This window comes from Achromobacter sp. JD417, assembly GCF_041879325.1.
Taxonomy (GTDB): Bacteria; Pseudomonadota; Gammaproteobacteria; order Burkholderiales; family Burkholderiaceae_B; genus Achromobacter; species Achromobacter mucicolens.
On the sequence record NZ_CP087159.1, the window covers coordinates 2,609,498 to 3,513,730 of the forward strand.

Genomic DNA, 904,233 nt, shown 5'->3' on the forward strand with positions numbered 1-904,233 from the left:
CTTCCGTCGTCTGGGTGGCATCGGCCACCGGCTTGCCGGTAAAGCCCTTGAAGAAGTCCTTCACCAGCAGCATGACGTACAGGTTGTCGCCAACGACCATGCACGCGCCCTGGTCGTTGGTGAAATCGGGATTGAAGCTGTAGCCCAGTTTCTTGAAGAATGCCTGGGACTTCTGCATGTCGTTGATGGGAAGGTTGACGAAGATCTGCTTGTGCATGGCGTGTCTCGTTGGAATTGTCAGGGGTTGGCTCGTCGGATTCAGAGGCTGGGAGCGGGCATCTGGCGGAAGCGCTCGACTTCCTGGCTGGGTTCGAAGTCATCCAGTTCGAACACCTGGCGCACCTCGATCTCGCAGGACTGGCCGGGGAAGGGCGACGGAAAGCGCATCGCCCACTGCATCGCCTCTTCGCGCGAGCGCACCTGGATCATCGTGTAGCCGGCGATCAGTTCCTTGGTTTCGGCGAACGGCCCGTCGATCAGCTTGCGTTCGCCGCTGCCGTCATAGCGCACGCGCCAGCCCTTCGAGGTTGGCTGCAATCCGTTGGCATCCAGCAACACGCCCGCCTTGACCAAGGCTTCGTGATAGGTCGCCATCGAGGCGAGCAGGCTGTCGTCCGGCATCATGCCGGCTTCGCTATCGGGCGTAGCCCGGACGATGATCATGAATCGCATCTGAATCTCCTGGGTAGGCAAGGCCCGGAGGGGCGCTTGTACAGGTACGACGAACGCGGATGCCCCGGATCGACATCAACTTTGCAAATTCAGGGATAACCCCTAGTCGGCGGGTCGTCGCTGCCGTCCTAGCACCTGGTTACGAAGGTCCAGCCCTGGTTGCACGCGCCTCTCATACACTCGCTTCCGTCCCCAACCCTTTGAAGCACAACGATGAAAGTCCTGTTCAGTCTTGCCCTTGTCGCCACCCTGTTGACCGGCTGTGCCGTGTACACGCCACAAGGTTCGGTGGTCGTCGACCCGCACGATGGCGGCGGCCGAGGCGGCTTCTGTCCGCCCGGACAGGCCAAGAAGGGCAATTGCTGATGCCGATGCCGGCCCGCGCCAGACTGCCGGGCCGGTGCTGCGTCACATGAAGCACGGCCCCAGTTCCCTGACCTCGACCGTGGCCCACTGGGCGGCCGGACACTCGGCCGCCAGCGCCAGCGCTTCTTCGCGGGTCTCGCAGGTCAGCAGGAAGAATCCGCCGATCATTTCCTTGGCTTCGGCGTAGGGACCGTCCATCAGCTGGCGTTCGCCGTCGCGGATGCTCAGGCGCACGCCTTCGGCATCGGACTTCAGGGATTCGGCGCGTGTCAGCAGGCCGCGCGACTGCAGGGATTCGGCGTATCGCACCATTTGCGCGTAAGCCTCGCGGCCTTCGTCGGGCGTGCGCTGGGCGCGTTGGCCCACCGGTTCTACGATCAGCAGCAGGTAAGACATGGGGACTCCCGGAGCAAACTGCAGACGCCGCGAACGGCGGGCCTGCTAGGTTACCGCCGACCCCGCGCGCGCGCCAAGGCGGCGGGGCTCAGTCTTCCTGGAAGATCGATTCGATCGAGGCCTGAAAAACCCGGGCAATGGCGAAGGCGAGCGGCAGGCTCGGATCGTATCGCCCCGTCTCGATGGCGTTGACGGTCTGGCGCGACACGTCCAGGCGTTCGGCCAGCGCCGCCTGGCTCCAGCCGCGTTCGGCGCGCAATTCGCGGATGCGGTTTTTCATCGATGGCGCAGCGTGTCGACGATGGTAGTGAATGCCCAGACCCCGCCCATCAGCGGCCAGACCACAAACATGCTCAGTTTGGGAAAGCCCGCGATCTCCAGAAAGCCATACGTGAACGTGACCCCCGCCGTGACGGCAGCGGCGATTGCCAGGTGTTCCAGCGTGGTCTTGCGGATGAATTCGTCGGACCGGCGAACGGCGCGCACCACGGCGCGCAGCGCCAGCAGGAACGCCAACATGGGGGTCAGCAGCACGACGGTGCGCAGCATGCCGGACGGCATGTCCAGACTGAGCCGCAGTGCGCCCGCCAGCAGCACGACATAGAGCGCCAGCGCGATGCCCAGTTCCTTGATATAGCGGCGCTTGGCCTGGTGTTGATTCATGAAAAGCCCTTGTTGATGTAAAGCGTGCTTGACATTCTGGTGGGGCGCGGGTGGGGTGTCAAGTGTCCTTTACATAGCTCGTCCTTCACCTCGTTCGCGAACGGCGGCGGGCCAATAAAAAACCGGCTTGCGCCGGTTTCTGAAAAGGGATCGCAGACGCGATCAAGACTGGGCCGCCGCGGCGGACGCCGGGGCCTTCGCGGCATTCCCGGCGGGCTTTGCGTTCGTGGCCGACGTCTTGCCGCCCGCCGTCTTGGCGACCGGCGTTGCCGCCTTCTCCGCGGGCGCGGCGGCCTGGGACGTTTCGGCCGCCTTGCCTGCGGCGGGCGCCTGAGGGGCGGCGGCGGTCTTGGCCTGGGGCGGCGCGATGTCCATGATCAGCTCGACGCGGCGGTTCGCGGCGCGGCCGGCGGCCGTGTCGTTGGACTCGATCGGGCGCGTCTCCGCGTAGCCCACCGCGCGCAGCCGTTGCGGCGCCACGCCGTCGCGCACCAGTTCGCGCAACACGCTGGTCGCGCGGCTGCTGGACAGTTCCCAGTTCGAGGCGAACTGCTTGGTCAGGATGGGCACCGGGTCGCTGTGGCCTTCGACCGACACCTGGTAGTCGTTCTTGTTGAGGATGCCGGCCAGGCGCTTGATCACGTTCAGGCCCTCGTTGCTGAGGGTGGCCTGGCCCGAGGCGAATAGCAGCTCGTTGCTGATGCGAAAGCTGACCGACTGTTCATTGACGATCACATCCACCGAATTGCCCAGGTCCGCCAGGCCCAGCGATTCCTTGGACGGGGCGGTCAGCGGCTTGGCGGCCTCGGCGACCACGACCTCGTCATCGGCCGGGGCGGGCGCGGCTGCCGCGGTGGCCGTGGCGGCTGCGGGCGCTTCGGTCCAGCTGGCCGGGATCTGCACGGTCTCGAACTCGGCATACTCGCCGTCGTACTTGGGCAAGCCGCTCGCGGCCAGCGTGCCCACCAGCTCCACCGGCGCTTCGGACTTGGCGTAGCCGCCGCCGTTCAGTGCAACCGCCAGCATCACAACCAGCATCGCCAGCAGCAGCGTGATGAGGTCAAGGTAGCTCAGCAGCCAGTTTTCGGAATCCTGCTCGACGGCATCCTCGACGTGCCAGCGCGCATAGCGGTCCTGGCGGTCGCTGTCGCTGGGCCGCCAGCCGCTGGCGGCGGCCGCCTTTTGCGCGCGCAGCTGCGCCTGGCGGGCCTGCTCGATCCGCTGCGCAAGGGAAGGGGAAATCAGGCTCATTGACGCGCGGCAGCGGGACGGGCGATGGACACGGGGGCGGCGGCCGTGGCGCCGGGGGCGGTTGCAGCCGGCTTGACCTGGCCTTCGGTCTTGGTCTTGGCCTTGGGCTTGGCGTCGGCGCCGCCGTCATAGATTTCGTCCTCGACGTGCATGACGAAGGAATTCAGGGTCTCGCGCACCATGGCCGGGCCGCGCTTCTCGCACATCATCGAGATGCCTTGCAGCACCATGTTCATGGACTCGACGCGGCGCGCCGTGCGGCGTTCCAGCTTCAGCGCGATCGGCTTGCAGACCAGGTTGGCCAGCAGGATGCCGTAGAACGTGGTCATCAGGCCGATGGCCAGTTGCTGGCCGATGGTCTGCATGCTGCCGTCGCCCAGGACGCCCATCAGGTTGATCAGGCCGACCAGCGTGCCCAGCATCCCGAAGGCCGGCGCAAAGGTGGCCATCACGCGGAACATCTGGGCTTCGGCCTGTTCGCGGGCGCGCAGGCGGGCCACGCGCCACTTCAGGAGTTCGATGATCTGGTCTTCGGGCGTGTTGTCGATGATGAGCTGCACGCCCGTGCGCAGGAAGGGGTTCGACACCTTCTTGAGCTCGTGCTCGACCTTATGCACGTCGGCGTTCATCCAGAGCTGCGCCATGGACACCAGCTCCTCGATGTCGCGCTGCTGGTCGTGCTGGTCGTTGCGGAACACCGTGCGCACCAGCTTGAAGACGCGCACGACTTCCTGCAGCGGGTAGGCGATGAACAGCGCGGCGCAGGTGCCTCCCAGTACGATCGCCAGGCCGGGCAGGTTGAAATACATGCTGGCGTCGTTGGCGGACAGCGCCACGACGATGATGAGCGTGAGCAGGCCGACAACGGCGCCGATGACGGTAGACGGATTCATGGATCTTGCCCGAGAACATGGCATTCCACGCGCGGAAAGCCGGATTGTCGGGAATTCTAGCCAGCGAACGCCCCGATCAATTGGCCGGAAAGCGGGGCGAAATAGGCGGTAAGCGCCGGCTTAATCCGCCAGTCAGGCGGGCGATTTGCTTGCGGCGCTCTGGCGGCCGTCCGACTAGCCGAACGCAGCCGCCGGGCGCAAAACGGGGACGGTCTACGGCTTGGCCACGGCGTCCTGCTGTGCCAGCCATTCCTCGCGGGTGATCTCCCAGATCTCGGCCAGATGGCGGCCGCTGACGAAGCCGCGCTCTTCCGTGCCCACCAGCCGCATGCCGCTGCGCGCCGAGATCCGCCGCGAGGCCGTGTTGGCGATGGCCTTGGGCGCGCGCAGAACGGGTTTGCCCAGCACGCCGAACCAGTAGGCGGTGACGGCGGCGCTGGCTTCGGTCATGTAACCGCGCCCCTGGTGGGCAGGGTCCAGCCAGAAGCCGCGGTTGTTGTCAGGGTCATCCTCCATCAGGCTGACGACGCCGATCAGCTCGTCCGGCAGCGCGCGCGTGCGGATCGACCAATGCCACTGCGATCCGCGGCGCATGGCCGGCAGCGCGGCGTTCAACAGAAACTGGCGTGCCCCGTCGGCCGGGTAAGGCCAGGGCACCTTGTCGGCCAGAAAGCGCACGACCTCCCAATGGGCAAACGTGCGCTGGATGGCGTCCGCATCGTCCAGGGACAGGGGGCGCAGTACCAGGCGGTCGGTCAGGAGTTCGACGGGCGGCAGGGCGTCTGGCATGGTGGGCAGAGGATGGCGGACGAGAAGATCAAGCGGATATGTATATCATGGGCGGATTCTGGCGGTCGCCGAGGCCTGGCTTGGCCCTGGCGACCGTGGCATTGGAGAGAACATGAACAACCCCAACGAAAACGTCAGCATGGCGCTTTTCTGCGACTTCGAGAACGTGGCGCTGGGTGTGCGCGACACCAAATTCCAGAAGTTCGACATCCGGCCGGTGCTCGAGCGCCTGCTGCTCAAGGGCAGCATCGTCGTCAAGAAGGCCTATTGCGACTGGGAGCGCTACAAGGAATTCAAGGCGCCCATGCACGAGGCCAATTTCGAACTGATCGAAATCCCGCACGTGCGTCAGTCGGGCAAGAATTCGGCCGACATCCGCCTGGTCGTGGACGCGCTGGACTTCTGCTACACCAAGTCCCACGTCAACACCTTCGTCATCATCAGCGGCGACTCCGATTTCTCGCCGCTGGTGTCCAAGCTGCGCGAGAACAACAAGAAGGTCATCGGCGTGGGCGTCAAGCAGTCCACTTCGGACCTGCTCATCGCCAACTGCGACGAATTCATCTTCTACGACGATCTGGCCCGTGAAGGCCAGCGCACCGCCGAGGCACGGCGCGACACCCGGGGCGCCAGCGCCCAGCGCCGCTCGCCCGACGAGGAGCGCCGCCGCAAGGAAGAGCAGGACGCGCGCAAGACGCGCGCCGTCGAGATGGTGGTCGAGACCTTCGAGGCGCTGATGGCCGAACGCGGCGACAGCGGCAAGATCTGGGCGTCGGCCCTGAAAGACGCCTTGAAACGCCGCAAGCCGGATTTCAACGAGTCCTACTATGGCTTTCGCGCGTTCGGCAACCTGCTGGAAGAAGCGCAGTCGCGCGGCTTTCTGGAAGTCGGCCGCGAAGAGAAGTCCGGCACGTACGTGTACCGCGACAGCACGGGCGACGCGCCTACGATCCGGGGCGGGAAGGCGCACGGCGCAGGGCCGGCCGACGTTGTGACCGATAACGGGGAAGCGCCGGCCGCTGGCGGACGCAATGCCCGCAAGTCGCGCGGTGGCCGCAAGGCCGAGGGCGGCCGCGCGGCGGGTTCGCAGGGCGAGGGCGCCGATCGGGACGAGACCGGGGCAGCGCCCGAGGCGCTTGCCGAAGGCGCGGATGCCTGGAAGCAGCCCGACGCGCCGGAGCAGACCGAAGGCGGCACGGAGGTGGACGTGTCGCAGGCGCCGGGTCAGGGGGCGGGCGCAGCGCCTGGGGAAGAATCCCCGCAGGCGCGCCATGCCGGACAGAAGGACAGCGCGCGGCAAGGACGTTCGGGCCGCCGGGGGCGCGGCGCGAGAGGCAGCGACGACGCGCGGCAATCGGCTCAGCCCGGGCACGCCGAAGCGGGCTCGGGGCTGCAGGGTTCGGCTGAAGCGCGTGGGGCATCCGCGGTGACGGAATCGTCCGGCGGGCAGGCTGCGCCTGAAAACCAAGCGGCCTCGGAAGGGCCGGCTGCGGTGGAAGGTCAGGCTCCCAAAGGGAGGCCAGCCGCCGACACGGCGCCCCCCTTGATGCGGCCGATGCCCCCGCTGCCGCAATCGGCGCTTGTCGCTGGCCCGCCGCCCGTCGTGAACGTTTCCGAATGGATGTTCGTGGCGCCGCCCGCCAAAACGGAACGCGAACGCCGGGGCGAGGCCTCGGATCCCTTCGCCGGGGCGCGCCGAGGAACCGCCGGGTCCGATTCCGAATCAGCTTCCGATGCCGCTTCGGACGCCGCACCCGCCAAGCCCGCCACGAAATCCGCGGCCAAGTCCGCTGCCAAACCCGCCCGGGGCGCCCGCAAGACGGCGTCCAAGACGGAGGCGGCGGCCGAGACGCAGGGAACGCCCGAGCGCCCGAACGCCTCGGCCCCGGCGCAGTCCGCCCAGCCGGCGCCGACGTCGACGCCTGCCGCCGACATCGGCGCCGACACTGCTGCCCCGGCCAAGCCGGCGCGCAAAACGGCTCGCAAGACCGCGCCGCGCAAGGCCGCAAAGAAGGCCGATTCGGCCTGACCGCAAGGACATCCCGGACCGCCGCCCGCCACGCTTGGCTCCTATCCCAAATGCAACCCGTTCTGGTCAGCTCCTGCCTTCTGGGAAACCCCGTGCGCCACGACGGTCGCGGGGTGCCGCAAGGCGGTGCGGTCCTGACCCGCTGGCTGGCAGAAGGGCGTGTCGTTGCGGTCTGTCCCGAAGTCGCCGGCGGCATGCCGATCCCCCGGCCTCCGGCCGAAATTGAGCCGGGCCGGGATGCGGCCTCGGTGCTGGCGGGCCACGCGCGCGTTGTCGCCGTGACGGGCGACGACGTGACGGCGCCTTTCGTGCACGGGGCGCGCGAAGCGTTGGCAGCCGCGCAGGCCCACGGCATCCGCATCGCCGTGCTCAAAGAGGGCAGTCCGTCCTGTGGAAGCGGCTACGTCTACGACGGCCACTTTGCAGGCCGCCGGCAGCCCGGCGTGGGCGTGACGGCGCAATTGCTGCGCGGTGCAGGCTTGTACGTCTTCAGCGAACACCAGTGGGCTCAAGCGGCGGCGTTCCTGGCCGAACTGGAGGCAGGCGATGCTGGCTGAGGTAGGCGACTGGCTGGTGCTGGCCGGGGTAGCCGGATGCGGCTACCTGGCCTGGAAGGGCATCGTTCGCACCCATCGCGGCGTCGCGTTCGCCCGCGTGGCCGCGATGGCAAGCCTGATCTTGTCCGCCGTCTTCTTTTACGCCTGGTACGCGCAGTATTTGCGGTGGGAGTTCAACGAGTTGGGCCGCTACTACGATCCGATCGAACAGGTCGTCTATACGGACTCGGGATTCGTCTGGGTGCTGCCGGCGGGTGTGCTCCTGGCCGTCGGCTTGATATTTGCCTGGCGCGGTTGGCGCCGCTGAAGCGTGCCGTTCGACCGCGCCGGCCGATACCCCCGACACCGCGCCTGTCAATTTGCGCGATATCCGCGGCTGGTCATGCAAGAGTCCAGTGCGCGGTTGTAGGTGTCCACCATGATCTGGGTGGTCCATTGGGTGATGGTGGCGGGATCGTAACCGCTCTGGTTCATGGCCCAACGCTGGCATTCCGTGGTGGCGTTCGCCTGGGCGGCATTGACCGGGGGCGCGGGTTCGTATTGCACCGGCGCGTACTGCGGGACCGGCGTGGAATAGGCAACCGGCGGCGCTTCGTAAACCGGGGCGGTGTAGACCGGCGCGGCTTCATAGACCGTCGTGCCATATACGGGCGCGGCATACAGCGGCGGGCTCGTATAGCCAACCCCAGAGGAATAAACCCCGGTCTGCACGTAGGAAGGCCCTGAATTGGCCGCCAGCAGCAGCCCGATCGACGCCAGCGCAACCGCGCCGCCAATCCACCAGCCGCTGGAACTGCTGCCACCGCCGCCGTGGTGATGGTGGTAGCCGCCACCATGACCGCCGCCGTAGCCACCACCATAACCGCCCCAATTCCCGCCACGCCCGCCGGCCATCGCTGGGGCGCTGGCAACCGCCAGCGCCAATGCCACAACAACCGCCCGGCCCACAAACCGCTTCATGATCTTGCTCCAAGGCCGTCCAGCATGGGCAGATTGCCATCAGGCCAGACGATAGGCGTACTGTACTGCGCCGGCGCCTCGGCGGTATGTCCCGAATCGCTACGGGAATTTCAACTGATTTCAGTCGTCTGACGGCGGCACGGCTGCAAGCCGAAATGGCCAGCGCGCGGCCAGTCTGCGTCGCTTTCGGTAGCGGAAAGCAGGGATCGGTAGTACTTTTCCGCGATGATCACGGCACTACCCGATTCGGCACCGCAGGACAAGCGTCTCACCAAGGGTGAACGCACGCGGCGGCAACTGTTGACCGTCGCCGCGGCGGAATTCGCCGAGCGGGGATTCCAGCACACCCGCGTCAGCGATATCGTCGCCCGCGCCGGGGTGACCCAGCCCGTGTTCTATCAATACTTCACCAGCAAGCAGGCCGCCTATGACGAGCTGGTGGGCCTGTTTGCCCAACGGCTCCGCCAGGCCATCAGCCAGGCTCGCCTGCCCGGCGACCTCCAAGGCGCGGCACTCGCCGCGCGCATCCGGCAAGGCATCGGCACGCTGCTTGCCATCTTGCAGGAAGACCCCAACCTCACGCGAATCGGCTTTTTCCAGGCCGACGCCGCCGAAGCGCTCAAGGACGAACTGGTGGCCCTGATCGCCGACAACGTCCGCTCAGAGCAGCAGGCAGGCCTGTTCCGCCCGGAAATCTCGCCCGAGTGGTTCGGCCAGTCCCTGATGGGCATCATCGAACGCTTCACCCGCCAGCTTCCCGACGCCGCCACGCAGAAAGCGCTGGCCGAGTTCATGTCGGATCTGCTGCTGGACGGGATGCGCAGGCGGTGAGGCGCGCAGGGTTTTACTCCACCCGAGCCCCCGACGCCGCCACCACCTTCCCGGCCGCTTCAAAATCCGCCTTCAGCAATTCCTGAAACTGCGCCGCCGACTTCGCTTCGACTTCGACGCCCAGCGAGGCCAGGCGGGCCTGCACCTTGGGGTCGGACAGTACCTTGTTCACTGCGGCGTTGATCTGGTCGCGGTCGGCGGCGGAGATGCCGGCCGGGGCCAGCAGGCCGAGCCAGGAGTCGAAGGCGTAGCCGGGCAGGCCGCTTTCGGCCACGGTGGGCAGATCGGGGACAAAGCGTGAGCGGGTTTTGCCGGTGTAGGCCAGGAACGTGACGCGCGGGTCGTTGCGGTAGGCGGTGACGCCGATGGTGGCGGCGGTGACCGCCTGGACGCGGCCGGCCAGCAGTTCGGTCACGGCGTCGCCCGTGGACTTCATGGGGATGTGCTGCATCTGCGCGCCGGCGGCCGTCAGGAACGACGCCATGCCCAGGTGCGAGGCGCTGCCGTTGCCAGCGGACGCGTAGTCGTAGGCGCCGGGCTTGGCCTTGACGGCCTGGATGAATTCGGCCGTGTTCCTGGCGTTCAGCGACGCGGACGCCAGGATGATGTAGCCGGTGTTGCCGATGTAGGCGACGCCCGTGAAGTCCTTGCCGGGGTCGTAGCTGAGGTTCTTGTACAGATACCCGGCGATGTTGTGGCTGGCGGCGGCCAGGACCAGGGTGTTGCCGTCGGGCTTGGCGCGGGCGACCTGCGCGGTGCCCACGGTGCCGCCGGCGCCTGCGCGGTTTTCAATCACGATCGAGGCGTCCAGCGCTTTGCCCAGTTCGTCGCCGATCGCGCGGGCGATGGTGTCCTGGACCGCGCCGGTGCCGTAGGGCACGACGATGCGGATGACGCGTTGGTCGGCGTGCGCGGTGGCCATGCAGGCGGCGGCCAGGGCAAGGGCGAGCAGGGTGTTGCGGCGTGCGGCTTGGAATCGTGAGGTCATGAAGCGGACTCTTGGTTGAGCGCACCGCTCGGATTGCGGCGCGGGTAGGACGGCGTTGGACTCTAATCAATGGCTCCGCGCGCACCAACGAATTAATCGCCGCTTGTTTATTGCTTGCGGCGATAAGGCTGCCGTAAAAGGGGGGCAGACCATGGGCTTTATCATGTGCCAGTGACAAAAGCCGCGACTCCGGTCGCCGGCGCTTTTTTTTTGCCCTGGCATCCATGCCCCGATCGCAGAGGAGATTTATTAGTGGTTCGATCCGCAACGACAGCATCGCACTCCCTTCCGACCCGCCATCATGCCGCCGTCTCCTGGCGGCGCAGACGGGAAAGGCCATGGCTGGCGGCCTGGCTGCTGGCGGCGATGCTCAGTTGCTTGTCGTTCCTGTGGCAGGCCCCGGCGGTGGCCGCGTTCCCGCTGCTTCCGGCTGCGCCGGCGCAGGAGCCGGCAGCCACGCCCTCGACGTTGACCCCCGCCGCGCTGGCGGACCTGCTGGACAACCCCGAAGCCCGCCAGGCCCTGATCGACCAGCTTCGGTCGCAGGCGGCAGGAGACAAACAGGCGCCGGCCGGCAACGCGCCATCGCGCGCGGCGCCCGCCAAGCCAGTTCCCGCCACGCCGGCCGAACCCGGCCTGCAAGAGCGCATGGCCGACGGCGTCCAGCGTTTCCTGACCGGCATTGCGGCCGACATGGGGCAGGGTGCCGACGACTTGCGCGCGCTGGCGTCGGGCCAGAACCTGCGCATGGACAGCGGCCAGGCGCGTAGTGCCTTGCTGCCGCTGGCGATGGCCGTCATCGCCACCATCATCGCCTTCATCCTGCTGCGCATGATCGCCATGCGCATCTATACGCGGATCGACCATTGGGTTGCCGAGCACGGTTGCGAAACCGGCACGCCGCCCGTGCGCGGCAAGCCGGCGTCCGTGAAAGTGCTGGCGCGCCGCGCGGGCGCGATCATCGGCGCGCTGGCCATTGACGTGGCCGTCGTCCTGCTGGCCGCCATGGCGGGCGGCGCGGCGGCGCTTTGGACCACGCCGGGGCGCGGCACGCTGGACGGGCTGGCCTCGCTGTTCCTGCAGGCCTTCGTTGCGGTGGAGATCGTGAAGGTGCTGATCCGCACGGTGTTCGCCGTGCGCCATCCGCATCTGCGCCTGTTGCCGATGTCTGACGAACTGGCCAAGTACTGGAACGCGTGGCTCGTGCGCATCGTGGCGGCGGCCGGTTACGGCACGCTGGTGGTCGGACCCGTGATGGCGGCCGCGCTGTCGCCCGCGCTGGGTCGGCTGACGACGATGCTGATCATGCTGGCGGTGTACATCTACGCGGTGCGCGTCATCTGGCAGAACCGGCAAGCCGTTCGCGAACGCCTGGACCGCCGCGCGGCCGGCGCGGCCACGTTCATGGGATCGCGCCTGCGCCTGCTGTCGCGCATCTGGCACGTGCTGGGCATCGTCTACTTCACCATCCTGCTGGTGGTCAGCCAGGTCGACCCGACGGACGCGTTGCCCTTCATGGCCCGCGCCACGGCGCAGACGCTGCTGGTCATCGGCGTGGGCAGCCTGCTGATCCTGCTGCTCAATGCCGTGCTGTCCAAGCCGATCCGCCTGTCGGACGACCTGCGCCGGCGGCTGCCGCTGCTGGAAGCGCGCGTCAACGCCTACGTGCCGGCCGCGCTGAAGGTGGTGGGCTGGATCATCCGCATCATCATCGTGCTGCTGATCCTGGACGCGTGGCGGGCCTTTGACCTGTCGCGCTGGCTGGCGTCGGACGCCGGGGCCGCCGCGATCAAGGTGGTGCTGAACATCGTCATCGTCCTCCTGATCGCGATGCTGGCGTGGACGGTGATCGCCAGCATCATCGAGCACCGCCTGAGCCAGAGCGAAGAGCGGGGCATGCCCAGCGCGCGCGAGCGCACGCTGCTGGCGCTGTTCCGCAACGCCGCGCTGATCGTCATCGTGACGATGACGCTGATGGTGCTGCTCTCGCAGATCGGCATCGACGTCGGTCCGCTGATCGCGGGCGCTGGCGTGGTGGGCCTGGCCATCGGTTTTGGCGCGCAGAAGCTGGTGCAGGACATCATCACCGGGGTCTTCATCCAGCTTGAGAACGGGATGAACGAGAACGACGTGGTGCAGGTGGCGGGCGTTTTCGGCACGGTCGAGAAGATGACCATCCGCTCGGTCGGCATTCGCACGCTGGACGGCGGCTACCATCTGGTGCCGTTCTCGTCGGTGGATGTGGTGGCCAACCACATGCGTGACTTCTCGTATCACCTGGGCGAATACACCATTGCGCACCGCGAAAGCGTGGACGACGCGATCGAGCATCTGCGCGCGGCCTTCGCCGAACTGATGACCGATTCCGTGCTGGGACCGGAGATCCTGGAAGAAATGACCGTGGCGGGGGTCACGGCGGTCAACGACAAGGGCGTGACCATCCGCATCCTCATCAAGACCACCCCCGGCATGCAGTGGGCGGTGCAGCGCGGCTACAACCGGCTGCTCAAGAAGCACTTCGACGCCGCCGGCATCGAGCTGCCGTACCCGCACACGGTGGTGTACTTCGGGCAGGACAAGCGCGGCTTTGCGCCACCCGCCAACGTGCACCTGCAGGCCGAACGGCCCGACGAGGGCGGGGACGCGCGCGCCGCGGGCCATACGCGCCGCCGCTTGAAGCCGGAAGCGGCCAACGCCGATTCGGCAGAGGTGCTGGGCAACGAGCTGGAGGCCCGGGAAGAGGCCGAAGCCGATCCCGCGCGCACGGAGCCGGCGCGCAGTTAGCGGCGACAGGAATGGCGCCTGCGCCGCAGTCGTTCGGTCGGGCCTAGCGCCCGACCTGCACGCCTGCGGCCTGCAAGCGCTCGTTGACGGCCTGGTAGCCGGCGCTCGTCATGTCGGTCTTGCGGATCGCCTGGTCGCAGGCCTTGCGGTCGTCAGGGCAGCCGGACTTGTCCGGCATGTCGCCCGCGACGACGAAGTAGTCGACGACGAACTTTGCCACGTATTGCTTGACCGGCTTGCCTTGCAGGAATGCGGCGATGTCGGCGCGAAACGTGGCGACGGTCTTCTCGGCTATCGGCGCCCAGTCCTGGCATTGCGAGAACGTGGCAACGCCATCGGCCCACGCCAGCTTGGTGCAATTGAGCAGCAGGGCGTCGGCGGGCTTGGCGCCGGCCGGCAGCATGGCGCGGACGGTGGCCCCGCGCGTGCCGGCGAAGGTGACGACGCCGGCCTTCGCGGCGGCAGCGTCGATGGTTGTCTTGATCACGAAGGAATCGTCGATCACGGCCGGCACTTTGTCGTTCGGACCCTTGGCGTAGATGTCCGAGATATTCTGGGCGTCCACACGCGAGTAATCCATCACCCGGCCCAGCAGGCGCCAATCGGCGGCAAGCAGCGCATCATGCTCTTCGCGGATGCCATACTCCAGAACGGCGCGCTCAATCTCGGTGGGCGTGTAGGCGGCGCTGGCCAGCGTAGGCAGCAGGGCGGCCGCAGCGGCGGCGAATGCAAGGGGAATCGTCTTCATGAAGATAGCGCGTAAAGGAATGGTCCGCGAGGGTAACCGAGATAGTGGCCGCCTGTCCCGGTTTGACCACGCTGCGTGCGGTATAAACGAGACCCACCATGTCAGAGCAAGGGAGTCTCGTGTCCAGCAAACTCGGAGCAGGCCGCCTCGTCGCGGCGACCGCCAGCGTCATCCGGCAACACGGCCGCGCGATGTTGGCCGCGGCCCCCTGGTCGTTGGCGGTGTTCGTGCTGACGCTGCCGTTCGCGCTAGTCGTGTCTCCCTTGTATCGGGTTCAGGATTGGCTGATCCTTGCGCTGGCGCTCGTCTGCCTGATCGCCTTCGCGCGCACGACGTACGCGTGGCATCGGGTGATATTGCTGGGCGAGACCGCGCGCACGGCCGACGCGCGGGGCGGCAACCCGGAGGCCCGGCACTTCGTGTTGCTGGGTGCACTGGCTGTTGGCGGCATGGCGATCGCGCGCGCCACGGGCGATCTTCCGTATGTCCTCTACATGCTGATCGGCGGCGGCAACGATGAATTGTTCTACGGCATGCTGATGGCGTTGCTGGCATTGGTGTGGCTCCCCGTGCTGTACGGATTGGCCGTGTACGGCCTGAGCCTGCCGCGCGCTGCGGTCACGGGCACGTATGGGTTTGGCGCGGTGCGTGGCGCGATGCGCTATCCGCGGTGGCCCCTGATGCTGGCATTCCTCACGTTGCTGATCCTCGGCGCGCACGCCAGCAACGATTTGCGTCCGATGCTGTACGACTACGTGGGCGTTCAGGCCCTGCAGGGTGTGCTGGCCGCGGTGGGGTGCGTTGGCGTGATCTTTGTGCTGACGGCGATGACCGCCGTGGCGTATCGGGACTCGGAGATTGGCGCCGAGTTGAATTGAGCAGGTTTGCGCGCCGGGCCAATGCGCCATCGGCATTGGTGCGCATCGCACAACATCGTGCTTCCCGCGCCGTGTCTACCGCGGCTGCGGTGGTGGTCCTACGATGCCTTCACTGTCGATCGACTCGTACCACCCCGCCTGGCGCGCGCCGCTTGCCCGCTGCGCCGCTGCCTGACTGCCATCCTGGAGATAACGCCATGTTTTCCGCAGACACTTTGGACCCCGTCACCCAGACCGCCATCGATCTGGTTCCTTCCCGCTATGCCGTGCAGATCGGCGACATCGATGCGCTGGTGGTCAGCGACGGGGTGCTGCCGCTGCCCACCTCGACGATGGCCACGAATGCCGATCCGGCCGATCTGGCCGACTGGCTCGACCACATGTACATGCCGCCGGACGCATTCGACTGGCCGCTGAACGTGATGGTGGCGCGCAGCGGCGAGCAGACCATTCTGATCGACGCCGGACTGGGCGGCCAGTTCCCGGGCTTTCCGCGCGCGGGGCAGTTTCCGCAACGCCTGCAATCGGCGGGCATTGCGCTCGAATCCGTGACGGACGTGATCATCACGCACATGCACATGGATCACGTGGGCGGCCTGCTGGTCCCCGGCGTGAAGGAGCGCCTGCGCAAGGACGTGCGCATCCATGTCAACGCCACCGAAGTGGCGTTCTGGACGTCACCGGACTTTACGCAGACGGTCATGCCCAAGCCGGTGCCCGCCGTATTGCGCTCGACGGCGACCAGCTTCTATGAAACGTACCGCGAACAGATCCAGGTTTTCGAGGATCGCAAGGAAGTGGCCCCGGGCGTGATCGTGCGCCTGACCGGCGGCCACACGCCCGGCCACTGTGTCGTCGATCTGATCTCGGACGGCGACCGCCTGACGTTTGCGGGCGACGCCGTATTCCCAGTGGCGTTCGATCATCCCGAATGGCACAACGGCTTCGAGCACGATCCGGTGGAGTCGGCCCGGGTTCGCCTTGCCCTGTTCAACGAACTGGCCCAGAACAAGGGCCTGCTCGTGGCGGCGCATCTGCCGTTCCCCTCGGTGGGCCGGGTGGCGAAGGAAGGCGCTGCGTTCCGCTGGGTGCCGGTTATCTGGGATTTCTGATCTCGGGCGTGTCGCCCGCGCCCAGGTCCCAGTACAACCCCGTCATCAGGCTGAGCCCCTGCCGCAGCAGTTCGGGCGGCAGGTGCTCATTTGGCGCGTGCTGCGAGCAGCCCGGGTATGAGTGGGGCACCCAGATCGTCTTGAGGCCCAGCACGTCGGTGAAGATGTCGTTGGGCAGCGAGCCGCCCAGGTTGGGCAGCAGTGCGGTCTTCTGGCCGGAAGTGCGTTCCAGCGACGCAACCGCCCAGCGCACCCAGGCGTCATCCGGGTCGATGCGGGTCGCGCGGAACATGGTTTCGCGGGTCAGGGATATCTGAACCATCGGAAAGCCGTGGCTGTCCAGATGACGGCGCAGGGCCGGAATGAGGTCGTCCGGGTCCACACCCACCACGAAGCGCAGCTGACAGCGCGCCCACGCGCGCGGCGGGATGGCGTTGACGGGCGTGTCCGGGTTGCCGGTCTTGTAGGCCAGCACCTCGAACGAACACCAGCCGAAGACGCGTTCGGCGGGCGACAGGCCCGGCTCGCCCCAGTCGGGTTCGATCTCAGGCCCGTCCGCGCCGCCATCGACCTCGCAGTCGGCCAGCGCGCGGCGCACGGCCGGCGGCAGTTCCTTGGGCACCCATTCCGGAATGCGGATCTGACCGTTGGGCGTGGCGATGCTGGCGATCGCATGCGCCAGTTGCAGGCCGGGGTTGGAGATCAGTCCGCCCCAGTTGCCGGAATGATGGCCGCCGGCGCGCGCCTCGATGGTCAGGTCGAAGTTCAGGCTGCCGCGCGCACCGAGGAAGATGGTGGGGCGGTTGGCGCTCAGGCGGGGGCCGTCGGAGGCGATCAGCAGGTCGGCCGCCATGAGGTCGCGATGTTCGGTGCACAGTTCGCGCAAGCCCATCGAACCCGTTTCCTCGCCCATCTCGATCAGGTATTTGGCGTTGAAGCCCAGCTTGCCGCGCGTTTCCAGGACCAGCCGCAGCGCCTCCATGTTGATGCTGTGCTGACCCTTGTTGTCGGCGATGCCGCGGCCATACCAGCGGCCTTCGGCCTCGGTCAGCGCCCAGGGCGACAGGCCTTCCTTCCATTCCCGTTCCAATCCGCGGATCACGTCGCCGTGGCCGTAGCCCAGCACGGTGGGCAGGGCCGGGTCCTCGATGCGCTCGGCGTACAGGAAAGGGGCCAGCGCCTTCGGATGCGTGAGGGTGCGGCAGGTAAAGCCCAGCGCTTCGAACGCCGGCCGGATCTCGGCCTCCAGGTAGTCCGCCAGCACGGCGGCGCGCTCGGGGTTCTGGCTTTCCGTGGGCAGCGCCAGCCGGCGCGCCAGAAGCGTGCGGAAAGCGCCGGAATCAAAGCACTGCTCGGCCTGGGCGATGGCTTGTGCGCGGGTCATGGCTGGGAAGCTCCGGTGGAAGTCGAGGAATGGGTTGGGTAGAGGTGGCAGGCGACGAGCGCTCCATCGCGCAGCGTCAGCGCGGGCCGTTCGGTCTTGCATTGCGGCATGGCGTGCTGGCAGCGCGGATGGAAGGGGCAGCCGGACGGCGGATGCAGCGGGTCGGGAAACGACAGGCCCAGGCCCATGTCGGGGATGCCCAGCCCCGGCTCGGGGGTGAGCACCGACGCCAGCAGCGCCTGCGTGTAGGGATGGCGCGGGTCGTGAAAGAGCCGGGCGGTGGGCGCGGATTCGACCACGCGGCCCAGGTACATCACGGCCACGTGGGTGGCGATGTGTTCGACCACCGCCAGGTTGTGGCTGATGAAGACGTAGGTCAGGTTGAAGTCGCGCCGCAGGTCCATCAGCAGGTTCATGATCTGCGCCTGCACGGATACGTCCAGCGCGGAGGTCGGCTCGTCGCAGATCACGAGCTCGGGCTGCATCACCAGCGCGCGCGCGATGGCCACGCGCTGGCGCTGGCCGCCCGACAGCTGCCCGGGCGTGTTGTGGGCCAGCCGCGGCGGCAGGCCTACGCGTTCCAGCATGTCGATGGCCTTGTGCATCTTCGGGTTGGGGATGCCGTGCACCTCCAGCGGCAACGACACGATGGAGGCGATGGAGCGGCGCGGGTTCAAGGACGAATACGGGTCCTGGAAGATGGGTTGTACGCGGCGGGCGAGGGCGCGCCGGTCCATCTTGCGGATGTCCTGGCCGTCAAGGCGGATGCTGCCCTCGGTTGGCGGCGTCAGACCCAGCAGCATGCGTGCCAGCGTGGACTTGCCGCAGCCCGACTCGCCGACGATGCCCAGCACCGCGCCCCGGTCGACGGCCAGGTCCACGCCATTGACCGCGTGCAGTGTGGCCCGCGGGCGGAACATGCCGGCGCGCACCGTGAATTGGCGGCTGACGGCGTCGGCTTGCAGCAGCGCGCTCATGCGGGGACTCCTTCGGCGCTGAGAATGCAGCGCCATTGCTGGCCAGCGGCCTGGCCATGGATGGGAACGGCCTGCCGGCATTGCGGTTGCGCATAACGGCAGCGATCGGCGAAGGCGCAGCCGCGCAGCTCGCCCACCAGCGACGGCACGACGCCCGGGATGGTGCCGAGCGCCTCGCCCGGGGCCGTGCGGCCGGGCACGGGGATACAGCCAAGCAGCCCTTGCGTGTAGGGATGGTGCGGGGTGGCGAAAATGTCGGCCACGGGGCCTTCTTCCACGATCTGGCCGGCGTACATCACCGCCACTTGGCGGGCGATGCGCGCCACCACGCCCAGGTCGTGCGTGATCAGCACCATGGCAATGCCCAGTTCGGCCTGCAGGTCGGCCAGCAGCCGCAGGATCTGCGCCTGAATCGTGACGTCCAGCGCGGTGCTGGGTTCGTCGGCAATCAGCAGCTCGGGACCGCACATGAGCGCCATCGCGATCATCACCCGCTGGCGCAGCCCGCCGGACAACTGGTGCGGATACTGACCCAGACGCTGGCCGGCCGACGCGATGCCGACCTTCTCCAGCAGTTCCACGGCGCGGTCGCGCGCCTGCTGGCTGCTCGCCTTGCAATGGTGGATGTAGTGTTCGGTGAGCTGTTCGCCGATGGCGTAGGCGGGGTTGAGCGCCGTCATGGGCTCTTGAAAGATCATCGCCATCTTGCTGCCGCGCAGCGCATTGACGCGCCGGCCGCGCGCCTTGGACAGGTCCTCGCCCAGCACGGCCAGCCGGCGCGTGCTGCGCCGGGCGGCCTTGGGCAACAGGCCCATGATGGCCAGCGAGGTCATCGACTTGCCGCAGCCCGATTCCCCGACCAGGCACAGCGTTTCACCGCGCCGGACCTGGAAGGACACGTCGCGCACCGCGTGCAGCGGGCCGCGTGGCGTGGCGATGTCGACGGTCAGGCCCTGCACGTCCAGGACGATATCGGTGCCATTCATGCTCAGGCCCTCTCTTCAGGCGTCAGGAGTTGATGCAGTCCGTCGCCGGCCAGGTTGATCGCGAAGATCAGCAGCGCCAGCGCCGATCCGGGTATGGCGATCAGCCAGAACGAGAAGAACATGTAGGCCTTGGCCTCGGAGATCATCAATCCCCAGGACGGCAGCGGCGGTTGAACGCCCAGGCCCAGGAATGACAGCGAAGCTTCCAGCAGGATGGCGCTGGCCGCTTCCAGCGTGGCGATCACGATCAGTTGCGGCACGACGTTGGGCAGGACCTCGCCCCAGACGATGCGCCAGGTGCTGGCGCCGGCCGCCTGCGCCGCGGCCACGTATTCCAGCGAGCGAACCTGCTGCGTGGCGCTGCGCATCACCACCGCGTAGCGGTCCCACTTGAGCAAACCCAGCACCAGGATCACCACCCACAGCGAACCGCCGACGATGGCCACGGTGGCCAGCGCCACCAGGATGACCGGCATGGACAGCCGCGTGGTGATGAGAAACGACACGGCCATGTCGACCTTGCCGCCGAAGTAGCCGGCCGCCATGCCCATCGCCGTGCCGATGAGGCCGGAGATGAGCGCGACGCTGATGCCGATCAGGAGCGAAATGCGCGCGCCGTAGAACAGGCGCGTCATGTAGTCGCGTCCCAGCTGGTCGGTGCCCAGCGGGTGCAGCCAGGTGCCTTTCTCGTACCAGACGGGCGGCGCGGTGCGGTAGGCCAGATCCTGGAAATAGGGATCGTGCGGCGAGATCCACGGGGCCAGCAGCGCGATCAGCACAATGACGAGCAGAATGCCGCCGCCGGCCAAAAGCGCCTTGTTGCGCCGCAGGCGGCGCCAGCGCAGCGTGGCCGCGGACAGTTCCAGCGGCGGCGCCGCGGACGTGGCGGGGGTGATCGTAGGCGTATTCATGTCAGGACACCCGGATGCGCGGATCGAGCCACGCGTTAGCCACGTCGGCGGCAAGCGTCAGCAGCACATACAGCACCGACAGCAGCAGCACGATCAGCTGCATGACCGGATAGTCCTTGTACGTGATGCTCTGGTAGGCCAGGTAACCCAGCCCGTCCAGCGCGAAGATGGTCTCGATGACCACCGAGCCGCCCAGCAGGTAGCCCAGTTGCACGGCGGCCAGGGCCACCACCGGCACGATCGCGTTGCGCAGCGCGTGCTTGAAGATCACCTTGCCGGCCGGCAGCCCCTTGGCGCGCGCGGTGCGGATGTAATCGGCGCCCAGCACCTCGATCATGCCGGCGCGGATCAGCCGCATGAAGGCGGGCGCCACGTAATACCCCAGCGCGATCGCGGGCATGACGAAGTGCTGCCACGTGCCGCTGCCCGACACCGGCAGGATGCGCAGGGATATCGAGAACAGCATGATCAGGATCAGCGCGAAGAAGAAGTTCGGCAGCGCCTGTCCCAGCACGGCAATCGCCAGACAGACGCGGTCGATCAGGCTGCCCTTGTACAGGGCGGCCAGCACGCCCAGCGGAATCGAGATGAACAGCGCGAAGGCCAGCGCGGCCATGCCCAGCTTCAGCGTGGTCGCCAGCTTGGACAGGATGAGCGGTCCGGCTTCGGTCTTGAAGTACACCGAGGTGCCGAAGTCGCCCTGCAGGATGTGCCAGAGCCAGTCGGCGTACTGGACGATGATCGGGCGGTCCAGCCCGTAGGTCTTGCGGATCATGTCGATGTCGGCCTGGCGCGCGCCTTCGCCGGCCAGCGCCAGCGCCGGGTCGCCCGACAGGTGCAGCAGCAGGAACGCCAGAATGGACACGGTCAGCGCCACCAGCGCCGCCAGGCCCAGGCGCCTCAGCGTGAAATAAAGCATAGGACTTCCTCTCTGTTCAGCAGCGCCGGGCGGGCCGCGGGGCCGGCCCGGCGCGGGGCGCGCCTTACTTCCAGCTCATGTCCCAGAAGCGCACCAGCTCATCCGAGTAGGGCTTGAAGTTCACGTCCTTGGTGGCGACGTAGTAGGCGGGCAGTGTCCAGAGCGGCACCGCGTAGGCCTTTTCCGCGATGATGTCCAGCGCCTCCTTGTAGGCCGCCTTGCGCTGCTCGCTGTCGATGGTGGTATCGCCCTTTTTCAAGAGGTCGCGCACCTTCGGGTCGCGCGTGATGTCGTCGCTGCCGAAGGCGAAGTAAACCGGCGTGGAGGCCGACACGTCGTTCACCAGGTTCGAGCCCCAGGTCTGATGCGTGAGCGAGGCCTTGTTGGCGCGGATCATGTCGCGCATCGCGGCGTATTGCAGGAAATTCAGCTTGGCGCGGATGCCGACGGCCTGCAGGTAGTTGATGATGGCTTCGGTCTGGTTGCGTTCGCGGTACGCAACGATGTCGATGTCAAAGCCGTTGGGATAGCCCGCCTCGGCCAGCAGCTTCTTGGCCTGCGCGGGGTCGTACTTGTAGGTCGGGGCGCCTTCCTGCGTGCAGCCCACCTGCGACGGGGTGCAGATGGTGTTGATGAGCCCGCCGCCCTCGCCCACGATGTTCTTGAGCATCGACTCGCGGTCGATTGCGTGGATGATGGCGCGGCGCACGCGCTCGTCCTTCAGTTGCGGCGCGGGCGTGCCTTCCAGGATGTTCATCTGCATGAACACGATGCGCATGGTGTTGCCGGTCACCATCTGCAGGTTCGGCATGCCGCCCAGTTGCTCGGCCTGGTCCTTGGGCACGCTCATGATCAGGTCTTCGCCACCGGAGATCACCTCGGCCATCTGCGTCTGGCGGTCGGGGATGAAGCGGATGACCACCTTGCCGATCTTGGGCTGCGCCTTGGGCGAATCCTTGAAGTAGTCGGCGTTGCGTTCCAGCGTGATGGACTTGCCGGGCTGATAGTCCACGACCTTGTACGGACCGGAGCCCACGGGCTTGGCGTTCATGCCCTTGGGGCCGACTTCCTGGTAGTACTTGGCGGGGTGGATGGCGGCCGTGGTGGACAGGTATTCCTTGGCGCCGGGGAAGGGCTCCTTGGTGGTCAGGCGGACCTTGTACTTGTCGATCTTCTCGACCTTGTCGATCCAGGACACGTTCTGCTGCGTGACCGCCTTGTTCTTCGGGTCGGCCACGAAGTTCAGCGTGTAGACCACCGAGTCGGCGTCGAACTCTTCGCCGTTGTGGAATTTGACGCCCTCGCGCAGCTCGAATTCCATGGTCTTGTCATCGATCTGCTTCCAGCTCTTGGCGAGCTGACCCTTGTACTCGTTGGTGACCGGGTCGCGGTAGAGCAGGGTGTCCCACACGTTGGCCGCGATGATGACGCCGATGCGCACGTTGTTGAAGTACGGGTCGACACTTTCCGGGGCCTGGTCGTAGGCCATGCGCAAGGTGTCGTCCTTCTTGCCGGCAAGCGCGGGCTGGGATGCCAGTGCGGCGCAGGCCACCAGCGCGGCGGCCAGTGCCTTCAATGGCGTGACGCGGCGCAAGGACAGCGCGGACGCGGCGGGGGTGAGGCGAGAAAGCGGGATGCAGCCAGGTGTGAAGCGACTATCAGCCATGGTGAAGGCTCCTCTTGATGACACTACATGTGTTGCGTATCTATCGTCTCGCTCCGGCTCTTGAGCGCCGCCTCGCATTTGCGCTGCAGGTGCTGCCGCATGATGGCTGCCAGCCGGTCCGCGTCGCGCGCGGCAAGGGCCTCCGCCATTTCTATGTGTTCGCGCATCGCCAGATCCCATTTCTGCCGGTTCTCGTTCGAGACGAAACGCAGGTTCTGGATCCGCGCGTTCTGCGCGTCGTAAAGCTGCTTGAGCAGGCTGTTGTGCGCGGCCAGGCTGATGCGTTCGTGGATCTCGCGGTTGACGCGAAAGTACGTCGGCAGGTCATGCCGCGCATGGCTGGCCATCATTTCGTAAGTGAGCGCGCGGATTTCCGCGATCTCGACGTCGGTCGCGCGCTCGCAGGCAAACCGGCACGACATCGCTTCCAGCCCGCCGATCACTTCGAAGGCTTCGCGGATGTTCGCTTCGGACAGCGCCACCACCTGGGCGCCGCGGTTCGGTTCGATCTGCACCAGGCCTTCGGCGGCGAGCAGCCGGAACGCCTCGCGCAGCGGGGTGCGCGACACGCCCAGCAGGTCGCACAGCGCGCGTTCGTTCAAGCGGGTGCCGGGCGGGAATTCGCCCTGGATGATGCGTTCGCGCAGCGATCCGGCCGCCGATCCCGCCAGCGTGCGCCCGTCGCCGGCGGCGCGAACGGCCGCGGGCACTGGGACGGGCGCCAGATCGGGCGAGGCCACGGCCTCGGCGTGATCCGGCAAGAAGCTAGGATCGCTGCTCATTGGTATACAAAAATTCCCCTTGTTTTCGCAGACTATAAACCTGTCTTTGCTGCGGTTTTGATGGGTGTATACCCTAGGTTATCGACGTAAAAACAATGGGATAGAGTGGCGCAAGCCGCAAGTCCGCCAGGCTGGCGCGCGTCGCATCACGATGCGCGCAGGCCGTACTGGTATACAAACCGTCCATTTTGGGGCCCCGCATGCTCACGCTGAACTCCCACCCGTCCGGCCGGCATTTCCTGCAGATTCCCGGACCGACCAACGTCCCCGACCGCGTCCTGCGCGCCATCGACCAGGCCACCATCGATCATCGGGGACCGGAATTCGGCGAGCTTGGCAAAGCGGTGCTCACGGGCATCAAGCAGGTCTTCCAGACCGAGTCGCCTGTCGTGATCTTTCCGGCTTCGGGCACCGGGGCGTGGGAAGCGGCGCTGGTCAACACGCTATCGCCGGGCGACCGCGTGCTGATGGTCGAGACCGGCCACTTCGCCAGCTTGTGGCGCAAGCTTGCCGGGCGGCTGGGGCTGGATGTTGATTGCATCGAAGGCGACTGGCGTCGCCCCGTCGATGCCGGCGTCATCGGCGCGCGGCTGGCCGACGATGCTCAGCACCGCATCAAGGCGGTGTGCGTGGTGCACAACGAGACCTCAACCGGGGTCACCAGCGATATCGCCGCGGTGCGCGCCGCCATCGATCAGGCCGGGCACCCGGCGCTGCTGATGGTCGACACGATTTCCTCGCTGGGCTCCATCGACTACCGCCACGACGAATGGGGCGTGGACGTCACGGTGTCCGGATCGCAGAAGGGCCTGATGCTGCCGCCGGGCCTGTCTTTCAACGCGGTGGGGCCGCGCGCGCTGGCCGCGGCCGAGACCGCGCGGCTGCCGCGCTCCTATTGGGACTGGCGCGAAATGCTGGGGCCCAACGCGAAGGGCTATTTCCCTTACACCCCGTCGACCAACCTGCTGTATGGCCTTCATGAAGCGCTGGCCATGCTGGCCGCCGAAGGCCTGCCGCAGGTGTTCGCGCGCCACGAGCGCCATGCCCGCGCCACGCGGCTGGCGGTGGCGGGTTGGGGGTTGGAGCTGCTGAGCCTGGACCCGGCCGCGCACAGCCCGGCGTTGACCGCGGTGCTGATGCCGGACGGCCACAGCGCCGACGCGCTGCGCAAGGTCATTCTGGACCGCTTCGATATGTCGCTGGGGCAGGGGCTGGGCAAGCTTTCAGACCGCATCTTCCGCATCGGCCATCTGGGCCATTTCAATGATTTGGCGCTATGCGGCACGCTGGCTGGCGTGGAGATGGGGCTGGCCGCGGCCGGCGTCCCGCACCGCTCGGGCGGATTGCAAGCCGCCATGGAATATCTGACCCGCGCGCCCGAACGCGTGGCGGGATGAACACACAACAACGAGGGAACCGATGAATACGCTCATGCAGCAGGCGATCCAGTTCGCCAACGATCACGAATCGACCTGGGATCGCAGCGTCAAAGGCAATTTTGGCGTGCACCTGAACGACCCGCCGCCGTGGAACCGTCTGCTGGGTCCCATCCACGATCGCGGGCCGGTGTCCGGCGTGGTGGTGGTGGACGGCAAGACCGTAGCCTCGTGGGGCGAGCCGGACCGGGCCGACCTGACGTTCAGCGTCGCCAAGCTTTACCTGGCCATTTTGGCGGGCGTTGCGCATGACCGCGGCCTGCTGCCGGATGTGGACGAGCCCGTGGGCAAGCGCGTGCCGGGCATCGGCTTTGACGAAGGCCGCAACGCGTCCATCACGTGGCGCCACCTGCTGCAGCAGACCAGCGAATGGGAAGGCGAACGCTTTGGCGTGTCGGATCAGGCGGACCGCTATCGCGCCGTCACCTTTGGCGTGCCGCCGGATGGCAAGAAGGGCGATGCGCGTCCGTTGCAGGAACCCGGCACGTATTGGGAATACAACGACGTGCGCATCAATCAGCTGTCTTATGCGCTGCTGCATCTGTTCCGCAAACCGCTGCCGGAGGTGTTTCGCGAGGCCGTCACGCGGCCCATCGGCTGCAGCGAGAACTGGCAGTGGGTCGGCTACGACAACGCCTGGGTCGAGATCGACGGCCAGCGCATGCCGTCGGTGCCCGGCGGTTCGCACTGGGGCGGCGGCATGTCCATCAGCGCCAACGACCAGGCGCTGATTGGCCAGATGCTGTTGAACGACGGCCAGGCGAACGGCCGCCAGATCCTGTCGCGCGAATGGCTGCAGGCCATGCGCACCCCCTGCGACATCGCGCCGTACTACGGCTATTTGATCTGGCTGAACCACGAAGGCAAGGTCTTTCCCAGCGTGCCGTCGTCCAGCTTCTTCGGCGTGGGCGCGGGCAGTTCGTTCACGTGGGTGGAGCCAGAGCGCAAGATGGTCGTGATCGTGCGCTGGCTGAATTCGGCCCATGCCGACGCGCTGTTCGGCAAGATCCTGGCGGCGGTGGACGCGGGCGACTGACACCTGCGCCACGAGGCCGGTGTCTGACACCCGTGCAGGCCGGCGTATGTTCGGTCCGGTGCGGCCCGGGTGTCAGACACCTAGCAATGTACGTCGACGCAGGTGTCTGACACCCTTACGCGTTGGCCGTCATGCTGGCACGGCGCAGCTTGGGTGTCTGACACCGGCTTCTGCGAGCGGACCGTGTTGCTGGCAATGTGCCGCCCGGGTGCCTGACACCCTCATCCCATCCTGGGTTTTGCGGCATGTCAGGTTTTTTCGGGCAAGATATCGCGTTCGGCCGCGCGTTGCCGCGTGGCCACGCCGCATCTTTTCATCCGATCAAGGAACCACGCCATGAACTACCGCCGACTGGGAACCAGCAATCTCCGGGTATCGCCGCTCTGCCTGGGCACCATGATGTTCGGAGAGCAGACGCCCGATGACGAAGCCGCGCGCATCGTGGCGTCGGCGCGCGATCATGGCGTCAATTTCATCGACACCGCGGACGTCTACAACGAGGGCCGGTCGGAAGAAGTGGTGGGCAAGCTGCTCAAGGGGCAACGCCACGACTGGGTGCTGGCCAGCAAGATCGGCAATCCGGTCGGCAAGGGACCGAACCTGGCGCATTACTCGCGCCAGTGGCTGATCCGCGGGGTGGAGCAGAGCCTGTCGCGCATGGATACGGATTTCATGGACATCCTGTACCTGCACCGCGACTACCACGAAGAAAACCTGGAAGAGGCGTTGTGGGCGCTGGGCGACCTGATCCGCGCGGGCAAGCTGCGCAGCTTCGGCCTGTCGAATTTCCGCGGATGGCGCATTGCCGAGGTGATGCGCCTGTGCGAAAAGCTGGGTGTGCCGCAACCGGTGGTGTGCCAGCCGTACTACAACATGCTGAACCGCGGCCCAGAGGTCGAGATCCTGCCGGCGTGCAAGCATTACGGCCTGGGCGTCGTGCCGTACAGCCCGATCGCGCGCGGCGTGCTGACGGGCAAGTACCTGCCGGGCCAGGCGCCGGCGCCGGATACGCGCGCCGGACGTGGCGACCGCCGCATCCTGGCCACGGAATTCCGCGAAGAATCCCTGCAGATCGCGCAGAAGCTTGTGCAGCATAGCGCCGCGCGCGGGGTTCAGCCGGGCCACTTCGCGACCGCGTGGGTGCTGGCCAATCCCGTCATCACCGCCGTCATCGCCGGTCCGCGCACGCTGGCGCAAATGGACGATTACTACGCGGCGCTGGACGTGACGATCACGCCTGAAGACGAAACGGTCGTGAACGAGTGGGTGGTGCCCGGTCACGCCTCCGCGCATGGCTACAACGATCCGAACTATCCGTTCTACGGCCGTCCGGTGGCGGCGGCCTGAGCGGGCGCGCAAGGGGGATCGTGCCCATTGCACCCGTGCGCGCACGGGTGCAACGATCCGGACGCCCCGTTCAGCGGCCAGGGGCCGGCTCGGCCGAGATGCCGTGCAGCATCATCTGCTCGGCCACCTGCGCGATGCCCATGCGGGCAATCCGGCCGCGGCGCTCGGCATCCACCATGCTGGTGATGATCGCGATCAATAGTTCGCTCAGCGCGGCGGCGGTCATGTCCACGCGGAAGGCGCCTTCGCGTTGTCCGCGCAGAAAGAAGGCGTCCAGCGTTTCCTGGTAGCCCGACCAGCTGTTCATGATGTCGGGCTCAAGCTCGGTGTCGGGCTTCCAGTTGTAGATCAGGAACGCCGTCAGTTCCTTGTGCGCCAGGTGCTGTTCGATCAGGTTGCGCAGCGCCGCGCGGGGCGGGGCGGTGTCCAGGTGCGAGTCCGCCAGCGCCTGCTTCATGACCTGCGCGCAATGCGTCATCAGGCGCAGCACCAGCTGGTCTCGCGTCTTACAGAACCGGTACAAGGTCGCCTTGCTGACGCCCACCGCCTTGGCCAGTTCCTGCAGCGTGGCGCGCGGCTGGTCCACCATCGCAAGCGCCAATGCGACAAGCAGCCGCTCGTGGCCTGCCTCTTCAGACATTGCCTCCTCCCCATTTTGGATATCCCTGGGCCGGTATTGGATCACGGTCGATTCACTTTGTACAAACTTTGGCGAATTTTTCAAGTAAGGACTTGTTGGTCCGAAAAATCAAGCTTTAAAGAAACAAATGAATCAAGATTGATTCAAATCGGTCTTTAAGGTAGCATCGGCGTCTCTTTGAATTCAAGACGCGCGGCGCGGGGGTAGTGAATGAAGTGGAATAAAGCATGGCAGTTGCCCCTGGCGGTGTTGTCGACGGCAATCCTCGTGGCCGGTTGCGGCGGCTCTGACGGCGGGGAGCCCCAGGCGGCAGGGCCGCGTCCCGTGCAGGCGCTGGCCGTGCAGCCGCAGCGCTACACGTTGACGAGCGAACTGCCCGGGCGCGTCGAGCCCATGCGCGTGGCCGAAGTCCGCGCCCGCGTGGCCGGCATCGTGCTGAGCCGCGATTTCGTCGAAGGCGCCGACGTCAAGGCGGGCGACGTGCTGTTCCGCATCGACCCCGCGCCGTTCAAGGCCGCCTTGTCGCGCGCACAGGGCGAGCTGGCCAAGGCCCAGGCCGCCGTGGCCGATGCCCAGGCAGTCGTCAAGCGCTACACGCCGCTGGTCAAGATCGAAGCCGTCAGCCAGCAGGATTTCGACACGGCCAACACCACGCTCAAGAGCGCGCTGGCCGCCCGCCGGTCGGCCCAAGCCGACGTCGAGACCGCGCAGCTGAACCTGGACTACGCCACGGTCAAGGCGCCCATCTCGGGCCGCATCGGGCGTGCGCAGGTGACCGAAGGCGCGCTCGTGGGCCAGAACGAAGCCACCGTGATGGCGACGATCCAGCAGCTCGATCCGGTCTATGTGGACTTCAATCAGCCGGTCGCCGACATGCTGCGCATGCGCGCGGCCATGCAGGATGGCAGCCTGGGCGAAGGCGAGGGCGCCAGCATCTCCATCACGATCGATGGCACCGACAAGCAGCGCGAAGGGCGCCTCCTGTTCTCGGACATCGCCGTGGACCGCAGCACCGGCCAGGTGGCCCTGCGTGGTGAATTCTCCAATCCGGACGTGCTGCTGTTGCCCGGCATGTACGTGCGGGTGCGCACGCATCAGGGCGTGGATCCGGATGCGATCCTGGTCCCGCAGCGCGCCGTCACCCGCAGCACCGATGGCAAGCCGCAGGTGCTGGTGGTGGGGGCGGATGACGTTGTCGAAACCCGCGCCGTGCAGACCGGCACCATGCGCGGCGGCGATTGGCACATCACCGAGGGCCTTGCGCCCGGCGACCGGGTGATCGTGGGCGGCGTCAGCGCCGCCGTGCCCGGCCAGAAAGTCAGCGTGACGCCCGTGAACGAGCCCAAGGTGGCCGCCGCAGGCGATGTCGCCGCTGCCGCCAAGCAATAAGCGGCCCCATGCATCGCGTGCAAATCCGAGGTTAGACCATGTCCAAGTTTTTCATTGGCCGCCCCAATTTCGCCTGGGTGGTGGCCATCTTCATCTCGCTCGCGGGGCTGCTGGCGATTCCGTCGCTGCCGGTGTCGCAGTTTCCGGTGGTCGCGCCGCCGCAGGTGACCATTGCCGCCACCTATCCGGGCGCCTCCGCGACCGTGCTGGTCGATTCGGTGACCAGCGTCATCGAGGAAGAGCTGAACGGCGCGAAGAACATGCTGTACTACGAGTCGTCCAGCAGTTCCAGCGGCAGCGCGGAAATCACCGTCACGTTCCAGCCGGGCACCGATCCCGACCTGGCGCAGGTCGACGTGCAGAACCGGATCAAGAAGGCCGAAGCCCGCCTGCCCACCGCTGTGACGCAGCAAGGTCTGCAGGTTGAGCAGGCCAGTTCGAACTTCCTGATGATCTACGCCCTGACCTACAAGGGCGACGATGCGCACAAGGATGTGGTCGGGCTGTCCGACTACGCCGCGCGCCACATCAACAACGAGATCCGCCGCGTCAATGGCGTGGGCAAGGTGCAGTTCTTCGGCGCCGAAGCCGCGATGCGCGTCTGGATCGACCCGCAGAAGCTGCTGGGTCTTGGCCTGTCCGTGGCGGACGTCAACGCGGCCATCGCCGCGCAGAACGTGCAGGTGCCGGCCGGCAGCTTCGGCAGCCGTCCCGGCGCGCCCGAGCAGGAGCTGACCGCGACGCTGGCCGTCAAGGGCACGCTGGACAACCCCGAGGAATTCGGGCGCATCGTCCTGCGCGCCAATCCGGATGGTTCGTCCGTGCGCCTGGCCGACGTGGCGCGCCTGGAAGTCGGCCGCCAGAGCTATGACTTCGAAACGCGCCTGAACGGCAAGAAGGCGGTCGGCGCGGCGGTGCAGCTTGCGCCGGGCGCCAATGCCATCGACACCGTCAAGGCCGTGAATGCCCGCCTGAAGGAACTGTCGGCCTCGTTCCCCGAAGACATTGCGTACTCGGTGCCGTTCGACACCTCCAAGTTCGTCAGCGTGGCCATCACGAAGGTGGTGCACACGCTGCTGGAAGCGATGGTGCTGGTCTTCCTGGTGATGTACCTGTTCCTGCAGAACTTCCGCTACACGCTGATTCCGACCATCGTCGTGCCGGTGTGCCTGCTGGGCACGTTCGCGGTGATGTCGGTGCTGGGCTTCTCGGTGAACATGATGACCATGTTCGGCATGGTGCTGGCCATCGGCATCCTGGTCGACGACGCCATCGTGGTGGTTGAAAACGTCGAGCGCATCATGGCCGAGGAAGGCCTGTCGCCGCGCGAAGCCACGGTCAAGGCGATGGAGCAGGTGTCCGGCGCCATCGTCGGAATCACGCTGGTGCTGTCGGCAGTGTTCTTGCCGCTGGCGTTCATGAGCGGTTCGGTGGGCGTCATCTACCAGCAGTTCTCGCTGTCGCTGGCGGTGTCGATCCTGTTCTCGGGCTTTTTGGCGCTGACCTTCACGCCGGCCCTTTGCGCCACGTTCCTCAAGCCCATTCCGAAGGGCCACCACGACGAAAAGAAGGGCTTTTTCGGCGGGTTCAACCGCGCGTTCAACCGCCTGACGGGCCGCTTCGAAGCGCTGAACTCGCGGCTGGTGCGGCGCACGGGGCGCTACATGGTGATCTACGCGGCCATCGTGGCCGTGCTGGCCGTGCTGTACATGCGCGTGCCGGAATCCTTCGTGCCGCCGGAAGACCAGGGCTACGTCATCGTCGACGTGCAACTGCCGCCCGGTGCGACGCATGTGCGCACCGACAAGGTGGTGGCCGACGTCGAGCAGCACCTGCTGTCGCTGGACGCCATGGGCGATGCCTTCACCGTCATGGGTTTCAGCTTCTCGGGCACGGGTCAGAACGCGGGCATCGCGTTCCCGACGCTCAAGGACTGGTCCGAGCGGGGCAAGGGCCAATCGGCCGCCGACGTGGCCGACAGCGTGAACGCGCGTTTCGCGGTGATCGACGACGGCGCGGTCATGGCCGTCAACCCGCCGCCCATCGACGGATTGGGCAACTCGGGCGGTTTCGCGCTGCGGCTGCAGGACCGCGGCGGCGTGGGCCGCGCGGCGCTGACCGAAGCGCGCGACCAGCTGCTGGCGCAGGCCAACAGTTCGCCCGTGATCGCCTACGCCATGATGGAAGGCCTGGCCGACGCGCCGCAGCTGCGGCTGGACATCGACCGCGAAAAGGCCGAGGCGCTGGGCGTGGGTTTTGACGTAATCAGCACGGCGATTTCGTCGGCGTATGGGTCGGCCACCGTCAACGACTTTGCCAACGCCGGCCGCCTGCAGCGCGTGGTGGTGCAGGCCGACGTGCGCGACCGCATGACGCCCGAGAGCATCCTGAAGCTGAACGTGCCGAACAAGACCGGCGGCATGGTGCCGCTCAGCGCGTTCGTGAAGACGGACTGGGAGAACGGCCCCGTGCAGATCTCCCGCTACAACGGCTATCCGGCATTCAAGATTGCGGGCGACGCCATGCCCGGCAGCAGCACAGGCCAGGCCATGGCCGAGATCGAGCGCATCGTGGCCGGCTTGCCGGAGGGCATTGGTTACGAATGGACCGGCCTGTCGTATCAGGAGAAGTTTGCGGGGTCGCAGGCGCCGATGCTGTTCGCGCTGGCCTTCCTGGTGGTGTTCCTGCTGATGGTCGCCCTGTATGAAAGCTGGTCGATTCCGGCATCCGTGATGCTGATCGTGCCGATTGGCGCGCTGGGGTCGGTGCTGGCGGTGACGGTGCTGGGCATGCCGAACGACGTGTACTTCAAGGTCGGTCTCATCACCATCATCGGCCTGGCGGCCAAGAACGCCATCCTGATCGTGGAGTTTGCCAAGAGCCTGCGCGAACAGGGCCACAGCCTAGCCGACGCCGCCATCCAGGCCGCCAAGCTGCGCTTCCGTCCCATCGTGATGACATCGCTGGCGTTCATCCTGGGCGTGGTGCCGCTGGCGTTGGCCTCCGGTGCGGGGGCAGCCAGCCAGCGCGCGCTGGGCGTGGGTGTGATCGGCGGCATGCTGACCGCCACGCTGCTGGGCGTGATCTTCGTTCCCATCTTCTTTGTGTGGGTGCTGTCGCTGGTGCAGCGCAAGCGGGGCAAGTCCTCGCCCGCCGCCAACGCCGCGCCGCGCACCGTGCAGGAGTAACGCCATGATGCAGACCTTGTTTCCCTTGCGGCTGTCCGCCTTGCTGCTGACGGCGGCGCTGGCGGGTTGCTCGCTCGCGCCCGTCTATGAACGTCCGGCGTCTCCCGTGGGCGACCACTGGAGCCTGGCGGCGTCCGGCCCCGGCGAGTCGGCGGCGGCGACGCTGGACTGGCAGTCCTTCATCACCGACGACGCCTTGCGCAAGCTGGTGGAATTGGCGCTGGCCAACAACCGCGACCTGCGCCAGACGCTGCTCGACATCGAGGCGGCCCGGGCGCAGTACCAGATCACCCGCGCGGACCGGCTGCCCGGCATCGACGCGCAGGGCACGGGCACGCGCCAGCGTGTGCCGGCAGACCTGAGCAGCACGGGCGCCTCGTCAGTCCAAAGCAGCTATCAGGCTGGCCTGGGCCTGACCGCCTTCGAACTGGACCTGTTCGGCCGCGTGCGCAGCCTGTCGGATGCCGCCTTGCAGGAATATCTGGCGACCGAGGCGACCGCGCGCAGCGCGCAGATCAGCCTGGTGGCCGAGGTGATCCAGGCGTATGTGGCGCGCGATAGCGCGCAGCGGCGTCTGGATGTGACGCGCCAGACGTTGGCCAGCCGCGAGGCGTCGCTGGCGCTGACGGCCAAGCGCCGGCAGGCGGGCGCGGCCACCGCGCTCGACTATCAGGAAGCGCTGGGCCTGACCGAGCAGTCACGCGCCGAGCTCGAGCGCACGGATCGCGAGGTCCGCCAGGCCGGCAACGCGCTCGGCCTGCTGGTGGGCATCAGCGACCTGTCGCCGTATCTGCCGGCGCGCACGGCCGATGCGCCGATGCTGGTGCAGGAGATCGCGGCGGGCGCGCCCTCCGCGCTGTTGGAAAACCGGCCGGACATCCTGGCCGCCGAACATGCGCTGCAGGCGCGCAACGCCAGCATCGGCGCGGCGCGGGCCGCGTTCTTTCCCAGCATTTCGCTGACCGGCCTGTTCGGCAGTTCCAGCGCGGACCTGTCGGGCCTGTTCGAATCCGGCCAGCGCGCCTGGTCGTTCACCCCGCAGATCACGCTGCCGATCTTTGCCGGCGGGCGCAACGTGGCCAACCTGGATCTGGCCACCGTGCGCAAGGACATCGCCGTGGCCCAGTACGAACGCACGATCCAGACGGCGTTCCGCGAGGTGTCGGACGCGCTGGTGGCCACCGAGACGCTGCGGCGTGAAGAGGCGTCCCGGCTTGCGCTGGCGCAGTCCAGCCAGGTGGCCCTGCAGCTGTCCGAGGCGCGCTACCGCGGCGGTGTGGACAGCCATCTGCGCTATCTGGATGCGCAGCGCAGCGCTTACTCGGACCAGATCGCCTACATCGACGTCAGCGCGCAGCGCCAGGCGGCGCTGGCGACCTTGTTCAAGGCGCTGGGCGGCGGATGGCCGGCCCAGCAGCCGCCGCAGGCGGCACGGGACTGAGCGGCGAAAGGGGGGCAAGGGACGGCCCCCGATTGCGACCCGTGCGGATCCGCTGCGCACGGGCCGCCCGCCGCCTACGCCTTGCGCAGCCCAGCCCGCTGCATGGACGGCTGGCTTGCGTCGTCCACTTCCACCGGCTGCCTGCCGCGCCCGATCAGCCACGCGCAGAAGGCCGACACGACCCCCGCAAACATCACGTACAGGCAGATCAGCCACGGCTGCCCGCCGCCCGTCTTGAGCAATGCGGTGGCGATGATCGGCGTGATGCCGGACGCGAAGATGCCCGAGAACTGGTAGACGAACGAAATGCCGGTGTAGCGCACCTTGGCGTCGAAGAGTTCGCAGAACAGCGCGGCCTCCGGACCGTACACGGCGGCGTACAGGATCCCGAACGGAATGATGATGGCCAGCCAGATCAGCATAACGTTGCCGCCGCTGTTGATCATCATCCAGAAGCCGGGGAAGGACGCCGCGGCGGTGATGAGCGAACCCCAGAAGTACACGCGCGTGCGGCCGATGCGGTCGGACAGCCGGCCGAAGAAGGGGATGAAGAAGCACATCACCAGCGCCGCCGCCATCACCCCGATCAGCGCCTCGGTCCGGGTGATCTGCACCGATTGCGTCAGGAACGAGATCGAGAACACCCCAAAGACGTTGAAGAACACGCCGTCGATATAGCGCGCGCCCATCCCCTTGACGACGTTGCCCGGATAGCGGCGCATCATGTCCATGAACGGGATGCGGCTTTCGGCGTTCTGCGCCTTGACCGCCGTGAACTCCGGCGTCTCCTTGATGTTGAGCCGGATGTACATGCCCACGGCCACCATCGCGGCGGACGCCAGGAAGGCGACGCGCCAGCCCCACGCCATGAACTGCTCGTCGGTCAGCAGTACGGACAGCAGCGCCACCGTGCCCGAGGCCAGGCACAGCCCGATCGCCAGCCCGATCTGCGGCAGCGACGCGTAGAAGCCCTTCTTGTCGGGCGGGGCATATTCATAGGCCATGAGCACCGCGCCGCCCCATTCGCCGCCCAGCCCGATGCCCTGGAACACACGCAAGAGCAGCAGCAGGATGGGCGCCCAGATGCCGATCATCTCGTACGTGGGCACCAGGCCGATCAGGAAGGTGGCGATGCCCATGATCATCAGCGTCATCACCAGCATGCTCTTTCGGCCGATGCGATCGCCGAAGTGGCCGAAGATCAGTCCGCCCAGCGGCCGGGTCACGAAGCCGACGGCGAACGTCGTGTAGGCGAGCATGGTCGAGACCAGCGGATCGCCGGTAGGAAAGTACAGCTTGTTGAATACGATGCCGGCGACGACGCCATACAGGAAAAAGTCGTACCACTCGATGGTGGCGCCGATCAGCGAGGCGGTGACGACTTTGCGCACCGCCGCTTCGTTTTGCTTGGCCATGTCCAGTCTCCTTTGGTGGGTCGGCCGGACAATCTGCGCTGCCGCGGCCGGGTCTGTCTGCGATATGCGTTTCCTAACCGGGGTCCGTCATCTCCATCCGCGCGGGCGTGCGCACGGTCTGCGCGCGCGCCTGCCGCACGTCCTGCAGCATTAAATCCGCCGCGCGCTCGGCCAACATCACGACCGGCGCATTGGTGTTGCCCGAGACCAGCGTGGGCATGATCGAGCAATCCACCACGCGCAGCGCCGACACGCCGTGCACGCGCAGGCGCTCGTCGACCACGGCCATGGGGTCGCTGCGCGGGCCCATCTTCGCGGTGCCCGAAGGGTGGAAGATGGTGGCGCCGTACTCGCGGCAGAAGTGCAGGATCTCGTCGTCCGTCTGCACGTCCGGGCCGGGGCGGAATTCGCGTTTCATCAGGCCGGCCAGCGGCTCGGTCGCGGCGACCCGGCGCGCGTACCGGACGGCGGCCACGGCCATGCGGCGGTCCAGCTCCGTCGACAGGTAATTCGGCAGCATGGACGGCGCCTCGAACGGGTCCGTGCTGCGCAGCTGTACGCGGCCGCGCGAGCTGGGCCGCAGCTGGCACACCGAATAGGTGCAACCCGAGAAGGGATGCACCTTGCCGCCCGCCATGTCGGCCGACAGCGTGGCGAAATGGAATTGGGTGTCGGGCGTGCGGCTGGCCGGATCGACCCGGCAGAACAGGCCCCCCTGGTTGATGCCCACGGCCAGCGGACCGCTGCGCAGCAGCAGCCACTGCAATCCCATGCGCAGGCGGCCGTGCAGCGTGCGCAACTGGTCGTTGGTGGTGATCGGGCGCGTGGTCTCGTAGATCAGGCGGATCTGCAGATGGTCCTGCAGGTTTTCGCCCACGCCGGGCAGGTCGCGCACGATGCCGATGCCGAACTCGCGCAGCAGGCCGGCCGGGCCGATGCCAGACAGCTGAAGCAGTTGCGGCGATTGCAGCGCGCCTGCGCAAAGCACCACCTCGCGCCGGGCGCGTAGCGTTCGGACCTGGCCATCGCGGCGGTAGCGCACGCCGCAGGCGCGGCTGCCTTCCAACAGCACGGCCATCGCGTGCGCATCGGTTTCGATGCGCAGGTTGGGGCGGTCTTGCGCGGGCCGCAGGTAGGCCACCGCCGTGGAGCAGCGCCGCCCGTTGCGCGTGGTGAGCTGGTAGTAACCCACGCCTTCCTGGTCGCCCGAATTGAAGTCACGGACGCGCGGCACGCCCAGCGTGCCGGCGGCGTCGATCAGCGCTTCCACCAGCGGATGCGGCGTCTTGATGGACGTGGCGTTCAGCGGGCCCTCGGTGCCGCGGGTGGGGCCCGGGCCCAGATCGTTGTTTTCCAGCTTGCGGAACCAGGGCAGGCAGTCGTCCCAGCCCCAGCCCGGGTTGCCGGCTTCGGCCCAGGCATCGTAGTCGTCGCGCTGGCCGCGGATGTAGATCAGGCCATTGATGGAACTGGAGCCGCCCAGCGTGCGGCCGCGCGGCCAGTAGATGCGCCGGTCCAGCATGTTGGGATCCGGGTCGGTGTAGTAGCCCCAGTTCACCACCTTGTGAAACATCGTCTTGCCGTAGCCGATGGGAATATGGATCCAGGGATAGGTGTCCTTCGGACCGGCCTCCAGCAGGCAGACCGAGTGCGCGCCGTCCGCGCTCAACCGGTTGGCCATCACGCATCCGGCCGAGCCGGCGCCCACCACGATGTAATCGACGGTATCGGACATTTCCGCGCGGTCTCCCTTATATTTGTTCGGCATGACCGGCCGGTGCAGACTCCGCAATGCGGACCAGGCCGGCATCTGAGGCGATTCTAGGAAGCGCGCGCACAGAACAAAGCACAACACGCGCTGGGGCGGAGAAATGGAACAGAACATGCGGCTTCGGTTTCAAAATCGCAGTGCAGCATCGCAGGAGCCGGCAGATGGGCGGTCCGAGGACGCGGGCGGACAGCAGGAGGCCGCCCGTTCGTTGCGGGCGTTGCTGGTGCTGGATCATCTGGCGCGGGCGCAGCATCCGCCCACGCTGGCGCAGCTTGCGCAGCGGCTCGACATGCCCAAGACCACGTTGATGCGCCTCTTGGCGGCCATGCAGCGCGCCGGCTTCGTGGCCGCTACGCCCACCGAAAACGGATTCGTCCCGGGGCCGCAGGCCACCTCGCTGGCGCTCGCCACGCTGCGCGCCTGCGCCTTCACCCGCGCGTGCCGCGCCGTGCTGACCCAACTGGTGGGCACGCTGGGCGAAACCTGCAACCTGACCGCGCCCGACGGCGACCGCGTCGTCTACATGGAGCGCGTCGAGACCAATGAGCCGTTGCGGCTCTTTTTTGCGGTGGGCAGCCACGTGCCCATGCACTGCACGGCAAGCGGCAAGCTGTTCCTGGCCTCGATGAACCGCCTGGAGCGCAGCCGCGTGCTGGCCCGCCTGCCGCTCACGCGCAACACGCCGCGCACGCTGACCGACCCGGCGCGGCTTGAGGCCGAGCTGGAGCGGCTGGCCGTGCGCGGCATCGGCATCGACAACGAGGAATTCGTGCGCGGCATGAGCGCGGTGGCGGTCCCGGTGCGCGACGGCGAAGACCGCGTGGTTGCGGCGGTGGCCTGCCATGCGCCCACGGCGCGCGTGATGCTGGACGATCTGCTGCGCGCCGTGCCGGTGCTGCAGCGCGCGGCGCAGTCGCTGCATGAGGTGCTGGCGGCGCACCGGCCGGGCGGTTAGGGCGCCATCTTTTCGTCGTCCGCTTAAAGAAGGATGATCGATCGGGCCAACTTTGGCTCACCCGGGCCAAAGTTGGCCCGATTTTTTTTGTGAGTTTTCAAACCATTAAAGAATTTCAGGCCACCAATGGCCCGAACATCCGTCGAAAAAAGTCACTTTCGCTGCTTCTGCGACGATGAGGTTGCCAAAGTTTGTCGCTGAAGTACGCGTAAGCAGTTGATAAGAAAGAACAACGGCAAGGACGCTTCCGAGTTGGCACAGCGTTTGCATTGAGGCGATAGGACATCCCAATCATTGCCACACTGCGCCAAGCAAAGGAACTTATGAGCATCAGCAAGACCCTGGGCCGGGCGATCCGCCAAGCTCTCCCCAACCCGACGGGCACATGCAACGCGTGCGAACGCACTGGGCTGCCGATTCTTCCATTGCGTGCCGCCTACGCGCCCGCGCCCACCGCCACATCAAAGCGGCCGCTTGCCGGCGGCGGCGATCTGGCTGCCGTGCCGATGCGGCTCGGCCAGCCGCGTACCCTGCGTGAAGGATATCTGTATGTGCTGCTCGACAAACAAGAGTGGCAGGCCTATCAGGTGACGCCCGACGGGGCGTTTCGCCAGTTCAACCCATTTGCCATGCCGCGGGCAGCGCCTGACGCGTTGAGCGACAGATGCATTCATCGGGATCACGACGTTCCCGCTTCGTTCATCAACATCGATACCAAACTGTTCAAGACCGCGTGGATAGCGTTTTCCAGCGATCCGTGGTCCGACCGCGTATTGAATCGCTATCTCCACAGTTTCGCGGGCGAACAGTCGCCGGTGGCTGCCAGGTTTTACGAGCTTGACTTACAGACTGCCCGAAACGACCCCGCGAGCGTAGGCATCGCAATGATGGAGCATAGCCTTCAGGTCGATCAGCAGGTGCTGGAATACGCCACGCCCACGATCGGCGACTTTGTCAGCGTGCACGGCTTTTGCTCGCGCAATCATCGCTTGAACGCGCTAGAGGGTTTCGTGCGGACTCAGACACAGCGCGAGCAGTTGCCGAACGGCGTGCTGGCGTTGGTCCTACCCGACCCGGTCGGGATGGTCCAGGAAATCAATCATCAGCGCCTGGGTTGGCTAAGAGAGCGGCAGGCTTATGAAGCAGACCCGCTCAACAACTACAAATTCTTCACGTCCGAAAGCCTCAAACGTCTGCGTGAACTTTGCAAGGTGGCTGCGGACGATGCCATCGCCGCTAGCCCAAATGCGGCCTGGGAGATGATGCAAAGTGAGTCTGGCGGCCCGCCGGTATTCGGCGATCCCGCTCGCGAGCGAGCCGAACAGGTCGAGCACAAGGCTGGGAAGCTGCTTGCGCGCCTTGATGAGCGATACGACGAAGCGGCGCGCGCCAGTTGGGAGAGGGCGTTCGAAGCGCACAAGGCGCGGTTGCAGACGCAAGTGGATAAGCTTGCCGAACGCTACACAGATCAGATCCTTAATAACCCGCTGTTCCGTCTGGCCGAGCGCTACGACTACGATGCGCAAAATGCGTACTCAGTATTGGGTTATATCCGCACGATGGAACTGTGCCTGAGCGGGGGCATCACTGAAGCAACGCCTAAACCCGATCGCGAAGGCAATATTCGACCCGTCACCGGGCCGTCGGCGCGCGCTTGGGAAGCCTGGATCAAGGATGGTCAGAGCATTGTGTTCAAGACCTTGCTCGCGCTTGACCAAAACCTGATGCAAAGCCTGGTCCCCACGTTCAGCAATCAGGGCGAACTGGATTGGAACGACTTCGGCAAGCTCTACGCCCCGGTCACCAAGATCATCAACAGTAGCGACCTTGGCAACAAACTCATCTGGCCTAACGTCCAGGATGCAATCGCCAGTGTGCTGGCGGCTTACAACGGTGCGGTGAGCCGGCTGGAACTGAAGGTTGATGCCGGCGTGCGCAACGTCGCCACGCGCGTGAATAGCGCGTCGCTCTTGCTGTATTCGCGCACGTACATGACCCAGGTCGCCGTTCAGATGAAGCTGGGTGAGTTCTACACATTGATGTGCAAGCAGATCGGGGAAGACCGAAACAGGCTTGCAGCGGCCATTGAGAAAGCGACCGGTAAGGCGCACAAGCAAGTGCGTTCGGTGCTGACTGCGGGTGTCCTCAGCCTGGCCCTGAGCGATCCCAAGTTGGCGGAGCAAATGGTCGACGTGGTGCTGTGGGTCGAAGGCAATGCAAATGACCTGCGCAAGCGCTTTGGCGGCGTTGCCCAGGACGCCATCCAGCAAACGGGAGAGGTCATCGGAGATGCTACGCGCCGGGCTGGCGAAGCGCTGAGCGAACTCAAGGTGCTCGCCGGCACGCTGGAGCCGGAGGCGCGCAAGGCCTTGGCCGGTCTTCAGCTCAACGCGTTGCAGGCTGCCGACCTTGCGCGCTCTGGGTTGAGGGGCGCGCGCAGCGCCGCTGCGATTGCCCGCGGAACGGTTGGAAGCGCTGAACTGCTGGTCGCCGTTGGGGCAACATATCTGCTGTCCCAGGGGTTGCGTAAATCCGTTGAAGCCGCGGATACCACCTTGGTGGCAAAACACGAGGAAGCCGTGCTCGCTGTGTATTCGGCGTCAATCGGAGTATTGGGGGGAAGTGTTGAAGCGGTGGGACTCACGATGAGGGGCGGCGCTGAGCAAGCGCAGAAAGTCCTCCGCTCGACTTCAACAGGTTCGGTAGCCCGAATTGCAAATGCTGGTAAGGCACTGGCGCGATTTGGGGCCTTGCTGGGTGCTATGGCAGGCGCGATTGAAGCTTTAGCGTCATTTAAGGCCGCCAACCGCGCAAAGGGCGGAGGAGCCAAGGTGTCTCGCTACCTGTATTACGGGGCCGGCGTGGCCTATGCCTTTAGCACGGGTTTTGCGGTTTTCGCAGTTTTCTCTGGATCGACGGCGATATTAAGCACTTCTTTGCTGCTGGCTCCTCTGGGCTGGGCGATTCTTTTCGGCATCGTTGCAAGCGTGGCGTGGAAGCTGGCCGAAGGTAAAGAATCCTCTCCGCTCGAACGGTGGAGTTATTACAGCTATTTTGGGAAGGCAGAGACAAATAAATGGCCCAATGCGGATACAACGATTGCTGCGCTAAATGCCGCGTAAGCGCCCGGCAAACCCATATTGAACGCCGAAGTTGTCCCCGATAGTGTCCACCACTTTTAGGTGGACACCATGTCGAAGACAGAATTAGCACCGGTGCCTAAGCGCCGGTCTTATCCGAAGGCGCTGAAGGCGCAGATCGTGGCCCAGTGCAGTCAGCCAGGTACCTCCATTGCCGGCGTGGCGCTGTCGCACGGCGTGAACGCGAACCTGGTACATAAGTGGATTCGTCAGGCTGAACGGCAGCCACCTGTAGCGCCGGCGTTCGTGCCGGTCGCATTGCCAGCGCTGCCCTCGGCAGGCCGTCACATCGAGATCCGGTTGTCGCGCGGTCCCGCGCAAGCGACGGTGCAATGGCCAGTGAGTGAGGCCGGCGCGTGCGTGGCCTGGTTACGCGAGTGGCTGCGGTGATCCGTGTCGATGCGATCTGGCTGGCCACCGAGCCGCTGGACATGCGCGCCGGTACCGAGACGGCGTTGTCCCGGGTGGTAGCCGTGTTCGGTTCAGCCCGCCCGCACCACGCCTATTGCTTCGCAAACCGGCGCGCCAACCGCATGAAGGTGCTGGTGCATGACGGGATCGGCGTGTGGCTGGCCGCGCGCCGGCTGAACCGCGGCAAGTTCGTGTGGGCCGATGCGCTGCGTGGCCCCCACATCGCGGTCGACAGTGAGCAGTGGCAGGCCCTGGTGCTGGGCCTGCCCTGGCAGCATGTGGGCGCGGCAGGTGCGATCTCGGTGTTGTAGCGCCGGACAATCCGGCAAGACGCCAATACCGCCGCGGGGAGCCCTGCGGCATACTGGCGGCCATGAGTACCGCATCCCTGGACCACCTCGACGCGCAGCAACTGCGCGCGTTGGCCGAACGCCTGATGGGCGAGGTGGCCGCGCGTGACGCCCAGATAGCGACGCACGATGCGGTGGTTGCCGAGCGGGATCGCGTACTGCACTTCAAACAGACGCACATCGACCAGCTCATGCAGGAGCTGGCGCTGTACAAGCGCTGGCGCTACGGCAAGCGCAGCGAGCAATTGAACCCGGCGCAGGCAAGCCTTCTGGAAGAGACGATGGATGCCGACATGGCGGCCATCGAAGAGGAAGTGAACGCGCTGCGCGAAGCGATCGCCACTAAGCCTGCGCCGTCGCAAGCGCCGCGTCGCATGCGGCTGCCGGCCGAGTTGCCGCGCACCGACATCCACCACGAACCGGCGTCCACGACGTGCCGCTGCGGCTGCGGCTTGAAGCGCATCGGCGAGGACGTCAGTGAGAAGCTGGACTATCTGCCGGGCGTCTTTACGGTCGAACGTCACATCCGCGGCAAGTGGGTGTGCGAGCACTGCGAGACGCTCACGCAGGCGCCGGTCCCCGCGCAGGTCATCGACAAGGGCATCCCGACAGCGGGCCTTCTGGCGCAGGTGCTGGTGGCCAAGTTCGCCGACCACCTGCCGCTATACCGCCAGGAAGGCATCTTTGCACGCGCCGGCCTGGCGCTGCCGCGCTCGACGCTGGGCGAGTGGGTCGGCGTGTGCGGGCTGCGGTTGCAGCCGCTGGTCGATGCGCTCAAGGCCGAAGTGCTGGGCAAATCTGTGCTGCATGCCGACGAAACGCCGGTGCAGATGCTCAAGCCGGGCGCGGGCAAGACACATCGGGCCTACTTGTGGGCATACACACCGACCGCTTACGACAGCCTGCGTGCAGTGCTCTACGACTTCGCGCCCAGCCGGGCTGGCGAGCACTGCCGCACGTTCCTGGAAGACTGGCGCGGCAAGCTGGTGACCGACGATTATGCGGGCTACAAGGCCGGGTTCGCGGCTGGCATCACGGAACTGGGCTGCATGGCGCACGCCCGGCGCAAGTTCCATGACTTGCACGTCAACAACCAGAGCCAGATCGCCGCAGAGGCGTTGGAGTTGTTCGGCGCGCTATACGGCGTAGAGCGGGACGTAGCCGAGTTGCCTGCCGAAGAGCGCCTCCTGATACGGCTGGAGCGGGCCAAGCCGATCACAGAAACGTTGCGTCGGTGGCTGATCGCGCAACGCCAGCGCGTGCCGGAAGGCTCCGGCACCGCGCGCGCCATCGACTACAGCCTCAAGCGCTGGGAGGCGCTGACACGCTACCTTGACGACGGCGATGCGCCGATCGACAACAATTGGGTGGAGAACCAGATCCGCCCCTGGGCGATCGGGCGTTCGAACTGGCTGTTCGCGGGCTCGCTGCGCGGGGGCCAGCGCGCAGCCGCCATCATGAGCCTGATCCAGTCGGCACGGCTCAATGGGCACGACCCGTATGCCTATATGAAGGACGTGCTCACGCGCCTGCCCACGCAGAAAAACAGCCAGATCGCTGAGCTGCTGCCGCATCGGTGGCTACCTGCTGCATAAGCAGAACCGTCAAGGGTGTGTTCGGCAGGCGCTTACAATGCCGCAGTGTTAGGTGTTGATGCATATGCCAAGTTTGAGCTGGAGGGTGAAGGAAAGATTTTTGTTGCGGCAGGACTTATGGGCGGCGTAAAAATCGCTGTTGTGCCAACGCCGTTCTTGAAATATCAGATCCTCTTGCCGAGGTTCGACACGTCGCGCGCGAGCTACTCTTGGTACGTGATGGCAAAACGCTATCCGGGGCAGGAGTTGCTGGCTTCGGGTAGTCACGAATTCAGGCAGTCTCTGCCCAAGTCCGAATTCATAGCATTTAAACGAATGGATTACGATCCCAAGACTACCGCGCCTCTCGCTCAAGAACGCACCATTACGTCGGCGGATGGAGATGAGCAGCATTTCTTAGTAATAGAAGGAAAGATCCAGCTGGTGCTTGGCCATCAAATTGACGAAGTCAAGGTTGTCGTCGAGTATCTGCCAAATGTTCTGGATCCCGAGATGTCGACGTATGTTGAAGTCGTGGAAACTAAATGATGACTCAAGATAAGCCGGCTTTAGACCGTCCAACAAAAGGATGGAAGGCCGATCTGCCGCTACCCCAGACGACTCCTGAAGAGAAGCTACAAGCGATCGGATTGCCCCCTAATTATGTTGGCGACATTCACCTTGAGTTTCATGTCTCTAGAGTAGTAAATCGCACAGTCGTAATTCTTTGCGCATTAATCATGTTTCTGGGTGCGCTCTTCTTGAGCAAAATTCTGATCTTTGAGTTCACCGATATTTCAGGGTATCCCTTCGTGTTTTTGTTGTTGTTTGGGCTGATGGCCCTAGGGGTTTTAGCGGGTGTCACCATGTATCGTGCCGGCGTTGCGCCGCCGCGGGATGAGCCTATACGGTTCAATCGATTCCGCGGCAAAGTGTACGTGTATCGTTTTTGCACGGGTGGGCCGCTAAGCCGAAACGGTTGGGGCGTACGACCCGTCGTATTTAATTGGGACGACCTGCGCGCCGAAGGGTGGAGCCGAATGGGGCCATCCCCGAGTGGGGTGCCGGTTTTTGCATGGGGCGTCGATGTCGCCGTCGTGGCGCCTGGCACTAATCACGTTATCGATCGCTTTCAATTGGCGGGCAGCAACGCTAACGGAGAGCACTTGTGGGCCATGGCACGCGCCTTCATGAATCAGGGACCCGAGGCGTTGCCAAAATACCCGCACCCGCCGCGTGACTGGAACAATGACGTGCCCGCATCTGATCCGGGGCTGCGACTGGCGCCCAAAGTTCAGTGGCCTGTCGACATGGACCGAGAGTCTCGAACGGCACTCTAAATCGCGAAAGCTCGACATCTACCTGTGCTGAACCCATAAAGCCGCCGTAACCGCTCGCGTACCGTCGGAGCCGTCACCCAGAACGTCCGATGCGCAGGCAGTGCTTCCCGTGGCGCTTGCCGGCTTCATAGACCTCAGTGGGTCATGCGGCCCCCGCTCACCATCCAGCGCGTGCCATACCGGTCGACCAGCGCGCCGTAGGCTTCTGCCCAGAACGTCTTTTGCAGCGGCATCGTGACGCTGCCGCCTTCGGCCAGAAGGTCGAACACCCGGTGCGCGTCCGACACGGTGGGATACACCAGCGCTAGCGCCACCCCCCGGTTGCCGGGGTAGGGGTGTCCGGCGGTGGCGTCGCTGCCCAGCAAGGTTTGCTCATCCAGCGTCAGGCGGGCGTACATGACGCGCCCGGCGTCCTCGTCGGACAGGATGGGCATGACGGCATCGGCGGGTGCATCGGCATAACGGACCAGCGCGTCAAGGCGGCCTCCCAGCACGCGTTCGTAAAAGCGCATGGCTTCGGCGCAATTGCCGTCGAAACTGAGGTAGGCGGATAACTGGGGCATGATGGCTCCGGGCGGGGTGAAGTGCGGCGGGTCCGCATGGGCAAGGCGGGCGGCACAGGCCTATGATGGGAGTCTGATCCGATAACGGCCGGGAGACAATCCATGCAACAAGGAAGCTGCCACTGCGGACAGATCGCCTATGAAGTCGATGGCGATGTGTCCCAGGTGCTGGAATGCAATTGCTCGCACTGCAGCCGCAAGGGCTATCTGCTGTGGTTCGTGCCGCGCGCCGCGCTGCGCATCACGTCCTCGACGCAGACGCTGTCCACGTACACCTTCAACAAGCACGTGATTTCGCACCATTTCTGCGCCAATTGCGGCTGCGCGCCGTTCGGTTTCGGCGTGGGCGCCGAAGGCAAGGAGACCGCGGCGGTCAACGTGCGCTGCCTGGAAAATGTGGACTTGAATGCGCTGACCCGCATTCCCTACGGTGGCCGCAATACCTGATCGGCCGGCCTCGGCCCCCGGCGGATCAGAACCGGGCCGCCGCGAAAGGGCGGCGGCGTCACGATTTTTTCACGATGGAGCGGTGCAATGAGCACGGTAAGGCTGCTGAGCGATGACGAGATCCGTAGAAGTCCCGAGGCCTGGGCGGTGTTGGAAGACATCCGCGCCACGCGAAAATCGGACTTCGTCAACAATTTCTGGCGGGCGCTGGCCAACGATCCGCCGCGGATGCGCAGCGTCTGGGAGCAGCTCAAGACGGTAATGATGGCCGAGGGCGAGCTCTCGCCGCTGGTGCGCGAGCTGATCTACATCGCGGTGTCCACGGCCAATGGGTGTTCGTATTGCGTTCATTCCCACACGGCCTCGGCCCGCGCCAAGGGCATGACCGACGGCCAGCACGCGGAGCTGCTGGCGGTGATCGCGATGGCGTCGCAGACCAACGCGCTGGCGACGGCGCTGCAGGTGCCGGTGGACGAAGCGTTCCACGTGACATGAACAGGAGGCGGCCATGTCGCTGATTCCCTTGTTTCCATTGTCCAACGCGCTGTTTCCCGACGGCGTGGTGCAACTGCGCATCTTCGAGGTGCGCTACCTGGACATGATCCGCCGCAGCATCGCCGAGAACACCGAATTCGGCATCGTGGGCCTGCTGGCCGGTAGCGAGGTCCGTTCCCCGGAAGGCGAGGAGACGCTGTCGCCAGTCGGCACGATGGCCCGGGTCGAACGCTGGGAGGCGCCCATGCCGGCCCTGCTGGAAATCCGGTGCCGCGGCGCCGGACGCTTTCGGCTGCGGTCCAGCGAGGTGGCAAAATACGGCCTTTGGATGGGCGAGGCCGAGCCCATCCCCGACGATCCGCCCACGCCCGTGCCGGCAACCATGCAGGCCAGCGCCGATGCGCTGGGCCGGCTGGTGGCGCAGTGGCAGCGGGACGGCGTGCCCGCCGAACGAATGCCGCTTGCGCCGCCGTTCCGGCTGGATGACTGCGGCTGGGTAGCGAACCGCTGGTGCGAACTCTTGCCTTTGCCGCCGGACGACAAGGCGACCCTGCTGGCGCTGACCGATCCGGTCTCGCGGCTGGCGGCGATCCAGGACGTGCTGCGCGGACAGGGACTGGCGTAGCGCGCGGCCCGACTTTATTTGGACACCATGGAAATCAGAGTAGACGAAGGCCTGCGCGCCTATATAGACCCGCTGACCGAGGACGAACATGCCGCGCTGGAGCGCAGCCTGCTGGCCGAAGGGTGCCGCGACGCCCTCGTGCTGTGGGGCGATCTGCTGGTCGACGGCCACAACCGCTATGCCATCTGCGTCAAGCACGACATTCCCTTCAAGACCATCCAGCATCCGCACTTCAAGTCCATCGAGGACGTGCACCTGTGGATGATCGAGAACCACCTGGGCCGGCGCAGCGTGTCGGACTTCCAGCGGGGGGTGCTGGCGCTGCGCAAGAAGGAGATCCTGCTGGCGCGTACGGGGCCTGAGGCCGGGGCGGCGACTGGCGAGGCGGCGACAGAAGGCGCTGGCTCCGACGGATCGCCGCCCGACGACTCCCCGCCGTGGGATGAAGACGCGCCCGGGACTGCTGCCGCGCCGATGCGTGGCCACGCCAATCCCGACTGGAAGCCGGCCGTGCCCAGCCGGCAGGCGCTGGCGCGCGCCGCGCGCATCAGCAGCAACACCCTGGGCCAGATCGAAAAGATCCAGAAGTCCGCGGCGCCGGAATTGGTGCGCGCGGTCAAGGAAGGCGCCATCTCCATCAACGCCGCGGCGGCCGTGGCGTCGCTGCCGGCGGAACGGCAGGCTGCAGCGGTTGCCGGCGGCCGCAAGGAATTGCAGCAGGCCGCCCGGGAAGTGCGCCAGGCCAAGGCCCCGCCACCCCGCGAGGCGCCGCCCGAGGAGCCCATCGAGAACATCGCCGACATGCCGGCCGAGATCGCTCGCCTGCGCCAGTTGCTGGCCAAGCTGACGGACGAGCGTGACCAGCTCAAGAAAAAGGTCATGCACCTGACGGTGGCGTTGTCCGAGGCGCGCAGCGCGTCGGGCGCCGGCGACGACTGAGCGCGGATGCAGGAATAAGGGATAACCCTTAAACCGCTTAATTCACGAAAAATATTCGTGGATCGCTGGGAATTTATATCGTTTTGAGGAAAGGCTTGCGCGGCTTTGTAATGCAGGTTCGCTTCAACGCTCCTTGCATTCACACTGACTTTCCTTATGAATCCCATCGGATATCGCATTCTTTCCCGTACCGCGCCGGTCGTCGCCGCCGACGTGCTGGCCGGCTTTGCCACCATCGGCTCGGCCCAGATCAGCGACTGCATGAACCGTCTGTACGGCGTGTCGGGCCTGCGTCCGCTGCATAACGGCGCACGCCGCACGGTCGGCGTGGCGCTGACCGTCAAGACCCGTCCGGGCGACAACCTGATGATCCACAAGGCGATTTCGCTGGGCGGGGCGGGCGACGTGATCGTCGTGGACGGTGCGGGCGACACCAGCAACGCGCTGGTGGGCGAACTGATGATGATGGACGCGCAGTCGCGCGGGATCGAAGGATTCGTGATCGACGGCGCCGTGCGCGACGCGGACGTGTTCGCGCAGGGCGAATTCGGCTGCTTTGCGCGTGATGTTTCGCACAAGGGGCCTTATAAGGACGGTCCGGGCGAGATCAACGTGCCCGTGTCGGTGGGCGGCCAGGTGGTCAACCCCGGCGACGTGGTCGTGGGCGATGCCGATGGCGTGGTGGTGATTCCGGCGGAGCATGCCAGCGCCGTGCTGGCGCTGGCGCTCAAGAAGGAAGCCGACGAAGCCGTGGCCAAGGAAAAGCTGCGCGCCGGCACGTACACCAAGCCGTGGCTGGAAAAGACCCTGGCCGAAAAGATGGGAGCGGCCAAATGAGCATCGTCGCCGACCGCATCAAGCGCATCAAGCTTTCGCCCAGCGTCGCCGCGCGCGCCATCATCGCCGAACTGCGCGAACAGGGCCGCCGCATCATCGACCTGACCATCGGCGAACCCGATTTCTCGACGCCCGAGCACATCCGGCAGGCCGCGACGGCCGCCATGAACCGCGGCGAAACCAAATATCCGCCGGCCCAGGGCACGCTCGCCCTGCGCAAGGCCGCGGCCGCGCACCTGCTGGAAGCGACCGGCGTGACGTACCCGGCTTCGCGCGTCATCGTCAGCACCGGCGCCAAACAGGTGATCTTCAACGGCCTGGCTGCCACGCTGAACGATGGCGACGAAGTGCTGATTCCCGCGCCGTTCTGGGTGTCCTATCCGGACATGGTCCTGGTCAACGGCGGCGTGCCGGTGACGGTGGAAACGTCGCCCGCCAGCGACTACAAGGTCACGCCCGACGCCCTGGAACGCGCCATCACGCCGCGCACCAAGTGGCTGATGATGAACGCGCCCAGCAACCCGACCGGATCGGTCTATACCGCGGAAGAACTGCGCGGCCTGACCGAGGTCCTTGCGCGCCATCCGCACGTCTGGCTGATGACCGACGACATCTACGCGCGCCTGAACTTCACCGGCGAGCCCACGGTGCATCCGTTGCAGGTGGCGCCGGAACTGGCCGAACGCACCCTCGTGGTCAACGGCGTGTCCAAGGCCTACGCCATGACGGGCTGGCGCATCGGCTACGGCGCCGGTCCCGATGAGCTCATCAAGGCAATGGCGGTCCTGCAATCGCAAAGCACGTCGGGCGCCTCGTCGGTCAGCCAGGCGGCCGCGCTGCAAGCGTTGACGGGCCCGCAGGACTGCGTCGTGGAGTTTGCCAAGGTGTTTCGCCAGCGCCGCGACCTGGCAATCGCCGAATTGTCGGGCACGCCGGGCCTGGACATCGTGGTGCCGCAGGGCGCGTTCTATGTCTTTCCGGACTGCTCGGGCCTCTTGGGCAAGAAGACGCCGGCCGGCGACGTGATCGCCAGCGATACCGACCTGACGCACTACCTGCTGCGCGAAGCGGGCGTGGCGGTCATCGACGGTCACGCCTACGGCGCGCCGGGCACGTTCCGGCTGTCGTTCGCGGCCTCGCTGGACGATATCCGGCAGGGTTGCTCGGCTATCCGCGAGGCGTGCGCCAAGCTGGCCTGATACCCGATACGCGCCGGACCTCGGCGGTCCGGCGTGATCGATTCAACGCCATCGACTCCACGCCATCGATTCAACGTCCTATTCAGTCTGTTCACCAAACAACCAATCAAGGGGAATGAACCATGAAGCGTCACACTTTCTTTGCCGCCTGCCTGGGCCTGGCTTCGCTGGCCGCGGGCGGATTGGCCCACGCCGACCAGCTTGACGACATCAAGGCGCGCGGCGAGCTGGTTTGCGGCACGTTGGGCACGTCGCAACCGTTCAGTTTCCAGGACGCCGCGACGCGCCAGCTGGTGGGCTATGACGTGGACGTCTGCAAGCTGGTCGCCGACAAGCTGGGCGTGAAGGTCAACTACAAGCTGCTGTCGGTGGCGGCGCGCGTGCCCGAGCTGAACGAAGGGCGCGTGGACATCCTGGCCGCCAACCTGGGCTATTCGCCCGATCGCGCCCAGCAGATCGCCTTCAGCCACTCGTACTACGTCAGCCCGCAAAAGCTGATGGTGCGCAAGGATTCGGGCCTGGATTCGATCGAGGCCCTGAACGGCCGCCGCATCGGCGCGACCAAGGGGTCCAGCTCCGAGCGCGAGATCAAGCGCATTCTGGACAAGTCGCAGGTGATTGGCTACGGCGACAGCTCGGCGACGTACCTCGCCCTGCAGCAGAAGAAGGTGGACGCGCAGTTTGCCTCCGAGCTGGTGCTGGTGCGCCTGGTGCTGCAAAGCCCGCCGACCGCGCCGGTCAGCGTCATCCCGAAGGCGGTGTTCGATGAGCCCTGGGGCCTGGGCGTGCGCAAGTCCGAACCGCGTTTCCTGGAAACGGTGAACCGGGCGCTGGACGAGGCCGAAGCCTCCGGCGCGGCGGCCAAGCTGTTCAACAAGTGGTTTGGCCCCGAGACGCCGTACAAGCTGGAACGCAGCTTCAAGATCGGCCCGATCGCCGGCTGAGGCACGGACCCGGGCGTTTCCCTCGCCACTCCCGTCACGGCTTCGGCGCGTCCCGCAAGGCGGCGCGCGCGAAGCCGTGATGCTTGGCGCCGCGCGCCCGATCGCAGGAGATTGACAGGTTTATGAGCTTTCTAGACGCTTCCCAATACCAGCTGCTGCTCAGCGGCATGGCGGTCACCGTGCAGCTGTTCCTGGTTGCATGGGTCATGGCGTTCACCATCGCGGTGACGCTGGTGGTGGTGCGCGCCACCAATCTGGCGCCGTGCCGCTGGCTGGTCGACGCCTATGTGGAATACCACCGCAACGTGCCCCTGCTGGTGCAGGTGCTGTTCTGGTATTTCGGCATGCCCGAATTGCTGCCCGAAGGGTTCCGCATGTGGCTGTACGCGCACAACGCCGAAATGTCGCTGGCGGCGATTGCGTTGGCGCTGGGGTCGGCCGCCTATATCGCCGAAGACATCCGCAGCGGCCTGCGCGCCATTCCGGGCACGCAGTTCGAGGCCGCCCGCGCGCTGGGCGCCAGCTATCTGCAATGCATGCGCTTCGTGATCGTGCCGCAGGCGCTGCGCATCTCCATTCCGCCGCTGGTCGGACGCGCGCTGCTGCTGTTCAAGAACACCAGCGTGGCCATGGCGATCGGCGTGATGGAGCTGACCTACCAGGCGCGGGAAATCGAAAACGAGACCTACCGCACCTTCGCCACCTTCGGCGCGGCGACGATCATGTACCTGCTGGGATCGTTCCTGATCATGGCTTTCGGATCGCGCATCTACGCCCGTTATCGTCTGAACCGCGGAGGCCACGGTGCTTGATCTGCTGATGCAATACTGGCCCACGCTGCTCGTGGGCCAATACCCCAACGGTCCGCTGGGCGGACTGGCGCTCACCCTGATCCTGGCCGCGCTCGGCTTGGCGATGTCCCTGCCGCTGGCGCTGTTGATCGCGCTGGCGCGTGTCAGTCCCTATGGCTGGCTGCGCACGGCCAGCAAGGCCCTGGTCAATGTGGTGCGCGGCATGCCGCTGCTCATGCTGATCTTCTGGGCTTACTTCGTCGTGCCCAAGATCACCGGGCAGGTGGTCAGCGGCTTCTGGACGCTGATCTTTGCGCTGGTGGTCTATGAAAGCGCCTACCTGTCCGAGGTGATCCGGTCGGGCATCGAGGCGGTGCCGCGCGGGCAGATCGAAGCCTCGCGCTCGCTGGGCGTGGGCTACTGGACGACGATGCGCAAGGTGGTGCTGCCGCAGGCGCTGTTCAACGTGCTGCCCAGCATGACCAGCCAGTTCGTGTCCACCATCAAGGAAACGTCGCTGGGCTATGTCATCAGCGTCAATGAACTGACTTTTGCCGCCAACCAGGTCAACAACCTCGTGCTGACGCAGCCGCTGCAGGTGTTCGGCATTCTGGCCATCATCTACTTCTTGGTGTGCTTCAGCCTGAGCCGCGGCTTGAGCTGGCTGGACCTGCGCATCCGCCGCTCGCGGGCCATGGCTTAAAGGAACAAAACATGATCAATCTCGAAAAAGTGAACAAGTGGTACGGCGAGCATCATGTGCTCAAGGACGTGGACCTGTCGGTGGCGCGCGGCGAAGTGCTGGTGGTCTGCGGCCCGTCGGGGTCGGGCAAGTCGACCATGATCCGCACGATCAACCGGCTGGAGCCCATCGAGAAGGGCCGCATCCTGATCGACGGCCAGGACATCTACCAGAAGGGCGCCAACCTGAACGCCCTGCGCCAGAAGATCGGCTTCGTGTTTCAGCAGTTCAACCTGTTTCCGCACATGAGCGTGCTGGAGAACGTGATTTTCGCGCCGGTGAACATCCGCAAGCAGCCTCGCAAGCAGGCCGTGGAGCTGGCGCGCAGCCTGCTCGATCGCGTGGGGCTGGCGCACAAGATCGACGCCTATCCCGGATCGCTGTCGGGCGGCCAGCAGCAGCGGGTGGCGATTGCGCGCGCGCTGGCGCTTCAGCCGCCGGTCATGCTGTTCGATGAGCCGACCAGCGCGCTCGACCCGGAGATGGTGGGCGAGGTGCTGCAGGTGATGAAGGGGCTGGCCAAGGACGGCATGACGATGGTGTGCGTGACGCATGAAATGGGCTTTGCGCGCGACGTCTGCGACCGCGTGGTGTTCATGGACGCGGGCGAGATCCTGGAGATGGACACGCCCGAGCGCTTTTTCAGCGCGCCGGCGCATCCGCGCGCGCAGCGCTTCCTTGCGGACATCCTGCATCCGCGGGGATGATCCGGGCCGAGCGGCCTCGGTGGTAATGTTGGGGGTTTCCATGCGCTTTTCTTCAACCGCGGCGATGTACACCCTCAAACAGCTGGAGGCCTTTTATTGGAGTTCCGAACTGGGCAGCTTCAGCGCGTCGTCGCGCAAGCTGCACACCACCCAATCGGCGGTGGCCAAGCGGGTGGGCGAACTCGAGGCCTTTGCGGGCGCGCCCCTGTTCGAGCGGCGGGCCAAGAAACTCCTGATGACCCCGCAGGGCCGCAAGCTCTTTGAGCTGGCAAGCCAGATGCTGGAGCTGAACAGCCGGATCGTCCAGAACATGGCCGATCCGGCCAGCTTCGAAGGCGTGGTGCGGCTGGGCGTGACGGAACTGGTCGGCATGACCTGGCTGGCCGGGCTGATCAAGCAGATCAGCCAGCGCTACCCGCGCGTGCAGCTGATGCCCGAGATCGACGGCGGCATCACCCTGTATGAGCGGCTGGAGCAGGACGAACTGGACCTGGCGATCATGCCGGGTCCGTTCTGGGGCTACCAGTACGACTGCACGCATCTGGGCGCGGTCACCAATGTATGGATGGCCAGCCCGGCGCTGGACATCGATGTCGCCGCCGCGCTGACGCCGCAGGACCTGGCGCCGTACCCCGTCATTTCGCAGCCCACCAATTCCGCGCTATCGCACTTGTATGACGCGTGGTTCGCCGAGCAGGGAATGCCCGTCAAGCGGGTGCTGACGTGCAACAGTCTGGGCATGATGGCCCAGCTGACGATGCTGGGATTGGGGATCAGCTATCTGCCGGGCGCCTACTTTGCGCCGCTGGTGGCGCGCGGGGCGCTGTGCCAGCTGAATGTGCAGCCGGACCTGCCGACCATCAACTACTACGCGGTGCACAAAAAGAACATCGTCAACCCGGTCGTGTCCCGGGTGATCGACATTGCGCGCGAGGAATGCGCCTTCGAGGTGGCGGGGGCGTTCCTGCCGCATGTGCCGCCGGCGGCGCGGCCGCTCGGGGCGGGTGAAAAAGGCGAGTAAAAAGCGCGAGTGGAAAGGGCGGGTTGGCCGATCGGGATCTGGCCGGGGATTGATTGGCAAGGCCAGCGACCGGTGCGGCCGCTGGCCTTGCGCTTGTCTTGTCGCGGCGCCCGGTCCTGCCGCTGAGGCGGCCGGACGCGGGCCGGCTGGCGCCGTCAACCGCAGCGGATTGCCGTCATCACGTCCTTGTCGTCCACGATGAGGTTCAGGCGGGTGTTGTTGTATTCCATGGTGACCACCTGGCCCGGGCGCAGCATGCGCGCGGTGGTGCTGCCGCTGCGCGTGCGCATGTCTTCCATGACGGAGGGCGTGGCTTTCTGGCCGATCTGCGATTGCAGCGCACCGGCGTCGCAGGTCTTGCCGCTGGTGCTGCCGGGCATGGACGAGGATGAACCGTAGGAAGCGCCAGCGCCGGTGCTCGAGGAAGAGGACGCGCTCGAGGAGCTGGATGCCGGCGCGCTGGATGTGCGCGAACCGCCAGTATTGGCGCACGCAGCCAGGCTGGCAACCAGCAGGAAGGGGATCAGCTTGCGGATCATGTAGGACTCCTTACAACGAGCGGACAAAAACCCATGATAGACCAGCGGCGATGTGCTGTGGTCAAGGCGCGGCGGCCCCTGTGCAACCGGGCAACAGCGGCGGGCGGCTGGCCGCGCAGCTTTGCATGCGGTGTCTGACACCCGTATGGACGGTCTTCAGGCTTGAAGGGTGTTTCAAGGGTGTCAGACACCGTTGGAGGCGGCTGGCTGCGCAGCTTAGTGGAAATCGCGGCTTTGCGCCGCCAGTCCGCCAAGCAGGTCGGACATATCCACCAGCCGCTGCGCGATCAGGTGGCGCACGCCGTCCACGCTTTGCCAGGCGCCAAAGACCCCCAGCAGGGTGGCGCCCAGCAGTTCGCGGCGCTGGCGTTCGATGAGGTCGGGGCGGACCACCACGTTGACCGGGCCGGTCTCGTCTTCGAGGGTCACGAAGATGACGCCCTTGGAGGTCTGGGGGCGCTGGCGCACGGTGACGATGCCGCAGGCGCGGGCGACGCGTTTGTTGGGATAGCCGTTCAGCACCGAGGCGGGCTGGAAATTGCGGGCGGCCAGTTGCGGGCGCAGCAGCGACACGGGATGGCTGTGCAGCGTCAGGCCCACGCTGCGGTAGTCGGCGGCGACGGTCTGGCTTTCTGATGGGGCGGACAGTTGCGGGGCCTGGGCGTCCACGATCTCGGCGTCGCGCAGCAGGTCGCGGCTTTGCACGCTGGCGGCGGCCTCCCAGCTGGCCTGGCGCCGGTGGCCGGCCAGGGTGCGCAGCGCGTCGCCCGCGGCCAGCGCATTCAGGTCGTGGCGGTTGAGCCCGGCGCGGCGAGCCAGGTCGGCGGTGTTGGCAAAGGGGGCCTCGGCCCGCGCGGCTTCGATGCGGCGGGCAGTGTCCTCGCGCATGCCCTGCAGCAGGCTGAGGCCCAGCCGCACGGCGGGACGGGGCTCGGCGGCGGGCGGCGCGTGGTGATGCGCGCGCCGCCGGGCGCCGGGATGGCCGCCGGGCAGTATTTCCAGCACGGAATCCCAGCCGCTCACGGTGACGTCTGCGGGCAGCACGCAGACGCCGTGGCGGCGCGCGTCCTGCACCAGCTGCGCGGGCGCATAGAACCCCATGGGCTGGGAATTGAGCAGGGCCGCCAGGAAGGCCTCGGGTTCGTGGCGCTTGAGCCAGGAACTGGCATATGCCAGCAGCGCGAAACTGGCCGCATGGCTTTCCGGGAAACCGTATTCGCCAAACCCTTCCACCTGACGGAACAACGCTTCGGCAAAGTCCAGCGTGTAGCCGTGCGCCAGCAGCCCGCCCACCAGCTTGACGCGGAACTTGTCCACGCCGCCCTTGCGCCGCCAGGCCGCCATCGACCGGCGCAGCTGGTCGGCTTCGCCCGGCGAGAAGCCGGCGGCCACCACGGCGATCTGCATGACCTGTTCCTGGAAGATGGGCACGCCCATGGTGCGGCTGAGCACGCCGCGCACTTTTTCGCTGGGGTAGGTTTCGTCTTCCTTGCCCTGGCGGCGCCGCAGGTAGGGATGGACCATGCCGCCCTGGATCGGGCCCGGGCGCACGATGGCCACCTGCACCACCAGGTCGTAGTATTCGCGCGGCCGCAGGCGCGGCAGCATGGTCATCTGCGCCCGCGATTCGATCTGGAAGACGCCGATGGTGTCGGCATCGCAGATCATGTCGTAGGTGGGCACGTCGCCTTCCGGGATGTCCTGCAAGGCCAGCGGCTGGCCGCGGCGCTGGCTGGCCAGTTCGAGTGTGCGGCGCAATGCCGACAGCATGCCCAGCGCCAGCACGTCCACCTTCAGCAGCTTCAGGGCATCCAGGTCGTCCTTGTCCCATTGCACGACGCTGCGGTCTTGCATGGCGGCGTTTTCAATGGGCACCAGGCGCGAGAGCTTGCCGCGTGAAATGACGAAACCGCCCGGATGCTGCGACAGATGGCGCGGAAAGCCCATCATGGTCTGCGCCAGCGACGCCCACTGGCGGGCCACCTGGGATTCGGGGTCCAGGCCGCACGCGCCCAGCGTGCGCAGCATTTCCTTCTTGCCGTCCCACCACTGGTGGGCGCGGGCCACGGCGTCGATGACGCCCGGGTCCACGCCCAGCGCACGCCCCGTGTCGCGCAGCACGCTGCGCGGCCGGTACGAGATGACCACCGCGGTCAGGGCGGCCCGTTCACGGCCGTATTTGTCGTAGATGTACTGGATGACTTCTTCGCGGCGCTGGTGTTCGAAGTCGACGTCGATGTCGGGCGGTTCGTTGCGTTCCTTGCTGATGAAGCGTTCGAACAGGTTGTTGCCGCGCTGCGGGTCCACGGCGGTGATGCCCAGGCAATAGCACACGGCGGAGTTGGCGGCCGAGCCCCGGCCCTGGCACAGGATGCCGGCGTTGCGGGCGAACTGCACGATGTCGTAGACGGTCAGGAAATAGGCCTCGTAGTTCAGGTCCGAGATGAGTTCCAGTTCCTTGTCGATCTGCGCCATGATGCCGTCGGGAACGCCCCGCGGAAAACGCCGGGCGGCGCCGGCCAGCGCTTCCTGGCGCAGGTAGCTGGCCGGCGTGTGGCCGGGCGGCACGATCTCGTCGGGGTATTCGTAATGCAGTTCGTCCAGTGAAAACGTGCAGCGGCGCGCCACGGCCAGGGTCTGCGCCAGCGCGTCGGGCGGGTACAGACTGGCCAGGCGCATGCGGCTGCGCAGGTGTTGTTCGGCATTGCCGGACAGCGCGTAGCCGCATTGCGACACCTGCTGGCGGGTGCGGATGCCGGTCAGCGTGTCGTGCAGCGGCTTGCGCGAACGGACATGCATCTGCACCTGGCCGACCGCCACGATCGGCAGTTGCGAGGCCTGGGCCGCGTGCTCGACGGCGGCGCGGTGCAGGTCGTCGCGCGACTGGTGCAGCAAGGTCAGCCCCACCCACGCCCGCCCCGGAAAGACGCGCGCCAGCCAGCGCGCCTGGTCGGCCATGCGGTCGGCGTCGGTGCCGTAGGCGGGCGTCAGGATGGCCAGGCATTCCGGCAGGTTGCGCAGGTGCGCGTACCCGGCGGGCGGATCGGCAATGTCTTGCGGCGCCAGCCGGTATTCGCCCTTGGGTGCCCGGGTGCGGCCCAGCGTGATGAATTCGGACAGGTTGCCGTAGCCCTCGCGGGTCTGCGCCAGCAGGGTCAGGCCCAGCGGCGCGGCGTCGGGCGCGGCGCGCAGCTGGAACGTGGCGCCGATGATGAGCGGCAGCTTGAGGGTCTTGGCCTCGGTATGGGCGCGCACCACGCCGGCCAGCGAGCATTCGTCGGTCAGGGCGAGCGCGGCATAGCCCAGTTCGGCCGCGCGGGCGGTCAGTTCCTCGGGGTGCGAGGCGCCTTGCAGGAAGGAAAAATTGGACTGGCATTGCAGCTCGGCATAGTCGGGCAACTGGGCCAGGGTCTCAGCCGGGTCCAGCGGATCGGGGGCGTCGTCGTCCATGCGCATGTCAGGCGTACAGGCCGTGCAGGAACCAGCGCGCGTCCTCGGCGTCGCGCTCGCGGTAGATCCAGTAGCGCGCGCCGGCCGCGTCTTCGGCGACGAAGTAATCGCGCACGGTCAGGGCTGGGTCCCACCACCCGCTTTCGATGCGTTCGGGACCGCGCATCAGCCGCAGCGCCTGGCCGCCGTAGTGGGGGCGATGGCCGGACAGCTTCAGGGGCTGCGGGGTTTCCAGCAGCCAGAACGGCCGGTCGAGCAGCGGCGGCAGGGGGGCGGGACGTTCTGGCGCGGCCAGCGCGTCGGTCCATGCGTTGGCGGCTTCGGGACGGTGATCGGGGGTGGGCCGGGCATGGCGCACCCGGTCGCGGCCCAGCCGCGCCACCAGCAGGTCCAGGAGCCGCGCGTGGTCGGCGGCGGTGCCGCCCGGCTCGGGGAACAGGGTGGTGCTGGCGGCGGGTTGCTCGACGGTGTCGGGCGCGTGCAGCGCCACCGCGATGACGGGGGCCTCCAGCGTGAAGTGGTTCAGTTTTTCGCGCAGCAGATGCAGAAGCTGCGAGGCCTGCCAGATGGGCTGGGCCAGCGCGACCTCCAGTTCGGTCGGCGGGCGGGCGTGGCGGCCGCGTTCGTGATCCATGCTGAGCACCACGCGTCGCACGGCCAGTTGCCGGGCGGTCAGCCAGCCACCCAGCTGCTCGGCCAGGCGTCCCGCCACCGCCAGCACGGCGTCGGTGTGTTCCACATAGTCCATGAGCTCGATCCGCCGCGAAAACTGGTTGGGCGGTTCGAGCCAGCGGTAGAGTTCGGGCGTCTGGCCGTAGGCGGCGTCCAGCGCTTGCAGCAGATCGGGCGCGCTGCGCCGCTGCAGGCCCGCGCGGGGCAGGGCGCGCAGGTGCGCCAGCGTGTGGCAGCCGATGTCGTCCAGCCAGTTGCGGCGGCCTTGCGCCTGGGGCAGCAGCGACAGGGGCAGGGCATCGAGCCGCCGCGCCAGGGTGGGCAGCTTGAGCGTGCGGCGGGGCACGCCCCGGCCGGCGCGCCGCGCCAGCAGCCAGGCGCCCGTGGCCGTGGGCGCCATGCCCAGCGACACCCGCAGATCCAGCGCGCGCAGCGTGGCGGCCACCCGCCGGCTCAGCGCCCGCGGTCCGCGAAAGAACATCAGGCTGGCGCCCACATTCAGCAGCACGGTGTCGCCGTCGGCCAGCGCGATTTCGGGGGTGTACTGCAAGAGGGCCAGCGCCGCGCCCTGCAAGGCGTCGGCTTCGGCCTGCGGCTGGCGGGGCAGCAGTTCCACGCCGGGCGCGATGGCCGCCGCGCCCGCGCGGCGCATGCCGGGCGTCACGCCGGCCTGGCGGGCGGCGGGCGTCAGGGCGGCCACACGTTCCTGGTCCAGAACGGCGAACGCCTGCTGTTCATGCGGCCAGTGCGGGCGTATGGCGTCCAGCGGCAGGCAGCGCAGGTATGCGGCGATCCAGAGGCGCATGGCGGGGAGAAGAGGGGGTAAGGGCGCCGGGCTCCAGGCCCACGTACAGCGGGGTGTCGCAGACAGGCCCCCGGCGCTTCAGTATGTGTACGGATAGGCCGCCCGGCGCGGGCGCCAGCGCCAGCCGCAAGGCGGCGGGCGTGGCGCTTTGGGCGGCGCGGGACGGGCGCACGGCGATGAACAGCAGGTCGCTGGCCTGGGCCGCCAGGTGCAGGCGGCGCAGGGATTCCGGGCGCACGTGGGGCAGCCAGCAGATCAGCGCGCCGCAACTGGCGTTCTTCAGGATCTGTTCGCTGGCCCACAGCGCATCCACCGGTTTTTCCGGCGCCACCCACAGCAGTTGCCGGGGATCCAGCCGCCAGCTCATCCAGCTGGCGATGTGCGGAACATGGGGGGGCTGCACCAGGGCAATGGGCCGGCGGGTTTCCAGTTGGGCCAGCGCGGGACGCAGCAAGCGGATTTCTCCGATGCCGGGATGGGGAGTCAGCAGTTCGACGAGCGATCCCAGCGGCCAGCCGTTATCCGGCAGTTCGGCCGATAGCGCCGCATGCCCGGTTGGCAGGGTGCGTGCGGCGCCTTTGGCCAACTGCGTGGCGCGCCACAACGCGGGATGGATACGTTCGGGGGACTGCATGGCAAAAGCGCCCGGTGTTCAATACCTGGATAAATATACAGTATTGTACCGGGCTTTGCGCCGGCAGGACGTATCGAAAAGTGGCCCGGGACGGCCAGGCGCGGCGCATTTTACAATCCCGCAATCGGGGCGCATTCCACGGTCCCAGCCCAGCACGGAGCAGTTTCATGGCGTCTTCCAGTTCTATCGAATTCCTTCCCGATCCGGGCGTCGACGTGCGCCAGCTCTTCATCCTGCTGCATGGCGTGGGCGGATCGCCCGCCAACCTGGAGCCCCTGGCCCAGGCGGTGCGCGCGGCGTTTCCGAGCGCGGCGGTGCTGATCCCCGAAGGCTTCGAGCCCTTCGATGGCGGCGGCGCCGGCCGGCAGTGGTTCTCGGTGCGTGGCGTTACCGACGACAACCGCGTCGACCGCGTGGCCCAGGCCCTGCCGCGCCTGGAAGCCTACGTGCACGATGCGCAGGCCCGTTTCGGCCTGCTGCAGTCCGACACCGCGCTGGCCGGCTTTTCGCAGGGCGCCATCATGGCGCTGGAGCTGGTGCAGGCCCACGACGGCATGGCTGGCCGCGTGATCGCGTTTTCGGGCCGCTACGCGCAACTGCCCAAAAGCGCCCCGCAGTACACCACCATCCATCTGCTGCACGGCGCCGACGATCCGGTCATGAGCGTGTCGCAGGCCCAGGCAGCCCAGGCCCGCCTGGCCGAACTGCACGGCGATTCCACCATCGACATCGCCACCCACGTCGGCCACGAACTGCATCCCGCCCTGATCCAGCGCGCCATCGTGCGCCTGCAGACCTGCGTGCCGCTGCGCAGTTGGGAAGCGGCGCTGGGGCTGAACCAGACGCCGCCGGACGGGACGACGGTGCATTGATGGCGCCCCGCGCGAGCGACGCCGTCGGCGGCGCGCAAAGCATTTTCCGCGTGCTGCGCATCCTCAAGTACGTCGGGGCGGCCCCGGCGCGTGGCGTGGGCCTGACGGACGTGGTGCGCGATGTCGGCCTGACGCCGCCCACCGCGCACCGCATGCTCACGGCACTGCTGCAGGAAGGCTTCCTGTCGCTCAATCCGCGCCTGAAGACCTACAGCCTTGGCCGCGAGTCCTACATCCTGGGGCTGGCGGCCGAAAGCCGGCACGGCATCAAGGCCATCGCCGAATCGGCCGTGCTAAGGCTGGCGCAGTCCACGGGCGACACCAGCTTCCTGTCGGTGCGCTCCGGGCACGAAGCGGTCTGCGTGGACCGCAAGACGGGCGACTTTCCCATCAAGATCCTGACGCTGGAAGTCGGCCACCGCCGCCCGTTGGGCGTTGGCGCGGGCAGCCTGGCCTTGCTGGCGTTCCTGCCCAATGACGATATCGAACGCGTGCTGGCGCGCTACGACGCCAGCGCGGCGCCCGACCTGCCATCGACCGACACGCTGCGCGAGGACATCGCCGCCGCGCGCAGGAACGGCTACGCGCTGAACCCGGGCCGCATCATTCCGGACATGCTGGGCGTGGGGGTGCCGGTGCTTGACCGCGAGCAGCACGTGGTGGCGGCGCTGAGTGTGGCGGCCATCCGTTCTCGCCTGTCCGGCGCACGCCTGGCCGACGTGGTGGCCGCGCTGCAGCGCGCGGCGGCGGAATTGTCGGCGGACCTGGCCCCGCGCGTCTGATCGCGTCCCGGCCAGTCCGGTCCCGCCGGCTTTGCGCTAGCGTCCCGCGCAGGCCTTGCCGCCATCGACCGGCAGGCACACACCGGTGATGTACTTGGCCTCGTCGCTTGCCAGAAACAGCGCGGCATGGGCCACGTCCCAGGCGTCGCCCATCCGCCCCATGGGGCTGGCGGCATTGCGCCGCCGCCGCATTTCCTCGACGTCATCGAACTGGCCCGCGATCTGCTTGCAGATCAAGGGGGTGTCGATGACGCCGGGCAGCACCGCATTCACGCGGATATTGTCCGGCGCGTAACGCACGGCCAATGACCGCGTCAGGTGGTTCAACCCGGCCTTGGCGGCGTAGTAAGAGGTGTACGGATAGGAATTCACCTGAATCGAGGCCAGCGACGAGATGTTGACGATGCTGCCCGCGCCCTGCGCCAGCATGGCGGGCAGCACGTGCTTGCAGGTCAGGAACACGCCGGTCAGGTTGGTGTCCAGCACGCGATGCCAGCTCTCTTCGGTGGCCTCGATGGGGTCGCCCATTTCCGTGATGCCCACGTTGTTGTGCAGCACGTCGATGCGCCCGGCGGCCGCCAGCACGGCGGCGACCGCCGCCTGGATCTGCCCGGAATCGGTCACGTCGGCGGTCAATGCCTGGCAGCGCCCGCCTTCGGCTTCGATGATGCCGCAGGTTTCGCGGGCGGCCTCCGGCCGCAGGTCCACGGCAAATACCCACGCGCCTTCGCGTGCGTATAGGGCCGCCGCGGCCTTGCCATTGCCCCATCCCGGCCCGGAAGAGCCCGCGCCAAACACCAGCGCCACCTTGTCTTTCAGCCGCTGACCCATGTCATTCCGCCGAGATGTGCGCAAAGTCGGCGACCTTCTTCCACTTGGCCACGTCGCCCTGGATCATCGCGGCAAATGCCTCGGGCTTGTCGGCGACCACATACGCGCCCACGCCCGCGTACTTGGCCTGCACGTCCTTGTCCGCCAGCGCCTTGCGGGATGCGTCGTTCAGCTTGGCCAGCACGTCCTTGGGCAAACCCGCGGGCGCCAGCAGGCCATTCCACATTTCCGCGTCGTAGTCAGGCAGACCCACCTCCGCGAAGGTCGGCACGTCCGGCAATTGCGGCAGGCGGGACTTGGCGGCCACCACGATCGGGCGCAGGTTGCCCGACTGGATGTGCGCCATCGATGACGCGGCCGTATCCCACAGGATGGGCACCTGGCCGGCGATGACGTCATTGAGCGCGGGACCCGTGCCGCGATACGGCACGTGCATCATGTCCAGGCCCGACAGCGACTTGTAATACTCCATCGCCATGTGGGTGGCGCCGCCGTTGCCGGACGAGGCGTACGAATACTTGCCCGGCGCGCCCTTGATCAGGGCGGTGAACGACGCATAGTCCTTGGCCGGGAAGTTCTTGTTCACGACGATCACGCCAGGCACGCGGATGATCTGCGTGACCGGCGTGAAGTCCTTCACCGCGTCGTAGGGCAGGTTCTTGTACACGGCAGGGTTGGTGCCGTTGGTGCTGGACGTGCCCAGCAGCAGCGTGTAGCCATCCGGGGCGGCCGAGGCCACGGCGCGGCTGCCCACGGTGCCGCCGGCGCCGCCGCGGTTCTCCACCACGACCGGCTGGCCGATCTGCTTGGCCAGCGCTTCGGCAAAGATGCGTCCGACCACGTCCGAGGTGCCGCCCGGCGGGAAGGGCACGATCAGGCGGATGGGACGGTCGGGGTAGGTGGCCTGCGCCGCGGCGGCGCCCGCCACCGACAGGGTTGCAGCGGCGGCCGCCAGCTTGATCCAGGTTCTGCGCTTCATGAGGTTTGTCTCCTTGCTTGATATTGTTTTGTGTGTCGAACCGGGCGATGCGCGACGCCCTCAGGCGATGCGGTCGCCCGGCTTGATCTTGGCCGCCCGGCTGTCCACGCCCGGCAGCATGTGCGCGGGATCGCGCGTGACCACCACGTCAAGAATGGTGGGACGGTCCTTGCAGGCGTAGGCCTGAGCCAGCGCGGCGGGCAATTCCGCGGGATCCTCGACGCGGATGCCGTTGCAGCCCAGCGCACGCGCCACGTTGGCGTAGTTCGTGTCCACCAGATCCGACGACTGGTAGCTGCCCGCGCCGTACATCAGATGCTGCAACGCCTTGATGTAACCCGACGCGGCGTTATTGACCACCACGAGCGTGAAGGCGAGCTTCATGCGCACCGCGGTTTCCAGTTCGCCCAGCGACATATTGCAGCCGCCGTCGCCGGTCAGGCTGACCACCTGGCGGCCGGGGGCCGCTGCGGCCGCGCCGATCGCGCCGGGGATGCCGTAGCCGATGGACGCAAAGCCGCGGTCGGGCACAAAGCCGCGGCCGGCGCGCTTGGTGTCGAACAGCAACCCGCCCCAATGCGCGGCGAAGCCGCCGTCGGCCACCAGGATGCCGTCCTCGGGCAGCGAGGCATTGATCTCGTGCATCAGCCGCGCCATGCCGACGGGGCGGTCGCCGGAAGTCAGCTTTGCGTTGACCGATTCGCGCCACGCGTGCATGGCCTGGCCCACCTCGTCCACGTAGTCCTGGCGGGCATGCGCGCCGTGGGCGGCCAGGCGCGCGTCCAGGTCTTCCAGCGTGGCACGCACGTCGCCCCACAGGCGCAGGGCGGGCGTGGTGGTGCGGTCGAATTCCTCGGCCACGATATCCAGATGGATGATCGGCGCGCCCGCGGCCAGCAGGTCGTAGCGGCGGGTCGCCACTTCGCCCAGCTTGCAGCCGACGACAAAGAGGCAGTCGGACTTGGCGATCAGGTCATTGGCAATGCGGCTGTAGCGGCCGAAAAGCCCCGCGTTCAGCGGATCGCTGCAGGCGATGGCGCCCTTGCCGCTCATGGTGTGGGCGACGGGAATGCCGAATTTGCGCGCGAAGGCCTGGACGGTATCGGCGGCATCGCTGATGTGCACGCCGCCGCCGCACAGCATCAGCGGGCGGGAGGCCCCCGCGAGCATGCTTGCCGCTTGCGCCACGTCGTCGGCCGACGGACGGCAGCGCAGGGCGGGCGAGCGCCGGTAGTTGGGGCTGGAATAAAAGTCGTCGGCATCGAACGCATGGACCGCATGCGCGATGTCTTCGGGCACGTCCAGCACCACGGGCCCCGGGCGGCCGCTGGTGGCCACGGCAAACGCGCGCCGCACCAGCTCGGGAATGCGCTCGATCATCTCCACGCGCAGCACGTCTTTCACGACCGGGCGCAGCACCTCCAGCTGCCGGGCCTCCTGCGTCATGTTCTTCCACGAGTGCATCCGGTGCGAGTCGCCGACCAGCGCGACCAGCGCCGTGCCGGCGTTGTAGGCTTCGGCCAGGCCGGTCACCAGGTTGGTCGCGCCGGGGCCCAGGGTCGCATCGCACACGCCCGGGCGGCCGCTGACCTTGGTGTAGGCGTCGGCCGCGAACACCGCGCAGCGCTCGTCGTTGATCAGGTTGTGATTCAGGTTCAGGCGGCGCGCGGCGTCATAGAAGGGCAGGAGCTGAAAGCCGCCCATGCCGAACATCAGGCCGACCTCGTGCGCGGCAAACATGCGGGCGAGGGCTTCGCCTCCGGTGATTTCCAGTTTTTCCGACATGCGGGTAAGGCTCCTAGTGGGTGTCGCGCCCGGCAAGCAGGGCGTCGATAAAGGTTTTGAGCGGTGTGCCGACGCGGCAGCCCAGCTCGCGGGCGCGGGCGTTGGCCGAAGAGATGGTCCCTTCCTCGTAGCAGGAACGGGCGTCGCCGATGCGGGCGGTGTGCGCCGAGACGGTCAATGCGGCGATGCCGCGCTGCTGCAGCAGGGGCAGGCGTCCGATGCCGGCGCTGTCCTTGCCCATGCCCGCGTCGTTGAAGGTGACCAGACGCGGGGAGGCCCGGACGCCATCGGACTGCAGGCCGGCCAGCCGTTCTCCATGTGAGGCGGTGACGGCGATGAGGCCGTCGTCCTGCGCATCCACAAGCGACACGGAGTCAGCGCCCACGACGAGCGGGGCGCCGTCCGGGCCGGCCTTGATGACGATGCGGGATTCCTTGATGGCGGTGGGGCGGCCGGCGTTTGGCTGGGCGTGCGCGAGCCGCGCAGCGGCTTCGGAGACGGTCATGCCCGGCTCGCAGCCCAGGTCCTGGGCAAGCGCATTCACAAAGCTGATGACGCCGTGGCGCGCCATGTCTGCGCCATCGCCGATGCGGCAGCTGCGGTAGCTGGCGGTGGCGGCGGGCACGCCCCAACGTTGCAGGTCGTCCAGGCCCGCAATGCCGGCGCGCTGCCAGCCCACGCCAGCATCGTTCAGCACGACGGCCCGCACCTCGCCCCGTGCCGCGCAATAGGCGGCATAGCTGCCGCCATGCGACCCGGCGATCACGACGCGCCCGGCGTCCTCCCGCGTCAGCTTGGTGATGCTGTCCAGCACCCGCGCATCCCGGATACTTTCCGGATATTCCATATTATGAATTGTCCCCGTCCTACAGCGCTGGCTCCGTCGGGGCGGGCTGCGCTGTCGAATCGTTTGATGTTGTTATCGCGTTCGGGACGATTCTAGGGGCGCGGGTTTTATGGAATCAATGCGATCCCCATAATATGGAATTGATTTCGCGGCCGGCTTACTGCTCCCAGCCCCCGCCCAGCGCCAGAAACACCGCGATCTGGTCGCTGGAGAGCTCCGCCTGCGAGGCCGCCAGCGCGCTTTCATTGCTGGCCAGCGTGCGCTCGGCGTCCAGCACGGTCAGGTAGTCCGTCTTGCCGTACTGGAACAGGCGCCGCGCCTGCGAAGCCGCTTCCGCGCTCTGGTCGCGGGCCGCGCGCAGGGCGGTGTCGCGGTCCAGTTGGCGGGCGTAGACGACCAGCGCGCTTTCGGTTTCGCGCAAGGCATTGAGCACGGTCGCGTCAAAGCGGGCGGCGGCGGCCTTGGTGTTGGCTTGGGCCTCGGCGATGCGCGCTTGCGCGGCGCCCGTGTTGGGCACCGTCCAGGAGATCAGCGGACCCACGCTCCAGCTGAAGGTGCCGCGGTCGCCAAACATGGCGGCCGGACCGCCCGATGCGGCGGACAGGCCCAGCGTGATCTTGGGATAAAGGTCGGCCGTGGCGACCCCGATGCGGGCCGTGGAGGCGGCCAGGGTGCGTTCCGCCTGGCGGATGTCGGGACGGCGGCGCAGCAGCTGCGCGCCATCGCCCACCGGGATGGTTTCGGTCAGCTTGGGCGCGCTGGCGCATTGCAGCAGCGTGGGCGAGATCTCGCCGGGCGTCTGGCCGGTCAGCGCCGCCAGGCGATACAGGGCCGTGCGCTGCTGGGCCTGGAACGGCGGCAGGTTGGCCTGCAACTGTTCAAGCTGGCTGCGCGCCCGCGTGACGTCCAGCGTGGTGCCCCGGCCGGCACGCTGCAGGCGGCTGACGGCGTCGACCGATTCCCGCTGCACCTGCACGGAATGCTGCGCCGAGGCCAGCTGCATGCCCGCCGCGCACAGGTTGGCGTAGGCGCGCGCGGTCTCGGCCGCAACCGTGACGCGCGTGGCGTCGTACGCGGCTTGCGCGGCCTGCGCGTCGTCAGTAGAGGCTTCCACGGCGCGGCGGATCTGGCCGAACAGGTCCAGTTGATACGACACGCTGGCGCCGGTGGAGTAGGACCAGCGGTTGGGCGGATCGATGCCGGGTTGAAGCTCCTGCAAACCGGAGACGTGGCCGAACGTGGGCGAGGCATTCACGCCGATCGTTGGCTGCTGCTGGGCCTTCGTTTCCTGCACCGCGGCCTGGGCGCGTTCAAGGTTGGCGCTGGCCACGCGCAAGTCGGTGTTTGCGGCCAGGGCTTTTTCGACCAGGCCGTCCAGCACCGGGTCGTTGTACAGACGCCACCAGTGACCAGGGACCGCCTCTTGCCGGTACACGTCTTCCTGCGCTTGCACGAAGGAGGATTGCGCGCTCGGCCGCTGGGACACGGCCTCGCGCGGCACCTGGTAGTCGGGGCCCACGGCGGCGCATCCGGCCAGCGCGAGGGCCAGCGTCAGCGGAAGGAGAAATCTGGTTTTCATGGCAGGTACGGCTTGGCGTCGATAAGGGATTCAAGGTTTTTCGGAAAGCAGGGCGGTGCGGGCCGCTCGTCAGGAAGCTTGAGGCGCGGCGGCCGCGGCCTGGGGCGGGCGGTCGTCGACCGACACGGTGGCGGTCTGGCCGGCGACCAGCCGCACGCCCTCGGGCACGTCGTCGATCTTCACGCGCACCGGAATGCGCTGCGCGAGGCGGACCCAGTTGAAGGTCGGGTTCACGTTGGGAAGCAGGTTCGCGCCGGTGCTGCGGTCGCGGTCCGCGATCCCCATGGCGATGCTTTCCACATGGCCGCGAATGTGGCGCGATTCGCCCATCAGCGTCACGGTGACAGGATCGCCTTCGTGGATGCCGGGCAGCTTGGTTTCCTCGAAATAGCCTTCGACGTAGAACGACCCGGCGTCCACCAGCGCCATCACGCCGTGGCCTGCGGTGGCGTACGAACCGGCTCGCAGGTCCAGGTTGGTGATGCGGCCATCGCTGGCAGCCACGACGCGGCTACGCGCCAGGTTCAGGCGGGCAGTGTTCAGTTGCACCTGCGCCTGGGCGAGCGCGGCTTCGGTCTGCTGCACCTTGGTCTGGCTTTGTTCGACGGCTTCGGCCGCAACCAGCTGGCCCAGCGAGCGGTTGCGCTTGGCGTCGCGCAGCGCCTGGTCGTGCGCAACCTGCTGCGAACGCACCGAGGCCTGGGCCTGGTCGTACGCCAGCTGGAAGCGGGCGCGGTCGATCTCGAACAGCAGGTCGCCGGCCTTCACGTCCTGGTTGTCGTGCACGGGCACGCTTGTCACCAGGCCGGACACGTCGGGCGCCACCTGCACCACGTAGGCCTTGACGCGGCCATCGCGCGTCCAGGGCTCGACTTCATAGTGATCCCAAAGCTGCCAGCCGGCGTAAGCGGCGGCGGCGACGACAACAGCCGTCACTGCGAACTTGCCGATAGCAGCAGGGCGAAGGGCATTGGGGAGTTTCATACCTATCTCTGAAGAAAATAAGGGGAAATGAGGGAGACGCCGTACAGCAGCACCACGAAGAGCGCCAGGTCAAAGAGCGCGGGGTGCCACACCAGGCGATACAACCCGGCGCGCGCCAGCACGCGCCGCACCGCCCAGGCCACGCCCAGGGTGACGACGCCCAGCACGAGCAGCCAGGGGAAGTAAATGCCGTAGAGATTGAATTCGCCGATCATGATGCTTGGCCCTCCAGCGCGGGATGGGCGGGTTTAAAGTCGGGCGCGTCGGGAAAGAAGGCGCGGCGGATGCCGACCAGCGCCACCACGGCACGGTCGCGCGCGTGGGGGCCTTGCGGCGTGGCGGCCACGCTGCATAGCGCGCGGTCGATCTGCGCCAGGAACTCGGTCGTCTTGTCCTGCGTGCGTCCCGACGAACGCAGCCGGAAGAACTGCGCCAGGCTGTCGAGCACCGGCTGGATCGTGGATTCGGCCATCGGCAGATGGCGGCGTGCCCGTTGCAATTCGGTGATGTCGCGGCCCACGCGCAGGTCTTTCAGCGCATCGGCGGCCACCAGGTCGTCGGGCCGCTTGGCCAGCGCCAGGCGCGGCTGCAAAAGGCCGATGCGGTCCAGCATGCGGGCGGCATAGGTGTGGCGCGACGGCGCGCGGGGCGCGCTGGCCAGCGTCGCCAGCTCTTTCCAGTTGGCGGCCTGGATGCGGCGCGCGCTCCAGTCGGCGCTGACCGTGCGGAAGATGGCGGCGATGATCGCGGCGGTGGCCACGCCGATGCACTGCGCGACCTGCGTGTCGATGAAGGACACGACGTCGGCGGTGTGGGTGTCTTGCAGCGCCATCGTGCCCAGGAATCCGAACAGCATGGCCATGGCCTTGCCGGTGCTGGCCGGGCGGGCAATGAAGACGCCCAGCACGAACGCGGTCGGCAGCATGGACAGCGCCAGCATCTCGAAGGAATGAATGGCCGGCATGATGCCCAGCAGATACAGCGCCGACAGCGGAATCGAATACACCGTGTAGGTCAGGAACTGCATGATGCCGGGCACGGGATTGTCCTGCGAGGCGAAAAAGCAGCTGAAGATCGCGGCCATCAGCGCGGCGGTGGCGCCGTTGCTCCATGCCGTGCCGATCCAGAAAAGGCAGCACACCGAAATGGCCAGGCCGGCGGCCAGCGCCGACAGCAGCGCCATCCCGTGGTCGCGATGCAGCGCGGCATTGGGATCGCGGGCCGAACGCGGGGTGCGCACCGGCGCGCCTTGCAAGCCCGCACGGATGTCGCGGCGCAGGGCCAGGCATTCGTCATAGGTGTCAATCAACTCGCGCAGGCGGGTCATCAGGCTGGCCAGCAGCGCGTCGCGCCAGGTCGAGCGGCTGTCGATCCCGGGCGTCAGCCGGGTGACCGCGGCGCGCAGTTGGACGGCGGTCTCGTGCGAGGCCTGGGCGCCGGCATTGATCCATTCCGAAATATCGGCCAGCAGCGCCTGCACCGGTTGGGGCAGCGTCTGGCCGTCTGCCTGCAAGGCGCGCATGCGGTCTTCGACGGCGGACACGGCCGGCGTCAACGCCGCGATCTGGTCCTGCATGGCGCGCACGGCGCCCGCGGTCCAGCGCAGGTTGCTGGTGTCAAAGGGAACGTGGGTGGACAAGAGGCGCAATTGCGTGATGTCGTTGGCCAGCACGCGGCGGTCCTTGTCGCGCTGTTCGGCAGTCTTGCCGCTCAGCGTGTCGTGCATCCAGTTGCGTGCATCGCGCACGGCCTTATCCAGTTGCAGCGTCAGCGCGGGCGCCAGGCCGCGGGGCAGGACGATGCTGTGGATCAGCGTGGCGCACACGATGCCCAGACTGATTTCCTCGACGCGGGCGAGCGCCGTGTCAAAGACCAGGGACGGGTCGGTGACGCTGGGAAAGCCGATCATGGCGGCGGTGTAGCCGGCCAGCATGAACAGATAGGACCGCGGCGTGCGGTCCAGCACCGACATGTACAGGCAGGCGCCCACCCACAGCACCATTGCGCCGGTCATGACGACGGGCGAGTTCGACAGGCGAGGCACCATGTAGACGGTGGCCGCCGACCCGGCGAAGGTGCCGATCAGGCGGTACAGGGCCTTGGAACGCACCGCGCCGGACCACGGCTGGGCCACGACATAGGCGGTGGTCATCGCCCAGAACGGACGCGGCAAACCAATGCTGTAAGCCAGATAGAGCGCCATGATGGCGCTCAGGTAGCTCTTGAGCGAGAAGAGGGTTTCGCGGACGTTCGGCAGTTTCATGGCCGCGCGTCCTCTTGCGCGCCGGCGCCGCTGCGGCCCAGCGACACCTTCAAGGCGTCGAAGACGCGCAGGCAGGCCTCCAGATCCGATTCGCTGACACCCTGGAAGACGCGGCGGCGCAGTTCGACCAGCACCTCTTCGACCTGCGCGCGCAGCGCATGGCCGGCGTCGGTCAGATGCAGGGTGCGTGCGCGGCGGTCGTGGGGATCTTCGCGGCGTTCCATCAGGCCGGCGGCCACCAGTTGGTCCAGCACGCGCACGAGAGAGGGGCCTTCAACGCCCAAAGCTTCGGCCAGCGCGCCTTGACGAACCCCGTCGCCAAGTCGGCCGGCCAGGATGACGGGCCACGCGGTTGCCTGGGAGAGTCCGTAGTCGGCAAGCGCCTTGTCGGCAGCGCCGCGATAGGCGCGCGACAGCACCATCAGGTTGGCGGTGGTGGCCATGAGCTGGGAGTCGGAAGGAGTAAGCATGGAATCGATTGTATCCTATCTATTAGCTTACTAATGATTGAAAATGGCGACTATCTCGATAGATTTTCTCAATTGGGAAAATAACGGGGCGGTTTTCCGTGAGTGGAAAACTGGGGGCGCACGGCGCTGTCTTGTCGCGTCATTCGGTGACGGTCCGGCGTCTGACACTCGGGAAACGCCGGTCCGATGCGAGGATTTTCTCAGCGGGTGTCAGACACCGCATGAAGCTTCCGACACCCGTACTCCCCGTCAGGGATCAACCGTTGCAGTCGGCCCAGCAGTTCGGCGTTTCGTACAGACGCACGCGCGTCAGGCGCAGTTCAGCGCCGTAGTGGCCGTGGTAGTGGGGCGCCAGCGTTTCAAACACGATGGTGGCCAGGTTTTCGGCCGTGGGAATGCGGTCCAGCACGACGGTCTTGTGACCGGGCAGCGTGTCCAGGAAGCCGCGCACGGCGGTGTCGCCTTCGAAGACCAGGAACGCGTGGTCCCAGACGTCCACGATGTGGGTCTTGGCGATGCGCTTGATCTCGGAGAAGTCCATGACCATGCCGTTGTCGGACTCGCCGGGCGCCTGCACCACGTCGCCCGTCAGGGTGATTTCCAGCACATAGCGGTGGCCATGCAGGTTGCGGCACTGGCTGCGGTGGTCGGGAATGCGGTGGCCGGCGTCGAACTCGAGCCTGCGGGTCACGGAAATCATCGTGCGCTCCGCGAGGCGTGGGGGTAAATCATGGAATGCCTATGTATTTGTGGGTTTGCAGGCTGAGCCGCCATTGCGGATGCTGCATACAGTACTGGACGGCCTGCCCGGTGTTGGCTGCGCGCGCCGGACCGTCCATGGGTTGCAGGAAAAAGTGCTCGAAATCCAGGTGCGCGAAGGCGTCGGGCAGGGCGTTCAGTTGCGGGTAGACCAGCTTGAGCTCGTTGCCGCGTTCGACCACGACCGGGGCCGTGCCCTTGGGGCTGACGCAGATCCAGTCCACGCCGGTGGGCGGCTTGATCGTGCCGTTGGTTTCGATGGCGACGGTGAACCCGCGGGCGTGGATGGCGTCCAGCAGCGGCGTGTCCAGTTGAAGCAGCGGTTCGCCGCCCGTGAAGACCACGTAGCGATTGTCGGCGCCGGGGCCCCAGGCCGCGGCGATGGCGTCGGCCAGCAGATCCGCCGTGGCGAATTTGCCGCCGCCGTCGCCGTCGGTGCCGATGAAGTCGGTGTCGCAGAAGGTGCAGGCGGCGCTGGCGCGGTCGCTTTCGCGGCCGGACCACAGATTACAGCCCGCGAACCGGCAAAATACCGCCGCGCGGCCTGCATGGGCGCCTTCGCCTTGCAAGGTCTTGAAGATTTCTTTGGCGGAGTAAGTCATGGGGGATGCGGGCGGCTGGCCGCCCTGGATTCGAGCAAAAGCGCATCATTTTACTTGGCGCGGCCGATATCCGCCGAAAGACCCTGCGCCACGCGGGTTCGCCGCCGTTGGCGGGCGGGTGCGCCGCCGCCCGGAAAATCGCGGGATCCGCATGCGCGCCGTTCTCCGTGCCTGCTGCGCGAAGCCTGCCGGCCCTGTAGACTTGCCGCCTATGTTTCACGTCCAAGACTCGCTATTCATCGACGAGCGCGACCTGACCTTCACCATGATCCGCGCGCAGGGCGCCGGCGGGCAGAACGTCAACAAGGTCTCCAGCGCCGTCCACCTGCGCTTCGATGTGCGCGCTTCCCGCCTGCCACCCGAGGTGCAGGATGCCGTGTGCGCGCTGAACGACCACCGCATCTCCAAGGAAGGCGTGATCGTCATCAAATCGCAGTCGTTCCGCAGCCAGGAAAAGAACCGCGCCGAGGCCATCGAGCGCCTGGTGGGCATGGTGCGGTCGGCCATCCGGGTGGACAAGCCGCGCCGCGCCACCAAGCCGACGCGCGCCTCGCAGCGCCGCCGCGTGCAGCGCAAGGTGCTGCACGGCGAGGTCAAGCGGCTGCGCGGCCGGGTGCAGGGCGATTAGCGGCCGCCATGATCGACGCACGCCGCCGTTACCTGCTTTCCCTGGCTGGGGTGTTTGCCGTCATCTGGGCGGCGCTGGCCATCGATCCGCACGACCGCTCGGCCTGGGCGCTGGAAAATGCGCTGGTGCTGGGCCTGGGCATCGTGCTTTTTGCCACGCGGCACGCGTTCGTGTTCTCGCGCGTGTCGTACACGTTGATCTTCCTGTTTCTGTGCCTGCATACGATCGGGGCGCACTATACGTATTCCCTGGTCCCGTATGACGAGTGGTGGCGTGCCTTGACCGGGCGCACGCTCAACAGCCTCTTGGGCTGGGAACGCAACAACTTCGACCGCGTCGTGCATTTTTCGTATGGCCTGCTGCTCGCTTACCCGATCCGCGAGATCTTTCTGCGCGTGGCCGAAGTGCGCGGGTTCTGGGCGTACTTCCTGCCGATGGACGTCACGCTGTCGACCTCGGCCCTGTACGAACTGATCGAGTGGGGCGCTGCCGAGTTCTTTGGCGGCGACCTGGGCGCGGCTTATCTGGGGACGCAGGGCGATATCTGGGATGCGCAGAAGGACATGGCGCTGGCGGCGCTGGGCGCGGTCATCGCCATGGCCATCACCGCCCTGGTCAACCGGAAAGCGCGGCGCGACGTCGCGCGTGACTGGGCAGACAGCCTGAAGCCCGAACGCCGGCGGCCTGCCGAAAATCCTTGATGTCCATAGGGGCATGACGACATATCGATTAAACCCGATATATGATTCGATAAATTGCGATATACCAATATGACCGCAACTTCCTCACGCACCGAGCAGGACGCCACGCAACCCGCGATCGACGCAGACGCCATTCTCAAGGCGCTCGCCAATCCGGTCCGCCGCGACATCCTGACCTGGCTGAAGACGCCGCATGCCCATTTCGAGGAGCGCCCGGGCCACACCTTTGAACACGGGGTGTGCGCGGGCCATATCGATGATCGCTGCGGCCTGTCCCAGTCGACGGTGTCGTCGCATCTGGCGGTGCTGCAGCGCGCCGGCCTGATTTCGGCGACCAAGGTGGGGCAGTGGGTCTTTTTTCGTCGCAATGAACCCGTGATTGCCGCGTTTCTGCGGCAGTTGAACCAGGATATGTAGCCCGTCTGCCATACCCGCAAGCGCCCCATTGCCGGGACGAAAGGATGTTTCATGAACCCGTTGTTTGAACCGCTGAAAGTCGGCGACCTGACGCTGCGCAACCGCGTCGTGATGGCGCCGCTGACCCGACAGCGCGCCAGCGCCGGCCGCGTGCCCAATGACCTGATGGTCGAGTACTACACCCAGCGCGCCGGGGCCGGCATGATCCTCACGGAAGCCACCGCGGTCACGCCGCAGGGCGTCGGCTACGCGGATACGCCGGGGCTGTGGTCGCCCGAACAGGTCAAGGGCTGGCGCAAGGTGACGTCCGCGGTGCACGACAAGGGCAGCGTGATCGTCGCGCAGCTCTGGCACGTGGGGCGCATTTCCGACCCGATGTTCCTGGACGGCGAACTGCCGGTCGCACCCAGCGCCATCGCGGCCAAGGGCCATGTCAGCCATGTCCGTCCCAAGCGCGCCTACGTGACGCCGCGCGCCCTGGAAACCGCGGAGATCCCCGGCGTGGTCGAGGCTTACCGCCACGGCGCGCAGATGGCGATGGAAGCGGGCTTCGACGGCGTCGAAGTGCATGCCGCCAACGGCTACCTGCTGGACCAGTTCCTGCAGGACAGCACCAACCATCGCACGGACCAGTACGGCGGCTCCATTGAAAACCGCGCGCGCCTGCTGCTCGAAGTCGTGGACGCCTGCGTGGCGGTCTGGGGCGCGGGCCGCGTCGGCGTGCATCTGTCGCCGCGCGCGGACGCCCACGACATGGGCGATTCGGATCTGCCCGGCCTGTTCGGCTATGTGGCGCGTGAACTGGGCAAGCGCGGCATCGCCTTCCTGTGTGCCCGCGAACACGAAGGTCCGGACAGCCTGGCGCCGATGATGAAGGCCGAATTCGGCGGCGTGTTCATCGCCAACGAAGGCTACACGCGCGAAACCGCCGAGGCCGCCGTGGCCGCCGGCCGTGCCGACGCCGTGGCGTTTGGCGTGCCGTACATCGCCACGCCTGATCTGGCCGAGCGTCTGCAGCAAAATGCGCCGCTCAACACGCCGAACCCGGCCACGTTCTACGCATCGGGCCCGGAAGGCTATACCGACTACCCGGCAATGGCGGCTTGATGTTCAAAGCGCGGCGCGCATCGGATAGGTAAACCATCCGAAGTGCGCCGCGTTCAGCCCCAGATGCGCCAGCACGGCGGCGGCCAGCCCCCCGTAGCGGTAGGCCACGCCGTATCCCACCCCCGCCAACGCCGCCAGCAGCATCCACTGCCACCCGCCGGCGTCGTGCGCCAGCCCGAACAGCGCGGCCGCCACGGCCAGCGCCGCCCAGGCGCCCCACGGATGATGACGCCACCATTGCGTCAGACGTTCCTGCACATATCCTCGAAACAACGCCTCTTCGGCCAGCGTGACGAGCAGGGCGTTGTTCAGCAGCCAGATCCAGCCGGACGCGGGCCACTTGGGCGCCCATCCCACCACCCCCAACGCCAGCGCCAAGCCCAAGCAGGCGGACACCGCGCCCGCGCACGCCAGCAACGCCGCCTGCAAGGTCAGCCGCGCATGCGCCGCGGCCATCGGCGGGGCCAACACCAGCACCACCCAGAACCCCACGAGCGGCTTGTCCATATTCAGGTACATGCCGAACGGCACCGCGTCTGGCGTGAGCGGCGCGGGCGCAATGACCTGCAGGTTGTGAAAACCGGGCAACAGATGGGCAAAGAGCAGCACGGCCACGACCACGAAGAGCGCATGACCGGCCGCGCGCGATGCCGGCCCCGCGCCGGCGCGCACCAGCGCGGCCGCGGCGATCAGCAGTGCCGGCCACGCCAGCGCCACGGGATCCACGACGCCGTCGGCCAGTGCCCAGGCCCATGCCACCGCCAAGGGGGCTAGCGCCCAGCGGCGCGTGCCAGGCGGCCACAAGAGGGCGGCGGCCAGGAACAGGGCAAACCACGGCATGACGTGCGGCATCGGCGGGTGGGAGGCTATCGCGAAGGCCTGAGTGTACGCGCGGACCCGCGCCGGCTTTGCCTTGCCGGTGATTTCAGGCGACCATGCGGCAGCGGCGGCACATGCCCCGCATGTCAGGCGGACATGGCGCCGCCAGCAATGGAGTCAGGAATGAAGACAATCGCGTGGTTGATGCTGGCCGCGGCGCTGCTGCCGTTCGTGTGCACGATCATCGCCAAGGCAGGCGGCAAGACGTTCGACAACAACGATCCGCGCGCGTGGCTGGCGCGGCAGGATGGGTGGCGCGCGCGGGCAAATGCCGCGCAGGTCAACACATTCGAAGCGTTGCCGTTTTTCTACGCCGCGGTGTTGTTCGCGCTGTACAACCAGGCCTCGCCCGCGCACGTTGCCACGCTGATGGCGTGCTGGCTGGGCACGCGGCTGGGATACCTGGCGATGTACCTGGCGAACTGGGGCGCGCTGCGCTCGCTGGTCTGGACGGCGGGCGTGGGGTTCGTGATCGCGATCCTGTTCGCGGGCGTCTGAGCCTGCGGCGCATGACCCAATGAGACTGGCCGCGGCGTTACGCGCCGCGGCCGCCCGGCATCACTTCCACTCGAACATGGCGCGCGCGGTGCCCGTGCCTTGCACCGTGACCTCACGGTCCTGCGCCTGGCCGTCGTACGTGGCCGATATCTTGTAGCTGCCTGCAGGCAGCTTCACCAGCATGTAGGGGCCTTGCGACGTGGTCTGCAGCACGGCCTTGCCTTGGGCGTCCCGAATGGCGACGGTGACGTCGGCCACGTAATCGGCCTTGCCGCCGCGTTGGGCGGCAAAGGTCAGCGCCAGCGGATAGCTGCTGGACGCGGCCTTCATGGCTTCCGATTCGTCGATGCCGATGCCGCCGCTGACGTACTCCACCGTGCCCTGATGCTGCACGGGCGGCATGCCTGCCTGGGCGGTGGACAGGACGCCTGCAATGGCCATGGTGCCCAGGGCCATGGCGGCGGCCATCGTGCAGCGTTCAAAACGTTTGTTCATGGAATTCTCCTGCAGGAAAACCGGCGGGGCAGCGCGTTGTGGCTGCCCCCGGCGGTAGCTTGCAACGATTCGACTTCGCCGCGCAAGGCGAGTTCGCGTCCGTCCGCCTCGGAAATCAACCGTTTGTATCAGGCGCCGCGCGCGGTGCCGCCGCTGGCCTGCCGCCAGCTAAACGTCAGCTGGCTCACGCCGCTGACCGAACCATCCGGCGCGAAGCGCCGTTCCACCAGATGCCCCGCGCCGCCGCCATGCAGCGCCATTACGCTGGAGCTGCGCGTGCCGTACTCGGGGCTGACGATGAACGGGCTGCTCAGCAGCCGCTCGCGGTCCGGCGGCAGGCCGGTGGCGGGCAGGTCTGCATCGTCCGCCGGGCTGCGGTCGGCAAGCGCGGCGAACAGCGCGGGCAGATCCGGCTGCGGCTGGTGGTGCAGCACGGCGGTGAACGCGGCCTTGGTTCGCGCCAACTTGGGCCAAGGCGTGTCCAGCAGGTGATTGGACAGGGCATAGACGCCGGGGGCCAGCGCGCGCGGCCCGCCGTCGCGGTTGCTCAGGTACCACGCCTGGCGGGCGTCGCCCACGATCAGGTTGAAGCCGTTGTAGGCCTGGTCCACGTCATGCACCGTTTCCAGATACGCCTGCGGCGTCATGGCGCCGCGCAGAAAGTCCTCGACCAGCGCGCCGCGCGACGGCGCGTCGTCCAGATGCCGGCCGGGTTCGCGAAAGTTGGTGACCAGCGCGTAGCGCCCCTCGGTCGTCGCGCCCATCCACGTGCCGCCCGCCTGGCCGTCGCGCCCAGCGTAGATGGTCGGGGCGTCCGGCCATTGCGCGGCGGGCAGGGTGGGACGCGCGTGGAACTCGTCGCGGTTCGCGGCGATCAGGACGGGGATGCCGGGCAAGGAGTGCAGGGCCAGTACGGCAAGACACATGATTCAGACCTGATGAAGGGGGGAGGGATTGGCAGGGCGGCCGGGCGCGGCGGTGAAGTCGGGTCCGGCCAGCGTGGCGCGCAAGGCTTCGATCTGCGCGGCGACGTCGCGCAGCGCGGGCGAAGGCGTCGAGATCGCATCGCCAGGCACGGGCAGGCCCTGTTCGACGGAGGCGGCAATGCGATCCAGGGCGGCGGCCAGTTGGGCGACCTCGGCGGCGGGGGGCGCGGCCTGGCCGTCGGGCAGCGACCAGGCCGTGTCCGAGATGGCGTTGGCCACGCGTTCCAGCGCCACTTCGACCGGCCACCAGGCCAGCGCGCGGCGGCTGACCAGTCGGGGCTCGGACAGCCCGCGCTGCAGGGCGATGCGCAGGTCCGACAGGCGCGAGTAGGCGCGGGCGCGCAGGTCGTGCCGTTTGTCGGGATCGGCCTGAAAGACCGTGTTCAGGTACGCCGCCAGCGTGGACGTGGCCGAGGACACGGCATGGTCCAGATTGCTGCGTTCGATCCGGATCCAGGGCAGATAGCCCACCAGCAATACGATGGCCGCCGCGACGCCTACGTCCACCAGGCGGGCCAGCGCAATGGCCCAGCTTCCCGGCTGCAGCGCGCCGATCAGCAGCATGAGGATGGGCAGCATGATGGCCGAAAACAACCCATAGTTGCGCCGTATCGACCACGGCAGCAGCGCGGCCAGCGCGGCAACCGTCAGCAGGCTGGCAAGGCCGCCCCGATCCAGCGCGAGGACGGTGGCGCTGATGCCCACGCCCACCACGCTGCCCGCGCAGCTTTGCAGGGCGCGCGCGAACACCGAGCCGAAGTTGGGCTTGAACACCACCACGACGACGAGCGGCACCCAGTAGGACCGCGGCAGCGCGGCTGCCAGGGCGACAGCCTCGGCGGCAAGCAGGCACAGCCCCAGTCGCACGAGATACCGCACCGTCGTCGGTCCGGGCCGGTACGTGCGGACCAGCACGCGCCACGGGGTACGCGCGCGCGCGGGCTGAAGCGTCGCGAAGGCGTCGGGCTGCGCGGCGCGGGCGCCGTTCAGCAACAGTTGCACCTGCTCCAGCGCCTCGGCCAGCTGCGGCATGCCGGCCCGGCGCAGGGCGGCAATGTCGTCGCGCGCGTCCGGTTCGGCATCGTTTTCGACCCGGTCGGCCACGTGGTTCATGACGCGCGCGCACTCGGGCGGCAGTACCCGGCCGGCGCGCGCCAGCGTCAACGCGGCATTGGTGAGCGGCGTGCAGGCCTGCAACTGCGCGGCCAGGCGGGCCAGCCGCGGCGTCGGACCGGCCGACCGGCCACGCGCGGCCAGCACGGTGTCATAGGCGGCGGTCATGGCCGCTTCCATGTCGCGGCGTGCGGCCATGACCCGGGAAGTGCCGATCGCCGCGAACATCGCCGCCAGCTTGCGGTAGGCCTGCGCCACCGCGGCCCGCTCCGGCGCGATGGGGTTCACCACCCACCCGGACAGCGTCAGCGCCAGGCCGAACAGCCCGCCCGCGCCGACCAGCACCGGCGGCATCCACGCGGGCAGCGTGGACGTCAAGCTGGAGCCGACGATGACGTAGGTGGCAAATTGCAGCGTGGCGACGGCGGCGATGTTGTTGAAGGTGCCGACCAGGCTGGCCGCCAGGACCAGCACCATCATGGCCGCGGAGGTCCACAGCTCGTGCCCGGCGATCAGGTTGCCCAGCAGGTAGCCCAAGGCGCCGCCGAACACCGTGGACCCGATCGAAAGCGCCCGGTTGCGGTAGGGGCCGCCGTTGTCGCCCGTGATGGCGGGCAGCGCGCCCAGCGCCACCAGCGCGGCCGCCGCGCCCTGGTCAAGCGCCATGCCCACCGCCGTCGGCAGGCCGATGGCCAGCGCGGCGCGCAGCATCACCCACGGATTCACCGGCGACGGCTCCATGTGCGCCAGGCTCATCAGCCAGCGCATGTTCGAGGCGTGCGCGACGCGGCTTATGGATGGGCGGGACACGGTGGCCTCTTGGGCGGCTGTCAGGCCTTGATGAGCGGCGCCTCTTCAGGCGCGGCCAGGCGGAAGTAGTCGTCGGTGTTCAGCAGGATGGACGCGTCCAGGCGTCCCGCGTTGAACACGATTTCGGCGTGGCGTTCGCGCAGGCTGGGGTCCACCAGCAGCGTCAGGTCCGGATTGAAACTGAAGGGCGGAATCGCGCCGATCTCGCAGCCGGTCAATTCGCGCGCCAGGTCCTGCGACGCGAGCGAGGCCTTCTTGCCGCCGGCCGCCCGCGCAATGGCGTCCAGATCGGCCTGCTTGTCCGCGGGAAAGACGGCCAGCACGTTCTTGCGCAGGTTGGAAGAGATCTTTACGCGGCAGACCAGCGCCTTCGCGCCCTGGCTGACCTCGGTGCCGCGAATGGCGGCGACCTCGACGGAACGCCCGGCCGCGGCATGTTCAAGCAGGCGGTAACGGGCCTGGTTCTGGATGAGCAGGGCTTGCAGGCGTTCGAAGACTTCCATGGGACTCGGGGCAGAAGCGGCCGGGGGGCGGCCTTGTACGCGAAATCATACGCCCGCGGCGCGCTAGATTTCCCCGGTGAATGCGTAGCCCCAGCCCCACACGGTACGGATGGGCAATTCCACGTCCACATCCTGAGCCTTGCGCCGCAGGCGGCTGACGACGACGTCCGTGCGGCGGACGGATTCGCGGCCGGAATGCGGATCGATGCCCGGCGGGTCGCCGCGCGGCATGCGCTTGTCGGGCGAGCCGGTCAGCTTGAGCAGGAAGTCGCGTTCGGCCTGGGTCAGCGCCAGGCGCGTGCCGTGGGGGCTGACGAGCGTCCAGGCCGCGTCCAGGAATTGCCACTTGCCGGTTGGTTCGGCGGGCGCCGCGGCCACGGCCGGGCGCGGCTCGGCCTCGGGGGCGCGGCGGCCGGCGGCGGTGGGCACGCGGCGCACCAGCGCCTGCAGGGCGGCCGCGATCTCGCCCGTGGCGACGTCGGGCGAAAAACAGGCGTCGGCGCCGCAGTGCAGGCCGAGGATGCGGTTCTCGGGGGTGTCGAAGGCGGAAATGGCGACAATGCCGGCGGTGGTGTCCATGGCGCGCAGACCTGCGACGGCCATGCAGAGATCGGTAAATTCGGCTTGCATCACGAGGAGCGGGGTGCGGCGGGCCTGGAACAGGCGGAACAGTCCGTTGGAGTCTTCGCAAGGACGCGGCGAGAACCCCATTTCGGCCAGTTCGTCGCTGCGGCGCACGCGCTGGCCGGCGTCGGGAGCGAAGACGATCAGGTCTAATAGGTCATTCATGAATCGGTGTAAACATCATGCAGCTTGAGCACAGGCATGATGCAACGGTTACACCGCTTTCCAAAAAGCGCTCAACGACACTTTCCTACCCGAATTCTCGGCCATGGGCGCGGGAATCGCCTTTTGGCGGCTCACGGCACGGCGGCAACCGCCTCATTCCACCATCCGCCGCCCAGCGCTTGTAACAAGGCGGCCGTGTCGGTGTAGCGCGCCGCGTCGGCCTCGATGCGCGAAATCCGCGTCTGTAACACCTGCCGCTGGCTGTCCAGCAGGCTCAGGTGGCTGATGCCGCCGGCCTGGTAGCGGCCCGCGGCGATGCGTCCGGCGTCGTCCGCGCGGCGCCAGGCGTCGTCATAGGCCGCGAAGGCCTCGCCGTCCGTCTGCAGCGCGCGCAGCGCATCGGCCACCTGGCGCAAACCGTCCAGCACGGTCTGGCGGTAGGCCGCGGCGGCCGCATCATACGCGGCTTCGGCCGAGCGTTTGCGCGCGCGCAGCTCGCCGCCGTGAAAGAGCGGCTGGACAAGGCCCAGGCCAAGATTCCAGACATTCACGCCATTGGCCAGTTCGTTCGCGCCCGTGCGCTGGGAACCGAAGCTGGCGGTCAGCGTGAACTGCGGATACAGGTTGGCCGTGGCCACGCCCACGTCGGCCGATGCCTTGTGCCACAGGGCTTCGGCGGCCAGGATGTCGGGCCGCTGGCGCGTCAGCGCCGAGGGCACGCCCGTGGGCACATCCGGCGGCAGCGTCAGGTCCGCCAGGCGCAGCGGGGGCGACTGCAGGCTGGCGGGCGGCAGGCCCAGGTAGGTCGCAAGCTGGTGCGTCACCTGCGCCAGCTGGTATTCCAGCGGCGGCAGGGTGGCGCGCGTCTGCGCGACCAGCAGCTCCTGGTTGCGCAGGTCGGCCAGGGCGATGCCGCCCGCCTCCAGCCGTTTCTGCATGATGTCCTGCTGGTTCACCTGCGCGGCCAGCAGATCGCGCGTGGCCGCCAGCCGCTCGGCCAGGTCCGCCTGGCGGATGGCGGCGGTGACGACGTTGGCCGCCAGCGACATGCGTGCCGCCTGCAGTTCGTGGGCTTGGTAATCGATCTGCGCGGCCAGGCTTTCCAGCGCGCGGCGGTTGGCGCCGAACACGTCCAGGGTGTAGGACACGTCGATGGAGGCGTTGTAGAGCGTGAAGGGCGGGGGCGGCTCGGCGACCGGCACGCCATAGGCCGCCGGATCCACCTTCTTGCGGGCTGCCGACAGGTTGCCGTCCACTGCGGGCAGCATGCGCCCGCCGGTGTCGGCGGCCAGGTCTTCCTGCGCCTGCCGCAACCGCGCGCGCGCCTCATCCAGCGTGGGGCTGGCGTCGAGCGCCTGGCGCACCAGCCTGTCCAGCGGTTCCGACTGAAACAACCGCCACCACTGCCCGGGGATGTCGGCGCCCGCCTGCAGGCGCTGCAGGCCCGGCGGCAGCGCGTCCTGTCCGGGCGTGTAGGACGTCACTTCGGGCGCGGCTGGCTTGTCGAAGTCGGGGCCGACCGCGCAGGCGGTCAGCAGGGCGCAGAGCGCCGAGACGGCCAGGGGGCGGGAAGCGGGCAGGCGGCGGGCGCGGAGCATGGGATCAATCCAGGGTGCGGCGGTAGAACTTCACGGCGGCGGTCATCACGATGACGGTGAACAGCATCAGCGGCCAGATGTTGGGCCACAGGTCCCACCAGCCGTTGCCCTTGAGCAGGATGCCGCGGATCAGCCGGTTGAAATACGTCAGCGGCAGCAGGTTGCCCAGGTGCTGGGCCCACATCGGCATGCCCTGGAACGGAAACATGAAGCCGGACAGCAGCATGTTCGGCAGGAAATAGAACATGGTCAGCTGCATGGCCTGAAGCTGGTTCTGCGCCAGCGACGACAGCGTGATCCCGACCGTCAGGTTCGCCGCGACGAAGAGCAGCGCGGCCAGGTAGACGGACAGCAGGCTGCCCATGACGGGCACGTGGAACACGAAATGCGCCGCCGCGAGAATGATGGTGGCCTGGATGAGACCGATGGCGATGTAGGGCACGATCTTGCCGGTCATCACCTCGATCGGCCGCACCGGCATCGCCAGCAGGTTTTCCATGGTGCCGCGTTCTCGCTCGCGGGTCATCGCCAGCCCGGTCATCATCACCAGCGTCATGGTCAGGATCACGCCCATCAGCCCCGGCACCGTGTTGTATTGCGAGATCTGTTCTTCGTTGTAGAGCTGGTGAATGCGCACGTCGAAGGGCGGCTGGCCGCCCGCCAGGCTTGCCAGCGGCCCGGTCAGGTCCTTCTGCGCGACCGCCTGGGTGAGCTGGGTGGCCGCGCCCAGCGCCATGCCGGTGGCCATGGGGTCGGTGGCGTCCGCCTCGATCAGCAGGGCGGGGCGTTCGCCGCGCAACAGGCTGCGGGTGAAGTCGGGCGGAATGGTCACGACGAACAGCACGCGGCCCTGCGCCAGGGCGGCGCGGCCCGCTTCCTCGGTGTCCAGCTCCTCGACGATGTGGAAGTAGTCCGACGAACGCATCGCCGCGATGAAGCTGCGCGTGAACGGGCTGTGGTCCGAGGCGATGATGGCGGTGGGCATCTGGCGCGGGTCGGTATTGATGGCGTATCCGAAGAGCGCCAGCTGCATGATGGGCAGGCCGACGATCATGCCGAAGGTGATGCGGTCGCGGCGCAGCTGCAGGAATTCCTTGAGCACCATGCTCCACCAGCGCGACCACGAAAAGCCGTTCAGGCGCGCGGTCATGGCTGGCTCGCAAAGTTGTCGGTGGACCGGTTCATCAGGTAGATGAAGACGTCTTCCAGGCTCGTGTCCACGCGTTCCAGCCGCAGGTTCTGGCCCGCGATGGCCGCGCGCAGCGTGCTTTCCAGCTGCGCCGCGTCCTTGCCGCTGACATGCAGCGCCGACCCGAACGCGACCGTCTGGTCGACGCCGGGCGCGCCGCGCAACTGCTGGCCCAGCGGAACCAGGTTGGCGCCGTGGATTGCCCAGGTGGTCAGGTCCTGTTCGGCGATGACCTCGTCGGCGGTGCCCTGCGTGAGCAGCTTGCCGTACGAAATGTAGGCCAGCTTGTGGCAGCGTTCGGCCTCGTCCATGTAGTGGGTGCTGACCAGCACCGAGATGCCGCGCGCCGCCAGTTCATGCAGTTGCTCCCAGAAATCGCGCCGCGCCGTCGGGTCCACGCCGGCGGTGGGCTCGTCCAGCAGCAGCAGCCTTGGTTGGTGCAGCAGGCAGGCGGCCAACGCCAGCCGCTGCTTCCAGCCGCCGGACAAGGATCCCGTCAACTGCCCCGCGCGGCTTTGCAGCCCCAGATCCTGCAACGCGCGGTCCACGGCCTCCTTGCGCTGGTCCATGCCGTACATGCGCGCCACGAAATCCAGGTTCTCGCGGATGGTCAGGTCTTCCCAGTACGAGAACTTCTGCGTCATGTAGCCCACGTTGCGCTTGATCTGGGCGCTGTCGCGCAGGATGTCGTAGCCCAGGCACGTGCCGCTGCCCGAATCCGGCGTGAGCAGGCCGCACATGAGGCGGATGCAGGTCGTCTTGCCGCTGCCGTTGGGGCCCAGGAAGCCGAAGATCTCGCCTTCGCGCACCTGCAGCGTCACGTCGTTCACGACGTGCTTGTTGCCGAAGTGCTTGTTCAGGCCGTGAACGTCGATGACGTTGGTGGCGGAGCCGGGGGTGCTCATGGCAGGGTGGCCTCCACCGGCTGGCCCGGATGCAGCCGCGCCGCCACGTCGGCGGCGGGGCGCGCTTCCACCATGTACACGAGCTTGCTGCGGCTTTCGCGGCTGTAGATCACGGGCGGGGTGTATTCGGCCTGATCCGATACGTAATCGATGCGCACGGGTATCGGATCGCCGCAGCCATCGCAGCGCAGCGTGGCCTGCTGCCCGATCTTCAGCGACCCGACGACCGTCTCCGGCACAAAAAAGCGCACCTTGATGTTGCCGGGCGGCAGCAGGCTGACGACCGGGCTGCCAGCGGGCACCCATTCGCCCACCCGGTACATCGTGTCGAACACCCGGCCCGCGGACGGCGCGGCCAGCTGCTTCTGGGCCAGCGTCCATTCGGCTTGCGCCAGCGCGGCGTCGGCCGCCTCCACTTGCGAGGCCTGCGCGCGCCGCGCGTCGTCGCGCCCCGGCAGCCGGTTCACCTCGACTTGCGCCTGCAGTTCGCGCACGCGCGCCGCGTCCGACTGCGCCTGCTCGCGGCTATCGTCCAGCTGCGAACGCGGGATGCCGCCGATGCGGAACTGCGCATTGTCGCGGGCAAGCTGCGCGGCGGACCGCCGGCTGGCCGCCTGCGCCTGCGCCAATTGCGCCAGGCTGACGTCGACTTCGGGGGGCCGCTTTCCGGTGGCGATGTCCTCCAGCTGGGCGCGCGCCGCCGACAGCTCGGCCTGGGCCTGATCGCGCGCGGCCGCTTCGCGCGTGGCGTCCAGCGTGTACAGCGGCTGGTTGGCGTCGACCTGCTGGCCGCGCCGCACCGCCAGCGTGTCCAGGCGCCCCGGCTCGGACGAGGCCACATAGACGTAGTCGCCCTCCACGTAGCCCTGATAGAAGGCCTGGTCGTTGTTGCCGCAGCCGAAAAGCGTCAGCAAGGCCAGGGAAGCGGGCAGAAGGCGAAGGGTGCGCATGGTCAGCGTCCTGAAGACGAGGAGGTTGGCGGCGTGGTTGGCGCAAAGAGGCCGCCGGTCAGCATGGCGATCGCGTGGCGCGCGATCGCGTCGTTGTCGATGGTCTGTGCCACCGGGTCGTTCTGCCAGATGCGGCGCCATAAATTCGACGTGGCCAGCGGCAGCAGCGTCATGCCCAGAATGGACAGGAACACCAGGCGCGGTTCCACCCCCGGCGTGATGGCGCCGCGCCGTTGGCATTCGGCAATGAGGCCAGCGAACGCCTGAAGCCGGTCCGACGGCAGATGGCGCAGCACGCGATCGCGCAGCTGGCCGCCTTCGTTGACGACTTCGTGCATCCACAGCGACGGCAGCCAGGGCTTTTCGGTCGCGCTCTGGACCACGCGGCCAACGATTTCCGTGACGAAGCCACGCGCCGCCGATGCTGGGTCGGGCGGGGCGCTCACGGGGATGCCATCCGCGGTCAGGGCGCCGGCGGCTCCACCCGGCCCAAGCGGCACGGGCGCCCAGACATAGCCGATGACGGGCACGATCCGCTCCAGCACCACGGCGTCGATCAATTGGTCGCGGCTCTTGAAGTAGTAATGCAGCATCGCCGGCGTGACGCCCGCGCGCTGCGCGATGTTGGCGATCGTGGTGGCGGCCACGCCCTGCGCGGCGAACAGCTGCGTGGCCAGATCCAGCAGATTGGCGCGCGCGGTGGCGGTGTCCGGACGGGGCGGACGCCCTGGACGGCGAGGGGGGAAGGGGCGGGAAGCAGCAACCATGCGGCGGATTCTAATTAAAGAATTAATTAATTAAAAGGGGGTTCGATCATCAGGGTTTCAGCGGCTGCCGGCGGCGTGCGATGGTGTAATGGTCCGGTTCCCCACCACGCCGCCCGGGCGTGTAGCGAGGCCCGGCCGGCTCCATGAAGGAGGCCGCATACCATGCCCCAATCCGCTTCAACCAACCGCCGTATCGTGCTTGCCGCCCGGCCGCACGGCGAGCCCGCCGATACCGACTTCCGCCTGGAAACGCGCGAAGTCCCCCAACCGGGCCCGGGCCAGGTGCTGCTGCGCACGGTCTACCTGTCGCTCGACCCCTACATGCGCGGCCGCATGAGCGATGCCCCGTCCTACGCCGAGCCCGTGCAGATTGGCGAACCGATGGTCGGCGGCACCGTCACGCGCGTCCAGGCCTCGAATAATCCGCAGTTTCCGGTCGGCGAATGGGTGCTGGCGCAGACCGGGTGGCAGGACTACGCCGTGTCCGACGGCACAGGCCTGCTGCGCCTGGGCGCGAATCCCGAAAACCCGTCCTGGTCGCTGGGCGTGCTGGGCATGCCCGGCTTTACCGGCTACATGGGACTTCTGGACATCGGCCAGCCCAAGGCGGGCGAAACCGTCGTCGTGGCCGCGGCCAGCGGCGCGGTGGGCGCGGTGGTGGGCCAGATCGCCAAGATCCACGGCTGCAAGGTCGTGGGCATTGCGGGCGGACCGGACAAGTGCCGCTACGTGGTCCAGGAGCTGGGCTTTGACGAATGCCTGGACCATCGGCAGCCGGACCTGGCGGGCCGCCTTGCCGCGGCCGTGCCGCAAGGCATCGACGTGTATTTCGAAAACGTTGGCGGCGCCGTCTTCGATGCCGTGCTGCCGCTATTGAACCCGCGCGCCCGCGTGCCGGTCTGCGGGCTGATCTCGGCCTATAACGCGACCAGCCAGCCCGAGGGCCCGGACCGGCTTGCGCTGCTCATGCGCACCATCCTGACCAAGCGGCTGAAAATGCAGGGGTTCATCATTTTCAATGAGTACGCGCACCGCTACGGTGAATTCCGCGACGCCATGCTGGACCTCATCAAGCAAGGCCGCATCAAGTATCGTGAAGACGTGGTCGACGGCCTGGAGAACGCCCCGCGCGGGCTGATCGGGCTGCTCAAGGGCGAAAATGCCGGCAAACGCATTGTGCGGGTCGGCCCTGACGAATGGAGCGCTACATGAACATCCTGATCGTGCTGACTTCCCACGACACGCTGGGCAACACGGGACGCAAGACGGGCTTCTGGCTTGAAGAGTTTGCGGCGCCGTATTACGCGTTCCTGGACGCCGGCGCCAAGCTCACGCTGGCCTCGCCGCTGGGCGGCCAGCCGCCGCTCGATCCCAAGAGCGACGATCCCGACGCGCAGACAGACGACACGCGCCGCTTCAAGCAGGACAGCGACGCGCAGCGCGTGCTGGCATCCACGCGCCGGCTGTCCGAGGTGCAGGCCTCGGACTACGACGCGGTCTTCTATCCCGGCGGCCACGGCCCGCTGTGGGACCTGGCCGAAGACAACAATTCGGTGGCGCTGATCGAAACCATGCTGGCCGCCGGCAAACCGGTATCGGCCGTGTGCCATGCGCCCGGCGTGTTGCGTCACGCCAAGACCGCCGACGGCAAGCCGCTGGTGCAGGGCAGGCAGGTCACGGGCTTTTCCAACGCGGAAGAAGCGGCCGTGCAGTTGACCGACGTCGTGCCGTTTCTGGTCGAGGACGAACTGAAAAAGCTGGGCGGGCTGTACAGCAGCGGGCCGGACTGGCAGCCGCACGTGGTCAGCGACGGCTTGCTCATCACGGGGCAGAATCCCGGCTCGTCGGTGGGCGTGGCGCGCGCGCTGCTGGAGCGCCTGAAGGACTGACCGCCGCCGGACTCGCAGGGCAGGGCAGGACACGGGCCGGGCCGCACGCCAAGCGCGATGCGGCCCGGCATTGTGGCGGATTGTGTCAGAATCCCGCCTTTCTGAACTGAGCGCGCCGTCATGCCGTTGCGGCGCGCGTGCTTTCCAATGCCCCCCGACGTCCCCGATCTTCCAGCAGGAACTTATGAAGCGGCGCTTTTCGCCGCCATGCAGGCGCGCGACCCGGCCACCGGCCGGCATTGCAAAAGGGTGGTTGCGCTAAGCGTTGCGCTGGCCAGGGCCTGCGGGCTGCCGCAAGATGAACTGGACATCGTCTCCGTGGCGGCGCGGCTGCACGACGTGGGCAAGATCGGCACGCCAGACCGCGTGCTGCTTAGCCCGCATCGGCTGGAAAAGGAAGACTGGGAAATCATGAAGGCGCACGCCGCGGCGGGCGCCTTCATCATCCTGCAGACCGCGATGCCGCAGCGCGAAGCCATTGCGCTGGCGGTGCGGCACCACCACGAACACTTCGACGGCTCCGGTTATCCGGATGGCCTGTCGGGCCATGCCATTCCGCTGCATGCGCGCATTATTTCGGTGGCCGATTCCTACGACGCGCTGGGCGATGCGCGGCCTTACCATCCGGCGCGCACCCACACGCAGATCATGCGGATCCTGAACCAGGAGGCGGGATCGAAATGCGATCCCGACCTGCTGCGCGTCTTCGAATCGATGATCGGGGGCAGCCCGCTGCGCGTGCCGTAGCGTTTACTTCAAGCGGTAGTTCGCCGCGACAGTGGCCAGATCCTGCAGCGTGCGCTGCTGCCAGGCCGCGTCGTGGCCCAGTTCCTCGGCCAGGATGCGCGCGACTTCGGGCGCGGCCAGCATGGCGGCCTCGGCGTCCAGGAACAGCGCGCGGTTGCGGCGCGCCAGCACGTCTTCCGCGCTGCGCGCCAGTTCGTAGCGGGCGGCAAAGCGCACGTGCGCTTCGGACAGGCCGCTGGCCTTGACCAGCATGCGCCCGGCGCCGGGCAGGGCCTGCAGCGTCGCCAGATCGTTGCCGTAGTAGCTGTCAGGCGTGCCGGCGTGTTCCTGCGACGGCGCCAGGCCGCCGGCGCCGTGCAACGGCAGCGACTCGGTGCGGCACGAGGCCTGCGTCAGCAACTGGTGCTGGATCGCGGTGTCCACCACGTCCTGCGCCATGCGCCGGTATGTCGTCCACTTGCCGCCCGTCACCGTCACCAGGCCGGCCTTGGACACCAGGATCGTGTGCTCGCGCGACAGCTTCTTGGTGGAGGCTTCGCCGGTCGCCTTGACCAGCGGGCGCAGGCCGGCCCAGACGCTGGTCACATCGTCGCGCGTCGGCTTGCGGCTCAGATACCGCGCCGCGGTGTTCAGGATGAAATCCACGTCTTGCGCGCCCGCGTCGGGATCCAGCGGCAGGTCCTGGCGCGGCGTGTCGGTGGTGCCGACGATGGTGTGGCCGTTCCAGGGCACCACGAACAGCACGCGGCCGTCGTCGGTCTTCGGGATGAGGACGGCGCGCTTGCCGGGCAGGAAGTCGTGCGGCAGCGTCAGGTGCACGCCCTGGCTGGGCGCCACCATCGTCTGCGCGTTCTTGTCCTCCATGCGGCGCACTGCATCGACCCACACGCCGGTGGCGTTGACGACGCAGCGCGCGCGCAACGTGAAGGTAGATCCGCCGACCACATCCGTGGCCGTGACGCCGTCCACCTTGCCATTCGTCATGGTCAGTCCGGTGGCGCGCACGTAGTTCACCGCCGTGCCGCCCAGGTCAAAGAGCGTGCGCATCAGGCTGATCGCCAGGCGCGCGTCGTCGAACTGGCCGTCGTAGTACAGGACGCCGCCCTTCAGGCTGCGACCGTTGACGGTCTCGGCCAGGGTGGGGGCGTTGGCCAGCGTCTCGCGGCGCGACAGCCAGCGGCTGGGCGCCAGGTTCAGCTTACCCGCCAGCATGTCGTACATCTTCAGGCCGATGCCGTAGAAGGGCTGGTCCATCATCGTGTAGGCCGGCACCACGAAACCCAGGGGCCAGACCAGATGCGGGGCGTTGCGGTTGAGCAGGCCGCGCTCGTGCAGGGCTTCGCGCACCAGGCTGACATTGCCTTGCGCCAGATAGCGCACGCCGCCGTGGACGAGCTTGGTGGCCTTGCTGGAGGTGCCCTTGGCAAAGTCGGCGCCTTCGATCAGCAGCGTCCGGTAGCCGCGCGCGGCGGCATCCACCGCCGTGCCCAGGCCGGTCGCGCCACCGCCGATGACGATGACGTCCCAGGAATGCGTGTTGTCCAGCGTGTTGAGCAGGCGGCTGCGTTCGGGCGGGGTGACGGAGGCGTGGGGTTGGTTCATGTTCTTTGGGGGCGGCGTGGCCGCGAGGTAAATGCTTCGATATTCGTGCCGGCAGCGCGCAAGCGGAGGGTGGAGCCGCTGCGGTGCACGGGTCAGGGTGTCGGTTTGGGCAGGTTCGGCGCCGCGGCGACGTCACAGCGCACGCCCGAATCCAGCAACACTTGTGCCAGCGGCTCCTGGGGATGCGCGTCCGTGAAGAACCGGTCGATCTGCGAGATATGCGCCAGTTCCACCATGGCCTGGCGCTTGAACTTGCTGCTGTCGGCGGCCAGCCAGACTTCGCGCGACTGCTCGATGATCGTGCGGGCCACGCGCACTTCGCGAAAGTCGTAATCGCGAAGTGTGCCGTCGGCCTCGATGCCGGAAATGCCGATCAGTCCGATGTCGACCTTGAACTGGCGGATGAAATCCATGGTGGCTTCGCCCACGATGCCGCGGTCGCGCGAACGCACCACGCCGCCGGCCACGATGACTTCGCAATCCGGGTTGTCGGACAGGATGTCGGCCACGTGCAGGTTGTTCGTGATGACGCGCAGCCCGCGATGGCGCAGCAGCGCGCGCGCAATGGCTTCGGTGGTGGTGCCGATGTTCAGGATCAGCGAACAGCCATCCGGCACCGCGCGGGCCACGGCCTCGGCGATGCGCTGCTTGCCTGCGGCATGCAGGCCTTGGCGCTTGCGGTACGCGATGTTCTCGATGGTGGACGCTTCGATGCGCACGCCGCCATGAAAGCGCGACAAGAGGCCGGCTTCGGAAAGGATGTTGACGTCCCGCCGCACGGTCTGCAGCGTCACGTCGAAGCGTTTGGCGAGCTCTTCGATCGAGGCCGAGCCCTGGGCCCGCACCATTTCGATCAGCGCGCTCTGTCGAGGATTCAGTGTCATGTTCGAATGATAAAACAACAAAAGCGAAAAATAATGACGCACCGCAAGATTGTTTTTTGTTCGCTTCTTCAGTAAAACGCACAAAAAACGAAAGCCATCTGAAAGAGTATGCTCATCCTGTTGCGTCGGCGCGTGATCGCGCCGCCGCAAAGGGCGGGACGCTGTGCCGAATACCGAAGTCCGTAGAAAACAGGGACGTATAAGTAGGTTGAGGAGACTAGATGCAGCTGACCTTGGACGGGATAGCTTTGCGGGCTGGCTCGCAGACGCACCTGTATCCCATGAGCCTGGCCCCGGTTCCCGGCGCCATGACCGTCCTGCTGGGGGCCACCCTGGCCGGCAAGACCTCACTGATGCGCATCATGGCCGGGCTGGACCGGCCCACCGAAGGCCGCGTGCGGGTTGACGGCGCCGATGTCACCGGCGTGCCGGTCCGCCAGCGCAACGTGGCGATGGTCTACCAGCAGTTCATCAACTATCCGTCCATGTCGGTCTACGACAACATCGCCTCGCCGCTCAAGCTGCGCGGCGAGGCCAATACGCGCGACAAAGTCCACGCGATGGCGGCGCGCCTGCACATCGATCATCTGCTGGACCGCTACCCGTCCGAGCTGTCGGGGGGCCAGCAGCAGCGCGTGGCGCTGGCCCGGGCGCTGGCCAAGGACGCCCCGCTGATCCTGCTGGACGAGCCGCTGGTCAACCTGGACTACAAGCTGCGCGAAGAATTGCGCGACGAACTGTCGGAATTGTTTGCGCAGGGGCGGTCGACCGTGGTTTACGCCACGACCGAACCCGGCGAGGCGCTGTTGCTGGGCGGCCACACCGCCGTGCTCGACGCGGGCGAACTGCTGCAATACGGCCCCACGGCCGACGTATTTCACCGGCCCAATTCGATCCGCGTGGCCCGCGCGTTCAGCGATCCGCCAATGAACCTGTTCGCCGCCCGCCGCGACAACGGCGGCTTCGTCCTCCAGGGCGACGTGGCGGTGGCGCGCGCGCTGCCGCCCGGCGCCGAGGCCGGCATCACGGCCGGCCTGCGGGCCGGGGCGCTGGACGTGGAGGCCCGGCCCGGCCACGTGGCGCTGCCCGGCCGGGTGACGCTGGCTGAAATTTCAGGTTCCGACACCTTCGTGCACGCCGAGACGGCCGCAGGCGACGTCGTGGCCCAGCTGCCCGGCGTGCACCGCTACAAGCTGGACGAGCGGGTGCAGCTGTACTTCGATCCGGCCCAGACCTATGCCTTTGGCGCGGACGGCGCGCTGCTGGCCGCACCGCGCCAGCCGGTCGGCGCGGGGGAGGTTGCCTGATGGCGCAGATCGAGCTGGACCTGTCCCATTCCTACGTCGCCCATCCCCAGTCCGATGACGACTACGCGCTGCTGCCGCTGCAATTCACTTTCCGCGACGGCGGCGCCTACGCGTTGCTGGGGCCCTCCGGCTGCGGCAAGACCACGCTGCTCAATTGCGTGTCGGGCCTGCTGCGGCCGTCGCACGGGCGCATCCTGTTCGACGGCCAGGACGTCACCGACAAGACCCCGCAGGCGCGCAACATCGCCCAGGTTTTCCAGTTTCCGGTGGTGTACGACACCATGACGGTCGCCGAGAACCTGGCGTTTCCGCTGCGCAACCGCGGCGTGCCGCCCGAGCGCATCCGCGAGCGCGTGGGCCGCATCGCCGAAATGCTGGAAATGTCCAACGTCCTGGATCGCCGGGCCAGCGGCCTGACGGCGGACGCCAAGCAGAAGATTTCGCTGGGCCGCGGGCTGGTGCGCAGCGACGTGTCGGCCATCCTGTTCGACGAACCGCTCACCGTCATCGACCCGCAGCTCAAGTGGGAGCTGCGGCGCAAGCTCAAGGAAATTCACCACGAGTTCAAGCTGACGCTGATCTACGTGACCCACGACCAGACCGAGGCGCTGACCTTTGCCGACCAGGTGATGGTGATGGCGCGGGGCCGCGCGGTGCAGGTGGGCAGCGCGGACGACCTCTTTGAGCGGCCCGCGCACACCTTCGTCGGCCATTTCATCGGCTCGCCCGGCATGAACTTCCTGCCCGCGCAGTGGCGCGATGGCGCGCTGAGGGTGGGTGAGCGCCGCATGGACGGCGTGCCCGAGGCCGTGGCCGCCAAGCTGCGGGACGCGGGTCCGGTCAAGCTGGGCGTGCGGCCCGAATACCTGCGGCTGGCCGAGGCCGGGGCGCCCGGCGCCGTGTCCATGCGCGTGGAGCGCGTGCAGGACGTGGGCACCTACACGCTGCTGGTCGCCGACTTCGAGGGCACGGCCGTGCGCGCGCGGCTGGGCAGCAACATCGTCACCGAAGGCAAGGGCGGCACGGTGTGGCTGTCCGTGCTCAACCCGCATACCTGCTTCTACCGCGACGAGGTGCTGATCCCATGAAACCCACCGATCACCGGGCCTGGTTCCTGGTCATGCCGGTCGTGCTGTGCGTGGCGTTCTCGGCCATTCTGCCGCTGATGACCATCGTCAACTATTCGGTGCAGGACATCATTTCGCCGGAGCGCCGCGTGTTCGTCGGCACCGAGTGGTTCGCCGCGGTGCTGCAGGACGAGGAGCTGCACGGTGCGCTCTTTCGGCAGATCGGGTTCTCGTTCGCCGTGCTGCTGATCCAGATCCCGCTGGGCATCCTGCTGGCGCTGTCGATGCCCGCCAGCGGCTGGCGCGCGTCGGCCGTGCTGGTCATCATCGCGCTGTCGCTGCTGATTCCGTGGAATGTCGTCGGCACGATCTGGCAGGTGTTCGGCCGCACCGACATCGGCCTGCTGGGCGCCACGCTGTCGTGGCTGGGCGTGGACTACAACTACACGGGCAACGATGTCGACGCCTGGGTCACCGTGCTGGTCATGGACGTGTGGCACTGGACGCCGCTGGTGGCGCTGCTGTGCTACGCGGGGCTGCGCGCCATCCCCGATGCGTACTACCAGGCCGCGCGGATCGACGGCGCCTCGCGCTTTGCCGTCTTCCGCTATATCCAGCTGCCCAAGATGCGCGGCGTGCTGATGATCGCGGTGCTGCTGCGCTTCATGGACAGCTTCATGATCTACACCGAGCCCTTCGTGCTGACCGGCGGCGGCCCGGGCAACGCCACCACCTTCCTGTCGCAATACCTGACGCAGAAGGCCGTGGGCCAGTTCGACCTGGGCCCGGCGGCGGCGTTCTCGATCATCTATTTCCTGATCATCCTGCTGCTGTGCTTCATCCTCTACAACTGGATGCAACGCGCGGGCACCACGGGCGGCTTCGACGAGGAGCGGGCAAATGCGTGAGAAATCCTCCTGGTGGCGCGGCGCCTTCCTGACGCTGTACCTGGTGTTCGCCATCCTGCCGCTGTACTGGATGCTGAACATGTCGTTCAAGTCGAACACCGAGATCGTCAGCACGCTGACGCTCTGGCCGCGCGACTTCACCTTCGAGCACTACCGCACCATCTTCACGGACCCGGCCTGGTATTCGGGCTACATCAATTCGCTGATCTACGTCGTCATCAACACGGTCGTCTCGCTGGGCGTGGCGCTGCCGGCTGCCTACGCGTTCTCGCGCTACCGCTTCATCGGCGACAAGCACGTGTTCTTCTGGCTGCTCACCAACCGCATGACGCCGCCCGCCGTGTTCCTCTTGCCGTTCTTCCAGCTCTACAGCTCGTTCGGTTTGATGGACACGCACCTGGCCGTGGCGTTGGCGCACCTGGTCTTCAATGTGCCGCTGGCGGTGTGGATCCTGGAAGGCTTCATGTCGGGCGTGCCGCGCGAGATCGACGAGACCGCCTACGTGGACGGCTATTCGTTCCCGCGCTTTTTCCTGACGATCTTCCTGCCGCTCATCAAGTCGGGCGTCGGCGTGGCGGCGTTTTTCTGCTTCATGTTCAGCTGGGTGGAGCTGTTGCTGGCGCGCACGCTGACCTCAGTCAACGCCAAGCCCATTGTCGCGACCATGACGCGCACCGTGTCGGCCTCCGGCATGGATTGGGGCGTGCTGGCCGCGGCGGGTGTGCTGACCATCGTGCCCGGCGGCATCGTCATCTGGTTCGTGCGGCACTACATCGCGAAGGGTTTCGCGATGGGCCGCGTGTAGGCATCTGGACAACAGGAGGGCGCAGCCATGTTCAGCTGGATGGTGTGGACCACCCCGGTCGCCGTGTTCTTCAGCTGCATCGTCCTGATGCTGATCGGCATGACGATCTGGGAATTGAAGTCGCCCACGCAGGAGCGCAAGGGCTTTCTGCCCCTGCGCACCACGCGCGGCGACCGGCTGTTCATTGGCCTGATGGCCGCGGCGTGGCTGAACCTGGCGTTCCTGGGATTCGGCCAGAAAGCGGTCGAGTGGTTTTCGCTGGATCAGCCGCCGTCGGTGTGGATCAGCTTCGTGCTGTCCATGCTGCTGCTGGCCTTCATCATGAAAAAAGGGTGAGAGAAGGGCGCCAGACCCTTCGTTGGTTTCGGGCAGTCAGGTAAAGGACTATCGGCCAGCGTCTTCCCCGGCCAGCGGTCCGCAGCACGATAGGGGAAGACTTATCGAGGAGACAGGTCATGAAATTGCGCATGCACGCCATGGCGGCCGCTATCGCCCTGATCGGAACGTCAGGGGCTTGGGCCGGCGAGCCGGAGGCGAAGAAGTGGGTCGATTCGGAGTTCCAGCCGTCGTCGCTGTCCAAGGAACAGCAGATGGCCGAAATGAAATGGTTCATCGATGCCGCGGCCAAGCTCAAGGCCAAGGGCATCAATGAGGTCAGCGTGGTGTCCGAAACCATCACCACGCACGAGTACGAATCCAAGGTGCTGGCCAAGGCATTTGCCGAGATCACCGGCATCAAGGTCAACCACGACCTCATCCAGGAAGGCGACGTCGTCGAAAAGCTGCAGACGTCCATGCAATCGGGCAAGTCCATCTACGACGGCTGGATCTCCGATTCCGACCTGATCGGCACCCACTACCGCTATGGCGCCATCCTGCCGCTGTCCGACTACATGGCCGGGGCGGGCAAGGAATGGACCAATCCCGGATTGGACCTGAAGGATTTCATCGGCACCAAGTTCACGACGGCGCCCGACGGCAAGCTGTATCAGCTGCCGGACCAGCAATTCGCCAACGTGTACTGGTTCCGCGCCGACTGGTTTGCCCGCCCGGACCTGAAGGAAAAATTCAAGGCCAAGTACGGCTATGAACTGGGCGTGCCCACCAACTGGTCCGCGTACGAAGACATCGCCACGTTCTTCTCCAACGACGTCAAGGAGATCGACGGCAAGCGCGTTTACGGCCACATGGACTACGGCAAGAAAGACCCGTCGCTGGGCTGGCGCTTCACCGATGCGTGGCTGTCCATGGCGGGCGCGGCCGACAAGGGGCTGCCCAACGGCATGCCGGTGGACGAATGGGGCATCCGCGTCGCCGACGACAAATGCACGCCGGTCGGCGCGTCGGTCTCGCGTGGCGGGGCCACCAACAGTCCGGCCGCCGTGTACGCGCTGACCAAGTACATCGACTGGATGAAGAAGTTCGCGCCGCAGCAGGCCATGGGCATGACCTTCTCGGAGGCGGGGCCCGTGCCGGCGCAGGGCCAGATCGCGCAGCAGATCTTCTGGTATACGGCCTTTACCGCCGACATGACCAAGAAGGGCTTGCCGGTCGTGAACGACGACGGCACGCCGAAGTGGCGCATGGCCCCGTCGCCCTATGGTCCGTACTGGAAGGACGGCATGCAGAACGGCTACCAGGACGTGGGGTCGTGGACGTTCTTCAAGTCCACCAACCCCGACAAGATGGCGGCGGCGTGGCTGTATGCGCAGTTCGTCACGTCCAAGTCGGTGTCACTGAAAAAGTCGATCACGGGCCTGACCTTCATCCGCGACAGCGACATCAACAGCGAATTCTTCACCAAGAACGCGGCCAACTACGGCGGCCTGATCGAGTTCTACCGCAGCCCGGCGCGCGTGGCCTGGACGCCGACCGGCACCAACGTTCCGGATTATCCGAAGCTGGCGCAGCTGTGGTGGAAGAACGTCGCCACCGCGGTCACGGGCGAAAAGACCCCGCAGGCGGCCATGGACAATCTGGCGAACGAAATGGATCAGGTGATGGCGCGGCTTGAACGGGCCGGGATGGCCCAATGCGCGCCCAAGCTCAATCCCAAGAGCGATCCCAGCAATTGGCTGTCCGACCAGCACGCGCCGTGGAAGAAGCTGGCCAATGAAAAGCCCAAGGGCGAAACGATCCCATACGACCAGCTGCTGTCGGCGTGGAAGGCCGGCAAGGTGCGGTAAGCGCCTGACTCGCCGTCAACGCATTTGCCGTCAACGCATGAACGCCACAGGCTGCCTGTGGCGTTCTTTTTTTGCACGCCCAGGCCTCGCGCCGCCGAGGAATCGCGCATGTCACAATCTCGCCATCCGCGCGCCGCGCGTCTCTAAAAATCCTGTTTCGCATGCCCGTCTCCAAGCTCGCCGTCTCCCTGGTTTCTGCTGCGCTGGCCCTGTCCGCCGGCATGGCGCACGCCGCCGGTTTTCAACGCCTGAACCTGCCCATGGACCAGAACGGTCCCGGCCTGCAAGGCGCGGTCTGGACGCCCTGCGCCGAACCGGCCGGTGAAATCAAGGTGGGCCGCGTCACCATCCAGGGCGTGCAGGGCTGCAAGCTCCCCGAAGGCCGCTACCCGCTCATCGTCATGTCGCACGGCTCGGCGGGCTCGTATCTCAGCCACCATGACACTGCCGCCGCGCTGGCCGATGCGGGCTTCGTGGTGGCGGCGATCAATCACGTGGGCGACAACGCGCAGGACAAGTCGCGCCAGGGCTATCTGTCCATTTTTTCCACCCGGCCGCGCGAAGTGCGTCGTCTGATCGACTACATGACCGGCTCGTGGCCCGACAAGGCGAGGCTGGATCCCGAGAAGATCGGCTTCTTTGGTTTTTCACGGGGCGGTTATACGGGCCTGGTGCTGGCGGGTGCGGCGCCGGACCTGGCGGCGGGGCTGGCAATCTGCGCCAGCCAGGCATCGCTGCCCATGTGCCGCGAGATCGCGGCGGGCCGGGTGCCGCAGCAGCCGTATCCGCAGGACGCGCGCATCAAGGCGGCGGTCATTGCCGATCCGCTCGATGTCTTTCCGGAAGAGGCGCTCAAGCGCGTGTCGCTGCCGATCCAGCTTTGGGCCTCAGAACAGGGCGGCGATGGCGTCAGCCCCGCCAGCGTGCAAGTGGTGCGCGAGGGCCTGGGCGCCGCACCCGACTACCACGTGGCCGCCGGCGCCGGACATTTCGCGTTTCTGGCGCCGTGCGGCGCCGAACAGGCCGAGGTATCGCCCGGCACCTGCCGCGATGAGGCAGGCTTTGACCGCACCGCATTCCACCAGGACCTGAACGCGCGCGTGGCGGCGTTCTTCAAAGCGCAACTGCAATAGACGCGGGCCCGCGCGTCAACGCGGGTTTGCGCGCCGCGGTATCGAAGGCCGACGCGCGGCGGCCAATCAGTGGATGGTGCGCGCCGCGCGGCGCGCCTGCTTGATTTCATACATCCGCGAATCGGCCAGCCGGACGGCCGCTTCGGCGTCCAGTCCGGCCGGGTCCAGCGGCACCACGCCGGCGCTGGCGCCCTCATACGCCACCGTGGTTTCGCCAAGCGGATAGCGCCCCATCGTGGCGGCCAGGATGCGCTCTTCCATGGCGCGCGCCGCTTCTTCGGCTTCGGCTTGCTGCGCCACGCCGCCCGAGTCGGACCGCTTGCGAATGAGCGCAGGCCCGGGGCCGATCAGAATGAACTCGTCACCGCCCACGCGTCCCAGCATGTCCGATCCGCGCAGCGCCGCGGCCATGCGCCGCGATACTTCCTGCAGAAAGGTGTCGCCCGCCTGGTGGCCGTACGTGTCGTTGATGCTTTTGAACCCGTCCAGGTCGATGACGCCGACCAGCACGCTGCCGTGTTCGCGCACGGCCCGCGCCAGCAGACGGTCCAGCGCTTCGTAAAGCGCGCGCCGGTTGGGCAGGCCCGTCAGCATGTCGGTCAGCGCATACGACAGGAGCTGCACGTTGGCCGCATGCAGTTGCTCAACCAGCATTTCGCGCTCTATGAAACTGGCGATCACGCTGGAAAACAGCTTCAGCACCGCTTCGGCCTCGGGACTGATTTCGTGGCGGCGGGCGCTGGCGGCGCACAGCGTTCCGTACAAGGCGCCATCGTCGGCGCGCACCGGCGTGCTGACGTAGGTCTGTATGCCCAGTTGCCGGGCCGCGTCCGAGTCGGGCCAACACTGCGCGACGTTGCTGGTGCTCATGCGGCCTTCGTCCAGCGCGCGCTTGCACAGCGTGTCGTCCCAGGGCACCGACAGGCCTTCCGGGATCTGCAGGTGTCCCACGTTGCGCGCGTAGCGTACGCGTTGCAGCTCGGCCTTCAGGTCGATCGAGGTGAGGTACGTCGATTCAAGCCCGGTTACGGCGCCCAGCATGTCCAGCAGCGGGCGGGTCAACTGCTCGACCGACTTGGCGGCGGGCAGGGTAGTGGAAAGTTCGGCGAGGATGGGATCCAGCACGGCTGCTCCTGGATGCATGGTCGGATGAACATGCGGCCCGTGCTCCAGGCGGAGAGCGGGCCGGCAATCCCGCCATTATGCACGGGCCAGGGGCCTCGCCTGCATGACGTCATGACATCACCAGCGAGCGGTGCGCGCACACGCCCGCCATGACGCCGGAGGCGCTGGCCAGCGTGGCGTTGGACATCGGGGTCGACGCGTCGCCCGCGGCGAACACGCCGGGCACGGTCGTCTGCTTCATGTCGTCCACGCGAATGACGGGCCCCAGCGGCCCCTCGTCGAATTCGCAGCCCAGCTGTCCGGCCAGCGGGCTGGCCATGTGTACGCGGCTGGCGACAAACAGCGCGCGTAGCGGCACCTCGCGGCCGTCGTCCAGCACCACGCCGGTCAGGGCTGGCTCCTCGCCCAGCAGCGCCACGACGGGCGTGCGTTCCACGTGGACGCCGCGCGCGGCAAGATGGCGGGCGTCCTCGGGCGACGGTTCGAACTGGCCTTGCGTGAAGTAGGTGGTCGGCCCCCAATCGGGTAGCAACATCGCCTGATGAACCGACATCGGATGCGCGGCCAGCACGCCCAGCGGTTCGCCCGCCACCTCGAAGCCGTGGCAGTACGGGCAGTGCAGCACGGTCTGGCCCCAGCGCGCCTGCAATCCGGGCAGTGGCGGCAGTTCGTCGCGCATGCCGGTTGCCAGGATCAGGCGCGCGCCGCGTACCTGCTCGCCGCCCGCCATGACGACGGCAAAGCCGCCGTCCTGCGCCAGCGCCTGGATCGCTTCGCCGTCCAGGAACGACACCGTCGGATAGCGCGCAAGCTGCGCGCGGGCGTTGGCCACGATCTCCTGCGGCGGCACGCCGTCTTGGCCCAGAAATCCGTGTGCGTGCGCGGCGTAGCGGTTGCGGGGCCGGGCGGCATCGACCAGCAGCACCTGCCGGCGGGCTCGCGCCAATTGCATGGCGGCGGACAGGCCGGCAAAGCTGCCGCCGATGATGATGACGTCGTAGTGCATGAAGGATCCTCCGGAACGGACTGACCTCAAGGGGCTGAGACTCGAGGTTTCGATACTTTGAAAGTTGCATGATAGAAGTCAGCGGCTTATTACGCAACTTATGGGGTTGCATTAGTGCGTTTCCGGCTTGAGGAATGCCGCTTGCTGTCCCGTCGCTCCGAAGCGGCCGGGTTGCGTCGGCCCCTTGCGTGGGACTACCCTGGATTCCTCTACACCGGCGGCCGGCCCATGCCGACCGCCAAGGAGACTGGCATGCAGCACACGACTGACCTGAACGGCCGCGTGGCCGTGGTGACGGGCGCGTCGTCCGGTATTGGACGCGCCGTGGCAATCGGCCTCGCGCAAGCGGGTGCGCGGGTGGTGGTGAACCACCGGGCTGGCGGCGATTCGCAGGCCCGCGGCGCGGCGGTGGTGGAATCGATTCAGCGCAGCGGCGGCACGGCGGTGGCGGCGGCCGCGGACATCAGCCGCGAAGCCGACGTCGACCATCTGTTCGAGCAGGCAATGCAGCATTTCGGCCGGGTGGACATCCTGGTCAACAACGCGGGCGTCGAGCACCCGTCGCCGATCGCCGACATGACGCTCGCGGACTGGCAGCGGGTGATCGACGTCAATCTGACCGGGCATTTCCTCTGCGCCCGGGCGGCGGCCCGGGCCTTCAAGTCGCAGCCCCCGGATCCCGCCCGCCAGAAGCTGTCCGTGGGCAACATCCTGTTCATCAGCTCGGTCCACGAAGTGATCCCCTGGGCGTTTCAGGTGAACTACGCGGCCTCCAAGGGCGGCATTTCGCTGCTGATGAAATCGCTGGCCCAGGAGCTGGCGCCGGACCGGATCCGGGTCAACTCCATTGCGCCCGGCGCCATTCGCACCGCGATCAACCAGCCGGCGTGGGACACGCCGCAGGCGCTGGCTAAGCTGCTGGAACTCATCCCTTACGGCCGGATCGGCGAGCCCGAGGACATTGCGCAGGCCGCCGTCTGGCTGGCGGGCGATGCGTCGGATTACGTCACCGGCACCACGCTCTTCGTGGATGGCGGCATGACGCTGTATCCCGAATTCCGCGGCGCGGGTTGAGGACCGGCATGTCCAAACCGCTCGAGGATTACGGCCTCATCGGCAACATGCTGTCCGCGGCGCTGGTCGCGCGGGACGGCTCGATCGACTGGTTGTGCCTGCCGCACTTCGATTCGCCCGCGTGCTTTGCTGCGTTGCTGGGCGACCAGAGTCATGGGCGCTGGCTCATTGCGCCGCACGGCAAGGTCCGCGCGACGTCGCGCCGCTACGTGCCCGACACGGCGGTGCTGGAAACCCGTTTCGAGACCCGCACGGGGTCGGTGCTGGTGCAGGACTTCATGCCGCTCAGCGACGACGACGAGCGGGTGGATGTCGTTCGCATCGTGCGCGGCGAGTCCGGCCACGTGCAGATGGACATGGAGCTGATCCTGCGCTTTAACTACGGCCAGAGCGTGCCGTGGGTGCGGCGGCGCGACTACGGGCTCAACGCCATCGCCGGGCCGGACGCGGTCGAGCTGCACACGCCCATCGAGCTGGAAGGCCACGACATGAAGACGACGGCGCGCTTTGCGGTGCATCCCGGGCGCGTCGTGCCGTTCACTTTGTCGTATCACCGTTCGCACCGCACGCCCCGGTTCGTGCCCGACCGGGTCGAAAGCATGGACCGCACCGTCTCGTGGTGGCAGGAGTGGTCCAAGCGCTGTCATTGGGACGGACCGGGCGACGGCGCCCGCGACGCGGTGGTGCGCTCGCTGATCACGCTGAAGCTGCTGACATTCCAGCCCACCGGCGGGATCATCGCCGCGCCGACGACCTCGCTGCCCGAACAGCTGGGCGGCGGCCGCAATTGGGATTACCGGCACTGCTGGCTGCGCGACTCGGCGCTGACGCTGTACGCCTTGCTCAACGCCGGGTATCGCGAGGAAGCCGAGGCATGGCGGCAATGGCTGCTGCGCGCAGTGGCCGGCCACCCGGACCAGTTGCAGATCATGTACGGCATTGCCGGGGACCGCTGGCTGCCGGAGCTGGAAATCCCCTGGCTGCCCGGCTACGAGGGCAGCCGGCCCGTGCGCCGGGGCAATGGTGCGGCGGGGCAGAGCCAGCTCGACATCTACGGCGAGCTCATCGACACCTTGTATGCGGCCCGCGTTGCCGATCTGGCGCCGCTGGCCGAGGCCTGGCGCCTGCAGAACGTGCTGCTCAAGCCGCTGGAGCAGCGCTGGCGCGAACTGGACCACGGCATCTGGGAGGTGCGGGGCGAACGCCGCGCCTTCACGCATTCTCGGGTGATGTGCTGGGTGGCGTTCGACCGGGCGGTCAAGGCCTGCGAGCGCTGGGGATTGAAAGGGCCGGTGGAAGTCTGGCGCCGGATTCGTGAACGCATCCACAAGGACATCTGCGAAAACGGTTTTGACCGCACGCGAGGCTGCTTCGTGCAGAGCTACGGCTCGCGAGCGCTGGACGCCAGCCTGCTGCTGATCCCGCAGGTGGGCTTTCTGCCGCCCAACGACCCGCGCGTGACCGGCACCGTGCACGCGATCGAGCGCGAGCTCATGCACGGCGGGCTGGTGCGCCGATACGCCGTCCAGGATACCGACGATGGCCTGGAAGGCGAGGAGGGCGTGTTCCTGGCCTGCAGCTTCTGGCTGGCGGATGCCTACGTGATGCAAGGGCGGCTGGGCGATGCGCAGCGGCTGTTCGACCGCCTGCTGTCGCTGCGCAACGACCTGGGGCTGCTGTCCGAGGAATATGACGTGGTGCGGCGCCGGCTGGTGGGCAATTTTCCGCAGGGCTTCTCGCACATCGGGCTGGTGAACACGGCCTACAACCTGAGCCGCGCGATGGGACCGGCGCAGCAGCGCGCGGAACAGGATGCGCCCCGGGCCTAGCCTGCGCCGGTGTATTCTCGCAATCACGCGGCGCGTTCCGTCATATGCCGCGCGTGCACACCACAAGAATCGCGCGCCGCGGCTTGCCCGCCGGCTGCCGCAGGAGAGACAAGCATGCTTTTGACCGACGAACAGCAAAGCGTCCAGGAGATGGCGCGCCGGTTTGCCCAGGAGCGCCTGGCGCCCAACGCCGAGCGATGGGACCGCGAGCATCACTATCCCGCCGATGCCATCGCCGAGATGGCGCAACTGGGCTTTTTCGGCATGCTGGTGCCGGAAGCGTGGGATGGCAACGACAGCGGGTACCTCGCGTATGCGGTGGCGCTGGAGGAAATCGCCGCAGGCAGCGGCGCCTGCTCCACCATCATGAGCGTGCACAACTCGGTCGGTTGCATGCCCATCCTGAAATTCGGCAACGACGAACAGAAGGCGCAGTTCCTGCGTCCGCTGGCGCGCGGCGAACACATCGGCGCGTTCGCGCTGACCGAGCCGCAGGCCGGGTCCGACGCCAGCAGCCTGCGTACCCGCGCGCGCCGCGACGGCGGCGACTACATCCTGAATGGCGCCAAGCAATTCATCACGTCGGGCCGCAACGGGCAGACCGTCATCGTGTTCGCGGTCACCGACCCGGACGCGGGCAAGCGCGGCATCTCCGCGTTCATCGTGCCCACCAGCACGCCCGGCTACAAGGTGCTGCGGGTGGAAGACAAGCTCGGGCAGCACGCGTCCGACACCTGCCAGATTGCCTTTGAGGACATGCGCATCCCGGCCGCCTGGCGGCTGGGCGAGGAAGGCGAGGGCTACAAGATCGCCCTATCCAACCTGGAGGGCGGCCGCATCGGCATCGCGGCGCAATCGGTCGGCATGGCGCGCGCCGCCTTCGAATACGCGCGCGACTACGCCCGCGACCGCCAGGCCTTCGGCAAACCGATCATCGAGCACCAGGCCGTGTCGTTCCGGCTGGCGGACATGGCGACCCAGATACACGCCGCGCGCCAGATGGTGCTGCACGCCGCGGCCTTGCGCGAAGCGGGCCGGCCGGCGCTGACCGAGGCCTCCATGGCCAAGCTGTTTGCGTCCGAGATGGCCGAGAAGGTCTGCTCGGCGGCGATCCAGACGCTGGGCGGCTATGGCTACCTGAAGGATTTTCCCGTCGAGCGCATCTATCGCGACGTGCGCGTCTGCCAGATCTACGAAGGCACCAGCGACATCCAGCGCCTGGTGATCGCGCGTAGCCTGTAGCCCAACGGGAAGCGCCGCGGCGCCTCTTATCTGCAAGCCGCCGCGGCCTCGCGGCGCGCGCCCGCCCGGCGCCGCGCCCACACGGTGTAGATGACAAGGTTGCCCACGATGAGCAGCGCCGCCAGCAGCATCTGCGTGGTCCGGGTGATGCCTTCGGGGTAGATGATGCCCAGGATGTAGTGTTCGATGAAGCCGCCCGCGTAGCCCTCTTGGCCGGCCCGTTCGCGCAGCGACACCTCCAGCGGCGTCAGCGGGCAGATCCAGCCCATGCCGATCACCAGCGCGCCCCAGACCAGCGCCGGCAGATGCCAGAACGCGATGCGCGGTTTCCACAACGTCAGAAGGCCGCCAAAGACCACGAACGCGACGAACAGTCCGTGGATAAGCAGCACGAGGTCGGCAAGGAGGCGATAGGTCATCTTGAAAAATCGTAGGTATAGTGCGGGCCGAAAATCGTGTTTTCATCCCAAGATACTCCCGGAACCCACGCCATGCACGCTTCGATCACCGCCGCAATCCAGGCCGCCGAGGAACGGCTGCGCCAGGCCATGCTGTCCTCGGACATTGCCGCGCTCGAGGCGCTGCTGGATCCGGAGCTACTGTTCGTCAATCACATGGGCTGGAGGGTCACGCGCGAAGACGACCTGGACGCCCACCGCGGCGGATTGCTCAAGATTCACGCGTTGGACCTGTCCGAGCAGTGCATCCTGCCGCGGACCGATTGCGCAGTGGTGTCGGTGCTGGCTCGCATCTCGGGCAGCTACAACGGGATCCCGGCCAACGGCACGTTCCGCTTCATGCGGACCTGGGCGCCCGATTCGGCATCGGGCGCGTGGCGCGTCGTGGCGGCCACGTCGGTCATGGTGGTGTAGGCCGCGCCGGGCGGCATTCGGGTTTTCAGGCTTTCAGGTTTTCAGGTCGCGCAGCAGCTTGGACAGTTCCGGCGCCGTCATCAGCGAGACGCCCTGCGCCTTCGCGTATTGCAGCGCGTTGTCTGACACATCGCCCAGCGCGATGTAGATGGCTTCGCGGGCGCCGCGCTTTTCGCGCACGGCCTGCAGCTCGCGCAGCGGTTCCACGCCATTCCTGGCGGCCTTCCAGCGTTTGGCGCTGACGATCGCCACGTGGCCGTCCTTGGTCAGCGCGAAATCGGCGCCGGGCGCCTGCAGGCGCTCGACCTCGCAGCCGTCGCGCCGGAACCCGGCTTCAACGGTTCGCGAAAAGTCGGCCCACGACATCGCGGCAACCGCTTCGGTGACCGCCTGCACGCGCGCGCCGGACGGGGCGCGCAGTTGCTTATAGGCCGCCATCAGGGAGATCACGGCGAACGGCACCGCGGCAAAGACGCCCATCGCGGCATACTCCAGTGGCAGCGCGGCAAAGCCGCCAGCGCAAAGCAGCACCGCCACGCCGGCGCTCATCCACCACGGCGAGCGCAGCAGCACGGCAAAAATGGAGTTCTGGGACATCTTCAGTTTCATGAGGGCTCGCGGCGAATGGGGATCAACAGGAAATCAGGCGCTTTCGCCCGCGTCGTCATGCTGGCCGGCAAAGGCACGAACCACGATGCGCACGCCGCCGCAGGTCACGATCTGGCCATCGCGGATCTTGGCCGTCTTGCGTGTTTCGACCACGCCGCCGACGCTGACCTGGCCGTCCGCCACCAGCATCTTGCCGGCGCCGCCGCTGTCGCACAGGCCGGTCGCCTTCAGCAACTGGTTGATCTCGATATAGGGGCTGCCTTCGGCGAGCGTGAATTCGATGATGGACATGATGGGGCTTTGAAACGGCGGGGTCAGGCCGGGCCGTTGCCGGGGTTGCCGGGATTGGCCGGGGCGGCGGGGTTGGCGGGCGAAGTGGCAGCCGGGGCAGCGGCGGGGGCTTCCGCGGGCGCTTCAACGGGCGCCTGCGGGCCGGCGGGAGGCACGGGGCGGTTGTTGCCGGTTTCGGCGCGCGCCATCCAGGCGATCAGCGACGAGCGCATGGCTTCCTCGACCGACATCTGGATGGGCTGCACCCATTCCTGCGGCACGAAGACGGTGTAGCCGCCGATCATGTAGCCCATCGGCAGGTAGACCGCGACGCGTTCGCCCTGGGTGAACCCTTCGGGCAGGCCGTCCGTGCCGCGGCGGGTCACCAGGCCCACCAACTCCAGTTGCTGGCCCGGGATGCGCAGGACGACGACCTGCTGGGCGGTGTTCTTGGAACTGGGCGAAAAGTAGTCGGCAAAGCTCTTGAGCGACGAATAGATGCTCTTGACCACCGGCAGGTTGGTAAACGGCATCTCGACCAGCGTCAAAACGCGCTGCACGCGCTGCTTGGACACGAGATAGCCGATGGCCAGGATGCCCAGGATCCCCAGCGCCAGGCCCATGCCCGGCACGTAGAAGCCGCCGATGAAGGGGCGCAGGAAGGTCAGCGCCACGCCTTCCGTCCAGGCCAGAAAGAGATACAGCAGGTAGATCGTCAGCGCCAGCGGCAGGACGGTGATCAGGCCGCGAAAGAAGTATTTATAAAGACGGGTCATAGGCAAGAGCAAAAATAGGGTCGGACGAACGCATTGGTTCGCCGGGAGGGCCGCAGCATAGCAGCCGCCAACGGTTTTTTCGGTAACAACCCGGCGGCCGCACGTGGCCGGGGCAGGGCGCATCCCTTCTTTTAGTGTGAACAGGCCCTACCGGTCCACCGGCAGAAAGAGCGTCTCCTTGATTTCCTCCATCACGATGTAGCTGTGCGATTCGGCGGAGGCGGGCAGGCGCTTGAGGATTTCGCCCAAAAGACGGCGGTACTCGTTCATTTCGGTCAGGCGGGCCTTGACCAGATAGTCGAAGTCGCCCGACACCAGGTGGCACTCCATGACTTCCGGGACATACAGCAGCTCTTTCTTGACCTTGTCGAAGACGTCGCCGGACTTGGCCGACAGCTTGATTTCCAGGAAGACGAGCAGGTTCTTGCCCAGCGCCGCCGGATTGACGCGCGCATGGTAACCCGTGATGACGCCCTCGCGCTCCATGCGCTTGACGCGGTCGGAGCAGGGGGTGGCCGACAGGCTGACGCGCTCTGCCAATTCGGTGACCGAAATCCGGCCTTCGCGCTGCAGGATATCGAGGATTTTGAGGTCGATTCGGTCGAGGTCGCGCATTTCACTTTTGCGGGTCAAAAAACGGGGGTGGCCCGAGAAAAAGCACTGGTAAAGCAAAATCTTCAGTGTTTTTCACTGCCGAAGGGGTCATAGACTACCGAAATTCCCAGACAAAACCAACTATCGGAAAGAATCATGCATGTGATCGTCCTTGGCAGCGGCGTCATCGGCACCACCACTGCCTACTACCTGGCCCGGCAGGGCGCCAAAGTGACCGTGCTGGACCGCCAGCCCGCAGCTGCGCAGGAAACCAGCTACGCCAACGCCGGACAGGTCTCGCCTGGCTATTCCACCCCGTGGGCGGCGCCCGGCATTCCGCTCAAGGCGATCAAATGGCTGTTTCAAAAGCACGCGCCCTTGGCGATCCGCCTGGATGGCAGCCTGTACCAGCTGAAATGGATGGCCGCCATGCTGGCCAATTGCTCGGCCGACCGCTATGCCGTCAACAAGGAGCGCATGCTGCGCCTGGCCGAGTACAGCCGCGACTGCCTGCGCGAACTGCGCGCTTCCACCGGCATCCACTATGAAGAGCGCACCCGGGGCACGCTGCAGCTGTTTCGCACCGATGCCCAGATGGAGGCCGCGCGCCGCGACATCGCCGTGCTCGAAGAGGTGGGTGTCCCCTACGAACTCCTGGACCGCCACCGCCTCGTGACGGCCGAACCCGCGCTGGCCAATTCCGCCCACAAGCTTTCCGGCGGTCTGCGCCTGCCCAATGACGAAACCGGCGACTGCCAGCTCTTCACGCGCCGGCTGGCCGACATGGCGGCCGAACTGGGCGTGGATTTCCGCTTTGACCAAAGCGTCACGGGGCTGAACACGGCCGGCGGCCAGATCACCGGCGTGCGCGTGGGCAACGAGGTCCTGACGGCCGACCGCTACGTGGCTGCCTTCGGCAGCTACACCCGCGGTTTCCTGGAACCCCTGGGACTGGACCTGCCGGTGTATCCGGTCAAGGGCTATTCGCTGACCATCCCCATGAAGGACGAGGCCGCCGCGCCGGTGTCGACCGTTCTCGACGAAACCTACAAGGTCGCCGTCACGCGCTTTGACCAGCGGATCCGCGTCGGCGGCATGGCGGAACTGTCCGGCTTTGACCTGCGCCTGAAGGACGCCCGCCGCAAGACGCTGGAACTGGTCGTCAACGACCTGTTCCCGGGCAGCGGTCACGTGGCCCAGGCCGAGTTCTGGACGGGCCTGCGTCCCATGACGCCGGACAGCACGCCGGTTGTCGGCGCCACGCGCTACGGCAACCTCTATCTGAACACGGGCCACGGCACCCTGGGTTGGACCATGGCTTGCGGTTCCGGCAAGCTGGTCGCCGACCTCGTCATGGGCCAGCGTCCCGCGATCAGCACCGACGGGCTTGGCCTGTCGCGCTACGACCGGCGCGCCGCTTCCCGTCAGCAACTGGTGCTGAACGGCAAGGGCGCCTGATCCGCCCACCGCGCCGCTGGCGGCGCACCCCCCGACGGGCCGCTTCGATGCGGCCCGCGTCTTTTTGTGTGTGCTGAATTGAGCACGGCGAGGGCCCGGAAGGCCCGCCGCTTTATGCCAAAATCGCCGCATGACCCATTTCCTGCACACTGCCGACTGGCAGATCGGCCGTCAGTACGGCCAGTTTGAAACCGACGATGCCGCCATGCTGGCCGAGGCCCGCTTCGAGGTCGTGGCCCGCATCGCCGCCCTGGCCGACGAGCGCCGCGTGGACGCCGTGCTGGTCGCCGGAGACGTCTTCGACACGCAAGCCGTTTCGGATCGCACCATCCGCCGGCTTTTTGCCGCCATGTCCGCCTACACCGGGCCGTGGGTCATGATCGCCGGCAACCACGATGCCGCGCTGGCCGACAGCGTCTGGAGCCGCGCCATGCAGCTGGGCTGCATTCCCGCCAACGTGCATGTCCCGCTTGTCACCGGCGTGGTGGATCTGCCGCAGGCCAACCTTGCCGTGCTTGCGGCCCCGCTCACGCAGCGCCATACCTACGACGACGTCACGCAGGCCTTCGATGCGCTGGAAACGCCAGCAGGGCGCATCCGCGTGGGCCTGGCGCACGGCAGCGTTGCCGGCCGCCTGCCCGACACGATCGACGCCACCAACCCCATCGCGCCCGATCGCGCGGACCGGGCCAGTCTGGATTACCTGGCGCTGGGCGATTGGCACGGCTGCCTGTCCATCGACGCTCGCACCTGGTATGCCGGCACGCCCGAACAGGACCGCTTCCGGGGCAACGAGCCCGGCTACGTGCTTGACGTGCAGATCGGCGCGCCCGGCATGGCGCCCGTCGTTGAACGCATCGCCACGGGCCGGTATCGCTGGTCGGCCTGGACAGAGACGCTCAGCCTATCGTCAGACGCGCAGGCGCTGGCCGAGCGCATGGCAGCGCTGCGCGCCGATGACGTGTTGCGCCTGGATGTGCAGGGCCACGTCAACCTTGAAACCTGGGACGCGCTGCAAAAGGCGGTGGGAGAAGCCGCCGCGCAGGTGCGGGCCTTGCTGCCGGATCTGTCGGGCGTGCGGCTCGAACCCGACGAAGCCGACCTGGCGCAATTGCGTGCCAGTGGCTATGTGGGCGAGGTCGCCGCGCAACTGCAGGCGCTGCAGGCAACCCAGGCAACACATGCCGAAGACGACCCGTCCGCCGTGGCCAGCGAGGCCTTGCGCCTGCTGCTGCGCTTCCAGCGTGAAACCGCTGCGCCGGGAGCCGCCAAATGAAGATCTCGCGCATCGCCCTCGAAGAATTCCGCAAGTTCCGCCAGCCGTTGTCGCTGGACAAACTGCAAGACGGCCTGAACCTCTTTGTCGGTCCCAACGAGGCCGGCAAGAGCACGATTGCCGCCGCCATCCGTGCCGCATTCCTTGAACGCTACAGCACCAGCAAGGTCGCCGACCTGGCGCCGCACGGCGAGTCGGGCGCGCGCCCCAGCGTGGAGCTGGCCTTCACGCACGCGGATCACTCGTATGTCCTGAAAAAGCAGTTCCTGTCCAAGGCCCGCTGCGAACTCGTCGTCGACGACGGCGCGCAGCGGCTGGACGGCGAAGAGGCCGAAAACGCGCTGGCGGTCTTGCTGGGCTTTGAACTGCCCGGACGCGGCCAGAGCAAACCCGACCTGGCCGGCGTGCCGGGCCTGCTCTGGATACGCCAGGGCGATGGCCAGAACCTGCACGAAGCCGCGGGCTACGCGGGCTCGCATCTGCGCGATGCCTTGACGCAGCTCTCCGGCGAGCTGGCGTCCAGCGACGGCGATCGCCTGTTCGACCGCGTCTCGGCGGAGCGCGCCGCGTTGCTGGATGCGCGCAACGGCCGGCCCAAGGGCAGCTACAAGGACGCCGAAGACGCGCTTGCCCGCGCCACGTCCGAGCGCGACGCGTGCGCGCAGGCCATGGCGCAACTGAACGCCGACGTCGACAGGCTGGCCGAGTTGCGGCGGGATCACGAACGCGCGCAGGCCGAGCAGCCCTGGAAGGATTTCGAGACCAAGGCTGTGCAGGCCCGCGCACGGCTGGCCGCGCTGGCCAAGGAACGCGAAGCCTTCGACGGGTTGCAACGTGAGCAGGCGCAGGCAGCGCAGACACTTGCGCTGCTGCAGGATCAGGTCCGGCGCGATCAGCAGGACGAAGCCGACTACCAGTCGCTGCTGCGCGATGCGCGCGCCGCGCACGCGCATGTGCAGGCAATGCAGGAGCCGCTCGTGCGCGCCCAGCAGCAGCGGCAATCGCATGCGGCCGCCCTGGAGGCCGCGCGCCGTCGCGTGGCGCAGCTTCAGGCGCAAGCCGACCGCCGGGATCTGGACCGCCAGCTGGCGCAACTCACGCCCGAGATCGAACGCCTGGACACCGCCCTGATCGCGGTCACCCACCTCATCGAACAAGGATCGGCGCTCAAGACCGAGGCCGTGCGCCTGGAGATCTCCGACGCCGAAATCGAAGCCCTGCGCAAGGCCAGCCGCGAACTGGGCAATCTGCAATTGCAGCAACAGGCCGTGGCCACGCGCCTGCGCTACCAGCTCGATGCCGGCGCGCAAGCTTTGCTCGATGGCAAGGCGGTCAGCGGCTCGGGCGAGGTCCTGCTGACGGCCGCGGCCGAACTCGACCTGCCCGGCGTGGGCCGCCTGCAGATCGAACCCGGCGGGCAGGATCTGCCGGCCCTGCAGCGCGACCTGGCGCGCGCGGAGTCGGCATGTGCCGCGTTGCTCAAGCGGGCGGGCGTCGACACCCTGACTGACGCCGAGCAACGCCACGCCCGCTACACCGCGTTGCAGCGCGAGCTGGACGGCATGCGCAAAACCCTGGGCATTCATGCGCCGCGCGGCGTGGATGCGCTGCGCACGCAGCGCGACGAAGCGCTGGCGCGTCTTGCCCAGTTGCAGGAACGGCTGTCCAAACTGCCCCCCGCGCAGGACCTGAGCGACGGTGTGCCCGGTGATGTCGCGGACGCAGACGACGACGGCCTGCCGGACGCCATCCAGGCCCTGCGCGAAGCCGAAGCGGTGGCCGCCCAGGCGGAAAAGGCGGTTGCCGATGCGCAGCGCGCGCTGGACGCCGACACGGCCCGCGCCCAGTTGCTGGAAGGTCAGGCGGCTGCGCGGGGCGCCGAATTGCAGTCCGCTGAACGCGTGGCCCAACGGCAGGCGCGCGCCGGCCGGCTCGCTGAAGTGCGCAGCGCCCACGACCAGCTCGACGCCCGCGTGCGCGAGGCCCGCGCCGCGCTGGCCGAACACCGGCCCGAGCTGGCCGAGCAGGACGTGCTGCGGTTCGAGAAATCCGCCGCCATCGAACGCGATGCGCAGCACAAGCGCCACGGCGACATCCTGCAGTTGCAGGGCAAGCTGGATCAGGCCGGGGCGCAGGGGCTGGGCGAACGCCTGTCCGAAATGCAGGCGGCCTGCGAACGCCTGCAACGGCGCCGCGACGAGTTCGCGCGGCGCGCCGCCGCGCTGGACCTGCTGCAAAAGCTGCTGGCCGACAAACGCGCCGCGGCCACGCAGCGCCTGCAGGCGCCGCTCGCCCGGCGGCTCAACCACTATCTGGCGCTGCTCTTTCCCGACGCCGCGCTGCGACTGGACGATGCGCTGCTGCCCACGGCGCTGCGCCGCGGCGACGGCGAGGATCTGCTGGAGGCGCTCAGCTTCGGCACGCGCGAGCAACTTGGCATCCTGGCGCGCTTTGCCTACGCGGATCTGCTGCGCGAGGCCGGCCGGCCCACGCTGCTGCTGCTGGACGATGCGCTGGTGCACACCGACGACGCGCGTCGCGACTTCATGAAGCGGGCGCTCTTTGACGCCGCCACCCGGCACCAGATCCTCATGTTCACCTGCCACGGCGAGGCATGGCGGGACATGGGCGTGGAGCAGCGCCGGATCGGATAGCGCCCACGCCAACGCTTGACGCTTCGGCCCGCGGCCGGTAGGCTGCCCCGATGCCTGATCACACGCCTCTCGCCATGCTTGCCCGCGCCGTCCGCGCCGGTCTTGCCTGCGCGCGCGTGCCGGCTTTCTTCTCTGCCGGTTCTCCGCCGGCAGTCTCTCCTGTCAAGAACGCGGCGCCGCCGCCGCCCGCCTCGCCGCCCTGCGGTGTGGTGCCGGGCGTGTGCCCGCCAGGGGTGGCTTTGCGCCGTCCCGTGTCGGCCGTCGTCGGCTGACCTGCCGCTTTCTCTTCTCCCGCCTGACCCCTCGCGCCGCGCCGCAAGCCGCGTGACGTCTGCCGTCTGAGCAGCGCGCGCCCGAGAGCGCGCGTCATCGCGCGCCGGGCTGGAGTCTGTTGCCATTCAGACAGGTGATTTCTCATGTCCATCAACCGAAGCGCGTGGACTGCCCGCGCGTCCACCACCTTGTTCGTGCTGCTGTGGAGCGGCGGCGCGATCTTCGCAAAATGGGGGCTGTCGCACGCCTCCGCCTTTGGATTTCTGTTGTGCCGCTTCCTGCTCGCGTTGGCGGCGCTGCTCCTGATCTGCGCACCCCGCCGGCGATGGCTGCCCCAGCCCGGCACGCGCATTCAGGTGGCCGCGACGGGTGCGCTGCTGATCGGCAGTTACTCCATCTGCTATCTGCTCGCGCTGGATCATGGCGTGACGCCGGGCGTGCTGGCCACGTTGCTTGGCGCGCAACCCATCCTGACGCTGGCGCTGACCGAGCGCCGCTATGCCCCGGCGCGTCTGGCAGGGCTTTGCCTGGCGCTGGCCGGCCTGGTGCTGGTGGTGTATCAAAGCATCGCGCTGACCCGCTTGTCCGTGGCTGGCATCGCCTACGCCTGCGCCGCGCTGGCCAGCATGACGGGCGGCGCCTTGCTGCAAAAGCGCGTTCGGCAGGCGCCAATGGCGGTGATGCCATTGCAGTACGCGGTCAGCCTTGTGCTGTGCCTGCTGTTTGCGCCTTTCCAGCCGCTGCATGCCGACTGGAGCGTCGGCTTTATCGTGCCGCTGATCTGGATGGGCCTTGTGATCTCGGTGGGCGCCACGCTGCTTTTTTACCGCATGATCCAGGCGGGCAACCTCGTCAACGTGACCAGCTTGTTCTACCTGGTGCCGGTGGGCACGGCCGCGCTGGACTACGTGATCCTGGGCAATCGCCTGCCGGCGCTCAGCCTGGCGGGCATGGCCGCGATCCTGACGGGGCTGATGCTCGTCCTGCGCCATCCGGCGTCGGGAAACGATCAGGGGCAGCAGCAGCGATAGCGCCCTCGGCAGACGCTGGCACGGCTTTCAGGCGCGCGGGCCGCCGCCCGGGACCGTGCCGTTTGCCGCGCCGACGTCCATCCAGCCGCTCCATGGCGGTGTGGCGTCCGTCGGGGGCGCGTCAAGCGCGCCGTCCGGCCCCGCCCAATGACCGCTCACGAGCTGAGCAGGCCGCGTCTGCGCCACGACCCGCGCGCACAGGTCCCACGCGTCCAGCCGCACGCTCAGGCCGGCATAGACGCCGTGTCCCGGGCCGGCCGCGATGATGCCCGCCGCGTGCACGCCTTCGCCCGCCCGGATGGCACCTTCCGCGCGGATGTCCTCGCCGGCGATCAAGCCCCACCCGCAGGCAAGATGATCGCCGCACTGGATGGATCCGCCTGCCTGTATTCCGCAGGCGGCATGGATTTCCTGTTCCGCGCGGACGCCGCCGCCCGCCTTGATGCCTTGCCCGCATTTGATGGCGCCTTGCGCGCTGATGTCCTGCCCGGCATGCAGGTGGCCGGTCACGGCCAGATCCTGGCCCGCGCAGATGTCCCACTTGGCGCGCACGTTGCCGGCGCAGTCCAGGCGGGCGGTCGTCTCGATGCCCCAGTCGGCCGCCACGTCGCCGCCCGCCCGCAGGTTGCCGGCGCTGGCGATGTTGCCGCCGGCCGTGATGTTCTCGCCCGCGACGATCGATTCGCCCGCCCGGATGCCGCCGCCCGTGACAATGCTGCGTCCGGCGCGCACCACGGTGTCCACGTTGATGCCCATTCGCACTTCCAGCGTCCCCGCGAACACGATGGCGTTCGCGTCCAGCGTGTCCAGGCGCAGCACGGCGTCGGTCGGGCCGAACTGATCCAGCAGCCAGCAGGCGTCGCCGACGCGGCCGTCGGCGACGAGCGCGTCGAGCACGGCCTGGTAGTCCCCCTGGCCGTTGTGGTCGCGTAGGAACCATTTGTAGCCGCCCGCGCAGGGGTTCTTGGCTTTGACGAATTTCTTGGTGAGTTGCATGGCGCTGAATCGAAGACGGTGCGTGGCCGCCGCGCCAGCTCTCGTGAAGGCGTGCGCAGGCGAAATGGGGACGGGCGCCCGCCACGCGGCAGTGCGCCCGCCGGCCGGTTTCAGGCTGCGGCGCGCGTGGATGAGCGCAGGCAGCCGGCAACGGGCCGGAGCAAGGAAATCAGAAAGGGGAAAAGCGGGCGATTAGCCGGGCTTGGACCGCGCGTAAGCGGAACGCGCGGCGACCTCCTGCGAACTCAACAGCGTTGAGCGCAGGGCGCAGAGGGCGCAGGTGACGCAGGGAAGGGAGGATATGTCGGATTGCACGGGGCAGATGCTACCACCCGGGCAATTGCCGTCAAGCGGCGCAGGAGGCGAAAAAAGGCGCCAACCGGCGTTGGCGCCCTTCATGTCGAACTGGGGTATCAGTTCGTCAGGACGATGTTGCGGTCCTTGGCGATGCGCTGGCGCAGTTCAAGTTCGCGCTTGATCTGCGCGGCGTATTCGGCCGGCGTGTTGCCGTCCACCAGCGAGCCGCCGTCGGCCAGGCGCTGGGCGATCTTCGGATCCTTCAGCGCCTTGACCGCCGCGGCGTGGACGCGGTCGATCACCGCTTGCGGCGTGCCGGCGGGCGCCACCAGGCCGTACCACGCCATGTTGTCCATGTCGGGCAGGCCGCCTTCGGCGAACGTCGGCACGTCGGGCAGGGCGGGCAGGCGCTTGGGCGCCGCCACGGCCAGCGCGCGCAGCTTGCCCGCCTGGATGTGCGGCATCGAGGAGGGCAGGTTGTCGAACTGCACATTGACCTGGCCGGCGATGACGTCGTTCAGCGCCGGGCCCGATCCGCGGTAAGGCACGTGGACCATGTCGGTCTTGGTCAGCGACTTGAACAGTTCGCCGTCCAGGTGGCTGATGCCGCCCGCGCCCGACGAGGCATAGCTGTACTTGCCGGGGTTGTTCTTCAGGAGGGTGATGAATTCAGCCAGCGTCTTGGCGGGCACGCTGGGGTTGACCGTCATGACGTTGGGCACGTTCACCATATTGGTGATCGGCGCAAAGTCCTTGAGCGGGTTGTACGGGTTCTTGGGATTGGTGGCCGGATTGGTGGCCATGGTGCTCACCGTGGCCACGCCCAGCGTGTAGCCGTCGGGCGCGGAGCGCACCACGGCGTCGGCGCCGATGGAGCCGCCACCGCCGCCCCGGTTTTCAACGACCACGGGCTGGCCGAGCTCACGGCCCAGGCCTTCAGCCACCACGCGGGCCACGATATCGGTCGTGCCGCCCGCTGCGAACGGAACGATCAGCCGGATGGGTTTATTGGGGTAGGGGTCGGCGGCCTGAGCGGCGGAGGTCAAGCAGACGCCAGCGATGGCAAGGGCCAGGGCGGCTTTGGCATGTGACAACACGTTCAAGAGTCTTCTCCATATTGTTGTTCCGAGCCGGCCGGCTTCTTGGACCGGCTTCGGTGAAGCGCGCATTGCCGGGGGTGCCGGCAAGCCAACGCCTCGTGGCCGCAATTCCACACAGGTATGTCCCCACGGTCAACTTGGGATTGTCCCTGTCATGATGAAAGGCAAAAATTTTCAGACGCTTTCCATTTCCGCGAAGATGGCGGGAGTTAGAGGAAAAAGTGTGTCTGACAGCCAGTTGAACGCCTTTCGATACGCTTTCAGTGCGCAAACGCTGCGCAGTCATCATGCTGTCATTAGCTGATTACTCACATAAATCTCTGCATAACTTACAAGAATCTGATATTTTTCGGCTGAGATTCTTGCCCGGTCTTGCAAGAAAGCTATTGCGTTTGTTTCTGTCTGCGCCGTTCAATTGGCGTTGGTTGATGTCCCCACGGGGCAACGTGTAGTGCAGCGGCGCACCGGGCCAGGGTTCCGTCCGTTTTTCAATCCCCGGTCTGTTTCGTCTCTCGCTGCCTTGCGCTGGCGGGAGGGGGCCCGGACATTTTCGGAACGCCATGTCGCTGATCCTGATCCTCGCTCTGCCGTTCGCCGGCAGCCTGTGCGCCGCGCTGCTGCCTTCCAACGCCCGCAACGCCGAGGCGTGGCTGGCTGGCCTCATCGCCCTCGTCTGCGTGGTTCTGATCGCGACCCTGTATCCCGACGTCGCCAACGGCGGCGTCATACGGGCCGACATACCTTGGGCGCCCGCCCTCGGACTGCAATTCACCCTGCGCATGGACGGCTACGCCTGGCTGTTCGCGCTGATCGTCTCGGGCATGGGCGCGCTGGTGGTGCTGTATGCGCGCTACTACATGTCGCCCGAAGACCCGGTGCCGCGTTTCTTTTCCTTCTTTCAAGCCTTCATGGCCGCCATGCTGGGCGTGGTGCTCTCGGGCAACCTGATCCAGCTTGTGCTGTTCTGGGAAATGACCAGCCTGGCGTCCTTCATGCTGATCGCCTACTGGCACCACCGCCTGGACGCGCGCCGGGGCGCCCGCATGGCGCTGACGGTCACCGGGGCGGGCGGGCTCTGTTTGCTGGCCGGGGTGCTGATCCTGGGCCACATCGTCGGCAGCTACGACATGGACCGCGTCCTGGCGTCGGGCGACCTGGTCCGGGCCGACCCCTGGTATCCGGCCGTGCTGGTGCTGGTGGCGCTGGGCGCGCTGACCAAAAGCGCGCAGTTCCCGTTCCATTTCTGGCTGCCCAACGCCATGGCCGCGCCCACGCCGGTGTCGGCCTATCTGCACTCGGCAACGATGGTCAAGGCGGGCGTCTTCCTGCTGGCGCGCTTCTGGCCCGTGCTGTCGGGCACGGACGAATGGTTCTGGATCATCGGCGGCCTTGGGCTCATCACCCTGGTGCTGGGCGCTTACGCAGCCATTTTCCAGCAGGACATGAAAGGGGTGCTGGCCTATTCCACGATCAGCCACCTGGGCCTCATCACGCTGCTGCTGGGCCTGAACAGCACCCTGGCGCTGGTGGCGGCCATCTTCCACATGATCAACCACGCCACGTTCAAGGCGTCGCTCTTCATGGCGGCGGGCGTGGTCGACCACGAAACCGGCACCCGCGACCTGGGCAGGCTGTCCGGTCTGTACAAGGCGATGCCCATCACCGCCACGCTGGCGATGGTGGCCGCCGCCTCGATGGCGGGCGTGCCGCTGCTGAACGGCTTCCTGTCCAAGGAAATGTTTTTTGCCGAGACCACCTTCGTCAGCGCCGACCGCTACGTGCAGCTTGGCCTGCCGCTCTTGGCCACGATTGCCGGCGCGTTCAGCGTGGCGTACTCGCTGCGCTTCATCCTGCAGGTGTTCTTCGGCCCGCCGGCCACCGACCTGCCGCGCGAACCGCACGAACCGCCGCGCTGGATGCTGCTGCCCAGCGCGCTGCTGGTCCTCATGTGCCTGCTGGTCGGCATCGTTCCCAGCTTGACCGTGGGCCCGTTCCTGGCCACCGCTGCGCAAAGCATCCTGGGCGAAAACATGCCCGATTACAGCCTGGCCGTCTGGCATGGCTTCAATCTGCCGCTCGCCATGAGCCTGGTCGCCACCACGGCGGGCGTGCTGCTGTACCTGGCCCTGCGTGCTCATCAGCGCGCCAATCCGGGCCGCGTGCCGTTCATCTACCGCCTGGACGGCCGCCGCACGTTCGAGGCGCTGCTGGACGGTTCCAGCGTTGCCGCCGCGTGGCTGTTGCGCTGGGTGTCGTCCACGCGCCTGCAGGTGCAGATGGTGCTGATCGTGGTCGGCACGCTGTTCGTTGCGTGGCTGCCGCTGCGCGCGGGCGGCTGGCTGGACGGCGCCGTGCGCCTGACGCCCGTCGACCCGGTGTTCGCATTGCTGTGGATCGTGGGCGGCACGTGCGCGCTGGCCGCCGCGTTCCAGGCCAAGTACCACCGCCTGGCCTCGCTGGCGCTGGCCGGCGGGGCAGGGCTCATCACCTGCCTGACCTTTGTCTGGTTCTCGGCGCCCGATCTGGCTCTGACCCAGTTGTCCGTCGAAGTCGTGACGCTGGTGCTGCTGCTCCTGGGCCTGCGCTGGCTGCCGCGGCGCATCGTGCAGGACGACGAAGAAAGCCTGAAGGCCACGCTGATGGCGCGCGGGCGCCGCCTGCGCGACCTGCTGCTGGCGGTGGCGGCCGGCACGGGCATGTCGGCGCTGGCCTATTCGGTGCTGGCGCGGCCCCAGACCAATCCCATTTCGTCCTACTTCGTGGACCGGGCGCTGCCCGACGGTGGCGGCACCAATGTGGTCAACGTGATCCTCGTGGACTTCCGCGGGTTCGATACGTTTGGCGAAATCACCGTGCTGGGCATCGTGGCGCTGACCGTCTACGCGCTGCTGCGCCGGTTCCGCCCGGCCGCCGAGAGCGCGGACATTCCGCGCCAGCAGATGGACCAGGACGGCGGCATTCCAGACGCGCCCGACATCAAGTCGGTGGTGCCCGCCGGCTCGATGATGGTGCCGGCCGTGCTGGTGCGCCTGCTGCTGCCGGTTGCCGCGCTGATTTCCGTGTACTTCCTCTTGCGCGGCCACAATCAGCCGGGCGGCGGCTTTGTCGGCGGCCTCATCTTCGCCACCTCCGTCATCCTGCAATACATGGTGGGCGGGGTGTACTGGGTCGAATCCCGCAGCCGCCTGAATCCCCAGAACTGGATCGGCATCGGGCTGCTGTCCGCAGGTATCGCCGCCGTGAGCGCGTGGCTGGCCTACAAGCCTTTCCTCGCCGCGCTGGCCTGGGATGTCGCGCTGCCGTTGATCGGTCATGTCCACGTGTCCAGCGTGCTGCTGTTCGACCTGGGCGTCTACATGCTGGTCGTGGGATCCACCGTGCTGGTGCTGGTGGCGCTTGCCCACCAATCGCTGCGCGCGCAACGCAAGGCCGCCGCCGAACTCCAGGCGGCCGCCGCTCAAACAGGAGAAGCCTGATGGAATTGATATACGCAGCCGCGATCGGCGTGCTGGCGGGCTCGGGCGTATGGCTGCTGCTGCGGCCCCGGACGTTCCAGTTCATCATGGGCCTGTCGCTGGTCTCCTACGCGGTCAACCTTTTCATCTTCGGCATGGGCCGGCTCACGTCCGGCAAGCCGCCGGTGGTGGATCCCGCCATGGCGCATGATCCTTCCTGGTATGCGGATCCGCTGCCGCAGGCGCTGGTGCTGACCGCCATCGTCATCGGCTTTGCCACCACCGCGCTGTTCCTGGTTGTGCTGCTCGCCTCACGGGGCCTTACGGGTACCGACCACGTTGATGGACGGGAGTCCCAATCTTGAGTTTCTGGCTTCAACATCTTCCGGTTCTGCCCATCATCATTCCGCTGGTCGCGGGCGCGGCGATGCTGCTGCTCGCCGACACCAACCGCTATGCGCGCGGCGGCATCGCGCTTCTGTCGACGCTTGCCCAATTGGCGGCCGCGATTTCCCTGTTGTTCGTGGCTGGCGGCGGCGTACCTGGCGTCTGGGAAAACGGGGTAGGGGCCTACCTCGTGGGCGATTGGCCGGCGCCGTTCGGCATTGTGCTGGTGGTCGACCGTCTGGCCGCAGTCATGCTGACGCTGACGGCGGTGCTGGGACTGGCCACGCTGGTCTACGCGCTGGCGCGGTGGGACCGCGCGGGCGTGCATTTCCACTCGCTCTTCCAATTCCTGCTGATGGGCCTGAATGGCGCCTTCCTGACCGGCGACCTGTTCAACCTGTTCGTGTTCTTCGAGGTGCTGCTGGCCGCGTCCTACGGCTTGCTGCTGCATGGGTCCGGCGTGGCGCGCGTCAGCGCCGGCCTGCAGTACATCGCCGTGAATTTGGTGGCTTCGTTCCTGCTGCTCATCAGCATTGCGCTGATCTACGGCGTGACCGGCACGCTCAACATGGCCGACCTGGCCTTGCGCGCGGGCAATCTGACGGGCGCCGAGCGCATGCTGTTCGAAGCGGGCGCCGCCATCCTGGGCGTGGCGTTCCTCGTGAAGGCGGGCGCCTGGCCGCTCAACTTCTGGCTGGTCAAGGGCTATGGGTCGGCTGGCGCACCCATCGCGGCCATGTTCTCCATCATGACCAAGGTCGGCATCTACGCCTTGCTGCGCATCGGCTCGCTGCTGTTGCCCACGGGCGCGCCCGCCGCCTTCAGCCTGGACTGGATGTTTGCTGCCGGACTGGCCACGCTGCTGTTCGGCGCCCTGGGGCTGTTGGCCACCCAGCAACTGGAAAAAATGGTCGGCTACTGCGTCATCGTGTCGGCCGGCACGCTGCTGACCGCGCTGGGCATGCCGGGCGTCACTCTCACCGGTCCCGCGCTGTTCTACCTGATCAGTTCGGTGCTGACGACGGGCGCGTTTTTCCTCTTGGCCGAGCTGATCGAACGCACCCGCAGCTTCGGCGCGAACGTGCTCGCGGTTACGCTCGACGCCTTCGATCTGGATGATCCGACCTCTGTGAACCGATCGGACGACGTGGTCGGTGTGGCGATCCCCGCCGCGATGGCGTTCCTGGGCTTGGCCTTCATTTCGTGCGCCTTGCTGGTGACCGGCTTGCCGCCGCTGTCCGGCTTCGTGGCGAAGTTCTCGCTGTTGTCGGCGGCCGTCTCGGCGGCCACCGAATCGGCGCCGCCCATGGACGCCTGGATTCTTGTGGCGGCCGTGCTGGTGTCGGGCCTGGCTGGCCTGATCGGCCTGGGCCGCACCGGCATCCGTATTTTCTGGGCCAGCGACGACCGCAGCACGCCGCGCCTTCGCGTCATCGAGGCCGGCCCCGTCGCGGCGCTGGTGTTGCTTTGCGTGGCCCTGGCCGCGGGCGCCGGTCCCGTGTCCGCCTACCTGGACGACGCGGCCCGTTCGCTTGACCAGCCCGCGTCTTACATCGACGCCGTCATGTCCGCGCAGACCGTGCGCGGCGTCAAGGGAGGAAGCTGATGCGCCGTCTTTACTTCCTGATCCTGCCCACCCTGCTGTTTGTCCTGTGGCTGGTGCTCAACGAAAGCCTGTCCGCGGGGCAGATCGCGCTGGGCATCGCGCTGGCGCTGTGGTTCACGTGGGCCGCCTCGCGCCTGCGACCGCTGCGGGCGCGCCCGCGCCGCCTCTGGAAGGTGATACCGCTTTTCCTGCGCGTGACGAAGGACATCATCAAGTCCAACATCGCGGTGGCGCGGCTGATCCTGAACCCGCGCCGCAACGAATTCTCACCCGGGTTCATCCTGATCCCGCTCACCATGCGCGACCCGCATGGTCTGGCGATGCTGGCTTGCATCGTCACCTATACGCCCGGCACCGTCTGGGTGGACCTGACCGAAGACCACAGCCTGAAACTGCACGTGCTCGACCTGCAGCACGAACATGAGTGGATCGAGCTGGTGCAGCAGCGCTACGAGCGCCCGTTGATGGAGATGTTCGAATGAATTCCGTACTGTATTGGGCGGCATCCTTTGCCTTGCTTTGCTTTGCGCTGGGCATGGTGTTTGCCACCATCCGCCTGTTGCGAGGCCCCACCGCCCAGGACCGCGTCCTGGCCCTGGACACGCTGTACATCAACGGCATGCTGACGATGCTGGTGTTTGGCATCCGGTCCGGCTCGTCCGTGTACTTCGACATTGCGCTGCTGATCGCGCTGTTCGGTTTCGTGGGCTCCACGGCAATGGCGCGCTTTCTCCTGCGCGGCGAGGTCATCGAGCCATGATGGACGTCGATATCCCGCTGTGGGCCGGCATTCCGGCCTGCATCCTGCTGGTGCTGGGGGGGCTGCTGGCGGTGACCGGTTCGGCCGGCCTGCTGCGCTTTCGCACGTTCCAGTCGCGCATCCATGCGCCCACGCTGGGCAACACGATGGGTTGCGCCTGCGTGCTGGCGTCTTCCATTCTCGTCTTCTCGGCGCTGTCGGCGCGGCCCGTGTTTCACGAGGTCATCATCACGTTGCTGTTGATTGTGTCCTCGCCCGTCACGGCCATGCTGCTGATGCGCGCCGCGACCTATCGCAACCGCCTCACCAAGGCCGAGGCGGACAAAGACGCGCGCTGAATTTGGGGCGCGACCCCGATTGGCGTTGAAACGTAACCTTACGAATTCACGTCGCTGGTTATGTCCCCCATCGCCAGGTCATGGGATAGTGATGTCAGTGGGCGGCGCGGCGCAAGACCGAGCCGCCCGGGTTCAATCTCTTCTAAAGGAGCTGACCATGACTTCTGTTTCCCTGCCTACGAAGCGCCTCGCCGCCATGTTGTGCACGACCGGACTGATGCTTGCCGCCGGTGCCGCGCACGCGCAATCCGGCAATGCCGACTCGTCGCAGTCGCGCTACCAGCAGGACGTCGCGGCTTGCAAGAGCGGCACGACCGGCCAACCGCTGGATACCTGCCTGCGCGAAGCCGGCGCGGCGCGCCAGGAGCGCAACCGCCAGAATCTGCGGGACGACAGCCCTGAACAACTTCAGCAGAACATGCTGGCCCGCTGCAGCCGCTTGCCGGAAGCCCAGCGCCAGAATTGCGTCACCCAGATGACCTCGCCCAGCAATGTGCGCGGTAGCGTTCAGGGCGGCGGCGTGCTGCGCGAAACCGTGATTCAAGTGCCCGCCGGCACCGCCCCGGGCATGGCCCCGGCCCCTGGCATGGCGCCCGCACCCGGAATGGCTCCCGCCCCGGGCATGGCGCCCGCACCCGGAATGGCTCCCGCCCCGGGCATGGCGCCGGCTCCCGGCATGGCCCCCGCGCCGGGCACGGGAACCATGAGCGCGCCGATCCGCCAGTAAGTCGTCGCCGGCGTCATATCGGGCATGGCGTGAGGGCGCAGCCGCTGCCGCAATCAGGCAAAATGGCGGCTGTCGCCTTTTCTCACGCATATTCATGTCCGACGTCATCGCCCTGATTTTCGACTTCGACGACACGCTGGCTTCGGACAGCACGTCCGGCTTTCTGGACAGTATCGGCGTGGACACGGCCTCGTTCTGGAAGGAAGAGGTCGATCCCTTGCTGTTCCAGCAAGATTGGGATCCCGTCCCCGCCTATCTCTACAAGATGATCGAACTGTCCCGCCAGGGACGGCACGGGCTCATCACGCAGCAGCGCCTGAAGGACTGGGGCGCGCGCCTCGATCTGCACGACGGCGTATCCACGTTGTTCCAGCGGCTGCGCGCGGCGGTGCGCGCCGAGCATCCGCAGGTGCAGCTTGAGTTCTACCTGATTTCCAGCGGCATCGGCGACGTGGTGCGCGCCACGCCCATCGCGCATGAGTTCACCGAGATCTGGGCCTCGGAGTTCGTCTATGGCGACGATGGCGGCATTGCGTTCCCGCGGCGCGTCGTCAGTTTCACCGACAAGACCCGCTACCTTTTCCACATCCAGAAGGGCATCATCGGCCGCGATTTCCGCAACAAGCCGTTCGAGGTCAACCGCAAGATTCCTGAGGACAGGCTGCGCATCCCGTTCGACCAGATGGTCTTCGTGGGCGATGGCTACACGGACATCCCGTGCTTTTCGCTGATCCGCCGCGCGGGTGGCTTCGCTTTCGGGGTCTGGGACCCCAAGCACCGCGACAAGCGCAGCCGCGCCTGGGGCTTCATCGAGGAGGGGCGCGTGTCCAACCTGAATCAGGCCCGCTACGACGAGCAGGCCGAGCTCTATCAGTGGCTCGAAGAGGCCGTCACCAGCCTGGCCGGCCGCATTGCGCTGAAGTCGCGGGTGTACCGTGGCTGACCCGGCCGTGCTGGCCGCGCCTGCGGTGGTCCCGCCCTGGACCGAGCAGGACGCCCGATTCATGACCCTGGCGCTGGAACAGGCCCAGGCGGCGTACGACATCGGCGAGGTGCCAGTGGGCGCGCTGGTTGTTTCCGCCCAGGGCGACATCCTGGGGCGCGGCTACAACCGCACCATCATCGACCACGACCCGACCGCGCACGCCGAGATCGTCGCCTTGCGCGGGGCCGCGCGCCAGCTTGAAAACTACCGGCTGCCCGGCATCACCGTCTACGTCACGCTCGAGCCCTGCGTCATGTGCATCGGCGCCATGCTGCACGCGCGCCTGGCCCGCGTCGTGTTCGGCGCCTACGATCCCAAGACCGGCGCGTGCGGCAGCGTGCTGGACGTCGGGTCCGTGCCCAAGCTCAATCATCACACTTCAGTCACCGGCGGCGTGCTGGCCGAACCTTGCGGCGATTTGCTGCGCCGGTTCTTCCGCGAGCGCCGCGCCAAGGAATCCATCGCATGAGTACCCCCAAAGCCGCCAAGCCAGCCGCCAAGCCCGCCACCAAGGCGCGCCGCGCAAAGGCCGATGTCCCCGCGGCCCACGATCATCCGCACGATCACGGCCCGGATTGCGGCGACGCATGCGGCCATGATCACGACCACGACCACCATCACGGCCCGCAGCCGGACGCCCGCGGCATCTACCTGATTTCCCCGTCTTCCGCCGTGCGCGATCCCGCCACCGTGACGCTGGCGCGCGAACGGCTGGAGCAGCAGGGCTTCAAGACGGCGCTGGACCGCACGGCGCTGGCCGAACACCAGCGGTTCGCGGGCACGGATGCGCAGCGTCTGGCCAGCCTGACCCGCGCGGCCAAGCAGAAGCTGCCGATCGTCATGGTGACCCGCGGCGGCTACGGCCTGGGCCGGCTGCTGCATGCCATCGACTGGAAGGCAATGGCCGACAGCGGCAAGCGATTTGTCGGCATGAGCGATTTCACGGCGTTCAACCTGGGCCTGCTGGCGCAGACCGGCGCGGTCAGCTATACCGGCGCCACCGCGGTCCGGGACTTTGGCGGCAAGAAGGTTGACGACCTGACCGAGGCGCTGTTCGGCGAGGTGATGCGCGGCGAACTTGAGATCCTCAGCTTCGAAACACCGGACGCCGACCCGGTGGACGCGCGCGGCATCCTGTGGGGCGGCAACCTGGCCATGCTGACATCGCTGCTGGGCACGCCCTACATGCCGAAGATCCGCGGCGGCATCCTGTTCCTTGAAGACGTGGCCGAGCATCCGTACCGCGTCGAGCGCATGCTGATCCAGCTGTGGCAGGCCGGCATCCTGGCGCGCCAGAAGGCGATCGTGCTGGGACGTTTTACGGAATACAAGCTGGCCCCGCACGACAAGGGGTACGATCTGCACGAGGTCGTGGCCTGGCTGCGCAGGACGGTCAAGGTGCCGGTGATTACCGGCCTGCCGTACGGCCATGTCGATACCAAAGCCACCCTGCCGATCGGCCAGAAGGTCGGGATCGCCACCGAGAAGGGCCTGGCGCACCTGGTGCTGGACGAACACCATCACTAAAGCGCGATCCGGCGGCCGGCGCTCCGGCGGCCGGCGTCGGTCGCAATCGAGGTCCCAAATAGGGGCCGCACCACGTTTGCTACACTAGCAGGTTTTCCCGCATGCGCCTTCGGGCGCCTTCAAACGTACATACACCGTGATATCCACCGCCAATCTCACCATCCAGTTCGGTCCCAAGCCCCTTTTCGAGAACGTCAGCGTCAAGTTCGGGGAAGGCAACCGGTACGGGCTGATCGGGGCCAATGGGTCCGGCAAGTCTACGTTCATGAAGATCATCGGCGGCGATCTCGAACCCTCCGGCGGCAACGTCGCGCTTGAGCCGGGCGTGCGCCTGGGCAAGCTGCGCCAGGATCAGTTCGCCTTTGAAGATGTGCGCGTGCTTGATGTGGTGATGATGGGCCACACCGAAATGTGGCAGGCCATGTCCGAGCGCGACGCGATCTACGCGAACCCGGAGGCGACCGAAGACGACTACATGCGCGCCGCCGATCTGGAAGCCAAGTTCGCCGAGTACGACGGCTACACCGCCGAAGCCCGTGCTGGCGAACTGCTGCTGGGCCTGGAAATCGCCGTCGACCAGCACAACCTGCCGATGCGCGAAGTGGCGCCGGGCTGGAAGCTGCGCGTGCTGCTGGCGCAGGCGCTGTTCTCGAACCCCGACGTCCTGCTGCTGGACGAACCCACCAACAACCTGGACATCAACACGATCCGCTGGCTGGAAAACGTGCTCAACGGCTACCAGAGCACGATGATCATCATCAGCCACGATCGTCACTTCCTGAACCAGGTGTGCACGCACATGGCCGACGTGGACTACGGTGAAATCCGCATCTACGCCGGCAACTACGACGACTACATGCTGGCTTCCACCCAGGCCCGCGAACGCCTGGTCGCCAACAACGCCAAGGCCAAGGAACGCGTCGCTGAATTGCAGGACTTCGTGCGCCGCTTTGCGGCCAACAAGTCCAAGTCGCGCCAGGCCACGTCGCGCCTGAAGCAGATCGACCGCATCAAGGCCGACCAGGTCGTGGTCAAGCCCTCGTCGCGCCAGAATCCGTACATCCGCTTCGAGCAGAACAAGGTCATGCACCGCCTGGCCGTCACCGTCGAAAACCTGACCAAGGCGTACGACGCGCCGGTCATCACCAAGTTCTCGGCCATGGTCGACGCCGGCGAGAAGATCGCGATCATCGGCGCCAACGGCGTGGGCAAGACCACGCTGCTGCGCCTGCTGGCGCTGGACCTGCAGCCCGATTCGGGCACGGTCAAATGGTCGGACAATGCCGACCTCGGCTACATGGCCCAGGACGTTTCCGACCAGTTCCTGCAGACCGACATCAACCTGCTGGACTGGATGGGCGACCACCGTCAGCCGGGCGACGACGACCAGTCGATCCGTTCGGTGCTGGGCCGCCTGCTGTTCTCGGCGGACGACCTGCCCAAGGCGCCCAAGGTGCTGTCCGGCGGCGAAAAGAACCGCATGACCTTCGGCCGCCTGATGCTTGGCCGGCACAACGTCATGCTGCTAGACGAGCCCACCAACCACCTGGACATGGAATCGATCGAATCGCTGCAGTTCGCGCTGGAAAAGTACGAAGGCACGCTGGTGTTCGTGTCGCATGACCGCGAATTCGTCTCGGGCCTGGCCACGCGCGTGATCGAGATCCTGCCTTCGGGCGAGATCGTCGACTACCGCGGCGGCTACGAAGACTACCTGTCCTCGCGCGGCATCGAGGCCTGATTTCCGAACGGTTCGCCTGAAGCGGCGCACGGACTCGTGCGCCGCTTCTGCATTTGAACCCGCCCGCCTTCCGGCCTGCGGCCCGCCGCGCCAGCCGTTGCGCGGCGCGCGCATTCAGCCGTCAGCAAACCGCGCTGCGCTATCATCCGCCCCGATCCTGGCGCCTGTCCGGCCAGGCCTGCCTTTGTCCCCAAATGTCTCCCTCTCAGCATGCCGCGCCCGATGGCGCGCAGATCGGCACGTTCACCCTGACGGCCCGCATCGTAGCCATCGCCTTCTTCACCTTCATCTGCTATCTGGCCATCGGCCTGCCGCTGGCCGTGCTGCCGGGCTACGTGCACGGCAACCTGGGCTATGGCTCCGTGCTGGCGGGCCTGGCGATCAGCGTGCAGTATGTGGCGACCTTGCTCAGCCGCTCGCACGCGGGCCGGATGGCCGACATGGTCGGCCCCAAGCAGACCGTCGTCATCGGCATGGCCGCCTGCGCGATCAGTGGCGTCTTCCTGCTGCTGGCTTATGCTTTCGAGCGCACGGCCTGGCTGAGTCTGGCGGCCATCATCCTGAGCCGTCTGGCGCTGGGCTTCGGCGAGAGCTGGGTGGGCACCGGTTCGGCCACCTGGGCCATTGCGCGGGTAGGGCCGCTGCACACGGCACGCGTCATTTCGTGGAATGGCATCGCCACCTATGGTGCGCTGGCGCTCGGCGCGCCGCTGGGCGTGCAGCTTGAAAAGCACTGGAGCATGGGCGCGCTGGGCGGTGCCGTGCTGCTGCTGGGGCTGGCGGGTCTGGGTCTGGCCGTGGTGCGTCCTGCCGTGGCCATCGTGGGCGGCCACCGGATGGCCTTCAAGAGCGTGGTGCTGCGGGTGTTGCCGCACGGCATGGCGCTGGGCCTGGGGTCGGTGGGCTTTGGCACGTTGGCGGCATTTGTCGCGCTGTATTACGCCAGCGCCTCCTGGGAGGGCGCCGCGAACGCGCTCAGCGCATTCGGCGGCGCATTCATCGGCGTGCGGCTGCTGTTTGCCGGCACGATCACCCGTTTTGGCGGCTTCCGGGTCGCGCAGGTGTCATTCGTGGTGGAGGCCGCCGGGTTGTTGCTGCTGTGGCTGGCGCCCAACCCAGGCATGGCGCTGCTGGGCGCCGCGCTTACCGGCAGCGGCTTTGCGCTGGTGTTTCCGGCCATCGGCGTCGAAGCCGTGGCGCGCGTCCCGGCCGGCAGCCGCGGCGCCGCGCTGGGCGCCTACTCGGCCTTCCTGGATCTCGCCTTGGGCGTGACCGGTCCGATCGCCGGCTACATCTCCAGCGGATTCGGCTATCCGGCGATCTTCCTGGCGGCCTCCCTGTCGGTCACGATGGGCTTGCTGATTGCGTTCGGATTGCAGCGTGCCGCCACGCGTGGAGAGGCGGCGGTCTGATCTTTATTACCGGAAGAAGTAAAGACATTCGATATTGATCGTTTGGATTCATATAACGAATTGTTAGATTTGAGGCTCGTTTTCTCGCGCCCTGACGATTCGTCCATGAACCTTATTTTCGACAACGTCCACAAGCAGTTCGGCGACTTGCCTGTCGTCGACGGCTTTACCAGTGAATTCAAGACCGGCGAGCTGGTCGCGCTGGTCGGCCCGTCTGGCTGCGGCAAGTCCACCTTGCTGCATCTGGCGGCAGGGCTTGAAATGCCCACGCAGGGCAGCGTGCTGGCCGACGGCACTAAGGTCGCCGGTCCCCATCCCAGCCGCACGCTGGTGTTCCAGGAACACGCCCTGTATCCCTGGCTGACCCTGGAAGACAACGTGGCGCTGGCGCTGGAATTCCAGAACACGCCCAAGAAGCGCGCCCGCGAGGCGGCGCGCGAATGGCTGGCGCGCGTCAGCCTGGCGGGCTTCGAACACTACTATCCCCATCAGGTATCCGGCGGCATGCGCCAGCGCGCCGCGCTGGCCCGCGCGTTCATCGCGCAGCCGCAGACCATGCTGATGGACGAACCCTTCGGCGCGCTGGACGCGCTGACCCGCCTGGCCCTGCAGGACGTGCTGCGCCAGCTTATCGCGCAGGAAAAGCCCACCGTGCTGCTGGTGACCCACGATGTCGACGAGGCCCTGTTCCTGGCCGACCGCATCGTCGTCTTCAGCCCGCGCCCGGCGCGGGTGCTGCGCGAGTTCAACCTGGCGCATCGCGCCAAGACGCACGACCTGTCCGACCTGGCCGCTGAAAAGCGCGAGATCCTGCGCCTCTTGGGCATCGGGGTCGGTGGCGCGGACGCGCACTCGGACATCGCGCTGGCGGCTTGATCCTTCATACCAATACCCTGCGGCCACGCCCGGGCGCGGCCGCTTCCTGAATTTCCTGGAGCTCCTGATGAAACTGAAGCAATGGTTGTCCCTGCCGCTGGCCGCGGCGCTGCTGGCGGCTGCGCCCGCGATGGCCGCCGAAAAATTCCGCGTGGGTTACCTGCGCGTGATGGATGACGCGCAGGCCATCGTCGCGCAAGAGGGCGGCTATTACAAAAAGGCCGGCCTGGATTCCGAACTCATTGAATTCAAATCGGGCACCGACCTCATCAAGGCCATCGTCGGCGGCCAGCTCGACATCGGCGTGCTGGGCTTTACCAACGCGGTCGCCTGGGCGTCCAAGGGCGCGGACTTGAAGGTGGTGGGCGGCGCGCAGCAGGGCTATCACTCGCTGATCGTGCGCGACGATTCGGGCATCAAGGACATCGCCGGCCTGAAGGGCAAGACGCTGGCCTCGCAGGCCGAAGGCAGCACCGCTGACGTGGTGCTCAAGGGCGTCGTGCTCAAGTCGGGCAACCTGACGGCCGACGACGTCAACGTCATGGGTGTGAGCCCGGCCGTGGCCGTGCAGTCGCTGGTGGGCAAGCGCGTGGACGCCGCCTTCCTGTTCGAACCCTACGACCGCATCGCGCAGCTGATCGCGCCGGTCAAGCAGATCTATGAAGTGGGCGAGGCGTGGCCGTTCCCGTGCATGGTCGTGATCACGTCGGGCGAAACGCTGGCCAAGCGCAAGGACGACGTCTGGAAGGCGCTGGACGCGCAGAATCAGGCCATCACGCTGCTGCAGAAGGAACCCGCGCAGGCTTCCAAGCTGATCGCGTCCTACTTCATCGCCGAACCCACGCTCAAGACGCTGAACCGTGGCGAGCTGCCGCGCGAAACGGTCATTTCCGAAGCCATCAGCACGCAGGTGTTCACGCCCAAGCTGACCGAGAAAGACACGGCGCGCATGCAGGAAATCGCTGACATCCTGCAAGCCCAGGGATCGCTCAAGACGCGCGACGGCAAGCCGTACGACGTCTCCAGCATCGTCGACCTGTCCTGGCAAGAGGCTCGCAAGCTTTGAGCGCGTCTACCCGAGTGACCGGCGCCCGCAAGCATCTTGCGGGCGTTTTGGGCGTCCTGTTCATTCTGGCCATCTGGCAATTGGCGGCCTTCGCGCTGCCCGACTTCCTGATGCCCGGCGTGCTCGCCGTGGTCGAACGTCTGTTCGAAGACCTGGGCAAGCAGTCGTTCCACCAAAGCCTCCTGGGCACGCTGGGACGCCTGGGCGCGGGTTACGGGCTGGCCCTGGCCGCTGGTGTCGGCTTCGGCCTCGTGGCAGCCGTGCTGTTCTTCTTTCGCGAAGTCCTGCGCAGCGCCATCGTCATCCTGCAGTCGATTCCGTCTATCGCGTGGGTGCCGCTGTTTCTCATCGTGATGGGCTTTGGCAATACGCCCATCATCGTGGTCGTGGCGCTGGCGGCGTTTTTCCCGGCCGCGCTCAGCGTGATGAACGCGACCGAATCCGTGCAGCGCGTGCACGTCTCGGCGGCGCGCGTCATGGGCGCGACCCGCTGGGGGCTGATCAAGCGGGTGTATCTGCCCGCGGTCATGCCCGAGCTCATCACCGGCGCGCAACTGGCGTTCGGCAATGCCTGGCGGGCGCTGATCTCGGCTGAAATGCTGATCGGCTTCGGCAAGGGGCTGGGCCGGTCGCTGGCGTATTCGGGCGAAATCGCCGACATGACCGGGGTCATGACCAACATCCTCGTCATCGCCGTGCTGGCCGCCCTGATCGACCAGTTTGTGCTTGAAAACCTCAAGCATCGCCTGCTGCGTTACCAGTACGTCTAAGGTCGCAAAGCCCGTCATGTTGTCCTGCATCCGCCCATTCGTCCTTGCCGCCGGCCTGCTGGCCGCGGGCTTGGCGCAAGCTCAGCCCGCGGTGCAGTCCAATGTCTTCGCGGCGGCCAGCACGCGCGGCGAACTGGTCGTGGGCGTGCCGTACCTGGCTCCGCCACCCGCCGCGGGCGCCAAGATCCGCACGCCGGAAGGCCTGGATGCGGCCATCACCGAAAGGCTGGGCGCAAGCCTGAAACTGCCCGTGCGTCTGGTGCAGGTGCCGGCAGGGGACGCCGCCCGCGCGCTCGCCGCCGGCGACGTGGATCTGGTGCTGGCCGACACTGCCGACGGACAGCCGCAGACCGTCGCGGTACAAGCCACCGGCTATGCCGCGCGGCCCAAGGCGGTGATCCGCAGCGACACGCGGCTGCGCAAGCCCGCCGACGTGCAGGGCCGCAGCGTGTGCATGGCCGAGGCGGCCACGCAGGCCAAAGCCCTGGCGCAAAGCTGGGGCGCGGCGGTCAAGACCTATCGCGTGCCGTCGGACGCGCTGGTTGCCGTGCGCGAAGGCGAGTGCGACATTGGACTGGTCGACGATGCCGTGTGGGAGCCCCTCATGCGCTTTCCGGAGTGGAAGAAATTCTCCTCGACGCTTGCCGCGGATGGCGCCCGCCAGGAGCGCGTGTGGCTTCTGCCCGCTCAGGACAACGCTTCTCGCGCCTGGCTCGGCCAGGAGATGCGCGCCTGGGACCGCGCCGGCGCGTGGAAGGCCATGACCACGAAATGGGCGCGCGACGTCGCCTTCGACGTCTATCTGGACCAGGAAGTCCCCGACTGCCACGGCTGATGCCGCGGCGTGGCCACTGCGCGCGGCCACGCCGCCCGGGCATGCGGATACGCAATCCGCGCACTTACAATGCCGGGCATGACGCAAACGTTGACCGCGCCCTGCACCTACCAGGAAGACATCAAGAAAAGCCGCTTTGCCGCGTATGCCGCACCGGTCGCCACGATCGACGACGCCATGCGCTTCTTTGCCGAGCATAGCGATCCCGAGGCCACGCACAACTGCTGGGCGTACCGCATCGGACAGGAATACCGCTTCAATGACGATGGCGAGCCCGGCGGCACGGCCGGCCGGCCGATCCTGCAAGCCATCGAAGGCCAGGACATGGACCGCGTCGCGGTGCTGGTGGTCCGCTGGTATGGCGGAATCAAGCTCGGTGCGGGCGGACTGGTGCGGGCTTACGGCGGATGCGCGGCCAATTGCCTGCGGTTGGGAGAGCGCACCGAAATCGTCGACCTTGCGACCGTGCGCTGCGCCTGCGGCTTTGCGGAAATGGCGCTGCTGAAATCGCGGCTGGCGCAGGCAGGCGCCGCCATCGGGCAGGAAGACTACAACGCCGATGGCGTCGTGCTCACGTTCACGGTGCCGCGCGCGGCCGTGCCGGACCTGGAAGTTACCGCGGCCAACATCACGCGCGGCCGGTCCGGGTGGGAAGTGGTGTCCTAGCCCGGCCGCGCGCGTGGGCGCAGGCCGGGATGCGCCACGGCTAGCGCAACGGTGCGACTGCACTGACCTGGTGCAAAAGGAAGGGGCCCGGTGAGGGCCCCTTGGTGTTTACGCGTCCTGGCTGTCTTGCGCCGCGGCGATTTCTTGATGGACCTTTTCCATGTCCACTTCCTTGATCTTGGCGAGCAGCTCATTGAGCTGGCCGCCGGACAAGGCGCCCGGTTGCGAGAACAGCAGAACCTTTTCGCGGAAGACCATCAGCGTGGGAATCGAGCGGATGCCCAGCGCGCCGGCCAGTTCCTGCTCCACATCGGTGTTCACCTTGGCGAACGTGACGTCCGGATGCTCGGTGGCAGCCTGTTCGAAGACCGGGGCAAAGCCGCGGCACGGGCCGCACCAGGGCGCCCAGAAATCGACGATCAGGGTGCCGTCGGGCGTGATGGCTTCCTGGAAGCTGTCTTTGGTGAGTTCAACAATACTCATGTGGAATCCTTGCCGCGGGGCGGCGAAAAGCAGTGGCTGAAAACGCCGGTTTCCGTCCCGGCGTATTGCGGCGACGCGTAGTTGCCAGGTGCTTGTTAGGCAATAGTAGAACCGGTGAAGGCTGCGTCGCAATGGTTGGCGCTGTGCAAAGCGCGGTTTTGCGGCCCTCAGGCCGCGGATTGAGTCGAGACGCCCGCGCCGTTTTTCAAGGACGCGACGATCTCGAAAGAGCGCAGGCGGTCTGCGATGTCGTAGAAGTCGGACACGATCATGACCTCGTCGGCTTGCGTTTCCGCGACCAGCGCTTCGAGTTTGCGCTTGACGGTGTCCGGGCCGCCCACGATCGCAGCGCCCAATCTTTGATTGACCGCTTCACGCTCCCATTCGTTCCACAAGCCGTCCATGGTTTCGACGGGCGGCTGCAACTGCAGACGATGGCCGCGCACCAGCGACAGGAACTTCAATTGCTGCGTGGTGGACTGGAAGCGGGCAGCTTCGTCGGATTCCGCGGCAATGACCGGCACGCCGATCATGGCGTAAGGGCGCGACAGCGTCTCGGAAGGCTTGAACAAGTGACGGTACAAGCGCATCGCGGCCATGCCTTCCGGCGAGAAATGGCCCGCGAACGAGAAGGGCAGACCCAACTCGGCCGCCATGCGCGCGCTGAAGTCGCTAGAGCCAAGCAACCAGATCGGGATGTCCAGGCCTTCGCCGGGAATCGCACGCACGGGCTGGCCGGGCCGCGACGGCGCAAGGTATGCGCGCAGTTCCTCGACCAGCGCGGGAAACTCCAGGCCGCTGCGCGGGCTGCGGCGCAGCGCCTGCTGCGTGGCGCCATCGCTGCCCGGCGCGCGGCCCAGGCCCAGATCGATGCGGCCGGGGTACAGGGTTTCAAGCGTGCCGAATTGCTCGGCGATGATCAGCGGCGCGTGGTTGGGCAGCATGACGCCGCCCGAACCGACGCGCAGCGTGCGGGTGTGGCCGGCCACGTGTCCGATCAGGACGGCCGTGGCGCTGCTGGCCACGCCGTTGATGTTGTGGTGCTCGGCAAGCCAGAAGCGGTTGTAGCCCAACTGCTCGACATGCTGCGCCAGCGCAACCGTATTGCGGAAGGCGTCCGCGGCATCGCGGCCCTGCACAATCGGGGCCAGGTCCAGCACGGAAAAGGGGACGTTCGCCAGGACGCTCATGCGGGCGCCTTTACCGGGTCAATACAGGCGTGCAGCGCGGGGAAGGGGGAAGGGCGCAAAATGAACTCCATATGCTGATCTACATGGGGAGTGTATCGGCGAATTCAACGGCGCCTGCCAGCAACCATGCCCTTGGCCGGGTTGATTGAATTTTCCGATCCCTACAATAGCCAAAGAAAAAACGCGGCTTTTCGGCCGCGTTTTGGGTCACATGCCATACAGACACAGGAGGCCCGGATGGGCGCAAGCGGGAAGCACAACCAGATCGACAACATCGAGTTCAACGTCGCGGACATCGCCCGCAGCAAGCGCTTTTATGGCGACGTCTTCGGCTGGACCTTCACGGATTACGGTCCCACCTACACCGAGTTTTCCGATGGCCGTCTGACGGGCGGCTTCACGACCGGCGAAGCGGTGCGCCCCGGCGGTCCGCTTGTCATCCTGTACGGCGACGACCTGGCCGCAATCCGGCAGCGCATTTTGACCGCGGGCGGGCGCATCAGCCGCGACGAATTCACGTTTCCGGGCGGCAGCCGCTTTCATTTCACAGACCTGGACGGCTACGAATTGGCGGTGTGGACTGCACAATGAGGTGTCAGACACCTGCCAAGGTGTCTGACACCCTGCCAGACGTGACCGCCAGGTTGGCAAGGCGCCGCCAGGGTGTCTGACACCTTGCCAAACCACTTCGCTTATTCCGGGAAGAACGCGTAGCGGATCACGAACAGCACGGCGACGAGCCACGTGGCCGGGTGCACGTCGCGCATCTTGCCCGTGGCGGTCTTGAGCACCACGTAGCTGATGAAACCGAAGGCGATGCCGTTGGCGATGGAATACGTGAACGGCATGACCAGCGCGGTCAGCGCGGCCGGCGTCGCCTCGCAGACGTCGTTCCAGTCGATGTCGATGAGCTCGCGCATCATCAGCCCGGCGACGTAGAGCAGGGCGGGGGCGGTGGCGTAAGCCGGCACGGCGCCCGCCAGCGGCGAAATGAACAGCGCGGCCAGGAACAGCAGGCCCACGATCAGCGCGGTCATGCCGGTGCGGCCGCCGGCCTGCACGCCGGACGCGCTCTCGACATAGGCCGTGGTGCTGCTGGTGCCCAGCATCGAGCCGGCAACGATGGCCGTGCTGTCCGCGAACAGCGCGCGGCCCAGGCGGTTGGGCCGGTCTTCGGGCACCAGTCCCGCGCGCTTGGCCACGCCCACCAGCGTGCCGGTCGCATCGAACACCTCGACCAGCACGAACACCAGGATCACGTGCACGAACCCGGAGTGCAGGGCGCCCATGATGTCCAGCTTGAAAAGCGTGGGCGACAGGCTGGGCGGCGCCGAGAAGATGCCCTTGAACTCGTTGTAGCCCAGCACCATCGACAGCACGGTGACGACGATGATGCCGATCAGGATGGCGCCGCGCACGCGTAGCGCGTCCAGGGATGCGATCACGAAAAAGCCCAGGATGGCAAAGAGCGGACCGTGCGTCGTGAGGTTGCCCAGCGTGACCTTGGTGGCCGGATGCGCGACCACGATCCCGGCGCTCGATAGCGCGATAATGGCCAGGAACAACCCGATGCCGGCGGCAATCGCGCTGCGTAGTGAATGCGGGATGCCCTTGACCAGCCAGACCCGGATGCCGGATATCGTCAGGAAAAGGAAGATGACACCCGAGATGAACACGGCGCCCAGCGCCTGCTCCCAGGTGTAGCCCATGGTCTTGACCACGGTGAAGGCGAAAAACGCGTTCAGGCCCATGCCGGGCGCCATGCCGATCGGCCAGTTGGCAATGAATGCCATCACCAGCGATCCCAGCGCGGCGGCCAGGCACGTGGCGACGAACACGGCGTCGCGGTCCATGCCGGTCGAGGACAGGATGTCCGGATTGACGAAGATGATGTACGACATCGTCAGGAATGTCGTCAGGCCGGCAACGACTTCCGTTCTTGCGGTCGTGCCGTGCTCACGCAGCTTGAATAGCTTCTCCAGCATTCGAGTCCCCAGGGTTTTTGCAGGATTTTCAGGTTGTGTCGGGCGGGGGTGCATGCCCCGTCCCATTCAAGAACAGGCGTATTTTCGCATCAGTTGTAAACTCTGCCGCCATGATCATTCTCGGCTTTGAAAGCTCCTGCGACGAAACCGGCGTCGCAGCCGTCTGTACGGAACGCGGCCTGCTCGCGCACGCGCTGCACACCCAGATCGCCATGCACCAGGAATACGGGGGCGTGGTGCCGGAACTTGCCTCGCGCGACCACATCCGGCGCGTCATTCCGCTGACCCGCCAGGTGCTGGAAGAGGCGGGCATCCAGATGTCCGATGTCGGGGCGGTGGCCTATACGGCCGGCCCCGGCCTGGCCGGCGCCTTGCTGGTCGGCGCGAGCGTGGCGCAGGCGTTCGCCTGGTCCCGCAACCTGCCGGCCATCGGCATCCATCACCTTGAAGGCCATTTGCTGTCGCCGATGCTGGCCGATCCCCGGCCCGAATTTCCCTTCATCGCCTTGCTGGTGTCCGGCGGGCATACCCAGCTCATGCGGGTGGACGGGGTGGGGCGCTACGAACTCCTGGGCGAAACGCTGGACGACGCCGCAGGCGAGGCCTTCGACAAATCCGCCAAGCTGATGGGCCTGGGCTATCCGGGCGGACCCGCGCTGTCCCGGCTGGCCGCCAGCGGCGATGCGTCGCGCTTTGACCTGCCGCGGCCCATGCTGCACAGCGGCGACCTGGATTTCAGTTTCAGCGGTCTGAAAACGGCCGTCCTGACCCGGGTCAAGGCGGCCGAGCAGAACGGTGGCCTGGACGATCAGACCCGCGCGGACCTGGCCGCGGCCACGCAGGCGGCCATCGTGGAAGTGCTGGCGGCCAAGTCCATCCGCGCCTTGAAGCAGACCGGCCTGCGGCGGCTGGTGGTGGCCGGCGGCGTGGGGGCCAACCAGCTCCTGCGCGCCAAGCTGGATGCCGCGCTCAAGCCGCTCAAGGCGCGCGCGTACTTTCCGCCCTTGGAGCTGTGCACCGACAACGGCGCGATGATCGCCTTCGCGGCGGCCGAGCGGGTCAAGGCGGGATTGGCGACGCTGGACGCCAGCGCGCACAGCTTCACGGTCAAGCCCCGCTGGGATCTGGCCGATATCGCCTGAAATGAAACGGGCGGCCAAGGCCGCCCGTTCCGTCAATTTCCGTTCGGGAAATTATTTCTTCTTGCTGCCAATGCGGCTTTCGGTCCCCTGGAGCAGGCGGGCGATGTTGGCGCGATGGCGGTAGAAGAGCAGGATGCCGATAACCGCCAGGGCCACGCCTAGCGCGGGCTGCGCCTGCCAGGCCAGGCCCGATCCGAACACGTAGTACACCGGGGCAAAAAACGCGGCGACCAGCGACGCCAGCGACGAATACCGGAAGAAAATGGCGACGATCAGCCAGGTCGCGGCGGTAGCCACGGCCAGCCAGGGCTGGATCGCCACCAGCACGCCCAGCGCGGTGGCCACGCCCTTGCCGCCCTTGAACCCCAGGAACACGGGGTACAGGTGACCGATGAAGGCCGCCAGCGCCACGCAGGCCAGGGCGACGGGACCGATGCCCGGCGCGAGCTTTTCAGCCAGCCAGATCGCAAACCATCCCTTGGCGGCGTCCCCCAGCAGCGTCAGCGCGGCGGCGGTCTTGTTGCCGGTGCGCAGCACATTGGTGGCGCCGGGGTTCTTGGACCCGTAGCTGCGCGGGTCCTGAAGGCCCATCAGCTTGCTGACGACCACGGCGAACGGCACCGAGCCGATCAGGTAGGCCAGCACGACGAGCGCAATGGTAAACGCCAGGGAAGGTTCGGTTATCGCCATGGAAAGGGAGTCCGTTGTTGTAGTAATGGCTGCGGATTCTACCGCGGGTACAATCCGCAGCGTCACCCGCGTTTTATTTTCTTTCGGATGCACAATGCGAATTCTGGTTTCGAACGATGATGGCTATTCGGCCCCCGGCCTAGAGGCGCTGGTGGCGGCGCTGGAAGGGCTGGGCGATTTGACCGTTGTCGCCCCCGAGACCAACCACAGCGGCGCCTCCAACTCGCTCACGCTGAACCGGCCGCTGTCGGTGCGCACCGCCTCCAACGGCTTCATCGCGGTCAACGGCACGCCGTCCGACTGCGTCCACGTCGCCCTGACGGGTCTCATGGACGCGCGTCCCGACCTCGTCGTGTCGGGCATCAACAACGGCGCCAACATGGGCGACGATACCCTCTATTCGGGCACCGTCGCCGCGGCCAGCGAAGGCTATCTGTTCGGCATTCCCGCCATCGCGTTCTCGCTGGCGGAAAAAGGCTGGGAGCACATCGAATCGGCCGCGCGCGCAGCCCGCCTGGTGGTCGAGCGCCATCTGGCCCAGCCCCTCGCGGCGCCGGTGCTGCTCAACGTCAACATCCCCAACCGCCGCTTCGAAGACATGCACGGCTTTGCGGTCACGCGGCTGGGCAAGCGGCATCCGTCGCAGCCTGTCGTGCGCACGACCACGCCCTACGGCGACACGGTCTATTGGATCGGGCCGGTCGGCCTGGCCGCGGACGCCACGCCCGGCACGGACTTTCATGCCGTCGAGCAGGGCATCGTGTCGGTCACGCCCTTGCGCCTGGACCTGACGCAGCACAGCCAGCTTGACGAGATCCGCACCTGGGCGGAGCCGCTATGCGCAAACGGATAAGCCAGCCGGACCTCACCCCCGGCGCGGCCAGCCGCGCCAGCGCTGCCCGCCACGACGCCGGCCGGCTTGGTCCGGGCTACACGCCGGCCAACAGCAACACGCGAATTTCCGCCGCCACGCTGCCCCGGCAAGCGCAGGCCCCGCTGCCGCAGGCGGGCAGCAATCTGGGTCTGAACTCGGAACGGTTGCGCCAGGCCATGGTCCAGCGTCTGCGCACGCAAGGCATCACGGACGAGCGCGTCCTGAACGCCATGGCCGCCGTGCCGCGCCACCTGTTCGTTGACGAGGCGCTTGCCAGCCGCGCCTACGAAGACGCGGCCTTGCCCATCGGCCACTCGCAAACCATTTCCCAGCCGTGGGTCGTCGCGCGTATGATCGCGGCTGCTTGCGAAGACCGCGCGCCCACCCGTGTGCTCGAGGTCGGAGCCGGTTGCGGGTATCAGGCCGCAGTGCTCGCGCAGTTCGTGCGCGACGTCCACACCATCGAACGCATCCGCGGTTTGTACGAGCTGGCGCGCGAGCATTTACGCGCCTTGCGGCTCACCACAAGGATCCGCCTCATCTATGGCGACGGCACCTTGGGGCTGCCCGGCGTGGCGCCGTTCGATGCTATCGTTGTGGCTGCCGCAGGTCTGGCCATCCCGCAAGCGCTGCTGACGCAGCTTGCTCCGGGAGGCCGTCTCATCGCTCCCGAAGGGGGCTCGAACCAGCGCCTGGTTCTGATCGAACGCACGGGCGCGGCAAGCTGGAAACGAACCGAACTAGAGGCCGTGCGCTTTGTGCCGCTACGGTCCGGAATACAATCTTGAGCAACAGGAGAAACGTATGCTCAACGGGCAGTTGCAACTGACCGATATGAATTTGGGCGCGTCCATGACGCGCCTGCGCCGCCCGCTCTTCGCAGTGGGGGTCCTCAGCCTCGCCATCCTGGCCGGCTGCGCATCCAAAGGTACTCGTGCCCCCGTGGTCGACATGACCGGCGGGCAACCCGCGCCGACGGCGACGTCCGGCAGCTATGTGGTCAAGCCGGGCGACACGCTCTACAAGATCGCCCGCGCCAACAACGTCGACATCGAAAACATCAAGCGCTGGAACAACATCAGCGATCCCAACCAGATCTCGGTGGGGCAGGTGCTGCGCATGTCCGGCGGCGCCACCGGTGGCGCGCAAACCGCGCCGATCTCCGGCGCCCGCCCGCAGCCGCGTCCGCTGGACCAGCCCGAAACACCCGCGGCCACCACGCCCGCGCCCGACGCCACCCCCACCGCGCCTCCGGCGCCCGTGGACACCAAGCCGGCGCCTCGCGCGGCCGATGCGGGCGTCATCAACTGGGCCTGGCCGGCCAACGGCCAGATCGTGCAGGGCTTTAACAGCAGCAGCAAGGGCATCGATATCGCCGGCGCGCTGGGCGACCCGATCACCGCCGCGGCTGATGGGCTGGTCAAGTACAGCGGCAACGGCGTGCGCGGCCTGGGCAACCTCATCATCGTCGAACACCAGAATGGCTTCATCACGGCGTACGCGCACAACCGCGCGCTGCTCGTGAAGACCGGCCAGACGGTCAAGCGCGGCGCCAAGATCGCCGAGCTGGGCCAAAGCGACACCACCTCGCCGCGCCTGCACTTCGAGATCCGCCGCCAGGGTACGCCGGTCGACCCGATGCAATACCTGCCGCCCAAATGACGCCCACCCTGGTATTCGACCTCGAAACCATCCCCGATGCCGACGGGCTGCGCAAGCTCAACGGCTGGGGCGCCGACGTGCCCGACCAGGAAGTGGTCGAGCGTGCGCTGACGGCCCGGCGTGAGGCCGTGGGTCATGACTTCCTGCCCTTGCACCTGCACAAGGTGGCGGTGGTGGGCTGCGTGTTCCGCGACGACCAGGGGTTTCGCGTCAAGACGCTGGGCCAGCCGGACGATCCCGAGGCGGCGCTGCTTGCGGGTTTTTTCAAGACCATCGAACGCTATACGCCTCGCCTGGTCAGCTGGAACGGGTCGGGCTTCGACCTGCCTGTGCTGCATTACCGCAGCCTGATCCAGGGCGTGCCCGCGCCACGCTACTGGGACATGGGCGAAGAAGACCGCGACTTCAAGTTCAACAACTACATCTCCCGCTACCACACGCGGCACGTCGACCTGATGGACGTGCTGGCCAAGTACAACGGCCGCGCCAACGCGCCGCTCGACGAACTGGCCAAGCTGTGCGGCTTTCCCGGCAAGTTGGGCATGGATGGCAGCAAGGTGTGGGAGGCCTGGAGCACAGGCCGCGCCGACGAAGTGCGGGCGTATTGCGAAACCGACGTCGTCAATACGTGGCTGGTGTACTGCCGCTTCCGCTTCCTGCGCGGCGAACTGGACCGCACGGCCTACGAGGCCGAAATCGCGCTGGTGCGCGACACGCTTGGCGCCAGCGATGCCCCGCACTGGAAGGAATACATGGCGGCCTGGGACGCGGGCTGACCCGCGCCAGCTGCTCACTGATGCCGACCCATTGCGTGGATGGGACAGCATGCGGACGGGGCCTTCGAGGGCCCCGTTCTCGCGTCTGCGGGGCAAGCAATCGACTGAAACAAGACGGCCGCAAACGAAACCTGGATGAAACCAGCGGGATCGCACAATGGCCTCGCTTTCTTCACTTTCAGGAGACCTACATGTCCCGATTCGCTATCCGCTCCAATCTGGCCGTCCTTGCAATCGTCGCCGCGTCCAGCGGTTTCGCGGCTGGCTCCGCCATGGCCGCGCCGCCTCCGCCCGCTGATGGCGGTCCGGCCGCCATGCACGAAGGCCATCGCGGCGGTGGTTTCCACAAGGGCATGCGCGACGGCCTGCTCATCCCCGGACTCGGCCCCGTGTCCAAGGCACAGGTTGCCGAGCTGAAACTCGACGCCAAGCAGGAGGCCCTTTTCAAGACCGCCCAGGACAGCCAGCGCAGCCTGCACGAAGCCATGCGTGCCGCCGGCGGCAAGCGCCACGACTTGCTCAAGGCGCAGCTGGACAGCGGCAAGCTCGATCCTCGCGCCCTCATCGACCAGTCGGAAAAGCGCCGCGACGCGTTCGAGCCCCAGGCCAAGCAGGTTCGCGACCAATGGCTGGCCGTCTGGGATAGCCTGAACGACACGCAGCGCGCCCAGGTGACCAAGATCGTCAAGGAGCGCGAAGCGCGCATGGCCGAACGCCACGCCAAGATGGAAGGCCGCGCGGGCGGCAAGGGCCATCCCGGCATGCGCGGCGCCGACGGCCGTCCCGGCACGCCGCCGCCCCCGCCGGCTGCCGGCGACGTCCCGCCGCCCCCGCCGCCTGCCGCGCCCCAGGCCAACTGAGCCGGCAAGTCCCAGGCCATCACAGTGGCCGCAAGCGGGGCAACGCTCTGCTTGAATGCACCCCGGCACGCTTCCCGCGTGCCGGGGTGTTTGTTTTCCAGGCGGGCCCGGCCAGGTCAGGCCAGGCCAGGCCGGGCCGGGCCGGATTTCCCCGTTTTGACGCATCGGCCCTAACCGCGCCCCATAACAGGGCACCAGCATGGTGCATTGCCAGCGCCCGAAGGACCCTGTGGCGGGTTGCACGATGGCGCCGAAACCTGGCACGGACATTGCTTGAAGGGATTTGAGCCGGTTTTACCTGCACAGGCCGGCCAGCCGGACGCGCCGCGCGCCGTCCGCTCTCCCGACTATCCGATCAGGACCTTCGCACCATGAATAAGACGTTGCTAGCCTTGCCCCTCGCGCTTGCCGCTTGTTTTGCAGGTGTGGCGCAAGCCGAACCCACCGACCTGGGTGGCGGCTTTTCGCTCAGCGGTAACGCCACCATAGTCAGCGATTACCGCTTCCGCGGCTATTCGCAGACCGACTTCCGTCCCGCCGTTCAGTTGGGCTTTGACCTGAACCACAGCTCGGGCTTCTATCTGGGCAACTGGAACTCCAACGTCTCCAACTTCGTCTTCACCGACGGCAACCTGGAAATGGATTTCTACGGTGGCTGGAAGGGAGACGTCGGCGGCGGGTTCACCCTGGATGCGGGCGTGCTGCATTACTACTATCCCGGCTCCAGCTCGCCCAAGGGCGGCAACTACAACAACACCGACCTGTACCTGGGCGCGTCCTACGGCAACTACAGCCTCAAGTATTCGTACACGCCCAGCGACTTTTTCAGCACGCCGGACAGCAAGGGCACCTGGTACCTGGACGGCACGGCCACGTTCGACCTGGGCGACGGCTGGGGATTGCTGGGCCACCTGGGCTACCAGAAGCTCAAGAACCAGACCAACATGGACGGCGACTCGATCGGCCATTACGTCGACTACAAGCTGGGCGTGACCAAGGACCTGAAGGGCTGGATCCTCGGCCTGGCCGCGGTGGGCGCGACCAAGGACAACTGGTTGCCCACCAAATACGGCCATCCGTCCGGCCGCATCGGCGCCGTCTTCTCGGTGGCGCGCGCATTCTGATATCCGTGGCGGCGCCGTCAAAAGCGCCGGCCTTTTGGGGTTGTTCCGGAACGCCGCCTGGCCTGGCGGCATTCCGGAACAGCCCCTTTTTTTGCGCGTGCGATGCGCGGCGCGACGCCGGGCAGGGCGGGTTGGCCCCGGCCGTTCCGGCCCCGTCACACCCAATTTCCGGGAATACGCGAAGTCCTTCTACAATCACGGGTTGCGTGCAATTCTGGACTGCGTGAGATGTCTGACGTTTTGAATATCGAATCCCTGGACCTGGAAGCCAGGGGGATCGCCCGCCGCGACGGGAAGGTCATTTTCGTGGAAGGCGCCTTGCCGGGCGAACGGGTCACCGCGGTCACGCTGCGCCGCAAGCCCTCCTACGAGACGGCCCGGGTGGACGAGGTGTTGCACCCCTCGTCGCAACGCGTGGTGCCCCGCTGCCCGCATTTCGGCGTCTGTGGCGGCTGTGCCATGCAGCATCTGGAACCCACCACGCAGGTGGCCATCAAGCAGCGCGCGCTCGAAGACACCTTCTGGCATGTCGGCAAGCTGCGTCCGGCGCTCATCCTGGCGCCGCTGCAGGGCCCGACCTGGGGTTACCGCTACCGCGCGCGTCTGTCCGTGCGCGTGGTGCCCAAGAAGGGCGGGGTGCTCGTGGGCTTTCACGAACGCAAGAGCAGCTACGTGGCCGACATGCGCGAATGCCATGTGCTGCCCCGCCACGTCAGCGATCTGCTGATCCCGCTGCGCGAAATGATTGCCTCGATGTCCGCGCCGGACCGCATGCCGCAGATCGAAGTGGCGCTCGGCGAGGGCGTGACGGCGCTGGTGCTGCGGCATCTGCTGCCGCTGACCGACGGCGACATCGCGATCCTGCGGGCCTTTGCGGCCAAGCACGACGTGCAATGGTGGTTGCAGGCCAAGGGCCCTGACACGGTGCACCCGCTGGAGCGCGAGCACAACGACACGCTGTCCTACACCATGCCGGAATTCGGCCTGCGCATGCCGTACCGTCCGACCGACTTCACGCAGGTGAACCACGCCATCAATCGGGCGATGGTCTCGCGGGCGCTGAAGCTGCTGGAAGTGCAGCCCACCGACCGCGTGGCTGATCTGTTCTGTGGCCTGGGCAACTTCACGTTGCCGCTGGCCACGCAAGGCCGCGAGGCCGTCGGCGTAGAAGGCAGCAAGGCGCTGACCGATCGCGCGTTCGATGCGGCGTCGCGCCACGGCCTGGGCGATCGCACCAGCTTCGCCACCCTGAATCTCTTCGAAGTCGACGCCACGTGGCTGCGCAGCCTGGGCTACTTCGACCGCATGCTGATCGATCCGCCGCGCGAAGGCGCGCACGCGGTGTCGCAGGCGCTGTCCGACCTGTCGTACGAAGAACGTCCGCGCCGGATTGTCTACGTGTCCTGTAACCCGGCCACGCTGGCGCGGGACGCGGCCATCCTGGTACACGAAGGCGGCTACGTGCTCAAGAGCGCGGGCGTGATCAACATGTTCCCGCACACCGGCCATGTGGAATCCATCGCCGTGTTCGAGACGCTTGACGCGCAGGGCGTGCTGGAAGCGAAAGCGCGCGCCCGTGAGCGTGCGGCCAACGCGGCCGCCGAAGCGGCGGCGGCCGAGCAAGCCAGGCTGGCCGCGGCGGCCGAAAAGGCGGCGGCCAAGCAGGCCGCCACCGAGGCCTACGAGGCGCGCGTCGCCGCCGAGGCGCAGCCGGGTCAGTAAGGCGCGGCGGCGGGCAATGCTCCGCCGCCTGGCATCAGTGCGAGCAGCCCAGGTTCTCCAGGATGGGGCAGTCGGGCCGCTCGTCCCCGTGGCAGTGCTGCGCCAGATGCTTGAGCGTGGCCGCCATCTCGCGCAGGGACTCGGCCTTGCGTTCCAGTTCATCCACGTGCTCAAGCGCAATGCGCTTCACATCCGCGCTTGCCCGGCTGCGATCCTTCCAGAGCGCCAGCAATTCGTTCATCTGCTCCACCGAAAACCCCAGGTCGCGCGCGCGGCGCACGAAGCGCAGCGTGTGCAGGTCCTGGTCGCTGTAGACGCGATAGCCCGAGTCCGTGCGCACCGCGGGTCCGATAAGGCCGATGCTCTCGTAGTACCGGATCATCTTGGCCGAAATGCCGGACTGCTTGGCGGCTTGTCCGATGTTCATGCTTGCCTCCAGCGGGGGCGGAAGGCCTTCAGACGCAGCGCATTGCCCAGGACGAATACGCTGGACAGCGCCATCGCGCCCGCCGCAAAGATGGGCGAGAGCGACAGCCCGAAAGCCGGGTACAGGGCGCCCGCGGCGAGCGGGATCAGCGCCGCGTTGTAGGCAAATGCCCAGAACAGGTTCTGCCGGATATTGGCCAGCGTGGCGCGGCTGAGCGCGATGGCGTTCGGCACGCCGTGCAGGTCATCGGCCATCAGCACCACGGACGCCGCCTCGATCGCCACATCGGTGCCCGTGCCGATCGCAATGCCGGTATCGGCCGCGGCCAGCGCCGGCGCATCGTTGATGCCATCGCCCACGAACGCCACCTTGCGCCCACCCTCGCGCAGCGCCGCAATCGCCTGCACCTTGCCGTCGGGCAGGACCTCGGCGCGAACTTCGTCGATGCCAAGCTGGCGCGCGACCGCCTGTGCGGTGTGGCGGTTGTCGCCGGTAATCATGGCGGTCTTCAGGCCTTGCGCGTGCAGCGCGGCAATCGCGGACACCGCCGATGGCTTGACCGGATCCGTCACGGCCATCATGGCGGCGGCCTGACCGTCGATGGCCACGTAAATCGGCGTCTTGCCTTCGTTGCCCCAATCCGTGGCGCGTGCGCCGAACGCGCTGACATCGATGCCGCGTTCGGCCATCAGGCGCGCCGCGCCCGCCAGCACCTTGCGGTCCGCCACGGTAGCCTCCACGCCCGCGCCAGTGATCGCCGCAAAGCCTTCGGCGGGAAGCAGTTCCAGCTTGCGTTCGGCGGCGGCCGCCACGATGGCCAGCGCGATCGGATGCTCGGAGCGCGCCTGCACCGATGCCACCCATTGCAAGACCTGCTGGGCGTCATGGCCCGGCGCGGGTTCCAGTTCGGTCAGCGTGGGCTTGCCCAGCGTGAGGGTGCCGGTCTTGTCGAAGGCCACCACGTCGACGTCGCGCAGCGTCTGCAAGGCGTCGCCCTGGCGGAACAGGACGCCCATCTCGGCCGCGCGTCCCGTGCCCACCATGATGGAAGTGGGCGTCGCCAGACCCATGGCGCACGGGCAGGCGATGATCAGCACGGCGACCGCATTGACCAGCGCGTGCGAGAGGGCGGGCTCCGGTCCCAGGAAGAACCAGACCAGGAAGGTGAGCAGGGCGGCCGCCATGACCGCCGGGACGAACCAGGCGGTCACCTGGTCCACCATCGCCTGGATCGGCAGGCGCGCGCCCTGGGCTGCTTCGACCATGCGGATGATCCGGGCCAGCATGGTGTCCGCACCCGTGTGCGTGACGCGCAAGGTGAAACTGCCCGAGGTGTTCAGCGTGCCGCCCGTTGCCTGCATCCCGGGGTGCTTTTCGACCGGCACGGGCTCGCCCGTCAACATGGACTCGTCGACGTAGGAATTGCCTTCGACGATGTCGCCGTCCAGCGGGATCTTCTCGCCGGGCCGCACCATCACGATGTCGCCGGTGCGCACGCGTTCGATCGCAATATCCTGCGCCTGGCCGTCGCGCAGCACGCGTGCGGTGCGCGGCTGCAGGCCGATCAGCCGCTTGATGGCCGCGCCGGTCTTGCCCTTGGCGCGCGCTTCGAGCATGCGGCCCAGAAGAATGAGCGTGACGATGACGGCGGCCGCCTCGAAGTACACGTTGCGGGCGGCCTGCGGCAGCAGGCCGGGCGCAAACGTGGCCACGACCGAATAGCCCCACGCCGCGCCGGCGCCCAGCGCCACCAGCGAATTCATTTCGGGCGCGCGGCGCCACAGCGCGACCAGCCCCTTGGTGAAAAACTGCCTGCCTGGCCACACCAGCACGGCGGTGGTCAGCACGAATTGAAGCAGCCAGCTGTTTTGCTGGCCGATCGTGCCGAGCACCCAATGATGCATGGCGGGAATCAGGTGCGATCCCATCTCCAGCGCGAACACCGGCAGCGTCAGCGCGAGCGCCACGAAGAACGCCTGCTGCAGGCGGTGCGCCTCGGCGTCGCGGGCCTGCGACTGCCGCTCGGCGTGGTCGTCCTGGGCGGCGATGGGATGGGCCTCGTAACCCATCTTCTCCACGGCGGCGACCAGCGCCTGCGGCTGGGCAGCAGCAGGGTCGAATGAGACCCGCGCGCGCTCGGTTGCAAGGTTGACTTGCGCCTGCGCAACCCCGGGGACATTCGTCAGGGCTCTTTCCACGCGCTTGACGCAAGATGCGCAGGTCATGCCTTCAATGGCAAGTTCCAATTCGGAAATGGGGGGTGGGTTTGCTGCGCGCATGGCTGTCTCTGTCTGAATGGGAGCACTCAGTTTCATCCTTCCCATCATGGGAAGGTCAAGCGCCATTCTACGCTTGACCTTGCCATAATGGGAACGTTTAACCTGCCCGTCATGGTGGCCGTGCGCCACCTTTGAACCTTCCGGAGAAACACCATGACCATCGCTTTCCAAGTGCCTGACATGACCTGCGGCCATTGCGTCAAGACGATCACCAGCGCTGTCAACCAAGCCGTCCCGGGCGCCGTTGTCGCCGTCGACCTGCCCGCGCATCGCGTAACGATCACGGGAACCGACCAGGCCGACAAGGTCGAGACGGCCATCCGCGACGCCGGGTACGAGCCGGCGCGAGTCTGACGCGATCCGTCGCGTCTTTGTGATAGCTTTCGTATTTCTTTAGAGAAGCAATCATTGTCTATAACTATCAATCAATTGAATTAATTAAATTGGATTGTTTGATAGCTCAGATTTATGATTCTTCTCATGGCGGATCGAAACCGCCAATTTATTTAGCTACCAAGGAGAAATTCGAATGCTGCAAAACCGCGAAGGCCAACGTGTTCCCAATGTGACGTTCCCCGTTCGTGAGGACAACACGTGGAAGAAGGTCACGACCGACGACCTGTTCAAGAACAAGACGGTCGTGGTCTTCTCGCTTCCCGGCGCGTTCACGCCGACCTGCTCGTCCACCCACCTGCCGCGGTACAACGAACTGGCCCCCGCGTTCTTTGCCTCGGGCGTGGACAGCATCGTCTGCGTTTCGGTCAACGACACCTTCGTCATGAACGAATGGGCCAAGGATCAGGAATCGGCCAACATCACGCTGCTGCCCGACGGCAACGGCGCCTTCACCGAAGGCATGGGCATGCTCGTCGACAAGAGCGACCTGGGCTTTGGCAAGCGCAGCTGGCGCTATTCCATGCTGGTCAAGGACGGTGTCGTCGAAAAGATGTTCATCGAGCCGGAAAAGGAAGGCGACCCGTTTGAAGTCTCGGACGCCGACACCATGCTGGCTCACGTCGCGCCGTCGGCCAAGAAGCCGGACCAGGTGGTCGTGTTCTCCAAGCCGGGCTGCCCGTTCTGCGTCGAAGCCAAGGCGCTGCTGGACAGCAAGGGCTACGCCCCGATCGAGATCCCCCTCGAAAACAAGGTCCGCGGCCGTGTGATCGGCGCGGTGTCGGGCAAGGGCACGGCGCCCCAGGTGTTCATCAACGGCGCCCTCATCGGCGGCCTGGAAGACCTGAAGGCGCACTTCGCCTGATCACCTGGCGATGGGGCCGGGCAGGGGGCGTACCCCCCTCCCAGCGCAAAGCGCGGCGCACGTCGCCGCGCTTTGCTCGACACTGAAAAACTTGCATCACAGGGGGTTCCCAATCATGAAGACGCTGCACACCGACATTGCCGTCATCGGCGCCGGCACCGCAGGCTTGGCTGCCTATCGCGCCGCCAAGGCAGCGGGCAAGCGCGCGCTGCTCATCGAAGGCGGCCCTTACGGCACGACGTGCGCCCGCGTGGGCTGCATGCCGTCAAAGCTCTTGATCGCCGCCGCCGAGGCCGCGCATGCGGCGGCGCACACGGAAGCTTTCGGTGTGCATGTCGGCGGAGAGATCACGGTTCACGGCGCCGAGGTCATGGACCGCGTCAAGCGCGAACGTGACCGTTTCGTAGGCTTCGTGGTCGATGGCGTCGAGAACATTCCCGCCGAGGACAAGGTACGCGGCTACGCGAAGTTCGTGTCCGACACGGTGCTGCATGTGGACGACCATACCGAAATCCAGGCCTCGCGCGTGGTGATCGCCACCGGCTCGCGTCCGTCGGTGCCGCCGCCGTTTCGCGCACTGGGCGACCGGCTCGTCGTCAACGATGACGTGTTTGCGTGGGACGATCTGCCGAACCGCGTCGCGGTTTTCGGCCCCGGCGTGATCGGGCTGGAACTGGGGCAGGCGCTCGCCCGTCTTGGGGTGGAAGTTCGGGTCTTCGGCATGAGCGGCAGCCTGGGCGGCATCAGCGATCCGCAGGTGCGCCAGACCGCGCGCAAGATCTTCCAACGCGAGTTCTACCTGGACACGGACGCTCGCGTCCTGGAAACGACCCGCGTCGGAGACGAAGTCGAAGTGCGTTACGTGGCGCTGGACAACAGCGAGCGCACCGAGCGCTTCGACTACGCGCTGGTCGCCACGGGCCGCCGCCCCAACGTCGATGGCCTGGGACTTGAGAACACGTCGCTGGCGCTGAATGCGCAGGGTGTGCCGCAGTTCGACCGGTTGACGATGCAGGCCGGCAGCTCGCCGATCTTCATCGCGGGCGACGCCAACGCCGACGCGCCGTTGCTGCACGAGGCCGCCGACGAGGGCCGCATCGCCGGCGAAAACGCGGCGCGCTTTCCCGATGTGCGCCAGGGCCTGCGGCGTGCGCCGCTGGGCGTGGTGTTCTCGGATCCGCAGATCGCGCTGGTTGGCGCGGGCCATGCGAAGCTGGTGCCGGGCACGTTCGTCATCGGCGCGGTCGATTTCAGCGACCAGGGCCGTTCGCGCGTGATGCTCAAGAACCGCGGCATGCTGCACGTGTATGCCGACATTGAAACGGGCCGCTTCCTGGGCGCCGAAATGATCGGCCCCAGCGCGGAACACATCGGTCACCTGCTGGCGTGGGCCGTGCAGCAAGAGCTCACGGTGGCGCGCATGCTGGAAATGCCGTTCTACCATCCCGTGATCGAGGAAGGCCTTCGCACCGCGCTGCGCGATGCGGCCTCGAAGCTGGCGCTGGCGCAGGAAGCCTTGCGCGATGCCGACGTCGAAACGGTCTGAGCCGCCGCAAGCCCGCAAGTAAAAAGGGCCGCGCCATGAAGGCGCGGCCCTTTTGCCGTATGCGCGATCGCACCGCCGCAAGCGGGCGGCCCGTCAGTCGTCCGATTGCTTCTTGGGAACGGGGAACGGGTTCTCGCGGTATTGCAACGTGAAGCCAGCCCGCTCGTCCTGCGCCAGTTTGCGCGCCAGGTACGGCATGGCCTGTTTCAGCGCATCGTGCAGCGTCCAGGGCGGATTGATGAGGAACATGCCGCTGCCGTGCAGGCCATAGCCGTCGATGGTTGCCTTCTTGACCGTCAGCGTGGCGTGCAGCCAGCTCTTGACCTTCAGGTTCTCGAAGTGGCGCGCCATTTCGCTGGCTTCGCGCCGCTGCACCAGCGGATACCAGATGGCATACGTGCCGGTGGCAAAGCGCTTGATGCACTCTTTGACCGTGATGAGCGTGCGGCGGTAGTCGTGCTTGTCTTCATACGAGGGATCGATCAGCACCAGGCCGCGCCGGGTGGGCGGGGGCAGCAGCGCCTTGACGCCTTCGAAGCCATCGTCGCCATAGATGGTGGTCTGGCGCTGCGCTGCGCGGCCCTGGTGTTCCAGGTTGCCGACCAGCGTGTCGATTTCGGTGGGGTGCATCTCGAACAGGCGCAGGCGGTCGGACGGACGCAGCGCGTCCAGCGCCAGCCAGGGCGAGCCCGGGTAACGGCGCAGCCGGCCGTTGGTGTTGTAGTCGCGGATGCGCGCAACGTAATCGGCCAGCAGCGGCGGCAGGTCCTTGGCTTCCCACAGGCGGCCGATGCCGTCCGCAAACTCGGACGTCTTGGCGGCCCAGTCGCTGTCCAGACTGTAAAGGCCGGCGCCGGCGTGGGTGTCGACGACCCAATACGGAGCGTCTTTCTTGTTGAAGTAGTCCAGGGTGTGGACCAGGATGGCGTGCTTGAGCACGTCGGCGTGGTTGCCGGCGTGAAAGGCGTGGCGGTAGCTGAACACGGGGCTGTCTGCCTCAGGCGGCGGGCCGGATGGCGGCCAGCTCGTCGGTGAAAATGCCGTCGATGCCCCAGTCGAGCAGCAGGCGCGCGCGCTCGGGGTCATTGACGGTCCAGGCCGCGATGCGGTAGCCGGCGGCGTGCACGGCGTCGATCAGTTCGCGGGTGGCGTCCTTCTGGTTGATGTTCAGGGCGACGCACTGGTACTTGGCAAGCCGCTCACGCCAGTCGGCCGGCACCTTTTCCACCAGCAGCGCGCGCGGCAGTTCGGGCGCGGCCTCAAGGGCGGCTTGCAAGGCTTCCTCGGCGAACGAGGACAGCAGCGGCGCCGTATCGGCGCCTTGCCACCATTGGCGGGCCGCCAGGGCGACGGCGCGGCCGGTCTCGGCCTCGCGGCCCGGGCAGGGCTTGATCTCGACGTTGCTGGCAATGCCATTGGCCAGCGTGTAGCGCGCGACAGCGGCAAAGGTGGGCAGCGGTTCGCCCGCGTAGGCGGGCGAATGCCAACTGCCGAAGTCCAGCTGGGCCAGCTCGGCGAACGTCTTGGCGGCCGCGGGGCCGGTGCCGTTGGAGGTGCGGTCGACGTCGTCGTCGTGCATCAGCACCGGCACGTTGTCGCGGCTGAGCTTCACGTCGTATTCGAACATGGTGAAGCCGTTTTCGGCGCCCACGCGCATGGCGGCCAGCGTGTTCTCCGGGGCCAGGCGGCCGCCGCCACGGTGCGCGATGTAACGGGAGTAGGGCCAGGAGGGAAGGGTTGCGGTCATTTCGGTGCTGCTTCGGAGTTCTTTTGGGACAGGTTGCAAGGATACCTTGTCTTGGCCCGCACCTACTTCAGGGGCGCCTTGTCCTCGGAGACGTCCATGATCATGCGCGTGGCCAGATACAGGCGCGGCACGATGCTGCCGATCAGGACATACTCGGCATCATTCGAATGCGCGCCGAAGCCGCTCAGCCCCATCCCCTCGATGACGGGGCCGCGCGCCTTGAGCGCCGCAAAGGCGGCGTCCGTGCCGCCGCCGCTGGCCCGGTCCACCACCTTGAGCGGCAGGTCCAGTTCCTGGTAGATCTTCACGCCGTGCTGGGCAAGCGCGCGCGATGCGGCCGTCGCTTCCAGCGGCGGCCGGCGGACCTCGAATTTGACGCTGACCTTGGACTCGGGCAGCAGCTTTTTCTGAACCCGTTCCTCCAGCGTGCGCGCCAGCGCGTCGAAATCCGACACGCGCAGGGCGCGGGCGTCGCCCTGCGCGGTAGCCAGGCCGGGAATGACGTTGCGGTTGGTGCCAGCCTGGGCGACCGTCCAGTTCAGTTTCAGTCCCTCGTCGGGCTTGGACAGGTCGTCCAGCTGCAGCAGCTGATGGGACAGCTCATAGAGCGCATTGACGCCGCCCTCTGGCCGCGCGCCCGCATGCGAGGTCTTGCCTTGCACCGTCAGGTACGCCGCCCCGATGCCGCTGGTGGCCAGCGTCAGGCGCGGCTCCATGCCGCCGCCCTCGAACGAAAAGACGGCATCCTGATCTGCGCCCAGACGGGTGATGGTGCTGCGAGCCCCCGGCGAGCTGATCTCCTCGTCCCCGTTGATCAGCACGGTCAGGGTGCCGTAGTCGGAAAACTTAAGTGTCTTGAGCAGGGCGATGGTGTGCAGGATGGCCGCCACGCCGTGCTTGTCGTCGGCGATGCCCAGGCCGTAAGCCTTGTCGCCATCGATCCGGAAGGGCTGATCCTTCAGCATGCCGTTGCGGTACACGGTATCCATATGGGCGATCAGCATGATCTTCTTGCTGCCGCTGCCCTTGAACTGGGCGTGGACCATCGGACCGACCTTGTCAGGCGTGTCGTCCAGCCGGAAGACATCCGTCGGCGCGATGATCTCCACGGTGCCGCCCAGCGCTTGAAGCCGGTCACGGATCAGTTCGGCGATGCGTTCGACGCCCTCGACGTCCTTGCTGCCCGACTCGATGTTCACCAGATCGCGCATCGTGTCGAGCACCGCCTGCTGCTGGCCCTTGGCCGCGTCCAGCACCTCGGCGACCGGAGCGGCCTGCGCGGCCTGGGCGCAGCCCAGGAACGCCAGGGCGACGCAGGATTTCAGAAAAGTCAGGCGGGAAGGCATGAACGGCATCGTGAGTGACCTTTTAGCGCGCGGGAGGGAGACCGACCTTGCGCCGGCCTGGCAGTGGGGGCCCGATTGGCGGGACAGCCCCAGCTCACGATACGAGCGCCGGGCGGGGCGGGTAATGGGGGTTTCCCGGGTTGACGGGGGCGAGACGGGCGGGGACGGAACAGCCGCCGCCACGGCCGTCGCGGGGCGGGAGAACCGCGGGCCTCCGTAATGAATGAGAAATGGTAAAATCCGCCCGCTGATCCCGGTAATAACCGGTATGGGAATAGGGGCGAATCCACTTCGCCTTTTTTTATGCGTTTTCGTGCGGCCCCGGGCATCCATCCCGGAGCGCGGCAACAGGGATTCCATGTTCGAATTTATTCGCAGCCATCGGCGCTGGATGCAGTTCATCCTGCTGATCTTGATCGTGCCTTCCTTCTTCCTGGTCGGGATTCAAGGCTATGACAGCTTCATGAACCGGGAGCCCGAGCTCGCGACGGTGGCTGGCCAGCCGATTTCCCGCGCCGAGTTCGATCAGGCGCACCGCAACCAGCTCGACCAGTTCCGCCAGCGTCTGGGCACGCAGTTCGACCCGGCCGTGATCGACACGCCGGCGTTGCGTGAAGGTCTGCTGAACCAGCTCATCAACCAGCGCCTGCTTGCCAATGTGGCCGCCGACAACCGTTTCTCGGTGTCCGACGAGACCCTGCGCAACACGATCGCCGCCATCCCGGAAGTCCAGGACAACGGCCGTTTCTCGCCCGAGCGCTATCGTCAGGTGCTGGCCGCGCAGGGCATGTCGCCGACCTCGTTCGAAGCCGGCCTGCGCCGTGACCTGGCCATCGCCCGGGTGCTCGAGCCCGTTGGCCAATCGGCCCGCGCGCCGGCCGAAGTGGTGGCCGCGCTGGAATCGGCGCTGACGCAGACGCGCACGGTGCAGTTGCGCAATTTCTCGGCCGCGGACTTCCGTTCGCAGGTCACCGTCACCCCGGCCGACATCCAGGCCTGGTACGACGCCAACAAGCAGCAGCTGCAGGTGCCGGAACAGGTGCAGGTCCAATACCTGGTGCTGGACGAAGCGGCCGCCACGCAAGGCGTGCAGGTCAAGGACGAAGACCTGGCTGCTTACTACGAACAGAACAAGAGCCGCTTTGGCCAGCCCGAGCGCCGCCGCGCCAGCCACATCTTCATCGAGCTGCCGTCCGGCGGCTCCGAAGATGCCCGCAAGGCCGCACGTGCCAAGGCCGAGGACATTGCCAAGCAAGCCGCCGCCGACCCCAGCAAGTTCGCTGAACTGGCCGCCAAGTACTCGCAGGATTCGGGTTCGGCTGCCAAGGGCGGCGACCTGGGCTGGATCGCGCCGGGTTCGCAGGCGGGCCCGTTGGACAAGGCCATCTTCGGCCTTGCCGCCAATCAGGTGTCCGGCGTGGTCGAAAGCCCGTTTGGCCTGCACATCCTGAAGGTCACGGAAATCAGCCCGGCTGCCATCAAGCCGCTGGCCGAGGTCAAGGACCAGATCACCGCCGAAGTCCGCAAGCAGATCGCCGCGCAACGCTTCTCGGAAATGGCCAGCCAGCTGAACAAGCAGGTCTACGACCAGCGCGACAGCCTGCAACCGGCTGCCGACGCAGTGGGCCTTAAGCTGCGCACCGCCTCCGGCGTGACCCGCGAAGGCCTGCTGCCCGCCGAGAAAGCCGGCCCCGGTTCGGCCGCCGACAGCCCCGACGCCGCGCTGCTGGACAACCCGCGCGTGCGCCAGGTGCTGTTCTCGCCCGACGTGCTGCGTGAAAAGCAGAACTCCGGCGTGATCGAACTTGCGCCCGACACGATGCTGGCCGTGCGCGTCGCCGCTGTCGAGCCTGCACACGTGCCGCCGCTGGACAAGGTCAGCGACGTCATCCGCGCCAAGCTGCTGGACGAGCGCTCGGCCGAAGCCGCCAAGAAGGCAGGCGAGGCTGCCCTGGCCGCCAACAAGGCCAATCCTGCCGCGGCGCCGGAAGGCTTTGGTCCCGCCGTCACGGTGTCGCGCCAGAATCCGCAGGATCTGTCGCGCCCGGTGCTGGATGCCGTGATGCGCCTGCCGTCGGCCGCGCTGCCGGCCTTCACGGGCGTGCAGTCCGGCGTGGACTACACGCTGGTTCGTCTGGAAAAGGTGGAAGCGGGCCAGACCGAAGCCGCCGACAAGGAGCGCCTGGCGCAGCAGTTGTCGGGCGCCTGGGGCCAGGCCGAAAACGAAGCCATGATCCGCATGCTGCGCGAGCAGTACAAGGTGAATGTGCTGCCGGCCGCCGCCGACGTCATTCGCGGCGATCAGGCCCAGGCCGCGGGCTGATCGCCGCAGGCAACGCTCAGTTCAACAGGGGCCGCAGCGTCGGCCACACGTTGTCGAGCAATTGAGGCTGGGCATCCTCGTTCGGATGGATGCCGTCAGCCTGGAACATCGCCCGGTTCGTTGCGATACCTTCCATCAGGAAGGGCACGAGCCGGGCGTTTTCGTCTTTGGCGACCTTGCTGAACACCGCGGCAAAGCGTTGCGCGTAATCCCGGCCATAGTTCGGCGGGATCTGCATCCCGACGATCAGCACGTCCGCATCGGCCTTGCGGGCCGCCTGCGCCATCGTTCGCAGGTTCTGCTCGGTCATGTTCAGGGGCAGGCCGCGCAGCGCGTCATTGGCGCCCAGCTCCAGCACGACGACGGCGGGGGCGTGCTGGCGCAGCAGCGCGGGCAGGCGGGCCACGCCGCCGCTGGTCGTGTCGCCGCTGATGCTGGCATTGACGACCTTGAACTTCGGGTATTGTTCGGAAACCCTTTCGGACAGCAGGGGCACCCAGCCGGTGCCGCGCTTGATGCCATACTCGGCCGACAGGCTGTCGCCCACCACCAGTACGGTGCGCGGCGAGGAACCCTGGGCCGCGGCGGCGGTCTGAGCGTGGGCGGGCGCCGCCGCGGCGGTCGCAAAGGCAGTCACGAGAAGCAGACGGGAAAATAGGCGCATGGATAGCAATAACTCAATCGTGGTGAAAGGGCTGGGCAAGCGGGTGGCCGATGCCGGCGGGTCGCTTTCTATCCTGGAAGGAATCGATTTTACGGTCGCCGCGGGCAGTGCCGTGGCCATCACCGGCAGCTCCGGTTCGGGCAAGTCGACTCTGCTGGGACTGCTGGCCGGCCTGGATGTTCCCACTTCGGGCAGCGTACACCTTGCGGGGCAGGACCTGTTTGCCTTGGACGAGGACGGCCGCGCGCGCCTGCGGGCCAATCATGTGGGCTTCGTGTTCCAGTCGTTCCAGCTGCTGCCCAATCTGACCGCACTGGAAAACGTGATGCTGCCGCTTGAACTGGCTGGCCAATCGGCGCGCGAGGCCGCGCAGGCCATGCTGGAGCGTGTCGGGCTGGGCGCGCGCCTGCACCACTACCCGCGCACGCTGTCGGGCGGCGAGCAGCAACGGGTGTCGCTGGCCCGGGCCTTCGTGGTGCAGCCGGACCTGCTGTTTGCCGACGAACCCACCGGCAGCCTGGATGCCGCCACTGGCGTGACGGTCATCGACCTGATGTTCGACCTGCACCGCGAACAAGGCACGACGCTGGTGCTGGTCACGCATGACCCGCAACTGGCGGCGCGCTGCGGGCGGCAACTGGTGCTGGCGGCCGGCCGCATGGTGCCGGCTGATTAAGGCGCTAGGCCAGTTCGCGGATCGGCACCACCGGATCGACGTCTGCGTCGTAATCGACGCCGTCGATCTCAAAGCCGAACAGCCGCAGGAAGTCGCGCTTGTAGCCGGCAAAATCGGTCAGCGTATACAGGCTGGCCGTGTCGACCTGATCCCATAGCGCCTGCACCCGCGCTTGCACCTGCGGATCCAGTTCCTTGTAGTCGGCGCGCAACCGGCCCTCGTCGTCCAGGATGGGGGAAGGGCCGCACAGGCTGTCGCGATACAGTCCATACACCTGTTCGATGCAGCCTTCGTGCGTGCCGTCTTCCTTCATGACCTTAAAGAGCAGCGACAGGTACAGCGGCATCATGGGGATCGCCGAACTGGCCTGCGTCACCACGGCCTTGAGCACCGACACGCGGGCATCGCCGCCGCGCGCGGCCAGCTTGGCGCGGATGTCCAGCACGCGCTGGTCCAGGTCTTTCTTGGCCGCGCCGATGGATCCGTTCCAATAGACGTCGTGCGTGATCTTTTCGCCCAGATAGGTGAAGGCGGTGGTGGTGGCGCCTTCGGCCAGCACCCCGGCTTGCAGCAGCGCATCGATCCACATCTGCCAGTCTTCCCCGCCCATCACGGCGACGGTGGCGTCGATCTCGTCTTGCGTGGCCGGCTCCAGCACACCGTCCTTGATGAGTTCCTTGTCGGTGTCCAGGCCGCGCAAGGTCACGGACTTGCCGATGGGCTTGAGCGTGGAGGTGTGGACCTGCCCCGTCTTCGGGTGCGTGCGGCGCGGCGCGGCCAGACTGTAGATGACCTGGTCGACCTGGCCCATGTCCGCCTTGATGGCGTCGATGGTGCGCTGCTTGATCTCATCGGAAAACGCGTCGCCGTTGATGCTCTTGGCGTACAGCCCCTCGGCTTGGGCGAACTTGTGGAACGCGGCGCTGTTGTACCAGCCCGGCGTGCCCGCCTTGCCGGCGTCGCCCGGCCGCTCAAAAAATACGCCCAGCGTCTGCGCGCCACAGGCGAAGGCCGCGCTGATGCGCGCGGCCAGGCCGTATCCCGTCGACGCGCCCAGCACCAGCACGCGCTTGGGTCCCCCGGGCACCGGTCCTTGCGCCTTCACGTAGTCGATTTGTTGCTTCACGTTGGCTTCGCAGCCGGCAGGATGCGTGGTGACGCAGATGAAACCGCGCACGCGGGGCTTGATGATCATGGGAGCCTCTTGTTGGGGATTTACGCCAGGGGCAGATGCCGGATCCGGCATCAGGCGAAGCGCATTGTACGGGAGGCGGCCGGCCGGTGATCGGGACGGCGCCGCCGCTCAGCGCCGGGCCGTCGTGCCGGCGGCCGCCTGGGCCAGCGCGGCGCCCAGCGCGCGGCTGCGCCGCCATTCGATCATGCCGATGCCCATGCCGCTGGCGCAGATGATCGCAATGCCCAGCCAGGTGAGCGGGTCGGGAAAATGGCCCCACACCAGCCAGCCCACCGACGTGGCGCTGATGATCTGCAGGTAGATGAATGGCGCCAGCGTGGAGGCCGGGGCGCGGCGGTAAGCGGCAATCTGGAACAGGTGGCCCAAGCAGCCGGTGATGCCGGTCGAGATCAGCACCATCCAGTCGAACGCCGACAAGGCCTGGAGCACGGGCAGGGCGGGCGGAAGGATGAAGGGCAAAGCGAGCGTCAGGCAGATCGTGCCCACGGCGCCGCTCCAGATCAGCGAGGTGAACGGATCGTCGCCGGCCACGCGGCGCGTGGCGATGAATTGCGCGGTAAAGCAACAGGCGGTCAGCAGGCCGAAGATCGTGCCGACCGGGTGCAGGCCGCCGCCGGGGCGGATGACGATCAGGACGCCGACGAAGGCGATGCCGGCGGCGACGAAGCGCGACATGCGCGCCGGTTCCTTAAGGATCCAGGGCGCCAGCGACAGCACGAGCAGCGGCGCCAGGAAATTGATCGAGGTGGCTTCGGCCTGGGGGATGTAGCTGAGGGTCGTGAAGAACATCAGCGTGGCCAGGAACATCGAGCCGCCGCGGATGAGCTGTTCGCGCGGCTTGGTGCTGCGCAGCACCCGCACGCCGCGCGCCGGCAGCACCAGCGCCAGGACGAGCACCAGATGGATGGCGTAACGGACCCACGACAGCACCAGCAGGGGCACGCCTGCGTTCATGACCCATTTTCCGCTCGCGTCCAGGCACGACAGGGTCCACATCGACAGCACGAGCAGCAGCACGCCGATCATCGGGCCGCGCGCGGTGGACGCGCCGGAGCGCGGGCGACCGTTATCGGCCGGGGACATGGCGGGTACTCCTTTCAGCGTACACAGGGCATGGCGCCTTTGGGGCGATGAGCGGCTGACATGATACGCTCATCCCGCCGGGGGAAAAGGCCAATGATAGAACTACGCAACGTCGAAACTTTTTTTTGGGTCGCCACACTGGGCAGCTTCCGGGCCGCATCGGACAAGCTCAACACCACGCAGCCCGCTGTCTCGCAGCGCATTGCTTCGCTCGAGGCGGATCTGGGCGTCAAACTGTTCGAGCGCGACGCGCGCGGCGTCAAGCTGACCGCCAAGGGGCACGAACTCCTGTCGCATGCCGAACGCATGCTGCAGGTGCGGCGCGACATGTTCGAGGCCGCGCGCGAGCAGAACGTCATGTCGGGCACCGTGCGCATTGGCGTGGCCGAGACCATTGTGCAGACCTGGTTGCCCGCGCTCATCGAACTGATCCACACGACGTATCCGGCGCTGGTGCTGGAGATCGAAGTGGACACCACGCACGTGCTGCGTTCGCACCTGATGTCGCGCCAGATCGATCTGGCCTTTTTGATGGGGCCGGTACTGGAGGCGCGCGTGGAGAACCTGCCGCTCTGCACGTATCCGCTGGCGTGGGTGGCCAGCCCGCTGCTGGATCTGGGCCCGGAGCCCTTGACGCTGGCCACGATCGGCAAGCTGCCGATCATCACGTATCCCTCCAACAGTTCGCCTTACCGCGTGGTGCGCGACATGCTGACCCGGGCGGGCGTGACCTCGCCGCGCATGTACGGCAGCGCTTCAATGTCCATGGTGGTCCGCATGACGCAGGACGCGATCGGCACCAGCGTCATCGCGCCTGTGTTCCTGGGCAAGGAACTGGCCCGCGGCGAGTTGCGGATTCTGCAGGTGCAGGCCGACCCGCTGCCTGAACTGAGCTTTACCGCCACATGGGTGCAGGGCCCCGACAGTCATGCCGTGCGCATCATCGCGCAGATGGCGCAAAAGGTCGCCGCGCAGGCCTGAGCAGGCAAAACCGCCGTAGGTGTTTTCCCGAGCCAGCGGCGTTGCGGGCTGACCTGGGGCGTGTCCGCCAGGCGCGGTTCCGCACCCCGTCGACGGCCGCAAGGCCGCGCCAATACGTCGTTTGCGGCAAATGGCGTTGCTTGGCGCCGCGAGACCCAAGAAAAATTTATACCCCCACATCGGAACATACGATTGGACGCTTGCCGCCCCTGGCGATGCAATGGCGCTCATAACGACGTAGGGCCTGGATATACCCATCCTTGACCACCGATTCCTACCGGCGCGCGACCAGGACAACGGGATCCCGCGCGCGACAGACGATCCCGCCAGCCAGGAGTTTTTCCATGAAGAAGTCTCTTGTTTTTGCCGCCGTCGCCGCCAGCTTGCTGGCCGGCGCCGTCCAGGCCCAGGACCTGCCCAAGACCCATCTGAAGATCGTGGGTGGCCTGTCGAACCTCACCGCCTACAACGACTACGAAAAGCCGTTCTGGACCAAGACCATTCCCGAGCAGTCCAAGGGGCAGGTCACGGCGGAGATCAAGGGCTTCAATGAAATGGGCTTGAAGGGGCCCGAGCTGCTGCGCCTGATGTCGCAGGGCGTGATCGAATTCGGCACCGCCACGCTGTCTTACTTTGCCAGCGACAATCCGATCAACGAGGCCATCGACCTGGCTGGCCTGGCGCCCGACGTCAAGACCGCTCGCGCCGTCACCCAAGCTTTCGAACCCGTTTACGCCAAGCTTTACGGCGAAGGCAACAACGTCAAGCTGCTGGGCATCTCCACGTATCCCGCGCAAGTGCTGTTCTGCAATGCCGAGATCAAGGGCCTGGCGGACATCAAGGGCAAGAAGGTTCGCACCAGCAGCCGCACCACGGCCGAGTTCGTCGAGGCGCTGGGCGGCTCGAGCGTGACGATGGCCTTCGGCGAAGTCGTCCCCGCGCTGCAGAACAAGGTTGTCGATTGCGCCATCACGGGTTCGCTGTCGGGTTACTCGGCCAAGTGGTACGAAGTGTCCACCCACCTGGTCGCGCTGCCGATCAACTGGAACCAGCAGATCCACGCCGTCAACCAGAAGGCCTGGGACAAGCTGGATCCGAAGGTGCGCACGTTCCTGCAAGCCCAGATCACGACGCTGGTCGACAACATCTGGGATGCCGCCGCCCGCCAGACGCAGGAAGGCTATGACTGCAACACGGGCGCGGCTGCATGCCCGTTCCCGGTCAAGGGCAAGATGGTCCTGGTGCAGCCGTCCGAGGCCGATCAGGCGCTGCTCAAGAAGGTGGCGCAAGAGGCCGTCCTGCCCAAGTGGGCCGCCCGCTGCTCGGCGCAGTGCGTCAAGGACTGGAACGCCACCGTCGGCAAGACGCTGAACCTGACCGCCAGCAAGTAAGCGCCAGAAGGCGCCGGCCTTTGGGGCCGGCGCCAATTCCGGCCTGTGCGGCGCGCGGCAACCGTGACCCTGCATTCGGGTCGGCGGTGGCCGCCCGCGACGCCGGGTCGAGCCACCAGAGGTTCCCTTCATGACACAAACCGAACACTTCCGCCTGCTCGGCGGCCTGTTGCGGCGCGCCGAGAGCTTCTCCCGCGCGGCCGTGTGGGCCGGCGGCGCCCTGACGGTGGCTAGCGTGCTGCTGATCTCGTTCGACGTGCTGGCCCGCAAATTCCTGGGCTTCACGACCGGGGGCGCGGACGAGTTGTCCAGCTACGCCTTTGCCATCAGCACATCCTGGGCGCTGGCCTTTGCCACGCTGCAACGCGCGAACGTGCGCGTCGACGTGCTTTATCAATTCCTGCCGGTGCGCCTGTCGGCGGTGCTGGACTGGATCTCCATGGTGGCGCTGGCCGTCTTCATGGTGTTCCTCACCTATTACGCCTACGACGTGGTGGTGACCTCGTGGACCCAGAAGTCGGCAGCCAACACGCCGCTCGCCACGCCGCTTTGGATACCGCAAGGCCTGTGGTTGCTGGGCCTGGGTTGGATGTGCATCACGGTCGCGCTGATGCTGGCGCGCGCGTCGGCCGCGCTGGTCACGGGCGACATCGAACTGGTCAAGCAGATCTGCGGCGTGCGTTCGGCGCAGGAAGAGGCTGAAGAAGAAGCCGCCGCTGGCGAGCGCATGGTGAAGGGAGAAGCCGCATGATTGCCACCGCCTTGACACTGCTGCTGGTCCTGATCGGCCTGTCGATCCCCGTGGGCGCAGCCCTGGGGGTGCTGGGCTTGATCCTGGACCCGATGTTTTCGATGCTGCCGCTGACGCGGGCCATCGGCGAAATTTCCTGGAGTTCGAACAACGAGTTCCTGCTGGTCGCGATTCCGCTTTTCATCATGCTGGGCGAGGTGCTGCTGCGCGCGGGCTTTGCCGAACGCATGTACAGCGCGATGAGCCTGTGGCTGTCGTGGCTGCCGGGCGGATTGATGCACGCCAACATTGGCGCCTCGACCCTGTTCTCGGCAACCTCCGGCTCCAGCGTGGCAACGGCCGCCACCGTGGGTACTGTCGCCATTCCGCAGATCCGCAAGTACGGCTACAACGAGCCGCTGTTCCTGGGCAGCCTTGCCGCGGGCGGCACGCTGGGCATTCTGATCCCGCCGTCGATCAACCTGGTCATCTATGGCGTGCTGACCAATTCGTCGGTGCCCAAGCTGTACCTGGCCGGCATCATTCCGGGCTTCGCCATGGCGGCGCTCTTCATGCTGACGGTCGTGATCGCCTGCGTGGCCAAGCCCTCGTGGGGCGGCAAGAAAATCCGCGCGACCTGGGGCGAGCGCATCGCCAGCCTGGTGCATCTGGCCCCGCCGCTCGGCATCTTCTTCCTGGTGGTCGGATCGATCTACGCCGGCCTGGCGACGCCAACCGAGGCGGCCGCGCTGGGCGTGCTGGGCGCCTTCATCCTGGCAGCGTGGTTCCGCCGCCTGACGTGGTCGATGCTGCGCGAGGTGCTGGAGGGCACGATGCGGTCCACCGCGATGATCATGCTGATCGTCATCGCCGCCAGCTTCCTGAACTTCATCATGTCCGCCACCGGTTTGACCGACGCGCTGACCAAGTCCATCACCGGACTGGGCCTGTCGCCCGGCTGGATGCTGCTGATCGTGGTGATCTTCTACCTGGTGCTGGGCTGCTTCATGGAAACGCTGTCCATGATGATCACGACCATCCCCATCGTGGCGCCCATCATGATCGCGCTGGGTTACGACCCGATCTGGCTCGGCATCGTGATCATCATCCTGGTTGAGGCCGCGCTCATCACGCCGCCCGTCGGGTTGAACCTGTTCGTGGTGCAAAGCCTGCGCAAAAGCGGCGCCATGAGCGCGGTCATTGTCGGCAGCTTGCCGTTCGTGGCCGCCATGTTCGTGATGCTGGCGCTGCTGGCCTTCTGGCCTGACCTCGCCCTGTGGCTGCCGCGCGCCTTCGGTTGATGCGCCCTTGATACCGGCGCGGCCCCGCGGCCGCGCCATTCTCCATCCCCCTTATTCGCAGGACTGATATGAAAGCCGTATTCCAGATCGACGACGCCAATCCCCGCCAGGTGGAAGTGACCTTCAACAGCGTGATCGTGGCCGGGTGGGCCGGTCGCGACATGGCCGCCATCGAGCATCACATCGAAGAGCTGGCCGCCATCGGCGTGCCGCGGCCCAGCAGCGTCCCGCTGTACTACCGCATCGCGGAAAACCAGCTCACGCAAGCATCCAACGTGCAGGCGCTGGGCGAGGAATCGTCGGGCGAAGTCGAGACCTTTGTGTTCGCGGTCGGTGGCGAGATGTACGTCAGCATCGCGTCCGATCACACCGACCGCAAGCTGGAGACCGTCAGCGTCGCGATGTCCAAGCAGGTCTGCGTCAAGCCTGTGGGCGCGCAAGCGTGGCGGCTGGCGGACGTGGCAGGGCACTGGGACGAACTCATCATCCGTGCCTACATCGTGGAAAACGGCGAGCAGGTGCTGTACCAGGAAGGCCCGCTGTCCACCCTGCGCACGCCTCAGGATCTGATTGCCGGCTACACGGGCGGCGGCGCCGTCCTGCCGGAAGGCGCGGGCATGACCTGCGGCACCGTCGCTGCCATTGGCGGCATCCGCCCGGCCGCGGACTTCACGATGGAGCTGCACGATCCGCGCCTGAACCGCACGCTGCGCCACCGCTATCATGTCGAGTCGCTGCCCGTGGTGGCCTGATCGCCAGCTTGCCGGGCATTGAACCCGGGCGCATTCCCTGCGAAGGCGCCCGTCCGAACATTTACGCCGCCAGGCGGCATTAGGACAATGATGGTTTCGACCTTGAATGATCTGACCACGGCCCTGCGCGAGGGCCGCAGCACCTCCGTCGCGTTGACCGAAGCCGCACTGGCGCGCGCGCAGGATCCGGCGGGCGAGGGCGCCCGCGCGTTCACCAAGCTTTATGCCGAGTCCGCGCTGGCGCAGGCGCGCGCGTCCGACACGCTGCGCGCGGCCGGCATCGTCCGGTCCGCAATCGAGGGGCTGCCCATCAGCATCAAGGACCTGTTCGACGTCCAGGGCGAAACCACGATGGCCGGTTCCGTGGCGCGCGAAGGCGAGCCCGCCGCCGAAGAGAGCGCCGAGGTCGTGCAGCGCCTGATCGCAGCCGGCGCCGTCATCATCGGCCGCACCAACATGACGGAGTTCGCGTACTCGGGCCTGGGCATCAATCCGCACTACGGCACGCCGCTCAATCCGTATGACCGCGCCACCGGCCGCATTCCGGGCGGCTCGTCGTCCGGGGCTGCCGTTTCGGTTGCCGACGGCATGGCCGTTGCGGGGATCGGATCGGACACGGGCGGTTCCGTGCGCATCCCCGCCGCGCTGTGCGGCCTGACCGGCTTCAAGCCCAGCGCGTGGCGCGTGTCCATGCAAGGCGTGCTGCCGTTGTCGGCAAACCTGGACTCCATCGGTCCCATCGCCGCCAGCGTCCGTTGCTGCGCTGAGCTGGACGCCATTTTGTCGGGCGAGGCGGGGCCGTTGCCGCAGGCGTTGCCGGTGCGCGGCCTGCGCCTGGCCATCCCGACGACCTTGGCGCTGGATGCCATGGACAAGCACGTGTCGGACACCTTTGCGGCGGCCGTGCAACGCCTGGAAGCGGCCGGGGCCTTGGTCGACCGGATCGAGATTCCGGAGTTCGCCGCGCTGGCTTCCATCAACAGCAAGGGCGGCTTCACGGCCGCCGAGGCCTGGGCCTGGCACCAGGATCTGATCGCGCGTGCGGGCAAGCGTTACGATCCGCGCGTGGTGTCGCGGATCATGCGCGGGCAGGACATGTCCGCGGCCGATTACATCGCGCTGCTCGATGCGCGCGAGGCGTGGGTCGCGGCGGTGGATCACCGCATCGCCGGCTATGATGCGCTCATCATGCCCACGACACCCATCGTGGCGCCGCCGGTGGCCGATCTGCAGGCCTCCGACGAGGCCTACTACGCCGCCAATGGCCTCATCCTGCGCAATCCCACCCTCATCAACTTCCTGGATGGCTGCGCGCTGTCCCTGCCGTGCCACGCACCGGGCTCCGCGCCCGTGGGCCTGATGATCGCGGCCAGCAATGGCGCGGACCGCCGTGTGCTGGGCATCGGCTTGTCCGTGGAAGACCTGTTCGCCGGCCGCTGACCGGCAATCTTTTCGTGACGAGAGAATGCATGCCTGACGTAGATAACGTTAGAACCAGCCTGGCGCTTGCCCGCCAGGCGCGGCTGGACGCCCGCAGCGGACGCCTGACGGGCCCCACGGCGAATCTGGCGCCGGGACACGTGCAGGCCAACCTGGCGATCCTGCCGCGCGCCCTGGCGGCGGACTTCCTGCATTTTTGCCAGCGCAACCCCAAGCCGTGCCCCTTGCTGGCCATGTCCGAGCCCGGCGACCCGGCGTTGCCGGAGTTGGGTGCGGACATCGACATCCGCACCGATATTCCGCGATACCGGGTCTGGAAAGACGGCGAGCTGGTGGCCGAGCCGACGGACGTGCGCGACCTGTGGCGCGACGATCTCGTGTCGTTCCTCATCGGCTGCTCGTTCTCGTTCGAAGAGGCGATGCTGGACAACGGCTTGCCCGTGCGCCACATCGAACAGGGCAGCAATGTGCCCATGTACCGCACCAACATCTCGACGCAGCCCGCAGGCGTATTCGGCGGTCCGCTGGTGGTGTCGATGCGGCCCTTGAAAGCCGCCGACGCCATCCGTGCCATTCAGGTCACGTCGCGGTTCCCGTCGGTGCATGGCGCGCCCGTGCACATCGGCGACCCGGCGCTGATCGGCATCGCGGATATCGGCAGCCCCGATTACGGCGATCCCGTCGAGATCCGGCCGGGCGAGATGCCGGTCTTCTGGGCCTGCGGCGTGACGCCGCAGTCCGTGGTGGCGGCGGTGCGCCCCGAGTTCTGCATCACGCATGCGCCCGGGCACATGCTGGTTACCGACCTGATCAACAGCCGCATGGCGGTGTTCTGATCCGAGCCGGTCGCGGGGGTCTGCGACCGGCCCTCCGCTACCGGCCCTCCGCCTCCGGTCCTCCCGCCTCAGCGCGTGAGCATCAAGGCTTTGACGCGCTGGTCGTAATCGGGCGGAAACGTCCAGAATCGCATTCCCTGCTGGGTATAGCCCTCTTGCAGGCCGCGTTCGGCCGGGGCCTTGTGCCACAGGAACTGCATCAGCACGTCGCTGCTGACCCAGGCGTTGCCGAACCAGAAGCTGTGCGCACGGCGGTTCAGGTCCGGAATGGCCCGGGGATCCACCCAGATCATGTCGAAGTTCAACTGCTGCGAGGCGGCGTTGATGAACTGAACCTGCTCCTCGGTCAGGTCGTCGGCGCTGGGCCGGCCCGCGCGTGACGCGCGCTGGTGGCGCGCCGCAAAGCGCAAGGCGCGGTCGTCCAGGTTGGCGCCCAGGCTGACGCGTTCGGTCAGGTCGATGTATTGGCGCAGGTCGGTGACGAAGCGGTACGTGTCTTCATCCGGGGCCGCGAAATAGATCTGCCCCAGCCGCAAGCGTGCCCGCAGCGCCTCGCGGGTCTCGCCGTTCTTCGGCTGGGCCAGCGTCGCGAGTCCTTCACTGGCGATGCGCGCACCGGCGCTGAAGGCAAGCACGTTGATGTGCTCGGCGTTCGTGTTGCGTGCAAGCAGCTCGATCAGACGGGCAAACGCGGGCACGGACTGCCGCGCCGCGCGCACGTCCGTGGCATAGGCAAGCAGGCTGGCCGCCGAAGGCCACAGAAACACCAGCACCACGGCCTGCCGTCCCGTGAAGTGATGGAACTGCGCGGCCTGCGCGGTGCCGCGCCATACGGCGTTATTGAAGCCATGCACGTAGATGATCAGATCACGGTGCCGGCTGACCGCCAGGGCGTCGTTGATGAGCGCGAAATAAGCCTGCGCCTCGGGCGAGCTTTCCGCGTCGCTTTGCGGGCCTAGCGCAACCAGCTCTTCCATGCGTTCCAGGCTGAGCACGGGCCGGCCGCGCTGGCTGTCCGAGGTGGACAATTGGCGCAACTGGTCCCAGTCCAATGTGCCGTCGCCGATCTGCACCTTGGCCACGCCCAGGCGCAGCGTGTCGCTGGGAAAGATCGAATAAAAGGGTTGGCGCGATTCGAGAAAGACGGCGCGGTTGGTGGCGTACAGCAGGGGAATGGCGGTGATGTCGGCCGCGGCCTTGTGCGCGAACGGATCGACCTGACCGGTCGTGAACTTGACCGGCGTGGGCATCAGCTGCACCGGCGATGAACAGGCGGCCAGCAGCACGCTGACCGCCGCCGCCATGGCCGTCCATGCCGCCCGCCGCAGGCGGTCAAGCGGGACAAGCGTGACAAGCGCGCAGGCATCGAGAAGACTCATACGGCGGGCCCGGTTCATGGTGAGGAAGCGGCGCCGCGGGGGGATGAACGCGCGGGGCCGGGGACATTCCACGGAAAACGGCAAGGCACGCGTGGGATTGTCGCCGTGGTCCAGGCGGCGATCAAGGGGGAGGGCGGGTGTCTGACACCTTTGGGCGCCATCTTGGATGGAAGACGGCGTTTCAGGGGTGTCAGACACCCGGGGTTTAGAAAATGTGCCTGAACCCCACCGCTGCGCCAAGCTGATTGCTCTTGCCTGCGATTTCGCCGCTGGCGGCGTCGCTGACCTTGTTCCAGTCGACGGTGCCGTACAGTTGGGACCGCTTGGACAGCGAGTATTCGGCCACGGCGACCAGCGCGTAGCGTTTGCCCTTGTCGCCTTCCACGACCACGTTCTCGCTGCGGTCGTAGTAGGCCGCGCCCGTGATGGCCCAACGCGGAGTGGCTTGCCAGGTCACGCCGGCGAAGTAGCCGTTGTCCTTGCGGTCCAGGCTGGCGGTAGTGGTGCCGCCCATGACGCCATTGACCCAGCCGGTTTCGTCGCGACCGTTGAAGTAGCCCGCGAAGACTTTGGCCGATTCGAATTGATAGGACGCGTTCAGGTTCCAGGCGCGCTGGCGCTCGTCGGAATCGGTGGCGGCGTAGGTTTGCTGCCAGGCCGCGCCCAGGCCGAGCTGGCCGATCGTGTAGCGCAGGCTGGCGCCGTACTGCTGGCCGGCCTTGCGGTCGTCCCAGTCTTCGCCGTTGGCCCACGACGCCACGACGGACAGGTTGCCGAACGTGTTGGCGTACTTGGTCATGTTGTTGGTGCGCACACGCGACATGGCGGCGGGCAGCCAGGCGTTCTGCTCGTAGTTGCCGACGGTCAGCGGGTCGAAGTAGTCGGCCAGCAGGTCGAACATGGGCGTGTTCTGCAGGCCCAGCGTCAGCGTGCCGATGCTGCCGCCGTCTAGGCCAACGTACGCCAGGCGGCTGAACGCCTTGGACGGATCGGAACCATTGCCGTTCTGCAGATTGATGCCGTTTTCCAGGCGGAAGAAGGCGCGGTTGCCATTGCCCAGGTCTTCCGAGCCGCGCAGGCCCCAACGGCTGTTGGAGATGGCGCCGTTCTCCATGCTGATGCGGCTGCCGTCTTGGCCAACGGCCCCGGAGCTGGTGCTCAGGTAGCGGATGCTGACGTCGGCGATGCCGTACAGGGTGATGCTGGTTTCCGCGTGGGCCGCGCCGGCGGCCAGGCCCAGGCCGGCTGCCGCCAGCGATAGGGTGAAGCGTTTCATGTTGGACTCCTCCAGGTGTAGCTGATTTATGGTTGCGCCGCGCTTGTGGCTTGGCTTGCCGCGCCCGGCGAATTGCCGGGCGCCTGGCCGCTGCACCGACGCCATGAATGGGCGCGGGTCCGGAGCAGCAGCCAGCGTTGCAGTGTTGCGTCCTGCCGGTGCCGCACAGGAACGCCTGGGGATTCTAAGTAAGTTGACGTGCGCGGAATATCGAAAAGATTCGGCGTTTTCCCGGGTTTACAGGCCGGCAAGCGTGCACCGCCTGAATAACGGACGGACGGAAAAGAAAAACCCCGTTCGCGGAACGGGGTTTTTGTGGCGTTGGCGCGACGTTACAGCGTCATGTGTAGCGGCAACCAGGTGGCGATGCCTGGGGCCACATAAAGCAGCAGCACGGCGACGATCATCAGGATGAACATCGGCAATGACGCCCGCGCGATGTAGGGCAGTTCACGCCCGCTCATGCCGGACAGCACGAACAGGTTGAACCCCACCGGCGGCGTGATCTGCGCCATTTCCACCACGAATACGATGAAAATGCCGAACCAGATCAGGTCGATACCGGCGGCTTGCACCGTCGGCAGCAGCACGCCCATGGTCAGCACCACGATCGAGATGCCATCCAGGAAGCAGCCGAGCACGACGAAGAACACCATCAGCGCCATGATGAGGCCGAACTGCGACAGGCCAAGTCCGCCGATCCATTCCGCCAGCGCGCGCGGCAGGCCGATGTAGCCCATCGCCAGCGTGAGGAACTGCGCGCCCGCCAGGATCAGGGCGATCATGCAGTACAGGCGCGTGGCACCAAGCAGCGACTGTTTGAAGGTGGATCCGTTCAATGACCCCTGCAACGCCGACAGGATCAGCGCGCCCACCACACCCACGGCCGCCGCTTCCGTGGCGGTGGCGATACCGGTGTAGATCGATCCCAGGACCGCGCCGATCAGGAGCAGCACGGGAATCAGATGGCGCGAGCGCGATAGCTTCTCCATGAAGCTCAGGCCGGGATCCGCCGCCGGCACCTGGCCGGGATTGCGGATGGCCCACCAGGCGATGTAGCCGCTGAACAGCAGCGCGAGCAGGATGCCCGGAAGGATGCCGGCGATGAACAGCTTGGCGATGGACACGTCCGCCGCCACGCCGTACACGATCATGATGATCGAGGGCGGGATCAGCAGACCGAGCGTGCCGGCGCCTGACAGCGTGCCGAGAATCTTTTCCTCGGGGTAGCCGCGGCGCGTCAGCTCGGGAATGGTCATCTTGCCGACCGTCGCGCACGTCGCGGCCGACGAACCCGACACGGCCGCGAAGATGGCGCAGCCGATCACGTTCGTGTGCAAGAGGCGTCCGGGCAGCCGGTTCAGCCAGGGGGCAAGGCCTTTGAACAGGTCTTCGGAAAGGCGGGTGCGGAACAGGATTTCGCCCATCCACAGAAAGAGCGGCAGGGCGGTCAGCGTCCAGCTGGACGAGGCGCCCCAGATCGTGACGGCCATGGCGTCGCCCGCCGGGCGGCTGGAGAAGATCTCCATGCCGATCCAGGCGGTGCCCGCCAGGGTCAGGCCGACCCAGACCCCGCAGCCGAGCAGGACGAAGATCGAAACGACCAATAAGGTGATGACGAGAAGTTCATTCATGGGTTTGCTGCGAGGTTGCGGCGGCGACGCCGCGCGAACGGCGGACCAGTTCGTCGACGAGTGCGATGAAGAACAGGATCGTGCCCACGGCCATGGTCGTTTGCGGGATCCAGAGCGGCGTGGCGTCGTTCGACGTGGAAATATCGTTGAACAGCCAGGAGTCGTAGGTGAGCTTGACGCTGAAGAAGGCAAAGGCGGCGGCCAGCAGGCAACCCACGGCCAGGGCGAAGATGTCCAGCCGGCGGCTGCCAGCGGGATTCAGCGAATTGAGCAGCAGCGTCACACGGATGTGCTCACCGTGCTTGAACGTGCTGGACAGCGCAAGAAAGCCCGCGGCGGCCATGAAGTAGCCGGCGTAAGCGTCAGTGCCGGGAATGTTGAAGCTGAGCTGGCGGGCGATGATCGCCGCCAGCACCGAGACGAGTACACCTATCGTGCACAGGCCGGCCAGAAGGCCGGCCGCGCCGTACAGGTTATCCAGAAAACGGCGCATGGCGATATCACTGCTTCTTGTAGGCGTCGATCATGGCCTGGCCGTCGGCGCCAGCCTTCTTGAGCCAGTCGTCCAGCATGCGCTTGCCGATCACGCTCAGGCCTTCCTTGAGCTCAACCGTGGGCTGGATGGTTTCCATGCCGTTCTTGGCCAGTTCGGCCTGATACCACTTGTTCTTTTCCTGCGACAGCTTCCAGCCGCGCTCTTCGGCTTGCGCGGCAGCCTTCTTGAGCGCTTCCTGCGTGGCGGGCTCCAGCGCGTCAAACGCCTTCTTGTTGACGATGATGGCGTTCTTGGGCAACCAGGCCTGCGTGTCGTAGAACTTCTTGATGTACTCGTACGTCTTGGTGTCGTAGCCGGTGGACGCCGACGACATGTACGAATCGATCACGCCGGTGGCCAAGGCCTGCGCCAGTTCGGCCTGCTGCACGGTGACGGGCTGGGCGCCGACGAGTTCGGCGATCTTGGCCGTGACCGGGCTGTAGGCGCGCCACTTCAGGCCCTTCATGTCGCTGATCTGCTTGATGTCCTTGTTGGCGAAGATGCCTTGGGGCGGCCATGCCACGGCGTACAGCAAGGTCATGCCTTGCGAAGCCAGCTTCTTTTCCAGGAACGGCTTCTGGGCCTGGTACAGCTTGAACGATGCGTCGTAGCCGGTGGCCAGGAAGGGCAGGCCGTCCAGTTCGTAGATCGGGTCTTCGTTGGCGAAGTTGGTCAGCAGGATTTCGCCGATCTGAGCCTGGTTGCCTTGCACCGCGCGCTTGATTTCGGGCGCCTTGTACAGCGAGGCATTGTTGTGCAGCGTGATCTTGAGCTTGCCTTGCGACAGCGAGTCGACGTCCTTGATGAAGGTCGTCAGGTTCTCGACGTGGAAGTTGCTCGCCGGGTAGGCGCTGGGGAGGTCCCACTTGGTCTGGGCCTGTGCGCCCGCGCTGAATGCCAGGACGATGCTGCCAGTCAGCAGCGAGATTTTCTTGTACATGGTGGTCCTTCTTTGCGAATGGTGAGGTCGGGTCTGACCCGATAGGCATTGCGAAAAAAAGCATGCGCGGCGCGGCGTCGCGCCGCCCGAGCGCCGTGCCATTCTATGTTGCTGTGCAGTAACAAAGGGCGGTAAATCGGCGTTTTACGGGTAATCCCTAGGAAGGGAATGTTGTTCATTGGTTGAAGGTTCAATGACGCCGCCAAGTCCGCGGCTGATGCGGTGCTCAGACCGGCTGTCAGCGTGTTTTTCTTCTAAGATTGCGGGATCGATGACGCGCCGAAGAGGGTCGTGTGAATTTCGTTTTTCGCCGTGATGAATTGCTGGTCGAGGTGTCGTCCAGCGTGTTGCCGGATTCGGCATTGTGTGAACGCATCGGGCTTGGCGCCTCGGCCTTGCAGCCGGTCTGGATGCAGGCGGGGTCGCCGTATCGCACGGTCTGTGTCGACCCTGGCCTCGAAGCGCCCGAAGGTTACGCCTTCAAGAAGCTGCGCTCGCTGTTCGGCGTGTTCGACGACGAAGGCATGGCGCTGGCCGGCCGCGCCTATCAAATCGCCGAATGGGCGCGAACCCACCGGTTCTGCGGCGCTTGCGGCACGCCTGCCGAGCGTGTCGCGCACGAATTCTGTTTGCGATGCCCCGCGTGCGGCCTGTCCGCATACCCGCGCATCTCGCCGGCGATGATGGTGCTGATCCGCAAAGGCGACAGCATCCTGCTGGCGCGTCACGCCAACGCGCCGACTGCCCGGTACACCGCGCTGGCCGGCTTCGTCGAGCCCGGCGAAAGCATCGAGCAGACTGTCCATCGCGAGGTCTTCGAAGAGGTCGGGCTGAAAGTCGGCAACCTGCAGTACTTCGGCAGCCAGCCCTGGCCGTTTCCGCATTCGCTGATGGTCGCGTTCACTGCGGACTACGTCTCCGGCGACATCCGGGTCCAGGAAGACGAAATTGCAGACGCCCGCTGGTTCGGGCCTGGCGACGCCATGCCCGAGATCGCGGCGCGCATTTCGATTGCCGGCTGGATGATCCGGGCCAATCTGCCCATGGGGTGGAACGCGCCCTGACGGCTTCACCGCGACCTTAATCGCTAGGGGTATTCCCTCGAAACGAGGGATTTTTTGCCGTCCGCTGCCATTTTTTATTGATGAAATATAGATAAATTATTAGTATTTAATCCAATTAATCTTCGCTTGCGCCCTTATGAGCCCCACCTTGATAGCGTCGTCGGCACATCTTGCCGGCGGCAGCGCGCCCGACCTGTCCGAAGTGGAATTCGGGCTCATGATCGCCAGCCACGCCTTCGACCGCTGGACGGTGCGATGCATGGCTGCGGCGGGTCTGCCCGACCTGACGCCCACCGACGTGATGGTGTTCCACCATGTCTACCATCGTGAGCGTCCGAAGAAGCTGGCCGATATCTGCTTCACGCTCAATGTCGAAGACACCCATATCGTCAGCTATGCGCTCAAGAAGCTGGAACGTCTTGGCGTGGTGCGCGGCGAGCGCAGCAGCAAGGAAGTCTTCTACAGCGTCACCCCCGAAGGCGCGGCGATCTTGAAGCGCTATGGCGAAATCCGCGAGCAATGCCTGACCGCCGGCCTGGACGGCCCGGGCGGGGGCGGTCTGGAATTCAGCCGGCAACTGGCGCACACGCTGCGCGCGCTTTCCGGCCTGTATGACCAGGCGGCCAGGGCCGCGACCTCTCTCTGAATCCAACATCCGGGGCAGGGCCCCGATCCATCCGCAACCCGACCGCGGCCGAACGCGCTGCGGCGGTCTCTTGTTTTCGAGGACACCTATGAAGTGGCAATTCTGGATTGACCGTGGGGGCACCTTCACCGACATCGTGGCGCGACGCCCCGATGGCTCGACCACCACGGCGAAGATGCTGTCGGAAAACCCCGAGCAATACCGCGATGCGGCCGTGGCCGGCATCCGCAAGTTGCTGGGCATCGCGCCCGGACAGCCGGTGCCCGCCGACCAGGTCGAGTGCGTGAAGATGGGCACCACGGTGGCCACCAATGCGCTGCTCGAGCGCAAGGGCGAGCGCACCTTGCTCGTCACCACGCGCGGATTCCGTGATGCCTTGCGCATCGCCTACCAGAATCGTCCGCGGCTCTTTGACCGCAACGTGCTGCTGCCCGAGATGCTGTACGAATCCGTCGTCGAGGCGGACGAGCGCGTGGCGGCCGACGGCGAAGTGATTCGTCCGCTGGACGAAGCCGGCCTTCGCCGTGACATGCAGGCGGCTTTCGACAGCGGCATCCGCGCGGTGGCCGTTGTGTTCATGCACGCGTGGCACGCCACCGGCCACGAGCAGCAGGCCGCGCGCATCGCCGCCGAGATCGGTTTCACGCAGGTGTCCGTGTCGCACGAGGTCAGCCCCCTGATCAAGTTCGTCTCGCGCGGCGACACGACCGTGGTGGACGCGTATCTGTCGCCCATCCTGAAGCGCTACGTGGACCAGGTGGCCGGCGAACTGCCCGGCATCCGTCTCATGTTCATGCAGTCCAGCGGCGGCCTGACCGATGCCCACCGTTTCCGCGGCAAGGACGCGATCCTGTCCGGGCCGGCCGGCGGCATCGTCGGCATGGTTCGGACCAGCGAAATCGCAGGCTTTCCGAAGGTGATCGGCTTTGACATGGGCGGCACGTCCACCGATGTGTCGCACTACGCGGGCGATTTCGAACGCGAATTCGAAACCCAGGTGGCCGGCGTGCGCATGCGCGCGCCCATGATGAGCATTCACACGGTCGCGGCCGGTGGCGGCTCCATCCTGCATTTTGACGGCGCGCGACTGCGCGTCGGGCCCGATTCCGCGGGCGCCAATCCGGGCCCGGCGTGCTATCGCCGCGGCGGCCCGCTGGCCGTCACGGACTGCAACGTGCTGCTGGGCAAGATTCAACCCGAATTCTTCCCGAACGTGTTTGGCCCCGAGGCAAACGAGCCCCTGGACCGCGACGCCGTGGTCGAACGCTTTTCCGCCATGGCCGCCGAAGTGCTTGCGGCCACCGGGCGCGAGATGTCGCCGGAACAACTGGCCGAGGGCTTTCTGCAGATCGCGGTGGGCAACATGGCCGAAGCCATCAAGCGCATCTCGGTGCAACGCGGCCACGACGTGACCGAATACGCGCTGACCGTGTTTGGCGGTGCGGGCGGCCAGCACGCCTGCCTGGTGGCGGACGCGCTGGGCATGACGACCGTGTTTGCGCACCCGCTGGGCGGCGTGCTGTCGGCCTATGGCATGGGTCTGGCGGATCAGACGGACATGCGCCAGAAGACCGTCGAAAAAGTGCTGGACGCGTCCCTGATGGGCGAACTGAAGGCGGAACTGGATGTCCTGGCGGGCCAGGCGGTCGGCGAACTGCGCCGCCAGCATGTGGCCGAGGCCGACATCTCCGTGCAGCGCCGCCTGCACCTGAAGTATCGCGGCACCGACACCGCGCTGGAAGTGGCGTTCTCGGATCTGGCGCAGGCGCGCAGCGATTTCGAGGCGGCCTATCGCCAGCGCTATTCGTTCCTGATGCCCAACCGCGAGCTGGTGGTCGAGACCATTTCGGTCGAGGCCACGGGCGGCGGCGAGCGCGTGGGCGAAGCGGCCACGTCGCGCACCCGCGTGGGCGCGCTGGCGGCCCGCCGCGTCGTCAGCATGTACAGCGCGGGCGCCTGGCGCGATACGCCGCTGTACGTGCGTGAGGACATGGCTGGCGGCGACGTGGTCGCGGGACCGGCCATCATTTCCGAGCCCAACCAGACCACGATCGTGGAACCGGGCTGGCAGGCCGAGCTGACGTCGCAGGATCACTTCGTGATCCGCCGCGTCGAGGCGCGTCCCGAGCAACGCAAGGTCGGCACGCAGGCCGACCCCGTCATGCTCGAAGTGTTCAACAACCTGTTCATGTCGATCGCCGAACAGATGGGCTACCGCCTGCAGAACACGGCGTACTCGGTCAACATCAAGGAGCGTCTGGACTTCTCGTGCGCCATCTTCGACGCGCAGGCGCGCCTGATCGCCAACGCGCCGCACATGCCCGTGCATCTGGGTTCCATGGGCGAATCGGTGCGCACGGTCATGAACGCCAACGCCGGCAAGATGCAGCCGGGCGACGCGTACGTGGTGAACGACCCGTACCACGGCGGCACGCACCTGCCTGATGTCACGGTGATCACGCCGGTGTTCGACAAGGCAGGGCGCGAGATCCTGTTCTACGTGGGATCGCGCGGCCACCATGCCGATATCGGCGGGACCACGCCGGGCTCCATGCCGCCGGACTCCAAGACGGTCGAAGACGAAGGCGTGCTGTTCACGAACTTCCAGCTCGTCAAGAACGGCGAGTTCCGCGAAGAAGCCGCGCGCCAGATCCTGGGGTCGGGCCGCTGGCCGGCGCGCAATCCGGACCAGAACATCGCCGACATGCACGCGCAGATCGCCGCCAACGAAAAGGGCGTGCAAGAGCTGTTGCGCATGTGCGATCACTTCGGCCTGGAGGTTGTGCGCGCCTACATGGGCCACGTGCAGGACAACGCCGAAGAGGCGGTGCGCCGCGTGATCTCGGTGCTCAAGGACGGCAGCTACGAGTACCCGCTGGACAACGGCGCGGTCATCCGCGTGGCGGTGCGTGTGGATACCGAGGCGCGCAGCGCCGTGGTGGATTTCACGGGCACGTCGCCGCAGCTGGACAACAACTTCAACGCGCCCGGTGCGATTGCCGTGGCCGCGGTGCTGTATGTGTTCCGCACGATGGTCAATGACGACATCCCGCTGAACGACGGCTGCCTCGTGCCGCTGACCATCATCCTGCCCGAAGGGTCGATGCTGCGCCCGAACCCGCCCGCTTCGGTGGTCGCGGGCAACGTGGAGACCTCCATGTGCATCGTCAACGCGCTGTACGGGGCGTTGGGGGTGCTGGCCGCCAGCCAGGGCACGATGAACAACTTCACGTTCGGCAATGCGCGTCATCAGTACTACGAGACCATTTCGGGCGGAACTGGCGCCGGTCCGGTCCGTATCGACGCGGCCGGTCCGCACGACGAGGGCTTTGCCGGCACGTCGGTGGTGCAGGCGCACATGACCAACTCGCGCCTGACCGATCCGGAAGTGCTGGAGTTCCGATTCCCGGTGCGTCTGGAGTCCTACGAGATCCGCAAGGGCTCGGGCGGCGCGGGCCGGTATCCGGGCGGCGACGGCGGCGTGCGCCGCATCCGCTTCCTGGAAGACATGACCGCGGCCATCCTGTCGAACAACCGGCGTTATGCGCCGTTCGGCCTGGCCGGCGGCCAGCCGGGCGCCATGGGACGCAATACGGTTGAACGTGCGGATGGCACCATCGAAGAACTCGGTCCCCAGGACAGCGCGCAGCTGCGGCCGGGCGATGTGTTCGTCGTGGAAACGCCGGGAGGCGGCGGCTACGGCGCGCAGTAATGCCCGCCGCGATGTCCGGTCCCGTTCATTCGGGATCGGACATCACGTCCAGCGCGATATCCGCGCGCGCCTTGCGGTCGTAAACACGCAGGACGACGGCCTCATCGGTGATTTCGAACATCGCCGTGGCCAGCGTGTTCTCGTCGTCGGGGTCGTCCTTTGCCGTGCGCAGGATCGGCAGCGTGCCCTGGGTATCGAGCAGGGCGGCAAGCATGTCGGCGTGGGTCGATTCCGGCAACCACCCATCCACCAGGCCTTCGATCCGGTTCTGCCGCGCCCGCGACGAGTCGGTCACGAGCTGCGCCTGGCCACGCGTGGCGGCGTGCACCATGTGATTGGCATGGCCGTAGCGCCGGCCGACTTCCTGGATGGACACCGATCCCGGCGTCACCTCGGCGCTGAGCACGCGCGCATCTCCGGCCGCGCCCAACAGATGATGAAATCCGCCCGCGTGGGGCTGCTCGCGCAATAGTGTCACGGCCTCGTCCAGCGTCGTGCAGTCCAGCACGGCCCGCGCCAGTAACATGCGGGGCACGCCCGCATGCCGCTGCCGGGTACGCAGGTTGTTGATGGTTTGCACGAGGCCCGCGCGGTTGGCGGCAAACGTGTGGCCGGGCAGGGAGCCCGGGTAATAGAAGCTCAGATAGCCGGGCGCATCGTCCAGCGCGACATCCACCAGATGGCAGCGGCCATACAGAAAGGGATCGCCGTCCTCGTTGTGGCCGATCCAGCGCGATCCGTCTGCCGCCCGCATGGCGACCGACGTGCAGCCATCCGTGGTGCTGTGCAGCAGATCTCCGCGGCAATGCCATAGCAGCACGTCGCTGACCGGCATGCGCAAGCCTTCAGCCAGGCCTTCAAGTTCTTCCCAGATCTGCGGCAGGGCGGCCTGCGCCTGTTGGGCCAAGTCATCGACGAACGGGTGGCCGCGCCACGGGCGCAGGGCGCTCCAGGTGCCGCTCTGGTCCAGATAGGTCCCCATGATGGGGCGGGCCAGCTTGCCCAGCGCCAGGCCGACCTGGCGGCGGTTTCCAGCGATGCGCACATATTTGTAGGCCATCGAAAACCTCCGGATGTCTCGCGGATTGTAAGGGGTCCGCCACCGGCCGGGGCGTGGATTGTTGCGTTAAGATCGTCGGTAAGTTGCGCTGGCGATCCCGGCGCGACCCAGGAATCATGCCCTTACAACAAGCCCGGGGTGCCCTGCGCTCCCCAAGAGGAGAGTTTCATGATCAAACGTAAAGTCGCCGCCGCAATGGTGGGCCTGTCCCTGACTCTGTTCGGCGCCACTTCCGCCGTCCAGGCCCAGGGCAAGGAATTGGTGGTGGCCACCGATACCGCTTTCGTGCCGTTCGAATTCAAGCAGGGCAACACTTACGTCGGGTTCGACGTGGACCTGTGGGCGGCCATCGCGAAGGAACTCAATCTCAAGTACAAGCTGCAGCCGATGGACTTCGCCGGCATTATTCCCGGCCTGCAAACGAAGAACATCGACGCCGCGCTGGCCGGTATCACGATACGCGATGACCGCAAGAAGGTCATCGATTTCTCGGATCCCTACTACGAAAGCGGCCTGGCCATCCTGGTCGGCGAAAAGAACACCGACATCAAGGACGCCAAGTCTCTGTCCGGCAAGACCGTTGCGGTCAAGACCGGCACGGCGACGGTGGACTTCCTGAAGGCGCAGGTGCCCGACGCCAAGCTCAAGCTGTTCCCGAATATCGACAACGCCTATCTCGAACTGGCAACCGGCCGCGTCGACGCGGCCGTGCACGATACGCCCAACGTCCAGTATTACGCCAATACCGCGGGCAAGGGCCGCGTGAAGGTGATCGGCTCGGTCAAGAGCGGCGACTTCTACGGCATTGCGTTCCCCAAGGGCAGCGAATTGGTGCCCGAGGTCAACAAGGCGCTCGCCACGCTGAAGGCCAACGGCGAGTACGACAAGATCTACACCAAGTGGTTCGGCAAGAAGCCCTGACCGGCTGGGCAAGCGGCATTTTCTACGGACGCGCCGCCTGAACCGCGGTCAAGGGCGCGGCAACAGCCGCCACCCTTGCCGCGGGCGCGTCCGCCATGATGTGGGCGCGCCCGCGCGCGCCATTGGGGGAAGATCGTGGAGTTTGACTGGGCTGTCATCGAGGACGCGTTACCCAATCTGCTGACGGGTACGCTCATGACCATCAAGATCACTTTCTGGGGCCTGGCGGGCGGTTTCCTGCTCGGCGCGCTATCGGGCGTGACGCGGGCCTACGGAAACGCGGTGCTCTCGGGCATCACGCAGGTGTACGTCGCGGTCATCCGCGGCACGCCCATCGTGGTGCAGGTCATGTTCATCTACTTTGCGCTGCCGCTGTTGGCGGACATCCGGGTGGACGCCGAATTCGCGGCGATCGCCACCCTCATCATCAATTCGGGGGCGTATATCTCGGAAATCGTGCGCGGATCGCTGCTGTCGGTCCACAAGGGGCTGAAGGAAGCAGGGCAGGCAATGGGCCTGCCCTTTTACAAGATCCTGCTGCACATCATCGGGCCGGTCGCCTTCCGGCGCATGATTCCGCCGCTGGGCAACCAGTGCATCATCAGCCTGAAGGATTCTTCGCTGTTCATCGTGATCGGCGTGGCGGAGCTGACCCGGCAAGGGCAGGAAATCATGGCCAGCAATTTCCGGGCGGTCGAAATCTGGTCCGCGGTGGCGATCATCTACCTGATCCTCACGGGCTTGATGGCGTTGACCCTGCATCTGGTCGAAAAGAGGATGCGCATCATATGAGCATGGTTGAATTTCATAACGTCACCAAGCGCTTTGGCGACTCGACGGTGCTGAACGACATCTCGCTCAACATCGACGCCGGGGAGGTCGTGGTGGTGGTCGGGCCGTCCGGGTCGGGCAAGTCCACTTTCCTGCGCTGCATCAACGTGCTGGAGACGATCAACGACGGCGATCTGCTGGTGGATGGTCTCAGTGTGAAGGGCGATGCGGCGACGGTGCGCGAGATCCGGCGCGAAGCCGGCATGGTGTTCCAGCAGTTCAATCTGTTCCCGCAGATGACGGCGCTGGAAAATGTCATGTTCGGACCCATCCATACCCGCGGCCAGAGCCGCGCCGAGGCGCGCGAGCTGGCCGAGAGCCTGTTGGCCAAGGTGGGCCTGGCCGAACGCATGAAGCACTATCCGGCCGAACTCTCCGGCGGGCAGCAGCAGCGCGTGGCCATCGCGCGCGCGCTGGCCATCATGCCCAAGCTGATGCTGTTCGATGAGCCCACGTCCGCGCTGGACCCCGAGCTGCGCCACGAGGTGCTCAAGGTGATGCGCGATCTGGCCGAGGAGGGCATGACGATGGTGGTCGTGACGCACGAGATGGAATTCGCGCGCAAGGTCGGCAGCCGGCTGATCTTCATCGACGGCGGCAAGATCGCGCACGACGGACCGCCGGAAGAATTGCTGAGCAATCCGCCCAGCCAGCGTCTGAAGGACTTCCTGCAGCACGTGACCTGAAATGCAAAAGGCGTCCGGTTTGTGGCCGGACGCCTTTTTTCTTGGGGCCGCGCCTCAACCCTTCACGCGGACGATCTTCTGCACTTGCGGCACGTGCCGGATGGCGCGGATGACCTGAGCCAGGTGCTTGCGGCTGTCGACCTGGATGGTCAAGTGCAGCGACACGGTGGCGACGGCGTCGTCGTGCATCGTGACATGCACGATGTTGGCATCGGCCGCGGTGACTTCCGCCGCCAGCCGGCCAAGCACGCCGCGTTCGTTGCGGGTGACGATGTCCAGGCGCGTGGCCAGGTGCTTGGCCGTTTGCGCATCCCAACCCACGTTGATCCAGCGCTCGGGTTCGCGCAGGCGCTGGCGCAACGCGACGGGGCAATCGGCCGTGTGCACCACCAGCCCATGACCCATGCGCATGCCGGCGACGATCGGGTCGCCCGGCAGCGGGCCGCAGCAAGGCGCAAGTTGCACCGCCTGGCCTTCGTTGCCCTGGATCAGGATGGGGGCGCTGCGTGCCGAGGTCAGTTCGTCCACCGCGGCAGCCGTGGTGGCGACAAGCTGGTGTTCCGGCGCGAAGCGGCGGGCAACCACCGCGGCCAGCCGCTTGCCCAGGCCGATGTCGGCCAGGATTTCCTCGCGCGAGCTGGCGCCGGTACTGCGCGCCAGCTTTTGCCAGCCGGGGTCGTCGGTGGCGGGCAGCGGCATGTGCAGTTCCTGCATGGCCTGGGCCAGCAACCGCTCGCCGAAGGCCACGGACTCTTCGTACTTGACCGTGCGCAGGTAGTGACGGATTTCCGAGCGCGCGCGGCCCGTGCGCACATAGTTCAGCCATTGCGCATTGGGGCGCGAGGCCGGCGACGTGACGATCTCGACGGTGTCGCCGCTGCTCAGTTCGGTGCGCAGCGGCACGAATTCGCCGTTAACCTTGGCCGCGACCGCCTGGTTGCCGATGTCGGTGTGGATGGCGTAGGCAAAGTCGACGGGCGTGGCGCCGCGGGGCAGGGAAATGATCTTGCCGCGGGGCGTGAACACGTACACCGCGTCCGGGAACAGGTCGACCTTGACGTGCTCGAGGAATTCGCCGGAATCGCCGGTCTGGCTCTGGATGTCCAGCAGCGACTGCAGCCACTGGTGCGTGCGCTTTTGCAGGTCATTGAGCGTCAGGTCCGCGCCCTTGTACAGCCAGTGGGACGCCACGCCTTCCTCGGCGACATGGTGCATGTCGCGCGTGCGGAACTGGAATTCCACCGGGGTGCCGTAGGGGCCGACCAGCGTCGTGTGCAGGGACTGGTAGCCGTTCACCTTGGGGATGGCGATGTAATCCTTGAACTTGCCGGGCACCGGGCGGAACAGCTGATGCAGCGTGCCCAGCGCCAGATAGCACTCGGGCAGCGTATGGACCACGATGCGGAACCCGTAGATGTCCAGCACGTCCGAGAAAGACTTTTTCTGGTCGACCATCTTGCGGTAGATGCCGAACAGGGTTTTTTCGCGGCCGCTGACCTCGGCTTCGATCCCGGCGGCCGGCAGGGCGGCGCGCACGGAATCGGCGATCTTGGTGATGACCTCGCGGCGGTTGCCGCGCGCCGCCAGGACCGCCTTGTACAGCACCTGGTAGCGATTCGGGTACATTGCGGCAAAGCACAGGTCCTGCAGCTCGCGGAACAGCAGGTTCAGGCCAAGCCGATGCGCGATGGGCGCATAGATGTCCAGCGTTTCGCGCGCGATGCGGCGGCGCTTTTCGGGATTGACCGCGTCCAGCGTGCGCATGTTGTGCAGGCGGTCGGCCAGCTTGATGAGGATGACGCGCACGTCGCGCGCCATCGCCAACAGCATTTTCCGGAAGCTCTCGGCCTGTTGCTCGGCCTTGGTGGCGAAATCCAGGCGATCAAGCTTGGACAGGCCATCGACCAGCTCGGCGACTTCCGGCCCGAATTTCTCGGCCAGTTCGTGCTTGGCGATGCCCTGGTCTTCCATCACGTCGTGCAGCAGGGCGGCAGACAGCGCGTTGACGTCTAGCTTCCAGCCCGCGCAGATTTCGGTGACGGCGATGGGATGAGAGATGTAGGGCGAACCGCTGGCGCGGAATTGCCCAAGATGCGCCTGGTCCGCGAAGCGATAGGCTTCGCGCACGCGCTCAACATCGTTCTTGTCGAGATAGCTGCCGATGATTTCGGTCAGCGGCGCCAGCGAGGCGACCGGAGATCCGGTCACGTCCGCCGCTTCTTGCGCGGCGACGGACGGTGGCGTAGGGGAATTCTTGTCTTTCTTGCCCGTGCGGCGCCCGAGACGGGAGCCGGCACGCAGTGCGGCAAGCAGACCAGATGAAGCGTACTTCAGCCCGGGAAAAGCCATGCTTGCAGCCCCCCGGAGCGTATCAGGTGGGAACTTTACGCAGCATTTCAACGCCGGTGAGGCCGCCAGCGATTTCGCGCAAGGCAGTGACCGTGGGCTTGTCTTTGCTGTCCAGGCGCGGGGCGTGGCCTTGCGCCAATTCACGGGCGCGGTACGTCGCGGCCAGCGTGAGCTTGAAACGATTGGGGATTTGATTCAGACAGTCTTCGACAGTGATGCGAGCCATTAGGACACCTGGTGCTGATGGATGATGGAGAGAATGCGTTCGGCTCAGTGCTCGGCCGGGATGCCAAGTTGCGCAAACAACTCGGCGTGGCGGGCGGCCTGAGACGAAAAGCGTAGCCGTGCGGCGCTGACGATTTGGGTCAGCTCCGACAGGGCTACGCTAAATTCTTGATTAATAATAACATATTCGCATTCAGGCGCGTGGGCGATTTCGCCGCCTGCCGCCATGAGCCGGCGGGCGATCACGTGCGGCTCATCCTGGCCGCGCGCCTTCAGGCGGCTTTCGAGCTCGTCGATGGACGGCGGCAGCACGAAAATGCCGATCGCGCGGGGAAAACGCTGCTTTACCTGGCGCGCGCCTTGCCAGTCGATTTCCAGGAGCACGTCGCGTCCCTGGGCGGTGGCCTCGTCGATGCGGTCGCGCGGGGTGCCGTAGAAATTGCCGTGGACCTCGGCCCATTCCAGCAGGTTCTGGCCTTCACGCATGCGTTTGAAATCGTCCAGCGACACAAACCGGTATTCGCGGCCGTCTTCTTCGCCGGGGCGGGGAGCGCGCGTGGTGCAGGAGATGGAAAGCAGGATGGAGGGGTCTTGGGCAAGCAGGGCCTTCACGAGGCTGGACTTGCCGGCGCCGCTGGGCGCGACGACCATGAAGACGTTTCCGGGAGTGGCGTGCATGAATGAATGTGACCGGCGTGTGATGCTGAGACTCGAAGAATAGCAAATCGCGCGGGTGGCCGCGCGCGCCGGAATGTTGAAAGTGTGTTGCGCTTGGAACCTTCGCTTGCAGCATCCGTAAAGCGATTCGGGTAGGATTTCGCGCATTCATAAGACGGAGAATCCGATGAACACGAACGAGATCGATCCGCCCCGCGTCGCCCTGGTCACGGGCGCCGGTACCGGCATAGGCCGCGCAGTCGCGCTGGAATTCCTGGCGCAGGGTTACCGGGTCGTGCTGGCTGGCCGCCGGCGCGAGCCGCTGGAAGCCACCCGCACGGCGGCGGGCGAGGACGGGCTGCGGGCGCTGGTCGTGCCCACGGACGTGTCCGACGAGCAGGCGGTCCGCGATCTCTTCGACACCGCCCAGCGCGAATACGGCCGCCTGGATGTGCTGTTCAATAACGCGGGGCGGGGCGCGCCGGCCGTGCCGATCGAGGAATTGCCGGTTGCCGTATGGCGCGAGGTCGTGGACACCAACCTGACCGGCATGTTCCTGTGCGCGCAGGCGGCCATCCGCATCATGAAGGCGCAGCATCCGCGCGGCGGCCGCATCATCAATAACGGCTCGATTTCGTCGCATGCGCCCCGGCCGTTCTCCATCGCCTATACCGCCACCAAGCATGCGGTGACGGGGCTGACCAAGTCGATTTCCCTGGATTGCCGCCCGTACAACATCGCGTGCGGCCAGATCGACATCGGCAACGCCGCCACTGAAATGACCGAGCGCATGGCCGCCGGCATCCTGCAGGCGGACGGCAGCACCAAGGTGGAACCGCGCATGGACGTCGCTCACGTGGCGCAGGCCGTCGCCGCGATGGCCCGTCTGCCGCTGGATGCCAACGTGCAGTTCATGACGCTCATGGCGACCAACATGCCCTTCGTGGGCCGGGGCTGAACCGGCTGGGCGGCACACTTGGCCAGGACGGCCAGGCACGAGAACGCCGGCATGCGCATGCCGGCGTTTTTTTTGACTCCCCCGGCGCCGGTCAGACGCCGTCCAAGCGTCCCGCGGTTAGCGCGAGGCTTGGGCCAGCAACTGCTTGGGCGGGGTATCCAGGTAGGCGCGGGCGCCCAGGTAGCGCTTGGACCAGTAGGCGGTCTTCATGTCGTCCACCCGGACTTTCGTGCCGCGGCGCGGCGCGTGGACGAACTTGTTCTGACCAATATAGATGCCGACGTGGGACGTCACGCCGCGTCCGCGGGTGGCAAAGAACACCAGGTCGCCGGGGCGCAATTCCTTCTTGGCCGAGACGGTCTTGCCTTCACTGCGCTGGGCGCGCGCGGTGCGGGGCAGCTCCAGGCCGGCGATTTCACGGAAGACATACAGGACGAGGCCGCTGCAATCGAAGCCGTCGGCATCGTCGCCGCCCCAGCTGTAGGGCGTGCCGATCGCCTCCAGGCCGGCCTGCACGACGCGTTCGCGCAGCGTCAGGACCGTGGGCTCTTGCGCCAGGCGCAGGCCGCTGAGGGTGGGGCGGGCTTGTTCGGCGGCCAGCGAGGCGTGGGCGGCGCCGGGAATCCAGGACAGCGTCAGGGCCAAGAGGGGCGCTGACAGAAATGCGGGCGTGCGGAATTGGGTAAAGCGAAACTTTCGCGTGGGCGGCGTCATTACGTCACTTCAAAAAATCGGAGTGGGCGGCATGGCTTTGCCTTGATAGGCAAGCCGGCGGAAAGGGGAGCGGTTTACAGGCGGAACGCAAGAAACGCCTCATGATTATAGTGTAATAATGTTTCATTACATTTGTAGTGCAATGCAGCATAATCCGGCGCCCGCTGTTACCGCACGCCCACCGCGCGACGTAACAGCATCGTCAGATCTGGCGCGTGCGCGGCTGGGCGGCAACCATACGGCCGCCAATAACGCCGCATGACATTTCAATGCCCATCGCCTCGGGCATAATCGACCGCATCGGCCCAGCGGCTTCGCGCGCGGCCGAGGATGCAGGCAAGACAAATAAGAAGGCGGAGTAAAGCTCAATGATGAACGCAGTGCACCCTTTGTCCTCCATGAACCGGCCCGAGGCCTTGCCCTTCGAACCCTTCCAGGACGCCGTGTCCGCCGTCGACCGGCTGGTTGAAATCTATGCGCGCAACACCGCATTCCTGCGTACCGCGTTCCGCGAGGTCCTGAAGGGCACCGGCAACGGCAGCGCGCGATTCCGCGCCTGCTATCCGGCCATCCGCATCGTGGTGGAAACCTACGACCCCATCGACACCCGGCTTTCGTATGGCCACGTGGCCGAACCGGGCTACTACCAAACCACTGTCACCCAGCCGGCGCTGTTCCGCGACTACCTGATCGAGCAGGTCGGCCAGTTGTTGCAGAACCATCGGGTCGCGGTCGAAGTGGGCGAGTCCGATTCGCCGATTCCGCTGCATTTCGCCTTTCCCGAGGGCGCCTACGTGGAGGGCGAGCACCTCGAGGCGCTCAAGCGCCCGCTGCGCGACCTGTTCGACGTGCCGGACCTGGCAGTCACGGACGATGCCATCGTCAATGGCTCGTGGCGCGGCAAGGACGGCGAGCCCAAGCCGCTCGCGCCGTTCACCGCGCAGCGCGTGGACTATTCGCTGCACCGGTTGCAGCACTACACCTCGACCGCGCCGACGCACTTCCAGAATTTCGTGCTGTTCACCAATTACCAGTTCTACGTGGATGAGTTCTGCGCCCGGGCCCGCGCCCTGATGGCCAGCGGCAACGAAGACTATGAAATGCTAGTCGAGCCCGGCAACCGCATCACGCGGCGCGGCGAAAGCGGACCTGGCGACGAAGTCCAGCCGGTGCGCCTGCCGCAGATGCCCGCCTATCACCTGGTGCGCGGCGATCATTCCGGCATCACGCTGGTCAATATCGGCGTGGGGCCGTCCAACGCCAAGACAATCACCGACCACATCGCCGTGCTGCGCCCGCACGCCTGGCTGATGCTGGGCCATTGCGCGGGCCTGCGGGACTCCCAGCGGCTGGGCGACTATGTCCTGGCGCACGGCTACGTCCGGGAAGACCATGTCCTGGACGACGATCTGCCCACCTGGGTGCCGGTCCCGGCCCTGGCGGAGGTGCAGGTGGCGCTGGAGCAGGCGGTCGAAGAAGTGGCCGGGCTGTCCGGGTGGGACCTGAAGCGCATCATGCGCACGGGCACCGTCGCCACGATCGACAACCGCAACTGGGAGTTGCGCGACCACGTCGATCTGGTGGAACGCTTTGCGCAGTCGCGCGCGATTGCGCTGGACATGGAATCGGCCACCATCGCGGCCAACGGCTTTCGTTTCCGGGTGCCTTACGGCACCTTGCTGTGCGTGTCCGACAAGCCTTTGCACGGCGAACTGAAATTGCCGGGCATGGCCAGCGCCTTCTACCGGCGTCAGGTCAACCAGCATCTGGAGATTGGCATTCGAGCGCTGGAGCGCCTGCGCGACATGCCGCCCGAACGGCTGCATTCACGCAAGCTGCGCACGTTCATGGAAACAGCGTTTCAATAAACGGGCCGCTGCCGGAAGGCTGAACGGCTGATCCGTCCCCCGCAGCCCGCGATTTTTCATGTCGGGGCCGATTGCGCTATTCTCGCGCGTTGCTCGGTAATCCCAGGGCGTTCGCGCGGCGTTGCGCGAGCGCCATCCAGACGTGAAGGAACGCATTTTGGCTCCATCGGAACACGATGACCGCCGCTCCGGCGGCACGCGCAACGCGCAGGCGGGCAGGCCGTCCGAATTGCGGCGCACGCTGTCCGCACGCCACCTGACCATGATCGCGGTGGGCGGGTCGATCGGCACCGGCCTGTTCGTGGCGTCCGGCGCGACCATCGCCAAGGCCGGGCCCGGCGGCGCGCTGCTGGGCTACGTGCTGATCGGCATCATGGTGTATTTCCTGATGACCAGCCTGGGCGAACTGGCGGCCGCCATGCCCGTGTCGGGCTCGTTTTCAACCTATGGCGCGCGCTATGTCGAGGATGGTTTCGGCTTCGCGCTGGGGTGGAACTATTGGTACAACTGGGCGGTGACCGTCGCGGTCGACCTGGTGGCGGCGCAGCTCGTCATGGCGTACTGGTTTCCCGACGTGCCCGGCTTTTACTGGAGCGCGTTGTTCCTGGCGATCACATTCGGACTGAACGCCATGTCCGCCCGCGGCTTTGGCGAAGCGGAATTCTGGTTCGCGCTCATCAAGGTGATCGCCGTGCTGGCCTTTGTCACGATGGGCGTGATGATGCTGCTGGGCATCATCCGTGGCGGCGAGACGGGCGGCCTGGCCAATTGGACGGTGGGCGACGCGCCGTTCGCCGGCGGCTTCGCCGCGCTGATCGGCGTGGCCATGGTGGTGGGATTTTCCTTCCAGGGCACCGAACTGATCGGCATCGCCGCGGGCGAATCGAAGGATCCGGCGCGCAATCTGCCGCGCGCGGTGCGCCAGGTGTTCTGGCGCATTCTGCTGTTCTACGTGGCGGCCATCCTGGTCATCGGCCTCTTGATTCCCTATACCGATCCGCACCTGCTGCGCAACGACGTCGAGGACATCAGCGTCAGCCCGTTCGCGCTGATTTTCGAGCGCGCCGGCCTGTTGGGCGCCGCGTCCGTCATGAACGCCGTGGTGCTGACGTCGGTACTGTCTGCGGGCAATTCCGGCATGTACGCGGCCACGCGCATGCTCTACAGCCTGGCCCGGGAAGGCAAGGCGCCGCGCATCTTTGGCCGCATCTCGCGCGGCGGCGTGCCGCTGTGGGCGCTGCTGGCCACCACCGTCGTGGCGGCGCTGTGCTTTTTCACGTTCATCTTCAGCCCCAACGCCGTCTATATCTGGCTGCTGAACACCTCGGGGATGACGGGATTCATCGCGTGGCTGGGTATCGCCATCAGCCACTACCGTTTCCGCCGCGGGTACGTGAAGCAGGGCAACAGCCTCGCGGATCTGCCTTATGTGTCCCCGTTCTTTCCCTTCGGACCGATTTTCGCGTTCGTGCTGTGCCTGATCATCACGCTGGGGCAGAACTACCAGGCGTTCCTGCAGGACAAGATCGATTGGGGCGGCGTGGTCGCCACCTACATCGGCATTCCGCTCTTCCTGCTGATCTGGGCCGGCTACCGGCTGACGCGCGGTTCGCGGTTCGTCAATTACCGCGACATGCGCTTTCCGGACGCTCGCGCCCGCAGCCAATACCTGGATTCGGCGCTGCGGGGCGAACCGGCGATCGGCGAGAGCCGGTAAAGCGGGGGGCGTGGCGCGCCTTACTCGATATTCTGCGCCTGCTCGCGCATCTGCTCGATCAGCAGCTTCAGGTCCATGGCGGCGCGGGTGACTTCCATGCTGCCTGCCTTGGAGCCCAGCGTGTTGGCTTCGCGGTTCATTTCCTGGAACAGGAAGTCCAGGCGCTTACCCGCGCTGCCGGCGCTCTTCTTGCCGGCCGCCGCCTTGCCGCCGCCGTCCGAGAGCAGATGACGCAGTTCTTCCAGGTGCGAACGCAGGCGTGACAGTTCCTCGGCCACGTCGATGCGCAGGGCAAAGAGGTTGGCCTCCTGGGACAGGCGCTCGGACAGTTCGGCGCCGGAAATATGCGTGAATCCGCCGGGGAACGCGGATTCCACGCTTTCACGCAGTTTGGCGGCCTGCCGGTCGCGGTGGTCGGCCAGTAGTTGCGGCAGATGCGCCTGCACGATGTCCACCACGCGCGCGACGCCGTCGGCGCATTCGCGCATCATGCCGGCCAGGCGCTCGCCTTCACGCTCGCGGCCTTCCTGAAGCTGGGTCAGCGCTTGCTGGGCGGCCTGCAGGCAGGCGGCGCCCCAGATCTGCGGATCCAGCGCATCGTTGCCGCGCTGGCCGGGCCAGTTGAAAAGTTCGGCAAGGCGCGGGGAGGCGATGTCCGGGATGATGCGGCGCGCGGCCTGCAGCTGTTCGGCCAGGCTGTCGAGCCAGGCGGGATCCAGCTTGGACAGATCGGTATTGGCCGCACGGGTAAAGGACACGCGGATTTCGACCTTGCCGCGTGCCAGATTGGCCGTCAGCAGTTCGCGCAGCGGCGTTTCCACGTGGCGCAGTTCGTCGGGCAGGCGGAAATACAGGTCGAGAAAACGGCTGTTGACGCTGCGCAGTTCTATGGCGAGAGTGCCTTGTTCTAAGTCTGCTCGGGCGTTGCCGAAGGCGGTCATGCTGCGGATCATGGTGTGCGAGTCCTGGTAATTCCTGAGGTGGGAGCCGGTTGCGCCGGGGCCCGCGGCGCCCAGGGTCTGGGCTGCGGGTCTGTGTTTTCAACCGGATACATCGCGGCAGGATACTCCAAGCGCGATTGTCCCGGCGCGCCTGCCCGTACAATGCCGCGAATCGAAGCCAAGTCTGGAGCCCGTTGTGACCACCATCCCCACCATTGCCCGGCCGTCGGGCCGCGCCGCCGACCAACTGCGTCCGTTCAGCCTGGAGCGCGGGTTCACGCGTTACGCCGAAGGCTCCGTGCTGGTGAAGGCGGGCGACACCCACGTGCTGTGTACGGCAAGCGTCCTGGACAAGGTACCGCCTTTTCTGAAGGGCAAGGGCGAAGGCTGGGTAACGGCTGAATACGGCATGTTGCCGCGGGCCACGCACACGCGCGGCGACCGCGAGGCCGCGCGCGGCAAGCAAAGCGGCCGCACGCAGGAAATCCAGCGCCTTATCGGACGCAGCTTGCGCGCCGTGTTCGACATGAAGGCGCTGGGCGAACGCACCCTGCACCTGGACTGCGATGTGCTGCAGGCCGACGGCGGCACGCGCTGCGCCAGCATCACCGGGGCCTGGGTGGCGGCCGCTGACGCGGTGGCGCTGCTGATGAAGCGCGGCGACCTGGCCGCCAGCCCGATCCGCGACGCGGTGGCCGCGGTGTCCGTGGGCCTGGTGCGCGGGCAGGTGGTGCTGGACCTGGACTACCTGGAAGACTCGGCTTGCGACGCTGACGTGAACGTCATCATGACGGGCAGCGGCGCCTTCGTGGAAGTGCAGGGCACCGGCGAAGGCGCCACGTTCACACGCGGGGAGCTGGACACGATGCTGGTGCTGGCGGAAAACGGCATCGCCAATCTGGTGAAGGCGCAACGCGCCGCGCTGGCGTAAGCCACGCGAATTGTGCGCCGTGCGAGCACGGTGTCTGACACCCTGGTGAGATAACCGGCAACTGACGGTTGTGCCCGCAGGGTGTCAGACACCTTGCAGCGTCGCCCACAATCACGACACGGTGTCTGACACCCTTGTGAGATAGCCGGCAACTGACGGTTGTGCCCGCAGGGTGTCAGACACTTTGCAGAGACGCCCGAATTACCGCGGCAGCAGCGTCTCAACCTTGCCCAGCTTCTCCAGCCCCCAGATCGTCGCGATCAGGCCGCGCAGTTCCTGCTCTGTCGCCGCGTCGGCGTAGCGGCCCAGACTGAGCGTCTTGTCCTCGATTTCGGGGCGGCTGAGCGTGTTGCCGGGATCGCCCTTGGGTTCGTCCACGCGGCCATGCAGCACGCGGCCGTCGCGGGTGTAGACCGTGACCTTGCCGATCCAACGTTGCGGATAGGCGCCGTCGACTTCCGGGTCGAGGGCCATTTCGACTTTGCCGCGGAAGGCGGCCACGCCGGGGTCGTCGAGGCCCGCGTCGAACTCGGCAAGCCCGGCGCGGCCCTGGCGCGCGATCAGCGCCAGCACCGTGCCCATCGAGAACTTGGATTGGTGCACCGTCTGCGGATTGACGACGGGGCCAAGGACGTCGATGGCGCCCTGGTGGACATGCGCCACGACGCGCTCGACGTCGGCCTCGGTGAGGTCGTTGTCGCGCAGCGCCTGTTGCAGCGCGTCCGCCGCCGGATGCGTGTGCCGGCAAGAGGCATGGAACTTGAATGAGGTCTCGGCAAGCGCCCAGCGCTGTCCCAGCCGGTCGCACAGGCGGCTGGGGTCGGCGTCCGTGGACATGCCGGCCGCCATGCCTTGCGGGCCTTCCAGGATGTGGCGGGCGCCCGTGAAGCCTTCGCGCGCCAGGTAGGCCGCGGTGATGCCGTCGGCGGCGGCCTTGGCGGTGTGCAACTGCTTGGAGTCGGCGGCGTCGCGCAGAAATTCCCACAGGCCTGCGGCTTGCGTGCCCGCCGAGCCCAGTGCGTGCAGCATCTGTTCGGGGGACAGGCCCAGCAGCCGCCCCGTGGTGACGGCGGCAGCCAGGGTGCCCGCCGTGCCGGTGGTGTGGAAGATCTTGTAGTGCGAGCGCCCGAGGAACTCGCCCACGCGAATGCCGACCTCATAGCCGGCGACGGCGGCGGTAAGCAGATCGCGTCCCGACGACCCCAGCGCCTGCGCGACGGCCAGCGCGGGAGGGAACACCACGGCGGCGGGGTGAAAGACCGAGCCATTGTGCACGTCGTCCTGTTCGACCACATGCGCGGCCGCCGCGTTGACCATGGCGGCAAAAAGCGGCGTGGTGCGGCGGCGGGTGATCAGGACTTCGCTGGGGCCATCGGCCGGACCCATTGCGGCGGCATAGCGGTCGATCGCCTGGACCGCGCGGGCGGACGCGCCGGCAAGGATGGATGCCAGGCAATCGAGGAGCAGGTCTTCGGCGCGGCGCAGCACCGGGGCGGGGATGTCTTCGTAGCGCAGGTTGGCGGCAAAGGCGGCGAGTTCGGCGCTCAGGTGCGGGGTGTCTTTGTCTGCGGTCATGTCGGAAGTTGGCATGTCAGAAGGAGCGGGGCAGGCCCAGGATGTGTTCGGCGACGTACGACAGGATCAGGTTGGTGGAAATGGGGGCCACCTGATAGAGGCGCGTCTCGCGGAACTTGCGCTCGACGTCGTATTCGGTGGCAAAGCCGAAGCCGCCGTGGAACTGCAGGCAGGCGTTGGCCGCTTCCCAGGACGCGTCGGCGGCCAGCAGCTTGGCCATGTTGGCCTGGGCGCCGCAGGGTTCGTGGGCGTCGAATAGGCGGCAGGCTTCGTAGCGCATCAGGCTGGCTGCCTCGACGTTGATGTGCGCGCGCGCGATGGGGAACTGCACGCCCTGGTTCTGGCCGATCGGGCGGCCGAAGACCATGCGTTCCTTGGCGTACGCGGTGACCTTGTCGACGAACCAGTAGCCGTCGCCGATGCATTCGGCGGCGATCAGGGTGCGTTCGGCGTTCAGGCCGTCCAGGATGTACTTGAAGCCCTTGCCTTCTTCGCCGATCAGGTTTTCTTCCGGGATTTCCAGGTTGTCGAAGAAGAGCTCGTTGGTCTCGTGGTTGACCATGTTGGGGATCGGGCGGATCGACATGCCGTGCTTGACCGCATGGTGCAGGTCAACGAGGAAGATCGACATGCCTTCGGACTTGCGCGTGACCTGATCGAGCGGCGTGGTGCGCGCCAGGAGGATCATCAGGTCCGAGTGCTGCACGCGAGAGATCCAGACCTTCTGGCCATTGATGACGTAGCGGTCGCCGCGCTTGACGGCGGTGGTCTTGATCTTGGTGGTGTCGGTGCCGGTGGTGGGCTCGGTGACGCCCATCGACTGCAGCCGCAGTTCCCCGGCGGCGATGCGGGGCAGGTATTCGCGCTTCTGGGCCTCGGATCCGTGGCGCAGAAGCGTGCCCATGTTGTACATCTGGCCGTGGCATGCGCCGGAGTTGCCGCCGCTTCGGTTGATCTCTTCCATGATGACCGAGGCTTCGGTCAGGCCCAGGCCCGAACCGCCGTATTCCTGGGGGATCAGGGCGGCCAGCCAGCCGGCTTCGGTGAGGGCGCGCACGAAGTCCTCGGGGTAGCCGCGTTCTTCGTCGACCTTGCGGAAATACTCGGAGGGAAACTGCGCGCAGAGGTCGCGGACGGCTTCGCGGATGTCCTGGTAGGCGTGGGAGGCTTGGAGCATGTGACTGGCTTTTCTGATTGAAGGAATGGTTCGGGACAGGATCGAATGTGCCGCAAGGCCGCGCATGTGCCAATTCACAAATCATTAATACAGGGTTCCTGATCGCAAAAGCGCCGCTTCATGACGGCAGTGCGACACGTCCCATCCGAGGTTGTGTCAAGAAATTGCCAAACTGGGTGTCCATAATCCGTTGCACTGCCGCACGGGCGGCCACGCAACACACGGATGGATATGCGAAAAAATCTGAGGGTAACGACGGCGCTGTCGGCCATTCTTGCCTTGTTCGTTGTGCTGTTCGCGCTTGCCGCGGCAGCGGGCATCACGGTCCTGCGCGACAACCGCGCGGATATCGAGGCCCTGGGGCGGGGCAGCATCGAAAGGGCGAGCGATCTGGCCGACATGACCAGCCGTCTGTTCCAGGCGCGCGCGGCGCTCACGGACGCCAAGACGGCGATGGAAGGCGGGCTGGAAGACGCGCGCAACGCATCGCTGGCCCAGGCCGATGGACTGCTCAAGCAGGCCGCTGCCAGTCTGGCGCGCCTGCGCGCCAACCCGGACGACAGCGCCCAGGGCGCGCCGCTGTTTGCCCAGGTCCTGACGGCGTATGCCGCCTTTGCCGACCAGACGCTCGTGCCGATGCGCACCGCGATCCAGGGGTGGAACGGCATCGAGGTCAACCGGCTGACGGACAAGGCGCTGCCGGCCAGCGGGGCTGCGTATGTGAAGCAGGCCGAGGCCTACCAGGCCTACGCCCGCGAACAGGGGCAGGAGGCGGTGGCCGGCGCAAGCCGCACGCTTGAACGGGTTATCGTGGTGGCGGCGGCCGTGCTGGGTTTCGTCCTGGTGCTGGCAGTGCTGATCCGGCTGGGATTCCGCCGCAGCATCGTGCGGCCGCTGAACGAGGCGGGGGCGCACTTTGACCGCATTGCAGACGGCGACCTGACCGGCGTGATCACGCAACGCGGCGACAACGAAATCGGCGTCCTGTATTCGGCCATGCGCCGCATGCAGACGGGGCTGTCGGCCGCCGTGGCCTCGGTCCGTCTGGGGGTGGAAGAGATCCACACCGGCTCGGGCGAGATTGCGGCGGGCGGCGCCGATATGTCGGACCGCGCGGCGCGCCAGGCTGGCTCGCTGCAGGAAGCGGCGGCCAACATGACCCAGCTGGCCCATACCGTTCAGATGACCGCCGGCAACGCGGACCTGGCGAGCCGCCAGGCGGCGAGCGCCACGCAGCTGGCGCAGCGCGGCGGCCAGGCCGTCGATGAAGTGGTGCACAGCATGCAGGGCATCGCCGATAGCGCGCGGCGCATCGGGGAGATCGTGGGCGTGGTGGACAGCATTGCGTTCCAGACGAACATCCTTGCGCTCAACGCAGCCGTGGAAGCGGCGCGCGCGGGCGAGCAGGGCAAGGGGTTTGCCGTGGTGGCGGGCGAAGTGCGGTCGCTGGCGCAACGCAGCGCCCAGGCCGCGCGCGAGATCAAGGGCCTGATCGAGGATTCGGCCGCGCGCGTGGATGCGGGCGTGCGTCATGTGAATCTGGCGGGCGACACCATGCGCGACATGGTGGCTTCGGTCGATCGCGTGACGCAGATCGTGACCGAGATTTCCAATGCCACCGCCGAGCAGGCCGCCGGCATTGCGTCGGTCAACCATGCGGTGGCCGATATCGAACGAGCCACGCAGGAAACGGCCGCAATGGTCGAACAGACGGCGGCTGCCGCGGCGGCGCTGGAATCCCAGGCGCAAGGACCGCGCCGGGCCGTGGCCAAATTCCAGATCGCGCAGGGGGCGCAGGCCGCGGCGCGCGAGGCCTCAGCCGGTGAGTTGCGGCAGGGCGGCGCCGGTGTAGCGCTCGGCCACGAGCGACAGATTCCCGTGTTTGACCTTGTGCTTGACATGGGCGGCCGCCGAGGCGATGTCCTCAGGGCGGATGCGCTCGCATAACGAGGGCGTGACGGTCAGGGCGCCCACGCCCAGCGTCACGAACGGAAAGAAGCGCGGCACGCCGTACCGGTCTTCGGCCTCGATGCCGCCGTTGCGGCGGCCCTGTTCGTCATACAGGGCCACGGCTTCCTCGTTGAATTCCGCAATGATGCGCTCGATGCGCGCCCTCCAGTCGGGGCTGCGCAGCAGCACCACGAAGTCGTCGCCGCCCACGTGTCCCACGAAATCGCGCTGCGGATCGCAGTGCCGCTTGATGACGTCGGCGGTCAGCATGATCATGTCGTCGCCGCGCCAATAGCCGTACACGTCGTTGAAGGGCTTGAAGTTGTTCAGGTCGCCGTAGCAGATGGTGAAGTCGGCGGCGTCTTCGAGGAGCGTGGCGATGTGCCTGCTGATGGGGATGTTGCCGGGCAGGGACGTCAGCGGATTGGCGTAGCGCGCCGCCTCGATCCGCATCTCGGTCACCGAGCGCACCAGCGTTTCGCCGGTGGCCAGGCCGTCGTAGCGGCCGTCGCGCGTGATGATCAGCCCGTCCATCAGGTAGCGCTGGTCTTCGGAAATCAGCACGTGGCTCAGCTGGTCGATGGACACGTTGACATCCACCAGCACCGGCTCGGCGTTCATGAAGGTCGAGCAGGCGTCGCGGCCGAAGAGCTCGCGCGTGTAGCGCTGGGCGTAGTGTTCCGAGAAGTCGCGCCGGTTGATGATGCCGACCGGCCGGTTGTCGGCGTCGATCACTGCCACGGCGTGCAGATTCTTGTGCTCGATGAAAAGACGATGCACGTCATCGTTGGTGTGCTTGGTCAGCAGCGCGGCCGGCGCTTCGACGCGCAGGCTGACGGCGGTGCCGCCGGCGGCGCGTTGCGACACGGGCGCCGACGTGCGGGAACGCAGCGAATCCCGCAGCGGCGGCGTCAGTTCGGTCAGCAGGATTTCCTCGGGCATGCCCAGGAACCAGCCCTGCGCGTAGCGGATATCCAGCTCACGCACGACGGCCAGGTCTTCGGCGGTTTCGATGCCTTCGGCGATGACCGACGTGCCCAGATGCTGGGCCACCTTCAGGATGGCCCGCACCATGTTCTGCTTGCGCTCGTCGTGGCCGATGCCGTCAAAGAAGTAACGGTCGATCTTGACCAGCTCGGGCTGGGTTTCCGCCCAGAGCTGCAGGTTGGAATTGCCGACCCCGTAATCGTCCAGCGCGATGCGCATGCCGGCTTCGCGCAGGCACGCGAACGCGTTGTGCAGGTCGGCCATGCGGTCAGACAGGGGATCCTGTTCGGTAAGCTCGACAACGATGCTGGCGGGCTCCAGGGCGCAATCCTTGAGCAGCCGGGCGGGCATGTCGTAGCCCCAGAGGGTCCAGTAATGGAGCAGGGCAGAGCCGGACAGGTTCAGGAACAGCTTGCCGGCGGCGTCGTTCTGTTCGAACCCCCGCGCGCCCGCGCGAAAACTGGCCAGTTCAAGCTGCGGGTGCAAGCCTTGACGGCGCGCCTCGGCGAACAGGGCATCGGGATAGTGCAGTGGCGTGTCGGCGGGACCGCGGATCAGGCTTTCGTGCCCATAGATCCGGCTGTGGGACAGGTCGATCACCGGCTGGAAGCGCGGACGCAACAATCTTTCGCGCAGGATGCCAGCCAGGCTGGCGTGGGCGGGCGCTCCGCCGGGATGGTGATGGGGAGCACGGGCCGCCGCAGGCCGTGGCAAAGCGTGAATGGAGTTCATCGCCGGGGCATTGAGAAACGATCAGTGACAAGATGGGTCATATTGACAACAAAATATGTCTGCGTTGTTGCGCCGAATCGTTGACGTGCAATCTTCGGGCGCTGTTACAAAAGTGTCAACAAGCAATTCACCCGGGCGTGGTACCCGCGCCATCATCGTGGAATGCGCGCCCGCCGCAGGCGCACCCCTATACAATCCGCCCTATGACATCCCCCAAGATTCCCGACTCCCTGCGCCGCGTCGTCCTGGCGTCCAACAATGCCGGCAAGCTGCGCGAGTTCTCCGCGTTGTTCGCGCCGCTGGGCATTGAGCTGGTGCCCCAGGGCGAACTGGGCGTGCCGGAAGCCGAAGAGCCGCACGTCACCTTCGTCGAAAACGCGCTGGCCAAGGCGCGCCACGCCAGCCGCTTGACTGGGCTGCCCGCGCTGGCGGACGACTCGGGCCTGTGCGTGGCCTCGCTGGATGGCGCACCCGGTGTCTATTCGGCCCGCTATGCCAAGATGCACGGCGGCGAGAAGTCCGATGCGGCCAACAATGCGTTGCTGGTGCGCAACCTGGCATCGGTCGAGGACCGCAGCGCCTGGTACGTGGCGGTTCTGGCGCTGGTGCGTTCCGAGAACGATCCCCGCCCGCTCATCGGCGAGGGCCTGTGGCATGGCGAGATCATCGATGTGCCCGAAGGCGCCAACGGTTTCGGCTACGATCCGCACTTCTACCTGCCCGACATGGCGCTGACCGCCGCGTCGCTGGATCCCGACGAAAAGAACCGGGTCAGTCACCGCGCACGGGCGCTGCGCGAGCTGCTCAGCAAGATGGGCAACGCTTGAACACGGCGCCGGCAAGGCGCCAGGAATTTTCCGCATGTCCATCATCATTCCCATCCGCAACGACATGGGTGCGCCTAAGTCGCGCCTCGTCGTGCCTGCTGGCGCCACGCTGACCAGCCTGCCGCCCCTTTCCGTCTACGTCCACGTGCCCTGGTGCGTGCGCAAATGCCCTTACTGCGATTTCAACTCGCATGCCGCGCCGGGCGAAATTCCCGAGCGTGCCTATCTGGACGCGCTGCGCAGCGACCTGGAACAATCGCTGCCGTCCATCTGGGGCCGGCAGGTGATTTCCGTCTTCATCGGCGGCGGCACGCCCAGTCTGCTGTCGGCCGCCGGCCTGGACGAGCTGCTGGCGATGTTGCGGGCGTACCTGAATCTGTGGCCCGACGCCGAGATCACGATGGAGGCCAATCCGGGCACGGCCGAGGCCGGCCGTTTCAGGGACTACGCGGCCAGCGGGGTCACGCGCTTTTCGTTGGGCATTCAGAGCTTTGACGACGCCCAGTTGAAAAAGCTGGGCCGCATCCACGATGCCGCGCAGGCGCGCGCGGCGATCGACATGGCGCAGCGGGCGGCGCCCCGCGTCAACCTGGACGTGATGTTTGCCTTGCCCGGCCAGTCGCTCGAGGCCTGTACGGCCGATCTGCGCGAGGCCATATCGTTCGGCACCGAGCACCTGTCGCTGTACCACCTGACGATGGAACCGAACACGGTCTTCGCAAAGTTTCCGCCCGAGGACCTGCCCGACGATGACACCAGCGCCGCCATGCAGGACGCGGTGGAAGCCGAGCTGGCCGCGGCGGGGCTGGCGCGCTACGAGGTCTCGGCCTACGCCAAGCCCGGCGCCCGGAGCCGACACAACATGAATTACTGGGAATTCGGCGACTACCTGGGCATCGGCCCGGGCGCGCACGGCAAGCTGTCGTTCCATGACCGCATCGTGCGCGAGGCCCGCCTGAAGAACCCCGATTCCTGGATGCAGGCGGCGATGGCCCGCGATGGCAGCCACCTGGCCGAAAGCCGCCACGTCGGTCCGGACGAACTGCCGTTTGAGTTCATGCTGAATGCCTTGCGCCTGAAAGACGGCGTGGCGGCGACGGCGTTCAACGAACGCACCGGTTTGTCGCTGGCCGCCATTGCGCACCAATTGGAGGCAGCCTCGAAACGGGGCTTGCTGGACGCCGATCCCACCCGCCTGCGGGCAACCCCGCTGGGCTGGCGCTTCCTCAATGACCTACAGGAAATGTTCCTGTAAGGTGCAAGCACCAAGATGGGGCGATCATGCCCCACCTTTTGCACCATAGTGGTGCTACATTTCCCCAAGACCGACCTGCCTCCCCCCGGGAATACCGGGGTTAAACCTGGCACGCTTATTGCTTCCCTCTTTTATGCCAGTCGACGGGCAAAGCCCTCGACCCTTTTATCTAATGGAGATGACATGGCAAGCCCGAAAGACGTCCTGAAACAGATCGCCGATAACGAAGTGAAATTCGTGGATTTCCGCTTTACCGATACGGTTGGCCGTGAGCACCACGTTTCCGTGCCCACCACTGCTATCGATGAAGACAAGCTGGAAAGCGGGCAGGCTTTCGACGGTTCGTCGATTCCGGGCTGGAAGGGCATCGAAGCCTCCGACATGCTCCTCATCCCCGATTGCTCCACCGCCAACCTGGATCCGTTCCGCGAAGAGCCGACCCTGATCCTGTCGTGCGACGTGGTCGAACCGTCGGACCTGAAGGGCTATGACCGTGACCCGCGCTCGCTGGCCAAGCGCGCCGAAGCCTACCTGAAGTCCTCCGGCCTGGGCGACACCGCCTACTTCGGTCCGGAACCCGAATTCTTCGTGTTCGACGGCGTGACCTGGAACACCGACATGTCGGGCACGTTCGTCAAGATCAAGTCCGAAGAAGCGCCTTGGTCCACCGGCCTGGAGTTCGAAGGCGGCAACACCGGCCATCGTCCTGGCGTGAAGGGCGGCTACTTCCCCGTTCCTCCGGTCGATTCGTTCCAGGACATGCGTTCGGAAATGTGCCTGCTGATGGAACAGATGGGCGTGCCGGTCGAAGTGCACCACCATGAAGTGGCAGCGCCCGGCCAGCTCGAAATCGGCACCAAGTTCAGCACGCTGGTCCAGCGCGCCGACTGGACGCAGATCGTCAAGTACATCGTGCACAACGTGGCCCACGCCTACGGCAAGACCGCCACGTTCATGCCCAAGCCCATCGTTGGCGACAACGGCTCCGGCATGCACGTCCACCAGTCCATCTGGAAGGACGGCCAGAACCTGTTCGCGGGCAACGGCTACGCCGGCCTGTCCGAATTCGCCCTGTACTACATCGGCGGCATCATCAAGCACGCCCGTGCCCTGAACGCGATCACCAACCCCGGCACGAACTCGTACAAGCGTCTGGTCCCGCACTTCGAAGCGCCCGTGAAGCTGGCTTACTCGGCCCGCAACCGCTCGGCTTCGATCCGCATTCCGTACGTTGGCAACCCGAAGGGCCGCCGCATCGAAACGCGCTTCCCGGATCCCCTGGCCAACCCGTACCTGGCTTTCTCGGCCCTGATGATGGCCGGCCTGGACGGCGTCCAGAACAAGATCCACCCGGGCGATCCGGCCGACAAGAACCTGTACGACCTGCCGCCGGAAGAAGACGCGAAGATCCCGACCGTCTGCGCCTCGCTGGAAGAAGCGCTGGAAGCCCTGGACAAGGATCGCGAGTTCCTGACCCGTGGCGGCGTGTTCAGCAACGACATGCTCAACGCCTACATCGACCTGAAGATGGCCGATGTGACGCGTCTGCGCATGACGACGCACCCGGTCGAATTCGACATGTACTACAGCCTCTGATGTCTTGAGGCCGTGGCTGGGGGGAGCGCGATGATGTAGGCAGAAACCAGGGCCCACACCACGCGCACCACCAGGTAGCCGCCCGATGAATTGCCCGCCCGGCGCCGCGCCGGCGGGCAGGGCGTCGGGCCGGCTCGCCCGTCGCGGACGCGTTCCGCTTTCCCCTGTCCATTCGGGTACGTTGAAAATGAATGTTGAAGCTCTCGATCTGCTAGCCACGTCAGTTTTCCTGGTCAACGAGCGCGGCCACATCGAATACGCCAACGCAGCCGCCGAGGACCTTTTCGGCCGTTCGCGCAAGCAACTTGGCGGGCACTCAGCCGCCACCCTGTACGACAACCCTGAGAACATCCAGTCATCGATCGACCGCGCCGCGGGCGGCAGGTACGCCGACGTGAGGCAACTGGCCTCGTTGCGCCGCGCCACCGAATCCGTGGAAGTCTCGGTGACCACCGTGGGACTGACCGGCCAGCGTTGGCCGGTACTGATCGAAACGCGCGAAATCGAGCAACGTGTGCTGGCCGATCGCAACCACCGGCTGGTTGATGAGATCGAAGCCCACCGTGAACTGCTGCGCAACCTGGCGCATGAGGTCAAGAATCCCCTGGGCGGACTGCGCGGCGCCGCGCAGTTGCTGGAGGCCGAGCTGCCCAGCGCGGCCCTGGCCGAGTACACCCAGGTCATCATTTCCGAAGCCGACCGCCTGCAGGCGCTGGTGGACCGCCTGAGCGGTCCGCAACGTGTGCCGCTCAATGCGCGGCCGGTGAACATCCATGAAATCTGCGAGCGCGTCTGCGCGCTGATCCAGGCCGAGTTCCGCAACGACGTCACGATCCAGCGCGACTACGACGCCTCGGTGCCGGAGCTGAAGGGCGACGCCGCCCGCCTGATGCAGGCCGTGCTCAACGTTGCGCGCAATGCCGCGCAGGAACTTGTGGCGCGTCCGCAAGGTCCGCAGACCGAACCCGGCGTGGTGACGCTGCGCACGCGTGTCGCGCGGCAGGTCATGCTGGCGCACCGTCAGCACCGCCTGGCGCTGGTGCTGTCAATCATCGACAACGGTCCTGGCGTGCCGGAACACATCCGCGACCGCATCTTCCACCCGCTGGTCACGGCCAGGGCGGGCGGCACCGGCCTGGGCCTGAGCCTGGCGCAGGACTTCGTGCAACAGCACGGCGGCATCATCGAATTTGAATCCCGACCGGGGCGCACCGAGTTTCGCCTGGTCCTCCCGATGGAGCCCGCAAACTGATGAAACCCGTATGGATCGTCGACGACGACCAGGCCATCCGCTGGGTCCTCGAAAAGGCCCTGGCCCGCGCTGGCGTCCCCACCCGCAGTTTTTCCCAATCGGCCGACGTGCTGGAGGCGCTTTCGCGTGAAACGCCCGTGGCGCTGGTGTCCGACATCCGGATGCCCGGCGGCAACGGCCTGGAGCTGTTGCGCCAACTGAAAGAGCGCCATCCTGGCCTGCCGGTCATCGTGATGACGGCGTTCGCCGACCTGGACAGCACCGTGTCCGCGTTTCAGGGCGGCGCGTTCGATTACCTGGCCAAGCCGTTCGACGTGAACGAGGCGGTCGCGCTGATCCAGCGCGCCATGCAGGAATCGGCGCAGCCCGAAAGCCCGGAGGGGCAGGGCGAGGCGTCCCAGAACAACGAGCGCTGGATGATGACGCAATCGTCGTCCACCGCCATGCAGGAAGTCTTTCGCGCGATCGGCCGGCTGGCCCAGTCCAAGGTCACCGTCCTGATCACCGGCGAGTCCGGCACCGGCAAAGAGCTGGTGGCCCGCGCGCTGCACGGCCACGGCGTGCGTGCCAGCGGACCGTTTGTGGCGCTGAACGCCGCGGCCATCCCGCGCGACCTGCTGGAAGCCGAACTCTTCGGCCACGAGCGCGGCGCCTTCACCGGCGCCAACAATCTGCGCCGCGGCCGCTTCGAAGAGGCGCACGGCGGCACCTTGTTCCTGGACGAAATCGGCGACATGCCGATCGAACTGCAGACGCGCCTGTTGCGCGTGCTGGCCGAGGGCAGCTTCTACCGCGTGGGCGGTGCGCAACCCGTGCGCGTGGACGTGCGCATCGTGGCCGCCACGCACCAGCCGCTGGAGCAACGGGTCGAGCAGGGGCTGTTCCGCGAAGACCTGTTTCACCGCTTGAACGTGATCCGGCTGCGGCTGCCGCCGCTGCGCGAGCGTGTCGAGGACATTCCCGCGCTGGCCCAGCACTTCCTGACCGCCAGCGCGCGCACGCTGGGCGTGCCCGTCAAGCGGCTGACGCCCGAGGCGCTGGCCGTGCTGACCAAGTTCGACTTTCCCGGCAACGTGCGCCAGCTTGAAAACTTCTGCCATTGGCTGACGGTGATGGCGCCCGGCCAGACGGTGGACCGCGTGGACCTGCCGCCCGAGATCCGGGCCATGGAACACCAGCCGCAGCCGGGCGCGGCGGCGCCCTTGCGGGCCGCCCCGCCCGTCGCGGGAGTGGGCACCGTGGTGCAAGCCGGCGCGTACGCCGAGCAAGCCGCAGGCGACGCCGCGCCGCGCAATTGGCAGGATTCGCTGCTGCGCGACGCGCAGTACCGGCTGGAGCGCGGCGAACCGGCCGTCATGGCGACGCTGACCCGCCAGTTCGAGAAGATCCTCTTGCAAAGCGCGCTGGATGCCAGCCGCGGGCGCCGGGTGGAAGCCGCCTCCCGTCTGGGGATCGGCCGCAACACCATCACGCGCAAACTGCGCGAGTTGGGCATCGAAGACGAATAGCCGTGCAATGGGCCGGTCCGATGGACCGGTCTATAGCCCGAGCAGGCTCTCGCAGAGACGCGGGGACTTCAACTTCTGCAGCCACCACTTCATGGCCTCGCCCGGCGGCTCCGCCCGCCAGGCGTAGGCAACATGTTCCGTCAGGGACATGCCCTCATCCGTCTCACATACCACCAGCAGACCCTGCGCCAGGTAGGGCGCGGCCAGCGTCAGCGGCAGATAGCCGCAGCCCAGGCCGCGCACCTGCGCCTCGATCTTGGCCTGCATCGACGGCATCACCAGCGTCGGCTGATCCGACAGAATGCCGCGCGACTGCACGGGCAGGTTGCGTGACGTGTCGGCAATCACCACTGCGCAGTAGCGCGTGATGTCGGCGCGGCTAAGCGGCTGGGGCAGGGCGGCCAGCGGATGGTTCGCCGCCACGCAGAACCCGAATTGCATCACGCCGATCGCCTGCGAGCGATAAGGGCCCGTCGGCTCGCCCGCCGCGCCCGCACCGATCACCAGGTCCGCGCGCCCCGAGGTCAGCGCATCCCAGTTGCCGCTCAGGACTTCGGTGGAGAAACGCAGCGTCGTGGCGCTGCCCACCGCATGGAACTCATCGATCAGGTCATAGATGGGCCGCCACGGCAGCACCGCGCTGACCGCAATGCGCAGCTGCACCTCCCACCCCGTTGCGATGCGCTTGACCCGGCTGGCCAGTTCGTCCAGCGACTGCAGCAGATGCCGGCCGTCCTTGAGCAGCGCCTCGCCCGCTGGCGTCAAGAGCGCCCGATGCCCCGACCGGTCGAACAGCAGCACGTCCAGGCCATCTTCGAGCTTGCGGATGGAGTACGTGACGGCGGAGGGCACCTTACCCAGTTCGCGCGCGGCCTTGGCGAAGCTGCCGTGGCGTGCGATGGCGTCAACGAGGACGAGGAGTTCGGGCGTGATGGGCTGCATGGAAGGGCGGCAACAGTGGGTATTCAAAAAATTTGAACGAAGTCATCAAAATATAGCGCCAAAACGGGCGGTCAGGGCGCGCAGAATATCACTCATGCCGGGGTTGCAGACAAACGGCAAGGCAGAAAACCCAGCCAAGACGCAGCCCTAACCATTCATATTATTGAAACAGGAGTTCACCATGCTTACGATCCGCCGCGCTGCTGAACGGGGTCACGCCAATCACGGATGGCTCGATTCGTTCCATACCTTCTCCTTTGCCAACTACTACGATCCGGCTCACATGGGCTTTGGCGCGTTGCGCGTCATCAACGACGACCGCATCGCCGCGGGCCGCGGCTTCGGCACGCACGGTCACCGGGACATGGAGATCATCACGTATGTGCTGGATGGCGCGATCGCTCACAAGGACAGCATGGGCAGCGGCTCGGAAATCCAGCCCGGCAACGTCCAGCGCATGAGCGCCGGCCGCGGCGTGATGCACTCGGAGTTCAATCCCCGCCCCGATGCCGAAACGCACATGCTGCAGATCTGGATCGAGCCCAACGTGACTGGCATTGCGCCGGAATACGAAGAGCGCGCCTTCAGCGATGCGCAAAAGCGTGGCCGTCTGCAGGCCGTGGTGTCGGGCGACGGCATCGACGGATCGATGAAGATCCATCAGGACGCGCGTCTGTACGCAGGCCTGTTCGATGGCGACGAGTCGGCCTCGCTGCCGCTGGCCGCCGGCCGCCGCGCCTGGGTCCATGTGGCCCGCGGCAGCGTGACCGTCAACGGCGCCGCGCTCAATGCCGGTGACGCCGTGGCGATCACCGACGCCGGCAGCGTCGAGCTGTCGGGCGGCAAGGACGCCGAAGTGCTGGTGTTCGACCTGGCCTGACGCCAACCGCCGGGCGGATCCTGGAATCCGCCCGGCTCACCCAATTACCCCCCATTACCGGCCCTGAGGCCATTAAGATGGCCTCAGGCCAATCCATTGCGGAGCATTGCACCATGTCGACCCTGTCCCAAGCCGGCGAAAGCCAGATCGAAACCGTCGTGGTGCCGCGCACCAGCGACCTGGGCGGATTCTCCGTCCGCCGCGCCATCCCTTCCATGCAGCGCCGCAGCGTCGGTCCGTTCGTCTTCCTGGACCAGATGGGTCCGGCGGACTTCGACATCGGCACCGGCATCGACGTGCGGCCGCATCCGCATATCGGGCTGTCCACCGTCACCTACCTGTACGAAGGCTCCATGGTCCACCGCGACGGGGCAGGCAACACGCAAACCATCCTGCCCGGTGAAGTGAACTGGATGACCGCCGGCCGGGGGATCGTGCACTCCGAACGCTCCTCGCCGGAAAGCCGCCTCGCGCCGCAGCGGCTTTCGGGTCTGCAGATTTGGGTTGGCCTGCCCAAGGCGCACGAAGAAACCGCTCCGGGTTTCGTGCATTACGGCCTGGATGCGCAGCCGGTGGTCGAAGGCGAGGGCGTGCGTGCCCAGGTCGTCGCCGGTTCGATGTTCGGCAAGACCTCGTCGGTCAAGACGCTGTCGCCTCTGTTCTACGGCGACCTGCAACTGCAACCGGGCGCCACGACAGTGCTGCCGGCCGAGCACGAAGAACGCGCTGCCTATCTGGCCAGTGGCACGGTGGAAATCGACGGCCAGGAATACGAGAGCGGTCGCCTGGTGGTGTTTGCCCCGGGCAAGCCGGTGCAGATCCGCGCCAAAACTGCCGCGCGCTTCGCGCTGCTGGGCGGCGAACCGCTCGACGGTCCGCGCTTCGTGTGGTGGAACTTCGTGTCCAGCAGCAAGGACCGGATCGAACAGGCCAAGCAGGATTGGCAACGCACGCGCTTCGATCAGATCGTGCCCGGCGACGAGACTGAATATATTCCGCTGCCGGAACCGCGCAACTGAGCGGGGCGGAATGACAATGCGTGCTGGGCGGCGTAATGCCGCCCTATGATTTTGTAACTTTTATCGTTTATTTTTAAGGGTTACACTGTCGCCGGAGATCATCATGAACACCAGCCACGCACCCGAATTCCGACAACTGGGCGACCACGTCGCCCTGGACATGATCAACACCGTCGAGCAGAGCAGCGCCGGCCCAGTCGACCGATGGCAGTCGGATGCGGACGTGGCGGGCTGGCTGTCGCTAGCGGGTGTCGACGCCGCGCAGGGCGCCGTGCCGTCCGGTTTGCTGGAAAGCGCGCGCGGCCTGCGCGAAACCGTCCGAGAGCTGGTCGCCCAGCGCAAGGCGCACGCACCGCTGGCGCTTTCCGCGCTGAATCGCGCGCTGGCGGCGGGCGGCAGTCACCTCGAGCTTGCGCCGGCAGACGATGGCAGCCTGGTGGTGTCGCGCCGTTATCCCTCGCAGACGGCGGCGCAATGGCTGCTGCCGGTGGCCGAAGCGGCCGCCGATCTGCTGGCGCATGGCGACTTCGGCCTGGTACGCAAATGCGAAAGCGATGCGTGCTCGCTCTGGTTCTACGACCGAACGCGCTCGCACAAGCGGCGCTGGTGCAGCATGGCGTTGTGCGGCAACCGGCACAAGGTTGCGGCGTTCCGGCAGCGCGAGGCGGCGGACGCCAGCGCCAAGGCGAAATGACGACGATCGATGGTTTCCAGCCCGGCTCATGCCGGGCTTTTTCATGGCCGCGCCAAATCCTCCCTTCGTAACCAGTAAAACTGATATTGCCAGGTTACTCAAAATGCGTAGACTGTGCCGTGAAGCTTCGAAACCCCATCGTCATTCCTTGCCCGAATACCGGAGATCCTCATGAACGCCCAGCCCGACCACACCGTCCACTACCGCCATGCGCAAGCCGATGGCCTGCGCTTTTTCTACCGCGAAGCCGGCGACCCGCAAGCGCCCGTGCTCCTGCTACTGCATGGCTTTCCCACGTCCTCGCATCAGTTCCGCAATGTCATTCCGCAACTGGCCGCGCACTTTCGCGTCATCGCGCCCGATCTGCCCGGCTTTGGCTTCACCGAAGTTCCGGCCGAGCGCGGCTACCGCTACACCTTCGACAACCTGGCCAAATCGCTGGAAACGTTTGTGGACGAACTGGGGCTGACCCGATACGCGATGTATTTCTTCGACTACGGCGCGCCGACCGGCTTGCGGCTTGCGGTGGCGCACCCCGAGCGCGTGACCGGCCTCGTTTCGCAGAACGGGAACGCGTATCTCGACGGCCTGGGCGACGCGTGGGCGCCCATCCGCGCCTACTGGAACGACCCGTCGCCCGCAAACCGCCAGACCGTTCACGACGCCATCCTGAACTTCGAAGGCACCAAGTGGCAGTACGTGCACGGCGTGGCGGATCCGGACAGCGTCGCGCCCGAAGGCTATACGCTGGATGCGGCCCTGCTTGAACGGCCGGGCAACAAGGACATCCAGCTCGATCTGTTTCTGGACTACGCGAACAACCTGACGCAATACCCCGCTTTCCAGGCGTTCTTCCGTCAGGCCCAGGTGCCGACGCTGGCAATCTGGGGGCGCAACGATCCGTTCTTCATTCCGCCGGGCGCCGAGGCCTATCGTCGCGACAATCCGGATGCCGTGGTTGAACTGCTGGACACCGGCCACTTCGCGCTGGAAACTCACGGCCAGTACATCGCCCAGCGCATCATCGATGTGTTGGGGCGCTGACCGGCAAGGGCGGCGCCGTCCGGCGATAAGATGCGCTACCCGTGCATCAACAACAAACGGGAGGGAGACATCATGCGTTGCAATACCAATCATGCGCTGCGCGGATTGGCCGCGCTGGCGTTGATCCAATGCGCCATGCCGGCGCACGCCGCCGGCTATCCGGCCAAGCCCATCACCTTCATCGTGCCGTATACCGCCGGCGGGACCACCGATCTGGTCGCGCGCACGGCGGGACAGAAGGTGGCCGAGAAACTCGGGCAGCCTGTCATCGTCGAGAACCGTCCCGGGGCGGGTGGCAACATCGGGATGGATGCCGTGGCCAAGGCGGCGCCGGACGGCTACGTCATCGGCTTTGGCGCGATCTCCACGAATGCGCTCAATCCCTTCGTGTACCCGAAGATGCCGTTCGATCCGACCAAGGATTTCACGGGAATCAGCATGCTGGGCGCCTCGTCCGTGGTGCTGGAGGTGGGGCCGTCCGTGAAGGTGGACAGCGTCAAGGATCTGGTGGCCTACGCCAAGACAAATCCCAACACGTCGTACGGCACGCCCGGCACGGGCACGTCCATGCACCTTGCGGGGGTGATGTTCGACCAGGTGACCGGGGCAGGCATGCAGCACGTGCCGTACAAGGGCAGCGCCCAGGCCTTGAACGATCTGCTGGGCGGGCACCTGCCGGTGATGTTCGACAATCTGCCCGCGTCGCTCCCGCACATCAATGCGGGCAAGATCCGCGCGCTGGCGGTGACGGGCAGCAAGCGCGCGCCGGCGTTGCCAAACGTGCCGACGCTGGCCGAACTGGGCTATTCGGGGGCGGTGGTGGATCCGTGGTTTGCGGTGTATGGGCCGGCCGGCATGTCGCCCGAGGTGACGCGCGCGTTGAGCGAAGCCTTCCAGGCGGCGCTCGCCATGCCGGACGTCAAGGACAAGCTTGAGAAGGCCGGCTTCATGCCCTATGGCTCGACCCCGCAGGAAGTCGAGCGTCTGACGCAAAGCCAGCATGAGGCCTTCAAGGCCTTGTCGCAGAAGGTGAAGCTGTCGGCGGACTGATCCGCCAGGCGCGGTCCCGGCACGGCTGGCGCCGGGGGCGCGGCTAGCGGCCGCGCGCCAGCGCCTGTTCGCGCTGCTCTTCAAGCGCCTCGCGGCGGATGAAGTCGCGCACGAAGGCGTCGGCCGGGTGATGGTGCAGGTTGTAGGGCGTGTCCCACTGCGCGATACGGCCCTTCGCCATCACCCCGATGCGGTCGGCGATGGCGAAGGCTTCGGCCTGGTTGTGCGTGACCAGGATCGCGGTGTGACCCGTGGTCTTCAGGATCTCGCGCACCTCGAAGGCCAGGCGCTCGCGCGTGTCCACGTCCAGGTTGGAGAACGGTTCGTCCAGCAGCAGCAGGTCGGGCGACGGCGCCAGCGCGCGCGCCAATGCCACGCGTTGCTGCTGGCCGCCGGAGATCTCGTGGGGATAGCTGCTGGCGGCATGCGCCAGGCCGACGAGTTCCAGCATTTCCTCGACGCGGCGGGCGCGATCCTGCCGAGACAGCTTGCGCAGTCCGAACGCCACGTTCAGGCCGACGGTCAGATGGGGAAACAGCGCGTAGTCCTGGAACATCATGCCCACGCGGCGCAGCTCGGGCGCAACCTGTTCGGTGGGCGATGAGATGACCGTGCCGTCGAGCAGGATGCGGCCGGCTCGCACCGGCTCGAAGCCGGCAATGGCGCGCAGCACGGTGGTCTTGCCGCAGCCGGATTCGCCCAGCAGACAGCCGATGTGGCCGGCGGGCAGGCCCAGCGACAAGTCCTGCACGATCGGCTTGACGCCCGCGGGCGTCTCGTAGGCGAGGGAGATATGGTCGATTTCTAACAGATCGGGCACGATGATCAATGTCCCATTTTCAGATTGGTGCGCGCCAGCAGGATGACCGGCAGCAGGCCGGCCAGGACGATGGCCAGCGCGGCCACGGCGCCTTCTTCGTACGTGCCGCGCGCGGCTTCCGCGTACAGCCACGTGGCAAGGGTGTCGAAATTCATGGGGCGCAGCAGCAGGGTGGCGGGCAGTTCCTTCATGGCGTCCACGAACACCAGCAGCGCGCTGGCCGCCAGCGCCGGACGCAGCAGGGGCAAATGGACGCGGCGCAGGGTGCCGGCCGACGTTTCGCCCAGGAGGCGCGAGGCCTGCTCGAGCGACGGCGGGATGCGCGCCAGCCCGGCTTCCACCGCCCCGGTCGAAATCGCCAGGAAGCGGATGGCATAGGCGCAGACCAGCGCGCCCATCGAGCCCATCAGGAACAGGCCTGTGCCGCCGAAGACGCGCGCGACGGCGGTGTCGATCCACACGAACGGGGTGAGAAGACCAATGGCCAGCACGGTGCCGGGCACCGCGTAGCCCAGGCTGGCGACGCGGGCGCACGCGCGGCCCGGATTGAACCCGGCGCTTTCGCGCAGGCTGCGGCCCGCCCACGCAACGATCAGGCCGCACAGCAGGGTGACGACCGTGGCGCTGGACGCGACGATGAGGGTGTTGGTCAGGCCGCCGATCAACTGGTCCGAGACGCCGCCCACCAGATGCAGGCGCTTGTAGGTTTCCACGACCAGATACAGCGCCGGCGCGGCGAAGCCCACCAGCACCGGAATCCAGCCCAGCACGGCCGCCACCGCGGCAGCGGCGCCGCGCAGCCGGCGCGGCTGCATCGGACGCATGCGCTGCGTGTTGGCATAGCGCTGCCGCTTGCGGCCGTGGCGTTCCAGCAGGATCAGGCCGATGACGATCGCCAGCATGGTCAGCGCAATCTGCGCCGCGCCGGCCAGGTCCGAACGGGTCACCCAGGTGGTGTAGACAGAGACGGTCAGCGTTTGCACGCCGAGAAATTCGGAGGCCCCGATATCGTTCAGCGTTTCGAGCAGCGCCAGGCTCACGCCCACCACGATCGCCGGACGGGCAAGGGGCAAGGCGACGCGGCAGAACACCGCCACGCGGCCCGCGCCCAACGTCCGGGCCGCTTCAAGCAGGCCGGCCGCCTGCGTCATGAACATCACGCGGGTGCTCAGGTAGACGTAGGGATACAGCACGAAGCCCAGCACGAAGATGGCGCCGTAGATGGAGCGCAAATCGGGCAGGCGGAACTCGCGCGGGCTGTCGTAGCCCAGCAGGGCGCGGATCGCCGACTGGATGGGTCCGATGGGATGCAGCAGGTCAAGGTAGGCGAACGCGATGATGTAGGTCGGCACGGCCAGGGGCAGCAACAGCGCCCAGGTCAGCATCCGGCGCGTCGGAAATTCATAAGCGGTCACCAGCCAGGCGGCGCCGGTGCCCAGCAACGTCACGACGATACCCACGCCGGCCAGCAGCATCACCGTGTTCGCCATCGCCTGCGGCAGCACATAGCTGGCCAGGTGCTGCCAGTGCCCAAGGCTGCCGCCCAGCGCCCACCAGCCCAGCGTCAAGACCGGCGCAAGCACCGCCAACGCGATCAGGCCGGCGCCAACCAGCCAGCCGGTTCCGCGTTCAGACCAGCGCAGCCGCAGCGGCCTGGGCAAGGATTCTGTATACATGCTTCAAAGTCGGTTGCATCAAAGGCAAGGCCTGTTCCCCCCGGAAAGCGGGAACAGGCCCAACGCGCGGCCCCGGTTCAGGAGCACGCGCGTGTCGTTGCCGTGGTCACGCGCCGCACGCCGGCAGCGCGGTGCGGCAGCTTATCAGTTATCGAAGCCGACCTTGTCCACCAGTTCGCTGGCTTGCTTGCGATGCTTGGCGATCTCGGTCAGGGGCAGGGGATCGACCTTCAGTTCACCGAAGCTTGCGATCACCGGGTCCAGCTTCACGCCCTTGCGGACGGGATACTCGTAATTGGCCTGGGCGTACATGGCCTGGGCGGGTTCGGACACCAGGAAGTCCAGCAGCTTGACGGCGTTGGCCTTGTTGGGGGCGTGCGCCGCGACCGCCGCGCCGCTGACGTTCACGTGCGTGCCGCCGCTTTTGGCGTTGGCGAACGTCGGGCGGATGACCTTGATGGCGTCGCCCCACTTGCGGGCGTCGGTGCCGGGCTCGGCGTTCTTCATGTGGCCGACGTAGTAGGCGTTGGCCAGGCCGATGTCGCAAATGCCGCCCAGGATGTCGCGCGCCACGTCGCGGTCGCCGCCGGCGGCCTTGCGGGCCAGGTTGGCCTTGACGCCGCGCAGCCACTTTTCGGTGGCTTCGGCGCCGTCATGCGCGATCATGGAGGCGACCAGCGCGGTGTTGTAGGGGTGCTGGCCCGAGCGGATGCAGACCTTGCCCTTCCACTTGGGGTCGGCCAGGTCTTCGTAGCGGAAGGCTTCGAGCTTCAGGTCCTTTTCGACGTACAGCACGCGGTCGCGCAACGACAGGGCATACCATTTGCCATCGGCGCCGCGCAGGTTGGCGGGAATGACCGAATTGAGGGTGTCCGACTTGACGGCTTGCGTCACGCCGCCGTCCACCAGGTCGAGCAGGTTGCCGATGTCCACCGTCATCAGCACGTCGGCGGGCGACTTGGCGCCTTCGGCCTTCACGCGCTCGAGCAGGCCGTCCTTGACGAAGACGGTGTTCACCTTGATGCCGCTTTCCTTGGTGAAGGCATCCAGCAGCGGCTGGATCAGCTTGGGTTCCCGGGTGGTGTACAGGCTGACTTCCTCGGCGGCGTTGGCCGACACGGTGAAGGCGGCGGCGCCAGCCAGCGCGAGCGCGCGCAGCAGCGAATTCAATTGGGGACGATTGATCATGAGGGGAACTCCAGCTAGGGCCGAAACGAATTTTTTGCCGCGCGCCTGCTGCGCTCAGGGGCGCCGCCACGCAAAGCAGTCTGCTAACGAAAATGATTATCAAAAGAGAGAGCGACAATAACAGGAAGCATTGCGCCGTTCAACTGCTCGTAAGCCGTCCCGGCAAGACGTTGATCCCCGTCAACTTGGAATAAGGGTATTACGGAATAATGAGAGCAGTTATCAACGAGACCTTGTAGAATAGGGACAACCCTAATGCCGACCGCGGCCTTTTTTTGCGGCTCGGAATGACCTTTGCGGCGCAGCCGGGCCCCGTCCGACCACCGTCCGCCCTTACTGAATACGACATGGCTGCTTTCAACACAGAGCGCGTACTTAGCGTGCACCACTGGAACGACACCCTGTTTTCCTTCACCACGACGCGTGACGCGGCCTTGCGGTTCCACAATGGCCACTTCGTGATGATCGGCCTTGAAGTCGAAGGCAAGCCGCTGCTGCGGGCCTACAGCATCGCCAGCGCCAACTACGAAGAAAACCTCGAGTTCCTCAGCATCAAGGTGCAGAACGGCCCGCTCACTTCGCGCCTGCAGCACCTGAAAGAGGGCGACACCATCCTCGTCAGCCGCAAGCCCGTCGGCACGCTGGTCGTCGACGACCTCAAGCCCGGCAAGCATCTGTTCCTGTTCGGCACCGGCACCGGCCTGGCTCCCTTCATGAGCATCATCAAAGACCCGGACGTCTACGAACGCTTCGACAAGGTCATTCTGGTGCACGGCGTGCGCTGGGTCAGCGAGCTGGCCTACGCCGACTACATCGAGAACGAACTGCCGAACAACGAATTCTTCGGCGATATCGTGCGCGACAAGCTGGTGTACTACCCCACCGTCACGCGCGAGCCTTTCCGCAACCAAGGCCGCATCACCGAACTCCTTGAAAACGGCAAGCTCTGCGCTGACATCGGCATTCCGCAGATCAACCCCGAAACCGATCGCGCCATGATCTGCGGCAGCCCGCACATGCTGGCCGACATCAGCGCCATGCTCGACAGCCGCGGCTTCACCGTGTCGCCGGGCGTGGGCCAGCCGGGCGACTACGTCGTCGAACGCGCCTTCGTGGACAAATAAGCCAGACCGCTTCCGTTCACGGCTTCAACGAACAACCCATCGCACATCGCGATGGGTTTTTGTTTTGGCGTGAAGCGGCAACGCCGCGCCTGGCGGGAATCATTCGGGCTGAATGCCGGCCTTCTTGATGATCTCGCCCCACTTCTTGGACTCGGCTTGCTGGAACGTGGCCAGTTCCTCGGGCGACGAGCTGGCGGCGTCCGTGCCGGTCTGCGCATAGAACTGTTGGGCGGCCTTGGCCTTGGTGGCATTGACCAGCAGTTCGTTCAGGCGCTTGACCACGTCGGGCGGCGTGCCGGCCGGCGCGTAGGCAGCAAACCAGTAGCCCATTTCGTAACCGGGCACGCCGGCTTCCGCGATGGTGGGCACGTCCGGCGCGAGCGGCGAGCGGGCCTTGCCCGTGACGCCCAGCGCACGAAGCTTGCCGGACTTGACCTGCGGCAGACCCGTGGCCGTGTCGGTGATCATCATGTCGATCTGGCCGCCCAGCAGGTCGGTAACCGCGAGCGGATTGCTCTTATACGGCACGTGCAGCAGTTGCACATTGGCCATCTGCTGCAACAGCTCGCCGGCGATGCGGCTGCTGGAGCTGCCGCTGCCAAAGCTCAGCTTGCCCGGCGACTGCTTGGCCTGCGCCAGGAAGTCGCCCACGGTCTTGGCGGACGAACTGGGGTTGACCACCATGATCTGCCCACCCTTGCCCAGCAGTGTGAGGGGCGCGAAATCCTTGACGGGATCGTAGGTCAGCGACTTGTACAGGTGCTCGTTGGCCGCGTGCGTGGTGTTGGTGGTGATGAGCACGGTATAGCCATCGGGCGTGGCGCGGGCGCCGGCGGCCGCGCCGATCATGGCGCTGGCGCCGGGCTTGTTCTCGATCACGACCGCCTGTCCGGTCTGCTCGGTGACGCCCTGGCCGATGGCCCGGCCGATCTGGTCGGTCGCGCTGCCGGCCGCGAACGGCACGATGAAAGTGATGGGCTTGGCGGGAAATTGCGCCATGGCCGAAAAGGGCAGGGCGGCGGCCAGCAGCAGGGCCAGCCGGCCCTTGGTAGCGATGCGCATGTATGTCTCCTGTGGTGTTTTTTTATCGGAACTGAAATCAGGCGGCCGCGGGACGGTCGCCGGGTATGTCTGGCAGCCGGCTCGCCAGCTCGGGGCTGACCTCCACCGTCATGTCCAGCAATCTGAAAGACAGGCTCTTGCCATGGGTGTCCAGGTTCAGCGCGTCGTTGACGCCGCCATCCAGCACACCCTCCAGCACAAAGTTCATGGCATTGAGCATCGGCAGCGCATACCGCGTCACGCGTTTCGGGTGGCGGTAGGCGAACCATTGCGCCACGCGCGATTCAGTCACTTGCGCGGTCAGCACGTCAAAGCATTCGGCGTCCCAGGCGATGAGGCTCAGGTTCGAGATATCGCCCTTGTCCCCGGAGCGGCTGTGAGCCAGCCGGTACAGCGGCACGGCGAGCAGGGTCTGGTTCATGGCGCGATCTCCTCCAGGAAGGTCCAGCCGCTCTTTACGGCCTCGCGGGGAATGGTGCAAGACATCATGTTCAGGCGCGGGCGCAGGGCGGTGCGCACGCCGCCGCCGCCCGCCGGCCCGCAGGTGTAGAGCGCGGTCACTTCGCGCAGCACGCGTTCGGCTTGCGCGCGGTCGGCGTTTTCAGTGGCCAGCCGCAGCCGCACGTCGCGGGAATGGCTATCGGCAAGCGCGCGGCGCATTTCCCCGGCGTCGTCGCCCAGGATGCTGATGGCGCCAATCAGGTCCGCCCGCAGCTTGAAATCCGCGCCCAGGCGCTTCTGGACGATGTCGGCCGCCAAGCGGGCGCGCGCCTCGGCCTGCACGCCTGCATAAGAGATTTCCGCTTCGGCCAGCCAGCCGCCGCGATAGCAGACGTTCACCTTCAGTTCCGCCGGCCGCGCATGGCCGGTGATGCCATGGACGGCGACCCGATTGCCGCCCAGCTCGACCACGCGCGCCTGGCTCAGGTCAGCCACCACGTCGGGCGTCAGGTAGCGCGCCGGATCGTGCACTTCATAAAGCAGTTGTTCCTTGACCGTGCGCGCATCGACCGCGCCGCCCGTATCGTCGGCCTTGCCGATCACGAACTCGCCGTCGGCCTGGATCTCGGCGATCGGGAAACCGGCCGCGTGCACGTCGGGAACCTCTTTCAGCCCTGGCACGCAAAAGTACCCGCCCGTCACCTGCAGCCCGCATTCGAGCATGTGGCCCGCCATGGTGGCACGGCCCAGCCGCGGCCAGTCGGCCGGATCCCAGCCGAAATGCGCCAGCGCCGGGCCGAGCGTCAGCGAAGGGTCCGCCACGCGGCCGGCCACCACGATCTGCGCGCCGGCGGCCAGCGCCTCGGCGATCTCGGTGGCGCCCAGGTAAGCGGTGGCGCTGACGATGTCCAGGCCGTCCAGCGCCGCACCCAGGCGCTGCGCCAACAAATCGCGGTGTTCGGCGCCATTGAGCGCGTCGCCGTGCACGACGGCGATACGCGGCACGGGCATGCCCTGTTCGCGCGCCAGTTCGGCGATACGCCGCGCGGCGGCGGGCGGATTGGCCGCGCCGAAATTGCTGACGATGTTGATGCCGTGGCGCAGGCAATCGGCCAGGATCGGCCCCACCAGCTCGTCCAGCAGCGGTTCATAGCCGCGGTTCGGGTCGTCGTTGCGAGCCAACTGCGCCAGCGCCAGCGTGCGTTCGGCCAGCGTCTCGAAGATCAGCGTGCCGCCGCCTTGGGCGGCCAGGGTGCGGACCACGGCCGCGGCGCCATCGCTGCGGTCGCCGGAAAATCCGGAGGCGCAGCCGATGAGCAAGGGAGTTTGAGACATGAGCAGTCCAGGCGCGTTCAGGGTTGGAACGACTATAGGCAAGGCGCGATCATCCGTAAAATAGAAAAATCGGATCGATTAATACAAGAAGCCCATGAATCTATCGTCCCGCCAATTGCGCGCCTTCGTGGCCCTGGCCGATGAACGGCACTTCACGCGCGCCGCGCAGCGCTGCCACCTGACGCAGCCCGCGTTCAGCGCGCTGATCCGGTCGCTGGAAGACGCCGCCGGCGTGCGGCTCTTTGACCGCAACACGCGGCACGTGGAGCTGACTGCCGAAGGCCGTGTGCTGGATGCGACCGCGCGCCGCCTGCTGGCGGACATGGATCTGGCAATGGGAGACCTGCGCGACCTGGCGGACCGGCGCCGTGGCAGGGTGACGCTGGCCGCGCTGCCGTCGCTGGCGGCGGGTTGGCTGCCCGATCTGCTCGCGCGGTTCCAGCAGGATCACCCGGGCATCGTGCTGGATCTGCGCGATGCCTTGCTCGATCCGTGCCTGGACATGGTGCAAAGCGGCGTGGCCGATTTTGCCGTGGCCTCGCGGCGGCCGGACATGACGGATCTGGACAGCGAATTCCTGCACGCGGACCGCTACTTTCTGGTGTGCCGCGCAGACCATCCCTTGGCTGGCCAGTCGCGCGTGCGTTTGCGCGACGTGCTGCGTCATCCCATCATCCAGCTTGCGCGCGGCAGCAGTGTGCGCAAACATCTGGACGAAGCGTTGGGCGCCGAGGCGCCGTTGCCGGTTTTCGAGGTCGAACACCTGGCGACCGTCACGGGCCTGGTGCGCGCAGGACTTGGCGTATCGGTCGTACCCGCCATGACGCTTTTTCATTTCCGCAGCGCCGATCTGCGTATCGTGCCGCTGGCGGGCCGCGCATTGACGCGGCCGCTTTACCTGGTGCGCCGCAAGGGCCGCAGCCTGTCGGTGGCCGCGCAAGCGTTGGCCGATCTGCTGATCGCGCATCGGGGCGATATCGGCGGCGCCGGTCATCCGGCGGGTGCGCTGGATCAGACCTAGGCCATCTTTACGGCGATCCGCCACTTTCGCAAACGTCTATTGCTGATTAAACTTCGATAGTTGTAGCTTCTATCCGTCACCAGAAGGATTCCGCCCATGAGCAAGCAAATCATCCATACCGACAGCGCGCCTGCCGCCGTTGGCCCTTACTCGCAAGCGGTTGCCGTCAGCGGCACCAAGACTGTCTACCTCTCGGGCCAGATCGGCCTGGAGCCCGGCACCGGCGACCTGGTCTCTGAAAACTTCGACGCGCAGGTGCGTCAGGCGTTTGCCAACATGCAGGAAGTCATCAAGGCTGCAGGCGGCACGCTGGACAACGTGGTCAAGCTCACGCTGTTCCTGACCGACCTGGGCAAGTTCACGGCGGCCAACGCCATCATGGCCGAGATCATCCCGCAGCCGTTCCCGGCGCGTTCGACGATCGGCGTGGCCAGCCTGCCCAAGGGCGCCCAGTTCGAAGTCGAAGCGATCATGGTCCTGTAAGGCGCGCCCGGACGTTTCATACCAGGGGTTCGTTCCTACATGCCGGCCGCAGCCGTGGCCTCCAAACGTACCGGCGCCGACAAGAACGGCGCCGGCAAAGCGATGACGGATACGGAGCGCAAGCTTCGTAACCTGGGCTTGGTGCTGCCCGAGGATTTCGTGCTGCACCTGCCGCTGCGCTACGAAGACGAAACGCGCGTCATCCCGATCAGTTCGCTTCGCCCGGGCTTTGCCGGCCAGGTTGAAGGCGAGATCACCAAATCCGAGGTCCTGTACCGGCCGCGGCGCCAGCTGACCGCCACCTTGGCGGACGATAGCGGCGAACTGCAATTGCGCTGGCTGAACTTCTACCCCAGCCAACAGAAACAAGTCACCGTCGGCAAGCGGCTGCGCGCCCGTGGCGAAGTGCGCGGCGGGTTGTTCGGACGCGAGATGGTGCATCCGCGGCTGACCAACGCCGATTCGCCCCTTCCGACCGCCCTGACGCCTGTCTACCCCACCACTGAAGGATTGCCGCAGCCGGCCTTGCGGCGCGCCATCGCGCAGGCGCTCAATACCGCGGACCTGTCCGACACCCTTCCGGATGAGGCGCGCGCCCGCTACGACCTGCCTCCATTCGAGCCCGCCATCCGCGCCTTGCACACGCCTGCGCAGGGCGAATCCGAACAGGCCTTGCTGGATCGCGTGCACCCGGCGTGGCGGCGGATCAAGTTCGACGAACTGCTGGCGCAGCAGCTGTCGCTTGCCGCCGCCCGCGCGGCGCGCCGCATCAAGGAAGCCGAGTCGCTGCCGGCGCAGAACGGGGCAGGGGGTCTGGTCGCCCGGTTGTACGAAACGCTGCCGTTCAAGCTGACCGGCGCGCAGCTGCGCGTCGTGCAGGAGATCTCGGCGGACCTTGCCAAGCCGTATCCCATGCACCGTCTGTTGCAGGGCGACGTGGGCAGCGGCAAGACCGTCGTGGCCGCCATCGCGGCCGCGCAGGCCATTGCGGGCGGTGCGCAGGTGGCGCTGATGGCGCCCACGGAAATCCTGGCCGAGCAGCACTTTCGCAAACTGGTGTCCTGGCTGCAGCCGCTGGGCGTGAATGTCGCGTGGCTGAGCGGCAGCCTTTCGGCCAAGGCCCGCCGGGAAGCCGCCGCTGCGGCGGCCGACGGCAGCGTGCATCTGGTCGTCGGCACGCAGGCGCTGATCCAGGACCATGTCGAATTCCACCGGTTGGGCCTGTCCATCGTGGACGAACAGCATCGCTTCGGCGTCGGCCAGCGTCTTGCGCTCACGCGCAAGGGCGAGACCGTGCGCGGCCGCATCGTGCCGCATCAGCTCAACATGAGCGCCACGCCCATTCCGCGCACGCTTGCCATGACGTTCTTCGCGGATCTGGACGTGTCCGTGATCGACGAACTGCCGCCCGGACGCAGTCCCGTGGTGACCAAGCTGGTCTCCGACGCGCGCCGGGAAGAGGTCATCGCCCATATCGCGCAGGCGGCGCGCGGCGGCCAGCAGGCCTATTGGGTCTGTCCGCTGGTCGAGGAAAGCGAGGCCCTTGAACTGCAGACCGCCGTCGACACCTACGAGGGCATGCGCGCCGACCTGCCGGATCTGCGGATCGGACTGGTGCACGGCCGCCTGCCGCAAGCCGAGAAGGCCTCGGTGATGCAGGCTTTCCGCGACGGCGAGATCGATCTGCTGGTCGCCACGACCGTCATCGAAGTCGGGGTCGACGTGCCCAATGCGTCGTTGATGGTGATCGAACACGCCGAGCGATTCGGCCTTGCCCAGCTGCATCAGCTGCGCGGGCGGGTGGGGCGCGGCACGGCCGAGTCCGTTTGCGTATTGCTCTATCAGACGCCGCTGTCCCAGGTCGCCCGCGAACGCCTGCGCGCCATGTTCGAGACATCCGACGGCTTTGAGATCGCGCGGCGCGACCTTGAACAGCGCGGTCCCGGCGAATTTCTGGGAACGCGCCAATCCGGCATGGCGCTCCTGCGCTTTGCGGATCTGGAAACCGACGCTGCGATTGCCGAAGACGCGCGCGATGCCGCCGTGTGGCTGCGCGCCGAACATCCAGACGCCGTCCAGGCTCATCTGGCCCGCTGGATGCGCGGCCGCGAAGACTTCCTGCGGACCTGACATGCGGCCCGACATTCACCTTGAATCCTCTACCGCCGGCCTCGGAGCCGGCGCATAACCCCGGGGGCGTAGTCCACCATGACTCTCACCGAACTGAAGTACATCGTCGCCGTCGCCCGCGAGCGGCACTTTGGCCGCGCGGCCGAGGCCTGTTTCGTCAGCCAGCCGACGCTGTCCGTGGCCATCCGCAAGCTGGAAGACGAATTGGGCGTGACCCTGTTCGAGCGCGGCGGCTCCGAGGTCGGGGTGACGCCCATCGGCCAGCGCATCGTCGCGCAGGCGCAGAAGGTGCTGGAAGAAAGCGCCAGCATCAAGGAGATCGCCCGGCAAGGCCACGACCCGCTGGCCGGCCCGCTGCGGGTTGGCGTCATCCACACCATCGGTCCGTACCTGCTGCCCAAGCTGGTGCCCGTGCAGATCGGCCGCACGCCGCAGATGCCGCTGCTGCTGCAGGAGAACTTCACGGTGCGGCTGGTGGAACTGCTGCGCCAGGGCGAAATCGATTGCGCCATCATGGCCTTGCCGTTGCCCGAAGCCGGCCTGGTCATGCAACCGCTCTACGACGAGCCCTTCGTCGTGGCGGTGCCCAACGACCATGAACTGGCCAAGCGCAAGGCCATCGACGCCCAGGATCTGAAGCAGCAGACCATGCTGCTTTTGGGCAGCGGCCATTGCTTCCGGGATCAGGTGCTTGAAGTCTGTCCCGAACTGTCGCGCTTCTCGGCGGCCAGCGACGGCATCCAGCGCACCTTCGAGGGCTCTTCGCTCGAAACCATCCGCCACATGGTCGCGGCCGGGATCGGCGTCACCGTGCTGCCCGTGACCGCCGTGCCCGAGAACCCGCCCTCCAACAGCCTGTTGCGCTACCTGCCGTTCGAAGGTCATGTGCCCGAGCGCCGCGTGGTGCTTGCCTGGCGGCGCAGCTTCCCGCGTCTGGCGGCGATCGAGGCGCTGGCGCAAGCCGTCTATGAATGCGATCTGCCGGGCGTGAAGATGCTGGCTGGCGAAGCGGCTGCGGTGCAGGATTGAGCGGCTGCGGCTGCCAGTGCGCGGCGCGCGTTCGCGCCGCGTCAATCGGTCGCAGGCCATATTGAGAACGGCTCTGCCACAACACCCGTTCTGTCGTGTTTGCAGTGGTATTCTTATTTCCGCCTTTTTCCATAGGAGCTAGCAATGGCCAAGTCCACCAAGAAGACCTCGAGCGTTCCGCGCATCAACATCGGTATTTCGGACAAGGACCGCGCCGCGGTTGCCGGTGAACTGTCCAAGTTGCTGGCCGATTCGTACACGCTGTACCTGATGACGCACAACTTCCACTGGAACGTCACGGGGCCCATGTTCAACACGCTGCACCTGATGTTCATGACGCAGTACACCGAAGAATGGAATGCGCTGGACAGCATCGCCGAGCGCATCCGCGCGCTGGGCCACTACGCGCCGGGCACGTACCGCGAATACGCCAAGCTGTCCTCGATCGCCGAGCCGGACTCGGTGCCGGACGCGCTGGAAATGGTGCGCCTGCTGGTCGACGGCAACGAATCGGTCGCCAAGACTGCGCGCGCCGCCTTTGAAAAGGCCGACGCCGCCAACGACCAGCCCACGGCCGATTTGCTGACGCAGCGTCTGGACGTGCACGAAAAGAATGCGTGGATGCTGCGCAGCCTGCTGCAGTAATCCGATGGCCGTCTTCCCGTCACGGGGAGGCGGCCGGCGCGATACGCGCCAATATATTGGCCGCCCTGATCGGGCGGCCATTTTTTTGCTTGCGCGGTTTGCGTCAGAAGTCGTACAGCGGCACGGGCGGAATGCGCTTGGGCGGCGGGGGAATCCGCCAGGATGCCCGGCGTCGAAGCGCCCCGAGCAGCTTCAATCCCTGCGGCCAGTCGGCGAGTCCGCTTTCGGCATTGATATGGCCCGCGCCAGCCAGCACGACGACGCGGCTGCCCCAGTCCGCGGCGAACGCATGCGCGCGTTCCAGCGTGCAATAGGGGTCGTTGTCGCTGGCCACGACCACGCTTTGAAAAGAGAGCGGCTGGCGCGCGATGGGCGCGAAGCCGCGCAGGCACGCCGGGGTGTCCGGGCGTTCGACGTCGGCGGGCGCGACCAGCAGCGCGCCGGCAACCTTGGCGCGCAGCGGCACCGGCAGCGAAGCGCTGATCAGGCAGCCAAGGCTGTGGGCCACGAGCAGGACCGGGCTGCGGGCTTCGTCCACGTCGGCCGTCAGACGGGATATCCAATCGGCCGCGCAGGGGTTTTCCCAGTCGTGCTGCTCGATCCGCCGGGCGTTTGGCAACAGGGCCTGCCACCGGGATTGCCAGTGATCGGGACCGGAGTTTTTCCAGCCCGGGACGATTATCGGTTGGAGTCTCATGCGGCACATGATGCCGCCGCGCGTTAGTAACTCAAACGAATTAATGGTCTTTTGCATATACGGCGTTTGGAATAAGCCGAGGTGCCCCGCAGCATGCCGCAGTGCATCACAAAACCGCGGAAAACCCTGCGCAAACCCGGCCAAAAGCCGCGATATTTCAGTGTATGCTTGCCGTGCAAATGCACCCGCCAACGGGCATGACATCTACGTTATCCGGCCGTCAGCCCGTTGATGGATCAACGATTACAAGTCATTCGAGGAGTCCACTCATGAAGCCAGTATTCCGTCTGACCCCGGTCATCGCAGCGCTGGGCGTCGCCGCTGGTTTGACGTTTGGCGCGGCCGCGCACGCCCAGACCATCAAGATCGGCGTCGTCGGCCCCACCACCGGTGCGGTCACGCAGTATGGCGATATGGTCCGTGAAGGGGTCGATACCGCGGTCGAGCGCATCAACGCCGCCGGCGGCGTCAACGGCAAGAAGCTGGAAACCGTGGTGATCGACGACGGTTGCGAACCCAAGCAGGGTCCCAACGCCGCCAACCGCGTCGTCAACAGCAAGATCGGTTTCGTCGTGGGCCACGTGTGCTCGGGCGCCACCATCGCCGCCGCCGACATCTACAACAACGAAGGCGTGGTCATGGTCACCCCGTCGGCCACGTCGCCGGCCCTGACCGACGGCAAGAACTACGAGTTCATCTTCCGCACCATCGGCCGCGACGACCAGCAGGGCCCCGCCGCCGCCAAGTTCATCCTGGACAAGATCAAGCCCAAGAAGGTCGCCGTGCTGCACGACAAGCAGTCGTATGGCCAGGGCATCGCCACCGCGGTCAAGAACGACCTGGAAAAGGGCGGCGTGACCATCGCCGTGTTTGAAGGCATCAACGCCGGCGACAGCGACTACTCGGCAGTCATCACCAAGCTCAAGAGCCAGGGCGTGGACTTCGTCTATTACGGCGGCTACCACCCCGAAATGGGCCTGCTGCTGCGCCAGGCGGCCGAGCAGGGCGTGAAGGCCAAGTGGATGGGCCCGGAAGGCACGGGCAACCCGGACATCAACGCCATCGCGGGCGACGCCGTCGAGGGCATGCTGCTGACGCTGCCGGCCGACTTCACGCAGAACGCCGCCAACGCCGACATCGTCAAGGCGTTCCAGGCGAAAAAGCGCAATCCCAGCGGCGCTTTCCAGATGACGGCCTACGCCGCCACGCAGGTCATCGCGGACGGCATCAAGGGCGCGGGTTCCGACGATCCGACCAAGGTCGCCAAGTACCTGCATGCCAATTCCTTCGATACGCCGATCGGCAAGGTGTCGTGGAACAAGCAGGGTGACCTGACGAACTTCGAGTTCGACGTGTTCACCTGGCACAAGGACGGCTCCAAGACCGTCTACAAGTAAAGCGCAGTGCGGCGGGCCGCTACCGGCCCGCCGCAAAAAAAACCGGGCCGCAAGCGATCTGCTTGCGGCCCGGTTTGTTATTGCGCCTCAGGGGCAGGGGCGGACGCGCCGCCGCTTACAGGCCCTGGACGCGGCGGCCTGTGTCGGCCTCGAACCAGTGCAGCGGATGGCGGCCGTCCGGGCCCACGTTGACCTGCATGCCGACCTTGGCGGACGACTCGGACAGCTGGCGCGTCGTGCAGCGCACGACCAGCGTGCTCTTGCCGCAGCGGCAGTGAACGAGCTGTTCCGAACCCAGTGTCTCGACCATTTCGACTTCGGCTGGGATGCCCTGCGTGTTCAGCAGCATGTGCTCGGGGCGCATGCCCATGATGACCTTGCGGCCGCGAACCTGCGAAGGCACCTGCAGCGGCGAGATCTCGAGCTGGTTGCCGTCGGCGGTCTGCACAGTGCCGTCGCCGGACACCTGGACTTCCATGAGGTTCATGGGCGGCGAGCCGATGAAGCCGGCCACGAACGTCGACGCGGGCTTTTCGAAGACTTCCATCGGGGTGCCGATCTGCTCGGGCACGCCCTGGTACATGACGATCATGCGGTGCGCCAGCGTCATGGCCTCGACCTGATCGTGCGTCACGTACAGGCTGGTGGTGCCCAGGCGGCGGTGCAGCTTCATGATCTCAAGGCGCATCGCCACGCGCAGCTTGGCGTCCAGGTTGGACAGCGGCTCGTCGAACAGGAATACCTTGGGTTCGCGCACGATGGCGCGGCCCATGGCCACGCGCTGGCGCTGGCCGCCCGAGAGGGCGCGCGGACGGCGGTCCAAGAGGTGTCCCAGTTCCAGGATCTGCGCGGCGGCGTCGACGCGCTTCTTGATTTCGTCCTTGGAGAACTTGCGGATCTTCAAGCCGTAGGCCATGTTCTCGAACACGGTCATGTGCGGGTAGAGCGCGTAGTTCTGGAACACCATCGCGATGTCGCGCTCGGCGGGTTCCAGCGTGTTGACGACCTTGTCGTCAATGACGATGTCGCCGCTGGTCACGGTTTCCAGGCCGGCGACCATGCGCATCAGCGTGGACTTGCCGCAGCCCGAGGGGCCGACGATGACGATGAATTCGCCATCCTTGACATCCATGTCGATGCCATGGATGACCGGCACGTTGCCGGCGTAGGTTTTCTTGACGTTGCGGAAGCTGAGAGTAGCCATGAGTTATTCGTGTTCAGAGTCGTGTTCGGGTGGGCGCGGGTGGGGCGGCGTTACTTCTCAGTGTCGACCAGACCCTTGACGAACCATTTCTGCATCAGGATGACGACCAGCGCCGGCGGGATCATCGCGAGCATGGCGGTGGCCATGGTGATGTTCCATTCGGTCACGCTGTCGCCGCCGCTGATCATCCGCTTGATGCCGATGACGACGGGATACATGTCTTCCTGCGTGGTGACCAGCAGCGGCCACAGATATTGGTTCCAGCCGTAGATGAACTGGATCACGAACAGTGCGGCGATGCTGGTCTTGGACAGGGGCAGCAGCACGTCGCGGAAGAACCGCACGGGCCCCGCGCCGTCGATGCGGGCGGCCTCGATGAGCTCGTCCGGCACCGTCAGGAAGAACTGGCGGAACAGGAACGTGGCCGTGGCCGACGCGATCAGCGGCAAGGTCAGGCCCGCATAGCTGTTGAGCAGGCCCAGATCGGCCACGACCTTGTAGGTGGGCGCGATGCGGACTTCGACCGGCAGCATGAGCGTGACGAAGATCATCCAGAAAAAGAACATGCGGCCGGGGAAGCGGAAGTACACGACCGCGAATGCAGACAGCAGCGAGATCGCGATCTTGCCGATCGAGATTGCCAGCGCCATGATCAGGCTCACGTACATCATGCGGCCGACGGGCGCGCCGGACGAACCGCCCGACGAGCCGCCGAAGAGGGCCTTCATGTAGTTGTCCACGAAGTGCGGACCGGGAATCAGGGACATCGGCGCTTGAGCGACTTCCTGCGCGGTCTGGGTGGACGCGACGAAAGTGACGTAGAGCGGAAATGCCACCATCGCCACGCCGCAGAGCAGAATGACGTGGGCCAGAATATCCAGCCAGGGACGGCGTTCAACCATTGTTATCAGCCTCGAACAAAATCAATACTGCACTTTGCGGTCGACGTAGCGGAACTGCACGACCGTCAAGGCAACCACAATGAACATCAGGACGACGGACTGGGCGGCGGACGAACCGAGGTCCAGGCCGCGGAAGCCGTCGCTGTACACCTTGTAGACCAGGATCGAGGTCGACGTGCCGGGCCCGCCCTGCGTCGTCGTGTCGATCACGGCGAAGGTGTCGAAGAATGCATAGATGATGTTGACCACCAGCAGGAAGAACGTGGTGGGCGACAGCAGCGGGAAGACGATGGTCCAGAAGCGGCGCGCGGGGCTGGCGCCGTCGATGGCGGCGGCTTCGATCAGCGAGCGCGGGATCGATTGCAGGCCGGCCAGGAAGAACAGGAAGTTGTACGACACCTGCTTCCAGACCGCGGCGACGATCACCAGGACCATGGCCTGGTTGCCGTCAAGGCGCGGGTTCCAGTCCACGCCCGACTTGCGCAGGGCTACGGCCAGGATGCCGACGGAAGGCGAAAACAGGAACAGCCACAGCACGCCGACGACGGCGGGCGCCACGGCATACGGCCAGATGAGCAGGGTCTTGTAGAGCCCGGCGCCGCGGATCACGCGATCGGCCATCACGGCCAGCACCAGCGACACGCCAAGGCCCACGCCGGCCACCAGCACCGAGAACACGGCGGTGACGCGGAACGAATCCAGGTAGGCCTGCTGCGAGAACAGGTCCATGAAGTTGTCCAGGCCGACGAATTGCGAGGACAGACCGAAGGGATCTTCAAGGCGCGTGGACTGCCACATGGCTTGTCCGGCGGGCAGGAAGAAGAACACCACGGTAATGATCAGCTGCGGCAGGAGCAGCAGATAGGGCAAGGTCTTGTGCCCGAATACAACGCGTTTTTCCATAGGGGGAACCCAAGGTACAGAAAAGCGGCGGTTGAAATAACCGCCGCCTGAAACCGCCAGCGCGCGTGCCGCGCGTGGCGCCCGGAGCCCGAAAGCACCGGCACTCATAAAAACACGATAGGCTTAAAGCCCCTTAAAAACCAGGGCTTTAAGCCTCGTTTGTCCTTGTCGCAACAGGGTCCTTGTCACGGCATGGAAAATGCCGATTGACAAGGCGGCGGTCAAGCCGCGCGAAAGGGCGTTACTTTACACTCTTCTCGAACTTTTCCAGCAGCTCGTTGCCGCGCTTGACGATGTTATCGGCGCCGTCCTTGGGGGCAACCTTGCCCGAGACGATGCGTTCGATTTCAGCGTCCTCGATCTCGCGGATCTGGGGCAGGAAGCCCAGACGCAGACCGCGCGATTGGGCAGTGGTTTCGACGTTCAATTGCTTGACGCCCACTTCGGTGCCCGGGTTCTTGTCGTAGAAGCCTTCCTTCTTGGTCAGCTCGTACGCGGCCTTGGTGACGGGCACGTAGCCGGTCTGCTGGTGCCAGCGGGCGGCGATTTCGGGGCTGGCCAGGAACTTGAAGAACGCGGTCACGCCCTTGTAGGTTTCGGGCTTCTTGTTGGCGAAGACCCACAGCGAGGCGCCGCCGATGATGGTGTTCTGCGGCGCGCCTTTCACGTCGGCGTAGTAGGGCAGCGTGGAGGTGCCGAACTCGAACTTGGCGTTCTTGGCGATGTTGGCGCGCAGGCCGGACGAACCGGTGATCATGGCGCACTTGCCGCTGATGAACAGCGAGTTGGGCTCGTCGCCGCGGCCGCCGTACATGAAGATGCCTTCCTTGCCGAGCTTGGCGAGGTTCTCAAGGTGGCGCACGTGCAGCGGGGTGTTGATGGCGATGCGCGCATCCAGGCCGCCGAAGCCGTTGTCCTTGGTGGCGTACGGCACGTTATGCCAGGCCGAGAAGGTCTCGAGCTGGGTCCAGGACGGCCACGACGTGGTGTAGCCGCATTCCTGGCCAGCGGCCTTCAGCTTCTGGCCGGCTGCGGCCAGTTCTTCCCAGGTCTTGGGGGGATTGTCGGCGTCCAGGCCAGCCTTCTTGAAGGCGTCCTTGTTGTAGTAGAAGACGACGGTCGAGCTGTTGAACGGCATCGACACCAGCTTGCCGTCGGCCGACGAGTAATAGCCGGCCACGGCGCCAATGAATTCCTTGGGATCGATCGGGTTGCCGGCTTCTTCGGACATCTGCTGCACCGGCTTGATGGCACCCTTGGCGTACATCATGGTGGCGGTGCCGACTTCAAAGACCTGCAGGATGTCCGGGGCGTTGCCGGCGCGGAACGCGGCGATGCCGGCGTTCATGGATTCACCGTAGTTGCCCTTGTAGATGGCCTTGACCTGGTAGTCGGGGTTCTTCTTGTTGAATTCGTCGACCAGGCCATTGACGCGGTCGCCCAGAGCGCCTTCCATCGAATGCCAGAACTGGATCTCGGTGGCTGCTTGCGCGGAAGCGCCGGCGAAAGCCGTCATGATGGCGGCAAAGGTCAGTGCAATACGATGGGATCGCATAAAGGGTTCTCCAGTTGGGCGTGTTGCGAACGGGTTGTCCGGCCGCATGAAACACGACACCTTATGAATTGTTTGTGACAAAACCGTGACTTTCACATCCCTACAAACGCCTGTCAAATTGCGCGTTTTAGGCGCGAACGAACATTTTGCGATTCCTTGTGCAGGGAGCCGACCGTTTACAATCGCCGCCTATGGAAAACGAACTTTCGATTGCGTTCATTGGCGATAGCTGCGGGACGGCCGCGCGGGCCTCGCGGCAGGCCCGCAGAGTATGCGCCGCCAGGGGCGTTCATGTCATTGACATTAACCAGGATGCGCGGGCGCCGCGGCCATGCGGGACGCGCATCGCGCGCGCCTTTGCCAGCGGGTCCGCACGCATCGCGCGTGGCGTGTTCGCGGCCGCGACTCGGAACATGCCAGGTGTTGTGGCCAGGACACGTCAATGTGGGCAAGAAGGGGCCGCGAACGGCCGTTCGGCGGGCGGTCGCCGTCAGCCGCGGTGGGCGCCGGAGTGGGCGCGATGACCACGGCCGCCGCGCGCTTTCCCGCCATGACCCGCCTGCAGTTCGGCATCTCGGTGCTGTGCATGCTGGCCGTGGTGGTCGGCTCCAACATCCTGGTGCAGGTGCCGCTTAACGATTGGCTCACGTGGGGCGGGCTGTCTTACCCGGTGGCGTTCCTGGTCACCGACGTCCTGAACCGCCGCTTTGGTCCGGCCGCGGCCCGGCGTGTGGTGTGGTTCGGCTTTGCCGCCGCGCTCGCGGTGTCGGTGTGGGTGGCGTCTCCCCGCATCGCGCTGGCCTCGGGATTGGCCTATATATGTGCGCAGCTCGTCGACATTCAGGTGTTCGACCGCCTGCGCGACCAGCGTTGGTGGCGCGCGCCGCTGGCGTCGGGCGTGCTGGGCGCCATCCTGGATACGGCCGTGTTCTTCAGCGTGGCGTTCGCGGCCACCGGCGCGCCCTGGGTGACGTGGATGCTGGGCGACCTGGCCATCAAGCTGGTCGTCAATATCAGCATGCTGGCGCCGTTCCGGGCATTGATGTGGAATCTGGCAAGGCCCGCGAACGCCTGATTGCCCCCGTTTTTGTTCTTGAAGCCGCGCGTTCCTGGCTGCCTGCAGCGCAGGACGCGCGGCTTTTTATTAATGGCCGCGAGTATTAATTGATGCGGTTGTAGTAAGTCCTGCGTAAGGACTGTATTTAAATATGCGATTAAACGCCGTATTAATGATTTTTCATAAAAACCGGCAAGCATAAATCCCAGCGAAACGCCAGCCAACTTTGCGGTCGGAATTGCGATTTCTCCATTGATTTCACGCCTTTACGCGGGCTATGCGTCACGATTAAATGCCGCGCGTGAAATATTGGGGATTACACGCAGTGACAGTATGACGGCTTGCTTTCAGAATACCGCCCACACCGTGTTTTTGCCCAAGAAGCCGGCGACGGGCAATGCGGACAAAGGGGTACTCTCCCGATAAACCGTGTTGGACAGAGCCGCTCAAAACCTCGCTGGAGAACTCCGCATGAAGTTTCTGAATCGCCTTACCCCGGTAGCCATGGCGCTTGGGGCACTTGCCTTGGCTGGCGCCGCGCACGCCGCCGACACGATCAAGATCGGCATTCCCCAGCCCATGACCGGTCCCAACACGCAATACGGCGACCAGATCCAGGCCGGCGCGCTGACCGCCATCGAAACCATCAATGCCAAGGGCGGCGTCAAGGGCAAGAAGCTCGAACCCATCCTGATCGACGACGGCTGCGAACCCAAGCAGGCCGTGCCTGCCGCCAACCGCGTGGTCAACTCCGGCGCCAAGTTCGCCGTGGCCCATGCGTGCTCGGGCGTCACGGTTGCCGCCGTGAAGGTCTACGAGGAAGAGGGCATCGTCGGCATCACCCCGGGCGCCACGTCGCCCCTGGTCACCGACACCATCAAGCCGCATTTCTTCTTCCGCACGATCGGCCGCGACGACCAGCAAGGTCCGTACGCCGCCAACTACATCGCCAAGACGCTCAAGCCCCAGAAGGTCGCCGTGCTGCACGACAAGCAGACCTACGGTTCGGGCGTGGCCACCCAGGTCAAGGACGCGCTGGCCAAGCAGAACGTCAACGTCGCGATGTTCGAAGGCATCAACGTCGGCGACAGCGACTACTCGGCCATCATCACCAAGCTCAAGTCGGCTGGCGTCGATCTGGTGTATTTCGGCGGCTACCACCCCGAGCTCGGCCTGCTGCTGCGCCAGTCGCGTGAACAGGGCCTGAAGGTCCAGTTCATGGGTCCGGAAGGCACGGCCAACCAGGACCTGGTGGCAATCGCCGGCCCGGCCATCGAAGGCCTGCTCGTGACGCTGCCCGCCGACTTCACCAAGCTGCCGGGCAACGAAAGCATCGTCAAGGCCTTCAAGGACGCCAAGCGCGATCCGGACGGCGCCTTCCAGATGCCGGCCTACGCCGCGGTCCAGATCCTGGCCGACAGCATCAACGCCGTGGGCGAAGATCCCGCCAAGGTTGCCGACTACATGCACAAGACCACCTTCAATACCGGCATCGGCAAGGTCGAATACGATGCCAAGGGCGATCTGAAGGACTTCGAGTTCGCTGTCTATAAATGGGACAAGGACGGAAAGAAGACCCAGCTGTAAACTCGCGATCCCGCCGGCGTGTTGCCGGCGTGTAGGGCCTGCCGTCTCCGTCTTGCCGAAATCCGCGTAGCGATGCGCCAAAAGCGCTGTGCGGCCGGCAAGGCGGCGACGACAGGCCCTTATAAAATACGCCCAGGTTTCCGGCTCCGGGTCTCTCTACCGGGGCCGGAACCATTTGGAGCAATAGAATCATGTCTGATCTCATACCCCAACTGACCCAGCAATTCTTCAACGGATTGTCCCTGGGAGCGATCTATGCGTTGATCGCCATCGGCTACACAATGGTCTACGGCATCATCGGTATGATCAACTTCGCCCACGGCGAAATCTATATGATCGGCGCCTATGTGGGCCTGGTCACCTTGACGGCCATCGGCACCAATAGCGGATTGCCGACCCCCTTCATCATTGCGGCCATGCTGCTTGTGGCCATCACGGTCACCGGCATCTACGGCTTTTCGGTCGAGCGCGTGGCGTATCGTCCGGTGCGCGGCAGCCCCCGGCTGGTGGCGCTGATCTCCGCCATCGGGATGTCGATCTTCCTGCAGAACTGGGTGGCCCTCGGTCAGGGCGCGCGCGACATGGCCGTGCCTTCGCTGGTGTCCGGCGCCGTGCAGTTCCACATGGGATCGGACTTCGACGTGACGGTGCCGTATTCGCGCATCATGATCATCGTGGTCACTGTGGTGCTGATGATCGGGCTGACGCTGTTCATCAAATACTCCCGCATGGGCCGTGCCTCTCGCGCCTGCTCGCAGGACATGCACATGGCCAATCTGCTGGGCATCGACACCAACCGCGTGATCTCGTTCACGTTCGTGATGGGCGCGATCCTGGCGGCGGTGGGCGGCGTGCTGATCGCCATCACCATCGGCAAGCTCAATCCCTTCATCGGCTTTCTGGCGGGCATCAAGGCCTTTACGGCGGCGGTGCTGGGCGGTATCGGCAGCATTCCTGGCGCGATGCTGGGCGGTGTGCTGCTGGGCCTGGCCGAGACCTTCGCGGCCGCGTACATCTCGTCGCAGTACAAGGACATCGTGGCGTTCTCGCTGCTGGTCCTGATTCTGCTGTTCCGTCCCACCGGGCTGCTGGGCAAACCTGAGGTGGAAAAAGTCTGATGTCGACCAACAATCTCAAAAACGCCACGATGGCGGCCGTGCTGACGGCGGTCATCGTCACCCCGGTCTTTGGCCTGCAGCTCATCCGCCAGGGTGCGCGCACGTCGATGGAGTCGAACTGGTCGCTGGTGGCGCTGGCCGCCGCCGTGGTGTTCGTCTTCCAGCTGCTGCGGCCCTGGCTGGCCATTCCGTTCAAAAAGCTCAAGACCGGCCTGCCGACGCTGTCCTCCGCGCCGGCCAGGAACCACAAGCCGCTGATGATCCTGCTGCTGGCCATCGCGGTGATCTGGCCGTTCTTCGCGGGGCGCAGTTCCGTGGATATCGCCACGCTGGTGCTGATCTACGTGATGCTGGGCCTGGGCCTGAACATCGTGGTGGGCTTTGCGGGGCTGCTGGACCTGGGCTTCGTGGGCTTTTACGCGGTGGGCGCCTATACCTACGCACTGCTCTACCACTGGGGCGGCTGGAGCTTCTGGGAAGCGCTGCCGTTTGCCGGCGCCATGTCCGCGCTGTTCGGCTTTGTGCTGGGCTTTCCCGTGTTGCGGCTGCGCGGCGACTACCTGGCCATCGTGACGCTGGGTTTCGGTGAAATCATCCGTCTGTTGCTGATCAACCTGAATACGGTCACTGGCGGTCCCGACGGGATTTCCGGTATCCCGAAGCCCACGTTCTTCGGCCTGGAAATGACGCGCCGCGCCAGCACCGAGGGCGACACGACGTTCCACGACTTCTTCGGGCTGACGTTCCAGAACCAGGACATGGTTATCTATCTGTACATGATGGCGCTGCTGCTGGCGCTGGTAACGCTGTTCGTGTCCACGCGCCTGATCCGCATGCCGGTCGGCCGCGCCTGGGAGGCGCTGCGCGAGGACGAGATCGCCTGCCGTTCGCTGGGCCTGAACCCCACGCGCATCAAGCTGTCCGCGTTCACGCTGGGCGCCATGTTTGCCGGCTTTGGCGGCGCGTTCTTCGCGGCGCGCCAGGGCATGGTGAATCCGGAGTCCTTCACGTTCATCGAATCCGCGCTGATCCTGGCGATCGTGGTGCTGGGGGGCATGGGTTCTCAGGTAGGCGTGATCCTCGCTGCCATCCTGCTGACCGTGCTGCCCGAGCTGGCGCGCGAGTTCGCCGAATACCGGATGCTGATGTTCGGTCTGGTGATGGTGTTGATGATGATGTGGCGTCCGCAGGGGTTGTTGCCCATGAAGCGTCCCCACGTGGAGCTGGCTAAATGAGCGAGGCATTGCTGAAAGTTTCCGGCCTGACCATGCGGTTCGGCGGCCTCCTGGCCGTCGATAGCGTGGGTTTCGAGGTCATGACCGACGAGGTCTTTGCCATCATCGGCCCGAACGGCGCCGGCAAGACCACCGTCTTCAACTGCGTGGGCGGGTTCTACGCGCCCACCGCCGGCGAGATCATCATGGACGGCAAGCCCATCACGGGTCTTGCCAGCCACAAGGTGGCGCGCCACGGCCTGGTGCGCACGTTCCAGAACGTGCGCCTGTTCAAACAGCTCACGGTGTTGGAAAACCTGCTGGTTGCGCAGCACACGCAGGTGGAATCGCGCCTGTTGCCTGGGCTGCTCAAGACCAAGGGCTATCGCCAGTCCGAATCCGAGGCGTTGTCCCGCGCGGCGCAGTGGCTGGACTTCATGGGCTTGCGGGAATTCGCCAACCGCGAAGCCGGCAATCTGGCCTACGGCCACCAGCGGCGCCTGGAGATCGCGCGCTGCATGATCACCAAGCCGCGCCTCTTGATGCTGGACGAACCCGCGGCAGGTCTGAATCCGCAAGAAAAGCGCGACCTGCAATCGCTCATCGACCAGCTGCGGCGCGAATTCGGCGTCGCGGTGCTGCTGATCGAGCACGACATGAGCCTCATCATGGGCATTTCGGACCGGATTCTGGTCATGGAACACGGCAAGCCCATCACGACCGGCACCCCGGATCAGGTGCGCAACGACGAGCGCGTCATCAAGGCGTATCTGGGGGAGGAATGATGCTCAAGCTGGAAAATATACACACCTTCTACGGCGCCATTCAGGCATTGAACGGCGTGTCGGTCGAAGTGAACCAGGGCGAGATCGTCACGCTGATCGGCGCCAACGGCGCGGGCAAGACGACGCTGCTGATGACGGTCTGCGGCAATCCGCGTGCGCGCGAAGGCAAGATCACGTTCGAAGGCGAAGACATCACGAACAAGGACACGCACCACATCATGCGCAGTGGCATCGCCATTTCGCCTGAAGGCCGTCGCGTGTTCAAGGACCTGACCGTCGCCGAGAACCTGATGATGGGCGGCTTCTTTTCCAAGCGCGACGAGATCGAGGCGGGCATCGACCACGTCTACGGCTTGTTCCCGCGCTTGAAAGAGCGCGCCAGCCAGCGTGCCGGCCTGATGTCGGGCGGCGAGCAGCAGATGCTGGCCATCGGCCGCGCGCTGATGACCCGGCCGCGCCTGCTGTTGCTGGACGAACCGACGCTGGGCCTGGCCCCGCTGGTGATCGCCCAGATCTTCGACATCATTCGCGAGATCCGGGAGCAGGGCGTGACCGTGTTCCTGGTCGAGCAGAATGCGAACAAGGCGCTGGGCGTGGCGGACCGCGGCTACGTGCTGGAAAACGGCCGCGTGGTCCTGCAGGACACCGGCGCCAATCTGCTGGTCAACGATCAGGTCCGCAAGGCTTACCTGGGCGGTTGACCTCTTCCCCGCGAAGGAAGTGGGCGCATCGAAAGGTGCGCCTTTTTTTGCGTCTGGCGGGGGGGCATTGTGGCCGGTGTCTGACACCCTTGAGACATTGCGGCTAACTCGAGGTCATCTCCGCAGGGTGTCAGACACCTTATGAAAGATGCGCCTTCTTTTTTTTTGCGTCTGGCGGGGGGGGGCATTGCGGCCGGTGTCTGACACCCTTGAGACATTGCGGCTAACTCGAGGTCATCTCCGCAGGGTGTCAGACACCTTATGCAACTTACGCGGCGATCCGTTCCGCGGGCTGGTCGGCCTGGTAGTGCGCGATGGCGGCGCGGGCCAGGGCGTCGATGGAGTCGGTGAGGGTCACGCCCAGGCTGGGGCGCAGGGCGTGCGGAACGGCCAGGGGCAGTTCCGTGCAGCCCAGGACGACGGCGTCGGCGCCGCGCGCCTTCAAACGGGCGATGCACTCGGCGGCGGGGGCGAAGGCGTCTTCGAGCTGGTTGCCCTTGACCGCGCGGATCGAGCCCATGCAGAAGCGTTCGACTTCGTCCTCGTCAGGCACGATGCACTCGTAGCCCTGGGCTTCGAGGTGCCGCTGGTACAGGCCAAGCTTTAGCGTGGCGGCGGTGCCCATCAGGCCGATGCGGCCGCGGGGCAGGCCCAGACGGCGCAGGTCTTCGATGACCGCCTCGATGATGTGGAGCACCGGCACGCCGGTGGACGCGGCGATCTCGTCGAACCACAGGTGGGCGGTGTTGCACGGGATGGCGATGAGCCGGGCGCCGGCCTGTTCCAGGAAGCGCACGCCGTCGACCATGTGGGGCAGCGGATTTTCGCCGCCAGCCATGTAGGCGCTGGACCGGTCGGGAATGCGCGGATCGTTGCGCAGCAGGGTGGGGATGTGTTGCTGGTCAACCGTGGCAGGCGTCAGCGCCGCCAGGCGGAGGGCAAAGGCCGCGCCGGCCATGGGCCCCATTCCGCCCAATACACCCAGGTAGCAGCCCTGGGAAAACGTCTTCACTTTAAGTACTCCGTGCTCATGCTTGACCGGGCGACAGGACCTGACCCGGGCGTTCGGCGCCGGTCCGTTCCCCGTCCCAGACCTGCCTGCCGTTGACCCACACGGCGTGGATGCCCCGGCTTGCCTGAATGGGCGCTGAAAAAGTGGCCACGTCGGTGACGGTGGCGGGATCGAACAGCACCAGGTCAGCATGATACCCCTCCCGGAGCAGGCCGCGTTCGGCCACGCCGTACTGGCCGGCGGCCAAACCCGTCATCTTGTGGATGGCCGATTCCAGGGACAACAGGTTCTGCTCGCGCACCATCGTGCGCAGGACGTTGGTGAAGGTGCCCCACTGGCGGGGGTGCGGATGGGGATCGAAGGGCAGCCCGTCCGAGCCGACCATGGTCAGCGGATGGGCAAAGATGCGGTTGACGTCGGCGGGATCCATCAGGAAGTAGATGGCGCCGGCCGGGGCCAGGCGGGCCACGGCGGCCTCGTCGTCCAGGCCCAGTTCGGCCATCACTTCGCTGAAGTCGCGGCCCGTCGCTTCGGGGTAGCCCTTGGACCAGGTGATCATCGTCCGGCTGGCAAGCCGCGCGCGATCGAGCCGCAGCATGGTGGAGGTGGCGGGGTAGGGGTGGCAGTCCAGGCAGACGGGCTGCGAGGCCGCGGCGCGGCTGATGAGGTCCAGCGTTTCGCGGGTGCGCCCGTGGTTGCGTTCGCCCGCCAGCTTGTGGTGCGAGAAGACGACGCGGCAATCGATTTCGCGACCGATGTGCAGCGCCTCTTCGATGGCCGGCACGATGTGATCGGCCTCGTCGCGCAGGTGGGTGGCATAGATGCAGGCGCGGCCGCGCAGCGGCTGGCACACGTCGACGATCTCGTCCGTGGGCGCGGCGCTGGCCGGCGGATAGAAGGTGCCGGTGGACACACCGAAGGCGCCGGCGTCCAGCGCTTCCTGCATGAGTTCGCGCATGGCGGCGCGTTCCGCGTCGTTGGCAGCGCGCGATGTGTCGTCCATGACGGCGACGCGCAAGGTGGTGTGCCCCACCAGCGGAATCACGTTGACTGCGGCGGGCGTGTCGCGCAGCGCGTCCATCCAGGACCGGAAGGTGGCAAAGCGAAAGAGCGACGGCGGGCCCAGCAGGTCCAGCGGCTGCGGGATCTGCGTGCGCGCCAGGGGCGCCAGGCTGATCCCGCAGTTGCCGGTGACGACCGTGGTGATGCCTTGCGACACCTTGGGCAGCATGTCGGGATGGGCCAGCAGATACCCGTCGTCGTGGGTGTGCGAGTCGATGAAGCCCGGCGCCAGGACCAGGCCCCTGCCATCGATGACCGGCGCGCCGGCGGGATGGGCAAAGCTGCCCACCGCCTCGATGCGCCCGCCGCGCACGGCCAGGTCGCCGGCGGTGGCGGGCCCGCCCGATCCGTCGATGAGCGTGGCGCCCGCGACGATGAAGTCAGCCTGCAAGGTGTCTGCCGTCATGAAGAATGCTCAGTCGAGTTTTTCGATGGCGGCGTTGTCGATGATCTGCTGCCACTTGGCGGTTTCGCGATCGATCAGCTGCTTGAACTCGGCGGGCGAGCCGGACGCCGGTTCGGCGCCCAGCGTCGCCAGGCCCTGGCGCACTTCCGGCGCCTGCAGCGCCTTCTGGATGGCGGCGTTCAGCGTGGCGACCACGTCATCGGGCGTGCCCTTGGGCGCCACGACGCCACCCCAGGCGACCGTCTCGTAACCCTTCAGGCCGGATTCGTCCAGCGTCGGCACGTCGGGCATCAGCGACAGGCGCTTCAGGCTGCTGACGCCGATGGCGCGGACCTTGCCGCTCTTGACGAGCGGTGCGGCTTCCGAGGTGTTGACGAACAGGTAGTCCAGGCGGCCGCCAAGCAGATCCTGGATGGCGGCGGGGCCGCCGTTATAGGGGATGAACATCACGTCCAGCTTGGCCATGCTCTTGAAGAGCTCGCCGCCCATGTGGCCGGTGGTGCCCACGCCCGAGGCGCCGTACGACAGGCGGCCCGGCTCATTGCGGGCGCGGTCGATCAGGTCTTGCACGCTCTTGATGGGCGATTCGGCCGGCACGATCAGCGCGTTATAGAGGTCGAACATGTGCGCGACAGGCGTCAGGTCCTTGTCCACGTCGTACGGCAGGCGCTTGAAGAGCGAACGGTTGACCGCCAGGGTGTTGATGTTGCCGTAGCCGACGGTATAGCCGTCCGGGGCCGCGCGCTTGATGAGCGCGATGCCGATGTTGCCGGCCGCGCCGGGGCGGTTCTCGACGACCATCGTGGCGCCGGTGTCGCGGGCCATCTGGGTCGTGATCAGGCGCGACAGCACGTCGGGCGATCCGCCGGCGGCGGACGGGACCACGAAGGTGATGGGCTTGTCGGGATAGCCGGCGGCCGAGGCGGCGCCGATGAAGGCGACGCTGAGCGCCGCCATGGAAAGACTGCGAAGGAGCGTGCTGCGCATGATGGATTTCCCCTGGTTTTGTTTTGTGGAGCGGGCAGATTACACCTGGGCATGCGGCACTGCGTCATCGAAAAATGTCTCAAACCTATAATCCCCCGTTATCGGAATAGGGGAAAAAAATGGATGCGGATGCGTATGCCGACGAGGTCGGCCCCAGCGCCGGAAGGCCACTGAACCTGCGTCAGATCGAGGTGTTCCGGGCGATCATGATGGCCGGGTCGATCAGCGGGGCGGGGCGCATGCTGCATGTGTCGCAGCCGGCGGTGAGCCGGGTGCTGGCGCTGACGGAAAGCCGCCTGGGCTACAGGCTGTTCGAGCGCGTCAAGAGCCGGCTGTCGCCCACCGCCGAAGCCCGGCGCCTGTATGCCGAGGTCGAGCAGGTGTATGGCGGCATTCAGCGGGTGAACGACCTGGCCGCCAGCCTCGGCCAGTCGGGCGCGGGGATGCTGAAGATCGTGGCCAGCGCCAGTTTCGGGCAGCGCCTGATCCCGATGGCGCTTGAGCGGTTTCGCGGCCGCAATGCAGGCGCGCGCGTCGATTACCGCAGCGTGACTTTCGATGAATTGGCGGCGTATTTCCTGTCGGGTCAGGCCGATATCGGCATTTCCATGCAGCCGCCGGATCATCCCAACCTGACGTCCGTGCGGCTGGCGCGCGTGCCGGTGGTCTGCGTGCTGCCGCCCGGGCATCCGCTGGCCAGTCATGAGGTGGTGCTGCCGGAAGACTTTTCGTCGGCGGCGTGGATCGGCTATCCGCGCGACACGCCGCTAGGACGCGCGCTGCAGCCATTCTTTGGAGACGGCCCGCGCTGCGCGGCTGCGGTCGAGGTGCATTCGCCCGTGACGGCCTGTTCGTTCGTGCAGCAGGGGCTGGGACCGGCGCTGGTCGACGCGTGGTGCGTCACGCCGGACCAGGCTGCCCACATGGCGCTTCGCCCGATCGAGCCCGAGGCCAGCGTGGAAATCTGGGCGACGCATTCCAACCTGAGTGCGCCGCCCTTGCTGGCGCGGCGCTTCCTGGCCGCCGTGAAAAAGATCCTGGAAAGCGAGACGCTGCCCGGCGCGGCGCCTGCGTAGGCGAGCCGGGCAGCGGCAGCCGTTACAGGCCTTCGGCCTTGAGCGCAGCCTGCACGCCCGCGTCGGCCTGCATGCGTTTGAAGAACGCTTGCAGATGGTTCAGGCCGGACAGGTCGATTTCCTTTGCGTGGGCCCAGCGCAGCACGACAAACAGATACGCGTCCGCCACAGACGGCGCGGCGCCGGCCAGATAGGACTTGCCCGCCAGTTGCGCATCCAGCTGTCCGAACAGCTTGGTCAGAAGCGCCGACGCGGAGCCCGCCAATTCCTTTTGCGCGCCTTCGTCCTTCAGGTAGCGCTGCGCGCCGAACAGCAGCGAGAAGGTCTTGTGGACGTCGGAATTGATGAAGCCGACCCAGCGGCGCACTTCGGCGCGCGAACGCGCGGTGCCGTCGCCCAGCAGGGAGATTTCCGGGGCCTGTTCGGCGAGGTATTCCAGGATGGCGACATTCTGCGTGAGGGTCCAGTCACCATCGGTCAGCGCGGGCACGGCGCCCAGCGGATTGATCCGCAGAAACTCCGGCTCCTTCAGCGCTTCACGGCTGAGTTTATGCGTCTCGTACGGCTTGCCGATCCACTCGAGGACGATGTGGGAAGCGAGCGAGCACGCGCCGGGCATGTAGTACAGTTTCATCTGGTCGAGTCTCCTGAGAGCAAGAACGGGAGAGCTCCCGTCCGTGGGCGCTATGGTACGCCAACCGGGTGTGCCAATTGCGAGCGGCCCCCGCGTCTCACTGTCATGCCTTGCGCGCCTGCTTTTCAATCTGTCGCCGCCGGAGATGTCCATGCAGTCACGCACCGCCGCGAGCACGCGCGCAATTCCCCTGATCCTGTCCTTGGCCGTGGCCTTTGCGGCCGCGCCCGCCGTTGCACAAGCCTCGCAGGAACCGCCGTCGGCGCCCGCCCGCGTGACGCCGGTGGTCGGCGGTCTGGATCACCCCTGGTCCATGGCGTTCCTGCCCGATGGCGGCATCCTGATCACCGAACGGCCCGGGAACCTGCGGCTGCTGCGCACGCCCGGCGGGCTGTCCAAGCCGCTCTCTGGCGTGCCGCAGGTTGCCGCGCGCGGTCAAGGGGGACTGCTCGACGTGGCGCTGTCGCCTGACTTTGCGACCGACCGCTACGTGTATCTGGCGTATGCGGAGTCGGATGGCGACAAGAGCGGCACGGCCGTGGGGCGCGGGCGGCTGGCCGATGACGCCAGCGGCCTTGAGGGATTCAAGGTGCTGTTCCGCCAGGAACCCAAGCTGTCGTCCGGCCAGCATTTCGGATCGCGCCTGGTGTTCGACGGCAAGGGCTACCTGTATATCGCGCTGGGCGAGAACAATCAGCGCCCGACGGCACAAGACCTGGACAAGCTGCAAGGCAAGGTCGTGCGGCTCAAGACGGATGGCTCCGTGCCGGCGGACAATCCCTTCGTGGGTAAGCCGGGCGCGCGCCCCGAGATCTGGTCATACGGCCATCGCAATCCGCAGGGCATGGCGCTCAATCCCTGGACTGGCGAGCTCTGGGAAAACGAACACGGGCCGCGTGGCGGCGACGAGATCAATGTCGTGAAGCCGGGCAAGAATTACGGCTGGCCGCTGGCTACCTACGGCATCAACTATTCGGGCTTCGCCATTCCGGAAGCCAAGGGCGAAACCCTGCCGGGCATGGAATCGCCGATCTTCTGGTGGCCGAAATCGCCCGCCATCAGCGGCATGGCGTTCTACGACGCGGACCGGTTTCCGGCCTGGCGCAATTCGCTTTTCATCGGCGCGCTGGGCAATCAGAACCTCATCCGCCTGACCGTCGACGGCAATCGCGTGGTCGAGAAGGAACGGCTGCTGGTCGACCGCAAGCGGCGGATCCGGGACGTGCGGCAGGGGCCGGACGGTTATGTGTATGTGTTGACGGACGCCTCGCCTGGCGAATTGCTGCGGGTAGCGCCGGCCGAAACGGGAGGGTGATGGACATGAAATCCTACGAGCTCATCGAGTCTGCGGGTTGCGGCTCGGCCATTGTCGAGATGGCGCTGGTGCTGGCCAATGTGCCGCATACGCTGACGGATGTGCCATATCTGAAGCCGGGTCCCGAGCGGGACCGGCTTTTGCATCTGAATCCGCTGGGGCAGGTGCCCACGCTCATCCTGCCCGACGGCGAGGTGATGACCGAAAGCGCGGCGATGATCCTGCACCTGAACGATGTGGCGCCGCAGGCCGGGCTGGCGCCCGCGCCGGACAAGCCGGAGCGGGCGCGATTTCTTAACCTGCTGATGCGGCTGGTGGCGGCGGTGTATCCCACCTTCACCTACGGCGATGAGCCCGCGCAATGGACGACGCCGGGCGCGGGGGCCGACCTGCTGCGTGAGCGCGTGCACACGCGCCGCGCCGAGCTGTGGCAGGAACTTGAACGCCAGGCCGGCGCGCCGCACATGCTGGGGCGGCGCTTTTCGGCATTGGACCTGTATGTGACGGTCATGACGCACTGGCGTCCGGGACCGTCGTGGTTCGGCGCCATGTGCCCGGCGCTGACGGCGGTGGCGCGCGAGGCCGAACAAGAGCCGAACGTCGCAAAGGTGTTGCAGCGGCACTTTCCGCCGCCCACCGAATAGTGCTGGCGGGCAGGGCGGCCGTCAGCGCGCGGCGCGGCGGCGCGACTTGCCCCGCGCCTCGCGAACGGCGATGTACACGCCGCTGCCTGCAATGAAGACGGCGCCCAGGTACGCGTAGGCGTCGGGCGCCTCACGCCAGAAGATCCATCCGAGGATCGTGGCCCAGACGAGACCCGTGTAGTCAAAGGGGGCGACGACGGACGCCGGTCCGATACGGAATCCCTGCGTGATCAGTGTCAGTCCCAATGTGCTGAACAAGGCCACCGCGCCGAAGTACGGCAGGTCTTCGGCGGCCGGCGCGCGCCAGACCCACGCCAGCCCCAGCGAGCTCCACACCAGTTGGCCCAGCACGATGTAGAAGGTGATGGTCAGCATGCCTTCGGCACGATTGATGCCGCGCGCCGTGATCATCATGACCGCGTAGAGCAGGGCGGTGGTCAGCGGCAGCAATGTGGCCGCCTGAAAGGCCTGCGTGCCGGGGCGCACCACGATCAGCACGCCCGCAAAACCCGCCAGCACGGCCAGCCAGCGCTTGCCGTCCACGCGTTCCTTCAGGATCAGAACGGAAAGCGCCGTGACGAACAGCGGCGCGGCAAACGCGATGGCGGTGGCCTCGGCCAGCGGCAACGCCTGCAATCCCAGGTAGAAGCAACTGGCCGAGATAACGTTGATGGCGCCGCGCGTCAGGTGCAGTCCGGGATGCATCGTGCGCAGCACTCGGCGGCCGCCCAGCCACAACGCCAGCGCGGTCACGAAAGGCAGCGCGATCAGCGCGCGCATGAAGAGGATCTGCAGCGGGTTGTACGTTGCGCCCAGCCACTTCGCGCTGGCGTCGCTGAGGGTCAGAAAGAAGATGCCGCCCGCCACGCAGGCGATGCCTGCGGCGGCGGAGTGTTCACGGACGGCGGGTAATGCGGTGGTTGGGGACATCAGAGACCTGCAAGGGCGGCGGTTCCTGCCGCCGGGAATGAATCACGGGAAGTACGGGTTCAGGGCTGCGCGCGGTAGGCAGCCCAGGCGACCATGGCCCACGCGGCCAGGAATGCCGTTCCGCCAAACGGCGTGACGGCGCCCAGCCAGCCTTTGCCGGTCAGCGTCAGCACATACAGGCTGCCCGAAAACAGCACGATGCCGACAAACATCACGACGCCTGCCGCCGACAGCAGGGGCGAGCCGAAACGCGCGCCGAGCAGCGCGATGACGAAAAGGCCCAGGGCGTGGACCAAGTGGTACATCACCCCGGTCTGCCAGACGGCCAGCATTTCTGGCGTCAGGATGCGCTTGAGGCCATGCGCGCCGAAGGCACCGGCGCCCACCGCCACCATGAGATTGAGCGCCGCGAGTATCGTGAGCTGCCGGTCCGTCATTGCCTGTCCTTGAGAGAAATGCGAGGGGGTAAATTTGCCGCCGCCTATGATAGGCCGAAACAGGGGGCGTGACGGGCGGCGCGCCACGTCCAACGGAAGCGCCGCCGCTTGGCACTGCGATGCCGGGTATGTGCCATGGAGGCGGCCGGCAGCGCCTTGCGCGTGTATTTCCAAATGGGATATTATAAATTCAATTTGGTAATTCAGCCGCTCATGGCGTGGCCGGTCCCCCGGTTGCCGCCCGTGCGCGGCGCCCGGAGCAGACCATGACCATCGCCCTTGCCGATAAATCGCCGACCAAGCGCGGCGCCACCGCCAAGCGTCCGCCGCGCGCCCGGCAGCTGTTTCGCGGCCTGGTCGACAGCCCCCTGACCGACATCGCGCGCGACGTGCATCGCGGCCTGCCTGCGCAGATGGTCGACGATGCGGCCGATTATCTGCAGGTCCCCAAGTCCGAGATCATGGCCATCACGGAGGTCAAGGCGGCGTCGCTGTCGCGGTGGACGCGTGAAGGCCAGGCGCTGCCGCTTGGCGAATCCGACCGGCTAGCCCGCGTCGCCCGCGTGGTGCGCGTTGCGCGCCAGGTGCTGGGCAGCGACGAGGAAGCGGTGCTGTGGCTGAACACGCCCGTGCCCGCCCTGGGCAACGTCAAGCCGCTCTCGCTTCTGACCTCGGACGCCAGCAGCCGCATCGTCGAAGACACGCTTGCCCGTGCCGCAGCGGGCGTCTACGCATGACGGACTACGTTTCGCTCTGGCGCATCGGCACCACGGCGGGCAAATACCGGGCGGACGACCTGAGCGGCGCTGGCGCAGCCGCCGTGGGCGGCCGTTACAACAGCCCGGGCACGCCGGTCGTGTATGCCTCGGCCAGCGTCGCGCTGTCGGTGCTGGAAACGGTGGTGCACTTTGCCGCGCGCGCGTCCCAGCAGGCGAACCGCTATCTGATCGAACTGGCCGTGCCCACTGCCGTCTTCGAAGCGCGCCAGTCGCTGTCGATGGCGCAGCTTCAGGACGACTATCCGTTCTGGGATGCGGTGCCCTTCGCGGAGGCCTCGCAGGCCGTGGGCGATAACTGGGTGGCGTCGGGCGTATCGGCGCTGCTGGAACTGCCCAGCGCCATCGTCCCGTATCGCGGCGTGCCGGACTGCAATTTTCTCGTCAACCCGGCGCATCCGGATGCCGAGCACATCGTGGTGGTGCGGCGCGAACGCTTCATCTACGATCCGCGCCTGCGGCCCGCATAGCTTTCAATACACGACGCGCCCGATGCCGGGCGCGCCGCGCGGGAATCACTGCGGGTGCTTCAATCGACCGTCAGCACGGCGCGTCCCACGACCTTGCCTTCGCGCAGCGAGGCCAGCACGCTGTCCGCCTCGGCCAGCGCATGGCGGTGGACCGGCATGGGCGGCACCTTGCCCGCCCGCACCAGTTCCATCAGTTCCTTCAGTTCGGTCAGGTTGCCCACGTAGCTGCCGATGATCGACAGCGCCTTCATCGGAATCAGCGCGATCGGCCAGGTCGAGCCGCCGCCGAACAGGCCCACGATGATGAGCTTGCCGCCCTTGGTCAGGATGTCGAACGCGAGCGAGGTGGTGGCGGGTGCGCCGACCAGGTCGATCGCGGCCTGCACCGGCTTGCCGCCCGCGGCCTTCATGATCTGCTGCGCGGCGTCGGGCGCGGCGCCGTCGATGGCCGCCAGCGCGCCCGCGTCCAGCGCCGCCTGCCGCTTGGCCGGGTCGATATCGACGACGATGGCGCCCGCGCCGCCCAGTGCCTTGATGAGGGTCAGGCTCATCAGGCCCAGTCCGCCCGCGCCGAAAATCACCACGGGATGTTCGCGGTAGACGTCCGCGCCGATCTTCTTCAATGCGGAATACGTCGTCAGGCCCGAGCACGCGTAGGGCGCGATCTGCGCGGGATCGAGGCCGCCGATGTCGATGAGGTAGCGGGGATGCGGCACCAGGATGTGGTCGGCGTATCCGCCGGCGCGATGCACACCCAGGCAGGCCGGCGCGGTGCAGTGGTTTTCCATGCCGGCCGCGCACGAGGCGCACTTGCCGCAACCGATCCACGGATAGACGAGGTAGTTGCGGTCGGTGGCAAGCCTTTGCGCGTCGGGCCCGGCCGCCACGACGGCGCCGACCGTTTCGTGGCCCATCGTCAGCGGCAGCGACACGCCGCGGTCCTTGAGCGACAGGGTGCGTCCCTGGCCGAGGTCGTAGCCGCCTTCCCACAGGTGGATATCGCTGTGGCATACGCCGGCCGCGCGCACCTTCAACAGCACCTGCGTCCCCTGCGGGGTAGGCGTGGGCTGATCCATTTCCTGCAGGGGCGCGCGGAAATTGACGACGCAGTAGCACTTCATGGTTGTCTCCTTTCTATTTCTTGACCAGGGGGCATTCGCTGTCGGCGAGCGACACGAAGACCTTTTCGCCGGGCACCGTGGACAGGATGCGGTAGTAGTCGTTCGGGTATTTGGACTCGGCGGGCTTTTTCACCTCGACCAGATACAGGTCCATGATGACGCGGCCGTCTTCGGGGCGCACCCGGGCATTCTTTATCAATTTGGTCGTGATGGGCAATTCCCGCATCTTCTGGTTGACCGCCGCGCCGTCGAAGCTGCCCGCTGCCTGCGCGGCCTGCAGGTAGTGAGTGGTGGCCACGTAGCTCAAGGCCTGGACGATGGATGGCGCGCGCGTGACGCCCATCTTCTTCTGCCAGCGCTGCGTCCACGCGCGGGTGTCCTCGTCCGCGTCCCAGTAGAAGCCGGTGGGAAAGGTGAGGCCCTGCGCGACGGGCAGGCCCATCGCGTGGACGTCGTTGATGAACGTCAGGAACGTCAGCATGCGCTGCTTGCCGCCCGCCAGCCCGAACTCCTGCGCTTGCTTGATGAGGTTGACCAGGTCGCCGCCGGCGCTGGCCAGGCCCACGACGTCGGCCTTGGAGGACTGGGCCTGGACCAGGAACGAGGCAAAGTCCATGGCGCCCAGCGGATGGCGCGTGCTGCCCACGACCTTGCCGCCGGCGCGCTCGACAAAGCGCGAGGCATTGCTTTCCAGCGATTTGCCAAACACGTAGTCGGTGGTGATGAAATACCAGCTCTTGCCGCCGCCCTCGACCACGCTCTTGACCACGGCGTTGGCCAGCGCGTAGGTGTCCGGCGCCCATTGCGTGCTGAGGTTGCTGCATTGCTTGCCGCTGAAATCGCCGGCAAAGCCGCCGCTGATGAGCGCGGTGCCGCCTTTTTCCCGGGCGACGCCCTGGGCCGCGAGCCCGGCCGAGCTGGCGCCGCCGTCAACCACCGCGACAAGGTTCTGGGTGTCGAACCAGCGGCGCACCAGGGCGGAGGCCACGTCGGCCTTGTTCTGGTTGTCCGCGCCGACCACCTCGACGGTCTTGCCGGCGACCTTGCCGCCGAAGTCTTCCACGGCCATGCGCACGGCCGTCTCGGACCCGAGCCCGCCCAGGTCGGAATAGATGCCGGAACGATCGTTGGATACGCCCAGCCGCACGACGTCGGACTGGGCCTGCGCCGCGCAGGCGGCCAAAGTGGCGGCCAAGGCCGCCAACACGGGTTTGATACGCATCTGTCTGTCTCCCAACCCTGGAATGGGCCGTTTTATTGATCTGTCGGATGACGCGGTAACTCGGGAAGGCGGCGCCGGTGCTCCAGCCGGCTGAAATTTATTTCATATTGGTGAATGTAAATTCCTGTGCAAGAATTTAGGTACCTGTCCATGAAAAGTCAACACGGTGGAACACCCTAGTCCGCGTGGACAGAATCCGATGCCGCGAAGGAGGGAAACGCCGTGGAAGTCAAGCTGGTTGCCCGCACGCTGGAGCTGCTGGAGCTGTTTGCGCAGACCCGGCGTCCCATGCCGCTCACCGAACTGGCGCAGGGCCTGGGCGCGCCGATGTCCAGCTGTCTGGCCCTTGTGCGCACGCTGGTGGCGCGAGGCTATCTGTACGAGGTCCGGCGCCGCGCCGGGTATTACCCGACGGCCAAGCTGCACGGCCTGGCCGCGCAGATCCTCACGGGCGATCCGTGGCTGGACCTGGTGCGTCCGCGTCTTGCCGCGCTGCGCGACGCCGCGAACGAGACCGTGATGCTGGGCAAGATCCAGGACGGCGCCGTCGTGTTCCTGGACGTCGTGGAATCGACCCAGCCGGTGCACTATGCCGCGCGTGCGGGCGAGCGGCGGCCGCTGCACACCAGCTCGGTCGCCAAGGCCATTCTGGCGCGCTTGCCCGCCGCCGAGCGCGAGCAGGTGCTGGCCGCGGCGCAATACACCCGCTACACGGACCACACGCTGACCACGCGCGAAACCCTGCTGGCCGATGTGGAGCGCGCGGCCGCGCAAGGCTGGGCGTCGAACGTGGGCGAGAGCGTCGTCGACCTGACCGGTCTGGCGGTGGCGCTGGATCTTGGGGGCGAATGGTATGCGCTATGCGTGGCGGGTCCCACGCCGCGCGTGTGGGCGCAGCGCGAGGAAAACCTGCTGCATCTGCGCGAGGCGGCAGAGGCCATCCGGAGCGACCGCGAGGGGTAGCGCGCCGGTCCAGTGCGCACTGGGCCCTTCAGGGCCCCCGGCGCACCAGCGTGGATTTGCCGAACAGGCTTTCGATAAGGTCCACCGCCAGCTCGGCCGTCCGGTTGCGCACGTCGAGCGCGGGATTCAGTTCCACCACGTCCAGCGAACGCATGAGACCGGTGTCGGCAATCATCTCCATGCACAGCTGCGCCTCGCGATAGGTGGGACCGCCCATTACCGTGGTGCCGACGCCCGGCGCGATCTCGGGGTCCAGAAAGTCGACGTCGAAGCTCACGTGCAGGTGCGTATCGGCGTCCAGGCCGGCCAATGCGGCCTGCATGGTGGCGCGCATGCCCATCTCGTCCAGGTAGCGCATGTCGAAGACCTCGAGGCCAGCCTCGTGCAGCAGGCGTTTTTCGCCCGGGTCGACGCTGCGGATGCCGATCTGGCGCACGCAGGACGGCTCGATGTCCGGGCATTCGCCGGACATGCCGATCAGCGGCGCCGGCCCGTTGCCGCACAGGCAGGCCACGGGCATGCCATGCAGGTTGCCGGTGGGCGTCAGCGCATGGGTGTTGAAGTCGGCGTGGGCGTCCAGCCACAGCACGCGCAGTTTTTTGCCCGCGGCGCGGCAATGGCGCGCGACGGCGCTGACCGAACCGATTCCCAGGCTGTGGTCGCCACCCAGCAGCACCGGCAGGCGGCCCGCCGCCAGTTCCTCGTGGACCGCATCGTGCACGGCGCGGTTCCACGCCGTCACTTCCTCCAGATGCCGGTAGCCGTCCACGGGCGGCAGCCAGGGGTTGGCGGGTCCGTACAGGTTGCCGCGGTCGCGGACCTGAAAACCCAGCGCTTCGATGACCGGGCCCAGGTCCGCGACGCGCAGCGCTTCCGGGCCCATCGAGGCGCCGCGGGCGCCGGCGCCGATGTCGGTCGGCGCGCCGATCAGGGTGACGTCGGTGGGCAGGGTGGGGGTATTCGTCAATTCGCGTGCTCCGTGTTGCGGTTCAAGACTTGCCGTGCGCGGGCGTGAACGTCAGGCGGCCGACAGCACCGCCGCCAGTTGATCGCACGCCCAGTCCACCTCGTCGCGCGTGACGATGAGCGGCGGCGACAGGCGCAGGGTATGGCCGTGGGTGTCCTTGACCAGCAAGCCCCGCGCCTGCAAGCGCTCACACCACAGGCGTGCGCCGCCCGCGTCCGGCTCCAGTTCGACGGCCAGCATCAGGCCGCGTCCGCGGACCTCACGCACCGGACCGGGCAGGGCGCGCAGGCGCTCCAGAAAGTGGGCGCCGACCACGGCCGCGTTCTCGAGCATGCCTTCCTCGGTCAGCACCCGCAATGCGGCGCGCGCGATGGCGCACGCCAGCGGATTGCCGCCGAAGGTGCTGCCGTGCTGGCCGGGCTGGAACACGCCAAGCACGTCCGCGTTGGACAGCACGGCGGATACGGGATAGAAGCCGCCCGACAGCGCCTTGCCGATGAGGGTGACGTCGGCCTCGATGCCCTCGTGTTCCTCGGCCAGCAATTTGCCCGTACGCCCCAGACCGGTCTGGATCTCGTCCAGGATCAACGTGATGCCGCGCTCCGTGCAGCGCTGGCGCACGCGGCTGAAATAGCCCGGCGGCGGCAGCACGACGCCGGCTTCGCCCTGGATCGGCTCGACCAGGAAAGCGACGGTGCGGTCGCTGATCGCGGCGTCAAAGGCCTCAAAATCGCCGAACGGCACGACCTTGAAGCCGGGCGCGAACGGCCCGTAATGACCATAGGCGTCGGGATCGGTCGAAAACCCCACGATGCCCAGCGTGCGCCCATGGAAATTGTTGGCGCACACGATGATCTCGGCCTGGCCCTCGGGCACGCCTCGTACCTCGTAGCCCCACTTGCGCACCGCCTTGATGGCGGTTTCGACGGCCTCGGCGCCGCTGTTCATCGGCAGGATCTTGTGGGCGCCCGTCAGGCGCGCCAGGTCCTCGTAAAAGCCCGCCATCTGGTCATGGCGGAACGCGCGCGAGGTCAGTGTGAGCTTTTGCGCCTGCTCGGTCATGGCGGCCAGGATGCGCGGGTGGCAGTGGCCCTGGTTGACGGCGGAGTACGCGGCCAGGCAGTCCATATAACGGCGGCCGTCGACGTCATGGACCCAGACGCCGCTGCCGCGCGCCAGCACGACATCCAGCGGATGGTAGTTGTGCGCGCCCAACTGGTCTTCGATGCGGTCGCGGCGGCTGGCCGCTGACTGCGCGCTGGGCTGGGGGGTCATCACGGCACTCATGAACGTCTCCCAAGGGCGTACTCAGGCCATCTTAGCGCCGCCGGGGCGGCTTGGCATTGCCATTGCGTGACAAAGGCCTTTCCTGGGTGTGGGGCGCCAGGTGCTGCACAATAGCGCCTGTGCCGGACCGTCGTCCGGCGTTCCGATTCTGTGGATGGCTGACATGCTTGTGCACCAATTGCTTAAGAAACTGACGCGGGGGGCCGCGGTGGCGGCGCTGGGATTGGCTGTGATTGCGCCCGCAGCCGCGCAGGAACAGTCCCTGCGCATCGGCGTCATCGCCAGCGTGGCCAACGAAGCCACCGAATTGGCCATTGCCCAGGCAAAGCAGCAGGGTCTGGACGTCAAACTGGTGGAATTCAACGACTGGGTGCTGCCCAACATCGCGGTGGCCGATGGTTCGGTGGACGCCAACTTCTTTCAGCACGCGCCGTTTCTTGAACTCTTCAACCAGCGGCGCGGCGCCAACCTGCAACCCATTGCGTACGGCTATTCCACGACCATCGGGCTCTTTTCCAAGAAGCTGAAAAAGGGCGATCCGGTGCCCGAGGGCGCCACGATCGCAGTGCCCAACGACCCGGTCAACACCGGCCGCGCCTTGCTTCTGCTGCAGTCGATGGGGCTCATCACGCTCAAGCCGGGTGTGGCGCATCAGGCCAGCCTGGAGGACGTGGTGGCCAATCCGAAGAAGCTCAAGTTCGTGCAGATCGAAGGTTCGCAGTCGGCCCGCACGTTCGACGATGTAACCGCGTCGGTCACCTACACGACCTTCGCCAAGCAGGCGGGCCTGAACGAAAAGGACGGTCTGGCCTTTGACAATACCGACCCGGACAGTATCCGGCGCTACGCCATCCGCTGGGTGGCCAAGCCCGAAAAAGCGCAGGATCCGCGCCTTTTGAAGTTCATTGCCATTTATCAGAACTCGCCTGAAGTGAAGGCCACGCTCAAGCGTCTTTACGGCGACCTCATTTCCTTCCCCTGGTAAGGGGGCATTCCATGTCTGACCTCGATGACCGCGACCGGAAACTCTTGACGCTGTTGGCCGACGACGCCACGCCCAGCTATGCGGAGCTGGGCAAACTGCTCAACCTGTCGGCGCCCGCCGTGCACGAACGGGTCAAGCGGCTCAAGCGCGACGGCCTCATCAAGGGCATTGCCGCCAAGCTCGATGGCGCGAAGATGGGCCGGCCGCTGCTGGCCTTCGTGCATGTGGACACGATCAACTGGACCATCACCCAACAGGTGCTGGGTCTGGCCGAACTGAACGAAGTCGAAGAGATCCACACCATCACGGGCAAGAGCGCCATGCTGCTGAAGGTAAGGGTGCGCGACACCCAGGCGCTGGAACTGCTGCTGGCCCGCATCCATCAGATCGAAGGCATCAGCAACACCACCAGCGACATCGCGCTGACCAGCTATCTGGAACGCGGGCCGCTGCCCGAGGCGGCCTGAGCGGCCGCCCTGCGGTCAGCGCGACGAAGCGGTGCGCAGCCGCAGCCGCGTTATTTCAGACGGCGCCCACAGACGCTTTGGCGGGCCCCAGTAACCGGTGCCGCGGCTCGTGTAGACCCACATCTTTCCCAGCCGGTGCAGCCCGGCGGTGAAGGGCTGCTGGAACCGCACGAAGAATCCCCACGGAAAGAACTGCCCGCCATGGGTATGGCCGGAGAGCTGCAGCGTGTAGCCCGCCGGCTCGGCCGCGGGCGCGCTGCGCGGCTGGTGCGCAAGCAGAATCCGGACCGCGGCGTCGGCGGGCGCGCCGGCCAGCGCCGCGCTTGGATTGCTGCGCTGATGCGGATCGTAGGCCCCGGCGCTGTAATCCGTGACGCCCGCCACCACCACGGGCAGGCCCGACGGATGGATCACGGCGTGTTCGTTCAGCAGGACGCGCAGGCCGAGGCGGCGGAATTCCGCAATCCACGGAGCCGCGCCCGAATAGTATTCATGGTTGCCGGTGACCAGGTACACGCCGAAAGGCGCGCGCAGTTCGCCCAGGGGCCGGGACTGGTCGGCAAGCTGTTCGACGCTGCCGTCGACCACGTCGCCCGTGATGGCGATCATGTCGGGCAACTGCTCGTTGACCGCGTCGACGATGGCCTGGACATAGCGGCGCTTGATGGTCGGACCGACGTGGATGTCGCTGATCTGCACGATGGTGAAGCCGTCAAGATCCTGCGGCAGGCCGGCAATGGGCACGTCCACGTCGACCACGCGTGCGCGCCGCCGCGCGTTGTAAAAGCCCGCCAGCGTGCCGGCCAGCGCAAGCACGATGACTGTCCATGCGCTGGCGCGCCGCAGTTCGGTCCAGGGCAGATTGACGCCCGCCGCCAGGTTGCCCAGCCACAGGATCAGTAGAAGCGCGTCGCGCAGTACCGTCAGCACGAACAGCGACGAGAACAGCCCCATTGCCAAAAGGCCGACCCAGGCGATGCGGTCGCCCCAAGGCGGGTTGACGGACGATCGCGCCAGCATGCCCATCGGGATCAGCACGCACGACAGCACCAGGAAAAGAATGGCGGCGGCGTCGCCTTCGCGGCCAAGCAGCAGATCGGGAATCAGGCGGGCGCCGACGTACACATGGGCGAGGGCGCCCAGGGTCAGGAACCGCAGGAAGAATGAGGATTGGCGCAGGGACACGGCAGCGGGCGGGCGCGCCGCGGAACGACGCGCAGGAAACGAGGGAACCGCCATTCTATGCCCCGCCGGCGCGTGACGCGTTGCACCGCGCGCCGGTCTGGTCAGGCCGGCAGCTCGCCTTCCCGGCAGATGAGGCTGGCGTCCATCTCATCAAGCCGGTTGATGCCCAGCATCGCCATGTTGCGGTCGACCTCGGCGCGCAGCAATCCGATGGCGTGCGCGACGCCCGCCTGTCCGCCCACCGCCGCGGCGTAGTTGAACGGGCGGCCGACGAACACGCAGCGCGCGCCCAGCGCAAGCGCCTTGAGCACATCCGTGCCGCGCCGCACGCCGCTGTCCATCATCACCGTCATCGCGCCTGCTTGCGCCACCACGCCCGGCAGCGCGCGCAGCGGCGGGATCGCGCCATCAAGCTGGCGCGCGCCGTGGTTGGACACGATGATGCCGTCCGCGCCATGCTGGCGGGCCAGCGCCGCGTCGCGCGGATGCAGGATGCCCTTGATGATGAGCGTGCCCGGCCATTGCCTGCGGATGCGCGCGACGTGCTCCCAGCTAAGGTGGTCGCGCGCCGTGAAGTCGCGCAGCACCGACGCGGAGACGATGGGCGCGCCGCGCGTGGCAAAGGAATTTTCAAAGTGCGGCATGCCGTGCGCCAGCAGCGTGCGCAGGAACGTGCCGGCCAGCCAGCGCGGGCGCGCCAGGCCGTCCAGCGCCAGGCGCAGGCTGGGCTTGAGCGGCGTGGAAAACCCCGTGCGCACGTTGTTCTCGCGGTTGGCGGACACGGGGATGTCGACGGTCAGCACCAGCGTCTCGAAGCCCGCGCGCCGCGCGCGTTCGATCAGCGCATCGATCTTGGCGGGATCGCCGGGCAGATAGGCCTGGAACCAGGTGCCGGGCGCTTCTTCAATGACGGCTTCAAGCGGGATCAGCGACGTGCCGCTCAGGATCGCAGGCACGTTCTGCTCGCGCGCCGCGCGGGCCAGCACGATGTCGCCCCGGTAGGCCGACAGCGCGCTGATGCCCATGGGCGCGATGCCAAACGGCGACGCGTAGGTGCGGCCGAACAGTTCGGTCTGTTGCGTGCGGCGCGAGACATCGACCAGGACGCGTGGGGTGAACGCGTACTGGGCGAACGCGTCGCGGTTGCCCTTGAGCGATTGGTTGTCTTCGGCCGCGCCGGCGATGTAGCCGAAGATGGGGCGCGGCAGCCGGCGGCGCGCGGCAGTCTCGAAATCGTCCAGGGAGAGCATGCGCCCCAGTGCGCGGGACAGCCGACGGGCAGTGGCGCGAGGCGCGGCAGCGGGCAGGGCGGTTGTGGTCATGGCGGGCCGGTAAAAGCCCGTAATCTAACAACGCCCGTTTGCGACTGAAAGCGAATAAAACAAAATCCGCTTGTTCGCTCTAGGCGAAAAAGCGGCATCGGGGTGATTTACACCTGGACGGGCAGCGCCAGCAGTTCGCCCATGCGTACCGGACCCAGCACGGACGGCGTGTCGGCCCAGCGGATCTTGTCCGGCCCGAACAGCACGATGGCCGTGGAGCCCAGCTTGAAGCGGCCCATTTCGGCGCCTTTCTCAAGATGGATGGGCGCGCGGGCGGCCGCGTCGTAGCGCACGGACTTGATGCGACGCTTGTACGGCGTCACTAGACCCGCCCACACGGTTTCGATGGACGCCACGATCATCGCGCCCACCAGCACGACCGCCATGGGACCGTGTTCGGTGTCGAAGATGCACACCACGCGCTCGTTTCGCGCGAACAGGCGCGGCACGTTGCGGGCGGTCAGGGGATTGACGGAAAACAGACGGCCCGGCACATGGATCATTTCGCGCAGCGTGCCGGCGACGGGCATGTGGACGCGGTGATAGTCCTTGGGCGACAGGTAGATGGTGGCGAACTGTCCGCCCTGGAAGGGCGCGGCGCGCTCGGTGTCGCCGCCCAGCAGGTCGGCAAGCCCGTAGCTGTGGCCCTTGGCCTGGAAAATGCGGCCCTGTTCGATGGCGCCCATCTGGCTGATGGCGCCGTCGGCCGGGCACACCACCGCGCCCGGCTCTTCGTCCAGCGGCCGCGCGCCGTCTTTCAGCGCACGCGTGAAGAAGTCATTGAAGCAGTCGTAGGCCAACGGGTCTTCTTGCAGCGCCTCGCTCATGTTCACGCCGTACTTGCGGACGAAACGCGAGATCATCCAGTTCTTCACCGCGGGTTCGCGGCAGTCCGATGCGTATCCGAAGAAGCGCGACACCAGGTGGTGCGGCGCGAGATACTGGCTGGCAAGAAAAAGTTGGTCTTTGATAGGCATCTAGGGCGCTAAAAAACGCGTCCCGCATGCAGCGGGACGTGGTTGAAGGTGCCGCGCGGGCCAGGTTGAAGCTGGAGTCCGGCAATTCGGCGCGATTGTAACGCGGTTGGCCGGGCGCGGCGCGCAAAAAGCGATCAGGCGGCCTTGGCGGCCAGCTTGGTCTTGTATAGCCAGTCCTTGTAGTCGTCCAGGTCGCCATCGAACGGGTTGACCTTGCCGTCGGCCACGATGATGAACTGGTCGGTGGTGGCGCGCAGCAGGTGGCGGTCGTGCGAGACGAGCACGAGCGTGCCTTCGAACTGCGCCAGCGCGTCGGTCAGAGCCTCGCGGGTTTCCAGGTCCAGGTGGTTGGTGGGTTCATCCAGCAACAGCAGGTTGGGGCGTTGCCACACGATGAGCGCGAGCGCCAGGCGCGCTTTTTCGCCGCCGGAGAAGGGGGCGATGGAACTGGTGGCCATCGTGCCGTTGAAGTTGAAGCTGCCCAGGAAGTTGCGCAGTTCCTGTTCGCGCACGGTGGGCGCGATCTTGGTCATGTGCCACAGCGGCGATTCATCGTGGCGCAGCATTTCGACCTGGTGCTGGGCGAAGTAGCCGATGGACAGGCCTTTGTTGAACTGCGTTTCGCCGGCAAGCGATTCGATTTCGCCGGCAATGGTCTTGATGAAGGTCGACTTGCCCGCGCCGTTGATGCCCAAGAGACCGATGCGCTGGCCCGCCTGCAGCGAAAAGTTGATGCCCGACACGATGATCTTGTCGGACACGGCTTCGGTGGCTTCGTCCTCGATGCGGTAGCCCGCGCTGACCTTGTCCATCGTCAACAGCGGATTGGGCGCGCGCAGCGGCTCGCGGAACTCGAACGAGAACTCGGCGGCGGCGCGCAGCGGCGCCACTTCTTCCATGCGCGCCAGGGCCTTGATGCGGCTCTGCGCCTGGCGCGCCTTGCTGGCCTGCGCCTTGAAGCGGTCGATGAACGATTGCAGGTGCGCGCGCTGGCGCATCTGCTTTTCCATCATGCCCTGCGCCAGCTCAAGCTGCGCGGCGCGTTGGCGCTCGAAGGACGAGTAATGGCCGGAGTAGCGCTTGAGCTTGCGCTCGTCGATGTGGACGATCACGTTCACCACGCCGTCCAGGAAATCCCGGTCGTGCGAGATGACTATGAGCGTGCCCGGATAGCGCTTGAGCCAGTCTTCCAGCCAGATGATCGCGTCCAGGTCCAGGTGGTTGGTGGGCTCGTCCAGCAGCAGCAGGTCGGATGGACACATCAGCGCTTGCGCGAGGTTCAGGCGCATGCGCCAGCCGCCGGAAAAGCTCGTGAGCGGCAGGTGCATCTGCGCCTGCGTGAAGCCCAGGCCGGTCAGCAGCTGTTCGGCGCGCGAATGCACCGTGTAGGCATCGGCATCGGCCAGCGCGGCGTAGATCTCGCCCATGCGCAGGCCGTTCTCCGCGCTTTCCGGTTCGGCTTCCAGCGCGGCCAGTTCCGCTTCCAGCTTGCGCAGCGTGGTGTCGCCGTCAATGGCGTATTCGATGGCGGGGCGATCCAGCGCGGGCGTCTCCTGCGCGACGTGCGCCACGCGCCACGACGCGGGATAGTCCAGGTCGCCCTGGTCGGCGTGCAGCGTGCCGCGCAACAGGCCGAACAGGCTCGACTTGCCCGCGCCATTGGCGCCGATGAGGCCGATCTTGTCGCCGGGGTTCAGAAGCAGGTCGACCTTGTCGAGCAACGGCTTGACGCCGCGCATGAGTGAAACTTGTTGGAAGCGGATCATGACTACGAAACGGGATGGCGCGACGGGCGCGCGGCAAGGCGCCGGCCAGCGGCGCGGTGCAAAGGGCGGAAAGCGGGGCGGGAGGGCGCGCGCAACATGCGCGCCGGCGCGAAGCATGAACGGAACGGAAGCAACCCAACTCCGAACGCGAGGGGGGATTGTACTCGGGCGGACAGCTCCGGGCGGGAAGCTCCGGGCGGGCAGCTCCGGGCGGGCAGCCTCAGACGGGCGCCTCCCGCCGCGTCTTGCCCTTAAGCCGCGCCGATCGCCTGCGCCAGCGCCAGCACGCGCTCGGCCTCTTGCGCGTGCAGGTTCTCGACCAATGCGCCGTCCACGACCGCGACGCCCTTGCCCTCGGCCTGCGCCGCGGTCCATGCCTCGAGGCGCCGGCGTGCGGTGTCCAGTTCCTCGGGCGTCGGCGCGAAGGCCGCGTTCGCGGCGGCGATTTGCCGCGGATGGATCAGCGTCTTGCCGTCAAAGCCTTGATCGCGGCCTTGCCGGCATGCGTCTTGCAGCCCGGCGTCGTCGTTCAGGTCCAGGTGCACGCCGTCCAGCACGGCCAGGCCGTGCGCGCGGGCGGCCATGACGGCAAGCGAGCGCGCCAGCAGCGTCTCGTCGCGCGAAGGCGTGTGACGCGCGTGCAGGTCCTTGACCAGATCCGATGTGCCGACGACGATGGCGGCCAGCCGCGCGTGACCGCCCGCAATGGCATCCATACGCAGAAAGCCAAGCGGCGTTTCGGCCATGGCCCACAGCGGCAGGTCGGCGGGCGCGCCTGCCGCGTCCAGCGCCAGCGCCAGCGCCGCCAACTGGGCCGGACTCTCGACCTTGGGCAGCAGCACGGCATCGGCGCCGGCCTGCGCAATGGCGCGCACGTCGTCCAGGCCCCAGGGCGTATCCAGTGCGTTGACGCGCACGATGCATTCGCGCCGGCCGTAGCCGCCTTCCCGGAGCGCGGCGGCAACCTGTGTCCGGGCCTGCGCCTTGGCATCGGGCGCCACCGCGTCTTCCAGGTCCAGGATCAGCGCGTCCGCGTCGAGCGTGCGCGCCTTGTCGAGCGCGCGCGCGTTGGCGCCAGGCATGTAGAGAACGGAACGGCGGGGGCGGAGCGGGGCGGTCATGGCGGTCTCAGGATTTGGGCAGGCTGCCCACGATGGTGACGGGCGTGGTGCAGACATAGCCCACGCCATAGACGGTGCGTATGCCCAAGTCGCCGCCGGCCAGCGCGCGCAGCTTGCGCCGCAGCCGGTGCATGTGGGCATCCAGCCGATGCGTGTCGTAGGCCTCGACGCTTGCGCCCAGCGCTTCGACGAGGCGCGCGCGCGTCAGCGGTAGCGGCGCGGCCTGGATCAGCGCGCCGATCAGCCGGCTTTCGGTGTCGGTGATGTCGACGCTGATCTGGCTGGGCGTGGTCAACGTGCGGCGCGCCGGGTCAAAACGCCAGGCGTCCGACTGCGCGTCCTCGGTATCGGCGGCCGGCACGACGCGCAGGCGCCGCGACAGCGCCACCAGGGTGGCCCCCAGCTCGGCCAGGTTCACGGGCTTGGTCAGGTAGTGGTCGGCGCCCAGGCTCAGGCCCGATACCTTGTCTTCGCTCAAGAGCCGCCCGGTGAGCATGATGATGCCCATCGACGGATACGTGGTGCGCAGGTGCGATACGCGCGCCAGCCCGTCGCCGTCCGGCAGCATGGCGTCCAGCACGAGGATGGCGGGGGTGACGGTAAGCAGCAGGCTGTCCAGCTCGGCCAGCGAGCCCGCGGTGAGGATGGCTTTGTCCAGGCCCAGGTCTTGGATGTACTCGGCGATGGAATCGCGCCAATCTCCGTGGTCGTCGACGACGATGATCGTCACGGCGCGGCGCGCTTGCGCGCTCCTTGGGCGAACAGGGATGTTCTCGTCATGCTATGAAATCGATAGGGGGCCGCGTGCGCGCGGAAATCAGGGGATGACGGTGTGCGTATCCCGCGTGCTTGCGCGCAGAATATCATCCCCGCCGTTGCGGCGGCGCGTCATGGATCAAGGATGCGATCCAGACCGTGGGCAAAAAGGGACTGGTCAAAAATTGCGCAGCCCGGTGCGCATCGCCCGAAAGGCCATCAGCCGTGCGTTTGCGTTTTTCTTATCCACAAATTCTGTGGATAAGAAAAACAGCGCGGATACCGTCCTGGCCGACTAAGGGAGTAATTCGACCGGCACGCCATCGGGCACTTTGCGCATCCGATCGCGTTCGATCCGGCCCGGTGCAAAGCGCGTCTTGCGCGCAGCAGCATTTTGCAGCAGCACCGACAGCACCGAACCCTTGTCCTGGATCCATCGCGTCTTGCCCCGCAACAGCTTCACCGCGTTCTCGGCCGTCCCCAGGCGGTAGGACATGGCGTTGATCTCGATCGAGGATTTGCCGTTGAACAGCGATTCGTCGATTTCGGTGATGGCGGCCGCATCGAGATTGTTGCTTTCGTGGTCGATCCGGTAGACGTACTTGAAGCCGTGAAACGGATCCTGCACGACGATGAGTTTTTCCGATCCGGAAACGTCGGACATCATGCCGAGGATGCGCGACTCAACCATCTGGTTGCCGCGTTGTTCTTCGGTGTAGATGAAAATGCTGTGGCGCACGGGGGGCGATGCGGCCGGCGCGGCCGCGACAAGGCGAGAACGATCCATACCTGAGCGAAGGGAAGCGGGGAGGGGTCGAGAGACCCCGAAGCCCCGCATGATACCAATTGTTTCAGGAGTGTGCTGTAACAGCGGCTGCCGGCCGCTGCCCGGCAACAGGATCAGCCGCGGGCGGCCAGCTTTTCGCGGCGTTGGCGCACGGCCAGCGCCAGCGCTGCCAGCACGGGCTCGGTCTGCGTCCAGCCCAGGCATGCGTCGGTAATGGAGACCCCGTGACGCAGCGACTCGCCGGGCTTGAGGTCCTGGCGGCCTTCCTCGAGGTGGCTTTCGATCATGACGCCGGTGATGCGGCTGTCGCCCTGGGCGACCTGGGCGACGATGTCGTTGGCCACGTCGATCTGGCGCACGTGCGACTTGTTGGAGTTGGCGTGCGAACAGTCGATCATGACCTGTTCGCGCTGGCCGGCCTTGCGCAGGGCAGCGCAACACGCGTCCACGCTGGCGGCATCGTAGTTGGGGCCTTGCTTGCCGCCGCGCAGGATCACGTGGGTGTCCTGATTGCCGCGGGTTTCGAAGATGGCGGCCATGCCCATCTTGGTCATGCCCATGAACGCATGCTTGGCGCTGGCCGCGACCATGGCGTCGGCTGCGATCTGCACGCCGCCATCGGTGCCGTTCTTGAAGCCCAGCGGGCAGCTCAGGCCGGAGCTGAGCTGGCGATGGCTGGGGCTTTCGGTCGTGCGCGCGCCGATGGCGCCCCACGCGATCAGGTCGGCGATGTACTGCGGGCTGAGCAGGTCCAGGAATTCGGTGGCAATCGGCAGACCCAGGCCGCCGATGTCCAGCAGCAGCTCGCGGGCGCGGCGCAGGCCTTCATTGATGCGGAAGCTGCCGTCCAGGCGCGGGTCGTTGATGTAGCCCTTCCAGCCGACGGTGGTGCGGGGCTTTTCGAAATACACCCGCATGACGATCAGCAGATCCTTCTTGTGCTCGTCGGCGGCGGCGCGCAGCTTGCGCGCGTACTCCATGGCCTGCGCGTGATCGTGGATGGAACATGGGCCCACGACCAGCACCAGCCGGTCGTCCCGGCCGTGCAGCACATCCGCGATCTCGGCGCGGCTTTGCTCGACGAGGTTCTGGATGCTGGGCGACACCGGCAGTTCGTCCTGCAGTAGCGCAGGCGAGATCAGCGGGCGCACCGCGCTGATGCGGGTGTCGTCGGTGCGGGTGTTGTCCTGGGTGGCGTCGGCGGCGCCGACCTCGCGGTCGTGCAGGGGGTCGTCAATGCGGGTCAAGGGAAAGCTCCGTGCCGTAGATGCGGGAAAGTCCGCCATTATCGCACCCGCGGACGGTGGAGGCGGATGGGTGGCATCGCCACGCCCGCTTGCGGGGACAGGCCCCAATGTATGGAGCCGGACGGCGGATAATCCGGCGGCTACGTCTATCGGCGGCGAACTGAATTAACCCGTTATCGATAAGGACACTTTTCGCGCGGATGTTTTAGCATTGATGCACGCTCTCAGCAGGCCGGCGCTGTCGGCCAGCGGCAGGCGCAGGCGGGGGCCGCGCATGGCTTCTTTCCGTAGGCACAGTTCAGGACGGTCAGCAATGCCAAAACCCGATGCCGGATCGTCCCGACGGATTCTTCTTGTAGAAGACCATCCCGTCGAACGTGCCTATCTGCAGAACATGTTGCTGGCATTGGGGTACCGCCGCGTGGCGGGCTTGGGAAGCAGCATCGAGGCGGTGGGCGCGATCACGCGTCAATACCATGACGTGCTCATCAGCGACATCGTGATGGGCGAGGGCGACGGCACGCGCCTTCCCAACGACCTGCGGCGGCTGGTGGACGCCGGCCGCTTGAAGAGCATGCCGCCGATCATCTGGATCAGCAGCCTGAGCGACGAATTGCTCCAGTCGCATGTGCGGCTGGCGCTGCAGGCCGGCTGCCCCTCCGCGCAGGCGCTCTCAAAGCCCGTGTCGCGCGTGGCGATGCAGCAGGCCATCAAGAACGCGCTGCGCAGCATCGACGACGAGTCGGCCTCGCCGGACAAACCCAAGTCCGTACGGCGCGAGGTGATGGAGGCGGCGCTGAGCCAGGCGCTGCTGTCGGGCACCAACATGAGCGTGGTGCTGCAACCCCAGATCAGCCTGTCGACCGGGCATGTGGTGGCGGCCGAAGCGTTGTCGCGCTGGGTGGATCCGAAGCTGGGCGCGATCTCGGCGGCGGACTTCGTGCCTGCGGCGCATCGGCTGGGCATGGACCGCATGTTGTTCAGCCGCGTCACCGACCGCGTGCTGGAGGTGTTGCGCCGGCTGCAGGACGCGGATGTCGCGGTGCCGATCGCGATCAACGCGTCGGCCTCCACGCTGTGCTCGCGCGACCTGCCCGGCTTGCTGGAGCAGAAGGTGGGGCAGGCGGGGCTGCCGGCCCGTCTGATCAAGGTCGAACTTACCGAAGACGAGCCCGTGACCGACTGGCTGGCGCTGTCGTCCACGCTGAACCTGTTGCGCGTGCGCGGCTTCGAGCTGGCCATGGACGACTTTGGCGCGGGCATCGCCTCCATGCGCCTGTTCTCGGCCATGCCGTTCAACGAACTGAAGATCGACCGGGACTTCATCGTCCACATGCACCGCGAGCCTGCCTCGCGTGCCGTCGTGGCGGCGGCGATCGAAATGGGGCGGGTGCTGGGGCGGCGCGTGGTTGCCGAAGGGGTGGAGCAGGAGCGCGACGTGCAGTTGCTTCGCGAACTGGGATGCGACCTGGCGCAGGGCTATGGGATTTCGATGCCGTTGTCCGCGGACGAATTCATCGAGTATTGCCGCGCGCATTAAGCGCGGGCGGCGCGGCATTTTTTGCCGGGATGGGCTTGATTCCCGTCAAAGGACGGCTCAGGTACGCGAAATAGCGGCGTTGGGCGAAACTACCATTATGTCTGCGGCCTGTCTCGGTTCGTCACGGCCGCCGATTTACTGGGAGCGATGCCAATGCGCCGAATCCTTTTCACGATCCTCGCCGTCAGCGTCCTGGCCTGGGCGCTTGCCTTGCGGCTGCAGCCGCCCGCCGCCTTCAACGTATGGACGTGGCGCGACCAACTGATTTTGCTGACAGGTCTGGCGGCTTATGTGCTGATGGCGCTCATCATGCTGCTGTCGGTCAGGCCGGTCTGGCTGGAAAAGCGGCTGGATGGCCTGGACAAGATGTACCGGCTGCACAAGTGGTGCGGCATCCTGGCCACCGCGCTGGCTGCGGCGCACTACCTCATCAAACTCGCCAAGCCGCTGCTGCTGGCCATCTTCGATCCGGTTCCCAAGACGCCCCGCGCCGCGGCCATGCTGGACATGTTCCGGGGATCGGCCAAGGATCTGGGCGAATACGCCGTCTGGATCCTGGTGGCGATGGTGCTGTTGACGCTGTGGCGCCGGTTCCCGTACCACGTGTGGCGCCAGGTCCATCGCATTGCCGCCGTGATCTTCCTGGTGGCGGCGTTTCATGGCGTCGTGCTCACGCCCGCCGCGTGGTGGTCGCAGCCGGCGGGGTGGCTGGTTGGCCTTGCGACCGCGGTGGGATCGGTCTGCGCGGTCATGGCGCTGACGGGCCGCATCGGGCGGGCGCGGCGCTACAAGGGCACCGTGCTGGAGGTGCAGCATCTGTCGGATGACATCCTGCGCGTGACCTGTCGTGTCCAGGGCGATTGGCATCACCGCGCCGGCCAGTTCGCCTTCCTGACCGCGGATCGCAAGGAAGGCGCGCACCCCTTCACGGTGTCGGGCGCCGACGATGGCTCGGGCAGGGTGCAGTTTTCGATCAAGGCGCTTGGCGATTACACGCGGCGCCTGCAGAAGAGCCTGGCGGCTGGGCAGGCGGTGACCATTGAAGGGCCATACGGCTGTTTCGACTTTCGCCGGGACGAGGGCCGCCGGCAGATCTGGGTGGGCGCGGGCATCGGCGTGACGCCCTTTATTTCATGGCTTGAGGCCTTGCAGATGCGGCCCGCGGACGCGCCCGATGCCACGTTGTACTACTGCGCCCGCAATGCGGCCGATGCGCCTTTCGCCGACCGGTTGCGCCAGTTGTGCGCGCGCGTTCCAAGCGTGAAATTGGACGTGCGCTACAGCGACGAGCACCGGCCCTTGACGGCTGCCGAGCTGGCGCAGGCCAGACAGGAAGGGACGCCCTGGCCAAGTGTCTGGTTCTGCGGTCCCACGGGCTTTGCCGACGCGCTGAAAGACGGCTTGCACCGGCGGGGCATGCCGGTGCGGCAACTGTTCCACCAGGAAGCCTTCCAGATGCGCTAGCGCGTCAAAGGCCGGACACGTCGATATCACCCGGGTAGTCCACCGAGAACTTCAACGTCGTCTCGCGCGACTTGCCCGGCTCGAGCTCCCAGTCCCACACCAGCTTGCCGTCCTCTTCGCGCTTGATGTCGCGGTCGGCGGGCGACAGCAGCTTGACCACGATTTTCTCGTTGCGCGAGATGGGCAGGTGATCCTTGAAGGTCACCTGTTCCTTGGTCGACTTGTTGTTCTTGACGGTGATCTTGTACTCGTAGGTGACACGCTTGCCGCTGCCCGAAAAGCCGGTGCTCTCGGTGTAGCGGTTGACCAGCTGGCGCTTGATGGAGATGCCCTCGTCCGCGCCCAGCGCCAGTTCCAGCTTTTCGCCGGGCATGACCGCTTTCATGGCGCCCGTGGCGACAAAGGCATCGTCCAGGAAGGTATTGAGCGGACCCGCCAGGAACGGAAAGTCGGTGTTGTTGCTGGCCTGCGCGGTCAGGTAGACGGTTTCGCGCATCGCGGGCGTCGATTGGTATTGCAAGGTGGCCGGCAGCTTGGCGGTGGCGATGGCAACGCGCTGGGTGGTGTTGTCCGACAGCAGCGTTGCCGGGTTCTGGATCTGGAACGACGCGCTGGTTGCCGCATTCTGGACCTGAGCCGTGGACAGCTCGATGGCCTCGGGTTGCGGCTCGGGCAACATGGCGCTGTCTTCCATCTCGCGGGCGCGCGGCGCGCGCTTGGCGTGCATCTCGGCCTGGACGGCAGCAGGGGCCGGCGCGGCGGCGGGACGGGGCGGCGGGGGCGGGGGCGGGGGAGGGGCGGCCACGTCGATGATCCACGGGCGCAGCGTGGGCGCGCCGCCGCCCAGCGACGGCCGGGCCGTGGACAGCGTCAGCTTCACGTTGTTCCAGTCTTCGCCGGTGTTCTGTCGGATGACACCGAAGTAGCCAAGGTCCACCTGACGATCGGCCGGACGCAGCCGCGCATCATAGGCGGGCGTCCAGCGCGCGCCCGCCACGGCATACGACAGCGCGAGGTCCAGCTTGCCGGCGCGCGCCATGCCAACGCGCAAGGCGACCTTTTTGGTGCGCCGGCCCGCCTCGCCGCGGACCTGGCCAAGCTGGGTTTGCAGCGCCGTCATCTCGCGCTCCAGCGCGGTCTTCTGTTCGGCGACGCGGCGCAGGCCCGCCAGCGTCGTGGCCAGCGACTCGGCGCTGAGCGTCTGGATCGCCTTGAGCTCATCCACGGTGATTCGGGCCCCGTCCTTGGCCGGTTCCGTGGCGCCGCGCTGCATCATCAGAATGAGTTCGCGCTGGTTGTCGAGCACCGCGGCTTCGTCGTCGAGCGCGGCTTGCCGGGCAGTTAATTTGTCGAGCTGCGCTTCGATGGACCGCACGCGTTCGTTGGCGGTGTCGGTCTGGTAGACGTCGCTGACCTTGACGTCCAGCAGGGTCGCCTGGCCGGTGCTCTTGGCGGATACCTGCAGCGAGTTTTCCTGCAGCGAGGCCGGCAGGTTGTCCAGGATCAGTTCGTGTTCGCCGGCGGCCAGGTCGCTGCTGGCGGCGCGGGTGACGACCGCACGGTCCTGATAGACGGTCACCGAGCCGATGGCGGAGGGCAGCGCGGCGGCAGCGGCGAAGCCGGGAATCGTTGCAAAGACCAGGGCCAGAAGGGTACGTCTCACGGGGTCACCTTTGAAAAGTTGGGCGCGGCCGGCATCGCGGATTCCAGGGGACGCATCGCCCGCAAGCGCGAGAGTCTAGTCCCAGCCCCGCGCCGCGGGTTTACAGAAAATGACAAACGCGACAGGCCGATACGGCAATCCCCCGGGGCCGGGTTTCATTCCCGCTCGGGATGCGCCAGCCGGCGCAGCATGCCGACGGCGTTTTCGGCGGCCACCGAGCGGTCATGGCGCCGGTAGGCCATATCCAGCAGCGCATGAGGTGCATCGCCCTTGATGGGACGGTACTCGATGCCCTGGGCGCCCATGTGCCGCATCGCGGCGGGGACGATGGAGATACCCACGCCAGCCGCCACCAGGCTCACGATCGACGCCATCTGCGGCGCTTCCTGGATGACGCGCGGGGCAAAGCCGGCGCGCTGGCAGGCGGACTGGATGGCGTCGTACAGGCCCGCGCCGATGGGCCGCGGATAAAGCACGAAGTCCTCCTCGGCCAGCGCGGCGATCGGGACCGCGCGCTTCCTGCTGAGCGCATGGTCCGGCGGCAGGGCGATCAGCATGGGCTCATCGAGCACCCGCTCCGATTCGAATTCGGCGTCCAGCACGTAGGGCGGGCGGACGAAGGCCACGTCCACGTCGCCCGCGCGCAGGCCCCGCAGCAGCGTGACGGTATTGCTTTCGGTGAGCGTGATGCGCACATCCGGATAGCGGTCGCGAAACGCGCGGATGGCCCGGGGCAGGTAGGGATGAAAGACGGCCGACGCGGTAAAGCCGACCGTGATGGCGCCGCGTTCGCCGCGCCCCAGCCGCCTGGCCATATCGACGGCGCGGTCGGCGCTGGCCAGGATGGCGCGGGCGTCGTCCAAAAATTGCACGCCGGCTTCGGTCAGCGCGATGCCGCGGGGCAGGCGCAGAAAGAGCGGCGTGCCGATCTCGCGCTCCAATTGCTGGATCTGCTGGCTGAGCGGGGGCTGGCCGATGCCCAGGCGGGCGGCCGCGCGCGTGAAGTGCAGTTCCTCGGCGACGGCGGTGAAATACCGCAAGTGACGCAGTTCCATCGGTTTTAGATATAGACAGGAGCGGTTTCATATATTGGACATATGCAGGGGAAATGTCTACCTTGTTCTCCATGGGCTCCTGCCCGGGTGTTTTTCGAGAATCCTGATGTCTACCCCTTCTGCAAGTCACGCAACAGACTCCGGCGTTTCGGCGCCGGCGTATCTGGCGCGCGGCACGCCGGGTCTGCGCCGCGCCCAATGGGCGCTCTTCGCCGCCGGCTTTTCCACGTTTTCGCTGTTGTATTGCGTGCAGCCGCTGATGCCGCTGTTCACCCAGGCTTTCCATGTTTCGCCCGCGCAGAGCAGCCTGGTGCTGTCGCTGTGCACGGGCTTGCTGGCCATCGCCATTTTCTTTGTCGGCCTGTTTTCGGCCGCGCTGCCGCGCAAGCGCGTCATGGCGTGGTCGCTGTTCGCGTCCGCCATTCTTGGCACCATTGCGGCGGTCGCGCCGGACTGGCAAAGCCTGCTGGCCCTGCGCGCCTTGCAAGGGGTGGCGATGGGCGGGGTGCCCGCCGTGGCCATGGCCTATCTGGCCGAGGAGGTCGAACCGGGCACGCTGGGCTTTGCGATGGGGCTGTACATCAGCGGCAGCGCGTTTGGCGGGCTGTCAGGACGGGTGATCACCGGCCTGGTGTCCGATCACTTCGGGTGGCGCGCAGCGATGGGAACGCTGGGACTGCTGGGCATCGTGGCGGCCGTGCTGTTCCTGTGGCTCCTGCCGGCCTCGCGCCGCTTCACGCCGCGGCGCGGCCAAGGGTGGGCAGGCGTCTGGTCGGACGTGCGGGCCGGCGCCGGCGCGCACTTGAAGAATGGGCCGCTGTGCGCACTGTTCGCCATGGGCGGGCTGCTGATGGGCGCTTTCGTGGCCGTCTACAACTATGTTGGCTTCCGGCTATTGCTCCCGCCGTTCTCGCTTAGCCAGACCTTCATCGGCTTCATCTTCGTCGTCTACCTGGTGGGCATCTTCGCATCCACGTGGTTCGGCCGCCTGGCCGACCGTCATGGGCGCGGCGCGATGCTGTCCGCCGCGTCGGGGCTTGCGCTGGCTGGCCTGGTGCTGACGCTCTCGGATTCGCTGCCTGTGCTGGTCGCGGGCATCGTGGTCTTCACGTTCGGCTTTTTTGCCGCCCATGCCGTCGCAAGCGGCTGGGTGGGTCAGATGGCACGAGGCTTCAAGGCGCTGGCCGCCTCGTTGTACCTGCTGGTCTATTACGTGGGGTCCAGCGTCCTGGGCGCGCTGGGCGGCCAATTCTGGACGGTTGGCGGCTGGCACGGCGTGGCGGCGATGGCCGGCGGTCTGCTGGCGGCCGCACTGACGATCAGCGCGGGCCTTGCCTGGCGCACGGGTCGCCGTGACCCGGCGGCAGGGGTGGCGGGGCCCGCCTGACCGCCCCTTTTTTCCAGGAAGGGTAGCCTCGCGTTACGCAGGGTTGCCCCAGGCGTGTCCCTATCGCGTACATTCCGTATTGCGATAGGGGGAAACATGCTGACCAAGCAAGACCGCGTGTCCCTGCCATGGACCGACACGCTAGCTCGTCTTGAAGACGAACGCATCATGCTGGAGCGAATCGCTGCCGGCGTGCCGCTCCAGCAGGTGCTAGAACATGTGCTTCACGCCATCGAGGCCCAATCGAGCGTGAAACTTCGCGCGTCCATCGCGCTGGTGGACGACAAGGGGGGCAGGCTCGAGCATGGCGCCGCGCCCAGCCTGCCGGATGAATTCAACGCTGCGGTAAGCGGGATCATGATCGAGCCCGAGGCCGGCCCCTGGGGCGCTGCGGCGCATTCGGGCTGCCCGGTCTACGTGGAAGACATTTCCCGGGATCCTCGCTGGGCCGCATGGCGCGACGTCGCGGCGGCGCACGGCCTGCGTGCCTGTTGGTCGACCCCGATCAAGGCGCCGGACGGGCGGCTGCTGGGCGTGTTCTCCAACTATTACGATGAAAGCCGCCTGCCGTCGGCACACGACATCGACGCCATTGCGCTTGTCACGCGTAGCGCCGCCCTGGCCATCGAACGGCATCTGCTCGACGTGGCCTTGCGCCGCAGCGGCGACCGCTGGCGCGCCATGTTCGAGGGCATGCAGGAGGCATTCTTCCTGGCCGAGGCCTTGCGCGGCGAGGATGGCCGCATTGCCGACTTCCGTTTTCTTGAAGTGAACCCGGCCTTCGAACGCCAGAGCGGCATGCGGGAGGGCGACACGCTGGGTCACACGCTGCGTGAGATGATTCCGGGCGTACCCAGCCAGATCCTGGATACGTTCGCCCAGGTCGTGGAAACAGGCGAGCCGACCCAGTTTGAATTTGCCGTTCCCGCGCCCAACGATGCGTGGTACGAAGCGCGGGCGCGCAAGGAAGGGCCCGACCGGATCATGGCGCTTTTCCTGGACGTCTCCGCGCGCAAGGCCGCCGAGACCGAGCTGTGGGAAGGCCAGCATCGCAAGAATTTCCTGTTGGCGCTGGGCGACCGCATGCGAGAACTGCACCTGCAGGCCGCGATCGAGGAGACCGCCTGCGCGGGGCTGGGGCAGCACCTGTCGCTGGGCCTGGTGGCAGTTCTGGATTGGGCCGGCGACGGCGCGGCGCCCGTCGTGTCCACGTCCTGGCAGTCCGACGTGTACGTGGCGCGCCAGGAGCCGCTGGCGACAGAACAATTGGGCGACGACTTTTTCGAGGCGGTGCGCAACGGGCGTACAACCTACCTGCAGCCGCTCGTGGCGCAAGAGGGCGGCGACGTCCGCCCTTCGGCCATCGTGGTGCCGATGCGCCGCTGGGCGCGGCAGGGCGGCGCGATGGTGGTCCGCCCCTTGTCCAGCAGCCGGCTCAAGCCCGCGGATCTGGCCTTCATCGAGGAAGTGGCCGAACGGATGTGCGATGCCGTCGAGCGGTCGCAGTATGCGCGCATGCTGGAGCAGCGAGTCGAGCACGCCATCGCCGAGCGGGACCGCATCTGGCGGATGTCGCCCGAACTGCTTGCGGTCATCGATGGCCGCGGCAGGTTTGCCAGCGTGAATCCGGCGGTGCAAACCATCCTGGGCTGGAACCCCGACCAGTTCCTGTCGATGGGACTGTCAGAGCTGATCCACCCCGATGACCTGGAGGCGACCCGCGCCGCCTGGTCGCCTCAGGCCAAGGCGAACGGCGCGCAACCCGCCCGGCACGTGGAAAACCGGGTCTTGCGGCGCGAAGGGGGCTACAGCTGGATCACATGGAGCATGTCGTGGTCCGAGGACAGCCTGTATGTGGCCGGGCGCGACGATTCGGACCTGAAGGCGCAGGCCGAAGCCCTGGCCGACACCGAGAATGCGCTGCGCCAGGCGCAGAAGATGGAAGCGGTGGGGCGCTTGACGGGCGGTATCGCGCACGATTTCAACAACATGCTCCAAGGGATCACGGGCGCGCTGTATCTGGTGCAGCGCAAGCTGACGGCCGGCGTGCCGGAACAGGCGCAGCGCTTCATCACCGTGGCCATGGATTCGGCGAACCGGGCCGCGCATCTGACGCAGCGGCTGCTGACTTTCTCGCGGCGCCAGCCGATCGACCCCAAGCCGTTCAGCGTGGAAGCCACGCTGCATTCCATGACGGACCTGTTTCATCGCTACACCGGCGAGCGAGTGAACCTGGTCTTCGATCTGGAGCCGGGTCTGTGGCCAGTCAACTGCGACCGGAACCAGTTCGAGAACGCAATGCTCAACCTGGTGATCAACGCTTGCGACTCGATGCCGAACGGCGGCGTCTTGACCATTGCCGCGGCGAACACACACCTGGACGCCGCGTCGCTGCGCCAGAACCCGGGTGTAAATCCCGGCGCGTTCGTCGAGGTCACGGTGTCGGACGTGGGATGCGGCATGTCGCCCGACGTGCTGGCGCACGCCTTCGATCCGTTCTTCACGACCAAGCCGCTCGGCGAGGGCACGGGTCTGGGTCTGTCGATGACTTACGGTTTTGCCAAGCAGGCGGGCGGCAGTGCCGTGCTGGAAAGCGCCGAAGGCGTCGGCACGTCGGTTCGCCTCTATCTGCCGCGTCATCAGGGCGTGCCGGAGATGGCGGCCGAAACGCCGCGGGCGACGGGCGCGAAGGCGGCGTCGGCGGGCCAGGCCTTCGTTATCGTCGTGGAAGACGATATGAACGTGCGGGAAATGGTGCGGGAGTCGCTCGTGGACATGGGGCTGCATGTGCTGACGGCCGGCGATGGCGAGGCCGGCCTTGAACTGGTGACCGCCACGCGCAACCTGAGCCTGCTGGTGACCGACGTGGGCCTGCCCAATTTGAACGGCCGCCAATTGGCCGACGCCGCGCGCGTCGCGCATCCCGGCCTGCGGGTTCTGCTCATGACGGGATACGCCGAAAGCGCGGCCAGCGCGGGCGGGTTCCTGGAAGAAGGCATGGAACTCATCGTCAAGCCGTTCTCGCTGGATGCGCTGGGCGAGCGCGTGCAGCGGATGCTGGAAGAGAGCGCGGGGCCGCAACGGGCACGCTGAGGGTCAAGTGTTCAAACACAGGTAAAAAATGCCCCGCATGGAGGACTACCAGTAGGCGAGAAGGCGGGCAGGGGGTCAGGCACGGGGCTTGCGACTAGGTCGGTGCATTTCAACCAAGGAAGGAGCTACGCTATGAAATACCGTGCCATGACCTGCGCGTTTGCTTTGATTGCCGGCGTTGCCACCGCTGGCGGTGCCTATGCCCAGACGACGGGCCGCAGCACCCCCCCGACTTCGCCGTCCACGACGCCGAACGACGGGGCTGCCGTGCCGCCCAATACCAAGGTGCCCCCGGGCCAGATTCCCCCCGCCCCGAACGCCGCGCCCAATACGGGCACGACGCCGCCGAACCTGGACAAGAGCGGTCACATGAAGTCGGACAAGCATGGGTCGGAAATGCCCAATCGCAAGCGCGAGGCCAATGACAACGTGCCGAAGACCCCGGCCGCTGGCGCTACGCCTCCCCCGGGATATCCGAACACGGGCGGCAGCAAGTAAGCAGCCCAACAAAAAGGCTTCCGCAAGGAAGCCTTTTTTTATGGCCGCAGGGCTGATCAGTGCTGGCGGCGCAGCTCGGCGGGCGGCACGCGCAGTTGGCCGCGGTACTTCGACACGGTGCGGCGGGCCAGCAGGATGCCGTTGGAAGCCAGCTGCTGCGTCAGCGCCACGTCGGACAGGGGCATTGCCGGATCTTCGGCGTCCACCATTTCCTTGATGAGCGCACGCACTGCGGCTGCGGAACACGATCCGCCCGACTCCGTGGCCAGTTCACGCGAGAAGAAGTGGCGGAACTCGAAAACCCCGCGGGGCGTGGTCATGTACTTGCTCACGGTCGCGCGCGAGACGGTGGACTCGTGCATGTTCAGGTCGTCCGCCACTTCGCGCAGCATGAGCGGGCGCAGCGCCACTTCGCCATATTCGAAGAACATCTGCTGGCGCTTCACGATGGCCTCGGCCACGCGCTGGATCGTGGTGTAGCGCTGTTCGACATTGCGCACCAGCCAACGCGCTTCCTGGAGTTCCTGCGCCATGGGGCTGCGGTCGTCCAGGCGGGCGCGGCGAAAGAGATCTGCATAGGCGCTGTGCAAGCGCGCGCGCGGCATGGCGCTGCGATTGGGCAGCACGCGCCAGCGTCCCTGCCATTTGTCCACAAAGACATCCGGCACCACGTACACCGGCGTGTCTCCGCTGTAGCGGCCGCCGGGCTTGGGGTCCAGCCGGCGGATCAGCGCGCAGGCGTCTCGCAGGGCGTCATCGCCACATCCCAGCGCGCGGCGCAGGCCGACGTAATCGTTCTTGCCCAGCCGCTCCAGATGTTCCTGGACGATTTTCTGGGCCAGTGCGCGCGTGTCATCGTCTTCGTCCGGCAGCGCGGCAAGTTGCAGGATCAGGCACTCGCGCAAGTCGCGCGCGGCAATGCCGGGGGCGTCCAGCTGCTGCACCAGGCGCAGCGCCGCCATCCATTCGGATTCCTCCGGAAGCGGGCTGATGTCCTCGTCCGCGGCGGTGCAAAGCGCGGACAGCGGGGTGCGCAGGTAGCCATCGTCGTCCAGCGCGTCGATGATGAACTCCGCCAGCAGGCGATCACGCGGCTGCAGGTGATAGTTGCCCAGTTCGAAGGACAGGCGATCGCGCATCGACACGTTGGCGCAGGCCCATTGGCCCAGATCGCTGTCGCCGCCCGAGGACGTGTGGGTGGGGTAGTCGCCGGAATAGGCGGGCGCGTCGGGCGGGGGCTCGTCACCGTCAGGGCTGTCTGAGGCCGCAACGGGTTCCGGGGCGGGCTGTCCTTCCATGTCCGCCGTCTCGACGCGCACGCCAGGCGCGGCTGGGGCCGCCGACTCGGGCTCCGAATCGTCGGGATCTTCGAGAAAAGGGTTTGAAGCCAGTGCATGCTGCACGGCGGTCGTGAATTCAAGCGCCGACATCTGAAGCAGCTTGACGGACTGTTGCAGACGCGGCGCGAGCGTCATTTGCTGGCGCAGGCGAAGTTCTTGCATGGGGTGGCCCAATCGAGTCTCCTGAAGGGGCAGCCGCCGGAAGGCGGCTCATTCTCCTTCTATATGCAAAGATCGTGCCAACCCCGTTCACGGGGCGAAGGCGCCCCGTGAACGCGGCATGCTGAGCCAGTATTACAAACCCGGTGGTAAGAACTGCTCAGGCAGCCTTTTCGGGCTCGTCCTTTTCATAGACATCCAGCCGGTTGTAGAGGGTCTTCAGACTGACCCCAAGCGTCTCGGCGGCCAGGCGTTTGTCGCCCGCATGGTGGGCCAGCGTGGCGAGGATGAATTCGCGTTGGGCGCGGCCCAGCGGCATGCCCACCGGAAAGTTCAGCGATCCGTCGCGAACCTGTGCCTGGTTGGGCCCGCGGTTGCGCGTCGCCAAGTCGGCGTCCAGCTGGGTATCGGCCATGATGTACGCGCGCTGGACCACGTTGCGCAGTTCGCGCACGTTACCCGGCCAGTCGTGCGCCTTGATCGCCTCTAGCATGGCCGGCGAAAACGTCTTTTGCGTGCCGTGCTGCGCATTGAGCGTGTCCAGGAATTGATGCGCCAGCAGCAGGGCGTCGTCACCGCGCTCGCGCAGCGGCGGCACGCGCAGCGGAATCACCAGCAGACGGTGCAGGAAGTCCTGGCGCAGGCGGCCATCCGCCACGGAGGCGGCCGGGTCCCGGTTGCTGGCGCAGATGACGCGCACATTGGCGCGCAGCAGGTCCGTGCCGCCCACGCGCTGATACGTGCCCACTTCCAGCACGCGCAGGAAATGCACCTGCATGTCCGGCGGCATTTCCGTCACTTCATCCAGGAACAGCGTGCCGCCGCTTGCGTACTCGAAGTACCCGGCATTTTGCGACACAGCGCCCGTGAAGCTGCCTTTCTCATGGCCGAACAACTCGGCGTGCGCCAGCGATCCGCTGATCGCGCCGCAATTGACGGCGACGAAGGGCTGATCGCGGCGATCGCTCGCCTCGTGGATGGCGCGCGCAACGATTTCCTTGCCAGCCCCACTTTCGCCGATAATGAACACGCTTGCATCGGTAGCTGCGGCAAGTGCGATCTGGTTTCCCAGCTTTCGCATTTGCGGCGACATGCCGCTGGTGTCCGCAAAAACGGAAGTGGGGGAAGGCGCGGTGGTGCGCGGAGCGGTATTTCGACTGGCCATGCTGATTCCTAGTCCCGAAAGCGGGCCTGCAATAATCGCATCGTAGAGGGCGGTCTGCTGTCTGATTGCGACGAGTTGCAAGTATTGGAAAACGTTGTTGGAAACTGGCAGATATTTGCGCCGGCCGACCTCATAGTGACTATTCTGACGGTTATGGAAGGGATACGGAGATAGCATGCCTCACCTGCTTATCGTCGACGACGACGATGCAATACGGGAAACACTGGCCGAAATCGGCCGAGAAAGCGGGTTTTCGGTGGCCCTGGCGGCCAGCGTCAAGGACGCCCTCATCCAGCTCGAACGTCAAGCGCCCGACCTGGTGTTGACGGACGTCCGGCTGCCGGGCGGCAGCGGCATGGACATCTTCAAGAACGTTGCCGTGCACAGCGCAGAAGTGGTGGTGATGACCGGCCACGGCACTGTCGACAACGCCGTGCAGGCCCTGCGCCTGGGTGCGACCGACTACCTGGTCAAGCCCATCTGCATGGAGCGCCTCGAAGAGATCCTGAAGCGGATCATGACCAATTCGGGCGGCGAAATGCCCGGCACCCCGTTTGAAGAACCGGGCCGCTTCGGCAAGCTGTATGGCAAGTCCGAACGCATGCAGACGCTGTATCGCCAAATCGGGCGCGTGGCGCCCACCACGGTCACCACCTTGCTGATCGGCGAAAGCGGCACCGGCAAGGAGCTGGCCGCTCACGCCATCCACGAACTCAGCCTACGCCGGCAGCGGCCGTTCATCGCGGTCAATTGCGGCGCGATCTCGCCCAACCTGATCGAAAGTGAAATGTTCGGGCACGAGCGTGGCAGTTTCACCGGCGCGGACCGCCAGCACAAGGGGTACTTCGAGCGCGCCGACGGCGGCACGTTGTTCCTGGACGAAGTCACCGAAATGCCGCTTGACCTGCAGGTCAAGCTGCTCCGCGTGCTGGAAACCGGCCAATTCATGCGCGTGGGCACCAACCGTGAAATTGCCTGCGACATTCGCGTGGTTGCAGCGACCAACCGGAATCCGGAGCAGGCCGTGCAAGAGGGCAAACTGCGTGAAGACCTGTATTACCGGTTGAGCGTTTTTCCCATCGAGCTGCCGGCGCTACGCGACCGCGGCAGCGACATCCTATTTCTGGCGCAGCGCTTTCTGCAGGCGCTCAACGAAGAATCCGGCAAGAACAAGGATTTTTCGCCCGAGGCGGCGGCCGCGCTCGCGCAGTACGAATGGCCAGGCAACGTCCGCGAGTTGAAGAACTTCGTGCGGCGCGCGTTCATCATGGCCGATGGGGATGTGCTGGATCTGGATATGCTTGTGCCGCAGGTATCGCCAGCGGGCGAGTCGGCCGGCGGGCAGGTCAGCGTGCCGGTTGGCGAGACCTTGGCCGAAGCCGATCGTCGTCTGATTCTGGCCACCCTTGAGCGATGCAATGGGGTCAAGAAACAGGCGGCCGCAGTGTTGGGGATCAGTCCCAAGACGCTCTACAACCGTCTTGAGGAATACGCGGCAGCAGGCTACGTGCTGCCCGGCGAGAATTCCCGGACGGGCGGGCCGTCCCGGGAATCCGCCTGACGCCGCTTACTTGTTGAAGCGGGTCTTCAGGTCAGCCATGCAGGCGTCCTTGGCGTTGCCGGACATGGCATCGCACTTTTCCTTGCCGACCTTGTAGTCGGCATCGTTGCGCGTCTTGGCCGCGTCGTGGGAGGCTTCGGCCTTCTCCTTCGCGGCCTTGGCGTCGGCCTTGGCCTTGTCGCGCGTGGCTTCGGCCTGCTTCTGGCAGACGTCCTTGGCATTGCCCTTCATGCCGTCGCATTGCTTTTTGTCCATTTTGTATTGGTTGTCGATCTGATCGTTCGTGCGAACGCCGGTCGTGCCCGTTTGCGCGGAGGCCTGGAAAGCCAGGACGGAAAAGCACAGGGCAAAAGCGGGGCAAATCGTTTTGGACAGATTCATGACTGACTCCTTGGGTAAGTGATCCGGTAGTTGGCGGACCCGACTACCCCTAGAGCAAGTAACGTGCCCAGCTTTTCCAGGCATGCCACTTGCGCAGGAGGGGCGAGGCCATTCGCGGATGGCGCGTATCAAGGAGATGATTCATGACGAACCCAGACGATCAGCAGCCCGCCAAGTCCAAGGCCAACACCCCCAAGGACGATACGGAGGCGGCGAACCAGAGCGGTCAGTTTGGCGCGGATAAGCCGACCGAGAACGATCAGCCTTACAAGCGGCATTCGGATAAAACGCCGAACCGCAAGGGGCCGGAGTTTGAAGAGGGCGGGCAGTATCCGGGCAAGCGGCCTGACGGCAATTAATGCGAAAGGCGGGCGAAACGGCTTGTTGTTAGCGGGCCGATTCGCCCAATTCGTCAGCCAGACGAAAGAGCATCACGACGCAATACAACGCCGCGAGGCCGATCACGCCGTAGACGGTGCGCGCCGCCGCCGTATGCGGAAAAATTTTCTCGATCACATCCAGATTGACGGCGGCGATCAAGCCGCTGTTCAAACCACCGGCCACGACGGCGATCAGCGCCATCCAATCCAGCACGGACAGGCACCGCCGCGCTTCGCCGCGGGCAGGCTCGGGCGCCGTCAGGCCCTCGTCGGGTTCGGACCCGGCAAGCAATTCCTCAGTACGGGATATTTCCATCGTCGTTCCTCAGGGAGTGCCGCGCCGGGGCCGGTTCGGGATGGCCTCAGCCACCGTTGCGGACCGGATCGGGCGCATCGTGCGAGAGGCCGGCTTCGTCCGCGTCGGTGACGCGGTCGGTCGCCACATCCGCGCCGTCGTCGTCCTGAAAGTCCGGCTCGACGCTCTCGCGTTCGCCCGTGGCCTGGGAGTCGCTATCGGTATGCCTGAGGTCGCGCGGCAGGTCGCTAGCCGAATCCGAAGAGTCGCTGGGACCCAGATCGGGACGGCCGCTTTCGTCAAGGTTGATATCGGTGTCGGGAATACGGGGCATGAGAATTCTCCGGATAAGGGCGCGCGCGGGATCGGAACAGGCGGTGCGCGCAGCAATGGGTGCGTGGCAGGCAGCAAGCGCCATGCCGACGTCGCTAGGGGCAGGGCGTTTCAGGAAGCGCAGGTATGGAAGTTGCTCCTTGGTTGAAAATTTTTTCCCCGGGAGATTGTCATGTCCTTGATTGTCGCTGCACGGTTCCAGACCTTCGACGAAGCCACGCTGGCCGCCCAGAAGTTGTTCGCCGAGGGCTATACCGAGGATGACATCCACACTTTTTACGTCAGCATCGCCGGCGAGCATGGGCGCTTCCCGCTGGGGGGCGATCGGATCGCGGACCCCGATGCCAAAGGCGGGCATTTTGGCGCGGTGGCCGGCGCGTCGTTGCTGGGGCTGGTTTTTGCGTTGGTGGCGGGGCTGATTGCCGCGCAACTGGCCGCCTCGATCTTCATCACGATTGCCGCCGCCGGGGTGGGCGCCTACATCGGTGCGTTGGCGGGCGCCATGTGGGTGATCGGCCGCAAGAAGCGGGTTCGCACCTCGCCCGGCGAGCCCGAGAAATCGCATCCGCCCGTGCGCCAGGCCGGCGTCATGCTGGCGCTGCACGTGGACTTTGGGCGCGAGCAGCAAGCCCGCCAGATCTTGCGGGCCGCAGGCGGCACCGACATCGAACGGGCCAATGGCCGATGGCAGGACGGCAAGTGGGAGGATTTTGATCCGCTGGATCCGCCGCGCCGGGTGGAAGCACCGACCACCGCCAATTGAGCCCCGCCCAGCCACGCACGGAGACAGGAACATGAAGCCCTTCACTAAAACGTCATTTGCCGCGCTTGCCGCTGCGGTTGTGCTCGCCGGCGCGGGCTCGCTATCGCACGCCGCGGAACTGGACGCCTCGGACGCCCGCTTCCTGCAGGCTGCCTCGGGTTCGGGCATTTTCGAAGTGCAGGCCGCCGAGCTGGCAGGCAAACGCGCCAAGGACGCACAGGTGCGCGCGTTTGCGGCCAAGATGCTTGAACAGCACACGGCGGTGAACAAGGAGATCCAAGTGTTGGCGGCCGCCAAGAACATCTCGCTGCCCGATCAGCCGGCCGAGCCCGATCGCGCGACGCTGCATGAATTGCGGGAAAAGACTGGCGCCGAGTTTGACCAGGTGTATATCAAGAAGGCTGCCGTGGACGCGCACGCGACAGCCAATCGCCTTTTCGAAACAGCCGCCAAGGAGTCGGAGGACGCGCAGGTGCGCGACTTTGCGACGCGCACCTTGCCGATGTTGAGCGATCACTACGCGATGAGTCGCGCGTTGGGTCGCGAGCCCGCCGTCAATGGCGATAAGATCCATCCGGCGCCCAAGGGCGAAGCGCCGCCGGTTTCCCCGGCGTCGCGCGCCGCGCCGGCGTCGGTGGTGCCGGAGAAGTGAGGATCGCTCAGTCGCCCGCGCTGCCCGTAATGGGCAGCACGATGCCCGTAATATAGCTCGAGCATTCGGGCGACGCCAGAAAGACGTAGGCGGGTGAGATTTCCTCGGGCTGAGCGGGGCGTCCCAGATCGGTCTTTTCACCAAATGACTTGATGTCTTCGGCGCTTCGGTCGGCCGGATTGAGCGGCGTCCAGACGGGACCGGGCGCGACCGCGTTCACACGAATACCCTTTTCGGCCAGGTTCGAGGCCAACGAACGGGTGAACGCGTGGATGGCGCCTTTGGTCGATGAGTAGTCCAGCAACTGGCCGCTGCCATTCAGACCCGTGACTGATCCCGTATTGATGATGGTGCTGCCGGGCTTCAAATGTTCCAGCGCGGCGCGCGCCATGTAGAAATAGGCGCTGATGTTGGTGCGCAGCGTCTTGTCCCATTTTTCATCGCTGATTTCCGGCAGCGTCTCGGTGTGTTGCTGGTAGGCGGCGTTGTTGACCAGGATGTCGAGCTTGCCGAAGTGCTTGACCACCTGCGCGACGGCCTCGTTGCAGAAGGCGGAATTCTGGACGTCGCCCGGGATCAGCAGGCACTGGCGGCCTTCGGCCTGCACGGCGCGGCAGGTCTCCCTGGCATCCTCGTGTTCATCGAGGTACATCACCGCGACGTCCGCGCCTTCGCGGGCAAACAGGACGGCAACGGCCCGGCCGATTCCGGAGTCGGCGCCAGTGATGATCGCAACTTTGTCTTGCAGCTTGCCGCTGCCTTTGTAGCCGGGCGCCTGATACTGGGGCTTGAGCACCATGTCGGCTTCAACGCCTGGCTGTTCGTCCAGGTGCTGCGCCGGCATGGGCGGGGTGGGGTGAGGGCGGTCGCCGGTCTGGGCGCTTTTGGGGGTGCTCATGTGTTCTCCCATTGGGCGGCGCGGGATGCGCCTTGCAATGGAAGTCGAGCAAACGCCGTGCCCGGCGACCGCGCGGGAACGGCCTACTGGCGGCCGACGATGACGCCCAGCAGAAAGGCCGCGCCCGCCACCAGCCCGACTGCCTGCCAGGGACGCGCGTGGATGTAGTCTTCGGTGCAGTCCAGGGTCTCGCGCATGAGGTCATGGGCGTTGTCGGACGCCTCGCGCAGGCTCTGGCGCGTGGCTTGCAGCTGGTCATTCAGGCGCGCCTTCAGGGCTTCAAGGTCCGTTGCCGAAGTGTCGCTGAGCGTGGCTTCCAGCTCGTCGATCCAGCTTTCCGGATGCCGCGAGCGCCTGTAGGCGCCACGATTGTCGGGGCCGTTCTCGGGGAAGTCGGAAGGCATGGGGGTATTCGTGGTGGCCATCGAAAGCTCCTGACTGTCGGGCGGAAAAATGCGCCGTTGCGGCCGGCCCGGGCGGCCGCGCGGCGGGGCGAGGCTTACGCCTCGACCATGTCTCGGCATGCCAGCGTGCAGGCGATGCAGGCGCCCGCGCAGATCTGGCAGTGCTCGGCGTCGTGCGTGGAACATTGCCGCGCACAGGCATCGCAGACCAGCGCGCACAACGTGCAGAGCGCCTGGGCGAATTCGCCGCCGCGGGCCAGCATGGCCGCGCACAAACGGCAGACCTCGGCGCAATCGGTGCACAAGGCGATGCTTGCGCGCATCTGCGCCGGATTCTGCCGCAGGCATGCGGCTGCGCATTGATCGCACGCTACCGCGCATTCATAGCAGGCTTGCACACATTGTTCGAAGTTTGGGTCTCGCATTGCATCTCCTTGTGAGCGGCCGCGGCCGCCCGGCCACACAGGCGCGGCTGGCGCGGCGGCACATCCGCTTGCAATTTGAAGGTCTTGACAGTTTTTCCTGCGGGCGAGGGGCCGTAGGATGAAGGTTCGCAACTGGCGGGAGAACACCGTGAAACCTTCGTCCACATCCAAAACCACCTCGCCGGCGCGCGCCGGCAAATCCGCGCAGGACAACGCTAAGATACTGCCGCCGAGCGGTCCCGTCGACGTGCCAAATCTACCGGATAAACCCGATGCCGATACGCCCGACGAGGCGGCGCGCGACAAGCGCGAGGTGGTCGACAACAAGACCGAATCGAATTGGGCAGACGGCTCCGCGCCGCAGCCCCGCGCCAAGAACGCGCGCTCCTCGATTCTCTGATCACGCATCGCCGGCGTCCTGCTCATGAAGAAAGGCGAGCAGGCGCCGCTCGTCGGCGCTGAGCCCGCGGGGGCCTGCTGGGGCGGCCGTGCGCGCGGGCAGCGTGCCGGTCAGGTAGGCCTCCATGATGGCTGGGTGCACGTAGCACGCGCGGCACACGGCGGGCGTATTCGCCAGCCGTTTTGACACGGCTTTGATCACATCCACCGCCTCCTGCTTGGCGCGGCGCTCGTCTTCGAATGGGCGCGCCTGCAGCGCGGCAAAGGCCATCACGGAGCCCGCCCAGGTGCGATAGTGCTTGGCGGTGTATTCGCCGCCGCCGGCGTGACGCAGGTAGGTATTGACCGCGCCCGAATCGACAGGGCGCTTGTCGCCATCGGCATCCAGATACTGAAACAGCTGCTGGCCCGGAATGTCCAGGCATTGCTTGATGATGCGCGCCACGCGCCGGTCCGTGACCGTGACGTCGTGGGCCACGCCGCTCTTGCCCTGGAATCTGAACCGGAAACGGCTGCCGGCCACGGTCGTGTGCCGGCGCTTGAGCGTTGTCAGGCCGTAGGACTTGTTGGCTCGCGCGTATTCGCGCCCGCCAACGCGGATCAGGGTGATCTCCAGCAGGCGGACCAGGGTCGCGACCACCTTGTCCTGCGTGAGGCCCGGTATCTTCATGTCGCGCTCGACCTGACGCCGGATGCGGGGCAGTGCGTGACCGAAGGACAGCAGATTCTTGTATTTGGTGGCGTCGCGCACCGCCGTCCAGCCGGGATGATAGCGATATTGCTTGCGGCCGCGCGCATCGCGCGCCGTGGCCTGAAGATGCCCGTCCGCCAGCGGGCAGATCCATACGTTTTCGTATGCGGGCGGGATGGCCAGGGCGTTGATGCGCTGGATCTGCGCCTCGTCGGTAATGCGCGCGCCTTTCTCGTCCAGATAGTGAAACGTATGGGCGTTGACCCGCACGCGGGTGTAGCCGGGCTGCGTGTCGTCCACATAGGTCAGCGATGCCTCTTCGACGGGCAACGGATCCGGGTCCTTTTGCGTGCGGGTGCTCATTCAATCTCCGGGTGCGCGCGGTAGCGCTGGGCTACAGCATGCCGCGTTCCCGGCGGCGGCGATCGCGGGCGCGGAAGGCTTTGGGCACGCCGCTTGCTGAATGCCTTGTCGGCAATCGCGCCGCCGGAATCGCCCGCGGACCGGCCGCGCTGCCCGCGAGAGAATTTTCAGAGGAGAGTGCAATGCAAACCGTCCTGCAACTACATGTGCCGCCGAAGCCGGATCCGATCCCGCCCGGCTCGCCGCCGGGGGACTTGCCGGTAGACCCGGATACCGATGAGCCGGACGTGGACCTGCCGCCGCTGTCCCCGCCCGTCAAGGAAATCGTGCCGCCGAAAGACGCCTGATCCTTCGCCCCTTCCACAACTCAAATCAATAAATCCAAGGAGTCATTATGTCGACCATCCTGCTGATCATCCTGATCCTGTTGCTCATCGGCGCTGTCCCCGCCTGGCCTCACAGCCGTAGCTGGGGTTACTACCCGAGCGGCCTCCTGGGCATCGTTGTGATCGTGCTCATCGTGCTGCTGTTGATGGGACGCATATAGCGCCATGACACGCTGATGGCCGCCGGACGCCAGCGCGTCTGGCGGGCCGCGAGCAGGGCCCGGGGCGGCCCTGCCGTTCTGGCGCGCGCGCCGCGTCGGGCGTAAGATCTGCGGGTTTCAGCAGCAACCCACCTAGATCCCGCAGCCCCATGAGCATCCCCTTACTCATCCTGATCGACAGCGTTCAGGACTATCTTCCCGTCATCGAATCCCAGGGCTTTCGCCCGATTCTCGCCACCACCGACCAGACCCGCGCGCAGGCCATCCAGGCGCATGGCGGGCAGATCCGCGCCGTCCTGACGCGTGGCGCCACTGGCCTGCGGGCCGACGAAATGGCCGCGCTGCCGAACCTGAGCATCGTCTGTTCGCTTGGTGTCGGCTATGAAAATATCGATCTCTTGGCGGCGCATGCGCGCGGCATTGTCGTGACGAACGGCCCGGGCGCCAATGCGGTTTCTGTCGCCGATCACGCAATGGCGCTGCTGCTGGGCGCGGCGCGCCGGCTGCCGCAGGCGGACGCCTGGGTCCGGCAGGGCCACTGGAGCGGCTTCATGGGGCCGCAGGTCAGCGGCAAGCGTCTGGGCATTTTGGGCCTGGGCACCATCGGCCTGGAAATCGCCCGCCGGGGCGCGAATGGGTTCGGCATGAGTGTCGGGTATTACAACCGCCGCGCCCGGCCGGAGTCGGGCTACACCTATTTCGACAACCCCCGCGCGCTGGCCGCGGAATCGGACTTTCTGGTGGTGGCCACCCCGGGCGGCGCCGGCACGCATCACCTGGTTGACGCCAGTGTGCTGGAGGCGCTGGGTCCGGATGGGTATCTGATCAATATCGCGCGGGGCAGCGTGGTCGATACCAACGCGCTGATCGCGGCGCTGGCCGAACGGCGCATCGCGGGCGCGGGCCTGGACGTGGTGGACGGCGAGCCGTTCATACCCGATGCGCTCAAGCAACTGGACAACGTGGTGCTGACGCCGCACAGCGCGGGCCGCTCGCCTGAAGCCGTGGCCGCCACGGTTGCGCTGTTCTTGGAAAACGCCACGGCGCATTTTGCGGGCAAGCCGGTGCTGACGCCGGTTCGCGACGTGCAGCCCGAGGCGGCCTGATACTGCTCCGCTCCGAAATGCACCGAAGCCGCGCCCGGTGAGGGGCACGGCTTCGTGTGGGCGGGCAGGGGATGCGCGTTAGTGCGAGAACATGATGGGCACGGTCATGCTTTTAAGGATGGAAGCGGTGGCGCCGCCCATGGCCCATTCCCGGAACTTGCTGTGGCCGTACGCGCCCATGACGATCAGGTCCGCGCTGTAGTCCGCAGCGGCATTCAGGATGGTGCTGCCCACGCCGACGCCCTTGATGTCGCGGCGCACGTGATCGGGCGCGGGGATGCCATGCGCGACGCAATAGGTGGCCAGGTCTTCGAAGGGGATGGATTCGACGTTGCGCGTGGCGGCCCCTTCGTCCATGGTCAGCACGACCACATGCGAGGCGCCCTGTAGCAGCGGCGCCGCATCGGCCAGCGCGCGGGCGGCTTCGCGGCTGCCGTCCCAGCACAAGAGGACCCGATCGCCGACCACCGGAAAATCACCGCTGGACGGCAGCACCATGACGGGGCGGCCGGCGGTCAGCAAGGTTTGTTCAACGAATTCGTTTTCGTGCGCGGCTTCGACGTCGTCGCGGTTTTGCTGGCTGACGATGATGAGGTCGCTGGCCCGGCCGTGCAGGGCAACGGTGGCGCTGGGCGAGGATTCGCCGGCCCGGACGACGGCCGGCACGTCGGCGGCCGCTGCCGCTTCCAGAAAGGCGTTTTGTACCTCACCCCGATTCTGTGCCTGCAAGTTCTTCATGATGTTCAGCGTGCGCGACATCATGACGGATTCGCCGTAGTAGTACTGCGGCGGCGCGGAGCTGGCGTAGACCCCCACCAGTTCGGCCTTGTGGCGCTTGGCCAGTCCCAGCGCCAGCGCGGTGCGGCGGGTGCAGTCAAACCCGTGGTCCAGGTGGACGGTAATGCGGCGGTACATGGTGGGCCTCCTTGGTTAAAAGCGTGCCACCGTATGGTTGCCGTTTCGCCCGCGGGCTCCATTGATGTGCGTCAAACCTGTCTGAGTTTGGCCTCGCCGGCGCAATGAGAGGCCGTTATTGCGGCGGTTCGTCGCGCTGCACGCGTTCGCGCAGTTGCCGGATCTGGCGCGCCTGCTGGGCGATGCGGTCCAGCGGGGCGGCGAGCGCCGGTTCGGCGTCGGCGATGACCGGCGGGACGCCGATGCGGCGTGCGTCTCCGGGTGGGGTGGGGCCTTCGGGGTGCAGCACGTGCGCAAGCCTGGCGCCGTAGTCGCGCAGCGCGGCGGCCGCCGCTGACGCCGGGGGCAGCGCTGGCTGGATTTCCAGCACCGTACCCGCCGCCGTGATGCGGCGCATGGCGTTGAGCAGATTCACGGCGGTGTCCACGTTGCGCTCGCGATGCACCGGATTCTGCTGAAGCCGCTGGAGAGAAGCCTCGGCATTGTCGGCCGACAGGCAGGCAAGCCTGCGCAGGCCGACGATGTCCTGCGAAGACGCGTCGCCGCTCTTTTCCTGCGTCAGGGCCAGCGCGTAGTCCGCGTGCCGCTGCAGCGCGCGCGTCAGGGCGCCGGCAAGCTGCCGCGGTTCCTTCTCGGGCCAGACCAGAAAGCCCACCAGCAGCGCCAGGATGCCGCCCAGCACGCTGTTGAAAGCGCGCAGCGCGGCCAGCATGGGCTCGTAGATCTCGGGCTGCTGGATGTGGCTGACCAGCACGAACTGCGAGGTGAGGAAAAAGGTGAACAGCGCGTAATGGATGGTGCGCGCGGCAAACGTGCCCAGCGCGATCGGCAGCACCGCCAGCGCCACCGACAGCGGCGTGCTGAGCAGCAGTCCCAGCAACGAGGCGCCGATGGCGCCCGCCACGCTGCCGATCACGCGCTCGACGGTGCGTTGCCACGTCGTCGCGAAATACGGCTGCAGGATGAAGACCAGCGTCAGCGACATCCAGTAGCCGTGGTTGACGGCAAAGGTCTTGGACAGGGCGACGGCAATGGTGGCGCCCACGCCGACGCGAAATGCATGGCGGAAGGCATCGGATTCGAACCGCAGGTTCTGGCGCAACGTTTGCCAGGCCTGGCGCGCGCCGCTTGCATCGCGGGCGCGTTGGGCGGGCGCGGCGGGCGTGGCGCCCTGGTCGAAAAGGCTGTGGGAGACCGCCTGAGCGGTGTGCAGCAGGCGGTCCAGCACCGGCACCACGGTGGCCAGGTCGGGCGCGTAGGCCATGGCGCCGCCGCGCAGATCGCGCAGCCCGGCGTTGTAGTGGGCCAGGCGCTCGCGCAGGCAATCGGCCTGCTTGGCATCGCTGACATCGGAGGTGCTGGCGATGGCGTTGCAGACGCTGGCGTAGCGGTGCAGGGCGTGCGACAGGTGGGCGCCGGCGCTGCGGCCCAGCCAGCGCGGCGCGTTCGATTCCAGCAGGTCGGCGGCCGCGACCAGTGCGATGAAACTGTCCTCGGCGCTGTCCAGCAGGTACATCAATTGATGCGCGCGGGCCCGGCGCGACGGCCGGGCATCGAGCACTTCGCGGATGCGGACGCGGGCAGCTTCCAGTGCGGCGCGCTGGGCGCTGCGCTGGGGCTTGACGACGGCGGTCCAGGCTTGTTGCCCCGCGGCGGGCGCCAGGCCCGAATACATGCGAGCCAGCGCGTCGGAAAAATCGGCCAGCCCCCGGTAGCAGTGCGCGACCGCATGGGTCGCGTCCTTCCAGGGGCGGCGGCGCCAGACGAGCGCCGTCATCAGGATGGCCCAGACCGCGCCCGCCAGGAAAAACAGCGTGTACCAGAGGCTTTCCATCAGCGTCGGCGCGGGCAGCTCGGCGGCAACGACGAAGCCGGCCGACAGCAGGGTGCCCACGATGGCGGCGGCCGGTCCCAGCACGCGGAGCAGCCCGCCGAACGTGCAGCAGACAAACGTAAGAGGCAACAGCAGCCAGAGGTGCGCCGCGCTGGCGCTGGCCAGCAGGCAGAACAGGGCGCCGATCAAGCCCAGCGCCAGCATCGATCCGGCGCGCTTGCGCAAGGGGCCGCCTGGGTCGCCGAAGCAGGCCCAGAACGCCGCGATGGCGGTCCAGCCCAACCGGGGTTCGTGCACCAGCACGGCAAGGATGACGGGGGCCGCGCTGATGGCGGCAGCTTGCAGGGCATCGAGCCACAGCACATTGCGCAGGGAAGCGCGCCAACGGGTAAGCAGACTAGTCACGCGGAGAGGGGAAATACAGCGGAAATGGAACGCGGGCCGGGCCCGAAGACGGCAACCCTACCATGTCGACAAGACACCGTCAGGCCCGTGTTGCAGCGCGCCCGCAATGCCGCGTGAAAAATGAATTTCCGCACCTTAACACCTCTGGTTACATGTGTGTGACTTTATGGCGGAGTGAGCGCAGAATGCCCGAATATCGTGTCCCGATCTGCGCCCGGACAGCGCAGGCGTCACGTCGGAGCGCATCTGGAGCAAGCCATGATCAACACTGAGCCTTGCCAAAATTCCGTGGTCAGCGATGCGGAAATTACCGCCATGATCACCAGCCGGGACGGGCTGCGCGTGCTCCTGCAGCCGCAAGTGGACCTGCTGACGGGCCGGATCGTATCGGCCGAAGCATTGGTCCGATGGCAGCATCCGCAACTGGGCATCGTGATGCCGTCGGACTTCATCCCGGCCGTGAACCGGCTTGGGCTGGACTGCATGCTGTTCGAGCGCGTCTGCGTGCGGGTCATCGATGCGCTCCAGACACTGCGCCGTTTGGGGTTGGCGGTGCCGCTGGCGATCAATGCGCCGGCCACCACGCTTTCCGAGACGCGCTGCATCGATTTCCTGCTGGATCGCGTGCGGTCCGCTGAGTTGCCACCCTCGCTGGTGCGCGTGGAATTGACCGAAGACCAACCCATCCATGATCTGGACGTGCTGCGCGCGTCGCTGCTCCGGCTGGAAGAGGCGGGTTGCGAAGTCAGCCTGGACGATTTCGGTACCGGCCATGCGTCGCTCAAGCTGCTGTCGGCGCTTCCGCTGTCGGAGGTGAAGATCGACCAGTATTTCGTGACGCGGATGCGCCGCAGCGCCGTGGCTTTTGAGGTGCTGCGCACCGCCGCGGAGCTGGCTACCCGCCTGGGCTGGCGCGTGGTGGCCGAAGGGGTGGAAAACGTCGCTGACATTCCCGCGCTGCGTGCGGCGGGATGCCGGTACGGGCAGGGCTTTTCGCTGGGCCGGCCCATGCCGCTGGACGAATTGATCTTGCGTCTGCGCACGCAACGCGACGGCGGCGAGCCGCTGGCCGCGCCCGCCGCTTATGCGTCGTCGTGGCTGGATGCGTTCGATGGTCCCAGCCAGGAAACCGAGTCCGCGCGCCCTGTCGTGCTACGCACGGTGGCGTAGTCGCCGCCTCACCTCGTCCTGCGCGAGCGTAGTTTTTACCGACCGGCGCGGGAATTGCCCAGCCCCGGCCCCGTCCCCTGAAAATGCCGCCCTGGACCCGCCCGCCGCGCCTGCGTTGGGCACGCCGGTTGCTCTGGTATCTGGGCGGAATATCTCCGCTTACTAGGAGACTTGTAATGGCCAACCAGAACCAACCCGACCAGCAGAAGCAACCGCAAAAGCAACAGTCCCAGGAAAATCCGCGGGACCGCAATCAGTCGCCGGGTCAACAGCCCGGGCAATCGGGTCAGCAAATGGAGAAAGACCGGAATCAACAAGGTCAGACTTCAGGCCAGCAGAACAGGACCCAGCGCTAAACGTGCTGGCTACGCCAGCCGCGTGACCAGCGCGTGGTTGTCTGCGTAGTGCCTGACGGCCCCGGCCGCGCCTCCTCCGTGGCGTATCCGGGGCCGAATTGCGTTTGAAAGGCCGTCTCGCGCTCACGCAGACAGGCACAACGCTGCCGGGCCGTCGCGCAACACTTCAGACAGCGGCAGCAGGCCATCGGCGCCCGCGCGCACCCGGCGTCCAGTTAGCGCGTCGTGCCAGGACAAAACCGGGCTCGCCGCCGGCAACCGCAGCGCCGTATCGCCCCAGAACACCCGCGCGGCGCCCGGATCCCCGTTTACATAGCCGGTCAGCCGCAATGCGCAGGTGCGCGCCCCGACGATAAGGGCCGTCTGACCCTCATGTTGGCGCACGTAGGCCAGCACATGGTCCGCCTGGCTGCCTTCGGCATGCACGGCTTGCAAGGTGCCTGCCGCAAACGGCGCGGGGGTACGCTGGCGGGCAAGGAGCAGGCGGTGGATCAGGGCCTGCTTGACCGCGCCCGTGCGCCAAGCCGATTCCGACAGGTCCATTGCCACGTCGCGCGACCCTTCGGCCAGCAGCCGGGCGCGCAGGCCGTAGTCGACCGGCCTGCGGTTGTCCGGGTCGACGAGGCTGAAATCCCAGAGTTCCGTACCCTGATAGAGGTCCGGCACGCCCGGCAACGTGCAGCGCAGCAGCGTCTGGGTAAAGCTGTTCACCATGCCGGCGGGTGCGATTTCCAGCGCAAAGGCCGCAATGCTGGCCAGCACGGCGCGGCCGTCGGCGTCGTGGCCCAGCCAGGTCAGGCACGCCTTTGCGGCCGCTTCGTATGCCGGGTCCTGGTCGGTCCAGCTGGTGTGCAGCTTGGCTTCGCGCAGCGCCTTTTCCTGCCACTGGGCGACACGGTCCAGCCAGGGTTGCAGGCGGTCGGCCGGCCAATCGGACGGATCGGCGCGCCAGTCGCAGGGCCAGGCGCCGACCAGGGTCTGAATGAGCATGTAGCGGTCGGCACGCGTCATGCCGGCAGGCATGGCGTCGATCCAGCCGCGCGCCGCTTCCAGCCAGCGCTGCGGCATTTCCGTCAGGACGGCAAGGCGGGCCCGCGTGTCTTCGCCGCGCTTGTGATCGTGCGTGGCGGTGGCCAGCATGGCGCGGGGATGCGTGCGGGCTCGGGCGGCACAGGCCTGAAAGAACTCGTCGCCGGACAGGCCGAAGCGCGCGGGCGACGCGCCGACCTCGTTGCGAGACAGCAGCGGCCCGTAACGGTAGAAAAGCGTGTCCTCCAGCGCCTTCGCGGCCAGGGGCGGGGTCAATTGCTGAAAGCGCCGCAGTGCAGTGGCGTGTTCCGGCTGGCCATTGAACCATTCGGCGATCTGCGCCAGCAGCGTGGCGTCCGCCGAACCTTCACGAGCCGCCAGCGCCAACGCGGCGCCCTGAACGGCGGTGTTGCGCCGATGCGCGTCCGCCGGGTTGCTGCCCTCGTCCTCGGCGTAAGTGCGGTAGACGGGGAAGGCCGCCAGCAGGGCGCTCAGCGCGCGGTCGATCGCTGTCGCCGTCCAGTCGCGCGTGCGCACGTCCTGGCTGGCGAGCTGTTCAAGGCAGCCGACCAACGCCTGCCGTTCGGCGGGGAAGTGCCGCACCAGCATGCGCACGCGCGCCGCGCGCAACTGCTCGGCAGCGTCGCGGTGGTCGCCGGTCAATTCTTGCCAGAATGTGCGCAGTGGCGCCTCGCCCTGCGGGTCATGCAGCACGGCGCTCACCTGGTCCATGAAGTCGTAGCCCGTGGTGCCGTCGGTCTGCCAGCGAGGATCCAGCGCCTCGTCATGCGCCAGGATCTTCTCCACGACCAGATACGGCTGGTCCTGGCGCAGCGCAGCGGGCCGGCTGGCGTTGGCTTGAGCCAGACGCGCCGACAGCCGCCGCAAGTAGCCCCCGGGCGACGCCAGCCCGTCGATGTGGTCGATGCGCAGGCCGTCCAGCACGCCTTGGGCGTACAGGCGCAGGACAAGCGCATGGACGGCGTCAAAGACCGCCTCGTCCTCGACACGCACGCCGACCAGTTCGCTGATTTCGAAGAAGCGCCGCCAGTTGATCTGGTCGGGCGCGGTACGCCACCACGCAAGGCGGTAGTGCTGGCGTTCCAGGAGTTCATGCAGACGCTGGCGGCCGGGCGCCTCGGCGGGGTCGTGTTCGCGCAGCCACGCTTCGCGTACGGCGCCGCGCGGCACGGACGACGGAGTCAGCGGATAGCGCTGGCCATGCACGTCCAGCTCGGGGGCGGCGGCATCCGGGTCCCATTGCGGCGTGATGGCGCCGCGTTCCAGGGACGCGCCGTACGGGTCGCCCAGCACGGGCAGCAGGACCTTGTTGCGCAGCGCCGGCGCGGGACGATTCCAGTCGATATCGAAGTAGGCCGACCACGCGCTTGCCGCGCCGTTGGCGAGCACGTCGCGCCACCACGCGTTGGTGGGATGGGCCGCCATGTGGTTGGGCACGATATCCGCGATGAGGCCCAGGCCGCGTGCCCGCGCGGCGCTGGCCAGCCGGAGCAGGGCGGGTTCGCCGCCCAGTTCCGGGCTGACCACGGCGTGGTCGATGACATCGTAGCCGTGCGTGGAACCCGCTCGCGCGCGGGTGATGGGCGACAGATACAGATGGCTGACCCCCAGGTCCGCGTAGTAATCCACCTGGGCGCACGCGTCGTCGAGTGTGAAGCCTGCGTGCAGTTGCAGCCGGGCGGTGGCTTGCGGTGTGCTCAAGATTGTCTCCTTCCGGCGCGCGCGGCATCCAGGCGGGCCTGCGTGGCGGGATCGGCAAAGGTCGCGCGGATGCTTAGCGGCAACCGTTGGCACCAATTGGGGTGGGTGTCGATGGTGCCGGGCAGATTTGGCTGGTCCAGTACGCCGGCAACGTCTTCCATCGGAATCAACATCAGCGGGCACGGGCTGGAGGACACGAACTGCAGAAGCGCGGGCACCGGCGCTTCGGCGGGCGGCGTTGCCAGGCTTGGATCCAGCGCCCGCGAAAGCAGCTCGCGGTCCAGCGCCCGTCCGGCGCGAAGACTTTCCTCGCTGTCGTCGGCGCCCAGCAGACCCAGTTTGACGCGCCAGTCGATGTCGCGCTCGTCCCACCAGCCGCGCAGGGTGGGCAAGTCATGCGTCGTCGTCATGGCGACCGCGTTGCGCGGCCACTCGGCGGGCGTCGTGAAGCCGGCCGGGGTGTCGGGACCCGGCTGGGCGTCCGGCGCCTGACGCATGAACCAGAGCACGTTCATGCCGAGCACGCCGTTGTCCTTGAGCCGGTCATCAAAGCCCTCGGGCACGGTGCCCAGGTTTTCGCCGATGGCGCAGGCGCGGTGGCGCCAGGCCTCCAACGAGATCAACGCAAGCATGTCGTCCAGCGGATAGCGCAGGTAGGCGCCATCGGCGGGCGACGCGCCCTCGGGCACAAGCCACAGACGGGCCATCCCCAGGATGTGGTCGATGCGCACGCCGCCGGTATGCGCCAGCACGGCGCGCAGCATGTCGATGAAGGCGGCGTAGCCCTGGGTGTGCAGCGCGCGCGGCGACAAGGCGGTCAGGCCCCAGTACTGCCCGAGGGGGTTGTAGATGTCGGGCGGCGCGCCCACGGACATGCCGCGCATGAGGTCGGCCTGGCGGCTCCAGGCGTGGCTGCCGTCCGGACTGGCGCCCACGGCCAGATCGGCGAGCAGGCCGAGCCGCATGCCGACCTCGCGGCCTGCGGCGTGCGCCGCAGCCAGGCTCTCTGCCGCAAGCCACTGCGCGAATTGGTGAAAGTCCACGTCCAGCGCATGGTCCTCGGCAAATCGCTTGACCTGCGACGAGGCGGGATCGCGCAGGGCGGCAGGCCAGCGCTGCCACGCGGGGATCGACCCGCCGGGCGCGCGTTGCGCCGCATGCAGCGCTTCAAAGATCGCGTGGTCGCGCAGAGCCTGGCCGCGCTCGGCGCAAAACTGCGCATAGCGCGCCCGCTCACTGACACCGCCATGGGTGGCGAATTCGGCATGCAGGGCACGCAGCCCTTGCAAGCGGATCGCCGCAGCGGCCGGCCAGTCGATACGCGCCAATCCGTCCAGCGCGGTCAACGCCGCGGGGGCGACGCCGGCTAGCGCGCGCTGCAGCGCATCCTGCCCCAGCACCGGGGCGGGATCGGCGTACAGCACGTTCAGGAACAGGCGGTTGGACGGCGAATAGGGGCTGGACCGCTCGGGTTGCGCGGCGTACATCGCGTGAACCGGGCTGATGGCAAGCATGTCCGCGCCTTGCTCGGCAGCGGCCACCGCCAGTTCGCGCAGCGCGCCAAAATCGCCGAAACCGTGCGTGCGCGGCATGTCGGCGCGCGCGTCCTGGCGCAGGCTGTAGACCTGTGCGGCCAGACCCCAACAGCGCGGGCTGGCCGCGCCGGTCAGATCGGCCAGGCTCGGGGCCTCGCGCGGCGCCACCGCCAGCGTGGCCTGCGCCGACGTCAACAGCAGCCGGTGGTAGCCGGGCTCGTCGGGTGCGACCAGGAACGGGATGCCGTCCGCGCCCGCCTGAATATGGCCGTTCAGGATGTGGCCGGATTCGCACAGGATGCGATAGGGGCCGCGGGCAGTCTTGGGCAGCGGCGTGCGGGCGTTGCACCGCGTCACCAGCATGGGCGGCAGCGCGTCCGCCGCCTGTTCCGCCAAGCGCTGGCGGCTGTCGGCGATGTCCCGGGACGTCTCTGCCGGCAGGTCCATCGCAGCCAGCAGCGCGCGCAAGGTTTCCGGCGCGACGCGTTGCGAGCGCTGGCGCGCATCGGTCCAATGCTCCGCGATGCCGGCCTCGGCGGCCAGCGCGGACAGGCCATCCGGCTCGGCACTGGTGCGCTTCATGCCGCGTCCTCCAGCAGCCAGACGGTGCTGTCCGGGCACAGTTCGCCTTGCGCGAGCCGGTCCCGACCGCCCGCGGGCGATTCGAACAGCAGAGTCGCGAACACGTCCGGACCGGGCATGAGCGAATCGGGCACGGTCTGAGGATTGGGCCCCAGGTTCGCGTAGACCGTCAGGCGGGCGCCATCGGCCAGTTCCCAGCGTGCAAACACGCTGCGGTCGCCCACCGCCGCGGCGCCCAGGCTGACCGCGCCCGCCAGCCGCGGCGCGATCATGCGCGCGCGCAATTGCAGGAGCGCCGTATAGTCGCGCATCCACTGGGCCGCATCTGGCTCGTCCTGCCAGGGATAGCTGGCGTGGTAGGTGGACGCGTCGTTCGGATCGGGCAACTGCGCGGCCGGGGAATCGCCGGCGAATTCGGGAAAGGCCGAAAATTCGCGTTGCCGGCCGTCGCGCACCGCCTGCGCCAGCTCGGGATCGGTGTGGCTCGTGAAATACAGGAACGGCGCGCGCGATCCGCGTTCCTCGCCCATGAAGATCAACGGGATCTGCGGCGCCAGCAATTGCAGCGCGACGGCCGCACGCAGACGCTGGGGGTTGTCCACCAGCTCGGTCAGGCGTTCGCCGCGCGCGCGGTTGCCGGTCTGGTCATGGTTCTGCAGGAACAGCACGAAGGCGGTGGGCGGCAGGTCGGCGCTGCGCTCGCCACGCGGCTGGTTGCCCCGATAGGCGGAGGGCTGGCCCTGATACACCCAGCCTTCGGCCAGGCAGCGCGCCAGCGCCTGCGCGGGCGCTTCGGCGTAGTCGGAATAGTAGCCGCGCGATTCGCCGGTCAGCAGATGGTGCAGCACATGGTGCGCATCGTCGTTCCATTGCGCCTCGAAATCGCCGCGCAGCAGGCTGGCGCGGTTGTCGTCGTTTTCGACGACGAGATGCACGTGGCGCTCGGCCGAGACGTTGTCGCGCACGAAGCCGGCCAGCTCGTGCAGCCACTCGTGTCCGGCGATGGCATGGACAGCGTCCAGGCGCAGGCCGTCAAAGCGGTACTCGGTCAGCCAGTACAGCGCGTTTTCCTTGAAGAAGGCGCTGACGGCCTCCTGCCGGAAGTCGATGGCAGCCCCCCACGGCGTGTCGATATCGGTGCGAAAGAAGGGCGCGGCATAGGCCGACAGGTAATTGCCGTCCGGGCCGAAGTGGTTGTAGACCACGTCCAGCATCACGCCCATGCCCAATCCATGCGCGGTGTCGATCAGGTTCTTCAGATCGTCGGGCGAACCGTACGCGGTGTCGGGCGCATAGGCCAGCACGCCGTCATAGCCCCAGTTCCGCTCTCCCGGAAAATCGGCGATGGGCATGAGCTCCAGCATGGTGATGCCCATGTCGGCCAATTCGGGCAACCGCGCGATCAGGCCCGCGTAGCCGCCGGCCAGTCCCGCGTGGACTTCGTAGATGACGGTGTCTTCCCACGGGCGGCCGGCCCATTCCGGGTGGCGCCAGCGGTACGCGCCGGGCGCCACGACAACGCTGTCGCCATGGACGTCGCCGTCCTGCAGACGTGATGCGGGATCGGGCATGACGGTGCCGCCGCCCAGCCGATAGTGGTAGCGGGCGCCCGCCGGGCAGTCCACATCGGCTTGCGCAAAGCCGTCCGGGCCGGGGTGCATCGGAATGGGAGGATGACCCTCGACCTCCAGCACGAGACCGGGCGGGGCGCTCGGCGCCCACAGCCGAAAGCGGGTGACGCCGCTTTCCAGCGGCAAGGCGCCGAATGAATACGGATGCGTCATGTCGCCTCTCCAGATTCCGCCCGCTGTCCCATCAAGACAAGGCTATGGGGCGCAACCGTCACCGTTGGCTCGTCCCATGGCGCGGGCTCGGCTGGCTTGTCCGAGTCCAGTTCCAACGACCAGGCGAATCCGGCTTCGGGCAGCGTGAAGGTCACGGCTTCGTGCGTGGGGTTCATCAGCAACAGCGTCACGTCGGCGCCGCCCTCGGGGCGCAGCGCGGCCCGGCGCAAGCCCATGACGCGCTCCTGTTCGGCGTCCCACGCCGGGCCCTCCAGCGGCGCGCCCGATGCGTCGAACCAGGAAATGGCCGGGACGCCCGGCAGGATCTCCTGGCCCGCATCGCCATAGCGGGCGCTGCGCACGCTGGGATGCGCGCGGCGCAGGGCCGTCAGGCGTCCCACATAGCGGCTGAGCGCCCGGCCGGCATCGCTTTGCGCCTGCGTCCAGTCCAGCCAGGAAATGGCGTTGTCCTGGCAGTAGGCGTTGTTGTTGCCTTCCTGGCTGTTGCCGAATTCATCGCCCGCCAGCAGCATCGGCGTGCCGTCGGACAGCATGGCCGATCCCAGCAGCGCACGTTGGACGCGGCCGCGCGTCTCCAGGATCTGCGGATCGTCGGTCGGCCCTTCGGCGCCCCAGTTGTGGCTGAAGTTCTCGGAGTGGCCGTCATTGCCGTCCTCGCCATTGGCCTCGTTGTGGCGGCCGTCGTAGCTGACGATGTCGGCCAGCGTGAAGCCGTCGTGCGAGGCCACGTAGTTGACGCTGGACCAGGGGCGGCGATGGCGGCGGTCGAAGATGTCGCGCGACCCGCACAGCCGCGCCGCCATCTCGCCGCGCATGCCTTCATCCCCGCGCCAGAAGCGGCGCGTGGTGTCGCGGAACTTGTCGTTCCATTCCGCGAACCCGGGCGGATGGTTGCCGAGCTGGTAGCCGTCCGGGCCGATGTCCCACGGTTCGGAGATGAGCTTGAGCCTGGACAGCACCGGATCCTGCAGGATCACGTCGAAGAATCCCGAGCCGGGGTCGTAGCCGTTGCCCTCGCGGCCCAGCGTCACGCCCAGGTCGAAGCGAAAACCGTCCACCCCGTAAGAGGTCGCCCAGTAACGCAGCGAGTCGGTCACCATCTGCAGCACCCGCGGATGCGACATGTTGACCGTGTTGCCGCAGCCCGTGTCGTTGATGTAGTAGCGTTCTTGCCCCGGCATGAGGCGGTAGTAGCTGGCGTTGTCCAGGCCGCGCCAAGAAAGCGTCGGGCCCATTTCGTTGCCTTCGCAGGTGTGGTTGTAGACCACGTCCAGGATCACCTCGATGCCCGCCGCGTGCAGACGGCGGATCGCCAGCCGCAGTTCGTTGGGGTGCTGCATCAGGTACGCCGGTTCCGGCGCGAAGTAGGACAGGGTGCTGTAGCCCCAGTAGTTGCGCAGCCCGCGCTCGGTAAGGAAGTGGTCTTGCAGGAAGGCATACACCGGCAAGAGTTCCACCGCCGTCACGCCCAGACGTTGCAGATGCTCGATGAAACGCGGATCGGCCAGGGCCGCGCAGGTGCCGCGCAGCGGCTGGCGCAGGTCTTCGCGCTGCATCGACACGCCGCGCAAGTGAACTTCGTAGATTGTCGTGTCGTTCCAGGGCGTGTCCGGGGCCTTGCTGTTGCCCCAGTTGAACGGCACCTCGTCGGCCACGATGGCCTTGGGCATGGCGGGGGCGCTGTCGCGGCGGTCAAAGCTCAGATCCTGCCGCGAATGATTCATGCGGTAGCCAAAGAGCGCATTGCTCCAGTGCAGCGGACCGCTCAGCTGGCGCGCATAGGGGTCCAGCAGAAGCTTGTTGGGGTTGAAGCGGTGCCCATTTTGCGGATCGTACGGGCCGTGGGCGCGGTAGCCGTAGAGCAGGCCGGGCTGCGCATCCGGCAGGTAGCCGTGCCAGATTTCGTCCGTGCACTCCGGCAGGTCGAAGCGGCGCAATTCCTTGCGCCCCTTGGGATCGAAGATGCACAGCTCGATACGGGTGGCGTGCGCGGAGAACACCGCGAAGTTCACGCCCAGGCCATCGCTGGTAGCGCCCAGCGGTTGGGGCTGGCCGCCGGTGATTCGGGTCAGTTGGGACGGATCCATGGATTCAGCCTTCGTGCATCAGGAAGAGAGTCGAGAGGGGCGGCAGGGTGAGCGACAGGGCCTGCGGCTGCCCGTGGGCAGCCATGTCGCCGGTGTTGGCCCCGCCCTGGTTGCCCTGGCCGGACCCGCCGTACTGGGACGCGTCGGTGTTCAGCAGTTCAGCCCAGCGGCCGGCCCGAGGAACCCCGATGCGGTAATCGTGCCGGGTGACCGGCGTGAAATTCGACACGGCCAGCACGTGCTGCTGGCCGTCGGTGCGGATGAAGGCGACGACGCTGTTGTCCTGGTCGTCCATGATCGTCCACGCGAACCCCGAGGGGTCCGCGTCTCGCGCATGGAGGGCCGGGAGGTCGCGATACAGGCGATTCAGGTCGGCCACCAGGCGCTGCATGCCCAGATGTCCCGCGTCGTCCAGCAGGTTCCAGTCCAGCGCGGCGTCGTGGTTCCATTCGGTGGGCTGGGCCAGCTCGCCGCCCATGAACAGCAGCTTTTTGCCGGGATGCGCCCACATGAAGCCGAAGTACGCGCGCAGGTTGGCCAGCCGCGCCTGCTTGTCGCCGGGCATCTTGTCCAGCAGCGACCCCTTGCCGTGTACCACCTCGTCGTGCGACAGCGGCAGGATGAAGCGCTCGCTGTACGCGTACACCATGCCGAACGTGATGTCGTGGTGGTGGTAACGGCGATGGATCGGATCCTGCGCCAGATAGCGCAGGGTGTCGTGCATCCATCCCATGTTCCATTTGTAGTGGAATCCTAGACCGCCTTCGGACACGGGCGCGGTCACGCCCGGCCACGCGGTGGACTCTTCGGCAACCATGATGGCGTCCGGCACCTCGTGGCGCACGGTGTCGTTCAGTTCCTGCAGAAACTGGACCGCCTCCAGATTCTCGCGGCCGCCATAGCGGTTGGGTATCCATTCGCCGGGCCGGCGGCTGTAGTCGCGGTAAAGCATCGACGCCACCGCATCCACACGCAACCCGTCGATGTGAAAGCGCCGCAGCCAGTGCATGGCGCTGGCGATCATGAACGCCTTCACCTCGTTGCGCCCCAGGTTGTAGACCATGGTGTGCCAGTCGGGGTGATAGCCCTCGCGCGGATCCTCGTATTCGTACAGCGAGGTTCCGTCGAAGGTGGCCAGGCCATGCGCGTCGTCGGGAAAGTGCGCGGGCACCCAATCCAGGATGACGCCGATGCCGGCGGCGTGGCAGCGGTCGACGAACCGGGCGAAGGCCTCGGGCGGCCCGTAGCGCGCCGTGGGCGCGAACATGCCCAGCGGCTGGTAGCCCCACGAGCCGCCGAACGGATGCTCCATGATGGGCATCAGTTCCAGATGCGTGAAGCCCATGGCGCGCGCATAGCCCGGCAGCTTGTCGGCCATCTGGTCCCAGGCGCAGGGGCCCGCTTCGACACTGCTCCACGACCCGGCGTGGACTTCGTAGATCGACACGGGCGCGTCGGGAGACTGGCGCGCCCCGCGCGCCTGCATCCAGTCGTCGTCGGACCAGGCGTAGGGCGCGGGATCGTCCACGATCGAGGCCGTGGCGGGCGCCATCTCGCTGCGGCGCGCCATTGGATCGGCCTTCAAGAATTGATTGCCGTTGCGGTCGGTGATGGCGAACTTGTAGCGGTCGCCAGGACGTACGCCGGGAATGAAGATTTCCCAAACCCCCGCGGCGTGGCGCAGACGCATGCCGTGGCGGCGCGGATCCCAGCCATTGAAATCGCCCGCCACTGCAACCCGCCGGGCGTTGGGTGCCCAGACTGCGCAGCGCAGGCCGCTGACGCCGTCCACCTCGACCAGGTGCGCGCCCAGCGCCTCGCCGGCCTCGCGCCACGCGCCTTGGGCCAGGCGTTGCAGCGTGGCGTCATCCAGCAGGGCGCCGAAGGCATACGGATCGGCGGTGACCTGTTCGGCCGCGGGCCAGCGGATCGCCAGCCGGTAGGAAGCCCCGTCGCCGGCCTGCGCGTACGTCACGCGGCCGACGTAGAGGCCCTGCGCCTGTTCCTCCAGGGGCGTGCGATCGCCATCCTGATCCAGGACTGCCACGGCCGAGGCCCCGGGAACGAAGACGCGCACCCAGCCGTCGTGCGGCCCCAGCACCCCGAAAGGGTTGTCGTGCAGCCCGTGGGCCAGCGCGGTCAGCGCCTGCGCGTCGATGTGGCCGTCGGTGGCAGCGGCGGGAGAGGCAAAGCCTGCGGTCATGACGTTTTTCCTTCGGCATTGATGGCGGCCGACAGCAGGACGCCGCGCGCCAGTTCGGTCAGGGCGCACAGGGGAATCGAAATCCAGTCGGGCCGGTGTGCCGCTTCGTAGCTGACCTCGTAGGCGGCTTTCTCCAGTTGCGCCAGGATCAGCAGCGTATCCTCGCGATCCCCCGTGGCGGCAAGGTCGCCGCCGCGCACACTGGTGTACCCCTGCAGGAACGCGTCCGAGGCCCGCTGGCGGAAACGCGCCAGCAGGGCGTCGCGCTGTTCGGCCGGTGCGACGGGCGGCGCGGGCACGTCGTCCGCACCCGCATTGGCGTCCAGATGCGCGCCACCGATCAGGTCCGTCCGCGCAATCGACGCCGCCGCATAGTCAAACGAGCGCAACATGCCGGCCACGTCCTTGTACGGAGAAGCGAGCGAACGCCGCACTTCCAGGCTGCTGATCGGCTCACCTTCGAAATCGATCAGGTAGGCGTCGGTCTGCGCGACCAGCACCTGGCCCAGGTGGAAGTCGCCGTGTATGCGCAGCCACGGCGCGCCCACCTCGGCCTGTGCCATCTCGGCGACGCGCTTGGCCAGGCGCTCGTGATGCTCGAAGAACCACTCCGCGCAGGCATGCGACGGATCTTCAAGCTTGTCCAGCGTCGCGCGCAGGTTCTTTTCGGCGCGGTCCAGCAGCGCGAGCACCTGCTCGGCCCGCTTGTCCGCATCCGTCTGGCTGGCGGCTCGCGACTGGAAGTCCGCATCGTCGGTTGGCGCGGCCAGCAGCGTGTGCATCTTGCCCAGCCGTTCTCCGATGGTGCCGGCCATGACGGCGTAGCCTTCCAGGGTTTCCTCGAACTCCTCGGGCGAACTGCCAACCAACAGGGCGTTGGCCAGCGTGCGCTTCAGGTAGTCCAGCGTCCAGCTCCAGGCATCGCCCTCATTGGAGACGTAGCCGTGCGCGACCGCCAGCGTGTGCACGACGCCCTCGGCGTCGACGCGCTGCACCTCGCCCAGCAGCGGCGGAATGTTTCCGTAGCCGGCCCGCGTCAGGTAGCGGGTCATCTCGGCTTCGGGCGACAGGCCCGGCTGCACGCTGCGGATCAGCTTCAGGATGACGGCATTGCCGACGATGACCGAGCTGTTGGACTGTTCGCCCGACAGCCAGTGCATGTCGAGGTCGCCGTCGAAATCCATGCCGGCCAGCCCCGCCTCGGGCAGAAAGCGGATCACGCCCGGCTTGTCGCCCGGCTTGCCGCCGCTGCGTCCGTCAAGTTCCGCGCTCGCCTGCATCGCGCGGAGCGTGCTGCGCACGAAGCCCGGCTGCAGGAAGGCGTCGGCCAGGACGCCCACTTCGGCGCCGCGGCGCACGCGGGCAATGGCGTACTGGATGACGGCGGTCTCGTCCCAGACCAGGACAAAGGGCGCTTGCGCGCGCATGCCCGTCGTGCCGTCCTCCGGCTCGATCTCGGCCCAATAGAATTCCCCGTCGGCCGAGGCGAACGGCGTGGCGTAGGCCAGACGTGCGCGGGCCGGCGCCTCCGACCCCGGATACCAGCGCTGGCGCGCCAGATACTGCGGCAGGATCTCGCGCTCCAGCGTGGCGCGGGACCCGTCGGTCAGCGCCGCGCCGCCCCGGTTCTTGAGCACCAAGGTAATCAGTTCGGGCATCTGGGCGGGCGCCGTCGCGTGCCATCCGGGCGGCGCGGCGTCCTGGCTCAGGTCCATCCAGTAAAAGCCGTACGGCGGCAGCGTCAGCAGATAGGGCAGTTCGCCGATCGCGGGGAAGGGCGTGCCGCCCAGCATTTCCACGGGCACCCGGCCCGAGAACTCCTGCATGTGCAGCTCGACCGGTTGGGCCGCGTTCGACAGGTTCGCCACGCACAGGATCGTGGTGCTTTCGAACTGCCGCAGATAGGCCAGTATCTTGCGGTTGCCGGCGTAGATGAAGCGCAGCGTGCCGCGCCCAAAGGCTCGGCTCTGTCCGCGCTGGGCCAGGAGCCGCCGCGTCCAGTTCAGCAGCGAATGCGGGTCGCGCTGCTGCGCCTCGACGTTGACGGCCTCGTAGCCGTACAGCGGGCCCATCAGCACGGGCAACGGCAGGCGCTCGGGATCGGCGCGCGAAAAGCCGCCATTGCGGTCGGGCGACCATTGCATCGGCGTGCGCACCCCGTCGCGGTCGCCCAGGTGCACGTTGTCGCCCATGCCAAGTTCGTCGCCGTAGTACAGCACCGGCGTGCCAGGCATCGACAGCAGCAGGCTGTTCATCAGCTCGACACGGCGCCGGTCGCGTTCAAGCAGGGGCGCCAGCCGGCGGCGGATGCCCAGGTTGATGCGGGCGCGCGGCTCGGCCGCGTAAACGTTCCACAGGTAGTCACGCTCGCGGCTCGTCACCATCTCCAGCGTCAGCTCGTCGTGATTGCGCAGGAAGATGGCCCACTGGCAGGTCGGCGGAATATCGGGCGTCTGGCGGATGATGTCGGTGATCGGAAAGCGGTCTTCCTGCGCGATGGCCATGTACATCCGCGGCATCAGCGGGAAGTGAAAGGACATGTGGCATTCGTCGCCCGCCCCAAAATACTCCTGCGCGTCCTCGGGCCACTGGTTGGCTTCGGCCAGCAGCAGGCGGCCGGGGTACTCGGCCTCGATCACTGCCCGGATCTGCTTGAGCACGTCATGCGTCTCCGGCAGATTCTCGTTGTTGGTGCCTTCGCGCTCGACCAGGTAGGGCACCGCGTCCAGTCGCAGCCCGTCCACGCCCATGTCCAGCCAATAGCGCATGACGGACAGCACTTCCTTGAGCACCTGCGGGTTGTCGTAGTTCAGATCGGGCTGGTGCGAATAGAAGCGGTGCCAGAAGTAGGCGTTGGCTACCGGATCCCAGGTCCAGTTCGACTTCTCGGTGTCGCAGAAGATGATGCGCGTGCCGGCGTACGCCTTGTCGTTGTCGGACCAGACATAGAAGTTGCGCGCCGCCGACCCGGGCTTGGCCGCACGGGCGCGCTGAAACCACGGATGCTGGTCCGACGTGTGGTTGACCACCAGTTCGGTGATGATGCGCAGGCCCCGGGCATGCGCCGCCCGGATCAGTTTGCGCACGTCGGCGATGGTGCCGTAGTCCGAGTGCACGCCGCGGTAGTCCGCGATGTCGTAGCCGTCGTCGCGGCGGGGCGACGGGTAGAAGGGCAGCAGCCAGATGGTGTTCACGCCCAGGCTGGCGATGTAGTCCAGCTTGGAAATCAGGCCGGGCAGGTCGCCAACGCCGTCGCCGTTCGAGTCGAAGAACGACTTGACGTGAAGCTGGTAAATGACGGCGTCCTTGTACCAGAGGGGATCATCCTGAATGGGTTGGGCTTTACTCATCATGGCGTTGGGCGCGGGCTTCATCCATGCAGCGAAAGCCGCCACACGCGATAGGGTTGGTCGGGGGTCAGCGTCAGGCTGCGGTGCTTCTGATGCCAGGTCTCGCGGGTTTCGGTCAGCAGGTCTTCGGCGGACAGCTGACCGGCGTCCGATTCGCCGAACAGCCAGAACGGCGCCTCGACGCGCGTCTCCTGCGCCTGGAACGGATCCAGGCTGATGACGGCCAGCACCACGTTGCCGTGGCCTGGCGTGGATTTGTAGAAGGCCAGCACCCGGTTGTTGCTGCTGGCGGCCAGCGTCAGGCCGCGATGCGTCTGCAATGCGGGGTTGGCGCGCCGGATCTGGTTCAGACGCGTGATCTCGGCCCGGATGTTGCCCGGGGCGTGCCAGTCGCGCTGCCGCAGTTCGTACTTCTCGGAGTCCAGGTACTCTTCCTTGCCCGGCAGCGGCGCGCCTTCGCAGAGTTCAAACCCGCTGTACACGCCCCACAGTCCCGAGCCCAGCGCGGCCAGCGCGGAGCGGATCAGAAAGCCCGGTCGTCCCGAGGTCTGCAGGAAAAATGGGTTGATGTCCGGGGTGTTCACAAAGAAGTGCGGGCGGAAGAAGTCGGCCGCCGGCGGCGACGAAATCTCCTGCAGGTAGGCTTCCAGCTCGGCCCGCTCGTTGCGCCACGTGAAGTACGTGTATGACTGCGTGAAGCCGATCTTGGCCAGCCGGTACATCATCTTGGGGCGCGTGAAGGCCTCGGACAGGAAGATCACGTCCGGATGCTGCGCGTGGACTTCGCAGATCAGCCACTGCCAGAACGGCAGGGGCTTGGTGTGGGGATTGTCCACGCGAAAGATGCGCACGCCGTGGTTCACCCAGAACAGCACCACGTCGCGCAGCGCGCGCCACAAGCCCAGCTTGCGGCCGCGGCGGGTCTGGCCGCCGTAGAAGGACACGTTGACGATGTCCTCGTACTTTTTCGGCGGATTCTCGGCGTAGCGCATCGACCCGTCCGGCCGCCACGAGAACCAGTCCGGATGCTGCGTCAGCCACGGATGATCCGGCGAACACTGGATGGCGAAGTCCAGCGCAATCTCCATGCCGTGCTGGGCGGCCGCATCCACCAGGTTCAGGAAGTCGGAGAGGGTGCCCAGCGCGGGCTCGATGGCGTCGTGGCCGCCGCTCTGCGCCCCGATGGCGTAGGGACTGCCCACGTCGCCCGGCTCGGCGCGCAGGCTGTTGTTGCGGCCTTTGCGGTTGCGCTGGCCGATCGGGTGGATGGGCGGCATGTACAGCACGTCAAAGCCCATCTCGCGGATGTCCGGCAGCCGCGCGACCACGTCGTCGAACGTGCCGTGGCGCCCGGGCTCGGCCGCCTGCGACCGCGGGAAAAGCTCGTACCAGCTGGAATGGACGGCCTGGCTGCGGTCCACCCAGACCGGGTAGGCCGTGGCGGTGACCGCTTCGAACGGGTGGTCGTCAAGCGCGTGCATGGCGTGCGCCAACGCCGGGTCCAGCAGCACGTCGACCTGCGCTTGCGTCGGGGGGACCGGACGGGTCAGGTCGGCGTCCGCGAAGGCCGCCAGCGCGCGGCGTACGGGCTCGGCGTCCGCGCCGGCGGGCGAGCCGGCTTCGGCGCGCGCCAGGGCTTCGCGCAGCAGTGCGAGGCCTTCGTGGATCTCCAGGCTGATATCGCGGCCCGCCTGATGCTTGACCTCGATGTCATGGGTAAACGTATGCCAGGCGTCGAACCAGGCGGCCACGACGAATTCATGGGCCCCGACGCGCCGAGGGCGGAATGCGCCTTCCCAGCGGTCGTTCAGGCCGCGCGTCATCGGCACGGAGTGCCAGCGCGCCTCGTCCTTGGCCCGCCAGCGCACCTCGGCGGCGAGTTGGTCGTGCCCGTCCATGAAGATGTCGGCCTGCACGGCGATGCGCGCGTGCGGGATGGTCTTGACCGGATAGAGGCCGCCATCGACGGCAGGGCTGATGTTCTCCAGCGCGACGCGCTGGTTGGCCAGGTCATCGGCGCGCGTCCGGTGGTGACGCACGGCGTCGCGGACCGGCTGGGTGGGTTGGAACATCAGCAGCGCGCAGTCGCCCGCGGCCAGGGAGTCGGCCTGCCTCTGCAAACCCGCGGGCGGCGTGAACGGGACGAGATCGGCCGGCGGCAACATCGGCGCCAGGGCATCCCAATCCACGCCCGCATGCTGCGTGGCCGACGGATTGACGGCAAGCGCCAGTGTCGCGCCATCGCCCGCATCGCGCAGCATCACGGTGCAACTGCCGTCCCGGCCGCCCAGCAGGCACAACGGGCCCTTCAGCCGGGAGCCGTCGAACCAGGCGTTCACGGCTTGCACGTCCGGCAGGCGGTGTTCGTCCTCGTCCGTCAGCATGAGTCCATCGCCCGACACCGCCGCGCTCCAGAGCGCGCTTCGGCCGTACTCAGACGGCGACTGCGCGCCGGATTGCGGCGGCGCGGCAATGACTTCGCCTATGGCGCGCAGGCGCGCGTCCTCTTCTGCCAGCCACGACGACTTGAAGTCCCACCAGGGCAGGGAAGAAAACGCGGCGTCGAACGCCGCGTCCCGCAGGCCCGCCAGGTCGGCGGGCGACAGGCCGGGTGTCCAGGCCAACAGGCGCACATCCGGATTCTGCGCGCGCAACGCGGCCCCCAGTTCCCGCCACGCCTCTGCCGGCAGCCGGTGAGGCGCCTGGAACACCAGGCCCTTGACCCCGCTGCGCGTCCAGCCGAGCAGACGCGCCGTCCACGCCGGCAGAAAGCCGGGCGGAAGGGGGCCTACAGGCAGGTGCAGCACCCCGCGCTCCTGCGGCGTCAGGCGCGGATCGCGCGCGGGTTCTTCATGCAGCGACCGGTACCACCCGGGTTCGGCGGTGGTCGCCACGGCATGGCGCGCACTGCGGTCCAGGATCACGTCGACGAACAGCGATAACCCGTGGGTCGACAACTGCGCCGCAATCTCGGTGTACCACTGAGTGATCGGCGTGTCCTTACCGTCCACGCGCGCGGTGTCCGCGTCCTGCGGGGCATGCGAGCCCGGTTCTGGCCCGGTCAGCCATGGCGCCGGCGCCAGCACGGCATTGAACCCGCGTTGCGCGAGGCGTTGGCACAGGGCCTGGAGGTCGGATTGGCCCTCCGGCAGGCCAGAGCGGGCGTGATAAAGACGTAGCGGGGCGCGGGACGGCGCGAGGGCGGTGGAAGGGGGCACCGGGCTGGCTCCTTAGATGGCGGCAGGCAGTGCGCCGCCCGCGCGCGGCTGGCGGCGGTTGACGGCGGCAACGTCCGCGGGCTGCACGGCCGAGGCGGGCGCCGCATCGCGATACTCGGGTTCAACCAGCGACCGGTACAGGCTGGCATATAGGCTGACCGCGGCGCGCCAACCGAAATCGCTGTTCATCGCGTTGCGCTGCATCAGCCGCCAGAGAATGCCGTGGCCGCGCAGGTCGATGGCGCGGTCGATCGCGGCGCTCATGGCCTGCGGCGAGTCGCCTTCAAAAAGCAGGCCAGTGGCCGATGCCATGGCCGACAGCGGGGCGCGCGGACCGGGATCCTGGATCGTATCGGCCATGCCGCCCACCCGCGAGCCGATCGGCAGGGTGCCGTAGCGCATCGCATACAGCGGGGTCAGGCCGAAGGGCTCGAAGCGGCTGGCATGCAGCAGGATGTCGGAGCCCGCGTGCAGCCGGTGGGCGATGCCCTCGTCGTAGCCGATATGGGTGGCGCAGCGTCCCGGATAGCGGCGCGCGATGTCCTGCAAGGCTTCTTCCAGCCGGTGATCGCCTTGACCCAGAATGGCGATCTGCAGATTGGGGTGGCGGTCCAGCGCTTCGGGAAGCGCGTGCACCGCGACGTCCGCCATCTTCTGTTCCGTCAGGCGGTTGCCCATCCCCATCACCGTCGCGCCCAGATCCGGGCGCAAGCCGAACTCGCGTTGCAACGCCGCCTTGCAATGAATCTTGTTGGTCAGGTCGCGGACCGAATAGCGATGGCTACGCAGGTACGGATCGTGGGCAGGGTTCCACAGCACGTCGTCGATACCGTTCGGGATCGGCAGCAGGTCGTCCGCACGGCTGCGCAGCAGCGCGTCCAGGCCGCAACCGAATTCCGGCGTCATGATTTCGCGCGCGTAGGTGTGACTGACCGTGGTGACGCGGTCCGCGTAGCGGATGCCGGCCTTCAGGAAGTTGAGCTGCCCCCAAGCCTGGGCGCCGTCGTCGGTACGGGCCCATTCGGGCACGCCAAATTCGTCGGCGCATGCCATCGGGAACAGCCCCTGGAACGCCAGGTTGTGAATGGTCATCACGCTTTTCACGTCGCGCAGGTCGGCCGCGCGCAGCAGCAGCGGCACCAGGCCGGCATGCCAGTCGTGCGCGTGCACCAGCGTGGGGCGCGCAACGCCCGGCAATCCCGCCGCCACGCGCACGGCGGCGTGCGCAAGCGCTGCGTAGCGCAAGCCGTTGTCGGGGTGCTCGCGCCCGTTCTCGTCGGCGTAGAGGCCGCCGCGGTCGTACAGGGCATCGTTCTCAAGCACCAGATAGTCGATGCCGGATTGGGGACATTTGCCTTCCAGCAGGACGGCCGGGCCGCCGGGCAGATCCTCCAGCGTGGCCACTTCGCGCACGCGGTTCAGCTTGGCGCGCACGCCCCGATAGGCAGGCAGCAGCACGCTCAGAGGCATTCGCGCCTCCATCAACGCGCGGGCCATGCCGGTGATGGCATCTCCCAGTCCGCCCGTTTTGGCCAGCGGAAAAGCTTCTCCCGCCACAATCAGGGTTCTTGTCTTCGCCATGCTTGCTCCAGTTGGTACGCCGAGGCCTTCCCTTACGCAAGCCGTGTGCCCAAACGCGCCGGCAGCAGAAAAATTGCGCAATGCAGCACAAATGCGGGTCATCCAAACGATGGAACGACGGCGCAGGCCGGGCGCCCGCTACGGCCGGTTTGTAATTTTTATCTGCGCCCCTGCGCCCAAATTCCAATCAGGGGCAGGAACGGCGGTTGCTGCAAGGAGACGCTTTCAACGACGACCGCATGGAGAAACGTATGGAAACAGTGTCGGACTTCGTGTTGAAGCGGCTGTCGCAGTGGGGCGTGCGCAAGGTGTACGGGTATCCCGGCGACGGCATCAACGGGCTCATCGGTGCCTTTGGCCGCACGCAGGAGCCGCTGGAATTCATACAAGCCCGGCACGAAGAAAGCGCCGCATTCATGGCGTGCGCCCATGCCAAGTTCACGGGGCAGGTCGGGGTATGCCTGGCGACCTCGGGGCCCGGCGCCATCCATCTGCTCAATGGTCTGTATGACGCCAAGCTGGATCATCAGCCGGTCGTGGCGTTGGTGGGCCAGCAGGCTCGCAGCGCGCTGGGCGGCGACTACCAGCAGGAAGTGGACTTGATCAGCCTGTTCAAGGATGTCGCGCACGATTACGTGCAGATGGCGACGACGGCGGAGCAGGCGCGCCATATGGTGGACCGCGCCATGCGCATTGCCCTGGAGCGGCGTAGCGTGACCTGCGTCATCTTTCCCAACGACGTGCAGGACTTGCCGGCCGTGCCGGCGCCGCCCCGCGAGCACGGCACGGTGCACACAGGCATCGGCGTGACCTCCCACGCCGCCGTGCCCGGCCCGGATGCGCTGCGCAACGCCGCCGACATCCTGAACCGCGGCGAGAAGGTGGCGATCCTGGTGGGCGCGGGCGCGCTGCAGGCGGGCGAACAGGTCAGCCAGGTCGCCGAGCTGCTGGGCGCGGGCGTGGCCAAGGCGTTGCTGGGCAAGGCCGTGTTGCCGGACAGCCTGCCTTACGTGACGGGCGCCATCGGGCTGCTCGGCACGCAGCCAAGCTGGGACATGATGAACGAATGCGACACGCTGCTGATGGTGGGCACCTCGTTCCCGTATGCGGAGTTCCTGCCGCAGGAAGGCCAGGCGCGCGCCGTGCAGATCGATCGCGACGGACGCAAGCTCAGCCTGCGCTATCCCGTGGAGATCGGGCTGGTGGGCGACAGCCGGTTGACGCTGGAAGCGTTGATACCGCTGCTGGAACCCAAGAAAACGCGGCGCTGGCGCGAGCGTATCGAGAAGCAGGTTTCCGCCTGGCGCGAAACGGTGCATGCCCGTGCGATGGTCGATGCCAAGCCGATCAATCCTCAGCGCCCGTTCCTGGAGTTGTCCAAGCGGTTGCCCGCGCAGGCCATTCTGGCCTGCGACTCGGGCTCGGCCGCCAACTGGTATGCGCGCAACGTCGACATTCAGGCCGGCATGATGGGTTCGGTGTCGGGCGGGCTGGCCACGATGGGTTGCGGCGTGCCCTATGCGGTGGCGGCAAAGCTTGCCTATCCGGATCGGCCTGTCATCGCCCTGGTGGGCGACGGCGCGATGCAGATGCTGGGCATCAACGAGCTCATCACCATTGCCCACCGGTGGCAGGACTGGAGCAATCCCACCCTGATCGTCATGGTGCTGAACAACGGCGATTTGAACCTGGTGACATGGGAACAGCGCGTGATGGGCGGGGACCCGCGCTTTCCGGACTCGCAGTGGTTGCCGAAGTTTTCTTACGCGGAATACGGCCGGATGCTGGGCCTGGAGGGCATCCGGGTGGACAGTCCCGACGACGTCGGTCCGGCGTGGGACCGCGCCTTGGCGGCGGGACGTCCTGTCGTGCTGGAGATGGTGACCGATCCCGAGATGCCGCCGTTGCCGCCCCACATCCCGGCCAAGCAGATCGGCGCGTATTTCAAGGCGCTGCGCCAGGAAGATGCCGCCACGGGCGGCGCGGCGCTGCGCGCGACGATCAAGCAATGGTGGGCAAGTTGACAGCCGATTGCATCAGTCTTTTCATTTCAGGAGCACATCATGGCAAACACCGAGGGGACGCGTTCCCCACCGCCCGGGCAGGGCGGACAGAAGACCCCGGACCAGGCGCCAGCCGAACAACCTCAGCCCGACGCGCCCGGCGCGGGCAAGGATGAGAAGGGGCGTTGGCCTCCGGACAGCATTCCCAATCCCATGCCGGGGGTCGACCCCCAGCAGACGCCGGGCATCGACCGGCTGTGACCGGTCCTGCACGGCTTGCGGCTTGCGGGCCGCGCCTCGCGTGCGCCGTGCCGCGGGGGGAGCGATCCGCACTTTTCAAAGGAGTACACATGAACAAACGAGATAGGCTGCGCGACATGTTCCACACCTCGGACTCGTCTTCGCGGACGATGCGCGACCTGATATCAGGCACCGAGGATTTGCTGCGAAGCACCGCCAGCTACAGCGGGTCGGAGATCGAATCCGCCCGTGACAAGCTCAAGCACCAGCTGGACGCCGCACGCGATCAGGCCCGCGGATGGGAGCGCGCGGCCTGGGACCGGGCGCGCGTGGTGTCGCACGCCACGGACGAATACGTGCATGAAAACGCCTGGAAGAGCATCGCAGGCGCCGTGTTGCTGGGCGTGCTGGCCGGGATCTGCATGATGTCGGACCGCGGCAACCGGCGCTGACGCCAACCCGCGCTGCCCGACCCCGCGCGCCGGCCGGGGCCGATCCTGCACACGCAGGGCCGGCCCCGGCATTTTTGTGGGGCCGCATGTAAGAACTGCCATCTTGTCCGGGCCGGACCTGCGCAGGGCCGGGGCGCCAAGCCGCACAGCGGTGTGGCACAGGGCTTGCTTGGAGGGTGACCTGCATGCCGAACCGTTCGCCATGCAAGACGCTTTACTGAAGGAGACTCACCATGAACCATCCGTTGACAGGCGCCGGCCAGGCGCAAAGCGAAACCAAGATCGTGGGCGGTCCGAAAAACGATCCCAGCGGTCCCGGTCCGCAGATCATGGCGGCCAGCACACTTGAAGGGAACGACGTCTACAACCCGGCCGGCGAATCGCTGGGCAGCATCCAGGAAATCATGCTGGACGTGCCGCACGGGCGCATCGCGTATGCCGTCCTGTCGCGCGGCGGCATCCTGGGCATTGGCGACAAGCTGTACGCCATTCCGTGGAGCGCGCTGACGCTGGATACCGACCGCAAGTGCTTCGTGCTGAACGTGGACAAGGAAGTGCTCAAGAACGCCGACGGGTTCGACAAGGACAATTGGCCCAGCATGGCGGACGAAACCTGGGCCAGAGGCATTCATCAGTACTACAACCAGCCCCCGTATTGGTAAGCCGCCACCGACGAGGACGCCATGCTCCGGGAAGGCAGACTGATTGCGGTTTCTCCCTGCTTCAACGACGCCGTCGGCGGCTGTGCAGGCCTGTTGGCGGCGCGTCCGGACAGCACCGTGCTCACGGTGTATTCGGGCTTGCCGCTACCGTCCGGTTGCGCCAGCGGCAAGGACAGCGCCGACCGTCTTGCAAGCGTGCGCGATGCCGTCCTTGCCCGCCAGGCCAGCAGCGTGCGGGCGCTGTCGCTGCTGGGCGTGCGCGGCGTGCAGATGGATCTGGTGGAAGATCTGCACCCGGACAGCGGCAGAGCCGGACGGTTGACGGGCGCCCTGGCATCGGCGCTGTCCGCGCTGCGGCCACGGGTGATCCTGATGCCGCTGGGGCTGTGCGGGGCGGCGCAGCTGCTGGTGTCGGACGCATGCCTGACCGCGCGGGCGCTGTTTCTGCGTGTGGAGTGGATCGCCTATGAAGAGGTCGCCGACGCCGAGCCGGGCGCGGTCCAGGAGCGGCTGGCCAGTCTGCTGCGCCACCGGATCCTGGCTTCGCCGTTCGACGCCGGCGCCGAGGGCGATGTCACGCGAGGCCGTCAGCGCGCCCTGGCCGCGCGCAACAGCCTGGCGGCAGAGGTGCAAGCGGGGCAGGTTGGCGCTTTGCCATGCCGTCCCGAACGCTACTGGCGCCTGTCCTGGCGGCGTGAGGTCGCTTGACCAGCATCGAGACGGCGAGGCCAGGCGCCGTCTCATCCTTTTCGAGCATTGATGAATGATTGCGCATCCCGGACGATGCTCTAGGTTGCGCAGGCCGCCGCGCCTCGCTATGGTGCAAGGGGTGTGGCGCCGGCGGCGCCGGTGATTTGTACAACTTCGGAAACCAAGATGAGTTCGAACGCAGCCGACGCGCGTGGCCGGTCAGGCTGGGGCACCGCCCTGGCGATACTGCTTCTGATCGGGGCCGTCCTTGCGGTGCTGGCGCTGGCCGCCACCCGCGTGGTCGAACAGCGCATCGCCAGCATTCTGGGCCCCCGCAGCCAGGTCGGCAACGTGCAGGTCGGCCTGCGGCAGGTGGTGCTGACCGACGTCACCGTGCCCGGCGCATCCGGCCAGCCCGGCGCGCGCGCTCAGCGCGTGGAACTTGAACCGGAGTGGACCGCCTTTCTGCGCCGCGAGGCCGTGTTCAAGCGCATCATCATCGACGGGTTCGATTTCGCCGTGGTGCGCAGTCCGGACGGCGACATGCAGATATCCCCCGCGCTGCAGGCGGCGCTGCGGGCGGGCGTGGGGGATGGCAAGACGCGGCGCAACGGGCCGATCCGCGTCGCCGAGCTGATCCTGCGCGATGGCCGGCTGGAATACCTGGACGGCGCTGTCTCCAAGCCGCCGCATCGCATTCCCTTCAAGGACGTGCAGGCGCGGCTGCAGCCGGTGGTCATTCCTGGCGATGGCACGTCCAGCGACATGGAATTTACCGGCAAGGTCGAGGACAACCGCAATGGCGAGTCGACGGTGCGCGCGCGGGGCAAGGTGGTAATCGGCGGCACGGACGCCGACATCACGGTCGCGGCGCGCAACATGGACGTGCGCCATGCCGCGCCTTATCTGGCCGAGAACGGCGCCGGCTCGCTGGCGGGCGGTTCGATGGACCTGGACATGAAGACGTCGATTGCCCGCCATGAGCTGAAGGCTTCGGGTGCCGTGGCCTTGCACAACCTGAAGTTCAGCGGCGACGGCAGCCTGTTCTCGTTGCCGCGCAAGGCGGTGCTGGCGGCGATGAAGGACAAGAGCGGCACGGTCCGTTTCGACTTCGCGTTGGCGGGCAGCCTGGATAATCCGAAGTTCTCGGTCACGCGCGGCTTTGCGGCGCAGGTCGCGCAAGGCTTCGGACACGCCATCGGGGTGGGCGCCGAAGGCGCCGCGGAAGGGGTCGCGGGCGCCGTCAAGGAATTGGGCAACGCGTTGTCGGACCTGCTCAGTCCCACCAAGCCCTGAGCCGGCGCCGGAGAACTGCCTAAGGCAGCGGGCGCGGCCGGCCGACCCGCGCGCCCATGACCATTTCGGTCACCCAGTTCACCAGGATCGACGTATAGGCCTGCTGCGAGGCCTTGTCGCTCAGGGCGTGGTCCGCGCCATCCAGGATGCGGTGCGTCATCGAATGGGACCGCCGGAAGGCCGAGCGGTAGTTCATGATCGTCGAGTGCGGAATGTACACGTCGTGCTCGGCTTCCACGATCAGCACGTCGCCGGTGAAGTTGGCGCAAGCCGCCAGCGCGCGGTTGCTTTCGGGCTCGATATGGGTGTTGCGATAAGCCCGCAGGGTTTCGCGGTTGAGCTGGTTCTTGGGCAGCATCCATTCGTCGTCGCGGTATAGCGCGGGCACATGCAGGGCCAGCCAGCGCACGCGGCGCAACCCGCTCAGGATGGCGGCCAGGTAGCCGCCGTAGCTGCTGCCCACCACCGCCACCGAGCCGCTGTCCAGCGACGGATGGGCCGCAAGCCGGTCGTAGGCCGCCATGACGTCGTGCAGGTTGTCGTCGCGCGATACCTGCATCTGCTGGGCCTGCGTGGCGGCATGGCCGCGCAGGTCGAACGTCAGGCACACGCATCCCAGCGCGGCGATGCCCTTGGCGCGGGCCAGGTCGAACTTCTGGTCGCCGCCCCAGCCGTGAATGAACAGCACGCCCGGCACCTTGTTTTCGGGCGTCAGAAACGTGCCGGCCAGTTGCTGGTCCGCCACGTCGATTTCGATTGGGTCGCTAAAGGCGGCCATCGTCGTCCTCCAGAATGCCCCCGGATTTGGTGATCATACCCACGGCGGAGTCCTCGCCCCGGTACACGTATTGCTCCGACGTGGGCGGCGGTTCGTCCGCGCCATAGCGTTCGCGCGTGAAGGCGGACACGGATTTAAGCGATGGCGACAGCATGAACGCCTGCAGCGCGGACAGTTCCGCAATGCTGGCGCCGCCCGCCCGCCACGATTGCTCCAGCACGCCGGCGCGGGGTTCGCCTTGGGCGTTGCGGCCCACGCCCACGTCGTAGTTGCGCCGGGACGCGAAGAAATCAGGATAGGCCGTGGAGACCGCCGTGTCATAGCGGCAGCTCAAGTCCACCGCCTGCCGTTCTTCGTCGGTCAGGTTCAGCGCCCGCAACTCGTCGAAGCCCCCGCGGGCAACGGTGAGATTGGAGCCGCCGTACACCGAGACGCCGTTGTTGTCGGGCGTCAGGCACTGCGTGCCCACGTACGACGCTTCCAGCTTGCCCACGCGCACCCAGCCCACGCTGTAGGTCTCGATCTGCGCCAGGTCTTCCTCCAGCACGAGGCCCAGGCGGCGCACGGATGCGGCGTCCTGTTCGCTCAGCGCGGCCCGCAAATCCTGCGCGTTGCGCACGACGATCTGTCCGCGGCCCGCAGTGGCGTCGGCTGGCTTGACGCGGAATGCGCCTTCCTGCAGCAGCCGTTCCCCGGCCCGGTAGGCGTCCTCCAGCGTGAAGGCGGTGAAGCCGCGAAGCACGACCTCCTCGAGCGCGCCGGCCAAGGATCGCGCCCAACCCTGCGGCACCCGCGCCTGGGCGTCGACGACGCCATGGGTGATGGATTTGGTTGCGACGAAGGCATGCGGCGTCACGCCGCCGAACAGGTCGGCCGCGCGCGTGATGCCCAGCTTTGCCGCGCGGGCCAGGCTGGTGATGCTGCGATCCGGCACGTAGTAGGGCGGCGGTTCGCCGCGATTGCGGGTTGGCCGGAAGTCCGGGGCGAACCGCCGTCCCAGCAAGGCGGCGACGCGCAACGCCAGCGCCTCCTGCGAGGCGATATCGTGTTCGGAAGCAGCGGCGCGCCGCGGATAGGCGGCGACGGTTCCTGCGGAGTCGGGTCGGGGTCTACTCATGACGGTCCTCATTGCACGCGGCTTGCTTGGCCTGGGGGAGCGGCGTCCGCCTTGCGCCGACGCATGCCCAATTTCAGCTCGATCAGGGGATACGCGATCAGCGCCAGGCACAGCGGCGCCAACGCGTAGACGGCGCGGTAGGCCAGGGCCGCGCCCAGCACTTCGGTGGGCGGAATCTGGGATCCCAGCGCGGCCACGAAGATGGCCTCGGTGGTGCCCAGTCCGCCGGGCACGCGGGTGATGACCGACGCGAAGCTCGTGCAAAGCAGGATGCCCAGCACCGCCGGGTAGCTTGCCTTGCCCTGCAGCAGCACATAGCAGATGGCGCCCATCAGGGACCAGGACAGCGCCGCCAGGGCGCATTGCGCCACGGCCATGCGGGCGCGCGGCAGCGCGATGTGGTGGCCCATCCAGGTGACGCTGCGGCGCCGGGCCCGCGCGCACGTCACGACGTACGCAATGCCCAACGACAGCAGCGCAAGTCCCAGGATGCGCAGCATGCCGGAGCCGATCTCCCAGCCCGCCGGCACCGGCACCACGCCCAATGCGAACACGATGCCCGCCAGCCACGCATAGCCGATCCAGTTCGATGCCGCCGCAAACAAGGCGACGCGGGTCGCGACAGACTTGCGGCAGCCCAGCCGCGTGTACAGCCGCAGCCGTGCCCCCAGGCCGCCCACCAGCACGCCCAGGTTCAGGTTCAGCGCGTAGCTCAGCATCGCCACGCCCAGCGCCTTGGGCGCGGGCAGGTGGTGGCGCGTGTACTTCTTGCCCAGGAGGTCCAGGCTGCCGTACGCAAGGTAGCCCGCCACCACCAGTCCGGCCGCGATGGCGATGGTCTGGCCGGGAATCTTGCGCATGGCGACCCACACCTGCGGCCAGTCCACGGAGCGGCCGAAGTAGTACAGCAGCCCGGCGACCACGATCAGCACCAGCACGGGCAGCACGCGCTTGATACGGGGCCAGCGGCGCCTCAACGCCCGCATGGGTGACGAATGCAGGATCTTCATGCGGTCTCCCTTCCGGTATCCGCCGTCATGGATTGCAGGCGCGGCTTGTGGGCCGGCAAGCTGCCCGCCCAGGCGGGGAACCGCCGCAGAAAGTGGAACACCACCACGCCCAGCCACAGGCGGCGCAACCGGCGCCGCGAGTTCTTGGCCATCTCGACCGGCCGGCAGTCCTCGGCAATCAGCCGGTCCAGGCTCTTGCGCAGGGCTGCGTTCAGCGACGCGTCCCGCACCACGACGTTGGCCTCCAGGTTCAGCGCCAGACTCAGCGGATCCAGGTTGCTCGAACCAATCGTCGACCAGTCATCGTCCACGCACGCGACCTTGCCGTGCAGCGGCTGCTTGCAGTACTCATGGATCTCCACGCCCGAATCGATCAGGTAGTCATAGAGCATCGACGCGGCCAGGCGGGCGACCAGGACGTCCGGCTCGCCCTGCAGCAGCAGCCGAACGCGCACGCCGCGGCGGGCTGCCTTCACCAGGTCGCGCAGCAGGTGGTAGCCCGGAAAGAAGTAGGCATTGGCGATCAGCACGTCCGAGCGCGCCGAGCGCACGCCTGCCCGGTAGTAGCGTTCGATGTCGCTGCGATGGCTGATGTTGTCGCGCACCACCAGCCGCCCGCCGCCGTCGCCGGCGGGCAGGGGATCCATCCGGGCGGGACGGCGCCGCAGCCGCCGCTTGCCGTTGCCCAGTTGCGCGCGCGCGTAGTCGGCGATGTCGGCCGCCAGCGGCCCTTCGACCAGCACGGCGTAGTCCTGCTTCGCTTCCGGCCCATAGTCGGGCAAATGGTCCGCGGAAAAATTGATGCCGCCGATGAATGCGCGCTCGCGGTCGATGCCCACGATCTTGCGGTGCATGCGCCGAAACACGTTCGTGCGCACGCCCAGAAAGCGCGGGCGCGGATCGAACACGTGAAAGCGCACGCCGGCCTCGGTCATCGCGCCGATGAATTCCTCGGTCAGCTCGTCGGACCCGTAGCCGTCGACCAGAAGGTCCACGCTGACGCCGCGCTTTGCGGCGCGGATCAGGACCTGCTGGATATCCCGGCCGACAGCATCGTCGAACAGGATGAAGGTTTCCACCAGCACTTCGCTCTTGGCCGCGTCGATGGCCTCGACGACGGCGGGAAAGTACTCCGTGCCGTTTTCCAGCAGGGTATATCGGTTGTTTTCGCGCCAGCCCAGGTTCATAGCGCAATCTCCGCACAAATCGGCACATGATCGGAAAGGCGTGACCAGACGCGCGATGCCAGTGGCACCGGCTTCCAGTCGCGCACACTGCGTACATAGATGCGGTCCAGCCGCAGCAACGGCCAGCGCGCCGGGAAGGTCCGCGCGGGGCGGCCCAGACGCGACGTGAACACCTCTTGCGTGCCGCAATCGCGCATCAGGGTGTCCGCGCGCAGCCGCCAGTCGTTGAAGTCGCCCGCAATCAGCAGCGGCTCGTCGGCGGGCACGCCGTGCGACACCAGCTCGCACAGCCGGCGCAATTGCTCGCCCCGGTGGCGCTCGAGCAGCCCCAGATGCACGCAGATGGCGTGCACGGGCGACGCCAGGGAAGGGGGCCTCAAGACGCAGTGCAACAGGCCCCGTCCCTCATGGCCATCGACGCTCACGTCGTGGTTCTCGTGGCTTTCGATCGGGTAGCGCGACAGGATCGCGTTGCCGTGATGTCCTTCGGGGTAGACCGCGTTGCGGCCATACGCGAAGTCCGTCCACAAAGTGTCGGCAAGAAATTCATACTGCGACTGCGCCGGCCAGGAATCGTGGCGCCCGGCGTGCGTCTGGTGTTCGCCCAGGACTTCCTGCAGAAAGACCACGTCCGGGGAGGCGGTGCGCAGCGCCTCACGCAGGTCGTGCAGCATGAAGCGGCGGTTGAAACTGGTAAAGCCCTTATGGGTGTTGACCGTCAACACCGTCAGCGTCGTGGCGTCGAGGGAATGCGAAGCGGGCATGAAAACTCCGGCAGATGCGATCTGGCGGAGTGAGCAAGCGGCGTGCCCGGGAAGTAACCAAACGTGTTGATCCGCAGCCGAGTCCCTGAAGGAATCGGCCGCGACGGCGCGCTAGTGGCCCGACTGCGCCCCGGGTTGGGCATAACGCCCGACCAGCGTGGCGCTGGCCTCGTTCAGTCCCATGACCTCGACCTGACGGCCCGCGCGGCGCAGCTTGAGCGTCACCTTGTCCAGTTCGCCAACGGCCGAAATGTCCCAGAAGTGCGCGCCCGTCAGATCGATCACCACGCGCTCCACGGCTTCATGAAAGTCGACCGCCGCCGAAAACCGCGACGCCGAGGCGAAAAAGATTTGCCCCGAATAGCGGTAGGTACGCGTGCGCCCATCCTCGGACAGCGACGTGGCCACGTGCAGCAGCCCCTTGACCTTGCCGGCAAAGAACAGACCGCTCAGCACCACGCCCACCAGCACGCCGCGTGCCAGGTCGTGCGTCCAGACCACCACGGCGACCGTCGCCAGCATGACGACCGACGACTGCCAGGGATGCGAGCCAAGGTTGCGCAAGGAGCGCCAGCTGAAGGTGCCAATCGACACCATGATCATCACGGCCACCAGGGCCGGCATCGGGATCTGCGCCACCAGGGGGCCCAGCGCCACGATCAGGAACAGGAGGAAGACGCCCGCCACGCAGGTGGACAGACGCGTGCGGCCGCCGGCGCGCACGTTGATGACGGACTGGCCGATCATGGCGCAGCCGCCCATGCCGCCCAGAAAGCCCGTGACCAGGTTGGCAATGCCCTGGCCCTTGCATTCGCGGCGCTTGTCGCTGGCGGTGTCGGTCATGTCGTCCACGATCTGCGCCGTCATCATCGATTCCAGCAGTCCCACCGCGGCCATCGTCAGCGAGTACGGCAGGATGATGCGCAGGGTCTCCAGCGTGAAGGGCACATCGGGAACCATGAACGACGGCAGGGCAGAGGGCAGCGCGCCCATGTCGCCCACCGTGTTGACGTCCAGCCCCGCCTGGATGGAGACGGCCGTCATGACGATGATGGCGATCAGCGGCGATGGGATGACCGTGGTGAGCCGGGGCAGCAGATAGATGATGGCAAGCGCGGCGGCCACCATGGCATACGTGACCCATGTCACCCCGATCAATTGCGGCAGCTGCGCCATGAAGATCAGGATGGCCAGCGCATTGACGAAGCCAGTCACGACCGATCGCGACACATACTGCATCAGCAGGTCCAGCCGCAGGAATCCGGCCGCGATCTGCAGCAGGCCCATCAGCACGGTCGCGGCGAACAGGTAGCTGACGCCATGCTCGCGCACCAGCGGCGCGACCAGGACCGCGACCGCGGCGGTCGCGGCCGAGATCATGCCCGGCCGCCCGCCCATGAACGAGATGATGAACGCGATGGAAAATGAGGCATACAGGCCAACGCTGGGATCGACCCCGGCGATGATGGAAAAGCCGATGGCTTCGGGAATCAGGGCAAGGGCGACGAGCACCCCCGACAGAACGTCCGCGCGCGGATTGGCCATCCAGTCGCGGCGAAGCTTGGAAAGAACTGACATTGATTGGCTAAGCAGATTTGAGCAAGCGCCGGGCGTGGGTCCCGCCGCAGCGTGTGCGGCAGGTCAAGGGCGAACGCCCGTTGGGCTTGCAGGTTGTCCGAGGGATAGGCGCCCGGCCGAGCCACCCGGCAAGCCGGGTCCATCTGGGATCGCGACAGCGTCGCGGCCGCGCACCCGTTGCGGGTGCGGCGGACGGAATTGTACTGCCTAACCGGCGCCTACCGCGGCGCCGGCGCCGGGCCGGCGTAGTATTGCGCCAGCGCCTGGATCTCCGCGTCGGTCAGGCGCTGCGAAAACGCCCGCATCACGCCGACATCGTCGTTCTGGCGCGATCCATTGCGAAACGCGTTCATCTGGTCGGTGAAATATTCCCGAGACTGCCCGGCCAGCCGCGGCAGCAACGGGCCTTCGCCCATGCCGCGCAGACCATGGCAATTGGCGCAGGCGGGCAGGGCGCGCGCGCCGTCGCCTTCGACATCCAGCTTGCGCGCCGCCTCGCCGCCGAACTCGCCCACGTGCAGCGGCGGACCGGCCAACGTGCCGTAGTAGGCCGCCACCTGTCCGATTTCTTCCTCTGTCAGCGCGCGCGCGATGGTGTTCATCAGGGGTTGCACCCGCGTGCCGGACCGGAAGTCGGCCAGCTGCTTGGCCAGATACTCGCTGCGCAGGCCCGCCAGGTTGGGGAATATGCCGCCCGTGGGTGTGATGCCGGCGGGGCCGTGGCAGGCCACACAGGCCTGCACCCCCGCGCCGGGCTTGCCGTTTGCGGCCAGTTGCTTGCCTGATTCCGGATCGGCCTCGCGCAGCCATTTTTCCCAATCGGGGCGCGACGCGGTGAAATCGGTGGCGCTGCGTCCTGGCACGGGTTTCAGGGGGGCAGGCGCCTGGGTGCCTGAGGTGGCGGCAGGGGCCGCCGCGCCCGATCCTGCGGCGGGACCCGTCGCGGCCGGCGCGGCAGCCGGTGCAGCCGGGGCCGCCCCTTGCCCCGCAGGCGCGGCCGCCTGCGGGGCCGGACTCGCGGCGGGCACTGGCGGTTGCGGCACGGCCGAGGCCCGGATCGCCTCGTCGCCGCCCGCGCCCATCATTTGGTGCACGGTTGCGACCAGCGTGATGGCAGGCACCGCGACCATCAACCCGACAGTGAAGATGATGCCTTTGCGATGTTCGATCATGATGACACCAGCGGGCCCGGCGAACGCAGATAGTCCGCCTTGATTTTCTCTACGATCCAATAGGCGGTGGCGCCCACGGTGCCTGTCGGGTTGTAGCCCGAGTTCTGCGGAAAGAGCGCGGCGCCCGTGACGAACACGTTGGGTACGTCCCACGACTGACCGTAGCGATTGACGACGCTGGTGTTGGGATCGTCGCCCATTGCCGCGCCGCCCGTCAGGTGGGTCGACTGATACGCGGTCGCCGAAAACGGCCGCTTGCGCGGGCCCGGTTCGGTGCGGACGATGCCCTTCATGGCGCGTGCGATTTCATCGCCTTTTTCCGTCAGAAAAGCCGACATGCGGATGTCGTTGTCGGGAAAGTCGTAGGTCACCCGCAACAGCGGCAGGCCCCACGCGTCCTTGTAGGTGGGATCCAGGCTCAGGTAGCCGCCGCGCCAGGGCTGCGCCGAGCCGGTAATGGTGATGTTGGCCGCATGGTTGTAGTAGCGCGCGACCGCCTTCTTCCATTCAGAGCCCCACGACGGCGTGCCCTTGGGCGTGGGATGAAAGCCGATCGGCGCGCCGCTGACCACCTGAATCTGCAGATAGCCGCCGCCGACGAAGCCCACGGGCCCATGGTCGAAGTTGTCGGCGCTGAAGTCGTCCATCGTTACCGCCACCGCGCCGGCGCCCATGAACGGGTTGATGTTGACCGACTCATCGAAAAAGAGGTTCACGCCCGAGGTGGTCTGGTGCGTGTAGTTGCGGCCCACGACGCCGGTGTTGGTTGCCGGATCGAAGGGCTTGCCGATCCCCGAGAGCAACAGCAGCCGCACGTTGTTGATGCCGAACGCGCACAGCACGACGATTTCGGCCGGCTGGAAGACTTCTTCGCCGCCCGCATCCACGTACGTCACGCCCCGGGCGCGCTTCTTGTCCGGCGTCAGCTCCACGCGCAGCACATGCGCGCCGGTGCGGATCTCGAAATTCTCCATCTTCATGGCCACCGGCAGGATGCACACCTGCGGCGAGGCCTTGGCGAAGTGCTCGCAACCAAAGTTGGAACAGAATCCGCAGTACACGCACGCGCTCATGTGCAGGCCTTCGGTGTTCACATAAGGCCGCGTACAGAGCGCGGACGGCTGCACGTAAGGGTGATAGCCCAGCTTGCGTGCGGCTTCGCCGAAGAGCGCCGGCGCGTAGGGCACCTTCATGGGCGGGTTGGGGTAGGGGCGCGAGCGCCACGGCTCGAACGGGTTGCCGCCTTCCTGTTTCTCGCCCTTGATGTTGCCCGCCTGGCCGGAAGCGCCGATCAGGTAATCGAAGCGGTCGAAGTACGGCTCCAGCTCGTCATAGGTGATGCCCCAGTCCTGACAGGTCAGTTCCTTGTCGAAGATGTCCTTGCCATAGCGCTCGTTGTAATGGCTGCGCATGACGAAGTCGGTGGGATCGAAGCGGTAGTAGGCGCCCGACCAATGATTGCCCGCGCCGCCCAGATGCGTGCCGGGGTAGGCAAATTGCCACCGGCGCATCGGCAGCGCCTTCTGGTCCGTGTTGTTGCGGAACGTGTAGGTTTCGGTCGCGGCGTCCTGGTGCAATTCGTGGCGGCGCGTGTACTTGAGTTCGTCGTGGACATTGGGCCCCTGAAAGTCAGGCGACGGCCACCGCGCCTCGCCGCGTTCCAGCACCACGACCCGTTGCTTGGCGGCGGCAAGCTCCTTGCCGATGATGGAACCGGTCCATCCGCCTCCAATGATCGCCACGTCCACCGCCGGTAACGTTTTAGCCATGCTTGCCTCCGGGCGTCGTCTTGTGGCTCGTGGCGTTGGCAATGGACACCGGCTGGCCGGCCCAGATCACGCCGTGGCGCTCGATGTCGTTGGAAAACGAGGCAAACGCGCCGGGAAACCCCACGAGCTTCCACCCCACCATGTCCGCATTGCCGCCATAGAGCGGGTCCGAAAAGAACCCTTCGATCGTGCCTTCGAGCAGCGCCTGGAAGAACACGCCAGAAGGCAGGGGCGAGAAGTCGGGCCTGCCTTCCTGCATGTCGCGCAGCCAGGCGTCCTGGCGCGCCTCATCCAGCTCGGCGAAAGGTTTGCCATCCTGCTTGCGGGCCGCCGCGTCCAGTGCGGCCAGGCCGCGCCGGAACATCTCGGCCGGTGTGAACGAAAGCTGGTAGCCCTGTTCCGGCGTGCCCGGTTCGAAGGGGCCCTGCCGGTAGAGCTGGCTGCCCGCGCCCCAGGCCCCGGCAAGCTGGCCGTCAAGAAACAATGTCACCCCGGCTTCCTTGGCGCCCGGACCCAGGTCGTCGGCCGGAATCAGCCGGGCAGCGATGGCGTCCATCGTCAAGGCTTCCTGCGCATTGAAAAATTTGAGCGTCCGGTTGGGCGCCGCGCCAGTCGCGGCAGCGTCCGGTTGGGGGGCAGAAGGGGGATGGTCCGGTGCGCTGATTGCGCGGGGCGCCCAGGCGGCGCCGGGGACGCCGACGGCAAGGGCCTTGAGCAGCCCCCGCCGGCCGGGTACAGGTTGATCACGCATGTATCGCTCCCTTGGCGGGGCAGGCACGCCACTTGCCCCTGGATGAACAGAGATCCCGCGTCAGCTTATTGGCCTGGGGCTCAGTGTGTCACCGCTGTCGACCAAGGAGCAACCATGAAACATCCGATTCTGTATCTGTGCGCTACTGCCATGAGCGGCTTGCTTGCCACCGGCGCGTCGGCGCAGCGCGTTGAAAAAACGTTGGTTGCGCAGGCGCAGATGACGACGCCCGGCATGAGCGCCACCGGCCAGTCCAAGCGGGACCAGCCGTCCGGCGCGCAACAGCCGCCCGCGCAAACGCAGGGTGCGCAGGACAAGGGCGCAAACCATAAGGGCGCAAAAGAGAAGCAGCGCGATCCCGGCCGGGACGAGCCCGCGCGGGCCGGATCGAGTCCGCAGCAAGACGACGCCGGCGCGGACACGCGAGGCGCCAAGGGCACTCCGGGCAGCAACACCGGCTCGACAGGCCACGGCGGCATGCCCGGCTCCGGCGCGTCGTCGGGCTCTGGCGGCACGGCTGACCTGCGCGGCCAATGAGGGGAGTAGCGGCCCCAATTCGCGCAATGCCGTGTTTCAGGTAAGATTCAGGATCCTGTAAGAAAGAGAGCCCGGCGGATATTCCGATGCATTGCTGCCCCGGCAGCCTGGAGCCATCCGCCTTCTATGAACGAAGACCCTCCTCCTAGCAGGGCGCCGCACTCCTGCCGGCGCCCGATACCTCCTCCTCACACTGCCGCGGCAAGGCTTGTCTGCCTGCGCGCCGCCTCCCTGATCGCCACTGCGGCCACGCCGCGCCTGGGCGGCCGCGCGCCGCCTCGCCGGGTCACGTCCATTCGCGCACCTCTGCAACGATGGCTGCGCGCACCTGATGCACTCCCTTCCCGCCGGCGCGCCCCGAACGCGCGCTCGCTTACGCTTTCCGTGGAAACCTGATGATTTTCGACTGGATGTCCGACCCCACCGCCTGGCTTGGCCTGGCGACGCTGGTCATTCTTGAAATTGTGCTGGGCATCGACAACCTGGTGTTCATTGCCATCCTGGCGGACAAGTTGCCGCCCGAGCAGCGCAACCGCGCGCGGCTCATTGGCCTGACGCTCGCGCTGGTGATGCGTTTGGGCCTGCTGGCCAGTATTGCCTGGGTGGTCACGCTGACCGCGCCGCTTTTCACCGTGCTGGGCGCCGAAATCTCCGGACGCGATCTGATATTGATCCTGGGCGGCCTGTTCCTGCTGTTCAAAGGCACGATGGAACTGCACGAACGCGTGGAAGGCAGCGCCAGCCACGACCAGGGGCACAAGCCGCAGCACGCCGTCTTCTGGCAGGTCATTCTGCAGATCGTGGTGCTGGACGCCGTGTTCTCGCTGGACTCCGTCATCACCGCCGTGGGCATGGTGCAGGAACTGAGCATCATGATGATCGCCGTGGTGCTCGCAATGGCCGTCATGATGATCGCCAGCCGCCCGCTGATGGCATTCGTGGGCCGTCACCCGACGGTGGTGATCCTGTGTCTGGGCCTGTTGCTGATGATCGGTTTCAGCCTGGTGGCCGAAGGCCTGGGCTTCCACGTTCCCAAGGGTTACCTGTATGCGGCCATCGGCTTCTCGATCCTGATCGAGCTGTGCAACCAGCTGGCCCGCCGCAACCGCGCCCGAGGCACGCATGCGCTTGGCCGCCGGCAGCGCACGGCGCAGGCCGTGCTGCGCCTCTTGCGCGGCGGCCGCGCCGGCCAGCCGGTGTCTCAAGCCGATGAAGTGGTCGCGCTGGTGGACGGCGCCGGGGACGAGCCGGCCTTCGCGCCCGAGGAAAGCTCGATGATCGAGCGCGTGCTGTCCATCGGCACGCGCGACATCCGCTCGATCATGGTCCCGCGCGGCGACATGACGTGGCTGGATGTGTCCGACACGCCCGACGTGATCATTCGCAAGTTCGCCACCGGTCACTCGCGCTTGCCGCTGTGCGCGGGGGATCCGGCCAACGTGTTGGGCGTGCTGCACTTCAAGGAGGTCCTGCCGCTGCTGCAGAACCCCGGCCCGATCGACCTGGTGGAACTGGCGCGCGAACCGCGCTACGTGATGGAAACCACGCCGGTGCTGAAGGTGCTGGATGAACTGCGCGCCTCGCGCGATCACATGCTGATCGTCGTCGATGAACACGGCGTGTGCGAAGGCCTGGTCACGCCGCTGGACGTGCTGGAAGCGGTGGCGGGCGACTTGCCTGAACACCAGGAAGACCACCCGGACGCCCTGCAGCTTTCCGACGGCTCGTGGCTGCTGGGCGGCCGCTTGTCCGTCGACGAAGCCGCACGCCTTCTGGATGCGCCGGCGCTTGCCGACGACTATCCCGATGCAACGCTGGCCGGATGCCTGCTGCGCGCGGGCGGCCGGATCCCCGAAACGGGCGACACCGTAATGCTGCGTGACTGGGGGTTCGAAGTGACGCGGCGGGACGGCCTGCGAATCGACCAGGTGCATGCGCGTCCGCACCAGCCCGAAGTCAGCGCGGCCGACTGACGGGCAGGGCGGCTCGCCGCCGCCTCAACTGCAGATGCGGCGCCATGGCGACCGGTTCACCGGGCAATAGCCCGGACACCGTGTCGCCACGGCCTTGCCGCTCACGCATTGCGCGTTCGGCTCGGTGAAGCCGTATTCCATGCTGCCGTAGCATCCGCACAGTTCCAGGATGGTGCCTGGCGGGTGTTTTGGCGGCTCGGCGGGCGCCTTTACCGGCTTGGCGGTCTTTGTGGTGTTGGCGGCGGAGGTCGCGGCTGGCGCGGCCGGGGATGCCGCGGATCCGGCGTCGGCTGCCCCCGCGGCGGCGGGCGCAGCGGCCTCGGGCGGCGCGCGGTTCGATTTGGTTTCGCCCGCGCCCAGGCGTTCCTTCACCGCTGTCGCGCTCATTCCGCAGCGTTTGGCAATCGTCGCCACGCTGCGTCCCGCGTCCGACATCCCGCGCAAGGTCTTGTCGCTGCATGCCGCCTGCGCACCGGCTGGCGCGAGGACACTCAGCCACAGCAGCACGCATGCGATTGCTCCAGGCCTGCATAGCGTCATGTTGCGCCTCCCGCACCTTGGTGCGCCGGGGCAGGACCACGCCCAAGTTGGACCACAAGTGCGGGCTAGCGTAGAGCGGCTAAATCAAGCGTGTCAATGCGGCCCGATCGGATGGCCCGAAGGGATTGCGTCACCGGCCGCCAGCGGGTCGGACGGGCGCCATCCGGCTGGTATCCGGCTGGAGCCGCATGTGGAGGCTGAAAAAGAAATGGCATCGACCGCGCGTTCGGCCTGCTTGCGAGCACCCGCAAGATAAGCCGGCCCACGGGCCGTTCCCTCCACCGATACAAACGTCACCTGTTTCAGCCCGATGGTCGCCAGCACGTGCCGCAGGTATGGCGTCAGGAAGTCCGGCTGACGGGCCTCTTCGCCGCTGAAGGCTCCGCCCGACGAAATCGCGACAAACACGGGGCGGTCCGCCAGCAATCCGACCTTGCCCTGCGGCGTGATGTGAAACGTATTGCGCACCCGGACGACAAGATCCAGCCATGCCTTCAACGCGGAGGGGACGGTGAAGTTGTGCATGGGCGTGGCCAGCACGATGTGGCTGGCGTTTTCCAGCATCCGGATCAGCGCGCCCGACGCGTGCAGCGAACCGCGCCCGAGCACGTCGGCGGCAGGATCCGCCGGCGCGGCCAGCGCCGCGGCATAGTCGCTGTCCGCATGGGTGAGGGTGGTTGCGTCAAACTCGACGACCTCCAGGCCGCCGGCCGGCGCCGACCGCACGAGGCGGTCGACGATGCGCTGGGACAGGCGATAGCTCTCGGAATCGAGCCCACGCGGGCTGCAGCGGATACGAAGAATGCTCATTGGGTGTTTCCTTTCAAGGATTTGCTGAACCGGATGGCGCTGGTCAACAGGCCCTGCCGGAAGTAGAAGCGTTGCGCCAGTGCGTTGCCCAGCCCGGTGTCCAGCACCAGCTTGTCGCAGTCCGCGCCGCGCGCCAGGTGATCCAGCTCGGCGATTAGCCGGGCGCCCCAGCGGCTGCCGCGGGCCGACGGCGACACCACCAGGTCGTCCACGTACAGGAACCGCCCGTAGATCAGGTTTTCCTGATACCGGTATCCCGCCAGCGCCAGCGCCTCGCCGTCGCGCATGACGGCGAGCAGGCGATAGTTCTGCTGGTGCATGCGGGCCAGGCGTTCGACAAACGCGTCGTCGTGGGCAAGATGGGGGCGCAGCTCGCGCATCAGCGGCAGGCAGGCCTGCCATTCTTCCGGGGTCTCCAGATGGCGCAAGGACGGTTCCGTGGATGTGTGCATTGGATCAGTAGCTCGAAGTTCAGGGCGCGAAGCGTACGCCCACCGTGAGTACGAATCTTAAAAACCACATGCCATAATTTGAAGGGCCATAAATGCGCTTACGGACTATGCCATGATTCCCGCAACCCCCGACGGTCTGCAAACCGTCTCTGACGCCGCCGGTCATCCACTCTACCGCCAGATCTATGAGCGGTTCCGGGGCGCCATCGCCGAGGGTACCCTCAAACCCGGCGACCGCATCCCGTCGGCACGCGCGCTTGCCAAGGAAATCGGCGTGGCGCGCGGCACCATCGAGGTCGCTTATTCGCTGCTGGCGTCCGAGGGCTACATCCAGGCGCGTGGCCAGGCCGGCACCGTGGTCGCTCCCAACCTGCAACCGATTGCGCGCTCCGCGCCCGCCGCAAAGGCCCGGCCCGCCGAGGCGCCGGAAGACGGCTGGCAACGTCCCGCCGCCCCGTTGCCCTTCCAGATGGGGCTGCCCGCGCTCGACGCCTTTCCGCGCAAGATCTGGGCGCGTTTGGGCGCGCGCCATCTGCGCGGCATGCAGCCGCCGGACCTTGCGTACCCCGATCCCTCGGGCTTGCTCGCGCTCAGGACCGCGACGGCCGCCTACCTGCAGGTGGCGCGCGGCATCCAGTGCACGCCCGGTCAGGTGTTCATCACGTCGGGCTACAACAACACCCTGCAGCTCATCATGCAGGCGTTGTTCAAGCCCGGCGATTCGGTCTGGGTGGAAGACCCCGGCTATCCGCCCACGCGGGCGCTGCTGGCGCAGGCAGGGATGCAGGCCGTGCCGGTGCGGGTGGACGCGCAAGGGCTGGTCGTGGAGGCGGGCATTGCGCAGGAGCCGCGGGCCAGGGCGGCGGTCGTGACGCCCGCGCACCAAAGTCCGCTATGCCTGTCGCTATCGCTGCCCCGGCGCCAGGCGCTGCTGGACTGGGCCGAACGCAGCAGCGCGTGGATCGTGGAGGACGATTACGACGGCGAATATCGCTACGTCGGCCGTCCGCTGCCGGCCCTGAAAAGCCTGGACCGCCAGGGCCGCGTGCTGTATTCGGGCACCTTCAGCAAGGTGCTGTTTCCCGGCATGCGGCTCGCCTACCTGGTGGTGCCCGAGGAGCAGGCGCCGCGCTTCGAGCGTCTGTGCATGCTGCTGGCGGGCGGTGCGCCGGCGTTGACGCAGGCCGTGCTGGCCTCGTTCATCAACGAAGGACACTTCGCGCGCCATATCCAGCGCATGCGCCGGCTGTACAGCGAACGGCGCGAGGCCACGGCCGCGGCGCTGTCCAGCGTGCTGGGCAACCGGTTGCGCATCGATCCGCAGCCGGGCGGCATGCACCTGGTGGCGCGGCTGGACGGCCATCGGACCGACCGCGAACTTGCGGCGCGCATGCTGCGGCAGGGCCTGTACGCCCATGCCTTGTCGCACTGGTCGGCGGCGCCGGACGCGCGCGCCGGCCTGCTCATGAGCTTCACCAATATCGTCTCGGCCGAGCAGGCGGAGCAACTGGCGCGCCGCATCCTGCAGCTCATGTGAGTCGCGCCAGGAGAACGCCGGTCAGCTCAAACCGGCCTTGTCCAGGCCATAGGCCTTGTCCGCGGACCCGGGCTCGGTACGGAACGCGACGTTCAGCCGGTTCCAGCCATTGATCCCGACCACCAGGAAGGTCAGATCCGACAGCTCGGATTCCGTGAACTGCGCCCGCACGGCGTTGTAGATCTCGTCCGGCACGCCGTGCGGCGGCAGCGTCGTAAGCGCCTCGGTCCATTCCAGCGCGGCGCGTTCGCGCGGCGAAAAAAGGGGCGATTCGCGCCAGATGGCGACGTGATGCAGGCGCAGCGCGCGCTCGCCCTTGATCGTGGCTTCCTTGACGTGCATGTCCAGGCAGAATCCGCAGCCGTTGATCTGCGAGGCACGGATATCGACCAGCGAGCCAAGCTCCTGGACCACAGGCGTCTTCTTCAGCGCCATGCTGAAGTCCAGATACTTCTTCGACAGGACTTCGGACACCTGGAAATAATTCAACCGTTGGCTCATGTTCAGACCTTTCTATTGCAATGGGATGGGGGAATGACCGGCAAATGATGGCGCCGATTGGCCTACCGCTGAAGTGCCAAGAACCCATTTTTGATATGGGCCATGATGCGCCGGGCGGTGCGCCCGCCAAGCGCCAATTCCTGACATTTATCCGATTGAATCCCGGCCGTGGCCCGGCTATAAGCTTGGTGCTGGGGCCTTTTATAAAATCGCCGCCCCGATTCCCCACGAAGCCCGAGCCAATGCCGCACCCATCCCCCCATGACGAACATGTCGACAGCAAGCCGGCCACCGGCGCGCGCGCCCAGACGGACCGAGGGTCCTGTCTTGAAGTGTTTCTGGTGTTCCTGCGCCTGGGCTTGACGTCCTTTGGCGGACCGGTCGCGCATCTGGGTTACTTCCGCACCGAATTTGTCGACCGGCGCCGATGGCTCGATGATTACACCTTTTCGGACCTGGTCGCGCTGTGCCAGTTTCTGCCGGGCCCGGCCAGCAGTCAGGTCGGCATGGCGATCGGCCTGCGCCGCGCCGGGTGGGCCGGCATGCTGGCCGCGTGGGTCGCCTTTACGCTGCCTTCGGCGCTCGCCCTGATCGGATTTGCGATGGGGCTTGCCCACTACGGCTGGCTTTCCGGGTCGGCGGCCATTCATGGGCTGAAGGTGGCCGCCGTGGCCATCGTTGCGCAGGCGGTATGGGGAATGGGCCGTTCGCTGTGCCCGGACCGATCCCGCGCCGCGCTGGCGGTCGCCGCCGCATTACTCACGGTGGTGCTGCCGGCCGCGCTGGGGCAGATCGGCGCCGTGGTGCTGGGCGCGGTGATCGGTGCGGCCTTCCTGCAATTGCCGGCCCGGCCCGTCCTGTCCCACGCGCCTTCCGGCGTGTCGCGCGCGGCGGGCGTGGCCTCGCTGGTGCTATTTGCCGTGCTGATGGCGGGGCTGCCGCTCTGGGCGCTGATCTCCAGCGGCGCGCTGGCGGGCCAGATCGACGGCTTCTATCGCGCCGGCGCGCTGGTCTTTGGCGGCGGGCACGTGGTGCTGCCGCTGCTGGAGACGGCGTCGGTCTCCACCGGCATGGTGTCCAGCGCGGACTTCCTGGCCGGTTACGGTGCGGCCCAGGCCATGCCAGGGCCCTTGTTCACCTTCGCGGCCTTCCTGGGCGCGATGTCGTCCGGCCCCTTGTCCGGATGGGCGGGCGGCTTGCTGCTTCTTTGTGTCATCTTCGTGCCGGGCGCTTTACTGCTTACCGCGGCGCTGCCGTTCTGGGACACGCTGCGGCGCCGGCCAGGCGTGCGCAACATGGTGGCCGGCGTCAATGCCAGCGTCGTCGGCATCCTGCTCGGCGCGCTGTATGACCCTGTCTGGACCAGCGCAATCCTGGGCAAGGCCGACTTTGGCCTCGCGCTGTTGCTGTTCGCGTTGCTGGTCTATGCCCGCTGGTCGCCGTTATGGGTGGTGCTGCTGGCGGCCGTCAGCGGCTGGTCGCTGGGCTGGCTGGTCTAACGCCCGGCCCCAGCCGCCGGTGCGTCGTCACGACGTCCAGCGCGGCGGGCGTTTCTGCAGGAAGGCGTCGATGCCTTCGCACGCGTCCGCCTCCATCATGTTGCGGGCCATCACGTCGCCCGCGTAATCATAGGCATCGGCCAGGGCCATCTGCCGCTGCTTGTAGAACATCCGCTTGCCATAACGCACGGCCGCCGGGCTCTTGACCAGGATGTCGTCCACCAGCGTGCGCACCCGCGCATCCAGCTCGCTCTCGGGCGCCGCCGCGTTGATCAGCCCCCAATCCACGGCCTGGGCAGCATCGATGAAGCGCGCGGTCATCAGCATCTCGAAGGCGCGCTTGGCAGACACGTTGCGGGTCAGGGCCACGGCGGGCGTGGCGCAGAACAGGCCGACGTTGATGCCGGACACGGCGAACTTCGCGGTGTCCGCGGCGACTGCCAGATCGCAGCTGGCGACCAGTTGGCATCCCGCCGCGGTGGCAATGCCGTGCACCTTGGCGATCACGGGCACCGGCAGCGCCTGCAAGCCTTGCATGACGCTGCCGCATCGGCGAAAGAGCGCCCGGTAGTAATCAAGGTCCGGCTGGCTGCGCATCTCGCGCAAGTCATGGCCCGCGCAGAACGCGCGGCCGGCCGACTCCAGCACCACGCAGCGGACGTCGGCATCGCATGCCAGTGTGGCGATTTCCTGTTGCAACGCGGCCAGCATCGCCTCGGACAAGGCGTTGAACTGGGAAGGACGGTTCAGGCGCAGCGTGACGACGCCGCCTTCGGCGCTGCGCAGCAGCACCGGTTCGTCCGCGGGTTTTTCGATGGACATGTCGCCTCCAGGTGGTTGTTCCCGGATACTAGCGCACGTCCCGCGCCCACCGGCTCAGGAACCGGCGGCAAGGCGCCGGCCCAACGCCGGCGAGAGCAGCAGCAGCGGCGCCACGATGACCGCGCCGACCAGCGCCATGGCCGCTTGAGGCGCCATGCCGCTGTCCAGCAGCAGGGTGGCGATCACTGCCGACCCGCTCATCTGGAAGAGGCCGTACACGGCGGCGGCAGTGCCCGCCCGGTCGGCAAAAGGTTCGAGCGCCAGGCTCAGCCCCGATCCCAGCGCCAGCGAGAATCCGACGGTAAACACCGTGACCGGCAGCATGAAGACCCAGGCCGACAGGGGCATCCACAGCCACGCGCCGACCTGCAGGACCGACGCCAGCAGGAGGGCGGCCATACCGACGCGCACCATGGTGTAGCGGCCATGGCGCGCGATGAACGCGGGCGCCAGGAAAAACGCCGCGATGTTGATGGTTGCATTCGCCCCAAACCATGCCGAAAAGCCCAGCTCGCTGTACCCAAGCTGCTCGACCAGCACGACGGGCGCGGCCGACACGAACACCAGGATCATGGCCATGCCCGCCATGCCGAAACACGCAAAGTAGAGGAACCGTCCGCTGGTGACGATGGATGCATAACGGGGCAGGCTGTACAGCGCGCCTGGCCGGTGCGTCAGCTTGGCGCGGGTTTCCTCGAAGCGCACGGCCAGCAGCGCCGCCAATGCCAGCGCGAACACCGTCATGAAGACGAACGTGCTGCGCCAGCCTGCATGCAGGGCCAGCACGCCGCCCACCATCGGGGCCAGCGCGGGCACGGAACATAGCGCGCCGTTCAGGTAGCTGTAGACGCGCGCGCCGACGGCCGGGGTAAAGCAATCCCGCACGGCGGCAAACGCGACCAGCGATGCGGAACACGCGCCCAGTCCCTGGATGACGCGCGCCGCGTAAAACACCTCGAGGGACGTTGCCGACGCGCCCAGCGCCGAGCCCGCCAGATATGCCGCAGCGCCGCACAGGGCAACGGGCCGGCGGCCATAGCGGTCGGCCAGCGGGCCGATCAGCACCTGGCCCACGCCCACCGCAAAAATGAACAGGGTGATGCTCGATTGCAAGGCGCCGATGGGCTCGCCAAACGCCAATGCCATGGCGGGCAGGGAAGGCAGGTAGATGTCGATGGCCATCGGCGTGAGCGTGACCAGTCCCATCAAAAGACCGATCAGCCAGCGCTGGCCTCGGGGCGTCAAGGCAGACTTCATACGAGGCTCTGGGCCCATTGCAGACCCGGGAAAACCCGACATTATCCATGATCGCCTCCGCCCGCGCAGGCGTAGAATGCCGTTCCCATGAACCCGTCTGCCTTGCGCCCTCGCATCGTCATCCTGTATTGCACGCAGTGCCAATGGCTGCTGCGCGCGGGCTGGATGGCGCAAGAATTGCTTTCCACGTTTTCGACGGATCTTGGCGAAGTGGCGCTGCAGCCCGGCACCGGCGGAATTTTCCAGATCACCTACGACGGCGATCTGATCTGGGACCGCAAGCGCGACGGCGGCTTCCCCGACGCCAAGGTGCTCAAGCAGCGCGTGCGCGACCGCCTGGATCCGGGCCGCCCGCTTGGCCACATCGACGGCCACGCCGCCACGCCGGAAAGTTGACCCGCATCGCTGACCCGCATCGCTGATCCGCATCGCTGACGCGGCAGCCAGGCAAAAAAAGGCCGGTCCTTAAGACCGGCCAAAGCAGCACTACCCCGATTCTTGATTTGCGTTTACGCGGCAGACTCCGCGTGCCTGAGCGCTTCGCGCGCCTTGCGCTGGCGCAGCGCCGACACCGCCAGCAGGGCGATCAGCCCCACGCAGGCCAGGATGAAGCCCAGGCTGATGGGCCGCGTCACGAAGATCGACAACTCACCGCGCGACAGCAGCAGGGCGCGGCGGAAGTTCTCTTCCACCATGGGCCCGAGGACGAACCCCAGCAGCAGCGGCGCCGGTTCGAACCGCAGCCGGATCAACGCGTAGCCCGCGGCGCCGAACAAGGTCACCATCCCCACGTCGAAGAGGTTGTTGTTCGTGCTGTACACCCCCACGCAGACGAAGAACAGTGCGGCAGGGAACAGATAGCGGAAGGGAACCGTCAACAGACGCACCCACATGCCGATGAGCGGCAGGTTCAGGAGCAGCAGCAGCACGTTGCCAACCCAGAAGCTGGCGATCAGCCCCCAGAACATGTCGGCATGCTCGACCATCATCTGCGGACCCGGCTGGATGCCGTGAATGATCAGCGCGCCCAGCATCAGCGCCATGACGGGATCGCCAGGGATGCCCAGGCTCATCGTCGGGATGAAGCTGGTCTGCGTCGATGCGCTGGTTGCGGCTTCCGGACCGGCGATGCCTTCGATGGCCCCGCGGCCAAAGCGGCGCGGTTCACGGGCAACCTTCTTTTCCGTGGCGTACGAGATGAACGACGCGATGGTCGGCCCCGTGCCCGGCAGGATGCCGAACGCCGCACCGATCGCCGTGCCGCGCACCAGTGCGCCGCGCGACTGCTTGATGTCGCCGGCTTCCGGACGCATGGACTTCATGCTCACCTTCGTCGAGGTGACCTTGCTGTCGCCGCCGATGCGATTGATGTTCTTCAGGAAATCCGCCACGCCGAACAGCCCCATGGCCAGCGCCACGATCTGCAGCCCGTCGGACAGTTCCAGGATGCCGAAGTGAAAGCGCATCGTGCCGGTGTTCACGTCGGTGCCCACCACGCCCAGCAGCAGGCCGACGACCACCATCGCCACGCCCTTGATCGCCGAACCCTTGGCCAGCGTTGCGCCGGCCAGCAGGCCCAGCATCATCATCGAGAAGTACTCGGCGGGACCGAACTTGAACGCGACGTCGACCAGCAGCGGCGAGAACAGGATCATTGCCAGGATGCCGACGGACGCGCCGCAGAACGACGAGAACATCAGCATGAAAAGGGCCGAGCCCGCCTTGCCATTGCGCGCGAGCGGATTGCCGTCCAGACACGCCACCGCGTGCGACGCCGTGCCGGGCAGGTTCAACATGATCGACGTGATGCCGCCGCCGTACTGCGAGCCGTAGTAGATGCCGGACAGCATCACCAGCGCCGCCGTGGGCGTCATCGTGTAGGTCAGGGGCAGCAGGATCGAAATGGCGGCCAGCACGCCCATGCCCGGCAGCACGCCGATCAGGTTGCCCATGAACACGCCAAAGATGGCCCACATCAGGTTGTCCAGCGCGAAAGCGACAGAGAACCCGTGCATCAGGTTATTGAAGATTTCCATGGATCAACCCCAGCGGAACAACGGAAACTGCAGTTGCAGCGCCCAGGAGAACACGGCCACGCCAAGCACCGTGACGCCGGCAGCCAGGATGGCTGCGGAGCGCCAGGTATGCTGACGGTCGCCCATGGCAGAGATGAAGACCAGCACGAATGTCGCCGGCACCAGGCCGCCGAACTTGCCTATGAGGATGAAGGAAAGCAGGCCTCCGATGATGCAGCCCCAGCCGCGCCACTCGGGCGGCGCCACTTCTTCGGCATCTTCCTCGGCGGCCACGGGCGAAGCCGCCATCTTGGCGATGGCCAAGCCAAGAAGCACCAGCAGCACGCCCAGAATGGCCGGGAACATGCCCGGGCCCATGCGGTCCAGGGTTCCCAATGTGTAGGTTGACGCCTGCGCGATGGCGCCCAGGCCCAGCACGATCATCGTGCCCGCAGCCCACGCCTCGCGCCGCACGGCGCTGCGTTTTGTTTGCATGGTCTTTTCCTCCCGTTGTTGTGCTTTTGCCTGACTGAGGTCTGAACAAAAGCTGACACTGCAATGAATGCGGGAGTCTAAAAATCCAAACTTCCGTTCACCTTTCAAGGCGTGCGAAAGTTGCGCGCGAGTGTCGCGATAGCCGCGAAATCGGGGGAAATCCCTAGGCTATTTTGAAGGGGAATGCGCGCGTCAAGCGCCTGCGCGGCTCGTAGGCCGCCCAGGCGTTGCAGGCCCGCACGAGAGCCGTGCAGGACGTTTACATGCCCAGGTCGGACAGGCTCGGATGATCATCCGGGCGGCGTCCCAGCGGCCAGTGAAAGTTGCGGTCGGCTTCCTTGATGGGAAGGTCGTTGATGCTGAAGGCGCAGCCGCGAAATCCTTCCGAGGCGAACCACTCGCGCAACGCATCGAAGATCGACAGCACGCGATCGCGGGGCGAAGGCGCGCGCGTCGTTGCTTCGATGAACCTGTGCATCCAGCGCTCGTCGCGGGCCGACAGCGCCGCGGCCACCAGGACTTCCTTGGTGTCGTAGTGCTTGTAGATGCGCTTGCGTGCCACACCGGAGGTCTTGACGATGAGATCCATGCCGGTGGCGTTGATGCCCCCGGCATAGATCAGGGACTCGGTGGCGCGCAACAATTTTTCCTGCACGTCGGCGCGGGGCTCGGTATGGGATTCGGTACGAGATTCAGTCGCGCCCCGCAATTTAGCTTGCTATTTCTGCCAAAATTCTGCTAAAATCTTTTATCTATCGGCAAAATTATAAGAACAAGCCAGTTGTTTCGAATCCCGGCGACGCCTGCTCCTGAATGCTCCCCCGCACCCGCGGCATTCATGGCCCGCCTGAATCTGTGCGCAATGCTCGGCGGGGGAAGCCATGCGCCTGTCCAGGAGCATGCTTATGTCTCATCAATTGACTGCCAAGAAGGGAAGCTTCGAGATCCCCCCGTTGAATTGGAAGGCCCCCGAGGCCAACAAGCAGTCCGACCGGCACGACACGCCGTCCCACGCCGACACGCCCAAAAAGGCCGACGTCTCGCGCGTGAAGAACTAAGCCTGTAAGCCCGGACGCCGGAAGGCCGGCCCCCGGAGGGCCGGACCCCCGCCTTCACCCCAGGGTGCGTTGCTGGACTTGATCGCGCCCATTCAATTTCGCCAGATAAAGCAGTTCGTCAGCGGCCCGAAAAAGGCCGCTGACGCTTTCTGCATGACTCCACGAAATACACGCCACGCCGAAACTGGCCGTCAGCCCGAACGGGACGCCGGTTGCCGACGTGACTGAGCAGGTCCGGATGCGGTCTCGCATCCGCTGCGCCATCTCCATCGCCTGCTGTGCGCTGCGCGTGCGGCAGAGCACCGCGAATTCCTCTCCGCCCACCCGCGCAACGACATCCGACTGACGCCACGTCGTGTGGCACAGCTGCGCCACGGCCTTGAGCGCCAGGTCGCCGCTGGCATGCCCGTGCGTGTCATTGATGGTCTTGAAGTGGTCGATATCGAACAGGATGAAAGCCAGCATCGGCTGGCTCTCGTCCCAATGCGCGCGCGCCCCCTCAAAGCGCTTCTCAAAGGCTCGCCGATTCAGCAGCCCGGTCAGATAGTCCGTTTCGGCGGAGTGCGCCAGATCCGCAATCAACCGGTCGCGCTCAGCTTCAAGCTGCTTCTGCGCGGCGGACTTCTCCTTGAGCACGCGCAGCGCATTGAACATGTCTTGCACTTCGCCATGATGATTGCCGTGCGCAATGTTGGCTGGCGCCGAGCCGCTGGCAATGGATCCGATGATGCGCGTGGCCTGCGCAAAGGGCTGGATCACGCGCTTGCGAAATTGCACCAGCGCCACGGCAAGGGCGGCCACCAGCAGCGCGGTGGCCGCCAGGGTCACGGCAAGCAGCCGCGCAGCGGCCATGCGATGCGCCTCGATATGACGTCCCATCTCGTCCAGCAGCACGTCGCGAAATTCCGTGATGGCGCCCATCAGCGGCACATAGGCTGCCGCCAGCGCGGCGGTCGACACGGCGGGCTCGTCGGACTGGTGCGATGCCTGCCCGCGCACGCGCGCCAGATAGGCCAGGCCGTCGCCGAAGTAGCGCTGCTGCATCCGGGCATAGACCTCGGAGGCCCGCACATCGGGCTGCGTCGCCATGCGGGCTTCAATGAGCGCGCGCAACTCGTCGATCCGGCCCAGGACGCGTTCAATGCGGAACTGTTCCTCGGCCGTCAGCTTCCGGTGGCGGCTCAGCGCGGGCGTATAGGTGGATCCCAGCAGTCCTGCCTGTTCGCGCAGCTCGCTGGCCAGCAGTGCCAGCGTCAGCAAACTGGGCGCATTGGCTTCACTGCGCATGACCCATCCCGCGTTGGCGGCCAGGCTGGCCTGCCACTGCGGAATGACGCGAACCATGCCGCTGACCGCATCCCACAACATTTGTCCCGACAACTGATCGCGCGGCGTGGCGATGAGCTGGTCGATGTCCTGCCGCGCGCTGGCCAGCGCCTGGCGAATCTCGTGAATCTCGCCGCGCTTTGCGGCGCCGTCGGCGCCGGCATGCAGCGCCAGCAGCGCGTCAATCAGGGCGTCCGTGCGCGCGCGGGCCGCTGACAGGGAATCCATGACGTGCTGCGGCACGGGCAGGGCGGACCCCAGCGCTGCGTTCATGGGGCCGCGCTCCGCCGAGGCATGCTCCATGACGCGGATCGTCGCGCGCACCGACGAGAATGCCTGCCGCGCGTCCGCAGCCGCCCCATACGATCGCCAATTCTGATAGAGCAGGATGCCGGCAAGCACCGACACCAGCAACAGCACGCCGACGGCCAGCGCGATGAAATGACATTCCAGGGATTTTGGCGCGACGGCGGGGCGCAACATCTCGGCGTGCAGGTCCAGGCAAAGTGGAAGCTGCGCAGGATACTGTAATTGCCCCTATGCGGACCCGGGTTTTGGCAGAAGATGGCTTATTTCAGTTTATGCAGGCAAGATTATTTCGTTCGAACGCAGTTAATTGCGTTTATCTGCGAAAACTTGCGCCATCGACTTTCGGGGCGCCGTGCCGCGTGCAGACAGGGCACGCGTGCCGGCGACCTGCGGCCTCGCATACCCAGGCATCAAGCCTCGTGCATCACCACCCGGTTGCGGCCCTGCTGTTTGGCCACATACAACGCGGCATCGGCGGCACGGAACGCTTCGTCCACATCCGGCCCGCTCGATGGCCATTGCGCCACGCCGGCCGACACGGTGACGCGATTGTCGCCGTGCAAGGGGCGCTCGGCGATATGCGTGCGCAGCCGTTCGGCGATATGGACAGCTTCCCGCGCGGCCACGCCCGGCAACAGGATCAGGAACTCCTCGCCGCCGTTACGGCACAGCACGTCGGACGGGCGCGAGCACTCGCGCATGATCTGCGCCATGTCGCGAATCACCTCGTCGCCCACGTTGTGGCCATAGGTATCGTTGATCCGCTTGAAATGGTCGATATCCAGCGCCACCACCGAGAAAGGCGTGCCCCCGGCCTGCATCTGGTCCACCGCATCCTGGGTGCCGCGGCGGTTGCGCAGGCCGGTCAACGGATCGGTGATGCTGGCCAGGTTCAGCTTGCCAATCTTGTCCTGCAGACTGGTGAAACTGGCGATCACGGCGCGCTTGAGGCGCTCTGCCTCGAAGTACCACGCCTTGACGGAATGCACTCGCTGCATCGCCTCGCTGACGTCCTGATGCTCCACGTTCGTCGCCAGTTGCGACAGCGGTAGCGAAATCATGCGGGCGCACCACCAGATGGCCAGCAGGAACGCCACCGCCAGCGGCGCGGCATAGCCCAACAGCGCCCAGATAAGGTCGTGGATCGGCTCCAATGTGACCTGCGCGGGACGCTGCGCCACCACGCCCCAGCCGCTGATGGGTACCGGCGCATACCCGGCCAGCATGTCCACGCCCTTGGTATTGATGACGCGCATTGCGCCGGCGTTGCCTTTGACCACCGATGCCACCACCGGATTGGACAGCACCGTCTCGCCCACGCGAGAGGCATCGGTGTGATAGATGAGCTGGCCATCGCCATCGACCACGTACAGATACGATCCATCGTGGTAGTGGTGATTGCCCAGCAGTTCATGCAAGGCGCTTTCATTGCGCAGGTAAATCGTGCCCCCCACGTACCCCAGGTACTGGCCGTCGTTCGAGAAGATGGGATGCGACACATTGACGAGCAGATTGCCCGCAACCGACACATAGGGTTTGCTGATCATGGGCTGGCGGGCCCGCAGGGCGGCGCGGCTGCCCGGACTGTCGATCTGCACGCCCAGAAAGCTCCGGAATGTCTGCGTGGTCGCGAGGACTGTGCCGTCCACCCCCACGACACCTACCGAGTTGAAGCTATCGGTCTGTTGTTGCACGCGCATCACTTCGGCGGCAAGGCGATCCGGCGATCCCATCAGCTCGGGCATGTGCCGGGCGCTGTATCCCAATTGCTGCTGTGCGGACCGCAGGAAGCTTGCCGCGCTTTCCGCCAGCTTCGTGGCGTAGACGCGGTTCGATTCGAGGGTGTTCTCGATCAACTGCTCACGCTGCACCAGATAGCTTGCATACAGGGCATTGGCCGTGGCCGCGATGGCGCTGAAGACGGTAAGCGCAAGCACAAGCCCGCGAAGATTGATTTGCATGGGGGTCGGGGACGGGCAGGGGACAAGCCGGCGCCTTGGGCGGTTGCATCCGATCCGATGGGCATCGATCGGCGTAAAGGCCGGGGCGCGGTGATTGTACGGTCACTCCCACCATTACGGCAGGCCGGGGGGATCCTGTAGGCCTGGCCCCTGCGGGTCGTCCAGCAGGCGAGCGGCCGGAGATTGCGCCGCGGCGCCGGCCCGGAAATATCCCATCACCGTCGCTACGCTGGCGTGGCCGGTCATCGCCATCGTGTCGCCCAGCGGCACGTTGCGCCGCCCGGCCTCCGTTACAAACCCGGACCGCAGGCTGTGTGCCGAATAGGCGCCGTCCAGTCCGGCCAGCCGGCTGCGTTCCAGAACGATGTCGCGCACCGCCGCGGCGGCCAGCGGCTCGCCAACCACATCGCCGCGCCGCACGCGCCGGAAGATCGGCCCTTGGCGGATGCCGCTTGCGGCCAGCCAGTCCGCCAGCGCCTGCGCGGCCTTGCCCAATATCGGCTTCTGGTCCTGCGCCCGAAGGGCGCCCGTCTGGTTCGTCTTGGAATGCGCCATCGTATACAGATAGCCATCGCCCGCGCGGCGCGTGTTCTCCACGGTGGCCTGCACCACTTCAGACCGGCGCCGGCCGCCGCTTGCCCAGGCAAAAAGGAGCAGGGCGCGGTCGCGTTTGCCGCGCAACGAATCGTCGCAGGTGTCCAGCATGGCTTGAAGCGGCTCGCGCGTCAGGGCTTCCTTGCGCGCGGGCGCGACGCCGCGGCGAGCATACGCGCGGCGCGTCTTGGACACCAGCTCGCGCACGGCGGCGGCGCGGCAGGGGTTCGGGTGGCCCAGCAATTCATGCGCCTTGGACAACACCGACAGGCGTTGCAGCAGCGTGTTCAGGCTGGGCGCGCCCAACCGTCCCTTTGCCTTCAGGCGCACCAGTTCCTGGTCCAGCTCCAGCGGCAGTTCCCATTCAAGACCGTCCCCGGAAGACCGCTGCGCGTGGTCCACCACAAATTGAATGACTGCGGCCTCTGACACAGGCAAGGCGAACGACCGGCCATAACGCAGCCCGAACCAGGCCGACCAGTAACGGATCGCCGTGCGATAGCTGGCAGCCGTGTTGGGGGAACTGCCTTCGCGCAACAGGTCGCGCACCGCGGCGTCCGCGTGGCGGTCAAGGTTATCCGGATCCAACCGCGCCAGGGCGCGTGTCAGCGCCGGCGCCGCGCCTGGCAAGTCATTCATGTTTCCGCGCGCACGGCAGATGCCGTCTCCTGGGTGAGGGATCAGTTGAACAATCCCGTCATGTTAGCCGGTGGAGGCGCCTGCGGCCGCCATCGGCCAAGCGTGGCGCGCGGTGCTACGATTTCCCGCACGCAAGTCAACTTCCGGCGCTGAGGGCAGTCAGTAGCGGTAGCGTTCCCGGCGGCGGTTCTTCAAGGAGCCTTCCATGGCCGCAACCGTCGCAGATTTTCTTGTCAAAGTGCTTGCCGACGTCGGGGTACGTCGCATTTGGGGCGTGACTGGCGACAGTCTCAATGGACTGAACGATAGCCTTCGGCGGCTTGGCGGAATCGAATGGATGCACACCCGGCACGAAGAGACCGCCGCATTCGCCGCTGGCGCGGAAGCAGCCGTCACCGGATCGCTGGCCGTATGCGCAGGCAGTTGCGGTCCGGGCAATCTGCATCTGATCAACGGATTGTTTGACTGCCAACGCAGCCGCCTTCCTGTCCTGGCCATTGCAGCCCACATTCCGTCCTCTGAAATCGGGTTGGGGTATTTCCAGGAGACGCATCCCCAGGAACTCTTCAAGGAATGCGCCGACTTCGTCGAGCTGGTATCGAACCCTGCGCAATTGCCAGGGGTGCTGGCACGCGCCATCAACACGGCGGTCGGCAGGCAGGGCGTGGCGGTCCTTGTAATACCGGGCGATGTAGCGCTTGCTGCGGCGCCCGCGGATGCGCCCGCGTTCTGGCCCGCGCCGCCCGCGCGTGCGCACTTGCGTCCAGACGCGGCGGCCGTGCAGCAACTGGCCGGTCTGCTCAACGGGGCGCGAAAGGTGTCGATTCTGGCGGGCAGCGGCTGCGCCGGCAGCCGCGACGCCGTGATCGCGCTGGCACAGCGCCTCAAAGCGCCCATCATTCACGCATTGCGCGGCAAGGAGCACGTCGAGTGGGACAACCCGTTCGATGTCGGCATGACCGGATTCATCGGCTTTTCGTCCGGTTACCAAGCCATGGAAAACGCCGAGCTTCTGCTGATGCTGGGCACGGACTTTCCGTACCGGCCTTTCTATCCCAAGCACGCAAAGATCATCCAGATCGATCGCGACCCCGCTGCCCTCGGCCGGCGCGCACCGCTGTCGTTGGGCATTGCCGCCGACGTCGGCGAAACCATTGCCGCGCTGCTCGATCAGCTTGACGAGCGTCAGGACCAGACATTCCTTGACGCTGCCCTCGATCATTACCGGCATGCACGCAAAGACCTCGATAGCCTCGCCGTGCCCGCGCCGGCTGGCAGGCCGCTCCATCCGCAATACCTGGCGCACCGCGTCAACGCGCTCGCAAACGAGGACGCAATCTTCGCGGTGGATGTCGGCACGCCCACCGTGTGGGCTGCGCGATATCTCTCCATGAACGGCAAGCGCCGGTTGCTGGGCTCGTTCAACCACGGCTCGATGGCCAACGCCATGCTGCAGGCCATCGGCGCCCAGGCGGCCGCGCCAGGCAGGCAGGTCATCTCGCTATCGGGCGACGGCGGATTCACCATGATGATGGGAGATTTCCTGTCCCTGTCCCAGTTGCAGCTGCCTGTGAAGATCGTCGTCTTCAACAACGGCGCGCTCGGCTTTGTTTCCATGGAAATGAAAGCGGAGGGCTTCCTGGATACCGGCACAGACCTCAAGAACCCCAATTTCGCGGCGATGGCAGAAGCCGTCGGCGTCCGGGGTATCCGGGTCGAATCGTCAGAAATGCTGGACGCCGCGCTGACGGAAGCGCTGGCGCACCCCGGTCCCGCGCTGGTCGACGTCGTGGTTTCGGCGCAAGAGCTGATCGTGCCACCCAAGATCAAGCTCGAGCAAGCCAAGGGATTTGGCCTGTACATGCTCAAAGCGATCATGAACGGCCGCGGTGATGAAGTCGTTGAACTTGCCCGGACGAATCTGGGACGTTGAGGGAAGGGCGGGGCGGAAAAACGCGCGTTATGTATTAAATAATACGTATGCTGTAAGATATATAACGTGTATGCAAGTTAAATCACGATAAGGTTCCATTATCGTGACTAATCCACCCCACCTCGGCGACGCAAATCATCATGGCCACTGGCATTACCGAATCGGACGTCTGGAGCGCTGCGGATGCGCTGTTGCTGGAGGGCGCCCGGCCCACCATCGAGCGAGTTCGCCAGAAAATCGGCCGGGGCTCGCCCAATACCGTCAGTCCGCACCTGGAATCCTGGTTCCGCGCGCTGGGCGCACGCATCCAGGATCCGCGTGCGTTTGCTGCACCCACCGCAGTACCGGACCCCATCGCCCAGGCCGCCACGCATTTCTGGGAAGCCGCGCTGGCGGCAGCCAGGGCTGAACAGGCTCGGGCGTATGAGGAACGATGGGAGGAATTGGCCAGGGAAGGGGAGCGGTTTGCCGCGCAGGCCGAACAGCTTGAACTACGCGAGGCGCAGCTGATCGAGCGCGAAAAGCACCTGCAGGAAGCGCTGGAGGTCGCCAGGACGCAATTGGCCACCACCGAAAACCGTCTGCAAGCCGCCGAAGCGCAATTGCGCCAACGGGACGCGGCGCTGGCCGCAACGCAAACCCGTCTGGAGGACGCCCGCGCCGCCAACAAGGCCTTGCTGGTCGACGCCGAGCAAGACCGCGACCGGCACGCGCAGGCGATTGCCGCGCTGGATGCGCGCCACGCTGCCCACGAGCGCCGCTGGCTGAACGAGCTGGATTCGGAGCGGGGCGCGGTTAAGCGCTTGCAGACTCGTCTGGACGCATCCCTGGTTGCCGCCCAACAGCAGGCAGACCAGCTACGCGACTCGCTTGCCGCCGTCCACGAGCAACAACGTGCGGCCGAGCAGCGAGCTGCCTCCCTTCAGGCGCAGGCGCTGGCCGACCAGCGCGAACGGCATGCCGAGACCGTGGCGGCGGCTCAAGCGCTTCAAGCCAGCCAGGCGCGGGAATCGGATCTGGCGCAACGCCTGGCGGGCGCATCCGCGCAGGTGGATAGTCTGATGGCGCAGTTGAAATCGCGGGATGTCCAGTTCGACGAACTGACAACGCGTTTGCTGGCGATGCAAGCGTCGTCACACCCCACGCAGCCGGCGCACACACCGGAGTCGGCTCAGCCCAAGTAATTCATGGCGCACCGCTTGGGGCGACCACATCAAGAGAACCCTTGTTCGTCCGCGTACCTGAGCAGTTCGGCGTTGGTCTCGATGTTCAGCTTGCGCATGGCCGATTGCTTTTGCGTGCCGATGGTGGCTACCGACCGGTGAAGGCGCTTTGCGATCTCTGTCACGGACAGGCCTTGCGCAAACATTCGGACCACTTCAAGTTCTTTGGGCGACAGCCCTTTTGTTCTGCCGGCGCGTCCCATCGTCACGTCATTCTGGCTGAGCCGCTGGCCGATGCTGTTGGACAGGATGGGGCCGCTTTCAGTCAGCGCGCGGATGCATATCGACACCAGCTCGTCGATGGGCTCTTCCTTGCTGACGATGCCCGTTACGCCCACCTGGCGAAGCTGGTTCAGGATGCCGCTGTTGGACAGCATCGTGAAGACGACGATGGGAATTTCCGGAAACAGGCGTTGCAGACGTTCGATGAGCCGCAAGCCGTCTTCATCACCAGACCGGGCGGCCATTGAAAAGTCGGTGACGATGAGATGGCAGGGATGGTCCTGCACCGCAGTGACCAGTTCGAGTCCCGAGCGCGCGGTGGCGACGACCGTGAAACCGGGCACCTCGTTCAGGGAATCCGCAAGCGCAAGAGAAATGATGGGATGATCGTCGGCGACGATGATTCGCACATCCTGGTCAGACGAAAGCTTCATCATGGACCCGCCATCGCGTTGATGTTCGAATGCACCTGGTGATTCCTCGTGTCCGGCTTGCGATGCCGCAGGGGGAAGCCGTTCCTTGGCTGGCCCCACCAGGCTAAGGGCGCCAGGACTTTCGATACTTCCGTCGGTGACCATTTTATGTTCAAACTCCACTGAAAAGGCGAGCAGAAGCGGTTGGGCTGCAGGCTGAATGGGCGTGAGGCAGTCGGGCGGGGAAAGAGATAAAGCCGCTGAATCTACCTTCGGATCGTCAACCGATACATCGATAAGCTTCGAAAGCAAGCCGGCCCAAGGCCAATAAGCGGACGGAATGAAGGCTAGATTTCCGCCAAGGTGTTGCGCAGCAGTTGCACCACCGCGTGACCCTCGGCCTGTGCCACGGCATCCAGACCCGTGCCGCGCAGCAAGTCTTCCAGCGCCTCCAGCCGTTGCGTGATCGCCGTCATCTGCATGACGCTCAGCGCGCCTCGCATGCGGTGCAAGGTGCGGCCAAGCAGACGCTGGTCGTTGATTTCCAGGGCCCGCACCATCTGCGTGACGTCCGCCTCCATCGTGCTGATGAACAACGCGCGGTACTTTTCCGGCACGGCAGGCTCGGGTTCGGGTTCCGGTTGGCGCGTGGCGCGCGGCTGCGCTGCGGCTTCGGCCGCGTCGGCCGGCTGCGCGCCGCTTCCCTGCAGATGCCGCCGCAGCGTGGAAAGGCTGATGGGCTTGACGAGCCACGACGTCATGCCGGCCGCGAGGCACCGTTCCTCTTCTTCGCGCATGGCATTGGCGGTCACGCCGATGACGGGAACGGTGGCGCCCTGGGCCCGCAACGCCTGGACGAGCTCATAGCCATTCATGCGCGGCATGTTCACGTCGGTCAGCACGACGTCGTAGCGGGCAAGCCCCCACAGCATCAGCGCCTCGGCGCCGTCGGACGCCAGCGTGACCTCGCAGCCCAGTTGCTCCAGCTGATGTTGCAGGGTGGCCTGGTTGATCGGGTTGTCTTCGGCGACGAGAATGGACAATCCCAGCGGGGTATACGCGCCGCTGTCGGCGTCCCCGGGCAAGGCGACTTCACCGCGAACCGCCGCCAACATGCCGGCGGCGATGTGCTCGACGCTGGCGATCACCTTGACGGTCCGCGCGGTGGGCGGCTTGCCGCTTGCGCTGGCCAGCACATGGTGGCCGGGCCAGTCCGCCAGGTTGGCGCCTCCGGTGTAAAGCACGTCGACCAGGATGTCGTCCGGCGTGCCGGCGGGCAAGGGAGCGCTCACGGGGGCCGCGGCGGCGCCCCAGCGCTTGAGCCATTGGCAGACGTTGTCGGACAGTTCGTGGTGCGGGCTGCGAACGTATGCGTTCATGCCACTCAGGTCGGGCGGGCTGGCAGCCTGGCCGGCGGCCACTGACAAAGGCAAATCCAGCGAAAAGCTGCTGCCCAGGCCAAGTTCGCTGGTGACGCGGATGCTGGTGCCCATCAGACCGGCCAGCCGCGCGCATATCGACAGGCCAATGCCGGCGCCGCGCACCGTGTGCGAACCGCTGTCGATCTGATAGAAGGGAACGAACAGCTGCGCCTGGCCCTCCTTGGGGATTCCGATGCCCGTGTCGACCACTTGCAGCCGCAGATGCGTCTTGCCGTCCAGCACTTGACCCACCGTCAGGCGGACGATCACGTGCCCGGAGTCGCTGAACTTGATGGCGTTGCTGAGCAGGTTGCTGAGGATCTGGCGGATGCGCACGGGGTCGCCGGTCATCCAGTCAGGCACGTCAACGTCCACGCTGCAAAACAGCAGCAGCCCCTTCTGTTCGGCCATCGCCGCGTAGGCGTTGGTGCATTCCTCGACCAGTTCGCGCGGATTGAAGTCCGAATACTCCAGCGCTAGCTGCCCGGCTTCGATCTTGGTGATGTCCAGGACATCGCTGATAAGCTGCAAGAGGATCGCGGACGAGCTTTGCATGCGTTCCAGGTGCTGCCGCTGTTCCTCGTCCAGCGCGGTAAGGCTCATGAGCTGCAGCGTACCCAGCACGCCATACAGCGGCGTCCGGATCTCGTGGCTCATGGTGGCCAGGAAAGTTGATTTGGCTTCGTTGGCCTTGTCCGCCTCGCGCTTGGCGTCCGTCAGGGCCTGCTCGATGACGGCCCGGGCGCTGATGTCGGAAAAGGCGCACAGCACGACGTCCTGGTTGTTGTAGCGCGTGGGTGCGTAGGCGACGTACAACGGACGTCCGTCCGTGGCCTCGAAACTGGCGATGGTGCCCGGTCCCGTTGCTCCCAGGACTTGCCGCAGAAAGAGGTTGGTCTTGGGTGAATTGTCCAGTTCGCGGCCGGGCTCGGCGCCCAGCCATTGAAGCGCGAGACTATTGCCGAACACCACCTGTCCCATCGGCCGCGCCAGCACGCACAGCGCCACGGGTGCGGTTTCAATCAATGTACGGCTGAATTCTTCCTTTTCGACGATGTCGCGCTGCGCATTGGACGCCGGCGCAATGACATGACGGCTGTACCAGCGCGAGGACACGATGCCGGCGCCAAGACTGAGCAGGAGCAGCAGGCCCGCGATGGCCGGCAGCCACAGGTTGTCCTGGAAAAACGCGCCATAGCTGATGCGGTACGTGCCCGTCCACACGCCGGAAGGATCCGTGACGCGCAGCACGATGCCGTCTGCTGTGTATTCGAGGCCATCCCGGGACGCTGCCGGGCCCGGCGCCTCGCCCAGCAACAGGCCTTCATCGCGGTGGGTCAGCCAGAATCCGCCATGCAGCGGCTTGCGCAGCGTCTTTTCAAAGATGTTGATCCGCTGGTGGTTGAATTGCGTGGTGGCGTACACAGCCGACGTCCTGCCTTGTGCCGTGGACCAGACCGACTGCGGCATGTCGGCATAAATGATGCCCAGCATGCTGCCGGACAGCGCTTCCGAGCGGAACCAATGCACGCGGCCGGTTCCTGGCAGTTCGCGGTGGCTGGGAAGGTCCTGGTCGATAAGGCGTTGGCGCACTGTCTGCAGGCGGCGCAGTTCGGTCCTGACGGCGTCCGTCACCGCCAGGAATGCGGTGGCGCTCAGGCGGTCATAGCCCGACACGGCGTCCACGGCAGGCACGCTCATGCTGATGCTGTCCGCCTGGTTGACCAGAAATACCGTGGAAGCCGGGTAGTAGGAAGCAGCCCAGAAGCTGGAGTAGAAGTCGGCCAGGAATTCGCCCAGGTTGGCGAGCCGGCGGCCCGCCGTGGGACAGTCCGTAGCCTGCTCGCACGCCAGCGAAAACGCCATTTCCGCATAGGTGTGCTGGCCTTCGAAGATCTGCATGCCGAAGCGTTCCGGTACCTCGGTCGCGTGCAGATTGATGGTCGTCGACAGGCTTTCTTCGGGAAGGGATGCGTTATGCGCGCGCAGCCTGCCCAGGAATTGCTCTTGCGCCTGGATGTACCCGACCAGTATGGAGAAATCGAGCTTCAGGCGGTCACGCTCCTGGTCGACGATGCGATTCAAACCCCAATAGAGTGCGCCGATCAGGATCAGCGCAAAGGGAAGGATGCCGAAGAGCGCGAAGTTCAACCAGCGCGAGGTGCGAGTGATTCGGGCAAACGGAGTGTCCGGCTTACGCATGGTCGGCCTTACCGCGCGGGCGGAGTCATGGCGCGCCGCTCTCGGGCGAGAAGCTGGCTGAAGCCGTCAGTGTCCACCGCGGCCGAAATGAGGAATCCTTGGGCGCAGTGGCAACCGATCTGGCGCAGGAACTCGAGGTCGCAGGACGTTTCGACGCCCTCGGCCGTGACCTGAAGCCCCAATTGCCGGCCCAACTGCACGGACGACCTGAGGGCCGCCGCCTGGCTTTCGTCGCTGGCGGCGCCGCTGACAAAGGCGCGATCGATCTTCAGTTCAGTGAACGGGGTCGAAATCAGGCTGTACATGGAGCTGTAACCTCGGCCAAAGTCGTCTTGTGCCAACCCGAAACCTTTCAGGCGTAACCGGCTGGCGCCCATATAGTATTGGCCTTGTGCCTTCGTTGTCTCGTCCTCGAGCAATTCGAATGTGACTTCCGACGGCGCCACCCCGTGGGTCAACACCATGTCTTCTAGTTCGTCGGGCAGGTCTGGGTCGTCCAGGAACTGCGTGGGCAGGTTGACCGAGACCGGGACGCGAAAGCCTTGCTGCCCCCACTGCAAGTGCCCGCGCAGCGCGTCTTGCAGGATTTGCCGCAGCAGCGCCTTGTCCAGCCCCAGGCGGCGGATGGCGGGAAGAAAGGCGCCGGGCGACAGGCATCCCAGTTGGGGGTGCAGCCATCGCGCCAGCGCCTCGGCCCCCACGAAGCGCCCGTTGGCCAGTGACTGCTTGGGCTGAAACCACGCCTGCAACTGTCCGTGGTGCAGCGCGTGTTCCAGGGCAGTGCGGTCCGAGGCGGGCCCGGTCCCGGGGCGGCCCGGCATTGACTGCGGACGGTCCCGGCACAGTTGGCTGGCCAATTGGCTGGCGTCTTGCACGGTGAATGGCTTGCAAAAGGTGCCCAGCACGTCCAGGCCCTTTTCACGTGCCATCAAGGCGACGCTTTCGATGATGCGCCGCAGGCAGGCCGATACGATTGCCAGCGCGGGCGAGCGGCGCTGCCTGGCGAGCCGGTCTATGAATTGCACGCCATCCATGCCGGCCATGTTCAGATCGATCAGGACCAGGTGATATGCCTGCAGCTCGGTCTTGGCCAGGGCGGTCTCGGCAGACGATGCCACGTCCGCCTGCCCGAATCCGGCCGCTGCCAGCTGATCTGCCAAGTGGACGCATTGCAGCGGATGGTCGTCCACGATCAGGACCCTGTACTCGGACAGCGTTTTGGTCATGCGGCTTCCTTCAGGGTCATCAACGCCTTGCACAGCGCCGAAATGGGCAGCGGCTTGAGCAGCACGGTCGTCATGCCGGCTTCAGCGCTGCGCCGCAGGTCTTCGGTGAATGCGCTGGCGGTGATGCCCACGATCGGCCGGGTGTAGCCCTGGCTGCGCAGTGTGCGGGTGAGCGCGTAGCCGTCCAGTTCGGGCATCTGCAGGTCCGTCAGGATGGCGTCGAAATCAGGAAGTTCGGGCAGCGCCAATGCGTCGTTGCCGTCTGCCGCCAGGACGACGGTGCAGCCCAGATGCTCCAGCTGTTCTCGAAGGATCTGCCGGCTGACCGGGTTGTCCTCGACGACCAGCAGGTGCATGTCGAGCGAATCGCAGGATGCCGGGGGGGCAGGAGGCGCCTTCGTGGCGGCGCTGTCCTGTGCAAGGCGGACCGCGCCGACGATGCTGGCCAGACTATGACTGTCGGCGGTCCAGCTGTTGGTCGTCGGCTGCGGCTTGATGCCCGGCGGATGCGCAATGACCCGGGCTCCGCGCCAGGCTGCTGGAATGAAGTCCCGGGACCATGTTTCGACCAGCACGCTGCCTTCGCGCCGGCCATGCAGCGCGTCCTTGAACGGCATGGCCAGGGCGCCGCAATGCCGCAGCCACTGGCACAGATTGGTGACCACCTCGTTGTTGGCGCCCCGCACGTATACGGGCCGGGGATCCAGCCGGACGCCCATTTCCGGTTGCGCGCCGCTGACGCGTGGCAGGGTCAGGACGAGCGACATGCTGGTGCCCAGGCCTGGCTCGCTGACGGCGCTGAGCGTGCCGTTCATCATCTCGGACAGCCGCCGGCATATGGCAAGCCCAAGGCCGGTGCCGGGCACGTTCTGGTTGGGCCCGCCTTCGGCGCGGAAGTAGGGTTCAAAGAGCCGCGCGTGGTGCTTTGCAGAGATGCCCATGCCGGTATCGGCCACCTGGAACTTCAGGGTCGCACAATGCGCGTCCTGGCTGAGCGTCTGAAGGCGCAACACCACCTGCCCCGAACTGGTGTACTTGATGGCGTTGTTGACCAGGTTGTTCAGAATCTGGCGTACGCGCATCGCGTCGCCCAGGACCCGCGGCGGGGATGTCACGTCGGCCAGGGCATACAGGTGCAGACCCTTGGCTTCGGCGCGCGCCCCGTAGGTGCCGATGACGCTGTCCAGCATCTGAACGGGCGAGAATTCCGCGGTTTCGAGCGTCAGGTAGCCGGCCTCGATGCGCGACAGGTCGAGCGTGTCGTTGATGGAGCTCAGTAGGCTTGCCGAGGACTGCTGCATGGTTTCCAGGTATTGCTGCTGCTGTCTGTCCATGGTGGTCAGGCCCAGCAGTTCGAGGGTGCCGAGAATGCCGAACAGGGGTGTTCGGATCTCGTGGCTCATGGTCGTCAGGAACACCGTCTTGGCGTGATTGGCGGCGTCCGCGTGCAGCTTGGCCTGGGTGATGGACTGTTCGACCCGCTTGAATGCGGTGACATCGTTGATGCCGCAGAGGATGACGTCCTCGGCGTGATAAGTGATTGGCGCGAACGTCAGGTAGAGGCATCGTCCGTCATTCAGGACGTATTCGCGGTCGGCGCTGAAGTCGTTTTCTGAGAGCAGCCGGGACAGCAGCTCGGCATCGCCCAGCAGCCAGTCCTTGGCAAGTTCGTTCGCCAGCAGCGGCCTGCCATCGGCGCGGCGCAACAGGCACAGTCCCACGGGCGCGACTTCGACCAGCTTGCGGTTCAGGGACACGCTATCGGCAAGGGCTTCGTACTGCCGCAAGGCCGGGACGACGAGTTTCTTGCGGATGTGCCGGATGCCGAAAATGACGGCCGCAAAGAGCAGGCAGGTGCCGCCGAGTATTGCCTGGATGGCGAACGCCATGTCGCCCAGGATGCGGCTGATGGGCGTGTAGTACACAAGCCGCCAGTCCGCTTCACCCACGGATTTGCTGAGGACGACGAAGCGGGGCAACAGACCCGGCCCCCACCAGCCGAATGCGTCTTCCCGGCCGCCGTAACGGCTAAGGCCGGCCAGCACCTGCGGGTCGGCGGGGCTGTGCAGGACAGGCGTGTCGTGCTGGTCGTGCAGGATGTAGTTGCCCCCGCGAAGCGAGGACAGGTCGATGGCCTCGTCGAGGTCGCCGAGTTCCAGGCCGATCCATCCGGCGCGTGGCGTGTTGGGGTCGATCGGGGTGTACAGGTAGAGCGGGTTGGCGTTGTGCGTGGATGGCTTCAACCAGGTGATGGCGGTGCGCCGGTCGTGCGCCGCGCCGGGATCGGCCGCCGCCAGCGCCCGAGCGATCCAGGTTTGTTCGTCGGCGCCCAGCTGGGGGATGCGGACAGGCCCGCGCGCCGGGGACCGGGCAGGGCGCGGCGCGACGTACGTGGTCTGGCCGCTGCGGCCGGAGGTGAACAGCAGACGGGTATGCGCGAAGGCGATGTCGTCAAGGACGCGGGGCGTGAGGATCAGCGCCCAGTCGTAGACGTTCGGGGCTTCGTGTAGCGGAAACACCTTGATCTGACCCGTGTTGCCGAAGTGCGATGGGGTGTCGGAGGCGGGCGCGGCATCGGTGTTGCGCACCAGGCTGGAAGCCAGCGACCGGAGCAGCGCCTCGCGCTGGTCGAAGAAGATCTGCGCGTTGTACGCGGCGGCGTTCATTTGCCGGCGGTACGTGGAAGCGGTGCTGGTAAAGGACCAGTACAGCAGAAACACGGCCGCCGCCGCGATGCAGGCCAGCAGCGCGGCGGCGAAGAGATGCAAGAGCAGCGTGGGAGCTCGGGGGACTGGCTGGACGTCTGGCGCGAGGGTCTTTGGATCCTTGATTGGCATGCGGCCATCGTAGGCATCGCGCTAGACGGCGGAAATAAGAATATTTTGAAAATGCGCCAGCCCTAGGGCGAAAGCGCCGCCTGAATCGTACTTTTTCGATTGGTTTATGCATTTGCCGTCCATAGACTCATCGACTTATGAACGCTATCAACCTGGCCGAATCCGCCACCCTCGTCAGCGAGCCGTTACGTATCCAACCTGTCCTGGACGCCAAAGGCGTCGTTCGCGAAATGGCGCTGGTCGGCGGCCAAAGCTGGCACGGCCCCGCGCTGCTTGCCAACGCCGCCTCGGCCGACGCACTGCGCCGCGCAGGCCGGGTTTTCCGGGCTGCAGGCTGCATGGCGCCACTGTCCATCGACCATCCGCTGAACGTCAACTCGGACATCCTGCTGCCCCGCCAGCTATGCGAAGACCTGCGCATTGGCGCCGTCGCGGGCGATCAACTGCGCGAAACCCCACAAGAATCGCATCCCAGCCTGCCGATCTACCCCTGCGGCAAAGTCACGTACAACGTTCCCCTTAGCGACCGCCTGGCGCACGGCGCCACGCTTTTTCACGGTTACCAGGAACTGCGCCCCGCGCTGCGGGTGCGTTTGCTGCCGTCGGCGCAAGCATCGTTCGGCACGCTTCGCGCCACGGGGCTGCGCGTCGGCATTCCCGAAGGCATCTGCACCCGCCGTCCCCTGCAAGAGCGCTTCTTCAGCCTGCTTGGGCAAGCGTCCCGCCAAGGCCTGAAGGTCCTGGCGCAGGACATCCGCAGGATCGAAGACTTCAACTGGCTGCGCGCGCAGCCCGACGTGCTGTTCCAGGGAGAGGCGCTATCCATCGCGCTCAGCCTGCAGTACGTGCAGGATTGGCTGACCAGCGCCGGTTCCAACTGGCGCGAATTCCAATTGGGGACATAGCCGCGCCCCATGGTTCTGCCCTAGAGCAGGGGGATTCAAACCCCCTCGGATCCGTTCTCAAGCCCCAGACGGATCCGGTCTCAAGCCCCCGGCGGATCCGATAAAATCCGCGCATGCTTCCCACTCAAGTCATTCTGGCGCTGCTGGTGCTGCAGCTTGCGCTACTCATTCCCCTGGTTGCCGTGGCCATCCAGTTCGCGCGCTGGATTCATTGGTGCTTTCTTGCCGCTCCCGATACACGGGGAGAGCGCCCCCGGTTTACCGGACCCGTGCTGGCGCTTATCTTCAGCACCCTGGCCGCCACCGACTTCATCGGCTTCGAGCCATTTCCCACGCTGTCGCAACTGAATCCCGTGCCCGAGGGCGCTCGCGCCTACTTCACGGTGGCGATGCTGGCCCTCGCGGTCTGGTGCTGGGCATACTCCGGCGCAATCCGCAGCCGGTTTCGCGCGATGCTAGGCGCCTCATAGCGTCTACCCACGTTTCCATTCAGATTCTGCGCGTTTTCGAATACATTCGATTCAGCGCGTTGGCTGGCACGGACGGGCGCCGCCGGTCCTCATCCACCGCAACCGGGGCGACAGCCTCGCCAGGAGGTTCGGGTGATACCACGCCAGTCTGTCGACATAGCCCGCATCCTGCTCGTCATCGTCATGCTGTTGGCCTTGATGATCGGCAGCCTGTACGTCCTTAGGCCCTTCCTGCCGGGCCTCATCTGGGCCACCACCATCGTGGTCGCCACCTGGCCGGTGCTGCTCTCGATCCAGCGGCATTGCGGCGGCCGGCGCTGGCTGGCAACGGTGGCGATGCTTCTCATCCTGCTGTTCGTGATCGTGCTGCCGTTGTACCAGGCGATCTCGACGCTGGCGCTGCACGGCGGCACCATCATGGCGGCGGTCAAGCGCCTGCCCGATTATGCGTTGCTGGCGCCTCCGTCGTGGGTACGCGGCATTCCGCTGGCGGGCCCCCGGATCGCTCAGGAGTGGCAGGCGCTTTCCGACGCCGGCGCCGGCGGCTTGCTGGCGCGTATCGAACCCTACCTGACCACCGCGGCGCACTGGTTGCTGGGCCACGCGGCGATCGTCGGCGTGTTCGTGATGCACATGCTGATCACGGTGATCATCGCCGGCATTCTGTACAGCAAGGGAGACGCCGCAGCGGACTTTGCGCTACGGTTTTCGAACCGGCTGGCCGGCCCGCGTGGCGTGGCGGCAATCAAGCTGGCCGCGTCCGCGATCCGCGCCGTGGCGCTGGGCATCGTGGTCACGGCGGTGGTGCAATCGGCGCTGGGCGGCATTGGCCTGTGGATTGCCGGGGTGCCGGCGGCTGGGATTCTGACTGCCCTCATGGTGATGCTGTGCCTGGCCCAACTGGGACCTTTCCTGCCCATGCTGGGCGGCGTCGCCTGGCTGTTCCAGAACGATATGAAGCTGGCTGCCGCCGTGCTGCTGGTCTGGGCCATCGTGGTGGGCACCTTGGACAACCTGCTGCGGCCGCTGCTCATCAAGCGCGGCGTGAATCTGTCGATGCTGCTTATCCTGTCCGGCGTGCTGGGGGGCATGTTCGCCTTCGGCATCGTCGGGTTGTTCATTGGCCCGGTCATCCTGGCGGTGACGTCGACGCTGTTGAAGGCCTGGATCGACGAGGTGCCGCCGCCCGTGCAGGCCGCCGAGCAGGCGGCAGACTTGGAGCCGGAGCCGCCCGAGGGACTTGGGCAGAAAAGGGCGTAACATCCGTCTCAAGGTGCGGGCCATGTGGCCCGCTTTTCGCAATACCCGGCAATACCGATGACCAAGCTTCTGATCGCGGCGCCCAAAGGCGCTTCTGACCCATTCCTTTACCGCTTCAATCCGCTGTGCCAGGAGGAGGGACGATGAGCAGCACCTTGCGTCCCACCAAGCCCGGCACGCTCAGCCTGTCGTCCCGTCCCGCCAAGCGCGCCACGGGAACCCGCAGTGTTCGTCCGCCCAGGTCCGGGCCGTCCGCCCCCGCGGCGGGAACACCCCGCCGCGAGCCGTCCGTCCCAAGCCCCAGCGAGGCCAAATCCGGCGTGAAACGCGCCACCGATCGGCCCGCCCGTCCGACGGCGCCGACGCGGCCAGCGCGTTCCGCAAGCAACGCACCGGCCCGTCCTGACACAAGCGGCACAACCGGCCGCGCCAGCCCGCCGGCCAAGCCGGCTCGTTCTGCCCCAAGCGGCGGGACCGGCAGAGCGCAACCGCCGGTCGAGCCAGGGATGAAGCGCCGCGCCGCAAGGCCCGGCACCGGCGGCGCGGATAGCCGGCAAGGCAGCCGACCGGATCGTGCACCTCAAGGTCGTGCACCTCAAGGTCGTTCGCCTCAAGATCGCGCGCCTAAAGATCGTGCGCCTCAAGGCAGCGCGAGGCCATCGCGTGGCCAGCGTCCCGCCCAAGCCCCCGCTGCCGCGAACACCGATCGGCTGGCCAAGCGGCTGGCTACGGAGCTGCCGTGTTCACGCGCAGATGCCGAGCGCTACATCGAAGGCGGCTGGGTCACGGTCAACGGCAAGGTGCAGGAAGAGCCCGGTTTGCGGGTCACGGCCTCGCAGACGGTCAGCCTGCTGCCCGGCGCCAAGCTGGAAGAGGGCCGTCCGGTCACCATCCTGATCCACAAGCCAGCGGGCATGTACGCTGACGACCAGCCCGGTTCGGCACGCGACCTGATCCTGCCCGAGAACCTGATGCCCGGCGACCGTTCCGGCCAGCGCTTCTTGAAGCGCATGTTCAACGGACTCAAGCTGGTGACGCCGCTTGAGCGCGCGGCAAGCGGTCTGGTCGTGTACACGCAGGAGTTCGCGGTGGCGCGCAAGCTGGTGGACGAAGGCCGACACGTCGAGCAGGAGTACGTCGCCCAGGTCGAGGGCCAGCTCAGCGAGGCCGATCTGGCCCGCATGCAGCGCGGCATGGCCTATGAGGGCCGCCCGGCCACCCCGATGAAGGTGAGCTGGCAAAACGAAACCCATCTGCGCTTTGCGCTGAAGTCGCCGATGCCCGGGTTTATTGAAGCGGTGTGCGAAGCGGCAGGCCTGCGCCTGCTGGCCCTGCGGCGGCTGCGGATAGGGCGCTTGCCGATGGCAGGCCTGGCGGCCGGGCAATGGCGCTACCGCCTGGAGTACGAGCGATTCTGATGCGCGGACCGACCAGCCCCCCGTTCTCCAATCTCCTTAACCGGCCCAGTCCGGAATTCGGCGCGCACCAGGATGCCGGTCTGCCGGACGCCAGACGCCGGCGGATGCTGTTCAATGCTGGCGCCCTGTGCCTGTCGGGGCTTGGCCTGGCGGGCTGCGCCGGCGGCCGGAAAACGTCGTCACCCGGTGCCCTGAACCGCCCCCCCGCGCCGCCGCCGTCGCACGCGAAACCCTCGGCCGCACCCGTGCCGGCGTTGCGGCCGGGCGCGAAGGTCGCCATTGTGGCGCCCGCATCCGCCGCGCCCAACGCCAGCGACCTTGCCGCGCAATGGCTCGAAGACCGGGGTTATTTTCCGGTGATCATGCCGGCGTCGCGCACCCGGCTCGACGCTCCGTATGAATACCTGGCGGGCACCGACGTGCAGCGCCTGGATGACCTGCACGCGGCGTTCGCCGCGCCGGACATCGGCGCGGTGTGGTGCCTGCAAGGCGGTTTTGGCTCTTGGCGCTTGCTGGACAGGCTCGATTACGGGCTGCTGCGTCAACACCCCAAGCCCTTCATCGGTTACAGCGACATCACGGCCTTGCATCTGGCCATGCAGCGCCACGCCGGTTTTGTCACGTTCCATGGCCCGATGCTGGCGCAGGATCTGGTGGCAGGCAAGGGAGAACCCACCGAGTCGCATCTGCTGGCGATGCTGAGCGGCCAGATCGGGGAGGGCGCGTGGATTCAGCCCCCGCCGGACAGCCGGGCCATGGAACTGGTGGCTGGCACCGCAAGCGGGCGGCTGGTGGGCGGCAACCTGGCGCTTATTGCCGCGCTGATCGGTTCGCGGCACGAGATCGACACGCGCGATTCCATTCTGTTTTTTGAAGACGTCAACGAGGCGCTGCCGCGCGTGGACCGGCTCTTGAGCCAACTTGCAGCCGCAGGCAAGTTCGACGGCGTCCAAGGTGTGATCGTGGGCAATTTCACCCGCATCATCGGCACGAATCTGGACGACGCGCAGGCGCAGAGCCTGCTGTATCCGCTGATACTCGAACAGTTCGGCGCTCGAGGCATTCCGGTGTTGGCTGGCTGGCCCAGTGGACACGGCGATCCGAACCTGACCCTGCCGCTCGGGGCGCGCGTCACGTTGGACACCGCACGGGCAGGGTTGCGGCTGGATCAGGCGGTGATCCGTGCAGCCACCGGCTGATGTGATGAAATGTCTCATTAATAGCGCATAAGTGGCAATTATGCGCTATTAATGGCTCACAAAACTGCATTGATTTGCCTCATTAATAGTGCATAAAGCCAATCATGGCGCTATTATTGCGGCATGAAAAAGAAAATCGAACCCAGTTTCGAGGCCGCCGAGGCCTTGGCTCGCCTGGGCACGCACATCCGCACCGCGCGCCTTCGCCGCAATGAAACCGAAGCCATGCTGGCCAGCCGCATGGGCGTGTCTCGCGCCACCATCAACCGGCTGGAACGCGGCGATGGCGGCGTTTCCCTGGCGCTCGCCGTTGAAGCGTTGTTGCTGTACGGCTTTGGCGACCAAGTGTTCGCATTGGGTGACCCGGACCTCGATGGGGTGGGCAAACGGCTTGACGCCATGCGCCGTCCCGCTCGGGGCAGCGGCAAGGCGCAGCATTCGCATCGCGCCGATCCGTCCAGCCTGTAACGCGGCGGTCGACATCGTGCCTGCCAAGAAAACAAAAACCGTCGAAAGCGAGCTTTTCGTCTATGTGGGGTCGTTTGCGGGAGAGGGCGAAATCCTACGCTAAGGCTTTGGCCAACGATATTCTCCGGTAAGATTGATGTGTTCCCAGGGGATAGGAGAAGTCGCTTGATATCTAGTATGACGTCTGTCGCACCTGCTTGATCGCGGCCGCGATAGCTAGATCGCGTTGCTCCTCTTCTCCATCCGCGTTCCAAGCTGCGGAAAGGCACCCATAAGCGTACGCCTGGTCGAGCAGGCGACGCGGATCGACGTCCAGCGCACGAGAGAATGCGTCCGCCATCTGTGCAATGCGTCTAGGATCGAGACAAAGGTCGTCTCTGTCAGCCGGATCGTAGAACATATTGGCGGCGCCAAAGCCCACTTCACCGACCAGACCGACGGGATCTATCACCAGCCAGCCGCGACTGGAGAACATGATGTTTTCATGATGCAGATCGCCATGTAGCCCACGCAGTTCCGAGGCATTGCTCATCATTTGATCGGCTATAATCGCCGCGTGGACGTAGTCAGTTTGACAACCTGCGTTTTGATCATCGCGCGCCCGCTGAAACAAAGCTGCAAAGCGATCCCGGATCGGGAGAAGGGCAGAAGGCAGGGGTTCCTCAGATGCGGCATACAGCTTCGCCATTAGTTCCGCTGCAATTTCGGTCGCCTGGTAGTCGCCGTGCTCGGCAACGATGTGAGAGAGCATTCGCTCCCCGGCATATTCGAGCAACATCAGATTGTTCTCACGACCGAGCAACCGGACTGCTCCCCTCCCATTGCGCCATACCAGATAGTCGGCCCCGCGCAGTTCATCAGCAATGTCTTCTATAGGTTTCAATCCCTTGACGATTGCAGGAGTCCCGTCTGGCAATGAAACTTTCCAAACGAGGCTGGAAAAGGTGTCCGCAATGAGAACAGGTTGCGAAACGTGCCAATGAGCAGGAAAAACAGGCGGCATGAACATCAACCCCAAGTCAGAGGGTCCAATCGCAGATAGAAGGCAAGGCGTTCGCGGTCGGGGGCTTCGATCCCCAATACATTGAATAGGACAGCGAAGGCGCGCTCTGCTTCATCTGGCGCTGCCCAGTTCTCTTCGGCGTTAGCAATCATGAGTGCCAAATCGGCATAGCGATCTGCTGTTCCGAGCCGCCCAAGGTCGATCAGACCCGTGCATTGAAGAGTTTTAGGGTCCACCATGAAGTTCGGCATGCAGGGATCACCATGGCAAACAACCATATCGGTGCGCTCTTGGTCGAGCCGCACCGGTAGCTCTCGTTCGACACGAGCCAAAAGATCGAGCTGCGGCGTACTCTTGTCCTCGTCCGGTAAGAAGTCGGGATTGACGGCATTGCGGGACACCACATCAACGGCGCGTCCGAACATTCGCGACAGCCTGCGCTCAAACGGACATTGATCAACCGATAGGCTGTGAACAGCGCCAAGTTGCTGCCCCATTGACGGCCACGCTTTGAGCAAATCCGCTCCAGACAGATCAGCCGCCGGTACTCCCGGAATTGCCGTTATCACCAAGCATGCACCCTCCTGTTCCTCCTGCCAGTTGATCACCTCGGGGCAAGCCACACCTCGACCTTTGAGCCAAATGAGGCGGTCACGCTCTCCAGCGAGCTCACCGCGGCGGGAAGCAGGTGCGATTTTCGCGAAGGCATGCCCGTCACCACGTCGAAAAACAAAATCACCAGATTCTCCGCCTCTGACAGGCAACCAGTCAGAATGCGATTCACCAAAAAAAATATTAGTTCGATTCAATGGAGGTTCCTTCAGTTTTCTGATGAAGCGCGGAGGTGGCTCAACCTGCGAAAAGAAACGAGTTGCTACGTAAGTCCGAGAACATGCTTTCCATGGTCTCTGAGCTCGCCTTTGGGACCGACATATCGGTAGAGAGTGACGCGCTCGATGCCGAGTTCCTTGCAGAGATCGGAAACTGAAGTATCGCGCTGGGCCATGGCGGCTTGCGCGAGACGCACCTGAGCTTTGGTGAGCGCGAATTTTCGTCCGCCCTTGCGACCGCGCGCTCTCGCGGAGGCGAGACCCGCCATGGTGCGCTCTCGGATCAGATCCCGCTCGAACTCGGCCAAGGTGGCGAAGATTCCGAACACCATGCGACCGGACGCAGTCGTGGTGTCGATCTGAGCGCCCTTTCCAGTCAGAACCCGCAGGCCGATCTTGCGGTCTGACAGCTCCTTCACCGTGTTGACCAGATGGGCAAGCGATCGTCCGAGGCGATCGAGCTTCCAGACCACCAGCACATCGCCGTCACGCAATGACTTGAGGCAGGCAGTCAAGCCAGGGCGATCATCACGACCGCCGGAAGCAAGATCATCATAGATATTGTCCCGTTCGACACCTGCGGCGCGCAAGGCGTCGTGCTGCAGGTCGAGAGACTGCGAGCCATCGGCTTTGGAGACGCGGGCATATCCGATCAGCATGTATCACAAACGTTGGTTTGAGGCGGCGCTTCGGCCACGATTGCATTGACCTCTGGAAATGTATCTCAACCAGCTTCATAAACAAAGCGTCTTGAACGCTATCAGATTTTGAAAAAGGAACATGTATGCCGCGTCGCGTCACTCTAACCGATCGGCAGAAAGACGCGCTGTTGCGCTTGCCGACTTCACAGACGGATTTGCTCAAGCACTATACGCTGAGTGATGAAGACCTTGGGGGCTCTGTTGCAAAGATTGGCGGCAGTCAGAGGTAGGCTGTCGCTCTGCGCCGATCAGGCGGCTGCTGCGAAATGGTGGTTGAGCATGCCCATGGCCTCCGTCAGCGCCGAGGGCCCAATGCCAAAAGCTCTCTCCACAAGGCGCACCTCGCCCCTGATGCCGGGCTGCAGGCACCAGGGGCGAGCCTGTCCTTTGCGCAGGGCTCGCATGACTTCGAATCCCTTGATCGTGGCATAGGCCGTGGGGATCGATTTGAAACCGCGCACCGGCTTGATCAGTATCTTGAGCTTTCCGTGATCGGCCTCGATCACGTTATTGAGATACTTCACCTGCCGGTGGGCCGTCTCCCGGTCCAGCTTTCCTTCGCGCTTCAATTCGGTGATCGCTGCACCATAGCTCGGCGCTTTGTCGGTATTGAGCGTGGCAGGCTTTTCCCAGTGCTTCAGGCCTCGCAGGGCCTTGCCCAGGAACCGCTTCGCTGCCTTGGCGCTGCGGGTCGGCGACAGGTAGAAATCGATCGTGTCGCCCCGCTTGTCGACTGCCCGGTACAGGTAGGTCCACTTGCCCCGCACCTTGACGTAGGTTTCATCCAGGCGCCAGCTCGGATCAAAGCCACGCCGCCAGAACCAGCGCAGCCGCTTCTCCATCTCCGGGGCGTAGCACTGGACCCAGCGATAGATCGTCGTATGGTCGACCGAAATGCCGCGTTCCGCCAGCATTTCCTCAAGGTCGCGATAGCTGATCGGATAGCGACAATACCAGCGCACCGCCCACAGGATCACATCACCCTGGAAATGGCGCCACTTGAAATCCGTCATCGTTCCGTCCGTCCAATCTCCGCCAAGCATGCTCAAGCTTCACGATTTTTGCAACAGAGCCCTTGACTGCACTGCACTGTGCAATGTATGTTTTGGAGACTGCACGGTGCAGTGCAAACGAGGAGATAGAGCATGTCAGTCGTAAATTCCAGCGTCGCTTTGCCTGCTGAGGTCTCAAAGGACCGTTTCGCCAGGGGATCTGCTACATTCGCCGCAGTCACCGGCATTCCCACGGAGGCATACCTTGATGGATTCAAGGATAGCTCGCCTGATTTTGGTCGCTATGTGATTGAGTGGGTCTTCGGCGATGTATACAGCCGCACCGATTTGGATTTGAAAACCCGGGAACTCGTTATCATCGCAGCCGGCGCGGCGTTGGGCGCAACGGGAATTGATGTCATCAAATTTCATGTCCCCACTGCGGTACGCGCGGGTGCAACCCGAGACCAGATTTTCGGCGTTCTTACCCAGGTAGCGATTGTTGCAGGTGTTCCCACAGCACTCGCCGCAATTTCGGCGGCGGCACAAGTCTTGGGGCCACACTCTCAGGTCGCTGATGGTGCCAAGGCATGAATATCAGGTCCGAGGATCAGCTCAGCGGATTAGCGATAAGCCTAATGGCTGTCGCGTCCGCATTGACTGTGGCAAACGTGTACTTCAACCAGTCCATGTTGCCCGCCATAGCGGCAGAATTTGGAACCAGTCCTGGCTCTGTTGCAAAGATTGGCGGCAGTCAGAGGTAGGCTGTCGCTCTGCGCCGATCAGGCGGCTGCTGCGAAATGGTGGTTGAGCATGCCCATGGCCTCCGTCAGCGCCGAGGGCCCAATGCCAAAAGCTCTCTCCACAAGGCGCACCTCGCCCCTGATGCCGGGCTGCAGGCACCAGGGGCGAGCCTGTCCTTTGCGCAGGGCTCGCATGACTTCGAATCCCTTGATCGTGGCATAGGCCGTGGGGATCGATTTGAAACCGCGCACCGGCTTGATCAGTATCTTGAGCTTTCCGTGATCGGCCTCGATCACGTTATTGAGATACTTCACCTGCCGGTGGGCCGTCTCCCGGTCCAGCTTTCCTTCGCGCTTCAATTCGGTGATCGCTGCACCATAGCTCGGCGCTTTGTCGGTATTGAGCGTGGCAGGCTTTTCCCAGTGCTTCAGGCCTCGCAGGGCCTTGCCCAGGAACCGCTTCGCTGCCTTGGCGCTGCGGGTCGGCGACAGGTAGAAATCGATCGTGTCGCCCCGCTTGTCGACTGCCCGGTACAGGTAGGTCCACTTGCCCCGCACCTTGACGTAGGTTTCATCCAGGCGCCAGCTCGGATCAAAGCCACGCCGCCAGAACCAGCGCAGCCGCTTCTCCATCTCCGGGGCGTAGCACTGGACCCAGCGATAGATCGTCGTATGGTCGACCGAAATGCCGCGTTCCGCCAGCATTTCCTCAAGGTCGCGATAGCTGATCGGATAGCGACAATACCAGCGCACCGCCCACAGGATCACATCACCCTGGAAATGGCGCCACTTGAAATCCGTCATCGTTCCGTCCGTCCAATCTCCGCCAAGCATGCTCAAGCTTCACGATTTTTGCAACAGAGCCCACCAGGGCGAGCGCATCCTTCAGCACTTTGGTCAGGTTCTCATCGGCGCGTGACGGCTCGGGCACCCCGGTGTCGTTTTCAGAAGACGGCTGCACTGAACGTCAGAAGCCGACTGCACTATAGCAGCGGAGGGGTTGGATCCATCAGGCAACGACGGGCTGCTGCCGGCCAATAGCCGACAATGACGACACTGGAAATCCCCGCCTGTGAGCGTCGGCTCAGGGCGGGACAGCGTCATCCAGCTACCTGCGCCACTGACTCAGCCTTGTCCAGCCGGCCGCGCCGCACGAACAGACTGACCAGCCGTTGACGGATCGCCACCTGGAGTTCCGCCAGTTGTTCCGGCGTGATGCGAATTTCACCCGCTCGACGAGCGCAACACCGGCGCCGCCTACGCCAAGAACCGGCGAATCGAACTCAAACTCACGAACCGCTGAGCGCCGCGTCACCGCGCTGCTGCGCCAGCCAGTCGCGCGGGGCGCAGCCCATGCGCACGCGGAAGGCGCGCGCCAGAGCGTTCGGGCTGCCGTAGCCGACGCGGTCGGCCACCACCGCCACCGGCCGCCCCTGCTTGAGCAGGGTGCAACTGACGTTCATCCGCCAGTCGGCCAGATAGTCGCCCGGCGTGACGCCCACCGCGTCCTTGAACGCGGCGGCGAAGCGCGCGCGTGACATGCCCGCCTTCGCCGCCAGCGCCTCGAGCGACCACGCGGTCTGCGGCGCATCGTGCATGGCGGTTATGGCGCGCGCGAGTTTCGGGTCGGCCAGGCCCGCCAGCAGTCCGGTGGCGCCAAGCCGCCCATCCATCAGATAACGCAGCAACTGGATCAGTAGCAACTCGCACAAGCGGTCGATGGCGGCCTGCCGACCGCACTGGTCGCGCTCGGCTTCGGCAAACAGCAACTCTAGCGTCGGCCCGAGGCCGGGCAAGTCCGCCAACGGAATCAGCAGCATCGACGGCAAGGCCATGGCCAACGGATTGCCCGTCGAAGCGCCCAGGTCGACCTCCGCACACAACTGCTCAGCGGTATCGCCGGGGGCGGCGACAAAACGATGCGACGCCACGCGCGGATAAAACAGCAGGCTCGGCTCGGTAACCAGCAGATCTTCATGCACGGGCGAACGCGCCGTAATCGGGCCGCGCCGCACCAGATGGATATAGCCATGCGGCGCCGCGTAATGATGCTGCCCACAGAAGGCGCCGCTGTGAAAAACGCGCGCCGAAAGCGAGTAGTGCCGGAGCAAGCCGGCCAGTCGATCCGCCATTCCACTCTCCATATAAGACGATAGGTTACGTATTTGATACTTTACGTGCCATATCGTACCAAACAAAGGGCGATCATGCCCACGTGCTCTTGCACCTCACCCACTACGGAGATAGACATGACCCAAATCGCCCCCCTGACCATCGACACCGCTGACGCCGCTACCGCTGCCACACTCAAGGCCGTCAAAGCCAAGCTTGGCATGGTGCCGAACCTGTTCGCCACGCTGGCCCACGCGCCGGCGGCGCTCAATGGCTACCTCGGCTTGTCCGAAACGCTGGGCACCGGCCGCCTGAATGCCTCCCAGCGCGAGATCGTTGCGCTCGCTGCCGCTCAAGCCAATCGCTGCCAGTATTGCCTGAGCGCACACACCCTGATCGGCAAAGGTGCCGGACTGTCGGCAGAGGCCATCGCCGCGGCCCGCACCGGCCAGGCGGCCAACGCACTTGACGATGCAATCGCCGGCTTTGCCCGCGCGCTGGTCGAGCAACGCGGCGTGGTGTCGGCCGACGCCATGGCCAACTACCGCCGCGCGGGGCTCGACGACGGCCTGATACTGGAAGTGATCGCCAACGTCGCGCTGAACACGCTCACCAACTACACCAACCACATCGCCGACCCCACGGTGGATTTCCCCGTGGTCGCCGTCTGATCTCCATAGGCATATAAGGAGAACACGATGAAAATCGCACTCACCGGCGCTCTGCTCGCCAGCGCCCTCGTCCTGCCACTGGCCGTCACGGCCGGCGACTAAAGGCCTCGGCCGAGCACTACCGCAAGACCGGCAAGTTCTTGGACGGCGCCACGCTGGTGAAAGAGATCCGCAAGCTCGAAACCAGCGCCATGACCACTGGCAACCCTGTGGTCTGGGGTTCCGATGCGGCCGTGTGGTTCGTGATGGTCAAGGACGCCAAAGGCCGTTTCGCCAGCAACCCCTTGTGGGGCGACGGCTGGGGCTGGGCGCTGTTCAAGGCCGACGCCCCCGCCAAGAATGTCGCCGTCAGCTACGAAGCCGACTGCATGGGCTGCCATGTGCCGGCGGCCAAGACCGACCGCGTATTCATCCAGGGCTATCCGACACTGACCCAGCACTGACTTGCTGCCGGGTTACGCTTCGCGCAGGATGGCACCTCCGTCCTGCGCGAGCCACCCTTTCCGGAAGCGCGCCATGCCGACACTCGACGCCTTTCTGACCGACGTCCGCGCCTGCACGCGCTGCGCACCGCATCTGCCACACGGCGTGCAGCCGGTCTTCCAGTTTCACCCGAGTGCGCCCATCCTCATCGCCGGCCAAGCACCGGGGGCCCGGGTCCATGCCTCAGGCGTGCCCTTCGACGACGCCAGCGGCGCGCGTCTGCGCGCCTGGCTGGGCGTGGACCGCGACACCTTCTACGACCCTACCCGCATCGCCATTCTGCCCATGGGCTTCTGTTATCCGGGCACCGGCAAAAGCGGTGACCTGCCGCTACGCCCGGAGTGCGCCCCCCGCCTGGCGCGAAGCCTTCATGCAGCGTTTCGAGCGCCTGTCGCTGGTCATCGTGCTGGGCAGCTACGCCATGGACTACCACCTCGGTACTGGCAAGACGCCGCTCACCCGGGTGGTCGAAGCCTGGCGCGAGCACTGGCCGCAAGCGTTCCCCCTGCCTCACCCTAGCCCGCGCAACAATCGCTGGCTGGTGCGCAACCCCTGGTTCCAACAAGACGTGCTGCCCGCGCTGCAAGCACGCGTCCAGGCAGTCCTCACCGCCAACCCCAAGGAAACCCCATGACCGACGACACCGCCGCCATTACCGAGCTGCTGCACAAGTACTACGACACCCTGGCCTGGGCGAACGGAGACAGGCACCGGCTTTGGAGCGATGAACGACGGCTTCAGGTGCGGTAGCTGACGCCTGGGACCTCAATCACCGTATGACCGGGTCGAAAGCGGTCCTTTCTCTGACAACATCGCCCTAGCCCGCACTCAACCCCCACAACACATCCAGCACATGTTGCGTAGGCCGCTCGACGTCCCCACCACGGTGGGCAATACCAAGTTGACGCCACAATAAGGGCTGTAATGGCCGCATGACGATCCTGGTATCGGGCAATGGCGTGGAGGCTTCATGCGGCAACAACGTCGCACCATAACCGGCCGCCACTAGGCTTTTGATCGCATCGTTGTAGTTCAGTTGAATACGCGGCGTGGGCTGCCGTCCATCACTGGCGAACCACTCCGAGGTCAAGCGCGAAAGCCGAGTAGTTTTGTCATTCAGAATTAATGGCTGGGCGGCCAGCCAACCGGGGGTCACAACATCCGGGCATTCCCAGCGAGCCGGCAAGAAGGCCATGACCGGGTCCCGCCGCCATGGCTCGATCCGCAATTCCTTCACCGGGGTCTGTGGCAGCGCGACCAGACCGATCTCCAAAGAGCCCTCGGCAAGCTTCTTCAAAGTTTCCTGCGACGTGAGCACCGCGACCTGCACATCGATAGCGGGATGGCGTTGGCCCAACGTCTCCAAAGCTTGCGGCATCAACTGTGCGATGGCCCCTGTGGAGGCACCCAGCCGCACACGCCCGGCCAAGCCCTGCACCTGACGCTCCACGTCCTCAAGCGCCTGCTCCGCATCCGCCAACAGGCGCCGCGCGCGCTCCACCAGCGTTTCTCCAATCGCCGAAGGCTGAATGCGCCCACGTGTGCGCGACAACAGCTTTCCGCCAACCCGCGACTCCAGGTCGGCAATATGCAAACTGACCGTGGGTGGCGCGAGGTGCAGCACACGGGCCGCCTCGGCAAACGAACCCAGGTCGGCAATGGCCACCAACGTGCGCAGACGGTCCAGGCTGATTTCGCGCATGAGTCACTCCTTGTTCAGAAAAGCTGAATTTCATCGTTTAGAAATTCAACTTTTCCTATCTTAGCCCCTCACTGAAGATTGGAACTCCTGATTTCCTATGTCCGAGAGCATTCCATGGCAAGTCCTCTTATATTCATCGACGGCGACCACTCCTCGATCTGATCGAACGGTTTGGCCGGCGGCAGGTTGTCTGCCTGCGGGTCAGCCATGTCCACATCCGGCGGTATGGGCTTGGCCGGTGGCTCCGACGTCTTGAGGTGCTGGCGGCGATCAGCGTCGCGCCGCGCCTTGCGCGTGGCCTTCTGGGCGGTGGTCACGATCTCGCGCATCTGCCCGATCATGCGGAACAGCGCCGACTCGTCCACCTGCTCGCGCCCGAGCTGACGCAATTTGGCCAGCGCCTGGCGTTGTTCCCAGAGGGTGACGGCCGGATGGGACAAGGTGCGGTAGTGGATCTCCAGATAGTGCTGACCTTCCGGTTCCAGTACCCAGATGCGGCTGATGTCGCGCGGATCGCGCCGGATCAGGAAGGCGGGCAAGCGCTCGCGCCGGGCAATCCACGGCTTGAGGGCGTCGGCGTAGTAGTGGATGTGGTCGATGACAAAGCCGGTGCGGGTCAGGGTGCGGCGGATCACCGGCAGGAAATCGGCTCTGTTGCAAAGATTGGCGGCAGTCAGAGGTAGGCTGTCGCTCTGCGCCGATCAGGCGGCTGCTGCGAAATGGTGGTTGAGCATGCCCATGGCCTCCGTCAGCGCCGAGGGCCCAATGCCAAAAGCTCTCTCCACAAGGCGCACCTCGCCCCTGATGCCGGGCTGCAGGCACCAGGGGCGAGCCTGTCCTTTGCGCAGGGCTCGCATGACTTCGAATCCCTTGATCGTGGCATAGGCCGTGGGGATCGATTTGAAACCGCGCACCGGCTTGATCAGTATCTTGAGCTTTCCGTGATCGGCCTCGATCACGTTATTGAGATACTTCACCTGCCGGTGGGCCGTCTCCCGGTCCAGCTTTCCTTCGCGCTTCAATTCGGTGATCGCTGCACCATAGCTCGGCGCTTTGTCGGTATTGAGCGTGGCAGGCTTTTCCCAGTGCTTCAGGCCTCGCAGGGCCTTGCCCAGGAACCGCTTCGCTGCCTTGGCGCTGCGGGTCGGCGACAGGTAGAAATCGATCGTGTCGCCCCGCTTGTCGACTGCCCGGTACAGGTAGGTCCACTTGCCCCGCACCTTGACGTAGGTTTCATCCAGGCGCCAGCTCGGATCAAAGCCACGCCGCCAGAACCAGCGCAGCCGCTTCTCCATCTCCGGGGCGTAGCACTGGACCCAGCGATAGATCGTCGTATGGTCGACCGAAATGCCGCGTTCCGCCAGCATTTCCTCAAGGTCGCGATAGCTGATCGGATAGCGACAATACCAGCGCACCGCCCACAGGATCACATCACCCTGGAAATGGCGCCACTTGAAATCCGTCATCGTTCCGTCCGTCCAATCTCCGCCAAGCATGCTCAAGCTTCACGATTTTTGCAACAGAGCCACCTTGGGCATATCAGGCTGCGTCGGCGCGCTCACAACAGGTTCGGCTTCGCCCTGCAATTGTGTGTCCTGCGCTATCCCGGCCGGGTGCTGGCTCCAGGCGAACTGATCCCTGCAGAGGTCATCGAATTTATCGGAGCGCAGCTTGGCCTGGGTGCCGACGATCTCGTAGACTATGCTGCCCGCGAGGAAACACGGCACGAGCATCTTGCCGAGTTACGGGGGCTCTACGGCTTCCGCACCTTCTCCGGACGTGGTGCGAGCGAGCTGAAGGAATGGTTGTTCCGAGAAGCCGAGATGGCGGTGTCGAACGAGGATATCGCCCGTCGCTTCGTAGCCGAGTGCCGACGCACCCGCACTGTCCTTCCCGCGACATCCACGATCGAGCGGCTTTGTGCCGCGGCTCTCGTCGATGCCGAGCGACGCATCGAGACGAGGATCGCCAGTCGGCTGCCTATGTCGATCCGAGAACAGTTGCTGGCATTGCTCGAGGAGACGGCTGATGATCGGGTGACCCGTTTTGTGTGGCTGCGCCAGTTCGAGCCTGGCTCGAACTCTTCGTCGGCCAACCGGCTGCTCGACCGGCTCGAATATCTGCAACGCATCGATCTCCCCGAGGATCTGCTTGCCGGCGTTCCTGCCCATCGGGTGACTCGTCTGCGCAGGCAGGGTGAACGGTATTATGCCGACGGCATGCGCGATCTCCCGGAGGACAGGCGGCTTGCGATCTTGGCTGTTTGCGTCTCGGAATGGCAGGCGATGTTGGCCGACGCAGTGGTCGAAACCCACGACCGGATCGTCGGCCGTCTCTACCGTGCTTCGGAGCGTATTTGCCATGCAAAGGTCGCAGACGAAGCGGGGGTGGTGCGTGACACCCTGAAATCCTTCGCCGAGATCGGGGGCGCCCTGGTCGATGCACAGGATGATGGCCAGCCGCTGGGCGATGTCATCGCGAGTGGGTCAGGGTGGGACGGCTTAAAAACCCTTGTTGCAATGGCAACCAGGCTGACCGCCACCATGGCCGACGATCCGCTCAATCATGTGCTCGACGGTTATCACCGCTTCCGCCGATACGCTCCACGCATGTTGCGCCTGCTCGATCTGCGAGCTGCGCCCGTTGCACTGCCGCTTCTGGAAGCGGTGACGGCCCTTCGTACCGGTTTGAACGATGCCGCGATGACCAGCTTCTTGCGGCCCAGCTCGAAATGGCATCGCCACCTTCGGGCCCAGAGGGCTGGCGACGCTCGCCTATGGGAGATCGCGGTGCTGTTCCATCTGCGCGATGCGTTCCGCTCCGGAGATGTCTGGCTTACTAGGTCCCGGCGCTATGGCGATCTGAAACACGCACTCGTTCCGGCACAATCCATCGCGGAAGGCGGTCGTCTCGCTGTGCCATTGCGGCCGGAGGAATGGCTGGCAGACCGGCAAGCTCGCCTCGACATGCGGTTGCGCGAGCTTGGCCGTGCCGCTCGCGCAGGCACGATCCCGGGCGGGTCGATTGAAAACGGCGTTCTGCATATCGAGAAACTCGAAGCCGCCGCGCCGACAGGCGCCGAAGATCTGGTGCTCGATCTCTACAAGCAGATCCCGCCCACGCGCATCACCGATCTCCTGCTGGAGGTGGATGCGGCGACCGGCTTCACCGAAGCGTTCACCCATCTGCGCACAGGAGCACCCTGCGCTGACCGGATCGGGCTAATGAACGTTATCTTGGCGGAAGGGATCAACCTCGGCTTGCGCAAAATGGCGGATGCGACAAACACCCACACCTTCTGGGAATTGATCCGCATTGGACGGTGGCATGTCGAGGGCGAAGCCTATGACCGGGCGCTGGCCATGGTGGTCGAGGCACAGGCAGCGTTACCCATGGCCCGGTTCTGGGGCATGGGCACGTCGGCTTCGAGCGACGGACAGTTCTTCGTCGCTACAGAGCAAGGTGAGGCCATGAACCTGGTCAACGCGAAATATGGCAATACCCCGGGCCTGAAAGCCTATAGCCACGTCTCCGACCAATATGCGCCGTTCGCAACCCAGGTGATTCCTGCAACGGCAAGCGAAGCGCCTTACATCCTCGATGGCCTGCTGATGAACGATGCTGGACGCCATATCCGCGAGCAGTTCACCGACACGGGCGGCTTCACCGATCACGTCTTTGCCGCATGTGCCATTCTCGGCTACCGGTTCGCTCCGCGCATCCGCGACCTGCCATCCAAACGGCTCTACGCGTTCAATCCGTCGGCCGCCCCGGCGCACCTGCGAGCGTTGATCGGCGGAAAGGTCAACCAAGCCATGATCGAGCGCAATTGGCCCGACATCCTGCGCATCGCCGCCACCATTGCTGCCGGGACCGTCGCGCCAAGCCAGATTCTGCGGAAACTCGCCTCCTATCCGCGGCAGAACGAGCTCGCGACAGCCCTGCGGGAAGTCGGTCGCGTCGAGCGCACCCTGTTCATGATCGACTGGATTCTGGATGCCGAACTCCAACGGCGTGCCCAGATCGGGCTCAACAAAGGCGAAGCTCATCATGCGCTGAAGCGGGCAATCAGCTTCCACCGCCGCGGTGAAATCCGCGACCGTTCCGCCGAAGGCCAGCATTACCGCATCGCCGGCATGAATCTGCTCGCCGCCATCATCATCTTCTGGAACACCATGAAGCTCGGCGAGGTCGTTGCAAACCAGAAACGCGATGGAAAGCTGCTATCGCCCGATCTCTTGGCCCATGTTTCGCCGCTCGGATGGGAACACATCAATCTCACCGGAGAATATCGCTGGCCAAAGCCTTAGCGTAGGATTCCGCCCCCTCCCGCAAACGACCCCTTTGCGTACCGTCACTTATTGCACTGAAAACGAGGAGACCCCGAGCGAGGCGAAAAAAAACCGCCTCGGGGTGTCCGAGGCGGCAAGTCTGCATGCGGTTCAGGGAGGAAGAAACCGCGCCGGCGATCAGGGAGGAAAACCGCGCGGCCTGATGTGCAGCTCGGCCACTTTAGCCGGATTTTTCGACTTATCCGATGCGAGCGGCCCGCCGTGGGCGCTGCTCGATCTGCTGTTGCTTTTTCTCGACGTGCTTCTGCTCCTGGTGCTGCTGCTCGTCGCGCTGCACCTGGCTGATGGCCGCGCCGATCTGCCGCTTCACGCCCTCGATGCCCAGCTCGCTCTTGTGCGCCAAGTCGTTGAAGTCGGTGTGCTGCTTCATCGTGGACAGCGCCGCGATCTGCGCGCCGCTCAACATCGACGCCTTGAGCTTGGCCGCCTCGTCGCCGGCCAGCTCGACCTTGCCGGCGGCGGCGTCGGCAAGGCGCTGCTCGGCGCGCAGGTGGGTCTTGAAGCTGTCGGGCGTGATGGCGGGCAAGTCGCGCGGGTAGGTGTTCTCGGCCGGCGCGAAGATCGGGAAGATCGCCTTGCCGCCCACGGCCTGGGCGGCCGCCTCGGCCTTCTCCCGGCCGGGGTTGTTGCCGTGGGTCATGACCAGGTGCCGGTCGTCGTCGCCGGCGATGATGACCGGCTTGTCCGGGAACTTGGCGTGCAGCGCCTTCGCCACGGCCTCAAGGTTGCCGCTGTCGAAGGCGGCGACCGTGGCGTGGCCCACGGCCTCGGCCACCTGGGCCGCCGTGGCGTAGCCCTCCGAGATCACCAGCGCCGGCGCGGCCGCCAGGGCGTCCATGCCGCCGACCGGGTGGAAGCATCCTTCCTTCTTCGAGTCCTTGGCGAACCGCTTAGTGCCGTCCTCCTGGATGTATTGCATCGTCCATTGCTTGCCCTCTGCGTCGAAGGCCGGGATGTAGGTCTTCTGGCCTTCGCGGTCGGTCATCACGCCGGCCTGCGCCTGGATGCCTTTGGCTTGCAGGTAGGGCGTCGGCTGCTCGATGGGCACGAGGTCGGCCATCTGCCGACCGACGCGCTGCGCGGTGGCCTCCTGGGCCTTGTCCTGCTCGACGGCTCGCTGTGCCAGCTTCTCGGCCGCCTCGGCCTGGAGCTTGGCCTTCTCCTGGTCGCTCAAGGCGTAGCCCTTGCTCTTCCAGGTAATGTCCGTGCCGGTCTTGTTGTTGATGATCCGCCCGGCCGGGTGCCCGTCCAGGTGGCCCACGTAGAAGCCATCGAGCGCGCCCTTCTTGCCGCCCTCGACCGGCACGCGGTGCCGCTTGCCATCCATGATCGGGTGATCGCCCTGGGCGTTGCTGCCGGTGAACAGGCCGGCGCTGCGCATGGCCTCGGCGAACTCTTCCCTTGGCGTCATCGCTGGCCCTTGCTGGGCCTGCACGTTCTCGGGCTTCCAGCGTTCGAGCTTCGCCGCGTCGGCGCGCGGGCCGACATACCAGGACTTCGCGGCCTTGTCCCAAAGCGCGCCGGCGGCCTTGGCCGCGTTGCGCTGCTCGTAGGGCACGGCCAGGTACTGGCGGGCCTGCTGGGCCTGCTGCGCGGGCTTCTGCGCCTCGCCCTGGGCTTCGGGTGCCGGCTGGGCCGAACGCGGCTCTACGGCCGCTGTAGCGGCTCCCTGCGCCCATTTGGCGAAGGGAGCGGCATCGGTGCCCGGCGGCACGTACCAGGACTGTTGCTGCCGATCCCAACGCGCCCCGAGGCTCTTGGCCTCGTCCTTCTCCTTGTACGGCACGTTGATGTACTGCCGTTCGGGCTTCTCGGCCTGCGGCTGCGCCTGCTGCCGCTCGCGTTCCTGGCGCTCCAGCTCGGCCGCGCGGCGCTGCGCGTCGCTGTCGTTGAGCATGGCCGACGCCTCGGCGGTCTTGCGTGCCTCTTTAGCGGCTGAAATGTCCTCTTCGGTCGCGTTGGGGTCGCGCCGTACACGCTCTTCCTGCACGCGGGCCAGCTTGGCGGCGCGCTCGTGCTGGTTGTCGGTGCCCAGCGCATCGACCAGGTGCAGGCGCTCGGCCAGAGCCTCGGCCTGGCCCTCGGTGCGGGTGCCGGCGACGAAGGCAAAGGCGTCCTCGCCGAACTGCGCATCGGCCTTGCGCGCGTAGACCTGGAACGCCTGCGGCTCGATGCCGGCCTGGGCGGCATCGACGGTCTGGCCGTCCTGCTCGGCCACGCCGACGATGCGCAGCTCTCCGCTCCAGTCGGGCGGCAGCTCAACGCCAAGGTGTTGACGGGTCGCGTCGGCGAACGCCTGGCCGTCGATCTCGCCGGCGGCGAGCTGCCGGCGCGCGGCGGCGGCCTGCTCGATGCCCTGCACCGCGTCGGCAGGATGGGCGGCCAGCAGGGCGGCCGCCTGGTCGTTGGTCGGTGGGGTCATGTTCGCCTCCTGGTCTGCGACGGCCGCTTGCTGCTGGGTCAGCGCCGGCAGGGCCATCAACTGGTCGGGCGCGTAGTTGTTCAGCTCGTCCAGGCTGCGAACCTGGTGGGGTTCACCGTCCTGGTCGTGGAACGCAAAGATGCGCTGGCCGTCGCTCCACCTGGCTTCGGCGTCGATGCTCGACACGATCTGTTCGCCGTGCTGCTGGAGCTGCTGCGCGAGGTGGAGCTGTTCGGCCATGTTGGCGAACTCTTGCGCCAAGCCCTTGCGCTCCAGGTAGGCGTTGTCGGTGTCGGTGTGGCTCGGGTCGATGCCGAACACCGGCGACAGCCGGTCATGCGCGACCGCGTAGAACTGCTCGGGATCGGTGCCGGTGATGCTGCCCACGGTTTCGAGGCCACGGCTGCGCAAGGCGTCTTCCAGGGTGTCGCCCTGGAATGCCTGGTAGTGGCTGAAAGACACGTCCGGGTTGTCCAGGACTTCGGCAATGTCCACGGCCAGGGCCTGGGCCACGGCTTCGTCCTGGGCCTGGCTCTGCTGCTGGTCTTGCTCCTGAACCTGCTTCTGCTCGAAGGCCAGCACGTAGTCGTGAATCTTCTCGGCATCGGCGGCCGCGCGGAACACCTCCAGCGGCTCGTCTTGCAGCGCCTTGATCCACGAACCCACATAGGCGGCGTGCTGGCCCGGATCGTGGCCGATGCCCAGCTCGTCGCCGACGATCATGGAAGCGATCTCGGCGCGCAGCTCTTCCTTGGCGTACCCCTCGCTCCCGAACGGGTGCGCCAGGTCGCGGTCAAGGCGCGAAGCGTGGCCCGTCCAGTGGCCCAGCTCGTGCAGCGCGGTCGCGTAGTAGCGGTCGGAGCTGGGGAACTGGCCGCGCTCCGGCAGGGTGATGCTGTCGGTCGAAGGGCGGTAGAACGCCCGATCACCGGCGGCGTGGGTGATCGTCGCGCCCGAGGCTTTCAGGATGTGCTCGGCGCGCTCGACGGCGTTCCAAGTCTGTTCCTTCTTCGGCTGGAGCTGCGGCAGGCCGTCGATCTGCTCGCCGTTGAACACGGTCGCAAAGAACACGCGCGGCCGCTCCAGCATGACGGTTTCCTTGACCGGCTGGCCCTTCGCATCGAGGACGGGCCGGCCGCTGTCGTCCAGCTTGTCTTGCTCTTCGCTGAACTTCCAGTATTGAACCGGCGTGCCTTTCTCGCCCTTGCGAACCTGCGCGCCCACGGCGGCGGCCTGCTTGTAGGTCATCCAGCGCGCATCGCTGCGGCCCTGGGCCATCAGGTGGATGGCGTTGATCCCTTTGTACCGCTTGCCGGTGGTCGGGTTCATCGGCAGGTAGGCGTTGGGTTCGCCCGGCTCCCACGGCTTTTGCCACGGTGCGGTGCCGGCCTTGAGCTGCTCGATCAGCTTTTCGGCCACGACTTCGTGAAACGGCTTCTTCGGCTCCATGTTCTCGTCCCTTCGGAATAGCTCGTTGAACTGAGGGAAGTTCTGCTGTGTCCGGGAACGGTCGCGCAGGCCCTGGGCGACCATGCACACGATGTTGTGCAGGTCGTCGGCCTGCATGGGCCGCACGCGGGCGATGCAGGTTTCCGTGAATGACTGTTGGCCGCGCTGCTGCACCTGGTCGGCGACCTGGTGCTGGCTCGGCTCGATGCCCTCGCAGTGCAGGGCAAACACTTCCTCGGCGCGCACGTCCAGGGACTGGCCGGCATAGCGCCGGTTCACGTCATCCCATAGCGGCTTGAGGGTGGGTTCGTTGCGGGCGGCCGCCAGGCCGTCCAGCAAGGCGCGCTTCTCGCCCGGCGCGAAGGTGTTGGCCCCGTAGTGGCCTAGCACCTCGTGCCGCAGCGTCATCAGTAGGTCGCTGGCGCTCTCGACGTTCTGCAAGGGCACGTCCACGCGGCCACGGTAGGCGCGGCCGGCGTGCAGCGTCTCCTTGGGCACGTAGCCGCCCTTCATGTCGGCCGGCACCTCGGCCGCTCGCGGCCCGTACAGCTCGGCCGCGTCCTCGCGGAACTTGTAGGCCAGCTCCAGCGCGCCGGGGTAGTCGCGGACGAAAGCCCGCGTCACCCCTTGCGCCTCGGCTTTCGTGATCGGCATGGGTCAGCCCTCCGACGCCTTGCGCGCGGCGGCCTGGGCAACCGTCTCGCCGGGCCGCAGGTCGTACAGCTCGCGGGCGTTCGTGGTGGTGATGAACGGCGGGATGTCGGCGCTCGGGCCTTCGTCGTCCAGGAATGCCGGCTCCAGCGCGCCATCGACTTCCACCAGGTCGTCGCCGCTCGCGGCGGCGTCCTGCTCGGACAGCGCGTCCTCCACGAACGCGCCCACGCGCTCGGCTTCGTCGGGGTCGAACTCGACCTGGAAGCCGGGCGTCAGCGCGTCGGCCATCTTCTCGCGCACGGCCTCGCGGCCGGCGGCGTCGTCGTCAACCGGCGGCAGGACGGCCAGCGGCTCGTCGTGGGCGGCGGTGTTGGTGGTGGTTTGCTCGTTCATGGTCGATCTCCTTCGCTGTGGTCATTCGGATGCCGGGCCGTTGCGGCCCTTGCTGTAGTCGGGCCGACCCTTGAGGTCGGGGTAGGTCTGCTTGCATGTGGGGAAGTTGCTGCAACCCCACCAGAATTGCCCCTTCTTCTTGCTCGGCCGGCGCGACAAGCCGCTGCCGCAGGCCATGCACTTGTGAAGGGATGACACCGGCGCGGCTTCCTTGCCGCCGGCGATGGTCACGGCTCCGCTGTTGGCCTTCGCCACCTGGTCGCGGATGAACGTCTCTTGCTTCGTGATGAAGGCGTCCAGGGCGGCCGTGCCCTGCTCGACGCCTTTCAGCATCCGCTCGTAGAGCGCGGTCAGCACCGGGCTTTTCACAACCTCGGGCAGCGCGTCGATGACGCTGCGGCCGAGGGTCGTGCTGATGATCTGCTTGCCTTTGACGGCCAGGAACTCGCGCCGCTTCAACTCGGAAATGATCGACGCGCGGGTGGCCGACGTGCCGATGCCGTCGCCCTCGCGCAGCATCTTCTTGTGCTCGGCATCGCTGACGAACTTGTGGATGTTCTCCATCGCGCGGATCAGCGTGCCCTCGGTAAAGCGCGCTGGCGGCTTCGTCTTGGCGTCCTTGCGGGTGGCGTCCGTGCAGGTCACGGCGTCGCCCTGGGCCATCGACGGCAGGGCCTGCGTGCCGCTGTCGTCGTCCTCGTCCTTCTCGCCTTCCTCGTCGGCCTGGCTGTACACGTCACGCCAGCCGTTGCGCGTGACTACCTTGCCGCTCGCGGCGAAGTTCTCGCCCGCGATCTCGACGCCCACGGTGGTCTGCATGTACTCGTGCAGCGGGTAGAACTGCGCCAGGTAGGCGCGCACGATCAGGTCGTAGATGTTGCGCTCGCGCTCGCTGAGGGCGGCCTTGCTGCCCTTCTGCATGGTCGGCACGATGCCGTGGTGCGCGGTGATCTTCGAGTCGTCCCACGTCTTGGACTTGATACGCGGATCGGCACCATCGACCAGGCCGGCCAGTTCGGGGTTGACGTGCTTGATCGCCTCCAGCACGCGCGGCGCGTCGGCGTGCTGCGACTCCGGCAGGTAGGCGCAGTCGGTGCGCGGGTACGAGGTCAGCTTGTGCGTCTCGTAGAGCGCCTGGCAGGTGTTCAGCACGTCCTCGGCGCTGTAGCCGAACTTGGCCGAGGCCAGTGCCGTAATGTCGGACAGGGCGAAGGCCAGCGGCTGGTTCTGCTTCTTGGCCTCCTGTTTGTACGCGGCGATGGTGCCCGGCTGGCCCTTGACGGCGGCCACCAGGGCGTCGGCGACGGCGGTATCGACAAGGCGGCCTTCGCTGTCCAGGCCGGCTTGATCCTCCTTCGCCTTCCATGCGGCGGCGAAGCTGCCGCCGGCGTGCTGCACCACCGCCCGGATGGTGTGGTACGGCACGGCCTTGAATGCCTCGATCTCGCGGTCGCGGGCGACCACGAGGGCCAGCGTCGGCGTCTGCACGCGGCCCACGGTCAGCAGGGCGCGCGAGCCGCCGCGCTGCGCGCGCAGCGTGTACGCGCGGCTGAGGTTCATGCCGATCAGCCAGTCGGCGCGCTGCCGCCCGCGTGCAGCGTCGGCCCAGCCTGCATAGGTGGTGTTCTCCTTCAACGCGGCCAGGCCGCGCTTGACGGAAACGGAGTCCTGCGCGCTCACCCAAAAGCGGCGCACCGGCTTGCTGTTGCGGAAGTGCTCCAGCACTTCGTCAACCAGCAACTGGCCTTCGCGGTCGGGGTCGCCGGCGTTGACGATCTCCTTGGCCTCCTTGAGCAGCTTGCCGATCACGGCGAGCTGCTTCTTCGCGTCGTCCTTGGGCTTGAGAATCCAGCTCTCGGGGATGATGGGCAGCTCATCGACGCGCCAGACCTTCTTGCCGGACTGGCCGCGCGGCACGTCATCGGGCGTGTACTCGTCGGGGTCGGCCTGTTCGAGCATGTGCCCGAAGCACCAGGTCACTTTGTCGGTGCCGCACTCGATGAAGCCGTCGCCCTTGCCGGTCGCGCCCAGCTCGCCGGCGATGGCCTTGGCGACGGACGGCTTTTCTGCGATGAAAAGGCGCATGGTGTGTCTCCCTACCAGGTGATGACCGGACGGATCACGGTCTTGATTTGCGAACGATTGATCGGGCCGAAGTAGCGGCCGTCGAAGGATGTGGCGCTCACGTCCGACATAAGCAGCACCTCGGAATTGCCGAGCGTGTAGCTGTTGGACTGATAGCGCGGCAGCGGCCGACCGGCCTTGTCGGCCTTGATCGGCGCGCTGAGGGGCAGCAGCTCGCCGTTGACGCGCACGCCGTCATCGGCGACGGCGACGGCATCGTCTTTAGCGGCTAAAACGCGCTTCATCATGTAGCCGTAGCCGCCCTGGCAGAAGCCGGCCCCGATGTAGCCCCTCTCCTTGGCGTCATCGAACACGCCGAGCTGCGGCGGGCAGAAGAGGACGTAGGCCCCCTTCTCCACCGGCGCGCTGCTCGTCCAGTACAGGCCGACCGGAATGCTCTTGGTGGTGTTCACGCGGGCACCGGCGGCATAGCCGCCGGCGGCCAGCAGCAGGGCGGCCACGCCCGCGATGACGACGCCTGCCGCGATGCGTTTCAGGATGCGGCTCATATCGTGATGCCCTCCCCTTCCGTCTCGGCCTGTGCGACGGCGCGCAGGCGGTCGCTGACCTTGGGCGCAGGGATCGCGGCGCGTGCCGAGAACACTGGGTCTTTGAAGTACAGGGGTTGCTTGCCGTAGATCGCCGGGTAGCCCGCGACGTAGATCACCATGTCGCCGGCTTCTTCGATCTCGCCCTGGGCGTTCTTCTTTGGCCCCGGCATGCGCAGGCATTCGTCGGGCGTCAGCAAGGGCCGCTGCACTTCCTGGTAAGTGCGCGACACCTGGCCCAGCATCGCCGCCGTGCGGCGGCCGCTGGTCGTGATCTGCTCCTTCACCACGGTGGTCTGCCCGGTGAGGCGGGACAGGTGTTCGGCCGTCTCGACGCGGTTGGGCGGGTAGGCGTTCTGCACGTGGCAGTTCGACGTGATGCTTTCGTCGTGGCCGTAGCCCGTCTCGCGGCTCTTGAGCTGGTTAATGTCCTGGCAGATGAGGTAGCACTTGATGCCGTAGCCGGCCACGAAGGCCAGCGACTCTTGCATGATCTCCAGCTTCCCGAGGCTCGGGAACTCGTCCAGCATCATCAAGAGCCGGTGCTTGTAGTGCGCCACCGGCCGGCCGCCCTCGAAGTCCATCTTGTCGGCCAGCAGGCGCACGATCATGTTCACCATGACGCGCACCAGCGGCCGCAGGCGGGCCTTATCGTTGGGCTGGGTGACGATGTAGAGGCTTACCGGGTCGTCCTCGTGCATCAACTGCTTGATGCGGAAGTCCGACCGGCTGACGTTGCGGGCCACCACGGGGTCGCGGTACAGGGCCAGGTACGACTTGGCCGTGGACAGCACCGATCCGGCTTCTTCCTCGGGCCGATCCATCATGTCGCGGGCCGCCGAGCCGATGGCGTGATGGTTCTGGCCGTCTACGTGCCCGTAGGTCGCCATTTCCATCCAAAGCTCGCCAATGTCCCGGTTCGGGTCGGCCAGCATCGCATCGACGGACGGCAGCGTGGCGGTGCCGCCATCGTCCTTGGCCTTGTACAGCGCGTGCAGGATCACGCCGACCAGGAGCGCGAAGGCGGTCTTCTGCCAGTGCGAGTCCAGGCCCTTGCCGTCCGGGTCAACGATCAGCGTGGCAAGGTTCTGCACGTCACCCACCTCGTATTCGGTGCCGAGGCGGATTTCGTCCAGCGGATTCCAGCAGACGCCGCCCGAGGTGCTGGCCGGCTCGAAGCGCAGCACCTTGTTCTTGGCGTGCTTCTGCCGCCAGCCGGCGGTCAAGGCCCACAACTCGCCCTTCAAGTCGGTGATGACGCTGCTCGCGCCCCACGACAGCAGCGTGGGCACCACCAGGCCGACGCCCTTGCCCGAGCGCGTGGGCGCGTAGGTCAGCACGTGCTCGGGGCCGCTGTGCCGCAGGTAGAAGAAATTGCCGTCCTTGTCCTGCCAGCCGCCCACGTACACGCCGGTAGCCGTGGGTGCGGCCTTGCCGGTGACGATCTCCAGGACGTTGCGCTCGCGTGGCAGCAGGCCGGCCGCCTGAATGTCCTTCTTCTCGGCCCAGCGGGCCGAGCCGTGCAGGTACTCGCTCGCCTTCGAGCTGTTGGACGTGACGACCTTCGCCACGGCCACGCCCAGCAGGCCCACGGTCGAAACCAGCATCCCCATGCTGCCGGCCTTCATGATCTCGTCCGGGTACTGGCTGTACCACTTGTACGTCCAGTGCAGGATCGACCAGGGCGCGTACACGTGGCCCACGTTGGGGCCGAGGGTCGCGTGATAGGCGAACGTGTGGGCGAAGAACTGCGTCGCGGCCTGGAGGCCGCCGACCATCGAGGCCGCGCCCAGCACCGGCAGCAGTGCCGACGAGGCCGCCAAGAGCGAACCAAAACCCATAGCCGGCGAGACTGGGCAGGGGCAGGGGCAGGGGCAGCAGGGCGGCCAGCAGGCCGCACCAGGCAGCACCGGCCCCGGCGGTCTGACTCATGCCGCAGCATTGGCAGCGGGTACCGCCGGCGAGCTGGCGAAGGGTGCGGGTGCCGTGCTCAGGGGCAAGGCGGTGCAACTTGCGGAGGGCTTCCACGAACGCATGGACCAAACGATCGGCGGCCAAGTGGCAACGGCGATCCGAGCCAGCACTGCGGCAGAGGCTCCTGCCTTCGATGGCGACAGTTTGGCCGGCGAGCAGGCCGGTAATCAGGCGGCCGATCCCGATGATGAAATCGCTGCTTTCGTGAATCGCACGACGCCGGCGTGAAAGGCGCGTCGGCCGGCGTGGGACCGGCCGACACTTCCACTAACCCACCTGATGGAGAGGTGAATCATGGCAACTTTGAATCCTACCAACGCAACTCAGGCAGTGCATCATGCGGCCGTGCAGCTCGCGGCCCTAGACTGGATTGACCAGGATGCAGCCCGACAGCTCGGGCCGCTGGCCGAAGCAGTCGCCAATGCCTTCATGGTCGTCCTCACAAGGCCGAGACGGGCCGAGCGACGCCGGCGGACTTCCGTGAGGCACTGAATGCCGTGCGCCAGTCGCTTCACCCAGCGTAAGCCACATACTAGGAACAACAAGGGCAGCCAATGGCTGCCCTTGTTGTCTCCGGGCCTGCATCGTCGGAAGTGGCGATGCGCGCCGGCGCTCGAGCATCGCCAGATGGGGCGATGACGCCCCGCCTTACTCTTCCCCTTGGAGTGGATCTCGCATCGTCATTTCCGGCGATGAGATCCAACTGCAGCACCGCCAGGAATGGCGATTCTGGCCAGCTCGCTCACGACGCGATGCCGTGCATGGTTCGCGCACGTGCCGCGACCTGGTGCGCGTGCTCGATATAGGCCGGGTCGGCCGTGGCCTCGGCGTCCGCCAAGAATGCGGCCACGGCTTCGGCGGTGGTCAGGTCTTCGGCCGGGTCAAAGGGCGTTAGGGATTCTAGGTCCGCATCGACGCGGCGGGCCAGTTCGATAGCTTGGGCGATGTCGGCCAGACGGGTGCGCACCTGGTCAGCGGTAACGGCGCGGCCTGGGTCGGCCTTCAACGCATCGTAGGCTGGGCCGATCCGTTCATGCAGCCAATGTTCCATATCCACTTTCTCTGTTTCCTCTTTGCCCATCGCACGCCTTACGCTGATATTGCTCAGCCCGTCTCATCCAGATGAGGCCACAGGCTACTACGTTGCCTGCTTTCCTTGGAAAAAGACACGCCGTCCACCTTCTTGGCGTAATCCATTTACGACCTGGCGGCCAAAGCACATGGCGTTGCCGTCAAGTTGGTGTGGCGAACTTGCCGCAGGGCGGAGCGCCGGCCGAATCTGTGGCTTCGCCACATGAGATTCGGGGTTCATTCGGGCAGCTCAAATGGTAAACTTGGCCAAACTTTGGAAGACTTCGCCGCGCGACACCAAGCGAGCCGCCTGAAATGAACCAACCCGATAGCGAAATTCTCACGCTGGATGAAGTGGCGGTCTACCTCAAGGCAGGGAAGAAGACCGTATACCGGCTGGCCCAGCAGGGGGAGATACCGGGATTCAAGCTGGGCGGCACCTGGCGGTTTCGTCGCAGCGAGTTGGATTGCTGGATTGCCGCGCAGATAGCCGAGAAAACGCAGGACAAGACATGAGCGCCCCGCAAAACGATAGCAATTTGGCGGCCTCGCCCCTAGGGGGGGCTGCACGCCGATGAATGCCGTAGAAATCGAACAAGCCATCACCGACCTCGCGGAGCAGCCCTTCGACCGTGCAGAGTTCCCCTACGCCTTCCTTGAAGCCTTTGGCAACAAGGCGACGACAATCAAGCGCCTGCGTGCGGGGGCGTCGAACAAATCCGACCTCGGCGGTGTTCTCCAGACCAGCAACATCCACATTCTGACCAGCGACGCTGGGCGGGTGACGCAGACGCTGGCCGCTCTCAAGGCCAGCCCTGCGACAGCCAAGGCCAAGGCGAAGTTCATCCTTGCTACGGACGGCGTGGACTTCGAGGCCGAAGACCTGACCAGCGGCGAGACCGTCGCCTGCGCCTTCAAGGACTTTCCCGATCACTTCGGCTTCTTCCTGCCGCTGGCGGGCATCAGCACCGTCCGCCAGATCAGTGAAAACGCTTTCGACATCCGGGCCACCAGTCGGCTGAACCGGCTGTACGTTGAATTGTTGAAAGACAACCCGGCCTGGGGCACAGCGGAGCGCCGCCACGACATGAACAAGCTCATGGCGCGGCTGATCTTCTGCTTCTTCGCCGAGGACACCGATATCTTTGGCGGCAGGGGCAAGTTCACCGAGACCGTCGCGCGGATGAGTGCGGGGGATTCGACCAATACGCACGAGGTCATCGCCACGCTGTTCCGCACCATGAATACCAAGCGTGAAGACCGGGCGGCCGCCGGGCTGCCCCGGTGGGCCAATATCGACGATTTCCCCTACGTCAACGGGCAGTTGTTCTCTGGCGGCGACGAAGTGCCGCGATTCAGCAAGATCGCCCGGTCCTACCTGCTGCACGTCGGCGGGCTGGACTGGACCAAGATCAACCCGGACATCTTCGGATCGATGATCCAGGCCGTCGCCGAGGACGAGGAGCGCGGCGAGCTGGGGATGCACTACACCAGTGTTCCCAACATCCTGAAGGTGCTGAACCCGCTGTTTCTCGACGACCTGCGTGCAAAGCTAGAAGAGGCGGGTGACAACCCGCGCACCTTGCTCAACCTGCGCAAGCGCATCGCCAAGATCCGAGTTTTCGACCCGGCCTGCGGCTCGGGTAACTTCCTTGTTATCGCCTACAAAGAGATGCGTGCCATCGAGGCAGAGATCAACAAGCGGCGCGGCGAACCAGATCGCGCGTCTGACATCCCGCTCACCAACTTTCGCGGGATTGAGCTGCGCGACTTCCCGGCGGAGATCGCCCGCCTTGCGCTGGTCATCGCCGAGTACCAGTGCGACGTGCTGTACCGAGGGCAGAAGCTGGCCCTGGCCGAGTTCTTGCCCCTGCGCAATGAGAACTGGATTACCTGCGGCAACGCGCTGCGTCTTGATTGGTTGAGCGTTTGCCCGCCGACTGGAACGGGGGTGAAGTTGCAGGCGGACGACCTGTTCAGCTCGCCGTTGGACCAAGCCCAGATCGACTTCGAGAACGAAGGGGGCGAAACATATATTTGTGGCAACCCGCCGTATCTGGGAAGCAAGTGGCAGTCAGACGAACAGAAGGGCGAGCTTAAGGCGATCTTCGAACGCATTGGTGTCGCGTGGAAATCTCTGGACTACGTTGCCGGGTGGTTCATGAAGGCTGCAGCATATGGCGAGCGCACTAATGCGGCCACTGCCTTCGTTTCCACCAACTCAATCTGCCAAGGCTTGCAGGTTCCTATTTTGTGGCCTGCAATTTTTAACACCGGACACCAGATCGTATTCGCGCACACATCCTTCAAGTGGACCAATCTCGCAAGCAATAACGCTGGTGTGACTGTGGCCATCGTGGGTATTTCATCCACGCCACAACCTATTAAAAGGTTGTTCTCCGTGAGTGAGGATGGCTCCGTGCAGGAGCGGCAAGTTGACTACATCAATGCCTACCTTGTGCCGGGGCGCGTCAACTCGGTGGAGCAGGAGCGTCGACCGATTTCATCTGTATCGCCCATGCTGTTTGGCAACATGCCGCGTGATGGTGGTGCATTTGTTTTGGACGGCGAGGAACGAGCACGTGTGCTGATGCAGCACCCCGAACTCGAACGCTTCGTTCGCCCGTACATGGGCTCTGAACAGATGATCCAGGGAAAACCTCGGTGGTGCCTGTGGATTGAGGACGACGATGCGCCTTATGCGCAGCAACACCCCTACCTGAAGACGGTGTTGGACCAAGTACGGGATTTTCGCCTATCAAGTGCTGCCAGTTCTACCCGCGACTTCGCGGCACGGCCTCATCGCTTCGTCCAAATTGCCGGTACCGCTAAGCAGCATTCGCTTGTCGTGGCGAAAGTCTCGTCCGAGCGCCGACCATACCTGCCTGTGGACCTTTTAGACGGCAGCGTGATCGTTAGCGATCTCTTGTTCGCGCTGTATGACGCGCCGCTATGGAACTTGGCGGTGTTGGCGTCACGACTTCATCTCGTGTGGATTGCAACCGTGTGCGGAAAAATGAAAACCGACTTCCGGTATTCGAACACCATCGGCTGGAATACCTTCCCACTGCCTAAGTTGACAGAGAAGAATATCGATGACCTCACCAGATGCGCACAAGAGATCCTGCTAGCGCGTGAGCGCCACTACCCGCAGACTCTTGCCGAACTCTATGCGCCTGACGCAATGCCGACCGATCTACTTCGCGCACATGAGCGTAACGATGAAGTTGTGGAGAGAATCTATATAGGTCGCTTATTCAAGAATGACACGGAGCGCCTTGAAAAGCTCTTTGAGCTCTATTCACGCATGTCCGGTCAAGCGGGTGCCGGGCAGCGCCGAGTCAAACGAGCGTAATTGGGGGGCATCTTGAATCTTTCGACTTTCCTACACCGCGACGCGAATGCACCGACCACGATATCGGAGATCCGACGCATCCATGAAGAGATCGCGGCCACCGACTTCCTTGGGCTGTACGCCTATGCGACCCAGTCTGGCGCCGCCTTGTTCGATTTGACGTTTGCCGGAAATTTCTGGGCAGATACACCTTCGCGATGGCTCTTTGGCATTGACTATGGTCGCACTCAGCCGCAAGCCCTTCGATTGTTGTGTTCGCGACCGAACGTGGACGTCAGGATTCACGATGGGATGTATGTTTTAGACCAAAGCGGTTTTGTCCCCCGGCGCGATTTTCACGCCAAGATGGCCATGCTGCTGAACCAAGAGGCCGAGCGGTCTGGTGCAGTTGTTGGTTCCGGAAACTTTTCGTCGAATGGCCTTCGCAAGAGCGTCGAAGCCGGTGCCTCCGTTATCACGCATGGCATCAACGAGTTCGACGTAGTGCTCCGTCCCACCCTCGTAGCAGCCGAACTTCTATGGGAACAGGCCACACCTGTTGCCGATATCTTGGATGTTTACGAGGAGCGATGGAGTACCTCCTTTTTTCGGCGAGTCGTTGAGAACCAGCCCAGCGTCGAAGTCGACCATGCTGCGACACCTGTCTTCTGGATCGAAGCAGGGTATGTCACCAAGAATCGCGGGCCTCACCGCCCAGGTAACCAGATCGACTTTCCTCGGGGAATGTCCAGATATTTTGGGTTTAACCCTCCGGCCGACCTGCCAGCCAACTCCGTCATCGGGCAGGTTGTCTTCGAAACTCCGACTGGCGAACCCGTAGCGAATAACCTCCGTCTAGGGAACAACATGATGGAGAAGATCTCGCTGCCTATCCCGGAAACGCATGGTTTCGACATCTACGATGGCAAGGTCCTTTTGTTCCAACGAGCCGAAGGCCGATTCGTCATGAGGGCATTGGAGGCGGACGATTTCGAAACATCTTTCGGTGACCGTCTGGCGGAGGTTCGTGTCATGAACAGCGGCAGGCGTTATGGCCATATCACATGACAGCAAAGCCGGCACAACGCAGCACCGAAGCGAGACCTTCCTCATGAACAACATCAAACCTCGGAGCGTCCCCTCCGTATCTGTTACGTATGCGCGTAACGGTGCATCAACCAAGGCTAACGCGCTCGGTATGCGTCCGATGCAGGAGCGGGCCTATGACAAGCGGGGCGAGCAGTACCTGCTCATCAAGTCGCCGCCCGCTTCGGGTAAGAGTCGCGCCCTGATGTTCGTGGCGCTCGACAAATTGCAGAACCAGGGCTTGAGGCAAGCCATCATCGTCGTGCCCGAGAAGTCCATCGGGGCCAGCTTCAACGATGAGCCGCTGTCAAAGTACGGCTTCTGGGCTGATTGGCACGTCGAGCCAAAGTGGAACTTGTGCAATGCGCCAGGCAACGACAACGGCGGTAAGGTCAAGTCCCTCGGCGCGTTCCTCGAAGGCGACGACAAGGTGCTGGTCTGCACGCACGCCACTTTCCGATTCGCGGTCGATGCCTATGGCATCGAGGCGTTCGACGACCGTCTGATCGCCGTCGATGAGTTTCATCACGTTTCGGCCAACCCCGACAACAAGCTGGGCACGCACCTGGGCCAGTTCATCGCGCGAGACAAGACGCACATCGTCGCCATGACCGGCTCCTACTTCCGGGGCGACGCGGAGGCCGTCCTCGCTCCGCACGACGAGTCGAAATTCGATACCGTTACCTACACCTACTACGAACAGCTCAACGGCTACGAGTACCTCAAGCAACTCGACATCGGCTATTTCTTCTACAGCGGGCCTTATGTCGATGACATTCTCAATGTCCTCGACCCTGTTGAGAAGACCATCATCCACATCCCCAACGTCAATTCGCGCGAAAGCACGAAGGACAAAATGCGCGAGGTGGAGCACATAATCGAGGCGCTGGGGGAGTGGCATGGCATCGACGCCACCACAGGGTTCCAGCTCGTTAAGCTCCCCGATGACCGCGTGTTGCGCATCGCTGATCTGGTCGATGACGATGCCTCGAAGCGCGACCGAGTGTCCGCCGCGTTGAAAGACCCGGCTCAGAAGAACAATCGCGACCATGTGGACATCATCATCGCGCTGGGTATGGCGAAGGAAGGCTTCGACTGGATTTGGTGCGAGCACGCGCTGACCGTGGGCTACCGTGCCAGCTTGACCGAGATCGTTCAGATCATTGGTCGTGCCACCCGAGATGCGCCTGGAAAGACTCGCGCGAGGTTCACCAACCTGATCGCCGAGCCGGACGCGACCGAGGAAGCGGTCACCGAGGCCATCAACGATACGTTGAAGGCCATCGCGGCGAGTCTGCTGATGGAGCAGGTTCTCGCTCCGCGCTTCGAGTTCAAGCCCAAGAATCCCGACAGCGGCCCGACGCCAGGCTTTAATTATGGCGAGGGTGGCTATGACCCGGACCGCTGCAACATCGGTGTCAATGAGCAGACAGGGGCCTACCAGATCGAGATCAAGGGCCTCGCCGAACCCAAGAGCAAAGAGGCAGCGCGCATCTGCCAGGAAGACTTGAACGAAGTGATCGCGGCTTTCGTGCAGGACAAGCACACCATCGAGCGTGGCTTGTTCGACGAAGAGCTGGTTCCCGAGGAGCTCACGCAGGTTCGCATGGGCAAGATCATCAAGGACAAATATCCCGAGCTTGACGCTGAAGATCAGGAGGCGGTACGCCAGCACGCCATCGCCGCCCTCAACCTTACGCAGCAGGCCAAGCGGCTTGTCACCGAAGGCGAGAGCGACGGATCGCCCAACACCGCCCTGATCGATGGCGTGCGCCGCTTTGCGATGGACGTGCGCGAGCTGGACATTGACCTCATCGACCGCATCAACCCCTTTGGCGAAGCCTATGCCATCCTCGCCAAGACAATGAGCGAGGACAGCTTGAAGCAGGTCGCGGCGGCCATCTCGGCCAAACGCACCTCTATCACGCCTGAAGATGCCAAAGTGATCGCCAAGCGCGCGGTTGAGTTCAAACGCGAACGTGGGAGGGCTCCATCGGTTACCTCGCAGGACGCCTGGGAAAAGCACCTTGCCGAAGGTGCGGCCGCCTTCATGCGGTTCAGGGCGGAGGGACGCTATGAGTAACTCCGATCTTGACGACCTGGCGGCAGAGCTGGCCGAGTTCGCTCCGCCTGAGAAGAAAAATGGCCGCCCAGCCAGCGAGGAGCGTGTCATTGCCGGCTTCGAGGAAATCCAACGCTTCACAGAGCAGCACGGGCGTGCGCCTCAGCATGGCGAAGACCGCGACATATTCGAGCGCCTATATGCCGTGCGGCTCGACCGTCTACGCGCGCTACCGGATTGCCGCACCTTGATTGAGCCGCTGGACCATCAGGGCTTGCTTGCTGGGGCACCGACCGTTGCCGCTTCGGCGGACGAAACTATCGACATCGACGACCTGGCTGCCGAACTAGCGGATGTTGCCGGCGCGGACGACATCACGGTCTTGCGCCATGTCCGTACCAGCGCCGAAAAGCGCGCCGCCGAGGAGGTCGCGGATCGCAAGCCCTGCGAGGACTTCGAAACCTTCCGGCCCTTGTTCGAGCGCGTGCAAGCGGAAGTCAAGACCGGTATGCGCCAGTCCCAGCCCATCGAAGCGGGTCGCCGTGCGATTGAAGCCGGGGACTTTTTCGTTCTCGATGGCCTTACTCTCTACGTTGCCGAGGTCGGCGAGCCGTTGAAAACCACCGCCGGGGAGGTGGACCGCCGCCTGCGCCTCATCTTCTCCAACGGCACCGAAAGCAATTTGCTGCTGCGCTCGCTCCAGCGTGCGTTCTACAACGACCCTGCCGCGCGGCGGCTGGCCTCGCCCGAGAGCGGGCAACTCTCCTTTGGCGGCGAGCTTGAGGCGGATGATGTGGAAAGCGGCACGATCTACGTCCTGCGCTCCCTGTCCGATCATCCCTACGTCGCCCAGCACCGCGACATCATCCACAAGATGGGCGTGACGGGCGGCAGGGTTGAAACGCGCATCGCCAACGCCGAGAACGAAGCGACATATCTGCTGGCAAAGGTCGAGGTCGTTGCGACCTACAAGCTCGCGGGGATCAATCGCATTCGGATGGAGAACCTGTTCCACAGGCTGTTCGCGACCGCACGGTTGAACATCACTATCAATGACCGCTTCGGTCACCCCGTGCAGCCCGAGGAGTGGTTTCTTGTTCCGCTGTTCGTTATCGACGAGGCCGTCGCGCGCATCAAGGATGGCAGCATCACCGGCTACATCTACGATCCCAAGGCTGCGAAGCTAGTGAAGGCATAGGGCAGTGCAAATGCATGAATAGCCCTGGCCGTAGGCCAGGATGAACGCCAGGAGGAAGCAGCATGACGAAGACTCATCAGGAAGAACAGGCTGAGCCGTTTTTCATCACCGAGGAAGTCGAGGCCGAATTGATCGCGGCCGGCTACGAATTCGAACCGCCTGGCCACGCGAGGAGCGCAAGCATCTCCGAGCTGTTCGGCTGGCGGCCTGGTGAGACGCTGTCGGAAGCCGTGAGCAGGCGCTTGGCGAGCACTGGCAAAGCTAGCGAGTGCGAACCGCGAGGCAAAGGTCTATGACGACGGAAGCAGAGGCGCTCGCCAACATCCTTGCGTGGTCTGCTGATAGTCCCGGCTGGCAGCGCGACGCACTGCGCCGACTTGCAACGCAAGCGGCTCTGGAGTCGGCCGAGATCGACGAGCTGGCTTCCATCTGCAAGGGCGACAATCCGGCGGTCCCGCTGGAAGCTGGGCACCTTCGCGGCCCGAACCGCGATCAGGGGGAGGTCTATCTGCGGCAGGTGCATGGAGTTCGGCATGTCAACGCCCTGGCTCCCGACCAACGGCTGACACTCCACCGCGTCGGTTTGACGATCATCTATGGCGACAACGGATCGGGAAAATCCGGCTACGCGCGGATTCTCAAGAAGGTATGTCGCGCCCGTATGTCTGGCCGAGCCGAGGAAATCGCCCCCGACATCTATGACGCTGCGCCAGGCACGCCGAGCGCCACTATTGAATACGCGATCAGCGGCCAGAACCGCACTTGCGCTTGGCAGCTTGGTCAGGCTGCCGACAACGCGCTTTCAGGCATCAGCGTGTTCGATTCCCGTACCGCGAACGTCCACGTGGACGATACGAATGACGTGGCTTACACGCCGTTTCCGCTCAAGCTGCTAGGTGCGCTGGCGCAGCTCTGCAAGTCGGTCAAGGATAAGCTGGCAGCCGAGATCGCGCAGATAAAGGCGCAAACGCCCGAAGCGATCAGGACCCCGGCATGCAGCCGGGACACAGCGGTCGGCAAGCTCATGGCCCGAATCACCGCCAACACTGCGCCGGCGACGGTCGAAGCGTTGGCAGCGCTCACGCAAGCAGAGCAAGACCGATTGGCGCAGCTCACGGCGGACCTGGCAGGTGATCCGGCTCGCGCGGCGCGCCAGCTTGCGGCGATGAAGGCCAAGGTTGACGGGCACATTGCGCGCCTGGATCGGCTATTTGCTTCAATCAGCGACGATTCCGCCAATAACCTGCGCCGCCTTGCCGTTGATAGCGATGCCGCACGCCGGGCGGCAGAAGCTGCTTCCAGTGCGCTTTTCCGCGACGAACCGTTGCCGCAGATTGGGTCGGAGGTTTGGCAAGCGCTATGGGCCAGTGCCCGAGCGTTTTCTGATGCGGAAGCCTATCCCGAACGGCGATTCCCCGTCACAGACCCCGGCAGCGTATGCGTGCTTTGCCAGCAGGAATTGACGCCCGTCGCCGCTGATCGGCTCAATCGCTTCGAGGCTTTTGTGCGCGACGACAGCCAGCAACGTGCCGACGCTGCGCGCGTCGCATACGACAGGGCGCTGGCAACGTTCAAGGGTGAGGCTGTTTCGTTGGCCGAGCTGGCGAACATTGTGGCAACCGTCCGCGACGAACTGCGCCAGGATGCCTTGGCGATGGAGATCAGGGGCGCGACCCTTCGCGCCCTGTGGCGTCATCGCCAGATCAGGCGACGCCACGCAAATCCAAGCGCCGCTATTGACGTGCCCGTTACGGAATATTCGCGTCAGGCACTGGTCGATCAAGCAGCGGGCATCGAGACTCGGGCGAACGCCCTTGCCGCGGAGGCTGGCTCTCCAGCTCGCGCCGCCTTGCTTACCGAAAAGGCCGAGCTTGTGGATCGGCAATGGCTTGGTGGCATCAAAGCCGATGTTCTCGCCGAAATCGAACGACAGAAGAAAATCGCACTGCTTGAGACGGCCCAGCGGGACACTGCTACCAACCGCGTCACCACCAAGAGCACCGAGATCGCTCAGGCTTTGGTGACGGACGCGCTACGCGCGCAATTTGCTCGCGAGGTGGCGAGCTTCGAGATTGCTGGCCTCGCTGTGGAGCTTCGACAGCAAAACAGCGTTCAGGGCATCCCTCGCTTCAAGGTCGCACTTACACGGAAGCCCACGGCTGCGGTGGGACAGGTTTTGAGCGAGGGCGAGCATCGCTGCGTTGCCTTGGCCGCGTTCATGGCCGAACTCGCCACCACCGAAAACAAGTCTGGCATCGTCTTTGACGATCCCGTTTCCTCGCTCGACCACATGCACCGGGAGGCCGTAGCTAAACGCCTGGTTGCTGAGGCCGCTCATCGCCAGGTCATCGTCTTCACCCATGATCTTGCGTTTCTGTTCGAGCTGAACCGCGCGGCTGACGATGCGCAGCCAAAGCCGCCGGTTGCGATTAGCTCCATCAGCCGAGGTGCTGACAAGGCAGGCTTCTGCCGCAGCGAGCCGCCATTCAAAGCGCGTCGGGTCAGTGACATCACCACAAGTCTGAGCAATCAGCTTGCCGGTGAACGCTACCATTTCGAGCAAGGCAATCAAGACGAGTGGCGAAAGTCCGTCAAATTCATCGCCGCGACGTTGCGCGATACGTGGGAGATCGCGGTTGAAGAAGCTGTCGGGCACGTCATCCGGCGGCTGTCCAACGAAGTGAAGACGCCTGGCTTGGTCAAGCTGACCGCGATCACGGTTCCCGACTGCGAGGCCATGCGTGACGGCTTTGGCCGCTGTTCCGAGCTGCTGCACAGCGCCGCCGCTGCGTTGAACCGCCCGCTGCCGAGGCCAGAGACACTGACAGCGGAGATTGATACCTTGGCGGCCTGGGCGGACAGCCTTCGGCAGCGTCAGGGCGCTGCGAGGTTGCCCTGAAGCCTTGGCGTCATCCAAGTGCTGTGGAGCTGAGCGTGGTATTGTTCATGGCACTTATAGAGATGCCTTTGGTAAGACGTTGATTTATATGGTTGTTTTTTGACTATTTATGATCGAGTGGGAGTGATTTCTTACTCCCAAGGTCGTCGCCCGTCATATCAATGACGCGTTGACGAGCCAGTAACGGGCGCGGCCATGGCCGCGCCCGTTTTCGTTTTGGTGGATTCCACGTAAAGCGAACGCGGTGCAGGGGCATGGCGAGAGGGTCTGCAGTTGCGGAGGTCGAGTCGCCGATGCCGCACGAACAGTATTGAAATGCCCCGCAACCGCGCGTAACTGCCAGCTTTTTAATTGGTGACTGACCATTGATATACTCCCCGATCGCAATTCAGCTACGACAGACGGGGAGAGATCGGATGCGCTTAAAGGCCCTTGCACTTGGCTTGATGACAATTTGCGGGACATCGGTGGCTGCACAAGACAGCACGCAGACCTTGCAGCAGGCCTTGAAGCAGGTGCCACAGTTGGTGTTGACGGCGCCCGAGGCCATGCAGTTCGTGTTCCTGGACGTTCAAGCCTGGCGTAGCCTGGAGAAGGCCGGGCCTTCCGCCGACGGCATGCGCAGATTGTCGATCGCGCAGGCGATCACGCCGCTTCAGTCGATGGGCTACGGGTTGGATAAATGGTCCGAGAGCGCACATATCTCCTTGGATGAGCTGTCCTATTTCGGCGGCTTCGGCCAGTCTCCCAGCAATGTCACCTACTGGGGCGTGAAGGACAAGCAGGCGGCGGACAAGTTTGCCGATCGTCTGAAGCAGGCAGACTTCAAGCCCGTGGACGGCGATGTGGCCGGATTGATGGCAAACGGCGAGCCCAATAAACCCGATCTGACCAAGGCCACCGGGCAGCAGCCCTGGCGAGGCACGATGGGTATGCCGACCTTTGTGCTGCCGCTCGATACGGCGTTGGTGCAGGCAGCGGCGCCCTCGGGCATGAAGGCGTTGTCTCAGCCCAAGCCTTCCGTTGCGGACAGCGAGATCGTGGCGGCTTCCATTGCCGGGCTGAAGGAGGCGGTGCCTTCGGATGGCGGGCGGATCGTGCAGGCGGCTGTCATCTCGCCCGTGTTTGGGTTGCAAGGGGTGGATCCGGCAGCGGTGATGATGGCTTCCCCGGCCGACTTTGAGGGGGCGAAGCAGAAGCTTCAAGCAGCTGCGGCATCCAGCAACGAAGGCATTCCGCCTTACTTTGGCGGCATCATTGCGGACGTGCAGGTCAAGGACGTGCCTGCGGTGGTGCTTTCGCTGTCCTACTCGGATTGCGGCGTTGCGCAGCAGGCGGTCGATGGGGTTGGCGCGGCCTGGAAAAAGGCCTTGGCGGCGACGGTGCAGGCCGATGTGAAGGGGCACACCGTTCAGGCGGGCAAGCTGTGCGCGGCCGTGATCAGCCTGACGGCGCCGAAGGCGGAGAACGCTGGCAACCCGATTCTGAGCCAGATCATTAATCGGTACATGCAGCGCGACCCGTCAGTGCTGCAGATCGGTATGGCGCGCTAAGTCAACCAAGCCGGCTGATGCCGGCTTTTTTACATCCGCCGCTCAACCAGCGGCGCAAGTCCTTTCAACAGCGCGGCGCGCGTAAGCGATGAACGCGGCCGTTTCCCTCGCGCGCCGTTCCGCCAGATCGTCCGTGGCTCGTCCAAGGTAGATCGCGTGCGCCTTGCTGAGGATCGGCCGATGGGGTGGGTCGATCCTTTCCAGCAACCACGTCGCCGCGTCTGACTTTGATGCGATTTCCCCCGTCACAGCCGTGTACCAGATACGCGCCAGTGCCAGGATGATGTTCCGCTCGTCGTCCGCCCAGTCTTCCGGCTGGTTCCATTGGGCAACGGTGTCGAGCAGCGCCCGCGTCAGATCTTGGCGCGGAACGGCTTCAAAAAGCTGGTCGGCGGGCGGGCCGAAGACCGGAATGCTGTGGCCCAACACCTTCGTCAGAACGATGGCAAGGTCGTGGTCTTGCATGGGCGGCTCCACGATGCCCGCCAGCAAATCCTCGCGCAGCCATTCGCCAAACTGAAGCTCTCGCCGGGCCGGGTGACGCCAAGGCACGGCGTGCTGAAGCGTCATCACGGTGACTTCAAGCGCGCGCAAACTGGGCGACTGGCCCGGCGGTGCGGAGACCGTCAGTAGTTCCAGCGCCAAAGCATGGAGCGTTGCCGTGTCGGGCGGCTCAGTCACGGTGACGAGCAGGTCGATATCGCTGTGAGGCTGCAACCCGCCGGCGACCGCAGAGCCGAACAGATGGATGGCGGCAAGGCGGGTTCCGAGATGGCGTTCGATGACGCGTCTGGCGTCATCAATCTGCGCTGCGATGGCGATGGGCGGAGCTTGGATCATGCAAGGATAATAGCCAAGCGTTTGGGCCCTGTGCAGTCGGATGGCCTCCGCGAGCGGTCCGAGTCCATTTTGAGCAGTCCGACGGCCGCAGCAAGCCAATCCGTATCCATAACAGTCTTCATCGAAGCTTCATGACCAACTACCCCCAACTATTCAGTCTCCAAGGCAAAACCGCAGTCGTACTCGGCGCCGCTTCCGGCATCGGGCAAGCGTCGGCGCACGCATTGGGTGCGATGGGCGCCTACGTGATGTGCGCGGACCGCGACGAGCTTGGCGCGCAGGCCACGGCGCAGCAGATCATCGACGGCGGCGGCGCGGCGAACTGGATGCAGACCGATGCCGCCAGCGGCGAGTCCATCGCGCAGTTGGCCGCCAGGGTTGTGGACGAGAAAAAAAGGATCGACATCGCGGTGGCGACGCCCGCGCTGAACATCCGCAAGCTCATCGTCGATTACACGGAAGACGAGTTCGATCAGGTGGTGAACCTGAATCTTCGCGGCGCGTTTCACTTCATGCGCCACTTCGGACGGCCGATGATGAAGCAGGGCGCGGGCAGCATGATCCTGTGTTCGTCGATGCGTGCCGTGACGATCGAGCCCGGCCTGGGCATTTACGCCGCCACGAAGGCGGGCATCGAGCAGATGGTCAAGGCGTTCGCGGCGGAGGTCGGCCCCAACGGCGTGCGCGTCAACGCAGTGATGCCCAGCATCATCGAGACCCGTCTGACCGAGCCGCTGAAGGAACGTCCCGACATCTACAACACGTATGCCGGCCATACGGTGCTGAATCGCTGGGGCCAGCCGTCCGAGGTGGGTGCGGCCGTGGCGTTTCTGGCGTCGGATGCCGCGAGCTATATCTCGGGCAGCAGCCTGGCGGTGGATGCAGGGTGGACGGCAATTGATGGGCCGCCCACGGGGCTGACGCAGACGCGGCCATCTGAATGAACGCGATGGCGCGCGGCGGCGAGCCTGCTTACCCCTGACGGCCCATGATGCTCAACGCCACAGCCTCGGCGATTTTGATCCCGTCGACCCCCGCTGACAGAATCCCGCCCGCGTAACCCGCGCCTTCACCGGCCGGGAACAACCCCTGCGTGTTGATGCTCTGCAGCGTGTCGTTATCGCGCTTGATGCGGATAGGCGAAGACGTGCGGGTTTCGACGCCGGTCAGTACGGCGTCGGGCATGTTGAAGCCCTTGATGGTCTTGTCGAACGCAGGCAGGGCCTCGCGGATCGCGGTGATGGCGAAGTCGGGCAGGGCGGTGGCCAGATCGGTCAGATGAACGCCAGGCGTGTACGAGGGCAGCACCTTACCGAATTCCGTCGAGGCCCGGCCTTCCAGAAAGTCGCCCACCAACTGCCCCGGCGCGCTGTAGTCGCGGCCGCCCAGCTCAAATGCCTGCGATTCCCACTTGCGCTGAAAATCGACGCCAGCCAGCACGTGCTCCGGATAGTCGACTTCCGGCGAAATCCCCACGACGATCCCGGCGTTGGCATTGCGCTCGTTGCGCGAATACTGGCTCATGCCGTTGGTGACGACGCGGTTGGGCTCGGACGTGGCCGCGACAACCGTGCCGCCCGGGCACATGCAGAAGCTGTAGACGGAGCGGCCGTTGCTGGCGTGATGCACCAGCTTGTAGTCGGCGGCGCCCAGGATCGGATGGTCGGCGTTGGGGCCGAAGCGTGCGCGGTCGATGAGCGATTGCGGGTGTTCAATCCGAAAGCCGATGGAGAAGGGCTTGGCTTCCATGAAGACGCCCTGGTCCAGCAGCATCTGGAAGGTGTCGCGGGCACTGTGGCCGATGGCCAGGACGACGTGGTCGGCTTCGATGTGTTCGCCGTTGGCCAACGTGACGCCGGTGACCTTGCCGTTCTCGCGGTGCAGGGTTTCAACCCGGCTGGAGAAGCGGACTTCGCCGCCCAGCTTGGTGATGGTGTCGCGCATGACTTCGACCATGCCGACCAGGCGGAATGTGCCGATGTGGGGTTTGCTGACGTAAAGGATTTCCTCGGGCGCGCCGGCCAGGACGAATTCCTTCAGGACCTTTTCGCCGTAGTGCTTGGGGTCCTTGATCTGGCTGTACAACTTGCCGTCCGAGAACGTGCCCGCGCCGCCTTCGCCGAATTGAACGTTGGAATCGGGATTCAGGATGCGCTTGCGCCACAGGCCCCAGGTGTCCTTGGTGCGTTCGCGCACGGCCTTGCCGCGTTCCAGGATGATGGGCTTGAAGCCCATTTGCGCCAGGACCAGGCCGGCAAAGAGGCCACAGGGGCCGGTGCCGATGACGACGGGGCGCTTGGCCAGCGTGGCGGGGGCCTGGGCGACGAATTTGTATTCGGTGTCCGGAGACGGCTTGACGTTGCGGTCGTCGTGAAAGCGCTCGAGGATTGCGGCTTCGTTGGCCACGTCGACATCCAGCGCATAGATGAGCAGGATGTTGTGCTTCTTGCGCGCGTCGTAGCTGCGCAGGAAGATGGTGAAGCCGTTCAGGTCGCTGGCCGGGATGCCCAGTTTGTTGAGGATTGCCGCGGGCAGTTCCTCGGGCGTGTGGTTCAACGGCAGCTTGATTTCAGACAGGCGCAACATGCTTGGGGTCCAGACAGATGGGCGATCACAACGTCGCCAAACGCGGATTGTACTGGACGGTCGGAGATGGCCTTTTGTTCACCTTGCTGTCAGAAAGCAATGCATTTGTAGTGGTCTTACGTTGTCCTTAATGCAAAAGACTTTTCCACGTCAAGAAATTCCATCTGATACGGTCGAACGAGCGGATCAGAAGCGCATAATGCCCACACCTGCTCTTACGTCCCTTTTCAAAGAGCAGTCTTGATCTTGAGCAAGAAAAGAGCGTGTTGTCACTAGCTCGGGCAGTTCGTGTTTCCAGGTTGCATGTTCGGTAGCGCGCTAGGACAACTTGGAATATTCACGGAGATGTCCATGACTGATGACGCACAACCGCGCCGGCGGTTTCTGCAGGCGATGGCCATTGTGCCAGCGTCGACGCTGGCGGTCGGCGGCCTGACCGTCGGCTGTACCAACGCCGCCGACGGCAATGCCGCAAAGGCGGCCAAGCCGTACGAGCCCACCTATTTCACCAAGGCCGAATGGGCCTTCATCGTTGCTGCGGTGGATCATCTGATTCCCGCCGACGAGTACGGTCCAGGCGCCATCGCGGCCGGCGTGCCGGAGTTCATCGATCGTCAGATGGAAACGCCCTTTGGCCACGGCAAGCTGTGGTACATGGAGGGGCCGTTCCACACCGATCAAGCGCCGGAACTGGGCTACCAGCTCGACCAGAATCCCCGTCAGGTCTATCGCAACGGCATCAAGGCCTGTGACGCCTTCTGCGTGAAGACGCACGGCAAGGCGTATGCCGAGCTGGACAAGGCCTTGCAAGAGCAGATCCTGAAGGACCTGCAGTCCGGCAAGATCGCGTTCGAGTCCGTGCCGTCCAAGACGTTCTTCAGCTTCCTGCTTGCCAACACGAAGGAAGGCTTTTTCGCCGACCCGATCTATGGCGGCAACAAGGGCATGGTGGGCTGGAAGATGGTGGGCTTTCCCGGCGCGCGCGCCGACTTCATGGACTGGGCGGACCAGCCAAACGTCAAGTACCCCTATGGCCCCGTGTCGATCTCTGGGGAGAAGGGTTAAATCATGGCGATCAAGAAAGACAAAGTTGATGCAGTATTGGTCGGGTTCGGCTGGACGGGCGCCATTCTGGGCCAGGAGCTGACCGAAGCGGGCCTGCAGGTGCTGGCGCTGGAGCGCGGCGGCATGCAGGACACGCCCAAGGACGCCGAGTATCCCAAGGTGATCGACGAGCTGAAGTATTCGGTTCGCGGCTATCTGTTCCAGGACCTGTCCAAGGAAACCGTCACGATCCGCCACAACGTGGACGACGTGGCCGTGCCGTACCGCCAGAACGGTTCGTTCCTGTTGGGAACGGGCGTGGGCGGCGCGGGCTTTCACTGGAACGGCATGCACTACCGTGTGCTGCCCGAAGAACTGGAACTGCGCACGCGCTACGAAACGCGCTACGGCAAGAAGTTCATTCCGGAAGGCATGACCATCCAGGACTTCGGCGTGACCTACGACGAACTGGAGCCGTACTTCTCCAAGTTCGAGTATGTCTGTGGCACCTCGGGCAAGGCCGGCAACCTGAACGGCAAGATCGTCGAAGGCGGCAACCCGCTGGAAGGCAAGCGCAGCAAGGAATATCCGCTGCCGCCGCTGGCCACGACCCACGGCGCATCGCTGTTCGAGAAAGCCGCGCGCGAAGTCGGCTTCAACCCGTATCCCACGCCGGCCGCCAACGCGTCGGGCCCGTACACCAACCCGTACGGCGTGCGTCTTGGCCCCTGCAATTTCTGTGGCTTCTGCGAGAACTACGGCTGCTACATGTATTCGAAGGCCTCGCCTCAGACCACCATTTTGCCGGTGCTGCTGAAGAAGCCGAATTTCGAGCTGCGCACGCGTTCGCAGGTCATCAAGGTCAATCTGGATTCGACCGGCAAGAAGGCCGTGGGCGTAACGTACATCGACGCGGACGGCAACGAAATCGATCAGCCCGCGGATCTGGTGATCCTGTCGGCCTACCAGATGCACAATGTGCGCCTGTTGCTGCTGTCGGGCATCGGCAAGCCCTATGACCCGAAGACCAACGAAGGCGTGGTGGGCAAGAACTACGCCTACCAGATGAACGGTGGGGTCAATGTGCTGTTGCCCAAGGGCACGCAGCTCAATCCTTTCGTCGGCACGGGCGCGGGCGGCGTGGGCATGGACGACCTGAACGGCGACCAGTTCGACCACGGGCCGCTGGGTTTCCTGGGCGGCGCCAGCATTCGCCATGTGCGCACGGGCGGCCGTCCCATCAAGCAGACGCCCACGCCGCCGGGCACCGCGACCTGGGGCACGGCCTGGAAGGCCGGCGTGCAGGATGCGTACCAGCGTTACATGACGATCGGCATTTCGGGTTCGGTGATGTCGTACCGCGACGCCTATCTGTCGCTGGATCCGACCTACAAGGATGCCTACGGCCAGCCGCTCTTGCGCATGACGTTCGATTGGCACGACAACGAGTTCGACATGCTGGGCTACATGGGCAAGCGCATGGAGACCGTGGCGAAGGCGATGAACCCCGAGAAGTATTTCGTGGGCGTGCGCAAGAAGGGTTCGCACTACGACACGCGGGTCTACCAGAGCACGCACAACACGGGCGGCGCCATCATGGGCAGCAACCCGAAGGAAAGCGTCGTCAACAAGTACCTGCAGAGCTGGGACGTGCCGAACGTGTTCGTGATGGGCGCCTGCGTGTTCCCGCAGAACATGGGCTACAACCCGACCGGTCTGGTCGGCGCGCTGGCCTACTGGGCGGCGCAGGCGATTCGCGACCAGTACCTGAAGAACCCCGGCCCGCTGGTCCAGGCTTAAGGAGACGGAACAATGATCAAGCACACCATTGTTGCGGCCTTCTCGGCCCTCGTTGCCAGCGCCGCGTTCGCGGCCGACGGCACGCCGGCGTCCAGCGACGCGCAGATGATCAAGCAGGGCGAATACCTGTCGCGCGCCGGCGACTGTATCGCCTGCCACACGGCCAAGGGCGGCAAGCCCTTTGCCGGCGGCCTGGGCATCGATTCGCCGCTGGGCATGATCTATTCGACGAACATCACGCCGGACAAGGAAACGGGCATCGGCAATTATTCGTACGAGGACTTCGACCGGGCCGTGCGCCACGGCGTGGCCAAGGACGGACATTCGCTGTACCCGGCCATGCCTTACACCGCGTACGCCAACGTCACGCCCGAGGATGTGAAGGCCCTGTACGCCTACTTCATGCACGGCGTCGAGCCCGTGAAGCAGGAGAACAAGGACACCGACATCGTCTGGCCGATGTCCATGCGCTGGCCGCTGACGGTGTGGCGCTGGATGTTCGCGCCTGACGTTGCGACGGCGCCTGTCACGGTGAACACGAGCGGCGCGGACAAGCAGGCGCTGCTGCGCGGCCAGTACCTCGTCGAGGGCCTGGGCCATTGCAGCACCTGCCACACGCCGCGCGGCGTGGCCTTGCAGGAAAAGGCGCTGACCGACGCGGACGGCTCGGCCTTCCTGTCGGGCGGCGTGGTGGAAGGCTGGCTGGCCAAGAACCTGCGCGGCGACGCGACCGACGGCCTGGGCAGCTGGAGCAAGGAGGATATTGCGACCTTCCTGAAGTCCGGCCGCAACGGCCATTCGGCGGCGTTTGGCGGCATGGCCCAGGTGGTTGAGGACAGCACCCAGCACCTGACCGATGCCGACCTGAACGCCATCGCGGTGTACCTGAAGAGCCTGCCGCCCGTGAACAAGGACGCGACCAAGCCGCTGGCCTATGACGAAACGGTGGCGCAAGCGCTGCGGTCCGGCAAGGACAAGAGCGACGGCGCGATGGCCTTCCTGAACAACTGCGCGGCCTGCCATCGCAGCACGGGCAAGGGCTATACCGAAACGTTCCCGCAACTGGCATTGAGCTCGACGGTCAACTCGGCCGATCCGGCCTCGCTGATCCACATCGTGCTCAAGGGCGCGCAGATGCCGGGCACGGCCTCGGCGCCTACCGCGTACGCGATGCCGGGCTTCGACTGGCGCATGACCGACAAGGAAGTTGCCGATGTCGTGAGCTTTGTCCGGTCGAGCTGGGGCAATAAGGGCGCGGCGGTCAGCGCGTCCGACGTTGCCAAGGTCCGCAAGGAGGTCGGCGCGGCGCCGCAACCGGTGCGCGCGCAGTGATGTGACGATGTCGTGATTGACTGTCCCGCCGCTTGGCCGGCGGGACGGCAAACGGCGCCGGAGAGCACAGGCTTTCCGGCGCCGTTTTTCATGGGTGAGTAGATGAGCCGCCGGCCTGCCGAGTTTTCCCTGCGCGGGAGGCGGTGGGGGCAGTTTGGGACGGGCGGCGGGTTGCCGGACGGCCCCGGGCCTGCGGTTCAGCGAAGACTGCCGGCCTGCTATGATTACTGGATAAATAAACAGTCCAGCCGGCCGCCGCCGATGTTGCCCCCGCACCGTTACTACTATCTGCACAATTTCCAGCGCGCGCTGGCGTGGGTCTCGGACCGTTACACCGATCTGCTGGACGAGGACGATTGCCGCTTTCTGGCGGACTTCGCGGCGTTGCCGCAGGCGTCTCAGGCGTTGATGGTGCGCATGCTGATGCGGCGCGGACCATGGTTTCGCGCCAGCCGGCTGGTGTACGAAGAGATCCCGGCCGTCGAGGCAGCCGCCCGGCCTCTCGAAGCGCTGGGGTGGCTGGACCGGCGCGCGCCGATGGCGCTGGATGAGCTGTTCGTGCTGTTGACCAAGCCCGAGCTCTGCCGGGTGTTCGCCTCGCACGCGGCAGCCAGGCCGGGCGTGCGCAAGGCCGACATGCTTGAATCGCTGCGCGCCGATCTGACGCAAGCCCGGCCATTCCGCGATTGGGCGCCGCAATCCGCTGAAGCCGTCTGGCGTGTGATGGTGGCGGACCGTTGCGAACGCCTGCGCCTCATGTTCTTCGGCAATCTGCATCAGGATTGGTCGGAGTTCGTGCTGGCGGACCTGGGCGTGTTCCAGTACGAAACGGTGCCGTTCGATGCGGCGTCGCGGGCCTTTCAGACGCGGGCGGACGTGGATTGCTATCTGGCGCTGCACGCCTGCCGCCAGGCGCTGGACGAGGGCGGGGCGGTGGACGATCTGTTGCAGGCGGCGCAGGCGTGCATCAGCGGCAACGCATGGCTGGAAAAGCGCCGCGCCAAGGTGTTGCTGCGCATCGGTCAAGCCTGCGAGCGGGCGCAGGACTGGGAAGCCGCCCAGCGCGTGTACGCGGCCTGCGGCTATCCCGGCGCGCGGCATCGGCGCATCCGCGTGTACGAAAGGATGCAGCGCTTCGAAGACGCCATGGCGCTGGCCCAGCAAGCCGCCAGCGCGCCCGAAAGCGAGGAAGAGAGCCAGCGCGTGGCACGCATGATGCCGCGGCTGCGGCGCGGGCTGGGGCAAGGCGCGGCGGCACGCGCCGCGGCACCGATCCTGCCGCGCACGGACCTGGCGCTGGCCCGCCCGGCGCAACCGTCCGCGGTTGAATACGTGACGCGCGATCACCTGCATCACGACGACGCGCCGGTGCACTATGTCGAGAACGCGCTGATCAATTCGCTATTCGGATTGCTGTGCTGGCCGGCCGTGTTCGCACCGCTGCCGGGCGCTTTCTTTCACCCGTTCCAACGCGGTCCGGCGGATCTGGAAGCGCCGGATTTTCATGCCCGTCGTCAGGCGCAGTTCGAGGCCTGCCTGGCCCTCCTTGACTCGCCGGCTTACCGGGACGTGATTCTGCAGCGTTATGCGGACAAGGCGGGCCTGCAGTCGCCCTTTGTGTTTTGGGGCGCCTTGTCCGAAGCGTTGCTGGGGCAGGCGCTGGATTGCCTGCCGGCCGCGCACCTGAAGCTTTTCTTCACGCGGCTGCTGCGCGACGTCAAGGGCAACCGCACCGGTCTGCCCGATCTGGTGCGCTTCTGGCCCGCCGAGCGCCGCTATGAACTGATCGAGGTGAAGGGGCCGGGCGACAAGCTGCAGGACAACCAGATCCGCTGGCTGCAATATTGCGTCGCGCACGGCATGCCAGTGCGCGTGTGCCACGTGAGCTGGTTGCAGGAGGCCGCATGAGCTATGCGGTGGCGGTGCGGGCGTTGTGCGAGTTCACGGCGCGGGCGGGGGATCTGGACTTGCGTTTCACGCCCGCGCCCAGCGGCCTGGAAGGCATGGCTGGCCATGCGGCCGTGACAGGGCGGCGCGGGCCGGACTACGAAACCGAAGTGTCGCTGTCGGGCGTGTTCGGTGACCTGCTGGTGCGCGGGCGTGCTGATGGCTACGACTCTGCCGCCAACCAGCTCGAAGAGATCAAGACGTACCGCGGGCAGTTCGACAGCGTGCGCGAGAACCACCGCGTGGTGCATTGGGCGCAGGCAAAGGTGTACGGCCATCTGCTGTGCCAGGCGCGTGGCCTGGCCGACGTGCGGGTGGCGCTGGTGTACTACAACGTGGCGACCGAGGAAGAGACCGTGCTGGTGGAGACCCACCAGGCGGCGGACCTGGCCGCGTTCTTCCAGCTGCAATGCGAGCGTTTCCTGGCGTGGGCCAAGACCGAACTCGCGCACCGGCAGGCGCGTGACGCAGCGCTGGAGACGTTGTCGTTTCCGCATGGCGAGTTCCGGGCCGGGCAGCGCGATCTGGCGGTGGCCGTGTACCGCACGGCGCGCGATGGGCGCTGCCTGATGGCGCAGGCGCCCACGGGCATCGGCAAGACGCTGGGCACGATCTTTCCGCTGCTCAAGGCCAGTCCGGGCACGGGCCTGGACAAGGTGTTCTTCCTGGCGGCAAAGGGGTCGGGCCGGGGGCTGGCGGTAGAGGCGCTGGAAACCGTTAATGCCCAGCCGGCCGCGCCCGGCCTGCGCATTCTGGATCTGCAAGCGCGCGATAAAAGCTGCGTGCATCCGGATCTGGCTTGCCATGGCGATTCCTGCCCGCTGGCGCGCGGCTTCTACGACCGCCTCCCGCAGGCTCGCGCCGCCGCGCTCGAATACACGCGGCTGGACGCGCCCGCCGTGCGCGCCACCGCGCTGGAACACGATGTGTGTCCCTACTACCTGTCGCAGGAGCTGATACGCTGGAGCGACGTGGTGGTGGGCGACTACAACTACTACTACGACGCCACGGCCATGCTGCATGCGCTGACGCAGGCGCATCAATGGAAGGTGGCCGTGCTGGTCGACGAGGCCCATAACCTGGTGGATCGTGCGCGGCGCATGTACACCGGCGAACTCGACCAGAACCGGCTGACCGCCGCGCGGTTCGCGGCGCCCAAGGCGCTCAAGAAGTCGCTGGACGGGCTGCACCGTTCCTGGAACGCGCTGAACAAGAAGCAGGCCGAACGCTATCAGGCCTACGATGCCGCGCCAGCCGGCGTGCTGACGGCGGTGCAGAAGGCGGTGGCCGCCATCACCGAATTCATCGGCCAGACGCCGCTGCCGCAGGACGATCCCTTGCTGGGGTTCTATTTCGAGGCGTTGCATTTCATGCGGTTGGCCGAGCAGTTCGGCTCGCACGCGCTATTCGATGTGACGCTTGGCAACGCCGGCGTCAGCAGCGCCAAGACCGCGCCTTCGATGCTGTGCGTGCGCAATGTGATTCCCGCGCCGTACCTGGCCGCCCGGCATGCCGCGGCGCACGCGACGGTGCTGTTTTCCGGCACGCTGAGTCCGCAGCGGTTCTACCGGGACACGTTGGGCCTGCCCAAGGACACCCCGTGGATCGATGTGGCTGCGCCGTTCAAGGCCAACCAGCTGGCGGTGCGCGTCGTGGGCAACGTGTCCACGCGCTTTCGCGATCGCGAACGTTCGCTGGCGCCCATCGCGGACCTGATCGCCCGGCAGTACGCCGAGCGGCCCGGCAATTACCTGGGTTTCCTGAGCAGCTTCGATTACCTGAAGCGCGTGGCCGACCTGATGCGGGAGCGCCATCCGCAGGTACCGATCTGGTTGCAGACGCCGGGCATGGACGAGCCGGGGCGGGCGGCCTTCCTGGCGCGGTTTACGGAAACGGGGCAGGGCGTGGGGTTTGCGGTGCTGGGCGGCGCGTTCTCGGAAGGCGTGGACCTGCCGGGCAAGCGGCTGATCGGCGCCTTCATTGCGACGCTGGGCCTGCCGCAGGTCAATCCGGTGAACGAGAACATGAAGCGCGCCATGGACATGCGCTATGGCGAGGAGAACGGGTACGACTACACGTACCTGTACCCGGGCATGCAGAAGGTGGTGCAGGCGGCCGGCCGGGTTATCCGGACCGAACACGATGAGGGCACCGTGCACCTCATCGATGACCGCTATCGGCGCGCCAAGGTGCGCGGGCTGTTGCCGGGGTGGTGGCGGGTGGACTGACCTTGCAAGGCGTCAGGCGGGACGCAGTTCGGTCAGCGGCTGGTTGGGGTCGCGCGACAACTGGTAGCCGTACCACAGGCTGCGGGCCATGCGCTTGGCCATTTCCTGCGCGGCGTCGGCCAGGGCGCGATTGGGCAGGGCGTCGGTGGTTTCGCCAAAAAGCACCAGCCAGCGTTCGAAGAGTTCAGCCTTCAGGTTGGGCATGGCCGCGTGCTTGGGCATGGGCATGCCCGTGAAGCGCCGGGTGCCCAGAATCACGGCGGACCAGAAATCCGAGAGCGTGGACAGGTGCTCGTCCCAGTCGTGGACCATGCCATTGAAGATGGGGCCCAGGGCTTCGTCGGCGCGCGCCTTGCCGTAAAAGGTGTGGACCATGTCCTGAATTTCGGCTTCGGTGCAGATGTCGTCGGGGGCGGTGGTGGTCAAGAGGGTCTCCGGGCGGGATGGCAGGAGGCGATGTTAGGACGGGGGGCGAATCGCGCGGTTTGACCTGGCGCAATTGTCGGCAGGGTTGCTTGAGCCAATCGTTAAGACCCGCCTGGCGGAACTTGCCGGGATGGGGCTGTGCGGGCTGTCACGCTGGCGGCGTCCGCCGCGCCTGACATCCGGCGCTTTTCCCAGGCGCGGCGCCGCCGATTTGCGTAGTATTGTCGCGATGCGCGCGGCGCGCCGCCGCGCTGCGCCCCATGACAATATGCGCGCCCGGCGGATCCGCGGCGCGCGCCCAGGAGACGAACAGCCATGCCGACTTCCGCCCCGCTCAATGACATCGTGGCCATGCCCGCGCATGCGCTGTCGGACGCCATCCGTGGCCGCCGGGTGTCCTGCCGCGAAGTGATGCAGGCGTATCTGGCGCATATCGACCAGGTCAATCCCAAGCTGAACGCCATCGTCGCGCGCCGCGACAGCGACGAGCTGCTGCGCGAAGCCGATGCGCGCGATGCGCAGCTGGCGGCGGGGCAGTGGCAGGGGTGGCTGCATGGCATGCCGCAGGCGCCCAAGGACCTGACCGCCGTGCGCGGCATGGTCACGTCGATGGGTTCGCTGGTCTACAAGGACACGGTGACGCAGCATGACTCGATCCTGGTCGAGCGCATGCGCGCCGCCGGCGCGATCTTCATCGGCCGCAGCAATGTGCCGGAGTTCGGCCTGGGCTCGCACACCTACAACCGCGTGTATGGCGCCACCGGCAATCCCTACGACGCCACCAAGACGGCGGGCGGCAGCAGCGGCGGAGCGGCGGCGGCACTGGCCGCGCGCATGCTGCCCGTGGCGGACGGCAGCGACTTTGGCGGTTCGCTGCGCAACCCGGCGGCTTTTTGCAACGTGTACGGCATGCGCCCGTCCGCCGGCCGTGTGCCGTCCGGCCCATCGCCCGAAGTCTTTCTCAAGCAACTTTCCTACGAAGGCCCGATGGGCCGCACGCCGCGCGACGTGGCCTTGCTGCTGTCGGTGATCGCCGGCCACGACAAGCGCGCGCCGCTGTCGCTGACGGACGATCCGGCTCTGTACGCGCAGCCGCTGGACGCGGACCTTGCAGGCAAGCGGGTCGGCTGGCTGGGCGATTGGGACGGCTACCTGGCGATGGAGCCGGGCATCCTGGACCTGTGCGAGCAGGCGCTGAAGGATCTGGAGACGGCCGGCTGCCAGGTCGACGCCTATCGGGTGCCGTTCGCGGGCGACCGCCTGTGGCGCATCTGGCTGGCGCACCGTCACCTGATGGTGGGCGGGCAGTTCCACGACCTGGTCCACAATCCCGACACGCGAAAGCTGGTCAAGCCCGCGCTGATCTGGGAGGTCGAGGGGTTGGAAGGCATGACGGCCCGGCAGGTCTATCAGGCCACGGAAGAACGCAGTGCGTGGTATCAGGCCGTGCTGCGCATGTTTGAAGACGTGGACTTTTTGGCGGTGCCGTCCGCGCAAGTCTTCCCGTTCGACGTCAACCTGGATTGGCCCAAGGAGATCGCGGGGCGGCCCATGGACACGTATCACCGCTGGATGGAAACCGTCACGCCCTGGACGCTGGCCGGTTGTCCCGTCATCAGCGTGCCGGTGGGTTTCAATGCCGATGGGCTGCCGATGGGCATGCAGCTGATCGGTCCGCCCCGGGGCGATTTGGCTGTGCTGCAACTGGCGCACGCCTATGAAAAGGCCCGCGACTGGGTCCAGGACCGGCCGCCGGTCGCGCTGTGGCGAGCCGCCGGCTGATCGCAGATGTAACCGTTCGGACACGCGCGCGATTGATTTTATGTAAGAGACCTTTGCTTTTTTCCGACAAGGCCGCCATGTTTGGCGTTTTCCCGCGTTTTTCATGGCTGCCGCGCGGCACCTTTGTAATAATTGTCGAAATTTCCCATATTCCCGTAAAAAACGCCGGGTGCGGCTTGGCCGGCGCGGGAATAACCCAGGGGCGTCCCGGCAGGGCGTCGACGAGTCGATTTAGGACAAAGGTCTCCCGGTATGAAGAATGTGACGCTCCGCCAAAGAATCCTGGTCAGTTTCCTGGCCATTCTGGCCATCATGACGCTGATGGTGGTGGTGGACTACCGGCGGCTCCTGCATGTCGAAGCAGAGGCCCAGATGATCAACAACGACGCGGTGCCGGGCATCTACTACAGCACGTCGATCCGGGCGTCGTGGTTCGCCGGCTTCGTCGTGGTGCAGGACGCGTTCAATGCGCCGACCGAGGCCGACCGCCGTGTCGCGCTCGAAGCCCTGCCGCGTAACGACCAGCAGCTTGAAGAGAACATCGAGTTCTACCGGCGCACGATTTCCCGGCAGGACGACCAACAGATGTTCGACGCGTTCCAGAAAGAGTTGCAGGAGTACAAGCGCATCCGCACCGAGATCCTGTCGCCCGCGGTGGCGGCGGACGCGGCGCGCGCCCAGGCGCGCATCGTGAGCGAACTGCGCCCCTCGTTCTACCGGGGGCGCGACATCCTGGCAAGGATGGTGAGCGAAAACAAGAAGCAGGCGGACGATGCCGCGGTCAGCATTCAGCAATCCGTGGAAGCGGCCGAAACCGGGATGCTGGTGTCGCTGGTGATGGCCATTGCCGCGTCGATCGTGTGCGGCTACCTGCTCATGCGCGCCATCGCCAACCCCATGCGCGACATCGTCAAGACGCTGGAAGCCACCGGCAGCGGCGACCTGACCCGGCGCCTGAAGCTGGCGCGCAAGGACGAGTTCAACGCCATCGAAACGGGTTTCAACGGCATGGTCGACGAACTGACCGGCCTGGTGGGCAGGACGCAGCGGTCGGCCGTGCAGGTTGCCACGTCGGTGACGGAAATTGCCGCGACGTCCAAGCAGCAGCAGGCCACCGCGTCGGAAGTGGCAGCCACCACGACGGAAATCGGCGCCACCTCGCGGGAGATCTCGGCAACGTCGCGCGAACTGGTGCGCACCATGACCGAAGTGTCCAGCGCGGCCGAGCAGACCGCCACGCTGGCGGGCAGCGGCCAGGTGGGGCTGGCGCGCATGGAAGACACGATGCGCAACGTTGTCGGGGCAGCGGGCTCGGTCAACGCCAAGTTGGCGGTGCTGAATGAAAAGGCCGGCAATATCACGCAGGTGGTGACCACGATCACCAAGGTTGCGGACCAGACCAATCTGTTGTCGCTGAACGCGGCGATCGAGGCCGAGAAAGCCGGCGAGTACGGCCGCGGGTTTGTCGTGGTGGCCACCGAGATCCGCCGGCTTGCGGACCAGACGGCCGTTGCCACCTACGACATCGAGCAGATGGTGCGCGAGATCCAGTCGTCGGTGTCGGCCGGCGTGATGGGCATGGACAAGTTCTCCGAGGAAGTGCGCCGCGGCATGGCCGACATGCAGCAGGTGGGCGACCAGCTGTCGCAGATCATCCAGCAGGTGCAGACGCTGGCGCCGCGCGTGCAGATGGTCAACGAAGGCATGCAGGCGCAGGCCACCGGCGCCGAACAGATCAACCAGGCCTTGCAGCAGCTCAGCGACGCGGCCCAGCAGACGGTGGAGTCGCTGCGGCAGTCCAGCCTTGCCATCGAAGAACTGACGCTGGTCGCCAATGACCTGCGCAGTGGCGTGTCGCGCTTCAAGGTGTGATTGCGTCCATGACTGCTTCCGCCGTCCGCCCACGTGCCGCCGCGGGCCATGCCGGCCCGGCGCGCCGGCTGTATCTGCTTTTCCGGATCGGCGCGGACCGCTATGCGCTGGACGCCGCGGACATCGCCGAAGTGCTGGGGCTGCGCGTCTTCAAGCAGGTACCGGGCGCGCCGCATTGGGTCGCGGGCATGATGGCGCGCCGCGGCACGGCGGTGCCGGTCATCGACATGAGCGCGCTGGCCGGGGCAGGGACGTGCGCCGCAGTGACCAGCACGCGGCTTGCGCTGGTGCGCTACCGCGCTGGTCCCGCCAGCGCCGAGCGCCTGCTTGGCCTGATCCTGGAGCAGGCCACCGAAACCGTCCACTACGACCCGGCGGCGTTTCAGCCGCATGCGCTGGACAATGCCGAGGCGCGCTATCTGGGTCCCGTTTTGTCCGACGCGCACGGCATGGTGCAAGCCGTCAGCGTGGATGACCTGTTGCCCGATTTCGTGCGGGCAATATTGTTTCCGGCTGGCGGCGAGGCTTCGATGACTGAGGCGCAGCCATGAGCCTGATCGAGGAATTCAGCGGTCTGCTCAAGCGCCGCATGGGGCTGGACAGCGGGTCCATCGGCCAGGCGGCAGTCGAGCGCGCCGTGCGGCACCGCATGCACGCGGCCGGCGTGGACGACGAGCAGGACTACCTGATGCGCGTGCAGGCCTGGCCCGACGAGATGCAGCAGCTGATCGAAGCCGTGATCGTGCCGGAGACCTGGTTCTTCCGCTATCCGGAATCCCAAGTCGCCATGGCGACGCTGGCGCGCGAGCGCCTGTTTGCGCCGGGCTGCGAAGGCCGCGTGCTTCGCGTGTTGAGCGTGCCGTGTTCCAGCGGCGAAGAGCCGTATTCCATTGCGATGGCGCTGCTGGATGCGGGCGTGCCGGCGCATCGGTTCCAGGTGGATGCGGTGGACATCAGCGTGCGCATGGTCGAATTTGCGCAGCGCGCCGTGTATGGCCGCAATTCGTTTCGCGGGGGCGATCTGGCGTTCCGCGACCGCCATTTTTCCGAAGTGCCGGAAGGCCATCAGTTGGCGGCGCGGGTGCGTGGGCAGGTCCGGTTCCAGCCCGGCAACCTGTTCGATCCAAACCTGCTGGCAGGGGCCGCGCCGTATGACTTCGTGTTCTGCCGCAACCTGCTGATCTACTTCGACATGGCCACGCAGGAACGCGCCGTGCAAGTGCTCCGCCGCTTCGCGCGCGAGGACGGCTTGCTGTTCGTGGGACCCGCCGAAACCAGTCTTCTGACGGGCCGCCGCCTGCCGGCGGTGCCGCTGGCGCGGTCTTTTGCATTTCGCGCCACGCCCGCGCCGGCGCCGGCCGGGTTGCCGACCCCCGCGCGCGCGCCGCTGACCGGCCAGCGGCCGCTCGTGCATGCCTGGACGCCGCCGCGCCGTCCGGTGGCGCAGACGCCCGCGCCCCGGCTGCCCGTGCCGCATGCCGCGATAGCCGACGCGCCGTCCGCGCAAGGCGCGGGACAGGCGGCCCAGGCGTCGCTGCGCGAGATCGCCGCGCTGGCCGACCTGGGCAGGGTGCGCGACGCGATGGCGCAGTGCCAGGCGCATCTGGACATTCATGGCGCCAGCGCCGAGGCCTTGCATCTGCAGGGCTTGCTGCTGGATGCGCAAGGTCAGTCGCGGCAGGCGCAGGCCGCCTACCGCAAGGCGCTCTACTTGGATCCGAACCACCGCGAGGCGTTGCTGCATCTGGCCGCGCTGGTGGCCTCGGACGGGGATCAAGAGGGCGCCCGCCGCCTGCAGGCGCGCGCAGCGCGCGGGGAGGCGCGACGTGACTGACGCGATGGCATCGCTTTCTGGCGTGGACGACTGCTGGAACCGCATCGGCATCCGCGGCGACAAAAGCTGCGGGCAGCTGGCCGAACACGTGCATTGCCGCAACTGTCCGGTGTATGCCGCGGCGGCCAAGCGCATCCTTGACCGTCTGCCGCCCGCCATGCAGGAAGACGAGGAAGCCGCGCCGCCGCAGCACGCGGCCAACCTGTCGTCGCTCCTGGTGTTCAGGCTGCATCGCGAATGGATAGGCCTGCCGACGCGATCGCTGGACGAGGTTGCCGGCACGCGCGGCATCATCAGCCTGCCGCACCGGCGTGATCCCGCCGTGCTTGGCATGACCAACGTGCGCGGCACGCTGACTGTCTGCGTATCGCTGACGCGCCTGTTGGGACTGGACGCCGCGGCGCCGCAGGCGCGCGAGCGGCCTGCCACGGCGCGCATGCTGATATTCGGCGGCGCGGGCCGTGCCGTCGTGCTGCCGGTGGATGAAGTGGAGGGCATGCACGAGGTGGACCTGGACGCGCTTGAGCCGCTGCCCTCGACGGTGCAAGGCGCCAGCCTGAAGTATTCGCGCGGCGTGGCGCGCTGCGGCGGCCGCGCGGTGGGCGTGCTGGATGAAACCCTGCTGATGCAGGCATTGGAACGGAGCCTCGCGTGAATCCCGATCAGATGCGCGATGCCTCGCTGCTCGAACTGTTCCAGATCGAGACCCGCACCCAGGTGCAGGTTCTCAACGACGGGCTGCTCGCCCTGGAGAAAAATCCCACATCCGCGCCGCAGCTCGAGGCCTGCATGCGCGCCGCCCACTCGCTCAAGGGCGCCGCGCGCATCGTGGACCTGCATCCGGCCGTGCGTATCGCGCACGCCATGGAAGACTGCCTTGTGGCCGCCCAGGAGGGCCGCCTGCGTCTGCAGGCCGGCGACATCGACGCCTTGCTGCTGGGCACGGACCTGCTGCAGCGCGTGGCCACGCCTGGCGTGGAGCTGGATGCCGAGATCGGCGACCTGGTGGCGCGGCTGAGCAGCGCGCCCAATCTGCCCGCTACGGACCCGGCCGCGGTAGCGCGTGCTTCCCGGCCAACCGGCCATCTGCCGACGATACGCCTGACGGAAGGTGCGCCCGTCCCGGCAGCCCCGGCGCCCGCAGACAAGCCCCAAGTGGTGGACGCGGCCGCCGCGGTGCCGCCCGCGCGCCGCAGTTCGGACCGCGGCGCGGGCGAGGGCGAGCGGGTGCTGCGAGTCACGGCCGATACGCTGAACAAGCTGCTGGGCTTATCCAGCGAAACGCTGGTCGAGTCGCAATGGGTAGGGCCTTTCAGCGCCGCCATGCTGCGGCTGCGGCGGCTGCAGGCGCGCGCGGCGCACGCGCTGGACGGGGTACGCGCCGTGCTGGCCGAACAGCAGCTCGATGCGCGCGGCCAGGCGGCGCTGGACGATGCCCACCGCATCCTCGAACAATGCCAGCGGGAATTGACGCTGCGCGCCAGCGAAGTCGACGAATTCGGCTGGCGCATGAACCACCTGACGCGGCGGCTGTACGACACTGCGCTGGCGTGCCGCATGCGGCCCTTTGGCGACGGCGTGGGCGGCATGGCGCGGATGGTGCGCGACCTGGGCCGCTCGCTGGGAAAGCAGGTCCGCCTGGAGATCGAGGGCGAAGACACGCAGGTGGACCGGGACATCCTGGAAAAGCTGGATGCGCCGCTCATGCACCTGTTGCGCAACGCCGTGGACCACGGCATCGAGTCGCCCGCGCAGCGCGAACAGGCGGGCAAACCGGCCGAGGGCTTGATCACGCTGTCGGCGCGCCATTCGGCGGGCATGCTGCTGGTCGAACTGGCCGACGACGGCTCCGGCATATCGTTGGATCACCTGCGCGAGGAAGTGGTCGAACGCAAGCTGACCAACGCCGAGACCGCCGCACGCCTGAGCGAAGCCGAGCTGCTGGAATTCCTGTTCCTCTCGGGCTTCAGCACGCGCGACGAGGTGACTGAAATCTCCGGGCGCGGCGTGGGGCTGGACGTGGTGCAGACGATGGTGCGCCAGTTGCGCGGCGCCGTGCGGGTCCACCAGCAGCAGGGCCGGGGCACGCGTTTCGTGCTGGAGATGCCGCTGTCGCTGTCGGTGGTGCGCAGCCTGCTGGTCGAGGTGCAGGACGAGATCTACGCATTTCCGCTGGCCTACGTCAGCCACGCGTTGCAGGTGGACGCCACCGACATCGAGCAGTTGGAAGGCCAGCAGCACTTCCGATTCCAGGGGCGGCAGATCGGCCTGGTGTCGGCGCGGCAGATCCTGCGCGCCGGCGAGTCCGCCCCGGCCGCCGATACCTTGTCCGTGGTGGTGGTGGGCGATCACGACCGCCTCTACGGCATCGCTGTCGACCGGTACGTGGGCGAGCGCACGCTTGTCGTGCAGCCGCTGGACCCCCGGCTGGGCAAGGTGCAGGACGTCATGGCCGGCTCGCTGATGGACGATGGCACGCCGCTCCTGATTCTGGACGTCGAAGACATGCTGGTGTCCGTTCAGAAGCTTATCGAGGGCGGGCGCCTGTCGCGGGTGGACAGCGGGGCGGGCGCGGCGGCCGCGCGCCGCCGCAAGCGCGTGCTGGTGGTGGACGATTCATTGACGGTTCGCGAGCTTGAGCGCAAGCTGCTGCTGAACCGCGGGTTCGATGTGGCGGTCGCCGTGGACGGCATGGACGGCTGGAACATGTTGCGCAACGAGGACTTCGACCTGATCGTGACCGATGTCGACATGCCGCGGATGGACGGCATCGAACTGGTGACGCGCATCAAGGCCGACCCCAGGCTGCAGGCGCTGCCCGTCATGGTGGTGTCGTACAAGGACCGGGAAGAGGACCGGCAGCGCGGGCTGGACGCCGGCGCCGACTATTATCTGGCCAAGGGCAGCTTTCACGATGATGCGCTGCTCGACGCCGTGGAAGACCTCATCGGGAAGGCTCGGACGTGAGAATCGGGATCGTCAACGATATGCCGCTTGCCGTCGAAGTCCTGCGGCGCGTCATCGCGCTGGAACCCGGGCTGGAGATTGCCTGGACGGCGTCAGACGGCCTGGAGGCCGTGCAGCAATGCGCGCGCGACCGTCCCGATGTCGTGCTGATGGACCTCATCATGCCCGTCATGGACGGCGTCGAGGCCACGCGCCGCATCATGGCGGAAACGCCCTGCGCCATCGTGGTGGTGACCTCCGACGTGGCGGGCCATACCTCGCGCGTCTTCGATGCCATGGGGCACGGCGCACTGGATGCCGTGGACACGCCGATGGTGGGTGCGACGGACATGCGCACGGCCGCGGCGCCGCTGTTGCGCAAGATCCGCAACATCGGGTGGCTGATCGGCCGCTACGGCAACCGGCCGGCGCTCGGCCCGGTCAGCAAGCCCGCCGCGTCCGCCGGCGCCCGGCGCCTCCTTGCCATCGGCGCTTCGGCCGGCGGCCCGGCGACGCTGGCGCAGCTGCTGCGCGATCTTCCCCTGGATTTTCCGGCCGGTATCGTGCTGGTGCAGCATGTGGACGCCTCGTTCGCGGCCGGCATGGCCGACTGGCTCAATGACCAGGTGCCGCTGCCGGTCAGGCTGGCGCGCGAAGGCGAGTCGCCGCTGCCCGGCCAGGTGCTGCTCGCGGGCACGGATGATCATCTGGCGCTCTGCGAGGATGGTACCCTGCGGTACACCGACTGCCCCCGCGAAAGCCTGTATCGGCCTTCCATCGATGTTTTCTTCCATAGCGTGGCGCAGCACTGGCGCGGCATTGCGGTCGGCGTGCTGCTGACCGGCATGGGCCAGGACGGGGCGCGCGGCCTGAAGGCGCTGCGCGAACGCGGATGCCTCACCATCGCGCAGGACCAGGCCACCAGCGCGGTCTATGGCATGCCGAAAGCGGCTGCCGCCATGAAGGCCGCGGTCGAGATTCGGCCGCTCGATCAAATTGCGTCTCGCGTCATCCGGGCGTTTGCCTGAGGCGCGGCACAACGTAGGACATCAAGGACCCACTATGCTGCCATCCCCTGAAGACACGGTTTCCGCGGATCTCAATTCGCACGGGGCGATGGTGTTGCTCGTCGATGACCAGGTCATGGTGGGAGAAGCCATCCGGCGCGCGCTGGTGCCCGAAGCCAACATTGATTTCCACTATTGCTCGGATCCCTACAAGGCGCTGAGCGTGGCGATCCAGACGCGGCCCACGGTCATCCTGCAGGATCTGGTGCTGCCCGGCGTGGACGGCCTGTCCCTGGTGCGCGAATACCGCGGCCATCCCGTGACGCGCGACATCCCGATCATCGTCCTGTCCACCAAGGAAGATCCCGCCATCAAGAGCGCGGCCTTCGCGGCGGGGGCCAACGACTACCTGGTGAAACTGCCGGATTCGATCGAACTCATTGCGCGCATCCGCTACCACTCGCGTTCCTACATGGCGCTGGTGCAGCGCGACGAAGCCTATCAGGCGTTGCGCCAGAGCCAGCAGCAACTCTTGGAAAGCAACATGGAACTGCGCCGGCTCACCAATTCGGACGGCCTGACCGGGCTGGGCAACCGGCGCTATTTCGATGAGTACCTGAATGCCGAGTGGCAGCGCGCGGGCCGGGACAGCCGAGAGATCAGCATGCTGATGATCGACGTGGATCACTTCAAGTCCTACAACGACACCTACGGCCACATTGCGGGCGACGAAGCCCTCAAGCGCGTCGCCAACACCATCTTCGCCAGTTGCGACCGGTCCACCGACCTGGCGGCGCGTTTTGGCGGCGAGGAATTTGCGCTGGTGCTGCCGGGAACGCCCGGCGGCAGCGCGCGCCTGGCCGCCGAAAAGCTACGCCGCGCAGTGGAGGCCATGCAGATTCCCCAGCGCGACGCGGGCTTCGGGCCGTGGCTGACGGTGAGCATCGGCCTGGCGACCGCCGTGCCGATGGACGGGCAACCGTGCACGGAGCTGATCCAGGCGGCCGACCGGGGCCTGTATGAAGCAAAGCGGCAGGGCCGCAACCGGGTGGTGCCGGGACAGATCTAAGGCGTCTGGCCGCCGGCCGGCGAGAGCCTACCCGCCCGTCTTCCTGTCCTTCCTGTGCGAGCGGAACAGAAGATGCGTTGACGCCAGGTGAAAGCGCACCGCGATCTGCGCGCATTCGGGGTCGCGCGCGCGGATCGCGGCGATGATCTGGCGGTGGTGTTCCACGCTGCGCAGCATGTCTTCGCGGTTGTAGAAATAGAACGAGCCGATGATGATCGGCATGTCCAGCAGGTTCTCGACCAGGGAGCGCACGCGCGCGGACTGCGCGGCTTCGAGCAGGGCGTGGTGGAACAGGTTGTTGTAGTGCTGGACCTGGGCGACGTGGTCCGGCGCGCCGGAGTTGACCGCGTCGAGCATGCACTGGTTGATGCGTTCCAGCTCGTCGATCTGTTCGGGCGTGGCGCGCTCGGCGGCGGTCTTGGCGGCGTAGGGTTCGAGCAGCATGCGCAGCTCGAAGGCTTCGTCGATGTCGCGGTCCTGCCAGCCCAGCACGACCGCGCCGCGCCGGCCTTCGCGGGTGACCAGGCCGTCCGCGATCAGGCGTTCGATCGCGTTGCGCACGGGCGTGCGGCTGACCGAGAGCTGGGTGGCGATGTGTTCCTCGCGCAGCGGTTCGCCGGGCAGGAACGATCCGGCCATCAGGCGGCGGCGCAATTCGCCGTAGACGTAATCACTGGCGCTCGACATGAGGAGGCTGGCTCTTCCCGGTTTTCAAAGCTGCGACTATACCAACGGCGGACGCTACACCTTCACCCCGTGCTCGGCCAGACGCGCCAGAAAGCGCGGCCAGACCTCGGGGTTGACGAGGCGCGCGGGCTTGCGTCCGGCCAGCATGTCGATGATCTGCGTGGCCGAGCCCTGCGCCACCTTGCGGCGGCCTTCGTGCGTGACGCCGCCCGTGTGAAACGCGGCGGCCACGTCATGGCGTTGCAAAAGGCCGCTGCCCGGCGGGGGCGGCTCCACCTGCCAGACGTCCAGGCCCGCGCCGGCAAGATGGCCGGACTCAAGCGCGGCAAGCAGCGCGTCCTCGTCATGAATGCCGCCGCGCGCGGTCGAGACGAACAGCGCGCCGCGTTTCATCCGGCGTAGCGCGGCCGCGCCGAACATTCCGCGCGTCTCGGCGTTCAGCGGGCAGTGCAGGCTGACGATGTCGGCCTGTTCCAGCAATGCGTCGAAGCTGACGGGCGCGGCGCCGCGTTCGGCGATTTGCGCGTTGGCCAGCAGCGGATCGTAGGCAATGACCTTCAACCCGAATCCCGCCGCGATACGGGCGACGCGGCGCCCGATCTCGCCGATGCCGACAATGCCGATCACGCGGCCTTCGATCTCGCGGCCCATCAGCGCCTCGCGGCTGACGGCGGTGCCCGCCCTGAGCGCGGCTTCCGACTCGCCCAGCCGCTTGACCAGCGACAACAGCAGGGCGAAGGTCATCTCGGCCACCGAGGCGGCGTTGGCGCCGGCCTGGTTCACCACGGCCACGCCCGCGCGGGTGCAGGCGGCCACGTCGACCGTGTCGTAGCCGGCGCCGCCGGACGATACGCACAGCAGTTGGGGGCACTGGGCCAGAAGGTCGGCGGACACCTGCCACCGCGCGGGGACTTCGTCCTTGGCCGCGCTGACGTGATAGGCGTGGGCGCCAGCCAAGCCGGCCGCGGTCACCGCGTCGCCTTGCGCCGGCAGCACGCGCAGGTCCAGCGTGGCGTCCCGCGCGATCGCCTCGTCAAACGCGGGATCGATCCACAGATCCAGGCGCACGACCCGCAGATCGGGCCTGCTGACTGCCGCATCGCGCATGGCTAGACTCCCGTGCAACCCAGCGAGCGCAGGCGGGCGTCGATCCACGACGTGTCCAGCGTGCCGGCGGCGATATCGGCCAGCATCTTGGTTTCCACGTCGTGCTTTGCGGCTGCCGCCTGAAAGATGGCTTCGGCCTGTTCGTACGGCACCGCGAGCAGCCCGTCGTCGTCACCCAGGATCAGGTCGCCCGGCGCGATGGTCATGCCGTCCAGCGCGACGACGCAGTTGATCTCGCCCGGTCCGTCCTTGTATGGCCCGCGGTGGGTGACGCCCGCCGCATAGACGGGGAAGGCGCTGCGGCGGATGGTGCCGCAGTCGCGGATGGCGCCGTTGATGATGATGCCCGCGATGCCGCGCGACTCGGCATAGGTGGTCATGATCTCGCCGATGATCGCATTGGTCAGGTCGCCGCCGGCATCGACCACGATGACGTCGCCCGGCTGCGCGAGGCTGAGCGCCTTGTGCACCAGCAGGTTGTCGCCGGGACGTGTGCGCACCGTGAGGGCCGGCCCGGCCAGGGGCGTGCCGTCGTGCATGGGCCGCAGGCGCGCGCCGCCGGCCGTCATACGCGACATGCAGTCGCTTACGTTGGCCACCGGCACCTGACGGAATTTCTCGACGAGTTCCTTGCTGACCGCGCGTTGGCGGGCGTGGATTTCAAAACCTGTCATCTCTGCTCCTGATCGCTGGATGGATATGTGTGGGGCTTACTGCTTGGGAATGCCGGCTTCTTGCACGACCTTGCCGAAGGCGTCGTGATCGGCGCGATGGCGGCGCGCCAGGTCCTCGGGCGAGCCCTTCAGGACGCTGTAGCCGGCCTCTTCAAGCTTCTTGATCAATTCGGGGTTGGATTGCACCTTCTGCAATTCGGTGTTCAGCGCGGCGACGACATCGTCGGGCGTCTTGCCAGGCGCCATCAGGCCCCACCAGATCGATTGGTTGATGGTCGGAAAGCCGCTTTCCGGGAACGTGGGCACGTCCGGCAGGGCGGGCGAGCGCTCATTGGCGACCACGCCCAGCGCGCGCACCTTGCCGCCGCGGATCTGCGGCAGCAGCGACGCCACCGAGCCGACGTACATGTCGATCCGGCCGCTGGCCAGATCGGGGAAGGCCTGGCTCCAGCCACGGTAGGGCACGTGCATCAGCTCCATCTTGGCCGCCTTGCGCCACAGATAACCGGTCAGGTCACCGGTGCCGCCGATGCCGGGGATCCCCAGCGAAACCAGGTTGGGCTTGGCCTGGGCGGCCTTCACGACGTCGCCGAGCGACTTGAAGGGCGAGTCGGGCAGCACGACGAAGACGCTGGGCGAGGAGGCCACGGGGCCTACCGGCTTGAAGTCCTTGAAGGTGTCGTAGCTGAGCTTGCTGTAGAGCCACGGGTTCAGCACGATGTTGTCGGTCTGCGCCATGACGAGCGTGTGGCCGTCCGGGCGGGCGCGGGCCGTGGCGTCCAGCGCCAGGTTGCCGCCGGCGCCGGGCTTGTTCTCGACCACGATGTTCCAGCCGGCGTCCTGGCTGATCGCGCTGCCGATCATGCGCGTCAGCGTGTCGGTGCCGCCGCCGGGCGGGAAGGGCGAGATCAGGGTGATCGGCGCCGAGCCCAGGTCGGCGGCCTGCGCCGCGGCGCAGCCCAGCACCAGGGATGCGGCCAGCAGTTTCTTGAACAGTTTCATTGTCTTCCTCACTAAGTGTTATTGCGGATTCGGTCCGCGCTCTGGGGCGCGGTGGGGTGTCAGGACTGGCGGGCCAGCGTGGTCAGCCAGGCAAGGCGCGCCTGGACCGTGTCGGCGGCCGGGGCCTCGCCGTTCGCGCGCGCGGCCTCGATGCCGCGGGCGGAGCGGGCAAAGAGCGCTTCCACGCCATTGAGCGCCAGCGGCTCCAGGCCCGCTTCATGCAACTGGTCGCGCGCTTCGCGCACTTCGGCCAGTCGGCGCGGCGCATGCAGCACGTGCGAGCGCACAAACGAATCCATGAACGCCGTCAGCGGCGTGCGGTCGATGTCGGCCAGCACTTCGTAAAGCGAATCGCGCAGGCCCATGCGTTCGGCCGCGACCAGGCATTCGACCGCCAGGCTTTCCATGCCCTTGGTCATGATGCTGCGCAGAAGCTTCAGGCGCACCGCATCGCCGGGCTTTCCTTCGATGATCCGGACCGTCGCGCCCGCGCTTTCGCCCAGCGCCGTCACAACCGCCGCGCCATCGCCGGCGCACAGCAGCGGCGTCTTTTCGCCCAGCAGAGCGATGGCGCCCATGATGGCGACGTCCATGAAGGGAATGCCGTGCGCGGCAGCGGCGGCGGCGGCCTTCTGCATGTCGGGGGCGCTGGCGGTGGTGAAGTCGGCGTAAACCGCATCGGCGCGCATATGCGGTAGCGCCTGAGCCGCGACCTCGGCGGCGTTGTAGCCGTACACGGCGGAAACCACGACGTCCGCCTCGGCCAGCCAGGGGCCAGGTTCGGTGCGCAGGGCGGCGCCGGCTTCCCGGGCGCGCGCTGCCATTTCTTCGTCCGCGCGCAGTTCGCAGATGCCGACGATGCGGTGACCTGCGGCGGTCCAGGCGCGGGTATAGCAGTGCCCGACTTCGCCGCATCCAATCAGTGCGATTTTCATCTTAAAAACACATAAAAAAAACAATGTGTGTTTATAGATCGCCAATTTCCTGGGGAATAGAAGGTGTTTACCCTAGGTTTTTGTCTTTTTGGGTACATTAAAAAAACATTCGTCCCGGCGGGTCACAACCTGCAACCCCTCGCTCGCGGCCCGGCGTTATTGTCTGAAAGATGCGTGACGCGCCTGCCCGCTTGGCTGGAACACCAGAAAGAGGCACACCATGACGTACTCGAGCTACCACAAGAAGGACATCTTCGGCCGTCCCCTGCATGCCGAAACCCAGATGATGTCCTATGGCTACGATCCCTATCTGTCCGAGGGGGCGGTCAAGCCGCCGGTGTTTCTGACGTCCACGTTTGCGTTCCGCACGGCCGAGGATGGCGCGGCGTTCTTTGACCTGGTGTCGGGCCGCAAGCCCTTGCCGCAGGGCGAGACGGCGGGGCTGGTGTATAGCCGGTTCAATCACCCGAACCTGGAGATCGTGGAGGACCGGCTGTCGCTGCTGGACGGCTCGCAGGACGCGGCGGTCACCTCCAGCGGCATGTCCGCGATCAGCGCGGTGTTGATGGCCTTTTTGCGGCCGGGCGATCAGCTGGTGCAGTCGGTGCCGCTCTATGGCGGCACCGAAACGCTGATCGGCAAGATCTTTCCGGAGTGGGGCATTGGTTCGCATCCCGTCGCGGACGGGTTGTCGCCCCGCAGCATGCGCACGGCGCTGGACGCGGCTGCCGAGAAAGGCCCGGTCAAGCTTTTTTATGTCGAGACGCCAGCCAATCCGACCAACGCGCTGTTCGATTTCGAGGCAATGAAGAACGAGCTGGATGCGTTCGAGACACGGCATGGTTACCGGCCGATCTCGGTATGCGACAACACGCTGTTGGGACCCATCTTTCAGAAGCCGGCGGAACACGGGGTGGACCTGTCGGTGTACTCGCTGACCAAGTACGTCGGCGGCCACAGCGATCTGGTGGCGGGGGCGGTCACCGGCAGCAAGGCGCTCATCAAGAAGGTGCGCGCCATCCGCAGCGCCTTCGGCTCGCAACTGGACCCGCATTCATGCTGGATGATCACGCGGTCGATGGAGACGGTGGTGCTTCGCATGAAGCAGGCGGCGCGCACGGCGACGCGCGTTGCGCAGTGGCTGGCGGAAAACCCGTACGAAAGGGTGCAGGTGTTCCACCCTGATCTGATTGCGGACCGCGCCTATCAAGAGGTCTACAAGCGCCAGTGCACCGGACCGGGTTCGACCTTCGCCTTCGTGCTGGAAGGCGGCCGAGAGCGCGCGTTCCGGTTCATCAACGCCCTGCATCTGTTCCGCTCGGCCGTCAGCCTGGGCGGCACGGAAACGCTGGTGTGCCACCCGGCCTCGACGACGCACTCCGGCGTGCCCGCCGAGGAGCGCGATGCGGCGGGGGTGTCCGAAGGGCTGATCCGGGTGTCGATCGGCCTGGAACACGAGGAAGACCTGATCGCGGACCTGGATCACGCGTTCCGCAACGGCTGAGCGGCGCGGGCCGGGCGGTGTGCTGACGTTGTGGTTGGGCGGGCGCGCCTTCAGCCCGGTTGCGCTGTCCGCCGGGCGCGGTTCAGCAGCACGAACGCGGCCGTGCCCAGCAGCATGATCGTGGCGGTGGCGATCACCGCGGCGTAGCCGGTCTCGAAGGCGCTTCGGGCCAGCGACGTCAGCGTCGCCGCCAAGTCAGCGGGCAGGCTGCCGGCCACGATGAGCGCTTCGTCCAGGCTGTCGCGCGCCGCGCCGGTGGCCGTTACGCCTGCCGGCACGGCAAGCGACTGCGCGTAGACGCCGGACAGGATGGACCCCATCAAGGTCACGCCCAGCGCGCCGCCCAGCTCGTACGAGACTTCCTCGATGGACGCGGCCATGCCGGCGCGTTCGGGGGTGGCGCTTTGCATGATGGTGCTGGAGGCGGCCGTCATGGTGGCGCCGATGCCCAGGCCCAGCACGCACAGGCTAATCAGTTGCGGCATCACGGCCCCGTCGTAGGTCAGCAGATAGCCGCCCATGCCCAGGCCCGACACCAGCAGCGCCAGGAACAGCAGGCGCCGGCTGCCGATGCGCCCCAGCAGCAGACCGGCCAGCGGTCCGGCGACGAACGCGGCCAGCGGCAGCGGCAGGATGAAAAGCGCGGACTGGATCGGAGACATGCCCAGCACCAGTTGCAGCCGCTGGCTGAACACGAGTTCCATACCCAATAGCGCCGCTGCGGCAAACAGCGCCGCCGCCACGGCAGAGCTGAAGGATGGATTGCGGAAGATCGCGAAGTCGATCAGCGGGTAGGGACGCCGCCGCTGTCGCCGCACGAAGATGGCGAGCATGGTGGCGCCTGCCGCGCAGGCCAGCGCGGCGTGCAGCCAGGAAGGCGAAGCGCGGCCCAGCTCCTTGAGCGCGTAGGCGCACAGCACCATGCCTGCCATCACTTGCAGCGAGCCGGCCAGATCCCAGGGGCGCGACGCGTCAGGCCGGCTGGCCGGAATGAAGCGCCATGCCAGCGGCAGCGCCAGCAGCACGATGGGCACGTTGATGAGAAACACGGAACCCCACCAGAAATGCTCCAGCAGCAGGCCGCCCACCACGGGCCCCAGCGCCGCGCCGCCCGAGGCGACCGACGCCCAGACGCCGATCGCCACGGCACGCTCGCGCTCGTCGGCAAACGCAAGACGAAGGATGGACAGGGTGGCGGGCATCATCATCGCCGCGCCCACGCCCAGCAACGCGCGCGCGGCAATCAGGACGATTGCGCCGGGCGAGTAGGCGGCAGCCAGCGAGGCCGCGCCGAACACGGCCAGCCCCATCATGAACAGGCGCTTGTGTCCCAGCCGGTCGCCCAGCGTGCCCATGCCCAGCAGCAGGCCGGACACGACAAGCGCGTAGACGTTCACGATCCACAGCTTGGCGGAGGCCGTGACGCCCAGTTCGTGGGTGAGCCGCGGCAGGGCGGTGTACAGGACCGTCATGTCCACGACGATCAGCAGCAAGGCGCTGGACACGATGGCCAGCACGAGCCAGCGGCCGGGGGCGGCCGCGGCGACAGCGTTCGAATGAGTCCGCTGCATGGTTCTACTCCTTATTGAAAACCATGATCCCGGCGCGTCGGGCGCGCTCGGGATCACGGAACGCATTATCCATCTAGATATTGGCCATAAAAAGTTGGATTCCATCTATAAAATAGATGGTTAATCAGGAGCACCCCATGCAGTGGACGTTGGATCAATTACGGCAATTCGTGGCCGCCGCGGAAGCGGGTTCGTTTTCGGCAGCGGGGCGGCGCATCGGGCGCGCGCAGTCGGCGGTCAGCACGGCGGTGGGGCTGCTGGAGGCGGATCTTGGGGTGGAACTGTTCGACCGGTCGCGCCGCAACGCGGTGCTGACGCCGGCCGGCGAGGTGATGCTGCTGGAGGCCAAGGAACTGCTGCGCCAGGCCGGCGGGTTGTCGCAGCGGGCGCTGGCGTTCGCCGGCGGCCAGGAGGCGCGCCTGTCCATTGCGCTGGATGAAGCCTTGCCTTATCTCGTGCTGGGCGCGCTGGTGGTGGAACTGGCCGAGCGGTTTCCGGCGCTGGAGCTGACGCAACTGAACGGCACCGCGACCGAGGTCGCCGATTACGTGCGCCAGGGCCGGGCAAGCATCGCGTTCCACTTCGACCGGGGCGATCCCGGCAGTGACTTCGCGCACCAATCCCTGGGCAACGTGGCGCAAGGGATTTTCGTGGCGTCCGGCCATCCGCTGGCGGGCTTGCCGCAGGTGTCGCGCGAGGACCTGGCGCGTCACCGCCAACTGGTCATGCAGATGGAAGGCGTGGAGGACATGGTGCTGAGCCCGACGGTCTGGCGCACCGACAGCTTCTACAGCATTGCGGGCATGGTGGCCGACGGGCTGGGCTTTGCGATCCTGCCCCTGAACATTGCGGAGTACGAGAGTTTTCGCACCACGCTCAGGCCGCTGCCCTGCGCGGAACTGGCGCTGCCCATGCTAGCCGTGCGCACGCTATGGATGCAGGGGGCGGTGCTCAACGAGACCGAGCGCTGGCTGCAGCAGCGCATGGAGCAATTGCTGCGCGCCGGATAGCGGCACGAAAGGGCGTTAGCTCAGCAGCGCGGCGACGAGGTCGCTGCCGGCCTGCTTGTCCCCGTTGAAGTCCAGCGCGGTCAACACATGCTCGAGGTGTTCGTCCATCAGGGCGCAGGCCCGCTCGGCGTCGCCCGCGCGCGCCGCCTCGATGAAGGCGTGATGCTCGCGCGACGAGCAATTTGCGTCGTGCGAGGTTTGATACAGCACGGTGATCACCGCGCTGCGCGCCGACAGTTCGCGCAGCATGCCGGTCAGGACGGAATTGCCGACGGCTTCGGCGAGCAGGATGTGGAAATGGCTGAGCAGGCGGTTGCGCGTCTGCACGTCGCCGCTGTCGAGCGCGCGGCGCTCTTCGGCCAGGTGGTCGTCGATACGGCGGTAATCGTCGGGCGTCGCGCGCGCCACGAATTCGCGGGCCAGCGCGGCCTCCAGAATCCGGCGCACCGCATAGACCTCGCGCGCCTCGTTCGCATCCGGCTTGCTGACGAAGGCGCCCTTGTCCGGCACGATGTTGATGAGCTTGTCCTTGGACAGCATCAGAAGCGCCGCGCGGATCTTGGTGCGGCTGACCTTGTAGACCCGGGCCAGGGCCTCTTCGCGCAACCGGGTGCCGGGCGGAAGCTTGTGCGCCACGATGGCGGCGGACACTTCCCTTGCGATGTCGTCGGCGCTGGGGTCTGGCTGGACGTCCTGGATCATGAGGCGCGGCAGGGGCTGCCGGTGTGGAAAATCATCGGGCAGCCAGTCTAACAAAAGGCAGGCGCGGCGGTGGACATTTCTTGCATGCAAAATCTGTCCGCACGCCGCGCCGGTTGCCGGGCCCAAATGGGCGCGAACCCCGGCGCCCGGTCAGGCCGCTGCTATTTGGCCATCAGCCCCAAATGCTCGATCAGGTCCTTTTCCTTGACGAAGGTCGCCTGCGCCCACGCCTTGTAGTCCTCGCTGCTGCGATAGGCCGGCTCCTGATTGAGCTGCTTCATGACGTCCATGCTGGCCTGATCGAAGAGGGCCTTCTTGAACGCGTCATGCAGGATCTTCACGACCGCCGGGTCCATGCCCTTGGGACCGGCCAGACCGTAGGGGGAAGTGGACACGACCTTGTAGCCCAGCTCCTGCGCGGTGGGCACGTCGGGCCAGCGGGTCGTGCGCTTGTCGCCAAAGGTGACCAGCAGGCGCATCTTGCCGGAATCGACGAACTGGTCCCAGCCCGTGGCGTCGCTCTGCGCCATGACGTGGCCGCCCAGCAGCGCCTGCTGCATGTCGGCGTTGCCCTTGAACGGCACATGGTTCAGCTTGACGTTCGCGTTGATGGCGATCTCTTCGATGATCAGATGCGGCGACGAGCCGATGCCGGTCGAGCCATAGTCGATCTTGCCGGGCGCCTTGCGCGCGGCCTCGATGTACTCATTGAACGTCTTGTAGGGCGAATCCGAGCGGACGGTAAAGCCGAACGTATAGCCCGACAGGCCCAGGATGAAGGTGAAGTCGTTGATCGGATCCCAGCTGCTTTTCTGCATGTAAGGCATGCGCAGCATTGCCAGCGTGTACAGGGCGATGGTGTAGCCGTCCGGTTTGGCCGTCTTGGCCATGGTGGCGGTGCCCAGCGTGCCGCCCGCGCCGGGACGGTTCTCCACGATGACGGGCTGGCCCAGATACTTCGAGGCATCCTGCGCCACGATGCGCAGATGCCGGTCGGTCGAGCCGCCGGCCGGGAAGGGCACGATCAGCGTGATGGGTTTGGTGGGAAAGTCGGTCTGCGCACTGACGGAAAAAGGCAAGGCGGCGCTTGCCAGGGTGAGCGTAAGGGCGGCGAGGCAAGCGCGTCGCAAGGGCAGTCGGGCCATGGGTGTTGTCTCCTGGTGGGTGTTGTTATGGGATGCCAGTCAATCGCGTACGTCGACTTTGACAGGCAGCCGGGACAGCGCCTCGCGCAGGCTGGCGATCAGCGGCGCGGGCACACCGGCGCCGGCTTCTACGGCGACATCCGGTTGCGCATCGGCCAGCACGCGAAAGACGGGATCGTCTTGGGCGCGGCCAGCCGCTTGCAGGGTGCGCGCCACCACGGCCTCGACCGACACGGCGGTCGCCAGGCGGCGCAAATCGGGTTTGTAGATCTTGCCCACGTTGGTCATGGGCATGCTGTCCAGAATCACCACGCGCTTGGGCCGTGCCGGCCCTTCGTCCACATGCGCGGCGGCGTAGGCCACCAGTTCGGCCTCGGTCGCCTCGCGGCCTTCCGCCAGCGTGACGAACGCGATCGGCAATTCCCCCGCGTAGGCGTCGGGGGCGCCGACCGCCGCGCACAGTTGCACGGCCGGATGCGTGGCCAGGGCGTCTTCGATGGTCTTGGGATCGATGTTGTGGCCGCCGCGGATGATCAGGTCCTTGGCGCGCCCTTGCAGATGCAGGCGGCCCTCGGCATCCATGAAGCCGACGTCGCCGCTGATCAGCCAGCCGTCCTCGGTGAAGGCGTGCGCGGTGTCTGCGGGATCCAGAAAGCCCGGGATGACGTTGGGCGCCTTGATGAGCACCATGCCCGGCGTGGCGGTGGGCAGGTCGCGCGCGGGCTGGCCCGCGGGCATGTCCAGCCCCACGATGCGCACCTGTACATAGGGCAGCGGAAACCCCACGCAATTGACCGGAAATTCACAGCCCGGCGGCGAGATCGACGTGATGCCGGCCATCTCGGTCATGCCCAGGCTTTCGCTGACATGCAGGCCAAACAGGCGCTTGAAGCGCGCGGCCAGCTCGGCGGGCAGGGGCGCCGCGCCCGTGCGGCAGTAGCGCAGCGACGAGATGTCGGCGCCGTCCAGCGGCACCTCGGCCAGCGCGGCCAGGATGGTCGGCACGCCTTGCAACGAGGTGGCGCGGTGCTTTTCGACCAGACGCCAGTAGTTGCGCAGCACATCGCGGTTGCGCAGCAGCAGGGTGGTGGGGATGACGGTTTCGACGCCAGCCGACAACGCCGCCAGCGACGCCGGCAGCACCCCCGCCACGTGAAAGAGCGGATAGCCGTTGATGACCACGTCGCCCGGCCCCGCGTTTTGCAGCTGCACGGCCGCCCACGCGGAAAACACCTGGTTGGCGTGTGTGTGGATAGCCAGCTTGGGCGCGCCCGTGGTGCCGCCGGTGTGAAAGTAGGCAGCCACATCGCTGGCGCGGATGACACGTTCGCTGACCAGGCGGTCGGCGGGCTGGGCCGCGCGGGCCGCGTTGAAATCGCGCGCGAAGTCCGGCAGCGCGGGGCGGTCGGCTTCGGCCTCGTGCCACGGCGCCACGCGGAGCAGCGTTTTCAGGGTCGGCACGCGTTCCATCAGGCGCAGCGCCTTGGACCACGAGCCGCATTCCACGTCGGACCCATAGGCGATCAGCGCCTTGGCGCCCGCCGTCGTCATCAAGGACGCCAGCTTGTCGTCGGTCAGAAGGGGATTGAGCGGCTGCACGATGCCCGCCGCCTCGCCGCCCCACAGCGCCAGGTGGTATTCCAGGCAGCCGGGCAGCAGCACGCCCACGGCGTCGCCTTCGCGGATGCCCAGGCTGTGCAAGAGGTTGGCGGTCTGGTGGATGCCGGCCAGCAGTTCACGGTAAGTCCAGCTGATGGCATCGTCTGCCGGGTCGGCGCTGCGCAGGAAGGTCAGCGCCCGCCTGTCGCCGAACGCGGCGGCGGAATTGCAGAAGATCTCGTAGGTGCTTTGTACTGTCAGCGTGTCCGCCAGCGGCCGCGCCTGCAGCCGCTGCACGTCCTGCGCCGTGCGTACCGGAAACGGCGCGGCAAAGGGCGCGGCAATGGGGCGGGCGCGGGTCGAGGTAGGGGAGTCGATCATGGCCGTGCCTGCGCGCTCATGCCTGCCCCAGCGCGATGTAGCGCCGCAGGTGGTGGTCTTCGTCGCCCAGTTGGTGGTCGATCATGACCAGGCGCTTGGCGTAGTGCGCCAGCGGCAGTTCCCACGTCATGCCGATGCCGCCATGCAACTGGATGCACTCCTCGGCCACCAGGGTGCCGATGCGGCCGATCGTGACCTTGGCCGCGGACAGCGCGCGTTCGCGCGTGGCGCGATCCGGATGGTCCACGGCGGCCGCCGCGTTGATGACGGCCGAGCGAGCCTGCTCGATTTCCAGCAGCACGTCGGCCATGCGGTGTTGCAAGGCCTGGAAGCTGCCGAGCGGCGCGCCGAACTGGCGGCGCGTGCGCAGGTATTCCAGCGTGGCGTCGCGCGCGCAGTCCATGGCGCCCACGGCTTCCGCGCACAGCGCCAGGATGCCGCGGCCCACGGCGCGTTCCAGCAGCGCGTGACCGGCCTGCGCGTCGCCCAGCAGGGCGTCGGGGGCGAGCTTGACGTTGTCCAGCACCAGTTCCGCTGCGCGGCCGCCATCGATCAGTCCGTAGCCCCGCAGCGCCAGGCCCGGCGTGCCCCGGGTCACCAGGAACAGGCCGATGCCCGATTCGTCGTCAACATTGCCCGCCGTGCGCGCCGACACCAGGAACAGGTCGGCATGTTCGCCCGCGTAGACGACAGCCTTGGCGCCGTTCAACACCCAGCCGTCGGGGCTGGGTTCGGCGCGCGTGGCCACCTGATTCAGGTCGTAGCCCGACGCCGGTTCGGCGTGGGCCAATGCGGCGGTCAGGCTGCCGGCGATCAGGCCGTCAAGCGCCTCGCGCTGCGCCGGCGAGCCCGCCGCGGCGATGGCGCTGCCGACCATCACGGCGTCCAGGAAGGGCTCGACCACCAGGCCCCGTCCCAGGGCTTCGAAGACGACGGAGATATCGAAGCCCGCGCCGCCCAGGCCGCCATCGGCCTCGGTGAACAGTGCGCCGATGGCGCCCAGCTCGGCGTAGCGGCGCCAGAACTCGGGGCTGTAGCCCTCGCGCGATTCGGCGTGGCGCATGCGCGTGGTGAAGTCGTATTGCTCGGCGACAAAGCGGCGCAGCATGTCCGAGAGCATGCGCCGGTCTTCGGTGTGTTCGAAATTCATGGCCAGCCCTTACAGTCCCAGGATCATCTTGGAGATGATGTTCTTCTGGATTTCATTGGAGCCGCCGAAGATCGACAGCTTGCGGTTGTTGAAGTACTGCGCCGCGGCGCTGTTTGCGCCGTCCGGGCCGATGGCGGGCGCGTCGTAACCGTCGTGCAACGCCTCGGGCACGAAGGGGCGCGCGTACGGGCCCATGGCGCGGCGGTTCAAGGCGCTGATCTCCTGGCGGATCTGCGTGCCGCGGATCTTCAGCATCGAGCTCTCCGCGCCGGGCGCGCCGCCGCCAGCCACCGCCGCGACCACGCGCAGGTTGGTCGTGCGCATGTTGGCCAGCTCGATCTCCACGCGCGCCAGGCGCGCGGCAAAATCCGGGTCTTCGGCCAGCGGGCGGCCGTGCCGTTTCTGGCGCGCGGCCACGGTCTTCAGGCGTTCCAGCGCGGCCGTGGACTGGCCGACGCCCGCAATGTTGGTGCGTTCATAGGTCAGCAGGTACTTGGCGCAGGTCCAGCCGCGGTTTTCCTCGCCCACCAGGTTCTCGGCAGGAACCCGCACGTCCGAGAAGAACACCTCGTTGACCTCGTGCTCGCCGTCCAGCGTAATGATCGGGCGCACTTCGATGCCCGGGCTGTTCATGTCGATCAAGAGAAAACTGATGCCTTCCTGGCGCCGGCCTTCCTGCGAGGTGCGCACCAGGCAGAAGATCATGTTGGCGTACTGGCCCAGCGTGGTCCACGTCTTCTGGCCGTTGACGACATAGCTGTCGCCGTCGCGCACAGCCGTGGTCTTGAGCGACGCCAGGTCCGAGCCCGCGCCAGGTTCCGAGTAGCCCTGGCACCACCAGTCCGACCCGTCCAAAATGCGGGGCAGCCAGTAACGGCGCTGCGCCTCGGTGCCGTACTTGATCAGCACGGGTCCCAGCATGCTCAGGCCGAAGGGCACGATGCGCGGCGCGTTGGCCAGCGCGCATTCGTTGTCGAAGATGTACTTCTGCGATGCGCTCCAGCCCGTGCCGCCGTATTCAACGGGCCAATGCGTGGCCAGCCAGCCTTGCGCGTTCAGGATGGCATGCCACTCGGTCATGTCATCGCGTGTCAGCAGCTTGCCTTCGCTGACCTTGTCCGACAGCCGCCGCGGCAGCTTCGCGTCCAGGAAGGCGCGCACCTCGTCGCGGAAGGCGATTTCTTCGGGGGTGAATTCCAGATCCATGCGGGTCTCTCAGTAGATTTCAAACAGGCCGGCCGCGCCCATGCCGCCGCCGATGCACATCGTGACGACGGCGTAGCGGGCGCCGCGGCGGCGGCCCTCGATCAGGACGTGGCCTGCCAGCCGCGCGCCCGTGACGCCAAAGGGATGGCCCAGAGCGATGGAGCCGCCGTCCACATTCAGGCGATCCATGGGGATGCCGAGCTTTTCCTGGCAATACAGCGCCTGCGACGCGAATGCCTCATTCAGTTCCCACAGGTCGATGTCCTGTACCTTCAGGCCGTGGCGGGCCAGCAGCTTGGGCACCGCGTACACCGGGCCGATGCCCATTTCGTCGGGCTCGCAGCCGGCGATGGCCAGGCCGCGGAACGCGCCCAGCGGGCGGATGCCGGCGCGCTGGGCTTCGGCGGTTTCCATCAGCACGCAGGCCGCCGCGCCATCCGACAGCTGCGAGGCATTGCCCGCCGTGACGAACTGGCCCTCGCCCCGCACGGGGGCCAGGCCGGCCAGCGCCTCGTAGGTGGTGCCGGGGCGGTTGCAGGTGTCCTTGTCCACCGTCACTTCGCGCTCGGTGACGGCGCCTGTCGCGCGGTCCGTGACGGACATGGTGGTCGTGACCGGAACGATCTCCTCGCGATAGCGGCCGGCGGCCTGCGCGGCCTCGGTGCGCGCCTGGCTTTGCGCGGCAAAGCGGTCCTGCGCCTCGCGGCTGATGCCGTAACGCGCGGCCACGATGTCGGCGGTCTCGATCATGGGCAGATACAACTCGGGCTTGTTGGCCACGATCCACGGGTCCATGCCGCTCACGCCGTCGTCGCGCGTGCGGATCTGCGATACGAGTTCCACGCCGCCGGCGATCACGGCGGGCGCACCATCCATCACGATGCGGCTCGCGGCCGAGGCGATCGCCTGCAGGCCGGACGCGCAATAGCGGTTGATCGTGGCGCCGCCGACGCTGACGGGGAGCTCGGCACGGATGACGGCCTGCCTGCCGATGTTGCGCCCGGTGGCGCCTTCCGGATAGCCGCAGCCGATGAACGCGTCTTCGATCAGCGCGGGGTCGATGCCGGCGCGGTCTACGGCGGCGCGCACGGCGTGCGCGGCCAGCGTGGGCCCGGCGATCAGGTTGAATTCGCCGCGCCCCGCCTTGGTGATGGGGGTGCGGGCAGTGGAGACGATGACGGCTTCGCGCATTGGGGTTCCTAAAAGGTGTTTGGATCAGGCGGCGTTCAGGCTGCCAAAGGTGCGGCCGGATTCGGCCAGCTGCACGAGCAGTGGCGATGGCTTCCAGAACGCGGGGTCTTCGGCCGCGTAGCCGCGGATGTCGGCCAGGATTTGCGCCAGGCCCACGGTGTCGGCGTAGTGCATCGGGCCGCCGCGATGGCGCGGAAAGCCGTAGCCGGACAGGAACACCACGTCGATGTCGGACGGCCGCAGCGCGATGCCCTGATGCAGCACGTTGGCGGCTTCATTGACCATGGCGGCCAGATAGCGCCGCAAAATGTCTTCCTGCGTGAATGGGCGGGGCGTGACGCCGGCGCGGCGGCGTTCTTCGTCGATGATGGCCAGCACCTCGGGGTCGGGCGTGCCCTGGCGGGCGCCGTCGGGATACAGATAGAACCCGCGGCCGGTCTTCTGCCCGAACCAGCCGCGCTCGCAGAGGCGGTCGGGAATCTGCACATAGCGCAGCGCGGGATCGCGCGTGGCGGCGCGGCGCTTGCGCGTGGCCCAGCCGATGTCGCCGCCTGCCAGGTCGGCCATCTGGTAGGGACCCATCGGATAGCCGAACGCGCGCACGGCGGCGTCGATGTCGTACGGTGATGCGCCGTCCTCCATCATCGTGTCGGCCGCCTGCCGGTGCACGGCCAGGATGCGGTTGCCGATGAAGCCGTCGCAGACGCCCGCGCGCACGGGAATCTTGCGCAGCCGGCGCGCCAGCTCGAAGCCGGTGGCCACGGTATCCGGCGCGGTATGACGGCCGACCACCACTTCCAGCAGCTTCATGATGTTGGCGGGCGAAAAGAAGTGCAGCCCCAGCACGTCGGCGGGACCGCGCGTCGCTTCGGCGATCCGGTCCACGTCCAGATAGGAGGTATTGGTGGCCAGCACCGCGCCGGGCTTGGCCACGCGGTCCAGCTGCGCGAAGACGGCCTGCTTGACGGCCATGTCCTCGAACACGGCTTCGATGATGAGATCGGCCTCGCCGAGCGCGTCGTAATCCGTGGCGCCGGTAAAGCGCGCCAGGCGGGCCGCGCGTTCGTCAGCGGTGATGCGGCCTTTCTTGACCAGCAGGTCGTACACCTGTTCGACGCGGTCGCGGCCGCGCACCAGGGCCGCATCGTCCTGTTCGACCATCACCACCGGCAGACCGGCATCCAGCACCGCCACGGCGATGCCCGCGCCCATCGTGCCGCCGCCCACGATGCCCACGCGTTCCAGACGGCGGGAACGGGCTTCCTTGAGCTCGGGAATCTTGGCGCTGTCGCGCTCGGCGAAGAACGCGTGGATGAGCGCGGCGCGTTGCGGGCTGTCCAGGCATTGCAGGAACAGGGCGCGTTCGGTGCGCAGTCCCTCGTCGAAGGGCAGATCGATCGCGGCGCGCACGGCTTGCACGATCTTGGCGGGGGAATACAGGCCACGGGTGGTGGCGGCCACGCGTTCGGCCGCGGCGTCCACTGCTGCGCGTTGCGCAGTCTGGTCCGCCAGCGCGTTGGCCGCGTCGCGCGTGCGGCGCGGGCCTGCGTTCAGCGCCAGCAGCTGGCGCGTGTAGGCCAGGCCGGCGTCCAATGGATCGTCCTCGGCGGCCAGGGCGTCGACCAGCCCCGCTGCCAGCGCTGCATCGGCGGACAGGGGCTTGCCGCTCAGCATCAGGTCCAGCGCCGCGGCGGCGCCCATCAAACGGGGCGCGCGTTGCGTGCCACCCGCCCCGGGCAAAAGGCCCAGATTCACTTCGGGCAGGCCCAGCTTGGCGCTGGCCAGCGCCACCCGGTAGTGCGCCGCCAGCGCAATCTCCAGCCCGCCACCCAACGCCGCGCCATGCAATGCGGCAATGACCGGCTTGGCGCTGGCTTCGATCTGGTTGCACAGGTCCGGCAGCAGGGGCGGTTGCGGCGGCTTGCCGAATTCGCGGATGTCGGCGCCCGCGATGAAATTCTTGCCGGCGCCGATCAGCAGGATCGCGCGCACCCGCGTGTCGGTCTGCGCCTGCGCGATGGCCTCGGACAACGTGCGGCGCACGGTGGCGCTCAGGGCGTTGACGGGAGGATGGTCGATGACGATGACCATAATGTCTTCATGGCGGCGCGTCTGGGCCGCGCCGGTGCTTGCGCTGTCTGTCATGGACAGTGTCTCCTTAATGGCTTCCTGCTCGCGCGCCGCGCCGGCATGCCGGAGCGCCGACGGTTGCGCGAGCGGAGCCTGGGGCGGGCCAGGCGTGGCCCGTCTGTTATGGCTTTATTCTTTCCCAGCAAAGATGTCTTGACAATGGCATCGATAATTGACACTCCGGATAAGAAAATTTGACAATGCACGGCAAGGAGCGCCGTCATGGACACCAAATCCCTCACTCTGCTGGTCGAAATCCTGGACGCGGGCAATCTCAGTGAAGCCGCGCGCCGCCTGAAAATGACCCGGGCCAACGTCAGCTATCACCTGAGCCAGCTCGAGCGATCGGTGGGCATGCAGCTCGTGCGGCGCACGACCCGGCGCGTGGAGCCCACTGAGATCGGCCTGAAGCTGTACAAGCACGGCCGCAGCATTCAGGACGAACTGGCGGCCGCGCGCGAGTCGATCGAAACGCTGGGCAAGACGCCGCAGGGAAAGGTGCGCCTGAGCGTGCCCAGCGGCTACGGGCAGTTCGTGATGACGCCCTGGCTGCTGGAATTCAAGAAGACATACCCCGACATCGTGCTGGACGTGCTGTTCGAGAACAGCGTCGAAGACCTGCTGCGCGACGAGGTCGACATAGCGGTGCGCATCATGTCCGACCCGCCGCAGCACTTGGTCGCGCGGGAACTGGGGCAGGTGCGATACGTGGCCTGCGCGTCCCCCGGCTATGCGGCAAGCCGCGGCCTGCCGCAGCGGCCGGAAGACCTGGCCGGCACGCCCGTTATCAGCGCCGCCGTGATCGGACGGCCGCTGCGCCTGTCGGCCTATTACGGCGGCCAGCCACGCCAGCATGTGGTGCTGGAACCCACCGTCATTTCCCGCAACTACGCCTTCCTGCGCGACGCCATCCGCGCGGGGTTGGGCGTGGGCGTGGTGCCGGACTACGTGGTGCATGAAGACATCGCGCGCGGCGAACTGTTACCGGCGCTGACGGATTGGCGGTTGAGCATTTTCGGGCGCGGCATGTATATGCTGTACATGCCCAACCGCCATCATCCGCGCGCGCTGGCAATGATGATCGAATTCATCCTCGAACGCGCGCAGCGGCGGCATGACGGCGAACCCGGTCTGCTGGCGGTAAGCCCCGGCTGAACCGCGCGGGCACGAGACTTGCTGAAGGCCTTCGCAAATTGGATGTGAGGGGAATGATGGACAGCGCGACGCCAGTGGACACCTCGACGCCGAGGCAGGGCCCGGAGCCGGTGACGGCCCCGCCGGCCGAGGAAAAACCCGAACCGCCAGAAGAAAAGGTCACGGCCCAGGACGCCGGCCTTATCAAGCCGCCCGCGCCGACGCCGCTCGTGCGCGTCAGCGGCTTTTGCCTCGTGACGCTGACGGTGCTGGCGGTGTTGTTCGGCCTGAAGGCTGCGCAAGAATTCATCGTGCCGGTGGTGATGGCGATCGTGGTCGCCTACACCCTGGACCCCGTGGTGGCAATGCTTGAAAGGTACCGCGTGCCCCGGTCGCTGGGCACGGTGGTCGTCATGGGCGCCATCGCGATCGGAATTGGCTGTGTGATCTATTTCACGCAGGACCAGGTCACCGACATCATCAATGCGTTGCCCGAGATATCGAGCAAGCTGTCCCGCACGCTGGGCGGCCTGTTGAGCGGGGACGGGTCGTTCCTGGAAAAATTGCGCAACGCAGCAAGCATTCTGCAGGAATCCGGTGCGCCCAAGGCAGGCGGGCGGGTGGTCGTCGCGAAACCGGATGCGGGCCTGAGCGACATCTTGTTGTGGGGCTCGAAAGGCCTGGCGACCTTCGTGGGGCAGGCGACCATGTGCGTGTTCCTGGTCTTTTTCCTGCTGCTGTCGGGCAACGCGTTCAAGCGCAAGTTCGTGAAGATGGCGGGCAACACGCTGTCGCAGAAGAAGATCAGCGTGCACATGCTGGACCAGATCAACAACTCCATCCACATGTACATGGCGATGATGCTGGTGACCAACGTGGCGCTGGGTCTGCTGTCGTGGGTGGCGTTTCGCTGGCTTGGGCTGGAAAACGCCGCGACGTGGGCGGTGGTGGCCGGTGCGCTGCACATCATCCCGTACTTCGGTCCGCTGATGACGGCGGTCGGCACGGGCATTGCCGGCCTGATCCAGTTCGGAGAACTTGGCCCGGCGCTGGCGATCTCGATGAGTTCGGTTGCGATCGCGCTCTTGATCGGCGTGCTCGTCACCACCTGGATGTCGGGGCGGATCGCCCGCATGAACGCCGTCGCCGTGTTCATCGTGCTACTTCTCTTCACGTGGCTATGGGGCATCTGGGGCACGCTGCTGTCGCTGCCCATTGCGTTCATCGCAAAGGTGGTTTCCGACCACATCGAAGGGCTGGAGGCATTGTCCGAGTTCCTGAGCGAGTAGGCCTTGCGGGCAGGCCCGGCTGCAATGGCCGGGCGGCATGCGATTGGTATGCTTGCACCTCGAATCACCGGATTCTCCATGACCGACACTTTCCGTTCCGACCGGCTCTCCGGCGTGCGCGCCGCGCCATCCCTGGATGCGCGGCGCACGCAATTGCGCCGCATGAAGATCGCGGCGCTGGCGCTGCTGGCGGCCATGGTCAGCGGCTTCATCACCAGCCATGTCATGGGCGGGCAGGGCGCGTGGGCATGGGTGCGCGCCTTTTGCGAGGCCGCCACCGTGGGCGCGCTGGCCGACTGGTTCGCCGTGGTGGCGCTGTTCCGGCGGCCCATGGGCCTGCCCATTCCGCACACCGCCATCATCCCCAGCAACAAGGACCGTATCGGCGACAGCCTGGCGGTGTTCGTGCGCGATCACTTCCTGGACCCCGATACCCTGATCGAGAAGCTGCGCGTCTTTGACCCCGCCGCGCGGCTCAGCCGCTGGCTGGCGCGGCCCGCCCAGGCCCGCGCCCTGAGCGACGGCGCGCGCCGGGTGGCGTTGCAAACGCTGGACCTGCTGGATGACCGCGCCGTGCGGGGCGTCATCCAGGAGTTCGTGGTCAGCAATCTGCGCCGCTGGGACGCGGCCGCCACGGCGGGCGAGGTTCTGGGCCTCTTGACCCGCGACGGGCGGCACCAGGAATTGCTGGACGCCGCGCTGGAGCGCCTGGGCGGCTATCTGGCCGAGGAAGACGTCAAGGAACGAGCCTCGACGCTGCTCGTGAAGTTCGCCCGCAAGGAATGGCCGCGCATCATCGCCGCCGTCGACGTGGTCAAGTCCGTCGACAACATCGCCGACAACCTGGCCGACCGCCTGGCGCGCGCGCTCGTCGAAGAGCTGCGCGATGTGCTATCCCAGCCCGATCATCCGGTGCGCCGTGACTACGAGGCCTGGGTGATGAACTACATCGAACGCCTGAAGACGGATCCCGCCCTGGCCGGCCAGGCCGAAGCGCTGAAGCAGCGGGCCATCGACCATCCCAAGGTCCAGGAGTATGTCCAGGGTCTGTGGGACGACATCCATGCGGCGCTGCGGCGTGACCTGGCGGACGAACACTCCGCGCTGGCCGCGCACCTGGAAAGCGCGCTGCTGGCGCTGGCCCGCAAGCTGGGCGAAGACCCCAGGCTGCGCGAGGCCATCAACAACCACATCCTGGGCGGCGCGCGGCGGCTGACCGGCCGGCTGCGCGTGGGCGTCACCGAGCACATTTCACGCACCGTCAAGAATTGGGACGAGCGCCATCTGGTCGATGAACTTGAGCTCAGCGTGGGGCGCGACCTGCAGTACATCCGCTTTAACGGAACGCTGGTCGGGGGGCTGATCGGGGTGCTGCTGCACGCGGTGATCCTGCTGGTGAACGGGTAAGCGGCGCGGTGTCCTACGCCGTGTCAAACCTTGTATCAGGAATGAAGTTTGCTGGCGGACCGCCCGGCGCCGGTGCTATCTTCATTGGCGCCACCCATCGCGCGAGGCGCGCGTCTCGCTCCGTTGGCCGCCTGCAGTTCGCGGGCATCTTTCCAGGAGGCAATTCATGAAGAAATTCTCGATGCTTGTCACGGCGCTGGCGTTGGCGGGCGCGTCCAGCGCGGCGCTGGCCGAAGACGTCTCGATGTCGTTCCTGACGCCAGAAGGCGTGGGTAAGAGCGCCGGCACCATCACCTTGAAAGACACCAAGGAGGGGCTGCAATTCACGCCGCACCTCAAAGGCCTGCCGCCGGGCGAGCGGGGTTTCCATGTCCACGAAAAAGGCTCCTGCGAGCCGGGCATGGTGAACGGCAAGACCGCCCCGGGCGGCGGCGCGGGCGGCCATCTGGACCCGAAGGGCACCAAGGCCCACAAAGGACCGATGGCTACCGACGGACACCAGGGCGACCTGCCGTTCCTCACCGTTGCGGCCGACGGCAGCGCGACGAAAAGCGTTCTGGCGCCGCATCTGAAGCTGGCGGACGTGAAGGGGCACGCGCTGATGATCCACGCGGGCGGCGACAACTACAGCGACAAGCCCGAGCCGCTTGGCGGCGGAGGCGGACGCCTGGTTTGCGGCGTCGTGAAGTAGGAAGGATGACGGCGCCGGCTCGGCCGGCGCCGGTCGCGTCCCGTGCTCAGGCCGTCCCGTTGCGGCCGTACTGCCGGTAGCCGTCGCGCTCGGCCAGGCGGTCGTAATAGGCCGCCACTGACGGCAGCGCGGGCTTATTGAAAGGCGTCTGGAACCACCGGTTCACGGACAGTCCAACGGGAATGTCGGCCAGCGTAAAGGTGTCGCCCGCCACGTACGCCCGGGTGCCGGCCAGGCGTTGATCAAGGATCCCCATGAACCGCGCCCATTCCTTGCACGACGCCTCGATGGCGGCCGCGTCCAGGTGCGCGGGCGACTGCCGGGCCAACGCCATGAACGCGTAGCTCCAGGACCGGTTCAGGTCCGTTGCCTGCCAATCCATCCACTGATCCACCCGGGCCCGCGCCTTGGGCTCAGCCGGATAAAGATGCCGCCCGTCATACTGGCCCGCCAGATAGCGGATGATGGTGTTGGACTCCCACAGGACGAAGTCGCCATCCTGGATCACCGGCACCATCGCATTGGGATTGCGCGCCAAAAATTGCGGATCGGACGTCGGCCGGAAACCGCTACCCCAGTCTTCGCGATCGAAGGGCAGGTTCAGCTCGGCGCACGTCCACAGCACTTTGCGCACGTTGATGGACGAGGATTTACCCAGAATTTTCAGCATGGCAGCCAGCCTGGCGGGGCGTTCGGAAGTACAGGATCGCCGCAGTCTAGCGGGCGGCAAGGACCACCGCCAGATACAGATGCGAGCTGGCGCAGCCGGAACAGTTTCAGGAAAACCGCAGGTGACAGCCAAGACGACAATGCCACTTTCTACCCGATCCTATCTCGCCGATACCTTGGCGCTGATCCTGTTCTTTACCACCACCGGCGTCATCAACGAGCGCTGGATAGCGGGAATGACCTGGGAACAGGTGTTCCACGCGCGGCTGCTTGGCGGCGCGCTGATGATTCCGGTGGGGCGCCCGTATGGGATGTGGCGCGACTGGGTGATGCGGCGCGCGACGGACACGCGCGCGTCCCGGCTGCTGTGGGATAGCGTGGCACTGATGAGTTTCCAGGTGCCGATCTACGCGGCCATCATCGCTTTCAGCGGCGCCTCTGGCGACGGTCTGGTGCGCGGCGTATTGGGCGCGGCGGTGATGATGCTGGTGCTCGGGCGGCCTTATGGGGCGTTCTTGAATGGGGTGAGGCGTCTGTTTCGTCTGCCGCCGGGCGGGGATCGGCCGATGTCGCTCAACGAATGAGCCGCGCCCGCAGACGTGAGTGCAATGCCGCTCGACAAAGTCATGGCCCGGATTGAGTATTTTTCTTTCGGTGTATGCTTGCCGCGCCATTGCACCGTGACGGTGCATGAACCTCTGTCTGCCCACCATGACCAAGGCCCTGTTAGTCGAAGACGATACGAAGCTGGCGCGCCTGATCGCGCAGTTTCTGGAACAACACGGTTTCCATGTTGCCCAGGCTTATCGCGGCGATCACGCGGTGGATGCGTTCCGCCGCCACGAGCCGGCCATCACCATCCTGGACCTGATGCTGCCGGGCCGCGACGGCTTGCAGGTCTGCCGCGACCTGCGTGCGTTCTCGTCGGCGCCGATCCTGATGCTGACGGCGCGCGAAGACGACCTGGATCACATCCTGGGCCTGGAGTCCGGCGCGGACGATTACGTCATCAAGCCCGTGGAACCGCGCGTCCTGCTGGCGCGGATCCGCGCCTTGATGCGGCGCCACAACCAGACCGAGCTGCAGCCCGAACGGCTGGATTTCGGCGCGTTGTCCATCGACCGCCAGACGCGCGCGGTGATGCAGTGTGGGGTCGAGGTCGACCTGACGACACTGGAATTTGAAATGCTCTGGGCGCTTGCCAGCCAGGCTGGGCAGGTGTTGACGCGCGACGATCTGCTGAACGCGGTGCGCGGCATTGAATTCAATGGGCTGGATCGCACCGTGGATGTGTGCATCAGCAAATTGCGCCGCAAGCTCGATGACGATCCGCGGGATCCGGCCCGCATCAAAACCATCTGGGGCAAGGGTTACCTGTTCTCGCCCAAGGGGCACGAGCTGGACGATGCTTAAGTTCGTCCTGCGCATCTTCGTGGTGCTGGCCATTGGCTTCGTGCTGTCCAACGAAGTCGTCGACCGGGCGGCAAACTATCTTTTTGAGTCGGAGACGGCCAATTACACGCGCGAAGCTGTCCGAGGCCAGTTGCATAGCCTGAAGCAGGAGCTGGCCCACGTGCCGCCGGACGCGCGTCCCGACTACGTGCGCAACACGCTGGCGCCGCATTACGGACTGGCGTTGCAGGTACTGGAGCCGGCCGACTACAACGCGCCGGATTTCGCGCTGACCGGCGACGAACGGCGCACCATCGACGCGGGCGGGTTCTTCCTGCGCGACAACCTGATGAGCTTCGTGGCCGCCATACCGGGCCCGGGCGCGCAGTGGCTGATGGTCAAGCTGCCGCCCGAGCCGCTCGTCGGCACGTGGGTGATCGTCGCGATCTACGCGGCCTTGGGTGTGCTGTTGTGCGCGTTCATGCTGGTGTGGGCGCTGCCGGTCTGGCGCGACCTGGAGGCGCTGAAGACCGCCGCGCAGCGGATGGGGCAGGGCGACCTGCGGGTGCGCGCCCAGCTGTCGCGGTTTTCCAGCATCCGTGGGTTGGGCGACACCTTCAACCAGATGTCCGAACGCATCAGCGCGCTGATCAGCAATCAGCGCGAACTGACCAACGCGGTATCGCACGAACTGCGCACGCCCATCGCCCGCTTGTCGTTCGAGCTGGACATGATCGAGCGAGAGGCCGATCCCGCCGCGCGCCGGCGACTGGTCGAAGACATGAAAAACGATGTCGCCGAGCTGGACAGCATGGCGTCGGAATTGCTGATGTACGCCCGCCTGGAACACAAGAGCGACGACATTCCGCTTCAAGCCCAGGACGCCCGCGGGTGGCTCGATTCCGTCGTGCAGCATGCGTCGTTCGAGGCCGAATTGTCGGGGGTGCAGTGCGTGGTGACGCACTGCGATGCGGGCGAAGTGCGGCTGCACCCGCGCTACATGACGCGCGCCTTGCTCAACCTGCTGCAGAACGCCATCCGCCACGCCGGCGGGCAGGTGCAGGTCGGACTTGCCAGCCCCGCGCCACGGCAGTACGTGCTGACGGTTGACGACGACGGGCCGGGCGTGCCGCCCGCCGATCGCGAGCGTGTGTTCGATCCCTTCATCCGGCTAGACGAAAGCCGTGCGCGCGGCACTGGCGGAACCGGGCTGGGCCTGGCGATTGTGCGCCGCGTGGCGCGATGGCACAACGGCGAGGCGCTGGTGTCCGAGAGCCCGCTGGGCGGCGCCCGCTTCGTGATCCGCTGGCACGCGGCCTGATCTGACCCGCCCGCCGCGCGCGGCCGCCGGCGTTGTGCAGTGGTATGCCGGGCCGCTTAATGCTTCTTCACAATTGTTAAAGAGATCCCGGAAATTTGCCTGACGCCTCCCGATACATTGCCGGCCATCGGCCAACTGGCCGTCAATACGGAGGCCGCAGGTGTCGGAGATCGTTGTGTATGTCAGAAGCCAGCCGCAGCTGGGCGACCAGATCGTCGCCATGCCAACGCTGTATCAGCTCAAGACATGGTGGCCATCGCGCCGGCTGAAGGTGGTCGCCCGTGACGACGTGGGAAATTTCTACCGGGCGCTGCCGTGGGTCGACGAGTTCGTGCGTGCCTCGACATTCATCGACTACCTGCGCAGCCTGAAATCCGAAACCCGCATGTCCGTCAGCCTGCATCACAGCAGCGAGCGATTCGGCGTGGTCAATCTGCTGCGCCGCCCGGCGATCCGGTTGGGCTTTCGCAATGCCCGCTTCAGCGATTTGGCCTGGACGCATTGCCATCGCAAGGACATCACCGAATACATCGGCCAGGCCAATCTGCGCTTGCTGGCGTCGTACCGGCCATTCGACCTGGAGGGGGCGACGCGCGCATGTTTCTATACGCTGGCGCGTCCGCACCTGCGCGTGCCGTTGGGCGGCGACGTGGTGATGATTCCCGGGGGCGGCGCCGGCGACTTCAAGCGTTGGAGCCTATCGAACTACCTGCGGCTGGCCGACAGGCTGAAACCGCTGCTGGGCGCCGGCACCCGTTTTCTCTTCGTGCTGGGCCAGCAGGAAGCCGCGGAGCGGGATGCCCTGCGCGCGATGCAGCGGCCCGATTTCTCGATTGCCTATTGCCGGCCCATCGCCGAGCTGAGCGCAATCATGCTGCGCGCGCGGCTGGTGGTAGCCAACGATTGCGGCCCTTCGCACATCGCGCAAGGCGCTTGCGTGCCGTATGTGGGCGTTTTCAACGAAGCGAATCCCGAGTGGTTCTGGCGCCGGCGCGGTTCGGCGTTCGTGGTGCCGCGGCATCCGCCAAGCGGCATCAATTCGATCACGCCCGGTGAAGTGCTGGCGGCCTGTCTGAATGTATTGGATCATCATGCGCATACTGCACACGCTGGCTGAGCGCAGTCTGGGCGGATTGGAATTCCGCACGCTGGAGCAGGCGAGCTGGCTGCTCCTTCACGGCTACGAAGTGGCCATTGCGTCGCCCTCGGGCAGCGCCGTGAGCCACGCCGCGCGCGAGCGCAAGCTGACGACCGTGGATATTGACTTCAATCCTGCCTATTCACCCAGAACCGTCCTGGCGCTGCGCCGGGCCGTCCAGGCGATGCGCATCCAGGTCATCGATAGCCATAGCCGCGCCGACGCCAAGACGGCCGCGCTGTGCCGGGATCTGTGCGCCGTCGTGCGCACACGTCATTTTGCCAAGCCCATGCGTTCATCCTTGCGCCGCCGGCTGGAATGGAAACTCGGCTGCGACCACGTCATCGCTACCAGCGACGTCGGCAAACAAGAACTGCTGGCGGCCCGGCTGGTGCCGGAGGACCGGATCAGCGTGGTTGGGGAGTGGGCCGGCGACGCGTTCTTTCAATCCGGTGAGGAGCCGGATGCCATCCTGCGGATCCGCCGCAGCTTGGGGATACCGGCGCCCAAGGCGTCTTACGTCATCGCCACCGTGGGGATGCTGCGCCCGGAGAAAGGCCAGGCCGATCTGCTTCACGTGGTGCAACGCCTGCGCATTCAAGGGGTGCCCGCGGTGGCCCTGGTCGTGGGCATGGCAACCGCGCGCACACAACCGTATGCGTATTCGCTGTACCGCCTTGCCGTGGATCTGGGCATCGCAGAGCATGTCGTGTTTGCTGGTCATCGGACCGACGTGCCCGACATGATCCGCGCCGCGGACGTGGTGCTGGTTCCGTCCGCGACCGAAGCCTGGTCGCGCATCGTGCCTGAGTCCTTCGCCGGCGAGCGGCCCGTCGTTGCCAGCAATGTGGGTGGGCTGCCGGAGATCGTCGTGCCGGGCCGTACCGGCTGGCTGGCCGCGCCCGGTGACGTCGCGGCGTATGCCGACTGCATCCTGCAGATCCGCAACCGGCCTTGGCATGCCCAGGCCATCGTGGCCAACGCGCGGGCGTTCGCAGATGCGCATCTGCGCCTGGGAGAAAAGATGTTCCGCACGCTTGAGGCGTATCGCGTCGCCGTGGGCGCACGCTTGCCGCCCGAACGCTATCAGCGCGGCGGGGCGTCCGCATGACCACGATCGACAGGGTCTGCAAGGTGGCGGCGTGTCCGGACCCGTGCGCGACGTCCGTCATCCGGACGGCGACGGCATGCGATGGCCCACTGCCGCCGTTGGCGCCCCAGGCCGGCGAGCAGTTGCTCGTGGGCAAGGGCGAGCGCGCGCGCACGGGAATCCTGCTGATCCACCGTCTGGGCGGCGCACCCTGGGAAATGCACGAACTGGCGCGCGGTCTGAATGAACAGGGCTACAGCGTGATGGCTGTCCAGCTGGCGGGTCATGGCGGGTCGCTGCAAGAATTGGCCGGCGCAGGGTGGATGGATTGGCTGGCCAGCGTGCGCCGGGGGGCAGATATGCTGGCCAGCCGGACCGATCGCGTCGTCGTCGGCGGAATCGCCACGGGCGCCGTGCTGGCCCTTGCCCTGGCGCAGGAACGGCCGTTTCACGTCGCTGGCGTCCTGGCGTTATCGCCCGTGCTTCGTCATGACGGCCGTGCGGGTCCGCGCCGGGCAAGCACGGCCTTCCTGCTGCCGGTGTTGCGTGTGCTGGGCATCGCCCGGCATCGCGCGCTGCCGGGACGGCCGCGCCGCGCGGGGTTGCCGGGCACGCCGTGGAGGGCGCTGGGCCAGATGGGTAAGCTGGCGGCCGCGGTACGGCGCCGGATGGACATGGTGCGAGCGCCGTGCCTCGTCATCCATGCACGGCACGACGACGTCGCGACCGTATCCGGCGCGTTCGAGATCGCGAAAACGGCGCGCAACACGAATGTGCACTTGCAGCTGCTGGCAGACCGTGAGCATGTGATCACGATGGGCCGCGGATGCGGCGATGTCGTCTCGCGGGCCACGGCGTTCGTCAGCCGGATTGCTTGGCCTTGATCGCGGGTTGCGCAGGAACCGGCTCCGGCTGCCTTTCCAACCGCAGCACCGGCGACGTGAACAGCACGGCGAACTGGATGAAGAAGCCGGCCGTCGACACCCAGAGGCAGGCTTCTACGCCGAACTTCGCAGCCAAGGTGGCGCCGATCAATGCGCCAATGGGCCGCGCGCCGAAGTTGGCCGTCACGATGACGGATGACACGCGGCCCAGCAAGGCGTTGGGCGTGACCGATTGGCGCAGGGTGGTCGTGGTGATGGTCCACAGGATGGGCCCTGCGCCGAACAGGAAGAAGCCCGCGGCCGCCCATGCGCCCGATGGAAAGGCCAGCGTCGTCAGCAGGATGATGCTGGCCAGCAACGCGGATAGCGGTCCCGCGCCGATCATCGCGCCGAACGACAGCCGGCGCGCGAGCCACGGTGCCGCCAGCGCGCCGGCCAGCATCCCCGCGCCGTAGATGCCCAGCGTGATGCCGACGCCCGCGGCCGACAAGCCCAGCCGATCCACGGCGTACGCAACATAGATGGCCAGCAGGACAAACCACGCGGTATTGAAGAAGAGGGCGGTCAAGAGAACCGGGCGCAACAAGGGATGCGTGGCGACGAATGCCGCGCCTTCGCGCAGCTCGGTCAGCGGGTGGCGCCGCGTGGCGGGCTTGGGCGCATCTTGCGGCAGGCCGGCAAGAAACACGGCGGCCAGCAGCGACAGCGTGGTGGCAAGCACGTAAGCGGTGGATGCGCCCATCCACCCGACCAGCGCGCCGCCCGCGGCCGGACCGGCAGAAAAGGCGGCGCTGCGCGCCAACTCCAGCCAGCGGTTGGCGTTGGACAGTTCGGCAGGTGGAACCAGCTTGGGCACCAACGCGGGGGCGGCGACGTTGTAGGCGACGGTGCCCACCGCCCCGGCAAAGCCCAGCGCCGCCAGCCATTGCAGGCTGAGGCCGCCCGTCCACAAAAGCGCCAGCAGTGCGATCAGACTTGCCGCGCGCACGCATTCGGCGCCAGTCATGAGGGACCGGCGCGACATCCGGTCGGCCAGCACACCGGCGGGCAGGGAAAGCAACAGGAACGGCAGCGTTTGCGCGGTCTGCAGATAGCCGGTCTGCGCCGCGGTGGCGCCCAGGGTCAGCACGGCATACAAGGGCGCAGCCGCCAGCGCGATCTGCTCGGAGAATTGCGCGGCAAGGTTCGACGCCGCAAGGCGGCGGAAGGCGGAGGGCAGGGCGGGCATGGGAAGGGAGCGGCGGGCGCCGCGCAAACGGCAAGGGCACGATGTTGATCGTACCCTTGCGGCCCCGCACTCCGGTCCTTGCGCTGCGGCAAGGACGCGCTTCGGTCAGGGAATGGGCGGGTAGTCGCCGAAGCCGTCGGGCCAGGTGGTCAGCACGTCGTAGCCGGTCTCGGTGACGACGACCATGTGTTCCCATTGGGCTGACAGCGAGCGGTCCTTGGTGACGACGGTCCAGCCGTCGGGCAGTTGCTTGGTCTGCGGCTTGCCGGCATTGATCATGGGTTCGATCGTGAACATCATGCCGGGCTGCAGCACCAGGCCTTCTCCAGGCCGGCCATAGTGCAGCACCTGCGGATCGTCGTGGTAGATCTGGCCAATGCCGTGGCCACAGTATTCGCGCACGATGCTGAAGTGCTCGCGGTGCGCGACGGTCTGGATGGCGTGGCCGATGTCGCCCAGCGTGGCGCCGGGCTTGACGGCCATGATGCCGGCGCGCATGGCTTCATAGGTGGTGTTGACCAGGCGGCGGGCCAGCGGGCTGGGCTGGCCAACGTAGTACATACGGCTGGTGTCGCCGAACCAGCCGTCCTTGATGACCGCGACGTCGATGTTCAGGATGTCGCCGTTCTTGAGCACCTTGGCCGACGGAATGCCGTGGCAGATCACGTGATTGACCGACGCGCAGATGGTCTTGGGAAAGCCGTGGTAGCCCACGTTGGCGGGCGTGGCTTTCAGCACGTTGACGATGTAGTCGTGACAGACGCGGTCAAGCTCGTCGGTGGTGACGCCGGGGCGAACGTGTTCGCCGATCATGTGCAGCACTTCGGCCGCCATGGCGCCCGCCTTGCGGGCCATTTCGATGTCGGCGGCCGATTTGATGGAAACCTTCTTGGCCATTTATGCGGCCTCCTGCTGCGCGGGCTGCGGCAACCCTTGCGAGAGGGAGGCGATGGTGAAGCCTTCGGCCTGGTCGATGCGGATCAGCAATTGGCAGATGTCGGCATGGCGCAGTTCGGGATAGAGCTCGGAGAGCATGCCGATGCGCATCCAGTGTTCGGCCTGCGAATTGATGGAGCGGCTGAGGGCGCCGCTGGCGACGCGCAGGTTCTCGTGCATCTGCTCGGAAATTTTGACGATACCCATGGTGGATGTGTTCCATAAATGTTTCGTATATGGAACGTATCGTACTGCGCCGAGCCGCCGCGTGCAAATCGGCCTCAGGCGGATTCCTTGCTTTCCTTGGCTGGCTTGCGGGGCTTACTGCGCGCGGACTTCTTGGCGGCGCCGGCTCGGGGCGCTTCCTTGGGCGCCGGGGCGGCTGCCGCGGTCATCTGCTCCATCCACATCAGCGCGTCCGTGTACGACAGGAACTGTTGCAGGTAACCGGGCGACATTTCGCGCATCAGGGAGAGCGCGCGGTGCACGAGCTGATTGGAGTTGAGCGGGCCGGCGTTCTTGTGGACCTGTTCCTGCGACTGGCGGACCTGGCGGTCGGCGCTGAAGCGCGACCAGAGCGTCTGGAATTCGTCGAGGAGCGGCAGCTCGGGATAGGCGGCGCGCAGGCCCAGCGGGTCGAACCGCCCGGCGCACGCGCGGTCGGCTTGCGCGTCCGCAGCCTGCGGTTGGCCGGCTGCACCGGGGTTGTCCAGGTAGGCGACCAGGCCGGCGAGGGGGCCGCATTCGGGGGCAGGCGGTGAACCAGGGAGGTCCTCGGCGGCGCCCGCGTTCGTCAGAGCCGATTCGTACGCCTGGATCAGGTCGGCCAGCCGCCCATCCAGCCGCTCGCGGGCGGGGCCGTCATACGCGGCTGCGCGGCGTGCCAGCGCGTCGATCAGATGAAAACGCAGCGGGTCGGCGCGGTCGGCGCCGCTGGCGCGCCAGCCGTCCAGCACGGCGCGCGGGTCCAGGACCGCCTCGCGGCTGCCGTCACTGCTCACCGGGCTTACCCGCTTCGTTCGAGGGTTTGGGGATGGGCGTGATTTCGACGCGCCGGTTCTTGGCGCGGCCTTCCTCGTCCGCGTTGGACGCAACCGGCTGCTCGGCGCCGAAGGCCGCGGCAAAGACCATTGACGACGGTACGCCTTCGTCGATGAGGGCCCGCGTCACGGTGAGGGCGCGCTGCGCGGAAAGATCCCAGTTGTCGGCAAAGCGGCGGTTGCCCTCGCGTACCTGCTGGTCGTCGGTGAAGCCGCTGACCATCAGGATTTCGTTGTGGGTCTTCAGGTAGGCGGACAGCGGTTCGATCAGGCTTTTCAGGATCTCGCGGCCTTCGGGTTGAAGCTGATCGGAGTTCAGGGCGAAGAGCACGCTGCCGCTGATGCCGATGCGGCCGTTCACGAGCGTCACGCGGCCAGCGGCAAGCGGGCCGGCCAGCGCCTGTTCCAGCGTCTCGCGGCGCTGCGTTTCTTCCTGGCGCTGCTTGACCTCTTCCTCAAGCTGCGTCGACAACTGCAACTGCACCGCGACGACGCTGACCAGGATGAGGACGAAGGCGCCCAGCAACACCGACATCAGGTCGCCAAAGACAGCCCAGGCCGGCGCCGTCGGCTCCACGCCGCCGTCGATATCCTCGCTCATGCCGTTTCCGCTCCGGCCGTGGCGCGCTGGGCGGCAAGCTGCTGCAGGTTCTCGATGATCTGCTTTTGCGACATGAGGCTCAGGTCGACGACCTCACGGGCCTGCGCCACGTAGTACGACAGTTGCTCGTCGCCGCGCGCGATGGATTTGTCCAGCGCCGCTTCGATGCGTTGCAGATGCGCCGTGAGCTTGTCGTTCGATTCGCCGAAGGCCTGCACGGCGGCGCCGAAGGATTCGCCCAGGCTGGCGACCTCGACCGCGCTGCTGGTGACCAGCGAGGCCACTTCGGTCAGCTTGCCGGTTTCGGACTCGACCTTGTCGGTGAACTGCGCGCCCACGCGTTCCAGCATGTCCGCCGACGACGCCACCAGGGCATCGACGGCCGTGCGCTGCTCGGCCGCGGTGTGGTTGACGGCGTCCAGCAGCGTGCCGAGCGTCTCGAGCAGGCGGTTGCGCTCTTCGAGCATGTCGTTGTCGCGCACCATGCTGTCCGACAGCTTCTGGCGCAGCTCGCCGATGACTTCGGCGGCGGCGCGCGGCGCCTCGGACGCGGCCTGGACCAGACGGCCGATCTCGGCGATGGTTTCGCTGGCGTGGGCCTGCGTTTGCGCGGTGATGTCCTGCGCAGTCAGGCTGAGGGTGTCGCAGATTTCTTGTTGCAGGCCGGCCGCCTGCGCGCCTGCCTGCTGCCATTCGGTGCGCAGCGCATCGGCCATCGCGGCCAGCTTCGCCGTCCAGGCGGTCAGGCGTTCCTCGTCGTTGGCGGCCAATGCTGCTTGCAGGGCGGTGTGCGATTGTTCCAGGGTCTGCAGCAGCTCGGCCGAATGCGCGCCGAAGGCAGCGGACGCGGTTTGCAGCGCGTCGCGGTTGTCGTCAGCCAGTTGCTTGCCGACGGTTTCCTGGCGGGTCTGCGCGTCTAGCCAGGCTTGCGTGACGCCGCCGGCGGCCGTCTCCAGACGAGACGACACGGTTTCCAGAAGCGCGGCCTGTTGCTGCGTCTGGGCGGTGATGTCGCGGGCGGTCTGGCTGAGCGCGTCGCTGATTTCCAGCTGGCGCAGGGCGGCCTGCGTGCCGGCCTGTTCCCATTCTTCGCCCAGCTTGGCGGCCATCGCCGTCAGCGAGCCGGTCCAGGCGGCCAGGCGTTCCTCGTCGCGGGAAGCCAGCGCGGCCTGCAGGTCGGCGTGCGACTGGTCCAGCGTGCGCAGCAGCGCGTCGGCATGCTGGCCGAAGGCGGCCGCCGCGGTTTCGAGGGCGCGCTGGTTGTCGGCGGCCAGTTGCTTGCCCAGGTCTTCCTGGCGGGTCTGGGCGTCCGTCCAGGCTTGCGTGACGCTGCCGGCCGCCGTTTCCAGCCGGGTCGACACGTCTTGCAGCAGCCGGGCCTGCGCTTCGGTCTGGCCGGCGATGCCGCGCGCGGTCTGGGCGAGCGCGTCGTTGATTTCCTGCTGGCGGGCGACGGTGTTCGCGCCGGCCTGTTCCCAGTCCTGGCCCAGCTTGGCGGTCATGGCGCCCAGCGTGTTGCTCCACGCAGCAAGGCGTTCTTCGTCGCGCGCGGCCAGGGCGGCCTGCAATTCGGTGTGCGACTGGTCCAGCGTGCGCAGGAGCGATGCGGCGTGTTGCTCGAATGCCGCCGTGGCGGCTTCCAACGCGGCCTGGTTGCCGGCAGCCAGCTTGCTGCTGGCTTCTTCCTGGCGGGCAAGCGCGCGGGTCCATTGGTCCGACACGCCGTTGGCGGCGGCCTCCATGCGGGCCGACACGCCTTCGAGCAGGGCAGCCTGCGCGGCGGCTTGTTCGGCAACGTCGCGCACGGTCTGCGCCAGGGTGTCGTTGATTTCCTGCTGGCGGACGGCGGCCTGCGCGCCGGACTGCTCCCATTCCTGGCGCAGCGTGGCGCCCATCGCGCCCAGCGTTTCGGTCCAGGCGGCCAGACGCTGCTGGTCGCGCGAGGCAAGGTCGGTTTGCAGCGTGGCGTGCGACGCGTTCAGGGTGCGCAAGAGCGACGCCGAATGCTGCTCGAAGCTGGCGGCCGCGGCGGTGAGCGCCTGCAGGTTGTCGCCGGCCAGTTTTTCGCCGGCCTGCTGTTGGCGTGCCAGCGCGTCGGTCCAGGCTTGCGACATGTCGCCCGACGACGCCTCCAGACGCGCGGACACGCTGTCCAGCAGGCTGGCCGAGCGTTGTTCGAAGGTCTGGGCAAAGCGGTCGAGCGATGCGCGCAGGTCTTGGGCCATGGCCTCGCTGGCGCGTTGCTGGCCAGCGACCGCCTGGCTCCAGATGCCCGCGACGTCCGTCGTCGCGGCTTGCAGGCCTGCCGTCAGGCCTTCGAGCTGCTGGCGCACGGCTTGGGCGACGGTGTCCTGCAGGGTGGCGGTTTCGCGGGACAGGCTGTCCATCGTGGCCTGCACGACGGGCTGCAGGGCCTCGCCGGCAGAGCGCGCGCTTTGCGCCACGCTGTCCTTCATGGACTGTTCCATTACGGACGCCAGCCGGGCGTAGGCGGCTTCGGCCTTGCCCTGAAAGGCGGTCTGGCTGGCGATCTGGCGTTCGTTCAGCGCCTGGTTCTGGTGTTCCATGCTCTTCATCATGGATTCCAACTGGCCGACGATGGCGGGCATGGCTTCGGCCTGCCGCTGCATGATCTCGGCCTGGCGCTGGAGCAGCTTGAAGGATTCTTCGCGCTGGTAGCCTTGCGAGTACACGCGCAGCGTGGTTGCGGTCTTGGTATCGAGAAGCTGCGCCGCGTGGACGCGGTCGCGACGCGACAGCGCGGCCAACAGGCCCAGCATGGCGGATGCGGCAACGCCGGCGATCGAGGTGCCGAAAGCAAAGCCCAGACCCTTGACGGGGGCGGCCAGCGACGCGCGGATCGCGGCCAGATCGGTCGAGCTTTCAAGCGCAAGGCCGGTGCCGCGCAGCGTGACGACCATGCCAAGAAAAGTGCCCAGCATGCCCAGAAGGACCAGCAGGCCCACCAGATACGGCGTGAGCGACGGGCCGGGCAGGCCCACGCGCTCGCCTTCGATACGCAGGCGCACGGCGTTGCGCAGTCCGGCCGGCACCTTGTCCAGCCAGGCGCCAAGGCTGCCCGGCGCTTCGTTCAGGTCCGATACGGCGCGCGTGAGCGACGACGTTGCCTGCTGGTAGCGCAGCAGTTCCAGCGCGCCCGCCAGGTAACAGACGCCGATCAGCAGCGTCACGGCCAGCGCCAGCGGGTTCGTGCCCGCGTAACCCGAGCCGATCCAGCCAACAACGGCCAGTCCGGCCAGGAAAACCACGATATTGATCAGATTCTTGGACATAGTGTCCTAATTAGCTGGTGCGAAGGGCGGCGAGCAGCCCTTCGACCGGTTGTAAACGAACATCCAATTCGGCCAGCAGAACGGCGCGCATGTCGGCACGGAACGTGTCCAGCCACGCGCCGGCGGTAATGGCCGGGGAGGGCGGCGACGTCCCGGCCTGCGCGGCGTCAACGGCGGGCGCCTCGGTATCGCCTGGCGCGTCGGCCGCCGCATCGGCCGGCGAACCCGGTTCAGCCTGGGCCTGCTCCGCTACCTGCGCCAGCGCGGCTTCCTCGGCCTTGCGCAGGCGGTCGAAGTGCGCCTGCAGCAGTTTCGGGATTGCGCCCAGCAGGGCCCGCTCCTTGGGCAGCAGCGCGCGGTCCATGATCGCGTCCACGACGGCCAGACGCGTCCATTCCCCGTTGCGGGCGGCCACCATTCCGCGCAGTCGGCTGCGCAGGTTGCCGATGCTGGTTTCCATCGTGTGCTGCAACGACAGATACCGCTGGCGAAAACTCGAATAATCGAACTCATCCTCGGCCAGGACGGCCGCCAGCTTCTTGGCGGGCGCCCGAGCCGGGGCAACCCGCTTGGCGGCCGTGGCCGCCGTGTCGCTGGCGATGGCGTCGGCAAGCGTGGTGCGCACCCGCACGCATTCGCGTTCTTCGGCGCTGCTGAACATGCGGGCGCCGGGCGCAATCACGGGCGGAGCGGTATTGAGCGCCGCCGACAGGGCGATCGCGTCCGTCCAGCCAAGCCATTGGCTCAGATGGTCGGATAGCGACTGCCTGGACTGCTGGACTTCCGCGTCCGTCAGGCGAGTCAGCAAGCGAATGAGCGTCGGGCCGCTTAAACCTGTGCGCTGGGGGGCTTGCAACATACCACCAGAGTCAAAAAGGGGGGAGTTTACACGCTGCGACGGCCCCGGAGGGCCCGTCGGGACGCCCGGACCGGGGACAAGGCACAAAATGGGGTCGCATCATGGCCGGCGCATTGCCGCTGTCGCAACATTGTGTCGCGACGCGGCGGACAGGAACCCTCGGCCCGCCCGTGCGTCGAACCCTGCATGGATGTCCGCACCCCCTGGCGATTTACCCGACGACTCCTCACGCTTGCCGCGCTGGCCGCCTTGGCGGTTTGGGCCTGGCCGCGCCTGCCCGAAGCGGCGCGCGCACCCTGGCACATGGCGCGGCTTTCCTGGCAGGACGCGCCGCTGTCGTTGCCCGTACCCGTTGAGGGCGTCGCGCCCCGTCGGCTGGCCGACACCTGGGGCGCCGCGCGGTCGGGCGGGCGCACGCATCAGGGCATCGACATCTTCGCCAAGCGCGGCACGCCGGTGCTGTCGGCAACCGAAGGCGTGGTCACGCGCATCGGCGAGAACACGCTGGGCGGCCAGGTGGTCTGGGTGATGGGGCCGGGCCGGCAGATGCACTACTACGCGCACCTGGACGGCTATGCGGACATCCGCCGCGGCCAGCTCGTTGCGCCGGGCGACGTACTGGGCTTTGTCGGCAATACGGGCAACGCCAAAGGCACGCCGCCGCATTTGCACTACGGCATCTATGCCGGGGGCGGGGCGCTCAACCCCTATCCGCTCCTGATCTCGCCCGGCGGTTCCCCCATGCCGGTGTCGTCCCCGCAATAACCGCGCGGCGCGCCGGTGTAGATTTGTGTCCTGGCAAGAACAATGGGGCAAGGCGTGGCGCACTTTCCATGGACTTTCTGATCTCGGCCGCGGCGCGCGCGCTGGCGGCGGGCGACCCGCTGGGCGCGTTGAACCACGTGGCGCTGCGCACCGACGCGCCCGCGCTGGCCTTGCGCGGCATCGCCATGGCGCAGCTGGGCGATCTGGCGCGCGCGCGTAGCCTGCTGCAAGGCGCCGCCCGCGCTTTTGGGCCGCGGCAGGCCGTGGCGCGGGCCCGCTGCGTCGTCGCCGGGGCCGAAATCGCGCTGGCTTCGCGTGACCTGGGCAATGGCGAGAAAGCGCTGGATGCCGCGCGCGCCACGCTGCAGGCGCACGGCGATATGGTCAATGCCGCGCATGCCGGTCACCTGGCGGCTCGCCGCCAGTTGCTGCTGGGGCGTCTTGACGAAGCCGAGCGCACGCTCGCCGGATTGGACGTGGCCGCGTTGCCGTGGGCGTCGCGGGCCATTCATGAACTCATCGTCGCGGGCATCGCCATCCGACGTCAGCAGGCTGCGGCAGGCCGGGCCGCACTCACGCGCGCGGCGCAGTGCGCCGGCCAGGCAAGCATCCCGGCGCTGATGGCGGAAGTGGAACACGCCGAACGGGCGTTGGACGCGCCGGCGGCGCGGCGCATCGCACCCGACGGCGAAAGAAGCCTGTCGCTGGACGAGGTCGAGGCGTTGCTCGCGTCCGGGGCGCTGGTCGTGGATGCCTGCCGGCACGCCGTGCGCGCAGCGCATGGGACCATCGCGCTGGCCGGCCGCCCCGTGCTGTTTGCGCTGTTGCGGGCGCTGGCACAAAGCTGGCCCGGCGAGGCGACGCGCGAGGCGCTCATCGCCCAGGCCTTTCGCACGCGCTATTTCGACGACACGCACCGCGCGCGCCTGCGTGTCGAAATGGGCCGTCTGCGTGCCGTGATCAGTCCACTGGCCGGCGTGCAGGCCACCCGGCACGGCTACGCGCTCAAGCCCCGTGTGGCGAGCGACGTGGCGCTGCTGGCGCCCGCGGGCGACGAATCGGATCCGGAGGCGGGCGCGTTGCTTGCCTTTCTGGCCGACGGCGAGGGCTGGTCGAGTTCGGCTTTGGCGCAGGTCATCGGGTCCAGCCAGCGCACCGTGCAGCGCGCGCTTGAGACGCTGGCCGCGGCCGGCAAGGTGCAGGCCTTCGGCCAGGGGCGCGCGCGGCGCTGGATGTTGCCGCCCGTGCCGGGATTCACGACAAGCTTGTTACTTCCGGTGATTCTGCCGGGCCATTAGCATGAACGGACCCCCTACAAAAGGAAGCCGACATGAAACGATCCCAAGCCGAAATCCTGCGTGAATATGGTCCGTTCCCCGGTGTCGATGCGGTCCACGGGCTGACGTACGACGGCGAACAGGTGTGGTTTGCCACGGGCGACCGCCTCGTCGCCATGGACCCCGTGACCGGACAGACCTCCCGCGCGCTCGACATCACGGCCAACGCGGGCACGGCCTTCGACGGCACCTATCTCTATCAGATTGCCGATGGCCACATCCAGAAGGTGGACCCCTCGAGCGGGGAAATCCTGTCGACGATCCCCGCGCCGGGCGGCGACTGCGTGTCCGGCATGGCGTGGGCCGAAGGCAGTCTGTGGGTGGGCGCGTACCGCGACCGCAAGATTCACCAGGTCGATCCCGGCACCGGCAAGGTGCTGCGCACGATTGATTCCAACCGCTACGTGACAGGCGTGACGTGGGTGGACGGCGAGCTGTGGCATGGCACCTGGGAAGCGGAAGAAAGCGAGCTGCGGCGCCTGGAACCGCGCACCGGGCAGGTGCTGGAGGCCGTGGAGATGCCGGCTGGGGTGGGCGTGTCAGGACTGGAATCCGACGGCGGCGGCACGTTTTATTGCGGAGGCGGCGAGAGCGGCAAGGTGCGGGCGGTGCAGCGCCCCGCAAAAGCGTCCAGTTGACCCTGGACAATGGGAAAAATACAACATTAGTGGATATGAGAAGTATTTGCATTTAAACTTCGTGCCGATTTGTCACTCTTATTCCAATTCGGTAGGAAGCCACAATGCAAGATCAGAGACGCGTCGCGCGCGGCCCCCTCGTTCACCCTCGTTTTGTGCTGCGCCGCACGTCGGCGATGGTTTTTCTGGCGTTGGCCTCGGCAGGCGCGGTCGCGCAGGAGGCCGCTGTCGCCACGCTGCCGTCGGTGCAGGTGGTGGGCGACACCGCCAACGCGAACACGACCGAGGGAACCGGTTCCTACACGCCGCGCGCCACGGCGGCCAGCACCGGGCTGTCGCTGTCGCTGCGCGAGACGCCGCAGTCGGTCACCGTCATGACGCGCCAGCGCATGGACGACGAGGACATGCGATCGCTGGCGGACGTGATGGCCAGCACGCCCGGCATTTCGGTGCAGAACTTCGATAGCGAGCGCTACACCTTCAATTCGCGCGGCTTCAGCATCACCAACTACATGTACGACGGCGTGCCCACGGCGTTCGACGTGGGCTATTCGGCGGGTGAGTCGTCCGTTGACCCCATCATCTACGACCGCGTGGAAGTCGTGCGCGGCGCCACGGGCCTGATGACGGGCGCGGGCAATCCGTCGGCCTCGATCAACCTGGTGCGCAAGCACGCCGACAGCCGCGAGTTCAAGGCGGACCTGAGCGCGGGCGTGGGCACGTGGGACACCTATCGCGCCACGGCAGACCTGTCCACGCCGCTCAATGCCGAGGGCAGCGTGCGCGGCCGCATCGTGGCGGCGTACCAGGACAACCATTCGTTCCTGGACTACTACCAGAACAAGAAGAAGGTTTTCTACGGCGTGGTGGACGCCGACCTGACCTCGCGCACGACGCTCAGCGTGGGCTACAACTACCAGGACAACGAGCCAAAGGGCAGCACGTGGGGCGGCTTTCCGCTCTGGTACGCGGACGGCGGGCGCACCGATTGGCGCAGGTCGTTGAACACCGGCGCGCGCTGGTCCTCGTGGGGCAGCACCACGCAGGGCGCGTTTGCCAGCCTGGAGCATCGCTTCGACAACGATTGGCGCGTGCAGGCCGTGGGCTCTTATTCCAAGAATGAAATGGACGGCAAGCTCTTGTACCTGTACGGCTGGCCGGACCGGGAAACCGGACTGGGCATGGGCGCCTCGCCCGCCTGGTATCTGGGCGATCGCAAGCAGAACGCGCTGGACCTGAAGGCAAACGGCCCGTTCACGCTGTTTGGCCGCCGCCACGAGGCCGTGGTGGGTGCGAGCTTCAACCGGCAGAAGGGCGACTTCAACTACCGGTCTGCCATCGGCGCCGCCGCCGTGGGCAATTTCCTGGACTGGGACGGCTCGTATCCTGAACCCGACTGGAACGATTCGATCATTGCCAACCGCTACACCACCACGCAGACCGGCTGGTACGGCGCGCTGCGCCTGAACCTGGCCGACCCGCTCAAGCTGATCGTGGGCGGGCGCTACAGCACCTGGAAGACCAATTCGGTCGGGTTTGGCGGCGAAGGGCGCACCGAGTTCGACAAGAACGACTTCACGCCATACGCCGGCCTGCTGTACGACATCAATGACACCTACACGGCGTACGTCAGCTACACAGGCATTTTCAATCCGCAGACCTATCAGGACCGCAACGGCAACTGGCTGGATCCGCTGGAAGGCAAGTCCTATGAAGCTGGTATCAAGGGCGAATGGCTGGACGGCCGCTTGAATGCCAGCGCCGCCGTATTCCAGATCGACCAGGACAACGTGGCGCAGGCGGATCCCGGTCAGATGGTGCCGGGTACGACCAATCAGGCGTACACGGCGGCGCAAGGCACGCGCAGCCGCGGGTTCGACCTGGAACTGTCGGGCGAAGTGACGCCGGGCTGGAACGTGGCGGCCGGGTGGTCGCACTGGACCGCGCGCGATGGCGACGGCAACGCGATCCAGACCGACCAGCCGCGCAGCCTGGTGCGCGTCTTCACGACCTACCAACTGCCGGGAGACTGGAACCGTCTGACGGTGGGCGGGGGCGTGAACTGGCAAAGCCACGTCTACACCATCGCCAGCGGCCCCAACGGCGACGAGCGCGTGGGGCAGGGCAGCTATGCCGTGACCAACCTGATGGCGCGCTACCGTTTCAACCGCAATCTGTCGGCGCAACTGAACGTGAACAACGTGTTCGACCGCAAGTACTACAGCCAGATCGGCTTCTACAGCCAGGGCGCGTGGGCCGCGGGCCGCAGCGCGATGCTGACGATGCGCTACCAGTACTGATCGCAGGGGCGCCTAGGCGGGGCCGATCGGCCCCGACGCCGCCCGCGCGGCCTCGGCGATGCTGGCAATGAAGGCCTTGGCGGCTTCCGGCATGATGCGCCCGGCCAGTGTCTGCACCTCGAAGTGGCGCTCGTTCATCTCGCGGTCGCGCAGAGGCACGGCGACGATTTTTCCCCACGCCACGCGGTTGCGGATCGCCAGTTCGCCGCAGAAGGCGACCCCGCCGCCCGCGCTGGCAAAACCCACCAGCGCGTCGATGCTGCGGCTGGTGAACGCCGGCTCGCAGTGCAGCTGCTGGCGGCTACAGCTGATGTCGATCAGCTGGCGCAGCGTGGAATCGGGCGTGGGCAGCGCAAGCGGATGCGCCATCAATTGCGCCAGCGCCAACTCGCGGCGGTCGGCCAGCGGATGGCCGGCCGAAAGGATCGCGCGCACCGGCGCGGGCACGCGCGCTTCCACCCGGATATCGCGCTGAGACGTCAGGCTGAGCGTGACGCCGATGTCCGCCGAGCCGTCCCGGATGCGCTGGGGAATCTCCTGCTGCGAGCAGACATCCAGCGAAAACCGGATACCGGCGTAGTGCTGCCGGAACGCCGCGATGGCGGCCGGGACGAATTCCGACGCATAGCCCTCGGTGCTGACGATGCGCACATGGCCCTGGCGCAACCCGCGCAGCGCCAGGATATCGCCCGCCACGCGCTCCACGTCCTGCTGCATGCGTTTGGCATGCGCGGCCAGCAGTTCGCCGGCGGCGTTCGGAACCATGCCGCGCGCGCGGCGCTCGAACAGCAGCGTGCCCAGTTCGCGTTCGACGCGGGCAATCTGCCGGCTGACGGCCGACGGGGCGACATCCAGGCGGGCGGCGGCTTCGCTGACCGAGCCGGTGCGCACGACTTCCAGGAAATAGCGCAGGGAAATCTCCTGCAGGACGCGAGGGTTCATGGTCGGATCCAAGGTTTGCGGAAAGCGCAAAGAAGAATTCTAACCATTGATATTGCTGCAAAGCGTCGGCCGCCTCTAGGATGTGGGCATTCCTTGCGCTCTCATTCGCTAGCACAGCCATGTTTCAATCCGACGCTCCCTCCAAATCCCCCGTTCTGGATTCGCTCCGTCAAGCAAAGCCGGTGCTGTGGACCGGCCCTGAAACGCGTGCGGCTGCTGGGCCGGGCGCGCACTTCCTGATGGACCACGTGCTGTCCGCGCAAGAGCGCTTTGCGCGGTTTGCGCCGCTCTTGGCGGAATTGTTTCCCGAGCTGGCCGCAACGGGCGGCGTGATCGAGTCGCCGCTTTTGCCCGCCGCCGCCATGCAGGCGGCCATGGGCCTGCCGCAGGACGCGGGCCGGTTGTGGATCAAGGCAGACCACGCGCTGCCGGTGGCCGGGTCGATCAAGGCGCGGGGCGGGATCCACGAGGTGCTGGAATTTGCCGAATCCTTGGCCATGCGTGAGGGTGTGCTGCGCCAGGGCGACGACTACCGCAAGCTGGCCGGCCCCGAGGCCCGCGCCGTGTTCGGCCGTTATCAGGTCGCCGTGGGGTCCACGGGCAACCTGGGCCTGTCGATCGGCGTGATCGCGTCGGCGCTGGGTTTCCGTTCGGCGGTGCATATGTCGGCCGACGCGAAGGAATGGAAAAAGGCGCGGCTGCGCGCGCGCGGGGTCGAGGTGGTCGAGCACGCGGGCGACTACGAAAAGGCCGTGGCCGCGGGCCGGGCGCAGGTCGAAGCGGATCCGTTCGGTTATTTCGTGGACGACGAGCGGTCGGCGTCCCTGTTCATGGGCTACGCCGCCGCCGCGCTGCACCTGCGCGTGCAATTGGGCGAAGCCGGCGTGCGGGTGGATGCCGAACATCCGCTTTTTGTCTACCTGCCTTGCGGCGTGGGCGGGGCGCCGGGCGGCATCGCGTTCGGCCTGACGCAGCTTTTCGGCCCCCACGTGCATTGCTTCTTTGCCGAGCCGGTGCAGTCGCCGTGCTTCCTGGTGCGGATGATGGCGGGCCGCGGCGAACTGCCGGGCGCGCCGGCGTCCGCATCGGTGTACGACGTGGGTCTGACCAACGTGACCGAGGCCGACGGCCTGGCGGTGCCGACGGCCTCCGAACTGGCCTACGCGGCCGTGGGCGCGCAACTGCGCGGGGTCTACACCGTGGAAGACGACACCTTGTACGCGGACCTGGCGCGCGTAAAGGACAGCGAAGGCCTGCGCATCGAACCGTCCGCCGCCGCGGGCTTCAGCGGCCCCCGCCATCTGTGCGGCACCGATGCCGGCCGGGCGTGGCTGCGGGCGCAGGGCCTGCAGGCGCACCTGCCGCAGGCCACGCATCTGGCCTGGACGACGGGCGGGCTGTTCGTGCCCGACGAAGAATATGACCGATTCCTGAGCCGTGGGCGTTCGCTCACGGCCGGCAACTAGGCGCCGACAGACGCGCCGCATCTCCACCACCTACCATCGAGCACCGCCATGAAAACCTCGTTTCTTGCAGTCAGTCTCGCTTTTGCCAGCACCCTCGGCGCGGCCGCGCCCGCCGTGGCCCAGGACGCCTATCCCTCGCGTCCGCTCACGATGATCGTCCCGTTTCCGCCGGGGGGCGCCACGGACGTGCTGGGCCGCGTGGTGGCCCAGAAGCTGGGACAGGAACTGGGACGCACGGTCGTGGTGGAAAACCGCGCCGGCGCGGGCACGGTGATCGGCGCCAGCTACGTGGCCAAGGCCGCGCCCGACGGCTATACGCTGCTGGTGAGCTCGGGCACGACCTTCACGGTCAATCCGGCCATCCAGGCCCACCTGCCGTATGACCCGGTCAAGAGTTTCGAGCCCATCGGCATCGTCGGCCGCACCGGCCTGGCCCTGCTGGCCAACCCCAAGGTGCCGGTCAAGGACCTGAAGGAGTTCGTCGCGTACGCGAAGAATCCGGCGCATGACCAGCCGCCGTACGGCTCGTTCGGCACGGGCACGACCGCGCATTTCGTGGGCGAGGCCTTTATCTCCGCCGCCAATCTGAAAATGACGCACGTGCCGTACAAGGGCAGCGCGCCCGCGATGACCGACCTGATCGGCGGCCAGATTCCTTTCTCGGTCGACACCGTGGCCGCAGCGTTGCCGCAAAGCAAACAGGGCAAGGTCCGCGTGCTGGCGGTGTCCAGTCCCAAGCGTTCGGCCTTCCTGCCCGACGTGCCTACGTTCGCCGAACAGGGCTATCCCTCGGTCGCGATGGACACGTGGCTGATGGTCGCCGCGCCGCGCGGATTGCCCGCCGACGTGAAGACGCGTCTGGAGCAGGCGCTCAAGGCCACGGTGGAATCGCCCGAAGTGGTCAAGAGCCTGGAGGCGCAAGGCTTTGAGGCCGCCTTCGCCAGCGCCGCGGAAGGCGAGGCGCTGATCCAGAAGGAACTGCCCATCATGCGCGAAGTCGCGCAACGGGCCAACATCAAGATCGACTGAAGGAAGACGACGATGGCTTTGGACGACTCCCTGGTATCGCTGACCGCCGTTGAATTGCGGCGCATGATCGGCGCCCGCCAGCTTTCGCCGGTGGAACTGCTGGAAGCATGCATCGCGCGCATCCAGGCCGTGAACCCGTACATCAACGCCGTCACCGCCACCGCCTTCGAGCGGGCGAGGGCGGAGGCCCGCGCGGCCGAGCGTGCGGTGATGGCGGGCGAGCCGTTGGGCCTGCTGCACGGTTTGCCGATGGGGGTGAAGGATCTGGAGCCCACGGCCGGCGTGCTGACCACCTACGGTTCGCCTCTGTATCGCGGCCACGTGCCGGACGAGGACATCGAACTGGTCGCGCGCCTGCGCCGCGCCGGGGCCATCGTCGCCGCCAAGACCAACGTGCCCGAGATGGGCGCGGGCGCCAACTCGCGCAACACGGTGTGGGGCGCCACCGGCAACCCCTTCAATCCCAACCTGAATGCGGGCGGCTCGTCGGGCGGTTCGGCCGCCGCCCTGGCCAGCGACATGCTGCCGGTCTGCACGGGCTCGGACACGGGCGGCTCGCTGCGCATCCCCGCGTCCAAGTGCGGCGTGGTCGGATTCCGGCCGTCCCCGGGCATCGTGCCCAGCGTGCGCAAACCGCTGGGCTGGACGCCGATCTCGGTGGTGGGACCGATGGGCCGCACCGTGGCTGACGCCTGCCTGCAGATGGCGGCCTCCGCCGGACCGCACGCTGGCGATCCGCTCAGCTATCCGCTGGATCCGCTGCAATTTTTGAACCCCGGCATCGCCGACCTCGGCTCGCTGCGCGTGGCCTACACCGAAGACTTCGGCGCGTGCGACGTGGACGACGGCATCCGCGCCACCTTCCGCGAAAAGATCGCGGCCATGCGTCATCTGTTCGCGGCCTGCGATCCGATCGACCTGGATGTCGGTGAGGCCCATCGATGCTTTGACGTGCTGCGCGCCGAGGCCTTCGTGGCCGGAATGCGCGACGCGTACGAGAAGGATCCGTCCAGCCTCGGCCCCAACACCCGCGCCAACTTCGAGATGGGCGCGGCGATGAGCCTGAAGGACTGCGCATGGGCGCAGGCCGAGCAGACACGCCTGATCAAGCGTTTTCAACGCGCTTACGACGATTACGACCTCATCCTTTCGCCCACGACGCCCGTATCGCCCTTCCCGTGGACGCAGTTGTACGCGGACAAGATCAACGGCGTCGCCCAGGAGAACTATTACCGCTGGCTGGCACTGACCTATGTCGTCACGCTGACCACGCACCCGGCGCTCACGTTGCCTTGCGGGCGCGATGCGAACGGCATGCCGTTCGGCCTGCAGATCGTGGGCCGCTTCCGTGGCGACCTTCAGGTGCTGGCCGCGGCGCAGGCGATGGAGCAGGCCTTCGCGGGCACGGACGCGTTGCGTCGTCCGCGCCCCGACCTGGCCGCGCTGCGCCCGGCCGAACCGGCGCTGACGTCGATCGTGACGGCCCCGCCGCTGCTCGATGGCGGCGGTGAGGCGGGGTCGGTGTCGGCGGTATAGCGCACCGTCGTCATGCCGCGGGCCTCGCACGGGGCCGCGCACTTGGGCAGAAACAAGGCCAGCACGCCGCATCACGCGGTTTGCTGGCCTTTCGCTATTACGGCCTAGTCCGTCTTCTAGGGTTATTCCTGACTAAAAGCTGATTGTCAGCCGTTTGTCAGGCAGGTTTAATCACTCCAAAGTTGCGCATCAGACGCATCAGACGGCAGACGAAAGCCCACCGCAGGCCATTCGCGCCGCCCCCTTGCAGCCGTAGTAACTACACGCTGGTCCATGTAGTCCACCCCAGGAGACAACAAGCCATGCAACACGTTACAAAGCCCCGCCGCCGCAAGTTCATCTCCGGCGCCGCCGCCGCCGGCGCCGTGGCGCTAGGATTTCCCGCCGTCACCAAGGCGCAGAATGCGCCCATTTCCTTCCGGTTCCAGAGCACCTGGCCCGCGAACGACATCTTTCACGAATTCGCCCGCGACTACGCCAACAAGGTCAACGAGATGGCCGGCGGCCAGTTGAAGATCGAAGTGCTGCCCGCGGGCGCCGTGGTCAAGGCGTTCGATCTGCTGGACGCGGTTTCGGCGGGCACGCTGGACGGCGGCCACGGCGTGGTGGCGTACTGGTACGGCAAGAACACGGCCGTGGCGCTGTGGGGGTCGGGTCCGTCGTTCGGGATGGATGCCAACATGCTGCTGGCCTGGCACGAATACGGCGGCGGCAAGGAGCTGCTGGTCGAGATCCAGAAGGCCATGGGCGTGAACGTGCAGTCGCTGATGTACGGACCGATGCCGACCCAGCCGTTCGGATGGTTCAAGCGGCCTGTCACGAAGGTCGAGGACGTCAAGGGCGTGAAGTTCCGCACCGTGGGCCTGGCCATCGACATGTACACGGCGATGGGCGCGGCCGTGAACGCGCTGCCCGGCGGTGAAATCGTGCCGGCCCTGGACCGGGGGCTGCTGGATGGGGCGGAATTCAACAATGCCTCGTCGGACCTGGCGCTGGGCTTTCAGGACGTGTCCAAGATCTGCATGCTGCAGAGCTTTCACCAGAGCGCCGAACAGTTCGAGGTGCTGTTCAACAAGGCAAAGTACGACGCCTTGCCGGAACACCTGAAGCACATCCTGAGCTATGCCGCGCAGGCCTCCAGCGCGGACATGTCCTGGAAGGCGGCGAACCGCTATTCGCAGGACTACATCAAGCTGCAGAAGGATCACAACGTCAAGTTCTACAAGACGCCGGACGCAATCCTGCAGCAGCAGCTCAAGATCTGGGACGAGATGATCGCCAAGCGGTCGGCCGAGAACCCGCTCTTCAAGAAGGTCCTGGATTCGCAGCGCGCGTTCGCCGAGCGGGTGGGGCGCTGGCACGGCGACACCACGGTCAATTACCGCATGGCTTACAACCACTACTTCTCGCGTAGCAACAAGCCAGCCTGACGCGGTTTCACGCAGGCCACGCGCGCCGCCGTGCCGGCGCGCGGCGCCTCGCCATGCGTGTCCAGGGTCCGTGCGCGTCGGCGGCAGGATAGCCGCTGCGTGAGCGGGCCCGACTCCAGGACCTTCGATGATCCGAATCGTACGTTTCATAGACAGCATCTCCACCCTGGTGGGCAAGACGTTTGCCTGGCTGATCGTGGTGCTGACGCTGCATGTGTGCTGGGAAGTTGCCGCACGCTACATTCTGAACCAGCCCAGCGCCTGGGCCTTCGACCTGCAGATGATGTATTACGGCATCCTGTTCATGATGGCGGGCGCCTACACGCTGGCCAAGAACGGGCATGTGCGCGGCGACATCCTGTATGGCTTTCTGCCGCCGCGCGTGCAGGCCGGCCTGGACCTGCTGCTGTTCATCGTCTTTTTCTTTCCCGGCGTGATCGCCCTGGTGTGGGCCGGCTGGTATTACGCCGGCTATTCCATCGCCATCCGCGAACATTCGTCGCTGATGGCCAACGGGCCGCCCATCTATCCCTTCAAGGCCTTCATCCCCGCCGCCGGCGCGGTCCTGCTGCTGCAGGGCGTGGCCGAGGTCATGCGCTGCATCCTGTGCCTGAAGCAGGGCGACTGGCCGTCGCGTGAAGAAGACGTCGAGGAAGTGGACGTCGACAAGCTCAAGGAGATGGTGCACGTGAAGGACGAAGACATCGCCCAGCTCGATCGTTACGTCACACCCGGGGAGTCGAAGCGATGAAAGTCCACAAGGCTTTGTGGTTCGGCCTGTCGTGCATCGCGCTGGTGCTTTTGATGATCGCGTTCCTCACGCCGTGGGACAACCTCACCACCGGTCATATCGGGCTGCTGATGCTGGCCCTGATCGTGGTGGCGATCATGCTGGGATTTCCGACCGCGTTCACGTTGATGGGCATGGGCGTGCTGTTCACGTTCCTGGCGTATTACATGCAGAGTTCGGACCCGGGGCGGTCCCTGGGGCAGACGCTGGATCTGATGGTGCAGCGCACGTACGCCACCATGACCAACGACTCGCTGATCTCGATCCCGCTCTTCGTGTTCATGGGCTATCTGGTCGAGCGCGCCAACCTCATTGAAAAGCTCTTCCGGTCGATGCACCTGGCGCTGGCGCGGCTGCCGGGCGCGCTGGCGGTTGCCACGCTGGCCACCTGCGCCATCTTCGCGACGGCCACGGGGATTGTCGGGGCGGTGGTCACGCTGATGGGGCTGCTGGCGATGCCGGCGATGCTCAAGGCCGGCTACAGCGTGCGCCTGACGGCCGGTTCCATCACGGCAGGCGGGTGCCTGGGCATCCTGCTGCCGCCGTCGGTGATGCTGATCGTATATGGCGCGACCACCGGCGTGTCGGTGGTGCAGCTGTACGCGGGCGCGCTGTTTCCCGGGATCATGCTGGCCATTCTGTATATGCTCTACGTCATCATCGTGGCCAAGCTGCGGCCCGACATGGCGCCGCCGCTGCCCGAGAACGAACGCGGCGTGCCGCTGCCGCCCGGAACGGCGGCGCTGGCGGCAGGTCAATACACGCGCGCCGTGTCCGGCATGCTGGCCGCGATGTTCAAGGGCCGGCGCAACAGCGCGGTGTCGTTCGCGTACCTGACGCGCAACATGGCCGTGGCGTTGACGCCGCTGGTCGTCACCGTGCTGATGCTGGCGGTGGTGCACCACGCGCTGACCAAGCCGCCCGAGGTCTACGAGATTCCCGCTGAATTGCGCCTGGGCTCCAGCGACTTCGATTCCGGCTCGGGGTTGAGTGAGCCGCCCCTCGATGGGTTGGCCGAGCCGCCCTCGAACGACCTGCCCGAACCGCCTTCCAACGAGCTGGCTGAACCCCCAGGCAGCGCGCCCGCCGCGTCCGGACTGAGCGAACCGCCCGGCACGCCCGCCGCCCAACCGCCAGCCGGCGCCACGGCACCCGCGCAACCCGGCGCGGCCGCCGAGGCCGAACCCCGGATCGCGGCGCCCACGGGCTTCTGGATCTTTGCCGGCATATGCGCGGTGATTCTGGCGGTGTTCTACGCCGCGCTGACGTGGGCGCGGCTGGAAATCTTCAAGATGCTGATGGGCTCGTTCTTCCCGCTGGCGGTCATGATCGCGGCCGTGCTGGGGTCGATCGGCTTCGGCCTGGCCACCCCCAGCGAGGCTGCCGCCATGGGCGCGATGGGCGGGGCGTTGCTGGCGCTGGCCTATCGCAGATTGAACCTGCCGGTGCTGCGCGAGGCGGTGTTCCTGACGGCCAAGACCAGCGCCATGGTCTGCTGGCTGTTCGTGGGATCGTCCATCTTCTCGGCGGCGTTCGCCCTGTTGGGCGGACAGCGCATCATCGAGGAATGGGTGTTGTCCCTGGGCCTGACGCCGATCCAGTTCCTGCTGCTGGCGCAGATCATCATCTTCCTGCTCGGCTGGCCGCTGGAATGGACCGAGATCATCGTGATCTTCATGCCGATCTTCGTGCCGCTGCTCAATACGTTCGGCATCGACCCGCTGTTCTTCGGCCTGCTCGTGGCGTTGAACCTGCAGACCGCGTTCCTGTCGCCACCGGTGGCCATGTCGGCCTTCTACCTGAAGGGCGTGTCGCCGCCGCACGTGACGCTGAACCAGATCTTCCTGGGAATGATGCCGTTCATGGGCATCCAGGTCGTCGCCATCTTCCTGTTGTACATGTTCCCGGGGATCGGCATGTGGCTGCCGACGGTGCTGTACCGGTAGGGCGCGATACGGTGTCTGACACCCGCGAGATGTCGTCGCACATTGACGACGCGCTTGCCCGGGTGTCAGACACCTTGAATTTTTACTGCCCGGACGCCGCCGACAGCGACACCTGGGCGAACGTCATCCACACCTGCGCGGTATCCGATGCCTGCGCGCGATAGGTGCCGCTGGCTTCGCCCAGACGCATTGCGACGGCGGCAAACTCCCAGGCCTGGGAGTCGTCGCAGTCGACCTTGCGCCCACGATCTGCACCGGCGCGGTGGCAACGACGCCACCCGGCAGCTGGAACACGATCAGCCCACTGTCCATGTCCACCGACCACTGCTCGGCCGCATCCAGATGCCAGATCGCGCAATGCGCCGTGGTGGCGGCCTCGTGCGGCATGCGCGCATCCTGGCACCACGTGGCATCGCCCTGGCCGCCTGGCTTACAGCTGGCTCATGCCGCCGTCCGCGATGATCTCCGTGCCCACGATGAAGGCTGACTCGCGCGCGGCCAGGTGCAGCACGGTCGCAGCGATCTCCTGGGGTGTGCCGAAGCGGCCCAGCGGCACCTGCGCCTGGATGCTGGCGGCGGTCTTCTCCAGCGTGGCGGGATCCAGCCCCAGCTTGTTGTAGATGGGGGTGGCGACGGGCCCGGGGCTGACGACGTTGACCCGGATGCCGCGCGGCAGCCATTCGGCCGACAGCGTCTTGGCCAGGGAGATCAACGCGGCCTTGCTGGCGGCGTAGATCGACGATGCCGGCATGCCGATGTGGGCGTTGATGGACCCGTTGAGCACGATGGACGCGCCCGAGTTGAGCAAGGGGTCCAGCGCCTGGAGCTGGAAGTAGACGCCCTTGACGTTGGTATTGAACGTCTGATCCCAGAGGTCTTCCGTGGCGTCGGTCAGCGTCGCGAACTTGGCGATGCCGGCGTTGACGAAGACCGCATCCAGGCGCACGCCTGCCGATGCCAGGGCGCCCGCCAGCGCGGCAGCCGCGCCGGGCGCGCCGGCCGTGTTCTGGATGGCCAGCGCGTTTGCGCCCAAAGCGGCGCGGGTCTTTTCCAGGGCGGCGGCGTCGCGGCCGGTGACGATGACGCGGGCGCCTTCGGCGGCAAAGGCTTGGGCGGCCGCAAGGCCGATGCCGCTGGTGCCGCCAGTGACCAGGACGGTCTTCTGTTCAAAACGGTTCATGATGGATTCCTTGGAAAGTGGGGAAGAGGTGTAGCCATGTTGCGCCTCGCCCGGCGCTTTGTCGTACGATCTGGCGCATAAACACGTTCGAAGGAATCGCACATGTTGAGCCCAAATGAACTGGCGCTGCTGGAAGCCATCCGCGACAGCGGCAGCCTGTCCCGGGCAGCCGCGAAGCTGGGCAAGGCCCCATCGTCGGTGTCGCACGCCGCCCGCCAGCTTGAGGAGCGCTTTGACGCCCTGTTGTTCGACCGCCGGGGCTACCGGATGCAACTCACGCCCGCGGGGCAGTTGCTGGCCGACGAAGCCGGGCGGCTGGCCCAGGACATCAGCCGGCTGACGCAGCGGGTGCGGCAGGTCGCCAGCGGTTGGGAGGACCGGCTGCGCATCGTCAGCGACGAAATCCTGGAATTCGAGCTCATGGCGCCGCTCATCCAGGCATTCGACAAGCTGGACTCGGGCGTGCGGCTGCGGTTCACGCACGAGGTGCTGGGCGGCACGTGGGAGGCGCTGCGCGAGGGCCGCGCGGACCTGATCGTGGGCGCCACCAACGAACCGCAAACCATGCCGAACCTGCAGTGGGCGGCGCTGGGCGAAATGGAGTGGCTGTTCGCCGTGTCGCCGCGCCATCCGCTTGCGCGCGCCAAGGCGCCGCTGCGCCAGGACCAGATCCAGCAGCATCGTGCCGTCGTCGTCGCCGACACGGCGCGCGGCGCGGCGGCTCGCGGCTACGGCGGGGTGGGCGGGCAGGCCACGCTGGCGGTGCCCAGCATGCGGGCCAAGATCCTGGCGCAGCGCGCCGGACTGGGGGTGGGCTGGTTGCCGCGGCACCGCGCGGCCTCGCTCGTGGCGCGAGGCGAACTCGTGGAAATGGCCACGGAAACCCCGCGCGAACCGAACCTGCTGTACCTGGCGTGGCGCAGCGATCACGATGGACGCGCGCTGCGCTGGTGGCTGGACCAACTGCGCCAGCCCCGGATGGCGGCGGCGCTGATGCGGGGCATCGACGGGTTCGCCTGACGCGTTGTAGTCTTAGCCGCGTGCGGCAGCCCCGGCGCCCGGCCGGCCAGACCGCGTACAACAGTCCCAAGGACGAACATGGAAGAGACAAGACAGGAACCCCCGCTCGATTGGGCGGCGCTGGTCGACGACCTGAACCGGCTGCTGCGGCTGAAGACCACGGTCATCGGCATGAAGCTGTACGAGCACGAGGCGGACATGGCGGGCGTGAAAGGCCTGCGCCGGCCCCAGGCCACCCACACCACGGACCAGATCGTGGGCATGGCCGCGCGGCTGGGCTGGACGGTGGGCATCACGGGTGACGATCTGGTCGGCGCGCAATGCCGCGCCGTCATCGGGCTGGGCCCGCAGGACGAGGCATGGAAGCAGGGCAAGGAATACGTGGGCGTCTGGCACGCGACCGAAGCGGACGCTCGGGCGCGCCAGGAGGCCCTGTCCTGCGTGCCGGCCGGCAAGTACCGGGCGATGGTGGTGTCGCCCCTGGCATCCGGACGCCTGGACCCGCCCGACATCTGTCTGGTGTATGCCACGCCCGGCCAGATGATCATCCTGATCAACGGCCTGCAATGGAAGAACTACCGGCGTTTTGACTGGAGCGTCGTGGGCGAGACCGCATGTGCGGATTCCTGGGGCAGGGCGCTTGCCACGGGCGAGCCCAGCCTGTCGCTGCCCTGTTTTGCCGAGCGCAGATATGGCGGGGTGCCCGATGAAGAAATGCTCATGGCCCTGCCGCCGCGCTATCTGCCCATTGCCATAGAAGGCATGAAGGCGTTGTCGGCCAACGGCCTGCGCTATCCCATTGCGCCGTATGGCATTCAGAACGACGTGCGTGCAGGCATGGGCGTGAGCTACGCCCAACCGCCCAAGGGTCAGGGTTGAACGCCGGCTTGCAGCGCCGCTGCCAGCGCGCGCGCGGCCGGCCCCAGCGGCCGGTCGATGCGGTGCGCAAGATAGGTTTCCATGGCGATCTGGCTGTCGCGGCCCAGGCTGGCGGCGGGCACGCGCAGCAGGCGGCCTTCGGCCAGATCGCGCGCCACCTGCCAAAGTGGCAGGCGACCCCAACCGAGTCCGGACAGGATCAGCGCATGCTTGGTGTCCTGTCCGCTGACGCGGCATGTCTGCGGCGACAGGACGGCGAAGTCGCGGCCTTCGGACAGGGGCGACGGATCGGCTTGCACGATCTGCAGGTGATCGGCCAGGTCCGCCGCCGCAAGCGCCTGACCGGCGCGCGCGTTCTGCGCCAAGGGGTGCGAGGCGCCGACGACGGCCACCATCTGTACGGCGCCCAATGCCTGCACGGCGATGCGCGGATGCCTGAAATGCTCGCCGGCCAGAATCCCCAGCGTATGCGTGCCGGCCAGCAGCGCCTCTACCGGCCCGCCCAGCGGCAGCACCGACACGCGCAGCGACACCGAGGGATACGCGGCGCGCATCCGGTTGAGCGCCGCGCCCGCCTGTTCGATGGGAAAGAGCGTATCGATGACCAGCGACAGTTCCAGTTCCACCCCTTCGCCCAGCCCCTGGGCGCGGGCGCGCATCGCATCGACCCGCAAGAGGATGTCGCGGGCGTTGGCAAGCAGGGCCTGCCCTTGCGGCGTCATGACGGGACGATGGCCGGTGCGGTCGAACAGCGGCACGCCCAATTGCGCCTCCATGTTGGCGATGGCGTGGCTGACGGCGGATTGCACCCGCGCCAGGCGGCGCGCGGCCGCACGAAAGCTGCCCGTGTCCGCCACGGCGGCGAATACGCGCAGTTGGTCCAGGGTCAGGGCATCAATCATGTTGATCTATTTCTTCGATCAAAAACGTCAAAAGGTTATCACTTCGCTGGATTGGTTTTGCGCGGCATGATGCCGGAATTCCGGCAAAAACGAGGGCAGGATGGACAAGGTTGATGGGGTGGCGGCGGAAAGCCGCGCAGCGGGACAACATTGGGGCGCGGTGCTGGCCATCGTCGGCGCGGGCGTCGTGGCGGCGTTGCAGGTGGGCAAGGTCATCATTGCCGCGCCGCTCCTGCGCAAGGACATGGGACTGGATCTGGCCTCCATCGGCACATTGACGGCGGTGTTCTCGGTGCTGGGCATGGTGGGCGGCATCGCCGCGGGCGGCGTGATTGCACGTTTTGGCGCGCGGCGCATGCTGTTGCTAGGCTTGGCGGCCACGGCGGCGGGCACCGCGGCCGGTGCCCTGGCGCCGACCTACGGCCTGCTGCTCGGGTCGCGGATCGTCGAGGGGCTGGGTTTCCTGCTCGTCACGGTAGCCGGCCCCGCGGCGTTGCAGCGCATCGTCGCGGGCGGCAGGCGCCATTTCGCCTTCGCGCTCTGGAGCTGCTACATGCCGGCCGGGATGGCGATTGCCATGCTTGCCTCGCAGGCGTTTGACGATTGGCATGCCTATTGGTGGTGCGCGGGCATTGCCGCCGGCGTGGCGCTGGTCAGCATCGCCGTGCTCGCGCCGCCCACGCCCCGGGGAGCCAGCCTGTCGTGGCAGGGGCTGCGCCAGGACACCGCCGACACCATGGGCGCGGCCGGTCCGGTGCTGCTGGCACTGTCCTTCACGCTCTACAGCCTGATGTTCTTCGCGCTGTTCACATTCCTGCCGGTGCTGCTGATGGAGCAATTGGGGCTGACGCTTGCCAAGGCCGGCCTGTACAGCGCCATCGCCAGCGCGGCCAATGTGGTGGGCAACCTGGGCGCAGGCGTGCTGCTGGCGCGCGGATGGCGCCGGTCCACATTGATTGCGCTCGCCAGTTCGGTGATGGCGGCAGTGGCGCTCCTGATCTTCGGATCGGCGCTGCCCGCCATGACCACCTTTCTGCTGTGCGTGCTGTTCTCGGCCGTGGGCGGACTGATCCCGGCCACGCTGCTGGGCACCGCGCCGCTGGTCGCCCCGCGTCCGGCGCTGACCGCCGCATCCGTGGGACTGGTCATGCAGGGCAGCAATCTGGGACAGGTGATTGGACCAGTGGCCGTGGGCGGGGCGATCGACCGCTTTGGCTGGACGTCCGCCTCGTTCATCGTCGCGGCCGCGGGTCTGGCGGGCGTGGCGGTTGCCTGGCGTCTGCGGCGTGTGAAAGGCGTCCGTCTTTGACGCGCGCTGGCCGGCTCGCGCGCGCGGGACCTCGCCTGCTTGCGCCGCCAGGCGCAGGTCATCCGGCCAGGTCGGCGCGGTAACCCGGCTGGCCTATCATGGAGCGCACGACACGATGGAGGTTGCATGTACACGTCCGCTCCTCGCCTGGTGATCTTCGATTGCGATGGCGTCCTGATCGACAGCGAAATCATTGCCGCGCGCGCCCAGTCCCGCGCGCTGGCCGAACACGGCATCGCGATCACGCCTGAAGAGGCCGCGCAGCGCTTCGCCGGCATTCCCGATGCGGACATGTGGCGCACGTTGCAGGCCGAAAACGCCTGCTCGCTGCCTGACGAATTTGCCCGGCAGTATGCCGACCGGCTGGAACGCACGTTCCGCACCGAGCTGCGCGCGCTGCCGCACGTGCATGAAACCTTGAAGGTCTTGCGCGAACGCGGCCTGGACCTGTGCGTGGCGTCCAGCAGCATGCCGCCCAAGCTTGAGGCGGCATTGAAGATGGTGGGTCTGTGGGAGATGTTTGCGCCGCACGTGTTCAGCACAGCGCAGGTCGCCAAGGGCAAGCCGGCGCCCGACATATTCCTGTATGCAGCGCGGCAGATGCGGGCCGCGGTGCTGGACTGCGTCGTGGTCGAGGACAGCGTGCCGGGTGTACGCGCCGCCCGGGCGGCGCGCATGCGGGCGGTGGGATTCGTCGGCGCCTCGCACAACGGGCCGCAACAGCGGCAGCGGTTGCTGGACGAGGGCGCCTTTGAAGTGATCGATGATCTGCGGCGGCTGCCGGAGATCATCTGAGGGTTGCTGAGGCCTTAGGCCGCGGCGGGCATTTCGCCGTGCAGCAGGTAATCCATCAGCTCGCGCACCGAGCGCATCGCGTTGCCGAACGGCAGCTTGGATGCGCCGCGGAAGAACAGGCCGCGGCTGACCTCGCCGCGCATGGCGGCCGCAAGTTTCAGGTCGATGCAGAACTGGCCGAACTTGGCGATGCCGTCGCGCAGGCCGCATTGCGTCAGGCAGTCCATGCGCTGGCTGCAGCGGCGCGGATCGGCGCGGGTGTTGGCTTGAAGCGTGCCTTCCTGGCGCAGGTAGCGCGTGAGCCAAGGCGTGGCGACCGCGCGGGCCGGCAGGCCGGCCACGCTGGTGAATTCCGCCAGTTGGGTGGGATCGGCGTCGATCAGCACGCGCTTGAAGTTCTCGTGGGCGTCGCCTTCGTGGGTGACGGCGAACGCGGTGCCGACCTGCACGCCGTCGGCGCCGTTGCTGAGCCAGTGCCGGACCTGTTCGTGGCTGCCGACGCCGCCCGCGACGATCAGGCGGGGCGCATCGCGGCCCAACTGCAATTCACTGAAGAGGGCGTGACATTCGGCCAGCACCTTCTTGAAATCGAAACGTTCGCTGTGCAGGTCGTCGAGGCGGGCCGCGCCCAGGTGGCCGCCCGCATAGCCGGGGTGTTCGATGACGACTGCGTCGGCCAGGCGCCCCTTTTTCATCCATTTCTTCAGGACGGCGGCGACGCCCCGGGCCTCGGACAGAATGGGCACCAGCGCCACTTTGGGGAAGTCGGCGGTCATTTCGGGCAGGTCCAGCGGCAGGCCGGCGCCCATGACGATGGCCTCGGCGCCGCTTTCGCAGGCCTGGCGCACCAGCGCGGGGTGGTCGCGCACGGCCTTCATGACGTTCACCGCCACCAGGCCGCGGCCTTGCGCCGTATCCAGCGCGGCGCGCACTTCACGATGCAGGGCTTCGCGGTTGGCCGTGTCGATCGTGTCGCGGTCATTGCATTTTTCGGTTTTTTCCACGAGATCGGCGTGGTGATGGCGCAAATCGACGCTGGCAATAGTGCCCACGGCGTTCTGGCTGGCAACCGCGCCGGCCAGGCGATGGGCGGATACGCCAACGCCCATGCCGCCCTGCACGATGGGCAGCAACTCGCGTCCGGCGAGGGTGAGTGATTTGAACCACGTCATGATATGAGTCTTTCCTCTGGTCAAGAGACCAGAGGCTAGAGCAAGGTGGGGAGCGCCGCCTTGCGAAGGATCAAGTGGCGCGGCAATGGGCGGGGCTAAATGCCCGCCCATCCGTCACGCTTTATCCCAGCAGCTTGACGATCGCCGGCACCGAGAGCACGGCGGTGTAGTAGCCCATGAACTGCACGCCGGTGTTGAAACCGAACAGGCGCGACAGCAGGCCGCCGATGAGGCCCATGGTCAGGATGACGAGCAGGCCCAGGAATTGGCCTTCCCAGACGCTGATCACGATGATCAGTCCCACGAACGTGGCGATGATGGCTTCGTGGCTGACACGGCGCGAGACGAACAGCGCGGCGCGGCGCGCGAAGTTCATGGCGAAGGGATAGGACACCACCGCCGCCAGCAGCACCGCCAGCATGCCGTAGCCCAGGAATTCCCAGTGATTCAGCAGGTTGTGCAGGTTGTGCGTCTGGCCCGTTGCCGAATCCACCGTAAAGCGCGGCGGCGCGTTAAAGAGCGGCGCCGCCGGTCCCGCCGCGACGGGGCTCAGAGGCAGGCCGAACGCGATCAGCGGAATCAGGGCCTCGGCAATGTAGGTGGCCTCGGTCACGCCGTTGCGCGCGCTGAGCACCGTGGTCAGGCGGTGGTAGGCGTGCTTGATGCGCGAGCCCACCAGTTCGCCCAGCACGACGGTCATGGCGACCGGACTGAACACGAACGTGGCGCTGGAGACGGCCGCGGTGGCAAGCGTCCAGCGGGTCTGCACGCGGTCCATGACCTTCAGCGGGTTCGGAAAGTAGCCCGACCAGCCCTTCACATCGGGCGCCAGCGAGAACGTGCGCACCTTGTCGCGCATCATCTTGCCGCGGCCTTGCGGCGAGAGGACCGTGAACAGGTCGGCGATCAGCGGGCCGATCGCAATGCCCAGGAAATAGCTGATGCTCAGCTTGACGCCGTATTTGGCCGTCAGGCTTTGCAGCGCAATGATGACCATGACGAACGGCACCAGCAGCGCCACGGCTGCCCAGCGTCCCGCGGAAAAATACGCGATCAGCAATGCGGCCGCCAGGAAGATCCAGGGGGCCGACTTGGTGATGGCGGCGCCGAACGGCGCAAGCAGCACGGCAAACAGCACCGCCAGCGGCACCGCGACAAAGGCCGCCACGATGGCGCCGGATACCATCTTGCGCAGCGCAATGTGCGGCACGCCCAGTTTGCGCAGCATGTTTGCATCCTGCAGCAATGGCGTGGCCAGCGTGTCGCCTGGGATGCCCAAGAGCGCGGTGGGCACGGCGTGCGTCATGTGCTTGGCCACCGCGCCCGCCAGGAAAAACGTGAAGACGCCGGCGGGCGGCACGCCCAGCAGCACCACCAGGAGGGTCAGGGGGGCCAGCGTGGTGGTTTCGTCGGTGCCGGACACCAGGCCGATGGCGGCGAACACCACCGCGCCCAACAGGCCCATGCCGGCGGCCACCATGATTTGTTCAAGCAGTGCGGGGTCGCTCATGCCAGTGCCTCCTTGGCGGCGCCGCGCCGCGCGGCGGCGGCATTGGCGGCGCTGTCTGTGACGCCATCTGTGATGCCATCGTTGACGCCATCAGGGGCGCCAGAGGCGGCCGCGGCCGCCGGCTGTGCGAACAGGTCGTACAGATCCAGTTCCTTCAGTTCGCGCACGACCGGCTCGGGCAGGTCCGCCAGTGTGCCCAGGCCGCCCGGCTGCTCGGCCAGTTCGGCCAGCACCTCGGCGCGCCAGGCGGGATCGTGCGTGGCGCTGCGCTCGATGACCTCGCGCTTGGGCGGAAACAGCCGTGCGCAGATCACGCCGGCCAGCACGCAGCCCGCCAGCCCGGCCAGCATGGCGTAGGCGTGCGCCAGCTCGGGCGAGGCGACCATGCCGCGCAACCAGCGGCTGGCGGCAAAGAAGCCCGCCACGCTGATCGTGATTCCGATGCCGATGGCCCAGGCCAGATGCCTGAGATCCACGGTGTCGCTCCAGACTTCAGCCAGGCGCGTGGAGGGCGCCGGGAGGCTTTGTTTCATGTCTCTCTCCTGTGTTTATCGGACGGCGCGCGTTGGGGGCCGGCGCCGTCTCGGATACCTGCGTTGCGGGTTATCGGGCTGCGCGCAGTTCCTCCAGCAAGGCCAGCGCGCGATCGGTGCGGACGTCCTTTTCCGCCGCCATGCGCTTGGCAACTTCGTCGATCTCCGTGCCGGTGGCGCCGGCCACCAGGGCAATGTTGCGGGCATGCAGCGCCATGTGGCCGCGCTGGATGCCTTCGGTGGCAAGCGCGCGCAGCGCGCCCAGATTCTGCGCCAGGCCGACCGCGACGGCGACTTCGCCCAGCTCCTGCGCCGAGCGCACGTCCATGATCTTCAGCGCAAGGCGCGCCAGCGGATGGGTCTTGGTGGCGCCGCCCACCAGGCCCACGGGCATGGGCATTTCGATGGTGCCGACCAGGGCGCCGTCGGTGTCCTTTTCCCAGTGCGTCAGCGACGTGTAGCGGCCCGAGCGGCTGGCGTAGGCGTGGGCGCCGGCCTCGATCGCGCGCCAGTCATTGCCCGTGGCCACGATCACCGGGTCGATGCCGTTCATGATGCCCTTGTTGTGCGTGGCGGCGCGGTACGGGTCGATGGCGGCGAACGTGTAGGCATCCAGCACGCCTTCGATGATCTCGGCGCCGCTCCGCTCCTTGGTGTCCAGCGTCTGCGGGGTCAGACGCACGCGGGCGCGGGCCAGCCGCAGGTCGGCCAGGTTGGACAGGATGCGCAGCCGCACCGACCCGCCGACGATCTCCTCGACCAGCGGCGCCACGGCCTCGGCCATGGTGTTGACGGTGTTGGCGCCCATGGCATCGCGCACGTCGACGATCAGATGCATCACGATCATCGGACCGCGCGGCGTGTCGGGAAAGACGTGCACTTCGATGTCCTGGCAGCCGCCGCCCAGTTCGATCAGCACCTTGTCGCGGCTGTTGGCCAGCGTCAGGATGCGCTCCCGCTCGCGCAGCAGGGCCAGCCGCGCGCCATGCGGGTCGGTCAGGCCCAGCACCTGCACCTGCGCACGCATGAGGGGCCGGGTGCTGGATGTCTCGAAGCCGCCGCACTCGCGCGCCAGCTTGGCCATGAACGAAGCGGCAGCCACGACGGACGGCTCTTCCACCGCCATCGGCACCAGCACGTCGCGGCCGTTGACCTGGAAGTTGCCCGCCACCCCCAGCGGCAGCTCGAAAGTGCCCAGCACGTTTTCGATCATGCCGTCGGCGCGGGCAAGGCCCAGGGCGCCGGGCTCGGCGAGCAGGCGGCGCTCGTCTGCCGTAAGCGAGGCGGCGTCGGCAATGGCAGCGAGGCGTTGGGTGGGCGTGAGGGCCCGGAAGTTGGGCAGGCGTGAATCGGCCACGATGGCGAGTCTCCGTATAAGAATCGAGTGGCCTGATTCTAGGTAAACTGTACCGCTATTCAGAGGTACAGTTTGGGCAAACAGTACCATTGCACTGCACCAATTTTCGGCAACGCATTCACGGGGATTACAACGTGGCAGACGCCAATCCGCCTGGCAGGCCGCAGCGCCCGGCGCCCATCGCCGAAAGCCTGGCGAACCTGATCGGCCAGCAGATCGCAGACGGCGTCTATCGCGCCGGCGACAAGTTGCCGTCCTTGCGCGAGCTGGCGCAATTGCATCGCTATGCCAAGAACACGGTGGTCGTGGCATTTGAAATGCTGGTGGCGCGCGGGCTGGTCGAGCCGCGGCGCGGCTCTGGCTTTTACGTGTTGGACGTGGACCACGCGCGCCCCGCGGCGGACGAGGAACCGGGACAACTGAGCCGGGCGATGGATATCGTGTGGCTCATGCGCGAGCAGCTCAAGACCCAGCCGGACGCGGTTGCCGTGGGCGATGGATTTCCGCCGGTGGAGTGGCTGGCGGACATGCGCATGGACCGCTACCACCAGAAGGTGGTGCGCACGGGGCTCGGCGCGCTGTTCCGCTATGGCAGCCGTTTCGGCTACGCGCCGCTGCGCGAAAGCCTGGTGCGCAAGCTGGGCGATGTGGGCATCAACGCCGCGCCGTCGCAACTGGTGCTTACGCATGGCGCCAACGAGGCCATGGACCTGGTGATCCGGTATTTCCTGCCGCCGGGGTCGACGGCGCTGGTGGACGACCCTGGCTACTACCCGCTCTTTGGCAAGCTGAAGCTGGCCGGGGTGCGGATGGTGGGCGTGCCGCGCCTGCCCGACGGGCCGGACGTGGTGGCGTTGGAAGCGTTGCTGCAGCGCGAAAAGCCGCGGCTTTTCTTCACGCAGTCGATCGCGCACAACCCGACCGGCTCGGACATGACGCCGGCCGAGGCCTACAAGATCCTGCAGTTGGCAGAGCGCTACAACCTGATGGTGGTCGAGAACGATCCGCTGGCGGACTTCAAGCCCACGTCCTCGGTCCGGCTGTCGGCGCTGGATCAGCTTGAGCGCACGCTGTACATCGGCAGCTTCTCCAAGTCGTTCTCGGCGGCGCTGCGCGTGGGTTTCATCGCCTGCAATGCGGCATTGGCCAGCGATCTGGCCGACCTGAAGGCGCTGGTGCATGTCAGCAGTTCCGAATACTGCGAACGCATGGTGGACGTGATGCTGCGCGAGGGCCATTACGAGCGGCATCTGGTGCGGCTGCGTCAACGGCTGGAAGCCGCGACCGGACAGGCCTTGCAGGTGCTGGACGCGCTGGGCGCCCACGTGTTTACGCGGCCAACCAGCTCGCTGTACCTGTGGGCGGCGTTTCCGGGCGTGCCGGACTCGCTGACGCTGGCCGAGGCGCTGATGCCCGAAAAGGTCATCATGGCGCCGGGCCGCGTGTTCAGCGTGGACCCCAAGGCGGTATCGCCGTGGTCACGCTGCAATGTAGGCGCCGTGGCGTCGCCGCGGTTTCATGCCACCCTGGCCGCGCACCTGGCTCAGCGATAGGCAAATTCCTCGAAGGTTTGCCGCAGCTCGGCCTGCGCCTGGTTGCTGAGCGCGCGCGCGACCGGGGCGCCGGGCGCGGCGCGTGCCGCCTGCACCGCAAACTGGCGCACGCCGCGGCGCGAGAGTTCGCGCGCCAGCGTCATCAGGCGCGGTTCGTCCAGCCAGTCCGGATGCCAGGTGATGCGGCATTCGAAGTCCGTGCCTGCCGATAGCAACTGCGTCAGGCACGCGAGCGCCGGGCGCTGCGAGTCGCGACGGCTCGTGATGTCGTCATAGCCCTTGGCGTCCGCCTTGATATCCATGCCCACCCAGTCCAGATGGCGCAGCACGTCGGCCAGCCGCAACGGGTAGATGCCTGCGGTGTGCAGGCCCACGCGGTAGCCCATGCGTTTGATGTCGCGGATCATGGCGGGCAGGCGCGGTTCGCTCAAGGGCTCGCCGCCGGAGAACACGACCGCATCCAGGAGGCCCTTGCGGGTTTCAAGGAAGGCACGGACTTCGCGCCAGTCATAGCGGGCGGCGCGCGTCTGCAGCTCGGTGTTGTGGCAATAGTGACACCGCCACGGACAACCCGAGATGAAGACGACCGCCGCCAGCTGGCCCGGCCAGTCCACGGTGGAAAAGGGCACCAGCCCCCCAACCGCGGGCGAATGCCGGGGCAGGGGCTGGATGACGGGTTGGGGCGGCGAGGCATAGGCTGGCCGGTCTGTCAGCAGGCGCACGGCCTGGCTGGCGGGCCGGCCGGCGCCGCCGGCCAGCGAAGCGCCCACGGGCGAGCCGCCTTCAGGCACTGCGTTCGACGAAGAAGCGGCGCTCATTGAATTCGCCCTGTTTGCCGGTGTTGAAGGAAGAAACCGGGCGGTGGTAGCCCATCACCCGGGTCCAGACTTCGCAGCGCACGCGCTGGCTGTCGTCCAGTTGGACGGCGGGAGCGGACGTGGCGGCGGGGGCGGTCAAGGTTTGCATGAGATTTCCTTGGGGAGTGAATGCCGGACGCATGCCCGGCGGGTGAAGGACCGCGCGCGCCGGGAGGCCACGCGCCGGTCCGGGGCCGGAAACGCTACGCCGGGGTGCAGCAGGCCGATTGCTTGGCCAGCAGCTCCACGTCGCACTTGGGGCAGAACTCGTGGTGCCCGGCCAGATAACCGTGATTCGGGCAGATCGAGAACGTGGGCGTGACGGTGATGTAGGGCAGGCGGAAGTTGGTGAGCGCGCGGCGCACGAGCTGTTTGCAGGCCTCGGCGGTGGACACGGCTTCGTTCATGTACAGGTGCAGCACCGTGCCGCCCGTGTACTTGCTTTGCAGCGTTTCCTGCAGTTCCAGCGCGTGGAAGGGATCGTCTGTGTAGCCCACCGGCAACTGGCTGGAGTTGGTGTAGTAAGGCTGCGCGTCCGTGCCCGCTTGCAGGATGCCGGGATAGCGCTTGCGGTCTTCGCGGGCAAACCGGTATGTGGTGCCTTCGGCGGGCGTGGCCTCCAGGTTGTAGAGATGGCCGGTCTCTTCCTGGAATTCGGTCATGCGCTGGCGCACGCGATCCAGCAGGCGCACGGCAAAGGCGTGGCCGGCGGGCGTGGTCACGTCTTCGGCGTCGTCGGTGAAGTTGCGGATCATCTCGTTGATGCCGTTCACGCCCAGCGTGCTGAAGTGGTTGCGCAACGTGCCCAGGTAGCGGCGGGTGTAGGGGTAGAGCCCCTGGTCGATGTAGCGCTGCACCACCTTGCGCTTGGTTTCCAGGACATCGCGGCCCAACGCCAGCAGATAGTCCAGGCGTTCCATGAGCCGAGCCTCGTCGCCGCGGCACGTATGGCCCAGGCGGGCGCAGTTCACGGTCACCACGCCGACCGACCCGGTCTGCTCGGCCGAGCCGAAGAGCCCGTTGCCGCGCTTCAAGAGTTCGCGCAGGTCGAGCTGCAGGCGGCAGCACATGGAGCGCACCATGTGCGGTTCAAGGTCGGAATTCAGGAAGTTCTGGAAGTAGGGCAGCCCATAGCGCGCCGTCATTTCAAAGAGGCGCTCGGTGTTCGGGTGGTCCCAGTCGAAATCCGGCGTGATGTTGTAGGTTGGGATGGGGAAGGTGAACACGCGGCCCTTCGCGTCGCCGGCCATCATGACCTCGATGTAGGCGCGGTTGATCATGTCCATTTCGGCTTGCAGGTCGCCGTAGGAGAACGGCATTTCCTCGCCGCCCACGTACGGGATCTGGTCCTTCAGGTCGGCCGGGCAGGTCCAGTCGAAGGTCAGGTTGGTGAACGGCGTCTGTGTGCCCCAGCGGCTGGGCACGTTCAGGTTGAAGATCAGTTCCTGGATGGATTGCTTGACGTCCGCGTAGGTCATCGCGTCGCGGCGGATGAAGGGCGCCATGTAGGTGTCGAACGAACTGAATGCCTGCGCGCCGGCCCATTCGTTCTGCAGCGTGCCCAGGAAGTTGACGATCTGGCCGATGGCGGCCGACATATGCTTCGGGGGCGTGGATTCGACCTTGCCCGGGATGCCGTTGAAGCCTTCGGTCAGCAACTGGCGCAGCGACCAGCCGGCGCAGTAACCGCTGAGCATGTCCAGGTCGTGGATGTGGATGTCGCCCTCGCGGTGGGCGTGGCCGGCTTCGGGCGTGAAGACGTTGGACAGCCAGTAGTTGGCGGTGACCTTGCCGGCCACGTTCAGGATCAGGCCGCCCAGGCTGTATCCCTGGTTGGCGTTGGCATTCACGCGCCAGTCGCGCTGTTCCAGATACTCTTCCATGGCGCTTTCCACGTCGACCAGCGTGTGGCGCAGGGAACGCAGGCGGGCGTGCTGCTCGCGGTGGACGATGTAGGCGCGCGCGGTGCGCCAGTGGCCCGCCTGGACCAGGGCATCCTCGACGCGGTTCTGGATGGTTTCGACGCCGGGGCAGACATTGCCGTCCAGCTTTGCGATGACGGTGCCGGTCAGGGCGCGTGCGCCTTGCAGGTCCAACTCCCCGGTGCTTTGGCCCGCCGCCGCCATGGCTTGCGCGATCTTCTCGCTATCGAATGCAACGACGCGGCCGTCGCGCTTGAGGATGTGTTGGATTTCCATTGTTGGCACCATATGTAGTGGAGTTCGAAAACTCTACCACCACATATGGTGCTAAATGGCCGGCATCTGGACGCAGGTTGACCGGCGTCAAACAGACAAAATGGTTTGCGAAATTGCGCAATGCGGCGATGGGCCGCGGCCTGGTGCTCAGTAAAACGCCGTCAAAACCCGAGGCCGACGCCCACCAGGGATATCGCCACCGCCAGGGCGGCGGCGCCTGCGGCAGGCCGTGGCGTCCAGGACAGTTTGCCAAACCACAGCAGCGCGCCCGCGCAGAGCCAGCCCAACCAGACGGACATGCCCAGTGCATCGCCCCACAGGCCGACGCAAGGCAGGATCGCCAGGCCCATCAGCAGCGCGCCAGCGCCGCGCAGCACGCGCGTGTGGGCCGCGCGGGGATTGCGCGTCCAGACCTGGTGGTAGTGGCGGGGGGTGGCCAGGGCCAGGCAAGCCATGCCGGCGTAAGTCAGCAGCAAGGCCATCGCGATGGCGCAGAGGTCATTCAGGGTCATGCGGCTGCACGTCTTGCGCAAGTTGCCGATCCTGTGTGAGGGCGCGGCGCGCTGGCGCTTTGATGGGTAACGACCCTGATTCTACGGGAATCGGCGGCGCGTCCGGCGCGCGGGGCTTTGTATTTTCTTCCGGGCGACGTGGACCGCGTGCGGATCGGCAGGCCCCCGCGATGCCCCGCGAGGCCCGTCTGCGCGGCGTCTGCGCGCGCTTTGCCATCGCAGGAACGGCAATTGCTGGATTCGCGCCTCCATCCGGAACGATCGCCGCGTGCGGATCGTTGATGACCTACCACAAGGAGCCCAACCATGAAGCGCAAAGCCGGAAACGCCGATCAGATCAAGGAACTGCTGTATCAGGCCCTGGAAACCGAAATTGGCGGCCTCGCCATCTACGAGACCGCGGTGTCGTGTGCCATCAACGAAGACCTGAAGAAGGAATGGCTGGGCTATCTGGAAGAAACGCGCACGCATCGCCGCGTGCTGCTGACCGTCTTCGAGCAACTGAAGCTCGACCCGCAGGCCAAGTCGCCGGGGCGCGACGTGGTGCGGCACTTGGGCGAATCGTTGGTGAAGGCCATGAAGATGGCCATTTCGGCCGGCGATCCCGAAGCCGCGCAGCTCGTGGCCACCGAATGCGTGGTGCTGGCCGAAACCAAGGATCACGCCAACTGGTCGTTGATCGGGTTGATTGCCGAGCAGCAGTCAGGCGAGCAGGCCAAGATCCTCAAGCAAGCCTACGACGCGGTGGCGACCGACGAGGACCACCACCTTTATCACACGCAGGGCTGGTCGCGCGAACTGTGGATCGAGTCGCTCGGCTTCCCCGCCGTGCTGCCGCCGCCCGAAGAAGTGAAGAAGGTCGAGACCGCCATTGGCGCATCCCGCGCCGAACAGGCGCGCGACTCGATGCTGACCCATTAAGGAGAAAGACTCATGGCAAGCAAAAAGCCAGCCAAGGCCGGCCAGGGCGGTGCACTGGACACCGCCTACATGAACACCGACAGCGGTCCCGCAAGCGGTCCGGCCGGCAAGCCGAGCCACCCCGCGCTCAAGCGCGCGGCAGCGGTAGGCGCCACCGTGGGCGCCATGCCCCATAACACCAACAAGGAAGCCGAGTACGGCGAGCAGGCCGCGCGCTGCCCGTACGCCGGCGCGCACGTGGGGGCCGTGGACCCCGCCGTCGGCGCAAGCTCGCTGTCCGAAAAGGAAGTGTCGGACAAGACCGGCGACGCCGCGACCCCGGGCGTGAACCGTGTCGACGGCCAACTGCCGCGCGTGCGCGCGGACGGCGGCGGCCAGGAACTGACCACCAATCAGGGCGTGCGCGTCAGCGACAACCAGCACTCGCTGAAGGCGGGCCTGCGCGGGCCGGCGCTGCTGAAGGATTTCATCCTTCGCGAGAAGATCACGCACTTCGATCATGAGCGGATTCCCGAGCGCATCGTGCACGCCCGCGGCTCGGCGGCCCACGGCTACTTCGAGTGCTACAAGCCGCTGACCGACCTGACCGCAGCGTCGCTGTTTGCCGAGGCCGGCAAGCGCACGCCGGTGTTCGTGCGCTTTTCGACGGTGGCGGGCGAGCGCGGGTCCAAGGACACGGCGCGCGACGTGCGCGGCTTTGCCGTCAAGTTCTATACCGACGAGGGCAACTGGGACCTGGTGGGCAACAACATGCCGGTGTTCTTCATCCAGGATGCGATGAAATTCCCGGACCTGGTCCACGCGGTCAAGCCCGAGCCGCACCATGGCATGCCGCAGGCCGCGTCCGCGCACGATACCTTCTGGGACTTCGTGTCGCTCATGCCCGAGTCCACCCACATGCTGATGTGGGTGATGTCGGACCGCGCGATCCCGCGCAGCTACCGCATGATGCAGGGCTTTGGCGTGCACACGTTCCGGTTCGTCAACGCGCAGGGTGAATCGCGCCTGGTGAAATTCCACTGGAATCCCATCCTGGGGACGCACTCGCAAGTGTGGAACGAGGCGGTCAAGGTGTCGGGCGCAGACCCTGACTATCATCGCCGCGACCTCTGGGAAGCCATCGACGCGGGTCATGGTCCGCAATGGGAACTGGGCGTGCAGGTCTTCACGGAAGACCAGGCCGAAGGCTTCAGCTTCGACGTGCTGGACGCCACCAAGATCGTGCCCGAGGAACTGGTGCCGATCGTGCCCATCGGCCGCATGGTGCTGGATCGCAACCCCGACAACTTCTTTGCCGAGACCGAGCAGGTGGCCTTCTGCGCCGCGCACGTGGTCCCCGGCGTGGACTTCACGAATGACCCGCTGCTGGCTGGCCGCATCCATTCCTACGTCGACACGCAGATCTCGCGCCTGGGCGGCCCGAACTTCCACGAGATCCCCATCAACGCGCCGCTGGCGCCGGTGCACAACAACCAGCGCGACGGCATGCATCGCCAGACCATTCATCGCGGCCGCGTGTCCTACGAGCCCAATTCCCTTGCCGGCGGCTGTCCGTTCCAGGCGGGAATGGACGGCTTCGTGTCGTTTCCGGAGCCGGTGACGAGCGACGAACTGCGCGGACATCCGGAAAAATTTGCCGAGCACTACAACCAGGCCACGCTGTTCTACGACAGCCAGACCGCCTGGGAACGCAAGCACATCATCGACGCCTTCGCGTTCGAGCTCAGCAAGGTGACGGTGCCGCAGATCCGCGAGCGCATGGTCGCTTCCCTGCGCAATGTGTCGGACGAACTGGCGCAGGGCGTAGCCGATGAAATCGGCATGCCCTTGCCGGATCCCTTGCCGCGCGCGACGAAGAATCCGCCCAAGTCCGAAGTGCAGGTGTCGCCCTCGCTGTCGCTGACCGCCCGCCCTGGCGACGGCGGCGTGGCGACGCGCAAGGTCGCCATCCTGGCGGCGGAAGGCGTGGATGGCAAGGCACTGTCCGCCGTGGCCGACGCGCTCATGCAGGCAGGCGCCGTCGTGCGGCTGGTGGGCCAGCGCATTGGTCCGATGCAGACGGGCGAGGGCGGCGCGTTCGATGCGGATGCGTCGCTGGACAACCATCCTTCCGTGGTGTTTGACGGCGCGGTGGTTGTCGGTGGCGCCGACGCCGTGCAACGCCTGGCGGCCGACGGACGGGCGCTGGAGTTCCTGCGCGACGCCTATCGCCACGGCAAGACGCTGATGGGTGTCGGCGACGGCGTCCAGGTGTACGCTGCGGCGGGCATCGACCCCGATCCGAACGATGGCGGACTGCTGCTGGGCGGCGAGGATCCGCAAGCGTTCATTGCCGCCTTGGGCAAACATCGCCATCCGGAGCGGGAGACGACGCCGCCCAAGGTATGAGGGGCGCGGCAGTACGGGTAAGCAAGGACCATTGACACCCGCGGGACGCCTCTCGAATACTGAGCCGGCAGGTCGGGCGAGCGCATCGGGCGCTCGCCCTGTCTAACCGGGGAGGCCGTATGAACCGAGCGTCCGTGTTGCCTGTGAAATTCGTTGGCTGGCTTTGTGCCAGCCTTTTGTCTTTTTCCTCCCTGATCGGCGTTGCGCCGTCCGCGCGGGCGGCGTCGGCGGCGGAGATAAGCGCCGACGCAACGGCGGCGCTGGAGCAGCTTTATACGCAGGACCCCCGCATCCGCCAACTGGGCGACAAGGCTGTTGCGGTGCTGGTGTTTCCCAACATCATCAAGGGCGGTTTCCTGGTGGGTGGCGAGCGCGGCTCGGGCGCCTTGATCCGGCGCGGTCAGGTCGAGGGCTTTTATTCGATCTCGGCGCTGTCGTTCGGACTGCAGGCGGGGGCGCAACAGTTCTCGTACGCGCTGTTCTTCATGAACGAGCCCGCGCTGGCGTATCTGAACCAGAGCGACGGCTGGGCGCTGGGCGCCGGCCCGAGCCTGGTCGTGGTCGACCAGGGCTACGCTGCCAGCATCTCGACCACGACCCTGACGCAGGACGTGTACGCGGTGCCGTTTGGCGAGCAGGGCCTGATGGCGGGGATGGGGCTGGAAGGATCCAAGATCAGCAGCATGGTGCCGGATTGATGGCGCGGCACGCAAAGCAGGCGGGACGCCGGTAGCGTCCCGTGTTGCGGTCACTCAAGCGTAATGCCTGCGCGCTGGGCGACGGCGCTGAATCTGGCGATCTCGATCGTGATCTGGTCCCTGAAGGCCTGGCCGGGCAGGAAGACGGGATTGAGCGACAGGTCCGATACGCTCTTGCGCACTTGCTCGTCGTGCATGATTTCCGTCATGGCCCGGTTCAGCGTGTGCATGACGGTGGATGGCGTCTGGGCCGGCGCGACCAGGCCGTACCAGCCCACGAACGACACATCCGCCATGCCGGCTTCCGCGAAGGTCGGCACGTCCGGCAATTGCGGCATGCGCTGATCGCCGGTAACGGCCAGCGCGCGGACCTTGCCGGCGCGCGCCTGGGCCGCCGACGCCGACACCGTGTCCACGGCCAGGGCGATCTCGCCGCCGATCAGCGCGGTGATGAGCTGCGCGCTTCCCTTGTAGGGCACCGGCACCATTTTGGCGCCGGCGGCCTGGGCGAACATTTCGCCGGTCAGGTGGGGGGCGGATCCCGGTCCGAACGTGCCGTACATCAGGCCGCCCTTGGCGGTCTGCTGGCGCGCGAGTTCGGCGGCCTCGTGAGGCGTGGCCGCGGGCAGAGAATTCTGCGCCAGCAGCACGACAGGGGCCATCGCGACGATGCCCACGTGCTCGAAGCTGCGCACGGGATCGTAGGGCAATGCGGGCTTGAGTGCCGGCAGGACGCTGTAGGTTGTGCTGCCCGACAGCATCAGCGTGTAGCCGTCCGGCTTGGCGCGGGCGACCGCTTCGGCGCCGATGAGCGTCGACGCGCCGGGGCGGTTTTCAACGATGACGGGCTGGCCGAACTTACCCGACAGCTTGGTGGCAAGCAGGCGCGCCACCGCATCGGTGGCGCCGCCGGGTGTGAAGGGGACAACGATCTTGATGGCCTGGTCCGGATAGGCCGCGTGGGCGTCTTGGGCGTGGGCGGCGGTGGCGGCAAGCGTCAACGCCAACAGGGCGGTGCGAAATCTGGCGATCATGGCGGGGCTCGGTCTTGTCAGGCGTAAGTGGACGATTGGGCGCAGGCTTGTTCGAGGACGTCGGCGCCCTGGGTTCCCAGGTCCCAGAACAGGCCGGCCATGATGGCCAGGCCTTCCCGGGCGACGCTGCCCAGCAGATGCTCGTTGGGCGCGTGCTGCGCGCAGGCGGGGTAGGAATGCGGGACCCACAGGGTGGGCAGGCCGAGCTGGTCGGCAAAGATGTCGTTGGGCAGGGAGCCGCCCAGGTTGGGCAGGAGCGCCGGGCGCTTGCCGGTGGTGTGTTCCAGCGAGGCGGCGGCCCAGCGCACCCACGGGGTGTCGGGCGACAGGCGCGTTGCGCCCGCCTGCATGCCTATGCGCACTTCCACGTCGGCAAGGCCAAGCTGGCGCAGATGATCGACCACATGATCCTGCAGGCCGCGCCAGTCGGTGCCCACCACGAAGCGCAACTGGCACCAGGCCACGGCTTCGGGAGGAATGGCGTTCACGGGCTTGGCCGGGTCGCCCGCGCCGAAGGTCAACACGTCCAGGCTGTTCCAGCCGAACACCTTTTCAGGGGAGGTCAGGCCGGGTTCGCCCCACCACGTGTTGATGGCCGGATCGTCTTCGCCGCCACCGACCTCCAGGTCGGCCAGCGCCTGGGCGACCACGTCGGGGATGGGCGGGGGGCGCAGCCCGGGGACGGCGATGCGCCCGTTGGCGTCCACGAGTGAGCTGATGGCGTGCGACAGGCGGATGGCCGGATTGGCAAGCAGTCCGCCCCAGTTGCCGGAGTGGTAGCCGCGGTCCCGTGACCGCACCCTGAGTTCGAAATTGATCGCACCGCGCGAGCCCATGAACAGCGTGGGCCGGGCGGCGTTCAGGCGCGGTCCGTCGCTGGCGATGAAGACGTCGGCGGCCAGGAGATTGCGGTGCGTCTTGCAGAAATCGGACAGGCCCGGCGAGCCGGCTTCCTCGCCGGTTTCGATGAGCCAGATTGTATTGAAACCGAGCGCGCCGCCGCGCGCATCAATGACGCGGGACAGCGCTTCAAGGTTGATCGAATGCTGACCCTTGTTGTCGGCCGTGCCGCGCCCGTACCAGCGGTCGCCTTCGACCTTGAGCTGCCAGGGGTCGCGGCCGGACTCCCATTTGGCGGCGTTGCCCCGCACCACGTCGCCGTGGCCATACATGAGGACCGTGGGCAATTCGGCCGCTTCGATGCGGCGCGCGACCAGGATCGGCAGGTCCACCCCGGCCGGATTCGCGTGCACCTCACAGGAAAAGCCCAGCGCCGACAGGCGCGGAACCAGTTCGTCCTTCAGGTAGGCATGCTGCGCCGCGGCCTGCGTGGGCACTTCGCTTTCGGTCGCAAATGCGACCCGGCGCGCCAGGGTGTCCAGAAGGGCGCCGCTGTCATACGCTTGTACGGCGTGGAGAATGGCTTGCTCGCGGGTCATGGCGGTTCTCGGTGCGGGAGTTGGAAGCACAAATTTATTGCGCTTCTTAACGTGCCACAATTAGATATTTCGCACTTTTGCGTTGCTTAAATGGCATGTCTTCGGGAGCCCGCCATGATTTCCCTAGGCCTCAGATATTTCCTGGAAGTCGCGCGCTGCGGATCGATCGCGGGCGCGGCGGCGGCCCTGCACGTGGCGGCGTCCGCCGTGAGCCGGCAGATCGCCAAGCTGGAGGACAGCTTGGGCATCGTGCTGTTCGAGCGCCAGGCGCGCGGCATGGAGCTCAGCGAGGCAGGCCTGCAACTGGCCGCGTACGCCCGGGCCGCCGCCCTGGAGGCCGAACGCGTCACCACCGAGATCCGGCGGCGCAGTGCGCTGGGCGACGTCACCATCCGGCTAGCCTGCAGCGAGGGCTTCGCGCACCGTTTCATGCCGATGTGCATGGCCGACTTCAAGCAGATGCGGCCCGAGGCGCGCTTTCATCTGCAGGTGGATCGGCCGGAAGAGGTGATTCGCCGGATTCTGGAGGGACTGTCCCAGATCGCGCTGCATTACACGGTGGCGCAGGACGATCGGCTCAAGACCGAGCTGCTGACCCGGGCCCCGGTGTACGCGGTGATGTGCCGGCGGCATCCGCTTGCCAGCCGCCGCACGGTCAGCCTTCGCGACCTGGCGGAGGAGCCGGTGTCGGTGGGCGATACCGGCACGACCGTCCGGCAGTTATTCGACAACGCCTGCGCCAACGCCGGGCTGCACATCGAGCCGGCCTACGTATCGAACAATTCGGCGGCCTTCCTGCCCATGCTGCCGGGCAGCCGCATCGTGGCGCTGACCGGCTACCTGACGCTGATGGGCGACCCGCAGGGGGCTGCGCTGGCCGCGGTGCCCTTCAGCAACCCCGAGATGCGCCAGCGCAGCATTCAGGCGGTGACACTGCAGGGGCGCACCTTGCCGCCGCTGGCCAAGGAGTTCCTGGAGTTCATGGCTCAGCGGCTCACCGCCACGCCCCGCGCGCCGGATGCGGACAAGGGCGACGCGTGAGCTAGACCGACCGCACGAACAACGCCCGCAGCTTGTTCCAGAAATCGCCGCCCAGAACGAAGAAGCTGGCCACCAGCATGACGTCGCCCAGCAGCTGCGCCTGCCATATCCGGGGGCGAAAGCCGGGCCAGATCTGGTCGACATAAGGTTCGAGCATCGAGGTCAGCAGCGGCAGGATGAACATCACCAAGCCGATCGCATGGCGCACCGGTCCGACCTTCTGCACGGGCGCCAGCTTCTTCGCGTGACCGCCGATGATGGCTTTAAGCTGCTGGAATCCCTCTTTGCCCATGACGGCGATGCAGGTGATGAGCAGCACCTTGTTGGCGATGAAGATGGCGCCCGTCAACGCCGCGATGCGTGACCCCGGGATGTCCATCACGGCGCCAATGGGGATAAGGAACCAGAGCGCGAAAGCCAGGACGAAGAGGGCGATTCCGCACTTGAAGCGCCAGCCCATCGCTGGCGCAGGGGGGGTAGGCATGTCTTGGGCACTCATGGCGGACTCCTTTTAAGGCGTGAGAACGGATGGCGTGCGGAAAATCCCGGTCCGCGCGGCCGGGGTTCAAGCAACTGAAGCATCAGGCACGCATACAGCGTGACCGCGATGAACAGACCCATGCGAATGGCGAAGGCCGTGTAGACATCATTGCCCGCAAAGCTGTCCTGGACCGACTGGCCAAGCAGGATGATGAGCGTGATCAGGGTGTTCAACCAGAAGCTCGGGGCGTGCGGTGTGGGGCTCAGCCGATACAGCTTGCGGGCGATCACCAGCGCGAACAGCAGCATCCAAAGGAAGTACATCCACAGGCTGGGAAACGGCCTGAGTCCGATCCAGAACGCCACGGCAAGCACGCCGGCCAGCAGGGTGGAACCGAGTATTTCGCGCGCCGCGCCATGCGCAGCCGTGACGCAGCTCTGCCTTCCCAGGCTGACCGCCTTCAGGATGATGGGCATGTAGCCCAGCGGATCGGTCATCGCCAACAGGAAAGCCGGCAGCACCACCAGCGCCGCGCGCAGGGCCATGCGGTTGGCCTCGCCCGCAGATAGCACGGGCGGGGGCGGCGGGGCCGGAAGGCCAGGCGGATCCGGGAACAGCGCGTGGCAGACGCCCAGCATCAGCGCTGCGAGCAGCAGGCCTTTGACCAGCGCCTCGATCACCGTCACGGCCAGACCGAAGTCGAAGGTGCCCGCCGCCGAAATCATGGTCAGGCCGATGATGAGAAACGTCGACACCAGGTTATTGCCGCCGCGCAGCCCGTGGCGGAACGCGAGGAACAGGCACAGGCCGACGATCAGGACGCCGGCGGCCGGGTAATAGCGCAGCAACGGGATGAGGACGAGGCCCGTGCCCGTGGTGAACGCCGCCACCAGCGCCAGGCCCACGCCGGCCTTCAGGGACAGCGGCCGGTTCATCTGCGCCAGCAGGAAGACGCCCAGCACCGGCGCGACCATCGGGATCGGCGTGTCCAGCCCGAAACTGATCGCCAGGCATAGCGCCGTCCCCACGCCCAGTCGCAGGGCGCGCTGGCCGCGCGGGTCGCGGGGAGCGGGGCGGTCGTCAGTACGCATAGGAAAGCCAGCTCATCAGCCGCAAATAGATGCGGCCCAGCGGATTGAGCGGATTGCCCGGCTGGGGAAATGCCATCACTTCCGCCTGTCCGCCCACGCGAATGCCGCGCAGGGAGGGGAGCTGCCCGGGATCGAGGTCGATGGCCACTGGGAAGCGCTGCGCCGGACGCAGCCAGTCGCGGCTGTTCTGCACCGTGGGCAGGCTGCCGGGCTGCGTGGGCGTGCCAACGCTTACGCCATAGCCCACGCTGCGCACCCGGCCCTCGAAGATCCGGCCGGGCAGCGCGTCCAGGATGATCGCCACCGGCGTGCCGGGGTCGACGTGTCCCAGATTGTTCTCGGTCATTTCCGCGTTAATCCACACGTCATGGATGGCGATGAGCGTCATGACGGGCTTGCCCGCCGCCGCGAACTGGCCCACATCGGTGCGCAGGTCGGTGACCAGGCCGGCCGCGGGCGCGCGCACCTGCGTGTTGGCCAGGTCCAGCTCGGCCTTTGCGACGGCGGCGGCTGCGCTGCGCAGCTTGGCGTTGTCTTCTTCGCTGCCGCCTTCCTGCTCGCGCGCCCGCTGCACCTCGGCGCGCGCGGCCGCAACCTGGCTGACCGCCTGCGCCAGGTTGGCCCGCGCGATCTCCAGGCGGCGCAGCGAGACCGTGCCCCGATCGTCGCTGTACAGGCGCTCAAGGCGGGTGCTGTCCTGGCGCGCGCGGACCTCGTTGGCTTGCGCCGCGCGCAATGACGCTTGCGCCGAATCGATACCGGCGGTGCTGGCGCCGATCTGGCGGCGCGTGGCGTCCAGGTCGGCCCGCGCACGGTCCAAGGCGATGCGGTACTGCTCGGCGTCGACGTCGAACAGCACGGCGCCCGCCTGGACGTCCTGGTTGTTGCGCACGCGAACCTGGGTCACCCGGCCCGCCACTTCGGACGCCACCGGGACCACGAAAGCCTCTACCCTCGCCTGCTGCGTGTAGGGCGTATAGCGGTCCGCCAGCAGATACCAGACCAGGCTAAGGACGATCACCACGACGACCCACCGGATACCTTTGCGGGCGGGATCCGGCGCGGGCGGCGGCGCGGCGGGCGGCGGGGGGCTGGCTGCGGGCGCGGGGCTGGCTGGGCTGCCCGATGGCGGCGCGGACCGGGGACTAGTCATCGGATCGCCTCGTGGTCTTGGAAATCGCGGAGGCCGGGGCGGGACGCCCGGCTTCGGTCAGCAGGTCGCCCCAATTGGTGCGTTGCTGCATCTGGTCTCGTGTGGCGGGATCGATCACCGGCTGGCCGCTATACCAGCCGCCGCCCACCGCCTTGTACAGCGCGATCAGATCGCTCACGGCGTTGCCCCGGTTCACCAGATAGGTGTCCTGCTGGGTCGCGAGCGCGCGCTGGGCGTCCAGTACCCGCTGGAAATCGGAATAGCCCTCGCGGTACAGCGCATTGGCCAGCGTCAGCGAACGCTTGGCGGCAAGCGCCGAGTCATAAAGAATGCCGTCCCGCTCCAGCGCCTTGATGAGCCCCGTGGCCGCGTCGTCGGCTTCGCGCGCCGCCTGACGCACGGCGTCCTGGTAGATGACGATGAGCTGCTGGAGCCGCGCGTCCTGCAGTCGCACCGTGTTGGTGATCCGGCCGTGGTCGAATACGTTCCAGCTCAGGCTGGGACCGGCAAGCAGCGCCGCGCCGCCTGACGTGCCGGCCAGCGACGTGGCGGTCCAGACAATGCTGCCCAACAGCGTCAGCGAGGGGTAGAGCTCCGCCTTGGCCACCCCCACCTGCGCGGACTGCGCCGCGATACGCAGTTCGGCGGCGCGGATGTCCGGGCGCCGCAGCAGCAGGTTTGCAGGCACGTCCTGCAGGACAGCTTTGTCAATCAGCGGAATCACGGCCTCCTTGGACGCCAGGTCGGGCAATTCGGGCATCGGGCCAGGAGGCTTGCCGACCAGCACCGCCAGCGCATTGCGCGTGCGCGCGATCTGGCTTTCGAATTCCGGGATGGTGCTGAGCGTGCCCAGGTATTGCGTGCGGGCCTGCTGCAGATCCAGTTCGTCGGTCTCGCCGCTTTTGAACAGGCGTTCGGTGATCTCGTAGCTGCGCTTCTGGATCGCCGCATTGTCGCGGGCAATGCGCAGCCGCGCCTCGGCCGTGCGCAGCGCGTAATAGCTTTCGGCGACCTGCGCGTGCAGCAGCACCAGCACGTCTTCGCGATTGGCTTCGGCGGCGAAGTACGCCGCGTCGGCGGACTCGATGGCGCGGGAAAAGCGGCCCCAGAAATCCAGCTCCCAGCCGATGTTGAAGCCCGCGCTGTATTGCCAGAAACTGCTGGGGCGGGGATTGCCCTCGGCCGAGCGCGACGCGCGATGCTGATACAGCGCGTCCGCGCCCACAACCTGGGACTGCGGAAACAGGCCGCTGCGCGCGATGCCCAGCTGGGCGCGCGCTTCCATGATCTGCAGGCCGGCCACCTGCACGCCCGGATTGTTCGCGTCCGCTTGGGCGATCAGAGATTCAAGAACGGGGTCGTTGAAGATGCGCCACCATTGCCGCGCATCGGGCTGGGCGCCGGATTCGGTGGCCTGCCGCAGCGCCGGCGTATCCCACTGACTGGACCAGTCGACGCGCTGCGGCGCAAAGTCGGGCCCCGCCTGCACGCATCCGCCGAGGCTGAGCATGCCCATCAGCAGCAGTCCATTCGAACAAGTCATCGGCCACATTGGGCACCATGTCTGTCAGAGGCCAAACTGCGAGTTCCGGTGTCGGCGCTTTTGGGGCCCCGCTCCGCGAACGCCGGAAAGCCCGGCAGCGACGCTTAGTCAGGCGTGCGCGCCGGCATCGCGGGCGGAAAGCCGCATTCCGGGGGCGCAAATGTGCACCGGGGCCGGATCAGGCGGCTTTCGTCAGCGTGCCAAACGATTCTATTGAGCTTTTTATTTTCCGGCTAGCGGGAAGATGGCGGGCCTGCAGATGCGCGGTCAGGCCGTGCGGCGCTTGTCCCAGGCCAGCCGGCGCAGGCGTTCCAGCGCCAGATAGACGATCGGGGTGGTGTACAGCGTCAGGAACTGGCTGATCATCAGTCCGCCGACGATCGCCACGCCGAGCGGGCGGCGCAGTTCCGACCCTTCGCCCATGCCCAACACCAGGGGTAGGGCGCCCAGCAGGCCTGCCAGGTTGGTCATGACGATTGGCCGCAAGCGCAACATGGCGGCGCGGTGGATGGCCTGTTCGGGCGTCAGGTTTTCGCGCCGCTCCAGGCTGAGGGCAAAGTCGATCATCAGGATGGCGTTCTTCATGACAATGCCCACCAGAAGGAACAGCCCCAGCAGCGCAATGAGGGTGAACTCGATGCCCGCCAGCCGCAGCGCCAGCAGGGCGCCGACGCCGGCCGAAGGCAGCGTGGACAGGATCGTCAGCGGATGCAGCGGGCTTTCATACAGGATGCCCAGCACCAGATAGATGGCGACCAAGACGCCCAGGATCAGCCAGGGCTGGTCCTGCAGGCTCTGCTGGAAGTTGTGCGCATCGCCGCCCAGCCGGGTCTGGATGTGCGAAGGCACCATCAGCTTTGCCGTGGCCGCGTCGATGGCGGCCAGGCCTTGTTCCAGCGATACCCCGGGCGCCAGCGAAAACCCGACCCACACGGCGGCGAACAGCCCGTCGTGAAAGACGCGGTCGTTGACCAGGCCATTGTCGTAGGTGGCGAACGCGGTCAGCGGCACGCGGTTGCCGTCAGCGGCCACCACGTGCACCCGTTCCAGGACCTCGGGATCCTCGGTGTAGCGGGGGTCCAGTTCCAGCACGACGCGGTACTGGTTCATGGCGTCGTACAGCGTGGCGACCTGGCGCTGGCTGAACGAATTGCTCAGCACGCTGCTGATGGTCTCCATGTCCACGCCCAGCCGCTGCGCCGCGCTGCGGTCGATGTCGATCACCACCTGCTGCGTGGCGCCGTCGCCTTGGGCGTCGACGTCGCGCAGCTCGGGGATCTCTTGCATGGCCTTGGAAATCTTGCGCGACCATTCGCGCAGCGCGGGCACGTCGCTGGCCATGATGGCCAGCTCGTGGTCGCCGGAATTGCCGAAGCCGCCGGGCATGCGCAGGTCCTGGTCCACGTTCAGAAAGAACATGCCGCCCGGCACCGCCGGCGCGTGGGTGCGCATCCAGTTGATGACTTGGGTGGAAGACTCGTTGCGTTCGGCGGCAGGCTTCAAGCGGATGAGGAACAGCGAATTGCTGATGCCCAGGCCGCCGCCGTTGTAGCCGATGACGTCCTCGACGGCGGGGTGCTTCAGGACCAGTTGCCGGTACTGGTCGATCTTGGGTTGCATCACCTGGAACGAAAACCCGTCGTCGCCCCGCACGAAGCCCATGAGCTGGCCGGTGTCCTGCACGGGCAAAAAGCCCTTCGGCGCCTGCACGTACAGGTAGACGTTCAGCCCCACGACGCCGGCCAGCAGCAGCAATGTCAGGCGTGCATGGCCAAGCACGCGCGCCAGCGACACGCCATACCAGTCGTGCAGGCGGGCAAACACGGCCTGCATGCGCGATGGCTTGGCCGCGGCGGCGCTGACGGGCCGCAGCCACCGCGCGCATAGCGCGGGAATGATGGCCACTGAGACAACCAGCGAAATCACCGTAGCGGCCACCAGCGTGATCGAGAACTCGCGGAACAGCCGTTCCACCAGCCCGCCCATGAAGAGGATCGACACGAAGACCACGCTCAGCGCGACCGTCATCGCCACCAAGGTGAATCCCACTTCCCGCACGCCACGCAGGGCGGCCTTGACCGGCGTCAGCCCGCGCTCCAGGTGGCGCGAGATGTTCTCCAGCACGACGATGGCGTCGTCCACGACCAGGCCGGCCGCCACGATCAGCGCCATCAGCGACAGGTTGTTCAGCGAAAAGCCCCACGCGTACATGACGGCAAAGGTGGCGATCAGGCAGACGGGAATGGCCACGCTGGGAATCGCGGCGGCGCGCGCGTTGCCCAGGAACAGCCACACCACCAGGATGACCAGCCCGGCGGCCAGCGCCAGGGTGATGTGGGCTTCGCGCAGCGTCGCCTTGATGCCGGGCGAGCGGTCCAGCGCCACCGTCAGGTCCACGTCGGCGGGCATCAGCTGGCGCAGGCCCGGCAGCGCCTGGTTGATGGCGTCGATGGTTTCGATGATGTTCGAGCCGGGCTGGCGGCTGATGGTCAGCACCACGGCCGGATTGCGATTGTGAAAGCCGCTGCTGTAGCGGTTCTCGACCGAATCGCTGACGCGGGCCACCTGCGACAGCCGGATTACCGCGCCGTCCTGGTAACGCACGATCAGGCTGTCGTAGTCCTGGGCGCGGCGCGGCTGCTCGGGGGTGCCGACCTCCCAGCGCCGCGCGGCCGAATCCAGCTGGCCTTGCGGACCCATCGGCGCCGCGTTGGAGATGGCCTCGCGCACGTCGTCCAGGGCCACGCCGTAGTGCGCCAGCGCGTTGGGGTTCACCTGGACCCGCACGGCGGGCAGCGAGCTGCCGCCCATCGTGACTTCGCCCACGCCGCTGATCTGCGATAGCTTTTGCGCCAGCACGGTGGAACCCAGGTCGTAGAGCTGGCCCGCGGGCCGGGTGGCGGAACTGAGGGCCAGCGCCATGATGGGCGCCTGCGACGGATTGACCTTGCGGTAGCTGGGATTGCCCGGCATGCCCGAGGGCAGTTCGGCCCGCGCGGCGTTGATTGCGGCCTGCACGTCGCGCGCGGCCTCGTCGATGTCGCGGTCCAGGTCGAACTGCAGCTGAACGCGCGTTGCGCCCTGATTGCTGGAAGAGCTCATGGAACTGACGCCGGCGATGCTGCCGAGCGCCCGCTCCAGCGGCGCCGCGACCGTGCTGGCCATGCTTTCGGGACTGGCGCCGGGCAGGTCGGCTCGCACTTCGATGGTCGGAAAATCGACCTGCGGCAGCGGTGCCACCGGCAAGAGCCGCCATGCCACGGCACCCAGCAGCGTCAGCGCCAGCGCCAGGAAAATGCAGGCGACCGGACGGTGCAGCAACGCGCGGATCATTTCACCGGGCCTTCGGCGTTGGGCGCCGGTGCGGCTTGAGCGCGCCGGTGGCCCAGACGGTGAAAGAACAGGTAGACGGCGGGCGTGGTGAACAGCGTCAGGACCTGGCTGACCAGCAGCCCGCCTACCATGACCCAGCCCAGCGGCTGGCGCAATTCAGCGCCCGAACCCGTCGCCAGCATCAGCGGCAGCGCGCCAAACAGCGCGGCCAGCGTAGTCATCAGGATGGGACGCAGGCGCAGCAGCGCGGCCTCGCGGATGGAGGCCTGCGGCGCCAGGCCGCGCGTGCGCTCGGCCTCCAGCGCAAAGTCGACCATCATGATGCCGTTCTTCTTGACCAACCCGATCAAGAGGATGATGCCGATGACCGCGATCAGGTCCAGCGGCCGCCCGGTCAGCAGCAGCGCCAGCAGTGCACCCACCGTGGCCGAGGGCAGGGTGGACAGGATGGTGACCGGGTGGATGGCGCTTTCGTACAGCATGCCCAGCACCAGGTACATGGTCACCACCGCGGCCAGCATCAACCACAACGTGTTCGACAGCGACGCCTCAAAGGCGGACGCCGCGCCCTGCAGCCGCAGCTCGACGCTCTCGGGCATGCCGATCTCCTGGCGCGCCGACTCGATGGCGGCGATGGCCTGGCCCAGGGACCCGCCGGGCGGCAGGTTGAAAGACAGGTTCACCGCGGGGAACTGCGACAGGTGATTGACCGCCAGCGGGACGGCGCGCTCGCTGACGGTGGCGAGCGCTGACAAGGGGATGGGCTGGCCGGTGTCCGTTTGCAGATGGATGCGTTCCAGCGCTTCGGGGCTGGCCGCCATCTTGCGGTCAACTTCCAGCACGACGCGATATTGGTTCGACTGCGTAAAGAGCGTGGCGACCTGACGCTGGCCGAATGCGTTGTACAAGGCTTTCGCCACATCGTCCATCGTGAGGCCCAGACGCGCGGCGGCGTCGCGCGAGACCTCCAGATAGGCCTGGCGGCCGTCGCCCTGCAGGTCGGACGAAACGTCGGCCAGTTCCGGCGCTTGCGCCAGGCGCTCCATGAGCGCGCGGGTCCAGCGCGACAGCAGCGCGCTATCCGGCGAGGTCAGGCTGAACTGATACTGGCCGCGGCTGACGCGATCCTCGATGTTCAGTTCCTGGACGGGCTGCAGATAGAGAGAGATGCCGTGCACATCGCGAGCCCTCGCGTCCAGCCGCGCCATGATGTCGGCCAGCGGGGCGGTGCGCTCGTTCCAGGGTTTCAGGTTGATCAGAAGCCGCCCCGTGTTCAGCGTGGCGTTCATGCCGTCGATGCCGATGAAGGAAGACAGCGTGGCGACGTCGGGATCCGCGAGCAGACTTTGCGCCACCGCCTGCTGGCGGCGCGACATGGCGTCGAACGAGGTGCTTTGCGACGACTGCGTCACGCCTTGCAGCACCCCGCCGTCCTGCGCCGGGAAGAAACCCTTCGGCACCGCCAAATACAAGAGTCCGGTGAGGACCACGGTCGCCAGCATCGCCAGCAGCGTCAGCCGCTGATGACGCAGCGTCATGTCCAGCCAGCCTGCATAGCGCGCCTGCAGGCGATCCAGCACTCCAGGCTTGGACGGCGCGTGCGGCGGCAGCAGCCGGGCGCACATCATGGGCGTGAGGGTCAGCGATACGGCCAGCGATATCAGGATGGCAACGGCCAGCGTGATGGCGAATTCGCGAAACAGCCGGCCCACCACGTCTTCCATGAACAGCAGCGGGATCAGCACCGCGATCAGCGATAGCGTCAGCGAAACGAGCGTGAAGCCGATCTGTCCGGCGCCCTTCAAAGCGGCCGCCATCGGGCTGTGCCCCTGTTCCCGGTAGCGTGCGATGTTCTCCAGCATGACGATGGCGTCGTCCACCACGAAGCCCGCGCCGATCGTCAGCGCCATCAGCGTGAGGTTGTTGGTGGAAAAGCCGGCCAGATACATGAACCCGAAGGTCCCGATCAGCGACAGCGGCACGGCCAGGCTGGGGATCAGCGTGGCGGGCAGGTTGCGCAGAAAGAGGAACGTCACCAGCACCACCAGCCCCACCGCGAACCCCAGTTCCCACTGCACGCCGCGCACGGACGCGCGGATGCTTTCGGTGCGGTCGGTCAGGATGCGCACCTCCACGGCGGCGGGCAGGCTGGCGGTCAATTGGGGCAGCAATGCCTTGACCTGGTCGGCCACCGCTATGACGTTGGCGCCGGGCTGGCGCTGGATGTTCACCAGCACGGCGGGCTGCCTGTCGACCCACGCCGCCAGGTAGCGGTCCTCGGCGCCGTCCTCCACCGTCGCGATCTGGCCCAGCCGCACCGGCGCGCCGTTCTTCCAGGCGACGATCAGGTCGCGGTACTCCTGCGCGCTCTGCAACTGGTCATTGGCGTCCATGATGACGGACCGCACGGGGCCGTCGAAGCTGCCCTTGGGCTGATTGGAATTGGCCTTGGCGATCGCTTCCTGCACGTCCGACAGCTTCAGGCCGCGCGCGGCCAGCGCCATCGGATTGACCTGTACGCGCACGGCGGGGCGCTGTCCGCCGGCCAGGCTGACCATGCCCACGCCCGACAACTGCGACAGCCGCTGCGTCATGCGCGTGTCCACCAGATCGTAGACCTTGGGCAGAGGCAGTGAATTCGACGTGACGGCCAGCGTCAGGATCGGCACGTCGGCGGGGTTGACCTTGCGGTACACGGGCGGGGTGGGCAGATCGCCCGGCAGCAGCGAATCGCTGGCGCTGATGGCGGCCTGCACTTCCTGTTCGGCCACGCCCAGCGGCACGTCAAGGGCGAACTGCAACGTGATGACCGAGATGCCGCTGCCGCTGGTGGACGACATCTGCTTCAGTCCCGGTATCTGCCCAAAGCGCCGCTCCAGCGGCGCGGTGACCGCGCGCGCGGTCACATTGGGGCTGGCGCCCGGATACTGCGTGGTTACCTGGATGATCGGGTAGTCCACCTGCGGCAACGCGGCCACGGGCAGCATGCGCCAGGCCAGGCTGCCCGACAGCAGCAGGGCAATCATCAGGAACGACGTCGCGACCGGACGCAGGATGAATGGGCGTGACAGGCTCATGCGGACTCCTCGTCGTGGCCGGGCGGGTCGACGATCTGCACGTCGCGTCCGTCGTGCAGGCGGTCCACGCCTTCAACGACCACGCGCTCGTTCGCGGCCAGGCCCGTCAGCACCACGATGCGGCCGGCGTTGGCCGGGCCCAGCGTCAGCACCCGGCGGGTGGCGCGGTTGTCGTCGCCGATGACGAACACGAACGCGCCTTGCGAACCGTATTGCACGGCCGCGGCCGGAATGGTCACCACGTCATCTTCCTGCACCACGGCCAGCCGGATGTTCACGAATTGATTGGGAAACAGCGATTCGTCGGCATTGTCGAAACGGGCGCGCAGCCGCACCGTGCCGCTGGCGGCCTGGATGCGGTTGTCCAGCGCCTCGAGCGTGCCTTCGGCAAGCAAGCGGCGGTCGTCGGCATCCCAGGCCTGCACGCGCAACACGGCGGTCTTCGCCTGCGCCTGCCGCAAAAGAGCCAGGCGCGTTTCCGGGATGCTGAAAAGGGCCGAGGTGGGGGCCATCTGAACCACGGTGGTCAAGCCGTCCGCGTCCGTCGCGCGGACGTGGTTGCCGGCGTCGACGCGCCGCAATCCCACCCGGCCGGCATGCGGCGCCACGATGCGCGTGTGACCGAGCAGGCGCTGGGCATCCGCGACTTGCGCCTGGTTTCGTTGACGCCGCGCGGCGTAGGCTCGCACCTGGGCCTCGGCGGTATCGAGCTGCTGGCCCGCCACCGCGTCCTGCCGCGCCAGCTTGCGATACCGCCGCAGGTCCGCTTCGGCGTTGTCCAACAGCGCCTGTGTCTGCGCCAGTTCGCCCTCGGCCAGCGCCAGCGCGGCCAGGAAGGGGCGCGGATCGATCTCGGCCAGCAACTGGCCTTGCGTGACGGCCTGGCCTTCCCGGTAGTGCAGCTTGACCAGTTCGCCATCGACCTGGCTGCGCACGGTCACCCGCGCCAACGGCGTGATGGTGCCCAGCGCGTGCAGGTCTCGCTGCAGCGGAGCGACGCGCGCAGCGGCGACGCTCACCGCGACGGGGAGCTTCCCGTAGTTCGGGGGAGGCGGAGCGGCCGGGCCTTTGTTGCCCGCCAGCCAGAGCGCCACACCAATCAGCAGGGCCAGCGCCAGGGCGGCTGCGATCAAGATCAGGCGTTTGCGTGAGGGGGTGGGGCCCGCAAGGAAGCGCAGGGACATCAGGGCTGCCAGGCAAGGGGATAGCGGACAGCCGAGATTCTATATTAATAATAATGATTAGCGTTATTGAAACCAATATTCAAGAAGGGTTTGCGCGTATCGTTTAGAGTGGCGGCTGTTTTCAATACCCCGGTTTGCAACAGGAGTGGGTCCATGAGCGAAAAATCCCTCGAAAGTCCGCGTGAATTATGCGAACGCCTGCAGGAACGACTGACGGCCGAACGGGCCCGGCTGGCGCAATGGCAGTCGATCGAGGCGGATTATCACCACAAATACACCGAGACGCTGCGGCCGCTCGAAGACAAGCTCAACCAGCTGCGCTACAAGCTGGTGCTGTGCTTTGACCACGCCTACAAGGAAATGGGTCTGTCCAAGGCCGAACGCGAGTTCGTGTCCGAACTGGTCACGGAGTTCTCGGAAGAACTGCTGGTGCTGTCGGCCAAGTCGGCGCTACCGGCCGGTTGCGACACCGCGCGGCTCAAGACGCTCTACAAGAAGCACGGCGGGGCCGACTACGACGCCAATCTTGCCGAATTGACCGAAAGCGCGCGGCAAGAACTGGCCGATGCGCTGGACCTGGACGTTGCCGACCTGGACTCGATGTCGCCCATGCAGTTGCTGCAGGTCATCCAGGATCAGTACGATGACGAAGACGCGGAAGAGTTGCTGGAATACGCTCGCGTGGTCCGCATGCCGACCGTGACGAACGCCGTCGCCTGGGACGCACTGCAAGCGGCCGAGCGGGAGCGGCTGGCCCAGGCCGCCCAGGATCCCAACCTGCGCGCCACCGTGCAGGCCGCCGCCGACATCCCCGACGATCAGCTGGAAGCGGCCAATGCGGTGCTGGCCGCGCAGCTCGACGAGATCCTTACCCAGGTTCAGTTTGCCGAGGAAGGCTTCACGCTGCGCTATGAGCTGGACCCGTTCGCCACCTTCGATCCGGAAACGGTGATGCAAGAGCTGGATGACGACATCAAGGACATCCAGGAGTACATCCAGGAACTTGAACACGAGGTCATGCAGTTCTCGGACGAATCCCTGCTCAAGGCTTGGCTCAAGGCCATGCGGCGTGAAGTTGCCGCGATGGAGCGGCGCGAAGGCCGGTCGTGAAGCGTTAGGGCGGGGGCAGGCGGTGTCTTTGACGCGGCGCCCTCAGCTCTTGGGCCGCGACACCGGCATCACCCGCATGACGGGCGTCGCCTGCTTGGCCGCCGCGTCCGCGCGCGGGCGGATCATCATGGGGAAGAACCGCCACAGGTACAGTCCCAGCGCCAGCGCCCACGCGGTGGCCGACGCATGCAGCAGGCCCAGCGTTGCCGCGGTCGGCAGCAGGGCCGCCAACCGCAGCAACGCCGCCAGGATCATCAGCGCGTAGCTCAGGACCATGCTGCGGTCCGTGTGCAGCGGACGACCCAGATGGCCGAGTGCGGTGCGGGTCACCATGCCCAGGATCAACACCGAGAACCCGGCCACGCCGATGACGTGCGCGGGCCAAGCCTGCCGGACCACAATGCCCGCCAGTTGCGCCGCGCCCACCAGCAGGCCGATCCCCAGACCCAGATACCCCGCATAGAGAATCCACAGGAGCGGCACGCGCCGCACGGCCCACGGCTTCCAGGACACCCACTGCACCAGCGCAATCGCGCCGCTTGCCGCAAGCGCCAGCGCGGCGGCCTGCTGCACGCCGGCCAGCAGGCAGGCGATGGCGACGACGCCAAAGCCAAGCTGCCAGTGACCGCTCTTGGTATGGGGAGGAATGTCCAGGCCCGCAACGGCGCGCTTGGCGAAGAAGGGCATGACCCGCCGGGCGATCAGCAAGGTCAGCACGGCCATCGACAGCAGCCCGGCATTGAAATAGCGCATCAGCGTCACGTAGTCGCCCTGGACCGTCGCCCACAGGTACAGCCCGTTGGTCGCGCCAAGCGCCAGCAGAAGGAACGGCACGCCATAGTTGCGCTGGTTCCGCGTGACCACGACGGCGCGTCCCAATGCCCCGGCCGCCCACAGGAAAAACAGCAGGTCCGCCGCCGCCGCGACGACGAATGCAGTGCGCCCGGGGACCAGATACCCCACGCGCGCCACGATCCAGAGCCCGCACAGCGCGGCAAGCGGATTGCCTTTCAGGGGATTCTTGCCCGTCCAGTTGGCGCCCGCCGTCAGCAGGAAGCCCACGGCGATCGTGGCCACGAAGCCCCACAGCATTTCATGCGCATGCCAGAACATGCCGTTCAGCACGCCAGTCAGCCGCGCGGGGGCGTGCACCCATAGCAACACCGAAAAAAGCGCCCAGAAGCAGCCAGCCAGATACAGCGGGCGGAAACCCATTTCAGTGAACGCGCCCCACTCGGGCGGGGCGGGGCGCGGCTTCTTTGCGGGTTCGTCGATGGAAAGCAGGGTGGTCATGGTGTGGCCCGTGCGCGCGGGGCGCGCGCCGTTGCGGTTTTGAACGTGTATTTGAAATACATATTACATCTGGCCGCATCGCGACGCGATCCGGGGATTTGATCCAGCGCAAGGCTGTCTGGAACACCCGCATGACTAGGCACTTCGGAAATAGCCCTTTGGTCGGCTGGGGAATGGTTGCAAATGGGAGGGCTGCTTAGGCTACCGACATACGTATTTGTCAGCAAAAAGCGAGACTAACCATGGCAGCACATCAATCCTCGGCCGGTGCGCCGATGCGGGTCCTGATATCCAGCACGTTTGCCTTCACCATCTGTTTTGCGGTGTGGATGATCTTTGCCGTGCTGGGGATCCCCATAAAGGCGCAGCTCGGCCTGTCCGAAACGCAATTCGGCCTGCTGGCCGCCATGCCGGTCCTGACCGGCTCCCTCGTGCGCGTGCCGCTCGGCATCTGGACTGATCGCTACGGCGGCCGTCCCGTGTTCTTCGTGCTGATGCTGCTGGCGGTGGTGCCGATCTGGCTGCTGTCCTACGCCACGGAATACTGGCAGTTCCTGGTGCTGGCGCTGTTCGTCGGCCTGACCGGCGGCTCGTTCTCCGTGGGCACGCCCTATGTCGCCCGCTGGTTCCCGCGCAACAAGCAAGGTCTGGCCATGGGCGTCTTCGGCGCCGGCAACTCGGGCTCGGCCATCACCAAGTTCGTGGCCCCCGCGCTCATCGCGGCTGCCGGTGGCGCCTGGGTCATCGTGCCGCAGGTCTACGCCGTGGCACTGCTGGTCACCGCCATCCTGTTCTGGATGTTCTCGTCGTCCGATCCGTCTCACCGCGTCGCGGGCGGCGCCTCGTTGTCGGCCCAGTTCGCCATGCTGAAGGATCCGCGGGTGTGGCGCTACTGCCAGTATTACTCGGTCGTGTTCGGCGGCTATGTGGCGCTGGCCCTGTGGATGACCAAGTACTACATCGGCGAATACGGCTTCGACATGAAGCTGGCCGCGCTGCTGGCCGCGTGCTTCTCGTTGCCCGGCGGCGTGCTGCGCGCCGTCGGCGGCTGGATCTCCGACCGCTACGGCGCCTACAAGACCACGTGGTGGGTGATGTGGGTGTGCTGGGTGGCGTTCTTCCTCCTGAGCTATCCGCAAACCGAATTCACCGTCATGACCGCCGGCGGCCCGCGTTCCTTCGGCATCGCGCTCGGCCCGGTCACCTTCACCATCCTGCTGTTCGTCGTCGGCATCGCCATGGCGATCGGCAAGGCCTCGGTCTTCAAGTTCATCTCCGATGAATTCAGCGACAACATCGGCGCCGTGTCCGGCATCGTCGGACTGGCTGGCGGCCTGGGCGGCTTCGTGCTTCCCATCATGTTCGGCGTCCTGCTCGACCTGACCGGCATCCGCTCCAGCGCCTTCATGCTGCTGTACGGCACGGTCTGCGTCTCGCTGATCTTCATGCACTTCAGTTTCCGGCCCGAAAGCGCGGCCATCGCCCGGCAGCAAGCCGCCTGACCCAACCACCATCCTGAGAGAACCTCATGTCCACTCAAGTCCTTGCGCGCTGGGAGCCGGATAATCCCGGTTTCTGGAAACAGACGGGCGCGCGCGTCGCCAACCGCAATCTGTGGATCTCGATCCCGGCGCTGATGCTGGCGTTCAGCATCTGGATGCTCTGGAGCGTGGTCGTCGTCAACCTTGACCGTGCCGGCTTCATGCTGTCCAAGAACCAGCTCTTCTGGCTGACGGCGCTGCCCGCGCTGTCGGGGGCGACGCTGCGCATCTTCTACTCGTTCCTCGTGCCCGTCTTCGGCGGGCGCAAATGGACGGCCATCTCCACCGCCTCGCTGCTGATTCCGGCGCTGGGCATGGGTTTCGCGCTGCGCGACCCGACCACCTCGTTTCCGACCCTTCTGGTGCTGGCGCTGCTGTGCGGCCTGGGCGGCGGCAACTTCAGCTCCAGCATGGCCAACATCAGCTTTTTCTTTCCCAAGGATAAGAAGGGGCTGGCAACGGGCCTGAACGCCGGCATCGGCAACCTGGGTGTGTCGCTGGTGCAGTTCGTCGTGCCGGTCGTCATCACCATGGGCGTCTTCGGCGTTGCCGGCGGCGAACCTCAAGTCATCAACGCCAATGGCGCGCAGCAAAATCTGTGGCTGCAGAACGCGGGCTTCATCTGGGTGATCCCCATCGCGCTGGCGTCCATCGCCGCATGGTTCGGGATGAACGACATCGCCGATGCGCGCGCCTCGTTCGCCGACCAGGCGGTCATCTTCAAGCGCAAGCACAACTGGCTGATGTGCTGGCTGTACGTGGGCACGTTCGGGTCGTTCATCGGCTTCTCGGCGGGCTTCGCAATGTTGACCAAGACGCTGTTTCCCACCGTCAACCCCATGGCATACGCCTTCCTCGGACCGCTGGTCGGATCGCTGACGCGTCCCGTGGGCGGCTGGATCTCCGACAAGTTGGGCGGCGCCCGGGTCACGCTCTTCACCTTCGCGGCCATGATCGCCGCGGTGGCTGGCGTCGTGACGTTCCTGCCGGGTGAGGGCCGCCTGGGCGACTTCAACGGCTTCTTGGCCATGTTCATCGTGCTCTTCGCGCTGACCGGCCTGGGCAACGGTTCCACGTTCCGCATGATTCCGGTGATCTTCCTGCGCGAGCGCACGCAGGCGGCGCAGGGCAAGGGCCCCGCCGCGCAAAAGCAGGCCATGTCGGAGGCGGCCAAGGAATCGGCCGCGGTGCTGGGCTTTTCCGGCGCCATCGGGGCCTACGGCGGCTTTTTCATCCCGCGCAGCTTCGGCACGTCGCTCGAAATGACGGGCAGCGTCCAGACCGCGCTGTTCTGCTTCATCGGCTTCTATGCCACCTGCATGCTGATCACGTGGTGGTACTACGCACGCCGCAACGCGCCCATTCCCTGCTAAGGAGCGTTCGCCGGGGCCCGGTCGCGCACACGTTGCGTGGCCGGGCCCCGGCGGCCTTGCGCGGCCCGACTAGTTCGGCCTACCCGGGTAACTAGTCACTCTGCCGAACCCGGGTTGTGCCACCGGCGAATGGTCGGCCAGACAGCCCAGCCCTAAAGTTGTTTCATCAGCATTGATCGCAGTACGCGCCGGCCAGGCCGGCGTTCTTGGAGAAACACAATGAGTCATTTTCTGGACCGGTTGAAGTTCATGTCGCGGGTGAAGTCCACCTTCGCGAACGGTCACGGCGAAACCGTCAACGAGGACCGCAAGTGGGAGAACGCCTACCGCGCCCGCTGGCAGCACGACAAGGTGGTGCGTTCCACCCACGGCGTGAACTGCACCGGCTCCTGCTCCTGGAAGGTGTATGTCAAGAACGGCCTGATCACCTGGGAAACCCAGCAGACCGACTACCCCCGCACCCGTCCCGACCTGCCCAACCACGAGCCCCGCGGCTGTCCTCGTGGCGCTTCGTACAGCTGGTATGTGTATTCGGCGCAGCGCGTGAAGTACCCCATGATCCGCGGCCGCCTGATCGAAATGTGGCGCGAAGCCCGCAAGACGATGGACCCGATCGCGGCCTGGGAATGGATCAGCCAGGATCCCAAGCGCGCCAAGCGATACAAGTCGGTGCGCGGCCTGGGCGGCTTCGTCCGCGCCGATTGGGACACCGCCACGGAGATCATTGCCGCGGCCAACGCGCTCACCATCAAGAAGTACGGTCCGGACCGCGTGATCGGGTTCTCGCCGATTCCTGCCATGTCGATGGTCAGCTACGCCGCCGGCGCCCGCTACCTTAGCCTTTTGGGCGGCGCCTGCCTCAGCTTCTACGACTGGTACTGCGATCTTCCCCCCGCCAGCCCCCAGATCTGGGGCGAACAGACCGACGTGCCCGAGTCGGCCGACTGGTACAACTCCACCTACCTGATGGTCTGGGGCTCGAACGTCCCGCAGACCCGCACCCCGGACGCGCACTTCTACACCGAAGTCCGCTACAAGGGCACCAAGACCGTTGCCGTGTCCAGCGACTTCGGCGAAATGGTCAAGTTCGGCGACATCTGGCTGGCGCCCAAGCAGGGTACCGACGCCGCGCTCGCCATGGCCATGGGCCACGTCATCCTCAAGGAATTCCACCTGTCGGGCAAGTCGGCCTACTTCACGGACTACGTGCGCCGCTACACCGACATGCCGATGCTGGTGCAGCTTAAGGAACGCGACGGCTTCTACGCCCCTGACCACTTCCTGCGCGCCTCGCAGCTGGACAACGCGCTTGGCGAACAGAACAACCCCGACTGGAAGACGCTGGTGCTGGACGAGTCCACCGGCGATCTGGTGGCGCCCAACGGCAGCATCGGCTTTCGCTGGGGCGAGGGCGCCGTCAACGGCGGCGAAAAGGTCGGCCGCTGGAACCTCGAATCCAAGGATGGCGGCTCGGGCCGCGAAATCGTCCCCACGCTTAGCCTTCTGGACAAGTCCGACGAAGTGGTCGGCGTGGGCTTCCCGTACTTCGGCAGCGAACACGACGAGCTGCTGGTGCGCAACGTGCCCACCCGCCGCATCCGCCTGGCTGACGGCACCGACGCGCTGGTCGCTACCGTGTATGACCTGCAGATGGCCAACTACGGCCTGGATCGCGGCCTGGGCGGCGGCAATGTCGCGTCCTCTTACGATGACGACGTTCCCTATACGCCTGCCTGGCAGGAAAAGCACACCAGCGTGCCGCGCGCGCAAGTCATCCAGGTGGCGCGCGAGTTCGCCCAGAATGCGCACGACACCGAAGGCAAGTCCATGGTCATTGTCGGCGCCGGCCTGAACCACTGGTACCACATGGACATGATCTACCGCGGCATCATCAACATGCTGATGATGTGCGGTTGCGTGGGCAAGAGCGGCGGCGGCTGGGCGCACTATGTGGGCCAGGAAAAGCTGCGCCCGCAGTTCGGCTGGGCCCCGCTGGCGTTTGCCGCCGACTGGGTGCGCCCGCCGCGCCAGATGAACGGCACCTCGTTCTTCTACGCCCATACCAGCCAATGGCGTCACGAAAAGCTGAATGTGCAGGAAGTGCTCGGCCCCACCGCCGACCGCGCCAAGTACAGCGAACTCAGCATGATCGACCTGAACGCCCGCGCCGAGCGCATGGGCTGGTTGCCGTCGGCGCCACAGCTGCGCACCAATCCGCTGGACGTCGTGGCACAGGCCGACAGCCTGGGCAAGGATCCCGTCGCGCACGCCGTCGAACAGATGAAGTCGGGCGAGCTGCGCATGTCCTGCGAAAACCCGGACGATCCCGCCAACTTCCCGCGCAACATGTTCGTGTGGCGCTCCAACATCCTGGGCTCCAGCGGCAAGGGCCACGAGTACTTCCTGAAGTACCTCCTGGGCACCCAGAACGCCGTGTTCGGCGACGAAGCCGACGCCATCAAGCCGTCCGAAGTCACCTTTGAGGACGACGCCGCCGAAGGCAAGCTCGACCTGCTGACCGTGCTGGACTTCCGCATGAGCACCACGTGCCTGTACGGCGACATCGTGCTGCCCACCGCCACCTGGTACGAAAAGGACGACCTCAACACGTCCGACATGCACCCCTTCATCCACCCGCTCAGCGAAGCCGTGCAGCCGCTCTGGGAAAGCAAGACCGACTGGGAAATCTACAAGCTGCTGGCCAAGAAGTTCAGCGAAATCGGCGGTCCGTACCTGGGCAAGCGCCGCGACCTGGTGCTGACCCCGCTGATGCACGACACCCCGGGAGAACTGGGCCAGGCCTTCGAACCCAAGGACTGGAAGCTCGGCGAATGCGACCTGATTCCGGGCAAGACGGCCCCGTCCATGACGGTGGTCGAGCGCGACTACAACGACATCTACCGCAAGTTCACGTCGGTGGGTCCGCTGCTGGACAAGCTGGGCAACGGCGGCAAGGGCATCAACTGGAACACCCAGCACGAGGTTCACGAGCTGGCCGGCATCAACGACAGCGTCACCGAAACCGGCGTCAGCCAGGGGCGTCCGCGCCTGGATACGGCGATCGACGCGGCCGAGATGATCCTGACCTTCGCACCCGAGACCAACGGCCATGTATCGGTCAAGGCCTGGGAAGCGCTGGGCAAGATCACCGGACGCGACCACACGCACCTGGCGGTCGGACGCGAGCACGACAAGATCCGCTTCCGCGACATCCAGGCGCAGCCGCGCAAGATCATTTCGGCGCCCACCTGGTCCGGTCTGGAAAGCGAAGAGGTCAGCTACAACGCCGGCTATACAAACGTCCATGAACTGATCCCATGGCGCACCCTGACGGGCCGCCAGCAGTTCTACCAGGATCACCGCTGGATGCTGGACTTTGGCGAAGGCTCCTGCGTGTACAAGCCCGCCATCGACACCAAGACGGTTGCACCCATGCTGGGCAAATACCCGAATGGCGAAAAGGAACTGGTCCTGAACTGGATCACGCCGCACCAGAAGTGGGGCATCCACAGCACGTACTCGGACAACCTGCGCATGCTGACCCTCAGCCGCGGCGGCCCCCACGTGTGGGTGTCCGAAGCCGAGGCCAAGCAGGCCGGACTGGTCGACAACGACTGGGTGGAAGTGTTCAACGTGAACGGCACGCTGACCGCCCGGGTGGTCGTGAGCCAGCGCGTGCCGGTTGGCATGTGCCTGATGTACCACGCACAGGAAAAGATCGTGAACGTGCCGGGCGCTGAAACCAGCGGCAAGCGCGGCGGCATCCATAACTCGGTCACGCGCACGGTGCTCAAGCCCACGCACATGATCGGCGGATACGCGCAGCAGGCCTACGGTTTCAACTACTACGGCACCGTGGGCGCCAACCGCGACGAGTTCGTGGTCGTGCGCAAGATGAAGAAGGTGGACTGGCTGGAAGGCCCGCTCGTCGAAGAACTGCAACAAGAAGAGAAGCAATCATGAGGATACGCGCCCAAATCGGCATGGTGCTGAACCTGGACAAGTGCATTGGCTGCCACACTTGCTCGGTCACCTGCAAGAACGTCTGGACCAGCCGCGACGGTGTCGAGTACGCATGGTTCAACAACGTTGAAACCAAGCCCGGCATCGGCTATCCGAAGGAATGGGAAAACCAGGAAAAGTGGAAGGGCGGCTGGAGCCGCACGGCCGCCGGCAAGCTGGAACCGCGCCAAGGCAGCAAGCTGCGCATCCTGGCCAACCTGTTCGCCAACCCGAACCTGCCCGCCATCGACGACTACTACGAACCGTTCACCTACGACTACGAGCACCTGAAGAACGCGCCGCTGTCGCAGACGCCGCCCACCGCGCGTCCGGTGTCGGTGCTGACGGGCAAGAAGATGGACAAGATCCATTGGGGCCCGAACTGGGAAGACGACCTGGGCGGCGAATTCAGCTCGCGCAGCCGCGATGCGCTCTTCGAAGGCGTGCAGAAAGAGATGTACTCGACGTTCGAGAACACCTTCATGATGTACCTGCCGCGCCTGTGCGAACACTGCCTGAACCCGGCCTGTGTCGCCAGCTGCCCGTCCGGTTCCATCTACAAGCGCGAAGACGACGGCATCGTCCTGGTCGATCAGGACAAGTGCCGCGGATGGCGCATGTGCATCTCGGGCTGCCCGTACAAGAAGATCTACTACAACTGGAACAGCGGCAAGGCCGAGAAGTGCACGTTCTGCTATCCGCGCATCGAGGCCGGCCAGCCGACCGTGTGCTCGGAAACCTGCGTGGGCCGCATCCGCTACCTGGGCGTGCTGCTGTATGACGCCGACCAGATTGAAAATGCCGCCGCCACCGCGAACGAGCAGGATCTGTATCAGTCGCAGCTCGACCTGTTCCTGGACCCGCATTCGCCCGAGGTGATCGCCGCGGCGCGCGAGCAGGGCATCCCGGAATCTTGGCTGGAAGCCGCGCGCAATTCGCCCGTCTACAAGATGGCTGTCGAATGGAAGGTGGCCTTCCCGCTGCACCCCGAATACCGCACGCTGCCGATGGTCTGGTACATCCCGCCGCTGTCGCCCATCCAGACGGCCGCCGAGTCCGGCAAGATGCCCCAGCGCACCGTGGGCAAGAGCGGCATGATCCCCGACGTGTCGACGCTGCGCATCCCCGTGCGCTACCTGGCCAACCTGCTGACCGCAGGCAAGGAAGCGCCGGTGCTGCAAGCCCTGGAACGCATGCTGGCCATGCGCGCCTTCAAGCGGTCCGAGACCGTCCACGGCGAACGCGACACGGCCCTGCTGGATCAGGTTGGCCTGACCGAGGAAACGGTGCAGGACATGTACCGCATCATGGCCATCGCCAACTACGAAGACCGCTTCGTCGTGCCCAGCAGCCACAAGGAAGTGGTCGAAGACAGCTTCAACGAGAAGGGAAGCTGCGGCTTTACCTTTGGCAATGGCTGCTCTGGCGGCGTGTCGGAAGGCACCCTGTTCGGCCGCAAGCCGCAGGGCAGCGAGATCTTCATCGAAATGCCCAAGTCGCGCAAGAAGGCCGTTTCGGCCTGAGGAAAGGAGAACACCATGAGCCTGTACCGACTGCTTTCCGCCATGCTGTGCTATCCCGAGCCGGAGCTGCTGGACTACCTGGGCGAACTGGAAGAGGCCCTGGCGTCCTATCCGGACGCCGAGGAAACCCTGCAGCCGCTGGTCAGCTACCTGGCCTCGAACGACCTGATTCCCCTGCAAGAGAACTACGTCGCCACCTTTGACCGCAATCGCTCGCATTCGCTGCACCTGTTCGAGCACGTCCACGGCGAAAGCCGCGACCGAGGCCAGGCGATGGTGGACCTGCTGGAGACTTACCGCGCGCACGGCTTCGAGCCGATGGTGTCGGAACTGCCGGACCACGTGCCGCTGTTCCTGGAATTCCTGGGGGTTATCGATCCCGACACAGCCCAGGAGCTGCTGGACGAAGCCATCCACGTGCTGGCGGCCATCGGCGCGCGCCTGGCCAAAAGCGAAAGCTGCTACGCCTGCGTCTTTGCCGTGCTGCGCGCCCAGTCCCGCGTGATTCCGCGCGTGCAGACCGAGGCCCCGGTGCGCGACATGGACGAGGCGATGGAGGCCTTCGGGGCCGGCCCCGACGGCGTGGAACCGCTGCTGCGGCCGTTTGCGGGAGGCGGGGTGCAGACCGTGCACTTCCATCCCCGTTCCGCCGCGACTCATTAATGCCCAGGACGACGCATCATGAACTCCCTGAACCAGTTTCTTTTCGGCATCTATCCGTACATCGCACTGACGATCTTTCTGCTCGGCAGCCTGGCACGTTTTGAGCGCGAGCAATACACCTGGAAATCCGACAGCTCGCAACTGCTGCATCGCGGGCAGTTGCGGCTGGGGAACATCCTGTTCCACATCGGCATCCTGGGCCTGTTCTTCGGGCATCTGGTCGGCCTGCTCACCCCCGTCATCGTGTGGGACACGCTGGGCGTCTCGCACTCGCTCAAGCAGATGGTTGCGATGGTGGCGGGCGGCGTGATGGGCGGGCTGTGCCTGATCGGCCTCTTGATCCTGATCCACCGCCGCCTGACCGACCCCCGCATCGCCCACGCCACGCGGCCCGGCGACAAGATCCTGCTGCTGTGGATCCTGGTGACGCTGCTGCTCGGGCTGTCCACGATCGTGCTGTCGGCTGGCCACATGGACGGCGAAATTATGGTGCACCTGATGACCTGGGCGCAGCACATCGTCACGTTCCAGGGCGACGCCGCCACCTACATCGCCGGCGTGCCGCTGCTGTTCAAGGCGCACCTCTTCATGGGCCTCACGCTTTTCGTGATCTTCCCGTTCACCCGTCTGGTGCACGTCTGGAGCGGTTTCGCGTCGGTGGGCTACCTGGGCCGCGCCTGGCAACTGGTCCGTCCGCGCTGATTCCCCGTCTTAGGAGCCGAACATGCCTGTCATCGTCAACGGCGTCGAACTGAACGACGCGGATCTGGAACGTGAACTGCCCTTGCACGCAGAAGCCGGCAATCCCATGCGCGAGGCCGTCACGGCCCTGGTGCTGCGGCGCGTCCTCTTGGACGAGGCCGGCCGGCAGGGCCTGGACGTGTCCGACGAGGAAAGCGCCATCGGCGCCTTGCTCGCCAGTCAGGCACCGGCGCCCGAAGCCGACGACGCCGCTTGCCGGCGCTTCTACCAGATGCACCCCGAGCGCTTCATGGTGGGCGAACTGGTCGAGGCCGACCACATCCTGTTCCAGGTCACGCCCGACGTGAACCTGGACATGCTGAAGGCGCATGCCAACGTGGTGCTGGCCGAGCTGCTGGCCGACCCGTCGCGGTTCGCCGAGGTGGCCCGCGAACAATCCAATTGCCCATCCGCGGCCGTCGGCGGCAATCTGGGCCAACTGGGTCGCGGCGACACCGTGCCGGAATTCGAACGCGCGGTGTTCGCGCTGCCTTCGGGCGGGTTGCTGCCGCAGTTGTTGCAGACGCGGCACGGCCTGCACATCGTCCGCGTGGTTCGGCGTGTGGAAGGGCGGCTCTTGCCCTACGAACACGTGGCCAAACAGATTGCCACGGCGCTCACGTCCATGAGCCGCGATACCGCCTGGCGGCAATACACCAAGCTGCTGGTCGGGCGCGCCAAGATTTCGGGCATCGATCTGGACGACGGCGAACCCGAACGGGTCTTCGCCGGGAGCGCCGCATGATGGACGAGCCAGCCCCCGCCGCCCTGGCGGACGGCTTCGGCCGCCGCATCGACTATCTGCGCGTTTCGGTCACAGATCGTTGCGACCTGCGGTGCAGCTACTGCCTGCCCAAGGATTTCAAGGGTTTCGAAACGCCGGCCAACTGGATGACCCACGACGAAATGGCCCGGCTGATCGGGCTGTTCGTGAGCCTGGGCGTGGCCAAGGTCCGGCTTACGGGCGGCGAGCCGCTGCTGCGCAAGGGCGTTGCCGGGCTGGCTGCCACCATCGCCGCCATGCCTGGGCTGCGCGACCTGTCCGTGTCCACCAACGCCACGCAGCTATCGCGCCATGCGCAGTCGCTGCGGGCAGCGGGGGTGGACCGTCTGAACATCAGCCTGGACACGCTGGACGCGGCAGCGTTCTCGCAGATCACGGGACGCGATTGCCTGGACGCCGTGCTGGCCGGATTGTCGGCCGCGCGGCAGGCTGGCTTTTCCCCCATCAAGCTCAACAGCGTGGTGCATGCGGCCACGCCGGAATCCGAAGTTCGCCGCCTGCTGTCGTATGCGGTGGAGCAGGGCTTCGTGCTGCGGCTGATCGAGCCGATGCCGATGGGCGAGTGCGGCCGCGGCTTTACGCACACCGACCTGAACGCGATGGGCGCGCGCCTGGCCGCCGACGCCGGGCTGGTGCCGTCGCTGGCCGAATCACGCAACGGCCCGGCGCGCTACTGGACCAGCGGGCAGGGCGCGTCCGTGCTGGGCGTCATCACCCCCATGTCGCGTCATTTCTGCGCCACCTGCAACCGCGTGCGGCTGGGCGTGGACGGCACCTTGTATCTGTGCCTGGGCCAGGAAGACCAGGTGCCGCTCGGACGCTTGCTGCGCGCGGGCGCCAGCGACGCCGATCTAATCCAGGCCATCCGGGCCGGCATTGCCGCCAAGCCGGAGCGCCACGAATTCAACGCCCGGCCCGAACGCATCGTGCGCTTCATGTCGCAAACGGGAGGCTGACATGCAGGATCTTGAACGACTGGTTGGCGGCTTCCAGCGCTTTCAGCAGCAGTACTACGAAGACGCGCCGTCGCTGTATCGCAACCTGCGCGACGGCCAGCATCCCAGCACATTGCTGATCGGCTGTTGCGATTCCCGCGTGGACCCGGCCATGCTGCTCGGTTGTGATCCCGGCGACATCTTTACCGTGCGCAATGTGGCCAATCTGGTGCCGCCGTGCAGCAAGGACCGCGGCCTTCAAGGCGTCCTGGCAGCGATCCAGTTTGCCGTCGAACAATTGCAGGTCAGCCGCATCATCGTGCTGGGACACGCCCAGTGCGGCGGAATCCGCGCACTGATGGAGCGCGGCATCCGCCGCGACGGCGAGACCGACTATCTTGGGCGCTGGATGGACATCGCCGAACCCGCGCGCGAACAGGTGCTGCGGCAGATGCCGGATGCCACCAAGGAAGAGCGCCGGCGCGCCTGCGAGCAGGCCTCCATCCTGATCTCGCTGCGCAACCTGGAGGACCTGCCGTTCGTGCGGCGGGCGGTCGACGCGGGCAGCCTGTCCCTGCATGGGTGGTATTTCGACCTGGTGGCGGGCGCTTTGCTGGCATACTCCCCGCGGGCGGACACGTTTTTGCCCATCGTATGTCCCTTGCTGACGGAACCCGCACTCGTATGACTCCCGTATTCGGTATCGCCGGCCGCTCCGGCAGCGGCAAGACCACCCTGATCGAGGCCATGCTGCCGCTGCTTGGCGCGCGCGGCCTGCGGGTGAACGTCATCAAGCACAGCCATCATGATTTTCAGATGGAGCCCCCCGGCAAGGACAGCGCGCGCTTTCGGACCGCGGGCGCGCAGGAAGTCATGATTGCCTCGCCATACCGGTATGCCATCGTGCATGAACTGCGCGACACGCCGGAACCCACGCTTGAGGCGCAACTGGCGCGCTTGTCGCCCGCCGATCTGGTGCTGGTCGAGGGCTTCAAGCAGGCCGCGATTCCGCGCATCGAGGTCTACCGCCCGGCGCTGGGCAAGCCGCCGCTGCACACCGAAGATCCTTCATTCCTGGCCGTCGTGACGGATGCGCCGCTTGAGATCGCCTTGCCGTGCCTGCCGCTGAACGACCCTGCCCAGGTTGCCGATTTTCTGTGCCGCACCCTCGGTTTGGCCTGATCGCATGAGGCTCAAACGCGCGCAATCGCGCCGGAAGGCGGGCGGGAAGCGACTACACTGATACCCGACCCGCGCTTTTCGCCTCGACACCCATGAAGTCCTCGAATACCGCCACTCCCTCCGACGCGCTGCCGTCGCCCCGGCACCGGCTGTCCACGCGCATCGTGGCAAGCTCGCTGCTGGCGCTGGTCGTGGTGCTGTCCATGGTGAGCTGGACGCTGTGGCTATCTTGGCAACTGGAAGGCGCGGGCGCTGCCATCAACGATACCGGCAGCCTGCGGATGCGAGCCAATCGCGTCGCCGTCGAACTGATGCGGCCGCAGGCCGGGCGCGAAGTGCGCACTACCGAACAAGTTGCGATTCTGGACGACACCATTGCGCGCCTGGCGCGGGGCAATCCCGCGCGGCCGCTCTTCATTCCCAACGACAACGCCATCCGCGCGCAATGGCACGACGTGGCCGCGTACTGGCGCGACATCATGAAGCCGGCGGCGCTGCGCGCCATTGGCCAGCCGGACGCATCAAGCTATCTGGAAACGCTGCCCGAGTTCGTGGCGCGCGCCGATACGCTGGTCCGGATGATCGAACAGGACAACGCCGGCAAGACCACGTCGCTGCGGCTGTCGCAGGGCGTGTTGGCGGCAATCGCCAGCGCGGGCACGCTTGCCATGATCTACCTGCTGTATCTGTGGATCATTTCACCGGTGCTGCGTCTGCGCGACGGCCTGCAGCGCATGGCCGACCGCGAATTCAGCACGCGACTGCCGGTCGAAAGCCAGGACGAGTTCGGCGTGCTGGCCCGCGGCTACAACCGCATGGCGGACGAGCTGCAGGACCTGTACACCAGCCTGGAGCAGCGGGTCGAGCAGAAGACGGCGCAGCTGGCCGCGCAGAATCGCGACATCGGAGCGCTGTATGACATGGCGGCGTTCCTGAACCAGCCCAATGAAATCGAAGCCATGTGCGATGGTTTCCTGCGCCGCGTGATGCTGCAGTTCGATGCCGAAGCAGGCAGCATCCGGGCGCTGGATCCCAACAACGAAAAACTGAACCTCGTGGTGTCCGTGGGTCTGTCCGAAGCATTGGTCGAGTCCGAACACTGCATGAAGGTCGACGACTGCTATTGCGGTGTCGCCACGCGCAAGGCGGGCGTGATCGTCATCCAGGACTTCCGCCAGTCGCCACCCGAACTGGATCTGAACTGCCAGCGCGAGGGCTTTGCCAGCGTGGCGGTGTTTCGCATCGTGACGCGCGACGAAGTGCTGGGTTCGTATTCGCTGCATTTCCGCACCCACCGCCGGCTGGCCGCGTCCGAGTCGCAGCTGCTGGAAACGCTGGGCCAGCACCTGGGCGTTGCGCTGGACAACCGACGCCTGAGCGCGCAGGCGCGCCAGTTGGCCGTCGTGCAGGAGCGCGGGCTGGTGGCGCAGGGCCTGCACGACAGCCTTGCCCAAGGCCTGAATTTCCTGAACCTGCAATTACAGATGCTCGATGCCGCCATCAAGCGCGGCGACGAGGAAGAAGTCAGCGAGATCCTGCCGCTCTTGCGCACCGGCGTGGACGAAAGCTACCAGGACGTGCGCGAACTGTTGACCAACTTCCGCAGCAAGTTGTCGCAGGGCGACCTGCAAGCCGCCATCGAGGACACGGTTTCGCGTTTTCGCCGCCAGACCGCCATCGAGACCGATCTGACGTTTACCCAGGGCGAGGGCGCGCCGTTGCAGCCGGAGCAGCAGTTGCAGGTGCTGTTCATCCTGCAGGAAGCGCTGTCCAATGTGCGCAAGCACTCGGAAGCCAGCCGCGTGCGGATCGCCGTTGAGAACGGCCGGGATTTCACCTTGCTGATTTCGGACGATGGCCAGGGCTACGACCCGGCCGACGTCGCCGAACGGGGCGAATCCCATGTCGGCCTGCACATCATGCGCGAGCGCGCCGCCCGCATGCGCGCCGTGATAAAACTCGAATCGCAGCCCGGCGCCGGCACGCGCGTGGCGCTCACCTTGCCTGGCGCCGAACGCCAGGCAGCCTGACATCCTTGCCCATCATGACCATCCGCATCCTGCTCATCGACGACCACACCCTGTTCCGCTCCGGTGTCCGCCTGCTGTTGCAGCGCCAGCCCGACTTCGAGGTCGTGGCCGAGGCGGGCGACGGCGTCGAAGGCATAAAGCGCGCCAAGGAGCTCAAGCCCGACGTCGTGCTGCTTGACCTGAACCTGCCCGGCCTGTCGGGGCTGGAAACACTGCAGCTGCTGACGCAGGACCTGCCCAATTGCGCGGTCATCATCCTGACAGTTTCGGAAGAGGCCGATGAGCTGGGCCAGGCGCTGCGCGACGGCGCTCGCGGCTATCTCGTCAAGAACATCGACGCGGACGCGCTGGTGTCCGCCATCCGCCGCGCCGCCAACGGTGAAGCCGTCATTGCCGACAGCATGACGGCCAAGCTCGTCGAACAGTTCCGCGGCCAGGCCAGCCAGACGCCGCCGCCGCCCGGCTCGGCCGAGCGCCATCGTCTTACCGCGCGTGAAACCCAGATCGTGCAATGGCTTGCGCGCGGGGCCAGCAACAAGGTCATCGCGCGCGAACTGGACGTGAGCGAAAGCACCGTGAAGATCCATGTGCAGAATGTGCTGAAGAAGCTCAATCTGACGAGCCGCGTGCAGGTCGCTGTCTATGCCGTGGAGCGCGGCTTGTACACCGAGGAATAGGCCGCACAAAAAGGCGCCGCGCGCGCCACGCCGTTTGATTTTCGACAAGGCCCGGGGGACGGGCGGCCCATAGACTGGCCGTCATGCAAACTCGAACCTCTCCCATAGAGCTCGTGGCCCCGGCAGGCAGTCTGGCCGCCTTGAAAGCGGCGATCGAAGCGGGCGCCGACACCGTCTATCTCGGGCTCAAGAACGCCACGAACGCCCGCAACTTCGCCGGGCTCAATTTCACCGAAGCCGACATCCGCGCCGGCGTCGAACTGGCGCATCGCCACAACCGGCATGTGCTCTTTGCCATCAACACCTTTGTGCAGGCAGGCCGCATGGCCGAATGGCAGGCCGCCGTCGATGCCGCCCACGACCTGGGCGCCGACGCCGTCATCATGGCCGACCCGGGACTGCTGGCCTACGCGAGCGACCGCTATCCGGACCTGCGGCTGCATTTGTCGGTGCAGGGTTCGGCCACCCACGCGGACGCCATTGAACTCATGAAAGAGCAGTTCGGCATCCGCCGTGTGGTCCTGCCGCGCGTCCTGACGCTGACGGAGATTGCCCGCATCTGCGCCAACGTCAGCGTCGAAGTCGAGGTCTTCGGCTTCGGCAGCCTGTGCGTCATGGCCGAGGGCCGCTGCCTCTTGTCTTCGTACGCCACCGGCGATTCCCCCAACAACAAGGGCGTCTGTTCGCCCGCGCACGCGGTGCGCTGGGTCGAAGAAGACGGCCGCATGGACGCGCGCCTGTCGGGCATCCTCATCGACCGGTACGAGCCCGGCGAACCGGCTGCGTATCCCACGTTGTGCAAAGGGCGCTTCGAAGTGGACGGGCAAGCCGATCACGCCCTCGAAGAACCCACCAGCCTGAACGCCATCGGCCTGTTGCCCAAGCTGGCGGAGATGGGCGTATCGGCCATCAAGATCGAAGGGCGCCAGCGCAGCCCGGCCTATGTCACGCAGGTGGTGTCCACGCTGCGAGCCGCGCTGGACAGCGTGCATGCGGACGCATCGCGCTTTTCTCCGCGCCCCGAATGGAACGCCATGCTGGCGCGCCATGCCGAGGGTTCACAAGTCACACAAGGCGCTTTCGAACGTCCATGGAAATGACCCCCATCCCATTCCAGATTTCTGTCGGCCCCTTGCTGTACTACTGGCCGCGCCAACGCACCATGGATTTCTACGCGGCGCTGGCCGAAAGTCCTGCCGACATCATCTACGTGGGCGAGACCGTCTGTAGCCGGCGTCACGAACTGCGCGCCGACGATTGGCTTGAACTGGCGCGCGACTTGCGCGCAGTGGGCAAGACGGTGGTGCTGTCTGGCCGCACCTTGATCGAGACGGGCGCCGAGGCCAACGCCTTGAAGAAGCTTTGCGACCAGCAGTATTTCATGGTCGAGGCAGGCGAGTTGGGCGCGGTGCGCCACCTGAGCGGCCGTGGCTTTGTCGCCGGTCCGCACATCAACGCCTACCACGGGGGCACGCTGACCTGGCTGGCCAATCGCGGCGCTGTGCGCTTCGTCGCGCCGCTTGAAATGGACGGCACCACGCTCGAACGCCTGCTGCAAGAGCGTCCCGCTGGCATGCAGGCCGAAGTGATGGTGTGGGGCAGGATGGCGCTGGCGTTCTCCGCGCGCTGCTTCACGGCCCGCCATTTCCGCCTGAAAAAGGACGATTGCGGCTTTCGCTGCATCGAGCATCCCGATGGCCTGGACATGCGCACGCGCGAATCGCGCGAGTTCCTGGGCATCAACGGCATCCAGGTTCAGTCGGCCGCGTGCCTGGACCTGCTGGCCGAGGCGCCGGAACTGGCGGGTATGGGCGTCGATGTGCTGCGCGTCAGCCCGCAATCGGCGGGCACGCTTGAGGCCATTGCCGCACTGGATGCGATGCGTCAAGGCGTCAAGCCCGAGCCGGTGTCGCCGCCCGCGGGCATCGGCCGCTGCAACGGTTACTACTATGGCAAGGCCGGCATCGGCCTCGAGGAGGCCGTCGCATGAGCGCCGCCCTGAATTTGCCGCCTGTGTTCGCCAAGCTGGGCCGCCGCGTGCCAGGCCCGTTTGTGTCGCTGCATTTCGTGGCGGGGCTTGAGCTGGCGCGCCGGCTCAAGTGGCTTGAGCCACCCGCGGAACTGAACGGCCGCAGCTTTGCCATCACCGTCGAAGACCTGGGTCTGCGCAGCAGCTTTGTCGTGCGCGATGGTGCATTCCGGCCCCTCTGGAACCGCGGGTCCACCGGCGCTGCGGAGCTTGAACTGGGCGCGAAGCTGGCGGACTTCCTGGCGCTCATGCGCGAGGAAACCGATGCCGACACCTTGTTCTTCCAGCGCCGCCTGCGTATCGCCGGCGACACTGAACTGGGGTTGATCGTCAAGAACTGGCTGGACGCGGCGCCCCGGCCAGCGTGGCTGCAACGCATGACTGCCGCAAACAGCGGCATGGCGGGTGGGACAGGCGGCTGATCTCCCCGCTGTTCAAGCACGCCGGCCTTCCATGCGGCGTGCCACGCGCGATAGCGCCAGGCTGGCGGCCAGATACAGCAGCGCCACGGCCAGATAAACCTCGACGTGATACGGGCGCCAGTCGGTGCCCGCCACCACCGCCTTGGCCGCGCCCAACACGTCAAACACACCAATAATGCTGACCAGCGACGTGTCCTTGACCGCGCCCACAAACACGCCCAGCGCGGCGGGCGAGGCGATGCGGCGGGCCTGTGGCCAGATCACGCACGCATAGGCCAGCGCGGGCCGCATACCCAAGGCGCGCGCAGCCATCATCTGGCCGGGCGGAATCGCCTGCAGCGCGCCGCGCAGCACTTCGGCCAGCACACAAGCGGTATGCAGGGTCAGCGCCGCCAGCGCCATGCTGAACTTCGACACGCCACCACCCAGCAGCATGGGCAACACAAAGGACGCGAACAGCAGCTGGGTCACCAGCGGCACACCGCGTACCGCTTCGATCAGACCGGCGGCGGCCAGTGAACCGGCCGGGCTGCCCGACCGGCGAAGCAGGGCGAGCGCGAAGGCGAGCGGCACGGCCGTAAACAGCGCTGCTATCGCCAGGATCAACGTGACGAGCAGCCCGCCCCAGCGTTGCGGGCCGATGAGGTCGCCGCCCCACGGCCAGCCCGTCAGTGCTGCCACGGTAATGCCTGACAGCGCAGTCAACAGGGCAATGCGTAGGCGCGCCGGCACGCGACGTGCGCCCAGGAAGACGGCAATGGCAGCCAAAAGTGCCAGGCACGCGATCAGCGCCGGCCCCCGGTGCGCTTCGGACATGGTGCCGTAGAACAACAGCGGCAGGTTTTCGCCCACGGCGGCCCAGCAGGCGCCTGCCGCCTTTGCGCAGGTCGCCGGATTGCCCGACCACACAGCGCGCAGCACTGCCCAGTCGATCAGTAACCAGGCCACGGTGGCCAGCAGCAATGTCAGAACGGCCGACATCGCGTTGCGTCGAAGCGTCCTGGCCTTGCCCCCAGCGCCATCCCAAAATGCCCTGTCACCCAGGCGCGCGCCGTGCGTGTCGCCCGGGCCGTGTCGGGTATTGCGCGCATTCCAGGCGGAGAGCCCGCCGCCCAGGCAGACCGCCAACGTCAGGTAAATGGCCATGGCAAGCGTTATGCCTTCCAGCGCCAGCCCGGTTTGCGTGATGGCCGTGTTGATGACGGCCATCAGTTCCTGGTACCCGATTGCGATGGCGAGCGTGCTGTTCTTGACAAGCGCCAGGCATTGGTTGGCATAGGGCGGCAGCGCGACGCGCGTGGCGTACGGCGCGATCACCAGCCGCAGCACCTTGTAGGGCGTGAGGCCCATGGCCTGGCCGGCTTCGACCAGGCCAACGGGAACCGCGCGCACCGCCCCGCGCACGATGTCGGCGATGTAGGCGGCGTGAAAGATCACGAGGCCGATGGTCAAGGCGGCAAACTCGATGCTGGGTTGCCATCCGCCCTGCAAGCCGAGCCCGCGCTTGACGGGCAGGTCGATCTGCATGGGCGGCAATAGTGCCCACGCGATTGCGGCGGCGGTCAGTATTGCGGTCAACGCGGCGGTGAACGCAGCATGGGTCCACCGGGGGCGGGCTTGCCACCCAAGCGCCAGCGCGGCCAATACCACGCCCGCATATGGCAGCCAGCCATGCAGCGCGGGCAAGGCCAAGCCGCGATTGGACAGCAGCACGGAAGGCAGCGGCGACCATGCTTGCCGCAAGTCAGGCAGACGCAGCAGCAACCCGTACCAGACGAAGAGCTGCAACAGCACGGGCGTATTTCGCAAGGGGGCAATGACGAGGGCGGCGACGCGCGCAGCCAGCGGGTTGGACGACAACCCCATGAATCCCAGGCCCGCGCCCAGGACGGTCGCCAGGGGTGTTGCCACGAAGGCGACGGTCAGCGTATTGGCCAGTCCCGCAGCCAGGGACATCCAGTAAGGATCTTCGGGCGTGACATTGAGCAGGCTTTCCGAGATACGGAATCCCGCTGGTTGAAGCAGGAAGCCGAACCCGCCCTGGATACCGCGTGCGGCCTGCACCGATTCGATGTGCAGCACCAGAATGGCGGCCATTGCGCCCAGTCCCAAACCCCACGCCAATGCAGGCAGCCAGCGGCGCCAGGGCGCAGTCAACGGATAGGGGAGCGTGGTGGCGGTCATGGCAGGTCATGCGGCAAAGGAATGAGCATGAAGGGCGGACCCGGCGGCCCGCCCGCGAATCATCATGAAGTGCGCATCAAGCGATGTGCATCATGCGATATGCATCACGCAATGTGCATCGCGCGACACGCATCAAGCGACACTCGTCACTGGAACGGCGGCGAATACAGCAGGCCGCCCTTGTTCCACTGCGCATTCAGGCCACGCTCCAGCTTGAGCGGCGTGGCAGCGCCCAGGTTGCGGTCCCACACCTGGCCATAATTGCCCACGGCCTTGATGGCGTTTCGTGCCCAGGTTTCGTCCAGGCCGAAGCTCTTGCCAATGCCGGGGTCCGCGCCCAGCAGCCGCCTCACCTGCGCGTTGCTGCTTTGCGCCTGGCTGTCGGCGTTCTGGGCGGTGATGCCCAGCTCCTCGGCGGCGACCAGCGCGTTGACCGTCCAGCGCACGATGGCGGCCCAGTTCGGGTCGTCCTGGCGTACGAAGGGGCCGAGCGGCGACTTGTTGATGCGCTCGGGCAGGATGACGAAGTCGTCCGGCTGGCTGGCGCGCGCCGCACGGCTGGCGGCCAGCGTGGACGCATCCGACAGGTAGACGTCGCAGCGTCCTGCATAGAAGGCCTGTTCAAGCTCGACCAGGTTTTCGATCACCACGGGGCGATAGGTGAGCTTGTTCTTCTTGAAGTAGTCGACCAGGTTCTGTTCGTTCACCGTGCCGGGCTGCACGCAAACTTGCGCGCCTTCCAGTTCGGTGGCGCTCTTGACGCCCAATTTACGCGGCACCAAAAAGCCCTGTCCGTCGTAGAACACGATGCCGGCGGACACGATGCCCAGCCCGGCGTCGCGGCCCGAGGTGATCGTGGTGTTGCGGTTCAGCACGTCGATCTCGCCGGACTGCAGGGCCGGAAAGCGCTGCTGCGAACTCAGCGGCACGAAGCGAGTCTTTTCCGGATCGCCCAGCACGGCGGCCGCCAGCGCGCGGCACAGGTCCGCGTCAAGACCGGTCCAGCGGCCTTGCTTGTCCGCGATCGACAAGCCTGCCGAGCCCTGGCTGACGCCGCAGACCAATTCACCGCGCTTCTTGATGGTGTCCACCGTGCCGGCTTGCGATGTGCCCGCAAGCGTCATCGCGGCGGCCACGCCCGCGGCCTTGAATAGATGAATCAAACGCATGCTGTTCCCAAGGTTGTTGTGTGCAAGAGAGGCACGAATTCTATGGGCGGGGCGCGGCTTGCCGAGCGACTTAATACGCATATCAATATGAAAACTAAGCCTTATCCGAATGCGCGCCAGATACCTAGAATGCCCGCATGCCGGGTGGTCCGGCGACGAAGGTTGCGCATGGCTTGGCAGGACGAATTCAGACAGTGGTTTCCCATCACGCGCGACAAGGCATACGCCAACATTGCCTACACCAGCCCGTTGTCGCCGCGGGTGTCGGACGCGGTGGCTGGCTTCTTTGACAGCATCACGCATGCGCGCAGCGACAAGCCGCAATGGCTGCGCGATGCCGACGCGTTGCGGGTGCGGCTGGCGCGGCTGATCGGCGGCGACGCGCGTCGTCTGGCGTTCACCAAGAACACCACCGAGGGCTTGAACACGGTCGCGCAAGGACTGGCCTGGCAGGAAGGCGACAACCTCATCGTCGACGACCAGGAGCATCCGTCGAACGCCTTGCCATGGCTGAATCTGCGCCGGCGCGGCGTGCAGGTGCGTGTGGCGCAGGCGCGCGCGCATCGTTTTACGGTGGATGACCTGTGGCAGCACGTTGACGCCCGCACGCGTTTGATCGCGGTGTCCTGGGTGCAGTACGGCACCGGACTGCGGACCGACATCCTGGAGCTGGGACGCCGCTGCGCCGAGCGCGGCATCTGGCTGGTGGTCGACGGCATCCAGGGTGCGGGCCTGCTGCGCGCCCAGGTGGACGACTGGCACGTCGATGCGTTTGCGTGCGGCGCGCACAAGGGCATGTTGGGACCGCTGGGGGTGGGGCTGCTGCACGTGTCGCCGGGGCTGCTGGCTGCGTTGAATCCGCATTACGTCGGCCCGTCCGGCGTGACCACGCTGGATAAGTCCGGCCTGCAATGGCAGGTGGCGGTGTCTGACGCGGCGGATGCCCGCCGGCTGGAAACGGGCAACCTGAACTATCCCGGCCTTGCTGGCTGGGCGGGCGCGCTGGACCTTATCGAACAGGCGCGGCCCGAGCGCATCGAACCCTGGGTGCTGGCGCTGTCGCAGGCTTTGAGCGATGGACTGCGGAGTCTGGGCGCGCAGGTGGTGTCGCCGCCGGGCGACGAGGTGCGCAGCACCACCACGGCGCTGCGCGTCGCCAACCCCGCCGCGGCGCTTGCGCACCTGGCGCAGGCAGGTGTCGTGGCGAGCATCGTGGAGTATGGTTATGTGCGCCTGTCTGTCGGCGCTTACAACAACCATGAAGACATCGAACGCATTCTGCGCGCCGCGCGCGCGTTTGCCGCCTGATCTGAATTTTCAAACACGCATTTACCGGAGAGACTGATGACTGAAGCGAAGAAGCCCAACTGGCGCCTGGAAACCGTGGCTGTCCACGGCGGCTACCGGCCTGATCCGACCACGCGCGCGGTGGCCGTGCCCATCTACCAGACGGTGGCCTACGCGTTCGACGACACGCAGCACGGCGCGGACCTCTTCGACCTGAAGGTCGCGGGCAACATCTACACCCGCATCATGAATCCGACCACCGACGTGCTGGAGCAGCGCGTGGCGGCCCTGGAAGGCGGCATCGCCGCGCTGGCGCTGGCCTCGGGCCAGGCCGCCGTCACCTACGCGATCCTGACCATTGCCGAAGCCGGCGACAACATCGTGTCGTCCAGCACGCTGTATGGCGGCACCTACAACCTGTTTGCGCACACGCTGCCGCAGTACGGCATCAGCACGCGCTTTGCCGATCCGTCCGACCTGGCCGCCTTCGAGGCGCAGATCGACGACCGCACCAAGGCCATCTTCGCGGAATCGGTCGGCAACCCGCTGGGCAACATCACCGACATCGCCGCGCTGGCCGAGTTGGCGCATCGCCACGGCCTGCCGCTGATTGTCGACAACACCGTGCCGTCGCCGTACCTGCTGCGTCCCATCGAGCATGGCGCCGACATCGTGGTGCAGTCGCTGACCAAGTATCTGGGCGGACACGGCACCAGCCTGGGTGGCGCCATCATCGACTCGGGCAAGTTTCCGTGGTCCGAGCACAAGGCGCGCTTCAAGCGTCTGAACGAGCCGGATGTGAGCTACCACGGGGTCGTGTACACCGAGGCCTTCGGACCGGCTGCGTACATCGGACGCGCCCGGGTGGTGCCGCTGCGCAACACGGGCGCCGCGATCTCGCCGTTCAACTCGTTCCAGATCCTGCAGGGGATCGAGACCCTGGCCCTGCGGGTGGACCGCATCGTGGAGAACGCGGTCAAGGTCGCCAGCTACCTGCGTGAGCATTCGAAGGTGGAATGGGTGAACTACGCGGGCCTGCCGGACCATCCCGACCATGCGCTCGCCAAGAAGTACCTGGGCGGCAAGGTGCCGGGGCTGTTCACGTTTGGCGTGAAGGGTGGCCGCGAGGCCGGCGCGCGTTTCCAGGATGCGTTGCAGCTGTTCACGCGCCTGGTCAACATTGGCGATTCCAAGTCGCTGGCGACGCATCCGGCGTCCACCACGCACCGTCAGCTCAATGCCGAGGAACTGAAAAAGGCCGGCGTGCGCGAGGAAACCGTGCGCCTGTCCATCGGGATCGAGCACATCGACGACCTGATCGCCGACCTGGATCAGGCGCTGGCGCAGGTCTGACCCCGGGCGGCGTCGACGGGAAAAGCGCGCTATTTCCGCGCGCTTTTTCCGTTGGCCGCGCAGACCAGGTCGCGCAGCCGGCGCTGCACCGGGTCGCGCGTGACGGGAGCATTGCGGATGCCCGCCACCGGAATCGATTCGACGATCGCCCCGGTGGCGTCGTTGCCTGCGTGGTGCAAGACCTGGGTGACCGTATACGTGTTGGCGCTGCAGTTCATGGTCACCGGCTGGGTGACCGAGCCGTAGGGCTGCCCGTTGGCCTCGGAAATCCGGGGCTGGGCGTAGAACCAGGCCACGGTCACTGCCCGGACAGCCGGATTCTCCGACACGGCTCGGATCGAATGGCTGTCGTAGAACACGCCCGGCATCGCCTGCGGGTCGACCGGCACCCAGGCCGGATCGTTGGCGGCGGCGCCGTGCGCGATCGGGCAGCCGCTTGCCGCGACAAACAGGGCCAGGGCGAATAGGGCAGAGGGAGGCCTTGCGGTCATGGGCGGTTCCGTGGTGTCGGGGCAGGGGCGCGCGTCCGGCAAGACGTGAGCATGCGTTACGCCAGTATAGAGAACCGGGCGCAACGCGCTATAGTTTCGTCCGTTCGATAAATGGCTGGCGGCGCGGGGGGCTGGCATTATGCCCAGCATGCCTGGACCCAAGACCATCAGACTCGTGGCCGCCGGCCTTGCGGTCATCACCGCCGCCGTGCTGGCCCGGGGCATCTATCAGATCATCCCAATGGGCGATCCGCTGCCGCGCAGCGAGTTCGTGGGAGAGCTGAACGGGCCCGCGCTGGCTTCATACTCGCGGGTTGCCATCCAGCGTTTCGGCGAGCGCCAATTGCTGACCGGCCAACTTCTGGTCACCGCCAAGGACATCGAGGGCCTGGCGCAGGCGCCCGTGTTGGATACGCAGGTTCCGGCCCTGAAGGAACGCCTGCAGAAGCAGCGGATCCGGCTGGCGCAGGCCGGCGCGATCACCACCCTGGCGCACGGCCAGGGCGATCTGGCCCTGACCATGCTGCAGACCGGCCGCACCACCACCGATGCCCGCAACCTCATTTATGGGGGCCACGGCACGGGGGTGTTCGAGCTGCTGGGCTCCATCAGCGGCGATACCGGCGTGACCCTGATTGGCGCGCCGGGCGGCCAGCCGCTGTACCTCATCACCAGCACGCTGCGCAGTTCGGGCGAAGGCGATCAGCCGCCCGCCTGGGACACGCTGCGTTCGGACGACCTGGGCGCGACCTGGACCTATGATCCCGACGTGACGCTGGGCGTGCCGCAGCAGCACACCGCCTTTCTGACCGACCGGCTGGCGATTGCGCTGGAGCACCACGAGACCGGCGTGCGCCTGCTCTATAGCTGCGACGGCGCCAAGCGTTGGGCGGCGACCCGGCTCAAGGAACAGGTCTGGCCGGATTCGGCCGCCTTCGAACGCAGGTTTGCCGAGACGGCGGAGCGGGACCGCAAGGCCTACGGCGTCGAGCAGCTTGGCTATGGCTGGTCGTTGTACCCGCTGGACGAGACGCGCGCGGTGGGCTGGAGCTGGCGCACGCGGGTGCGTCCCGAAGGCCAGGAGGCGCCCCAACTGATTGAAACGCGGCGCTTCGAGGTGCAATTCCAGGAAGGCGCCTCGCCTGCGTTCCGCATTACCCCGGAGGTGCCCCGAGTTCCGTCGCAGGATGCCCATGCGCTTTTGACGCGTGACCAGCCCGTGTTCGAGACCGAGGGCGACAGCATCTACCAGCTGGACAAGCCGGGGATGGTTTGGGTGAAGCGGTCGCGGTCGCCCAATGTGCGCGGCGCCTCGTCCTGGATCGGGCAGGCGTGGTTCGGCCGCAATGCGTGGGTCATCAAGACCTATGCCGAGCATCTGTTCTCGGGCGCCGACTACACCAAGACCTACTTCTACAGCCGCGACAAGGGCCGCTCCTGGCGGCCGTTCCAGTTGTCGCATGCGCAGGAGCGCGGGCTGCTGGGCCTGGACCAGACGGGCGACGCACTGTTGACGCTTGCCGAGCGCGGCGGCAAGACCGTCATCCAGCGCTATCCGCTGGACTGAGGCGAAACGCGGGTCCCGCGCCGGCGGCTAGTCGGCCACCACGTACTCGGGATAGCGCTTGCAGATTTCCGCGACCTGGCTGAGCGTGCCGGACAGGTGCTCGCGCAGCACCTGCTGCGCCCGCGCCGGGTCCTGCGCGGCGATGGCATCCAGCAGGCGCTGATGATCGTCCAGGATGCGTTCGGCCTTGCCGGTTTCGGGCAGATGCAGCCGGCGCAACCGGTCCAGATGGCCGCTGTAGCGCTGCGCCATCTCCCACAGGCTGGCCACACCCGCGGCTTCGTGCATATCGCGGTGAAATGCCTGGTCCGCGTTGATGAACTGCTGGTATTGCCCGCTGGCATGGGCGGCGCGCTGCAGATCGATGGAGGACTGCAGGCGCTGGAGCAGCAGCGGGTCGGCCCGCTGGGCAAGCAGGTGGACGATTTCCAGCTCCAGCGAGCGGCGCAGGAAATGCGCCTGGCGCGCGGCGGCGATGTCGATCCGGCTGACCACCGTGGTGTGCTGCGGATAGATTTCGACCAGCGCTTCCTCGGCCAAGCGCATGAGCGCGTCGCGGATGGGCGTCTGGCTCAGTCCGTAGCAGTCCGCCAGCGTGACGCGCGACAGCGGCGCGCCGGGCGCGAGCTCCAGCGAGATGATCTGGCGCCGCAGGTGGTCGAAAACCTGGGGCGCCGCGTGGCGGGAGCGATCCAGTCTGAGCTTTTGGCTTTGCATCAGGTAAGCGTGTCCGGGTCCCGCGTGGGGAAAGGCTGATAACGAATGTCGCAGTGTAGCGGGTATTCACCTAGCTGACGCACTAATGTATTAGTGTTTAAATGCTTTCACCCCGACTTCCGCATCCCTCGCATCTCCCATGAAACGCACCTACGAAAGCTTGCGCAGCGCCGCCTGGATGGCCAAGGACGACCTGCGTTCATTCGGCCACCGCTCCCGCATGATGCAGATGGGCTACGGCCCGGACGATTGGGCCGGACGCCCGGTCATTGCCATCATCAACACCTGGTCCGACTTGAATCCCTGTCACAGCCATTTCAAGCAGCGCGTCGAAGACGTCAAGCGCGGCGTGTTCCAGGCGGGCGGCTTTCCGGTGGAACTGCCCGCCATTTCGGTGTCCGAATCCTTCGTCAAGCCCACTACCATGCTGTACCGCAACTTCCTGGCGATGGAGACCGAGGAGCTGCTGCGCAGCCACCCTGTGGACGGCGCGGTGCTGATGGGCGGCTGCGACAAGACGACGCCGGGCCTCATCATGGGCGCCATCAGCGCCGGACTGCCATGCGTCTACGTGCCCGCGGGCCCCATGCTGCGCGGCAATTGGAAGGGCAAGATCCTGGGGTCCGGATCGGATGCCTGGAAGCTCTGGGACGAACGCCGCGCCGGCAAGATCACGCAGGAGCAATGGACGGAAGTGGAAGGCGGCATTGCCCGCAGCTACGGCACCTGCATGACGATGGGCACGGCCAGCACCATGACCGCCATCGCCGAAGCCATCGGCATGACGCTGCCTGGCGCCTCGTCGATCCCGGCGGCGGACGTGAACCACATGCGCATGTCGGCCGAATGCGGCCGGCGCGTGGTCGAGATGGTCTGGGACGACCTGACGCCGCAGCGCATCCTGAGCGTGGCCTCGTTCAAGAACGCCATCAACGTCGCCATGGCGATGGGCTGTTCCACCAATGCGATCGTTCACCTGGTCGCCATGTCGCGCCGCGCGGGCTGCGCGGTGGGGCTGGACGACTTCGATGCGGCCAGCCGCAAGGTGCCGGTCATCGCCAACATCCGGCCCAGTGGCGACACCTACCTGATGGAAGATTTCTACTACGCGGGCGGGCTGCCCGCGCTGATGACCCGGCTGCAGGATGATCACCTGGACCTGTCGGCCATGACGGTCACGGGCAAGACGCTGGGCGAAAACATCGCGGGCGCCGAGGTCTACAACGACGACGTGATCCGCAAGCTGGACGAGGCGATCTACGACGAGGGCGCGCTGGCCGTGCTGCGGGGCAACATCGCGCCGGACGGCTGCGTCATCAAGCCCAGCGCGTGCGCGCCGCAATACCTGCGCCACACGGGCCCGGCGCTGGTGTTTGACGACTACCCCAGCATGAAGGCCGCCGTCGAGGACGAAAACCTGGACGTGACCGCGGACCACATCATGATCCTGCGCAATGCCGGCCCGCAGGGCGGTCCCGGCATGCCGGAATGGGGCATGCTGCCCATCCCGACGAAGCTGGTCAAGCAGGGCGTGCGCGACATGCTGCGCCTGTCCGATGCGCGCATGAGCGGCACCAGCTACGGCGCCTGCATCCTGCATGTCGCGCCCGAAAGCTACATCGGCGGCCCGTTGGCGTTGGTGAAGACGGGCGACACGATCACCGTGGATGTGCCCGCCCGCAGCATCAACCTGAACATCAGCGACGAGGAACTGGCCGCGCGCCGCGCCGCCTGGACGCCGCCGCCCAAGCGCTACGAGCGCGGCTACGGCTGGATGTACTCCCGGCACATCCTGCAGGCCAACGACGGCTGCGACTTCGATTTTCTGGAAGCGGAATTCGGCGCGCCCGTGCCCGAGCCCGCGATCTTCTGATTCCCTTCCCCCCAACATCCGCCCCATACTCCCGGAGCCATCGTGTCCCAAATGAATCCCGAAACCCGCGCCAGGTTGGCCGGCGTCAGCACCGCCACGCTGTGCACGGCGCTCTTCAAGCGCGGCCTGCGCAATCAGTTCATCCAGGACGTGCGGCCGCTGAACGCCAATCTGCCCAACATGGTGGGCCCGGCCTTCACGCTGCGCTACATCCCGGCCCGCGAGGACCTGAACACCATCAAGGTCTTCGAGGATCGCGCGCATCCGCAGCGCGCCGCGGTCGAGACCTGCCCGGAAGGCGCGGTCTTCGTCATCGACAGCCGCAAGGACGCGCGCGCCGCGTCCGCGGGCTCCATCCTGGTCACCCGGCTGATGAAGCGCGGCGTGGCGGGCGTGGTGACGGACGGGGGCTTTCGCGACTCGCCCGAAATCGCCGAGATGGGTTTTCCCGCCTATCACCAGCGCCCGTCGGCGCCCACCAATCTGACCTTGCACCAGGCGCTGGACATCAACGCGCCCATCGGCTGCGGCGACGTGGCGGTGTGGCCGGGCGATATCGTCGTGGGCGACCGCGAGGGCGTGGTGGTCATCCCTGCGCACCTGGCCGACGAGATCGCCATCGAGGCCGTGGAAATGACGGCCTTCGAGGACTTCGTGACCAGTCAGGTGCAAGGCGGCGCCTCCATTCTTGGCCTGTATCCCCCGACCGACCCGGGCACCAAGGACAAGTTCGCCGCCTGGCGCAAAGAACAAGGCCGCTGAGCCTTGCCGCCGGCACTGCCGGCACCCCCATACGCATACCTATAAAACAAGGCAGGAGACACATGATGAACACGCAACGACGCGGCGCGCTTGCCGCGCTACTGGCCGGCGCCGTCCTTGGCACGCTGGCCTTGCCCGCCAGCGCCGCCGACTGGCCCACGCAAAAGCCGATTTCCTACGTCGTCCCGTTTACCGTGGGCGGCTCGACCGACGTGGTCGGCCGGGTGCTGGCGCAGAAGCTGGGCGACCGCCTGCATCAGAACGTCATCGTCGAGAACAAGCCGGGCGCCGCGGGCGGCATCGGCGCCACCTACGTGGCCAAGGCGCCGCCCGACGGCTACACCCTGTTCGGCGGCACGATCAGCACGCACGCCATCAATGCCAGCCTCTACAAGAACCTGAAGTACGACCCGGTCAAGGACTTCGAGCCGGTGTCGCTGATCGCGTTCCTGCCCAACGTGTTGCTGGTGGATCCGAACCTGGGCGTCAATTCGGTGGCCGACCTGATCGCGCTGCTCAAACGCGACCCCACCAAACGCACGTTCGCGTCCTCGGGGGCGGGCACCTCGACGCACCTGGCCGGCGAGCTCTTTTCCGGCATGATCGGCGTGCCCCTCACGCACGTGCCTTACAAGGGCACGCCGCCCGCGATGGTGGACGTATCGTCCGGCGCGGTGACCTTCATGTTCGACCAGATGACGGCGGCGCTGCCGCTCCTGCAGACCGGCAAGCTCAAGCTGCTGGCCGTTACCACCAAGGACCGCATTGCGCTCGCGCCCGAGGTGCCGACCATGCAGGAAGCGGGCGTGCCCGGCTTCCAGATGGCGTCCTGGCAGGCGGTCTACGCGCCCAAGGGCACGCCCAAACCCATCCTGGACAAGCTGGCCGCCGAGATCGCCCTGATCCTGAAAGAGCCCGACGTGCAGGAAAAGCTGGGCAAGACCATGGGCATGGAGCTGGTGGGCAGCACGCCCGATCAGCTGCGCGACCTGATGGCGACCGAGATTCCACGCTGGGCGGAAGTCGTGAAGAAGTCGGGCGCGTCGGTGGAGTGAGGCGGCGCGGCTAGTGTGGGCGAGGCGGGTCGGCGCTAAGCTGGGGGCTGTGGACGTCTGTGCGTCCTTGCCCGACTCGCCTCGTGTTGATGTCGGGCATCGGCAACGCCGTTAAAGGAGCCGCATCGTGGCCGACTTCGACAAGGTGTTCGCGGGATCGATTCCGGCGCTTTACGACACGCTCATGGTGCCGCTGATCTTCCAGGGTTACGCCGACCACATGGCGGCGCTGGTCGCGGGGTTTGCGCCTCAGGACGTGCTGGAGACCGCGGCAGGCAGCGGGGCAGTGACGCGGGCGCTTGCGCCTCTGCTGGACCCCGGGGCGCGTTATGTGGCGACCGACCTGAATCAACCGATGCTCGATTACGCGGCCGCCCGGCAGGGTGCTGGTTGCGCGGTGCAATGGCGCTGGGCGGATGCGCTGGATCTGCCGTTCGACTGCGCGTCGTTTGACGTGGTGTGCTGCCAGTTCGGCGTCATGTTCTTCTCGGACCGGGCCGCGGGCTTTGCCGAAGCGCGCCGGGTGCTGAAGTCCGGGGGGCGCTTCGTCTTCAGCGTGTGGGACCGCATCGAGGAAAATGACTTCGCCGATGACGTGACGCGCGCGATGGCGGCCGTGTTTCCGCAGGACCCGCCACGCTTTCTGGCGCGCACGCCGCACGGCTACCACGACGTGGAAAAGATCCGCGACGACCTTCGCCGCGCAGGCTTTGACGATATTCGGATGGACACCCGTGCGGACGTCAGCCGCGCGGCGGGGCCATTGGAGGCGGCCACCGCCTACTGCCAGGGCACGCCGCTGCGCAATGAGATCGAAGCGCGCGACGCGGGCCTCATGCAGCTGGCCACGGAACGGGCGGCCGAGGCGTTGGCCGACCGCTACGGCGCGGGCCCGATCACGGGCCGGATCCAGGCGCACGTGATCGTCGCGACAAAGTAAGGCCGGATCGGGACGCTAGCTGGCGGGAGCGCGTTTGACCAGGTCCACGATGATCCGGAACAACTCGGCTCGCGCGGCTTCCTGGGTGATTTCGCCCGCAACGGCAGCTTGCGAGAGCGCGTCGGCCGCGCCGAGCATGCCCCACATGCCGGCCAGGGACACGCCTTGCCGGCCGGCGAACGGGGCGAGGATGGCCTGGCATTTCGTGATGAAGGCGTGCTGACACTGCCGTTTGACGGCGGCCAGTTCCGGCGAGCCGTTCAGCGCCGCGAGCACCCCGGGAATCTCGCGTCCTTGCACCGACACGCATTCCACATACTGCGTGGCGATGGCGTCTGCCTTGCCGGCGAGAGTCGGCGTGCTGGCGGCGATGGCGCTGTCGATGATCGCGGTCTGGCGCAGGTCGAAATCCTGGTACAGCGCCGCCAGCAACCCGTTGCGGGTGCCGAAGTGGTCGTAGACGACCGGCTTTGAGATGCCCGCTTTCTCGGCAAGCCGGCCCAGGGTCAGGGCGTCCGTGCCTTCGTCGCGGATCAGCGCCCAGGACACCTCGATGAGCTGGCGTTGCCGCGCGTCCTTGGACAGCCGGCGGCGGGGGGGAGGGGCAGGGTGGGACGTCATCAGGGCGGCTGTCGAGGTCGGTTTCAGGGTTGCGGGGCAAAGATGCGTTGGCCGATGGCCCGGGCGGTGGCCAGGTGCGCTTTGGGATAGCCGGCGTCGGACGCCACCAGCAAGTCGGATGTTGCCACGCGCGCGCCGCAATAGCCGAAGATTCCGTGATCGATCTGGGTCTTCATCGCGCCGAAGTAGCCGTGACGGGCATAGGTGCGCATATCCGCGCCGCCGCTGGCGATCAGGTGCACCTGCAGGCGTTGCAGCCGTTTGATGACCTTGCCGTCGGGATTGGCATCGTAGGCCCAGCCGTTGGTGAACACGCGGTCGATCCATCCCTTGAGCAGCGCGGGAAACGACCACCAATGCACGGGATACACCAGCATCAGCGCGTCGGCCCGATCGATGCGCGCGTGTTCGGCGGCAACGTCGGCGGGCGGGTTGGATGGGGTCAGGTGCAGGGCGGCGTCGGCTTGGGAGAACCGGGGATCGAAGCCTTCGGCTGCCAGATCCGCAAGCTCGAACGAATGTTCGGGCCCGGCGTCCGCAACGCCTTGGGCGACATGATCGGCAATGGCGTGCGTGAGGGACGCGGGGTCCGGATGGGCAACGACGATGAGGGCGTGCATGGGGAAAGTCCTGGTCGCAAGGAAGTAACCTACCAATCGTAACCTACGTTAAGTAGGTTGTGGCAGAAGACCTTCGCGGCCTAGGGGGTATCCCATCATGGCGTCGTTGTCTCCCTAATCGGGGGCAATACGGTTATCGTGAGCGCCACGGCAGTCCCCTCGGAGGAACCATGACCTCAGGCACGGCATTGTTCGACCTGCGCACGGAGCAGGGCGTGTTGCGGATCTCGATTGCGGTCACGCTTTGCATCGCCGTCATCGGCATCGGTTTCGGGGTGGCTTCCGGTTCGTTCTCCATCGTGTTCGACGGCGTTTATTCGCTGGTGGACGCCAGCATGAGCGCGCTGTCGTTGGTGGTGGTGCGGCTGATCACGTCGTACGCCACGGCCCGCGGGCTGCCGCGCAAGCTTCGCGAACGCTTCACGATGGGCTTCTGGCATCTGGAGCCCATGGTGCTGGCGCTGAACGGGATACTGCTTAGCGGGGTGGCCGTCTACGCCCTCATCAACGCGGTGAGCAGTCTGCTCAAGGGAGGCCGCGAGCTGGAGTTCGGCCTGGCGCTGATCTATGCCGTGCTGACCCTGACCGCCTGTGTGGCGATTGCGCTGGCCGAGGCGCGCGCCAATCGCCGGATCCGCTCGGCATTCCTGCACATGGACTTGAAGGGCTGGATCATGTCGGCCAGCATCACGGCCGCGCTGCTGGTGGCCTTTTGCATCGGATACGGCGTGCAGGGCACCCGGTGGGAGTGGATTTCGCCCTACATCGACCCGGCCGTGCTGGCGGTCGTGTGCGCGGTGATCATCCCTTTGCCGCTGTCGGTCATCCGCCAGGCGTTGTCCGAGATGCTGCTGGTCACGCCTGCCGACCTGAAACAGCACGTGGACACGGTGGCCCAGGCGTTCGTGGAACGCTATCGCTTCGCGTCCTATCGCGCGTATGTCGCCAAGGTGGGGCGTTCGCAGGAAATTGAACTGTATTTCATCGTACCGCCCGATATGCCCGCGCGCACGGTCGCGGCATGGGACAGCCTGCGCGACGAGATCGGCAACGCGCTGGGCGCCGACAGCCCGGATCGCTGGTTGACGGTGGTGTTTACCGGCGACCCGGAATGGGCGGAATAGCGTTGCCGCAGGGGCGACCGGCGCGCCTTTCTACTGGCATGCCGGCAGCAGGAAAACCGGCAGCGTTTCCCACACGACCGCCACCGCGGACAGGCCGCATAGCGTGGCGGCAAGCCAGGCGTGAAACGGCGGTGCGTTCCGGGCCCGCACCCGCGCCCGCTGGCGCCAGGCAGCCACCGCCATCGCCGCCAACGCCGCGGCGCTGCCCGCAACGATGATCCATGACGAGATGGGCAGGCCCAACCACAACCCGGTCAACACTGACCGAGCACAGGCCAGCGCGTTCACGATGTAGATGGAGAGGAAGTGCGCCAGCCATATCAGCGGGCCGGCGATGAGGTACAGCAGTTCGACCGAAAAGCGCGTTTTCATGGTCATCCCGTCAGCCGCGTAAAGGCGTGCAGCAGCGCCAATGCGATGAGCCCTTGCGCCACGGCGTACAGCAACATCGCCTGTGTGGCGTCGAGCGCGGCGCGGCGCGTGGGGCGCAGCCGCCCCGCGATCGACCGCGCCACGGTAAAGGCGGCCATCACCACAGCCAGGCCGCCAAAAAACGCCTGCAGGCCCGCGACCGCGTAGGTGGCTGCGGTGTAGGCGCTGGCCTGCGGCCGAAGTCCGGCCTGCCAATGCGTGACCAGATCCAGCGCCGGCGCGGCGGCCAGCAACAGCGCGGCCCCGGCCACGCAGCCGCGCAGCGCCGTTTGGCGGTTCTGCGTCATCATCCGCCCGGCGGCCAGGGCAAGGGCGGCGGCCGCAAGCAGCATCATGGCCGACAGCATTGGCCGGACCGGTGAGGGCAAGTCGCCGGAATCGGGCCAGGCCTGCGGGTTCGTGGTCCACAGGAACAGGTAGCTGAACATCAACGAGCCGAAGATGCTGGTGCAGACAATCAGCAGCAGCACCATCGCCCACGACGCGTGCGACGCGCTGCCCGAGCACATCATGGGCAGCCGCAGGCCGCCGCCAATGTCCACCGGCGGGTGGTCGGGGCCGGTGTCCGCGTCCCACAGCCAGCGCCATAGCGAGACAATGGCCAGCACGCCAAACGCCGCCGCCAGCGGCAGCAGCTTGAAGGTCAGCAGCAGGAAGAAGCCGGCCGTGCCCACGGCTGCCAGCAGGGGCGACCACGCGGGGCCGGGCAGCGGCAGCACATAGTCGGGCCGGGCCTCCAGGGCGCCGGTCACGAGCGTGGTTCGCAGGCCGGCGGGTGCGTTGGGCAGATAATGCTGGCCGTCGTCCACCTGCTGCGCCAGGCCCGGTTGGTCCCAGAGCGGCTCGCGGCTGGTTACCGCAGGCACGCTGCGCAGCCCGTAACTGCCGCTGGGCAGCCATTCCAAGGTGCCCGCGCGCCAGACGTTGCCCGCGTTGTTGTCGATGGTAGGCCGGAAATTGCGCGCCAGGTCGATCAGGAACACCAGCACACCCGCGGCGATCAGGTATGCGCCCACGGTCGAGAGCAGGTTGAGCGGGCCAAGCCCCTGGCTTTCCGCATAGGTGTACACCCGGCGCGGCATGCCGGCCAGGCCGGTGAAGTGCATCGGGAAGAAGGCCACGTTAAAGCCCACGAACATCAGCCAGAAACCCCAGCGGCCCAGCCGCTCGGACAGGGGCCGCTTGCTGATGAACGGTGTCCAGTAATAGAAGGCCGCGAACAGCGGAAACACCATGCCGCCGAACAGCACGTAATGCAGATGCGCCACGACGAAGTAGGTGTCGTGCGCCTGCAGGTCGAACGGGATCACGGCGACCATGACGCCGGTCAGGCCGCCGATGACGAACACGAAGAAGAACCCCAGGATGTACAGCATCGGCGTCTTGAGCGGCCTTAACCGAACCGCCGCGGCAAGGGTCGCGATCCAGGCGAATATCTGTATCGCGGTCGGCACCGACACCGCCATGCTCGCGGCCGACGCGAAGCTGAGCGACAACTGCGGGATCCCGGTGGCGAACATATGGTGCACCCACAGGCCAAAGCTCAGGAACCCCGTCGAGATGACCGCCAGCACCACCAGCCTGTAGCCCACCAGCGGCGCGCCCGTCATTGCGGGAATCATCATCGACACCATGCCGGCGGCGGGCAGGAAGATGATGTAGACCTCGGGGTGGCCAAAAAACCAGAACAGATGCTGCCAGAGCAGCGGGTCGCCGCCGCGTCCGGTGATGAAGAACGGCATGTCGAAGGCGCGTTCCAGTTCGAGCAGCGTGGTGGCGACGATCACGGCCGGAAAGGCGACGATCACCATGCCGCAGAACACCAGCATGACCCAGGCGAACACAGGAATCTTGTCCAGCGTCATGCCCGGGGCGCGCGTGCGCAGGATGCCCACGGCAAGCTCGATCGCGCCGGCGATGGCGGAGATCTCGATGAAGCCAATGCCCAGCAGCCACAGGTCGGCGTTCATGGCGGGCGAGTATTGCGCGCTGGTCAGCGGCGGGTACATGAACCAGCCGCCATCGGGCGCCAGCCCCACGAAGATGCTGCAGAAGAAAACCAGTCCGCCAATGGCATAGGCCCAGTAAGCGTAGGCCGACAACCTGGGAAACGGCAGGTCGCGCGCGCCCAGCATGTTGGGCAGCAGCAGCACAGCCACTGCTTCCACCGCAGGCACCGCGAAGAGAAACATCATCACCGTGCCGTGCATGGTGAAAAGCTGGTTGTATAGCGCGTGACCGATCAGGTTGCTGTCGGGCGCGGCCAGCTGCGTGCGCATCATCAGCGCCAACACGCCCGCCAGGATGAAGAAGAGCAACGCGGTGCCGATGTACAGCAGGCCAATGGACGTGTTGTTGACGACCGTCAGCGACCGCCATACCGTTGGCCGCTTCCAGGCGCGCTCTAGCTGCGCGAATTCGTCCGCTGGCCGCGGCAGTGGGTTGGGAAGCGGGGGCGGGGTGGTCGGGGGCGTCACTTCAGGCTTTCCAGGTAGCGGGCCACGGCGCGCAGGTCCTCGCCCGGCCATCGGTCAAAGGACGGCATCGCATTGCCGGGCTTGATCTGCTGGCTGCCGGCGATCCAGCCGCCCATCGCGCCCACGTTGTTGGGCAGGATGCCGGCCGCCAGGGTAGGCCGGCTGCCTACGTGGGTGAGGTCCGGTCCCAGCATTGCGCCAGCCGTCGTGCCGCGCACGGTGTGGCATTGCGCGCAGGCCTGGATGAATAGCCGCTCGCCTTGCCGCAGCGCCGGTTCGGCGGCCCGGGCAGGCTGGCGTTGCGCCTGCACCCACGCGTCGAACGCCGCGGCGTCCACCGCCTGCACGTCGAACCGCATCTGGGCGTGCTGTGCGCCGCAATACTCGGCGCAATGGCCGCGAAACGTGCCGGGCGTGCGCGCCAGCGCGCGCATCGTGTTCACGCGGCCCGGGATCATGTCGAGCTTCCCGCCCAGCTCAGGGATCCAGAAGCTGTGGATCACGTTGCCCGACTTGAGCAGGAATTGCACCGGCTTGCCGGTCGGAATGCGGATCTCGTTAGCCGTCTCGAAGAGCAGCCCGCCTTGCGCGTCCAGGTAGCGCACGCGCCACCACCACAGCTCACCCGTCACCTCGATGCGCGCGGCATACGTCGCTTCGCGTGCCGCGGTCGGTGATGGCGTCAACACGTAGACCAGCAACGCGGTCAGCGCCACGACCGGAAACACGATGCCCGCGCCCACGATAAGGGCGGGCCGCGAAAGCCTGTGGCGCAGCGGCGCCGGGCCAAACATCGACACCGCGATCAGTGCGGCCACCCCCACGAAGATCGCCGTCGCGCCCACGTAGAGCACCCAGCCGATGTCGGCGATCCGAGCGGCGTCTTCGCCGCTGGGCTGCGCCCTTGCGGCGGTCGGCAATCCGGCGATCAGGATGAGAAGGAGTTTCGCCATGTTCTTGTGGTGGATGATCCCCCGCCGCGAGCCGGCAGACCGGCGCGGCAGTGGCCCGGTGGGTGGATACCGCCGGCCCCGCGATGGGCGGGGTCAGCACTTTCCATTCCCGGGTGCGCACGCGGGCACTGGGCACGCGGTTTGCTGGCGGGTGCGCGTTTAGCGTGGTTCCGCGCGAATCAGGAGACCGCCTTGCGCCGGATTGCCCGACCCAACCGCCTCTTGCCCGCGTTGCTGGCGAGTCTTGCGCTGGTCGCCTGTCAGGATGGGCAGGCACCGCTCTTTTCCCCGGGTGCTGCGGACGGGCTGCTGGGCGGGGCCGACGCCGACCGGGGGCGGCAGCTGATCGCCGAACGCGGCTGCACGGCCTGTCATACGGTACCGGGCGTCAGCGGCCCGGCGACTCGGGTTGGCCCGCCGCTGGGCGACATGGCGCGGCAGGCTTACATTGCCGGGCTGTTGCCCAATACGCCCCAGAACATGGTGCGCTGGCTGATGGACCCGCCTGCCATCAATCCCCGGACGGCCATGCCCGACACCGGCCTGCGCGAGGTCGACGCTGAAGCGATCGCGGCGTATCTGCTGCGAGATGCCGGCCGCGGCAATACGAGGGCGCCATGAAGCGTTGGAAGCAAACCGTCTCACTGACGCTTGCGGGCGCTGCCGCCGTTGCGGGCGTGCTGGGTGGCGCGGTGGTGTATTTCGGCGCGTACGACGTGACCGCCACGTCGCCGCACACCACGCCGGTGCACCATCTACTGGACGTCGCGCTGACGCGTGCCGTCAAGATGCGATCAGCGGACATCACGGCGCCCGATCTGGACGTGCCCGCGCGCATCCAGAATGGTTCGCGCCTTTATCGCGCCAATTGCGCCCAGTGCCACGGCGGGCCCGGCGTGGCGCCGCAACCGTACGCGCTGGGCTTGAATCCCGCGCCCGCCGCGCTCGTGGCCTCTGCACGCACCCGTACCGCGGCAGAGATCTTCTGGCTGACGCGCCAAGGCATCAAGATGACCGGCATGCCGGCGTGGCAGTACCGGCTGACCGACGACGAGATCTGGGACGTGGTGGCATTCCTGCGCGTCTTGCCCGCGATGTCCGCCCAGGACTACCAGCGGGACGGCGTCGCACAAGCGGCCGCCGCGCCGCGTGCATCGGCGCAGCCCCCGGTCCGGGAGGCAGACGCCATGGCGGGCCGCATCGCGATTCAGCAGTACCTTTGCGTCACGTGCCACGCGATTCCGGGCGTGCCGGGGGCATGGAACTACGTGGGACCGGCGCTGGACCAGATGGGCGAGCGGGCGTATATCGCGGGTGTCCTGCCCAACACACCTGAAAACATGGAGCGCTGGTTGCGCGACCCCGCCGCCGTCAAGCCCGGCACGGCGATGCCCGACCTCGGGGTCAGCGAACAGGATGCCCTAGACATTGCCGCGTTTCTACGCACGTTGCCCGGCCGGCCTTGAGCGGCTGGCCGGGGGCGGGCTGCTCGCGCAGACCATCGCCGCATGCCGGTCAGGAACAGCACTTGCTCGCCCGTTCACTACCCTTGATGCACAGGAGCCGTCCATGACGCAATCCAAATCCGGCAGCGCGCGTGAATCCATTCCGGGCCAGCCCGATGTCAACGCGGGCGCGCTGCGCCCGTCCGGTCCCGCCACCCCCCCGGAACGCGTGCCCGATATCGACCATCCGCCGAGCGCGCGCAGCCACGACCAGCCGGGCTTCGATCAGGCCGTTGCCCAGGAGGAAGCCGAGGCGCGCAGCGGGGCGCCGACCGGCGGGAGCGGCAATCGACCCGCGCCCAGCGGCGAAGAGGAATCGCAATGATCGTCGAAGTCTTTCAACGCGCGGATGGCCAGTGGGGCTTCCGGGGCATTGCGTTGCTGGGCGTCCAGGAGAATGCGGGCGCTTATCCGACGCGCGATGCCGCCGCAGCCGCGGCGCGTGCCGCATATCCGGGCGAGACGATTTCCGAGGTCGACGCGTCGATGGACACCCCGCCGCAGCCGCATTCGGATTGACGCACGGCGCGTCAACATGGCCCGTCTGCCCGCATCGCTTGCACATGGCCTGCCGGGTCGGGCCGTAAGGTCAGCGCGCGCCGCTCCCACGGACCGTGTTTCTCAGCCGCCGCACGCCCAGCACGGTGCCGGTGGCGCAGATGGCCAGGCCGCCCACGCTCAATAGAATGATTGCCAGGTCGCGGCCCACGCCGGCATGCAACAAGGCGGGCGTGTCCCAGCTGTGCAGGAAGTAAAAGAGCCAGCGTCCGGCGCGCTGCGCGCGCGACAGGCTGAGCACGGGTTCGCCGGTGCGCAGGTCCACGTAGACGCGATCCCCCGCTGCGTTATCGAAGTCCAATTGCAGCACGGGCAGGCCACGCGGCGCACCGCCGTTCATGGCTTCGGCGTGGCGGGCGTAGTAGTACGCATCGTAGTGGTCAAGCACCTGCGCCTGCATTGCCGCGTCGGGAAACAGCGCGCGGGCGGCATCGATGACGGCTTGCGGCTGCCAGTCCGTCTGCACGATGAGCGCGTTGTCCTGCCGGCGGATGATCCGGCTGTCAGCCGATGCGTCGCGCGCCAGCACGTAGGGGTGTCCGGCCATCCACCGCCATTCGAGCTGGACAGCTTGAAATCCCGCGTCATGCAGCGCTTGCAGCACCGGCAACGGCGCTAGGCCGGCCGTGCCTCCCGCGGTGCCTACCGCCGTGCCTACCGCTGTGCCTGCCTGCACGCCCGTCATGGCTTGCCTGTCGGGCCCTGCGTGGGGCGCGGAGAAAATTCCGCCGGGATTCATCGACATGAGGCCGCTGAAGATCCATGTGCACACGAACGCGCTGAAGGCGAGGCCCGCGATGTGGTGCCAGCGCATCCAGGCCTCGCGGTACGGCGTGCGTGCGCCGGACTTGTAGCGCCCGCGAAAACGCCAGCGCCACACGCCGACCACCGCGCCGCTGATCGCCAGCACGGTGCACAGGGCGGACAGCACGATCACTGTCCAGCTCCAGACCGGATCCACGGACCGGTCGCGCGCCATGTACAGCCAATGCAGCCACGCGCCCACGTAGTTCCAGCGTTGCTGCGCAAGGGGCGCGTCCAGGACGACTTCGCCCGTCGCCGAAGAGACATACAGCGTGCCGGCCGCGTCCCCCGACATGCTTACCTTATGCAGCGGTCGATGGCGGTCCAGCCCGCGCGAATGCGTCCAGCGGTCCTCGTCGATGAGGCCCGCATGGCGCGCGGCGCCCGCCGGCCAGAACGCGCGGGCGGCGGCCACCGCCATGTCCGCCGTCACCGTCCCGTCAGGTTTGCCTGTCGACGCGGACCATGCGCGCGGACCATCCGGGGTCGGCAGGATGAACGTCGCCTCGCCACGCACCGACGTCAGCACGGCGCTCCCGGGCGCGGCCTGCGCCGCGTCGGGCATACGGTATGCGTCGACTGCCAGCACGGGCAGGCTGGCGAAACGTTCTTCAGGCGTGAGCTTCGGGTAGCCGACATACAGCATGACAATCCCGCTGAGAAACCACCCAAACATCAGCAAGCAGCCGGCCACGCCCAGCCAGCGGTGAGCCAGGTAGGTCAGCCTGCGCAGGCGCGCCTTGGCGTCCATGGTCGGCGCCCCTTAGAACCGGTGATTCAACGTCAGCTCAAAGCGGCGGCTGGGCCCGTAAAACCACTGCGTATTGGTGTAGTACGCGGTGGTGAAGTACGCGCGGTCAAAGACGTTGAAACCCCGGGCCGTGATGGCGGTGTCCTTGTTGACGTCCCAGCGCAGCGCGAGGTCGGTGGTCGTATACGAGGGCAACTCGATGGTGTTGGCGCTGTCCGCATAGCGCTTGCCCACATACCGCAGCCCGCCCATTGCCGTCCAGCCCGGTTGGAAGTTCCAGCTCAGCCACAGGTTAGCCAGGCGTTGCGGCACATTGGGCGGCACATTGCCCGCGCGCGACACGGCCGCGCCGCCGACCGACTCGGAGAAGTCGTCGTACTTGGCCCGCAACATGGTGGCGTTGGCGTCGATCGACCAGCCGGCTGCCAGCGCCATCGACAGGGACGCTTCGACGCCCCGGGACGATTGCTCGCCGACCTGCACCCTGAGGCTGGGATCGTCGGCGTCGCGGGACAACAGGTTCGTCTTGCGGATCTCATAGGCCGCCAGCGTCCACTCACCTCGGCCATCCAGGAAATTCTGCTTCAAGCCGATTTCGATCTGCTTGCCGCGCGACATGTCGAACCCCGCGTTGGCCGGGCTGAGCATCAAGAGGCCGCTGACCGGATCGGCCGCTTCCGCGTACTGTGCGTAGACAGCCAGATCCGGCGTCAGGTCGTACACGGTGCCCACGCGCCAACCCACGTCGGCATACGTACTGGACAGGGCGCGTTGACCGGTGACCAGATCGTCGCGCGTCACTTTCGCATGGTCGTAGCGCAGGCCGCCGATGAGAGACCACTTGCTCGTCAGCGCGAGGCGGTCTTCCACGAAGAGCGCAAACTGGTCGGCCTCGTTGCGGTAACGCGGGATGAACGGCACGTTGCTCTGGTAGTGGCCATGCGCCGGATCATAGGGATCCACGGGGCCCGAACTGCCGGTGTACGTGTTGTTGATGTGCTTGAACGTGGCGTGGTTGACGTCAAAGCCCACGGACACCGTGTTTTCCAGGCCGGCCAGTTGGCCCTTGAACACGGCGCTGGTCGTCAGGCCGGTCTGGGTCTGGTCGTGCGTGATCTGCGTGTTGTCCGAGCGGTCTATGAGGCCGGTTGCCGGGTTGTACACGTACCGCTCGGCATTGCGCCAGTCGCGGTCGCTTTGCACGTGGTACAGGCGCGCGCGCACGGTGGTCGCGTCGCTGGGCGTCCAGACCGTGTCCAGTTGCGTCCACTGATCGCGAAAGCGCATGAAGCTGTCGGACACGTTGTAGTTCTGCTTGCGCACCGCGTCGTCCTGCTCGCCGTTGATGAGCGGCGTTCCAAAATACCGCATCGGGCGCTGGTAGCCGTAGGCGTAGCTGAGCGTCATGTTCAGGTCCGGCGTCGCGTCCCAGCGCAGCGCGCCGGAGAACGTGGCATCGCCCGCCTGGCCCCGGTCCACGTAGCCGTCCGTGTAGTTGCCGCTGACGTCCAGGCGATACGACAACGTATCGCTGAGCGCGCCGCCGCTGCCCAGGCCCAGCCGCGCCGTGTCCTGCGTGCCGATGGTGGCCTGCACCTCGTTCTGGATGGGCCCGCGCGTCGGACGCTTGGGGATCACGTTGACGACGCCGCCGATCGCGCCGTCGCCATAGATTACGGACGCGGGCCCGCGCAGCACCTCGATGCGCTCGACCGACCACGTATCGAACGGAAACGTCAGACCGACGCCGCCGTACTGGCGCAGCCCGTCGTACAGGCGCATGACCGACGTGCTGTCGGTGAAGCCGCGCACCGACAAGGCGCTGTTGCCGTTGCCCGGATGGGGCGCGGCCGAAAAGCCCGGCGCGCGGGTGATGGCCTCGATCACGCTGGCATCGCCGCGGGACTCGATCTGTTCGCGCGAAATGATGTCGACGCTGGCCGGCGTCTGCATGGGCGTCAGGCCCAGATTGGAGCCCGTGGACGCTTCGGTCGTCAGGGCGGTTTCGGCGCCGCCCATCACGGTGATGGGGGCGAGGGTGGCGGGGGAGGTTTGGGCGGCGGCGTTGAAGGCGGCCAGGAGCAAAGACGTGCCGAGGCACGCGTGCGAACGAGCGATGGTCAAGAGGATCCCTCTTCTTCGATGTCTTCGACAAGATCTGCCGACTGCGGAAAAGTCGGTCGGCAAGGCGCGGCCGGGCCCGGCGCTAGGCGCGGGCGCGGCGGATCAGGAAGACAGGGAAGGCGGGGCGCGTGAACCGAGGGGCGGCCCCAGCGCGGGCAGGGGCGGCGCCGCGCGGTGGACGGGAGTTTCTGGAGCTGCGTAGGCGGCTTGCGCCGTCAGCACGGGCGCAAGACCCGTCTCCGGCAGAATCGCATGCGCGGCCAGGGCGCCGAAGGCGCAGGCATCGCTTGCCGCATGCTTGGACTTCGGCTCGGCCGGCAGGTCGAAGGTCACGCTGATCGCGCCACCGGCTTCGCACAACGAGAGCATCAGCGACGTCGTGGACGGCGCCGCCATGAAGCCGCTTGGGATCAGGGCGCGCAGCACGAAAGCGGCCATTGCCAGGCAGACGAGAAACCGCCAAGGCAGGCCGCGGGGCTTTTGCGCAGAGTCCCGGTGAGTAGGCATGGGCGGGATTCTATTACAGAACTTCACGCATTCTGACCGAATTGAATCGCGTGCGGCGTTCTGTCGCAGGGACGTTTAAGATCGAGTGCAACGTGCGCGGTGTTGTCTTTGCACCATCGCTTCCGAACAGGAGATTGCCAGCATGATGCCTCCTTCGAGCGGCATGACGCAGGGCTTGGCGGACGACGCAATGCCCACGGATTCGCCATCTTCGTATCCGCAGGCGCCGTGGAAACTGAGCGGCCATGCACTCCTCAGCATGTGGCGGGTGCCGCTTGCCGACCTGCCCATGCTTCCTCCCGGCGATGCGCGCCTGGTCACTCTGGGACGCCACGCAATTTGCGCCACGGTCTGGACGGCCTACGAATCGGGCGGCACGCTGGCCTACAACGAGTTGCTCTTCGCTACGGCAGTGCGGCACGCGGGGCTGCTGGCGCCGGCGTGCATCGTGGGTCCGATCTGGGTCGACGACGAGGCGGCTGCTGCGGGCGGTAGGCAGTTGTGGGGCATTCCGAAACAGATGGGCCACTTCGTGCCTTTGCCGGCAGATGGAACGTTCGCGTCTTTAGTCGCCGAAGAGCAGGCGTCCATGGCGACCGGCGGGACGGCCGTCGCAAGCGTTGAATTTCGGCCGGGCCTGCGCCTCGCGGTGCCGTTGCGCCTTGCCGTGTGGACGGTTCAAGGTGGCAAAGCGGGACTGATCCGTACACGTTGCGCTCTGCGGGGCATGGCGCGCTTCGGGTCCGCAAGTTGGCGCATCGCGCCTGATGGGCCGCTGCGCTTTCTGGCAGGGCGCCAACCGATGGCCAGCGCGTGGCTGGGGGATCTATCCGTCCAGTTCGGCGTGTAGCACCCTCCGGAAGGCGTTATAGGCATGCCACTTGCTGCGCCGCCCACCACGGGCAGCAGGTTGGGCCCGCAACCCACGAGGCGATTCCCGTGACCACACTCATCGAAAACCGGTATGCCCTTACCGTGCGCCGCTTCCCTGCGGTGTTCCTTGCCGGGATGTTCCCGTTGTTTCTTGGCGCGGCGCTCGCGGACGCGGCGTATGCGCAGACTTTTCACATCCAATGGAATAATTTCGCATCCTGGCTGCTCGTTGGCGGGCTGATATTTGGGGCGGTGGCGCTGCTGTTTGCCATCGTCGACCTGTTCAGGGTCTCGCAGCGGGCGCGCGGTGTAGTTCCCTATGCCGTGGTGCTGCTGGCAGCCTGGCTGGTGGGGCTGTTCAATGCGTTTATCCATGCGCGCGACGCGTGGGCCAGCATGCCCAACGGCTTGATCCTGTCTGTCGTGGGCGCGGTGTTGGCCCTCGTTGCCCTCTGGCTGGGCTTTCGCACGCCGCACATCCGGGGGCCGCTATGAAGAAGACGAAATTGCTTGCCGGCGTTTCGATGCTGGTGGTGGCGGGCGTGTGCGGTGCGCAGACCGCAGGCCAGTATGGACCGTCGCCCGATCTGCCCAAGCCCGAGCGAGGGCTGTTGCCGGACATGGTGATCGCCAAGCCCGCCAAATGGGGCGACAAAGTGCCGACGGTGCCCGAGGGCTACAAGATATCGGCCATCGCCACGGACCTGAAGATTCCGCGTCAGACGCTCGTGCTGCCCAACGGCGACATTCTGGTCGCCGAGGGGCGTGGCGGTAGTGCCCCCGACCTCAAACCCAAGGACGTGATCGCGGGCATCATCAAGGCCCGGGGCACCAGTCCCGTCAAGGGCGGCAACCGGCTGACGCTGCTGCGCGACACCAAGGGCGATGGCACCTACGAGGCCTCCGTCTTTGCGGAAAACCTTAACGCGCCTTACGGCCTGGCCCTCATCGGCAACCAGCTGTATGTGGCCAATCAGGACGCGCTGGTGCGGTTCGCATACGAACCGGGGCAGACCAAGGCAAGCGGACCGCCGGAAACGGTCACGCCGCTGCCCGCCGAGATCAACCACCACTGGACCAAGGCGCTGACGGCAAGCGCCGACGGGCAGTATCTGTACGTGGGCATCGGTTCGAACAGCAATATCACCGAACGCGGCATGACGGCCGAAGTGGATCGGGCGCGTATCTGGCGCATCAACGCCAGCACGGGCGAATACAAGACCTATGCCACGGGCCTGCGCAATCCGACCGCGCTCACGATTCAGCCGGACACGGGCCAGTTGTGGGCCGTCGTCAACGAACGCGATGAGTTGGGCCCGGACCTGGTGCCCGACTACCTCACGACCGTCAAGGAAGGCGCGTTCTACGGCTGGCCTTACAGCTATTGGGGCAAGAACGTGGACGAACGCGTGCGGCCGCAGGATCCCGCCAAGGTTGCATCGGCCATTGCGCCGGACTACAGCCTGGGTTCGCACGTGGCGGCGCTGGGCGTGGACTTCTCGACCGCGACGATGGGCGACCGGTTTGCCAACGGCGTGTTCGTCGGCGAGCACGGCAGCTGGAACCGCGCCGATCCGGTGGGCTACAAGGTGGTCTTCGTACCGTTCACGGATGGTCGCCCGTCCGGGCCGCCCGTTGATTTCGTCGCGGGCTTTCGCGACGACGACGGCACGACACGCGGCCGTCCGGTGGGCGTGACGGTCGATCCGAAGGGCGCGCTCATCGTGGCCGACGACTTGTCGAACACGATCTGGCGCATCACGCCCGCGCAAGCGCCCAAGCCGGTCGCAGCTGCGCGGCCTTAAATCTTATTTATTGGGCCTGCCGCGCGTGCGCGTTGCGCTGCGCCGCAGTATTCGCAGGCCCCGCACAGGAGCAAACATGGCAACACTTCAAGACATCAACATCGCGATTCTGGCCGTCGACGGATTCGAGCAGGTCGAACTTACGGGGCCGCGCGACCGTCTGCACAAAGAAGGCGCCCGGACCGTGGTGGTGTCGGCACGCACTGACCCGATCCAGGGCATGCACCACGACAAGCCCGGCGACAAGTTCCCCGTGGACCTCACGTTCCTGCAGGCTGCGTCCGAGCCGGACGTCTTTGACGCGTTGCTGCTGCCCGGCGGTGTCGTCAATGCCGACGAGATCCGGATGCAGCCCAAGGCCCAGGAACTGGTGCGCGCCTGCATGGACGCGGGCAAGCCGGTGGCCGTCATCTGCCACGGCGCCTGGCTGCTGATCTCGGCCGGCGTGGTCAAGGGGCGCAAGATGACCAGCTGGCCGTCGCTGCAGGATGACCTGCGCAATGCGGGCGTGCAGTGGGTGGATGAGGAAGTGGTCGTGGACGGCGTGCTGGTGTCCAGCCGCAAGCCGGACGATATCCCAGCGTTCAATGACGCCTTCGTTCAGGTGCTGGGCAAGGCGGTCAAGGGGCGCGCGGCGAAGTAGGGCCGGGCGCACCGAGCAAAGCCGGGGAGCGCGGCACCCCGGCCGCATGCGCTACGCGCGCTTGAGCGCCACGGTCACCAGCACCGACGCATTTTCCAGCGCGAACAGCGCGTGCGGCGCGCGGCCCGGCAGGTACATCAGGTGGCCGGGGTAGAGGACGTGCGTGGCGCCTTCGGCGGTGACCTCGATGCTGCCCTCCAGGCACTGCAGGGTGATCTCGCCGGCGACGTCATGCGAGGGCATGGTCTTGCCGGCGAGCAGCACCAGGCGCATGACCTCAAGGTCTTCGGACTTGAAAAGCGCGATCGACTGCTTTTGCGCTAGCGCGGCGCCATAGGGCTTGAGATCGATGACTTGCCCGGGATCCGCATGTTTGAGGGCCATGATGCATCCTTCGCAGGGAGGGGAGCTGTCAACGATACCCCATCCCCACGGCGGCGCCGCGGCCTGCGGTCAATTGATCTTGATGCCGCGTTCCTTGACCAGATCCTTCCACTGCGCCGTTTCCTTGGCCAGGTGGTCGCGCAGCGCGTCCGGCGTGCTGCCGATCGGCTCGGCGCCAATCGAATCCAGCGTCGCCTTCACCTTGGGATCGGCCAGCGCGGCGCGCATGGCTTCATTCAGCTTGGCTACCGCTTCCGGCGGCGTGCCAGCGGGCGCAAAGGCAGCGAACCAGGGCATCAGCTCATAACCGGGCACGCCGGCCTCCTGCATCGTCGGCACGTCGGGCAGGGCAGCCGACCGCTTGGTGGTGGTGACGCCCAGCGCGCGCAGCTTGCCGCTCGCGATGTGGGGCTTGGCGGACGTGATGCTGTCGAACATGTAATCCACCTGGCCGCCCAGCAGGTCGGCGACGGCGGGGCCACTGCCCTTGTAAGGGACGTGCAGCATGTCCACCCCGGTCATCGACACGAACATCTCACCAGCCAGGTGAATGGAGGTGCCAACGCCCGCGGAGGCGTACGTGTAGTGCTTGGGCTGCGCCTTGGCCTTAGCAATCACGTCCGCGACGCTGGTTGCGCCGGTACGCGCTGGATTGGTCACCAGCACATTGGGTACGACCGCCAGCAGCGAGATGGGCGCGAAGTCCTTGATGGGGTCGTAGTTCAGGTCCTGGTACAGCGCCGGATTGACGGCCATGCCGTTGGCGACGATCAGGATGGTGTAGCCGTCGGGCTTGGCGCGCGCCACGGCCGCCGCGCCAATGTTGCCGCCCGCGCCGGCGCGGTTCTCGACGATGAAGGATGTGTTCAGCTGCTTGCCCATCGATTCGCCCAGCGTGCGCGCGATGCTGTCCATCGCGCCGCCGGGCGGGAAGGGCACGATCCACTTCACGGGGTGATCCGGATAGGCATCGGCCTGCGCGGCGGTTGCGCCGGCGAGCAGCGAGGCGGCCAGCAATGCGCGGGCAAAGGGTCTGAATACATGGCGCATGGTTGTCTCCGTGACGCTTGATTTATTGGTGGCGAGGTCCGCGCGCGATTAATACTCTGATCGACGGTGCCTGCCCGATGGGCGCAGTATCGCTTGCCTTTTTTTCAAGTGTCCAAGACTATATGGGTTTCAATTCATACCTCCAAGGTCTTAATCGCCATGGAACTCAGGCATTTGCGGTACTTCCAGGCGGTGGCCGACGCAGGCAGTTTCACGCTGGCAGCCTCGCGGCTGCACATTGCGCAGCCGCCGCTCAGCCGCCAGATCAAGCAGCTGGAGGAAGAGCTGGGCGTGCAGCTGTTCGAACGGACCACGCGGGCGCTACGCCTGACCGAGGCGGGCCGTTTCCTGCTGGAGCAATCGCGCCTGCTGACCGCCCGTCTGGACGAAGTGCTGGAAGGCACGCGCCGGTTGGGCCAGACCGAGCGGCGCTGGTTCGGCATCGGCTTCGTGCCGTCGACGCTTTACGGTTTCGTGCCGGAATTGATCCGGCTGCTGCGCGGCGCGGATGAGCGGGTCGAAGTGGGCCTGATGGAAATGAACACGTTGCCGCAGCTCGAGGCGCTGAAGGCAGGGCGCATCGATCTGGGCATTGGCCGCATCCTGCTGGACGACCCCGCGATCGAGCGGCGCGTGCTGATGACCGAGCCCCTGATGGCCGCGGTGCCCTTGCATCATCCGCTGGCCGGCCAGGGCAGCGTCGCCGTCAGCCGCCTGGCGCGCGAGCCTTTCGTGCTGTATCCGGCGCGTCCGCGCCCAAACTACGCGGATCATGTGCTGGGCCTGTTTCGCGCGGCCGGCTACTCGCTGCAGGTGGTGCAAGAGGCCAACGAACTGCAGACCGCGATCGGGCTGGTCGCCGCGGGCTTGGGGGTGACCGTGGTGCCCGCCTCCGTGCAGCGCCTGCAGCGCCAGGATGTGGCCCACGTGCGCATCGAGGCCGATGCCTTCGTGTCGCCCGTGATCGTCAGCTATCGCAAGGACGATGCGTCGGCGTTTCTGGCGCGCGCGCTGGAACTGGCGGGGGAGCTTGCCAAAGGGTAGTGGCGGCAGCGCCAGACAGCTCGCGACCAACCTTGTGCTCCACGGTATATTGCCCCCATGAAAAAGCTAGATATCCCAGCGTTGGAAATCTTCGTCGCGGCCGTCGAGGAAAAGAGCCTGTCCCGAGCGGCCGAGCGAGAGAATCTGGTGACCTCGGCCGCGAGCAAACGCGTGGCCGAACTGGAGCGGCATCTGGGGCGCACGCTGTTGCACCGCCATGGACGCGGCGTCGAGCCCACGTCGGCGGGCGCCTTGCTGTATCAGCGTGCCAAGGCCATCCTGCGCAGCGTGCAACTGACCGAGCAGGCCATCAATGGCTATTCGCTGAACGGCCAGGCCAAGATACGGCTGGCGTCCAATCCGTCGACCATCCTGCAATTTTTGCCGGGGGTGATGGGCCGGTTTCTTGCCGGGCGCAGCGACGTCAGCGTCGATCTGCTCGAAGGGCACAGCTACGACATTCCGCGACTGGTCGCCGAGTCCTCCGTGGACATCGGCATCTATCACGCCGACCATCCGGTGCCAGGGGTGGCCTCGTTTCCGTTCCGGCGCGATCGCGTGGGGCTGGTGGTGCCGGTGGGGCACGCGCTGGCGGACCGCACCGAGTTGTACCTGGAAGAGGCGCTGGACTACGACCTGCTTGGATATTTTCCGCGTCATTCGCTCGACCAGTTCCTGGCGTATGCGGGACAGACGCTCTCGCGCCCGCCCACGGTGAAGCTGCAGGTGTCGAACTTCGAAACGCGCTGCCGCATGATTCGCGAGGGGCTGGGCATCGGCGTGGTGCCGGAAGGCATTGCGCGCCACTACCTGGCGTCGATGGGACTTGCGCTGCTGCGGCTGCGCGATGACTGGGCCGAGCGCCAGTTCTACGTGTGCGTCCGTGATACGAACCAATTGGCGCGGCCTGTGGAGGAATTGCTCAGGGCGCTGACGCAGGCGGAATGATCGGTCCGCCAGCCCCCGGCGCATTCCGGCGCGCGGGGCGCTTCGCGTCAATGGCTACCTTGTCTGCCGTTTCTCGGCCGCCTGCGCCAGCACCGGTCGCAGATACGCGAGGAACCGCTCGGGATCCTCGCTCATGGGGAAGTGACCCATGCCTTCCATGACCTGCCACTGCGATCCGGCGATGCGGCTCGCCAGGAATTCCGTGTCCTGCGGCGTGCACGAATAGTCGTACTCACCGGTCAGCAGCCACAGCGGACAGCGCTGCGTGTCGATGCCGGCCACGCGGTCCCGGACGTCGCCATCGGCGGTGTAGAAATGCAGGTCGCCCTTGAACACACCCGGCCCGCCCTGCATGTAATGCCACAAAGTCTCCCAGCGGTGCTTGTCCGGGCTGCCTGGTCCGATCAGTCCCGACACGATGCCTGCGCAGACTTCGCCGCCATGCACGTCCGGCCGGTTCAGCCATTCCAGGTCGTAGTAGGGATCGACATGCGCGCCCGATTGCAGCCCGATGGCGCCGCCAAAGCGGTCCGCGTGTTCCAGCGCCAGATGCAGCACGATGCGCCCGCCGATGGAGCAACCCATCACCAGCGGCCGGTCAAGGTCCAACGCGTCGGCGACCGCGATGATCGCGCGCGTGTAATCCTGCGAGGTCAGGCGGTAGGTTTCTTCGTGCCAGCCCTCGGGCGGCGAGGATTTGCCGTGCCAGGGCAGGTCAAAGGCGATGACCCGGAACGACTCCAGGATGGCCGGGTCGTTCATCACCGCGCGGTATTGGCGTGCGTCAGCGCCCGCGGTGTGCAGGCACAGCAGCGGCGTGCCGTGGCCCGCTTCCTCGACGTAGATGCGGTGCTGGCGTCCGCCCAGGGGCAACTGCAGATAGCGGCCGACGATCGGCTCGAAGACGGCTGGGCTGGCGTTCACAGGGGCGCTCCTTGGGCGCGCGGGCAGGCCAGCACGTCCTTGAAATACAGTAGATGGGACATCAGGGGATACAGGTCTCCCTCGACGCGCAGGCGGCGGAATTTCACCAGCGCCATCAGGTCGTGAAAGCCCGGGGGCGGGGTGGCGCGCCAGAACTGCGCCCAGTCGGCCGCCGCCGCGCGCAACGCGAATTGCCAGCGCGGCATGACGAACGGGCCCCGTTTCACGGCGGCGATGCGGCCCGCCTGCACGGTGATCAGATAGGCGGCATCGCCGCATTCCAGCAGAAATACCGTGTCCAGATGGCGGCCGCGCCACACCAGCCGCTCCTGGCGGTTCACGGCGTCCGCCAGGCGGTGAAGGATGAAATCGTCTTCTTGCATTGCGTGGTCCTTGTCACAGGGGCGGGACGTCCAGGCGGTAAATGCCGTCGTCGCCATCGGCACGGGGATAGCGCTCGGCAACGGCGGGATCGTGGCCCGGCACGATGTGCGCCTCGGAATCCGCCAGGGTCCGGATGCGCGCATAGCCCTCGAGCATATCGCCTAGATGGAAGATCGCGGGAAACGGGTTGTTGTCGTGGTAATTGCGGTAGTAGTGCAGGGCGTCCGATGCCAGCACGACCCAGCCGCGCGCCGTGTGCACGCGCACGACCTGCAGGCCCTGCGTGTGCCCCCCGACGCGATAGACCTCAAGCCCGGGCGCCAGCTGCGCATCGCCATCGTGAAACTGCACCCGGCCGGCATACACCTGACGCACGACCGCCTGCACGTCATCGACCGAGAAGAAATGCCGCATCGATTCAAAGCACATGTAGCGGCCGGTGGCGTATTGCATCTCGGCGTCCTGCAGATGCACCCGCGCGTTCGCATACGCCTCCACGTTGCCTGCGTGGTCATAGTGCAGGTGGGTGAGGATAAGGTCGCCGATATCGGCCGGCGCCACGCCGAGCCGTGCCAGCGCCGCCTCCGGTTGCAGCGTGAATGCGCGGTTGCGGGCCCGCGCGGAGCAGGCGCTGAAGCCGGTGTCGACCAGCACGTTGCCCGCCGGCCCACGCAGCAGCCAGCAATAGAAGTCCAGCGGCATCGGTCCGTCGTGCACGTCTGCGCGCGAGAGGAAGTTGTCGGCGGCGCGGCGTGTCACGCTGGCATAGCGGATCGCGTAGACCTCGTAGGCCGGCATGCTGCCTTCGGCCTGCGGCGCCGGGATCATTGCTTGACCAGCTTGCATTGGCTTTCCGACAAGGGCATGAAGGCCTGGTCGCCCGGCACGGTGCGCATGATCTTGTAGTAGTCCCACGGGGCCTTGGACTCCGCCGGCGACTTGACCTCCACCACGTAGGTGTCGTGGATGAGCTTGCCGTCTTCGCGCAGGCGGGCGTTGCGCGCGAAGGCGTCCCGGATCGGCATGTCGCGCAGCGTCTTCATGACCACGTCAACGTTGTCCGAGCCCGATTTCTCGACCGCCCGCAAATAGTTGAGTACTGCCGAATACTGGCCGGCCTGCAGCGCCGTGGGCATCTTGCCGGACGCCTTGAAGAATCGCTGGGCAAAGGCGCGTGTCTCGTCGTCCATGTCCCAATAGAAGGTTTCGGCGAAGGTCATGCCCTGGCCGGCGTCCAGGCCCACGCCGTGCACGTCGGTAATGCTCATCAGCATCGCCACGAGCTTCTGCTTGGCCGCCAGACCGAACTCGCGCGCCTGCTTGATTTCGTTCTGCAGGTCTGCGCCGGCGCTGGCAAAGGCGACGGCGTCGGCCTTGCTGGATTGCGCCGACAGCAGGAACGAGGCGAAATCGTTGCCCGGAAATGGGTAGCGCGCCGATCCGGCCACCGTGCCGCCGCCTTCCTTCACGAAGCGCATGCCGTCGGTTTCCAGCGAATGGCCGAAGGCATAGTCGGCGGTCACGAAGAACCACTTCTTGGCGCCGGCCTCGACGAGGGGGAGCGTGCCTACCTTTGCAAGCGCATAGGTGTCGTAGACCCACTGGACGTTGTTGGGCGAGCAGTCCTCGCCCGTGATCCGGGTGGCGCCCGCGCCGGTCACCATGGTCATCCGGCCTTTCTCGCGGGCGATGTTCATCACCGCCAGCGCGACGGCGCTGTTGCCCAGCTCCGTGACCACGTCGACTTTCTCCCGGTCCATCCATTCACGTGCGCGACTGGCGGCCACATCGGTCTTGTTCAGGTGGTCGGCGGACAACATTTCGACGGGCTTGCCCCGGACCTTGCCGCCGAATTCCTCGATGGCAAGGCGCGTCGCGAGCACCGAGCCCGGTCCAACGTTGCCGGAATAGGCGCCCGACATGTCTGTCAGCACGCCGATCCGCACGACGCCGTCGGAAATGCCGTCGGCCGGCTGCGCCTGCGCCGCGCCGGCAAGGGCAGCCATCGCGAGCGCGGCTGTGATCTTCTTGTGCATGGTGTTCTCCTTTGGATGGGGTGGCGGCGCGGTCAGTTGCCGCACCGCTCGGGTGATGGCAGTGGGCTACATCTGGCTCACGTACTTGACCTGCATGAATTCCTGAATACCTTCCACGCCGCCTTCCTTGCCAAGCCCGCTATCCTTGAAGCCGCCAAACGGCGTCTCGGGCAGCGAGGCCTGGCAGTGATTGATGCACACAACGCCGCTTTCGATGCGCTCGGACGCGATGCGCGCCGTAGCGGCGTCGCGGGTGAATACGTAGGACGCCAGTCCGAAGGGCAAACGGTTGGCTTCGTGTAGCGCCTCGTCCATGCTCGTGAACGGTTGCACCAGTGCCAGCGGGCCGAACGGCTCGGTGTTCGCGGCGCGGCAGTCCGCACTCACGCCGCTCAGCACAGTGGGCGCCCAGAACCAGCCGGGCAGGTCCAGGCGCTGGCCCCCGGCGGCCAGCCGCGCACCGCGGTCAAGGGCATCGGCCACCATCGTCTCCATCGCCGCGAGCCGGCGGGGGTTGGCGAGCGGTCCCATCTGCACCCCGGCCTCCAGGCCGTTGCCCACGCGCCAGCCGCGCGCGCGCTCAGCCAGCCGCTCGACAAAGCGGTCATACACGCTTTCATGCACGACCATGCGCGTCGGCGATGTGCAGATCTGGCCAGAATTGCGCAGCTTGGCAGCCAGAACGGTGTCAGCCGCCTGGATGGGATCGGCGTCGCCGAAAACCAGCACGGGCGCGTGGCCGCCCAGTTCCAGCGTGGCGCGCTTGAGCCCTGCCGCAGCCATCGTCGCCAGTTCCCGGCCGATGGCGGTCGAGCCGGTAAAGGTCACCATCCGGATGACGGGCGATTCGATCAGCCGCCGGGAAATCTCCCCCGGATCGCCGAACACCATGCTGAGCACGCCTGCCGGCAGTCCGGCGTCGGCGAGCGCACGGCCGATCTCCAAGGCGATGGCGGGTGTTTCCTCGGATGGCTTGATGACGATGGAGCAGCCCGCCGCCAGCGCGCCGGCGATCTTGCGGGAGGGGGTGATGGCCGGCGCATTCCAGCCCGCGAAGGCGGCGACCGGCCCGATGGGTTCGGGGATCGCCATCTGCCGGATGCCGCCCACGCGGCCGGGAATCAGGCGGCCATAAGTGCGCCGCGCTTCTTCGGCGCCCCATTCGAACATCTCCGCGGCTGTTGCCACTTCCTTTTCGGATTCCGCGAGGGGCTTGCCGAGTTCGCGGGTGATCAGCCACGCCAGCCGCGGCGTGCGTTCGCGCATCAGCGTGGCGGTGCGGCGCAGGATCGCGGCTCGGTCCAGCGCAGGGGTGTCGCGCCATCCGGGAAAGCTGCGTTGCGCGGACTCCAGCGCTTCGTCGATATCGTCGGGCGAGGCTACCGGCAGCCGGCCGAGCACCGTTTGCGTGGCGGGGTCGATCACGTCCAGGCTTGGCCGCTGGCCGGCTGCGACGGCGCGTCCGCCGATGAGAAGTGTCAGTTCGGGATATTTCATCTAGTCCGCCTTGGCAATGTGGCTGGCCTGCATGACCTGCGCCCAACGTTCGGTTTGCGTGCTGATGTGTCGGGAGAAGTCCTCGGGACTGCCCGTCATCGGGTACTGACCCAGCTTGAGCAGTGCGTCGCGCGCTTCGCTGGCGCTCATCACTTTGTTGATCGCCGCGTTCAGGCGCTGCGTGACCGCGGGCGGGACGCCGGCTGGCGCGAGCACCCCGTTCCAGGGCTCCGCCGTGAAGCCGGGGATATCCGCGGCCTGTGCCACGGTGGGCACGCCCGGCGCCACCGAGGACGGTTGGGCGGCAGCGATCCCCAACGCGCGCAGTTTGCCGGCCTGCACCTGCGGCATGGCGGCAATGGCGCTCAGGAAGGCCATGTCCACGCGTCCTGCCACCAGGTCGGCAATCGCGGCCGAATCGCCTTTGTAGGGGACATGGGTGATGTCGGCCTTGGTGGCGCTTTTGAACCATTCACCGGCCAGGTGGTTTACCGCGCCGCTGCCGGCCGACGCAAAGGTCAGCGCGCCCGGCTTGCTGCGCGCGCCGGCAATCAACGCCTGCACGCTGTCGAATGGCGAGCCCGCCGGCACGACCAGCAGGTATGGATAGCTGGCGACCAGGGCGACCGGCTGGAAGTCCTTGAGGACCTGATAGTCGACCTTCTGCTTGTAGACGGGTTCGATCGAAAGGGTGCCGCTGCTGCCCAGCATCAGGGTGTAGCCGTCGGCGGGCGCGCGCTTGACCGCCTGCACGGCCACGACGCCATTGGCCCCGGCACGGTTTTCGACAACGACGGGTTGGCCCAGTTCGGCCTCCAATTGGCGCGCCAGGTAGCGGCCGACCGCATCCGTGGGTCCGCCGGCGGTAAAGCCGATGATCAGGGTGATCGGCTTGGCCGGATAGTCCGCGGCGGCGGCATTGAAACCGATCGTGGCGGCGAGCAGGGGCAGGACCCACCTGCGTAGCATGGGTGTCATGGGAGTCTCGGGTAGGAAAGGGGCGGCGCCAGGCGCCGGGGGCGTATTACGCGTAGCCGCGCTCGATCAGTTTGACCATGACCGGGTAGTACTCCTTGACGTAGCCGGCGGCGCGCGTGCGCTCCAGCAGGTCGTGCGTCAGCTTGGCCGCGCGGGCGTCGACCTCGCCCTGGTTCGCAAGCTCCAGTGCCAGAAGGATGTCCTTGATCGCGTATTCGGTCGGAAAGGTCTTTTCCGGGAAGGTCTGCGGCGCCAGCGCCTTCTGGCCTGGATTGCGCAGCACGAAGCTGTCTGCCGAGCCCTTGCTCAACGCGTCCAGCAACAGGGCCCCGTCCACGCCCGCGCGGCGGCCGATGGTCACGGCTTCGGCCAGCGCGTGCACGGTCATGAAGACCACCATGTTGTTCATGATCTTGACCACCTGGCCGTTGCCGATGCCGCCGCACAAGAGCACGTCGGTGCCCATGCAGGACAGGTAGGGCAGCACGGTGTCGTAGTCTTGCGGGGTGGCGCCCACGGTGATCATCAGCGTACCGAGGCGGGCCGCCTCGCGCATGCGCGCCACCGGCGCGTCGATCAGCAGAATGCCGTGTCCGCGCAGCACCTCGGCCAACTGCCGGGTGCGCGTGACGTCGCTGGTGCTCATGTCCACCACGATGCGCACGCGGCCGGCCGCCTCGACCAGGCCGCCCGGCCCGGTGCAAACCTGTTCCACCTGCACGATGCTGGGCAAGGACAGGAAGACGATCTCGGCGCTCTGCGCCACTTCAATCACCGACGCGCAGGCATGGGCGCCCAATGCGCCGATGCGGGCCATGGGGTCCGCGCTGAGATCGGTCACGTATACCGGATGCCCGGACTTCCGGACCAGGTTGGCGCACATGGGTTCCCCCATCACGCCCAGGCCGATGAAGCCCAGCGGGGTCTTGGTCTCGCTCATTGTTTCCTCCTTGGTCATGCGTTGTTTTTCTCGTCTTGCCATGCAGCTTACGGACGGCGCCGGCGCGGCGGTATGAAAAATTGGCAAAGCAACTTTCACCAATTCCGGCCCCTCCCGTTCAAGAACGCTCGTTTTCCTTTTTATCAACCCTTGGGCAGCCGGGCCGCCTAGAGTGATCGGCAGAAGCGAACGGCGCGGCTGCTGCGCCGCAATAATCTGCGGAGGGACGAATGCTGCTGGACACCATTGCGGGCTATGGCGCGCGAGACGCCGTAGGTCGACTGCCCGAGGAGGTCATCCATTACGCCAAGCGCGCGTTCCTGGACTGGCTGTCGGCGCTGTATCCCGGCACCCGCGCCGCGCCGTGCCAGCAACTGCTGGGCGCGCATGGCGCGGAATTGGGCTCGGGCGCGTCCAGCCTGCCTGGCTGCGCGACCACCGCGTTTGCCGCCACCGCGGCCTGGATCAACGGCAGCGTGTCGCATGCGGTGGAGTTCGACGACATCTTCCGCGATGCGATCTATCACCCTGGCTGCCCCACTATCGCCGCCGCCTTGGCGTTGGCCGAAGAGCATGACGTGAGCGGCCTCGCGCTGCTGCAGGCGATCGTGGTGGGCTACGAGATCTCGACCCGCATCGGCGCGGCGGTGCAACCCGCGCACTACCGCTACTTCCACACCACGGGCACCGTGGGTTGTTTCGGCGGCGCGGCTGCCGCCGCGGCGTTGTGTGCGCCAGGAGACGCGGCAGTCATGTTGCACGCGTTGGCCACCGCCGGCACGCTGGCGAGCGGTCTGCAACAGGCGTTCCGCTCCGACGCCATGAGCAAGGCGCTGCACGCGGGCCATGCCGCCGCGGTGGGCGTGCGGGCCGGGCAGGGCGCTGCGCACGGCATCACTGGCGTGCCGGACATCCTTGAGGGCGAGGTCGGATTTGGCGCCGCGCTGGCGCGCGACCCGGACTGGGATGTGGCATTGGCGGGGCTGGGCGAGCGCTACAACATTCTCTCGATCACGCAGAAGAACCACGGTTGCTGCGGCCACACCTTCGCAGCGATCGACGCGGCGCTCACGTTGCGCGAGCAGGGCCTGCGGCCGGACGACATCGCCGCCTTGCGTGTCGAGACTTATCAGACCGCGCTCGACGTGACGGGCAATTTCCAGCCTGCCACGGCGTTCGAAGCCAAGTTCAGCCTGCCCTACGTGGTGGCGCATGCGCTGGTGCATGGATCCGTCAGGCTGGATGCCTTCGGCGAAGGCCGGCTGCGCGATCCGCGCGTGCGCGCGCTGATGCAATGCATGGACCTGCGTGCAGCCCCGGACCTGACGGCAGGTTTTCCCAAGATGCGCGCGGCTCGGCTACGCGTCACCTCGCGCGGTGGCCATTTGCTGGAACACCATTGCCCGTACCGCAAGGGCGACCCCGAAGCGCCGCTGTCAGACGCGGACCTGAATGACAAGTTCGGCGAACTGGCCGGGCCCGTCCTGGGCAGCGCCCGCATGCATGCGCTACGCGACGCCATTTGGCGCCTGGACGCCATGCCGGTGCGCGCGTTGCGCCTGGCGGCCGACATGCCCCTGCAATGAACCTTTCCCTTCTTCTGCTTCCATGATCCCAACCCATTCCTGCTCTGCTTCCACGTTCGCCGAGGCGCTCCTGTCCCCGCGCGCTGTCGCCCTGGTGGGCGCCTCGGGCGACTCGCGCAAGAACACGGCGCGCCCGCTGCGCTTCATGCGCAAGCATGGCTATGCCGGCGCAATCTATCCGATCAATGCAGCCCGGGCGGAGATCCTGGGCGAGCGCGCCTATCCTTCGCTGGGCGCATTGCCGGGCCCCGTGGACCACGTCTTCATCATGATTCCGGGTGATGGCGTCGCGGCCTTGCTGCCCGATTGCGCGCGGGCCGGCGCACGCGTGGTGACGATCTATTCCGACGGCTTCGGCGAAGCGGGGGCCGACGGGCAGGCGCGCCAGGCCGAGTTGGTGCGCCAGGCGCGCGCGCTGGGGCTGCGTCTGCTCGGGCCCAACAGCATCGGCCTGGCGGACCTGCACAGTGGCGGCATCCTTTCCGTGAACGCCGCCTTCGAGGCCGATACGCTGCTGTCCGGCGGCATCAGCCTGGTGTCGCAAAGCGGGTCGATGATGGGTTCGCTGCTATCGCGCGCCGCCGCGCGCGGCTTCGGTTTCGCCAAATCGGTATCCGTGGGTAATGAGAGCGATATCACGGTTGGAGAAGTGGTGGACGCGCTGGTGGACGACCGGCAGACCCAGGTCATCCTGCTGTTCCTGGAAACGCTGCGCGCCGCCCCGACGATGGCCAGCGCCTTGGCGCGCGCAAAGGCTGCGGGCAAGCCCGTCGTGGCCTACAAGCTGGGCCGGTCCGAACAGGGCGATGCGCTGGCGCAATCCCATACCGGCGCCATGGCGGGCAACGACGTGGCGGTGGACGCCTTCTTGAAGGCGCACGGCGTGCTCCGCGTGCACCAATTGGAAACCTTGTTCGAGATCGCGCCGTTGGTGGCGCGCCATGCCCGTCCTGCTGTTGTCACGTCGCCGGGCGAGGCGGTGGCGCGGGTGGCGGTCATTACCACCACGGGTGGCGGCGCGGCGACCGTGGTCGACAACCTGGGGCTGCGCGGCCTGGCGGCCGTTGCGCCGCCGGCCCAGTTCGTGCGCGAGATCGCGGAAGGCGGTTTGACGATCCGTGAAACGCCCGTCATCGACCTGACCTTGGCGGCGACCAGCGACCAGTACAAGATGCTGCTCGAGGCGTTGCTGCGCGCCGACTGGTGCGACGCCGTGCTGAGCGTCGTCGGGTCATCCGCGCAGTTTCATCCCGGCCTGGCGGTGCAACCGCTGCTACAGGCCGACAAGCCGCCGGGCAAGCCGCTGGCCGTGTTTCTGGCGCCCGAGGCTCCTGCGTCGCTGGCGTTGCTGCAGGAAGGCGGCATCGCGGCCTTCCGCAGTCCCGAGGCCTGCGCAGACGCGCTGGCTGTGTTCTTTGCGCCGCCAGGCTGCCCGCCTGCGTCGGGCGAGGCGCTGCCGTGGCCCGAGGGGCTGCCCCGCAGCGGCATGCTCAACGAGTACGAAGCCGGAACGCTCTTTCGTGCCGTGGGCGTCCCGGTGGTGCAAGCAAGCCTGCTCACGCCGGAGAAAATCGAACACGGCGTGCCGTATCCGGTCGTTGCCAAGGTCTGCTCGCGCGACCTGGCGCACAAGACGGAATTGGGTGCAGTTCGCGTCGGAATCCGCGACGGCGAATCGCTGGAATCCGCCGTACGCCAGATGCTGGAAGCGGTCGAGCGGCACGCGCCGCACGCCGATGTCGACGGCATTCTCGTGCAGCCCATGGAAGACCGCCTGATCGAGTTGATCCTGGGCTACCGCCACGATCCCCTGGTGGGCCCGACGGTGCTGCTGGGCGCGGGGGGCATCACCGCGGAACTCACGCCTGACTACTCGTTGCGCCTGGCGCCCGTCGACGTGGACGAGGCCCGGCGCATGATTCTCGAGGTCCGCCAGACGCGCCTGATCTCCGGCTTTCGCGGCCTGCCCGAAGGCGATTGCGAGGCGTTGGCCCGCGCCATCGCCGCGTTCTCGCGCCTGGCGCTGTGCGCAGGCGTGCGCATCGACGAAGCCGAAATCAACCCCTTGTTCGTCCGCGCCGACGGCGTGATCGCCGTCGACGGTCTGGTCCGCCTTGGCTGATCGGCCGCCCGCATTTCAACTCTTGCCTCAGGAACTCCAAGATGGATTTCAAACTCACTCCCGAACAACAAGAATTCCAATCCGCCGTGCGCCGTTTCGCCGACCGCGAGTTGCGGTCCGGCGCAGTGGAAAGGGCCCATTCCGATGACTATCCGTGGGATATCGCCCGCTTGATGGCGGGGCAGGGGCTGCTGGGAATCACCGTGGCACAGGATGATGGCGGCATCGGCGGGTCGCTGATGGATGCCGTCATCGCCATCGAGACCGTGGCGTCCGTGTGCCCGCGCAGCGCGGACGTGGTGCAGGCGGGCAACTTCGGTGCCATCCGCGTGCTGGCCGAATATGGCAGTCCCTTGCAAAAGCAGAAGTACCTGACAGGACTTCTGGCCGGCGAAGGGCTGATCTCCGTGGGCATGACCGAGCCCGATGCGGGATCGGCCGTCACGGAACTGAAGACCAGCGCGACGCGCGCGGAGGGCGGTTGGCGCATCAATGGCACGAAGATCTTTACGACGCACGGCCCGCACGCCAGTGTCATCCTGGCCTATGTGCGGTTCGGGCCGGGCACGGGTGGCATCGGGTCCGTGCTGATTGGGACGCGCGACGAGGGCGTGAAACTCGGCAAGCGGTCGGCCTTCATGTCGGGCGAGGAGTGGGTCGAGATCTTCTTTGACAATGTTTTCGTGCCGGATGACATGGTTGTGTTGGGCGAAGGCGGATTCAAGAAGCAGATCGCGGGCTTCAACGTCGAGCGCATCGGCAATACGGCGCGCTCTCTTGCATTGGGCCGCTACGCATACGAAGAAGCGCGCAGCTGGGCAATGCAACGCAAGCAGTTCGGCCGGCTGTTGTGTGAATTCCAGGGACTGCAGTGGAAGTTCGCCGACATGCGCATCAAGCTGGACGCGGCCCAGCTCCTGCTGTATCGGGCCGCCACCGGCGCGGACACCGGCTTTCCGTCTGCGACCGAGACCGCCATCGCCAAGGCGTACTGCAACCAGGTGGGATTCGATGTGGCCAACGACGCCCTGCAGGTGCTGGGAGGGCTGGGCTACAGCCGTGAATCCCTGGTCGAATACTGCGTGCGCCGATGCCGGGGCTGGATGATTGCGGGCGGATCCATCGAAATCCTGAAGAACCGGATCGCCGAGGGAATCTTCGAGCGCAGCTTCCCGCAGCGCCCGCCGCGCTGACGCGTTGCGGGAAGGATCGAGGCAGCAGCGCGGTGCGAACTACCTTCCGCCCGCGGGCGAATACGCGCCCACCACCTCGACGATCCAGTCGATGAAGGCGCGCAGCTTGGCGCTGACGTGGCGGTTGGGCGGGAACGCCACGTACATCGGCATCGGGTCCAGCCTCCAGTCCTCGAAGACCGGCACCAGCTCACCCTTGGCCAGGTGCGGCGCGGACATGTAGTCCGGCAGCCACATCACGCCCATGCCGGCAAGCCCCGCCGCCAGGTAGGCATTGCCGTCGTCAACCGCCAGCACGTAGCGGCCGTGCACATTGACGACCTCCTTGCCGCGACGCATGGCATAAGGCAGCGCGCGCCCGGTGCGTTGCCACAGAAAACCCACGATGCGGTGGTGCGTGTCTTCAAGCTCGCGCGGGTGCGCGGGCTTGCCGGCCAGTTTCAGGTACGAGGGCGCGGCGTAGACGCCCAGTTGCAGGTCGCCGATGCGGCGGGCCATCAGGGACTGGTCGGTCAGCTCGCCGCCCCGCACGACACAATCGATGTTTTCGCCGATCAGGTCGACGATGCGATCGCTGACGCCCATGTCGAGCTGGATGTCGGGATAGCGCGCGTGAAAGTCCGGCAAGGCGGGCACGAGCACCATGCGCGCCAGCGGGCTGGGCACGTCCACGCGCAGCCGGCCGCGCGGCGCTTCCGCGGCGCTGGAAAGACTGGTCTCGGCATCGTCCATGTCGGCCAGCAGCTTGATCACGCGCTCGTAGTACGCCGCGCCATCAGCCGTGACATTGACCTTGCGCGTGGTGCGGTTCAACAGGCGCACCCGCAGGCGCGCTTCGAGCTGCTGGACCAGCTGCGTCACGCTCGTCTTGCTCATGTGCAGGGTGTCGGCGGCCTTGGTGAAGCTGCCGGTTTCCACCACGCGCGCAAACGCGGTCATTGCGTCGAATCTGTCCATGGCTGCTCGAATAGAAGTGGGATTGTTTGGATTCTACAAATAGTGATGGATGCAGTTGACCGTTTATCCGCGGGGCGGGCGCTTTTACAGTTTGCCCATGTCAACGCGGGCTGTCGGACAGCCCATCACCAGGAGAACGCCATGACCAAACGCGACGTTGTTTTTCCTCCCAATCGCCATGCGCTCTACGAGCGCAACCGTTATTCGCCGGCGGTTCGCTCCAACGGCTTTCTGTTCGTGTCCGGCCAGGTCGGCAGCCATGACGACGGCTCACCCGAGCCCGACCTGCGCGAGCAGGTGCGGATGGCCTTCCGGAATCTGAACGCCATCCTGCATGCGGCGGGTGCGTCATTTGACGACGTCGTCGACGTGACGGTCTTCATGGTCGATCCGCAGTCGCAGTTCGAAACCATGTGGGAGGTGGTGCCCGAATTCTGGGGCGAGGCGCCGTATCCGAACATTACGGCGGTCGGGGTCACCTGGCTGTACGGATTCCAGTTCGAGATCAAGGTCATCGCCAAGGTGCCCGACGCCGCGGCTGCTTGATCGGGCGGGGCTGCGTCTTATCAAGGCTTGCGGAAGACGACGACCTTGCTCGTCAGCTTCTGCAGCGCCTCGTCGCGCTGATTCGATGTGATCGATTCCACGACCACGATGGCGCGATCGGGCTTGGAGCGCGATGGCGTGATGCTGAGCACGGTGCTCGTCACCTTGACCACATCGTCCGGCCGGGTGGGCTGCGGCCACGCCAATTCGGCGCCTGCGCCAATCACCCCGCGCGCCACCGGAAAACTCTCGACCAGCAGCTTCATGGTCAGCGCCGCCGTATGCCAGCCACTGGCCGCCAGGCCCTGGAACAGCGTATCTTGCGCCGCCTCCAGATCCAGATGAAAGGGTTGCGGGTCGAACTGCGAGGCAAACTCGACGATCTGCTCGGCGTCCAAGGCATGGGTCTTGCTGACGAAGACGTCACCGACGGTCAGGTCTTCCAGGTAGATCAGCGGCGGCTTGGGGGTCTGTGGCATCGATGGCTCCGGCAAGTATCTGGTGGGTGGGGCATTATGGGCGCGCGTTCCCGTCTTGTGCAATGCAGCGGGCGATGACCGGCGCCGAAATCGGGTCCATAATCGGCATGTCTCGTTTTATGGATGTCGCACCATGGCAGAAACCCCCACGTCGTCGCAAGAGATCCGTCCGCTGGAGATCGGCGACATCACGGTCATCGACAACACCAAGCTCAAGAAGGCCGTCACGGCGGCGGCGCTGGGCAATGCAATGGAATGGTTCGACTTTGGCGTCTACGGTTTCGTGGCGTTCGCACTGGGCAAGGTGTTCTTCCCGGATGCTTCGCCCGCCGTGCAAACCATCGCCGCGCTCGGCACGTTTTCGGTGCCGTTTCTGGTGAGACCGTTAGGAGGCGTGTTCTTCGGCGTCATGGGCGATCGCTTCGGGCGCCAGAAGGTGCTGTCGCTCACCATCGTCATCATGGCCATCAGCACGTTCTGCATTGGCCTCATTCCCGCGTACGCCACGATCGGACTGTGGGCGCCGATCCTGCTGCTGCTGTGCAAGCTGGCGCAGGGCTTCTCCGTCGGCGGCGAATACACCGGTGCGGCGGTTTTCGTGGCGGAGTACGCGCCGGACAGGCAGCGGGGTTTCCTGGGCAGCTGGCTGGACTTCGGCTCGATAGCCGGCTTTGTCGTGGGCGCCGGCATGGTCGTGCTGCTGCAGACCATGCTGGGCGAGCAGACGTTTCTGGACTGGGGCTGGCGCATTCCGTTCTTCGTGGCGGGGCCGCTGGGCCTGTTGGGCTTGTATCTGCGGCATGCGGCCGAAGAAACCCCGGCCTTCACGCAGCAGCTCGAACGGATGGAAAAGGAAGATCGCGACGCCGTGCAGGAAAAGCCGTCGGTGTCGTTCCGCGAGATCTTCGCCAAATACCGCCGCGCCTTGCTGGTCAGCATCGGCATGGTGCTGGTGACCAACATCACCTATTACATGCTGCTGACCTATATGCCGACGTACCTGTCGGGCAGCCTGGGCTACACCGAAGGCCACGGGGTGCTCATCATCGTCGTGGTGATGGTGGGCATGCTGTTCGTGCAGCCGGTGGTGGGTTTCGTCAGCGACAAGGTCGGGCGCAAGCCGTTTCTGCTGGTCGGCAGCCTGGGGCTCCTGGTTACCGCGATCCCGTCGTTCTTCCTGATCGGCAGCGACAACACCGCGCTGATCTTCCTGGGACTGCTGCTGATCGCCATTTTCCTGAACTGCCTGATCGGCATCATGGCCTCCACGCTGCCGGCGCTGTTCCCCACGCGCATCCGCTATAGCGCATTGGCCAGTTCGTTCAATGTGGCCATCATCTTCGCCGGGCTTACGCCCACCGTGGCCGCGTGGCTGGTCGAAGAGACCGACAACCTGATGATGCCGGCCTACTACCTGATGGCGGCGTCGCTAATCGGGCTGATCACCTCGTTCTTCCTGCCCGAGACCGCCAACCGGCCGCTGCGTGGCGAGACACCGACCGCTTCCAGCCGCAAGGAGGCCAAGGTGCTGTTGCAGCAGGCGTACGAGCACATCGAACAAAGTGTGCAGGACGTGGATGCCGAGATCGCGGCGCTGGAAGAAAAGCTGGATGCGCTGCGTGTGCGCCGCCAACGGCTGGCGGACAGGCATCCGGGTATTGAATGAGAGCTGCCGCCCGGACTTGTCCGGTCGGCGCTTCGTGTTAAGGAGCAAGTCATGAGCGTGCCATTCAAGCAGGTGGATGTGTTTACCAGCGAACCTTATCGCGGTAATCCGGTCGCGGTGGTGCTGCAGGCGCAAGGCATGACGGACGAGCAGATGCGGCGCATCGCCAACTGGACGAATCTGTCGGAAACCACCTTTGTGCTGCCGCCAACGCAGCCCGAAGCCGATTACCTGGTCCGGATCTTCACGCCGCAGGCCGAGCTGCCCTTTGCGGGGCATCCCACGCTGGGAACGGCGCACGCGTTGCTGGAAGCCGGCATCGTCCAGGCGCGCGGCGGCAGACTGGTGCAGGAATGCGCCGCGGGCCTGATCGACCTGTCGGTCACCGAGATCACCGGCGGCAGTCCGCGTATTGCCTTCACGCTTCCGGAGGCCCGGTTGACCGAACTGAGCGCAGACCTGGTCGATGAAATGGAAGGGATACTGGGTTCGGCGGTCCTGCATGATCCCGCGCCCAAGCTCGTCAATGTGGGCCCGGTGTGGACGATCGCGCAGTTACCCAGCGCGCAGGCCGTGCTGACGCTGCGCCCGGACTTTGCCCGCATGGCCGAGTTCGACCGCCGCAACCAGGCTGCCGGCATCGTGGTGTATGGGGCGAATGGCGAAGGCGCGGAAAGCGCCATCGAGGTCCGCGCCTTTGCCCCCAGCCTGGGCGCAAACGAAGACCCGGTGTGCGGCAGCGGCAACGGATCGGTGGCGGCGTTCATCCGCGATGCGGGGCAAGTGCAGCAGTTTGGGACGGAATACCTCAGCACGCAGGGCGCGGCGGTGGGGCGGTCGGGCAGGCTGAACATCGCGTTCGGTGCGGACGGCGCCATTCGCGTGGGCGGGCAATCCGTGACGTGCATCGACGGCCGCATTGCGGTGTGAACGTGCGCCGGCATGCGGGGCGGCCGGAATCGGTGCGGCGGGCATTGACGCGGCCTGCTCAGTCGCGGCCTGCTCAGTCGCGGCCGGCTCAGGCTCGATCCGTGCCCGGTTTTCGGCCGGCGCCGCGTGCACTATGCTTGAACGGCGCGCATTGCAGCAAGGGTTGAGTGCATCACTTTCCTGCCAAGGAGGAGCAAGATGGCCAGCAAAAACACGATTTGCCTGTGGTACGACGGCGACGCGCTGGACGCGGCGAATTTCTACGCCCGGACGTTTCCGGACAGCGAGGTGGGCGCTGTCCATCGCGCGCCCGGCGACTACCCGTCGGGTCAGCAGGGCGACATCCTGATGGTCGACTTCACCGTCATGGGCATTCCCTGCGTGGGACTCAACGGCGGCGACGCATTTCAGCACAACGAATCGTTTTCCTTTCAGGTCGCGACCGATGATCAGGCCGAAACCGACCGCCTGTGGGACGCGATCGTCTCGAATGGCGGTCAGGAGAGCGATTGCGGCTGGTGCAAGGACAAATGGGGCGTGTCCTGGCAGATCACGCCACGGGCGCTGCTCGCGGCAGTCACGGATCTTGACCAGGCGGCTGCCAAGCGTGCATTCGAGGCGATGATGACGATGAAGAAGATCGACATTGCGACCATCGAAGCCGCGCGCCGGGGATGATGCCGCGGTTTGCAGAGCGGGCAGCGCGCGCGGTGAAACGTCAGGCCAGTTCCGTGGATTGGAATCTCCGGTTTTGGGGGCCGCATCAGCAAGAATGACCTGTCGATAGAACAAAAATCCGGGGTCGGATGACAGGCCCCGGTAAGGATGTTGCACGCGTGGGAAAGCCCCGTAAAATCCCGCAGCCGCCGCGATATTTCGGCGAAATCTCCTGACTTTCCGAGATGTACGTCGATCTTCTCACTCTTTACCTGTTGGCAGTCGGAACACTGCTTGTCAGCGCCGGCCTGATGTTCTGGGAGCAGCGGGCCAATCCCAAACGCAGCAAGGAACTGCGCATCCTGGCATCCGGATTCGCCACGCTGGCTGTCGGCTGCGCGGCAGCGCTGTATCGCCGCGACCTGCCCGGTGTCAGCGGCGCGGCGATCAGCAATCTGGTCATCCTGGGTGGGTACCTGCTGGTGCTCAATGGCGTTGCCGCGCTGAGCGGACGGCGATATGTGCGCATCTCGGTCTTTGTGCTGGTCGGGATGGGGCTGACCTGGGTGATCGGCGGCGTGCGCTGGCTGGACGTCATGTGGACACACGTAAGCTCGGTGCCGATTGCGCTCGTCAGCGGACTGACGGCCTGGGAGCTGTTGCGCTGCCAGGCGCTCAAGCCACGGCGCTCGCGGTACATCGTGGTTGCGGTTGCCGGGGTGCATACCGCCGTGTATGCGGCACGTGCGCTTGTCCTGCCGTGGTTCGCGACCGAGTCCGGCGGCCAGGTTCTGGCGCTGGCCGGCAAACTCACCATCTATGAAGGCGTGCTGTATTCCGTGGTGCTGCCGATGATGCTGCTCAAGCTCATCCGCGACGAAACCCACAGCCAGCTGCTGATGGAGTCGCAGACCGATTACCTGACGCGGCTGGGAAACCGGCGCTGGTTTGTCGAGCAAGGCGCGCGCATCCTGAACGGCAAGGAAGGGCGGGGCACGGTGGCGGTGCTGGCGTTCGACCTGGATCACTTCAAGTCCGTCAATGACCGCTATGGACATCAGGCGGGCGATCAGGTGCTGAAATCATTTGCCGAAACCGCGCGCGAGGTCCTGGGTGACGACACCATTCTTGCGCGCATCGGCGGCGAGGAATTTGCCGCTCTGCTCTGGGGGGATGACGCGAAGGGCGCCCACACGTTGGGCAAGGCCATGGCCGAGCGTTTCGCGGTCACGGTCTCGAACCGGATGGACGGCATCGGCATTGCCGCCACGGTGAGCATCGGGTTGGCCCGCTTCGAGGGCGACACGCCCACCATCATGGACGCGCTGGCCATCGCGGACCAGGCGCTCTACCGGGCCAAGAAAATGGGCGGCAACCGGCTGGAACTGGCCGGCGAGCCCGCGCCGGTCACGGCTTGACCGGCAGGGCCCCTGGGATCATTGTTGCGCCACGTAGGCCTTGCGCGTTGCGTCGTAGGTGTAGATGACGGCGTCGGCCGGACCCAGCTTGCGGGTCTTGCCCGGGCCGGAGATGGTGTTGCCGGAGAACTGCACGGTCACGCGCGGCAGGTCGGCGGTGCCGGTGGCGCTAAAGACCAGTTCACCCTCGCTGCGCGTACACGGCATGACGTCGCCGTCCGCACAGGCCGGACCGTTGTCCTCGCCTGCAATCACCTCGCCCGCATACGCCCACACCTTGTCCTTGGCTTCGTCCTGGCGCTTTTCCGGCGGCGTGAAGACGAGCAGCGTGTAGCCGCTGATCGTGATGCCGTTGTCGAACGTCTCGGTGGGCACCGCCAACAGCAGCTTGCCGGCTGCCGTGCGGTATTCCCGCGGCTTGCGCCGCGTGTCGACTTCCGGCGGCCGTTCGTACGCGCCGAACTCGCCGATAGTCGGTTCCATGCCACGGAACTTCCAGGGGCTTGAAGGCGATGCGGGATCGCGGATGAAGGTCGCCTCGGCAAGGTTCACCGTCGTCATCGGACCCACATCGTCCTCTCCCGGCTTGCCATAGCGTTCGGCGGTTTCCCACACGAAGCCCGTGTAGTACGGCGTGCCATCCATTTCGAAGGCGTAGCCGAACCAATAGGTGGCCACGCTGCCGTTGGCCACGTCGGCGGAGTCGGCGCCCTTGCTGTCGACCTGGTGGATCGCGTAGAGGACCGATGCGGCGTCGGGCAGGGCGGCCTGCGCGCTGGCGGCGGGGGAAGGCGTCGGCGCGGCCGTGGCCGAGGCTGGGTTAGCCGGTTCCGCGGCTGCCGGTGCTGCGGCAACTGATAGTGCGGAGGCCGGCGCTCCGGCAGCCGGAGCTGCCGGCTTCTCTTGCGCCGCATTACCCGGCGTCGGGCTCATCGCCGCGAATGCGGCAGTGATCGCCGCCACCAGGAGGGCGGCCGCTGCCGCGTTGCCCGTCCGCAAACCCTTTCCTTCCGACTTGCGTGTAGACGCCATGTCCTTCTTCTCTCTCTCTATCGCGATATGCAGCCATCGCCGGTCGCCGCCGCCGCGCCATCGGGTCGCGGCGCGGGTGGGCGCCGCAAGACGGGCTGCATGGGGAATTAATAGTGCCAAATCGACCGGCGGGCTCGACCATAGAAGGGGGGCGAGAAGGGTGTCAAGGCAACTCTTGCGCGGCATGGAGCGCGGCGCATGCCGCCGGCGCCCGCGGCCAGGGCGGGCGCCGGCGTGCGTATGCCCTGGAATTGCGGGTATTCGCGACGGATGGAACGCGGCGGGCAAGGGCAAAAGGCCCTTAACGGCCTGTTACCTTGGCAATACTCAGGGTTACCGGAAAGGCGGCGGAGGTGGCGCGCGCGCTCGCGGCAGGCGGGACCGCGGCGGGGGAGCTTACATCAGCGGCGGACCGGCCGGAACAGCGCCGTGCCCGGATGGGGCGCGCGGGCAGAGAGGATAGTCCCGGTCACCGACTCGGTGCAGAACAGGCTGCGCCCGTCTTCGCCGCCAAAGGCGAGGTTGGTGGTGGACATGCCTTTGGGACTGCGCCACACCGTCACCGGCTCGGCCCGGTGATTGAGCAGCCAGACATAGCCCAAGCCGGGATTGCAGACGATCAGATTGCCTTCGCGGTCCACGGCCAACCCGTCCGGCCCGCTGGGGCCGTACGAGGTGAAGAACTGGCTCACCTTGCTGACGCTGCCGTCGGCCATCAGCGGCACGCGCCACACGCAGTTGCCGCGCGTGACGGCCAGATAGAGCACCTTGCCGTCGGGCGAAAGAGCTACGCCGTTGGGACTGGGCACGTTGTCCAAGAGGCAATCGAGCTGGCCATCCGGGCGCAGGCGGTACAGGCGTCCGGATGGATCATGCAGGCCGCTTTGGCCCTGATCCGTGAAGTAAAGGTTGCCTTGGGCGTCGAAGATCAGATCGTTCACACCCTTGAAGCGCTCGCTGTTGCGGCGCGCCAGATAGGGCGTGACCGTGCCGCTGGCGACGTCCAGCGCCATCAGACCGTTCTTGTAGTCGGTGATGAGAAGCCGTCCATCGTCCAGGAACTTCATGCCGTTGGGCTCGCCGTCGTACTCCGCCACCAGTGACCATTCCCGGTTTGGGCCGATGCAAAAGACGCGGCCCCACGGGATGTCGGTCACGTAGAGGTTGCCATCGCGGTCGAACACCGGGCCTTCCAGGAACGAGTCGGCCACGGCGCCGCCGCGGTTGGCGTCGGCCCAGTCGCTGCGTTTGGCGCGGCGAAAGCGCTCGGGCATGGGCGACCAGACCTCGAACGATTCCACCTGGGGCGTTTGCAGAAAAAACATGGCGTCTCCTTGACCCTTACTTGGCGTCGTAGCCGATGTTGCGCGCCACGTTGCCCCACATCACGCCGCTGTCGGCCAGGATGCGGCTGAACTCGGCGGTGCCGGCCGCGCGCGGCTCGGCGCCCATCTTGGTGGCGAAGGTCTGCATTTCCTCGGACGCCATGGCCTTGGCGATCTCGCTTTGCAGCCGCTGCGTGACCGCCGCCGGCGTGCCCTTGGGCGCCCACAAACCGGTCCAGTTGACCACGCCAAAATCCTTCACGCCAGCTTCGGTAAAGGTGGGCACGTCGGGCAGCACGGCCAGCCGCTTGTCGCCGCTGACAGCCAGCAGGCGCAACTGGCCGCCTTGCACGGCGCCCATCACGCCGGTCGTGGAGGCGAACTGGAAGTCGATCACCTTGCCCAGCACCGCCTGCGTGGCCTCTGCCGCACCCTTGAACGGCACGTGCATGAACTTGACCTGGGTCGCCAGCGCCAGCCCTTCGGCCGCGAAGTGCGGCGTCGTTCCCGGGCCGCCGGAGCCGTAGGTGATGAGGTCGGGTTTGGCGCGGGCCTGCGCGATCAGGTCATCGAGCTTGCGGTAGGGGCTGTCGCTGGACACCGCCAGCGCCATCGGCGCAAACACAAACGCCGAGACCGGCTGCAGGTCCTTGGCCGGATCGAAGGGCAGTTGTTTGAAGATGTGCGGCAGCAGCGAATACGTGGTGTCGTTGGCGACGAGGGTGTAGCCATCGGGGGCGGCGCGTGCCACCTGGCTCACGCCGATGGTGCCGGTGGCGCCGGGCTTGTTCTCCACGATGAAGCTCTGGCCCGTCTGCGTCGAGAGCATCTGCGCCATCTTGCGCGTTGCCACGTCGACCGCGCCGCCGGGGCCGTACGGCACCACCACGCGGACCGGTCGGCTGGGCCAGGCGTCCGCGGCGTCCGCGGCCTGGGCCAGACCGCTGGCAAGCAGCGGCAGGGCGGCGGCAATCGCCAGGGCCGCGCGGCGCAGGCGGAAAGGCGTATGAAGGGGTTGCGTCATTTGTCTTCCTCTTTGGGGGTGCAAGGATTATTCCGCTTTCAGGCCCAGGTCCTGGGCCAGTTTGCGGTACGTGTCGATTTCTTGTGAAAGCTGGGCGCCGAACGCATCGCCGCACACCTGGCGCGGCTGCATGCCCAGGGCGTCCAGGCTTTTGGCGGTCGCGTCGGCCTGGGAAAATCCGCGGGCCACCTCTTGCAGCCGGTCCCGAACGTCCTGCGGCAGGCCCGCGGGCGCCAGCACGCCATACCAGGCGTCGGCCGTGTAGCCGGGGACGCCGGCCTCGTCGAAGGTCGGCACCTGCGGCAGTTGGGCCAGGCGCTTGGGTGCGGCGACGGCCAGGGCGGTCAGCTTGCCGGCCTGCACCTGCGGCAGCACCGAACCCAGCGTCGCCAGCGAACTATCGACCTGGCCGCCCATCAGGTCCGAGACCGCCTGCGCCGCTCCCTTGTATGGGATGTGGTTCATTTTGATGCCGGTCTGCCGCAGAAACTGTTCGGTCGCAAAATGGCCGGAGCTGCCGGTGCCGGGCGTGGCAAAGGTCAGGCGCCCCGGTTCGGCCCGGGCGCGCGCCAGAAAGGCGTCCAGCGAATTCACCTTGAGGGCGGGGCCGGTGACCAGCACCGTGGGGCTGACCGCCACGGCGCAGATCGGCGTGAAGGACTTCAGGGCGTCGAACTTGACCCGGTCCGCATACAGCGCCGGGATCATGGTGTGGTTGGTCGCGCCGATCAACAGCGTGTAGCCGTCGGGCGCGGCCTTGGCGACGGCCTCGGCGGCCAGGATGGTGTTGGCGCCGGGGCGGTTTTCCACGACGAAGGTCTGCCCCAATGCCTGGGATGCATACGACGCGAAGGCGCGCGCGACGACGTCGGTCGGGCCTCCCGGCGAAAATCCCACGACCACGCGCACGGGATGATCGGGATATGCGGCGTGTGCCGCGCCGGCGGCCAGCGCCAGCATCAAGGGTAGGATTTGAATCGGTTTCACGAAGTGTCTCCTGGTTGGAAAAGGGCGCGGCCTGTGTCGGCCGCTATGCCCGTTGGATTGATGAAGGGTTGGATTCAGACCGTGGCGATGGGCGTGGCGGGGGATCCCGCGGCGCCCGGTAGCCGCAACGGCGGCGCGGTCAATAGGAACCGGTGGCGCCCGTTCGCGCGCAGCCAGCGCGCCAGCGGGGTCAGCCACCAGAGCTCTCCGAGGTGAATGCCGTTCTTGAACAGGCAGTGCTCGTGTAAGGGCAGGCGCGGACGGCGCAGCGGCGTCGCGGCGCCGCTCAGGCTGACCGGCTGCACCAGCTCGACCGCAGGGTTGTCGGCGATCAGGCAGGCCAGCCGCGCGTCGACGATCCATTGCAGCAGCCGCGCGTCGTGGCCATCGAGGCCGCTGCCCGTGGCGTGAAGCCGCGCTACGTCGGGTTGCCGGTTCATCGCCATCAGCGTGTCGCCAAAGCCGGTATGCAGGCACACCATGTCGCCTGGCTCGACGGTCACGCCATCGGCATCGAGGATCCGCATCAGCGCGTCATAGCCCACCGCGGTGCGCGTGCGCCCGACATGCGCTTCCAGATCGATGAGCACCGCGCGGCCCTGCACGCCGTGCTCTGCCAGATTGTCGATGCCGAGCGCGCCGGCCGACGGACCCGGAAAGCGCGCCCAATCCGCCGGCGCGGCAGCGTCCTCCGAAGCGGCCACGATCTCCACGCCGGCGCGAAAGCCGTTGTAGAACACCGCCTCGGCCTGGCCGTCACCGTCGGCGTCGAACCGGCTGCCCATGTGCGCAAGGCTGTCCCACTGCGTCGAGTACTGCGTGTTCATCAGCAGCACGTCGTCGCAGACCACGTCCGTCAGTTGCGGATCTTCGGACGCGTATGACCAGCAAAATCCCTGCGTGCCGGCGCTCTTGCCGTCGCGTAGCGTCGAGAAGCGTTGCGGCGGCATGCGGCGCGGGTTGAGCGCCATGCCGCCCGGCATATCCAGCGGCAGCGACAGGCAGAACGTCAGGCCTTCGCGAACCTCGGCGATGCCTTGCAGCACCTTGGCGCGATCGACCAGGTTCATCCGGCCGCGCTGGTCGTCCGGACCGAATTCGCCCCAGTTGCTGCCGCTGGGCGCGTGTTTCCATCGTTGCGGCACGGCGCGGCTCCTTAGGCAGGCGAGCCGGCGCGTGCCAGGACGTCCAGCACGCTCAGCACGTTTTGCGCGGCGGCCACGCCCATGTTGACGTAGGCGGCGCTGGTCACGCCGCCGATATGCGGGCTGAGGATGATGCGGGGTTCCTGCTGGAACGGATGGCCGGCCGTCATGGGCTCGACCGCAAAGCTGTCCAGGCCCGCGGCCCGCACGTGCCCCGAGCGCACAGCCGACAGCAACGCATCCTCGTCCACGAGGCCGCCGCGCGCCGTGTTCACCAGGATCACGCCGGGCTTGCACTGCGCCAGCGTCTGCGCGTTGACCATGCCGCGGTTCTCGTCGGTGAGCGGGCAGTGCAGTGACACCACGTCGGCTTCGCGCCAGATCGCATCCAGCGGCACGCTGCGAATGTAGCTGGGCAAGTCCTTCGCGTACGGGTCGAACCCGATCACCCGCATGTCGAGCCCGTTCGCCATGGCTGCCATGCGGCGTCCGATCGCGCCCAGGCCGACGAGGCCAATGGTCTTGCCGCCCAATTCCAGGCTCTTGTGCGTGGATTTGTCCCAGTGGCCGGCGCGCATGCGCTCGTCCAGGCCCACCACCGACTTTGCGCACGCCAGCATCAGCGCCAGCGCCTGTTCGGCGACAGCGGCCGCGTTCACGCCCACGGCGGCCACGACCTGGATGCCGCGTTGGGCGGCCGCCGTCTTGTCGATGGTGTCGGTGCCGCTGCCGTGCTTGGAGATCACGCGCAGCGCGGGGGCCGCATCCATCGCCGCGGCGCCCACCTTGCTGTAGCGCACGATGATCGCCACGGGGTTGTGGTCGCGGCACAGCGCCACGATGTCGTCCTCGCTCGGCGTCTTGCCGGCAAAGACCACCGCGAAATCCTGCAGCAGCGCAAGCGCCTCGGGCGCCAGGTCCGCCGCGGTCACGAGCAGTTTGGGCTTGTCCTGGGCAGCGGCACTCACAGCGATTCCCCTTCCTTCAGGACGCCCGCGGCGCGCAAGGCGGCGCTCAGCCACTTCGCTTCGGTGTCGCCCGCCTGGATGGCGGCGATGCGCGCGGCTTCGTCGCGCACCTTCTTTTCTGCGGCGGGCAGCAGGCCTTCGATCTTCTCGCGCTCGACCACCACCACGCCGTCGGCGTCGCCGATGATGAAGTCGCCCGGATGAACGGTCACGCCGCCCACGGAGACGGGGTGCCCGATGCGGCCGGGCACGTTCTTGGTCGGGCCGTTCGGATTGGTGCCGGCGGCAAACACTGGGTAATCCATTTCGATGATCTCGACCGTGTCGCGCGCGGCGCCGTCCATCACCACGCCGGCTATGCCCAGCTTGCGGCAGGCGTTCATCATGATGGTGCCCATCAACGCCGAGCTGAGGTCGCCCTTGCCGTCGATCACCAGCACGTCGCCCGGCTTGGCCAGGGAAATGGCGGCGTGGATCATGAGGTTGTCGCCGGGCCGCACCTCGACCGTGAGGGCCGTGCCGGCGACCTTCATGCCGGGGTGCAGCGGACGGATGCGGCCGTTCAGCGCGCCGCGGCGTCCGGCGACGTCGGCCAGAATGGCAGGCTGCAGTTCGGCGGCGCGGCGCACGATGTCGGCGCCGACGCGCGGAAAGTCCTTGATGATGTCCTGAGTGGCCATGAGTGTTCCTGTCTGAAGGTAGTGAAGGGAATGCGAAGGGCGGGTCAGGCGGGCTTGATGCCGGCCTCGCGGATGACCTTGCCCCACTTGTCGAAGTCCGCTCTGCGGGTCTGGTCCAGTGCCTGCGGCGTGCCGCCGGCCAGCGTGATGCCAAGCTGTTCGGACAGGGCAAGCAGGGCGGGGCTTTTCAGCGCGCGGCCGATGTCCGCGTTGAGCCGTTCGATCACGGGGGCGGGCGTGGCGGCCGGGGCGAACACGGCCTGCCATTGCTCCACGACAAAATCGGTAAAGCCGGCCTCGGCCATGGTCGGCACGTCCGCCAACGCGGGCAGGCGCTGCGCGGACGTGGTGGCCAGGGCGCGCAGCGCGCCCGTTTGCACGTGCGGCAGCGCTGCTGCGGCGGGAATGAATGCGAACTGCACCTGGCCAGCCAGCGTGTCCTGCAGGGCGGGGGTGTCGCCCTTGTAGGGCACGTGCAGGAAGCGGGCGCCCGTCTTCTGTTGCAGCAGTTCGCCCTGCATGTGCAGGATGGTGCCGGTGCCGCCCGACGCATACGCCAGGCTCTCGGGCGCCCGCTTGGCCGCGGCGATCAGTTCGGCCACGGTCTTGAAGGGCTGCGCCTTGCCCACGACGAGCAGGTGGGGAATGGTGCCGATCAGGATGACGGGCGCGAAGTCGGCCACCGGGTCATAGGTCAGCTTGCCCAACACGTGCGGCGCGATGGCCTGCGGCCCGATCGATGTGCCCAGCAAGGTCAGGCCGTCCGGCTCGGCGCGGGCCACGCGGGCGGCGCCGATGGTGCCGGTTGCGCCCGGACGGTTGTCCACGATGACGCGCGTGGCCAGCAGCGCATCGAGCTGCTGCGCAATGGCGCGGCCCAGCACGTCGGTGCTGCCGCCGGCGGGGTACGGCACCACCCAGGTGATGGTCTTGCCGCCCGGCCATTCTTGCGCGGCGCGCACGCCGAAGGCGGCGCTTGCGGTCAGCGCGGCAGCGGCGGCCAGGAAACTGCGGCGGGAAAGGGTGTGAGGGTCTTGCATGGTTTGTCTCCGAGGGATTTGTTTTTCATGCGGCAAAGCCGTACAAGGCTGCCGGGTTATGCACGAGGACCTGGCTCAGCCGGTCGGGGCCGGTCCACTCGGCCAGACGGTCGAGCTGGCGGGCGTCGTCGGGCATGGGCTGCATGCCCGCCGACGCGGAGGCATGCGGCCAGTCGCTGCCCCACACGACGCGCTCAGGATTGGCGTCCAGAAAACTGCGGGCCAGGGCGTCCAGCGCCGGGTCTTCAACGCTGTGCCGCGCGCTGACGAGATAGCCGCCGGACAGCTTCACCCAGGCGCGGCCGCGCGCAAGCAACTGCAGCACCAGAGCGTGGGCCGGATGCGCACCAGCGTCGTGCGGCGCAAGCCGCGCCATGTGGTCGAACACGACGGGCACGGGCAGGTCCGCCAGCAACGGAGCCAATTCGGCCTGCCGGTCGGGCGCCATCAGCAGTTGCAGGTGCCAGCCCCACGGCGCGATGCGCTGCGACAGCGGCAAGATCTGACGGGCGGAGCTGGTCACGCCCAGGGACAGATTCAGACGGATGCCGCGCACGCCCGCGTCGTGCATGGCTTGGAGCTGCGCATCGGTTTCGCTGCCATCGATCACGGCAACGCCGCGCGCCTGTTCCCGCAACTGCGCCAACGCGTCCAGCATCGGACGGTTATCCGTGCCATAGGTGGAAGGCGTCACCAGCACGGCCCGCTGCATGCCCAAGCGCGACTGGATCTTGCGGTACTGCGCCATCGAGGCGTCCGGCGGCGTCAGCTTTGCGCCGGCGACCGCCGGGTAACGCGCGTCATAGGCGTGGAGGTGGCAGTCGCACGCGCCGGCCGGCGCCGCAATGGCGGGGCGGGCGTCGCCGCTGGAATAGGGATAGCGGGCCTGCATGGCGGATCACTCGACCTTGGCGCCCGAGTCCTTGACGATCTTGCCCCAGCGGATGCGGTCGTCATGAATCAGCTTCGCGAACGCATCCGGCGTGCTGGTCAAGACGCGTGCCCCTTGGTCCTGATACTTCAGGCTCAGGTCCTGAGCCTGCAACGCCTTGTTGAACTCGGCGTTCAGCCGCTGCACGATGTCGGCGGGCGTGCCGGCGGGTGCGGCCAGGCCGAACCAGGTCACGGCCTCGAAGCCCGGAAAGCCGCGCTCGGCGATGGTGGGCACATCGGGCATGTCCGGCACGGGCTGCGTCGACGTCACCGCCAGCGCCCGCATCTTGCCGTTGCGCACGTGGCCGATCAGCGTGGGCACCGACGACAGGTACATGTCGATCTGCCCGCCGATCAGGTCGTTCGACGCCTGCGCGGCCCCTTTGTACGGAATGTGGGTGAGCTGGATGCCGGCCGCGTTCTGCAGTTGCACAGCCGCCAGGTGGGCCACGGTGCCATTGCCCGAGCTCGCGAAGTTAAGCGCGCCCGGCTTTGCCTTGGCGGCAGCGATCATGTCCTCGAACGACTTGAGCGGCGAGGAGGCCGGCACGACGATCACCAGCGGCGCGTCCGCAACCAGGCCAATGGCGGAAAGGTCTTTTTCGGGGTCGTAGGGCAGCTTGGCGTACAGCGTCGGGTTGATGGCCAGGTTGCTGGTCTGGCCCAGCACCAGGGTGTAGCCATCCGGCGCGGACTTGGCCACCGTGTCCACGCCAATGTTGCCGCCCGAACCTGGCCGGTTCTCGGTGACGATGTTCCAGCCGGTGTTGGCGCCGACCTTGATCGCCGCCTCGCGTGCCAGCGCGTCGGTGCCGCCGCCGGGCGGGAACGGGACGATCAGGCGGATGGGCTTGTTGGGGTAGTCCTGAGCCGCGCTCAGGCTGGTCATGCACACGAGGGCCAGGCCCGAGAGGACGCGCGCGAACGGCTTCATCGTTTGTCTCCGAATCGTTGTTTTGGTGGAGACATTGTGGATCCGTGTTCCACCCAATACAATGCAGGTTCGTATAGCGAAACACGTTGCGTAGAATGAACGATCCTAAGCACCCAATCCCGGATGACATGCCGGAAGACGCGCCTGCCGAAGAAGGCGTGGTGGCAGTGCGCCGCGCCATGAGCATCCTGGCGGCCTTTGGCGTGGACGACACGCATCTGTCGTTGGCGGAACTGAGCCGGCGCACCGGTTGCCATCGCTCTACCGTGTTGCGCCTGGCGCGCACCCTGGCCATGGACGACTACCTGGCGCAGCGCGAGGACGGCACGTGGCGGCTGGCACGGGCGGCCGGCTGGCTGGGCGCCTGTTACCAGGCCACGTTCAATATCGCGGAGGTGGTGCAGCCGGTGCTGCGCGAGCTATCTGCCGCCACGGGAGAAAGCGCCACGTTCTACGTGCGCGAGGGCAAGCAGCGCATCTGCATGGCGCGGGTCGAAGGCCCGAAGTCGATTCGCCATCACGTGCGGGTGGGCGCGGCGCTGCCGCTTGAGCTGGGCAGTCCGGGGCGGGTGCTGCTCGCTTTCGCGGGCGAGCCCGGCGAGCCCTATGAATCCGTGCGCCGTGCGGGCTACATGATTTCACTGGGGGAGCGCGACGCCGAGGTCTCCAGCATCTCGGCGCCGGTCTACGGCATCAACTGGACGTTGCAGGGCGCCATCTGCATTTCGGGCCCGATCTCTCGGTTGACCGAGAGCGTGTTACTCGACCTGAAGGAGCCTGTGCTGGCGGCCGCCAGCCGGCTGTCGCGGTCGCTGATGGGTTTGCGCCGGCCGGCGTAGGTCTGGCCAGAGAAGGACTAGGAAGAACCGATCATTGGTTCCGCACTATTGTGGTACGGGGAGCGCGCGCCAATAATCTGCCCAATTACAGATGGGGCACCCGCTCGCCTCGTGGCGGGGCGAGGGGTAATTCCTGGGGATTGCGATGCACGATGAGCATGGGAAATTCTCTGGCCCCCCGCTGTTCCCCTTGACATTCAACATGGCGTACAAGACGCCGCCGTCGGGCCCATGCTGCGTGCAAGACGCAGAGCAAAAATTCCTGGGGTGGTGCGACCGCCATCAAGCGATCCCAAATGAGGCGATTCAGGAGCTCTACCTCGCGCATGTCGAGAAATATCTGCCTTTGTTGCGGCAGGTGAGGTGGTTTCAGGATGTTTTCATTCGCGTCGCCGACCTGCCCGGACAGAGGCACGCTAGAACGCTCCCGGAGACGTGCGACAGCTGTGGGCGCGACTACCGGGTCATCGTATTCAGCGCAGCGTTACTCACGGCGACACTGCACCTGAATCTTCTGCCTAGGCTCTTGGTGACTGAAGACGGCAGTAAGTTGATGGTTCGCGCGCCAACGCGCAAAGATCTGGAGCATCTGCACCTCGCGCTGAGGTGCTATCTCGGTGGGAATCGGCTGAACGACGACGGCCTGAGCATGCTCGCCGAGCTAGTGGATTTTCCGTGTGTGCCTGAGGGGCATCTGAGTTATCTGACTGCCATTGCGGGCCATGGCTCCCTGTTCTATCTCACCCACGAAATCGCACACCATTTCGTCGGGTTTGCCGGCACCGGATTCAGTGACTGGAACTCCCCCGGTAGGCCGCCGGTGCCTGAAAAGCGTGCCCGCAAGTGGACGGTTGAGCTGACCGCCGATATCGATGGCGCCCGGTTGATGCACGAGGCGCTCTTGGTCGCGACATGCAGTCCTTCTGCGTCAGCGATCGAGCGGGTGAACGCCGCTAGGATGGCATTCAGCGGCGCAATGGGGACCCTGGAAGCCCTGGGCGACATCGAGGCGCTGCAAATGCGGGGCAAGACGGTGGATTTCCTTCACGAACCGCAATGGTGTCGGCACCCACCCTTCATTTTCCGGTGCATGGCGCTGCGTCAGTATGCCGAGAACTTCTCCAGAACGAATCTTGGCGGTGCGGACATGTTCGAGCATGTCAAACACCTTTCCCGGCTGCGCGGCACATTGTTCCAGCAATACGATCCGCAGCACTTCCTGGAGTGACAAGCGATGCATCAGAACTTCGACAGCATTTGGCCGTGGCTTCCCCTTGGCGCGCAGACGGCGGCGGTGCGCGGCGAGTTCTACGACGACATTGACGACGATGTCCCCGATCACGAATTCCTGTATGGGGCTGATCATGATGTGTGGGAATCCCAGGAGTTTCGCGTGGGCCTGGTCTGCCCGGACGGCAAGATCGTTTCCGCGGTTGGCCTGACGGAACAAGCGCGTCAGGCCGGCGATTTCACGCCGCTCAAAGGCAAACCTGCCAACGTCTACCTGGATAAATACTTTACGTACAGGATGCCCGCGTCGGCCTTCAAGTTGCAGGTTCTCATGGGCGCTCGCCATGCGTTCGCCCATGCCGGGCAGAGCGATGTGGGACATTGCCTGATCGTGGACGGAAGAAATGGCTCACATGTGGGCATGACGGGCGAGTCATGCTTCCGCGGACTGCAGGTCAAGGAGGATCTGGGGCTCGATATTTGCGTGAATTTCCTGGTGGACAAGGATACGGAGTCGATGCTCAAGGTGCTGCAATCCGCACCATTGAAAGAAGGGATTCAACTGACAGCCGTCTACAACCCCGTCTTTCCCATTGCACTGTCGTACTTGCTGACGGCGACAGAGGCGTTGCTGAAGGCCAAGAAGAACAAGCCCATCGTCAAATATCGCCTTTCCTTGCGGTCAAACGCAGGGGAGACAGGCATTCCATTGGTGGCCGGGACATTCGTCATACTTCAGGATTGGGCCACTGGGAGCGCGGGGTTCTCGTGGAGTCGCTACGCCTGGTCCAAGGACGGTGGGCAGCTAAAGGTCAACGGCGAGCCGGTCAGGGCGAACTACATGCTGGTGCGTCTGGAACCAGGCCAAGCCTGAACAGGCGGCAGCAGGGGCGGTGCCCGGCAGGCGTGGCAACGGCGCAGGCGAATGCGTGCATCGTTGCCGGTGCCTCTTACTCCGCCTGTATTCCTGCTTCCTTCACCACCTTGCCCCACTTGTCCAGGTCCGACTGGATCACCGCCGCGTATTCCTGCGGCGTGCCGCCCTGGACTTCGATGCCCGCGGCTTCCAGCTTGGCGCGCACGGCCGGCTGCTTGAGCACCGCGTTGATCTCGGCGTTGAGCTTGGCGACGATCTCCTTGGGCGTGCCCGCTGGCGCAAGGAAGCCGCCGTTCGTGTTGGCGTCGTAGCCCTTCAACCCCTGTTCCTGCGCGGTCGGCACGTCCGGCAGCGCCTTGGTGCGATTCGCGGTGGACACGGCAACGGCGCGCACGTTGCCGGCCTTGACCTGCTCCTGCATCGCGCTCAGCGTGTCGATGTACAGGACAGTGCGGCCCGCCAGCAGATCGGGGTGCGCGGCGGACGATCCCTTGTACGGGATCAGCAGCATGGGCGCGCCGCTGACTATGCGGAACATTTCGGCCGCCATTTCCTGCGCGCTGCCGCGGCCAGACGTGGCGACCTTGGCGTCGTCGGGATGCGCCTTCATCCAATCGACGAGTTCGGGCAGGGTTTTGGGCGGGATCTTCGGATAGACCGCGAACACCAGCGGAATTTCGTGGGTGTAGACGATCGGCTCGAAGCTCTTTTGCGGATCCCAGCCCAGGTTCTTGAAGAGGTACTTGTTGATGTTGTGGCTGCCGCCCACGATGCCGATGGTGTAGCCATCGGGCTTGGCGTTGGCGAGCAGCGCGGTGCCCAGGTTGTTGGAGGCGCCCGGCCGGTTGTCGACGATGACGGGCTGGCCTAGCGACTGCGACAGCTTTTCGCCGACGACGCGCGCAATCATGTCGATGCCGCCGCCCGGCGGCGCGGGCACGATGATGCTGATGGGACGGGCGGGATAGTTCTGCGCCGCGGCCAGGCCGGGCACGGCGGCAAGGACTGCCGAAAAGGCCAGGGTCTTGGCCAGCGTGGTGAAGGTCATGCTTGTCTCCTCGGGGTGGTCAACTTCTGTCAACTCTGTGAGGCGCCCCGGCGTGCTGCACCCGGGGCGCGGGTTGGGGGCGCAGTCAGGGCCTTAGCCGCGCCCGGTAAAGGGCATGGCGCTGGCCATGACGGTCATGGTCAGGACGTTGGCGTCCAGCGGCAGCGACGCCATGTGGCGCACCGCCTTCGCAACGTGGACGGCGTCCATCATGGGTTCGGGCGCGACCGTGCCATTGGCTTGCAGCACGCCGCGCGTCATGCGTTCGGACAGTTCCGTCATCGCGTTGCCGATGTCGATCTGCCCGGCCACGATGTTGAAGGCGCGGCCATCCAGCGCCAGCGACTTGGTCAGGCCCGTCACCGCATGCTTGCTGGCGGTGTAGGGCGCGGTGAAGGGGCGCGGGGTATGCGCGGAGATCGACCCGTTGTTGATGATGCGGCCGCCCTGCGGCGACTGGCGGCGCATCAGCCCGAAAGCCGCGCGCGCGCAAAGGTAGACGCCCGTCACATTGGTGTTGATGGCGTTGAACCACTTTTCCAGCGGCAGTTCGTCCATGGGCACGGCGGGGGCGTTGACGCCGGCGTTGTTGAACAGCAGGTCCAGCCGGCCGAAGCGGCTTTCAATCGTGTTGAACAGGGCTTCGACGCTTTCCGGACGGGTGACGTCGGTGGGCACGGCCAGCGCGGTCTGGCCGCGTGCGGTGGCCTCGGCCTGCAGGCTCTGCAAAGGGTCTGCGCGCCGGCCGGCCAGCACGACGGTCCAGCCGTCGTCCAGCAGCGCGACGGCGGTGACGCGACCGACGCCGCTGCCGGCGCCGGTGACCAGCGCAATCTTTTGGGTGGTGCTTTCGTTCAAAGCGTGACTCCTGGGGCGGATGGAATAGCGATGGGTGATGGAAGGAATCGGCGTGAGCCGTCAGGCGGCGCGAGGGCGGGCAACGGTCATGGTCAAAGCCCCGATATCGGCCACACCCGCGCTGACGACGTCGCCAGGCGTTAACGGGCCAACGCCCGCAGGCGTGCCGGTGTAGACGAGATCGCCGGGCGCCAGCGTTACCGACCGCGACAGCATCGCCACCAGCTCGGGCACGGACCACAGCAGGCCGGACAAGTCGGCGCGCTGGCGGTCTTGCCCATTGACCGTCAGCCACACCGCGCCTTGGCGAGGATGGCCGCACACGGTGGCCGGCACGATCGGCGTGCAGGGCGCGGAATGATCGAAGGCCTTGGCCGGTTCCCACGGGCCGCCCGCGCGCTTGGCCTGCTGCTGCGCGTCTCGCCGGGTCATGTCCAGCCCTGCCGCATAGCCCCAGATGTGCCGCGCTTCGACGTCCTTGGGGTCGATGTCTTTTCCGCCGCGGCCAATCGCCACGACCAGTTCGATCTCGTGGCAGAAGTCCGCCGTGTCCGCGGGATAAGGCAACGCGCCGCTGGCCGGAAACACCGCGCTGGCGGGCTTCATGAACCACGCCGGCATGTCGGTGGGACGCGGCTCGTCGGGCAGCCAGCGGTAGTTGCGTCCGATGCAGAAGACGCGCGCGACCGGAAAGCGTGCCGCGCTGCCGGCGATCGGAAGCAGGGTGGGTGCAAGCGCGGGAAAGACCAGGTCCGTCATGACGGTTCTCAATGCGTGCCTTGCGGCTCAGGTCGTCAGGCTCATCGACGGACGTTCGCCGGCCAAGGCCTGCGCGATGCTGTCCAGCACCATCTGGCCCATCGCGGCACGCGTCTCCCAGGTGGCGCTGGCACGGTGCGCCTGCAAGGTGGTGCGATCCGACTGGCGCAGGGCCGCCGGCACGCGGGGCTCATCGACAAAGACGTCCAGCCCCGCACCCGCAATGCGTCCGGCCACCAGCGCCTCGGTCAGGTCCGCCTCGTTGACCAGACGCCCGCGCGCTACGTTGACCAGGAACCCGCGCGGGCCCAGCGCATCCAGCACCTGGGCGTTGACGATGCCCTCGGCCTTGTCGGCCGCGGCGCTCAGCACCAGCGCGTCCGAGCCGCGCGCCAGTTCGATCAGGTCGGGCACGAATTCATGCGGCAGGTCGTCCATGGCGCTCAAGTCGGTGTAGCGGATCTGGCATCCGAAGGCCGCGGCGCGCGTGGCGACGGCGCGGCCCACACGGCCCATGCCGACGATGCCGACGCGCATGCCGCTGAAGCGGCGTGCGAGCGGGATGGCGCTCGGCGAGGGGAATTGTTCCCACAGGCCTTCGCGCACAAAACGGTCACCCGCGCACAGGTTGCGGCAGGCGGCGATCAATAGGCCGATCGCCAGGTCGGCCACGTCCTCGGTCAGCGCGCCCAGCGTGGCGGTGACCGGCAGGCCGCGGCCGCGGCAATAGGCCAGGTCCACCGCGTCGGTGCCCACGCCATTGACCGCCACCACCTTCACGCCCGGCAGCTGTTCCAGCATGGCCCGCGATATGCCGGTGTGGCCGCCGGTGATGACGGCCTCGATGCTGGCGCCGTGCTCGCGCAGCCAGGCCGCCTGATCCGGAATCTCGAAGAACTTGTGCACCTGATACCGCGAGGCCAGCTCGTCGTTGACCGCCGGGATCAGGATGGGATTGAGTTGCAGGACCTGGGGCTTCATGTCGGTTCGGCTCTGTTGGGGGACCGGCAGCGGGTCCGCGTTGAACATGGATCCCATGGTATTTAATGATTGATTTGTAAAGCAATATTGATCTATAAAATCAACATATAAACTTTGCCACAGAAGATCATGGGCACCTGGATATCGATGGCCGAAGCGTGCAGCCAGCTTGGCGTGCGGCCGCAAACCATCTACGCCTACGTCAGCCGCGGCAAGCTGGAAGTCATGCCCGATCCGGCAGATACGCGCCGCAGCTTGTATCGCGCCGAAGACGTTGCCGGGCTGGCCAAGCGCAAGCAGGCGGGCCGCAAGCACGAAACCCTGGCGACCAATACGCTTTTCGGCGCCGAGCCCAGCATTCCCACGGCCATCTCCACCTTTCACCGGCAACGCCTGTACTACCGCGGGCAGGATGCCGTCGCGCTGGCCGCGTCGGCCAGCCTGGAGGAGGTGGCCCAATTGCTGTGGAATTCCGATCAGCTGGCAGACTTTTCGTGCGCGGCGCGCGTGTCTACGCCCGGCCGGGTCGCGGCCTTCACGTCGCTGGCCGCGCTGGCCGCCACCGGGCATTCCACCCGCGGCCGCATGACGCGCGTGCTGCACACCGAATGCCAGAGCCTTGTCGGCCAATTGGCCAATGCGTTTGGCGCGCAGCACGGCAAACGCCCGCTGCACCTGCGTTTTGCGCAGGCGTGGAAGCTATCGCCGCAATCCGCTGAGCTTTTGCGCACCGCCATGGTCCTGCTGGTGGACCACGAGCTGACCAGCTCGGCATTTGCCACGCGCATCGCGGCGTCCACGGGCGCATCGCTGCCGGCGTGCCTGCTGTCCGGCCTCACCACCTTGTCCGGGCCCCTGCACGGCGACGCGTCCGGCCGCGTCAAGGCACTGTTCGACGACGTGGCGCGCCAGGGCGAAGACCACGTGATCGCCCATTACCTGTCCACGGGTCTGCCGCTGGCGGGCTTTGGTCATCACCTGTATCCCGACGGAGATCCGCGCGCAGCCGCATTGCTGGCGCGCTTCGAACCGGCCGAGGTCATCACGCGCTTCATTGGCAAGGCCACGCAACTGACGGGTCTGCATCCCAACATCGACGTCGCCCTGGCCGCGCTGGCAGCGCATTGCGGCCTGCCGGACGATGCGGCATTCGGGCTATTCGCCACGGCGCGCAGCATTGGCCTTTTGGCGCACGGCCTGGAACAACTCAGCGTGGCGCAGGTCATCCGGCCGCGCGGCCGTTACGTCGGGGTCTTGCCGCAAGCGGCGTAGCGGCACGGCAATGTTCGGTATGCTGCAACGTACCGGACAGGAGACTGCCATGACACGCACGCAGAAAGAGAGGATGTTGGCCGGAGAGCTGTACACGGCCGCCGACGCCGAGATCCAGGCGGACCAGCTTGCCGCCAGCGCCTGGATGAAGCGGTACAACGCGCTGCTGGGCGAGCCGCCCGAACACTGGCATGCGCTGCTTTGCGAGCGCCTGGCCAGTGTCGGCGAGGGCGCGCTGATCCGCCCGCCGTTTCATTGCGACTACGGCTACAACATCTCGTTGGGCGCCAACGTCTTCATGAACTTCAATTGCGTGATCCTGGACGTCGTGCAGGTCACCATCGGCGAAGGCACGCAGATCGGCCCGGCCGTGCAGATCTACACGGCAGACCACCCGCACGACCCCGAGCAGCGTCGCGCGATGCTGGAGTTCGGGCGGCCCGTGCATATCGGCAGGCAGGTGTGGATCGGCGGCGGGGCGATCATCCTGCCCGGTGTGACGGTGGGGGACGGCGCCATCATCGGCGCGGGCAGCGTGGTGACGCGGGACGTGCCCGGGGGCGCCAAGGTCGTGGGCAATCCGGCGCGGGTGCGCGGTTAGCGCATGAGCGCGCCACGCGTCTCGCCACAAGGCGCGGCGCCAACCTTAAGGAGAAGACCATGCCCATGTTCATCACAATCGGCTACGGCGATCAGGCGGGCTACGACAGCACTCCGGTGTCCGTGCGCGAGGCTGCGCATGCGCACGACGCGGCATTGCAGGATGCGGGCGTGCTGATGGGGATCGCGGGCACGCCGGTTCAGGTGCGCAATCCGGACGCGTCCGGCGTGGTGACGGCGAAGGGGCCGTTCATGAATGCGCCGCTGCCGATTGCCGGTTTTGCCGTCATCGAAGCGGCCGATATGGCCGAGGCCATCGAAAAGGTGTCCCGCACGCCCTGCGCCGTGGCGCACGGCGTGGTGGAAGTCTGGCCGCTTGAGCGCCGGTAGCGCGGATTACCCGTCGACCGAGCGCATGTCGCAGGTGGTCTCGGACGATGCGCACACGCCGCGAAACCACGCGCGGCCGCGCGTGCGGTCCTTGTCGGCCAGCCGTTCGAACGTGGCGCTGTTGCGCATCTCGTAGTCCAGCAGCAGCCATTCGCCATCGCAGGCCACGATGCCGCGCAAGGTGGCGCGTTCAGTCAGCCAGTCGCCGCCCAGGTCAAGCAGCCGTTCGCTGGCGGCGTCGGGGCGGGCGTATCCGCGCGCCGACTGGATGCCGACCTGCGCGTCCGCGGCGGCGATCCAGCCTTCGCCTTGATAGACGGGGCGAGGCGGGTGACGATCGCTGCCGCTCATGGCGTCGCTGGCGTTGCGAATCCTGAGCCAGCCGTCGCGCGCCTCGGTCACGTCGAAGGTGACGCTGTATAGATCGACCTCGGGGTCGGGACTGTCGCCGCGCGTGGTCGGCAGCGCGCCCAACTGCCTGGCGCCATAGGAGGCTGCCGCGCGCACCGGGATCGCGGGCTTGTCGTTGGTGGTCCAGCCCGAAAAGCGGCATGCCGTGGGGCCTGTCGGCGTCCAGGCGGCGCCGTGGCCAGCCGGTTGCGCATGAAGCGCCGGGGTCAGGGCCGCCGCGGCAAGCAGCAGGGCGAGCGATCTGAGCGTCATGATGCGTGTCGTCGTGAACATGAGGATGGGTGGGCAATCCGGCTGGCGGAAAGCCTACCATGATCCCGCTGTCCGCGATGCACGGGCCGGCTACTGCGCCCCGGTCACGCCCGACACGTACTTCGCCAACGCCTGCACCTGTTCATCGCTCAGGGCATCAAAGGCCGGCATGACGCCGATCCCGTTGCGCACGGCCTGCGTGACGCGGTTGGCATCGGGCTTGAGCTCGTCCAGGTTGGGACCAATGGTGCCTGCCGCGCCGGCGTCGGCCAGCGTGTGACAGACGGCACAGGCCGGGGTGGTCGCTTTCAGGAACAAGGCCCGGCCCGCTTCGGCATTGGGCGGTTCGGCCGCCCACGCCTGCGCGCCCGTCAGCAACCAGACACCTGCCGCGAGCGCAAAGGAAGCCCGCCACCCGATCGGGCGGCGGGTTGCTGCATGCTGCATGACTTGACTGTTGTGCATCGATGCTGCCTCGATCAGGACACGTTGATGGCCAGACCGTGGTCGCGCCAACTGCTGTTGATATAGCCCGGCGCGTTTTCGAACCGGTTTTCCACCTGCACATTGCCTTCCGTGTCCTCGACGCGGCTGACCAGCATGTGCTGGCCGGCGGACAGTTCCACCGGCAGCGCGAACTGGCGCCAGGCGTACTTGCCAAGATCCGGTCCGATCAACGCGGCCTGTTTCCAGGTCTTGCCGCCGTCGATCGACACGTCCACGCGCTTTACCGCATGCATGCCGCCAAAGGCCACGCCGCGCACCACTACCCGCCCGGCCTTCACCGGCTGGCCGTTTGCGCCCGGCGCGTTGATCCAGGATTTGGGTTCCATGGCCCAGACCGACGGTTGATCGGGGCTGGGCTTGGCGTTCATGGGCGTCAGGCGATAGCCGGTCTGCTGGATCTTCGCGGGGCTCTGTTCGGCGGTGAACGCCAGCCGCTTGATGTACTTGACGTTGTTCACGCCGGTGTAGCCCGGCACGATCAGGCGCAACGGCCCGCCGTGCGCCAGCGACAGCGGCTCGCCGTTCATCTCCCAGGCCAACAGGGCGTCCTGCATCGCCTCGCGCGGCACCGAGCGTTCCACCAGCAGCGATTTGGGATCAAGACCCTCGGGCAGCACTTCGCCGCCGGTGCCTGTCATGAAGGCCGGCGTGCCCGCCAGGCCGCCCAGGTGTTCGACAAGGGTGCGCACCGGCACGCCCGTCCACATCACGCAGCCGGCCGCGCCCACTTCCCAAGGCGTGCCGCTGGGCTTGTGGGGAAAGAATCCTCGGCCATTGCCCGAGCACTGCAACACGGTCGCCAGCGTTTCCATGCCCAGCGTCTTCAGTTCGCCCACGGTGAACGTGCGGGGCTGCTTGACGCCTTCGATCTCGACCTTCCATGCATCGCGGTCGTTCAGGATCGCGGCGTCGGGCGGCGGCAGATTATTGCGCACGTATAGCTGGCGCGACGGCGTGATGACGCCATCGCCGAACGCGCTGCGGCGGGTCTCGATGGTGTTGGCGCTGTGCACGATGACGCTGTCGGCGTCTTTCCACGCCGCGTAAGGCGGCAGCGGCTTGCCGGCGGTTGCGGCGGGGGTAGCGGCGGGCGCAGCGGCGGGCTTGGCGGGCGCATCGCTGGCGCGCGCGATGCCGGCGGCGCCCAGCCCGGCCGCGGCCAGGGCAGTGGCGCTGCCGGCCAGCATGCGGCGCCGTGCGGGGTTGCGTGGGGTTGTCTCCATGGCTTGCCTCTCAGGTTGCCGCGTCCCGCGGAACAGGCGCGGTGTTGTGCTTATGGACGGCCCAGCGCTTGCGGCCTTCCGCATCATCGGCAATGCCCCTCTTTATGTCAACGGGTTCTAAAGAACTATAGGTTTGTGGACATTTCAGATATAAGAGTTTTGGATATTTGGTCGATGGGCGCGTGAGACAGGTCGCGCGAGCCGCTCGTGCGAAAGCGCCATCAAGTTTCGAGTGCTCAACGTTACGCGCCCTCCATGCAGTAACGCTTATGGATCCCTCAGGTTTATTCATTGGGCGCTAATGCCCGTTCTCCCCATAATCCGACAGGCTTTTTGCCTGGCCGTCATTGGACGGCGGTATCGATGGATAAAGGGGAAATAGAAACATGCAGGGAAGTTTTCTGTCGCGGGCCTGCCGGGTGGCGGGCGTAGCGTGCGCGATGTTGGCAAGCGCGGGAGCGGTCGCCGCGGATTATCCCGACAGGCCGATAAAGCTTGTGGTGCCGCAGGCAGCGGGTGGCGGTACGGATGTGATCGGTCGGCTATGGGCCGATTACCTGTCCCGGCAATTGAAGGTGCCGGTCGTCGTGGAGAACCGTCCGGGCGCCAATGGCATCCTAGCCTCGAGTTACGTCGCCAAGCAGCCGGCGGACGGCTACACGGTGCTGGTGAGCGGGATCTCCTATCTGGCCTTCAATCCCCATATGTACAAAGACCTGCCATATCAGCCCGCTCGGGATTTCGAGGGGGTCAGCCTGCTGGTCAACACGCCATTCCTGCTGGTTACTGGAACGCAGACGGGCATACGGTCGCTCGACGAGTTGGTCCAGCAGGCCAAGGCGAATCCCGACGCATTGAACTTTGCATCGGCGGGCAAGGGCAATTCCACGCATCTGGTCGTTGAGATGCTCGCCAAGCGCCTGGGCATGTCGCTCACGCACGTTCCCTACAACGGCGCGGCTGCTGGCCTGACGAGCGTCATGGCCAACCAGACACAGTTGATGGCCGATGTGCTGAACACGGGTGCGGTGCAGGCCAAGGCCGGCAAGGTCGTTCCGCTGGCCGTCGTGGGTGCCACGCGCGCGGCAAGCGTGCCGGATGTGCCGACCCTCGGGGAACTCGGTCTGCCCGATTTTCCGTTGCCCGGCTGGTATGCCCTGGTGGCGCCCAAGGGCACGCCCGCCCAGGCCATCGATCGGCTAAATGCGGAAACGCGGCGCTTCTTCGACGACTCAGCCGTCAGGGCGCGACTGCAGGAATTGCAGCTGGAACCCTTGCCTTCCGCGCCGGACGCTGTCGCGCAATGGACGCAGCGCGACAGCGCCACCTGGGGACCGCTCATCCGCGAGCTGGGCCTGAGCAACGACTGACTTTGATCTAAAAGGAATCACCATGCCTACACTCACTCACGCTGTCTGGCGCTATCGGTTGGACAAGATGAATGCGTTGATGGACGACATGGCCGTCGACGCCATCATCTTCACGTCGGCAGACTTCTTCCAGTTTGCGACCAACTTTCACACGGACGTGCTGCCCTGGGAACGCCCCATCTTTGCTGTCGTGCCGCGCAACGGCGATCCATTCCTTGTGATGAATGAGCTGTCCACGCACCACATGCGCTTTTCCCAGGAACAGGGCAAAGTCTGGATCACTGACATCAGCTACTACGCGGAGCACCCGCGCGTAACGAACAGGTTGCCGTTGATCGGTCAATTGCCTGAACTGGTGGCCGCTCGGCTGAAGACCGCCGGGCTAGCGCGCTCGCGCATCGCCGTGGAAGGCGGCAGCGCGGTGCTGGCGCAGGTTGCGCGTCTTCTGCCCGACATTATCTTGCGCCCCGCGACGCCCGGATGCAGGTCGCTGCGCTGGCAAAAGCATGAAGAGGAGCTGGCGGTGATGGCGGCGGCGGCCTCCATCTCTGACTGGATCCAGGATCGGTACCGCGAGAATATCCAGCCGGGCCGGCTGGTGCAGGAACTGGACTTCGCGATGGCCTCGCTGTTCGTCCAAGAGGCTGCCAACCGCTTTCCCGGAGAGCATTTCGAGGTGATCCGGTGCTGGACGCTGAGCGGGCCGGCGTCCGCTTCGCCCCACGGAGATGGCGCGTCCTGCGGCGCGCGCATCCAGAAAGGGGATGTGCTGGTCAACATTGTCATTCCCCGTCTCAATGGCCTGACCATCGAGAACGAACGCACGTGGTTTTGCGGCACACCGTCGGCCGATCAGGTCCGGTTGTGGTCGGCGGCGAAAGCGGCCAACGAAGCCGCGATTGCGGCAGCGCGCACGGGCAATCCCGTCTGCATGATCGACGCGGCAGCGCAGGCGGAAATCGAGAAAGCGGGGTTTGCCGATTTCATCCGGCACCGCACCGGTCATGCGGTGGGCATCATCCACCACGAATATCCCGAAGACATGGCGTTCTGCCAGCGGCCGTTGTTGCCGAATGAGGTGTATTCGGCCGAGCCCGGCATCTACGCCTACGGCATCGGCGGCTTCCGGCTGGATGACACCGTGGTGGTGGGCGACACGCCGCGCGTGCTGACGCAGACACCCAAGACGCTTGAATACGCGACGGTCATGTAGCCGAGGGTGCCGCGTCGCCCATGTCGAGGAGGCTTTTGGCCTCTTCGCGCAACGTTTCCCGAAGGACGGGCAGGACAATGCTGGGGGAATCGGCGGCCCACAACATCCCGATGGGGCCGAATTCCAAACGCGAAGGCATGCGCACAATACTGATGAGATTGAGCTGGGCATACATTTGCGCCACCGAACTGGCCAGCGTGGCGATGTAATCCCGTTCTTGCAGCATGGAAAGCAGCGCGACCAGCGAACTCGTTTCCACCGCCGGCCGGGGCGGCGGCATGCCGGCATCGGCGACCGCCTGATCCAGCCGGACGCGCGACAGCGTGCCCGGCGGCGGCAGGATCCAGGGGTAGACGTCGGTGTGTTCCCACTGGGGCGCTGCCAGTTCAGCGAGCGCGTGGCCGCGCCTTGCGACGACGCTGAAGGTGTCGGTCATCAGCCATTCGGTGCACAAGCCGGAGCGGCTCGCGCGCACGTCGAGCGGCCCGATGATGAGATCGATTTCCCGGCGTTCGAGTCGCTCCATCAAGGGTTCCAGCAGGCCTTCCGCCAGCTCGATCCGCACCTTGGGCGCACGTTGGTGAAGCGCGGCGATGGCGCGCGGCAACAAGACGGGCGCGGCCGACAGAATCGTTCCGATGTGCAGGTGGCCCGCCACGCCGCTCTTGACCGCTTCGATTTCCTCGCCGGTGCGTGCCGTATCGCCCAGCACGCGGCAAGCGTAACGCCATAGCGCGCTTCCGGCCTCGGTCAGTTCCAGTGTGCGTCCGCGCAGGAAGAGCGGTGTGCCGACCAGTTCCTCCATGTCGCTCAACCAGTGGGACAGCGCCGGTTGCGTCATGTGCATGGCCTTGGCGGCCCCGGTCACCGTCCCCGCGCTTTCCAGTGCTGCAAGGACCTGCAGATGGCGCAGCTTGAGTCGGCGGGTCCATGAAAGGTCGATCGGGGCGGTATCCATGCGGAAATGGTAATGGATATCTCAAGTTTATTCATTGGCGGGATATGGCCGTCACGCTCCAAAATGCCATTCTTCTTTTAGTCGGGATGCAGGCAGCGATGCACTCAAGAGACTCAACTTCCGGGGGCCAGGCGCTGGATGCCGTGGCGGTGGCATTGATGCAGGGCGGGCAGCCTGAAAGCGGTCTTCACGCGCTGGCGCAGGCGTTGGCGGCACGCATTGGTTACCGGCTTTTCACGGTACTGGTCCTTGATCGTGAAGCCGGCGTGAGCCGCCGCTTCTATTCGAGCCAGCCTGATGCCTACCCGACAGACGGCGCCAAGCCCATCCGCACCGACAGTGACTTCTACGCACGCGTGGTCCAGGAAGGTCGGCCCCGTATCTGCGCAGACCGCGAGGCGTGCAAAGCGGCGTTCCCGGACCATGACCGCATCTTTGCTTTGGGCTGCGAAGGTGCGGTCAACGTGCCAGTGCGGTGGGACGGCCAGACCATCGCCTCCTTGAACCTGCTGCACCGAGCGGGCTGGTACCGGGAAGCCATGTTTTCCGAGCTTGGCTGGTATTCGGCGTTTGCCATTCCCGTCATTCAAAAGATCATCCACACGACCCGATAACCAGGGGGAAAAACCATGAAACGTTCGAGCGTCACGATTGCCGCATTGCTGTTGTCGTTGGGAGTGGTGCCTGCCCACGCGGCGGACACGTATCCGGCAAAGCCCATTACGATCATCTATCCCTATGCGCCCGGTTCGGCATCGGACACCATGACCCGCCTGTTGGCCGATGCCATGTCCAAGAAACTGGGCCAGCCGGTCATCGTCGACAGCAAACCAGGGGCCGGCGGTTCCATCGCCACCGAGCATGTCGTGCGTGCGGCGCCGGACGGTTATACGCTGCTGCTCAGCGCAAGCGGAACCATCGCGGTCAATCCGCACATCTACAAGCTGCGCTACAACCCGGTCGAGGATCTGGCCCACATTTCCATCGCGGTGGAAGTGCCATTCGTATTTGTCGTGGGCAAGGCGTTTCCCGCGCAGGATTACGCATCGTTCAAGACGCTGAGCGAGCAACGTCCGGGCGGCTTGACCTCGGCCAACGCCGGCCTCGGTACGCAGGCCCATTTGACGCAGGCTGCGTTCGCGCGGCTGGCTGCGGTCAACCTCAGCATTGTCGGCTACAAGGGCGCCGCGCCGGCGGTTAATGATGTCTTGGGCGGGCACGTGGACTCGATGATGGACAACGCAGCTTCGCAGATCCCATACGTCACGTCGGGCAAGACGACGGCGCTATTCGTCACCAGCGACTACCGGTTCGAGGGGTATCCGAAGGTGCCCACGGCCAAGGAGCTGGGTATCACGGGCCTGGTCCCCGCGGGATGGTTTGGCCTGGCCGCGCCTAAAGGCACACCGCAAGCCGCCATCGACACCGTGCAGAAAGCCTTGGCGACCACGCTCCAGGAGCCTGACGTGCAGCGCAAGCTCAAGGAACTGGGCTGGGTGATCGTCGGCAATACGTCCGCGCAGGCGCTGGAACGCGCGCGAGCCGACTACACGCGGCTGGGGCAAGTGGTGCGCGACATCGACCTGAGGCCGAACTGAGCGCTGTGCGGGCCAGTCGTGTAGGGCTGGCCCGCGCTGGATGGCGTGCCAGGACGGCGACGCCATCGGCCACGCGCAACTGGCCTACGACTGGCAGGATGGCAACGCCCGTCTTGGACGCGTTGCAATCGCACCTGCCAAGCGTGGTCAGGGCTTGGCCGGTCCCATGGTGCGCCTGATGATGGATGAGGCGTTCGGCACGCCGGGTGTCGAGCGGCTGGAACTGAACGTCTACATGTTCAACGCGGTGGCCATTCGCACCTACGAAAGGCTGGGCTTCAAGCTGGAGGGCGTGAGACGGTCGTCCACGCGGGCTGGCGATGAGCGCTGGGACACCGGGATGATGGGATTGCTGCGGTCCGAGTGGCGGGCGGCCGCGCCTGGCCGATGAGGTTGCCGTGAGGCAAGGCCTCGTTCCCAAGCTGCCTCTCTTCAGGATGACTCGACATCAGGGGCTGCGCTCCAGGTCGCTCGCGAGCCGGTCTTCTCGGCCCAGGTAATCGTCCACCGCGCTGCCGACGGTCGGATGAAAGCGGTCGTCGCTGAACAGCCGCGACAGCTCGAAACGCTTGAGCTTGTCCCGCACGGGATCCTTCATTTCCGCGAAGTGCAGCGCAATCCCTTCGCGCGACAGGGTTTCGCACAGTTCGCGCAGCATGTCGGCTGAGGTGACGTCCACGCTGGTGACGGGTTCGGCGGCCACCACCACGCGCCGCACGGGCGTGGGCGAGGCCTCCACGGCTTCAAGCAGGCGCTGCTGGAAAAGTTCTGCGTTGGCGAAAAAGAGCGGGGCGTCCCAGCGGAACAGGACCAGTCCGTCGATCAGCGTGGCATGCGGATAACGCTTCAGGTCGTGATAGCCGCGCAGGTTCGGCACGCGGCCCAGCACCGCGAAGTGCGGACGCCAGCCGTCCCACAGGAACTCGATGACGGCGATGACGACCGCCAGGCAGATGCCGGGGATCGCGCCGAAGATGGCGACACCCGCAAAACACAGCATGGACAGCCAGAACTCCCATTGCTGGATGCGGTAGATGCGCCGCAGATCCCTGAATTCGAAGAGACCGATGGCGGCGGCGATCACAACCGCGGCCAGCGCGCTGTTGGGCAGGTGGCGCAGCAGATTCGGCGCGGCGATCAGCAGCGCGGCGACGGCCACCGCGCCGACCACGCCGGTCAGTTGGGTGCGCGACCCCGCCGCCTCGGCCACCGGGGTGCGCGATGCGCTGCTGCTGACCGGAAAGCCCTGGAAGAAACCGGCTGCCAGGTTCGCCACCCCCAGTCCCACCATCTCCTGATTCGGATCCACGCGCGTGTTCGTGCGCGCGGCGTAGGTGCGCGACAGCACGCTGGTGTCGGCAAAGGCAATCAGCGCCACCGCGCAGCCGCCCAGCACGATCTTGACGAGGTCGGCGTTGCTGAGCCACGGCCACGCAAAGCTGGGCAATCCTTGCGGAATCTCGCCCAGCACCTTGACGCCCTGGGCGTCCAGTCCGAAAAGCTTGACCGCCAGCGTGGCAAGGATCACGGCAATCAGGATGCCCGGAACGCGATCGAAGCGCTTGAGCAAGAGAATCACGGCCAGGCTTGCCGCGCCGATTGCCAAGCTTGGCCAATGGGCCTGACCATCGGCCACGGCCAGCGCCAACTTTTGCATCTCGCGCAGCGGGCCGGCGTCGTCGATGGAGATGTCGAACAGCTTGGGCAACTGGCTGACCAGCACGGTCAGCGCGATGCCGTTCATGTAGCCGTAGCGGATGGGTTTGGACAACAGCTCGGTGATGAACCCCAGGCGCATCAAGCCCATCACGATGCAGAACAGCCCAGAGACAACGGCCATCATGCTTGCCGCGGCGATGGCGCGCATGGGGTCGCCGTTGGAGACGCTGAGCACGACAGCCAGTATGGGCGCTGCCAACGCGGAATCCGGTCCCAACACCAGGATCCGGCTTGGACCGAACAGCGCATACGCCAGGAGCGGGATGATGGTGGCGTACAGGCCGTACACGCCGGGCACGCCCGAGGCTTCGGCGTAGGCGATGCCCACCGGTACCAGCATGGTCGTCAGGACGAGGCCGGCGGCAATGTCCTTGGGCAGCCACGCCGCCTGATAGGACTGCAACAACGCCAGACCGGGCAGCCAGCGCAACCAGCGCGGCGCATGCTGGACGGGGCGGCGGGGCGTTTCGGTAGCCATGGAATTCCGGTAGGAAAGCGTGCGCTACAGGTTGGGGCCTTATCCGCGTTTCATTGCGGGCAAGGGGGGGCGGAATCTTCCAGCATCTGGCGCAGCCGGGCGCGGCGGCGCTCCAGGTCGGCGATCTGGCGTTCGACGGATGCCAGCCGCCGGCGCTGCACCTCGGACGTCTCCGGGCATGCCGCAGCGCCCTCGATCAGCCGCATGCAATCGGGAAACCCGCGGATTTCCGCCAACGAGAAGCCGGCAGCGATGAGGCGCTGGATTTGCCTGACTTGCGTGACGGCGGCTGCGGGAAAGGTGCGGTATCCATTGTCCGCCCGGGCCGAGACAAGCAGACCCTGGTCGTCGTAGTGGCGCAGCGACCGCAGGCTTGCGCCCGTTCTGCGGGAAAGCTCGCCGATCGACATGGGGGGGGAAGGCGCGGGCGTTTTCATGCGGGAAAGGTTAGCAGATGGGGGCTTGACCTTGACATAGGTGTGAGGGTTGAGACTGGCCGTCCTTCAATCTTTCGGATGCATCAGCATGCAACGCAGAACTTTTTTCCGCCGGGTGGCGGCGGCGGTATTAGTCATCGTGGCCTCGGCGGCCGCGCACGCGCAGCCCCGGCAGTACACCGTCAAGGCGCCCGATGGCGTAACGCTCGCCGTCCAGGAGGCCGGCAATGCCGATGGCCCGCCCGTCATCTTCGTGCACGGGTTGCTGGGCAGCCACCTCAACTGGGAGGCCCAGCTTGCCAGCCCAGCGCTGCAACGATACCGGCTGATCACCTACGACCTGCGCGGCCATGGTTTATCGGGCAAGCCGGCGGACGCGGCGGCGTATACAGACGGCCGGCGCTGGGCCGACGATCTGGCCGCGGTCATGAAGGCGACGGGGGCCGCGGACCCCGTGGTCGTCGGCTGGTCGCTTGGCGCTGCCGTGACGACCAACTACCTCGCCGCGTACGGCGATGCGGGAATCGCGGGCGCCGTCTATGTGGGCGGTGTGATCGAGCTGGATCCGAAGCAGATCGTGCAGCATCCTGCGCTGTACCGCGACATGGTGTCCCCCGACCTGAAAACCCACCTGGACGCGGAGCGCGAATTCATCGGTTTGTGCTTTGCGCAGCCGCCCGGTGCCGTCACATTCCAACGGCTGCTGGCCAATGCCGCCATGGCGTCCTTCGACATGCAGGCCGCCGTGCAAGGCATGACGGTCGCGGCGGCGCGCGGCCTTGGCTCGGCGCGCAAGCCTCTGCTGCTGATCTACGGAGCAAACGACGCCCTGGTCCAGCCTCATCCGTCGATCGAGCGGGCGCGGCAACTGAACCCGCACGTCACGAGCACGGTATACGCGGCATCGGGGCACGCGCCGTTCATGGAGGAAGCGGACAGGTTTAATCGGGACCTGGCGGCGTTTGTGGACAGCGTCGTCGCCCGCTGACGGGCCCGGGCGGGCCGGGGATGCTTGCCAAATGTTGCTTGTTGCGAAGCAGCATCGCCTGCTATCTTCGAGCCCGTTAGCGCGTTCGCCCTGATCTGGACATATCCGATGCCCGCCACCCAACCCCTGATTTCCGGCTCGCAACCGGCGCGGTCCACCGACACGCTGGGTTGCTCGGCCAGCCAATTGGCGTTGGACCAGGAATTCCATGGCGGCGGGCTGACGCTCTATCGCAAGCGCACCCACCACGATTACTTCGGCAGCGTGCAGACGCCCGCGTCCGATCGCGGCTTTCTCGTGGGCGTGGCGCTGCAGGGCGGTCATCGCCGTCGCATCCTGCATGGTCACCACGCCTCCACGCATGATTTCGATGCGGGTTCGATCTACATCCGCGACTTCACCGACGATTACCGCGCCGACATGCTAGGCGGTTTCGACTTCCTGCTGGTCGAGCTGTCGCGCGCCTTCATCGAGCGGATCAACGACGAGAAGGGCGGGACGCGCGTCAGCAGCCTGACGCCGCGCGCCGGGCAGCCGGATCCGGTACTGGGCCATCTTTCGCAGGTGCTGGCGAACGTCGTGGCAAATCCCGCGCAGACCAGCAGCCTGTTCGTGGAGCATCTGAACCTGGCCCTTGGCACGCACCTGCTGGCGCAATACGGGGCGGGGGCCACCAGCGGATGGTCAGCGTCGGGCGGCGCCCGCGTGCTGTCGCGCAAGCTGGAGGCGCGCGCCAAGGACATGCTGCTGGCGTCGCTGCGGGAAGACGCGTCAATTGCGGATATCGCAGAGGCCTGCAATCTGTCGCGCAGCTATTTCATCAAGGCGTTCCGGCAAACGGTCGGCACCACGCCGCATCGGTGGCTCCTGGAGCAGCGGGTGCAAAAAGCGCAGGCGTTGCTGCGCACGCCGGGCCGGTCGATCACCGACATCGCGCTGTCGTGCGGCTTTGCCGACCAGGCGCACATGACCCGGGTGTTTACGAGCGTGGTGGGCGTGGCGCCCGGCGCCTGGCGCAGGGAACACGGCGGTTGACCCGTTAGCCGGCACGCGACAGGCCATGCAACGCGCATGGCGCTTTCATACAAATCAGGACGCAAGTGCGCAAGACGCGGGCGCTGCCCGGCGGTAACGTGATCGCAATATCCCGCCCATTCTCCCGGATGATCCGATAGCGTCTCCATGAGTCGACTTGCCGCCGGCGCCGCACCGGCCACGCCGCCCGCCGATCTGGCCGCCTTGCACGCCCAGGCCTTTCCCATGCTGCCCAGTGCCATGATCGAGCGCGCCGCGGCGTACGGCGACGAGGTTTCAGCCGAACCGGGCCGCGTGCTGCTCAACAGCGGCGACCGCGAAGCCGCCTTCTACATCCTGCTGCACGGGTACATCGAGGTGCTGGAAGCGCAGGCGGGCGGCGTCCTGCGCAGTCTGCTTGTGCATCGTGACGGCGAGTTCACGGGCAGCCTGGACCTCTTTACGGACAGGCCGAACTCGGTCACCGTGCGCGCCAGCACCCCAAGCCGGCTGCTGCGCGTAAGCCGCGCGGCGCTCGAGTCGCTGATATTGGAAGACCGGCCGATGGCGGAAATCATCCTGCGCGCATTCGTGCTGCGCCGCATCGGCTACCTGCGCCAGCGGCCCTATGGCGGCGCGATCCTGCGCTCGACAGCGCGGGCAGGGCAGGAAGACCCCGTGATGGATCTGGCGGTGATCGGAGGCGGCCCCGCAGGCCTGGCCGCCGCGGCCTACGCCGCATCCGAGGGCTTGCAAACCCTGTTGGTGGGCGGCTCGCTGTCCTGCGGCGACGCGCCCGGGCTGGACATACTGAACGGGTTTCCCGGCACGATCACCGGATTGTGCGACGGGCCGCTGCTGCGCCGCGCCGAGGACCAGAGCAGGCGCTTTGGCGCGCACCTGCTGCCGCTACGTACCGTCAGCCGCTTTGACGGCGGGTGTTATCCCTACCGCGTGTGGCTGGACGACGGCCGGATGATCGAGGCGCGCAGCCTGATCGTGGCAACGGGAACGCAGGCGGGCGATGGCGCAGGGACGAGCGTTCAAGCGAATACCGCGTGGCTGGACGGGTGGCTCGATACGGACGACCGGGGCTACATCCATACGGGGCTGGCGGCAGCGGGGTCGATGCAGGCGCGCGATTACGAAAGTTCGCAGCCGGGCGTATTTGCGGTGGGCGCGGCGCGCGCGGGGTCGGTGAAACACGTGTTGGCGTGCATCGCAGAGGGCGCCGCCGCAGTGCGGATTGTGCATCGGTTTCTGGATGCGTCGGCGCATTGACCGCCGGTCCCTCATCCAGACGCCCTAATACCCGCAAGGATTTTTTAGTCAGACCATAATTATTTTTCCCTTTTCGCAGCCGGTAGTTTGCGAACATGCGCTTAAAGCTTTCAAGCCAGAAGAGCGCATCGGGAGACAACCATGATCTGTAAGCACGCCGCGCGCAAGCGCGTCCATATCGTCGCGGCCGGCTTTATCGCGGTTGCCGCGTTCGCCTTGCCCGGTCAGGCTTGCGCGCAGGCCGCCGACAGCTACCCTAGCAAACCCATCCGCCTGATCATTCCTTACCCGCCGGGCGGCGCGACCGACGTTATCGGACGCATCGTGGGCCAGCGCCTGAGCGAAGCGATCGGCGGCCAGGTCGTCATCGAAAACCGGGGCGGGGCAGGCGGCAACATCGGCGCCGCCGAGGTAGCGCGCGCGCAGCCGGACGGCTATACGCTCCTGATGGGCGCCTTGACCTCGCACTCGGTCATGGCGACCCTGGAGAAAGACAGCATTGCGTACGACCTGCGCAAGGATCTGGTGCCCGCGGGGGTGGTCGGCTTCGTGCCGCTGGTGGCCGTGGTCAATCCCAAGCTGCCCATCAAGTCGCTGGCCGAACTGGTGACCTACGCCAAGGCCAATCCGGGCAAGCTCAACTTTGCCTCTTCGGGCGCCGGCGCGCCGCAGCGCATGGCCATGGAGCTGTTCAAGCAGATCGCGGGCGTCAACATTGTGCATGTGGCCTATCGCGGCAGCGGGCCGGCCATGACCGATCTGGTCGGTGGGCAGGTCGAGACGATGACCGAGACGGTGCCCGCCGCGATCTCCTTCATCAAGTCGGGCCAGCTGCGTCCGTTGGCGGTGCTTACGCCGCAGCGCATCTCGATGTTGCCGGACATACCCACCGCCGAAGAGCAGGGCTTCAGCGGCTTTAACGTCAGCTCGCTCTTCGGGGTGATGGCGCCTGCCGGCACGCCGGCGCCCATCGTGGCCAAGATCAACAAGGCGCTGACCACCGCGCTGGCAAAGGACGACGCCAAGGCCCAGATGCTGCAGCAAGGTGTCTACGCGGACCCGCTGGATGTGGACGCTTCCAAGGCGCGCCTGAGCGCCGAAATCGAGCAATGGGCAAAGGTCATCCGCGAAGGGGGAATCACCGCCAAGTGACGGTTCAGGCGTAACCCGCGCGGCCGAGGGGGTGACGCCTCGGCTGCGTGATGCGCCCCTAGACCGCCCAGCAGGCGCAGCCCAAAGCGCCCCAGAATCCTTTCAGGTCGGAGACGGGTAGTTTGCTGGCCCAGGCCCCAGCGTGCTGGTGGCCGTGGACATTGCAGTCGTTGGCGCAGGCGCAGGCGGCCGCGGCCTCGCGCAGGGTGGCCTGCAGCGGCTTGCCTTCGCTGTCGCCCCAGCCGCCGTAGCCGCCGAACAGGCGTGTGGGCGACCAGTCGGGCATGGCGGGCGGCGGTGCGGCCTCGTCGTGCGCCGCGAATTCACCCGCGCCCCAGACCACTTTGCCGCCCACGACAGTGAGCAGGCTGCTGGTGTCCGCAATCTCGGACTCGGGGCACGAGAAGAAGTCGCGATCCGGCACAACCAGATCGGCCAGTTGGCCGACGGCGATGCGGCCCTTTTTGCCTTGCTCGTTGGAAAACCAGGTGACGTTCTCGGTCCACATGCGCAGGGCAGCATCGCGGTCCAGGCAGTTGCGCTGCGGCGTCAGGCGCAGGCCGCCCACCGTCTTGCCGGTGATGAGCCACGACAGCGACACCCACGGGTTGTAGGAAGCCACGCGGGTGGCGTCGGTGCCGGCCGACACGTTGACGCCTTTTTCGAGCATGCGCTTGACGGGGGGCGTCGCTTCGGCCGCGCCCGGGCCGTAGCGTTCGACGAAGTATTCGCCCTGATAGGCCATGCGATGCTGCACGGCCACGCCGCCGCCCAGGGCGGCAATGCGGTCGATGGAGCGTTCGGAGATGGTCTCTGCGTGGTCGAAGAACCAGTTCAGCCCCGCCAGCGGCACGTCCTTGTTCACGCGCTCGAACACATCCAGCGAGCGCGAGATGGTCTCGTCGTAGGTGGCGTGCATGCGCCAGGGCCAGCGGTTCTGCGCCAGGATGCGCACCACTTCCTCGAGTTCGCCTTCCATCTCGGGTCCCATTTCGGGACGCGGTTGGCGGAAGTCTTCGAAGTCGGCGGCGGAAAAGACCAGCATTTCGCCCGCGCCGTTGTGGCGGAAATAATCGGTGCCTTGCTTGTACTGCGAAGTGGCCGTCCAGTTCAGGAAGTCTTCTTTCTCCTGCTTGGGCTTTTGCGTGAACAGGTTGTAGGCCAGGCGGATCGTCAGTTGGCCGGCGTTGGCCAGTTGCTGGATGACCTGGTAGTCCTCGGGGTAGTTCTGGTTTCCACCGCCCGCATCGATGGCGCCGGTGACGCCCAGGCGGTTCAGGTCGCGCATGAAGTGGCGCGTGGAATTGAGCTGGTATTCGAAGGGCAGCTTGGGACCCTTGGCCAGGGTGGCGTACAGGATCGACGCGTTGGGCTTGGCAAGCAGCAGGCCGGTCGGATTGCCGGCCGAGTCACGCACGATCTCGCCGCCGGGAGGCGCGGGGGTGTTCTTGTCGTAGCCGACCGCGCGCAGGGCGGCGGCGTTGAGCAGGGCGCGGTCATACAAGTGCAGGATGAACACGGGCGTATCGGGCGCCACGGCGTTCAGTTCTTCGATGGTGGGCAGGCGCTTTTCCGCGAACTGGTGTTCGGTGAAGCCGCCGACCACGCGCACCCATTGCGGCGCGGGCGTGATGGCTACCTGGCGGCGCAGCATGGCCATGGCGTCGGCCAGGCTGGTCACGCCGTCCCAGCGCAGTTCCATGTTGTAGTTCAGGCCGCCGCGGATGATGTGCAGGTGGTTGTCGATCAGTCCGGGCAGCACGCCGCGTCCGCCCAGCGCGATGATGCGGGTGGCCGGGCCGGCCAGCGGCAGAATGTCGCCAGCGGCGCCCACGCGCGTGAACCGGCCGTCCTTGATGGCGACGGCGTCGGCGATGGGATTGGCGGGGTCAAGGGTGGTGAACCGGCCCTGATGCAAGATGAGGTCGGGGGCGCCTTGGGGCGCGGGGTCCAGGGTATCAGCCATTGCGCTTGTCTCCACATGCATCGGCGGGTTGTTGGGCGGTGTCGGCGGATGCCTTGGGGCAGCTAGGCAGTTCGCCGAACATGTGCGGTTTTACCTGTTCATGGATGAAGGACGTGCGGGCGGGCTCGTCCGCCAGCAGGCGCTTGACCAGCGGGGGAATCTGCTCCCCCGCCAGAATGCCCAGCAGGCCAACCAGCGCGATGACGGGCGGCGCCGGCGATCGCACATTGAACAGGGCATAGATGGTACCGACCAGCAGGCCGAGTCCCAAGGAAACGAGGTAGACCTTCATGGGTGCGCTCCTGTCAGCCTTCGTGGGCGTTGAACATGGACTTGGCGTAGAGGATGCCCAGGCCGTAGGCGCCGCCGAACTTGCTGGCGATGCCGGTCGTCATGCCGTAGGTATCGATGCGCGCCCAGTCGCGCTGCATCTCCAGCAGGTATTGCAAAGCCGTGATGGGCTGGCCGCCTGCCTGCACGATACGCTCAATGGCGCGGTTGTGGGCTTCGGCGGACACGTCGCCGCAGGCGTCGGCGATGACATAGACCTCGAAGCCCTGGTCCAGCGCGGACAGGGCCGGGCCGACGATGCACACGCTGGTCCACAGGCCCGCCAGCACAATGCGCTTCTTGCCGATTTCGTTAACCTGCTTGATGACGGCGGCGTCTTCCCAGGTGTTCATGGAGGTGCGGTCCATCAGCGGCCGGCCGCGGAACGGGACGGTGACTTCCTCGAACATGGGGCCGGAAAAGCGCTTCTCGGCAACGGTCGTCAGGATGGTGGACACGCCAAAGCCGGCGGCGGCTTGGGCCACCAGCGCGGCGTTGCTGCGCAGCGTGACGGCATCGATCGAATGGGTGGCAAACGCCATCTGCGACTGGAAGTCGATCATGATGAGCGTGTGGTCGTGCGGGGACAGCAGCCTGGCGCCGGGCGTGGGGGTCGCATTGATGGGCATGGATGACTCCTTCGGTTGCCATAATGGATGACTCGCGCAATGTGCCAGCCGGCCCGCCTGCCGTATTGAAGGATAGTCCGCCAGTTTGTAGATTGTGATTGCGGCGGCCTTGCCGTCCTGACTCAGGAGAAACCCATGGGCCTGGCTTTCCAGAACGAACTCCATGACGATTTCGGCACGCGGCCGGTGGCTTACATGTCCTACGGCGGGGCGGATCTGGGAGAGATCCTGGCGGTGGGCCGCGCGGTGGGTAGCGGCGACGACACTGCGTTCTTCGAGGCCTGGATGGCGGCGGGCGACCGTCTGGCCGCCGAGGCGCAAGACGCTGAACGCCGCAACCTGCTTGCCAGCGCGCGTGAACTGCATCTGCGCGCCAGCGCCTTCTATTCGACGGCTTACCGGCCCTTGTACGGCGCGCCCACGGACGCGCGGCTGCTTGCGGCTTTTCGCAAGCAGATGGGGGCTTTCGACCGGGGACTGGCGCTGTCCGCGCATCCGGTCAGACCGATGCGCATTGCGCTGGACGGCGCATACATGCCTGCCTATCTGGTGCCGGCTGCGGGTCAGGAGGCCGACATCAGGCCGCTCGTCATCTTCACCAACGGTTATGACGCCACGGTGACCGACATGTACTTCGCGAGCGCCGTGGCCGCCGCGCGCCGGGGCTACCACGCGCTGGTGTTCGACGGCCCCGGGCAGGGCGGCATGCTTTACGAACAGGGCGTGCCCATGCGTCCCGATTGGGAGACAGTAGTGAGCGCGGTGGTGGACTGCGCCGTCGCGATGCCCATCGTCGACGCAAGCCGAATTGCCCTCAGCGGCTGGAGCCTGGGCGGGCATCTGGCGCCACGCGCGGCGTCGGGCGAACCGCGGCTTGCGGCCTGCATTGCGGACCCCGGGCAATGGAGCGTCGCGGGCCTGTTCCGGCCGCTGGCGGTCAAGCTCGGCGCCAGTCCGGAAAGCGCGGCGAACATGGGTGAACTGGAAGCGCCCGTGATGGACCGCCTGTGGCAGTTCGTCTTGTCCAGTCCGGCGCTCACGTGGAAGGTGGTACAGCGCGGCTTTTGGGTGCACGGCGTGGACAATCTGCGCGACTACCTGCGCGCGGTGGAGCTATTCACCCTGGACGGCCGTATCCAGGGCATCATGTGTCCCACCCTTGTAACACTGGCCGAAAACGACCCGCTTGCTGCCGGCACCCAGCAGTTCTTCGATCAGTTGCGCTGCCCCAAGACCCTGCTGCGCTTCACGGCGCAGGAGGGCGCCGGCGATCATTGCGAATCGGCGAATCGGTCGCTCTTGAACCGCCGCGTGCTCGACTGGCTGGACGGCGTCTTATAAGGCGCGAAGGCGGGCTGCCTATAATTGCATCCGATCCCCGCTTTCTGACGGCAGCTCTGCCGTGCCTCATGTCGACCTTGCCCTTGCGCGTGCTGTCGGTGATTCCACCGATGACGCAGCTGAACACTCCCTATCCGTCCACCGCCTATCTGACCGGCTTCCTGCGGTCGCGCGACGTCACTGCGTTCCAGGAAGATCTGGCGCTGGCCCTGGTGCTGCGCCTGCTCTCGGCCGACGGCCTGCGGGCCGTGGCAAGCCGCATCGACGCGCTGCCCCTTGAAAAGCACACGCAGCCCATCCAGGCATTCGTCGCCATGCAGTCGCGTTATCTGGCCACCATCGGCCCGGTGATCGCCTTTCTGCAAGGCCGCGACCCCACGCTGGCGCATCGCATTGCGGGGCGTAACTACCTGCCCGAGGGGCCGCGCTTTGCGACGCTGGATGTCTACATGGACGAGGACGGTGGCGATCCGCTGGGCTGGGCGTTTGGCGCGCTGGGGTTGCAGGACCGGGCCAAGCACCTGGCCACGCTGTACCTGAATGACCTGGCCGACGTGCTGCGCGACGCGATCGATCCGCGCTTCGAGTTCGTGCGCTATGCCGAATCGCTTGCGGGCAGCCAGCCCACGTTCGACCCGCTGGCCGAGGCGCTGGACGCCCCGCTGAACCTGGTGGACGAGACGCTGCGTGAACTTACCGAGGCCGCCCTGGCGCGCCATAAGCCGACGATGGTCCTGTTGTCGGTGCCGTTTCCGGGCGCGGTGTACGCCGCTTTCCGTATCGCGCAGGCCATCAAGGCGCAGGACCCCGGCATCGTCACCGTGCTGGGCGGGGGCTTTGTCAACACCGAATTGCGCGAACTGAAAGACCCGCGCGTGTTCGATTACTTCGATTTCGTCACGCTGGACGCGGGCGAGCGGCCGCTGCTGGCGCTGCTGGAACACGTGCAGGGCAAGCGGTCGCGTCAGCGCCTGGTGCGCACCTTCGTGCGCGATGCCGACAGCGGCGCGGTGCGCTACATCAACCTGGTCGAGCCCGACGTCGCATTTGCCGAAGTGGGCACGCCCACGTGGGACGGCCTGCCGCTGGATCGCTACCTGTCGCTGCTGGACATGCTGAACCCGATGCACCGGCTCTGGAGCGACGGCCGCTGGAACAAGCTGACCGTGGCGCACGGCTGCTACTGGAAGAAGTGCAGCTTCTGCGACGTGGGGCTGGACTACATCGGCCGCTATGAGGGCGCGTCGGCCTCCGTGCTGGCCGATCGCATCGAAACCATCGTGGCCGAGACCGGGCAGACGGGTTTTCATTTCGTCGACGAAGCCGCGCCGCCCAAGGCGCTCAAGGCCTTGGCGGCCGAGCTGATCGAACGCAACACCGGGATTTCCTGGTGGGGCAACATCCGCTTCGAAAAGACCTTCAGCCCGGAACTGTGCGAACTGCTGGCCGACAGCGGCTGCATTGCGGTTTCAGGCGGCCTTGAGGTCGCCTCGGACCGGTTGCTGAACCTGATGAAAAAGGGCGTGTCGATCGACCAGGTGGCGCGCGTGACGCGTGCGTTCAGCGATGCCGGGGTGCTGGTGCACGCCTACCTGATGTACGGTTTTCCGACGCAGACCGTGCAGGACACTGTCGATGCGCTGGAGTACGTGCGCCAGCTGTTCGAAAACGACTGCATCCAGAGCGGGTTCTTTCACCGCTTCGCCTGTACGGTGCATTCGCCGGTGGGTCAGAATCCGGACGAATACGGCATCAAGCTCAAACCCTTGCCCGAGGTCACGTTTGCCAAGAACGACGTGGGCTTTCATGACCCCACGGGCGTGGATCACGACGCGCTGGGCAAGGGCCTGAAGAAGGCCATCTACAACTTCATGCACGGCATCGGGCTGGAAGAGGACGTGCGCAGCTGGTTCCCGTTCAAGGTGCCGCGCACGACGGTGGCGCGGAACCGCATTGCGCGCGCGTTGAACCAGCGCGGCTGATGCAGCCGCCGGTCAGGCCGCCGGCGGGACCTCCTGCACCGTGGAAAGCACGGGCTCGGCCGCCTCGGCGCCGGGCACTGCGTGGGTCAGGTCCTCGGTCATCTCGTGGTCCAGCGCGCCCTGGAACAGGTCTTCGGTCACGCGCAGTTCCACCCCCACCGGCGACATCTGCGCGGCTGCTGCAAAGGGCGCCACCGGCGCCGGCGCCGGGCGCTCGTTGCGGCGCCAGACGAAAAAGGTGACCAGCCCAAGGTTGAGCAGCGCAAAGCACCAGAACAGGCCCGCTTCGCCGAACTTCGTCATCACGGGCGAGATGGCCAGCGGGCTGAGCGCCGAGCCCAGCGAATTGATGAGCAGCAAACCCTGGATCATGCGCACCAGCGCGTCGGCTGGCGCGCGATCCGCCGCATGGCTGACGGCCACCGGATAAATGGCGAAGACGCCACCGCCCAGCAGGAACAACAGCGGCATCAGCAGCGGCGAGGCGGGCGGCAGCAACAGGATCAGCACGCTGAGAACGGCGCAGAACACGGCCAGCGCGATCAGCACCACCTGGCGGTCGCGCCGGTCCGACCAGCGCCCCACCGGATACTGCAGGACCATGGCGCCCAGGATCACGGCGCCCATCATCTTGCCGACCTCGGCAACGTCCAGCCCGATACGCTGCAGATACAGCGGCAGCAGCGTGTAGACGGCGGCAATCGCGACGCCCGACCCGAAGCAGCCCATCACGCCCGTGGGCGTCATGCGGGCCAGGTGCTGCGGCAGCAGCGGCTCGACGCGTTCCACCAGCGGCGATACGCGCGGAATGATGACCATGGGCATCACGGACAGCGATGCCAGCAGGCCGGCCACCATGAACGGCGCCATGGGGCCCAACTGGGTGATGGCGCCCAATTCCAGCTGGCCCAACATGCCCGAGCCATACAGCGCGATCATGTACAGCGCCAGCAGCCGCCCGCGCACCTTCGCGTCGCCCGCCAGCAGCAGCCAGCTTTCCACGACCAGGAATACGCCCACGCTCGCCCAGCCGTTGATCAGACGCAGCACGAACCAGGCTTCGCGGTTGAAGATCAGGCCCTGCAGCAGCACTGTCACGGCGATGAGCGAGGCAAAGCTGCTGTAGGCGCGGATATGGCCGATGCGCAGGATCAGGCGGTCATTGAAGATCGCGCCCAGCGTCAGACCGATGAAGTACGACGACGAAATGATGCCGATGACGGTGGCCGATTCGCCGGCCGCGTCCAACTGCAAGGTCGTCAGGGAAGAGATGAAGGCGTTGCCGATGCAGACAACGAACAAGCCAAGAAGGGGCCCGAGCACCAGGCCCAACAACTGCCGAGACATGAAATCCTCGATTTCCAGAACAGCACAAAGCATCCGGTGCGACCGGACAAACGATCAATGGGGTTGGGGGGATGCGTCATGGTTCGCCTGGCTTGGGGAGGGCAATGCCATGCGCTTGGGCGCGGGCCGGGCGGCGCAAGGCGCGCACGGCGGGAATCCGGCGCGGATTGTAGCGCCGATTGCGGCGGCGCCCCGGCGCGTCCGGTGGGCGGTGACCGGCGTTGTCCGGTCGGCGCGATGCGCCCGGCATCAAATCCTCGATAGAAAGACGTGAATATCAGATTGATCTGAGTAAATCAGAGTATTTGTGCTCAATATTTATTGGGAAGAGTTTTCTAGCATGAACCCCCTAATGCGAACGTCCTGCGTCGATTGCGACCGACTGGAATTGGCTGCGCCGCTTCCCGTCCACTCGCAGCGCGTCATGACGTTGCAGGTTTATCAGCCAATCTATGCAAGGGGGGCAAATGCGTTCAGGGTGCGAATCTGTGGAAAGCGGCGTGCATGCGGTTTCAAAGGCAACCGGTCACGCCAAAGTAAAAAATTCCATATTCACCGATCGCGGAAACTCTGGACCAGGCGTTTTCAAACGCCGCCGCGCAACGTGTTTTATCGCCGGCGTCGCGTTGCTGGCTCCGGTCTCGGCGCTGGCGGACATCATCGGTGAAAGCGGGGTGGCCGGCCTGGGCGGCACGACCGGCATGCGGGGCGGCGATGGCGGCGCGGGGCATACCGCGGTCGTGATCACGGACACCACGCCGTTCGAGAACGCGGAACGCCTGATCGGCGGCGCGGGCGGCGGTGGCGGCGGCGGGGGCGGGGGCGGGGGCCAGGTAAGCGGCAGCGGTGGAGCCGGAGGCAATGGCGGCCAGGGCGGACACGGTGTCGAGCTGGCCGCGGACGGCGCGGTGCTGACGAACCGCGACCTGCTGCAAGGGGGGGCCGGTGGCGGCGGCGGAGGCGGCGGCGGCAGCGCGTTCAACTCAGGGTCGGCCGCCGGGGGGCGAGGCGGCGATGGTGTCGGCGGCGCGGGCGGCGGCGGCGGCGGTGGGGGCGACATTCCCTTGAATGGCGTGCCTATGCTGCCAGGCGACGGCGGCAACGGCGGTCAACCAGGGCTGGATGGCACCGTGGGCAGCGCTTTTTATGGGGCCGGCGGCGGCGGTGCGGGCGGCAGCATCAATCCGTTTGGCTGCGGAAGCGGCGCTGGCGCCGATAGTGGTTGCGGTGGTGCGGCTGGGGCCGGCGGCGGGTCGGCCTGGGGCGCGGGTGGCGGGCAGCCTGGCGCCTCCACCAACCTGAATGGCGCAAACGCCGCGCGCGTAGTTTCTTCCCGGACCGGCGCCGGAGGCGGCGGGGGGGGCGCGCCCGGTGGAGTGGGCGGCAGAGGCGGCGGCGCCGAAGGCGGTCCTACGGGGTCAAGCGCTGGCGGCACGTCGTTGGGCGGCTATGGCATACACGTCGTGGGCGCCAACACCGTGATCACGAACGCCGGCCGCATTGTCCCAGGCACGGGGTCGACGCAATCGGTGGCGATCCTGTACGCCGACACGGCCCACAATTCGGTGCTGCGCTTGCAGGCCGGCAGCCAAATCCAGGGCATCGTGGATGCCACCCGATCCACCAACAACACGCTCGTGCTCGACGGGGCGGCGGGCGTCGACCCGATGACCGGTGCTTCAATGGCTTTCGACGTGTCGAAGTTGGGCGCCGCGGGGGGCGTTGGCGCCAACTCGGACGTTTACCAGGGCTTCTCGGCTTTCGAGAAAACCTTCGAAGGCACCTGGCAATTGATCAATGCGCCCACGCAGGCACGCACGCCGTGGCGCATCACGAGCGGCACATTGGCCATCGCCAGCGGCGACAGTCTAGGCAGCACGCTCGATGCCGTGACGCTGGACGGCGGAACGCTGCAACTCCAGGACAATGCGGCCCTCCACCATGATGTGGTCGTCAACAGTACGGGCGCGATTAGCGTCGACGACGGACAGCAGTCGGTGCTGCATGGCGTGCTGACCGGAGACGGCAGCCACTTTGCCAAGACGGGCGACGGATCCCTGGCCATCGCAGGAGACGGCAACTTCCACGGCGTCACGCAGATTGACGCCGGCACGCTGCAACTCGGCGCGGGCGGCACAAGCGGCGCCATCGGAAGCGGCGCCGTCATCAACCACGGCAGGCTGGTCTTCAACCGCACGGATGACGTTGTGATCGGCAACGCGATCGCGGGCACGGGGGACGTGGTGCAAGCGGGCTCGGGCTCGACGACGCTGACGGGTCCGCTGACTTACACCGGCATGACACACCTGTACCAGGGCGAACTGGCCATTGACGGTACGACGCTGGGCTCGATGTCAAGCGTGGCGGGCGTCATGGCAAAGCTCCCGCCGCAACACACGCTGACCTTGCGCAATGCCGAGTTGAACGGCTGGATGCATGTGCCAGGCACATTGAACGTGGATGCCTCCAGCCGCTGGAACGTGCTCATCGGCCCGGACAATCCCGCATACAACCCCGCATACGCGACCATCAGTCACGGGACCGTTCTCAGCTTCGCTGGCGAGATCAACCTTGCTGGCCGCATCAACTTCATGCCGCCCGGCACGGCCAATGGCCCATCTGGCGGCACCGTGCTGGTCGCCAACAATCTGAACGGCCAGGGCGGTATCGTCCAGCTGCATGTGCAGTCGACGGAAACCGGGTTCACCGATCTCATTCAGCTGAACGGCGGCGCCGTCGGAACGACGCATCTGGTTTTGCAAATGGGTGAATCCTCCGTCGGGGACGCGCTTACGGGCGACGGCGTGATGGTGGTCAAGGCAAATGGCCCGACCGACAACGCGTTCGTGCAACGGGAGGAAACGCCAGGGGGAAACCGCAGAGGGGCTTTTCTCTATCGGTTGCAACACGGATCAAGTGTCGTCAATGGCGTACAGGCTGCTCCGCATAATTGGTATGTGCGCACCGAAGCGCGGCCCGAGGTTTCGCTGTATTCCCAACTGGGTAATCAGGCCGCACGTCATGGCGAACTGACCATCGGTACCTTGACTGACCGGATGGGATCCACGGAGAGCCTGGCCCGCAAGGTTTACCCCTTTGTTTGGGGCCGCGCCCTGGCCGACACTGGGCGCAATCGCGGCAATGGCACCGGGCTGGCCGCGCAGGATATCGCGACGCGCTCCAGGCTGGCGGGCGTCCAGCTGGGAACCGACGTCTATGTGGACTTTCAAGGCTTGTCGCGGCGCAGTGCAGGGGTCTTCGCGTCTGCCAGCACCATGAAGACCGACGTGGACCATTATCTGAACGTCGGCAATGAAACCGTCGATGCGGGGCGTAGCGATCAGTCGGCATACAGCCTGGGGGGCTACTACACGTTGCTGGACGGAAAGGGCGGTTATCTGGATCTGGTCACGCAGGTCAGCCGCTACGACGTCAAGGCGAACTCGGCGGCGGGCGAAGGCCAGTTGAACACCACGGGTTGGGGCGGCTTGATCTCGGCGGAGGCTGGAAAATCATTCGTCGTCGGCGACGAAGCCAGCAACATCCGGCTTGAGCCCCAGGCGCAGGTCATCTATCAACGGATCAAGTTCTCGGCCAGCCAGGACAACGCAAGCGCGGTGGAGTTTCCGGGCGTGAACAGCCTGACGGGCCGGCTGGGCATGCGCCTGTCCAAGACATGGGATGGCGATTCCGCCAAGGCCAGTACGGCTTGGGCGACGGTCAACCTGCTGACCTCCGCCGGCCACTCGTCAAGCCGCTATGCGACCGCCACGCAGGGGGACATCACCTTCAAAAACAAACTTGGCGGGCCGCGAGCGGGTCTGACGCTGGGATACGACAACCTGCTGGGCGGAAACACGTTCCTGAATGTTCAAGCCGGCACCGAGCAAGGTATCGGCAGCCGCAAGTCCAGCAGCTACAACCTCAACGCCGGGATCAAGATCATTTTCTAGCGATTCAGGATCAACACGCCCGGAACTTAGTTCACCACGTAATTCTTGGCTTCGGCCTCGCCGGCCCATTTGCGCAGGGCCGAAATGAATTCCGGGCACACATTGCCGTCCACGCTGGTGTCGACGATGACGCTGTCTTTCATGCGCATCAGCACCTTGCATTCGTAGATGCGCGTGCGGTTGGCATAGTGGCCCGTGGTGTTGGTCTGGAACACCGGCGTGGGCGCCGCATTTCTGTTGCCGGGGATCATGCCCACGACCTGCTGGCTGCTGCTGTCCACGACCCATTCCGTGTACGGAGCCGACTGGAAGTCGGACCATTCCAGCTCCATGGTGTTACCGACCGCACGGACCTTGGAGGGCTCGCCCAGCGCCGCGATCGCGTCGTCGATGGAGCGGCCTTCCATGTTCTTGGCCACGTTCACGCTGGGCGAGAACGACAGCCCGGACTTGAACACCTGGCTGAGCGAGGGCAGGGTGGAGCTTCCGCCTGTCGGCATCGGCGCGCAGCCGGCCAGACCCATCGCGGCAAGCATGCCCGTGAACAGGAGAATAGGTCTGCGGTTTCGGTTGGAATGCTGAGGCGACTTCATGTGTGTTGTCCAGGTTCCCGAGCCGACCGGCCTCGATCGGACGAGGGGCGGGCCGCTTGTTTCTGTTCATGACGGAGCGCCGATGAAGGGGCGCCCGCTGCGCAGGGTGACGCAGGTCGAGGCAACGATCCCCTGCGTCGTGAAGAGCGACATTTTTACCGAAAAAAGGGGCCAGATTTCGTCAGGCCATGTGTGAATTTTGTTACCTAATATGCCGCAACGTCGCTGCATACAGGGACAGAACCGGTGCAGGCTGCGCTAAGATCGTCCCCGCCCAATCCACTGGACTTCGTGACGATCATGCTTGCTCGCTTTCAATTCCTGATCCGCGCCGCATTTGCCGCCCTGGCCCTGGTGGCGGGGCTGGCCTCACCGACGGCGCATGCCGAAAAGCTCTACGGTGGCATTGCCACCGACGGCAAGCATTCGCGGATTTACTGGGTGTTGCCCGAAACCGGGGGCAAGTCGGCAGAAGCGGCCGCGGTTGCCGAATGCCGCAAGGCGGGTGGCAAGGAGTGCAAGGTGCTGAGCTGGTTTTCCGACAGCTGCATGGTGTACGCCCGCAATTCCGTCCAGGATCTGTTTCCGGGCAACAGCGTTTCGCCGGAGATGGCGGCCAAGAAAGCGATGCGCCGCTGCACGGCCGGCAGCCCCGATGGGAAGTGCCGGTTGACCACCATGCCGCTGTGCGTGGGCCCGGGTTACAGCGCCGCAGACATGCGGGCGCCCCTGCGGGCCTCGAAGGCCGAGCTGGAAAGTCTGTCCGCGAAGATGAACCAACGAGAATACTGGGGCGCCATCGCCGAAAACGACACCGGCGGACTGGTGTACTCGGATGGCTATCCCAACGAAAAGGACGCCCTGTCCAAACTACTGGACTGGGAAGACTGCAAGGACTGCCGCAAGGTGCTGACGTACACGGACAGCTGCGTGGGGATGGCCTGGGCCAAGGGGGCCAAGGGCCGCGGCACCAGCTTCACGGCGCTCAACCCCGATCCGAAGGCCGCCCGCGACGAGTCGCGCGCGACGTGCACGGCCAAGACCGGCAGCCCGGCCTGCGTCGCCATGGTGCGTTGTTCGGGCCGCGCGTATATCGACGGCTATGCCGGCCTGGACGAAAAGCCGAACTAGTCGCCGTGGCCAAGGCTGCTCGCGGCCAGGCAGCCCGAAGCGGCAGGCGAAAAAAAAGGAAGGCGGCGCCTTCCTTTTTTTGTGTTCACCGGACGATCAGCCCTTGATGAACGCCAGGAGGTCGGCGTTGATCACATCCGCGTGGGTCGTCAGCATGCCGTGCGGAAAGCCGGGATAGACCTTCAGCGTGCCATTCTTGAGCAGCTTGACCGCCAGGCGCGACGAGTCGTCGATGGGCACGATCTGGTCGTCGTCGCCATGCAGTACCAGCGTGGGCACCGTGATGGCCTTCAGGTCTTCGGTCTGGTCGGTCTCGGAGAAGGCCTTGATGCCTTCGTAGTGCGCCTTCGCGCCGCCGTTCATGCCTTGGCGCCACCAGTTGTTGATCACGCCCTGCGAGACCTTGGCGCCTTCCCGGTTGAAGCCATAGAACGGGCCGGCGGCCACGTCCAGGAAGAACTGCGCGCGGTTGTCGGCCAGGGCCTTGCGGAAGCCGTCGAATACTTCGATGGGCGTGCCGCCGGGATTGGACTCGGTCTTGACCATGAGCGGGGGGACGGCGCTGACCAGCACGGCCTTGGCGACGCGGCCCTGCGGCTCGCCGTGGCGGGCGACGTAGCGGGCGACTTCGCCGCCGCCGGTGGAGTGCCCGATGTGCACGGCGTTGCGCAGATCAAGATGCTGGGCGACGGCGGCAGCGTCGGCCGCGTAGTGATCCATGTCGTGGCCATCGCTGACCTGGGCCGAGCGGCCGTGGCCGCGGCGGTCGTGCGCAATGACACGAAAGCCCTGGGCGAGGAAGAACAGCATCTGGGCGTCCCAATCATCGCCGGACAGCGGCCAGCCATGGTGGAACATGATGGGCTGGGCCGTCTTGGGGCCCCAATCCTTGAAGAAGATTTCAACGCCGTCGGGGGTAGTGATCGTGCTCATGTCGGGTTCTCCGGGGTTAGTTGGACCGCAGGGATAGACTAGGGCCTTATGCGCTGCCGGGAAATCCTACGCTGGGCTTGGCGCGTCATACGAAGGTATAGGCGGGGTTTGGCGCCGGATGTGTCCAAAGCGCCACCACCGGCTATCGGGCGGGCTGGCAGCCCTGCAATGCGTGCGCCACGCACCGCGCCATCGCTTCGCCGTCAACCGGCTTGTCCAGGTAGGCACACGCGCCCAGCGCCAGCAGCCGCCGCTTGGCCGCCTCGGTGGGAAAGGCGGTCATGAAGATCAACGGGAACCGGCGCCCGGCCGCGATGAGCTCGGCCTGGAGCTGATCGCCCGTCATGGGCGACATCTGGACATCGGTGATCATGCAATCCGGCTCTTGGGCGTGCGCGTCGTTCAGGAATTCGGGGCCCGACCCGTAGGCCCGAACCTCGTAACCGAGCGAGCGCAGCAGGCTGGAGAGCGCGATCCTGACCCCATCGTCGTCGTCGACAACCGCGATAGTGGGAATGTGGTTCATATCAGAAAATCCTTCGGGCCGGTCGGGTCACGATACGCATCCGATGTCCGGCATGTTCCGTTATGAACCTTTGCGCCTGCCGCGGAAATCATACAGAGGTTTGTCCCAAGCGCGGGTCAGGGCGCGGAAATGCCCAGCGCCTCGGCGTGGCGGACCAGATCGGCCAGCGACCGGACCCCCATTTTGCGCATGACGTGGCCACGGTGAATCTTGACCGTGATCTCGCTCAGGCCGATCAGGCCCGCCACCTGTTTGTTCATCAGCCCGGACACCACATGCGCCATCACCTCGCGCTCGCGCGGGGTCAGCGTCTCGTAGCGGGCGCGCAGGCCGTCCATGGCCGCATCGCGCGAACGGCGCTGCGTGTCGCGTTCGATGGCGGCGGAGACGGCGTCCAGCATGTCCTGTTCGCGAAAGGGCTTGGACAGAAAGTCCACCGCGCCCGCCTTCATGGCGCGCACGGTCATGGGGATGTCGCCGTGCCCGGTGATGAACACGATGGGCAGATCGATACCTTGGCGCACCAGCTGATCCTGGAAATCCAGGCCGCTGATGCCCGGCAGGCGCACGTCCAGGACGATGCAGCCGGGCGCGTCGGGAATCTGGGTCTGCAGCAGTTCGGCGGGCGAGGCGCACAGGGTGGTGCGCAGGCCGATCGAGCGGAACAGGCTGTCGAGCGAGGCGCGGACGCTGGCCTCGTCGTCGACGACGATGACTTGCGACTGCGGGGCGGCGCTTGCGGCGCCACTGGCGGTGCGGGTGTTCATGCGGAAGGTTCCCCCTTGGTGGCGGCGAGTGTCAGCGTGAATGCGGCACCCGCGCCGGGCGTGTTGTCGACGGTAAGGCTGCCGCCATGGGCCTGCGCCGTGGTGCGGCAGATCGGCAGGCCCATGCCCATGCCTTGCGGTTTGGTGGTGAAAAATGGATCGAACAGGCGTTCCAGGTCGGCGGGCGCGATGCCGGGGCCGGTGTCGCGCACCGTGACCGCGACGCGCCCGTCCTCGTGGCGGCGCGCGCCGACGGATAGCTGGCGGGCCTGAAACTGGCCGGCCATGGCCTGGCTGGCGTTGACCATCAGATTGACCAGCACCTGCTGCAGCTGGATCCGGTCGCCCAGGACGGGCGGCAGGCCCGGTTCGATGTCGACGTTCAGCGCCACGCGCTCGCGGCTGAGCTCGTGTGCCACCAAGCGCGTGGCTTCCTCGATGACGGCGCCGATGTCCAGCGCGGCCTGCTGCACCGGCGCCTTGCTGAGGAACGCGCGGATGCGCTTGACGATTTCGCTGGCGCGCCGGCCTTCGGAGATGATGCGCTCCATCGCCAGCTCGACCTCATGCAAGTCGGGCTGCGGACGGCGTAGCCAGCGCATGCCCGCGTCGCCGCTGGTGACGACCGCCATCAGCGGCTGGTTGACCTCGTGCGCGATGGACGCGGTGAGCTCGCCCAGGGTGGCAACGCGTGCGGCGTGCGCGAGTTCGGTTTGCGCCAACAGCAGCGCGTCCTGCGCCTGCCGGCGTTCCGTGATGTCCACCACGAAAACCAGCACGGCGCCGTTGACGTCGTCGGCGGGCGGAAACGTGATGGTGAACAGCACCGGCACGCGCGCGCCGTCCGCATGCACGACTTGGGTTTCGCCTTCGTGAAAGGCGTCGCCCTGGGCAAACGCCGTCAGCGACCGCGCGAACATGCGGTCGTCCTCGCAGAGAATGTCGTCGACCGAGTACGGTCCCGGCTCGCCGGCCGGGCGGCCCACCATCGCCAGGAAGGCGGGATTCATGTCGTCCACCTTGGTCAGCTTGCGGACCTGGCCGATGAATTCGGGATTGCGCGCCAGATGCGCGGTGAGGGCGGGGCCGTCCATGAGGCCCAAGGCGGTCAGTTCGGCGCGCACGGCGCGCCAGTCTTCCTGGATGACGCCAATGCGGCTGGCGTCGAACATGCGGCGGTAGCGCCGTTCGCTGCTGACCAGCGCCGTGTAGGCGGCCTTGCGGTCGGTGACGTCGCGGTGCGTTTCCATGACGCCCGTGACGCGCCCATGATGATCGCGCTGAAGCACCCAGCGGCTTTCCAGCACCAGCGTGGCGCCTGCCTTCGTCTTCTGTTCAAGCGTGCCGTCCCAGCTGCCGGTGGCAAGCAGTTCGGCCTCGATGGCTTCGCGCCGGTCCGGATAACGCGTCTGCAGCAGCGCATCGGCGACGCGGCCCAGCGCCATGCTGGCGGGCCAGCCGTAGGTGTCTTCGGCGGTGCGGTTCCAGAAGGTGATCACACCCTGGTGATCGCGCACGAAGATCATGTCGTGCGACAGGTTGAGCAGCCGCGCCTGCGAGGCAAGCCTGCGGGTGGCGCTTTGGTTCTGCAGCGCAAGCAGCGCGGTGATGCCGATGGCGGCCAGGCTGACCAGCGCACGGGCAGTGGGCGAGCCCACGTGGTTCAGGCCGTGGGAATTCAGATAGGCCGCGATGGTGAGCAGGATGCCGCCCGCGCCCGCCACGATGATGTCCAGACGCCGCGAGGTGCGCGCGGCAAGCAGCACGACCACCACATAAAGCACGGCCACGGCGCCGTCAAAGTCGGTGAAGGTGTCCACCAGCGCAATGGCCAGCGCCAGCAGCAGGGCGGCGGCACGGAACAGGAACTGCATGCGGCGCATGCCCGTGGTCTGCGGCGCGCCGGGACGCACCGGTTGCGGCGGCTGGCCTGACGCGCTGCCGAGTGTCGACGTGAGCAAGATCCACCTCTGGGTAGGGGCGCGCGGGTCGGGCGGAAATCCAGGGGCGCGCAATGAGACCCGCACATTATCAGCCATGTTTGAAAGAAAACACCCGTATCTCCTGGGTAAACCTTCGTATGACTGGAGAAAACGATGAGCCGATTTTGCCGGCGCGGCGCCGTGGCTATTCTGGTTTCCATCGGGAATCGATGCCCGATTCGTGAAGCCAACCCGGAGAATTCCATGAACGATCTTTCGCTTCAAACCCGCATCACCGCTCCCCTGCGCACGCCTACCGATCTGGGCGCCGAGGCCAGGGTCGACATCGCCGCCGCCCTGACGGGCCTGCTGGCAGACATGTTCGCGTTGTATCTGAAGACCAAGAACTTTCACTGGCATATGTCGGGCCCGCACTTTCGCGACTATCACCTGATGCTCGACGAGCAGGGCGACGAGATCTACGCCACGACGGACGTCATTGCCGAACGCGCCCGCAAGGTGGGCGGCACCACGCTGCGTTCGATCGGCCACATCCAGCGCCTGCAGCGTCTTGCCGACAACGACGCCGACTACGTGACCCCCGAGGACATGCTGGCTGAGCTGGCCGACGACAACCGCCGCCTGACGGGCTTTCTGCGCGCGACGCACGCCGTGTGCGAGGCCCACAACGACGTCGCCTCGACCAGCCTGATCGAGAACTGGATCGACGAGGCCGAGCGCCGCACGTGGTTCCTGTACGAGTCGACGCGCGCCCAACGCTGATCCCCAGCCGGTCGGCTGCCGTCCAGACCCTTGCGCCGCGCGCGGCGCGTCCAGGAGACGTTTCCATGTCACACGACTACCCCGCGGCCGCCTTGCCAGCCGGCACGGCCGCCCCGTCCTTCGCCTTGCCGGCCACGCCGGACCAGACGGTTGCGCTGGAAGAACTGCGCGGCCGGCCGCTGATCCTGGCGTTCTACCCCGCGGACTGGAGCCCGGTCTGCGGCGACCAGATGGCGCTTTACAACCAGATCCTTCCCGAATTCCACAAGGCGGGCGCGCAGCTCGTCGGCATCTCGGTGGACGGCGTCTGGTGCCACGCTGCGTTCGCGGTCGATCGCAAGCTGCATTTCCCGCTGCTGGCCGATTTCGAACCGAAGGGCGAGGTTGCCCGGCGCTACGGGGTCTACCGCGAACCGGAGGGCATCGCCGAGCGCGCGCTCTTCGTGATCGATGCCGAGGGTGTCATCCGTTGGAGCTACGTGTCGCCGCTGGGCATCAACCCGGGCGCCGACGGCATCCTGGACGCGCTCGACAAACTGGCCCCCGCCTTGCAAGGAGTGCAATCATGAGCCGCTTGTTCATTCCCGTGAATGCGCAGGACCACATCCAGGGGCCGGACAGCGCGCCCGTGACGCTGGTGGAGTATGGCGATTACGAATGCCCGTATTGCGGCGAAGCCTATCCGGTTTTAAAGGCCGTGCAGCGCGCGCTGGGGGACCAGATGCGCTTCGTGTTCCGCAATTTCCCGATTTCGGAATTGCATCCGGACGCCGTCGCGGCGGCTGAGTTTGCCGAGGCGGCCGCGCAGGCGGGCAAGTTCTGGCAGGCGCACGACCTGCTGTACGAGCGCCAGAATGCCCTGACGCAAAACGACCTGTTCGCCTACGGTGCGGAAATAGGCCTGTCGGCCCAGGTGCTTTACCGCGCCTTCGGCGGCGCGTTCGATTCCAAGATCGAGGTGGACCTCAGCGGCGGCGTGCGCAGCGGCGTGAACGGCACGCCGACCCTGTTCATCAACGGCGTGCGGTACGACGGGGCAAGGGATGCCGACACGCTGGTCGCCGCGCTCACCGCGGCGGCGCGAGAGGCTGCGGTCCACGCGTGAGTGAAGCAAGGCCCCGCATCCGGCGGTCTCGTTGCTTGCCCGGGGCTGCCCGCCCGGGGCTGCCCGCCCGGGGCTTAAGTCTGGCGTTTCCGTGCCGTTACATTTCTCAAGGAAATCCCGGCCGGGCGGGCGAACATGCCGCGCGGCCGCCAAGAGGAAGACACGCCATGACATCCGTTGCCTCCGTAGGTGCCGTGACCACGATCGGCCTGACCCCGCCCGCCACGGGCGTGACCCGCGCGGGCGATCCGCCCGAGGTCGCCGCGGCGCCCGCGTCCACGACGGTGACGCTGGGGCAGGGCACGGCCCCCGCGCTGACCTACACGCCGCAGCCGGCTGCGACGGGCGTCGTCTGGGAGCACGAGGCGTCGGACAAGGTTTCCGCCGTCATGGCCGAAACACTCTCTGCCCGCACGCTGGCTGGCCGGCTTGAGGGTGTGGCCTCGGCGCTGCTGGAGCGGTTCACGACCGATGGCGGCAACTACCTGCAATCGGCGCGGATGCTGCCGGGCGCCGGACAGGTAGGCGCCCTGGGCGCCGTGCAGACCGGTTCGGCCGGCCAACCCGAAGACGCGTACACGCTGCGCATCACCACCGCCAGCGGCGTGAAGGTGGAGGTGGGACTGCGCAACAGTGCGGACGGTCTGGAAGTGCAGATCGACGTGGCCGAGGGCGAGCTTTCGGAAACCGAGCGCAAGGCGATTGCGGGTCTGTCCAAGGCGTTCCAGGACGCGGTGGATGGCCTGGCCTCGGTGCCGCCGCGCATGGCGTGGTCCAGCCTGGCCAAGTTCGACACTGCCGTGCTGTCGTCGGTGTCGCTGCAAGCCACGACCACGGCCAATGGCGTCATCTCGCAATCCGTCGAGTTTTCCGCCGACAGCAAGCAGCGCTCGCTGGCCATCAAGAGCGTCGACGGCGTGGTGAAGGTCGACGTCGACGTGAGCAAGTCCGCGCTCTTTGGCAACGCCCAGCAGCGCGACGCGGCCGTCAGCGACTACCTGCAGCAGTTCGACGCCGCGCGCACGCGTGGCCGGGGCAACGAGGCAATGATGTCGCTGTTCAAGGACGCCTTCGCCGAACTGCACCAGAGCTACGAAGCGGGCGCGGCGCCGTCCAGCCAGGCGCCGCGCATCGCCGCGGCCGGCTACACGTACCGCAGCCTGCTGTCGGGCGTGGCGGACTTCTCGGCCTCGATCTCGCAGAATGGCGACGCGAGCAATCCGTACAAGACCAGCGAAGTCGACCAGTTCACGTATCAGGTCTCGCAAAGCAGCAGCGTGAGCGGCCGGCCGCTGTTCGATCTGGGCGTCAGCCAGGAGCAGCGCGCCAATCTGGCCGCCAGTTATCACACCGCGCTGGCGCCGCAGCAGACGCTGGACCTGACGCGCGACAAGGATTCGCAGAATTACCGGTTCTTCCAGATCCGGGACGAGGTCAGGAGCCAGACCAGCATCCGCTACGAAGCGGGCATGCTGGCCGAGGCGAACCTGACGCACTCGCGCAATCTGTCGACCCGCATGCAGGCCTACGTGAAAGGCGAGCTGATCGAAGACACCTTGACGCCGGTGCTTGAGACCACCACGCGCGACCTGATGTCGCTGGTGCGCGCCGCGGAGCTGGAGCCGTCCGAAAGCGAGCGGCTGCAACGCCGCGATCCGGCCGCCGCGGACGCGTTGCTGCTGAGCAAGCACCTGGCGCTGGCGCGTGCCGTGGCCAGGGACCGGCAGCCTTAATCCAGGGCGCAGCCGCCCGCTTACTTGAACAGCGCGGCGTTTTCTTCCAGCACGGCATCGGCGCATTGCGCGTCCAAATTGCCGCCCGGCGCCCCGGCCACGCCAATGGCGCCGATCACGCTGTTGCCGGCCTTGATCGGCACGCCGCCACCCAAGAGCAGAAAGCCCGGAATGTCGGTCAGGTTGGCGGCGCCGGGATTCTTCTGCGCGTTTTCCATCATGGTGAGCGTGGGCGTCTTGGCCGACACGGCCGTGAAGGCCTTGGCGCGGCTGGCTTCGATGGTGTGCGGGCCAGCGTTGTCGGCGCGCGCAAACGCCTTGAGCAGGCCGGCGCGGTCCACGACGGCGGCGCTGACGTTGTAGCCCTTGGCCTGGCAGGCGGCGACAGTGGCAGTCGCCAGCTTCTGTGCGTCGGCCATCGACAGGTTGCTCTCGCTCAGCACGGCGGCATGGGCGGCGCCGGCAAAAGCCAGCGTGGAAATCAGGGCGGCAAGCGAAAGCTTCTTCATGGTCTGAATCCTTTGTGAGGTGTTGCGGTAGGAGCAGACAGTGTGGCCAAAAGGCCGAAAACCCGGTATACGCCCGACTACGCGCACGCCTCCGTAGCGCTACGGAGGCGCATCAGTCGAGCAGGGTCGCGTACTGGCGGATCAGCTGCGCGAGCGATTCGGCTTCCAGCTTCGCAAAGACGTTGGCGCGGTAGGTTTCGACCGTGCGCGGCGACAGGTCGAACTCGCGCGCGATTTCCTTGTTGCTCATGCCGCGCACGATGCGCGCCAGCACCTCGTGTTCGCGCGCGGACAACCGCGCCAGGCGGTCCGCCGCCGCCTGCGTGACGGCCAGGCGTTCACGGCTGGCGATGTGCGTGCGCACGGCCGCCTGCACCGCATCCAGAAAGACATCGTCGTCGACCGGCTTTTGCAGGAATTCCATGGCGCCGCCCTTGAATGCACGGCGGCACAGGTCCACATTGGCGTGCCCGGTCAGCATGACGACGGGCAGGTCGGACCGGTCGGCAAGCTGGGCAAGCACGTCCAGGCCGCTGATGCCGGGCATGCGGATGTCCAGCACCACGCAGCCGATCACGGGCTGCGCCAGGGCATCCAGAAACGCCATCGGGTCGGCGTAGCCCGCGCTGCGCAAGCCGACGCTGCGCAACAGCAGTCCAAGGCCATCGCGCACCGCATCGTCGTCATCCACCAGATAAACGAGCGGGGAATGGTCGTTGGGATTCATGCGGCGGCTCCGGCTTGCGGCAGGCTGACGGTGAAGCAGGCGCCCGCGGGACTGAGGTTGCGCGCGGCGATGCGGCCGTCCATCGACCCGGCCAAGGTATCGCACAGGGCAAGACCCAGGCCCATGCCCTGGTCGCGGGTGGTGTAGAACGGCGTGAACAGGCGCGGCATTGCATCCGCGGCGATGCCGGGGCCGGTGTCGCTGACGCTGAACTGGTACTGGCCGTCCACCACGCGGCCTTCAAGGGCGATCTTGCGCGCGCCGGTGGCGCCATCCAGCGCGTCCGCCGCGTTCTGCACCAGGTTGTGCAGGATCTGTTCGAGGGCCACACGGTCACCCAGCGGGCGCGCGCCGGGGCTGGCGTTGGTCCACGTCAGCCGGATGCCTTGTCTAGCCAGCTCCGGTTCGCGCAGGAAGCGCAGCGACGCGATCATCGCATCCGGATCGATGGCTTCGCGCCGCGCCGGGGCACTGGGCTGCACCAGCGCGCGCATGCGGCTGATGATGTCGGCGGCGCGCTTGGCTTGTTCGGCGCTGGCCAGCAGCGCATGGCGCACGGCGGGGCGCTCGTCTTCGTCATCGAGCAGACGCTGGGCGGCTCGGGTTTGCGCCAGGATGGCGGTCAGCGGCTGATTGAGTTCATGAGCGATGCCGGCGGCCATTTCGCCCAGCGTGCTCAGGCGCGCCATGGCCGAAAGCCGCACCTGCTCCTGCTGCCGGCGCGCTTCGGCGCGCGAGCGTTGCCACGCGGCTGCGCCGGCCACCAGCAGGCCGCTGGCCGCGGCCCACCCGAGCCAGACGGCCCAGGGCCAGGATGCGGGGGTCAGCGTGCGCGTGCTGCGCATCCGGAACGGCTGGCTGGCCGCGCCCAGCGGCTTTTGCAGCGCCAGCGTCCAGCCGGCTAGCGACGCGTTGGGTTGCTTGTCCAGAAGGGGTAGCGGCTTGCGGTCCACCGTGAGGGTCAGATTGCCCAGGCCCGGGGGAAAGTCAGCGGCAGGCACGAGGTGGCGCGCGTCGATCAGCAGGCTCCACCCCGACGGGGACACCAGCCAGTAGCGCGCGTCGTCCACGGCAATGGTGACGGGCCGGTCCAGCTGGCGCGCGCGTTGTACCGCGGCGGTCAGGCCGGCGGGTTCGGGCAGGCTGCCCGACCATACGCCGCCCGGTAGATAGCCCAGGCCCAGAAGCTGGGGCATGGCGGGCTGCAGGCTGGGAAAAAGGCGCTCGGGGGCGGGCGGATGCGACAGCGCGGCCAGCGTGGCGAGGACGGCTTCGTGCTGCACCGTCTTCTGGCTCAGCATGCGCTGGGCGATGCTGGTGCTCTGGAAGAAGCGCTCGTACTGATCCGCGTACTCCTGGCGCGCGATCCAGATTGCGCCCAGACAGAAGAGGACCAGCCAGCAGAGAAAGGCGCGCGCGCGGGATAGGGGATTCACGCTGGCCATTATGCCTTGCGGCAAACCCGCGCCGGAATCCGTAGGGCTACGGAGGCTCAGGCGGCCAGCTTGTGCGTGCCGGCGGGCTGGGAGTTGGCCGAAACGGCCATCTGATACAGCGCGGCCACCAGGTCGGACTGCGTCACCAGCCCCTGCAGATGGCGGCCCTCGTCCAAGACGGGCACGCAATGCAGGCTGTCCGACATCGGGCGCGCCAGCTCGATCACGGGCAGGCCGGGCGTGGCGAAAGGCACTTCGCTGCGCATGCAGTCGGCCACCAGCAGATCGGGCGTGAAGGCGGCATCCGTGGCGACGGGCGCCGGGCGGCTCTTGCGCGCCAGCACATCGCCCTGGGCAATCATGCCCGCGTAGCGGTCCGCCGAATCCAGCACCGGCAGCGCCTGCAAACGGTGCTTGTCAAAGAGCCGCACCGCGTAGTCCAGCGGGTCCTTTTCCAAGACGGTCACCACGTCGCGCGACATGATGTCGGCGCATCGCACGTCGCCAAAGCGGCGCACGCTGGCGCGCAGTTCGGCGGCGAGCACGATGTCTTCCAGATCTTCCTTGCTGATGTCCAGCAGCTCGCCGCGCTGGCTCAGCGCCTCGTCAAGGTCGGCGCGCGAAAAGCCCAGCCGCGCGCTGGGGATGGGGTCGCGCGTGTGGTGACCGGCGGCCGGTTCGGCGTGGCGGCGGGGGTAGTTGCGTTTGAGCGCGCCGTTGAAGACCACGGCGATGGCAAGAAGAATGACCGAATTCAGCGCCACGGGCCACAGCGCGAAACCGTACCCGAGCTTCGCGACGGCCGGTCCCCCCAGCACGGCGGTCAGCGCGACGGCGCCGCTGGGCGGATGCAGGCAGCGCAGGGAAAACATGGCGCCGATCGCCAGGGCCACGGCGACGGCGGCGGCAACGCCGGGTAGGGGAATGAACTGCGCGCAGAACACCCCGATCAGAGCCGACACGAGGTTGCCGGCCATCAACGACCAGGGCTGGGCGAGCGGACTGGCAGGCGCGGCGAACAGCAGCACCGCCGATGCGCCCATCGGCGCGATGAACCACGGATTGTCCGCGCCGAGCGCGTGACGTCCCACCCACTCGGTGCAAAACAGGCCAAGCAGGGCGCCGACCGCGCCGTACAGTTTTTCGCGTCCGTTGACGCCCACGGGCGCTGGCGCGAACGAGCCCAGCCAGCGCTTGATTGCAACACCCAAGACAATCTCTCCTCGCGACGCATTGATATGTCGCGGGGCGACAATTTATCACGAGGCGCATTACCTGACGGCATGAGCTTATGCCGGACAGGCGTAAAGGAGAGGGGGGATCAGTCCTTGCCGTTGTCGGCGCCCATGCGCGCCAGCAATCGCGTCAGAAGCGGACGCATGGCGTGCAGTTCTTCGAGGTGCGAGGCGGAGAGGTTTTCCAGCATGCGCTCGCCCTTGGCGGTCAGCACGACCTCGACGCGTCGTCCGTCTTCGGGGTCGGCTTCACGGCTGACCAGGTCCAGCCGCGCTAGACGGCCCACCAGTTCGGCCGCGGTGTGCGGGCGGATCAGCAGGCGGTCGGCGATTTCGCCAACGTAGAGGCCCCGGCGTCCGGGAGCGCCCTTGCGCGTGCCCTTGATGGCCAGCAACGCCTGATGCTGCTGCGGCATCAGGTCCAGGCCCGCGGCCGCGCTTTCACTGAAGGCCGCGAATTTTCGCAACGCATAGCGAAAGTCCGCGAGCAGTTCGTAGTCTGCGGGAGACAGGCGAGAGGGTGTCTTGGAGGCGTTCACCGCGCGATTCTAATATATGTCGTGCTACGATATATATGACTTTTCTCAAATTCCGTGCGAATACTTCCCAAGTTGCTTTGACCATGCCTCCCATTTCCTCTTCCGCCCGGCCCGGACTGCGGCTCGGCGACTTCACCACGGACCGGCGCGTCGTCCTGCTGATGGGTCTTGCCATTCCCGTCGGCCTGGCCAGCGTCGCGGCCGCCTGGATCCTGCTGCGCCTGATCGCACTTTGCACGAACCTGGCCTATCACGGCCTGTTTTCCTTTGCCGACCTGCCCATCACCACTGGCCGTCTCGGGTGGGGATCGGTGGCCATCCCGGTGATCGGCTGCCTCATCATCGGCGTTATGGCGCGCTACGGCTCAGAAAAGATCCGCGGCCACGGCATCCCCGAAGCCATGGAAGCCATCCTGATCGGCAAGAGCCGCATCCAGCCGAAGGTGGCAGTGCTAAAGCCCGTGTCGTCGGCGGTGTCCATCGGCACCGGCGGCCCGTTCGGCGCCGAGGGACCCATCATCATGACGGGCGGCGCGATCGGGTCGCTGCTGGCGCAGACCATCCACCTGGACGACGGCGAACGCAAGACGCTCCTGGTTGCCGGCGCGGCGGCCGGCATGACGGCCATCTTTGGAACGCCCCTGGCCGCGGTGTTGCTGGCGGTTGAACTGCTGCTCTTCGAATGGAAGCCGCGCAGTTTCCTGCCCGTGGCCGTGGCCGCGCTGGTGGCGGCGGCAACGCGCGCCTTCGTCATGGAGCCCGGCCCGATCTTTGCGTATGCCGGCACGTTTGCCTTCACGCCGTGGCATCTGGTGGCGTGCGCCGCGGTCGGCGTGCTGGCGGGCCTTGGGTCCGGCGTGCTCACGTCGCTGGTGTATGCGGCCGAAGACCTTTTCGAGAAGCTGCCCATCCACTGGATGTGGTGGCCGGCCATCGGCGGACTGGCCATCGGCATCGGCGGCCTGATCGAGCCCGCCGCGCTGGGCGTGGGCTACGACAACATCCGCCATATGCTGGCGGGCGATCTGGCGTTCCAGGCGGTGCTGGTGCTGCTGGTGGTCAAGGTTGCGATCTGGTCGATTGCGCTGGGGTCGGGCACGTCCGGCGGCGTGCTGGCCCCGCTGCTGATCTTTGGCGGCGCGCTGGGCGCGCTGGCGTCGCCCGTGCTGCCGCAGGCAGACCCGGGGTTCTGGGCCCTGGTGGGCATGGCGGCGATGATGGGCGGCACCATGCGCGCCCCGCTGACGGCAACGCTTTTTGCCGTGGAGCTGACCGGCAACCTGCAGGCGCTCTTGCCGGTGCTGTCGGCGTGCGTGTTTGCCTATGGCGTGACCGTGCTGCTGCTCAAGCGGTCGATCCTGACCGAAAAGATCGCACGCCGCGGCCACCATATCAGCCGCGAATATCGCGTGGATCCCTTTGACCTCTTGCGCGTGGCCGACGTGATGACAAGCCCGGTGCAGACGCTGCCCGACACGATGACGGTGGCGCAGGCCGTGACGCATTTCACCACCGCGCAGCCCGTCCACACGAGCTATCCGGTGCTGGACGCGCAAGGTGTTGTGGTGGGCGAGGTGACGCGCGCCGACACGCTGGCGTGGGCATTGCAAGGTGAGCCGGACGACCGGACGCTGGCGCAGGCGCTGGACGGGCGCGAACTGGTGTTCGGCCATCCCGATGAACTGGCCAGCCAGATCGCGGACCGCATGGCGTTGTCCGGGGCGGGGCGCGTGCCGATCATCGACCGCGATTCCGGCCGGTTGCTGGGCATCGTGGGCCGTAAGGACCTGTTCCGCTCGCGCGCGCGCCGGTTGCGCGAGGAAAGCCAGCGGGCGGCGTTTTTCCGCCGTGGCGCGTCTGCGCCGGTCAGGCTGCGCAAGACGGGCTGAGGCGGTTCGATTACGCCGCCGCGGCCTTGCCGCCCGATGCGCGCAATTCCCACAACACGTCCAGCACGTGCTGCGTGGCCGCTTCCACTTGCCCGGCGCGATGCGCGATGCCCAGCGGCCGCCACAAGGCGGGCCGCACCGGCCGCATGATGACGCGCGGATCGGGTTGCGGCGCGGTCGCCTCATGCGGCAACAAGGTCGCGCCATAACCGGCAGCCACCAGGCTCTTGATGGCGTCGTTGTAGTTCAACTGGATGCGCGCGCGCGGGTTCAGGCCGGCGGCCATGAACCATTCGCCCGTCAGCCGCGACAGGCGCGTGCTGGCGTCGTTCAGGATCAGCGGCCGCTCGGCCAGCCACGCGGGCGTGAGGCGCGCGGGCGCTTTCCAGGACGCGGGCAGAAAGGCCATCACCGGATCCCGGCGCCACGGTCGCAGCACGAGTCCCGTCATGGGCGGTTGTGGCAGCGCGACGAGTCCCACGTCCAGTGTCCCTTCGGCCAGCCTCAGCAGCGTCTCTTGCGAGGTCAGCACCGCCACCTGCACGTCGATGCCGGGATGATCGCGGCCCAGCGTTTCCAGCGCTTGCGGCAGCAGATGCGCGATGGCCCCGGTCGAGGCCCCCAGCCTCACGCGGCCGGCCAGCCCTTGCACCTGCCGCTGCACGTCGTCCAGCGCCTGGTCCGCCTCGGCGAGCAGGCGGCGCGCCCGTTCCAGCAACGTTTCGCCGATGGGCGTGGGCCTGACCTGACCGCGTTTGCGCGTCAGCAGCGGCGCGCCGACACGGGCTTCCAGATCGGACACGTGCAGGCTCACGGTGGGCGGCGCCAGATGCAGCGCACGCGCGGCGTCGGCAAACGACCCGAGGTCGGCGATGGCGACAAGGGTGCGCAGACGGTCCAGGCTGATTTCGCGCATGAGGGATTCCGCGATGGGTTTCGATGTTGGTGGGGCCGTGCCTGCATCATTCAGGAAACCTGAATCAAACGATCATGATATTCGACTTTTCTTATCTGGCGGCGGGATCGAAGATGACGTTCATTCCTGAAGAGATCAGGCAACGCCGAACCATCCGGACCGCATCATGACCCAACCTCTAGTTTTCATCGACGGTGACCAGGGCACGACAGGCCTGCAGATCCACGAGCGGCTGCACGGCCGCACCGACCTGCGGCTGCTGACGCTGCCTGAGACCGACCGCAAGAACCCGCAGCGCCGCGCCGAGGCGATCAACGCCAGCGACATCGCGATTCTCTGCCTGCCCGACGAACCGGCGCGGCAGGCCGCCGCCTCGGTCGTCAATCCCACGGTCCGCATCATTGATGCCAGTTCCGCGCATCGCACGGACGCGGGTTGGGTCTATGGTTTTCCGGAAATGCGCGCGGGCCAGGCCGAGCGGATTGCGCACGCGCTGCGGGTCAGCAACCCGGGCTGCTATCCCACCGGCGCCATCGCGCTGCTGGGGCCGCTGGTGCAGGCCGGGCTGGTGCCCGCCGACTATCCGGCGGTCATCAACGCCGTGTCCGGCTATTCGGGAGGCGGGCGCGCCAGCGTCGATGCTTACGAAGGCGCGGAAGGTGCGCGCGGACCCGCGTTCCAGGTCTACGGCCTGGGTCTGGCTCACAAGCACACGCCCGAGATCGAGCGGCATGCGGGCCTTACGCAGCGTCCGGTGTTCGTGCCGTCTTACGGCGCTTTCCGCCAGGGCATCGTCCTGACCGTGCCGCTGCACCTGCGCCTGCTGCCCGCCGGCGTGGACGCCGCGGCGCTGCACGATTGTCTGCAACAGCACTACGCGGGCGCGGCCCATGTTCAAGTCGTGCCGCGCGACGAGGCGGCCACGCACGCGAACCTGGATCCCCAGGCGCTGAACGGCACGAACGACCTGCGGTTGGGCGTGTATGGCAATGCCGCGTACGGTCAGGTGCTGCTGGCTGCCGTGTTCGACAATCTGGGCAAGGGCGCATCGGGCGCGGCAGTGCAGAATCTGGATCTGATGCTGGCCGCGATGCGTTGATGGGGCGCGGGCAAGCCGGGCAAGGCCACGCCGCCTTTGCCCGGCCGGTTTACTTGTCGAGCCAGGGCGCTTCCTTCCAGAGCAGGCGGAATTGCGCTTCGCCGGCCGACAGTTCCTTGGCGTATTCCGCGGGCGGCAGGTAGCGCAGCGGCGCAAACATCTCGCGGGCCTTGGCCTGGAATTGCGGGTCTTGCACCGTGTGCTGGACGGCCGAGACCAGCTTCGTGCGGACCTCGTCCGGCAAGCCCTTGGGCGCGGCCAGACCGCGCAGCGAAGCCAGTTCGAAGTCGAACCCCTGTTCCTTGAAGGTGGGCACGTCGGGCAGCGCGGCAGAGCGGGTATTGCCCATCTGTCCCAAAAAGCGCAGCGGCGTGCCGCCTTTCCGGTACTGAAGCGCCTCGCCCACGTTGATGGCGCCGATCGTGATCTCGCCGCTTGCCAACGCGCCGCGCACCTCGCCGGCGCCCTTGTACGGGATGTGGCTCAGTGTGGTGCCTGACGTGCGTTCGAAACGGAGCATGGCCAGGTGGTCGTCCGAGCCGGTGCCCGTGGTGCCGACGGTGACCTTGCCGGGATTCTGCTTTGCATAGGCAGCCAATTCCGCCAGGTTCTTGATCGGGTTGTCGTTCAGCACCGAGAACGCGCCCGGATCATCGATCAGGTTGCCGAGCAGATCGTAGCTTTGCCACGTGAAGTCCGTCTTGCGCTCGATGGGAATCGTCAGCAGATTCGGCGTGTTGATGAAGCCGATGGTGTAGCCGTCCGGCTGAGCGCGCGCCAGTTCCGCAAAGCCGATGGCGCCGCCCGCGCCCGGCCGGTTCAGCACCACGATGCGCGCGTCGCCGCCCAGGTACTTTTGCAGGAAGGGCGCCATCATCCGGGCGACCAGGTCGGTGCCGCCGCCCGGTCCGTAAGACACGATCAGGTTGATCGGCCGTTCGGGATAGCCGGCCGCCTGCGCGGCGCCGGAAAACAGGGCGGCGCCTGCAAGCAGGGTAGCCAGGGTGCGCAGCGTGCGGCGCTTGGTCTGTTGTTGCATGGTTGTCTCCTTTGGATGTTTTGGCGGTCACGGCCTGTCGCGCCTTGCGGCGCGGCCAGGCACGAATGCCGCGTTGTTATGTCAGGTGGGCAATGCGCTCGGCGGCCCGGGGCCAGACCTCCGGGTTGACGAGTTGCGGCGGCCGCTCGCCGCGCAGCATGGCGGCAAGCTGCGTTGCCGACGAGCGGGCGACGCTGCGGCGCGCTTCGTGCGTGACGCCTGCGGTGTGGAAGGTGGCGACGACGTTGTTCAATGCCAGCAGCGGGGCCGATCGGTCGGGCGGTTCCTGCTCCCACACGTCCAGCCCGGCGCCTCGCAGGTGTCCGCCCCGCAACGCGTCATGCAGCGCGCTTTCGTCATGGATGCCGCCGCGGGCCGTCGAAATGAACACCGCGCCGGGTTTCATCGCCGCAAAGGCGCGTGCGCCGAACAGGCCGCGCGTGGAGGCGTCCAGCGGGCAATGCAGCGAGACGATATCGGACTGCGACAGCAGTTCGTCCAGCCCGACCGGTTCAGCGCCGCGCGCGCGGATGGTCGCGGCGTCCAGCAGCGGATCGTGGGCGATGACGCGCAGGCCAAAGCCTTGGGCAATGCGGGCCACGCAGGTGCCGATCTTGCCAATGCCCACCAGGCCGATGACCGCGCCGTGGATCTCGTGGCCCATCAGGTCTTCGCGCGAAAAGCCCGTGTCATGGCGCAGGCGGTTATGGGATTCGACGATCCGGCGTTGCACGGCCAGCAGCAGCGCGTAGGTGTGTTCGGCCACGGACTCGGCGTTACCGCCGGCCTGGTTCACGACGGCGATGCCGGCGGCCGTGCAGGCTGGCACATCGATGGTGTCGTAGCCCGCGCCGCCCGACGACACGCACACGAGGTCCGGGCACTGCGCGATCAATGATTCGCCGACAAACCACTGGCGCGGCAACTCGTCCTTGGCCGCGGACACATGGTAGGCATGAGCGGATTTCAATCCGGCAAGCGTGCGGGCGTCGTCGCCCTTCGCGGGAAGCACCGACAGCGCAATGCCGGGCGCGGCGCCGATGATTTCGTCAAATACGGGGTTCAGCCACAGGTCCAGGCGGACAAGCCGGGCGGGGCGGTCGTGCGGGGTGAATCCGGAATCCGGCATGGGGCCTTATCTCCAAGTCAGTCCGACTGGACTCTACGCTCGCCAAAAGGGGAGATAAAGCGAATAATTTTCTGCTCAATAGAACGCTTTTGTGAAACTGTCGAGATCTTCGCTCAGGGGCATTTGCACTCACACCATCCCCGAGGGCGCATGAAAATCCAGGCAGGCCTCGGCGTGCGCGCGCAGCGTTTCCAACATGGGCCGCGTGTCGTCGCGGCGCCATTGGAACGTGTAGGTAAGCGGGCGCAGGGGCGCGAATCCGGGCAGGGGGTGCAAGTCGCCCCGGTCGATCAGGATGCGTGCCCAGGCCGATGGCAGGAAGCCCAGCCCCAGGCCTTGGCGGAGCATGGCCGCGATGCCGCCCCAACCGTTGCAGCACGCGTTGCGGCCCGGCGACACGCGTTGCTCGGTCAGCCAGTCGTCCAGGACGCGGATGGCGCCCGAGCTTTGCGGCAGGGTGATGAGCGTCAGGCCGGGCAGGTCGGCGGGGGTGAGCGTCTGGGGATTGGGGACGGCGCCGGCCGCGGCCACCCATTCGAAGTGGGCGCTGCCGATGACGCGCGACGCGATCGACGGCCGGGAAGAGGGGCCCGCAATGACGGCAAAGTCGAGTTCGCCTTCTTCCAGGCCGCGCTCGACCAGTTCGCCAACGCCCACGAAGGGCTCGACCAGCAGATCGGGGTGGTCGAGTTGAATCACTTCAATCAGGCGGGCCATCCAGGTCAGTGACGTCAGCTCGCCCGCGCCAAACCGGCAGCGGCCCGAATAACTGAGGTTGTTGCTGGCCTGCTGCATGAACTGGTCGGCGTTGCGCAGCAGATCCTTGGCGTGCGGCACCAGCTGTTCGCCCAGCGCGGTCAACGTGGCGCTGCGGGCGCTGCGGCTGAAGAGTTCGGCCCCGATGGACGATTCCAGTTCGCCAATCCGCTTGGACAACGACGAAACCGAAATATTCAGCCGGTTCGCGGCAATGGCGAAGTTCTTGCAGGTGGCAGCCCAGTAGAAGGCTTCGAGTTGCTTGAGCGTCATGAGAGGATGCAATCCGGCGGAGCAGGCTGATGAGGGCGAATAAAAGTGTAGGGAACAAGATCGATAAAGTCACTTTATTCAAACTGCCGTCGCGCCTATAGTCCCCGCCAATACCGACAACGACAGGACGGCCGCTCGCCGCGCGAGCGCCCCGAGGAGCCCACATGCCCGATCCGCTGCGCCGCATGCTCAGTCTGCACGACTTCGAAGCCGCCGCCAGAAAGCGGCTGCCCAAGCCCATCTATGCGTACGTGTCAGGCGCTGTCGAGGACGGCCATTCGGAACGCGGCAACCGCGACGCGTTCGCCGAATATAGCTTTCTGCCCAAGGTGCTGGTGAACGTGTCCGCGCGAAGCACCCGGTGCACCGTGCTGGGCCGGGAGTTCGCCGCGCCCGTGGGTGTGGCGCCCATGGGCATTTCGGCGATATCGGGTTACCGCGGCGATATCGTGATGGCCAAGGCGGCCGCGGATGCCGGCGTGCCCTGCATCATGAGCGGTTCGTCCCTGATCCGGCTGGAAACCGTGATGGAGCAGGCGCCGGGCACCTGGTTTCAGGCCTATCTGCCCGGCGACGACGCCCAGATCGCCGCGCTCATCGATCGCGTGGCGGCGGCCGGCGTCGGCACGCTCGTTCTGACGGTCGACACGCCGGTGGCCGCGAATCGCGAGAACAACGTGCGCGCCGGGTTTTCGACGCCGCTGCGGCCAAGCCTGGGCCTGGCGTGGCAGGGGCTGACGCATCCCCGGTGGCTGTTTGGCACGTTCCTGCGCACGTTGTTGCGTCACGGCATGCCGCACTTCGAGAACAACTATGCGACCCGGGGCGCGCCCATCCTGTCGGCCAGCGTGCTGCGCGACTTTTCCGACCGCGGCCACCTGAACTGGGAACACGTGGCCGCCATCCGACGGCGCTGGCGGGGGCAGATGGTGCTCAAGGGCGTTTTGCATCCCGACGACGCGCGGACGGCGCTCGCGCTGGGCATGGACGGCATCATCGTGTCCAACCACGGTGGCCGGCAGCTGGACGGCAGCGTGCCGCCGCTGCACGCCTTGCCCGCCATCGTGGACGCGGTGGGCGGCAGCATGGAAGTGATGCTGGACAGCGGCGTGCGCCGCGGAACGGACGTGATCAAGGCGTTGGCGCTGGGCGCGCGCTGCGTGTTCGTGGGGCGCCCGTTCAACTATGCGGCGACGGTGGCGGGGCAGCGCGGCGTGGCGCACGCGATTGCGCTGATCGCCGAGGAAGTCAAGCGCGATATGGGCCTGCTGGGCGTCGTGGATGTCGGTGAATTGAACGCCGAATTCCTGCAACGCGCTTCACGGCTTGCTGGACGCGGCGCGTAAGGCGTCCAGGCGCTGGGCCAGCGTGGCGGCCGACAATTCGCCCACGCGCAGGTCCACCATCCGTCCACTGGCATCCAGGAATAGCGTTGCCGGCAGGCCGCGGTTGCTGAGCTGGCGGGACGCGTCGCTGGCCGGGTCCATCAGCACGTTTTGCAGCGCCGGCGCATGCTGGCGCAGGTATTGCGTGATCTCGGGCGGGGCTTCGCCCTGGTTCAAGAACACGAAGTGCACGTCCGGGTGAGCAGCTTGCGCCGCTTCAAAGGCGGGCATCTCGCGCCGGCACGGCGGGCACCAGCTTGCCCACAGATTGACGACAGTGGGTTTGCCTTGATAGGCGGATAGCGCCGCGGGGACGGCGTTCAGGTCCTGCAGGCGAAGCTGCGCGAGCGCCGGCAGCGGTTGATCTGGCGGCGCCAGCAGGCGGCCCCCAGCAAGCCAGGTGGCCGTGGCCAACGCCAGGGCGCCGATGACGGCCGGCCTTGGCACGCCGCGGCGCAGCATGGCCGCCACGGCATAGATCCAGGCGGCCGCCAGACCCCACGTGCCGGCCCAACCGCCGTCGCGCACGTCGAGCACGGCAAAGGGGTTCTGCACGAACGGATCGCGGTACTGCCAGACAAAGCCCAGCCGCGCGGCCAGCAGACCCACGATCAGGGCGCCCCACAGCACGCCGGAGACGTCGGCGCGGCGGCCATCCCGGCCGGTGCGGTTCAGCAGGTGCGCCGCGAGCAGTCCAACAAGGGCGGCGGCGGCCAGCACGGCGAGTTCGGCGGGGAAAACAAGCGGGCCAAGACGGATGGCGGGCGGCATGCAGGTTCCTGATGGGAGAAGGCCGCCAGCCTAGCACGGCGCGGCCAGCCGGCAGGCTGAGGCGATCCGGCCAGGACCAGCATGGATTCCGTCAGAAGCCAATTTCCCGTTGCAGCGTTGCGACCGCAAGGCGGATGCCGGCGCCGATGAAGCTCTGGCGCCCCGCGCCCAGTTGGGCGGTGCCGTTCAGCTCGCGGTCCATGCCAGGTGCCCCGTCGCAGTCCGCAAAGCGGACCTGCCAGGTTGCGCGCAAAGGCACCAGCCCATGCGTCTTTGCGTCCCGCTCCGCCGGAATCGGACCGCCGTAGGTGCTGGCAACGCTGAGCTCATCCAGCGTGGATACGTTGACGGGGTCGATGGCCTGGACGCGGCAGGTGCGGGCGGCCATTTCGGGCAGGCTCGCGACGAACACGGCGGATTGCCCCGGCGCCAGCCGCGCAACCGCATCTTCTCCCACGTAAGCATTGCCCTTCACGCCATCCGGCGCGACCAGGTCGTACAGCCGTTCTCCGCGTGGCAGCCAAGTGCCTGGCGCCTGACCTTCACCGTCGGCCTGCACGATGCCGTCGAAAGGCGCGCGCACGCTCAGCTGCGCGATCTGCGCTTGCAGGCCCGCCACGGTTTCGCGCGCGGCGGACCATCGGCTTGTCAGCGCCGTGCCTTGCTGACGCAGGCGGTCGTCGAAGGGTTGCTGTTCGACTTGCCACCGCAACTGCTTTTCTTCGGCCGTGGCGGCCGCGAGCGTCGCCTGCAGGTCGGGAGACACGAGCACGGCCAGGACATCCCCGGCCTGGACACGCTGGCCGTCGCGAGCGGGCGGCGGGGTGTCGGCCAGATAGCCTGCAGCCACCGTGTACAGCCCTTGCGCCCGCTGCGGTCCCAGCACGGCCGGCGCGCTGACGCCGGCATGCCAGGGCACGACAAAGAATGCCACGACCGCCGCGCCCAGCAGCGCACTGCGCACCGTCTGGAAATTCCAGTGCAGGTCCTCACGACGCGAACCGATCGCCTTGACCTCGTTCCACACGGGGCGCAGGATGAACCACCACAACTCGACGCAAAACAACAGCATGCCGAGCACTTTGAAAAAGGCGTGATAAACGATCAGCGCAATCGCCATGAACACCATCAGGCGATATAGCCAGGTGGCGAACGAAAAGGCGACCAGGAAGCGCCGGCGCTGCGTGCTGCACGGTTCGGGCTGCGGATCGCCCAGTCCGAACAGCCGCTCGCGCAGCCACCAGCGGCCCATGGCAAAAGCGCGGTCATGCAGGTTTGGCATCTCCAGCCAATCCGACAGCAGGAAGTAGCCGTCAAAGCGCATGAACGGGCTGGCGTTGATCGCCAACGTGGCCACCCACGTCGTGGTGGCAAGCAGGAAAGCGCCGGACCGTAGCGGGCCGTCCGGCAGCAGGCTCCACGCCAGCGTGGCGAAGGCGGCGAGCGCCAGTTCGCTCAGCATGCCGGCCGCACCGATCTGAAGGCGTTCGCGTCGGCCCTGTACCTTCCACGCCTCGGTCGTGTCGGTGTACAGCATCGGAAACATCACCAGCAGCGCCACGCCCATCGTCGGAACCCGGCATCCATGGCGTTGCGCCGTATAGGCATGCGCCAGTTCGTGCAGGATCTTGGCAAATCCGAGGGCGACGCCTACGCCGATCAGGCCGCGCCAGTCGGCGTAGCCCTGGAAGGTGTGCAGGAATTCGTCCCAGCGCCGCGAGGCCAGGACCAGGCCGACGATCGCCACTGCCGCGACCAGCCACCAGAACGCCGGGCGGAAGGCGAACGACACATGGCGCGCGGTGGCGCGCAGGAAACCCATCGGATGCCATAGCGGAATCCGGATCATCAGGTAGTGCTTGAGCAGCCACATCGCTCGCGAAGTCTGCTGCGCGGCCTCGTGCTGTTGCAGCCGCTCGGTATCGGCGCTGGTTTCGGACACCAGCAGGTTCTGCTGGTGCAGCATGCGTGCCAGCGCCTCCAGGTCGTCCAGCGTGACGGTCAGCGTGGTGTCGCGATTGACGGCGTTCACAATGGCCTGCGCATCGTCCAGGGGCCAGCGCGACAGGATTTCGAACGCGGGCCAGCCGATCTGGAAAAAGCGGTTAGCGGCGGGGTCATGCAGCATCCAGGTCGGTGCGCCGTCGGGCGTGGCGGCGCCCGGCGTCAGGGTCAGTTCCTGGCGGAGTTGGGGAAGGCGGGCCATGGTGACAGCGGCGCTACCAGCCCAGCCACTGGCGGGCCTGGGTCAGCGGGCGGCGCAGCACGTAATAAATGGCCGGCACCCACGAGCCCTGGATGCGGGCCGTCCCCATGGAGCCCAGCGGCGGCTGCGTGCCGTCGGCATGCAGGCTGGCGCGCACCCGATACGCCAACACCCCATCGGGCGTGGGTTCGGCGCGCCAGGCCACCGATTCGATTCGCGCGTCGTAGCTCGACAGCGGTGAACTCTTGGGGTAGAACGTCAGCGGCGTGCCGGGTTGCACGTCGATGTTGTCGGCCACCGGCAGCCAGGCCGTCACCTGCACGCGTGCGGGATCAGCCAGCAGCAGAATCTTCTCGCCCACCGCCACGGCCTTGCCGGTCCATTCGTTGGGGTCGCTGAAGATGGCTACGCCGGCGCGTGGCGCATTGACATTCACACGCGCCAACTGGCGCGCGGTGTAGTCCAGCTCGACACGGCTCTGGTCGAGCTTGCCCTGGCGTTCCACCATGTCCAGACGGGTACGGTCGTCGGTGACGGCTAGCTGGGCCGTCTGCCGGTACTCCTCTTGCGCAGTGGCGAAATTCTTGTCGGCCAGCGCATGGCGCGAGCGCAGCGTGGTGGCGTCCAGGCTCAGCAGCGGGGTTCCGCTATCGACGGCCTGATTCGGCTTGATGTGCAGCTGGTCGATGACGCCGTCCAGCGGCGAACGAACCACGTAGGCGTCTTGCGGGGTGACGTCCGCCGGGGCCAGCACCGTCAGCCGCACGGGGATCAGGCACAAGCCTGCAAGGGCAAGCAGCACCCGCCGTTGCGTGCGTCCGGGACGCAGCGCGCTGCGCGCGCGGGCGCGCCAGGTGGCGCGCGGCGCGAAGGCTTCGAAGCCATGCGCCCAGACCTGTCCCAGTTCGGCCAGCAGCACCGTATCCACCGGGGACCAGGCCTGCTCGCGCGCGAACACCACGCCACCCAGTGGCCGGCCCGTGCGGTCGGCTAGCGGCAGCCATGCGGCGTGCGCCGGCCACCAGGCACTCCATTCGTCGGCCAGGTGCGGCGCATCGGCGCGCAGGTCTTCTGCGGTGAACGTGCGCACCTGCGGGCGGCGGGGCAGGACGGGGGCCGGCTGGCCTTGCACCTTCGCGGTGTCCGGCGGCGTGGACCGGGGTTCACGGGCCAACACCTTGCACACCGCGCTCAGCCACTGCACGTAGGGAGCGTTGGGATCGCTTTGCGGCAGGCCCGAGACCGCCGCAATATGACCCGGCGCGTCGCCGCGCCACCAGGCGGCCTGCCGATACGGCACCAGCCCCAGGGTTTCATTGACCAGCGTGAAACCCAGCGTCTTCTCACTGGCGGCCGCGCGTGCGCGGGACGATAGCTGCCATAGCAGCGCGAACTGCCTGCCGTCCAGCCGGACCTGTTGCGTGGCGTCGTTCGCCGTCTGTGATGCGGTCATGCCGTTACCGTGTTGCCGTCAGCGCGCGAAGGTCGTCCAGCCGCTCATGCCGGGCAAGAGCTCGGCCGCGCCCGTCGTCAAGGCAGCCGTCACATCAACGGTCTGCGTGACCGGATCGACCCGGGCGCCGATGCGCGCCACCTTGGCGGGATAGGCTTTGCCGGACTCGTCGACCTGCACGCTCAGCGCGTGGCCGGGCTTGAGCCAGACCAGCCACTTGGACGGCACGATCATCTTCAGTTCCAGATGGCTGGTGTCGACGATCGTCAGCAGGGGCTTGCCCGGCTCGGCAAATTGCTGCGGCGACGCGCTGCGCTTGGAGACCCGGCCATCGAAGGGCGCGGCGATGGCGCACTTGCGCACGGTCGCCTGCATGTAGGCGACGTCCGCGGAACTGGAATTGTGCTTGGCCTGAGCCTGCTGCACCTCCAGGTCGCCGATCGAGTTCGTGGCGCGCAGCTTGCGGTTCACGGCGAGCAGTTCGCCTGCGCCCGCGGCGTCGGCCTGGGCCTTGCGCAGTTGGGCGTTGAACAGCGAGCAATCCAGTGTGACCAGCATGTCGCCGGCACGGAACATGTCGCCGTCGCGGTAAGGCAGCGATGCGATCTTGGCCGAGATTTCGCTCGAGACCTCGACCTGGTCGCGGGCCACCAGCTGGACTCGGATCTTCGAGCCCGGTTCGTCGGCCGCCGGTGGCGCGGCGGGCGCCACGGCATCCGGCGCTGCCAGCGCCAGTCGCGTGGCGAGCAGCAACGCGGCCGCGCAAACCGCCCGGCCGTGAAAAAAGTGCGTCATTTCTGAAGGGTCCCGGGCATCGAGGTGGCAGGCGCCGCGGCGGTCAGCGCGGACTTTTGCGCAGCGGCCACCGTCTCAGCGCCGGGGGCATCCGCGCCGCGCGCCAGCGCGCCCCATCGCTTCTGTTCCTGGGCGATCGATGCTTCCACCGATGCCAGATCGTTGCTCGCCAGCTTCTCGCCCAACGGGTCCAGGCCAAGCGTGGCCAGCATCTGGCCGTAAGCGCTTTCCAGCTCGCCATAGCTTTGGTACACGCGCAGCTCGGACATCATTGCCGCCGTGGCCGCGCGAATCTCGTCCAGTTTGCCCTGCGCCGTGGCGACGGTGGCATTGTGGGTGTGCGTGAGAAGCTGCTGGTCGACGTCGTTGGCCTGCTTGTACAGATCGAACTGGCGGGTCTTGGCGGCAAGCTGGCTGCGCGACAGGTGCACCTGCGACAGCACGGCCATGCTCAGCGCCATGCGCTGCGCCTGGGCCACATCCAGTTGGGCCTGCGCCGCGCCACGGATATTGCCCGCGTTCAGTGCGTTCAGCAGGTTCCAGCTGATGCTGACGCCGGCAGACTGCCAGGTGTTGTAAACCAGGAAGCTGTTGCTGTCGTAATGCGTTCCCAGGCTCAGCTCGATGCCAGGCAATAGCTTGGCAATGGCCTTGTGCGTTTCATTGACGCTGATGCGTTCGTTGTAGCTGGCCTCGACCAGCTCGGGACGGCGCTGCAGCGCCATGTCTTCCATCTTGTCCATCGGCATATCGAATGCCGGCACCTGGAAGGTGTCGCTGCCGGCCAGCGTGAAGTCTGAACTGGGGTCCAGGTTCATCAGTGCGGCCAGGCGCGGCTTGGCTTCTTCCAGCTGGGTGCGTACCACTTCCAGCTGGCGCATCAGGTCCAGCAGGATGCGCTGGTAGGTCAGCGTGGTGATCGGCGAGCGCAGACCCTGCGCCTGCTCGCGGCGCGAGTCTTCCAACGCCACGCGTGCCTGCTCCAGCAATGGGCCGACGCGGTCGCGCAGGCGTTGTGCGCCCAAGGTCTGCCAGTAGCTTTCACGCACCTGCTGCATGAGAAGCTGCACGACCTTGCGGCGGCGCTGTTCCAGCACCAGCACATGGTCCGCCTGCTGCTTGGCCTCGAAGTAGCTGACGCCGAAGTCCAGGAGGTTCCAGGACAGGTTCAGGTCGGCGGTGCGGCTGTTCTGATCGGTCGAAAAGGACGGGATCAGCGACTCTTCGCCGGTATACAGGCCTTCCGAACCGGAGGCCAGCGGGTGGTTGCGGTGGTTGTAGCCCGCCTGCGCGGTCAGCTTGGGAAGCAGGTTGAAGTTGGACAGGTCAAGTTGCCGCTGCGACAGGGCCTCTTCCATCATCTTCAGGCGATGGTCCAGGTTGTAGCGGACCGCGCGCGCCATGGCCTGGTCCAGCGTGATGGGACCGCTGACGGGCTCTTGCTGGTCGAACAGTTTGGCGCGCTCGGCACTGGCCGTGGCGGCGCGATCGATCTCCGTGAACGGCTGGGGCTTGATCGCGCAGCCGGTCAGCCAGACCAGGGCGAGGGCGGCGGCGATCAGGGCGGGGCGCGGCACGCGTCCCTGGGGCGTCTTCTTGTTCACGTCGGCGTTTCTCATCGGAGTAAATGCGGGGGTAAGGGCGAAACCTTGGGTCATGACCGGTGCTCGGTTGCAGTGTGGGGGGCCGCAGACGGCGCCGCGTCGTTATGCGAAATGTGCAGGGCAGCCATCGCGTTGGCGAATTGCGCGGCCAGCGAGTCCTTGGCGGCGGGCAACGCGGCGCGGGGCTCGCTGGCGCCGGGGCGGGCCGGGGCGGCCGGCTGGTTGTCCCGGGCCTCGAAGTGCAGGACGAACTCTCGGCTGAAGCCGCCGGCCTGAAGCACGATGCGCAGCTGGTCCACGCCAGCCGGGGGGGTGCCTGTCAGCTCGCCGGAATCGGCGTCGTAGTGCAGCCAGGCCGGCAGCGGGGCGCCGCCCGGCAATCTTGCGGTGGTGATGGAGTGAAGGTCGGCGCGCATCGCTTGCGCATCCATCACGAACGGCATCTTCACGACCACCGAGAACGCGACGCCTGCGACATATCGCTGGGGGATGTCCACGGAAGGCAACGCCTGGACGCGCGAGGTGAAGTCGAGCTCCGGCGGGATGTAACGGAAATCGCCGGCGACTTGCTCGATCTTGGGGACACCAACCGGGCTCGGCGCCATGCCTGGATTACGGCCTTCTTGCGCAACGAGCGTGTAGAAGGGCGTGCTTGCGTCTCCCACGCGCCCGGTGGGCAATTCAAACACGCCCGTCTCGATGGCCGGCGCCTGGGCGGGATCCAGATAGCGCTCGGACGTCTCGCCGTTGTCATCCCGAAGCGCCGTGTCCACATTCTGCTGCGGCTGCGGCAGGATGGGAACGCCAACCTGGCTGGACGCGGACACGCCTTCGATGTGGAGCGTGCGCTGCAGGGCTGCGCTCGTTTTGTCGCCATTGGCCACGGTAAACAACAACGTGCGCGTGCCGTCGGTGGATTCGGCCTGCGAGTCGCGGTAGGTGACCGCGGCCAGTGCGGCCTGCCACTGCGCCACCGTCGCCGCGCCATTGACCGAGCGCAGCGTCAGCACGCCCGATGCGGGATCGTAGCTGGCCACGATGTCGCCGGTTTGCGCGGTTGCCGCGAAGCCCAGCACATCGCGTTGCGGATCGAACGTACCGCTGAAGGATACGGTGGCCGTGGTGGGCGGCGTGGCATTGAGGTCGGTCAGCGTAATGCCGCTGCCCACCGCGACGGGGCTCGCATCCTGGCTGGCGGTGTAGACGGGCGAAGCGCCGTCGTCGCTCAATTGCGGCGTTTGCCGCACTGCGGTGATGGCGACATCGCGCGAGAAGACCGCGCTAGTCTGGGCGCCGTCGTTGACCGCAATGCCGATGCTGCGGGTGGCGGCATCGGGCGTGATGGCGGTGTTGGTGTAGGTGATGGCGCGCAGCGCGGCCTGCCACTGCGCCAGCGTGGCGGTGCCGCCGGCCGAGGTCAGCGTCAAGGTGCCATTGACCGCGTCGTAGGCCGCGACAATATTGCCCATCGTCAGGCCGTCGTTGGCGAATGCAAGCACATCCTGGCCGGCATGGAAGCCGGCGCCAATCCGCACGGTGGCCGAGGCCAGCGTCGCGTTATCGAGGTCGGACAGCACGATGCCGCTGTCCACGGTCACGGGCGTCGAGACCGTGTTGTCGCCCGAGACGAAGGACGCGGCACCGGTGCTGCCGGAGGAAATCACCGGCGTCTGATCGGTGGCGGTGACGGTGACGTCGCGCGTGTGGATCGCGCTGGCCTTGGCGCCGTCGCTGACCGCAAAGCCGATGCTGCGGTTGGCGGTGTCGGGCGTGATGGCCGTGTTGAGGTAGGTGACGGCGCGCAGCGCGGCCTGCCACTGTGCAAGCGTGGCGGTGCCGCCCGCCGAGTTCAGCGTCAGCCTGCCATGAGCCGCATCGTACGTGGCGGCGATGTTGCCCATCGTCAGGCCGTCGTTGGCAAAGGCAAGCACGTCCTGGCCGGCATGGAAGCCGGCGCCGATCTGCACGGTGGCCGAGGCCAGCGTCGTGTTGTCCAGGTCGGACAGCGCGATGCCGCCGTCCACGGTCACGGGCGTCGAGACCGTGTTGTCGCCCGAGACGAAGGACGCGGAACCTGTGCTGCCGGAGGAAATCACCGGCGTCTGATCGGTGGCGGTGACGGTGACGTCGCGCGTGAGCGTGGTGCTGCTCTTGATGCCGTCGTTGACCGCAAAGCCGATGCTGCGGGTGACGGTATCTGGCGTAACGGCCGTGTTGCGATAGGTGACGGCGCGCAGCGCAGCCTGCCATTGCGCCAGCGTGGCGGTGCCGCCGGCCGAGGTCAGCGTCAGCGTGCCGTTGACCACGTCGTAGGCCGCGACGATATTGCCCATCGTCACGCCGTCGTTGGCGAACGCAAGCACGTCCTGGCCGGCACGGAAGCCGGCGCCGATCTGCACGGTGGCCGAGGCCAGCGTCGCGTTATCGAGGTCGGACAGCGCGATGCCGCTGTCCACGGTCACGGGCGTCGAAGCCGTGTTGTCACCTGCCACGAAAGATGCCGCACCGGTGCTGCCGGACGAGATCAACGGCGTCTGGTCAGTGGCCGTCACCGTGATGTCGCGCGTCACGACGTTGCTGAACTGCGGGCCGGCATTGACGGCAAAACTGATCGTGCGCGTCGCCGTGTTGGGCGAGACCCGGGTGTCGGCGTAGGTGATCGAGCGCAACGCGGCCTGCCATTGCGCCAGCGTGGCGGTGCCGCTCGCCGAGTTCAGGGTAAGGACGCCGGTCAGCACGTTGTAACTGCCGGTGATGTCGCCCATGGTCAGGCCGTTGTTGACGAACGACAGAACGTCTTCGGCGGAATGCAGATTTCCCGTGATGGCGACGACGGCCGAGTCGACGACATTGCCCAGCGGGGAGGCAAGGAGCAGGCCGCCATCGATGACGACCGGGCTGGACGACGTATTGTCACCCGCCACGAACGAGACGGGGCCCGTGCTGGGGCTGGACAAAGCGGGCGCCGAACTGATGACGTCAACGGTGTAGGACAGCGGCGCGCTGGTCTTGACTCCGTCGCTGATGGTGAACTCGACTGTGCGCGCACCCAGCGGCGCGCTGGCCGCGGCCGAGAAGTGGATGTTGGCCAGCAGCGATTGCCACTGCGCGAGCGTGCCGCCGGTGGATGCGATGGTCAGCTTGCCCACGGCGGCATCATAGGTAACGGTCATCCCATTCGTCAGCGTCGATGCAGGCAGGTCGAAGCTCAGGATGTCGCCCTGCTGCAGGCCCGACGTAATCCGCGCTTCCAGTGTCATTGCGACGAGCGAAGCGCCCGCGACATTGCGGTCCGTCAGCGTCAGGCCGCTGTCGATGATCTTGCCGCTTTGGCCCGGCAGGTAGGTCAAGGTGTCGCCAGAACTGCCCAGCACGGGCGTCTGATGGGTGGCGATGACGATGATGGCCTTGTCGGAGATGCCGCTGGACTTGGCGCCGTCGTTGACCGAGAAGGAAATGGTGCGGTTGAACGTCTGCGGCACGGCCGACGTGGCGGTATAGGTGACCGAGCGCAGCGCGGCCTGCCATTGCGCGGTGGTGGAGCCGCCGGCCGAGGTCAGCGTCAACGTGCCCGTTGCGGCATCGAAAATCGCCTGGATGTCGCCAAACGAGCCGCTGCCCATCGCCAGCACGTCCTCGCCCGTCTGGTAATTGCCCGTGATCCTTACCGTGGCCGAGACCATGGTCGGCGTGTCCGGATCGCTTAGCGTCAGCGACGCATCGATCACGATGGGCGTGGACGGCGCGTTGTCGGCCGATGTGAAGGTTGAGCTGCCGCCGCTGTTCGTCAGCACTGGCGACTGATCAACCCGCTCGACATCGATCGTGCGCTGGATACTGGCGCTGACCTTGAAGCCGTCGGTGATGACGAAGTTGATGGTGCGCTGCGTCGTGCTCGGCACCGCCGCAATGTCCGTGAACCGGATGGAACGCAGCGCGGATTGCCATTGCGCCAGCGTGGCCGAGCCGTTGCTGGAAGTCAGCACAAGCACGCCGGACGAATAGGACCCGGTAATGTTGCCCATCGTCGCGCCGTCGTTGGTAAACAGCAGCGTGTCGCCGTTGCTGTCATAACCGCTGGCGATCACGACGTTGGCCTGCGTCAGGGTGGCGCTGTCGAGGTCACTGACCATGATGCCAGCATCGATCACGATGGCGCTACCGGGCGCGTTGTCGCCTTGTGTGAAGGTAACGCTGCCCGCCGAGCCGGACAGGATAGGGGTTTGCGTGGAGGCCGTAACCGTTATCGCTGTCTGGGCGGCCGCGCTGATCTTTGTGCCGTCGCTGACACTGAAACTGACGGTGCGCGTGGCGGTGCTCGGCACGACCGCGGTCGAGGTGAACGTGATTGCCTGGAGCGCGTTTTGCCACTGGGCCAGCGTTGCCGTGCTGCCGCTGGAGTTCAACGTCAATACGCCATTGACGTAAGTAGCAAAGATGTTGCCGTAGAGGGCCGAATTGTTGTTGACGAAACGCAGGAGGTCGGTTGGCTGGTAGTTGCCGGAAATGGTGACGACAGCCTGCTGCAGCGGGCCGCCGTCCGCATCGCTGACGGTGATGGCGCTGTTGACGACAACGGGCGTGGAGGCTGAGTTGTCGCCGGATACAAAATGGGCGGTGTTGCCGCTGTTGCCCAGCAATGGGGTCTGGTCGGTGGCGGTCACGGTCACCGAGCGCGCAGCCACGGCGCTGGTCTGCGTGCCATCGCTGATCTGGAAGCTGACCGTGCGCGTGGCGCTGCTGGGCACGACCAGATCATTGGTGAAGCGGATGGATCGCAAGGCGGTCTGCCATTGCGCCAGCGAGGCGCCGCCCGCGGAGGTCAGCGTCAGGACGCCCGTGCCACTGTCGTAGACGCCGGAAATATCGCCCGACGTTGCCGGATTGCCGATAAAGACGAGTTCGTCGTGATTCACCTGGAAATTGCCGGTGATCGCGACGGTCGCGCTGGCCAGTGTGGCGCTGTTGCCGCCGCTGAGCGTGAGGCCCGCGTCGACGGCGACGGGCGTGGAGATGGTGTTGTCGCCGCTGGTGAACGCCGCGGAGCCGGCACCAGGGGTGACAGCCAGAGGCGTTTCAACCTGGACGCTGTGATGCAGCAGCGCGCTGGTGCTGGCGCTGTCCCGGACCGAGAATGTGATGTCGCGCAGGCCGGCGGATGTCGAGGCGCCAGCCGAGAACGTCACGGCCCGGAGTGCGTTCTGCCACTGGGCTACGGTGGCGTTGTCGGACACGGAAGTCAAGGACAAGGTTCTCGTCGCCGAGTCGTAGCTCCCGATGATGTCGCCGTACAGGGACACACTGGAGTTATTGAACGACAGGGTATCGCCCGCGATGTAGCCGGCAGAAATCGTCACGGTCCCGGCCGGCAGCTTCAGGCTGTCCGCGTCGCTGACGCTGATGGTGCTATTGACGACGATGCCTGCAGAGCCCGCCACGTAGTTGGTGTTGGCGGGCGAGCCGTCGCTGACGAGAGGCGTCTGGGGCGTTTCCGTGATCGTGATATTGCGGGTGGCAACATCGCTGTCGTTCTGTCCGTCACTGAACGAAAAAGCGATCGACCGCGTGGTGTCCGAGAGGCTGGGCGAGGCCATCGTGCTGGAAAACGTGACTGACCGCAGCGCGGCTTGCCATTGCGCGAGGCTCGCGGTACCGGTCAGCTGGAGCTCGCCGACGCTTGCGTTGTAGCTGCCTGAGATGCCGTTTTGCGCCGTGAATCCCAGTTGATCGCCGACGACAAAATTGGTGATCCGTACCGTCGCCGAGATAGCAGTGGACGTTCCGCTCAGCGTCAGGCCCGGATCGATGGCGACCGCTGTGCCGCCTATGCCGTTATTGGCCGATGACCACGCCGCATTGCCGGGGCTGGTGGTGACGAACGCGCCCACTTCGATATAAGCCAGGTTGTCCAGGGAGGGTTCGAAGGCGCCGGTATCGTTCTGGTCGATCAGTGAAAACGAAACGATGTTGTCGAACGCCGAACCCAGCTGGTTCTGGTTCGATACCGTACCCACGAATCCGCCTACCGTAGCCGTCGCCAACTGGATCAGTGCGCTGTGCGATCCATCCTTGTAGTTAGCCTGGATGTACAGGTCTCCATTGAAAGAACTGAGATCGAAGCCTTGCAGCGAAAATGTGTGGCCGTTGGCTAGCGAGATCGTCACGCTTCTCATGACTGAGGTGCCGTCGGCATTGAGCAGCAGCACGCCGTCGGTCGGGCCGTCGGTAATATCGGTCGGCCCGAACGGGCTATTGCTGTCGTTGTAGGCGTAGGAATTGGCCGCCCGGTCAAACGTGTACGTAATGCCATTCAGCGTAAATTGCGACTGGCCAATGGCGGAAAAATTGTTGGAGGCGGCGGTATCGTAGGTTTCGGTCGTGACCGCAAGGAGCCCGCCGTACTGCGCCAGCGCGATCGGCGAAGCGTTCAACGAGGCTTGAACGTCGCCAGCCTGATACTCGAGTGTCCAGTCCCCGCCCCGTGTCGCGGCGCCCGTGGCGTCGGTGGAGGCTGCGACGTCCAGGTGCGAGAGGTCGGCGATCTGGCGCACCAACGCCTGCCCATCGGCCTGCTGTGCGATGTCGCATCCGTAGATCAGGAAATCGCCGCCCGGGTTCATCGCCGCGCCGATCCGCGCCAGGTCGGCGCTGTGCGCCGCCAGCGAGGAGGCGGTCAGCCAGGTCGAGCCGGCCTGGATCGCGCCGTTGGAGCCGTGCGAAATCAGACTGATCGTGTCCACGCCGGGATGCGATTGGAGATATTGCGCAATCTGGGCAAAGCCGTCGGATCGGGCATCCAGCACGACATACTGCGTGCCGGGGGCAAGCCCGTCGATCAGCGTTTGATACTTTTCGACACTGGGATCGATGAACACCACCTGCGATTGCAGGTTCGACACCGCGATGCCGTCGGCGGCCGCCTGCTGGTCTTGTTGCTGCCTGTCGGCGGTCTGGGTTCCGTCCTGCGCAGTCTGGCGGCCCGCCGACTGGGCCTGGGCGGCGGCGGGCGGGGGCGTATCCGAGGCTCGAGGCTGACCGGCCGAAACGGCTGGCGGCGTGGCGTTAGCTTGGGAAGGGGCGTCGGCCTGAGGTTCGCCGGCGCGATGGATCTCCGGCGCGGGATCGGCCTGGTGAGGTTGCGCGGAGAGCGCCGCCACCGAGGCGTCATAGACAATGCGAGGCTCCAGCGCCATCAGCAGGGGAGACGCCGCCACGGCGGGGCGGGGGCGGTTGGCGCCGTTCAGGCTGCCCGCCAACCATTGTTTGACCTTCTTCATGACCTGCTTCTCCATGCCGCCAGCGGCTGTCGCCGTAAACGAGCCTGGAGACCCAGGGTGTCGAAGTCCGCAATATTCGGGGCGTTGTTGCGCGATCTTACAACTTTATGTGTCAATAGTGACGAGTATTAACATTATTTTTCTCGTCCGTAACTTAACCCCCACAGACGCGCGCCGGCATCCGTTGGGCGTTCGAAACGCAACCACCGCAGAAACGTCGGCGACCGCCCGCCGGCGCTTCCCGCCAGGAACGCTAAAATACCGCCTCGCGGCTTTTTGGCCAGCCTTTCCGGTATCCCCCTACCTGCGCCTGGCGCACCCCACAACGATGAAAAAACTGACTGCTGTACTTCTTGTGTCCGCAACCTCGCTGCTCACGGCCTGCGGTCCTGGCGACAACGCGCCCGCCGCGAGCGCCCAGGCGCCGGCCACGCCCAAGAAGGTTGTCGTGGGTCTGGACGACAATTTCCCGCCCATGGGATTTCGCGACGCCAGCAACCAGATCGTCGGTTTTGACATCGACATGGCCAAGGAAGCCAGCAAGCGCCTGGGCATCGAAGTGGAGTTCAAGCCCATCGACTGGAGCGCCAAGGAAGCCGAGCTGAACGGCAAGCGCGTCGACGTGCTGTGGAACGGCCTGACCATCACGGAAGAGCGCAAGAAGAACATCAGCTTTACCGCGCCCTACATGGCCAACCACCAGATCATCATCGTGGGCAACACCTCGCCCGTGAAGGTCAAGAATGACCTGGCCGGCAAGGTCGTCGGCGCGCAGGACGGCAGCAGCGCCACCGACGCCATCGCCAAGGATCCGGTTGCCGCCCAGATCAAGGAAGTGAAGAAGTTCGGCGACAACGTCACCGCGCTGATGGACCTGGCCGCGGGCCGTCTGGACGCCATCGTCGTCGACGAAGTCGTGGGCCGCTACCTCATCAGCAAGCGCGCGGGCGAATACCGCGTGCTGGAAGAGAACTTCGGCACGGAAGACTACGGCGTCGGCGTGCGCAAGGACGACACCGAACTCCTGGCCAAGCTGGACAAGACGCTGGATTCGATGAAGCAGGACGGCACCGCCGGCCGCATCGCCACGCAGTGGTTCGGCGCCAACATCATCAAGTAAACGAGAAAAGCGCCCGCGGCCCAATCGGCCGCGGCGCCTTTGCCGTTGCAGTTCGCAGCCCGCCGCGGCGCCGCAAGGCCAGGCGGGCTCGCCCATGATTCTCTCTTGCCCGCGCGGCGCGAACCCACTGCATGGACTACGTACTTTCCCTTCTGGGGCCCATGGCGCAAGGCGCGAAAGTGACCTTGACGCTGTTTTTCATCACGCTGGCGCTCGCCGTGCCGCTGGGCCTGGTGCTGGCCTTGGCGCGCATCTCGAAGTGGCCGCTGCTGAGCCGCGCCGTCAATGGCTATATCTGGCTGATGCGCGGCACGCCGCTGATGCTCCAGATGCTGTTCATCTACTTCGCGCTGCCGTTCGTGCCGGTGATCGGCATCCGGCTGCCCGACTTTCCGGCGGCCGTCGTGGCGTTTGCCCTGAACTACGCCGCATACTTCGCCGAGATCTTCCGCGCCGGCATCCAGTCGGTGGACCGTGGCCAGTACGAAGGCAGCAAGGTGCTGGGCATGACCTATCTGCAGACGCTGCGCCGCATCGTCCTGCCGCAGATGGTGCAGCGCGTGTTGCCCCCCATGAGCAACGAGACCATCACGCTGGTCAAGGACACCTCGCTCATCTACGTGCTGGCCCTCAATGACATCCTGCGCACCGCGCGCGGCATCGTGCAGCGCGACTTCACGACCACGCCGTTCCTGGTCGCCGCGGCTTTCTACCTGTTGATGACGCTGCTCCTGACCTGGTTCTTCCAGCACATGGAAAAGCGCTATGCCAAATATGACCAGTAATTCCCCGGCCGGGCTGATCACGCGCCCGGTCATGATCGAAGCCCGCCACATCGTCAAATCCTTCGGCGCGAACCGGGTGCTGGACGACGTTTCGTTGACCCTGGAGCAGGGCGAGGTGGTCGCGGTGATCGGCCCGTCGGGCTCGGGCAAGAGCACGTTCCTGCGCTGCCTGAATCACCTTGAGACCATCGACGAAGGCAGTATCGTGGTGGAAGGCGAAACCATGGCGGCCGCCGTCACCGGCGCGCGCAGCCAATACGCCAGCGACGCCGACGTGCGCCGCATCTGCCGCAAGATGGGCATGGTGTTCCAGTCGTTCAACCTGTTTCCGCACATGACGGTGCTGCAGAACATCATCGAGGCCCCCATCACCGTCAAGGGCATGACCCGCGCCCAGATCGTGCCCAAGGCCGAAGAACTGCTGCGCAAGGTCGGCCTTCTGAACAAGCGCGACAACTATCCCACGCGCCTGTCCGGCGGCCAGAAGCAGCGCGTTGCCATTGCCCGCGCGCTGGCCATGGAGCCCGACATCATGCTGTTCGACGAGCCCACCTCGGCGCTGGACCCGGAACTGACCGGCGAAGTGCTGCGCACCATGAAGCAGTTGGCCGACGAACGCATGACCATGCTGGTCGTGACCCACGAAATGGGCTTCGCGCGCGAAGTGGCGCATCGCGTCATCTTCATGGACGACGGCCGCATCGTCGAGGAAGCGCCTTCCGCCGCGTTCTTTGCCGCGCCCCAGCATGCGCGCAGCCGGGAGTTTCTGGCGCATATGCTCTGAGTCGCGCTGCCGTACGCCCCCTCAAGCCCGCCTCGCCGCGGGCTTTTCTATATGATTTCTACCCATGCAACCCGTGCCGGTTCCCAATCAACCCGATTCTGACGCTCCGCCGCTGCTCAGGCTGCGCGGCTTGTACAGCGAGCGCCTGGCGCCCGTGAGCCTGGATCTGGCCGCGGGCGAGTGCGCGGCCGTGGTCGGCGCGTCGGGGTCGGGCAAGTCGCTGCTGCTGCGCCAGATCGCCGACCTGGATCCCGGCCACGGCGAGGCCGAGCTGGATGGCCGCCGCCGGTCCGCCATGCGCGGTTTCGAGTGGCGGCGCCAAGTGGTGTATTGCCAGGCCGAGGCCGGCTGGTGGGATGACCATGTGTCCGCGCATTACGCGGACCGCGCAGAGGCGGTCGGCGTCATGAGCCGGCTGGGGCTGGCCGAGGACGAGTTCGATGCGCTGGTCCACGAACTGTCCACGGGCGAGCGCCAACGCATGGGTCTCGCGCGCGCGTTGCTGCAAGAGCCGCGCGTGCTGCTGCTGGACGAGCCGACCGCGGCATTGGACGAGGTCGCGACGGCGCTGGTCGAGGCCGAACTGGCGCGGTTTCTGACTCGCGGTGGCGGCATCCTGATCGTCACGCATAGCGCCGAGCAGGCCGGCCGTCTGGCGCGCCGTATCTGGCGGATGACGCAGGGCCGCATGGAGCCCCTATGGACGTGATCCAACTGCAGGCGCTGGATCTGGTGATCGCGTCGCTGCTGGTGCTGCTGAGCGCCGGCATTTCCTTTGCGCTGCGCCTGAACCTGCACAGGCAGGTGCTGTGGGCGGCGGTGCGCACGGTGGTGCAACTGCTCCTGGTCGGCCAGATCCTTCGCATCGTGTTCGCCCACGCCGCGCCATGGCTGACGGCGCTGGTGGTGGCCGTGATGATGGCGCTGGCCGCGCGCGAGGTGGCCGCCCGGCCCAAGGCGCGCCTGACCGGACACGGCAACGGCTGGGTCGGCACGCTGGCGGTGGCCAGCACCACGCTCATTACAGCGCTGTTCATCCTGAGCACCGCGTTGCGCCCAGACCCCTGGTACGACCCGCGCTACACCATCGCGCTGGTGGGCATCGTGTTGGGCAGCGTGCTCAATGCCGCCAGTCTGGCGCTGGACGGCATGCTGTCAGGCGTGCGCCGCGAACGGCTTGGCATCGAGGCGCGCCTGGCGCTGGGCGCCACGGTCCACCAGGCGTTCGCATCGCTGCTGCGAGAATCCGTGCGGCGCGGCATCGTGCCGAGCATCAACCAGATGTCGGCCGCGGGCATCATCACCTTGCCCGGCATCATGACCGGCCAGATCATCGCGGGCATGGACCCGGTGGACGCGGCTAAATACCAGATTCTGCTGATGTTCCTGCTGTGCGGCGCAAGCGGCATGGCAGCGATGGGAGCAGCCTATGGCGCCATGCGCCGGTTGACCGATGAGCGCGGAAGGCTGCGGCTGGACAGGTTGATGCCGGGGAGGTAGGGCGCGTGTCGCCTTGCCCACGAATGCAGGCATCCGGCGCGCCCAAAGAAAAACCGGCAGCCCCAACGGGACTGCCGGTTTCTTGTCTGCCAGCCAGCTTGCGCCGGCTGGCAGAGCAGGGGACGCTTAGCCGATGGAGGCCAGCACCTTGTTCAGCGTGGCGCTGGGGCGCATGGCCTGGCTGGCCTTGGCTTCGTTCGGCTGGTAGTAGCCGCCGATGTCCACGGGCTTGCCTTGGGCTGCCTTGAGCTCGTCCAGGATCTTGTTCTCGCCTTCCGAGAACGCGGTCGCGGCGGGCGCGAACTGGGCGGCCAGGGCGCGGTCTTCGGTCTGGGCGGCCAGGGCTTGGGCCCAGTACATCGCCAGGTAGAAGTGGCTGCCGCGGTTGTCCAGGCCGCCGACCTTGCGCTCGGGCGACTTGTTTTCGTCCAGGAACTTGGCCGTGGCCTGATCCAGCGTCTTGGCCAGGATCTGGGCGGTCGGGTTCTTGTACGTGCGGCCCAGGTGGTCCAGCGACTCGGCCAGCGCCATGAATTCGCCCAGCGAATCCCAGCGCAGGAAGCCTTCTTCCAGGAACTGCTGGACGTGCTTGGGCGCCGAACCGCCCGCGCCGGTTTCAAACAGGCCGCCGCCAGCGACCAGCGGCACGATCGACAGCATCTTGGCGCTGGTGCCCAGTTCCATGATGGGGAACAGGTCGGTCAGGTAGTCGCGCAGCACGTTGCCCGTGACCGAGATGGTGTCCAGGCCTTCGCGGATGCGCTTGACCGAGAACTTGGTGGCTTCGACGGGGTCGAGGATGCGCAGGTCCAGGCCGCTGGTGTCGTGGTCCTTCAGGTACTGCTTGACCTTGGCGATAACCTGGGCGTCGTGGGCGCGCTTTTCGTCCAGCCAGAAGACGGCGGGCGTCTTGGTGGCGCGAGCGCGCGTGACGGCCAGCTTGACCCAGTCCTGGATCGCGGCGTCCTTGGTCTGGCACATGCGCCAGAGGTCGCCGGCCTCGACGGCCTGCTCCAGCAGCACGGCGCCCGAGGCGTCGGTGACACGCACGGTGCCGGCGGCCGGGATGACGAAGGTCTTGTTGTGCGAACCGTATTCTTCGGCAGCCTGGGCCATCAGGCCGACGTTGGGCACGCTGCCCATCGTGACCGGATTGAAAGCGCCATTGCGCTTGCAGTCGTCGATGACGGCCTGGTAGACGCCGGCGTAGCTGCGGTCGGGGATGACGGCCTTGGTGTCCTGCAGCTTGCCTTCGGCGTTCCACATCTTGCCCGAGTCGCGGATCATGGCGGGCATGGACGCGTCGACGATGACGTCGCTGGGCACGTGCAGGTTGGTGATGCCCTTGTCGGAGTTCACCATGGCCAGCTGCGGCAGCGTCTTGTAGGCGGCGTCGATGTCGGCGGTGATGGCGGCCTGCTGGTCGGCGGGCAGCGACTGGATCTTGGCGTACAGGTCGCCAATGCCGTTGTTGGGGTCAAAGCCGGCCTGCTTGAGGACGTCGGCGTGCTTGGCCAGGACGTCCTTGTAGAACACGGAGACCACGTGGCCGAAGATGACGGGGTCCGAGACCTTCATCATGGTGGCCTTCAGGTGGACCGAGAACAGCACGCCGTTGGCGCGCGCGTCGTCGATCTGCGCCTGCAGGAAGGACTTCAGCTTGGCGGTCGACAACACGGCGGCGTCGATGATCTCGCCGGCCTTGACCGGGGTCTTTTCCTTCAGGACGGTCTTGGTGCCGTCGGCAGCCGTCAGTTCAATCTTGACGTCGCCGGCTTCGGCGATGAGGGCCGACTTCTCGGTGCCGTAGAAGTCGCCTTCGCTCATGTGCGCGACGTGCGACTTGGAGTCGGACGACCAGGCGCCCATCTTGTGCGGGTGCTTGCGGGCGTAGTTCTTGACCGACAGCGGGGCGCGGCGGTCGGAGTTGCCTTCGCGCAGGACCGGGTTGACGGCGCTGCCCTTGACCTTGTCGTAGCGGGCCTTGACGTCACGCTCGGTGTCGTTGGCTGGGGTATCCGGGTAATCCGGCAGCTTGTAGCCCTGTTCCTGCAGTTCCTTGATGGCCGCCTTCAGTTGGGGCATCGAGGCGCTGATGTTGGGCAGCTTGATGATGTTGGCTTCGGGCTTGACCGCGAGGGCGCCCAGCTCAGCCAGGGCGTCGGACAGCTTCTGGCCGTCTTCGAGGTAATCCGGGAACAGGGCGATGATGCGGCCTGCCAGCGAAATGTCGCGGGTTTCGACCGTGATGCCTGCGGGTTTGGCGAATGCCTGGACGATGGGCAGCAACGAACGGGTTGCAAGTGCCGGAGCTTCGTCGGTGAGGGTATAGATAATCTTCGGAGTAAGAGACATGATCCTTGAATCTGTTCGGCTCAGGCGATTAACGCGCAAACCCGAACATGCTATGCGGCGTACGCCGGTAGATGTTGTCGAGAGTGGGTTCGTATGGAGGGACGCGCAGGCAAGCCGTCCACCCAACATGACCGCCGCCCGTCCTATTGTTTGACTGGACCGGCCGGCCCGATTGAAAGGGCCGTATCCGGGTCCGCCTTGGAAGGTGCGACCGCCACGAACTTTCCATTGTAATACCGTGCTACGCATTGCGCCGGGAAATGGTTCCATTTCATGATGGCGACGCAATATGCATAGGCCCAAGGTTTCAGGGACGGATCGCTTGCGGCGGGCCAACTTGCTGCGGATCGAGCCCAACTTGCGCGTTTGACAAAGCGCCGCGATGAGAGGAAAGTAGCGCCCATGAATTTCCGCGCCGTCCGCATTTCGCTGATTATTACCATCATTCCTGGAATGGTGGGTTAGCGCGCGACCGCAACAGTCACAGCCACCCGCCCCACGAGGCGGGTTTTTTGTGGCCGCCTCTGCCGGGCAAGCCTACCCAAGCAGAGAAACCATGTCCGCTACCCCCCCCAACGCACCCTCGGAATTCCAGGCTGGCGCCGCCACGCCCATGGAGTACCTGCGGCAGATCCTGACCGCCCGGGTCTATGACATTGCCCGGGAAACCGAACTGGACCTGGCGCGCGGCCTGTCCGCCCGGCTCGGCAACACTGTCCACTACAAGCGCGAAGACAACCAGCCGGTTTTTTCGTTCAAGGTGCGCGGCGCCTATAACAAGATGCGCAACACGCCGCGGGCGGCGCTGGAGCGCGGCGTGATCACCGCGTCGGCCGGCAACCATGCGCAGGGCGTCGCCATTTCGGCGGCCAAGCTGGGCGTGCGGGCCATCATCGTGGTGCCGCAGACCGCACCGCAAGTGAAGGTGGACGCCGTGCGCGCCCACGGCGGTCCGACCGTCACCGTGGTGCAGGCCGGCGATTCGTATAGCGACGCCTACGCCCATGCCCAGATGCTGGCGCAGGAACAGGGACTGACGTTCGTCCCCGCGTTCGACGATCCGTATGTGATCGCCGGTCAGGGCACGGTGGGCATGGAGATCCTGCGCCAGCACCCCGAACCGCTGCACGCCATCTTCGTGCCGATCGGCGGCGGCAGCCTGGCAGCGGGCGTATCGACCTACGTGAAGGCGGTGCATCCCGGCGTGAAGGTCATCGGCGTCCAGACAGAGGACTCTTGCGCGATGGCGCAGTCGCTGCGCGTGGGCGAACGCGTCATCCTGGCCGACGTGGGCCTGTTTTCGGACGGCACGGCCGTCAAGCTGGTGGGCGAAGAGACGTTCCGCCTGTGCCGCGAGCATCTGGACGAAGTGATCCTGGTCGACACCGATTCGGTATGCGCGGCCATCAAGGACGTGTTCCTGGACACGCGCAGCGTGCTCGAACCAGCGGGCGCGTTGGCGGTGGCGGGGCTGAAGAAATACGTCGAGCGCGAAGGCGCTCGCGGGCAATCGCTGGTGGCGATTACTTCAGGCGCCAACATGAACTTTGACCGCATGCGGTTCGTGGCGGACCGCGCCGAGGTGGGCGAGGCGCGCGAGGCGGTCTTCGCGGTGACCATCCCCGAGGAACGCGGCAGCTTCCGGCGCTTTTGCAAGGTGATCGGGCAACGTAGCGTGACCGAATTCAACTACCGCATCGCCGACGCGCGCACCGCGCACATCTTCGTCAGCGTGCAGATCGCGCGCCGCGGTGAATCGGCCGACATTCTGGCGGCGTTGCAGGCCGAGGGCTTCTCGGCCACCGACCTGACGAACAACGAAGTCTCCAAGCAGCACATCCGCTACATGGTCGGCGGACGCTCGCCGCTGGCAGGCGGCGAACGGCTGTTCCGCTTTGAATTTCCCGAGCGCCCGGGCGCGCTGATGAAGTTCCTGTCGGCGATGGCGCCCAACTGGAACATCAGCCTGTTCCATTACCGCAATCAGGGCACGGACTTCAGCTCGGCGCTGGTGGGCATCCAGGCGCCGGTGGCGGACGATGCGGCGCTGGATGCGTTCCTGCGGCAACTGGGTTATGCGCATGCCGAGGAAACGGGGAACGAGGCCTACCGCCAGTTCCTGATCTGAGCGTGCAGCAGGGCGTTTAGCTAGCGCTGCAGCCGGCCTTGCGCGGCAATGCCACGCCCGGCTTCAAACGCAGCGTCGCGCGCCCCTGCGCCTGGGTCAGTTCCAGCGCTTTTGCGCGCCACGCGGGCACCTCGTCAAAGGCGATGACCGGCGACGAGCCGGAAGCGGCCTTCGCGCCGGCCCGTTCGAATTGCAGCGCAGGCAGGCCCACGCACGTGTCCTTGAAATCCAGGCGGGCCAGCTCACGCGCGTCGCTCAGGCGCACCGCGCGAAACGCCAGGGGCGTATCCACGAATTTGCTGACTTCCGGCACGTACTGCAGGTAACCGTGGGCGTCCTTGACGTGCGTGGCCGGCTGCAGCACGACGACGTCGCGGCCAGGAGGGACAGCCAGGTAGGCCACATCGCCCGCCACATCCAGCAGCTTGCCCGGGCCGAGGTTCATGGCCTTGAGCGGCGCGTGCCGGATCATCACGGTTTCGTTCCAGGCGGAATTCACGCGCGTCCATCCGGGCAGGCGGGCGTCCTCGAACCGCGTGCCGTGGATCCGGTCGCGGTCTGGCTTGTCGGAGATGGGTAGACGCTGCACGCGCAGCGCGCCGTTGACCACTTGCAGATGCGCGAGCACGGTGCTGGCGCTGGAACTGTTGAAGAATGCCAGCACCGCGTCGGTTTCCAGAATGGCGACGGGACCGGGGCAGAAGAACGCGCGGGCTTGCGGCGCATTGCTACCAGGAAAGAGCAGAGCGCCGACGTCCGCGCCGCACAGGCTTTTGCCCTGGAACGTGATGGTGGTGGCGCGCGTCGTCTGGCGCTGACCGGTATTCCAGTCGCTGCGGCTGCCGGTTGCCACGTCGACGACAAGGCCGTGATTGTCATAGACCACCGCGGCGCCCGAGGGCGCGGCCAGCAGGCTGAGCAGAAACACGAGGGCGCGGCGGCTCGTCATGGGCGGACTCAGAGGATGGCGGGAGGGGTGAATATATACCGCTGAAGCCGCGCCGGTCCGGTTCAGCGTTCGGCCAGCCCGTCGACGTGGATCTGCGCCTGTCCCTGCGGGCAATGCTCCACGCGTGCCCGCACCCGGTATACGCGGCGCAGCGTGTCGGGCGTTACCACATCGCCTGGCAGCCCTTCGGCCTCGATCGCGCCTGCGTGCAGCAGCAACGCATGGTCCGCGTGGCGCAGCGCGATGTTCAGGTCGTGCAGCACCACCAGCGTAATGAGACGGTGCAGGCGCGTCTGGCGGCGCAGCACGTCCATCACGTGGAACTGATAATTCAGATCAAGCGCGGACAGCGGTTCGTCGAGCAGCAAGAGGCGCGGGCGCCGCACCAGCGCCTGGGCCAGCGAGGCAAGCTGCTTCTGTCCGCCTGACAGTTCGTCCAGATGGCGGCTGGCCAGGTGCGCAATGCCCAGCTCGGTGATGACCGCCATGGCGTCCTCCATCAGCGCGTGCCCGGGTTGCCCGTGTCTTCCGGAACGCGCCGCCACCAGCACCGATTCGAAGACGGTCATGTGCACGCCCTTGGGCAGGGCCTGCGGCATGTACATCGCGCATTCGGCGCGGCGGGCGGCGCTGGCCTGCGCCAGGTCTTCGCCGTCCAGCCAGAGGGCGCCGTCCATCACCGGATGCAGGCCCGCCAGCGTCTTGAGCAGCGTGGACTTGCCGCTGCCGTTGGGGCCCAGCAGCGCGGTGACGGCGCCTTCGGTCATGGGGCCGGCGCTGGCGTGGCGTAGCACCGGCCGTCCGCCGTAGCCCGCGGACAGCGCCTGGATGCGTAGCTGCGCCATCGTCAGGGTTGCAGCACCAGCGTGCCGCGCATGTGCTGCGCGTGCGCCGGGAACGAGCAATAGTAGGTGTACGACTGGTCGGCGCGCAGGCGGCTGACGGGGAAGGTGACGGTGGCCGTCTCCCCGCCGCCCAGCATCGGCGTCTTGGCCAGGATGCGGCCGTTTCCCGGCTTCAGGAAGTCGTTGTTCGCGCCCGCCTGGATGCCGTCCGTCATCACGGCGTCGATGTCCTCGGTCTTGGTCAGCACCCAGTTGTGGCCGGCCTTTTCCTTGCTGTTCTTGCCCGTGTGAATGAGCCGCACGGTAAATTCCTGGCAGCTTGCCGGCACGACGATGTGGTCAGGGCCGAATTGCTTGCCGGGCCGGCCTTCGACGTCGATGCTGCACTCGGCGGGCGCGGCATGGGCCGTGCCGGCGATCATCAGGGCCGCGAGGGTCAGCGTCAGGCGGAATTTCATCGGGGTGTCTCCTTGTGCGATGGGATGCCGTCAGGCGCGCTTGAGCGCGCGCACGACGATGGTGAGAAAGAATGGAATGCCGACCAGCGACGTGACGATGCCGACCGGAATGAGTGCGCCGGGCAGCACGGTCTTGGAAGCCACGGACGCAAGCGACAGGATCAGCGCGCCGGCCAGGGCGCTGCCCGGCAGGTAATAGCGATGGTCTTCGCCCAGCAGCAGCCGCGCGATGTGCGGCGCAACCAGGCCGACGAAGCCGATCGTGCCCACGAACGACACGGCCAGCGCCGCCAGCGCGCTTACGCGCAGCAGGCTGACCAGGCGCAGGCGCTTGACGTCGATGCCGAAGCTGGCCGCGCGCTCCTCGCCCAGCCGCACCGCGGTGAGCTTCCAGGCGTCGCGCATCGACAACGGGATGGCCACCGCCAGGGCCGCCGCCATGACGCCGACCGTCGTCCAGTTGGCGCGCGCAAGGCTGCCCATGGTCCAGAACACGATGCCCTGCAAGGCCTCTTCGCTGGCCACGAACTGCAGCAGCATCACCAGCGCCTGAAACGAATACACCAGCGCGATGCCAAAGAGCACCACGCCCAGCGTCGATCCCCCACGCCAGCGCGCCACGCGCTCCAGCACGAGCACCGACAGCAGCGTGCAGGCGAAAGCCGACACGGACACGGTCATGCCGGCCGGCAGGGCCGGCAGGGCCGGCAGATGCCAGTCCAGCGTGATGGCGAGCGACGCGCCGAACGCTGCCGCGGCCGAGACGCCTAGCGTGTAGGGGCTGGCGAGCGGATTGTCCAGCATGGTCTGCATCTCGGCGCCGCCCAGGCCCAGCGCAACGCCGACCAGCAGCGCCATCAGCGCATAGGGCAACCGGAACTGCCAGACGATGACGCGCGTGCCGGTGTCCGACACATCGGGGTGCAGCAGCGTGCGCAGCAACTCAGGCAGGGATAGCGATGCCGGTCCGCTCGCGATGTCGGCCAGCAGGCTGGCCACGATGGCCACCCCCAGCGCGGCAGTCAGCAAGAGGCGCTTGCGCACCGCGCGCCGGTATGCGGCGATGGGGTCGCCGGGGACGGACGCAGCGCGTCGCGGCGTCGCGGTGACGATATCGGTCATGTCGGTCTACTTCGCAGGCGCGGCCGGGGTAGTCCAGAAGGCACCGGTGCTGTCCAGGTCCAGGAACTGTCTATACAGCGCGTCCAGCGTGCCTTGCGGATCCAGCGCCGCCGCGCGCTCTGGGTATAGCCACTTGGCCATCGCCTCGATGGCGGCGATGTTGTAGGGCGAGTTGTAGAAGGCGTGCCAGATGCCGAAGGCGCGATGTTGCGTGACAGCATCCAGGTCGCGGATGCCGTCGCGGGCCAGCAGCGTGGACAGGCTGCCGGCAGAGACCTTGGGATCTGCGCCGGGCCCGGCCAAGAGGCCTGGACGGCCCGGCTCCGACCGGCTGCCCGTGGCGATGTAGACGTCGGGCTTGGCGTCGATGACAAATTCCAGGCTGACGTCGCCGATGGCGCCGGGCAGCACGGGCGCGGCCACATTGACGCCACCGGCTGCTTCCAGCAGGTCGCCAAAGCTGCCGTTGCCGGTGGTGTGGCAGCACGCGGGCCACACGCCCGCCAGCATTTCCACGAAGACGCGCGGCCGCTGCGCCTGCGGCACCGCGTCCACCACCTTGCGCACGCGGGCCAGGCGATCTTCGTAGAATGCGATGTAGGCCTCGGCCTGCGCTTGCCGGTCGAGGGCTTGGCCCAGGATGCGCAGGCTGGGCACCGTGTTGCGTACCGGGTGCTGGCGGAAATCGATGAACACGATCGGGATGCCGGCTTCCTGCAACGCGGGAATCATGGGATTGTTGCGGCCCGGACCGTGGCCGCTGACGCTGAAGATCGCCACGTCGGGCCGCAGCGAAACGATTTTCTCCGGGCTGACGCTGGCTTCCGACGTCTTGCCGATCAAGGGAACCTGGGCTGCTTGCGGGAAGCGCTTGACGAGCTGGTTCCAGGAATAGGGGTCCTGCTGCTTGAGCTCGCCTTGCCAGCCGACCACGCGCGCGACGGGATCGTGCCGGTCCAGCAGCGCCATCGCGAAGACAAAGCGGCCTTCACCCAGCAGAATGCGCCGCGGGTGGTCGGGCACCGTCACGACGCGGCCGGCCAGGTCGGTGACCTCGCGCGCATGGGAGGCGGGCAGGGCGCATAACAGGGAGGCGGCGGTCACGGCCGCACGGAAGAGGGCAATCGGGCGCATGGCGAATCCTTCTGGGGCGTCGACCGCAGGGTGCAGGTAACGCGAACCATTCTTATCGCCGGGCAGTGTCCGACAACCGGTCTCAAGAATTTGTTAAGACGCGTCGGGCGTGTGGTGCAGGCGCCGCACAGCCGGCATCCCGGGCCTCGCGCCTCTACAATGTGAGATTGATTGTTATTCTCCGAGCGGTCCCGTCATGCGCGTTCTCGTCATCGAAGACGACCCCGACATCCTTGCCAACATCACCCATCACCTGACGCGCCGCGGCTACATCGTGGATTGCGCCGAGGACGGCCAGCGCGGCTATGCGATGGCGGCCACCGGCGAATTCGACCTGATCGTGCTGGACCTGATGCTGCCGCGGCTGGACGGTTACGAGCTTTGCCGCCGGCTGCGCACCGAGACGGCGTGCAACACGCCCGTCATCATGGTCACCGCGCGCGACACGCTTGATAACCGGCTGACGGGATTCGACGCGGGCGCCGACGATTACCTGGTCAAGCCCTTTGCGTTGGCCGAACTGGCCGCCCGGATCAAGGCGCTGCTGCATCGCGCCAGCGGGGCGGGCGCGGCGCGAGTCCTGCGCGTGGGCGACCTGACGCTGGACACGGGCACCCTGGCGCTGGCGCGCGCGGGTCAGCCGCTGCGCCTGCCGCCGTCGCCGCTGCAATTGCTGACCTTGCTGATGCGCGCCAGTCCAGCGGTGGTCCATCGCTCGCGGCTCGAAGAGGCGCTGTGGCGCGACTCCCCGCCCGACAGCGACAGCCTGCGCACCCACATTCATCAGATTCGCCACGTGGTCGACAAACCCTATGACACGCCGCTGCTGCACACGGTGCATGGCATCGGTTACCAGCTGCGGGCCGCCAACGATGGCTAATCGCGGCAGACGCCCGGCGCGCCGCGGACTGGCACGCCACCTCGTGCTGACTTACCTCGCGCTTGCGCTGCTGGTGGCGGGGCTTCTGACCTGGCTGTCGGTCTGGAGCGTGGGCAAGCTGGAAGCCCACCTGCAACGCATCGACATGGGCATGGCCGTGGAACGGGTGCGGGGCGATTTTCTGGCAGGCATCGACCCGGGACGGCCGAACCGGTTCTTTCATGGCGATCCGGGCGGCGCGGCGTTTCCCGGCTGGCTGCGGCCGCTGGCGCCAGGCTTTCACAAGATCGAGCGCAACGGCCGCGTATGGCACGTGATGGTCGACGACCTGAAAGGCCAGCGCTACATGCTGCTGCGCGATTACACGGAGTACGAACAGAACCAGTCGGCTTCGCACCTGACTGCGGTGACGGGACTGGCGGCCAGTCTGGCGCTGGTCTTCGCGCTGGGCATCCTGGCCACCCGCCGTCTGCTGCGCCCGCTTGCACGGCTGGCCGCGCAGGTCAACACGCGCGGCGCGCAGCCGCCGCAGACGCGGCTGGCTGAAGACTATCCGCCGGACGAAATCGGCCAGCTCGCGGCTGCGTTCGACTCGACCTACAACCAGCTTGAGCAGGCGCTGCGGCGCGAGCAGCTTTTTACGGCCGATGTCGGGCACGAATTGCGCACACCGCTGATGGTGATCTCCAGTTCCTGCGAACTGCTGCGCGAAGAACAGCGTCTGGACGCGGCGGGTCTGGCGCGGCTGGCCCGCATCGAAGCGGCCGCCGCCGACATGGGTGAACGGCTGGACACGTATCTGATGCTGGCGCGCGGGGGCGATGCCGCCGGCCTGTTTCCGCGCGAAAGCGCCGTGGACACCGCGCGTGGCCAGTTGGCCGCCTGGTCGCCCGTGGCGCAGCGGCGCGGCATGCAGTTGACGCTGGAGACCGCTGGCGGGAGCGAGCCCGCCTTGCTGTTTCCGGCGCCGCTCTTGCGCGCCGTGCTGTCGAACCTGATCCGTAATTCGCTGCAGTATGCCGGCCCAAAGGCTGGCATCGTCATCACGGCAGGGCCGGATTTCGTGCAGGTCAAGGACGACGGCCCCGGCATTGCCGTGGAGCGCCAGGCGTCCATCTTCAACGCCTTCGTGCGCGGCGAACAGCCTGACGATGGCAACCTGGGGCTGGGCTTGTCGCTCGTCCAGCGCATTTGCGAGCACCAGGGCTGGCGCGTGTCGCTGCAGTCGCGGCCCGGGCAGGGCAGCCAGTTCCGCGTGGATCTGGCTGGGTCTGCGCCCACCCCCGCGCCAACGCTGGCGCCCGCGTCCTAGAACACGACGTCTGCCGTGAAAAGCGCCGTGCGTCCCGCGCCCGGCACGCCATAGAGCTGGAAGCCGTCCAGCGACGCGCCAATGCGGCTGTAGTAGAACGTGTTGAACAGGTTGTCCACGTTCACGCCCAGGGTCACGTTCTTGTTCAGCCGGTAGCGCGCCGCCACGGAATGCAGCCAGTAGGACGGCGCCTTCTCGTCGTCGCGAATCCATACGGGATGCGTGCCGTAAGGGCCGGACACCGTGGAACTGTTGTTGTTCTTGCCGCCCACGTACTTGTTGTCCGTGTAGCGCCGCTTGCCCACGTATTGCGCGCCATAGCTCAGCGACAGCTTTTCCGTGGCCGCATACGTGGTCCACAGGTTGAACGTCAGGTCCGGCACGTTCTTGGCTTCTTCGCCCTGGTTCGCGCCCTTGGTGATGCGGCTTTTCATGGCGCTGACCCCGGCAAAGGCCGACCAGCGCGGCGTGATGTTGCCCGACAGGCCCAGCTCGATGCCGTCCACGCGCTTGGCGGGCAGGGCGCGCACCACGTCGGTGGCATCGTCGCCATACTCCCACGAGTCAGTCAGTTCCGTCCGGAATAGGGCGCCCGTCAAGGACAGGTCGCCGCCCGCCACGTCCCACTTCGTGCCCAGTTCCCAGGTGCGGGCCACGGCAGGCTTGTAGGTGTCGGCGCCGGTTGCGCCATAGATGTTGTTGTTGGTGGATGCCCCCATTGCAGAAGGCTGCGCCGCCTGGCTGTACGAGACATAGACGCTGCCGTTTTCGACGGGCTTGTAGGTCAGCCCGATGCGCCCGCTGAAGGCGCCGTCCGTCACGCGCTGCGTGGCCGCTCCCGCCGTCTGTGTGACGCGGTAGCGGTCATAGCGCAGCGCGCCTTGCAACATCCATTGCGGATCGAGCGTCACGGTGTCCGCGGCGTACAGGCCGGCGTTGAAGACTTCGGCCCGGCCGCCCGAATCGCCCTTTCGCGTATCCACGCCGCCCATATAGGCGCCGCCGGTGTCGCGCAGGTCGATCACCGGATTGATCGACGGCGCGCGGATCGTGCGCGCGTGGTCGCCGTACGTCTCCTTGTAGAACTCCACGCCCGTCACCACGGCATGCTTGATGCCGCCGGTATGGAAGTCCAGATTCAGGTTGGTCTGGTTGGCCAGGATGGTGTAGCGCTTGGAGGTGCCGAAGTCATTGCCCCGCAGTTGCGCATAAGGCGAGGGGTTGCGCAGCGCCTGCACGCCGCTGTAAGAGGCGATTCCGTCGGCGCTTTGGACCAGGGCCCCCCCGCCCACGTAACCGTAGGACGTGCGCGACGTGGAATTGAAGCGCGCCGGGGCCAGCACGCCGATCCGGTCGGTCTGCTGCCAGCGGCTGATGTTGGTCAGGCGCGCCGCCCGGGTGAAGTCGTGCTCCACCTTCATCGTCGCCTGGTCCGTGCGCGTCTGCTCGGTGTACAGGCCAGGATCGCCGTACCAGGCGTTGCGCGCCACATTCGGCATGCGCTTGCCGCCCGTTCCGCGCTGGATCGGCACGCCGCCGTCGGGGATGTTGTCGTCTTCCTGATGCAGGTAGTTCAGCGTGACGCGGGTAGGCGCGCCCAGGCCCATCGCCAGCGACGCCGCCACGCCGGACCGGTCGAATTCCGTCACGTCGCGTTCTGCCACGCCGTTGTGATGGCGCATGAGATTGACGCGCAGCGCCGCGCTGTCGGTCAGTTCCTGATTCAGGTCCGCGGTGATGCGGCGGTAACGATCCGTGCCCAATCCGCCGGATACCGCGTAGAACGAGCCCAACCGCGCCTCCTTGCTGGCCAGATTGACGCTGCCGCCCACGGCCGAGATGCCCGATTCGATCGACCCCGTTCCCTTGAAGACCTCGGCCTGCTCCAGGTTGAAGATGTCGGTGCGGCTGGACAGGCCCGCGTCGCGGATGCCGTCCACCGTGATGCTCTGCTCCGCCGAAAACCCGCGGATCGTGAACATGTCGCCCCAGCCCAGATTGCCTTCGCCCGAACTGAACGTGATGCCCGGCACGTTGCGCAGCACGTCCTGCAGGCTCTTGGCCTGCTGTTCCTCCAGCACCGCGCGCGGGACAACCGTGATGCTTTGTGGCGTATCGAGCAGCGGCTCGGTGAATTTTCCGGACTGGACGCGGTCGGCCTTGAAGGGCGGGGCGTCGGCCTGCACGGTGACAGGCGCCAAGAGGACAGCGCCGTCTGCGGGCGGCGTCTGGCCATGGGCCTGGGTGGAGGCAGCGGCGCCAAGCGCCATGCCCAAGGTTTTCAGGGCCAATACGCCCTGCGTGTGTGTTTTTTGTGGTTGCGCCATCGCGATCTTGATTGCATCAATGAGAATCGTTCCGGATTCTAGGGAGGCGTGTCTCAAGATCCTGTTAAGACGCCTGGGAGCGCGGCGGGCGGTGCTGCAATGGCGCGACCGGGTCAGACGGGCAGGCGATGAAAAAAGGGACAATAAGTCTTGGAATAGTAATGTTATTACATTACTATTCTGCCTTTTTCGCCCGGCACGTCTTGCCACCTGCCCCGCATTCCCCATGACTTCTCTCATTTCCCAACCCGCGGCTGCCCGGCTGCGTTCCATCGACGCGCTGCGCGGTCTGGTCATCGTCATCATGCTGCTCGACCACGTGCGCGAGACGTTCTTCCTGCACCACCAGGTCGGCGACCCGATGGACGTATCCGCCACGCCGCCCGACCTGTTCTTCTCGCGCCTGATTGCGCATCTTTGCGCGCCGGTGTTCGTCTTTCTGACGGGCCTGTCGGCCTGGCTGTATGGCGCCAAGGCCGGCAACCGGGGCGCCACCGCGGCGTTTCTGGCCAAGCGGGGCGCGTTCCTCATTGCGCTTGAAGTCATCGTCGTGAACTTCGCGTGGACCTTTCAGTTTCCGCCCTCCGTTGTGTACCTGCAGGTGATCTGGGTGATCGGCCTGTCCATGCTGTCGCTGGCGGCCTTGCTATGGCTGCCGCGCTGGGCGCTGGTGTTGACCGGCGTGGCGCTGGTTGCCGGCCACAACGCGCTGGATGCCGTGCACTTCACGGCCGGTCATTTCATGCACGTGCCATGGGCGGTGCTGCATGACCGCGGCTGGATCGAGGCAAGCGACACGCTGCGCCTGCGCACGTCGTACCCGTTGCTGCCGTGGATCGGCGTGATTGCGCTGGGCTATGCCGCGGGACCGTGGTTCCAGCCGGGCGCCGATGCGGCCGTGCGTCAGCGCCGTTTGTGGGCGGCGGGGCTGGCGGCTGTGGCAGGTTTCGTGGTGCTGCGGGCGATCAACGGGTATGGGCAGTCGCAGAAATGGTCGATGCAGGACGACGCGCTGCATACCGCCATGAGCTTTCTGAACATCACCAAGTACCCGCCGTCGCTGATGTTCCTGCTGCTGACGCTGGGGCTGGGACTGTGCCTGCTGGTGCTGATCGAGCGCGCGCAGTCGGCGGCGTGGGTCCGCGCGCTGTGCGTCTTTGGCGCGGCGCCCATGTTTTTCTATCTGCTGCACCTGTATGTCTTGAAAGCGCTGTATCTGGGCGGCGAAGCCATCTGGGGCCTGAACCAGGGCAAGTATTTCGGCGTGGACGGCATGGGCGCGGTGTGGCTGATCTCGATCCTGCTGGCGGTGGCGCTGTTCTGGCCCGTGCGCTGGTTCGGACGCCTGAAGGCGGCGCGCCGCGATATCGCCTGGCTCAAGTACCTGTGAGGCCGGCGATGGCGGTACGCAAGTGGGCTGCGGGCATCGCGGTATTGATGGCGCCGTGGGCTGCGCACGCCCAGCAGAACGCCGTGACGCTGTATGGTGTGGTGGATCTGAGCATCGCGGGCTTTTCCACGCAGGAACGCGGCACGGCCATCAACATGCAGTCCGGCGTGCAGTCCGGATCGCGCTGGGGCCTGCGCGGCAGCGAAGACCTGGGCAATGGCCTGCGGGCCAACTTCCAGCTTGAAAGCGGCTTTCTCGCCACCAACGGCAACTCGGCGCAGGGCAGGCGCCTGTTCGGACGTGCGGCGTGGATGGGCGTGTCGGGCGGTTTTGGCGATCTTCGGCTTGGCCGGCAGACGTCGGTGTCGTCAGCCACGCTGGCCGACTACGATGCGTTCCTGGCGTCCTACCTGATTACCGGCGCGCAGACCGCGCTGCTGCCGTACAACGCCAATCGCGCAGACAACATGGTGGCCTACTGGAGCCCCTCTGTCGGCGGGCTGCGCGCGGGCGTCGATGCCAGCCTGGACTACGACGGCGGGGGCGGGTTCCAGACCGCGTCCACCAACAAGCTATACAGCGCCGCCGTGGTGTTCGACCAGCCGGGCTATTCGATCGCCGCCACCTACGAAGGCGCAAGCTGGGCGGACGGCACGACGCAATCGGCCGCCATGACCCGGGCAGGCGACGACCGGCGGCCCTACGCCTACACGCTGGCCGGCCGCGCCACGGTGGATGCGTTCACGCTTTATGCCGGCTGGTCGGTGATGCGCAACGGCTCAACCATCCCGGCGGTACAGTCACCCGGTCAGCGGGTCTACTTCCCGGGCAGCACGGTGCACGGCGTGATGGCGGGCGCTGCCTGGCGCAACGGCGCGAGCACCGTGATGGCCTCGTGGCAGGGCAGCCTGCCGGGCGGCGGGGCGCTCGAGCGCGATGGCGCCACGCATACCCAACAGGTCTATTCGGCCGGCTACGTCTACGACCTGTCCAAGCGCACCAACGTGTACGCCATCTACGGCTACATGCGCGGCGCCTGGGACGATCCGTCCTGGCATCAGTCCCAGTATGCGGTGGGCATGCGCCACCGCTTCTGACCGCGCCCGGCGCACGTCCACGAAAAAGCCGCCTGATGAAGGCGGCTTGAGGATCTGGCGGGGCGACTATCCGTCGCCTCAGTGCAGGATCTGACTCAGGAACAGCTTGGTCCGCTCGCTCTGCGGATGATCAAAGAAGTCGTCGGGGTTGTTCTCTTCGATGATCTCGCCGCGGTCCATGAAGATCACGCGGTTGGCAACCTTGCGCGCAAAGCCCATTTCGTGCGTCACGCAGATCATCGTCATGCCGCTCTCCTGCGCCAGCGTCACCATCACGTCCAGCACTTCCTTGACCATTTCCGGGTCCAGCGCCGAGGTGGGCTCGTCAAACAGCATGACTTTCGGGTTCATGCACAGCGACCGCGCGATCGCCACGCGCTGCTGCTGGCCGCCCGAGAGCTGGCCGGGGAACTTGGCGGCCTGATCCGGGATGCGCACGCGCTCCAGATACTTCATGGCGGTGGCCTCGGCCTGGGCGCGCGACTGCTTGAGCACCCACATGGGCCCCAGCGTCAGGTTTTCCAGCACGGTCAGGTGCGGGAACAGGTTGAAGTGCTGGAACACCATGCCGACCTCGCGGCGGATGGTCTCGATGTGCTTCAGATCGCTGGTCAGCTCGGTGCCGTCGACGATGATCTGGCCCTTCTGGTGCTCTTCAAGCCGGTTGATGCAGCGGATCATCGTGGACTTGCCCGAGCCCGACGGGCCGCACACCACGATGCGCTCGCCCTGGGCGACGTTCAGGTTGATGTTGCGCAGCACGTGGAACTGGCCGTACCACTTGTTCACGTCCTGCAGACGAATGATGGCATCGGACATGCCTGTTCTCCTTCGGGTTTACCGGGCGTGCCCGGTGGCCAGGCGCTGCTCGAGCGCGCGGCTGTATTTGGACATGGAATAGCAGAAGACGAAGTAGATGAGCGAGATGAAGAGATAGGCCTCCACCCCGAAACCTCGCCATGCCGCGTCGGACAGGGCCGCCTTGGCCGCCAGCGTCAGGTCGAAAATGCCAATGATGACGACCAGCGACGTGTCCTTGAACAGGCTGATGAAGATGCCCACCAGCGGCGGGATCACGATCTTGAGCGCCTGCGGCAGGATGATCTTGCGCATCTGCTGCCAGTAGTTCAGACCCAGCGAATCCGCGCCTTCGTACTGGCCCTTCGGGATGGCCTGCAGGCCGCCGCGCACCGTTTCCGCGATGTAGGCCGCGGCGAACATGATGATCGCGATCTGCGCGCGCAACAACTTGTCGATGGTGAAGCCTTCCGGCAGAAAAAGCGGCAGCATGACCGACGACATGAACAGCAGGCTGATGAGCGGCACGCCGCGGATCAGCTCGATGTACACGACGCACAGCGCCTTGATCGCCGGCATTTTGGACCGGCGGCCCAGGGCCAGCAGCACCCCGATCGGAAACGCGAAGGCGATGCCGAAGGTGGCCAGGATCAGGGTCAGCGGCAGGCCGCCCCAGCGGGCGTTTTCAACGTAGGTCAGGCCAAACACGCCACCCCACATCAGCACGGCCACCGCCGCCAGGCCCAGCGTCCAGATGAGCGCCAGCTTGCCGTTCCAGAAACGGCGCATGCCGCTTGCCACGATCACCGCGATCAGGATGCCGGTGGCGATCAGCGGCCGCCATTGCTCGTCGAACGGATAGGTGCCGAACAGGATGAGGCGGTGCTTCTCGATGATGAACGCCCAGCACGCGCCGCCGGCCGCGCGGCATTCCTGCGCATTGGTGGCGTCAAAACTGGCCTTGATGAAGGCCCATTCCACCAGCGCCGGCAGCGCCATCAAGAGGCACCATGCCAGCAGCACAGTGATCAGGATGTTGAGCGGCGAGGAGAACAGGCGCGACCGCATCCAGGCCCAGGCGCCGCTTTGCGCGCCGGGCGGGGCGAGGTCGGCGCCCAGGGTTTGCGTAGTGCTGCTCATCTCAACGCTCCACCAGCGCGATGCGCTTGTTGTACCAATTCATGAATATCGAGATCGACAGGCTGACCGTGAGGTAGGCGGCCATGATGATGAGGATGCCTTCGATGGCCTGACCGGTCTGGTTCAGCGTGGTGTTCACGACAGACACGATGTCCGGATAGCCGATGGCCACTGCCAGCGAACTGTTCTTCAACAGGTTCAGGTACTGGCTCGTCATCGGGGGGATGATGACGCGCAGCGCCTGCGGCAGGATCACCAGGCGCAGCACCAGCCGGCGCGGCAGGCCCAACGATCCGGCGGCTTCCCACTGGCCGTTGTTGACGGCCTGGATGCCGGAACGAACGACTTCGGCGATGAAGGCGGACGTATAGACGGTCAGGCCCAGGAAGAGGGCGACGAACTCCGGCGTCAGCGTCAGGCCGCCGACAAAGTTGAAGCCCTTGAGCGCCGGCATGTCCAGCGTCAGCGATGCGCCGCTGGCCAGCCAGCCGATGACGGGAAACGCGATCAAGAGACCGACGGCCACGCGGCCCAGCCGGAAAGGCTGCCCGGTCGCTTCCTGGCGCTTCGTGGCCCAATGCCCAACGGCGATGATCGCCACGATGGCCAGGGCCAGTCCGCCCAGCACCCAGTCCAGCGAGGCGCCTTCCAGGCCCGGCACCTTCAGGCCGCGATTGGAGATGAAGACGCCCGGCAGCGGGTTGTGCGCCTGGCGCGGCCCAGGCATGTTCTCGGTGATGAGCGCATACCAGAAGAAGAGCTGCAGCAAGAGCGGCACGTTGCGCATCACCTCGACGTAGACCGAGGTGATCTTGTTGACCAGCCAGTTCTTGGACAGCCGGCCGATGCCGATGAACACCCCCAGGATGGTCGCGGCCACCAGCGCCAGCAGCCCCACGCGCAGCGTGTTCAGGATGCCGGCGAAGATGGCGCGCCCATAAGTATCGGCGGGCGAGTAGGCGATGACGGTTTCGCCGATGGCAAAACCGGCCTCGCGATTCAGAAAGCCGAAACCCGTCGCAATGTTGCGCAGCGACAGGTTGTGCAGCGTGTTGTGCACCAGGAACCAGACGGCGGCCCCGACCAGCGCGAGGGCCAGCGCCTGGTAGACGACCGCCCGCGTGGCCGGATCGTTCCAGGAAACCCGGCGGGGCGGGCGCCGCACCGGGTGTTGAGCGGAGTGCTGCGCCACGGTTCAGCCCGCCATCAATGCGCCGACGGCGGCGGCAAGGCGGTCCATGCCCTGTTCGATGACCTCGGTGGAGGTCGCGAACGAGAAGCGCACGTACGGCGACAGCCCATACGAACCGCCGTCGATCACGGCCACGCCGGCCTCGCGCAGGAAGAACAGGCTGACGTCCAGGTCGGTCTTGAGCTCGCCATCGCGGCCTTGACGGCCGATCAGGCCCTGCACGTTGGCGTACACGTAGAACGCGCCGTCCGGCATGGCGCACGAGATGCCGGGGATGGCATTCAGGCGGCTCACGATGAGGTCCCGGCGCTTCTTGAAGATCTCGACCATTTCCGTGACGCTGGACTGGTCGCCTTCCAGGGCTGCCTGCGCGGCTGTCTGCGAAATCGCGCTGGGGCACGAGGTGCTTTGCGACATGACCGTGCTCATGGCCTTGATCAGATCGGCCGGGCCGGCGCCGTAGCCGACGCGCCAGCCGGTCATGGCGTAGGACTTGGACATGCCGTTCACGATGAGCGTGCGGCCGATGAGTTGCGGTTCGACCTGCACGGGCGAGGCGTGCGCCTGGCCGCTGTAGGTGAAGGGCGCGTAGATCTCGTCGCTCAGGATCCAGACGTGGGGATGGCGCACCAGCACGTCGGTCAGCGCGCGCAGTTCGTCCGCGCTGTAGACGGCGCCGCTGGGGTTGCTGGGCGAATTCAGGATCAGCCAGCGCGTGCGCGGCGTGATGGCCGCTTCCAGCGTGGCCGCGTCCAGCTTGAAGCCTTGCGATTCGGGGCCGGTCACCACGACCGGCTTGCCTTCGCCCAGCAACACCATGTCCGGGTAGGACACCCAGTACGGCGCGCAGACGATGACTTCGTCGCCCGGTTCCAGGCTGGCCGTCAGCGCGGCCGCGATGATCTGCTTGGCGCCCGCGCCCACGGTGATCTGGTCCATGCCATAGCGCACGCCCAGGGTCTGTTCGAGGCTGTTCGCGATGGCGGTGCGCAGGCCCACGGTGCCGTTCGGGCTGGTGTAGCGGATGTCGCCGCCCGCGATGGCGTCCTGGCCGGCGCGCGCGATGTGCGCGGGCGTGGGCATGTCGGGCTCGCCCAGCGTGAAGTCGGCGATCTCGCGGCCCTGGCGGCGGAGTTCGTCCACGACGATCTTGGCGGCCATGCTGGGCGAGGGTTTGATCTGTTTGAGTCGGGCGTTGACGATGCTGTTCATGGTGATGCTGTGTAAAGAGTGATCTGGCGCGGGGCGGGCCCGCGCGCCGGGGAAATGAAAGACGGCCCCGCGTAGGGCGGAGCCGTGTGGGCCGAGGGTTAGCGCACCGGCCAGCCGTACATCAGGCCGCCTTGCGTCCACAGCTTGTTCAGGCCGCGGTCCAGCTTGAGCGGGCTTTCCTTGCCCATCGCACGGTCATAGCTTTCGCCGTAGTTGCCGACCTGTTTGATGATGTTGTAGGCCCACTTGTCGTCCAGGCCCAGGTTCTTGCCCATGCCGGGCGTCACGCCCAGGATGCGTTGGACGTTGGGATTGGTGCTTTTCAACATTTCATCGACGTTCTTGGACGTGATGCCGTATTCCTCGGCTTCCAGCATCGCGTTCAGCGACCAGCGCACGACGTTGAACCACTGCTCGTCGCCCTGGCGGACCATGGGGCCCAGCGGTTCCTTGGACAGGTTCTCGGTCAGGATTTCCCAGTCGTCGGGGTTGGCCAGGCGCGTGCGCATGTTGGCGGCGGTGTTGGACTTGTCGTTGGTGTAGGCATCGCAGCGGCCCGATTCCAGCAGACGGAAGTTTTCGTCGTAGTTCTCGACCAGCACCGGCTTGAAGGTCAGGCCGCGGCTGCGGAAGTAGTCGGCCAGGTTCAGTTCGGTGGTGGTGCCGGGCTGCACGCAGATGGTGGCGCCGTCCAGTTCCTTCACGCTCTTGACGTTCATTGCCTTCTTCACGATCAGGCCCTGGGCGTCATAGAAATTCACGCCCACGCCGATCAGGCCCAGCGTGGTGTCGCGGGTCAGCGTCTGCGTGGTGTTGCGCGACAGCATGTCGATCTCGCCGGACTGCAGCGCCGTGAACTTCGCCTGGGCGGTCAGCACATTGCCCTTCACCTTGGAGGCGTCGCCGAACATGGCGGCGGCGACCGCACGGCACATATCTACGTCCAGTCCAGTCCATTCGCCCTTGCTGTCGAGCACCGAGAATCCGGGGATGCCGGCAAAGCCGCACTGCAGGAAGCCCTTTTTCTTGACGGCGTCAAAGGTCACGCCGGCTTGCGCGCCGGAAGCAACGCACAGCAGGGTCGCCGCAATGGCGGAGCTCAGAAACTTGCGCATGGAGATTTCTCCTGGAGATCGAAAAAAGTTAGGAAAAGCGGAAGGGACGGAAACGGCCAAGCGTGCGGGGGCCGCCCCGGCAGGCCGGGGAGGACGCGTCGCGCATTCGGACGGGGTAAGGCAATAAGGAGGAGGAGTGGCCGACGGGGCCGGTCAGGCGGTGCGCCGGTGGATGCGCGTGGCGTAAGGGAGATACGTACTGCGGAGGGTAGGAATCGGGCTCATCGGCGGCACTGGTACGGCAGGTCTTACAGTCGCGGAAGACGCCGGCGGTAACGAGGCCAACGTCGTATTACCTTATGCAATAAGACGTATGATGGCAGCCGTCATACAAGTAAACAAGTAAGGGGATTCCCGTAATTGTCATTACGGGCAGGGGTAAAAGTGAGGCTTACGCCGCCGGCGGATGCGACAGCAGCTTGCGATAGCGCGCAATGCTGTCGCCCAGATGGCGGGCCATGGCGGCCCGCGCGGCGCCGGGATCGCGGCGCATGATGGCGGTCAGGATGGCTTCGTGCTCGCGCACGTTGCGCGTTTCGTACGTTTCAAGTTCTTCGGGCGTCTTGCCGCCGTGCTTGATGTTCAGATCCAGCATCACGTCGCGCACCGCAGCCTTCAGCAGCGCCGGAAAGTGCGGGTTGTTCGACGCGCGGGCGATCGACAGATGGAATTCGTAGTCGGCCTTCACGGCCGCTTCCATGTCGCGCGTGGCGCGGTTGAAGGCATCGAAGGCTTCGACGATGCTGCTCAGGTCCGAGGCGCTGCGGCGCTCGGCCGCCAGGCCACAGGCTTCCACTTCGAGGCCCGCGCGCAATTCCATGATGTGCAGCGCCCAGCGCGGATCCGTCGCGGGTTCGACGACGAAATCGATGGGTTTTTCACGGTCTTCGGTGACGAAGACGCCGATGCCGGGTTTGCTGACCAGGCGCCCGCTCAGGCGCATGGAGGCCACGGCTTCACGAATGACGGTGCGGCTGACTTCGAACTCGTCGCACAGCGCGTGTTCTGAAGGCAGCTTGTCGCCGGCGCGGTACTGGCGCGCATCAAGGCGCTTGGTCAGTTCCTCGATGACGAAATCGGTCAGGCGCGAGCGGGGAGGCCGGGCGGGAGTTTGCATTGTCTCTCTTATGGGAAATCGCTGCGGGCAAGGCGTGGCAGCCTTTGCGCAGCCGCAAGTTTACGCGTTCCTGGAATGCCTCGCGGGTGTCCGGCCCGTCGGGATTGGCCACGCGCAAAGGTCGCGGCCGCAGGAAGCGAGAGGGCCATATGACAACATACGGGGCGGATTCCGCCAACTTTTCTTTGCATCAATAAGCAAAACGCCCTCCATGGGAGGGCGTTCGGGCAATCAGGCAAGCATGGGCTTACTCGGCGCCGGACTTCTTGATCAGGGCTGCGAGCATTTCCATTTCTTCGCCGGTCAGGTCGGTCAGCGGCGCGCGCACGGGGCCCGCGTCGTGGCCCACCAGCTTTGCGCCGGCCTTGACGATGCTGACGGCGTAGCCGGCCTTGCGGTTACGGATTTCCAGGTAAGGCAGGAAGAAATCGTCGAGCAGGCGGTTGGTGGTGTCGCTGTCGCCGGCGGCAATGGCGTTGTAGAACTCCATGGCCATCTTGGGCACGAAGTTGAAGACGGCCGACGAGTAGACCGGCACGCCCAGCGCGCGGTAGGCGGCGGCGTAGACTTCGGCGGTGGGCAGGCCGCCCAGGTACGAGAAGCGGTCGCCCATCTTGCGGCGGATGCGGACCATGGACTCGATGTCGCCGATGCCGTCCTTGAAGCCGACCAGGTTGGGGCAGCGGTCCGCCAGGCGGGCCAGGCTGTCGGCCGACAGGCGCGATTGGGCGCGGTTGTAGACGATGACGCCGATGTTGACCGACTTGCAGACCTGTTCGACGTGGGCGGCGATGCCGTCCTGCGAGGCTTCGGTCAGGTAGTGCGGCAGCAGCAGCACGCCCTTGGCGCCTTGGCGCTCGGCCTCCTGGGCGTAGGCGATGGCAGTGCGGGTGGGGCCGCCGGCACCGGCCAGGATGGGGACCTTGCCCTTGCAGGTTTGCACGGCGGTGCGGATGACGTCCGAGTATTCCTCGGGGGCCAGCGAGAAGAACTCACCGGTGCCGCCGGCCGCGAACAGGGCGGTGGCGCCGTAGGGGGCCAGCCATTCCAGACGAGCCGCATAGCTCTTGGCGTTGAAATCGCCGTTCTGGTCGAAGTCGGTCACGGGGAAGGAAAGCAATCCTTCCGAAACAATGGCTTTGAGTTCCTGGGGAGTCGTCATGGCTGTCTTCCAAATAAGAGAAAGGGGTATGAAAAGGCGGTGATGCCGTGGCCGCGGCGTTATCGAACCCGCGATGTATGTCATCGTACAACATACAAGGTCGTACTACAACGGCTTCGTGGAGAAGATGTTGTCGTACAACAAGTCTGCCGTTCACACTGGATATAGGAATTCCCCTAGATTGATCGCAAAAAGCCGCCACGCTATCCTCGCGATTCATTGTCGTACGACAACGTACAAGAACGACGACAATTCCATATCTCTAGGAGACAAGTTTGAAGGCATTTCCCCTGTTGAGCCGCCTGTCGGCCGTCCTGGCCGTCGCCACCGCGTTTGCCGCACCCGTCCACGCCGCCGATGACTGGCCGTCCGCCAAGGCCATCACGCTGGTCGTTCCGTTTGCAGCCGGGGGCACGTCCGACATCCTGGGCCGCCTGATCGCGCAGGAACTGGGCACGACGCTCAAGCAGACCGTCGTCGTTGAAAACAAGGGTGGCGCCGGCGGCGTGCTGGGCGCCGACGCCGTGGCGCGGGCAAAGCCGGACGGCTACACGCTGCTGTTGGGCACGATCGCCACGCATGCAATCAACCCGTCGCTGCTGCCCAGCATCAACTACAACGCCGCCAAGGATTTCTCGCCGGTCATTCTGCTTGGTAGCATTTCCAATGTGCTGCTGGTGGGCGCCAACCAGCCGTATAAGTCCGTGCAGGACGTGGTTGCCGCCGCCAAGGCCAATCCCGACACGATCGCGTTCGGCTCGGCCGGGCAGGGCACGTCGCAGCATCTGTCGGGCGAAGTGTTCAAGCAGTTGACGGGCGCGCACCTGACGCACGTGCCGTACCGCGGCAGCGCGCCGGCCATTTCGGACCTGATCGGCGGCCAGATCCCCAGCTCGTTTGAAACCGCCCTGGTCGCGCTGCCTTACGTGCAAAGCGGCAAGGTGCGCGCGCTGGCCGTGACGTCGGCCAAGCGCACCGCCGTGCTGCCCGATGTGCCCACCATGCAGGAAGCCGGGGTGCCGGGCTTCGACGTGAGCAGCTGGCAGGCCATCTACGCCCCGGCCAACACGCCGCCCGCCGTGGTCGACAAGCTGAACAAGACCATCGCCGAGATCGTGGCCAAGCCGGAAGTGGCTGCCAAGATGCAAGGACTGGGCCTGGCCTACACGCCGAACACGCCCGCCGAGTTCACCGCGTTCCAGACGGCCGAGCAGGCAAAGTGGGCAAAGATCATCGCCGACGGAAAACTCAAGCCGCAGTGATCGCGCGGCATCATCTCTTTGCTCGGTGTCTGACACCCGTTGAACGTCTGCCGCAAGCCGCAGGCGATCTCCACCGGGTGTCAGACACCTTTGCGCTCAGCACTTACCGAGACCCGCTGGCCGCCGCCAGCAGCACGCCAAACGCGACCAGCAGCCCGCCAAAGATCCGGTCTATCCAAAGGCGCACGGCCAGCAGCCGTTGGCGCACGCCGTCCGACGAAAAGCACATCGCCACCAGGCAAAACCACGTCACGTGCGCCAGCGAAATAAAGGCGCCATAGCCAACCTGCACCGCCAGCGGCGTATCGGGCCGCACGACTTGCATGAAGAGACTCACGATGAAAACCGTGGTCTTGGGATTCAGCGCGTTGGTCAGAAAGCCCGTGCGCAGCGCCGCCAGGTCCGACATTGCCGCCGCTGGACGGCTACTGTTGCCGCTGCCCGGCCGCGTGCGCAGCATTTTCATGCCCAGATACACCAGATAGGCCGCACCCGCCAGTTTGATGGCGTTGAACAACCCCAGCGATTGCTGGATCAGCAGCCCCACGCCGACCAGCGTGTAGCCGACGTGCACCAGCACGCCCATGCCGATGCCCAGCGCCGTCAGCACGCCGGCGCGCCGGGACAGCATCAGGCTGTTGCGGGTGACCATCGCAAAGTCCGGTCCCGGACTGATGACGGCAAGCACCGTGATTGTGATGACAGCTATCAGTTCGGTCATGGCGTATCCTGTCGCGAAATATCAATGGCGAGCATCCTAGCAACGGGAATCAAGGACGTATAACGATGGTTTCTGACAGCAATGGTGAGCTGGAATCACCATCCTTAGACGCGCGCCTGCCGTCGCTGCTGGCGCTGCGATGCTTTGAGGCCGCGGCGCGCCACGAAAACTTCAGCCGCGCGGCCGAGGAGCTGCATCTGACGCATGGCGCGGTCAGCCGGGCGGTGCGGTTGCTGGAGGACGACATGGGCGTGGCGCTGTTCGAGCGGCGTAGCCGCCGCGTGTTCCTGACGGACGCCGGGCGCACCCTGTCCGGCGCAGTGGGCAGCGGCCTGGACTTGATGCGGCAGGCGGTGGGCGACTTGCGCGCCCGCGCCCGCAGCGGGCGTCGTTGGGTGCTGTCATGCGAGCCGACCTTGCTGATGCGCTGGCTGATCCCGCGCTGGCCCGATTTCCAGGCCCGGCATCCGGACATGGAAGTGCACCTGGTCGCGGGCGGCGGGCCGTTTTCATTTGCAAGCGGCATCGACCTGGCTATCCGCCGCGACGACTTTACCTGGCCGGACAGCCATCACGTCGAGCCCCTGTTTGCGGAAAAGGTCGGCCCGGTGTGCCATCCCGGCAAGCTGGCGGACTGGTTCGACGACAGCACAGCCGGCGGCTCGTTGAAGTCTGGCGCGCCGCTGCTGCACACGCGCACGCGGCCAGACGCATGGCGCGAATGGGCGGCCGCGGCCGGTAAACCGGCGTCAGATGCACCCGGCCAGACATTCGATCATTTCTATTTCAGCCTGCAGGCGGCGGTCGCGGGCCTGGGCGTGGCCATCGGCCCGTGGCGGCTGGTGCGCGACGATCTGGAAAGCGGCGTGCTGGCCGCGCCCATGGGGTTCGTCGAGGATGGATCGCGCTATTGCCTGTTTGCCCCGCAGCCGCTGCCGCCGGGCAGTCCGCAAGCGGCGCTGCTGGACTGGCTGCGCAAGGCGGCGTAGTGCCGAAGCGGAAGGGAATGGCGAAAGGCCCGAGGGGGCGTCCGAAAGCCGGACGTCCCCCTCGGGCCGGTGCTGTCAGCCGGACCTTGCGGTCCGGCCCAGCGTTACGGCGTCACGCGATCAGGCGTTGGCCAGCTTGCCGTCGACCATGCGCGTCAGGCCCAGCGGGTTGGCGCGCTTGATGCCGTCGGGCAGCAGGGCGTCGGGCAGATCCTGATAGCAGACCGGACGCAGAAAGCGGCGGATGGCAGTGGCGCCCACCGAGGTCGAGGCCGGGTTCGAGGTGGCCGGGAACGGGCCGCCGTGAACCATGGCGTGGCTGACTTCCACGCCGGTCGGGTAGCCGTTGGCCAGGATGCGGCCGGCCTTGCGCTCCAGCACGGGCAGCAGCGCGCGGGCGGCGTCCACGTCGGCGTCGTCCACGAACAGCGTCGCGGTAAGTTGGCCTTCAAGATGCTCGGCCACGGCGCGGACCTGCGCTGCGTCCTTGCACGCGACCACCAGCGAGGCGGGGCCGAACACTTCGGCTTCCAGTTCGTGCGAGGCCAGGAACTGGTCCGCGCTGGCGCCAAACACCACGGCGCCCGCGGCGTTGCACGCCGGGTTGGACGGCTCGCCGCGGCCGACGGTCGACACGCTGGCGTGGCGCGCCAGCGCGTCCGCGCCTTGCTCGTAGGCCGAGAAGATGCCCGGCGTCAGCATGGTGGCGGCGCCCTTGGCTTTCACGGCTTCGGCGGCGGCCTGGCGGAAACGATCCAGTGCCGGGCCTTCGATGCCGATCACCAGACCCGGGTTGGTGCAGAACTGGCCCACGCCCATCGACAGCGAATCCACGAAGCCCTTGGCGATGGTCTCCGCACGGGCTTCCAGCGCGGCCGGCAGCAGGAACACCGGGTTGATGCTGGACATTTCGGCGTAGACGGGAATCGGCACGGGGCGGGCGTTGGCGGCGGCCACGAGCGCCAGGCCGCCACGGCGCGAGCCGGTGAAGCCGATGGCCGTGATGGCCGGATGCGTCGCCAGCGCGGTGCCGATTTCATTGCCGGCGCCGAACAGCAGCGAGAAGGTGCCTTCGGGCAAGCCGTGCTTGGCCACTGCCTGCTGGATGGCGCGGCCGACCAGTTCGGACGTGCCGGGGTGCGCGTTATGCGCCTTGACGATCACCGGGCAACCGGCAGCCAGTGCCGAGGCGGTGTCGCCGCCCGCCACCGAGAAGGCCAGCGGGAAGTTGCTGGCGCCGAACACGGCCACCGGGCCGAGCGGAACGTTGGCCAGGCGCAGGTCGGCGCGCGGCAGAGGCTGGCGTTCGGGCTGGGCCGGATCGATGGTCGCGTCCAGGAAGTAGCCGTCGCGCACCACGCGGGCGAACAGGCGAAGCTGGCCGACGGTGCGGCCGCGCTCGCCCTGCAGGCGGGCGACGGGCAGGCCGGTTTCCAGGTGCGCGCGCTCGATCAGCGCGTCGCCCAGCGCCAGGATGCCTTCGGCAATGCTTTCGAGGAATTGGGCGCGCGTCTCCAGCGGCAGCGCGCGATACGGATCGAACGCGGCGCGGGCCAATTCGGCCGCGCGGGACACGTCGTCGGCGGAGCCGGCGGGGTAGGCGGGGTCCAGGCGTTCGCCGGTGGCGGGGTTGATGGCGTGCTGGGCAGCGCCCGCGCCCAGGACGGCGGTCGAGCCGATCAACATCTGGCCGGTCAGGTTCATGGTTATCTCCAAAAATTCATAGGCGCCGATCCAGGGGATGGGCGGTTTCGCGCCCGACGGGTCCGGGGAAAAAAATGCCCCCGGACCGGGGGCAGACAGAAGGCGTCGGTGCAGACCGATTATTCGGCGCCGGACTTCTTGATCAGGGCGGCGAGCATTTCCATCTCTTCGCCGGTCAGGTCGGTCAGCGGCGCGCGCACGGGGCCCGCGTCGTGGCCCACGAGCTTGGCGCCGGCCTTGACGATGCTGACGGCGTAGCCGGCCTTGCGGTTGCGGATTTCCAGGTACGGCAGGAAGAAATCGTCCAGCAGACGGCTGGTGGTGTCGCTGTCGCCGGCGGCGATGGCGTTGTAGAACTCCATGGCCATCTTGGGCACGAAGTTGAAGACGGCCGACGAGTAGACCGGCACGCCCAGCGCGCGGTAGGCGGCGGCGTAGACTTCGGCGGTGGGCAGGCCGCCCAGGTACGAGAAGCGGTCGCCCATCTTGCGGCGGATGCGGACCATGGACTCGATGTCGCCGATGCCGTCCTTGAAGCCGACCAGGTTGGGGCAGCGGTCCGCCAGGCGGGCCAGGCTGTCGGCCGACAGGCGCGATTGGGCGCGGTTGTAGACGATGACGCCGATGTTGACCGACTTGCAGACCTGTTCGACGTGGGCGGCGATGCCGTCCTGCGAGGCTTCGGTCAGGTAGTGGGGCAGCAGCAGCACGCCCTTGGCGCCTTGGCGCTCGGCTTCCTGGGCGTAGGCGATGGCAGTGCGGGTGGGGCCGCCGGCGCCGGCCAGGATGGGCACCTTGCCCTTGCAGGTTTGCACGGCGGTGCGGATGACGTCCGAGTATTCCTCGGGGGCCAGCGAGAAGAACTCACCGGTGCCGCCGGCCGCGAACAGGGCGGTGGCGCCGTAGGGGGCCAGCCATTCCAGACGAGCCGCGTAGCTCTTGGCGTTGAAATCGCCGTTCTGGTCGAAGTCGGTCACGGGGAAGGAAAGCAATCCTTCCGAAACAATGGCCTTGAGTTCCTGCGGAGTCGTCATGTTGCGCTCATCCCAAAATGGCCGTCGCAGGCGGAGAGGGTGCTTGCGAACGGGATGCGGTGGTAAAAGGTGAGTCATCGTACAACATGATTTTGCCGGATTCAAGGTGTCCACCCAGCTGATGCTGCATTTACAAGGGGAAACCCGAAATTCCTTTCCGATGCCTTTCAGCGATATTCTCTTGGTTGTACGATAACGTACGGTGCCCGCAGCGGGGCACCCATTAGGCAAAAGGATTCAGCATGCAGGTTGCAGTCGAGCAGACGCCCGTTCTCATCAAGATTCATCCCGACGACAACGTCGCCATCGTGGCCAACGACGGCGGCTTGCCGGCCGGAACCGTTCTGCCCGACGGGCTTCAGTTGGTGGACGCCGTGCCGCAAGGCCACAAGGTGGCCCTGACCGATCTGGCGGAAGGCGATGAGGTCAGACGCTACAACGTGGTGGTGGGCTACGCCGCCAAGTCCTTGCCGCGCGGCAGCTGGATCAACGAGCGCGTCACGACGATGCCGACCGCGCGCACGCTGGAAGACCTGCCGGTGTCCACGCGCGTGACGCCGCTGCCGCCGCTGGAGGGCTATACGTTCCAGGGCTACCGCAACGCGGACGGCACCGTGGGCACGCGCAACATCCTGGCCATCAGCACCACGGTGCAGTGCGTGCAGGGCGTGGTCGAACATGCGGTCGCGCGTATCCGCCGGGAACTGCTGCCGCTGTACCCGAACGTGGACGACGTGGTGGGCATCGAGCACACCTACGGCTGCGGCGTGGCCATCGACGCGCCTGGCGCCGCAATTCCCATCCGCACGCTGCACAACATCGCCCGCAACCCGAATTTCGGGGGCACGTCCATGGTGGTCAGCCTGGGCTGTGAAAAGCTGCAGCCTGAACGCCTCTTGGCGCCTACCGCCATTCCGATCCGCGCCGGCGACGGGATGGGCGGCAACGGCGTGGAGACGATCGTGCTGCAGGACGAAGAGAACATCGGCTTCGATTCGATGATCCAGCTCATCATGCGCACGGCCGAGCGCCACCTGCAAAAGCTCAACGCCCGCCAGCGCGAAACCTGCCCGGTATCCGACCTGACAGTGGGTGTGCAGTGCGGCGGCAGCGACGCGTTCTCCGGCGTGACCGCCAACCCGGCCGTGGGCTTTGCGACCGACCTGCTGGTGCGCGCCGGCGGCACCGTGATGTTCTCCGAGAACACCGAAGTGCGCGATGGCATCGACCAGCTCACCGCCCGCGCCGAAACGCCCGAAGTCGCCGACGCGCTGATCCGGGAGATGGCCTGGTATGACGCGTACCTGCAGCGCGGCATGGCCGACCGCAGCGCCAACACCAGTCCGGGCAACAAGAAGGGCGGTCTGTCCAACATCGTCGAAAAGGCGATGGGGTCGATCGTCAAGTCCGGTTCCTCGCCCATCCACGGCGTGCTGTCGCCCGGCGACCGCCTGACACGCAAGGGCCTGATCTTTGCGGCCACGCCGGCCAGCGACTTCATCTGCGGCACGCTGCAACTGGCCGCGGGCATGAACCTTCACATCTTCACCACCGGCCGCGGCACGCCTTATGGGCTGGCGCAGGTGCCGGTCATCAAGGTCGCCACGCGCTCCGCGTTGGCGCGGCGCTGGCACGACCTGATGGACGTGGATGCCGGCGTGATCGCCACCGGCCAGGCCTCGATCGAGGAAGTGGGCTGGCAGCTCTTTCAGATGATGCTGGACGTCGCCAGCGGCAAGAAGCAGACCTGTGCGGAAAAACTCAAGCTGCACAACGCCCTGGCGCTGTTCAATCCGGGCCCCGTGACCTGATCGCGGTTCAGTCCCGTCCGTAGCGCCATCGCAAAAAAAAACCACCGAGAGGAGACAGCCGATGGAAATTGACCCGCAAGTCCAGGCCGGCCGGCGCCGGCTGCTGGGCGCCGCGCTCGCACTGGGGCCCGCCAGCCTCGTGCACGCACAGTCATTCAGTTTCACCCCGCAGCAGCGCTATCCGGATCCCTCGGTCCGGATCCTGGACCCGGAATTCTCCAAGTACCGCATCTACAGCAGCAGCGTGGAGCAGCTTGCAACCGGGTTCCGCTGGCTGGAAGGGCCGGTGTGGTTTGGGGATGGGCGTTATCTGCTGGTTTCGGACATTCCCAATAACCGCATCCTGCGCTGGGACGAGACCACGGGCCAGATCAGCGTGTTCCGCCACCCGTCCAATTTCAGCAACGGGCTTGCCCGCGACCGCCAGGGCCGCCTGCTGACCTGCGAGCATCTGACGCGCCGCGTCACGCGCACGGAGTACGACGGCAGCATCACGGTGCTGGCCGACCGCTTCGATGGCAAGCCGTTCAATTCGCCGAACGACATCGTGTGCCAGCGCAATGGCGCCATCTGGTTCACGGATCCGCCGTTTGGGATCGGCGGCCACTGGGAGGGCGACAAGGCCACGCCTGAGCTCCCGCATTCGGTCTATCGCATCGATCCGGCCAATGGCCGCGTGACGCTGGCGCTGGCGGATCTGGCCGGACCCAATGGCCTGTGCTTCTCGCCCGACGAAAAGGTGCTCTACATCGTCGAGTCCCGCCACCAGCCCAACCGCGTGATCTGGGCCTTCGATGTGGGCGCGGACGGCGCGCTGACGAACAAGCGCCTGCACGTCGATGCGCAGGGCCCCGGCGCCATCGACGGCATCAAGTGCGACGAGGCCGGCAACCTGTGGTGCGGCTGGGGCAGCAACGGCTCGGCCGACGCCAAGCCGGAGGAGCTGGACGGCGTGATGGTCTTTAACCCCGCCGGCAAACCCATTGGGCACATCCGGCTGCCCGAGCGGTGCGCCAACCTGTGTTTTGGCGGCGCCAAGCGCAACCGCCTTTTCATGGCGAGCAGCCATTCGCTCTATGCCCTGTACGTGGAGACCCGCGGCGCGGCATAGGCATATCCCCACCGCGGCCTCACCTGGCCGCGGGACACTTCAACACACATACCAATCAGTGTGGAGACAGCATGAACCCGAGCAAAAGACAGTTCCTGGGCAGCGCCGCGGCGCTTTGCCTGACGCCGCTGGTGCCGGCGTGGGCCCAATCGGCGCAATGGCCGACGCGCCCCGTGCGCATCGTGGTGCCTTACCCGCCCGGCGGCTCATCGGACATCATCGCGCGCATCCTGGCGCCCCGGCTGGCCGAAGTGCTCAAGCAGACCGTGGTTGTCGAGAACAAGCCCGGCGCCAACGGCAACCTGGGCGCCGGTCTGGTGGTGCAGTCGGCGCAGGAAGGCCATACGGTGCTCCTGTGCGACGTCGGTGCGCTGGCGATCAGCCCGTCCGTCTACACCAAGCTGACCTTTGATCCGTCCAAGGACCTGCGCGCGGTGGGCATGCTGGCGTATTCGCCGCACGTGCTGGCCGTGCATCCCGACGTAAAGGCCAACACCGTGCAGGATCTGGTCGAGCTGTCCAAGAAAGAGCGCATCAACTTTGCCGTCACCGCAATCGGCAGCGCGCCGCACCTGGCGGCTGTCGCGGTTCAGCAGGCGACCGGCGCGCAGTGGGAATACGTGCCGTACAAGGGCGGTTCGCAGGCGGTCACCGACACCATCGGCGGCCAGACGCAGATCATCATGAACGGGCTTCTGGCCACGCTGCCGCACATCAAGTCCGGCAAGCTGCGCGCGATCGCGATTTCCAAGAGCGAGCGCATGAAGCTGGTGCCGGACATTCCGACCATTTCCGAGCAGGGCGTGAAGGGCTTCGAGTCGGGCACGTGGCAGGGCGTGATGGCCCCGTCCAACATGACCGACCCGGTGGCAGCACAACTGCAGACGCTGATGGCGCAGATCGTCACCCAGCCGGACGTCACGGCGCAGTTGAACGAGCAGGGTGCCGAGATCGTCACCAAGAGCCCCGCGGAACTTGCGCAGTTCTTCGGCAGCGAACGCGCCCGCTGGGCCAAGGTCGTCGCCAGCACCGACATCCGCCTGGACTGATCGGCCCGGTCCGCGTCTTGCTAGGGGCGGGCGATCGGGGGCACACTGGGATCGTGTCCGGGCTTCGGCCTGGACCGATTCCCGTGGAGCCTAACGATGAAATCCCTGTTCGCCGCGGCGGCCTTGGGGTCGCTGACGGCGCTGTCCGCCTTGGCAAGCCCGCCTGCGATCGCGCGCGATCCGCTGCCCACGGCGCCAAAGCCGCCCGCATCGGCGCGCACCATACCAGACACGTGTCTGGGCACCGACTGCCCGCGCATCGTGGACCCGGGCAAACTCAACCGGGACTGCCTGGGCACGTCATGCCCGGGCTCTCGCTATCCTCCCGCGACGGAAACGCCGGTGCGGCCTCAGAATCAACCGGGGCTTAAACCTCCCACGCGGTCATGGCTGCCGCCCATGCCGCCGCGGCCTGGCCAAGCCCCCGTGGGCCCGCTGACGCCCGCGCCGGCATTGCCTCGATAGATCCGAAAAGGCCACACGCCGCAGGTATGATGGCTTCACCTGATCCACTTCGCCTTGGCCAACGCACGCCGGGCTTCCTGACAACGACATCCCATGAACGACCGCCTGCAGCAGACCCTGCGCCGCTTCGACGAGTACAACGCCGCCGATCCCAATGTGTTCACGTGGGAAGGCCAATCCTGTCCACAGGAGCTGTTTCTTGCGCAGAAGCTGCACGAATGGGTGATGAAGCTGGCGCCTGACGCGTCCGAGCCGCTGGTCCTGGCGTCCCGGTGCCAGCACATCGGCCGTTGGGAAATCGCGCGCGCCAGCTATCCTGAAGGCCGCATCGGTTACCTGACGTGGCGCAAGGCGTTGGCCAGGCATCACGCGGCAATCGCGCAACAGATCATGCAGGAAGCCGGCTATCCGCAAGAGGACTGCGACCGCGTGGCGGCGATCCTGATGAAGCAGGGAATCAAGCAGGACCCGGACGTGCAGGTGATGGAGAACGCGCTGTGCCTGGTGTTTTTGCAATACCAGTACGAGTCGTTTTATCCCGCTCACGAAGACAAGATCGTCGAGATCCTGCGCAAGTCGCTGCTGAAGATGGATGGCGCGGGGCATCAACAGGCCATGACGCTGACCTATTCGGACCAGGGCATGGGATACATCAAGCAGGCGCTCGCCGCGCTGGAAGCGGCGGCCTAGCAGCCTTTAGCCAGATGCAAACAGGCCTGCGGCAGGCCGGGAATGGATCTCCCGGCCTGCCGCAGGCCTGTATCGCGCTTGGCGGGCTTATTCGGAAGCTTGGGGCGTGACGTCGGAGGACGCGACGTCCGCGGGCGTCGCGCCGGCGGCCTTCGTATCTGCGGCCTTCGTGTCCATAGAAGTCGCGTCGGCGGATTGCACGTTGTCAGGCTTCACGTCGGCAGGCGCGGCGTCACCGGCGTCATCGGCGGGCGCCGGCGTTTGTTCGGCGGACGCCTGGGCCTTTTTCTCGGCGCGGGCGCGCGCGGCGTTGCGGGACGCGTTGCGCGATGCCATGCGCTTGGCGTGGCGCGCTTCGTTGGCCGTCACGGCGCCGGCGGGTTCGCCGTTCAGGTCCACGCGCGGCGCGTCCTCGACCATGCTGGCCCAGTAGCGGCGGCCATCGCACCACGTCTTGACGGCTTCCTTGATCTGCGCCTCGTCGAGCTGCAATTGCTCGGCGTGCTGCACCAGGTCCGCCAGCACGCCCAGCTTGAGCGGAACCTTGGGCGCCGGGTTCTTGGGAAACGCCTTGGGAAAGTGCCGTTGCAGGCGCGAAATGGCGACGACCACGGGATCGACCGGCGACTCGCGCTTTTCGGGACGCGGCGCACGCTGGCCCTTGTCACCGCCTTGCGCGCGCTTGGCCTTGTCGCCGGTCTGCGGACGCGGACCCTTGGCGGCGCCCTGCGGGCGGCGCGGCTTGTCGGTGCCTTGCGGACGCGATTCGTTTTTCGAGCCTGCCTTGTCAGGCGACTGCTTGATAAGCAATTCCCGGATCGCGGCTAATTGTTCTAGTCCCATGTGCTACACAAAAAAAAGGTTGAGGCGGCGAGCGTGTCCCTGCGCCGTGAAATCCGCTACCCGGAGACGACCACGAGCAGCGCCAGCGACAGCAGGATGCCAAACGCGGCCAGGGCAAACGGCAGTAGTAGAACATACACGCCGCGTTCCTGCCCCCGGCCATGCGCCAAACCGGCCGCAATCGACATCCGAACAGGCGAAAAAATCCCCATCGACGTGCCCGAAACGTGCAGCAGCGCGGCAGCTGCGGGCACGCTTAGGCCAGCCTGAAGCGCTAATGATAGCTGGGATGGCATGAACAGGCTGTTTGGCGCGTTGCCGCTGTTGGCCAGGATGCCGAACGCGCCTGCCAGCAGCGGCGTGATCAGGATAGTCCAGTCGCGCAGGCTCGCAAAGAGGCCGTCGGCGTAGGCCCGCGATATGCCCGCGCCAGCCAGCACCTCGGCCATCATGGCAAACAGGAATACGGACATGACGGCGTGCCGTCCGGTCATCCAGGCGGCGCGCGCCTGTGTCCGCACGGCGCCCGGATGCCGCTGCCAGGCGGCCAGCACCAGCGCACCGGCGATCAGCCAGCTTCCGGCGTGCAGAAACGGCATCCACGGCGGCAGGTCCGCATACGGGCGCATAGCCGCAAGGTCTGAAAGACCGCGATTCAGGCCAGGCACGAGCCGCGTGGCGACCAGCCAGGCGATAAGGGCGATGTAGGGCAACGCGCGGCGCGCTGCCCGCAGCGCCTCGCTGCGGCCGGGCCGGCGGTCCGCCAGGAAGCGCAGCACGATCAGCGGTCCGTACGCGGCGAGCAGTGCCGTTTCCGGCCCCAATAGCGCCGTCGCAGCGGCCAGCAAGGCCAGGCTCGCGGCCATCCAGCCGGCCTCGCGGACCCGCTCGGCGGACGGCGCAGACAACCCCGCGCGCGTGGCGGTGCGCCAGTACAGCGCCAGCCACACTCCCATCAGTAGCGCGACGGGCACCATGCTGTAAAGCGCAAGTTGCGTGGGCGGCACGCGCGCATAGGCCGAGGCCAGCAGCGTGCCGCTGCCCATCGCGCCCCACGGAATCAGCGTCTGGCTGAGCAGCGCAAACACCATGACCTCCCGGGCTCTGAGGCCGAGCGGACGGATCAGCATCACGGTGCCCAGCATGCCCACGCCGAAACCCGTTGCCGATTCGGCGAAAGGGCCGATCAGAAAACAGGCAAAGAACAGTAGCCGGCGCTTCGCCAGCGCATCGGGGCGCCCCGCGTCCGGTGCGCCGCGCGACGTGGCGTCGTTAGCCGAGGCGTGCCCCTGCGCCGCCATCTGCCAGAACAGCAGGCCGCCCAGGATGTAGGGGGTGATGATCCATCCGATCCAGAGCCCGCGTTCCAGCGCAACGGCCAGTTGCGAAGGCGCAAAAGGGGCAGGCGCCGCAAACAGCGCGATGGGCAGGGCCCCCAACAGGCCCAGCGCCGCCGCAACGGTGGTATTGACGCGCCCGCTCGCGATCGCGGCGATCACGGTCAGCGCCGGCAGGGACCACAGCAGGTACATCATTGAGGGAACATCCGCATCGCCCGGGTGAAGTTGCGGCGCAAAGCGTAGCAGCCTCTGGCCGCCGCGGGTAGCCATGCGCGCGGCGGAAGGGGATGAGGATGGAAGAGGGCGCGGCGCCCAAACGCAGGAACGCCGGCTGGCGCTTGCACGCGAGCCGGCGTTCGGGACCTGGAAGATCAGGCCGGTGACGCTCGGATTACTGGTTCGCGCCGCGGATATTGCCCGCGATGCCGCCAGCCGCGCCGCCGATGGCGGCGCCGGTCCAGGCGCTGCCGCCCGCGATCGCGGCAATGCCGGCGCCCGCCGCGGCGCCCATCAAGCCGCCCGTGACGGTGCCTTGCTGTTCCTTGGTCATATTGGTGCATGCGGCCAGCGATGCCATCGCAATGGCCAGACCTATCGTGCGGATCGTCTTCATGGCGGCTCCTAGGGGGTGCGTTTCGTCTTCGTGGCGGGCATGACGATCTCAAACCAGATCGTCTCCACGACAGGGCGATCCAATCGGCTCGGATTGGCGGCATACCAGCGGTCGACGGTATCGCGCACGGAGTCCAGCGTCTGGTTCTGAAGACCCATGGAGAACTTGGGCACCAGGGTTTGGGTATCCGGCACGGCACGGCGTTGCTGGTAGGCCCTTTCGACCTCAAGGACGTTGGCCATGCCCAGCAGATAGGCCTTCTTGAGATTGGCGTCGGATTCGGTCCAGTGCTTGCCCGTGACGATCGGGGCAGGCTCCGCGGGTGCGGCCGTGACAGCCGACCCGAACAGCATCGAGAGGGCTACGGTCGCTGGGCCAAGCAGGTGTTTTACTCGCATCGCATCGCTCCTTTGGGGAACAAAAGATAGAAAACAACCTTCGCGCGCGATTCGGGCGGACGAACCGTGATGGCCGATCGAAAAGCGTACCGATCAATTTATGCCTGAATGCGTGGGCACGCAAGATCAGATTGGCGGGTGGACCGGACCGATTCGCGTCATCAATAAGCGGCCGATGGCGCTGCGGCGGCAGCACTCGCCGCGCCGCGGTCAAAGCTGGCCGCCAGCCGGCGGGCGCTGTTGGCATAGAGCAGGACATCCACGCCAACCGCCACGAACGTGCAGCCCAGCTCCAGGTAGCGGCGCGCCAGGGCGGGGTCCGAGGTCAAGGTGCCGGCAGCTTTGCCGCGCGCGACGATGACCTGCATGGCGCGTTCGATCGCGGCCTGCACATCCGGGTGGCCGGGCCGGCCGCGATAACCCATCGACGCAGCCAGATCCGCCGGCCCGATGAAGACCCCGTCTACGCCCGGCACCTCGCAGATTGCCTCCAGGTTCGACAGCGCTTGCACGGTTTCTGCCTGCACGAGCAGGCAGACTTCATCGTCGGCGACTTCCAGGTAGTCCTCGCGGGCGCTCCAGCGCGACGCGCGTCCCACGGCACTGCCGACCCCGCGGATGCCGTGCGGCGGATAGCGCGTGGCGGCGACCAGCGCGCGCGCCTGGTCGGCCGTGTCCACCATCGGCACCAGCAGGGTTTTTGCGCCGATGTCCAGCATCTGCTTGATGACTGCCGTGTCAGCCGCCACCACGCGCACCACGGGATGCGAACGGTAGGGCGCCACGGTCTGCAACGCCGCAAGTGTTCCGCGCAAGTCGTTCGGGGCGTGCTCACCGTCGATCAGCAGCCAGTCAAAGCCTGCGGTGGCGGAGACCTCGGCCAGATAGGGATCGGCCATGGAGAGCCATAGCCCGACCTGGGCCTGGCGCGCCGCGAGGGCGGCCTTGAAGGGGTTGTGTGCGGGCATGCGTAAAGACTCCAGAAAAGGGGCGGATCAGCTGACGATGCCCAGGTGCCAGGGCACGAATTCGTGGTTGCCCAGGCCCAGGGCTTCGCTCTTGGTGGGTGCGCCCGAGGCCGCGCGCAGGATGTGGTCGAAGATGCGCTGGCCCATCTGCGCGATGTCCACCTCGCCGTCCAGCACCGCGCCGCAGTTGATGTCCATGTCCTGCTCAAGCCGAGCGTACATGCTGCTGTTGCTGGCAAGCTTGAGGGTGGGCGCCGGCTTGGAACCGAACATCGACCCGCGCCCCGTCGTGAAGCAGATCAGGTTGGCCCCGCTGGCGATCTGGCCGGTAACCGCGACCGGGTCGTAGCCGGGCGAATCCATGAACACCAGGCCCGCACGGTCGATGGGTTCGGCGTATTCGTACACGGCTTGCAGCGGCGTCGTGCCGCCCTTCATGGCGGAACCCAGCGATTTTTCGAAGATGTTGGCCAGACCGCCTTGCTGGTTGCCGTGGCCGACGACGCCATTGAACTGCGCGTTGTGCCCGGCCGTGTAGGTTTCCCACCAGGCCAGCCGGTCCAGCAGCTTCTGTCCTACTTCCGGCGTGACGGCGCGGCGCGTCAGCAGGTATTCCACGCCGTGGATTTCGGGGGTTTCCGACAGGATCGCCGTGCCGCCATGGCGCACCAGAATGTCCATGGCCGCGCCCAGCGCCGGATTGGCCGTGATCGCCGAATAACCGTCGGACCCGCCGCATTCCAGGCCGATCTTCAGGTGGCTGGCCGGCACGCTGCTGCGGCGCGCGGCGTTCGCGTGCGGCAGCATTTCCTCCACGGCGCGGATGCCCGCGTCGATGGTGGCGCGCGTGCCGCCCGAGTCCTGCATCACCAGGGTGCGTACCCGCGGATCGCCGGCCAGATTCTGCGAGTCGATCAAGGCGGACACCTGATTGCGCTCGCATCCGAGGCCCACGATCAGCACGCCGGCCAGGTTCGGATGCCGCGCATAGCCGGCCAGCGTGCGCCGCAGGACGTCGAAATGCTCGCTGGGCGAGGACATTCCGCAACCGCTGGTCTGTGCAAACGCGGCCACGCCATCCACGTTGGGATAGGCGACAAGACGCTCGGGCGTGAAATGCTGCGCAATGTGGTGAATGACCGTGGCGGAGCAGTTCACCGACGCGATGATGCCCACGAAATTGCGCGTGCCCACCCGGCCGTCAGCGCGCACATAGCCCTGAAACGTGGCGCGTTGCGCCTCGGGCACCATCGCGACGGGGCGAACGTCGCGGCAGAACGCCGGGTCCCGCTCGAAGTCGGCCAACGCAAGGTTGTGGGCGTGCACGTGGTCGCCCGCCTCGATGTCGCGGGCAGCCACGCCGATGACGGCGTCGTACTTGCGCACCGGTGTGCCCGCGGCAATGCGGCAGGCGGCAATCTTGTGCCCGCCCGGCACCTGCGCGCGCACGCGCAGGCCCAGGTCGGGCACGACCATGCCCAGGGCCAGGGCTTCCCGCGCGACAAGGACATTGTCGTTGGGGTGCAGCCGGATCAGGGGGTTGGCGTTCACGGTGCATCAGCCCTTCTGCAGCATTTCTTTCAATTTCAGGCGCGCGATCAATGCGGTCTCCTGCTGATAGACCGAAGCGACATACGCCTGGTAATCCGGACCGTCCAGGTACATCACCGGCGCGTCGATGCGGTCGGCAACCTGCTTGAAGGCGTCGCTCTTGACGGCGGTGCGGAACGCATCGCGCAGCTTGCGCTCGACGGCGGGGTCCAGGCCCTTGGGCGCGCCGATGCCGTTGGGCGCCTCGACCACGACGTCGTAGCCCAATTCCTTCAGGGTCGGCGCGTCCTTGAAGCGCGAGGCGCGCGATTCGCCCCAGGTCGCCAGCAGGCGCAGTTTTCCTGCCTCGACGTGCGGCGCCCACGAACTGGAATCGGCCAAGAGATCGACCTGGCCACCCAGCACATCCTGCAGCGCGGCCGCGCCGCCCTTGTACGCGATGGCGTTAAACCGCACGCCGGCCGCCATGGCGAACTCTTCCATGCCCACGTGCGTCGCGCCGCCGATACCGGCGTGCCCGTATGTCAATTTGCCCGGGTTGGCCTTGGCGTACGCCACGACTTCCTTGAGCGTCTTGAATGGCGAGGAGGCCAGCACGGCAATGCCGAACGTCTGGCCCGACGTGCGCGCCAGGTAGGTCAGTTCGCTGCGCGGGTCCAGCTGCAACAGGCCAAGTTGCGAAAAGCGCGCGACCGAGATCGGAATCTGGCCGATGGTGTAGCCGTCCGGTTGCGCCTGCGACAGCGACTTCGTGCCGATCATTCCTGACGCGCCGGCGCGATTTTCCACCACGATGGACTGGCCCAGCACGCCCGAGGCCACCTGGCAAAGCGCGCGCATGGATTGGTCCGCCGTGCCGCCCACGGGCCAGGGGCAGATGAAGGTGATGGGACGCTGGGGATAGTCGGCGGCGCGGGCCGTGGCGGGCGCCAGCAGGCCGACCGCGCCAGCGCCGGCGGCCGCGCCCAGACAGGCGGCGCCCGCCAGGAACCTGCGCCTGTCCAGATCGGGGGTAGGGGTGTGCCTCATGTTTTGTCTCCGGATGTCGTTCTTATGGGTCTCGCTTTTATATTCGGGCCCCGGCAAGGCTACGCGGGGGCCCGGACTTATTCTCGTGAGCTTAACCATAACTATCCAATAGAATTGGCGCATCGTTAGATAACGCCGGTGATATGTATCGGCGCCCTGGTATCGGAGTCCTCGATGGCGCATTTGGATCGCGTTTTCCGCTCAAACCTGAAGCTGCGTCACCTCCAACTGGTCGTGGCGCTGGATGAATTCCGGCATTTGGGACGCACGGCCGAATTCATGGCCGTCAGCCAGCCGGCGGTGTCGCGCATGCTGTCGGAGGTCGAATCGATGCTGGGTCTGGCGCTGTTTGCGCGGTCCGTACGCGGCACGGAACCCACGGAGGCCGGCGCCTCGGTCGTGCGCTTTGCGCGCGGCGTGCTCGCGCAATACGCGCGCACCCGCGACGAGATCGACGCCGCCGCAAGCGGCGCGGCGGGCAAGACGCGCGTCGGCGCGATGGCCGTCGCGCTGCCGGTGCTGCTGGCGCGGGCGGTGCACGCCTTGAAGGCGCGGGCGGCGCGTGCGACCGTGCTGATCGAAGAGGGCGACCTGACGCACCTGCTGCCCAAGCTTCGGCTGGGCGAACTGGACCTTTTCGTCGGCAGGTTGGAGCCGGGCTATGCCGCGCCGGATTTGCAGACCGAAGCGTTGTTCGAGGAGCCGATGGTGGTGGTGGCCGCCCCGGGCAGCAAGGTCGCGGGACTGGCACATCCCGGCTGGGAAGATCTGGCGGCATTGCCGTGCGTCATGCCGCCGCCGTGGGCGTCATTGCGCGTCAAGCTGGAGCAGCAATTCCACCAGCACGGGCTGGAACCGTCGTCCGATCTGATGGAAACGTCGTCCTACCTGGCGACGTTGACTTTCATCCGCGAACGCCACGGCGTCGGGTTTCTAGCCCGCTCGGCGGCCAGAAGCTTTCAAGCCCAGGGGCTGTGCCGGATTCTTGCGGTGCCGCTCGCGTTGCCGCTGCCGCCCGTCGGCATCATTACGTTGCGCGAAGCCGGCCTGCCGGCCACCAGCGCGCAACTGATCGATTGCTTGAAAGCGGCTGCGACGGCGCTGTCGGCTGAAGCCGCAGACGGCGCCGGATAAGCCGGCGCGCGTCCATGATGGCACTGCTGGTGGCGATTTACTTGGCCGCCGTGGCAGCGGCGGGCGCCAGCGCTTGCAGCAGGCGCTGCGCGTTGCCCTGCAGGTCCGCGACCGGGTCGGCGCCATCCGTGGCCAGCACGACGGCCTTGGCGCCGCCGGCTTCAATGGCCTGCGAAAGTGCTGGGGTCGGCTCGCGGTGTAAAAGCGCGGCGGCCACGCCGTTGTCCTTCAGCGTGGCGGTCAGCGCAGCCAGCGCCTCGGGCGTCCAGTCCTTGTCGTCGCGCGCCATCGTGTCGACCAGATCCAGATTGAATTCCGCAATCAGGTAGGGCAGGCGTTCGGACAGGCTGACGACCGCGACGTTCTCGGCCTGCGCCAGCCCCGCCTGGCTTTTTGCATTCAGTTCGACCAGCGTGCGCTTGATGTGCGCCAGGTTCTCGCCGATGCGCTTTTCGTCGGACGGGGACAGGCGGCCCAGGTCGGCGGCCACGATGTCGGCCATGCGGCCCAGGTTGACGATGCTGAGCCACGGATAGGCGGCAAACTGGCCGCCGGGGCGCGTGTCGCTTTGCAGCGCGATGCCGTTCAGCGCGCCGTCGAGCGGACGCGCCGCGTCGATCTCGACGATGCGGATATTGGTGCGGCGCGCGTTGGCAAAGAGCGGATCGTCTGGCCAGAGGGAACGCAGGCCCACGGCCGCGTCGGCGGAGGCGGCGGCCTTTTGAAGCGCCGCGCCGCCGCGGCCGCTGAAGTAGGACGTCAGCCGCGTGGCCGGCAGGTTGGCGGGCGCCGCACGTTCGACGCGGATGCTGCTGTCCTTGGCCAGACTGTCGGTCAGGGCGAACACGACCGGGTGGGCGGCCAGCACGGTGACTGCTGCAGGCGCGGTGCTGGCGGTTTCGGGTTGCGCGGCGCGGGCTGCACGGCCGGACTTGGCGGCTTCCTGGGCATGGGCCGTGACGGCGGCGCCCAGGGCGGATGCCATCGCCACCGCCAGGGCGGCGCGGCGCAAGGTGACATAACCTGATTTCAGACTCATGCTGCATTTCCTTTCAGACCGGGGACCAGGCTGCGCGCCAGGGCCGCGATCGCAAACAAGATTCCCGCGACCAGAATGATGGCCGCGCCGGAAGGCACCGGCAGTTCCAGTTCGATGGGCAACATGATGCCGGCGAGCGTGGCGAACATCGCAAACAGCACCGACATCGTAAAAAACCCCTTGAGCGATTGCGCCAGCATCCGCGCCGCGGCGGCCGGAATCACCAGCAGGGCGCCGACCAGGATGGCGCCGATCACCTTGACCGAAGCCACGGTGACCAGCGTCACCAGGATCACAAACAGGTAGTCCATCGCCTTGACGGGTACACCGCGCACGGCGGCAAGCTGCGGATTGAAGCTGGCCAGCATCAGCCGGTTGTAGTTGGGCAGCGCCAGCGCCAACGCCAGCACCGCCACGCACGTCAGCACCGACAGGTCGTTGCTGTTGACGGTGAGCACCGAGCCGAACAGCACGTTCTCCAGGATGTGGATGTTGATGCGCCCGGCCAGCACCAGCAGCAGGCTTGCACCCAACGCCAGCGACACTGACAGGAACACGCCGATCAAGGTGTCCGGCGTAAGACGCGTGCGGTTGCTCAGGAAATTGAGCAGGATGCCGAAGATGAGGCAATAGCTGAACAGGCTGCCATAGGGGCCGGTGTAGGGCTCGCCCAGCAGAATGCCGATCGCCACGCCAGTCAGCGCGGCATGGCCGACCGCTTCCGAGAAGAACGCAAAGCGCTTGACCACGACCAGCGTGCCCAGGCCGCCCAACACCGGCCCGATGATCAGGCCGGCGAGCAGGGCGTTGATGACGAAGCCATAGGCCAGCGAATCGGGCAGCGCGCCGGATTCCGCCGCGCGCTGGATGAGTTGGCGCAGGTTATCGAAAAAGGCGTTCATGCGGCGCGCTCCTGCGGTTGGCCGCCCACGCGCGGACGGGTGGAAAAGAGCGTCAGCAGCCGGTCGGGCGTCAGCACTTGCTTAGGAGGACCGTCGCAAAGCACCTGGCGGTTCAGCCCGGTGACGCGGTCGGCCAGGCGGCCGACGGCCTCCAGGTCATGCTCGATCCAGAGCACGGTCACGCGCTGCGCGCGCCAGCTGTCCAGCAATTGTTCGAACACGCGCACACCGGCTTCGTCCAGCGCCGACATGGGCTCGTCCAGCACCACCATCGATGGGCTGGGCACCAGGCCCTGGGCCAGCAGCACGCGCTGGCGCTCTCCACCCGACAGCGCGCCCATGCGGCGGTTGCGCTTGTCCTGCATGCCCACGCGTTCCAGCGCGGCGGAAATCTCTGCCGACTTTGCGCGCGACAAGCCCAGGAATGCCGGCTTGCGCTGGCACATCGCAGCCATGAAATCGTTGACGGTCATGGGCAGGCCGCGATCGAACTCCAGCGCCTGCGGGATGTAGCCGATGACGCCCGGCCGATCGCCGGGCCACGTCACGCTGAGCTTGCCTCGATGCGGCATCTGGCCCAGCAGCGTCTTGACCAGGGAACTCTTGCCGCCGCCGTTGGGGCCCACCAGCGCGTGCACGCTGCCCGCCGTCACGCTAAAGGCGACATCGCTGAGGATCTCGGTGCGGCCCAGCGTCAGCGAGATCTGCTCGAAGGTCAGCGTGGGGCCGGGCGCGCCCGCCGGGTGCGGGGTCACCGGGCCGGTCACGCGCCGGCCTCTTCAATGGCGCGCACGACGGTAGCCAGGTTTTGCGTCATTTCCTTCTCGAACTGCTCGGCGCTGTATTCGCCGTACGAGATGTGCGACAGCGCGTACAGCTTCACGCCGGTTTCACGCTGGATCGTTTCGACGTACGAGGACGGGAAGTTCAGTTCCGAAAAGATCACCTTGACGTCGGCCGCGCGCAATTGCTCGATGGTGCCCTTGAGCTGGGCCGGGCTGGGCTCGATGCCGTGCGCCGGCTCCACGACGGCCGTGACTTCCAGGCCGAATTCGCGCAGCAGGTAGTCGTACGCGCCGTGGATGGTGGCCACGCGCAGGTCGGCGTTGGGCGCGGAGGCCAACTTGCCCAGCGCATCGGCGCGCAGCTTGCGCAGGCGCTGGCCATAGGCGCGCGCGTTGGCGGTGTACGACTGCGCGTTTGCGGGATCGATACGGCCCAGTTCGCGGGCGATGGTGTTGATCTGCGCGATCGAGGCGGTAATCGACAGGAAGGTGTGCGGATTGACGACCTTGCCCGAATCGCCGCCCCCGCGCGCGGCCATGCCGACTGCGGCCAGCAGCGGCACCTGCGCGTTTGCCTCGATCACCGGGATCTTGGGCTTTTCGCTGGCGGCGATCATGCGGTCCGCGAAGTCATCGTGGCCGATCCCGTTGAGCACGACGACGTCCAACGTGCCGATGCGCTTGATGTCCTCGGCGCGAGGCTCGTAGGCATGCGGATTGAAGCCCACCGGAATCAGCGGCACGACCTCGGCCTTGTCTCCCACGATGTTGGCGACGTAGCTGTAATAAGGATGCAGCGTCACGCCGATCTTCAGACGCTTGGCGTCTTCGGCGTGGGCGGGCGCGGTGAACGCGCCGGCCAGCAGCGCCAGCGCGGCGAGCGGCGCGGCGCAGCGGCGCAGGATCTGGGAGAAAGACGAAAAGGCAGACATAAATCCGTAGGCTCGTGTCGGAAGGCGAAGGGGGAGGGCCCGGTCAGGGCTTGTTCTGGCGGGTAACGCCGGCATCGAACTGGGCGGCGACCTGCAGCCAGCCCGCCGCCGCCAACGCGGTATCGTCGGCGCTTTCCGGGACGCGGGTTGCCGCATTCCGGGCCAGCCAGACATCGGCCTGGGCGGGCGCACTGCCGTCATGGCCATGGCCGTCCTCGGCGTGGCCGTCTTCGGCGCGCATCAGGAACGATCCGGCGAGCTTGGCATCCGCCGTCTGCCCTACATACAGGGCTTTGCCCGCCTGACGCTCCAAGCGCCACACGTGGCCGCCGCGCACGGCGGTGCTGTTGTCGGTGACGAAAGGCGGCAGTCCCTGCGCGGCCAGATCGGCGACCGAGGGCAGCGGCTCGCTGGCTTGCAGGGCAAATCCGATTTCCTCGTAGGCGACGCGCAGGTCGGCGTAGATGCCCTGTTCGGCGGGCGTCAGGTCGCGCCGTGCGTCGATCTGGGTGGCGGCGAGCGGCGCGCTTTCGGGCGGCGCTTCGCGCAGGCCGATATACCCTGCGGCGGCCGCGACGATGACCACGCAGGCGCCCAGCACCGCAAGGGTTTCGTGGCCGGCGCCCGCGGGGCGGATGACTTGTGTGTGCATGCTGCGGTTGGCCGGGGCTTACTGGATGTCGACGTGGTCGATCTCGACCACGTGGCCGGGACCCGCGTCAAACAGGACGTAGAACTCGCCGTTCGGCCGCTTGAACGACATCTTGGAATCCGCGTCCAGCTTGCCCGGCACGAGGATCTGTTCGTCGTAGGAGATGACGTCCATGGTGACGCCGGCCGCGCCGCTGCCGTCGGAAAATCCGCCGGTGCACTGGATCTGTTCCTTGCCCTCGGCCTTGCATTCGGCCATCGGATTGTGCGCCAGGGCCGAAGCGCTGGCGGTCAACAGCGCGCCAAGCAGGGCGGCGCGAAAGCGGTTCGCAAAAACTGCGTTCATCGGGATGCTCCTTGTTTCTTCAGCCACTCGACGGTGGCGGGTGAGGCGGTGGCGATGGGCCACGCCGCCTGGTGCACCGAACCGTCCCAGCCCTCCGCCGTGATCCACAGATCGGCGTCCGGGGTGGTGCGCGGAGGAATCGGCACGGTGGCAAAGGCCCGGTGCGGGCTGCCAAAGAAGATCGAGCCCGCGGCGCGCAGGCTTCGCGGCTTGCCCACGCGCACGTAGACCGCACGAATCTGGTCCTTGCAGCCTTCGCATTGCGCCATGGTGAAAGTCTTGACCATGCCGGCCGGATCGGACTTGGGCGGTTCGACCTGCCATTCGGCAAGCTGCAGCTTCCACGGGCCGACCTGCAGGTCGCCGGCGGGTCGCTGGCCCAGGCCCATCGACCCGCGCGACAACGCCAGGTCGTCGAAATACTTCGGGACGTAGAGGATCGGCAGGATGAGCAGCAGCGCGCTCAGGTGAAAGCGCCAGCGGCGCCAGAGGCTGGGCTTGGGCGCGGCGGCGAGGGTGGCGGTCTTGCTCATTCGGTCACCTCACGGGCGTCGGTGCGGGCTGCGCGGGCAGGGCGCAGCGCCTTGGCGGTGGCTTGCGCGGTGCGCTTGGTCCAGATCAGCAGGCCGCTCAGCGACATCATCGTCAGCAGCAGGCCAAACAGGAACCACACCAGCTTCAGCCAGAATCCGCCGAAGTCGCCGGTGTGCAGCGGCCGCATGGATTCGGTGAAAAATTCCAGGCCGCTGCGATCGGACAGGCGGCGCACTTCCTCGACGGCGCCGTTGTACGGATTGATCTTGGCGTATTGGTACATCAGCGGATAGGCGCCGCGGCCCGAGATGGTGATCGGGTCATAGGCATTGCCGGGGAAAAACACCTGCTGCGTCTCCAGGCCGGGCAGCTCGCGCTCGGCAATGCCGACGATCTGGTCGAGCGGCAGGCGTTTGACGGTGTCGCCGGGCGCGACGGTCGGCACCTGGTCGCGCGCCACGACGGCGGGGACGCCCTGCGTGGAGATCGTGGTGGCCGTATCGAACAGCACGGCCTGCACCAGGAACCAGATCGCGCTGACCGAGATCAGCAGGATGAACCAGACGGACCACAACCCCGACAGGCGGTGGAAGTCGCCCCAGAAAATCCGGGCGCCCTGGCCGACGCGCAGGCGCGGCTTCTGGAAATACGCGCGCCAGAACCGTTTGTAGACGACGAGACCCGTGATGAGTGACAGCAGCATCGGCACGGACAGCAGCGACACCAGATACCAACCCCAGCTATAGCCATTCGTGAACGGAATCAACAGCCAGCCGTGCAACGCGCGCATGAACTGGCGCAGGTCAAAGTTCAGGGCAGGGCCTTGAACATCGCCGGTATAGGGATTGACGTAAATGGATGTGAATCGCGCGCCGGGATATCCGACCGAGGCCGTCAGGGCGAATTGGGATTCCTCGGGCCAGGACAGCCGCTGCACGGAAGCGTCGGGCTCTTGCTTGGCGATGGCGTCCATCAAATCCTGGTAGCCCATGCGCGGGGTTTCGGCATCGGGCGCCTGGGCGCGAACGGCGGGATTGATGAGCCAGACGATTTCCTGGCTGATGACGGCGATGGTTCCGGTCGCACAGATGAAGAATAGGAAAATCCAGATCGGCAAGGCCAGCCAACTGTGGACGAGAAACCATAATTTGGAGCGCGATGGCTTGGCCATTCGAGAACTGTCCGAAGAACGTGAGAAGTGAATCTGGTCCCATTTAAGGGCGGCGTAAGGTGGAATTCTACCAAGAATCGTTCTCAATTGTCTTAGCGACTGGCTTTGGATCTGTACTGCTCCCGTGGCCGCGCTCGCGGCGTGATGACGCGACTGATGATTAAAATGCCCCCTCGGCGCCCCAATCGGCCGCCGCCCGGAACCTCCGCATGCATGCCTTTCCGTCCTCGCCGTCCTTGCGCCCAGCCGCTGCCGTCGCCCTTGCGCGGCTGCTTCTGCTGGTGTTGCTGGCCGCGCGGGCGCTGGTGCCCACCGGCTACATGCCGGATGTGCAGGCGCTCAAGCAGGGCCGTTTCGCGCTGGGCTTCTGCGCGGCCGGGGGTGGCGTTTTTCCCGGCATGCCGGGTCTGGCCGACCCGCACGCGCATGCCGGCGACTCGCATGGCCATCACGGGCACCCCGTTTCCTCCGGACACGTCGGCGCCGGTCAGGAATGTCCGTTTGGGCTGAGCGCGCACCCGGCACTGCTGTCGCCGCCAGCCTTGACGCTGATCCCCATGCTGCTCGGCTGGCGGGTGGAGCCAGCGCCGCCAGCCGACAGTCCGCGGCCCCCCATGCCGGCCGCCGGCCCGCCGCTGGGCCAACGCGCGCCGCCTCGAATCATCGGATGACATTCGTCGCCGTGCGCCTTGCGCGCACGCTGGCCGCCCCTTGCGGGCGGCGTCCGTTGTTGTCGAGACCCTTATGACCACTGATACTCTGGTTAGCCCCGCCGCGTCCGCGCGGCCGCGGACCGCGAGCGGCAGCGCTTTTCTCGCGCTGCTCACCCGGCTGCATTTCTATATAGGCCTGTTCGTCGGCCCCTTCATCCTGGTGGCGGCAGTGACCGGCACCCTGTTCGTCCTGACTCCGCAACTGGAAAGCGTCATCTACGCCGACCAGTTGCGTACGGACTCCGCCGGCACCGCGCAGCCCTTGGCCGCGCAGGTCGAGGCGGCACGGGCGCGCATCGGCCCGGGTCCGCGCCTTTTTGCCGTCCGGCCCGCACCCGGACCGGGCGAGACCACGCGCGTCATGTTCATGCAGCCCGGCATGGGCGACTCCGAATCCCGTGCGCTGTTTGTCGATCCCGTCACCCTGGCCATCAAGGGCGACATGGTCGTCTACGGGACCAGCGGCACGCTGCCTTTCCGGACCAAACTGGACTACCTGCACCGCAATCTGATGCTGGGCGACCTGGGCCGCAACTACAGCGAGCTGGCGGCGTCGTGGTTGTGGGTGGCCACGCTTGGGGGCCTTGTGCTGTGGTTTGCACGCCGGAGCCGCGACAAGGCGGCGGCAGCGCGCAGTCCGCGCCTGCGCGCGCGGCGCTGGCACGGGCTGTTGGGGCTGTGGATCGGGATCGGCCTGGTGTTCTTCTCGGCCACGGGGCTGACCTGGTCGAACTGGGCGGGCGCGCGCGTGGACCAACTGCGGGCCCAATTGGGATGGATTACACCGGCGGTGTCGCTGAAACTGCCGGCCGCCGGGTCGCCGGCCGCCGGATCGCCGGCCGCCGGTTCTCCAGCCGTGCCCGAGGGCGGCGAGCACGCCCATCATCATGGCGGCCAGCATGACCACGCCGCCATGATGATGGCGCCGGACAACGTGGCCTCCGGCTTTGACCGCGTGCTGCAGTCGGCCCGGCAGGGCGGCATCGACAGCAGCCAGCTCGAAATCCGCCCGCCGCGCGGTGAAGGCCAGGCCTGGATGGTGCGCGAGGTGGACCGCTCCTGGCCCACGCAAGTCGACACCATTGCGGTGGATCCGTCGACCTACGCCATCACGAGCCGCGCGGACTTCGACACCTTTCCGCTCATCGCCAAGCTGATCCGGTGGGGCGTGGACATGCACATGGGGATCCTGTTCGGCTGGCCCAATCAGCTCTTGATGGCCGCCATGGGCATCGCGCTGACGGCGATGATCGTCCTGGGTTACCGGATGTGGTGGCTGCGCCGGCCGGCAGCCGAGGCAGGGCAGACGCTGACGCAGGCGTGGCGCGAGCTGTCCTGGCCGGGCCGCATCGCGACGGCGGCTGTCGCGCTCGCGCTGGGCTGGTGCCTGCCGGTCATGGGCGTGAGCCTCGCCGTGTTCCTCGTGATCGACGTGTTGCGGTGGTTGGTGGCCAAACGCGGTTGACATGTGTCAACGGGCGGTGCAGATCGCGGGCGGCGGGCCGGATTCGGCGCCAGATCCGCGCTACCATCTGCGCCGTCAAGGGGATCCGATGTACCGATGCGCCACTGCTGCAAGACGATGGGTTTCGCTGTTCGCAGCGGCCCTGTTCGTCTTTCAGGCCCTGATCGCCTCGGCGGCGCTCGCCGGATCCGGCGGCGCCGGCGGGGCAGGGGGATCCCCAGTCTTCGGGGCCACCACCATCATCTGCACGGCCAGCGGGCCACGCGTGGTCACCATTGGGCAGGAAGGCGCCGTACCAGGCGACACCCCGGGCTCCATCCCAGGCGCGCACCAAGACGCCACCCCGGAAGCCGCGCAACATAGCGGCGCCATGCCGCACTGCTGCGTCGCGGGGTGCGCCATGCTGGGCGGCGCCTCGCTGCCGGCCTTGTGGCTGCTTGCGTGGCTGCTGCCCACCTTGGCCCAGCCTGACGCGCCGCCCGCCACCCACGATCCTCACTTCTCCAGTGCGCTCGCGCGTCTGCCGCAGCAGCCGCGTGCGCCGCCATCCGCCGCCTGACGGCTTTCCTCCCTGCATTTTCGGCTTGCATCGCGCCGCCCACCGCTAGCGGGCGCGGCGCCGACCGCTGACGCCTGTCCGCCTGTCCGCTCGCGGCCTGGCCCCCGATCCGTGGGGTCAGGCGCCGGGGCGTGCCTGCGCGCGGCCTTGGCGCACAAGACGGCAAGCCACGACCTCCCCATTCCACGTTGGACCCGATTCCGATATGTGCAAGCAACAGCAATTTCTACGCATGACCTGCCTGGCCGCCGCCATGGCCGCGACGTTCTCCGCCGGGGCACAATCCGCTCCCGACGGCGTGACCACGCTCGACCCCGTGGTCATCACGGGCGTTGCGCCCAGCGCGCCCCTGACATTCACGACCGATCCCAAGCTGCCGCGCCAACCGCTGCCGGCCAGCGACGGCACCGACTATCTCAAGACCATTCCGGGGTTTTCGGCCATCCGTAACGGCGGCACCAACGGCGATCCGGTGCTGCGCGGCATGTTCGGTTCGCGCCTGAACATCCTGACCAACGGCACCGCCATGCCCGGCGCCTGCCCCTCGCGCATGGACGCGCCCAGTTCCTACATTTCCCCCGAGAACTTCGACCAGCTCACCGTCATCAAGGGACCGCAGACCGTGCTGTGGGGGCCGGGCGCGTCGGCAGGCACCGTCCGCTTCGATCGGCATACGCCTGCGTTCACCGAGCCGGGCGTGCGCTTTGACGGCAGCCTGACGGGCGGCTCGTTTGGACGCAACGACCAGACGGCGGACCTGACCGCCGGCAACGAGAAGGTCTACACCCGATTCACCGCCAACCACTCGCATTCGCAGGACTACAAGGACGGCGACGGCAACACCGTGCCGTCGCGCTGGGACAAATGGAACGCGGATGTGGCGCTGGGATTCACGCCGGACGCGGACACCCTCTATGAATTGACCGCCGGCACCGGCGACGGCGAGGCCCGCTATGCCGGCCGCGGCATGGACGGTTCGCAGTTCAAACGGGAAAGCTTTGGACTTCGGTTTGAAAAACGTAACCTCGGCGAAGTGCTGAACCAGGTGCAGGCGCAGCTCTATTACAACTACGCCGACCACGTCATGGACAACTACACCCTGCGCGCGCCCGACCCCTCAAGCTCCATGGCGATGCCCATGGCGTCGGACGTGGACCGGGCCACCTGGGGCGGGCGCTTCGCCAGCACCTGGACCCTGTCGCCGGACGTGAATCTGGAGGCCGGGGTGGACTTCCAGCGGAGCCGCCACCGCGCCCGCAGCGGCACGGACACGGTGTCGTACCGCAGCCAACGGTGGGTCAAGGATGCAGATTTTTCCAACACGGGTGTTTTTGGCGAACTGACCTGGCGCGCCGCGCCGGACAGCCGCGTGATTGGCGGAGCCCGCGTGGATTGGGCATCGGCCAAGGATTTCCGCCAGACCACGGGCGGCCAGATGATGCCCATGCCCAACCCGACGGCAGGCGAGCGCCGCGACGACACGCTGCCCAGCGGCTTTCTGCGCTATGAAAGGGATCTGGCGTCGCTGCCCGCCACGGTGTACATCGGCCTGGGCCACGTCGAGCGGTTTCCCGACTACTGGGAATTATTCTCGCCCAAGCGCGGGCCCGCCGGTTCGGTCAACGCCTTCCAGGGCGTCAAGCCGGAAAAGACCACCCAGCTGGACTTCGGCGCGCAGTACAAGACCGAATCGCTCGACGCCTGGTTCTCCGGGTACGCGGGATACGTAGACGACTTCATTCTTTTCAACTACACGTCCGGCGGGATGATGGGCGCCACCTCACAAGCGACCAACGTAGATGCCCGAATCTTCGGCGGGGAGTTCGGCGCCACGTACGCCGTGTCGCCCCGCTGGAAACTGGGTGCGACGCTGGCCTACGCCTGGGGCCAGAACCGCAGCGACGGCAGGGCGCTGCCCCAGATCCCCCCGCTGGAAGCCAAGCTCAGCGCCGCCTATGACGACGGCACCTGGACGGCCGGCGCCCTGTGGCGCATCGTCGCGCCGCAAAAGCGCTACGCGCTCAATGAGGGCAATGTCGTCGGCAAGGATTTCGGCCCCAGCGCCGGTTTTGGCGTCTTCTCCGTCAATGCGGGCTATGTGGTGAATCCGCAGGTCCGACTGTCCCTGGGCGTGGACAACGTGTTGGACAAGACCTACAGCGAACACCTGAACCTGGCCGGAAATGCGGGTTTCGGATATCCAGCGGGGACAGCCGTGAACGAACCCGGACGCAGCGTCTGGGCCCGGGTCAGTATCCGATACTGACAACGGAAATGGGTTGGGCACGCTACTTGCTGAAAGGGGGGCTGAGGGTCATTCCTTGTCTTATGGAGAAGCATCATGGAAGCTTTCAAGTACACGCCCACCCTGTCCACCCCCCAGCCGATGACCAACGGCGAACGCTGCGCGTTGCGCACCCTGGCTGCCGCGCAGCAACTTTTGCACCCGGAACGTCCGCCCGCCGTCATGATGTCGACGGTCGAGGCCGAGCTGGCGAAATATGTAAAAGAGACTTACCGTCCGCGCACGGCGTGGTGAGCCGCGGGGGTAGGGCGCCGCTGCCCTCGGGCGCCCCTCACTCGATCGGCGCTCGCATGACCAGCGCCGAAACGGTATGGTTTTTCCAGAATACCTGATGGATCCGGGGCAGCAAGGCTTGCAGCTCCGGTTCCGTCGCGCCCGTAAAGGTCACCAGCACTGCGGGCCGGTCGCCTTCGCTGGGGACGCGTTTGACGTGATCCGGCGATGGAAACCCGTACTTCGTCAGGAAGGTGCGAATCTCGTCGTCGGTGGTGGTTTCCTCAACCTGATTGATGAGCAGCGCTGCCATGGCTGGACCTCCGGGGAAGGGGCGCTTCGCGCGTCAGGACGTGTCGCGTCAGAACTTTTCGGGCACGAACCGGATTGGATGCTCCGGCTGCTCGTATCCCTTGGCCTTTTGCCGCTTGGGTAGCGCAATCTTTTCCCTCGGGCCGACCTTGTAGGGAATGTGTTCCAGCAGATGGCTGATGATATTGAGCCGCGCCCGCTTCTTGTCATCGGATCCGCACACATACCAAGGCGAGATGGCCGTATCCGAGGCCTTGAACATGTCATCCCGCGCCCGTGAATAGTCGTACCAGCGGCTGTACGAATCCAGGTCCATCTTGGTCAGCTTCCAGGTCTTGCGCGGGTCGTTGATGCGCGACTGCAGCCGGCGCGTCTGTTCCGCCTCGCTCACTTCCAGCCAATACTTGAAGAGCAGGATGCCGGAGTCGATCATCACCCGCTCCACCAGCGGCACGGCCTTCAGGAAGGTGTCGACCTGCGCCTGGGAGCAGAACCCCATGACGCGTTCCACGCCCGCCCGGTTGTACCAACTGCGGTCGAAGATCACGACTTCGCCGGCGGCGGGCAGGTGGGGAAGATAACGCTGCATGTACATCTGGGACTTCTCGCGGTCGGTGGGCGCGGGCAACGCCACGATGCGAAAAACGCGGGGGCTGACGCGCTCGGTCAGGGCCTTGATCGTGCCGCCTTTTCCTGCGCCGTCACGCCCTTCGAACACGATGCACACCTTCGCGCCGGTCTCCTGCACCCATTGCTGCAGCTTGACCAGTTCGGCGTGCAATTGCGCCAATTCCTTCTCGTACTGCTTCCTGGACAATCCGGCCTCTTCGGCGGCCTCGGAGGTGTCCTTTTGTTTTTTTTTGCCGGCCATCGTCGCACTCCGAAAAGTTCCGCCACGAATCAAGGCGCATCGCGGCGCCGCCCGTGAAGTGAATATATTGCCGATTCGATGCCATTTGGGAACGCGTTACCAATGGTTTTATGGTGCCGCAACGCACTCCCTTATGGGGGGCATGCGAATTCAGGCACAGCCCGGGCACGGCATTTGCTGCCTGCATCCTCGGCCACGCTTCGCTGGCCCCAGCACATCCCAAGGTGACAAAAATGGAACCAAGACATTCCGTTGGGCAGGCATCTTCCCAGGACAACGCCGTGGAAGCGACGTCGACGCCGGACGATCTGCCCGTCAAGCCTTCTGACGGCAAGCCCGGCGGCCCGCCGGTCAAGCCTTCCGACGCTAGCGAGAACGCGCAGGGCAATGAAATCCGCAATGAAGACATGGAGCCGTCGGATGCGTCCGAATCCAATCCCGACCCCGCCGGCTCGCAGCGCTCGTCCTGACCCCGAGGAGAACCGATCATGACCGTAAAGACCACTGTGTTGGGTTTGGCCGTACTCCTGAGCGCCGCGGGCGGTGCTTGCGTGGCGCAGGCGCAGGGCGCGCCGCAGTCCGTGACCGAAGTCCGGGTCGATGTCGCCAAGGTTGACGCCGGCTACCGCGCCTCGAAGATGATCGGGGCGACGGTCTACAACGGCAAGAAGGAAAAGCTCGGCACCGTGGATGATCTGATCCTCGGACCGCCCGACTGGGCGCCTTATGCGGTGTTGTCGGTGGGTGGCCTGCTGGGCGTGGGCAACCACCTGGTGACGGTTCCGCTGTCACAGATGCAGGTCGCGGGCGATCAGTTCCAGTTGCCGGCGGCCACCAAGGATACGCTCAAGGCGCTGCCCGAATTCAAGTACGCGAAGTAGACGGCGCGGGGCTTGCCGCCCCGCACCGCATGACCATCCATGCCACGAGGAGGCTCCATGCAGATTGAACCCGTCCCCGACAGCCGTCCCGCGCCGCGCTCGCGGTCACTGGTCGCGCAGCTTAAGGATATCGATGCCCGCCGGCCGGATTTTCCGGGCGAGCATCTGATCGTGCTGGGCGTGGGCGTTCTGCTCATGCTGTCGGGCATGCGCAGCCGCACCATCCTGCGGCGCACGCTGATCACGGCAGCCGGGACCGCCCTGATCGGTCGCGCGGCAAGCGGAACCGGGGGCGTCGCCCGCGTCGCCCGGATCGTCAAGCGCTTGGGCTGATCGCGGCGCAGGAGAACCGTCATGGCAGCAAGAACCATATGGAAAGGGGCCATTTCCTTCGGTCTGGTTCACATCCCCGTGGGCCTGCACACGGCCACCACCGAGTCGGGCGTGGATTTCGACTGGCTGGACAAGCGCTCGATGGACCCGGTGGGCTACAAGCGCATCAACAAGCGGACCGGCAAGGAAATCGACAAGGACAACATCGTGAAGGGCGTCGAGTACGAAGACGGCAAGTACGTCATCGTGTCGCCCGACGAAATCGCCGATGCGTATCCCCGGACCACGCAGACCATCGAGATCCAGCAGTTCGTGGACGCCACGGACGTGTCCTTCGTCTATCTGGAGCGGCCGTATTACGTTGCGCCCATCAACAAGGGGCACAAGGTGTATGCCTTGCTGCGCGACACCCTGGCCAAGACCGGCAAGATCGGTATCGCCAAGGTCGTGATCCAGACCAAACAGCACCTGGCCGCGCTGATCCCGTCGGGCGACGCGCTGGTGCTGAACCTGATGCGTTGGGGCGATGAGGTCAAGTCGGTCGAAGGGCTGGATCTTCCCAAGGCGGGCGCCAAGAACATGACGCCCAGCGCCAGCGAGCTGAAGATGGCCAAGATGCTGGTGGAGGACATGTCCGGCCAATGGGATCCCGAACAGTACCAGGACGAATTCAAGGCCGCGGTGATGGCGCTGGTGGAAAAGAAGGCGAGCGCCGGCAAGACGGAGACGGTCATCGAGCCGCAGGAAAAGTCGCCCGCTTACGCCGACAACGTCATCGACCTGACGGAGTTGCTGCAACGCAGCCTGAAGGGCGGCAAGGGCGCGTCCAAGGCCGCGTCGTCGGCGGGCAAGGCCGGCAATGGCGCCGCAAAAAAAGCGGCCCAATCTGCTTCCAAGAAGACGGCTGCAAAAAAGACAACGGCCAAAACCACGGGCAGCGCCAGCAAGGCGTCCGGTAAGACCGCTTCCAAGACGGCGAGCAAAGCGCGCAAGGCGGCTTGATCATGGCCGATTCGCTCAAGAAGTACCGCGAAAAGCGCAACTTTCAAGTCACCTCGGAACCGGCTGGCGGCGGCGAGGCGAACGAGGGCGCGCGCGCCTTCGTCATCCAGAAGCACTGGGCGAGCCGGCTGCACTACGACTTCCGTCTGGAACTGGACGGCGCCATGAAGAGCTGGGCGGTGCCCAAGGGTCCTTGCTACGACCCGGCCGTCAAACGCATGGCGGTCCAGGTCGAGGACCATCCCATTGCCTACAACCAGTTCGAGGGGCAGATTCCCGAAGGCCAGTACGGCGCGGGCAAGGTCATCATCTGGGACGAAGGCAAATGGATGCCGGTGGGCGACCCGCGCAAGGGCTATCGGGACGGTCATCTGAAGTTCGACCTGCAGGGCGTCAAGATGCAGGGCAGGTGGGCGCTGATCCGTCTAAAGGGCAAGGAAAGCGACAAGCAGCCGCCCTGGTTGCTCATCAAGGATCGCGATGCGTTCGCCCGGCCAGAGCGGGAGTTCAGTGTGGTGGACGAAATGCCCGACAGCGTGGTCCCGCTGCGCACGGCCAAAGCGCCATCCCCAGATCGGTCCGAAGACCAACCTGAACCTTCCGCCGACGGCCAACGCGCCTTGCCCGGCGTGGCCGCCGATTTGCCGGTGCATCTGAAACCTCAGCTCGCCACGCTAGTGGACGGCGTGCCCCACCACGCCCCGGACTGGCTATACGAAATGAAATTCGACGGCTACCGGCTGGTGGTGCGGATCGAAGGCGACGACGTGCGCCTTTATACCCGCAACGGCCACGACTGGAGCGCCAAGCTGCCTCATCTAGTCGACGCGTTTCGCGCGTTGCCGGCCAAATGGGCTTGGGTGGACGGCGAGATTGTGATGCTCGACCGCGAGGGCATTCCGAATTTCCAGGCGCTGCAAAACGCCTTCGATGGCGAGCGCACGCAAGATATCGTCTTCTATGCCTTTGATCTTCCTTTCATCGGGCAGCGGGATCTGCGCCAGGAACCCCTGACGGTGCGCCGGGCGCTGCTGCAGCAACTGATGGACACCACCGAAGACGACCACCTGCGATTCAGCGAGGCCCTGGAGGCCGCGCCGTCGGATCTGGTGGCGACAGCCTGCAAGATGGGGCTGGAAGGCATCATGGCCAAGCGCCTGTCCTCGCCCTATGTGTCGCGCCGCACAAATACCTGGGTCAAGGTCAAATGCGCCCGGCGCCAGGAATTTGCCATCGTCGGCTACACCGCGCCGAAGGGCAGCCGCGTGGGGCTGGGGGCGCTGCTACTTGCCGTAACCGAGCAGGATGGCAGCCTGCGCTATGCCGGCAAGGTGGGCACGGGGTTCGATGACGCCAGCCTGGTGTCGCTGCAAAAGCGCCTGGCGTCCATCGAGACCGACAAGAAGCCTGTCGCGAACGCGCCCGCCGCCGGTGGCGTACGCTGGGTCAAGCCCGAACTGATTGCGGAGGTGTCGTTTGGCGAGTGGACGGGCGGCGGACACATCCGCCATTCTGTCTTTCGAGGACTGCGGCAGGACAAGCCGGTGCGGGCCATTTCCAGGGAGAAGGCAGTGCCAGTCAAAGACGTCGAGGGCGATGCGGGCGCGACCAGACCGGCCAGCAAAGCCGTGCCCGCCACCAAAGCCAGCCGCGCCAAGGGCGGCAAGCTCACCAATCCGGATCGCGTCATCGATCCGTCCACCAAGCTCACGAAGCTGGACCTGGCACGCTATTACGCGCTGGTGGCGCCGCTGATGCTGGAACACCTGAAGGGGCGCCCGGTGTCGTTTCTGCGCGCGCCGGCCGGCGTCCAGGGCGAATTCTTCTTCCAGAAGCACCTGGAAGCCGCAATGCCGGGCGTCAAATCCCTGCCGGCCAAGCTAGACCCGGACCACCCGCCGCTGCTCGAAGTGCCCACTGCCGAGGCCATCATGTCCGCGGTGCAGATGAACGTGGTCGAATTCCACACCTGGAACGCGGTCAAGACGTCCATCGGCAAGCCGGATCGGATGCTGTTCGATCTGGACCCGGGCGAGGGCGTGCAGTGGCCCGCGATGCAGCAGGCCGCGAACCTCGTGCGCGTGCTGCTGGAAGAAATCGGTCTGAAAGCGTGGCTCAAGACCAGCGGCGGCAAGGGCCTGCACGTGGTCGTGCCGCTGCGCAAACAGTACGACTGGGATACGGTGAAGCGCTTTTCCCAGGTGGTCGTGCAGCATCTGGCGCGGACGCTGCCGCAACTGTTTGTGGCCAAGAGCGGGCCGAAGAACCGGGTCGGCAAGATCTTTGCGGACTACCTGCGCAATGGATTTGGCGCGACCACCGTTTGCGCCTGGTCGGCGCGGGCGCGTCCCGGTCTGGGCGTGTCGGTGCCCGTCAAGTGGGAAGAGCTGGACAAGCTGACGGGCGGGGCGCACTGGACGATCCAGGATATCCACGCCCGGCTGGACGCGGGCAACACCCCATGGGACGATTACGCGCCGCAGTCCCTGGCGCCCGCCATGTCCGCCATGGAGTTCGAGCCATGAGCAGGATCTCCCTTGTGCTGTGCCGATCTCCCAAGGAGTCGCCCTATGCCACCGCCTGTTGCGCAATCCAGCATGATGGACCGCCCGGACGGGTATGGAATCGTCAGCCGTGTCCTGCATTGGCTCATGGCGGTGCTGCTGGCGTGGCAGTTCACCAGCGCGGCGGCGCGGCAATTCTTTCCGGACACTCCCATCGAGGACTTCTTCTGGGCGTCGCACACGTCGCTGGGTCTGTTGCTGCTGATCCTGGTCGTCGTACGCGGCGCGTGGGCCCTCGCCAACCTGGGACGCCGTCCGAACAGCGGCCTGATGGCGGGCTTCGGTCACTTGCTCCTGTACCTCATGATGATCGCCATTCCCACATTGGGACTGTTGCGGGCATATGGCCGGGGCAGGGGCTATTCGGCCTTCGGCATCCCGGTCTTCAGCCCGCGCGACCAGGAAATCGAAGCGCTGGTCGAGTTGGCCAATGCCTGGCACGGACTGCTGGGCTGGACGCTTCTCGCGGCGGCGGCGGGCCACGTCATGATGGCCTTCCTGCACCGCGGCAGGGACGGGCGGCGTGTATTGACGCGCATGACCCGGGGGCAATGACGGCCGGCGTGCCGGCCTGTACAGGAGGCAATCATGCAGCGCGATGAGCTCTTGGCACTGATGATCTCGGTGTCCGCGCCGGCGCCCCGGCTGGACGAATGGGACCGGGTGCTGTCCATTTACGCGGGGTACCTGGAAGGCGTCGCGCCGAAGCTGTCGGAGAAGGAGCTGGGCAATTTCATTGGCGCGGGCGCCATGTTCTACCGCACGCTATGCCAAGCGGACTCCTACCGCCAGGAATCCGTGTGGGGGCGGCGCAAAAAGGAAGGATAACCACGCCCGGGCGCGCCAACCCGGGGGCGCTTCGGCTGCGGCATCCGGCCGCCTTGGATGCAAACGTTTGCATGGGTATGGGGCTTGCTGGCCGTTCTGGCACGAAATTCATCCATTCGTGCCAGGAAATGGCCAGCGGCAAGGACAACACATGCGACGCAGACCGGTAAGACAACCATCAAGCCGACCCACCATCACGACACCCACGACCGTTGACGCGAACTCCACATTGGTGGATGACGCACCGCACGGACAAGTGCCCGCCATCTGGGCGATCGGCGACGTGCATGGCTGCTGCCCGTCGCTGGACGCGCTGCTGGCCAGCCCCGAAATCGCGGCAGACCCAACCTGCCGGTTCTGGTTCGTGGGCGACCTGATCAACCGCGGTCCTGCCAATGCCGAGGTCTTGCGCCGGGTCATGGCCCTGGGCGACCGCGCGACCGTGGTGCTGGGTAACCACGACCTGCGCGCCCTGGGCGTGGCCGCAGGTTGCCTGCGCCCAGACCCCCGCGACACGTTGAATGATCTGTTCGACGCGCCGGATGCGTACGAATTGCTGGATTGGCTGCGCGCGCAACCGCTGATTCACGTGCAGGACAGGCATGTCCTCGTGCATGCCGGGCTCTTTCCCGGATGGGACGTGGCCCAAGCGGTGGCGCTGGCCGGCGAGGTCCAGGACATGCTTCGCGACGATGACTGGCGCCGCCACATGCGCACGCTGATCGGCACCGCGCCGCTGGCGTGGAGCGCCAACCTGGATACACAGCAACGCCTGCGCTTCATCGCCAGCGCATTCACGCGTATGCGGCTTTGCACCCGCAATGCGGCCCTGGCGCCTGGCGCCAAGTCCAGCCCAGGGCGCTGGCCTCGCGGAACGTTGCCGTGGTATGACCTGCCGCGGCGCGCGGACGCCGGCAACACCATCGTTTTCGGCCACTGGGCGACGCTGGGGCTGCTCGTGCGCACGGACGCCGTGTGCCTGGACACGGGCTGCGTGACGGGCGGGCCGCTGACTGCCTACCGGCTCTCCGACCGCAAACTGGTACAGGCCGCGCGCGAAGCGCTCGCCCAGGCGGCTTGAACGGTCACGCGAACAGGCGGTAGGCCACGCCCAGACTAAACAGAAGCGCCGTGCCAATGGCATAAAACGCCAGCGACAGCCAGGCGCTCAGCGGCACACGTGCCGGCGCTTCGGCCTGTCCCGCCGATTGCGCCTCGGGCGGAATTTCATCATTGGCGGCCGCGGGGCAGGGGACTCGGCCTTCCGCGATGTGGGCGGGTGGGGCGGCGCGCGCAATCCCCAAGGAAATCAAGGTGTTGCCGACCGGCGTCGGCGAGAGAACGGGTTCCGGTGAGCTCATGGGAGCCTCCGCAATCAGGGTTAAGTGATGAAAGGCGAAACGCCTACAGCAAGCGGCGTGCCCAGATCCGGCCTTGCGCGCCGGACCGCCAGCCGGACGGTCCGAAGGCGGCCCACTTCCCGTCTCCCTCCCAAACACTTACGATACGGCAGGCGCCGGGCGTTTCGGCCCCGCTTGCCCGAATCGACTGACACGTGACGGCCGCATTTCAACCACGGAGCATTCATGAACGGTTACCCAGATACTCTTCTCCTGATCGACAACGAATGGCGCGAGGCCCGAGGTGGCGCGCGCATCGACGTCGTGAACCCCGCCACCGGCCAGAAGATCGGCCAGGTGGCCAGCGCCTCCCGCGAGGACCTGGACGCGGCGCTGGCGGCAGCGCAACGCGGTTTCGAGACGTGGCGCGACACGTCCGCGCATGAGCGTTGCGCGGTCATGCGCAAGGCGGCCGTCCTGCTGCGCGAGCGCGCGGACAACGTGGCGCGCCTCTTGACGCAAGAGCAGGGCAAGCCGTTGGCCGAGGCGCGCGGCGAAGTGCTGGCGGGCGCCGACATCATCGACTGGTTTGCCAATGAAGCCCTGCGCGTCTACGGCCGCATCGTGCCGTCGCGCAACCCGGCGGCCCAGCAATTGGTCATCAAGGAACCCGTCGGCCCCGTCGCCGCGTTCACGCCTTGGAACTTCCCGGTCAACCAGATCGTGCGCAAGCTGGGCGCCGCGCTGGCCACGGGCTGCTCCTTCCTCGTGAAGGCGCCCGAGGAAACCCCGGCGTCGCCTGCCGCGCTGCTCAACTGCTTTGTCGACGCCGGCATCCCGAAGGGCGTGCTGGGCCTGGTGTTCGGCTCGCCGGCCGAGATCTCCAGCTACCTGATTCCGCACCCGATCATCCGCAAGGTCACCTTCACCGGCTCCACCCCGGTCGGCAAGGAACTGGCCGCGCTGGCTGGCCGCCACATGAAGCGCGTCACGATGGAACTGGGCGGTCACGCCCCGGTCATCGTGGCCGAGGACGCCGACGTCGAACTGGCCGTCAAGGCCTCGGGCGGCGCGAAATTCCGCAACGCCGGCCAGGTCTGCATTTCGCCGACCCGTTTCCTGGTGCACAAGAACGTCAAGGCGGCATTCGAGCAGGCTTTCATCGCGCACGCCGAAAAGCTCAAGCTGGGCGATGGCCTGACCGAAGGCACCACGCTGGGCCCGCTGGCCAACGACCGCCGCCTGGCGGCCATGGACAAGATCGTCAAGAACGCGGCAGAGAAGGGCGCACGCGTGGCCACCGGTGGGCAGCGCGTGGGTGGCGCCGGTAATTTCTTCGCCCCGACGATCCTGACCGACGTGCCGCTCGAGGCCGATATTTTCAACGAAGAGCCGTTTGGTCCCATCGCGGCGATCCGCAGCTTCGAAACCCTGGACGAAGCCATCCGCGAAGCCAACCGCCTGCCGTTCGGCCTGGCGGCTTATGGTTTCACCCGGTCGATCAAGACGGTGCACGAGCTGTCGCGCCGCCTCGAAGTGGGCATGCTCTGGGTCAACCAGCCCGCAACGCCCTCGGCCGAGCTGCCCTTTGGCGGCGTTAAGGATTCCGGCTACGGTTCCGAAGGCGGTCCCGAAGCGCTTGAGGCGTATCTGGTCACCAAGGCCGTCTCGGTCGTGGGGGTCTAAGCCCGCCGTTTAAGCCCGCCGTCTAAGTCAGGCGTCTAAGCCCCGCCGTCTGACCGGCTGGTTTGGCAACAGGCCGTATCCGAGAAATCGGATACGGCTTGTTCGTTTCCGGATTCGATGCTCTCCAAATGAAAGGCGTGCTTACGCACCGTTGCCGGTCGGGCCCGCCGACCGAAGGTAAGGTCTGTCTGACAATGACGTCCCCCGGAGGTAGACGCATCGATGTTTTCCTTGCCGCCCATCAAGACCCTAGCCCGCCACAAGCCGGCCGGCTCGGCCATGAATTGGTTTTTGGAGCGCAAGCAGTTTGTCAAGGCACTGCTTTCCAACCCCTCGGCGGTCGGCGCGGTTGCGCCTTCCAGTGCCGCGCTGGCCGCGGCCATCACCGAATCGATCCCGCCGCGCGCCGGCAAGGTCCTCGAACTAGGCTGCGGGACTGGCGTGTTCACCCGAGAAATGCTGCGCCGGGGCGTTGCGCCATCCAATCTGGTACTGGTGGAGCAGGACTCGGACATGAGCTCCAGCCTGCGCAGCCAGTTTCCAGAGGCGGCCGTGCTGCAGGTGCCTGCCCAGGACCTGTCGCGCGACAGCCATCCTGAACTGCACGGGATCGGCGCGGCGATTTGCGGCCTGCCGCTACGCAACATGAGCGGCGCGCATCACCACAAGCTGCTTACCGCCGTCTTCGAGGCAATGCCGCCGGGCGCATCCATGCACTTCTTCACGTATGGCGTGAAATGCCCGATCTCGGCGCGCGTGCTCGATGACTGCGGACTTCACGCCCGGCGCGTGCGATTCGTGCCGATGAACCTGCCGCCTGCCTCTGTGTACAGCCTGAGCCGCACGCCCTGAGGGCACGGGCGGGACGGGCGCGGCTCATTGAGAGGCACGCCCGCCCGCGGTACGGCGACGTCGGGGGCGGGCTATGCCATGAAGGTCAGCATGCCGTTGGTGAGGTCGTACATCGACCCGACGATCTTGATCTTTCCTTCCTTTTCCAGCCCCGCAAGAATGGGGCTGTTCTTGCGGATGGACTCGACGGTGAGCTGAACGTTGGTCCGCGCCACCGCGTCCACGAATTGCGCATTCTTGCCGCTGCGGTCGCCCGTGTACTTGGTGGCCTCGACCGCTGGCTTGATGACGTCGAGCAATCCGGTCAGATGGCCGAGCTGAACATTGTCGATCGCGCCGGCCACCGCGCCGCAAGCCGTATGCCCCATGACGAGGATCACCTTGGCGCCCGCCGCCGCGCAGGCAAACTCCATGCTGCCGAGCAGGTCGTTGTTGGAAATGTTGCCTGCGATCCGCCCGTTGAAGGTTTCGCCGATGCCCGTGTCCAGAATGATCTCGGCGGGCGCGCGCGAGTCGATGCAGCTCAGGATGACCGCCGCCGGGTATTGGCCCAGGGCGCTGGACCGCTTCTGCGCAAGGTAATCGTGCTTCTGGGGCTTGCCCGCGCGAAAGCGCGCATTGCCCCGCTTCATCATGTCAATCACCTGGTCCGGCGTCATTGCGTCGCGCTGTGCCTGCGATAACGACGCCGCCTGCGCGTCGTTCGGGGCGACTGCCACGCCTGCCATCACCGCAGCCGTTCCGGCGGCAACGCCCGCCTTCAACCAGCCGCGCCGGTCCAGGTTCAGAGGGTGCCCAGCCATGCAACAATCCTTGATCGCTTCCATGAGGTGTCCCCAAAAAGCAGCCCAAAACGATAGACCGCGGGACGCGGCTATTCGATGATGGGCCGGCCACACTTGCCGTTTTCACGGCGAGAGCCATTCTGTTCCTGTTTGCGGCGGTGAACAATGTTTCTTGTTTTCCGGACCGATGAGTGGCATAGTTTTTCGCACGACAGGCCCCCGGGCGGGTTCGGGGCGGTTAAGACAGCGAATACGAAAGGTGCCCCATGAGATACCTGTACATCGTATTGATTGTGTTGCTCACGGCGATGGTCCTGTCGTTCAAGGTCCAGAATTTCGATTCCGTCACCCTGACGCTCTGGACAACCACCATCACCTTGCCGACGTCGGTTCTCGTCGTCGGCGTCTACATCCTGGGCATGCTGACGGGCGGCTTTCTGCTCAGCCTGTTGCGCACCGCCTTCCGGGGCGCGGCCAGCCGTCCCGCCGGTCCCACCCCCTGAAGATTCCCCAAGCGCTACCCGGCTAGCCGCTGTGCGTCCGCAATCAGGGCGCGAACGCGTACTTAGGAGCAATCCCGATGAAAAGGCTATTCCTTGTCTTGTCCACGTGCGTGCTGGCCGGTTGCGCCGGCACGGTCGCGACGAAGAACGATCTGGCCAAGTACGGCACGCCGCCCAGCGATGAAGACCTGTACCAGTACATGTCGACGCTGCGCGATTCCATGCCGCCCACCCGGTATGTCAGCTATCGCGACAAGGGATATGCGGAATCCGTGAAGAAGACCACGTTTGCGGGCGAGGACGGCAAGCCGATGTCGGGTTGGGAGTACGACTTTGACGTGGCTGCCTACGACCAGCTTGGCCCCGACCAGCCGCAGTGGACCGCGCGGCGCGTCGTGTTCTTCAATGGCCGCGCCATAGGCGGCTTCGATGCGAATGGGAAGTTCATGCGCGCCAGCGCCCAGCCATCCGCGGCTGCGCCTGCGCCCGCACCGGCGCCCGCGCCTGCGGCCTCGCCGGCGCGTCCGCGCTAGGCCTGGATTTCCCATTTCCGCCGTTCCGGAGACCCCATCATGCAAAAGCCTCAGCAGGCCGCCCCGCGTAGCCGCCTGACCCTTCTCGCCGCAGGCGGCATCCTTGGCCTTGCCGCCATCCTTGCTGGCTGCGCCAATCCCTCTGCGTCCTCACGCGTCTACACCTTCGACCAGGCGCAGCGCGCCCAGACCGTCACCCTCGGCTACGTCATTGGCGTGCGGCCCGTCACCATCCAGGCCAGCCAGACCTCGGGCATGGGCATGATCGCGGGTGGCGCGCTGGGCGCCGTCGCCGGCAACGCCGTGGGCGGCGGCTCCGGACGACGCATCACCACCGTCGGCGGCGCAGTCGGCGGCGCCATGGCGGGCAACGCAGTCGAAAACGCCAGCATGCGCCGCGCGGGCCTGGAAATCACCGTGCGCCTGGATTCAGGCGACGTGCGCGTCATCACACAGGAAGCGGATGTGCCAATCTCGACCGGCCAGCGCGTTCAGGTGGTCACCCAGGGCGGCGTGAGCCGCGTCGGCGGCATCTGAAGCCGCCCGGGATCCGCATCCGGACTGCGATTCGGGCCGGCTGCGGAGAATATGGCATCTAATCTCCGCATGGCGGCATGCGGAGATTAATTGCCCGTGCCGAGACAGCGCGCCATGGGCGGGCGCAGCACCAGCTCTTGGCGGATTGACCGCGCCATGACCGTCTTAAGATTCTCTTCATCCTGTCGCGTATAGTCGGCGCATGCGTATCCTACTGGCCGAAGACGATGTATCCCTGGGCGAGTCGATCGAATCCTGGCTGGAGCTCGACGGCTATGTGGTCGACCGCGTGACGCGCGGCGATCTTGCCGAAACGGCGCTGGCCGCCCACGACTACCACTGCGTGTTGATCGACCGCGGCCTGCCCGGCGTCTCGGGGGACGACCTGCTGCGGCGGCTGCGAGCGCGCCGCGACAACGTGCCGGCCATCATGATCACCGCCCGCGACGCGGTGCCCGACCGTATCGAAGGCCTGGATTTGGGCGCGGACGACTACCTCGTCAAGCCTTTCGACCTGGACGAACTGTCGGCGCGCATCCGCGCTGCGCTGCGCCGCCGCGACGGCCACGCCACCCCTGCGCTCGAGCATGGTGGCGTCTTGCTGGACGTGGCGGCCAAGCAGGTGCGCTTCAATGGGACGCCGGTCGAGCTGACGGCGCGCGAATTCGCCATCCTGCACGCGCTCATCCGGCGCCCGGGCCATATCTTGTCACGCGCGCAGCTGGAAGAGGCGCTGTATGGCTGGGGCGACGAAGTCGAAAGCAACACGATCGAAGTCCACATCTACAACCTGCGGCGCAAGCTGTCTTCGGACCTGATCAAGACGGTGCGCCGCCAGGGCTATAGGCTGGCGGACTGAGATGCGCTGGCGCAACAAGACTCCCCGGGCCGAGCGCGGCTATTCCCTGCGGCGGCGCCTGATCGGCACGACGCTCGGTTCCAGCATCCTGGTGGGGCTGGTCAGCACCGTGATCGTGCTGGCCATCGCGCGCAAGGAGGTCAACGACGCCTATGACGACTGGCTGGAAGAGGGCGCGCGGCTGGTCCTGGCACTGGGCGAGGGCAGCATCGGCCGGACGGCGGGCCAACCCGCCGCTGGCGACACGCAGCCGGCGCTTCGGCTGGACTATCAGTTGGTCTCGCGCACGGGCGACGTGCTGCTGCGGGGTGAAGACGCGCCCAAGCGGCCGTTCGTGCCGCCGGACCGGCGCGGCGACCGCTATTACGACGTACGTGCCGACGGCGAGGATTGGCGCGTCTACGTGCGCCATCATGACTCCCTGGGTTTTTCGGCGCAGGTCGGTCAGGAGATGGACGAACGCACCGATCTCATCTGGGACATGCTCGAGTCCTTGGCGTGGCCGCTGGTCGGCCTGTGGGTCCTGCTTGGACTGATCAACTGGTTCCTGATCTGGCGTCTGCTCAGGCCGCTTGCGCGCATGGCGCGCGGCATCGAGACCAAATCGCCGTCCGACCTGTCGCCGGTGGCCGAAGAGAGCAGGGCGCATGAAGTGCAGTCCATCACGGCAGCCCTGAACCGTCTGCTTGGCCGGTTGGACCACGCGCTTGAAGCCGAAAGGCGCTTCACGGCGGATGCGGCGCATGAGCTGCGCACGCCGCTCGCGGCCCTGGCGTCGCGGATCCAGGTCCTGCAACGCAGCCATCCGGCCGGCGAGGCGCCGGCGCTGGCCGCGCAATTGCAGCGCCTGCGCGCCGACATGATGCGCACGACGAGCCTGGTCGAAAACCTGCTGCAACTTGCCCGGCTGGACCCGCAATCGGCCGACGCCATGCCGCGCGAGCGCATCGACGTCCCCAGCCTGCTGCAGGATGCGGTGGACGCCTGCGCGCCCGCGGCGGCGGCGCGCGGCGCCACGATCACGATTGCGGCGCGCGAAAAGCAACTGGTCGGCAACCGGGACGCGCTTTTTACCGCGTTGCGCAACCTCATCCATAACGCGGTGTCGTACGGCCGCGAGGGCGGACAGGTCCGGGTCGCGGCCGAACGCGCCGGGCAGCACGTCGCGCTCAGCGTGAAGGACGACGGGGAGGGCGTGGCCCCAGCCGATCTGGAGCGGCTGACGCAGCGCTTTTACCGCGTCCTGGGCACAAACGTGCCGGGCAACGGCCTGGGTCTGTCCATTGTGGCGCGCGTGGCCACCATGCATCGCGCGGAACTACGCTTCGGTCCGGGGCTGGACGGCCGGGGGTTGGGCGTCACGCTGTTGCTGCCGCTAGACATGAACGGGTGACGCAACAATCCGCGTCCCCGCGCAGGGATAAGGTCTGCTTCATCTTCGGGGCGTCAAATGGCGACATGTTCAACAGCGAAGCGCAATCCGCGCAAGGAGCCGCACCATGACCCAGATCTCTCGTCGTTCCTCATTCCTCCGCACGTTCCTGGCCAGCGCCGTCCTCGCGGGCGCCACCGTGGCGGGCGTGGCGCACGCCCAGGGCTACACGGGCCCCAGCACCGGCAAACCCGCTGCCCAAGGCTACAGCGGCCCCAGTACGGTTGCCGTCACGACAGTCAAGGAACTCCTGGCCAATGGCCGGGACGACCAGAACGCCATCCTGCGCGGCCGCATCGTGTCGCACGACGGTGACGATCACTACACCTTTGACGACGGCACGGGCCCGATTCGCGTCGAAATCGATCACGAGGACTTCCCGGCGGGCCAGAAGATCGACGACAAGACCCAGGTCGAGCTGCGTGGCGAACTGGACCGTGACCGCAACAACGTCGAGTTCGACGTCGACAGCGTCCGCGTGATGTAAAGCGCGCGCGGCGGGCGCATACGTTATCCTGTCGACCTCCGATTCGATACCCGTGCCTGTTTGTCGTGAATCCCGTAACGTCCCCCGCCGCGGTCCAACTGCCCGAAGCCTCCATCCGCGCCACCGTCCGGTTGCCCATCCGCCTTGCCGATGGCACCGAGGCGCTGGCGCTGGCTTACAGCTTTCATGGTCTGGCCGACGCGCGCGATCATCTAGCCCTCAAATTCGGGCAACCCGGCCCGCGACCGCTCGTGCGGCTGCACTCCGAGTGCATGACGGGCGATGTCTTCGGATCGCTGCGCTGCGACTGCGGTCCCCAGCTTCAGGAAGCGTTGCGCCTCATGAGCCAGGAGGGCGGCTATCTGCTGTACCTGCGCCAGGAAGGGCGCGGCATCGGCCTGTATTCCAAGCTTGACGCCTACCGGCTGCAGGAACTGGGGTACGACACCTACACCGCCAACCTGGAACTGGGCCACGGCCTGGACGACCGCGACTACACGCCGGCCGCCCAGATGCTGCGGGCATTGGGCGTCGATAATCTTGAACTGCTGACAAACAATCCCGACAAGCGCACCCAGCTCGAACGCATGGGCATCCAGGTCAGCGGTTGCCGCCTGACGGGCGTATTTCCGAACGAGCACAACAAAGGCTATCTGCTGGCCAAGGCGCTGCGCACGCAGCACCGCATCGAACTCGGTCAGACCGAGGAGTGACGAAGCGATACGCCCGGCAGCCCCTCCCGGCGTAAGGAGAAACCCTTATACTCTGGGCCGGTCGTTGGGCCGCATTGCCGGCTGCATGGCCGTATCGTTTTGGAATCCCCTATGAATCAACAACATAAAGACCTGTCCGCGCTCGCAAAAGCGTGGCTGTTCGTGCTGGGCGCCTGCATTCTGGCGGCCGGACTCTTTTTCGGCTACCAGGGTGCGCGCCTCGTGGCGCTGGACGGTAGCTGGTATTTCGTGATCTGCGGCGTAGTGCTGGCCATCTCCGGCATCCAGATCGCGCGCCGCCGCGCCAGCGGCGGTCTGCTGTACGCGCTGGCGCTGATTGGCACCGCCATCTGGGCGGTCGCAGAGGTCGGCCTGCAGTTCTGGCCGCTCGTGTCGCGTGTCCTGGTGTTTGCAGGCTTTGGCATCCTGGTGGCGCTGTCGCAGCCGCTGCTGCGCCGCGCACAGCACCAGCCCGCCAACCCCGCACCGTCCCGCATCGCCGCCGCCGTGCTCGCGCTGGCGTTCATTGCGACAGTTGCCGGCATGTTCGTGCCGCACGCGCCACTCTCGCAGGGCGAGACCCTCGCGCTCAAGCCTGTCGCACCCGGCCAGGAACAGAAGGACTGGGCGCATTACGGCAACACCGCCGGCGGCACGCGCTTCGCGGCGCTGGACCAGATCACCCGTGACAACGTCAAGGACCTGCAGGTCGCCTGGACCTACCGCACCGGCGATACGCCCGTCAGCCCCGGCGGCGGCGGCGCCGAAGACCAGCAGACTCCGCTGCAGATCGGCAACCGCGTGTTCCTGTGCACCCCGCACAACAACGTGATCGCGCTGGACGCGACCACGGGCAAGGAACTCTGGAAGGTCGAGATCAACGCCAAGCAGAAGAAGTGGATGCGTTGCCGCGGCCTGGCTTATTTCGACATCGACGCGCCGCTGGAGCAGCCCACCGTCGAAGGCGCGACGCCCGTCAAGACCGTCAGCCTGGACGCGGGCGCCACCTGCCGCCGCCGCATCCTGATGAACAGCGTGACGCCCGAACTGATCGCGCTGGACGCCGACACGGGCGCGTTCTGCGCCGATTTCGGCAAAGCGGGCCGCGTGGACCTGCGCGCCGGCATGGGCAAGGGCGCCGACAAGGGCGAGTACTACCCGACCTCGGCCCCGACGCTGGCCGGCACGACCATCGTGATCGGCGGCCGCGTCGCGGACAACGTCAGCACCGACATGCCTGGCGGCGTGGTGCGTGGCTTTGATGTCATCACCGGCGAGCTGCGCTGGGCGTTCGACCCCGGCAATCCGCAAGACAAGGCCGCGCCGGCCGACGGCCAGACGTACGCACGCTCGACCCCGAACGTGTGGGCGCCGATGTCGTATGACGCACAGTCCAACACGGTCTTCATGCCCGTGGGCAGCGCCGCCGTGGACCTGTGGGGCGTCAAGCACACCGCGCTGGACCGCAAGTACGGCGCGTCCGTCCTGGCGGTCGACGCCAGCACCGGCCAGGAAAAGTGGGTCTACCAGACCGTGCACGCCGACCTCTGGGACTTCGACGTGCCCATGCAGCCGACGTTCGCGGAGTTCCCCGTGGACGGCAAGAACGTGCCCGCGCTCGTCTTCGGCACCAAGGCCGGCCAGATCTTCGTGCTGGACCGCCAGACCGGCAAGCCGCTCACCCGCGTCGAGGAACGCAAGGTGCCGGCCGGCAACATTCCCGGCGAAACCTACTCGCCGACCCAACCCTTTTCGGTCGGCATGCCTTCGATCGGCGCCAACGACCTGAAGGAATCGGACATGTGGGGCGCCACGCCGTTCGATCAGCTGCTGTGCCGCATCCACTTCAAGTCCAAGCGCTACACGGGCCTGTTCACCCCGCCGGGCACCGACGCATCCCTCAACCTGCCCGGATCGCTGGGCGGCATGAACTGGGGCGGCATTTCGATCGACCCGGTCAACGGCTACCTGTTCATCAACGACATGCGCGTCGGCCTGGAAGTGCAGCTGGTCGAAGCCGGCGCCAACGCCAAGAAGGGCGACGGCAATGAAGCCGCCGCAATCCAGGGCCCCGTGGCCCTGGCCGGCACGCCTTACGCGATCAACGCCAAGGTGCGATTCATGTCTCCGCTGGAAATCCCGTGCCAGGCGCCGCCGTTCGGCACGCTGACCGCCGTGGATCTGAAGACGCAGAAGATGGTCTGGCAGGTGCCGGTCGGCACCGTGCAGGACACCGGCCCCTTCGGCATGAAGCTGGGCCTGCCGATCCCCATCGGCATGCCCACCATCGGCGGCACGCTCGCCACGCAAGGCGGCCTCGTGTTCATCGCCGCCACGCAGGACTACTACCTGCGCGCCTACGACGCCGGCACCGGCAAGGAAGTGTGGAAGGTCCGTCTGCCGGTCGGCAGCCAGGGTACGCCCATCAGCTACAAGTCGACCGTCGACGGTAAGCAATACCTCGTCATCTCGGCCGGCGGGGCGCGCAACTCGCCCGACCGTGGCGACTACGTGATCGCCTACGCATTGCCCGGCAAGGTGTAGGCCGCGCGGCAACGCAAGGATCTGGGCGCTCCGCGGAGCGCCCATTTTTTTGCAGTCTAACCGCTGTGGCGATGCTTGCCGGTCTTGATGAACAAGTCGGAGAATGCCTCCCAGTCGTTCAGATAGACGAAAAGCTCTCCCTCATCGCCTTCGCACATCGCCGACCCTCGGCTGCTTTCTTCCCAGAATGCGTAGAACGGGAGGCGACGGATGTCTTCGAGACGCACCAATCGGTCTTTCACGACAGGCAAGCCAAAATAGGTTGTGGTCATTTCCCGAACCTTGGTGATGTGCGCATTGGCCGAATATTCCAGCCGGCGATGGCGTGCGCGGTGGGCGGCTATGGGGTCAACCGATCCTGGACAGACTGGATCGGCGACCGGCGAGGAAAAATCTTAGCCGGGAAGCGAATCGCCAAGAAGGGGTCGTCTCAGAAAACGGAAAATAAAGCACGCTAAGCAGGTTGCAACGGCCGCAGCGGCCTGAACTTGCCCGCGCCGATCTTGGCGCTGCTGCGCCAGAGGTAATCGCCGGTCAGGTTGATGTGCTCCCAGCCGAGCGGCGACAGGTACTGCAACAGCGCGTCATCGACGGCGTGGCCGTTGCCCCGCAGCGCGTGCGCAGCCCGTTCCAGATAGACCGTGTTCCATAGCACGACGGCCGCCGTCACCAGGTTGAGGCCGCTGGCACGGTAGCGCTGCTGCTCAAAGCTGCGGTCGCGGATTTCACCCAGACGGTTGAAGAACACGGCGCGGGCCAGCGCATTGCGGGCTTCGCCCTTGTTCAGCCCAGCGTGCACGCGACGGCGCAGCTCCACGCTTTGCAACCAATCCAGGATGAACAGCGTGCGCTCGATACGCCCCAGCTCGCGCAGGGCCACGGCCAGGCCGTTCTGGCGCGGATAGCTGCCGAGCTTGCGCAGCATCAGCGAAGCCGTCACCGTGCCCTGCTTGATCGACGTGGCCAGCCGTAGAATTTCATCCCAATGGGCGCGAATAGCCTTGATGTTCAGTCTGTCGCTGCTAATCATCGGCTTGAGCGCGTCGTAGACGGTGTCGCCCTTGGGGATGAACAGCTTGGTGTCGCCCAGGTCGCGGATGCGCGGCGCAAAGCGGAAGCCCAGCAGGTGCATCAGGCCAAATACATGATCGGTGAATCCTGCCGTATCGGTGTAGTGCTCCTCGATGCGCAGGTCGGACTCGTGGTACAGCAAGCCGTCGAGCACATAGGTCGAGTCGCGCACGCCGACATTGACCACCTTGGTGTGGAATGGCGCGTACTGGTCGGAGATGTGGGTGTAGAAAGTCCGCCCAGGACTGCTGCCATATTTCGGGTTGATGTGGCCAGTGCTCTCGGCCTTGCTGCCGGTTCGGAAATTCTGGCCGTCCGACGATGACGTGGTGCCGTCGCCCCAGTGCTCGGCGAAGGGATGCCGGAACTGCGCATTGACCAGTTCGGCCAGCGCCGACGAATAGGTTTCGTCGCGGGTATGCCAGGCTTGGAGCCAGGCGAGCTTGGCGTAGGTCGTTCCGGGGCAGGACTCCGCCATCTTGGTCAGACCCAGGTTGATGGCGTCGGCCAGGATCGTGGTCAGCAGCAGGTTCTTGTCCTTGGCCAGGTCGCCCGATTTCAGGTGCGCGAAGTGCCGGGTGAAGCCTGTCCATTCGTCTACCTCCAGCAGCAGTTCGGTGATCTTGACGTGCGGCAGGATCATTGCTGTCTGGTCGATCAGCGCCTGCGCGGTGTCGGGCACCGCCGCATCGAGCGGCGTGATCTTCAGGCCCGACTCCGTGATGATGGCGTCCGGCAGCTCGTTGGCCAGCGCCATGCGGTTGACGGTGGCGAGCTGCGTTTCCAGCAGCGTCAGCCGGTCATGCAGGTACTGGTCGCAATCGGTGGCCACGGCCAGCGGCAATTCGCTGGCCTGCTTGAGGCTGGCGAATTTCGCGGGTGGCACCAGGTAGTCCTCGAAGTCCTTGAACTGGCGCGATCCCTGCACCCAGATGTCGCCGGAGCGCAGGGCGTTTTTCATCTCCGACAGCGCGCACAGTTCGTAGTAGCGCCGATCGATGCCGGTGTCGGTCATCACCAGCTTCTGCCAGCGCGGCTTGATGAAATCGGTTGGCGCGTCGGCGGGCACCTTGCGGGCGTTGTCGCTGTTCATGTTGCGCAGCACTTCGATGGCCTCCAGCACATCCTTGGCAGCGGGCGCGGCCCGCAGCTTGAGCACGGCGAGGAATTCCGGCGCGTAGCGACGCAGCGTGGCGTAGCTCTCGCCGATGCGGTGCAGGAAATCGAAGTCCTCGGGCTGCGCGAGCTTCTGCGCTTCGGTGACGCTCTCGGCGAAGGCGTCCCAGGACATGACGGCCTCGATGGCGGCAAACGGATCGCGGCCCGATTGCTTGGCCTCGATCAGTGCCTGACCGATACGCCCGAACAGCCGCACCTTGGCGTTGATCGCCTTGCCGGACGCCTGGAACTGCTGCTGATGCTTGTTCTTGGCGGCGTTGAACAGCTTGCCCAGGATGCGGTCGTGCAGGTCGATGATTTCGTCGGTGACGGTGGCCATGCCTTCAATGGCGAGCGCCACCAGGGTCGCGTAGCGCCGCTGCGCCTCGAACTTGGCCAGGTCGGCGGGTGTCATCTGGCCGCCCTCGCGGGCGATCTTGAGCAGCCGGTTTTGGTGGATCAGCCGCTCGATGCCGGTAGGCAGATCGAGCGCCTGCCATGCCTTGAGTCGTTCGATGTGCTCCAGCATATGCCGCGAATTGGGCTTGACGGGTGACTGGCGCAGCCAGGCCAGCCAAGTCGTCTTGCCGTTGTCCCGGCGCTTGAGCAGATCGTCGAGGCGGCGGCGATGCGCGTCCGACAGTGGTTCGGCCAAGGCGTAGTAGATGCGCCGGTTGGCGCGGGTGATCGCTTCGGCGCTCGCCCGCTCGACGGCGTTGAGGGCAGGCAGAATGACCGACTGCCGCCGCAGATGCTCGATCAAGGCGCTGGCCAGCACAATGCCCTTGTCGGTTTGCATGGCCAGCTCGGTCAGCGTGTGGACGGCCTGCCGGTAGTGGCTCATGGTGAAGGGCTGGAAGCCGAACACCGTTTGCAACTCGACCAGATGCTCGCGCCGGGTCTGCTCCCGCTGCCCGTACTCGCCCCAGCTTTCGACACTGACCTTGAGCTGGTCGGCGACCAGTTTCAGCAAGGGCGGAAACGGCGGCTCATCGACGCCAAGGAGGATGCCGGGAAAGCGCAGGTAGCAGAGCTGAACTGCAAAGCCCAAGCGGTTCGCAGGCCCGCGCCGTTGCCGGATGATGGAGAGGTCGGTATCGCTGAACGTGTAGTATCGGATCAAGTCGTCCTTGGTATCCGGCAACGCCAACAGGCTTTCCCGCTCGGCGGCGGACAGAATGGAACGACGTGGCATATTTACTGATCCGCTCTCAAGTATTGATACAGGGTCTCCCGGCTGACACCAAACTCGCGGGCCAGCTTCGCTTTTTGTTCGCCGGCGGCGGCCCGCTGCCGCAGATCGGCTACCTGTTCGGGCGACAGCGCTTTCTTGCGGCCCCGGTAGGCTCCGCGTTGCTTGGCGAGCGCGATGCCTTCCCTCTGCCGCTCGCGGATCAAGGCCCGCTCGAATTCAGCGAACGCCCCCATGACCGACAGCATCAGGTTCGCCATCGGCGAATCCTCGCCGGTGAAGGTCAGGCTCTCCTTGACGAACTCGATGCGCACGCCGCGCTTGGTGAGCTTTTGCACGAGGCGGCGCAAGTCATCGAGGTTGCGCGCCAAGCGATCCATGCTGTGAACCACCACGGTGTCGCCTTCGCGCACGAAGGCCAGCAGCGAATCAAGCTCGGGCCGCTGGGTGTCCTTGCCCGACGCCTTGTCGGTGAACACCTTGCCGACTTCGACGTGTTCAAGTTGCCGTTCCGGGTTCTGGTCGAAGCTGCTGACCCGGACGTAGCCGATGCGTTGACCCTGCAAGATGCCTCCCTGGACGAAAATGTCAGGAAGAAATCTATGACCTTTTTCAGCTAGTGTCAATAAATAACACAACCGACTCTATTCTGACGTTGTGAGGCAGTCTACCCTGACATCCGGTTAGGGTATGCCTCAATCTGACGGTAGCGAGTCGCAGGCGTTCGGATCGGCATCGGTTTCGTTCCCTGTCTTGGCACGCGCTTCGAAGCGTTGATAACACTCCAACCCGCAGAAGTGCTCGACGTATTCCGCGCCTTCCGGGGTGAAGGCGGCATCGAGCGGGATTTCCTTGCAGCACACGCAGCAACTGGTGGTGGTCGAGTCACTTGCATTCATGGTGGCACCCCTCCATTGACTGACGAAGACGGCGAATGCCGCCGCCGGCATTGGCTTCGCGAACAGGAAGCCTTGTCCTGTGTCGCAGTCCGCTTGTCGCAATAGATCAAGACTCGCCGATGTTTCCACGCCTTCAGCCACCACATCCATGCCCAGCCCGTGCGCAAGCTGAATCACGGTGTGCACGATGGTTTGGTCGCGGCGGTCGTTGGCGAGCCCGGCGACAAACGATTGGTCGATCTTGAGCGTGCTGATTGGGCAGCACTTCAGATGTTGCAGACAGGAATACCCCGTCCCGAAGTCATCGGCGGCGAAGCGCACACCGATCTGCCGCAAGGCGTCCAGGGCGGGGAAGATCGCCGGATCACCAAACGCGACCGATTCGGTCAGCTCGATTTCGAGATACTCGGCGGGCAACTCGGCATCAGCCAGCACGCCCTTTACCCACCCGTCGAAGTCCGGTCCCACTTGGCTCGCCGAAACATTGACGGCCAGCCGGAACGGTCGCCATGCCAGCATTCGCCAGTCACGCATCTGGCGGCAGGCTTCGCCCAGCACCCAAGCGCCGATTTCAGGCATCAGGCCGGACGATTCGACCACGGGCAGGAACTGGCCCGGTGGCAATAGTCCAAGCGTCGGATGACGCCAGCGCAACAGGGCTTCCGCGCCGACAATCCCACCACTGCGCAGATCGACGACGGGCTGGTAGTGCAGTTCAAGCTGCCCGCGCTCGACCGCTTGGGCCAGTTCCGGCGTCGTCCATCCATCCGGCCGGAAAGCGCTCATTCTCTTTCCCTGAATGCCCGCAACGCCCGCGACAGGGACAGAAGGAACAGGCCGGTCAAACCGAGCGCCGCGATGACCCAATGCTCGCCGAGGAAAGCACCGGCGGTTGTGCCGGCCAGCACGACAGCGAGGATGGGCAGGTGGCAGGGGCAAGTCAGCACAGCCAGTCCGCCCCACAGGTAGCCGGTGATCGGTTTGTGCGTCTCGGACGGCAAGCGCTCGGGGTTGTTCATGGCAGACTCTCCGCGTGCTGTGCCGGCTCGGTCGGCAGGGTGGCCAACTGCACTTCCAGATCGGCCAACGCTTCGCGCCGACGCTCGACGAACTGACGCAGCAGGGCAAGCTGCGCGGCCGCTTCGTCGCCGTCCGCCGCATCCAGCGCCCGGCACAGCCGCGCCAGCGCGTCGAGGCCGATGCCCGCCTCGAAGGCCGCCCGCACGAAGCACAGCCGTTGCAAGGCGGCGTCATCGAACAAGCCGTAGCCGCCTGGTGTGCACGCCACCGGGCGCAGCAATCCGCGCAGCAGGTAGTCGCGCACGATATGCACGCTCACCCCGGCATCAAGAGCCAGCCGGGACACCGTGTAGGCGTTCATTGAACACCTCCTTTTTCTCACCCGGCGCAGCAGGAAAGCTGCTTCACATCCTTGTTGAAGGTCTGCGCCGCGAGCTTCAACCCCTCGACCATCGTCAGGTAGGGGAACAACTGGTCGGCCAGTTCCTGCACCGTCATGCGGTTGCGAATGGCCAGAGCCGCCGTCTGGATCAGTTCACCCGCTTCCGGCGCGACCGCCTGTACGCCGATCAGCCGATGGCTGCCTTCCTCGATAACCAACTTGATGAAGCCGCGTGTGTCGAAGTTGGCGAGCGCACGCGGCACGTTGTCCAAGGTCAAGGTGCGGCTGTCGGTCTCGATCCCGTCGTGGTGGGCTTCCGCCTCGCTGTAGCCCACGGTCGCCACTTGCGGATCGGTGAACACCACGGCCGGCATTGCGGTCAGGTCGAGCGCCGCATCGCCGCCGGTCATGTTGATCGCGGCACGGGTGCCGGCCGCTGCCGCCACATAGACGAACTGCGGCTGGTCGGTGCAGTCGCCGGCCGCGTAGATGTTCGGGTTGCTCGTGCGCATGCCTTGGTCGATGGCGATGGCACCTTGCGCATTGACAGTGACCCCCGCTGCGTCCAGCGCGAGGCTGCGCGTGTTCGGTGTCCGACCGGTGGCAACCAGCAGTTTGTCGGCGCGCAATTCACCGTGCGTGGTGGTCAGCACGAATTCACCGTCCATATGGGCGACCTGGCTGGCTTGCGTGTGCTCCAGCACCTCGATGCCCTCGGCACGGAAAGCGGCTGTCACCGCCTCGCCGATGGCCGGGTCTTCACGGAAGAACAAGGTATTGCGCGCCAGGACCGTGACCTTGCTGCCCAGCCGGGCAAAGGCTTGCGCCAGCTCCAGCGCCACCACCGACGAGCCGATTACGGCAAGGCGTTCGGGAATGGTGTCGCTCGCCAGGGCCTCGGTGGAAGTCCAGTAGGGTGACTCTTTCAAGCCCGGAATCGGCGGGACCGCCGGGCTGGCACCCGTGGCGACCAGGCAGCGGTCGAACATCACGACGCGCTCGCCACCCTCGTTCAAACGGACGGTAAGGCTCTGGTCGTCCTTGAAGCGCGCCTCACCGTGCACAACGGTGATGGCCGGATTACCGCCCAGGATGCCTTCGTACTTGGCGTGCCGCAGTTCGTCGACGCGGGCCTGCTGCTGGGCCAGCAGCTTACTGCGGTCAATCGTAGGCACAGTTGCCGCAATACCGCCATCGAACGGGCTTTCCCGGCGCAGATGGGCGATGTGGGCGGCGCGGATCATGATCTTGGACGGCACACAGCCGACATTGACGCAGGTGCCGCCGATGGTGCCGCGCTCGATCAGCGTGACCTGCGCGCCTTGCTCGACGGCTTTCAGCGCCGCCGCCATCGCGGCTCCACCGCTGCCAATGACCGCTACCTGCACCGGGGGCTCGTTGCCACTGTGCTTTTCGGCGGCGGCCATCCATCCCCGCACCTTGTCGAGCAGTCCGACGCGGTTGTCCGCCAGTGGCGCATCGGCTAGCGTTGCCTTGTAGCCCAGTCCGGCCACGGCGGCAGTCAGCGCGTCCGGCGATGTGCCCGGCACGATGGCGAGTTGCGCTGTGCCCTTCGGATAGGACACCAGCGCCGACTGCACGCCTGGCACTTTTTCCAGCGCTTCCTTGACGTGCGCCGCGCACGAGTCGCAAGTCATGCCGGTGATTTTTAGATGGGTCATGCAACAGATCCTTTATCGTTTGTGGCGCCAGACAATGACGTCCGTTGTGCTGCGGTGCCGTTTTCAGTGACTCACTGCTTGACGCTGGACGGATAGCCCGCGTCTGCGGTTGCCTTGGTCAGCTTCTGCACGCTGGTCTTGGCATCGTCGAAGGTGACGACCGCTTGGCGTGTCTCGAAAGTCACGTCAACTTTGCTGACGCCTTCGACCTTGGAAATCGCCTTCTTGACAGTGATCGGGCAGGCGGAGCAGGTCATGCCCGGTACGGACAGCGTGACGGTCTGGGTGGCGGCCCAGACGGGGGCAACAACGGCGGCGAGGGCGAGGGAGGCAAACAGTTTCTTCATGGTGAACTCCGATCAGTAGAAAAATGGCATGACGTAGGGAAATCCGAGCGCGACCAGAACCAGCGCGGCCACGATCCAGAAAATGAGCTTGTAAGTAGCTCGCACTTGGGGAATCGCGCAGACCTCACCCGGTTTGCAGGCCGCTGCCTGCCGGTAGATGCGCCGCCAGGCGAAGAACAACGCCACCAGCGCCACGCCGATAAAGATGGGGCGATAGGGTTCCAACACCGCCAAGTTGCCGATCCAAGCGCCGCTGAACCCCAAGGCGATCAGAACCAACGGCCCGAGGCAGCAAGCCGAGGCGAGGATGGCGGCAAGCCCTCCAGTGAAGAGCGCGCCGCGCCCGGTTTTTGGTTCAGACATGCGCTTGTCCTTTCGAATTGAAATTGGATAGCGTAACCTTACTTCCGTACTCATGTACGGAGTCAAGCGATATGGAAAACAATTTGGAGAACCTGACCATTGGCGTTTTCGCCAAGGCGGCCGGGGTCAATGTGGAGACCATCCGTTTCTATCAGCGCAAGGGCTTGTTGCTGGAGCCTGACAAGCCCTATGGCAGCATCCGCCGCTATGGCGAGGCGGATGTAACGCGGGTGCGCTTCGTGAAATCAGCCCAGCGGCTGGGCTTCAGCCTGGATGAGATCGCCGAGCTGCTGCGGCTGGAGGATGGCACCCATTGCGAGGAAGCCAGCAGTCTGGCCGAGCACAAGCTCAAGGACGTGCGCGAGAAAATGGCTGACCTGGCGCGCATGGAGGCCGTGCTGTCTGAGTTGGTGTGCGCCTGCCATGCGCGAAGGGGGAACGTTTCCTGCCCGCTGATCGCGTCACTACAGGGTGGAGCAAGCTTGGCAGGTTCGGCTATGCCTTAGCGTGCTTTATTTTCCGTTTTCTGAGACGACCCCAAGAAGAGCTAAAGGCGGTAGTTCGGCCGCACTGCTTCAGGGCGTTCCTGGCGAAACCCGGAACCAACCGCCCATCGAGCGCAATTGCCGGCATATGGCCACGCCGGTGCCGCCCGCCGCGCTTAGTCGTGCGTTGGGCTGCAGATCCTTGTCCGGATCGCAGGGCAGGGAAGGGAGCAAATCGCAATGCCTTTTTCCTTCATTTCTTGCAGAAGAGTTCTGCGGAATATCGCGGAGATCGGCGGCTGGGCGATCGATACACTTTCAGGCGGAGACAACTGAAAAAGAGCAACACATGCCTATCGTCACACGCCGCCGCTTGCTGCTGGGCAGCGCAGTCCTCAGCGCATTGTTTTCGTTCGGGGCTGCCGCGCAAACCGCTTATCCGTCGAAACCAGTCCGCCTCGTCGTCCCGTATCCACCGGGCGCCGCCACCGACGCCATCTCGCGCGCGTTCGCCCAACAATTAGGCACGATCATGGGCCAACCGGTCGTCGTCGAAAACCGGCCAGGCGCTGGCTCTGCCATCGGCATCATGGCCGTCAGGAACAGGCCCGCGGACGGATACACCTTGCTGGTCCACGCCGAAGGCTTCTACAGCGCAAAAATCACGACACCCGCCGCGGATTATGAGTTCTCCGACTTTGAAATCCTGGCGCCCCTGGGCCAGAGCAGCTACGCCTTCATCGTGCCGTCCGAGCGAGGCTGGAACCGCCTGGAAGACTTGAAGGGCATTAACCGGGAATTGGACATTGGCGTCGCCGACCTCGGCGTGGGCACATACTCCACGCTTGCGGCGAGGCTGGCTTCAGGGCTGAGGACGCAATACCGTCCAATTCCGTTCAAGGGAGGCGCGGAAGGGCTGACGGCGATTCTTGGCGGGCAGATCGACGGCTACTTCACCACGATCGGCACCACCCAAAGCGTCAAGGACAATCCGCACGTCAAGGTGCTGGCCTATACCGGCCGCGAAGGAAGCGTCAGTCATTTGCCCGGGGTGAAGACGTTTGCAGAGCTTGGCGTGCCGAACATGGTGTTCCACAGCAGCTACAGCGTCGCCGTGCGCAGCGAAACGCCAGAGCCCGTCAGGACGAAGCTGGCGGAGTTTGTACGGCAGGCTGCCACGTCAGCGGCGATGGAAAAGGCGCGGCGGGATTTGTATTTGGAGGGATATGAGGGGTCGTTGGACGACTACAAGCAAGAGCTCAAGGGGTTGGCCGATGAGTTTGCGGCAAGCGCCAAGGGGCAAAAAAAGGAGTAGCGGGTGGCGGGTCTGGATGGGTTGGCGACGATAAGGGCTCGGAACTTCGGAGGTGCGTAACCCATGTGGTGCTCGCCCCAGGCTAAGTTCGCATAATGTGTATTATGTAAAGTAAACGATCCAGGTGGATAGCATGCTTGGCTCCCCTAAATAGCCACGCAGCTCCAATCAATCGACTGTTCCCATGTCTATCCGGTCTGCCACCCCTGCGTTAGCCGCCGCGCTCCTGTTCGGCGCCAGCACGCCTTTCGCAAAAGCCTTGGTCGAAGGTGTGCCGCCGCTGTTGCTGGCCGGGCTGCTCTACCTGGGCAGTGGCTTGGGTCTCGGCATCCTCCTGGCATTGCGCCACCTCTTGCACGCCCGGGAGTCGAAGCTTCCCTCCGCCTGGCGCATTCCTCGGGCTGATCTGCCGTGGTTGGTGGGTGCAATTGTCGCGGGCGGCGTGCTTGGCCCTGTCCTGTTGATGCTGGGGTTGACCCAGACCAGCGGCGCGTCGGCGTCCCTGTTGCTCAATGTCGAAGGCGTGCTTACGGCGGTCATCGCCTGGTGCTTCTTCAAGGAAAACGCCGACCGCCAGATCGTGATGGGCATGATTGCCATCGTTATGGGCGGCGTCTTGCTGTCCTGGGAGCCCGGCGGCGCAACGCTGTCGACCGGGGCGCTGCTGATCGTGGGCGCCTGTCTGTGCTGGGCGGTGGACAACAACCTGACCCGGCGAGTCGCCTGCAATGACGCCATGCTGATTGCGGGCATCAAAGGCTTGGCAGCGAGCGTTGTCAGCACAACCCTGGCACTGCTCGGCGGTGCCGGGTTTCCGTCCGGCGCGGTGGCGGGCGCCAGTCTTGCCGTGGGATTTTTCGGTTATGGATTGAGCCTCACGTTGTTCGTGGTGGCGCTCCGGACGCTGGGAACCGCCAGGACCGGCGCGTACTTCTCCGTGGCGCCGCTTTTTGGGGTGGCGATTTCTTTTGTTCTGTGGCCAGAAAGCCCCGGTCTACTCTTTTGGCCGGCCGCGGCCTTGATGGCGCTTGGCGTTTGGCTGCACGTGCGCGAACGGCATGCGCACGAGCACACCCACGAACCGCTTGAGCACAGCCACCGGCATGTGCACGACGATCACCACCAGCACACGCACCCATTCGCCTGGGACGGCGTGGAACCACACACCCATCCTCATCGTCACGAACCGTTGACGCACACGCATCCGCACTACCCGGATATTCATCACAGACATCTTCACGGACGCGCACGCAAGAAAGGAAGTCCTCAGGGCTCTCGCTAATAGTTCAATAATCGTTGTATGATCGAACAATGAACGAAGAGCAAGCCATCTCCGCGCTAGGCGCCCTCGCCCATCCTCAACGGCTGCGGACCTTCCGCGCACTGGTCGTGGCGGGTCCGCCGGGACTGATGCCCAGTGTCCTCGCAGACCAACTGGGCGTTGCGCGCAATACCCTGTCTTTTCACCTGAAAGAACTGTCCACGTCGGGCTTGGTCACTGTCGAGCAACAGGGGCGCAACCTGATCTACCGGGCCGACTTCTCGAAGATGAGCGGATTGCTTGGCTATCTGACTGAGCACTGCTGCGCGGGCACGGCCTGCGAACCTTCCCTGCGTGCGGCTTGCACGACCTGCTGATTCACCCCCGGAGTAAACCCGATGTCGTCCACCACACAGGCCGCGCCCGCTCAGCGCCCGCGGCCCGGGATGAATGTTTTCGAGCGCTATCTCACCCTATGGGTGTTTCTCTGCATCGTGCTCGGTGTGACGCTTGGGCAAATGATGCCCGCGTTGTTCCAGACGATTGGCCGCCTTGAAGTCGCTCAGGTCAACTTGCCGGTGGGGATTCTGATCTGGGTAATGATCATTCCCATGCTGCTCAAGGTGGACTTCGGGGCGCTCGGCCAGGTCAAGCAGCACTGGCGCGGCATTGGCGTGACACTGTTCATCAACTGGGCCGTCAAGCCGTTTTCCATGGCTTTTCTGGGCTGGCTTTTCATCCGCCAGATTTTTTCGGCCTGGTTACCCGCCGACCAGCTGGATAGCTACATTGCCGGCCTGATCCTGCTGGCGGCGGCGCCGTGCACCGCGATGGTGTTCGTCTGGAGCCGCCTGACTGGAGGCGATCCGGTGTTCACGTTGTCCCAGGTCGCATTGAACGACACCATCATGGTGTTTGCCTTCGCGCCCATGGTGGGCTTGCTGCTCGGGCTGTCGGCCATCACCGTGCCTTGGGACACGCTGCTGGTGTCCGTCGGGCTGTACATCGTGATTCCGGTGGTGCTTGCCCAGCTCTGGCGCCGCACCCTGCTCCGCCGCGGTCAGGCGGTATTTGACGCCGCCCTGGCGCGCATCGGGCCGTTCTCAATGGCGGCGCTGCTGCTGACGCTGGTTCTGCTGTTCGCATTTCAGGGCGAAGCCATCATTGGCCAACCTTTGATCATTGCGATGCTGGCGGTGCCGATTCTCATCCAGGTGTTTTTCAATTCGGGTCTGGCGTACTGGCTTAACCGCCGCGCGGGAGAAAAGCACAGCATTGCCTGCCCTTCCGCGCTGATCGGCGCATCCAACTTCTTCGAACTGGCCGTGGCGGCCGCGATCAGCCTGTTCGGATTCCACTCTGGCGCGGCATTGGCCACGGTGGTGGGCGTGCTTATCGAAGTGCCCGTAATGCTGCTTGTCGTGCGGATCGTCAATCGGACCAAGGGTTGGTACGAGGCCGGCGCCCTCCGGCGCTGAGTGGTGGCCACCGGCCTGCCCGACATTCCTTAGAAAGAGGTTTTCATGAGTTCCATCACGATTTATCACAACCCGGCCTGCGGCACGTCTCGCAACGTCCTCGGGTTGATTCGCAATAGCGGCGAAACGCCCACGATCATTGAGTACCTGAAGACGCCGCCGGACGCCGCCACGCTGCGGTCGTTGATTGCCGATATGGGCATCCCCGTTCGCGAACTGCTGCGCCAGAAAGGCACGCCTTACGACGAATTGGGGCTGTCCGATCCGAAGTGGACAGACGACCAACTGATTGGCTTCATGCTTGAGCACCCGATCCTGATAAATCGGCCGATCGTCGTGACCCCGCTGGGTACCCGGCTGTGCCGGCCGTCGGAGGTCGTGCTGGACATCCTGCCTCAGGCTCAGCGCGGCGCCTTCAACAAAGAAGATGGAGAACCGCTGATCGATGCGGAGGGCAACCGTGTCTGACGTGTTTGCGGATCTGCCGAATATCGATCCCGCGTACTTCAAGGCGCCGGCGCCAGCCGCGCTGTTCCCGCCGGCGCGGGCCACGCATGCGCCGCGGTTCCTGCTGTTGTATGGATCGCTGCGCGAGCGCTCCTACAGCCGGTTGGTCGCCGAAGAAGCGGCGCGTTTGCTCGAAGCCCTGGGCGGCGAAACCCGGCTATTCAACCCAACCGGGCTGCCGCTGGTCGATGACGCCACGGAGAGTCATCCCAAGGTCCGAGAGCTTCACGAGCTTGTCCAGTGGGCCGAAGGCATGATCTGGAGCTCGCCCGAGCGTCACGGCGCGATGACGGGATTGATGAAGACGCAGATCGACTGGATCCCGTTGTCGGTGGGTGCCGTGCGGCCCACCCAGGGCAAGACGCTGGCGGTCATGCAGGTTTCGGGCGGATCGCAGTCGTTCAACGCGGTGAACCAGATGCGTATCCTGGGCCGTTGGATGCGCATGTTGACCATTCCCAATCAATCGTCCGTGGCCAAGGCCTACCAGGAATTCGACGATCGCGGGCGCATGAAGCCCTCCCCTTACTACGATCGGATCGTCGATGTGGTCGAAGAGCTGATGAAGTTCACGTTGCTCACGCGGGATACAAGCCCTTATCTGGTGGATCGCTACAGCGAACGCAAGGAAGCCGGCATGAAGAGCCGGCTTCCTTCAGTCGCTTAGACCGGAATTTCAGGCGTTACCCCTTCTTTGACGCGGCGTACTTCGCCTTGTTGGCTTCGTTCGGCGGATACAAGCCCGGCAGCACGGCGCCGTTGTTGACTTCGTCCATGATCCAGCCTTCAAAGCGCTCCTGCTCAACGGCTGCGTCGACCACGTCGGCCAGCAGCGCGGCTGGAATGACGACGGCGCCGTCCTGGTCGGCGACGATCACGTCATCGGGAAAGACGGCCACGCCACCGCAGGCGACGGGCTGCTGCCAGTCCACGAAGGTCAGGCCGGCCACCGAGGGCGGCGCTGCCGCTCCGCTCGCCCACACGGGCAGCTTGGTTCCCAGTACACCGGCCAGGTCGCGCACGACGCCGTCGGTTACCAGGCCAGCCACGCCGCGCTTTGCCATGCGGGCGCACAGGATGTCGCCCCAGATGCCGGCGTCTTTCACGCCCATGGCGTCGACCACCGCGATGCAGCCGGAGGGCATCTGCTCGATGGCGCCGCGGCTGGATTTGGGCGAGGACCAGGATTCCGGCGTGGCCAGGTCTTCGCGGGCGGGCACGAAGCGCACGGTGAACGCGCGGCCGACGATGCGGTCCAGGCCCTGGGCCAGCGGGAACGCGCCGCGGATCCAGACGTTGCGCAGCCCTTTCTTCAATAGGATGGTGGTCAGCGTGGCCGTCGTGACGCCGGAAAGCGCCTTGAAGTGAACCTCGTCGGAAACCGTCATGTGTGTCTCTCCAGGTGAAATCGAAACTGGCGCGCAAAGCGCCGGGATCAGGCCGCCGTCCACGCGCCGGCACTCGAACGCATGCTTTCGAGGCAAGCTTACCCTTGGTCCGCGCTCTCCCACGCTTTGAGCCGAAGCCGGCAATGCCGCAGCGCGCGCACCAGATGCTTGGCGACCATATCGCGCGAAATTCCCAGGCGCGCCGCGATTTCGTCGTGCGTCAGGCCTTCCACCTGCCGCATGACGAACGCCTTGCGGCAATTGTCGGGCAGCTCTCTCAGGGCCCGGTCAAGTCGGGACAGTTGCTGCTTTTGGTAGGCGCGGTCTTCCTGCCCCGCGGCGGGGCATGGCTGGGATTCGGCCTGCGCGTCCAGGGGCAAGGTCGCCTGAGCGCGTTGCTGGCGGTGAAGGTCCAGCGACAGATTGATGGCGGCGCGGAACAGGAACGCGCGCGGTTGCGTGATGACGGCACCGCCGCTGCGGTCCAGGATGCGGGCGTAGGTTTCCTGCGCAACGTCGGCGGCATCGTGCGAATTGCCCAGCCGACGTGCCAGAAAGCGCAGCAATTCCTTGTAGTACTGCTCCATCGACCTTTTCCCCCTCGCGCCGCCATGCCGTGATGCCAATCCGTGGAATCTTGCATAATGCGGCCATGCCGCCAGGTATGGTTCTGGCGATCGCCACCCCGCGAGTGTAACAAAACTCATTCTCTTTAACTGCAATGCCGGCCAGCCCCTCCCCCAACGCGTCCGAGCAAGACGAAATCCTGACCGAACAGGCGGCGGATTGGTGCGTACGCATCAACGACGACGCTTGCAGCGACGAGGACCGGGCTGCGTTTCGGCGTTGGATGGACGCTGATCCGCGCCACGCCCGCGAGTACGCCGCGGTGCAAGAACTTTGGCGCATGTCGCACGCCCTGCCCGTTGCGGCCGGCGCGGCGCAGAGCCAACCTTTCAAAAGCCGTCCTCCACGCCGCATGTGGCGTCTGGCCGGCGCCGCCTGTGCCACGGCTGCCGCGGTCTGGGCGGCAGGCTGGTCGTTTTCGCTATTGCCCACCGCTTATCAGCGGTTGAACAGCGCGCAGGCCGGGCAAACCGTGGCACTCAGCGACGGTTCGCAGGTCGACCTGAACGTGAATACGTCCTTGGTTTTCGGCAATTATCGCGACGCGCGGCGCGTGCGTCTGAACGATGGCGAAGCCTTCTTCAGGGTGGCGCATGACGCCACGCACCCCTTCATCGTCGAAGCGGGACGCGGCACCATCACGGTCACCGGCACGGCGTTCAATGTATTCAAATCAGGGGAAACCGTCATCGTGACCTTGCTGGAAGGCAGCGTCGAAGTGCAGGCAGGCGGGACCGCCGGCCCCGGCAAGATCGTGCGGCTGCAACCCATGTCCCAAGCCCGCTACGGCGAGCGGGGCGATCCCTGGCCACGGCCGGTCCAGGAAAACGAGGTGGCTGCCTGGCGCCACGGCAAACTGGTGCTGAACGACACGACGCTGCGCGATGCGGTCATGCAACTGAATCGCTATTTGCCGTCCGACGAGCAGTACTCCTCGGTCGATCCTTCCATTGGCGGCCTGCGGATCGGCGGTACGTACGACACGCGCAATGCTGTGGACCTTGCGCGCGCCCTGCCCGGCATCCTGCCCGTCAAAACGCAACGCGGCCGCGACGGCGCGCTGATGCTTGTCCCGGCTGCACGCACCCCCTGATTTACATAGCGTTACTTTTTTTCGTTCCTAATCGGGAGCGCTACTTCGTCTCAGGTATTGGTATTCATTCGCAGTTTCATTTAATCCAATACTTGGTGCCCACATGTATGTCCGCATTCTTGCTGCACGCCTTCGCGCCGCCTCAGTCCCGTTTTCCCGGCATCCATTCATAGCGGCAGCGTTGGTTGCCGCTGCAAGCACGGCGGCCCAGGCCGCTCCGTTGCAATTCAACATTCCCGCGCAACCGCTCGCTCAAGCCCTTCAGGCGCTCGGCCAGCAGGCCAATCTGCAGGTGTTGTACAGCCAGGATCTGGTGCAAGGCCAACGCAGCGCCCCGGTGTCGGGTCTCATGGAGGCTTCGGAAGCATTGCAGGTGATGCTGCGCGGGCAGAACATCCGCTTCGCGCTCAGCAACAATACGATCACGTTGACGCGTGGGGACGCGGCCTCGACGCTTGCCCCCATCACCGTGCTGGCGCAACGGCCGGATTCCGAGACGATTGTGGCCACTTACAGTTCGGCGGGCACCAAGACGGATACGCCGCTGATCGAAGTTCCGCAGTCGATCTCGGTGGTGACTGCGGCGCAGATACGCGAACAGAACCCCCAGACGCTCGGCGATGCGGTGCGCTACACGCCTGGCATCGTGGTGCAGGAAGGATTCAACCGGACAGACGATCCCTTCATCATTCGCGGATTCGACGTGCGCACCAATCCCGGCGTGATGTTTCGCGACGGGCTGAAGCTTCCCCTGCCCCACTACAGTGTTGCGGCCGAGCCCTTCGGCCTGGAGCGGATCGAAATCGTAAAAGGGCCCGCCTCGGTCTTGTATGGGCAGGCCGCGCCGGGCGGAATCGTCAATCTCGTGTCCAAGCGGCCGACCGACACACCGCTGCGCGAGATCCAGGTCAGCGGCGGCTCGCACAACAACGCGCAACTGGCTGGCGACTTCGGCGGTCCGCTCGACGAGGACGGGCGGCTGACGTATCGCCTGACCGGCCTGGTGCGCAACAGTGACACCATGATCGACCACATTCCTGACGATCGTTATTTCTTTGCGCCCGCGCTGACATGGCGGATCAAGCCGGACACCACGCTGACCGTGTTGGCCAGCTACATGAAGAACAAGACGATCAACAACGCAGGCTATCCGCTGGAGGGCACGGTCAGGCACAACCCCAATGGCCGCATTCCAACGGACCGTTTTACCGGCGAGCCCGACTGGAGCAAGTGGGATCAGGAGGTCGAAACGCTGGGGTACCAGTTCGCGCACCGCTTCAACGAGACGTGGCAGTTCCGGCAGAACCTCACGTACGCGCAATCGACCAATCGCGTCAACCACGCCTACTGGTGGTCGTGGGTGCCGGGCAGCAATTTCAGCACCGCCGAACGCGGCGCATACCGGCGCGACGACGACGCGCACGGCACCAGCGTGGACAACCAGTTCAATGCCACCTGGACATCCGGCCGTTTCAAGCACGATGTGCTGTTCGGCCTGGACTACACCAGCGCGTCGCTGACCCGCGAACAGTACGCGGGCTACAACAACCTGGCGCCCATCAATTTCTTCAACCCCCGCTACGGGTCGCCCGTCGCGATTCCCGCCGACCCGAACACCTACACCGTCGAAACGCGTGAGCAAACGGGGCTTTACCTTCAGGACCAGATCAAGTTCGACGAGAAGTTCGTCATGGTGCTCAGCGGGCGATACGACGACGCCACCGGCAAGACGCGCAACAAGCTGACCGACGCCGTCACACGCACGACCGACAATGCGTTCACCTGGCGCGCGGGCCTGCTCTACCTGGCTGACAACGGCTTGGCGCCCTACGTCAGCTATTCCACCTCATTCCAACCGCAAACCGGCACCACCTCGCCGGCGCGCGGCACCACGCCGTTCGACCCCACCGAGGGCAAGCAATGGGAAGTCGGGCTGAAGTACCAGCCGCCGGGCGCCAATTCGTTCGTGACGGCATCGTTGTTCGAGCTGACGCGCACGAACGTGCCCACCACAGATCCGGTCAATCCGATCTATAACGTGCAAACCGGCGAAGTGCGCTCCCGCGGCATCGAGCTGTCGGCAACGGCGGAAATGGCCAAAGGCTGGAACGTCATCGCCGCCTACACCTACACCGACGCCGAGGTCACCCGCAGCAACACCGCCACGCTGGGCACCACGCCGGAAGCCGTGCCGCGCAACATGGCATCGCTGTGGTCGGACTACACGGTGCAGGACGGCGCGCTGGGCGGCCTGAACATGGGCGCGGGTGTTCGCTACATCGGATCAACGTTCAACACAGGCAATACCGCGAAGGTGCCCGATTACACGGTCGTGGATGCGGCGCTGCGTTACGACCTTGGGGCGCGCAACCCAACATTCAAGGGGTTGAGCGTGGACCTGACGGTGCGAAACCTTTTCGACAAGGTTTACGTCGCCTCCTGCACCTACGCCTGCTTCTATGGCGAACGCCGCACGGTGCTGGGACGTGTGACATACAAGTGGTAGCGGAGGCTCCTGGCGCTCACAACTTGACCGGAATCAATATTCTCGCCGCGCGTCCGCTGATACTGGTTTCGTGCCCAATTTTCCCGGAGACCAGCATGTATGAGCGAATCCTTGTTCCCATCGACGGCAGCTCCACCTCGCAAATCGGCTTGAACGAGGCCATCCGGCTGGCCAAGCTGACTGGGGCGCGCATCCGTCTGATACACGTCATCGACGAGCTGTCCTTTGCCCTGACCACCGATGCCTACAGTTATCGCGCGGGCGAACTCCTGGATCTGATGCGCCGCAATGGCGCGAAGATGCTGGAGACGGCGCAAGGCACCGTCCGCGATGCAGGCATCGAAGCGGATACCGCGCTCTACGAGAATCTGGACCGGACCGTCCAGCAGCGGGTGCTGGATGAGGCGGCAGCCTGGAAAGCCGATCTGATCGTGATCGGCACGCACGGACGCCGCGGCGCGCGGCGTCTGCTTCTGGGCAGCAGCGCCGAAGGCATCCTGCGCGGGGCATCGGTGCCGGTCTTGCTGCTGCGGGCTCCCGAAGGCGTTTCCTGATCCGGGGCGTTTCATGCTCCTGCCGCAGCCGGCGTGCGCGAATGTGCTGCTTGACCGGTACGCGGCCTGCGCAGAGCACGATGCCGCGCAGGTGTACGCGCGCGTCGCCCTGGCGCTCGCCCAGGCGGAGACGCCAGCACGGCGGGCGTCCGTCGCCGCGGCGTTTCTTCAGAACATGCGGGACGGCGCGATCGGTGCGGGGCGGATCATGGCAAACGCCGGCACGCAGGCACACGCGACCATGGTCAATTGTTTCGTGCAGCCGGTGGGTGGCTCCGATGCCTCACTCTCCTTCCACGCCGGTCTGCAGCAGGCGCTTGAGACATTGGCCATGGGCGGTGGGGTCGGGTACGATTTTTCGTCGCTGCCCCCGCTGGCGGCGGGATCCCCTGGGCGGGCAGACGCCCCGACGGTCCACGAAGCAATCGACCAGTACGACGCGGCGTGCGCCCGCCTGGCATTCGAGGGCAGCCGCCGCGGCGCCCAAATGGCGGTTCTATCCTGTGCGCATCCCGACATCTTCGACTTTGCCCAGGCCAAGCACGGTCGCCGGCGCTGGCGTACCTTCAATATTTCGGTCGCGGTCAGCGACGCGTTTCTTGCCGCAGTGCAGCGCGACGAGCCCTGGCCGCTGGTTCATCACACCCCGCCCGGCCAAGCGGCGATCGACGCGGGCGCATTCCAGCGAACCGACGGCCTTTGGCAGTATCGCCAGGATTCGGCACGGCGCTTATGGGATGCCATCGCGCGCGAGGCCGTCCACAGCGCCGAACCGGGGTTGCTGTTCATCGACACCATCGCGCGCGCCGACAACCTGCGCGCCCTCGAGACGATCCGTGCCACCAATCCGTGTGGCGAGCAGCCGCTGCCCGACTATGGATGCTGCGTGCTCGGCCCCATCAACCTGACACGCTTGGTCGAGCACCCATTTGGACTGGGCGGCCCCGCCAACGTGAACCTGGCAAAGCTGGCCGGCATGGTCCGCATACAGGTGCGCATGCTCGATAACGTGATCGCGTTGACGCATTGGCCCCTGCCCGCCCAACAGGCGCAGGCATTGTCCACGCGCAGGATAGGCGTGGGTGTGACCGGGCTGGCGGACATGCTTGCGATGCTGCAATTGCGATACGACAGCGACGCCGGGCGCCAGGCCGCAAGCGAAGTGGCCCGGTGCATCCGGGACAGCGCCTACGCGGCGTCGGCGGCACTGGCCCGGGAGCGCGGGCCGTTTCCCCTTTACCGCGCAGCGGACTACCTGTCGGACGGCGCTATCGGCGATGCGCTTGCCGCCGAGGTACGCGTTGCCGTGCGCCGGCATGGGTTGCGAAACAGCCATCTGGTGTCGTATGCGCCCACCGGCAGCGTCAGCCTCGCCTTTGCGGACAATTGCTCCAGCGGGGTCGAACCGGCTTTCGGCTGGACTTACCGCCGCCGCGTGATGCTGGGCGCCGCTGCGGTTGACGTGCCGGTTGAGAACCATGCGTGGCGCCAATGGAACCTGCATTTTCCCCACGAGCCTTTGCCCGACTATTTCCGCACCGCGCAGCAGGTAGCGCCTGAAGACCACGTGGAGATGGTGGGCGTCTTGCAACGTTTCGTGGACGCCTCCATTTCCAAGACGGTGCCCGTGCCGGCTGACTGCAGCATCGAACGCGCGCAGGCGTTGTTCATGTCAGCATTCAAGCTCGGGCTCAAGGGGATAACCCTCTTTCGGCCAGACCCCGGGCTTGCGGCGGTGCTGGGCACGGCAACCGCGGGGGCTGACGCCCCGGCAACGCCAAGCGCCTGCGAAGGGTGCGCATGAGAGACCGCCCGGCCCCGGGGATCCGCCGCGCCTCAGGGCAGCAGCACGGCCGTCGCCTGAATGCGCCCCGCCCGCAGGTCGTCCAACGCGCGATTCGCGTCCTCAAGCCGATACGTGCGGACATCGGCACCCAGATCCCACGCGTGCGCCTTGCCGAGAAATTCCCTTCCGTCCTCACGCGTCAGGTTGGCGACGGACGAGAGCGAACGTTCGCCCCATAGCAGCCGGTAGGGAAATGCCGGGATGTCCGACATGTGGATGCCCGCGCACACCACGCATCCGCCCGGCCGCACCGCGCCAAGCGCTGACGGCACCAGCGCGCCGACCGGCGCAAACAGGATCGCCCCATCCAGGGGCACCGGCGCGGGTTCGCTGCTGTTGCCAGCCCAGGTCGCGCCCATCGCAAGCGCATGCGCTTGCGCTGCCACATCGCCGGTGCGGGTAAAGGCGTACACCTCGCGGTTCAGGTGGCGGCAGGCCTGTGTGAGGAGGCGCGCCGCAGAACCGAAACCATAAAGCCCCAGCCGCTGGGCATCGCCGGTTGCCCGCAATGCCCGCCAGCCAATCAGGCCGGCGCAGAGCCACGGCGCCATCCGCGCAGGGGCTCTGGCTGCTGGCAAGGGAAACAGATAGTCTGCATGCGCGAGCATGTGCGTCGCAAAGCCGCCGTCCAGTGTGTAGCCGGTAAACAGGGCCTCGCTGCAGAGATTTTCCTGACCGGCGCGGCAGAACGTGCATTGTCCGCACGTGCGCGCCAGCCAGGCCGCACCCATGCGGCGCCCCAGCATCGCCGTGTCGACGCCAGCCCCGACCGATTCCACGACGCCGACGACTTCATGGCCCGGAATGATGGGATACCTGAGGTTGGGCAGCTCGCCGTCCAGGACATGCAGATCCGTGCGGCAGACCGCGCATGCCAACACGCGTAATCTGACCTGGCCGGGGCCGGGCTGCGGCGTCTCGCGTGTTTCCAGCGTCAGGGGCAGCCCCGGCGCTTGCAGGACCATCGCCTTCATGGGGTGCGGACCAGCAAGACGGGGACAGGCGCCATCCGCACGACGCCTTCCGCGCTGCTGCCCAGCATCGCGCGGCGCAGGCCATGGTGGCCATGTGTGCCCAACACGATCAGGTCCGCGTTGAAGGCCTGCGCGGCCCGCAGGATGCGCGCTGGCGTCGGCATGGCGTCCTCATCCAGAAGCGTCGCCTCTGCGTTGACGCCGGCCGCCGCGGCGTCAGCCTTGGCGCGCTTGAGCAGGTTGGCGCCCGCTTCTTCTCGGCTGGCCTTCAGCGTGCGCAGGGCATCCTCGGCGTAGGGGTTGTCCTCCAGGACTGCCGGCGGATCCTCCAGCGCATGCACGACAAGGAGCGAGGCGCCGGCTTCCCGGCTGATCCGGACCGCCTCCTCCAATGCCCGGTCGGATGCGTGCGAGCCGTCGATGGCGGCAAGGATACGGCGGTACATGGGCTATCCAGATCGGCGACGCAGCAATCGCCTAATGGGACAGAAGGACGGGAACCGTCATTGCGCTGAGCAGCGACCGGGTGGCCCCGCCCATCACCAGCTGCCGCATCCGGCTGTGCCCATATCCGCCCATCACGATGAGATCCGCACTGAAATCCGCGGCCGCCGTCAGAATTGCATCGCCGATGTCTCCGTGGCGGACGTCGCGCATCTGCTGGACGGGCTGGGGAAACCCGTGGCAGATGCAGTAGGCGACGAGGTCCTCGAAGGGAACGTCCGAAGGCTGCTGCAAGGGGAATCCCTCGTCCAGGGACAACACCTGCAAAGCCGCAGCATTGCGCAGCAGCGGCGCGGCGTCGGCGATGGCCCGCGCCGCCTCGCGGCCGCGGTCCCAGCAGTACAGCACCCGGCCGCCGATCGTGCTGAACGTCCCGGCAATGGGCAGCACGATGACGGGCCGGCCCGAGGTGAGGATCACCTGCTCGACGAAATCGTTGCCCGTGGCCGCTTCGAGATCCTTCAGGTTGTTCTGCCCCACCACGACGACATCCGAGGAACGCGCGTGCCGGGAAACGCACTCCGCGGGCGTGCCCCACTCGCCTTGCCGCCATGCCGCCGCAACGCCGGCGTGCTCGGCCGCCTCGCTGAACGCCTTCTGGACGGCAGTGCGCGCCTTTTCGTGGATCTGGACCGCCCGATCCATCCCCCTCACCCACAACCCGGCTTCGTCATAGAAATAGCCCGGCGCGACGTAGCTGGCGTATATCCCTGTCAGGTGGGCGTCATGGGCCTTGGCCAGACGCAGACAGAAATCGAGCCGGCGCGAACAATCGGCGCCCTGGTCCAGATGGACAGCGATTCGACGGAACATGGTGACCTCCGGTGGCAGTAAGTGGCTGAGGACTGCCTGCACGCGTCTCGCACCCTGCGGCGCTCTCTTGACTGGCTGGCGGGGCCACGTCCTCTTGCATAGGCTTCATCTTGCGCGGGTGCGGCCGGCAAATATTGACCTTCGTCAACGCGCGAGCGGGGACGCCGCCGTCAGGATGCGCCTCAAACCTTGATTCCAGTCAATGGCCGGAGCATCATTCGCGTCATGATGGTTGCAGGCAGCCGAGGCTGCGCCTTTCCTACCCCCAAACGTTGAGGCCACTGTGAAGAACGTACTCATTCCCATCGACGGCTCCGAAAACGCCTTGCGTGCCGTGAAGTACATGATCGATCACATCCGTGAGCATGGCGACTGCGCGATCCACCTGCTGAACGTGCAAATACCCATTGTGTCGGGCGCCGTCCGCGCGTTCGTCACGCCGGAAATGATCCGGGACTACTACGAGGATGAATCCAGCGCCGCGCTCGCCGAGGCGCGGTCGGTCCTGGATGCCGCCGGTGTCAGCTATCAAACGCAGATGCGCGTGGGGCCCGTGGCCGCAACGATCACCGCCTATGCGGCCGAACAGCACTGCGACCACATCGTCATGGGTTCGCGGGGGCTAGGCGCCGCAGGCAGCCTGCTGCTCGGATCGGTGGCGCTGAAAGTGCTGCACACCGCCCACATACCGGTCGTCATGATCAATTGACCACGCGCGCCCCGCCTTGCCCGCCCGCTGCCCGGGCGGCCTGGGCGGGCGCGCCCTTGCCTGCCCCTGCGCCGCGCCGGATCAGTTCAACACGGCGGTTTCGGACGGCTCGACAGGATGGCAGCGCCAGCCAAGCTCGTCCTTGATGCGCAGGCGCAGCGCGTCGGCTGCCGCGGGTTCTCCGTGCACGATGTAGGTATGCCGGGGCGCGCTTGAGAATCCACGAAGCCAGCGCAGGATCTCGTCGGCGTCCGCATGCGCCGACAACATCGACAGGTTGTCGACCTCGGCGCGAATCGGCACATATTCTCCATGTATCTTGACTTGTCGGGCGCCATCCAGCATGGCGGCCCCGCGCGTTCCCATCGCCTGGAAGCCGGCAAAGAGGATCGTGTTTCTAGGGTCTCTGGCATAGTGCTTGAGATGGTGAATGACCCGTCCGCCGGTGGCCATGCCGCTGGCCGAAAGAATGATCTTGGGCATCGGCGAGCGGTCCAGCGCCTTGGATTGTTCGACGTCAGTGACGCAGGTGGCTACGCCGAACGCGGCCCTGGCATCCGCACGCGGCAATCGCTGATCGGCGGTATGCCGTAGATAGACGTCGACCGCGCTGCTGGCCATCGGACTATCCAGGTAGATGGGCAGGTCGCGAGGGATGCTTCCGGCCAGCCTGAGCCGCCACAGGTGAAACAACAGGAGCTGGGCGCGGCCGACGGCAAACGCCGGAATCACAAGAGAGCCCCCTCGCCGGATGGTGCGCTGGATGATGCCGGCCAGCGTGTCCGGCACGCTTTGCGTGCCGTGGCTGCGATTGCCGTAGGTGGATTCGACAATCAGATGATCCGCCTGCGTCACGGACGCGGGCGGCGGCATCAGCGGGTCGTCATAGCGGCCCAGGTCGCCGGAAAACACCAGTCGTCCACCCGGGTAATCGAGTTCGACGATGGCGGCGCCCAGGATGTGGCCGGCGCGCGAGAACCGGACCTGCATTCCCCCCGGGAGCGGCATCGGCGCATCGAACGGGACCGGGCGGAGCGCGGCGATCGCTCTGCGCGCGTCGGCGACCGTGTACAGGGGCAACGCGGGACGATGGCGCGACAGGCCGTGGCGGTTCAGGTAATCGGCATCGGCTTCCTGCAAGTGGGCGCTATCCAGCAATAGCAATTCGCACAGGTCGCGCGTCGCTTCGGAACAATAGATCGGGCCGGCGAAACCCTCCCGCACGAGCCTGGGCAGATACCCCGAATGGTCCAGGTGCGCGTGCGACAGCAGCACGGCTTCGATTTTCGAGGGCGCCACGGGAAACGGCGCCCAGTTGAGCAGCCGTAGCGGCTTGAGTCCCTGGAACAACCCGCAATCCATCAGGATCAGCCGCCCGGACGCATCCAGCAGATGACGCGAGCCGGTCACGGTGCCGGCGGCCCCGCAAAAATGTATGCGCAGCTTCTGTGTCATGGATCGACTCCTGACTGTCTGACCAAGTTTTCGCTAATAAGCAGCATTGATGTGGCAGGCCCATCCTTGCTTGACCAATATCAAGATAACCGCCGGGCGCGAGATCAACATAGGACCGACAAGCAAACAGGCGTGGGGCGTGCCCCCGCCACCCAGGAGAAATGCCATGAAAGCGCGCGACCTCATGACCGCGACCCCATACTGCGTATCCCCGCGTACCCCGGTCTCGCAGATTATGCGTGCCATGCTGGATCGAGACATCAGCGCCGTGATGGTGACGGGCGACGACGGCGCGTTGATCGGCGTGGTCAGCGAAGGCGATCTGGTGCGGCGCCAGGACAGCGCGCATCAGAGAAAGGTGAACCACTGGCTGTCGCTCCTGGCAGAAGGCGAGGCACTGAATCTGGAGTTTCTGCACAGCCTTCAACTGGGCGAGCAGACGGCATCGGCCGTGATGAGCAGCCCTGCCATCACGGTGGATGAGTCCGCCGACCTGTCCGAAATTGCAGATGTGCTGCTCAAGCGCGGGATCAAGCGGGTTCCCGTGGTCCGGCAGGGAAAACTGGTTGGCGTGGTCAGCCGCCGGGACATTCTTCAGGCGCTGCTGGCCCAGGAAGTCTGAGGCCGTCGTTGCGGCAAGGAGGGAAGCCATGCGGATCGGCATCGTCTTTTATTCACGCACCGGCACAGGACGCACCGTGGCCGAGCGGCTGGCATCGATCACGGGATGGGAGGTCCACGAAGTGCGGGACGCATCGTCACGCATCGGGCTAGGCGGCGACCTTCGCTGCGTCACCGATTGCCTCTTCAAGCGCCAACCCGAGATTCGCTATGCCGGCCCTGCCCTGGACCAGTTCGACCACGTGATCCTGATCGCGCCAGTCTGGCTGCGATCGCTCGCGGCCCCCATGCGCTCGTTCCTGATGACGCAAGGGCGGCTGATCAAGACCTACTCCGTCATTTGCGTGATGTCGGGCTATGGCGGATTCCGGGCTGTCGATGACATCGCCGCCGTCGTGGGCGCAAAGCCCCGCGGCATTCTTTTGCTCAAGCAGTACGACGTGTTGGCCGAAGAGTGCGACGCGTCCCTTTGCCGGTTCAAGGAAAGAACGCTTGCGGCCTGGGAATCGGACGGGAGCGACTCGCTGCTGTCGGCCGTTGACTGAGCGGCGCTCGGGCACAAGTCCACGCCCCGCTGACCGGATCCGCCGCCTGCACTAGTGCACGTGGCGGTAGCCCACGCGCGGCGCTCGCCGCTTGCGGAATTGTGTGTTGCAATGGACAAGTTCCCCCTGGAAGGGCGATCCCGGCACCCACATATCCAGCAATGAAGCTCTCCTCTGGCGCGCCTCCGCTGCTCGATATCATCCAGTCCGCCACAGAACCGATCATCACGATCGACGCGTTGCAACACATCGTGATGTTCAACGCTGCGGCGGAACGCGTGTTCATGCTTTCCGCCGACCAGGCCATCGGCGCCAGCGTGGACATCCTGATCCCGCTGCGCTTTCGCGCCGTGCATGCCAAGCATGTCGGCCGCTTCATGACCACCGGAATTTCCGATCGCCAGATGGGCCTGGGCGCGCCGTTATGGGGTCTTCGGTCCAACGGCGAAGAGTTTCCGATGGAGGCTTCGATCTCGCAGACCTGCACCAGCGCCGGCGTGTACCTGTCGATCTTTCTGCGCGACATCACCGAGCGCCAGCGTATCGACCAGGCCTTGAGAGCGTCCCGGGACGAGCTGACCCGTCTGTCCAATGCCCTGCTTCACGTGCGCGAGCAGGAAAAGAAGCACATTGCACGCGAGCTCCATGACGACCTGGGCCAAAGCCTGACGGCGCTGACGATGGAGCTGTCCCAACTTGAACCGATCCTGGCGTCCGACAACGTCGAGGCACGCGAGCGCGTGCGGTCCATGCGGCAGCTCATCAAGGCCACGTTCAAGTCGCTGCGGCGCATCGCCTCTGACCTGCGGCCCGTCATGCTCGACGATCTTGGACTGGCGGCGGCGGTCGAATGGCTGGTGGCCAATTTCGTTTCGCGCTATGGCGTCGATACGGAATCGGACATCCGGATCGGCCCCGCCGAACCGGCAAAGCAGGTCGCCACCACCCTGTTCCGCGTCGTGCAGGAGGCGCTGACCAATATCGCCAAGCATGCGCAGGCCAGCGCCGTCCAGGTGCGTCTTGTCTGTGACGACTCGCATTGCGCGCTGACCGTGTCCGACAACGGCGTCGGCGCCACACCGGAGAGTCTGGCCAAGAAGCTGCCCCTTTCGCTTGGCCTGCAGGGCATTCGCGAACGGGTCCGCCTGCTGGGCGGTGATGTCTCCGTTCATACCCGCAGGAAAGGCGGGTTTCGCCTCGAGGTGCGCATCCCGGTCCGCCCTCCCGACTCGCAATGGGAGGCAACATGATCAACGTCATGCTTGCCGACGACCATACATTGCTGCGCGAAGGCCTGAGGCGGCTGCTCGAGCAGGCCGCAGACATCCGCGTCGGCGGCGAAGCCGGCAACGGCAACGAAGCGCTTGATCTTCTGGCCAAGGGGCAATGGGATCTTCTGGTGCTGGACATGTCGATGCCCGGGCGCGACGGCGTCGACCTCATCCGGCACATCACAAACTCCCACCCGGACGTGCCCATCCTGGTGCTGACGATGCACGGCGAGCAGCAGTACGCCGTCCAGGCGATCAAGGCGGGTGCGGCGGGCTACCTGACCAAGGACAGCGCCAGCGAAGAGCTGGTGCAGGCGGTGCGCAAGGTGGCCGGTGGCGGGCGGTATCTGAGCCAGTCGCTGGCTGAAAGCATTGCATTTGACCGGTACGGGCATGCGGAATCGCTGCCCCACGCCCTGCTGTCCGATCGGGAATTGTCAGTTTTCCGCCATCTGGCGTCGGGCATGAACAATTCGGACATCGCGCAACTGCTATTCGTGAGCGTCAAGACGGTCAGCACGTATAAAAGCCGGATATTGATCAAGCTGCACTTGCGCAATCAGGCGGATCTGGTCCGTTACGCGATACGGCACCGGCTCGTCGACGATGACGACGCCCCTCCGCGCTGAGCACGCTGTAGGAATTTGCCTACATCTGTAGGCGTCGTCGGCCAAAACGTGGCGATCTGCGCTGATAGCGCACGGCAGCGCGGCATCCGATACTAGCCCCCATCGCGATACCAACAAAGCGATACGGACAAAGCGATGCCGACAAGGCGATACGGGCAAGGCGATCGGCCTGCTGCCGCGTCACCGCCACATTCCCCTCCGAGGAGCCCCGGCCATGGACTCACCCATCGTTGTCAGGAACTACACGGACAGTGCGCCAGGCGTGTCCGCCGATTGCGACCGTTGCGCCCTGGCCCGGATCTGCCGCGCAGGATCGGACGCGGCCCGGCCTCCCCCGAGCGACCTGGTCCGCTGCCGGCGGCTGATTCACCGCGGCGAATCTGTCTACCGCGCGGGAGACGCGTTACAGAACTTGTATGTACTGCGGTCAGGGTCGGTGAAGCTGCGCGCGACCAACCGCGCCGGCCTCGAGCAGATCATGGGCTTTCCGTCTGCGGGCGCGTTGCTGGGCCTGGATGCCATCGAGAGCGGCACCCATCGCTGCGATGCCATCGCGCTGGAGGATTCGCTCGTCTGCGTACTGCCGTTCTCGGACATCATGGGCAGATGCCGGGAGGATTTCTCGTGCGCGCAGCAGTTCCATCGCTTGATCGCTCACGATATCGATCAGTACCGGCGGCTGTTGCTGACCCTGGGCTGCATGAAGACCGAGCAGCGGGTCGCTGACTTCCTGGTGGGGATGTCGGATCAGATGTCGGCCAATGGCTACTCTCCCCTCGCCTTCACCTTGAAGATGACGCGCGAGGACATCGCCAATCATCTGGGCATGAAAGTCGAGACGGTCTGCCGCGTGCTGGGCCGCCTGCAGGAGGCTTCGCTGGTCAACGTATCCCGGCGACAGCTCCAGATCCGCGACGTCGATGCGCTGCGGCAGATGAGCAGCGGGTAGGCGTGCCTGCGCCTTGCAGCATGTCGTTCGGAACTTGAGTTTGGTCAACATCCCGGTCTCGGGCAGGCCTATTCTGGCTGAAGCAAGCCGGTCGGCCGCCGAAGTGCCGCGTCGAGCGGTTACGCGTGACCTGGAGGATGACCTTATGCAACCCGACTATGAACCCTACGTGGCGCTATACAAATACGGAATTCATTCTGCGCTGGCCGCGGCCACCGGTTATTTCGAATTCGCGCGGCAACTGCGCTCGCTGCAGCTCAAGACCGACAAGGAAATGCTGGCATTCGCACAGGAAGCCAATGCCCAGGTCAACGCTGCGACCTCTCTGACCGCCATGTGTGCCCTGCACCAAAAATTGATGACGGATCTGATGGGCCGCGAGTTCAGCTATATGAAGGAAATGGAGAAGATCGCGCGCGAGACGTCCACCATGACCGCCGCAGCCCTGCGTGAGAGCAAGAATCCCTGGCAAGAAAGAATGTCGCAGATCGCGGAAAGCACGGCCAAATTCCTGGCCGACGGCAATGCCGTGGCCGCAATGACGCGCGCCAGCCAATGACGCATGTGAGGGCCGCGAAGGCGCATCCGGCCGCGGAATCCGTTACCGACCCGTCGGCATCGGCGCCGCCTGGCGCGGACAACGCGCTGGCGGCGCTGGACTATTTCAAGGCGGCGCTCATCGCGCAGCTGACGGGCGGCATTTCACCAAGCGCCCTTGCGCTCGCGATGGCCGACTGGTTGATCCACCTGGGGGCCGCGCCTGGCAAGCAGATCGGATTGGCGCTGCAGGCGGGAAACGCCATCCAGGCGCTCGGCGCGCATGCCGCGATGGCCCTGGCGGGCCGCCCTCTCGTCTGTCCCGAGGCTGCCCTTGACCGCAGGTGCGCCGCACCGGCCTGGCGGGCTGAACCCTTCCAATATTGGCAGCATTGTTTTTCCGAAGCGCGCAAGTGGTGGGCCGAGGCCACGACCCGTGTGCCGGGAGTCTCCGCCCATCACGCCGACGTCGTTTCCTTCTGCGCAAGCCAATGGTGCGACGTCTTTGCGCCAGCCAACTTTCCCTGGTCCAACCCCGAAGTGATTGCGCGTACGGTGACCGACAAGGGCCAGAACCTGGTTCAAGGGATGGGACATCTGGCAGAGGACCTGCGGCACAGGCTGTTGGGCCTGCCGGAGCCCGGCCTGGAACGTTTCGAGGTGGGCGTCAACGTGGCGGTGACCCCGGGCACGGTGGTGTACCGCAATCACTTGATCGAACTGATCCAGTACGCGCCTTCCACGCCCCAGGTGCGTCCGGAGCCCATTTTGATCACGCCGGCGTGGATCATGAAGTACTACGTGCTGGATCTGTCGCCTGAAAATTCCCTGATTCGCTACCTGGTGGCGCAAGGGTTCACGGTGTTCTGCATCTCATGGCGCAATGTCGATGCGCGCGACCGCGACCTCTGCCTTGACGACTACCGCCGCCTGGGCTTCATGGCGGCAATGGCGGCGGTCAATCGATGCGTGCCCGGCCAGCGCGTGCATGCCGTGGGGTACTGCCTGGGCGGCACGCTGCTGGCCATTGCGGCCGCGACCATGGCTGGCGACGCGGACGACCGCCTTGCCACGATCTCCCTGCTGGCGGCGCAGACCGACTTCACCGAGCCCGGCGGCCTGGGGTTGTACATCGACGCGAGCGAGGTGCATATGCTGGAAAGCGTCATGTGGGCGCAAGGCTACCTGTCCGCCGGGCAAATGGCCGCGGCCTTCCAGTCCTTGCGGCCCATCGAGGATGTCGCCAGCCGAGCCGTGCAGACCTATTTTCTGGGTCAGCGCATCCTTCCGAACGACCTCGTCGCCTGGAATGCGGATTCGACGCGCATGCCGTACCGGATGCATGCGGAGTATCTGCGCAAACTGTTTCTGAACAACGAACTGGCGGCCGGACGATTCGAGGTGAACGGCCGCACGATTGCCTTGCGCAACATCCGCACGCCCATCTTTGCGCTGGGTGCGGTCAACGATCACATCGCGCCCTGGCGTTCCGTATTCAAGATCCATTACCTGACGGACGCGGACATACGCTACGTCTTGACCAGCGGCGGCCATAATGCCGGCGTCGTGAGCGAGCCGGGGCATCCGGGCCGCTGGCACCGGCTTTCCGCGGGGCCGAAGGATGATCTGCGCGCGGGTCCGGACGAATGGCTGGCCGCGACCATGCAATGCGGGGGATCGTGGTGGCCGACGTGGACCGAGTGGCTGGCGCATCGCTCAGGGCCCTTGCGGCCCGCACCGTCCGGCGTTGCCGGGCGGCGGCCCGACGACGATCCTGGCGCGCCGATGGCCGCGCCGGGCAGCTATGTCATGCAGAAATGACGCGTCTCAAGGCCACGGTTGCGCGCCTAAAGCGCTGCGGCCCGCGCGGCAAGCGCGCAGTTGCCCGCGCTGCCGGGCTTGAGGGCCATGCGTTCGGCAGTCAGCACCTTGGCAAGAGAGCGCGCGCCGTCTCGCAACGCGGCTTCCACCAACGTCAGCGCCAGCACGTCGCGCTGCGCGTGGCTGCCGCCGAATCGATGCGCAATAAGGCGCACGTCCCGCAGCAGGTTGACGGCAAGCGCGTAGTCTTGCCGGGCGAACGCGGCCAGCGCGTGCGCCACGGGCAATCCCACGTCTCGGGTCATCATCGCGTTCGTGCCCGTGCCGTCCGCGGCCGTTTCCATCGACTCGATGAGCGCCTGGGCGGCAGCGCCGTCACCCGCGCCCAGATACGCCATCAGCGCATGCACGTCATTGAAGGCGTAGAACCCCGCGCCGCCACGCGTCTGCCAGACATCGGCAAGTTGGCGCCATCGCGGGCCGGCGTCCACGCCTCGCAAATGCAGACGCCACAGCATGGCGGAGGCGTCGATCAGATCCAGCACCTGGCCCGTGGAAGCTTCGCGCAACCTGCTGTCGTACAACGCCAGCACGTCGCCAATCTCGTCGCGATCCAGCTGAAACAGAGCCAGATGCCACCAGTTATGGATGGCCAGCATGTTGTCCTCGGACCAGTCGCCCCGCCTTCCGTTCAGCCAGGCGATACCCTCGTCGATTCGGCCCTGCATTTCTAGGACGTGAGCAACGGCGTGCACGGCCCAGGGATCGCGCGGGTTGAGCTCCAGCGCGCGGCGCCCTTGCGCCTCGGCCGGGCCGTACAGATTCGTCTCTTCCAACCCGAACGCGTGCATGCCCAAGACGTAGCCGTAGTCGGGCATCGAGCGGTCCCAGGCGGGCAGGATGCCGGCCACTCGGTCGCGCAGCATGGTCGAGCGGCCGAGCAGGAAATCGCCAATGTGGCCAACCTGCAGCGCCAGCGTGTCGTGCGGATAGTCGGCAAGAATGTCGGCATAGCGCCGCAAGGACCGGGAGAATTCCCCGTCGAGCCAGGCGCGGGCCGCGGCAGCGTGGCGGCGCTCGCGATCGTTGGCAATGTCGTAGAGCGCTTCGGCGGCTTGCACGCTTTCGCGCAGCAGCGGTTCGACGCATTTGTCGCTGGCGGTGATCATCATTCCCGCGCGCAGCAGATGGCCCATCACGAATACGGGGTCATCGGCCAAGGCCTCGTCAATGACGCCCAGCGGATCGCCGTAGTAGCCATGAAACAGGCTTTGCGCCCGCTCGTAGGCGGCCATTGACGCCGGTTCATCGCTGGAAACCGGGTTGCCCCGTACATCGCTCAGCGCCATGGTGGTCTCCCGGAGGCCGGCCCGCGACGGGCTTGGAAAATCTTCAAAAATATAAGCATGGTTGCGGCGTTCCGGCAAAACGCAGTTGCGCTAGTGCGGTTGCACCGGACGCGCGGGCCGCCGCTGCCCGATTTCACGCCTGCGAGGAATGCGCCCGTCAGCGCCAGAAATCCCAGGAACACGTACGCCGCGATCCCAGCGCGAGAGGCCACATTTCGCGACATGGCGCTCATACAGACTTGGCCATGTGCTGCGCGGCGCCCGAAAATGAACTGACGACCGGCGCCGCCCGCGCCAGGACGATAGGCAGTCCAGGCAAGCGGCTTGCTGCTGACGACGGATGGGCACGGCGGCGCTACCCCGGCAAGCTGCCGTCTGCCTATACAGGAGGCTATATGTGGGAACCCACCGAGCGCTATCCCGATCCGGCCATTGAGGTCCTGGATCCCCGATTCCAGACGATCCGGCTCACCAACGCCGGCGTCGAACGATTGGCGACCGGCATCCGGTACGGCGAAGGCCCGGTGTGGTTCGGTGACGCGAGGTGCCTGGTCTGGAGCGACATCCCCAATAACCGCCTGATGCGCTGGGACGAGGAAACGGGCGCCGTATCGGTGCACCGCAAGCCCTCCGAGTACATCAACGGCAACACGCGCGACCGTCAAGGCCGGCTGGTCAGCTGCGAACATGGCGGTCGACGCGTGGTCCGCACCGAATACGATGGCTCGCAGACCGTGCTGGCCGACCGTTTCGAGGGCAAGCGCTTGAACGCGCCGAACGACGTTGTCGTGCACAGCGATGGGTCGGTCTGGTTCTCCGACCCGCTATTCGGGATTCTCTCCAACTACGAAGGCTTTCAGGCGCCACCCGAGCTGCCGACGCATGTTTACCGCCTGGATCCGGACTCCGGCCGGCTGGACGCCGTGGTAAGCGGCATCCACAACCCCAACGGCTTGTGTTTTTCTCCGGACGAGCGACTGCTGTATGTCGTGGACAACGGTTCGACGCCGAATCGCATCCTGGTCTACGCGGTGGGACAGGACGGGTCGCTGGACGACGGCCGCACGTTTGTCGAGGCAAGCACCGACGCGATTCCCGACGGCATACGCTGCGATACCGACGGCAATGTCTGGGCGGGCTGGGGCCCGGGCCCGGCCTTGAGCGGGGTGATGGTATTTGCGCCCGACGCCACGGCTATCGGCCGCGTCGCCCTGCCCGATCGGTGCGCCAACCTGTGTTTTGGCGGGGCGCGCCGCAACCGGCTGTTCATGGTCACCGGGCAGTGTCTCTTCGCGCTGTATGTGAATGCGCAGGGGGTCGGATACTGCTGACGCCGGCCTACAGAAAGCCGATCCAGCGCCCCGCCACCAGGCAGCCCAGCCACAGCACCAGAGAGGCCGCCGCCTGAATGCGCAGCGCGGGTGACGGCGGGCTTCCATTTGCCACGCTTGCCCAAGCCCTGCCCCGATTCACCAGCCAGGCGTTGACCGCGCCCGCCGCCAGCAAGCCCATCTTGGTCAGGAATGCCGGGTTGTACAGGTAGTCGAGCGGCCGCACCGAAAACAGCAGCGCCCCCGTCAACACCGCCAATGCCAAGCCCGTTGCGGCCGTGCGCGCCAAGACGGGCGCCAGGACGGCCAGCGCACCCGGCTTGAGTACGCCAAGCAGGCGCAGATCCAGCGGAATGATCGAACCGATCAGTAGACCAATGGCGCCGATATGGGCGGCGTTGGCGAGCAGATAGAGAATGCCGGACCGGCGCAGCCACAGCGCTGGCGGCACGGATTGAAGCTGTTCGAGCGCAAGTCGTAGCAGGTCAGGCATCCACGGCCAGCGGTCAGGGCTTCTTGATGCGGCTGGGATAGATATCGTAGGTCTTGCCGCCAACGGTCACCTGGACCGCCTTCATGCGCTTGGCGGCGGCGTCCTGGTCTCGGTTGCCGACGGCGGTGATGGCATCTCCGGGCTTGGCCGAGCCTTCGACGAAACCGGCTTCCTTCGTCTGACTTGGATTGCCAAGCTCGACGGTCCAGACGCCGTCCTTGGCCCGCACCTTGAGCGAGGGATGCGGTGGCGCGATCTGCACCTGCTCGACCGTGCCCTGCAGCGTCATCTGTTCGGATTCGGCCCACGACCAGCCGTGATGCGCCAAGGCCGACGGGGCAGCGCCGGTCATGGCGGACAGCGCCAAGGCGGCAAATAACGCGTGTCGGGAAAGCTTCATGTCGATGCTCCTGTGGTTGCGGTGGCATGCCATTCCCCGCGCCGCGACGTAGGGTTGAGCGCACGAAAAAGCAGGATAGCAGCGCGTTTCCAACGTGCGGGGGATTTTATTGAACGCGCGCGGACAGAAAAACGTCGGCAGTACTTAAGAAATTACTTTAGATATTCAACTTCAACTATGAATTTTTAATCGGGTGTATTTTCCTTAACTATCAATAGGTTGGACACCGAATATAAGACATTGCATGAATATCGAAATCTGCCGATCTCTATTTTTGGATGACGCCAGGACCCAGGAAAACCCTGCGGAACTTTCCGCCGCCGGTCACGGTCGCTTTATGTTCAGGCAATTGTCAGCATATGCCGACATCTGCCGTGAGCATCCGTCCGCGCGTCCACCCCGGGAGAATTGCATGTCATCGCTCCGCTCGCGTTTGCCCGCGAATTTGTCCAACACTCTCACCACGCGCCCCCCGGATTTCCCGCTTGTTCCCCGCCTGCCGCTACGCGCCAATCCATGTCTGCGGCGCCCTCTACCATGAGCGCCGTCCCTGATACGGTAAACGGCCGCGCGCCCACTGGCCTGTCGGTCATGGACGCGACCGTGGTGCTTGTCGGTGTGGTCATCGGGATCGGCATCTTCGGTTTTCCCCCTCTGGTCGCGCAGCACGCGCATACGGAAGCGGTGTATATCGGCCTCTGGTGCGCGGGCGGACTCGTCATGCTGGTCGGGGCGCTTTGCTACGCCGAACTCGGCTCGGCTTATCCCGGCGCGGGCGGCGAATACCTCTATCTGACCCGCGCTTGGGGACGGCGCGTCGGGCTGATGTTCGCCTGGGCGCGCTGCTCCGTCATCCAGACCGGCGCGATCGCAGCCGTGGCATTCATCTACGGGGATTACGCACAGCGGCTTCTGCCCCTGGGCCCCCTGGGCCCCGCTGTGCACGCGGCCATCTCCGTCGTCGTTCTGACGGGCCTGAACATGATCGGCACGCGTTATTCCAAACGGCTGCAATGGGTTTTCACGGTGCTGACCCTGATTGCTCTGGCCGCGGTGCTGATCGCCAGCCTGACCGCGTCGGGCGGCGAGTCTGTCACTGCCGCTTCACCGGCCCCGCTGTCGGGCAATACCGCCGGGCTGCTCGGCATGGGGATGGTCTTCGTGCTGCTGACCTATGGCGGCTGGAACGAGGCCGCGTATCTTAGCGGCGAACTGCGCGATCCCGCGCGCAACATGAGCCGGGTGCTGCTCATCGGCACGGCGGTGGTCACCAGCGCCTATGTCCTGACCAACATCGCGCTGCTTGAGATCTTCGGGCTACAGGGACTGCGGGACACGCCCGCCCTGGGTGCCGAGGTCATGCAGCTGGCCGCAGGACCCTATGCGGCGGCGCTGCTCAGCCTGACCATCTGCGCCACGGCGCTCAGCACCATCAACGGCACCATCATTACCGGCGCGCGGGTGTATTACGCCCTGGGCCGCGACGTGCCCCGGCTGCAGGCGCTGGCGGGCTGGAGCGCGCGCAACGAAACGCCTGTCAGCGCGCTAGTCGTTCAGGGCGTGATTACCCTTGCGCTGGTGGCGCTGGGCGCGTTCAGCCAAAACAGCGTTCAGACCATGGTGGCCTACACGGCGCCGGTGTTCTGGCTCTTCATGATGCTGGTCGCCGCCTCCGTCTGGCGCCTGCGCCGCCTGGACCCCGACCGCCCTCGTCCTTTTCGCGTTCCGCTCTTTCCGCTGCCCCCCTTGCTGCTGGCGCTGACCTGCGCCGGACTGGTCGTGTCCAGCGCCATGTATGCCGGCGCGGGCGCCCTGATCGGGCTGGCTGTGCTGGCGGCCGGCGCGCCACTGATGCGCCTGCTCAAGCCCGCCCAGGCCGCAAGCTGACTGGCTCTTCCCCTGTCCTCCACCGTCCAAGGAACCCTCACCATGCCACGCTCCCTCGACCATTCGAAAACCGCGTCCCAGGTATTCACCCCGCGCCTGCGCCTTGCGATGCTGGCCTCGGCGATGGCTTTCACGCTGCTGAGCGCGGGCGCCGCCATGGCGCAGACTGCCGCTGCGCCCGCCAAGGCCGACGCCCAGAAAGCCTACGTGCCCGACGTCGGCCAGGAAGGCAAGGACGTCATCTGGGTGCCTACCCCGCAGACCCTGGTCGACAAGATGCTGGACATGGCCAAGGTCACCCCCAAGGACCGGCTGATGGACCTGGGCTCGGGCGACGGCCGCACGGTCATCACGGCCGCACAGCGCGGACTGACCGCGCAAGGCATCGAGTACAACCCCGACCTGGTCGAGCTGTCGCGCCAAAACGCCAAGCGCGCGGGCGTGGCCGACCGCGCCACGTTCGTGGCGCAAGACCTTTTCACCACGGACTTGTCTCAGGCGGACGTGATCACAATGTTCCTGCTCTCGACCATCAACGAGAAGCTGCGGCCCAAATTGCTGGAGCTGCCGGCCGGCACGCGCGTGGTGTCAAACACCTTCCGCATGGGCGACTGGGAACCGGATGCCTCGGAAACCGTCACCGATAACTGCCAGACCTATTGCACGGCGCTCCTGTGGATCGTGCCGGCAAAGGTGCAGGGCAAATGGGATCTGGGCGGGCAGACGCTGCAGCTTGACCAGCACTACCAGATGCTCTCGGGCAAGCTGGGGGCCGAGCCGATCTCCGACGCCCGGATGGACGGCAAGTCGATCACCTTTACCGCAAATGGCGTGCGCTACGCGGGCGAGGTGAACGGCCGCAGCATGAGTGGAAGCGCGGCCGGCAAGGGGGAATGGCAGGCCAAGCGGATCTGATCAATGCCCTTGCCGCGGGGCGCGGCTTTTCGAATGCCGCGCCGCGTTGACCATGGCTGCCGTCATGCAATAGCATCTGTTGCATGAGAAGAGACAGCAAGCTTTCCGGCGTACTGCACGTTCTGCTGCATATGGCCGAGCGCCCCGGTCCCATGACCTCCGATGACTTGGGCCGCGTCATGCAGACCAATCCTGTCGTCATCCGCCGCATCATGGGCGGCCTGCGGCAACAGGGCCTGGTCCGATCCGAAAAAGGACATGGCGGCGGGTGGACGATTTCGTGCGACTTCAAAGCGGTCACGCTGCGCGATATCTACGAAGCGCTGGGCGCGCCAGAGATCTTCGCCATGGGCAACCGCAGCGAATCGCCCGGATGCCTGGTCGAAGAGGCGGTCAATGCGTCGCTGGACGACGTGTTCGAACAGGCTCAGCAACTGCTCCTGGACCGGCTCGGCAAGGTCACGCTGGCCGAACTGAGCCGGGATTTTCACGCGCGCATGGTCGAGCGCGGCCAGGCTTACGACCCGCATGCCGTGCACGAGGTTTGAGCGCCCCTATTCCCACGGCTGGCGCCACGCCATCAATGAGGCCTCGACGTGTTCGATTTCGGCCTGCGACATGCCAGCTTCTTCGTAGAAACGCCTGCGCTCGCCTACCACGTCCCGCACGCGGTCGATGATCGACCTGGCGGCCGCTTCTGACCGGAGTCCGAAACGCCGGTACTCGGTCAGGCAATTGGCAAACGTGCTGTCGCGGCCGGCGGAGCCAATGTGAAGGTAGTGCCGCGCCGAACCTTCCTGGGTCACCACATCAAAAAGCGGCGACAGCCGGTAGGTGCGCGCATCTTCGTCTTTCAGAAATCCGACATTCTTCAGATGGTCGTCGGTGTTGTGGACCGCGACGTTCAGGATCATCCGGGCGTACAGTTCGAGCAGATCCTGCACGGGATTGGACGAGATACGGCGCGCCACGTCGGCCAGGCGCGCGTAGGAATACGTGGCCTTGCCGCGCGGGCCGTCAAGCTCGCGTTTGCCGATATGCACGGACGGGCTGATGAGCGACGCGCCGCTAAGGAAGTGCCGCCGCGCGATGACCGGGTCTGCGCCCTGCCGGACCGGCAGCAGCTCGCGATCGAACCGGTGCGTCAGCAGCACGGCGCCCAGATGCGTTTGCGCCAGACGGATCTGCGGTACGTTCAAGCCGATGGCCTTGGCCATCTGCAGGTTCGCGTATTCCACGCGCTGGCGGTCGTAGGATTCGCCCTTGCGCGGAAACTTGGCAATCCACATTTCGCCTGCCTCATCCCGCACGATCGTCTTGGGCCGCGCCCCACCGATATCCCATGAGCTGCCCAGGATGTCGCGATACAGCCCCTTGGGCTTAATGCCCTGGTCGATGTCGGTCAGCAGGTCGGCCAACGAATCCAGCTGGCTGACCTCAGGTAGCCGATAGGTCTTGCGCATGTTGGGCGTCAATTGCCGGGCGCTGAAAAAAAGCGCCCCCACGCCCATGCCCCGCCCCTTGAGCAGCACTTCGTTCTCCGTCACGCGGGCGCCCGCGTTATCCACGCGCATCACGTTGCGGCCCCAGGCATCCGGCGCGGCGTCAAAAATGGCGCCCAGCGTCTGGTACCGGCTTTCGGTCCGGTAGGTGGTGGCGGAGTCGGTCAGCGGCAGATTGAGCGGATCCAGCGAAAACGCCCGCGGATCGTTTACGTAGGACTGCACGTACGTGAATTCGGCGAAGAAGTGATTCTCGTCGCTGTCATCCAGGGTCAGGACGCCAGCGAGCACGGCTTCGCCCCGGATGTCCACATAGGGGTCGTTTGCGGGAGGGGGCGGAATCCTACGCTAAGGCTTTGGCCAGCGATATTCTCCGGTGAGATTGATGTGTTCCCATCCGAGCGGCGAAACATGGGCCAAGAGATCGGGCGATAGCAGCTTTCCATCGCGTTTCTGGTTTGCAACGACCTCGCCGAGCTTCATGGTGTTCCAGAAGATGATGATGGCGGCGAGCAGATTCATGCCGGCGATGCGGTAATGCTGGCCTTCGGCGGAACGGTCGCGGATTTCACCGCGGCGGTGGAAGCTGATTGCCCGCTTCAGCGCATGATGAGCTTCGCCTTTGTTGAGCCCGATCTGGGCACGCCGTTGGAGTTCGGCATCCAGAATCCAGTCGATCATGAACAGGGTGCGCTCGACGCGACCGACTTCCCGCAGGGCTGTCGCGAGCTCGTTCTGCCGCGGATAGGAGGCGAGTTTCCGCAGAATCTGGCTTGGCGCGACGGTCCCGGCAGCAATGGTGGCGGCGATGCGCAGGATGTCGGGCCAATTGCGCTCGATCATGGCTTGGTTGACCTTTCCGCCGATCAACGCTCGCAGGTGCGCCGGGGCGGCCGACGGATTGAACGCGTAGAGCCGTTTGGATGGCAGGTCGCGGATGCGCGGAGCGAACCGGTAGCCGAGAATGGCACATGCGGCAAAGACGTGATCGGTGAAGCCGCCCGTGTCGGTGAACTGCTCGCGGATATGGCGTCCAGCATCGTTCATCAGCAGGCCATCGAGGATGTAAGGCGCTTCGCTTGCCGTTGCAGGAATCACCTGGGTTGCGAACGGCGCATATTGGTCGGAGACGTGGCTATAGGCTTTCAGGCCCGGGGTATTGCCATATTTCGCGTTGACCAGGTTCATGGCCTCACCTTGCTCTGTAGCGACGAAGAACTGTCCGTCGCTCGAAGCCGACGTGCCCATGCCCCAGAACCGGGCCATGGGTAACGCTGCCTGTGCCTCGACCACCATGGCCAGCGCCCGGTCATAGGCTTCGCCCTCGACATGCCACCGTCCAATGCGGATCAATTCCCAGAAGGTGTGGGTGTTTGTCGCATCCGCCATTTTGCGCAAGCCGAGGTTGATCCCTTCCGCCAAGATAACGTTCATTAGCCCGATCCGGTCAGCGCAGGGTGCTCCTGTGCGCAGATGGGTGAACGCTTCGGTGAAGCCGGTCGCCGCATCCACCTCCAGCAGGAGATCGGTGATGCGCGTGGGCGGGATCTGCTTGTAGAGATCGAGCACCAGATCTTCGGCGCCTGTCGGCGCGGCGGCTTCGAGTTTCTCGATATGCAGAACGCCGTTTTCAATCGACCCGCCCGGGATCGTGCCTGCGCGAGCGGCACGGCCAAGCTCGCGCAACCGCATGTCGAGGCGAGCTTGCCGGTCTGCCAGCCATTCCTCCGGCCGCAATGGCACAGCGAGACGACCGCCTTCCGCGATGGATTGTGCCGGAACGAGTGCGTGTTTCAGATCGCCATAGCGCCGGGACCTAGTAAGCCAGACATCTCCGGAGCGGAACGCATCGCGCAGATGGAACAGCACCGCGATCTCCCATAGGCGAGCGTCGCCAGCCCTCTGGGCCCGAAGGTGGCGATGCCATTTCGAGCTGGGCCGCAAGAAGCTGGTCATCGCGGCATCGTTCAAACCGGTACGAAGGGCCGTCACCGCTTCCAGAAGCGGCAGTGCAACGGGCGCAGCTCGCAGATCGAGCAGGCGCAACATGCGTGGAGCGTATCGGCGGAAGCGGTGATAACCGTCGAGCACATGATTGAGCGGATCGTCGGCCATGGTGGCGGTCAGCCTGGTTGCCATTGCAACAAGGGTTTTTAAGCCGTCCCACCCTGACCCACTCGCGATGACATCGCCCAGCGGCTGGCCATCATCCTGTGCATCGACCAGGGCGCCCCCGATCTCGGCGAAGGATTTCAGGGTGTCACGCACCACCCCCGCTTCGTCTGCGACCTTTGCATGGCAAATACGCTCCGAAGCACGGTAGAGACGGCCGACGATCCGGTCGTGGGTTTCGACCACTGCGTCGGCCAACATCGCCTGCCATTCCGAGACGCAAACAGCCAAGATCGCAAGCCGCCTGTCCTCCGGGAGATCGCGCATGCCGTCGGCATAATACCGTTCACCCTGCCTGCGCAGACGAGTCACCCGATGGGCAGGAACGCCGGCAAGCAGATCCTCGGGGAGATCGATGCGTTGCAGATATTCGAGCCGGTCGAGCAGCCGGTTGGCCGACGAAGAGTTCGAGCCAGGCTCGAACTGGCGCAGCCACACAAAACGGGTCACCCGATCATCAGCCGTCTCCTCGAGCAATGCCAGCAACTGTTCTCGGATCGACATAGGCAGCCGACTGGCGATCCTCGTCTCGATGCGTCGCTCGGCATCGACGAGAGCCGCGGCACAAAGCCGCTCGATCGTGGATGTCGCGGGAAGGACAGTGCGGGTGCGTCGGCACTCGGCTACGAAGCGACGGGCGATATCCTCGTTCGACACCGCCATCTCGGCTTCTCGGAACAACCATTCCTTCAGCTCGCTCGCACCACGTCCGGAGAAGGTGCGGAAGCCGTAGAGCCCCCGTAACTCGGCAAGATGCTCGTGCCGTGTTTCCTCGCGGGCAGCATAGTCTACGAGATCGTCGGCACCCAGGCCAAGCTGCGCTCCGATAAATTCGATGACCTCTGCAGGGATCAGTTCGCCTGGAGCCAGCACCCGGCCGGGATAGCGCAGGACACACAATTGCAGGGCGAAGCCGAACCTGTTGTGAGCGCGCCGACGCAGCCTGATATGCCCAAGGTGGCTCTGTTGCAAAAATCGTGAAGCTTGAGCATGCTTGGCGGAGATTGGACGGACGGAACGATGACGGATTTCAAGTGGCGCCATTTCCAGGGTGATGTGATCCTGTGGGCGGTGCGCTGGTATTGTCGCTATCCGATCAGCTATCGCGACCTTGAGGAAATGCTGGCGGAACGCGGCATTTCGGTCGACCATACGACGATCTATCGCTGGGTCCAGTGCTACGCCCCGGAGATGGAGAAGCGGCTGCGCTGGTTCTGGCGGCGTGGCTTTGATCCGAGCTGGCGCCTGGATGAAACCTACGTCAAGGTGCGGGGCAAGTGGACCTACCTGTACCGGGCAGTCGACAAGCGGGGCGACACGATCGATTTCTACCTGTCGCCGACCCGCAGCGCCAAGGCAGCGAAGCGGTTCCTGGGCAAGGCCCTGCGAGGCCTGAAGCACTGGGAAAAGCCTGCCACGCTCAATACCGACAAAGCGCCGAGCTATGGTGCAGCGATCACCGAATTGAAGCGCGAAGGAAAGCTGGACCGGGAGACGGCCCACCGGCAGGTGAAGTATCTCAATAACGTGATCGAGGCCGATCACGGAAAGCTCAAGATACTGATCAAGCCGGTGCGCGGTTTCAAATCGATCCCCACGGCCTATGCCACGATCAAGGGATTCGAAGTCATGCGAGCCCTGCGCAAAGGACAGGCTCGCCCCTGGTGCCTGCAGCCCGGCATCAGGGGCGAGGTGCGCCTTGTGGAGAGAGCTTTTGGCATTGGGCCCTCGGCGCTGACGGAGGCCATGGGCATGCTCAACCACCATTTCGCAGCAGCCGCCTGATCGGCGCAGAGCGACAGCCTACCTCTGACTGCCGCCAATCTTTGCAACAGAGCCGATTTCCTGCCGGTGATCCGCCGCACCCTGACCCGCACCGGCTTTGTCATCGACCACATCCACTACTACGCCGACGCCCTCAAGCCGTGGATTGCCCGGCGCGAGCGCTTGCCCGCCTTCCTGATCCGGCGCGATCCGCGCGACATCAGCCGCATCTGGGTACTGGAACCGGAAGGTCAGCACTATCTGGAGATCCACTACCGCACCTTGTCCCATCCGGCCGTCACCCTCTGGGAACAACGCCAGGCGCTGGCCAAATTGCGTCAGCTCGGGCGCGAGCAGGTGGACGAGTCGGCGCTGTTCCGCATGATCGGGCAGATGCGCGAGATCGTGACCACCGCCCAGAAGGCCACGCGCAAGGCGCGGCGCGACGCTGATCGCCGCCAGCACCTCAAGACGTCGGAGCCACCGGCCAAGCCCATACCGCCGGATGTGGACATGGCTGACCCGCAGGCAGACAACCTGCCGCCGGCCAAACCGTTCGATCAGATCGAGGAGTGGTCGCCGTCGATGAATATAAGAGGACTTGCCATGGAATGCTCTCGGACATAGGAAATCAGGAGTTCCAATCTTCAGTGAGGGGCTAAGATAGGAAAAGTTGAATTTCTAAACGATGAAATTCAGCTTTTCTGAACAAGGAGTGACTCATGCGCGAAATCAGCCTGGACCGTCTGCGCACGTTGGTGGCCATTGCCGACCTGGGTTCGTTTGCCGAGGCGGCCCGTGTGCTGCACCTCGCGCCACCCACGGTCAGTTTGCATATTGCCGACCTGGAGTCGCGGGTTGGCGGAAAGCTGTTGTCGCGCACACGTGGGCGCATTCAGCCTTCGGCGATTGGAGAAACGCTGGTGGAGCGCGCGCGGCGCCTGTTGGCGGATGCGGAGCAGGCGCTTGAGGACGTGGAGCGTCAGGTGCAGGGCTTGGCCGGGCGTGTGCGGCTGGGTGCCTCCACAGGGGCCATCGCACAGTTGATGCCGCAAGCTTTGGAGACGTTGGGCCAACGCCATCCCGCTATCGATGTGCAGGTCGCGGTGCTCACGTCGCAGGAAACTTTGAAGAAGCTTGCCGAGGGCTCTTTGGAGATCGGTCTGGTCGCGCTGCCACAGACCCCGGTGAAGGAATTGCGGATCGAGCCATGGCGGCGGGACCCGGTCATGGCCTTCTTGCCGGCTCGCTGGGAATGCCCGGATGTTGTGACCCCCGGTTGGCTGGCCGCCCAGCCATTAATTCTGAATGACAAAACTACTCGGCTTTCGCGCTTGACCTCGGAGTGGTTCGCCAGTGATGGACGGCAGCCCACGCCGCGTATTCAACTGAACTACAACGATGCGATCAAAAGCCTAGTGGCGGCCGGTTATGGTGCGACGTTGTTGCCGCATGAAGCCTCCACGCCATTGCCCGATACCAGGATCGTCATGCGGCCATTACAGCCCTTATTGTGGCGTCAACTTGGTATTGCCCACCGTGGTGGGGACGTCGAGCGGCCTACGCAACATGTGCTGGATGTGTTGTGGGGGTTGAGTGCGGGCTAGGGCGATGTTGTCAGAGAAAGGACCGCTTTCGACCCGGTCATACGGTGATTGAGGTCCCAGGCGTCAGCTACCGCACCTGAAGCCGTCGTTCATCGCTCCAAAGCCGGTGCCTGTCTCCGTTCGCCCAGGCCAGGGTGTCGTAGTACTTGTGCAGCAGCTCGGTAATGGCGGCGGTGTCGTCGGTCATGGGGTTTCCTTGGGGTTGGCGGTGAGGACTGCCTGGACGCGTGCTTGCAGCGCGGGCAGCACGTCTTGTTGGAACCAGGGGTTGCGCACCAGCCAGCGATTGTTGCGCGGGCTAGGGTGAGGCAGGGGGAACGCTTGCGGCCAGTGCTCGCGCCAGGCTTCGACCACCCGGGTGAGCGGCGTCTTGCCAGTACCGAGGTGGTAGTCCATGGCGTAGCTGCCCAGCACGATGACCAGCGACAGGCGCTCGAAACGCTGCATGAAGGCTTCGCGCCAGGCGGGGGGCGCACTCCGGGCGTAGCGGCAGGTCACCGCTTTTGCCGGTGCCCGGATAACAGAAGCCCATGGGCAGAATGGCGATGCGGGTAGGGTCGTAGAAGGTGTCGCGGTCCACGCCCAGCCAGGCGCGCAGACGCGCGCCGCTGGCGTCGTCGAAGGGCACGCCTGAGGCATGGACCCGGGCCCCCGGTGCTTGGCCGGCGATGAGGATGGGCGCACTCGGGTGAAACTGGAAGACCGGCTGCACGCCGTGTGGCAGATGCGGTGCGCAGCGCGTGCAGGCGCGGACGTCGGTCAGAAAGGCGTCGAGTGTCGGCATGGCGCGCTTCCGGAAAGGGTGGCTCGCGCAGGACGGAGGTGCCATCCTGCGCGAAGCGTAACCCGGCAGCAAGTCAGTGCTGGGTCAGTGTCGGATAGCCCTGGATGAATACGCGGTCGGTCTTGGCCGCCGGCACATGGCAGCCCATGCAGTCGGCTTCGTAGCTGACGGCGACATTCTTGGCGGGGGCGTCGGCCTTGAACAGCGCCCAGCCCCAGCCGTCGCCCCACAAGGGGTTGCTGGCGAAACGGCCTTTGGCGTCCTTGACCATCACGAACCACACGGCCGCATCGGAACCCCAGACCACAGGGTTGCCAGTGGTCATGGCGCTGGTTTCGAGCTTGCGGATCTCTTTCACCAGCGTGGCGCCGTCCAAGAACTTGCCGGTCTTGCGGTAGTGCTCGGCCGAGGCCTTTAGTCGCCGGCCGTGACGGCCAGTGGCAGGACGAGGGCGCTGGCGAGCAGAGCGCCGGTGAGTGCGATTTTCATCGTGTTCTCCTTATATGCCTATGGAGATCAGACGGCGACCACGGGGAAATCCACCGTGGGGTCGGCGATGTGGTTGGTGTAGTTGGTGAGCGTGTTCAGCGCGACGTTGGCGATCACTTCCAGTATCAGGCCGTCGTCGAGCCCCGCGCGGCGGTAGTTGGCCATGGCGTCGGCCGACACCACGCCGCGTTGCTCGACCAGCGCGCGGGCAAAGCCGGCGATTGCATCGTCAAGTGCGTTGGCCGCCTGGCCGGTGCGGGCCGCGGCGATGGCCTCTGCCGACAGTCCGGCACCTTTGCCGATCAGGGTGTGTGCGCTCAGGCAATACTGGCAGCGATTGGCTTGAGCGGCAGCGAGCGCAACGATCTCGCGCTGGGAGGCATTCAGGCGGCCGGTGCCCAGCGTTTCGGACAAGCCGAGGTAGCCATTGAGCGCCGCCGGCGCGTGGGCCAGCGTGGCGAACAGGTTCGGCACCATGCCAAGCTTGGCTTTGACGGCCTTGAGTGTGGCAGCGGTAGCGGCGTCAGCGGTGTCGATGGTCAGGGGGGCGATTTGGGTCATGTCTATCTCCGTAGTGGGTGAGGTGCAAGAGCACGTGGGCATGATCGCCCTTTGTTTGGTACGATATGGCACGTAAAGTATCAAATACGTAACCTATCGTCTTATATGGAGAGTGGAATGGCGGATCGACTGGCCGGCTTGCTCCGGCACTACTCGCTTTCGGCGCGCGTTTTTCACAGCGGCGCCTTCTGTGGGCAGCATCATTACGCGGCGCCGCATGGCTATATCCATCTGGTGCGGCGCGGCCCGATTACGGCGCGTTCGCCCGTGCATGAAGATCTGCTGGTTACCGAGCCGAGCCTGCTGTTTTATCCGCGCGTGGCGTCGCATCGTTTTGTCGCCGCCCCCGGCGATACCGCTGAGCAGTTGTGTGCGGAGGTCGACCTGGGCGCTTCGACGGGCAATCCGTTGGCCATGGCCTTGCCGTCGATGCTGCTGATTCCGTTGGCGGACTTGCCCGGCCTCGGGCCGACGCTAGAGTTGCTGTTTGCCGAAGCCGAGCGCGACCAGTGCGGTCGGCAGGCCGCCATCGACCGCTTGTGCGAGTTGCTACTGATCCAGTTGCTGCGTTATCTGATGGATGGGCGGCTTGGCGCCACCGGACTGCTGGCGGGCCTGGCCGACCCGAAACTCGCGCGCGCCATAACCGCCATGCACGATGCGCCGCAGACCGCGTGGTCGCTCGAGGCGCTGGCGGCGAAGGCGGGCATGTCACGCGCGCGCTTCGCCGCCGCGTTCAAGGACGCGGTGGGCGTCACGCCGGGCGACTATCTGGCCGACTGGCGGATGAACGTCAGTTGCACCCTGCTCAAGCAGGGGCGGCCGGTGGCGGTGGTGGCCGACCGCGTCGGCTACGGCAGCCCGAACGCTCTGGCGCGCGCCTTCCGCGTGCGCATGGGCTGCGCCCCGCGCGACTGGCTGGCGCAGCAGCGCGGTGACGCGGCGCTCAGCGGTTCGTGAGTTTGAGTTCGATTCGCCGGTTCTTGGCGTAGGCGGCGCCGGTGTTGCGCTCGTCGAGCGGGTGAAATTCGCATCACGCCGGAACAACTGGCGGAACTCCAGGTGGCGATCCGTCAACGGCTGGTCAGTCTGTTCGTGCGGCGCGGCCGGCTGGACAAGGCTGAGTCAGTGGCGCAGGTAGCTGGATGACGCTGTCCCGCCCTGAGCCGACGCTCACAGGCGGGGATTTCCAGTGTCGTCATTGTCGGCTATTGGCCGGCAGCAGCCCGTCGTTGCCTGATGGATCCAACCCCTCCGCTGCTATAGTGCAGTCGGCTTCTGACGTTCAGTGCAGCCGTCTTCTGAAAACGACACCGGGGTGCCCGAGCCGTCACGCGCCGATGAGAACCTGACCAAAGTGCTGAAGGATGCGCTCGCCCTGGTGGGCTCTGTTGCAAAAATCGTGAAGCTTGAGCATGCTTGGCGGAGATTGGACGGACGGAACGATGACGGATTTCAAGTGGCGCCATTTCCAGGGTGATGTGATCCTGTGGGCGGTGCGCTGGTATTGTCGCTATCCGATCAGCTATCGCGACCTTGAGGAAATGCTGGCGGAACGCGGCATTTCGGTCGACCATACGACGATCTATCGCTGGGTCCAGTGCTACGCCCCGGAGATGGAGAAGCGGCTGCGCTGGTTCTGGCGGCGTGGCTTTGATCCGAGCTGGCGCCTGGATGAAACCTACGTCAAGGTGCGGGGCAAGTGGACCTACCTGTACCGGGCAGTCGACAAGCGGGGCGACACGATCGATTTCTACCTGTCGCCGACCCGCAGCGCCAAGGCAGCGAAGCGGTTCCTGGGCAAGGCCCTGCGAGGCCTGAAGCACTGGGAAAAGCCTGCCACGCTCAATACCGACAAAGCGCCGAGCTATGGTGCAGCGATCACCGAATTGAAGCGCGAAGGAAAGCTGGACCGGGAGACGGCCCACCGGCAGGTGAAGTATCTCAATAACGTGATCGAGGCCGATCACGGAAAGCTCAAGATACTGATCAAGCCGGTGCGCGGTTTCAAATCGATCCCCACGGCCTATGCCACGATCAAGGGATTCGAAGTCATGCGAGCCCTGCGCAAAGGACAGGCTCGCCCCTGGTGCCTGCAGCCCGGCATCAGGGGCGAGGTGCGCCTTGTGGAGAGAGCTTTTGGCATTGGGCCCTCGGCGCTGACGGAGGCCATGGGCATGCTCAACCACCATTTCGCAGCAGCCGCCTGATCGGCGCAGAGCGACAGCCTACCTCTGACTGCCGCCAATCTTTGCAACAGAGCCAGGACTGGTTCCAAATTCTGCCGCTATGGCGGGCAACATGGACTGGTTGAAGTACACGTTTGCCACAGTCAATGCGGACGCGACAGCCATTAGGCTTATCGCTAATCCGCTGAGCTGATCCTCGGACCTGATATTCATGCCTTGGCACCATCAGCGACCTGAGAGTGTGGCCCCAAGACTTGTGCCGCCGCCGAAATTGCGGCGAGTGCTGTGGGAACACCTGCAACAATCGCTACCTGGGTAAGAACGCCGAAAATCTGGTCTCGGGTTGCACCCGCGCGTACCGCAGTGGGGACATGAAATTTGATGACATCAATTCCCGTTGCGCCCAACGCCGCGCCGGCTGCGATGATAACGAGTTCCCGGGTTTTCAAATCCAAATCGGTGCGGCTGTATACATCGCCGAAGACCCACTCAATCACATAGCGACCAAAATCAGGCGAGCTATCCTTGAATCCATCAAGGTATGCCTCCGTGGGAATGCCGGTGACTGCGGCGAATGTAGCAGATCCCCTGGCGAAACGGTCCTTTGAGACCTCAGCAGGCAAAGCGACGCTGGAATTTACGACTGACATGCTCTATCTCCTCGTTTGCACTGCACCGTGCAGTCTCCAAAACATACATTGCACAGTGCAGTGCAGTCAAGGGCTCTGTTGCAAAAATCGTGAAGCTTGAGCATGCTTGGCGGAGATTGGACGGACGGAACGATGACGGATTTCAAGTGGCGCCATTTCCAGGGTGATGTGATCCTGTGGGCGGTGCGCTGGTATTGTCGCTATCCGATCAGCTATCGCGACCTTGAGGAAATGCTGGCGGAACGCGGCATTTCGGTCGACCATACGACGATCTATCGCTGGGTCCAGTGCTACGCCCCGGAGATGGAGAAGCGGCTGCGCTGGTTCTGGCGGCGTGGCTTTGATCCGAGCTGGCGCCTGGATGAAACCTACGTCAAGGTGCGGGGCAAGTGGACCTACCTGTACCGGGCAGTCGACAAGCGGGGCGACACGATCGATTTCTACCTGTCGCCGACCCGCAGCGCCAAGGCAGCGAAGCGGTTCCTGGGCAAGGCCCTGCGAGGCCTGAAGCACTGGGAAAAGCCTGCCACGCTCAATACCGACAAAGCGCCGAGCTATGGTGCAGCGATCACCGAATTGAAGCGCGAAGGAAAGCTGGACCGGGAGACGGCCCACCGGCAGGTGAAGTATCTCAATAACGTGATCGAGGCCGATCACGGAAAGCTCAAGATACTGATCAAGCCGGTGCGCGGTTTCAAATCGATCCCCACGGCCTATGCCACGATCAAGGGATTCGAAGTCATGCGAGCCCTGCGCAAAGGACAGGCTCGCCCCTGGTGCCTGCAGCCCGGCATCAGGGGCGAGGTGCGCCTTGTGGAGAGAGCTTTTGGCATTGGGCCCTCGGCGCTGACGGAGGCCATGGGCATGCTCAACCACCATTTCGCAGCAGCCGCCTGATCGGCGCAGAGCGACAGCCTACCTCTGACTGCCGCCAATCTTTGCAACAGAGCCCCCAAGGTCTTCATCACTCAGCGTATAGTGCTTGAGCAAATCCGTCTGTGAAGTCGGCAAGCGCAACAGCGCGTCTTTCTGCCGATCGGTTAGAGTGACGCGACGCGGCATACATGTTCCTTTTTCAAAATCTGATAGCGTTCAAGACGCTTTGTTTATGAAGCTGGTTGAGATACATTTCCAGAGGTCAATGCAATCGTGGCCGAAGCGCCGCCTCAAACCAACGTTTGTGATACATGCTGATCGGATATGCCCGCGTCTCCAAAGCCGATGGCTCGCAGTCTCTCGACCTGCAGCACGACGCCTTGCGCGCCGCAGGTGTCGAACGGGACAATATCTATGATGATCTTGCTTCCGGCGGTCGTGATGATCGCCCTGGCTTGACTGCCTGCCTCAAGTCATTGCGTGACGGCGATGTGCTGGTGGTCTGGAAGCTCGATCGCCTCGGACGATCGCTTGCCCATCTGGTCAACACGGTGAAGGAGCTGTCAGACCGCAAGATCGGCCTGCGGGTTCTGACTGGAAAGGGCGCTCAGATCGACACCACGACTGCGTCCGGTCGCATGGTGTTCGGAATCTTCGCCACCTTGGCCGAGTTCGAGCGGGATCTGATCCGAGAGCGCACCATGGCGGGTCTCGCCTCCGCGAGAGCGCGCGGTCGCAAGGGCGGACGAAAATTCGCGCTCACCAAAGCTCAGGTGCGTCTCGCGCAAGCCGCCATGGCCCAGCGCGATACTTCAGTTTCCGATCTCTGCAAGGAACTCGGCATCGAGCGCGTCACTCTCTACCGATATGTCGGTCCCAAAGGCGAGCTCAGAGACCATGGAAAGCATGTTCTCGGACTTACGTAGCAACTCGTTTCTTTTCGCAGGTTGAGCCACCTCCGCGCTTCATCAGAAAACTGAAGGAACCTCCATTGAATCGAACTAATATTTTTTTTGGTGAATCGCATTCTGACTGGTTGCCTGTCAGAGGCGGAGAATCTGGTGATTTTGTTTTTCGACGTGGTGACGGGCATGCCTTCGCGAAAATCGCACCTGCTTCCCGCCGCGGTGAGCTCGCTGGAGAGCGTGACCGCCTCATTTGGCTCAAAGGTCGAGGTGTGGCTTGCCCCGAGGTGATCAACTGGCAGGAGGAACAGGAGGGTGCATGCTTGGTGATAACGGCAATTCCGGGAGTACCGGCGGCTGATCTGTCTGGAGCGGATTTGCTCAAAGCGTGGCCGTCAATGGGGCAGCAACTTGGCGCTGTTCACAGCCTATCGGTTGATCAATGTCCGTTTGAGCGCAGGCTGTCGCGAATGTTCGGACGCGCCGTTGATGTGGTGTCCCGCAATGCCGTCAATCCCGACTTCTTACCGGACGAGGACAAGAGTACGCCGCAGCTCGATCTTTTGGCTCGTGTCGAACGAGAGCTACCGGTGCGGCTCGACCAAGAGCGCACCGATATGGTTGTTTGCCATGGTGATCCCTGCATGCCGAACTTCATGGTGGACCCTAAAACTCTTCAATGCACGGGTCTGATCGACCTTGGGCGGCTCGGAACAGCAGATCGCTATGCCGATTTGGCACTCATGATTGCTAACGCCGAAGAGAACTGGGCAGCGCCAGATGAAGCAGAGCGCGCCTTCGCTGTCCTATTCAATGTATTGGGGATCGAAGCCCCCGACCGCGAACGCCTTGCCTTCTATCTGCGATTGGACCCTCTGACTTGGGGTTGATGTTCATGCCGCCTGTTTTTCCTGCTCATTGGCACGTTTCGCAACCTGTTCTCATTGCGGACACCTTTTCCAGCCTCGTTTGGAAAGTTTCATTGCCAGACGGGACTCCTGCAATCGTCAAGGGATTGAAACCTATAGAAGACATTGCTGATGAACTGCGCGGGGCCGACTATCTGGTATGGCGCAATGGGAGGGGAGCAGTCCGGTTGCTCGGTCGTGAGAACAATCTGATGTTGCTCGAATATGCCGGGGAGCGAATGCTCTCTCACATCGTTGCCGAGCACGGCGACTACCAGGCGACCGAAATTGCAGCGGAACTAATGGCGAAGCTGTATGCCGCATCTGAGGAACCCCTGCCTTCTGCCCTTCTCCCGATCCGGGATCGCTTTGCAGCTTTGTTTCAGCGGGCGCGCGATGATCAAAACGCAGGTTGTCAAACTGACTACGTCCACGCGGCGATTATAGCCGATCAAATGATGAGCAATGCCTCGGAACTGCGTGGGCTACATGGCGATCTGCATCATGAAAACATCATGTTCTCCAGTCGCGGCTGGCTGGTGATAGATCCCGTCGGTCTGGTCGGTGAAGTGGGCTTTGGCGCCGCCAATATGTTCTACGATCCGGCTGACAGAGACGACCTTTGTCTCGATCCTAGACGCATTGCACAGATGGCGGACGCATTCTCTCGTGCGCTGGACGTCGATCCGCGTCGCCTGCTCGACCAGGCGTACGCTTATGGGTGCCTTTCCGCAGCTTGGAACGCGGATGGAGAAGAGGAGCAACGCGATCTAGCTATCGCGGCCGCGATCAAGCAGGTGCGACAGACGTCATACTAGATATCAAGCGACTTCTCCTATCCCCTGGGAACACATCAATCTTACCGGAGAATATCGTTGGCCAAAGCCTTAGCGTAGGATTTCGCCCTCTCCCGCAAACGACCCCGCAAAGCTAGCACTGGCGCGGGGGTGGTCTGGGTAGACCGTTGATTTCATTGACTTTCCTGTTCGCTTTGTAAACGGGTATGGTGGCCTCCCACTTTTGAGGTTCACGATGCAGGGTTGGCACACAACGTTTTTGGGGATGCGTGGGCTCCCCCGCGATATCAGCGACTTCGAGATGAAGGCATTTTTCACCTTCGATGGTGCCGAGCGCGACGCAATCAATGCACGCCGAGGTGATTCCCACAAGCTTGGTCTGGCGCTCCATATTGGTTTCCTGCGCATGAGTGGGCGTTTGCTCGGTGCCTTTCGGGTAATTCCAGTAGCCTTGTGGCGCCACCTTGGCAACGAGCTTGGCATTGCAGCACCAGAAGTCGCCTCGCTGAGAGCCATGTATGAACGCGGGCGCACGCTATTCGATCACCAACAAGTAGCCTGCACGGTCCTTGGATTCCAGTGGATGAGCGAGCACCAGCGCCGCTCACTGGTACGTGAACTGCGCGACGAAGTGGCGCGCTGCGCCGACCGCGATCAGCTACTCGTGCGGGCGCGTCAATGGCTGTACAAGAACAAGCTGGTGATCGTGCACGAGCGGGCAATTCGGACACTGATTGCGGCGGCACTTGCCCAGCTTGAAGTTGAAACAGGCACCGCCATCGCCGCCAGCGTTGATCCAGCAACACTTGATCGCTGGCGAGCCTCAGTTTCAGAGCTGCGCCCAGATGGACAAACCCAGCAGAGTTGGCTATGGGCTGCACCGGCGAAACACTCAACCCGCCAAATCAGCGAGGTACTGGAGCGCATCGACCTGCTTTACACGCTGGACGTTCATAAGCACCTGGCAGACATCCCCGATCTCATCTTGCGCCGCTACGCGCGCCGACTTGTCTCCAGGCCGCCCTCAGCCGGAGCCAAGATCAAAGAGCCAGCGCGCACCGTGGAGGTCGCATGCTTTCTTCGGTATTGCCTGTTCACCACCACAGACCAGTTGATCCTTATGGTGCAGCGCCGGATCGCCGATCTGTGGCGTCAGGCTGCCGCCGATGTCCCCGCTACCGTCAATTGGGCCGCAATGTACAAAACGCTGCTCGGCGAACTTGTTGCCTTGAGCGCGCAAGGTGCGGTGCCAGATGCTGAGTTGCGTGCCCGTCTTGAAGCCTTGATCACCGAAACCCAGAAACGCAAACCACCGAGCAGGGCCTCCCTGGTCCGCGAGGGATTGATTGATGGAATTCGCCCCGTGCGGTCGTTGCTCGTCGCCATTGCAAAGCTGCCCTGGCAGGCCACCGGCGAGCATCCTGCCATCGAGTACCTTGCCAAGCTGCAAGCTTTATATCTCAAAGGATCCAGAAAGCTGCCAGTTGAAGTGGTGGCACCAAGTCTGGGAATGATCTGGCAGGTTTCGATCTCCAGCCCAGACCGGGAACGGGCGTTTCAGGCGTTGGAGGTGGCCACCCTGTTTGCCCTGCGCCGCGCGGTGCGCAATGGCTCGGTCTGGATTGAGCACAGCCTGAGCTTTCGGGGTCGTGCGCGCTTGTTCTTCACGGACGAGCGTTGGCAGGCAGAGTCCAAGAAACACTATGCCCGTCTATCGTTACCCAGCAAGGCTGCCACTTTCTTGAAGCCTTTGCTGGCCAGAGTAACTGCCGGTGTCGATGCGGTGGCCGCTGCAGCCCGCAGTGGCGTACTGCGCGTGGATGATGAACTCCATTTGTCGCCATTGCCCGCAGAGGACGAAGACCCAGAAGTGACCAAGCTGCGCGCGGCTTTGGATCACCGCATCGGTGAGGTTCAATTGCCGGAAGTGATTCTGGCCGTTGACGCCCAGGTGCGCTTTAGCTGGATCATGCTCGGACGTGAGCCGCGCTCTACCGACGAGCTGCTGATGGTCTATGCCGGCATCATGGCCCACGGCACCAGTCTGACTGCGGTCGAATGCGCGCGCATGATTCCGCAGCAGAAGGCGGCGCGGCAGTGCTGCCTCAACTTCGGGTGTCACGTCTGTGCTCCTTGAAGAAGCGGCGCCGTCGGTCTGTGCCGGCGGCGCCGCCTTGAGAGGTCGTCCGGCGCACCCACGATCAGCGGGTGCACCTGCTGCTTAGCGCTGACTTCAGCTCAGTTCGCCGCCGAAGCGCTGCACGCCCTTGCCGGTGGCAAAGTTGTGCAGTCCGAAGCTCGGGAAGGTGCCGCGCAGGCCTTCGAACTTGCCGGTGGAATCGACCACCTTGTGCATGACGGTGAGCGAGACCTCGTCGATGCCCGGCACCTGGATGCCTGTGGCGGTGTCGACCGTCGAGATGCGGCTGCCGTCGCGGCTCATGAATTCATGAACCATCGTGAAGCTCGCGCGGCCGTCGACGAACTTGATTTCACTGGTGGCCTTGGCCCAGATCGGGCCGTCGAAGTCACCGTCGCCGGTGGCCAGGAAGGTTTCGATATGCGGCAGGTATTGCACGGCGGCGAAAGCGCCGATGCTGAGGGGCTTGGACATGATGCACTCCTAGGTTGGTGTTGGCCTGATGAATAGGCCGCGGGGACGGACGCTGCCGACGCTCGTCACGCCGGCAGCACCGGGATCACTTGCTGTTGCTCAGGCGGAAGCTGATCACCTTGGCAGCGTCCGTCTTGGAAGCGTTGACGACCTGCGTGTCGGGTGCGCTCTTGGGCTGATAGAACGTTTGACCCGTCAGATAGACGATCGGCGCTTCACCGCGCACTTTGACGCTGACCGCACCCTTGTCGTCGTATTCGTGGCGGTATAGCTTGCCGCCGCGCCGGCTGTCCATCACGTAGGGCGGATCGGCGTAGACGAACTCGGAGCCGGTGAACTGGTGGGACTCCAGCCAGGCCACGGCGTCGCCGTGGTGCAGCTCCAGGCCGGGCACGTCGAGCTGCTGCCAGACCTCGATCACCTCGGGATCAACGTCGATGCCGACGCTGCGGGCAGCGGGCCGCTTGCGCTCCAGGATGTTGCCGCCGCCCAGGTGCGTTTCGATGTACGTGTCGTGAGGCGGGATGTTGTTGATGATCGTCTGGTAGACGCCGGCACCGCCCTTGCCGCCGGGGTATCTCATGGCCTTCTTCCTGGAGTAAATCGGGACTTGGCCAGCATCGTCAGAAATGGCGATGCTGTCAAGGGAAGCCGGCCGGGCCTGCATCGTCAGAGCCGACGATGCGAAGCTGCTGGAGCGTCCTGCAGCACCGCCAGGAATGGCGATGCCGGATCGCTCAGTAGGTGGGGATGTAGACCACCTCAATGTCCACGCGCTGGTTCTCGCGCCGGCCCTCGGCCGTCGAGTTGTCTGCCACGAAATCGGCGGCCGATGCGAAGTTCACCATGATCTTGAGCGGCGAGACGCCGCGCGCCACCAAGTACGACCTGGCCGAGAGCGCACGGCGTAGTGCAAGGGCCTCATCGGCCGCGCTGGGCCGTAGTGTGCTGGTGCGCCCGCTGATGTAGATGATCGCCGCATTCCTAGCGTCGGCCAGCAGCTCCAGGGCCTCTGGCGTCGGCTGGAATGTCGCGCTGCTGTCGGGGAAGGACACCGATACGCCGGACTTGATCGGCGTGCCGAAGTTGCCGGCGTCGCCGGCGGCCAGTGCGCTTTGCGCGCTGACCAGGAACGCCAGAGAGAGGGCCAGAAGAACGGGTTTTCGCATGGGGCAGGACTCCAATCAGAAGAACAGGTAGCCGGCCTTGCTCATGGGGATGCGGATCAACCAGAGCGAGGCCAGGTGCAGCGGGTAATAGGCGTAGAAGGCCCAGCGCAGGCGCGGCACGCGCACATCCACCCGCGAGGCCAGGAAGAGCACCGGCAGGGCTGCCAAGGCCCACAGGTTGCGATTGACGAACCACAGGGCCGCGCAGGCCAGCACCGCGACCGCCGCGGCGGCCCAGCTCGGCCGGCGCGTGTACGACCACACCGCCAGGCCGAAAGCCACGGCCGGCCACCAATATTCGACCGAGCTGCCGCCGACCAGGAACACCACGCCGGCGGCCGCCAGGTGCAGCTTGCCGCCACGTTCGACCAGGTAAGCCGTGGCCGTGACGACCAGCAGCGTGAACATCACGTTGAGCGGCCACCAACCGGCGTACAGGCCGCCGAGGGCCACGAAGGGCACGGAGGCCAGCGCGCCGAACATCGCCAGGCGCGACATGGTGCGGCCGTACACGCCGCGTTCGAGCGTGCCCGGCCGGGCCAGGTTGTAGGCCAGGACGAACACGAAAAGGGGGAGCGCCACGCGGCCGGCCTCGAACAGCACCGGCAGCGTCGCGTTGAACAGGTACTTGTTGACGTGATCGCCGGTCATGAGAACCAGTGCGAGCCACTTCAACGCTTCGACGGTTCCATCAGGAATCCGCAGGGCCTTCATCAGCGCCGGCCCCCGCGAATCGCGTAGGCGCGCAGCACCAGGAAGATGATGTAGAGCGCTGGCAGTGAGAGCACGAAGGCGATGGGCTTGCCGATCCACGCCGGCAGCGCCCACAGCAGAAGGCCCAAGGCGAAGATCGGGCCGAGGCCCAGCAGAAGCAAATCGAGCTGGTTCTTGGCCTGTCCTTCCGCCCACTTGCAATAGGCTTGAAGCAACCGGCCGACGCCCAGCGTGTACCGCATCATGAAGGCGTGGAATTTGTCCATGTTTAGCCGCTAAATCGGAAGAGCCGGCCTACTCGGCCGACCCCTCGCGTGAAGTGTTGAAAGACACCGTGCGGGGCACGTAGCCGGCCACCGACACGCTGCGAGCTGCTGCGGCCGCTGGGGCGGCCTGCTGGGGTGCTGGTGCCGGCCTGGCCGCCGGCGTCGCCCGCTGGGCCACCGTCGCGGGCTGGCTGGGCGTCGAGGGCGTGGCCCCGGCCTTCGTCACGTCAAGCGTGACGAACCGAGCTTCGAGCCAATCGGCCCACTTCGACGCCTTGCGCATCAAGTCGGCCCGGTACACCGCGTTGTACTGCGGCGTGCGCGAGTGGTAGTTCGCCGCCTTCGTCCAGAGGTCGCCCTTGTCGTTGCGGATGTGCATCCGCAGCCGCCAGGCGGCCAGGTCGAACGAGTAGCAGCCGGCAGCCGCCACATCGTTCGCCGTGATGCCGTATCGGGCCAGGTCGCCCAGGTACGCGGTGTTGAACTGCATCGGGCCAACGTCATGCGTGCCATTCGAGTTGCGCACCCACTGGCCCGGCTTGCCGCCCTCTTTCTCGGCGACGGCCAACACGATGTTGACCGGCACCTCGTACTTGACGGCGGCCGAGATCGAGCAGACGACGCGCTCCTGGAGCTGCGGCGGCAGATCGGCGAAGAACGGCATGCCCTCCCCTCCCTCAGTTCAGCCAGGACTGACGGCGGCGCTCTTCGTCCTCGCGCCGGATGCGTTCGTTGTACTCGGCCAAGGCGCGGTCATAGTCGCGCGCTTCGACCCAATACCCGCCCCGCTCTGGCGTCCCGACATAGCGCGGCAGCGTGCCGCTGCTGGCGAAGTCGGTGTAGGCGTGGCCGGTGTAGGCCCCGCAGTAGTCAGGCAACTGGTTGCTGATGTACGTGCGCCCATCGTCGTAGCCGCCCGTCCACATCACCAACGTCGAGTTCAGCGACTGCGCGTCGCAACGGCCAGCGCCGCGCGAGATCGCCGACACGAGCGACTGCATTTCCGGCGTCTGGCTCGCCACCGGGCAAAGCTGGAGGAAGTTCAGGCGGGCGCGGATCGTGTCCGACAGCTTGCGCTTCGTGATGTTGAAGTACCGCGACAGCGACGGCGTGCATTCGCTCGGGCGCGTGCCCGACGACAGGCACAGGATCGCCTCGCAGGCCAGGCGCGTGTCGCCGGTCAGCACGTCTTGCGCGCTGGCCGTGCCGGCGGTCGATCCGAGGGCTGCCACGAGGGCGGCCAGGGCAAACAGTTTCTTCTTCATGGTTGGACTCTCCTTGGTTACGCAGTTGTGCCGTCGCGGCCTTGCTCGCGGTTGGCGAACGCAGCTACTTCGGACTCGGGATCGGCATCGGCGGGGCCGCCTGCCAGGCTGTTGTCGCCGAAGCTCGGCGCGGGCTGCTGGTCGGGCACGTCGATGTTCTCGGCCGTGCCGCTTCCTTGCGCCTTGATCGCGGCGGCGATCTTTCCGCCAGTGGTGTCGGCGATCCGCTCGGCTGCGGCTTCGCGCAGGCTCGCGGCTTTGGCCTTGGCAACATCGGCGGTTCCCTTCGCCAAGTTCGCGCCGGCGTCGGCGGCGATGCGGCCGGCCGTGCCGAGGGCCGATGCGGCCGATGCGAGCAAGCCGGGGCCGGTGCTGCCCGGTGCGGCCTGCTGCCCTTGCCCTGCCCCGCCGGCGGGCTTGGGTTCGTTCTTGGCGGCCTTGTCGGCACTGCTGCCGGTGCTGGCCGTCGAGCTGCTGCCCTGGCCGCCGGCGTCGGCTTTGCCGCCGCCCTTATCGCCGCCCTTCGAGCTGCCCGAGCTGCTGCCGGTCGAGGGGCTGCCGCCACCCGACGAAGAGCCACCGCCGGAGCTGCCGCTAAAGCCCGCAGCCTGAGCGAAGGGCGTGCTGCCGGTGCCGGCGTCGCCGCCGCCGCCCGCACCGCCGCCCGAGCTGCCGCCGCCCGAGAAGGCCGACATAACGTCCGTGCCTGCCGACACGTTCTCATTGGCCTTCGAGAAGGCGGCCATGACGGCAGAGGCACCACCGGCGGCCGAGGCTGCGCCGGCGGCCAGAGCGGCGCCGCCGGTCGCGGCCGCTGCTGCTGCCATGCCTGCGGCACCCAACGCAGCGCCTGCACCGAACTGGCCGATGCCGGCACCGCCCACGCTCGCGCCGGTGATGATCCCGGCGATGAGCGGCGGAATCTTGTTGACCAACGCCAAGAGGATGATGACGACGATCAGCATCACGCCCATTTCCTTGAGGCTGATGCCGGCGCTCATGCGCGAGTAGTAGTCATCGAGGAAGGTCTTGCCGATGCCCACCAGGAGCACCATTGCGAAGAGCTGCGCGGCCACGCCCAGGACGACCTTGTAGTAGTTGATCGCCATGTCGGAAGTCCAGCGCGAACCACCGAAGCCGAGGAAGAACACGCCGCCGTAGGCGAGCACCCAGCCCGACGCGAGCAGCAGAAGCATATTCACACCGACCAGGGCCAGGATGACCAGGATCGCCACGGCCATGAGGATGCCGGCCATGCTGTCCACCGGCGACCACACCGAGGACTGATCCATCACCTTGTCGAAGATCGCAAAGCCCACGTCCACGATGCCCGAGGGCGACAGAGCATTGCCCAGGCCCGTCGCGTTGCCGGCGAGCTGCCGCAACGACGCATAGATGGACGAGGCGAAGTTAGGGCCGTTGGTCAGCGCCCACCAGAAGAAGCCGGTAAAGATCGTGAAGCGGACGAACTCCGCGAAGAACTCGCCAATGTCGGCCTTGCGCAAGGCCATCATGCCGAACGTCCAGACCATCGAGATCACAACCAGCGTCCAGAAGAGCCAGGTTGCGGCCGTGGTGATGACACCGGCCCAGCCGCTCGCGGCGGCCTGGTAGCGATCCAGCACGCTATCGAACACGCCGGCGTTGTCGATGGCCGCGTGGGCATCGACCGCGAAGAACGCCAGCCAGACGAACAGCGGCAGGGCGAGGGTTTTTAGATTGGCTGGCATTCTCATCGTCAGCACCTCACCATTCGCGTTTCGGGCTGGGCTTGAAATCCCCACCACGACGCAAGCACAGCGACGAAAAAGCCTGCTGGACGCCCTTGTCCTCGATCTTGGCGATGTTCTCGGGCTTGCAGTTCTCGTCGTTCACTTCCGGCATGGGGGCCGTGGCCGGCTTGTTGTCGCAGCCGGCGACCAAGGCCGCCACGAGGGCGGCCGAGGCCAAGGACAGAGCCTTGATTGCTTTCATGAATCCCCCTTACCAGGTGCGCGCCGGGCTGGCCCGGTAGCTGCCCTGGCGCAGTTGTGCGGCCGCTGCCGCCTGCTGGGCTTCCTTGTCGGCGTCGGCCTGCATCTTGGTTGCCATCGCGTTCTGCTGCGCGATCAGCAGGCCACGAATCTGCAAGAGCTGGTTGGCCTGCTGGCTGGCGAGCTGGTTGGCGTAGCCGATGGCCTGCATTTGGCCCTGCGCGCCCTGCGCTGCCGATTGAAGACGCTGCAACGTCGCTGCATCGGCCGTGAGATTCGTTTGCTGCCTATCGAGGCCCTTGAACAAGGCATCGTTGGCCTTCTTCTGCGACTCGCTCGCGAGCTGGGCCACATTCCGAAGTGCTGCGCGTTCCGCGTCGGAGCACCCTGCCGCCGTAAAGCACGGCGAGTTCTTGTAGTAGTTCACGTCCTGGAACTTGCCGATGTAGCTGTCCAGGCTGCCGAGCTGCGTCTTGTAGTAGTCCAGCGTGTTGACCGCGTTCATCAGCCCGTTGATGGTGGACTGCGCCTGATCCCAGATATACGCGGCCGGAGCCATCGTATTCTGGAGCTGGTTTTGATACTGCTGGAGCTGGGTGCTGTACTGCTCAATTTGCTTGAGCGTTTGGGCCACCGATTCGATGGCCGTCATGATGTTCTGCGACAGGTTGGTGCCGTCGATGACGGGGATACCCGCCTGCACAGGCGTGATGACGATGCTGCCGGCCAGAACGGCGGCGAGCGCGGTTTTAGCCGCTAAAAAACGGACGTGCTTCATGGTCGCAATCTCCATTCGATGAAAGGAAGGCAATGCCTTGACCAAGCTCGCGCTTGCCCACGGCAAGGTTTCATCGAAGAGCTACGCCACTAGCTAATCGGTATCGCCCTTGGCACTGAGGCCCGGACTTCAGTGTTTCTGTTCTCGGCCCTTATGGGTGTCTCTGGCCTTATGCGTCCTCCCAAGTGTTGATAACGGCCAGGCCGGCGGCCCGGAAGAGGTTTGTGTCGCGTGCAGCACACCGCAATTTAGCGGCTAAAACTCTCATGATTCGGCCCTCGGCTGCACCACCGACTTCATGAGCCGGCTCATTTCGTCCTGGGTTGCCTCAATCCGACCCAGCAGAGCGAGGATCGTGTCATCGCCGAAGCGGGCTGTGCGCGGGTCGTCGGTGAGCCAAAGCTTGAGCAAGCCGCCCAGCCGGCCAAGGTCGCCATTCACGCGCACCAGCTCGCGCACGTACTCGTAATCCATGACGCCCTTGATCTGGTAGCCCTGGCCCACGTCGCGCAGGTAGCGCGCAACGCTGATCCCCGCCCTCTTGGCGTTCGCCTCGATCAGTTCACGCTCTTCGGGAAGGCAGTACACCTTGATGGGCGGGCTGCTCTTCCGCGTAACTCTCTTCTCGTCGTCCATTCATTCTCCAACCGGCGGTAGCCGGCAGCCTCGCAGAGCAGGATGCCCCGTTGAGCGCCCCCGGCGCGAATAAGGGGACGTGAAGAAGGACAACCCGCTTGCGGGTGGGCCTACTTCACACATCCTGCCCGCATAACGGCGTTGATTACTCCAAGGAAAGTCCGCGTCCGGCACCGCAAATCTTTCGCGGAAACCGCACGTTTGGAACGCAACAGCGCGAAAATGAACAGTAATGGCCGGTTTCCGCATGGTTTCCGTGCGCTTGCAGCGATCCATTTGCGTATCGCAGCGATTCATTCCGCCGCTTGTTGCGGTTGAGTTATGGGATTTTCGGAACCAGCCGGCGCGTTGGTGATGTGCCGATGGACGTACTTCAGGAAAGTCTCATAGCGAAACGGAATGCGCCCGATCTCGTGCATGTGCTCCCAGATGATCTTTAGCGCAAAGCCTGCGGCCATTGCTTCCATCACGTCCGAGCGCGCCGCCATGAACGCGGGCAAGTAGTCCTTCCGCTTCAGCCGCCCGGTTTGCTGCGCGCGCATGAGCCGCGCGGCCAGTTCCTGTTCAATCTTTGTCGCCATGTCCGTAAACCTCCGTTATCAACTGAACTACTCCGAAGGTTACGGATTGGCAGCCTGCGCAACATTCCAATAATTGGCCAAACTGGTTGACATGAAGCGAGTAACGCAAGCACGTCTATCGAAACCGCGATAGGCACCACTCAGATTCAGCACCACGGAAAAGTTGAACGCCAAAAAAGGGGCCGAAAGATTGCCTGGCAGCTTGCTGCCCCTCAAGAGTCAATGCTCAGCCGGCCGCAATCGTCGGAACGGAGACAATGGCCAGCCTCGCCGAAAATGACGATGCTGCAGCTTGGTGGGCGCGCCAAAAAAAGTGGGGCATATGTGACCGTGGCACCGAATAGAACTTTTGTATGTTGTAGCGCGCTACAACATACAACATACAACGTCAGTCCATTGACACTTGAGGGGCGTAGCGTTTTAGCCGCTAAAAAAGGACCGACCGGAGCTGACCACCCTTCTGGCGTACAACTCAACGGCCGAAGGCCGACCATCGGCAAGGGCTTGGCGTCGCCCTACAGGGCGGCGGCAAATGCCGCGCCTAGTGGATGATCTTGGAAGATCATGGATGGAATTTTCGAACTGGCCGCAAGCCCGCGCCGTTACTGTGTTTTCCAGTTTTTGGCGGGGAACGTTGCTACGGGTGAAGGGGAACGTTGCTACGGAGATTGGGGAACGTTACTACGGGCTTCGGCCTCCCGATTTCCCACTTCCCTTCCGCATATTCGCTCACCTTCCAGCCCACGGCAGCAAGCTCGGTCAGAGCCTTGCGGGCCTTCTGACGGCGCTTCTTCATGGCCTCAGCGTTCGCTTCGTCCGGCCAAACGTAACCGGAAAGGGTATCCAGTTCCACGCGGCCGGCTTTGCCAGGATCGATCCAGCCGCATAGTCGTTGGTGAATCAGGCGGGCCGGATCGGTTTGTAGCGCCCGCACCTCGGCCATCTCAATGCGGGTATACGGACGCCGCCCAAGAATCGCCTCTGCAATCTGAGGATTCAGCGCGACGAATAGCCGTCCGTCCTCCTCATCGAAGGCATAGCTCATCAAGTGAAAAGACCGTTGCCTGCTCCCTTTGGTGACTACCACTGTCACGTTTGCCATGCGCAGCAAGCACGCCTTGATCGCCCTGATATTGTCGCCGCCATCGGTCAAGCCGATCTCGCTTAGTAGGCTGGTCATACTCTCTCTCACGACAAGCGCATCCTGCCCTACCGCGTCAAATTTTGGCTCAAGGAATAGACGGAGCTGCTTCGGTAAGTCTGCTGTTGGCTCCGGCGTCAGGATAATGCCTTTCGGCCCGCCAAGAGCCACCAGACCTTGCAGCAGCCGCATGTCATCGGCACCGAGCGGCTCAAAGCCGACGAACCGCGCTTGTTCATTCTCGGCGTAGTGATACGTCACATCGAGCTTGAGTTTCTTCCGTTCTCCGCGTTTGAGACTGCGGAACAAGCCGGGGACCAAGCAGTGCATTGGATCGTGCCTGGCATGGGTGAGGTCAAAAGCCATCGCTTCGCCTCCGGCCATCGCATCCCTTCTCCTCATTCCTGCGGGCCTCATGCAGTTCCACTGGCACCAGTACGCCGCCGGAGTGCCGCATGTACCAGCGATCAAGCGGCGTGGCGTCGTAGTTCTGCTTGCTGACGCCGAAACGCACGAAGTAGCTGCGGCGCTCATTACCGATGGGCTGCCGGTCGTGGGGGCGGTCGCTGAGGCGCTTTGCCTCATCCTCGGTCATGCGAGCGACGTAACCACACCACCTGGCGTTGTCGATCAACGCCGATGCGCCACGCGCAGCCTGCTGCTGGTCGGTTTGCCCTTCGCGGGCGCTTCCCTTGCTGACGTGGTGTAGGTAGAGCACGGATGCGCCCGTGGTGGCCGCAACGTGCTCCAACACGGCCACGAGGTGGGCCATGTTGCCGTTGCTGTTCTCATCGAGGGCGTGAATACGGCTCAGGGTATCCAGCACAATCAGCCTCGCCCCGGCACCGTCCTCAATGACGCGGCGCAGGTGAGCCTTGTTCATGATGTCCATGCGCTTGCCCATGATCGGCTCAAGCACCAAGTTCTCTGCGATGGCTTGGCGAGCTGCGTGCCCGAGGTGCTGGCCGATGGCGTGAACGCGCCGCACAAGCGCGGGCGGTGGGTCTTCCCCGGCCAGATAGACCACGCGCCCGGAATGTGCGGGGGCAAGGCCCACGAGGTCGCCACCCGGAACGCTGCATGCGATGCTCATGGCCGCTTCTAGCGCCCAGAAACTCTTGCCCGTAGCCCCTGGGGCGACGAGCGCGCCGACCGTTCCCGCCAGGAAGCCAGGCCATAAGAAGTCCAGCACCGGCGGTTCGTGCTCAAACGCCGCCAGTACATCAATCGCCATGACGCTGTTCCCCGCTCAGTACAGGGACTCGTCGCTCAACACCTCGGCGATCTGCGAGGTTCGGAAGTAGACCCGCCGGCCGATCTTCAAGCGGGCCTTGTTGATTCGCTGCGCCCACTCGTTCGTTGCGCGCAAGCTGATCCGCAGTCCATCAGGCGAGCGATCAAGGACAGTGGCGAGCTGCGCGATGCTTAGCAGTGGGCCGAAGCGTTGCAGCAGCGTGTCTTCTATCGTCATTGCGTAAACCTCCGTTATCAACTGAATTGCTACGAAGGTTAGGTGCTATTGGGGGTTGCCTACATCTTATTAATTGTCCAAAATGGTTGACATGAAGAATGGCCCAATCATCGTTATCTGGGAAGGTTGCGACCCCACCGTCTCGGAAGCCATCCGGCAGTTTCAGGATCGCTGGCGGCCGTACTCCGCATCCTCGCGGCGCTATCCCATCGTGCGATTGATACAGGAACTGATCGATCCCGCCGTGGCCGCCTACATGGCAGCCCTTCCTGTGCGCTATTCGGGCCACGTCCCCGGCGCCGGCACGGGAGTGAGCTTCAGCGCGATCATTCGACTGGTGGGGCTTGATGCGATGGTTCGCTTGCAGCGGCAATTGCTGCGCGCGTTCGTTCTCACGGAAGATCGACAGTCTGCGAGAGATCAGCGTTTTGTCGCAACGCTGGAATCACTGATCGAACTGGTGTGGGACTGTGCCTGCAAACGACCAACCAAGTCACAGGTGCGCGACACCCGCCTGAATGGTGAACGTCAGCAGGGCTTCTGCCGGTTTTGCGGAGCACTCGCCGAGTTGACCTCGTTCGCCGGTGGGAGCGATGACCCAAAGGCTGACGACCCCGAGGAGAAACTTCGACTCAGCAGCCTGTACTGCCTGGATCACCGGCCCAAATTGCCGAATGGCGCATGGAATCCCTCATACAGACAAGCAAGACGCTCACTCGCGCAGTTCGATCTCGAACTTGCCAGGCTCAGCCAGCAGTGCGCAAAGCCAGCTACGCCTCAAGTGAAATCGGGCGATCAACTGGTTGACAGCTACTTCTTCCACTACGTCGCCGGCCAAACCTTTCAGCCAGCAGACAAAGCGGAGTTGCGCAATCAAGCGCGGCTCATGGTGGACTCGAAGCTGTCAGACCGCAAAAAACAGATGCTGATGCTCCAGTGGTCTGGGCTCAACCAGTCGGAGATTGCGCGAAAGCTAGGTATAGAACGCCAAGCCGTATCGAAGGCACTGGCGTCGATCCCTGCGATGTTCCACTTGAGTTCAAAGTCGCGCTCGCGGCGTCAACCAAATTGACCAACTAATAGGACGAAACAATCCGCATTCACAGGCACCATCAGGCACATATTCGCAAGTGACTGAAAGAGGCCAAGGGATGCAGACAACGACAAGTAAGACGCTCATCAACCGCAAGAAGCTACTGGCGATGATCCCGCTGTCTGAGCGCACGATTTTCAATATGGAGCAGCGCGGGGAGTTTCCGCGTCGCATTGCGCTCACCAGCCGAAACGTCGCCTGGGACTTGGCCGAGGTCGAGGAATGGATCGAGGCGCGCAAGGCATCGGGCACTCAGGCCATGCGTCCCGGCTTCACCCCGTCGGTCGCAGCAGCCACTTTTTAGCGGCTAAAACGCAGCGCCCCTCAAGTGTCAATGAAACCCGGGGCCATGCCTCGATGTTCGGGCAGGCGAGCGAACTGTCATCTTCTGGCTTACACCTTCGGCCGCTTCAGTGTCCATTCGTCGATCATGTCCGCCCAGTCTTGCAACATCGCCGTCCGCTGCTCGCGGTACTCGGCCTTGTTGTAGACGGCCCTGACGCCTCGCTGCTCGTGCGCCAGGCACTTCTCAATCCAGTCCGTGTTGTAGCCGGCCTCATGCAACAACGTGCTGGCCGTGCGCCGCAAGTCATGTGGCCCGAACTTGGCGAGCGACTTCCCTTCCTTCTGCGCCAGCCGATACGTCAGCGTCAGCACCTGGTTGAGCGTGGCGCTGCTCATGGGCAAGTCCGAGTCGTACCGCGACGGCAACACGTAGTCCGATCCGCCGGCAAAGGTCTTGAGGGCAATGAAGATGTCCAGCGCCTGTCGGGACAGGAACACCAGGTGCGGATTGCGTCGCTTCATCCGCTCCTTCGGGATGGTCCAAAGCGCCTCGCTGAAGTTGATCTCGCTCCAGGTCGCGTTGGTCAGCTCGCTCTTGCGCACCATCGTCAGTAGCAACAACTTGGCGGCAGCCCGAATGGATGGCGTTGTGCCGATGCGCTCCATGTACTGATACATCAGACCGATCTCGTCGGGCGTCAGCGCACGGTCGCGCGGCTCGAACTTGGCGATAGTCGTCGGCCGCACCAGCTCTGCCGGGTTCTCGACCTTCTGGCCGCGCTCGATGGCCCAGCGAAAGACCTGCAACATCACCTCGCGAGCATGCACTGCGGTCGCCGGTGCACCGCGCTCCACGATGGCATCGGTCAGCGCCCGCAAGTCCTCGTGGGTGATCTCCACCAGCTTCTGGTTGCTGAATTTAGGCTTCAGCTCGCGCTCGTAGATTGAACGGCGCATGTCGCGGGTGGAGTCAGCCATCTGGTAGCCACGCAGCCACTTTTCCGCCCACGCCCCGAACGTCTCTGCATCCTTAACGCGGGCCTTGTCCCGCGCCTTCTCTTTGGCCGGCGACTTCCCGGCCGCGATCATCTTCTTGGCCTCGCCCAACCGTTCGCGGGCTTCCGCCAGGGTGATGCCCCCAACACCGTAGCGGCCGAAGGTGATGGTCTCCTGCCGGCCGTGGATCGAGTAGTTGTAGCGGAACGAGATCGCCCCGGCGGGCGTGACGGCCACATAGAGGCCGTCGCGGTCGTTTTCCTTGTAGAGCTTGTCCCTCGGCTTGAGGTTACGCAGCTTGGTATCGGTCAGCATGGTTCTCGCCCTAATTCGGCTCAAATACCATGATCTGAAATCAGCCCATCCTGGCGTAAAAACACAATGAAATCATTGCACTACGTCAGGTCAATACCATGAGCACCAGAAAGGTTGCTACATGGTATCGACGGCATCTCATGGCATTGAAGCATTCAATGCCATTCATCATGCCATGAAAAAACGGTGCTTGGCGATGCCAAAGATTGCCTGATGGTGCCGAACGAAACCATAAAAAAGCCCGCAGTGACGCGGGCTTAGGTGTGTTCTCGTGCTACTCAGTGCCAGCCGATGCCAGACGCCGAATCACTCCCACTCAATCGTCGCCGGCGGCTTGCTCGACACGTCGTACACCACCCGATTGATCCCGCGCACTTCATTGATGATCCGCGACGAAACGCGAGCCAACAACGGATGCGGCAGCGGCGCCCAATCAGCGGTCATGAAGTCAAACGTCTGCACGGCACGCAGCGCGACAACGTACTCATACGTACGCCCGTCGCCCATCACCCCCACCGACTTCACCGGCAGGAAAACCGCAAACGCCTGCGAGGTCAGCTCGTACCAGGTCAGGCCGCTGGCCTCGTCCTTGGTATTGCGCAGCTCTTCAATAAAGATCGCATCGGCACGGCGCAGCAGTTCGGCGTATTCATGCTTGACTTCGCCCAGGATGCGCACGCCCAGACCCGGACCGGGGAACGGATGGCGGTAGACCATCTGCGGCGGCAGGCCCAGTGCCACGCCCAGTTCGCGGACTTCGTCCTTGAAGAGTTCGCGCAGGGGTTCCAGCAGTTGCAGGTTCAGCGTGTCCGGCAGGCCGCCCACGTTGTGGTGCGACTTGATGGAGGTGGCCTTGCCCGTCTTGGCGCCGGCGGATTCGATGACGTCGGGGTAGATCGTGCCCTGGGCCAGCCACTTGGCGCTCTTTTGCTTGCCGGCTTGTTCCTGGAAAACTTCGACGAATTCGCGGCCGATGATCTTGCGCTTGGCTTCGGGGTCGGCGACGCCGGCCAGCTTGCCCATGAATTGCGCGGTGGCGTCGACGTGAATGATCTTCACGCCCATGTTTTCGGCGAAGGTCTGCATGACCTGCTTGCCTTCGTCCAGGCGCAAGAGACCGTGGTCGACGAAGACGCAGGTGAGCTGGTCGCCGATGGCCTTGTGGATCAGCGCGGCGGCAACGGAGGAGTCCACGCCGCCGGACAGGCCGAGGATGACTTCGTCGGTGCCGACCTGCTCGCGGATGCGGGCGACGGCCTCCGACACGTAGTCGGGCATGTTCCAGTCGCCCGAGCACTCGCAGATCTCGTTCACGAAGCGGGCCAGCATGGCCTTGCCCTGGACGGTGTGGGTGACTTCGGGGTGGAATTGAACGGCGTAGAAGCGGCGGTCTTCGTCGGCCATGCCGGCGATCGGGCAGGACGGCGTGGACGCCATCAGCTTGAAGCCCGGGGGCAGCTCGGTGACCTTGTCGCCGTGGCTCATCCAGACCTTGAGCATGCCGTGGCCTTCGGGCGTGCTGAAGTCTTCCAGGCCTTCCAGCAGCTTGGTGTGGCCGTGGGCGCGGACCTCGGCGTAGCCGAATTCGCGGTGGTCGGAGAAGCTGACCACGCCACCCAGTTGCTGCGCCATGGACTGCATGCCGTAGCAGATGCCCAGCACGGGCACGCCCAGCTCGAACACGGCGTGCGGGACGCGCATGGAGCCCTCTTCGTAGGCCGAAGCGTGGCTGCCGGACAGGATGATGCCCTTCAAACCCTGCGCCATCTGTTCGCGCACGAAGGCGTCGTCGACGTCGCCAGGGTGGACTTCGGAATAGACGCCGGCCTCGCGGACGCGGCGGGCGATCAGCTGCGTGACTTGCGAACCGTAGTCGAGGATAAGAATGCGCTGGTGCATGGAGACTCTACCCGTTGGAAATAAAACCGCACCGGCAGACCCGCTGATCGTTGCGGTTCTGCCGGTGCGTGATGCATGACATTGTAGTTGACTGTGCGGATCAGTCGGCGCGGTAGTTGGGCGCTTCCTTGGTGATCTGCACGTCGTGCACGTGGGACTCGCGAACGCCCGCGGAGGTGATCTCCACGAACTCGGCCTTGGTGCGCATGTCGTCGATGGTGGCGGCGCCGCAGTAGCCCATGGAGGCGCGGATGCCGCCGACCAGTTGGTAAATGATGGCGAGCACGCTGCCCTTGTAGGGGACGCGGCCTTCGATGCCTTCGGGGACCAGCTTGTCGGCGTTGTTGGCCGGGTCCTGGAAGTAGCGGTCGGCCGAGCCTTCCGTCATGGCGCCCAGGCTGCCCATGCCGCGGTACGACTTGTACGACCGGCCTTGGAACAGCACGACTTCGCCGGGGGCTTCTTCGGTGCCGGCGAACATGCCGCCCATCATGCACGAGAATGCGCCGGCGGCCAGCGCCTTGGCGACGTCGCCCGAGTAGCGGATGCCGCCGTCGGCGATAAGCGGAACGCCCGTGCCTTCCAGCGCCTTGGCGACTTGCGAGATGGCATGGATTTGCGGCACCCCAACGCCGGCCACGATACGCGTGGTGCAGATGGAGCCGGGGCCGATGCCGACCTTGACGCCGTCGGCGCCGTATTCGACCAGCGCGCGCGCGGCGGCTGCGGTGGCGATGTTGCCGCCGATGACTTCAACCTTGGGGTAGTTCTGCTTGACCCAGCGCACGCCTTCGAGCACGCCCTTGGAGTGGCCGTGCGCGGTGTCGACGATAAGGACGTCGACGCCGGCGGCGACCAGCTTTTCCACGCGTTCTTCGGTGTTGCCGCCCACGCCCACGGCCGCGCCGACGCGCAACTGGCCTTGGCCGTCCTTGCTGGCCATCGGGTGCTCGGTGTTCTTGACGATGTCCTTGACGGTGGCCAGGCCACGCAGTTCAAAGCCGTCGTTCACGATCAGCACGCGTTCCAGACGGTGCTTGTGCATCAGGGCCTGCGCTTCTTCGAGCGTGGCGCCTTCCTTCATGGTGACCAGGCGTTCCTGCGGCGTCATGATGTTGCGCAGGGGCTGATCCAGGTTTTCTTCGAAGCGCAGATCGCGGTTGGTGACGATGCCGACCAGCTTGCGGCCTTCGACGACCGGCAGGCCCGAGATGCCATGCTGGCGCTGCAACGCAATGGCGTCGCGCACTTTCATCTGGGGGGTGACGGTGACCGGATCGATCACGATGCCGAATTCGTGGCGCTTGACGCGAGCCACTTCACGCGCTTGGGCGTCGGCAGAGAGATTCTTGTGGATGATCCCGATGCCACCCTCTTGCGCCATGGCGATGGCCAGACGAGATTCGGTGACGGTGTCCATGGCGGCGGACACGAGGGGGATATTCAGGCTGATGTTGCGAGTCAGGCGCGTGGCCAGGGAGGTGTCGCGCGGCAACACCTCGGAATACGCAGGCACCAACAACACATCGTCGAAGGTGAGCGCTTTTTGTACGAGACGCATGGGTAACTCCGGGCGCAAAGCGAGATTATACGCCGCCAGTCTGATTTGACTAGGTGTTAACCATAGGTCGAGGTGGATATTTATGACACCGCAACGACACGACAATCTGAGTGACTTATTTTTACCCGGATCATATTGACAGGGAATTTCAACGGGGTAATAATCCAACCCATAAATTTACCCGGACAAAAAAATGATTCCAAACCCTTCCGACGCTCATACCGCCTTCGAAGGCCATCGGCTGTTGGCGGCGGGCTCGCTGGCCGACGTCGCGCTGGCGGTCAAGCAGGCGCTGGCCGCGCGCCGTAATGACGCCGTGCTGGTGTTCCAGGATTCGACAGGCAAGCAGGTCGATCTGGACGTAAGCGGTGATGATGCGCAGATCGCTGACCGTTATGCCCGGACAGACACTGCCGCCCCCGTGGTTCAAGACACGCCGCCCGACGAGGCGCCGCGCGGCCGGGGCCGACCGAAACTGGGCGTGGTGCCGCGCGAGGTGACCCTCTTGCCGCGCCATTGGGATTGGCTGGCCGCCCAACCTGGCGGCGCTTCGGTGGCGCTGCGCAAACTGGTGGAGCAGGCCCGCCGCGACAACGAGGCGCAGGACGCGCGACGCCACCGCCAGGAGGCGGCGTACCGCTTCATGGCCAGCGTCGCGGGCAACCTGCCTGGTTTCGAGGAAGCCACACGCGCGCTCTACGCGAACGATCGCGACGCCTACGCGCGGCATGTGGGGCAATGGCCGCACGACGTGCGGCGCTATGCGATGGCGCTGGCGTGGGACGCTGCCCAAGCGCCAGCCGAAGATGTTTGAATCCGGCCGCGGGCTGCCCGGCGCCAATGGGCGCCGCCGCGCGGGGCAGACTACAGCGCAAGCCGAAGGCGTGCCCCGCAACCATCCCGCTGGATTTATGAGGTATGTTCCCGGAACACCCGACGGATCCCCACGATGCAGTCCGACGAAAACTACCTCCTCTACGACGGCGATTGCCCCTTCTGCTCAAACTACGTGCGGATGATGCGGCTACGCAAGGCCGCCGGGCCCATCGCCCTGCTGAACATGCGCGACCATCCCGAGCTGGCCGCGCACCATCGGGCGCAAGGCTACGACCTGAATCAGGGCATGCTCCTGCATCTGGATGGCCGCGATTACTGGGGCGCCGACGCGATCCACCGGCTGGCGTTACTCAGTACCGGCAGCGATGTGTTCAACCGCCTGAACGCCACCATCTTCAGCAACGCCTGCCTGTCCAAGGCGCTATATCCGTTCATGCGCACGGGCCGCAGCCTGACGTTGGCCTTGCTGGGCAAGAAGAAAATGCCTTGATGCGTGCGCCGCGCAACCCAGGCAACTCGCGCAACTCGCACACGCTACGCGCCCTAAGGCCACGCCTGCTGGCCGCGGGCCTCGCAACGGCGCTTTGCTGGCAGGACGCTTGCCCGCCCCGCCGTTTTATCCAATCAATCCGGAACTGACCTGATGATCTACTTTGTTGGCGCCCTGCTTCTCGCATGCACGCTGGCCGCGGCCGTCTATCGCCGCATGCAGCGCCGGCCCGCGGACTCGGGCCGCGCCATGTCCCGCGACATGCTGGCGGGCGCGGCAATCTTTGCATTTATGGGGCCGGCTGTCGGCATGCTGGTCATGGCCGTCGTCATATCCATCGGTGCGCAGGATCCGGAGCTGCTCTTGTTCGGTCTCTATGGGCTGCCGTGGGCCTATCTTTTCGGCGGCATCCCGGCGCTGCTTTGCGGGATGACCGCAGGCGCGCTCAAGCCTGCCGCGCCGTCCTGGCTGGCAATCCTGCGCATGGGTCTGATCGGCGCGGCGTATGCCTTCGTCTTCCTGCTGACGTTCGGCACGCGCGACCGGTCCCTTGCGGCCCTGGGGTTCCCGTTAATGATGGGCGCCCTGCCCGCTGCGGTGGCCGGCCTGTTGTGCGCGCGGGTGCTCTACGGCAAGCCGGTGGCTATTCGCTAGCCCAGTTCAGGTCCGGCGACGCGGTTCCATGCGCATGAAAGTGCAATAGCGCCGACGCCGCCAACGAGCGGTCCACGCATTGGAACTGCGGATAACTGCCTGATTGCCCGCCCGCCACCAGATCCTGGTCATGGTCTTCGGATCTGGTGGGATCGATCAGCGTGTGTATACGCGTGTCCCCATCCGAAGAGATGAACACGACGTAGGCGCCGTCGCCGCCGCCGATCGACATGACCGTGTCATCATCGATCACGAAGGCGGTCGAGCTGAAGACCTCGCCATCCAGCCTGTCCAGTGCGGCGAGCAGGTCGCCCTCGGTGGGAGTGTGATGCGCGCGGGTCTGTACCTGGTCGCCCTGGCGCATGTCTTCGAGAATTCTGACGATCTGCACGGTGCTCCTGCCGCCCGTTGGCGGCGCGGTGAGGGTTGTCGCTTTCAAGCGAGGGATCACGGCAGATACTACATCGGCCGTGATCCGCTCTGCCCTGCCCGCGCGAAGACTAGGGCGTCAATGCGCGCACGAAGAAAAATCGCAGCATCTCGGCCGTGGCGTCCGGACCGGACCGATCCGTGTAGGACCCTTGCTCCGATCCGCCCGCCCAGGCATGTCCGGCGCCGTGAACGTCCCAACGTTCGGCGACGATGTCGCCCGTGGCGTCGCGGTACAGATGCCGGGTGCTGTGCCGCTTATTGGCGGCGCCAGGAACGCGCACGGTTTCAACGCGCGCGCCGGGCCCCACGCTGGCCGCGATCACGTTGTCGGCATTGCCGGGGTGCACGGTGGCATCGCGGTCGCCGTGAAAGACGATGACCGGCACGCCGGCAGTGGCCGGCGCGGCCGTTTTCAGGCCCACGCCCTTCATGGCGGATAGCGCCGACGGAAGATCCGACGCCACGCCAGCAGCCAGCCCCGAATGCACGCCTGCCGCCGCATACAGGTCTGGATAGGCGCCGGCCAGGATCGCGGCCATGGCCCCGCCCGCCGACAGTCCGGCGACATACACGCGCGCCGGATCGATGTTGTGGGTGGCCATGACCTCGCGCGTCATGCCCGCCAGGATGGCGGGTTCGCCCCGCCCTTGCTGCTGGTGGTTGTGCTTGAACCAGTTCCAGCACTTCTGGGGATTGGCATCGCGCGCTTGCACGGGATACAGCACGTAGAAGCCCTGTTCGCGGGCGGCGTCGTTCATGGCGGTGCCCGCCGCGAAATCGTCGGCGTCCTGGGTGCAGCCGTGCAGCATGACGACCAGGGGACGCGGCGCGCCCTCCGGGTTGGGCGGCACATACAGCTTGTAGCCGCGCTGTCCGGACGCATTGCGAAATGATCCCGACGTGAACGTATCGCCCGAGGCAGCGGCGGTGTGCGTGGGCGGGACGGCTTCGTCGAACTCGGGCCGGGCAGCACCAGAGGCCCGGCCGGAATCGGGAACCTCCCAGGCCTGAACGTCGATGACGTCGGCATCGTCGTTGCTCGGCGCGGCAGCGGCCGGCAAGCCGCGCAGCGCAGCCTGGATCGCGGCGGTGGCAGCCGTCAGATCGCCGGCTTGCGTGAGCTGGGTGGCGCGGTTCATGAGGTGCTGGAATTCAGGGTGCATTGAGTGACCTTTTTGCGGCGTGGACGATCAGCGGATGCGCTGACGCAAGGCGGCTTTGACGGCGGGGCTGGCATGCAGCGCCCCCAATACCGTTAGAGATTCGATCGTGGCAAGCGCGAGCTCGGGCGTGACATCGGAGGCGATGGTCGCCAGGCCCAGCACCCGGATCTGAAGCATTTCGCCCGCGGCTTGAACCGCCAGCAGCTCCTGGGCGGTGTAGTGCTGGATGCCAAGCACCAGCGTTTTACGGCTGACGGCCTGACGCACCGCGTCGCCATGGGTGGCAAGTTGATTGCGAATCGCCGTCCGGATCAGGTCCGTACGGTTTGCATAAAACCCTTCCTGGACGAGCAGATCGATCTGGCCAAGGTCGACATAACCCAGGTTGATCGTGATCTTCTCGTCCGCAGGTTTGGGGGTGGAGGCGAGTTGTGAGGTGCGAGGCGGCATGGATCGAATCATAAACCATCCACTTGGATGGTCTATGGATGTTTCAACTTGATATATCCGCGCCAGCCCGATTGATGCTGGCAAGGCGCGCGCCGCTCCGCTACTGTGGTCTTGAACCCCAGGGGATTCCTATGCCGCGACGGCTTGTTTCGGGCTTGCTCATGTCTGCTGCGTGCGCCACCGCGGCCAGCGCGCAGCCGGTCCCGCCCGATCTGCATGGCGCCCTGATCGTCTCGTCAACGTATCGCTACTACGCGTCGATCCTGTACGGCTCCGCCGCAGCGGCTCGCGGCAGCGCGCTCGCCGCTTGCCGCGAAGACGAGCCACGCGCCACCTGCGCGGTGTATGCCAGCTTCAAGAACCAATGCGTGGCGGTGGCTGCGAACGGCGCGCAGCACGTCGTCGCCATTGGCGAACATGCTTGGGACGGACAGCGGACGGGGGATTACGTTCTGGGCCTGTGCCGTGACAAGACGGGATCCGAATGCAGGCTGGTGCTGACCGCGTGCTCGACCCAGGCGCAGCGGTTGCAGGACGAAAGCGCCCGCGCCGACGCGGACGGGGCGATGCGATATGCGCCGGACCTCGCACGCCACCACTAGAAAACCGATGGGTTCATTCCTGTCCGCCGCGGCGGATCGCGTCCGGGGTATCCAGTTTGGCCACGCGCTGCAGGAACGCATCCAGCGCCGGATTGTCGTGCTGCGCGTGCCACGCCAGGTACATGTCCGCATACAGATTGCGCTGGTCGATGGGCCGGAACACCACGCCTTCAAAGCGCAGCTCCCGCGCCGAATCCGGCACGATGCCCACGCCCAGTCCCGCGCGTACCAGCGCCAGCAGCGTATGCGTCTGCCCGGCGCGCTGGACGTACTGCGGCTGCACGTCCGCCAGGCCGAAGGCGCCCACGATGCGGTCATAGAAGTACTTTCCTTCCCGCGGCGAATACAGCACGAATGGCTGGCCTTGAAGCAATTTCAGGGGCACGGTCGCGTGTTCGCACAACGGCGAATCGGCGGGCAGCGCCAGGACCAGCGGTTCGCGTTCGACCAGGCGCGATTCGATGCCGGCCTGCTGCGGCACGCTGCGCGCCAGGATGGCGTCCAGCTCATGGGCCAGCAGCAGACGGGCCAGTTCGGTAGTGACGGTTTCTCGAAGCTGGATCTCCACGCCCGCCAGCAGCTTGCGCGCCTGCACGATCAGCGACGGCATCAGGCGGTACGACGCCACGGCAGTGAAGCCCAGCGTAATGTGGCCGGCCTCGCCACCCGATGTACGGCGCGCGGTGGCGGCGGCCTGCGCTGAAAACTCCAGCAGGTGGCGAGCATCGCGCAGAAAGCGCCGGCCCGCGGCGCTTAGCACCACTTGACGGCTGTTGCGCTCGAACAGCGTGACGCCCAGATCCTGCTCCAGCAACTGGATCTGGCGCGATAGCGGGGGCTGCGTCATGCACAGCCGTTCGGCGGCGCGGCCGAAATGCAGTTCCTCTGCCACCGCAATGAAGCATTCGAGCTGGCGGAATTCCATCGATTCAATCCTTGAATTGATTGATGCTATTTATAGCTCGAACGGATATCCATGGACAGGCCTCCCTATACTCGCCAGCAGGGCCGCGAATCCGGTCCGCCAAGCATCAGGAGCCTTACCCGCAGCACTTTTTTTGCGGCCTCGCCGCCATCAACGCCATAAAAGAGAAAATCCATGGAGACAAAGAACCCCGCCCGGATCCGCGTCCGGCTCCTCGCCGCGGCGCTGGCCCTGGCCGCCACCGCGGCCGTGCCCCACGCAGCCAGCGCCGCCGGCTATCCGGAACGCCCGATCAATCTCATCGTTCCCTTCTCGCCCGGCGGCGGCACCGACATCTCGGCGCGGTTGCTGGCCGCGGCCCTGGGCGAAAAATTCTCGTCGTCGGTGGTGGTGGACAACCGGCCGGGCGCGGGCGGCCAGATCGCCGCCGACCTGGTGGCCCGTTCGCAGCCCGACGGCTACACGCTGCTGTTCGCGAACTCGGGCATGCTGGCGATCAACCCCTGGATCTACAAGCTGCATTCCGACCCGGTCAAGGCGTTTGCGCCCGTATCGCTGTTTTCGGACCTGCCGTTTGTGCTGGTGGTGCCCGCCAGCCTGCCCGCCAAGAACGTGGCGGAACTGGTCACGCTGACCAAGTCCCAGCCGGGCAAGCACACGTTTGCCAGCTCGGGCACGGGCGGCGCGCCCCATCTGTCCGGCGAAATCTTCCAACAAGCCACGGGCGTGGACCTGGTGCACGTGCCCTACAAGGGCGGCGGCCCGGCGATGACCGACCTGATGGCCGGCCGCGTCGACATGCTGTTTGCGTCGGTCCTGGAAACCATGCCGTACGTGACGGCCGGCAAGCTGCGCGCGCTGGCCGTCACCGGTGCGACCCGCTCGCCCGCCATGCCGGACGTGCCCACCATCGACGAAGCTGGCGTGAAGAACGCGCAAAGCGGCTCGTGGACGGCGGTGCTGGCGCCTGCCGGCACGCCGCAGGCCGTGATCGACAAGCTTTCCGAGGCCATCCGCGCCGTCGCGGCCGATCCGGCCGTCAAGGCCAAGCTGGAATCGCAAGGCGCCGTGGCGCACGGCTCGACGCCAAAGGAACTGCAGGATCTGGCCGCCAGCGAGCGCGAACGTTATGGGCAGATAATCAAGTCCCGCAACATCCAGACCAACTGATTCCGGTCCCGGCCCGCTTCGGCGGGCCTTTTCCTCTATCTAATTAGATAAGCCGTATCCATGACTGCATCCCTTCCCGCTTCCGCCGCCGATCTGCTGATGGTCGGTCCCCTGCTGCCCGACCTGGTGGCCGACCTGGAATCGCGCTACCGCGTCCATCGCCTCTGGGAGGCCCAGGACAAGGCGGCGCTGCTGCGTGAGCACGGCGCCGCCATCCGCGGCATCGCCACCAGCGGCAGGTTTGGTGCAACGAAGGAACTGATCGACGCCCTGCCCGCGCTGGAAGGCATCTTCAGCTTTGGCGTGGGTTACGACACCATCGACATCGAGGCCGCCAAGGCACGCAACGTCGTCGTCACCAACACGCCCGGCGTGCTGGACGCCTGCGTGGCCGATACCGCGTTGGCCCTGATGCTGGCCGTCTCGCGCCGTATCGCCGAAGCCGACCGCTTCGTGCGCGCGGGCCGCTGGCCCACTGAAGGATTTGGGCTGGGTTCGCGCATGACCGGCAAGCGCTGCGGCATCGTCGGCCTGGGCAACATCGGCCTTCAGATCGCGCGCCGCGCGCAGGCCTTCGACATGGAAATTCTTTACACCAACCGCAAGCCGCGCCCCGACGCGCCCGAGGCGTATCGCTATTGCCCGACCATCGTGGACCTGGCCTCGCAATGCGATTACCTGGTGCTGGCCGTGCCGGGCGGCAGCGCCACCCGGCACATGGTGAATGCGCAGGTGCTGGATGCGCTGGGCGCCGACGGCTGGCTGATCAACATTGCGCGCGGCACGGTGGTCGACGAGGCCGCGTTGGTGGCGGCGCTGCAGAATAGGCGCATCGCCGGCGCGGGGCTGGACGTGTTCGAACGTGAGCCCGCCACGCCCCCGGAATTGAACGCCATGGATAACGTGGTGATGCTGCCGCACATCGCCAGCGGCACCCACGAAACGCGCCGCGCGATGGCGGATCTGATGCGCGCGAATCTGGATTCGTGGTTCCGCGAAGGCCAGGTGCATACGCGGGTGGTGTGATCGGAACAACTCGCGCGGCCTGCGGCGGCGGCGGTCAGGCCGTCAAACCTTCAGGCCGTTCTCCGGGCCTCTTGTTCGGACGCATCGTCCGCCGGCTGATCGCTTGTCTTCTGCGGGCCGGGCGTGGTGCGATCGCACCGCGTCCATCCTGAAGCGGGGTCGCGCCTGTCGTGCAGGTAGTCCCAGTTGGCGCCGCAGTCCCCGCAGGTAAACGCCTCATGCGTCACGCCGCGATGCGCCAGCGGCAACGAACGGACGTACCCCAGGCTGATCAGGCTTTCGTGCCCAGGCGCGCCAGCCTGGCCCACGATGATGGCCGCGCACAGGCCGCACAGCGTCATTTCCGCTCCCTTTCATTTTGCTTTCATGAAATGGTAAGGACGATGCTTGCGCTGAAGTTCAACAATTCTCACATCTGGTTTATCGGAGTTACCTGTTTTGCGTGCCTTGGGCGCAATTCGGTAAATCCCCCCTCCTACCTTCGATTCGGGCGGACTATACTGGATATATAAACAGTATTTTCCGCCATGCCGTTCAAAGCCCCGCTCTCCCACGCCGACCTGCGCTTCATCCGCGAGCGTCAGCCCTGGAATCCCGATGTGATCGCCCTGCTCTGGGAGGTCAAGCGTCTGCGTTCGATTCTTTTGCGCGCGTACCAGTTGTCCGGCGATTTCAAGCGTCCGGCCGGCATCACCGGCGAGCTCTACGACGATTTCATGCGGGACCTGCACCACGAGCCGTGCGTGCTGGAGCGCGACGACATGAAGGACGCGCTCATGGAACCCGCCAATAGATTGCGCAAGGGAATGGCGCCCAGATAGGACTGGAGCGCAGGCGGGCACGAGAGTATCGTCAAGACGCATCCCTGATCCAGGAACGGAGGCGCCCATGACTGAAAAACCAGAAATAGACATCGAGGCCGGCGCGTCCCAGATGGGCAACCTGGTGCAATTCCTGATGTGGATCGCCGCCCGGCCGCGCACGTATGCCGAGACGATGGAGGCCTGGCGCACCAATTGCCCCCGGCTGTCGGCCTGGGAAGACGCCACGGCGAATGGCCTGATCGACATGTCGCCGGGCGAAAGCTCGGTGCGCGGGGAAGCGGTGGTGGTGCTGACGGAAAAGGGGCGCGCCATCCTGGCGGGCGCAGCCGGCAGCACTGCAAGCAGCTCTGATTCAGCGCATTCCTGACGTCAACACCGGCCGCAGTCTGGTATCGCGCCGGCTTGGAACTGCCGCTCAAAGGCAGGCATAATTGCCGCCCGCTCATTGTCCCCAATTCGGTGCGCCCAAGCCATCCAGCGGCCCCCCGGCACATAAGGATCTCCATGCACTTGCTCAATCGCGCCATCTTCGCCTGCGCCCTGCTCGGCGCGGCATCCTCCGCTTGGGCAGCCGAAATTGACAAGGCCAACTGCACCTACAAGGGGATCCCCCTGTACGGCAAAGTGAAGATCGTCAAATCGTTTCCTGACATCGAAGTCAAAGTGGCCACCGCATTCCCCGATTTGCTGGTAGAGAAAGTCAGCTCATTCCCCGACCGCTGCGGCAGATGGCAAATCGTCGACAACTTCCCGGACTTCACGATCAGATTGGTCGATTCGTTTGGCGATTTATCGATTAAATGGGTCGACCATTTTCCCGGTCTGCCGTGACATGCCGGGATCGGGCTTCTGGACCCAGTGCGCCCGCCAAGCGCGCAGCAATAAGCTAAGCAATTGAAATAACGCGAAGTTATCAACTTCCCTAAGGAAAACCCCATTAGGGAATTTGCTTATGCGCTTTTATTATTTGCAAAGCGCATACTCGAGCGGCCAGAATTCGTCCTTGGCATAAATCAAGACCAATGGAACTTCGTCAACTCGAGGCCTTCGCGGCCGTCATGTCCACCGGCAGCGTCACCGCGGCCGGACGGCTGCTGGGACGCTCGCAGCCTGCGATCAGCCGGTTGCTGCAGGAACTGGAGGCCGAAATCGGCTATCCCCTGTTCAACCGCAGCGGCCCCCGCGTGACGCCTACCGAACAGGGCTTCCTGCTTTACGACGATGTTGAACGCGCGTTGTCCAGCCTGCAGCAGATCCGCAGCCGGGCCGACGAAATTGCGCGCGGTCAGGCGCAGCCGCTGTTGATGGCTGCCACTTCCGCCCTTGCCGCCGGCCTGGTGCCGGCCGCCCTCAAACGCATCGAAGACCGGCTTGGGCCCGCCCGCGTGCAGTTGCGCAGCGCCTCGCCCGAGCGCGTGGTGCACGCCGTGCTGTCGGGCGCCGCGCAGTTGGGCGCGACCAGCCTGCCGCTGGAGCATCGCGGCCTGACCGTGCACTGGATTGCACAGGCGCCTTGCGTGGCGGCATTGCCCGAAGACGATCCCGCCGCGCGCCACGCCGTGGTGCCGGTATCGGCGCTGGCCGGACGCCGCCTCATCACCATGGCCAACCCCTATCGCCTGCGCCGCCGGCTGGACGCGGCACTCGCGCACAACGTGCAGGCGCTGGGCACCATCGAAACCAATTCGTCCGTCAACGCCCTGGCCGCGGTCCGCGCGGGCCTGGGCGTATCGGTGCTGGAACCCGTGACCGCCTATGGTTCGCCGATGGCGGGCGTGGCGATCCGTCCCATCGATCTGGACATCCCTTTCTTCTTTGGGGTCATCACCCCGCAGTCGCAAACGCTGTCGCCCGCCTGCCAGGCGATGGCCGACGCGTTGGCCGAAGCCGCCGCAGACCTGCTGCCCGGCTTTGTGCTGCACGACCCGTCCGAGCATTCGGCGCTGCTGCAGTCGATCTACGGCGATGACGCCCCTGTCATGGAAACACCCGCATCATGAATCTGCCCACCGCCACCCCGCCGCAAGGCCTGCCCGCCCTGGAGGCGCGCCTTCGGCAAGACCTCTCCTGGCTGGAAATTCCCGCCAAGAACTGGGTGACGCGCCGGCTGGTCGACGGCCAGCAGGTGTTGGATGTGGCGATCATCGGCGGCGGCATGGCCGGCCTGGCCGCAGCCGCGTCTCTGAAGCACCTGGGCATCGATGCGCCGATCTTCGATCAGGCGCCCGAAGGCTACGAAGGTCCGTGGGCCACGACGGCCCGCATGGAAACGCTGCGCTCGCCCAAGCAACTGACTGGTCCCGCGCTGGGCCTGCCCGCACTGACCTTCCGCGCCTGGTTCGAGGCGCAATTCGGCCTGGCGGCCTGGGAAGCGCTGGACAAGATCCCCCGCCTGCAATGGATGGAGTATCTGCGCTGGTACCGCCGCGTGCTGAACCTGGACGTGCGCAATGAACACCGCATCCTGTCCGTGCAGCCGCGCGCCGATCAGCTGGTTGCGCTGGACATCCAGTCGCCGGCCGGACGCACGACCGTTCTGGCTCGCCGCGTCGTGCTGGCCACCGGCCGCGACGGCCTGGGCGGCGCGTACGTGCCCGACTTTGCAAAGAAGCTGCCGCGCGACCGCTGGGCGCATTCGTCCGACGTGATGGACTACAACACCCTGGCCGGCAAGCGCGTCGGCGTCGTGGGCGCGGGCGCGTCCGCCATGGACAGCGCGGCGACCGCGCTGGAAGCCGGCGCCGCCAGCGTCGATCTGCTGATACGCCGCAATGACATCCCGCGCATCAACAAGGGCAAGGGCGCGGGCAACCCGGGCCTGACCCACGGCCACCTGACGCTGCCGGACGAATGGAAGTGGAAGATCCGCCACTACATCAACGCCGCGCAAGTGCCGCCCCCGCGCGGCAGCACGCTGCGCGTGTCGCGCCATCCCAATGCGTTCTTCAACCTGGGCTGTGGCGTGCTGGACCTGGCCCTGGTCGATGACGAGATTCACGTCACCACGCCCAAGGGCGTGTTCGTGCTGGACTTCCTGATCTTCTCCACTGGCTTTCGCATCGATTGGACCGTGCGGCCGGAGTTCGCACCGCTGGCGCCCCACGTGCGCGCCTGGGGCGACCGCTACACGCCGCCGCCCGGCGAGGAAGACCAGGAACTGCACGACTCGCCCGATCTGGGACCGGTGTTTGAACTGCAGGAGAAAGTCCCTGGCGCCTGCCCGGGCCTGGACCGCGTGCACTGTTTTTCGTACCCCGCCGCGCTGACGCACGGCACGATCTCGGGCGACATCCCCGCGATCAGCGAAGGCGCCAAGCGCCTGGCGCAAGGCATCGCCGGCCTGTTCTACCGCGAAGACGTGCTCACGCACTACGCCAACATGGAAGCGTTCTCGGAGCCCGAAGTGTTCGGTGACGAGTGGACGCCGGCCGCCGCGCCGGCCACGGCTTCGCAGGCGGAGACCACGCAATGACCGCATGGCTGCTACGCCGCGTGGCGCAGGCTGCGGTGGTCGTGTTCCTGATGACGCTGATCGTCTTCGTGGGCCTGCACGCCATCGGCAACCCCGTGGACATCCTGATCGGCCAGGACGTGGACCAGGTGGACCGCGCGCGCATCATCGCCGAACTGGGGCTGGACAAGCCGCTTTGGCAGCAATACCTGGCCTTCCTGAACGGCGCGCTGCACGGCAACCTGGGCAACAGCTTCGTCTACAACATTCCGGCGATCGAACTGGTGATCCAGCGCCTGCCGGCCACGCTTGAACTGGCCATCACCGCCCTGTCCTTCGCCGTCATCATCGGCCTGCCGCTGGGTCTGTTTGCGGGTCTGTATCCGGACAGCCGCGCGGCCAAGATGATCATGGCGGGCAGCATCGTGGGCTTTTCGCTGCCTACCTTCTGGGTGGCGCTGATGCTCATCATGGCGTTCAGCGTGTCGCTGGGCTGGCTGCCCGCCAGCGGCCGCGGCCAGACGGTGGAGTTCCTGGGCTTTCAGTGGTCGTGGCTCACGGCAGACGGTTGGCGCCACCTGATCCTGCCGGCGTTCAACCTGTCGCTCTTCAAGATATCCCTGGTGATCCGCCTGACCCGCGCCGGCGTGCGCGACGTGATGCCGCTGGACTTCGTGAAGTTCGCGCGCGCCAAGGGCCTGTCGCCGTTTCGCGTCGTCTGTGTGCACGTGCTGCGCAACACCATGATCCCGCTGGTGACGGTGCTGGGCCTGGAGCTGGGCTCGACCATCGCATTTGCCGTCATCACCGAAAGCATCTTTGCGTGGCCCGGCGCCGGCAAGCTGATCCTGGACAGCCTGAACGCGCTGGACCGCCCCGTGATCGTGGCCTATCTGATCGTGGTGGTGTGCCTGTTCGTGACGCTGAACCTGATCGTCGACATTCTGTACAAAGTGCTGGACCCCCGGGTGCGGCTGGAGGCCACGGCATGAGTTCCGTATCCCAAACCGCGCAGGCGCCCGCCCTGCGCCGCGAGTCGCCGTGGCGCCGCAACCTTGCCGAATTCATGTCGTCCAAGACGGCCGTGCTGGGCCTGGTTGTCGCCACCCTGCTGATTCTGGCCGCCGTGCTGGCGCCGTGGATCTCGCCGCAGAATCCCTATGACCTGCTGCAGATCGACGTGCTGGATTCGCGCCTGCCGCCGGGTTCCATGAATGGCCTGGACACGTTCCACTACTGGCTGGGCACCGACGGCCAGGGCCGCGACCTGCTGTCGGGCATCCTGTATGGCCTGCGCATCAGCCTGATGGTGGGCGTGGGCTCGGCGCTGATCGCCGGCATCATCGGCACGCTGCTGGGCCTGTTGGCCGCCTACGCCGGCGGCAAGGTCGACGCCTTCATCATGCGCCTCGTGGACCTGATCCTGTCGTTCCCGTCGATCCTGGTCGCGATGATGATCCTGGCCTATCTGGGCAAGGGCGTGGGCAACGTGGTGCTGACGCTGGTGATCCTGGAATGGGCCTACTACGCCCGCACCGCGCGCGGCCAGGCCCTGGTCGAGCGCCGCCGCGAATACGTGGAAGCCGCCCGCTGCCTGGGCATTCCCAACTGGCGGATCATGTTGAAGCACATCCTGCCCAACTGCCTGCCGCCGCTGATCGTCATCGGCACGCTGCAGATTGCGCGCGCCATCACGCTGGAAGCCACGCTGAGCTTCCTGGGACTGGGCGTGCCCGTGACCGAACCGTCGCTGGGCCTGCTGATTTCCAACGGCTTTCAATACATGCTGTCCGGCGAATACTGGATCAGCTTCTACCCCGGCATCGCGCTGCTCATCACCATCGTGGCGATCAACCTGGTGGGCGACCGCCTGCGCGACGTGCTGAACCCGAGGACCCACAAATGACCGACCGCTCTGCCTCGGCTGGCGCGCCGGCCACGCTTGAAGTGCGCAACCTGCGCACGCACTTCCACACCCGCGCGGGCGTGCTGCCCGCCGTGGACGACGTCTCTTTCACCTTGCCTCGCGGCAAGATCCTGGGCCTGGTCGGCGAATCCGGCTCGGGCAAGTCCGTGACGGGCTTTTCCATCATGGGTCTGGTCGACGCGCCGGGCCGTATCGTGGGCGGCCAGGTCCTGTTTCAGGGCCGCGACCTGACCACGCTGCCCCCGCGCGAACTGCGCCGCCTGCAGGGCAACCGCATCGCCATGATCTTCCAGGATCCGATGATGACGCTGAACCCCGTGCTGCGGGTGGACGTGCAGATGATCGAGACGGTGCGTGCGCATAACAAGATGAGCAGCGCCCAGGCCCGCATCCTGGCGCGCGACACGCTGGGCATGATGGGCATCCCCAGCCCCGAGGAACGCCTGCTCGCCTATCCGCACCAACTGTCGGGCGGTATGCGCCAGCGCGTGGCAATTGCCATTGCCATGCTGCACCGGCCGGACCTCATCATTGCCGACGAACCGACCACCGCGCTGGACGTCACCATCCAGGCGCAGATCCTGTCCGAAGTGCAGAAGCTGGCCCAGCAGCACGGCACCAGCCTTATCTGGATCACCCACGACCTGTCGGTGGTGGCGGGCCTTGCCGACGAAGTGGCCGTCATGTATGCCGGGCGCATCGTCGAACACGGCAAGGTCGACGACGTGCTGGACCGTCCGCAGCACCCCTACACCGTGGGCCTGATCGACAGCCTGCCCAGCAACAATGCGCGCGGCCAGCGCCTGCGCCAGATTCCCGGCATGACGCCGAACCTGCTGCACCTGCCGGCCGGCTGTGCCTTCGCGGCGCGCTGCGCGCGCGCCACCGCCGCCTGCGGCCAGCAACCCGGCATCACCGAAGCCTTACCCCAACACAACGTGCGCTGCTTTCATCCTTCCATTCAGATCCACCGCGAGGTGGCGGCATGAGCGCCACCTCCACCGCCAACGCCCCCACGCCGCTGATCGACCTGCGTCAGGTCAGCAAGCGCTTTGGCGAACGCAAGGTCGGCGCCGCCGGCCGCGCCATGCAGTCGCTGGGCCTGTCCAAGCCGCCCGCCATCACGCGCGCCGTGGACCACGTCGATCTGATCGTGAATCCCGGCGAGGTCGTCGGCCTGGTCGGTGAATCCGGCTGCGGCAAGTCCACGCTGGGCCGCATCGCGGCGGGCCTGCTCACGCCCTCGGGCGGCGAGGTCCGCATCCATGGCGTGCGCCCGGCGGACATGAATGCGGCCGAGGCCCACGCCGCGCGCCTGAAAGTGCAGATGATCTTCCAGGATCCCTACGCCAGTCTCAACCCGCGCCTACGCGTGGATGAGATCGTGGGCGAAGCGGCGCGCATCCACGGCCTGGTCGGCAACGGCGACTTCGACGACTACGTCAGCGCGCAACTGGAGCGTGCGGGCCTGGACCCGTCGCTGCGCCAGCGCTACCCGCACCAGTTCAGCGGCGGCCAGCGCCAGCGCATCGGCATCGCCCGCGCGCTGGCGGTGCAGCCGTCCATGCTGGTCTGCGACGAAGCCGTGGCCGCGCTGGACGTCTCGATCCAGGCGCAGATCCTGAACCTGTTCATGGACCTGCGCGAAGAACTGAACCTGACGTACCTGTTCATCAGCCATGACCTGGGCGTGGTCGAACACCTGTCCGATCGCGTGGTCATCATGTACCTGGGCCGAGTCGTGGAAACGGCGACGGTGGAAGAAGTCTTCCGGCGTCCCAACCACCCTTACACGCAAGCCCTGCTGGCCGAAATCCCCAGCCTGAAATCGCGCCACAAGACCTTCACCGCGATCAAGGGCGAAATTCCCAGCCCGCTCAACCCGCCCACCGGCTGCCATTTCCATCCGCGATGTCCGCACGCGATGCCGCGCTGCAAGACCGAGGTTCCCACACTGAAGGGAATCGCCATCAACCACCTGAGCGCCTGTCACCTGAACGACATGGCCTGACGATCACTGGCCGCGGCACGACCGCCGCGGCCGCTGGACCCACACCGTTCCCCCTTCACCAAGGATCCCGGACAATGAAACGCCTGATTCTCTCGACCCTCACCGCCGCCATCCTGGGCGCCTCGGCCGCCGCCTCCGCGGACAACCTGTCAATCGGCTTTGCCGACCCGCTGTCGTCGCTGGACCCGCAGCTGAACAACCACGCCGGCGACCGTTCGGTGGCCCTGCACTTCTGGGATCTCCTGATCGAGAACAAGTGGAACAAGCTGCAGCCGGGCCTGGCCGTGAGCTGGAAGCCGCTGGACAACACCACCTGGGAATTCAAGCTGCGTGAAGGCGTCAAGTGGCAGGACGGCACGCCGTTCACCGCCGACGACCTGATCTACTCCTACACCCGCGCCCGCGGCGTGCCGGGCAGCGTCGCCACCTACGCCGGTTACCTGCGCACCATCGACACGATGACCGCCAAGGATCCGCTGACCCTCATCATCAAGACCAAGGCCCCCAACCCCGACCTGCCGCTGAACCTGGCGTCCATCCACGTCGTCAGCAAGCACGTCGGTGAAAAGTCCTCGACCGAAGACTACAACTCGGGCAAGGCCATGGTCGGCACCGGCCCGTACAAGTTTGTCTCCTACACGCCCGGCGACCGCGTCCTGATGGAACGCAACGACGCCTACTGGGGCGACAAGCAGATCTGGGAGAAGGTCAACTACCGCTACATCAACAACGCCGCCGCCCGCACCGCCGCGCTCTTGGCCGGCGACGTGGACGTGATCGACAAGGTGTCGGTGTCCGACCTGGCCAAGCTGGAGAAGGCCGCCAACATCTCGGTCTACCCGTACGACGGCCTGCGCGTCATGCTGCTGCAACCCAGCTTCAACCCCGCGCCCAACCAGTACATCACCGACAACAACGGCAAGCCGCTGGACAAGAACCCGCTCCTGGACGTGCGCGTGCGCCAGGCGCTGAACCTGGCCATCAACCGCAAGGCCATCGCCGACCGCATCCTGCAAGGCGCCGCCACGGAAGCCAACCAGTGGATGCCCAAGGGCACCTTCGGCTACAACCCCGAGATCAAGGACATCCCCAACGACGTCGCGCAAGCCAAGAAGCTGCTGGCCGAAGCGGGCTTTCCCGACGGCTTCAAGCTGACCATGCACGTGCCCAACGACCGCTACCCGCAAGGCCCGGAAACGGCCCAGGCGGTGGCGCAGTTCTGGACCCGCGTGGGCGTGAAGACCCAGGTGGAAGTCGTGCCGTGGGCCGTCTATTCGGGCCGCGCCAACAAGAACGAATTCGCCGTCAGCATGCTGGCATGGGGCAACGGCACGGGCGAAGCCAGCTACGCGCTGGTCAACATCCTGGCCACCGTCGACGCCAAGAAGGGCCTGGGCGCCTCCAACTGGGGCCACTACACGAACCCCAAGGTCGACACCGCGCTGGAGCAATCCACCTCGGAATTCGACGTGGCCAAGCGTGAAGCCATTCTGCGCGACTCCGTCAAGCTCGTCTCCGACGACGTCGGCATCATCCCGCTGTTCCACTACAAGAACATCTGGGCAACCAAGAAGGGTCTGAAGGTTACCCCGATGACCAGCGACCGCACGGCCGCCATGATGGTCACCAAGGTCTCGGACAAGTAAGCCATGGCGCCGACCCTGCACATCAGCCCCGCGGACGCCCTGATCGACGTCCCGCGCCAGATCCGCGTCGAACACGTCGCGCCCGGCGCCACCGTCGAGATCACCGCCCTCACCCGCCGCAACGGCGTGCTCTGGCAAGCCCAGGCCGCCTACACGGCAGGCGAGGACGGCGCCGTCGATCTGACCCGCGACGCGCCCGTCTCGGGCGACTACACCGGCCTGGCCCCGATGGGCCTGATCTGGGCGCAGTCTCCCGATGACGGCAAGAGCCGCGAGTACTTCAACCAGCCGGTGACCGATGCCCTCGTCACCGAAGTGGTGGTGCGCGTCGAAGGCGCCGAGGCGCGCGGCAGCTTCACGCAACGCCTGGCAGCTGACGGCGTCACGCGTGTCGAGGTCCGCGAGGAAGGCCTGGTCGGCACCCTGTACCTGCCCGCCGGCAGCGCCCCGGGCTCGCATCCCGCCGTCATGATCCTGAACGGGTCCGGCGGCGGCATCAACGAACCGCGCGCCGCCCTGTACGCCTCGCGCGGCTACGCCGCCTTCGCGCTGGCGTACTTCAAGGCGCCCGGCCTGTCGGACTACATTTCCAACACCCCGCTGGAGTACTTCCAGACGGGCTTGCGCTGGTTGCGCAAGAAGGTCCAGCCCCTGCACGACTTCGTCGCCATCAGCGGCCAGTCGCGCGGCGGCGAACTGGTGCTGCTGCTGGGCGCCACCTTCCCGAAGGAAGTGTCGGCAGTGGTGGCCTACGTGCCCGGCGCCGTCGTGCACAGCGGCCAGAACGCCTGCGACCCCAAGATCGGCCGCGAAGGCCCGACCTGGCTCCTGGGCGGCAAGCCCATCCCCCACGTCTGGGAAAACAACCGCACGGCCACCTGGGCCCCGTTCGATGAAGGCCCCGCGCCCCATCGCCACGAGAAAGCCATTTTGACGGCCTTGCAGGACCCGGACGCCGTGGCGCGCGCGCGCATCCGCGTGGAGGACATCGAAGGCCCGGTCATGCTGCTGTCCGGCACGGACGACGGCTCCTGGCCGTCCAGCCTGTACTCGAAGATGGTGCAGGACAAGCTGACCGACGTGCGGCACCCGTACCCGGTCCAGTGGCTGGACTACGAGAACGGCGGCCACTCGATCCTGTTCCCCTACGTGCCCACCACCCAGCTCGTGTATGCCCACCCCGTGTCGGGCAAGATCAGCACCAGCGGCGGCAACCCCAAGGACAACGCCCGCGCCGACCAGGAATCCTGGGAAGGCGTGAAGACGTTCCTGGACGCGGCGGTAAAGGCCAAGGGCGCGGCGGCTGGCAAGCCGGCAGCGACCGCGAACGATGCCTCGGGCAACGTCCGCTGAACGAAACTTTAGGAGACCTCCTCAATGGCACAACAACCGATCGTCTACGACATCAGCAAAGACATCGTCGACCAGCTCGTGGGCCTGGCGCCCGGCACCCAGACCTTTGACGTGCGCCACAAACGCGACAAGGTCGCCGCCGCCACGCAAGGCAGCTACGACGCCCTCTTCGACCCCGCCCTGCCCGGCCTGCCGCTGGCCGACCGCCTTCTGGTCGCGCTGTACGCCACGCGCATCACGCCGTCGCCGCTGTTGGCCGCGCACTATCGCGCCCGTGCGGTCGAGGCCGGCGTGCCGGCCGCGGACATCGCCGTCGCCGAATCCGGCAAGCCGGCCGATGCCGCCGACCCGCGCCTGGCCGCCATCCTGGAATTCACCCGCAAGCTGATCGAAAAGCCGGTCGAAGGCGACGAAGCCGCGTTGAAGACGCTGCCGGCTGCGGGGGTGTCCACCCCGGCCGTCGTCACGCTGTCGCAGCTGATCGCCTTCCTGTCGTATCAGACGCGCCTGGTGGCCGGATTGGTCGCGATGAAAGCGGCTGAAGGGCTTGAGGCGGGTGCTGGCGCCGCGGATGCCACGTCCGTCATCAACCCCGGCAACACCGAACCCGGCGCCGTCATCAAGGCCCATGGCTTCACCAACGAAGTCCTGGAATGGAAGGCATGGCTGGACGTCGTCAACGTCGACACCGCCACCCCCGAACAGATCGCCGTCCTGGAAGAAAGCCACCCCAAGGCCAAGGTCTCGGACTATTACCTGTTCCTGGTCCACCAGCCGGAAATCCTGCGCCAACGCTCCACGGCCTTCAACGCCATCATGTACGCACCGGGCGGCCTGTCGCGCGCCGAGCGCGAACTGGGTGCCACGGTGGTGTCGCGCGTAAACGGCTGCGTGTACTGCGCGTCGGTGCACGCGCAGCGGTTCGAGCAACTGGCCAAACGCAATGACGTGATTGGGCAGGTGTTTGAGGATCCGGTCACGGCTGGCACGACCAAGCGTGAACAGGCGATCGGCAAGTTCTCGATCCAGATCACCGAGGCGCAGGCCGACGTGAACGCGGCCAGCATTCAGGCGCTGAAGGATGTGGGGCTGAATGACGGTGAGATCCTGGATCTGCTGCATTCGGACGCGATCTTTGCGTGGGCGAACCGGTTGATGCTGAATTTGGGTGAGCCGGAACTGGTGACGGTCTGACGGGCAGCTACATTTAGCCGGTGTCTGACACCCGCATACGCTCGCTTGGGTTCCCTTGCCTGCTCATACGGGTGTCAGACACGCGGAAGGATCGGCTGGTGTCCGACACTCGGAGGGTTACACTGTCCATTCCCGCACCTACACGCGCCCCGCCCCAGCGGGGCGCTTTGCCTTTCCCATGTCCGAAAAAACCCACGACATCCGCCCCGGCCAGTCGATCGAACTGCTCAAGGCCCTGCACATCCTGACCCGCGACGGCAAGATGAACCAGGACAGCCGCCGCAAATTGAAGCAGGTCTATCACCTGTTCCAGTTCATCGAGCCGCTGCTCACGGATGTCCAAGACCAACGCGGCGCCGTCACCCTGGCCGACCACGGCGCGGGCAAGTCGTATCTGGGCTTCATCCTGTATGACCTGTTCTTCAAGAATCAGCCCGAGGCGCTGAAAAACGGCTCCCACATCTACGGCATCGAAACCCGCGAAGAACTGGTGAAGTCATCGGAAGATCTGGCCAAGCGGCTGGGCTTTGGCGGCATGTCGTTCCTGAACCTGTCGGTGGCGGAGTCGATCACGTCGGACAAACTGCCCGCGTCGATAGACGTGGTGACCGCCCTGCACGCCTGCAATACGGCTACCGACGACGCGATTCACTTTGCGTTGGAGAAGAAAGCCAAATACATCGTGGTCGTGCCGTGCTGCCAGGCCGAGGTGGCTTCGGTGCTGCGCAAGAACAAAGCAAAAGCACTGGCGGATCCGCTGGCGGAGATCTGGCGGCATCCGCTGCATACGCGGGAGTTTGGCAGCCAGATTACGAATGTGCTGCGGTGCCTGCAGCTTGAGGCGCACGGATATCAGGTCAGCGTGACCGAACTGGTCGGCTGGGAGCATTCGATGAAGAATGAGCTGATCATCGCGCAATATAAAAACCTGCCGACGCGCAAGCCCGCGCAGCGCTTGACCGAGATGTTGGATCGAATCGGGTTGCAGGAATTGAAGGATCGGTTTTTCTTGCCGCAAGCTGCGTAATACTGAAAAGGACCGCCTGCGGCGATGAATTTTTCCCATTATCTTGATCGGCTGCGTGCGGTATGCGACGCACATGGCCACGCGCTACACCTCAACCCAGGTGCGGCGGAATCGGCGCTTGAAGCGGTTGAGGCGGAACTTGGTTTCCCCCTCTCTGCGCACGCCAGGCAGGCTTGGCTTCTGGCCAATGGGACCGAGCGCGATGTGCCGGTATTCATGCGGCCGGGCTATCTGACGGCCTATGATTTTCTGCCGGTGGATAAGGCGATTGCGGGACGAGCACGGATGGCGGACCGCGCGCCGCGATATGCCGGATATGTGGAGCCAGAACCGCGCGATGCGCGCATCAGGGAAGGCTGGTTTCACCCGGGCTGGCTCCCCTTCGCCAGCTTTGGCGGCGCAACGATGCTGCTGATGGTCGACCACTCCCCGAGCGAATCCGGCACACCGGGGCAGATCATCGCATTCACCCATGACCCGGATCAGATCACGTGGGTGGCGCCGAGCTTTACCGCGCTACTGACGGGATCAATCGCTGAGATCGAAGCCGACCCTGAGGAATTTCTGGGGGATTTTTAAGGCTGGGGATCAGACGCCCCCAGCCCATTCCCACGACCGAAGTAAAATCCGCTCCCCATGCGCTTCTCTGACTTCGACCAACGCCTCGCCGCACTCGGCGCGCTGCCCGTTCACCGCGGGCGGGTCATGCGCGTCTGGCTGCAAGGACAAGCGCTCGACACCGGCACGCGGCGGCGTAGCGCTGAGCATTTTCTGCCCCTCGCGCTGCGCGACGCCCTGCCCGCCTTGACCGCAGAATTGGACGGCCTTGCCCGCATCCGCTCGGAACATGCCGGCAGCGACGGTTCGCGCTTGCTTGTCGAACTGGCCGACGGGCAAATGGTGGAAAGCGTACTGTTGCCGCGCGACGGACTGTGCGTGTCCACCCAGGTCGGCTGTGCGGTCGGCTGTCGCTTCTGCATGACCGGCAAGAGCGGCTTGATTCGTCAGGTCACCAGCATGGAAATCCTGGCCCAGGTCGTGCTGGCGCGGCGTCAGCGTGCGGTGAAGAAAGTCGTTTTCATGGGCATGGGTGAACCGGCCCACAACCTCGACAACGTGCTCGAAGCCATCGACCTGCTTGGCACCGAAGGCAATATCGGGCACAAGAACCTCGTGTTCTCCACTGTGGGAGACCAGCGCGTGTTCGACGCGCTGCCGCGGCAACGCGTCAAGCCTGCGCTGGCGCTGTCGCTGCACACGACCAAAGCCGAGTTGCGAGAGCACCTGCTGCCGCGCGCGCCCAAAATTTCGCCGGAAGCACTGATCGAACTTGGCGAGCGATATGCTCGCGACACCGACTATCCGATCCAGTATCAATGGACGCTGCTCAAGGGCGTCAACGACGGCGACGACGAACTCGATGCGGTCGCGGATTTGCTCAAGGGCAAGTACGGCGTGCTCAACGTCATTCCGTTCAATAGTCTTGAAGGCGATACCTACCAGCGCCCCGATGCCGAGCGCACCCGCGAAATCGTCCGCTATCTGCACAGCCGTGGCGTGCTGACCAAAGTCAGGAATAGCGCGGGGCAGGATGTGGACGGCGGCTGTGGCCAGCTGCGCGCGCGTGCCGTAGGCGCCGAGCAAGTAGTCGAGCTGCGCCGCACGCGCACAGCCAGACCGGCAGCCGCCTAGTCTACCTTGCGAGCGGGCCCGTCACGCCCGAGTCGAGACCTGTCCCCACCTTGCCGAAATCCCGGCCACCGCCTGTCTCATCCGGTCCACGACCTCCCCGAATCTCCCGGCCCCCAACCGTTCCGCCATCGCCGTCACCGTAATCGCCCCCAGCGCTTCCCCTGTAGCCGACATGATCGGCACGGCCACCGCACTGGTCCCCGGCATCAGGCCAACGGGCGCATGTGCCAAACCCTCGCGGCGGGCTGCATCGACCCGCGCGATCACGTCCTCTACCCGCTCGCCCAACACCTCCAACCGCGCCGCATTACTGCGCACCAGCCGCGTGCTGTCGTCTGCGTCCAGGCTGGCCAACAACGCCACCCCGGAGACCCCGACCCCAAGCGGTCTGCGAACACCCACCTCAATCGACAACACCTGTATCGGATGCCTTCCCGTGCGGCGCCCAATGCAGATCGAGTCATGCCCATGCCGGATGCTTAGAAACACGGTATCCCCGACTTGATCCGCAAGCTCCGCCATATAGGGATCGGCCAAGGTCAACAACGGGAACCGCCGCGTTCGCGCCAGCCCGAGCAAGGTGATTTCCTGGCCAATCAAATACCGGCGCGTCTCCGGGTCCTGTTCTACCGCCTCTTCCTGCACCAAGGTCTTGAGCAGCCGATGCACGGTCGGCCGGTTCAGGCCGGACATGCGCTCCAGGTCCACCAAGCGCACTCCCCGTTCCTGCCCGCACGCGATCAACCGCAGCAAAGCCAATGCGCGCCGGACGGTCTGGGCGCCGGCCGCGCTTTTATCCTCGGCGCCGCTCATGCGGCCTCCGGTTTCATGACGGACTTTGCCGTTTGGGCGATGCCGCGCTTGGTAATGATTTCGCCCAGCGATGCATAGTTTGGCCCGCCGATGCGGCAGATGGGGCGCAGCATTGCGGTGTCGATCTTGCCGTCTTGCATCAGGCCCTCGCGGATGTGGAACATCACGACTTCACCCACAAAGAATTCGGCGCCGGTGTTGCCAAACGGCGTGACGCTGTGCAGCCGGCATTCCAGACTGATGGGCGCGGCGGCCAGGCGGGGGGTTGCGACCACCACGCCGGGGATGACGGGCAGGCCCAGCAAATCGGCTTCGCTGACTTCAGGCGGATGTTCCTGAGCGCTTTCGTGCAACGGGTCCAGCAGGGTTTCGTCGGCAATGTTCACGACGAAATGGCCGTTTTCCATGATGTTGCGGCCGGTGTCTTTGCGCTGGCCGGCCTTTCTGCCGATGTTCACGCCAATCATGGGCGGCTGGTTGGAGACGAAGGTGTAGCAACTGAAGGGGGCCAGGTTCACGACACCGTGGGCGTTGACGCTGCTGATCCAGGCGATCGGCCGGGGCACGATGATGCCGCTCATCAGGCGGTAGGTCTGCTCGGGGTTCAGGTCACTGGCGGGAAAGTGCATGGTCGTCTCGCTCCGTAGTCCGGATATTGAACATCAGTTTAAGGGCGCGTCCATGCGGACTTCGTGCGCCGAGCGTCATTTTCCCGTGAAGCAGGGGCCGATCGAAAGGAGCGACTAACCCAGCGTTCCAAAAGAGTCCAATATCCGGACCTTTTTGAAAAATTGCCGTTGTTCAGCGCGGCGCAAATTCCTAGAGTGTCAACAAACAAACAAAACGCGATGACACGCACAGGAGACTCACCATGAACCGCACCGCGCTGCGCGCCTGCGCCACAGTGGCGCTGACCGTCCTTACCTCGATGGCGCACGCCGCCTGGCCCGACAAACCCGTGAAGATCGTTGTGCCCTACCCGCCCGGCGGGAATGTGGACGTGGCGGCGCGGCTGATCGCGCCGGGGTTGCAGGCGGCGCTGGGACAGCCGTTCATCGTGGAGAACAAGCCGGGCGCGGGCGGCATGATTGCCGGCGAGCAGGTGGCGCGGTCGGAACCGGATGGCTACACGCTGTTCATGGCGGCCAACGGTCCCCTGCTGTTTTCGCCGCTGATCTTCAAGCGCGACGCCTACAAATGGGACCGGGACTTTGCGCCGATCAGTTCGGTGTCCTACACCCCACTGGTGTTGCAGGTGCGGCCGGAGCTCAAGGCCAAGAATCTGGAAGAGCTGCTGGCGCTGGCCAAGAAGGAGCCGGGCAAGCTGAACATGGCATCGCCCGGCGCGGGGACGACGAATCACCTGGTGAGCGAACTGCTGCAGTCGCTGACCGGGGCGCGCTGGACGACGGCGCAATACAAGGGCAATGCACCCGCGACGACGGATCTGCTGGGCGGCCAGGTGGATTTCAATTTCGACCAGATTTCCGTGGCGTTGCCTTACGTCAAGGAAGGCCGGTTGCGAGCGCTGGCCGTAACCACGGCCAAGCGCGTGCCATCGATGCCGGACGTGCCAACGTTTGCGGAAGCCGGCGTGCCGGGCATGGAAGCGGCGACGTTCACTGGGTTGCTGGCCCCGAAGGGCACGCCGCCCGAGGTGCTGAACAAGCTGAGCGAGGCGCTGACCAAGATCCTGGCGCAGCCGACGATCATCCAGCGCTTTGACGATCTGGGCGCACAAGCGCGCGGCAGCTCTCCGGAGGAATTCACGCGCTATCTGGCCGCGGAAGATGCGCGCTGGACGCCGATCATCAAGCGCGCCGGCATCACGGCGAACTGAGCGGCCGCCTGAGCAGACAACTGACCCGACAACTGAGCAGCCAGCCCGGCAGCCCACTGAATCCCGGGGCGCGGCAACGCCGGGCTCCTTCCCCGACACTTCGACTGAGACGGAAAACGCCATGAGCAGACGCAGCATCTATGCCGAAGGCTTCAGCCACAAGAACCCCATTCCCGCCGCCTGCCGGATCGGGCCCATGCTGTATTCGGGCAGCATCCAGGGCACGGACCCCGCGACGGGCGCCTACGGCGACTCGCTGGAACGCCAATGCGAGCTGATGTTCGACCACGTGCGCCGCATCGTGCAGGCGGGCGGCGGCTCGCTGGATCACATCGCCAAGATGACGGTGTGGATGCGCGACCGCAGCCAGCGCGCGGCGCTCAATGCCGTGTGGTTGCAAGCCTTTCCGGATGCGCAGAATCGTCCGGCGCGTCACACCATGCAGGCGGACCTGGATGGCGACAAGCTCATCGAGTGCGACTTCGTGGCCGTGATCGAATAAAGGAGCCGGACGATGCCGCAATATCAAGCCTTCAATCCCAACCCGACCGCGCCGGCCTATCGCCTGCCGCCCGGATCGTGCGATAGCCAATTCCACGTGTTCGGCCCCGCCGACCGCTACCCGGTGCGTCCGGGCGCGGCCTATGAGATGCCTAGTGCGACCATCGAGACGGCGCTGGGCCTGCACCGGCTGCTGGGTATCCAGCGCGGCGTGATCGTGCAAGCCACCACGTACGGCGCCGATCATCAGGTGGTGCTGGACGGACTGGCCGCAGCTGGCCCGTCGTATCGCGGCTGCGCGAATGCCGTGGTGCTGGCCGAATGCGACGACGCCTATATCCAGAAGCTGCACGACGCCGGTGTGCGCGGCGCGCGGTTCACGCGCCAGGGGCTGGGCATCAGCATGGCGCCCGCGGTCTTCGACCGCGCCATCGCCCGCATCCGCGAGCTGGGCTGGTATGCCAAGTTCCAGCCGGAACCCGACGGCATGATGGCGCAGGCAGCACAGTTCGAGAACCTGGACATCCCTGTGCTGCTGGACCACATGGGCCGGGCGGACCCGGGCGCGGGCGCCGCCGACCCAACGCGACGCTTGCTGGAGTCGCTGCTCTCGCGCGGCAACTTCTGGGTGATGCTGTCGTTGACGGAGAAGATCTCGCGCACGGGCGAGCCCTGGGACGATGTGCTCCCGCTGGCCCAGGCGCTGATCGCCGCAAACCCGGACCGCGTGGTGTGGGGCAGCGACTGGCCGCATCCGGTGTCGGTGAAAGCCACGCCCAACGAAGGCCGACTGCTCGATCAGTTGGCGCGCTATGCCGGCGATCAGGACACGCTCAAGAAGATCCTGGTCGACAACCCCGCGCACCTTTTTGGATTCGACGAATGAAACTGCTCAGTTTTATGCATGACGGCCAGGCGCGCTTTGGCGCGCTGCGCGACCAGGACGAGATCGTAGCGCTGGACGGCCACGGCCACGACAGCTTGAGGGCCTCGCTGGAACCCGGCGATCTGCCCGCGCTGGCGCGCCTGGCCGAGTCGCTGCCCGCGACGCACCGGCTGGATCAGGTGCGGCTGCTGCCGCCCATCCCCACCCCCGAGAAGATCATCTGCGTGGGCGTGAACTACGGCAAGCGCAACGAGGAATACCAGGACGGCAGCGCGCCGCCGGCCTATCCCAGCGTTTTCCCACGCTTTCCGGGATCTTTCGTGGGACATGGTGAACCCTTGCTGCGTCCGCCGGAGTCCGAACAACTGGACTACGAGGGCGAGATCGCCATCGTGATCGGCAAGGCCGGCCGCCGCATCGCTGCGGCCGATGCCTGGAACCACGTGGCTGGCCTGACGTGTTTGAACGAGGGCACGGTGCGGGACTGGCTCAAGCACGGCAAGTTCAACGTAACCCAGGGCAAGAACTTCGACGCCAGCGGTTCGATGGGACCGTGGCTGGTAACCGCGGATGAATTCGATGCGGCCGCCCCGCTCACGGTCAGCACGCGCGTGAACGGCGAACTGCGCCAGCAGGACACGACCGAGAACCTGATGTTCCCGTTCGCCGAACTGATCCGCTACATCTCCATCTGGACCACGCTCAAGCCAGGGGACGTGATCTCGACCGGCACGCCGATTGGCGCGGGCGTGCGCTTCACGCCGCCGCGCTTCCTGAAACCCGGCGACGTGGTCGAGGTGGAAGTCGCCGGCATCGGCGTCCTGTCCAATCCCGTGGCCGATGAACCGGCCGTGTCCGCATAAGGAGCCGACATGCTGAATGAAAAAGACCGCGACCGCGCCGCGAGCCTGCTGCTGGAAGCAGAGCGCAGCGGCGTGCCCACCACGCAACTGGACCAGGTCTTTCCGGACATCGAGATCGCGGACGCCTACGCGATTCAGAAGCGGATCATCGACGACAAGCTGGCTGCGGGCGCCAAACTGCGCGGCCACAAAATCGGCCTCACGTCCAAGGCGATGCAGAGCACCGTCGGCATTGACGAACCGGATTACGGACATCTGCTGGACACGATGTTCTATCAGGACGGCGAGACGATCCCGACCGACAAGCTCATCGTGCCGCGCGTCGAGGTGGAACTGGCGTTCGTACTGGGCAAGCCGCTGCGCGGGCCGGACGTAAGCCTGTTTGACGTACTGGATGCCACGGATTACGTGGTGCCGGCGCTGGAGCTGATCGACGGACGGAGCAAGTATCCGCGCCGCATCGTCGACAACATTGCCGACAACGCCGCATGCGCCGGCATCGTGTTGGGCGGCCGGCCCGTGCGTCCGATGGACGTGGATCTGCGTTGGGTGGGCGCCCTGCTCTTGAAGAACGGCGTGATCGAGGAATCGGGCGTATCCGCCGCGGTCCTGGGGCATCCGGCGCTGGGGATTGCGTGGCTGGCCAACAAGCTGGCCCTGCACGACACCGGCCTGGCTGCAGGGCAAATCGTGCTGGCGGGGTCGTTCACCCGCACGGTCGCGGTCAAGCGGGGCGACACGCTGCATGCCGACTACGGCAAGCTCGGCAGCATTTCGGTGCACTTTTCCTAGGACAAGACGTGGAACTTCCGATCAATACGTTCAAGCGCGCGCTGCGCGAGCAGCGTCACCAGACGGGACTTTGGGTCACGCTTGCCCATCCGAACAGCACCGAGCTGGTGGCGGCCAGCGGCTTCGATTGGCTGCTGCTGGACACCGAGCACACGCCGGCGCTGTTGCCCACCGTCATGGGGCAACTGCAGGCCGCGGCCGCCTATGGCAGCCATCCGGTCGTGCGCCCGTCGTGGAACGACAAGGTGCAGATCAAGCAATACCTGGACATTGGCGCGCAGACGCTCTTGCTGCCCTATGTGCAAAACGCAGCCGAGGCCGAAAGTGCCGTGGCCGGCATGCGCTATGCGCCACGCGGCGTGCGCGGCGTAAGCGGCACCATGCGCGCCACGCGCTACGGACGGGTGCCCGACTACATGCGCCGCTGCGAGGAAGAGCTTTGCCTCCTGGTTCAGGCCGAGACCGGCGAAGCGCTGGAGAATCTTGACGCCATCATTGCGGTGGACGGCGTGGACGGCGTGTTCATCGGGCCAGCCGACCTGGCGGCCAGCCTGGGATATCCCGGCGAGCCGCAGCATCCCAACGTGGTGGCGGCCGTCGAACAAGCCATTCGCCGGGTGCGCGCGGCGGGCAAGGCGCCGGGCGTGCTGACCACGGATGAAACGTTGGCACGGCGCTACATGGCTGCAGGAAGCCTGTATACGGCGGTGGGCGTGGACGCGGCGATCCTGGCGCGCCACTGCGATCAACTGGCGGCGCGGTTCGCGGCCACCGCGCCTGAATAGGGTCGTTTCAATTTCGCGGGCCTCTGGCGTGCCGCGCGCACGCCAGCCGCTTACCCATCAAGCGCCTGCCCATCAAGCGCCTGCCAATCAATCGCTTCCAATCAATCGCCCGAGCTTCGGCGCAGCCGGTCCGTCGACTCCTTGTTCAAGCGCTTCGCTTCGTCTTCCGCGTAGCCTTCCTCGCCTGACTCGTACTGACCTTCATACATGCAGCTGCTGCGCAGCATGCCGCACTCGCCGACGACCGAGGAGCAGCCTGCATTCAACGCCGCGAGAAACAACAAGACACTGCAACGGCCTAACGTTCGAATCGACATATCGCTCCTTGAGAATGGGTCTGTAGCGCCGGGGTCTGTAGTGCCGGTTGGTCCGGCACAGCAATGCCATTCAGCATGGACGAAGACGCCAGGGTCCGCAACACGTTGCGTATCGAATTGTCTCTGGCCGCAGGCCGGTGAACCACGCGCCGATTCGCCATCAAAGATGCCGGTGACTGCAGCCCATCACTTGCCCTGTCAGCTCGCCAATCAACCGCGCCAGGCCTTGCGCGCTTTCCCGGTCCAGCCCTTCACAGCGCACCATTCGAAACCCCATGGCCAGGCTGTAGTGCCAGTCCAGCTCAAGAATGCGGTAGCTGCGGCCGCTCTGCTCGCAATGCCATTGCGCGGCCGGGTTCTCGTAGGCTTGGCCGATGAAGTCCACATGCGAGTCGGCCGGCATGGGAGAGGCGGGTTCGTTCGATCCCGGGGGGCTGGGTGCGCATAAATTCTCGCCGACCATGACGTGCGGGTTCGCGCCGTCAAACGCCAGCAGCAGGATCGGGAAGTTCCGGGGATCCGCGTCGTAATCGTCCCTGACCGCGGCGCTGAGGTAGCGCCGGGCCGCCGGACCCAGACAGTATTGGACGCTATGCCAAGCCGCGTCGGCTTCGTCGAAGCTGTCGCGGCTGGCGCTGTAGGGAATGTTGTCGCCCTGCGGGGGCAGGACGTAACCGCCTTCCAGCAGCCGCGCTTGCAGGGCGGGCCAGTCGGGCGGCGCCAGATGGAAATCACGGGGAAAGATGAATTGATGGTGTTCAGACATGACCGGTCATCCAGGCGCTGGGAGGGATGGCGCGAAACCGGATGAGGACCGATTCACGCCAAAGCGACGAAGCCGCAGTATTACAGAAACTACCCGGCGCCACGGCGTGTTCGTCATCATTTCACCGCCGCGTTTCCTCCGTCGGCAAACAGCGCGGAGCCGGTGACGAAGCTTGCCATCGGGCTGGCCAGGAACAAGGCGGCCGACGCAATTTCTTCTGGCCGCGCAATCCGCTTCATGGCGTGCAATCCTGCGGCCCACTCCTTCTGAGCAGCGTCTCCGGCCATCGCCGTGTCCACACCGCCCGGCATCAGCGCATTTGCCCGGATGCCTTGGCCGCCGTAGTCCGCGGCGATGCCCTTGACCAGCCCCATCAGCCCCGCCTTGGCCGCGCCGTAGGCCGCCATGCCGGGCAATCCGACGCTGGTGCCCACGAAGCTGGACGTGAAGATGATGGCGCCGCCGCCGCGCTCCAGCATGGCGGGTATCTGATGGGCGCTGCTCAGAAAGGCGGCGGTGAGATTCACGTCGATCGTGGCTTGCCAATCGGCAAAGCTGATGTCGGCCAGCGGGCCGATCGGGCCCGTGGCCCCGGCGTTGTTGAAGGCGATGTCCAGGCCGCCGAAAGCGTCATTCGCCTCGGCAATCAATCGCGCGTGCGTGTCGGGCTCGCTGGCGTCGCCCACGACGGTACGCACCCGCCCGCCCCGGTCGCGGATGCTGGCGGCCACGGCGTCCAGGGCCGCCTCGCCTCGGGCATTGAGCACGACGTCGGCGCCTTCGGCACTGAATAGCAATGCGGCGGCGCGTCCGATGCCGGACGATGCGCCGGTGATGAGGGCGACTTTTCCTTGCAAGAGGGGCATGATGTTTGTCCTGGGTGAATAGCGTGCCGCCATTGTCGGAACCGCGCGGCGCAGCGGCTATCCGGTTCTTGCGCTCTCCTCTATGCAGGTGGTGCGCGTGCCCTGGAAAAGGCGCACAATAATCGGCGTTGCCCGCCTGAGATCGCATCCCCTGCCGGGCCCAACACCGCATGTTGAATTCCCGGCTTTCAACAGGCCGAACGAAAGGAGCGACCTCATGCGCGCTTTCGTACAGAAGCCCAAAGCGGCTTTTCACCCCGCACCGCCCGAACGGCGCGCACGAACCGCAGCGGTGCATCCCGCCGATGCCCGCCTGGCCATGTCACGGTCAGGCGATGCATCGGAGCAGGAAGCGCAGCGGGCGTCCGAACAGGTGATGCGCAGCCCACGGCTTGACCCCGCGCAGGGCTTTTCGCCGATCCCCCTGCACCCGGCCGACGCGCGCAATGCGGCATCGGTGACCGACACGTTGCCGCTTGCCAACGTGCTGGCGGCCGACGGCCATCCCCTTGACGCCGATACCCGCGCGTTCATGGAGCCGCGATTCCAGAAAGATTTCAGCCACGTCCGGCTGCATTCGGACGCGCGGGCTGGCGCATCAGCCCGCGCCGTCCAAGCCCGCGCCTTCACGATCGGCCATCACATCGTCCTGGGCTCAGGCCAATACGCACCCGGCACCGCCGCGGGCCAAGCGCTGCTGGCACACGAACTCGCCCATGTGGTCCAGCAGTCATCGATCAGCGCGCAGGGCCCTCGCCTGTTGCAGCGCGAGCCCAGCGGGCCGACGTACGGCAATCTGCCGCGGGACGCGCCCGCGTTCGGGTCGTCGCGCGACGTCATCAAGCTGCAGAACGTGAACGGCACATGGCGGGAGGTCGGCGGAAAATATGGCAGGACCGCGCGCGGTAACTATGACTTTGTCGTCAAAGACGGAGAAATCTACGCGGTCAAGGCCAAGAACACAATGAACCCGCTGGGCCACACCGAGGCGGCGCGCGGCGGGCGCGTAAATTGGGCGGGACAGGTGGAATTCGAGGCGGGCAAGGTCAAATCCTGGAACGACGGATCGGGTCACTACCGGTCGTTGTCCAGCATGCGTGAGCCCGCTGTGCAGGCCGGATTGCCCGACGAAAAGTTCATCCAGCATCCCGAAACCGCCGTGCGGCCTCGCCCCAAATCGTCCTTGCCGCAACTGCCTGTCGAACAGCCCGCCACCAAGCCTCGCGTGCCCGGCGAAGCGCCGAAGGTCGGCTCGGGACCGCCCCGCATTGCGGAATTGGAAGCGCGGTATGGAAAGGCGCCCACCGCGGTGCCCGCCACCGCCGCCAGTACGGTCGTGGCCGAGGAAGCCGGTTCACTTCTGAAGGTGTCGGGCCGTACCGCTTCGGCGCTCGGCAAGATCGGCAGCGCCGCGGGCTGGGTCGCCGACTTCCTGATGCCGGGGCCGCAGGACGCGATCATGCTGATGGTGCAGTTCGCCATGACGTATGCCGAGGCGCAGGAAGCGGCGCGCGCGGAAGGGATGCGCACGGGCTTTGGCCATGGTCTGGCAGCCGGGTTGCTGCGGTTGAGCCGCAGCTGGATACGCGAGAACCTGGCGCCGAAAGTCATCAGCCGCAGCGTCGCGAGCGAGGTGGCAGCCACCACCGGGTATCGAGAGAAAGGGGTGGTGCAAGGGCTGGTGGCGGGCATTTCGTTTGCCGAGCGGCTCAATGCAGATCAACGCAAGGCGATGCTGAAGGAAGGCACGCGCGCCATGCGCGCCAAAGGCGACGATGTGACCCTGCGTGCGCGCTGGGAGCGCGGTTATACCGCCTACGACATCATCGACCTGTCCGTGGCGCTGGCGCCGCGCATCGATGAAATCCTGGAGGAAGCGCGCAAGAACGAGGAGCTGCGCCAGGCTGCCGAGAACTGGGAAAAACTGAAGAAATATGGCCCGCTGATGCCTTTGGCGCCCTTGTTCGAGCCATAGCGGCTGTGGCATATTGCCGGTGCCCTGCCCGCCCGGTTTCCCTTCATGCGCAACCCACCCGATCCATTCGCCCCGCCCCGCAAACAGCGCGCCGCGAAAACCAATTCACTGCTCTGGATCCTGGAGCCCTTGGCGCGCGACGCCGGCTACATGCATCGCAAGATGTTCGGCGCCGACGCGGCCTACCTGGACGGCTTGCTGTATCTGATCGTCGCCGACCGCGACGATCCCTGGAACGGCGTGATGGTCAGCACGTCGCAGGACCGCCACGCGGCGCTGCTGGCGGATGTTCCCGAGCTGCTGCCGCATCCGGTGCTGGGCAAGTGGTTGTACCTGCCGCAGTCGAGCGAATCCTTCGAATCGACCGCGGCCACATTGGCGGCGTTGGCGCTGGCGCGGGATCCGCGGATGGGGGTGGCGCCCAAACCGAGGGCGCGGCGCAGCAAGGCGCGCACCATCGGCCAGTAAAACATCCCCCCCGGCACCCGCACCACGCGCCGCGGGTCAGTCACCCACCCGCACCACCAGCTTCCCGAAGTTCTTTCCTTCAAGCAGACCGATCAGCGCGTCGGGCGCCTGTTCCAGTCCGTCGACGACATCCTCGCGCCAGCGCAGCTTGCCTTCGCGGATCCACTGCCCTGCCACGCGCAGGAATTCGTCTTCCTGTTCCTTCGGAAAGTCGAACACGATAAACCCTTGCATCGTGATGCGGCGCGACAGGATCTCGCGCATGGTGGCGGGCAGGCGGTCCGGGCCGCGGCGGTCCGCGGGGCTGTCGTTGTAGTTGGCGATCAGGCCGCACACCGGCACCCGGGCAAAGTCGTTCAGCAGCGGAAGCACGGCGTCCCACACATGGCCGCTGACGTTTTCGAAATAGACGTCGATGCCGTCGGGGCAGGCCTCGGCCAGCTTCTGCGCAAAGTCGGGCGCGTGGTGGTCCACGACCACGTCAAAGCCCAGTTCCTCTTTGACGAAGGCGCACTTTTCGGGGCCGCCCGCGATGCCCACGACGCGCGCGCCCTTGATCCGCGCGATCTGGCCGACGACCGAGCCAACGGCGCCGCTAGCAGCCGCAACGACCACGGTTTCACCCGGTTTGGGCTGGCCGATGTTGAGCAGTCCGACGTACGCCGTGAGGCCGGGCATGCCCAACACGCCCAGCGCCGTCGACGGCGGCGCAATCGCCGGATCAAGGCGGCGCAGACCGCTGCCGTCGGACAGCGCGTAGCGTTGCCAGCCGGCAGACGACAGCACGATGTCGCCCTCACGCCAGTCGGGATGGCGGGACGTTTTCACCCGGGCAACGGTGCCGCCGACCATGACGTCCCCGATTTGCATGGGCTCGGCATAGGATTTTTCGTCGCTGACGCGCCAGCGCATGTACGGGTCCAGCGACAGGGTCTGGACTTCCAGCAGCACCTGGCCGTCGGCCGGTTCGGGAATGGGCGCGCGCTCGACGCGGAAATCAGTGGCCTTGGGGCGGCCGACCGGCCGGGATGCGAGAACGACGCGCAGATTCTGGGGGTGTGTCATGGATGGCTCCTTGAGTTGAGTCGGACATTTCGCGACAAGGGTCATCCTAGGGATGCCGCAGAGTTACAGATAGACTGATAGCTCGTAAACCAGATTTCATGGATTGATAATGTCAACCGACTTCGACCCCGCCCTGCTCCGCACCTTTGTGGCGGTCTGCCGATACGGCAGCCTGAGCCGCGCCGCCGAAATGTCGGGCCGCGCGCAGTCGGCGCTTAGCACGCAGATCCGCCGTCTGGAGGAAATGGTCGGCAAGCGGCTGCTGCATCGCACCGGCCGCGGCATGGCCCCCACCACCGAGGGCGAGTTGCTGCTGAGCTACGCCAACCGGATCCTTGCGCTGGGCGAGGCGGCCGCGGCGCGGCTGCGCGAACGGGCGGTGGCGGGCAGCGTGCGCATCGGGCTGTCCGAGGACGTGGCGGTGGCCGCGTTGCCGGCGGCGCTGGGGCAGCTGCGGCGCGCGTGCCCCAACCTGCATCTGGAGGTCGTCATCGACGACGGCGAGCGGCTGGCCGCGCGCTGGCAGGACGGCACGCTGGACGTGGCCGTGGGCGCCTGCGTGGGATTCACCGAAGAACCCATCGAGACGTGGACGGTGGATTTGCACTGGGCCTGCGGGATCGACGAAACCCTGGACCCGGACCAGCCGCTTGACGTGATCGTGTACGCCGAGCCGTGCTCATGGCGCCGGCTGGCATTCGATGCGCTGACGGCGTCGGGGCGCGATTTCCGGGTGTCGCTGACCAGCCACAACGTGGGCGCCACGATCGCCGCCGTCGAGAACGGCCTGGGCGTGGCCTTGCTGACGACCGAGTGCCTGCGGCCCGACACCATGCGCGTGATTTCCATCGGGGAAGAAAGCGCGCTGCCGCTGACCGCGCAATTCGGCCTGTACGCGGCGCACCGTCTGAACGAAAGCGGTCAGGCCGCCGTAACGCTGTTGCGTGAAAGCCTGCGGGGGTGGACTGCACAGGCCATGCCGCGAGAGGCCGTGCTGCTTACCGCCTGAGCCGCCAGACACGCGCCAGATTTGTTACTCCTGGCCGCCGCCTCCCGGTGCCACACTATTCCCGTACCCGCGCCGCTCACTTGGCGCCTTTGGCACCGAACCCCTCAGGAGGATCCAGTCATGACCACGCCCCCCGCATCCCCCGGCAATGGCGCCCGCCCCGCCATGCAGATGCCCCCGGTCGTTTCCGGCAAAGACTGGGAAGCCGCCCGCCAGCAACTGCTCATCAAGGAAAAGGCCCACACCCGCGCCCGCGACGCCCTCGCCGCGGAACGCCGCCGCATGCCCTGGACGGCGGTAGACAACGAATATGTTTTTGAAGGCCCGGCCGGCAAGGTGACGCTGCGCGACCTGTTCGACGGCCGCCGGCAGCTCATCGTCTATCGCGCGTTTCACGAGCCTGGCGTCTTTGGCTGGCCGGATCATGCGTGCCGCGGCTGCTCGATGGTGGCCGATCAGGTGGCCCACCTTTCGCACCTGAATGCCCGCGACACGACGCTGGTCTTCGTGTCGCGCGCGCCGCAGGCGGACATCGAACGGCTGAAGGCGCGCATGGGCTGGACGATGCCGTGGTTCACGCTGACCGACAGTTTCGACGCGGATTTCGGCGTGGACGAATGGCACGGCACCAACGTGTTCTTTCGCGACGGCGACCGCATCTATCGCACGTACTTCCTGAACAACCGAGGCGACGAGCAGATGGGCGGCACGTGGAACTACCTGGACATCACGCCGCTGGGGCGGCAGGAAACCTGGGAGGATTCTCCGGCCGGCTATCCGCAGACGCCGCCCTACAAATGGTGGAACTGGCACGACAGCTACGCGCCCGACGCGCCGCCGGACCAGAAATGGGTCGAGGTATCCGACGCGGGAGAAAAGGCGTTTCGCAATCACTGCGACCCGAAGTAGCCTGCGTCGCGGCAAGCGGCTGTTTTAAGATACGCGCTGGCAAATTCCGCAGCGCGCCCCATGAACATCGATACTGGTTCCCGCAATCGTCGCCATCGTTTCCGAGTCAGCCTGCATGTCCAGTGAACTGGCTGACTGGAAACGCGCCTTCCAGCCTTGCCGCATTCCCGCGATTGCCGCACTTGCGCTCCTGGGCATTGCCATCTATTGCTTCAATGCGGCAAAAGACATCCGCCTGCCCTATGACCCCGCCAAGCTGAACACGATCCAGCTTCGTGTCGACAAGGTGGCCAGCTGCGATGCCCAGGCGCGGATACGCGGACGGTTGGAGCGTTACACCGTGCCTTGCGTCTATTCGGGCAACTATCCCTACATGGTGTTCAAGTTCTTCAAGGCGACCTACAACGTCCGGTACACCGAGGGCGAGCACGTCGAATTCATGGTGCTTGAAGACCAACGGCAGCTTACCGACGGCACGATTGCGCGCCAATACAACATGGCCATTCCCGTGCGGGTCTATGGCGTGCGCAAGAACGGCGAAACGCTGGTCGACGCCAAGCAGGTCCATGACCAAAGCCATTCGCGCAAAGTGCAATTCAACATGAACGGTTGGATCGCGTTGGTGCTGGCTGGCTGGGCGGCGGTGATTACCTTCCGGCGGGCCCGAAAGATCCTGAACGAAGCAATGTGGTGACGCTCAGGCGCGCTGGCTGGCCCCGTCCAGAACGCGGGTCCAGGCCTGAGTCAACGTCAGCGCGTCTGCTTCGGTCATGTACTGCGGCGCCCCCCGCGCCATGGCGGCAAACAGCAACGCATCGCAAGCGGCCTGCCACAACGGGTTCAGCACCTGTTCGGTCTCGCCGTCTTCCTCGACCAGGATGAAGGCGCCGCCGCCATCCACGTGTTCGGCGCGCTTGCGCAGCTGGTCATGGATCAGCAGAAAGCCCGCATGGACCGGCGAACGCGCCTTGTCGTCCCGCCGCGCGGCGGCCAGCGTGCCGCGCCAGTCGTCCTCGCCGTTCGAGGTTGGCTCGCCCCCCTGTTGCGACCAACGCATCCAGGCCCGGCTGTACGCCCGCCAGGCGTCTTCAGGCAGGTTGTCCGCCAACGCCTGCGCCTGGCTGCGCGACAACGTACCGATCTGCTCAACGATCTCCAGCACGCCCTCGCCATTCGGCCCGAACAGGGCAGAGAGCGGCAATTCTTCCAGCAAAGCAATTGCACTGGCGCGCCAATAGCCGGGTTGGGCGACCAGATCGGACATGTCGCCCTGCTTTTCAACCCGCACGCGCCACAGCCGGCCAGGCCAGCGGCTTCCGATGACGATGGAGTCAAGCGCCTGGTCCACCACGATCCATGGCGGAACGGGCTTGACGAGCGACACGCGGTCCGCGGATCGAATCAGCTTGAAGGCGGGATCGGGAAGATCGAACCAGTACCCGACAGGCATTGCCTGACGCACCGGCGCGAGCCCGCTTTCCGTGACGTCGCCGTCGCAATGCCGGCACACGCGCGCGTCGCGCAGGATGGGCTTGCCGCAGTGCAGGCAATCGACATGCGATGACAGGACCGGCTGGCCGGCCAGCGGCGAACGATTGGCGATGCTTGCCAGAAAAACGGCCGCCACCGGCGGACTGATCAGACAAGCCAACACCGTCCACCCCACCCCATTGCGGCCACGCTTACGCGCCATGAATCCCACCACGATGGCCAGCGCGATCCAGAGAAAGATGATGAATAGCATGGCGCGATGTTAAACCGAGGGAAAGCCCGATTATCTTTCTTGCGATCACCCCCCCATCGCCTGCGCGCGCAAGCCGGAGTAATCTCCAGCCAGGAGGTGATTCGAAGTGCACCGTGGTCCCCTACAAAAAGGAAGCGCAAATGCTTGATATCAATTCAAAATTCCGCAGAACCGCCGTGGCGGCCGTCACATTCGGCATGGCCGGGCTGCTCTTTGCAGGCTGCACCACGACAGACTCGCGCGCCACGGCAACCGCCGCGGAAAAGCGTCAGGAGTTGGATACCGCTGCGGCGGCGACACTGTCCAAGCTGTATGAGTCCGCGCCGCAGTCCAAGCAGTTGGTGGAACGTGCCCGCGGCGTGCTGGTGTTTCCGGCTGTGCTGAGCGCCAGCTTCATCGTGGGCGCCCAGCATGGCTCGGGCGTGCTGCAGGTCGGCGGACAGGACAAGGGCTACTACAGCATCACGGGCGGCTCCATCGGCTTTCAGGCGGGCGCGCAGTCCAAGGCGATGGTGCTGCTGTTCATGACGGACGACGCGCTGGCGAAGTTCCGCGCCAGCAGCGGCTGGACCATCGGCGCGGACGCTACCGTCGCCGTGGCCAACGTGGGCGTGAACGGCAGCATCGATTCCTATACCGCGCAGCAGCCCATCGTGGGGTTCGTGATGAACAACGGCGGGCTGATGGCGGGCGTCTCGGTGGACGGCAGCAAGATTTCGCCGCTGCTGCTGTAGGACAAATCGGCCGGCGCGCACATCGCGCGCCGGCTCAATCTTTATAAGGAGATCACGCGTGATTACCGCAGAGGACAAGAAGCACCTTGCACGCTGCGTCGAGCTGGCCCGGCAGGCGCTCGATGCGGGAGACCAGCCGTTTGGATCGGTGCTGGTATCGGGCGACGGACGGGTGCTGTTTGAAGACCATAACCATGTCTCCAGCGGCGACCGCACGCGGCATCCGGAATTCGAGATCGCGCGCTGGGCGGCGAACAACGTGCCGCCCGCGGACCGCGCGGCCTGCACGGTGTACACGTCCGGCGAGCATTGCGCCATGTGTTCGGCGGCGCACGGCTGGGTGGGACTCGGCCGGATCGTGTACGCGGTGTCGTCCGCCCAGTACGCGGAATGGATGCGCGAATGGGGCGTGCCGCCCTCGCCCGTGCGGTCCCTGCCCATTGCCGAGGTGGTCAGCGGGATCGAGGCGGAGGGGCCGGTCCCGGAATTCGTGGAACCCGTGCGATTGCTCCATGAAGAGAACGTGCGGCGGCGAGCCTGATGGGACCGCACGCGCGCGACGGTGAAGCATTCTGTTTTCCGCCTAACGAATAGATACAGCTACGCTAAACACCGCAATTATTTGCGCGCACGGGCGTGATAAGTTGGCGCCCGTGCCGTAATCGGGGTCAGGTTTGTACGGCACATCCCTTTCCTCTCTTGATACAGACCATGCACACTCACGTTGCCCGCGCCTCGGGAATCAAACGCAAGTCCGGTAATCTGCTTCTTGCTCTGGGACTGGCCTTCGCAGCCGCCGCTCCCGCCTTCGCGCAGAAGGATCCCGGCGCAGCCATCCTGCCTCCGCGCGCCAATTCGGGCAGCCAGGCGCCGGCGCCGCAGCAGGCCCCCGCTGCGCAACCCCAGGTTCAACAGGCACCCGCCCGTCAAGCGCCCGCGCAGCAGGCGCCCGCCGGCGGCGCCCTTGCGCCGGTGCAAAAAACGCAGATCAACGACCAGGCCGCCTACGAGCGGCTGCTGAACAACAGCGGCGTGACGCTGCAATGGCTGTGGTCCGCCAAGCGCGGCAAGATGAACGCGATCGACGACAACGACGTGGTGCGTCTTGACGGCACGCAGGCCAACCATGAAGGCACCTTGAAGGTCAAAGGCGAGGTCGTCTCCATTGGCCGCGACAGCTTCGTGCTGCGCGGCACGATCCTGATCCTGGACGCGCCCGACAAGGGCCGTCGCTGCGAGCGTACCGGCGACTACGAATTCAAGGCGACCGGCAAGCGCAAGTACTGGCGTCTGCAGCAGATGGAAGCGTGCGGCGGCCTGACCGATTACGTCGACATCTACTACTGATCCACAAGAAGCGACCCGCCGCCCCATGCCCCCGACCGCGATCAAATGGCTGGCCAGCATTGTCCTGGGTCTGCTGATCGGCAGCGCCAGTTTTGGCGTTACCAATCCGCTGCTGCAAGCCCTGTTCGGCCTGAACCAGCCCGCCGGTGGCGCCTACGTGCCACTGGACGACACCGCGCTGCAGCGGATGCAGATCGCCGGCGCCGTGCTTTACGCGGTGATCGCGGTGATTGCCGCCGTATTGCTGGCGCGGATCGGGAATTTGCGCCGGCTGATCGGCTGGGGCTGCCTTGCGCTGGGCGTGACGCTGCTGCTGACCGTGCCGATTGCGCTACTGCAGATGGACCCGGCCATGCACACCGGCGGCGGCGCGGACGCGCGGGATGCAAACACCGCGCTGTTCTTCTTCCTGCTCATCTTTGGCCTGCCGTATCTGGGCGGCGGCTTGCTGCTGACGATCGGCGGCGCGGTGCTGATTCGCAAGAATCGGGATAAGCCCGCGTAAGCCGTAACTCTTTCACCCCTCTACCCAGCTTGCGGCGCAGCAGCGTCCGCAATGTCGCGCCGTCCTCATAGCCCACCTCTGTGGCAATCGCATCGATGTTCAGGTGGCTGGTTCGCAACAGATGGACCGCCCGCTCGACGCGCAAGTCCTGGAAGTAAGACAGCGGCGACTTGCCCAGCACCGCCTCGATACGGCGTTGCAACGTGCGGGTACTGGTCGCAAGCGCGTCCGCGGCGTCGGCCACCGAGAACCCCTGCGCCAATCGTTGGCGGGCCCAACGTTCGAAACGCTCGACCAGCGGGTCGGCGCGCGCGAGGTGATCGGGGATCATGTACGGCGCTTGCGACGGCCGCGCGTCCACGAGCAGATAGCGCACGACCACGGCGGCCAGCGCCGGACTGGCCTGGCCCACCAGCCACAGGGCCAGATCCAGATGACCCATCGCCGCGCCCGCAGTCGTGAAGCTGCCGGACGGCACCATCATACGTGCGCTGTCCAGTTCAATTTCCGGATATCGCTGGCGAAACAGCGGCGCCAGCCACCATGACGTCGTGGCCTCGTGTCCATCGAGCAACCCGGATTCGGCCAGCACGAAGGTGCCAATACACGCGGCCGCGATCCTGGCGCCGCCGGCATGGGAATCCCGCAGCACCCCTAGCGCGTCCTTGACGTCCCGGCGTTCCAGCGCCGGCAGCAGTTGCTCCGGCATCTTGGTGGCGATGGCTGGCAGCACGACCCAATCGGGACTGCCCATTGCGCTGACAGGCTTGACCGGAACGCGCATGCCTAGACCCGTGCGCACCTCGCGCCGCACACCGATGATGTCGATGTCAAAGCGCGGCCCTTCGCCGGGCTGTTGGAGGTCGGCCAGCTCGTTGGCCGTCGTGAATGCGTCCAGGATGGCCGACAGCCCTGTGTCGAAGCAGCCGTCCAGCGCCAGCACGGAAATCTTCATGGCGGAAACAACTCCAAAAATGTCATTTGCGACCATAGAACGGCGCCCCGTTCCTGTCTACATTGGCCCCACGCGCTCTTGGCGCGGATCAATGGGAGCCCGCATGGACCAACAAGCACACAGTCTGGACAACCCGATCTGGACGGCCCTCGTCACGGAGCAGGCGCATCTGGGCACCGGCGAGCACCTCGCCCGCCGCTATCAACCGGATGTCGCGCCGTTTGCCGCGATGGCGTCCGATGACTCACCCGAGGCATGGGCGGCGCTTGCACAGCTTCTGCCGCCGGGCGAACAGGTGGCGCTGCTTTCGTTCTACCCGCTCAAGCCCCCCGCCCGGCTTCGCGCCAATCCGGTCGGCGTGATCCATCAGATGGTTGCGACGCGGCGCGGGCCCTGTGTCGCCGACACCGCCGACATGGTCGCGCTCACCGCGGCCGATGCTGCCGAGATGCAGGCGCTGGCCGCCAAAACCAAGCCCGGTCCGTTCTGCCCGCGCACTCACGAGATGGGCCGCTACATCGGAATTCGATGGCAAGGCCGCCTGGTCGCGATGGCGGGCGAACGGATGCGCCCGGCCGGCCACATCGAAATCAGCGCCGTCTGTGTCGACGAGCAATGGCGTGGCAAGGGACTGGCCCAACGGCTGGTGCAAAACCTGCAAGCGCGGATCTGGCGGCAGGGCCAATCGCCGTTCCTGCACGTGCTTGGCCAGAACGCCGGTGCGATTGCGTTGTATGAGCGCCTGGGATTTCGGCTGCGGCAGCGATTTCATTTGACGATGATGGAACGCGCATCGATAGACGGTGACCAGAATTAGCACGGCGTCTGCGTTAGGAACATTGCAGTCTGAAACGTTTAGCCGCCTTTCGTCAAAATGACCCCTTGAAGGACCCCGGTACAATCCCCGCGCTCTCCCCTATTTCTTTCCCGGCTGTCCCATCCCCATGTCCAATCTCATCGTCCACGGCGGCACGCCTTTGCGCGGCCGCGTCGTCCCCTCGGCCAACAAGAACGCGGTGCTGCCGATCCTGTGCGCCACGCTGCTGACCGACCAGCCGTTGCGGCTGCACGGGGTGCCGGACATCACCGACGTGCGCAAGATCCTGGATATCTTCCGCACGTTGGGCAGCGACGTGCGGTTGGACGATGCGACGCGCACGCTGGAACTGCATCACAAGAACACCATGTTCGACGCGGCGGCGCACAGGCTGCCGGAGGAAATGCGTTCGTCGATCATGCTGGTGCCGCCGCTTCTGGCCCGCTTTGGCGTGGCGCGGCTGGAAGACAACGTCAAGGGATGCACGCTGGGGGTGCGCGAGATCGATCCGCACGTGGACATCTTCCGCTCGTTCGGCGGCGAGGTGGAGCGCGCCAGCGGATCGCTGCTGGTGCGCGCGGGCGGTCCGCTCAAGCCCACGCATCATTGGCTGGACTACGCGTCGGTGACCACGACCGAGAATTTCGTGTTGTGCGCCGCCGCCGCAGAAGGCGAGTCGTCGCTGACGAATGCGGCCTCCGAGCCGCACGTGCAGGAGTTCTGCCGCTTCATGGCCATGATGGGCGCCGACATCGACGGCATCGGCACGTCGCGGCTGGTGGTGCGCGGCGGCAAGCGCCTGGGCGGCGGCGAGTTCACGTTCGAAGAGGACTTCCACGAAATCACCACGTTCCTCGCGCTGGGCGCGATCACCGGCGGCGACGTGGTGGTGCGCAACCGCACGCCGGGCAACTTCCCGCTGATCGACCGCACGTTCGCCAAGTTCGGCGTGCGGATCGAGCACAAGGACGGCTGGTCGCGTGCGCTGCGCGAGGGTCCGCTGAAGGTGCAGACGCCGTTCACCAGCAACGTGCTGACCAAGGTGGAAGCGGCGCCCTGGCCGTACTTTCCGGTGGACCTGCTGCCGATCTTCATTGCGCTGGGCGTATGCGCCGAGGGCAATGCGATGTTCTGGAACAAGGTCTACGACGGCGCGCTGGGCTGGACGGGCGAGCTGTCCAAGTTCGGCGCGCATGTGTTCTCGTCGGACCCGCACCGCGTGGTGACCTTCGGCGGCAATCCGCTGACGCCGGGCGTGGTCGAAAGCCCCTACATCATCCGCGTGGCGATCGCCCTGTTCATGGTGGCCAGCAGCATCAAGGGCCGTTCCGAGATCCGCAACGCCACGCCGATCCGCCGGGCGCACCCGCGCTTTGTCGAAAACCTGCGCAGCCTGGGCGTGCAGGTCGAGTGGGCGAACGACGAGTAAACAGACAGTCCGGTCAACTTGCCGGCGGGGCCGCAACTGCCGGCGGCGGCGCGATCGGGGTCAGGCCGAATCGCTTCATCGTTTCCATCATCCGGGCTTTGTCCGGCGGACCGCCGCCATTGATCAGCGCCGCCATCTCGCGGAAATAGTCCGCGCTGATTTCCGGCGTGTTCATGACTAGGGCCCGGGCCATGACGCTGTGCGGATTGCTGAACGCGTGGGCCACGCCGGTGGGCGTGGTCATCGAGTCGCCCGGCCCCAAGTCCCGCGTTTGCCCGCCGACCGTAAAGCGCAGCGTCCCCTCCAGCACATAGATCAGCTCTTCATTGTCGTGACTGTGGGGCGGCGGCACGTTCGAGCCCGGCGGCACCCGCAATTCGAACGCCCCCATGTGATTGCCCTGCCCGCTTGGCTGAAGATAGCGAATCTCCAGTTGGCCTATCCGGATCACTTCGTCTGCATTGAATACGGCGTCTTCGTTCATGGCATACTCCGCGTAAAGTTCCTTTACTTCGAAGTGTACAAATTTTTTACGCCATGTCCAGCAGAAAAAATAGCGCCGCATCCGAACCGCAAGCTGGCCTGCCGATGATCGGTTCCTTGCTGCGGCTGCCGCGCGAGCATGTCGTCGCGCGCATGCTGACCACCGTCAACGCGCAGGGCTTTGACGTGTCGTTGACCGAGCTCGGCGTCTTCATGTACCCCGGCCCGCACGGCCGCCGGCCGATCGAGCTGGCGCGCCAATGCAATATGTCGCGCCAGGCGATGAACTACGTCCTGGCTGAACTGGAGCGGCGCGGCTATCTGCTGCGACGGCCTGGCCCGGCCTCCAATTCGACCGAGCTGCAGCTTACGGCGCGCGGCCAGGAGATGTATGCGCTGATGCGCACCTGCGTGGCCGACGTCGAACAGGAATGGAAGGAACACCTGGGCGAACAGCGCTTCAACGCGCTGCGAGAGACCTTGCAGGACCTGTCGGCGTGGCTGGGCAAAGTGGATTGATGCCATCGGACGGTGCGCAATGCAGGACCGCGAGTTTTTGATTTAAGCCACGCTGCTGACACGGAACTGAATGTTATTGTCTTGCCTTCCCTGCACGCTTGCGGCCTGCCGCAGCCGTGACGTGAACGCCATATTCAAGGAGCCGCAATGAAGTTGATCCCGACCCTGCTGCTGGGCGCAAGTGCGCTATCGCTGACCATTGGCGCCACTGCCGCGCCGGTCACCTATGATCTTGATCCCTCGCATACGTACCCCAGCTTCGAGGCCGATCATTTCGGCGGCCTGTCGACCTGGCGCGGCAAGTTCAACCAGTCCAGCGGCGTGGTCGTGCTGGACCGTCAGGCGCGCACCGGCACGCTGGAAGTCACCGTGGACATCAAATCGGTGGACTTCGGCCACGACGAGATGAACCAGCATGCGGTCGCGCCCGACATCTTCGATGCGGCCAAGTACCCCACCGCCACGTTCAAGGGCAAGTTCACCAAATTCGATGGCGACAAGCCGGAAGAAGCGACGGGCGACCTGACGCTGCGCGGCGTCACGCGCCAGGTCAAGCTAGAGATCGACGACTTCAAGTGCATCGACCACCCGATGGTCAAGCGCGAAGTCTGCGGCGCCGACGCCTCCACGGAATTCAGCCGCAAGGATTTCGGCATGAACTTCGGGCTGGACATGGGCTTCAAGCCGGAAGTGAAACTGAAGATCCAGGTCGAGGCGATCCGCCGGCAGTGAGTCTGGTGCGGGCACAATGCAGGGGACCGGCAATGCCGGTCTCTTTTTGTTGGGGATGACCCGTCTTCGCTTGGCACGGTGTCAGACACCCTTGTGGCGGCTGATCAACTTGGTGGTCAATTCTGACGGGTGTCAGACACCTTGAAGCAAACCGAGGTGTCTGACACACGCGGAGCCGCCGTCACATGCTGACGGCCCTCTCGCCCGGGTGTCTGACACCGGCCCAGATGAGCCACCGGCCCGCGCGAGATGTCCTACCCTTCCCCAGCCCGAACCTGCGCCAGAAAGTCCAGCACCGCCCGGTACGATCCTTCGTTGCCGGCCGCATTGGCGGATGGCGTGCCGCCAGCATCCAGCAGCAGCCCGGACATCGCGTGCGGCTTGTTGATCAGCGTGGCGGGCAGACAAGGATAGTGGACGTGGTGCCCTGCCCCCGCGCAGGCGTAATGGCGCGTCGGCAGGTCATGCGCCTGGCGCTGGCGCACCACCATTTCGGAATACGCGGTGCTGGGCCAGAAGCCATCGTCCGATGCGCTTACCAGCATGACCGGGCCGGGATAGTTTTCGACGGGAATGCGCGCGCGCTCGACGGCCGCCGCATCGCGCGTGGCGCTCAGGAACGCCAGGGTCTGGCGGTACGGCGGATCCGAGGCATAGGCGGCGTCCCAGTCGGCCGTGGCGTTGTCCTGCCACAAGTGCGGCAAGGGCTCGCCATGCCGGGTCCAGACCTGGGCGTTGCGTCCCGTGCCCGGCGCGCCCGCACTGACCACCCCGTGCGTCACGGGCGATGGCACATAGGCGACAACGGCGCTTACCAGGTCGGGGAAATGCGAGGCCACGAGCAATGAGGTCTCGCCGCCCCGGCTGATGCCGGACACCGCCACGAAGCCGTCGCGGGGCTGCAGCGATTTACGGACCCACTTCAGCGCCGCCTCGAAGTATTCCAGCGGCATGTCGTTCAGGTATTTCGGCCGGCCATCGTAGTTGAAGATCGCCAGCGCCAGGCATTGGTAGCCGCGGGCGGCGAATAGCGCCGCCCGCGGCGAATTGACGCCGCCCGACGAGCCGTTCATGTAGACCACGACCGGATGCGGACCGGGGCCGGCGGGCACGTAGAGTTCGCCGGACACCATCATGCCGTCCACCGTTTCCCGCACGGACCGGTGCGTGACGCCATCGGCCAGGAAGTCCTGGACCATCGTGGCGTCGGCGGTGAGCGTGCCGCTGGCGGCATGGATATGCACGGTCAGCGCCTGGGTGTTGTCGGGCGGGAACACCACGCGGTCCATGTCCTGGCACACCATGGACCAGACAAGTCCCATGGCCGAAGGCTCGGCATACGAGCCGGACACCGGGCAATCGCGCCGCAGGTCCAGCCGCCCGTCATGGCCGGCCATGAACTCGGCTTCCGAGCGCCACGTCGCGCCGCACATGCTCATGCTGGCGGTGACGGTGATGAAGGCATACGCCGGAAAGCCTTCGATGTGGATGTCACGCTCGACGTCGATGAGCGCGCGTTCGGGCGTTACGGTGATACGGGGGTGCGTCACGGTCGTCTCCCTGGCAGTCGCGGTCTCATGCCTTCAGATCGGTCTTGGGCACGCCGTTGGCCTTGATGACCTGCGCCCACATCGCCGATTCGTCGGCGATGACCTTATCCAGGTCGGCGGATGACGTGAACTCCACGGCCACGCCCTGCTCGGCAAACTGCTGGATCAGGCTGGGGTCGCGCGTGCCTTCGCGCACGGCGTGTTCCAGCGTCTTGACGACATCGGCAGGCATTGCGGCGGGGCCCGAGATCATCATGCGGGTGTAAAGCTCGAAGTCGTCGACGCCCGCTTCCTTCATGGTCGGCACATCGGGCAGACTGGACAGCCGCTTGTCCGCGGTCACGGCCAGGACCTTCAGCTTGCCGGATTTGATGTTGGGCAGCGCCGAGGTCGGGAAGTCGAACGTGCTTTGCACGGTGCCGGCCATCAGATCCAGCAGCGCCGGGCCGCTGCCCTTGTAGGGCACGTCCTGGAACTGCGTGCCGGTCTTGGACTGGAAATGCAGCAGCGCGAGGTGGTTGATGACACCGCGGCCCGCGTGCGCGCACGTGATGTCGTTGGGCTTTTTCTTGGCCAGAGTAATGAACTCCTGCACGGTATTCACGCCAAGGTCGGGATGCACGATCAGCAGCATGGGCGATTTGCCCATGGATCCAAGCTGCTTGAAGTCCGACGGCTGGTACGGCAGGTTGTTGTACAGCAAGGGGTTCAGGATCATGCCGTTGGTGCCGGCAAAGCCCAGCGTGTAGCCGTCCGGCTCGGCGCGCGCCACCGCGACGGTGGCAATGATGGCCTGCCCGCCCGGGCGGTTCTCGACGACCACGTTCTGCTTGAGCGTCTTGCCCATGCGATCGGCCAGCGCGCGCGCGGCGATGTCGGTCAAGCCGCCGGGCGCAAAGCCTACCAAGAGGCGCACGGGCCGCGTGGGAAAGGCGTTCTGCTGGGCCCAGACCGGGCGCGAGATCAACGGCAAGGCGGCAAGCGCGCCCAGGGCATGACGGCGGGTGAATCGCATACGGCTCTCCAGACAAAGGCAAAGGCCAACGCGCGGCCGACAAGGGCCGCGAGGCAAGACAATGAAAAGGGGAAGGACGTACAGGCCGCCGCCGAACGGCGACGGTCACAATGATCGTATGTTGTATGCAATACAACCGACGGGCTATCTAGGGATATCCCGCAAGCGTTGGCGCCAAGGCCCGCCGGTCAGGGCTTGGTCATCAGCTTCTTCCAGCCTTCCAGACCCAGCTTGTTCATCGTGTCGATGTTCTTTTCGTAGATCTCGGCGGCGTCCGGAAACGACTCCACTGCGCGGTCGATGCTGTCTTCGCGCAGCAGGTGCAGGATGGGATACGGCGAGCGGTTGGTGTAGTTCTCGATATCGTCCGGCTGCGTGTCGGCGAACTGGAACTGCGGGTGGAAAGTGGCAACCTGCAGCTCTCCCACCAGACGCATGCGCTTGAGCAGACGGTCCGACAGATCTTCGAATTCGTTGAACTCCAGGAAGTCGTCCAGCGCATCGGGAAGGATCAGCAGCGTCGTGTCGATTTTGTCGGGATCGGTGTCGGCCAGCAGCGCCAGTTCGTCCTGCAGATCGGTCAGCACGCCCTCGGCGTCGGTGGCGTCGCTGACGGCAAAGCGGATCTGGTCCTTGACCTGCGCCGCCTTGGCGAAGGGACAGAGGTTCAGGCCGATCACGGCCTGGTTCAGCCAATGGCGGGTTTCTGCGACCACATTGGCGTAGGCGTCGGAAGTGGAAATCATGGAATCAGTCCTGGAAAAAGAAAGAGCGCAAGGCCCCGGGCCCCGCGCTCTGCATGGCACGCGTGTGGATCAGGCGGCCGGCATGGCGGCCATGGTCTGGGCCACGGCGGCGGTCAGCTTCTTGCCGTACGGCACGTGCAGGAATTCGTTGGGACCGTGCGCGTTGGACTTGGGACCCAGCACGCCGCAGACCATGAATTGCGCCTGCGGGAACCCCTTTTGCAGGATGCTCATCAGCGGAATGGTGCCGCCCTGCCCGATATAGCCGCAAGGTGCGCCGTAGTACTGCTGCGAGGCCGCGTCCAGCGCCTGCGTCAGCCAGGGCACCGTGGCGGGCGCGTTCCAGCCGGTGGCGGCGCCTTCGTTGGCCTTGAAGATCACCTTGGCGTTGTAGGGCGCATCGGCTTCGAGCAGTTCCTTGATTTCCTGGGAGGCGGCCACGGCGTCGACCAGCGGCGGCAGGCGCAGCGACAGCTTGAACGCGGTGCGCGGACGCAGCACGTTGCCGGCGCTGGACAGCGGCGGCAAGCCTTCCGCGCCCGTTACCGACAGCGTCGGTCGCCAGGTGCGGTTCAGCAGCGCCTGCTCGGGTTCGGTGGTCATGGGCAGCACGAAGCCGCCGTCAGCGCCGCAGCTCCAGGGGAAACGGCGCCACACCTCGTCGCCCAGGATGCGGGCGGTGGCGGAAACCTGTTCGATGCGTTCGGCGGGGATTTCGCAGTGCAGGCTTTGCGGCAGCAGGCGGCCGGTGCCGCTGTCTTCAAGGCGGTCCAGCAGATGGCGCAGGATGCGGAACGAGGACGGCACGACGCCGCTGGAGTCGCCCGAATGGACGCCTTCGTCCAGGACCTGGACTTCCAGCGTGCCGGACACCATGCCGCGCAGCGACGTGGTCATCCAGAGCTGATCGTAGTTGCCCGCGCCCGAGTCCAGGCACACCACCAGCGCCACGTTGCCCAGGCGGTCGCGCAGCGCGTCCACGTACGGCAAGAGGTCATAGCTGCCCGATTCTTCACAGGTTTCGACGATGCCCACGCAGCGCGGACGCGGAATGCCTTGTTTGTCCAGCGCCATGATGGCGATCAGCGACGCGTACACCGCGTAGCCGTCGTCGGCGCCGCCGCGGCCGTAGAGCTTGCCGTCTTCGTATTTGGGCGTCCACGGGCCGAGGCCGGCGCGCCAGCCCGAGAATTCGGGTTGCTTGTCCAGATGGCCGTACAGCAGCACGGTGTCGCCGTTGTCGCTGCGGGTGGCGGGCGCGTCAAAGAAGATGACGGGCGTGCGGCCCGGCAGGCGCACCACTTCCAGTTTCAGGCCGGAAACCTTCTGCGCTTCGACCCACTGCGCCGCGTCGCGCACCACACGCTCGATGAACGCGTTCTTTTCCCAGTCGGCATCGAAGGCCGGGCTCTTGGCGGGAATGGCGATGTAATCGGTCAGCGCGGGGATGATCTCGTTGTCCCACTTGTCGTCCACAAAGTCCTGAAGGGCTTTGGGATCAAGGGTGGGCGGCAATGCGTCTTCGGGGATGCGTGCGTTCATGGCGCTGGCTTCCTGTGTGCGGAAAAGGGGCAAACCGCTATTTTATGCCTGCGCGCGATCGCCGGCTGATTTTCATGGGGCGCTACTTGGCTGCGTAGGCCTCGATACGGCTCCAGACCTCGCGGGCCAGGGGTTTGGCGTTGCCGACCGACTGGTACAGGCGGATTTCCATGTGGATGTCGTTGCGGGCGCCGTCGGCCCGCACCAGGCTGCCATTGCGCAGGTCGGGTTCGACCAGCGTGTGCGGCAGCCAGGCCAGGCCGAAGCCCTGGCGCGCCATCGCGTGCAGCGCGTCGGCCAGGTCGGACTCGTACGTGGTCTGCAAGAGCGGCACCTCGCACAGGCCGCGCAGCTTGTCGTGCAGGATGCGCCCCAGCGACATGCTGTCGGCGTAAGCCAGAAACGGCACGGGCGGGTCCGAGGCCAGCTTGGGCACGGCATGGCGGGGATGGCGCCCGCCCGGCGCGACCGGCACGCTGACCGCCACCAGCTTGTCCGCGCCCACGCGGCGGCAGCGGTAATTGGGATTGTCGATCTTGGCGTACAGCGGTTCGTGGGCATGGCACAGCAGGAAATCGACCTCGCCGTCCTCCAGCATGTCCACGCCGTAATTCAGCGTGGTCGTGATCACCTTCAGTTGAAAGGCCGGCAGGCTGCGCTGCACGCCCGCCATCAGGCCGGGCAGGACGGAATGCGCCAGCGTCTTGCCGGACGCAATCGTGATCTTGCGGGCGCGTTCCTGCTCCGGCTTTTGCAGGGCCTCGCGCGTCTCTTGCAGGATGTCCAGCACGTCGATGGCGGCGGCCAGCACGCTGCGGCCGGCGGCGTTCAGCGTGGACACCTGGTGGCCGCGCTCGATGAGCGGCACGCCCGCCCATTCCTCCAGCGCCTTGATACGGCGCCCGAAGGCCGGGTGCGTCACGTTGCGCGACTCGGCGGCCTGAAACAGGTTGCGTGACTTCGACAACGCGACGAAGTCCTCGAGCCATTTGATGTCCATGTGTCCTCCTCCATCCCCTGCCCGCCCCATGTCTGCCCGGGGCTGGGCGTGTGTTTTCCAGCGGCTCAGCGGCTGTGCCGATCCGGCACAACGCTTGCGCATTTTGCACAAGACAGAAACACCTTGCAACTAACATCCCTTCGACCACTCCTGGAAAACCCTATGCCCGACTCCCCCGTCCTGCTCAAGTCCATCCGCAGCCATTACGTTGGCGGCGCCGAAGTGGTGGCCGGCGGACTGCCGATGCAGCAGCAAAAAGTGGTCGGCAACGCGTCGCCCCGGCTGATCGACATGAATGGCGGCTACAGCGCCGGCCAACTGTATGTGCAGGAGTACCGGCTGGCCCAGCCGACCCGCCCCTACCCCGTGCTGCTGTGGCACGGCGGCGGCATGACGGGCGCGCAGTGGGAAAGCACGCCGGACGGGCGCGATGGCTGGCTGTGGCGGCTGCTGCAGGCCGGCTACGACGTCTTCGTGTCCGACGCGCCGGAACGCGGCCGCGCTTCCTGGGCGATGTTTCCCGAGATCTACGACTCGGCCCCGATCTTCCGCTCGAAGGAAGAAGCGTGGCGGCTGTTTCGCATTGGCCCGGCCTCGGGCTATGCACGCGCGGGCGAGCCGCGGCAGGCGTATCCCGAACAGCAATTTCCCGTCGACGCGTTCGACACCTTTTCCAAGCAGTTCGTGCCGCGTTGGCTGACCCACGGCGACATGGCGCTGGACGCGTACCGCGCGCTGCTGGACCTGGCGGGCCCGTGCATCGTGATCGGCCACAGCCAGGGCGGCGGCCTTGCCACGCAACTCGCCCAGGAATACGCGGCGACCGTGCGCGCCGTCGTGGCGGTCGAGCCTACCGGCACCCCGGCCCAGGCCAGCTGCCAATTGCCCCCGCAGCTGTTGATCTGGGGCGATCACTTCAACGCGGACGACACCTGGCAGCGCTACCGCGCCCAGACGGACGCCTACTGGAACGCCCTGCGCGCGGCCGGCCAACGCGCCGACGTGCTGGACCTGCCCGCTGCCGGCATTGCCGGCAACTCGCACTTCTGCATGCTGGATCGCAACAGCGACCACATTGCCGGACTGATCGTCGATTGGCTCGACCGCAGCCTCGACTAACCTTCTCGTGGAGACACCGATGACCTTGAAGAAAACCACCATTGCCCTGGCGCTCCTGACCGGCGCCACGCTGGCAGCCGGCGCGTCGGCCCAGCAGTCCGACTACCCGAGCAAGCCCATCCGCATGATCGTGCCGTTCGCCCCGGGCGGCACCGCCGACATCATCGGCCGCGTCTTCGCCGCGCAACTGGGCACCGAACTGGGCGTGACGGTGGTGGTCGAGAACAAGGCCGGCGCGGGCGGCTCGATCGGCACGCGCTACGTCGCCGACGCCGCGCCCGACGGCTACACGATCCTCCTGGCTTCCTCCAGCACCCACGGCACCAACCCGGCCGTCTACAAGAACCTGACCTACGATGCGTCGCAGGATTTCACGGCCATCACGCAACTGGTCACCGTGCCCGGCGTGCTGAGCGTCACCAAGGACTTCCCGGCGGCCGACCTGAACGCGCTGATCGCGCAATCGAAGGCCAATCCGGACAAGTACACCTACGCCTCGTCCGGCGCGGGCGGCCTGGGCAACCTGGCGATGGAACTGATGAAGTCGATGACGGGCGCGCATCTGATGCACATCGCCTACCGCGGCGCCGGTCCCGCCTTCACCGACGTGATCAGCGGCCAGGTGTCGATGATCTGGGAACCCGTGCCGGCCTCGCTGCCCTACATCAAGAGCGGCCAGATCCGCCCGATCGCCATCGCCGCCGACGCGCGTTCGCCGGAACTGCCCGACACGCCGACCTTCAAGGAAGCCGGCCTGGCGCGCTACGAAGCGAATGCGTGGAACGGCCTGCTGGCCCCGAAGAACCTGCCGGAAGCCGTGAAGACGAAGCTGCACGACGCCTCGGTCAAGGCGCTGAACACGCCCGAAGTGAAGGCCAAGATGGCCAGCCTGGGCGGGACCGTGGTGGCCGGTTCGTCGGACGCCTTCCAACAAGTGATCGCCAGCGACGTGAAGAAGTGGAAGAACGTCGCCAACGACGCCAAGATCCAGCTCGACCAGTAAGCGCCAAACAAAAGACCCCGGCGCGTTGCGCGGCGGGGTCTTTGCAGCGAGCTTGCAAGCCGGCCTTCAGGGCCGGCTTTTTGTTGGCGCGTAACCTTGCAAGGCGGGATCAGGCGCCGATGAGCGCCGGCTCGCCGCCGCGGCTGTCCAGCGCCGGCGCATCGGCCTCGATCACCCGGCCGGATTGCAGCTTGAACACCGCCACGGCTTCGCGCAGGCGCTGGGCCTGCGTTTCCAGCGATGCCGCCGAAGCCGCCGCCTCTTCGACCAGCGCGGCGTTCTGCTGCGTCACGCTGTCCATCTGCGACACGGCCTGGTTCACCTGCTCGATGCCCTGCGACTGTTCCTCGGACGCGCTGGAGATCTCGTTGATGATGTCCGCCACGCGGCGCACCGACGTGACGATCTCCTGCATGGTGGCGCCGGCGGCCTCCACCTGATCCGAGCCCACCGACACCTTCTGCACGGAATCGTCGATCAGGCCCTTGATCTCCTTGGCGGCCGCCGCGCTGCGCTGCGCCAGCGCGCGCACTTCGCTTGCGACCACGGCAAAGCCCTTGCCCTGCTCACCCGCGCGGGCGGCTTCCACCGCGGCGTTCAGCGCCAGGATGTTGGTCTGGAAGGCAATGCCGTCGATCACGCCGACGATATCGGAGATGCGGTGCGAGCTGTCGGCGATGCCGCGCATCGTGCCCACCACGTCGCACACGGCCTGGCCGCCGCGCGTGGCCACTTCGGACGCGGCCATCGCCAGTTGTGCCGCGCTGCGCGAGCTGTCGGCGTTGTTCTTTACGGTGGAGGACAGCTCGTCCATGCTGGCGGCCGTTTCCTCCAGCGAAGCGGCCTGCTGCTCGGTGCGGGAGGACAGGTCGATGTTGCCCGCGGCAATCTCGCGCGAGCCGGTGTGGATCTCTTCAACCCCCAGGCGCACGGCCGACACGGTGCGCGCCAGGCTGTCCTGCATGCGCTTGACGGCGGCGTACAGCACGCCGATTTCGTTGTTGCCGCGCTGCTCGATGCGGTTGGTCAGGTCGCCGCTGGCGATGCGGTCGAACAGGCGTCCGGCTTCATGCAGCGGACGGAAGACCGCCCGGCCGAAGACCACATACAGCCCCACGACCAGCGCCGCCACGACGACCAGCAGACAGATCAGAAACACGATGGCGGTATTGATGCGCGCGGCCGAATCGTGGGCCACGCGCTGGCCGATTTCGTCGGCAAAGTCCACGTACTGCTGGTTGGCCTGGGTGAACTTGGTGCCGAGCGGGCTCACCTTCTCCTGGTTGATGCGGCCGGCCTCCTTGGCGTCGCCGGCGCGGATCGCGGCGATCAGGGGAAAAATGGCTTCGCGCACGTAGACGTCGTAGGCGGCCAGCGCAGCTTCGAACAGGGGTTTGCCCTGCGGCGAAGTTTCGGGCAGCTTGCGCGCGGTCTCGATCTGGCTGGTGGCCTTGGCGACATAGCTGTCCATGCGCTGCATGTTGCTGGCGGCGGTGTCCAGGCTTTTGCCTTCCAGCAGCGCGCTATGCGCGGCCAGCAGCACCACGCGGGCGCGCAGCAGGTCCGATGCCGCGTCGTCCAGCGAATTGGCGCGGACCAGGTTGGTGTCCAGCATCACCTCGATCGAGGTGCGGTTGGACGTCAGTTGCTGATAGACCGCGAGGCCGGTCACCAGAAAAAGGGCAAAAAAGACGGCCAGGGCGGTCGTCAGGATTGCGCGGATACTTAAATTCTTAAACATTGAAAGCCACTCCGGGGGTTGCGTAACGCTCTCCCCTTAACGGCGCAATGCAATGAAAAGTTAAATATCTCATTGGGTTACATGCGGGCGGCGCGCGGACCCGGGCCTCACCCAAGCGCACAATGCAAAACCGCCGCGGACGTGCCGCGGCGGTTTCTGTGGCTACGGTTCGGGGTGTCACCCCCGGACGCTTACTTCAGCCAGGCGCGCGCGTTGCGGAAGATGCGCATCCACGGGCTGAACGCGCCGCCCGAATCCGCGGTGCCCCACTTCTCGGGCGCCCACGACATCATGACGTTGCGGGTCACGCGTTCCGGGTGCGGCATCATGACCGTGAAACGGCCGTCGGCAGTGGTCACCGAGGTCAGGCCGCCGGGGCTGCCGTTCGGGTTGAACGGATAGGCTTCCGTGGCTTGGCCGTAGTTGTCGATGAAGCGCGCGGCGGCCAGCACGCGGCCGGCGTCGCCCTGCTGGGAGAAGTCGGCAAAGCCTTCGCCGTGGGCCACGGCGACCGGGACGCGGGCCCCTTCCATGCCGGCAAAGAAGATGGACGGCGATTTGGCCACCTCCACCATCGACAGGCGGGCTTCGTACTTTTCGGACTGGTTGCGCGTGAAGCGCGGCCAGTGCTCGGCGCCCGGGATCATCGGCGCCAGCGCAGCCATCATCTGGCAGCCGTTGCACACGCCCAGCGCAAAGGTGTCGGGACGCGCGAAGTACGCGGCGAACTGGTCCGACAGCTTGCTGTTGAAGCGGATGGTGCGCGCCCAGCCTTCGCCGGCGCCCAGCACGTCGCCGTAGCTGAAGCCGCCCACCGCGACCAGGCCCTGCATTTCCGCCAGGTCCAGGCGGCCGGACAGGAGGTCGGTCATGTGGACGTCGATGGCCTCGAAGCCCGAGGTGTCGAAGGCCCAGGCCATTTCGACCTGGCTGTTGCAGCCTTGCTCGCGCAGGATGGCCACGCGCGGACGCTTGCCGGTGTTGATGAACGGCGCGGCCACGTTCTCTTGCGGGTCGAAGGCCACGTTCGGGCTCATGCCCGGATCCTTGGTGTCGTTCCAGACGTCCAGTTCCGCCTGGGCGCACGCGGGGTTGTCGCGGCGCGCCATGATGCGGTGCGAGACTTCGGACCAGGCGCGGCCGAGGTCGGCGCGCGGCTGGCCCCAGACCTTGCGGCCGTCGCGGTAGAACTCGACCTCGTCGGCGGCATTCAGGCCGCCGATGACATGCGAGTGCGCCGACAGGCCCGCGCCGCGCAGCACCTGCATCACGGCGTCGCGTTGCGAGGCCGGCACCTGGATGACGGCGCCCGCTTCTTCCGAGAACAGGGCCTTCAGGGTCAGTTCGTCGCGCTGCACGGCGACCTGTTCCGGACGGATCTTGTAATCGCCCCAATCCGCCGATTGCGGATCGAAGGTCAGCATGTCCAGGTTCACCGAGATGCCGGTGCGGCCGGCGAAGGCCATTTCGACCAGCGTGGCGAACAGGCCGCCGTCGGAGCGGTCGTGGTAGGACAGGATGGTGCCGGCTTCGGCCAACGTGCGGATGGTGACAAAGAACGCGCGCAGATCTTGCGGCGAATCGATGTCCGGCACGGTCTGGCCGACCTGGTTATACGTCTGCGCCAGGATCGAGCCGCCCATGCGATGGCGGCCGCGGCCCAGGTCGATCAGGATCAGGACGCTGTCGCCCGCGTCGGTGCGCAGCTGCGGCGTCAGGCTGGCGCGCACATCGGCGACCGGCGCAAACGCGGTAATGATCAAGGACACCGGCGCGACGACCTGGCGCTGCTCGCCGTCCTGTTCCCAGGAGGTCTTCATGGACAGGGAGTCCTTGCCGACCGGAATGGACAGGCCGGTGGCCTGGCACAGTTCGCTGACGGCGGACACGGTGTCGTACAGCGCGGCGTCTTGCCCGGCCACGCCGCAAGCGGCCATCCAGTTGGCCGACAGCTTGATGTCTTCAAGGCGCGCCACGTCGGCGGCGGCCAGGTTGGTCAGGGCTTCGGCAACGGCCATGCGGCCCGAGGCCGGGGCGTCCAGCATGGCGATGGGGGTGCGCTCGCCCATCGACATGGCTTCACCGCGGAAACCTTCGTAGTCGGCCAGCGTGACGGCGCAGTCGGCAACCGGCACCTGCCACGGACCGACCATCTGGTCGCGGCTGGAGAGGCCGCCGACGGTGCGGTCGCCAATGGTGATGAGGAAGGACTTGTTGGCCACCGTGGGGTGGCGCAGCACGCGGTAGGCCGCTTCGGTCAGGTCGATGCCGGCCAGGTCCAGCGGCTCGGACACGCCGGGCAGGCGGGTGACGTCGCGGGTCATGCGCGGTGGCTTGCCCAGGATGACGTCGATGGGCACGTCCACGGGGCGCACTTCCGCGTCGCCTTGCGGGCGGATCGTGTCCAGGCCGGGCAGGCCCTCGCCGTCCACCACGCGCAGCTGCCGCTCTTCGGTGGCCACGCCCACCACCGCGTACGGGCAGCGTTCGCGGCGGGCGATGGCGTCAAAACGTTCCAGGTCCTGGGGCAGGATCGACAGGACGTAGCGTTCCTGCGATTCGTTGCTCCAGATTTCGGCGGGCGACAGGCCCGATTCTTCGAGGGGCACGCGCTTCAGATCGAAGATCGCGCCGCGGCCGGCGTCGTTGACCAGCTCAGGAAATGCGTTGGACAGGCCGCCCGCGCCCACGTCGTGGATCGCGATGATGGGGTTGTTTTCGGCCTGCTGCCAGCAGCGGTCGATGACCTCTTGCGCGCGGCGTTCGATTTCGGGGTTGCCGCGCTGGACGGAGTCGAAGTCCAGTTCGGCCGAGTTGCTGCCCATGCTAATGCTGGAGGCGGCGCCGCCGCCCATGCCGATGCGGAAACCCGGGCCGCCCAATTGAATCAGCAGCGCGCCGGGAGGAATGACTTCCTTGTGCGTGAGGCCGGCGTCGATGCTGCCCAGGCCGCCCGCGATCATGATGGGCTTGTGGTAGCCCCAGCGCGTGCCGCCAGCGGTTTGCTCGAACGAACGGAAGTAGCCCAGCAGGTTGGGACGGCCGAATTCGTTGTTGAACGCCGCGCCCCCGATGGGGCCGTCGATCATGATGGACAGCGGCGAGGCGATGCGATCGGGCAGGCCGTGGTGGTCGGCTTCCCAGGGCTGCAGCGCGTCGTCAAAGCGCAGGTGCGACACGGTGAAGCCCGTGAGGCCCGCCTTGGGCTTGGAGCCGCGGCCAGTCGCGCCTTCGTCGCGGATTTCACCGCCGTTGCCGGTGGAGGCGCCGGGGAACGGCGCGATTGCGGTCGGGTGGTTGTGCGTTTCCACCTTCATGAGCGTGTGCACGGTGGTGTCGCGGCGGATGTACTTGGCGCTGGCGGCGCCCTCGCCCGCCAGCCCCGGCACGCCGGCCTGGAAGCGCTGCGCGGGGCCGCCTTCCATGATGGCGGCGTTGTCCGAGTAAGCGACGACGGTGCCTTGCGGCTGCGCCTTGTGCGTGGCGCGGATCATGCCGAACAGCGTGTTGGGCTGCGACTGGCCGTCGATGACCCATTCGGCGTTGAAGATCTTGTGGCGGCAGTGTTCGCTGTTGGCCTGCGCGAACATCATCAGTTCGACGTCGGTGGGATCGCGGCCCAGGTCGGTGAAGGACTTGGCCAGATATTCGATCTCGTCGTCGGACAGGGCCAGGCCCAGCGTGGTGTTGGCTTCGACCAGGGCATCGGCGCCGCGCGTCTGGACGTCGACCGTGCGCATGGGCTTGCCCGCCAGCGGCTGGAACAGCGCCTGGCCGTCGAAGCTGGCGTCCACCACGGTTTCGGTCATGCGATCGTGCAGGCAGTCGGCCGCGCGCGCCAGCATGGCTTCGTCGAGCGACTTGGCGCCGAGCAGGCCGCGTTCGGGCGTGATGACGTAGCGCACGCCGCGTTCGATGCGATGCACCGACGACAGCCCGCAGTTGTGGGCGATGTCGGTGGCCTTGCTGGCCCAGGGGGAAATCGTGCCCAGGCGCGGGATCACCAGCAGGGACACGCTCTTGGCGGGCGCGTCGGCGGTGCTGGGCGTGCCGTAGTCCAGCAGCTGGGTAAGCTGCTGCTGCTGTTCGGCCGTCAGGGCGGCGTCGGTGCTGACGAAGTGCTCGTAGCGGGCGGATATGTCGGCCACCGGCAGGCCGGCTTCCTTCAATTGCGCCAGAAGGCGATCACGTCGAAAGGAGGACAGGACGGAGGAACCAGGCAGATGCTGAACTAGGGACACGATGCGGGCGCCGTATAAAGAGGGGTGCAAAGCGGGGATTTTACCCGTTTAAGGGGTTTTCCCGGAGCCGAAGTTCAATGGGGGTTCTGCCGCCCTCATCCGGCCAGTGTTACAAAAGAATTCCGCGCGCTGTCTGGCGTGGATGGTGCACAGCAATATCGGCCCGCCACCGCTTGGTGGAAAGGCGGTTTTCCCATTGCGGGCCCTGCCCGCCGGCAGACGCTTTGCGCAATGCAGCATGTTGCAGCCGCCCCGCATTGCGGGAAAACACGAACACCCTCGCTCGCGGTGCGACGGTAGGATGCAGCGACCCTATCCAACAAGAAAAGCGGCGCCCCACGCCCGCTGGCCGTTGCCTCACATGTCCCGCCCCGACGCCCCCGCCGAGCCCGTAGAACCGATCATCCCCGTAGAAGCAGATCCCGCCGTGAAGGTGCCGCTGGCCGTCGAGGACTGGCTGGCCGTGATCCTGCTGGCGACCCTGGCCATCATCACCTTCCTGAATGTGCTGGTGCGCTATTTCACCGATCAGTCGTTTGCGTGGACGGAAGAAATTTCCGTGTTCCTGCTGATCGTGCTGACGATGGCGGGCGGCAGTGTGGCCTTCGTGCGCAACCATCACATCCGGATCGAGATCCTGGCCGACTCGGGTTCGCCGCGCCGCCAGCGCATCATGGCGCTGTTTGCGAACAGCTGCGTGCTGGCGTTCTTCGTCTTGCTGACCGTGCTGTCGGTGAAGCTGGTGTACGACGAATTCATCTACGAGGAAACCTCGCCGGCCATCGGCGTGCCGACGTGGTGGTATTCGATCTGGCTGCCGGTCATGGCCGCGGCCATTTCGCTGCGTACGCTGGGCACCCTGCGCCGTCTGGCGCGCGCCCCGGTCCAGGATGCCCCGCGATGATCGCCGTCATCCTCTTTACCGTCTTCATCGTCCTGATGGTGATCGGCGTGCCGGTCGGCGTTGCGCTGGGCATCGGCGGCACGGTCGCGATCGTGCTGACCAACCTGGACACGCCGTGGTACGGCCTTCTGACCGTTCCACAGAACTTCTACGCCGGCCTGGCCAAGTACCCGCTACTGGCGATTCCGATGTTCGTGCTGGTGGGGTCGATCTTTGACCGGTCCGGCGTGGCCAAACGGCTGGTGGACTTTGCGATCGCCATCGTCGGTCGCGGTCCCGGCATGCTGCCGCTGGTGTCGATCGCGGTGGCGATGTTCCTGGGCGGCATTTCGGGGTCGGGGCCGGCCTGCGCCGCGGCCGTGGGCGCGGTGATGATCACCGCGATGTCGCGCGCGGGCTATCCGGGGTCGTTCTCGGCATCCGTGGTGGCCGCCGGCGCGGCCACCGACATCCTGATCCCGCCCTCCGTGGCCTTCATCATCTACTCCGTGCTGGTGCCGGGCGCCTCGGTGCCCGCGCTGTTTGCCGCCGGCATGATCCCGGGCATCCTGGCCGGTTTCGCGCTGATCATTCCGGCCGTGTGGCTGTCGCGTAAATACAAGATGGGCGCGCTGGAAGCGCACTTGCCCCGCCCGCCCTTCTGGAAGAGCCTGCGCGAGGCGTCATGGGGCCTGGCCGCGCCGGTGCTGATCCTGGGCGGCATGCGGTTGGGGTGGTTCACACCCACCGAGGCGGCGGTCGTTGCCGTGTTCTATGGCCTTTTCGTGGGCGGCTTCATCCATCGCACCATCAAGTTCCGGGACCTGTACACGATCCTGCGCGAAGCCGCCGAGCTGTCCGCCGTGATCATGCTGGTGGTGACGCTGGCCGGGATCTTTGCGTGGGCGCTGTCCACGCTCAGCGTGATCGATCCGATCACCCACGCCATCGTCAATTCGGGCCTGGGCGAATGGGGCGTGCTGGCGCTGCTGATCCTGCTGCTGATGACCGTGGGCATGTTCCTGGACGGCATCTCGATCTTCCTGATCTTCGTGCCGCTGCTCATGCCGATCGCCAATGCCTACGGCTGGGATCCGGTGTGGTTCGGCGTGATCCTGACCTTGAAAGTGGCGCTGGGCCAGTTCACCCCGCCGCTGGCCGTGAACCTGATGGTGTCGTGCCGCATCGCGCGCGTGCCGATGGAGTCGACCGTGCGCTGGGTGGTGTGGCTGCTGGGCGCGATGTTCCTGGTGCTGGTCGCGGTGCTGGTGTTTCCCGAACTGGCGCTGTGGCTGCCGCGCAAGCTGGGTTATTGAGAGAGGCTGGACGGGGCCGGCCCGACTGGGTGCCCGGCCGTGGATGACAACAACAGAAAGACTCGCATAGAGAGGAGACGCAACATGAAATTCCGCAACCTGATCGGCGCGGCGCTGTGCGCGGCGGCCGTGGTGGGCATGGCGCCCGCGCATGCGCAGAACTACAAGCCCGAGTACAAGCTCTCCATCGTCGTGGGCACCACCTTCCCGTGGGGCCAGGGCGCCGAGATCTGGTCGAATCTGGTGCGCGAGCGCACCGAAGGCCGCATCAACATCAAGGTCTACCCCGGCACCTCGCTGGTCCAGGGCGACCAGACCCGCGAGTTCACCGCCATCCGCCAGGGCGTGATCGACATGGCCGTCGGGTCGACCATCAACTGGTCGCCTCAGGTCAAGCAGCTGAACCTGTTCTCGCTGCCCTTCCTGATGCCCGACTACGCCGCCATCGACGCGCTGGTGCAGGGCGACGTGGGCAAGGACATGTTCAAGCTCATCGAAAAGGCGGGCGTGGTGCCGCTTGCCTGGGGCGAGAACGGCTACCGGCAGGTCAGCAACTCCAAGCGCGAGATCAAGCGCCCCGAGGACATGAAGGGCATGAAGCTGCGCGTGGTGGGGTCGCCCCTGTACATCGACACCTTCACCGCGCTGGGCGCCAACCCCACGCAGATGAGCTGGGCCGATGCGCAGCCCGCGCTGGCCAGCGGCGCGGTCGACGGGCAGGAGAACCCGCTGTCGATCTACACCGGCTCCAAGCTCTACACCGTGGGCCAGAAGTACCTGACGCTCTGGAACTACGTGGCCGATCCGCTGATCTTCGTGGTCAACCGAGAAGTCTGGAATTCCTGGTCGGAAAAAGACCGCGACATCGTGCGCCAGGCCGCGCTGGACGCCGGCAAGCAGCAGATCGTGATCGCGCGCAAGGGCGTCACGCCTGAAGACCCGTCGCTGCTCAAGGAAATCGCCGGCCACGGCGTCACCGTGACCACCCTGTCGCAAGCCGACCACGACGCCTTCGTGAAGGCCACCCAGCCCGTCTACGAAAAGTGGAAGAAGCAGATCGGCGAGGATCTGGTCAACAAGGCCGAAAAGTCGATCGCTGAGCGCAAGAAGTAACCCGCGAAAGTTTCGCAGCAAGCCCCAGGGGAACCGGCGGCGCAAGCCGCCAACCGAGGCAGGGACGCTAGAATCCCGCCCACCACACGGGCGCCGGCCACAAACCGGCGCCCGTTATTTTTTGGTGTCTGACACCCCGGATGATCGGTGTCTGACACCCGCCCTATTCCGGGTAGCTGACTTCCAGAATATCCAGCTCATCGATGCCGGCCGGTGTGCGCAGCACGACCGTGTCGCCTTCCCGCGCCTTGATCAAAGCGCGGGCCACCGGCGAGATCCAGCTGATCTTGCCGGCAAGCGGTTCGGCTTCGTCGACGCCGACGATGGTGACGGTGTGTTCCTCGCCGGCCTTATCCACGTAGACGACCGTTGCGCCGAAGAAAGCCTGATCGCGATTGGGTTGGGCCTTGGGGTCCACGACCTCGGCAATGTCCAGCCGCTTGGTCAGAAAGCGCATGCGCCGGTCGATCTCGCGCAGGCGCTTCTTGCCGTAGAGGTAGTCGCCGTTTTCCGAACGGTCGCCGTTGGACGCGGCCCACGACACGACCTGCACGACGGCCGGTCGTTCCACGTTCATGAGCTGCGTCAGCTCGCCGCGCAGGCGTTCGTAGCCCTCGGGCGTCATGTAGTTCTTGGTGCCGGCCGGCAGCGCTTGGGCCTGCGGCAGGTCGTCGTCGTCCTCGTGGTCGGACTCTTTAACAAAGGCTTTGTTCATGGCGGTTGCATCGCAATGGCGCGATCACTGTCGAAGCTTGTGAGAATGGGCGGCGCGGGCCGCCCGCGTCAGAACCAGTCGTGCCAGACCGGCTTCAGGTCGGGAGGCAGCGGCGGCAGTTGGCCCAGATCCATCCGGCTTTCCTTGGGACTATGAAAGTCCGAGCCGCGCGAGGCCAGGAAGCCGTAGCGGCGCGCCACCTCGGCGTACTGCCGCGCTTCTTCCACGGTATGGCTGCCCGTGTTGACCTCGATGCCCACGCCGCCCATTTGCAGGAATTCGTCGAACAGCGCGGCAAACTGCAGCGGGGTGTACTTGTAGCGGCCCGGATGCGCAATGACGGCCTGACCGCCCGCGCCGCGGATCCAGCCCACCGCGTCGGCCAGCGTGGCCCACTGCATGGGCACGTGACCGGGGCAGTCGTCGCCCAGGTGCTTGTTGAACACGGTCTGCACATCCGGACAATAGCCGGCCTGCACCAGATAGCGCGCAAAGTGCGTGCGGCTGATCAGTTCGGGATTGCCGGCAAACGGCAGCGCGCCTTCATACGCGCCGGGCATGCCCATGTCCGCCAGACGGTCGCCGATGCGCTTGGCGCGGGCGGCGCGTCCCGAGCGGGTCTTGCGCAGGCCTTCGATCAAATCCGCATTGTTGGGATCGAACCGCAGGCCGACGATGTGCACCGTAAGGCCGGCCCAGGTGACCGAGATCTCGACGCCGGTGGCAAACCGCATGCCCAGTTCCTGGGCCGCCGCCGAGGCTTCGGCGATGCCGCCCACTTCGTCGTGGTCGGTCAGCGCCCAGACGTCGACGCCATTGGCGAACGCGCGCTGCGCCACGTCGCGGGGCGCGAGCGCGCCGTCCGAGACGGTGGAATGGCAATGCAGGTCGATGTTCAGCGTGGGCGATTTCATGGGGCTATTGTAGAGAAGGCCCGGCGGCGCGCCTAGCGCCGGCCTGTCCCCACAATGCCGCCCGGCCGATCAGGCCAAGAGGAAGTCCGCCACCGGATCGACCTGGTCGTCCACGATAAGCGTGGGGGCATGGCCCACACCGGGCACTTCGAGCGCCCGGGCACGCGGATTGCGCTTGCACATTTCTTCGACCGTGGCGGGGGTCAGCAGGTCGGACAACTCGCCACGCACGATCAGGACCGGGCAATCGATCGCGTCATACGATCGCCACAGGATCTGTTCGCCCGCTGCCAGTTCCTCGGGCGTCTGGGCCCCCAAAGCCTGGGCAATCGCCAGGTCGTAGTGCTTGACCCACTTGCCGCCCTGTTCCGGATACAGGTATTTGGCCAACTCCGCCCACTGCGCGTCGGTGTGCGGACCAAAGGTTTCCGAATTGGCGCGCATCGTCGCCACAGCCTCTTCGAACGTGGCGAATTCGCCGGGCGCGCCCACGTACTGGCCGATACGCGACAGGGCGCCGTTCTCCAGACGCGGCCCCACATCGTTGAGCACCATTTTGTCCAGACGCAGTCCCTGGGCAGGCGGCAACATTCCGGCATGCGGGCGCATCGCGGCCATGGCCTTGGCGAACGCGGCGGCGCCCGACAGCGCCATGCCGATCAACCCGCCCATTGACGTGCCGACCCACGACAGGCTGGCCGGGCGCAAGCGCGCGATCAGCGTCACCATGTCGGACACGTACTGCGGCACCGTATAGAACGCCGGATTGACCAGCCAATCCGAGCGGCCGCGCCCCACGACGTCGGGGCAGACCACCCGGTAGTGGCCGGCCAGCCGGCGCGCCAGCACATCGAAGTCACGCCCGCTGCGGGTCAGGCCGTGCACGCAGAGCAGCACCCGGTCATTGACGGGATCGCCCCACTCCCAATAGGCCATGCGGTGCAGACCCGCTGGGCTGGCGCAGGTGACGAATTCCAAACGGGGTTCCAGGCTGGCTTGCACTTCGGTACGCTCCACGGGTTGCGCGCGGCCGGCACGGCGGCGCCGCTATGGCCGCTATCTTATCGGTTATGAAAGGCCGGTGCGGCCGGCTCTGGACTATCGCGGACTTCGTGGCTACGATCCCTGCATCTCCTAGCCACCGTTCGTGGCTGGCGCCCGTCCGACATTGCCGATGGCTATCGGCACGATGCATTCATTAAATTGGAGTTGCACACCTTTCAAGGCGCACAGTAAAAAGCTTCAGGTATTGCCAGATCAGTCTTCCCAAAATTGATATGGAGTCCGTATGCAGCAAAGCAGTCCCGTCCCCCCGCTGACCGAACAGCCCGCCGTTCAGACCGGCGTCGTCGTCTCCCCTCCCCCCGCCCCCCCCAAGATCCTGCAGGACCTGATGGCCCGCGCCGACGTGCAGATCAATGGGTCACGCCCCTGGGACATGCAGGTGCATGACAAGCACATGTACGAGCGGGTGTTCGCGAGCTGGTCGTTGGGACTGGGCGAGTCGTATATGGACGGCGAATGGGACTGCGAGCAACTGGACGAACTCTTCACCCGCCTGCTGCGCGCCGACATGGGATCCGCGGCGCTGGGCGTGGCCCGCATCAAGCTGATCGCCGAGCACCTGCGCCACAAGCTGTTCAACCTGCAATCCAAGCACCGCGCTTTTGAGGTCGGCGAGCAGCACTACGACGCAGGCAACGACGTGTTCGAAGCCATGCTCGACAGCCGGATGATCTACTCCTGCGCGTATTGGGAACATGCCCAGACGCTGGAGGAGGCGCAGGTCGCCAAGCTGGACATGATCTGCCGCAAGCTGCAACTGAAGGAAGGCGAGACCTTGCTGGACATCGGCTGCGGTTGGGGCGGACTGGCCAAGTTCGCGGCCGAACGCTATGGCGTCAAGGTCACTGGCGTGACAGTGTCCAAGGAGCAACTCGCGCTGGCGCAGGAACGGGTAAAAGGCCTGCCGGTCGAGCTGCTGCTGCAGGACTACCGCGACCTGCAGGGCCGCTTCGACAAGGTCGTCTCGGTCGGCATGTTCGAGCACGTCGGCCCCAAGAACTACGACACCTACTTCACCAACGTGCAGCGGCTGATGGCGCCGGAAGGCATTTTCCTGCTGCACACGATCGGCATCGCCGCCACCAGCCAGAGCACCGATCCGTGGATCGACCGCTACGTGTTCCCGAACGGCAAACTGCCGTCGGCGCGCGAGATCGCCACCGCCGTCGAGGGCCGCTTCATCATCGAAGACTGGCACAACTTCGGCGCCGACTACGACCGTACGCTGATGGCCTGGTGGGAGCGCTTCGAGCGCGCCTGGCCGACGCTGGAATCGCGCTACGGCACCCGGTTCTACCGGATGTGGAAGTACTACCTGATGTGTTGCGCGGGCTTTTTCCGGTCGCGCGAGGGCCAGCTTTGGCAGGTGATCCTGACGCATCCGCAGCGGCAGGACACCTACCGGTCGCTGCGCTGAAGCCGGCGCGGCCCCGCTTCGCTCGGCAAGCCGCCCCATACCGGGCGGCTTGCTGTCATTGGCGCGCTGCTATGCGCCCGCTTCTTCCCGAATCATGTCCGCCGCGCGTTCCGCGATCATGATGGTCGGCGAATTGGTGTTGCCCGACGTGATGCGCGGCATGATGGATGCATCCGCGATGCGCAGCCCTTGCAGCCCATGCACGCGCAGCCGCGCGTCGACCACCGCGCCTTGGTCGGCGTTGCGGCCCATCGCGCAGGTGCCCACCGGATGGAAGATCGTGGTGCCGATCTTGCCGGCTGCCTGGCGCAGTTCGTCCTCGGTCTGGAAGGCCGGACCCGGCAGCCATTCCTCCGGCTGGTAACGCTGCAGGGCGGGCGCGGCGGCGATGCGGCGCACGAGGCGGATCGAATCGGCGGCGACTTGCAGGTCTTCTTCGGTGCTGAGGTAGTTGGGGCGGATGACAGGGACCTCGCTGCCCTTCTGCCCCGCCGGACCCTGCGCATGCACACTGCCGCGCGACGTGGGACGAAGATTGCAGACGCTGGCGGTGAAGGCGTCGAACCCATGCAGGGGTTCGCCAAAGGCGCCCAGCGACAGCGGCTGCACGTGAAATTCGACGTTGGCGCGGTCCTGGCCAGGATCGGATTTTGCAAACGCGCCCAACTGCGAGGGCGCCATGCTCATCGGGCCGCTGCGGCTCATCAGGTATTCCAGCCCGATGCCCGCGCGGCCCAGCCACGTGGAGGCGATGCGGTTCAATGTCTTGACGCCGTTCACCTTGATGATGACCCGCAGTTGCAAATGGTCCTGCAGGTTCTCGCCCACGCCGGGCAAGGCGTGGCGCAGCGTGATGCCGCTTTCGCGCAGGCGCGCGGGCTCGCCGATGCCCGAGACTTCCAGCAGGTGCGGCGAGTTGACCGCACCCGCGGCCAGCACGACCTCGCGCCGCGCCCGCAGCGACATTGCGCGCCCGGCGCGGTTGATGAGCACGCCCACGCAACGCTTCGCGTCGAACTCAAGCTGCTCGGCCAGCGCACCCGTCATCACGTGCAGGTTCGGGCGTTTCTGCACGGGGCGCAGGAATGCCTTGGACGTATTCCAGCGCCAGCCGCTGCGCTGGTTGACCTCGAAATAGCCGCTGCCGAAGTTGTCGCCGCGGTTGAAGTCCTGCACGCGCGGAATGCCTTCCTGTTCGGCTGCGGTGGCAAAGGCTTCCAGAATGTCCCAGCGCAGCCGCTGCTGCTCGACGCGCCATTCGCCGCCCGCGCCATGAAATTCGTCGGCGCCCCGGTGGTAGTCCTCGCTACGCTTGAAGACCGGCAGCACCTCATCCCAGCTCCAGGCCGCGTCGCCGGACAAGGCGGCCCAGTCCTCATAGTCCTGTCTCTGGCCGCGCATGTAGATCATGCCGTTGATCGACGAGCAGCCACCCAGCACGCGGCCGCGCGGATAGATGAGCGAGCGCCCGCCCAACCCGGGTTCCTCGGCCGTCCGGTACATCCAGTCGGTGCGCGGGTTGCCGATGCAGTGCAGGTATCCGACCGGGATGTGAATCCAGTGATAGTTGTCGCGCCCGCCGGCCTCCAGCAGCAGGACCTGCACGGCAGGATCGCGGCTCAGGCGGTTGGCCAGCACGCAGCCGGCCGAGCCCGCGCCCACGATGATGTAGTCGTATGTCTCCATAAGCTCTTCTTATCTAGTCCGGACCCGATTCGGATGCCGGCACGGTGAGCCGCCCCGGCTGCGACGCGGTGCGCGCGCCGGGAATCTGCCGAGACTCTGGCGCACGGCGAGGCGGCTGTCCAATGAAATGTTGAAAAGGGCTTTATTAGTGTCTCTAATAATGCTCGGCAGTTTCACGGCGAATCAGGGGTCAGACGCCCCCACATCTTCTGGAAGCATTCATGGATCTGAAGCACATCCGCACTTTCGCCGCCGTCGCGCGGGAGGGCAATCTGACCCGGGCGGCCGAGCATCTGCACCTGACGCAGCCCGCGCTGAGCCTGCAGCTCAAGAACTTCCAGGAATCGCTGGACCTGACGCTTTTCTCCCGCACCGCGCAAGGGCTCGCGCCGAATGCGGACGGCCGGGCGCTGCTGGCGCCGGCGCAGCGGGTGCTGGATGCGCTGGACGACTTCCAGCGCGCCATCGGCGCGTTGCGCGACACCGTCCAGGGCGAACTGCGGATCGGCACGATCCTGGATCCGGAGTTCCTGCGCCTGGGCGCCACGCTGCAATACCTGGTCGAGCATTACCCGAAGATCCGCCCCACCCTGCGGCACGGCATGTCCGGATCGGTCGGACGGCAGGTGCGCGCAGGCGACCTGGACGTGGGCTTCTACCTGGGCCCCCCGCACCCAGCCGGCCTGCATGCCCAACCGCTCGCTTCGTTTTCCTATTACGTCGTCGCACCCAAAGGCTGGAGCGCGCAGGTCGCCGGCCGGGGCTGGGCCGAGATTGCAGCGCTGCCCTGGATCTGGACCCCACCGGATTCCGTCCATCACCGGCTGCTGTCCGACAAGTTCGACGCGTTGGGCATCACGCCCCACGCAGTGGCCGAGGTGGATCAGGAGGCTTCGATGCTGGATCTGGTTCGTTCGGGCGTTGGGCTGTCGCTCGCCCGCGATTCGATCGCCCTGCGCGAATCGCAGTCCAGCGGCCTGCAACTGGTCAAAGGCTTGTCGATCCAGGCCGAGCTGTCGTTCATCACACAGACGGCGCGGCGCGACGATCCCCTGGTCGCGGCTGCCTTTGCCGCGGTGCAGGCGGCGTTCGCCTGACACCGGCCGCGCCGCGGCCTTAATCCCGATCAAGCGCCGGTACGTCATGTTGCGCTGCGCCAAACAAGTGCAGACCGCACACGGATATGCACCGATCCGAGGCATGCCCGCCCACGACCGCAACAGCCGCGACTGCCGCCGCGAGGCCGCCGGCGCGCCCGCTTTCCCTATGAACCGCAAGGAAATTCCCGCCGTCTGCATGGCATTCAACATACCTGGCATGGACTTTGCTTGATAGCGCTTGTGCGGGTGCAAACCCGGCAAGACAACGTGAGCATTACCGGCAATGGCGCCCCGACCGAAAGGTCCAGGGCGCCGTTTGTCTTTTGAAATCCGAAAATCCAAGCCTGGGGAAATCCCATGAATGCAGCGGCCACATCCGATTCCTTGCAGACGCTGGTTGTCATCGGCAACGGCATGGTGGGCCATCATTGCGTCGAGCAATTGATCGCCCGCGGCGCCCTTGAGCGTTATCGCATCACCATCTTCGGCGAGGAAACCCGCCGCGCCTACGACCGCGTCCATCTGTCCGAATACCTGAACGGCCGCGACGCCGAGTCCATGGCGCTGGGCGAGGCCTCGCTATATGAACAGGAAGGCGTGACCCTGCGCTTGGGCGAGCCCGTGGTGGATATCGACCGCCGCGCCCGGGAAGTTGTCACCGCCAATGGCCGCTTCGCCTACGACAAACTGGTGCTGGCAACCGGCTCCTATCCCTTCGTGCCGCCCATCGCGGGCGCCGAAGGCCATTCGCGGCTGGTGTACCGCAGCATCGACGACCTGGACCTGATCCGCGAGGCAGCCAGCGGCGCGCGGCGCGGCGTGGTGGTGGGCGGCGGCCTGCTGGGCCTGGAAGCGGCCAATGCGCTCAAGTCGCTGAATCTGGAAGCCCACGTCGTCGAGTTCGCGCCGCGCCTGATGCCGGTGCAGCTGGACGAGGCCGGCGGCGCCGCGCTCAAGGCGCGCATCGAGGCGCTGGGCGTGGGCGTGCACTTGTCACGCGCCACGCAGGACATCAAGCCCGGCACGCAGTACCGCTACCGCATGCGCTTTGCCGAAGGCGCGCCGCTGGAAACCGACCTGATCGTGTTTTCGGCCGGCATCCGTCCGCAGGTGTTCCTGGCGCGCAAGGCCGGACTGGCGCTGGCCGAGCGCGGCGGCGTCGCCATCGACGACCACTGCCGCAGCAGCGACGAACACATCTACGCGATCGGCGAATGCGCGTCCTGGAACGGCACGGTCTTCGGCCTGGTGGCACCCGGCTACCAGATGGCGCGCATCGTTGCCGCCGAACTGTGCGGCGCGCCCGAAGCGGCCTTTTCGGGCGCCGACATGTCCACCAAGCTCAAGCTCCTGGGCGTGGACGTGGGCTCGATCGGCGATGCCCACGGCGCCACGCCGGGTTCGCGCAGCTACCGGTACATCGACGAAGCGGGCGCCAGCTACCGGCGCCTGGTCGTGTCCGCCGACGGCAAGCGCGTGCTGGGCGCCGTCCTGGTGGGCGACAACGGCTACTACGACACCCTGCTGCAATACGCGCAGAACGGCATCGCGCCGCCCGCGGATCCGTCCAGCCTGATTCTGCCGCAAGGCCAGGCCGCGCCGCTGCTGGGTGTGGACGCCCTGCCCGCCACCGCCACGATCTGCTCGTGCCACAACGTCAACAAGGGCGCGATCTGCGACGCCATCGACGGCGGCTGTACGGACCTGGCCGGCGTCAAGGCCTGCACCAAGGCGGCCTCGGGCTGCGGCGGCTGCGCGGGCCTGCTCAAGCAGGTGGTCGAGCACGAACTGGCCAGCCGCGGCGTTGTGGTCGACAAGAGCCTGTGCGAGCACTTTGCCTACACCCGCCAGGAGCTGTACGCGATCGTGCGAGTGAACGGCATCGAGACCTTCGACGAACTGCTGGCCAGCCACGGCCGCGGCCAAGTCGGCTGCGAGATCTGCAAGCCCGCGGTGGGTTCGATCCTGGCGTCCTGCTGGAACCGCCCCATCCAGGACCCGCACCTGGTGCCGCTGCAGGACACCAACGACACCTTCATGGCGAACATGCAGAAGAACGGCACCTACTCCGTGGTGCCGCGCATGCCCGCCGGCGAGGTCACGCCCGACGGCCTGATCGCCGTCGGCGCCGTCGCCAAGAAATACAACCTGTACGTCAAGGTGACGGGCGGCCAGCGCATCGACCTGTTTGGCGCGCAACTGCACGAGCTGCCCGGCATCTGGTCGGAACTGATCGCCGCCGGCTTCGAGACGGGCCACGCCTACGGCAAGTCCACGCGCACGGTGAAGTCCTGCGTGGGCAGCACCTGGTGCCGTTTCGGCGTGCAGGACAGCGTGAAGATGGCGCTGGACATTGAGCACCGCTACAAGGGCCTGCGCGCCCCGCACAAGCTGAAGTTCGCCGTGTCCGGCTGCACCCGCGAATGCGCCGAGGCCCAGAGCAAGGACATCGGCGTGATCGCCACCGAGAACGGCTGGAACCTGTATGTGTGCGGCAACGGCGGCATGCGTCCGCGCCATGCGGAACTGTTCGCGACCGACCTGGACGATGCCACCCTCATCCGCTACATCGACCGCCTGCTCATGTTCTACATCCGCACGGCCGACAAGCTGCAGCGCACGTCCGTGTGGCGCGAATCGCTGGAAGGCGGACTGGACTATCTGAAGCAGGTCGTCATTGAGGACAGCCTGGGCCTCGCCGCCGAGCTGGAAGCGCAGATGCAGTTGGTCGTGGACCGTTATGAATGCGAATGGGCCAACGCGCTCGGCGATCCCGAAAAGCTCAAGCGCTTTCGCACCTTCGTCAACGACAGCCAGGGCGATCCCGACATCAAGTTCGTGCAGGAACGCGGCCAGCCCCGGCCCGCGCCGGCGCCCGCCGCGCAGCGCGTCATTCCCATTGCCGAGGAGATCGTCTGATGGCCGCCCAACCTGCTCAACACCCTGTCTGGCGCCACGCCTGCGACCGCCGCGACCTCGTGGCCAATTCCGGCGTCGTGGCGCTGGTGGACGGCGCGCAAGTGGCGCTGTTCTACCTGCCCGACGCCGGCGGCCAGACGCTGTACGCCGTGTCGAACCGCGACCCGAAATCGGGCGCCAACGTGATTGGCCGAGGCATCGTCGGCCAGCTGGCTGGCGACCTGGTGGTGGCCTCTCCGCTCTACAAGCAGCACTTCCGGCTGGCGGATGGCAGCTGCGTGCAATTCCCGGAACAACGCCTGCAGACCTGGCAGGCGCGCTTTAACGGCGACGCGGTGGAAATCGCCTGACGGGCGCCGCCGGATTCATTCCTACCCGGATTCATTCATACCTTCAGCAAAGCAACAGGAAACATCATGTCCTACCTAGCTCCTTCCGAGTTCGTCACCAAGATGGTGGACGCGGGCGAATCAAAGCTCTACATGGCGACGCGCGACGTCCTGATCCGCGCCTTCATGGCCGGCGCCATCCTGGCGATTGCCGCGGTCTTTGCCGTCACCGTCACGGTGCAGACCGACTCGCCCATCCTGGGCGCCGCGCTCTTTCCGGTGGGATTCTGCATCCTGTACCTGATGGGCTTCGACCTCTTGACCGGCGTGTTCGTGCTGACGCCGCTGGCGCTCTTTGACAAGCGGCCGGGCGTCACGATGGGGGGCATTCTCAAGCACTGGGGCCTGGTGTTCATCGGCAACTTCCTCGGTGCGCTGACCGTGGCCGTGCTGATGGCCATCGTCTTCACGTACGGCTTTTCGGTGCCGCCCAACAAGGTGGGCCAGGTCATCTCGCACATCGGCGAGAACCGCACGCTGGGCTACAAGGAATACGGCGCGGGCGGCATGCTGACCATCTTCATCCGCGGCGTGCTGTGCAACTGGATGGTGTCGCTGGGCGTCGTGGGCGCCATGATCTCGACCACCGTCAGCGGCAAGGTCATCGCGATGTGGATGCCGGTCATGCTGTTCTTCGCAATGGGCTTTGAACACTCCATCGTCAACATGTTCCTGTTCCCGTCGGCGATGATCATGGGCGGCAATTTCTCGATCATGGACTACATGATCTGGAACGAAATCCCCGTGGTGCTGGGCAATCTGATCGGCGGCATCTCGCTGACGGGCCTGACCCTCTACACCACCCACATGAAGACCGCGCCCAAGCGCCGATTCAGCTGATTGCCGCCAAGCATGGACAGCTACACGCCCGGCGCGCCCGCCGCCTCGCTCAAGGTGGCGGTGGGCCAGCACACCGATCCCGGCGTCAAGTCCGTCAACCAGGACTTTCACGGGCTGTGCGTGCCGGACGAACCGCTGCTGGGCGCCAAGGGCATCGCCATCGCGCTGGCCGACGGCATCAGCAGCAGCAACGTCAGCCACATTGCCAGCGAAACGGCCGTGGCCAGCTTCCTGGAAGACTATTACTGCACCTCCGAAACCTGGTCGGTGAAAAAGTCCGCGCAAAAGGTGCTGAGCGCGGCCAATGCGTGGCTGCACGCGCAGAGCCGCCAGCGCCACGGTCAGGACCAGGACAGCGGCTATGTCTGCACGCTGACCGTGATGGTGCTCAAGGGCGCCACCGCGCACATCCTGCACATCGGCGACGCGCGCATCTATCGCCTGCGGGACGGCGCGGTGGAGCAGCTGACCGAAGACCATCGCGTCTGGGTCGCGCACGACAAAAGCTATCTGGGCCGCGCGCTGGGCCTGGCGCCCCACCTTGAGATCGACTATCACACGCAAGCCGTCGAGCCGGGCGACGTGTTCGTGCTGGCCACCGACGGCGTCTACGAACACGTGACCGACGACGACCTGCGTCACGCCGTGGCGGCGCACGCGGACAATCTGGACGACGCCGCCCGAGGGCTGGTCGGCCAGGCGCTTGCGCGCGGCAGCGACGACAACCTGACCGTGCAGATCGTGCGCGTGGACGCCCTGCCCGCGCGGCAGGCGGGCGAGATCGCCCAGTACTCGGGCAGCCTGCCCTGCCCCCCGCTTCTGGAGGTCGGCCAGACCTTCGAAGGCTTTCACATCACGGACGAATTGCGCGCCAGCAGTCGCAGCCACGTCTACCTGGCCGAAGACCTACACAGCGGCGACACGGTGGTCATCAAGATCCCGTCGCTGGACTTGCGCCATGACCCGGCCTACCTGGAGCGCCTGCTGACCGAAGAATGGCTGGCGCGCCGCATCGACAGCCGCCATGTGGTGCGAGCCTGGCCGCGCACGCGCCAGCGCCGTTCGCTCTACACCGTCAGCGAATACCTTGAAGGCCGCACGCTGACACAGTGGATGGCGGCCAACCCGCGCCCCGAACTGGAACCGGCAATCGCCATCATCGAGCAGGTCGCGCGCGGCCTGCAGGCCTTTCACCGGCTGGAGATCGTGCATCAGGACCTGCGGCCGGACAACATCATCATCACGCCGGACGGCACGGCAAAGATCATCGACCTGGGCTCGGCGCGCACGGCCGGCATTCAGGAGCTCGGCGCCGAGGGCGACGACGTCATGCCCGTGCTGGGCACCGCCCAGTACGCCGCGCCCGAGTATTTTTTGGGCGAAGCCGGCACCGCGCGGTCCGACATCTATTCGCTGGCCGCGATCCTGTACCAGATGCTGTCGGGACGGCTGCCCTACGGCGCCGAGGTCGCGCGCTCGCGCAGCCGCGCCTCGCATTTGCGCCTGACGTACGTGTCCGTGCTGGATCGCGAGCGCGAGATTCCCGCATGGGTCGACGGGGTGCTCAGCCGCGCCCTGCACCCCGATCCGCAGCACCGCACGCCCGAGCTGTCCGAATTCACGCACGCCCTGCGCCACCCGGGCGACATGCTCGGCGCCGAGCGCCTGCCTCTCCTGGAACGCAATCCGGTCGCCTTCTGGAAGGGCCTCTGCCTGATCCTGGCCATCGTGATCGTGATACTTGCCTTCAACCGTTGAACCGAGGCCGCCATGTCCGCCCACCTCCCCACCGTATCCCTGATCGGCGCTGGCCCTGGCGATCCCGAGCTGCTGACGCTCAAGGCCGTCAAAGCCCTGGGCCGCGCGGACGTGGTCCTGGTCGATGACCTGGTCAATCCCGAAATCCTGCAGCACTGCCCGCGCGCCCGCATCGTGCATGTGGGCAAGCGCGGGGGCTGCCGCTCGACGCCGCAGGAATTCATCCAGCGCCTGATGCTGCGGTACGCCCGCCAACGCCTGCGCGTGGCGCGCCTGAAAGGCGGCGACCCCTGCATCTTCGGCCGCGGCGGCGAAGAAGCGCAGTGGCTCAGCGACCACGGCGTCGCCTGTGACATCGTGAACGGCATCACCGCCGGGCTGGCCGCGGCCACGTCCGCCGGCATCCCGCTCACGCAGCGCGGCATGGCCCAGGGCGTTACACTCATCACCGCGCATTCGCAGGACGGCGCGACGCCCGATTGGTCTGGCTTGGCGCGCAGCGGCACGACGCTGGTCGTCTACATGGGCGTGGCCAAGGTGCACGACATGCGCAGCCAGTTGCTGGCTGCCGGCATGGCCCCCGACACGCCCGTCGCGATGATCGAGCGTGCATCGCTGCCCGGCCAGCGGGTATGCGCCTCGACGCTGACCGCCATGGCGGCCGACGCCCAGGCCTTCCGGTTGCGCAGCCCGGCCGTGCTGGTCATTGGCGACGTTGCGGCTTGCCGGATGTTCGGCGCGCTGGACGACGCGGCCGGCGCGACGATCCCGCAACGCCGCATGGCCTGAGGTTTGCGCGGTGCCCCGCGCATTGATAACGCATAGAGATTCCGATGGCCGAACGCCACATGCCGCCGCCGCTGCGCTTTCTGCTCGCCGCCCGCCGCAGCGAGCTCCAGGGCCTCGAAGCCCTGGCCGCCACCTGCGATCTGGTGCTGCGCATCAGCGCGCTGGTGCACGCGCTGCAAAAAGAGCGCGGCTATTCCAACCTGACCCTGTGCAGCCCAGCGGACCGGCTTGAGCCGGCGCTGGCGGGCCTGTCCAGCGATGCGCAGGCGGTTGAGACCGACGTGCGCGCCTTTCTGGACGGCCTGGAAGCCGACCCGGCAGGCGCCAGCGGCCGGGCGCGCCTGCTCAATTGCATCGCGTATGCCCTATTCCGGCTGGACGAACTGCCAGCCTTGCGCCGCGAGGTCCGCGACCGTCGCGTGCCGGTCGAAGACGCTGACGCCCGTTTTACCCAGGTGATCGGCAGCCTGCTGGCGGTGGTCTTCGAGGCCGCCGACGCATCGCTCGACCCAGGTGTGACGCGCCTCCTGGTGGCGCTGTTGAATTTCATGCAGGGCAAGGAACTGAGCGGCCAGGAGCGCGCCTGCGGCGTCATGGGCTTTACCGCCGGCTGGTTCGACGACGCGCGCAAGGCGCGGATGCTGGGTCTGGCGGCGAACCAGGCGCGCAGCTTTGGTGTCTTCACGCAGTACGCGCAAGGCGCGCCGCTACAGGCGTGGGATCAGGTTCAGCAACAGGCGCAGCCGGTGCAACGCATGCGCGACATGGCGCAACACACCAGCGACGCGCAGCGCGTGGACACCGGTCTGGCCGAACTGTGGTTCGACCTGTGCACCGCACGCATCGACGCCATGCGCACGGTCGAGACGCAACTGGCGCAGGAACTGGCGCAACAGTGCGCGCGCCGCATTGCCGACACCCGCCAGGAACTGGACGACCGCCGCCTGCTGCTCAGCCGGTACACGGATCACGCCAGCGGCCGCGCGCCCAGCATGGTGTTCAGCGTGCAAAGCCGCATCCTGGACGTGCCCCCCGAAGACGGCGTGGGCAACGAAATGGAACGCTCGATCCTGGACATGATGCGCGAGCAGACCCTGCGCATGCAGCGCGCCGACGACGCGCTTAGCAGCGTGCGCGGCGCGCTGGACGAAAGAAAGCGCATCGACCGCGCCAAGCTGCTTCTGATCAGCCGCTACGGTCTGACCGAGCAAGCCGCGCACGAACGCCTGCAACGCGCGGCAATGGACGGCGGCCTGTCGCTGGCGGACGTGGCGCGGCAGATCATCGCCCAGCTCGGGGGCAACTGAATCTTCGCGGTTTGCGGCAGCCGCCCCAGCTGAATACGGCCCAGCGGAACACACGCTAGCGGAACACCCGCTGCACCAGGCTGACGGCTGCTGCCGCCAGCGCCACGCCCGCCACCACCCGGAAATGGTCCAGGCTGGCCAGCAGCGCCGCCTGCTCGTTCAGCAACTGCGCGATCCGCGCCGTGGCAAGCTGCTGGGCCTGCCCCGGCCCCGCCACCGCCGCAAAGTGGGCGGATAGCTGCGCCATCACCGCTTCGAAATGCGCGTTGCCGGTCGCGATGCCCGTCAGAAGCACCGTGTAGTGCCGCGACGTGAACCACTGCTGGCCGACGGTGGCCAACATGATGCCCAGCGCCTGGCCAACCTGCGCCAGCATGTTCTTGACCTGCTGGGCATGGGCGAACACCGCGGGATCGCCCGTCAAGCCGGTAAAGGTCTGCATCGCGGTCGTGGGCATGAGCATCATGATGAAGACGCCATAGCAGGCCAGCGCCGGCAGCACATCGGTCCACAGGTTGGCAGTGGGAGTCAGACGCGACATCAACACGCCGAACGCAGCCAGCGCCAGAAAGCCGGTCACGAAGAACTTGCGCGGCGACGGCCAGCGCGGCAGCAATTGCGACATCACGACCCAGGTCATGACCCCCGCCCCCAGTCCCATCGCAAAGAACTCGCCCGCCGTCATCCAGGTCTGTCCCAGCCCGCGTTGCAGCATCAGCGGCACCAGATAGCCATTGGCGCCCAGCATCACATAGCAGGCCATGAACAGGCCCAGCCCGCAAAGGAAACGCACTTCCTTCATGCCGCCCAGCCGCAGCAGCGGCGCGCCGTTGCGCGTTTCGGACCACACAAAGTAGCCCAGCGCGGCCACGCCCGCCGCCGCGGACAGCGCCAACCATGCGAACTCGCTGAAGAAGTCGTAGTAGGCGCGCTGCAAGGCATGCAGCACCAGGAAACTGCCCGCGCCCAGCGCGGCGATCGGCGCGAGGCGCACGTTGCCGGACAGCACCGACCCCGCCTCGCGGCCCGGCATGACCAGCATCACCGGCGCCATCGCCAGCAACGACAGCGCCGCGATCAGCCAGAACATCAACGGCCAGCCGTCGTGCTCGACCGCCATCGCAGCCAGCCAGGGCGCCAGCGCCGTGCCCACGCACAGCCCCGTCGCCAAGGCCTTGATGCCCAGAAATCGAGCCGGACTGGGCGGAATCAGGTTGACCGTCAGCCGCGACGACGTGAGCATCGCCGCGCAGCCCGCCGCCATCAGGACGCGGCCCAGCAGAAATTGCGCCGGATCCTGCGCCAGCGCGCACACCCCGGCCCCCGCGCCTGCCGCGGCCAATGACGCCAGCAGGTAGGCGCGCAGGCCCAGCCGATGCGTAAGCCACCCCTGCAACGCGATCATCATCACCGCCACGCAGGCGTAGATGAGCGCGATATGCGTGTATTCCTCGGGACTGGCGCCGATTTCGCCCATGATGGGCGCCGCGCCAAACGTCGCCATGCCGTTCTGCAGAAAATCGATGAACGTCAGGGCGCCGATGACCAGCAGCAGCGCGACCGGAGGTTTCGGTGGGGACATGATGCGCGGGCTCAGCGGTTGGCGTCGATGATGGCGCGCACCTGCGCGTCGGCCTGGGCCAGCTCGTCGGCATACACGGCCGTCGTGTAGACCTGCGGTTCTCCTTGCGCCGCAACCAGCCGTTTGCCGTCGCGCGTCTCGGTGTCCACCTCGACCCGCATCGACAGGCCCAGTTGCAGCGGTTGCGCCGCCACCTCCGCCGGGTCCAGCGCAATCCGCACCGGTACGCGCTGCACCACCTTGATCCAGTTGCCGGTGGCATTTTGCGCGGGCAGCAGCGAGAAGGCGCTGCCGGTGCCGGCGTCCTGGCCGAGCACGCGGCCGTGATAGACCACGCCATCGCCATACAAGTCGGTCGTCAGCCGGACAGGCTGGCCAATACGCACATTGCGCAGTTGCGATTCCTTCAGGTTCGCCGTGACCCACAGCTGGTCCAGCGGCACCACCGACATCAGCGGCGCGCCAGCGGCCACGCGCTGCCCGACCTGCACGCCGCGCTTGGTCACCACCCCGCCCACCGGCGCGACGACTTTCGTGCGCGCAATGGCCACGCTGGCGTTGCGCAACTGCACGGCCGCGGCCTGCACGTCCGGGTGCGATTCGACCGTGGTGCCGTCGATCAGCGCATGGTTGCGCTTGAGCTGTTCGCTGGCGACCGCCAGCGCGGCGCGCGCGGTGCGCACGGCCTGCTGCGCGTGCACCAGTTCCTCTCCCGGAATGGCGCCGATCTTGGCCAGCGCCGACCGGCGCGCCACGTCTTCCTCGGCGCGGGCCAGGTCCACCTTGCGCAGCGCCACCGTAGCGCGGTCCTGCCCGGCCATCGCGAACTGGCCGCGCACCTGCCGCACGCTGCGCGCCAGATTGGCGCGCGCCGCGTCCAGCGCCAGTTGCGCGTCCACCCCATTCAGCTCGATCAGCACAGCCCCCGGTTCGACCCTGTCGGTGTTGTCCGCGCGGATCGCGGTCACTACCCCGCCCACCTGCGGCGTCACCTGCACGACGTTGCCTTCGACATAAGCGTCTTCCGTCGACACCCAGCGGCCGTCTGCATGCGCGGCATACGCGCTCGCCAGCAGCGCGACCGCCAGGATTGCCGCGCCGCCGGCGGCCACCTCGCGGGCGAAGGCGTTGCGCGGCCGGGATGAGGGGGATGGAGAATTTGGGACGGCTTCGGTGTTCATGGCTTGCAAGCGTTGAGAGAAGGATGATCGGGCGGGATGGCGGCTTATGAGCGGGTGTGCGTCACCGCGCCGGAATCGGCCGTCGCGGGCGTCCCGGATGCGCCGGGCAGATACCCGCCGCCCAGCGCGCGGATGAGTTCCAGATGCAGCGTGCGGTTGCGCGTGTCCAGTTCGATCAGCAGCTGCTTTTGCTGCAGCACCTGGCCTTCGGCGGACAGCACCTGCAGGTAGCTGCCCACGCCGCTCCGGTAGCGCGCGGACGCCATGTCGTAGGCCTGCTGCGTCAGCCGCAGCGCCTCGCGCTGCTGGGCCGAGCGTTCAGCCTGCCACCGCAGGGACACCAGCTGGTCCACCACGTCATGCAGCGCCGTGACCAGCGTGCCGTTGTACTGTTCGACCGCCGCGTCGTATTCCGCCTGGCGCGCGCCCAGGTTGCCGCGCAGCCGGCCACCGTCAAAGACCGGCAGCGACACCGCCGGGCCAATGCCCAACACGCGGCTGCCGGCGTTTAACAGGTCCGATAGCCCCAGGCTCTGCAAGCCGGCAAACGCGGTCAGGCTCACGTTGGGATAGAACTGCGCGCGAGCGGCCTTGATCTCGGCGCCGGCTGCTTCGGCGCGCCAGCGCTGCGCCACCACGTCGGGCCGGCGGCCGATCAATTCTGCAGGCACCGTCGTCGGGATCGCCTCGGCAAAACGCCCGCGCAGCGCTGGCCGCCCCAGCTGGATGCCCGCGTCGGGGCCCCGGCCCACCAGGGCGGCGACCTGATTGCGCGTCAGCGCAATCTGTTCGTTCAACGCGGCAATGCGCTCGCGCGTGGCGGGCAGCGCGGCTTCGGCCTGTGTCATGTCCAGACGTGAATCCAGCTGCGCGTCGACGCGGCGCTGCGTCAACGTTAGCGTGGTCTCGCGTTGACGCAGCGTCTCTTCGGCCAGATCGCGCAGCTGGTAGGCAGCGTCAAGTTTCAGATACGCGCGGACCAGCGAGGTCGTGAGCATCAGCTCGGCGGCATGCAGGTCCACCTCGGCGGCCTGCGCGCGTTGCAGCGCCGCGTCCAGCGCCGCCCGGTTCTTGCCCCAGAAATCGATCTCGTAGCCCACGCCCGCCTGCAGGTCCGCCGTCCAATCCCACGCGCCGGCCAGCGGCTGCGGCGTGGTGCTGTGCTCGCTGAAGCGTTGGCGCGTCGCGCGGCCACTCAAGTTTCCTTGCGGCGACAACGGCGCCCCCGCGACGCTGGCCAACGCGTCGGCCTGCCGCACCCGCGCCGCCGCCGCCCGCAGGCTGGGCTGTTCGGCCAGCGCAGCCTGCACAAGCTGGTTCAACTGCGCGTCGCCGAAGGTCTCCCACCACGCCTGCGTCGGCCACGCAGCCGGCGAGACGGGCGATCCTTGCAAGGATGCGCTGACTGCCAGCCCGTTCGCGCTGTCGATCGACGATTGGGTGTGCAGACCGCCCGTGCTTGCACATCCGGCCAGAACAGACGCAGCCAGGACGAGGCCTGCACTGCGCCACAGGCGCGGGAGGCAATGAAGAAACAAGATAGGCGCTTGCATGGTCGAGAGAGCTTTTAATATGCCCAGGCTGTATATGCCTAGGCAGATAAATGGATAAAAAAAATCGCCGGCGGAAAACCTACTCCGCCCGCGCGTTGATCAGGATGCGAGACAGCAGCTTGTGCAGCACCTGCGCTTCAGCTTCCGAAAAACCATCCAGCAACTGGCGAAACGCGATTTCGGTGGCCTGGCGCGCCTGCGGAAACGCCGCCTTGCCCTGCTCGGTCAGCTCGATCAGCGAGCTGCGGCGGTCGGCTTCGTTTTCGACGCGGCGGATAAAGCCCTTGGCCACGATCCGATCCAGCAGCCGGGTCATCGCGCCCGAGTCATACGACAGCACGCGGCAGAAGTCGCTGAGCGTGCGGCCCCACCCCTTGACGATGCAATTGAGCACGACGTACTGCTGAACCGTGATCTGCAGCGGCGCCAGTTCGCGGTCCAGCGCATCCAGAATGCCGTTGCGCACGGAGGTCACCAGGAAACCCAGTTCGCCGGTGCACAGTTCGTCCAGCACGGAAGGCGTTGCGTTGCTCATGATGGGTCTGGCGCGTCGCGGTTGAAATCAATGAACGGGATATTAGCTGCCTAGGCAGTTACTTTGCAAGGGGAATCTTTTGAGGCGTGGTGAATTCGGAACGCCGCGTCGACGTTATCCGATACCGATCCGCCGCGCGCCCTGTCGGAAAAGAGCCTGCGTGTCGGGCTCCAGCCGGAACGAGGCCAGAAAGTCTTCTACGCGGTACGACGGCTGCGCTTTGCGGATCGCCGGCAGAAATCCCAGCGCCTCGTCCGTCCTGCCAGCCAGCGCCAGGCAGCACGCCGCAATTGCCAGGATGTGCACGTGCGCGTTGGGCCGGGCGGCCGCCTTGACCGCCCACCCCGCCGCCTCGTCGATCCGGCCCAGCCGCACCAACGCCAGCGCACGCACGGCCAGCATGCCGAAGAGCAGCGGATCGAAGGGGCTGAGGTGACGCGAATGGTCTGAGGCGCCGATGGCCGCTTCGGCATCGCCCATCTGGCAATCGACAAACCCCAACGTGTAATGCGCCAGCGCGAAATTCGGACTCAGGTCCACGGCGATCCGCAACTCGCTCACCGACTGGTCCTGGCTGCCGCGCAGCCACAGCGCACGCCCCATCGCCCAATGCGCCGCGGGATCCCGGTCATCGGCGATCAGGCTTTGCCCAGCCGACTCGAATGCCTGATCGATGGCCGCCTCCTGCTCGCCCCAGCGCTGGAACGCCGTCTGCCAATGCGTGAAGGACAAGCCCGCGTAGGCGCGCGAGAACGTCGGGTCCAGCCGCACCGCCATCTCGAAAAAGTGCCGCGCCTGTTCGTTGTCAGTGCGATTGAACCGGTACATATGCCACAGGCCGCGATGATGCGCCTGCCAGGCGTCCAGCGAATTGGGCGGCGTCAGGATGGCGCGGTTGCGCTCGGCGGCCTCGATCTCGATGTCGACCGACGCCACGATCCGGTTGCCGATCTCGTCCAGCGCCAGCAAGGCGTCGTCGAACGGATGGTCAAGCACGTCCGCCCAGACGATACGCGCGGTGCGGGATTCGACGAGCTGCACGTCCACCGCCAGGCGGTGCTCATGGCGCCGCAGCGAACCGCTGACCACGTAGTCCACGTTGAGCGTGCGCCCGGCCTCCTCCGGTCCCACGCTGCGTTGGTCCAGGGCAAACACGGTGCCCTGCGCGATGACGAACAGGCTGCGCAGCTTTGCCAGCCGCGCGATGACGTCAAAGGCCAGCCCGTCCGCCAGCCCGCCCCGGACGCCCGCTTGCGCCGACCGGTCCACGAACGGCATGACGGCGATCGATGCCCGTCCGCGCCGGTACGGCAGCGCGTCGGCCGGACGCGTTGGCAAATCCGTGTCGGCCACGTCCTGTGGCGCGATCCGGGCCGCAAACGCTTCCGGCAATGGGGCAGGTTTCATCGGCGCTGCGGCGCCTGCCGGGGCCGGACTCAACGCTGGAACCGATGACGGGCCGCCGCCCGCCCGCCGGGCGCGCACATCGCGCCACGCCTCGCGCAGCGGCCGCCCATCCAGCCCCTCGGCTTCGAAGGCGCGCACGGCCGCGGCCAGATGCTCCTCGCCTTCACGCCATTGCCCGCGCAGTCCCAAGGCGTCCAGCTTCAGTTCATGGGCTTGCGGATCGAACGGCACGAGCGCGAGCCACGTGTCCAGGCAGGCAAACCGTTCCTCCGACCCCTCGGGCAGGAGAACGGCCTGATGCGCCAGCACGGCCGTGTGGCAGGCCCGCAGCCGCCGCCGCTGCGCGGTCAGCCAGCTGTGAAAGAACGGGCTGCGGCCAATCTCCAGCCCTTCCAGAAAGTCGCCCGCGAACATGGCCGCAAGCGAGCGCAGACGCTCCGGGCTGGCCTTGCGTATACCCGCCTGCATGGCCGCCCCGATGTCGATGACGTCCACACGACAGTCGGACAGGTCCAGGCGCACGGCGTCCTGCATCGTCTCGATCCGGCGGCGGCCGGGCTCGTCCAGCAGGCCCCGCGCCTTGCTCAGGCACCAGCGCAGTTCGCCGCGGGGATCGTTCGGAATGTCCCACAGCAGTTCGCACAGGTGCGAACGCATCACGGCGTTCGGGGCCAGCGCCAGGTACGCGATCAGCGCCCGCAGCTTGCGCGACGGCGGCAGCGCAAGCGGGACGCCGCCCCGGCTGATGCGCATCGGACCCAGCATGTGCACGTGGATGCCCGCGCCGGACGAATCCACGCCGGACGAATCCACGCCGGATTCCACGCCCGCTACCACGCCCGCCTCCACGTCCCGTTCCTATCGTTGTTTCCGGGGCGCACGGCACGCGAACATCGTCGCGGCGCTGGTTGCATCACCCCGGCGCGCTGGCCACGGACGCCGTCGCGCACCCCACGCACTAACGGAGACTCACCATGTCCATTTCCTCCCTTGCCACCAGTGACGTGCGCGACACCGCACAGCCCGACCTGGCTGCCTTGAAGACCCGCCAGCAAGGCACCTGGTCCTCCGGGGACTACGCCGTCGTCGGCACCACGCTGCAGATCGTAGGAGAACAGCTTTGCGAAGCCCTTGATGTCCGCGCCGGCCAGAAAGTGCTGGACGTCGCCGCCGGCAACGGCAATGCGACACTGGCCGCCGCCCGCCGCTGGTGCGACGTGACCTCGACCGACTATGTGCCCGCGCTGCTGAGCCGCGGCCGCGAACGCGCCGCCGCGGAGCGCCTGAAGGTCGAATTCCAGGAGGCCGACGCCGAGGCGCTGCCGTTCCCGGACGCGTCGTTCGATGTCGTGATGTCGACCTTCGGCGTCATGTTCACGCCCGACCAGGACAAGGCCGCCGCCGAGCTGATGCGCGTGTGCAAGCACCGGGGCAAGATCGGCCTCGCGAACTGGACGCCCGACGGCTTCATCGGCCAGATCTTCAAGACCATCGGCAAGCACCTGCCCCCGCCCGCCGGCGTCAAATCCCCCGCGTTGTGGGGAACCAAGGCGCGCATCGAAGAAATGTTCGGGCCGCAGGCCGCATCGATCACGTGCGAGGCGCGTCACTTCGTGTTCCGCTACCGCTCGCCCGAGCACTGGATGCAGGTCTTCAAGACCTACTACGGCCCGTTGCTCAAGGCGTTCGGCGCGCTGGACCCCGCGGCGCAGACGGCGCTGACGGCCGACATCACGGCCCAGATCGACCGCTTCAACCGGTCCGGCGATTCGGCGGTGGTGGTGCCCAGCGAATACATGGAAATCGTGATTACCCGCCGGTAAGCGCATGGCAAACCCCGCCTCGCAAGAGGCGGGAGCTTCCCGGCGGCCGGCTGTGTGGTCCATGGCGCAGCGCCCTCCCGGCTGTCGTCCGGCGGGCGCCGGGCAACCGTTATAGAGGAACCTTCAGTTGAAGTAGGCAGCGGCATGCCCCGCCGCTGCCGCACTGGGTGCGAGCCCATAGCCGAAATCATACGCCCGCGACTCGCCGATCGGCGCAAATGCAGGCGCGCGTGAATCCGACGTGTAAAGACTAGGTGTAAAGACTAGGTGTCTGACACCCTGGAGAAACGGTCGCCGCACCACGGATGTGCCCCAAGGGTGTCAGACACCGGCGCACCTGAGACACCCGCCGACCCGCGCAGCAGCCCCTACGGCAAGTTCTCCCGAAATATCACCTGGCTGCGCGCCAATTCAACCCCGTTCATCGCGCTGCGTTTATCCCGCAAATTGCTGAAAATGCGCACGCAGCTCATCAGCGCTTCCATGGGGCTTTGCGTGATGACGGCGTCCATCGTGCCGTCGATCAGGAGGGCACGCGTGTCGGGCGTCAACCCGTGCCCGATGAAAACCACCCGGTGCTGCAGCCCTGCCTCTTTCAACGCCCGGGCCACGCCGTCCGATGCGCCGCCAATGTTGTAGATGCCGGCAAGCTGCGGATACTGCTCCAGCAGCTGGCGCGTCTGCTCGTAGTTGCGCTGCGCATCGTCATAGCCTTCGCGCAGATCCACCACCTGCATCGCCTGGAACTGCTCGGCATACAGCTGCAGAAAACCGCTTTCGCGCTCTTCATGGGCGCGGTAGTGCCGCGATCCCGCGATCAGCGCGACGTGCGCCGCGCGCAGGCCGATGAAGCGCGCGATCAGGTAGCCGGCCGTGCGCCCCGCCGCGCGGTTGTCCAACCCCACGTACGCCGTGCGGGCGCTGTTGGCGATGTCGGAAATCAGCGTCACCGTGGGCACGCCCTGCTGCGCCAGCGCATTCACCGCCTCGCGCACCACCGGATGTTCCAGCGCCATGAATGCGATTCCGTCGGCGCGCTTGCCGTGCTTGGCCAGCGCCTGCGCCAGTGCGTCCGGATTGAAGCTTTCCACGTACTCGACGTGGCACTTGGCGTTCAGCGGCGCAAAGTGCTCGTGCGCAAAGTTGACGGTGTCGCCCAGCATGCGCAAATAACGGTTGCTGCCGCGCGGCAGCAGGAACACCAGCCGCATGGGCTCGGGCGCGGCCGCCGCGTACGCGGCTTCGTCCGGCAGATAGTCCAGATCGATGGCCGCCTTGAAGACCTTTTGCGCGGTCGCCGGGCGAACGCCCGGACGGCGATTGAGCACGCGGTCGGCGGTGGCAGTGGACACGCCGGCGCGGGCGGCCACATCGGCCAGGCGGGCAAGTCCGCGGGAGGATGCGGTTTTATTCACATCAAAAACCATCATGAATAAGATTTGACGATGATACCGCCTATTCACTATTGTCCACTCTGCCGCACGGCTTAGGCGGTTTTGTGGCACATCAAAAAACATCATAAGCACGACAACGGAGACAACCATGAAGCTGCTTACACGCCGCAGTGCCCTGCGCCGCCTTTGCGCGGTCCCCGCCCTTGCCGTCGCCGGCACCGGCTTTCCGCTGATCGCCCGCGCCGCCGATTACTCGCTCAAGTACGGCAACAATCTGCCGGTGACGCATCCGCTGAACATCCGCGCGCAGGAAGCGGCCGAACGCATCCTCAAGGAAAGCAACGGCCGCGTCGACATCAAGATCTTCCCGAACAACCAGCTTGGCGGCGACACCGACATGCTGGCCCAGGTGCGTTCCGGCGGCATCGACTTCTTCACGCCGTCCGCCCTGGTGATTGCCACGCTGGTGCCGGTGGCCGCCATCAACGCGGTCGGCTTCGCGTTCAAGGACTACGACCAGGTCTGGAATGCCATGGACGGCGCGCTGGGCGCCCACGTGCGCGCGGCCATCGCGCAGCGCAAGCTCTATGCCTTTGAAAAGATGTGGGACAACGGCTTTCGCCAGACCACCAGCAGCAAGGGCCCGGTCAATACCGCCGCCGACATGGACGGCCTGAAGATCCGCGTGCCCGTGAGCTCGCTGCCGATCTCCATGTTCAAGGGCCTGGGCGCCGCGCCTGCCAGCCTGCAGTTCAGCGAGGTCTATTCGTCGCTGCAGACCAAGGTGGTGGACGCGCAGGAAAACCCGCTGCCGATCATCCAGGTCGCCAAGCTGTACGAAGTGCAGAAGTACTGCTCGCTGACCAAGCACATCTGGGACGGCTACTGGTTCATCGCCAACGGCCGCATGTGGGAAGGCCTGCCCGCCGACCTGAAGACGGTCGTCGCGCGCGGCATCAACGAAGCCGGCCTCGCGCAGCGCGAAGACATCAAGAAGCTCAACGCCTCGGTGCAGTCCGACCTGGAATCCAAGGGCCTGGTGTTCAACCAGCCGTCGGCCGATAGCTTCCGCGAGCAACTGCGCACCGCGGGCTTCTACAAGGAATGGCAGGGCCGCTTCGGCAATGAGGCCTGGGGCCTCCTGGAGCAGTCCGTCGGCAAGCTGGCCTGAGGTCGCGCGTCATGGCCTCCCTGTCCGCTCCCCACGCCGCGGCGCCTGCGCTGCCGGCCAATCCCCTGCGCCGGGCGGCCGGCGCGCTCGACACCGTGCTGGGCACCGTGGTCGAACACGTTGCCGCAGCCATCGTGCTGGTCGAGATCATCGTCCTGTTTGCCGGCGTGGTGTCGCGCTACGTGTTCCATAGCCCGCTGGTCTGGTCCGATGAACTTGCCTCCATCCTGTTCCTCTGGCTGTCCATGCTGGGCGCCGTCGTGGCCCTGCGGCGCGGCGAACACATGCGCATGACGGCGCTGGTGAACAACGTCAGCCCGGCACGCCGGGCGCAGCTGGAAACCGCGGCGCTGGCGGCATCGCTGGCCTTTCTGGTGCTGATCCTGGCGCCCGCCATCGAATATGCGCACGAAGAGCATTTCATCATCACCCCCGCGCTGGAGCTGAGCAACGCCTGGCGCGCCGCCGCCATCCCGGTCGGCATGGGCCTGATGGGCATCATCGCGCTGCTGCGCCTATTGCGCACGCAGCCGCTGCCGCAGGTCGCGATGGCGCTGGCCGGCGTGGCCGCCGTCGTCGGCATATTCTGGATGGCGCAGCCGCTCTTTTCGGGGCTGGGCAAGCTGAACCTGGTGATCTTCTTCGTGGGCATCGTCGCCGCCACCGTGTTTTCGGGCGTGCCGATCGCGTTCTCCTTCGCGCTTGCCACGTTCTCGTATCTGGCGCTGACCACCAACACGCCGATGGTCGTCATGGTGGGCCGGCTGGACGAAGGCATGTCGCACCTGATGCTGCTGGCGGTGCCGCTCTTCATCTTCCTGGGTTCGCTCATCGAAATGACGGGCATGGCGCGCGCCATGATCCAGTTCCTGGCCAGCCTGCTCGGCCACGTTCGCGGCGGGCTGTCCTACGTGCTGATCGGCGCCATGTACCTGGTGTCCGGCATCTCGGGTTCCAAGATCGCCGACATGGCGGCCATCGCGCCCGTGCTGTTCCCCGAAATGAAAAAGCGCGGCGCCAAGCCCGGTGACCTAGTCGCCCTGCTGTCGGCCACCGGCGCGCAGACCGAAACAATTCCGCCGTCCATCGTGCTCATCACCATCGGTTCGGTGACGGGCGTGTCGATTGCCGCGCTGTTCACGGGCGGCCTGCTGCCCGCCGTGGTGCTGGGCCTGGCCCTGTGCACCGTGGTCTGGTGGCGCTACCGCAAGGAAGACCTGAGCCTTGTGCAGCGCTTCACCTTCAAGGAGATCGGCCGCTTCTTCATGATCGCGCTGCCCGCCGTGGCCCTGCCCTTCGTGATCCGCGCCGCCGTCGTCGAAGGCGTGGCGACCGCCACCGAGGTCTCCACCATCGGCATCGTGTACTCCGCCGTCGTGGGCCTGTTGATCTACCGCTGCTTCGACTGGGCGCGCGTCAAGCCCATGCTGATCGAGACCGCGTCCCTGTCCGGCGCCATCATGCTGATCGTGGGCTGCGCGACCGCCATGGCGTGGGCGCTGACCCAATCGGGCTTCTCGGGCGACCTGGCCAAGCTGATGGCGGGCATGCCCGGCGGCAGTTACGGCTTCCTGGCGGTGTCCATCGTGGCCTTCATCATCCTGGGCAGCGTGCTGGAAGGCATCCCCGCCATCGTGCTGTTCGGTCCCCTGCTGTTCCCGATCGCGGTGCAGGCTGGCGTGCACGAGGTCCACTACGCGATGGTCGTGATCTTTGCGATGGGCATTGGCCTGTTCGCCCCGCCCTTCGGTGTCGGCTACTACGGCGCCTGCGCCATCAGCCGCGTCGATCCCAACGAAGGCATCCGCCCGATCTGGGGCTACATCGGCGCGCTGCTGATCGGCCTGATCGTCGTGGCCGCCTTCCCCTGGTTCTCCATCGGTTTCCTGTGACGCGACGCGGCCCCTCGCGGGCCGCGCCCTTCCCGTCCCTCAGCCACCCCTTTTAAAAAGATCCATCATGAGTCGTTTTCTGGGCGAGATCCGCCAACTCGGTTATGTCGTGCACGACATCGAAGCCGCCATGGACTACTGGAGCACCAAGCTCGGCGTGGGCCCCTGGTACTACAACCCCCGCGTGCCGATCGTGAACTATGAATACGACGGCCAACGTCACGACCCCCACAATTCCGTCGCGCTGGCCAACTCCGGCTACGTGCAGGTCGAACTGATCCAGACCCGCAACGACGTGCCGTCCATGTACCGCGACTTCCTGCAGGCCGGCCGCACCGGTCTGCAACACGTCGCCTACTGGACCGAAAGCTACGACGCCGATCTGGAGCGCCTGCTGGCGCAGGGCTTCAAGCCCAAGATGAGCGGCGAAGTCGGCGAAAAGGGCCGCTTCATCTATTTCGACACCGAATACCACCCCGGCACCGTCATCGAGCTCTCCGAAGTCGCCGGCCCCAAGGGCCGCCTCTTCGACCTGATCCGCGAAAGCTCGGTGAACTGGGACGGCAAGGACCCCGTCCGCGCCTTCCCCGACCTGAGCCGCCTCTGATACGCCCCTGCCGCACACCGCCACCATGAATTCCCAATCGTTTACCGCCACCTACCTGATTGAAACCCCCGTCGACCCCGCCAAGGTCGCGGAAGTCATGGCCGGCGAGCAGTCCTGCGGCACCTTCACGCGCGTTCAGGGGGAAACCGACGAGCTGCGCGCCCGCGCGCGCGCCCGGATCGAATCGATCGAAACGCTGGAAACCATCGACGCGCCCAGCCTGCCCAACGCCTATCTGGCGCGCCAGGCGGGCGGCATGCCCGGCAAATTCCAGCGCGCGCGGATTCGCATCGCGTTTCCCGTCGCCAACGTGGGTGCCAACCTGCCCACGCTGGCGGCCACCGTCGGCGGCAATCTGTACGACCTGGGCGAGGTCACCGGCTTGCGGCTCGAAAGCATGGAACTGCCCGCCAACTATCGCGCACAATTCGACCTGCCGCAGGTCGGCATTGCCGGCACGCGCGCGCTGACCGGCGTGGACAAGGGGCCGCTGGTCGGCACCATCATCAAGCCCAACGTCGGCCTCTCGCCCGAACAGACCGCGCATCTGGTGGCCCAGCTTTGCGCGGCCGGCGTGGACTTCATCAAGGACGACGAGGTGTGCGCCAACCCGGCCCACGCCCCGCTCGCCCAACGCGTCGCGGCCGTGATGGCCGTGGTGCGCGCGCACCGCGAACGCACCGGTCGCAACGTGATGGTGGCTTTCAACATCACCGACGAAACCGACGCCATGCGCCGCCACGCCGACCTGATCGAACGCGAAGGCGGCACCTGCGTCATGGCCAGCCTGAACTGGTGCGGCTATTCGGCCATCCAGACCCTGCGCCGCAGCACGCCGCTGGCGCTGCACGGCCACCGCAACGGTTTCGGCGCGCTGTCGCGCCACCCGCTGCTGGGTATCGGCTTTCAGGCCTACCAGACGCTGTGGCGGCTGGCGGGCGTGGACCACATGCACGTGCACGGCCTGCAAGGCAAGTTCTCGCAGGAAGACAGCGAGGTCGTCGACTCGGCCCGCGACTGCCTGGCGTCGCTGACCCCGGGCATCGACGACGCCGTCATGCCCGCGTTCTCGTCCGGCCAATGGGCCGGCACCGTGCCCGCCACCTGGGCCGCCGTGCGCAGCGACGACCTGCTCTTCATGTCGGGCGGCGGCATCCTGGCCCACCCCGACGGCCCCGCCGCCGGCGTGCAAAGCATCCGCCAGGCCTGGCACGCCGTGCGCGACAACCAGACCCAGCAAGACTACGCCCGCAACGCACCTGAACTGCAGCGCGCGCTGGAATTCTTTGGAAGCCGCGCATGATTGGCGGCGCCGCGCCGCAGGTGTGCTGGTATGGCGACGACTTCACCGGCGCCACCGACACGTTGGCCGAGGTCGCTCGCGCCGGGCTGCGCAGCCTGCTTTTTCTGAGCGTGCCTTCTTCCGCGCAACTGGAACGTGCCGGGCCATTGGATGCCATCGGCATCGCGGGCGCGGCCCGCGGCATGGCGCCTGCGGAGATGACGGACGAGCTGCGGGCGGTCGGTGCATTCATGGCAGGCACCGGCGCGCGCGTGCTGCACTACAAATGCTGTTCCACCTTTGACAGCGCGCCGCACGTCGGCAGCATTGGGGTGGCGGTGCGCGAATTGCGTCGGCATTTTGCGAATTCCATCGTGCCGATCGTGGGTGGGCAGCCCAGCATTGGCCGCTATTGCAGCTTTGGCAACCTCTTTGCGCGTGCAGGTTCTGCGCCGGAGGTTCATCGCATTGATCGCCATCCCGTGATGAGCGTGCATCCCGTGACACCCATGCACGAGGCGGATTTGCGATTGCACCTGGAGGCGCAGGGTTTGGCGGGCATCCGCTCGGTGCCGCACACGGCCTACCCTTCGGCCTTGGAACCAGATGCGAAAACGGCTGCAGCCACAGCCGATGCCACCGCCGCGCACTCAGCCGCGCTCGATGCCTGGATCGATCAGGTCATCGACAGCACCGATGGTCCGCTGCTGCTGGATCTGGTGGACGAATCGCAGCTCCCCGTCATCGGCCGTTTGATTCAACGCGCCGCTTCCCGCGCCCCCCTCTTGGC

Annotated in this window: 821 protein-coding genes, 12 pseudogenes and 1 other annotated feature (2 of these 834 only partly in view); of the genes and pseudogenes, 435 read left to right on the forward strand and 398 right to left on the reverse strand. The window is 66.2% G+C overall.

The genetic code is table 11. The features are described from left to right. On the reverse strand, positions 1-217 hold the 5' portion of the coding sequence (locus tag LN047_RS12005; RefSeq protein ID WP_373981848.1) for a VOC family protein. Its footprint begins 191 nt before the window's first position; 217 of the gene's 408 nt are visible here — the first part of the coding sequence; its start codon is at positions 215-217; its stop codon lies beyond the left edge, outside the window. A gap of 41 nt (positions 218-258) precedes the next feature. Beyond that, positions 259-672, reverse strand: coding sequence for a YciI family protein (locus tag LN047_RS12010; protein WP_373981849.1), 414 nt, complete (start codon positions 670-672; stop codon positions 259-261). 213 nt (positions 673-885) lie between these two features. Here LN047_RS12010 and LN047_RS12015 point away from each other — a divergent pair, with 213 nt between their 5' ends. After that, positions 886-1,038 carry a hypothetical protein gene (locus LN047_RS12015; protein WP_172802141.1) on the forward strand — a complete coding sequence of 51 codons (153 nt, stop codon included), beginning with the start codon at positions 886-888 and terminating at the stop codon, positions 1,036-1,038. Positions 1,039-1,080: 42 nt separating this feature from the next. On the opposite strand, the gene LN047_RS12020 is transcribed toward LN047_RS12015, so the two are convergent. The 6 genes from LN047_RS12020 to LN047_RS12045 all read right to left on the reverse strand — a co-directional run bounded on the left by LN047_RS12020 (position 1,081) and on the right by LN047_RS12045 (position 5,030). Then, positions 1,081-1,434 carry a YciI family protein gene (locus LN047_RS12020; protein WP_062841560.1) on the reverse strand — a complete coding sequence of 118 codons (354 nt, stop codon included), beginning with the start codon at positions 1,432-1,434 and terminating at the stop codon, positions 1,081-1,083. Positions 1,435-1,522: 88 nt separating this feature from the next. Then, positions 1,523-1,714 (reverse strand): helix-turn-helix transcriptional regulator, encoded by a 192-nt coding sequence (locus LN047_RS12025; RefSeq protein ID WP_056317041.1) that lies wholly within the window; start codon positions 1,712-1,714, stop codon positions 1,523-1,525. Then, the gene (locus tag LN047_RS12030) at positions 1,711-2,097 is read right to left on the reverse strand and encodes a hypothetical protein (protein WP_373981850.1); all 387 of its coding nucleotides are present in this window, start codon (positions 2,095-2,097) and stop codon (positions 1,711-1,713) included. The genes LN047_RS12025 and LN047_RS12030 overlap by 4 nt, the downstream gene beginning before the upstream one ends. 162 nt (positions 2,098-2,259) lie before the next feature. Next, entirely contained in the window at positions 2,260-3,348 is a 1,089-nt protein-coding gene (locus tag LN047_RS12035; RefSeq protein ID WP_373981851.1) for a flagellar motor protein MotB, read from the reverse strand. Then, positions 3,345-4,241 carry a motility protein A gene (locus LN047_RS12040; protein WP_056317046.1) on the reverse strand — a complete coding sequence of 299 codons (897 nt, stop codon included), beginning with the start codon at positions 4,239-4,241 and terminating at the stop codon, positions 3,345-3,347. The genes LN047_RS12035 and LN047_RS12040 overlap by 4 nt, the downstream gene beginning before the upstream one ends. Before the next feature lie 213 nt (positions 4,242-4,454). Next, positions 4,455-5,030: a GNAT family N-acetyltransferase gene (locus tag LN047_RS12045; protein ID WP_373981852.1), complete on the reverse strand. Its 576-nt coding sequence runs from the start codon at positions 5,028-5,030 to the stop codon at positions 4,455-4,457. Between the two features lie 112 nt (positions 5,031-5,142). On the opposite strand from LN047_RS12045, the gene LN047_RS12050 reads away from it, so the two are divergent. Genes LN047_RS12050 through LN047_RS12060 form a run of 3 tightly spaced genes read left to right on the forward strand, consistent with a single transcriptional unit; the run spans position 5,143 to position 7,923 of the window. Continuing rightward, the gene (locus tag LN047_RS12050) at positions 5,143-7,059 is read left to right on the forward strand and encodes an NYN domain-containing protein (protein ID WP_373981853.1); all 1,917 of its coding nucleotides are present in this window, start codon (positions 5,143-5,145) and stop codon (positions 7,057-7,059) included. A 50-nt stretch (positions 7,060-7,109) separates the two neighbouring features. After that, positions 7,110-7,616: a DUF523 domain-containing protein gene (locus tag LN047_RS12055; protein ID WP_373981854.1), complete on the forward strand. Its 507-nt coding sequence runs from the start codon at positions 7,110-7,112 to the stop codon at positions 7,614-7,616. After that, entirely contained in the window at positions 7,606-7,923 is a 318-nt protein-coding gene (locus LN047_RS12060; protein WP_152384268.1) for a hypothetical protein, read from the forward strand. Before LN047_RS12055 ends, LN047_RS12060 begins: the two co-directional genes overlap by 11 nt. Before the next feature lie 47 nt (positions 7,924-7,970). Here the strand turns inward: LN047_RS12060 and LN047_RS12065 are convergent, their stop codons facing one another. Continuing rightward, positions 7,971-8,576 (reverse strand): hypothetical protein, encoded by a 606-nt coding sequence (locus LN047_RS12065; RefSeq protein WP_373981855.1) that lies wholly within the window; start codon positions 8,574-8,576, stop codon positions 7,971-7,973. Positions 8,577-8,801: 225 nt separating this feature from the next. Between LN047_RS12065 and LN047_RS12070 the strand changes: the two genes are divergently transcribed. Continuing rightward, a complete protein-coding gene (locus LN047_RS12070; RefSeq protein ID WP_373981856.1) occupies positions 8,802-9,407 on the forward strand; it encodes a TetR/AcrR family transcriptional regulator in 606 nt (201 codons plus the stop codon). A 13-nt stretch (positions 9,408-9,420) separates the two neighbouring features. Here LN047_RS12070 and LN047_RS12075 read toward each other — a convergent pair whose 3' ends face one another. After that, positions 9,421-10,395 carry a tripartite tricarboxylate transporter substrate-binding protein gene (locus LN047_RS12075; protein WP_373981857.1) on the reverse strand — a complete coding sequence of 325 codons (975 nt, stop codon included), beginning with the start codon at positions 10,393-10,395 and terminating at the stop codon, positions 9,421-9,423. A 366-nt stretch (positions 10,396-10,761) separates the two neighbouring features. Between LN047_RS12075 and LN047_RS12080 the strand changes: the two genes are divergently transcribed. Further along, the gene (locus LN047_RS12080) at positions 10,762-13,179 is read left to right on the forward strand and encodes a mechanosensitive ion channel domain-containing protein (protein ID WP_373981858.1); all 2,418 of its coding nucleotides are present in this window, start codon (positions 10,762-10,764) and stop codon (positions 13,177-13,179) included. 43 nt (positions 13,180-13,222) lie between these two features. Here the strand turns inward: LN047_RS12080 and LN047_RS12085 are convergent, their stop codons facing one another. Continuing rightward, entirely contained in the window at positions 13,223-13,927 is a 705-nt protein-coding gene (locus LN047_RS12085) for a hypothetical protein (RefSeq protein WP_373981859.1), read from the reverse strand. A 119-nt stretch (positions 13,928-14,046) separates the two neighbouring features. Between LN047_RS12085 and LN047_RS12090 the strand changes: the two genes are divergently transcribed. Beyond that, positions 14,047-14,805, forward strand: a complete 759-nt coding sequence (locus LN047_RS12090; protein WP_373981860.1) for a hypothetical protein — start codon at positions 14,047-14,049, stop codon at positions 14,803-14,805. A 197-nt stretch (positions 14,806-15,002) separates the two neighbouring features. After that, positions 15,003-15,917, forward strand: a complete 915-nt coding sequence (locus LN047_RS12095; RefSeq protein ID WP_373981861.1) for an MBL fold metallo-hydrolase — start codon at positions 15,003-15,005, stop codon at positions 15,915-15,917. On the opposite strand, the gene LN047_RS12100 is transcribed toward LN047_RS12095, so the two are convergent. The 7 genes from LN047_RS12100 to LN047_RS12130 all read right to left on the reverse strand — a co-directional run bounded on the left by LN047_RS12100 (position 15,901) and on the right by LN047_RS12130 (position 23,542). Then, positions 15,901-17,301, reverse strand: a complete 1,401-nt coding sequence (locus LN047_RS12100) for a M20 family metallopeptidase (RefSeq protein WP_253853781.1) — start codon at positions 17,299-17,301, stop codon at positions 15,901-15,903. The genes LN047_RS12095 and LN047_RS12100 overlap by 17 nt on opposite strands. Continuing rightward, positions 17,298-18,278: an ABC transporter ATP-binding protein gene (locus LN047_RS12105; RefSeq protein ID WP_373981862.1), complete on the reverse strand. Its 981-nt coding sequence runs from the start codon at positions 18,276-18,278 to the stop codon at positions 17,298-17,300. The genes LN047_RS12100 and LN047_RS12105 overlap by 4 nt, the downstream gene beginning before the upstream one ends. After that, the gene (locus LN047_RS12110) at positions 18,275-19,264 is read right to left on the reverse strand and encodes an ABC transporter ATP-binding protein (RefSeq protein WP_056317090.1); all 990 of its coding nucleotides are present in this window, start codon (positions 19,262-19,264) and stop codon (positions 18,275-18,277) included. The genes LN047_RS12105 and LN047_RS12110 overlap by 4 nt, the downstream gene beginning before the upstream one ends. 2 nt (positions 19,265-19,266) lie before the next feature. Beyond that, positions 19,267-20,175, reverse strand: a complete 909-nt coding sequence (locus LN047_RS12115) for an ABC transporter permease (protein WP_373981863.1) — start codon at positions 20,173-20,175, stop codon at positions 19,267-19,269. A gap of 1 nt (position 20,176) precedes the next feature. Continuing rightward, positions 20,177-21,094 carry an ABC transporter permease gene (locus LN047_RS12120; protein WP_056317093.1) on the reverse strand — a complete coding sequence of 306 codons (918 nt, stop codon included), beginning with the start codon at positions 21,092-21,094 and terminating at the stop codon, positions 20,177-20,179. Positions 21,095-21,158: 64 nt separating this feature from the next. After that, positions 21,159-22,760 (reverse strand): ABC transporter substrate-binding protein, encoded by a 1,602-nt coding sequence (locus tag LN047_RS12125; RefSeq protein ID WP_373981864.1) that lies wholly within the window; start codon positions 22,758-22,760, stop codon positions 21,159-21,161. Between the two features lie 23 nt (positions 22,761-22,783). Continuing rightward, positions 22,784-23,542: a GntR family transcriptional regulator gene (locus tag LN047_RS12130; RefSeq protein WP_373981865.1), complete on the reverse strand. Its 759-nt coding sequence runs from the start codon at positions 23,540-23,542 to the stop codon at positions 22,784-22,786. A gap of 200 nt (positions 23,543-23,742) precedes the next feature. Between LN047_RS12130 and LN047_RS12135 the strand changes: the two genes are divergently transcribed. From LN047_RS12135 to LN047_RS12145, 3 genes are all read left to right on the forward strand, one after another. Next, a complete protein-coding gene (locus tag LN047_RS12135; protein WP_373981866.1) occupies positions 23,743-24,939 on the forward strand; it encodes an alanine--glyoxylate aminotransferase family protein in 1,197 nt (398 codons plus the stop codon). 22 nt (positions 24,940-24,961) lie between these two features. Then, entirely contained in the window at positions 24,962-26,014 is a 1,053-nt protein-coding gene (locus LN047_RS12140; RefSeq protein WP_062841539.1) for a serine hydrolase, read from the forward strand. Between the two features lie 336 nt (positions 26,015-26,350). Next, a complete protein-coding gene (locus LN047_RS12145; protein ID WP_152384282.1) occupies positions 26,351-27,361 on the forward strand; it encodes an aldo/keto reductase in 1,011 nt (336 codons plus the stop codon). Between the two features lie 70 nt (positions 27,362-27,431). Here LN047_RS12145 and LN047_RS12150 read toward each other — a convergent pair whose 3' ends face one another. Further along, positions 27,432-28,001, reverse strand: a complete 570-nt coding sequence (locus tag LN047_RS12150; RefSeq protein ID WP_056317107.1) for a TetR/AcrR family transcriptional regulator — start codon at positions 27,999-28,001, stop codon at positions 27,432-27,434. 210 nt (positions 28,002-28,211) lie between these two features. Here LN047_RS12150 and LN047_RS12155 point away from each other — a divergent pair, with 210 nt between their 5' ends. From LN047_RS12155 to LN047_RS12165, 3 genes are read left to right on the forward strand one after another with little or no spacing between them, the layout of a single operon-like run. Beyond that, positions 28,212-29,390 carry an efflux RND transporter periplasmic adaptor subunit gene (locus LN047_RS12155; protein ID WP_373981867.1) on the forward strand — a complete coding sequence of 393 codons (1,179 nt, stop codon included), beginning with the start codon at positions 28,212-28,214 and terminating at the stop codon, positions 29,388-29,390. 38 nt (positions 29,391-29,428) lie between these two features. After that, positions 29,429-32,578 carry an efflux RND transporter permease subunit gene (locus tag LN047_RS12160; RefSeq protein ID WP_142055541.1) on the forward strand — a complete coding sequence of 1,050 codons (3,150 nt, stop codon included), beginning with the start codon at positions 29,429-29,431 and terminating at the stop codon, positions 32,576-32,578. Between the two features lie 4 nt (positions 32,579-32,582). Beyond that, complete coding sequence (locus LN047_RS12165; RefSeq protein ID WP_373981868.1) at positions 32,583-34,019, forward strand: efflux transporter outer membrane subunit; 1,437 nt, start codon at positions 32,583-32,585, stop codon at positions 34,017-34,019. A gap of 74 nt (positions 34,020-34,093) precedes the next feature. Here LN047_RS12165 and LN047_RS12170 read toward each other — a convergent pair whose 3' ends face one another. Together LN047_RS12170 and LN047_RS12175 are read right to left on the reverse strand one after the other, a co-directional pair. Further along, positions 34,094-35,434, reverse strand: coding sequence for an MFS transporter (locus LN047_RS12170; protein WP_223575663.1), 1,341 nt, complete (start codon positions 35,432-35,434; stop codon positions 34,094-34,096). Positions 35,435-35,507: 73 nt separating this feature from the next. Then, positions 35,508-37,169 carry a GMC family oxidoreductase gene (locus LN047_RS12175; protein WP_373981869.1) on the reverse strand — a complete coding sequence of 554 codons (1,662 nt, stop codon included), beginning with the start codon at positions 37,167-37,169 and terminating at the stop codon, positions 35,508-35,510. A 136-nt stretch (positions 37,170-37,305) separates the two neighbouring features. On the opposite strand from LN047_RS12175, the gene LN047_RS12180 reads away from it, so the two are divergent. From LN047_RS12180 to LN047_RS12210, 7 genes are all read left to right on the forward strand, one after another. Further along, positions 37,306-38,160, forward strand: coding sequence for an IclR family transcriptional regulator (locus LN047_RS12180; protein ID WP_373981870.1), 855 nt, complete (start codon positions 37,306-37,308; stop codon positions 38,158-38,160). Positions 38,161-38,483: 323 nt separating this feature from the next. Then, positions 38,484-41,282, forward strand: a complete 2,799-nt coding sequence (locus tag LN047_RS12185) for a T6SS effector BTH_I2691 family protein (protein WP_373981871.1) — start codon at positions 38,484-38,486, stop codon at positions 41,280-41,282. 69 nt (positions 41,283-41,351) lie between these two features. Then, positions 41,352-41,690, forward strand: a complete 339-nt coding sequence (locus LN047_RS12190) for a transposase (RefSeq protein ID WP_254608341.1) — start codon at positions 41,352-41,354, stop codon at positions 41,688-41,690. Then, positions 41,678-42,022 carry an IS66 family insertion sequence element accessory protein TnpB gene (gene tnpB, locus LN047_RS12195; RefSeq protein ID WP_373979927.1) on the forward strand — a complete coding sequence of 115 codons (345 nt, stop codon included), beginning with the start codon at positions 41,678-41,680 and terminating at the stop codon, positions 42,020-42,022. Before LN047_RS12190 ends, tnpB begins: the two co-directional genes overlap by 13 nt. Positions 42,023-42,084: 62 nt before the next feature. Continuing rightward, complete coding sequence (locus LN047_RS12200) at positions 42,085-43,656, forward strand: IS66 family transposase (protein WP_373979928.1); 1,572 nt, start codon at positions 42,085-42,087, stop codon at positions 43,654-43,656. Between the two features lie 15 nt (positions 43,657-43,671). Beyond that, positions 43,672-44,184, forward strand: a complete 513-nt coding sequence (locus tag LN047_RS12205; protein ID WP_373981872.1) for a hypothetical protein — start codon at positions 43,672-43,674, stop codon at positions 44,182-44,184. Further along, entirely contained in the window at positions 44,181-44,975 is a 795-nt protein-coding gene (locus LN047_RS12210) for a DUF6708 domain-containing protein (protein WP_373981873.1), read from the forward strand. The genes LN047_RS12205 and LN047_RS12210 overlap by 4 nt, the downstream gene beginning before the upstream one ends. 134 nt (positions 44,976-45,109) lie before the next feature. Here LN047_RS12210 and LN047_RS12215 read toward each other — a convergent pair whose 3' ends face one another. After that, positions 45,110-45,538: a VOC family protein gene (locus LN047_RS12215; protein ID WP_056317125.1), complete on the reverse strand. Its 429-nt coding sequence runs from the start codon at positions 45,536-45,538 to the stop codon at positions 45,110-45,112. Between the two features lie 102 nt (positions 45,539-45,640). On the opposite strand from LN047_RS12215, the gene LN047_RS12220 reads away from it, so the two are divergent. The 11 genes from LN047_RS12220 to LN047_RS12270 all read left to right on the forward strand — a co-directional run bounded on the left by LN047_RS12220 (position 45,641) and on the right by LN047_RS12270 (position 54,285). Further along, complete coding sequence (locus LN047_RS12220) at positions 45,641-45,985, forward strand: GFA family protein (RefSeq protein WP_373981874.1); 345 nt, start codon at positions 45,641-45,643, stop codon at positions 45,983-45,985. A gap of 87 nt (positions 45,986-46,072) precedes the next feature. Next, complete coding sequence (locus tag LN047_RS12225; protein ID WP_063953397.1) at positions 46,073-46,480, forward strand: carboxymuconolactone decarboxylase family protein; 408 nt, start codon at positions 46,073-46,075, stop codon at positions 46,478-46,480. Positions 46,481-46,493: 13 nt separating this feature from the next. Next, positions 46,494-47,105, forward strand: a complete 612-nt coding sequence (locus LN047_RS12230; protein ID WP_056317130.1) for an LON peptidase substrate-binding domain-containing protein — start codon at positions 46,494-46,496, stop codon at positions 47,103-47,105. 27 nt (positions 47,106-47,132) lie between these two features. Beyond that, positions 47,133-48,044, forward strand: a complete 912-nt coding sequence (locus LN047_RS12235; RefSeq protein ID WP_373981875.1) for a hypothetical protein — start codon at positions 47,133-47,135, stop codon at positions 48,042-48,044. 156 nt (positions 48,045-48,200) lie between these two features. Beyond that, positions 48,201-48,881, forward strand: a complete 681-nt coding sequence (locus LN047_RS12240) for an RraA family protein (protein WP_373981876.1) — start codon at positions 48,201-48,203, stop codon at positions 48,879-48,881. Further along, the gene (locus tag LN047_RS12245; protein WP_373981877.1) at positions 48,878-50,080 is read left to right on the forward strand and encodes an aminotransferase class I/II-fold pyridoxal phosphate-dependent enzyme; all 1,203 of its coding nucleotides are present in this window, start codon (positions 48,878-48,880) and stop codon (positions 50,078-50,080) included. The genes LN047_RS12240 and LN047_RS12245 overlap by 4 nt, the downstream gene beginning before the upstream one ends. Positions 50,081-50,202: 122 nt before the next feature. Continuing rightward, positions 50,203-51,024 carry an ABC transporter substrate-binding protein gene (locus tag LN047_RS12250; RefSeq protein WP_373981878.1) on the forward strand — a complete coding sequence of 274 codons (822 nt, stop codon included), beginning with the start codon at positions 50,203-50,205 and terminating at the stop codon, positions 51,022-51,024. A gap of 122 nt (positions 51,025-51,146) precedes the next feature. Further along, positions 51,147-51,836: an amino acid ABC transporter permease gene (locus LN047_RS12255; RefSeq protein ID WP_056317142.1), complete on the forward strand. Its 690-nt coding sequence runs from the start codon at positions 51,147-51,149 to the stop codon at positions 51,834-51,836. Further along, positions 51,829-52,518, forward strand: a complete 690-nt coding sequence (locus LN047_RS12260) for an amino acid ABC transporter permease (RefSeq protein WP_056317143.1) — start codon at positions 51,829-51,831, stop codon at positions 52,516-52,518. The genes LN047_RS12255 and LN047_RS12260 overlap by 8 nt, the downstream gene beginning before the upstream one ends. An 11-nt stretch (positions 52,519-52,529) precedes the next feature. Further along, the gene (locus LN047_RS12265; protein ID WP_062841528.1) at positions 52,530-53,264 is read left to right on the forward strand and encodes an amino acid ABC transporter ATP-binding protein; all 735 of its coding nucleotides are present in this window, start codon (positions 52,530-52,532) and stop codon (positions 53,262-53,264) included. Positions 53,265-53,289: 25 nt separating this feature from the next. Then, positions 53,290-54,285: a LysR family transcriptional regulator gene (locus LN047_RS12270; RefSeq protein ID WP_373981879.1), complete on the forward strand. Its 996-nt coding sequence runs from the start codon at positions 53,290-53,292 to the stop codon at positions 54,283-54,285. Positions 54,286-54,440: 155 nt separating this feature from the next. On the opposite strand, the gene LN047_RS12275 is transcribed toward LN047_RS12270, so the two are convergent. The 4 genes from LN047_RS12275 to imuA all read right to left on the reverse strand — a co-directional run bounded on the left by LN047_RS12275 (position 54,441) and on the right by imuA (position 60,385). Next, positions 54,441-54,824 (reverse strand): I78 family peptidase inhibitor, encoded by a 384-nt coding sequence (locus tag LN047_RS12275; RefSeq protein WP_108005591.1) that lies wholly within the window; start codon positions 54,822-54,824, stop codon positions 54,441-54,443. 216 nt (positions 54,825-55,040) lie between these two features. Beyond that, the gene (locus LN047_RS12280) at positions 55,041-58,280 is read right to left on the reverse strand and encodes an error-prone DNA polymerase (protein ID WP_373981880.1); all 3,240 of its coding nucleotides are present in this window, start codon (positions 58,278-58,280) and stop codon (positions 55,041-55,043) included. Position 58,281: 1 nt separating this feature from the next. Further along, positions 58,282-59,751 (reverse strand): DNA polymerase Y family protein, encoded by a 1,470-nt coding sequence (locus LN047_RS12285; RefSeq protein WP_217618439.1) that lies wholly within the window; start codon positions 59,749-59,751, stop codon positions 58,282-58,284. Continuing rightward, a complete protein-coding gene (gene imuA / locus LN047_RS12290; RefSeq protein ID WP_056317163.1) occupies positions 59,681-60,385 on the reverse strand; it encodes a translesion DNA synthesis-associated protein ImuA in 705 nt (234 codons plus the stop codon). Before imuA ends, LN047_RS12285 begins: the two co-directional genes overlap by 71 nt. A gap of 167 nt (positions 60,386-60,552) precedes the next feature. Here imuA and ypfH point away from each other — a divergent pair, with 167 nt between their 5' ends. Next, a complete protein-coding gene (gene ypfH, locus LN047_RS12295; protein ID WP_062841523.1) occupies positions 60,553-61,257 on the forward strand; it encodes an esterase in 705 nt (234 codons plus the stop codon). After that, positions 61,257-62,039 (forward strand): IclR family transcriptional regulator, encoded by a 783-nt coding sequence (locus tag LN047_RS12300; protein ID WP_373981881.1) that lies wholly within the window; start codon positions 61,257-61,259, stop codon positions 62,037-62,039. The genes ypfH and LN047_RS12300 overlap by 1 nt, the downstream gene beginning before the upstream one ends. A 36-nt stretch (positions 62,040-62,075) precedes the next feature. On the opposite strand, the gene LN047_RS12305 is transcribed toward LN047_RS12300, so the two are convergent. From LN047_RS12305 to queE, 11 genes are all read right to left on the reverse strand, one after another. Then, positions 62,076-62,870 (reverse strand): SDR family NAD(P)-dependent oxidoreductase, encoded by a 795-nt coding sequence (locus LN047_RS12305; RefSeq protein WP_373981882.1) that lies wholly within the window; start codon positions 62,868-62,870, stop codon positions 62,076-62,078. A 1-nt stretch (position 62,871) separates the two neighbouring features. Then, positions 62,872-63,849, reverse strand: a complete 978-nt coding sequence (locus LN047_RS12310; protein WP_180099345.1) for a tripartite tricarboxylate transporter substrate binding protein — start codon at positions 63,847-63,849, stop codon at positions 62,872-62,874. 60 nt (positions 63,850-63,909) lie between these two features. Continuing rightward, complete coding sequence (locus LN047_RS12315; RefSeq protein WP_175212073.1) at positions 63,910-65,634, reverse strand: thiamine pyrophosphate-binding protein; 1,725 nt, start codon at positions 65,632-65,634, stop codon at positions 63,910-63,912. Between the two features lie 13 nt (positions 65,635-65,647). Further along, complete coding sequence (locus tag LN047_RS12320; protein ID WP_373981883.1) at positions 65,648-66,481, reverse strand: hypothetical protein; 834 nt, start codon at positions 66,479-66,481, stop codon at positions 65,648-65,650. Positions 66,482-66,638: 157 nt separating this feature from the next. Then, the gene (locus LN047_RS12325) at positions 66,639-68,060 is read right to left on the reverse strand and encodes an efflux transporter outer membrane subunit (RefSeq protein WP_279990974.1); all 1,422 of its coding nucleotides are present in this window, start codon (positions 68,058-68,060) and stop codon (positions 66,639-66,641) included. A 69-nt stretch (positions 68,061-68,129) separates the two neighbouring features. After that, complete coding sequence (locus LN047_RS12330) at positions 68,130-69,044, reverse strand: efflux RND transporter periplasmic adaptor subunit (RefSeq protein WP_373981884.1); 915 nt, start codon at positions 69,042-69,044, stop codon at positions 68,130-68,132. A gap of 2 nt (positions 69,045-69,046) precedes the next feature. Next, entirely contained in the window at positions 69,047-69,259 is a 213-nt protein-coding gene (locus tag LN047_RS12335; protein ID WP_025140452.1) for a DUF1656 domain-containing protein, read from the reverse strand. Then, on the reverse strand, positions 69,256-71,307 hold the full coding sequence (locus LN047_RS12340) for an FUSC family protein (RefSeq protein ID WP_373981885.1): 2,052 nt from the start codon (positions 71,305-71,307) through the stop codon (positions 69,256-69,258). The genes LN047_RS12335 and LN047_RS12340 overlap by 4 nt, the downstream gene beginning before the upstream one ends. Beyond that, positions 71,304-71,777, reverse strand: a complete 474-nt coding sequence (locus LN047_RS12345; protein WP_062841515.1) for a MarR family winged helix-turn-helix transcriptional regulator — start codon at positions 71,775-71,777, stop codon at positions 71,304-71,306. The genes LN047_RS12340 and LN047_RS12345 overlap by 4 nt, the downstream gene beginning before the upstream one ends. Positions 71,778-72,033: 256 nt before the next feature. Continuing rightward, a complete protein-coding gene (gene queD, locus LN047_RS12350; protein ID WP_373981886.1) occupies positions 72,034-72,477 on the reverse strand; it encodes a 6-carboxytetrahydropterin synthase QueD in 444 nt (147 codons plus the stop codon). 28 nt (positions 72,478-72,505) lie between these two features. Continuing rightward, the gene (gene queE, locus LN047_RS12355; protein WP_373981887.1) at positions 72,506-73,138 is read right to left on the reverse strand and encodes a 7-carboxy-7-deazaguanine synthase; all 633 of its coding nucleotides are present in this window, start codon (positions 73,136-73,138) and stop codon (positions 72,506-72,508) included. Between the two features lie 211 nt (positions 73,139-73,349). Between queE and arfB the strand changes: the two genes are divergently transcribed. The 4 genes from arfB (at position 73,350) to LN047_RS12375 (ending at position 75,991) form a co-directional block, all read left to right on the forward strand. Next, positions 73,350-73,766: an alternative ribosome rescue aminoacyl-tRNA hydrolase ArfB gene (arfB, locus tag LN047_RS12360; protein ID WP_152384299.1), complete on the forward strand. Its 417-nt coding sequence runs from the start codon at positions 73,350-73,352 to the stop codon at positions 73,764-73,766. 8 nt (positions 73,767-73,774) lie between these two features. Next, a complete protein-coding gene (locus tag LN047_RS12365) occupies positions 73,775-74,467 on the forward strand; it encodes a DUF2238 domain-containing protein (RefSeq protein ID WP_062841512.1) in 693 nt (230 codons plus the stop codon). A gap of 69 nt (positions 74,468-74,536) precedes the next feature. After that, positions 74,537-74,884: a helix-turn-helix transcriptional regulator gene (locus tag LN047_RS12370; protein WP_056317201.1), complete on the forward strand. Its 348-nt coding sequence runs from the start codon at positions 74,537-74,539 to the stop codon at positions 74,882-74,884. A gap of 51 nt (positions 74,885-74,935) precedes the next feature. Continuing rightward, positions 74,936-75,991 carry an alkene reductase gene (locus LN047_RS12375; protein ID WP_056317203.1) on the forward strand — a complete coding sequence of 352 codons (1,056 nt, stop codon included), beginning with the start codon at positions 74,936-74,938 and terminating at the stop codon, positions 75,989-75,991. Positions 75,992-75,994: 3 nt separating this feature from the next. On the opposite strand, the gene LN047_RS12380 is transcribed toward LN047_RS12375, so the two are convergent. Next, positions 75,995-76,831, reverse strand: a complete 837-nt coding sequence (locus LN047_RS12380) for a type II CAAX prenyl endopeptidase Rce1 family protein (RefSeq protein ID WP_373981888.1) — start codon at positions 76,829-76,831, stop codon at positions 75,995-75,997. 162 nt (positions 76,832-76,993) lie between these two features. Here LN047_RS12380 and LN047_RS12385 point away from each other — a divergent pair, with 162 nt between their 5' ends. After that, a complete protein-coding gene (locus LN047_RS12385; RefSeq protein ID WP_373981889.1) occupies positions 76,994-77,368 on the forward strand; it encodes an MAPEG family protein in 375 nt (124 codons plus the stop codon). A gap of 60 nt (positions 77,369-77,428) precedes the next feature. Here the strand turns inward: LN047_RS12385 and LN047_RS12390 are convergent, their stop codons facing one another. From LN047_RS12390 to LN047_RS12435, 10 genes are all read right to left on the reverse strand, one after another. Beyond that, positions 77,429-77,863, reverse strand: a complete 435-nt coding sequence (locus tag LN047_RS12390; RefSeq protein WP_062841507.1) for a carboxypeptidase-like regulatory domain-containing protein — start codon at positions 77,861-77,863, stop codon at positions 77,429-77,431. Positions 77,864-77,991: 128 nt separating this feature from the next. Beyond that, entirely contained in the window at positions 77,992-78,789 is a 798-nt protein-coding gene (locus LN047_RS12395; protein ID WP_373981890.1) for an NRDE family protein, read from the reverse strand. A 3-nt stretch (positions 78,790-78,792) separates the two neighbouring features. Continuing rightward, on the reverse strand, positions 78,793-80,772 hold the full coding sequence (locus LN047_RS12400) for an FUSC family protein (protein WP_373981891.1): 1,980 nt from the start codon (positions 80,770-80,772) through the stop codon (positions 78,793-78,795). A 20-nt stretch (positions 80,773-80,792) separates the two neighbouring features. Further along, positions 80,793-81,275, reverse strand: a complete 483-nt coding sequence (locus LN047_RS12405; RefSeq protein WP_056317222.1) for a YbaK/prolyl-tRNA synthetase associated domain-containing protein — start codon at positions 81,273-81,275, stop codon at positions 80,793-80,795. A 63-nt stretch (positions 81,276-81,338) separates the two neighbouring features. Continuing rightward, entirely contained in the window at positions 81,339-82,064 is a 726-nt protein-coding gene (locus tag LN047_RS12410) for a response regulator transcription factor (RefSeq protein ID WP_179689007.1), read from the reverse strand. 131 nt (positions 82,065-82,195) lie between these two features. Then, positions 82,196-83,662 carry an efflux transporter outer membrane subunit gene (locus tag LN047_RS12415; RefSeq protein WP_373981892.1) on the reverse strand — a complete coding sequence of 489 codons (1,467 nt, stop codon included), beginning with the start codon at positions 83,660-83,662 and terminating at the stop codon, positions 82,196-82,198. A 4-nt stretch (positions 83,663-83,666) separates the two neighbouring features. Continuing rightward, positions 83,667-84,812: an ABC transporter permease gene (locus LN047_RS12420; RefSeq protein WP_128829460.1), complete on the reverse strand. Its 1,146-nt coding sequence runs from the start codon at positions 84,810-84,812 to the stop codon at positions 83,667-83,669. Next, complete coding sequence (locus tag LN047_RS12425) at positions 84,809-85,756, reverse strand: ABC transporter ATP-binding protein (RefSeq protein WP_062841501.1); 948 nt, start codon at positions 85,754-85,756, stop codon at positions 84,809-84,811. The genes LN047_RS12420 and LN047_RS12425 overlap by 4 nt, the downstream gene beginning before the upstream one ends. After that, entirely contained in the window at positions 85,753-86,706 is a 954-nt protein-coding gene (locus LN047_RS12430; RefSeq protein ID WP_062841500.1) for an HlyD family secretion protein, read from the reverse strand. Before LN047_RS12430 ends, LN047_RS12425 begins: the two co-directional genes overlap by 4 nt. Positions 86,707-86,708: 2 nt before the next feature. Beyond that, positions 86,709-87,473 carry a TetR/AcrR family transcriptional regulator gene (locus tag LN047_RS12435; RefSeq protein WP_373981893.1) on the reverse strand — a complete coding sequence of 255 codons (765 nt, stop codon included), beginning with the start codon at positions 87,471-87,473 and terminating at the stop codon, positions 86,709-86,711. 162 nt (positions 87,474-87,635) lie between these two features. Here LN047_RS12435 and LN047_RS12440 point away from each other — a divergent pair, with 162 nt between their 5' ends. From LN047_RS12440 to LN047_RS12450, 3 genes are all read left to right on the forward strand, one after another. After that, entirely contained in the window at positions 87,636-88,685 is a 1,050-nt protein-coding gene (locus tag LN047_RS12440; RefSeq protein WP_373981894.1) for an NADP-dependent oxidoreductase, read from the forward strand. Next, positions 88,682-89,362: a type 1 glutamine amidotransferase domain-containing protein gene (locus tag LN047_RS12445; protein WP_056317241.1), complete on the forward strand. Its 681-nt coding sequence runs from the start codon at positions 88,682-88,684 to the stop codon at positions 89,360-89,362. The genes LN047_RS12440 and LN047_RS12445 overlap by 4 nt, the downstream gene beginning before the upstream one ends. 147 nt (positions 89,363-89,509) lie before the next feature. Then, a complete protein-coding gene (locus LN047_RS12450) occupies positions 89,510-90,109 on the forward strand; it encodes an HD-GYP domain-containing protein (protein WP_180099359.1) in 600 nt (199 codons plus the stop codon). 3 nt (positions 90,110-90,112) lie between these two features. Here the strand turns inward: LN047_RS12450 and LN047_RS12455 are convergent, their stop codons facing one another. Both LN047_RS12455 and LN047_RS12460 read right to left on the reverse strand, forming a co-directional pair. Then, complete coding sequence (locus LN047_RS12455) at positions 90,113-91,711, reverse strand: glycerol-3-phosphate dehydrogenase/oxidase (protein WP_373981895.1); 1,599 nt, start codon at positions 91,709-91,711, stop codon at positions 90,113-90,115. Positions 91,712-91,803: 92 nt separating this feature from the next. Further along, on the reverse strand, positions 91,804-92,595 hold the full coding sequence (locus LN047_RS12460; protein WP_056317250.1) for a DeoR/GlpR family DNA-binding transcription regulator: 792 nt from the start codon (positions 92,593-92,595) through the stop codon (positions 91,804-91,806). Positions 92,596-92,816: 221 nt separating this feature from the next. On the opposite strand from LN047_RS12460, the gene LN047_RS12465 reads away from it, so the two are divergent. From LN047_RS12465 to LN047_RS12495, 7 genes are all read left to right on the forward strand, one after another. Then, positions 92,817-93,902, forward strand: coding sequence for an ABC transporter ATP-binding protein (locus tag LN047_RS12465; protein ID WP_373981896.1), 1,086 nt, complete (start codon positions 92,817-92,819; stop codon positions 93,900-93,902). Then, a complete protein-coding gene (locus LN047_RS12470) occupies positions 93,902-94,990 on the forward strand; it encodes an ABC transporter ATP-binding protein (RefSeq protein ID WP_373981897.1) in 1,089 nt (362 codons plus the stop codon). Before LN047_RS12465 ends, LN047_RS12470 begins: the two co-directional genes overlap by 1 nt. Continuing rightward, positions 94,987-95,877, forward strand: a complete 891-nt coding sequence (locus LN047_RS12475) for a carbohydrate ABC transporter permease (protein ID WP_056317256.1) — start codon at positions 94,987-94,989, stop codon at positions 95,875-95,877. The genes LN047_RS12470 and LN047_RS12475 overlap by 4 nt, the downstream gene beginning before the upstream one ends. Next, positions 95,870-96,682, forward strand: a complete 813-nt coding sequence (locus LN047_RS12480) for a carbohydrate ABC transporter permease (RefSeq protein ID WP_056317259.1) — start codon at positions 95,870-95,872, stop codon at positions 96,680-96,682. The genes LN047_RS12475 and LN047_RS12480 overlap by 8 nt, the downstream gene beginning before the upstream one ends. A gap of 27 nt (positions 96,683-96,709) precedes the next feature. Beyond that, entirely contained in the window at positions 96,710-97,018 is a 309-nt protein-coding gene (locus LN047_RS12485) for a DUF2160 domain-containing protein (RefSeq protein ID WP_373981898.1), read from the forward strand. A gap of 119 nt (positions 97,019-97,137) precedes the next feature. Further along, positions 97,138-98,868 (forward strand): ABC transporter substrate-binding protein, encoded by a 1,731-nt coding sequence (locus LN047_RS12490; RefSeq protein ID WP_373981899.1) that lies wholly within the window; start codon positions 97,138-97,140, stop codon positions 98,866-98,868. A gap of 161 nt (positions 98,869-99,029) precedes the next feature. After that, positions 99,030-100,001: an alpha/beta hydrolase family protein gene (locus LN047_RS12495; RefSeq protein ID WP_373981900.1), complete on the forward strand. Its 972-nt coding sequence runs from the start codon at positions 99,030-99,032 to the stop codon at positions 99,999-100,001. A gap of 66 nt (positions 100,002-100,067) precedes the next feature. On the opposite strand, the gene LN047_RS12500 is transcribed toward LN047_RS12495, so the two are convergent. Next, positions 100,068-101,123 carry a GGDEF domain-containing protein gene (locus LN047_RS12500; RefSeq protein ID WP_373982127.1) on the reverse strand — a complete coding sequence of 352 codons (1,056 nt, stop codon included), beginning with the start codon at positions 101,121-101,123 and terminating at the stop codon, positions 100,068-100,070. A 112-nt stretch (positions 101,124-101,235) separates the two neighbouring features. Continuing rightward, positions 101,236-102,132: an NAD(P)/FAD-dependent oxidoreductase gene (locus LN047_RS12505; RefSeq protein ID WP_373981901.1), complete on the reverse strand. Its 897-nt coding sequence runs from the start codon at positions 102,130-102,132 to the stop codon at positions 101,236-101,238. Between the two features lie 252 nt (positions 102,133-102,384). On the opposite strand from LN047_RS12505, the gene LN047_RS12510 reads away from it, so the two are divergent. The 3 genes from LN047_RS12510 (at position 102,385) to LN047_RS12520 (ending at position 106,277) form a co-directional block, all read left to right on the forward strand. After that, entirely contained in the window at positions 102,385-103,206 is an 822-nt protein-coding gene (locus LN047_RS12510) for a glucose 1-dehydrogenase (protein WP_062841487.1), read from the forward strand. A gap of 8 nt (positions 103,207-103,214) precedes the next feature. After that, positions 103,215-105,035: a glycoside hydrolase family 15 protein gene (locus LN047_RS12515; RefSeq protein WP_062841486.1), complete on the forward strand. Its 1,821-nt coding sequence runs from the start codon at positions 103,215-103,217 to the stop codon at positions 105,033-105,035. A gap of 114 nt (positions 105,036-105,149) precedes the next feature. After that, on the forward strand, positions 105,150-106,277 hold the full coding sequence (locus LN047_RS12520; RefSeq protein ID WP_373981902.1) for an acyl-CoA dehydrogenase family protein: 1,128 nt from the start codon (positions 105,150-105,152) through the stop codon (positions 106,275-106,277). Between the two features lie 26 nt (positions 106,278-106,303). On the opposite strand, the gene LN047_RS12525 is transcribed toward LN047_RS12520, so the two are convergent. After that, complete coding sequence (locus tag LN047_RS12525; protein ID WP_373981903.1) at positions 106,304-106,696, reverse strand: DUF2784 domain-containing protein; 393 nt, start codon at positions 106,694-106,696, stop codon at positions 106,304-106,306. Positions 106,697-106,768: 72 nt separating this feature from the next. On the opposite strand from LN047_RS12525, the gene LN047_RS12530 reads away from it, so the two are divergent. Further along, a complete protein-coding gene (locus tag LN047_RS12530; protein ID WP_373981904.1) occupies positions 106,769-107,149 on the forward strand; it encodes a nuclear transport factor 2 family protein in 381 nt (126 codons plus the stop codon). A 33-nt stretch (positions 107,150-107,182) separates the two neighbouring features. Here LN047_RS12530 and LN047_RS12535 read toward each other — a convergent pair whose 3' ends face one another. The 4 genes from LN047_RS12535 to LN047_RS12550 all read right to left on the reverse strand — a co-directional run bounded on the left by LN047_RS12535 (position 107,183) and on the right by LN047_RS12550 (position 109,419). Then, positions 107,183-107,758: a restriction endonuclease gene (locus tag LN047_RS12535; RefSeq protein ID WP_373981905.1), complete on the reverse strand. Its 576-nt coding sequence runs from the start codon at positions 107,756-107,758 to the stop codon at positions 107,183-107,185. Positions 107,759-107,791: 33 nt separating this feature from the next. After that, positions 107,792-108,049 (reverse strand): RNA-binding S4 domain-containing protein, encoded by a 258-nt coding sequence (locus tag LN047_RS12540; RefSeq protein ID WP_226849197.1) that lies wholly within the window; start codon positions 108,047-108,049, stop codon positions 107,792-107,794. A 23-nt stretch (positions 108,050-108,072) separates the two neighbouring features. Continuing rightward, a complete protein-coding gene (locus LN047_RS12545; RefSeq protein WP_373981906.1) occupies positions 108,073-108,804 on the reverse strand; it encodes a DUF502 domain-containing protein in 732 nt (243 codons plus the stop codon). A gap of 147 nt (positions 108,805-108,951) precedes the next feature. Further along, entirely contained in the window at positions 108,952-109,419 is a 468-nt protein-coding gene (locus LN047_RS12550; protein WP_056317296.1) for a winged helix-turn-helix transcriptional regulator, read from the reverse strand. Between the two features lie 135 nt (positions 109,420-109,554). Here LN047_RS12550 and LN047_RS12555 point away from each other — a divergent pair, with 135 nt between their 5' ends. The 4 genes from LN047_RS12555 to LN047_RS12570 all read left to right on the forward strand — a co-directional run bounded on the left by LN047_RS12555 (position 109,555) and on the right by LN047_RS12570 (position 116,090). Beyond that, positions 109,555-110,856: a D-amino acid dehydrogenase gene (locus LN047_RS12555; protein WP_373981907.1), complete on the forward strand. Its 1,302-nt coding sequence runs from the start codon at positions 109,555-109,557 to the stop codon at positions 110,854-110,856. Positions 110,857-110,986: 130 nt separating this feature from the next. After that, positions 110,987-112,132: an exonuclease SbcCD subunit D gene (locus LN047_RS12560; RefSeq protein WP_373981908.1), complete on the forward strand. Its 1,146-nt coding sequence runs from the start codon at positions 110,987-110,989 to the stop codon at positions 112,130-112,132. Beyond that, positions 112,129-114,786, forward strand: a complete 2,658-nt coding sequence (locus tag LN047_RS12565) for an AAA family ATPase (RefSeq protein WP_373981909.1) — start codon at positions 112,129-112,131, stop codon at positions 114,784-114,786. The genes LN047_RS12560 and LN047_RS12565 overlap by 4 nt, the downstream gene beginning before the upstream one ends. Positions 114,787-115,202: 416 nt before the next feature. Continuing rightward, positions 115,203-116,090: a DMT family transporter gene (locus tag LN047_RS12570; RefSeq protein WP_373981910.1), complete on the forward strand. Its 888-nt coding sequence runs from the start codon at positions 115,203-115,205 to the stop codon at positions 116,088-116,090. Positions 116,091-116,117: 27 nt separating this feature from the next. On the opposite strand, the gene LN047_RS12575 is transcribed toward LN047_RS12570, so the two are convergent. Both LN047_RS12575 and LN047_RS12580 read right to left on the reverse strand, forming a co-directional pair. Beyond that, a complete protein-coding gene (locus LN047_RS12575; RefSeq protein ID WP_373981911.1) occupies positions 116,118-117,086 on the reverse strand; it encodes a hypothetical protein in 969 nt (322 codons plus the stop codon). Between the two features lie 413 nt (positions 117,087-117,499). Beyond that, positions 117,500-118,486 (reverse strand): tripartite tricarboxylate transporter substrate binding protein, encoded by a 987-nt coding sequence (locus LN047_RS12580; RefSeq protein WP_063955899.1) that lies wholly within the window; start codon positions 118,484-118,486, stop codon positions 117,500-117,502. A gap of 557 nt (positions 118,487-119,043) precedes the next feature. On the opposite strand from LN047_RS12580, the gene LN047_RS12585 reads away from it, so the two are divergent. From LN047_RS12585 to LN047_RS12665, 17 genes are all read left to right on the forward strand, one after another. Next, on the forward strand, positions 119,044-121,959 hold the full coding sequence (locus tag LN047_RS12585; RefSeq protein WP_056317313.1) for a monovalent cation/H+ antiporter subunit A: 2,916 nt from the start codon (positions 119,044-119,046) through the stop codon (positions 121,957-121,959). Beyond that, positions 121,959-122,303 (forward strand): Na+/H+ antiporter subunit C, encoded by a 345-nt coding sequence (locus LN047_RS12590; protein ID WP_056317316.1) that lies wholly within the window; start codon positions 121,959-121,961, stop codon positions 122,301-122,303. Before LN047_RS12585 ends, LN047_RS12590 begins: the two co-directional genes overlap by 1 nt. Then, complete coding sequence (locus LN047_RS12595) at positions 122,300-123,931, forward strand: monovalent cation/H+ antiporter subunit D (RefSeq protein ID WP_262760095.1); 1,632 nt, start codon at positions 122,300-122,302, stop codon at positions 123,929-123,931. The genes LN047_RS12590 and LN047_RS12595 overlap by 4 nt, the downstream gene beginning before the upstream one ends. Further along, entirely contained in the window at positions 123,931-124,413 is a 483-nt protein-coding gene (locus LN047_RS12600) for a Na+/H+ antiporter subunit E (RefSeq protein ID WP_262760096.1), read from the forward strand. The genes LN047_RS12595 and LN047_RS12600 overlap by 1 nt, the downstream gene beginning before the upstream one ends. Then, positions 124,410-124,691 carry a K+/H+ antiporter subunit F gene (locus LN047_RS12605; RefSeq protein WP_373981912.1) on the forward strand — a complete coding sequence of 94 codons (282 nt, stop codon included), beginning with the start codon at positions 124,410-124,412 and terminating at the stop codon, positions 124,689-124,691. Before LN047_RS12600 ends, LN047_RS12605 begins: the two co-directional genes overlap by 4 nt. Further along, complete coding sequence (gene mnhG, locus LN047_RS12610) at positions 124,688-125,029, forward strand: monovalent cation/H(+) antiporter subunit G (RefSeq protein ID WP_056317327.1); 342 nt, start codon at positions 124,688-124,690, stop codon at positions 125,027-125,029. The genes LN047_RS12605 and mnhG overlap by 4 nt, the downstream gene beginning before the upstream one ends. Before the next feature lie 157 nt (positions 125,030-125,186). Next, the gene (locus LN047_RS12615) at positions 125,187-125,756 is read left to right on the forward strand and encodes a hypothetical protein (protein WP_373981913.1); all 570 of its coding nucleotides are present in this window, start codon (positions 125,187-125,189) and stop codon (positions 125,754-125,756) included. Between the two features lie 94 nt (positions 125,757-125,850). Next, on the forward strand, positions 125,851-126,699 hold the full coding sequence (locus LN047_RS12620) for an HAD family hydrolase (protein ID WP_056317330.1): 849 nt from the start codon (positions 125,851-125,853) through the stop codon (positions 126,697-126,699). A gap of 61 nt (positions 126,700-126,760) precedes the next feature. Further along, positions 126,761-127,210 carry a tRNA adenosine(34) deaminase TadA gene (tadA, locus tag LN047_RS12625; protein WP_062841205.1) on the forward strand — a complete coding sequence of 150 codons (450 nt, stop codon included), beginning with the start codon at positions 126,761-126,763 and terminating at the stop codon, positions 127,208-127,210. Further along, positions 127,207-128,268 (forward strand): LD-carboxypeptidase, encoded by a 1,062-nt coding sequence (locus LN047_RS12630; RefSeq protein WP_373981914.1) that lies wholly within the window; start codon positions 127,207-127,209, stop codon positions 128,266-128,268. The genes tadA and LN047_RS12630 overlap by 4 nt, the downstream gene beginning before the upstream one ends. Positions 128,269-128,404: 136 nt before the next feature. Beyond that, positions 128,405-130,009, forward strand: coding sequence for an ABC-F family ATPase (locus LN047_RS12635; protein ID WP_373981915.1), 1,605 nt, complete (start codon positions 128,405-128,407; stop codon positions 130,007-130,009). Between the two features lie 194 nt (positions 130,010-130,203). After that, positions 130,204-131,421: an MFS transporter gene (locus tag LN047_RS12640; RefSeq protein WP_373981916.1), complete on the forward strand. Its 1,218-nt coding sequence runs from the start codon at positions 130,204-130,206 to the stop codon at positions 131,419-131,421. A 105-nt stretch (positions 131,422-131,526) separates the two neighbouring features. Next, positions 131,527-132,297 (forward strand): ABC transporter ATP-binding protein, encoded by a 771-nt coding sequence (locus LN047_RS12645; protein ID WP_062841186.1) that lies wholly within the window; start codon positions 131,527-131,529, stop codon positions 132,295-132,297. Positions 132,298-132,364: 67 nt separating this feature from the next. After that, a complete protein-coding gene (locus LN047_RS12650) occupies positions 132,365-133,363 on the forward strand; it encodes an ABC transporter substrate-binding protein (protein WP_056317339.1) in 999 nt (332 codons plus the stop codon). Then, positions 133,360-134,133 carry an ABC transporter permease gene (locus LN047_RS12655; RefSeq protein WP_373981917.1) on the forward strand — a complete coding sequence of 258 codons (774 nt, stop codon included), beginning with the start codon at positions 133,360-133,362 and terminating at the stop codon, positions 134,131-134,133. Before LN047_RS12650 ends, LN047_RS12655 begins: the two co-directional genes overlap by 4 nt. A gap of 16 nt (positions 134,134-134,149) precedes the next feature. Then, complete coding sequence (locus LN047_RS12660) at positions 134,150-134,968, forward strand: transporter substrate-binding domain-containing protein (protein ID WP_373981918.1); 819 nt, start codon at positions 134,150-134,152, stop codon at positions 134,966-134,968. Positions 134,969-135,046: 78 nt separating this feature from the next. Continuing rightward, a complete protein-coding gene (locus LN047_RS12665) occupies positions 135,047-135,634 on the forward strand; it encodes a YigZ family protein (RefSeq protein WP_373981919.1) in 588 nt (195 codons plus the stop codon). Between the two features lie 108 nt (positions 135,635-135,742). Here the strand turns inward: LN047_RS12665 and LN047_RS12670 are convergent, their stop codons facing one another. Both LN047_RS12670 and LN047_RS12675 read right to left on the reverse strand, forming a co-directional pair. Next, entirely contained in the window at positions 135,743-136,117 is a 375-nt protein-coding gene (locus LN047_RS12670) for a co-chaperone YbbN (RefSeq protein WP_006388150.1), read from the reverse strand. A 167-nt stretch (positions 136,118-136,284) separates the two neighbouring features. Continuing rightward, positions 136,285-137,307, reverse strand: a complete 1,023-nt coding sequence (locus LN047_RS12675) for an LLM class flavin-dependent oxidoreductase (protein ID WP_373981920.1) — start codon at positions 137,305-137,307, stop codon at positions 136,285-136,287. 237 nt (positions 137,308-137,544) lie between these two features. Between LN047_RS12675 and LN047_RS12680 the strand changes: the two genes are divergently transcribed. Further along, positions 137,545-137,898 carry a VOC family protein gene (locus LN047_RS12680; protein WP_373981921.1) on the forward strand — a complete coding sequence of 118 codons (354 nt, stop codon included), beginning with the start codon at positions 137,545-137,547 and terminating at the stop codon, positions 137,896-137,898. Positions 137,899-137,999: 101 nt separating this feature from the next. Here LN047_RS12680 and LN047_RS12685 read toward each other — a convergent pair whose 3' ends face one another. After that, positions 138,000-139,292, reverse strand: coding sequence for an NCS2 family permease (locus LN047_RS12685; protein ID WP_056317354.1), 1,293 nt, complete (start codon positions 139,290-139,292; stop codon positions 138,000-138,002). A 110-nt stretch (positions 139,293-139,402) separates the two neighbouring features. On the opposite strand from LN047_RS12685, the gene tsaD reads away from it, so the two are divergent. Then, positions 139,403-140,434: a tRNA (adenosine(37)-N6)-threonylcarbamoyltransferase complex transferase subunit TsaD gene (tsaD, locus tag LN047_RS12690; protein ID WP_152384340.1), complete on the forward strand. Its 1,032-nt coding sequence runs from the start codon at positions 139,403-139,405 to the stop codon at positions 140,432-140,434. 51 nt (positions 140,435-140,485) lie between these two features. Here tsaD and plsY read toward each other — a convergent pair whose 3' ends face one another. After that, positions 140,486-141,124, reverse strand: coding sequence for a glycerol-3-phosphate 1-O-acyltransferase PlsY (plsY, locus tag LN047_RS12695; RefSeq protein ID WP_373981922.1), 639 nt, complete (start codon positions 141,122-141,124; stop codon positions 140,486-140,488). Between the two features lie 94 nt (positions 141,125-141,218). Between plsY and surE the strand changes: the two genes are divergently transcribed. The 7 genes from surE (at position 141,219) to rlmD (ending at position 148,142) form a co-directional block, all read left to right on the forward strand. Continuing rightward, on the forward strand, positions 141,219-141,977 hold the full coding sequence (surE, locus tag LN047_RS12700) for a 5'/3'-nucleotidase SurE (protein ID WP_062841180.1): 759 nt from the start codon (positions 141,219-141,221) through the stop codon (positions 141,975-141,977). Continuing rightward, entirely contained in the window at positions 141,962-142,786 is an 825-nt protein-coding gene (locus LN047_RS12705) for a protein-L-isoaspartate(D-aspartate) O-methyltransferase (RefSeq protein ID WP_217618465.1), read from the forward strand. Before surE ends, LN047_RS12705 begins: the two co-directional genes overlap by 16 nt. A 16-nt stretch (positions 142,787-142,802) precedes the next feature. After that, the gene (locus LN047_RS12710; protein WP_056317368.1) at positions 142,803-143,660 is read left to right on the forward strand and encodes a peptidoglycan DD-metalloendopeptidase family protein; all 858 of its coding nucleotides are present in this window, start codon (positions 142,803-142,805) and stop codon (positions 143,658-143,660) included. After that, positions 143,657-144,436: a 3'-5' exonuclease gene (locus tag LN047_RS12715; RefSeq protein WP_056317371.1), complete on the forward strand. Its 780-nt coding sequence runs from the start codon at positions 143,657-143,659 to the stop codon at positions 144,434-144,436. The genes LN047_RS12710 and LN047_RS12715 overlap by 4 nt, the downstream gene beginning before the upstream one ends. 191 nt (positions 144,437-144,627) lie before the next feature. Next, positions 144,628-145,296 (forward strand): hypothetical protein, encoded by a 669-nt coding sequence (locus LN047_RS12720; protein WP_373981923.1) that lies wholly within the window; start codon positions 144,628-144,630, stop codon positions 145,294-145,296. Positions 145,297-145,667: 371 nt separating this feature from the next. After that, positions 145,668-146,420 (forward strand): TorF family putative porin, encoded by a 753-nt coding sequence (locus LN047_RS12725; RefSeq protein WP_056317376.1) that lies wholly within the window; start codon positions 145,668-145,670, stop codon positions 146,418-146,420. A 228-nt stretch (positions 146,421-146,648) separates the two neighbouring features. After that, a complete protein-coding gene (rlmD, locus tag LN047_RS12730) occupies positions 146,649-148,142 on the forward strand; it encodes a 23S rRNA (uracil(1939)-C(5))-methyltransferase RlmD (RefSeq protein ID WP_152384344.1) in 1,494 nt (497 codons plus the stop codon). Between the two features lie 34 nt (positions 148,143-148,176). Here the strand turns inward: rlmD and cueR are convergent, their stop codons facing one another. Both cueR and LN047_RS12740 read right to left on the reverse strand, forming a co-directional pair. Continuing rightward, positions 148,177-148,569: a Cu(I)-responsive transcriptional regulator gene (gene cueR / locus LN047_RS12735; RefSeq protein WP_056317380.1), complete on the reverse strand. Its 393-nt coding sequence runs from the start codon at positions 148,567-148,569 to the stop codon at positions 148,177-148,179. Next, positions 148,566-150,848: a heavy metal translocating P-type ATPase gene (locus LN047_RS12740; RefSeq protein WP_373981924.1), complete on the reverse strand. Its 2,283-nt coding sequence runs from the start codon at positions 150,846-150,848 to the stop codon at positions 148,566-148,568. The genes cueR and LN047_RS12740 overlap by 4 nt, the downstream gene beginning before the upstream one ends. Positions 150,849-151,001: 153 nt before the next feature. On the opposite strand from LN047_RS12740, the gene LN047_RS12745 reads away from it, so the two are divergent. The 3 genes from LN047_RS12745 (at position 151,002) to LN047_RS12755 (ending at position 153,652) form a co-directional block, all read left to right on the forward strand. Next, entirely contained in the window at positions 151,002-151,202 is a 201-nt protein-coding gene (locus LN047_RS12745) for a heavy-metal-associated domain-containing protein (RefSeq protein ID WP_063954893.1), read from the forward strand. A 175-nt stretch (positions 151,203-151,377) separates the two neighbouring features. Beyond that, complete coding sequence (locus tag LN047_RS12750; protein ID WP_056317387.1) at positions 151,378-152,106, forward strand: glutathione peroxidase; 729 nt, start codon at positions 151,378-151,380, stop codon at positions 152,104-152,106. 115 nt (positions 152,107-152,221) lie between these two features. Then, on the forward strand, positions 152,222-153,652 hold the full coding sequence (locus LN047_RS12755; RefSeq protein WP_373981925.1) for a dihydrolipoyl dehydrogenase: 1,431 nt from the start codon (positions 152,222-152,224) through the stop codon (positions 153,650-153,652). Between the two features lie 93 nt (positions 153,653-153,745). Here LN047_RS12755 and LN047_RS12760 read toward each other — a convergent pair whose 3' ends face one another. From LN047_RS12760 to LN047_RS12770, 3 genes are all read right to left on the reverse strand, one after another. Further along, positions 153,746-154,636, reverse strand: a complete 891-nt coding sequence (locus tag LN047_RS12760) for a 23S rRNA (adenine(2030)-N(6))-methyltransferase RlmJ (protein WP_373981926.1) — start codon at positions 154,634-154,636, stop codon at positions 153,746-153,748. 13 nt (positions 154,637-154,649) lie between these two features. Continuing rightward, positions 154,650-155,399: a glycerophosphodiester phosphodiesterase gene (gene ugpQ / locus LN047_RS12765; protein WP_175155415.1), complete on the reverse strand. Its 750-nt coding sequence runs from the start codon at positions 155,397-155,399 to the stop codon at positions 154,650-154,652. A gap of 62 nt (positions 155,400-155,461) precedes the next feature. Continuing rightward, positions 155,462-156,754 (reverse strand): M20/M25/M40 family metallo-hydrolase, encoded by a 1,293-nt coding sequence (locus tag LN047_RS12770; RefSeq protein ID WP_373981927.1) that lies wholly within the window; start codon positions 156,752-156,754, stop codon positions 155,462-155,464. 349 nt (positions 156,755-157,103) lie between these two features. On the opposite strand from LN047_RS12770, the gene LN047_RS12775 reads away from it, so the two are divergent. Beyond that, positions 157,104-159,068 (forward strand): SurA N-terminal domain-containing protein, encoded by a 1,965-nt coding sequence (locus tag LN047_RS12775; RefSeq protein WP_373981928.1) that lies wholly within the window; start codon positions 157,104-157,106, stop codon positions 159,066-159,068. Between the two features lie 16 nt (positions 159,069-159,084). Here LN047_RS12775 and LN047_RS12780 read toward each other — a convergent pair whose 3' ends face one another. After that, positions 159,085-159,732, reverse strand: a complete 648-nt coding sequence (locus LN047_RS12780) for an arylesterase (protein WP_056317400.1) — start codon at positions 159,730-159,732, stop codon at positions 159,085-159,087. On the opposite strand from LN047_RS12780, the gene LN047_RS12785 reads away from it, so the two are divergent. Then, positions 159,731-160,408 (forward strand): ABC transporter ATP-binding protein, encoded by a 678-nt coding sequence (locus LN047_RS12785; protein WP_175235291.1) that lies wholly within the window; start codon positions 159,731-159,733, stop codon positions 160,406-160,408. The two genes, LN047_RS12780 and LN047_RS12785, sit on opposite strands and share 2 nt — an antisense overlap. A gap of 4 nt (positions 160,409-160,412) precedes the next feature. Here LN047_RS12785 and fabV read toward each other — a convergent pair whose 3' ends face one another. Together fabV and LN047_RS12795 are read right to left on the reverse strand one after the other, a co-directional pair. Next, the gene (fabV, locus tag LN047_RS12790; protein WP_373981929.1) at positions 160,413-161,603 is read right to left on the reverse strand and encodes an enoyl-ACP reductase FabV; all 1,191 of its coding nucleotides are present in this window, start codon (positions 161,601-161,603) and stop codon (positions 160,413-160,415) included. 108 nt (positions 161,604-161,711) lie between these two features. Further along, a complete protein-coding gene (locus LN047_RS12795) occupies positions 161,712-162,686 on the reverse strand; it encodes a DMT family transporter (RefSeq protein WP_373981930.1) in 975 nt (324 codons plus the stop codon). Positions 162,687-162,779: 93 nt separating this feature from the next. On the opposite strand from LN047_RS12795, the gene LN047_RS12800 reads away from it, so the two are divergent. The 7 genes from LN047_RS12800 (at position 162,780) to LN047_RS12830 (ending at position 170,117) form a co-directional block, all read left to right on the forward strand. Continuing rightward, a complete protein-coding gene (locus LN047_RS12800; protein ID WP_373981931.1) occupies positions 162,780-163,667 on the forward strand; it encodes a LysR family transcriptional regulator in 888 nt (295 codons plus the stop codon). Positions 163,668-164,011: 344 nt separating this feature from the next. Continuing rightward, positions 164,012-165,058: a TRAP transporter substrate-binding protein gene (locus LN047_RS12805; protein WP_056317414.1), complete on the forward strand. Its 1,047-nt coding sequence runs from the start codon at positions 164,012-164,014 to the stop codon at positions 165,056-165,058. 130 nt (positions 165,059-165,188) lie between these two features. Next, complete coding sequence (locus tag LN047_RS12810; protein WP_226849232.1) at positions 165,189-165,809, forward strand: TRAP transporter small permease subunit; 621 nt, start codon at positions 165,189-165,191, stop codon at positions 165,807-165,809. After that, a complete protein-coding gene (locus tag LN047_RS12815) occupies positions 165,806-167,089 on the forward strand; it encodes a TRAP transporter large permease (RefSeq protein ID WP_108005640.1) in 1,284 nt (427 codons plus the stop codon). The genes LN047_RS12810 and LN047_RS12815 overlap by 4 nt, the downstream gene beginning before the upstream one ends. A gap of 68 nt (positions 167,090-167,157) precedes the next feature. Further along, positions 167,158-167,841, forward strand: coding sequence for a DUF2848 domain-containing protein (locus LN047_RS12820; RefSeq protein ID WP_373981932.1), 684 nt, complete (start codon positions 167,158-167,160; stop codon positions 167,839-167,841). Positions 167,842-167,931: 90 nt separating this feature from the next. Continuing rightward, positions 167,932-169,281 (forward strand): amidase, encoded by a 1,350-nt coding sequence (locus LN047_RS12825; RefSeq protein WP_373982128.1) that lies wholly within the window; start codon positions 167,932-167,934, stop codon positions 169,279-169,281. 29 nt (positions 169,282-169,310) lie between these two features. Continuing rightward, positions 169,311-170,117, forward strand: a complete 807-nt coding sequence (locus tag LN047_RS12830) for a putative hydro-lyase (protein WP_373981933.1) — start codon at positions 169,311-169,313, stop codon at positions 170,115-170,117. 68 nt (positions 170,118-170,185) lie between these two features. Here the strand turns inward: LN047_RS12830 and LN047_RS12835 are convergent, their stop codons facing one another. The 5 genes from LN047_RS12835 to LN047_RS12855 all read right to left on the reverse strand — a co-directional run bounded on the left by LN047_RS12835 (position 170,186) and on the right by LN047_RS12855 (position 175,881). Then, a complete protein-coding gene (locus LN047_RS12835; RefSeq protein WP_373981934.1) occupies positions 170,186-171,496 on the reverse strand; it encodes an alpha/beta hydrolase in 1,311 nt (436 codons plus the stop codon). A gap of 205 nt (positions 171,497-171,701) precedes the next feature. Then, positions 171,702-172,772: a porin gene (locus LN047_RS12840; RefSeq protein WP_373981935.1), complete on the reverse strand. Its 1,071-nt coding sequence runs from the start codon at positions 172,770-172,772 to the stop codon at positions 171,702-171,704. 332 nt (positions 172,773-173,104) lie between these two features. Beyond that, positions 173,105-174,406: a TRAP transporter large permease gene (locus LN047_RS12845; protein WP_373981936.1), complete on the reverse strand. Its 1,302-nt coding sequence runs from the start codon at positions 174,404-174,406 to the stop codon at positions 173,105-173,107. Then, on the reverse strand, positions 174,399-174,899 hold the full coding sequence (locus LN047_RS12850; protein ID WP_373981937.1) for a TRAP transporter small permease: 501 nt from the start codon (positions 174,897-174,899) through the stop codon (positions 174,399-174,401). The genes LN047_RS12845 and LN047_RS12850 overlap by 8 nt, the downstream gene beginning before the upstream one ends. Before the next feature lie 7 nt (positions 174,900-174,906). Then, positions 174,907-175,881: a TRAP transporter substrate-binding protein gene (locus LN047_RS12855; RefSeq protein WP_373981938.1), complete on the reverse strand. Its 975-nt coding sequence runs from the start codon at positions 175,879-175,881 to the stop codon at positions 174,907-174,909. A gap of 293 nt (positions 175,882-176,174) precedes the next feature. On the opposite strand from LN047_RS12855, the gene nudC reads away from it, so the two are divergent. From nudC to LN047_RS12870, 3 genes are all read left to right on the forward strand, one after another. Then, positions 176,175-176,945, forward strand: coding sequence for an NAD(+) diphosphatase (gene nudC, locus LN047_RS12860; protein WP_128829424.1), 771 nt, complete (start codon positions 176,175-176,177; stop codon positions 176,943-176,945). 136 nt (positions 176,946-177,081) lie between these two features. Next, positions 177,082-177,591 (forward strand): winged helix DNA-binding protein, encoded by a 510-nt coding sequence (locus LN047_RS12865; protein WP_056317441.1) that lies wholly within the window; start codon positions 177,082-177,084, stop codon positions 177,589-177,591. 88 nt (positions 177,592-177,679) lie between these two features. Beyond that, the gene (locus LN047_RS12870; RefSeq protein WP_373981939.1) at positions 177,680-181,303 is read left to right on the forward strand and encodes a hydantoinase B/oxoprolinase family protein; all 3,624 of its coding nucleotides are present in this window, start codon (positions 177,680-177,682) and stop codon (positions 181,301-181,303) included. A 25-nt stretch (positions 181,304-181,328) separates the two neighbouring features. On the opposite strand, the gene LN047_RS12875 is transcribed toward LN047_RS12870, so the two are convergent. Further along, a complete protein-coding gene (locus LN047_RS12875) occupies positions 181,329-182,363 on the reverse strand; it encodes a C45 family autoproteolytic acyltransferase/hydolase (protein WP_373981940.1) in 1,035 nt (344 codons plus the stop codon). Between the two features lie 168 nt (positions 182,364-182,531). On the opposite strand from LN047_RS12875, the gene glnH reads away from it, so the two are divergent. The 3 genes from glnH to glnQ all read left to right on the forward strand — a co-directional run bounded on the left by glnH (position 182,532) and on the right by glnQ (position 184,801). Further along, on the forward strand, positions 182,532-183,284 hold the full coding sequence (gene glnH / locus LN047_RS12880) for a glutamine ABC transporter substrate-binding protein GlnH (protein WP_373981941.1): 753 nt from the start codon (positions 182,532-182,534) through the stop codon (positions 183,282-183,284). A 135-nt stretch (positions 183,285-183,419) separates the two neighbouring features. Then, entirely contained in the window at positions 183,420-184,076 is a 657-nt protein-coding gene (glnP, locus tag LN047_RS12885; RefSeq protein WP_056317451.1) for a glutamine ABC transporter permease GlnP, read from the forward strand. Then, positions 184,073-184,801: a glutamine ABC transporter ATP-binding protein GlnQ gene (glnQ, locus tag LN047_RS12890; RefSeq protein ID WP_062841152.1), complete on the forward strand. Its 729-nt coding sequence runs from the start codon at positions 184,073-184,075 to the stop codon at positions 184,799-184,801. Before glnP ends, glnQ begins: the two co-directional genes overlap by 4 nt. A 54-nt stretch (positions 184,802-184,855) precedes the next feature. Here the strand turns inward: glnQ and LN047_RS12895 are convergent, their stop codons facing one another. The 3 genes from LN047_RS12895 to gmk are packed head-to-tail and all read right to left on the reverse strand — an operon-like array spanning position 184,856 to position 188,053. Further along, positions 184,856-187,150: a bifunctional (p)ppGpp synthetase/guanosine-3',5'-bis(diphosphate) 3'-pyrophosphohydrolase gene (locus LN047_RS12895; RefSeq protein ID WP_063954917.1), complete on the reverse strand. Its 2,295-nt coding sequence runs from the start codon at positions 187,148-187,150 to the stop codon at positions 184,856-184,858. A 22-nt stretch (positions 187,151-187,172) separates the two neighbouring features. After that, a complete protein-coding gene (gene rpoZ, locus LN047_RS12900; protein WP_006219679.1) occupies positions 187,173-187,376 on the reverse strand; it encodes a DNA-directed RNA polymerase subunit omega in 204 nt (67 codons plus the stop codon). A gap of 44 nt (positions 187,377-187,420) precedes the next feature. After that, on the reverse strand, positions 187,421-188,053 hold the full coding sequence (gmk, locus tag LN047_RS12905) for a guanylate kinase (RefSeq protein WP_081101052.1): 633 nt from the start codon (positions 188,051-188,053) through the stop codon (positions 187,421-187,423). 166 nt (positions 188,054-188,219) lie between these two features. On the opposite strand from gmk, the gene LN047_RS12910 reads away from it, so the two are divergent. Then, on the forward strand, positions 188,220-188,990 hold the full coding sequence (locus LN047_RS12910; protein WP_056317463.1) for an SDR family oxidoreductase: 771 nt from the start codon (positions 188,220-188,222) through the stop codon (positions 188,988-188,990). A gap of 117 nt (positions 188,991-189,107) precedes the next feature. On the opposite strand, the gene LN047_RS12915 is transcribed toward LN047_RS12910, so the two are convergent. Further along, positions 189,108-189,704 carry a C40 family peptidase gene (locus tag LN047_RS12915; protein WP_056317465.1) on the reverse strand — a complete coding sequence of 199 codons (597 nt, stop codon included), beginning with the start codon at positions 189,702-189,704 and terminating at the stop codon, positions 189,108-189,110. A 368-nt stretch (positions 189,705-190,072) separates the two neighbouring features. Here LN047_RS12915 and LN047_RS12920 point away from each other — a divergent pair, with 368 nt between their 5' ends. Continuing rightward, positions 190,073-191,572 (forward strand): AMP nucleosidase, encoded by a 1,500-nt coding sequence (locus LN047_RS12920; RefSeq protein ID WP_373981942.1) that lies wholly within the window; start codon positions 190,073-190,075, stop codon positions 191,570-191,572. A 157-nt stretch (positions 191,573-191,729) separates the two neighbouring features. Further along, positions 191,730-193,289 (forward strand): amino acid permease, encoded by a 1,560-nt coding sequence (locus LN047_RS12925; RefSeq protein WP_082586184.1) that lies wholly within the window; start codon positions 191,730-191,732, stop codon positions 193,287-193,289. A gap of 20 nt (positions 193,290-193,309) precedes the next feature. Here the strand turns inward: LN047_RS12925 and LN047_RS12930 are convergent, their stop codons facing one another. Continuing rightward, complete coding sequence (locus LN047_RS12930) at positions 193,310-194,242, reverse strand: YicC/YloC family endoribonuclease (protein WP_056317471.1); 933 nt, start codon at positions 194,240-194,242, stop codon at positions 193,310-193,312. A gap of 184 nt (positions 194,243-194,426) precedes the next feature. Here LN047_RS12930 and rph point away from each other — a divergent pair, with 184 nt between their 5' ends. After that, a complete protein-coding gene (gene rph / locus LN047_RS12935; RefSeq protein ID WP_056317474.1) occupies positions 194,427-195,161 on the forward strand; it encodes a ribonuclease PH in 735 nt (244 codons plus the stop codon). Between the two features lie 201 nt (positions 195,162-195,362). Here the strand turns inward: rph and LN047_RS12940 are convergent, their stop codons facing one another. Continuing rightward, positions 195,363-196,736 (reverse strand): MmgE/PrpD family protein, encoded by a 1,374-nt coding sequence (locus LN047_RS12940; protein ID WP_175155423.1) that lies wholly within the window; start codon positions 196,734-196,736, stop codon positions 195,363-195,365. A gap of 16 nt (positions 196,737-196,752) precedes the next feature. Continuing rightward, positions 196,753-197,913: an acyl-CoA dehydrogenase family protein gene (locus tag LN047_RS12945; protein WP_056317477.1), complete on the reverse strand. Its 1,161-nt coding sequence runs from the start codon at positions 197,911-197,913 to the stop codon at positions 196,753-196,755. Positions 197,914-198,144: 231 nt separating this feature from the next. On the opposite strand from LN047_RS12945, the pseudogene LN047_RS12950 reads away from it, so the two are divergent. Then, positions 198,145-199,530: pseudogene (locus LN047_RS12950) on the forward strand (methyl-accepting chemotaxis protein); the annotation flags it as partial. Positions 199,531-199,728: 198 nt separating this feature from the next. Here the strand turns inward: LN047_RS12950 and LN047_RS12955 are convergent. Further along, entirely contained in the window at positions 199,729-201,582 is a 1,854-nt protein-coding gene (locus LN047_RS12955) for an EAL domain-containing protein (protein ID WP_373981943.1), read from the reverse strand. A 203-nt stretch (positions 201,583-201,785) separates the two neighbouring features. On the opposite strand from LN047_RS12955, the gene rdgB reads away from it, so the two are divergent. From rdgB to ntrC, 5 genes are all read left to right on the forward strand, one after another. Continuing rightward, positions 201,786-202,409 carry an RdgB/HAM1 family non-canonical purine NTP pyrophosphatase gene (rdgB, locus tag LN047_RS12960; RefSeq protein ID WP_373981944.1) on the forward strand — a complete coding sequence of 208 codons (624 nt, stop codon included), beginning with the start codon at positions 201,786-201,788 and terminating at the stop codon, positions 202,407-202,409. A gap of 34 nt (positions 202,410-202,443) precedes the next feature. After that, complete coding sequence (gene hemW / locus LN047_RS12965) at positions 202,444-203,664, forward strand: radical SAM family heme chaperone HemW (protein ID WP_373981945.1); 1,221 nt, start codon at positions 202,444-202,446, stop codon at positions 203,662-203,664. Between the two features lie 183 nt (positions 203,665-203,847). Next, positions 203,848-205,260, forward strand: a complete 1,413-nt coding sequence (glnA, locus tag LN047_RS12970) for a type I glutamate--ammonia ligase (protein ID WP_056317488.1) — start codon at positions 203,848-203,850, stop codon at positions 205,258-205,260. 187 nt (positions 205,261-205,447) lie between these two features. Beyond that, entirely contained in the window at positions 205,448-206,512 is a 1,065-nt protein-coding gene (gene glnL / locus LN047_RS12975; RefSeq protein ID WP_373981946.1) for a nitrogen regulation protein NR(II), read from the forward strand. Further along, entirely contained in the window at positions 206,512-208,020 is a 1,509-nt protein-coding gene (gene ntrC / locus LN047_RS12980; protein WP_152384367.1) for a nitrogen regulation protein NR(I), read from the forward strand. The genes glnL and ntrC overlap by 1 nt, the downstream gene beginning before the upstream one ends. A 30-nt stretch (positions 208,021-208,050) precedes the next feature. Here ntrC and LN047_RS12985 read toward each other — a convergent pair whose 3' ends face one another. Further along, the gene (locus LN047_RS12985) at positions 208,051-208,962 is read right to left on the reverse strand and encodes a LysR family transcriptional regulator (RefSeq protein ID WP_056317499.1); all 912 of its coding nucleotides are present in this window, start codon (positions 208,960-208,962) and stop codon (positions 208,051-208,053) included. A 181-nt stretch (positions 208,963-209,143) separates the two neighbouring features. Between LN047_RS12985 and LN047_RS12990 the strand changes: the two genes are divergently transcribed. From LN047_RS12990 to LN047_RS13010, 5 genes are all read left to right on the forward strand, one after another. Continuing rightward, complete coding sequence (locus tag LN047_RS12990; protein ID WP_373981947.1) at positions 209,144-209,842, forward strand: pirin family protein; 699 nt, start codon at positions 209,144-209,146, stop codon at positions 209,840-209,842. A gap of 113 nt (positions 209,843-209,955) precedes the next feature. Beyond that, positions 209,956-210,861: a pirin family protein gene (locus LN047_RS12995; RefSeq protein ID WP_373981948.1), complete on the forward strand. Its 906-nt coding sequence runs from the start codon at positions 209,956-209,958 to the stop codon at positions 210,859-210,861. Positions 210,862-210,964: 103 nt separating this feature from the next. Next, positions 210,965-211,555, forward strand: a complete 591-nt coding sequence (locus LN047_RS13000) for an ABATE domain-containing protein (protein ID WP_373981949.1) — start codon at positions 210,965-210,967, stop codon at positions 211,553-211,555. Positions 211,556-211,726: 171 nt separating this feature from the next. Continuing rightward, positions 211,727-212,599: an alpha/beta fold hydrolase gene (locus tag LN047_RS13005; protein ID WP_373981950.1), complete on the forward strand. Its 873-nt coding sequence runs from the start codon at positions 211,727-211,729 to the stop codon at positions 212,597-212,599. Positions 212,600-212,671: 72 nt separating this feature from the next. Continuing rightward, positions 212,672-213,649 (forward strand): Bug family tripartite tricarboxylate transporter substrate binding protein, encoded by a 978-nt coding sequence (locus tag LN047_RS13010; protein WP_373981951.1) that lies wholly within the window; start codon positions 212,672-212,674, stop codon positions 213,647-213,649. A gap of 43 nt (positions 213,650-213,692) precedes the next feature. Here LN047_RS13010 and LN047_RS13015 read toward each other — a convergent pair whose 3' ends face one another. The 3 genes from LN047_RS13015 to LN047_RS13025 all read right to left on the reverse strand — a co-directional run bounded on the left by LN047_RS13015 (position 213,693) and on the right by LN047_RS13025 (position 217,333). Continuing rightward, positions 213,693-214,469: an ABC transporter ATP-binding protein gene (locus tag LN047_RS13015; RefSeq protein WP_056317520.1), complete on the reverse strand. Its 777-nt coding sequence runs from the start codon at positions 214,467-214,469 to the stop codon at positions 213,693-213,695. A gap of 5 nt (positions 214,470-214,474) precedes the next feature. Next, positions 214,475-216,145, reverse strand: coding sequence for an iron ABC transporter permease (locus LN047_RS13020; RefSeq protein ID WP_279212142.1), 1,671 nt, complete (start codon positions 216,143-216,145; stop codon positions 214,475-214,477). 144 nt (positions 216,146-216,289) lie between these two features. After that, the gene (locus LN047_RS13025; RefSeq protein ID WP_062841138.1) at positions 216,290-217,333 is read right to left on the reverse strand and encodes a Fe(3+) ABC transporter substrate-binding protein; all 1,044 of its coding nucleotides are present in this window, start codon (positions 217,331-217,333) and stop codon (positions 216,290-216,292) included. 347 nt (positions 217,334-217,680) lie between these two features. Here LN047_RS13025 and LN047_RS13030 point away from each other — a divergent pair, with 347 nt between their 5' ends. After that, positions 217,681-218,457, forward strand: a complete 777-nt coding sequence (locus LN047_RS13030; protein WP_056317527.1) for a ferredoxin--NADP reductase — start codon at positions 217,681-217,683, stop codon at positions 218,455-218,457. Between the two features lie 99 nt (positions 218,458-218,556). Here the strand turns inward: LN047_RS13030 and LN047_RS13035 are convergent, their stop codons facing one another. From LN047_RS13035 to LN047_RS13045, 3 genes are read right to left on the reverse strand one after another with little or no spacing between them, the layout of a single operon-like run. Next, complete coding sequence (locus tag LN047_RS13035) at positions 218,557-219,519, reverse strand: tripartite tricarboxylate transporter substrate binding protein (protein WP_312538498.1); 963 nt, start codon at positions 219,517-219,519, stop codon at positions 218,557-218,559. A 37-nt stretch (positions 219,520-219,556) separates the two neighbouring features. Next, the gene (locus LN047_RS13040) at positions 219,557-219,940 is read right to left on the reverse strand and encodes a hypothetical protein (protein ID WP_373981952.1); all 384 of its coding nucleotides are present in this window, start codon (positions 219,938-219,940) and stop codon (positions 219,557-219,559) included. After that, positions 219,937-221,295 carry an acyclic terpene utilization AtuA family protein gene (locus tag LN047_RS13045; RefSeq protein WP_373981953.1) on the reverse strand — a complete coding sequence of 453 codons (1,359 nt, stop codon included), beginning with the start codon at positions 221,293-221,295 and terminating at the stop codon, positions 219,937-219,939. Before LN047_RS13045 ends, LN047_RS13040 begins: the two co-directional genes overlap by 4 nt. Before the next feature lie 94 nt (positions 221,296-221,389). Here LN047_RS13045 and LN047_RS13050 point away from each other — a divergent pair, with 94 nt between their 5' ends. The 5 genes from LN047_RS13050 to LN047_RS13070 all read left to right on the forward strand — a co-directional run bounded on the left by LN047_RS13050 (position 221,390) and on the right by LN047_RS13070 (position 226,603). After that, positions 221,390-222,316, forward strand: coding sequence for a LysR family transcriptional regulator (locus LN047_RS13050; protein ID WP_373981954.1), 927 nt, complete (start codon positions 221,390-221,392; stop codon positions 222,314-222,316). A gap of 96 nt (positions 222,317-222,412) precedes the next feature. Then, the gene (locus tag LN047_RS13055) at positions 222,413-222,799 is read left to right on the forward strand and encodes a Rid family detoxifying hydrolase (RefSeq protein WP_056317538.1); all 387 of its coding nucleotides are present in this window, start codon (positions 222,413-222,415) and stop codon (positions 222,797-222,799) included. A gap of 39 nt (positions 222,800-222,838) precedes the next feature. Next, positions 222,839-224,929, forward strand: a complete 2,091-nt coding sequence (recG, locus tag LN047_RS13060; protein WP_373981955.1) for an ATP-dependent DNA helicase RecG — start codon at positions 222,839-222,841, stop codon at positions 224,927-224,929. Between the two features lie 78 nt (positions 224,930-225,007). Continuing rightward, positions 225,008-225,958 (forward strand): LysR substrate-binding domain-containing protein, encoded by a 951-nt coding sequence (locus tag LN047_RS13065; RefSeq protein WP_056317544.1) that lies wholly within the window; start codon positions 225,008-225,010, stop codon positions 225,956-225,958. A 144-nt stretch (positions 225,959-226,102) separates the two neighbouring features. Then, positions 226,103-226,603 carry a Dps family protein gene (locus tag LN047_RS13070; protein WP_063954941.1) on the forward strand — a complete coding sequence of 167 codons (501 nt, stop codon included), beginning with the start codon at positions 226,103-226,105 and terminating at the stop codon, positions 226,601-226,603. A gap of 103 nt (positions 226,604-226,706) precedes the next feature. On the opposite strand, the gene LN047_RS13075 is transcribed toward LN047_RS13070, so the two are convergent. Further along, the gene (locus LN047_RS13075) at positions 226,707-227,300 is read right to left on the reverse strand and encodes an RBBP9/YdeN family alpha/beta hydrolase (protein ID WP_373981956.1); all 594 of its coding nucleotides are present in this window, start codon (positions 227,298-227,300) and stop codon (positions 226,707-226,709) included. 269 nt (positions 227,301-227,569) lie between these two features. Between LN047_RS13075 and LN047_RS13080 the strand changes: the two genes are divergently transcribed. Next, the gene (locus tag LN047_RS13080; RefSeq protein ID WP_373981957.1) at positions 227,570-228,697 is read left to right on the forward strand and encodes a branched-chain amino acid ABC transporter substrate-binding protein; all 1,128 of its coding nucleotides are present in this window, start codon (positions 227,570-227,572) and stop codon (positions 228,695-228,697) included. Between the two features lie 115 nt (positions 228,698-228,812). Here the strand turns inward: LN047_RS13080 and LN047_RS13085 are convergent, their stop codons facing one another. From LN047_RS13085 to ugpB, 4 genes are all read right to left on the reverse strand, one after another. After that, entirely contained in the window at positions 228,813-229,901 is a 1,089-nt protein-coding gene (locus LN047_RS13085) for a sn-glycerol-3-phosphate import ATP-binding protein UgpC (protein ID WP_062841130.1), read from the reverse strand. A gap of 50 nt (positions 229,902-229,951) precedes the next feature. After that, positions 229,952-230,803 carry a sn-glycerol-3-phosphate ABC transporter permease UgpE gene (gene ugpE / locus LN047_RS13090; protein WP_056317563.1) on the reverse strand — a complete coding sequence of 284 codons (852 nt, stop codon included), beginning with the start codon at positions 230,801-230,803 and terminating at the stop codon, positions 229,952-229,954. A gap of 21 nt (positions 230,804-230,824) precedes the next feature. Beyond that, complete coding sequence (gene ugpA / locus LN047_RS13095) at positions 230,825-231,706, reverse strand: sn-glycerol-3-phosphate ABC transporter permease UgpA (RefSeq protein ID WP_373981958.1); 882 nt, start codon at positions 231,704-231,706, stop codon at positions 230,825-230,827. A gap of 241 nt (positions 231,707-231,947) precedes the next feature. Next, complete coding sequence (ugpB, locus tag LN047_RS13100; RefSeq protein ID WP_373981959.1) at positions 231,948-233,261, reverse strand: sn-glycerol-3-phosphate ABC transporter substrate-binding protein UgpB; 1,314 nt, start codon at positions 233,259-233,261, stop codon at positions 231,948-231,950. A 520-nt stretch (positions 233,262-233,781) separates the two neighbouring features. Here ugpB and LN047_RS13105 point away from each other — a divergent pair. From LN047_RS13105 to LN047_RS13130, 6 genes are all read left to right on the forward strand, one after another. Next, positions 233,782-234,336 (forward strand): queuosine precursor transporter, encoded by a 555-nt coding sequence (locus LN047_RS13105; protein WP_180099412.1) that lies wholly within the window; start codon positions 233,782-233,784, stop codon positions 234,334-234,336. Positions 234,337-234,789: 453 nt separating this feature from the next. After that, entirely contained in the window at positions 234,790-235,905 is a 1,116-nt protein-coding gene (locus tag LN047_RS13110; RefSeq protein WP_056317574.1) for a high-affinity branched-chain amino acid ABC transporter substrate-binding protein, read from the forward strand. A gap of 191 nt (positions 235,906-236,096) precedes the next feature. Continuing rightward, positions 236,097-237,023: a high-affinity branched-chain amino acid ABC transporter permease LivH gene (gene livH / locus LN047_RS13115; protein ID WP_056317577.1), complete on the forward strand. Its 927-nt coding sequence runs from the start codon at positions 236,097-236,099 to the stop codon at positions 237,021-237,023. After that, complete coding sequence (locus LN047_RS13120; protein ID WP_062841127.1) at positions 237,023-238,258, forward strand: high-affinity branched-chain amino acid ABC transporter permease LivM; 1,236 nt, start codon at positions 237,023-237,025, stop codon at positions 238,256-238,258. The genes livH and LN047_RS13120 overlap by 1 nt, the downstream gene beginning before the upstream one ends. Beyond that, positions 238,255-239,022, forward strand: coding sequence for a high-affinity branched-chain amino acid ABC transporter ATP-binding protein LivG (gene livG, locus LN047_RS13125; RefSeq protein WP_062841126.1), 768 nt, complete (start codon positions 238,255-238,257; stop codon positions 239,020-239,022). The genes LN047_RS13120 and livG overlap by 4 nt, the downstream gene beginning before the upstream one ends. Beyond that, positions 239,022-239,723: an ABC transporter ATP-binding protein gene (locus LN047_RS13130; RefSeq protein ID WP_128829264.1), complete on the forward strand. Its 702-nt coding sequence runs from the start codon at positions 239,022-239,024 to the stop codon at positions 239,721-239,723. The genes livG and LN047_RS13130 overlap by 1 nt, the downstream gene beginning before the upstream one ends. Positions 239,724-239,991: 268 nt before the next feature. Here the strand turns inward: LN047_RS13130 and LN047_RS13135 are convergent, their stop codons facing one another. The 3 genes from LN047_RS13135 to LN047_RS13145 form a co-directional block, all read right to left on the reverse strand. Continuing rightward, on the reverse strand, positions 239,992-240,681 hold the full coding sequence (locus LN047_RS13135; RefSeq protein ID WP_373982129.1) for an aspartate/glutamate racemase family protein: 690 nt from the start codon (positions 240,679-240,681) through the stop codon (positions 239,992-239,994). A gap of 70 nt (positions 240,682-240,751) precedes the next feature. Beyond that, positions 240,752-242,203, reverse strand: a complete 1,452-nt coding sequence (locus LN047_RS13140) for an amidohydrolase family protein (protein ID WP_373981960.1) — start codon at positions 242,201-242,203, stop codon at positions 240,752-240,754. Positions 242,204-242,212: 9 nt separating this feature from the next. Beyond that, positions 242,213-243,190 carry a Bug family tripartite tricarboxylate transporter substrate binding protein gene (locus tag LN047_RS13145; protein ID WP_373981961.1) on the reverse strand — a complete coding sequence of 326 codons (978 nt, stop codon included), beginning with the start codon at positions 243,188-243,190 and terminating at the stop codon, positions 242,213-242,215. A gap of 119 nt (positions 243,191-243,309) precedes the next feature. Here LN047_RS13145 and LN047_RS13150 point away from each other — a divergent pair, with 119 nt between their 5' ends. Further along, positions 243,310-244,266: a LysR family transcriptional regulator gene (locus LN047_RS13150; protein ID WP_180099417.1), complete on the forward strand. Its 957-nt coding sequence runs from the start codon at positions 243,310-243,312 to the stop codon at positions 244,264-244,266. A 22-nt stretch (positions 244,267-244,288) separates the two neighbouring features. Here LN047_RS13150 and LN047_RS13155 read toward each other — a convergent pair whose 3' ends face one another. Next, on the reverse strand, positions 244,289-244,900 hold the full coding sequence (locus LN047_RS13155) for a glutathione binding-like protein (RefSeq protein WP_373981962.1): 612 nt from the start codon (positions 244,898-244,900) through the stop codon (positions 244,289-244,291). A 151-nt stretch (positions 244,901-245,051) separates the two neighbouring features. On the opposite strand from LN047_RS13155, the gene LN047_RS13160 reads away from it, so the two are divergent. Further along, positions 245,052-246,215, forward strand: a complete 1,164-nt coding sequence (locus tag LN047_RS13160; RefSeq protein WP_373981963.1) for a PQQ-dependent sugar dehydrogenase — start codon at positions 245,052-245,054, stop codon at positions 246,213-246,215. Positions 246,216-246,220: 5 nt separating this feature from the next. Further along, a complete protein-coding gene (locus tag LN047_RS13165; RefSeq protein WP_373981964.1) occupies positions 246,221-246,859 on the forward strand; it encodes a glutathione S-transferase family protein in 639 nt (212 codons plus the stop codon). A gap of 21 nt (positions 246,860-246,880) precedes the next feature. Here LN047_RS13165 and LN047_RS13170 read toward each other — a convergent pair whose 3' ends face one another. Next, on the reverse strand, positions 246,881-247,789 hold the full coding sequence (locus LN047_RS13170) for a DMT family transporter (protein WP_175235310.1): 909 nt from the start codon (positions 247,787-247,789) through the stop codon (positions 246,881-246,883). Between the two features lie 59 nt (positions 247,790-247,848). Further along, positions 247,849-248,226 (reverse strand): DUF423 domain-containing protein, encoded by a 378-nt coding sequence (locus LN047_RS13175; RefSeq protein WP_062841117.1) that lies wholly within the window; start codon positions 248,224-248,226, stop codon positions 247,849-247,851. A gap of 266 nt (positions 248,227-248,492) precedes the next feature. On the opposite strand from LN047_RS13175, the gene LN047_RS13180 reads away from it, so the two are divergent. Together LN047_RS13180 and LN047_RS13185 are read left to right on the forward strand one after the other, a co-directional pair. Beyond that, the gene (locus tag LN047_RS13180) at positions 248,493-248,963 is read left to right on the forward strand and encodes an antitoxin Xre/MbcA/ParS toxin-binding domain-containing protein (RefSeq protein ID WP_056318733.1); all 471 of its coding nucleotides are present in this window, start codon (positions 248,493-248,495) and stop codon (positions 248,961-248,963) included. Further along, positions 248,960-249,472 (forward strand): RES family NAD+ phosphorylase, encoded by a 513-nt coding sequence (locus LN047_RS13185; RefSeq protein WP_373981965.1) that lies wholly within the window; start codon positions 248,960-248,962, stop codon positions 249,470-249,472. The genes LN047_RS13180 and LN047_RS13185 overlap by 4 nt, the downstream gene beginning before the upstream one ends. Before the next feature lie 59 nt (positions 249,473-249,531). On the opposite strand, the gene LN047_RS13190 is transcribed toward LN047_RS13185, so the two are convergent. Further along, positions 249,532-250,593, reverse strand: coding sequence for an alcohol dehydrogenase (locus LN047_RS13190; protein WP_373981966.1), 1,062 nt, complete (start codon positions 250,591-250,593; stop codon positions 249,532-249,534). A 13-nt stretch (positions 250,594-250,606) separates the two neighbouring features. Then, positions 250,607-251,815: an ABC transporter substrate-binding protein gene (locus tag LN047_RS13195; protein ID WP_128829256.1), complete on the reverse strand. Its 1,209-nt coding sequence runs from the start codon at positions 251,813-251,815 to the stop codon at positions 250,607-250,609. Positions 251,816-252,037: 222 nt separating this feature from the next. On the opposite strand from LN047_RS13195, the gene LN047_RS13200 reads away from it, so the two are divergent. Beyond that, positions 252,038-252,778 carry an IclR family transcriptional regulator gene (locus tag LN047_RS13200; RefSeq protein ID WP_373981967.1) on the forward strand — a complete coding sequence of 247 codons (741 nt, stop codon included), beginning with the start codon at positions 252,038-252,040 and terminating at the stop codon, positions 252,776-252,778. A 28-nt stretch (positions 252,779-252,806) separates the two neighbouring features. Here the strand turns inward: LN047_RS13200 and rocF are convergent, their stop codons facing one another. Beyond that, positions 252,807-253,745 (reverse strand): arginase, encoded by a 939-nt coding sequence (gene rocF / locus LN047_RS13205; RefSeq protein WP_142055354.1) that lies wholly within the window; start codon positions 253,743-253,745, stop codon positions 252,807-252,809. A gap of 51 nt (positions 253,746-253,796) precedes the next feature. Beyond that, positions 253,797-255,032, reverse strand: a complete 1,236-nt coding sequence (gene rocD / locus LN047_RS13210) for an ornithine--oxo-acid transaminase (protein ID WP_373981968.1) — start codon at positions 255,030-255,032, stop codon at positions 253,797-253,799. Between the two features lie 163 nt (positions 255,033-255,195). Here rocD and LN047_RS13215 point away from each other — a divergent pair, with 163 nt between their 5' ends. Further along, the gene (locus LN047_RS13215) at positions 255,196-256,017 is read left to right on the forward strand and encodes a MetQ/NlpA family ABC transporter substrate-binding protein (protein ID WP_373982130.1); all 822 of its coding nucleotides are present in this window, start codon (positions 255,196-255,198) and stop codon (positions 256,015-256,017) included. An 11-nt stretch (positions 256,018-256,028) separates the two neighbouring features. Then, entirely contained in the window at positions 256,029-256,484 is a 456-nt protein-coding gene (locus LN047_RS13220) for an Lrp/AsnC family transcriptional regulator (RefSeq protein ID WP_056317626.1), read from the forward strand. Positions 256,485-256,499: 15 nt separating this feature from the next. Here the strand turns inward: LN047_RS13220 and LN047_RS13225 are convergent, their stop codons facing one another. The 8 genes from LN047_RS13225 to LN047_RS13260 form a co-directional block, all read right to left on the reverse strand. Then, positions 256,500-257,669 (reverse strand): metallophosphoesterase, encoded by a 1,170-nt coding sequence (locus LN047_RS13225; protein ID WP_373981969.1) that lies wholly within the window; start codon positions 257,667-257,669, stop codon positions 256,500-256,502. A gap of 101 nt (positions 257,670-257,770) precedes the next feature. Beyond that, positions 257,771-258,991 (reverse strand): alpha-hydroxy acid oxidase, encoded by a 1,221-nt coding sequence (locus tag LN047_RS13230; protein WP_373981970.1) that lies wholly within the window; start codon positions 258,989-258,991, stop codon positions 257,771-257,773. Between the two features lie 107 nt (positions 258,992-259,098). Beyond that, positions 259,099-259,968, reverse strand: a complete 870-nt coding sequence (gene asd, locus LN047_RS13235; protein WP_063954966.1) for an archaetidylserine decarboxylase — start codon at positions 259,966-259,968, stop codon at positions 259,099-259,101. A gap of 134 nt (positions 259,969-260,102) precedes the next feature. Next, positions 260,103-261,734: an ATP-binding cassette domain-containing protein gene (locus tag LN047_RS13240; protein WP_056318739.1), complete on the reverse strand. Its 1,632-nt coding sequence runs from the start codon at positions 261,732-261,734 to the stop codon at positions 260,103-260,105. Between the two features lie 251 nt (positions 261,735-261,985). Next, entirely contained in the window at positions 261,986-262,855 is an 870-nt protein-coding gene (locus LN047_RS13245) for a CoA ester lyase (protein ID WP_373981971.1), read from the reverse strand. 7 nt (positions 262,856-262,862) lie between these two features. Beyond that, complete coding sequence (locus tag LN047_RS13250; protein ID WP_056317634.1) at positions 262,863-263,585, reverse strand: response regulator transcription factor; 723 nt, start codon at positions 263,583-263,585, stop codon at positions 262,863-262,865. A gap of 321 nt (positions 263,586-263,906) precedes the next feature. After that, positions 263,907-264,398, reverse strand: coding sequence for a hypothetical protein (locus tag LN047_RS13255; protein ID WP_056317637.1), 492 nt, complete (start codon positions 264,396-264,398; stop codon positions 263,907-263,909). Between the two features lie 113 nt (positions 264,399-264,511). Further along, positions 264,512-265,645 (reverse strand): 3-deoxy-7-phosphoheptulonate synthase, encoded by a 1,134-nt coding sequence (locus LN047_RS13260; protein WP_373981972.1) that lies wholly within the window; start codon positions 265,643-265,645, stop codon positions 264,512-264,514. A gap of 313 nt (positions 265,646-265,958) precedes the next feature. On the opposite strand from LN047_RS13260, the gene LN047_RS13265 reads away from it, so the two are divergent. Together LN047_RS13265 and LN047_RS13270 are read left to right on the forward strand one after the other, a co-directional pair. After that, positions 265,959-267,185 carry an EAL domain-containing protein gene (locus LN047_RS13265; RefSeq protein ID WP_373981973.1) on the forward strand — a complete coding sequence of 409 codons (1,227 nt, stop codon included), beginning with the start codon at positions 265,959-265,961 and terminating at the stop codon, positions 267,183-267,185. 153 nt (positions 267,186-267,338) lie between these two features. Continuing rightward, positions 267,339-268,649 carry a ferric reductase-like transmembrane domain-containing protein gene (locus LN047_RS13270; protein WP_373981974.1) on the forward strand — a complete coding sequence of 437 codons (1,311 nt, stop codon included), beginning with the start codon at positions 267,339-267,341 and terminating at the stop codon, positions 268,647-268,649. Positions 268,650-268,653: 4 nt separating this feature from the next. Here LN047_RS13270 and LN047_RS13275 read toward each other — a convergent pair whose 3' ends face one another. Both LN047_RS13275 and LN047_RS13280 read right to left on the reverse strand, forming a co-directional pair. Continuing rightward, complete coding sequence (locus LN047_RS13275) at positions 268,654-270,312, reverse strand: mucoidy inhibitor MuiA family protein (RefSeq protein ID WP_373981975.1); 1,659 nt, start codon at positions 270,310-270,312, stop codon at positions 268,654-268,656. A gap of 155 nt (positions 270,313-270,467) precedes the next feature. After that, positions 270,468-271,367: a LysR family transcriptional regulator gene (locus tag LN047_RS13280; protein ID WP_373981976.1), complete on the reverse strand. Its 900-nt coding sequence runs from the start codon at positions 271,365-271,367 to the stop codon at positions 270,468-270,470. A gap of 106 nt (positions 271,368-271,473) precedes the next feature. Between LN047_RS13280 and LN047_RS13285 the strand changes: the two genes are divergently transcribed. The 3 genes from LN047_RS13285 (at position 271,474) to LN047_RS13295 (ending at position 276,345) form a co-directional block, all read left to right on the forward strand. After that, positions 271,474-272,754 carry an MFS transporter gene (locus tag LN047_RS13285; RefSeq protein WP_373981977.1) on the forward strand — a complete coding sequence of 427 codons (1,281 nt, stop codon included), beginning with the start codon at positions 271,474-271,476 and terminating at the stop codon, positions 272,752-272,754. A 96-nt stretch (positions 272,755-272,850) separates the two neighbouring features. Continuing rightward, positions 272,851-275,847 (forward strand): GAF domain-containing protein, encoded by a 2,997-nt coding sequence (locus tag LN047_RS13290; RefSeq protein WP_373981978.1) that lies wholly within the window; start codon positions 272,851-272,853, stop codon positions 275,845-275,847. A gap of 132 nt (positions 275,848-275,979) precedes the next feature. Then, on the forward strand, positions 275,980-276,345 hold the full coding sequence (locus LN047_RS13295; protein WP_152384401.1) for a hypothetical protein: 366 nt from the start codon (positions 275,980-275,982) through the stop codon (positions 276,343-276,345). Positions 276,346-276,401: 56 nt separating this feature from the next. Here the strand turns inward: LN047_RS13295 and LN047_RS13300 are convergent, their stop codons facing one another. Beyond that, positions 276,402-277,847, reverse strand: a complete 1,446-nt coding sequence (locus tag LN047_RS13300) for an RNA polymerase factor sigma-54 (RefSeq protein WP_373981979.1) — start codon at positions 277,845-277,847, stop codon at positions 276,402-276,404. A gap of 157 nt (positions 277,848-278,004) precedes the next feature. Then, complete coding sequence (locus tag LN047_RS13305; RefSeq protein ID WP_373982131.1) at positions 278,005-278,925, reverse strand: sigma-54 interaction domain-containing protein; 921 nt, start codon at positions 278,923-278,925, stop codon at positions 278,005-278,007. Between the two features lie 259 nt (positions 278,926-279,184). On the opposite strand from LN047_RS13305, the gene LN047_RS13310 reads away from it, so the two are divergent. Beyond that, entirely contained in the window at positions 279,185-280,570 is a 1,386-nt protein-coding gene (locus LN047_RS13310; protein WP_373981980.1) for a sigma-54-dependent transcriptional regulator, read from the forward strand. Between the two features lie 6 nt (positions 280,571-280,576). On the opposite strand, the gene LN047_RS13315 is transcribed toward LN047_RS13310, so the two are convergent. Then, positions 280,577-280,951 (reverse strand): hypothetical protein, encoded by a 375-nt coding sequence (locus LN047_RS13315; protein WP_056317667.1) that lies wholly within the window; start codon positions 280,949-280,951, stop codon positions 280,577-280,579. Between the two features lie 143 nt (positions 280,952-281,094). On the opposite strand from LN047_RS13315, the gene LN047_RS13320 reads away from it, so the two are divergent. Beyond that, positions 281,095-281,310, forward strand: coding sequence for a hypothetical protein (locus tag LN047_RS13320; RefSeq protein ID WP_373981981.1), 216 nt, complete (start codon positions 281,095-281,097; stop codon positions 281,308-281,310). A gap of 28 nt (positions 281,311-281,338) precedes the next feature. Here the strand turns inward: LN047_RS13320 and LN047_RS13325 are convergent, their stop codons facing one another. Together LN047_RS13325 and LN047_RS13330 are read right to left on the reverse strand one after the other, a co-directional pair. Further along, on the reverse strand, positions 281,339-281,647 hold the full coding sequence (locus LN047_RS13325) for a DUF378 domain-containing protein (RefSeq protein ID WP_373981982.1): 309 nt from the start codon (positions 281,645-281,647) through the stop codon (positions 281,339-281,341). A 46-nt stretch (positions 281,648-281,693) separates the two neighbouring features. Then, positions 281,694-281,960 carry a hypothetical protein gene (locus LN047_RS13330; protein WP_062839533.1) on the reverse strand — a complete coding sequence of 89 codons (267 nt, stop codon included), beginning with the start codon at positions 281,958-281,960 and terminating at the stop codon, positions 281,694-281,696. A 171-nt stretch (positions 281,961-282,131) separates the two neighbouring features. Here LN047_RS13330 and LN047_RS13335 point away from each other — a divergent pair, with 171 nt between their 5' ends. Together LN047_RS13335 and LN047_RS13340 are read left to right on the forward strand one after the other, a co-directional pair. Continuing rightward, positions 282,132-282,722, forward strand: coding sequence for a hypothetical protein (locus LN047_RS13335; RefSeq protein WP_373981983.1), 591 nt, complete (start codon positions 282,132-282,134; stop codon positions 282,720-282,722). 31 nt (positions 282,723-282,753) lie between these two features. Next, positions 282,754-283,374, forward strand: a complete 621-nt coding sequence (locus tag LN047_RS13340; protein WP_373981984.1) for a DUF4142 domain-containing protein — start codon at positions 282,754-282,756, stop codon at positions 283,372-283,374. 7 nt (positions 283,375-283,381) lie between these two features. On the opposite strand, the gene LN047_RS13345 is transcribed toward LN047_RS13340, so the two are convergent. The 3 genes from LN047_RS13345 to LN047_RS13355 form a co-directional block, all read right to left on the reverse strand. After that, entirely contained in the window at positions 283,382-284,272 is an 891-nt protein-coding gene (locus tag LN047_RS13345) for an SDR family oxidoreductase (RefSeq protein ID WP_373981985.1), read from the reverse strand. Between the two features lie 83 nt (positions 284,273-284,355). After that, positions 284,356-284,697, reverse strand: coding sequence for a YqjD family protein (locus LN047_RS13350; protein ID WP_056317694.1), 342 nt, complete (start codon positions 284,695-284,697; stop codon positions 284,356-284,358). Positions 284,698-284,771: 74 nt separating this feature from the next. Further along, entirely contained in the window at positions 284,772-284,999 is a 228-nt protein-coding gene (locus LN047_RS13355; RefSeq protein ID WP_369818495.1) for a four-helix bundle copper-binding protein, read from the reverse strand. A gap of 220 nt (positions 285,000-285,219) precedes the next feature. Between LN047_RS13355 and LN047_RS13360 the strand changes: the two genes are divergently transcribed. After that, positions 285,220-285,501 carry a hypothetical protein gene (locus tag LN047_RS13360; protein ID WP_226849307.1) on the forward strand — a complete coding sequence of 94 codons (282 nt, stop codon included), beginning with the start codon at positions 285,220-285,222 and terminating at the stop codon, positions 285,499-285,501. Here LN047_RS13360 and LN047_RS13365 read toward each other — a convergent pair whose 3' ends face one another. Further along, complete coding sequence (locus LN047_RS13365) at positions 285,502-286,554, reverse strand: DNA topoisomerase IB (protein ID WP_373981986.1); 1,053 nt, start codon at positions 286,552-286,554, stop codon at positions 285,502-285,504. 182 nt (positions 286,555-286,736) lie between these two features. On the opposite strand from LN047_RS13365, the gene LN047_RS13370 reads away from it, so the two are divergent. The 3 genes from LN047_RS13370 to LN047_RS13380 all read left to right on the forward strand — a co-directional run bounded on the left by LN047_RS13370 (position 286,737) and on the right by LN047_RS13380 (position 288,207). After that, the gene (locus LN047_RS13370; RefSeq protein ID WP_167427925.1) at positions 286,737-286,901 is read left to right on the forward strand and encodes a hypothetical protein; all 165 of its coding nucleotides are present in this window, start codon (positions 286,737-286,739) and stop codon (positions 286,899-286,901) included. A 47-nt stretch (positions 286,902-286,948) separates the two neighbouring features. After that, a complete protein-coding gene (locus tag LN047_RS13375) occupies positions 286,949-287,101 on the forward strand; it encodes a DUF3309 family protein (protein WP_076520934.1) in 153 nt (50 codons plus the stop codon). A 149-nt stretch (positions 287,102-287,250) separates the two neighbouring features. Beyond that, complete coding sequence (locus LN047_RS13380; RefSeq protein WP_373981987.1) at positions 287,251-288,207, forward strand: 2-hydroxyacid dehydrogenase; 957 nt, start codon at positions 287,251-287,253, stop codon at positions 288,205-288,207. 78 nt (positions 288,208-288,285) lie between these two features. Here the strand turns inward: LN047_RS13380 and LN047_RS13385 are convergent, their stop codons facing one another. Together LN047_RS13385 and LN047_RS13390 are read right to left on the reverse strand one after the other, a co-directional pair. Next, the gene (locus tag LN047_RS13385; protein ID WP_373981988.1) at positions 288,286-289,122 is read right to left on the reverse strand and encodes a universal stress protein; all 837 of its coding nucleotides are present in this window, start codon (positions 289,120-289,122) and stop codon (positions 288,286-288,288) included. Between the two features lie 115 nt (positions 289,123-289,237). Then, the gene (locus tag LN047_RS13390) at positions 289,238-291,361 is read right to left on the reverse strand and encodes an FUSC family protein (protein WP_373981989.1); all 2,124 of its coding nucleotides are present in this window, start codon (positions 291,359-291,361) and stop codon (positions 289,238-289,240) included. A gap of 258 nt (positions 291,362-291,619) precedes the next feature. Between LN047_RS13390 and LN047_RS13395 the strand changes: the two genes are divergently transcribed. After that, entirely contained in the window at positions 291,620-292,531 is a 912-nt protein-coding gene (locus tag LN047_RS13395; RefSeq protein WP_373981990.1) for an EAL domain-containing protein, read from the forward strand. A 176-nt stretch (positions 292,532-292,707) separates the two neighbouring features. After that, complete coding sequence (locus LN047_RS13400) at positions 292,708-292,887, forward strand: hypothetical protein (RefSeq protein WP_056317712.1); 180 nt, start codon at positions 292,708-292,710, stop codon at positions 292,885-292,887. A 123-nt stretch (positions 292,888-293,010) separates the two neighbouring features. On the opposite strand, the gene treY is transcribed toward LN047_RS13400, so the two are convergent. The 8 genes from treY to glgA are packed head-to-tail and all read right to left on the reverse strand — an operon-like array spanning position 293,011 to position 311,999. Next, the gene (treY, locus tag LN047_RS13405; RefSeq protein WP_373981991.1) at positions 293,011-295,638 is read right to left on the reverse strand and encodes a malto-oligosyltrehalose synthase; all 2,628 of its coding nucleotides are present in this window, start codon (positions 295,636-295,638) and stop codon (positions 293,011-293,013) included. Beyond that, positions 295,635-297,755 carry a 4-alpha-glucanotransferase gene (malQ, locus tag LN047_RS13410; RefSeq protein ID WP_373981992.1) on the reverse strand — a complete coding sequence of 707 codons (2,121 nt, stop codon included), beginning with the start codon at positions 297,753-297,755 and terminating at the stop codon, positions 295,635-295,637. Before malQ ends, treY begins: the two co-directional genes overlap by 4 nt. Beyond that, complete coding sequence (gene treZ, locus LN047_RS13415) at positions 297,752-299,539, reverse strand: malto-oligosyltrehalose trehalohydrolase (RefSeq protein ID WP_373981993.1); 1,788 nt, start codon at positions 299,537-299,539, stop codon at positions 297,752-297,754. The genes malQ and treZ overlap by 4 nt, the downstream gene beginning before the upstream one ends. Then, positions 299,536-301,647 carry a glycogen debranching protein GlgX gene (glgX, locus tag LN047_RS13420; protein ID WP_373981994.1) on the reverse strand — a complete coding sequence of 704 codons (2,112 nt, stop codon included), beginning with the start codon at positions 301,645-301,647 and terminating at the stop codon, positions 299,536-299,538. Before glgX ends, treZ begins: the two co-directional genes overlap by 4 nt. 4 nt (positions 301,648-301,651) lie before the next feature. Beyond that, a complete protein-coding gene (gene glgB / locus LN047_RS13425; RefSeq protein ID WP_373981995.1) occupies positions 301,652-303,850 on the reverse strand; it encodes a 1,4-alpha-glucan branching protein GlgB in 2,199 nt (732 codons plus the stop codon). Beyond that, on the reverse strand, positions 303,847-307,224 hold the full coding sequence (gene treS / locus LN047_RS13430; protein ID WP_373981996.1) for a maltose alpha-D-glucosyltransferase: 3,378 nt from the start codon (positions 307,222-307,224) through the stop codon (positions 303,847-303,849). The genes glgB and treS overlap by 4 nt, the downstream gene beginning before the upstream one ends. Further along, positions 307,221-310,418 carry an alpha-1,4-glucan--maltose-1-phosphate maltosyltransferase gene (locus tag LN047_RS13435; protein WP_373981997.1) on the reverse strand — a complete coding sequence of 1,066 codons (3,198 nt, stop codon included), beginning with the start codon at positions 310,416-310,418 and terminating at the stop codon, positions 307,221-307,223. Before LN047_RS13435 ends, treS begins: the two co-directional genes overlap by 4 nt. 12 nt (positions 310,419-310,430) lie before the next feature. Then, positions 310,431-311,999 (reverse strand): glycogen synthase GlgA, encoded by a 1,569-nt coding sequence (gene glgA / locus LN047_RS13440; RefSeq protein WP_373981998.1) that lies wholly within the window; start codon positions 311,997-311,999, stop codon positions 310,431-310,433. Between the two features lie 251 nt (positions 312,000-312,250). Here glgA and LN047_RS13445 point away from each other — a divergent pair, with 251 nt between their 5' ends. The 6 genes from LN047_RS13445 (at position 312,251) to LN047_RS13470 (ending at position 317,342) form a co-directional block, all read left to right on the forward strand. Next, the gene (locus LN047_RS13445; protein WP_373981999.1) at positions 312,251-314,023 is read left to right on the forward strand and encodes a thiamine pyrophosphate-requiring protein; all 1,773 of its coding nucleotides are present in this window, start codon (positions 312,251-312,253) and stop codon (positions 314,021-314,023) included. Between the two features lie 39 nt (positions 314,024-314,062). Further along, complete coding sequence (locus LN047_RS13450) at positions 314,063-314,263, forward strand: hypothetical protein (protein WP_280018288.1); 201 nt, start codon at positions 314,063-314,065, stop codon at positions 314,261-314,263. 89 nt (positions 314,264-314,352) lie between these two features. Continuing rightward, complete coding sequence (locus LN047_RS13455) at positions 314,353-314,694, forward strand: YqjD family protein (protein ID WP_056317742.1); 342 nt, start codon at positions 314,353-314,355, stop codon at positions 314,692-314,694. Between the two features lie 233 nt (positions 314,695-314,927). Next, a complete protein-coding gene (locus tag LN047_RS13460) occupies positions 314,928-315,356 on the forward strand; it encodes a PRC-barrel domain-containing protein (protein ID WP_152384423.1) in 429 nt (142 codons plus the stop codon). Positions 315,357-315,377: 21 nt separating this feature from the next. Next, positions 315,378-316,064 carry a PIG-L family deacetylase gene (locus LN047_RS13465; protein ID WP_373982000.1) on the forward strand — a complete coding sequence of 229 codons (687 nt, stop codon included), beginning with the start codon at positions 315,378-315,380 and terminating at the stop codon, positions 316,062-316,064. Between the two features lie 168 nt (positions 316,065-316,232). Further along, complete coding sequence (locus tag LN047_RS13470) at positions 316,233-317,342, forward strand: DUF748 domain-containing protein (protein ID WP_373982001.1); 1,110 nt, start codon at positions 316,233-316,235, stop codon at positions 317,340-317,342. 19 nt (positions 317,343-317,361) lie between these two features. Here the strand turns inward: LN047_RS13470 and LN047_RS13475 are convergent, their stop codons facing one another. The 9 genes from LN047_RS13475 to LN047_RS13515 all read right to left on the reverse strand — a co-directional run bounded on the left by LN047_RS13475 (position 317,362) and on the right by LN047_RS13515 (position 327,468). After that, complete coding sequence (locus tag LN047_RS13475) at positions 317,362-318,120, reverse strand: alpha/beta hydrolase family protein (protein ID WP_373982002.1); 759 nt, start codon at positions 318,118-318,120, stop codon at positions 317,362-317,364. Further along, on the reverse strand, positions 318,107-319,237 hold the full coding sequence (locus LN047_RS13480; RefSeq protein WP_373982003.1) for a DUF3182 family protein: 1,131 nt from the start codon (positions 319,235-319,237) through the stop codon (positions 318,107-318,109). Before LN047_RS13480 ends, LN047_RS13475 begins: the two co-directional genes overlap by 14 nt. Positions 319,238-319,245: 8 nt before the next feature. Beyond that, positions 319,246-320,247, reverse strand: coding sequence for a lysylphosphatidylglycerol synthase domain-containing protein (locus LN047_RS13485; RefSeq protein WP_223575538.1), 1,002 nt, complete (start codon positions 320,245-320,247; stop codon positions 319,246-319,248). Next, entirely contained in the window at positions 320,244-321,434 is a 1,191-nt protein-coding gene (clsB, locus tag LN047_RS13490; protein ID WP_373982004.1) for a cardiolipin synthase ClsB, read from the reverse strand. Before clsB ends, LN047_RS13485 begins: the two co-directional genes overlap by 4 nt. Continuing rightward, a complete protein-coding gene (locus LN047_RS13495) occupies positions 321,431-322,198 on the reverse strand; it encodes an endonuclease/exonuclease/phosphatase family protein (protein WP_056317766.1) in 768 nt (255 codons plus the stop codon). Before LN047_RS13495 ends, clsB begins: the two co-directional genes overlap by 4 nt. A gap of 111 nt (positions 322,199-322,309) precedes the next feature. Next, on the reverse strand, positions 322,310-323,776 hold the full coding sequence (locus LN047_RS13500; protein WP_373982005.1) for a SulP family inorganic anion transporter: 1,467 nt from the start codon (positions 323,774-323,776) through the stop codon (positions 322,310-322,312). Between the two features lie 91 nt (positions 323,777-323,867). Further along, positions 323,868-323,920, reverse strand: a sequence feature (sul1 is cis-regulatory element that is thought to sense ions involved in sulfur or methionine metabolism; They are found in Alphaproteobacteria). 74 nt (positions 323,921-323,994) lie between these two features. After that, positions 323,995-324,948, reverse strand: a complete 954-nt coding sequence (locus LN047_RS13505) for a cytochrome c (protein WP_373982006.1) — start codon at positions 324,946-324,948, stop codon at positions 323,995-323,997. After that, positions 324,945-326,717 carry a GMC family oxidoreductase gene (locus LN047_RS13510; RefSeq protein ID WP_152384431.1) on the reverse strand — a complete coding sequence of 591 codons (1,773 nt, stop codon included), beginning with the start codon at positions 326,715-326,717 and terminating at the stop codon, positions 324,945-324,947. Before LN047_RS13510 ends, LN047_RS13505 begins: the two co-directional genes overlap by 4 nt. Further along, complete coding sequence (locus tag LN047_RS13515) at positions 326,710-327,468, reverse strand: gluconate 2-dehydrogenase subunit 3 family protein (RefSeq protein ID WP_373982007.1); 759 nt, start codon at positions 327,466-327,468, stop codon at positions 326,710-326,712. The genes LN047_RS13510 and LN047_RS13515 overlap by 8 nt, the downstream gene beginning before the upstream one ends. Before the next feature lie 114 nt (positions 327,469-327,582). On the opposite strand from LN047_RS13515, the gene LN047_RS13520 reads away from it, so the two are divergent. Together LN047_RS13520 and LN047_RS13525 are read left to right on the forward strand one after the other, a co-directional pair. Then, the gene (locus tag LN047_RS13520; protein WP_373982008.1) at positions 327,583-328,005 is read left to right on the forward strand and encodes a hypothetical protein; all 423 of its coding nucleotides are present in this window, start codon (positions 327,583-327,585) and stop codon (positions 328,003-328,005) included. A gap of 395 nt (positions 328,006-328,400) precedes the next feature. Next, entirely contained in the window at positions 328,401-329,978 is a 1,578-nt protein-coding gene (locus LN047_RS13525) for a TerC family protein (protein WP_223575532.1), read from the forward strand. 24 nt (positions 329,979-330,002) lie between these two features. Here LN047_RS13525 and LN047_RS13530 read toward each other — a convergent pair whose 3' ends face one another. The 3 genes from LN047_RS13530 to LN047_RS13540 form a co-directional block, all read right to left on the reverse strand. After that, positions 330,003-330,485 (reverse strand): hypothetical protein, encoded by a 483-nt coding sequence (locus tag LN047_RS13530; RefSeq protein WP_373982009.1) that lies wholly within the window; start codon positions 330,483-330,485, stop codon positions 330,003-330,005. A gap of 126 nt (positions 330,486-330,611) precedes the next feature. Continuing rightward, entirely contained in the window at positions 330,612-331,328 is a 717-nt protein-coding gene (locus LN047_RS13535) for an FMN-dependent NADH-azoreductase (protein WP_373982010.1), read from the reverse strand. Beyond that, entirely contained in the window at positions 331,325-331,780 is a 456-nt protein-coding gene (locus LN047_RS13540; protein WP_373982011.1) for a GNAT family N-acetyltransferase, read from the reverse strand. Before LN047_RS13540 ends, LN047_RS13535 begins: the two co-directional genes overlap by 4 nt. Positions 331,781-331,892: 112 nt before the next feature. On the opposite strand from LN047_RS13540, the gene LN047_RS13545 reads away from it, so the two are divergent. Then, positions 331,893-333,317, forward strand: coding sequence for a PLP-dependent aminotransferase family protein (locus LN047_RS13545; RefSeq protein ID WP_373982012.1), 1,425 nt, complete (start codon positions 331,893-331,895; stop codon positions 333,315-333,317). Between the two features lie 21 nt (positions 333,318-333,338). Here the strand turns inward: LN047_RS13545 and LN047_RS13550 are convergent, their stop codons facing one another. Continuing rightward, positions 333,339-333,818, reverse strand: a complete 480-nt coding sequence (locus LN047_RS13550; protein ID WP_373982013.1) for a carboxymuconolactone decarboxylase family protein — start codon at positions 333,816-333,818, stop codon at positions 333,339-333,341. A gap of 242 nt (positions 333,819-334,060) precedes the next feature. On the opposite strand from LN047_RS13550, the gene chrA reads away from it, so the two are divergent. Further along, positions 334,061-335,317, forward strand: coding sequence for a chromate efflux transporter (gene chrA, locus LN047_RS13555; protein WP_373982014.1), 1,257 nt, complete (start codon positions 334,061-334,063; stop codon positions 335,315-335,317). Between the two features lie 27 nt (positions 335,318-335,344). Here the strand turns inward: chrA and LN047_RS13560 are convergent, their stop codons facing one another. Both LN047_RS13560 and LN047_RS13565 read right to left on the reverse strand, forming a co-directional pair. Then, positions 335,345-336,139: an enoyl-CoA hydratase gene (locus tag LN047_RS13560; RefSeq protein WP_373982015.1), complete on the reverse strand. Its 795-nt coding sequence runs from the start codon at positions 336,137-336,139 to the stop codon at positions 335,345-335,347. Positions 336,140-336,193: 54 nt separating this feature from the next. Next, a complete protein-coding gene (locus LN047_RS13565; RefSeq protein ID WP_373982016.1) occupies positions 336,194-337,396 on the reverse strand; it encodes a multidrug effflux MFS transporter in 1,203 nt (400 codons plus the stop codon). An 87-nt stretch (positions 337,397-337,483) separates the two neighbouring features. Between LN047_RS13565 and LN047_RS13570 the strand changes: the two genes are divergently transcribed. Beyond that, the gene (locus tag LN047_RS13570) at positions 337,484-337,792 is read left to right on the forward strand and encodes a SelT/SelW/SelH family protein (protein ID WP_373982017.1); all 309 of its coding nucleotides are present in this window, start codon (positions 337,484-337,486) and stop codon (positions 337,790-337,792) included. A gap of 113 nt (positions 337,793-337,905) precedes the next feature. Here LN047_RS13570 and LN047_RS13575 read toward each other — a convergent pair whose 3' ends face one another. The 3 genes and pseudogenes from LN047_RS13575 to LN047_RS13585 all read right to left on the reverse strand — a co-directional run. Continuing rightward, positions 337,906-339,432: a tripartite tricarboxylate transporter permease gene (locus LN047_RS13575; protein WP_056317816.1), complete on the reverse strand. Its 1,527-nt coding sequence runs from the start codon at positions 339,430-339,432 to the stop codon at positions 337,906-337,908. Between the two features lie 3 nt (positions 339,433-339,435). Continuing rightward, positions 339,436-339,906 (reverse strand): tripartite tricarboxylate transporter TctB family protein, encoded by a 471-nt coding sequence (locus tag LN047_RS13580; protein ID WP_346539591.1) that lies wholly within the window; start codon positions 339,904-339,906, stop codon positions 339,436-339,438. Between the two features lie 361 nt (positions 339,907-340,267). Then, positions 340,268-340,549 (reverse strand): annotated as a pseudogene (locus LN047_RS13585) (TetR/AcrR family transcriptional regulator); the annotation flags it as partial. 262 nt (positions 340,550-340,811) lie between these two features. Between LN047_RS13585 and LN047_RS13590 the strand changes: the two are divergent. Then, positions 340,812-340,964: a hypothetical protein gene (locus tag LN047_RS13590; RefSeq protein ID WP_174245449.1), complete on the forward strand. Its 153-nt coding sequence runs from the start codon at positions 340,812-340,814 to the stop codon at positions 340,962-340,964. 54 nt (positions 340,965-341,018) lie between these two features. Here LN047_RS13590 and LN047_RS13595 read toward each other — a convergent pair whose 3' ends face one another. The 3 genes from LN047_RS13595 to LN047_RS13605 all read right to left on the reverse strand — a co-directional run bounded on the left by LN047_RS13595 (position 341,019) and on the right by LN047_RS13605 (position 345,793). Beyond that, a complete protein-coding gene (locus tag LN047_RS13595; protein WP_373982018.1) occupies positions 341,019-342,773 on the reverse strand; it encodes a diguanylate cyclase in 1,755 nt (584 codons plus the stop codon). Between the two features lie 236 nt (positions 342,774-343,009). Next, on the reverse strand, positions 343,010-344,560 hold the full coding sequence (locus tag LN047_RS13600; protein ID WP_373982019.1) for a diguanylate cyclase: 1,551 nt from the start codon (positions 344,558-344,560) through the stop codon (positions 343,010-343,012). 114 nt (positions 344,561-344,674) lie between these two features. Then, on the reverse strand, positions 344,675-345,793 hold the full coding sequence (locus LN047_RS13605; protein ID WP_373982020.1) for a site-specific integrase: 1,119 nt from the start codon (positions 345,791-345,793) through the stop codon (positions 344,675-344,677). 205 nt (positions 345,794-345,998) lie between these two features. On the opposite strand from LN047_RS13605, the gene poxB reads away from it, so the two are divergent. Next, a complete protein-coding gene (gene poxB, locus LN047_RS13610; protein ID WP_373982021.1) occupies positions 345,999-347,726 on the forward strand; it encodes a ubiquinone-dependent pyruvate dehydrogenase in 1,728 nt (575 codons plus the stop codon). A 140-nt stretch (positions 347,727-347,866) separates the two neighbouring features. After that, the gene (locus LN047_RS13615) at positions 347,867-348,910 is read left to right on the forward strand and encodes a DNA-binding protein (RefSeq protein WP_373982022.1); all 1,044 of its coding nucleotides are present in this window, start codon (positions 347,867-347,869) and stop codon (positions 348,908-348,910) included. Between the two features lie 29 nt (positions 348,911-348,939). On the opposite strand, the gene LN047_RS13620 is transcribed toward LN047_RS13615, so the two are convergent. The 4 genes from LN047_RS13620 to LN047_RS13635 form a co-directional block, all read right to left on the reverse strand. Beyond that, on the reverse strand, positions 348,940-349,608 hold the full coding sequence (locus tag LN047_RS13620) for a response regulator transcription factor (RefSeq protein ID WP_056317838.1): 669 nt from the start codon (positions 349,606-349,608) through the stop codon (positions 348,940-348,942). Positions 349,609-349,931: 323 nt separating this feature from the next. Next, the gene (locus tag LN047_RS13625) at positions 349,932-353,207 is read right to left on the reverse strand and encodes a response regulator (RefSeq protein WP_373982023.1); all 3,276 of its coding nucleotides are present in this window, start codon (positions 353,205-353,207) and stop codon (positions 349,932-349,934) included. Positions 353,208-353,215: 8 nt separating this feature from the next. Beyond that, entirely contained in the window at positions 353,216-354,433 is a 1,218-nt protein-coding gene (locus LN047_RS13630) for an EAL domain-containing protein (protein WP_373982024.1), read from the reverse strand. Beyond that, entirely contained in the window at positions 354,430-357,270 is a 2,841-nt protein-coding gene (locus LN047_RS13635) for an ATP-binding protein (RefSeq protein ID WP_373982025.1), read from the reverse strand. Before LN047_RS13635 ends, LN047_RS13630 begins: the two co-directional genes overlap by 4 nt. A gap of 137 nt (positions 357,271-357,407) precedes the next feature. On the opposite strand from LN047_RS13635, the gene LN047_RS13640 reads away from it, so the two are divergent. From LN047_RS13640 to LN047_RS13665, 6 genes are all read left to right on the forward strand, one after another. Further along, entirely contained in the window at positions 357,408-358,175 is a 768-nt protein-coding gene (locus tag LN047_RS13640) for a hypothetical protein (RefSeq protein ID WP_056317846.1), read from the forward strand. Between the two features lie 113 nt (positions 358,176-358,288). Next, the gene (locus tag LN047_RS13645) at positions 358,289-358,645 is read left to right on the forward strand and encodes a hypothetical protein (protein WP_152384452.1); all 357 of its coding nucleotides are present in this window, start codon (positions 358,289-358,291) and stop codon (positions 358,643-358,645) included. 183 nt (positions 358,646-358,828) lie between these two features. Beyond that, positions 358,829-359,905 (forward strand): AI-2E family transporter YdiK, encoded by a 1,077-nt coding sequence (gene ydiK / locus LN047_RS13650; RefSeq protein WP_142056224.1) that lies wholly within the window; start codon positions 358,829-358,831, stop codon positions 359,903-359,905. Between the two features lie 710 nt (positions 359,906-360,615). After that, positions 360,616-361,323, forward strand: coding sequence for an RNA pseudouridine synthase (locus tag LN047_RS13655; RefSeq protein ID WP_373982132.1), 708 nt, complete (start codon positions 360,616-360,618; stop codon positions 361,321-361,323). Beyond that, complete coding sequence (locus LN047_RS13660) at positions 361,323-362,522, forward strand: LD-carboxypeptidase (RefSeq protein WP_373982026.1); 1,200 nt, start codon at positions 361,323-361,325, stop codon at positions 362,520-362,522. Before LN047_RS13655 ends, LN047_RS13660 begins: the two co-directional genes overlap by 1 nt. A 123-nt stretch (positions 362,523-362,645) precedes the next feature. Next, a complete protein-coding gene (locus LN047_RS13665; RefSeq protein WP_373982027.1) occupies positions 362,646-362,990 on the forward strand; it encodes a helix-turn-helix transcriptional regulator in 345 nt (114 codons plus the stop codon). A 172-nt stretch (positions 362,991-363,162) separates the two neighbouring features. Here the strand turns inward: LN047_RS13665 and LN047_RS13670 are convergent, their stop codons facing one another. The 4 genes from LN047_RS13670 to LN047_RS13685 all read right to left on the reverse strand — a co-directional run bounded on the left by LN047_RS13670 (position 363,163) and on the right by LN047_RS13685 (position 366,537). Continuing rightward, the gene (locus LN047_RS13670; RefSeq protein WP_000480968.1) at positions 363,163-363,999 is read right to left on the reverse strand and encodes an aminoglycoside O-phosphotransferase APH(6)-Id; all 837 of its coding nucleotides are present in this window, start codon (positions 363,997-363,999) and stop codon (positions 363,163-363,165) included. Further along, the gene (aph(3'')-Ib, locus tag LN047_RS13675) at positions 363,999-364,802 is read right to left on the reverse strand and encodes an aminoglycoside O-phosphotransferase APH(3'')-Ib (protein WP_001082319.1); all 804 of its coding nucleotides are present in this window, start codon (positions 364,800-364,802) and stop codon (positions 363,999-364,001) included. Before aph(3'')-Ib (LN047_RS13675) ends, LN047_RS13670 begins: the two co-directional genes overlap by 1 nt. A gap of 65 nt (positions 364,803-364,867) precedes the next feature. Next, positions 364,868-365,482 carry a recombinase family protein gene (locus LN047_RS13680; protein WP_000904906.1) on the reverse strand — a complete coding sequence of 205 codons (615 nt, stop codon included), beginning with the start codon at positions 365,480-365,482 and terminating at the stop codon, positions 364,868-364,870. Between the two features lie 290 nt (positions 365,483-365,772). Then, on the reverse strand, positions 365,773-366,537 hold the full coding sequence (locus LN047_RS13685) for an IS6-like element IS6100 family transposase (protein WP_001389365.1): 765 nt from the start codon (positions 366,535-366,537) through the stop codon (positions 365,773-365,775). Between the two features lie 132 nt (positions 366,538-366,669). Between LN047_RS13685 and LN047_RS13690 the strand changes: the two genes are divergently transcribed. Then, entirely contained in the window at positions 366,670-367,110 is a 441-nt protein-coding gene (locus LN047_RS13690) for a carboxymuconolactone decarboxylase family protein (protein WP_071117966.1), read from the forward strand. Between the two features lie 188 nt (positions 367,111-367,298). Here LN047_RS13690 and LN047_RS13695 read toward each other — a convergent pair whose 3' ends face one another. Next, the gene (locus LN047_RS13695) at positions 367,299-368,063 is read right to left on the reverse strand and encodes an IS6-like element IS6100 family transposase (RefSeq protein WP_001389365.1); all 765 of its coding nucleotides are present in this window, start codon (positions 368,061-368,063) and stop codon (positions 367,299-367,301) included. Positions 368,064-368,548: 485 nt separating this feature from the next. Then, the gene (locus LN047_RS13700) at positions 368,549-369,391 is read right to left on the reverse strand and encodes an AraC family transcriptional regulator (protein WP_003830784.1); all 843 of its coding nucleotides are present in this window, start codon (positions 369,389-369,391) and stop codon (positions 368,549-368,551) included. 117 nt (positions 369,392-369,508) lie between these two features. On the opposite strand from LN047_RS13700, the gene LN047_RS13705 reads away from it, so the two are divergent. From LN047_RS13705 to LN047_RS13715, 3 genes and pseudogenes are all read left to right on the forward strand, one after another. Further along, on the forward strand, positions 369,509-370,042 hold the full coding sequence (locus LN047_RS13705; protein ID WP_003830783.1) for a carboxymuconolactone decarboxylase family protein: 534 nt from the start codon (positions 369,509-369,511) through the stop codon (positions 370,040-370,042). A gap of 140 nt (positions 370,043-370,182) precedes the next feature. Then, positions 370,183-370,485, forward strand: a complete 303-nt coding sequence (locus LN047_RS13710) for a cytochrome P460 family protein (RefSeq protein WP_003830782.1) — start codon at positions 370,183-370,185, stop codon at positions 370,483-370,485. Between the two features lie 28 nt (positions 370,486-370,513). Then, positions 370,514-371,159, forward strand: a pseudogene (locus tag LN047_RS13715) (uracil-DNA glycosylase family protein). A 183-nt stretch (positions 371,160-371,342) separates the two neighbouring features. Here LN047_RS13715 and LN047_RS13720 read toward each other — a convergent pair. From LN047_RS13720 to LN047_RS13730, 3 genes and pseudogenes are all read right to left on the reverse strand, one after another. After that, positions 371,343-372,227, reverse strand: a complete 885-nt coding sequence (locus LN047_RS13720; RefSeq protein WP_003465017.1) for a LysR family transcriptional regulator — start codon at positions 372,225-372,227, stop codon at positions 371,343-371,345. Between the two features lie 95 nt (positions 372,228-372,322). Then, a pseudogene (locus LN047_RS13725) lies at positions 372,323-372,874 on the reverse strand (Mu transposase C-terminal domain-containing protein); the annotation flags it as partial. Between the two features lie 54 nt (positions 372,875-372,928). Then, on the reverse strand, positions 372,929-373,693 hold the full coding sequence (locus LN047_RS13730; RefSeq protein ID WP_001389365.1) for an IS6-like element IS6100 family transposase: 765 nt from the start codon (positions 373,691-373,693) through the stop codon (positions 372,929-372,931). Positions 373,694-373,741: 48 nt separating this feature from the next. Here LN047_RS13730 and LN047_RS13735 point away from each other — a divergent pair. Then, positions 373,742-376,537: pseudogene (locus tag LN047_RS13735) on the forward strand (Tn3 family transposase); the annotation flags it as partial. A gap of 220 nt (positions 376,538-376,757) precedes the next feature. On the opposite strand, the gene LN047_RS13740 reads toward LN047_RS13735, so the two are convergent. Genes LN047_RS13740 through LN047_RS13760 form a run of 5 tightly spaced genes read right to left on the reverse strand, consistent with a single transcriptional unit; the run spans position 376,758 to position 386,010 of the window. Then, positions 376,758-381,104, reverse strand: a complete 4,347-nt coding sequence (locus LN047_RS13740; protein WP_011655357.1) for a zincin-like metallopeptidase domain-containing protein — start codon at positions 381,102-381,104, stop codon at positions 376,758-376,760. Positions 381,105-381,107: 3 nt separating this feature from the next. Beyond that, positions 381,108-381,497, reverse strand: coding sequence for a protein TraD (locus LN047_RS13745; protein WP_006122510.1), 390 nt, complete (start codon positions 381,495-381,497; stop codon positions 381,108-381,110). A gap of 21 nt (positions 381,498-381,518) precedes the next feature. Continuing rightward, entirely contained in the window at positions 381,519-383,582 is a 2,064-nt protein-coding gene (locus tag LN047_RS13750; RefSeq protein WP_011114056.1) for a DNA topoisomerase III, read from the reverse strand. Positions 383,583-383,593: 11 nt separating this feature from the next. Continuing rightward, positions 383,594-384,130 carry a conjugative transfer signal peptidase TraF gene (gene traF, locus LN047_RS13755; RefSeq protein WP_006122512.1) on the reverse strand — a complete coding sequence of 179 codons (537 nt, stop codon included), beginning with the start codon at positions 384,128-384,130 and terminating at the stop codon, positions 383,594-383,596. Continuing rightward, on the reverse strand, positions 384,127-386,010 hold the full coding sequence (locus LN047_RS13760) for a type IV secretory system conjugative DNA transfer family protein (RefSeq protein WP_186014897.1): 1,884 nt from the start codon (positions 386,008-386,010) through the stop codon (positions 384,127-384,129). The genes traF and LN047_RS13760 overlap by 4 nt, the downstream gene beginning before the upstream one ends. A gap of 193 nt (positions 386,011-386,203) precedes the next feature. Between LN047_RS13760 and LN047_RS13765 the strand changes: the two genes are divergently transcribed. Further along, positions 386,204-386,371 carry a hypothetical protein gene (locus LN047_RS13765; RefSeq protein ID WP_244098602.1) on the forward strand — a complete coding sequence of 56 codons (168 nt, stop codon included), beginning with the start codon at positions 386,204-386,206 and terminating at the stop codon, positions 386,369-386,371. Between the two features lie 66 nt (positions 386,372-386,437). Then, positions 386,438-386,667, forward strand: a pseudogene (locus LN047_RS13770) (type I toxin-antitoxin system ptaRNA1 family toxin). Between the two features lie 425 nt (positions 386,668-387,092). Here the strand turns inward: LN047_RS13770 and LN047_RS13775 are convergent. Further along, positions 387,093-387,194, reverse strand: a pseudogene (locus LN047_RS13775) (type II toxin-antitoxin system ParD family antitoxin); the annotation flags it as partial. Positions 387,195-387,529: 335 nt separating this feature from the next. Between LN047_RS13775 and LN047_RS13780 the strand changes: the two are divergent. The 8 genes from LN047_RS13780 (at position 387,530) to LN047_RS13815 (ending at position 399,346) form a co-directional block, all read left to right on the forward strand. Next, entirely contained in the window at positions 387,530-387,730 is a 201-nt protein-coding gene (locus tag LN047_RS13780; RefSeq protein ID WP_063570099.1) for an AlpA family transcriptional regulator, read from the forward strand. Between the two features lie 58 nt (positions 387,731-387,788). Beyond that, positions 387,789-390,569 carry a class I SAM-dependent DNA methyltransferase gene (locus tag LN047_RS13785; protein ID WP_186014896.1) on the forward strand — a complete coding sequence of 927 codons (2,781 nt, stop codon included), beginning with the start codon at positions 387,789-387,791 and terminating at the stop codon, positions 390,567-390,569. 12 nt (positions 390,570-390,581) lie between these two features. Beyond that, on the forward strand, positions 390,582-391,616 hold the full coding sequence (locus LN047_RS13790; RefSeq protein ID WP_157774195.1) for a phospholipase D family protein: 1,035 nt from the start codon (positions 390,582-390,584) through the stop codon (positions 391,614-391,616). Positions 391,617-391,659: 43 nt separating this feature from the next. Beyond that, positions 391,660-393,717: a DEAD/DEAH box helicase gene (locus tag LN047_RS13795; RefSeq protein WP_016254285.1), complete on the forward strand. Its 2,058-nt coding sequence runs from the start codon at positions 391,660-391,662 to the stop codon at positions 393,715-393,717. Further along, a complete protein-coding gene (locus LN047_RS13800) occupies positions 393,710-394,894 on the forward strand; it encodes a GIY-YIG nuclease family protein (RefSeq protein WP_116309213.1) in 1,185 nt (394 codons plus the stop codon). Before LN047_RS13795 ends, LN047_RS13800 begins: the two co-directional genes overlap by 8 nt. Before the next feature lie 62 nt (positions 394,895-394,956). Further along, the gene (locus tag LN047_RS13805; RefSeq protein WP_069078980.1) at positions 394,957-395,190 is read left to right on the forward strand and encodes a transcriptional regulator; all 234 of its coding nucleotides are present in this window, start codon (positions 394,957-394,959) and stop codon (positions 395,188-395,190) included. Beyond that, positions 395,187-397,793, forward strand: a complete 2,607-nt coding sequence (locus LN047_RS13810) for an AAA family ATPase (RefSeq protein WP_105803403.1) — start codon at positions 395,187-395,189, stop codon at positions 397,791-397,793. The genes LN047_RS13805 and LN047_RS13810 overlap by 4 nt, the downstream gene beginning before the upstream one ends. Positions 397,794-398,260: 467 nt before the next feature. Continuing rightward, the gene (locus LN047_RS13815) at positions 398,261-399,346 is read left to right on the forward strand and encodes a hypothetical protein (RefSeq protein ID WP_373982028.1); all 1,086 of its coding nucleotides are present in this window, start codon (positions 398,261-398,263) and stop codon (positions 399,344-399,346) included. A gap of 42 nt (positions 399,347-399,388) precedes the next feature. On the opposite strand, the gene LN047_RS13820 is transcribed toward LN047_RS13815, so the two are convergent. After that, entirely contained in the window at positions 399,389-400,186 is a 798-nt protein-coding gene (locus tag LN047_RS13820) for an aminoglycoside adenylyltransferase family protein (protein ID WP_373982029.1), read from the reverse strand. A gap of 131 nt (positions 400,187-400,317) precedes the next feature. On the opposite strand from LN047_RS13820, the gene LN047_RS13825 reads away from it, so the two are divergent. Beyond that, positions 400,318-401,130, forward strand: coding sequence for an SDR family NAD(P)-dependent oxidoreductase (locus LN047_RS13825; protein ID WP_373982030.1), 813 nt, complete (start codon positions 400,318-400,320; stop codon positions 401,128-401,130). 28 nt (positions 401,131-401,158) lie between these two features. On the opposite strand, the gene LN047_RS13830 is transcribed toward LN047_RS13825, so the two are convergent. Further along, a complete protein-coding gene (locus LN047_RS13830) occupies positions 401,159-402,772 on the reverse strand; it encodes an NAD(P)/FAD-dependent oxidoreductase (RefSeq protein WP_373982031.1) in 1,614 nt (537 codons plus the stop codon). A 351-nt stretch (positions 402,773-403,123) separates the two neighbouring features. Here LN047_RS13830 and LN047_RS13835 point away from each other — a divergent pair, with 351 nt between their 5' ends. The 5 genes from LN047_RS13835 (at position 403,124) to LN047_RS13855 (ending at position 411,123) form a co-directional block, all read left to right on the forward strand. Continuing rightward, the gene (locus LN047_RS13835; protein ID WP_373982032.1) at positions 403,124-403,837 is read left to right on the forward strand and encodes a gluconate 2-dehydrogenase subunit 3 family protein; all 714 of its coding nucleotides are present in this window, start codon (positions 403,124-403,126) and stop codon (positions 403,835-403,837) included. A gap of 3 nt (positions 403,838-403,840) precedes the next feature. Further along, positions 403,841-405,616, forward strand: coding sequence for a GMC family oxidoreductase (locus LN047_RS13840; RefSeq protein WP_373982033.1), 1,776 nt, complete (start codon positions 403,841-403,843; stop codon positions 405,614-405,616). 12 nt (positions 405,617-405,628) lie between these two features. Next, positions 405,629-406,948, forward strand: a complete 1,320-nt coding sequence (locus LN047_RS13845; protein WP_373982034.1) for a cytochrome c — start codon at positions 405,629-405,631, stop codon at positions 406,946-406,948. 261 nt (positions 406,949-407,209) lie between these two features. Then, the gene (locus tag LN047_RS13850) at positions 407,210-408,856 is read left to right on the forward strand and encodes a VRR-NUC domain-containing protein (protein ID WP_373982035.1); all 1,647 of its coding nucleotides are present in this window, start codon (positions 407,210-407,212) and stop codon (positions 408,854-408,856) included. Continuing rightward, complete coding sequence (locus tag LN047_RS13855) at positions 408,853-411,123, forward strand: ATP-dependent DNA helicase (protein ID WP_373982036.1); 2,271 nt, start codon at positions 408,853-408,855, stop codon at positions 411,121-411,123. Before LN047_RS13850 ends, LN047_RS13855 begins: the two co-directional genes overlap by 4 nt. Positions 411,124-411,135: 12 nt before the next feature. Here the strand turns inward: LN047_RS13855 and LN047_RS13860 are convergent, their stop codons facing one another. Continuing rightward, positions 411,136-411,498 carry a group III truncated hemoglobin gene (locus LN047_RS13860; protein ID WP_056318787.1) on the reverse strand — a complete coding sequence of 121 codons (363 nt, stop codon included), beginning with the start codon at positions 411,496-411,498 and terminating at the stop codon, positions 411,136-411,138. A 366-nt stretch (positions 411,499-411,864) separates the two neighbouring features. Here LN047_RS13860 and LN047_RS13865 point away from each other — a divergent pair, with 366 nt between their 5' ends. The 8 genes from LN047_RS13865 to LN047_RS13900 all read left to right on the forward strand — a co-directional run bounded on the left by LN047_RS13865 (position 411,865) and on the right by LN047_RS13900 (position 422,059). Continuing rightward, a complete protein-coding gene (locus LN047_RS13865) occupies positions 411,865-413,331 on the forward strand; it encodes an amidase (protein WP_373982037.1) in 1,467 nt (488 codons plus the stop codon). Between the two features lie 252 nt (positions 413,332-413,583). Next, positions 413,584-415,203, forward strand: a complete 1,620-nt coding sequence (locus LN047_RS13870; RefSeq protein ID WP_373982038.1) for a methyl-accepting chemotaxis protein — start codon at positions 413,584-413,586, stop codon at positions 415,201-415,203. 8 nt (positions 415,204-415,211) lie between these two features. Continuing rightward, a complete protein-coding gene (locus LN047_RS13875) occupies positions 415,212-415,754 on the forward strand; it encodes a chemotaxis protein CheW (RefSeq protein WP_373982039.1) in 543 nt (180 codons plus the stop codon). After that, on the forward strand, positions 415,751-417,037 hold the full coding sequence (locus LN047_RS13880; protein WP_334165785.1) for a CheR family methyltransferase: 1,287 nt from the start codon (positions 415,751-415,753) through the stop codon (positions 417,035-417,037). Before LN047_RS13875 ends, LN047_RS13880 begins: the two co-directional genes overlap by 4 nt. Before the next feature lie 4 nt (positions 417,038-417,041). Continuing rightward, complete coding sequence (locus tag LN047_RS13885; RefSeq protein WP_271265182.1) at positions 417,042-417,692, forward strand: chemotaxis protein CheW; 651 nt, start codon at positions 417,042-417,044, stop codon at positions 417,690-417,692. After that, entirely contained in the window at positions 417,689-420,004 is a 2,316-nt protein-coding gene (locus LN047_RS13890) for a hybrid sensor histidine kinase/response regulator (RefSeq protein ID WP_373982040.1), read from the forward strand. The genes LN047_RS13885 and LN047_RS13890 overlap by 4 nt, the downstream gene beginning before the upstream one ends. Next, complete coding sequence (locus LN047_RS13895; protein ID WP_346526806.1) at positions 420,001-421,011, forward strand: chemotaxis response regulator protein-glutamate methylesterase; 1,011 nt, start codon at positions 420,001-420,003, stop codon at positions 421,009-421,011. The genes LN047_RS13890 and LN047_RS13895 overlap by 4 nt, the downstream gene beginning before the upstream one ends. Positions 421,012-421,045: 34 nt before the next feature. Beyond that, complete coding sequence (locus tag LN047_RS13900; protein ID WP_180098572.1) at positions 421,046-422,059, forward strand: PleD family two-component system response regulator; 1,014 nt, start codon at positions 421,046-421,048, stop codon at positions 422,057-422,059. A gap of 27 nt (positions 422,060-422,086) precedes the next feature. On the opposite strand, the gene LN047_RS13905 is transcribed toward LN047_RS13900, so the two are convergent. Genes LN047_RS13905 through LN047_RS13925 form a run of 5 tightly spaced genes read right to left on the reverse strand, consistent with a single transcriptional unit; the run spans position 422,087 to position 426,464 of the window. Then, positions 422,087-422,746, reverse strand: a complete 660-nt coding sequence (locus LN047_RS13905; protein WP_373982041.1) for a GntR family transcriptional regulator — start codon at positions 422,744-422,746, stop codon at positions 422,087-422,089. A gap of 54 nt (positions 422,747-422,800) precedes the next feature. Next, entirely contained in the window at positions 422,801-423,853 is a 1,053-nt protein-coding gene (locus LN047_RS13910) for an NAD(P)-dependent oxidoreductase (protein WP_373982042.1), read from the reverse strand. Between the two features lie 2 nt (positions 423,854-423,855). Continuing rightward, on the reverse strand, positions 423,856-424,527 hold the full coding sequence (locus tag LN047_RS13915; protein WP_373982043.1) for an RraA family protein: 672 nt from the start codon (positions 424,525-424,527) through the stop codon (positions 423,856-423,858). A 36-nt stretch (positions 424,528-424,563) separates the two neighbouring features. Then, positions 424,564-425,529 (reverse strand): tripartite tricarboxylate transporter substrate binding protein, encoded by a 966-nt coding sequence (locus LN047_RS13920; RefSeq protein ID WP_056318153.1) that lies wholly within the window; start codon positions 425,527-425,529, stop codon positions 424,564-424,566. 59 nt (positions 425,530-425,588) lie between these two features. Further along, the gene (locus LN047_RS13925) at positions 425,589-426,464 is read right to left on the reverse strand and encodes an NAD(P)-dependent oxidoreductase (RefSeq protein ID WP_180098587.1); all 876 of its coding nucleotides are present in this window, start codon (positions 426,462-426,464) and stop codon (positions 425,589-425,591) included. 220 nt (positions 426,465-426,684) lie between these two features. On the opposite strand from LN047_RS13925, the gene LN047_RS13930 reads away from it, so the two are divergent. Next, a complete protein-coding gene (locus LN047_RS13930; protein WP_373982044.1) occupies positions 426,685-427,968 on the forward strand; it encodes a cystathionine gamma-synthase family protein in 1,284 nt (427 codons plus the stop codon). 50 nt (positions 427,969-428,018) lie between these two features. On the opposite strand, the gene LN047_RS13935 is transcribed toward LN047_RS13930, so the two are convergent. Then, entirely contained in the window at positions 428,019-429,539 is a 1,521-nt protein-coding gene (locus tag LN047_RS13935) for an MFS transporter (RefSeq protein ID WP_373982045.1), read from the reverse strand. 137 nt (positions 429,540-429,676) lie between these two features. Here LN047_RS13935 and LN047_RS13940 point away from each other — a divergent pair, with 137 nt between their 5' ends. Then, positions 429,677-430,549: a LysR family transcriptional regulator gene (locus tag LN047_RS13940; protein ID WP_152384638.1), complete on the forward strand. Its 873-nt coding sequence runs from the start codon at positions 429,677-429,679 to the stop codon at positions 430,547-430,549. Between the two features lie 15 nt (positions 430,550-430,564). Here the strand turns inward: LN047_RS13940 and LN047_RS13945 are convergent, their stop codons facing one another. The 7 genes from LN047_RS13945 to LN047_RS13975 form a co-directional block, all read right to left on the reverse strand. Next, positions 430,565-431,251: a GntR family transcriptional regulator gene (locus LN047_RS13945; protein ID WP_217617600.1), complete on the reverse strand. Its 687-nt coding sequence runs from the start codon at positions 431,249-431,251 to the stop codon at positions 430,565-430,567. 161 nt (positions 431,252-431,412) lie between these two features. Next, a complete protein-coding gene (locus LN047_RS13950; protein ID WP_373982046.1) occupies positions 431,413-432,396 on the reverse strand; it encodes a tripartite tricarboxylate transporter substrate binding protein in 984 nt (327 codons plus the stop codon). A gap of 39 nt (positions 432,397-432,435) precedes the next feature. Next, positions 432,436-434,376 carry an acyl-CoA synthetase gene (locus LN047_RS13955; protein WP_373982047.1) on the reverse strand — a complete coding sequence of 647 codons (1,941 nt, stop codon included), beginning with the start codon at positions 434,374-434,376 and terminating at the stop codon, positions 432,436-432,438. Between the two features lie 16 nt (positions 434,377-434,392). Then, the gene (locus tag LN047_RS13960) at positions 434,393-435,526 is read right to left on the reverse strand and encodes an acyl-CoA dehydrogenase family protein (RefSeq protein WP_175211209.1); all 1,134 of its coding nucleotides are present in this window, start codon (positions 435,524-435,526) and stop codon (positions 434,393-434,395) included. Positions 435,527-435,535: 9 nt separating this feature from the next. Then, positions 435,536-436,732: an acyl-CoA dehydrogenase family protein gene (locus LN047_RS13965; RefSeq protein WP_373982048.1), complete on the reverse strand. Its 1,197-nt coding sequence runs from the start codon at positions 436,730-436,732 to the stop codon at positions 435,536-435,538. Positions 436,733-436,741: 9 nt separating this feature from the next. Further along, a complete protein-coding gene (locus tag LN047_RS13970) occupies positions 436,742-437,923 on the reverse strand; it encodes an acetyl-CoA C-acyltransferase (RefSeq protein ID WP_373982049.1) in 1,182 nt (393 codons plus the stop codon). Positions 437,924-437,947: 24 nt separating this feature from the next. Further along, positions 437,948-440,068, reverse strand: a complete 2,121-nt coding sequence (locus LN047_RS13975) for a 3-hydroxyacyl-CoA dehydrogenase NAD-binding domain-containing protein (RefSeq protein ID WP_373982050.1) — start codon at positions 440,066-440,068, stop codon at positions 437,948-437,950. A 207-nt stretch (positions 440,069-440,275) separates the two neighbouring features. Here LN047_RS13975 and LN047_RS13980 point away from each other — a divergent pair, with 207 nt between their 5' ends. The 4 genes from LN047_RS13980 (at position 440,276) to sodC (ending at position 444,574) form a co-directional block, all read left to right on the forward strand. Next, the gene (locus LN047_RS13980) at positions 440,276-441,208 is read left to right on the forward strand and encodes a LysR family transcriptional regulator (protein ID WP_373982051.1); all 933 of its coding nucleotides are present in this window, start codon (positions 440,276-440,278) and stop codon (positions 441,206-441,208) included. A 53-nt stretch (positions 441,209-441,261) separates the two neighbouring features. After that, entirely contained in the window at positions 441,262-442,476 is a 1,215-nt protein-coding gene (locus LN047_RS13985) for an AI-2E family transporter (protein ID WP_373982052.1), read from the forward strand. 78 nt (positions 442,477-442,554) lie between these two features. Beyond that, positions 442,555-443,883: a DUF445 domain-containing protein gene (locus LN047_RS13990; RefSeq protein ID WP_217617607.1), complete on the forward strand. Its 1,329-nt coding sequence runs from the start codon at positions 442,555-442,557 to the stop codon at positions 443,881-443,883. 166 nt (positions 443,884-444,049) lie between these two features. Then, a complete protein-coding gene (sodC, locus tag LN047_RS13995; RefSeq protein ID WP_217617608.1) occupies positions 444,050-444,574 on the forward strand; it encodes a superoxide dismutase family protein in 525 nt (174 codons plus the stop codon). Positions 444,575-444,620: 46 nt separating this feature from the next. Here the strand turns inward: sodC and LN047_RS14000 are convergent, their stop codons facing one another. After that, complete coding sequence (locus LN047_RS14000; protein ID WP_373982053.1) at positions 444,621-445,244, reverse strand: glutathione S-transferase family protein; 624 nt, start codon at positions 445,242-445,244, stop codon at positions 444,621-444,623. Here LN047_RS14000 and alaE point away from each other — a divergent pair. The 6 genes from alaE (at position 445,243) to LN047_RS14030 (ending at position 451,068) form a co-directional block, all read left to right on the forward strand. Next, positions 445,243-445,827 carry an L-alanine exporter AlaE gene (alaE, locus tag LN047_RS14005; protein WP_373982054.1) on the forward strand — a complete coding sequence of 195 codons (585 nt, stop codon included), beginning with the start codon at positions 445,243-445,245 and terminating at the stop codon, positions 445,825-445,827. The two genes, LN047_RS14000 and alaE, sit on opposite strands and share 2 nt — an antisense overlap. A gap of 127 nt (positions 445,828-445,954) precedes the next feature. Then, the gene (locus tag LN047_RS14010) at positions 445,955-446,656 is read left to right on the forward strand and encodes a winged helix-turn-helix domain-containing protein (RefSeq protein WP_373982133.1); all 702 of its coding nucleotides are present in this window, start codon (positions 445,955-445,957) and stop codon (positions 446,654-446,656) included. Further along, positions 446,649-447,956 carry an ATP-binding protein gene (locus tag LN047_RS14015; protein WP_373982055.1) on the forward strand — a complete coding sequence of 436 codons (1,308 nt, stop codon included), beginning with the start codon at positions 446,649-446,651 and terminating at the stop codon, positions 447,954-447,956. Before LN047_RS14010 ends, LN047_RS14015 begins: the two co-directional genes overlap by 8 nt. A gap of 160 nt (positions 447,957-448,116) precedes the next feature. After that, positions 448,117-449,073: a glycosyltransferase family 9 protein gene (locus LN047_RS14020; protein WP_373982056.1), complete on the forward strand. Its 957-nt coding sequence runs from the start codon at positions 448,117-448,119 to the stop codon at positions 449,071-449,073. Next, complete coding sequence (locus tag LN047_RS14025; protein WP_373982057.1) at positions 449,048-450,205, forward strand: glycosyltransferase family 4 protein; 1,158 nt, start codon at positions 449,048-449,050, stop codon at positions 450,203-450,205. The genes LN047_RS14020 and LN047_RS14025 overlap by 26 nt, the downstream gene beginning before the upstream one ends. Beyond that, on the forward strand, positions 450,202-451,068 hold the full coding sequence (locus LN047_RS14030) for an alpha/beta hydrolase (RefSeq protein ID WP_373982058.1): 867 nt from the start codon (positions 450,202-450,204) through the stop codon (positions 451,066-451,068). The genes LN047_RS14025 and LN047_RS14030 overlap by 4 nt, the downstream gene beginning before the upstream one ends. Here LN047_RS14030 and LN047_RS14035 read toward each other — a convergent pair. The 7 genes from LN047_RS14035 to LN047_RS14065 form a co-directional block, all read right to left on the reverse strand. Then, positions 451,046-452,296 (reverse strand): MFS transporter, encoded by a 1,251-nt coding sequence (locus tag LN047_RS14035; protein ID WP_373982059.1) that lies wholly within the window; start codon positions 452,294-452,296, stop codon positions 451,046-451,048. The two genes, LN047_RS14030 and LN047_RS14035, sit on opposite strands and share 23 nt — an antisense overlap. A 105-nt stretch (positions 452,297-452,401) precedes the next feature. Continuing rightward, a complete protein-coding gene (gene map, locus LN047_RS14040; RefSeq protein WP_056318211.1) occupies positions 452,402-453,193 on the reverse strand; it encodes a type I methionyl aminopeptidase in 792 nt (263 codons plus the stop codon). Next, the gene (locus LN047_RS14045) at positions 453,194-453,439 is read right to left on the reverse strand and encodes a ParD-like family protein (protein WP_056318213.1); all 246 of its coding nucleotides are present in this window, start codon (positions 453,437-453,439) and stop codon (positions 453,194-453,196) included. Between the two features lie 74 nt (positions 453,440-453,513). Then, positions 453,514-454,233, reverse strand: a complete 720-nt coding sequence (locus LN047_RS14050; protein WP_373982060.1) for a DUF2894 domain-containing protein — start codon at positions 454,231-454,233, stop codon at positions 453,514-453,516. Beyond that, positions 454,223-454,873, reverse strand: a complete 651-nt coding sequence (locus LN047_RS14055) for an OmpA family protein (RefSeq protein ID WP_056318218.1) — start codon at positions 454,871-454,873, stop codon at positions 454,223-454,225. The genes LN047_RS14050 and LN047_RS14055 overlap by 11 nt, the downstream gene beginning before the upstream one ends. Next, a complete protein-coding gene (locus LN047_RS14060) occupies positions 454,870-458,166 on the reverse strand; it encodes a DUF802 domain-containing protein (protein ID WP_373982061.1) in 3,297 nt (1,098 codons plus the stop codon). The genes LN047_RS14055 and LN047_RS14060 overlap by 4 nt, the downstream gene beginning before the upstream one ends. Positions 458,167-458,176: 10 nt before the next feature. Then, entirely contained in the window at positions 458,177-459,025 is an 849-nt protein-coding gene (locus LN047_RS14065) for a DUF3348 domain-containing protein (RefSeq protein WP_373982062.1), read from the reverse strand. Between the two features lie 186 nt (positions 459,026-459,211). On the opposite strand from LN047_RS14065, the gene LN047_RS14070 reads away from it, so the two are divergent. The 4 genes from LN047_RS14070 to fhuE all read left to right on the forward strand — a co-directional run bounded on the left by LN047_RS14070 (position 459,212) and on the right by fhuE (position 464,065). Beyond that, a complete protein-coding gene (locus LN047_RS14070) occupies positions 459,212-459,790 on the forward strand; it encodes a M23 family metallopeptidase (protein WP_373982063.1) in 579 nt (192 codons plus the stop codon). 68 nt (positions 459,791-459,858) lie between these two features. After that, positions 459,859-461,088 (forward strand): helix-turn-helix domain-containing protein, encoded by a 1,230-nt coding sequence (locus LN047_RS14075; protein WP_373982064.1) that lies wholly within the window; start codon positions 459,859-459,861, stop codon positions 461,086-461,088. Positions 461,089-461,120: 32 nt separating this feature from the next. Beyond that, positions 461,121-461,765, forward strand: a complete 645-nt coding sequence (locus LN047_RS14080; RefSeq protein WP_217617618.1) for a DUF5074 domain-containing protein — start codon at positions 461,121-461,123, stop codon at positions 461,763-461,765. Between the two features lie 104 nt (positions 461,766-461,869). Further along, positions 461,870-464,065 carry a ferric-rhodotorulic acid/ferric-coprogen receptor FhuE gene (fhuE, locus tag LN047_RS14085; protein ID WP_373982065.1) on the forward strand — a complete coding sequence of 732 codons (2,196 nt, stop codon included), beginning with the start codon at positions 461,870-461,872 and terminating at the stop codon, positions 464,063-464,065. 12 nt (positions 464,066-464,077) lie between these two features. Here fhuE and LN047_RS14090 read toward each other — a convergent pair whose 3' ends face one another. Then, positions 464,078-465,007 carry a LysR family transcriptional regulator gene (locus tag LN047_RS14090; RefSeq protein WP_373982066.1) on the reverse strand — a complete coding sequence of 310 codons (930 nt, stop codon included), beginning with the start codon at positions 465,005-465,007 and terminating at the stop codon, positions 464,078-464,080. Between the two features lie 119 nt (positions 465,008-465,126). Here LN047_RS14090 and LN047_RS14095 point away from each other — a divergent pair, with 119 nt between their 5' ends. The 6 genes from LN047_RS14095 to LN047_RS14120 all read left to right on the forward strand — a co-directional run bounded on the left by LN047_RS14095 (position 465,127) and on the right by LN047_RS14120 (position 473,204). Further along, positions 465,127-466,473, forward strand: a complete 1,347-nt coding sequence (locus LN047_RS14095) for a D-serine ammonia-lyase (protein ID WP_373982067.1) — start codon at positions 465,127-465,129, stop codon at positions 466,471-466,473. Positions 466,474-466,521: 48 nt separating this feature from the next. Next, positions 466,522-467,502 carry a Bug family tripartite tricarboxylate transporter substrate binding protein gene (locus LN047_RS14100; RefSeq protein ID WP_373982068.1) on the forward strand — a complete coding sequence of 327 codons (981 nt, stop codon included), beginning with the start codon at positions 466,522-466,524 and terminating at the stop codon, positions 467,500-467,502. 12 nt (positions 467,503-467,514) lie between these two features. Next, positions 467,515-469,038 carry an amidase gene (locus tag LN047_RS14105; RefSeq protein ID WP_142054962.1) on the forward strand — a complete coding sequence of 508 codons (1,524 nt, stop codon included), beginning with the start codon at positions 467,515-467,517 and terminating at the stop codon, positions 469,036-469,038. Positions 469,039-469,340: 302 nt separating this feature from the next. Beyond that, complete coding sequence (locus LN047_RS14110; RefSeq protein WP_373982069.1) at positions 469,341-470,468, forward strand: TRAP transporter substrate-binding protein; 1,128 nt, start codon at positions 469,341-469,343, stop codon at positions 470,466-470,468. A 127-nt stretch (positions 470,469-470,595) separates the two neighbouring features. Next, a complete protein-coding gene (locus LN047_RS14115) occupies positions 470,596-471,219 on the forward strand; it encodes a TRAP transporter small permease subunit (protein ID WP_056318251.1) in 624 nt (207 codons plus the stop codon). Continuing rightward, positions 471,216-473,204 carry a TRAP transporter large permease subunit gene (locus tag LN047_RS14120; RefSeq protein ID WP_373982070.1) on the forward strand — a complete coding sequence of 663 codons (1,989 nt, stop codon included), beginning with the start codon at positions 471,216-471,218 and terminating at the stop codon, positions 473,202-473,204. The genes LN047_RS14115 and LN047_RS14120 overlap by 4 nt, the downstream gene beginning before the upstream one ends. 288 nt (positions 473,205-473,492) lie before the next feature. Here LN047_RS14120 and LN047_RS14125 read toward each other — a convergent pair. Beyond that, positions 473,493-473,591: pseudogene (locus LN047_RS14125) on the reverse strand (hypothetical protein); the annotation flags it as partial. 43 nt (positions 473,592-473,634) lie between these two features. After that, entirely contained in the window at positions 473,635-474,384 is a 750-nt protein-coding gene (locus tag LN047_RS14130) for an SDR family oxidoreductase (RefSeq protein ID WP_373982071.1), read from the reverse strand. 102 nt (positions 474,385-474,486) lie between these two features. Here LN047_RS14130 and LN047_RS14135 point away from each other — a divergent pair, with 102 nt between their 5' ends. Then, the gene (locus tag LN047_RS14135; RefSeq protein WP_373982072.1) at positions 474,487-475,404 is read left to right on the forward strand and encodes a LysR substrate-binding domain-containing protein; all 918 of its coding nucleotides are present in this window, start codon (positions 474,487-474,489) and stop codon (positions 475,402-475,404) included. Positions 475,405-475,482: 78 nt separating this feature from the next. Next, the gene (locus LN047_RS14140) at positions 475,483-476,283 is read left to right on the forward strand and encodes a DUF169 domain-containing protein (protein ID WP_373982073.1); all 801 of its coding nucleotides are present in this window, start codon (positions 475,483-475,485) and stop codon (positions 476,281-476,283) included. On the opposite strand, the gene LN047_RS14145 is transcribed toward LN047_RS14140, so the two are convergent. Continuing rightward, positions 476,274-477,185 carry a LysR family transcriptional regulator gene (locus tag LN047_RS14145; RefSeq protein ID WP_373982074.1) on the reverse strand — a complete coding sequence of 304 codons (912 nt, stop codon included), beginning with the start codon at positions 477,183-477,185 and terminating at the stop codon, positions 476,274-476,276. The genes LN047_RS14140 and LN047_RS14145 overlap by 10 nt on opposite strands. A 100-nt stretch (positions 477,186-477,285) precedes the next feature. Here LN047_RS14145 and LN047_RS14150 point away from each other — a divergent pair, with 100 nt between their 5' ends. Together LN047_RS14150 and LN047_RS14155 are read left to right on the forward strand one after the other, a co-directional pair. Continuing rightward, positions 477,286-478,494, forward strand: coding sequence for a CynX/NimT family MFS transporter (locus tag LN047_RS14150; protein WP_373982075.1), 1,209 nt, complete (start codon positions 477,286-477,288; stop codon positions 478,492-478,494). Positions 478,495-478,620: 126 nt separating this feature from the next. Beyond that, positions 478,621-479,289, forward strand: a complete 669-nt coding sequence (locus LN047_RS14155; RefSeq protein WP_373982076.1) for an HAD family hydrolase — start codon at positions 478,621-478,623, stop codon at positions 479,287-479,289. A gap of 14 nt (positions 479,290-479,303) precedes the next feature. On the opposite strand, the gene LN047_RS14160 is transcribed toward LN047_RS14155, so the two are convergent. The 4 genes from LN047_RS14160 to LN047_RS14175 form a co-directional block, all read right to left on the reverse strand. Continuing rightward, the gene (locus LN047_RS14160; protein WP_062840973.1) at positions 479,304-480,461 is read right to left on the reverse strand and encodes a nitronate monooxygenase family protein; all 1,158 of its coding nucleotides are present in this window, start codon (positions 480,459-480,461) and stop codon (positions 479,304-479,306) included. A gap of 121 nt (positions 480,462-480,582) precedes the next feature. Further along, positions 480,583-481,971, reverse strand: a complete 1,389-nt coding sequence (locus tag LN047_RS14165) for a tripartite tricarboxylate transporter permease (RefSeq protein ID WP_373982077.1) — start codon at positions 481,969-481,971, stop codon at positions 480,583-480,585. Continuing rightward, positions 481,968-482,504 carry a hypothetical protein gene (locus tag LN047_RS14170; protein WP_373982078.1) on the reverse strand — a complete coding sequence of 179 codons (537 nt, stop codon included), beginning with the start codon at positions 482,502-482,504 and terminating at the stop codon, positions 481,968-481,970. Before LN047_RS14170 ends, LN047_RS14165 begins: the two co-directional genes overlap by 4 nt. A 70-nt stretch (positions 482,505-482,574) precedes the next feature. After that, positions 482,575-483,864 carry a hydroxymethylglutaryl-CoA reductase, degradative gene (locus LN047_RS14175; protein ID WP_373982134.1) on the reverse strand — a complete coding sequence of 430 codons (1,290 nt, stop codon included), beginning with the start codon at positions 483,862-483,864 and terminating at the stop codon, positions 482,575-482,577. A 131-nt stretch (positions 483,865-483,995) separates the two neighbouring features. Here LN047_RS14175 and LN047_RS14180 point away from each other — a divergent pair, with 131 nt between their 5' ends. After that, positions 483,996-485,414: a PLP-dependent aminotransferase family protein gene (locus LN047_RS14180; protein WP_373982079.1), complete on the forward strand. Its 1,419-nt coding sequence runs from the start codon at positions 483,996-483,998 to the stop codon at positions 485,412-485,414. On the opposite strand, the gene LN047_RS14185 is transcribed toward LN047_RS14180, so the two are convergent. The 4 genes from LN047_RS14185 to LN047_RS14200 all read right to left on the reverse strand — a co-directional run bounded on the left by LN047_RS14185 (position 485,405) and on the right by LN047_RS14200 (position 488,981). Further along, the gene (locus tag LN047_RS14185) at positions 485,405-486,232 is read right to left on the reverse strand and encodes an anaerobic ribonucleoside-triphosphate reductase activating protein (RefSeq protein ID WP_373982080.1); all 828 of its coding nucleotides are present in this window, start codon (positions 486,230-486,232) and stop codon (positions 485,405-485,407) included. The two genes, LN047_RS14180 and LN047_RS14185, sit on opposite strands and share 10 nt — an antisense overlap. After that, entirely contained in the window at positions 486,198-486,380 is a 183-nt protein-coding gene (gene nrdD, locus LN047_RS14190; protein WP_056318292.1) for an anaerobic ribonucleoside-triphosphate reductase, read from the reverse strand. Before nrdD ends, LN047_RS14185 begins: the two co-directional genes overlap by 35 nt. A gap of 94 nt (positions 486,381-486,474) precedes the next feature. Beyond that, positions 486,475-488,469 (reverse strand): ribonucleoside triphosphate reductase, encoded by a 1,995-nt coding sequence (locus LN047_RS14195; protein ID WP_373982081.1) that lies wholly within the window; start codon positions 488,467-488,469, stop codon positions 486,475-486,477. Positions 488,470-488,630: 161 nt separating this feature from the next. After that, positions 488,631-488,981 (reverse strand): DUF3325 domain-containing protein, encoded by a 351-nt coding sequence (locus tag LN047_RS14200; protein WP_373982082.1) that lies wholly within the window; start codon positions 488,979-488,981, stop codon positions 488,631-488,633. A 306-nt stretch (positions 488,982-489,287) separates the two neighbouring features. Between LN047_RS14200 and LN047_RS14205 the strand changes: the two genes are divergently transcribed. The 3 genes from LN047_RS14205 to LN047_RS14215 all read left to right on the forward strand — a co-directional run bounded on the left by LN047_RS14205 (position 489,288) and on the right by LN047_RS14215 (position 492,988). Further along, positions 489,288-489,902, forward strand: coding sequence for a hypothetical protein (locus tag LN047_RS14205; RefSeq protein WP_152384605.1), 615 nt, complete (start codon positions 489,288-489,290; stop codon positions 489,900-489,902). A 12-nt stretch (positions 489,903-489,914) separates the two neighbouring features. Continuing rightward, complete coding sequence (locus LN047_RS14210; protein WP_373982083.1) at positions 489,915-492,290, forward strand: catalase; 2,376 nt, start codon at positions 489,915-489,917, stop codon at positions 492,288-492,290. Between the two features lie 176 nt (positions 492,291-492,466). Next, entirely contained in the window at positions 492,467-492,988 is a 522-nt protein-coding gene (locus tag LN047_RS14215; RefSeq protein WP_373982084.1) for a YSC84-related protein, read from the forward strand. A gap of 50 nt (positions 492,989-493,038) precedes the next feature. On the opposite strand, the gene LN047_RS14220 is transcribed toward LN047_RS14215, so the two are convergent. After that, positions 493,039-494,022 carry a Bug family tripartite tricarboxylate transporter substrate binding protein gene (locus tag LN047_RS14220; RefSeq protein ID WP_373982085.1) on the reverse strand — a complete coding sequence of 328 codons (984 nt, stop codon included), beginning with the start codon at positions 494,020-494,022 and terminating at the stop codon, positions 493,039-493,041. Positions 494,023-494,039: 17 nt separating this feature from the next. Continuing rightward, on the reverse strand, positions 494,040-495,461 hold the full coding sequence (locus tag LN047_RS14225) for a M20 family metallopeptidase (protein WP_373982086.1): 1,422 nt from the start codon (positions 495,459-495,461) through the stop codon (positions 494,040-494,042). 114 nt (positions 495,462-495,575) lie between these two features. Between LN047_RS14225 and LN047_RS14230 the strand changes: the two genes are divergently transcribed. Further along, entirely contained in the window at positions 495,576-496,502 is a 927-nt protein-coding gene (locus tag LN047_RS14230) for a LysR family transcriptional regulator (protein ID WP_373982087.1), read from the forward strand. A gap of 1 nt (position 496,503) precedes the next feature. Here LN047_RS14230 and LN047_RS14235 read toward each other — a convergent pair whose 3' ends face one another. From LN047_RS14235 to LN047_RS14265, 7 genes are all read right to left on the reverse strand, one after another. Then, positions 496,504-497,001: a transporter suffix domain-containing protein gene (locus LN047_RS14235; protein WP_373982088.1), complete on the reverse strand. Its 498-nt coding sequence runs from the start codon at positions 496,999-497,001 to the stop codon at positions 496,504-496,506. Further along, positions 496,998-498,074, reverse strand: a complete 1,077-nt coding sequence (locus LN047_RS14240; RefSeq protein ID WP_373982089.1) for a DUF2955 domain-containing protein — start codon at positions 498,072-498,074, stop codon at positions 496,998-497,000. The genes LN047_RS14235 and LN047_RS14240 overlap by 4 nt, the downstream gene beginning before the upstream one ends. Continuing rightward, positions 498,064-499,227, reverse strand: coding sequence for an HlyD family secretion protein (locus tag LN047_RS14245; RefSeq protein WP_373982090.1), 1,164 nt, complete (start codon positions 499,225-499,227; stop codon positions 498,064-498,066). The genes LN047_RS14240 and LN047_RS14245 overlap by 11 nt, the downstream gene beginning before the upstream one ends. After that, positions 499,220-500,779, reverse strand: coding sequence for an efflux transporter outer membrane subunit (locus LN047_RS14250; protein ID WP_373982091.1), 1,560 nt, complete (start codon positions 500,777-500,779; stop codon positions 499,220-499,222). The genes LN047_RS14245 and LN047_RS14250 overlap by 8 nt, the downstream gene beginning before the upstream one ends. A 258-nt stretch (positions 500,780-501,037) precedes the next feature. After that, complete coding sequence (locus LN047_RS14255; protein ID WP_373982092.1) at positions 501,038-504,103, reverse strand: efflux RND transporter permease subunit; 3,066 nt, start codon at positions 504,101-504,103, stop codon at positions 501,038-501,040. Beyond that, positions 504,100-507,180 (reverse strand): multidrug efflux RND transporter permease subunit, encoded by a 3,081-nt coding sequence (locus tag LN047_RS14260; protein WP_373979328.1) that lies wholly within the window; start codon positions 507,178-507,180, stop codon positions 504,100-504,102. The genes LN047_RS14255 and LN047_RS14260 overlap by 4 nt, the downstream gene beginning before the upstream one ends. After that, the gene (locus LN047_RS14265) at positions 507,177-508,313 is read right to left on the reverse strand and encodes an efflux RND transporter periplasmic adaptor subunit (protein WP_373979329.1); all 1,137 of its coding nucleotides are present in this window, start codon (positions 508,311-508,313) and stop codon (positions 507,177-507,179) included. The genes LN047_RS14260 and LN047_RS14265 overlap by 4 nt, the downstream gene beginning before the upstream one ends. Before the next feature lie 204 nt (positions 508,314-508,517). Here LN047_RS14265 and LN047_RS14270 point away from each other — a divergent pair, with 204 nt between their 5' ends. Continuing rightward, a complete protein-coding gene (locus LN047_RS14270) occupies positions 508,518-509,474 on the forward strand; it encodes a molecular chaperone DnaJ (protein ID WP_373979330.1) in 957 nt (318 codons plus the stop codon). Positions 509,475-509,516: 42 nt separating this feature from the next. Here the strand turns inward: LN047_RS14270 and LN047_RS14275 are convergent, their stop codons facing one another. Further along, entirely contained in the window at positions 509,517-510,767 is a 1,251-nt protein-coding gene (locus LN047_RS14275) for an NnrS family protein (RefSeq protein ID WP_373979331.1), read from the reverse strand. A 242-nt stretch (positions 510,768-511,009) separates the two neighbouring features. Here LN047_RS14275 and LN047_RS14280 point away from each other — a divergent pair, with 242 nt between their 5' ends. From LN047_RS14280 to LN047_RS14350, 15 genes are all read left to right on the forward strand, one after another. Further along, a complete protein-coding gene (locus LN047_RS14280) occupies positions 511,010-512,269 on the forward strand; it encodes a nitrate/nitrite transporter (protein ID WP_056318336.1) in 1,260 nt (419 codons plus the stop codon). A gap of 26 nt (positions 512,270-512,295) precedes the next feature. Continuing rightward, positions 512,296-513,681 (forward strand): NarK family nitrate/nitrite MFS transporter, encoded by a 1,386-nt coding sequence (locus LN047_RS14285; protein WP_373979332.1) that lies wholly within the window; start codon positions 512,296-512,298, stop codon positions 513,679-513,681. Between the two features lie 219 nt (positions 513,682-513,900). Beyond that, positions 513,901-517,644 carry a nitrate reductase subunit alpha gene (locus LN047_RS14290; protein ID WP_373979333.1) on the forward strand — a complete coding sequence of 1,248 codons (3,744 nt, stop codon included), beginning with the start codon at positions 513,901-513,903 and terminating at the stop codon, positions 517,642-517,644. Then, positions 517,641-519,206, forward strand: coding sequence for a nitrate reductase subunit beta (gene narH, locus LN047_RS14295; RefSeq protein ID WP_373979334.1), 1,566 nt, complete (start codon positions 517,641-517,643; stop codon positions 519,204-519,206). The genes LN047_RS14290 and narH overlap by 4 nt, the downstream gene beginning before the upstream one ends. A 15-nt stretch (positions 519,207-519,221) precedes the next feature. After that, a complete protein-coding gene (narJ, locus tag LN047_RS14300) occupies positions 519,222-519,869 on the forward strand; it encodes a nitrate reductase molybdenum cofactor assembly chaperone (RefSeq protein WP_373979335.1) in 648 nt (215 codons plus the stop codon). A gap of 18 nt (positions 519,870-519,887) precedes the next feature. Next, positions 519,888-520,571, forward strand: coding sequence for a respiratory nitrate reductase subunit gamma (gene narI / locus LN047_RS14305; protein ID WP_373979336.1), 684 nt, complete (start codon positions 519,888-519,890; stop codon positions 520,569-520,571). A gap of 22 nt (positions 520,572-520,593) precedes the next feature. Further along, positions 520,594-521,355 carry a peptidylprolyl isomerase gene (locus LN047_RS14310; RefSeq protein ID WP_062841461.1) on the forward strand — a complete coding sequence of 254 codons (762 nt, stop codon included), beginning with the start codon at positions 520,594-520,596 and terminating at the stop codon, positions 521,353-521,355. Further along, complete coding sequence (gene moaA, locus LN047_RS14315) at positions 521,352-522,350, forward strand: GTP 3',8-cyclase MoaA (RefSeq protein ID WP_373979337.1); 999 nt, start codon at positions 521,352-521,354, stop codon at positions 522,348-522,350. Before LN047_RS14310 ends, moaA begins: the two co-directional genes overlap by 4 nt. A 1-nt stretch (position 522,351) precedes the next feature. Beyond that, the gene (locus tag LN047_RS14320; RefSeq protein WP_056318361.1) at positions 522,352-523,017 is read left to right on the forward strand and encodes a carbonic anhydrase; all 666 of its coding nucleotides are present in this window, start codon (positions 522,352-522,354) and stop codon (positions 523,015-523,017) included. After that, a complete protein-coding gene (gene mobB / locus LN047_RS14325; protein ID WP_056318363.1) occupies positions 523,014-523,511 on the forward strand; it encodes a molybdopterin-guanine dinucleotide biosynthesis protein B in 498 nt (165 codons plus the stop codon). Before LN047_RS14320 ends, mobB begins: the two co-directional genes overlap by 4 nt. A gap of 92 nt (positions 523,512-523,603) precedes the next feature. Then, positions 523,604-525,541, forward strand: coding sequence for a type IV pili methyl-accepting chemotaxis transducer N-terminal domain-containing protein (locus LN047_RS14330; RefSeq protein ID WP_373979338.1), 1,938 nt, complete (start codon positions 523,604-523,606; stop codon positions 525,539-525,541). A gap of 14 nt (positions 525,542-525,555) precedes the next feature. Further along, a complete protein-coding gene (locus LN047_RS14335) occupies positions 525,556-526,218 on the forward strand; it encodes a response regulator transcription factor (RefSeq protein WP_056318368.1) in 663 nt (220 codons plus the stop codon). Positions 526,219-526,301: 83 nt separating this feature from the next. Further along, positions 526,302-527,318, forward strand: coding sequence for a peptidase U32 family protein (locus LN047_RS14340; RefSeq protein ID WP_056318371.1), 1,017 nt, complete (start codon positions 526,302-526,304; stop codon positions 527,316-527,318). Next, on the forward strand, positions 527,315-528,208 hold the full coding sequence (locus LN047_RS14345; protein WP_373982135.1) for a U32 family peptidase: 894 nt from the start codon (positions 527,315-527,317) through the stop codon (positions 528,206-528,208). Before LN047_RS14340 ends, LN047_RS14345 begins: the two co-directional genes overlap by 4 nt. Continuing rightward, entirely contained in the window at positions 528,205-528,669 is a 465-nt protein-coding gene (locus LN047_RS14350; RefSeq protein ID WP_373979339.1) for an SCP2 domain-containing protein, read from the forward strand. Before LN047_RS14345 ends, LN047_RS14350 begins: the two co-directional genes overlap by 4 nt. Positions 528,670-528,681: 12 nt before the next feature. Here LN047_RS14350 and LN047_RS14355 read toward each other — a convergent pair whose 3' ends face one another. Beyond that, entirely contained in the window at positions 528,682-530,853 is a 2,172-nt protein-coding gene (locus LN047_RS14355; protein WP_373979340.1) for an ABC transporter permease subunit, read from the reverse strand. Positions 530,854-530,999: 146 nt separating this feature from the next. Further along, the gene (locus LN047_RS14360) at positions 531,000-532,022 is read right to left on the reverse strand and encodes an amino acid ABC transporter substrate-binding protein (protein WP_373979341.1); all 1,023 of its coding nucleotides are present in this window, start codon (positions 532,020-532,022) and stop codon (positions 531,000-531,002) included. 168 nt (positions 532,023-532,190) lie between these two features. On the opposite strand from LN047_RS14360, the gene LN047_RS14365 reads away from it, so the two are divergent. After that, entirely contained in the window at positions 532,191-533,330 is a 1,140-nt protein-coding gene (locus tag LN047_RS14365) for an aminotransferase class V-fold PLP-dependent enzyme (RefSeq protein WP_373979343.1), read from the forward strand. A gap of 36 nt (positions 533,331-533,366) precedes the next feature. After that, complete coding sequence (locus tag LN047_RS14370) at positions 533,367-534,662, forward strand: O-acetylhomoserine aminocarboxypropyltransferase/cysteine synthase family protein (protein WP_373979344.1); 1,296 nt, start codon at positions 533,367-533,369, stop codon at positions 534,660-534,662. A 29-nt stretch (positions 534,663-534,691) separates the two neighbouring features. Here LN047_RS14370 and LN047_RS14375 read toward each other — a convergent pair whose 3' ends face one another. Further along, positions 534,692-535,153 (reverse strand): surface-adhesin E family protein, encoded by a 462-nt coding sequence (locus tag LN047_RS14375; protein WP_373979345.1) that lies wholly within the window; start codon positions 535,151-535,153, stop codon positions 534,692-534,694. A 148-nt stretch (positions 535,154-535,301) separates the two neighbouring features. Here LN047_RS14375 and LN047_RS14380 point away from each other — a divergent pair, with 148 nt between their 5' ends. Beyond that, on the forward strand, positions 535,302-536,720 hold the full coding sequence (locus LN047_RS14380; protein ID WP_373979346.1) for a hypothetical protein: 1,419 nt from the start codon (positions 535,302-535,304) through the stop codon (positions 536,718-536,720). A 27-nt stretch (positions 536,721-536,747) separates the two neighbouring features. Here the strand turns inward: LN047_RS14380 and LN047_RS14385 are convergent, their stop codons facing one another. Beyond that, the gene (locus LN047_RS14385; protein WP_142055024.1) at positions 536,748-537,437 is read right to left on the reverse strand and encodes a GntR family transcriptional regulator; all 690 of its coding nucleotides are present in this window, start codon (positions 537,435-537,437) and stop codon (positions 536,748-536,750) included. Between the two features lie 139 nt (positions 537,438-537,576). On the opposite strand from LN047_RS14385, the gene araD reads away from it, so the two are divergent. The 4 genes from araD (at position 537,577) to LN047_RS14405 (ending at position 542,067) form a co-directional block, all read left to right on the forward strand. After that, a complete protein-coding gene (gene araD / locus LN047_RS14390; protein ID WP_373979347.1) occupies positions 537,577-539,310 on the forward strand; it encodes an L-arabinonate dehydratase in 1,734 nt (577 codons plus the stop codon). A gap of 51 nt (positions 539,311-539,361) precedes the next feature. After that, the gene (locus LN047_RS14395) at positions 539,362-540,072 is read left to right on the forward strand and encodes a ribonuclease activity regulator RraA (RefSeq protein WP_062841452.1); all 711 of its coding nucleotides are present in this window, start codon (positions 539,362-539,364) and stop codon (positions 540,070-540,072) included. A 65-nt stretch (positions 540,073-540,137) separates the two neighbouring features. Then, complete coding sequence (locus tag LN047_RS14400; RefSeq protein ID WP_223575795.1) at positions 540,138-541,127, forward strand: tripartite tricarboxylate transporter substrate binding protein; 990 nt, start codon at positions 540,138-540,140, stop codon at positions 541,125-541,127. Positions 541,128-541,254: 127 nt separating this feature from the next. Continuing rightward, positions 541,255-542,067: a class I SAM-dependent methyltransferase gene (locus LN047_RS14405; RefSeq protein WP_373979348.1), complete on the forward strand. Its 813-nt coding sequence runs from the start codon at positions 541,255-541,257 to the stop codon at positions 542,065-542,067. A gap of 15 nt (positions 542,068-542,082) precedes the next feature. Here the strand turns inward: LN047_RS14405 and LN047_RS14410 are convergent, their stop codons facing one another. Further along, the gene (locus LN047_RS14410; protein ID WP_373979349.1) at positions 542,083-542,688 is read right to left on the reverse strand and encodes a TetR/AcrR family transcriptional regulator; all 606 of its coding nucleotides are present in this window, start codon (positions 542,686-542,688) and stop codon (positions 542,083-542,085) included. A 23-nt stretch (positions 542,689-542,711) separates the two neighbouring features. Further along, a complete protein-coding gene (locus tag LN047_RS14415) occupies positions 542,712-543,308 on the reverse strand; it encodes an NAD(P)H-dependent oxidoreductase (protein ID WP_373979350.1) in 597 nt (198 codons plus the stop codon). Between the two features lie 170 nt (positions 543,309-543,478). On the opposite strand from LN047_RS14415, the gene LN047_RS14420 reads away from it, so the two are divergent. After that, positions 543,479-544,432 carry a cation diffusion facilitator family transporter gene (locus LN047_RS14420; protein ID WP_373979351.1) on the forward strand — a complete coding sequence of 318 codons (954 nt, stop codon included), beginning with the start codon at positions 543,479-543,481 and terminating at the stop codon, positions 544,430-544,432. A gap of 30 nt (positions 544,433-544,462) precedes the next feature. Here LN047_RS14420 and LN047_RS14425 read toward each other — a convergent pair whose 3' ends face one another. Genes LN047_RS14425 through LN047_RS14435 form a run of 3 tightly spaced genes read right to left on the reverse strand, consistent with a single transcriptional unit; the run spans position 544,463 to position 548,294 of the window. Then, a complete protein-coding gene (locus LN047_RS14425; RefSeq protein ID WP_373979352.1) occupies positions 544,463-544,804 on the reverse strand; it encodes a hypothetical protein in 342 nt (113 codons plus the stop codon). Positions 544,805-544,806: 2 nt separating this feature from the next. Further along, positions 544,807-547,341 (reverse strand): cbb3-type cytochrome c oxidase subunit I, encoded by a 2,535-nt coding sequence (locus tag LN047_RS14430; protein ID WP_373979353.1) that lies wholly within the window; start codon positions 547,339-547,341, stop codon positions 544,807-544,809. Further along, a complete protein-coding gene (locus tag LN047_RS14435) occupies positions 547,338-548,294 on the reverse strand; it encodes a c-type cytochrome (RefSeq protein ID WP_373979354.1) in 957 nt (318 codons plus the stop codon). The genes LN047_RS14430 and LN047_RS14435 overlap by 4 nt, the downstream gene beginning before the upstream one ends. Before the next feature lie 192 nt (positions 548,295-548,486). Between LN047_RS14435 and LN047_RS14440 the strand changes: the two genes are divergently transcribed. The 4 genes from LN047_RS14440 to LN047_RS14455 all read left to right on the forward strand — a co-directional run bounded on the left by LN047_RS14440 (position 548,487) and on the right by LN047_RS14455 (position 550,318). Further along, positions 548,487-548,915, forward strand: coding sequence for a cytochrome c family protein (locus tag LN047_RS14440; protein WP_373979355.1), 429 nt, complete (start codon positions 548,487-548,489; stop codon positions 548,913-548,915). Then, positions 548,912-549,760 (forward strand): c-type cytochrome, encoded by an 849-nt coding sequence (locus tag LN047_RS14445; RefSeq protein ID WP_373979356.1) that lies wholly within the window; start codon positions 548,912-548,914, stop codon positions 549,758-549,760. The genes LN047_RS14440 and LN047_RS14445 overlap by 4 nt, the downstream gene beginning before the upstream one ends. Before the next feature lie 103 nt (positions 549,761-549,863). Then, a complete protein-coding gene (locus LN047_RS14450) occupies positions 549,864-550,124 on the forward strand; it encodes a hypothetical protein (RefSeq protein WP_373979357.1) in 261 nt (86 codons plus the stop codon). Further along, a complete protein-coding gene (locus LN047_RS14455; protein WP_338615404.1) occupies positions 550,121-550,318 on the forward strand; it encodes a hypothetical protein in 198 nt (65 codons plus the stop codon). The genes LN047_RS14450 and LN047_RS14455 overlap by 4 nt, the downstream gene beginning before the upstream one ends. Before the next feature lie 70 nt (positions 550,319-550,388). Here LN047_RS14455 and LN047_RS14460 read toward each other — a convergent pair whose 3' ends face one another. The 3 genes from LN047_RS14460 to LN047_RS14470 all read right to left on the reverse strand — a co-directional run bounded on the left by LN047_RS14460 (position 550,389) and on the right by LN047_RS14470 (position 554,543). Next, complete coding sequence (locus LN047_RS14460; protein WP_373979358.1) at positions 550,389-551,912, reverse strand: PepSY domain-containing protein; 1,524 nt, start codon at positions 551,910-551,912, stop codon at positions 550,389-550,391. A 12-nt stretch (positions 551,913-551,924) separates the two neighbouring features. Beyond that, positions 551,925-554,036 (reverse strand): TonB-dependent receptor, encoded by a 2,112-nt coding sequence (locus LN047_RS14465; RefSeq protein WP_373979359.1) that lies wholly within the window; start codon positions 554,034-554,036, stop codon positions 551,925-551,927. Positions 554,037-554,138: 102 nt separating this feature from the next. After that, positions 554,139-554,543, reverse strand: a complete 405-nt coding sequence (locus LN047_RS14470; protein ID WP_142055052.1) for a DUF2946 family protein — start codon at positions 554,541-554,543, stop codon at positions 554,139-554,141. Between the two features lie 142 nt (positions 554,544-554,685). Between LN047_RS14470 and LN047_RS14475 the strand changes: the two genes are divergently transcribed. The 4 genes from LN047_RS14475 (at position 554,686) to LN047_RS14490 (ending at position 557,864) form a co-directional block, all read left to right on the forward strand. After that, the gene (locus LN047_RS14475; RefSeq protein WP_373979360.1) at positions 554,686-555,393 is read left to right on the forward strand and encodes an acetoacetate decarboxylase family protein; all 708 of its coding nucleotides are present in this window, start codon (positions 554,686-554,688) and stop codon (positions 555,391-555,393) included. An 89-nt stretch (positions 555,394-555,482) separates the two neighbouring features. Next, entirely contained in the window at positions 555,483-555,911 is a 429-nt protein-coding gene (locus LN047_RS14480; RefSeq protein ID WP_373979361.1) for a DUF2231 domain-containing protein, read from the forward strand. Beyond that, positions 555,908-557,221 carry a sorbosone dehydrogenase family protein gene (locus tag LN047_RS14485; RefSeq protein ID WP_373979362.1) on the forward strand — a complete coding sequence of 438 codons (1,314 nt, stop codon included), beginning with the start codon at positions 555,908-555,910 and terminating at the stop codon, positions 557,219-557,221. Before LN047_RS14480 ends, LN047_RS14485 begins: the two co-directional genes overlap by 4 nt. A gap of 76 nt (positions 557,222-557,297) precedes the next feature. After that, positions 557,298-557,864 (forward strand): type 1 glutamine amidotransferase domain-containing protein, encoded by a 567-nt coding sequence (locus tag LN047_RS14490; protein WP_373979363.1) that lies wholly within the window; start codon positions 557,298-557,300, stop codon positions 557,862-557,864. Positions 557,865-557,915: 51 nt separating this feature from the next. Here the strand turns inward: LN047_RS14490 and LN047_RS14495 are convergent, their stop codons facing one another. Together LN047_RS14495 and LN047_RS14500 are read right to left on the reverse strand one after the other, a co-directional pair. Beyond that, a complete protein-coding gene (locus LN047_RS14495; protein ID WP_142055064.1) occupies positions 557,916-558,248 on the reverse strand; it encodes a cupin domain-containing protein in 333 nt (110 codons plus the stop codon). A gap of 69 nt (positions 558,249-558,317) precedes the next feature. Continuing rightward, positions 558,318-559,298, reverse strand: coding sequence for a tripartite tricarboxylate transporter substrate binding protein (locus LN047_RS14500; protein WP_373979364.1), 981 nt, complete (start codon positions 559,296-559,298; stop codon positions 558,318-558,320). 159 nt (positions 559,299-559,457) lie between these two features. Between LN047_RS14500 and LN047_RS14505 the strand changes: the two genes are divergently transcribed. Together LN047_RS14505 and LN047_RS14510 are read left to right on the forward strand one after the other, a co-directional pair. Next, positions 559,458-560,342, forward strand: coding sequence for a LysR family transcriptional regulator (locus LN047_RS14505; protein ID WP_338615396.1), 885 nt, complete (start codon positions 559,458-559,460; stop codon positions 560,340-560,342). A 57-nt stretch (positions 560,343-560,399) separates the two neighbouring features. Continuing rightward, positions 560,400-561,290: a LysR family transcriptional regulator gene (locus LN047_RS14510; protein ID WP_280000843.1), complete on the forward strand. Its 891-nt coding sequence runs from the start codon at positions 560,400-560,402 to the stop codon at positions 561,288-561,290. Between the two features lie 54 nt (positions 561,291-561,344). Here the strand turns inward: LN047_RS14510 and LN047_RS14515 are convergent, their stop codons facing one another. The 7 genes from LN047_RS14515 to LN047_RS14545 form a co-directional block, all read right to left on the reverse strand. Next, positions 561,345-562,214: an alpha/beta fold hydrolase gene (locus tag LN047_RS14515; RefSeq protein ID WP_373979365.1), complete on the reverse strand. Its 870-nt coding sequence runs from the start codon at positions 562,212-562,214 to the stop codon at positions 561,345-561,347. Continuing rightward, complete coding sequence (locus tag LN047_RS14520; RefSeq protein ID WP_338615394.1) at positions 562,211-562,597, reverse strand: hypothetical protein; 387 nt, start codon at positions 562,595-562,597, stop codon at positions 562,211-562,213. The genes LN047_RS14515 and LN047_RS14520 overlap by 4 nt, the downstream gene beginning before the upstream one ends. A gap of 13 nt (positions 562,598-562,610) precedes the next feature. Next, positions 562,611-563,444: an N-acyl homoserine lactonase family protein gene (locus tag LN047_RS14525; protein ID WP_373979366.1), complete on the reverse strand. Its 834-nt coding sequence runs from the start codon at positions 563,442-563,444 to the stop codon at positions 562,611-562,613. Continuing rightward, the gene (locus LN047_RS14530; RefSeq protein ID WP_373979367.1) at positions 563,423-564,634 is read right to left on the reverse strand and encodes an ABC transporter substrate-binding protein; all 1,212 of its coding nucleotides are present in this window, start codon (positions 564,632-564,634) and stop codon (positions 563,423-563,425) included. The genes LN047_RS14525 and LN047_RS14530 overlap by 22 nt, the downstream gene beginning before the upstream one ends. Before the next feature lie 66 nt (positions 564,635-564,700). Beyond that, positions 564,701-566,131 (reverse strand): NAD-dependent succinate-semialdehyde dehydrogenase, encoded by a 1,431-nt coding sequence (locus LN047_RS14535; protein ID WP_373979368.1) that lies wholly within the window; start codon positions 566,129-566,131, stop codon positions 564,701-564,703. Continuing rightward, positions 566,132-567,109: a Bug family tripartite tricarboxylate transporter substrate binding protein gene (locus tag LN047_RS14540; protein WP_373979369.1), complete on the reverse strand. Its 978-nt coding sequence runs from the start codon at positions 567,107-567,109 to the stop codon at positions 566,132-566,134. It abuts the gene before it with no gap. Positions 567,110-567,155: 46 nt separating this feature from the next. Next, positions 567,156-568,049: an NAD(P)-dependent oxidoreductase gene (locus LN047_RS14545; protein WP_373979370.1), complete on the reverse strand. Its 894-nt coding sequence runs from the start codon at positions 568,047-568,049 to the stop codon at positions 567,156-567,158. Positions 568,050-568,279: 230 nt separating this feature from the next. On the opposite strand from LN047_RS14545, the gene LN047_RS14550 reads away from it, so the two are divergent. From LN047_RS14550 to LN047_RS14560, 3 genes are read left to right on the forward strand one after another with little or no spacing between them, the layout of a single operon-like run. Beyond that, positions 568,280-569,635: an MmgE/PrpD family protein gene (locus LN047_RS14550; RefSeq protein WP_373979371.1), complete on the forward strand. Its 1,356-nt coding sequence runs from the start codon at positions 568,280-568,282 to the stop codon at positions 569,633-569,635. A gap of 22 nt (positions 569,636-569,657) precedes the next feature. Further along, positions 569,658-571,757: an acetate--CoA ligase family protein gene (locus LN047_RS14555; protein WP_373979372.1), complete on the forward strand. Its 2,100-nt coding sequence runs from the start codon at positions 569,658-569,660 to the stop codon at positions 571,755-571,757. A gap of 41 nt (positions 571,758-571,798) precedes the next feature. Further along, positions 571,799-572,950, forward strand: a complete 1,152-nt coding sequence (locus tag LN047_RS14560) for an acyl-CoA dehydrogenase (protein ID WP_280000868.1) — start codon at positions 571,799-571,801, stop codon at positions 572,948-572,950. A gap of 39 nt (positions 572,951-572,989) precedes the next feature. Here LN047_RS14560 and LN047_RS14565 read toward each other — a convergent pair whose 3' ends face one another. Further along, on the reverse strand, positions 572,990-573,907 hold the full coding sequence (locus LN047_RS14565; RefSeq protein WP_373979373.1) for a LysR substrate-binding domain-containing protein: 918 nt from the start codon (positions 573,905-573,907) through the stop codon (positions 572,990-572,992). A 141-nt stretch (positions 573,908-574,048) separates the two neighbouring features. On the opposite strand from LN047_RS14565, the gene LN047_RS14570 reads away from it, so the two are divergent. Beyond that, on the forward strand, positions 574,049-574,453 hold the full coding sequence (locus LN047_RS14570; RefSeq protein ID WP_128828294.1) for a RidA family protein: 405 nt from the start codon (positions 574,049-574,051) through the stop codon (positions 574,451-574,453). 20 nt (positions 574,454-574,473) lie between these two features. Here LN047_RS14570 and LN047_RS14575 read toward each other — a convergent pair whose 3' ends face one another. Further along, positions 574,474-574,932, reverse strand: coding sequence for a MaoC family dehydratase (locus tag LN047_RS14575; protein WP_373979374.1), 459 nt, complete (start codon positions 574,930-574,932; stop codon positions 574,474-574,476). A 133-nt stretch (positions 574,933-575,065) separates the two neighbouring features. Here LN047_RS14575 and proP point away from each other — a divergent pair, with 133 nt between their 5' ends. The 4 genes from proP to LN047_RS14595 all read left to right on the forward strand — a co-directional run bounded on the left by proP (position 575,066) and on the right by LN047_RS14595 (position 579,603). Continuing rightward, the gene (proP, locus tag LN047_RS14580; RefSeq protein ID WP_373979375.1) at positions 575,066-576,598 is read left to right on the forward strand and encodes a glycine betaine/L-proline transporter ProP; all 1,533 of its coding nucleotides are present in this window, start codon (positions 575,066-575,068) and stop codon (positions 576,596-576,598) included. A gap of 51 nt (positions 576,599-576,649) precedes the next feature. Further along, entirely contained in the window at positions 576,650-577,528 is an 879-nt protein-coding gene (locus LN047_RS14585; RefSeq protein ID WP_373979376.1) for a PhzF family phenazine biosynthesis protein, read from the forward strand. A 198-nt stretch (positions 577,529-577,726) separates the two neighbouring features. Beyond that, positions 577,727-578,206, forward strand: coding sequence for a VOC family protein (locus tag LN047_RS14590; RefSeq protein ID WP_373979377.1), 480 nt, complete (start codon positions 577,727-577,729; stop codon positions 578,204-578,206). Between the two features lie 224 nt (positions 578,207-578,430). After that, complete coding sequence (locus LN047_RS14595) at positions 578,431-579,603, forward strand: diguanylate cyclase (protein WP_373979378.1); 1,173 nt, start codon at positions 578,431-578,433, stop codon at positions 579,601-579,603. Positions 579,604-579,621: 18 nt separating this feature from the next. Here LN047_RS14595 and LN047_RS14600 read toward each other — a convergent pair whose 3' ends face one another. The 10 genes from LN047_RS14600 to LN047_RS14645 all read right to left on the reverse strand — a co-directional run bounded on the left by LN047_RS14600 (position 579,622) and on the right by LN047_RS14645 (position 589,671). Next, on the reverse strand, positions 579,622-580,536 hold the full coding sequence (locus tag LN047_RS14600; RefSeq protein WP_373982136.1) for a hypothetical protein: 915 nt from the start codon (positions 580,534-580,536) through the stop codon (positions 579,622-579,624). A 500-nt stretch (positions 580,537-581,036) separates the two neighbouring features. Further along, positions 581,037-581,960 (reverse strand): SMP-30/gluconolactonase/LRE family protein, encoded by a 924-nt coding sequence (locus tag LN047_RS14605; protein ID WP_373979379.1) that lies wholly within the window; start codon positions 581,958-581,960, stop codon positions 581,037-581,039. A 16-nt stretch (positions 581,961-581,976) separates the two neighbouring features. After that, entirely contained in the window at positions 581,977-582,984 is a 1,008-nt protein-coding gene (locus tag LN047_RS14610; protein WP_373979380.1) for a Bug family tripartite tricarboxylate transporter substrate binding protein, read from the reverse strand. A 27-nt stretch (positions 582,985-583,011) separates the two neighbouring features. Further along, positions 583,012-583,944, reverse strand: a complete 933-nt coding sequence (locus LN047_RS14615; RefSeq protein ID WP_373982137.1) for a Bug family tripartite tricarboxylate transporter substrate binding protein — start codon at positions 583,942-583,944, stop codon at positions 583,012-583,014. 101 nt (positions 583,945-584,045) lie between these two features. Continuing rightward, the gene (locus tag LN047_RS14620; RefSeq protein WP_373979381.1) at positions 584,046-585,116 is read right to left on the reverse strand and encodes a cyclase family protein; all 1,071 of its coding nucleotides are present in this window, start codon (positions 585,114-585,116) and stop codon (positions 584,046-584,048) included. An 11-nt stretch (positions 585,117-585,127) separates the two neighbouring features. Further along, positions 585,128-586,084 carry an NAD(P)-dependent oxidoreductase gene (locus LN047_RS14625; RefSeq protein ID WP_373979382.1) on the reverse strand — a complete coding sequence of 319 codons (957 nt, stop codon included), beginning with the start codon at positions 586,082-586,084 and terminating at the stop codon, positions 585,128-585,130. Next, the gene (locus tag LN047_RS14630; RefSeq protein WP_271265095.1) at positions 586,081-586,764 is read right to left on the reverse strand and encodes an RraA family protein; all 684 of its coding nucleotides are present in this window, start codon (positions 586,762-586,764) and stop codon (positions 586,081-586,083) included. Before LN047_RS14630 ends, LN047_RS14625 begins: the two co-directional genes overlap by 4 nt. A gap of 44 nt (positions 586,765-586,808) precedes the next feature. Beyond that, complete coding sequence (locus LN047_RS14635; protein ID WP_062841425.1) at positions 586,809-587,804, reverse strand: tripartite tricarboxylate transporter substrate binding protein; 996 nt, start codon at positions 587,802-587,804, stop codon at positions 586,809-586,811. 25 nt (positions 587,805-587,829) lie between these two features. Next, the gene (locus tag LN047_RS14640) at positions 587,830-588,696 is read right to left on the reverse strand and encodes an amidohydrolase family protein (protein ID WP_373979383.1); all 867 of its coding nucleotides are present in this window, start codon (positions 588,694-588,696) and stop codon (positions 587,830-587,832) included. A gap of 6 nt (positions 588,697-588,702) precedes the next feature. Continuing rightward, a complete protein-coding gene (locus LN047_RS14645) occupies positions 588,703-589,671 on the reverse strand; it encodes a Bug family tripartite tricarboxylate transporter substrate binding protein (protein ID WP_373979384.1) in 969 nt (322 codons plus the stop codon). Between the two features lie 128 nt (positions 589,672-589,799). On the opposite strand from LN047_RS14645, the gene LN047_RS14650 reads away from it, so the two are divergent. The 3 genes from LN047_RS14650 to LN047_RS14660 all read left to right on the forward strand — a co-directional run bounded on the left by LN047_RS14650 (position 589,800) and on the right by LN047_RS14660 (position 592,614). Beyond that, complete coding sequence (locus LN047_RS14650; protein ID WP_373979385.1) at positions 589,800-590,510, forward strand: IclR family transcriptional regulator; 711 nt, start codon at positions 589,800-589,802, stop codon at positions 590,508-590,510. Positions 590,511-590,655: 145 nt separating this feature from the next. Continuing rightward, a complete protein-coding gene (locus LN047_RS14655; RefSeq protein WP_373979386.1) occupies positions 590,656-591,738 on the forward strand; it encodes a hypothetical protein in 1,083 nt (360 codons plus the stop codon). A gap of 6 nt (positions 591,739-591,744) precedes the next feature. Beyond that, on the forward strand, positions 591,745-592,614 hold the full coding sequence (locus tag LN047_RS14660) for a hypothetical protein (protein ID WP_373979387.1): 870 nt from the start codon (positions 591,745-591,747) through the stop codon (positions 592,612-592,614). A gap of 76 nt (positions 592,615-592,690) precedes the next feature. On the opposite strand, the gene LN047_RS14665 is transcribed toward LN047_RS14660, so the two are convergent. From LN047_RS14665 to LN047_RS14680, 4 genes are all read right to left on the reverse strand, one after another. Then, the gene (locus tag LN047_RS14665; protein ID WP_373979388.1) at positions 592,691-593,665 is read right to left on the reverse strand and encodes a Bug family tripartite tricarboxylate transporter substrate binding protein; all 975 of its coding nucleotides are present in this window, start codon (positions 593,663-593,665) and stop codon (positions 592,691-592,693) included. A 93-nt stretch (positions 593,666-593,758) separates the two neighbouring features. Beyond that, positions 593,759-594,523, reverse strand: coding sequence for an SDR family oxidoreductase (locus LN047_RS14670; protein WP_062841421.1), 765 nt, complete (start codon positions 594,521-594,523; stop codon positions 593,759-593,761). Between the two features lie 60 nt (positions 594,524-594,583). After that, positions 594,584-595,282 (reverse strand): fumarylacetoacetate hydrolase family protein, encoded by a 699-nt coding sequence (locus LN047_RS14675; RefSeq protein WP_373979389.1) that lies wholly within the window; start codon positions 595,280-595,282, stop codon positions 594,584-594,586. Between the two features lie 27 nt (positions 595,283-595,309). Next, the gene (locus LN047_RS14680; RefSeq protein ID WP_373979390.1) at positions 595,310-596,263 is read right to left on the reverse strand and encodes a 2-hydroxyacid dehydrogenase; all 954 of its coding nucleotides are present in this window, start codon (positions 596,261-596,263) and stop codon (positions 595,310-595,312) included. A gap of 129 nt (positions 596,264-596,392) precedes the next feature. Between LN047_RS14680 and LN047_RS14685 the strand changes: the two genes are divergently transcribed. From LN047_RS14685 to LN047_RS14695, 3 genes are read left to right on the forward strand one after another with little or no spacing between them, the layout of a single operon-like run. Beyond that, positions 596,393-597,535 carry a citrate/2-methylcitrate synthase gene (locus LN047_RS14685; RefSeq protein ID WP_056318818.1) on the forward strand — a complete coding sequence of 381 codons (1,143 nt, stop codon included), beginning with the start codon at positions 596,393-596,395 and terminating at the stop codon, positions 597,533-597,535. Positions 597,536-597,584: 49 nt separating this feature from the next. After that, positions 597,585-598,136 (forward strand): sugar O-acetyltransferase, encoded by a 552-nt coding sequence (locus LN047_RS14690; protein WP_373979391.1) that lies wholly within the window; start codon positions 597,585-597,587, stop codon positions 598,134-598,136. Between the two features lie 59 nt (positions 598,137-598,195). After that, positions 598,196-598,525, forward strand: coding sequence for a YciI family protein (locus LN047_RS14695; protein WP_063954238.1), 330 nt, complete (start codon positions 598,196-598,198; stop codon positions 598,523-598,525). A gap of 6 nt (positions 598,526-598,531) precedes the next feature. Here the strand turns inward: LN047_RS14695 and LN047_RS14700 are convergent, their stop codons facing one another. The 3 genes from LN047_RS14700 to LN047_RS14710 form a co-directional block, all read right to left on the reverse strand. Beyond that, complete coding sequence (locus LN047_RS14700) at positions 598,532-599,188, reverse strand: hypothetical protein (protein WP_062841472.1); 657 nt, start codon at positions 599,186-599,188, stop codon at positions 598,532-598,534. Between the two features lie 90 nt (positions 599,189-599,278). Next, a complete protein-coding gene (locus tag LN047_RS14705) occupies positions 599,279-599,653 on the reverse strand; it encodes a cytochrome c (RefSeq protein WP_253884371.1) in 375 nt (124 codons plus the stop codon). A 14-nt stretch (positions 599,654-599,667) separates the two neighbouring features. Continuing rightward, positions 599,668-600,918, reverse strand: coding sequence for a sulfite oxidase (locus LN047_RS14710; RefSeq protein ID WP_373979392.1), 1,251 nt, complete (start codon positions 600,916-600,918; stop codon positions 599,668-599,670). A 386-nt stretch (positions 600,919-601,304) separates the two neighbouring features. On the opposite strand from LN047_RS14710, the gene LN047_RS14715 reads away from it, so the two are divergent. Together LN047_RS14715 and LN047_RS14720 are read left to right on the forward strand one after the other, a co-directional pair. Then, entirely contained in the window at positions 601,305-602,288 is a 984-nt protein-coding gene (locus tag LN047_RS14715; protein ID WP_373979393.1) for a Bug family tripartite tricarboxylate transporter substrate binding protein, read from the forward strand. A gap of 22 nt (positions 602,289-602,310) precedes the next feature. Further along, entirely contained in the window at positions 602,311-603,501 is a 1,191-nt protein-coding gene (locus LN047_RS14720; RefSeq protein ID WP_373979394.1) for a M24 family metallopeptidase, read from the forward strand. On the opposite strand, the gene LN047_RS14725 is transcribed toward LN047_RS14720, so the two are convergent. Then, entirely contained in the window at positions 603,494-604,459 is a 966-nt protein-coding gene (locus LN047_RS14725) for a LysR substrate-binding domain-containing protein (RefSeq protein ID WP_373979395.1), read from the reverse strand. The two genes, LN047_RS14720 and LN047_RS14725, sit on opposite strands and share 8 nt — an antisense overlap. 44 nt (positions 604,460-604,503) lie before the next feature. Here LN047_RS14725 and LN047_RS14730 point away from each other — a divergent pair, with 44 nt between their 5' ends. From LN047_RS14730 to LN047_RS14740, 3 genes are read left to right on the forward strand one after another with little or no spacing between them, the layout of a single operon-like run. Continuing rightward, entirely contained in the window at positions 604,504-605,073 is a 570-nt protein-coding gene (locus LN047_RS14730; protein ID WP_373979396.1) for a GAF domain-containing protein, read from the forward strand. A gap of 15 nt (positions 605,074-605,088) precedes the next feature. Continuing rightward, entirely contained in the window at positions 605,089-606,057 is a 969-nt protein-coding gene (locus tag LN047_RS14735) for a Bug family tripartite tricarboxylate transporter substrate binding protein (RefSeq protein WP_373979397.1), read from the forward strand. A 40-nt stretch (positions 606,058-606,097) separates the two neighbouring features. After that, positions 606,098-606,448: a GNAT family N-acetyltransferase gene (locus LN047_RS14740; RefSeq protein ID WP_373979398.1), complete on the forward strand. Its 351-nt coding sequence runs from the start codon at positions 606,098-606,100 to the stop codon at positions 606,446-606,448. 57 nt (positions 606,449-606,505) lie between these two features. Here the strand turns inward: LN047_RS14740 and LN047_RS14745 are convergent, their stop codons facing one another. Both LN047_RS14745 and LN047_RS14750 read right to left on the reverse strand, forming a co-directional pair. Beyond that, positions 606,506-608,254, reverse strand: coding sequence for a SulP family inorganic anion transporter (locus LN047_RS14745; protein WP_373979399.1), 1,749 nt, complete (start codon positions 608,252-608,254; stop codon positions 606,506-606,508). Positions 608,255-608,304: 50 nt separating this feature from the next. Continuing rightward, positions 608,305-608,691 (reverse strand): MerR family transcriptional regulator, encoded by a 387-nt coding sequence (locus LN047_RS14750; protein WP_373979400.1) that lies wholly within the window; start codon positions 608,689-608,691, stop codon positions 608,305-608,307. An 88-nt stretch (positions 608,692-608,779) separates the two neighbouring features. Between LN047_RS14750 and LN047_RS14755 the strand changes: the two genes are divergently transcribed. From LN047_RS14755 to LN047_RS14770, 4 genes are all read left to right on the forward strand, one after another. Continuing rightward, the gene (locus LN047_RS14755; RefSeq protein ID WP_373979401.1) at positions 608,780-609,679 is read left to right on the forward strand and encodes an alpha/beta fold hydrolase; all 900 of its coding nucleotides are present in this window, start codon (positions 608,780-608,782) and stop codon (positions 609,677-609,679) included. A 108-nt stretch (positions 609,680-609,787) separates the two neighbouring features. Further along, entirely contained in the window at positions 609,788-610,714 is a 927-nt protein-coding gene (locus LN047_RS14760) for a helix-turn-helix domain-containing protein (RefSeq protein WP_373979402.1), read from the forward strand. 147 nt (positions 610,715-610,861) lie between these two features. After that, positions 610,862-611,974, forward strand: a complete 1,113-nt coding sequence (locus tag LN047_RS14765) for a cyclic nucleotide-binding domain-containing protein (RefSeq protein ID WP_373979403.1) — start codon at positions 610,862-610,864, stop codon at positions 611,972-611,974. 141 nt (positions 611,975-612,115) lie between these two features. After that, complete coding sequence (locus LN047_RS14770; protein ID WP_373979404.1) at positions 612,116-613,126, forward strand: Bug family tripartite tricarboxylate transporter substrate binding protein; 1,011 nt, start codon at positions 612,116-612,118, stop codon at positions 613,124-613,126. Between the two features lie 58 nt (positions 613,127-613,184). Here the strand turns inward: LN047_RS14770 and LN047_RS14775 are convergent, their stop codons facing one another. The 3 genes from LN047_RS14775 to LN047_RS14785 are packed head-to-tail and all read right to left on the reverse strand — an operon-like array spanning position 613,185 to position 616,051. After that, on the reverse strand, positions 613,185-615,092 hold the full coding sequence (locus LN047_RS14775; RefSeq protein WP_373979405.1) for an amidohydrolase: 1,908 nt from the start codon (positions 615,090-615,092) through the stop codon (positions 613,185-613,187). Further along, the gene (locus tag LN047_RS14780) at positions 615,085-615,384 is read right to left on the reverse strand and encodes a XapX domain-containing protein (RefSeq protein ID WP_373979406.1); all 300 of its coding nucleotides are present in this window, start codon (positions 615,382-615,384) and stop codon (positions 615,085-615,087) included. Before LN047_RS14780 ends, LN047_RS14775 begins: the two co-directional genes overlap by 8 nt. A 13-nt stretch (positions 615,385-615,397) precedes the next feature. Beyond that, the gene (locus LN047_RS14785) at positions 615,398-616,051 is read right to left on the reverse strand and encodes a hydrolase (protein ID WP_373979407.1); all 654 of its coding nucleotides are present in this window, start codon (positions 616,049-616,051) and stop codon (positions 615,398-615,400) included. Positions 616,052-616,186: 135 nt separating this feature from the next. On the opposite strand from LN047_RS14785, the gene LN047_RS14790 reads away from it, so the two are divergent. Together LN047_RS14790 and LN047_RS14795 are read left to right on the forward strand one after the other, a co-directional pair. Continuing rightward, the gene (locus LN047_RS14790) at positions 616,187-617,392 is read left to right on the forward strand and encodes an alpha/beta hydrolase family protein (protein WP_373979408.1); all 1,206 of its coding nucleotides are present in this window, start codon (positions 616,187-616,189) and stop codon (positions 617,390-617,392) included. Between the two features lie 68 nt (positions 617,393-617,460). After that, positions 617,461-619,374 carry a radical SAM protein gene (locus LN047_RS14795; protein ID WP_312541501.1) on the forward strand — a complete coding sequence of 638 codons (1,914 nt, stop codon included), beginning with the start codon at positions 617,461-617,463 and terminating at the stop codon, positions 619,372-619,374. A gap of 12 nt (positions 619,375-619,386) precedes the next feature. Here LN047_RS14795 and LN047_RS14800 read toward each other — a convergent pair whose 3' ends face one another. Further along, positions 619,387-620,721: an MFS transporter gene (locus LN047_RS14800; RefSeq protein ID WP_373979409.1), complete on the reverse strand. Its 1,335-nt coding sequence runs from the start codon at positions 620,719-620,721 to the stop codon at positions 619,387-619,389. Positions 620,722-621,221: 500 nt separating this feature from the next. Here LN047_RS14800 and LN047_RS14805 point away from each other — a divergent pair, with 500 nt between their 5' ends. Next, positions 621,222-624,674, forward strand: coding sequence for an autotransporter outer membrane beta-barrel domain-containing protein (locus LN047_RS14805; RefSeq protein WP_373979410.1), 3,453 nt, complete (start codon positions 621,222-621,224; stop codon positions 624,672-624,674). Positions 624,675-624,700: 26 nt separating this feature from the next. Here LN047_RS14805 and LN047_RS14810 read toward each other — a convergent pair whose 3' ends face one another. Further along, positions 624,701-625,267 carry a hypothetical protein gene (locus LN047_RS14810; RefSeq protein ID WP_223575719.1) on the reverse strand — a complete coding sequence of 189 codons (567 nt, stop codon included), beginning with the start codon at positions 625,265-625,267 and terminating at the stop codon, positions 624,701-624,703. Between the two features lie 300 nt (positions 625,268-625,567). On the opposite strand from LN047_RS14810, the gene LN047_RS14815 reads away from it, so the two are divergent. Beyond that, positions 625,568-626,398 carry a DUF4189 domain-containing protein gene (locus LN047_RS14815; RefSeq protein ID WP_373979411.1) on the forward strand — a complete coding sequence of 277 codons (831 nt, stop codon included), beginning with the start codon at positions 625,568-625,570 and terminating at the stop codon, positions 626,396-626,398. A 96-nt stretch (positions 626,399-626,494) separates the two neighbouring features. Here the strand turns inward: LN047_RS14815 and LN047_RS14820 are convergent, their stop codons facing one another. The 4 genes from LN047_RS14820 to LN047_RS14835 all read right to left on the reverse strand — a co-directional run bounded on the left by LN047_RS14820 (position 626,495) and on the right by LN047_RS14835 (position 630,585). After that, positions 626,495-627,331 (reverse strand): alpha/beta fold hydrolase, encoded by an 837-nt coding sequence (locus LN047_RS14820; RefSeq protein ID WP_056318536.1) that lies wholly within the window; start codon positions 627,329-627,331, stop codon positions 626,495-626,497. A gap of 142 nt (positions 627,332-627,473) precedes the next feature. Next, complete coding sequence (locus tag LN047_RS14825; RefSeq protein WP_373979412.1) at positions 627,474-627,857, reverse strand: response regulator transcription factor; 384 nt, start codon at positions 627,855-627,857, stop codon at positions 627,474-627,476. 116 nt (positions 627,858-627,973) lie between these two features. Next, complete coding sequence (locus LN047_RS14830) at positions 627,974-628,624, reverse strand: response regulator transcription factor (protein ID WP_056318538.1); 651 nt, start codon at positions 628,622-628,624, stop codon at positions 627,974-627,976. Then, the gene (locus LN047_RS14835; RefSeq protein ID WP_373979413.1) at positions 628,621-630,585 is read right to left on the reverse strand and encodes an ATP-binding protein; all 1,965 of its coding nucleotides are present in this window, start codon (positions 630,583-630,585) and stop codon (positions 628,621-628,623) included. The genes LN047_RS14830 and LN047_RS14835 overlap by 4 nt, the downstream gene beginning before the upstream one ends. Positions 630,586-630,810: 225 nt before the next feature. Between LN047_RS14835 and LN047_RS14840 the strand changes: the two genes are divergently transcribed. The 4 genes from LN047_RS14840 to LN047_RS14855 all read left to right on the forward strand — a co-directional run bounded on the left by LN047_RS14840 (position 630,811) and on the right by LN047_RS14855 (position 634,167). Beyond that, the gene (locus tag LN047_RS14840; protein WP_056318539.1) at positions 630,811-631,329 is read left to right on the forward strand and encodes a Dps family protein; all 519 of its coding nucleotides are present in this window, start codon (positions 630,811-630,813) and stop codon (positions 631,327-631,329) included. Positions 631,330-631,394: 65 nt separating this feature from the next. Beyond that, positions 631,395-631,898: a redoxin domain-containing protein gene (locus tag LN047_RS14845; RefSeq protein ID WP_373979414.1), complete on the forward strand. Its 504-nt coding sequence runs from the start codon at positions 631,395-631,397 to the stop codon at positions 631,896-631,898. Continuing rightward, entirely contained in the window at positions 631,895-632,434 is a 540-nt protein-coding gene (locus tag LN047_RS14850; RefSeq protein ID WP_373979415.1) for a DsbA family protein, read from the forward strand. The genes LN047_RS14845 and LN047_RS14850 overlap by 4 nt, the downstream gene beginning before the upstream one ends. A gap of 167 nt (positions 632,435-632,601) precedes the next feature. Beyond that, a complete protein-coding gene (locus LN047_RS14855; RefSeq protein ID WP_373979416.1) occupies positions 632,602-634,167 on the forward strand; it encodes a hypothetical protein in 1,566 nt (521 codons plus the stop codon). Positions 634,168-634,187: 20 nt separating this feature from the next. Here the strand turns inward: LN047_RS14855 and LN047_RS14860 are convergent, their stop codons facing one another. From LN047_RS14860 to LN047_RS14880, 5 genes are all read right to left on the reverse strand, one after another. Next, on the reverse strand, positions 634,188-634,676 hold the full coding sequence (locus tag LN047_RS14860; protein ID WP_056318547.1) for a heme-binding protein: 489 nt from the start codon (positions 634,674-634,676) through the stop codon (positions 634,188-634,190). Between the two features lie 112 nt (positions 634,677-634,788). After that, entirely contained in the window at positions 634,789-635,403 is a 615-nt protein-coding gene (locus tag LN047_RS14865) for a response regulator transcription factor (protein WP_062840131.1), read from the reverse strand. Continuing rightward, positions 635,400-636,839 (reverse strand): sensor histidine kinase, encoded by a 1,440-nt coding sequence (locus tag LN047_RS14870; protein ID WP_373979417.1) that lies wholly within the window; start codon positions 636,837-636,839, stop codon positions 635,400-635,402. Before LN047_RS14870 ends, LN047_RS14865 begins: the two co-directional genes overlap by 4 nt. Positions 636,840-636,895: 56 nt before the next feature. Then, complete coding sequence (locus LN047_RS14875) at positions 636,896-638,050, reverse strand: HPP family protein (protein WP_373979418.1); 1,155 nt, start codon at positions 638,048-638,050, stop codon at positions 636,896-636,898. Positions 638,051-638,160: 110 nt separating this feature from the next. Further along, complete coding sequence (locus LN047_RS14880; protein ID WP_142055105.1) at positions 638,161-638,613, reverse strand: MarR family winged helix-turn-helix transcriptional regulator; 453 nt, start codon at positions 638,611-638,613, stop codon at positions 638,161-638,163. Between the two features lie 83 nt (positions 638,614-638,696). Here LN047_RS14880 and LN047_RS14885 point away from each other — a divergent pair, with 83 nt between their 5' ends. Beyond that, the gene (locus LN047_RS14885; protein ID WP_373979419.1) at positions 638,697-640,502 is read left to right on the forward strand and encodes a chloride channel protein; all 1,806 of its coding nucleotides are present in this window, start codon (positions 638,697-638,699) and stop codon (positions 640,500-640,502) included. 10 nt (positions 640,503-640,512) lie between these two features. Here LN047_RS14885 and LN047_RS14890 read toward each other — a convergent pair whose 3' ends face one another. Next, positions 640,513-641,418 carry a LysR family transcriptional regulator gene (locus LN047_RS14890; RefSeq protein WP_152384533.1) on the reverse strand — a complete coding sequence of 302 codons (906 nt, stop codon included), beginning with the start codon at positions 641,416-641,418 and terminating at the stop codon, positions 640,513-640,515. Between the two features lie 166 nt (positions 641,419-641,584). On the opposite strand from LN047_RS14890, the gene argC reads away from it, so the two are divergent. Further along, the gene (gene argC, locus LN047_RS14895) at positions 641,585-642,517 is read left to right on the forward strand and encodes an N-acetyl-gamma-glutamyl-phosphate reductase (protein ID WP_373979420.1); all 933 of its coding nucleotides are present in this window, start codon (positions 641,585-641,587) and stop codon (positions 642,515-642,517) included. Positions 642,518-642,566: 49 nt separating this feature from the next. Here argC and LN047_RS14900 read toward each other — a convergent pair whose 3' ends face one another. From LN047_RS14900 to LN047_RS14910, 3 genes are all read right to left on the reverse strand, one after another. Then, positions 642,567-643,556, reverse strand: a complete 990-nt coding sequence (locus tag LN047_RS14900; RefSeq protein WP_373979421.1) for a tripartite tricarboxylate transporter substrate binding protein — start codon at positions 643,554-643,556, stop codon at positions 642,567-642,569. Positions 643,557-643,632: 76 nt separating this feature from the next. After that, positions 643,633-644,685 (reverse strand): hydroxyacid dehydrogenase, encoded by a 1,053-nt coding sequence (locus LN047_RS14905; protein WP_373979422.1) that lies wholly within the window; start codon positions 644,683-644,685, stop codon positions 643,633-643,635. A gap of 129 nt (positions 644,686-644,814) precedes the next feature. Further along, positions 644,815-645,714, reverse strand: coding sequence for a LysR family transcriptional regulator (locus tag LN047_RS14910; RefSeq protein ID WP_373979423.1), 900 nt, complete (start codon positions 645,712-645,714; stop codon positions 644,815-644,817). A 164-nt stretch (positions 645,715-645,878) separates the two neighbouring features. On the opposite strand from LN047_RS14910, the gene LN047_RS14915 reads away from it, so the two are divergent. Beyond that, positions 645,879-647,060 (forward strand): alpha-hydroxy acid oxidase, encoded by a 1,182-nt coding sequence (locus LN047_RS14915; protein WP_373979424.1) that lies wholly within the window; start codon positions 645,879-645,881, stop codon positions 647,058-647,060. Here LN047_RS14915 and LN047_RS14920 read toward each other — a convergent pair. From LN047_RS14920 to LN047_RS14945, 6 genes are all read right to left on the reverse strand, one after another. Beyond that, on the reverse strand, positions 647,034-647,870 hold the full coding sequence (locus tag LN047_RS14920; RefSeq protein ID WP_373979425.1) for a prolipoprotein diacylglyceryl transferase family protein: 837 nt from the start codon (positions 647,868-647,870) through the stop codon (positions 647,034-647,036). The two genes, LN047_RS14915 and LN047_RS14920, sit on opposite strands and share 27 nt — an antisense overlap. Before the next feature lie 91 nt (positions 647,871-647,961). Then, complete coding sequence (locus LN047_RS14925; RefSeq protein ID WP_373979426.1) at positions 647,962-650,076, reverse strand: HlyD family efflux transporter periplasmic adaptor subunit; 2,115 nt, start codon at positions 650,074-650,076, stop codon at positions 647,962-647,964. Positions 650,077-650,089: 13 nt separating this feature from the next. After that, positions 650,090-651,529, reverse strand: coding sequence for an efflux RND transporter periplasmic adaptor subunit (locus LN047_RS14930; protein WP_373979427.1), 1,440 nt, complete (start codon positions 651,527-651,529; stop codon positions 650,090-650,092). Between the two features lie 18 nt (positions 651,530-651,547). After that, positions 651,548-652,324, reverse strand: coding sequence for an efflux RND transporter periplasmic adaptor subunit (locus LN047_RS14935; protein ID WP_373979428.1), 777 nt, complete (start codon positions 652,322-652,324; stop codon positions 651,548-651,550). Beyond that, positions 652,321-653,943 carry a TolC family protein gene (locus LN047_RS14940; RefSeq protein WP_373979429.1) on the reverse strand — a complete coding sequence of 541 codons (1,623 nt, stop codon included), beginning with the start codon at positions 653,941-653,943 and terminating at the stop codon, positions 652,321-652,323. The genes LN047_RS14935 and LN047_RS14940 overlap by 4 nt, the downstream gene beginning before the upstream one ends. Positions 653,944-653,978: 35 nt before the next feature. Next, complete coding sequence (locus LN047_RS14945; protein WP_373979430.1) at positions 653,979-661,205, reverse strand: DUF4347 domain-containing protein; 7,227 nt, start codon at positions 661,203-661,205, stop codon at positions 653,979-653,981. Positions 661,206-661,533: 328 nt separating this feature from the next. On the opposite strand from LN047_RS14945, the gene LN047_RS14950 reads away from it, so the two are divergent. The 5 genes from LN047_RS14950 (at position 661,534) to fetB (ending at position 665,394) form a co-directional block, all read left to right on the forward strand. Next, positions 661,534-662,325, forward strand: coding sequence for an amino acid ABC transporter substrate-binding protein (locus LN047_RS14950; RefSeq protein ID WP_128828326.1), 792 nt, complete (start codon positions 661,534-661,536; stop codon positions 662,323-662,325). 131 nt (positions 662,326-662,456) lie between these two features. Next, on the forward strand, positions 662,457-663,110 hold the full coding sequence (locus LN047_RS14955) for an amino acid ABC transporter permease (protein ID WP_056318568.1): 654 nt from the start codon (positions 662,457-662,459) through the stop codon (positions 663,108-663,110). A gap of 31 nt (positions 663,111-663,141) precedes the next feature. Beyond that, complete coding sequence (locus LN047_RS14960) at positions 663,142-663,894, forward strand: amino acid ABC transporter ATP-binding protein (protein WP_152385503.1); 753 nt, start codon at positions 663,142-663,144, stop codon at positions 663,892-663,894. A gap of 64 nt (positions 663,895-663,958) precedes the next feature. Next, a complete protein-coding gene (locus tag LN047_RS14965) occupies positions 663,959-664,603 on the forward strand; it encodes an ATP-binding cassette domain-containing protein (protein ID WP_373979431.1) in 645 nt (214 codons plus the stop codon). Further along, entirely contained in the window at positions 664,594-665,394 is an 801-nt protein-coding gene (gene fetB, locus LN047_RS14970; protein ID WP_373979432.1) for an iron export ABC transporter permease subunit FetB, read from the forward strand. Before LN047_RS14965 ends, fetB begins: the two co-directional genes overlap by 10 nt. Positions 665,395-665,520: 126 nt before the next feature. Here the strand turns inward: fetB and LN047_RS14975 are convergent, their stop codons facing one another. Beyond that, positions 665,521-667,749 carry an NADP-dependent isocitrate dehydrogenase gene (locus LN047_RS14975; protein WP_373979433.1) on the reverse strand — a complete coding sequence of 743 codons (2,229 nt, stop codon included), beginning with the start codon at positions 667,747-667,749 and terminating at the stop codon, positions 665,521-665,523. 556 nt (positions 667,750-668,305) lie between these two features. Between LN047_RS14975 and ilvA the strand changes: the two genes are divergently transcribed. Further along, positions 668,306-669,877 carry a threonine ammonia-lyase, biosynthetic gene (ilvA, locus tag LN047_RS14980; RefSeq protein WP_253853265.1) on the forward strand — a complete coding sequence of 524 codons (1,572 nt, stop codon included), beginning with the start codon at positions 668,306-668,308 and terminating at the stop codon, positions 669,875-669,877. Between the two features lie 16 nt (positions 669,878-669,893). Here the strand turns inward: ilvA and LN047_RS14985 are convergent, their stop codons facing one another. The 5 genes from LN047_RS14985 to LN047_RS15005 form a co-directional block, all read right to left on the reverse strand. Next, positions 669,894-670,826 (reverse strand): hypothetical protein, encoded by a 933-nt coding sequence (locus LN047_RS14985; RefSeq protein WP_373979434.1) that lies wholly within the window; start codon positions 670,824-670,826, stop codon positions 669,894-669,896. Between the two features lie 62 nt (positions 670,827-670,888). Continuing rightward, on the reverse strand, positions 670,889-671,671 hold the full coding sequence (locus LN047_RS14990; RefSeq protein WP_056318072.1) for an ABC transporter ATP-binding protein: 783 nt from the start codon (positions 671,669-671,671) through the stop codon (positions 670,889-670,891). A gap of 2 nt (positions 671,672-671,673) precedes the next feature. Beyond that, positions 671,674-672,129: an azurin gene (azu, locus tag LN047_RS14995; RefSeq protein ID WP_373979435.1), complete on the reverse strand. Its 456-nt coding sequence runs from the start codon at positions 672,127-672,129 to the stop codon at positions 671,674-671,676. A gap of 30 nt (positions 672,130-672,159) precedes the next feature. Further along, entirely contained in the window at positions 672,160-673,251 is a 1,092-nt protein-coding gene (locus LN047_RS15000; protein WP_373979436.1) for a FecCD family ABC transporter permease, read from the reverse strand. Between the two features lie 6 nt (positions 673,252-673,257). Then, positions 673,258-674,385 (reverse strand): ABC transporter substrate-binding protein, encoded by a 1,128-nt coding sequence (locus LN047_RS15005; protein WP_373979437.1) that lies wholly within the window; start codon positions 674,383-674,385, stop codon positions 673,258-673,260. 196 nt (positions 674,386-674,581) lie between these two features. Between LN047_RS15005 and LN047_RS15010 the strand changes: the two genes are divergently transcribed. Both LN047_RS15010 and LN047_RS15015 read left to right on the forward strand, forming a co-directional pair. Continuing rightward, positions 674,582-675,265: a response regulator transcription factor gene (locus tag LN047_RS15010; RefSeq protein WP_373979438.1), complete on the forward strand. Its 684-nt coding sequence runs from the start codon at positions 674,582-674,584 to the stop codon at positions 675,263-675,265. A 43-nt stretch (positions 675,266-675,308) separates the two neighbouring features. After that, a complete protein-coding gene (locus tag LN047_RS15015; protein WP_373979439.1) occupies positions 675,309-676,577 on the forward strand; it encodes a sensor histidine kinase in 1,269 nt (422 codons plus the stop codon). Here the strand turns inward: LN047_RS15015 and LN047_RS15020 are convergent. Beyond that, entirely contained in the window at positions 676,574-678,904 is a 2,331-nt protein-coding gene (locus LN047_RS15020) for a TonB-dependent receptor (protein WP_373979440.1), read from the reverse strand. The two genes, LN047_RS15015 and LN047_RS15020, sit on opposite strands and share 4 nt — an antisense overlap. A 226-nt stretch (positions 678,905-679,130) precedes the next feature. Between LN047_RS15020 and LN047_RS15025 the strand changes: the two genes are divergently transcribed. Further along, positions 679,131-680,294 (forward strand): DUF1624 domain-containing protein, encoded by a 1,164-nt coding sequence (locus LN047_RS15025; RefSeq protein ID WP_373979441.1) that lies wholly within the window; start codon positions 679,131-679,133, stop codon positions 680,292-680,294. 8 nt (positions 680,295-680,302) lie between these two features. Then, complete coding sequence (locus tag LN047_RS15030; protein ID WP_373979442.1) at positions 680,303-681,391, forward strand: porin; 1,089 nt, start codon at positions 680,303-680,305, stop codon at positions 681,389-681,391. Positions 681,392-681,469: 78 nt separating this feature from the next. Here the strand turns inward: LN047_RS15030 and LN047_RS15035 are convergent, their stop codons facing one another. The 7 genes from LN047_RS15035 to kdgD (LN047_RS15065) all read right to left on the reverse strand — a co-directional run bounded on the left by LN047_RS15035 (position 681,470) and on the right by kdgD (LN047_RS15065) (position 689,127). Further along, complete coding sequence (locus tag LN047_RS15035) at positions 681,470-682,210, reverse strand: amino acid ABC transporter ATP-binding protein (protein WP_056318048.1); 741 nt, start codon at positions 682,208-682,210, stop codon at positions 681,470-681,472. Positions 682,211-682,228: 18 nt separating this feature from the next. Next, on the reverse strand, positions 682,229-683,329 hold the full coding sequence (locus LN047_RS15040) for an amino acid ABC transporter permease (protein ID WP_108005125.1): 1,101 nt from the start codon (positions 683,327-683,329) through the stop codon (positions 682,229-682,231). A 1-nt stretch (position 683,330) separates the two neighbouring features. Next, positions 683,331-684,494, reverse strand: a complete 1,164-nt coding sequence (locus tag LN047_RS15045) for an amino acid ABC transporter permease (protein ID WP_280004083.1) — start codon at positions 684,492-684,494, stop codon at positions 683,331-683,333. A gap of 30 nt (positions 684,495-684,524) precedes the next feature. Then, entirely contained in the window at positions 684,525-685,733 is a 1,209-nt protein-coding gene (locus LN047_RS15050; protein ID WP_373979443.1) for an aminotransferase class I/II-fold pyridoxal phosphate-dependent enzyme, read from the reverse strand. A gap of 98 nt (positions 685,734-685,831) precedes the next feature. Next, positions 685,832-686,848 carry an amino acid ABC transporter substrate-binding protein gene (locus tag LN047_RS15055; RefSeq protein WP_056318040.1) on the reverse strand — a complete coding sequence of 339 codons (1,017 nt, stop codon included), beginning with the start codon at positions 686,846-686,848 and terminating at the stop codon, positions 685,832-685,834. Positions 686,849-687,239: 391 nt separating this feature from the next. Then, positions 687,240-687,965 carry a FadR/GntR family transcriptional regulator gene (locus LN047_RS15060; RefSeq protein WP_056318037.1) on the reverse strand — a complete coding sequence of 242 codons (726 nt, stop codon included), beginning with the start codon at positions 687,963-687,965 and terminating at the stop codon, positions 687,240-687,242. Between the two features lie 247 nt (positions 687,966-688,212). Next, on the reverse strand, positions 688,213-689,127 hold the full coding sequence (gene kdgD / locus LN047_RS15065; RefSeq protein ID WP_062839421.1) for a 5-dehydro-4-deoxyglucarate dehydratase: 915 nt from the start codon (positions 689,125-689,127) through the stop codon (positions 688,213-688,215). 275 nt (positions 689,128-689,402) lie between these two features. On the opposite strand from kdgD (LN047_RS15065), the gene LN047_RS15070 reads away from it, so the two are divergent. Beyond that, positions 689,403-690,389, forward strand: a complete 987-nt coding sequence (locus LN047_RS15070; protein WP_128829049.1) for a tripartite tricarboxylate transporter substrate binding protein — start codon at positions 689,403-689,405, stop codon at positions 690,387-690,389. Between the two features lie 103 nt (positions 690,390-690,492). On the opposite strand, the gene LN047_RS15075 is transcribed toward LN047_RS15070, so the two are convergent. After that, a complete protein-coding gene (locus LN047_RS15075; protein ID WP_373979444.1) occupies positions 690,493-691,110 on the reverse strand; it encodes a LysE family translocator in 618 nt (205 codons plus the stop codon). A 65-nt stretch (positions 691,111-691,175) separates the two neighbouring features. On the opposite strand from LN047_RS15075, the gene LN047_RS15080 reads away from it, so the two are divergent. After that, entirely contained in the window at positions 691,176-692,099 is a 924-nt protein-coding gene (locus LN047_RS15080; RefSeq protein ID WP_373979445.1) for a LysR family transcriptional regulator, read from the forward strand. A 120-nt stretch (positions 692,100-692,219) separates the two neighbouring features. Here LN047_RS15080 and LN047_RS15085 read toward each other — a convergent pair whose 3' ends face one another. Together LN047_RS15085 and kdgD (LN047_RS15090) are read right to left on the reverse strand one after the other, a co-directional pair. Beyond that, on the reverse strand, positions 692,220-693,803 hold the full coding sequence (locus LN047_RS15085; RefSeq protein ID WP_142055162.1) for an aldehyde dehydrogenase (NADP(+)): 1,584 nt from the start codon (positions 693,801-693,803) through the stop codon (positions 692,220-692,222). Between the two features lie 119 nt (positions 693,804-693,922). Then, entirely contained in the window at positions 693,923-694,837 is a 915-nt protein-coding gene (gene kdgD / locus LN047_RS15090) for a 5-dehydro-4-deoxyglucarate dehydratase (RefSeq protein ID WP_373979446.1), read from the reverse strand. A 242-nt stretch (positions 694,838-695,079) separates the two neighbouring features. Between kdgD (LN047_RS15090) and garD the strand changes: the two genes are divergently transcribed. The 5 genes from garD to LN047_RS15115 all read left to right on the forward strand — a co-directional run bounded on the left by garD (position 695,080) and on the right by LN047_RS15115 (position 699,963). Then, complete coding sequence (gene garD / locus LN047_RS15095; protein WP_373979447.1) at positions 695,080-696,648, forward strand: galactarate dehydratase; 1,569 nt, start codon at positions 695,080-695,082, stop codon at positions 696,646-696,648. Positions 696,649-696,709: 61 nt separating this feature from the next. After that, positions 696,710-697,759, forward strand: coding sequence for an SMP-30/gluconolactonase/LRE family protein (locus LN047_RS15100; RefSeq protein WP_373979448.1), 1,050 nt, complete (start codon positions 696,710-696,712; stop codon positions 697,757-697,759). Between the two features lie 71 nt (positions 697,760-697,830). After that, a complete protein-coding gene (locus LN047_RS15105; RefSeq protein ID WP_062839424.1) occupies positions 697,831-698,808 on the forward strand; it encodes a tripartite tricarboxylate transporter substrate binding protein in 978 nt (325 codons plus the stop codon). 96 nt (positions 698,809-698,904) lie between these two features. Next, positions 698,905-699,273 carry a hypothetical protein gene (locus LN047_RS15110; protein ID WP_373979449.1) on the forward strand — a complete coding sequence of 123 codons (369 nt, stop codon included), beginning with the start codon at positions 698,905-698,907 and terminating at the stop codon, positions 699,271-699,273. A gap of 93 nt (positions 699,274-699,366) precedes the next feature. Then, on the forward strand, positions 699,367-699,963 hold the full coding sequence (locus tag LN047_RS15115) for a DUF4202 domain-containing protein (protein ID WP_280002204.1): 597 nt from the start codon (positions 699,367-699,369) through the stop codon (positions 699,961-699,963). An 87-nt stretch (positions 699,964-700,050) separates the two neighbouring features. Here LN047_RS15115 and LN047_RS15120 read toward each other — a convergent pair whose 3' ends face one another. The 7 genes from LN047_RS15120 to LN047_RS15150 all read right to left on the reverse strand — a co-directional run bounded on the left by LN047_RS15120 (position 700,051) and on the right by LN047_RS15150 (position 706,705). After that, positions 700,051-700,806: a ProQ/FinO family protein gene (locus LN047_RS15120; RefSeq protein WP_373979450.1), complete on the reverse strand. Its 756-nt coding sequence runs from the start codon at positions 700,804-700,806 to the stop codon at positions 700,051-700,053. 56 nt (positions 700,807-700,862) lie between these two features. Further along, on the reverse strand, positions 700,863-702,341 hold the full coding sequence (locus LN047_RS15125; protein ID WP_373979451.1) for a hypothetical protein: 1,479 nt from the start codon (positions 702,339-702,341) through the stop codon (positions 700,863-700,865). 196 nt (positions 702,342-702,537) lie between these two features. After that, on the reverse strand, positions 702,538-702,759 hold the full coding sequence (locus LN047_RS15130) for a hypothetical protein (protein ID WP_056318016.1): 222 nt from the start codon (positions 702,757-702,759) through the stop codon (positions 702,538-702,540). Positions 702,760-702,767: 8 nt separating this feature from the next. After that, the gene (locus LN047_RS15135; protein ID WP_056318013.1) at positions 702,768-703,157 is read right to left on the reverse strand and encodes a hypothetical protein; all 390 of its coding nucleotides are present in this window, start codon (positions 703,155-703,157) and stop codon (positions 702,768-702,770) included. Between the two features lie 161 nt (positions 703,158-703,318). Next, positions 703,319-704,125, reverse strand: coding sequence for a 4-hydroxy-2-oxoheptanedioate aldolase (hpaI, locus tag LN047_RS15140; protein WP_373979452.1), 807 nt, complete (start codon positions 704,123-704,125; stop codon positions 703,319-703,321). Between the two features lie 27 nt (positions 704,126-704,152). Beyond that, complete coding sequence (locus tag LN047_RS15145) at positions 704,153-705,676, reverse strand: UxaA family hydrolase (RefSeq protein ID WP_373979453.1); 1,524 nt, start codon at positions 705,674-705,676, stop codon at positions 704,153-704,155. A 6-nt stretch (positions 705,677-705,682) separates the two neighbouring features. Then, entirely contained in the window at positions 705,683-706,705 is a 1,023-nt protein-coding gene (locus LN047_RS15150; protein WP_373979454.1) for a tripartite tricarboxylate transporter substrate binding protein, read from the reverse strand. A gap of 174 nt (positions 706,706-706,879) precedes the next feature. Between LN047_RS15150 and LN047_RS15155 the strand changes: the two genes are divergently transcribed. Then, positions 706,880-707,839, forward strand: a complete 960-nt coding sequence (locus tag LN047_RS15155; protein ID WP_179689156.1) for a LysR substrate-binding domain-containing protein — start codon at positions 706,880-706,882, stop codon at positions 707,837-707,839. Positions 707,840-707,876: 37 nt separating this feature from the next. Here LN047_RS15155 and LN047_RS15160 read toward each other — a convergent pair whose 3' ends face one another. The 8 genes from LN047_RS15160 to LN047_RS15195 are packed head-to-tail and all read right to left on the reverse strand — an operon-like array spanning position 707,877 to position 714,199. Beyond that, positions 707,877-708,878: a metal ABC transporter solute-binding protein, Zn/Mn family gene (locus LN047_RS15160; protein ID WP_373979455.1), complete on the reverse strand. Its 1,002-nt coding sequence runs from the start codon at positions 708,876-708,878 to the stop codon at positions 707,877-707,879. After that, positions 708,875-709,780, reverse strand: a complete 906-nt coding sequence (locus LN047_RS15165; RefSeq protein ID WP_128829301.1) for a metal ABC transporter permease — start codon at positions 709,778-709,780, stop codon at positions 708,875-708,877. Before LN047_RS15165 ends, LN047_RS15160 begins: the two co-directional genes overlap by 4 nt. Beyond that, positions 709,777-710,547 carry a metal ABC transporter ATP-binding protein gene (locus LN047_RS15170; RefSeq protein ID WP_262760232.1) on the reverse strand — a complete coding sequence of 257 codons (771 nt, stop codon included), beginning with the start codon at positions 710,545-710,547 and terminating at the stop codon, positions 709,777-709,779. Before LN047_RS15170 ends, LN047_RS15165 begins: the two co-directional genes overlap by 4 nt. After that, positions 710,544-711,497, reverse strand: coding sequence for a metal ABC transporter solute-binding protein, Zn/Mn family (locus LN047_RS15175; RefSeq protein ID WP_373979456.1), 954 nt, complete (start codon positions 711,495-711,497; stop codon positions 710,544-710,546). The genes LN047_RS15170 and LN047_RS15175 overlap by 4 nt, the downstream gene beginning before the upstream one ends. Before the next feature lie 43 nt (positions 711,498-711,540). Further along, positions 711,541-712,149 (reverse strand): DUF6162 family protein, encoded by a 609-nt coding sequence (locus LN047_RS15180; RefSeq protein WP_373979457.1) that lies wholly within the window; start codon positions 712,147-712,149, stop codon positions 711,541-711,543. Positions 712,150-712,167: 18 nt separating this feature from the next. Next, entirely contained in the window at positions 712,168-712,494 is a 327-nt protein-coding gene (locus LN047_RS15185; protein WP_056317990.1) for a hypothetical protein, read from the reverse strand. Beyond that, positions 712,491-713,027 (reverse strand): hypothetical protein, encoded by a 537-nt coding sequence (locus tag LN047_RS15190; protein ID WP_056317987.1) that lies wholly within the window; start codon positions 713,025-713,027, stop codon positions 712,491-712,493. The genes LN047_RS15185 and LN047_RS15190 overlap by 4 nt, the downstream gene beginning before the upstream one ends. Beyond that, positions 713,024-714,199: a PepSY-associated TM helix domain-containing protein gene (locus LN047_RS15195; RefSeq protein ID WP_373979458.1), complete on the reverse strand. Its 1,176-nt coding sequence runs from the start codon at positions 714,197-714,199 to the stop codon at positions 713,024-713,026. Before LN047_RS15195 ends, LN047_RS15190 begins: the two co-directional genes overlap by 4 nt. A 209-nt stretch (positions 714,200-714,408) precedes the next feature. On the opposite strand from LN047_RS15195, the gene LN047_RS15200 reads away from it, so the two are divergent. The 5 genes from LN047_RS15200 to LN047_RS15220 all read left to right on the forward strand — a co-directional run bounded on the left by LN047_RS15200 (position 714,409) and on the right by LN047_RS15220 (position 719,475). Beyond that, a complete protein-coding gene (locus tag LN047_RS15200) occupies positions 714,409-714,870 on the forward strand; it encodes a hypothetical protein (protein WP_373979459.1) in 462 nt (153 codons plus the stop codon). A gap of 73 nt (positions 714,871-714,943) precedes the next feature. After that, a complete protein-coding gene (locus LN047_RS15205; RefSeq protein WP_373979460.1) occupies positions 714,944-716,377 on the forward strand; it encodes a PepSY-associated TM helix domain-containing protein in 1,434 nt (477 codons plus the stop codon). A 1-nt stretch (position 716,378) separates the two neighbouring features. Continuing rightward, positions 716,379-716,936 carry a hypothetical protein gene (locus tag LN047_RS15210; protein WP_373979461.1) on the forward strand — a complete coding sequence of 186 codons (558 nt, stop codon included), beginning with the start codon at positions 716,379-716,381 and terminating at the stop codon, positions 716,934-716,936. 205 nt (positions 716,937-717,141) lie between these two features. Beyond that, positions 717,142-719,202, forward strand: coding sequence for a TonB-dependent copper receptor (locus LN047_RS15215; protein ID WP_373979462.1), 2,061 nt, complete (start codon positions 717,142-717,144; stop codon positions 719,200-719,202). Between the two features lie 75 nt (positions 719,203-719,277). Beyond that, positions 719,278-719,475: a hypothetical protein gene (locus LN047_RS15220; protein ID WP_056317974.1), complete on the forward strand. Its 198-nt coding sequence runs from the start codon at positions 719,278-719,280 to the stop codon at positions 719,473-719,475. Positions 719,476-719,512: 37 nt separating this feature from the next. On the opposite strand, the gene LN047_RS15225 is transcribed toward LN047_RS15220, so the two are convergent. Together LN047_RS15225 and ppk2 are read right to left on the reverse strand one after the other, a co-directional pair. Next, the gene (locus LN047_RS15225) at positions 719,513-719,767 is read right to left on the reverse strand and encodes a hypothetical protein (protein WP_062839443.1); all 255 of its coding nucleotides are present in this window, start codon (positions 719,765-719,767) and stop codon (positions 719,513-719,515) included. A 48-nt stretch (positions 719,768-719,815) separates the two neighbouring features. Next, on the reverse strand, positions 719,816-720,637 hold the full coding sequence (gene ppk2, locus LN047_RS15230) for a polyphosphate kinase 2 (protein ID WP_373979463.1): 822 nt from the start codon (positions 720,635-720,637) through the stop codon (positions 719,816-719,818). 233 nt (positions 720,638-720,870) lie between these two features. On the opposite strand from ppk2, the gene LN047_RS15235 reads away from it, so the two are divergent. The 8 genes from LN047_RS15235 to LN047_RS15270 all read left to right on the forward strand — a co-directional run bounded on the left by LN047_RS15235 (position 720,871) and on the right by LN047_RS15270 (position 727,326). Continuing rightward, on the forward strand, positions 720,871-721,107 hold the full coding sequence (locus LN047_RS15235; protein WP_155721809.1) for a hypothetical protein: 237 nt from the start codon (positions 720,871-720,873) through the stop codon (positions 721,105-721,107). An 18-nt stretch (positions 721,108-721,125) separates the two neighbouring features. Further along, positions 721,126-721,518 carry a PRC-barrel domain-containing protein gene (locus tag LN047_RS15240; RefSeq protein WP_373979464.1) on the forward strand — a complete coding sequence of 131 codons (393 nt, stop codon included), beginning with the start codon at positions 721,126-721,128 and terminating at the stop codon, positions 721,516-721,518. A gap of 57 nt (positions 721,519-721,575) precedes the next feature. After that, the gene (locus LN047_RS15245; protein WP_373979465.1) at positions 721,576-721,851 is read left to right on the forward strand and encodes a hypothetical protein; all 276 of its coding nucleotides are present in this window, start codon (positions 721,576-721,578) and stop codon (positions 721,849-721,851) included. 21 nt (positions 721,852-721,872) lie between these two features. Continuing rightward, positions 721,873-722,853 carry a Ku protein gene (locus LN047_RS15250; protein ID WP_373979466.1) on the forward strand — a complete coding sequence of 327 codons (981 nt, stop codon included), beginning with the start codon at positions 721,873-721,875 and terminating at the stop codon, positions 722,851-722,853. Between the two features lie 2 nt (positions 722,854-722,855). Further along, positions 722,856-725,378: a DNA ligase D gene (ligD, locus tag LN047_RS15255; RefSeq protein ID WP_373979467.1), complete on the forward strand. Its 2,523-nt coding sequence runs from the start codon at positions 722,856-722,858 to the stop codon at positions 725,376-725,378. Between the two features lie 45 nt (positions 725,379-725,423). Further along, positions 725,424-725,972 (forward strand): cytochrome b, encoded by a 549-nt coding sequence (locus LN047_RS15260; RefSeq protein ID WP_373979468.1) that lies wholly within the window; start codon positions 725,424-725,426, stop codon positions 725,970-725,972. Positions 725,973-726,005: 33 nt separating this feature from the next. Next, complete coding sequence (locus LN047_RS15265; protein WP_062839450.1) at positions 726,006-726,245, forward strand: hypothetical protein; 240 nt, start codon at positions 726,006-726,008, stop codon at positions 726,243-726,245. A gap of 256 nt (positions 726,246-726,501) precedes the next feature. Further along, a complete protein-coding gene (locus LN047_RS15270) occupies positions 726,502-727,326 on the forward strand; it encodes a symmetrical bis(5'-nucleosyl)-tetraphosphatase (protein ID WP_373979469.1) in 825 nt (274 codons plus the stop codon). A 4-nt stretch (positions 727,327-727,330) separates the two neighbouring features. Here LN047_RS15270 and LN047_RS15275 read toward each other — a convergent pair whose 3' ends face one another. Beyond that, entirely contained in the window at positions 727,331-727,606 is a 276-nt protein-coding gene (locus LN047_RS15275; protein ID WP_373979470.1) for a hypothetical protein, read from the reverse strand. 225 nt (positions 727,607-727,831) lie between these two features. On the opposite strand from LN047_RS15275, the gene LN047_RS15280 reads away from it, so the two are divergent. Then, a complete protein-coding gene (locus LN047_RS15280; RefSeq protein ID WP_056317945.1) occupies positions 727,832-729,271 on the forward strand; it encodes an NAD-dependent succinate-semialdehyde dehydrogenase in 1,440 nt (479 codons plus the stop codon). Positions 729,272-729,550: 279 nt separating this feature from the next. Further along, entirely contained in the window at positions 729,551-730,123 is a 573-nt protein-coding gene (locus tag LN047_RS15285) for a class I SAM-dependent methyltransferase (RefSeq protein ID WP_373979471.1), read from the forward strand. Between the two features lie 71 nt (positions 730,124-730,194). Here the strand turns inward: LN047_RS15285 and LN047_RS15290 are convergent, their stop codons facing one another. Then, positions 730,195-730,926, reverse strand: coding sequence for a carbonic anhydrase family protein (locus tag LN047_RS15290; protein WP_373979472.1), 732 nt, complete (start codon positions 730,924-730,926; stop codon positions 730,195-730,197). A gap of 248 nt (positions 730,927-731,174) precedes the next feature. Here LN047_RS15290 and LN047_RS15295 point away from each other — a divergent pair, with 248 nt between their 5' ends. The 8 genes from LN047_RS15295 to LN047_RS15330 all read left to right on the forward strand — a co-directional run bounded on the left by LN047_RS15295 (position 731,175) and on the right by LN047_RS15330 (position 738,516). Continuing rightward, complete coding sequence (locus tag LN047_RS15295) at positions 731,175-731,411, forward strand: DUF1049 domain-containing protein (RefSeq protein ID WP_373979473.1); 237 nt, start codon at positions 731,175-731,177, stop codon at positions 731,409-731,411. A 77-nt stretch (positions 731,412-731,488) separates the two neighbouring features. Then, positions 731,489-731,944 carry a hypothetical protein gene (locus LN047_RS15300; RefSeq protein ID WP_175155506.1) on the forward strand — a complete coding sequence of 152 codons (456 nt, stop codon included), beginning with the start codon at positions 731,489-731,491 and terminating at the stop codon, positions 731,942-731,944. A gap of 39 nt (positions 731,945-731,983) precedes the next feature. Then, on the forward strand, positions 731,984-732,481 hold the full coding sequence (locus LN047_RS15305) for a glycine zipper 2TM domain-containing protein (RefSeq protein WP_152384482.1): 498 nt from the start codon (positions 731,984-731,986) through the stop codon (positions 732,479-732,481). Between the two features lie 202 nt (positions 732,482-732,683). Continuing rightward, a complete protein-coding gene (locus tag LN047_RS15310; RefSeq protein ID WP_373979474.1) occupies positions 732,684-733,340 on the forward strand; it encodes a response regulator transcription factor in 657 nt (218 codons plus the stop codon). A 1-nt stretch (position 733,341) separates the two neighbouring features. Then, positions 733,342-734,733, forward strand: coding sequence for an ATP-binding protein (locus LN047_RS15315; protein ID WP_373979475.1), 1,392 nt, complete (start codon positions 733,342-733,344; stop codon positions 734,731-734,733). 106 nt (positions 734,734-734,839) lie between these two features. Next, on the forward strand, positions 734,840-735,259 hold the full coding sequence (locus tag LN047_RS15320; RefSeq protein ID WP_373979476.1) for a YgiW/YdeI family stress tolerance OB fold protein: 420 nt from the start codon (positions 734,840-734,842) through the stop codon (positions 735,257-735,259). A 131-nt stretch (positions 735,260-735,390) separates the two neighbouring features. Beyond that, positions 735,391-735,972, forward strand: a complete 582-nt coding sequence (ribA, locus tag LN047_RS15325; protein ID WP_369818500.1) for a GTP cyclohydrolase II RibA — start codon at positions 735,391-735,393, stop codon at positions 735,970-735,972. A gap of 111 nt (positions 735,973-736,083) precedes the next feature. Further along, positions 736,084-738,516, forward strand: coding sequence for a membrane-bound PQQ-dependent dehydrogenase, glucose/quinate/shikimate family (locus LN047_RS15330; protein ID WP_373979477.1), 2,433 nt, complete (start codon positions 736,084-736,086; stop codon positions 738,514-738,516). A gap of 56 nt (positions 738,517-738,572) precedes the next feature. Here the strand turns inward: LN047_RS15330 and LN047_RS15335 are convergent, their stop codons facing one another. From LN047_RS15335 to merT, 9 genes are all read right to left on the reverse strand, one after another. Next, a complete protein-coding gene (locus tag LN047_RS15335; protein ID WP_373979478.1) occupies positions 738,573-738,788 on the reverse strand; it encodes a hypothetical protein in 216 nt (71 codons plus the stop codon). Positions 738,789-738,970: 182 nt separating this feature from the next. Then, the gene (locus LN047_RS15340) at positions 738,971-741,940 is read right to left on the reverse strand and encodes a Tn3 family transposase (protein ID WP_011239983.1); all 2,970 of its coding nucleotides are present in this window, start codon (positions 741,938-741,940) and stop codon (positions 738,971-738,973) included. Between the two features lie 2 nt (positions 741,941-741,942). Beyond that, positions 741,943-742,503 (reverse strand): recombinase family protein, encoded by a 561-nt coding sequence (locus tag LN047_RS15345; protein WP_011239984.1) that lies wholly within the window; start codon positions 742,501-742,503, stop codon positions 741,943-741,945. 129 nt (positions 742,504-742,632) lie between these two features. Then, a complete protein-coding gene (locus LN047_RS15350) occupies positions 742,633-743,622 on the reverse strand; it encodes a DUF3330 domain-containing protein (RefSeq protein WP_003132006.1) in 990 nt (329 codons plus the stop codon). Further along, positions 743,619-743,855 (reverse strand): broad-spectrum mercury transporter MerE, encoded by a 237-nt coding sequence (gene merE, locus LN047_RS15355; RefSeq protein WP_003132004.1) that lies wholly within the window; start codon positions 743,853-743,855, stop codon positions 743,619-743,621. The genes LN047_RS15350 and merE overlap by 4 nt, the downstream gene beginning before the upstream one ends. Beyond that, a complete protein-coding gene (merD, locus tag LN047_RS15360; RefSeq protein WP_000995360.1) occupies positions 743,852-744,217 on the reverse strand; it encodes a mercury resistance co-regulator MerD in 366 nt (121 codons plus the stop codon). The genes merE and merD overlap by 4 nt, the downstream gene beginning before the upstream one ends. A gap of 17 nt (positions 744,218-744,234) precedes the next feature. Then, complete coding sequence (gene merA, locus LN047_RS15365) at positions 744,235-745,920, reverse strand: mercury(II) reductase (protein WP_003158917.1); 1,686 nt, start codon at positions 745,918-745,920, stop codon at positions 744,235-744,237. A gap of 71 nt (positions 745,921-745,991) precedes the next feature. Further along, positions 745,992-746,267 carry a mercury resistance system periplasmic binding protein MerP gene (gene merP, locus LN047_RS15370; RefSeq protein WP_003131987.1) on the reverse strand — a complete coding sequence of 92 codons (276 nt, stop codon included), beginning with the start codon at positions 746,265-746,267 and terminating at the stop codon, positions 745,992-745,994. 12 nt (positions 746,268-746,279) lie between these two features. Continuing rightward, positions 746,280-746,630 carry a mercuric ion transporter MerT gene (gene merT, locus LN047_RS15375; RefSeq protein ID WP_003131974.1) on the reverse strand — a complete coding sequence of 117 codons (351 nt, stop codon included), beginning with the start codon at positions 746,628-746,630 and terminating at the stop codon, positions 746,280-746,282. A 71-nt stretch (positions 746,631-746,701) separates the two neighbouring features. On the opposite strand from merT, the gene LN047_RS15380 reads away from it, so the two are divergent. The 7 genes from LN047_RS15380 (at position 746,702) to arsH (ending at position 752,343) form a co-directional block, all read left to right on the forward strand. Beyond that, positions 746,702-747,136, forward strand: a complete 435-nt coding sequence (locus LN047_RS15380) for a mercury resistance transcriptional regulator MerR (RefSeq protein WP_003131969.1) — start codon at positions 746,702-746,704, stop codon at positions 747,134-747,136. Positions 747,137-747,464: 328 nt separating this feature from the next. Further along, the gene (locus LN047_RS15385; protein WP_373979479.1) at positions 747,465-748,430 is read left to right on the forward strand and encodes a Bug family tripartite tricarboxylate transporter substrate binding protein; all 966 of its coding nucleotides are present in this window, start codon (positions 747,465-747,467) and stop codon (positions 748,428-748,430) included. A 184-nt stretch (positions 748,431-748,614) separates the two neighbouring features. Further along, positions 748,615-749,712, forward strand: coding sequence for an EamA family transporter (locus LN047_RS15390; RefSeq protein ID WP_373979480.1), 1,098 nt, complete (start codon positions 748,615-748,617; stop codon positions 749,710-749,712). Positions 749,713-749,741: 29 nt separating this feature from the next. After that, complete coding sequence (locus LN047_RS15395; RefSeq protein ID WP_056317918.1) at positions 749,742-750,068, forward strand: helix-turn-helix transcriptional regulator; 327 nt, start codon at positions 749,742-749,744, stop codon at positions 750,066-750,068. Positions 750,069-750,089: 21 nt separating this feature from the next. Next, positions 750,090-751,169 (forward strand): ACR3 family arsenite efflux transporter, encoded by a 1,080-nt coding sequence (gene arsB / locus LN047_RS15400; protein ID WP_373979481.1) that lies wholly within the window; start codon positions 750,090-750,092, stop codon positions 751,167-751,169. A gap of 45 nt (positions 751,170-751,214) precedes the next feature. Then, positions 751,215-751,637: an arsenate reductase (glutaredoxin) gene (arsC, locus tag LN047_RS15405; RefSeq protein ID WP_373979482.1), complete on the forward strand. Its 423-nt coding sequence runs from the start codon at positions 751,215-751,217 to the stop codon at positions 751,635-751,637. Continuing rightward, positions 751,630-752,343, forward strand: coding sequence for an arsenical resistance protein ArsH (gene arsH / locus LN047_RS15410; RefSeq protein WP_373979483.1), 714 nt, complete (start codon positions 751,630-751,632; stop codon positions 752,341-752,343). The genes arsC and arsH overlap by 8 nt, the downstream gene beginning before the upstream one ends. A 16-nt stretch (positions 752,344-752,359) precedes the next feature. Here the strand turns inward: arsH and LN047_RS15415 are convergent, their stop codons facing one another. Both LN047_RS15415 and LN047_RS15420 read right to left on the reverse strand, forming a co-directional pair. Further along, on the reverse strand, positions 752,360-753,064 hold the full coding sequence (locus LN047_RS15415; protein WP_373979484.1) for a ribonuclease activity regulator RraA: 705 nt from the start codon (positions 753,062-753,064) through the stop codon (positions 752,360-752,362). A gap of 98 nt (positions 753,065-753,162) precedes the next feature. Then, positions 753,163-753,651, reverse strand: a complete 489-nt coding sequence (locus LN047_RS15420) for a sigma-70 family RNA polymerase sigma factor (protein ID WP_373979485.1) — start codon at positions 753,649-753,651, stop codon at positions 753,163-753,165. A 134-nt stretch (positions 753,652-753,785) separates the two neighbouring features. On the opposite strand from LN047_RS15420, the gene LN047_RS15425 reads away from it, so the two are divergent. The 4 genes from LN047_RS15425 (at position 753,786) to LN047_RS15440 (ending at position 759,648) form a co-directional block, all read left to right on the forward strand. Further along, positions 753,786-754,784, forward strand: coding sequence for a FecR domain-containing protein (locus LN047_RS15425; RefSeq protein WP_373979486.1), 999 nt, complete (start codon positions 753,786-753,788; stop codon positions 754,782-754,784). A 103-nt stretch (positions 754,785-754,887) separates the two neighbouring features. Beyond that, the gene (locus LN047_RS15430; RefSeq protein ID WP_373979487.1) at positions 754,888-757,290 is read left to right on the forward strand and encodes a TonB-dependent siderophore receptor; all 2,403 of its coding nucleotides are present in this window, start codon (positions 754,888-754,890) and stop codon (positions 757,288-757,290) included. Positions 757,291-757,385: 95 nt separating this feature from the next. Next, on the forward strand, positions 757,386-757,844 hold the full coding sequence (locus LN047_RS15435) for a universal stress protein (protein ID WP_373979488.1): 459 nt from the start codon (positions 757,386-757,388) through the stop codon (positions 757,842-757,844). Between the two features lie 13 nt (positions 757,845-757,857). After that, positions 757,858-759,648: an adenosylcobalamin-dependent ribonucleoside-diphosphate reductase gene (locus LN047_RS15440; RefSeq protein WP_373979489.1), complete on the forward strand. Its 1,791-nt coding sequence runs from the start codon at positions 757,858-757,860 to the stop codon at positions 759,646-759,648. Positions 759,649-759,680: 32 nt separating this feature from the next. On the opposite strand, the gene LN047_RS15445 is transcribed toward LN047_RS15440, so the two are convergent. The 3 genes from LN047_RS15445 to LN047_RS15455 are packed head-to-tail and all read right to left on the reverse strand — an operon-like array spanning position 759,681 to position 761,981. Next, a complete protein-coding gene (locus LN047_RS15445; protein WP_226849395.1) occupies positions 759,681-760,664 on the reverse strand; it encodes a zinc-binding alcohol dehydrogenase family protein in 984 nt (327 codons plus the stop codon). Then, entirely contained in the window at positions 760,661-761,110 is a 450-nt protein-coding gene (locus LN047_RS15450) for a universal stress protein (protein WP_175155493.1), read from the reverse strand. The genes LN047_RS15445 and LN047_RS15450 overlap by 4 nt, the downstream gene beginning before the upstream one ends. Before the next feature lie 31 nt (positions 761,111-761,141). Continuing rightward, positions 761,142-761,981, reverse strand: a complete 840-nt coding sequence (locus LN047_RS15455) for a universal stress protein (RefSeq protein ID WP_373979490.1) — start codon at positions 761,979-761,981, stop codon at positions 761,142-761,144. A 283-nt stretch (positions 761,982-762,264) separates the two neighbouring features. Here LN047_RS15455 and LN047_RS15460 point away from each other — a divergent pair, with 283 nt between their 5' ends. Continuing rightward, on the forward strand, positions 762,265-762,690 hold the full coding sequence (locus LN047_RS15460; RefSeq protein ID WP_081100913.1) for a universal stress protein: 426 nt from the start codon (positions 762,265-762,267) through the stop codon (positions 762,688-762,690). Between the two features lie 81 nt (positions 762,691-762,771). Here LN047_RS15460 and LN047_RS15465 read toward each other — a convergent pair whose 3' ends face one another. Then, the gene (locus LN047_RS15465) at positions 762,772-764,145 is read right to left on the reverse strand and encodes an MBL fold metallo-hydrolase RNA specificity domain-containing protein (RefSeq protein ID WP_373979491.1); all 1,374 of its coding nucleotides are present in this window, start codon (positions 764,143-764,145) and stop codon (positions 762,772-762,774) included. Positions 764,146-764,311: 166 nt separating this feature from the next. Between LN047_RS15465 and LN047_RS15470 the strand changes: the two genes are divergently transcribed. The 7 genes from LN047_RS15470 to LN047_RS15500 all read left to right on the forward strand — a co-directional run bounded on the left by LN047_RS15470 (position 764,312) and on the right by LN047_RS15500 (position 770,518). Then, complete coding sequence (locus tag LN047_RS15470; RefSeq protein WP_056317885.1) at positions 764,312-764,767, forward strand: CBS domain-containing protein; 456 nt, start codon at positions 764,312-764,314, stop codon at positions 764,765-764,767. A 28-nt stretch (positions 764,768-764,795) separates the two neighbouring features. Then, the gene (locus LN047_RS15475; RefSeq protein ID WP_373979492.1) at positions 764,796-765,311 is read left to right on the forward strand and encodes a flavodoxin family protein; all 516 of its coding nucleotides are present in this window, start codon (positions 764,796-764,798) and stop codon (positions 765,309-765,311) included. 161 nt (positions 765,312-765,472) lie between these two features. After that, a complete protein-coding gene (locus LN047_RS15480) occupies positions 765,473-766,561 on the forward strand; it encodes a PAS domain-containing sensor histidine kinase (RefSeq protein WP_175155490.1) in 1,089 nt (362 codons plus the stop codon). After that, the gene (locus LN047_RS15485; protein WP_152384464.1) at positions 766,558-767,211 is read left to right on the forward strand and encodes a response regulator transcription factor; all 654 of its coding nucleotides are present in this window, start codon (positions 766,558-766,560) and stop codon (positions 767,209-767,211) included. The genes LN047_RS15480 and LN047_RS15485 overlap by 4 nt, the downstream gene beginning before the upstream one ends. Positions 767,212-767,425: 214 nt before the next feature. Beyond that, entirely contained in the window at positions 767,426-768,160 is a 735-nt protein-coding gene (locus LN047_RS15490) for a helix-turn-helix domain-containing protein (protein WP_373979493.1), read from the forward strand. 40 nt (positions 768,161-768,200) lie between these two features. Next, positions 768,201-768,719 carry a hypothetical protein gene (locus tag LN047_RS15495; RefSeq protein WP_373979494.1) on the forward strand — a complete coding sequence of 173 codons (519 nt, stop codon included), beginning with the start codon at positions 768,201-768,203 and terminating at the stop codon, positions 768,717-768,719. Further along, positions 768,716-770,518 (forward strand): PHA/PHB synthase family protein, encoded by a 1,803-nt coding sequence (locus LN047_RS15500; RefSeq protein WP_373979495.1) that lies wholly within the window; start codon positions 768,716-768,718, stop codon positions 770,516-770,518. The genes LN047_RS15495 and LN047_RS15500 overlap by 4 nt, the downstream gene beginning before the upstream one ends. Before the next feature lie 26 nt (positions 770,519-770,544). On the opposite strand, the gene LN047_RS15505 is transcribed toward LN047_RS15500, so the two are convergent. After that, the gene (locus tag LN047_RS15505) at positions 770,545-771,867 is read right to left on the reverse strand and encodes a tetratricopeptide repeat protein (RefSeq protein ID WP_373979496.1); all 1,323 of its coding nucleotides are present in this window, start codon (positions 771,865-771,867) and stop codon (positions 770,545-770,547) included. 395 nt (positions 771,868-772,262) lie between these two features. On the opposite strand from LN047_RS15505, the gene LN047_RS15510 reads away from it, so the two are divergent. After that, positions 772,263-773,198 (forward strand): SMP-30/gluconolactonase/LRE family protein, encoded by a 936-nt coding sequence (locus tag LN047_RS15510; protein WP_373979497.1) that lies wholly within the window; start codon positions 772,263-772,265, stop codon positions 773,196-773,198. Between the two features lie 7 nt (positions 773,199-773,205). On the opposite strand, the gene LN047_RS15515 is transcribed toward LN047_RS15510, so the two are convergent. Continuing rightward, positions 773,206-773,691 carry a DUF6644 family protein gene (locus tag LN047_RS15515; protein ID WP_373979498.1) on the reverse strand — a complete coding sequence of 162 codons (486 nt, stop codon included), beginning with the start codon at positions 773,689-773,691 and terminating at the stop codon, positions 773,206-773,208. Between the two features lie 13 nt (positions 773,692-773,704). Beyond that, positions 773,705-774,091, reverse strand: a complete 387-nt coding sequence (locus tag LN047_RS15520; RefSeq protein ID WP_373979499.1) for a DUF6152 family protein — start codon at positions 774,089-774,091, stop codon at positions 773,705-773,707. A gap of 537 nt (positions 774,092-774,628) precedes the next feature. Between LN047_RS15520 and LN047_RS15525 the strand changes: the two genes are divergently transcribed. The 3 genes from LN047_RS15525 (at position 774,629) to LN047_RS15535 (ending at position 777,441) form a co-directional block, all read left to right on the forward strand. Continuing rightward, positions 774,629-775,978 carry an APC family permease gene (locus tag LN047_RS15525; RefSeq protein WP_373979500.1) on the forward strand — a complete coding sequence of 450 codons (1,350 nt, stop codon included), beginning with the start codon at positions 774,629-774,631 and terminating at the stop codon, positions 775,976-775,978. A 42-nt stretch (positions 775,979-776,020) separates the two neighbouring features. Continuing rightward, positions 776,021-776,893, forward strand: coding sequence for a cyclopropane-fatty-acyl-phospholipid synthase family protein (locus LN047_RS15530; protein WP_373979501.1), 873 nt, complete (start codon positions 776,021-776,023; stop codon positions 776,891-776,893). An 83-nt stretch (positions 776,894-776,976) separates the two neighbouring features. Beyond that, on the forward strand, positions 776,977-777,441 hold the full coding sequence (locus LN047_RS15535) for an Rrf2 family transcriptional regulator (RefSeq protein ID WP_056317851.1): 465 nt from the start codon (positions 776,977-776,979) through the stop codon (positions 777,439-777,441). Between the two features lie 6 nt (positions 777,442-777,447). On the opposite strand, the gene LN047_RS15540 is transcribed toward LN047_RS15535, so the two are convergent. Both LN047_RS15540 and LN047_RS15545 read right to left on the reverse strand, forming a co-directional pair. Then, a complete protein-coding gene (locus LN047_RS15540; RefSeq protein WP_373979502.1) occupies positions 777,448-778,686 on the reverse strand; it encodes a type II toxin-antitoxin system HipA family toxin in 1,239 nt (412 codons plus the stop codon). Positions 778,687-778,743: 57 nt separating this feature from the next. Then, positions 778,744-781,539: pseudogene (locus LN047_RS15545) on the reverse strand (Tn3 family transposase); the annotation flags it as partial. A 48-nt stretch (positions 781,540-781,587) separates the two neighbouring features. Between LN047_RS15545 and LN047_RS15550 the strand changes: the two are divergent. The 3 genes and pseudogenes from LN047_RS15550 to LN047_RS15560 all read left to right on the forward strand — a co-directional run bounded on the left by LN047_RS15550 (position 781,588) and on the right by LN047_RS15560 (position 783,938). Next, positions 781,588-782,352 (forward strand): IS6-like element IS6100 family transposase, encoded by a 765-nt coding sequence (locus tag LN047_RS15550; RefSeq protein WP_001389365.1) that lies wholly within the window; start codon positions 781,588-781,590, stop codon positions 782,350-782,352. A gap of 54 nt (positions 782,353-782,406) precedes the next feature. Further along, a pseudogene (locus tag LN047_RS15555) lies at positions 782,407-782,958 on the forward strand (Mu transposase C-terminal domain-containing protein); the annotation flags it as partial. A 95-nt stretch (positions 782,959-783,053) separates the two neighbouring features. Further along, positions 783,054-783,938, forward strand: a complete 885-nt coding sequence (locus tag LN047_RS15560; RefSeq protein ID WP_003465017.1) for a LysR family transcriptional regulator — start codon at positions 783,054-783,056, stop codon at positions 783,936-783,938. Positions 783,939-784,121: 183 nt separating this feature from the next. Here the strand turns inward: LN047_RS15560 and LN047_RS15565 are convergent. The 3 genes and pseudogenes from LN047_RS15565 to LN047_RS15575 all read right to left on the reverse strand — a co-directional run bounded on the left by LN047_RS15565 (position 784,122) and on the right by LN047_RS15575 (position 785,772). Next, positions 784,122-784,767: pseudogene (locus tag LN047_RS15565) on the reverse strand (uracil-DNA glycosylase family protein). Positions 784,768-784,795: 28 nt separating this feature from the next. Further along, positions 784,796-785,098, reverse strand: a complete 303-nt coding sequence (locus LN047_RS15570) for a cytochrome P460 family protein (protein ID WP_003830782.1) — start codon at positions 785,096-785,098, stop codon at positions 784,796-784,798. A 140-nt stretch (positions 785,099-785,238) separates the two neighbouring features. Further along, the gene (locus LN047_RS15575) at positions 785,239-785,772 is read right to left on the reverse strand and encodes a carboxymuconolactone decarboxylase family protein (RefSeq protein WP_003830783.1); all 534 of its coding nucleotides are present in this window, start codon (positions 785,770-785,772) and stop codon (positions 785,239-785,241) included. A 117-nt stretch (positions 785,773-785,889) separates the two neighbouring features. On the opposite strand from LN047_RS15575, the gene LN047_RS15580 reads away from it, so the two are divergent. Both LN047_RS15580 and LN047_RS15585 read left to right on the forward strand, forming a co-directional pair. Continuing rightward, on the forward strand, positions 785,890-786,732 hold the full coding sequence (locus LN047_RS15580; protein ID WP_003830784.1) for an AraC family transcriptional regulator: 843 nt from the start codon (positions 785,890-785,892) through the stop codon (positions 786,730-786,732). Between the two features lie 485 nt (positions 786,733-787,217). Continuing rightward, on the forward strand, positions 787,218-787,982 hold the full coding sequence (locus tag LN047_RS15585; RefSeq protein WP_001389365.1) for an IS6-like element IS6100 family transposase: 765 nt from the start codon (positions 787,218-787,220) through the stop codon (positions 787,980-787,982). Between the two features lie 188 nt (positions 787,983-788,170). On the opposite strand, the gene LN047_RS15590 is transcribed toward LN047_RS15585, so the two are convergent. Then, entirely contained in the window at positions 788,171-788,611 is a 441-nt protein-coding gene (locus tag LN047_RS15590; protein WP_071117966.1) for a carboxymuconolactone decarboxylase family protein, read from the reverse strand. 132 nt (positions 788,612-788,743) lie between these two features. On the opposite strand from LN047_RS15590, the gene LN047_RS15595 reads away from it, so the two are divergent. From LN047_RS15595 to LN047_RS15615, 5 genes and pseudogenes are all read left to right on the forward strand, one after another. After that, positions 788,744-789,508, forward strand: coding sequence for an IS6-like element IS6100 family transposase (locus LN047_RS15595; RefSeq protein WP_001389365.1), 765 nt, complete (start codon positions 788,744-788,746; stop codon positions 789,506-789,508). A gap of 290 nt (positions 789,509-789,798) precedes the next feature. Then, the gene (locus LN047_RS15600; RefSeq protein WP_000904906.1) at positions 789,799-790,413 is read left to right on the forward strand and encodes a recombinase family protein; all 615 of its coding nucleotides are present in this window, start codon (positions 789,799-789,801) and stop codon (positions 790,411-790,413) included. Between the two features lie 65 nt (positions 790,414-790,478). Then, positions 790,479-791,282: an aminoglycoside O-phosphotransferase APH(3'')-Ib gene (aph(3'')-Ib, locus tag LN047_RS15605; RefSeq protein WP_001082319.1), complete on the forward strand. Its 804-nt coding sequence runs from the start codon at positions 790,479-790,481 to the stop codon at positions 791,280-791,282. Further along, the gene (locus tag LN047_RS15610) at positions 791,282-792,118 is read left to right on the forward strand and encodes an aminoglycoside O-phosphotransferase APH(6)-Id (protein WP_000480968.1); all 837 of its coding nucleotides are present in this window, start codon (positions 791,282-791,284) and stop codon (positions 792,116-792,118) included. Before aph(3'')-Ib (LN047_RS15605) ends, LN047_RS15610 begins: the two co-directional genes overlap by 1 nt. Positions 792,119-792,332: 214 nt before the next feature. After that, positions 792,333-794,186, forward strand: a pseudogene (locus tag LN047_RS15615) (Tn3-like element IS1071 family transposase); the annotation flags it as partial. Between the two features lie 144 nt (positions 794,187-794,330). Here the strand turns inward: LN047_RS15615 and LN047_RS15620 are convergent. From LN047_RS15620 to LN047_RS15690, 15 genes are all read right to left on the reverse strand, one after another. Next, positions 794,331-794,711 (reverse strand): hypothetical protein, encoded by a 381-nt coding sequence (locus tag LN047_RS15620; RefSeq protein WP_011655359.1) that lies wholly within the window; start codon positions 794,709-794,711, stop codon positions 794,331-794,333. 85 nt (positions 794,712-794,796) lie between these two features. Then, entirely contained in the window at positions 794,797-795,294 is a 498-nt protein-coding gene (locus LN047_RS15625; RefSeq protein WP_011655360.1) for an SAM-dependent methyltransferase, read from the reverse strand. A 154-nt stretch (positions 795,295-795,448) separates the two neighbouring features. Continuing rightward, on the reverse strand, positions 795,449-795,880 hold the full coding sequence (locus LN047_RS15630) for an OmpA family protein (protein ID WP_001665065.1): 432 nt from the start codon (positions 795,878-795,880) through the stop codon (positions 795,449-795,451). 15 nt (positions 795,881-795,895) lie between these two features. Then, positions 795,896-796,531, reverse strand: a complete 636-nt coding sequence (locus LN047_RS15635) for a TraX family protein (protein ID WP_020423963.1) — start codon at positions 796,529-796,531, stop codon at positions 795,896-795,898. A gap of 62 nt (positions 796,532-796,593) precedes the next feature. After that, positions 796,594-796,860, reverse strand: coding sequence for a hypothetical protein (locus tag LN047_RS15640; RefSeq protein ID WP_010890140.1), 267 nt, complete (start codon positions 796,858-796,860; stop codon positions 796,594-796,596). 28 nt (positions 796,861-796,888) lie between these two features. After that, a complete protein-coding gene (locus tag LN047_RS15645; protein WP_011114052.1) occupies positions 796,889-797,524 on the reverse strand; it encodes a transglycosylase SLT domain-containing protein in 636 nt (211 codons plus the stop codon). A gap of 13 nt (positions 797,525-797,537) precedes the next feature. Beyond that, positions 797,538-798,125, reverse strand: a complete 588-nt coding sequence (locus LN047_RS15650) for a TrbM/KikA/MpfK family conjugal transfer protein (RefSeq protein ID WP_010890138.1) — start codon at positions 798,123-798,125, stop codon at positions 797,538-797,540. A 17-nt stretch (positions 798,126-798,142) separates the two neighbouring features. Next, positions 798,143-799,861, reverse strand: a complete 1,719-nt coding sequence (gene trbL, locus LN047_RS15655; protein WP_011114051.1) for a P-type conjugative transfer protein TrbL — start codon at positions 799,859-799,861, stop codon at positions 798,143-798,145. 10 nt (positions 799,862-799,871) lie between these two features. Continuing rightward, positions 799,872-800,099, reverse strand: coding sequence for an entry exclusion lipoprotein TrbK (gene trbK / locus LN047_RS15660; protein ID WP_000644148.1), 228 nt, complete (start codon positions 800,097-800,099; stop codon positions 799,872-799,874). Between the two features lie 9 nt (positions 800,100-800,108). Beyond that, the gene (gene trbJ / locus LN047_RS15665) at positions 800,109-800,876 is read right to left on the reverse strand and encodes a P-type conjugative transfer protein TrbJ (protein WP_105801496.1); all 768 of its coding nucleotides are present in this window, start codon (positions 800,874-800,876) and stop codon (positions 800,109-800,111) included. A 264-nt stretch (positions 800,877-801,140) separates the two neighbouring features. After that, positions 801,141-801,512 (reverse strand): conjugal transfer transcriptional regulator TraJ, encoded by a 372-nt coding sequence (gene traJ, locus LN047_RS15670; RefSeq protein ID WP_014090304.1) that lies wholly within the window; start codon positions 801,510-801,512, stop codon positions 801,141-801,143. 293 nt (positions 801,513-801,805) lie between these two features. Continuing rightward, positions 801,806-802,093, reverse strand: coding sequence for a TraK family protein (locus LN047_RS15675; protein WP_186014898.1), 288 nt, complete (start codon positions 802,091-802,093; stop codon positions 801,806-801,808). Between the two features lie 637 nt (positions 802,094-802,730). Then, entirely contained in the window at positions 802,731-803,600 is an 870-nt protein-coding gene (gene repC / locus LN047_RS15680; RefSeq protein WP_105801539.1) for a replication protein C, IncQ-type, read from the reverse strand. After that, positions 803,590-804,468 (reverse strand): helicase RepA family protein, encoded by an 879-nt coding sequence (locus LN047_RS15685; protein ID WP_105801540.1) that lies wholly within the window; start codon positions 804,466-804,468, stop codon positions 803,590-803,592. The genes repC and LN047_RS15685 overlap by 11 nt, the downstream gene beginning before the upstream one ends. 15 nt (positions 804,469-804,483) lie before the next feature. Continuing rightward, on the reverse strand, positions 804,484-804,705 hold the full coding sequence (locus tag LN047_RS15690) for a hypothetical protein (RefSeq protein ID WP_031688685.1): 222 nt from the start codon (positions 804,703-804,705) through the stop codon (positions 804,484-804,486). A 91-nt stretch (positions 804,706-804,796) separates the two neighbouring features. Between LN047_RS15690 and LN047_RS15695 the strand changes: the two genes are divergently transcribed. Next, a complete protein-coding gene (locus tag LN047_RS15695) occupies positions 804,797-805,777 on the forward strand; it encodes a LuxR family transcriptional regulator (protein ID WP_334037354.1) in 981 nt (326 codons plus the stop codon). Between the two features lie 79 nt (positions 805,778-805,856). Beyond that, entirely contained in the window at positions 805,857-806,102 is a 246-nt protein-coding gene (locus LN047_RS15700) for an AlpA family transcriptional regulator (protein WP_015649464.1), read from the forward strand. Between the two features lie 89 nt (positions 806,103-806,191). On the opposite strand, the gene LN047_RS15705 is transcribed toward LN047_RS15700, so the two are convergent. The 3 genes from LN047_RS15705 to guaB form a co-directional block, all read right to left on the reverse strand. Beyond that, positions 806,192-807,394: a site-specific integrase gene (locus LN047_RS15705; protein ID WP_105801542.1), complete on the reverse strand. Its 1,203-nt coding sequence runs from the start codon at positions 807,392-807,394 to the stop codon at positions 806,192-806,194. 306 nt (positions 807,395-807,700) lie between these two features. Beyond that, complete coding sequence (gene guaA, locus LN047_RS15710; RefSeq protein ID WP_062841038.1) at positions 807,701-809,293, reverse strand: glutamine-hydrolyzing GMP synthase; 1,593 nt, start codon at positions 809,291-809,293, stop codon at positions 807,701-807,703. Between the two features lie 100 nt (positions 809,294-809,393). After that, complete coding sequence (guaB, locus tag LN047_RS15715) at positions 809,394-810,854, reverse strand: IMP dehydrogenase (protein ID WP_056319209.1); 1,461 nt, start codon at positions 810,852-810,854, stop codon at positions 809,394-809,396. Positions 810,855-811,047: 193 nt separating this feature from the next. On the opposite strand from guaB, the gene LN047_RS15720 reads away from it, so the two are divergent. The 3 genes from LN047_RS15720 (at position 811,048) to LN047_RS15730 (ending at position 812,835) form a co-directional block, all read left to right on the forward strand. Beyond that, on the forward strand, positions 811,048-811,668 hold the full coding sequence (locus tag LN047_RS15720; RefSeq protein WP_373979503.1) for a DUF2239 family protein: 621 nt from the start codon (positions 811,048-811,050) through the stop codon (positions 811,666-811,668). A gap of 135 nt (positions 811,669-811,803) precedes the next feature. After that, complete coding sequence (locus LN047_RS15725) at positions 811,804-812,181, forward strand: DCC1-like thiol-disulfide oxidoreductase family protein (protein ID WP_056319205.1); 378 nt, start codon at positions 811,804-811,806, stop codon at positions 812,179-812,181. 153 nt (positions 812,182-812,334) lie between these two features. Further along, positions 812,335-812,835 carry a hypothetical protein gene (locus tag LN047_RS15730; protein ID WP_373979504.1) on the forward strand — a complete coding sequence of 167 codons (501 nt, stop codon included), beginning with the start codon at positions 812,335-812,337 and terminating at the stop codon, positions 812,833-812,835. On the opposite strand, the gene LN047_RS15735 is transcribed toward LN047_RS15730, so the two are convergent. The 3 genes from LN047_RS15735 to LN047_RS15745 form a co-directional block, all read right to left on the reverse strand. Continuing rightward, positions 812,825-813,226, reverse strand: coding sequence for an Imm1 family immunity protein (locus LN047_RS15735; RefSeq protein WP_346526793.1), 402 nt, complete (start codon positions 813,224-813,226; stop codon positions 812,825-812,827). The genes LN047_RS15730 and LN047_RS15735 overlap by 11 nt on opposite strands. A 109-nt stretch (positions 813,227-813,335) precedes the next feature. Beyond that, positions 813,336-814,430 carry a PHB depolymerase family esterase gene (locus tag LN047_RS15740; protein WP_373979505.1) on the reverse strand — a complete coding sequence of 365 codons (1,095 nt, stop codon included), beginning with the start codon at positions 814,428-814,430 and terminating at the stop codon, positions 813,336-813,338. A gap of 27 nt (positions 814,431-814,457) precedes the next feature. Continuing rightward, positions 814,458-814,880, reverse strand: coding sequence for a hypothetical protein (locus tag LN047_RS15745; protein WP_056319198.1), 423 nt, complete (start codon positions 814,878-814,880; stop codon positions 814,458-814,460). Between the two features lie 161 nt (positions 814,881-815,041). Here LN047_RS15745 and LN047_RS15750 point away from each other — a divergent pair, with 161 nt between their 5' ends. Then, a complete protein-coding gene (locus LN047_RS15750) occupies positions 815,042-815,482 on the forward strand; it encodes a DUF4189 domain-containing protein (RefSeq protein ID WP_373979506.1) in 441 nt (146 codons plus the stop codon). A gap of 13 nt (positions 815,483-815,495) precedes the next feature. Here LN047_RS15750 and LN047_RS15755 read toward each other — a convergent pair whose 3' ends face one another. Next, positions 815,496-816,407, reverse strand: a complete 912-nt coding sequence (locus LN047_RS15755) for a LysR family transcriptional regulator (protein WP_373979507.1) — start codon at positions 816,405-816,407, stop codon at positions 815,496-815,498. Between the two features lie 174 nt (positions 816,408-816,581). Here LN047_RS15755 and LN047_RS15760 point away from each other — a divergent pair, with 174 nt between their 5' ends. Together LN047_RS15760 and LN047_RS15765 are read left to right on the forward strand one after the other, a co-directional pair. Next, positions 816,582-817,577: a tripartite tricarboxylate transporter substrate binding protein gene (locus LN047_RS15760; protein ID WP_056319185.1), complete on the forward strand. Its 996-nt coding sequence runs from the start codon at positions 816,582-816,584 to the stop codon at positions 817,575-817,577. Positions 817,578-817,637: 60 nt separating this feature from the next. Further along, entirely contained in the window at positions 817,638-818,603 is a 966-nt protein-coding gene (locus LN047_RS15765) for a 2-hydroxyacid dehydrogenase (protein ID WP_373979509.1), read from the forward strand. A gap of 50 nt (positions 818,604-818,653) precedes the next feature. Here the strand turns inward: LN047_RS15765 and LN047_RS15770 are convergent, their stop codons facing one another. After that, entirely contained in the window at positions 818,654-818,944 is a 291-nt protein-coding gene (locus LN047_RS15770) for a hypothetical protein (protein ID WP_373979510.1), read from the reverse strand. Between the two features lie 186 nt (positions 818,945-819,130). On the opposite strand from LN047_RS15770, the gene LN047_RS15775 reads away from it, so the two are divergent. The 15 genes from LN047_RS15775 (at position 819,131) to LN047_RS15845 (ending at position 833,728) form a co-directional block, all read left to right on the forward strand. Beyond that, positions 819,131-819,424: a hypothetical protein gene (locus LN047_RS15775; RefSeq protein WP_056319180.1), complete on the forward strand. Its 294-nt coding sequence runs from the start codon at positions 819,131-819,133 to the stop codon at positions 819,422-819,424. Between the two features lie 67 nt (positions 819,425-819,491). After that, complete coding sequence (locus LN047_RS15780) at positions 819,492-819,794, forward strand: hypothetical protein (RefSeq protein ID WP_373979511.1); 303 nt, start codon at positions 819,492-819,494, stop codon at positions 819,792-819,794. A gap of 137 nt (positions 819,795-819,931) precedes the next feature. Further along, the gene (locus LN047_RS15785; protein ID WP_373979513.1) at positions 819,932-820,258 is read left to right on the forward strand and encodes a hypothetical protein; all 327 of its coding nucleotides are present in this window, start codon (positions 819,932-819,934) and stop codon (positions 820,256-820,258) included. Positions 820,259-820,449: 191 nt separating this feature from the next. Next, complete coding sequence (locus LN047_RS15790) at positions 820,450-821,427, forward strand: LysR family transcriptional regulator (RefSeq protein ID WP_373979515.1); 978 nt, start codon at positions 820,450-820,452, stop codon at positions 821,425-821,427. After that, entirely contained in the window at positions 821,424-822,899 is a 1,476-nt protein-coding gene (locus LN047_RS15795; protein WP_373979517.1) for a SidA/IucD/PvdA family monooxygenase, read from the forward strand. The genes LN047_RS15790 and LN047_RS15795 overlap by 4 nt, the downstream gene beginning before the upstream one ends. Next, the gene (locus LN047_RS15800) at positions 822,896-823,870 is read left to right on the forward strand and encodes an ABC transporter permease (protein ID WP_152384672.1); all 975 of its coding nucleotides are present in this window, start codon (positions 822,896-822,898) and stop codon (positions 823,868-823,870) included. Before LN047_RS15795 ends, LN047_RS15800 begins: the two co-directional genes overlap by 4 nt. Next, positions 823,867-824,784 carry an ABC transporter permease gene (locus tag LN047_RS15805; protein ID WP_373979518.1) on the forward strand — a complete coding sequence of 306 codons (918 nt, stop codon included), beginning with the start codon at positions 823,867-823,869 and terminating at the stop codon, positions 824,782-824,784. The genes LN047_RS15800 and LN047_RS15805 overlap by 4 nt, the downstream gene beginning before the upstream one ends. Then, positions 824,781-825,794 carry an ABC transporter ATP-binding protein gene (locus LN047_RS15810; protein ID WP_152384673.1) on the forward strand — a complete coding sequence of 338 codons (1,014 nt, stop codon included), beginning with the start codon at positions 824,781-824,783 and terminating at the stop codon, positions 825,792-825,794. The genes LN047_RS15805 and LN047_RS15810 overlap by 4 nt, the downstream gene beginning before the upstream one ends. Then, positions 825,791-826,816 (forward strand): ABC transporter ATP-binding protein, encoded by a 1,026-nt coding sequence (locus tag LN047_RS15815; RefSeq protein ID WP_373979521.1) that lies wholly within the window; start codon positions 825,791-825,793, stop codon positions 826,814-826,816. The genes LN047_RS15810 and LN047_RS15815 overlap by 4 nt, the downstream gene beginning before the upstream one ends. 74 nt (positions 826,817-826,890) lie before the next feature. Next, complete coding sequence (locus LN047_RS15820) at positions 826,891-828,462, forward strand: ABC transporter substrate-binding protein (RefSeq protein WP_056319159.1); 1,572 nt, start codon at positions 826,891-826,893, stop codon at positions 828,460-828,462. A gap of 3 nt (positions 828,463-828,465) precedes the next feature. Beyond that, positions 828,466-829,815 (forward strand): acyl-CoA thioester hydrolase/BAAT C-terminal domain-containing protein, encoded by a 1,350-nt coding sequence (locus tag LN047_RS15825; RefSeq protein WP_373979522.1) that lies wholly within the window; start codon positions 828,466-828,468, stop codon positions 829,813-829,815. A gap of 24 nt (positions 829,816-829,839) precedes the next feature. Next, entirely contained in the window at positions 829,840-831,009 is a 1,170-nt protein-coding gene (locus LN047_RS15830) for a CMD domain protein (RefSeq protein WP_373979523.1), read from the forward strand. 178 nt (positions 831,010-831,187) lie between these two features. Then, positions 831,188-832,036 (forward strand): SAM-dependent methyltransferase, encoded by an 849-nt coding sequence (locus LN047_RS15835; protein WP_373982138.1) that lies wholly within the window; start codon positions 831,188-831,190, stop codon positions 832,034-832,036. A 24-nt stretch (positions 832,037-832,060) separates the two neighbouring features. Further along, positions 832,061-832,615 carry an SMI1/KNR4 family protein gene (locus tag LN047_RS15840; RefSeq protein ID WP_373979525.1) on the forward strand — a complete coding sequence of 185 codons (555 nt, stop codon included), beginning with the start codon at positions 832,061-832,063 and terminating at the stop codon, positions 832,613-832,615. Between the two features lie 57 nt (positions 832,616-832,672). Further along, a complete protein-coding gene (locus tag LN047_RS15845) occupies positions 832,673-833,728 on the forward strand; it encodes an RNA methyltransferase (RefSeq protein ID WP_373979526.1) in 1,056 nt (351 codons plus the stop codon). Between the two features lie 21 nt (positions 833,729-833,749). On the opposite strand, the gene LN047_RS15850 is transcribed toward LN047_RS15845, so the two are convergent. After that, complete coding sequence (locus LN047_RS15850) at positions 833,750-834,541, reverse strand: IclR family transcriptional regulator (protein ID WP_373979527.1); 792 nt, start codon at positions 834,539-834,541, stop codon at positions 833,750-833,752. Further along, complete coding sequence (locus LN047_RS15855) at positions 834,538-835,170, reverse strand: flavin reductase family protein (protein ID WP_108004992.1); 633 nt, start codon at positions 835,168-835,170, stop codon at positions 834,538-834,540. Before LN047_RS15855 ends, LN047_RS15850 begins: the two co-directional genes overlap by 4 nt. A gap of 242 nt (positions 835,171-835,412) precedes the next feature. Between LN047_RS15855 and LN047_RS15860 the strand changes: the two genes are divergently transcribed. From LN047_RS15860 to LN047_RS15885, 6 genes are all read left to right on the forward strand, one after another. Next, the gene (locus LN047_RS15860) at positions 835,413-836,381 is read left to right on the forward strand and encodes a tripartite tricarboxylate transporter substrate binding protein (RefSeq protein WP_062841059.1); all 969 of its coding nucleotides are present in this window, start codon (positions 835,413-835,415) and stop codon (positions 836,379-836,381) included. A gap of 121 nt (positions 836,382-836,502) precedes the next feature. Beyond that, on the forward strand, positions 836,503-836,883 hold the full coding sequence (locus tag LN047_RS15865) for a RidA family protein (protein WP_152384682.1): 381 nt from the start codon (positions 836,503-836,505) through the stop codon (positions 836,881-836,883). Positions 836,884-836,895: 12 nt separating this feature from the next. Continuing rightward, positions 836,896-837,768, forward strand: coding sequence for an amidohydrolase (locus LN047_RS15870; protein ID WP_279988915.1), 873 nt, complete (start codon positions 836,896-836,898; stop codon positions 837,766-837,768). Beyond that, positions 837,765-838,631: a fumarylacetoacetate hydrolase family protein gene (locus LN047_RS15875; protein WP_373979528.1), complete on the forward strand. Its 867-nt coding sequence runs from the start codon at positions 837,765-837,767 to the stop codon at positions 838,629-838,631. Before LN047_RS15870 ends, LN047_RS15875 begins: the two co-directional genes overlap by 4 nt. Before the next feature lie 9 nt (positions 838,632-838,640). Continuing rightward, a complete protein-coding gene (gene hpaH, locus LN047_RS15880) occupies positions 838,641-839,423 on the forward strand; it encodes a 2-oxo-hept-4-ene-1,7-dioate hydratase (protein WP_056319129.1) in 783 nt (260 codons plus the stop codon). An 8-nt stretch (positions 839,424-839,431) separates the two neighbouring features. Further along, positions 839,432-840,208: an aldolase/citrate lyase family protein gene (locus LN047_RS15885; RefSeq protein WP_373979530.1), complete on the forward strand. Its 777-nt coding sequence runs from the start codon at positions 839,432-839,434 to the stop codon at positions 840,206-840,208. 101 nt (positions 840,209-840,309) lie between these two features. On the opposite strand, the gene LN047_RS15890 is transcribed toward LN047_RS15885, so the two are convergent. The 3 genes from LN047_RS15890 to LN047_RS15900 form a co-directional block, all read right to left on the reverse strand. Continuing rightward, on the reverse strand, positions 840,310-840,525 hold the full coding sequence (locus tag LN047_RS15890) for a hypothetical protein (protein WP_373979531.1): 216 nt from the start codon (positions 840,523-840,525) through the stop codon (positions 840,310-840,312). Between the two features lie 160 nt (positions 840,526-840,685). Beyond that, on the reverse strand, positions 840,686-841,291 hold the full coding sequence (locus tag LN047_RS15895) for a hypothetical protein (protein WP_373979532.1): 606 nt from the start codon (positions 841,289-841,291) through the stop codon (positions 840,686-840,688). Positions 841,292-841,407: 116 nt separating this feature from the next. Continuing rightward, positions 841,408-842,157, reverse strand: a complete 750-nt coding sequence (locus LN047_RS15900) for an SDR family oxidoreductase (RefSeq protein ID WP_373979533.1) — start codon at positions 842,155-842,157, stop codon at positions 841,408-841,410. A gap of 217 nt (positions 842,158-842,374) precedes the next feature. On the opposite strand from LN047_RS15900, the gene LN047_RS15905 reads away from it, so the two are divergent. After that, on the forward strand, positions 842,375-844,132 hold the full coding sequence (locus tag LN047_RS15905) for a DUF4157 domain-containing protein (RefSeq protein ID WP_373979535.1): 1,758 nt from the start codon (positions 842,375-842,377) through the stop codon (positions 844,130-844,132). A gap of 45 nt (positions 844,133-844,177) precedes the next feature. Continuing rightward, on the forward strand, positions 844,178-844,600 hold the full coding sequence (locus LN047_RS15910; RefSeq protein ID WP_373979537.1) for a hypothetical protein: 423 nt from the start codon (positions 844,178-844,180) through the stop codon (positions 844,598-844,600). A gap of 36 nt (positions 844,601-844,636) precedes the next feature. Here LN047_RS15910 and LN047_RS15915 read toward each other — a convergent pair whose 3' ends face one another. Then, a complete protein-coding gene (locus LN047_RS15915) occupies positions 844,637-845,665 on the reverse strand; it encodes an NADP-dependent oxidoreductase (RefSeq protein WP_373979538.1) in 1,029 nt (342 codons plus the stop codon). A 109-nt stretch (positions 845,666-845,774) separates the two neighbouring features. On the opposite strand from LN047_RS15915, the gene LN047_RS15920 reads away from it, so the two are divergent. From LN047_RS15920 to LN047_RS15930, 3 genes are all read left to right on the forward strand, one after another. After that, positions 845,775-846,674 carry a LysR family transcriptional regulator gene (locus LN047_RS15920; protein ID WP_373979540.1) on the forward strand — a complete coding sequence of 300 codons (900 nt, stop codon included), beginning with the start codon at positions 845,775-845,777 and terminating at the stop codon, positions 846,672-846,674. A gap of 165 nt (positions 846,675-846,839) precedes the next feature. Then, positions 846,840-847,583, forward strand: coding sequence for a DUF899 domain-containing protein (locus LN047_RS15925; RefSeq protein WP_217617671.1), 744 nt, complete (start codon positions 846,840-846,842; stop codon positions 847,581-847,583). A 115-nt stretch (positions 847,584-847,698) separates the two neighbouring features. After that, positions 847,699-848,277 carry a hypothetical protein gene (locus tag LN047_RS15930; RefSeq protein ID WP_373979541.1) on the forward strand — a complete coding sequence of 193 codons (579 nt, stop codon included), beginning with the start codon at positions 847,699-847,701 and terminating at the stop codon, positions 848,275-848,277. 3 nt (positions 848,278-848,280) lie between these two features. Here LN047_RS15930 and LN047_RS15935 read toward each other — a convergent pair whose 3' ends face one another. Continuing rightward, a complete protein-coding gene (locus LN047_RS15935) occupies positions 848,281-849,327 on the reverse strand; it encodes a hypothetical protein (protein ID WP_373979543.1) in 1,047 nt (348 codons plus the stop codon). Between the two features lie 140 nt (positions 849,328-849,467). Here LN047_RS15935 and LN047_RS15940 point away from each other — a divergent pair, with 140 nt between their 5' ends. The 4 genes from LN047_RS15940 to LN047_RS15955 all read left to right on the forward strand — a co-directional run bounded on the left by LN047_RS15940 (position 849,468) and on the right by LN047_RS15955 (position 851,913). Beyond that, a complete protein-coding gene (locus LN047_RS15940) occupies positions 849,468-850,061 on the forward strand; it encodes a YSC84-related protein (RefSeq protein ID WP_128827189.1) in 594 nt (197 codons plus the stop codon). 58 nt (positions 850,062-850,119) lie between these two features. Beyond that, positions 850,120-850,602, forward strand: a complete 483-nt coding sequence (locus LN047_RS15945; RefSeq protein WP_062841078.1) for a nucleoside deaminase — start codon at positions 850,120-850,122, stop codon at positions 850,600-850,602. Positions 850,603-850,772: 170 nt separating this feature from the next. Further along, positions 850,773-851,408 carry a hypothetical protein gene (locus tag LN047_RS15950; RefSeq protein WP_056319098.1) on the forward strand — a complete coding sequence of 212 codons (636 nt, stop codon included), beginning with the start codon at positions 850,773-850,775 and terminating at the stop codon, positions 851,406-851,408. Between the two features lie 25 nt (positions 851,409-851,433). Further along, the gene (locus LN047_RS15955) at positions 851,434-851,913 is read left to right on the forward strand and encodes a hypothetical protein (protein ID WP_373979544.1); all 480 of its coding nucleotides are present in this window, start codon (positions 851,434-851,436) and stop codon (positions 851,911-851,913) included. Here LN047_RS15955 and LN047_RS15960 read toward each other — a convergent pair. Then, positions 851,822-852,868, reverse strand: a complete 1,047-nt coding sequence (locus LN047_RS15960; RefSeq protein ID WP_373979545.1) for a GlxA family transcriptional regulator — start codon at positions 852,866-852,868, stop codon at positions 851,822-851,824. The genes LN047_RS15955 and LN047_RS15960 overlap by 92 nt on opposite strands. On the opposite strand from LN047_RS15960, the gene LN047_RS15965 reads away from it, so the two are divergent. Then, positions 852,867-853,685 (forward strand): GNAT family N-acetyltransferase, encoded by an 819-nt coding sequence (locus tag LN047_RS15965; RefSeq protein ID WP_373979546.1) that lies wholly within the window; start codon positions 852,867-852,869, stop codon positions 853,683-853,685. The two genes, LN047_RS15960 and LN047_RS15965, sit on opposite strands and share 2 nt — an antisense overlap. Before the next feature lie 127 nt (positions 853,686-853,812). Then, positions 853,813-855,114: a UDP-N-acetylglucosamine 1-carboxyvinyltransferase gene (locus tag LN047_RS15970; protein ID WP_280000605.1), complete on the forward strand. Its 1,302-nt coding sequence runs from the start codon at positions 853,813-853,815 to the stop codon at positions 855,112-855,114. Between the two features lie 13 nt (positions 855,115-855,127). Here LN047_RS15970 and LN047_RS15975 read toward each other — a convergent pair whose 3' ends face one another. Further along, complete coding sequence (locus tag LN047_RS15975; RefSeq protein WP_373979548.1) at positions 855,128-855,598, reverse strand: cupin domain-containing protein; 471 nt, start codon at positions 855,596-855,598, stop codon at positions 855,128-855,130. Positions 855,599-855,651: 53 nt separating this feature from the next. Between LN047_RS15975 and LN047_RS15980 the strand changes: the two genes are divergently transcribed. Further along, positions 855,652-856,116 (forward strand): MarR family winged helix-turn-helix transcriptional regulator, encoded by a 465-nt coding sequence (locus LN047_RS15980; protein ID WP_175155719.1) that lies wholly within the window; start codon positions 855,652-855,654, stop codon positions 856,114-856,116. A 147-nt stretch (positions 856,117-856,263) separates the two neighbouring features. Then, positions 856,264-856,848, forward strand: coding sequence for a YceI family protein (locus tag LN047_RS15985; protein WP_373979549.1), 585 nt, complete (start codon positions 856,264-856,266; stop codon positions 856,846-856,848). A 254-nt stretch (positions 856,849-857,102) separates the two neighbouring features. Here the strand turns inward: LN047_RS15985 and LN047_RS15990 are convergent, their stop codons facing one another. From LN047_RS15990 to LN047_RS16010, 5 genes are all read right to left on the reverse strand, one after another. Then, a complete protein-coding gene (locus LN047_RS15990; RefSeq protein WP_373979550.1) occupies positions 857,103-858,398 on the reverse strand; it encodes an acyl-CoA thioester hydrolase/BAAT C-terminal domain-containing protein in 1,296 nt (431 codons plus the stop codon). 25 nt (positions 858,399-858,423) lie between these two features. Continuing rightward, positions 858,424-859,413: a Bug family tripartite tricarboxylate transporter substrate binding protein gene (locus LN047_RS15995; protein WP_373979552.1), complete on the reverse strand. Its 990-nt coding sequence runs from the start codon at positions 859,411-859,413 to the stop codon at positions 858,424-858,426. A 188-nt stretch (positions 859,414-859,601) separates the two neighbouring features. After that, positions 859,602-860,159, reverse strand: coding sequence for a DUF1415 domain-containing protein (locus tag LN047_RS16000; RefSeq protein WP_373979553.1), 558 nt, complete (start codon positions 860,157-860,159; stop codon positions 859,602-859,604). Between the two features lie 69 nt (positions 860,160-860,228). Beyond that, entirely contained in the window at positions 860,229-861,701 is a 1,473-nt protein-coding gene (locus tag LN047_RS16005; protein WP_373979554.1) for a M20 family metallopeptidase, read from the reverse strand. 82 nt (positions 861,702-861,783) lie between these two features. Beyond that, positions 861,784-862,701, reverse strand: coding sequence for a LysR family transcriptional regulator (locus LN047_RS16010; RefSeq protein WP_280000599.1), 918 nt, complete (start codon positions 862,699-862,701; stop codon positions 861,784-861,786). 162 nt (positions 862,702-862,863) lie between these two features. On the opposite strand from LN047_RS16010, the gene LN047_RS16015 reads away from it, so the two are divergent. Continuing rightward, positions 862,864-863,820 (forward strand): alpha/beta fold hydrolase, encoded by a 957-nt coding sequence (locus LN047_RS16015; RefSeq protein WP_373979555.1) that lies wholly within the window; start codon positions 862,864-862,866, stop codon positions 863,818-863,820. A gap of 19 nt (positions 863,821-863,839) precedes the next feature. Beyond that, the gene (locus tag LN047_RS16020) at positions 863,840-864,823 is read left to right on the forward strand and encodes a tripartite tricarboxylate transporter substrate binding protein (RefSeq protein ID WP_056319064.1); all 984 of its coding nucleotides are present in this window, start codon (positions 863,840-863,842) and stop codon (positions 864,821-864,823) included. Positions 864,824-864,932: 109 nt separating this feature from the next. On the opposite strand, the gene LN047_RS16025 is transcribed toward LN047_RS16020, so the two are convergent. Both LN047_RS16025 and purL read right to left on the reverse strand, forming a co-directional pair. Next, positions 864,933-866,564, reverse strand: coding sequence for a methyl-accepting chemotaxis protein (locus LN047_RS16025; protein WP_373979556.1), 1,632 nt, complete (start codon positions 866,562-866,564; stop codon positions 864,933-864,935). Between the two features lie 191 nt (positions 866,565-866,755). Then, positions 866,756-870,805, reverse strand: a complete 4,050-nt coding sequence (purL, locus tag LN047_RS16030) for a phosphoribosylformylglycinamidine synthase (RefSeq protein WP_062841089.1) — start codon at positions 870,803-870,805, stop codon at positions 866,756-866,758. Positions 870,806-871,166: 361 nt separating this feature from the next. Between purL and LN047_RS16035 the strand changes: the two genes are divergently transcribed. The 3 genes from LN047_RS16035 to LN047_RS16045 all read left to right on the forward strand — a co-directional run bounded on the left by LN047_RS16035 (position 871,167) and on the right by LN047_RS16045 (position 874,117). Then, on the forward strand, positions 871,167-871,709 hold the full coding sequence (locus tag LN047_RS16035; protein WP_373979558.1) for a TRAP transporter small permease: 543 nt from the start codon (positions 871,167-871,169) through the stop codon (positions 871,707-871,709). Continuing rightward, positions 871,706-873,004 carry a TRAP transporter large permease gene (locus LN047_RS16040; protein ID WP_056319056.1) on the forward strand — a complete coding sequence of 433 codons (1,299 nt, stop codon included), beginning with the start codon at positions 871,706-871,708 and terminating at the stop codon, positions 873,002-873,004. Before LN047_RS16035 ends, LN047_RS16040 begins: the two co-directional genes overlap by 4 nt. A gap of 84 nt (positions 873,005-873,088) precedes the next feature. Further along, on the forward strand, positions 873,089-874,117 hold the full coding sequence (locus LN047_RS16045) for a DctP family TRAP transporter solute-binding subunit (protein WP_128827201.1): 1,029 nt from the start codon (positions 873,089-873,091) through the stop codon (positions 874,115-874,117). Between the two features lie 163 nt (positions 874,118-874,280). Here LN047_RS16045 and greB read toward each other — a convergent pair whose 3' ends face one another. From greB to LN047_RS16060, 3 genes are all read right to left on the reverse strand, one after another. Then, positions 874,281-874,832, reverse strand: coding sequence for a transcription elongation factor GreB (gene greB, locus LN047_RS16050; RefSeq protein WP_056319052.1), 552 nt, complete (start codon positions 874,830-874,832; stop codon positions 874,281-874,283). 68 nt (positions 874,833-874,900) lie between these two features. Next, entirely contained in the window at positions 874,901-875,746 is an 846-nt protein-coding gene (locus LN047_RS16055; RefSeq protein WP_373979559.1) for a 3',5'-nucleoside bisphosphate phosphatase, read from the reverse strand. 69 nt (positions 875,747-875,815) lie between these two features. Then, complete coding sequence (locus LN047_RS16060; RefSeq protein ID WP_373982139.1) at positions 875,816-876,682, reverse strand: alpha/beta fold hydrolase; 867 nt, start codon at positions 876,680-876,682, stop codon at positions 875,816-875,818. A 352-nt stretch (positions 876,683-877,034) separates the two neighbouring features. Here LN047_RS16060 and cfa point away from each other — a divergent pair, with 352 nt between their 5' ends. After that, a complete protein-coding gene (gene cfa, locus LN047_RS16065) occupies positions 877,035-878,228 on the forward strand; it encodes a cyclopropane fatty acyl phospholipid synthase (protein WP_174245446.1) in 1,194 nt (397 codons plus the stop codon). A gap of 69 nt (positions 878,229-878,297) precedes the next feature. Here the strand turns inward: cfa and LN047_RS16070 are convergent, their stop codons facing one another. Then, positions 878,298-879,914, reverse strand: a complete 1,617-nt coding sequence (locus LN047_RS16070) for a GMC family oxidoreductase (RefSeq protein ID WP_373979560.1) — start codon at positions 879,912-879,914, stop codon at positions 878,298-878,300. Between the two features lie 221 nt (positions 879,915-880,135). Between LN047_RS16070 and LN047_RS16075 the strand changes: the two genes are divergently transcribed. From LN047_RS16075 to LN047_RS16105, 7 genes are all read left to right on the forward strand, one after another. Then, entirely contained in the window at positions 880,136-881,011 is an 876-nt protein-coding gene (locus LN047_RS16075) for a LysR family transcriptional regulator (protein WP_373979561.1), read from the forward strand. A gap of 360 nt (positions 881,012-881,371) precedes the next feature. Next, positions 881,372-883,933, forward strand: coding sequence for a nitrite reductase large subunit NirB (nirB, locus tag LN047_RS16080; protein WP_373979562.1), 2,562 nt, complete (start codon positions 881,372-881,374; stop codon positions 883,931-883,933). Next, the gene (gene nirD / locus LN047_RS16085; RefSeq protein ID WP_056319035.1) at positions 883,933-884,283 is read left to right on the forward strand and encodes a nitrite reductase small subunit NirD; all 351 of its coding nucleotides are present in this window, start codon (positions 883,933-883,935) and stop codon (positions 884,281-884,283) included. Before nirB ends, nirD begins: the two co-directional genes overlap by 1 nt. Before the next feature lie 66 nt (positions 884,284-884,349). Continuing rightward, positions 884,350-885,162, forward strand: a complete 813-nt coding sequence (locus tag LN047_RS16090) for a formate/nitrite transporter family protein (RefSeq protein ID WP_056319032.1) — start codon at positions 884,350-884,352, stop codon at positions 885,160-885,162. Between the two features lie 12 nt (positions 885,163-885,174). Continuing rightward, the gene (locus tag LN047_RS16095; RefSeq protein ID WP_373979563.1) at positions 885,175-886,920 is read left to right on the forward strand and encodes a protein kinase; all 1,746 of its coding nucleotides are present in this window, start codon (positions 885,175-885,177) and stop codon (positions 886,918-886,920) included. A 12-nt stretch (positions 886,921-886,932) separates the two neighbouring features. Beyond that, positions 886,933-887,709: a uroporphyrinogen-III C-methyltransferase gene (cobA, locus tag LN047_RS16100; protein WP_373979564.1), complete on the forward strand. Its 777-nt coding sequence runs from the start codon at positions 886,933-886,935 to the stop codon at positions 887,707-887,709. Positions 887,710-887,753: 44 nt separating this feature from the next. After that, positions 887,754-889,016, forward strand: a complete 1,263-nt coding sequence (locus LN047_RS16105) for a nitrate- and nitrite sensing domain-containing protein (protein WP_312538818.1) — start codon at positions 887,754-887,756, stop codon at positions 889,014-889,016. Between the two features lie 55 nt (positions 889,017-889,071). On the opposite strand, the gene LN047_RS16110 is transcribed toward LN047_RS16105, so the two are convergent. The 5 genes from LN047_RS16110 to LN047_RS16130 all read right to left on the reverse strand — a co-directional run bounded on the left by LN047_RS16110 (position 889,072) and on the right by LN047_RS16130 (position 896,123). Beyond that, on the reverse strand, positions 889,072-890,598 hold the full coding sequence (locus tag LN047_RS16110; RefSeq protein WP_373979565.1) for an MFS transporter: 1,527 nt from the start codon (positions 890,596-890,598) through the stop codon (positions 889,072-889,074). Between the two features lie 11 nt (positions 890,599-890,609). Next, a complete protein-coding gene (locus tag LN047_RS16115) occupies positions 890,610-891,779 on the reverse strand; it encodes an efflux RND transporter periplasmic adaptor subunit (RefSeq protein WP_373979566.1) in 1,170 nt (389 codons plus the stop codon). Between the two features lie 44 nt (positions 891,780-891,823). After that, positions 891,824-893,332, reverse strand: coding sequence for an efflux transporter outer membrane subunit (locus tag LN047_RS16120; RefSeq protein WP_373979567.1), 1,509 nt, complete (start codon positions 893,330-893,332; stop codon positions 891,824-891,826). Positions 893,333-893,411: 79 nt separating this feature from the next. Beyond that, positions 893,412-893,867 (reverse strand): MarR family winged helix-turn-helix transcriptional regulator, encoded by a 456-nt coding sequence (locus LN047_RS16125; protein WP_063955708.1) that lies wholly within the window; start codon positions 893,865-893,867, stop codon positions 893,412-893,414. Positions 893,868-893,981: 114 nt separating this feature from the next. Next, positions 893,982-896,123 carry a transcriptional regulator gene (locus tag LN047_RS16130; RefSeq protein WP_373979569.1) on the reverse strand — a complete coding sequence of 714 codons (2,142 nt, stop codon included), beginning with the start codon at positions 896,121-896,123 and terminating at the stop codon, positions 893,982-893,984. A gap of 125 nt (positions 896,124-896,248) precedes the next feature. Between LN047_RS16130 and LN047_RS16135 the strand changes: the two genes are divergently transcribed. Next, positions 896,249-897,097, forward strand: coding sequence for a class I SAM-dependent methyltransferase (locus LN047_RS16135; RefSeq protein ID WP_373979570.1), 849 nt, complete (start codon positions 896,249-896,251; stop codon positions 897,095-897,097). Between the two features lie 368 nt (positions 897,098-897,465). Here the strand turns inward: LN047_RS16135 and LN047_RS16140 are convergent, their stop codons facing one another. Further along, positions 897,466-898,527: a LacI family DNA-binding transcriptional regulator gene (locus LN047_RS16140; protein WP_180098507.1), complete on the reverse strand. Its 1,062-nt coding sequence runs from the start codon at positions 898,525-898,527 to the stop codon at positions 897,466-897,468. A gap of 112 nt (positions 898,528-898,639) precedes the next feature. Here LN047_RS16140 and LN047_RS16145 point away from each other — a divergent pair, with 112 nt between their 5' ends. From LN047_RS16145 to LN047_RS16165, 5 genes are all read left to right on the forward strand, one after another. Next, on the forward strand, positions 898,640-899,662 hold the full coding sequence (locus tag LN047_RS16145; protein WP_062840772.1) for a TRAP transporter substrate-binding protein: 1,023 nt from the start codon (positions 898,640-898,642) through the stop codon (positions 899,660-899,662). An 11-nt stretch (positions 899,663-899,673) separates the two neighbouring features. After that, a complete protein-coding gene (locus LN047_RS16150) occupies positions 899,674-901,554 on the forward strand; it encodes a TRAP transporter large permease subunit (RefSeq protein WP_062840771.1) in 1,881 nt (626 codons plus the stop codon). Positions 901,555-901,621: 67 nt separating this feature from the next. Beyond that, positions 901,622-902,161: a VOC family protein gene (locus tag LN047_RS16155; protein WP_223575941.1), complete on the forward strand. Its 540-nt coding sequence runs from the start codon at positions 901,622-901,624 to the stop codon at positions 902,159-902,161. Positions 902,162-902,186: 25 nt separating this feature from the next. After that, on the forward strand, positions 902,187-903,464 hold the full coding sequence (locus tag LN047_RS16160; RefSeq protein ID WP_373979571.1) for a ribulose-bisphosphate carboxylase large subunit family protein: 1,278 nt from the start codon (positions 902,187-902,189) through the stop codon (positions 903,462-903,464). Further along, positions 903,461-904,233: the 5' portion of a four-carbon acid sugar kinase family protein gene (locus LN047_RS16165; protein ID WP_373979572.1), read on the forward strand. It continues 607 nt past the right edge of the window; only the first 773 of its 1,380 coding nucleotides appear in the window; the start codon lies at positions 903,461-903,463; its stop codon lies beyond the right edge, outside the window. Before LN047_RS16160 ends, LN047_RS16165 begins: the two co-directional genes overlap by 4 nt.

What these genes read in the sequence shown, in the direction of transcription:
- LN047_RS16145 (WP_062840772.1), top strand. Translation starts at nt 898,640, where the DNA reads ATGAAGCTGCTTACACGCCGCAGTGCCCTGCGCCGCCTTTGCGCGGTC.
- LN047_RS14955 (WP_056318568.1), top strand. Translation starts at nt 662,457, where the DNA reads ATGGACTACGTACTTTCCCTTCTGGGGCCCATGGCGCAAGGCGCGAAA.
- LN047_RS15755 (WP_373979507.1), bottom strand. Translation starts at nt 816,407, where the DNA reads ATGGAATTCCGCCAGCTCGAATGCTTCATTGCGGTGGCAGAGGAACTG.
- livH (WP_056317577.1), top strand. Translation starts at nt 236,097, where the DNA reads ATGTCTGATCTCATACCCCAACTGACCCAGCAATTCTTCAACGGATTG.
- hpaI (WP_373979452.1), bottom strand. Translation starts at nt 704,125, where the DNA reads ATGCCCGCACACAACCCCTTCAAGGCCGCCCTCGCGGCGCGCCAGGCC.
- LN047_RS13325 (WP_373981982.1), bottom strand. Translation starts at nt 281,647, where the DNA reads ATGGAAATATCCCGTACTGAGGAATTGCTTGCCGGGTCCGAACCCGAC.
- LN047_RS15995 (WP_373979552.1), bottom strand. Translation starts at nt 859,413, where the DNA reads ATGCGATTCACCCGCCGTCATGCCCTGGGCGCGCTTGCCGCCTTGCCG.
- LN047_RS13330 (WP_062839533.1), bottom strand. Translation starts at nt 281,960, where the DNA reads ATGCCCCGTATTCCCGACACCGATATCAACCTTGACGAAAGCGGCCGT.
- glgB (WP_373981995.1), bottom strand. Translation starts at nt 303,850, where the DNA reads ATGACCGCAGGCTTTGCCTCTCCCGCCGCTGCCACCGACGGCCACATC.
- LN047_RS13925 (WP_180098587.1), bottom strand. Translation starts at nt 426,464, where the DNA reads ATGAAAATCGCACTGATTGGATGCGGCGAAGTCGGGCACTGCTATACC.
- LN047_RS16095 (WP_373979563.1), top strand. Translation starts at nt 885,175, where the DNA reads ATGGACAGCTACACGCCCGGCGCGCCCGCCGCCTCGCTCAAGGTGGCG.
- LN047_RS15960 (WP_373979545.1), bottom strand. Translation starts at nt 852,868, where the DNA reads ATGAAGATTTCCGTGCTGGCGCTGGACGGCTGCTTCGACACAGGGCTG.
- LN047_RS14680 (WP_373979390.1), bottom strand. Translation starts at nt 596,263, where the DNA reads ATGAAGCCCCAGGTCCTGCAACTCAATCCCATCCTGATCCCGGCGGTC.
- merE (WP_003132004.1), bottom strand. Translation starts at nt 743,855, where the DNA reads ATGAACAACCCCGAGCGCTTGCCGTCCGAGACGCACAAACCGATCACC.
- LN047_RS15890 (WP_373979531.1), bottom strand. Translation starts at nt 840,525, where the DNA reads ATGTCGATTCGAACGTTAGGCCGTTGCAGTGTCTTGTTGTTTCTCGCG.
- LN047_RS13700 (WP_003830784.1), bottom strand. Translation starts at nt 369,391, where the DNA reads ATGGCGGATCGACTGGCCGGCTTGCTCCGGCACTACTCGCTTTCGGCG.
- LN047_RS12140 (WP_062841539.1), top strand. Translation starts at nt 24,962, where the DNA reads ATGAATACGCTCATGCAGCAGGCGATCCAGTTCGCCAACGATCACGAA.
- nrdD (WP_056318292.1), bottom strand. Translation starts at nt 486,380, where the DNA reads ATGCAAACCTTGACCGCCCCCGCCGCCACGTCCGCTCCCGCCGTCCAA.
- LN047_RS12795 (WP_373981930.1), bottom strand. Translation starts at nt 162,686, where the DNA reads ATGTCCCCGGCCGATAACGGTCGCCCGCGCTCCGGCGCGTCCACCGCG.
- LN047_RS15510 (WP_373979497.1), top strand. Translation starts at nt 772,263, where the DNA reads ATGTGGGAACCCACCGAGCGCTATCCCGATCCGGCCATTGAGGTCCTG.
- ypfH (WP_062841523.1), top strand. Translation starts at nt 60,553, where the DNA reads ATGGCGTCTTCCAGTTCTATCGAATTCCTTCCCGATCCGGGCGTCGAC.
- LN047_RS13315 (WP_056317667.1), bottom strand. Translation starts at nt 280,951, where the DNA reads ATGAATCTGTCCAAAACGATTTGCCCCGCTTTTGCCCTGTGCTTTTCC.
- LN047_RS13340 (WP_373981984.1), top strand. Translation starts at nt 282,754, where the DNA reads ATGAAGCCCTTCACTAAAACGTCATTTGCCGCGCTTGCCGCTGCGGTT.
- LN047_RS14850 (WP_373979415.1), top strand. Translation starts at nt 631,895, where the DNA reads ATGAGCCGCTTGTTCATTCCCGTGAATGCGCAGGACCACATCCAGGGG.
- arsC (WP_373979482.1), top strand. Translation starts at nt 751,215, where the DNA reads ATGAGTTCCATCACGATTTATCACAACCCGGCCTGCGGCACGTCTCGC.
- LN047_RS12365 (WP_062841512.1), top strand. Translation starts at nt 73,775, where the DNA reads ATGATCGACGCACGCCGCCGTTACCTGCTTTCCCTGGCTGGGGTGTTT.
- LN047_RS13950 (WP_373982046.1), bottom strand. Translation starts at nt 432,396, where the DNA reads ATGGCCCGACTGCCCTTGCGACGCGCTTGCCTCGCCGCCCTTACGCTC.
- treZ (WP_373981993.1), bottom strand. Translation starts at nt 299,539, where the DNA reads ATGACGCATCCGTATTCATTCGGCGCCTTGCCGCTGGAAAGCGGCGTC.
- LN047_RS13380 (WP_373981987.1), top strand. Translation starts at nt 287,251, where the DNA reads ATGAGCATCCCCTTACTCATCCTGATCGACAGCGTTCAGGACTATCTT.
- LN047_RS15705 (WP_105801542.1), bottom strand. Translation starts at nt 807,394, where the DNA reads ATGCTGACCGATACCAAGCTGCGTAACCTCAAGCCGAGGGACAAGCTC.
- LN047_RS12520 (WP_373981902.1), top strand. Translation starts at nt 105,150, where the DNA reads ATGCTTTTGACCGACGAACAGCAAAGCGTCCAGGAGATGGCGCGCCGG.
- LN047_RS12420 (WP_128829460.1), bottom strand. Translation starts at nt 84,812, where the DNA reads ATGACCGCGCGCCTGAACGGCTTTTCGTGGTCGCGCTGGTGGAGCATG.
- LN047_RS13795 (WP_016254285.1), top strand. Translation starts at nt 391,660, where the DNA reads ATGAACAACATCAAACCTCGGAGCGTCCCCTCCGTATCTGTTACGTAT.
- LN047_RS12385 (WP_373981889.1), top strand. Translation starts at nt 76,994, where the DNA reads ATGAAGACAATCGCGTGGTTGATGCTGGCCGCGGCGCTGCTGCCGTTC.
- LN047_RS15485 (WP_152384464.1), top strand. Translation starts at nt 766,558, where the DNA reads ATGATCAACGTCATGCTTGCCGACGACCATACATTGCTGCGCGAAGGC.
- LN047_RS14925 (WP_373979426.1), bottom strand. Translation starts at nt 650,076, where the DNA reads ATGGCCCGCCTTCCCCAACTCCGCCAGGAACTGACCCTGACGCCGGGC.
- LN047_RS14015 (WP_373982055.1), top strand. Translation starts at nt 446,649, where the DNA reads ATGCTTAAGTTCGTCCTGCGCATCTTCGTGGTGCTGGCCATTGGCTTC.
- LN047_RS14885 (WP_373979419.1), top strand. Translation starts at nt 638,697, where the DNA reads ATGCCTCCCATTTCCTCTTCCGCCCGGCCCGGACTGCGGCTCGGCGAC.
- guaB (WP_056319209.1), bottom strand. Translation starts at nt 810,854, where the DNA reads ATGCGTCTCGTACAAAAAGCGCTCACCTTCGACGATGTGTTGTTGGTG.
- LN047_RS13160 (WP_373981963.1), top strand. Translation starts at nt 245,052, where the DNA reads ATGCAGTCACGCACCGCCGCGAGCACGCGCGCAATTCCCCTGATCCTG.
- LN047_RS14360 (WP_373979341.1), bottom strand. Translation starts at nt 532,022, where the DNA reads ATGCGTTTGATTCATCTATTCAAGGCCGCGGGCGTGGCCGCCGCGATG.
- LN047_RS14910 (WP_373979423.1), bottom strand. Translation starts at nt 645,714, where the DNA reads ATGACGCTCAAGCAACTCGAAGCCTTCTACTGGGCTGCCACCTGCAAG.
- LN047_RS15760 (WP_056319185.1), top strand. Translation starts at nt 816,582, where the DNA reads ATGGAGACAAAGAACCCCGCCCGGATCCGCGTCCGGCTCCTCGCCGCG.
- LN047_RS16105 (WP_312538818.1), top strand. Translation starts at nt 887,754, where the DNA reads ATGGCCGAACGCCACATGCCGCCGCCGCTGCGCTTTCTGCTCGCCGCC.
- LN047_RS13190 (WP_373981966.1), bottom strand. Translation starts at nt 250,593, where the DNA reads ATGAAGTGCTACTGCGTCGTCAATTTCCGCGCGCCCCTGCAGGAAATG.
- LN047_RS13520 (WP_373982008.1), top strand. Translation starts at nt 327,583, where the DNA reads ATGAAACATCCGATTCTGTATCTGTGCGCTACTGCCATGAGCGGCTTG.
- LN047_RS14425 (WP_373979352.1), bottom strand. Translation starts at nt 544,804, where the DNA reads ATGAAAACGCGCTTTTCGGTCGAACTGCTGTACCTCATCGCCGGCCCG.
- LN047_RS13870 (WP_373982038.1), top strand. Translation starts at nt 413,584, where the DNA reads ATGAAGAATGTGACGCTCCGCCAAAGAATCCTGGTCAGTTTCCTGGCC.
- LN047_RS15285 (WP_373979471.1), top strand. Translation starts at nt 729,551, where the DNA reads ATGAATTGGTTTTTGGAGCGCAAGCAGTTTGTCAAGGCACTGCTTTCC.
- LN047_RS12265 (WP_062841528.1), top strand. Translation starts at nt 52,530, where the DNA reads ATGATCAATCTCGAAAAAGTGAACAAGTGGTACGGCGAGCATCATGTG.
- LN047_RS15445 (WP_226849395.1), bottom strand. Translation starts at nt 760,664, where the DNA reads ATGAAGGCGATGGTCCTGCAAGCGCCGGGGCTGCCCCTGACGCTGGAA.
- LN047_RS14605 (WP_373979379.1), bottom strand. Translation starts at nt 581,960, where the DNA reads ATGTTTTTTCTGCAAACGCCCCAGGTGGAATCGTTCGAGGTCTGGTCG.
- LN047_RS12665 (WP_373981919.1), top strand. Translation starts at nt 135,047, where the DNA reads ATGACGCAAACGTTGACCGCGCCCTGCACCTACCAGGAAGACATCAAG.
- LN047_RS13320 (WP_373981981.1), top strand. Translation starts at nt 281,095, where the DNA reads ATGACGAACCCAGACGATCAGCAGCCCGCCAAGTCCAAGGCCAACACC.
- LN047_RS13865 (WP_373982037.1), top strand. Translation starts at nt 411,865, where the DNA reads ATGCCGACTTCCGCCCCGCTCAATGACATCGTGGCCATGCCCGCGCAT.
- LN047_RS12930 (WP_056317471.1), bottom strand. Translation starts at nt 194,242, where the DNA reads ATGATCCGCAGCATGACCGCCTTCGGCAACGCCCGAGCAGACTTAGAA.
- narI (WP_373979336.1), top strand. Translation starts at nt 519,888, where the DNA reads ATGAACTCCCTGAACCAGTTTCTTTTCGGCATCTATCCGTACATCGCA.
- LN047_RS12230 (WP_056317130.1), top strand. Translation starts at nt 46,494, where the DNA reads ATGTCGCTGATTCCCTTGTTTCCATTGTCCAACGCGCTGTTTCCCGAC.
- LN047_RS13915 (WP_373982043.1), bottom strand. Translation starts at nt 424,527, where the DNA reads ATGACAGGTTTTGAAATCCACGCCCGCCAACGCGCGGTCAGCAAGGAA.
- LN047_RS14385 (WP_142055024.1), bottom strand. Translation starts at nt 537,437, where the DNA reads ATGCAAAGCCAAAAGCTCAGACTGGATCGCTCCCGCCACGCGGCGCCC.
- LN047_RS13875 (WP_373982039.1), top strand. Translation starts at nt 415,212, where the DNA reads ATGACTGCTTCCGCCGTCCGCCCACGTGCCGCCGCGGGCCATGCCGGC.
- glnA (WP_056317488.1), top strand. Translation starts at nt 203,848, where the DNA reads ATGGCAAGCCCGAAAGACGTCCTGAAACAGATCGCCGATAACGAAGTG.
- LN047_RS14185 (WP_373982080.1), bottom strand. Translation starts at nt 486,232, where the DNA reads ATGAGCGCCGCTTCTTCGTCGAACGCAGTGCCTGAAGGCGGCTCGCCC.
- LN047_RS15005 (WP_373979437.1), bottom strand. Translation starts at nt 674,385, where the DNA reads ATGCGCCCGATTGCCCTCTTCCGTGCGGCCGTGACCGCCGCCTCCCTG.
- LN047_RS13145 (WP_373981961.1), bottom strand. Translation starts at nt 243,190, where the DNA reads ATGCGCAGCACGCTCCTTCGCAGTCTTTCCATGGCGGCGCTCAGCGTC.
- LN047_RS14960 (WP_152385503.1), top strand. Translation starts at nt 663,142, where the DNA reads ATGATCGAAGCCCGCCACATCGTCAAATCCTTCGGCGCGAACCGGGTG.
- rpoZ (WP_006219679.1), bottom strand. Translation starts at nt 187,376, where the DNA reads ATGGCTCGCATCACTGTCGAAGACTGTCTGAATCAAATCCCCAATCGT.
- LN047_RS15775 (WP_056319180.1), top strand. Translation starts at nt 819,131, where the DNA reads ATGCCGTTCAAAGCCCCGCTCTCCCACGCCGACCTGCGCTTCATCCGC.
- LN047_RS13525 (WP_223575532.1), top strand. Translation starts at nt 328,401, where the DNA reads ATGATTTTCGACTGGATGTCCGACCCCACCGCCTGGCTTGGCCTGGCG.
- LN047_RS14260 (WP_373979328.1), bottom strand. Translation starts at nt 507,180, where the DNA reads ATGAGCCTGTCACGCCCATTCATCCTGCGTCCGGTCGCGACGTCGTTC.
- arsB (WP_373979481.1), top strand. Translation starts at nt 750,090, where the DNA reads ATGTCGTCCACCACACAGGCCGCGCCCGCTCAGCGCCCGCGGCCCGGG.
- LN047_RS15950 (WP_056319098.1), top strand. Translation starts at nt 850,773, where the DNA reads ATGCACACTCACGTTGCCCGCGCCTCGGGAATCAAACGCAAGTCCGGT.
- LN047_RS12120 (WP_056317093.1), bottom strand. Translation starts at nt 21,094, where the DNA reads ATGCTTTATTTCACGCTGAGGCGCCTGGGCCTGGCGGCGCTGGTGGCG.
- LN047_RS13765 (WP_244098602.1), top strand. Translation starts at nt 386,204, where the DNA reads ATGGACCAAACGATCGGCGGCCAAGTGGCAACGGCGATCCGAGCCAGC.
- LN047_RS16070 (WP_373979560.1), bottom strand. Translation starts at nt 879,914, where the DNA reads ATGGAGACATACGACTACATCATCGTGGGCGCGGGCTCGGCCGGCTGC.
- arfB (WP_152384299.1), top strand. Translation starts at nt 73,350, where the DNA reads ATGTTTCACGTCCAAGACTCGCTATTCATCGACGAGCGCGACCTGACC.
- LN047_RS12910 (WP_056317463.1), top strand. Translation starts at nt 188,220, where the DNA reads ATGAACACGAACGAGATCGATCCGCCCCGCGTCGCCCTGGTCACGGGC.
- LN047_RS14225 (WP_373982086.1), bottom strand. Translation starts at nt 495,461, where the DNA reads ATGACCCGCGAGCAAGCCATTCTCCACGCCGTACAAGCGTATGACAGC.
- LN047_RS15000 (WP_373979436.1), bottom strand. Translation starts at nt 673,251, where the DNA reads ATGACCGATATCGTCACCGCGACGCCGCGACGCGCTGCGTCCGTCCCC.
- LN047_RS14490 (WP_373979363.1), top strand. Translation starts at nt 557,298, where the DNA reads ATGGCAACACTTCAAGACATCAACATCGCGATTCTGGCCGTCGACGGA.
- ugpQ (WP_175155415.1), bottom strand. Translation starts at nt 155,399, where the DNA reads ATGACCGCAACCCTTCCCTCCTGGCCCTACTCCCGTTACATCGCGCAC.
- LN047_RS13365 (WP_373981986.1), bottom strand. Translation starts at nt 286,554, where the DNA reads ATGAGCACCCGCACGCAAAAGGACCCGGATCCGTTGCCCGTCGAAGAG.
- LN047_RS15535 (WP_056317851.1), top strand. Translation starts at nt 776,977, where the DNA reads ATGAGAAGAGACAGCAAGCTTTCCGGCGTACTGCACGTTCTGCTGCAT.
- LN047_RS15520 (WP_373979499.1), bottom strand. Translation starts at nt 774,091, where the DNA reads ATGAAGCTTTCCCGACACGCGTTATTTGCCGCCTTGGCGCTGTCCGCC.
- LN047_RS13245 (WP_373981971.1), bottom strand. Translation starts at nt 262,855, where the DNA reads ATGACCGCCCCGCTCCGCCCCCGCCGTTCCGTTCTCTACATGCCTGGC.
- LN047_RS12045 (WP_373981852.1), bottom strand. Translation starts at nt 5,030, where the DNA reads ATGCCAGACGCCCTGCCGCCCGTCGAACTCCTGACCGACCGCCTGGTA.
- LN047_RS15035 (WP_056318048.1), bottom strand. Translation starts at nt 682,210, where the DNA reads ATGTCCGATGCCATCATTCGTCTGCAGGACGTGAACAAGTGGTACGGC.
- LN047_RS15490 (WP_373979493.1), top strand. Translation starts at nt 767,426, where the DNA reads ATGGACTCACCCATCGTTGTCAGGAACTACACGGACAGTGCGCCAGGC.
- LN047_RS15295 (WP_373979473.1), top strand. Translation starts at nt 731,175, where the DNA reads ATGAGATACCTGTACATCGTATTGATTGTGTTGCTCACGGCGATGGTC.
- LN047_RS15700 (WP_015649464.1), top strand. Translation starts at nt 805,857, where the DNA reads ATGCAGACAACGACAAGTAAGACGCTCATCAACCGCAAGAAGCTACTG.
- LN047_RS14630 (WP_271265095.1), bottom strand. Translation starts at nt 586,764, where the DNA reads ATGGCCACTCAGGACATCATCAAGGACTTTCCGCGCGTCGGCGCCGAC.
- LN047_RS13005 (WP_373981950.1), top strand. Translation starts at nt 211,727, where the DNA reads ATGAACGCCCAGCCCGACCACACCGTCCACTACCGCCATGCGCAAGCC.
- LN047_RS15435 (WP_373979488.1), top strand. Translation starts at nt 757,386, where the DNA reads ATGTATGAGCGAATCCTTGTTCCCATCGACGGCAGCTCCACCTCGCAA.
- LN047_RS13945 (WP_217617600.1), bottom strand. Translation starts at nt 431,251, where the DNA reads ATGATCCAGGACGTCCAGCCAGACCCCAGCGCCGACGACATCGCAAGG.
- LN047_RS16045 (WP_128827201.1), top strand. Translation starts at nt 873,089, where the DNA reads ATGAAATTCCGCAACCTGATCGGCGCGGCGCTGTGCGCGGCGGCCGTG.
- nirD (WP_056319035.1), top strand. Translation starts at nt 883,933, where the DNA reads ATGGCCGCCCAACCTGCTCAACACCCTGTCTGGCGCCACGCCTGCGAC.
- LN047_RS16135 (WP_373979570.1), top strand. Translation starts at nt 896,249, where the DNA reads ATGTCCATTTCCTCCCTTGCCACCAGTGACGTGCGCGACACCGCACAG.
- LN047_RS14570 (WP_128828294.1), top strand. Translation starts at nt 574,049, where the DNA reads ATGACCAAACGCGACGTTGTTTTTCCTCCCAATCGCCATGCGCTCTAC.
- LN047_RS16015 (WP_373979555.1), top strand. Translation starts at nt 862,864, where the DNA reads ATGCCCGACTCCCCCGTCCTGCTCAAGTCCATCCGCAGCCATTACGTT.
- LN047_RS15725 (WP_056319205.1), top strand. Translation starts at nt 811,804, where the DNA reads ATGCAGTCCGACGAAAACTACCTCCTCTACGACGGCGATTGCCCCTTC.
- LN047_RS13310 (WP_373981980.1), top strand. Translation starts at nt 279,185, where the DNA reads ATGCCTCACCTGCTTATCGTCGACGACGACGATGCAATACGGGAAACA.
- LN047_RS14750 (WP_373979400.1), bottom strand. Translation starts at nt 608,691, where the DNA reads ATGAAAACGCCCGCGCCTTCCCCCCCCATGTCGATCGGCGAGCTTTCC.
- LN047_RS12540 (WP_226849197.1), bottom strand. Translation starts at nt 108,049, where the DNA reads ATGTCCATCATCGAATTCACGCTCGCCGAAGGCAGCCCCTATATCGAG.
- LN047_RS12060 (WP_152384268.1), top strand. Translation starts at nt 7,606, where the DNA reads ATGCTGGCTGAGGTAGGCGACTGGCTGGTGCTGGCCGGGGTAGCCGGA.
- LN047_RS15125 (WP_373979451.1), bottom strand. Translation starts at nt 702,341, where the DNA reads ATGATGTACCTGCTGTGGTCCCTGCCGGCGCTGACCGTGATCGCCGCG.
- LN047_RS16025 (WP_373979556.1), bottom strand. Translation starts at nt 866,564, where the DNA reads ATGTTTAAGAATTTAAGTATCCGCGCAATCCTGACGACCGCCCTGGCC.
- LN047_RS14575 (WP_373979374.1), bottom strand. Translation starts at nt 574,932, where the DNA reads ATGCCACAGACCCCCAAGCCGCCGCTGATCTACCTGGAAGACCTGACC.
- LN047_RS13840 (WP_373982033.1), top strand. Translation starts at nt 403,841, where the DNA reads ATGGCGATCAAGAAAGACAAAGTTGATGCAGTATTGGTCGGGTTCGGC.
- LN047_RS12095 (WP_373981861.1), top strand. Translation starts at nt 15,003, where the DNA reads ATGTTTTCCGCAGACACTTTGGACCCCGTCACCCAGACCGCCATCGAT.
- LN047_RS16075 (WP_373979561.1), top strand. Translation starts at nt 880,136, where the DNA reads ATGGATCTGAAGCACATCCGCACTTTCGCCGCCGTCGCGCGGGAGGGC.
- LN047_RS13460 (WP_152384423.1), top strand. Translation starts at nt 314,928, where the DNA reads ATGAACCATCCGTTGACAGGCGCCGGCCAGGCGCAAAGCGAAACCAAG.
- LN047_RS12830 (WP_373981933.1), top strand. Translation starts at nt 169,311, where the DNA reads ATGCCTGACGTAGATAACGTTAGAACCAGCCTGGCGCTTGCCCGCCAG.
- LN047_RS16090 (WP_056319032.1), top strand. Translation starts at nt 884,350, where the DNA reads ATGTCCTACCTAGCTCCTTCCGAGTTCGTCACCAAGATGGTGGACGCG.
- ligD (WP_373979467.1), top strand. Translation starts at nt 722,856, where the DNA reads ATGGCCGATTCGCTCAAGAAGTACCGCGAAAAGCGCAACTTTCAAGTC.
- LN047_RS13220 (WP_056317626.1), top strand. Translation starts at nt 256,029, where the DNA reads ATGTCTGACCTCGATGACCGCGACCGGAAACTCTTGACGCTGTTGGCC.
- LN047_RS14715 (WP_373979393.1), top strand. Translation starts at nt 601,305, where the DNA reads ATGCAGGGAAGTTTTCTGTCGCGGGCCTGCCGGGTGGCGGGCGTAGCG.
- LN047_RS13080 (WP_373981957.1), top strand. Translation starts at nt 227,570, where the DNA reads ATGAAGCCAGTATTCCGTCTGACCCCGGTCATCGCAGCGCTGGGCGTC.
- LN047_RS13055 (WP_056317538.1), top strand. Translation starts at nt 222,413, where the DNA reads ATGAGCAAGCAAATCATCCATACCGACAGCGCGCCTGCCGCCGTTGGC.
- LN047_RS16125 (WP_063955708.1), bottom strand. Translation starts at nt 893,867, where the DNA reads ATGAGCAACGCAACGCCTTCCGTGCTGGACGAACTGTGCACCGGCGAA.
- LN047_RS15220 (WP_056317974.1), top strand. Translation starts at nt 719,278, where the DNA reads ATGGAAGCTTTCAAGTACACGCCCACCCTGTCCACCCCCCAGCCGATG.
- LN047_RS14340 (WP_056318371.1), top strand. Translation starts at nt 526,302, where the DNA reads ATGCAAACTCGAACCTCTCCCATAGAGCTCGTGGCCCCGGCAGGCAGT.
- LN047_RS13395 (WP_373981990.1), top strand. Translation starts at nt 291,620, where the DNA reads ATGATCAACACTGAGCCTTGCCAAAATTCCGTGGTCAGCGATGCGGAA.
- LN047_RS15080 (WP_373979445.1), top strand. Translation starts at nt 691,176, where the DNA reads ATGGTTTCTGACAGCAATGGTGAGCTGGAATCACCATCCTTAGACGCG.
- LN047_RS13780 (WP_063570099.1), top strand. Translation starts at nt 387,530, where the DNA reads ATGAACCAACCCGATAGCGAAATTCTCACGCTGGATGAAGTGGCGGTC.
- LN047_RS14555 (WP_373979372.1), top strand. Translation starts at nt 569,658, where the DNA reads ATGATCCCAACCCATTCCTGCTCTGCTTCCACGTTCGCCGAGGCGCTC.
- LN047_RS15930 (WP_373979541.1), top strand. Translation starts at nt 847,699, where the DNA reads ATGTCCAGTGAACTGGCTGACTGGAAACGCGCCTTCCAGCCTTGCCGC.
- LN047_RS12840 (WP_373981935.1), bottom strand. Translation starts at nt 172,772, where the DNA reads ATGAAACGCTTCACCCTATCGCTGGCGGCAGCCGGCCTGGGCCTGGCC.
- merD (WP_000995360.1), bottom strand. Translation starts at nt 744,217, where the DNA reads ATGAACGCCTACACGGTGTCCCGGCTGGCTCTTGATGCCGGGGTGAGC.
- LN047_RS15770 (WP_373979510.1), bottom strand. Translation starts at nt 818,944, where the DNA reads ATGACGCTGTGCGGCCTGTGCGCGGCCATCATCGTGGGCCAGGCTGGC.
- LN047_RS12305 (WP_373981882.1), bottom strand. Translation starts at nt 62,870, where the DNA reads ATGGGTCAGCGGCTGAAAGACAAGGTGGCGCTGGTGTTTGGCGCGGGC.
- LN047_RS15730 (WP_373979504.1), top strand. Translation starts at nt 812,335, where the DNA reads ATGATCTACTTTGTTGGCGCCCTGCTTCTCGCATGCACGCTGGCCGCG.
- LN047_RS15620 (WP_011655359.1), bottom strand. Translation starts at nt 794,711, where the DNA reads ATGTCCAAGCCCCTCAGCATCGGCGCTTTCGCCGCCGTGCAATACCTG.
- LN047_RS15595 (WP_001389365.1), top strand. Translation starts at nt 788,744, where the DNA reads ATGACGGATTTCAAGTGGCGCCATTTCCAGGGTGATGTGATCCTGTGG.
- LN047_RS15340 (WP_011239983.1), bottom strand. Translation starts at nt 741,940, where the DNA reads ATGCCACGTCGTTCCATTCTGTCCGCCGCCGAGCGGGAAAGCCTGTTG.
- LN047_RS15310 (WP_373979474.1), top strand. Translation starts at nt 732,684, where the DNA reads ATGCGTATCCTACTGGCCGAAGACGATGTATCCCTGGGCGAGTCGATC.
- LN047_RS13135 (WP_373982129.1), bottom strand. Translation starts at nt 240,681, where the DNA reads ATGGCCGGCGCGGCCTTTGCCCTCCGCCTGGCGGCGCTGACGCCTGCC.
- LN047_RS12875 (WP_373981940.1), bottom strand. Translation starts at nt 182,363, where the DNA reads ATGGCCTACAAATATGTGCGCATCGCTGGAAACCGCCGCCAGGTCGGC.
- LN047_RS13075 (WP_373981956.1), bottom strand. Translation starts at nt 227,300, where the DNA reads ATGAGACTCCAACCGATAATCGTCCCGGGCTGGAAAAACTCCGGTCCC.
- LN047_RS13345 (WP_373981985.1), bottom strand. Translation starts at nt 284,272, where the DNA reads ATGAGCACCCCCAAAAGCGCCCAGACCGGCGACCGCCCTCACCCCACC.
- LN047_RS14455 (WP_338615404.1), top strand. Translation starts at nt 550,121, where the DNA reads ATGATCGTCGAAGTCTTTCAACGCGCGGATGGCCAGTGGGGCTTCCGG.
- LN047_RS14170 (WP_373982078.1), bottom strand. Translation starts at nt 482,504, where the DNA reads ATGAAACAAAGCCTCCCGGCGCCCTCCACGCGCCTGGCTGAAGTCTGG.
- map (WP_056318211.1), bottom strand. Translation starts at nt 453,193, where the DNA reads ATGGCCAAGAAGGTTTCCATCAAATCGGCCGCCGACATCGAAATGGCC.
- LN047_RS13455 (WP_056317742.1), top strand. Translation starts at nt 314,353, where the DNA reads ATGAACAAACGAGATAGGCTGCGCGACATGTTCCACACCTCGGACTCG.
- LN047_RS12785 (WP_175235291.1), top strand. Translation starts at nt 159,731, where the DNA reads ATGGATAGCAATAACTCAATCGTGGTGAAAGGGCTGGGCAAGCGGGTG.
- LN047_RS14205 (WP_152384605.1), top strand. Translation starts at nt 489,288, where the DNA reads ATGAAGCGCAAAGCCGGAAACGCCGATCAGATCAAGGAACTGCTGTAT.
- LN047_RS12275 (WP_108005591.1), bottom strand. Translation starts at nt 54,824, where the DNA reads ATGATCCGCAAGCTGATCCCCTTCCTGCTGGTTGCCAGCCTGGCTGCG.
- LN047_RS14705 (WP_253884371.1), bottom strand. Translation starts at nt 599,653, where the DNA reads ATGCACAACAGTCAAGTCATGCAGCATGCAGCAACCCGCCGCCCGATC.
- clsB (WP_373982004.1), bottom strand. Translation starts at nt 321,434, where the DNA reads ATGAACCTGGGCTGGCGCGAAAACAACCGATATACCCTGCTGGAAAAC.
- LN047_RS13300 (WP_373981979.1), bottom strand. Translation starts at nt 277,847, where the DNA reads ATGCAAGAACTTCGCCTGCGCCAGCAAATGACGCTCGCGCCGCGTCTG.
- LN047_RS12170 (WP_223575663.1), bottom strand. Translation starts at nt 35,434, where the DNA reads ATGGCCAAGCAAAACGAAGCGGCGGTGCGCAAAGTCGTCACCGCCTCG.
- LN047_RS14860 (WP_056318547.1), bottom strand. Translation starts at nt 634,676, where the DNA reads ATGAAGAAGCTTTCGCTTGCCGCCCTGATTTCCACGCTGGCTTTTGCC.
- ugpB (WP_373981959.1), bottom strand. Translation starts at nt 233,261, where the DNA reads ATGCGATCCCATCGTATTGCACTGACCTTTGCCGCCATCATGACGGCT.
- LN047_RS12715 (WP_056317371.1), top strand. Translation starts at nt 143,657, where the DNA reads ATGACGCCCACCCTGGTATTCGACCTCGAAACCATCCCCGATGCCGAC.
- LN047_RS15915 (WP_373979538.1), bottom strand. Translation starts at nt 845,665, where the DNA reads ATGACACACCCCCAGAATCTGCGCGTCGTTCTCGCATCCCGGCCGGTC.
- LN047_RS12175 (WP_373981869.1), bottom strand. Translation starts at nt 37,169, where the DNA reads ATGTCCGATACCGTCGATTACATCGTGGTGGGCGCCGGCTCGGCCGGA.
- LN047_RS13580 (WP_346539591.1), bottom strand. Translation starts at nt 339,906, where the DNA reads ATGCAAACAAAACGCAGCGCCGTGCGGCGCGAGGCGTGGGCTGCGGGC.
- LN047_RS15530 (WP_373979501.1), top strand. Translation starts at nt 776,021, where the DNA reads ATGCCACGCTCCCTCGACCATTCGAAAACCGCGTCCCAGGTATTCACC.
- LN047_RS12245 (WP_373981877.1), top strand. Translation starts at nt 48,878, where the DNA reads ATGAGCATCGTCGCCGACCGCATCAAGCGCATCAAGCTTTCGCCCAGC.
- LN047_RS13040 (WP_373981952.1), bottom strand. Translation starts at nt 219,940, where the DNA reads ATGAACCAGACCCTGCTCGCCGTGCCGCTGTACCGGCTGGCTCACAGC.
- LN047_RS15020 (WP_373979440.1), bottom strand. Translation starts at nt 678,904, where the DNA reads ATGGCGCAACCACAAAAAACACACACGCAGGGCGTATTGGCCCTGAAA.
- araD (WP_373979347.1), top strand. Translation starts at nt 537,577, where the DNA reads ATGAAACGCACCTACGAAAGCTTGCGCAGCGCCGCCTGGATGGCCAAG.
- LN047_RS13105 (WP_180099412.1), top strand. Translation starts at nt 233,782, where the DNA reads ATGACCACGGCCGCCGCGCGCTTTCCCGCCATGACCCGCCTGCAGTTC.
- cobA (WP_373979564.1), top strand. Translation starts at nt 886,933, where the DNA reads ATGTCCGCCCACCTCCCCACCGTATCCCTGATCGGCGCTGGCCCTGGC.
- LN047_RS12235 (WP_373981875.1), top strand. Translation starts at nt 47,133, where the DNA reads ATGGAAATCAGAGTAGACGAAGGCCTGCGCGCCTATATAGACCCGCTG.
- LN047_RS14030 (WP_373982058.1), top strand. Translation starts at nt 450,202, where the DNA reads ATGACCACGATCGACAGGGTCTGCAAGGTGGCGGCGTGTCCGGACCCG.
- LN047_RS12160 (WP_142055541.1), top strand. Translation starts at nt 29,429, where the DNA reads ATGTCCAAGTTTTTCATTGGCCGCCCCAATTTCGCCTGGGTGGTGGCC.
- LN047_RS14240 (WP_373982089.1), bottom strand. Translation starts at nt 498,074, where the DNA reads ATGCGTACTGACGACCGCCCCGCTCCCCGCGACCCGCGCGGCCAGCGC.
- ydiK (WP_142056224.1), top strand. Translation starts at nt 358,829, where the DNA reads ATGCTGTTGGCCTTGATGATCGGCAGCCTGTACGTCCTTAGGCCCTTC.
- LN047_RS12710 (WP_056317368.1), top strand. Translation starts at nt 142,803, where the DNA reads ATGCTCAACGGGCAGTTGCAACTGACCGATATGAATTTGGGCGCGTCC.
- LN047_RS15860 (WP_062841059.1), top strand. Translation starts at nt 835,413, where the DNA reads ATGAACCGCACCGCGCTGCGCGCCTGCGCCACAGTGGCGCTGACCGTC.
- LN047_RS14990 (WP_056318072.1), bottom strand. Translation starts at nt 671,671, where the DNA reads ATGGCGCAGCTACGCATCCAGGCGCTGTCCGCGGGCTACGGCGGACGG.
- ugpA (WP_373981958.1), bottom strand. Translation starts at nt 231,706, where the DNA reads ATGGAAAAACGCGTTGTATTCGGGCACAAGACCTTGCCCTATCTGCTG.
- LN047_RS14330 (WP_373979338.1), top strand. Translation starts at nt 523,604, where the DNA reads ATGAAGTCCTCGAATACCGCCACTCCCTCCGACGCGCTGCCGTCGCCC.
- LN047_RS14915 (WP_373979424.1), top strand. Translation starts at nt 645,879, where the DNA reads ATGCCCGATCCGCTGCGCCGCATGCTCAGTCTGCACGACTTCGAAGCC.
- LN047_RS13940 (WP_152384638.1), top strand. Translation starts at nt 429,677, where the DNA reads ATGCAGTGGACGTTGGATCAATTACGGCAATTCGTGGCCGCCGCGGAA.
- LN047_RS15840 (WP_373979525.1), top strand. Translation starts at nt 832,061, where the DNA reads ATGAATTTTTCCCATTATCTTGATCGGCTGCGTGCGGTATGCGACGCA.
- LN047_RS16120 (WP_373979567.1), bottom strand. Translation starts at nt 893,332, where the DNA reads ATGCAAGCGCCTATCTTGTTTCTTCATTGCCTCCCGCGCCTGTGGCGC.
- LN047_RS14320 (WP_056318361.1), top strand. Translation starts at nt 522,352, where the DNA reads ATGCAGGATCTTGAACGACTGGTTGGCGGCTTCCAGCGCTTTCAGCAG.
- asd (WP_063954966.1), bottom strand. Translation starts at nt 259,968, where the DNA reads ATGCCTATCAAAGACCAACTTTTTCTTGCCAGCCAGTATCTCGCGCCG.
- LN047_RS14770 (WP_373979404.1), top strand. Translation starts at nt 612,116, where the DNA reads ATGATCTGTAAGCACGCCGCGCGCAAGCGCGTCCATATCGTCGCGGCC.
- LN047_RS13355 (WP_369818495.1), bottom strand. Translation starts at nt 284,999, where the DNA reads ATGCGCGCAAGCATCGCCTTGTGCACCGATTGCGCCGAGGTCTGCCGT.
- hpaH (WP_056319129.1), top strand. Translation starts at nt 838,641, where the DNA reads ATGCTGAATGAAAAAGACCGCGACCGCGCCGCGAGCCTGCTGCTGGAA.
- LN047_RS12180 (WP_373981870.1), top strand. Translation starts at nt 37,306, where the DNA reads ATGGAACAGAACATGCGGCTTCGGTTTCAAAATCGCAGTGCAGCATCG.
- LN047_RS15900 (WP_373979533.1), bottom strand. Translation starts at nt 842,157, where the DNA reads ATGCCCCTCTTGCAAGGAAAAGTCGCCCTCATCACCGGCGCATCGTCC.
- LN047_RS15695 (WP_334037354.1), top strand. Translation starts at nt 804,797, where the DNA reads ATGAAGAATGGCCCAATCATCGTTATCTGGGAAGGTTGCGACCCCACC.
- LN047_RS15200 (WP_373979459.1), top strand. Translation starts at nt 714,409, where the DNA reads ATGCATGCCTTTCCGTCCTCGCCGTCCTTGCGCCCAGCCGCTGCCGTC.
- LN047_RS15420 (WP_373979485.1), bottom strand. Translation starts at nt 753,651, where the DNA reads ATGGAGCAGTACTACAAGGAATTGCTGCGCTTTCTGGCACGTCGGCTG.
- LN047_RS12100 (WP_253853781.1), bottom strand. Translation starts at nt 17,301, where the DNA reads ATGACCCGCGCACAAGCCATCGCCCAGGCCGAGCAGTGCTTTGATTCC.
- LN047_RS13835 (WP_373982032.1), top strand. Translation starts at nt 403,124, where the DNA reads ATGACTGATGACGCACAACCGCGCCGGCGGTTTCTGCAGGCGATGGCC.
- LN047_RS12110 (WP_056317090.1), bottom strand. Translation starts at nt 19,264, where the DNA reads ATGAATGGCACCGATATCGTCCTGGACGTGCAGGGCCTGACCGTCGAC.
- LN047_RS13785 (WP_186014896.1), top strand. Translation starts at nt 387,789, where the DNA reads ATGAATGCCGTAGAAATCGAACAAGCCATCACCGACCTCGCGGAGCAG.
- LN047_RS15965 (WP_373979546.1), top strand. Translation starts at nt 852,867, where the DNA reads ATGGCGGAAACAACTCCAAAAATGTCATTTGCGACCATAGAACGGCGC.
- LN047_RS13880 (WP_334165785.1), top strand. Translation starts at nt 415,751, where the DNA reads ATGAGCCTGATCGAGGAATTCAGCGGTCTGCTCAAGCGCCGCATGGGG.
- malQ (WP_373981992.1), bottom strand. Translation starts at nt 297,755, where the DNA reads ATGAAGCGCACCAGTGCCGAGCCGGATGGCCTGTCCGCGCTGGCCGCC.
- LN047_RS14470 (WP_142055052.1), bottom strand. Translation starts at nt 554,543, where the DNA reads ATGCCTACTCACCGGGACTCTGCGCAAAAGCCCCGCGGCCTGCCTTGG.
- LN047_RS15855 (WP_108004992.1), bottom strand. Translation starts at nt 835,170, where the DNA reads ATGCACTTTCCCGCCAGTGACCTGAACCCCGAGCAGACCTACCGCCTG.
- LN047_RS14335 (WP_056318368.1), top strand. Translation starts at nt 525,556, where the DNA reads ATGACCATCCGCATCCTGCTCATCGACGACCACACCCTGTTCCGCTCC.
- LN047_RS16150 (WP_062840771.1), top strand. Translation starts at nt 899,674, where the DNA reads ATGGCCTCCCTGTCCGCTCCCCACGCCGCGGCGCCTGCGCTGCCGGCC.
- LN047_RS14815 (WP_373979411.1), top strand. Translation starts at nt 625,568, where the DNA reads ATGCTTGCTCGCTTTCAATTCCTGATCCGCGCCGCATTTGCCGCCCTG.
- LN047_RS14965 (WP_373979431.1), top strand. Translation starts at nt 663,959, where the DNA reads ATGCAACCCGTGCCGGTTCCCAATCAACCCGATTCTGACGCTCCGCCG.
- LN047_RS15810 (WP_152384673.1), top strand. Translation starts at nt 824,781, where the DNA reads ATGACCGACCGCTCTGCCTCGGCTGGCGCGCCGGCCACGCTTGAAGTG.
- LN047_RS14730 (WP_373979396.1), top strand. Translation starts at nt 604,504, where the DNA reads ATGGCCGTCACGCTCCAAAATGCCATTCTTCTTTTAGTCGGGATGCAG.
- LN047_RS14120 (WP_373982070.1), top strand. Translation starts at nt 471,216, where the DNA reads ATGAAAGTCCACAAGGCTTTGTGGTTCGGCCTGTCGTGCATCGCGCTG.
- LN047_RS15720 (WP_373979503.1), top strand. Translation starts at nt 811,048, where the DNA reads ATGATTCCAAACCCTTCCGACGCTCATACCGCCTTCGAAGGCCATCGG.
- LN047_RS14080 (WP_217617618.1), top strand. Translation starts at nt 461,121, where the DNA reads ATGAAACGATCCCAAGCCGAAATCCTGCGTGAATATGGTCCGTTCCCC.
- LN047_RS14775 (WP_373979405.1), bottom strand. Translation starts at nt 615,092, where the DNA reads ATGGCTGATACCCTGGACCCCGCGCCCCAAGGCGCCCCCGACCTCATC.
- LN047_RS12370 (WP_056317201.1), top strand. Translation starts at nt 74,537, where the DNA reads ATGACCGCAACTTCCTCACGCACCGAGCAGGACGCCACGCAACCCGCG.
- LN047_RS12985 (WP_056317499.1), bottom strand. Translation starts at nt 208,962, where the DNA reads ATGCAGCCCATCACGCCCGAACTCCTCGTCCTCGTTGACGCCATCGCA.
- LN047_RS14275 (WP_373979331.1), bottom strand. Translation starts at nt 510,767, where the DNA reads ATGACCACCCTGCTTTCCATCGACGAACCCGCAAAGAAGCCGCGCCCC.
- LN047_RS14795 (WP_312541501.1), top strand. Translation starts at nt 617,461, where the DNA reads ATGTCGACCTTGCCCTTGCGCGTGCTGTCGGTGATTCCACCGATGACG.
- glnQ (WP_062841152.1), top strand. Translation starts at nt 184,073, where the DNA reads ATGAGCATGGTTGAATTTCATAACGTCACCAAGCGCTTTGGCGACTCG.
- LN047_RS12600 (WP_262760096.1), top strand. Translation starts at nt 123,931, where the DNA reads ATGCGCCGTCTTTACTTCCTGATCCTGCCCACCCTGCTGTTTGTCCTG.
- mnhG (WP_056317327.1), top strand. Translation starts at nt 124,688, where the DNA reads ATGATGGACGTCGATATCCCGCTGTGGGCCGGCATTCCGGCCTGCATC.
- LN047_RS14740 (WP_373979398.1), top strand. Translation starts at nt 606,098, where the DNA reads ATGGCGTGCCAGGACGGCGACGCCATCGGCCACGCGCAACTGGCCTAC.
- LN047_RS15160 (WP_373979455.1), bottom strand. Translation starts at nt 708,878, where the DNA reads ATGAGTCTGAAATCAGGTTATGTCACCTTGCGCCGCGCCGCCCTGGCG.
- LN047_RS14590 (WP_373979377.1), top strand. Translation starts at nt 577,727, where the DNA reads ATGGCCAGCAAAAACACGATTTGCCTGTGGTACGACGGCGACGCGCTG.
- LN047_RS13000 (WP_373981949.1), top strand. Translation starts at nt 210,965, where the DNA reads ATGAACACCAGCCACGCACCCGAATTCCGACAACTGGGCGACCACGTC.
- LN047_RS12835 (WP_373981934.1), bottom strand. Translation starts at nt 171,496, where the DNA reads ATGAGTCTTCTCGATGCCTGCGCGCTTGTCACGCTTGTCCCGCTTGAC.
- merP (WP_003131987.1), bottom strand. Translation starts at nt 746,267, where the DNA reads ATGAAGAAACTGTTTGCCTCCCTCGCCCTCGCCGCCGTTGTTGCCCCC.
- LN047_RS15985 (WP_373979549.1), top strand. Translation starts at nt 856,264, where the DNA reads ATGAAGTTGATCCCGACCCTGCTGCTGGGCGCAAGTGCGCTATCGCTG.
- LN047_RS12395 (WP_373981890.1), bottom strand. Translation starts at nt 78,789, where the DNA reads ATGTGTCTTGCCGTACTGGCCCTGCACTCCTTGCCCGGCATCCCCGTC.
- LN047_RS15935 (WP_373979543.1), bottom strand. Translation starts at nt 849,327, where the DNA reads ATGCTATTCATCATCTTTCTCTGGATCGCGCTGGCCATCGTGGTGGGA.
- LN047_RS13665 (WP_373982027.1), top strand. Translation starts at nt 362,646, where the DNA reads ATGAAAAAGAAAATCGAACCCAGTTTCGAGGCCGCCGAGGCCTTGGCT.
- LN047_RS14640 (WP_373979383.1), bottom strand. Translation starts at nt 588,696, where the DNA reads ATGCAGGCCCGCTATCCCTATTCCAGCGGCGACGCCCGCCCCGCCATT.
- LN047_RS14475 (WP_373979360.1), top strand. Translation starts at nt 554,686, where the DNA reads ATGATGCCTCCTTCGAGCGGCATGACGCAGGGCTTGGCGGACGACGCA.
- LN047_RS15685 (WP_105801540.1), bottom strand. Translation starts at nt 804,468, where the DNA reads ATGGCGATTGATGTACTGGCGGCGTTTGAGCACGAACCGCCGGTGCTG.
- LN047_RS14935 (WP_373979428.1), bottom strand. Translation starts at nt 652,324, where the DNA reads ATGACGCACTTTTTTCACGGCCGGGCGGTTTGCGCGGCCGCGTTGCTG.
- LN047_RS15425 (WP_373979486.1), top strand. Translation starts at nt 753,786, where the DNA reads ATGCCGGCCAGCCCCTCCCCCAACGCGTCCGAGCAAGACGAAATCCTG.
- LN047_RS12800 (WP_373981931.1), top strand. Translation starts at nt 162,780, where the DNA reads ATGATAGAACTACGCAACGTCGAAACTTTTTTTTGGGTCGCCACACTG.
- proP (WP_373979375.1), top strand. Translation starts at nt 575,066, where the DNA reads ATGGCAGAAACCCCCACGTCGTCGCAAGAGATCCGTCCGCTGGAGATC.
- tadA (WP_062841205.1), top strand. Translation starts at nt 126,761, where the DNA reads ATGACCCTGGCGCTGGAACAGGCCCAGGCGGCGTACGACATCGGCGAG.
- LN047_RS12280 (WP_373981880.1), bottom strand. Translation starts at nt 58,280, where the DNA reads ATGCGCATGGACGACGACGCCCCCGATCCGCTGGACCCGGCTGAGACC.
- LN047_RS13540 (WP_373982011.1), bottom strand. Translation starts at nt 331,780, where the DNA reads ATGCACACATCCACGGAACCGTCCTTGCGCCATCTGGAGACCCCGGAA.
- LN047_RS14025 (WP_373982057.1), top strand. Translation starts at nt 449,048, where the DNA reads ATGCGCATACTGCACACGCTGGCTGAGCGCAGTCTGGGCGGATTGGAA.
- LN047_RS12630 (WP_373981914.1), top strand. Translation starts at nt 127,207, where the DNA reads ATGAGTACCCCCAAAGCCGCCAAGCCAGCCGCCAAGCCCGCCACCAAG.
- LN047_RS12510 (WP_062841487.1), top strand. Translation starts at nt 102,385, where the DNA reads ATGCAGCACACGACTGACCTGAACGGCCGCGTGGCCGTGGTGACGGGC.
- LN047_RS12470 (WP_373981897.1), top strand. Translation starts at nt 93,902, where the DNA reads ATGGCGCAGATCGAGCTGGACCTGTCCCATTCCTACGTCGCCCATCCC.
- LN047_RS14065 (WP_373982062.1), bottom strand. Translation starts at nt 459,025, where the DNA reads ATGTTGCAAGCCCCCCAGCGCACAGGTTTAAGCGGCCCGACGCTCATT.
- LN047_RS14250 (WP_373982091.1), bottom strand. Translation starts at nt 500,779, where the DNA reads ATGTGGCCGATGACTTGTTCGAATGGACTGCTGCTGATGGGCATGCTC.
- LN047_RS12780 (WP_056317400.1), bottom strand. Translation starts at nt 159,732, where the DNA reads ATGCGCCTATTTTCCCGTCTGCTTCTCGTGACTGCCTTTGCGACCGCC.
- LN047_RS12220 (WP_373981874.1), top strand. Translation starts at nt 45,641, where the DNA reads ATGCAACAAGGAAGCTGCCACTGCGGACAGATCGCCTATGAAGTCGAT.
- kdgD (WP_373979446.1), bottom strand. Translation starts at nt 694,837, where the DNA reads ATGACGACTCCGCAGGAACTCAAGGCCATTGTTTCGGAAGGATTGCTT.
- LN047_RS15690 (WP_031688685.1), bottom strand. Translation starts at nt 804,705, where the DNA reads ATGACGATAGAAGACACGCTGCTGCAACGCTTCGGCCCACTGCTAAGC.
- LN047_RS15245 (WP_373979465.1), top strand. Translation starts at nt 721,576, where the DNA reads ATGCAGATTGAACCCGTCCCCGACAGCCGTCCCGCGCCGCGCTCGCGG.
- LN047_RS12115 (WP_373981863.1), bottom strand. Translation starts at nt 20,175, where the DNA reads ATGAATACGCCTACGATCACCCCCGCCACGTCCGCGGCGCCGCCGCTG.
- LN047_RS14310 (WP_062841461.1), top strand. Translation starts at nt 520,594, where the DNA reads ATGCCTGTCATCGTCAACGGCGTCGAACTGAACGACGCGGATCTGGAA.
- LN047_RS14255 (WP_373982092.1), bottom strand. Translation starts at nt 504,103, where the DNA reads ATGATCCGCGCGTTGCTGCACCGTCCGGTCGCCTGCATTTTCCTGGCG.
- LN047_RS15155 (WP_179689156.1), top strand. Translation starts at nt 706,880, where the DNA reads ATGGCGCATTTGGATCGCGTTTTCCGCTCAAACCTGAAGCTGCGTCAC.
- LN047_RS15305 (WP_152384482.1), top strand. Translation starts at nt 731,984, where the DNA reads ATGCAAAAGCCTCAGCAGGCCGCCCCGCGTAGCCGCCTGACCCTTCTC.
- LN047_RS12380 (WP_373981888.1), bottom strand. Translation starts at nt 76,831, where the DNA reads ATGCCGTGGTTTGCCCTGTTCCTGGCCGCCGCCCTCTTGTGGCCGCCT.
- LN047_RS15675 (WP_186014898.1), bottom strand. Translation starts at nt 802,093, where the DNA reads ATGGCGACAAAGATTGAACAGGAACTGGCCGCGCGGCTCATGCGCGCG.
- LN047_RS15780 (WP_373979511.1), top strand. Translation starts at nt 819,492, where the DNA reads ATGACTGAAAAACCAGAAATAGACATCGAGGCCGGCGCGTCCCAGATG.
- LN047_RS13620 (WP_056317838.1), bottom strand. Translation starts at nt 349,608, where the DNA reads ATGATGAAGCTTTCGTCTGACCAGGATGTGCGAATCATCGTCGCCGAC.
- LN047_RS12555 (WP_373981907.1), top strand. Translation starts at nt 109,555, where the DNA reads ATGCATGTGATCGTCCTTGGCAGCGGCGTCATCGGCACCACCACTGCC.
- LN047_RS12145 (WP_152384282.1), top strand. Translation starts at nt 26,351, where the DNA reads ATGAACTACCGCCGACTGGGAACCAGCAATCTCCGGGTATCGCCGCTC.
- LN047_RS13150 (WP_180099417.1), top strand. Translation starts at nt 243,310, where the DNA reads ATGGATGCGGATGCGTATGCCGACGAGGTCGGCCCCAGCGCCGGAAGG.
- LN047_RS13560 (WP_373982015.1), bottom strand. Translation starts at nt 336,139, where the DNA reads ATGTCCATCGAAAAACCCGCGGACGAACCGGTGCTGCTGCGCAGCGCC.
- fetB (WP_373979432.1), top strand. Translation starts at nt 664,594, where the DNA reads ATGGACGTGATCCAACTGCAGGCGCTGGATCTGGTGATCGCGTCGCTG.
- LN047_RS12740 (WP_373981924.1), bottom strand. Translation starts at nt 150,848, where the DNA reads ATGCGCGCAGCAAACCCACCCCCCATTTCCGAATTGGAACTTGCCATT.
- LN047_RS13085 (WP_062841130.1), bottom strand. Translation starts at nt 229,901, where the DNA reads ATGGCTACTCTCAGCTTCCGCAACGTCAAGAAAACCTACGCCGGCAAC.
- fabV (WP_373981929.1), bottom strand. Translation starts at nt 161,603, where the DNA reads ATGATCATCAAGCCCCGCGTGCGCGGTTTCATCTGCGTCACCACGCAT.
- LN047_RS14070 (WP_373982063.1), top strand. Translation starts at nt 459,212, where the DNA reads ATGGATGTCCGCACCCCCTGGCGATTTACCCGACGACTCCTCACGCTT.
- LN047_RS13025 (WP_062841138.1), bottom strand. Translation starts at nt 217,333, where the DNA reads ATGATCAATCGTCCCCAATTGAATTCGCTGCTGCGCGCGCTCGCGCTG.
- LN047_RS13745 (WP_006122510.1), bottom strand. Translation starts at nt 381,497, where the DNA reads ATGAACGAGCAAACCACCACCAACACCGCCGCCCACGACGAGCCGCTG.
- LN047_RS13550 (WP_373982013.1), bottom strand. Translation starts at nt 333,818, where the DNA reads ATGAGCCAACGGTTGAATTATTTCCAGGTGTCCGAAGTCCTGTCGAAG.
- LN047_RS15165 (WP_128829301.1), bottom strand. Translation starts at nt 709,780, where the DNA reads ATGAACGCCTTTTTCGATAACCTGCGCCAACTCATCCAGCGCGCGGCG.
- LN047_RS14675 (WP_373979389.1), bottom strand. Translation starts at nt 595,282, where the DNA reads ATGACGGACCTGGTCTTTCCCGCGCTTGCACCCACCCTGCTTCCGATC.
- LN047_RS15385 (WP_373979479.1), top strand. Translation starts at nt 747,465, where the DNA reads ATGCCTATCGTCACACGCCGCCGCTTGCTGCTGGGCAGCGCAGTCCTC.
- LN047_RS13155 (WP_373981962.1), bottom strand. Translation starts at nt 244,900, where the DNA reads ATGAAACTGTACTACATGCCCGGCGCGTGCTCGCTCGCTTCCCACATC.
- LN047_RS12995 (WP_373981948.1), top strand. Translation starts at nt 209,956, where the DNA reads ATGTCGACCCTGTCCCAAGCCGGCGAAAGCCAGATCGAAACCGTCGTG.
- LN047_RS13545 (WP_373982012.1), top strand. Translation starts at nt 331,893, where the DNA reads ATGATTCCCGCAACCCCCGACGGTCTGCAAACCGTCTCTGACGCCGCC.
- LN047_RS16055 (WP_373979559.1), bottom strand. Translation starts at nt 875,746, where the DNA reads ATGAAATCGCCCACGCTGAACATCGACCTGCATTGCCATTCCACCGTC.
- LN047_RS15030 (WP_373979442.1), top strand. Translation starts at nt 680,303, where the DNA reads ATGGCGGTACGCAAGTGGGCTGCGGGCATCGCGGTATTGATGGCGCCG.
- LN047_RS15910 (WP_373979537.1), top strand. Translation starts at nt 844,178, where the DNA reads ATGCGCAACCCACCCGATCCATTCGCCCCGCCCCGCAAACAGCGCGCC.
- LN047_RS12315 (WP_175212073.1), bottom strand. Translation starts at nt 65,634, where the DNA reads ATGTCGGAAAAACTGGAAATCACCGGAGGCGAAGCCCTCGCCCGCATG.
- guaA (WP_062841038.1), bottom strand. Translation starts at nt 809,293, where the DNA reads ATGCACCAGCGCATTCTTATCCTCGACTACGGTTCGCAAGTCACGCAG.
- LN047_RS15280 (WP_056317945.1), top strand. Translation starts at nt 727,832, where the DNA reads ATGAACGGTTACCCAGATACTCTTCTCCTGATCGACAACGAATGGCGC.
- LN047_RS13045 (WP_373981953.1), bottom strand. Translation starts at nt 221,295, where the DNA reads ATGTCTCAAACTCCCTTGCTCATCGGCTGCGCCTCCGGATTTTCCGGC.
- LN047_RS12990 (WP_373981947.1), top strand. Translation starts at nt 209,144, where the DNA reads ATGCTTACGATCCGCCGCGCTGCTGAACGGGGTCACGCCAATCACGGA.
- LN047_RS13595 (WP_373982018.1), bottom strand. Translation starts at nt 342,773, where the DNA reads ATGTTGCGCCCCGCCGTCGCGCCAAAATCCCTGGAATGTCATTTCATC.
- alaE (WP_373982054.1), top strand. Translation starts at nt 445,243, where the DNA reads ATGGCAGCCAGCCTGGCGGGGCGTTCGGAAGTACAGGATCGCCGCAGT.
- LN047_RS13570 (WP_373982017.1), top strand. Translation starts at nt 337,484, where the DNA reads ATGAACCCGTCTGCCTTGCGCCCTCGCATCGTCATCCTGTATTGCACG.
- LN047_RS15955 (WP_373979544.1), top strand. Translation starts at nt 851,434, where the DNA reads ATGCCCCCGACCGCGATCAAATGGCTGGCCAGCATTGTCCTGGGTCTG.
- LN047_RS14920 (WP_373979425.1), bottom strand. Translation starts at nt 647,870, where the DNA reads ATGCCGCCCGCCATCCGTCTTGGCCCGCTTGTTTTCCCCGCCGAACTC.
- LN047_RS13720 (WP_003465017.1), bottom strand. Translation starts at nt 372,227, where the DNA reads ATGCGCGAAATCAGCCTGGACCGTCTGCGCACGTTGGTGGCCATTGCC.
- LN047_RS14645 (WP_373979384.1), bottom strand. Translation starts at nt 589,671, where the DNA reads ATGAAGCCGTTCGCGCGCGTCCTCTCGGGCCTGGCCCTCGTGTGCATG.
- LN047_RS13110 (WP_056317574.1), top strand. Translation starts at nt 234,790, where the DNA reads ATGAAGTTTCTGAATCGCCTTACCCCGGTAGCCATGGCGCTTGGGGCA.
- LN047_RS12485 (WP_373981898.1), top strand. Translation starts at nt 96,710, where the DNA reads ATGTTCAGCTGGATGGTGTGGACCACCCCGGTCGCCGTGTTCTTCAGC.
- LN047_RS14290 (WP_373979333.1), top strand. Translation starts at nt 513,901, where the DNA reads ATGAGTCATTTTCTGGACCGGTTGAAGTTCATGTCGCGGGTGAAGTCC.
- LN047_RS16005 (WP_373979554.1), bottom strand. Translation starts at nt 861,701, where the DNA reads ATGAACGCACGCATCCCCGAAGACGCATTGCCGCCCACCCTTGATCCC.
- LN047_RS15475 (WP_373979492.1), top strand. Translation starts at nt 764,796, where the DNA reads ATGCGGATCGGCATCGTCTTTTATTCACGCACCGGCACAGGACGCACC.
- LN047_RS13640 (WP_056317846.1), top strand. Translation starts at nt 357,408, where the DNA reads ATGAACGCTATCAACCTGGCCGAATCCGCCACCCTCGTCAGCGAGCCG.
- LN047_RS12945 (WP_056317477.1), bottom strand. Translation starts at nt 197,913, where the DNA reads ATGCTCCAAGCCTCCCACGCCTACCAGGACATCCGCGAAGCCGTCCGC.
- LN047_RS13495 (WP_056317766.1), bottom strand. Translation starts at nt 322,198, where the DNA reads ATGCCCGCTTCGCATTCCCTCGACGCCACGACGCTGACGGTGTTGACG.
- LN047_RS13485 (WP_223575538.1), bottom strand. Translation starts at nt 320,247, where the DNA reads ATGAAGATCCTGCATTCGTCACCCATGCGGGCGTTGAGGCGCCGCTGG.
- LN047_RS13740 (WP_011655357.1), bottom strand. Translation starts at nt 381,104, where the DNA reads ATGCCGATCACGAAAGCCGAGGCGCAAGGGGTGACGCGGGCTTTCGTC.
- LN047_RS12310 (WP_180099345.1), bottom strand. Translation starts at nt 63,849, where the DNA reads ATGAAGCGCAGAACCTGGATCAAGCTGGCGGCCGCCGCTGCAACCCTG.
- LN047_RS13120 (WP_062841127.1), top strand. Translation starts at nt 237,023, where the DNA reads ATGTCGACCAACAATCTCAAAAACGCCACGATGGCGGCCGTGCTGACG.
- LN047_RS15215 (WP_373979462.1), top strand. Translation starts at nt 717,142, where the DNA reads ATGTGCAAGCAACAGCAATTTCTACGCATGACCTGCCTGGCCGCCGCC.
- LN047_RS12530 (WP_373981904.1), top strand. Translation starts at nt 106,769, where the DNA reads ATGCACGCTTCGATCACCGCCGCAATCCAGGCCGCCGAGGAACGGCTG.
- LN047_RS12495 (WP_373981900.1), top strand. Translation starts at nt 99,030, where the DNA reads ATGCCCGTCTCCAAGCTCGCCGTCTCCCTGGTTTCTGCTGCGCTGGCC.
- LN047_RS15150 (WP_373979454.1), bottom strand. Translation starts at nt 706,705, where the DNA reads ATGAGGCACACCCCTACCCCCGATCTGGACAGGCGCAGGTTCCTGGCG.
- LN047_RS13285 (WP_373981977.1), top strand. Translation starts at nt 271,474, where the DNA reads ATGTCTACCCCTTCTGCAAGTCACGCAACAGACTCCGGCGTTTCGGCG.
- LN047_RS13970 (WP_373982049.1), bottom strand. Translation starts at nt 437,923, where the DNA reads ATGCGCGAAGCCGTCATCGTCTCCACTGCCCGCACCCCCATCACCAAG.
- LN047_RS15850 (WP_373979527.1), bottom strand. Translation starts at nt 834,541, where the DNA reads ATGAGCGGCGCCGAGGATAAAAGCGCGGCCGGCGCCCAGACCGTCCGG.
- ugpE (WP_056317563.1), bottom strand. Translation starts at nt 230,803, where the DNA reads ATGGTTGAACGCCGTCCCTGGCTGGATATTCTGGCCCACGTCATTCTG.
- LN047_RS13385 (WP_373981988.1), bottom strand. Translation starts at nt 289,122, where the DNA reads ATGTACCGCCGCATTACCGTCCACCTGGACCACGGGTTTGACTGCACC.
- LN047_RS13195 (WP_128829256.1), bottom strand. Translation starts at nt 251,815, where the DNA reads ATGCGTATCAAACCCGTGTTGGCGGCCTTGGCCGCCACTTTGGCCGCC.
- LN047_RS15750 (WP_373979506.1), top strand. Translation starts at nt 815,042, where the DNA reads ATGTCTGCTGCGTGCGCCACCGCGGCCAGCGCGCAGCCGGTCCCGCCC.
- LN047_RS12775 (WP_373981928.1), top strand. Translation starts at nt 157,104, where the DNA reads ATGTTCGAATTTATTCGCAGCCATCGGCGCTGGATGCAGTTCATCCTG.
- LN047_RS14905 (WP_373979422.1), bottom strand. Translation starts at nt 644,685, where the DNA reads ATGCCGGATTCCGGATTCACCCCGCACGACCGCCCCGCCCGGCTTGTC.
- LN047_RS12270 (WP_373981879.1), top strand. Translation starts at nt 53,290, where the DNA reads ATGTTGGGGGTTTCCATGCGCTTTTCTTCAACCGCGGCGATGTACACC.
- LN047_RS15265 (WP_062839450.1), top strand. Translation starts at nt 726,006, where the DNA reads ATGCAGCGCGATGAGCTCTTGGCACTGATGATCTCGGTGTCCGCGCCG.
- LN047_RS12450 (WP_180099359.1), top strand. Translation starts at nt 89,510, where the DNA reads ATGCCCCCCGACGTCCCCGATCTTCCAGCAGGAACTTATGAAGCGGCG.
- LN047_RS15135 (WP_056318013.1), bottom strand. Translation starts at nt 703,157, where the DNA reads ATGCGAGTAAAACACCTGCTTGGCCCAGCGACCGTAGCCCTCTCGATG.
- LN047_RS14800 (WP_373979409.1), bottom strand. Translation starts at nt 620,721, where the DNA reads ATGTCTCGGCAGTTGTTGGGCCTGGTGCTCGGGCCCCTTCTTGGCTTG.
- LN047_RS13445 (WP_373981999.1), top strand. Translation starts at nt 312,251, where the DNA reads ATGGAAACAGTGTCGGACTTCGTGTTGAAGCGGCTGTCGCAGTGGGGC.
- LN047_RS15905 (WP_373979535.1), top strand. Translation starts at nt 842,375, where the DNA reads ATGCGCGCTTTCGTACAGAAGCCCAAAGCGGCTTTTCACCCCGCACCG.
- LN047_RS12920 (WP_373981942.1), top strand. Translation starts at nt 190,073, where the DNA reads ATGATGAACGCAGTGCACCCTTTGTCCTCCATGAACCGGCCCGAGGCC.
- LN047_RS15465 (WP_373979491.1), bottom strand. Translation starts at nt 764,145, where the DNA reads ATGACACAGAAGCTGCGCATACATTTTTGCGGGGCCGCCGGCACCGTG.
- LN047_RS15585 (WP_001389365.1), top strand. Translation starts at nt 787,218, where the DNA reads ATGACGGATTTCAAGTGGCGCCATTTCCAGGGTGATGTGATCCTGTGG.
- LN047_RS14745 (WP_373979399.1), bottom strand. Translation starts at nt 608,254, where the DNA reads ATGGCTACCGAAACGCCCCGCCGCCCCGTCCAGCATGCGCCGCGCTGG.
- queE (WP_373981887.1), bottom strand. Translation starts at nt 73,138, where the DNA reads ATGACTTACTCCGCCAAAGAAATCTTCAAGACCTTGCAAGGCGAAGGC.
- LN047_RS14195 (WP_373982081.1), bottom strand. Translation starts at nt 488,469, where the DNA reads ATGGAAATCCAACACATCCTCAAGCGCGACGGCCGCGTCGTTGCATTC.
- recG (WP_373981955.1), top strand. Translation starts at nt 222,839, where the DNA reads ATGCCGGCCGCAGCCGTGGCCTCCAAACGTACCGGCGCCGACAAGAAC.
- LN047_RS14510 (WP_280000843.1), top strand. Translation starts at nt 560,400, where the DNA reads ATGAAAAAGCTAGATATCCCAGCGTTGGAAATCTTCGTCGCGGCCGTC.
- LN047_RS13370 (WP_167427925.1), top strand. Translation starts at nt 286,737, where the DNA reads ATGCAAACCGTCCTGCAACTACATGTGCCGCCGAAGCCGGATCCGATC.
- LN047_RS12430 (WP_062841500.1), bottom strand. Translation starts at nt 86,706, where the DNA reads ATGCGCACCCTTCGCCTTCTGCCCGCTTCCCTGGCCTTGCTGACGCTT.
- LN047_RS14105 (WP_142054962.1), top strand. Translation starts at nt 467,515, where the DNA reads ATGGCTTTGGACGACTCCCTGGTATCGCTGACCGCCGTTGAATTGCGG.
- LN047_RS14445 (WP_373979356.1), top strand. Translation starts at nt 548,912, where the DNA reads ATGAAGCGTTGGAAGCAAACCGTCTCACTGACGCTTGCGGGCGCTGCC.
- LN047_RS14485 (WP_373979362.1), top strand. Translation starts at nt 555,908, where the DNA reads ATGAAGAAGACGAAATTGCTTGCCGGCGTTTCGATGCTGGTGGTGGCG.
- LN047_RS12010 (WP_373981849.1), bottom strand. Translation starts at nt 672, where the DNA reads ATGCGATTCATGATCATCGTCCGGGCTACGCCCGATAGCGAAGCCGGC.
- LN047_RS14565 (WP_373979373.1), bottom strand. Translation starts at nt 573,907, where the DNA reads ATGGACAGATTCGACGCAATGACCGCGTTTGCGCGCGTGGTGGAAACC.
- LN047_RS12645 (WP_062841186.1), top strand. Translation starts at nt 131,527, where the DNA reads ATGAACCTTATTTTCGACAACGTCCACAAGCAGTTCGGCGACTTGCCT.
- LN047_RS14975 (WP_373979433.1), bottom strand. Translation starts at nt 667,749, where the DNA reads ATGTCTCTTACTCCGAAGATTATCTATACCCTCACCGACGAAGCTCCG.
- LN047_RS13255 (WP_056317637.1), bottom strand. Translation starts at nt 264,398, where the DNA reads ATGGATCGTTCTCGCCTTGTCGCGGCCGCGCCGGCCGCATCGCCCCCC.
- LN047_RS14370 (WP_373979344.1), top strand. Translation starts at nt 533,367, where the DNA reads ATGACTGAAGCGAAGAAGCCCAACTGGCGCCTGGAAACCGTGGCTGTC.
- LN047_RS14985 (WP_373979434.1), bottom strand. Translation starts at nt 670,826, where the DNA reads ATGACGAGCCGCCGCGCCCTCGTGTTTCTGCTCAGCCTGCTGGCCGCG.
- LN047_RS15505 (WP_373979496.1), bottom strand. Translation starts at nt 771,867, where the DNA reads ATGGCGCTGAGCGATGTACGGGGCAACCCGGTTTCCAGCGATGAACCG.
- LN047_RS15970 (WP_280000605.1), top strand. Translation starts at nt 853,813, where the DNA reads ATGTCCAATCTCATCGTCCACGGCGGCACGCCTTTGCGCGGCCGCGTC.
- LN047_RS14660 (WP_373979387.1), top strand. Translation starts at nt 591,745, where the DNA reads ATGCATCAGAACTTCGACAGCATTTGGCCGTGGCTTCCCCTTGGCGCG.
- LN047_RS13070 (WP_063954941.1), top strand. Translation starts at nt 226,103, where the DNA reads ATGGCCAAGTCCACCAAGAAGACCTCGAGCGTTCCGCGCATCAACATC.
- LN047_RS15515 (WP_373979498.1), bottom strand. Translation starts at nt 773,691, where the DNA reads ATGCCTGACCTGCTACGACTTGCGCTCGAACAGCTTCAATCCGTGCCG.
- LN047_RS12210 (WP_373981873.1), top strand. Translation starts at nt 44,181, where the DNA reads ATGATGACTCAAGATAAGCCGGCTTTAGACCGTCCAACAAAAGGATGG.
- LN047_RS13500 (WP_373982005.1), bottom strand. Translation starts at nt 323,776, where the DNA reads ATGTCAGTTCTTTCCAAGCTTCGCCGCGACTGGATGGCCAATCCGCGC.
- LN047_RS12150 (WP_056317107.1), bottom strand. Translation starts at nt 28,001, where the DNA reads ATGTCTGAAGAGGCAGGCCACGAGCGGCTGCTTGTCGCATTGGCGCTT.
- LN047_RS14495 (WP_142055064.1), bottom strand. Translation starts at nt 558,248, where the DNA reads ATGGCCCTCAAACATGCGGATCCCGGGCAAGTCATCGATCTCAAGCCC.
- LN047_RS12130 (WP_373981865.1), bottom strand. Translation starts at nt 23,542, where the DNA reads ATGAGCAGCGATCCTAGCTTCTTGCCGGATCACGCCGAGGCCGTGGCC.
- LN047_RS14220 (WP_373982085.1), bottom strand. Translation starts at nt 494,022, where the DNA reads ATGATCGCCAGATTTCGCACCGCCCTGTTGGCGTTGACGCTTGCCGCC.
- LN047_RS15250 (WP_373979466.1), top strand. Translation starts at nt 721,873, where the DNA reads ATGGCAGCAAGAACCATATGGAAAGGGGCCATTTCCTTCGGTCTGGTT.
- LN047_RS12940 (WP_175155423.1), bottom strand. Translation starts at nt 196,736, where the DNA reads ATGACCGCAGACAAAGACACCCCGCACCTGAGCGCCGAACTCGCCGCC.
- LN047_RS14615 (WP_373982137.1), bottom strand. Translation starts at nt 583,944, where the DNA reads ATGCTGGCGCTGGCCGCCGGCGCGGCACACGCCGCATATCCCGATCAT.
- LN047_RS15115 (WP_280002204.1), top strand. Translation starts at nt 699,367, where the DNA reads ATGAACGACCGCCTGCAGCAGACCCTGCGCCGCTTCGACGAGTACAAC.
- LN047_RS12255 (WP_056317142.1), top strand. Translation starts at nt 51,147, where the DNA reads ATGAGCTTTCTAGACGCTTCCCAATACCAGCTGCTGCTCAGCGGCATG.
- LN047_RS12515 (WP_062841486.1), top strand. Translation starts at nt 103,215, where the DNA reads ATGTCCAAACCGCTCGAGGATTACGGCCTCATCGGCAACATGCTGTCC.
- LN047_RS14695 (WP_063954238.1), top strand. Translation starts at nt 598,196, where the DNA reads ATGCCCATGTTCATCACAATCGGCTACGGCGATCAGGCGGGCTACGAC.
- LN047_RS13050 (WP_373981954.1), top strand. Translation starts at nt 221,390, where the DNA reads ATGAATCTATCGTCCCGCCAATTGCGCGCCTTCGTGGCCCTGGCCGAT.
- LN047_RS15195 (WP_373979458.1), bottom strand. Translation starts at nt 714,199, where the DNA reads ATGGCCAAGCCATCGCGCTCCAAATTATGGTTTCTCGTCCACAGTTGG.
- LN047_RS15130 (WP_056318016.1), bottom strand. Translation starts at nt 702,759, where the DNA reads ATGAAGACGATCCGCACGATAGGTCTGGCCATTGCGATGGCATCGCTG.
- LN047_RS14595 (WP_373979378.1), top strand. Translation starts at nt 578,431, where the DNA reads ATGTACGTCGATCTTCTCACTCTTTACCTGTTGGCAGTCGGAACACTG.
- LN047_RS13180 (WP_056318733.1), top strand. Translation starts at nt 248,493, where the DNA reads ATGACCATCGCCCTTGCCGATAAATCGCCGACCAAGCGCGGCGCCACC.
- LN047_RS13020 (WP_279212142.1), bottom strand. Translation starts at nt 216,145, where the DNA reads ATGTATACAGAATCCTTGCCCAGGCCGCTGCGGCTGCGCTGGTCTGAA.
- queD (WP_373981886.1), bottom strand. Translation starts at nt 72,477, where the DNA reads ATGATTTCCGTGACCCGCAGGCTCGAGTTCGACGCCGGCCACCGCATT.
- LN047_RS13935 (WP_373982045.1), bottom strand. Translation starts at nt 429,539, where the DNA reads ATGCAGCGGACTCATTCGAACGCTGTCGCCGCGGCCGCCCCCGGCCGC.
- gmk (WP_081101052.1), bottom strand. Translation starts at nt 188,053, where the DNA reads ATGCACGCCACTCCCGGAAACGTCTTCATGGTCGTCGCGCCCAGCGGC.
- LN047_RS15320 (WP_373979476.1), top strand. Translation starts at nt 734,840, where the DNA reads ATGACCCAGATCTCTCGTCGTTCCTCATTCCTCCGCACGTTCCTGGCC.
- LN047_RS15785 (WP_373979513.1), top strand. Translation starts at nt 819,932, where the DNA reads ATGCACTTGCTCAATCGCGCCATCTTCGCCTGCGCCCTGCTCGGCGCG.
- LN047_RS13010 (WP_373981951.1), top strand. Translation starts at nt 212,672, where the DNA reads ATGCGTTGCAATACCAATCATGCGCTGCGCGGATTGGCCGCGCTGGCG.
- LN047_RS13855 (WP_373982036.1), top strand. Translation starts at nt 408,853, where the DNA reads ATGAGCTATGCGGTGGCGGTGCGGGCGTTGTGCGAGTTCACGGCGCGG.
- LN047_RS15350 (WP_003132006.1), bottom strand. Translation starts at nt 743,622, where the DNA reads ATGAGCGCTTTCCGGCCGGATGGATGGACGACGCCGGAACTGGCCCAA.
- LN047_RS13615 (WP_373982022.1), top strand. Translation starts at nt 347,867, where the DNA reads ATGGCCACTGGCATTACCGAATCGGACGTCTGGAGCGCTGCGGATGCG.
- LN047_RS13465 (WP_373982000.1), top strand. Translation starts at nt 315,378, where the DNA reads ATGCTCCGGGAAGGCAGACTGATTGCGGTTTCTCCCTGCTTCAACGAC.
- LN047_RS14165 (WP_373982077.1), bottom strand. Translation starts at nt 481,971, where the DNA reads ATGAGCGACCCCGCACTGCTTGAACAAATCATGGTGGCCGCCGGCATG.
- LN047_RS12955 (WP_373981943.1), bottom strand. Translation starts at nt 201,582, where the DNA reads ATGAACTCCATTCACGCTTTGCCACGGCCTGCGGCGGCCCGTGCTCCC.
- LN047_RS13965 (WP_373982048.1), bottom strand. Translation starts at nt 436,732, where the DNA reads ATGGATCTGGAATTCACCCCCGAAGAAATCGCCTTCCGCGACGAGGTG.
- LN047_RS15560 (WP_003465017.1), top strand. Translation starts at nt 783,054, where the DNA reads ATGCGCGAAATCAGCCTGGACCGTCTGCGCACGTTGGTGGCCATTGCC.
- LN047_RS12215 (WP_056317125.1), bottom strand. Translation starts at nt 45,538, where the DNA reads ATGCCCCAGTTATCCGCCTACCTCAGTTTCGACGGCAATTGCGCCGAA.
- LN047_RS13920 (WP_056318153.1), bottom strand. Translation starts at nt 425,529, where the DNA reads ATGAAACTGTTCAAGAAACTGCTGGCCGCATCCCTGGTGCTGGGCTGC.
- LN047_RS15050 (WP_373979443.1), bottom strand. Translation starts at nt 685,733, where the DNA reads ATGAACAGCATCGTCAACGCCCGACTCAAACAGATCAAACCCTCGCCC.
- LN047_RS12565 (WP_373981909.1), top strand. Translation starts at nt 112,129, where the DNA reads ATGAAGATCTCGCGCATCGCCCTCGAAGAATTCCGCAAGTTCCGCCAG.
- LN047_RS15805 (WP_373979518.1), top strand. Translation starts at nt 823,867, where the DNA reads ATGAGTTCCGTATCCCAAACCGCGCAGGCGCCCGCCCTGCGCCGCGAG.
- LN047_RS12745 (WP_063954893.1), top strand. Translation starts at nt 151,002, where the DNA reads ATGACCATCGCTTTCCAAGTGCCTGACATGACCTGCGGCCATTGCGTC.
- LN047_RS16020 (WP_056319064.1), top strand. Translation starts at nt 863,840, where the DNA reads ATGACCTTGAAGAAAACCACCATTGCCCTGGCGCTCCTGACCGGCGCC.
- LN047_RS12285 (WP_217618439.1), bottom strand. Translation starts at nt 59,751, where the DNA reads ATGCGCCTCTGGATCGCCGCATACCTGCGCTGCCTGCCGCTGGACGCC.
- LN047_RS14865 (WP_062840131.1), bottom strand. Translation starts at nt 635,403, where the DNA reads ATGAATCCCAACGACCATTCCCCGCTCGTTTATCTGGTGGATGACGAC.
- LN047_RS13030 (WP_056317527.1), top strand. Translation starts at nt 217,681, where the DNA reads ATGGCTGCTTTCAACACAGAGCGCGTACTTAGCGTGCACCACTGGAAC.
- LN047_RS16140 (WP_180098507.1), bottom strand. Translation starts at nt 898,527, where the DNA reads ATGATGGTTTTTGATGTGAATAAAACCGCATCCTCCCGCGGACTTGCC.
- LN047_RS14035 (WP_373982059.1), bottom strand. Translation starts at nt 452,296, where the DNA reads ATGCCCGCCCTGCCCTCCGCCTTCCGCCGCCTTGCGGCGTCGAACCTT.
- LN047_RS15180 (WP_373979457.1), bottom strand. Translation starts at nt 712,149, where the DNA reads ATGCACACACAAGTCATCCGCCCCGCGGGCGCCGGCCACGAAACCCTT.
- LN047_RS13680 (WP_000904906.1), bottom strand. Translation starts at nt 365,482, where the DNA reads ATGCTGATCGGATATGCCCGCGTCTCCAAAGCCGATGGCTCGCAGTCT.
- LN047_RS15480 (WP_175155490.1), top strand. Translation starts at nt 765,473, where the DNA reads ATGAAGCTCTCCTCTGGCGCGCCTCCGCTGCTCGATATCATCCAGTCC.
- LN047_RS14950 (WP_128828326.1), top strand. Translation starts at nt 661,534, where the DNA reads ATGAAAAAACTGACTGCTGTACTTCTTGTGTCCGCAACCTCGCTGCTC.
- LN047_RS15105 (WP_062839424.1), top strand. Translation starts at nt 697,831, where the DNA reads ATGAACCCGAGCAAAAGACAGTTCCTGGGCAGCGCCGCGGCGCTTTGC.
- LN047_RS13475 (WP_373982002.1), bottom strand. Translation starts at nt 318,120, where the DNA reads ATGGCCGCCTTTAGCGACCCAATCGAAATCGACGTGGCGGACCAGCAA.
- LN047_RS15190 (WP_056317987.1), bottom strand. Translation starts at nt 713,027, where the DNA reads ATGAGCAAGACCGCCACCCTCGCCGCCGCGCCCAAGCCCAGCCTCTGG.
- LN047_RS13955 (WP_373982047.1), bottom strand. Translation starts at nt 434,376, where the DNA reads ATGATCGACTCCCCTACCTCGACCCGCGCCCGCCCCATTGCCGCGCCC.
- LN047_RS12075 (WP_373981857.1), bottom strand. Translation starts at nt 10,395, where the DNA reads ATGACCTCACGATTCCAAGCCGCACGCCGCAACACCCTGCTCGCCCTT.
- glgX (WP_373981994.1), bottom strand. Translation starts at nt 301,647, where the DNA reads ATGGATCCGTCCCAACTGACCCGAATCACCGGCGGCCAGCCCCAACCG.
- LN047_RS12585 (WP_056317313.1), top strand. Translation starts at nt 119,044, where the DNA reads ATGTCGCTGATCCTGATCCTCGCTCTGCCGTTCGCCGGCAGCCTGTGC.
- traF (WP_006122512.1), bottom strand. Translation starts at nt 384,130, where the DNA reads ATGAGCCGCATCCTGAAACGCATCGCGGCAGGCGTCGTCATCGCGGGC.
- LN047_RS15010 (WP_373979438.1), top strand. Translation starts at nt 674,582, where the DNA reads ATGCGCGTTCTCGTCATCGAAGACGACCCCGACATCCTTGCCAACATC.
- LN047_RS12590 (WP_056317316.1), top strand. Translation starts at nt 121,959, where the DNA reads ATGGAATTGATATACGCAGCCGCGATCGGCGTGCTGGCGGGCTCGGGC.
- LN047_RS16110 (WP_373979565.1), bottom strand. Translation starts at nt 890,598, where the DNA reads ATGTCCCCACCGAAACCTCCGGTCGCGCTGCTGCTGGTCATCGGCGCC.
- LN047_RS16040 (WP_056319056.1), top strand. Translation starts at nt 871,706, where the DNA reads ATGATCGCCGTCATCCTCTTTACCGTCTTCATCGTCCTGATGGTGATC.
- LN047_RS13660 (WP_373982026.1), top strand. Translation starts at nt 361,323, where the DNA reads ATGCGCGGACCGACCAGCCCCCCGTTCTCCAATCTCCTTAACCGGCCC.
- LN047_RS14600 (WP_373982136.1), bottom strand. Translation starts at nt 580,536, where the DNA reads ATGAGCCCGACGCCGGGTAATGCGGCGCAAGAGAAGCCGGCAGCTCCG.
- LN047_RS14545 (WP_373979370.1), bottom strand. Translation starts at nt 568,049, where the DNA reads ATGAGCGAGACCAAGACCCCGCTGGGCTTCATCGGCCTGGGCGTGATG.
- LN047_RS13930 (WP_373982044.1), top strand. Translation starts at nt 426,685, where the DNA reads ATGACGTACTCGAGCTACCACAAGAAGGACATCTTCGGCCGTCCCCTG.
- LN047_RS12405 (WP_056317222.1), bottom strand. Translation starts at nt 81,275, where the DNA reads ATGGAAGTCTTCGAACGCCTGCAAGCCCTGCTCATCCAGAACCAGGCC.
- LN047_RS15040 (WP_108005125.1), bottom strand. Translation starts at nt 683,329, where the DNA reads ATGAGCAGCACTACGCAAACCCTGGGCGCCGACCTCGCCCCGCCCGGC.
- LN047_RS15830 (WP_373979523.1), top strand. Translation starts at nt 829,840, where the DNA reads ATGGCACAACAACCGATCGTCTACGACATCAGCAAAGACATCGTCGAC.
- LN047_RS12240 (WP_373981876.1), top strand. Translation starts at nt 48,201, where the DNA reads ATGAATCCCATCGGATATCGCATTCTTTCCCGTACCGCGCCGGTCGTC.
- LN047_RS13670 (WP_000480968.1), bottom strand. Translation starts at nt 363,999, where the DNA reads ATGTTCATGCCGCCTGTTTTTCCTGCTCATTGGCACGTTTCGCAACCT.
- LN047_RS15845 (WP_373979526.1), top strand. Translation starts at nt 832,673, where the DNA reads ATGCGCTTCTCTGACTTCGACCAACGCCTCGCCGCACTCGGCGCGCTG.
- LN047_RS13860 (WP_056318787.1), bottom strand. Translation starts at nt 411,498, where the DNA reads ATGGTCCACACCTTTTACGGCAAGGCGCGCGCCGACGAAGCCCTGGGC.
- LN047_RS13305 (WP_373982131.1), bottom strand. Translation starts at nt 278,925, where the DNA reads ATGCGAAAGCTGGGAAACCAGATCGCACTTGCCGCAGCTACCGATGCA.
- LN047_RS12105 (WP_373981862.1), bottom strand. Translation starts at nt 18,278, where the DNA reads ATGAGCGCGCTGCTGCAAGCCGACGCCGTCAGCCGCCAATTCACGGTG.
- LN047_RS14350 (WP_373979339.1), top strand. Translation starts at nt 528,205, where the DNA reads ATGAGCGCCGCCCTGAATTTGCCGCCTGTGTTCGCCAAGCTGGGCCGC.
- LN047_RS14285 (WP_373979332.1), top strand. Translation starts at nt 512,296, where the DNA reads ATGTCCACTCAAGTCCTTGCGCGCTGGGAGCCGGATAATCCCGGTTTC.
- LN047_RS12135 (WP_373981866.1), top strand. Translation starts at nt 23,743, where the DNA reads ATGCTCACGCTGAACTCCCACCCGTCCGGCCGGCATTTCCTGCAGATT.
- LN047_RS15635 (WP_020423963.1), bottom strand. Translation starts at nt 796,531, where the DNA reads ATGACCGGCGATCACGTCAACAAGTACCTGTTCAACGCGACGCTGCCG.
- LN047_RS12040 (WP_056317046.1), bottom strand. Translation starts at nt 4,241, where the DNA reads ATGAATCCGTCTACCGTCATCGGCGCCGTTGTCGGCCTGCTCACGCTC.
- LN047_RS12410 (WP_179689007.1), bottom strand. Translation starts at nt 82,064, where the DNA reads ATGAATGACCTATTAGACCTGATCGTCTTCGCTCCCGACGCCGGCCAG.
- LN047_RS14825 (WP_373979412.1), bottom strand. Translation starts at nt 627,857, where the DNA reads ATGAACCACATTCCCACTATCGCGGTTGTCGACGACGACGATGGGGTC.
- LN047_RS12550 (WP_056317296.1), bottom strand. Translation starts at nt 109,419, where the DNA reads ATGCGCGACCTCGACCGAATCGACCTCAAAATCCTCGATATCCTGCAG.
- LN047_RS16060 (WP_373982139.1), bottom strand. Translation starts at nt 876,682, where the DNA reads ATGGCCTATTGGGAGTGGGGCGATCCCGTCAATGACCGGGTGCTGCTC.
- azu (WP_373979435.1), bottom strand. Translation starts at nt 672,129, where the DNA reads ATGAAATTCCGCCTGACGCTGACCCTCGCGGCCCTGATGATCGCCGGC.
- LN047_RS13400 (WP_056317712.1), top strand. Translation starts at nt 292,708, where the DNA reads ATGGCCAACCAGAACCAACCCGACCAGCAGAAGCAACCGCAAAAGCAA.
- LN047_RS14400 (WP_223575795.1), top strand. Translation starts at nt 540,138, where the DNA reads ATGAACACGCAACGACGCGGCGCGCTTGCCGCGCTACTGGCCGGCGCC.
- LN047_RS15590 (WP_071117966.1), bottom strand. Translation starts at nt 788,611, where the DNA reads ATGTCAGTCGTAAATTCCAGCGTCGCTTTGCCTGCTGAGGTCTCAAAG.
- narH (WP_373979334.1), top strand. Translation starts at nt 517,641, where the DNA reads ATGAGGATACGCGCCCAAATCGGCATGGTGCTGAACCTGGACAAGTGC.
- LN047_RS12575 (WP_373981911.1), bottom strand. Translation starts at nt 117,086, where the DNA reads ATGCAACTCACCAAGAAATTCGTCAAAGCCAAGAACCCCTGCGCGGGC.
- LN047_RS13470 (WP_373982001.1), top strand. Translation starts at nt 316,233, where the DNA reads ATGAGTTCGAACGCAGCCGACGCGCGTGGCCGGTCAGGCTGGGGCACC.
- LN047_RS13625 (WP_373982023.1), bottom strand. Translation starts at nt 353,207, where the DNA reads ATGCGTAAGCCGGACACTCCGTTTGCCCGAATCACTCGCACCTCGCGC.
- LN047_RS12455 (WP_373981895.1), bottom strand. Translation starts at nt 91,711, where the DNA reads ATGAACCAACCCCACGCCTCCGTCACCCCGCCCGAACGCAGCCGCCTG.
- LN047_RS15625 (WP_011655360.1), bottom strand. Translation starts at nt 795,294, where the DNA reads ATGAGATACCCCGGCGGCAAGGGCGGTGCCGGCGTCTACCAGACGATC.
- LN047_RS15110 (WP_373979449.1), top strand. Translation starts at nt 698,905, where the DNA reads ATGAAATCCCTGTTCGCCGCGGCGGCCTTGGGGTCGCTGACGGCGCTG.
- LN047_RS15500 (WP_373979495.1), top strand. Translation starts at nt 768,716, where the DNA reads ATGACGCATGTGAGGGCCGCGAAGGCGCATCCGGCCGCGGAATCCGTT.
- LN047_RS15415 (WP_373979484.1), bottom strand. Translation starts at nt 753,064, where the DNA reads ATGACGGTTTCCGACGAGGTTCACTTCAAGGCGCTTTCCGGCGTCACG.
- LN047_RS14520 (WP_338615394.1), bottom strand. Translation starts at nt 562,597, where the DNA reads ATGCAAGAAGACGATTTCATCCTTCACCGCCTGGCGGACGCCGTGAAC.
- LN047_RS15240 (WP_373979464.1), top strand. Translation starts at nt 721,126, where the DNA reads ATGACCGTAAAGACCACTGTGTTGGGTTTGGCCGTACTCCTGAGCGCC.
- LN047_RS14075 (WP_373982064.1), top strand. Translation starts at nt 459,859, where the DNA reads ATGGACTTTCTGATCTCGGCCGCGGCGCGCGCGCTGGCGGCGGGCGAC.
- LN047_RS12465 (WP_373981896.1), top strand. Translation starts at nt 92,817, where the DNA reads ATGCAGCTGACCTTGGACGGGATAGCTTTGCGGGCTGGCTCGCAGACG.
- LN047_RS14650 (WP_373979385.1), top strand. Translation starts at nt 589,800, where the DNA reads ATGCCGGAAGACGCGCCTGCCGAAGAAGGCGTGGTGGCAGTGCGCCGC.
- treS (WP_373981996.1), bottom strand. Translation starts at nt 307,224, where the DNA reads ATGAAGCCCGCGCCCAACGCCATGATGAGTAAAGCCCAACCCATTCAG.
- LN047_RS13845 (WP_373982034.1), top strand. Translation starts at nt 405,629, where the DNA reads ATGATCAAGCACACCATTGTTGCGGCCTTCTCGGCCCTCGTTGCCAGC.
- sodC (WP_217617608.1), top strand. Translation starts at nt 444,050, where the DNA reads ATGAAGAAATTCTCGATGCTTGTCACGGCGCTGGCGTTGGCGGGCGCG.
- LN047_RS15025 (WP_373979441.1), top strand. Translation starts at nt 679,131, where the DNA reads ATGACTTCTCTCATTTCCCAACCCGCGGCTGCCCGGCTGCGTTCCATC.
- LN047_RS14700 (WP_062841472.1), bottom strand. Translation starts at nt 599,188, where the DNA reads ATGACGCTCAGATCGCTCGCCCTGCTGCTTGCCGCGGCGGCCCTGACC.
- LN047_RS14230 (WP_373982087.1), top strand. Translation starts at nt 495,576, where the DNA reads ATGATTTCCCTAGGCCTCAGATATTTCCTGGAAGTCGCGCGCTGCGGA.
- LN047_RS12475 (WP_056317256.1), top strand. Translation starts at nt 94,987, where the DNA reads ATGAAACCCACCGATCACCGGGCCTGGTTCCTGGTCATGCCGGTCGTG.
- LN047_RS15450 (WP_175155493.1), bottom strand. Translation starts at nt 761,110, where the DNA reads ATGTACCGCCGTATCCTTGCCGCCATCGACGGCTCGCACGCATCCGAC.
- LN047_RS13960 (WP_175211209.1), bottom strand. Translation starts at nt 435,526, where the DNA reads ATGAATTTCGAACACACCGAAGACCGGCGCATGCTCTCGGACATGCTG.
- LN047_RS12425 (WP_062841501.1), bottom strand. Translation starts at nt 85,756, where the DNA reads ATGAGCACCCCCGGCTCCGCCACCAACGTCATCGACGTTCACGGCCTG.
- LN047_RS12415 (WP_373981892.1), bottom strand. Translation starts at nt 83,662, where the DNA reads ATGCTCCGCGCCCGCCGCCTGCCCGCTTCCCGCCCCCTGGCCGTCTCG.
- LN047_RS12190 (WP_254608341.1), top strand. Translation starts at nt 41,352, where the DNA reads ATGTCGAAGACAGAATTAGCACCGGTGCCTAAGCGCCGGTCTTATCCG.
- LN047_RS16035 (WP_373979558.1), top strand. Translation starts at nt 871,167, where the DNA reads ATGTCCCGCCCCGACGCCCCCGCCGAGCCCGTAGAACCGATCATCCCC.
- kdgD (WP_062839421.1), bottom strand. Translation starts at nt 689,127, where the DNA reads ATGACGACTCCCCAGGAACTCAAAGCCATTGTTTCGGAAGGATTGCTT.
- LN047_RS15875 (WP_373979528.1), top strand. Translation starts at nt 837,765, where the DNA reads ATGAAACTGCTCAGTTTTATGCATGACGGCCAGGCGCGCTTTGGCGCG.
- LN047_RS14725 (WP_373979395.1), bottom strand. Translation starts at nt 604,459, where the DNA reads ATGGATACCGCCCCGATCGACCTTTCATGGACCCGCCGACTCAAGCTG.
- LN047_RS14845 (WP_373979414.1), top strand. Translation starts at nt 631,395, where the DNA reads ATGTCACACGACTACCCCGCGGCCGCCTTGCCAGCCGGCACGGCCGCC.
- LN047_RS15975 (WP_373979548.1), bottom strand. Translation starts at nt 855,598, where the DNA reads ATGAACGAAGACGCCGTATTCAATGCAGACGAAGTGATCCGGATAGGC.
- LN047_RS13350 (WP_056317694.1), bottom strand. Translation starts at nt 284,697, where the DNA reads ATGGCCACCACGAATACCCCCATGCCTTCCGACTTCCCCGAGAACGGC.
- LN047_RS14755 (WP_373979401.1), top strand. Translation starts at nt 608,780, where the DNA reads ATGCAACGCAGAACTTTTTTCCGCCGGGTGGCGGCGGCGGTATTAGTC.
- LN047_RS13905 (WP_373982041.1), bottom strand. Translation starts at nt 422,746, where the DNA reads ATGTCGAGCGCCAGTGATTACGTCTACGGCGAATTGCGCCGCCGCCTG.
- LN047_RS15550 (WP_001389365.1), top strand. Translation starts at nt 781,588, where the DNA reads ATGACGGATTTCAAGTGGCGCCATTTCCAGGGTGATGTGATCCTGTGG.
- ilvA (WP_253853265.1), top strand. Translation starts at nt 668,306, where the DNA reads ATGTCCGCTACCCCCCCCAACGCACCCTCGGAATTCCAGGCTGGCGCC.
- LN047_RS12535 (WP_373981905.1), bottom strand. Translation starts at nt 107,758, where the DNA reads ATGAAACTGAAGATGTCCCAGAACTCCATTTTTGCCGTGCTGCTGCGC.
- LN047_RS14785 (WP_373979407.1), bottom strand. Translation starts at nt 616,051, where the DNA reads ATGCCCATCAATGCGACCCCCACGCCCGGCGCCAGGCTGCTGTCCCCG.
- LN047_RS15800 (WP_152384672.1), top strand. Translation starts at nt 822,896, where the DNA reads ATGACCGCATGGCTGCTACGCCGCGTGGCGCAGGCTGCGGTGGTCGTG.
- rlmD (WP_152384344.1), top strand. Translation starts at nt 146,649, where the DNA reads ATGTCTGACGTTTTGAATATCGAATCCCTGGACCTGGAAGCCAGGGGG.
- LN047_RS15210 (WP_373979461.1), top strand. Translation starts at nt 716,379, where the DNA reads ATGTGTCAACGGGCGGTGCAGATCGCGGGCGGCGGGCCGGATTCGGCG.
- LN047_RS14765 (WP_373979403.1), top strand. Translation starts at nt 610,862, where the DNA reads ATGAGTCGACTTGCCGCCGGCGCCGCACCGGCCACGCCGCCCGCCGAT.
- LN047_RS15920 (WP_373979540.1), top strand. Translation starts at nt 845,775, where the DNA reads ATGTCAACCGACTTCGACCCCGCCCTGCTCCGCACCTTTGTGGCGGTC.
- LN047_RS14830 (WP_056318538.1), bottom strand. Translation starts at nt 628,624, where the DNA reads ATGAACACCCGCACCGCCAGTGGCGCCGCAAGCGCCGCCCCGCAGTCG.
- LN047_RS14280 (WP_056318336.1), top strand. Translation starts at nt 511,010, where the DNA reads ATGGCAGCACATCAATCCTCGGCCGGTGCGCCGATGCGGGTCCTGATA.
- LN047_RS12855 (WP_373981938.1), bottom strand. Translation starts at nt 175,881, where the DNA reads ATGTACAAGAAAATCTCGCTGCTGACTGGCAGCATCGTCCTGGCATTC.
- LN047_RS13240 (WP_056318739.1), bottom strand. Translation starts at nt 261,734, where the DNA reads ATGATCCGCTTCCAACAAGTTTCACTCATGCGCGGCGTCAAGCCGTTG.
- LN047_RS12620 (WP_056317330.1), top strand. Translation starts at nt 125,851, where the DNA reads ATGTCCGACGTCATCGCCCTGATTTTCGACTTCGACGACACGCTGGCT.
- LN047_RS12020 (WP_062841560.1), bottom strand. Translation starts at nt 1,434, where the DNA reads ATGTCTTACCTGCTGCTGATCGTAGAACCGGTGGGCCAACGCGCCCAG.
- LN047_RS14110 (WP_373982069.1), top strand. Translation starts at nt 469,341, where the DNA reads ATGCAACACGTTACAAAGCCCCGCCGCCGCAAGTTCATCTCCGGCGCC.
- LN047_RS13065 (WP_056317544.1), top strand. Translation starts at nt 225,008, where the DNA reads ATGACTCTCACCGAACTGAAGTACATCGTCGCCGTCGCCCGCGAGCGG.
- LN047_RS13635 (WP_373982025.1), bottom strand. Translation starts at nt 357,270, where the DNA reads ATGCCAATCAAGGATCCAAAGACCCTCGCGCCAGACGTCCAGCCAGTC.
- LN047_RS14760 (WP_373979402.1), top strand. Translation starts at nt 609,788, where the DNA reads ATGCCCGCCACCCAACCCCTGATTTCCGGCTCGCAACCGGCGCGGTCC.
- LN047_RS12035 (WP_373981851.1), bottom strand. Translation starts at nt 3,348, where the DNA reads ATGAGCCTGATTTCCCCTTCCCTTGCGCAGCGGATCGAGCAGGCCCGC.
- LN047_RS14665 (WP_373979388.1), bottom strand. Translation starts at nt 593,665, where the DNA reads ATGACCTTCACCACGCTGGCCAAGACCCTGGCCTTTTCGGCAGTCCTT.
- LN047_RS12750 (WP_056317387.1), top strand. Translation starts at nt 151,378, where the DNA reads ATGCTGCAAAACCGCGAAGGCCAACGTGTTCCCAATGTGACGTTCCCC.
- LN047_RS13480 (WP_373982003.1), bottom strand. Translation starts at nt 319,237, where the DNA reads ATGAGTAGACCCCGACCCGACTCCGCAGGAACCGTCGCCGCCTATCCG.
- LN047_RS12300 (WP_373981881.1), top strand. Translation starts at nt 61,257, where the DNA reads ATGGCGCCCCGCGCGAGCGACGCCGTCGGCGGCGCGCAAAGCATTTTC.
- rocD (WP_373981968.1), bottom strand. Translation starts at nt 255,032, where the DNA reads ATGAGTGCCGTGATGACCCCCCAGCCCAGCGCGCAGTCAGCGGCCAGC.
- LN047_RS12165 (WP_373981868.1), top strand. Translation starts at nt 32,583, where the DNA reads ATGATGCAGACCTTGTTTCCCTTGCGGCTGTCCGCCTTGCTGCTGACG.
- LN047_RS14365 (WP_373979343.1), top strand. Translation starts at nt 532,191, where the DNA reads ATGGCTTGGCAGGACGAATTCAGACAGTGGTTTCCCATCACGCGCGAC.
- LN047_RS15055 (WP_056318040.1), bottom strand. Translation starts at nt 686,848, where the DNA reads ATGCGCAAGTTTCTGAGCTCCGCCATTGCGGCGACCCTGCTGTGCGTT.
- LN047_RS15275 (WP_373979470.1), bottom strand. Translation starts at nt 727,606, where the DNA reads ATGAGCTCACCGGAACCCGTTCTCTCGCCGACGCCGGTCGGCAACACC.
- LN047_RS15075 (WP_373979444.1), bottom strand. Translation starts at nt 691,110, where the DNA reads ATGACCGAACTGATAGCTGTCATCACAATCACGGTGCTTGCCGTCATC.
- LN047_RS12810 (WP_226849232.1), top strand. Translation starts at nt 165,189, where the DNA reads ATGACACAAACCGAACACTTCCGCCTGCTCGGCGGCCTGTTGCGGCGC.
- LN047_RS14095 (WP_373982067.1), top strand. Translation starts at nt 465,127, where the DNA reads ATGTTTCAATCCGACGCTCCCTCCAAATCCCCCGTTCTGGATTCGCTC.
- LN047_RS15260 (WP_373979468.1), top strand. Translation starts at nt 725,424, where the DNA reads ATGCCACCGCCTGTTGCGCAATCCAGCATGATGGACCGCCCGGACGGG.
- LN047_RS14840 (WP_056318539.1), top strand. Translation starts at nt 630,811, where the DNA reads ATGAACGATCTTTCGCTTCAAACCCGCATCACCGCTCCCCTGCGCACG.
- LN047_RS14155 (WP_373982076.1), top strand. Translation starts at nt 478,621, where the DNA reads ATGTACACGTCCGCTCCTCGCCTGGTGATCTTCGATTGCGATGGCGTC.
- LN047_RS12755 (WP_373981925.1), top strand. Translation starts at nt 152,222, where the DNA reads ATGAAGACGCTGCACACCGACATTGCCGTCATCGGCGCCGGCACCGCA.
- LN047_RS13810 (WP_105803403.1), top strand. Translation starts at nt 395,187, where the DNA reads ATGACGACGGAAGCAGAGGCGCTCGCCAACATCCTTGCGTGGTCTGCT.
- LN047_RS14200 (WP_373982082.1), bottom strand. Translation starts at nt 488,981, where the DNA reads ATGACCCTGAATGACCTCTGCGCCATCGCGATGGCCTTGCTGCTGACT.
- LN047_RS12570 (WP_373981910.1), top strand. Translation starts at nt 115,203, where the DNA reads ATGTCCATCAACCGAAGCGCGTGGACTGCCCGCGCGTCCACCACCTTG.
- LN047_RS12030 (WP_373981850.1), bottom strand. Translation starts at nt 2,097, where the DNA reads ATGAATCAACACCAGGCCAAGCGCCGCTATATCAAGGAACTGGGCATC.
- LN047_RS12505 (WP_373981901.1), bottom strand. Translation starts at nt 102,132, where the DNA reads ATGCACTACGACGTCATCATCATCGGCGGCAGCTTTGCCGGCCTGTCC.
- LN047_RS13685 (WP_001389365.1), bottom strand. Translation starts at nt 366,537, where the DNA reads ATGACGGATTTCAAGTGGCGCCATTTCCAGGGTGATGTGATCCTGTGG.
- LN047_RS13170 (WP_175235310.1), bottom strand. Translation starts at nt 247,789, where the DNA reads ATGTCCCCAACCACCGCATTACCCGCCGTCCGTGAACACTCCGCCGCC.
- LN047_RS14735 (WP_373979397.1), top strand. Translation starts at nt 605,089, where the DNA reads ATGAAACGTTCGAGCGTCACGATTGCCGCATTGCTGTTGTCGTTGGGA.
- LN047_RS13185 (WP_373981965.1), top strand. Translation starts at nt 248,960, where the DNA reads ATGACGGACTACGTTTCGCTCTGGCGCATCGGCACCACGGCGGGCAAA.
- LN047_RS13295 (WP_152384401.1), top strand. Translation starts at nt 275,980, where the DNA reads ATGAAATACCGTGCCATGACCTGCGCGTTTGCTTTGATTGCCGGCGTT.
- LN047_RS15455 (WP_373979490.1), bottom strand. Translation starts at nt 761,981, where the DNA reads ATGTTCCGTCGAATCGCTGTCCATCTGGACCAGGGCGCCGATTGTTCG.
- LN047_RS14460 (WP_373979358.1), bottom strand. Translation starts at nt 551,912, where the DNA reads ATGGACGCCAAGGCGCGCCTGCGCAGGCTGACCTACCTGGCTCACCGC.
- LN047_RS12675 (WP_373981920.1), bottom strand. Translation starts at nt 137,307, where the DNA reads ATGAGCGTCCTGGCGAACGTCCCCTTTTCCGTGCTGGACCTGGCCCCG.
- LN047_RS14790 (WP_373979408.1), top strand. Translation starts at nt 616,187, where the DNA reads ATGGGCCTGGCTTTCCAGAACGAACTCCATGACGATTTCGGCACGCGG.
- LN047_RS15395 (WP_056317918.1), top strand. Translation starts at nt 749,742, where the DNA reads ATGAACGAAGAGCAAGCCATCTCCGCGCTAGGCGCCCTCGCCCATCCT.
- LN047_RS13335 (WP_373981983.1), top strand. Translation starts at nt 282,132, where the DNA reads ATGTCCTTGATTGTCGCTGCACGGTTCCAGACCTTCGACGAAGCCACG.
- LN047_RS14055 (WP_056318218.1), bottom strand. Translation starts at nt 454,873, where the DNA reads ATGAGCGAGGATATCGACGGCGGCGTGGAGCCGACGGCGCCGGCCTGG.
- LN047_RS14000 (WP_373982053.1), bottom strand. Translation starts at nt 445,244, where the DNA reads ATGCTGAAAATTCTGGGTAAATCCTCGTCCATCAACGTGCGCAAAGTG.
- LN047_RS15580 (WP_003830784.1), top strand. Translation starts at nt 785,890, where the DNA reads ATGGCGGATCGACTGGCCGGCTTGCTCCGGCACTACTCGCTTTCGGCG.
- LN047_RS12815 (WP_108005640.1), top strand. Translation starts at nt 165,806, where the DNA reads ATGATTGCCACCGCCTTGACACTGCTGCTGGTCCTGATCGGCCTGTCG.
- LN047_RS15815 (WP_373979521.1), top strand. Translation starts at nt 825,791, where the DNA reads ATGAGCGCCACCTCCACCGCCAACGCCCCCACGCCGCTGATCGACCTG.
- LN047_RS14635 (WP_062841425.1), bottom strand. Translation starts at nt 587,804, where the DNA reads ATGCAAGACCCTCACACCCTTTCCCGCCGCAGTTTCCTGGCCGCCGCT.
- LN047_RS14890 (WP_152384533.1), bottom strand. Translation starts at nt 641,418, where the DNA reads ATGCGCGAAATCAGCCTGGACCGTCTGCGCACCCTTGTCGCCATCGCC.
- LN047_RS15645 (WP_011114052.1), bottom strand. Translation starts at nt 797,524, where the DNA reads ATGCCGTTCTTCGCCGATCTGCCGCCGCAGCTCCAGGAGCGCGTCGTC.
- LN047_RS15765 (WP_373979509.1), top strand. Translation starts at nt 817,638, where the DNA reads ATGACTGCATCCCTTCCCGCTTCCGCCGCCGATCTGCTGATGGTCGGT.
- LN047_RS15335 (WP_373979478.1), bottom strand. Translation starts at nt 738,788, where the DNA reads ATGACCACAACCTATTTTGGCTTGCCTGTCGTGAAAGACCGATTGGTG.
- LN047_RS14010 (WP_373982133.1), top strand. Translation starts at nt 445,955, where the DNA reads ATGACCAAGGCCCTGTTAGTCGAAGACGATACGAAGCTGGCGCGCCTG.
- LN047_RS14940 (WP_373979429.1), bottom strand. Translation starts at nt 653,943, where the DNA reads ATGAGAAACGCCGACGTGAACAAGAAGACGCCCCAGGGACGCGTGCCG.
- LN047_RS13165 (WP_373981964.1), top strand. Translation starts at nt 246,221, where the DNA reads ATGAAATCCTACGAGCTCATCGAGTCTGCGGGTTGCGGCTCGGCCATT.
- LN047_RS13830 (WP_373982031.1), bottom strand. Translation starts at nt 402,772, where the DNA reads ATGTTGCGCCTGTCTGAAATCAAGCTGCCGTTGAACCACACGCCCGAG.
- LN047_RS15790 (WP_373979515.1), top strand. Translation starts at nt 820,450, where the DNA reads ATGGAACTTCGTCAACTCGAGGCCTTCGCGGCCGTCATGTCCACCGGC.
- LN047_RS12720 (WP_373981923.1), top strand. Translation starts at nt 144,628, where the DNA reads ATGTCCCGATTCGCTATCCGCTCCAATCTGGCCGTCCTTGCAATCGTC.
- LN047_RS13130 (WP_128829264.1), top strand. Translation starts at nt 239,022, where the DNA reads ATGCTCAAGCTGGAAAATATACACACCTTCTACGGCGCCATTCAGGCA.
- LN047_RS15290 (WP_373979472.1), bottom strand. Translation starts at nt 730,926, where the DNA reads ATGGCTGGGCACCCTCTGAACCTGGACCGGCGCGGCTGGTTGAAGGCG.
- LN047_RS15745 (WP_056319198.1), bottom strand. Translation starts at nt 814,880, where the DNA reads ATGCCGCCTCGCACCTCACAACTCGCCTCCACCCCCAAACCTGCGGAC.
- LN047_RS12490 (WP_373981899.1), top strand. Translation starts at nt 97,138, where the DNA reads ATGAAATTGCGCATGCACGCCATGGCGGCCGCTATCGCCCTGATCGGA.
- LN047_RS12805 (WP_056317414.1), top strand. Translation starts at nt 164,012, where the DNA reads ATGAAGAAGTCTCTTGTTTTTGCCGCCGTCGCCGCCAGCTTGCTGGCC.
- LN047_RS14355 (WP_373979340.1), bottom strand. Translation starts at nt 530,853, where the DNA reads ATGACCGCCACCACGCTCCCCTATCCGTTGACTGCGCCCTGGCGCCGC.
- trbJ (WP_105801496.1), bottom strand. Translation starts at nt 800,876, where the DNA reads ATGAAGCACGTCCGTTTTTTAGCGGCTAAAACCGCGCTCGCCGCCGTT.
- LN047_RS15085 (WP_142055162.1), bottom strand. Translation starts at nt 693,803, where the DNA reads ATGAACCTGACCGGCCAGATGTTGATCGGCTCGACCGCCGTCCTGGGC.
- moaA (WP_373979337.1), top strand. Translation starts at nt 521,352, where the DNA reads ATGATGGACGAGCCAGCCCCCGCCGCCCTGGCGGACGGCTTCGGCCGC.
- LN047_RS14535 (WP_373979368.1), bottom strand. Translation starts at nt 566,131, where the DNA reads ATGAAATATCCCGAACTGACACTTCTCATCGGCGGACGCGCCGTCGCA.
- LN047_RS13375 (WP_076520934.1), top strand. Translation starts at nt 286,949, where the DNA reads ATGTCGACCATCCTGCTGATCATCCTGATCCTGTTGCTCATCGGCGCT.
- LN047_RS12660 (WP_373981918.1), top strand. Translation starts at nt 134,150, where the DNA reads ATGTTGTCCTGCATCCGCCCATTCGTCCTTGCCGCCGGCCTGCTGGCC.
- LN047_RS15175 (WP_373979456.1), bottom strand. Translation starts at nt 711,497, where the DNA reads ATGTCTGCCTTTTCGTCTTTCTCCCAGATCCTGCGCCGCTGCGCCGCG.
- LN047_RS13450 (WP_280018288.1), top strand. Translation starts at nt 314,063, where the DNA reads ATGGCAAACACCGAGGGGACGCGTTCCCCACCGCCCGGGCAGGGCGGA.
- LN047_RS12080 (WP_373981858.1), top strand. Translation starts at nt 10,762, where the DNA reads ATGCTCAGTTGCTTGTCGTTCCTGTGGCAGGCCCCGGCGGTGGCCGCG.
- LN047_RS15870 (WP_279988915.1), top strand. Translation starts at nt 836,896, where the DNA reads ATGCCGCAATATCAAGCCTTCAATCCCAACCCGACCGCGCCGGCCTAT.
- LN047_RS12390 (WP_062841507.1), bottom strand. Translation starts at nt 77,863, where the DNA reads ATGAACAAACGTTTTGAACGCTGCACGATGGCCGCCGCCATGGCCCTG.
- LN047_RS12460 (WP_056317250.1), bottom strand. Translation starts at nt 92,595, where the DNA reads ATGACACTGAATCCTCGACAGAGCGCGCTGATCGAAATGGTGCGGGCC.
- LN047_RS12445 (WP_056317241.1), top strand. Translation starts at nt 88,682, where the DNA reads ATGAACATCCTGATCGTGCTGACTTCCCACGACACGCTGGGCAACACG.
- LN047_RS12915 (WP_056317465.1), bottom strand. Translation starts at nt 189,704, where the DNA reads ATGACGCCGCCCACGCGAAAGTTTCGCTTTACCCAATTCCGCACGCCC.
- LN047_RS13630 (WP_373982024.1), bottom strand. Translation starts at nt 354,433, where the DNA reads ATGACCAAAACGCTGTCCGAGTACAGGGTCCTGATCGTGGACGACCAT.
- LN047_RS15470 (WP_056317885.1), top strand. Translation starts at nt 764,312, where the DNA reads ATGAAAGCGCGCGACCTCATGACCGCGACCCCATACTGCGTATCCCCG.
- LN047_RS13270 (WP_373981974.1), top strand. Translation starts at nt 267,339, where the DNA reads ATGCGCCGAATCCTTTTCACGATCCTCGCCGTCAGCGTCCTGGCCTGG.
- LN047_RS12050 (WP_373981853.1), top strand. Translation starts at nt 5,143, where the DNA reads ATGAACAACCCCAACGAAAACGTCAGCATGGCGCTTTTCTGCGACTTC.
- LN047_RS14810 (WP_223575719.1), bottom strand. Translation starts at nt 625,267, where the DNA reads ATGAAGTCGCCTCAGCATTCCAACCGAAACCGCAGACCTATTCTCCTG.
- LN047_RS12340 (WP_373981885.1), bottom strand. Translation starts at nt 71,307, where the DNA reads ATGAAACTGCCGAACGTCCGCGAAACCCTCTTCTCGCTCAAGAGCTAC.
- LN047_RS12330 (WP_373981884.1), bottom strand. Translation starts at nt 69,044, where the DNA reads ATGAAACTCCCCAATGCCCTTCGCCCTGCTGCTATCGGCAAGTTCGCA.
- LN047_RS14375 (WP_373979345.1), bottom strand. Translation starts at nt 535,153, where the DNA reads ATGACCGCAAGGCCTCCCTCTGCCCTATTCGCCCTGGCCCTGTTTGTC.
- LN047_RS12525 (WP_373981903.1), bottom strand. Translation starts at nt 106,696, where the DNA reads ATGACCTATCGCCTCCTTGCCGACCTCGTGCTGCTTATCCACGGACTG.
- LN047_RS16115 (WP_373979566.1), bottom strand. Translation starts at nt 891,779, where the DNA reads ATGAACACCGAAGCCGTCCCAAATTCTCCATCCCCCTCATCCCGGCCG.
- LN047_RS13600 (WP_373982019.1), bottom strand. Translation starts at nt 344,560, where the DNA reads ATGCAAATCAATCTTCGCGGGCTTGTGCTTGCGCTTACCGTCTTCAGC.
- LN047_RS14820 (WP_056318536.1), bottom strand. Translation starts at nt 627,331, where the DNA reads ATGAGCACGATCACTACCCCCGACGGCGTTGAAATCTTCTTCAAGGAT.
- LN047_RS14540 (WP_373979369.1), bottom strand. Translation starts at nt 567,109, where the DNA reads ATGACACCCATGCTACGCAGGTGGGTCCTGCCCCTGCTCGCCGCCACG.
- LN047_RS12650 (WP_056317339.1), top strand. Translation starts at nt 132,365, where the DNA reads ATGAAACTGAAGCAATGGTTGTCCCTGCCGCTGGCCGCGGCGCTGCTG.
- LN047_RS14655 (WP_373979386.1), top strand. Translation starts at nt 590,656, where the DNA reads ATGCACGATGAGCATGGGAAATTCTCTGGCCCCCCGCTGTTCCCCTTG.
- LN047_RS14270 (WP_373979330.1), top strand. Translation starts at nt 508,518, where the DNA reads ATGAGCGAAAAATCCCTCGAAAGTCCGCGTGAATTATGCGAACGCCTG.
- rdgB (WP_373981944.1), top strand. Translation starts at nt 201,786, where the DNA reads ATGACATCCCCCAAGATTCCCGACTCCCTGCGCCGCGTCGTCCTGGCG.
- glgA (WP_373981998.1), bottom strand. Translation starts at nt 311,999, where the DNA reads ATGGCGAAGACAAGAACCCTGATTGTGGCGGGAGAAGCTTTTCCGCTG.
- LN047_RS12895 (WP_063954917.1), bottom strand. Translation starts at nt 187,150, where the DNA reads ATGGCTTTTCCCGGGCTGAAGTACGCTTCATCTGGTCTGCTTGCCGCA.
- LN047_RS14090 (WP_373982066.1), bottom strand. Translation starts at nt 465,007, where the DNA reads ATGAACCCTCGCGTCCTGCAGGAGATTTCCCTGCGCTATTTCCTGGAA.
- mobB (WP_056318363.1), top strand. Translation starts at nt 523,014, where the DNA reads ATGACTCCCGTATTCGGTATCGCCGGCCGCTCCGGCAGCGGCAAGACC.
- nirB (WP_373979562.1), top strand. Translation starts at nt 881,372, where the DNA reads ATGAATGCAGCGGCCACATCCGATTCCTTGCAGACGCTGGTTGTCATC.
- cueR (WP_056317380.1), bottom strand. Translation starts at nt 148,569, where the DNA reads ATGAACATCGGACAAGCCGCCAAGCAGTCCGGCATTTCGGCCAAGATG.
- LN047_RS12335 (WP_025140452.1), bottom strand. Translation starts at nt 69,259, where the DNA reads ATGATCGGCGAATTCAATCTCTACGGCATTTACTTCCCCTGGCTGCTC.
- LN047_RS14685 (WP_056318818.1), top strand. Translation starts at nt 596,393, where the DNA reads ATGGGCACCTGGATATCGATGGCCGAAGCGTGCAGCCAGCTTGGCGTG.
- LN047_RS14045 (WP_056318213.1), bottom strand. Translation starts at nt 453,439, where the DNA reads ATGGGTATCGTCAAAATTTCCGAGCAGATGCACGAGAACCTGCGCGTC.
- cfa (WP_174245446.1), top strand. Translation starts at nt 877,035, where the DNA reads ATGCAGCAAAGCAGTCCCGTCCCCCCGCTGACCGAACAGCCCGCCGTT.
- LN047_RS12125 (WP_373981864.1), bottom strand. Translation starts at nt 22,760, where the DNA reads ATGGCTGATAGTCGCTTCACACCTGGCTGCATCCCGCTTTCTCGCCTC.
- greB (WP_056319052.1), bottom strand. Translation starts at nt 874,832, where the DNA reads ATGAACAAAGCCTTTGTTAAAGAGTCCGACCACGAGGACGACGACGAC.
- LN047_RS13510 (WP_152384431.1), bottom strand. Translation starts at nt 326,717, where the DNA reads ATGGCTAAAACGTTACCGGCGGTGGACGTGGCGATCATTGGAGGCGGA.
- ppk2 (WP_373979463.1), bottom strand. Translation starts at nt 720,637, where the DNA reads ATGGCCGGCAAAAAAAAACAAAAGGACACCTCCGAGGCCGCCGAAGAG.
- LN047_RS13140 (WP_373981960.1), bottom strand. Translation starts at nt 242,203, where the DNA reads ATGACGGCAGACACCTTGCAGGCTGACTTCATCGTCGCGGGCGCCACG.
- LN047_RS15330 (WP_373979477.1), top strand. Translation starts at nt 736,084, where the DNA reads ATGAATCAACAACATAAAGACCTGTCCGCGCTCGCAAAAGCGTGGCTG.
- LN047_RS13910 (WP_373982042.1), bottom strand. Translation starts at nt 423,853, where the DNA reads ATGCGCGATGCGGCAGTCAGCAGGCCCGATCTGCGGGTCGTGCGCCTG.
- surE (WP_062841180.1), top strand. Translation starts at nt 141,219, where the DNA reads ATGCGAATTCTGGTTTCGAACGATGATGGCTATTCGGCCCCCGGCCTA.
- LN047_RS14160 (WP_062840973.1), bottom strand. Translation starts at nt 480,461, where the DNA reads ATGACGTGGTTCAAATCACTCACCCTCGCCGGACGCGAGTTGCTGCCC.
- LN047_RS12055 (WP_373981854.1), top strand. Translation starts at nt 7,110, where the DNA reads ATGCAACCCGTTCTGGTCAGCTCCTGCCTTCTGGGAAACCCCGTGCGC.
- LN047_RS12865 (WP_056317441.1), top strand. Translation starts at nt 177,082, where the DNA reads ATGAGCCCCACCTTGATAGCGTCGTCGGCACATCTTGCCGGCGGCAGC.
- LN047_RS14345 (WP_373982135.1), top strand. Translation starts at nt 527,315, where the DNA reads ATGACCCCCATCCCATTCCAGATTTCTGTCGGCCCCTTGCTGTACTAC.
- imuA (WP_056317163.1), bottom strand. Translation starts at nt 60,385, where the DNA reads ATGCAGTCCCCCGAACGTATCCATCCCGCGTTGTGGCGCGCCACGCAG.
- LN047_RS14150 (WP_373982075.1), top strand. Translation starts at nt 477,286, where the DNA reads ATGGACAAGGTTGATGGGGTGGCGGCGGAAAGCCGCGCAGCGGGACAA.
- LN047_RS13360 (WP_226849307.1), top strand. Translation starts at nt 285,220, where the DNA reads ATGAAGGTTCGCAACTGGCGGGAGAACACCGTGAAACCTTCGTCCACA.
- repC (WP_105801539.1), bottom strand. Translation starts at nt 803,600, where the DNA reads ATGGCTTTTGACCTCACCCATGCCAGGCACGATCCAATGCACTGCTTG.
- LN047_RS13605 (WP_373982020.1), bottom strand. Translation starts at nt 345,793, where the DNA reads ATGAATGACTTGCCAGGCGCGGCGCCGGCGCTGACACGCGCCCTGGCG.
- trbK (WP_000644148.1), bottom strand. Translation starts at nt 800,099, where the DNA reads ATGAAAGCAATCAAGGCTCTGTCCTTGGCCTCGGCCGCCCTCGTGGCG.
- LN047_RS13975 (WP_373982050.1), bottom strand. Translation starts at nt 440,068, where the DNA reads ATGACAGACAGCGCAAGCACCGGCGCGGCCCAGACGCGCCGCCATGAA.
- livG (WP_062841126.1), top strand. Translation starts at nt 238,255, where the DNA reads ATGAGCGAGGCATTGCTGAAAGTTTCCGGCCTGACCATGCGGTTCGGC.
- LN047_RS15525 (WP_373979500.1), top strand. Translation starts at nt 774,629, where the DNA reads ATGAGCGCCGTCCCTGATACGGTAAACGGCCGCGCGCCCACTGGCCTG.
- LN047_RS12605 (WP_373981912.1), top strand. Translation starts at nt 124,410, where the DNA reads ATGAATTCCGTACTGTATTGGGCGGCATCCTTTGCCTTGCTTTGCTTT.
- LN047_RS16010 (WP_280000599.1), bottom strand. Translation starts at nt 862,701, where the DNA reads ATGGACATCAAATGGCTCGAGGACTTCGTCGCGTTGTCGAAGTCACGC.
- LN047_RS15980 (WP_175155719.1), top strand. Translation starts at nt 855,652, where the DNA reads ATGTCCAGCAGAAAAAATAGCGCCGCATCCGAACCGCAAGCTGGCCTG.
- LN047_RS14505 (WP_338615396.1), top strand. Translation starts at nt 559,458, where the DNA reads ATGGAACTCAGGCATTTGCGGTACTTCCAGGCGGTGGCCGACGCAGGC.
- LN047_RS14420 (WP_373979351.1), top strand. Translation starts at nt 543,479, where the DNA reads ATGACCTCAGGCACGGCATTGTTCGACCTGCGCACGGAGCAGGGCGTG.
- LN047_RS12640 (WP_373981916.1), top strand. Translation starts at nt 130,204, where the DNA reads ATGTCTCCCTCTCAGCATGCCGCGCCCGATGGCGCGCAGATCGGCACG.
- LN047_RS13515 (WP_373982007.1), bottom strand. Translation starts at nt 327,468, where the DNA reads ATGCGTGATCAACCTGTACCCGGCCGGCGGGGGCTGCTCAAGGCCCTT.
- LN047_RS13535 (WP_373982010.1), bottom strand. Translation starts at nt 331,328, where the DNA reads ATGAGCATTCTTCGTATCCGCTGCAGCCCGCGTGGGCTCGATTCCGAG.
- LN047_RS13175 (WP_062841117.1), bottom strand. Translation starts at nt 248,226, where the DNA reads ATGACGGACCGGCAGCTCACGATACTCGCGGCGCTCAATCTCATGGTG.
- LN047_RS12560 (WP_373981908.1), top strand. Translation starts at nt 110,987, where the DNA reads ATGACCCATTTCCTGCACACTGCCGACTGGCAGATCGGCCGTCAGTAC.
- LN047_RS14690 (WP_373979391.1), top strand. Translation starts at nt 597,585, where the DNA reads ATGACACGCACGCAGAAAGAGAGGATGTTGGCCGGAGAGCTGTACACG.
- LN047_RS12375 (WP_056317203.1), top strand. Translation starts at nt 74,936, where the DNA reads ATGAACCCGTTGTTTGAACCGCTGAAAGTCGGCGACCTGACGCTGCGC.
- LN047_RS15380 (WP_003131969.1), top strand. Translation starts at nt 746,702, where the DNA reads ATGGAAAACAATTTGGAGAACCTGACCATTGGCGTTTTCGCCAAGGCG.
- LN047_RS12480 (WP_056317259.1), top strand. Translation starts at nt 95,870, where the DNA reads ATGCGTGAGAAATCCTCCTGGTGGCGCGGCGCCTTCCTGACGCTGTAC.
- glnH (WP_373981941.1), top strand. Translation starts at nt 182,532, where the DNA reads ATGATCAAACGTAAAGTCGCCGCCGCAATGGTGGGCCTGTCCCTGACT.
- LN047_RS13900 (WP_180098572.1), top strand. Translation starts at nt 421,046, where the DNA reads ATGCTGCCATCCCCTGAAGACACGGTTTCCGCGGATCTCAATTCGCAC.
- LN047_RS12015 (WP_172802141.1), top strand. Translation starts at nt 886, where the DNA reads ATGAAAGTCCTGTTCAGTCTTGCCCTTGTCGCCACCCTGTTGACCGGC.
- garD (WP_373979447.1), top strand. Translation starts at nt 695,080, where the DNA reads ATGCAGGTTGCAGTCGAGCAGACGCCCGTTCTCATCAAGATTCATCCC.
- LN047_RS12845 (WP_373981936.1), bottom strand. Translation starts at nt 174,406, where the DNA reads ATGAATGAACTTCTCGTCATCACCTTATTGGTCGTTTCGATCTTCGTC.
- LN047_RS14435 (WP_373979354.1), bottom strand. Translation starts at nt 548,294, where the DNA reads ATGGCGAAACTCCTTCTCATCCTGATCGCCGGATTGCCGACCGCCGCA.
- LN047_RS13505 (WP_373982006.1), bottom strand. Translation starts at nt 324,948, where the DNA reads ATGATCGAACATCGCAAAGGCATCATCTTCACTGTCGGGTTGATGGTC.
- LN047_RS14780 (WP_373979406.1), bottom strand. Translation starts at nt 615,384, where the DNA reads ATGAAGGTCTACCTCGTTTCCTTGGGACTCGGCCTGCTGGTCGGTACC.
- chrA (WP_373982014.1), top strand. Translation starts at nt 334,061, where the DNA reads ATGCCGCACCCATCCCCCCATGACGAACATGTCGACAGCAAGCCGGCC.
- LN047_RS13705 (WP_003830783.1), top strand. Translation starts at nt 369,509, where the DNA reads ATGACCCAAATCGCCCCCCTGACCATCGACACCGCTGACGCCGCTACC.
- LN047_RS14720 (WP_373979394.1), top strand. Translation starts at nt 602,311, where the DNA reads ATGCCTACACTCACTCACGCTGTCTGGCGCTATCGGTTGGACAAGATG.
- LN047_RS14560 (WP_280000868.1), top strand. Translation starts at nt 571,799, where the DNA reads ATGGATTTCAAACTCACTCCCGAACAACAAGAATTCCAATCCGCCGTG.
- LN047_RS14380 (WP_373979346.1), top strand. Translation starts at nt 535,302, where the DNA reads ATGCCTGGACCCAAGACCATCAGACTCGTGGCCGCCGGCCTTGCGGTC.
- LN047_RS16000 (WP_373979553.1), bottom strand. Translation starts at nt 860,159, where the DNA reads ATGATTTCCACTTCCGACGCCTACGCCAATGTGGTCGCAGAAACCCGC.
- LN047_RS15315 (WP_373979475.1), top strand. Translation starts at nt 733,342, where the DNA reads ATGCGCTGGCGCAACAAGACTCCCCGGGCCGAGCGCGGCTATTCCCTG.
- LN047_RS12770 (WP_373981927.1), bottom strand. Translation starts at nt 156,754, where the DNA reads ATGCCGTTCATGCCTTCCCGCCTGACTTTTCTGAAATCCTGCGTCGCC.
- LN047_RS13690 (WP_071117966.1), top strand. Translation starts at nt 366,670, where the DNA reads ATGTCAGTCGTAAATTCCAGCGTCGCTTTGCCTGCTGAGGTCTCAAAG.
- LN047_RS13760 (WP_186014897.1), bottom strand. Translation starts at nt 386,010, where the DNA reads ATGGGTTTTGGTTCGCTCTTGGCGGCCTCGTCGGCACTGCTGCCGGTG.
- LN047_RS14900 (WP_373979421.1), bottom strand. Translation starts at nt 643,556, where the DNA reads ATGCAACAACAGACCAAGCGCCGCACGCTGCGCACCCTGGCTACCCTG.
- LN047_RS12025 (WP_056317041.1), bottom strand. Translation starts at nt 1,714, where the DNA reads ATGAAAAACCGCATCCGCGAATTGCGCGCCGAACGCGGCTGGAGCCAG.
- traJ (WP_014090304.1), bottom strand. Translation starts at nt 801,512, where the DNA reads ATGGACGACGAGAAGAGAGTTACGCGGAAGAGCAGCCCGCCCATCAAG.
- LN047_RS13805 (WP_069078980.1), top strand. Translation starts at nt 394,957, where the DNA reads ATGACGAAGACTCATCAGGAAGAACAGGCTGAGCCGTTTTTCATCACC.
- LN047_RS15440 (WP_373979489.1), top strand. Translation starts at nt 757,858, where the DNA reads ATGCTCCTGCCGCAGCCGGCGTGCGCGAATGTGCTGCTTGACCGGTAC.
- glnL (WP_373981946.1), top strand. Translation starts at nt 205,448, where the DNA reads ATGAATGTTGAAGCTCTCGATCTGCTAGCCACGTCAGTTTTCCTGGTC.
- LN047_RS13730 (WP_001389365.1), bottom strand. Translation starts at nt 373,693, where the DNA reads ATGACGGATTTCAAGTGGCGCCATTTCCAGGGTGATGTGATCCTGTGG.
- LN047_RS12155 (WP_373981867.1), top strand. Translation starts at nt 28,212, where the DNA reads ATGAAGTGGAATAAAGCATGGCAGTTGCCCCTGGCGGTGTTGTCGACG.
- LN047_RS15835 (WP_373982138.1), top strand. Translation starts at nt 831,188, where the DNA reads ATGTCCGAAAAAACCCACGACATCCGCCCCGGCCAGTCGATCGAACTG.
- LN047_RS15575 (WP_003830783.1), bottom strand. Translation starts at nt 785,772, where the DNA reads ATGACCCAAATCGCCCCCCTGACCATCGACACCGCTGACGCCGCTACC.
- merT (WP_003131974.1), bottom strand. Translation starts at nt 746,630, where the DNA reads ATGTCTGAACCAAAAACCGGGCGCGGCGCGCTCTTCACTGGAGGGCTT.
- trbL (WP_011114051.1), bottom strand. Translation starts at nt 799,861, where the DNA reads ATGAGAATGCCAGCCAATCTAAAAACCCTCGCCCTGCCGCTGTTCGTC.
- LN047_RS12435 (WP_373981893.1), bottom strand. Translation starts at nt 87,473, where the DNA reads ATGGTTGCTGCTTCCCGCCCCTTCCCCCCTCGCCGTCCAGGGCGTCCG.
- LN047_RS12850 (WP_373981937.1), bottom strand. Translation starts at nt 174,899, where the DNA reads ATGCGCCGTTTTCTGGATAACCTGTACGGCGCGGCCGGCCTTCTGGCC.
- LN047_RS12680 (WP_373981921.1), top strand. Translation starts at nt 137,545, where the DNA reads ATGGGCGCAAGCGGGAAGCACAACCAGATCGACAACATCGAGTTCAAC.
- LN047_RS15205 (WP_373979460.1), top strand. Translation starts at nt 714,944, where the DNA reads ATGACCACTGATACTCTGGTTAGCCCCGCCGCGTCCGCGCGGCCGCGG.
- tsaD (WP_152384340.1), top strand. Translation starts at nt 139,403, where the DNA reads ATGATCATTCTCGGCTTTGAAAGCTCCTGCGACGAAACCGGCGTCGCA.
- LN047_RS15235 (WP_155721809.1), top strand. Translation starts at nt 720,871, where the DNA reads ATGGAACCAAGACATTCCGTTGGGCAGGCATCTTCCCAGGACAACGCC.
- LN047_RS14100 (WP_373982068.1), top strand. Translation starts at nt 466,522, where the DNA reads ATGAAAACCTCGTTTCTTGCAGTCAGTCTCGCTTTTGCCAGCACCCTC.
- LN047_RS12725 (WP_056317376.1), top strand. Translation starts at nt 145,668, where the DNA reads ATGAATAAGACGTTGCTAGCCTTGCCCCTCGCGCTTGCCGCTTGTTTT.
- LN047_RS13695 (WP_001389365.1), bottom strand. Translation starts at nt 368,063, where the DNA reads ATGACGGATTTCAAGTGGCGCCATTTCCAGGGTGATGTGATCCTGTGG.
- LN047_RS14415 (WP_373979350.1), bottom strand. Translation starts at nt 543,308, where the DNA reads ATGCACGCCCTCATCGTCGTTGCCCATCCGGACCCCGCGTCCCTCACG.
- LN047_RS13885 (WP_271265182.1), top strand. Translation starts at nt 417,042, where the DNA reads ATGGCATCGCTTTCTGGCGTGGACGACTGCTGGAACCGCATCGGCATC.
- LN047_RS12820 (WP_373981932.1), top strand. Translation starts at nt 167,158, where the DNA reads ATGAAAGCCGTATTCCAGATCGACGACGCCAATCCCCGCCAGGTGGAA.
- LN047_RS13985 (WP_373982052.1), top strand. Translation starts at nt 441,262, where the DNA reads ATGATGGACAGCGCGACGCCAGTGGACACCTCGACGCCGAGGCAGGGC.
- LN047_RS12070 (WP_373981856.1), top strand. Translation starts at nt 8,802, where the DNA reads ATGATCACGGCACTACCCGATTCGGCACCGCAGGACAAGCGTCTCACC.
- LN047_RS13565 (WP_373982016.1), bottom strand. Translation starts at nt 337,396, where the DNA reads ATGAAGTCTGCCTTGACGCCCCGAGGCCAGCGCTGGCTGATCGGTCTT.
- LN047_RS14855 (WP_373979416.1), top strand. Translation starts at nt 632,602, where the DNA reads ATGACATCCGTTGCCTCCGTAGGTGCCGTGACCACGATCGGCCTGACC.
- LN047_RS13800 (WP_116309213.1), top strand. Translation starts at nt 393,710, where the DNA reads ATGAGTAACTCCGATCTTGACGACCTGGCGGCAGAGCTGGCCGAGTTC.
- LN047_RS13230 (WP_373981970.1), bottom strand. Translation starts at nt 258,991, where the DNA reads ATGACCACAACCGCCCTGCCCGCTGCCGCGCCTCGCGCCACTGCCCGT.
- LN047_RS12705 (WP_217618465.1), top strand. Translation starts at nt 141,962, where the DNA reads ATGCGCAAACGGATAAGCCAGCCGGACCTCACCCCCGGCGCGGCCAGC.
- LN047_RS13280 (WP_373981976.1), bottom strand. Translation starts at nt 271,367, where the DNA reads ATGGAACTGCGTCACTTGCGGTATTTCACCGCCGTCGCCGAGGAACTG.
- LN047_RS15100 (WP_373979448.1), top strand. Translation starts at nt 696,710, where the DNA reads ATGGAAATTGACCCGCAAGTCCAGGCCGGCCGGCGCCGGCTGCTGGGC.
- LN047_RS12065 (WP_373981855.1), bottom strand. Translation starts at nt 8,576, where the DNA reads ATGAAGCGGTTTGTGGGCCGGGCGGTTGTTGTGGCATTGGCGCTGGCG.
- LN047_RS14395 (WP_062841452.1), top strand. Translation starts at nt 539,362, where the DNA reads ATGAATCCCGAAACCCGCGCCAGGTTGGCCGGCGTCAGCACCGCCACG.
- LN047_RS12615 (WP_373981913.1), top strand. Translation starts at nt 125,187, where the DNA reads ATGACTTCTGTTTCCCTGCCTACGAAGCGCCTCGCCGCCATGTTGTGC.
- LN047_RS12250 (WP_373981878.1), top strand. Translation starts at nt 50,203, where the DNA reads ATGAAGCGTCACACTTTCTTTGCCGCCTGCCTGGGCCTGGCTTCGCTG.
- LN047_RS13980 (WP_373982051.1), top strand. Translation starts at nt 440,276, where the DNA reads ATGGACACCAAATCCCTCACTCTGCTGGTCGAAATCCTGGACGCGGGC.
- LN047_RS15430 (WP_373979487.1), top strand. Translation starts at nt 754,888, where the DNA reads ATGTATGTCCGCATTCTTGCTGCACGCCTTCGCGCCGCCTCAGTCCCG.
- LN047_RS15740 (WP_373979505.1), bottom strand. Translation starts at nt 814,430, where the DNA reads ATGCACCCTGAATTCCAGCACCTCATGAACCGCGCCACCCAGCTCACG.
- LN047_RS15390 (WP_373979480.1), top strand. Translation starts at nt 748,615, where the DNA reads ATGTCTATCCGGTCTGCCACCCCTGCGTTAGCCGCCGCGCTCCTGTTC.
- LN047_RS14140 (WP_373982073.1), top strand. Translation starts at nt 475,483, where the DNA reads ATGGAAGAGACAAGACAGGAACCCCCGCTCGATTGGGCGGCGCTGGTC.
- LN047_RS15825 (WP_373979522.1), top strand. Translation starts at nt 828,466, where the DNA reads ATGGCGCCGACCCTGCACATCAGCCCCGCGGACGCCCTGATCGACGTC.
- LN047_RS15865 (WP_152384682.1), top strand. Translation starts at nt 836,503, where the DNA reads ATGAGCAGACGCAGCATCTATGCCGAAGGCTTCAGCCACAAGAACCCC.
- LN047_RS13820 (WP_373982029.1), bottom strand. Translation starts at nt 400,186, where the DNA reads ATGATCCAAGCTCCGCCCATCGCCATCGCAGCGCAGATTGATGACGCC.
- LN047_RS13265 (WP_373981973.1), top strand. Translation starts at nt 265,959, where the DNA reads ATGCCAAAACCCGATGCCGGATCGTCCCGACGGATTCTTCTTGTAGAA.
- LN047_RS15600 (WP_000904906.1), top strand. Translation starts at nt 789,799, where the DNA reads ATGCTGATCGGATATGCCCGCGTCTCCAAAGCCGATGGCTCGCAGTCT.
- LN047_RS16160 (WP_373979571.1), top strand. Translation starts at nt 902,187, where the DNA reads ATGAATTCCCAATCGTTTACCGCCACCTACCTGATTGAAACCCCCGTC.
- LN047_RS13750 (WP_011114056.1), bottom strand. Translation starts at nt 383,582, where the DNA reads ATGCGCCTTTTCATCGCAGAAAAGCCGTCCGTCGCCAAGGCCATCGCC.
- LN047_RS12320 (WP_373981883.1), bottom strand. Translation starts at nt 66,481, where the DNA reads ATGGAATATCCGGAAAGTATCCGGGATGCGCGGGTGCTGGACAGCATC.
- LN047_RS13645 (WP_152384452.1), top strand. Translation starts at nt 358,289, where the DNA reads ATGCTTCCCACTCAAGTCATTCTGGCGCTGCTGGTGCTGCAGCTTGCG.
- LN047_RS12545 (WP_373981906.1), bottom strand. Translation starts at nt 108,804, where the DNA reads ATGACCCGTCTTTATAAATACTTCTTTCGCGGCCTGATCACCGTCCTG.
- LN047_RS13825 (WP_373982030.1), top strand. Translation starts at nt 400,318, where the DNA reads ATGACCAACTACCCCCAACTATTCAGTCTCCAAGGCAAAACCGCAGTC.
- LN047_RS13990 (WP_217617607.1), top strand. Translation starts at nt 442,555, where the DNA reads ATGACCGACACTTTCCGTTCCGACCGGCTCTCCGGCGTGCGCGCCGCG.
- LN047_RS15940 (WP_128827189.1), top strand. Translation starts at nt 849,468, where the DNA reads ATGCTTGATATCAATTCAAAATTCCGCAGAACCGCCGTGGCGGCCGTC.
- merA (WP_003158917.1), bottom strand. Translation starts at nt 745,920, where the DNA reads ATGACCCATCTAAAAATCACCGGCATGACTTGCGACTCGTGCGCGGCG.
- LN047_RS15795 (WP_373979517.1), top strand. Translation starts at nt 821,424, where the DNA reads ATGAATCTGCCCACCGCCACCCCGCCGCAAGGCCTGCCCGCCCTGGAG.
- LN047_RS12185 (WP_373981871.1), top strand. Translation starts at nt 38,484, where the DNA reads ATGAGCATCAGCAAGACCCTGGGCCGGGCGATCCGCCAAGCTCTCCCC.
- LN047_RS14710 (WP_373979392.1), bottom strand. Translation starts at nt 600,918, where the DNA reads ATGGAGACAACCCCACGCAACCCCGCACGGCGCCGCATGCTGGCCGGC.
- LN047_RS14210 (WP_373982083.1), top strand. Translation starts at nt 489,915, where the DNA reads ATGGCAAGCAAAAAGCCAGCCAAGGCCGGCCAGGGCGGTGCACTGGAC.
- LN047_RS15120 (WP_373979450.1), bottom strand. Translation starts at nt 700,806, where the DNA reads ATGGGACTAGAACAATTAGCCGCGATCCGGGAATTGCTTATCAAGCAG.
- LN047_RS12825 (WP_373982128.1), top strand. Translation starts at nt 167,932, where the DNA reads ATGGTTTCGACCTTGAATGATCTGACCACGGCCCTGCGCGAGGGCCGC.
- LN047_RS13035 (WP_312538498.1), bottom strand. Translation starts at nt 219,519, where the DNA reads ATGCGCATCGCTACCAAGGGCCGGCTGGCCCTGCTGCTGGCCGCCGCC.
- LN047_RS12345 (WP_062841515.1), bottom strand. Translation starts at nt 71,777, where the DNA reads ATGCTTACTCCTTCCGACTCCCAGCTCATGGCCACCACCGCCAACCTG.
- LN047_RS14135 (WP_373982072.1), top strand. Translation starts at nt 474,487, where the DNA reads ATGTTGAGCCCAAATGAACTGGCGCTGCTGGAAGCCATCCGCGACAGC.
- LN047_RS13590 (WP_174245449.1), top strand. Translation starts at nt 340,812, where the DNA reads ATGTCTCATCAATTGACTGCCAAGAAGGGAAGCTTCGAGATCCCCCCG.
- LN047_RS15925 (WP_217617671.1), top strand. Translation starts at nt 846,840, where the DNA reads ATGCAGATGCCCCCGGTCGTTTCCGGCAAAGACTGGGAAGCCGCCCGC.
- LN047_RS15225 (WP_062839443.1), bottom strand. Translation starts at nt 719,767, where the DNA reads ATGGCAGCGCTGCTCATCAATCAGGTTGAGGAAACCACCACCGACGAC.
- LN047_RS15630 (WP_001665065.1), bottom strand. Translation starts at nt 795,880, where the DNA reads ATGCGAAAACCCGTTCTTCTGGCCCTCTCTCTGGCGTTCCTGGTCAGC.
- LN047_RS14930 (WP_373979427.1), bottom strand. Translation starts at nt 651,529, where the DNA reads ATGACCGCATCACAGACGGCGAACGACGCCACGCAACAGGTCCGGCTG.
- LN047_RS16155 (WP_223575941.1), top strand. Translation starts at nt 901,622, where the DNA reads ATGAGTCGTTTTCTGGGCGAGATCCGCCAACTCGGTTATGTCGTGCAC.
- LN047_RS14525 (WP_373979366.1), bottom strand. Translation starts at nt 563,444, where the DNA reads ATGCAAGCTGGTCAAGCAATGATCCCGGCGCCGCAGGCCGAAGGCAGC.
- plsY (WP_373981922.1), bottom strand. Translation starts at nt 141,124, where the DNA reads ATGGCGATAACCGAACCTTCCCTGGCGTTTACCATTGCGCTCGTCGTG.
- LN047_RS12670 (WP_006388150.1), bottom strand. Translation starts at nt 136,117, where the DNA reads ATGAGTATTGTTGAACTCACCAAAGACAGCTTCCAGGAAGCCATCACG.
- LN047_RS15650 (WP_010890138.1), bottom strand. Translation starts at nt 798,125, where the DNA reads ATGAAGAAGAAACTGTTTGCCCTGGCCGCCCTCGTGGCAGCCCTCGGA.
- LN047_RS14610 (WP_373979380.1), bottom strand. Translation starts at nt 582,984, where the DNA reads ATGACGCAACCCCTTCATACGCCTTTCCGCCTGCGCCGCGCGGCCCTG.
- LN047_RS15640 (WP_010890140.1), bottom strand. Translation starts at nt 796,860, where the DNA reads ATGGACAAATTCCACGCCTTCATGATGCGGTACACGCTGGGCGTCGGC.
- LN047_RS12870 (WP_373981939.1), top strand. Translation starts at nt 177,680, where the DNA reads ATGAAGTGGCAATTCTGGATTGACCGTGGGGGCACCTTCACCGACATC.
- LN047_RS12325 (WP_279990974.1), bottom strand. Translation starts at nt 68,060, where the DNA reads ATGAAAACCAGATTTCTCCTTCCGCTGACGCTGGCCCTCGCGCTGGCC.
- hemW (WP_373981945.1), top strand. Translation starts at nt 202,444, where the DNA reads ATGTCCATCATCATTCCCATCCGCAACGACATGGGTGCGCCTAAGTCG.
- LN047_RS14530 (WP_373979367.1), bottom strand. Translation starts at nt 564,634, where the DNA reads ATGCACAAGAAGATCACAGCCGCGCTCGCGATGGCTGCCCTTGCCGGC.
- fhuE (WP_373982065.1), top strand. Translation starts at nt 461,870, where the DNA reads ATGCAAGATCAGAGACGCGTCGCGCGCGGCCCCCTCGTTCACCCTCGT.
- LN047_RS15610 (WP_000480968.1), top strand. Translation starts at nt 791,282, where the DNA reads ATGTTCATGCCGCCTGTTTTTCCTGCTCATTGGCACGTTTCGCAACCT.
- LN047_RS14130 (WP_373982071.1), bottom strand. Translation starts at nt 474,384, where the DNA reads ATGAACCGTTTTGAACAGAAGACCGTCCTGGTCACTGGCGGCACCAGC.
- LN047_RS14450 (WP_373979357.1), top strand. Translation starts at nt 549,864, where the DNA reads ATGACGCAATCCAAATCCGGCAGCGCGCGTGAATCCATTCCGGGCCAG.
- LN047_RS12440 (WP_373981894.1), top strand. Translation starts at nt 87,636, where the DNA reads ATGCCCCAATCCGCTTCAACCAACCGCCGTATCGTGCTTGCCGCCCGG.
- LN047_RS15895 (WP_373979532.1), bottom strand. Translation starts at nt 841,291, where the DNA reads ATGTCTGAACACCATCAATTCATCTTTCCCCGTGATTTCCATCTGGCG.
- LN047_RS13215 (WP_373982130.1), top strand. Translation starts at nt 255,196, where the DNA reads ATGCTTGTGCACCAATTGCTTAAGAAACTGACGCGGGGGGCCGCGGTG.
- LN047_RS14410 (WP_373979349.1), bottom strand. Translation starts at nt 542,688, where the DNA reads ATGACGTCCCACCCTGCCCCTCCCCCCCGCCGCCGGCTGTCCAAGGAC.
- LN047_RS15185 (WP_056317990.1), bottom strand. Translation starts at nt 712,494, where the DNA reads ATGAACGCAGTTTTTGCGAACCGCTTTCGCGCCGCCCTGCTTGGCGCG.
- argC (WP_373979420.1), top strand. Translation starts at nt 641,585, where the DNA reads ATGACCCAACCTCTAGTTTTCATCGACGGTGACCAGGGCACGACAGGC.
- LN047_RS15300 (WP_175155506.1), top strand. Translation starts at nt 731,489, where the DNA reads ATGAAAAGGCTATTCCTTGTCTTGTCCACGTGCGTGCTGGCCGGTTGC.
- LN047_RS14145 (WP_373982074.1), bottom strand. Translation starts at nt 477,185, where the DNA reads ATGATTGATGCCCTGACCCTGGACCAACTGCGCGTATTCGCCGCCGTG.
- LN047_RS14945 (WP_373979430.1), bottom strand. Translation starts at nt 661,205, where the DNA reads ATGAAGAAGGTCAAACAATGGTTGGCGGGCAGCCTGAACGGCGCCAAC.
- LN047_RS12200 (WP_373979928.1), top strand. Translation starts at nt 42,085, where the DNA reads ATGAGTACCGCATCCCTGGACCACCTCGACGCGCAGCAACTGCGCGCG.
- poxB (WP_373982021.1), top strand. Translation starts at nt 345,999, where the DNA reads ATGGCCGCAACCGTCGCAGATTTTCTTGTCAAAGTGCTTGCCGACGTC.
- LN047_RS14550 (WP_373979371.1), top strand. Translation starts at nt 568,280, where the DNA reads ATGCTGCTGGACACCATTGCGGGCTATGGCGCGCGAGACGCCGTAGGT.
- LN047_RS13290 (WP_373981978.1), top strand. Translation starts at nt 272,851, where the DNA reads ATGCTGACCAAGCAAGACCGCGTGTCCCTGCCATGGACCGACACGCTA.
- LN047_RS14060 (WP_373982061.1), bottom strand. Translation starts at nt 458,166, where the DNA reads ATGTCCAAGAATCTGATCAATATCGTGGTTTTCCTGGCCGGACTGGCC.
- LN047_RS14235 (WP_373982088.1), bottom strand. Translation starts at nt 497,001, where the DNA reads ATGAGTGCCCAAGACATGCCTACCCCCCCTGCGCCAGCGATGGGCTGG.
- LN047_RS14115 (WP_056318251.1), top strand. Translation starts at nt 470,596, where the DNA reads ATGATCCGAATCGTACGTTTCATAGACAGCATCTCCACCCTGGTGGGC.
- LN047_RS15060 (WP_056318037.1), bottom strand. Translation starts at nt 687,965, where the DNA reads ATGCAAACTCCCGCCCGGCCTCCCCGCTCGCGCCTGACCGATTTCGTC.
- LN047_RS15820 (WP_056319159.1), top strand. Translation starts at nt 826,891, where the DNA reads ATGAAACGCCTGATTCTCTCGACCCTCACCGCCGCCATCCTGGGCGCC.
- LN047_RS14245 (WP_373982090.1), bottom strand. Translation starts at nt 499,227, where the DNA reads ATGACTAGTCCCCGGTCCGCGCCGCCATCGGGCAGCCCAGCCAGCCCC.
- LN047_RS14585 (WP_373979376.1), top strand. Translation starts at nt 576,650, where the DNA reads ATGAGCGTGCCATTCAAGCAGGTGGATGTGTTTACCAGCGAACCTTAT.
- LN047_RS13575 (WP_056317816.1), bottom strand. Translation starts at nt 339,432, where the DNA reads ATGGAAATCTTCAATAACCTGATGCACGGGTTCTCTGTCGCTTTCGCG.
- narJ (WP_373979335.1), top strand. Translation starts at nt 519,222, where the DNA reads ATGAGCCTGTACCGACTGCTTTCCGCCATGCTGTGCTATCCCGAGCCG.
- LN047_RS12085 (WP_373981859.1), bottom strand. Translation starts at nt 13,927, where the DNA reads ATGAAGACGATTCCCCTTGCATTCGCCGCCGCTGCGGCCGCCCTGCTG.
- LN047_RS13850 (WP_373982035.1), top strand. Translation starts at nt 407,210, where the DNA reads ATGTTGCCCCCGCACCGTTACTACTATCTGCACAATTTCCAGCGCGCG.
- LN047_RS14500 (WP_373979364.1), bottom strand. Translation starts at nt 559,298, where the DNA reads ATGCGCCATGTATTCAGACCCTTTGCCCGCGCATTGCTGGCCGCCTCG.
- LN047_RS12225 (WP_063953397.1), top strand. Translation starts at nt 46,073, where the DNA reads ATGAGCACGGTAAGGCTGCTGAGCGATGACGAGATCCGTAGAAGTCCC.
- LN047_RS12685 (WP_056317354.1), bottom strand. Translation starts at nt 139,292, where the DNA reads ATGCTGGAGAAGCTATTCAAGCTGCGTGAGCACGGCACGACCGCAAGA.
- ntrC (WP_152384367.1), top strand. Translation starts at nt 206,512, where the DNA reads ATGAAACCCGTATGGATCGTCGACGACGACCAGGCCATCCGCTGGGTC.